Annotated in this window: 863 protein-coding genes, 11 tRNA genes, 2 other RNA genes, 9 pseudogenes and 4 riboswitches (1 of these 889 running past the window's edge); of the genes and pseudogenes, 493 read left to right on the top strand and 392 right to left on the bottom strand. The window is 63.8% G+C overall.

What is annotated here, in order from left to right:
• The 6 genes from AC0X69_RS05415 to AC0X69_RS05390 form a co-directional block, all read left to right on the top strand.
• Nucleotides 1-134, top strand: partial view of a cytochrome c oxidase subunit 3 gene (locus tag AC0X69_RS05415; protein WP_482612031.1) — the end only. It extends 757 nt beyond the left edge of the window; 134 of the gene's 891 nt are visible here — the last part of the coding sequence; its start codon lies off the left edge, out of view; the stop codon is at nt 132-134.
• 70 nt (nt 135-204) lie between these two features.
• Nucleotides 205-582: a DUF983 domain-containing protein gene (locus AC0X69_RS05410; protein ID WP_482612029.1), complete on the top strand. Its 378-nt coding sequence runs from the start codon at nt 205-207 to the stop codon at nt 580-582.
• Nucleotides 579-1,328: an SURF1 family protein gene (locus AC0X69_RS05405; RefSeq protein ID WP_482612027.1), complete on the top strand. Its 750-nt coding sequence runs from the start codon at nt 579-581 to the stop codon at nt 1,326-1,328. The genes AC0X69_RS05410 and AC0X69_RS05405 overlap by 4 nt, the downstream gene beginning before the upstream one ends.
• A 93-nt stretch (nt 1,329-1,421) precedes the next feature.
• Complete coding sequence (gene thrC, locus AC0X69_RS05400) at nt 1,422-2,828, top strand: threonine synthase (RefSeq protein ID WP_482612025.1); 1,407 nt, start codon at nt 1,422-1,424, stop codon at nt 2,826-2,828.
• A 21-nt stretch (nt 2,829-2,849) separates the two neighbouring features.
• Nucleotides 2,850-3,452 carry a GNAT family N-acetyltransferase gene (locus AC0X69_RS05395; protein ID WP_482612023.1) on the top strand — a complete coding sequence of 201 codons (603 nt, stop codon included), beginning with the start codon at nt 2,850-2,852 and terminating at the stop codon, nt 3,450-3,452.
• Between the two features lie 12 nt (nt 3,453-3,464).
• A complete protein-coding gene (locus AC0X69_RS05390) occupies nt 3,465-4,226 on the top strand; it encodes a WecB/TagA/CpsF family glycosyltransferase (protein ID WP_482613314.1) in 762 nt (253 codons plus the stop codon).
• 1 nt (nt 4,227) lies between these two features.
• Here AC0X69_RS05390 and rph read toward each other — a convergent pair whose 3' ends face one another.
• Nucleotides 4,228-4,941: a ribonuclease PH gene (gene rph, locus AC0X69_RS05385; RefSeq protein ID WP_482612021.1), complete on the bottom strand. Its 714-nt coding sequence runs from the start codon at nt 4,939-4,941 to the stop codon at nt 4,228-4,230.
• A 156-nt stretch (nt 4,942-5,097) separates the two neighbouring features.
• Here rph and AC0X69_RS05380 point away from each other — a divergent pair, with 156 nt between their 5' ends.
• Nucleotides 5,098-7,185: an elongation factor G gene (locus AC0X69_RS05380; RefSeq protein ID WP_482612019.1), complete on the top strand. Its 2,088-nt coding sequence runs from the start codon at nt 5,098-5,100 to the stop codon at nt 7,183-7,185.
• 3 nt (nt 7,186-7,188) lie between these two features.
• Here AC0X69_RS05380 and AC0X69_RS05375 read toward each other — a convergent pair whose 3' ends face one another.
• Both AC0X69_RS05375 and AC0X69_RS05370 read right to left on the bottom strand, forming a co-directional pair.
• Nucleotides 7,189-8,493, bottom strand: coding sequence for an SCP2 sterol-binding domain-containing protein (locus AC0X69_RS05375; protein WP_482612017.1), 1,305 nt, complete (start codon nt 8,491-8,493; stop codon nt 7,189-7,191).
• A 45-nt stretch (nt 8,494-8,538) separates the two neighbouring features.
• Complete coding sequence (locus AC0X69_RS05370; RefSeq protein ID WP_482612015.1) at nt 8,539-8,991, bottom strand: MarR family winged helix-turn-helix transcriptional regulator; 453 nt, start codon at nt 8,989-8,991, stop codon at nt 8,539-8,541.
• A gap of 138 nt (nt 8,992-9,129) precedes the next feature.
• Between AC0X69_RS05370 and AC0X69_RS05365 the strand changes: the two genes are divergently transcribed.
• Both AC0X69_RS05365 and AC0X69_RS05360 read left to right on the top strand, forming a co-directional pair.
• Nucleotides 9,130-9,339, top strand: a complete 210-nt coding sequence (locus tag AC0X69_RS05365; protein ID WP_482612013.1) for a hypothetical protein — start codon at nt 9,130-9,132, stop codon at nt 9,337-9,339.
• Between the two features lie 70 nt (nt 9,340-9,409).
• Nucleotides 9,410-10,309, top strand: coding sequence for a pirin family protein (locus AC0X69_RS05360; RefSeq protein WP_482612010.1), 900 nt, complete (start codon nt 9,410-9,412; stop codon nt 10,307-10,309).
• Between the two features lie 27 nt (nt 10,310-10,336).
• Here AC0X69_RS05360 and AC0X69_RS05355 read toward each other — a convergent pair whose 3' ends face one another.
• The 4 genes from AC0X69_RS05355 to AC0X69_RS05340 form a co-directional block, all read right to left on the bottom strand.
• A complete protein-coding gene (locus AC0X69_RS05355) occupies nt 10,337-10,942 on the bottom strand; it encodes a L,D-transpeptidase (RefSeq protein WP_482612008.1) in 606 nt (201 codons plus the stop codon).
• A gap of 92 nt (nt 10,943-11,034) precedes the next feature.
• Complete coding sequence (locus AC0X69_RS05350) at nt 11,035-12,201, bottom strand: lysylphosphatidylglycerol synthase transmembrane domain-containing protein (RefSeq protein WP_482612006.1); 1,167 nt, start codon at nt 12,199-12,201, stop codon at nt 11,035-11,037.
• A 23-nt stretch (nt 12,202-12,224) separates the two neighbouring features.
• Nucleotides 12,225-12,950, bottom strand: a complete 726-nt coding sequence (gene phbB / locus AC0X69_RS05345; protein ID WP_482612004.1) for an acetoacetyl-CoA reductase — start codon at nt 12,948-12,950, stop codon at nt 12,225-12,227.
• A gap of 116 nt (nt 12,951-13,066) precedes the next feature.
• A complete protein-coding gene (locus AC0X69_RS05340; RefSeq protein WP_482612002.1) occupies nt 13,067-14,239 on the bottom strand; it encodes an acetyl-CoA C-acetyltransferase in 1,173 nt (390 codons plus the stop codon).
• 246 nt (nt 14,240-14,485) lie between these two features.
• On the opposite strand from AC0X69_RS05340, the gene phaR reads away from it, so the two are divergent.
• Nucleotides 14,486-15,121, top strand: coding sequence for a polyhydroxyalkanoate synthesis repressor PhaR (gene phaR, locus AC0X69_RS05335; protein ID WP_482612000.1), 636 nt, complete (start codon nt 14,486-14,488; stop codon nt 15,119-15,121).
• A gap of 73 nt (nt 15,122-15,194) precedes the next feature.
• On the opposite strand, the gene AC0X69_RS05330 is transcribed toward phaR, so the two are convergent.
• The 3 genes from AC0X69_RS05330 to AC0X69_RS05320 all read right to left on the bottom strand — a co-directional run bounded on the left by AC0X69_RS05330 (nt 15,195) and on the right by AC0X69_RS05320 (nt 18,562).
• On the bottom strand, nt 15,195-15,332 hold the full coding sequence (locus tag AC0X69_RS05330) for a hypothetical protein (RefSeq protein WP_482611998.1): 138 nt from the start codon (nt 15,330-15,332) through the stop codon (nt 15,195-15,197).
• 239 nt (nt 15,333-15,571) lie between these two features.
• Nucleotides 15,572-16,669, bottom strand: coding sequence for a redox-regulated ATPase YchF (ychF, locus tag AC0X69_RS05325; RefSeq protein WP_482611996.1), 1,098 nt, complete (start codon nt 16,667-16,669; stop codon nt 15,572-15,574).
• A 111-nt stretch (nt 16,670-16,780) separates the two neighbouring features.
• Nucleotides 16,781-18,562, bottom strand: a complete 1,782-nt coding sequence (locus AC0X69_RS05320) for a di-heme-cytochrome C peroxidase (protein ID WP_482611994.1) — start codon at nt 18,560-18,562, stop codon at nt 16,781-16,783.
• Nucleotides 18,563-18,677: 115 nt separating this feature from the next.
• On the opposite strand from AC0X69_RS05320, the gene AC0X69_RS05315 reads away from it, so the two are divergent.
• The gene (locus AC0X69_RS05315) at nt 18,678-20,063 is read left to right on the top strand and encodes a L,D-transpeptidase family protein (protein WP_482611992.1); all 1,386 of its coding nucleotides are present in this window, start codon (nt 18,678-18,680) and stop codon (nt 20,061-20,063) included.
• Nucleotides 20,064-20,072: 9 nt separating this feature from the next.
• Here AC0X69_RS05315 and AC0X69_RS05310 read toward each other — a convergent pair whose 3' ends face one another.
• The 11 genes from AC0X69_RS05310 to AC0X69_RS05260 all read right to left on the bottom strand — a co-directional run bounded on the left by AC0X69_RS05310 (nt 20,073) and on the right by AC0X69_RS05260 (nt 29,953).
• Nucleotides 20,073-20,513 carry a GNAT family N-acetyltransferase gene (locus tag AC0X69_RS05310; RefSeq protein ID WP_482611990.1) on the bottom strand — a complete coding sequence of 147 codons (441 nt, stop codon included), beginning with the start codon at nt 20,511-20,513 and terminating at the stop codon, nt 20,073-20,075.
• The gene (locus AC0X69_RS05305; RefSeq protein WP_482611988.1) at nt 20,510-21,307 is read right to left on the bottom strand and encodes an ABC transporter permease; all 798 of its coding nucleotides are present in this window, start codon (nt 21,305-21,307) and stop codon (nt 20,510-20,512) included. Before AC0X69_RS05305 ends, AC0X69_RS05310 begins: the two co-directional genes overlap by 4 nt.
• On the bottom strand, nt 21,304-22,098 hold the full coding sequence (locus AC0X69_RS05300; protein ID WP_482611986.1) for an ABC transporter ATP-binding protein: 795 nt from the start codon (nt 22,096-22,098) through the stop codon (nt 21,304-21,306). The genes AC0X69_RS05305 and AC0X69_RS05300 overlap by 4 nt, the downstream gene beginning before the upstream one ends.
• 16 nt (nt 22,099-22,114) lie before the next feature.
• Nucleotides 22,115-23,101 carry an ABC transporter substrate-binding protein gene (locus tag AC0X69_RS05295; RefSeq protein ID WP_482611984.1) on the bottom strand — a complete coding sequence of 329 codons (987 nt, stop codon included), beginning with the start codon at nt 23,099-23,101 and terminating at the stop codon, nt 22,115-22,117.
• Nucleotides 23,102-23,151: 50 nt separating this feature from the next.
• Nucleotides 23,152-24,486: a TldD/PmbA family protein gene (locus tag AC0X69_RS05290; protein ID WP_482611982.1), complete on the bottom strand. Its 1,335-nt coding sequence runs from the start codon at nt 24,484-24,486 to the stop codon at nt 23,152-23,154.
• A complete protein-coding gene (locus tag AC0X69_RS05285) occupies nt 24,486-25,250 on the bottom strand; it encodes a DUF8758 domain-containing protein (RefSeq protein WP_482611980.1) in 765 nt (254 codons plus the stop codon). Before AC0X69_RS05285 ends, AC0X69_RS05290 begins: the two co-directional genes overlap by 1 nt.
• Entirely contained in the window at nt 25,186-25,701 is a 516-nt protein-coding gene (locus tag AC0X69_RS05280; RefSeq protein WP_482611978.1) for a DUF488 domain-containing protein, read from the bottom strand. Before AC0X69_RS05280 ends, AC0X69_RS05285 begins: the two co-directional genes overlap by 65 nt.
• A 14-nt stretch (nt 25,702-25,715) precedes the next feature.
• Complete coding sequence (locus AC0X69_RS05275) at nt 25,716-27,248, bottom strand: TldD/PmbA family protein (RefSeq protein WP_482611976.1); 1,533 nt, start codon at nt 27,246-27,248, stop codon at nt 25,716-25,718.
• Nucleotides 27,249-27,308: 60 nt separating this feature from the next.
• Nucleotides 27,309-27,998: an RluA family pseudouridine synthase gene (locus AC0X69_RS05270; RefSeq protein WP_482611974.1), complete on the bottom strand. Its 690-nt coding sequence runs from the start codon at nt 27,996-27,998 to the stop codon at nt 27,309-27,311.
• A 35-nt stretch (nt 27,999-28,033) separates the two neighbouring features.
• Nucleotides 28,034-28,801: an SGNH/GDSL hydrolase family protein gene (locus AC0X69_RS05265; RefSeq protein WP_482611973.1), complete on the bottom strand. Its 768-nt coding sequence runs from the start codon at nt 28,799-28,801 to the stop codon at nt 28,034-28,036.
• Nucleotides 28,802-28,912: 111 nt separating this feature from the next.
• The gene (locus AC0X69_RS05260; protein ID WP_482611971.1) at nt 28,913-29,953 is read right to left on the bottom strand and encodes an acyltransferase family protein; all 1,041 of its coding nucleotides are present in this window, start codon (nt 29,951-29,953) and stop codon (nt 28,913-28,915) included.
• A 279-nt stretch (nt 29,954-30,232) separates the two neighbouring features.
• Between AC0X69_RS05260 and AC0X69_RS05255 the strand changes: the two genes are divergently transcribed.
• Both AC0X69_RS05255 and AC0X69_RS05250 read left to right on the top strand, forming a co-directional pair.
• Nucleotides 30,233-31,033: an enoyl-CoA hydratase gene (locus AC0X69_RS05255; RefSeq protein ID WP_482611969.1), complete on the top strand. Its 801-nt coding sequence runs from the start codon at nt 30,233-30,235 to the stop codon at nt 31,031-31,033.
• Between the two features lie 345 nt (nt 31,034-31,378).
• Nucleotides 31,379-32,104, top strand: a complete 726-nt coding sequence (locus AC0X69_RS05250; RefSeq protein ID WP_482611967.1) for a hypothetical protein — start codon at nt 31,379-31,381, stop codon at nt 32,102-32,104.
• A gap of 72 nt (nt 32,105-32,176) precedes the next feature.
• Here AC0X69_RS05250 and AC0X69_RS05245 read toward each other — a convergent pair whose 3' ends face one another.
• Nucleotides 32,177-33,883, bottom strand: a complete 1,707-nt coding sequence (locus tag AC0X69_RS05245) for an aq_1923 C-terminal domain (protein WP_482611965.1) — start codon at nt 33,881-33,883, stop codon at nt 32,177-32,179.
• Between the two features lie 138 nt (nt 33,884-34,021).
• On the opposite strand from AC0X69_RS05245, the gene AC0X69_RS05240 reads away from it, so the two are divergent.
• Together AC0X69_RS05240 and AC0X69_RS05235 are read left to right on the top strand one after the other, a co-directional pair.
• Nucleotides 34,022-34,558 (top strand): SixA phosphatase family protein, encoded by a 537-nt coding sequence (locus tag AC0X69_RS05240; RefSeq protein ID WP_482611963.1) that lies wholly within the window; start codon nt 34,022-34,024, stop codon nt 34,556-34,558.
• A gap of 26 nt (nt 34,559-34,584) precedes the next feature.
• Complete coding sequence (locus tag AC0X69_RS05235; protein WP_482611961.1) at nt 34,585-35,751, top strand: hypothetical protein; 1,167 nt, start codon at nt 34,585-34,587, stop codon at nt 35,749-35,751.
• Nucleotides 35,752-35,758: 7 nt separating this feature from the next.
• On the opposite strand, the gene AC0X69_RS05230 is transcribed toward AC0X69_RS05235, so the two are convergent.
• On the bottom strand, nt 35,759-36,571 hold the full coding sequence (locus tag AC0X69_RS05230) for a hypothetical protein (protein WP_482611959.1): 813 nt from the start codon (nt 36,569-36,571) through the stop codon (nt 35,759-35,761).
• An 84-nt stretch (nt 36,572-36,655) separates the two neighbouring features.
• Nucleotides 36,656-36,988, bottom strand: a complete 333-nt coding sequence (locus AC0X69_RS05225) for a DUF6477 family protein (protein WP_482611957.1) — start codon at nt 36,986-36,988, stop codon at nt 36,656-36,658.
• Nucleotides 36,989-37,107: 119 nt separating this feature from the next.
• Between AC0X69_RS05225 and AC0X69_RS05220 the strand changes: the two genes are divergently transcribed.
• Entirely contained in the window at nt 37,108-37,452 is a 345-nt protein-coding gene (locus AC0X69_RS05220) for a helix-turn-helix domain-containing protein (protein ID WP_482611955.1), read from the top strand.
• The gene (locus AC0X69_RS05215) at nt 37,449-38,306 is read left to right on the top strand and encodes a DUF6456 domain-containing protein (RefSeq protein WP_482611953.1); all 858 of its coding nucleotides are present in this window, start codon (nt 37,449-37,451) and stop codon (nt 38,304-38,306) included. The genes AC0X69_RS05220 and AC0X69_RS05215 overlap by 4 nt, the downstream gene beginning before the upstream one ends.
• Before the next feature lie 160 nt (nt 38,307-38,466).
• Here the strand turns inward: AC0X69_RS05215 and AC0X69_RS05210 are convergent, their stop codons facing one another.
• Nucleotides 38,467-38,889, bottom strand: a complete 423-nt coding sequence (locus AC0X69_RS05210; RefSeq protein WP_482611951.1) for a SufE family protein — start codon at nt 38,887-38,889, stop codon at nt 38,467-38,469.
• Nucleotides 38,890-39,036: 147 nt separating this feature from the next.
• Between AC0X69_RS05210 and AC0X69_RS05205 the strand changes: the two genes are divergently transcribed.
• The 6 genes from AC0X69_RS05205 to corA all read left to right on the top strand — a co-directional run bounded on the left by AC0X69_RS05205 (nt 39,037) and on the right by corA (nt 46,074).
• Complete coding sequence (locus AC0X69_RS05205; RefSeq protein WP_482611949.1) at nt 39,037-39,633, top strand: LemA family protein; 597 nt, start codon at nt 39,037-39,039, stop codon at nt 39,631-39,633.
• A gap of 2 nt (nt 39,634-39,635) precedes the next feature.
• Entirely contained in the window at nt 39,636-40,487 is an 852-nt protein-coding gene (cysE, locus tag AC0X69_RS05200) for a serine O-acetyltransferase (protein ID WP_482611947.1), read from the top strand.
• A gap of 126 nt (nt 40,488-40,613) precedes the next feature.
• Nucleotides 40,614-41,591, top strand: coding sequence for a glutathione synthase (gshB, locus tag AC0X69_RS05195; protein ID WP_482611945.1), 978 nt, complete (start codon nt 40,614-40,616; stop codon nt 41,589-41,591).
• A complete protein-coding gene (locus AC0X69_RS05190) occupies nt 41,588-44,398 on the top strand; it encodes a [protein-PII] uridylyltransferase (protein WP_482611943.1) in 2,811 nt (936 codons plus the stop codon). Before gshB ends, AC0X69_RS05190 begins: the two co-directional genes overlap by 4 nt.
• A 55-nt stretch (nt 44,399-44,453) precedes the next feature.
• The gene (grpE, locus tag AC0X69_RS05185; RefSeq protein WP_482611941.1) at nt 44,454-45,050 is read left to right on the top strand and encodes a nucleotide exchange factor GrpE; all 597 of its coding nucleotides are present in this window, start codon (nt 44,454-44,456) and stop codon (nt 45,048-45,050) included.
• A gap of 19 nt (nt 45,051-45,069) precedes the next feature.
• Nucleotides 45,070-46,074 (top strand): magnesium/cobalt transporter CorA, encoded by a 1,005-nt coding sequence (corA, locus tag AC0X69_RS05180; protein WP_482611939.1) that lies wholly within the window; start codon nt 45,070-45,072, stop codon nt 46,072-46,074.
• A 43-nt stretch (nt 46,075-46,117) separates the two neighbouring features.
• Here corA and AC0X69_RS05175 read toward each other — a convergent pair whose 3' ends face one another.
• Nucleotides 46,118-46,801 (bottom strand): hypothetical protein, encoded by a 684-nt coding sequence (locus AC0X69_RS05175; RefSeq protein WP_482611937.1) that lies wholly within the window; start codon nt 46,799-46,801, stop codon nt 46,118-46,120.
• Between the two features lie 57 nt (nt 46,802-46,858).
• Between AC0X69_RS05175 and AC0X69_RS05170 the strand changes: the two genes are divergently transcribed.
• The 4 genes from AC0X69_RS05170 to AC0X69_RS05155 all read left to right on the top strand — a co-directional run bounded on the left by AC0X69_RS05170 (nt 46,859) and on the right by AC0X69_RS05155 (nt 51,359).
• Nucleotides 46,859-47,443, top strand: coding sequence for a nucleoside 2-deoxyribosyltransferase (locus AC0X69_RS05170; protein WP_482611935.1), 585 nt, complete (start codon nt 46,859-46,861; stop codon nt 47,441-47,443).
• Nucleotides 47,444-47,597: 154 nt separating this feature from the next.
• Nucleotides 47,598-49,106 carry a Do family serine endopeptidase gene (locus AC0X69_RS05165; RefSeq protein ID WP_482611933.1) on the top strand — a complete coding sequence of 503 codons (1,509 nt, stop codon included), beginning with the start codon at nt 47,598-47,600 and terminating at the stop codon, nt 49,104-49,106.
• A gap of 173 nt (nt 49,107-49,279) precedes the next feature.
• Complete coding sequence (locus AC0X69_RS05160; protein ID WP_482611931.1) at nt 49,280-49,963, top strand: response regulator transcription factor; 684 nt, start codon at nt 49,280-49,282, stop codon at nt 49,961-49,963.
• Entirely contained in the window at nt 49,947-51,359 is a 1,413-nt protein-coding gene (locus AC0X69_RS05155; protein WP_482611929.1) for a sensor histidine kinase, read from the top strand. The genes AC0X69_RS05160 and AC0X69_RS05155 overlap by 17 nt, the downstream gene beginning before the upstream one ends.
• On the opposite strand, the gene AC0X69_RS05150 is transcribed toward AC0X69_RS05155, so the two are convergent.
• Nucleotides 51,251-53,695 carry a PAS domain-containing sensor histidine kinase gene (locus AC0X69_RS05150; protein WP_482611927.1) on the bottom strand — a complete coding sequence of 815 codons (2,445 nt, stop codon included), beginning with the start codon at nt 53,693-53,695 and terminating at the stop codon, nt 51,251-51,253. The genes AC0X69_RS05155 and AC0X69_RS05150 overlap by 109 nt on opposite strands.
• 124 nt (nt 53,696-53,819) lie before the next feature.
• Nucleotides 53,820-56,456 (bottom strand): aminopeptidase N, encoded by a 2,637-nt coding sequence (gene pepN, locus AC0X69_RS05145; RefSeq protein WP_482611925.1) that lies wholly within the window; start codon nt 56,454-56,456, stop codon nt 53,820-53,822.
• Between the two features lie 298 nt (nt 56,457-56,754).
• Here pepN and AC0X69_RS05140 point away from each other — a divergent pair, with 298 nt between their 5' ends.
• From AC0X69_RS05140 to AC0X69_RS05130, 3 genes are read left to right on the top strand one after another with little or no spacing between them, the layout of a single operon-like run.
• Nucleotides 56,755-57,960: an efflux RND transporter periplasmic adaptor subunit gene (locus tag AC0X69_RS05140; protein ID WP_482611923.1), complete on the top strand. Its 1,206-nt coding sequence runs from the start codon at nt 56,755-56,757 to the stop codon at nt 57,958-57,960.
• 9 nt (nt 57,961-57,969) lie between these two features.
• Nucleotides 57,970-61,116, top strand: coding sequence for an efflux RND transporter permease subunit (locus AC0X69_RS05135; protein WP_482611921.1), 3,147 nt, complete (start codon nt 57,970-57,972; stop codon nt 61,114-61,116).
• A complete protein-coding gene (locus AC0X69_RS05130) occupies nt 61,113-62,468 on the top strand; it encodes a TolC family protein (protein ID WP_482611919.1) in 1,356 nt (451 codons plus the stop codon). The genes AC0X69_RS05135 and AC0X69_RS05130 overlap by 4 nt, the downstream gene beginning before the upstream one ends.
• Before the next feature lie 26 nt (nt 62,469-62,494).
• Here AC0X69_RS05130 and AC0X69_RS05125 read toward each other — a convergent pair whose 3' ends face one another.
• Entirely contained in the window at nt 62,495-63,376 is an 882-nt protein-coding gene (locus AC0X69_RS05125) for an alpha/beta fold hydrolase (RefSeq protein WP_482611917.1), read from the bottom strand.
• A gap of 170 nt (nt 63,377-63,546) precedes the next feature.
• On the opposite strand from AC0X69_RS05125, the gene AC0X69_RS05120 reads away from it, so the two are divergent.
• On the top strand, nt 63,547-64,512 hold the full coding sequence (locus AC0X69_RS05120) for an acetyl-CoA carboxylase carboxyltransferase subunit alpha (RefSeq protein WP_482611915.1): 966 nt from the start codon (nt 63,547-63,549) through the stop codon (nt 64,510-64,512).
• A 156-nt stretch (nt 64,513-64,668) separates the two neighbouring features.
• Nucleotides 64,669-65,931 (top strand): L,D-transpeptidase family protein, encoded by a 1,263-nt coding sequence (locus AC0X69_RS05115; RefSeq protein WP_482611913.1) that lies wholly within the window; start codon nt 64,669-64,671, stop codon nt 65,929-65,931.
• 233 nt (nt 65,932-66,164) lie between these two features.
• On the opposite strand, the gene AC0X69_RS05110 is transcribed toward AC0X69_RS05115, so the two are convergent.
• Genes AC0X69_RS05110 through AC0X69_RS05055 form a run of 12 tightly spaced genes read right to left on the bottom strand, consistent with a single transcriptional unit; the run spans nt 66,165 to nt 78,490 of the window.
• Nucleotides 66,165-67,544, bottom strand: coding sequence for a cobyrinic acid a,c-diamide synthase CobB (locus tag AC0X69_RS05110; protein WP_482611911.1), 1,380 nt, complete (start codon nt 67,542-67,544; stop codon nt 66,165-66,167).
• Complete coding sequence (gene cobM, locus AC0X69_RS05105) at nt 67,541-68,305, bottom strand: precorrin-4 C(11)-methyltransferase (protein WP_482611909.1); 765 nt, start codon at nt 68,303-68,305, stop codon at nt 67,541-67,543. Before cobM ends, AC0X69_RS05110 begins: the two co-directional genes overlap by 4 nt.
• Nucleotides 68,302-68,700 carry a cobalamin biosynthesis protein gene (locus AC0X69_RS05100; RefSeq protein WP_482611907.1) on the bottom strand — a complete coding sequence of 133 codons (399 nt, stop codon included), beginning with the start codon at nt 68,698-68,700 and terminating at the stop codon, nt 68,302-68,304. The genes cobM and AC0X69_RS05100 overlap by 4 nt, the downstream gene beginning before the upstream one ends.
• Nucleotides 68,697-69,899 (bottom strand): precorrin-6y C5,15-methyltransferase (decarboxylating) subunit CbiE, encoded by a 1,203-nt coding sequence (gene cbiE, locus AC0X69_RS05095; RefSeq protein ID WP_482611905.1) that lies wholly within the window; start codon nt 69,897-69,899, stop codon nt 68,697-68,699. Before cbiE ends, AC0X69_RS05100 begins: the two co-directional genes overlap by 4 nt.
• Complete coding sequence (gene cobJ / locus AC0X69_RS05090) at nt 69,896-70,648, bottom strand: precorrin-3B C(17)-methyltransferase (RefSeq protein ID WP_482611903.1); 753 nt, start codon at nt 70,646-70,648, stop codon at nt 69,896-69,898. Before cobJ ends, cbiE begins: the two co-directional genes overlap by 4 nt.
• Entirely contained in the window at nt 70,645-71,409 is a 765-nt protein-coding gene (locus AC0X69_RS05085; RefSeq protein ID WP_482611901.1) for a precorrin-2 C(20)-methyltransferase, read from the bottom strand. Before AC0X69_RS05085 ends, cobJ begins: the two co-directional genes overlap by 4 nt.
• On the bottom strand, nt 71,406-72,038 hold the full coding sequence (locus AC0X69_RS05080; protein WP_482611899.1) for a precorrin-8X methylmutase: 633 nt from the start codon (nt 72,036-72,038) through the stop codon (nt 71,406-71,408). Before AC0X69_RS05080 ends, AC0X69_RS05085 begins: the two co-directional genes overlap by 4 nt.
• A complete protein-coding gene (cobG, locus tag AC0X69_RS05075; RefSeq protein ID WP_482611897.1) occupies nt 72,035-73,315 on the bottom strand; it encodes a precorrin-3B synthase in 1,281 nt (426 codons plus the stop codon). Before cobG ends, AC0X69_RS05080 begins: the two co-directional genes overlap by 4 nt.
• Nucleotides 73,299-76,592, bottom strand: a complete 3,294-nt coding sequence (gene cobN / locus AC0X69_RS05070; protein WP_482611895.1) for a cobaltochelatase subunit CobN — start codon at nt 76,590-76,592, stop codon at nt 73,299-73,301. Before cobN ends, cobG begins: the two co-directional genes overlap by 17 nt.
• Before the next feature lie 6 nt (nt 76,593-76,598).
• Nucleotides 76,599-77,633, bottom strand: coding sequence for a cobalamin biosynthesis protein CobW (gene cobW, locus AC0X69_RS05065; RefSeq protein ID WP_482611893.1), 1,035 nt, complete (start codon nt 77,631-77,633; stop codon nt 76,599-76,601).
• Nucleotides 77,630-78,292: a CbtA family protein gene (locus tag AC0X69_RS05060; protein WP_482611891.1), complete on the bottom strand. Its 663-nt coding sequence runs from the start codon at nt 78,290-78,292 to the stop codon at nt 77,630-77,632. The genes cobW and AC0X69_RS05060 overlap by 4 nt, the downstream gene beginning before the upstream one ends.
• 12 nt (nt 78,293-78,304) lie before the next feature.
• Nucleotides 78,305-78,490 carry a CbtB domain-containing protein gene (locus AC0X69_RS05055; RefSeq protein ID WP_482611889.1) on the bottom strand — a complete coding sequence of 62 codons (186 nt, stop codon included), beginning with the start codon at nt 78,488-78,490 and terminating at the stop codon, nt 78,305-78,307.
• Nucleotides 78,491-78,541: 51 nt separating this feature from the next.
• Nucleotides 78,542-78,738: riboswitch (cobalamin riboswitch) on the bottom strand.
• A 48-nt stretch (nt 78,739-78,786) separates the two neighbouring features.
• On the opposite strand from AC0X69_RS05055, the gene cobO reads away from it, so the two are divergent.
• From cobO to AC0X69_RS05040, 3 genes are all read left to right on the top strand, one after another.
• Nucleotides 78,787-79,407, top strand: coding sequence for a cob(I)yrinic acid a,c-diamide adenosyltransferase (gene cobO, locus AC0X69_RS05050; protein ID WP_482613313.1), 621 nt, complete (start codon nt 78,787-78,789; stop codon nt 79,405-79,407).
• A gap of 134 nt (nt 79,408-79,541) precedes the next feature.
• Nucleotides 79,542-80,585, top strand: a complete 1,044-nt coding sequence (locus AC0X69_RS05045; RefSeq protein ID WP_482611887.1) for a sterol desaturase family protein — start codon at nt 79,542-79,544, stop codon at nt 80,583-80,585.
• Nucleotides 80,582-81,511: a DMT family transporter gene (locus tag AC0X69_RS05040; protein ID WP_482611885.1), complete on the top strand. Its 930-nt coding sequence runs from the start codon at nt 80,582-80,584 to the stop codon at nt 81,509-81,511. The genes AC0X69_RS05045 and AC0X69_RS05040 overlap by 4 nt, the downstream gene beginning before the upstream one ends.
• Nucleotides 81,512-81,668: 157 nt before the next feature.
• Here AC0X69_RS05040 and AC0X69_RS05035 read toward each other — a convergent pair whose 3' ends face one another.
• Entirely contained in the window at nt 81,669-81,860 is a 192-nt protein-coding gene (locus AC0X69_RS05035; RefSeq protein ID WP_482611883.1) for a hypothetical protein, read from the bottom strand.
• Nucleotides 81,861-82,279: 419 nt separating this feature from the next.
• On the opposite strand from AC0X69_RS05035, the gene AC0X69_RS05030 reads away from it, so the two are divergent.
• From AC0X69_RS05030 to lpxB, 14 genes are all read left to right on the top strand, one after another.
• A complete protein-coding gene (locus AC0X69_RS05030; RefSeq protein ID WP_482611881.1) occupies nt 82,280-83,317 on the top strand; it encodes a 30S ribosomal protein S2 in 1,038 nt (345 codons plus the stop codon).
• Nucleotides 83,318-83,406: 89 nt separating this feature from the next.
• Nucleotides 83,407-84,333: a translation elongation factor Ts gene (gene tsf, locus AC0X69_RS05025; RefSeq protein WP_482611879.1), complete on the top strand. Its 927-nt coding sequence runs from the start codon at nt 83,407-83,409 to the stop codon at nt 84,331-84,333.
• Between the two features lie 355 nt (nt 84,334-84,688).
• Complete coding sequence (locus AC0X69_RS05020) at nt 84,689-85,615, top strand: SDR family oxidoreductase (RefSeq protein ID WP_482611877.1); 927 nt, start codon at nt 84,689-84,691, stop codon at nt 85,613-85,615.
• Nucleotides 85,616-85,799: 184 nt separating this feature from the next.
• Nucleotides 85,800-86,528: a UMP kinase gene (pyrH, locus tag AC0X69_RS05015; protein ID WP_482611875.1), complete on the top strand. Its 729-nt coding sequence runs from the start codon at nt 85,800-85,802 to the stop codon at nt 86,526-86,528.
• A 177-nt stretch (nt 86,529-86,705) separates the two neighbouring features.
• The gene (gene frr, locus AC0X69_RS05010) at nt 86,706-87,266 is read left to right on the top strand and encodes a ribosome recycling factor (RefSeq protein ID WP_482611873.1); all 561 of its coding nucleotides are present in this window, start codon (nt 86,706-86,708) and stop codon (nt 87,264-87,266) included.
• Between the two features lie 61 nt (nt 87,267-87,327).
• Entirely contained in the window at nt 87,328-88,107 is a 780-nt protein-coding gene (locus AC0X69_RS05005; protein ID WP_482611871.1) for an isoprenyl transferase, read from the top strand.
• A complete protein-coding gene (locus tag AC0X69_RS05000; RefSeq protein WP_482611869.1) occupies nt 88,104-88,985 on the top strand; it encodes a phosphatidate cytidylyltransferase in 882 nt (293 codons plus the stop codon). Before AC0X69_RS05005 ends, AC0X69_RS05000 begins: the two co-directional genes overlap by 4 nt.
• Before the next feature lie 10 nt (nt 88,986-88,995).
• A complete protein-coding gene (gene dxr / locus AC0X69_RS04995; RefSeq protein WP_482611867.1) occupies nt 88,996-90,246 on the top strand; it encodes a 1-deoxy-D-xylulose-5-phosphate reductoisomerase in 1,251 nt (416 codons plus the stop codon).
• Nucleotides 90,247-90,298: 52 nt separating this feature from the next.
• The gene (locus AC0X69_RS04990; protein ID WP_482611865.1) at nt 90,299-91,453 is read left to right on the top strand and encodes a M50 family metallopeptidase; all 1,155 of its coding nucleotides are present in this window, start codon (nt 90,299-90,301) and stop codon (nt 91,451-91,453) included.
• A 301-nt stretch (nt 91,454-91,754) separates the two neighbouring features.
• Entirely contained in the window at nt 91,755-94,073 is a 2,319-nt protein-coding gene (gene bamA / locus AC0X69_RS04985; RefSeq protein WP_482611863.1) for an outer membrane protein assembly factor BamA, read from the top strand.
• A 93-nt stretch (nt 94,074-94,166) separates the two neighbouring features.
• A complete protein-coding gene (gene lpxD / locus AC0X69_RS04980; RefSeq protein WP_482611861.1) occupies nt 94,167-95,234 on the top strand; it encodes a UDP-3-O-(3-hydroxymyristoyl)glucosamine N-acyltransferase in 1,068 nt (355 codons plus the stop codon).
• 121 nt (nt 95,235-95,355) lie between these two features.
• Complete coding sequence (fabZ, locus tag AC0X69_RS04975; protein WP_482611859.1) at nt 95,356-95,820, top strand: 3-hydroxyacyl-ACP dehydratase FabZ; 465 nt, start codon at nt 95,356-95,358, stop codon at nt 95,818-95,820.
• A 23-nt stretch (nt 95,821-95,843) separates the two neighbouring features.
• Nucleotides 95,844-96,635 carry an acyl-ACP--UDP-N-acetylglucosamine O-acyltransferase gene (lpxA, locus tag AC0X69_RS04970; protein WP_482611857.1) on the top strand — a complete coding sequence of 264 codons (792 nt, stop codon included), beginning with the start codon at nt 95,844-95,846 and terminating at the stop codon, nt 96,633-96,635.
• 2 nt (nt 96,636-96,637) lie between these two features.
• Nucleotides 96,638-97,780: a lipid-A-disaccharide synthase gene (gene lpxB / locus AC0X69_RS04965; RefSeq protein ID WP_482611855.1), complete on the top strand. Its 1,143-nt coding sequence runs from the start codon at nt 96,638-96,640 to the stop codon at nt 97,778-97,780.
• 5 nt (nt 97,781-97,785) lie between these two features.
• Here the strand turns inward: lpxB and ssb are convergent, their stop codons facing one another.
• The 6 genes and pseudogenes from ssb to AC0X69_RS04935 all read right to left on the bottom strand — a co-directional run.
• Nucleotides 97,786-98,292 (bottom strand): single-stranded DNA-binding protein, encoded by a 507-nt coding sequence (ssb, locus tag AC0X69_RS04960; protein ID WP_482611853.1) that lies wholly within the window; start codon nt 98,290-98,292, stop codon nt 97,786-97,788.
• Nucleotides 98,293-98,465: 173 nt separating this feature from the next.
• Complete coding sequence (locus tag AC0X69_RS04955) at nt 98,466-99,410, bottom strand: class I SAM-dependent methyltransferase (RefSeq protein ID WP_482611851.1); 945 nt, start codon at nt 99,408-99,410, stop codon at nt 98,466-98,468.
• A gap of 106 nt (nt 99,411-99,516) precedes the next feature.
• The gene (dctA, locus tag AC0X69_RS04950; RefSeq protein WP_482613312.1) at nt 99,517-100,815 is read right to left on the bottom strand and encodes a C4-dicarboxylate transporter DctA; all 1,299 of its coding nucleotides are present in this window, start codon (nt 100,813-100,815) and stop codon (nt 99,517-99,519) included.
• Nucleotides 100,816-100,902: 87 nt separating this feature from the next.
• On the bottom strand, nt 100,903-101,325 hold the full coding sequence (locus tag AC0X69_RS04945; protein WP_482611849.1) for a type II toxin-antitoxin system VapC family toxin: 423 nt from the start codon (nt 101,323-101,325) through the stop codon (nt 100,903-100,905).
• Nucleotides 101,322-101,486, bottom strand: coding sequence for a hypothetical protein (locus AC0X69_RS04940; RefSeq protein WP_482613467.1), 165 nt, complete (start codon nt 101,484-101,486; stop codon nt 101,322-101,324). The genes AC0X69_RS04945 and AC0X69_RS04940 overlap by 4 nt, the downstream gene beginning before the upstream one ends.
• An 18-nt stretch (nt 101,487-101,504) precedes the next feature.
• Nucleotides 101,505-101,585 (bottom strand): annotated as a pseudogene (locus AC0X69_RS04935) (hypothetical protein); the annotation flags it as partial.
• A 521-nt stretch (nt 101,586-102,106) separates the two neighbouring features.
• Here AC0X69_RS04935 and uvrA point away from each other — a divergent pair.
• Nucleotides 102,107-105,145: an excinuclease ABC subunit UvrA gene (uvrA, locus tag AC0X69_RS04930; RefSeq protein ID WP_482611847.1), complete on the top strand. Its 3,039-nt coding sequence runs from the start codon at nt 102,107-102,109 to the stop codon at nt 105,143-105,145.
• Between the two features lie 91 nt (nt 105,146-105,236).
• On the opposite strand, the gene clpA is transcribed toward uvrA, so the two are convergent.
• A complete protein-coding gene (clpA, locus tag AC0X69_RS04925) occupies nt 105,237-107,672 on the bottom strand; it encodes an ATP-dependent Clp protease ATP-binding subunit ClpA (RefSeq protein WP_482611845.1) in 2,436 nt (811 codons plus the stop codon).
• 9 nt (nt 107,673-107,681) lie between these two features.
• Nucleotides 107,682-108,047: an ATP-dependent Clp protease adapter ClpS gene (gene clpS, locus AC0X69_RS04920; protein ID WP_482611843.1), complete on the bottom strand. Its 366-nt coding sequence runs from the start codon at nt 108,045-108,047 to the stop codon at nt 107,682-107,684.
• Between the two features lie 264 nt (nt 108,048-108,311).
• Between clpS and AC0X69_RS04915 the strand changes: the two genes are divergently transcribed.
• Both AC0X69_RS04915 and AC0X69_RS04910 read left to right on the top strand, forming a co-directional pair.
• Complete coding sequence (locus tag AC0X69_RS04915; RefSeq protein ID WP_482611841.1) at nt 108,312-108,653, top strand: hypothetical protein; 342 nt, start codon at nt 108,312-108,314, stop codon at nt 108,651-108,653.
• Between the two features lie 239 nt (nt 108,654-108,892).
• Nucleotides 108,893-110,461, top strand: a complete 1,569-nt coding sequence (locus AC0X69_RS04910) for a DEAD/DEAH box helicase (protein WP_482611839.1) — start codon at nt 108,893-108,895, stop codon at nt 110,459-110,461.
• Between the two features lie 59 nt (nt 110,462-110,520).
• Here the strand turns inward: AC0X69_RS04910 and AC0X69_RS04905 are convergent, their stop codons facing one another.
• The 5 genes from AC0X69_RS04905 to rpmG all read right to left on the bottom strand — a co-directional run bounded on the left by AC0X69_RS04905 (nt 110,521) and on the right by rpmG (nt 113,757).
• Nucleotides 110,521-110,955 carry an HIT family protein gene (locus tag AC0X69_RS04905; protein WP_482611837.1) on the bottom strand — a complete coding sequence of 145 codons (435 nt, stop codon included), beginning with the start codon at nt 110,953-110,955 and terminating at the stop codon, nt 110,521-110,523.
• Between the two features lie 161 nt (nt 110,956-111,116).
• Nucleotides 111,117-111,980 carry a prephenate dehydratase gene (locus AC0X69_RS04900; protein WP_482611835.1) on the bottom strand — a complete coding sequence of 288 codons (864 nt, stop codon included), beginning with the start codon at nt 111,978-111,980 and terminating at the stop codon, nt 111,117-111,119.
• Nucleotides 111,977-112,735 (bottom strand): 3-deoxy-manno-octulosonate cytidylyltransferase, encoded by a 759-nt coding sequence (locus AC0X69_RS04895; RefSeq protein ID WP_482613311.1) that lies wholly within the window; start codon nt 112,733-112,735, stop codon nt 111,977-111,979. The genes AC0X69_RS04900 and AC0X69_RS04895 overlap by 4 nt, the downstream gene beginning before the upstream one ends.
• A complete protein-coding gene (locus tag AC0X69_RS04890) occupies nt 112,731-113,144 on the bottom strand; it encodes a hypothetical protein (RefSeq protein ID WP_482611833.1) in 414 nt (137 codons plus the stop codon). Before AC0X69_RS04890 ends, AC0X69_RS04895 begins: the two co-directional genes overlap by 5 nt.
• Nucleotides 113,145-113,589: 445 nt before the next feature.
• The gene (gene rpmG, locus AC0X69_RS04885) at nt 113,590-113,757 is read right to left on the bottom strand and encodes a 50S ribosomal protein L33 (RefSeq protein ID WP_036286758.1); all 168 of its coding nucleotides are present in this window, start codon (nt 113,755-113,757) and stop codon (nt 113,590-113,592) included.
• 278 nt (nt 113,758-114,035) lie between these two features.
• On the opposite strand from rpmG, the gene AC0X69_RS04880 reads away from it, so the two are divergent.
• Nucleotides 114,036-115,109 carry a hypothetical protein gene (locus tag AC0X69_RS04880; RefSeq protein ID WP_482611831.1) on the top strand — a complete coding sequence of 358 codons (1,074 nt, stop codon included), beginning with the start codon at nt 114,036-114,038 and terminating at the stop codon, nt 115,107-115,109.
• A gap of 121 nt (nt 115,110-115,230) precedes the next feature.
• Here the strand turns inward: AC0X69_RS04880 and AC0X69_RS04875 are convergent, their stop codons facing one another.
• The 3 genes from AC0X69_RS04875 to topA form a co-directional block, all read right to left on the bottom strand.
• Nucleotides 115,231-116,553 carry a DUF1236 domain-containing protein gene (locus AC0X69_RS04875; protein ID WP_482611829.1) on the bottom strand — a complete coding sequence of 441 codons (1,323 nt, stop codon included), beginning with the start codon at nt 116,551-116,553 and terminating at the stop codon, nt 115,231-115,233.
• Nucleotides 116,554-116,829: 276 nt separating this feature from the next.
• On the bottom strand, nt 116,830-119,100 hold the full coding sequence (gene rnr / locus AC0X69_RS04870) for a ribonuclease R (protein WP_482611827.1): 2,271 nt from the start codon (nt 119,098-119,100) through the stop codon (nt 116,830-116,832).
• Between the two features lie 166 nt (nt 119,101-119,266).
• Nucleotides 119,267-122,212 (bottom strand): type I DNA topoisomerase, encoded by a 2,946-nt coding sequence (gene topA, locus AC0X69_RS04865; protein ID WP_482611825.1) that lies wholly within the window; start codon nt 122,210-122,212, stop codon nt 119,267-119,269.
• Between the two features lie 109 nt (nt 122,213-122,321).
• Here topA and AC0X69_RS04860 point away from each other — a divergent pair, with 109 nt between their 5' ends.
• The 4 genes from AC0X69_RS04860 (at nt 122,322) to AC0X69_RS04845 (ending at nt 123,708) form a co-directional block, all read left to right on the top strand.
• Entirely contained in the window at nt 122,322-122,807 is a 486-nt protein-coding gene (locus tag AC0X69_RS04860; protein WP_482611824.1) for a cupin domain-containing protein, read from the top strand.
• A gap of 79 nt (nt 122,808-122,886) precedes the next feature.
• Nucleotides 122,887-122,957 (top strand) — tRNA-Cys (locus AC0X69_RS04855).
• A 159-nt stretch (nt 122,958-123,116) separates the two neighbouring features.
• A complete protein-coding gene (locus tag AC0X69_RS04850) occupies nt 123,117-123,320 on the top strand; it encodes a hypothetical protein (protein WP_482611822.1) in 204 nt (67 codons plus the stop codon).
• Nucleotides 123,321-123,414: 94 nt separating this feature from the next.
• Complete coding sequence (locus AC0X69_RS04845; protein ID WP_482611820.1) at nt 123,415-123,708, top strand: hypothetical protein; 294 nt, start codon at nt 123,415-123,417, stop codon at nt 123,706-123,708.
• 10 nt (nt 123,709-123,718) lie between these two features.
• Here AC0X69_RS04845 and AC0X69_RS04840 read toward each other — a convergent pair whose 3' ends face one another.
• The 4 genes from AC0X69_RS04840 to AC0X69_RS04825 form a co-directional block, all read right to left on the bottom strand.
• Complete coding sequence (locus AC0X69_RS04840) at nt 123,719-125,629, bottom strand: AsmA family protein (RefSeq protein ID WP_482611818.1); 1,911 nt, start codon at nt 125,627-125,629, stop codon at nt 123,719-123,721.
• A gap of 81 nt (nt 125,630-125,710) precedes the next feature.
• Nucleotides 125,711-126,151, bottom strand: a complete 441-nt coding sequence (locus AC0X69_RS04835) for a response regulator (RefSeq protein ID WP_482611816.1) — start codon at nt 126,149-126,151, stop codon at nt 125,711-125,713.
• Between the two features lie 32 nt (nt 126,152-126,183).
• Nucleotides 126,184-126,585, bottom strand: coding sequence for a DUF423 domain-containing protein (locus tag AC0X69_RS04830; protein ID WP_482611814.1), 402 nt, complete (start codon nt 126,583-126,585; stop codon nt 126,184-126,186).
• 126 nt (nt 126,586-126,711) lie between these two features.
• Nucleotides 126,712-127,281, bottom strand: a complete 570-nt coding sequence (locus AC0X69_RS04825) for a polysaccharide biosynthesis/export family protein (protein ID WP_482611812.1) — start codon at nt 127,279-127,281, stop codon at nt 126,712-126,714.
• Nucleotides 127,282-127,440: 159 nt separating this feature from the next.
• Here AC0X69_RS04825 and AC0X69_RS04820 point away from each other — a divergent pair, with 159 nt between their 5' ends.
• On the top strand, nt 127,441-128,928 hold the full coding sequence (locus tag AC0X69_RS04820; protein WP_482611810.1) for a GumC family protein: 1,488 nt from the start codon (nt 127,441-127,443) through the stop codon (nt 128,926-128,928).
• Between the two features lie 138 nt (nt 128,929-129,066).
• Nucleotides 129,067-130,302: a M48 family metallopeptidase gene (locus AC0X69_RS04815; protein ID WP_482611808.1), complete on the top strand. Its 1,236-nt coding sequence runs from the start codon at nt 129,067-129,069 to the stop codon at nt 130,300-130,302.
• A 56-nt stretch (nt 130,303-130,358) separates the two neighbouring features.
• Here AC0X69_RS04815 and AC0X69_RS04810 read toward each other — a convergent pair whose 3' ends face one another.
• Together AC0X69_RS04810 and AC0X69_RS04805 are read right to left on the bottom strand one after the other, a co-directional pair.
• Nucleotides 130,359-131,714: a sensor histidine kinase gene (locus AC0X69_RS04810; protein ID WP_482611806.1), complete on the bottom strand. Its 1,356-nt coding sequence runs from the start codon at nt 131,712-131,714 to the stop codon at nt 130,359-130,361.
• Nucleotides 131,711-132,403, bottom strand: a complete 693-nt coding sequence (locus tag AC0X69_RS04805) for a response regulator transcription factor (RefSeq protein ID WP_482611804.1) — start codon at nt 132,401-132,403, stop codon at nt 131,711-131,713. Before AC0X69_RS04805 ends, AC0X69_RS04810 begins: the two co-directional genes overlap by 4 nt.
• Before the next feature lie 264 nt (nt 132,404-132,667).
• Between AC0X69_RS04805 and AC0X69_RS04800 the strand changes: the two genes are divergently transcribed.
• The 3 genes and pseudogenes from AC0X69_RS04800 (at nt 132,668) to AC0X69_RS04790 (ending at nt 136,820) form a co-directional block, all read left to right on the top strand.
• On the top strand, nt 132,668-133,081 hold the full coding sequence (locus tag AC0X69_RS04800) for a hypothetical protein (RefSeq protein ID WP_482611802.1): 414 nt from the start codon (nt 132,668-132,670) through the stop codon (nt 133,079-133,081).
• A gap of 79 nt (nt 133,082-133,160) precedes the next feature.
• Nucleotides 133,161-135,542: pseudogene (locus AC0X69_RS04795) on the top strand (TonB-dependent siderophore receptor).
• Nucleotides 135,543-135,605: 63 nt separating this feature from the next.
• Nucleotides 135,606-136,820 (top strand): PepSY-associated TM helix domain-containing protein, encoded by a 1,215-nt coding sequence (locus tag AC0X69_RS04790; protein WP_482611800.1) that lies wholly within the window; start codon nt 135,606-135,608, stop codon nt 136,818-136,820.
• A 3-nt stretch (nt 136,821-136,823) separates the two neighbouring features.
• Here AC0X69_RS04790 and AC0X69_RS04785 read toward each other — a convergent pair whose 3' ends face one another.
• The gene (locus AC0X69_RS04785) at nt 136,824-137,123 is read right to left on the bottom strand and encodes a hypothetical protein (protein ID WP_482611798.1); all 300 of its coding nucleotides are present in this window, start codon (nt 137,121-137,123) and stop codon (nt 136,824-136,826) included.
• A gap of 53 nt (nt 137,124-137,176) precedes the next feature.
• Between AC0X69_RS04785 and AC0X69_RS04780 the strand changes: the two genes are divergently transcribed.
• Nucleotides 137,177-139,282 carry a TonB-dependent receptor gene (locus AC0X69_RS04780; RefSeq protein ID WP_482611796.1) on the top strand — a complete coding sequence of 702 codons (2,106 nt, stop codon included), beginning with the start codon at nt 137,177-137,179 and terminating at the stop codon, nt 139,280-139,282.
• 356 nt (nt 139,283-139,638) lie between these two features.
• A complete protein-coding gene (locus AC0X69_RS04775) occupies nt 139,639-140,562 on the top strand; it encodes a LysR family transcriptional regulator (protein WP_482611794.1) in 924 nt (307 codons plus the stop codon).
• A 212-nt stretch (nt 140,563-140,774) separates the two neighbouring features.
• Here AC0X69_RS04775 and amoC (AC0X69_RS04770) read toward each other — a convergent pair whose 3' ends face one another.
• The gene (amoC, locus tag AC0X69_RS04770; RefSeq protein WP_482611792.1) at nt 140,775-141,551 is read right to left on the bottom strand and encodes a bacterial ammonia monooxygenase, subunit AmoC; all 777 of its coding nucleotides are present in this window, start codon (nt 141,549-141,551) and stop codon (nt 140,775-140,777) included.
• Nucleotides 141,552-142,092: 541 nt separating this feature from the next.
• On the opposite strand from amoC (AC0X69_RS04770), the gene AC0X69_RS04765 reads away from it, so the two are divergent.
• Nucleotides 142,093-142,290, top strand: a complete 198-nt coding sequence (locus AC0X69_RS04765) for a hypothetical protein (protein ID WP_482611790.1) — start codon at nt 142,093-142,095, stop codon at nt 142,288-142,290.
• Between the two features lie 210 nt (nt 142,291-142,500).
• Here AC0X69_RS04765 and AC0X69_RS04760 read toward each other — a convergent pair whose 3' ends face one another.
• Complete coding sequence (locus tag AC0X69_RS04760; RefSeq protein ID WP_482611789.1) at nt 142,501-143,151, bottom strand: FABP family protein; 651 nt, start codon at nt 143,149-143,151, stop codon at nt 142,501-142,503.
• Nucleotides 143,152-143,222: 71 nt separating this feature from the next.
• Nucleotides 143,223-143,387: a YMGG-like glycine zipper-containing protein gene (locus tag AC0X69_RS04755; protein WP_482611787.1), complete on the bottom strand. Its 165-nt coding sequence runs from the start codon at nt 143,385-143,387 to the stop codon at nt 143,223-143,225.
• 162 nt (nt 143,388-143,549) lie between these two features.
• Here AC0X69_RS04755 and AC0X69_RS04750 point away from each other — a divergent pair, with 162 nt between their 5' ends.
• Nucleotides 143,550-144,011, top strand: coding sequence for an ABC transporter permease (locus tag AC0X69_RS04750; protein ID WP_482611785.1), 462 nt, complete (start codon nt 143,550-143,552; stop codon nt 144,009-144,011).
• 41 nt (nt 144,012-144,052) lie between these two features.
• Here the strand turns inward: AC0X69_RS04750 and hemW are convergent, their stop codons facing one another.
• Nucleotides 144,053-145,222, bottom strand: coding sequence for a radical SAM family heme chaperone HemW (hemW, locus tag AC0X69_RS04745; protein ID WP_482611783.1), 1,170 nt, complete (start codon nt 145,220-145,222; stop codon nt 144,053-144,055).
• Between the two features lie 144 nt (nt 145,223-145,366).
• Here hemW and AC0X69_RS04740 point away from each other — a divergent pair, with 144 nt between their 5' ends.
• Entirely contained in the window at nt 145,367-145,789 is a 423-nt protein-coding gene (locus tag AC0X69_RS04740; protein ID WP_482611781.1) for a hypothetical protein, read from the top strand.
• Nucleotides 145,755-146,453: a hypothetical protein gene (locus AC0X69_RS04735; protein WP_482611779.1), complete on the top strand. Its 699-nt coding sequence runs from the start codon at nt 145,755-145,757 to the stop codon at nt 146,451-146,453. The genes AC0X69_RS04740 and AC0X69_RS04735 overlap by 35 nt, the downstream gene beginning before the upstream one ends.
• 11 nt (nt 146,454-146,464) lie before the next feature.
• Here AC0X69_RS04735 and ada read toward each other — a convergent pair whose 3' ends face one another.
• Nucleotides 146,465-147,553, bottom strand: a complete 1,089-nt coding sequence (gene ada, locus AC0X69_RS04730) for a bifunctional DNA-binding transcriptional regulator/O6-methylguanine-DNA methyltransferase Ada (protein ID WP_482611777.1) — start codon at nt 147,551-147,553, stop codon at nt 146,465-146,467.
• 106 nt (nt 147,554-147,659) lie between these two features.
• On the opposite strand from ada, the gene AC0X69_RS04725 reads away from it, so the two are divergent.
• Nucleotides 147,660-148,685: a histone deacetylase family protein gene (locus AC0X69_RS04725; RefSeq protein ID WP_482611775.1), complete on the top strand. Its 1,026-nt coding sequence runs from the start codon at nt 147,660-147,662 to the stop codon at nt 148,683-148,685.
• A gap of 140 nt (nt 148,686-148,825) precedes the next feature.
• On the opposite strand, the gene hisG is transcribed toward AC0X69_RS04725, so the two are convergent.
• From hisG to AC0X69_RS04710, 3 genes are all read right to left on the bottom strand, one after another.
• Nucleotides 148,826-149,797, bottom strand: a complete 972-nt coding sequence (gene hisG, locus AC0X69_RS04720; protein ID WP_482613310.1) for an ATP phosphoribosyltransferase — start codon at nt 149,795-149,797, stop codon at nt 148,826-148,828.
• Complete coding sequence (locus AC0X69_RS04715) at nt 149,797-150,948, bottom strand: ATP phosphoribosyltransferase regulatory subunit (RefSeq protein ID WP_482611773.1); 1,152 nt, start codon at nt 150,946-150,948, stop codon at nt 149,797-149,799. The genes hisG and AC0X69_RS04715 overlap by 1 nt, the downstream gene beginning before the upstream one ends.
• A 133-nt stretch (nt 150,949-151,081) precedes the next feature.
• Nucleotides 151,082-152,071: a hemerythrin domain-containing protein gene (locus AC0X69_RS04710; RefSeq protein WP_482611771.1), complete on the bottom strand. Its 990-nt coding sequence runs from the start codon at nt 152,069-152,071 to the stop codon at nt 151,082-151,084.
• 204 nt (nt 152,072-152,275) lie between these two features.
• Between AC0X69_RS04710 and ffs the strand changes: the two genes are divergently transcribed.
• The 4 genes from ffs (at nt 152,276) to recR (ending at nt 155,353) form a co-directional block, all read left to right on the top strand.
• Nucleotides 152,276-152,372: signal recognition particle sRNA small type (ffs, locus tag AC0X69_RS04705), an RNA gene on the top strand.
• Nucleotides 152,373-152,448: 76 nt separating this feature from the next.
• Entirely contained in the window at nt 152,449-154,293 is a 1,845-nt protein-coding gene (locus tag AC0X69_RS04700) for a DNA polymerase III subunit gamma/tau (RefSeq protein WP_482611769.1), read from the top strand.
• Complete coding sequence (locus AC0X69_RS04695; RefSeq protein ID WP_482611767.1) at nt 154,294-154,617, top strand: YbaB/EbfC family nucleoid-associated protein; 324 nt, start codon at nt 154,294-154,296, stop codon at nt 154,615-154,617.
• A gap of 130 nt (nt 154,618-154,747) precedes the next feature.
• The gene (recR, locus tag AC0X69_RS04690; RefSeq protein WP_482611765.1) at nt 154,748-155,353 is read left to right on the top strand and encodes a recombination mediator RecR; all 606 of its coding nucleotides are present in this window, start codon (nt 154,748-154,750) and stop codon (nt 155,351-155,353) included.
• 46 nt (nt 155,354-155,399) lie between these two features.
• Here the strand turns inward: recR and AC0X69_RS04685 are convergent, their stop codons facing one another.
• From AC0X69_RS04685 to rpsA, 6 genes are all read right to left on the bottom strand, one after another.
• A complete protein-coding gene (locus tag AC0X69_RS04685; protein ID WP_482611763.1) occupies nt 155,400-156,059 on the bottom strand; it encodes a DsbA family protein in 660 nt (219 codons plus the stop codon).
• A 95-nt stretch (nt 156,060-156,154) separates the two neighbouring features.
• Nucleotides 156,155-156,358 (bottom strand): hypothetical protein, encoded by a 204-nt coding sequence (locus AC0X69_RS04680; protein ID WP_482611761.1) that lies wholly within the window; start codon nt 156,356-156,358, stop codon nt 156,155-156,157.
• Nucleotides 156,359-156,525: 167 nt separating this feature from the next.
• Nucleotides 156,526-157,143: a 30S ribosomal protein S4 gene (gene rpsD, locus AC0X69_RS04675; RefSeq protein ID WP_482611759.1), complete on the bottom strand. Its 618-nt coding sequence runs from the start codon at nt 157,141-157,143 to the stop codon at nt 156,526-156,528.
• A 277-nt stretch (nt 157,144-157,420) separates the two neighbouring features.
• Nucleotides 157,421-157,762 (bottom strand): hypothetical protein, encoded by a 342-nt coding sequence (locus AC0X69_RS04670; protein WP_482611757.1) that lies wholly within the window; start codon nt 157,760-157,762, stop codon nt 157,421-157,423.
• 124 nt (nt 157,763-157,886) lie between these two features.
• On the bottom strand, nt 157,887-158,822 hold the full coding sequence (locus tag AC0X69_RS04665; RefSeq protein ID WP_482611755.1) for a hypothetical protein: 936 nt from the start codon (nt 158,820-158,822) through the stop codon (nt 157,887-157,889).
• Nucleotides 158,823-159,021: 199 nt separating this feature from the next.
• A complete protein-coding gene (gene rpsA / locus AC0X69_RS04660) occupies nt 159,022-160,764 on the bottom strand; it encodes a 30S ribosomal protein S1 (protein WP_482611753.1) in 1,743 nt (580 codons plus the stop codon).
• A gap of 117 nt (nt 160,765-160,881) precedes the next feature.
• Here rpsA and AC0X69_RS04655 point away from each other — a divergent pair, with 117 nt between their 5' ends.
• The 4 genes from AC0X69_RS04655 to AC0X69_RS04640 all read left to right on the top strand — a co-directional run bounded on the left by AC0X69_RS04655 (nt 160,882) and on the right by AC0X69_RS04640 (nt 163,384).
• Nucleotides 160,882-161,142 (top strand): hypothetical protein, encoded by a 261-nt coding sequence (locus AC0X69_RS04655; protein ID WP_482611751.1) that lies wholly within the window; start codon nt 160,882-160,884, stop codon nt 161,140-161,142.
• 241 nt (nt 161,143-161,383) lie between these two features.
• The gene (locus tag AC0X69_RS04650) at nt 161,384-161,614 is read left to right on the top strand and encodes a hypothetical protein (protein ID WP_482611749.1); all 231 of its coding nucleotides are present in this window, start codon (nt 161,384-161,386) and stop codon (nt 161,612-161,614) included.
• 88 nt (nt 161,615-161,702) lie between these two features.
• Complete coding sequence (gene bufB, locus AC0X69_RS04645; RefSeq protein WP_482611747.1) at nt 161,703-162,548, top strand: MNIO family bufferin maturase; 846 nt, start codon at nt 161,703-161,705, stop codon at nt 162,546-162,548.
• The gene (locus AC0X69_RS04640; RefSeq protein WP_482611745.1) at nt 162,545-163,384 is read left to right on the top strand and encodes an HvfC/BufC family peptide modification chaperone; all 840 of its coding nucleotides are present in this window, start codon (nt 162,545-162,547) and stop codon (nt 163,382-163,384) included. Before bufB ends, AC0X69_RS04640 begins: the two co-directional genes overlap by 4 nt.
• Here the strand turns inward: AC0X69_RS04640 and fae are convergent.
• The 5 genes from fae to AC0X69_RS04615 all read right to left on the bottom strand — a co-directional run bounded on the left by fae (nt 163,354) and on the right by AC0X69_RS04615 (nt 169,175).
• Nucleotides 163,354-163,896 (bottom strand): formaldehyde-activating enzyme, encoded by a 543-nt coding sequence (gene fae, locus AC0X69_RS04635; RefSeq protein WP_014890190.1) that lies wholly within the window; start codon nt 163,894-163,896, stop codon nt 163,354-163,356. The two genes, AC0X69_RS04640 and fae, sit on opposite strands and share 31 nt — an antisense overlap.
• Nucleotides 163,897-163,983: 87 nt before the next feature.
• Nucleotides 163,984-165,048, bottom strand: coding sequence for a quinone-dependent dihydroorotate dehydrogenase (locus AC0X69_RS04630; protein ID WP_482611743.1), 1,065 nt, complete (start codon nt 165,046-165,048; stop codon nt 163,984-163,986).
• The gene (locus AC0X69_RS04625; RefSeq protein ID WP_482611741.1) at nt 165,045-165,389 is read right to left on the bottom strand and encodes a DUF952 domain-containing protein; all 345 of its coding nucleotides are present in this window, start codon (nt 165,387-165,389) and stop codon (nt 165,045-165,047) included. Before AC0X69_RS04625 ends, AC0X69_RS04630 begins: the two co-directional genes overlap by 4 nt.
• 31 nt (nt 165,390-165,420) lie before the next feature.
• The gene (gene mdoH, locus AC0X69_RS04620) at nt 165,421-167,649 is read right to left on the bottom strand and encodes a glucans biosynthesis glucosyltransferase MdoH (RefSeq protein ID WP_482611739.1); all 2,229 of its coding nucleotides are present in this window, start codon (nt 167,647-167,649) and stop codon (nt 165,421-165,423) included.
• The gene (locus AC0X69_RS04615) at nt 167,637-169,175 is read right to left on the bottom strand and encodes an OpgD/OpgG family glucan biosynthesis protein (protein ID WP_482611737.1); all 1,539 of its coding nucleotides are present in this window, start codon (nt 169,173-169,175) and stop codon (nt 167,637-167,639) included. Before AC0X69_RS04615 ends, mdoH begins: the two co-directional genes overlap by 13 nt.
• Before the next feature lie 240 nt (nt 169,176-169,415).
• On the opposite strand from AC0X69_RS04615, the gene glmU reads away from it, so the two are divergent.
• Nucleotides 169,416-170,777: a bifunctional UDP-N-acetylglucosamine diphosphorylase/glucosamine-1-phosphate N-acetyltransferase GlmU gene (glmU, locus tag AC0X69_RS04610; protein ID WP_482611735.1), complete on the top strand. Its 1,362-nt coding sequence runs from the start codon at nt 169,416-169,418 to the stop codon at nt 170,775-170,777.
• A gap of 81 nt (nt 170,778-170,858) precedes the next feature.
• A complete protein-coding gene (gene glmS, locus AC0X69_RS04605) occupies nt 170,859-172,688 on the top strand; it encodes a glutamine--fructose-6-phosphate transaminase (isomerizing) (protein ID WP_482611733.1) in 1,830 nt (609 codons plus the stop codon).
• Between the two features lie 5 nt (nt 172,689-172,693).
• Here the strand turns inward: glmS and AC0X69_RS04600 are convergent, their stop codons facing one another.
• Both AC0X69_RS04600 and AC0X69_RS04595 read right to left on the bottom strand, forming a co-directional pair.
• Nucleotides 172,694-173,191 (bottom strand): hypothetical protein, encoded by a 498-nt coding sequence (locus AC0X69_RS04600; RefSeq protein WP_482613465.1) that lies wholly within the window; start codon nt 173,189-173,191, stop codon nt 172,694-172,696.
• Between the two features lie 706 nt (nt 173,192-173,897).
• A pseudogene (locus tag AC0X69_RS04595) lies at nt 173,898-174,065 on the bottom strand (NAD(P)-binding protein); the annotation flags it as partial.
• Between the two features lie 333 nt (nt 174,066-174,398).
• On the opposite strand from AC0X69_RS04595, the gene AC0X69_RS04590 reads away from it, so the two are divergent.
• Nucleotides 174,399-175,223, top strand: a complete 825-nt coding sequence (locus AC0X69_RS04590; RefSeq protein ID WP_482611731.1) for an ABC transporter permease — start codon at nt 174,399-174,401, stop codon at nt 175,221-175,223.
• Nucleotides 175,213-175,974, top strand: coding sequence for an ABC transporter ATP-binding protein (locus AC0X69_RS04585; RefSeq protein ID WP_482611729.1), 762 nt, complete (start codon nt 175,213-175,215; stop codon nt 175,972-175,974). The genes AC0X69_RS04590 and AC0X69_RS04585 overlap by 11 nt, the downstream gene beginning before the upstream one ends.
• On the opposite strand, the gene AC0X69_RS04580 is transcribed toward AC0X69_RS04585, so the two are convergent.
• On the bottom strand, nt 175,953-177,122 hold the full coding sequence (locus tag AC0X69_RS04580; protein WP_482611727.1) for an LptF/LptG family permease: 1,170 nt from the start codon (nt 177,120-177,122) through the stop codon (nt 175,953-175,955). The genes AC0X69_RS04585 and AC0X69_RS04580 overlap by 22 nt on opposite strands.
• Before the next feature lie 107 nt (nt 177,123-177,229).
• Entirely contained in the window at nt 177,230-178,123 is an 894-nt protein-coding gene (locus tag AC0X69_RS04575) for a hypothetical protein (RefSeq protein WP_482613309.1), read from the bottom strand.
• A gap of 167 nt (nt 178,124-178,290) precedes the next feature.
• On the opposite strand from AC0X69_RS04575, the gene AC0X69_RS04570 reads away from it, so the two are divergent.
• The 4 genes from AC0X69_RS04570 (at nt 178,291) to hrcA (ending at nt 183,196) form a co-directional block, all read left to right on the top strand.
• Nucleotides 178,291-179,580 carry a glycosyltransferase gene (locus tag AC0X69_RS04570; RefSeq protein ID WP_482611725.1) on the top strand — a complete coding sequence of 430 codons (1,290 nt, stop codon included), beginning with the start codon at nt 178,291-178,293 and terminating at the stop codon, nt 179,578-179,580.
• A 230-nt stretch (nt 179,581-179,810) separates the two neighbouring features.
• On the top strand, nt 179,811-181,088 hold the full coding sequence (locus AC0X69_RS04565; RefSeq protein WP_482611723.1) for a glycosyltransferase: 1,278 nt from the start codon (nt 179,811-179,813) through the stop codon (nt 181,086-181,088).
• A 157-nt stretch (nt 181,089-181,245) separates the two neighbouring features.
• Nucleotides 181,246-182,028, top strand: coding sequence for an outer membrane protein (locus tag AC0X69_RS04560; RefSeq protein WP_482611721.1), 783 nt, complete (start codon nt 181,246-181,248; stop codon nt 182,026-182,028).
• A gap of 82 nt (nt 182,029-182,110) precedes the next feature.
• Nucleotides 182,111-183,196 carry a heat-inducible transcriptional repressor HrcA gene (hrcA, locus tag AC0X69_RS04555; protein ID WP_482611719.1) on the top strand — a complete coding sequence of 362 codons (1,086 nt, stop codon included), beginning with the start codon at nt 182,111-182,113 and terminating at the stop codon, nt 183,194-183,196.
• Between the two features lie 23 nt (nt 183,197-183,219).
• Here hrcA and AC0X69_RS04550 read toward each other — a convergent pair whose 3' ends face one another.
• Nucleotides 183,220-185,463 (bottom strand): primosomal protein N', encoded by a 2,244-nt coding sequence (locus AC0X69_RS04550; protein WP_482611717.1) that lies wholly within the window; start codon nt 185,461-185,463, stop codon nt 183,220-183,222.
• A gap of 100 nt (nt 185,464-185,563) precedes the next feature.
• On the opposite strand from AC0X69_RS04550, the gene AC0X69_RS04545 reads away from it, so the two are divergent.
• A complete protein-coding gene (locus AC0X69_RS04545) occupies nt 185,564-185,965 on the top strand; it encodes a hypothetical protein (protein ID WP_482611715.1) in 402 nt (133 codons plus the stop codon).
• A gap of 54 nt (nt 185,966-186,019) precedes the next feature.
• Nucleotides 186,020-187,147: an IS630 family transposase gene (locus AC0X69_RS04540; protein ID WP_482607591.1), complete on the top strand. Its 1,128-nt coding sequence runs from the start codon at nt 186,020-186,022 to the stop codon at nt 187,145-187,147.
• 157 nt (nt 187,148-187,304) lie between these two features.
• Here AC0X69_RS04540 and AC0X69_RS04535 read toward each other — a convergent pair whose 3' ends face one another.
• The gene (locus AC0X69_RS04535) at nt 187,305-188,561 is read right to left on the bottom strand and encodes an NAD(P)/FAD-dependent oxidoreductase (protein ID WP_482611713.1); all 1,257 of its coding nucleotides are present in this window, start codon (nt 188,559-188,561) and stop codon (nt 187,305-187,307) included.
• A 263-nt stretch (nt 188,562-188,824) separates the two neighbouring features.
• Complete coding sequence (gene smbP, locus AC0X69_RS04530; RefSeq protein WP_482611711.1) at nt 188,825-189,187, bottom strand: small metal-binding protein SmbP; 363 nt, start codon at nt 189,185-189,187, stop codon at nt 188,825-188,827.
• Between the two features lie 163 nt (nt 189,188-189,350).
• On the opposite strand from smbP, the gene rnpB reads away from it, so the two are divergent.
• The 18 genes from rnpB (at nt 189,351) to AC0X69_RS04440 (ending at nt 210,866) form a co-directional block, all read left to right on the top strand.
• Nucleotides 189,351-189,732: RNase P RNA component class A (gene rnpB, locus AC0X69_RS04525), an RNA gene on the top strand.
• A gap of 314 nt (nt 189,733-190,046) precedes the next feature.
• Nucleotides 190,047-191,048, top strand: a complete 1,002-nt coding sequence (rsmH, locus tag AC0X69_RS04520) for a 16S rRNA (cytosine(1402)-N(4))-methyltransferase RsmH (protein ID WP_482613308.1) — start codon at nt 190,047-190,049, stop codon at nt 191,046-191,048.
• Nucleotides 191,048-191,461, top strand: coding sequence for a cell division protein FtsL (gene ftsL, locus AC0X69_RS04515; RefSeq protein ID WP_482611709.1), 414 nt, complete (start codon nt 191,048-191,050; stop codon nt 191,459-191,461). Before rsmH ends, ftsL begins: the two co-directional genes overlap by 1 nt.
• On the top strand, nt 191,458-193,233 hold the full coding sequence (locus AC0X69_RS04510; RefSeq protein WP_482611707.1) for a peptidoglycan D,D-transpeptidase FtsI family protein: 1,776 nt from the start codon (nt 191,458-191,460) through the stop codon (nt 193,231-193,233). Before ftsL ends, AC0X69_RS04510 begins: the two co-directional genes overlap by 4 nt.
• The gene (locus AC0X69_RS04505) at nt 193,233-194,687 is read left to right on the top strand and encodes a UDP-N-acetylmuramoyl-L-alanyl-D-glutamate--2,6-diaminopimelate ligase (RefSeq protein ID WP_482611705.1); all 1,455 of its coding nucleotides are present in this window, start codon (nt 193,233-193,235) and stop codon (nt 194,685-194,687) included. Before AC0X69_RS04510 ends, AC0X69_RS04505 begins: the two co-directional genes overlap by 1 nt.
• On the top strand, nt 194,684-196,102 hold the full coding sequence (locus AC0X69_RS04500; RefSeq protein WP_482611703.1) for a UDP-N-acetylmuramoylalanyl-D-glutamyl-2,6-diaminopimelate--D-alanyl-D-alanine ligase: 1,419 nt from the start codon (nt 194,684-194,686) through the stop codon (nt 196,100-196,102). Before AC0X69_RS04505 ends, AC0X69_RS04500 begins: the two co-directional genes overlap by 4 nt.
• Before the next feature lie 9 nt (nt 196,103-196,111).
• Entirely contained in the window at nt 196,112-197,194 is a 1,083-nt protein-coding gene (gene mraY, locus AC0X69_RS04495) for a phospho-N-acetylmuramoyl-pentapeptide-transferase (RefSeq protein ID WP_482611701.1), read from the top strand.
• 2 nt (nt 197,195-197,196) lie between these two features.
• A complete protein-coding gene (gene murD / locus AC0X69_RS04490; protein ID WP_482611699.1) occupies nt 197,197-198,624 on the top strand; it encodes a UDP-N-acetylmuramoyl-L-alanine--D-glutamate ligase in 1,428 nt (475 codons plus the stop codon).
• Nucleotides 198,621-199,775 (top strand): FtsW/RodA/SpoVE family cell cycle protein, encoded by a 1,155-nt coding sequence (locus AC0X69_RS04485; protein ID WP_482611697.1) that lies wholly within the window; start codon nt 198,621-198,623, stop codon nt 199,773-199,775. Before murD ends, AC0X69_RS04485 begins: the two co-directional genes overlap by 4 nt.
• 26 nt (nt 199,776-199,801) lie before the next feature.
• Entirely contained in the window at nt 199,802-200,917 is a 1,116-nt protein-coding gene (murG, locus tag AC0X69_RS04480) for an undecaprenyldiphospho-muramoylpentapeptide beta-N-acetylglucosaminyltransferase (protein WP_482611695.1), read from the top strand.
• A complete protein-coding gene (gene murC, locus AC0X69_RS04475) occupies nt 200,914-202,323 on the top strand; it encodes a UDP-N-acetylmuramate--L-alanine ligase (RefSeq protein ID WP_482611693.1) in 1,410 nt (469 codons plus the stop codon). Before murG ends, murC begins: the two co-directional genes overlap by 4 nt.
• Nucleotides 202,324-202,465: 142 nt before the next feature.
• Nucleotides 202,466-203,386 (top strand): UDP-N-acetylmuramate dehydrogenase, encoded by a 921-nt coding sequence (gene murB, locus AC0X69_RS04470; RefSeq protein ID WP_482611691.1) that lies wholly within the window; start codon nt 202,466-202,468, stop codon nt 203,384-203,386.
• 309 nt (nt 203,387-203,695) lie between these two features.
• A complete protein-coding gene (locus AC0X69_RS04465; protein ID WP_482611689.1) occupies nt 203,696-204,619 on the top strand; it encodes a D-alanine--D-alanine ligase in 924 nt (307 codons plus the stop codon).
• Complete coding sequence (locus AC0X69_RS04460; RefSeq protein ID WP_482611687.1) at nt 204,586-205,605, top strand: cell division protein FtsQ/DivIB; 1,020 nt, start codon at nt 204,586-204,588, stop codon at nt 205,603-205,605. Before AC0X69_RS04465 ends, AC0X69_RS04460 begins: the two co-directional genes overlap by 34 nt.
• 4 nt (nt 205,606-205,609) lie before the next feature.
• A complete protein-coding gene (ftsA, locus tag AC0X69_RS04455) occupies nt 205,610-206,920 on the top strand; it encodes a cell division protein FtsA (protein ID WP_482611685.1) in 1,311 nt (436 codons plus the stop codon).
• Nucleotides 206,921-207,073: 153 nt separating this feature from the next.
• Complete coding sequence (ftsZ, locus tag AC0X69_RS04450; protein ID WP_482611683.1) at nt 207,074-208,711, top strand: cell division protein FtsZ; 1,638 nt, start codon at nt 207,074-207,076, stop codon at nt 208,709-208,711.
• 254 nt (nt 208,712-208,965) lie between these two features.
• Nucleotides 208,966-209,814: a UDP-3-O-acyl-N-acetylglucosamine deacetylase gene (gene lpxC / locus AC0X69_RS04445; RefSeq protein ID WP_482611681.1), complete on the top strand. Its 849-nt coding sequence runs from the start codon at nt 208,966-208,968 to the stop codon at nt 209,812-209,814.
• Between the two features lie 167 nt (nt 209,815-209,981).
• Nucleotides 209,982-210,866: an outer membrane protein assembly factor BamD gene (locus AC0X69_RS04440; protein ID WP_482611679.1), complete on the top strand. Its 885-nt coding sequence runs from the start codon at nt 209,982-209,984 to the stop codon at nt 210,864-210,866.
• Here AC0X69_RS04440 and AC0X69_RS04435 read toward each other — a convergent pair.
• The gene (locus AC0X69_RS04435) at nt 210,863-211,762 is read right to left on the bottom strand and encodes an alpha/beta hydrolase (RefSeq protein ID WP_482611677.1); all 900 of its coding nucleotides are present in this window, start codon (nt 211,760-211,762) and stop codon (nt 210,863-210,865) included. The genes AC0X69_RS04440 and AC0X69_RS04435 overlap by 4 nt on opposite strands.
• A 111-nt stretch (nt 211,763-211,873) precedes the next feature.
• On the opposite strand from AC0X69_RS04435, the gene recN reads away from it, so the two are divergent.
• From recN to AC0X69_RS04400, 7 genes are all read left to right on the top strand, one after another.
• Nucleotides 211,874-213,553 carry a DNA repair protein RecN gene (recN, locus tag AC0X69_RS04430; protein WP_482611675.1) on the top strand — a complete coding sequence of 560 codons (1,680 nt, stop codon included), beginning with the start codon at nt 211,874-211,876 and terminating at the stop codon, nt 213,551-213,553.
• A gap of 71 nt (nt 213,554-213,624) precedes the next feature.
• On the top strand, nt 213,625-213,861 hold the full coding sequence (locus tag AC0X69_RS04425; RefSeq protein ID WP_482611673.1) for an antitoxin MazE family protein: 237 nt from the start codon (nt 213,625-213,627) through the stop codon (nt 213,859-213,861).
• Nucleotides 213,862-214,188 carry a type II toxin-antitoxin system PemK/MazF family toxin gene (locus AC0X69_RS04420; RefSeq protein ID WP_482611671.1) on the top strand — a complete coding sequence of 109 codons (327 nt, stop codon included), beginning with the start codon at nt 213,862-213,864 and terminating at the stop codon, nt 214,186-214,188.
• Between the two features lie 52 nt (nt 214,189-214,240).
• A complete protein-coding gene (locus AC0X69_RS04415) occupies nt 214,241-215,119 on the top strand; it encodes a chorismate mutase (protein WP_482611669.1) in 879 nt (292 codons plus the stop codon).
• A gap of 2 nt (nt 215,120-215,121) precedes the next feature.
• Nucleotides 215,122-216,252: a histidinol-phosphate transaminase gene (gene hisC, locus AC0X69_RS04410; RefSeq protein WP_482611667.1), complete on the top strand. Its 1,131-nt coding sequence runs from the start codon at nt 215,122-215,124 to the stop codon at nt 216,250-216,252.
• Nucleotides 216,245-217,168 (top strand): prephenate/arogenate dehydrogenase family protein, encoded by a 924-nt coding sequence (locus tag AC0X69_RS04405; protein ID WP_482611665.1) that lies wholly within the window; start codon nt 216,245-216,247, stop codon nt 217,166-217,168. Before hisC ends, AC0X69_RS04405 begins: the two co-directional genes overlap by 8 nt.
• Nucleotides 217,169-217,203: 35 nt before the next feature.
• Nucleotides 217,204-217,899: a class I SAM-dependent methyltransferase gene (locus AC0X69_RS04400; protein ID WP_482611663.1), complete on the top strand. Its 696-nt coding sequence runs from the start codon at nt 217,204-217,206 to the stop codon at nt 217,897-217,899.
• On the opposite strand, the gene AC0X69_RS04395 is transcribed toward AC0X69_RS04400, so the two are convergent.
• Nucleotides 217,874-218,227: a polyhydroxyalkanoic acid system family protein gene (locus AC0X69_RS04395; protein WP_482611661.1), complete on the bottom strand. Its 354-nt coding sequence runs from the start codon at nt 218,225-218,227 to the stop codon at nt 217,874-217,876. The genes AC0X69_RS04400 and AC0X69_RS04395 overlap by 26 nt on opposite strands.
• 274 nt (nt 218,228-218,501) lie before the next feature.
• Here AC0X69_RS04395 and AC0X69_RS04390 point away from each other — a divergent pair, with 274 nt between their 5' ends.
• Nucleotides 218,502-219,044, top strand: coding sequence for an extensin family protein (locus AC0X69_RS04390; RefSeq protein ID WP_482611659.1), 543 nt, complete (start codon nt 218,502-218,504; stop codon nt 219,042-219,044).
• 195 nt (nt 219,045-219,239) lie between these two features.
• Nucleotides 219,240-220,115 (top strand): class I SAM-dependent methyltransferase, encoded by an 876-nt coding sequence (locus AC0X69_RS04385; protein WP_482613307.1) that lies wholly within the window; start codon nt 219,240-219,242, stop codon nt 220,113-220,115.
• Between the two features lie 36 nt (nt 220,116-220,151).
• Here the strand turns inward: AC0X69_RS04385 and AC0X69_RS04380 are convergent, their stop codons facing one another.
• The 4 genes from AC0X69_RS04380 to sseA all read right to left on the bottom strand — a co-directional run bounded on the left by AC0X69_RS04380 (nt 220,152) and on the right by sseA (nt 224,319).
• Nucleotides 220,152-221,126: a PstS family phosphate ABC transporter substrate-binding protein gene (locus AC0X69_RS04380; RefSeq protein ID WP_482611657.1), complete on the bottom strand. Its 975-nt coding sequence runs from the start codon at nt 221,124-221,126 to the stop codon at nt 220,152-220,154.
• Nucleotides 221,127-221,405: 279 nt separating this feature from the next.
• Nucleotides 221,406-222,815, bottom strand: a complete 1,410-nt coding sequence (glnA, locus tag AC0X69_RS04375; RefSeq protein WP_482611655.1) for a type I glutamate--ammonia ligase — start codon at nt 222,813-222,815, stop codon at nt 221,406-221,408.
• A gap of 110 nt (nt 222,816-222,925) precedes the next feature.
• On the bottom strand, nt 222,926-223,264 hold the full coding sequence (locus AC0X69_RS04370) for a P-II family nitrogen regulator (protein ID WP_014890136.1): 339 nt from the start codon (nt 223,262-223,264) through the stop codon (nt 222,926-222,928).
• 182 nt (nt 223,265-223,446) lie between these two features.
• Nucleotides 223,447-224,319 (bottom strand): 3-mercaptopyruvate sulfurtransferase, encoded by an 873-nt coding sequence (gene sseA, locus AC0X69_RS04365; RefSeq protein WP_482611653.1) that lies wholly within the window; start codon nt 224,317-224,319, stop codon nt 223,447-223,449.
• A gap of 95 nt (nt 224,320-224,414) precedes the next feature.
• Between sseA and AC0X69_RS04360 the strand changes: the two genes are divergently transcribed.
• The gene (locus AC0X69_RS04360) at nt 224,415-224,831 is read left to right on the top strand and encodes a hypothetical protein (protein ID WP_482611651.1); all 417 of its coding nucleotides are present in this window, start codon (nt 224,415-224,417) and stop codon (nt 224,829-224,831) included.
• An 88-nt stretch (nt 224,832-224,919) separates the two neighbouring features.
• A complete protein-coding gene (locus tag AC0X69_RS04355; RefSeq protein ID WP_482611649.1) occupies nt 224,920-225,741 on the top strand; it encodes a DUF3108 domain-containing protein in 822 nt (273 codons plus the stop codon).
• A 12-nt stretch (nt 225,742-225,753) separates the two neighbouring features.
• Here AC0X69_RS04355 and AC0X69_RS04350 read toward each other — a convergent pair whose 3' ends face one another.
• Nucleotides 225,754-226,161 carry a DUF1190 domain-containing protein gene (locus tag AC0X69_RS04350; protein ID WP_482611647.1) on the bottom strand — a complete coding sequence of 136 codons (408 nt, stop codon included), beginning with the start codon at nt 226,159-226,161 and terminating at the stop codon, nt 225,754-225,756.
• A gap of 777 nt (nt 226,162-226,938) precedes the next feature.
• On the opposite strand from AC0X69_RS04350, the gene AC0X69_RS04345 reads away from it, so the two are divergent.
• Nucleotides 226,939-227,724 (top strand): LuxR C-terminal-related transcriptional regulator, encoded by a 786-nt coding sequence (locus AC0X69_RS04345; RefSeq protein WP_482611645.1) that lies wholly within the window; start codon nt 226,939-226,941, stop codon nt 227,722-227,724.
• Nucleotides 227,725-227,749: 25 nt separating this feature from the next.
• On the opposite strand, the gene AC0X69_RS04340 is transcribed toward AC0X69_RS04345, so the two are convergent.
• Both AC0X69_RS04340 and AC0X69_RS04335 read right to left on the bottom strand, forming a co-directional pair.
• Entirely contained in the window at nt 227,750-228,541 is a 792-nt protein-coding gene (locus AC0X69_RS04340) for a YdcF family protein (RefSeq protein WP_482611643.1), read from the bottom strand.
• 95 nt (nt 228,542-228,636) lie between these two features.
• Nucleotides 228,637-230,313 carry an electron transfer flavoprotein-ubiquinone oxidoreductase gene (locus AC0X69_RS04335; protein WP_482611641.1) on the bottom strand — a complete coding sequence of 559 codons (1,677 nt, stop codon included), beginning with the start codon at nt 230,311-230,313 and terminating at the stop codon, nt 228,637-228,639.
• Between the two features lie 174 nt (nt 230,314-230,487).
• On the opposite strand from AC0X69_RS04335, the gene AC0X69_RS04330 reads away from it, so the two are divergent.
• From AC0X69_RS04330 to AC0X69_RS04315, 4 genes are read left to right on the top strand one after another with little or no spacing between them, the layout of a single operon-like run.
• Nucleotides 230,488-231,477 carry an HlyD family secretion protein gene (locus tag AC0X69_RS04330; RefSeq protein WP_482611639.1) on the top strand — a complete coding sequence of 330 codons (990 nt, stop codon included), beginning with the start codon at nt 230,488-230,490 and terminating at the stop codon, nt 231,475-231,477.
• Nucleotides 231,474-232,403, top strand: a complete 930-nt coding sequence (locus AC0X69_RS04325) for an ABC transporter ATP-binding protein (protein WP_482611637.1) — start codon at nt 231,474-231,476, stop codon at nt 232,401-232,403. Before AC0X69_RS04330 ends, AC0X69_RS04325 begins: the two co-directional genes overlap by 4 nt.
• Complete coding sequence (locus tag AC0X69_RS04320; RefSeq protein WP_482611635.1) at nt 232,400-233,587, top strand: ABC transporter permease; 1,188 nt, start codon at nt 232,400-232,402, stop codon at nt 233,585-233,587. Before AC0X69_RS04325 ends, AC0X69_RS04320 begins: the two co-directional genes overlap by 4 nt.
• A gap of 49 nt (nt 233,588-233,636) precedes the next feature.
• A complete protein-coding gene (locus AC0X69_RS04315; RefSeq protein ID WP_482611633.1) occupies nt 233,637-233,840 on the top strand; it encodes a hypothetical protein in 204 nt (67 codons plus the stop codon).
• A 28-nt stretch (nt 233,841-233,868) separates the two neighbouring features.
• On the opposite strand, the gene ubiA is transcribed toward AC0X69_RS04315, so the two are convergent.
• Both ubiA and AC0X69_RS04305 read right to left on the bottom strand, forming a co-directional pair.
• Complete coding sequence (ubiA, locus tag AC0X69_RS04310) at nt 233,869-234,819, bottom strand: 4-hydroxybenzoate octaprenyltransferase (RefSeq protein ID WP_482611631.1); 951 nt, start codon at nt 234,817-234,819, stop codon at nt 233,869-233,871.
• A 2-nt stretch (nt 234,820-234,821) separates the two neighbouring features.
• Entirely contained in the window at nt 234,822-235,271 is a 450-nt protein-coding gene (locus AC0X69_RS04305) for a hypothetical protein (RefSeq protein ID WP_482611629.1), read from the bottom strand.
• Between the two features lie 139 nt (nt 235,272-235,410).
• On the opposite strand from AC0X69_RS04305, the gene AC0X69_RS04300 reads away from it, so the two are divergent.
• Together AC0X69_RS04300 and AC0X69_RS04295 are read left to right on the top strand one after the other, a co-directional pair.
• Complete coding sequence (locus tag AC0X69_RS04300) at nt 235,411-236,172, top strand: 16S rRNA (uracil(1498)-N(3))-methyltransferase (RefSeq protein WP_482611627.1); 762 nt, start codon at nt 235,411-235,413, stop codon at nt 236,170-236,172.
• A 244-nt stretch (nt 236,173-236,416) separates the two neighbouring features.
• On the top strand, nt 236,417-236,740 hold the full coding sequence (locus AC0X69_RS04295) for a hypothetical protein (protein WP_482611625.1): 324 nt from the start codon (nt 236,417-236,419) through the stop codon (nt 236,738-236,740).
• A 24-nt stretch (nt 236,741-236,764) separates the two neighbouring features.
• Here AC0X69_RS04295 and AC0X69_RS04290 read toward each other — a convergent pair whose 3' ends face one another.
• Nucleotides 236,765-238,153: a glutamate--cysteine ligase gene (locus AC0X69_RS04290; RefSeq protein ID WP_482611623.1), complete on the bottom strand. Its 1,389-nt coding sequence runs from the start codon at nt 238,151-238,153 to the stop codon at nt 236,765-236,767.
• A 222-nt stretch (nt 238,154-238,375) separates the two neighbouring features.
• On the bottom strand, nt 238,376-239,257 hold the full coding sequence (locus AC0X69_RS04285) for a DUF937 domain-containing protein (protein WP_482611621.1): 882 nt from the start codon (nt 239,255-239,257) through the stop codon (nt 238,376-238,378).
• A gap of 294 nt (nt 239,258-239,551) precedes the next feature.
• On the opposite strand from AC0X69_RS04285, the gene ispH reads away from it, so the two are divergent.
• The 11 genes from ispH to AC0X69_RS04230 all read left to right on the top strand — a co-directional run bounded on the left by ispH (nt 239,552) and on the right by AC0X69_RS04230 (nt 249,475).
• A complete protein-coding gene (ispH, locus tag AC0X69_RS04280; protein WP_482611619.1) occupies nt 239,552-240,520 on the top strand; it encodes a 4-hydroxy-3-methylbut-2-enyl diphosphate reductase in 969 nt (322 codons plus the stop codon).
• A gap of 31 nt (nt 240,521-240,551) precedes the next feature.
• A complete protein-coding gene (gene thrB / locus AC0X69_RS04275) occupies nt 240,552-241,517 on the top strand; it encodes a homoserine kinase (protein WP_482611617.1) in 966 nt (321 codons plus the stop codon).
• Nucleotides 241,514-241,990 carry a ribonuclease HI gene (rnhA, locus tag AC0X69_RS04270; protein WP_482611615.1) on the top strand — a complete coding sequence of 159 codons (477 nt, stop codon included), beginning with the start codon at nt 241,514-241,516 and terminating at the stop codon, nt 241,988-241,990. Before thrB ends, rnhA begins: the two co-directional genes overlap by 4 nt.
• A 195-nt stretch (nt 241,991-242,185) precedes the next feature.
• Nucleotides 242,186-243,937 carry an OmpA family protein gene (locus tag AC0X69_RS04265; protein WP_482611613.1) on the top strand — a complete coding sequence of 584 codons (1,752 nt, stop codon included), beginning with the start codon at nt 242,186-242,188 and terminating at the stop codon, nt 243,935-243,937.
• Nucleotides 243,938-243,958: 21 nt separating this feature from the next.
• Nucleotides 243,959-244,732: a helix-hairpin-helix domain-containing protein gene (locus tag AC0X69_RS04260; protein ID WP_482611611.1), complete on the top strand. Its 774-nt coding sequence runs from the start codon at nt 243,959-243,961 to the stop codon at nt 244,730-244,732.
• Nucleotides 244,733-244,827: 95 nt separating this feature from the next.
• Complete coding sequence (locus AC0X69_RS04255) at nt 244,828-245,541, top strand: pentapeptide repeat-containing protein (RefSeq protein WP_482613306.1); 714 nt, start codon at nt 244,828-244,830, stop codon at nt 245,539-245,541.
• Complete coding sequence (locus AC0X69_RS04250) at nt 245,538-246,461, top strand: ROK family protein (protein WP_482611609.1); 924 nt, start codon at nt 245,538-245,540, stop codon at nt 246,459-246,461. The genes AC0X69_RS04255 and AC0X69_RS04250 overlap by 4 nt, the downstream gene beginning before the upstream one ends.
• Entirely contained in the window at nt 246,394-247,389 is a 996-nt protein-coding gene (locus AC0X69_RS04245; protein WP_482611607.1) for an NAD kinase, read from the top strand. Before AC0X69_RS04250 ends, AC0X69_RS04245 begins: the two co-directional genes overlap by 68 nt.
• On the top strand, nt 247,390-247,689 hold the full coding sequence (locus AC0X69_RS04240; RefSeq protein WP_482611605.1) for a (2Fe-2S) ferredoxin domain-containing protein: 300 nt from the start codon (nt 247,390-247,392) through the stop codon (nt 247,687-247,689). It abuts the gene before it with no gap.
• Between the two features lie 56 nt (nt 247,690-247,745).
• Nucleotides 247,746-248,477 carry an aldolase/citrate lyase family protein gene (locus AC0X69_RS04235; protein ID WP_482611603.1) on the top strand — a complete coding sequence of 244 codons (732 nt, stop codon included), beginning with the start codon at nt 247,746-247,748 and terminating at the stop codon, nt 248,475-248,477.
• An 8-nt stretch (nt 248,478-248,485) separates the two neighbouring features.
• Entirely contained in the window at nt 248,486-249,475 is a 990-nt protein-coding gene (locus AC0X69_RS04230) for an RgsD C-terminal domain-containing protein (protein ID WP_482611601.1), read from the top strand.
• A 54-nt stretch (nt 249,476-249,529) separates the two neighbouring features.
• Here the strand turns inward: AC0X69_RS04230 and AC0X69_RS04225 are convergent, their stop codons facing one another.
• Complete coding sequence (locus tag AC0X69_RS04225) at nt 249,530-251,143, bottom strand: outer membrane beta-barrel protein (protein WP_482611599.1); 1,614 nt, start codon at nt 251,141-251,143, stop codon at nt 249,530-249,532.
• A 355-nt stretch (nt 251,144-251,498) separates the two neighbouring features.
• Here AC0X69_RS04225 and AC0X69_RS04220 point away from each other — a divergent pair, with 355 nt between their 5' ends.
• A complete protein-coding gene (locus AC0X69_RS04220; protein ID WP_482611597.1) occupies nt 251,499-253,052 on the top strand; it encodes an FAD-dependent oxidoreductase in 1,554 nt (517 codons plus the stop codon).
• Between the two features lie 7 nt (nt 253,053-253,059).
• Here AC0X69_RS04220 and AC0X69_RS04215 read toward each other — a convergent pair whose 3' ends face one another.
• Entirely contained in the window at nt 253,060-259,095 is a 6,036-nt protein-coding gene (locus tag AC0X69_RS04215; RefSeq protein WP_482611595.1) for an apolipoprotein A-IV repeat region-like domain-containing protein, read from the bottom strand.
• 269 nt (nt 259,096-259,364) lie between these two features.
• Between AC0X69_RS04215 and AC0X69_RS04210 the strand changes: the two genes are divergently transcribed.
• A complete protein-coding gene (locus AC0X69_RS04210; RefSeq protein ID WP_482611593.1) occupies nt 259,365-259,808 on the top strand; it encodes an Hpt domain-containing protein in 444 nt (147 codons plus the stop codon).
• Here the strand turns inward: AC0X69_RS04210 and AC0X69_RS04205 are convergent.
• Complete coding sequence (locus AC0X69_RS04205) at nt 259,775-260,671, bottom strand: ABC transporter substrate-binding protein (protein WP_482611591.1); 897 nt, start codon at nt 260,669-260,671, stop codon at nt 259,775-259,777. The genes AC0X69_RS04210 and AC0X69_RS04205 overlap by 34 nt on opposite strands.
• A gap of 72 nt (nt 260,672-260,743) precedes the next feature.
• Between AC0X69_RS04205 and AC0X69_RS04200 the strand changes: the two genes are divergently transcribed.
• The gene (locus tag AC0X69_RS04200) at nt 260,744-262,750 is read left to right on the top strand and encodes a glycosyltransferase (RefSeq protein ID WP_482611589.1); all 2,007 of its coding nucleotides are present in this window, start codon (nt 260,744-260,746) and stop codon (nt 262,748-262,750) included.
• On the opposite strand, the gene AC0X69_RS04195 is transcribed toward AC0X69_RS04200, so the two are convergent.
• The 5 genes from AC0X69_RS04195 to AC0X69_RS04175 form a co-directional block, all read right to left on the bottom strand.
• Nucleotides 262,709-263,779, bottom strand: coding sequence for a DGQHR domain-containing protein (locus AC0X69_RS04195; protein WP_482611587.1), 1,071 nt, complete (start codon nt 263,777-263,779; stop codon nt 262,709-262,711). The genes AC0X69_RS04200 and AC0X69_RS04195 overlap by 42 nt on opposite strands.
• A 257-nt stretch (nt 263,780-264,036) precedes the next feature.
• Complete coding sequence (locus AC0X69_RS04190; protein ID WP_482611585.1) at nt 264,037-265,995, bottom strand: enoyl-CoA hydratase-related protein; 1,959 nt, start codon at nt 265,993-265,995, stop codon at nt 264,037-264,039.
• A gap of 72 nt (nt 265,996-266,067) precedes the next feature.
• Nucleotides 266,068-267,087, bottom strand: a complete 1,020-nt coding sequence (locus tag AC0X69_RS04185) for a GlxA family transcriptional regulator (protein WP_482611583.1) — start codon at nt 267,085-267,087, stop codon at nt 266,068-266,070.
• A gap of 250 nt (nt 267,088-267,337) precedes the next feature.
• Nucleotides 267,338-268,960, bottom strand: coding sequence for an ABC-F family ATP-binding cassette domain-containing protein (locus AC0X69_RS04180; RefSeq protein WP_482611581.1), 1,623 nt, complete (start codon nt 268,958-268,960; stop codon nt 267,338-267,340).
• A gap of 173 nt (nt 268,961-269,133) precedes the next feature.
• A complete protein-coding gene (locus AC0X69_RS04175) occupies nt 269,134-269,847 on the bottom strand; it encodes an MgtC/SapB family protein (protein ID WP_482611579.1) in 714 nt (237 codons plus the stop codon).
• Between the two features lie 304 nt (nt 269,848-270,151).
• On the opposite strand from AC0X69_RS04175, the gene AC0X69_RS04170 reads away from it, so the two are divergent.
• Entirely contained in the window at nt 270,152-271,483 is a 1,332-nt protein-coding gene (locus tag AC0X69_RS04170; RefSeq protein WP_482611577.1) for a DEAD/DEAH box helicase, read from the top strand.
• A gap of 43 nt (nt 271,484-271,526) precedes the next feature.
• On the top strand, nt 271,527-272,993 hold the full coding sequence (locus AC0X69_RS04165) for a glycerol-3-phosphate dehydrogenase (RefSeq protein ID WP_482611575.1): 1,467 nt from the start codon (nt 271,527-271,529) through the stop codon (nt 272,991-272,993).
• A 176-nt stretch (nt 272,994-273,169) separates the two neighbouring features.
• Here the strand turns inward: AC0X69_RS04165 and AC0X69_RS04160 are convergent, their stop codons facing one another.
• The gene (locus AC0X69_RS04160; protein WP_482611573.1) at nt 273,170-274,909 is read right to left on the bottom strand and encodes an acyl-CoA dehydrogenase family protein; all 1,740 of its coding nucleotides are present in this window, start codon (nt 274,907-274,909) and stop codon (nt 273,170-273,172) included.
• Nucleotides 274,910-275,057: 148 nt separating this feature from the next.
• Between AC0X69_RS04160 and AC0X69_RS04155 the strand changes: the two genes are divergently transcribed.
• The 5 genes from AC0X69_RS04155 to AC0X69_RS04135 all read left to right on the top strand — a co-directional run bounded on the left by AC0X69_RS04155 (nt 275,058) and on the right by AC0X69_RS04135 (nt 278,054).
• On the top strand, nt 275,058-275,282 hold the full coding sequence (locus AC0X69_RS04155; RefSeq protein WP_482611571.1) for an FmdB family zinc ribbon protein: 225 nt from the start codon (nt 275,058-275,060) through the stop codon (nt 275,280-275,282).
• A complete protein-coding gene (locus AC0X69_RS04150) occupies nt 275,279-276,154 on the top strand; it encodes an alpha/beta fold hydrolase (RefSeq protein ID WP_482611569.1) in 876 nt (291 codons plus the stop codon). Before AC0X69_RS04155 ends, AC0X69_RS04150 begins: the two co-directional genes overlap by 4 nt.
• A 181-nt stretch (nt 276,155-276,335) precedes the next feature.
• On the top strand, nt 276,336-276,863 hold the full coding sequence (gene infC / locus AC0X69_RS04145) for a translation initiation factor IF-3 (protein WP_482611567.1): 528 nt from the start codon (nt 276,336-276,338) through the stop codon (nt 276,861-276,863).
• 160 nt (nt 276,864-277,023) lie between these two features.
• Nucleotides 277,024-277,830, top strand: a complete 807-nt coding sequence (locus AC0X69_RS04140) for a hypothetical protein (protein WP_482611565.1) — start codon at nt 277,024-277,026, stop codon at nt 277,828-277,830.
• A gap of 23 nt (nt 277,831-277,853) precedes the next feature.
• The gene (locus AC0X69_RS04135) at nt 277,854-278,054 is read left to right on the top strand and encodes a hypothetical protein (RefSeq protein ID WP_482611563.1); all 201 of its coding nucleotides are present in this window, start codon (nt 277,854-277,856) and stop codon (nt 278,052-278,054) included.
• A gap of 23 nt (nt 278,055-278,077) precedes the next feature.
• Here the strand turns inward: AC0X69_RS04135 and pedC are convergent, their stop codons facing one another.
• From pedC to AC0X69_RS04095, 8 genes are all read right to left on the bottom strand, one after another.
• A complete protein-coding gene (pedC, locus tag AC0X69_RS04130) occupies nt 278,078-278,908 on the bottom strand; it encodes a lanthanide ABC transporter permease protein PedC (protein ID WP_482611561.1) in 831 nt (276 codons plus the stop codon).
• Nucleotides 278,905-279,651 (bottom strand): lanthanide ABC transporter ATP-binding protein PedB/LutE, encoded by a 747-nt coding sequence (gene pedB / locus AC0X69_RS04125; protein ID WP_482611559.1) that lies wholly within the window; start codon nt 279,649-279,651, stop codon nt 278,905-278,907. The genes pedC and pedB overlap by 4 nt, the downstream gene beginning before the upstream one ends.
• 145 nt (nt 279,652-279,796) lie before the next feature.
• Entirely contained in the window at nt 279,797-280,756 is a 960-nt protein-coding gene (locus AC0X69_RS04120) for a YVTN family beta-propeller repeat protein (RefSeq protein ID WP_482611557.1), read from the bottom strand.
• A 128-nt stretch (nt 280,757-280,884) separates the two neighbouring features.
• Complete coding sequence (gene pedA1, locus AC0X69_RS04115) at nt 280,885-282,060, bottom strand: lanthanide ABC transporter ABC transporter substrate-binding protein PedA1 (RefSeq protein WP_482611555.1); 1,176 nt, start codon at nt 282,058-282,060, stop codon at nt 280,885-280,887.
• A gap of 53 nt (nt 282,061-282,113) precedes the next feature.
• Nucleotides 282,114-282,566 carry a hypothetical protein gene (locus AC0X69_RS04110; protein WP_482611553.1) on the bottom strand — a complete coding sequence of 151 codons (453 nt, stop codon included), beginning with the start codon at nt 282,564-282,566 and terminating at the stop codon, nt 282,114-282,116.
• Between the two features lie 131 nt (nt 282,567-282,697).
• A complete protein-coding gene (lanM, locus tag AC0X69_RS04105) occupies nt 282,698-283,102 on the bottom strand; it encodes a lanmodulin LanM (RefSeq protein ID WP_482611551.1) in 405 nt (134 codons plus the stop codon).
• A 108-nt stretch (nt 283,103-283,210) separates the two neighbouring features.
• Nucleotides 283,211-285,619: a TonB-dependent receptor gene (locus tag AC0X69_RS04100; protein WP_482611549.1), complete on the bottom strand. Its 2,409-nt coding sequence runs from the start codon at nt 285,617-285,619 to the stop codon at nt 283,211-283,213.
• A gap of 249 nt (nt 285,620-285,868) precedes the next feature.
• Entirely contained in the window at nt 285,869-286,597 is a 729-nt protein-coding gene (locus tag AC0X69_RS04095) for a DUF1614 domain-containing protein (protein WP_482611547.1), read from the bottom strand.
• A gap of 280 nt (nt 286,598-286,877) precedes the next feature.
• Here AC0X69_RS04095 and AC0X69_RS04090 point away from each other — a divergent pair, with 280 nt between their 5' ends.
• A complete protein-coding gene (locus AC0X69_RS04090; protein WP_482611545.1) occupies nt 286,878-287,240 on the top strand; it encodes a SpoIIAA family protein in 363 nt (120 codons plus the stop codon).
• On the opposite strand, the gene AC0X69_RS04085 is transcribed toward AC0X69_RS04090, so the two are convergent.
• Entirely contained in the window at nt 287,237-288,571 is a 1,335-nt protein-coding gene (locus tag AC0X69_RS04085; protein ID WP_482611543.1) for an ATP-binding protein, read from the bottom strand. The two genes, AC0X69_RS04090 and AC0X69_RS04085, sit on opposite strands and share 4 nt — an antisense overlap.
• A 102-nt stretch (nt 288,572-288,673) precedes the next feature.
• On the opposite strand from AC0X69_RS04085, the gene AC0X69_RS04080 reads away from it, so the two are divergent.
• Entirely contained in the window at nt 288,674-289,294 is a 621-nt protein-coding gene (locus AC0X69_RS04080) for a response regulator (protein WP_482611542.1), read from the top strand.
• Between the two features lie 40 nt (nt 289,295-289,334).
• On the opposite strand, the gene AC0X69_RS04075 is transcribed toward AC0X69_RS04080, so the two are convergent.
• A complete protein-coding gene (locus tag AC0X69_RS04075) occupies nt 289,335-290,372 on the bottom strand; it encodes a cytochrome-c peroxidase (RefSeq protein ID WP_482611540.1) in 1,038 nt (345 codons plus the stop codon).
• A gap of 149 nt (nt 290,373-290,521) precedes the next feature.
• Nucleotides 290,522-290,599, bottom strand: a complete 78-nt coding sequence (gene pqqA, locus AC0X69_RS04070; protein ID WP_083481414.1) for a pyrroloquinoline quinone precursor peptide PqqA — start codon at nt 290,597-290,599, stop codon at nt 290,522-290,524.
• Nucleotides 290,600-290,945: 346 nt separating this feature from the next.
• On the opposite strand from pqqA, the gene AC0X69_RS04065 reads away from it, so the two are divergent.
• The 7 genes from AC0X69_RS04065 to AC0X69_RS04035 all read left to right on the top strand — a co-directional run bounded on the left by AC0X69_RS04065 (nt 290,946) and on the right by AC0X69_RS04035 (nt 299,405).
• A complete protein-coding gene (locus tag AC0X69_RS04065) occupies nt 290,946-292,046 on the top strand; it encodes a formylmethanofuran dehydrogenase (protein WP_482611539.1) in 1,101 nt (366 codons plus the stop codon).
• A complete protein-coding gene (locus AC0X69_RS04060) occupies nt 292,037-293,674 on the top strand; it encodes a formylmethanofuran dehydrogenase subunit A (protein WP_482611538.1) in 1,638 nt (545 codons plus the stop codon). The genes AC0X69_RS04065 and AC0X69_RS04060 overlap by 10 nt, the downstream gene beginning before the upstream one ends.
• Nucleotides 293,662-294,570, top strand: a complete 909-nt coding sequence (gene fhcD / locus AC0X69_RS04055; RefSeq protein ID WP_482611536.1) for a formylmethanofuran--tetrahydromethanopterin N-formyltransferase — start codon at nt 293,662-293,664, stop codon at nt 294,568-294,570. Before AC0X69_RS04060 ends, fhcD begins: the two co-directional genes overlap by 13 nt.
• Nucleotides 294,567-295,376, top strand: a complete 810-nt coding sequence (locus tag AC0X69_RS04050; RefSeq protein ID WP_482611534.1) for a formylmethanofuran dehydrogenase subunit C — start codon at nt 294,567-294,569, stop codon at nt 295,374-295,376. The genes fhcD and AC0X69_RS04050 overlap by 4 nt, the downstream gene beginning before the upstream one ends.
• A 61-nt stretch (nt 295,377-295,437) precedes the next feature.
• Nucleotides 295,438-295,653 carry a hypothetical protein gene (locus AC0X69_RS04045; protein ID WP_482611532.1) on the top strand — a complete coding sequence of 72 codons (216 nt, stop codon included), beginning with the start codon at nt 295,438-295,440 and terminating at the stop codon, nt 295,651-295,653.
• A 34-nt stretch (nt 295,654-295,687) separates the two neighbouring features.
• Nucleotides 295,688-298,804, top strand: a complete 3,117-nt coding sequence (putA, locus tag AC0X69_RS04040; protein ID WP_482611530.1) for a bifunctional proline dehydrogenase/L-glutamate gamma-semialdehyde dehydrogenase PutA — start codon at nt 295,688-295,690, stop codon at nt 298,802-298,804.
• Between the two features lie 97 nt (nt 298,805-298,901).
• Entirely contained in the window at nt 298,902-299,405 is a 504-nt protein-coding gene (locus tag AC0X69_RS04035; protein WP_482611528.1) for an Hsp20/alpha crystallin family protein, read from the top strand.
• Nucleotides 299,406-299,437: 32 nt separating this feature from the next.
• On the opposite strand, the gene AC0X69_RS04030 is transcribed toward AC0X69_RS04035, so the two are convergent.
• Nucleotides 299,438-300,715 (bottom strand): FAD-dependent monooxygenase, encoded by a 1,278-nt coding sequence (locus AC0X69_RS04030; RefSeq protein WP_482611526.1) that lies wholly within the window; start codon nt 300,713-300,715, stop codon nt 299,438-299,440.
• 119 nt (nt 300,716-300,834) lie between these two features.
• Between AC0X69_RS04030 and AC0X69_RS04025 the strand changes: the two genes are divergently transcribed.
• From AC0X69_RS04025 to rlmH, 4 genes are all read left to right on the top strand, one after another.
• A complete protein-coding gene (locus AC0X69_RS04025; protein WP_482611524.1) occupies nt 300,835-301,548 on the top strand; it encodes a CDP-alcohol phosphatidyltransferase family protein in 714 nt (237 codons plus the stop codon).
• Entirely contained in the window at nt 301,541-302,512 is a 972-nt protein-coding gene (locus AC0X69_RS04020) for a quinone oxidoreductase family protein (protein ID WP_482611522.1), read from the top strand. The genes AC0X69_RS04025 and AC0X69_RS04020 overlap by 8 nt, the downstream gene beginning before the upstream one ends.
• Before the next feature lie 423 nt (nt 302,513-302,935).
• Nucleotides 302,936-303,364, top strand: a complete 429-nt coding sequence (gene rsfS / locus AC0X69_RS04015) for a ribosome silencing factor (RefSeq protein WP_482611520.1) — start codon at nt 302,936-302,938, stop codon at nt 303,362-303,364.
• 59 nt (nt 303,365-303,423) lie between these two features.
• On the top strand, nt 303,424-303,903 hold the full coding sequence (gene rlmH / locus AC0X69_RS04010; RefSeq protein WP_482611518.1) for a 23S rRNA (pseudouridine(1915)-N(3))-methyltransferase RlmH: 480 nt from the start codon (nt 303,424-303,426) through the stop codon (nt 303,901-303,903).
• Nucleotide 303,904: 1 nt separating this feature from the next.
• On the opposite strand, the gene AC0X69_RS04005 is transcribed toward rlmH, so the two are convergent.
• On the bottom strand, nt 303,905-304,588 hold the full coding sequence (locus tag AC0X69_RS04005; RefSeq protein WP_482611516.1) for an SH3 domain-containing protein: 684 nt from the start codon (nt 304,586-304,588) through the stop codon (nt 303,905-303,907).
• A 104-nt stretch (nt 304,589-304,692) separates the two neighbouring features.
• Entirely contained in the window at nt 304,693-305,166 is a 474-nt protein-coding gene (locus AC0X69_RS04000; RefSeq protein ID WP_482611514.1) for a hypothetical protein, read from the bottom strand.
• A gap of 172 nt (nt 305,167-305,338) precedes the next feature.
• Here AC0X69_RS04000 and AC0X69_RS03995 point away from each other — a divergent pair, with 172 nt between their 5' ends.
• Nucleotides 305,339-306,631 carry an adenylosuccinate synthase gene (locus AC0X69_RS03995; protein WP_482611512.1) on the top strand — a complete coding sequence of 431 codons (1,293 nt, stop codon included), beginning with the start codon at nt 305,339-305,341 and terminating at the stop codon, nt 306,629-306,631.
• A gap of 32 nt (nt 306,632-306,663) precedes the next feature.
• Here the strand turns inward: AC0X69_RS03995 and AC0X69_RS03990 are convergent, their stop codons facing one another.
• A complete protein-coding gene (locus tag AC0X69_RS03990) occupies nt 306,664-307,083 on the bottom strand; it encodes an MAPEG family protein (protein WP_482611510.1) in 420 nt (139 codons plus the stop codon).
• Between the two features lie 203 nt (nt 307,084-307,286).
• Between AC0X69_RS03990 and AC0X69_RS03985 the strand changes: the two genes are divergently transcribed.
• From AC0X69_RS03985 to AC0X69_RS03965, 5 genes are all read left to right on the top strand, one after another.
• Complete coding sequence (locus AC0X69_RS03985; protein ID WP_482611508.1) at nt 307,287-307,775, top strand: DUF2948 family protein; 489 nt, start codon at nt 307,287-307,289, stop codon at nt 307,773-307,775.
• Nucleotides 307,776-307,802: 27 nt separating this feature from the next.
• Nucleotides 307,803-309,104, top strand: a complete 1,302-nt coding sequence (hisD, locus tag AC0X69_RS03980; RefSeq protein ID WP_482611506.1) for a histidinol dehydrogenase — start codon at nt 307,803-307,805, stop codon at nt 309,102-309,104.
• A 3-nt stretch (nt 309,105-309,107) separates the two neighbouring features.
• A complete protein-coding gene (locus AC0X69_RS03975) occupies nt 309,108-309,587 on the top strand; it encodes a UPF0262 family protein (protein ID WP_482611504.1) in 480 nt (159 codons plus the stop codon).
• Nucleotides 309,588-309,660: 73 nt separating this feature from the next.
• Nucleotides 309,661-311,088 (top strand): GNAT family N-acetyltransferase, encoded by a 1,428-nt coding sequence (locus AC0X69_RS03970; RefSeq protein ID WP_482611502.1) that lies wholly within the window; start codon nt 309,661-309,663, stop codon nt 311,086-311,088.
• 70 nt (nt 311,089-311,158) lie between these two features.
• Nucleotides 311,159-311,542 carry an arsenate reductase/protein-tyrosine-phosphatase family protein gene (locus AC0X69_RS03965; RefSeq protein WP_482613305.1) on the top strand — a complete coding sequence of 128 codons (384 nt, stop codon included), beginning with the start codon at nt 311,159-311,161 and terminating at the stop codon, nt 311,540-311,542.
• A gap of 84 nt (nt 311,543-311,626) precedes the next feature.
• Here the strand turns inward: AC0X69_RS03965 and AC0X69_RS03960 are convergent, their stop codons facing one another.
• The 3 genes from AC0X69_RS03960 to AC0X69_RS03950 form a co-directional block, all read right to left on the bottom strand.
• Nucleotides 311,627-312,802, bottom strand: coding sequence for an amidase (locus AC0X69_RS03960; protein WP_482611500.1), 1,176 nt, complete (start codon nt 312,800-312,802; stop codon nt 311,627-311,629).
• Nucleotides 312,803-313,127: 325 nt separating this feature from the next.
• Entirely contained in the window at nt 313,128-313,598 is a 471-nt protein-coding gene (locus AC0X69_RS03955; protein WP_482611498.1) for a DUF2269 family protein, read from the bottom strand.
• Nucleotides 313,595-314,890, bottom strand: coding sequence for an SDR family oxidoreductase (locus AC0X69_RS03950; RefSeq protein ID WP_482611496.1), 1,296 nt, complete (start codon nt 314,888-314,890; stop codon nt 313,595-313,597). Before AC0X69_RS03950 ends, AC0X69_RS03955 begins: the two co-directional genes overlap by 4 nt.
• Nucleotides 314,891-315,404: 514 nt before the next feature.
• Between AC0X69_RS03950 and AC0X69_RS03945 the strand changes: the two genes are divergently transcribed.
• The 5 genes from AC0X69_RS03945 to AC0X69_RS03925 all read left to right on the top strand — a co-directional run bounded on the left by AC0X69_RS03945 (nt 315,405) and on the right by AC0X69_RS03925 (nt 320,892).
• The gene (locus AC0X69_RS03945) at nt 315,405-315,677 is read left to right on the top strand and encodes a YARHG domain-containing protein (RefSeq protein ID WP_482611494.1); all 273 of its coding nucleotides are present in this window, start codon (nt 315,405-315,407) and stop codon (nt 315,675-315,677) included.
• A gap of 246 nt (nt 315,678-315,923) precedes the next feature.
• Nucleotides 315,924-317,711: a thiamine pyrophosphate-requiring protein gene (locus AC0X69_RS03940; RefSeq protein WP_482611492.1), complete on the top strand. Its 1,788-nt coding sequence runs from the start codon at nt 315,924-315,926 to the stop codon at nt 317,709-317,711.
• A gap of 143 nt (nt 317,712-317,854) precedes the next feature.
• Nucleotides 317,855-318,640, top strand: a complete 786-nt coding sequence (locus AC0X69_RS03935; protein WP_482611490.1) for a hypothetical protein — start codon at nt 317,855-317,857, stop codon at nt 318,638-318,640.
• A gap of 24 nt (nt 318,641-318,664) precedes the next feature.
• Nucleotides 318,665-319,261 (top strand): gluconate 2-dehydrogenase subunit 3 family protein, encoded by a 597-nt coding sequence (locus AC0X69_RS03930; RefSeq protein ID WP_482611488.1) that lies wholly within the window; start codon nt 318,665-318,667, stop codon nt 319,259-319,261.
• Nucleotides 319,258-320,892: a GMC family oxidoreductase gene (locus AC0X69_RS03925; RefSeq protein WP_482611486.1), complete on the top strand. Its 1,635-nt coding sequence runs from the start codon at nt 319,258-319,260 to the stop codon at nt 320,890-320,892. Before AC0X69_RS03930 ends, AC0X69_RS03925 begins: the two co-directional genes overlap by 4 nt.
• On the opposite strand, the gene AC0X69_RS03920 is transcribed toward AC0X69_RS03925, so the two are convergent.
• From AC0X69_RS03920 to AC0X69_RS03910, 3 genes are read right to left on the bottom strand one after another with little or no spacing between them, the layout of a single operon-like run.
• Nucleotides 320,864-321,964 (bottom strand): SDR family oxidoreductase, encoded by a 1,101-nt coding sequence (locus AC0X69_RS03920; protein WP_482611484.1) that lies wholly within the window; start codon nt 321,962-321,964, stop codon nt 320,864-320,866. The genes AC0X69_RS03925 and AC0X69_RS03920 overlap by 29 nt on opposite strands.
• Nucleotides 321,965-321,986: 22 nt before the next feature.
• Entirely contained in the window at nt 321,987-323,264 is a 1,278-nt protein-coding gene (locus AC0X69_RS03915) for an alpha-hydroxy acid oxidase (RefSeq protein WP_482611482.1), read from the bottom strand.
• Nucleotides 323,261-324,199 (bottom strand): SMP-30/gluconolactonase/LRE family protein, encoded by a 939-nt coding sequence (locus tag AC0X69_RS03910; protein ID WP_482611480.1) that lies wholly within the window; start codon nt 324,197-324,199, stop codon nt 323,261-323,263. Before AC0X69_RS03910 ends, AC0X69_RS03915 begins: the two co-directional genes overlap by 4 nt.
• Before the next feature lie 291 nt (nt 324,200-324,490).
• Here AC0X69_RS03910 and AC0X69_RS03905 point away from each other — a divergent pair, with 291 nt between their 5' ends.
• A complete protein-coding gene (locus AC0X69_RS03905; protein ID WP_482611478.1) occupies nt 324,491-324,658 on the top strand; it encodes a hypothetical protein in 168 nt (55 codons plus the stop codon).
• Nucleotides 324,659-324,903: 245 nt separating this feature from the next.
• Here the strand turns inward: AC0X69_RS03905 and AC0X69_RS03900 are convergent.
• Both AC0X69_RS03900 and AC0X69_RS03895 read right to left on the bottom strand, forming a co-directional pair.
• Nucleotides 324,904-324,981 (bottom strand) — tRNA-Pro (locus tag AC0X69_RS03900).
• A gap of 47 nt (nt 324,982-325,028) precedes the next feature.
• The gene (locus AC0X69_RS03895) at nt 325,029-325,601 is read right to left on the bottom strand and encodes a MerR family transcriptional regulator (RefSeq protein ID WP_482611476.1); all 573 of its coding nucleotides are present in this window, start codon (nt 325,599-325,601) and stop codon (nt 325,029-325,031) included.
• A 709-nt stretch (nt 325,602-326,310) separates the two neighbouring features.
• Between AC0X69_RS03895 and AC0X69_RS03890 the strand changes: the two genes are divergently transcribed.
• From AC0X69_RS03890 to AC0X69_RS03865, 6 genes are all read left to right on the top strand, one after another.
• Nucleotides 326,311-327,396: a transposase gene (locus AC0X69_RS03890; RefSeq protein WP_482608161.1), complete on the top strand. Its 1,086-nt coding sequence runs from the start codon at nt 326,311-326,313 to the stop codon at nt 327,394-327,396.
• Nucleotides 327,397-327,613: 217 nt separating this feature from the next.
• On the top strand, nt 327,614-327,880 hold the full coding sequence (locus tag AC0X69_RS03885; RefSeq protein ID WP_482611474.1) for a hypothetical protein: 267 nt from the start codon (nt 327,614-327,616) through the stop codon (nt 327,878-327,880).
• Nucleotides 327,881-328,040: 160 nt separating this feature from the next.
• The gene (locus tag AC0X69_RS03880) at nt 328,041-329,153 is read left to right on the top strand and encodes a COX15/CtaA family protein (RefSeq protein WP_482611472.1); all 1,113 of its coding nucleotides are present in this window, start codon (nt 328,041-328,043) and stop codon (nt 329,151-329,153) included.
• A gap of 9 nt (nt 329,154-329,162) precedes the next feature.
• Nucleotides 329,163-330,086, top strand: a complete 924-nt coding sequence (locus tag AC0X69_RS03875) for a TIGR04222 domain-containing membrane protein (RefSeq protein WP_482611470.1) — start codon at nt 329,163-329,165, stop codon at nt 330,084-330,086.
• Complete coding sequence (locus AC0X69_RS03870) at nt 330,070-330,909, top strand: MbnB/TglH/ChrH family RiPP precursor modification enzyme (RefSeq protein WP_482611468.1); 840 nt, start codon at nt 330,070-330,072, stop codon at nt 330,907-330,909. Before AC0X69_RS03875 ends, AC0X69_RS03870 begins: the two co-directional genes overlap by 17 nt.
• Nucleotides 330,900-331,475: an SCO6045 C-terminal-like domain-containing protein gene (locus tag AC0X69_RS03865; RefSeq protein ID WP_482611466.1), complete on the top strand. Its 576-nt coding sequence runs from the start codon at nt 330,900-330,902 to the stop codon at nt 331,473-331,475. The genes AC0X69_RS03870 and AC0X69_RS03865 overlap by 10 nt, the downstream gene beginning before the upstream one ends.
• Here AC0X69_RS03865 and AC0X69_RS03860 read toward each other — a convergent pair.
• Complete coding sequence (locus AC0X69_RS03860) at nt 331,472-331,876, bottom strand: flagellar export protein FliJ (protein WP_482611465.1); 405 nt, start codon at nt 331,874-331,876, stop codon at nt 331,472-331,474. The two genes, AC0X69_RS03865 and AC0X69_RS03860, sit on opposite strands and share 4 nt — an antisense overlap.
• 175 nt (nt 331,877-332,051) lie before the next feature.
• Between AC0X69_RS03860 and AC0X69_RS03855 the strand changes: the two genes are divergently transcribed.
• Nucleotides 332,052-332,525, top strand: a complete 474-nt coding sequence (locus AC0X69_RS03855; RefSeq protein WP_482611463.1) for a cupin domain-containing protein — start codon at nt 332,052-332,054, stop codon at nt 332,523-332,525.
• Here the strand turns inward: AC0X69_RS03855 and pqqE are convergent, their stop codons facing one another.
• Genes pqqE through pqqB form a run of 3 tightly spaced genes read right to left on the bottom strand, consistent with a single transcriptional unit; the run spans nt 332,526 to nt 335,687 of the window.
• Nucleotides 332,526-333,998: a pyrroloquinoline quinone biosynthesis protein PqqE gene (gene pqqE, locus AC0X69_RS03850; RefSeq protein ID WP_482611461.1), complete on the bottom strand. Its 1,473-nt coding sequence runs from the start codon at nt 333,996-333,998 to the stop codon at nt 332,526-332,528. It lies immediately after the preceding gene.
• Nucleotides 333,991-334,761, bottom strand: a complete 771-nt coding sequence (pqqC, locus tag AC0X69_RS03845) for a pyrroloquinoline-quinone synthase PqqC (RefSeq protein ID WP_482611459.1) — start codon at nt 334,759-334,761, stop codon at nt 333,991-333,993. Before pqqC ends, pqqE begins: the two co-directional genes overlap by 8 nt.
• Complete coding sequence (pqqB, locus tag AC0X69_RS03840) at nt 334,758-335,687, bottom strand: pyrroloquinoline quinone biosynthesis protein PqqB (RefSeq protein ID WP_482611457.1); 930 nt, start codon at nt 335,685-335,687, stop codon at nt 334,758-334,760. Before pqqB ends, pqqC begins: the two co-directional genes overlap by 4 nt.
• Before the next feature lie 289 nt (nt 335,688-335,976).
• On the opposite strand from pqqB, the gene AC0X69_RS03835 reads away from it, so the two are divergent.
• Nucleotides 335,977-337,125 (top strand): alpha/beta hydrolase, encoded by a 1,149-nt coding sequence (locus AC0X69_RS03835; RefSeq protein WP_482611455.1) that lies wholly within the window; start codon nt 335,977-335,979, stop codon nt 337,123-337,125.
• Nucleotides 337,126-337,159: 34 nt separating this feature from the next.
• Here the strand turns inward: AC0X69_RS03835 and AC0X69_RS03830 are convergent, their stop codons facing one another.
• The 14 genes from AC0X69_RS03830 to AC0X69_RS03765 all read right to left on the bottom strand — a co-directional run bounded on the left by AC0X69_RS03830 (nt 337,160) and on the right by AC0X69_RS03765 (nt 350,383).
• A complete protein-coding gene (locus tag AC0X69_RS03830; RefSeq protein ID WP_482611453.1) occupies nt 337,160-338,008 on the bottom strand; it encodes a CDP-alcohol phosphatidyltransferase family protein in 849 nt (282 codons plus the stop codon).
• Between the two features lie 7 nt (nt 338,009-338,015).
• Entirely contained in the window at nt 338,016-338,714 is a 699-nt protein-coding gene (locus AC0X69_RS03825; protein ID WP_482611451.1) for a phosphatidylserine decarboxylase, read from the bottom strand.
• Between the two features lie 84 nt (nt 338,715-338,798).
• Nucleotides 338,799-339,998: a molybdopterin molybdotransferase MoeA gene (locus AC0X69_RS03820; protein ID WP_482611449.1), complete on the bottom strand. Its 1,200-nt coding sequence runs from the start codon at nt 339,996-339,998 to the stop codon at nt 338,799-338,801.
• 7 nt (nt 339,999-340,005) lie between these two features.
• Nucleotides 340,006-340,191: a hypothetical protein gene (locus AC0X69_RS03815; RefSeq protein ID WP_482611447.1), complete on the bottom strand. Its 186-nt coding sequence runs from the start codon at nt 340,189-340,191 to the stop codon at nt 340,006-340,008.
• The gene (locus AC0X69_RS03810) at nt 340,188-341,117 is read right to left on the bottom strand and encodes a hypothetical protein (RefSeq protein ID WP_482611445.1); all 930 of its coding nucleotides are present in this window, start codon (nt 341,115-341,117) and stop codon (nt 340,188-340,190) included. Before AC0X69_RS03810 ends, AC0X69_RS03815 begins: the two co-directional genes overlap by 4 nt.
• A gap of 70 nt (nt 341,118-341,187) precedes the next feature.
• On the bottom strand, nt 341,188-341,625 hold the full coding sequence (moaC, locus tag AC0X69_RS03805) for a cyclic pyranopterin monophosphate synthase MoaC (RefSeq protein ID WP_482613304.1): 438 nt from the start codon (nt 341,623-341,625) through the stop codon (nt 341,188-341,190).
• A gap of 43 nt (nt 341,626-341,668) precedes the next feature.
• Nucleotides 341,669-342,508 carry an indole-3-glycerol phosphate synthase TrpC gene (gene trpC, locus AC0X69_RS03800; protein WP_482613303.1) on the bottom strand — a complete coding sequence of 280 codons (840 nt, stop codon included), beginning with the start codon at nt 342,506-342,508 and terminating at the stop codon, nt 341,669-341,671.
• Nucleotides 342,509-342,631: 123 nt separating this feature from the next.
• The gene (trpD, locus tag AC0X69_RS03795; RefSeq protein WP_482611443.1) at nt 342,632-343,654 is read right to left on the bottom strand and encodes an anthranilate phosphoribosyltransferase; all 1,023 of its coding nucleotides are present in this window, start codon (nt 343,652-343,654) and stop codon (nt 342,632-342,634) included.
• 73 nt (nt 343,655-343,727) lie between these two features.
• Complete coding sequence (locus tag AC0X69_RS03790; protein ID WP_482611441.1) at nt 343,728-344,342, bottom strand: anthranilate synthase component II; 615 nt, start codon at nt 344,340-344,342, stop codon at nt 343,728-343,730.
• A gap of 60 nt (nt 344,343-344,402) precedes the next feature.
• Entirely contained in the window at nt 344,403-345,515 is a 1,113-nt protein-coding gene (locus tag AC0X69_RS03785) for a site-2 protease family protein (RefSeq protein WP_482611439.1), read from the bottom strand.
• A gap of 160 nt (nt 345,516-345,675) precedes the next feature.
• Nucleotides 345,676-346,176 carry a transcriptional regulator LdtR gene (ldtR, locus tag AC0X69_RS03780; RefSeq protein WP_482613302.1) on the bottom strand — a complete coding sequence of 167 codons (501 nt, stop codon included), beginning with the start codon at nt 346,174-346,176 and terminating at the stop codon, nt 345,676-345,678.
• A gap of 219 nt (nt 346,177-346,395) precedes the next feature.
• Nucleotides 346,396-346,902: a DUF6163 family protein gene (locus AC0X69_RS03775; RefSeq protein ID WP_482611437.1), complete on the bottom strand. Its 507-nt coding sequence runs from the start codon at nt 346,900-346,902 to the stop codon at nt 346,396-346,398.
• 47 nt (nt 346,903-346,949) lie between these two features.
• Nucleotides 346,950-348,479, bottom strand: coding sequence for an anthranilate synthase component I (gene trpE, locus AC0X69_RS03770; RefSeq protein ID WP_482611435.1), 1,530 nt, complete (start codon nt 348,477-348,479; stop codon nt 346,950-346,952).
• Nucleotides 348,476-350,383 carry a SurA N-terminal domain-containing protein gene (locus AC0X69_RS03765; RefSeq protein WP_482611433.1) on the bottom strand — a complete coding sequence of 636 codons (1,908 nt, stop codon included), beginning with the start codon at nt 350,381-350,383 and terminating at the stop codon, nt 348,476-348,478. The genes trpE and AC0X69_RS03765 overlap by 4 nt, the downstream gene beginning before the upstream one ends.
• Before the next feature lie 213 nt (nt 350,384-350,596).
• Between AC0X69_RS03765 and ppk2 the strand changes: the two genes are divergently transcribed.
• On the top strand, nt 350,597-351,598 hold the full coding sequence (gene ppk2, locus AC0X69_RS03760) for a polyphosphate kinase 2 (protein WP_482611431.1): 1,002 nt from the start codon (nt 350,597-350,599) through the stop codon (nt 351,596-351,598).
• Between the two features lie 14 nt (nt 351,599-351,612).
• Here ppk2 and AC0X69_RS03755 read toward each other — a convergent pair whose 3' ends face one another.
• Nucleotides 351,613-352,173, bottom strand: a complete 561-nt coding sequence (locus AC0X69_RS03755) for a general stress protein (protein ID WP_482611429.1) — start codon at nt 352,171-352,173, stop codon at nt 351,613-351,615.
• Nucleotides 352,174-352,424: 251 nt separating this feature from the next.
• Here AC0X69_RS03755 and AC0X69_RS03750 point away from each other — a divergent pair, with 251 nt between their 5' ends.
• Complete coding sequence (locus AC0X69_RS03750) at nt 352,425-352,919, top strand: ferritin-like domain-containing protein (protein WP_482611427.1); 495 nt, start codon at nt 352,425-352,427, stop codon at nt 352,917-352,919.
• Here the strand turns inward: AC0X69_RS03750 and AC0X69_RS03745 are convergent.
• A complete protein-coding gene (locus AC0X69_RS03745) occupies nt 352,885-354,015 on the bottom strand; it encodes a glutaredoxin domain-containing protein (protein WP_482611426.1) in 1,131 nt (376 codons plus the stop codon). The genes AC0X69_RS03750 and AC0X69_RS03745 overlap by 35 nt on opposite strands.
• A 346-nt stretch (nt 354,016-354,361) precedes the next feature.
• On the opposite strand from AC0X69_RS03745, the gene AC0X69_RS03740 reads away from it, so the two are divergent.
• Nucleotides 354,362-354,799, top strand: a complete 438-nt coding sequence (locus tag AC0X69_RS03740; protein WP_482611424.1) for a hypothetical protein — start codon at nt 354,362-354,364, stop codon at nt 354,797-354,799.
• A gap of 2 nt (nt 354,800-354,801) precedes the next feature.
• Here the strand turns inward: AC0X69_RS03740 and arsB are convergent, their stop codons facing one another.
• The 3 genes from arsB to AC0X69_RS03725 are packed head-to-tail and all read right to left on the bottom strand — an operon-like array spanning nt 354,802 to nt 356,735.
• Nucleotides 354,802-355,869: an ACR3 family arsenite efflux transporter gene (gene arsB / locus AC0X69_RS03735; protein ID WP_482611421.1), complete on the bottom strand. Its 1,068-nt coding sequence runs from the start codon at nt 355,867-355,869 to the stop codon at nt 354,802-354,804.
• Nucleotides 355,870-355,872: 3 nt separating this feature from the next.
• Nucleotides 355,873-356,400 carry an arsenate reductase ArsC gene (locus AC0X69_RS03730; protein ID WP_482611419.1) on the bottom strand — a complete coding sequence of 176 codons (528 nt, stop codon included), beginning with the start codon at nt 356,398-356,400 and terminating at the stop codon, nt 355,873-355,875.
• Nucleotides 356,397-356,735: an ArsR/SmtB family transcription factor gene (locus AC0X69_RS03725; protein ID WP_482611417.1), complete on the bottom strand. Its 339-nt coding sequence runs from the start codon at nt 356,733-356,735 to the stop codon at nt 356,397-356,399. Before AC0X69_RS03725 ends, AC0X69_RS03730 begins: the two co-directional genes overlap by 4 nt.
• Nucleotides 356,736-356,851: 116 nt before the next feature.
• Between AC0X69_RS03725 and tpiA the strand changes: the two genes are divergently transcribed.
• The 3 genes from tpiA to ndk all read left to right on the top strand — a co-directional run bounded on the left by tpiA (nt 356,852) and on the right by ndk (nt 359,281).
• Nucleotides 356,852-357,604, top strand: coding sequence for a triose-phosphate isomerase (gene tpiA, locus AC0X69_RS03720; RefSeq protein WP_482611415.1), 753 nt, complete (start codon nt 356,852-356,854; stop codon nt 357,602-357,604).
• A 94-nt stretch (nt 357,605-357,698) separates the two neighbouring features.
• A complete protein-coding gene (locus AC0X69_RS03715; RefSeq protein WP_482611413.1) occupies nt 357,699-358,784 on the top strand; it encodes a hypothetical protein in 1,086 nt (361 codons plus the stop codon).
• 74 nt (nt 358,785-358,858) lie between these two features.
• On the top strand, nt 358,859-359,281 hold the full coding sequence (ndk, locus tag AC0X69_RS03710) for a nucleoside-diphosphate kinase (protein WP_482611411.1): 423 nt from the start codon (nt 358,859-358,861) through the stop codon (nt 359,279-359,281).
• Nucleotides 359,282-359,435: 154 nt separating this feature from the next.
• Here ndk and AC0X69_RS03705 read toward each other — a convergent pair whose 3' ends face one another.
• From AC0X69_RS03705 to purM, 3 genes are read right to left on the bottom strand one after another with little or no spacing between them, the layout of a single operon-like run.
• Entirely contained in the window at nt 359,436-360,143 is a 708-nt protein-coding gene (locus tag AC0X69_RS03705; RefSeq protein ID WP_482611409.1) for a glutathione S-transferase family protein, read from the bottom strand.
• On the bottom strand, nt 360,140-360,766 hold the full coding sequence (purN, locus tag AC0X69_RS03700; RefSeq protein WP_482613301.1) for a phosphoribosylglycinamide formyltransferase: 627 nt from the start codon (nt 360,764-360,766) through the stop codon (nt 360,140-360,142). Before purN ends, AC0X69_RS03705 begins: the two co-directional genes overlap by 4 nt.
• A 44-nt stretch (nt 360,767-360,810) precedes the next feature.
• Complete coding sequence (purM, locus tag AC0X69_RS03695) at nt 360,811-361,875, bottom strand: phosphoribosylformylglycinamidine cyclo-ligase (protein WP_482611407.1); 1,065 nt, start codon at nt 361,873-361,875, stop codon at nt 360,811-360,813.
• A gap of 148 nt (nt 361,876-362,023) precedes the next feature.
• On the opposite strand from purM, the gene AC0X69_RS03690 reads away from it, so the two are divergent.
• The 3 genes from AC0X69_RS03690 to AC0X69_RS03680 all read left to right on the top strand — a co-directional run bounded on the left by AC0X69_RS03690 (nt 362,024) and on the right by AC0X69_RS03680 (nt 365,798).
• Nucleotides 362,024-363,103: a hypothetical protein gene (locus tag AC0X69_RS03690; RefSeq protein WP_482611405.1), complete on the top strand. Its 1,080-nt coding sequence runs from the start codon at nt 362,024-362,026 to the stop codon at nt 363,101-363,103.
• Nucleotides 363,104-363,277: 174 nt separating this feature from the next.
• On the top strand, nt 363,278-363,994 hold the full coding sequence (locus tag AC0X69_RS03685) for a DUF1013 domain-containing protein (protein ID WP_482611403.1): 717 nt from the start codon (nt 363,278-363,280) through the stop codon (nt 363,992-363,994).
• 145 nt (nt 363,995-364,139) lie between these two features.
• The gene (locus AC0X69_RS03680) at nt 364,140-365,798 is read left to right on the top strand and encodes an acyl-CoA synthetase (RefSeq protein ID WP_482611401.1); all 1,659 of its coding nucleotides are present in this window, start codon (nt 364,140-364,142) and stop codon (nt 365,796-365,798) included.
• 114 nt (nt 365,799-365,912) lie between these two features.
• Here AC0X69_RS03680 and AC0X69_RS03675 read toward each other — a convergent pair whose 3' ends face one another.
• Entirely contained in the window at nt 365,913-366,080 is a 168-nt protein-coding gene (locus AC0X69_RS03675; protein WP_482611399.1) for a hypothetical protein, read from the bottom strand.
• A 311-nt stretch (nt 366,081-366,391) separates the two neighbouring features.
• Here AC0X69_RS03675 and AC0X69_RS03670 point away from each other — a divergent pair, with 311 nt between their 5' ends.
• The gene (locus AC0X69_RS03670) at nt 366,392-368,218 is read left to right on the top strand and encodes an ABC transporter transmembrane domain-containing protein (RefSeq protein WP_482613300.1); all 1,827 of its coding nucleotides are present in this window, start codon (nt 366,392-366,394) and stop codon (nt 368,216-368,218) included.
• Nucleotides 368,219-368,282: 64 nt separating this feature from the next.
• Nucleotides 368,283-368,720 carry a nuclear transport factor 2 family protein gene (locus AC0X69_RS03665; protein WP_482611397.1) on the top strand — a complete coding sequence of 146 codons (438 nt, stop codon included), beginning with the start codon at nt 368,283-368,285 and terminating at the stop codon, nt 368,718-368,720.
• A gap of 12 nt (nt 368,721-368,732) precedes the next feature.
• Here AC0X69_RS03665 and AC0X69_RS03660 read toward each other — a convergent pair whose 3' ends face one another.
• The gene (locus tag AC0X69_RS03660) at nt 368,733-369,803 is read right to left on the bottom strand and encodes an adenylate/guanylate cyclase domain-containing protein (protein WP_482611395.1); all 1,071 of its coding nucleotides are present in this window, start codon (nt 369,801-369,803) and stop codon (nt 368,733-368,735) included.
• Between the two features lie 71 nt (nt 369,804-369,874).
• Nucleotides 369,875-370,774: a hypothetical protein gene (locus tag AC0X69_RS03655; RefSeq protein ID WP_482611393.1), complete on the bottom strand. Its 900-nt coding sequence runs from the start codon at nt 370,772-370,774 to the stop codon at nt 369,875-369,877.
• 213 nt (nt 370,775-370,987) lie between these two features.
• Between AC0X69_RS03655 and guaB the strand changes: the two genes are divergently transcribed.
• Nucleotides 370,988-372,475 (top strand): IMP dehydrogenase, encoded by a 1,488-nt coding sequence (gene guaB / locus AC0X69_RS03650; protein ID WP_482611391.1) that lies wholly within the window; start codon nt 370,988-370,990, stop codon nt 372,473-372,475.
• 516 nt (nt 372,476-372,991) lie between these two features.
• Here guaB and AC0X69_RS03645 read toward each other — a convergent pair.
• The 4 genes from AC0X69_RS03645 to AC0X69_RS03630 all read right to left on the bottom strand — a co-directional run bounded on the left by AC0X69_RS03645 (nt 372,992) and on the right by AC0X69_RS03630 (nt 377,015).
• Nucleotides 372,992-374,086 (bottom strand): helix-turn-helix transcriptional regulator, encoded by a 1,095-nt coding sequence (locus tag AC0X69_RS03645; RefSeq protein ID WP_482611389.1) that lies wholly within the window; start codon nt 374,084-374,086, stop codon nt 372,992-372,994.
• 217 nt (nt 374,087-374,303) lie between these two features.
• The gene (locus AC0X69_RS03640; RefSeq protein ID WP_482611387.1) at nt 374,304-374,702 is read right to left on the bottom strand and encodes a c-type cytochrome; all 399 of its coding nucleotides are present in this window, start codon (nt 374,700-374,702) and stop codon (nt 374,304-374,306) included.
• A 16-nt stretch (nt 374,703-374,718) separates the two neighbouring features.
• On the bottom strand, nt 374,719-375,792 hold the full coding sequence (locus tag AC0X69_RS03635; protein WP_482611385.1) for a metallophosphoesterase family protein: 1,074 nt from the start codon (nt 375,790-375,792) through the stop codon (nt 374,719-374,721).
• A 74-nt stretch (nt 375,793-375,866) separates the two neighbouring features.
• Complete coding sequence (locus AC0X69_RS03630) at nt 375,867-377,015, bottom strand: cytochrome-c peroxidase (RefSeq protein ID WP_482611383.1); 1,149 nt, start codon at nt 377,013-377,015, stop codon at nt 375,867-375,869.
• A gap of 392 nt (nt 377,016-377,407) precedes the next feature.
• On the opposite strand from AC0X69_RS03630, the gene AC0X69_RS03625 reads away from it, so the two are divergent.
• The 9 genes from AC0X69_RS03625 (at nt 377,408) to AC0X69_RS03585 (ending at nt 388,061) form a co-directional block, all read left to right on the top strand.
• Nucleotides 377,408-378,445 (top strand): cytochrome-c peroxidase, encoded by a 1,038-nt coding sequence (locus AC0X69_RS03625; RefSeq protein WP_482611381.1) that lies wholly within the window; start codon nt 377,408-377,410, stop codon nt 378,443-378,445.
• Between the two features lie 131 nt (nt 378,446-378,576).
• The gene (gene acpA / locus AC0X69_RS03620) at nt 378,577-380,010 is read left to right on the top strand and encodes an acid phosphatase (RefSeq protein ID WP_482611379.1); all 1,434 of its coding nucleotides are present in this window, start codon (nt 378,577-378,579) and stop codon (nt 380,008-380,010) included.
• Between the two features lie 562 nt (nt 380,011-380,572).
• A complete protein-coding gene (gene amoC, locus AC0X69_RS03615) occupies nt 380,573-381,343 on the top strand; it encodes a bacterial ammonia monooxygenase, subunit AmoC (protein WP_482611377.1) in 771 nt (256 codons plus the stop codon).
• Between the two features lie 274 nt (nt 381,344-381,617).
• Nucleotides 381,618-382,376: a bacterial ammonia monooxygenase, subunit AmoA gene (gene amoA, locus AC0X69_RS03610; RefSeq protein WP_482611375.1), complete on the top strand. Its 759-nt coding sequence runs from the start codon at nt 381,618-381,620 to the stop codon at nt 382,374-382,376.
• Nucleotides 382,377-382,537: 161 nt separating this feature from the next.
• Nucleotides 382,538-383,800, top strand: coding sequence for a bacterial ammonia monooxygenase, subunit AmoB (gene amoB / locus AC0X69_RS03605; RefSeq protein ID WP_482611373.1), 1,263 nt, complete (start codon nt 382,538-382,540; stop codon nt 383,798-383,800).
• A gap of 432 nt (nt 383,801-384,232) precedes the next feature.
• A complete protein-coding gene (locus tag AC0X69_RS03600) occupies nt 384,233-384,847 on the top strand; it encodes a hypothetical protein (RefSeq protein WP_482611371.1) in 615 nt (204 codons plus the stop codon).
• A 63-nt stretch (nt 384,848-384,910) separates the two neighbouring features.
• Nucleotides 384,911-385,324 carry a copper resistance CopC family protein gene (locus AC0X69_RS03595; protein ID WP_482611369.1) on the top strand — a complete coding sequence of 138 codons (414 nt, stop codon included), beginning with the start codon at nt 384,911-384,913 and terminating at the stop codon, nt 385,322-385,324.
• 111 nt (nt 385,325-385,435) lie between these two features.
• Nucleotides 385,436-387,361, top strand: a complete 1,926-nt coding sequence (locus AC0X69_RS03590; RefSeq protein WP_482611367.1) for a c-type cytochrome — start codon at nt 385,436-385,438, stop codon at nt 387,359-387,361.
• A 115-nt stretch (nt 387,362-387,476) separates the two neighbouring features.
• Nucleotides 387,477-388,061 carry a copper chaperone PCu(A)C gene (locus AC0X69_RS03585; protein ID WP_482611365.1) on the top strand — a complete coding sequence of 195 codons (585 nt, stop codon included), beginning with the start codon at nt 387,477-387,479 and terminating at the stop codon, nt 388,059-388,061.
• A 136-nt stretch (nt 388,062-388,197) separates the two neighbouring features.
• Here the strand turns inward: AC0X69_RS03585 and AC0X69_RS03580 are convergent, their stop codons facing one another.
• Nucleotides 388,198-388,431, bottom strand: a complete 234-nt coding sequence (locus tag AC0X69_RS03580; RefSeq protein WP_482611364.1) for a hypothetical protein — start codon at nt 388,429-388,431, stop codon at nt 388,198-388,200.
• 458 nt (nt 388,432-388,889) lie between these two features.
• Between AC0X69_RS03580 and AC0X69_RS03575 the strand changes: the two genes are divergently transcribed.
• The 3 genes from AC0X69_RS03575 (at nt 388,890) to AC0X69_RS03565 (ending at nt 391,325) form a co-directional block, all read left to right on the top strand.
• Nucleotides 388,890-390,092 (top strand): pyridoxal phosphate-dependent aminotransferase, encoded by a 1,203-nt coding sequence (locus AC0X69_RS03575; RefSeq protein ID WP_482611362.1) that lies wholly within the window; start codon nt 388,890-388,892, stop codon nt 390,090-390,092.
• Between the two features lie 179 nt (nt 390,093-390,271).
• Nucleotides 390,272-390,820: an SRPBCC family protein gene (locus AC0X69_RS03570; protein ID WP_482611360.1), complete on the top strand. Its 549-nt coding sequence runs from the start codon at nt 390,272-390,274 to the stop codon at nt 390,818-390,820.
• Nucleotides 390,821-390,857: 37 nt separating this feature from the next.
• Nucleotides 390,858-391,325 (top strand): hypothetical protein, encoded by a 468-nt coding sequence (locus AC0X69_RS03565; RefSeq protein ID WP_482611358.1) that lies wholly within the window; start codon nt 390,858-390,860, stop codon nt 391,323-391,325.
• A gap of 29 nt (nt 391,326-391,354) precedes the next feature.
• Here the strand turns inward: AC0X69_RS03565 and AC0X69_RS03560 are convergent, their stop codons facing one another.
• Nucleotides 391,355-391,948 carry a superoxide dismutase gene (locus AC0X69_RS03560; protein ID WP_482611356.1) on the bottom strand — a complete coding sequence of 198 codons (594 nt, stop codon included), beginning with the start codon at nt 391,946-391,948 and terminating at the stop codon, nt 391,355-391,357.
• 184 nt (nt 391,949-392,132) lie between these two features.
• Entirely contained in the window at nt 392,133-392,744 is a 612-nt protein-coding gene (locus AC0X69_RS03555) for a hypothetical protein (RefSeq protein ID WP_482611355.1), read from the bottom strand.
• Nucleotides 392,745-393,134: 390 nt separating this feature from the next.
• On the opposite strand from AC0X69_RS03555, the gene AC0X69_RS03550 reads away from it, so the two are divergent.
• Nucleotides 393,135-393,599 (top strand): hypothetical protein, encoded by a 465-nt coding sequence (locus AC0X69_RS03550; protein ID WP_482611353.1) that lies wholly within the window; start codon nt 393,135-393,137, stop codon nt 393,597-393,599.
• Nucleotides 393,600-393,603: 4 nt separating this feature from the next.
• On the opposite strand, the gene AC0X69_RS03545 is transcribed toward AC0X69_RS03550, so the two are convergent.
• Genes AC0X69_RS03545 through AC0X69_RS03535 form a run of 3 tightly spaced genes read right to left on the bottom strand, consistent with a single transcriptional unit; the run spans nt 393,604 to nt 396,480 of the window.
• A complete protein-coding gene (locus AC0X69_RS03545) occupies nt 393,604-394,545 on the bottom strand; it encodes a CBS domain-containing protein (protein WP_482611351.1) in 942 nt (313 codons plus the stop codon).
• A 33-nt stretch (nt 394,546-394,578) separates the two neighbouring features.
• Nucleotides 394,579-395,394: an exodeoxyribonuclease III gene (locus AC0X69_RS03540; RefSeq protein ID WP_482611349.1), complete on the bottom strand. Its 816-nt coding sequence runs from the start codon at nt 395,392-395,394 to the stop codon at nt 394,579-394,581.
• Nucleotides 395,395-395,400: 6 nt separating this feature from the next.
• Nucleotides 395,401-396,480 carry a YcjF family protein gene (locus tag AC0X69_RS03535; RefSeq protein ID WP_482611347.1) on the bottom strand — a complete coding sequence of 360 codons (1,080 nt, stop codon included), beginning with the start codon at nt 396,478-396,480 and terminating at the stop codon, nt 395,401-395,403.
• A gap of 228 nt (nt 396,481-396,708) precedes the next feature.
• Here AC0X69_RS03535 and plsY point away from each other — a divergent pair, with 228 nt between their 5' ends.
• Complete coding sequence (plsY, locus tag AC0X69_RS03530) at nt 396,709-397,302, top strand: glycerol-3-phosphate 1-O-acyltransferase PlsY (RefSeq protein WP_482611345.1); 594 nt, start codon at nt 396,709-396,711, stop codon at nt 397,300-397,302.
• A pseudogene (locus tag AC0X69_RS03525) lies at nt 397,299-397,484 on the top strand (DNA-processing protein DprA); the annotation flags it as partial. The gene plsY and the pseudogene AC0X69_RS03525, both read left to right, overlap by 4 nt.
• Nucleotides 397,485-397,604: 120 nt before the next feature.
• Here the strand turns inward: AC0X69_RS03525 and AC0X69_RS03520 are convergent.
• Together AC0X69_RS03520 and AC0X69_RS03515 are read right to left on the bottom strand one after the other, a co-directional pair.
• Entirely contained in the window at nt 397,605-399,299 is a 1,695-nt protein-coding gene (locus AC0X69_RS03520) for a phage tail tape measure protein (RefSeq protein ID WP_482611343.1), read from the bottom strand.
• A 178-nt stretch (nt 399,300-399,477) separates the two neighbouring features.
• Nucleotides 399,478-400,788 (bottom strand): phage major capsid protein, encoded by a 1,311-nt coding sequence (locus AC0X69_RS03515; protein WP_482611341.1) that lies wholly within the window; start codon nt 400,786-400,788, stop codon nt 399,478-399,480.
• A gap of 225 nt (nt 400,789-401,013) precedes the next feature.
• On the opposite strand from AC0X69_RS03515, the gene AC0X69_RS03510 reads away from it, so the two are divergent.
• Nucleotides 401,014-401,511, top strand: coding sequence for a ParB/RepB/Spo0J family partition protein (locus tag AC0X69_RS03510; protein ID WP_482611339.1), 498 nt, complete (start codon nt 401,014-401,016; stop codon nt 401,509-401,511).
• Nucleotides 401,512-401,900: 389 nt separating this feature from the next.
• Here the strand turns inward: AC0X69_RS03510 and AC0X69_RS03505 are convergent, their stop codons facing one another.
• The 7 genes from AC0X69_RS03505 to AC0X69_RS03475 all read right to left on the bottom strand — a co-directional run bounded on the left by AC0X69_RS03505 (nt 401,901) and on the right by AC0X69_RS03475 (nt 406,916).
• Nucleotides 401,901-403,574, bottom strand: coding sequence for a DUF3631 domain-containing protein (locus AC0X69_RS03505; RefSeq protein WP_482611337.1), 1,674 nt, complete (start codon nt 403,572-403,574; stop codon nt 401,901-401,903).
• Nucleotides 403,575-403,779: 205 nt separating this feature from the next.
• Complete coding sequence (locus tag AC0X69_RS03500; protein WP_482611335.1) at nt 403,780-404,031, bottom strand: helix-turn-helix domain-containing protein; 252 nt, start codon at nt 404,029-404,031, stop codon at nt 403,780-403,782.
• 112 nt (nt 404,032-404,143) lie between these two features.
• Complete coding sequence (locus tag AC0X69_RS03495; protein WP_482611333.1) at nt 404,144-404,839, bottom strand: hypothetical protein; 696 nt, start codon at nt 404,837-404,839, stop codon at nt 404,144-404,146.
• Nucleotides 404,840-404,904: 65 nt separating this feature from the next.
• Nucleotides 404,905-405,045, bottom strand: a complete 141-nt coding sequence (locus tag AC0X69_RS03490; RefSeq protein ID WP_482611331.1) for a hypothetical protein — start codon at nt 405,043-405,045, stop codon at nt 404,905-404,907.
• A gap of 3 nt (nt 405,046-405,048) precedes the next feature.
• Nucleotides 405,049-405,228: a hypothetical protein gene (locus AC0X69_RS03485; protein WP_482611329.1), complete on the bottom strand. Its 180-nt coding sequence runs from the start codon at nt 405,226-405,228 to the stop codon at nt 405,049-405,051.
• A complete protein-coding gene (locus AC0X69_RS03480; protein ID WP_482611328.1) occupies nt 405,225-405,626 on the bottom strand; it encodes a hypothetical protein in 402 nt (133 codons plus the stop codon). The genes AC0X69_RS03485 and AC0X69_RS03480 overlap by 4 nt, the downstream gene beginning before the upstream one ends.
• A gap of 72 nt (nt 405,627-405,698) precedes the next feature.
• Nucleotides 405,699-406,916 (bottom strand): tyrosine-type recombinase/integrase, encoded by a 1,218-nt coding sequence (locus AC0X69_RS03475; RefSeq protein WP_482611326.1) that lies wholly within the window; start codon nt 406,914-406,916, stop codon nt 405,699-405,701.
• A gap of 163 nt (nt 406,917-407,079) precedes the next feature.
• Between AC0X69_RS03475 and dprA the strand changes: the two genes are divergently transcribed.
• Nucleotides 407,080-408,168: a DNA-processing protein DprA gene (gene dprA, locus AC0X69_RS03470; RefSeq protein WP_482613299.1), complete on the top strand. Its 1,089-nt coding sequence runs from the start codon at nt 407,080-407,082 to the stop codon at nt 408,166-408,168.
• A 1-nt stretch (nt 408,169) separates the two neighbouring features.
• On the opposite strand, the gene AC0X69_RS03465 is transcribed toward dprA, so the two are convergent.
• Together AC0X69_RS03465 and ruvX are read right to left on the bottom strand one after the other, a co-directional pair.
• Nucleotides 408,170-408,415 carry a hypothetical protein gene (locus AC0X69_RS03465; protein ID WP_482611324.1) on the bottom strand — a complete coding sequence of 82 codons (246 nt, stop codon included), beginning with the start codon at nt 408,413-408,415 and terminating at the stop codon, nt 408,170-408,172.
• A gap of 134 nt (nt 408,416-408,549) precedes the next feature.
• Nucleotides 408,550-409,014 carry a Holliday junction resolvase RuvX gene (gene ruvX / locus AC0X69_RS03460; protein WP_482613298.1) on the bottom strand — a complete coding sequence of 155 codons (465 nt, stop codon included), beginning with the start codon at nt 409,012-409,014 and terminating at the stop codon, nt 408,550-408,552.
• Nucleotides 409,015-409,166: 152 nt separating this feature from the next.
• On the opposite strand from ruvX, the gene gatC reads away from it, so the two are divergent.
• The 3 genes from gatC to AC0X69_RS03445 are packed head-to-tail and all read left to right on the top strand — an operon-like array spanning nt 409,167 to nt 411,382.
• Nucleotides 409,167-409,454 carry an Asp-tRNA(Asn)/Glu-tRNA(Gln) amidotransferase subunit GatC gene (gatC, locus tag AC0X69_RS03455; RefSeq protein WP_482611322.1) on the top strand — a complete coding sequence of 96 codons (288 nt, stop codon included), beginning with the start codon at nt 409,167-409,169 and terminating at the stop codon, nt 409,452-409,454.
• A gap of 54 nt (nt 409,455-409,508) precedes the next feature.
• The gene (gatA, locus tag AC0X69_RS03450) at nt 409,509-411,002 is read left to right on the top strand and encodes an Asp-tRNA(Asn)/Glu-tRNA(Gln) amidotransferase subunit GatA (RefSeq protein WP_482611320.1); all 1,494 of its coding nucleotides are present in this window, start codon (nt 409,509-409,511) and stop codon (nt 411,000-411,002) included.
• Nucleotides 410,999-411,382, top strand: a complete 384-nt coding sequence (locus AC0X69_RS03445) for a chorismate mutase (protein WP_482611318.1) — start codon at nt 410,999-411,001, stop codon at nt 411,380-411,382. Before gatA ends, AC0X69_RS03445 begins: the two co-directional genes overlap by 4 nt.
• Here AC0X69_RS03445 and AC0X69_RS03440 read toward each other — a convergent pair.
• Nucleotides 411,349-411,681: a hypothetical protein gene (locus AC0X69_RS03440; RefSeq protein WP_482613297.1), complete on the bottom strand. Its 333-nt coding sequence runs from the start codon at nt 411,679-411,681 to the stop codon at nt 411,349-411,351. The two genes, AC0X69_RS03445 and AC0X69_RS03440, sit on opposite strands and share 34 nt — an antisense overlap.
• A gap of 86 nt (nt 411,682-411,767) precedes the next feature.
• Between AC0X69_RS03440 and gatB the strand changes: the two genes are divergently transcribed.
• Together gatB and AC0X69_RS03430 are read left to right on the top strand one after the other, a co-directional pair.
• Nucleotides 411,768-413,237, top strand: coding sequence for an Asp-tRNA(Asn)/Glu-tRNA(Gln) amidotransferase subunit GatB (gatB, locus tag AC0X69_RS03435; RefSeq protein WP_482611316.1), 1,470 nt, complete (start codon nt 411,768-411,770; stop codon nt 413,235-413,237).
• Nucleotides 413,238-413,897: 660 nt separating this feature from the next.
• A complete protein-coding gene (locus tag AC0X69_RS03430; protein WP_482611314.1) occupies nt 413,898-414,200 on the top strand; it encodes a hypothetical protein in 303 nt (100 codons plus the stop codon).
• Nucleotides 414,201-414,367: 167 nt separating this feature from the next.
• On the opposite strand, the gene AC0X69_RS03425 is transcribed toward AC0X69_RS03430, so the two are convergent.
• Nucleotides 414,368-414,835: a hypothetical protein gene (locus AC0X69_RS03425; protein WP_482611312.1), complete on the bottom strand. Its 468-nt coding sequence runs from the start codon at nt 414,833-414,835 to the stop codon at nt 414,368-414,370.
• A 130-nt stretch (nt 414,836-414,965) separates the two neighbouring features.
• Here AC0X69_RS03425 and hemB point away from each other — a divergent pair, with 130 nt between their 5' ends.
• Nucleotides 414,966-415,991, top strand: coding sequence for a porphobilinogen synthase (gene hemB / locus AC0X69_RS03420; protein ID WP_482611310.1), 1,026 nt, complete (start codon nt 414,966-414,968; stop codon nt 415,989-415,991).
• Nucleotides 415,992-416,025: 34 nt separating this feature from the next.
• On the opposite strand, the gene AC0X69_RS03415 is transcribed toward hemB, so the two are convergent.
• On the bottom strand, nt 416,026-416,466 hold the full coding sequence (locus AC0X69_RS03415; RefSeq protein WP_482611308.1) for a PA2169 family four-helix-bundle protein: 441 nt from the start codon (nt 416,464-416,466) through the stop codon (nt 416,026-416,028).
• Nucleotides 416,467-416,695: 229 nt separating this feature from the next.
• Here AC0X69_RS03415 and AC0X69_RS03410 point away from each other — a divergent pair, with 229 nt between their 5' ends.
• Nucleotides 416,696-417,115, top strand: coding sequence for a DUF1036 domain-containing protein (locus AC0X69_RS03410; RefSeq protein ID WP_482611306.1), 420 nt, complete (start codon nt 416,696-416,698; stop codon nt 417,113-417,115).
• A 23-nt stretch (nt 417,116-417,138) separates the two neighbouring features.
• The gene (gene pyk / locus AC0X69_RS03405; protein ID WP_482611304.1) at nt 417,139-418,581 is read left to right on the top strand and encodes a pyruvate kinase; all 1,443 of its coding nucleotides are present in this window, start codon (nt 417,139-417,141) and stop codon (nt 418,579-418,581) included.
• Here pyk and AC0X69_RS03400 read toward each other — a convergent pair.
• The 3 genes from AC0X69_RS03400 to AC0X69_RS03390 form a co-directional block, all read right to left on the bottom strand.
• On the bottom strand, nt 418,578-418,790 hold the full coding sequence (locus AC0X69_RS03400) for a cold-shock protein (protein WP_482611302.1): 213 nt from the start codon (nt 418,788-418,790) through the stop codon (nt 418,578-418,580). The genes pyk and AC0X69_RS03400 overlap by 4 nt on opposite strands.
• A gap of 188 nt (nt 418,791-418,978) precedes the next feature.
• Nucleotides 418,979-419,458, bottom strand: a complete 480-nt coding sequence (locus tag AC0X69_RS03395) for a GNAT family N-acetyltransferase (RefSeq protein ID WP_482611300.1) — start codon at nt 419,456-419,458, stop codon at nt 418,979-418,981.
• Nucleotides 419,455-420,246, bottom strand: coding sequence for an inositol monophosphatase family protein (locus AC0X69_RS03390; RefSeq protein ID WP_482611298.1), 792 nt, complete (start codon nt 420,244-420,246; stop codon nt 419,455-419,457). Before AC0X69_RS03390 ends, AC0X69_RS03395 begins: the two co-directional genes overlap by 4 nt.
• 550 nt (nt 420,247-420,796) lie before the next feature.
• On the opposite strand from AC0X69_RS03390, the gene rcdA reads away from it, so the two are divergent.
• A complete protein-coding gene (gene rcdA, locus AC0X69_RS03385) occupies nt 420,797-421,333 on the top strand; it encodes a protease adaptor protein RcdA (RefSeq protein ID WP_482611296.1) in 537 nt (178 codons plus the stop codon).
• A gap of 50 nt (nt 421,334-421,383) precedes the next feature.
• Here rcdA and rpmE read toward each other — a convergent pair whose 3' ends face one another.
• Nucleotides 421,384-421,614: a 50S ribosomal protein L31 gene (rpmE, locus tag AC0X69_RS03380; protein ID WP_482611294.1), complete on the bottom strand. Its 231-nt coding sequence runs from the start codon at nt 421,612-421,614 to the stop codon at nt 421,384-421,386.
• A 169-nt stretch (nt 421,615-421,783) separates the two neighbouring features.
• On the opposite strand from rpmE, the gene AC0X69_RS03375 reads away from it, so the two are divergent.
• Nucleotides 421,784-422,719, top strand: coding sequence for a homocysteine S-methyltransferase family protein (locus tag AC0X69_RS03375; protein WP_482611292.1), 936 nt, complete (start codon nt 421,784-421,786; stop codon nt 422,717-422,719).
• A 4-nt stretch (nt 422,720-422,723) separates the two neighbouring features.
• Here AC0X69_RS03375 and cpdR read toward each other — a convergent pair whose 3' ends face one another.
• The gene (cpdR, locus tag AC0X69_RS03370) at nt 422,724-423,098 is read right to left on the bottom strand and encodes a cell cycle two-component system response regulator CpdR (protein WP_482611290.1); all 375 of its coding nucleotides are present in this window, start codon (nt 423,096-423,098) and stop codon (nt 422,724-422,726) included.
• Nucleotides 423,099-423,280: 182 nt separating this feature from the next.
• Here cpdR and AC0X69_RS03365 point away from each other — a divergent pair, with 182 nt between their 5' ends.
• Nucleotides 423,281-424,240 carry an N-formylglutamate amidohydrolase gene (locus AC0X69_RS03365; protein WP_482611288.1) on the top strand — a complete coding sequence of 320 codons (960 nt, stop codon included), beginning with the start codon at nt 423,281-423,283 and terminating at the stop codon, nt 424,238-424,240.
• Between the two features lie 33 nt (nt 424,241-424,273).
• Nucleotides 424,274-425,086, top strand: coding sequence for a histidinol-phosphatase (gene hisN / locus AC0X69_RS03360; protein WP_482611286.1), 813 nt, complete (start codon nt 424,274-424,276; stop codon nt 425,084-425,086).
• A gap of 71 nt (nt 425,087-425,157) precedes the next feature.
• Here the strand turns inward: hisN and AC0X69_RS03355 are convergent, their stop codons facing one another.
• From AC0X69_RS03355 to AC0X69_RS03340, 4 genes are all read right to left on the bottom strand, one after another.
• Nucleotides 425,158-426,105, bottom strand: a complete 948-nt coding sequence (locus AC0X69_RS03355; protein WP_482611284.1) for an alpha/beta fold hydrolase — start codon at nt 426,103-426,105, stop codon at nt 425,158-425,160.
• A 77-nt stretch (nt 426,106-426,182) separates the two neighbouring features.
• Entirely contained in the window at nt 426,183-426,749 is a 567-nt protein-coding gene (locus tag AC0X69_RS03350) for a TlpA family protein disulfide reductase (RefSeq protein ID WP_482611282.1), read from the bottom strand.
• A gap of 60 nt (nt 426,750-426,809) precedes the next feature.
• Complete coding sequence (locus tag AC0X69_RS03345) at nt 426,810-429,200, bottom strand: TonB-dependent receptor (RefSeq protein WP_482611280.1); 2,391 nt, start codon at nt 429,198-429,200, stop codon at nt 426,810-426,812.
• 60 nt (nt 429,201-429,260) lie between these two features.
• Nucleotides 429,261-429,650 carry a DUF2946 family protein gene (locus tag AC0X69_RS03340; protein WP_482611278.1) on the bottom strand — a complete coding sequence of 130 codons (390 nt, stop codon included), beginning with the start codon at nt 429,648-429,650 and terminating at the stop codon, nt 429,261-429,263.
• A 272-nt stretch (nt 429,651-429,922) separates the two neighbouring features.
• Here AC0X69_RS03340 and AC0X69_RS03335 point away from each other — a divergent pair, with 272 nt between their 5' ends.
• Together AC0X69_RS03335 and AC0X69_RS03330 are read left to right on the top strand one after the other, a co-directional pair.
• Nucleotides 429,923-431,029: a helix-turn-helix transcriptional regulator gene (locus AC0X69_RS03335; RefSeq protein WP_482611276.1), complete on the top strand. Its 1,107-nt coding sequence runs from the start codon at nt 429,923-429,925 to the stop codon at nt 431,027-431,029.
• Nucleotides 431,030-431,168: 139 nt separating this feature from the next.
• On the top strand, nt 431,169-431,633 hold the full coding sequence (locus AC0X69_RS03330) for an Hsp20 family protein (RefSeq protein WP_482611274.1): 465 nt from the start codon (nt 431,169-431,171) through the stop codon (nt 431,631-431,633).
• Between the two features lie 49 nt (nt 431,634-431,682).
• On the opposite strand, the gene AC0X69_RS03325 is transcribed toward AC0X69_RS03330, so the two are convergent.
• Nucleotides 431,683-433,116, bottom strand: a complete 1,434-nt coding sequence (locus AC0X69_RS03325; protein ID WP_482611272.1) for a hypothetical protein — start codon at nt 433,114-433,116, stop codon at nt 431,683-431,685.
• A 454-nt stretch (nt 433,117-433,570) separates the two neighbouring features.
• Here AC0X69_RS03325 and gltB point away from each other — a divergent pair, with 454 nt between their 5' ends.
• The 4 genes from gltB (at nt 433,571) to AC0X69_RS03305 (ending at nt 441,431) form a co-directional block, all read left to right on the top strand.
• Nucleotides 433,571-438,265: a glutamate synthase large subunit gene (gene gltB / locus AC0X69_RS03320; RefSeq protein WP_482613296.1), complete on the top strand. Its 4,695-nt coding sequence runs from the start codon at nt 433,571-433,573 to the stop codon at nt 438,263-438,265.
• A gap of 160 nt (nt 438,266-438,425) precedes the next feature.
• A complete protein-coding gene (locus AC0X69_RS03315; protein ID WP_482611270.1) occupies nt 438,426-439,601 on the top strand; it encodes a diguanylate cyclase in 1,176 nt (391 codons plus the stop codon).
• 196 nt (nt 439,602-439,797) lie between these two features.
• On the top strand, nt 439,798-441,216 hold the full coding sequence (locus AC0X69_RS03310; RefSeq protein WP_482611268.1) for a glutamate synthase subunit beta: 1,419 nt from the start codon (nt 439,798-439,800) through the stop codon (nt 441,214-441,216).
• 5 nt (nt 441,217-441,221) lie between these two features.
• Nucleotides 441,222-441,431, top strand: coding sequence for a hypothetical protein (locus AC0X69_RS03305; RefSeq protein ID WP_482611266.1), 210 nt, complete (start codon nt 441,222-441,224; stop codon nt 441,429-441,431).
• Between the two features lie 60 nt (nt 441,432-441,491).
• Here the strand turns inward: AC0X69_RS03305 and AC0X69_RS03300 are convergent, their stop codons facing one another.
• Both AC0X69_RS03300 and AC0X69_RS03295 read right to left on the bottom strand, forming a co-directional pair.
• Complete coding sequence (locus AC0X69_RS03300; RefSeq protein ID WP_482611264.1) at nt 441,492-442,238, bottom strand: L,D-transpeptidase; 747 nt, start codon at nt 442,236-442,238, stop codon at nt 441,492-441,494.
• A gap of 83 nt (nt 442,239-442,321) precedes the next feature.
• A complete protein-coding gene (locus AC0X69_RS03295; RefSeq protein WP_482611262.1) occupies nt 442,322-443,650 on the bottom strand; it encodes an SGNH/GDSL hydrolase family protein in 1,329 nt (442 codons plus the stop codon).
• A gap of 130 nt (nt 443,651-443,780) precedes the next feature.
• On the opposite strand from AC0X69_RS03295, the gene AC0X69_RS03290 reads away from it, so the two are divergent.
• The 4 genes from AC0X69_RS03290 (at nt 443,781) to AC0X69_RS03275 (ending at nt 446,518) form a co-directional block, all read left to right on the top strand.
• On the top strand, nt 443,781-444,257 hold the full coding sequence (locus AC0X69_RS03290) for a hypothetical protein (protein WP_482611260.1): 477 nt from the start codon (nt 443,781-443,783) through the stop codon (nt 444,255-444,257).
• Nucleotides 444,258-444,286: 29 nt separating this feature from the next.
• Nucleotides 444,287-445,000 (top strand): ribonuclease T2 family protein, encoded by a 714-nt coding sequence (locus AC0X69_RS03285; protein WP_482611258.1) that lies wholly within the window; start codon nt 444,287-444,289, stop codon nt 444,998-445,000.
• A 5-nt stretch (nt 445,001-445,005) separates the two neighbouring features.
• Complete coding sequence (locus AC0X69_RS03280) at nt 445,006-445,851, top strand: 23S rRNA (adenine(2030)-N(6))-methyltransferase RlmJ (protein WP_482611256.1); 846 nt, start codon at nt 445,006-445,008, stop codon at nt 445,849-445,851.
• 70 nt (nt 445,852-445,921) lie between these two features.
• Complete coding sequence (locus tag AC0X69_RS03275) at nt 445,922-446,518, top strand: glutathione S-transferase family protein (protein ID WP_482611254.1); 597 nt, start codon at nt 445,922-445,924, stop codon at nt 446,516-446,518.
• Between the two features lie 59 nt (nt 446,519-446,577).
• On the opposite strand, the pseudogene AC0X69_RS03270 reads toward AC0X69_RS03275, so the two are convergent.
• Nucleotides 446,578-446,835: pseudogene (locus AC0X69_RS03270) on the bottom strand (LysM peptidoglycan-binding domain-containing protein); the annotation flags it as partial.
• 305 nt (nt 446,836-447,140) lie between these two features.
• Between AC0X69_RS03270 and coaD the strand changes: the two are divergent.
• The 9 genes from coaD (at nt 447,141) to AC0X69_RS03225 (ending at nt 453,986) form a co-directional block, all read left to right on the top strand.
• Complete coding sequence (gene coaD, locus AC0X69_RS03265) at nt 447,141-447,665, top strand: pantetheine-phosphate adenylyltransferase (protein WP_482611252.1); 525 nt, start codon at nt 447,141-447,143, stop codon at nt 447,663-447,665.
• A gap of 9 nt (nt 447,666-447,674) precedes the next feature.
• Nucleotides 447,675-448,226 (top strand): peptidylprolyl isomerase, encoded by a 552-nt coding sequence (locus AC0X69_RS03260; RefSeq protein ID WP_482611251.1) that lies wholly within the window; start codon nt 447,675-447,677, stop codon nt 448,224-448,226.
• Nucleotides 448,227-448,346: 120 nt separating this feature from the next.
• The gene (locus AC0X69_RS03255) at nt 448,347-448,802 is read left to right on the top strand and encodes a peptidylprolyl isomerase (RefSeq protein WP_482611249.1); all 456 of its coding nucleotides are present in this window, start codon (nt 448,347-448,349) and stop codon (nt 448,800-448,802) included.
• Between the two features lie 166 nt (nt 448,803-448,968).
• Nucleotides 448,969-449,658, top strand: coding sequence for a PRC-barrel domain-containing protein (locus AC0X69_RS03250; protein ID WP_482611247.1), 690 nt, complete (start codon nt 448,969-448,971; stop codon nt 449,656-449,658).
• Nucleotides 449,659-449,752: 94 nt separating this feature from the next.
• On the top strand, nt 449,753-450,838 hold the full coding sequence (queA, locus tag AC0X69_RS03245) for a tRNA preQ1(34) S-adenosylmethionine ribosyltransferase-isomerase QueA (RefSeq protein ID WP_482611245.1): 1,086 nt from the start codon (nt 449,753-449,755) through the stop codon (nt 450,836-450,838).
• Entirely contained in the window at nt 450,835-451,167 is a 333-nt protein-coding gene (locus AC0X69_RS03240) for a hypothetical protein (protein WP_482611243.1), read from the top strand. The genes queA and AC0X69_RS03240 overlap by 4 nt, the downstream gene beginning before the upstream one ends.
• Nucleotides 451,164-452,288 (top strand): tRNA guanosine(34) transglycosylase Tgt, encoded by a 1,125-nt coding sequence (gene tgt, locus AC0X69_RS03235; protein WP_482611241.1) that lies wholly within the window; start codon nt 451,164-451,166, stop codon nt 452,286-452,288. The genes AC0X69_RS03240 and tgt overlap by 4 nt, the downstream gene beginning before the upstream one ends.
• Before the next feature lie 216 nt (nt 452,289-452,504).
• Nucleotides 452,505-452,789 (top strand): HigA family addiction module antitoxin, encoded by a 285-nt coding sequence (locus AC0X69_RS03230; RefSeq protein ID WP_245257166.1) that lies wholly within the window; start codon nt 452,505-452,507, stop codon nt 452,787-452,789.
• A gap of 3 nt (nt 452,790-452,792) precedes the next feature.
• Nucleotides 452,793-453,986 carry a DNA methyltransferase gene (locus tag AC0X69_RS03225; RefSeq protein ID WP_482611238.1) on the top strand — a complete coding sequence of 398 codons (1,194 nt, stop codon included), beginning with the start codon at nt 452,793-452,795 and terminating at the stop codon, nt 453,984-453,986.
• A 28-nt stretch (nt 453,987-454,014) separates the two neighbouring features.
• Here the strand turns inward: AC0X69_RS03225 and recG are convergent, their stop codons facing one another.
• A complete protein-coding gene (gene recG / locus AC0X69_RS03220) occupies nt 454,015-456,117 on the bottom strand; it encodes an ATP-dependent DNA helicase RecG (protein WP_482611236.1) in 2,103 nt (700 codons plus the stop codon).
• A 34-nt stretch (nt 456,118-456,151) separates the two neighbouring features.
• Complete coding sequence (locus tag AC0X69_RS03215; protein ID WP_482611234.1) at nt 456,152-456,796, bottom strand: M15 family metallopeptidase; 645 nt, start codon at nt 456,794-456,796, stop codon at nt 456,152-456,154.
• A gap of 80 nt (nt 456,797-456,876) precedes the next feature.
• Between AC0X69_RS03215 and AC0X69_RS03210 the strand changes: the two genes are divergently transcribed.
• Nucleotides 456,877-457,170, top strand: a complete 294-nt coding sequence (locus AC0X69_RS03210) for a peptide-binding protein (protein ID WP_482611232.1) — start codon at nt 456,877-456,879, stop codon at nt 457,168-457,170.
• A gap of 17 nt (nt 457,171-457,187) precedes the next feature.
• Here AC0X69_RS03210 and AC0X69_RS03205 read toward each other — a convergent pair whose 3' ends face one another.
• Both AC0X69_RS03205 and AC0X69_RS03200 read right to left on the bottom strand, forming a co-directional pair.
• Nucleotides 457,188-457,871 carry an orotate phosphoribosyltransferase gene (locus tag AC0X69_RS03205; RefSeq protein WP_482611230.1) on the bottom strand — a complete coding sequence of 228 codons (684 nt, stop codon included), beginning with the start codon at nt 457,869-457,871 and terminating at the stop codon, nt 457,188-457,190.
• A 44-nt stretch (nt 457,872-457,915) separates the two neighbouring features.
• The gene (locus AC0X69_RS03200; RefSeq protein WP_482611228.1) at nt 457,916-458,620 is read right to left on the bottom strand and encodes a glutathione binding-like protein; all 705 of its coding nucleotides are present in this window, start codon (nt 458,618-458,620) and stop codon (nt 457,916-457,918) included.
• A 151-nt stretch (nt 458,621-458,771) separates the two neighbouring features.
• On the opposite strand from AC0X69_RS03200, the gene AC0X69_RS03195 reads away from it, so the two are divergent.
• Nucleotides 458,772-459,200 carry a DUF2165 family protein gene (locus tag AC0X69_RS03195; RefSeq protein ID WP_482611226.1) on the top strand — a complete coding sequence of 143 codons (429 nt, stop codon included), beginning with the start codon at nt 458,772-458,774 and terminating at the stop codon, nt 459,198-459,200.
• Nucleotides 459,201-459,204: 4 nt separating this feature from the next.
• Here AC0X69_RS03195 and AC0X69_RS03190 read toward each other — a convergent pair whose 3' ends face one another.
• A complete protein-coding gene (locus AC0X69_RS03190; protein WP_482611224.1) occupies nt 459,205-459,408 on the bottom strand; it encodes a hypothetical protein in 204 nt (67 codons plus the stop codon).
• Between the two features lie 169 nt (nt 459,409-459,577).
• On the opposite strand from AC0X69_RS03190, the gene AC0X69_RS03185 reads away from it, so the two are divergent.
• Nucleotides 459,578-460,474, top strand: a complete 897-nt coding sequence (locus tag AC0X69_RS03185; protein WP_482611222.1) for a patatin-like phospholipase family protein — start codon at nt 459,578-459,580, stop codon at nt 460,472-460,474.
• On the opposite strand, the gene AC0X69_RS03180 is transcribed toward AC0X69_RS03185, so the two are convergent.
• Nucleotides 460,471-461,457, bottom strand: coding sequence for a transglycosylase SLT domain-containing protein (locus tag AC0X69_RS03180; protein ID WP_482611220.1), 987 nt, complete (start codon nt 461,455-461,457; stop codon nt 460,471-460,473). The two genes, AC0X69_RS03185 and AC0X69_RS03180, sit on opposite strands and share 4 nt — an antisense overlap.
• A gap of 415 nt (nt 461,458-461,872) precedes the next feature.
• Here AC0X69_RS03180 and AC0X69_RS03175 point away from each other — a divergent pair, with 415 nt between their 5' ends.
• From AC0X69_RS03175 to AC0X69_RS03150, 6 genes are all read left to right on the top strand, one after another.
• On the top strand, nt 461,873-462,613 hold the full coding sequence (locus AC0X69_RS03175) for a hypothetical protein (protein WP_482611218.1): 741 nt from the start codon (nt 461,873-461,875) through the stop codon (nt 462,611-462,613).
• Between the two features lie 315 nt (nt 462,614-462,928).
• The gene (locus AC0X69_RS03170; protein WP_482611216.1) at nt 462,929-464,608 is read left to right on the top strand and encodes a carbamoyltransferase family protein; all 1,680 of its coding nucleotides are present in this window, start codon (nt 462,929-462,931) and stop codon (nt 464,606-464,608) included.
• 686 nt (nt 464,609-465,294) lie between these two features.
• Nucleotides 465,295-467,547 (top strand): TOMM precursor leader peptide-binding protein, encoded by a 2,253-nt coding sequence (locus AC0X69_RS03165; RefSeq protein WP_482611214.1) that lies wholly within the window; start codon nt 465,295-465,297, stop codon nt 467,545-467,547.
• Nucleotides 467,548-467,578: 31 nt separating this feature from the next.
• Nucleotides 467,579-468,973 (top strand): SagB/ThcOx family dehydrogenase, encoded by a 1,395-nt coding sequence (locus tag AC0X69_RS03160; protein ID WP_482611212.1) that lies wholly within the window; start codon nt 467,579-467,581, stop codon nt 468,971-468,973.
• A 9-nt stretch (nt 468,974-468,982) separates the two neighbouring features.
• A complete protein-coding gene (locus AC0X69_RS03155) occupies nt 468,983-470,635 on the top strand; it encodes an amidase (RefSeq protein ID WP_482611210.1) in 1,653 nt (550 codons plus the stop codon).
• 322 nt (nt 470,636-470,957) lie between these two features.
• The gene (locus AC0X69_RS03150; protein ID WP_482611208.1) at nt 470,958-471,641 is read left to right on the top strand and encodes a class I SAM-dependent methyltransferase; all 684 of its coding nucleotides are present in this window, start codon (nt 470,958-470,960) and stop codon (nt 471,639-471,641) included.
• A 54-nt stretch (nt 471,642-471,695) separates the two neighbouring features.
• Here the strand turns inward: AC0X69_RS03150 and AC0X69_RS03145 are convergent.
• Nucleotides 471,696-471,780: transfer RNA gene (locus AC0X69_RS03145), tRNA-Leu, on the bottom strand.
• 129 nt (nt 471,781-471,909) lie between these two features.
• Here AC0X69_RS03145 and AC0X69_RS03140 point away from each other — a divergent pair.
• Complete coding sequence (locus tag AC0X69_RS03140) at nt 471,910-472,488, top strand: YqaA family protein (RefSeq protein ID WP_482611206.1); 579 nt, start codon at nt 471,910-471,912, stop codon at nt 472,486-472,488.
• A 17-nt stretch (nt 472,489-472,505) separates the two neighbouring features.
• Nucleotides 472,506-473,009, top strand: a complete 504-nt coding sequence (locus tag AC0X69_RS03135; RefSeq protein ID WP_482613295.1) for a disulfide bond formation protein B — start codon at nt 472,506-472,508, stop codon at nt 473,007-473,009.
• A gap of 11 nt (nt 473,010-473,020) precedes the next feature.
• Here the strand turns inward: AC0X69_RS03135 and AC0X69_RS03130 are convergent, their stop codons facing one another.
• The 4 genes from AC0X69_RS03130 to AC0X69_RS03115 all read right to left on the bottom strand — a co-directional run bounded on the left by AC0X69_RS03130 (nt 473,021) and on the right by AC0X69_RS03115 (nt 475,995).
• Nucleotides 473,021-473,650, bottom strand: coding sequence for an SGNH/GDSL hydrolase family protein (locus AC0X69_RS03130; protein WP_482611204.1), 630 nt, complete (start codon nt 473,648-473,650; stop codon nt 473,021-473,023).
• Nucleotides 473,651-473,675: 25 nt separating this feature from the next.
• On the bottom strand, nt 473,676-474,866 hold the full coding sequence (gene rlmN, locus AC0X69_RS03125) for a dual-specificity RNA methyltransferase RlmN (RefSeq protein WP_482611202.1): 1,191 nt from the start codon (nt 474,864-474,866) through the stop codon (nt 473,676-473,678).
• Nucleotides 474,867-474,946: 80 nt separating this feature from the next.
• Nucleotides 474,947-475,438, bottom strand: coding sequence for a hypothetical protein (locus AC0X69_RS03120; protein ID WP_482611200.1), 492 nt, complete (start codon nt 475,436-475,438; stop codon nt 474,947-474,949).
• On the bottom strand, nt 475,435-475,995 hold the full coding sequence (locus AC0X69_RS03115; RefSeq protein WP_482611198.1) for a TetR/AcrR family transcriptional regulator: 561 nt from the start codon (nt 475,993-475,995) through the stop codon (nt 475,435-475,437). The genes AC0X69_RS03120 and AC0X69_RS03115 overlap by 4 nt, the downstream gene beginning before the upstream one ends.
• A 214-nt stretch (nt 475,996-476,209) precedes the next feature.
• Between AC0X69_RS03115 and AC0X69_RS03110 the strand changes: the two genes are divergently transcribed.
• Together AC0X69_RS03110 and AC0X69_RS03105 are read left to right on the top strand one after the other, a co-directional pair.
• Nucleotides 476,210-477,772, top strand: coding sequence for an MFS transporter (locus AC0X69_RS03110; RefSeq protein ID WP_482611196.1), 1,563 nt, complete (start codon nt 476,210-476,212; stop codon nt 477,770-477,772).
• Between the two features lie 84 nt (nt 477,773-477,856).
• Nucleotides 477,857-478,969, top strand: a complete 1,113-nt coding sequence (locus AC0X69_RS03105; RefSeq protein ID WP_482611194.1) for an endonuclease/exonuclease/phosphatase family protein — start codon at nt 477,857-477,859, stop codon at nt 478,967-478,969.
• Here the strand turns inward: AC0X69_RS03105 and AC0X69_RS03100 are convergent.
• Nucleotides 478,966-479,772, bottom strand: coding sequence for a DUF72 domain-containing protein (locus AC0X69_RS03100; RefSeq protein ID WP_482611192.1), 807 nt, complete (start codon nt 479,770-479,772; stop codon nt 478,966-478,968). The genes AC0X69_RS03105 and AC0X69_RS03100 overlap by 4 nt on opposite strands.
• A 160-nt stretch (nt 479,773-479,932) precedes the next feature.
• Between AC0X69_RS03100 and AC0X69_RS03095 the strand changes: the two genes are divergently transcribed.
• The 7 genes from AC0X69_RS03095 (at nt 479,933) to AC0X69_RS03065 (ending at nt 487,538) form a co-directional block, all read left to right on the top strand.
• Nucleotides 479,933-481,276, top strand: coding sequence for a PQQ-dependent sugar dehydrogenase (locus AC0X69_RS03095; protein ID WP_482611190.1), 1,344 nt, complete (start codon nt 479,933-479,935; stop codon nt 481,274-481,276).
• Nucleotides 481,277-481,360: 84 nt separating this feature from the next.
• Complete coding sequence (locus AC0X69_RS03090) at nt 481,361-482,143, top strand: tetratricopeptide repeat protein (protein ID WP_482611188.1); 783 nt, start codon at nt 481,361-481,363, stop codon at nt 482,141-482,143.
• Nucleotides 482,144-482,178: 35 nt separating this feature from the next.
• Nucleotides 482,179-483,579, top strand: a complete 1,401-nt coding sequence (gene der / locus AC0X69_RS03085) for a ribosome biogenesis GTPase Der (protein ID WP_482611186.1) — start codon at nt 482,179-482,181, stop codon at nt 483,577-483,579.
• Nucleotides 483,580-483,621: 42 nt separating this feature from the next.
• A complete protein-coding gene (locus AC0X69_RS03080; protein ID WP_482611184.1) occupies nt 483,622-484,632 on the top strand; it encodes a methyltransferase in 1,011 nt (336 codons plus the stop codon).
• A gap of 155 nt (nt 484,633-484,787) precedes the next feature.
• On the top strand, nt 484,788-485,207 hold the full coding sequence (locus AC0X69_RS03075; RefSeq protein WP_482611182.1) for a rubrerythrin family protein: 420 nt from the start codon (nt 484,788-484,790) through the stop codon (nt 485,205-485,207).
• A 244-nt stretch (nt 485,208-485,451) separates the two neighbouring features.
• A complete protein-coding gene (locus AC0X69_RS03070) occupies nt 485,452-486,798 on the top strand; it encodes a heterodisulfide reductase-related iron-sulfur binding cluster (RefSeq protein WP_482611180.1) in 1,347 nt (448 codons plus the stop codon).
• 149 nt (nt 486,799-486,947) lie between these two features.
• On the top strand, nt 486,948-487,538 hold the full coding sequence (locus AC0X69_RS03065) for a DUF3501 family protein (RefSeq protein WP_482611178.1): 591 nt from the start codon (nt 486,948-486,950) through the stop codon (nt 487,536-487,538).
• Between the two features lie 11 nt (nt 487,539-487,549).
• Here the strand turns inward: AC0X69_RS03065 and AC0X69_RS03060 are convergent, their stop codons facing one another.
• Together AC0X69_RS03060 and AC0X69_RS03055 are read right to left on the bottom strand one after the other, a co-directional pair.
• Nucleotides 487,550-488,080 carry a hypothetical protein gene (locus AC0X69_RS03060; protein WP_482611176.1) on the bottom strand — a complete coding sequence of 177 codons (531 nt, stop codon included), beginning with the start codon at nt 488,078-488,080 and terminating at the stop codon, nt 487,550-487,552.
• Nucleotides 488,073-489,881 carry a family 1 glycosylhydrolase gene (locus tag AC0X69_RS03055; RefSeq protein WP_482611174.1) on the bottom strand — a complete coding sequence of 603 codons (1,809 nt, stop codon included), beginning with the start codon at nt 489,879-489,881 and terminating at the stop codon, nt 488,073-488,075. Before AC0X69_RS03055 ends, AC0X69_RS03060 begins: the two co-directional genes overlap by 8 nt.
• Nucleotides 489,882-490,135: 254 nt before the next feature.
• Between AC0X69_RS03055 and AC0X69_RS03050 the strand changes: the two genes are divergently transcribed.
• The 3 genes from AC0X69_RS03050 (at nt 490,136) to AC0X69_RS03040 (ending at nt 493,625) form a co-directional block, all read left to right on the top strand.
• Nucleotides 490,136-491,161, top strand: a complete 1,026-nt coding sequence (locus AC0X69_RS03050; RefSeq protein WP_482611172.1) for a class I SAM-dependent methyltransferase — start codon at nt 490,136-490,138, stop codon at nt 491,159-491,161.
• A gap of 114 nt (nt 491,162-491,275) precedes the next feature.
• Entirely contained in the window at nt 491,276-492,859 is a 1,584-nt protein-coding gene (locus AC0X69_RS03045; RefSeq protein ID WP_482611170.1) for a peptide chain release factor 3, read from the top strand.
• A 76-nt stretch (nt 492,860-492,935) separates the two neighbouring features.
• Nucleotides 492,936-493,625, top strand: coding sequence for a DJ-1/PfpI family protein (locus tag AC0X69_RS03040; protein WP_482611168.1), 690 nt, complete (start codon nt 492,936-492,938; stop codon nt 493,623-493,625).
• Here the strand turns inward: AC0X69_RS03040 and AC0X69_RS03035 are convergent.
• From AC0X69_RS03035 to AC0X69_RS03025, 3 genes are read right to left on the bottom strand one after another with little or no spacing between them, the layout of a single operon-like run.
• Nucleotides 493,612-493,755: a hypothetical protein gene (locus tag AC0X69_RS03035; protein WP_482611166.1), complete on the bottom strand. Its 144-nt coding sequence runs from the start codon at nt 493,753-493,755 to the stop codon at nt 493,612-493,614. The genes AC0X69_RS03040 and AC0X69_RS03035 overlap by 14 nt on opposite strands.
• A 52-nt stretch (nt 493,756-493,807) precedes the next feature.
• On the bottom strand, nt 493,808-494,455 hold the full coding sequence (locus tag AC0X69_RS03030) for a TetR/AcrR family transcriptional regulator (RefSeq protein ID WP_482611164.1): 648 nt from the start codon (nt 494,453-494,455) through the stop codon (nt 493,808-493,810).
• 9 nt (nt 494,456-494,464) lie between these two features.
• On the bottom strand, nt 494,465-495,073 hold the full coding sequence (locus tag AC0X69_RS03025) for a hypothetical protein (RefSeq protein WP_482611162.1): 609 nt from the start codon (nt 495,071-495,073) through the stop codon (nt 494,465-494,467).
• A gap of 249 nt (nt 495,074-495,322) precedes the next feature.
• Between AC0X69_RS03025 and AC0X69_RS03020 the strand changes: the two genes are divergently transcribed.
• The 12 genes from AC0X69_RS03020 to AC0X69_RS02965 all read left to right on the top strand — a co-directional run bounded on the left by AC0X69_RS03020 (nt 495,323) and on the right by AC0X69_RS02965 (nt 506,928).
• Complete coding sequence (locus AC0X69_RS03020) at nt 495,323-495,520, top strand: hypothetical protein (protein WP_482611160.1); 198 nt, start codon at nt 495,323-495,325, stop codon at nt 495,518-495,520.
• 178 nt (nt 495,521-495,698) lie between these two features.
• On the top strand, nt 495,699-496,976 hold the full coding sequence (glyA, locus tag AC0X69_RS03015; protein WP_482611158.1) for a serine hydroxymethyltransferase: 1,278 nt from the start codon (nt 495,699-495,701) through the stop codon (nt 496,974-496,976).
• Between the two features lie 96 nt (nt 496,977-497,072).
• Nucleotides 497,073-497,588 (top strand): transcriptional regulator NrdR, encoded by a 516-nt coding sequence (nrdR, locus tag AC0X69_RS03010; RefSeq protein ID WP_482611156.1) that lies wholly within the window; start codon nt 497,073-497,075, stop codon nt 497,586-497,588.
• Nucleotides 497,585-498,712 carry a bifunctional diaminohydroxyphosphoribosylaminopyrimidine deaminase/5-amino-6-(5-phosphoribosylamino)uracil reductase RibD gene (ribD, locus tag AC0X69_RS03005; RefSeq protein ID WP_482611154.1) on the top strand — a complete coding sequence of 376 codons (1,128 nt, stop codon included), beginning with the start codon at nt 497,585-497,587 and terminating at the stop codon, nt 498,710-498,712. Before nrdR ends, ribD begins: the two co-directional genes overlap by 4 nt.
• Nucleotides 498,712-499,350 carry a riboflavin synthase gene (locus AC0X69_RS03000; RefSeq protein WP_482611152.1) on the top strand — a complete coding sequence of 213 codons (639 nt, stop codon included), beginning with the start codon at nt 498,712-498,714 and terminating at the stop codon, nt 499,348-499,350. Before ribD ends, AC0X69_RS03000 begins: the two co-directional genes overlap by 1 nt.
• A gap of 374 nt (nt 499,351-499,724) precedes the next feature.
• Entirely contained in the window at nt 499,725-500,207 is a 483-nt protein-coding gene (ribH, locus tag AC0X69_RS02995; RefSeq protein WP_482611150.1) for a 6,7-dimethyl-8-ribityllumazine synthase, read from the top strand.
• Complete coding sequence (nusB, locus tag AC0X69_RS02990; RefSeq protein ID WP_482611148.1) at nt 500,204-500,656, top strand: transcription antitermination factor NusB; 453 nt, start codon at nt 500,204-500,206, stop codon at nt 500,654-500,656. The genes ribH and nusB overlap by 4 nt, the downstream gene beginning before the upstream one ends.
• Nucleotides 500,657-500,736: 80 nt before the next feature.
• Complete coding sequence (thiL, locus tag AC0X69_RS02985; protein WP_482611146.1) at nt 500,737-501,684, top strand: thiamine-phosphate kinase; 948 nt, start codon at nt 500,737-500,739, stop codon at nt 501,682-501,684.
• A gap of 184 nt (nt 501,685-501,868) precedes the next feature.
• Nucleotides 501,869-504,049, top strand: a complete 2,181-nt coding sequence (locus AC0X69_RS02980; RefSeq protein WP_482611144.1) for a sodium-translocating pyrophosphatase — start codon at nt 501,869-501,871, stop codon at nt 504,047-504,049.
• A gap of 101 nt (nt 504,050-504,150) precedes the next feature.
• A complete protein-coding gene (locus tag AC0X69_RS02975) occupies nt 504,151-504,378 on the top strand; it encodes a hypothetical protein (protein ID WP_482611142.1) in 228 nt (75 codons plus the stop codon).
• Nucleotides 504,375-504,755 carry a type II toxin-antitoxin system death-on-curing family toxin gene (locus tag AC0X69_RS02970; RefSeq protein ID WP_482611140.1) on the top strand — a complete coding sequence of 127 codons (381 nt, stop codon included), beginning with the start codon at nt 504,375-504,377 and terminating at the stop codon, nt 504,753-504,755. The genes AC0X69_RS02975 and AC0X69_RS02970 overlap by 4 nt, the downstream gene beginning before the upstream one ends.
• Nucleotides 504,756-504,894: 139 nt before the next feature.
• Nucleotides 504,895-506,928, top strand: coding sequence for an NAD(+) synthase (locus AC0X69_RS02965; protein WP_482611138.1), 2,034 nt, complete (start codon nt 504,895-504,897; stop codon nt 506,926-506,928).
• A gap of 89 nt (nt 506,929-507,017) precedes the next feature.
• Here the strand turns inward: AC0X69_RS02965 and AC0X69_RS02960 are convergent, their stop codons facing one another.
• Nucleotides 507,018-507,191 (bottom strand): DUF1328 domain-containing protein, encoded by a 174-nt coding sequence (locus AC0X69_RS02960; protein WP_482611136.1) that lies wholly within the window; start codon nt 507,189-507,191, stop codon nt 507,018-507,020.
• Between the two features lie 164 nt (nt 507,192-507,355).
• On the opposite strand from AC0X69_RS02960, the gene AC0X69_RS02955 reads away from it, so the two are divergent.
• The gene (locus tag AC0X69_RS02955; RefSeq protein ID WP_482611134.1) at nt 507,356-508,015 is read left to right on the top strand and encodes a DUF6629 family protein; all 660 of its coding nucleotides are present in this window, start codon (nt 507,356-507,358) and stop codon (nt 508,013-508,015) included.
• Between the two features lie 2 nt (nt 508,016-508,017).
• Here the strand turns inward: AC0X69_RS02955 and AC0X69_RS02950 are convergent, their stop codons facing one another.
• On the bottom strand, nt 508,018-508,884 hold the full coding sequence (locus AC0X69_RS02950) for a D-amino-acid transaminase (RefSeq protein WP_482611132.1): 867 nt from the start codon (nt 508,882-508,884) through the stop codon (nt 508,018-508,020).
• Nucleotides 508,885-509,095: 211 nt separating this feature from the next.
• On the opposite strand from AC0X69_RS02950, the gene AC0X69_RS02945 reads away from it, so the two are divergent.
• The gene (locus AC0X69_RS02945; protein WP_482611130.1) at nt 509,096-510,496 is read left to right on the top strand and encodes a glutamate-cysteine ligase family protein; all 1,401 of its coding nucleotides are present in this window, start codon (nt 509,096-509,098) and stop codon (nt 510,494-510,496) included.
• Nucleotides 510,493-511,527, top strand: coding sequence for a M14 family metallopeptidase (locus AC0X69_RS02940; RefSeq protein ID WP_482611128.1), 1,035 nt, complete (start codon nt 510,493-510,495; stop codon nt 511,525-511,527). Before AC0X69_RS02945 ends, AC0X69_RS02940 begins: the two co-directional genes overlap by 4 nt.
• Before the next feature lie 9 nt (nt 511,528-511,536).
• Here AC0X69_RS02940 and AC0X69_RS02935 read toward each other — a convergent pair whose 3' ends face one another.
• The 3 genes from AC0X69_RS02935 to AC0X69_RS02925 all read right to left on the bottom strand — a co-directional run bounded on the left by AC0X69_RS02935 (nt 511,537) and on the right by AC0X69_RS02925 (nt 513,091).
• Nucleotides 511,537-511,908 carry a copper-binding protein gene (locus tag AC0X69_RS02935; RefSeq protein ID WP_482611126.1) on the bottom strand — a complete coding sequence of 124 codons (372 nt, stop codon included), beginning with the start codon at nt 511,906-511,908 and terminating at the stop codon, nt 511,537-511,539.
• A gap of 30 nt (nt 511,909-511,938) precedes the next feature.
• A complete protein-coding gene (locus AC0X69_RS02930; protein ID WP_482611124.1) occupies nt 511,939-512,385 on the bottom strand; it encodes a four-helix bundle copper-binding protein in 447 nt (148 codons plus the stop codon).
• Between the two features lie 103 nt (nt 512,386-512,488).
• Nucleotides 512,489-513,091: a DUF938 domain-containing protein gene (locus tag AC0X69_RS02925; protein ID WP_482611122.1), complete on the bottom strand. Its 603-nt coding sequence runs from the start codon at nt 513,089-513,091 to the stop codon at nt 512,489-512,491.
• A 267-nt stretch (nt 513,092-513,358) separates the two neighbouring features.
• On the opposite strand from AC0X69_RS02925, the gene AC0X69_RS02920 reads away from it, so the two are divergent.
• Complete coding sequence (locus tag AC0X69_RS02920; protein WP_482611121.1) at nt 513,359-513,679, top strand: hypothetical protein; 321 nt, start codon at nt 513,359-513,361, stop codon at nt 513,677-513,679.
• A gap of 11 nt (nt 513,680-513,690) precedes the next feature.
• Here the strand turns inward: AC0X69_RS02920 and AC0X69_RS02915 are convergent, their stop codons facing one another.
• Nucleotides 513,691-514,656 carry an endonuclease/exonuclease/phosphatase family protein gene (locus tag AC0X69_RS02915; protein ID WP_482611119.1) on the bottom strand — a complete coding sequence of 322 codons (966 nt, stop codon included), beginning with the start codon at nt 514,654-514,656 and terminating at the stop codon, nt 513,691-513,693.
• 104 nt (nt 514,657-514,760) lie between these two features.
• On the opposite strand from AC0X69_RS02915, the gene AC0X69_RS02910 reads away from it, so the two are divergent.
• The 6 genes from AC0X69_RS02910 to AC0X69_RS02885 all read left to right on the top strand — a co-directional run bounded on the left by AC0X69_RS02910 (nt 514,761) and on the right by AC0X69_RS02885 (nt 521,962).
• Nucleotides 514,761-515,450, top strand: a complete 690-nt coding sequence (locus AC0X69_RS02910) for a Crp/Fnr family transcriptional regulator (RefSeq protein ID WP_482611117.1) — start codon at nt 514,761-514,763, stop codon at nt 515,448-515,450.
• Nucleotides 515,451-515,556: 106 nt separating this feature from the next.
• Nucleotides 515,557-515,955 carry a polysaccharide deacetylase gene (locus tag AC0X69_RS02905; RefSeq protein ID WP_482611115.1) on the top strand — a complete coding sequence of 133 codons (399 nt, stop codon included), beginning with the start codon at nt 515,557-515,559 and terminating at the stop codon, nt 515,953-515,955.
• Between the two features lie 267 nt (nt 515,956-516,222).
• Nucleotides 516,223-517,578 (top strand): tetratricopeptide repeat protein, encoded by a 1,356-nt coding sequence (locus tag AC0X69_RS02900; RefSeq protein ID WP_482611113.1) that lies wholly within the window; start codon nt 516,223-516,225, stop codon nt 517,576-517,578.
• 12 nt (nt 517,579-517,590) lie between these two features.
• A complete protein-coding gene (locus tag AC0X69_RS02895; protein WP_482611111.1) occupies nt 517,591-518,913 on the top strand; it encodes a FecR family protein in 1,323 nt (440 codons plus the stop codon).
• A gap of 66 nt (nt 518,914-518,979) precedes the next feature.
• Nucleotides 518,980-521,193 carry a CHASE2 domain-containing protein gene (locus AC0X69_RS02890; RefSeq protein ID WP_482611109.1) on the top strand — a complete coding sequence of 738 codons (2,214 nt, stop codon included), beginning with the start codon at nt 518,980-518,982 and terminating at the stop codon, nt 521,191-521,193.
• Nucleotides 521,194-521,275: 82 nt separating this feature from the next.
• Nucleotides 521,276-521,962, top strand: coding sequence for an HD domain-containing protein (locus AC0X69_RS02885; RefSeq protein WP_482611107.1), 687 nt, complete (start codon nt 521,276-521,278; stop codon nt 521,960-521,962).
• On the opposite strand, the gene AC0X69_RS02880 is transcribed toward AC0X69_RS02885, so the two are convergent.
• The 9 genes from AC0X69_RS02880 to AC0X69_RS02840 form a co-directional block, all read right to left on the bottom strand.
• Nucleotides 521,963-523,495, bottom strand: a complete 1,533-nt coding sequence (locus tag AC0X69_RS02880) for a L,D-transpeptidase family protein (protein WP_482611106.1) — start codon at nt 523,493-523,495, stop codon at nt 521,963-521,965.
• A gap of 20 nt (nt 523,496-523,515) precedes the next feature.
• A complete protein-coding gene (locus AC0X69_RS02875; RefSeq protein ID WP_482611104.1) occupies nt 523,516-523,863 on the bottom strand; it encodes a hypothetical protein in 348 nt (115 codons plus the stop codon).
• A 141-nt stretch (nt 523,864-524,004) separates the two neighbouring features.
• On the bottom strand, nt 524,005-524,733 hold the full coding sequence (locus tag AC0X69_RS02870; protein WP_482611102.1) for a DUF2076 domain-containing protein: 729 nt from the start codon (nt 524,731-524,733) through the stop codon (nt 524,005-524,007).
• A gap of 994 nt (nt 524,734-525,727) precedes the next feature.
• A complete protein-coding gene (locus AC0X69_RS02865; RefSeq protein WP_482611100.1) occupies nt 525,728-526,756 on the bottom strand; it encodes a 2Fe-2S iron-sulfur cluster-binding protein in 1,029 nt (342 codons plus the stop codon).
• A gap of 52 nt (nt 526,757-526,808) precedes the next feature.
• On the bottom strand, nt 526,809-528,473 hold the full coding sequence (gene hcp, locus AC0X69_RS02860) for a hydroxylamine reductase (RefSeq protein WP_482611098.1): 1,665 nt from the start codon (nt 528,471-528,473) through the stop codon (nt 526,809-526,811).
• Between the two features lie 106 nt (nt 528,474-528,579).
• A complete protein-coding gene (locus tag AC0X69_RS02855) occupies nt 528,580-529,011 on the bottom strand; it encodes an Rrf2 family transcriptional regulator (protein ID WP_482611096.1) in 432 nt (143 codons plus the stop codon).
• Between the two features lie 346 nt (nt 529,012-529,357).
• The gene (proB, locus tag AC0X69_RS02850; protein ID WP_482611094.1) at nt 529,358-530,488 is read right to left on the bottom strand and encodes a glutamate 5-kinase; all 1,131 of its coding nucleotides are present in this window, start codon (nt 530,486-530,488) and stop codon (nt 529,358-529,360) included.
• Between the two features lie 167 nt (nt 530,489-530,655).
• A complete protein-coding gene (locus AC0X69_RS02845; protein ID WP_482611092.1) occupies nt 530,656-531,228 on the bottom strand; it encodes a DUF2585 domain-containing protein in 573 nt (190 codons plus the stop codon).
• A gap of 31 nt (nt 531,229-531,259) precedes the next feature.
• On the bottom strand, nt 531,260-531,535 hold the full coding sequence (locus tag AC0X69_RS02840; RefSeq protein WP_482611090.1) for a phasin family protein: 276 nt from the start codon (nt 531,533-531,535) through the stop codon (nt 531,260-531,262).
• A 283-nt stretch (nt 531,536-531,818) separates the two neighbouring features.
• Here AC0X69_RS02840 and AC0X69_RS02835 point away from each other — a divergent pair, with 283 nt between their 5' ends.
• Nucleotides 531,819-532,250, top strand: coding sequence for a BLUF domain-containing protein (locus AC0X69_RS02835; protein WP_482611088.1), 432 nt, complete (start codon nt 531,819-531,821; stop codon nt 532,248-532,250).
• 61 nt (nt 532,251-532,311) lie between these two features.
• Entirely contained in the window at nt 532,312-532,560 is a 249-nt protein-coding gene (locus tag AC0X69_RS02830) for a hypothetical protein (RefSeq protein WP_482611086.1), read from the top strand.
• Between the two features lie 69 nt (nt 532,561-532,629).
• On the opposite strand, the gene AC0X69_RS02825 is transcribed toward AC0X69_RS02830, so the two are convergent.
• Together AC0X69_RS02825 and AC0X69_RS02820 are read right to left on the bottom strand one after the other, a co-directional pair.
• On the bottom strand, nt 532,630-533,961 hold the full coding sequence (locus tag AC0X69_RS02825) for a nicotinate phosphoribosyltransferase (protein ID WP_482611084.1): 1,332 nt from the start codon (nt 533,959-533,961) through the stop codon (nt 532,630-532,632).
• 131 nt (nt 533,962-534,092) lie between these two features.
• The gene (locus AC0X69_RS02820; RefSeq protein WP_482611082.1) at nt 534,093-534,665 is read right to left on the bottom strand and encodes an isochorismatase family protein; all 573 of its coding nucleotides are present in this window, start codon (nt 534,663-534,665) and stop codon (nt 534,093-534,095) included.
• A 1,271-nt stretch (nt 534,666-535,936) separates the two neighbouring features.
• On the opposite strand from AC0X69_RS02820, the gene AC0X69_RS02815 reads away from it, so the two are divergent.
• The 15 genes from AC0X69_RS02815 to AC0X69_RS02745 all read left to right on the top strand — a co-directional run bounded on the left by AC0X69_RS02815 (nt 535,937) and on the right by AC0X69_RS02745 (nt 549,257).
• Nucleotides 535,937-537,136, top strand: a complete 1,200-nt coding sequence (locus AC0X69_RS02815) for a tyrosine-type recombinase/integrase (protein WP_482611080.1) — start codon at nt 535,937-535,939, stop codon at nt 537,134-537,136.
• 72 nt (nt 537,137-537,208) lie between these two features.
• Nucleotides 537,209-537,829 carry a hypothetical protein gene (locus AC0X69_RS02810; RefSeq protein WP_482611078.1) on the top strand — a complete coding sequence of 207 codons (621 nt, stop codon included), beginning with the start codon at nt 537,209-537,211 and terminating at the stop codon, nt 537,827-537,829.
• Between the two features lie 220 nt (nt 537,830-538,049).
• Nucleotides 538,050-538,223, top strand: coding sequence for a hypothetical protein (locus AC0X69_RS02805; protein WP_482611076.1), 174 nt, complete (start codon nt 538,050-538,052; stop codon nt 538,221-538,223).
• A 106-nt stretch (nt 538,224-538,329) separates the two neighbouring features.
• Nucleotides 538,330-538,872, top strand: a complete 543-nt coding sequence (locus AC0X69_RS02800) for a hypothetical protein (protein ID WP_482611075.1) — start codon at nt 538,330-538,332, stop codon at nt 538,870-538,872.
• 53 nt (nt 538,873-538,925) lie between these two features.
• Nucleotides 538,926-539,183 carry a hypothetical protein gene (locus tag AC0X69_RS02795; protein ID WP_482611073.1) on the top strand — a complete coding sequence of 86 codons (258 nt, stop codon included), beginning with the start codon at nt 538,926-538,928 and terminating at the stop codon, nt 539,181-539,183.
• 106 nt (nt 539,184-539,289) lie between these two features.
• On the top strand, nt 539,290-539,964 hold the full coding sequence (locus AC0X69_RS02790) for a hypothetical protein (RefSeq protein WP_482611071.1): 675 nt from the start codon (nt 539,290-539,292) through the stop codon (nt 539,962-539,964).
• A 35-nt stretch (nt 539,965-539,999) separates the two neighbouring features.
• Nucleotides 540,000-540,215, top strand: coding sequence for a hypothetical protein (locus tag AC0X69_RS02785; protein WP_482611069.1), 216 nt, complete (start codon nt 540,000-540,002; stop codon nt 540,213-540,215).
• Nucleotides 540,212-540,724, top strand: coding sequence for a hypothetical protein (locus tag AC0X69_RS02780; RefSeq protein ID WP_482611067.1), 513 nt, complete (start codon nt 540,212-540,214; stop codon nt 540,722-540,724). Before AC0X69_RS02785 ends, AC0X69_RS02780 begins: the two co-directional genes overlap by 4 nt.
• Nucleotides 540,725-540,786: 62 nt before the next feature.
• Nucleotides 540,787-544,461, top strand: a complete 3,675-nt coding sequence (locus tag AC0X69_RS02775) for a hypothetical protein (RefSeq protein WP_482611066.1) — start codon at nt 540,787-540,789, stop codon at nt 544,459-544,461.
• A 386-nt stretch (nt 544,462-544,847) separates the two neighbouring features.
• The gene (locus AC0X69_RS02770) at nt 544,848-545,513 is read left to right on the top strand and encodes a recombinase family protein (RefSeq protein ID WP_482611064.1); all 666 of its coding nucleotides are present in this window, start codon (nt 544,848-544,850) and stop codon (nt 545,511-545,513) included.
• Between the two features lie 138 nt (nt 545,514-545,651).
• Nucleotides 545,652-546,197 carry a hypothetical protein gene (locus AC0X69_RS02765; RefSeq protein WP_482611062.1) on the top strand — a complete coding sequence of 182 codons (546 nt, stop codon included), beginning with the start codon at nt 545,652-545,654 and terminating at the stop codon, nt 546,195-546,197.
• Nucleotides 546,194-546,484, top strand: coding sequence for a hypothetical protein (locus AC0X69_RS02760; protein WP_482611060.1), 291 nt, complete (start codon nt 546,194-546,196; stop codon nt 546,482-546,484). Before AC0X69_RS02765 ends, AC0X69_RS02760 begins: the two co-directional genes overlap by 4 nt.
• 5 nt (nt 546,485-546,489) lie before the next feature.
• Complete coding sequence (locus tag AC0X69_RS02755; RefSeq protein ID WP_482611058.1) at nt 546,490-547,950, top strand: terminase large subunit domain-containing protein; 1,461 nt, start codon at nt 546,490-546,492, stop codon at nt 547,948-547,950.
• Nucleotides 547,951-547,964: 14 nt separating this feature from the next.
• A complete protein-coding gene (locus AC0X69_RS02750; RefSeq protein WP_482611056.1) occupies nt 547,965-548,570 on the top strand; it encodes a hypothetical protein in 606 nt (201 codons plus the stop codon).
• Between the two features lie 30 nt (nt 548,571-548,600).
• Nucleotides 548,601-549,257: a hypothetical protein gene (locus AC0X69_RS02745; protein WP_482611054.1), complete on the top strand. Its 657-nt coding sequence runs from the start codon at nt 548,601-548,603 to the stop codon at nt 549,255-549,257.
• 266 nt (nt 549,258-549,523) lie between these two features.
• Here AC0X69_RS02745 and eruA read toward each other — a convergent pair whose 3' ends face one another.
• The 3 genes from eruA to pal all read right to left on the bottom strand — a co-directional run bounded on the left by eruA (nt 549,524) and on the right by pal (nt 555,403).
• Nucleotides 549,524-553,675 carry an NACHT domain-containing antiphage protein EruA gene (eruA, locus tag AC0X69_RS02740; RefSeq protein WP_482611052.1) on the bottom strand — a complete coding sequence of 1,384 codons (4,152 nt, stop codon included), beginning with the start codon at nt 553,673-553,675 and terminating at the stop codon, nt 549,524-549,526.
• Nucleotides 553,676-554,738: 1,063 nt separating this feature from the next.
• A tRNA-Trp gene (locus AC0X69_RS02735) sits at nt 554,739-554,814 on the bottom strand.
• Between the two features lie 73 nt (nt 554,815-554,887).
• On the bottom strand, nt 554,888-555,403 hold the full coding sequence (pal, locus tag AC0X69_RS02730; RefSeq protein ID WP_482611050.1) for a peptidoglycan-associated lipoprotein Pal: 516 nt from the start codon (nt 555,401-555,403) through the stop codon (nt 554,888-554,890).
• Nucleotides 555,404-555,811: 408 nt separating this feature from the next.
• On the opposite strand from pal, the gene AC0X69_RS02725 reads away from it, so the two are divergent.
• Nucleotides 555,812-556,261, top strand: a complete 450-nt coding sequence (locus AC0X69_RS02725; RefSeq protein ID WP_482611048.1) for a hypothetical protein — start codon at nt 555,812-555,814, stop codon at nt 556,259-556,261.
• Nucleotide 556,262: 1 nt separating this feature from the next.
• Here AC0X69_RS02725 and xseA read toward each other — a convergent pair whose 3' ends face one another.
• Entirely contained in the window at nt 556,263-557,804 is a 1,542-nt protein-coding gene (gene xseA / locus AC0X69_RS02720) for an exodeoxyribonuclease VII large subunit (protein WP_482611046.1), read from the bottom strand.
• 407 nt (nt 557,805-558,211) lie between these two features.
• On the bottom strand, nt 558,212-559,174 hold the full coding sequence (locus tag AC0X69_RS02715; protein WP_482611044.1) for a DMP19 family protein: 963 nt from the start codon (nt 559,172-559,174) through the stop codon (nt 558,212-558,214).
• 55 nt (nt 559,175-559,229) lie between these two features.
• Here AC0X69_RS02715 and AC0X69_RS02710 point away from each other — a divergent pair.
• A pseudogene (locus tag AC0X69_RS02710) lies at nt 559,230-559,401 on the top strand (IS5/IS1182 family transposase); the annotation flags it as partial.
• Between the two features lie 162 nt (nt 559,402-559,563).
• Here the strand turns inward: AC0X69_RS02710 and AC0X69_RS02705 are convergent.
• Together AC0X69_RS02705 and glmM are read right to left on the bottom strand one after the other, a co-directional pair.
• Nucleotides 559,564-559,803 carry a hypothetical protein gene (locus AC0X69_RS02705; protein ID WP_482611042.1) on the bottom strand — a complete coding sequence of 80 codons (240 nt, stop codon included), beginning with the start codon at nt 559,801-559,803 and terminating at the stop codon, nt 559,564-559,566.
• Nucleotides 559,804-559,950: 147 nt separating this feature from the next.
• Nucleotides 559,951-561,297 (bottom strand): phosphoglucosamine mutase, encoded by a 1,347-nt coding sequence (gene glmM, locus AC0X69_RS02700; protein WP_482611040.1) that lies wholly within the window; start codon nt 561,295-561,297, stop codon nt 559,951-559,953.
• A 166-nt stretch (nt 561,298-561,463) separates the two neighbouring features.
• Here glmM and arsC point away from each other — a divergent pair, with 166 nt between their 5' ends.
• Complete coding sequence (arsC, locus tag AC0X69_RS02695) at nt 561,464-561,826, top strand: arsenate reductase (glutaredoxin) (RefSeq protein ID WP_482611038.1); 363 nt, start codon at nt 561,464-561,466, stop codon at nt 561,824-561,826.
• Between the two features lie 45 nt (nt 561,827-561,871).
• Here arsC and ftsH read toward each other — a convergent pair whose 3' ends face one another.
• The 3 genes from ftsH to ybgF all read right to left on the bottom strand — a co-directional run bounded on the left by ftsH (nt 561,872) and on the right by ybgF (nt 566,035).
• Nucleotides 561,872-563,785 (bottom strand): ATP-dependent zinc metalloprotease FtsH, encoded by a 1,914-nt coding sequence (ftsH, locus tag AC0X69_RS02690; protein ID WP_482611036.1) that lies wholly within the window; start codon nt 563,783-563,785, stop codon nt 561,872-561,874.
• 185 nt (nt 563,786-563,970) lie between these two features.
• Nucleotides 563,971-564,996, bottom strand: coding sequence for a tRNA lysidine(34) synthetase TilS (tilS, locus tag AC0X69_RS02685; protein WP_482611034.1), 1,026 nt, complete (start codon nt 564,994-564,996; stop codon nt 563,971-563,973).
• A gap of 37 nt (nt 564,997-565,033) precedes the next feature.
• Complete coding sequence (gene ybgF / locus AC0X69_RS02680) at nt 565,034-566,035, bottom strand: tol-pal system protein YbgF (RefSeq protein WP_482611032.1); 1,002 nt, start codon at nt 566,033-566,035, stop codon at nt 565,034-565,036.
• Between the two features lie 96 nt (nt 566,036-566,131).
• On the opposite strand from ybgF, the gene AC0X69_RS02675 reads away from it, so the two are divergent.
• The 3 genes from AC0X69_RS02675 to AC0X69_RS02665 all read left to right on the top strand — a co-directional run bounded on the left by AC0X69_RS02675 (nt 566,132) and on the right by AC0X69_RS02665 (nt 569,423).
• Nucleotides 566,132-566,971: a thermonuclease family protein gene (locus AC0X69_RS02675; RefSeq protein ID WP_482611030.1), complete on the top strand. Its 840-nt coding sequence runs from the start codon at nt 566,132-566,134 to the stop codon at nt 566,969-566,971.
• On the top strand, nt 566,949-568,421 hold the full coding sequence (locus AC0X69_RS02670) for a M48 family metalloprotease (protein ID WP_482611029.1): 1,473 nt from the start codon (nt 566,949-566,951) through the stop codon (nt 568,419-568,421). The genes AC0X69_RS02675 and AC0X69_RS02670 overlap by 23 nt, the downstream gene beginning before the upstream one ends.
• 123 nt (nt 568,422-568,544) lie before the next feature.
• A complete protein-coding gene (locus AC0X69_RS02665; RefSeq protein ID WP_482611028.1) occupies nt 568,545-569,423 on the top strand; it encodes an RNA polymerase factor sigma-32 in 879 nt (292 codons plus the stop codon).
• Nucleotides 569,424-569,467: 44 nt separating this feature from the next.
• Here AC0X69_RS02665 and AC0X69_RS02660 read toward each other — a convergent pair whose 3' ends face one another.
• Nucleotides 569,468-570,541 carry a CarD family transcriptional regulator gene (locus tag AC0X69_RS02660; protein WP_482611026.1) on the bottom strand — a complete coding sequence of 358 codons (1,074 nt, stop codon included), beginning with the start codon at nt 570,539-570,541 and terminating at the stop codon, nt 569,468-569,470.
• Nucleotides 570,542-571,215: 674 nt separating this feature from the next.
• Complete coding sequence (fdxA, locus tag AC0X69_RS02655; RefSeq protein WP_482611024.1) at nt 571,216-571,554, bottom strand: ferredoxin FdxA; 339 nt, start codon at nt 571,552-571,554, stop codon at nt 571,216-571,218.
• Nucleotides 571,555-571,674: 120 nt separating this feature from the next.
• Here fdxA and AC0X69_RS02650 point away from each other — a divergent pair, with 120 nt between their 5' ends.
• Nucleotides 571,675-572,499: an RMD1 family protein gene (locus AC0X69_RS02650; protein ID WP_482611022.1), complete on the top strand. Its 825-nt coding sequence runs from the start codon at nt 571,675-571,677 to the stop codon at nt 572,497-572,499.
• Here the strand turns inward: AC0X69_RS02650 and miaA are convergent.
• The gene (gene miaA / locus AC0X69_RS02645) at nt 572,462-573,403 is read right to left on the bottom strand and encodes a tRNA (adenosine(37)-N6)-dimethylallyltransferase MiaA (RefSeq protein ID WP_482611020.1); all 942 of its coding nucleotides are present in this window, start codon (nt 573,401-573,403) and stop codon (nt 572,462-572,464) included. The two genes, AC0X69_RS02650 and miaA, sit on opposite strands and share 38 nt — an antisense overlap.
• Before the next feature lie 27 nt (nt 573,404-573,430).
• Between miaA and serB the strand changes: the two genes are divergently transcribed.
• Nucleotides 573,431-574,345, top strand: coding sequence for a phosphoserine phosphatase SerB (gene serB / locus AC0X69_RS02640; protein ID WP_482611018.1), 915 nt, complete (start codon nt 573,431-573,433; stop codon nt 574,343-574,345).
• A gap of 58 nt (nt 574,346-574,403) precedes the next feature.
• On the opposite strand, the gene AC0X69_RS02635 is transcribed toward serB, so the two are convergent.
• The 3 genes from AC0X69_RS02635 to hflK all read right to left on the bottom strand — a co-directional run bounded on the left by AC0X69_RS02635 (nt 574,404) and on the right by hflK (nt 578,018).
• Nucleotides 574,404-575,891, bottom strand: a complete 1,488-nt coding sequence (locus tag AC0X69_RS02635; RefSeq protein ID WP_482611016.1) for a Do family serine endopeptidase — start codon at nt 575,889-575,891, stop codon at nt 574,404-574,406.
• A 64-nt stretch (nt 575,892-575,955) separates the two neighbouring features.
• Nucleotides 575,956-576,882: a protease modulator HflC gene (gene hflC / locus AC0X69_RS02630; protein WP_482611014.1), complete on the bottom strand. Its 927-nt coding sequence runs from the start codon at nt 576,880-576,882 to the stop codon at nt 575,956-575,958.
• Nucleotides 576,879-578,018 (bottom strand): FtsH protease activity modulator HflK, encoded by a 1,140-nt coding sequence (hflK, locus tag AC0X69_RS02625; protein WP_482611012.1) that lies wholly within the window; start codon nt 578,016-578,018, stop codon nt 576,879-576,881. The genes hflC and hflK overlap by 4 nt, the downstream gene beginning before the upstream one ends.
• Nucleotides 578,019-578,135: 117 nt before the next feature.
• Between hflK and AC0X69_RS02620 the strand changes: the two genes are divergently transcribed.
• Nucleotides 578,136-578,519, top strand: coding sequence for a YidH family protein (locus AC0X69_RS02620; RefSeq protein ID WP_482611010.1), 384 nt, complete (start codon nt 578,136-578,138; stop codon nt 578,517-578,519).
• Between the two features lie 3 nt (nt 578,520-578,522).
• Here the strand turns inward: AC0X69_RS02620 and AC0X69_RS02615 are convergent, their stop codons facing one another.
• The gene (locus tag AC0X69_RS02615; protein WP_482611008.1) at nt 578,523-580,277 is read right to left on the bottom strand and encodes an adenylate/guanylate cyclase domain-containing protein; all 1,755 of its coding nucleotides are present in this window, start codon (nt 580,275-580,277) and stop codon (nt 578,523-578,525) included.
• 399 nt (nt 580,278-580,676) lie between these two features.
• Here AC0X69_RS02615 and AC0X69_RS02610 point away from each other — a divergent pair, with 399 nt between their 5' ends.
• The 10 genes from AC0X69_RS02610 to AC0X69_RS02565 all read left to right on the top strand — a co-directional run bounded on the left by AC0X69_RS02610 (nt 580,677) and on the right by AC0X69_RS02565 (nt 599,396).
• Entirely contained in the window at nt 580,677-581,489 is an 813-nt protein-coding gene (locus tag AC0X69_RS02610) for a hypothetical protein (protein WP_482611006.1), read from the top strand.
• Nucleotides 581,490-581,616: 127 nt separating this feature from the next.
• Complete coding sequence (locus tag AC0X69_RS02605; RefSeq protein ID WP_482611004.1) at nt 581,617-589,086, top strand: SDR family NAD(P)-dependent oxidoreductase; 7,470 nt, start codon at nt 581,617-581,619, stop codon at nt 589,084-589,086.
• A 59-nt stretch (nt 589,087-589,145) separates the two neighbouring features.
• On the top strand, nt 589,146-590,354 hold the full coding sequence (locus AC0X69_RS02600) for a 3-oxoacyl-[acyl-carrier-protein] synthase III C-terminal domain-containing protein (RefSeq protein ID WP_482611002.1): 1,209 nt from the start codon (nt 589,146-589,148) through the stop codon (nt 590,352-590,354).
• Nucleotides 590,351-592,231 carry a 4'-phosphopantetheinyl transferase superfamily protein gene (locus AC0X69_RS02595; protein ID WP_482611000.1) on the top strand — a complete coding sequence of 627 codons (1,881 nt, stop codon included), beginning with the start codon at nt 590,351-590,353 and terminating at the stop codon, nt 592,229-592,231. The genes AC0X69_RS02600 and AC0X69_RS02595 overlap by 4 nt, the downstream gene beginning before the upstream one ends.
• A gap of 155 nt (nt 592,232-592,386) precedes the next feature.
• Nucleotides 592,387-593,604: a glycosyltransferase family 2 protein gene (locus AC0X69_RS02590; protein WP_482610998.1), complete on the top strand. Its 1,218-nt coding sequence runs from the start codon at nt 592,387-592,389 to the stop codon at nt 593,602-593,604.
• Between the two features lie 188 nt (nt 593,605-593,792).
• Nucleotides 593,793-594,323 carry a hypothetical protein gene (locus tag AC0X69_RS02585; RefSeq protein WP_482610996.1) on the top strand — a complete coding sequence of 177 codons (531 nt, stop codon included), beginning with the start codon at nt 593,793-593,795 and terminating at the stop codon, nt 594,321-594,323.
• Between the two features lie 55 nt (nt 594,324-594,378).
• The gene (locus AC0X69_RS02580; protein ID WP_482610994.1) at nt 594,379-595,587 is read left to right on the top strand and encodes an ABC transporter permease; all 1,209 of its coding nucleotides are present in this window, start codon (nt 594,379-594,381) and stop codon (nt 595,585-595,587) included.
• On the top strand, nt 595,584-596,312 hold the full coding sequence (locus AC0X69_RS02575) for an ABC transporter ATP-binding protein (RefSeq protein ID WP_482610992.1): 729 nt from the start codon (nt 595,584-595,586) through the stop codon (nt 596,310-596,312). Before AC0X69_RS02580 ends, AC0X69_RS02575 begins: the two co-directional genes overlap by 4 nt.
• The gene (locus AC0X69_RS02570; protein WP_482610990.1) at nt 596,312-597,382 is read left to right on the top strand and encodes an HlyD family secretion protein; all 1,071 of its coding nucleotides are present in this window, start codon (nt 596,312-596,314) and stop codon (nt 597,380-597,382) included. Before AC0X69_RS02575 ends, AC0X69_RS02570 begins: the two co-directional genes overlap by 1 nt.
• Before the next feature lie 604 nt (nt 597,383-597,986).
• Nucleotides 597,987-599,396 (top strand): TolC family outer membrane protein, encoded by a 1,410-nt coding sequence (locus AC0X69_RS02565; protein WP_482610988.1) that lies wholly within the window; start codon nt 597,987-597,989, stop codon nt 599,394-599,396.
• Between the two features lie 27 nt (nt 599,397-599,423).
• On the opposite strand, the gene AC0X69_RS02560 is transcribed toward AC0X69_RS02565, so the two are convergent.
• A complete protein-coding gene (locus AC0X69_RS02560) occupies nt 599,424-600,080 on the bottom strand; it encodes a hypothetical protein (protein WP_482610986.1) in 657 nt (218 codons plus the stop codon).
• Nucleotides 600,081-600,382: 302 nt separating this feature from the next.
• Here AC0X69_RS02560 and AC0X69_RS02555 point away from each other — a divergent pair, with 302 nt between their 5' ends.
• From AC0X69_RS02555 to AC0X69_RS02535, 5 genes are all read left to right on the top strand, one after another.
• Nucleotides 600,383-601,603, top strand: a complete 1,221-nt coding sequence (locus AC0X69_RS02555) for a tyrosine-type recombinase/integrase (protein ID WP_482610984.1) — start codon at nt 600,383-600,385, stop codon at nt 601,601-601,603.
• Between the two features lie 188 nt (nt 601,604-601,791).
• Nucleotides 601,792-602,076 (top strand): hypothetical protein, encoded by a 285-nt coding sequence (locus AC0X69_RS02550; protein WP_482610982.1) that lies wholly within the window; start codon nt 601,792-601,794, stop codon nt 602,074-602,076.
• The gene (locus tag AC0X69_RS02545) at nt 602,073-602,327 is read left to right on the top strand and encodes a hypothetical protein (protein WP_482610980.1); all 255 of its coding nucleotides are present in this window, start codon (nt 602,073-602,075) and stop codon (nt 602,325-602,327) included. Before AC0X69_RS02550 ends, AC0X69_RS02545 begins: the two co-directional genes overlap by 4 nt.
• The gene (locus AC0X69_RS02540) at nt 602,324-602,545 is read left to right on the top strand and encodes a hypothetical protein (protein WP_482610978.1); all 222 of its coding nucleotides are present in this window, start codon (nt 602,324-602,326) and stop codon (nt 602,543-602,545) included. Before AC0X69_RS02545 ends, AC0X69_RS02540 begins: the two co-directional genes overlap by 4 nt.
• Nucleotides 602,542-602,697 (top strand): hypothetical protein, encoded by a 156-nt coding sequence (locus AC0X69_RS02535; protein WP_482610976.1) that lies wholly within the window; start codon nt 602,542-602,544, stop codon nt 602,695-602,697. The genes AC0X69_RS02540 and AC0X69_RS02535 overlap by 4 nt, the downstream gene beginning before the upstream one ends.
• A 93-nt stretch (nt 602,698-602,790) precedes the next feature.
• Here the strand turns inward: AC0X69_RS02535 and AC0X69_RS02530 are convergent, their stop codons facing one another.
• A complete protein-coding gene (locus AC0X69_RS02530) occupies nt 602,791-603,090 on the bottom strand; it encodes a putative quinol monooxygenase (protein ID WP_482610974.1) in 300 nt (99 codons plus the stop codon).
• Nucleotides 603,091-603,244: 154 nt separating this feature from the next.
• Here AC0X69_RS02530 and AC0X69_RS02525 point away from each other — a divergent pair, with 154 nt between their 5' ends.
• A complete protein-coding gene (locus AC0X69_RS02525; RefSeq protein WP_482610972.1) occupies nt 603,245-603,688 on the top strand; it encodes a hypothetical protein in 444 nt (147 codons plus the stop codon).
• Nucleotides 603,689-603,712: 24 nt separating this feature from the next.
• On the opposite strand, the gene AC0X69_RS02520 is transcribed toward AC0X69_RS02525, so the two are convergent.
• Nucleotides 603,713-603,925, bottom strand: a complete 213-nt coding sequence (locus AC0X69_RS02520; protein WP_482610970.1) for a hypothetical protein — start codon at nt 603,923-603,925, stop codon at nt 603,713-603,715.
• A 1-nt stretch (nt 603,926) separates the two neighbouring features.
• A complete protein-coding gene (locus AC0X69_RS02515; protein ID WP_482610968.1) occupies nt 603,927-604,433 on the bottom strand; it encodes an ATP-dependent DNA ligase in 507 nt (168 codons plus the stop codon).
• 504 nt (nt 604,434-604,937) lie between these two features.
• Between AC0X69_RS02515 and AC0X69_RS02510 the strand changes: the two genes are divergently transcribed.
• Nucleotides 604,938-605,135 carry a hypothetical protein gene (locus AC0X69_RS02510; protein ID WP_482608149.1) on the top strand — a complete coding sequence of 66 codons (198 nt, stop codon included), beginning with the start codon at nt 604,938-604,940 and terminating at the stop codon, nt 605,133-605,135.
• A 577-nt stretch (nt 605,136-605,712) separates the two neighbouring features.
• Here the strand turns inward: AC0X69_RS02510 and AC0X69_RS02505 are convergent.
• Together AC0X69_RS02505 and AC0X69_RS02500 are read right to left on the bottom strand one after the other, a co-directional pair.
• A complete protein-coding gene (locus AC0X69_RS02505; protein WP_482610966.1) occupies nt 605,713-605,946 on the bottom strand; it encodes a helix-turn-helix domain-containing protein in 234 nt (77 codons plus the stop codon).
• 300 nt (nt 605,947-606,246) lie between these two features.
• Nucleotides 606,247-606,399 carry a hypothetical protein gene (locus tag AC0X69_RS02500; RefSeq protein WP_482610964.1) on the bottom strand — a complete coding sequence of 51 codons (153 nt, stop codon included), beginning with the start codon at nt 606,397-606,399 and terminating at the stop codon, nt 606,247-606,249.
• A gap of 109 nt (nt 606,400-606,508) precedes the next feature.
• Between AC0X69_RS02500 and AC0X69_RS02495 the strand changes: the two genes are divergently transcribed.
• The 12 genes from AC0X69_RS02495 (at nt 606,509) to AC0X69_RS02440 (ending at nt 612,837) form a co-directional block, all read left to right on the top strand.
• Nucleotides 606,509-607,279 carry a hypothetical protein gene (locus AC0X69_RS02495; RefSeq protein ID WP_482610962.1) on the top strand — a complete coding sequence of 257 codons (771 nt, stop codon included), beginning with the start codon at nt 606,509-606,511 and terminating at the stop codon, nt 607,277-607,279.
• Between the two features lie 90 nt (nt 607,280-607,369).
• Nucleotides 607,370-607,612, top strand: a complete 243-nt coding sequence (locus AC0X69_RS02490; protein WP_482610960.1) for a hypothetical protein — start codon at nt 607,370-607,372, stop codon at nt 607,610-607,612.
• Nucleotides 607,613-607,856: 244 nt separating this feature from the next.
• Complete coding sequence (locus AC0X69_RS02485) at nt 607,857-608,102, top strand: hypothetical protein (protein WP_482610958.1); 246 nt, start codon at nt 607,857-607,859, stop codon at nt 608,100-608,102.
• Nucleotides 608,099-609,319 carry an AAA family ATPase gene (locus tag AC0X69_RS02480; RefSeq protein WP_482610956.1) on the top strand — a complete coding sequence of 407 codons (1,221 nt, stop codon included), beginning with the start codon at nt 608,099-608,101 and terminating at the stop codon, nt 609,317-609,319. The genes AC0X69_RS02485 and AC0X69_RS02480 overlap by 4 nt, the downstream gene beginning before the upstream one ends.
• 177 nt (nt 609,320-609,496) lie before the next feature.
• Complete coding sequence (locus AC0X69_RS02475) at nt 609,497-609,808, top strand: hypothetical protein (protein WP_482610954.1); 312 nt, start codon at nt 609,497-609,499, stop codon at nt 609,806-609,808.
• A complete protein-coding gene (locus tag AC0X69_RS02470; protein WP_482610952.1) occupies nt 609,805-610,296 on the top strand; it encodes a RuvC family protein in 492 nt (163 codons plus the stop codon). Before AC0X69_RS02475 ends, AC0X69_RS02470 begins: the two co-directional genes overlap by 4 nt.
• A complete protein-coding gene (locus AC0X69_RS02465) occupies nt 610,293-610,577 on the top strand; it encodes a hypothetical protein (protein ID WP_482610950.1) in 285 nt (94 codons plus the stop codon). The genes AC0X69_RS02470 and AC0X69_RS02465 overlap by 4 nt, the downstream gene beginning before the upstream one ends.
• 70 nt (nt 610,578-610,647) lie before the next feature.
• Nucleotides 610,648-610,866: a hypothetical protein gene (locus tag AC0X69_RS02460; RefSeq protein ID WP_482610948.1), complete on the top strand. Its 219-nt coding sequence runs from the start codon at nt 610,648-610,650 to the stop codon at nt 610,864-610,866.
• Nucleotides 610,863-611,309 (top strand): hypothetical protein, encoded by a 447-nt coding sequence (locus AC0X69_RS02455; RefSeq protein ID WP_482610946.1) that lies wholly within the window; start codon nt 610,863-610,865, stop codon nt 611,307-611,309. Before AC0X69_RS02460 ends, AC0X69_RS02455 begins: the two co-directional genes overlap by 4 nt.
• Complete coding sequence (locus AC0X69_RS02450; protein WP_482610944.1) at nt 611,310-611,912, top strand: terminase small subunit; 603 nt, start codon at nt 611,310-611,312, stop codon at nt 611,910-611,912.
• A complete protein-coding gene (locus AC0X69_RS02445; protein ID WP_482610942.1) occupies nt 611,912-612,580 on the top strand; it encodes a hypothetical protein in 669 nt (222 codons plus the stop codon). Before AC0X69_RS02450 ends, AC0X69_RS02445 begins: the two co-directional genes overlap by 1 nt.
• Nucleotides 612,577-612,837, top strand: coding sequence for a hypothetical protein (locus AC0X69_RS02440; RefSeq protein WP_482610940.1), 261 nt, complete (start codon nt 612,577-612,579; stop codon nt 612,835-612,837). The genes AC0X69_RS02445 and AC0X69_RS02440 overlap by 4 nt, the downstream gene beginning before the upstream one ends.
• Nucleotides 612,838-613,290: 453 nt before the next feature.
• Here the strand turns inward: AC0X69_RS02440 and AC0X69_RS02435 are convergent.
• From AC0X69_RS02435 to AC0X69_RS02420, 4 genes are all read right to left on the bottom strand, one after another.
• Nucleotides 613,291-613,380 (bottom strand) — tRNA-Ser (locus tag AC0X69_RS02435).
• 181 nt (nt 613,381-613,561) lie between these two features.
• Nucleotides 613,562-613,822, bottom strand: a complete 261-nt coding sequence (locus AC0X69_RS02430) for a hypothetical protein (protein ID WP_482610938.1) — start codon at nt 613,820-613,822, stop codon at nt 613,562-613,564.
• 578 nt (nt 613,823-614,400) lie between these two features.
• Nucleotides 614,401-615,060 (bottom strand): arylesterase, encoded by a 660-nt coding sequence (locus AC0X69_RS02425; protein WP_482610936.1) that lies wholly within the window; start codon nt 615,058-615,060, stop codon nt 614,401-614,403.
• 195 nt (nt 615,061-615,255) lie between these two features.
• Nucleotides 615,256-615,612 (bottom strand): hypothetical protein, encoded by a 357-nt coding sequence (locus tag AC0X69_RS02420; RefSeq protein WP_482610934.1) that lies wholly within the window; start codon nt 615,610-615,612, stop codon nt 615,256-615,258.
• 215 nt (nt 615,613-615,827) lie between these two features.
• Between AC0X69_RS02420 and AC0X69_RS02415 the strand changes: the two genes are divergently transcribed.
• Entirely contained in the window at nt 615,828-616,103 is a 276-nt protein-coding gene (locus AC0X69_RS02415; protein ID WP_482610932.1) for a YccJ family protein, read from the top strand.
• Nucleotides 616,104-616,219: 116 nt separating this feature from the next.
• Here AC0X69_RS02415 and AC0X69_RS02410 read toward each other — a convergent pair whose 3' ends face one another.
• On the bottom strand, nt 616,220-617,038 hold the full coding sequence (locus tag AC0X69_RS02410) for a hypothetical protein (RefSeq protein ID WP_482610930.1): 819 nt from the start codon (nt 617,036-617,038) through the stop codon (nt 616,220-616,222).
• Nucleotides 617,039-617,171: 133 nt separating this feature from the next.
• Entirely contained in the window at nt 617,172-617,600 is a 429-nt protein-coding gene (locus AC0X69_RS02405) for a hypothetical protein (protein WP_482610928.1), read from the bottom strand.
• A 310-nt stretch (nt 617,601-617,910) separates the two neighbouring features.
• Here AC0X69_RS02405 and AC0X69_RS02400 point away from each other — a divergent pair, with 310 nt between their 5' ends.
• From AC0X69_RS02400 to AC0X69_RS02375, 6 genes are all read left to right on the top strand, one after another.
• On the top strand, nt 617,911-618,915 hold the full coding sequence (locus AC0X69_RS02400; RefSeq protein ID WP_482610927.1) for an alpha/beta hydrolase: 1,005 nt from the start codon (nt 617,911-617,913) through the stop codon (nt 618,913-618,915).
• Nucleotides 618,916-619,024: 109 nt separating this feature from the next.
• Nucleotides 619,025-620,359, top strand: a complete 1,335-nt coding sequence (gene clcA / locus AC0X69_RS02395; RefSeq protein ID WP_482610925.1) for a H(+)/Cl(-) exchange transporter ClcA — start codon at nt 619,025-619,027, stop codon at nt 620,357-620,359.
• Nucleotides 620,360-620,536: 177 nt separating this feature from the next.
• Entirely contained in the window at nt 620,537-621,241 is a 705-nt protein-coding gene (locus AC0X69_RS02390; RefSeq protein WP_482610923.1) for a L,D-transpeptidase, read from the top strand.
• A 1,118-nt stretch (nt 621,242-622,359) separates the two neighbouring features.
• A complete protein-coding gene (locus AC0X69_RS02385; protein WP_482610921.1) occupies nt 622,360-622,635 on the top strand; it encodes a hypothetical protein in 276 nt (91 codons plus the stop codon).
• Nucleotides 622,636-622,637: 2 nt separating this feature from the next.
• Nucleotides 622,638-624,035 carry a DUF4185 domain-containing protein gene (locus AC0X69_RS02380; protein ID WP_482610919.1) on the top strand — a complete coding sequence of 466 codons (1,398 nt, stop codon included), beginning with the start codon at nt 622,638-622,640 and terminating at the stop codon, nt 624,033-624,035.
• Nucleotides 624,036-624,619: 584 nt separating this feature from the next.
• Nucleotides 624,620-624,817 carry a hypothetical protein gene (locus tag AC0X69_RS02375; RefSeq protein ID WP_482610917.1) on the top strand — a complete coding sequence of 66 codons (198 nt, stop codon included), beginning with the start codon at nt 624,620-624,622 and terminating at the stop codon, nt 624,815-624,817.
• An 817-nt stretch (nt 624,818-625,634) separates the two neighbouring features.
• Here the strand turns inward: AC0X69_RS02375 and AC0X69_RS02370 are convergent.
• The 5 genes from AC0X69_RS02370 to AC0X69_RS02350 all read right to left on the bottom strand — a co-directional run bounded on the left by AC0X69_RS02370 (nt 625,635) and on the right by AC0X69_RS02350 (nt 629,076).
• Nucleotides 625,635-625,949 carry a hypothetical protein gene (locus AC0X69_RS02370; RefSeq protein WP_482610915.1) on the bottom strand — a complete coding sequence of 105 codons (315 nt, stop codon included), beginning with the start codon at nt 625,947-625,949 and terminating at the stop codon, nt 625,635-625,637.
• 1,165 nt (nt 625,950-627,114) lie between these two features.
• Nucleotides 627,115-627,190: transfer RNA gene (locus AC0X69_RS02365), tRNA-Thr, on the bottom strand.
• Between the two features lie 86 nt (nt 627,191-627,276).
• Nucleotides 627,277-628,089 (bottom strand): TrmH family RNA methyltransferase, encoded by an 813-nt coding sequence (locus tag AC0X69_RS02360; protein WP_482610913.1) that lies wholly within the window; start codon nt 628,087-628,089, stop codon nt 627,277-627,279.
• Nucleotides 628,086-628,952 (bottom strand): 4-(cytidine 5'-diphospho)-2-C-methyl-D-erythritol kinase, encoded by an 867-nt coding sequence (locus AC0X69_RS02355; protein ID WP_482610911.1) that lies wholly within the window; start codon nt 628,950-628,952, stop codon nt 628,086-628,088. The genes AC0X69_RS02360 and AC0X69_RS02355 overlap by 4 nt, the downstream gene beginning before the upstream one ends.
• A gap of 49 nt (nt 628,953-629,001) precedes the next feature.
• Nucleotides 629,002-629,076, bottom strand: a tRNA-Gly gene (locus AC0X69_RS02350).
• A gap of 552 nt (nt 629,077-629,628) precedes the next feature.
• Here AC0X69_RS02350 and AC0X69_RS02345 point away from each other — a divergent pair.
• Complete coding sequence (locus tag AC0X69_RS02345) at nt 629,629-630,177, top strand: cupin domain-containing protein (RefSeq protein ID WP_482610909.1); 549 nt, start codon at nt 629,629-629,631, stop codon at nt 630,175-630,177.
• Nucleotides 630,178-630,180: 3 nt separating this feature from the next.
• Here AC0X69_RS02345 and AC0X69_RS02340 read toward each other — a convergent pair whose 3' ends face one another.
• Nucleotides 630,181-630,822, bottom strand: coding sequence for an invasion associated locus B family protein (locus tag AC0X69_RS02340; RefSeq protein ID WP_482610907.1), 642 nt, complete (start codon nt 630,820-630,822; stop codon nt 630,181-630,183).
• A gap of 77 nt (nt 630,823-630,899) precedes the next feature.
• Nucleotides 630,900-631,670, bottom strand: coding sequence for a bifunctional 2-polyprenyl-6-hydroxyphenol methylase/3-demethylubiquinol 3-O-methyltransferase UbiG (ubiG, locus tag AC0X69_RS02335; RefSeq protein WP_482610905.1), 771 nt, complete (start codon nt 631,668-631,670; stop codon nt 630,900-630,902).
• A gap of 254 nt (nt 631,671-631,924) precedes the next feature.
• On the opposite strand from ubiG, the gene AC0X69_RS02330 reads away from it, so the two are divergent.
• From AC0X69_RS02330 to AC0X69_RS02320, 3 genes are all read left to right on the top strand, one after another.
• A complete protein-coding gene (locus AC0X69_RS02330; RefSeq protein ID WP_482610903.1) occupies nt 631,925-633,157 on the top strand; it encodes an aspartate kinase in 1,233 nt (410 codons plus the stop codon).
• 81 nt (nt 633,158-633,238) lie between these two features.
• Nucleotides 633,239-633,670: a hypothetical protein gene (locus AC0X69_RS02325; protein WP_482610901.1), complete on the top strand. Its 432-nt coding sequence runs from the start codon at nt 633,239-633,241 to the stop codon at nt 633,668-633,670.
• A gap of 127 nt (nt 633,671-633,797) precedes the next feature.
• The gene (locus AC0X69_RS02320) at nt 633,798-634,181 is read left to right on the top strand and encodes a DUF2267 domain-containing protein (protein ID WP_482610899.1); all 384 of its coding nucleotides are present in this window, start codon (nt 633,798-633,800) and stop codon (nt 634,179-634,181) included.
• Nucleotides 634,182-634,184: 3 nt separating this feature from the next.
• Here the strand turns inward: AC0X69_RS02320 and murJ are convergent, their stop codons facing one another.
• From murJ to AC0X69_RS02305, 3 genes are all read right to left on the bottom strand, one after another.
• Nucleotides 634,185-635,714 carry a murein biosynthesis integral membrane protein MurJ gene (gene murJ, locus AC0X69_RS02315; RefSeq protein ID WP_482610897.1) on the bottom strand — a complete coding sequence of 510 codons (1,530 nt, stop codon included), beginning with the start codon at nt 635,712-635,714 and terminating at the stop codon, nt 634,185-634,187.
• 41 nt (nt 635,715-635,755) lie between these two features.
• The gene (locus tag AC0X69_RS02310) at nt 635,756-636,172 is read right to left on the bottom strand and encodes a hypothetical protein (protein WP_482610895.1); all 417 of its coding nucleotides are present in this window, start codon (nt 636,170-636,172) and stop codon (nt 635,756-635,758) included.
• Nucleotides 636,173-636,241: 69 nt separating this feature from the next.
• Nucleotides 636,242-637,219, bottom strand: a complete 978-nt coding sequence (locus AC0X69_RS02305) for a glycosyltransferase family 2 protein (RefSeq protein ID WP_482610893.1) — start codon at nt 637,217-637,219, stop codon at nt 636,242-636,244.
• 92 nt (nt 637,220-637,311) lie between these two features.
• Here AC0X69_RS02305 and AC0X69_RS02300 point away from each other — a divergent pair, with 92 nt between their 5' ends.
• The gene (locus AC0X69_RS02300; RefSeq protein WP_482610891.1) at nt 637,312-638,196 is read left to right on the top strand and encodes a ChbG/HpnK family deacetylase; all 885 of its coding nucleotides are present in this window, start codon (nt 637,312-637,314) and stop codon (nt 638,194-638,196) included.
• Here AC0X69_RS02300 and AC0X69_RS02295 read toward each other — a convergent pair.
• The 5 genes from AC0X69_RS02295 to nadA all read right to left on the bottom strand — a co-directional run bounded on the left by AC0X69_RS02295 (nt 638,190) and on the right by nadA (nt 643,242).
• Complete coding sequence (locus AC0X69_RS02295) at nt 638,190-638,900, bottom strand: class I SAM-dependent methyltransferase (RefSeq protein WP_482610889.1); 711 nt, start codon at nt 638,898-638,900, stop codon at nt 638,190-638,192. The two genes, AC0X69_RS02300 and AC0X69_RS02295, sit on opposite strands and share 7 nt — an antisense overlap.
• Before the next feature lie 188 nt (nt 638,901-639,088).
• A complete protein-coding gene (gene nadC / locus AC0X69_RS02290) occupies nt 639,089-639,940 on the bottom strand; it encodes a carboxylating nicotinate-nucleotide diphosphorylase (RefSeq protein WP_482610887.1) in 852 nt (283 codons plus the stop codon).
• The gene (locus AC0X69_RS02285; protein ID WP_482610885.1) at nt 639,937-641,484 is read right to left on the bottom strand and encodes an L-aspartate oxidase; all 1,548 of its coding nucleotides are present in this window, start codon (nt 641,482-641,484) and stop codon (nt 639,937-639,939) included. The genes nadC and AC0X69_RS02285 overlap by 4 nt, the downstream gene beginning before the upstream one ends.
• Before the next feature lie 7 nt (nt 641,485-641,491).
• Nucleotides 641,492-642,112 (bottom strand): DUF4202 domain-containing protein, encoded by a 621-nt coding sequence (locus tag AC0X69_RS02280; RefSeq protein WP_482610883.1) that lies wholly within the window; start codon nt 642,110-642,112, stop codon nt 641,492-641,494.
• Between the two features lie 29 nt (nt 642,113-642,141).
• Nucleotides 642,142-643,242: a quinolinate synthase NadA gene (gene nadA, locus AC0X69_RS02275; protein WP_482610881.1), complete on the bottom strand. Its 1,101-nt coding sequence runs from the start codon at nt 643,240-643,242 to the stop codon at nt 642,142-642,144.
• Between the two features lie 247 nt (nt 643,243-643,489).
• On the opposite strand from nadA, the gene AC0X69_RS02270 reads away from it, so the two are divergent.
• The 3 genes from AC0X69_RS02270 (at nt 643,490) to AC0X69_RS02260 (ending at nt 646,406) form a co-directional block, all read left to right on the top strand.
• The gene (locus tag AC0X69_RS02270; protein ID WP_482610879.1) at nt 643,490-644,428 is read left to right on the top strand and encodes an aspartate carbamoyltransferase catalytic subunit; all 939 of its coding nucleotides are present in this window, start codon (nt 643,490-643,492) and stop codon (nt 644,426-644,428) included.
• 34 nt (nt 644,429-644,462) lie between these two features.
• Nucleotides 644,463-644,876: a hypothetical protein gene (locus AC0X69_RS02265; RefSeq protein WP_482610877.1), complete on the top strand. Its 414-nt coding sequence runs from the start codon at nt 644,463-644,465 to the stop codon at nt 644,874-644,876.
• A gap of 156 nt (nt 644,877-645,032) precedes the next feature.
• On the top strand, nt 645,033-646,406 hold the full coding sequence (locus tag AC0X69_RS02260) for a pentapeptide repeat-containing protein (protein ID WP_482610875.1): 1,374 nt from the start codon (nt 645,033-645,035) through the stop codon (nt 646,404-646,406).
• Nucleotides 646,407-646,533: 127 nt separating this feature from the next.
• Here the strand turns inward: AC0X69_RS02260 and cysK are convergent, their stop codons facing one another.
• The gene (gene cysK, locus AC0X69_RS02255; RefSeq protein WP_482610873.1) at nt 646,534-647,517 is read right to left on the bottom strand and encodes a cysteine synthase A; all 984 of its coding nucleotides are present in this window, start codon (nt 647,515-647,517) and stop codon (nt 646,534-646,536) included.
• A 28-nt stretch (nt 647,518-647,545) separates the two neighbouring features.
• Nucleotides 647,546-648,349: a sulfite exporter TauE/SafE family protein gene (locus tag AC0X69_RS02250; protein ID WP_482610871.1), complete on the bottom strand. Its 804-nt coding sequence runs from the start codon at nt 648,347-648,349 to the stop codon at nt 647,546-647,548.
• A gap of 174 nt (nt 648,350-648,523) precedes the next feature.
• Between AC0X69_RS02250 and AC0X69_RS02245 the strand changes: the two genes are divergently transcribed.
• From AC0X69_RS02245 to AC0X69_RS02225, 5 genes are all read left to right on the top strand, one after another.
• Nucleotides 648,524-649,006 (top strand): RrF2 family transcriptional regulator, encoded by a 483-nt coding sequence (locus tag AC0X69_RS02245; RefSeq protein WP_482610870.1) that lies wholly within the window; start codon nt 648,524-648,526, stop codon nt 649,004-649,006.
• A gap of 81 nt (nt 649,007-649,087) precedes the next feature.
• The gene (locus AC0X69_RS02240) at nt 649,088-649,792 is read left to right on the top strand and encodes a protein-L-isoaspartate O-methyltransferase family protein (protein ID WP_482610868.1); all 705 of its coding nucleotides are present in this window, start codon (nt 649,088-649,090) and stop codon (nt 649,790-649,792) included.
• A 114-nt stretch (nt 649,793-649,906) separates the two neighbouring features.
• Entirely contained in the window at nt 649,907-651,376 is a 1,470-nt protein-coding gene (locus tag AC0X69_RS02235) for a TolC family outer membrane protein (protein WP_482610866.1), read from the top strand.
• Nucleotides 651,377-651,517: 141 nt separating this feature from the next.
• Nucleotides 651,518-652,174, top strand: coding sequence for a DUF2497 domain-containing protein (locus tag AC0X69_RS02230; protein WP_482610864.1), 657 nt, complete (start codon nt 651,518-651,520; stop codon nt 652,172-652,174).
• A 34-nt stretch (nt 652,175-652,208) separates the two neighbouring features.
• Nucleotides 652,209-652,538 (top strand): FtsB family cell division protein, encoded by a 330-nt coding sequence (locus AC0X69_RS02225; RefSeq protein WP_482610862.1) that lies wholly within the window; start codon nt 652,209-652,211, stop codon nt 652,536-652,538.
• On the opposite strand, the gene AC0X69_RS02220 is transcribed toward AC0X69_RS02225, so the two are convergent.
• The 5 genes from AC0X69_RS02220 to AC0X69_RS02200 all read right to left on the bottom strand — a co-directional run bounded on the left by AC0X69_RS02220 (nt 652,535) and on the right by AC0X69_RS02200 (nt 655,361).
• Nucleotides 652,535-653,449, bottom strand: a complete 915-nt coding sequence (locus tag AC0X69_RS02220; protein WP_482613294.1) for an MBL fold metallo-hydrolase — start codon at nt 653,447-653,449, stop codon at nt 652,535-652,537. The genes AC0X69_RS02225 and AC0X69_RS02220 overlap by 4 nt on opposite strands.
• 84 nt (nt 653,450-653,533) lie before the next feature.
• Nucleotides 653,534-654,016: an SH3 domain-containing protein gene (locus tag AC0X69_RS02215; RefSeq protein WP_482610860.1), complete on the bottom strand. Its 483-nt coding sequence runs from the start codon at nt 654,014-654,016 to the stop codon at nt 653,534-653,536.
• Nucleotides 654,017-654,341: 325 nt separating this feature from the next.
• Nucleotides 654,342-654,542, bottom strand: a complete 201-nt coding sequence (locus tag AC0X69_RS02210; RefSeq protein WP_482610858.1) for a hypothetical protein — start codon at nt 654,540-654,542, stop codon at nt 654,342-654,344.
• Between the two features lie 169 nt (nt 654,543-654,711).
• Nucleotides 654,712-655,146 carry a universal stress protein gene (locus AC0X69_RS02205; RefSeq protein ID WP_482610856.1) on the bottom strand — a complete coding sequence of 145 codons (435 nt, stop codon included), beginning with the start codon at nt 655,144-655,146 and terminating at the stop codon, nt 654,712-654,714.
• Nucleotides 655,147-655,285: 139 nt separating this feature from the next.
• Nucleotides 655,286-655,361: transfer RNA gene (locus tag AC0X69_RS02200), tRNA-Ala, on the bottom strand.
• A 366-nt stretch (nt 655,362-655,727) separates the two neighbouring features.
• Between AC0X69_RS02200 and AC0X69_RS02195 the strand changes: the two genes are divergently transcribed.
• The 7 genes from AC0X69_RS02195 (at nt 655,728) to AC0X69_RS02165 (ending at nt 662,310) form a co-directional block, all read left to right on the top strand.
• Nucleotides 655,728-658,862, top strand: coding sequence for a hypothetical protein (locus tag AC0X69_RS02195; protein WP_482610855.1), 3,135 nt, complete (start codon nt 655,728-655,730; stop codon nt 658,860-658,862).
• 125 nt (nt 658,863-658,987) lie between these two features.
• Nucleotides 658,988-659,284, top strand: coding sequence for a YggT family protein (locus tag AC0X69_RS02190; RefSeq protein ID WP_482610854.1), 297 nt, complete (start codon nt 658,988-658,990; stop codon nt 659,282-659,284).
• Nucleotides 659,277-659,621, top strand: coding sequence for a DUF167 family protein (locus tag AC0X69_RS02185; RefSeq protein ID WP_482610852.1), 345 nt, complete (start codon nt 659,277-659,279; stop codon nt 659,619-659,621). Before AC0X69_RS02190 ends, AC0X69_RS02185 begins: the two co-directional genes overlap by 8 nt.
• Nucleotides 659,622-659,624: 3 nt before the next feature.
• Nucleotides 659,625-660,683, top strand: coding sequence for a MaoC family dehydratase (locus tag AC0X69_RS02180; RefSeq protein ID WP_482610850.1), 1,059 nt, complete (start codon nt 659,625-659,627; stop codon nt 660,681-660,683).
• 48 nt (nt 660,684-660,731) lie between these two features.
• Nucleotides 660,732-661,151 (top strand): PRC-barrel domain-containing protein, encoded by a 420-nt coding sequence (locus AC0X69_RS02175; protein WP_482610848.1) that lies wholly within the window; start codon nt 660,732-660,734, stop codon nt 661,149-661,151.
• 63 nt (nt 661,152-661,214) lie between these two features.
• Nucleotides 661,215-661,634, top strand: coding sequence for a PRC-barrel domain-containing protein (locus tag AC0X69_RS02170; protein ID WP_482610846.1), 420 nt, complete (start codon nt 661,215-661,217; stop codon nt 661,632-661,634).
• 145 nt (nt 661,635-661,779) lie between these two features.
• Entirely contained in the window at nt 661,780-662,310 is a 531-nt protein-coding gene (locus AC0X69_RS02165) for a PRC-barrel domain-containing protein (RefSeq protein WP_482610844.1), read from the top strand.
• Nucleotides 662,311-662,354: 44 nt separating this feature from the next.
• On the opposite strand, the gene AC0X69_RS02160 is transcribed toward AC0X69_RS02165, so the two are convergent.
• The 3 genes from AC0X69_RS02160 to AC0X69_RS02150 form a co-directional block, all read right to left on the bottom strand.
• The gene (locus tag AC0X69_RS02160; RefSeq protein WP_482610842.1) at nt 662,355-663,860 is read right to left on the bottom strand and encodes a replicative DNA helicase; all 1,506 of its coding nucleotides are present in this window, start codon (nt 663,858-663,860) and stop codon (nt 662,355-662,357) included.
• Between the two features lie 261 nt (nt 663,861-664,121).
• Nucleotides 664,122-664,685: a 50S ribosomal protein L9 gene (gene rplI / locus AC0X69_RS02155; protein WP_482610840.1), complete on the bottom strand. Its 564-nt coding sequence runs from the start codon at nt 664,683-664,685 to the stop codon at nt 664,122-664,124.
• Nucleotides 664,686-664,737: 52 nt separating this feature from the next.
• A complete protein-coding gene (locus AC0X69_RS02150; RefSeq protein ID WP_482610838.1) occupies nt 664,738-665,724 on the bottom strand; it encodes a DUF2232 domain-containing protein in 987 nt (328 codons plus the stop codon).
• Nucleotides 665,725-665,982: 258 nt separating this feature from the next.
• Between AC0X69_RS02150 and AC0X69_RS02145 the strand changes: the two genes are divergently transcribed.
• A complete protein-coding gene (locus AC0X69_RS02145) occupies nt 665,983-666,342 on the top strand; it encodes a copper resistance CopC family protein (protein ID WP_482610836.1) in 360 nt (119 codons plus the stop codon).
• On the opposite strand, the gene AC0X69_RS02140 is transcribed toward AC0X69_RS02145, so the two are convergent.
• Both AC0X69_RS02140 and AC0X69_RS02135 read right to left on the bottom strand, forming a co-directional pair.
• Nucleotides 666,339-668,897, bottom strand: a complete 2,559-nt coding sequence (locus tag AC0X69_RS02140) for an ABC transporter permease (RefSeq protein ID WP_482610834.1) — start codon at nt 668,895-668,897, stop codon at nt 666,339-666,341. The genes AC0X69_RS02145 and AC0X69_RS02140 overlap by 4 nt on opposite strands.
• The gene (locus AC0X69_RS02135) at nt 668,894-669,613 is read right to left on the bottom strand and encodes an ABC transporter ATP-binding protein (protein ID WP_482610832.1); all 720 of its coding nucleotides are present in this window, start codon (nt 669,611-669,613) and stop codon (nt 668,894-668,896) included. Before AC0X69_RS02135 ends, AC0X69_RS02140 begins: the two co-directional genes overlap by 4 nt.
• On the opposite strand from AC0X69_RS02135, the gene AC0X69_RS02130 reads away from it, so the two are divergent.
• Complete coding sequence (locus AC0X69_RS02130; protein WP_482610830.1) at nt 669,596-670,306, top strand: arylesterase; 711 nt, start codon at nt 669,596-669,598, stop codon at nt 670,304-670,306. The two genes, AC0X69_RS02135 and AC0X69_RS02130, sit on opposite strands and share 18 nt — an antisense overlap.
• 30 nt (nt 670,307-670,336) lie before the next feature.
• Nucleotides 670,337-670,906, top strand: coding sequence for an RNA 2',3'-cyclic phosphodiesterase (thpR, locus tag AC0X69_RS02125; RefSeq protein WP_482610828.1), 570 nt, complete (start codon nt 670,337-670,339; stop codon nt 670,904-670,906).
• 40 nt (nt 670,907-670,946) lie between these two features.
• On the opposite strand, the gene AC0X69_RS02120 is transcribed toward thpR, so the two are convergent.
• From AC0X69_RS02120 to AC0X69_RS02100, 5 genes are all read right to left on the bottom strand, one after another.
• Nucleotides 670,947-671,735 (bottom strand): lysophospholipid acyltransferase family protein, encoded by a 789-nt coding sequence (locus AC0X69_RS02120; protein ID WP_482610826.1) that lies wholly within the window; start codon nt 671,733-671,735, stop codon nt 670,947-670,949.
• Between the two features lie 68 nt (nt 671,736-671,803).
• Entirely contained in the window at nt 671,804-672,466 is a 663-nt protein-coding gene (locus AC0X69_RS02115; RefSeq protein ID WP_482610824.1) for a YdcF family protein, read from the bottom strand.
• 139 nt (nt 672,467-672,605) lie between these two features.
• Complete coding sequence (locus AC0X69_RS02110) at nt 672,606-673,565, bottom strand: cell division protein FtsX (protein WP_482610822.1); 960 nt, start codon at nt 673,563-673,565, stop codon at nt 672,606-672,608.
• A 16-nt stretch (nt 673,566-673,581) separates the two neighbouring features.
• Nucleotides 673,582-674,244: a cell division ATP-binding protein FtsE gene (gene ftsE / locus AC0X69_RS02105; RefSeq protein ID WP_482610820.1), complete on the bottom strand. Its 663-nt coding sequence runs from the start codon at nt 674,242-674,244 to the stop codon at nt 673,582-673,584.
• A gap of 188 nt (nt 674,245-674,432) precedes the next feature.
• Complete coding sequence (locus AC0X69_RS02100; RefSeq protein WP_482610818.1) at nt 674,433-675,608, bottom strand: two-component system sensor histidine kinase NtrB; 1,176 nt, start codon at nt 675,606-675,608, stop codon at nt 674,433-674,435.
• 136 nt (nt 675,609-675,744) lie between these two features.
• Between AC0X69_RS02100 and pyrC the strand changes: the two genes are divergently transcribed.
• On the top strand, nt 675,745-677,052 hold the full coding sequence (gene pyrC, locus AC0X69_RS02095) for a dihydroorotase (protein ID WP_482610816.1): 1,308 nt from the start codon (nt 675,745-675,747) through the stop codon (nt 677,050-677,052).
• Between the two features lie 193 nt (nt 677,053-677,245).
• Here pyrC and AC0X69_RS02090 read toward each other — a convergent pair whose 3' ends face one another.
• Nucleotides 677,246-678,355, bottom strand: coding sequence for a DUF3611 family protein (locus AC0X69_RS02090; protein WP_482610814.1), 1,110 nt, complete (start codon nt 678,353-678,355; stop codon nt 677,246-677,248).
• Between the two features lie 223 nt (nt 678,356-678,578).
• Between AC0X69_RS02090 and AC0X69_RS02085 the strand changes: the two genes are divergently transcribed.
• From AC0X69_RS02085 to AC0X69_RS02075, 3 genes are all read left to right on the top strand, one after another.
• Nucleotides 678,579-678,923: a hypothetical protein gene (locus AC0X69_RS02085; RefSeq protein ID WP_482610812.1), complete on the top strand. Its 345-nt coding sequence runs from the start codon at nt 678,579-678,581 to the stop codon at nt 678,921-678,923.
• A gap of 160 nt (nt 678,924-679,083) precedes the next feature.
• On the top strand, nt 679,084-679,287 hold the full coding sequence (locus AC0X69_RS02080) for a hypothetical protein (RefSeq protein WP_482610810.1): 204 nt from the start codon (nt 679,084-679,086) through the stop codon (nt 679,285-679,287).
• Between the two features lie 186 nt (nt 679,288-679,473).
• A complete protein-coding gene (locus AC0X69_RS02075; RefSeq protein ID WP_482608352.1) occupies nt 679,474-680,601 on the top strand; it encodes an IS630 family transposase in 1,128 nt (375 codons plus the stop codon).
• Here the strand turns inward: AC0X69_RS02075 and AC0X69_RS02070 are convergent.
• The gene (locus AC0X69_RS02070) at nt 680,527-681,009 is read right to left on the bottom strand and encodes a hypothetical protein (RefSeq protein WP_482610808.1); all 483 of its coding nucleotides are present in this window, start codon (nt 681,007-681,009) and stop codon (nt 680,527-680,529) included. The genes AC0X69_RS02075 and AC0X69_RS02070 overlap by 75 nt on opposite strands.
• Before the next feature lie 206 nt (nt 681,010-681,215).
• Here AC0X69_RS02070 and tuf point away from each other — a divergent pair, with 206 nt between their 5' ends.
• The gene (tuf, locus tag AC0X69_RS02065; RefSeq protein ID WP_482608388.1) at nt 681,216-682,406 is read left to right on the top strand and encodes an elongation factor Tu; all 1,191 of its coding nucleotides are present in this window, start codon (nt 681,216-681,218) and stop codon (nt 682,404-682,406) included.
• 176 nt (nt 682,407-682,582) lie between these two features.
• Entirely contained in the window at nt 682,583-683,149 is a 567-nt protein-coding gene (locus tag AC0X69_RS02060; RefSeq protein ID WP_482610806.1) for an NUDIX domain-containing protein, read from the top strand.
• Nucleotides 683,150-683,184: 35 nt separating this feature from the next.
• Here the strand turns inward: AC0X69_RS02060 and AC0X69_RS02055 are convergent, their stop codons facing one another.
• The 3 genes from AC0X69_RS02055 to AC0X69_RS02045 all read right to left on the bottom strand — a co-directional run bounded on the left by AC0X69_RS02055 (nt 683,185) and on the right by AC0X69_RS02045 (nt 684,752).
• Nucleotides 683,185-683,496 carry a TonB-dependent receptor plug domain-containing protein gene (locus tag AC0X69_RS02055; protein ID WP_482610804.1) on the bottom strand — a complete coding sequence of 104 codons (312 nt, stop codon included), beginning with the start codon at nt 683,494-683,496 and terminating at the stop codon, nt 683,185-683,187.
• A gap of 53 nt (nt 683,497-683,549) precedes the next feature.
• A complete protein-coding gene (locus AC0X69_RS02050) occupies nt 683,550-684,473 on the bottom strand; it encodes a metallophosphoesterase (RefSeq protein WP_482610803.1) in 924 nt (307 codons plus the stop codon).
• Nucleotides 684,474-684,539: 66 nt separating this feature from the next.
• A complete protein-coding gene (locus AC0X69_RS02045) occupies nt 684,540-684,752 on the bottom strand; it encodes a hypothetical protein (protein WP_482610801.1) in 213 nt (70 codons plus the stop codon).
• 209 nt (nt 684,753-684,961) lie between these two features.
• Between AC0X69_RS02045 and AC0X69_RS02040 the strand changes: the two genes are divergently transcribed.
• From AC0X69_RS02040 to AC0X69_RS02010, 7 genes and pseudogenes are all read left to right on the top strand, one after another.
• Nucleotides 684,962-685,738 (top strand): DUF1499 domain-containing protein, encoded by a 777-nt coding sequence (locus AC0X69_RS02040; protein WP_482610799.1) that lies wholly within the window; start codon nt 684,962-684,964, stop codon nt 685,736-685,738.
• Between the two features lie 94 nt (nt 685,739-685,832).
• Nucleotides 685,833-686,837 (top strand): pyruvate dehydrogenase (acetyl-transferring) E1 component subunit alpha, encoded by a 1,005-nt coding sequence (gene pdhA, locus AC0X69_RS02035; RefSeq protein ID WP_482610797.1) that lies wholly within the window; start codon nt 685,833-685,835, stop codon nt 686,835-686,837.
• Nucleotides 686,838-686,849: 12 nt separating this feature from the next.
• A complete protein-coding gene (locus AC0X69_RS02030) occupies nt 686,850-688,319 on the top strand; it encodes a pyruvate dehydrogenase complex E1 component subunit beta (protein ID WP_482610795.1) in 1,470 nt (489 codons plus the stop codon).
• 278 nt (nt 688,320-688,597) lie between these two features.
• A pseudogene (locus tag AC0X69_RS02025) lies at nt 688,598-689,065 on the top strand (helix-turn-helix domain-containing protein); the annotation flags it as partial.
• Nucleotides 689,066-689,207: 142 nt separating this feature from the next.
• A complete protein-coding gene (istA, locus tag AC0X69_RS02020; protein ID WP_482609828.1) occupies nt 689,208-690,473 on the top strand; it encodes an IS21 family transposase in 1,266 nt (421 codons plus the stop codon).
• Nucleotides 690,470-691,336: an IS21-like element helper ATPase IstB gene (istB, locus tag AC0X69_RS02015; RefSeq protein WP_482607322.1), complete on the top strand. Its 867-nt coding sequence runs from the start codon at nt 690,470-690,472 to the stop codon at nt 691,334-691,336. Before istA ends, istB begins: the two co-directional genes overlap by 4 nt.
• Nucleotides 691,337-691,405: 69 nt before the next feature.
• Nucleotides 691,406-692,023 (top strand): annotated as a pseudogene (locus AC0X69_RS02010) (IS630 family transposase); the annotation flags it as partial.
• A gap of 181 nt (nt 692,024-692,204) precedes the next feature.
• Here the strand turns inward: AC0X69_RS02010 and AC0X69_RS02005 are convergent.
• Together AC0X69_RS02005 and AC0X69_RS02000 are read right to left on the bottom strand one after the other, a co-directional pair.
• Nucleotides 692,205-692,483 (bottom strand): hypothetical protein, encoded by a 279-nt coding sequence (locus AC0X69_RS02005; protein WP_482610793.1) that lies wholly within the window; start codon nt 692,481-692,483, stop codon nt 692,205-692,207.
• A gap of 131 nt (nt 692,484-692,614) precedes the next feature.
• Nucleotides 692,615-693,097 (bottom strand): DUF29 domain-containing protein, encoded by a 483-nt coding sequence (locus AC0X69_RS02000; RefSeq protein WP_482610791.1) that lies wholly within the window; start codon nt 693,095-693,097, stop codon nt 692,615-692,617.
• A gap of 65 nt (nt 693,098-693,162) precedes the next feature.
• Between AC0X69_RS02000 and AC0X69_RS01995 the strand changes: the two genes are divergently transcribed.
• The 4 genes from AC0X69_RS01995 to AC0X69_RS01980 are packed head-to-tail and all read left to right on the top strand — an operon-like array spanning nt 693,163 to nt 695,918.
• Complete coding sequence (locus AC0X69_RS01995; RefSeq protein ID WP_482610789.1) at nt 693,163-694,101, top strand: 2-oxo acid dehydrogenase subunit E2; 939 nt, start codon at nt 693,163-693,165, stop codon at nt 694,099-694,101.
• Between the two features lie 2 nt (nt 694,102-694,103).
• Nucleotides 694,104-694,337, top strand: a complete 234-nt coding sequence (locus tag AC0X69_RS01990; RefSeq protein ID WP_482610787.1) for a GDCCVxC domain-containing (seleno)protein — start codon at nt 694,104-694,106, stop codon at nt 694,335-694,337.
• Nucleotides 694,338-694,389: 52 nt separating this feature from the next.
• Entirely contained in the window at nt 694,390-695,514 is a 1,125-nt protein-coding gene (locus AC0X69_RS01985; RefSeq protein WP_482610785.1) for an Mrp/NBP35 family ATP-binding protein, read from the top strand.
• A 23-nt stretch (nt 695,515-695,537) separates the two neighbouring features.
• Nucleotides 695,538-695,918 (top strand): VOC family protein, encoded by a 381-nt coding sequence (locus tag AC0X69_RS01980; protein WP_482610783.1) that lies wholly within the window; start codon nt 695,538-695,540, stop codon nt 695,916-695,918.
• A gap of 86 nt (nt 695,919-696,004) precedes the next feature.
• On the opposite strand, the gene AC0X69_RS01975 is transcribed toward AC0X69_RS01980, so the two are convergent.
• Together AC0X69_RS01975 and AC0X69_RS01970 are read right to left on the bottom strand one after the other, a co-directional pair.
• Entirely contained in the window at nt 696,005-697,339 is a 1,335-nt protein-coding gene (locus AC0X69_RS01975; protein WP_482610781.1) for an OmpP1/FadL family transporter, read from the bottom strand.
• 226 nt (nt 697,340-697,565) lie between these two features.
• Nucleotides 697,566-700,088 carry a cation-translocating P-type ATPase gene (locus tag AC0X69_RS01970; RefSeq protein WP_482610779.1) on the bottom strand — a complete coding sequence of 841 codons (2,523 nt, stop codon included), beginning with the start codon at nt 700,086-700,088 and terminating at the stop codon, nt 697,566-697,568.
• Nucleotides 700,089-700,293: 205 nt separating this feature from the next.
• Between AC0X69_RS01970 and AC0X69_RS01965 the strand changes: the two genes are divergently transcribed.
• The 4 genes from AC0X69_RS01965 (at nt 700,294) to thiC (ending at nt 704,136) form a co-directional block, all read left to right on the top strand.
• On the top strand, nt 700,294-700,986 hold the full coding sequence (locus AC0X69_RS01965; RefSeq protein ID WP_482610777.1) for a DUF1538 domain-containing protein: 693 nt from the start codon (nt 700,294-700,296) through the stop codon (nt 700,984-700,986).
• The gene (locus tag AC0X69_RS01960) at nt 700,983-701,714 is read left to right on the top strand and encodes a DUF1538 domain-containing protein (protein ID WP_482610775.1); all 732 of its coding nucleotides are present in this window, start codon (nt 700,983-700,985) and stop codon (nt 701,712-701,714) included. The genes AC0X69_RS01965 and AC0X69_RS01960 overlap by 4 nt, the downstream gene beginning before the upstream one ends.
• Nucleotides 701,715-701,719: 5 nt before the next feature.
• Nucleotides 701,720-702,067, top strand: a complete 348-nt coding sequence (locus AC0X69_RS01955; RefSeq protein ID WP_482610773.1) for a P-II family nitrogen regulator — start codon at nt 701,720-701,722, stop codon at nt 702,065-702,067.
• Between the two features lie 47 nt (nt 702,068-702,114).
• A riboswitch (TPP riboswitch) is annotated at nt 702,115-702,208 on the top strand.
• A 101-nt stretch (nt 702,209-702,309) separates the two neighbouring features.
• The gene (thiC, locus tag AC0X69_RS01950; protein ID WP_482610771.1) at nt 702,310-704,136 is read left to right on the top strand and encodes a phosphomethylpyrimidine synthase ThiC; all 1,827 of its coding nucleotides are present in this window, start codon (nt 702,310-702,312) and stop codon (nt 704,134-704,136) included.
• 6 nt (nt 704,137-704,142) lie between these two features.
• Here the strand turns inward: thiC and AC0X69_RS01945 are convergent, their stop codons facing one another.
• Complete coding sequence (locus AC0X69_RS01945; RefSeq protein ID WP_482613293.1) at nt 704,143-704,544, bottom strand: type II toxin-antitoxin system VapC family toxin; 402 nt, start codon at nt 704,542-704,544, stop codon at nt 704,143-704,145.
• Nucleotides 704,545-704,600: 56 nt separating this feature from the next.
• On the opposite strand from AC0X69_RS01945, the gene AC0X69_RS01940 reads away from it, so the two are divergent.
• Nucleotides 704,601-704,747, top strand: coding sequence for a hypothetical protein (locus AC0X69_RS01940; RefSeq protein ID WP_482610769.1), 147 nt, complete (start codon nt 704,601-704,603; stop codon nt 704,745-704,747).
• 185 nt (nt 704,748-704,932) lie between these two features.
• Here AC0X69_RS01940 and AC0X69_RS01935 read toward each other — a convergent pair whose 3' ends face one another.
• Complete coding sequence (locus AC0X69_RS01935; protein ID WP_482610767.1) at nt 704,933-705,358, bottom strand: septal ring lytic transglycosylase RlpA family protein; 426 nt, start codon at nt 705,356-705,358, stop codon at nt 704,933-704,935.
• A gap of 338 nt (nt 705,359-705,696) precedes the next feature.
• On the opposite strand from AC0X69_RS01935, the gene mog reads away from it, so the two are divergent.
• From mog to AC0X69_RS01920, 3 genes are all read left to right on the top strand, one after another.
• Nucleotides 705,697-706,242: a molybdopterin adenylyltransferase gene (mog, locus tag AC0X69_RS01930; RefSeq protein WP_482610765.1), complete on the top strand. Its 546-nt coding sequence runs from the start codon at nt 705,697-705,699 to the stop codon at nt 706,240-706,242.
• A gap of 131 nt (nt 706,243-706,373) precedes the next feature.
• Nucleotides 706,374-707,180: a 4-hydroxy-tetrahydrodipicolinate reductase gene (dapB, locus tag AC0X69_RS01925; protein WP_482610763.1), complete on the top strand. Its 807-nt coding sequence runs from the start codon at nt 706,374-706,376 to the stop codon at nt 707,178-707,180.
• 21 nt (nt 707,181-707,201) lie between these two features.
• Entirely contained in the window at nt 707,202-707,819 is a 618-nt protein-coding gene (locus tag AC0X69_RS01920; protein WP_482610761.1) for a 2,3-bisphosphoglycerate-dependent phosphoglycerate mutase, read from the top strand.
• A gap of 223 nt (nt 707,820-708,042) precedes the next feature.
• Here the strand turns inward: AC0X69_RS01920 and AC0X69_RS01915 are convergent, their stop codons facing one another.
• Nucleotides 708,043-708,234, bottom strand: a complete 192-nt coding sequence (locus tag AC0X69_RS01915) for a DUF2158 domain-containing protein (protein WP_482610759.1) — start codon at nt 708,232-708,234, stop codon at nt 708,043-708,045.
• 612 nt (nt 708,235-708,846) lie between these two features.
• Here AC0X69_RS01915 and AC0X69_RS01910 point away from each other — a divergent pair.
• The 5 genes from AC0X69_RS01910 to AC0X69_RS01890 all read left to right on the top strand — a co-directional run bounded on the left by AC0X69_RS01910 (nt 708,847) and on the right by AC0X69_RS01890 (nt 716,072).
• The gene (locus tag AC0X69_RS01910) at nt 708,847-709,470 is read left to right on the top strand and encodes an alpha-ketoglutarate-dependent dioxygenase AlkB family protein (RefSeq protein ID WP_482610757.1); all 624 of its coding nucleotides are present in this window, start codon (nt 708,847-708,849) and stop codon (nt 709,468-709,470) included.
• 201 nt (nt 709,471-709,671) lie between these two features.
• On the top strand, nt 709,672-710,070 hold the full coding sequence (locus AC0X69_RS01905; protein ID WP_482610755.1) for a cytochrome c-554: 399 nt from the start codon (nt 709,672-709,674) through the stop codon (nt 710,068-710,070).
• Nucleotides 710,071-710,390: 320 nt separating this feature from the next.
• Nucleotides 710,391-712,922 carry a TonB-dependent receptor gene (locus AC0X69_RS01900; RefSeq protein WP_482610753.1) on the top strand — a complete coding sequence of 844 codons (2,532 nt, stop codon included), beginning with the start codon at nt 710,391-710,393 and terminating at the stop codon, nt 712,920-712,922.
• Between the two features lie 151 nt (nt 712,923-713,073).
• Nucleotides 713,074-714,483: a siroheme synthase CysG gene (gene cysG, locus AC0X69_RS01895; RefSeq protein WP_482610751.1), complete on the top strand. Its 1,410-nt coding sequence runs from the start codon at nt 713,074-713,076 to the stop codon at nt 714,481-714,483.
• A 41-nt stretch (nt 714,484-714,524) separates the two neighbouring features.
• On the top strand, nt 714,525-716,072 hold the full coding sequence (locus AC0X69_RS01890; RefSeq protein WP_482610749.1) for a serine hydrolase: 1,548 nt from the start codon (nt 714,525-714,527) through the stop codon (nt 716,070-716,072).
• Here AC0X69_RS01890 and AC0X69_RS01885 read toward each other — a convergent pair.
• From AC0X69_RS01885 to AC0X69_RS01875, 3 genes are all read right to left on the bottom strand, one after another.
• Nucleotides 716,048-716,767 (bottom strand): uroporphyrinogen-III synthase, encoded by a 720-nt coding sequence (locus tag AC0X69_RS01885; RefSeq protein ID WP_482610747.1) that lies wholly within the window; start codon nt 716,765-716,767, stop codon nt 716,048-716,050. The genes AC0X69_RS01890 and AC0X69_RS01885 overlap by 25 nt on opposite strands.
• Nucleotides 716,764-717,693, bottom strand: a complete 930-nt coding sequence (gene hemC, locus AC0X69_RS01880) for a hydroxymethylbilane synthase (RefSeq protein WP_482610745.1) — start codon at nt 717,691-717,693, stop codon at nt 716,764-716,766. Before hemC ends, AC0X69_RS01885 begins: the two co-directional genes overlap by 4 nt.
• Nucleotides 717,694-717,866: 173 nt before the next feature.
• Entirely contained in the window at nt 717,867-718,274 is a 408-nt protein-coding gene (locus AC0X69_RS01875; protein WP_482610743.1) for a hypothetical protein, read from the bottom strand.
• A 360-nt stretch (nt 718,275-718,634) separates the two neighbouring features.
• On the opposite strand from AC0X69_RS01875, the gene tsaD reads away from it, so the two are divergent.
• Genes tsaD through AC0X69_RS01860 form a run of 3 tightly spaced genes read left to right on the top strand, consistent with a single transcriptional unit; the run spans nt 718,635 to nt 721,246 of the window.
• Nucleotides 718,635-719,699, top strand: a complete 1,065-nt coding sequence (gene tsaD / locus AC0X69_RS01870; protein ID WP_482610741.1) for a tRNA (adenosine(37)-N6)-threonylcarbamoyltransferase complex transferase subunit TsaD — start codon at nt 718,635-718,637, stop codon at nt 719,697-719,699.
• 9 nt (nt 719,700-719,708) lie between these two features.
• Complete coding sequence (locus tag AC0X69_RS01865) at nt 719,709-720,260, top strand: phospholipase D-like domain-containing protein (RefSeq protein ID WP_482610739.1); 552 nt, start codon at nt 719,709-719,711, stop codon at nt 720,258-720,260.
• Entirely contained in the window at nt 720,257-721,246 is a 990-nt protein-coding gene (locus AC0X69_RS01860; RefSeq protein ID WP_482610737.1) for an NAD(P)H-dependent glycerol-3-phosphate dehydrogenase, read from the top strand. Before AC0X69_RS01865 ends, AC0X69_RS01860 begins: the two co-directional genes overlap by 4 nt.
• Nucleotides 721,247-721,273: 27 nt before the next feature.
• Here the strand turns inward: AC0X69_RS01860 and AC0X69_RS01855 are convergent, their stop codons facing one another.
• The 3 genes from AC0X69_RS01855 to AC0X69_RS01845 all read right to left on the bottom strand — a co-directional run bounded on the left by AC0X69_RS01855 (nt 721,274) and on the right by AC0X69_RS01845 (nt 725,466).
• Entirely contained in the window at nt 721,274-723,148 is a 1,875-nt protein-coding gene (locus AC0X69_RS01855; RefSeq protein ID WP_482610735.1) for a CHASE3 domain-containing protein, read from the bottom strand.
• A gap of 61 nt (nt 723,149-723,209) precedes the next feature.
• The gene (gene ilvD, locus AC0X69_RS01850; protein WP_482610733.1) at nt 723,210-725,042 is read right to left on the bottom strand and encodes a dihydroxy-acid dehydratase; all 1,833 of its coding nucleotides are present in this window, start codon (nt 725,040-725,042) and stop codon (nt 723,210-723,212) included.
• 166 nt (nt 725,043-725,208) lie between these two features.
• The gene (locus AC0X69_RS01845; protein ID WP_482610731.1) at nt 725,209-725,466 is read right to left on the bottom strand and encodes an acyl carrier protein; all 258 of its coding nucleotides are present in this window, start codon (nt 725,464-725,466) and stop codon (nt 725,209-725,211) included.
• 231 nt (nt 725,467-725,697) lie between these two features.
• On the opposite strand from AC0X69_RS01845, the gene AC0X69_RS01840 reads away from it, so the two are divergent.
• The 6 genes from AC0X69_RS01840 to AC0X69_RS01815 all read left to right on the top strand — a co-directional run bounded on the left by AC0X69_RS01840 (nt 725,698) and on the right by AC0X69_RS01815 (nt 728,884).
• A complete protein-coding gene (locus tag AC0X69_RS01840) occupies nt 725,698-726,453 on the top strand; it encodes a hypothetical protein (RefSeq protein WP_482610729.1) in 756 nt (251 codons plus the stop codon).
• A gap of 18 nt (nt 726,454-726,471) precedes the next feature.
• A complete protein-coding gene (locus AC0X69_RS01835; RefSeq protein ID WP_482610727.1) occupies nt 726,472-727,080 on the top strand; it encodes a malonic semialdehyde reductase in 609 nt (202 codons plus the stop codon).
• Nucleotides 727,081-727,093: 13 nt separating this feature from the next.
• Complete coding sequence (locus AC0X69_RS01830; RefSeq protein WP_482610725.1) at nt 727,094-727,483, top strand: DoxX family protein; 390 nt, start codon at nt 727,094-727,096, stop codon at nt 727,481-727,483.
• A 75-nt stretch (nt 727,484-727,558) separates the two neighbouring features.
• Nucleotides 727,559-728,167: a CDP-diacylglycerol--glycerol-3-phosphate 3-phosphatidyltransferase gene (gene pgsA, locus AC0X69_RS01825; protein WP_482610723.1), complete on the top strand. Its 609-nt coding sequence runs from the start codon at nt 727,559-727,561 to the stop codon at nt 728,165-728,167.
• On the top strand, nt 728,164-728,415 hold the full coding sequence (moaD, locus tag AC0X69_RS01820) for a molybdopterin converting factor subunit 1 (RefSeq protein ID WP_482610721.1): 252 nt from the start codon (nt 728,164-728,166) through the stop codon (nt 728,413-728,415). The genes pgsA and moaD overlap by 4 nt, the downstream gene beginning before the upstream one ends.
• 1 nt (nt 728,416) lies before the next feature.
• The gene (locus tag AC0X69_RS01815) at nt 728,417-728,884 is read left to right on the top strand and encodes a molybdenum cofactor biosynthesis protein MoaE (protein WP_482610719.1); all 468 of its coding nucleotides are present in this window, start codon (nt 728,417-728,419) and stop codon (nt 728,882-728,884) included.
• Here the strand turns inward: AC0X69_RS01815 and AC0X69_RS01810 are convergent.
• Entirely contained in the window at nt 728,881-729,459 is a 579-nt protein-coding gene (locus tag AC0X69_RS01810; protein WP_482610717.1) for a Yip1 family protein, read from the bottom strand. The genes AC0X69_RS01815 and AC0X69_RS01810 overlap by 4 nt on opposite strands.
• Nucleotides 729,460-729,605: 146 nt before the next feature.
• Here AC0X69_RS01810 and AC0X69_RS01805 point away from each other — a divergent pair, with 146 nt between their 5' ends.
• Entirely contained in the window at nt 729,606-730,589 is a 984-nt protein-coding gene (locus tag AC0X69_RS01805; protein ID WP_482610715.1) for a lysylphosphatidylglycerol synthase transmembrane domain-containing protein, read from the top strand.
• 54 nt (nt 730,590-730,643) lie between these two features.
• Here the strand turns inward: AC0X69_RS01805 and sciP are convergent, their stop codons facing one another.
• From sciP to AC0X69_RS01790, 3 genes are all read right to left on the bottom strand, one after another.
• Nucleotides 730,644-730,919, bottom strand: a complete 276-nt coding sequence (gene sciP / locus AC0X69_RS01800) for a CtrA inhibitor SciP (RefSeq protein ID WP_482610714.1) — start codon at nt 730,917-730,919, stop codon at nt 730,644-730,646.
• 274 nt (nt 730,920-731,193) lie between these two features.
• The gene (locus AC0X69_RS01795) at nt 731,194-731,913 is read right to left on the bottom strand and encodes a cytochrome c biogenesis CcdA family protein (protein WP_482610712.1); all 720 of its coding nucleotides are present in this window, start codon (nt 731,911-731,913) and stop codon (nt 731,194-731,196) included.
• Between the two features lie 4 nt (nt 731,914-731,917).
• Nucleotides 731,918-732,316, bottom strand: a complete 399-nt coding sequence (locus tag AC0X69_RS01790; protein WP_482610710.1) for a thioredoxin family protein — start codon at nt 732,314-732,316, stop codon at nt 731,918-731,920.
• Nucleotides 732,317-732,411: 95 nt separating this feature from the next.
• On the opposite strand from AC0X69_RS01790, the gene mobA reads away from it, so the two are divergent.
• Both mobA and AC0X69_RS01780 read left to right on the top strand, forming a co-directional pair.
• Nucleotides 732,412-733,026: a molybdenum cofactor guanylyltransferase MobA gene (mobA, locus tag AC0X69_RS01785; RefSeq protein WP_482610708.1), complete on the top strand. Its 615-nt coding sequence runs from the start codon at nt 732,412-732,414 to the stop codon at nt 733,024-733,026.
• 46 nt (nt 733,027-733,072) lie between these two features.
• A complete protein-coding gene (locus AC0X69_RS01780; protein WP_482610706.1) occupies nt 733,073-733,642 on the top strand; it encodes a hypothetical protein in 570 nt (189 codons plus the stop codon).
• On the opposite strand, the gene AC0X69_RS01775 is transcribed toward AC0X69_RS01780, so the two are convergent.
• Nucleotides 733,639-734,670: a cysteine synthase A gene (locus AC0X69_RS01775; RefSeq protein ID WP_482610704.1), complete on the bottom strand. Its 1,032-nt coding sequence runs from the start codon at nt 734,668-734,670 to the stop codon at nt 733,639-733,641. The two genes, AC0X69_RS01780 and AC0X69_RS01775, sit on opposite strands and share 4 nt — an antisense overlap.
• A gap of 30 nt (nt 734,671-734,700) precedes the next feature.
• Nucleotides 734,701-735,585 carry an aldose 1-epimerase family protein gene (locus AC0X69_RS01770; protein WP_482610702.1) on the bottom strand — a complete coding sequence of 295 codons (885 nt, stop codon included), beginning with the start codon at nt 735,583-735,585 and terminating at the stop codon, nt 734,701-734,703.
• 159 nt (nt 735,586-735,744) lie between these two features.
• Between AC0X69_RS01770 and AC0X69_RS01765 the strand changes: the two genes are divergently transcribed.
• Nucleotides 735,745-736,434 (top strand): MarC family protein, encoded by a 690-nt coding sequence (locus tag AC0X69_RS01765; RefSeq protein WP_482610700.1) that lies wholly within the window; start codon nt 735,745-735,747, stop codon nt 736,432-736,434.
• 15 nt (nt 736,435-736,449) lie between these two features.
• Here AC0X69_RS01765 and AC0X69_RS01760 read toward each other — a convergent pair whose 3' ends face one another.
• Genes AC0X69_RS01760 through AC0X69_RS01750 form a run of 3 tightly spaced genes read right to left on the bottom strand, consistent with a single transcriptional unit; the run spans nt 736,450 to nt 739,068 of the window.
• The gene (locus AC0X69_RS01760) at nt 736,450-737,640 is read right to left on the bottom strand and encodes a lipase-like domain-containing protein (RefSeq protein ID WP_482610698.1); all 1,191 of its coding nucleotides are present in this window, start codon (nt 737,638-737,640) and stop codon (nt 736,450-736,452) included.
• Between the two features lie 39 nt (nt 737,641-737,679).
• The gene (locus AC0X69_RS01755) at nt 737,680-738,645 is read right to left on the bottom strand and encodes a tyrosinase family protein (RefSeq protein ID WP_482610696.1); all 966 of its coding nucleotides are present in this window, start codon (nt 738,643-738,645) and stop codon (nt 737,680-737,682) included.
• Between the two features lie 18 nt (nt 738,646-738,663).
• The gene (locus AC0X69_RS01750; protein ID WP_482610694.1) at nt 738,664-739,068 is read right to left on the bottom strand and encodes a hypothetical protein; all 405 of its coding nucleotides are present in this window, start codon (nt 739,066-739,068) and stop codon (nt 738,664-738,666) included.
• A 312-nt stretch (nt 739,069-739,380) separates the two neighbouring features.
• Here AC0X69_RS01750 and recJ point away from each other — a divergent pair, with 312 nt between their 5' ends.
• The 6 genes from recJ (at nt 739,381) to AC0X69_RS01720 (ending at nt 747,563) form a co-directional block, all read left to right on the top strand.
• Entirely contained in the window at nt 739,381-741,177 is a 1,797-nt protein-coding gene (gene recJ / locus AC0X69_RS01745; RefSeq protein WP_482610692.1) for a single-stranded-DNA-specific exonuclease RecJ, read from the top strand.
• 279 nt (nt 741,178-741,456) lie between these two features.
• Nucleotides 741,457-742,479 (top strand): septal ring lytic transglycosylase RlpA family protein, encoded by a 1,023-nt coding sequence (locus tag AC0X69_RS01740; RefSeq protein WP_482610690.1) that lies wholly within the window; start codon nt 741,457-741,459, stop codon nt 742,477-742,479.
• Nucleotides 742,480-742,570: 91 nt separating this feature from the next.
• Complete coding sequence (locus AC0X69_RS01735; RefSeq protein WP_482610688.1) at nt 742,571-743,758, top strand: D-alanyl-D-alanine carboxypeptidase family protein; 1,188 nt, start codon at nt 742,571-742,573, stop codon at nt 743,756-743,758.
• Nucleotides 743,755-744,432: a dTMP kinase gene (gene tmk, locus AC0X69_RS01730; RefSeq protein WP_482610686.1), complete on the top strand. Its 678-nt coding sequence runs from the start codon at nt 743,755-743,757 to the stop codon at nt 744,430-744,432. Before AC0X69_RS01735 ends, tmk begins: the two co-directional genes overlap by 4 nt.
• Entirely contained in the window at nt 744,429-745,499 is a 1,071-nt protein-coding gene (locus AC0X69_RS01725) for a DNA polymerase III subunit delta' (RefSeq protein WP_482610684.1), read from the top strand. The genes tmk and AC0X69_RS01725 overlap by 4 nt, the downstream gene beginning before the upstream one ends.
• A gap of 594 nt (nt 745,500-746,093) precedes the next feature.
• Complete coding sequence (locus AC0X69_RS01720) at nt 746,094-747,563, top strand: B12-binding domain-containing radical SAM protein (protein WP_482610683.1); 1,470 nt, start codon at nt 746,094-746,096, stop codon at nt 747,561-747,563.
• On the opposite strand, the gene AC0X69_RS01715 is transcribed toward AC0X69_RS01720, so the two are convergent.
• Both AC0X69_RS01715 and AC0X69_RS01710 read right to left on the bottom strand, forming a co-directional pair.
• Nucleotides 747,554-748,846, bottom strand: coding sequence for a CCA tRNA nucleotidyltransferase (locus tag AC0X69_RS01715; RefSeq protein ID WP_482610681.1), 1,293 nt, complete (start codon nt 748,844-748,846; stop codon nt 747,554-747,556). The genes AC0X69_RS01720 and AC0X69_RS01715 overlap by 10 nt on opposite strands.
• On the bottom strand, nt 748,843-749,100 hold the full coding sequence (locus tag AC0X69_RS01710) for a DUF6111 family protein (protein WP_482610679.1): 258 nt from the start codon (nt 749,098-749,100) through the stop codon (nt 748,843-748,845). Before AC0X69_RS01710 ends, AC0X69_RS01715 begins: the two co-directional genes overlap by 4 nt.
• A gap of 315 nt (nt 749,101-749,415) precedes the next feature.
• Between AC0X69_RS01710 and AC0X69_RS01705 the strand changes: the two genes are divergently transcribed.
• The 6 genes from AC0X69_RS01705 to AC0X69_RS01680 all read left to right on the top strand — a co-directional run bounded on the left by AC0X69_RS01705 (nt 749,416) and on the right by AC0X69_RS01680 (nt 758,551).
• The gene (locus AC0X69_RS01705; RefSeq protein WP_482610677.1) at nt 749,416-750,420 is read left to right on the top strand and encodes an AAA family ATPase; all 1,005 of its coding nucleotides are present in this window, start codon (nt 749,416-749,418) and stop codon (nt 750,418-750,420) included.
• 114 nt (nt 750,421-750,534) lie between these two features.
• Nucleotides 750,535-751,470, top strand: coding sequence for a DUF58 domain-containing protein (locus tag AC0X69_RS01700; protein WP_482610675.1), 936 nt, complete (start codon nt 750,535-750,537; stop codon nt 751,468-751,470).
• Complete coding sequence (locus tag AC0X69_RS01695) at nt 751,470-754,238, top strand: DUF4159 domain-containing protein (RefSeq protein ID WP_482610673.1); 2,769 nt, start codon at nt 751,470-751,472, stop codon at nt 754,236-754,238. Before AC0X69_RS01700 ends, AC0X69_RS01695 begins: the two co-directional genes overlap by 1 nt.
• Before the next feature lie 196 nt (nt 754,239-754,434).
• A complete protein-coding gene (locus AC0X69_RS01690; RefSeq protein WP_482610671.1) occupies nt 754,435-756,516 on the top strand; it encodes a hypothetical protein in 2,082 nt (693 codons plus the stop codon).
• A gap of 74 nt (nt 756,517-756,590) precedes the next feature.
• Nucleotides 756,591-757,370: a TIGR02391 family protein gene (locus AC0X69_RS01685; protein ID WP_482610669.1), complete on the top strand. Its 780-nt coding sequence runs from the start codon at nt 756,591-756,593 to the stop codon at nt 757,368-757,370.
• 89 nt (nt 757,371-757,459) lie between these two features.
• Nucleotides 757,460-758,551: an anhydro-N-acetylmuramic acid kinase gene (locus AC0X69_RS01680; RefSeq protein ID WP_482613292.1), complete on the top strand. Its 1,092-nt coding sequence runs from the start codon at nt 757,460-757,462 to the stop codon at nt 758,549-758,551.
• A gap of 43 nt (nt 758,552-758,594) precedes the next feature.
• On the opposite strand, the gene AC0X69_RS01675 is transcribed toward AC0X69_RS01680, so the two are convergent.
• On the bottom strand, nt 758,595-759,269 hold the full coding sequence (locus tag AC0X69_RS01675) for an alpha/beta hydrolase (RefSeq protein WP_482610667.1): 675 nt from the start codon (nt 759,267-759,269) through the stop codon (nt 758,595-758,597).
• A 169-nt stretch (nt 759,270-759,438) separates the two neighbouring features.
• Here AC0X69_RS01675 and AC0X69_RS01670 point away from each other — a divergent pair, with 169 nt between their 5' ends.
• Nucleotides 759,439-759,981: an RNA polymerase sigma factor gene (locus AC0X69_RS01670; RefSeq protein ID WP_482610665.1), complete on the top strand. Its 543-nt coding sequence runs from the start codon at nt 759,439-759,441 to the stop codon at nt 759,979-759,981.
• The gene (locus AC0X69_RS01665) at nt 759,978-762,002 is read left to right on the top strand and encodes a vWA domain-containing protein (RefSeq protein ID WP_482610663.1); all 2,025 of its coding nucleotides are present in this window, start codon (nt 759,978-759,980) and stop codon (nt 762,000-762,002) included. Before AC0X69_RS01670 ends, AC0X69_RS01665 begins: the two co-directional genes overlap by 4 nt.
• A 34-nt stretch (nt 762,003-762,036) precedes the next feature.
• Here AC0X69_RS01665 and AC0X69_RS01660 read toward each other — a convergent pair whose 3' ends face one another.
• Nucleotides 762,037-763,734 carry an AAA family ATPase gene (locus AC0X69_RS01660; RefSeq protein ID WP_482610661.1) on the bottom strand — a complete coding sequence of 566 codons (1,698 nt, stop codon included), beginning with the start codon at nt 763,732-763,734 and terminating at the stop codon, nt 762,037-762,039.
• Nucleotides 763,735-763,820: 86 nt separating this feature from the next.
• Here AC0X69_RS01660 and AC0X69_RS01655 point away from each other — a divergent pair, with 86 nt between their 5' ends.
• From AC0X69_RS01655 to AC0X69_RS01600, 12 genes are all read left to right on the top strand, one after another.
• Entirely contained in the window at nt 763,821-764,978 is a 1,158-nt protein-coding gene (locus tag AC0X69_RS01655) for a cysteine desulfurase family protein (protein ID WP_482610660.1), read from the top strand.
• 80 nt (nt 764,979-765,058) lie between these two features.
• Nucleotides 765,059-766,528 carry a Fe-S cluster assembly protein SufB gene (gene sufB / locus AC0X69_RS01650; RefSeq protein ID WP_482610658.1) on the top strand — a complete coding sequence of 490 codons (1,470 nt, stop codon included), beginning with the start codon at nt 765,059-765,061 and terminating at the stop codon, nt 766,526-766,528.
• Nucleotides 766,528-766,785, top strand: a complete 258-nt coding sequence (locus tag AC0X69_RS01645) for a ribbon-helix-helix domain-containing protein (protein WP_482610656.1) — start codon at nt 766,528-766,530, stop codon at nt 766,783-766,785. Before sufB ends, AC0X69_RS01645 begins: the two co-directional genes overlap by 1 nt.
• 6 nt (nt 766,786-766,791) lie before the next feature.
• The gene (locus AC0X69_RS01640) at nt 766,792-767,076 is read left to right on the top strand and encodes a type II toxin-antitoxin system RelE/ParE family toxin (protein ID WP_482610654.1); all 285 of its coding nucleotides are present in this window, start codon (nt 766,792-766,794) and stop codon (nt 767,074-767,076) included.
• Nucleotides 767,076-767,828 carry a Fe-S cluster assembly ATPase SufC gene (sufC, locus tag AC0X69_RS01635; RefSeq protein WP_482610652.1) on the top strand — a complete coding sequence of 251 codons (753 nt, stop codon included), beginning with the start codon at nt 767,076-767,078 and terminating at the stop codon, nt 767,826-767,828. The genes AC0X69_RS01640 and sufC overlap by 1 nt, the downstream gene beginning before the upstream one ends.
• Before the next feature lie 3 nt (nt 767,829-767,831).
• Nucleotides 767,832-769,124, top strand: a complete 1,293-nt coding sequence (gene sufD, locus AC0X69_RS01630) for a Fe-S cluster assembly protein SufD (protein WP_482610650.1) — start codon at nt 767,832-767,834, stop codon at nt 769,122-769,124.
• Nucleotides 769,121-770,365, top strand: a complete 1,245-nt coding sequence (locus tag AC0X69_RS01625) for a cysteine desulfurase (protein WP_482610648.1) — start codon at nt 769,121-769,123, stop codon at nt 770,363-770,365. Before sufD ends, AC0X69_RS01625 begins: the two co-directional genes overlap by 4 nt.
• A gap of 16 nt (nt 770,366-770,381) precedes the next feature.
• A complete protein-coding gene (locus AC0X69_RS01620) occupies nt 770,382-770,759 on the top strand; it encodes an SUF system Fe-S cluster assembly protein (RefSeq protein WP_482610646.1) in 378 nt (125 codons plus the stop codon).
• Between the two features lie 26 nt (nt 770,760-770,785).
• Nucleotides 770,786-771,178 carry a HesB/IscA family protein gene (locus AC0X69_RS01615; RefSeq protein WP_482610644.1) on the top strand — a complete coding sequence of 131 codons (393 nt, stop codon included), beginning with the start codon at nt 770,786-770,788 and terminating at the stop codon, nt 771,176-771,178.
• A 16-nt stretch (nt 771,179-771,194) separates the two neighbouring features.
• The gene (locus tag AC0X69_RS01610; RefSeq protein WP_482610642.1) at nt 771,195-771,593 is read left to right on the top strand and encodes a TfoX/Sxy family protein; all 399 of its coding nucleotides are present in this window, start codon (nt 771,195-771,197) and stop codon (nt 771,591-771,593) included.
• A 105-nt stretch (nt 771,594-771,698) separates the two neighbouring features.
• Nucleotides 771,699-774,425 carry a DNA gyrase subunit A gene (gene gyrA, locus AC0X69_RS01605; RefSeq protein ID WP_482610640.1) on the top strand — a complete coding sequence of 909 codons (2,727 nt, stop codon included), beginning with the start codon at nt 771,699-771,701 and terminating at the stop codon, nt 774,423-774,425.
• 28 nt (nt 774,426-774,453) lie between these two features.
• Nucleotides 774,454-775,227 carry an SDR family oxidoreductase gene (locus AC0X69_RS01600; protein WP_482610638.1) on the top strand — a complete coding sequence of 258 codons (774 nt, stop codon included), beginning with the start codon at nt 774,454-774,456 and terminating at the stop codon, nt 775,225-775,227.
• Between the two features lie 11 nt (nt 775,228-775,238).
• Here the strand turns inward: AC0X69_RS01600 and AC0X69_RS01595 are convergent, their stop codons facing one another.
• Nucleotides 775,239-775,481, bottom strand: a complete 243-nt coding sequence (locus AC0X69_RS01595; protein WP_482610637.1) for a hypothetical protein — start codon at nt 775,479-775,481, stop codon at nt 775,239-775,241.
• Between the two features lie 41 nt (nt 775,482-775,522).
• Nucleotides 775,523-776,586, bottom strand: a protein-coding gene (locus AC0X69_RS01590) for an IS630 family transposase (RefSeq protein WP_482610635.1) whose coding sequence is annotated in 2 segments (ribosomal slippage) — nt 775,523-776,094 and nt 776,094-776,586 — 1,065 coding nt in all. Because the reading frame shifts where the segments join, the coding sequence is not laid out codon by codon here.
• Between the two features lie 197 nt (nt 776,587-776,783).
• Between AC0X69_RS01590 and metG the strand changes: the two genes are divergently transcribed.
• The 3 genes from metG to AC0X69_RS01575 all read left to right on the top strand — a co-directional run bounded on the left by metG (nt 776,784) and on the right by AC0X69_RS01575 (nt 780,042).
• Nucleotides 776,784-778,322 (top strand): methionine--tRNA ligase, encoded by a 1,539-nt coding sequence (gene metG, locus AC0X69_RS01585; protein WP_482610633.1) that lies wholly within the window; start codon nt 776,784-776,786, stop codon nt 778,320-778,322.
• Between the two features lie 302 nt (nt 778,323-778,624).
• Nucleotides 778,625-779,131: a hypothetical protein gene (locus tag AC0X69_RS01580; protein WP_482610631.1), complete on the top strand. Its 507-nt coding sequence runs from the start codon at nt 778,625-778,627 to the stop codon at nt 779,129-779,131.
• 98 nt (nt 779,132-779,229) lie between these two features.
• Entirely contained in the window at nt 779,230-780,042 is an 813-nt protein-coding gene (locus AC0X69_RS01575) for a class I SAM-dependent methyltransferase (protein ID WP_482610629.1), read from the top strand.
• Nucleotides 780,043-780,049: 7 nt separating this feature from the next.
• Here AC0X69_RS01575 and AC0X69_RS01570 read toward each other — a convergent pair whose 3' ends face one another.
• The 4 genes from AC0X69_RS01570 to AC0X69_RS01555 form a co-directional block, all read right to left on the bottom strand.
• Nucleotides 780,050-780,418, bottom strand: coding sequence for a VOC family protein (locus tag AC0X69_RS01570; RefSeq protein WP_482610627.1), 369 nt, complete (start codon nt 780,416-780,418; stop codon nt 780,050-780,052).
• A gap of 75 nt (nt 780,419-780,493) precedes the next feature.
• The gene (locus tag AC0X69_RS01565) at nt 780,494-781,639 is read right to left on the bottom strand and encodes a CapA family protein (protein ID WP_482610625.1); all 1,146 of its coding nucleotides are present in this window, start codon (nt 781,637-781,639) and stop codon (nt 780,494-780,496) included.
• Complete coding sequence (locus AC0X69_RS01560) at nt 781,636-781,905, bottom strand: hypothetical protein (protein ID WP_482610623.1); 270 nt, start codon at nt 781,903-781,905, stop codon at nt 781,636-781,638. The genes AC0X69_RS01565 and AC0X69_RS01560 overlap by 4 nt, the downstream gene beginning before the upstream one ends.
• Nucleotides 781,902-782,390 carry a hypothetical protein gene (locus AC0X69_RS01555; protein ID WP_482610622.1) on the bottom strand — a complete coding sequence of 163 codons (489 nt, stop codon included), beginning with the start codon at nt 782,388-782,390 and terminating at the stop codon, nt 781,902-781,904. The genes AC0X69_RS01560 and AC0X69_RS01555 overlap by 4 nt, the downstream gene beginning before the upstream one ends.
• A gap of 175 nt (nt 782,391-782,565) precedes the next feature.
• On the opposite strand from AC0X69_RS01555, the gene AC0X69_RS01550 reads away from it, so the two are divergent.
• From AC0X69_RS01550 to mazG, 4 genes are all read left to right on the top strand, one after another.
• A complete protein-coding gene (locus tag AC0X69_RS01550) occupies nt 782,566-783,357 on the top strand; it encodes a TatD family hydrolase (RefSeq protein WP_482610620.1) in 792 nt (263 codons plus the stop codon).
• Nucleotides 783,354-784,148, top strand: coding sequence for an MBL fold metallo-hydrolase (locus AC0X69_RS01545; RefSeq protein WP_482610618.1), 795 nt, complete (start codon nt 783,354-783,356; stop codon nt 784,146-784,148). The genes AC0X69_RS01550 and AC0X69_RS01545 overlap by 4 nt, the downstream gene beginning before the upstream one ends.
• Before the next feature lie 502 nt (nt 784,149-784,650).
• Nucleotides 784,651-785,310 (top strand): cold-shock protein, encoded by a 660-nt coding sequence (locus AC0X69_RS01540; RefSeq protein WP_482610616.1) that lies wholly within the window; start codon nt 784,651-784,653, stop codon nt 785,308-785,310.
• A 70-nt stretch (nt 785,311-785,380) separates the two neighbouring features.
• The gene (gene mazG / locus AC0X69_RS01535) at nt 785,381-786,202 is read left to right on the top strand and encodes a nucleoside triphosphate pyrophosphohydrolase (RefSeq protein WP_482610614.1); all 822 of its coding nucleotides are present in this window, start codon (nt 785,381-785,383) and stop codon (nt 786,200-786,202) included.
• An 18-nt stretch (nt 786,203-786,220) separates the two neighbouring features.
• Here mazG and hflX read toward each other — a convergent pair whose 3' ends face one another.
• The 9 genes from hflX to dusB all read right to left on the bottom strand — a co-directional run bounded on the left by hflX (nt 786,221) and on the right by dusB (nt 797,799).
• Nucleotides 786,221-787,537: a GTPase HflX gene (gene hflX, locus AC0X69_RS01530; protein WP_482610612.1), complete on the bottom strand. Its 1,317-nt coding sequence runs from the start codon at nt 787,535-787,537 to the stop codon at nt 786,221-786,223.
• A gap of 64 nt (nt 787,538-787,601) precedes the next feature.
• Entirely contained in the window at nt 787,602-787,865 is a 264-nt protein-coding gene (gene hfq / locus AC0X69_RS01525) for an RNA chaperone Hfq (protein ID WP_482613291.1), read from the bottom strand.
• Between the two features lie 227 nt (nt 787,866-788,092).
• Nucleotides 788,093-789,460, bottom strand: coding sequence for a nitrogen assimilation response regulator NtrX (gene ntrX / locus AC0X69_RS01520; RefSeq protein ID WP_482610610.1), 1,368 nt, complete (start codon nt 789,458-789,460; stop codon nt 788,093-788,095).
• Nucleotides 789,460-791,748 carry a sensor histidine kinase NtrY-like gene (locus tag AC0X69_RS01515; RefSeq protein WP_482610608.1) on the bottom strand — a complete coding sequence of 763 codons (2,289 nt, stop codon included), beginning with the start codon at nt 791,746-791,748 and terminating at the stop codon, nt 789,460-789,462. The genes ntrX and AC0X69_RS01515 overlap by 1 nt, the downstream gene beginning before the upstream one ends.
• A gap of 76 nt (nt 791,749-791,824) precedes the next feature.
• On the bottom strand, nt 791,825-793,507 hold the full coding sequence (locus AC0X69_RS01510; RefSeq protein WP_482610606.1) for a B12-binding domain-containing radical SAM protein: 1,683 nt from the start codon (nt 793,505-793,507) through the stop codon (nt 791,825-791,827).
• Nucleotides 793,508-793,599: 92 nt separating this feature from the next.
• The gene (locus tag AC0X69_RS01505) at nt 793,600-793,932 is read right to left on the bottom strand and encodes a hypothetical protein (RefSeq protein ID WP_482610604.1); all 333 of its coding nucleotides are present in this window, start codon (nt 793,930-793,932) and stop codon (nt 793,600-793,602) included.
• 159 nt (nt 793,933-794,091) lie between these two features.
• Nucleotides 794,092-795,567 (bottom strand): nitrogen regulation protein NR(I), encoded by a 1,476-nt coding sequence (gene ntrC / locus AC0X69_RS01500; RefSeq protein WP_482610602.1) that lies wholly within the window; start codon nt 795,565-795,567, stop codon nt 794,092-794,094.
• Nucleotides 795,568-795,595: 28 nt separating this feature from the next.
• Entirely contained in the window at nt 795,596-796,768 is a 1,173-nt protein-coding gene (locus tag AC0X69_RS01495) for a two-component system sensor histidine kinase NtrB (protein ID WP_482610600.1), read from the bottom strand.
• Nucleotides 796,765-797,799 (bottom strand): tRNA dihydrouridine synthase DusB, encoded by a 1,035-nt coding sequence (gene dusB, locus AC0X69_RS01490; protein ID WP_482610598.1) that lies wholly within the window; start codon nt 797,797-797,799, stop codon nt 796,765-796,767. The genes AC0X69_RS01495 and dusB overlap by 4 nt, the downstream gene beginning before the upstream one ends.
• 100 nt (nt 797,800-797,899) lie before the next feature.
• Between dusB and AC0X69_RS01485 the strand changes: the two genes are divergently transcribed.
• The gene (locus AC0X69_RS01485; protein WP_482610596.1) at nt 797,900-799,111 is read left to right on the top strand and encodes a bifunctional 2-C-methyl-D-erythritol 4-phosphate cytidylyltransferase/2-C-methyl-D-erythritol 2,4-cyclodiphosphate synthase; all 1,212 of its coding nucleotides are present in this window, start codon (nt 797,900-797,902) and stop codon (nt 799,109-799,111) included.
• A 27-nt stretch (nt 799,112-799,138) separates the two neighbouring features.
• Here AC0X69_RS01485 and AC0X69_RS01480 read toward each other — a convergent pair whose 3' ends face one another.
• On the bottom strand, nt 799,139-800,284 hold the full coding sequence (locus AC0X69_RS01480; RefSeq protein ID WP_482610594.1) for a pentapeptide repeat-containing protein: 1,146 nt from the start codon (nt 800,282-800,284) through the stop codon (nt 799,139-799,141).
• A gap of 387 nt (nt 800,285-800,671) precedes the next feature.
• On the opposite strand from AC0X69_RS01480, the gene arfB reads away from it, so the two are divergent.
• Together arfB and AC0X69_RS01470 are read left to right on the top strand one after the other, a co-directional pair.
• Entirely contained in the window at nt 800,672-801,097 is a 426-nt protein-coding gene (gene arfB / locus AC0X69_RS01475; protein WP_482610592.1) for an alternative ribosome rescue aminoacyl-tRNA hydrolase ArfB, read from the top strand.
• Between the two features lie 60 nt (nt 801,098-801,157).
• Nucleotides 801,158-801,631: a CinA family protein gene (locus AC0X69_RS01470; RefSeq protein ID WP_482610590.1), complete on the top strand. Its 474-nt coding sequence runs from the start codon at nt 801,158-801,160 to the stop codon at nt 801,629-801,631.
• Here the strand turns inward: AC0X69_RS01470 and AC0X69_RS01465 are convergent.
• A complete protein-coding gene (locus AC0X69_RS01465; RefSeq protein WP_482610588.1) occupies nt 801,616-802,086 on the bottom strand; it encodes a type II toxin-antitoxin system RatA family toxin in 471 nt (156 codons plus the stop codon). The two genes, AC0X69_RS01470 and AC0X69_RS01465, sit on opposite strands and share 16 nt — an antisense overlap.
• Nucleotides 802,087-802,228: 142 nt before the next feature.
• Here AC0X69_RS01465 and AC0X69_RS01460 point away from each other — a divergent pair, with 142 nt between their 5' ends.
• On the top strand, nt 802,229-802,723 hold the full coding sequence (locus AC0X69_RS01460) for a hypothetical protein (protein ID WP_482610586.1): 495 nt from the start codon (nt 802,229-802,231) through the stop codon (nt 802,721-802,723).
• A gap of 51 nt (nt 802,724-802,774) precedes the next feature.
• On the opposite strand, the gene lipA is transcribed toward AC0X69_RS01460, so the two are convergent.
• The 5 genes from lipA to AC0X69_RS01435 all read right to left on the bottom strand — a co-directional run bounded on the left by lipA (nt 802,775) and on the right by AC0X69_RS01435 (nt 808,773).
• Entirely contained in the window at nt 802,775-803,755 is a 981-nt protein-coding gene (gene lipA / locus AC0X69_RS01455) for a lipoyl synthase (protein WP_482610584.1), read from the bottom strand.
• A 56-nt stretch (nt 803,756-803,811) separates the two neighbouring features.
• Nucleotides 803,812-804,120 (bottom strand): hypothetical protein, encoded by a 309-nt coding sequence (locus AC0X69_RS01450; protein ID WP_482610582.1) that lies wholly within the window; start codon nt 804,118-804,120, stop codon nt 803,812-803,814.
• A 206-nt stretch (nt 804,121-804,326) separates the two neighbouring features.
• Nucleotides 804,327-807,788 carry a DNA polymerase III subunit alpha gene (dnaE, locus tag AC0X69_RS01445; protein ID WP_482610580.1) on the bottom strand — a complete coding sequence of 1,154 codons (3,462 nt, stop codon included), beginning with the start codon at nt 807,786-807,788 and terminating at the stop codon, nt 804,327-804,329.
• A 148-nt stretch (nt 807,789-807,936) separates the two neighbouring features.
• Nucleotides 807,937-808,272, bottom strand: a complete 336-nt coding sequence (locus AC0X69_RS01440; protein WP_482610578.1) for a hypothetical protein — start codon at nt 808,270-808,272, stop codon at nt 807,937-807,939.
• A 162-nt stretch (nt 808,273-808,434) separates the two neighbouring features.
• Nucleotides 808,435-808,773, bottom strand: coding sequence for a phasin family protein (locus tag AC0X69_RS01435; RefSeq protein WP_482610576.1), 339 nt, complete (start codon nt 808,771-808,773; stop codon nt 808,435-808,437).
• 238 nt (nt 808,774-809,011) lie between these two features.
• Here AC0X69_RS01435 and AC0X69_RS01430 point away from each other — a divergent pair, with 238 nt between their 5' ends.
• Nucleotides 809,012-810,679, top strand: a complete 1,668-nt coding sequence (locus AC0X69_RS01430; protein ID WP_482610574.1) for a serine hydrolase — start codon at nt 809,012-809,014, stop codon at nt 810,677-810,679.
• 41 nt (nt 810,680-810,720) lie between these two features.
• On the opposite strand, the gene AC0X69_RS01425 is transcribed toward AC0X69_RS01430, so the two are convergent.
• Nucleotides 810,721-811,446 carry a DnaJ domain-containing protein gene (locus tag AC0X69_RS01425; RefSeq protein ID WP_482610572.1) on the bottom strand — a complete coding sequence of 242 codons (726 nt, stop codon included), beginning with the start codon at nt 811,444-811,446 and terminating at the stop codon, nt 810,721-810,723.
• 10 nt (nt 811,447-811,456) lie between these two features.
• The gene (locus AC0X69_RS01420; RefSeq protein ID WP_482610570.1) at nt 811,457-812,164 is read right to left on the bottom strand and encodes a VWA domain-containing protein; all 708 of its coding nucleotides are present in this window, start codon (nt 812,162-812,164) and stop codon (nt 811,457-811,459) included.
• Nucleotides 812,165-812,282: 118 nt separating this feature from the next.
• On the opposite strand from AC0X69_RS01420, the gene AC0X69_RS01415 reads away from it, so the two are divergent.
• Nucleotides 812,283-812,873, top strand: coding sequence for a DUF2478 domain-containing protein (locus tag AC0X69_RS01415; RefSeq protein WP_482610568.1), 591 nt, complete (start codon nt 812,283-812,285; stop codon nt 812,871-812,873).
• On the opposite strand, the gene AC0X69_RS01410 is transcribed toward AC0X69_RS01415, so the two are convergent.
• On the bottom strand, nt 812,866-813,897 hold the full coding sequence (locus AC0X69_RS01410; protein ID WP_482610567.1) for an amino acid ABC transporter substrate-binding protein: 1,032 nt from the start codon (nt 813,895-813,897) through the stop codon (nt 812,866-812,868). The two genes, AC0X69_RS01415 and AC0X69_RS01410, sit on opposite strands and share 8 nt — an antisense overlap.
• 80 nt (nt 813,898-813,977) lie before the next feature.
• On the opposite strand from AC0X69_RS01410, the gene metC reads away from it, so the two are divergent.
• Together metC and AC0X69_RS01400 are read left to right on the top strand one after the other, a co-directional pair.
• On the top strand, nt 813,978-815,162 hold the full coding sequence (gene metC, locus AC0X69_RS01405; protein ID WP_482610566.1) for a cystathionine beta-lyase: 1,185 nt from the start codon (nt 813,978-813,980) through the stop codon (nt 815,160-815,162).
• 75 nt (nt 815,163-815,237) lie between these two features.
• Nucleotides 815,238-815,591, top strand: a complete 354-nt coding sequence (locus tag AC0X69_RS01400; protein WP_482610564.1) for a hypothetical protein — start codon at nt 815,238-815,240, stop codon at nt 815,589-815,591.
• On the opposite strand, the gene AC0X69_RS01395 is transcribed toward AC0X69_RS01400, so the two are convergent.
• The 10 genes from AC0X69_RS01395 to AC0X69_RS01350 form a co-directional block, all read right to left on the bottom strand.
• Nucleotides 815,588-816,058: an NUDIX hydrolase gene (locus AC0X69_RS01395; protein ID WP_482610562.1), complete on the bottom strand. Its 471-nt coding sequence runs from the start codon at nt 816,056-816,058 to the stop codon at nt 815,588-815,590. The two genes, AC0X69_RS01400 and AC0X69_RS01395, sit on opposite strands and share 4 nt — an antisense overlap.
• The gene (locus AC0X69_RS01390) at nt 816,055-817,053 is read right to left on the bottom strand and encodes an inorganic phosphate transporter (protein ID WP_482610560.1); all 999 of its coding nucleotides are present in this window, start codon (nt 817,051-817,053) and stop codon (nt 816,055-816,057) included. Before AC0X69_RS01390 ends, AC0X69_RS01395 begins: the two co-directional genes overlap by 4 nt.
• 9 nt (nt 817,054-817,062) lie before the next feature.
• Nucleotides 817,063-817,707: a DUF47 domain-containing protein gene (locus AC0X69_RS01385; RefSeq protein ID WP_482610558.1), complete on the bottom strand. Its 645-nt coding sequence runs from the start codon at nt 817,705-817,707 to the stop codon at nt 817,063-817,065.
• A 102-nt stretch (nt 817,708-817,809) separates the two neighbouring features.
• A complete protein-coding gene (locus tag AC0X69_RS01380) occupies nt 817,810-818,568 on the bottom strand; it encodes a DUF2865 domain-containing protein (RefSeq protein ID WP_482610557.1) in 759 nt (252 codons plus the stop codon).
• 28 nt (nt 818,569-818,596) lie between these two features.
• A tRNA-Arg gene (locus tag AC0X69_RS01375) sits at nt 818,597-818,673 on the bottom strand.
• An 80-nt stretch (nt 818,674-818,753) separates the two neighbouring features.
• Nucleotides 818,754-818,830, bottom strand: a tRNA-Arg gene (locus tag AC0X69_RS01370).
• 9 nt (nt 818,831-818,839) lie between these two features.
• On the bottom strand, nt 818,840-819,148 hold the full coding sequence (locus AC0X69_RS01365; protein WP_482610555.1) for an ETC complex I subunit: 309 nt from the start codon (nt 819,146-819,148) through the stop codon (nt 818,840-818,842).
• A 69-nt stretch (nt 819,149-819,217) separates the two neighbouring features.
• A tRNA-Pro gene (locus AC0X69_RS01360) sits at nt 819,218-819,294 on the bottom strand.
• A gap of 86 nt (nt 819,295-819,380) precedes the next feature.
• Nucleotides 819,381-819,839, bottom strand: coding sequence for a DUF192 domain-containing protein (locus AC0X69_RS01355; protein ID WP_482610553.1), 459 nt, complete (start codon nt 819,837-819,839; stop codon nt 819,381-819,383).
• 38 nt (nt 819,840-819,877) lie between these two features.
• Entirely contained in the window at nt 819,878-820,489 is a 612-nt protein-coding gene (locus tag AC0X69_RS01350; protein WP_482610551.1) for a cold-shock protein, read from the bottom strand.
• A 445-nt stretch (nt 820,490-820,934) separates the two neighbouring features.
• Between AC0X69_RS01350 and AC0X69_RS01345 the strand changes: the two genes are divergently transcribed.
• Complete coding sequence (locus tag AC0X69_RS01345) at nt 820,935-822,368, top strand: aspartate aminotransferase family protein (RefSeq protein ID WP_482610549.1); 1,434 nt, start codon at nt 820,935-820,937, stop codon at nt 822,366-822,368.
• 32 nt (nt 822,369-822,400) lie between these two features.
• Here the strand turns inward: AC0X69_RS01345 and AC0X69_RS01340 are convergent, their stop codons facing one another.
• On the bottom strand, nt 822,401-823,291 hold the full coding sequence (locus AC0X69_RS01340) for a branched-chain amino acid aminotransferase (RefSeq protein WP_482610547.1): 891 nt from the start codon (nt 823,289-823,291) through the stop codon (nt 822,401-822,403).
• Nucleotides 823,292-823,425: 134 nt separating this feature from the next.
• On the opposite strand from AC0X69_RS01340, the gene AC0X69_RS01335 reads away from it, so the two are divergent.
• The 3 genes from AC0X69_RS01335 to AC0X69_RS01325 are packed head-to-tail and all read left to right on the top strand — an operon-like array spanning nt 823,426 to nt 826,112.
• Complete coding sequence (locus tag AC0X69_RS01335) at nt 823,426-823,989, top strand: MarR family winged helix-turn-helix transcriptional regulator (RefSeq protein ID WP_482610545.1); 564 nt, start codon at nt 823,426-823,428, stop codon at nt 823,987-823,989.
• Entirely contained in the window at nt 823,986-824,723 is a 738-nt protein-coding gene (locus AC0X69_RS01330; RefSeq protein WP_482610543.1) for a response regulator, read from the top strand. Before AC0X69_RS01335 ends, AC0X69_RS01330 begins: the two co-directional genes overlap by 4 nt.
• Before the next feature lie 18 nt (nt 824,724-824,741).
• Nucleotides 824,742-826,112, top strand: coding sequence for an ATP-binding protein (locus tag AC0X69_RS01325; RefSeq protein WP_482610541.1), 1,371 nt, complete (start codon nt 824,742-824,744; stop codon nt 826,110-826,112).
• Between the two features lie 16 nt (nt 826,113-826,128).
• On the opposite strand, the gene AC0X69_RS01320 is transcribed toward AC0X69_RS01325, so the two are convergent.
• The 4 genes from AC0X69_RS01320 to AC0X69_RS01305 all read right to left on the bottom strand — a co-directional run bounded on the left by AC0X69_RS01320 (nt 826,129) and on the right by AC0X69_RS01305 (nt 829,085).
• The gene (locus tag AC0X69_RS01320) at nt 826,129-826,806 is read right to left on the bottom strand and encodes a TetR family transcriptional regulator (RefSeq protein WP_482610539.1); all 678 of its coding nucleotides are present in this window, start codon (nt 826,804-826,806) and stop codon (nt 826,129-826,131) included.
• A 76-nt stretch (nt 826,807-826,882) separates the two neighbouring features.
• The gene (gene proC, locus AC0X69_RS01315) at nt 826,883-827,701 is read right to left on the bottom strand and encodes a pyrroline-5-carboxylate reductase (protein ID WP_482610537.1); all 819 of its coding nucleotides are present in this window, start codon (nt 827,699-827,701) and stop codon (nt 826,883-826,885) included.
• Nucleotides 827,698-828,201: a type III secretion system chaperone family protein gene (locus AC0X69_RS01310; protein WP_482610535.1), complete on the bottom strand. Its 504-nt coding sequence runs from the start codon at nt 828,199-828,201 to the stop codon at nt 827,698-827,700. Before AC0X69_RS01310 ends, proC begins: the two co-directional genes overlap by 4 nt.
• Nucleotides 828,202-828,590: 389 nt before the next feature.
• Nucleotides 828,591-829,085, bottom strand: coding sequence for a L,D-transpeptidase (locus AC0X69_RS01305; protein ID WP_482613290.1), 495 nt, complete (start codon nt 829,083-829,085; stop codon nt 828,591-828,593).
• Nucleotides 829,086-829,406: 321 nt separating this feature from the next.
• On the opposite strand from AC0X69_RS01305, the gene AC0X69_RS01300 reads away from it, so the two are divergent.
• Entirely contained in the window at nt 829,407-830,276 is an 870-nt protein-coding gene (locus AC0X69_RS01300; protein WP_482610533.1) for a methyltransferase domain-containing protein, read from the top strand.
• On the opposite strand, the gene AC0X69_RS01295 is transcribed toward AC0X69_RS01300, so the two are convergent.
• Nucleotides 830,273-830,632 carry a protease inhibitor I42 family protein gene (locus AC0X69_RS01295; RefSeq protein WP_482610531.1) on the bottom strand — a complete coding sequence of 120 codons (360 nt, stop codon included), beginning with the start codon at nt 830,630-830,632 and terminating at the stop codon, nt 830,273-830,275. The two genes, AC0X69_RS01300 and AC0X69_RS01295, sit on opposite strands and share 4 nt — an antisense overlap.
• Nucleotides 830,633-830,679: 47 nt before the next feature.
• Nucleotides 830,680-831,336 (bottom strand): methyltransferase family protein, encoded by a 657-nt coding sequence (locus AC0X69_RS01290; RefSeq protein ID WP_482610529.1) that lies wholly within the window; start codon nt 831,334-831,336, stop codon nt 830,680-830,682.
• Between the two features lie 528 nt (nt 831,337-831,864).
• Between AC0X69_RS01290 and AC0X69_RS01285 the strand changes: the two genes are divergently transcribed.
• Both AC0X69_RS01285 and AC0X69_RS01280 read left to right on the top strand, forming a co-directional pair.
• Nucleotides 831,865-832,206 (top strand): type II toxin-antitoxin system TacA family antitoxin, encoded by a 342-nt coding sequence (locus AC0X69_RS01285; RefSeq protein WP_482613289.1) that lies wholly within the window; start codon nt 831,865-831,867, stop codon nt 832,204-832,206.
• Nucleotides 832,194-832,706 (top strand): GNAT family N-acetyltransferase, encoded by a 513-nt coding sequence (locus AC0X69_RS01280; protein WP_482610527.1) that lies wholly within the window; start codon nt 832,194-832,196, stop codon nt 832,704-832,706. The genes AC0X69_RS01285 and AC0X69_RS01280 overlap by 13 nt, the downstream gene beginning before the upstream one ends.
• Nucleotides 832,707-833,318: 612 nt before the next feature.
• Here the strand turns inward: AC0X69_RS01280 and AC0X69_RS01275 are convergent.
• The 4 genes from AC0X69_RS01275 to AC0X69_RS01260 all read right to left on the bottom strand — a co-directional run bounded on the left by AC0X69_RS01275 (nt 833,319) and on the right by AC0X69_RS01260 (nt 841,237).
• Nucleotides 833,319-836,663 (bottom strand): NERD domain-containing protein, encoded by a 3,345-nt coding sequence (locus AC0X69_RS01275; protein ID WP_482610525.1) that lies wholly within the window; start codon nt 836,661-836,663, stop codon nt 833,319-833,321.
• A 206-nt stretch (nt 836,664-836,869) separates the two neighbouring features.
• A complete protein-coding gene (locus tag AC0X69_RS01270; protein ID WP_482610523.1) occupies nt 836,870-838,690 on the bottom strand; it encodes an ATP-dependent helicase in 1,821 nt (606 codons plus the stop codon).
• Nucleotides 838,677-840,461, bottom strand: coding sequence for an ATP-dependent nuclease (locus AC0X69_RS01265; RefSeq protein WP_482610521.1), 1,785 nt, complete (start codon nt 840,459-840,461; stop codon nt 838,677-838,679). Before AC0X69_RS01265 ends, AC0X69_RS01270 begins: the two co-directional genes overlap by 14 nt.
• Before the next feature lie 44 nt (nt 840,462-840,505).
• Nucleotides 840,506-841,237: a dCTP deaminase domain-containing protein gene (locus AC0X69_RS01260; RefSeq protein ID WP_482613288.1), complete on the bottom strand. Its 732-nt coding sequence runs from the start codon at nt 841,235-841,237 to the stop codon at nt 840,506-840,508.
• 83 nt (nt 841,238-841,320) lie between these two features.
• Between AC0X69_RS01260 and acpS the strand changes: the two genes are divergently transcribed.
• Nucleotides 841,321-841,749 carry a holo-ACP synthase gene (gene acpS, locus AC0X69_RS01255; RefSeq protein WP_482610519.1) on the top strand — a complete coding sequence of 143 codons (429 nt, stop codon included), beginning with the start codon at nt 841,321-841,323 and terminating at the stop codon, nt 841,747-841,749.
• Here the strand turns inward: acpS and AC0X69_RS01250 are convergent.
• From AC0X69_RS01250 to AC0X69_RS01225, 6 genes are all read right to left on the bottom strand, one after another.
• On the bottom strand, nt 841,731-842,636 hold the full coding sequence (locus AC0X69_RS01250; RefSeq protein ID WP_482610517.1) for a nucleoside triphosphate pyrophosphohydrolase family protein: 906 nt from the start codon (nt 842,634-842,636) through the stop codon (nt 841,731-841,733). The two genes, acpS and AC0X69_RS01250, sit on opposite strands and share 19 nt — an antisense overlap.
• A gap of 17 nt (nt 842,637-842,653) precedes the next feature.
• On the bottom strand, nt 842,654-843,661 hold the full coding sequence (locus tag AC0X69_RS01245) for a nucleotide kinase domain-containing protein (RefSeq protein WP_482610515.1): 1,008 nt from the start codon (nt 843,659-843,661) through the stop codon (nt 842,654-842,656).
• 143 nt (nt 843,662-843,804) lie between these two features.
• Nucleotides 843,805-844,659, bottom strand: coding sequence for a thymidylate synthase (locus tag AC0X69_RS01240; protein WP_482610513.1), 855 nt, complete (start codon nt 844,657-844,659; stop codon nt 843,805-843,807).
• Nucleotides 844,652-845,554, bottom strand: a complete 903-nt coding sequence (locus AC0X69_RS01235) for an ImmA/IrrE family metallo-endopeptidase (RefSeq protein ID WP_482610511.1) — start codon at nt 845,552-845,554, stop codon at nt 844,652-844,654. Before AC0X69_RS01235 ends, AC0X69_RS01240 begins: the two co-directional genes overlap by 8 nt.
• Nucleotides 845,554-845,919 (bottom strand): helix-turn-helix domain-containing protein, encoded by a 366-nt coding sequence (locus tag AC0X69_RS01230; RefSeq protein ID WP_482610509.1) that lies wholly within the window; start codon nt 845,917-845,919, stop codon nt 845,554-845,556. Before AC0X69_RS01230 ends, AC0X69_RS01235 begins: the two co-directional genes overlap by 1 nt.
• Entirely contained in the window at nt 845,916-846,221 is a 306-nt protein-coding gene (locus AC0X69_RS01225; RefSeq protein ID WP_482610507.1) for a hypothetical protein, read from the bottom strand. The genes AC0X69_RS01230 and AC0X69_RS01225 overlap by 4 nt, the downstream gene beginning before the upstream one ends.
• Nucleotides 846,222-846,384: 163 nt before the next feature.
• On the opposite strand from AC0X69_RS01225, the gene AC0X69_RS01220 reads away from it, so the two are divergent.
• The 7 genes from AC0X69_RS01220 (at nt 846,385) to AC0X69_RS01190 (ending at nt 854,961) form a co-directional block, all read left to right on the top strand.
• A complete protein-coding gene (locus AC0X69_RS01220; RefSeq protein ID WP_482610505.1) occupies nt 846,385-846,720 on the top strand; it encodes a helix-turn-helix domain-containing protein in 336 nt (111 codons plus the stop codon).
• Entirely contained in the window at nt 846,713-847,960 is a 1,248-nt protein-coding gene (locus AC0X69_RS01215; protein WP_482610503.1) for a type II toxin-antitoxin system HipA family toxin, read from the top strand. Before AC0X69_RS01220 ends, AC0X69_RS01215 begins: the two co-directional genes overlap by 8 nt.
• Before the next feature lie 256 nt (nt 847,961-848,216).
• A complete protein-coding gene (locus AC0X69_RS01210; RefSeq protein ID WP_482610501.1) occupies nt 848,217-849,113 on the top strand; it encodes a hypothetical protein in 897 nt (298 codons plus the stop codon).
• A gap of 210 nt (nt 849,114-849,323) precedes the next feature.
• Entirely contained in the window at nt 849,324-850,277 is a 954-nt protein-coding gene (locus AC0X69_RS01205) for an ArdC family protein (protein WP_482610499.1), read from the top strand.
• 175 nt (nt 850,278-850,452) lie between these two features.
• Complete coding sequence (locus AC0X69_RS01200) at nt 850,453-852,579, top strand: ParB/RepB/Spo0J family partition protein (RefSeq protein WP_482610497.1); 2,127 nt, start codon at nt 850,453-850,455, stop codon at nt 852,577-852,579.
• Between the two features lie 72 nt (nt 852,580-852,651).
• A complete protein-coding gene (locus AC0X69_RS01195) occupies nt 852,652-853,734 on the top strand; it encodes a DUF7146 domain-containing protein (protein ID WP_482610495.1) in 1,083 nt (360 codons plus the stop codon).
• Between the two features lie 288 nt (nt 853,735-854,022).
• Complete coding sequence (locus AC0X69_RS01190) at nt 854,023-854,961, top strand: DUF2493 domain-containing protein (RefSeq protein ID WP_482610493.1); 939 nt, start codon at nt 854,023-854,025, stop codon at nt 854,959-854,961.
• A gap of 163 nt (nt 854,962-855,124) precedes the next feature.
• On the opposite strand, the gene AC0X69_RS01185 is transcribed toward AC0X69_RS01190, so the two are convergent.
• Nucleotides 855,125-855,499 (bottom strand): GNAT family N-acetyltransferase, encoded by a 375-nt coding sequence (locus AC0X69_RS01185; RefSeq protein WP_482613287.1) that lies wholly within the window; start codon nt 855,497-855,499, stop codon nt 855,125-855,127.
• Nucleotides 855,486-855,638, bottom strand: coding sequence for a hypothetical protein (locus AC0X69_RS01180; RefSeq protein ID WP_482613463.1), 153 nt, complete (start codon nt 855,636-855,638; stop codon nt 855,486-855,488). Before AC0X69_RS01180 ends, AC0X69_RS01185 begins: the two co-directional genes overlap by 14 nt.
• Nucleotides 855,639-855,847: 209 nt before the next feature.
• Here AC0X69_RS01180 and AC0X69_RS01175 point away from each other — a divergent pair, with 209 nt between their 5' ends.
• A complete protein-coding gene (locus AC0X69_RS01175) occupies nt 855,848-856,306 on the top strand; it encodes a hypothetical protein (RefSeq protein ID WP_482610491.1) in 459 nt (152 codons plus the stop codon).
• Between the two features lie 550 nt (nt 856,307-856,856).
• Nucleotides 856,857-857,180: a DUF736 domain-containing protein gene (locus AC0X69_RS01170; protein WP_123176285.1), complete on the top strand. Its 324-nt coding sequence runs from the start codon at nt 856,857-856,859 to the stop codon at nt 857,178-857,180.
• A gap of 183 nt (nt 857,181-857,363) precedes the next feature.
• Here AC0X69_RS01170 and AC0X69_RS01165 read toward each other — a convergent pair.
• Nucleotides 857,364-857,579: pseudogene (locus AC0X69_RS01165) on the bottom strand (helix-turn-helix domain-containing protein); the annotation flags it as partial.
• Between the two features lie 108 nt (nt 857,580-857,687).
• Between AC0X69_RS01165 and AC0X69_RS01160 the strand changes: the two are divergent.
• The 11 genes from AC0X69_RS01160 to AC0X69_RS01110 all read left to right on the top strand — a co-directional run bounded on the left by AC0X69_RS01160 (nt 857,688) and on the right by AC0X69_RS01110 (nt 867,011).
• Nucleotides 857,688-857,990 carry a hypothetical protein gene (locus AC0X69_RS01160; protein ID WP_482613286.1) on the top strand — a complete coding sequence of 101 codons (303 nt, stop codon included), beginning with the start codon at nt 857,688-857,690 and terminating at the stop codon, nt 857,988-857,990.
• A gap of 193 nt (nt 857,991-858,183) precedes the next feature.
• Nucleotides 858,184-858,378 carry a transcriptional regulator domain-containing protein gene (locus tag AC0X69_RS01155; RefSeq protein ID WP_482610489.1) on the top strand — a complete coding sequence of 65 codons (195 nt, stop codon included), beginning with the start codon at nt 858,184-858,186 and terminating at the stop codon, nt 858,376-858,378.
• 64 nt (nt 858,379-858,442) lie between these two features.
• A complete protein-coding gene (locus AC0X69_RS01150) occupies nt 858,443-858,928 on the top strand; it encodes a DUF2285 domain-containing protein (protein ID WP_482610487.1) in 486 nt (161 codons plus the stop codon).
• Nucleotides 858,929-859,110: 182 nt separating this feature from the next.
• Nucleotides 859,111-859,395, top strand: a complete 285-nt coding sequence (locus AC0X69_RS01145) for a helix-turn-helix transcriptional regulator (RefSeq protein ID WP_482610485.1) — start codon at nt 859,111-859,113, stop codon at nt 859,393-859,395.
• 17 nt (nt 859,396-859,412) lie between these two features.
• The gene (locus AC0X69_RS01140; protein ID WP_482610483.1) at nt 859,413-860,306 is read left to right on the top strand and encodes a replication initiator protein A; all 894 of its coding nucleotides are present in this window, start codon (nt 859,413-859,415) and stop codon (nt 860,304-860,306) included.
• 379 nt (nt 860,307-860,685) lie between these two features.
• Complete coding sequence (locus AC0X69_RS01135) at nt 860,686-861,153, top strand: DUF2840 domain-containing protein (protein ID WP_482610482.1); 468 nt, start codon at nt 860,686-860,688, stop codon at nt 861,151-861,153.
• A complete protein-coding gene (locus tag AC0X69_RS01130) occupies nt 861,150-861,650 on the top strand; it encodes a S26 family signal peptidase (RefSeq protein WP_482610480.1) in 501 nt (166 codons plus the stop codon). The genes AC0X69_RS01135 and AC0X69_RS01130 overlap by 4 nt, the downstream gene beginning before the upstream one ends.
• Nucleotides 861,651-861,655: 5 nt before the next feature.
• Nucleotides 861,656-862,486 carry a lytic transglycosylase domain-containing protein gene (locus tag AC0X69_RS01125; RefSeq protein ID WP_482613285.1) on the top strand — a complete coding sequence of 277 codons (831 nt, stop codon included), beginning with the start codon at nt 861,656-861,658 and terminating at the stop codon, nt 862,484-862,486.
• Nucleotides 862,487-862,724: 238 nt separating this feature from the next.
• Nucleotides 862,725-864,476 carry a relaxase/mobilization nuclease domain-containing protein gene (locus AC0X69_RS01120; RefSeq protein ID WP_482610478.1) on the top strand — a complete coding sequence of 584 codons (1,752 nt, stop codon included), beginning with the start codon at nt 862,725-862,727 and terminating at the stop codon, nt 864,474-864,476.
• Nucleotides 864,477-864,583: 107 nt separating this feature from the next.
• The gene (locus AC0X69_RS01115) at nt 864,584-866,581 is read left to right on the top strand and encodes a conjugal transfer protein TraG (RefSeq protein WP_482610476.1); all 1,998 of its coding nucleotides are present in this window, start codon (nt 864,584-864,586) and stop codon (nt 866,579-866,581) included.
• Between the two features lie 10 nt (nt 866,582-866,591).
• Nucleotides 866,592-867,011, top strand: coding sequence for a ribbon-helix-helix domain-containing protein (locus AC0X69_RS01110; RefSeq protein WP_482613284.1), 420 nt, complete (start codon nt 866,592-866,594; stop codon nt 867,009-867,011).
• A gap of 589 nt (nt 867,012-867,600) precedes the next feature.
• On the opposite strand, the gene AC0X69_RS01105 is transcribed toward AC0X69_RS01110, so the two are convergent.
• From AC0X69_RS01105 to AC0X69_RS01095, 3 genes are all read right to left on the bottom strand, one after another.
• Nucleotides 867,601-868,842 (bottom strand): fimbrial protein, encoded by a 1,242-nt coding sequence (locus tag AC0X69_RS01105; RefSeq protein WP_482610474.1) that lies wholly within the window; start codon nt 868,840-868,842, stop codon nt 867,601-867,603.
• Between the two features lie 39 nt (nt 868,843-868,881).
• Nucleotides 868,882-869,952, bottom strand: coding sequence for a hypothetical protein (locus AC0X69_RS01100; RefSeq protein ID WP_482610472.1), 1,071 nt, complete (start codon nt 869,950-869,952; stop codon nt 868,882-868,884).
• Nucleotides 869,953-870,384: 432 nt separating this feature from the next.
• A protein-coding gene (locus AC0X69_RS01095; protein WP_482610470.1) for an IS5 family transposase occupies nt 870,385-871,142 on the bottom strand; the annotation gives its coding sequence in 2 pieces (ribosomal slippage) (nt 870,385-870,804 and nt 870,807-871,142; 756 coding nt in all).
• A 589-nt stretch (nt 871,143-871,731) separates the two neighbouring features.
• Here AC0X69_RS01095 and trbB point away from each other — a divergent pair.
• The 13 genes from trbB (at nt 871,732) to AC0X69_RS01030 (ending at nt 885,999) form a co-directional block, all read left to right on the top strand.
• Nucleotides 871,732-872,727 (top strand): P-type conjugative transfer ATPase TrbB, encoded by a 996-nt coding sequence (gene trbB / locus AC0X69_RS01090; RefSeq protein WP_482610468.1) that lies wholly within the window; start codon nt 871,732-871,734, stop codon nt 872,725-872,727.
• Nucleotides 872,711-873,046 carry a TrbC/VirB2 family type IV secretion system protein gene (locus AC0X69_RS01085; RefSeq protein WP_482610466.1) on the top strand — a complete coding sequence of 112 codons (336 nt, stop codon included), beginning with the start codon at nt 872,711-872,713 and terminating at the stop codon, nt 873,044-873,046. The genes trbB and AC0X69_RS01085 overlap by 17 nt, the downstream gene beginning before the upstream one ends.
• Entirely contained in the window at nt 873,046-873,330 is a 285-nt protein-coding gene (locus AC0X69_RS01080; RefSeq protein WP_482610464.1) for a VirB3 family type IV secretion system protein, read from the top strand. The genes AC0X69_RS01085 and AC0X69_RS01080 overlap by 1 nt, the downstream gene beginning before the upstream one ends.
• A gap of 12 nt (nt 873,331-873,342) precedes the next feature.
• Nucleotides 873,343-875,775: a conjugal transfer protein TrbE gene (gene trbE / locus AC0X69_RS01075; protein WP_482610462.1), complete on the top strand. Its 2,433-nt coding sequence runs from the start codon at nt 873,343-873,345 to the stop codon at nt 875,773-875,775.
• Nucleotides 875,775-876,506 carry a P-type conjugative transfer protein TrbJ gene (gene trbJ, locus AC0X69_RS01070; RefSeq protein ID WP_482610460.1) on the top strand — a complete coding sequence of 244 codons (732 nt, stop codon included), beginning with the start codon at nt 875,775-875,777 and terminating at the stop codon, nt 876,504-876,506. Before trbE ends, trbJ begins: the two co-directional genes overlap by 1 nt.
• A gap of 11 nt (nt 876,507-876,517) precedes the next feature.
• A complete protein-coding gene (trbK-alt, locus tag AC0X69_RS01065) occupies nt 876,518-876,898 on the top strand; it encodes a putative entry exclusion protein TrbK-alt (protein WP_482610458.1) in 381 nt (126 codons plus the stop codon).
• A gap of 4 nt (nt 876,899-876,902) precedes the next feature.
• A complete protein-coding gene (gene trbL, locus AC0X69_RS01060; RefSeq protein ID WP_482610456.1) occupies nt 876,903-878,156 on the top strand; it encodes a P-type conjugative transfer protein TrbL in 1,254 nt (417 codons plus the stop codon).
• Complete coding sequence (gene trbF / locus AC0X69_RS01055) at nt 878,157-878,837, top strand: conjugal transfer protein TrbF (protein ID WP_482610454.1); 681 nt, start codon at nt 878,157-878,159, stop codon at nt 878,835-878,837.
• Nucleotides 878,837-879,829, top strand: a complete 993-nt coding sequence (gene trbG / locus AC0X69_RS01050) for a P-type conjugative transfer protein TrbG (protein ID WP_482613283.1) — start codon at nt 878,837-878,839, stop codon at nt 879,827-879,829. Before trbF ends, trbG begins: the two co-directional genes overlap by 1 nt.
• On the top strand, nt 879,826-881,037 hold the full coding sequence (locus tag AC0X69_RS01045) for a TraB/TrbI/VirB10 family type IV secretion system protein (RefSeq protein ID WP_482610452.1): 1,212 nt from the start codon (nt 879,826-879,828) through the stop codon (nt 881,035-881,037). The genes trbG and AC0X69_RS01045 overlap by 4 nt, the downstream gene beginning before the upstream one ends.
• Nucleotides 881,034-881,261 (top strand): DUF2274 domain-containing protein, encoded by a 228-nt coding sequence (locus AC0X69_RS01040; protein ID WP_482610450.1) that lies wholly within the window; start codon nt 881,034-881,036, stop codon nt 881,259-881,261. The genes AC0X69_RS01045 and AC0X69_RS01040 overlap by 4 nt, the downstream gene beginning before the upstream one ends.
• Before the next feature lie 155 nt (nt 881,262-881,416).
• Nucleotides 881,417-881,477: riboswitch (Fluoride riboswitch) on the top strand.
• 100 nt (nt 881,478-881,577) lie between these two features.
• On the top strand, nt 881,578-883,161 hold the full coding sequence (locus AC0X69_RS01035) for an MFS transporter (protein ID WP_482610448.1): 1,584 nt from the start codon (nt 881,578-881,580) through the stop codon (nt 883,159-883,161).
• 12 nt (nt 883,162-883,173) lie between these two features.
• Nucleotides 883,174-885,999, top strand: a complete 2,826-nt coding sequence (locus tag AC0X69_RS01030) for an HAD-IC family P-type ATPase (RefSeq protein ID WP_482610446.1) — start codon at nt 883,174-883,176, stop codon at nt 885,997-885,999.
• Between the two features lie 70 nt (nt 886,000-886,069).
• On the opposite strand, the gene AC0X69_RS01025 is transcribed toward AC0X69_RS01030, so the two are convergent.
• Entirely contained in the window at nt 886,070-887,710 is a 1,641-nt protein-coding gene (locus AC0X69_RS01025; RefSeq protein ID WP_482610444.1) for a formylmethanofuran dehydrogenase subunit A, read from the bottom strand.
• A gap of 245 nt (nt 887,711-887,955) precedes the next feature.
• Nucleotides 887,956-888,026: riboswitch (Fluoride riboswitch) on the top strand.
• A gap of 42 nt (nt 888,027-888,068) precedes the next feature.
• Here AC0X69_RS01025 and AC0X69_RS01020 point away from each other — a divergent pair.
• Nucleotides 888,069-888,515, top strand: coding sequence for a hypothetical protein (locus AC0X69_RS01020; RefSeq protein WP_482610442.1), 447 nt, complete (start codon nt 888,069-888,071; stop codon nt 888,513-888,515).
• A 156-nt stretch (nt 888,516-888,671) separates the two neighbouring features.
• Here the strand turns inward: AC0X69_RS01020 and eno are convergent, their stop codons facing one another.
• The 5 genes from eno to AC0X69_RS00995 form a co-directional block, all read right to left on the bottom strand.
• Complete coding sequence (gene eno, locus AC0X69_RS01015) at nt 888,672-889,961, bottom strand: phosphopyruvate hydratase (protein ID WP_482610440.1); 1,290 nt, start codon at nt 889,959-889,961, stop codon at nt 888,672-888,674.
• 305 nt (nt 889,962-890,266) lie between these two features.
• Nucleotides 890,267-891,493: a cation:proton antiporter gene (locus AC0X69_RS01010; protein WP_482610438.1), complete on the bottom strand. Its 1,227-nt coding sequence runs from the start codon at nt 891,491-891,493 to the stop codon at nt 890,267-890,269.
• A 144-nt stretch (nt 891,494-891,637) separates the two neighbouring features.
• Entirely contained in the window at nt 891,638-892,411 is a 774-nt protein-coding gene (locus AC0X69_RS01005; protein ID WP_482610436.1) for a sulfite exporter TauE/SafE family protein, read from the bottom strand.
• A gap of 7 nt (nt 892,412-892,418) precedes the next feature.
• Entirely contained in the window at nt 892,419-892,856 is a 438-nt protein-coding gene (locus tag AC0X69_RS01000; protein WP_482610434.1) for an EamA family transporter, read from the bottom strand.
• Between the two features lie 55 nt (nt 892,857-892,911).
• Nucleotides 892,912-894,030, bottom strand: coding sequence for a bile acid:sodium symporter (locus tag AC0X69_RS00995; RefSeq protein WP_482610432.1), 1,119 nt, complete (start codon nt 894,028-894,030; stop codon nt 892,912-892,914).
• Nucleotides 894,031-894,861: the final 831 nt, after the last annotated feature.

Below are 894,861 nucleotides of genomic sequence, written 5' to 3'. Positions count from 1 at the left end.
GAGGCGCCTTTACGCCGGACCAGCATCTGGGCTTCGAGTTCGCCGCCTGGTACTGGCACTTCGTCGACGTCGTCTGGCTGTTCCTGTTCGCCTGCATCTACGTGTGGGGGAACTGGGGCGGGACCATGGAGTAGCGCGTCGACCTCGCGCTGAACATTTGACGGTCACGGGCGCGCCCGTGACCGTTTTCGTTGGAGGCCCAACATGTCAGAAGAGCACGTCTATCCGCCCGTTTCGCTCTATGTCGACGGGTTGCTCGGCCGATGTCCGCGCTGCAGCAAGGGACACATGATCAAGGGACTGCTCGCGGTCGCGCCGAAGTGCGAAGTTTGCGGGCTGGATTTTTCCTTCGCCGACGCCGGCGACGGGCCGGCGATCTTCGTCATGACCATCGTCGGCTTCGTCGCGATCGCCGTGCTGTGGTACGTCGAAGTGACGTATCAGCCCGCCTATTGGGTGCACGCGGCGATCCTCGCGCCCCTGTCGGCCATTCTCTGCCTCGCGTTGCTGCGGCCGACGAAAGGCCTGCTGATCGCGCTGCAATATTTCAACAAGGCTGAAGAAAGCCGTCATCAGTCGTGAGCCGCGCCGCCCGTGCGCTGCTGTGGCCGGCGGTCGCGACGGCGCTGCTCTTTAGCGTGCTGCTCAGTCTCGGATTCTGGCAGGTGCGTCGGCTCGGCGAAAAGGAAGCGCTGATCGCGCGCGTCGAACAGCGCGCCACGCAAGCGCCCCAGCCAATGCCGCCGCGCGACAAATGGGCGGCCCTCCGCGCCGAGGAATACGACTTCACGCATGTGCGCGCGAACGGCCATTACCTCGAAGGCCACGACGCGCTCGTGTTCGCCGCGCCGCCGGAAGGCGCGAGTCGGGAGCCGGGCTATGCGCTGGTTACGCCTTTCGAGCTGACGGACGGCGGCGTCGTGCTTGTCGACCGGGGATTTCTGCCCGGGTCGAGAGCAAACGACCCCGCTCTGCGCGCTGCGCCTCCCGGCGAAGCGACGCTCGTCGGCCTGTTGCGCGCGCCGGAGCGGCGCAACCCGTTCACGCCTTCCGACGAGCCGGATCGACGCGTTTTCTTCGCGCGCGACCCTGCGGCGATCGCCGCCGCTCTCGGCCTGACCGACGCCGCGCCTTTTGCGCTCGTCCTGGACGCCGCTCCCGCGGAGGCCACGGATTGGCCGCGGCCGCTCGGCGGCGTGCCGACGATCGTCAATAATCATTTCTCCTACGCCGTGACATGGTTTGGTCTGTCGCTCGCGCTCCTTGTCATCTTCGCGATATACGCGCGCGGCGTCCTGGGGCGCGCCGACCCAATGGACGCGCCGTAGCCTCCGCCTTGCGCCGATGGCGAATATGCTATGAAAAGGCGCACTGACATGCGCGTCGTGAGCGGCGCGCGCTCCCCATAGACGGATTGACGGTTGCGCTATCTTTCAACGCGCGGCGAAGCCGCGCAGCTTGGCTTTGACGATGTTCTGCTCGCCGGTCTGGCGACCGACGGCGGCCTTTACACGCCGCTCGCCTATCCGCGCCTGGCGCCCTCCGACATCGCCGCGCTCGCCGGGCGCCCCTACGCCGAAGCCACGGCGCAGCTGGTTGCGCCTTACCTCAGCGAAACCTTTTCGCCTCAGATTTTGCGCGCGCAGACGGAAAGCGCCTATGCGGGCTTTCGTCATCGCGCCATCGCGCCGCTGACGCAGATCGGCGACAATCTTTTCGTTCTCGAACTTTTCCACGGGCCGACGCTCGCCTTCAAGGATCTGGCGATGCAGCTCCTCGGGCGCATGATGAATCATGTGCTTGAAAAGCGAAATCTGCGCGCCACCATCGTCGGCGCGACTTCGGGCGACACGGGCGCCGCCGCGATCGAAGCGTTCAAGGGACTGGATCGCGTCGACGTCTTCATTCTGTTTCCGCACGGGCGGGTCTCCGACGTGCAGCGCAAGCAGATGACGACCGTCGCTGACGACAACGTCCATACGATCGCGCTGCAGGGATCTTTCGACGATGCGCAGGCGATTCTGAAGCGGCTGTTTCGCGACGCCGACTTTCGCACGCGCGTCGGATTGGCGGGCGTCAATTCGATCAACTGGGCGCGCGTCGTCGCGCAGACGGTTTATTACTTCACGAGCGCCGTCGCTCTCGGCGCGCCGCACCGGCATATTTCCTTCGCGGTGCCGACGGGCAATTTCGGCGACGTGCTCGCCGGCTATGTCGCAAAGCGCATGGGTCTGCCGGTCGAGAGACTCGTCGTCGCAACCAACGCCAACGATATCCTCGCGCGCGCCATTGAGTGCGGGCGCTACGAGCCGCGCGGCGTCACGCCAACGCAGTCGCCGTCGATGGACATTCAGGTCTCCTCCAATTTCGAGCGCCTGTTGTTTGACGCGGCGGGACGCGATCCTGCCGTCGTTCGCGCCGCCTTCGCCTCGCTCGATCAATCCGGCGCCTTCGAGATTCCGGCTGCGGCGCTCGCCGCCATTCGCGACGAATTCGACGCGCAGTCGGCTGGAGAAACCGAGACGACGGATGAGATCCGTCGCACGTGGCGCGAGACCGGCTACGTGCTCGATCCGCATACGGCGACGGGCGTCAGCGCGGCGCGCGCGCGCCTCGCGAAGCACCCTTCGACTCCGGTCGTTGCGCTTTCGACCGCGCATCCGGCGAAGTTTCCGGACGCCATCGAGCGCGCGATCGGACTGCGCCCGCAGCCGCCTGAAAATATTGCGGCGCGTCTTGACGCGCCGGAACGATTCACGATTCTTGAAAATGACGGCGCGCGAGTCGCCGAATTCATTTCGTCGCGAGCGCGCGCGGCGAGAAACTGATAAGGTCTGGCAAGGAGCACGATGGCGATCTTCAGCGTAATCGGACGCCGCGACCTGCCGATTAGAGCCGACGGACTCTATCTGCGCGCGTCGGAGATGCGCGATTACGTCGAGTGGGCCGAACTACGCGAGAAAAGCCGCTCCTTCCTGACTCCCTGGGAGCCCCTCTGGCCGATCGACGATCTCACCCGGGCGAGCTTTCGTTATCGCGTGCGCCGCCACGCTGAGGAAATGGCGCGCGACGAGGCCTATTCCTTCTTCATCTTTCGCGAGGAGGACGACACGCTGTTGGGCGGTCTGTCCTTCGGCCATGTGCGGCGCGGCGTCTCGCAGGCGGCGACGCTCGGCTATTGGATGGGCGAACCTTATGCGGGCAAGGGCTACATGACCCGCGCCGTTCGCGCCGCTTGCGCCTATGCTTTCGAAAAGCGCGGCTTCCATCGCATCGAGGCGGCTTGCCTGCCGACGAACGAGCCCTCCAAGCGGCTGCTGGAGCGCGTGGGTTTCAAGCAGGAGGGCTATGCGCGCTCCTATCTCAATATCAATGGCCAGTGGCGCGACCATCTGCTGTATGCCCTCTTGGAGACTGATCCCCAGCCGATCAATCCGCCGTCGGCGGGCTAGGCCGGGCGCGTGATGACGATCGTCGGCGTGGAGACGACATGCGTCGGCGGCGCGCAGGTTGCGCGGCTCGACGTCGACGAGACCGCGCGGCTCATGTGCGATCTTGCGCGCGCCCCGGCGCGGCCTGAAGGCCCCTATTATCTCACGTCCGTCAACGGCGAGGTCCTGGCCCGGCGGGCGATGGACACGGCCTTTGCGGCGCTGGTCGACAGCGCCGATCTCATCAGCGCCGATGGGCAGCCGCTTGTCGCGGCGTCGCGTCTCTTGTCGAAGCGGCCGCTGCCGGAGCGGGTCGCGACGACGGATCTCTATCCGGCCGTCGCGCGCATGGCGCAGGAGACCGGCGCGAGTTTCTATCTTCTCGGCGCGAGCGAAGACGTCAACCGCGCGACCTATGACGCGACGAAGCGCGATTATCCGCGCCTCGCTATTCGCGGCCGCTCGCATGGCTATCTCAAGGGACCGGCGCTTGAAGCGAAGCTCGATGAAATCAACGCGCTTGCGCCCGACATTCTGTGGCTCGCCATGGGCGTGCCGCTCGAGCAGCGGTTCGTCGCCGATCACGCCCGGCGCATACCTAACGTGAAAATGATCAAGACCTCCGGCGGCCTGTTCGATTTCGTCGCCGGCGCAAAGAGGCGCGCCCCGCAATGGATGCAGGACGCCGGTCTTGAATGGGCCTTCCGATTATGGCTCGAGCCGCGTCGGCTCTTGAAGCGCTATCTGACGACGAATCCGATCGCGGCGTTCCTGCTGCTGACTCGGACAAGATAGCTCACGCGAGCGCCGCCTTCTGCAGAGCGATAAGTTCGGCGACGCCCTGCTGCGCGAGCGCCAGCATGGCCGACAGCTCATCTTGCGAAAACACCGCGACTTCGGCGGTCGCCTGAATTTCAACAAGGCCGCCGGAGCCGGTGAGGACGAAATTGGCGTCGGTTTCCGCCGTCGAATCCTCGGCGTAATCGAGATCGATGACCGGCGTCGCGTTGAAGATGCCGCAGGATACCGCGGCGACATGATCGCGGAGCGGGCTCTCTTTGACGATCGAGCGCGAACGCATCCAATCGAAGCAATCATGCAGCGCGAGCCATGCGCCGGTGATCGACGCGGTGCGGGTGCCGCCATCGGCCTGGATCACGTCGCAGTCGACGACGACCTGCCGCTCGCCGAGCGCCGAGAGATTGGTGACCGCGCGCAGCGAGCGGCCGATCAGGCGCTGGATTTCCTGCGTGCGTCCCGAAAGCCGCCCGGTGGCGGCCTCGCGCCGGGTGCGCGTGTGCGTGGCGCGCGGCAGCATGGAATATTCCGCCGTGACCCAGCCGCGACCCTGGCCGCGCAGCCATGGCGGCGGCTTGTCCTCGAGCGACGCGGCGCAGAGCACCTGCGTATTCCCGAACTTGACCAGGCAGGAGCCCTCGGCATAGCGGGCCACGCCTCGCTCGAAACTCACCTGGCGCATCTCGTCGGGCGCGCGTTTGCTGGGGCGCATAACAGCTCCGTTAACGTATAGGTCGCGCCTTCTAACGCGCTTTCGGCGGCGGTGGAAGCGCCCAGCGACGACGCCGTCTTGCGCTCGCGCCCGCATGGTGAAACCATGAGCTAACGGGGCCGGAGAAACCAGGCTTCGACAGATAAGGAGGGAGTGATGGACCAAGCGTCGTCCCAAGGAGCGCATTCGCACGAGGCGAGAGCACAGGGCCCCCGGCTGATTGCGCTGGTGGGCCCTTTCCAATGCGGCAAGACCACTCTTCTCGAGGCCATTCTGGCCCATGCCGGCGCGATCCCGCGGCAGGGCTCCGTCACTGCGGGAGCGAGCGTCGGCGATTCCAGTCCCGAGGCGCGCGCCCATCAGATGAGCGTCGAGTCCAATGTGGCGACCGTCGATTACATGGGCGACCGCTACACTTTCGTCGATCTTCCGGGCTCCGTCGAATTCGCGCATGAATCGCGAAACATCCTGCCGACGGTCGACGCCGCCGTCGTCGTCTGCGAGGCCGACCCCCGCAAGATTCCTGCGCTGCAGCTCATTCTGCGTCAGCTTGAAGAGTTTGGCGTCCCGCACTTCATCTTCCTCAACAAGATCGACGCCGCGACCATAGACGTGCGGGACGCGCTCGCCATTCTGCAGCCGTCCTCGCGGACGCCGTTGCTGCTGCGCCAGATCCCCATCTGGAACAATGGCGTCGCGGTCGGCTTCATCGATCTCGCGCTGGAGCGCGCCTATGTCTATCGCGAACATGCGCCCTCAGAGGTCATCGACATTCCCAAGGGCGAGACCGCGACCGAGAAGGAGGCGCGCTATTCGATGCTGGAGCGCCTTGCCGACTATGACGACGCGCTGATGGAGGAGCTGATCTCGGACATCGAGCCGCCCCGCGATCAAGTCTTCGACGATCTCACCAAGGAATTGCGCGCGGGGCTGGTCGTTCCTTTGTTCATCGGCTCGGCGGAGAGGGGGGCCGGCGTGACCCGGCTGTTGAAGGCGCTGCGTCACGAGGCGCCGGGAATTGAAGCGACCCGCGTGCGTCTTGATGTCGGCGAAAGCGGCCCTGCGCTCGCCCGCATCATCCGGACGATTCACACGCCACACGGCGGCAAGATGTCGGTCGCGCGCGTGCTGCGCGGCTCCGTCGCCGACGGGCAGACGGTCACGTCTGCGCAAGGCGAGGATCGCATCTCGGGCATGTCGCGTTTGATGGGCGCGACAACGAGCAAAGTGACCGAGGCGAAGACTGGCGACGTGGTCGCTCTGGGGCGTCTCGATCATGCGCAGACGGGCGACAATGTGGTGGCCGACGCCCGCGCCGGCGCGGCGGATTTGAAGCAGACTCGCGCGCCCGCTCCCGATCCGGTGCATGCGCTCGCGCTCAGTGTGAAGGACCGAAAGGACGAGATGCGGCTCGCCGCCGCCGTCGCGAAGCTCATCGAAGAAGATCCGTCGCTCGTCTTCGTTCACGATCAGGAGCTGTCGCAGATCAAGCTCTTCGGCCAGGGCGAGATGCATCTGCGCGTCGCGCTCGAACGTCTCGCCTCGCGCTTCAATGTCGCGGTTGAACAGTCGAAGCCGACGGTCGCCTATCGCGAAACGATCCGCCACAAGGTCACCGTGCGCGGCCGTCACAAGAAACAGTCGGGCGGACACGGCCAGTTCGGCGACGTGGTGCTGGAGATCGCGCCGCGCAGCCGGGGCGAAGGATTCGCCTTCAGCGAGCGCGTGCACGGCGGCTCGGTGCCGAAGCAATATTTCTCCTCGGTCGAGGCGGGGTGTCAGGACGCCCTGTTGCACGGCCCGCTGGGCTTTCCGGTCGTTGACGTCGAGGCGGTGCTGACCGACGGTTCGTACCATTCCGTCGACTCTTCGGACATGGCGTTCCGCACCGCGGCGCGCATCGGCATGAGCGAAGCCTTGGAAAAGGCCGAGCCGATCCTTCTCGAGCCGGTGCTCGCGGTCGACATTTTCGTGCCGAGCGACGCCATGGCGCGCGCGACCGGCATCGTGTCGGGACGGCGCGGCCAGATCATGGGCTTTGGCCCGCGCGAGGGCTGGGAAGGCTGGGACAAGCTCGAAGCGCTGATCCCCGAGGCCGAAATGGACAATCTGATCGTTGAGCTGCGCTCGGCGACGGCGGGCGCGGGCTTTTACCAGGCGCGCTTCGATCACCTTGCGGAAGTCGTCGGCAAACAGGCGCGCGACATCGTCGCCGCCCATGCGGCGAAGGCGAACGGAGGATAGACGTCAGCTTGGGAAGCAGCGCGCGAAGGCGAGAAGCAGGCGCGGATCGCCGCGCAGCCGGATCTTGCCGCGCAGCAGCGCCCAGACGAGGCTCGTCTCCTTGCGCAGGAAGCGCAGCCAGGTCTCGGCGTCGGCGGTCACGGTCAATCGTGGGGCGCCGATAAGGCCATCGTCGATCCTCAGCGACTTGTTCGCGATGGCGATGGTGGCGCTGCGGCGTTCCGCGCCGGTGAAGACGAAGTGGAAGACGGCGTCGAGATCCGTTGACCGGCCACGCTGGAAGACGAGTCTCAGTCCCGACAGGAAGCTCTCGATCGTCGGGGGTCGAAAGGGCGCGCCGACGCGTTTCAAGCTCTTGGTCGGAAACCGCCGCGCCACATAGCTCTCCGCGTCGGAGCCCCCGGTCACATAGACGGTTTCCGCCTTCTTCTGCAGCGGATCGACGATCTCCTGGAGATAGCGCTTCTTGTCCGCCTGATAGGCGCCGATCACATCCGCGCCCGCCGGGCAGACCGCCATACAATAGGCCGCCTTGTAGTTGGGACCAAAGGCGAGGCTCTGCCACATCGAGACGGTTTCCGCGTCGCTGACCTTGGCGCGATAGGCGCGCGCGCTTTTCGCCTCGGCGACCGATTCGATCCAGTCTCCGAAGCCGCCCATGAATTCGCGATAATTGTGCGTGTAGCAGGCGCTGAAATCAAAATGGCCGTCCGGCGCGATCGCGCCCGTCGGACAGGCGGCGACGCAGAGCTTGCATTCAAAGCACGGATTGAAGTCGAGCGGCGCGGCGGGCGCCTCAAGCGCGAGGTCGATAGCGACCGTGCCGAGCAGAATGAAATTGCCGAACTTGGGGTGGATGACGTTGCGGTGGATTCCCATCCGGCCGAGGCCTGCGGCGACCGCGACAGGCTTATGCGAGATGATCCATATCTTGTCCGGCCACTTGGACGCCTCCATCGGAAAGCCCATCGAAGGGTAGGCGGCGCGCACGCCACGCGCTTCAAGCGCGTGAACGATGCGGCGTGCGACCTCGTCGCAATCATCGGCCGCATGATGAAATTCGACATTGGCGGCGGAGCGCGCGGGGCTGCGGATGTTGTCGCGATTCATCCGGACGACGAAGGAAATCAGCGTTCGTGTGAACGGAAAGGCGGCGAGGATGTCCTCCCGCTGATCGTCAAGCGCCGCGTCGCCAAGCGAGACAAAGCCGACGTCATCGGCGCCGGCTGCAACAGCGAGTTCGCGAATCGCGTCCGCGTCGAACTCGGCGACGTCTGGCGCAAGGGAAAGGCTGGGACGGGTAATCATTGCATATACCCCTTTCTGCGTGCGCGAAAATCGGCGCCGCTCGTTTCAGACGTTCGAGGTCGCCTCCATCAGCGCGCGCAATTCCGATATGAGCTTTTGCAGCCGCTCGGCGCCGAATTTCGTCTCGACGGCGGTCTGCGCTTCGCGCCAATGCGGCAGGGCGTTGGCGAGCGTCGCTTCGCCGAAGGGCGTCAGCGCGATCTTGCGCGTGCGCCGGTCGTCGCCCGCCTTGACTTTGACAAGCCCTCGCTTCTGCAAAACCGCGAGATTCCGTGCGAGCGCGCTGCGATCAAGCGCGAATGCGTCAGCCAATTTGCTCACCGTTGCGCCGCCGGTGAGCGAACAGGCGACGAGCAGCGAATATTGCGTGGGCTCGAGACCCGTCGCCGCCATGAACTGCCCATAGAGCCGCGTGATGGCGCGGCTGGCGCGGCGAATATTCGCCGCGGCGCAGTTCTGCGCGCAGAGCCTGACGTCGGCTGGATCCAACGAAGTCATAATACATGTATATGCCCCTTTATGCCGCGCGTCAAGCCCGGCGGACCGGCCTGTGCGCGGCGGCACAGCGCGCGAAGCCGCTGCTAGGGAGGATTGCGCCCGACTTCGTCGATTCAATTGTCAGAAAGGAAAAATGACATGCGGATGTTCATATTTCTCGTCGCCGCCGTTCTCGCCATGTCGTTCAGCTTCTATTCCAGCGCCGGCGGCTTGAAGCGCGCGTCGACCACAGCGCCGCAGGCGACGAGCGTCGAGGCCGCTCCTCAGCCGCGCTGCCTCAAGAGCAGGAAAATGCGGCAGGCGGCGACCGGCGTCTGCGTCGTGAAAGGCAAGCGCCGCGACGCATAGTTCTCGGCCTTCTTGAACCGCAATCCGCCGGCCTTAGCTATTGCGCAACCCCATGCACGGAGGCCTGAGCATGTCCATTTTTGGCGGCGCCGAAACGGCGGCGAAGACGATCGAACTGAGCATCGCGCCGCGACCGCGCGATCTCGGCGGCTTCAGCGTCAGGCGGGCGCTGCCCGATGACCGCCGCCAGATGGTCGGTCCGTTCATCTTCTACGACCATTTCGGGCCCGTGCAATTTGCGCCCGGGCAGGGGATGGATGTGCGTCCGCATCCCCATATCGGTCTCGCGACCGTCACCTATCTCTTCGATGGGCGCATTCTGCATCGCGACAGTCTGGAGAATGTGCAGGAAATCGCGCCAGGCGCGATGAATCTGATGACCGCCGGACGTGGCATCGTTCATTCCGAGCGCACGCCGCCCGGTCCACGCGCCGCGGGGCAAAAGATGCTCGGCGTGCAGAGCTGGCTGGCTTTGCCGCTCGAGCATGAAGAAACCGAGCCGAGCTTCCAGCATTTTGGCGCCGACGTTCTTCCCGTGGTGGAGGATCGAGGCGTTTTTGCCCGCGTCATCGCCGGCGCGGCGTTCGGCGCAAGCTCGCCGGTCGAGACCTTGTCGGAGTGGTTCTACGTCGAGCTGCGTCTCGCCGCCGGCGCTAGCGCGCCGCTAGACGCCGAGTATGAGCAGCGCGCGCTCTATCTCGTCGATGGCGCCATTGAGATCGCCGGCGAGCGTTTCGAGGAGCCGCAATTGCTGATCTTCAGGCCGGGCGCCGCGGTCTCGGTCCGCGCGCTTTCCGATGCGCGCATGATGCTGCTCGGCGGCGCGCCGCTCGATGGACGACGCTTCGTCTGGTGGAATCTCGTCTCGTCGCGCAAGGATCGCATCGAGCAGGCGAAGCGCGACTGGCGGGAGGGACTGTTCCCCTCCGTGCCGGGCGATTCGGAGTTCATTCCGCTGCCGCAAGAATAGGGCGCCGTATCCGCCCCAGGGAGCCGCTTACGGCTCCATCACCACCGTCGCGCCGACGGCGACGCGGTCGTAGAGATCGACGACGTCTTCGTTCAGCATGCGAATGCAGCCATAGGACGCGGCGGAGCCGATCGACTTGCGCATCTTCTGCGTCGTGCCGTGGATCGCGACCTGACCCTCGCTGAGCGTCATGGCGCGGGCGCCCATCGGGTTGTTCGACGCGCCGCCGGGGATCACCTCGGGCAGCTCCGGATGATCGTGTTTCACGTCTTCCGGGGGCGTCCAGTCGGGCTCGACGAATTTGGCGTTGACCTGCACGACTCCCGTCCATTCCTTGCCATGCTTCGGCACGGCGACCTTGTAGGCGATAGCGTCTTCCTGGTCGACGATTAGATAGAGCTTGCGTTCGTGCTCGCTGACGACGATGGAGCCGGGCTCGAGCTCGGAGTGATAGTGCACGAATTCGCGGGCGGCGGCGGCCTGCGGGGCGGAAGCGGCGCCGATCAGGGCGGCGGCGAAAGCGATCTGGGCGATCCTGGAAGTCTGCGGTTTCATCTTCTTGCGCTCGGCGTTCGGTGTCTCGATGAGCGCGTTGTAGAAGAGGCGCGGCCGGCCTTCCGTGCGCCGGCGCACGCGGGAAAGTAATTAGCCGAATTTCGGAGGCTTGCCGAGGGAGGCCTGGCGCATCAGCGCGGCGCCCTGCGGGCGCGGCCCCCCGCTTGCGATTACGTCTTCGATCGCGCTTTCAGCCAGCGGAAAAATGCGATGCCGAGGAAGCCGGCGACGATCAGCGTGTGCGGCGCGGTGATCGAGAAGTGGTAGGCCAGCGCCGCGGAGATGGCGCGCTCCTTCTGCACGCCATAGGCGTTGACGAGATAGGCGACGATGCCCGCCTCGAAGAGGCCGAGGCCGGCGGGGCTCGCTGGAACCGCGATCGCCAGCGCGCCGATGATCAGCAGCGTCACCGCATGGATAAGCGTGAAATCGATTTCGGGCAGCAGCGTTCGGAACGCGACGTAGACCAGGCAGACGTTGGTCATCCAGATCGAAGCCGTGAAGAAGGCGGTTCTCCCTGCGCGGTGATGGGCGACCAGCCGCTCGGCCTGCTTGAGAAATATGTCGAGGCGCGCCGCTCTGACGACGCCCCAATCCGGAAGGCTCCAGACGACGCCTCTTCGCCGCAAGGCGAAAACGGCGGCAAAGATCATCGTGATGATCACCGCCGCGGGGATCAGCAGTCGCGGTTCGACCAGACTCGAATCCGTGCTCGCCAGAATCAGCAGCGACAGGATGATGATCGCGGTGACGTCGTAGAGCTTTTCCAGCAGGACAGCGGCGCTGATGCCGCCGATCGCGTAATCGAAATAGGAATGTCCGAAATAGATCTTCACGCCTTCGCCGGCCCGGAACGGGATGAGGCTATTGAAGGTGAAGCCCATCGTGGCGATCAGGAAACCGGAAAGAAGTCCGCCATCGAGCAGCGTCGAGAGGCGCGATCCGTAGAACAGCAGGACGAACACATTCATCGTCATTGCGAGCGCGATCGCCGTTAAGGGGATCTGCTTCAGCTGCGACGTCAGATCGGCGAATTCGATGTTGTAGTAGAGCCAATAGCCGATGAAACCAAAGAAAATCGCGTTCAAAAACAGGGCGACATATCCGCCGCGCTGAGCGATGAATTTCGTCGGACCGGCTTCAAACGGCGATCCGGAGTCCAAGGACGAGGGCCGACCGTCGCCTGCGGGCGCGACGATTTCGCTGAAGCGAAATTCGCGCGCGAAACGCGTGGGTCGAAGTCGTTCGTCCTCTACGCTCATGGCCATCTCGCTACGCGCGGAATAGCGCGCCGCCTTCGAGGCGGAAAAATGACCGGCGCGGTGACCGTCGGCCATTCTCTATCGGAAACAGCGTCCGCTCAGTGCAGATACTGGCCGCCGTTGATCGTCAGCGTCGAGCCGGTGATGAAGCCGGCGTCGTCGGCGGCAAGAAACACGACGGCGCGCGCAATCTCCTCCGGCTCGCCGAGGCGGCCGACGGCGATGTAGGGGATGATGTGCTTATCGAGCACGTCCTGCGGAACGGCCTTCACCATTTCCGTGGCGATATAGCCCGGCGCAATGGCGTTGACGGTGATGCCCTTCGATGCGCTCTCCTGCGCGAGCGCCTTCACGAAGCCGATGTCGCCGGCCTTGGAGGCGGAATAGTTGGTCTGGCCGGCCTGGCCCTTCTGGCCGTTGATCGACGAGATGACGATGATGCGGCCGAAGCCGCGGTCGCGCATGCCGTTGATCACCGGGCGCGTGACGTTGAAGAGCGAATTGAGGTTGGTGTTGATCACCGCCTGCCACTGGGCAAGCTCCATCTTGTGGAACAGACGGTCCTTGGTGATGCCGGCGTTGTTGACGAGAATATCGACCGGGCCGATCTCTTTCTCGATTTGCGCGATTCCGGCGGCGCAGGCGTCATAGTCCGAAACGTCGAACTTATAGACCGGAATGCCGGTCTCCGCCTTGAACTTGTTAGCGGCTTCGTCATTGCCCGCGTAGGTGGCCGCGACAGTGTAGCCCGCCGCCTTCAGCGCCTTGGAAATCGCTTCGCCAATGCCGCGCGTGCCGCCCGTCACAACTGCAGTTCTTGCCATCTAAAGAGTCTCCTCCAGAATTGATTGATCGTTTGAAACGGCAGTCGGCAAAGGGCAGTCGGCGGTCGGAACAAACAAACGCCGACTACCTGTTCACGACTGCCGACTGCCTGTGATTACCGCTCTACCGTCAGCGCGATGCCCATGCCGCCCCCGATGCAGAGCGTCGCGAGGCCCTTCTTGGAGCCGCGCCGCGCCATTTCATGCAACAGCGTGGTGAGCACGCGCGCGCCGGACGCGCCGATCGGATGGCCGATGGCGATCGCGCCGCCGTTGACGTTCACGATGGCCGGATCCCAGCCCATGTCCTTGTTGACCGCGAGCGCCTGCGCCGCGAAGGCTTCATTCGCCTCGACGAGATCAAGGTCGGCGACCTTCCAGCCCGCCTTCTCCAGCGCCTTGCGCGACGCCGGGATCGGCCCGGAGCCCATGACCGACGGATCGACGCCGGCGGTCGCCCAGGAGGCGATGCGCGCCAGCGGCGTCAGGCCGCGCTTCTTGGCCTCATCGGCGCTCATGACGATGAGCGCCGCGGCGCCGTCATTGATGCCCGAGGCGTTCGCCGCCGTCACCGTGCCGTCCTTGGCGAAGGCCGGGCGCAGCTTGGAGACGCCTTCCATGGTCACGCCATGCTTGATGTATTCGTCGGCGTCGACGACGACGTCGCCCTTCTTCGTCGAGATCGTATAGGGGACGATCTCGTCCTTGAACTTGCCGGCCTTCTGGGCGGCCTCGGCCTTGTTCTGCGACTTGACCGCGAATTCGTCCTGTTGCTCGCGGGTGATCTGCCACTGCTTGGCGACGTTCTCGGCGGTGACGCCCATGTGGTAATTGTTGAAAGCGTCGGTGAGCCCGTCGACGATCATCGTGTCGACGAATTTCACGTCGCCCATCTTCGTGCCGGTGCGCAGCTGAGCGGCATGGGTCGACAGCGACATCGACTCCTGGCCGCCGGCGACGATGATGCTGGCGTCGCCCGCCTGGATCTGCTGCGCCGCGAGCGCGACGGCGCGAAGGCCGGAACCGCAGACCTGGTTGATGCCGAAGGCGGTGGCGCTATCCGGAATGCCGGCCTTGATCGCCGCCTGGCGCGCGGCGTTCTGGCCCTGGGCGGCGGTGAGCACCTGTCCGAGGATGACTTCGTTGACCTCGCCGGCCTCAACCTTTGCGCGTTCGAGGGCGGCCTTGATGGCGACAGCGCCGAGCTCGTGGGCGGGAACCGCTCCAAAGGCTCCGTTGAACGATCCGACGGCGGTGCGCGCCGCGGAAACGATCACGATATCGGTCATCTGTCGCTCTCCTTAAGAAAATAGTCCAACCGCCGGACCGCCTCAGGCCGGCCAGGGGGCGAATTGTCGGTGCTTTCGCGCTTGCGATGGGCAAGCCGCGGCCCGTTTTGCACGGAATCGAGCTTTAGCGAAAGGCTTGCGGCACGAAAATATTGCCGCAGGCGCCAATTTGCGCGTATCGTTCAACGCTAGACGACTGTTTTTAGGCGGGCGGCGGCCGTGGGGCGAGGGGAGCGTGTCAGGCGTATGGCGACCGAGAAAAAACCCACAACGATCAAGAAATACGCCAATCGCCGGCTCTACGACACCGGAACGAGCACCTATGTGACGCTGGAAGATCTGGCCGCCATGGTCAAGCGCGGCGAGGATTTCGTCGTGTGCGACGCAAAAACCGGCGAGGACATCACCCGCCCGGTGCTGACCCAGATCATCTTCGAGCAGGAGGGAAAAGAAGGCCAGAGCCTGCTGCCGATCGCCTTCCTGCGCCAGCTCATCCGCTTTTACGGCGACTCCATGCAGATGCTGGTGCCGAGCTATCTCGAATTCTCGATCGACAAGCTCACCAAGGAGCAGCAGAAGTTTCGCGACCAGTTCGCCTCCGTGCTTGGCGTCGGCGTGGGCGCCGGCCCTTTCACCGAGCCGACCCGCGCGGCCTTCCAGTCGCTGGAAGAGCAGGCGCGCAAGAACATGGCCGTGTTCCGCCAGGCGCTCACCATGTTCAACCCGTTCGGCGTGCCGACGGAAGGAATGACGACGGGCCCGACCTTGGACGAGCATGAGGCCGGCGGCGTGCGCAAGGAAGGCGGCGGCGACGTCGCCGAGCTGAAGCGCCAGCTGGACGAGCTTAACAAGCGGATCGACAATTTATCGAAGCAGGGGTGAAGCTGCGGGCGCTAGACCGTCAGTGTCGAGAGAGGTCAGCGCCACCGCTGACAGCGGCGCCAGCACAAGCCGACTATCCACTCAAGACAAGCAGCTCGCTTTCGATTTTCGAAAAGCGGTTTTCCTGGACAGTCATAACTTCAGCGGCCTTGCGCGCATTTTCTTCCGCCGCGCCGGCGGCGATGGCGGCATCGTAAATTTCCGAGATCATCAGGCTCGGGCCGCGATGGCATACAGTTTCGGCTGGATTAACGCATAGAGCGATCGGGTGAAGGCTTCCTCATCCTGAGGAGCGTGCGCAGCACGCGTCTCGAAGGACGAGGAAGCCCGTTTTCGCGTATTTTTCCTCACCCTCGTCCTTCGAGACGCCGCCTGCGGCGGCTCCTCAGGATGAGGGTGAGGAAAACTCCGATTCCCTGTTACCCCTTGCTCCGTGTGAGAGGTAAAGTCCTACGTATTGAACCTGAAATGCATCACGTCGCCGTCGGCGACCACATATTCCTTGCCCTCTAAACGCAGCCGCCCGGCGTCGCGCGCGCCCGACTCGCCCTTGTTGGCGACGTAATCGTCATAGGCGATCGTCTCGGCGCGAATGAAGCCTTTTTCGAAATCGGTGTGGATGACGCCCGCGGCCTGCGGCGCGCGCACGCCCTTTTCGATGGTCCAGGCGCGCGCCTCTTTCGGGCCGACGGTGAAATAGGTGATGAGATGCAGGAGGTCGTAGCCGGCGCGGATCACGCGATTGAGCCCGGGCTCGACGAGGCCGACGGCTTCGAGATAATCCTTCTGCTCATCGGCCGGCAGCACGGCGATCTCGCTCTCGATCTTCGCTGAAACCACGACCGCCGCCGCGCCTTCTTCCGCGGCGCGCGCCGCGACTTTCGCCGACTGCGCATTGCCCTCCGCCGCTGACGCCTCTTCGACGTTGCACACGTAAAGCACGGGCTTCGATGACAGGAGACCGAGCCCGTTGAAGGCGTCGCGCTCGTCCGCGCTGATCTTGGCGAGACGCGCGGGCTTGCCCTCGCGCAGCAGCACGAGGCAGCGGTTCATCAGATCGACGAGTTCCTTCGCCTCCTTGTCGCCGCCCTTCGCCTTCTTTTCCAGCGCCACGACGCGCTTCTCGAGGCTTTCGAGATCGGCGAGCATCAGCTCAGTCTCGATCGTCTCGATGTCGCGGATCGGATCGACGGCGCCTTCGACATGCGTCACGTCGCCATCCTCGAAGCAGCGCACGACATGGGCGATGGCGTCGCATTCGCGGATATTGGCGAGGAACTGGTTGCCGAGCCCTTCGCCCTTCGAGGCGCCGCGCACGAGGCCGGCGATGTCGACGAAGGTCAGCCGGGTCGGGATGATTTCCTTCGAGCCGGCGATTTTCGCGAGCTGCTCGAGCCGTGGGTCAGGAACGGCGACCTCGCCGACATTGGGCTCGATCGTGCAGAACGGGTAGTTGGCGGCCTGGGCCGCGGCGGTCTGCGTGAGCGCGTTGAAGAGGGTCGACTTGCCGACGTTCGGCAGGCCGACGATGCCACATTTGAACCCCATATCCGTCCCGGTTTTCGATTGCGCGTTGCGGCGCGGTATGCGGGCCGGCGCGCCAAAAGGCAAGGGGGACGCGCGGTCCCCCTCGTCTGTGCTGCAGCGGCGATCGCGCGGCTAGAGGCTCTTCAGATATTCGAGAAGCGCCTTCTTGTCGGCTTCGGGGAGCGACGTGCCGAAGTCATGGCCGCAGCGGCTGTTGCCGGACGCGTCGCGGTTCTTGGGGTCGCAACTCGCCGTCGTCTGGTAGGTGTAGTTGAATTTCGTCTGCTCCTTGGCCAGTCCGACGTTTTCAATGTCATAGGCGGGGCCGACCTTGAAAGACGGCGGACGGTCGGCCGGCTTTTTCAGGAGATCGGCGAGCGTCGGCACCGACCCGTTGTGCAGATAGGGGGCAGCCGCCCAGATGCCCTCCATTACCCGCGACTCATAAGCGGGAGGGGTCTTTTCCTCCGGCTTTTGATATAGAGTGGCCAGACTTTTCTTTATGACGTCGAGGAAGTTCTCTCGCAGCGCCTGCGCCGATACATCCGGCCTATCGGACTCATTTTCCAAGCACTCCCGCAGCAGAGGCTCATAAAGCGTGATGTCTCTGAAATGTATGGGCGCGCGAAGGATCGATTGTACGACAGCCACGGTTAAAATGTTAAATTGGCTCTCACCCTCGCGCTTCAATCTCTTATTGAACGGGGGTTTTGGGATCAGCTGACCCTCGAGCACGCCGGTTTTGCCCACCCGTTCGAGCACTCCATATTCCGCAACATCCGTTCCGACGTCCTGAATCGGCGTTTTCCAGGTGAATTTGGCGCACAGCCGCTTGGCGGCGTCCTCGGTGTTGATCTTGTGGCAGTTCGCTCCGCATTCGCGGTCGTAGATTTTCTTTCCAGCGTCCGCGAGTCCCTTGTCCACGGGCCACTGCCATTTTGGCGGCTGAATTTGCCTTATGAGCGTTTCGAGCCGCATGAGGCCCGGCATATTGAGTGAAGAGCCGCTCAGATATTCGACTCCGTCCGGATACAGAACATCCTTCCGGGGATGAAAAACGCCGAATACGCCGTAGACTTCGCCGACGTTGCGGGCGAGCCCGAGAATGCCGTTCCCGTTTTCGGCGAATCCCGGCCATTGGGTCATATCCTGTACCGGCGCGTTCCAGAGGAAAGGATAACGCACGGGCGCTTCAGCCCTTTTGATGTTCTCCGGAATCATGTGATCGGGCCCGGTCCCGATGTCCAATCCCGAGACGCGGTTGAAGATCATCGACACCGCATCGAGGCGCCCGACGCCCCATCCCTTGGGGGGCAAGGACTCTTTCATCAGCACATGATAGGGTTTGAACCAGTCAGCCACCTGCTTGTGTAGCAGTTTGCGTTCCTGCTCCGTTGCATGTGGGCCAAGCACTTGCTTGGCGAATTCGGCGAATGTGGGCGCGTCATTCACGACCGCGTCGACGGACGTGTCGAGGTCTGAGAATAATTGCTGAATGTCGACGATGGCCGGGCCGCCGTCCACCCGCAAGGAGACGTCCCCGACATCGATCTGGCGCGTATGGCATGCGGCGCATGTCATGCTCAGCGTGTTGCTATCGGGGGCGACAAGAAATCCAACCGGCAATCCGGCGGCGCTATCAGGATTGCGAAGATAGCCGTAGCGGACCATCCCGTCGTCGAGAAAGTGTGAGCCGTCCGAACGCTTCAGAGCCTTGAACCAGTCGAACGGCATGATGCGCGCGCCCTGATCGAGACTGTAGAATTCCTTGCGCTCCGCCGGCGTCCAATGGGCGCCCTGGTCGGCGTATTTCAGTTCGGCGGCTAAGGAAGGAAACGCCACGGCGAGTGTGAGCAAGGCAGCGGCGGCGGCGCGCGCCGTCATAGGCGCGCGCATCGATTTGTTTGCAATCATGGCTCCCCCAAAGAAATAGAATATGCGATGAAAACTAGAACATAGGCGCGCGTGATTCTCAATGGGCAAGCGCGGCCCGATTGGCCATATGCGCACGTCGAGAGACGGCATGAGAATGAAGAGAACGTCTTTCGCCTCCAGCCTTCCTCTTCTGATTGTGGCGCTCTCAGCGATGCTCGCGGCAGGCGCGCCGCTCTGCGCGCAAACCGTCGCGCCCGAAACGCCGCCAGCTCCAGCTCCCGCGCAATCAACGCCGGCGCCCGCGGCGCCGTCTCCAACGGCGCCTTCCGAGGCCATGCCTGCGACGCCGGCTCCGCCGGTCGACGCCGCGCCCGTAGCGGCGGCGCCGACAAAGTCAGCGCCGGCTCAGGCCGTGGCCAAAAAGCCAAAGCCGAAACCCGCGCCGCCGCGGGAAACGGCGCTCTCCGACGATCCGACGCCGGCTTTGCAGCCACAAACATTCTACACGACCTCGAAGGCGGCGGATCGCTACCGGCAGATCGTCGATCTTGGCGGATGGCCGCGGGTCGGCGTCGCTCTTCGGCCCGGCGCGAAGGGGCCTGCGGTGTCGACGCTGCGCCGGCGTCTCGCCGCCGAAGACGACAGCCTCGTCGACACGGCGAAAGAGAAATGGGACGCCGATCTCACCGCGGCGGTGAAGCGCTTTCAGTTTCGCCTGGGGCTCAAACAGACCGGCGTCGTCGCGGGGGCGACTCTGCGCGCGCTGGACGTGCCGGCGGCGACCCGCTTTCTCCAGTTGTCGTCGACCGCGCAGCGGCTCACCGCCTTCGATTTCGCCTTTGGTCCGCGCTACATCGTCGTCAATATTCCGTCGACGGCGGTCGATGCGGTGGAGGACGATCGCGTCGTGCGCCGCTACGCTGCGATCGTCGGCGATCCCGAGCATCATTCGCCGGAGCTGCAGGCGAAGGTTGTCGCGGTCAACATCAATCCGACCTGGACGGTTCCGGTCTCGATCATAAAAAACGAGATTGCGCCGAAGATGCTGAAGGATCCGACCTATCTTCAGCGCTCGCACATTCGCGTGCTGAACGCGCGCGGGGAAGAGGTCGATGCGCGCTCGATCAACTGGGCGAGCGAACGCGCAACGCAGTACACGCTGCGTCAGGATTCCGGCGCCGACAATTCGCTGGGCTCGATCCGCATCTCGATGCCCAATCCCCACTCCGTCTACATGCACGACACGCCGTCGCGGAATCTCTTCGCCAATGATTATCGCTTTCTGTCGCACGGCTGCGTGCGCGTGCAGGGCGTCGTCGATCTCGCCGCATGGCTGCTTGACGGCGCGTCGGGTCCGCAGATGAGCAAGGACGAGATCGATCAAAAGATCGCATCTGGCGAGCGCGAGGAGGTGAGGCTGACGCAGCACGTGCCGGTGGCCTGGGTCTATATGACCGGCTGGGCGTCGGCGGATGGCGTCGTGCATTTTCGCGACGACGTCTATCATCTCGACGAGGCCTCCGGCATCGCGGAATGGTGACGTCTTGAGCTACAGAGTCAGGCGGTAGCGCACGAAACTGTCGGCTTCAACGATCCTGTCATAGAGCCGCCGCGCGGTCTCATTGTTTGCGCGCGTCAGCCAGTAGAGTTGCGACCAGCCGCGCATGCGTCCCAGATCAATGAGGTCTTGAATGAGCGCCCGCCCCACGCCGCCGCCGCGAAGGGCGGGATCGACGAAAAGGTCCTCGAGGTAGCAGACCGGCGAGGACGTCCAGCTGCTTTCATGCAGCACAGACACGGAGAACCCGGCGACGCGCGCGTCGTGTTCCGCGATCCGTCCAATTAACGTCGATGTCGGATCGAGCAGCCGGCGTAAAGTGTATTCCGTGACGTCCGCCGGCACAGAGGTTTCATAAAAATCATTGTAGCCGTCCCACAGCCTGCGCCAGGACGAGGCGTCAGCCGCGCGAATCTCCCGCACATGCGTCATTCTTCGCTCTCTCGCGCGCTTTCATGCCAGCCGCGCAGCAGCACATAGGAGAGCGCGGCGAGCGCGCCGTAGATCGCCAGGCCGCTCAGCGAGATAAGCGCCAGCGCCGCGAACATGCGCGGGATGTCGAGACGAAAGCCCGCCTCGACGATGCGGTAGGCAAGCCCGGTTCCCTGACCCGACGCGCCTGCGGCGAGCTCGGCGACGATCGCGCCGATGAGCGCCAATCCGCCGCCGATGCGCAGTCCGGTAAGGAACTGCGGCAGCGCCGAGGGGAGGCGCAGATAAATCAGTTTCTGCCACGGCGACGCGCGATAGAGCTCGAACAGCTCGCGCAAGCCGAAGTCGACGGAGGCGAGTCCGAGCGACGTGTTCGACAGGATCGGAAAAAAGGCGACGAGAAAGGCGCAGACCAGCACGGCGTTGCCGGGCTGCATATAGACGAGCAGCAGCGGCGCGATCGCGATGATCGGCGTCACCTGCAAGGTGATGGCGAAGGGCAGAAGCGCGCGCTCCAGCCATTTCGACTGCGCGATGAGCAGCGCCAGCGCCACGCCGCAGACGGTGGCGACGACAAGCGCTTCGAAGGTGACTCCGAGCGTCACCATCAGCGAAGAGAACAGGAGTTGGCGGTCTTCGACGAGCTTCTCGAGAATGACGCTCGGCGCCGGGAGAATATAGGGCGGAATGTTCTTCCAGAGTACGACGCCCTCCCATAGCGCGAGGGCTGCGAAGAAGACGGCGAACGGCAGGCCGATGTCGCGCCACTGGACCGACTGCCGCTTACCGCTCATGGCGCAGCTTCTTCGATTGCGACGCGAAGCGCCTGCGACGCCCGCCGGCAGATGTCGGCGAAGGTCTTGCTCGACCGATAATCCTCGTCGCGCGCCAGCGCCGGGTCGACTTCGATTTCGTCGATGATCCTGCCGGCGCGTCTGGACATCACCACGATGCGCGTCGAAAGATAGGCGGCCTCGAACACCGAATGAGTGACGAAGACGATCGTCGCGCCGAAGCGGCGTTTGAGCGCGAGCAGATCGTCGTTGAGCTTGAAGCGCGTCACTTCGTCAAGAGCGGCGAAAGGCTCGTCCATCATGATCAGCTCGGGCTGGGTCACCAGCGCGCGGGCGATGGCGCAGCGCATCTTCATGCCGCCGGAAAGTTCGCGCGGCAGCGCGCGCGAAAAATCAAGGAGGCCGACATGCGCCAGCGCCTCGTCGACGCGCGGCGACGCCGCCTTGCGCGATAGTCCGCCAAGCCGCAGCGGCAGAAAGACGTTGTCGAAGACGCTCGCCCAGGGCAGCAGCGTGGCGTCCTGGAAAACAAAGCCGATATTGCTTTTGATCTGGGGCGCGCTCCAGTCGATCGCGCCCGCGGTCGGGCTCGCGAGTCCCGCGATCAGCCGCAGCACCGTCGATTTGCCGCAGCCTGAAGGTCCGAGCAGCGTCAGGATCTCGCCTTTGCGCACGTCGAGATCATAGCCGGCGAGCGCGACGAGCCCGCTCGGGAATGTCTTGCCAACGGCGCGCAGCGAAACGAGCGCCGGCGCCGTCGTTTGCGCGTCCGCGACGTCACGCGCGCTCATGTCGCGTCCTTTGGAGTCATTTCGGCCGCAGCTCCATGCCGACTTTCTTGCCGATGAAGCGCAGCGTGTAGCCGCGCTTGTAATCGAGATCGGCAGGAACGACGGCGGCCTTCGCCATCTTTTCGAAAAAGCTCTTCATCCGCGCATCGGTGATCACGCCGACGCCATAGGTCAGCGCGTCGCCGGAATCGACGATCCCGCGCTCCTTCATTTTGGCGATGGAATAGGCGATCTGGCCGTCGGTCATTTCCGGATTGTCGCGTTTGATCAGCGCGTTCGCCTGAGCGTTGTCGCCATAGAGATAATTGTACCAGCCGATGATCGAAGCGTCGACGAAGCGCTGCACGAGGTCGGGAGACTTGGCGATCGTGTCGGCGCGCGTCTCGATCGTCGTCGAATAGCCGTCATAGCCGTGGTCATGCAAAAGAAAGACGTTAGGCGTAAAGCCGCCTTGGCGTTCGATGGCGTAGGGCTCCGAGGTGAGAATCCCCTCCTGAATCGATGTCTTGTCGGCAAGGAAAGGCGCCGAATTGAAATTGTAGGGTTTAGCGTTTTGGTCTTTGAACCCATAGGCCTGCTTCAGCCATTGCCAGACGGAAGCGCGCATGTCGCTGGCGATGAAGGCGGTCGCCTTCGGCAGATCTTCGAAGCGATCGAGACCCACGCCGGGATGGGACATGAATATCACCGGATCGATCTGAAACAGACTCGCGACGGTGACGACCGGAACGTTCTGCTGCACGGATTCTAACATCTGAATCGTGTTCGCGCCCATCGCGAAGTCGACCCGGCCTGCGGCGAGCAGCAGCCGCGCGTTGAGCTGCGGCCCGCCTTGCATAATGATCACGTCGAGCCCGTAGCGCGCGTAAGCGCCGTCGGCGACGGCCTGATAGAATCCGCCGTGCTCGGCTTGCGCCCGCCAATTGGTGGCGAAGCGCACCTTGTCGAGCGCGAGGGCGGGCGCGGCGATGAGGAGGGCGATGAACAAGGCGACGACGCGCATGAGGCGGCTCCGACTGCGAAGCGCCCATCATACATGAACGCGCGCGAGCTCTATATCCCGCTCGATTTCGACGAGAAATTGAAGCCCTCGACGAGCATCGCCGGCGCCGCCGGCGCGCCGCCTTCGCCGGCCGCGCGCCAGGTGCGACGCGTTGGGCCGAGCGCTTTGATCTTGCCGAACAGATCGCCGAGCCGCTGATTGAAGCGCATGTTGCGCATCGGCGCGACGATGCGGCCGTTCTCGATGAGAAAATTGCCGTCGCGCGTAAGTCCGGTCAGCAGCAGGCTCTTCGGCTCGACGATGTTTGTATACCAGAGCCGCGTCACCAGAACGCCGCGCCTGACCGAGCGCACCATATCGTCGATCGACACGTCGCCGCCCGACATGACGAAGTTTCGCGCAAAGGGGATCGCCTCGGCGCCGGTCTTTTGCGCCCAGGCGCGCGAACGATAGAGCGTCGTCACGACGCCGTTCTCGACAAAGGCGCGTGCGCGATGCGGCACGCCCTCGAAGCCGACCGCGGCTTCCGGCGCGAGCGGATCGGCCGGGTCGACGCGAATCGTGAGCTTCTCGTCGAAAAGCCTTTCGCCCAGAAGCGCGCCGCCGCCGGGACGCGTGAAAAAGCTTCTGCCCTCGTCGGCGGCGCGCGCCTCCATCGCCCGGATGAGCCAAAAGGCGAGCTCAGCCGTCGCTTCGGGCTCGAGGACAACGGTGTACACGCCGGGGTCGAGATCGACCGGCGCTGCGTCATGCGCGCCCTTGAAGCAGGCGACGCGGCCGATCGCCTCGGCGTCGAGCCGGTCCCCGAAGAACTGATGCGCGCCCGCCCAGCCCGACCATGTGTCGGCGCGATTGCGGGCGGTGGCGGAAAGATCGATTTCGCTGCGCCGCTCATAGGCGAAGAGGCCGGCGCTCGTCGCGAAGGCGTCGAAGCGCCTCGCGGCCGTCGCGCAGCCGAAAGTGTCGACGCCAAGGCGCGCGCCTTCCTCGATCACGCGCGCCGCCGCGCCGGCGAGCGCGTCGAGACGCAAATTCGCGGTCGCTTCATCGTAGCGGTTGGAATAGCCGTAATTCTGCGGGCCGAGCGGCGCGACATAATCCGGATCGATCGGCAGCATGCGTGCGATCTCTTCCGAGCGCGCCACCGCCTTGGCAAGCGCCTCGTCATCGAAGCGCGAGGTGCTGCAGGAGCCGATGCGTCCGCCGATATGCGAAGAGATGCGCAGATTGGCTTCGGCGCTCGTGATATTCGTCGTCGCGCCGCCGCGCGCGAAGCGAAGACTCTGGTCGAGGCCGCCCTGAATTTGCACGGCGCAGGCGTCGGCCTTGGAATGTGCGAGAACCTTGTCGGCGATCGCCTTGGCGTCGTCTGAAGAAATAAACATTAAAACAACTCGCCTTGAGTTGTTTCGTTGAGTCGTAACACCCCCAGCAACTGCCACGTCTGCGGCCGCTTTGCCATGTTGCCCAACGCGAATGCCATTCCCTTCTTGGGGTAGTCCTCATTGAACACGTGGTTCATCCATTGCAGCACATCTATCTCCGAAGATTCTTGGCTCTGTCGCCAAAACATAGCGTGCGCTTCCCAATCCCCATTGTGATAGTGGTGCGCACCGTCCTCATCCTCAAACTTGAAGCTGAACGTATACGGAGTTGGCTCAAGTTCCGCGAGTTCTTGGTCGTCCAGCAAATCGTGCTGACGCGCGGCAAGGCGGAAAACCTCACGTTCTTCAGAGATTTCTTCAGCTGTTTTCGCCTTCCATAGGAAGCGAGTGTTCCGAGGTCTAATCAACGCAAGTGAGTCGCCTTGCTGAGCCGCGGCTTTCGCTGATCCCAAGAGCATGGACGCCAGGAGTCTGGCCCGCTCGCTTTCCTTTAGTTTGCCATCTATTGCGATTGACTCTTCGTGCACATGGCAACTTTCCTTCCGGGGGTCAGATTTCGGCCGACCATATTTGAAGTTGACCCAGTCCCATCGCGAAAAACTGCTGTCACCTTTCAAATGCCGGAATCGAACTGGAAAAAGACGTTTCCATCGTCGATCCGCAGTAACGCCTGCGCAACAGACGGTTTCTCCGTATTTCTTACTCGGCTGTGGCAAGGCTTTGATCAGAATGACTATGCGCTCGGATGGGGAAGAAATCGTCATAACGCCTCGGGAGATCGCCGTAGAGATCAAGAGGTTTGAGTCCCATGGGAATCAATTGATCGCTCACGATCGAGCGGTGACAATGCTTCGGATCGCGCTCAAAACAGAGCAAGCACACTGATTGCTTCAGCGCTAGTTCCGCCAGTTCTTTAAGGGAGGCTTGCGCGTCGGCGCCATGGAGATGCTCGTCGTACATTCGATGGAATTCATCAATGCGACCAGCGCGCGCCGCGTCTCTCCCCGGCTTTGGGTCACCGAGCTTGTTCATGTGCTGGTACGCGATGCCTTCGGAGTTTAGTCTCGTCTTCAACGCAGTCTTCGAAAATCCCTTCTTGCGCGATATTGCAATCGCTCGGATGTCGACAAGCACCGCAATGCGCACAGCTTGGAGCGTTGCCATGAACCGATCTATGTCGGTTCCTTCGTATCCAATTGTGAAGATTGTGTTCATGCTGCCAAGCCGCGCTATTCGCTCGTATTCAGCACGCGCACATTGCGAAAGAGCGCTGGCGGGCTGCCGTGCGAGACGGGCGCGACCTGAACCGGTTCAGCCTTGCCGCAGGTGAATGTTCCGTCGAGATGATAGGCGCTCGCGTCGCACAGGCCCGCGAGCGAATTCCAAAACTGCGTGGTGCGCCCCTGATAGGCGCCGTCGCGCAAAAGATCGCCGAGCCTGCCGTTCTTGATCTCATAGAAGAGCTGTCCGCCGAACTGAAAATTGTCGCGCTGCTGATCGATGCTCCAGCTGCCGGCGCCGACGACGTAAATGCCGTTCTCGACGTCGCTGATGAGATCGTCGAAGGAGCACTTCTGAGGATTGGGTTTAAGCGAAATATTGGGCATGCGCTGAATGGGGAAGGTCGTAGGGCTGTCCGCATAGGCGCAGCCGTTCGAGTGCGACAGACCGATGAGATGCGCCTGTCCCAGCGCCATCTGGAAATTCCTGAACACGCCCTTTTCGACGATGGGAAATTCCGCGGCTTGCGCCGGCGCGCCGTCGTCGTCATAGCCGATCGTGGCGAGCGCGCCGGGCTGCGCACGGTCGGCGACGATCGTCATCAGCTCGGAACCGAACCGCAGCTTGTTGAGCATCGAGGGTTTGACGAAGCTCGTGCCGGCGAAATTCGCCTCCCAGCCGAGCACACGGTCGAGTTCGGTGGAATGGCCGACCGTCTCATGAATCGTGAGCCAAAGATTCGTAGGGTCGATCACGACGTCGTAATCGCCCGGCGTCACCGGCTTCGCGTTGAGCTTCGCGCGCGCCTCTTCGCCGGCGTGCGCCGCTTCTTCGACGAGGCCCGCGCCGACGACATAGTCCCAGCCGGCGCCGCGCGCGGGCGCCAAGCAGTCGCGCGTCGCGAAACGGCCGCTTGCACGGTCGATGGCCGTCGCCTGGAAGTTCGGCGCGACGCGCGTGCGCGTCTGATGGATGCGGCTGCCAAGACTATTGGCGAAGAATCGCTCTTCGCAGGTCGCCGACAGCGACGCCGAACAGAAATCCGCGCCATGGTCGCGGGCGCTGGCGATGATCGAGAGCAGCAAGTCGGCCTTTTCGCCGGCCGACACCTCGAAGGGATCGACGCCCATCGGCATGACCCACTCCGCCTCATGCGCGGGAAGACGCTCCAGCGCGATCGGCTGGAACTGTATCGGCTTGACTGCGCGGGCGTTCTCGAGCGCGCGCTCGACGCCGTCGAGCAGGCTCTGCGGATCGAGCCGCCGCGCGCCGTAAAAGCCCCAGCAGCCGTCCAGCAACACGCGCACGCCAAAGCCCTGCGAGGTTCGTTCGTCGAAATTCTCCAGGCGGTCGTCCTTTGCGAAGGCGTATTCGCGGCGCGCCTCGCCGATCCTGACGTCGGCGTAGCTGGCGCCGTTTTGCTTAGCGGCGGTTAGCGCGATATCGGCGAGATCGTAGAGAAGCGCGCGATCCAGCGCGAAGGCGCGGCGGCCCTTGCAGCAGGAGGCTTCGATGGTCGAAGGCGTGGCGGCGGGCACCATTGGTCGCTCCAAATTCGCTCATTATGTTGGTCGTTTCGACGACGATTTGCAATCGCCGCGTTAGGGTTGCGGTTCGCCGCCCCATCCGCAGCCGGCCAGCGCCTCGAGCATATGCGCGGGCGGCGAGGCGACGGCTTCCACGGGCGACTTGCCGTCCTGCATCGGCACGGCGATCGCGCGCGCATGGAGATGTAGCGGGGCTGAGCCCTCGCGGCGACCTGTGCCATAAATCGGATCGCCGAGGATCGGCCAGCCCATCGCCTGCGCATGGACGCGGATCTGATGCGTGCGGCCGGTGTGCGGCGTGAACTCGATGAACGCCCGATCGCCGTTCCCGCTTCTGCCAAGCACGCGCCAGGACGTGCGGGCGGGCAGGCCCAGCGGGTCCGGCCGCATCCACCAGCCGCGCGCCGCGTCCAGCCTACCGAGGGGAAGGTCGATCTCGCCTTCGTCCGCCGTCGGCGCGCCTTCGACCACGGCCCAATAGGTCTTGCCGATGCGCCCGGATTTGAAGAGGCGGCCGAGCCGCTCCAGAGCCTTGCGGTGGCGCCCGAGCACCAGACAGCCGGATGTGTCCTTGTCCAGCCGGTGAGCCAGCGCCGGCGGGCGCGGCAGGCCGAAGCGCAGCTGGTCGAAGGCGTCTTCAAGGCTTGCGCCGCCTTTCGGCCCACGATGAACGGCGACGCCGGCGGGCTTGTCGATGATCAGCATCAGCCCGTCGCGGTGGAGCAGGCGAGAGAGAAGGTCCATCGGCGGCTTATAGCAGCGAGAGCGCTAAAAGGGCGCTATTTCCCGCCGGGCGCGGCCTTCCCGAGCGAGACGGCGCCGCCGATGAAGGCTCCGTATTTGTGGAAATATTCGTTGGTCAAATGCACGCCGTCGGCCGTGTAAAACCGCTCGTTCCCCTCGTATCGCTCGATGAAATCGTCAAATTCGAGGATGTTGAGTTCGGGATGGTCGCGCCAGAGCGCCACGCGATAGATGTCGTTCACCTGCCGGACGCAGTGATCGTAAAAGCAGGCCAGTATCGCGCGCTTGACGGCGCTGTAGAGATTCGGCGGCTTGAACGTTCGCTCGTTCACCCGCGGTATCGCGATGATTTCGACGTCGTCGACGTCGGAGAAATATTCGACGAGTTTCTTGGTGTATTCGACATAGGCTGACGCGCCGATGTGCTGGATCTCGTCGTTGACGCCGTTCATGAGAACGACCTTGTCGGGCTTCCTGTCCGCGAATATGCGATAGAGCTTCTCTTTGGGGAATTTTTCTCGCAGTTCGGTGTAGAGCAACCGCGAGTTGCGGCCGGCAAAGCCGAGGGTGCAGGCGCTGACGCCGCGGCCTTCGAGCCGCCTGGACACGGCGCGCGGCAGTTCGGGCAGAAGCTTGCCGTCCGAGGCCCATGATTCGCCCACGACAAGGACGCGGAAATCGTCTTCGCCGCCGTTCACTGTCGCGCAATTGAGCGTCGGCTCGTCCGTCCGTTTCAGGCTGACGAGCGCCAGCCCGCCTGTCACGGCCAGAACAAACGCCAGTCGCTGCGCTCCGGGGAACATGGCGCACCCATATCCCGGTTAGCTGGACTCAAGCAAATGTCGAGCTGTGGCGGGTCCGCCAGCTGGCCGATGCGGCGCCTCTGGCGGTGCAGCCCGCCAGCGCGACCGGGATCAGGCGAGCGCGGGCGCCGCGTTCGCCGGAATCGCCTGCGGCAGCGCCGCCGGCGTCAGCAGCCGGTTGGACACCCAGGAGGCGCGCAGCTTGTTGATCGGCCGGTCGAACAGTCGCCAGATCAGATAGGAGGCGACGAAGATGATGGCGAGCGCCTCGGAGCAGAGCAGGACGCGATCGAGATAGGAGCCTTCGCCGGTCTTCATGAAGCCGAGCACCGACCAGTGCAGCAGGTAGAAGATGTAGGAAAGCTCGCCGAGCATGCGGTCCTTCGCGCCGCTCGACTGCTGAGTGGTGTAGATCGCCCAAGGCGTCATCATCGCCGCGATGATCAGATTGGCCTTGCTGCCGAACGCGAGCGCGGTCGCGTCGGAGCCGACGTAAAGCTCCTTGGCGAGCAGCGCGGCGCCGAGGACCAGCACCGCCATTGCGGCGTAAAGCGAGCGGTAGGCGAAGGCGCGGCTCGGCTTCAATTCATGGCTCGCGGCCGCGACGCCGACGCCGAAAAACAGCAGGAACGGCGCGACGGTGGCGGAGCCGCCGATCCACGGCGCGAAGGCCGAAATCAGCAGGCAGATCACCAGCAGGTGAATGTTTTTCGAAATGAGAAAGACGACCGCCGGCGCGATGAGATAGAACTGCATCTCCATATCGAGCGACCAGCCGGGAAGATTGGCCTGGTAGGGCAGCGAGTTGTATCCGAGGATCATGACGTTGGAGAAGAACTGATGCATCAGCCCGCCAACGGCCACGGGCGCGTCGCCGCGCCAGAACAGAAGCGCCCAGGTGATCGCCGAGCAAAGCGCGAAGACCGGCGCGACGCGCCAGACGCGCGAAACGAGATAGGTGAAATAGGCTGACGTCGTCTTCGAATAGGTCTTCTTCCACATCACCGCGACCCAATAGCCGCTGAGCACGAAGAAGATCAGCACCGCGGACATGCCGAGGTTGAAACTGGTCGTGTGGTGGACAAAGACCGCAAAGGCTAAAGTCAGCCGCAGCGCTCCCGGCGACGCGAATTTGTCCGTTCCCATCGCCATTGGTGCTCCGATTTTGCGGGGAGGTTTTTTGAATAGGCGACGTCGACCTTATCTCGACAGTGACGCGAAATGTTGTGTCATGAGGTCGCGGAGAGCGCCTCACGCCGCGGCATTACGTCGCGTTTGGCCGATCTGAACGCGCGTTGTCGTCTGGTTCGTCGCTTTGCGTATGTGTGGTCTCACGCTGGCGGATCTGTCTGGTCCGGATTGCAGCAAATGTGCTGCGGACGGTCGCTGATCAATCGATAGGCGCCGTCAAAACTCTGCTTTTGAGGAACAATGGCGATCGTATCTCCGACTCCCAAGCTGCGCGTCACGACGGATTTCGGCGTTGCGCGCCTGTGCATCGAAAATCCGGCCAAGCGCAACGCGTTCGACTTCGAGATGTGGCGCGCGCTGCCGTCGCTGTTGCGCGCGATCGACGCCGAGGAGGAAGCGCGCGTCTGCGTCATCAGCGGCGCGCCGGGTCTGCCGTTCTGTTCGGGCGCCGACATCAGCGAATTCTCCACCATGCGCGCGACGAGCGACGGCGGACGCGCCTATGAGCACGCCAATGTCGAGGCGTTCCACGCCATCTCGAATCTTTCCAAGCCGACGATCGCCGCCATTTCGGGATTCTGCATGGGCGGCGGATTCGGAATCGCCGCATCTTGCGATCTGCGCATCGCCGATGCGCAAGCTGTGTTTGCAATCCCGGCGGCGAAGCTCGGCGTCGGCTATCCGCCTTCGGCGATGGCCTATGTCGTCGCCGCCGTGGGTCCTCAACTCGCGTTCGATCTCTTCTACACGGCGCGCCGTCTCACCGCGAACGAAGCGAAAGAGCGCGGCTTCGTCAGCCGTCTTTTCGCGACTGAAAGTTTCGAAGGCGCCGTGCATGCGCTCGCGGAAAACATCGCCGCTGGCGCGCCTCTAACGCTGCGCGCCGCCAAAGCGGCGATTCGCGCCGCCGCCCGGCTGCCCGGCGCGCCGTCGCAAGAGCAATGCGAAGCGCTGACGAGCGCCTGTTTCGACAGCGCGGACTACATGGAGGGGCGCGCCGCTTTTCTCGAGAAGCGCGAGCCGAATTTTACCGGGCGATGACGCGCCTCGGCTGGCAGGACTGGCGCAGCATCGCAGCTCTCTCTCAGCCATCATGCCCGGCCTTGCGCCGGGATCTACGCCGGGGGGCGTCGCGAAACGCATCGCGCGGCGACGGCGTGTCTCACACATTGCGTTGCGTGGATGGCCGCGACGAGCGCGGCCATGACGCGGTGAGAGTGCGCCTTGTTAACCTGGTTCGGAGCCCTGTTGCTTATGCAGGTCGTCTTGACGGCGTGGGCATAGCGGTTACTGTTTCAGCGACGATTGGCGACGCCTATCCCCGTATAGCGGCGAATGACGGGACGGATTGTCTTGAGGCTTTTCAACAGGAGTTTGCGCAGATCATTGTCCGCCATCGGGGCGCGGCTGCGCCTTGGCGCGCTTGTCTATTCGGCGATGCTTGTCGGCAGCGCCGCGCCGGCCGGAGCGGCGGAGACCTATAGGGGCGATGATCCCGACTCATATGAGTGCGGTTCGGACTACAGCATCCTCAACCGATTTTCCACGCCGCCGGGCGTTTCGCTAGGTTCGACCAAATATGCTGATATCAAGTTCGTTCTCAAGAACAACGTCATTTCTGTAAAGGACGCGTCGACTTCGAAGGACTTGGCGTACATCTCGGTGGGAGAAAATACAAAATATTGCGCCTTCAAAGATGTGCACGTTATTGAAGAGAAAAAATTGTGGCGCAAGGAATGTAATACGAAATACCACGGATTTCGCCTGAGAATCATCGTAGACGAGCAACTACCTGTAAGGCCGTTTGGTTTTCCCGGCAGATTGCCGGCGGAAAAGCAACCCTTCGATAAAATGGACCATTCCATTAATGTTAAACTTTACCGAACAGCGGATAGGAAAAAGAAGGATTTAGCGCCGCAGTGTATGGACGCAAGCGGAACGCCAGAAGTCTCTTATAGGCTCCGCTATTTGGACCAGATTGCGACGCGCAATAAGTCGGCTGTGTCGATAAGTGAAGTAGCGCCATTCTATCTCAGACAAGGTGATGCCTATACCAAGTATGAGCCTGAAGCGCTGACGAAGGCTGGACCGGGAATTCCGCGGCCGAAGTAACAGGTTTCGGGGGCTCCAAGTCGGATAGAAACTCTCGCCGCTAAAGAAGCTCGCGCGCGCTTTCGCGCCCCGTCACCTGTCGGCGCTTGCTTCCACCTCGAGGCTTTCCAAAATCTCGCTCGGCTTTCGCGCCAGCGCGTCGAGCGCATTGACGCCTCTTTGCGAGACGAAACGCAAATGCAGCCGCTTCGGCTTTTGGATATAGGCGGAAACCGCGTCGGCGACTCGCCTGGCGTTGGCGCCGGCGCCGCCGAGAGTCGTGATCGCGGCCGCGGCCGCCCTGGCGTAATCGGCGCGCGCCTTGTCGACGGAGGTCTTCTGCTCCTTGGCTTCGAGCGCGAGCACGCGATCGACGAGACCCTCGCCTTCGAGCGTCAGATCGATTGCTTTGACCGACGTCGTGAGCATGGCGGCGCGCGACATGAGCGGGGAGGGCGAAAACGCCGCGCGTGACACATTGCCGAAGAGCGCCGACAAATGCGCGACGCCCATGTTCTTCGCGTCGATCTCGACGGGCTCCAACGCCGCTTCCGACGTTTTCTCGCGCCATTCTCCGGCCGCGAGTCCGGAGAGCGCAAGCTCGCGATAGCCGAGCGCGAGGAAATGCGACGTCGTCTGCGTGTCGCCGCGCGCCGCGAGATCCACGTTGAACTTGTCGATGCGGCCGGAGAATTTCGTCGGCGTCGTTTCGACGAAATTTGCGAAAGTCGCGTTGGCGTTCTCGACGCTGAATTTGATCCGCGATGTTTCGCTGGTTTTGGGGTCCGGTAGATCAGCGGCGACGCCCTGCAAGTCGACGCGCGCGAGCCTGGGATAGGCGCCGCTCTCCAGAACCGGCGCGAGCTGCAATTCGTTCAGCGCAATTCGCTTCACCGTCAGATTGCCGCCGTCCGCTGCGGCGAGCGAGAAATCGTCGAAAAACACTTCTGCGGCGCCAGCGCCCGCCACTTTACGCAAGCCGGCGCGCGCGATCTTCGCGGCGAACGGCTTGCCTGCGGAGTCGCCTTTGCCCGAGGCGACGACGTTGTCGACCTCGATCGCCGCCGCTTCAATGGATCGAAGCGCATCGAGCGCATCGCGCATCAGCGCGGGATCGTCTTCTGGCTTCGACGGGTCGAGCTTTTCGAACCGTTCGATGAGCTTGCCGGCGGGAGTCTGCAGCGCGCGCCCGCGCACGCCCTCGAGTTTCAGGCGGCCCGTCGTCAGCACGAGATTGGCGCTGGCGTCTTCGAGCCGCGAAGACTCGACGACCTCCTCATCGACAAAAGTTTTCAGAGGCGCGTTGGCCTCGCCGCGCGTGGAGAGCGCAAACCGCGCGAGTTCAGCGAGATCGAGCCCTTTCGCGACGGAGGCGCCCCAGAAGAAGCGCTGCACGCCGCGCTTCGCGGATTCGATCGTTTCCTCGCCGCCGTCGCCGCGCACGGTTGCGGCGCGACCCGAGACCACGTTCTCGAAGAGGAGCTTGCGATAAGCGGCGCGCTCGACGCGCGAATCATTGCGGCTTTCGCTCGACATGGAAGGCACGGTGATGCGCCGCGCGGAAATGCTCGCGAGAAGCGCCGCGGCGTTTACGCCGCCGTTCAGGAAGAACTTCGCGAGCTCCGCCGGCGGCAGACTCGCGCCTTCGATTTCGATGCGCGGAATACGGTAGGTCGTAGCGCCGAGGGTCACGACGAGATTGTCGAATGTCAGCGGCTTTTCGCCGGCGCCCGGCGCTGGCGCGGCGAAACAGGTGAGCGAAAGCGACATCGCGACGCGGGCGGCGAGGGATCTGCGCATCGGAAAAACCCTGGGGAGAGGGACGGCCGGCACCTTGCACGGCGCGTCTCTCAGGGTAAAGAGGCGCGTAGTTTGGTCGCAGCCGGCCTTTGGCGGGACGGGAGTGGCGGCGCGGCGACGCCGTGATAGAGAGGCCGCATGCGTCGACTCCTTCTCCTGCGCCATGGCAAGGCCGACCGGCACTCGGCCGGCGGCGACCGCGAACGTCCGCTCACCCGTCGGGGAATGGATGATGCGCGGCGCATGGGGGAGTTCCTGCGCGACGCCGACGTCGCGCCAGACCTCGCCGTCGCTTCCAATGCGCGGCGGGCCAAACAGACGCTCGATCAGGTGCTCGAGGTTTTTCCGGGCCATGTCACGCATCTGATCGAAAACACGATTTACCTTGCCACGGTGGATCATCTCGTCGAGATTTTGCGCCAGACGCCGGACAAGGTCGCGACGCTGCTCGCGGTCGGCCATAACCCGGGTTTCGCCGAACTCGCCTGCTGGCTTGCCGGCTCGGGCGAGGCGGATGAAATGGCGCTGATGCGCACTAAGTTCCCGACAGCTGCGCTTGCGATGCTCGACTTCGATACCGATCATTGGTCTGACGTGCGCAGGGGCGGGGCCCGCCTTGCGCGCTTCGTGACGCCCGGCATTCTGAGGGGCGAAGAAACGGAAGATCCCGACTAGCCGAGTCCGCAACTCACAAGGCGGCCATGCTGATCGAAGCGCTCCTGACGATGCTGGCCGTGGCTGCGCCACAGAAGGCGCCTGCGGCCGTCGTCGCGCCCTCGTCGGTTTTTTCCGCGACGCCGACGCCGGCTTACCATCCCGAAGTTCGCGCCGTGGACAATTGGCGGGTCGAAAGCGCGCTGTCGCTGGAGATGGCGCCGGTGGCCGCCGCCCGGCGCGCGCTCGGCGCCGACTCGGGCGAACCGGCCCGCTGCGTCAAGCTCAACAATTACTGGTGCATCAAAAGCGCCCGCTGGAACGGCGAGATCGCCGCCGACTCCGACGGCCATGTCGCCTTCGCCTCGGCGGAGGAGGGCGCCGCCGTCGCCGCGCTGCTGCTGCGCCGCTACTATGTCGATTACGGAAGGCGCACCGCCCGCGCCATCGTCGAGCGCTGGGCGCCGGCGCAATGTTCGCTCGTCTATGCGCCCCCAGCGCCCCGGCCGCAGGCGTCCATCCCCACGCCGCCGTCGCGGAGCCGCGCAGGGGCATCAGGGGCATCGTCGACGAAGGTCGCCTCAGGGAAATCGCCGCCGAGGGCGGGAGCCGGGATCTATCGCATGCTGCCGCAGCGCATCGTGCCGATGGGGCTGGCGCCTCGCGGCCTTCAGAATACGCTGCGGGCGCGCTGGCTGGCGTCGCATGGACGGGGCGGCGTAAACCCGAAAACGGCCCGACGACCCCTCGCGAAGCCGGCGGACCTGCTGCCGGCGCCGTCGATCATGGCCGGCGTCTCCGAGATTCCGGCGCGGCGGGAAAAGCTCGCCGAGCTTATCAGGCCGGAGCCGCAGACAACGATCGCCGACCTGCCGCCGGCGCCCGCGCCCCGGGCGCCGCCGCTCGTGTCAAATTGCGCCGGCGAGTTCGCGCGGATCGCCAATTATGCGGCCAACATCGCCCAGGGCGTCGTCGGCGGGCCGAATGAGGATCTGGCGCTGTTCACGCCCGCAGGCCTGCCGACCGAGAATCTGGCCAAGGTGATGGCCAATATGGCGGCCGTCGAGATCGGCCCGGCCCGGCCGCGAGACGGGTTGATCAAAATCGCCGTCGCCCAGCTGCGCCAGGTGCTGGAGGGGGCCGCCAAGCCCGCAGGCGATCCGACGCCGACGCCCGCGGCGGCGCAGGCGCCTCCGGCGCATGCAGATCGGTGAGCTTAGTTCAGGAGCGCGCCATCAGCTCGAGCGCGAGCCCGTAGACTTTCGTCCGCGCGGGTTCGGGCAGGGTCTTCAGCACTTCGAAATAGGTCTGCCCGGCGCCGCACATGCGCGCGTCTTCGAGCGGGGGATTGGGCATCTTGCCGTCGAGCAGCGCGTCGATCTCGACCTTGCCCAGACCGCGCGAGGCGAGCGCCGTCTCCAGCAGGCGGAAATCGGCGTCGGTCGGCGCGGCGCGTTCGATGTTTTTCGCCTGTCCGCTGACGATCGCCTCGAGCCCGGCGAGCGCCATATCGGAGACGATCTGGCGGCGCGAGGCCGCGAATCGCTGGAAGTCCAGATTGGTCGCGCCGTAGAGGAAGGCGACGCACATGCGCTTGTCCTCGCGCGCCACCGCCTGCAGCACTTCGAGCTGCTTTTCGAAGACGCGGGCGATCGGCTCAGGCTCGGCTTTCGCCGCCAGCGCGCCATGCGAGGTCCGAATGCGGCGCACCGCCTCGGAGAGGTAGTAGTCGACGCTCTGCTCCTCCTTCGTCTCGGCGAGGCGCGCGGCGAAGTCGTTGATCGCGGCTTCGTAATCGGCGGTGAAAGTCTCGCGCAGCCGCGCGAAATAGCGCGCGTAGTCCGGCGTTGAGGCGATCAGAGTCTCGATCTGCTGGCGCGCGCCTCCCTTGTCGGCCGGGGCGCTGGCGCGAGTCACGGCGCTGGCGTCCGCCATGTGCGGAGACGGGTTGAGCGCCAACCACGTCAGGCCGATGCCGGCCCCGATCGCGACGAGCGCCGCAGCCAACAGCGCCAGTATTTTCTCCAGATACATCGCCGGCCTTTGCGTCTCTGATGGGCTGATGGAAAGCGCGAAGCTTAAAGCATTGCGCGAGGGGGCGGAAGCGCGGCCGTGGGCTCAAGCGCCGTTGAGCAGCCGGCCGAGCCGCGCCGTCTCGGCGCGATGGGCGATCAGCAGGCCGATATGCCGGTTGAGATCATAGCTCCAGTGGCCGCGCCGGGCGCGTTCGGCGCGCATCGCGCGTTCGATTTCCTTCAGCGCGGCGCGCGCCGCCTCGGGCGAAGCGCTCGCGATCGTCTCCGGAGACAGGCGATGAAATCGCGCCAGCGCGCGCTCCCGATCGTAGCCTTTGAGCCCGGCCGCGAGGGCGGCGTCGAGCGCCGCGCCGGCGGCTGTCGCGATGCGGGCGGGTCGGGCGTCGGTTGCCTGAGAGATTTCTCTGCGCGTCATGGCTCATCCTCCATGACGTTAAGAATGCTCTCCCTCGAATGGATGAGGATAAGTATTTTATCCTTGAATAGGATTATTTTCCAGCTTACGGTTCGTCTTTGCCTGCTGGAGAGAGTCCGATGTTCGCCGATCCAATGCTTATTCCGGGGCTTAGCGCCGCGGCGGCCGCCGCCGCCCAGGGCGCGCCCTTCGCCGCTCTCTTTTCGCCCCGCCGTTCTCGCGTCCAAGTCGCCCGCGCCCGTCAGCTGGCCGTCTATCTCCACCATGTCGCGCTCGGCGCCAGCGTCTCAGCCTGCGCACGGGCTTTCGCGCGCGATCGCGCCACGATCCGTCACGCCTGCGCGACGATCGAGGATTTGCGCGACTACCCGCGTTTCGACGCCGGCGCGCGCCGGCTCGAATCCGCGCTTACGGCGCAGCGCGACATGATCTGCGACCTCCTGGCCCAGGGGGACCCACGATGAGGAAGAATGGGGGGCGCTCAGCCCGAGAAGAAAGCGGCCGCGCCATGCGCCGGCTGCTGCAGGCGCTCGGCGAGCCGGGCGCGCGCGGCGCGCTCAGCGGGCTCGAAGCGTCGACGCTCGTCGTGGTGGCGGCGAGCAAAGGCGTCACCGTCGTGCGCGCGCGGCTGCCCGCCGCGGCGGGCGAGGCGGCGCTTGCCGAGGGGCTCGTGCGATGGGGGCAAGAGGGCGGCGAACGCCGGCTGGCGCTCACCGACGCCGGCCGCGCCCACCTTCGCCGCTTGTCCGCGCCCGAGGCAGAGCAGGCGGAGCCCTTTCGCGCGCAGCACGCGTCCTATGCGCTGTGCCAACTCGAGAAGGGCGCTCGGCCGACGCTCGTCAATGAAGCCGAAAGCCCGCTCGCCTGGCTGGCGCGGCGGAAGGATCGCGAGGGCAAAAACTTTCTCGACGCCGCGCAGCTCGAAGCCGGCGAGCGCTTCCGCCGCGACATCGAGCAGGCGCAGCTGTTGCAGCGCGTGACCGCGAATTGGGAGGCCTCGATCAACGCCGCCCGCCGCGGCGCCGACGCGGGCGCCGTCTCCGAAGTCGCGATCGACGCGCGGCGGCGGCTCGCCCGCGCCTTCGACGCCGTGGGGCCGGAAATGGCCGGGCTGGTGACCGACGTCTGCGGCTATCTGAAGGGACTGGAGGTCGTCGAAAGCGAGAGGGGCTGGCCGCCGCGCTCGGCGAAAGTCGTGCTCAGAATCGCGCTCGATCGGCTGGCGCGCCACTACGGGCTTTCAGTCGAGGCGCGCGGCCGCGAGCGCGCCGATTCGCTGCTGCATTGGGGCGCGCAGGATTACCGGCCGAGGGTGTGAGGCCCGCGGCCCCCTCCCCCTCCCTGTCCCTCCCCCGCTTCGCGGGAGAGGGGACGCAAACAACAAGCGCCGCGCATGTTGATTGCAATACCGCAACGTTGCTGAAACGCCGCATCTGACTCCCTCTCCCGCGAAGCGGGGGAGGGTTGGGGTGGGGGCGCTACGCCGCCATCGCCTCTTTCGCTTCCCTCTTGATCCGCTCGACCATTGACCGAAGGCCGTTGGCGCGCTGCGGCGTCAGATGTTCGGCGAGGCCCAGCTCCTTGAAGAGCGGCTGCGCGTCCGTGTCGACGATCTCCTGCGCCGGCCGCGCCGAATAAAGCGCCAGCACCAGCGCGACGAGGCCGCGCACGATATGCGCGTCGCTGTCGCCGCGAAACGACAGCATCATGCGTCCGTCGGCGTCGCGCGCCCGGGTCGTTTCGAGCCACACCTGGCTGGCGCAGCCGCGCACCTTGTTGGCGTCCGTATAGGCCTCTTTCGGCAGCGGCTCGAGCGTGCGCCCGAGTTCGATGAGATAGCGGTAGCGGTCCTCCCACTCATCGAGCAGTTCGAAATTGCCCTTGATCTCGTCGATTTGCATTTACCCGCATCCTTCCGGGCGCATTCTAGCGCAACTTCGCGGTCGCGCCGCGCCCTTTCCTTGCCCAGAGCGACGCCTTACATTTCATCGCGATGATCGGCTGGCGCGCCGCGCCGTCGCCTGGAGCGATATTCCTTGGAGAAATATATGAGCGACTTTGTCCGCTGGCGCGCCGTCGCCGCCGCGATTTTCCTCGCCATCGGTCTTTCAGGCTGCGGCTACAACACCATTCCGACGCTCGAGGAAAACGCCAAGGCGAAATGGTCGGACGTGCAGTCGCAATATCAGCGCCGCGCCGATCTCATTCCAAACCTCGTCGAGACCGTGAAGGGCTACGCCAAGCAGGAGAAGGACGTGCTTACCTCCGTCGTCGAGGCGCGCGCCAAGGCGACGTCGGTCAAGATCGACGCGGGCTCGTTGACCGACCCTGAAAAGATGAAGCAGTTCCAGGAGGCGCAAAACCAGCTCACCGGCGCGCTCGGCCGCCTGATCGCGGTGAGCGAAGCTTACCCCGATCTGAAATCCAACCAGAACTTCCTCGCCCTGCAGTCGCAGCTCGAAGGCACCGAGAACCGGATCAATGTCGCGCGGCGCGACTACATCGAGGCGGTACGAGAATTCAACACCTCGTTGCGCACCTTCCCGACGCTTCTCTGGGCGAAGACCTTCTTCGCCGGAACGAAGCCGATGGCGGAATTCGCGGCCGCCGGCGCGGCGCAATCGCCGCCGGAAGTGAAGTTCTAGAGATGGACGCCGGCGCGCCGAGCGAAGATTTGAGCGCGCTTTCGACCGAGGCGCACGCAATGTGGGCGCATATGCGCCGGGAGGCCGAGGAGGCGCTGCGCCTCGATCCGTCGCTGACGCCGCTGATGCTCGGCGCGATCCTCAATCGCACATCGCTCGAAGAGGCGGTGGTCCACCGCATCGCCGCGCGACTCGGCGCCTTTGCGATGGACGCGGAGACGATCGCCGACGCCTTCCTGCAGGCGGTGCGCGAGGATGAGACGATCGCGGCCGCCTTCCGCGCCGATCTCGCCGCCTATGTCGAGCGCGATCCCGCCTGCGGGCGGATGATCGAGCCGCTGCTCTATTTCAAGGGCTTTCACGCCATCCAGGCGGCGCGGCTCGCGCATGCGCTGTGGCGCGCGCGGCGTCACGATTTCGCGTTCTACATCCAGAGCCGCGCCTCGGACGCGCTCGCGGCGGACATTCATCCCGCGGCGCGCTTCGGCAAAGGCCTGTTTCTGGACCACGGCACCGGCTTCGTGGTCGGCGAGACGGCGGTCGTCGATGACGACGTCTCGATCCTGCACAATGTGACGTTAGGGGGCACCGGCAAGGCGGCGGGCGACCGTCATCCGAAGGTGCGGCGCGGCGTGATGATCGGCGCCGGCGCCAAGATCCTTGGTAATATCGAGATCGGCGCCTGTTCGCGCATTGCGGCAGGCTCGGTCGTGCTGAAGTCGGTTCCGCCGAATTCGATCGTCGCCGGCGTTCCGGCGAAGGTGGTCGGCGTGGAAAGCCGCGCCGAGCCCGCCCGCGACATGGACCAGATCCTGCGCGGCCTCGCCTATGATTCCTTCGATTATGTGATCTGAGCCGGGCGCCCCGACGCCGAGCCAGGCGGCGATTGAGGCTTGCGCGGGCCCGCCATTCTCCTGCTATGTGTCCACCGGCGCCGCGCTCGCTTCACGGACGGGCGCCCGGCCGCGGCAGGGGGATCGATGCTCGAGATAGCGGTCCAGATGGACCCATTGGAACGCATTAATTTTGCTGGCGATTCCACCTTCGCGCTGATGCTGGAGGCGAAGCTCAGGGGCCATCGCCTGTGGTTTTACACGCCCGACCAATTGTCGCTCGAAGGCGACAGGCTGACCGCCCGCGCGCATCGCATCGACGTTTTCGACGATCCCTCCCGCTATTATGCGCTCGGCGAGGCGACCGATCTTGAACTCGGCGCGATGGACGTCGTGCTGCTGCGCCAGGATCCGCCCTTCGATCTCGCCTATATCACCTCGACGCATTTTCTGGAGCGGCTCGCGCCGCGGACTCTCGTCGTCAACGACCCCGCGCATGTGCGCAACGCGCCGGAAAAAATCTTCGTGATGGCGTTCGCCGACCTGATGCCGCCGACGCTGATCACGCGCGACCGCGCGGCGATCGAGCGCTTTCGCGCCAAGCATGACGCCATCGTCATGAAGCCGCTCTACGGTCATGGCGGCGCCGCGGTGTTCAAGGTCACGCGCCGCGATCCGAACTTCGGCTCGCTCTTCGACATGTTCGCGACGACCTTCCGCGAACCCTGGGTCGTGCAGCGCTTCCTGCCGGAGATCGTGAAGGGCGACAAGCGCATCCTGCTCATCGACGGCGAGGCGATGGGCGCGCTCAATCGCATTCCCGCCGATGACGACATTCGCTCGAATCTGGTGCGCGGCGGGGCGCCCGCGGCGTCCGAACTCGATGCGCGAGAGAAGGAGATCTGCGCGAGGCTCGGGCCGGAACTGAAGCGGCGCGGATTGATTTTTGTCGGCATCGACGTGATTGACGGCTGGCTGACCGAGATCAATGTAACTTCGCCAACCGGGCTGCGCGCGCTGAAGCGAGTCGGCGGGCCAAATCTCGCGCCGCCGCTCTTCGACGCCATCGAGGCGCGTCTGCGCGCCCTGCGCTCCCTGGGCCGATCGCCGGAATTTACGTCATGAACGAAGTGGCGTCGCTCAGCGTCTTCGCCGGCCTCGACCCCGAGAAGCAGTTTCATGGCTTGCGCCAGGCGCTCGCCCCTGCGGTCGAGGCGATCTGCAAAAAGGAGCGCGGCCACTCGCGGCGTACGGCGATCGTCGAACTGTTTCGCTCCGCGCTGGCGGAAGGACGCGAGATCGCTCGCGCGCGGCTCGAGGCGCGCGGCTCCGGCCTCGCCTGCGCCAGATTGCTTTCGGCGCTCGAAGACGAGCTGATCGGCGCCATCTACGACTATGTCGTGCGCTTTGTTTACGTCGTCGACAATCCGACCTTCGCCGAGCGTCTCTCCATCGTCGCCGTCGGCGGCTATGGGCGCGGCGCGCTCGCGCCGGGCTCCGACATCGATCTTCTGTTTCTCGTGCCCTACAAACAGACGCCGTGGGGCGAAAGCGTCATCGAGGCGATCCTTTATATTCTCTGGGATCTGCGTCAGAAGGTCGGCCATGCGACGCGCTCGGTCGCCGAATGCATGCGTCAGGCGCGCGCCGACATGACGATTCGAACGACGCTTCTGGAAGCGCGCTTCATTCTCGGTAACGCCGAACTGTTCAGCGAGTTTCGCGAAAGCTTCGACCGCGAAATCGCCCGGCTGGACACGCGCGAATTCGTCTCCGCCAAGCTCGCGGAACGCGACGCGCGGGTGATGCGCGCCGGCGCCTCGCGCTATCTCGTCGAACCGAACGTCAAGGAAGGCAAGGGCGGCCTGCGCGATCTTAATACGCTGTTCTGGATCGCCAAATATGTCTATCGGGTGCGCGAGGCGAAGGAGCTCGTCGCCGCTGGCCTGTTCACCGCGGCCGAACTCAGCCTCTTCGAACGCTGCGAAGAGTTTTTGTGGCGCGTGCGCTGCCATCTGCATTTCGCGACGGGGCGCGCCGAGGAACGGCTCGCCTTCGACGTGCAGCCGACGATCGCCAGGCGACTCGGCTATCACGACCGCAGCGGACTGTCGCCGGTCGAGCGGTTCATGAAGCATTATTTCCTCGTCGCGAAGGAAGTCGGCGATCTCACCGCGATCGTCTGCGCGGCGCTCGAAGAGAAGCAGGCGAAGCCGCGCGCGATCTTTGAGCGCTTTCTGCAGCCGTTCCGGCGCCGGCGCAGCCGCGCGCCGCAGGGTGATTTCATCGTCGATCACGATCGCATCAGCATCGTCGACGCCGACGTGTTCAAGCGCGATCCCGTCAATATCATCCGGCTGTTCTGGATGGCGGATCATCACGGCCTGCCGCTGCACCCGGACGCCTTGCGCGCGGTCACTCTCTCGCTGCGCCTGATCGACGCCAATCTGCGCGTGAACAAGGAAGCCAATCGGCTGTTTCTCGAAATCCTGCTCTCGCGCAACATGACCGAAATCACGCTGCGCCGGATGAACGAGACCGGCGTGCTCGGCCGCTTTATTCCGGAGTTCGGCAAAGTCGTCGCGATGATGCAGTTCAACATGTATCATCACTATACGGTCGACGAACATCTGCTGCGCGCGGTCGGCGGACTGTCCGATCTCGAAGCCGGACGCATGCCGGAGCATCAGCAGCTCGTCGACGAAATCCTGCCGACGATCGTCAACCGCAAGGTTCTTTATCTCGGCCTGTTTCTCCACGACATCGCCAAGGGCCGAAAGGAGGACCACTCGCTCGCCGGCATGGAGGTGGCGCGCAGCCTGTGTCCGCGCTTGGGATTCACGCCAGGAGAGACGGAGTCCGTCGCCTGGCTTGTCGAACATCATCTCACCATGTCGAGTTTCGCGCAGAGCCGCGATCTCTCCGACCGCGTCACCATCGAGAATTTCACCGCGATCGTTCAGACGATGGAGCGGCTGAAGATGCTGTTCGTGCTCACCGTCTGCGACATCAACGCGGTCGGGCCCGGCGTGCTCGACGCCTGGAAGGCGCAGCTGCTCCGCGTGCTGTACTGGGAGACCGAGGTCGTGCTCGGCGGCGGCCATTCGGCGGTCGATCGCAAGAGCCGAGTCGCCGCTGCCAAAGCGGAACTGCGCGCGGCGCTGCCCGAGTGGAGCGACGAGGAGTTCGACGCCTACGCGAAGCGCCACTATCCGGCCTACTGGCTCAAGGTCGACGTCGCGCGCAAGCGCGGTCACGCGGAGCTGCTTCGCAAGATGACCGGCGCCTCGGCGCCGCTGGCGACATCGGTCGAACTCGACAGGACGCGGGGCGCCGTGGAGCTGACCGTCGTTGCGCCGGACAACCCGCGCCTATTGTCGATCATCGCCGGCGGCTGCGCGGCGGGCGGCGCCAACATCGTCGATGCGCATATCTTCACCACCGCGGACGGTCTCGCGCTCGACACGATCTTTTTCTCGCGCGCTTTCGACTATGATGAAGATGAATTGCGCCGCGCCCGACGCATCGCCGATCTCATCGCGAGGGCGCTGCGCGGCGAGGTCGTCGTGTCGGAAGAGCTGAAGGCGCGCGCCAAAGCCGTTCTGCCGACCGACGCCTTCTCGGTCGCGCCCGAGGTCGTCGTCGATAACAGCCTCTCCAACGTCTATACGGTCATCGAGGTGTCGGGACTTGACAGAGAAGGTCTGCTCTTCGAACTCACCAATGCGATTTCCCGGCTCAATCTCAACATCGCCTCCGCCCATATCGTGACCTTCGGCGAACGCGCGGTCGACGCTTTCTATGTGACGGATCTGACGGGAACGAAGATCGCCTCGCCGCAGCGGCAGGCGGCGATCAAGCGCCAGCTCCTCGATGTGTTTCGCGGCCCGGGCGTGCGAGGAGCCAGAACGCCCACGGTCGCCGCGACTTGATTTTGACGTTTGGCGCGCAGATATCCAGACCTTTACGAATGACGATGGTGACAGCATGAGTGATCCAAGGAACGCGGACAAAAAGGCCGACGCGACGGAGAATCGAGGCGTTGCGGAGCCTTCGTCCTTATCGCAGCCGTCGGCTGAATCCGATATTGCGCAGCCGGAGCCGTTCACCGAGCTGGAAAATCTTTATGCCGAGAATGCAGGCTTAAAGGACAAGCTGCTTCGGGCGCTCGCCGAAGTCGAGAATGTGCGACGGCGCGCCGAGCGCGAAGTCGCCGACGCGAAGGCTTACGGCGTCGCCAATTTTGCGCGCGAAATGCTGTCGTTCGCCGATAATCTGCGTCGCGCGGTCGAGAACGTGCCCGAAGGCTCGCGCGGGGATCCGGCGGTCGCGTCGCTCCTCCAAGGCGTCGAGGTGATGGAGCGCGATTTTCTCGCCCGGCTGACGCGTTTCGGCGTGAAGAAGATCGAAGCCCAGGGCGCGCGCTTCGATCCCAATCAACACGAAGCGCTGTTTGAGATCCCCGACGAGACGCAGCCGGCGGGCACGGTCGCTCAGGTCGTCGAGCAAGGCTACATGATCGGCGAACGCGTGCTGCGCCCCGCAAAGGTCGGCGTGACGCGCGGCGGATCGAAGCCGTCCTGATCAGCGGCCGGGGACGCGCATGGACGATCGAGCGGCAGCGACAACGATTCAGGAAGCCGGCGTTGTCGCGGCGGCCGTCTATCAGGACGGCCGAAAGATCGCCGACATCGAGGTCGATGAGGCGGGAGAGTGGGCGAAGCGTGAAGGCTATGTCGTCTGGATCGGACTCCACGAACCGTCAAAGGATCTGCTGGAGCGCGTCGGCCGCCAGTTCTCACTGCATCACCTCGCGATCGAAGACGCGTTCAAGGCGCATCAGTTCCCAAAGCTTGAAGAATATGAGGACAGCGTCTTCATCGTCGCGCGCACGGCGCAGATGGTCGAGGGCCGCATCGCCTTCGGCGAGACGCATCTTTTCGTCGGCGTCGGCTTTGTCGTGAGCGTGCGGCACGGCGCGTCCAGCTCTTATGCACATGTGCGCGAACGCTGCGAAGCCCGCGCGGAGCGCCTCTCCGAAGGCGAAGACTTCATCGTCTACGCAATTCTCGATTTCATCGTCGACAATTACTTTCCGGTCCTCGACGCGATCAGCGATGAGGTCGAGGACATCGAGGATCATGTTCTCGCAACGACAATGGGCAAGCCGGAAATCGAGCAGCTCTACAGTCTGCGGCGCGACCTCCTGCATTTGCGCAACGCCGCGACGCCGCTTGCCGACGTCTGCCGCCGTCTGGAGCGCAGCGACGTCGTCGCCATCGATCGCCAGATGCGGCCGCATTTCCGCGACGTTCGTGATCATTTGCGCCGCGTCCAGGAGCGCATCGACACGATGCGGGAAACGCTCGCGTTCGCCTTCGAATCGAGCCTCATGAACGCGCAAATGCAGCAAACTGATATTTCACGCCGGCTCGCCGCCTGGGCGGCGATTCTCGCCGTGCCCACGGCCGTCGCCGGAATCTACGGCATGAACTTCGAGCACATGCCAGAACTCAAATGGGAATACGGCTATTACGTCGTCATCGGCGTGACGGCGACGATCTGCGGCTATCTCTATTACCGGCTCCGCCGCGCCGGCTGGCTGTAGCGCGCGACTGGCGTCCTGCCGGGTCAAACAAATTGGCATGGGGCTAGTCGTCGCGTTTCACGTGCTGCTGCAGCGTCCCCCAGCCGAGCGACTCGTTCTTTATCGAAGTCCAATATGCGTAGTGGGCTGCGAGAATCATGAAGCACAGCACGAGGGCCGAACCTGCTTCCGTTGCGTTGATCTGAACCGTCTGAGAAATCGACTTGAAGAAAGGTGGGAGCGCGGCGACCGCATTTATTACACCGGCAATAAAGATCAGTTCGAGCGGCCGAACGTAGAAATGGCCGAGTTCGCCAGTGATGTCGCTATTCAGTTCATAGAGCGCATGGCGCGTTGGCGGGACGCAGGGGTATTCCCTTTCGATGCGATGACCCAGTGCGAATACGGTATGGAGAAGTTGCTGATAGACCTTCTGATCGAGCCGCCAGAGCGCCGACACGCCGAACGCGACGACGAAGATGACCGCCTGCCGCGCGACCGCCGCAGCGGAATGGTCCCAGCCATCCTTGGCGAATTCCGCGTTGACAAGGAAGCCGCAGGCGCCCACGCCCGCGAGGAGCCAGGCGGAAGCGATGGTCCGCAGCTGGCCTTGCGCCTTGTCGTAGTCGCTTTCGAAGGCGCGCAGCGCATTATACGCGATGAGGATTTGCGCGGTCCGCGGCTCGGCGGGATCGGCCAGTTTGCTGAGATCGAAGTCCGTTATCTTCTTTGTCGCTTTATTCGTCATCGCAATGAGGCTCCGCTGCCGCTATAATATTTCGAACGAATCCATGGGGGCGCGCCGATGGCGGCCGTTTATCTGGCGGGGCCCGACGTTTTCCTCGCCGATGCGATCGACGTCGGGCGCGTGAAGAAAGCGCATTGCAGCGATCACGGACTGGTCGGCGTGTTTCCCCTCGACGCGGAACTCGCGCTTACGCGTCAGGATGGCATATCGGAACGCATATTCAACGCGAATGTCACGCTGATGCGCCAGTGCGCGGCGGTGGTCGCGAACATCACGCCTTTCCGTGGCCTGAGCGTCGATCCCGGCACGGCCTTCGAAGTCGGTTTCGCTTTCGCGTTGGGAAAGCCGGTTTTCGCTTACACCAATGTGGCGACGAATTACCGTGATCGCGTCGTCGAAGCATTTGGCGCAGGCGCCCCGGCGGAGGGACGCGAATTCGCCGGCGACGGCATGAGCGTCGAGAATTTCGGCCTCGTGGACAATCTCATGATCGCGGAAGCGGTGCGCTCGCAGGGCTGGGAGATCGTCGTGCGGGACGTGAGCCCGGAGCGCAGCTTCACGGATCTTGAGGGCTTCGACCGCTGCTTGCGGCAGGCCGCGGCTTTCTTTCGCTCAGGGCGAAACGGCGCTGCAGCGGCATAGGCCGCCCCTCGCCACGCCTCTGAGGCCCACCGCCTTACGAAAGTTTCATCCCGCCGCCATTGGACGGCAAAGCGACGATCTCCATGTTTCATCTCGCAGCGACGTTACGCTTCTCCTCCGCGGGGCGTCGCTCAGAGATGGAGATTTTCGAGAAATGCCTATCGCAATCAATCTTCGCGACCGCGCCGCCGCCGCGCCCCGCCGGGCCTCCCGCCTGACGCTGATGGGCGCCGCCGCGGCGTTCGCGCTTGGCGCGGCGATCGCGCCTGCGCCGCTGACGCCGGCTTTCGCCGAAGCGCCGCTTTCAGGGTCGGTCGTCGCCGGTCCTGCGTCTTTCGCCGACGTCGTCGAGCGGGTTAAGCCCGCCGTCGTCGCCATCAAGGTCAAGGCTGTCGACGACTCCCAGGGCGGCATCTTCGAGGTGCCTGAGATGTCGCCGGACGACCCGATGTACCGCTTCTTCAAGCGCTTCGGAGAGCCGGGCGCCGGTCGTCCGCAGAAGCACATGACGATGTCGCAGGGCTCCGGGTTCATCATCAGCCCCGACGGCTATGTCGTCACCAACAATCACGTGGTCGACCATGCGAATGAGGTCGAGGTCGCGCTCGACGATGGCAGAACGCTTCCGGCCAAGGTCGTCGGAACGGACAAGCGCACCGACCTGGCGCTGCTCAAGATCAGCGACGGCCAGAAGTTGCCCTATGTCGACTGGGGCTCGGCGGCGCCGCGCGTCGGCGACTGGGTGATCGCGGTTGGCAATCCCTTCGGCCTGGGCGGCTCGGTGACGGCCGGCATTATCTCCGCGAGGGGACGCGACATCGGCGCGGGGCCTTACGATGACTTTCTTCAGATCGACGCGCCCGTTAACCGGGGCAATTCCGGCGGTCCCGCGTTCGACTCTCACGGCAATGTGATCGGCGTGAATACGGCGATCTACTCGCCGTCCGGCGGCTCGGTCGGCATCGGCTTCGCCATTCCCACGGAAGTCGCGAAGGACGTCGTCGCGGCGCTCAAGGAGAAGGGCACGGTGTCGCGCGGCTGGATCGGCGTGAAGATCCAGAACGTGACGCAGGAAATCGCCGACAGCATGGGCTTGAAGTCCACCAAGGGCGCGCTGATTGCGCAGCCCCAGCGTGGCGCTCCGGCCGAAGACGCCGGCCTCAAGTCTGGCGACGTCATTACCGCGGTCAATGGCGACAAGATTGAAACCTCGCGCGATCTCGCGCGCCGCATCGCCGCGCTCGGCCCCGGCAAGACGGTGGACATCACCTATCTGCGCTCGGGCGCCGAAAGGACGGTGAAGCTCAAACTCGGCGCCTTGCCCGACGAACGCGAGGCGCGCGCCGACGACGAAGACTTCTCGGAGCGCGGTCCTGAATTATCCGGCCTCGGGCTCGACTTGGCGCCGGCGGCCGATGTTCGCGGCGCGGGCCGGGAAGGGCTCTTCGTCGCGGACCTCGATCCGTCCGGCGTCGCCGCTCAAAAGGGATTGCGCAGAGGCGACGTGATCGTCGAGGCCGGCGGGCAGCCGGTCAATTCTCGCGGGCAGCTCGCCAGCGCGTTCGAGACCGCCCGCAAGGAAGGTCGGCGTTCGGTGCTGCTTCGAGTGAAGTCTGCGGACGGCGCGAAATTCATCGCCGTCCCGGTGAAGGGCGCCGGCTAAGCCGGCTCAAGGAACTTCTTGCGTCGAGGCCGACACACTGCACCCGCCCGCAGCCGGTCTCCGCAATGAAGAGCGTCGGGCAGAGCCAGTCCCCTCCTGGCTCCCGATCGCGGGCAGGCTGGCGCGTCATGCGCCGGCCTGCCGTTTTTTTGCAATCTCGGCTATACTGAAACATGCGCATCCTCATCATTGAAGACGACAGCGAAGCGAGCGAATACCTCGTCAAGGCTTTCCGGGAGCAGGGCCACGTCGCCGAACACGCCCCCGACGGGCTGGCCGGCTATGGGCGCGCCAGCGAAGGCGAGTATGACGTGCTGATCGTCGACAGGATGCTGCCCAAGATGGACGGGCTCTCGCTGATCTCCGGCTTGCGCGAACAGGGCGTCCAAACGCCCGCGCTCATTCTCTCCGCGCTCGGCCAGGTCGACGACCGCGTGAAGGGCCTACGCGCCGGCGGCGACGACTATCTGCCGAAGCCCTATGCCTTCTCGGAACTGCTCGCGCGCGTCGAAGCGCTGGCCCGCCGTCGCGTTGGCCCGAAGGGCGAAGAAACGCAATATCGGGTCGGCGATCTGGAGCTCGATCGCCTGTCGCACAAGGTGACGGTCGCCGGGCAGGAGGTCGCGCTGCAGCCGCGCGAGTTCCGGCTGCTGGAATATCTCATGAAGCATGCGGGCCAGGTGGTGACCCGCACCATGCTGCTCGAAAACGTCTGGGATTATCACTTCGATCCGCAGACCAATGTCATCGACGTGCACATTTCCCGCCTGCGCTCCAAGATCGACAAAGGCCGCGAGAACCCGCTTCTGCACACGATCCGCGGGGCAGGGTATATGATCCGTGACGGCGCTCGGTAAGCTTTTTCGAACGACGGCGTTCAAACTGTCGATCGCCTATCTCGTGCTGTTTTCGATCGGCGCGGGGCTCGTGCTCGCGCGCGTTGGCGCGCGCGTCAAGGAAGTGCTCGACGAGCAGATCGAACAGACCGTCGACGCCGAAATCCGAGCGCTCTCCGAACAATATTCACAGGGCGGCTTGCGTCAGCTGGCAAACGCCGTGGAGCGGCGCGTGCGCGCGCCCGGCAGTTCGCTCTATCTGCTCTCAAGTCATTCCGGAGAAGTCATCGTCGGCAATATCGAGCAGCCGATTTTTACGCCCTCCGGCGGCACCGAACTCGTCGAGACGACCTATGAGCGGCGCGGCGAACCGGGAATAAGACATCCGGCCTTGCTTCGGCTGTTCCTCCTTCCCGGCGGCTTTCGCCTGCTCATCGGCCACGATATCGAAGACCACGAGGTGCTTCGCGGCATTCTGCGCCGGGCGCTTGGCGTTTCGCTGTTCTGGCTCGCGCTCGTTGGCGCGCTCGGCGGACTGTTCGTCTCGCACCGCATGCTTGAACGCGTCGACGTGATGTCGGCGTCGGCGCGGCGCATCATGGCGGGCGACATGAATGAGCGCCTGGCGGTCTCCGGCGCCGGCGACGAACTCGACAGGCTGGCGGAAAATTTCAACGCCATGCTCGAGCGCATCAGCGAGCTGATGGTCGGCTTGTGCGAAGTTTCCGACAATATCGCGCATGATCTGAAGACGCCGCTGACCCGCCTGCGCAACCGCGCCGAGGCGGCTTTGCGTGCGGGCTCCAGCAACGGCGAGCATCGCGAGGCGCTCGCCGCGGTGATTGAAGAGTCCGACAGTCTCATCAGAGTATTCAACGCCCTGTTGATGATCGCGCGCGCCGAGGCGGGCTATTCGAGCGACAACATGGCCGTCTTTGACGCCGACGCCGTCGTTCGCGACATCGCCGAAATGTATGAGCCCGTCGCGGAAGAGCAGGGCGTGCGTCTCGACGTCGCGGCGCAGGAGGGGCTCGCGATCACCGGTAGCCGCGAATTGCTCGGCCAGGCGCTAGTCAATCTCGTCGACAACGCGCTGAAATATGGCGGCGGCGGCGACGAACCGCGTATCGCCATCGAGGCGGGGCGCGTCGGCGACCGGGTGGAAATTGTCGTCTCTGATCGGGGACCCGGCATTGCGCCGGCGGATCGCGAGCGAGTGGTCGGACGTTTCGTCCGGCTTGAGAATTCGCGTTCGCGGCCGGGTTCAGGTCTTGGGCTGTCGCTGGCGGCGGCGGTCGCGCGAATGCATCACGGCGCGTTGCGGATAGAGGATAATGCGCCGGGATTGCGCGTCGTGCTGTCGCTGCCGGCGATGCGGACGACCGTCGGCCCGCCCGCGCGAATGGAGCGCGCGTAAGACGCCGCTCGTGAGGGCGCGCCGGATTGCTCGATGAGACGCGGCTTCAGCGGGGTCACTGTCGCCGAGGCGGCCGGCAGACGCATCATCACGACGGTGCCCTCTCCAAGACGGGAGCGGAAACGTAGCGCGCCGCCATGCAATTCGATGAGCGCGCGGGCGATGGCGAGGCCGAGCCCCGATCCGCGCATGCCGTTTTCCATCAGGTCGGCGCATTGCTCGAACGGCTTGCCGAGCTTTGAAATGGCGCGGGGGTCAATGCCGCGTCCGGAGTCCTCGATATAGACGTCGATCGCGCCGCCGTGCGACCGCGCGCGCACCCGCACGACACGTCCGCTGTCGCTGAATTTGACGGCGTTGGAGAGAAAAATGCTCAGCGTCTTGACGATCGCCGCCTCGTCGCCGACGCAACGCAGGTTCTCGCCGGCGTCGGCGACGAGTTCGATGTTCTTGATCTCGGCGCGCGCGCGAAAGGCGCAGATGGCCTTGCGCAGCGCTTCCGCGACATTGAACTCGCGTTCAGCGAGACGGACGAGGCCGGCTTCGAGACGCGACATGTCAAGAATGTCGGACAGCACTTCGTTGAGGTAATTGCCGCCCTGACGAATGCCGCTGCAATATTCGAGATATTTCGGCGAACCGAGAGCGCCGAAGGGCTCCGCCTCCATCATCTCCGAAAATCCGATGATGGCGTTGAGCGGCGTGCGCAGTTCGTGGCTCATATTGGCCAGGAACTCCGATTTCGCCACGTAAGCGGCTTCCGCTTCCGCCTTCTGGTGATGATATTGTTCGGCGAGAGTCGCGAGCTGCTGCGCCTGCATCTCCAGAGTCTGTCGCGAGCGGGTAAGATCGGCGACGCTCGCCGTCAGGCGGCGCTCCGATTCGCGAAGCTTCTCTTCATTGCGCTTGAGCGCGGTGATGTCGGCGCCAACCGACACATAGCCGCCGTCCTTGGTGCGGCGCTCGTTGATCTGCAGCCAGCGACCGTCGACAAGCTGCGCCTCATACGTGCGCGCGTCTGGGGAGGGACCGTCCGGGGATGCGACTTCGGTGCGGATCAGCGGCGCGGTGGCGCAGCTCATGATTTGTCGATAGCTCGCGCCGGCGGTTGCGGCGTCCGCCGACAGCCCATGCAGCGCGAGAAATTTCGAATTGCAGGTCACGAGTCGATTCTTGGAGTCCCACAGCACGAAGGCCTCGGAAATCGCGTCGATCGCATCGCGCAGGCGCAGATTGGCCATCCTGGTTTGCTCGGCCAGCGCGCGCTGCTCCGAAACGTCGATGGCGATCCCGATGAGATGCCTGCCGGCTTCGCGGCCGTCTTCGACGATCTGCGCCCGCGCGCGCAGCCAGATCCATTCGCCGGCGGCGTTCTTGAGCCGAAACTCGTGATCGACGCTGCTCGTCCGCGTGGTGGCGACGATATCGGCCATCGTCTGGAAATCGCCGTCGTCGGGATGCAGCAGCTCGCTCAATTCGGCATAGGAGAGAGAACGGCGTTCGGCCGGCAGCCCCAGCATTTCATACATGGAGTCCGACCAATAAATCCGGCCGCGCGTAATGTCCCACTCCCAGAGTCCGCACCTGCCGCGAGACAGCGCCGCTTCGAGACGTCGACGGATCAGCGTGTTGGCGCGTTCGAGCTCCTCCCGGCGCCGGGTCTGATGGATGTAGGCGGCGACGATGAGAAGCAGCAGCAGCGTGGCGCCGGCGAAAATCAGCGCATATCGCGCGGCGATGACGCGCCACTCGCCCAGCACATTGTCGACCGGATAGATCATCGCCACTTGGCCAAATGGCGTCGGCAGCTTCCTGACGCTGACGAGCGCGGGGACGCCTTCGGGCAGTATGACGCGCATCACGCCTGAATTATCAGCGAAGTCGACGAGCGCCTGTTCGGCGCCGAGCGCCTGCGACAGCGTGAGGTCTCTTGTGGGAATTGGCGGAAACGCCGCGGCGACGCGGCCATGCTCGTCCGTCACCAGAATGCGCCGTCCGCGCGCCAGCGCCCCCTGCGGCAGCAGCTGATCGAGCGGCGCGCCAAACGGCTGCTTTTGCGCGCCGGTCTTTATCTTGTCGCGCAGATCGAGCGACACGGCGCGCGCGAAAAGCTCGAGATCGTCGACGGCCTGCTCGACCAGCCGGTCCTGCATCGCGGCGGTCAGAGACACAACGAAGGCGGCGAGAGAGACGAGGCAGACCGCGCAGACGGCGAAAGCCAGCGGACGCAGCCAGGCGAGCTCCTTCGATCCCTTCGCGTCATCCTCATCGAACCGATACGCTCCCCACACCGTATGGGCGTGAGTCTTCACGCGGGCAGCGGGAGCGCGCGCCATCTTGAGCCTCCGAGATGATTGTGATGCGAACGCGGCTTGACGCCCGAATCACCTTCATTCGAATCTCTCGAGGCGCGATTGTCCAGACCTTAACGCGACGTTAACGACTCTTTTTTGGGCGCCCTCAGCCGAGCGCCCGCGTCGCGATATCGCGCAGGTCCGCGGAGAGGTTGTCCTGCGCGACGATATGCTTGAGCCGGACTTCGATGAGGTCACGGCGTCGCGGCTCCATCGTGCGCCAGGATCGCAGCGCCGAGAGAAGCCGCGCCGACACCTGGGGATTCTTCGGATCGAGCTCGAGAACGACGCTCGTCAATAAGTCGTATCCTGATCCGTCGAGCGCATGAAAGCGCGTGAGATTGCCGTTCGCGAAAGCGCCGATCAGGGCGCGCACGCGATTGGGATTGGTCATCGAGAATTCCCGATGCGTCATCAGACCCAACACGCGCTGCGTCGTCGCTGCTTCCGGAATCATCGCCTGCAGCGAGAACCATTTGTCGATGACGAGCGCGTCTCCGGCATATTGCGCATAGAAGCGAGAGAAGGCCTCCTCGCGCGCATGACCGCCGAGGAGCGCCAGCGTCGCGAGCGCGGCGAGCTTGTCGGTCATATTGCCCGCGGTCTCGAACTGCGTCATCGCGAGCGCGCGCCCTTTCTCGGGATCGCCGCCGGCCAGGAGATCGAGCGCCACATTGCGCAGCGCGCGCCGGCCCGCGCTCGCAGCATCAGGGGAATAGGGAGCGGCTACCGAAAGGGTCGCGTAGGTCGCGCTAAGCTCTGCGCCGAGCGACCTGCCGAGTTCTGCACGTAACGCCATGCGGGCTTCAAACAGAACGTCAGGATCGACATCGGCGCCCTTTTCGCGCGCGAGGTCTATGTCGGACGGCAGCGACAGCGCCTGCGCGACAAACGCCGGATCGTCCTCGGCGCCGGCCAACAGCAGGCGCAGCGCTTCGCTCAGTCCCCTGGCGTCCAGAGCGCCCGTTTCAAGCCGCCCGAAAATCGCGCGCAGGGCGAGGTTCTGCGAGGCCTGCCAGCGATTGAACGGATCGTCGTCGTAGGCGAGCAGGCGCTCGAGGTCCTCGCTCGACGGCGTGGGATCGAGGCGCACAGGCGCGGAAAACCCGCGCAGCAGCGAGACGACGGGCCGTGCGTGAATCTCGCGGAAGCGGATGACGCGCTCAGCCGAGTCAAGTTCGATCAAACCGCGCGCGAGTTCTGTCGACGCAGCGTCTTCGCTCACGAGATCGAGCTTCTGTCCGTTCTCGCCAAAAAGCGCGAGCGCCAGGGGAATGACGACCGGCTTCTTGTCGCTCTGACCCGGCGTCGGCGCCGTCTCCTGACGTAACTTCAGAGTGAATGTCTTCGCGATCGGATCATAGTCGCTCGAGGTCGTCACGATGGGCGTTCCCGCCTGACTGTACCAAAGCGCGAAATGCGTCAGATCGCGGCGCGACGCTTCAGCGAAACAGGAGAGGAAATCTTCAACCGTCGCGGCCGTTCCGTCGAAACGTTCGAAATAGAGATCCATGCCGTAGCGGAAAGCTTCCTCGCCGATCAGCGTGCGCAGCATGCGGATGATTTCAGCGCCCTTCTCGTAAACCGTCGGCGTGTAGAAGTTGTTGATCTCATGATAGACCTGCGGACGCACCGGATGCGCGAGCGGACCCCCGTCTTCCGGGAATTGCGCGAGCCGCAGTCCGCGCACGTCGCCGATGCGCTCAACCGCGCGCGAGCGCATGTCGGCCGAAAATTCCTGATCGCGGAAAACCGTCAGTCCTTCCTTCAGGCAAAGCTGAAACCAGTCGCGGCAGGTGATGCGATTGCCTGTCCAATTGTGGAAATATTCATGCGCGATGACGCCCTCGATGCCGGCGTAATCGCCATCGGTCGCGGTCTCCGGCGAGGCGAGCACATATTTGTCGTTGAAGATGTTGAGGCCCTTGTTCTCCATCGCCCCCATGTTGAAATCGGACACGGCGACGATGTTGAACACGTCGAGATCATATTCGCGCCCGAATTTTTCTTCGTCCCAACGCATGGAGCGCTTCAGAGCGTCCATCGCGTAACCCGCGCGCGCTTCCTTCCCGTGTTCGACGTAGATGGCGAGATCGATGGCGCGCCCCGTCATCGTCGTGAATTTGTCGCGCACGACGCCCAGATCCCCCCCGACAAGCGCAAAGAGATAGGAGGGCTTCGGGAAAGGATCGCGCCACACGGCGTAGTGGCGGTTTGAACCGGCGATGTCGCCATGCTCGACCGGATTGCCGTTCGACAGCAGGATTGGCGCCTCGCTCTTCTCGGCTTCGATGCGCGTCGTATAGACGCTCAAAACGTCAGGCCGATCGAGAAAATAGGTGATGCGGCGAAACCCTTCCGCCTCGCATTGCGTGCAGTAGGCCGAGCCGGAGCGATAGAGGCCGGAAAGCTGCGTGTTGCCGCTCGGATTGAGTTCGGTGTCGATTTCCAGCGTGAAAGGCGCGTCGGGAACTGCGGCGAGAGTGAGGCGGTCCGGCGTCGCTTCATATTCGCCGGGGCTGAGCGCCTTTCCGTCGAGCTTGACGCCGAGCAGGATCAAATCGTCGCCGTCGAGCACGAGCGGCGCATCAGGCGTTCCGGCCGGATTGCGGCGCAGCGTCAGCCGCGCGCAGACGCGGGTCGCGGTCGGATGCAGAATGAAGTCGAGTTCGACCGAATCGATCGCGAAATCGGCAGGACGGTAGTCGGCGAGCCGGATGGCGGCGGTCGAAGGATGACGCATTTCGTCCTCAGGGCTAGGGCCACGGTTTCTGCGGGATTATAGAACGCGCGCGCTCGTTTGCGACGGCCGGAGGCCTCAAATACCGGGCGGCGCTGTCTGTTTTTTCTGGAAAATCTCCGGCGATTGGCCGAATTGGCTTGAGCCTGTCGCCCCATAAGGGCAAAATCAGCGCCGTCGCGGCGCCAAGAACATGGCGGCCGCCGCCGCACGCGCCAATCCAGCGCGCGCCGCTTCGCCCTTGGGACGATCCCGCTGGTTCGACAGCGGAAGCAGGCGCCGGCCTGTAAAGCGAAGGTTTATGATCAAGCACATGCGGCGGGCGCTCGCTCCTTTCATTGGCCTTTTCGCGATCGGCGGCTTTCTGACTCTCAGCGCCCAGGGCGCGCCAAACGCGCCAGTCGAGACGCGCAAGCCAGCCGAGACCCAAAAGCCCGCCGAGACGCAGAAGCCGGCTGAAACGCCGAGTTTGCAGCCGATCCTGGTCAAGATCAGCGAAGATCAGATGCGCGTCGCCGGCGTTGAGACTCAGCCGATCGAGCAGGAGTCGGGCATGGGCGAGCTCGTGGTGCCGGGAGTCGTCGCCGTGCCGCCGCAGCAGCTGCGCATCGTGGCCGCGCCCGCCGCCGGTCTCGTCGAGACCTTGCTCGTCGCGATCGACGAGGACGTCACGCAAGGCGCGGCGATTGCGACACTTAAGTCTTCTGAACTCGTGGAGGCGCAGCGCGCCTTTCTGCACGCCGTCTCGGACGCCAGCCTCGCGACCGAGAAGCTGCGGCGCGACGAGCAATTGTTCAAGGAGCATATCATCGCCGAGCGGCGGTTGATCGTCACGCGCGCCGAGGCGACGCAGGCGCGCTCGGCTCTGGAGGAACGCAAGCAAATTCTCTCTCTCGCCGGCATGACGGATCAGGAGATCGAGACGCTTCAGCGCGATCGCAAGCTCGCAAGCTCGCTTGTCGTGCGCGCGCCGATCGCCGGGACCATCCTGCAGCGCCACGGCACGACCGGCGAGCGCGTGCAGGCGTCGGCGCCGCTCTTCACGATCGCCCGGCTCGACCCCATCTGGGTCAATCTGCAGGTGCCGCTTGGCCGCGCCGCCGGCCTCGACAATGTAGACCGGGTGCATCTGCCTTCGGCGGGAGTGGACGGCAGGCTCATTCGCATCGGCCGCACCGTCGACGCGGCGACCCAATCGGTGACCGCCGTGGCCGAGTTCCGTCCCGGACGCAGCGCCCTGCGCCCCGGCCAGGCGGTGCAGGCGATCATCCGCATGTCAGGCGGAGGTTCGGCGCAGTGGCGCGTTTCCGCCGACGCGCTCGTCAACTTCAAGAACCACAATTGGGTGTTCGTACGCACGCCGGAAGGTTTTGTCGCAACCCCTGTAACGCTACTTTCCGAAACGCCGCAATACGCCTCGGTGCAGGGCGCGCTCAAGAAAAGCGACCGCGTGGCCACGCGCGGCCTGCTGACCTTGCTGGCGGAACTGGCCGAGGCTGAAAGGTGACGAAAAGCAATGCTTGAAAGACTGATCCGCGTCGCCCTCCAGCAGCGGCTGCTCGTCTTTCTCGGCGCGCTCGGCCTCGCCGCCTGGGGCGCCGTCAGCTATTTCAAGCTGCCAATCGACGCCTTTCCAGACGTTGCGCCGGTGCAGGTGCTGGTCGCGATGCGCGCGCCGGGCCTCACGCCCGAGGAATTGGAGGCGCGCGTCACCGTGCCGATCGAACTTGCGGCGAAAGGCATTCCCAACCTCGTTCGGATGCGCTCGACCACGCGCTATTCCGTGACGCTGATCACCTTCGAATTTTCAGAAGGCACCGACATCTATTGGGCGCGGGCCCAGGTGAACGAGCGCTTGTCGCAAGCGCAGAGTCAGTTGCCGGAAGGCGTCTCCGGCGGCCTCGCGCCGATCGTCACGCCGCTCGGCGAGATGCTGATGTTCACCATCGTCGGCGGCGATCTCACGCCGACCGAACAACGCACGCTGATCGACTGGACGATTCGCCCGGCGATCCGCGGCCTTCCCGGAGTCGCCGACCTCAACGTGCTTGGCGGTTTCGTGCGCACGTTTGAAGTCGCGCCGTCGCCCTCCGCGATGGCGTCCCGCGGCGTCACCGTGGAAATGCTGCAGTCGGCGCTGTCCAACAACAACAAGAACGACGGCGCCGGGCGCGTGCGCGACGGCGAGGAAGCTCTGCTGGTGCGCGCCGAGGGGCGTCTGAAGTCCCTGGAGGAAATACGCTCCGTCGTCATCGCCGCGCGGGGCACTGGCATCGTGCGCGTCGGCGACGTCGCCGAGGTGCGCAATGGCGCGCTTCCGCGCAACGGCGTCGTCGTGCGCAACGGCGAGGGAGAGGCGGTGTGGGGACTGGTTCTCGGCCTCCGCGGCGCCGATGCGCGGCAGGTCGTCAATGGCGTGAAGGAGCGGCTTGCTGAAATCGAGCCGATGCTGCCGAACGGCGCCAAGATTGAGATCTTCTATGATCGCAGCGAACTGATCGGCAAAGCCGTGTGGACCGTGCAGAAGGTGCTGATCGAGGCGATCGTCCTCGTCGTCATCCTTCTGATGCTGTTTCTGGGCAATCTGCGCGCGGCGATCGTCGTGTCGCTCATTCTGCCGCTCGCCGCGCTTTCGACATTCGGCATCATGCGCTGGTGGGGTCTTTCGGCCAACATCATGTCGCTCGGCGGTCTCGCGATCGCCATCGGGCTCTTGGTCGATTGCGCCGTCGTCGTCGTCGAGAACGTCGAACACCGCATGGCGCATGCGCATGACGTCAGTCTCTCCGATCGCATCTTCATGACGCTTGAAGCGACCCGTGAAGTCGCCGTCCCGCTGACGTCTGGCGTCGTCATCATTGTCACGGTGTTCCTGCCGTTGCTCTCTCTCGAGGGGCTCGAGGGCCGACTGTTCGCGCCTGTGGCGCTGACCATCGCCTTCGCGCTCGGATCGGCGCTTGTGCTGTCGCTCACCGTCGTTCCGGCGCTAAGCGCGACGTTGCTCAAGCCCGGTCATTCCGACGAACCCTGGCTCGTGCGCAAGATCGCAGCGATCTATGAGCCTCTGCTCAAGCGTTCGCTCGACCGGCCGCTGATCGTCGGCGGCGCCGCCGTGCTCGGCCTCGTCATCGCCTTTACGGCTTATGCGCGCATCGGCCAGACCTTCATGCCGGTGATGAATGAGGGCACGCCGGTCATCACGATTCGCAAGCATCCCTCGATCAGCGTCAATGTGGCTGCGGAAACCGACATGCGCATTCAGCGCGCGATCATGGAGCGCGTGCCGGAGGTCAAGGGCATGATGGCGCGCGCCGGCGCTGACGAACTCGGCATCGATCCCGTCGGCCTCAATGAGACGGATAACTTCCTGCTGCTGGCGCCGCAAAGCGAATGGCGCAATAAGGACGTCGATTGGCTCATGGGCGAGATCCGCGCCGTGCTCGACAGCATGCCGGGGATCTCCTACGCCTTTTCGCAGCCGATCGACATGCGCGTGCAGGAAATGATCATCGGCGCGCGCGGCGATGTCGTCGTCAAGATATTCGGGGATGATATCCAGGAGCTTAATCGCCTCACCCGCGAGGTGGCGGCGACGCTGCGCAAGATCAAAGGAGCGCGCGACGTCTTTGGCTTGCAGAATGACGGCATGCGTTATCTGACGGCGCGCGTCGACAGGCTCGCCGCGGGACGGTTTGGCCTCAACGCCGGCGAGATTCAGGATGCGCTGCGCGTCTGGGTCGACGGTCAGCCGGTCGGCATCGTCCTCGAAGGACCGATCCGCACGCCGCTCGTCATACGCGGCTCCGAGACCTCCCGCCGTTCGTCGGTGGATTTTGCGCGTCTGCCGATGGTGTCGTCGGAAGGCAAGGTCGTCGAATTGTCGCAGCTCGCCGACGTAAAGGTCGAGGACGGGCCGATCCAGATCATTCGCGAGGAGGGCCGTCGCTTCGCCACAGTTCTCGCCAATGTGACCGGACGCGACCTCGTGGGATTCGTCGATGAAGCCAAGCAAGCCGTCGCCAAGAATGTGAAGACGCCGCCTGGATACCGTTATCAGTGGGGCGGCCAGTTCGAGAATCAGCAGCGCGCCTCCGCGCGGCTGGCGATCGTCGTGCCCATCGCATTGGCGCTGATCTTTCTCTTGCTTTATCTGACGTTCAATTCGGTGCTGCAGGCGACGCTGGTGTTCTGCAATGTGCCTTTCGCGGCCATCGGAGGCATTCTGGGCCTGTGGCTTTCGGGAGAGTTCATGTCCGTGCCATCTTCGGTCGGCTTCATTGCGCTCATTGGAATCGCGGTTCTTAACGGGGTGGTGCTCATTTCGTATATCAACAAGCTTGTCGCCGAAGGCACGCGCAGCACGCGGGAAGCGGTGCTTGAAGGCGCGCGACGCCGCATGCGCCCTGTGATGCTCACCGCCACCATCGCCGCCTTCGGCCTGATCCCCTTCCTGTTCGCCCATGGGCCCGGCGCCGAGATCCAGCGCCCACTGGCGGTCGTCGTCATCGGCGGCTTGATCTCGGCCACGGTGCTCACGCTGATCTTGCTGCCGATCCTTTACGATCGCACTGCCAATCTCGGCATGATCATTCGCCAGAAGTTCAGCCGGCGCGCGATACGGCGGCCCGCGGAAACGCGGGCGCGCGAGGGCGCCCGCGCATGAGGGTTGGCGCGGTCTTCACGGCGTTCTCACTACTGGCGCTCGCTTTGCCCTTTGAGGGGAGAGTCTGTGCTGAAGAGCAGAGCGAGCCGGCGCCGATGGAGATTGCGGGCTCGGTCAAACCATCGCCGAAGAAAGCCCAGAAAAAACGGCCGGCCGCCGCCAAGCAGCAACGCGGAGGCGTGCTGCCGAACCATCTCCAGATGGCCGTTTTGATCGACGCGCAGAGCCGGTCGCTCGAAGCGCAGTTTCGCGCCATCTCCGCGCGCTACGCGACAGCGAATTCGATTACGCCGGGCTCGCCTTATGTCGCCGGCTATCAGCGCAACGCCGCCGCAGGCAATTTGCGCAATTACAACGAAACCGAACTCGAGGTCGGCATGCCGGTGTGGCTGCCAGGGCAGCGTGACGCTTACGCAGGGACCGTCACGACCGGCCTTTTCGAGGTTGAAGAGCGGCTGGCGCTTCGCCGGCTCGAAGTCGCGGGGGTTCTGCGCGACGCGTGGTGGAGTGCGCAGCGCGCGGCGCGCGACGTCTCGGTCGCGCGCAACCGCGTCGCCACGGCGCGCGACATCGGCGCGGACATGACGCGTCGCGTCGAACTTGGCGACGCCGCCCAAACCGATGCGCTGCTCGCAAAGAACGAAACGCTCGCCGCGGAAACGGAACTGGCGCAGTCGGAGGGGGCGCTCAAGGTCGCGCGGGTCAATTACGCGGGCTTGACCGGCGGCGCCCAGCCGGATGGGCGGCTTGAGTCCGTGCGGCCGCCGATCGACATCGAGGATCATCCTGCGCTGCGCGCGCCGCGCGCCGCGCTGGCGCGGGCCAGGGCGCAGGCGGAGCTTGTCGACGCCACGCCGATCGATAATCCTGAGATCGGCATCTTCGGACGGCAGGAGCATAACGATCAATATGCGACGGACCGTTCGCTCGATCCTATGGATCCGATCACCAATCAACGCACCGATGCGACGACCGTCGGGGTCCGCTTGCGCATCCCGCTGCCGACCGCTGGTCGCAACGAGCCCAGACGCGCCGAGGCGCTCGCCGACATGGATCGCGCCACCGCAGAATATGAGCGCGCGAAACGCGTCGTGCTGGCGGAAATAAAGGCGGCGCGCGTGGCGCTGGCGGCGGCGCAGAGCGCCGCCAAACTCGCGAACAGCCGTCTCTCCGTCGCCAACGATCAGTTCGAACTGTCGCGCAGAGCCTTCAAGCTGGGCGAGATCAGCGCTTTCGATCTTTACCGCGTACGTCAAATTCAGCTGGAGGCGCAGCGTATGGAGGCGAACGCCGAGGTGAATGTCGGCGTGGCGATCTCCCGCCTCAATCAAGCGCTCGGTTACGCCCCTTAGCGCGATCCACGCGGCGGCGATCTCCGCTAGGCACAGCCGCGAATAAAGGCGGCGATGCGCGAGATTGTCGGCTGATCGAGCAGCAAGGGCGCGTGCCCCTGGCCGTCGACCCACACCCGCTCCAGCCGCGGGGCGCGCCGCGCCATTTCGTCAAACACTTCGGGCGAGAGGATGTCCGAGTTCGCGCCGCGAATGGCGAGAAGGGGAACGCTCGAGAGCGCCTCGAAGTCGTCCCAATATTCGGCGGGCTCGACGTCGGGCTCTACCCCATCGAGCGTATGCGACAGTTCCGGATCGTAGCGCAGCTGAATTTTGCCGTCCCTTTCGACGAAGGTGAGGCGCGCATACTCCTCCCATTCCTGCGGCGAGACGCTCGAAAAATCGACGCCGGCGGTCATTCGCATCAAGGCGATCGCCTCGCGCATGGAAGGGATCGGCGGCAGCCTGCCGACGTAGCGCTTGATGCGGAGCAGGCCGGAATGCTCGATCTTCGGTCCGATGTCGTTGAGCACGGCGGCGCGCACGACGCCGTGCCGCCGAGCCGCGATGCGCATGGTGTGAAGGCCGCCGCGCGACGTCCCGATGAACGCCGCCTGTTCGACGCCCGCGTCGGCCAGCTGAACCCGGATATCCTCCTGCTCGACGTCGAAGTCATAGCGGCGCCAGTCCTGATCCCAGTCGGACCGTCCGCGCCCGCGATAGTCGAGGGCAAGCACCCGCCGGCCGTCGGCTTGCAGCGCCCGGGCGATGCGGTTGAAGTCGTCCGCCGAGCGGGCCAGCCCCGGCAGGCAGACGATCGGCAGCAAGCTCTCGCCGCCGTCCGCCGGCGCGGGGTGATCGAGATAATGCAAGCGGAGCCCGTCGGCCGCGGAAACGTAATGGCTAACCGGTTCTTGCGCAGACGCCATGACCATTCCTGTCTAACGAAATCCGCCGTATCGACTGTGACATTTACGCGATGGATGCGATCCCGCAACTGCGCCGCTGGCGCTTTCCGTTCCTTGACTTCAAACCCGGTTGCGGCGAGTTTGCGCGCGACCGCGAGGCGCCCCTCGCCTAAAGGAAAATCGCCGCCTCAATGCGCTCCTATCTGGACTTCGAAAAGCCTGTCGCAGAACTCGAAACCAAGGTCGATGAATTGCGCGCGCTGGCCGAAAACGGCGAGGCCGTGTCGATTGGCGAGGAGCTGAACAAGCTCCAGGCCAAAGCCGCCAAGGCGCTCGCCGATCTCTACGCCGGCCTCACGCCCTGGCAGAAGATTCAGGTGGCGCGGCATCCGCAGCGGCCGCATTTTTCGGATTACGTGCGGCGGCTCGTCGACGAGTTCACGCCGCTCGCCGGCGACAGGCTGTTTGGCGAGGACTCCGCGATCGTCGGCGGCTTCGGCCGCTTTCGGGGCGAGCCGATCTGCGTCATCGGCCAGGAGAAGGGCTCCGACACCGCCAGCCGTCTGCATCACAACTTCGGCATGGCGCGGCCGGAAGGCTATCGCAAGGCCGTCCGCCTGATGGAGCTCGCCGACCGGTTCGGCTTGCCGGTGGTTTCTCTTGTCGACACGGCGGGCGCCTTTCCGGGCATCGACGCCGAAGAGCGTGGCCAGGCCGAGGCGATCGCCCGCTCCACCGACGTATCGCTCTCGCTCGGCGTGCCCAACGTCGCCGTTGTGGTGGGAGAAGGGGGGTCTGGCGGCGCGATCGCGATCGCCGCCGCCAACAAGGTGCTGATGCTCGAGCATTCCGTCTACACCGTGGCGTCGCCCGAAGCCTCCGCCTCGATCCTGTGGCGGGACTCGGCGAAGGCGCAAGAAGCGGCGACCAGCATGAAGATCACCGCGCAGGATCTGCTGAAGTTCGGCATCATCGACCTGATCGTCACCGAGCCGCCGGGCGGCGCCCATCGCGATCCGGAAGCGGCCATCGGCGCAGTGGGCGACGCGCTCGCCAAGGAGCTTGCGGATCTGGCAAATTACTCGCGAGAGCAGCTGAGACACGCCCGCGCCGACAAGTTTCTGGCCATGGGCCGGAAACTCGAAGAGAAGCGTTAAGGTAAATTCCAGAAGATTGACGCTAAACGCGCATGGACGCGGGATTCTCGCTGATTCGGACACGTTCTCGTCCCATTGTTCGTTTTGTGTAGTCACGCGCGGCGGCCTCGCATCTGAGGTTATCGCGGCGGCGGCTGCGTCGCCGGAGGGGACACCATGATGACTCGAGGCATAGCGCCTGCGCTGGGGCTTGCCGTCCTGGCCGCCTTTGCGCTCTCGGCCTGCGAGCAGAGCGGTCTCGCGCATCGTTCGCTCGCGCCAATCCCCGCCGAGACCGTCGCCCTCATGGAGCAAGCCGGCACGTCCAAGGAAGCGCCGATGCTGATCCGCGCCTACAAGAAGGAAGCGGAGCTCGAAATCTGGAAGATGCGGCCCGATGGCCGCTACGTCCATCTCAAGACCTATCCGATGTGCCGCTGGTCGGGCCAACTCGGACCCAAGCGCCGTCAGGGCGATCGCCAGGTGCCGGAGGGCTTTTACGCCATCGGCCCGGCGCAGATGAATCCGAACTCGAATTATTATCTGTCGTTCAACGTCGGTTATCCGAACGCGCTTGACCGCGCCCTCGGCCACACCGGCGGCGACATCATGGTGCATGGCGCCTGCTCCTCGGCGGGCTGCTTCTCCATGACCGACAAGCAGATCGCCGAGATCTACGCCATCGCCCGTTCGTCCCTCGCCGGCGGTCAGCGCGCGATCCAGATGCAGTCCTTACCCTTCAAGATGACGGCGGAAAATCTCGCCAAGCATCGTCTCGATCCGAACATCGACTTCTGGAAGCAGCTCAAGGAAGGCTCCGATCATTTCGAGGTGACTTTGCAGGAGCCGCAGGTCGCCTTCTGCGATCGGCGCTACGTCTTCAACGCCGCCGGCGCGGCGCAACTCGATCCCAACGCCGCCTGTCCGCCGCTCAAGCAGGATCCGGAGATCGCCCAGGCCGTGGCCGAGAAGAGATCGAAGGACGAGGCCAAAATCGCCGAACTCGCGCAGAGCGGCATGAAGCCGGTCCGCGTCGTTTACGAGGATGGCGGCCAGCACCCGGCCTTTGCGTCGCGCGTCGCCGAGGTCAGCCGGCCCGAGACGATTGTTCCGCCGACGGAAATCGCCCTCGATGAGAAGTCCAGCCGCGCCGCCGGCAAGGCCGCCGTCCAGCTCGCCGCCAAATCGCCGGTCGTGACCGTCGCGGCGGCCAAGGCCGCTGACGAAAGCCGGCAGACCCCACGCGTCGTCGCGCTCGCGCCGATGCGCGGCGACCGTCACGAAATGTCCGCTCTGGCCGCTTCCGACCCGAGCCCTACCAACGGCGTGAAGAAATTATCGCGTCCCCATAAGGACGCCGCGGCGGCAGACATTCCCAAGCCGCCGGCCTCGATCGGCGTCAGGAGATCCGCCGCCGTTCATTCGTCCAGATCTTTTTAGTCATCTCAGATCCTTCGAGCGAACTTAAAGCCGCGCCCTGGCGCGGCTTTCTTTTCTCGCGGCCGCGGCGCTCCGGGTAAAACTGCGGCTTCGCTATTCGCCCAAATTTGATCTTGACTCTTGTGCGCCGCAGCAATATAACAGTGCGACGCAGCGAGAGTTGTCTCGCTTCGTAGCCCTCCTTGGGCGTTTCCTCCCTTGACTTGGGCCGCTGGTTCTCCGGCGGCCCTTTTTTACGCCATAAGGTGGAAAAAAGAGCCGGAAACGCCGTTGTTCGCCAGTCCCGCCGGCCGCTCATCGTCGCTATAGGCGTCCTTCGCCAGGGCGAAAGGTTCGCCTTCTTCGCGCAGAACGGTCGCATAGTGGAATTCGTGCCCACGCAGGCGAGCGCCGGCGCCGCCCAGCGGATGGTCCGCCGCCAGTCTTGCGCGCCGATAGCCGAGATGCAGCTTCCTCCGGGCGAAGCTCGTTTCCAGTTCGAGCAGGCCCGCCATTTCATGCGCCTCGCCGGCGGCGTCGATCAGCGCGCGGCCGAGAACCATGTAGCCGCCGCATTCGCCGTGAACCCACCGCTCCTTGGCGAAACGCCGGAGACCCTGCATGAAGCGGCGCGCTGCGGACAGCTTGCCGGCGTGCAGCTCCGGATAACCGCCCGGCAGCCAGCAGAGATCGCAATCCTCGGACGGCGCTTCGTCGGCGAGGGGCGAAAAGAAGCGGAGCTCCGCGCCGGCCTCGCGCCAGCTCTGCGCGAGATGCGGATAGAAAAAGGAAAAGGCGTCGTCGCGCGCGACCGCGATGCGCTGCGCGGGCGCCACCCTCCCCTTGACGGGGAGGGTCGCATTGCGAAGCAATGCGGGGTGGGGTGAAAGTTCACCCCCTCCCGTCGGGCTTCGCCCGACGACCTCCCCCATCAAGGGGGAGGTGTGGGCCGTGGCGGCCGCGACGATCGCCGCCACATCCACATGCGCTTCCACGAAATCCGCGAGCGCGTCGAGGCGCGCGTCGAGTCCTTCCGTCTCGCCGGCCTGCACCAGACCGAGATGGCGTTCGGGCAGCATGATTTTCTCGTCGCGCGGCAACGCGCCGAACACCGGCATGCCGAGCGCCTCGATCGCTTCGCCGGCGAGCGTGCGATGTCGTTCGGAGCCGACGCGGTTCAGCACCACGCCCGCCACTGTCACGCGCGGATCATGCGCGGCGATCCCGCGCACGATCGCGGCCGCGGTCTGCCCCTGGCCGGAGACGTCATGAACGAGAACGACCGGCCAGCCGAGCAGGGCGGCGATGTCGGCGCTGGCGCCGACGCCTGCCACGCCACCCGGCGCGCCATCGAAGACCCCCATGGCCCCCTCGGCGATGACGATGTCGGCGTTTTCGCTCGTGCGCGCGGCAAGACTCGCGATCAGATCGGCGTTCATCGCCCAGGAATCGAGGTTTACGCTCGAACGCCCCGTCGCCGCCGCGTGAAAGGCGGGATCGATGTAGTCAGGCCCGCATTTGACTGGCGCGACGCGCAAGCCGCGCCGCGTCAGCGCCCGCATCAAGCCGAGGGTCAGCGTCGTCTTGCCTGACGACGAACGAGCGGCGCCGATCAGCAGGCCGGGCGCGTTCACCTTTCGCCTCTCGGCCGAAAGCGCCGATCATAGCCCGCATCATACAGCGCACTCTCGCGGAAATCTTCGCTCGCGAGCGCCGGTCCGACGAGAATGAGCGCCGTGCGCTCCATCGGCGTTTCGGCGGCGCGCGCTTCGATGTCGGCGAGCGCGCCGCGCACGATCCGCTCGTCCGGCCATGAAGCGCGGTAGACGAGGGCGACGGGGCAGCCGCCGCCGTAATAGGGAGTCAGCTCCTCGACCACCTGCGCGAGGACATGGATCGAGAGATGGATCGCGAGCGTCGCGCCGGATTGCGCGAATGTCGCGAGCCTCTCGCTCTCGGGCATGGACGACGCGCGCCCCGAGGTGCGCGTCAGCACCAGCGATTGCGCGACTTCGGGCAGGGTGAGTTCGCGCTTTAAAGCCGCGCTCGCCGCCGCGAAGGCCGGCACGCCCGGCGTCATCGTGTAGGGGATCTGCAGCGCATCGAGGCGGCGCATCTGCTCTCCGACGGCGCTCCAGATCGAGAGGTCGCCGGAATGCAGCCGCGCGACGTCGAAGCCGGCGTCATGCGCCTTCTGCATCTCAGCGATGATGTCGTCGAGCGACAGCGGCGCCGTGTCGACGATGCGCGCATCTTGCGGACAATGCGCCAGCACGCCGGGAGGCACGAGCGAGCCCGCGTAAAGACACACCGGACATCGCGCGATGAGATCGCGGCCGCGCAGAGTGAGCAGATCGGCGGCGCCTGGGCCAGCTCCGATGAAATGCACGGTCATGAATCTTCCTCTTCGACGCGTTTCGCCAGAGCGCAGGCGGCGACCGGCGTCATCACGCGCGGCGCGACAAGCCGGCTGTTCGGTCCGGCGCCGACGAGCGCCGCAGCCTCGGCGACGCTGCCGACGCCAAACAGCGCCTGCACGCGCGGCGAATGCGTCGCCGACGGGCCCTTGCGTGCGCGCAGTTCGGCAAGTGGCAGAAAGACGAGTTCGACGCCGAGCTCGCGCGCGGCGTCGTGCAGCCCGGCTTCCTGCGCCTTGCTTTCGAGGGCGCAGAGTTTTGCATCGCGTAGATCGACGTCATGCGTCTGCGCGACGCGGCGCACGAGTTCGACGACGTCCTGCGCCGCGACGCCGCGCCTTGCGCCGAGTCCGAAGGCGTAGCGCGCTGTCATCGCTTCACCGCGCGCCATTGCATGACCGCCATCGCGGGGTCGAGCGCATGAAAGCGCCCGATCGGGCGCGCATGCGCGATCTGTAGATGAAGCAGCTCGCCGCCCTTGTCGCGATATGCGTCGGCGAGGAGCGCCTGAGTTTCGATCGTCACGGCGTTGACGACGATGCGCCCATACCGGGGGAGGGCGTCCCAGGCGGCGGCAAGCGTCGCCGCATCGGCGCCGCCGCCGATAAAGATCGCCTGCGGCGTTTCGAGCCCGGCAAGCGCCTGCGGCGCTTCGCCATCGACCACGCGCAAGTCCGGAACGCCGAGCGACAGCGCGTTGCGCGCGATGCGCGCCGCGCGTGCCCCATCGCGCTCGATGGCGATCGCGCGGTTAGCGGAATCGCTCAGCATCCATTCGATCGCGATCGAGCCAGCGCCCGCGCCGACGTCCCAGAGCAATTCGCCCCTGCGCGGCGCGAGCGCCGAGAGCGTCAGGGCGCGAATGTCGCGCTTGGTGAGCTGCCCGTCATGCTCGAACCAGTCGTCGGGAAGACCCGGCGTCAGCGGAATGACTGGCGCGTCGCCATCAGCTTCCACTTCGATGGCGACCGTGTTGAGCGGCGCAATGTCGTCGAGCGCGAATGCGTCGGCGCGGGCGTCGCGCACGCGCTCATGCGGACCGCCGAGCCGTTCAAGCACATGAACGCGCGAACCGCCCATGCCGCGTTCGACGAGATGCCGCGCGAGGCGCGCGGGCGTCGTTTCGTCCCAGGAGAGCGCGAGGAGCCGCGCGCGCGGCTGCAGATGCGGCGTGAGGCGCTCGAAGGCGCGCCCGTGCAGCGAGAGTAGCGCGCAGTCCTGCTGGCTCCATTTGAGCCGCGCCGCCGCGAGCGAAAAAGCCGAGGGCACCGGAATGCAGAACATTTCGTCGCGCGCGACATGGCGCGCGACGAGATCGCCGACGCCGTAGAAGAAGGGATCGCCTGAGGCGAGAACGACGGTGGGCTTGCCGCGCTGCGCGAGAATGCGCGGCATCGCGTCGGAGAGCGGCGACGGCCACTGCAGTCTCTCGGCTGGCGCGTCGATCATGGCGAGATGGCGCGCGCCGCCGACGATCAGCGAGGCTCGCGCGATGAGCGCCCGCGCCGCGGGCGTCAGCGCCTCGGCGCCATCCTCGCCGACGCCGATCAGCGACAGCCATGGCGTGTTCATGTCGCCTTCCGCGACGTATAGACCCAGTCGCGGGCGCCCTCGCGCGCGATGCGGCGCGTGCCGCTCGCGCCGATCACGACGAGCGTCGACATGTCGACCTTCTCGCTCTCCGCCTCGTCGAGCCGCGTCAGAATGATTTCTTCATTCTCGCGGCCGACGGATTTCGCGAGCCCGACGAAGGTTTCGCCCGGAAGATGGCGGCGCAGCAGCGCGAAGGCGTCAATGATGCGCGTCGGCCGCGCCCGCGACGCGGGATTATATAGCGCGATGACGAAGTCGCCCTGCGCGGCGTGTTCGAGCCGCTTGGCGATCACGTCCCATGGCTTGAGATTGTCGGAGAGCGAAATCGCGCAGAAGTCGTGACCGAGCGGGGCGCCAAGACGCGCCGCCGCCGCCTGCATCGCCGAAACGCCGGGCAGCACGCGAATGTCGAGATCGCGCCATTCGCGCGGGCCGCCGTCGACCGCCTCGAACACCGCAGCCGCCATCGCGAAGACGCCAGGGTCGCCGCCAGAGACAACGGCGACCCGGCGTCCTTGCGCGGCGCGCGCGAGCGCCTCCCGGGCGCGGTCGATTTCGACGCGATTGTCGCTAGCAAGCCGCATCTGGCCCGCGCGCTCCGGAACGCGCGCCACATAAGGCGCATAGCCGATGATGTCCTGCGCCTCGCCGAGCGCGTCTTGCGCTTCGTGCGTCAGCCATCGCGCGTCGGCCGGACCGAGGCCGACGATGTCAAGCGCGCCGCTCAAGGGCGCCGGCCTCGCCCCGGCACCAGCGCCATCGAGAAATAGGGCGCGTCATCGTCGCGCTTGTCGGTAAAGCGCATGATCTTCTCGCCGGGCATCGCGCCGCGTTCGACATAGATCGCGCGGTCGATGACGCCGGCGCGAGTCATGGCGCGGCGCAGCTTGGCGAAATTGCCGCCGAGCTTCATCACCACGGCGGCGTCAGTGGCGGACAGACGAGAGGCGAGGGAATCTTCGTCGAGCGTCGCCGGCAGAACGGTGAGAACGTCGTCGCCCCAGGCCATCGGCTGGCGCGCAGCTGCGAAACAGCCGGACATGCCGGAGACTCCGGCGCAAATCTCGATGCGGAAGCGCGAGTCGAGCCGCGCGAACATATGCATGAATGAGCCGTAAAGCAGCGGATCGCCTTCACAGAGCAGCGTCACGTCGCGGCCGGCTTCGAGCACGGCGCGAATGCGCATCACGCAGTCTTCATAGAATTGCTGAAGCGACTGAACATATTCCGGCTGATCGAACGGGATCTCCGTCGTCACCGGATAAAGCAGCGCAATCTCTTCGCAGCCGGGCGACAGATAATGCGCGGCGATCGCGCGCGCGTGACTCGCGCGTCCGCGCTTGGCGAAAAAGGCGACGACCTTCGCGGCGCCGATGAGGCGCGCGGCCTTGACGGTCACGAGCTCGGGATCGCCGGGACCGAGGCCGACGCCGATCAGCGCCCCCAGCGCCGCGACGCCCTCATGCGATGTCGATGCGAGCGCGTTCATTCCTGCTCGCTCGCCAGCGCATTGATGGCGGCGGCGGCCATGGCGCTGCCCCCCTTGCGGCCTTTCACGATGACGAACGGGACTCGCCCGTCCTGGCGCAGCGCCTCCTTGGATTCCGCGGCGCCGACGAAACCAACCGGCATGCCGATGATCGCGGCGGGCGGCAGCGCGCCTTCGTCGATCATTTCCAGAAGGCGGAACAGCGCCGTCGGCGCATTGCCGATCGCGACCAGCGCGCCGTCGAGGCGGTTACGCCACAGCTCCAGCGCTGCGGCGCTGCGCGTATTGCCGATCTCCGCCGCGAGGGTCGGCACGCGCGGTTCGAGCAGCGTGCAGACGACCTGATTTTCTGCCGGCAGGCGCGAACGCGTCACGCCATGCGCGACCATGTTGGAGTCGCATAGAATCGGCGCGCCCCTTTGCAGCGCGTCGCGCGCCGCGGCGACGAAATCGGGCGAGAACTCGATGTCGTCCGCGACTTCCACCATGCCGCAAGCATGGATCATGCGCACCGCGATCTTTTCCTGCTCCGGCGTGAAACGCGCGAGATTCGACTCCGCGCGAATGGTCGCAAAGGAGCGCGCATAGATCTGTGCGCCGTCGTGGATATAGTCGAAGCGGCTGTTCATTGCGGTCTTTCGTTCGCGCGCGCGGAAAGTTCGCGAACGACGTCCTCAAAAGTCAGCGACCTGAGGCGCGGCGCGCCATCGGCGCCGGCGTTCTCGATAAGGTCAAACCCGTCGGCGCAGGCAAGCAGCGTGACCGGCGAGGCGCTCTGCCGCGCGCAGCCTTTGGCGCAGCCCGAAAGATGCACCCCGACGCCGTCGGCGCCGACGATCTTTTGCGCGAGCGGCGCGAGATCCATGACATGCGCGCGCGTCTCGCCGAGCGCCTGGGGACATTCCGGCGCGCCGGGACAAGCGATGACCGCGAGGCGCTTGTCGTCTGGCGCCGTGATGAGATCGTGCTTTCGCGCGCAGGAGACGACGCGTCGCGCAGCGTCTTCGTCATGCGTGACGATCAGCAAGGCGCGCCACGGGGTCAGGCGCAATTCGCCTGTTCCTTCGTTGCGCGCACAATCGGCCGCCGCGTGAAGTTCATCTGCGCGCCAGCGGCCGAAAGGCGCGCCGACGCCCGCGTAAGCGACGGCGCCGCGGCGTTGCGCCCCGAAAATATGCGCGCGCGGCGCTGGGGCGCGCGCTTCCTTGGAGACGCGCATGACGAGACCAGACGCGCGCGCCAGCGCTTCAGCGCCAAGCGCTTCGACCAGTGTGCGCACGCGTCTGAATCGATTTGCATGCTGGTCGCGCAGCTCCACAAAGGCGCGCGCCAATCGCAGCGCAACGTCGAGCGCTCGTTCAGCGTCGACGAATATCGCCCGATCGGGGACCTCGGCGATGCGGACCGCGATCTGTCCGTTTGCGGCCGCTTCTATGCGGATGTCGGCCTCGACGTCGGCAAGCGACAGCGCGCCGCCGTCATCGAGCAGAAAAAGAGATTTCGGCGGCAGCGCACGCAGCGCCGCGTCGCGCTGCAATTCGGCGGCGAGCTCCGCCGCCATCGCGTTGGCGTCGAACAGGCCGGGAATCAGACCGGCGAGCGGCGACGCGATGATATTGGTGACGCGTTCGGCGTCCGCGTTCTGCGGAAGCATGCCGATGCCTTCAAGCCGGCGCAGCGCTTCGGCGATCGTCGCCTCGCTGATGCCGCGCAACTGCAACTGAGCGCGCTGCGACAGATCGATCAACCCATTCCCGCAGGCTTCCGCAGTTCGCGCGATCTCCCGCGCCTGGGCCGCGTCCATGCGAGAGCCGACCGCCTTGGCGCGGATCAGCAACCCGTCGCCGCTCGGCATGGGCGCGAAAGCTCCAGGACACCAGCCTTTGATTTCAGGCCTCGGCTGCAAAACGCCCTCCCTCTTGGCGTTCGATAGCGCTTAAGGCGTCGCGCACGCTGTTGCGTTGCGTATTCCACAAGCCGCGCGCGAGCGCTTCGCAAAAAACGCGCGCGATCGCCTCCAGCGCGCGGGGATTTTCTCCGGCGAGAAAATCACGGGTCGCATCATCGCCCAAGGTCGCGTTAAAAGCGAGATCGAATTGCGCGTCGCTAATGAGGCCGCTTGTCGCGGCGAAAGCATAGAGATTATCAATCGTTTCAGCGATTTCGCCGGCGCCGCGGTGGCCATGCCGCATCTGGCCTTGCAGCCATCGTGGATTTGCGAGTCGCATGCGCAGGACGCGCGCGATCTCATCTTTGAGCGCTCGCGTGCGCAGGCGATCCGGCCGCGTCGCGTCGAGATGCAGCAGGTCGGCCGCGCCGCCTAGCATCGCGTTGGCGGCGGCGAAGCCCCCTTCACAATCGGCGAAAGCCGGCCCGATCAGGACGTCGACCTCCGCCATGTCCTGAACATGGACATGCGCGTCAGCAACCGCGACGCGCGCGCTGAAGGCCGCGACGGCTTCGTTGCTTTCGCCCGAGCGATTATAGGCGTGACCGGCGGCGGAAAGATAAGCGCGCGCAAGATCGTCGCGGTTCGACCACAGGCCGCGGACCACGCGATCGCTCACGCCAAGCCCGTAAGTTCCGTCGGCGGCGCCGAAGACACGACGCAGATCGTCGGCGGTCTTAAGCGGATTGAACGCGGGGTCTTCATCGAGCGCGGCGACGGCGCGCACGGCGTCGTCGAACAGCGCGATCAGGTTGGGGAACATGTCGCGAAACAGTCCCGAAACCTGCAGCGTCACGTCGACGCGCGGAAAGTCGAGCCGCGCTTGGGGCAGGATTTCGAAGCCGATGATGCGGGCGCTTGCGGCGTCCCAGCGCGGCGCGGCGCCGAGCAGCGCGAGCGCTTGCGCGAAATCCTCGCCGCCGGTGCGGATCGTCGCGCTGCCCCAGAGATCGAGCATGATGTGACGCGGAAATTCGCCATGCTGCTGCGCATGGCGCGTCATCACTTCCGTCGCCGCGCGCCGGCCGATGTCGCAAGCCGTCTGCGTCGGCGCATGGCGCGGATCGATGCAATAGAGGTTGCGGCCAGTCGGCAGAACGTCGGCGCGTCCGCGCGAGGGCGCGCCGGCCGGGCCTGGCTCGATGAAGCGGCCTGAAAGCGCAGACAGAAGCGCCTCACGTTCGGTCCGCGCGCAGGCGTCGCGCGACGGATCGTCGTCGGCGCGGCCGTAGACATGCAGACCGTCGCCGATGCGCATCTCCTTCAGATCGCACATCCACGCGTCGAGCCGCGTCAACGTCTCGGCAATATCCATATCGCGCGAGACGCCGCATTCCGCGGCAAGGCCGCTGCGATCGGCTTCGTCGATGATCGCGCCGGCGATGAGTTTGGCTCGGCGCGCGTCGAGCGCGTTCGCTGTCGCGTATTCGTCGAGCAGCGTTTCGATCTTCGCCGCCGCGTCGAACAGTTCGGCGTCGACGAGCGGCGGCGTCAGATGGCCGATCGTCACGGCGCAGGCGCGGCGCTTCGCCTGCGCAGCTTCGCCTGGATCATTGACGATGAACGGATAGATGAGCGGCGTCGGTCCGAGCGCGGCTTCCGGCGCGCAGGACTCGGACAGCATGACGGATTTGCCGGGAAGCCATTCGAGCGTGCCATGCGCGCCGAGATGAATGAGCGCGTCGATCCCTCGCACATGCCGCAGCCAGAGATAGAAGGCGAGATAGGAATGGCGCGGCGGGCGCTGCACGTCGTGGTAGGTCTCGTAGCGTTCGGCGCGCGCGCCGCGGTCGGGCTGCAGCGCGACGATGAGCCTGCCGGCGTTGAGGCAAGAAAATCGGAAGGCGCCGTCGACGGCTGCCGGATCGTCCTGCGGCGCGCCCCATGCAACATTGACGCTCGCCACGAAGTCGGCGGGAAGAGCGGCGAGCCAGCCTCGGTAATCATCGAGCGAAATTTCGATCGTTTGTGCGGCGTCTTCGAGGGCGCGGATCGTCCTCTCTGCGGGCGCCGCGCCAATGTCATATCCCGCTTCGCGCAGCCCCGCGACGATCTCATGCACGCTCGCTTCCGCGTCGAGACCGATGGCGTAGCCGCCGCGGCCGCGCCGCGCCGGATAGTCGGAGAGAATGAGCGCGAGGCTCTTTTCTCGATTGGGCTTGCGCCGCAGCCGTGACCAGCTCAGCGCGAGGTCCGCGACGAAGTCGATGCGCGATTGCTCCGGCGCGTGATGCGCCTCGCTGAATTGCGCCGCGCGGCGCAGCGGCGCTTCCTCCTTGAAGGAAATCGCGCGCGTGAAAATGCGTCCGTCGACTTCCGGCAGAACGACATTCATCGCGAGATCGGCGCCGTTGGCCCCGCGCATCGAAGCCGCCCACGCGTCGCGCGAGGCGGTCGCGAGCGCAACCTGCAGCACCGGCGCGTCGGCGAGATCGAGAACGCTTCCCCCATCGCGCCGCGCCGAAAACGCGGTGGCGTTGAGAATGACGTCGGGCGCGAAAGCTTCGAGCGCGCGCGACATGAAGGCTTCGCTTTCAGCTTCCTTCAAGCTCGCGACATAAAGCGCTTCAACGGCGAAACCCCGCTGCGCCAGCGCCTCGGCGAGCGCGACGATCGGCGCGACGTCGTCGGCGAGGAACATGGCGCGATAGAAGACGATCGTCGCCCGCAAGACGCCGCCCGCGCGGCACGCGGCCTCGAACCGCCCGGCGCTGCCGACGGGAGCGCTTTCGCGCCACGGCGCCGGATGGCCGGTGAGCGTCGCGGCGTAGCCGAGGAATGGTCGCAGATTGTCCGGCCCGCCGTCCTGAAAGAAGCGCCAGATACGATTGAGCGTCTGCGCATCGAGCGTCGACGCCTGCTTCAGCCGCGCGTCGTCATGGGCGTCGCCGGGCACAATCGCGAGCGCGATTCGATTGGCGCGCGCGAGCGCCTCGAGTTGTTCGACGCCATAGGCCCAATAGTCCTTGCCACCGAGCAGCCGAACGACGATCAGCCGCGCATGTCGCGCCACGGCGTCGAGATAGAGATCGACGGAGTAGGGGTGCTTCAACTGCGCGAGCGACGCGCAGCGCAGGCTCGGAAGCGTCGCGCCGCTTTGCTCATAGAGCCGCGCGAGCAGCCCCAGCTCCGAATCCGAGAAGGACAGGAACACAATGTCCGCGGGCGACTGTCCGAGGTCGACCGCCGCGCCGGCGTCGTCGAGATTATGGAGATCGCGCGGGAGAAGATGCATCTCGCGTCACGGCTGCGCCAGCGTGGCGATGACGGCGTCGCGATTGAGGCCCTTCTCGCCGATGATCACGACACGGCTCACGCGCTGCTCGTCGGGCTTCCACGCGCGATCGAAGTGATGTTCGACGCGCGCGCCGACGCCTTGCACGAGCAGGCGCATCGGCTTGCCGACGACTTCAACGAACCCCTTTATGCGCAGCACGTCATGAACGCGGGCCGCCTCGGCCAGTCTCGCGACCAGCGCCGTTGGATCGCTTACCGCAGAGAGAGAGACGACGAAACTGTCGAAGTCGTCGTGGTCATGTTCCGGCTCGGCGTCGTGATGCGACGGCCGGTTCGCGATGTCGTCCTCGGCCGCCGCGGAAAGGCCGAGCAGCACGAGCGGATCGACTCGTCCGCCGCTCGCGCGCACGACTTTGGCGGCTTGACGCGCGCCTTGCGTCAGACGATTGGCGACCGCGCGTTCCTCGCCCGCGTCAAGCAGATCGGTCTTGTTGAGAATGATCAGATCGGCGCAGGCGAGCTGATCCTCGAACACTTCTTCGAGCGGATTGTCGTGATCGATCGTCTGCGTGTCTTCGCGCTCCTGCGCGATGGCGTCGAGATCGTCGGCGAAACGGCCTTCCGCCACGGCCTTTCCGTCGATCACGGCGATGACGCCGTCGACCGTCAGCTTGGAGCGGATCGCCGGCCAGTCGAACGCCTTGACGAGCGGCTTCGGCAGCGCCAGCCCCGATGTTTCGATGATGATGTGATCGGGACGATTCTCATGCGCGAGCAGCGCCTCGATCGCCGGCACGAAATCGTCGGCGACGGTGCAGCACAAACAGCCGTTGGCGAGTTCGACGATGTTCTCGTCGGGACAATTTTCCACGCCGCAGGCGCGCAGGATTTCCCCGTCGACGCCGACATCGCCAAACTCATTGATCACGAGCGCGAGACGCCGGTCCCTGGCGTTTTCGAGCACATGACGAATGAGCGTCGTCTTCCCCGCGCCAAGAAAGCCGGTGACGATCGTCGCAGGAATTTTGGCGCCGCTCATGCCGACTCTCCTTCGCGCGACATGAAGCGCCAGACGAGGCCGACAAGCGTGCCCGCGAGCGCCCAGCTGATCGCCTGAACGGCGAGCGATGAGGCGGCGAAGCGCGCGGCGAGTTCCGCCGGCGCCGTGCTCTCGGGCGTGGCGGGCGTCGGCGCGAAGAACTGCGGCGCGACGATCAGCGCGACGCCGACGAGCTTCGCCGCCGCCGAGTCGAGCCGCAGCAGGGCGTAGAGACCGGCGCCGGTCGACAGCGCCGTCGCGAGCCACCAGATCTGACGGGCACCGAGTTCGGTTTCCGCCATGCCGGGAAGCTGCGGGGCGAGCCCGAGAGCGGTCGCCAGCCCCGTCGCGGCGAAGGCGCAGGCGCCCCAAAGGGCGGCGCGGCGCGGCGCGATGGCGTCGCCGGAGAGGAGCATCGCGGCGAGCAGGATGAGCGCATAGCCGATCGAAACGGCGATCGTCGCCACGCTGGTCGCGGCCGTGCGGCTCAGGCCCGAGAACGTCGGGCCCGCCTCGGCGGCGTTATGCGCATGCGGCGCCGCCTCATAGACCTCGGCGGCGAGGATGAGCGGGGTCGTGGTGAAGTGCTGCAGGGCCGCGACCGCAAGCCCGGCGACAAGGCCGGCGATGAGGCCGGTCATCAAAACGCGCGCGATCAAGCGCGTTGGAGCCTAGTGGCAGGGGAAGGAGAGCGCGTGTCGCGTGTCATGCGCCGCGTCATGCACGCTTTCGGGATAAGCGAAGCCTGAAAGCCAGACGAAGCCGAAGCCGAGAATGAGCGCGACGGCGGCGGCCCTCAGCGCTTCGGATCTGGAAGTTGCAAGAGCGGCGACATTGGCGGCGGACTTGGCGTTCATATCGGTCTCCCTGCCGCCCCACCGGCGGCGATGCGATGCGTGCGGCGATCGGAAGCGATCGCCAAGACGGCAGGTCTCCTGGCTTCCGGCTCGTCGGACCGCGCCGCCTTCCCAAGCGTTAGGCTCAGTGGCGGATGGCGCAGCCCTCGCCGGCTACAGTTGCGGGGGCAGCCGCGGATAGGGGTCAAAACGCCCGCGCCGCGTTCCCTTTTGACTTCTTGCGAAGGACCGTCCCGATTAGTCATATGCGCGGCTTATGCTTCCGTCAAACCGCCAAGGAGCGCCGCGTGACCGAGATGAACGAAGACGACGAGGCGCGCCGGCATCGTCTCAAAATGGAGAAGCGCAAGGCGGTCCAGGACGCCGAGGTCGCCGGCAAGACGATCGCGCGCAAGGGCCTGCTGGTCGTGCACACCGGACCCGGCAAGGGCAAATCGACGGCCGCGTTCGGTCTGGCGCTGCGGGCGCTCGGCCATGGCTGGAAGATCGGCGTCGTGCAGTTCGGCAAGGGCCAGTGGCGCACCGGCGAGCGCAATATGCTCGAAAAGCTTGGCCAGGAGTTCGGTCGAGTCTCCTGGCACACGCTTGGCGAAGGCTTCACCTGGGAGACCCAGGACCGCGCCCGCGACGAAGCCGCGGCGCGGCGCGCGTGGGAGAAGGCGCGCGAACTGATGGACGATCCCGAAGTGCGTCTTCTCGTGCTCGATGAACTGAACATTTCGCTGCGCTACGAGCATCTGCCGCTCGACGAGGTGCTGGCGGCGTTCGCCGCGCGGCGGGGGGACCTCAACGTCGTCGTGACCGGGCGCAACGCCAAGCCGGAGCTCATCGCCGCGGCGGATCTCGTCACCGAAATGACGCTGGTCAAGCATCACTTCACTGCGGGAGTGAAGGCGCAGGAAGGCATAGAATTCTAATTCGGACGGAGGCGCTCACGCGTGGCGGCATGTCGCTCTTGGCAGCGGCCCGCGTAGCGAATACGCTTTGCAGGCAGAGAGTTGCGAGGCGCGTCCGCCCGACAAACGCTCAAAATCGACGGATCGAAAGCTCGATGGACATCTACGGCGCGCTCCGCTTTTCCGCTGCGAAGGTCTCCGGCGAACTGTTTTCGGCGGGCTCGATTTTTTCTGTCTATTCCCTGGCGACGACGTTTTTCATCGCCGTCTGCGCGCTGGCCTATCGGCGCAAGATGCGCCGGGGGCGCGTCAATCTCCGCGCCATCGCCCGAGCGATCTTCGATAAGCGACTCCTGCTCACCAAATCATCCGCGGCGGACGTCAAGCTCTTCGCCTTGAGCGTCGTTCTGATGCCGGTCGTGGTCGGCGCGCTTGTCATATCGTCGAACGCCGTCGCGACAGTCGTGAGCGCCGCGCTGCGCAACTCATTTGGCGAGTTTGCGCCGGTCGCTTGCTGCAGCCTGTCGATAAAGATCTTCTCTACCGTCGTGCTCTTTCTCGCGTATGAGATCGGCTATTGGGTCGACCACTACCTCAAACATCGCATTCCGTTCTTGTGGGAGTTCCACAAGGTGCATCACACCGCCGAGGTGCTGACGCCGGTGACGAACTTTCGCAATCATCCGATCGACAACATCTTCTTCGGCTACATGCTGGCGATCTTTATCGGCTCCGCCTCTGGCGTTCTGGCCTGGCTCTTTGGGCGAACCACGGAGTCTTTCACCGTCGACGGAAAGAACATCCTGTTCATCTTCTTCCTCTGGACGATCGGCCATCTTCAGCATTCGCAGTTCTGGATTCCGTTTCGCGGCGTATTGGGACACGTCGTCTTGAGTCCCGCGCATCACCAGATCCACCATTCCACAGATCCGATTCATTTTAACCGCAACTTCGGCAGCGTCCTCGCCATTTGGGACTGGATGTTCGGGTCCCTGGAGATTCCCTCGACCGACAATCCGCGTCTCAAATACGGCGTCGAAGAGGAAGGCGCGGATCCGCATTCGGTGGTCGGCATATTGGCGGTCCCGATCGCGAAAGCCGCTCTGGCGCTCTGGCGCGCGCTGGTCGATGCATGGAGCGCATTGCTGGAGCGAATGGAGCAGCGCCGCCAGAGGCCCAAGAGCACGGGCGTTTTATGAGCCGCATTCGCGCCGACGTGCTGCTCGCGCTGGCGGCTTTCATCTGGGGAACCGCCTTTATCGCTCAAAAAAATGCTGGCGAGTTCATGGGGCCGATCAGCTTCGTCGGCGTCCGCTTTCTGCTGTCGTGCATCGCGCTGGCGCCTTTCGCGCTCTATGAGCGGAGCCAGACTGCATCGCCGCTGAAGAAGAGCGATTTGCCTCTCGCCGGCCTTATCGGCTTTTGCGTCTTCGCCGCCGCGGCTTTGCAGCAAGTCGGCCTCGCCACGACGACGGCGAGCAACGGCGGATTTCTCACGGCGCTCTATGTCGTCCTCGTCCCCGTGTTCGTCTATGAGCAAACCGGCGTGAGGCCGCGACAGGTCGTTCTCGTCGCCGCCATCGTGTCGGTCGCGGGCGCCTGGCTGCTGACCGACGGCGCGCAGTTGCAGAGCTGGACGTCGGGCGACGGCCTGGTGTTGATCGCGGATATCGCCTGGGCCGCGGGGATCAGCCTCGTGCCGACCTTTCTGAAGCGCACCGATCGGCCGTATTTTCTGGCGTTCGCGCAATTCGGCGTCGTGGGCGTTCTTGGCGCGATCATAGGTCTCGGCCTCGAGCCTTATTCGCATGAGGGCATGATCTCGGCGCTGCCGGCGATCCTCTATGCGGGGCTTTGCTCGGGAGGCGTCGCCTTTACGCTTCAGATCGTTGCGCTCAGATATACGCCAGCGTCCGAAGCGGCGCTCATCATGTCGTTGGAGAGCGTTTTCGCCGCGTTGTCGGGGGCAATCCTGCTCTCGGAGCGGCTGACAGGAAGCGCGATCGCAGGCGGCGTTCTGATTTTATTCAGCGTCGTCTTGGTCGAAGCTGGACCGGCGCTGCAAAATTTCTGGCCATCGCAATATCGAAGCTGGCTGTCGCAGGTCTGGGGCAGGGCGCGATAGCAGTTCTAACGCGACAGCAGCCCCAAAAAGCGGAAGCCGACGCTCGAGAGTTCGAGAACGTCGGCTCCAAAGTGATCTGCGCCGTGACCGGGCAAATCATCCTCCCAAAAGACAAGGCCGGGAGCTCGCGCACCCGGCAAGTCGTTCGGCAGGGGTATTACTGAATCATACGGGCAGTGGAACCGGTGCCGCTGCCCTCGATGCCGTTGCGGTTGCCCGTGCCGTTGGTGCCCTGGGGAGAGATCCAATCCGGAACCCAGGTCAGAGCGACAACGACGAAAGCGACGAAAGCAGCGATCCAAAGCAGCATCTTGCCGATATCGCCAGAGCTGTGAACGTTGACGGCCATGCGTTTTCCCCCTGTTCTTGATTTTACGTGAATGCTTGCCGCATCGAGAGGGAGCCTAGCTTGTTTCTAAGCGGTTTGCAATGCGCTCATGCGAAGGCGGAAACGTCTGGTAAAAAAGCTAGTTTTTCAATAAAAAACAATGTTTTAATCTGCGACAAGAGGTCGCGGACGAGGCAAAAATTTAGCGCCTGCGCCTCTCGCGCGGCGACTGTGAATGGCGGCGCGCCGGACGACCTGGGGCGGCCGCCAGCTGGCGCCGACGCCTAGTGGCCACGGCCCTTGCCCCACGTGGGCGCATCGCCTATAAGCCCGCCATTCCACAGGCGAGGGTTACGCGGCGTCTGCCTCAAGACGTCGCTCCGGTGGCCGGTTGTCCGGCCTCTTCATCTTTCGCCGAGGCTCAACCGGAGAAACGACACATGGCTCTTCCCGACTTCAATATGCGCGGCCTTCTCGAGGCCGGCGCCCACTTCGGCCATCAGGCGCATCGCTGGAACCCGAAGATGGCGCCCTTTATCTTCGGCGCCCGCAACAACATCCACATCATCGATCTCGCCCAGACGGTGCCGCTGCTCCATCAGGCGCTGAAGACGATCTCGGACACTGTCTCCAAGGGCGGACGCGTGCTGTTCGTCGGCACCAAGCGCCAGGCGCAGGAGCAGATCGCCGACGCCGCCAAGCGCAGCGCTCAATATTACATCAATTCCCGCTGGCTGGGCGGCACGCTCACCAATTGGAAGACGATATCCGGATCGATCAACCGTCTGCGCAAGCTCGACGAGATGCTTTCGGCCGGCGCTTCCGGCATCACCAAGAAAGAGCGCCTGCTGCTGACCCGCGAGCGCGACAAGCTCGAAAAAGCGCTCGGCGGCATCAAGGACATGGGCGGCACGCCGGACCTGATCTTCGTGATCGACACCAATAAGGAGCAGCTCGCGATCAAGGAGGCGAATCGCCTGAAGATCCCGGTCGTCGCGGTGCTCGACACCAATTGCGATCCGGACGGCGTCACGCATCCGATCCCTGGCAATGACGACGCCGGACGCGCCATCGCGCTCTACTGCGATCTTGTGGCGCGCGCCGCGATCGACGGCATTTCGCGCAGTCAGGGCGCGATGGGAATCGATATCGGCGCCGAGGAAGCGCCGGCGCTGGAGCCGGCGCTCGAAGCCGGCGCGCCGGGAGCGGTTGAGAGCGCAGGCGCGGATTTCGAAGCGCCCGGCGAGCCGTTCGAACTGCTCTCAGCGCCCCGCGGCGCGCCGGACGATCTCGCGAAGCTGCACGGCGTCGGCCCGCAGCTCGTCAAGAAGCTGAACGACGCCGGCGTCTATCATTATTGGCAGATCGCCGCGATGGCGCCGGGCGACGTCGAAAAGCTCGACGCGGATTTGAAGCTGAACGGCCGCATTGCGCGTGACGGCTGGGTCGATCAGGCGAAGGCGCTGCTCGCCGCCTGATCAACTCCGTCAAGTCCTACGCTTAAATCGCGCGCGCCGGTCCATTGGGCCGGCGTCGTCGCATGACCCCTTGAGAAGGAATTTCGACCATGGCTACGATCACCGCCGCCCTTGTGAAGGAACTGCGCGAGAGCACCGGCGCCGGCATGATGGACTGCAAGGCGGCGCTCACCCAGACGGAGGGCGATTTCGAATCGGCGGTCGACTGGCTGCGCAAGAAGGGCCTCTCCAAGGCCGCGAAGAAGGCTGATCGCGTCGCCGCCGAGGGCCTTGTCGCCGCGCTGGTCGCGGACAAGTCGGGCGTGCTTGTCGAAGTCAATTCGGAGACCGACTTCGTCGCGCGCAACGCCGACTTCCAGACGCTCGTCAAGAACATCGCCGAAGTGGCGCTGAAGAGCGGCAAGACCGACGTCGAGGCGCTCGGCAAGGAAGCCTATCCCGGCGGCGGGACGGTGAGCGAAGCCATCACCAACGCGATCGCCAGCATCGGCGAGAACCTGACGCTGCGCCGCGCATCGGCGCTCAGCGTCGGCGACGGCGTCGTCGGCCGCTACGTGCATGCGCAGGTCGTCGACGGCCAGGGCAAGATCGCGGTGATCGTCGCGCTTGAATCGACAGGCGACAAGGAGGTGCTGGCGGCGCTCGCGCGCCAGCTCGCCATGCATGTCGCCTCGGCCAATCCGCTGGCGCTCGACGCTTCGGGCCTCGACCCCGCGACGGTCGAGCGCGAGAAGAAGCTGCTGGCCGAGAAGAACGCCGGCAAGCCGGAGAACGTGCTGCAGAAGATCATCGATTCGGGCCTGAAGACCTACGCGAAGGAGGTCTGCATGCTCGATCAGGTGTCGAACCATCCGGACCACGGCGGCAAGACCGTGGCGCAGGCGGTCAAGGAGCTTGAAGGCAAGGCCGGCGCGCCGATCGCCATCAAGGGCTTCGTGCGCTACGCGCTCGGCGAAGGCATCGAGAAGCAGACGAGCGACTTCGCCGCCGAGGTCGCGGCCGCCGTGAAGGGGTAAATCACCCTTCTTCCCGCTTGATGGGAAAGGGTCAGGATGAAGGCCGGGGCTTTGACCCCGGCCTTTTTATTTGCGCGAGGTCTCTTTTATTTCGCGACATCTCTCCGCGTCATGCCCGCGCTTGTCGCGGGCATCCATGCCAAGTCTGCGCAGGCGCCGCGTGGAGAGGCCGGGACAAGCCCGGCCATGACGGGTGTCGGATCGTCGGCGAAACAATCGCAGGCGCGCGGCGTTTAGGCTCCTGACGCTGGTTTTCGCGCCCCGTGGCGAAGATCGAGGAGAAGGAGCAGTTGATGCGCGCAAAAAAACCGCCGCTGACGAAACCATTCGGGGACCGCGCGCGCAAAGCGCCATCTTGTCCGCCACTTCGGTCCTCGGCTTTGATGAGTCCTCGGCGGCGCCGCAGCTTCGCGATCCGCGCGAACTCTATCCCAAGCCGCCTTTCGAGCAGCAGACGCAGCCGTGGCCGGGCCTCGCCGGCCAGATGACGCCCCGTCCCGATCACGGCGAGCAATCCTACCGCGGCTCGGGGCGCCTCCTTGGCCGCAAGGCGCTGATCACGGGCGGCGACAGCGGCATCGGCCGCGCCGCGGCGATCGCCTTTGCGCGAGAGGGCGCCGACGTCGCCATCAATTTTCTGCCAGAAGAGGAGGCCGACGCGCAGGAGGTCATGGACCTCATGGGCGAGGCCGACGTGAATGCGGTCGCGCTGCCCGGCGACATTCGCGACGAAGGCTTCTGCCGCAAGCTCGTCGACGATGCGGCGCGCGATCTCGGTGGCTTGGACATTCTCGTCAACAACGCCGCGCGCCAGCATGCGCATAAATCGATCCTCGACATTTCGACCGAGGATTTGGACTGGACCTTCCGCACCAATCTCTACGCGCTGTTCTGGATCACCAAAGCCGCGATTCCGCATCTGCAGCCGGGATCTTCGATCATCAATACGAGTTCGATCGTCGCCTTCGATCCGTCGCCACAGCTTCTGGACTACGCCGCCACCAAGGCCGCGATTCTCAACTTCAGCCGATGCCTGGCGAAGCAGCTCGCCGACAAGGGCATCAGGGTCAACGCCGTCGCGCCAGGCCCGTTCTGGACGGCGCTGCAGCCGAGCGGCGGACAGTTCCCCGATCACCTGACCGATTTCGGCGCCGATACGCCGCTCGGCCGACCGGGCCAGCCGGCGGAGATCGCGTCGCTTTATGTTCTTCTCGCCTCTAGCGAAGCGAGCTTCATGACGGGACAGGTGTTCGGCGCGACCGGCGGCGAACCTGGACCGTGATCTTCCGCAGACCTCGACGTCGCTTCGACTCCGTGAGTGTCTGCGATCCTGTGTCCTGAGATGTTTGCGTTAGCCGCCCAATGGCGGCTGCGTCGCCGCGCTGAGGTGACGCCCGTCACTTGCCGGCGCCGCGCCGCGTCCGTATGAAGGCTGCGCCCCTGCCTCAGCCAGCGAGAGACGCCTCATGTCCGACCCCACGTCGACGCGAAGATTCAAGCGTGTGGTCGTCAAGCTGTCGGGCGAGGCCTTGCAGGGTCAGGCGCCGCACGGGCTCGACGCCGGCACGCTCGCCCGCATCGCCGCAGACCTCGCCACCGCCGCCGAAGCGGGACATGAGATCGCCGTCGTCGTCGGCGGCGGCAATTTCTTTCGCGGCATCAAGGGCGCCGACACCGGAATCGAGCGCGCGCGAGCGGATTCGATCGGCATGCTGGCGACGGTGATGAACGGGCTGGCGCTGGAGCAGGCGGTGGAAGGGCAGGGGCGCCAGGCGCGCTGCCTCTCTTCAGTTCCCATGCCGTCGGTATGCGAATCCTTTTCGCGCCGCGCGGCGCTGCATCATCTGGCCAAGGGGCGCGTCGTCATCGCGGCCGGCGGCACCGGCAATCCCTTCTTCACCACGGACACCGGCGCGGTGCTCCGCGCCGCGGAGCTCTCTGCCGACGCCGTGCTCAAAGCCACCCAGGTGGACGGCGTCTACACGGCAGACCCGAAACGCGATCCTGCCGCCGAGCGCTACGACCGCTTGAGCCATGACGAGGCGATCGCAAGAAATCTGGCGGTGATGGACACGGCCGCCTTTGCGCTCGCGCGCGAGAACAAAATTCCGATTCTGGTGTTTTCGATCGCTGAGGCGGGCGCCATCGACGGAGCGCTTTCCGGCAAGGCGCGCGCCACCCTGGTCGCCCCGTGAGACCCTTTCGCGCGGGGCGGGAAATCGTGCAATAAATCATGCGCCGCGGAGCCGGAGCGCTGGCGAAGGCGGCGGCGTGCGCCGGTTTTCGCCACGCCAGTTTCGAAAGCTTACAAGAAGGCAAGCCGCGCGCGCGTTTGATGACGCGGCGAGATCTAAAGACAGGTTGTGCACATCATGGCGGAAACTTTTGACCTTGCGGATTTGAAGCGCCGCATGCAAGGCGCGCTCGCGACGCTCAAGCACGAATTCGGCGGGCTTCGCACCGGACGCGCGTCGACGAGCTTGCTCGATCCGGTTCACGTCGACGCCTATGGGCAGATCTCGCCGCTGAATCAGGTGGCGACCGTCAGCGTGCCCGAACCGCGTCTTATTTCGGTGCAGGTGTGGGATAAGGCTCTGGTGATCGCCGTGGACAAGGCGATCCGCGAGGCCAATCTCGGCCTCCAGCCGACCGTGGAAGGTCAGACCCTGCGCATCCGCATGCCCGAGCTCAATGAGCAGCGCCGCAAGGAGCTTGTCAAAGTCGCGCATAAATACGCCGAGGAGGCGCGGGTCGCCGTGCGCCACGTGCGCCGCGACGGCCTCGACATTCTCAAGAAGTTGCTCAAGGATCACGCGATTCCTGAAGACGACGAGAAGCGCCACGAACAAGAGGTGCAGAAAGCGACGGACGAGACGATCAAGGAGATCGACGCCGCGCTCGCCGCCAAGGAAAAGGAAATCATGCAGGTCTAGGAGAACTGCTTTAGAGACCGCGGCTTCGCGGCGCAGACCAATGGCTTTTTGGAACCCGACTATGACGGAAAGCGACATTCTGGAGGCGGAAGCGAACGCGCTGAGAGCGCGCGCGGCGCCGCGTCATGTCGCGCTGATCATGGACGGCAACGGCCGCTGGGCGGCGAAGCGGGGCCTGCCGCGCTTCGAAGGACACCGGCGCGGCGTCGAAGCGCTGCGCCGCACCGTGCGGGCGGCGATCAAGCTCGGCATCGGCTATTTGACGGTCTATTCCTTCTCGGCCGAGAACTGGTCGCGTCCGCGCGAGGAGGTGGAAAGCCTTCTGTCGCTGCTTCACCGCTTCATCCGCAATGATCTCGCCGAATTGCACGCCAGCAACGTGCGCGTGCGCGTTATCGGCGCGCGCGCCGACCTCGCGCCCGACATCTCGGACCTGCTGCGCGAAGCCGAGCAGATGACTCAGGCGAACACGGGGCTAACGCTTGTCGTCGCTTTCAACTATGGGGCGCGGCAGGAGATCGCCGCCGCGGCGCGCGCCCTCGCTGAAATGGTCGCGCAGGGCCGGATCGCCCCCGACGAGATCGACGCCGACGCCATCGCGCGGCGTCTCGACACGGCCGACATTCCCGACCCAGACCTGATCATCCGCACGTCGGGCGAGCAGCGGCTGTCGAACTTCCTTCTCTGGCAGGCGGCTTACGCGGAATTCGTCTTCCTGCCAGTGCTCTGGCCCGACTTCGATGAAGGCGCGCTCGCCGCCGCCATCGCCGAATACGCCCACCGCGACAGGCGTTTTGGCGGACTTGAGGCTGCGGCGCGCAGCGCAAAGACCGCCTCATGACGTCGGAACGAGGGGAACGCGTCAGCCGCCCGGATGGGGCGCCCGCCGGGGCGCGTCCCGGAGGCTTCGCCGACCTTGGACCGCGCGTCGCCTCGGCGATAGCGATGGTCGTTGCGGCGCTCGGCGCGCTCTATGTCGGCGGCGACGTCTTCGCGCTCTTCTGGCTCGCGGCCGCTTTCGCCGTGAACTGGGAGTGGCAAAGCCTCATCGGCGGCGAGCGCCGCAGCGCCCGAATCGCGGTCGGCGGGGCCGCGGTGGCGGCGGCCACCGCCTTCGGACGCGTCTCCATGCCCGGCGCCGCCGCGCTCGCGATCGCGCTCTTCGCGCTGGCTAACGGGGCGCTCGCCGGGAGCGAGCGCCGCCTCTGGGCTGCGACGGGCGTGGTCTACGCCGGGGCGCTCGCCTCCTCAGTTTGTCTTTTGCGCGAGTCGCCCGACGTCGGGGCGCTGGCCATCGCCTTCCTTTTCGCCGTGGTCTGGGGGACGGATATCTTTGCCTATTTCGGCGGCAGATTGATCGGCGGACCGAAGCTTTGGCCGCGCGTTTCGGCCGGCAAGACATGGTCGGGAACCATCACCGGCGTGCTCTCCGGCGCATTTCTTGGGCTTGCCGCCGTTTACCTTGGCGGCGGTCCGCAACTTGCGAACTGGCGTGTGTTCCTGGTCGGGCTCGCCGCCGCCGCCTTCTCGCAGGTCGGCGACCTTGTCGAATCTTCCGTCAAGCGCCGCTTCGGCGTGAAGGATTCGAGCCAACTCATTCCCGGCCATGGCGGCGTCATGGATCGGCTGGACGGCTTCATCTTCGCCGCCGCATTCGCGGCTGCGGTAGGGTTGCTGCGCGGCGCGCCCTCGGTGGCGGCCGGTCTTTTCTTCTGGTAGGGCGGAGCGGATGGCATCAGCAAACGGACAGTTCCACGCTCACGCCCCGGCGCAGCCGCGGGCGCCGGCCCCGCGCCGTCTCGTGCTCCTTGGCGCAACCGGCTCCATCGGCCGTTCGACGGTCGACCTTCTCGAGCGTGATCCGGAAGGCTTTTCGGTCTCGGCGGTGGCCGGCGGCCGCGACGTCGAGGCGCTCGCGCGAGTCGCCCGCGCGGTTCGCGCTGAATTCGCCGCGATCCGCGACGAAAACGCCTATGGGGCGCTCAAGGAGGCGCTCGCGGGGACCAACATCCAGGTCGCGGCCGGCCGCGAGGCGGTCATCGAGGCCGCGCTGCGCGATGCCGATCTCGTCGTCTCGGCCATTGTCGGCGCGGCCGGCGTGGAGCCCACCTACGCCGCGCTCGCCGCAGGCCGCGACGTGGCGCTCGCCAACAAGGAATGCCTCGTCTGCGCCGGCGTGCCCTTCATGCGGACGGCGGCCGAGGCCGGCGTGCGGCTGCTGCCCATGGACAGCGAGCACAACGCCATCTTCCAGGCGCTCGGCGGCGAGGATCCCTCCCGCATCGAGCGCATGATCGTCACCGCCTCGGGCGGCCCCTTCCGCACCTGGAGCAAGGAGCGCATCGCTAAGGCGAGCGTCGAGGAGGCCCTCAACCATCCCAATTGGGCGATGGGCCCGAAGATTACGGTGGATTCGGCGGGCATGATGAACAAGGGGCTCGAACTGATCGAGGCCCATCATCTGTTCGGCGTGCCGGCCGAGAAGCTCGACGTGGTCGTCCATCCGCAGTCGATCGTCCACGGACTCGTCGCCTTCGCCGACGGGTCGGTGACCGCGGGCATGGCCGTGCCCGACATGCGCACGCCGATCGCGCATTGTCTCGGCTATCCGGACCGGCTGACCGCCCCGACGCCGCGCCTGGATTTGGCGAAAATCGCCACGCTGACGTTCGAAGCGCCTGATTTCGAACGGTTCCCGGCCCTGCGACTGGCGCTTGAAGCGCTGCGCGCCGGCGGCGGCCTGCCGACGGTGCTCAACGCCGCCAATGAGATCGCCGTCGAGGCCTTCCTCGACCGGCGCATCGCCTTCGACGGGATCGCCCGGCACGTCGCCGATGCCTGCGAGGCCGCGCTGCGCGACGGAACGGCAAATGCGCCCGCAAGCGTTGAGGAGGCGCTCGCGGTGGACCATATTGTCAGAGAAAGATCACGAGCGGCCTTGGCCGGGCGCGCCGCATCGGGCATGTTGACGCTCCAGTGATCATGGCGCGCCGCCGCAGGGTGGGGCGCAAACGACACCTGCGAGAGGCGCTTTGCTAGACCTCCTGACGACCTTCGCCTTTTACCTGATCCCCTTCGTGCTCGTTCTCACGCTGGTCGTGTTCGTGCATGAGTTCGGGCACTTCATCGTCGGCCGCTGGTGCGGCGTGAAGGTGGACGCCTTCTCGATCGGCTTCGGACCCGAACTGTGGTCCCGGGTGGACCGTCTCGGCACGCGCTGGCGCATCGCCGGCATTCCGCTCGGCGGCTATGTCACCTTCCACGGAGACGGGAACGCCGCGAGCGCCCCGGATCCGGACGCCGTGCGCGCGATGCCGGAAGTCGAGCGTAAAGTGACTTTCGCCGCGCAGCCGGTCTGGAAACGCTCGGCGATCGTGTTCGCCGGACCTTTCGCGAATTTCCTGCTGGCGATCGCGATTTTCGCCATACTGTTCGGCGTTTACGGACGCACGGTCTATGCGCCGCGCGTCGGCTCCCTTACCCCCGGGGGCGCTGGCGTGGCCGCCGGCTTCAAGCCCGGCGATCTGGTGCTCACCGTGGATGGCGCGCCGATCGAGTCCTTCTCGAAGCTGCAGGAAATCGTTTCCGGCTCTGCCGACAAGCAGCTCGTCTTCGTGGTTCGGCGCGGCGATCAGGAACTGACGATCCCCGCGGTTCCCGCCCTGCGGGAAGTCGAGAGCGCGATTGGCAAAGTCCGCATCGGCATGCTGGGCATACAGGCCTCGAAAGACGCCGCCGATGTGCGACGGGAACGTTACGGACCCGCCGACGCAGTTGCGATGGGCGTGCAGGAAACCTGGACGGTCATTCGCCGCACGGGGAGCTACATCGGCGGACTCGTCATGGGGCGGGAAAGCGCCGATCAGCTCTCCGGTCCGATTGGCATCGCGCAAGTGTCTGGACAGATGGCGCAAGCGGCCTCCAAGGTCGGCATCGCGCCTCTGCTGAGCCTCATCGCGATTCTCTCGGTTTCGATTGGCTTTCTCAATCTTATGCCGGTGCCGCTGCTCGACGGCGGGCATCTGCTGTTCTTCGCGATCGAAGCGGCGCGAGGCCGCGCGCTAAACGAGCGCGCGCAGGAAGTCGCCTTTCGCGTGGGTCTCGCGATGGTCGGCGCGCTGATGATTTTCTCGACCTATAACGACATCGCGCGACTCATTCACAAGCTCACCGGCTCGGGCTCTTAAGCGCACAGCGACGACGAGAGGCGCGGCGCGCATGACGCCGCGGAAGCGCGCCAATCCCGACGCATTTTGGACATGATCGCGCCTGCGACGCCATCCCTTAACCATGCGCTGACCATGAATCGTGGCTTTAACGTCACGCCTTCGACATTTTGCAGAAACAACATTTATTCTGCATTTGCAGGGTGGGGTAAACCTTGTAGAAGGAATCGCTCAACGCTGGCGATATGCTGTTCGCCAGCTGTTTTACATGAAGTTCGCGCCGCGGCCCGGGCGGCGACGTTGCGACGAGGACCTGCATTACATGCGCTCAATCAGCGGCATTTGGAAATCTTCGTTCCTGTTCGCGGTTGTCGCCGCCATGTTGGCCTTTAGCGTTCCAGCGTTCGCCGCGCCTGACATCAATCGCGTCGCATTCGAGGGCAACAGCAAGGTCAAGACCGACATTCTGCAGGAGCAAGTGCGCTCGCGCGCGCGGACGCCCTTCAACCCCGAGCTCGCCGCCGCCGACGCCGCGCGGTTAACGGAAGTTTATCGCCGGTCGGGGCGCGCCGCGGCGAAGGTGAGCTATCGCACGGTCGATCTGCCAAACGGACGCGTCGATCTCGTCTTCACGGTCGTCGAAGGCGACAAGACGGGCGTTAAGGAAATCCGATTCGTCGGCAACGAGGTCTACTCGACGCGGCGCCTTGTCGGCATGATGGAGACGACGGAAATGAACTTCCTGTCGTTCCTCAAGACGAGCGACGTCTATGATCCTGACCGCATCGCCGCGGACCTCGAACTCATTCGTCGATTCTATCTGAAGAACGGCTACGCCGATTTCCGCGTGATCAGCTCAGACGCGCAGTTCGATCCGACGATCGGCGGCTACATCATCACCGTCGTCGTGAACGAAGGCCCGCAGTATCACGTGTCCTCCGTGAGCATCGAGTCCCATCTGCCTGACGTGGACAGCGCCGCGCTGAACGATTTGCTGCGCCTGGCGCCGGGCGACGTCTACAACGGCGACGCCGTCGAGAAGACGGTCGAATCTCTGACGCGCGAAATCGCCAGGAAGGGCTACGCCTTCACTCAGGCGCGCCCGCGCGGCGAACGCAACCCGGCGGATCAGACGGTCGCCATCCAGTTCCTGCTCGAGGAAGGGCCGCGCGTTTACATCGAACGCATCAACATCCGCGGCAACACGCGCACGCGCGACTATGTCATCCGCCGTGAATTCGATATCGGCGAGGGCGACGCCTACAACCGCGTCCTCATCGATCGCGCCGAGCGCCGCCTGAACGGCTTGGGCTATTTCAAGAAGGTGCGCATCACCAACGAGCCGGGCTCCGCGCCCGACCGCGTGATCCTGAACGTCGACGTTGAAGATCAGCCCACCGGCAACTTCGGCATCTCTGGCGGCTACTCGACGAACCAGGGTTTCATCGCCGAAGTGTCCGTATCGGAAAGCAACTTCATGGGTCGCGGCCAGGCGGTTCGCCTTTCGGTGCAGGCCGGTCAGATCGCCCGCGGCGTCACGTTCAGCTTCACGGAGCCGTATTTCCTCGACCAGCGCATCGCCGCCGGCTTCGACATCTTCGTGCGTCGGCAGGACGCTTATAACTACTCGATCTACAGCTCGACCTCCTACGGCGGCACGTTGCGCTTCGGCATACCGATCACCGAAGAGCTCAGCTTCTCGCCGCACTACTCGATCTATCAGACGACGATCTCGATCCCGAACGATCAGAGGCGTCCCTATAATGACTGTTTGGTGCCGATTCCGGGCTACACGCCGGGGTTCAGCCCCTTCTTCCCGCAGCCCGGCTATCCGAACCTCCTGGTCAACTGTCAGTCGAACGGCGAAGCCTCGCTGGCGATCAAGGAGTCGCAGGGCGGCCTGCTCACGTCGCTCGTCGGCTATCAGCTGAACTACAGCACGATCGACAATTTCAAGAATCCGCATAACGGCTGGCTCGCGACGCTGAACCAGGACATTGCGGGCCTTGGCGGCGGCACGCGCTATCTGCGCACGACCGGCGACATCCGCTACTTCAAGGAAATCCCCTACCTTGACGACGTGGTCGGCATCGCCCGTCTGCAGGGCGGCGATCTGTCGACCTTCGGCGGCTACAAGCCGCGCATTCAGGACAACTTCAATCTTGGTCCGAGTCTCGTGCGCGGCTTCGCGCCCGGCGGCATCGGCCCGCGCGACTCGAACATTCTGACGAGCTTCAACAACAACCGCGGCAACTCGCTCGGCGGCTCCAACTATGTCGGCGCGTCGCTCGAAGTTCAGTTCCCCTTCTGGTACCTGCCCAAGGATTTGGGGCTGAGAGGCGCGCTCTTCGCCGACGCCGGTTCGCTTTGGAATTTCAGCGGACGGACGAATTACGCGAACAATCTGCCGACCATTCCCGGCGTGACCTGCATCGGCGCCTATACGCCGCAGGCGGGCTTCGGACAGGGCAACTGCGTCGTGCCGATCGCGAACAAGTTCGCCATTCGCTCGTCGGTCGGCGCGTCGGTGCTGTGGAATTCGCCGATGGGACCGATCCGCTTCGACTATGCGGTCGTGACGTCCAAGGTCTACGGCGACATCACGCAGAACTTCCGCTTCAGCGGCGGCACCAACTTCTAATGATCAGAGACAATCGCCGGGCGGACTGCGCCCGGCGAACAGTAGCGACGCGCAGTTTGCCCGCTGCGCGTGCGCCGCGAAGGATCACGTAGGGTGAGCGCGGCGGCTTTCTTTCCCTTGGCGCATCCCGCGCCGTTAAGCGAAATTGCGCAGATCTCCGGGGCGGAAATCCGCGAGCGCGCCGACGGCGAGTCCGCGGGCGCGGAAATGGCGCCGCCGCTCATCATTGGCGTCGCGCCGCTCGACTGGAGCAGGCCGGGCGATCTCTGCTTCTACGACAACGCGCGTTACCGCGCCGCGCTCTCGCAGTGTCGCGCCACCGCGTGCTTCCTAAGCGAACGTCACATTGCGTTGCTGCCGCGGGCCGTTGTCGCGCTCGTCGTCGACGATCCGCCGCGCGCCATGACGCTTGCGACCGCGCATCTGTTTCCGGAGGCGCTTCGGCCCGGCACTCTGTTCCAGTCGAGCGGCGTCTCTCCGGGAGCGGCGGTGCATCCGCAGGCGCGGCTCGAACCCGGGGTCATCGTTGATCCTGGCGCGGTGATCGGGCCGGGCGCCGAGATCGGCGCGGGAACGATCATCGGGCCGCAGGCGGTGATCGGCCCCAATGTGCGGATCGGCCGCGACTGTTCGATCGGCGCGCATGTAAGCCTCACTCATGCGCTGATCGGCGATCGCGTTTTCATCCACCCGGGCGCGCGGCTCGGGCAGGATGGTTTCGGCTTCGTGCGAAGCGGCAAGGGCTATCTCAAGACGCCGCAGATCGGCCGGGTGATCGTGCAGGACGATGTCGAGATCGGCGCCAACACGACGATCGACCGGGGCGCCTCGCGCGACACGATCATCGGCGAGGGGAGCAAGATCGACAATCTCGTGCAGATTGCCCACAACGTGGTGATTGGGCGCTTTTGCGCCATCGCCGCCCAGTCAGGCGTCGCCGGCTCCTGCGAGATCGGCGATTTCGTTGCGCTTGGCGGACAGTCCGCCGTCGCCGGGCATCTGACGATCGGGCAAGGCGCCGCGGTCGCGGCGAAATCCGGCGTGATGCGCGATGTGCCCGACGGGCAGCGGGTCGGCGGCGCGCCGGCGCGCCCGTTGCGGCGCTTTCTGCGCGGCGCGGCGCTGCTCGACCGACTCGCGCGCAGGAACGAGCCGACGTAAGACAGGGCGAAAGAATTCAGGCATGGCTTCCCCATGCCCTGGAAGAGATTCGGGCATGGCTTCGCCATGCCATGGGAGAGCATTCGGGCATGGCTTCGCCATGCCTTGGGAGGAGGAAACTATGGCCGAATCAGCGGCCGGCGCGACGCTGGAGAGCGCCGACATTCTGCAGATCATGAGCCAGCTGCCGCATCGTTATCCGTTCTTGCTCGTCGATCGCATCTACGACATCCGCGGCGACGAATCCTGCGTCGGCGTGAAGAACGTCACGGTGAATGAGCCGCAGTTTCAGGGACACTTCCCCGAGCGTCCGATCATGCCCGGCGTCCTGCTCATCGAAGCCATGGCGCAAACCGCCGGAGTCATCGCCATCCGGGCGCTAAATGGAAGCGACCGTTCCCGGCTCGTCTATTTCGTCACCATCGACAATGCGAAGTTCAGGAAGCCCGTGACGCCCGGCGACCGCGTCGAATTCCACATGACCAAAACCGCGCAGAAGCGGAACATCTGGTGGTATTCCGGGCGCGCATTGGTGGACGGCGCGCTGGTCTGCGAAGCGCAGATCAGCGTCATGATGGGCGGGTGAGCGTCGCCGCGGCGAGTGCGACAATGGACCCTTCGGTTCATCCATCCAGTGTCGTGGAAGCCGGCGCGCGGCTTGGCGCAGGCGTCGCCGTCGGTCCTTTCTGCCACATCGGCGCCGGCGTCGAGATCGGCGATGGCGCGACGCTCCACTCTCACGTCGTCGTTTCCGGCCGGACTCGCATCGGCGCGCGAACCCAGGTTTTTCCTTTCGCGGCCGTGGGACTGCCGTCGCAGGATTTAAAGGCGGAGCTCGCGGAGGGCGCGCTGACGATCGGCGACGACTGCGTCATTCGCGAAGGCGTGACCATCAACGCAGGCGTGGGCGAGGGCACGCGCATCGGCGCGCGCTGCGTCTTTCTTGCGTCGTCGCATGTCGCCCATGACTGTCGGCTCGGCGACGGCGTTATATTATCGAACCAGGTTCTGCTGGGCGGCCACGTCGAGATCGGGGACCATGCCATGATAGGCGGCGCCACAGCGGTGCACCAGAATGTGCGGATCGGCGCACACGCCTTTGTCGGCGGCCTGTCGGGCGTCGAAGGCGATGTCATCCCATTCGCGCTTGCGTCGGGCAATCGCGCCCATCTTTTCGGATTAAATCGCGTTGGCCTGCAGCGGCGTGGCTTCGCGACGGACCGGATCGAGCGCCTGCGCCGCGCCTTTGACCTGCTCTTCGCGCGAGACGATGCGCGCGTGCTCAGCGAACGGATCGACGCTCTGGCGCTGGATTTCGGCGGCGACGCGGACGTTGCCGCTATCGTCGAGTTCCTGCGCGCGCCCGGCGCGCGCCAGCTGTGTGCGCCTCGAGCGCGCTGATCATGAGCGGGCCGCACATCTTTCTCGTCGCGGGAGAGGCTTCGGGCGATCAGCTCGGCGCAGCCCTGATGCGGGCTTTGCGCACAGCGCGTCCGGAGGTGGTCTTTACGGGCGTCGGCGGCGAGGCGATGGCGCGTGAAGGCCTCGTCTCGGCGTTTCCACTGGCAGACATCGCGGTGATGGGCCTCTTGCCGGTGCTGGCGCGGCTGCCGCGTCTTGTGAAGCGCATCGAACTGACGGCGCGCCTCGTCATCGATCAGGTGCCTGATTGCCTCGTCATCATCGACGCGCCCGACTTCACTCACCGCGTCGCGCGCCGCGTGCGCGCCGCGCGCCCTGACGTGCCGATCGTCAATTACGTCAGCCCTACCGTCTGGGCGTGGCGGCCCAGCCGGGCGCGCGCGATGCGCGACTACATCGACTGTGTTCTGGCGCTGCTGCCCTTCGAGCCTCGGGCGCATGTGCAGCTGGGCGGGCCGAGATGCGTCTATGTCGGCCATCCGCTCGTCGAGCGGCTGGATGAATTGACGCCGCATCTCCATGATCGCGGCGGCGCGCGATCGTTGCTGGTTCTGCCGGGGTCACGTCTCGCCGAAGTGCGGCGCATGATGCCGGTCTATGGCGAGACGCTCGAGCTTCTCCTGCGTCAACGCGCCGATTTCGACGTCTCCATTCCTGTCGCGCCGAACATGGAGGAGCCGCTGCGCCGGGAGCTGAGAAGCTGGCCGATGACGCCGCGCCTGATCGGTCAGACGGAAAAATTCGCCGCCTTTCGCAAGGCGCGCGCCGCGCTCGTCACGTCGGGGGTCGCAACGCTGGAACTGGCGCTCGCGGACGTTCCGATGGCGGTCGCCTACAAGGTCTCGCCCGCTGAATCGCTGTTGCGCTTTCTTATCAATGTCGATTCGATCGTGCTGCCCAATCTCGTCATCGGCGAGAAAGCCGTCCCCGAATTCCTGCAGCAGGCGGCGACGCCGCGCGCGCTCGCCGAGACGCTGCGGCCGCTCCTGCGGGACAGCGCCGCGCGAGATGCGCAGCTCGCCGCGTTCAAGCGCGTCCGCGAGCGGTTGCTGGAGGCAGGACGAACGCCCAGCGCGCGGTCGGCGGACGTCGTCCTGGAGTATGCGTCGCGACGGCGGACGTAAGCCGGTCAGAACGGGATATCGTCGTCCAGCGCGTCCGACAGCTTGCCGGCGGGAGCGGGACGCCGCTCGCCGGGGCCGCGCTCCATCGGCGAGGTGCGGCCGAAGGAGCCGCCGCTCTGCCCGTAGCCGCTGTCGTAGTCGCCTTCGCTGCGACCGCCGCCCTTGCTGTCGAGCAGGGTCAGCTCACCGCGAAAACGCTGCAGCACGACGTCGGTCGCCTTGCGCTGATTGCCGTCCTTGTCCGTGTATTCGCGAGTCTGAAGCTGGCCTTCGAGATAGATCTTCGAGCCCTTGCGGCAGTATTGCTCGGCGATCTTGCCGAGATTTTCGTTGAAGATCGATATGTTGTGCCACTCGGTGCGGTCTTTGCGCTCGCCGGTGTTGCGGTCGCGCCAGGATTCCGTCGTCGCCAGCGAAAAGGAAACGACGCGATCGCCAGACGGCAGCGTCCGCACTTCCGGATCTCGGCCGAGATTGCCGATCAGGATGACTTTGTTGACGCTGCCCGCCATGTCGCTCTCCACTTGCTCAACGCGTGGCACTCTAGTGCAAAGGCCTGTCCGTCTGGCGCGCCGACGCGATTTGTCCACAGATGTGTGGCGCCCGCCGAGCCTGGAACGTTCGTATTTTGTTCTATCACCCGCGTTAAACTCATGCAAGCGCTACGGAATTTTTTGTTCTCTTTTCAGTTCACGCTTGGGCGACGCGCCACGAGCAGCAGGCCTGTGCCCTCGTCTTCCCGCGAAGGAACGCCCAGCGCTAGCCGCGCGGCCAGGCCGCCGAGAAGGCCGAGCGCGGCGGAGGCGTGCCAGGAAAACGCTTCCCGATAATATGCGTCGCCGCCGCATTTGATCGGACTGCACCGGCTGATCCAGTAAAGCAGCGCGTCGTCCTCGCCCCAGGGGACTTTTTCGACGCTCTCGACGGTCGCGCCGGCGCGTTTCGCCATTACCGCGAGCGCTTCCTTCGTCCACCAGCTGAGGTGATGCGGCGGGGCGTTCATCAGAAAATTCGGAATCCGCGTGAGCGCCGACGGAACATGCGGCACGCCGATGCAGACCAGACCGCCCGGTTTGGCGGCGCGCAACATCTCGCGAAAGAGCGATACGGGCGCGCTGATATGCTCGAGAACCTGAAACGCGCAGACGGCGTCATAGGATGCGGCGTTCGCGACGAGATGATCCGCGATCGTTTCACTGCGGATCGACGGGTCGCCGCCATGCTCGGCAAAATGCGGATCCAGGCCCGTGTAGTTGGCGTGCGTGACGCAGTGGCGGAAATTGCCCAGACCGCATCCGACATCGAGCACGCGCGCGCCGGCCGGCACATGTCGCGCGGCGAGATTGAACTCGGGCCGAATGAAGCGATCGGAATAGAGTCCGAGTTTCTTGAGGCGCGAATAGAATCCGTCATAAAATTCGTGATCGCCTTCGACAGGCGGATCAAAGAACAGAAGTCCGGTCGGCGATTCCCAGAGCCCGAATTGATCCACTGCGCCAAAGCTCGGCCAGGCGTTCGCGCCGAATTCGACTTTCCACAAGCGCCCGAGCAGCCGCGCGGGCACGGTTTGGACGAGGCGAACGGCGGGAAGGCCGGTGACAGGGCAATCAGGCGTCGTAGGCGGAGACATCGATAATCCTCTCAGCATGGATCATGCCGGGGCGCCTAATGCGGCAATCTCGCATGTGTTGTGCGGCGCCGCTATGACACGGCGCCGGCGTTTCGAATGTGGCGTCTCAATCCGTCGTGACGCCAATCTCGATATCGGAGGGATCGATCTCGCGAGCGAGTCCCGCCGCCAAGCGCGCCCGGTCCAACTCGCCTTCCCATGCGGCGATGACGATGGCGGCGACGCCATTGCCGATAAAGTTCGTCAACGCGCGACACTCGCTCATGAACTTGTCGACGCCGAGCACGAGCGACATGCCTGGCGCAAGTTGCGGATCGACCGCCGTCAATGTCGCCGCCAGCGTGATGAATCCCGCGCCGGAAACGCCGCTCGCGCCCTTGGACGTCAGCATCGCGACGACGAGAATGGTCGCCTGATGCGAAAGATCGAGTTCGACGCCCATGGCGCGAGCGATGAACAGCGTCGTCAGCGTCATATAGATGTTGGTGCCGTCGAGATTGAAGGAATAGCCGGTCGGCACGACGAGACCGACGACCGACTTCGAGCAGCCGAGCCATTGCAGCTTCTCCATCAGCGCGGGCAGGGCGCTTTCAGAAGACGACGTCCCGAGCACGATCAGCAGCTCGTCGCGCAAATAGGCGAGAAAGCTGAAGATGCTGAATCCCGCCGCGCGCGCGATGGCGCCCAGCACGAAGACGACGAAGAGACCCGCCGTCAGGTAGAAGAGCCCGATCAGCCCGGCGAGCGACAAGAGCGCGGCTGAACCATATTTGGCGACCGTATAGGCCATGGCGCCGAAGGCCCCGATCGGCGCGGCCTTCATGACGATGGCGATGACGCCGAACATGGCGTGGCCAACGTCGTCGATGATGACGCGCAGCGCACGGCCGCGTTCGCCGAGCGTTAAGAGCGCGAAACCGAAAAGCAGCGAAAACAGCAGCACCTGCAGAATGTCGCCTTTGGCGAAGGCGCCGATCGCGCTGTCGGGAATGATGTCGAGCAGAAAATCGACGCCCCCACGCTTCTCGGCCAGCGCCGTATATTTCGCGACGGCGGAAGGATCAGGCTTGCCGGCGAACCCCGCGCCGGTCTGCGCAAGATTTCCAACAAGAAGGCCGAGCGCCAGGGCGAATGTCGAGACGATCTCGAAATAGACGAGAGCCTTGAGGCCCACCCGGCCGACCTTGCGCGCGTCCTCGATGTGGGCGACGCCGGAGACGACCGTGCAGAAGATGATCGGCGCGATCGCCATCTTGATCAGCTTGACGAAGCCGTCGCCGAGCGCCTTCACCCAGTCCTGCGCCGCCGCTTCGGGGGCGAGCCCGCCGAACAGCGCGCCGAGCGCAATGGCCGCGAGCACCTGGACATAGAGGTGGCGGTAGAAGGGCTTCTTCGGCGTCGTCAATGGGCGCGCGTCGGCCGCAGTCGCTCCTTCGCTATTCTTTGCTTCGAGCGCCACGCGCGTTGCTCCTGACGGGAATGCACAGCGGCATTATTGGAACGCGAACGGGTTGACCACAGCAAGTTCGAGATCGACGAAATCCGCGACATTCCGCGTCGCGAGCGTCATGGCGTGCGCCGAGGCGATGCCCGCGACCATCGCATCCATGACGGCGAGCGGCTTGCCCAGAGTTTGTCGTCTCGCGCGCAGACGCGCAAAGGCATGCGCGGCGCGTTGGTCGAAAGCCAATATGCGGCCGGCGAAAATCTCTTCTTCGATTATCTGGCAGGCCTTGGTCAGCGCATCCTTCTTGCGGCCCGACGGCAGCAGCGCAAGTCCAAAGCGCAATTCCGCTATGACAGGAGTAGCAATGTAGAAATCGATTTCAGCGTGAGAATCGACCCATCGGCGCGCCTTCGCGTCGCCGGTCGGCTTCATCATTTCCGAAACGACATTTGTGTCGAGAAGGATCATTCGAATGTCGGCAGGGGGCGCTCGCTCTTGTCGCGCGGCTGGACGAAGTCGTCGGTCCAGTCCTCTGCTGCAATGAGGCCCTTCAGTTTTGTCCCGAGTCCGCCGGCTAGTCTTACGCCCTGAGCCCGCGTCGATTGCGAAAGCGCGCTTTTCAGCAGCATCTTGATCTCACTGGAAAGGCTGCGATTATGACCGTGCGCGAGATCTTCGATCTGGCGTTTCAATTCGGGGGGGACATCGCGGAGCAAAATATCAGGCATTTCAGACCCTATTGTGATATCAATGATATCACAAATTGACAGGATATCAAGGTCAAAAAATAATGTATGTTTTCAGTGAATTATTGAGGCGTTGCCCTAAAAAGTTAACGTGGGCAGCCTCGTATTGTCCATTTATTAACTATTTCACTATAAGAGTCGGCCCACAGTTTCCAAAGAAACTGCGAGGCAAATAATGACTGATCCAGCGTCGAACAAGCCACTCGTTGTTGCCTGCGTGGAGCGCAGTAGAAGCGTATATTATGACCAACAGCTCCGGCATGCAAAGGAACACAATTGTTGGAGCTTGCGGATTGATTGGCGCGCGCTCACGTTGTTGACGTTCATTATTATAGTTGGAGTCATACAATACCCAAAATTGTTGCTAAAGGCTTGGGCATGGGCCGAAATGCTAATCTCAAAGCATTTCTGAGCATGGAGCCGATGGATTTATGCAGGCCCGCATGGCATTCACCTTGCGTGGCGCCTAAATGACGCTTCCACTCTCCTTCCGGCCTTTGTGAATGGCGATCATCAAGCAAAAGGGCGCGCGAGCGGGCGCATCAATTAACTCCAGCGCAGACTCCAAAACCATCTCCATTCGCGGAGCGCGCGAACATAATCTCAAGAACATCGATCTGACGATCCCGCGCGACAAGCTCGTGGTGTTCACCGGGCTCTCGGGCTCGGGCAAGTCGTCGCTCGCCTTCGATACGATCTATGCCGAGGGCCAGCGCCGCTACGTCGAGTCGCTGTCCGCCTATGCGCGGCAGTTTCTCGAGATGATGCAGAAGCCCGACGTCGATCAGATCGATGGGCTCTCGCCGGCGATCTCCATCGAGCAGAAGACGACGTCCAAAAATCCGCGCTCGACCGTCGGCACGGTGACCGAGATTCACGACTACATGCGTCTGCTCTGGGCGCGCGTCGGCGTGCCCTATTCGCCGGCGACCGGCCTGCCGATCGAGAGCCAGACCGTTTCGCAGATGGTCGATCGCGTGCTGGCGCTTCCCGAAGGCTCGCGGCTCTATCTGCTCGCGCCGGTCGTGCGCGGCCGCAAGGGCGAATACAAGAAGGAGATCGCCGAATATACGAAGAAAGGTTTTCAGCGCCTCAAGATCGACGGCGCCTATTTTGAGATCGCCGACGCGCCAGCGCTCGACAAGAAACTGAAGCACGACATCGACGTCGTCGTCGACCGCATCGTCGTGCGCCCTGACATGAGCGCGCGCCTCGCCGACAGTTTCGAGACGGCGCTGGAATTATCGGGCGGGCTCGCCGTCGTCGAATTCGCTGATCGGCAGTCGGCAGTCGGCAGGGGTCAGTCGGCGAATGACGGCCGACTGCCGATTGCCGACCTGCCGACTACCGTCGCGAACGTCTCGACCCATTACGCTCCCGGCCACATCGTCTTCTCTTCGAAATTCGCCTGTCCGGTCTCGGGCTTCACGATTCCAGAGATCGAGCCGCGGCTCTTTTCCTTCAACAATCCGTTCGGCGCCTGTCCGGTCTGCGGCGGCATCGGCCATGAGCAGAAGGTCGACGCCGACCTTGTCGCGCCGAATCCGAAGCTGACCTTGCGCAAGGGCGCGATCGCCCCCTGGGCGAAGTCGACCTCACCGTACTACCAGCAGACGCTTGAGGCGCTCGGCAGGCACTACAAATTTCGTCTCGACGTTCCGTGGGAGACGCTCGCCGACAAGGCGAAGAACGTCATTCTCTACGGGTCGGGCGAGGAGGAGGTGCGCTTTTCCTACGACGACGGCTTTCGCGCCTACGACGTGAAGAAGCCGTTTGAAGGCGTCGTCATCAATCTCGAACGGCGCTATCTCGAAACCGACAGCGAATGGGCGCGCGAAGAGATCGGCCGCTATATGTCGGCGACGCCCTGTCTCGCCTGCGAAGGCTTTCGCTTAAAGCCGGAAGCGCTCGCCGTCAAAGTCGCGGGCAAGCATATCGGCGAAGTGTCGGAGCTTTCCGTGCGCGCGGCGCTCGACTGGTTTCGCGCCCTGCCTGACGCGCTCGACAAGAAGCGCAATGAAATCGCCTTCCGCATCCTCAAGGAAATCCGCGATCGACTGAACTTCCTCGTCGACGTCGGCCTCGACTATCTGACGCTCTCGCGAAATTCCGGCTCGCTGTCGGGCGGCGAAAGCCAGCGCATCCGCCTTGCGTCGCAGATCGGCTCGGGGCTGACCGGCGTTCTCTATGTGCTCGACGAACCATCGATCGGCCTGCATCAGCGCGACAACGACCGGCTGCTCGATACGCTGCGGCGGCTGCGCAATCTCGGCAACAGCGTCATCGTCGTCGAACACGACGAGGACGCGATTCTCGCCGCCGACTACGTCGTCGATGTCGGACCTGGCGCCGGCATTCACGGCGGCAGGATCGTCGCGGAGGGAACGCCGCAGGAGATTATGGCCAATCCCGCTTCGCTCACCGGCCAGTATCTGACCGGCGAGAAGCAGGTGATCCTGCGCCATAAGATGCGCAAGCCGACGCCGGGCCGCTGGCTCAAGCTCTTCGGCGCTCGCGGCAACAATCTGAAGGACGTCACTGCGGAAGTGCCGCTCGGCCTTTTCACTTGCGTCACCGGCGTATCGGGCGGCGGCAAGTCGACGCTGATCATCGAGACGCTTTACAAGGCCGTGGCGCGGCGGCTCTCCGGCGCGCATGAACATCCTGCGCCTTTCGATCGCCTCGAAGGCCTGGAGCAGATCGACAAGATCATCGACATCGATCAGTCGCCGATCGGGCGCACGCCGCGCTCCAATCCCGCGACCTATACGGGCGCCTTCACGCCCATTCGCGAATGGTTCGCCGGTCTTCCCGAGGCGAAGGCCCGCGGCTATGCGCCGGGGCGCTTCTCCTTCAACGTCAAGGGCGGGCGCTGCGAAGCCTGCCAGGGCGACGGCGTCATCAAGATCGAGATGCACTTTCTGCCCGACGTTTACGTCACCTGCGACGTCTGCAAGGGCAAGCGTTACGATCGCGAAACGCTCGAAGTGAAATATCGCGAGAAATCCATCGCCGACGTGCTCGACATGACGGTCGAGGAGGCGGCGAATCTGTTCAAGGCGGTGCCGTCGATCCGCGACAAGATGGAGACGCTAAAGCGCGTTGGCCTCGATTATATCCATGTCGGCCAGCAGGCGACGACGCTTTCGGGCGGCGAGGCACAGCGCGTGAAGCTCTCCAAGGAGCTGTCGCGCCGCTCGACCGGCCGCACGCTCTATATTCTCGACGAGCCGACGACGGGTCTGCATTTCCACGACGTCGCCAAGCTTCTCGAAGTGCTGCATGAACTCGTCGAACAGGGCAACACGGTTCTCGTGATCGAGCATAATCTCGAAGTGATCAAGACGGCGGACTGGATCATCGACATGGGCCCGGAGGGCGGCGACGGCGGCGGCGAAATCGTCGCTGCCGGCCCGCCGTCGGAGATCATCAAGGAGGAGCGCAGCCACACCGGCCGCTACCTCGCCGAAGCGATCGCGCGACGGCCCGCCGAGGCGGCGGCAGAGCCGGCGAAGAAGACCAAAAAGGCGCGTTCGCTGTAACGGCGCTTCGCGGGCGTCGCCGAAGAAAAGGGCCGCCTCGCGCTGAACGCGAAGCGGCCCCTTTTGTTTGGCGAGCTTTCGTCGCCGAGTCTCAGCTCTTTAGCGGCGCCGGGCGTTGGTCGCGCTCCTCGTCGGAGTCGCGAAGCGCCTCGTCGCCGGATGCGGCCTCTTCGGCGGCGCGTTTCTTGCCGGCTTCGATGATGTCGCGCTCAGGCCGCGGCAGCACCGGTCCTTCCGGGAAGACAAAGCCAAGCGTCTTCGTTCCGCTCTCGTCGCCGACGACGACGACGCGCACGGCGCCGCCGTTCTTCAGTCGGCCGAACAGCACCTCGTCGGCGAGCGGCGTCTTGATGTGCTGATGTATGACCCGCGACATCGGCCGCGCGCCCATCGCTTCGTCGTAGCCGTGCTCGACGAGCCAGCTTCGCGCCTCGTCGGTGAGTTCGATCGTGACGTTGCGGTCGGCAAGCTGCGCTTCGAGCTGCATGATGAATTTGTCGACGACGCGCTTAATGACGTCGACCGGCAGATGGCCGAAAGGCACGATCGCGTCGAGACGATTGCGGAACTCCGGCGCGAACAACCGATTGATCGCCTCGCTGTCGTCGAGATCGCGCCGGCTGCGGGTGAAGCCGATCGGCGTGCGCGCAAGATCCTGCGCGCCGGCGTTCGTCGTCATGATGAGAATGACGTTGCGGAAGTCGATCGTCTTGCCGTTATGGTCGGTCAGCTTCCCGTGATCCATCACCTGCAGCAGGATGTTGTAGAGATCGGGATGCGCCTTCTCGATTTCGTCGAGCAGCAGCACGCAGTGCGGGTGCTGGTCGATGGCGTCGGTCAGGAGTCCGCCCTGATCGAAGCCGACATAGCCGGGAGGCGCGCCGATCAGCCGGCTGACCGTGTGGCGCTCCATATATTCCGACATGTCGAAACGCACGAGCTCGATGCCGAGCGAAGTCGCGAGCTGGCGCGCGGCCTCCGTCTTGCCGACGCCGGTCGGTCCCGAGAAGAGATAGCAGCCGATCGGCTTCTCCTGGTCGCGCAGTCCCGCCCGCGCGAGCTTGATCGCCGAAGTGAGCGCCGAGATCGCCTTGTCCTGCCCGTAGACGACGCGCCGCAGCGTCTCGTCGAGATGGGCGAGAACCTCGGCGTCGTCCTTGGAGACCGTCTTCGGCGGCACGCGCGCCATGGTGGCGATCGTGGTTTCGATCTCCTTGAGCCCGATCGTCTTCTTGCGCTTGTTCTCCGCGATCAGCATCTGCGCCGCGCCGGTTTCGTCGATCACGTCGATCGCCTTGTCCGGAAGCTTGCGGTCGTGGATGTAGCGCGCCGAAAGCTCCACCGCCGCCTTCAATGCGTCATTCGTGTAGCGGATCTTGTGGAACTCCTCGAAATAGGGCTTGAGGCCCTTCATGATTTCGATGGTGTCCGGGATCGACGGCTCATTGACGTCGATCTTCTGGAAGCGGCGGACGAGCGCGCGGTCTTTCTCGAAATACTGACGGTATTCCTTATAGGTCGTCGAGCCGATGCAGCGCAGAACGCCCTGCGCCAGCGCCGGCTTCAGCAGGTTAGAGGCGTCCATGGCGCCGCCCGAGGTTGCGCCGGCGCCGATCACAGTGTGGATCTCGTCGATGAAGAGAATCGCGTTCTTGTGATTCTCGATTTCCTTGACGACCTGCTTCAGGCGCTCTTCGAAATCGCCGCGATAGCGCGTGCCGGCGAGCAGCGCGCCCATATCCAGCGCGAAGACGGTCGCGCCGGAGAGAACGTCAGGCACTTCGCCGGAAACGATCTTGCGGGCCAGGCCTTCGGCGATGGCGGTCTTGCCGACGCCGGGATCGCCGACGAGCAGCGGATTGTTCTTCTGTCGGCGGCACAGCACCTGAATCGTGCGCAGCACTTCCGGCTCGCGGCCGATCAGCGGGTCGATGCGGCCGTCGCGCGCCTTCTTGTTGAGGTTGACGCAATAGGCTTCGAGCGCGCCTTCCTTCTTGCGGCTCTCGCCGTCGCGGCCTTCACGGCCCTCGCTGCGCTCGCCGTCGTCTTCGACGCCGCGCGGCGTGCGGCTGGCGTCCGAAAGCCCGGGACGCTTGGCGATGCCATGGCTGATGAAATTGACCGCGTCGTAGCGCGTCATGTCCTGCTCCTGCAGGAAATAGACGGCGTGGCTTTCGCGCTCGGCGAACAGCGCGACGAGAACATTGGCGCCGCTGACGTCTTCGCGGCCAGACGACTGGACGCTGATGATCGCCCGCTGCACGACCCGCTGGAATCCGGCCGTGGGCTTGCACTCATCGGCTTCTTCATTGACGAGATTGTCGAGCTCGCGATCGATGTAATCGCGCAGGTTCTTGGTCAGAACGTCGAGGTCCACTGAGCACGCGCGCAGCACGGCCGAAGCGTCGACGTCCTCGACGAGGCTGAGCAGCAGGTGCTCGAGCGTTGCATATTCATGGTGCCGCTCGCGGGCTGACGCGAGAGCGCGGTCGAGGGTCTGCTTCAGATTGCGCGAGAAGGTCGGCATGCGCTCGTCCTATTTCTTTTCCATGATGCATTGCAGAGGATGCTGGTGCTTCCTTGCAAAATCCATGACCTGGGTGACTTTGGTCTCCGCGACCTCGTAGGTGTAGACGCCGCATTCGCCGACGCCGTGATTATGTACGTGGAGCATGATGCGCGTGGCTTCCTCCACCGACTTGTTAAAATATTTGCGCAGCACGATGACCACGAACTCCTGCGTCGTGTAGTCGTCGTTCAACAGCAGCACCCGATACATGTTGGGCTTGCGCGTCTGAGGGCGCGTTCTTGTGACGAGCGCGGTGCCGGAGCCAGGACCGACGTCCCCTCCCTTGCGCGGCTCCTTGGCCGCATGCGGCGCGCGCCGGAGGCTCGCCGTCAAAAGAGTCAAATCCTCCGCCGCCACGTCCTTACCCTTTCGGTCCTTTCCATGTAGGTCGGCTCAATGGTTCTTTTAGGGTCGCCACGCAGAATCTGGGCCACTTCCATGGTGAGGGAAATCAAGAAGATCGACAGTTTTGAGCTTTCGCCGCGGCTTGGCAAGGGGTCGTACGGCGCGCCGGCGTGGGGCTTTGTCCGGGCGGCGTCAACGAAAAGTTTACCTTCGCGCGACTAGCATCCGCGCCGCTAACCTTCAGGCTGCTGAGTGCGTCCCACCGACGAGCATCGCCGTTCAACCCAACCGCGCGTCGGGCTGCCGGCGGGCGTGTGGAGTCTTGCGGCGCTGTCGGTCGCCGCTTGTTTGTGCAGCGTGCTCGGCGCAAAGCTGCTCTCAAATATGTTCGAGCCTCCCGGGTCGCTAGCGCCGGAAGGGCGCGCGGAGGCGGCCGCGCGCAACCTCGGCAGGTCGGCGCCGCAAGTCGAGGCGCCGGCGCCTACGCTACAACCCGACGTCGATCGTCTGCCGACGGGAACGATTCCGAACCGGTTGAAAAGCGGGAAGACCCTGACGCCCTGCGGCGACGCTGCGGAAACCGCCGACCATTAGCTTTTTTCGGCAGAGCCCTCGCAGTCGAGGCGGTGCGCGCACATATAGTCATTGACAATCTGGGATTTGCACGTAAAGCATTCCCGTGGCTATCGCCCGCGCTTCTTTGCGGCGGACCGTCGGCGGGCCGGATAGTCGTCGCAAAGACGACGGCGCTTCTCTCACATCCTCGCGCGCTTCTTTACGGCTGGCGCGCAAGCGGGTTTTCCGCATATGCGAGCCGTAATTCAGGATAATTGATGACATTCGAGGAACTGGGCCTTTCCCAAAAGGTTCTCGCAGCTGTCCAAGCCTCTGGCTATACGACCCCCACGCCGATTCAGGCGCAGGCCATACCACCCGCCCTTCAGGGGCGCGATATCCTGGGAATCGCGCAGACGGGCACGGGCAAAACCGCCGCCTTCACCCTGCCGATGCTGAGCCGCCTCGAGAGCGGCCGAGCCCGTGCAAGAGTGCCGCGAACGCTTATTCTCGAGCCCACGCGCGAACTTGCGGCGCAGGTCGAAGAGAGCTTCGCCAAATACGGCAAGAACCATCGTCTCAATGTCGCGCTGCTGATTGGCGGCGTCTCCTTCGGCGACCAGGAAGCCAAGATCATGCGCGGGGCCGACGTGCTGATCGCGACGCCGGGCCGCCTGCTCGACTTCTTCGACCGCGGCAAGCTGCTGCTCACAGGCATCGAGATTCTCGTCATCGACGAAGCGGACCGCATGCTCGACATGGGCTTCATTCCCGACATCGAGCGCGTCTGCAAACTGGTCCCGTTCACGCGGCAGACGCTCTTCTTCTCCGCGACGATGCCGCCCGAAATCACCCGTCTGACCGAAGCCTTTCTGCACAACCCGATTCGCTGCGAAGTCTCCCGCGCCGCGACGACAGCCACGACGATCAGACAGGCGCTCGTCGCGTCCCGCGGGCATGCCGACAAGCGCGAGACGTTGCGCAATCTCATTCGCGGCGCCGAAAGCTTCAAGAACGCGATCATCTTCTGCAACCGCAAGCGCGACGTAGCGATCTTGCACCGCTCGCTCGTCAAGCACGGCTTTTCAGCCGGCGCGCTGCATGGCGACATGGATCAACTCGCGCGGATGGCCTCGCTCGACGCATTCAAGAATGGCGATGTATCGCTTCTCGTGTGTTCGGACGTCGCGGCGCGGGGGCTCGACATTCCTGACGTGAGCCATGTGCTCAATTTCGACGTCCCGACGCACAGCGAGGACTACGTGCACCGGATCGGCCGCACCGGCCGCGCCGGGCGCTCCGGCGTGGCGCTGACGATCGTCACCGAAGACGACATGAAATACGTCGATCAGATCCAAAGTCTCATCGGCAAGGCGATCGAGTGGGAGGGCCCCGGCTTCGACGCGCTGCCGCCGCCGATGGAGACGAGTCGTCCCCAGGAGCGGCGCGGAGAGCGCGCCGAACGCGGATCGCGTCGCGAACGCGGCCGCAGACCAGCCGGCGAGCGCGAAGCGTCCGTCAGCCGCGGACCAGCTGGCGAGCGGGAAGCGCCCGTCAGCCGCCGGCCAGCCGCCGAGCGGGAAGCGCCGGTCAGCCGCCGGCCAGCCGCGTCCGATCGCGAAGCGCCGGTCAGCATGGGCCGGCCGCGCGGCGGCCGGGCCAAGGCCGAGGGGGAAGCCCGTCAAATGGCGCCGGCCTATGCGGCCGCGCCCGGCGCAGAGCGCCGCGAACGCCGGCCGCGCCGTCATGAGGACGATGGGCCGCCCGTCATCGGACTGGGCGACCATGTGCCGTCCTTCCTGCTGCGCCCAGTGGCGCTGAGGCCGGCGAAGGTGGCGGAAGACTAGGAGGCCGTTCGGCCGGGGGCCCCTCGGGGCCCGCACGGCTTGATATCGGACCTTTAACGTCAGACCGTTAAAGGCTCCATCGCGTTGCGGATCTTTTCCGCCTGTTCGGCGAGCTTGGCGTCCTCGGCCATTGTCCCCGGAGGGCGCAAGGCGACGCCGTCCCAGCGCGGCAGCAGGTGGAAGTGCAGGTGGTAGATCACCTGTCCTCCAGCGCTTTCATTGAACTGATGCAGGGTCAAGCCGTCGGCGACGAAAGCCTTCTCGATCGCCTTGGCGACGTGCTGCACGCGCTTCATCAATTCGCCGAGGGTTTCCGGAGAGACATCGAGCAGTCCGCGCGCGCCTTCCTTGGGAATTACCAGGACATGGCCTTCGGCGCGCGGCATGATGTCCATGAACGCCAGCGCGATGTCATCCTCATAGACCTTATGCGCGGGAATTTCGCCGCGCAGAATTTTGCCGAAAATATTGTTGGGATCGTACGCGACGGCCATTGCTGTTCCCTTCGAGCGCTTGCTCCTGAATATCGTTTTGGCCGTTTCGACGGGCGCTTGCGTCGCAAAGGACGGCGCCGCGAGCGGATCATCGCCGGGCGGCGACACTCCCGTTCGCACTGAAGCAGGCCGGCAAGGAAAGCAATTGCCTCTACGGCCTGTCAATCCCCAAAAGCGAAGGCGCGGATGTTGGTGATGCGGAAATCGCTCGCCGGATAAACCCCGAGAATTTCCACTTCCTTGGAAAAGAACTGAAGTTCTTCCAGGGCGCGCGCCATCGCCGGCTGCTCGGGATGTCCGTCGGCGTCGGCGAGAAAGCGCGTCGCGGCGAACTCGCCGTCAACCATGTAGCTTTCCAGTTTCGTCATGTTGACGCCATTGGTGGCGAATCCGCCGAGCGCTTTGTAGAGCGCGGCGGGCACGTTGCGCACGCGAAAGATGAAGGTGGTGATGGTCGAACCCGCGTTCGGCGCCGCCCATTGCCTTGTCTTGGAGAGCACGATGAAACGCGTCGTGTTGTGCGCCTCGTCCTCGATGTTCTCCGCCAGCACGTCGAGGTCGTAGATCTCGGCGGCGAGCCGCGGCGCGATCGCCGCCTTCGTCGGATCGCCCCATTCGGCGACTTCGCGCGCCGCGCCGGCGGTGTCGCCTGCGGTATGCGCTTCAAGTCCGAACTGCCGGATGGCGCGCCGGCACTGGCCGAGCGCATGGACATGGCTGTAGACGCTTTTGAGCCCCTGCCGAGTCGCGCCCCTGGGCGCCATCAGGTGAAAATGGATCGGAAGGAAGTGCTCGCCGATGATATGCAGACCGGAATGCGGCAGGAAATGATGAATATCCGCGACGCGTCCGGCGATCGAATTTTCGATCGGGATCATGCCGAGCGCGGCGCGGCCCTCGGTCACCGAGGCGAAGGCGTCCTCGAAGCTCGCGCAAGGCAGCGGCGTCAGATGCGGAAAAGCCTGGCGGCAGACGAGGTCGGAGTTTGCGCCGGGCTCTCCCTGATAGGCGATATATTTCGTCACTTTGCGTCCCGTTCGCGCGCTGCTGCGCGCAGCGCGGCCAAATCGCGTTCCGTATCCACCGATGCGGCGCCTTTGTCCAGCAGCGCGGCGTCGATGCGCATGCCGGCCTCGAGCGCGCGCAGCTGCTCGAGGCGCTCGCGCAGTTCGAGCGGAGAGGGCGCCAGCGCGACGAACCGCTCCAGTGCGGCGCGGCGAAAGGCGTAGACGCCGACATGCTTCAGGCGCGGCCCGTCGCCATAGGGCGCTGGCGCTCTCGTAAAGTAAAGCGCGCGCAGACGGGTGGGCGTGAGCGAGGCGGCGACGAGCTTGACGGCGTTGGAGTCGTCGGCGTCGTCAGCGCTTGCCGCGCAGGCGAGGGTGCCGATGTCGACGGCAGGGTCGCCGAGAAGCGCGAGCGCCGCTTTCAGGGCGCCGTCCGGAAGGAAGGGCTGATCGCCCTGTAGATTGACGACGGCGTCGTGGCGCCCCTGCGGGTCGAGGGCTTGCAGCGCCTCGCCGACGCGATCGCTGCCGCAGGCGTGAGCGCCGCGCGTCAGCGTCGCCTGTCCGCCAGCCGCCTCGACGGCGCGGGCGATCTCGTCAGAGTCGGTCGCGACAACGACGGGCCCCAGCGCCGCCGCGCATGCGCGCTCCCAAACGCGAACCACCATCGGACGGCCGCCGATGTCGGCGAGCGCCTTGCCGGGCAGACGCGTCGACCCAAGACGCGCCGGGATGATGACAATCGGCGCGCGCGCCGGCGCGAAGGCGTTAATAGGCGTTGTTGTCCTCGGCCATCCAGCCCTTTTCGCTCTTCACGAAATGCAGCGTGCCTTCGCTCGTATGCACTTCGGCTTTCGCGAATGTGCGGTCGTCGTCGAGGCCGAGAAAAGCGCATTTACCGCGCTCGCGCTCATCGGCGCATTTGGCTTCGAAGCCCTCGGGAAACTGAATTTCAGCCTCATACATCAATTCGTAAGCGTCGACGTTTTCACGCTTCACTTCGCGGCCCTGCACCTTCTTGAAGGAGACCAGCTTGGCGTCGACGCCGTTCTTTTCCAGAAGATTGCGCAGGACCTTGGCGCCGGTGGCGTCGCCCGGCATGTGTTCGCCGCAGGCGGAAAGCGTCAGGGCGACCGAGACGCCGGCCACGAGCCCGAGAACAAATCGGAATCCAGATGCCATCTATTCCTCCGGCGCCACGTTCATCGCAGCGCGATGTTATTGCCTGCACTGGCGCACAAGCGCCTCGCAACTCCCTATCTGTGAAATTTCATATCAGATAGTTGCATTTTTGTGCAGCCGGAGTAACGTGACTGCGCCAAATGAGTTGCGCGTCTGGCGGCGTCGAAGGGCCTGTAAGAAGACCCATGGCGCGCGTAAGCGTTTGATGCGTATTCGGCACAACTTTGAATACCCTGCGGAGTGCTCAGGTCCGCCGCATCTCCTGGGTCCGTGGGGTTGGCCGACTGGCGGTGGTTGGAGTGGCCTCCTTGAAGCCATCGTCAGTCGGCCGCCTTGCCTGAAGGCGGTCTCCCCTCAACCAACAAATCTCCGGAGCGCGCCAGCGGCGACGCTCCTTTCAGCTGTTCGGCTGTGACGATGATCTCGCGCGTCGTTCGCGACGCGCTTACTTGATCTTCGTTTCCTTGAATTCCACGTGCTTGCGCGCGACGGGATCGTATTTCTTGAAGACGAGCTTTTCCGTCTTGGTGCGCGCGTTCTTTTTCGTCACGTAGAAATAGCCCGTATCCGCCGTGGACAGGAGCTTGATCTTGATCATGGCGGATTTGGCCATCGCTCATTCCAGTCTATCAGAGAAACGAAATCGTCCCGGCCGCCTAAGCGCGCCGGGAACGAATTGGCCGGCAACATACGTGCGGCGCGAGCGATGTCAAGAAGGCGCCCTGCGGCTCCATCTGAGATTCGAACGATTCGGGCTTCGTCAAGCGAAGCGGCAAAGAACAGCCATAATTTTGTTGGTTAATCCGCAAGAGGAGCGGCGTATGGCGGGAGGATCTCCGGCTAATCGCGCGGCAATACTCAGGCGGGGAGAAATATCTTCTAAAGGAGCCGATGCTCTCGCGCGTCGTTCTGCGCAGAGCCGAATGTATCGACGTGAAGAACTTCTCCCTCGGTCTTCACGCCGACGCGCTTGGAGTGAGTAGTATGAGCGTAACACTCGAGAAGCGGCGCAAGGTCGCGGAGTTGGAGAACTTCGAAAGGCGGATACTGCAGGAGAAGCGGCGCCTGCTGAGGGAGCTGGAAAGCCTGGAAAGGCCTTTCCGCAACACCCGAGCGCCGCGTTGGATCAAGAATTTCTCAAGCGACATGGCGGGCGAGTGGCGCGCGCTCTGTCACGCTGCGTCGTCGAGGCGCCCGGCGTGGTTTTACGTTGTCGCCGGCGTCATCCTGCTTAGCGGCGGCGGCTTCGCCGCACATCTCGCCTGGAGAGGCGCGCACGCGCCCCGCGCCGACGGCGCGACGCTCCGTCAGGTCGAAACGCCGACGACGCCGGCGCGGATCGAGCAGCCGACGACTCCTGCGCCTGTGGCCGAGACCGCTCAGGCCAGTATTGTCGCGCCATCCTCGGCGCCCGCCGTCAGCGTCGCGACGGACTCGATTGCGCCGCCCATGCCGCCGGCAGCCGACTCAAAGGAGCTGAAGGAGCGGCTTCTGGAAGCCCAGGCCGCGGCTGCACCCTTGCCCGAGCCGCTGCCGCCGCCGACAAAAGCGGACGCGCCGGCCGCCGCGGTCGCGCCGCTCGACGCCGCGCGGCCGAAAACCGCCTTCGACGCAGCACCGCCTGTCGACACGGCCGCGCTGGCGGAGCCGGACGACGAGGCGCCTTCGGCGCCAGCTGCGGCGCGCGAAAGCCAGCGTGACGACGAGCCCGCGGCAGAGGGCCGCCGTGGCAAATGCTTCGTCAAGGTGGATGGCCACGTGCTCTTCGAGCGCGGCTGCATGCTGCGTCAGCCCAGGCGCTCCATGCTCACGCTCAACGCCGGCGACGAGGCCGTCGTCCTGACGCTCGAACATGGACGGACGTGGACGGCGAGCCTGGGCGGCCGCAACCTCGGCAAGGTGTATCGGACAGGCGAGTGCTGGGGCCGGCGCCGCCAGGTCTTCATCTGCGCCAAGGGCGCGTAAACGCAGCCTTCGGGCGCGGCGGCGCGCGCCGCGACTTTGGATGCAAACAGCCCCGCCGAACGTCAGCGGCGGGGCTGTTGCGTTTCTCTCTCGAAGGCTGCGATGACGGATTACCGCGGCGTCATCCCGCTATTTCCCCACCGAGGATTTCTACGACCTCGCGAGTCTGTGGATCGACGAGAACCACCTGTCGGCTCACGACGAAGTAACTGTATCGCGCTGCGCCCGGAACGCCCGGAACAGACAATGGGGTAAGAGTTATGGCCTGTGGAACGCGTTCACCGATCCTCAATGTGCAGGTCTCGCGTTCGTTGCCGACAATGTCACGCATGACGGCCTGGTAAACCGTGCGCTGTTGCTCACGGTTCAGGCTCAATCCTTGTGCGCTCCGGTCGATGGCGTTCCGATCGATGGACCCGCGAGGTCCACGATCCAGCGACCTGACGCTATCCTCCTCCGCGACTATGGCGCCGCCGCCTTCGTCGAAGGTCGCCACCACCTCGCGGCTCTCCGGAGCGACGACGATGATTTCATCTTCCACGACGACGTAATCGTAGCCGGCATATTGCGGAACAATGCTCACGAAGGCCGCGGGGAGGGGATATAGCCTGACATGGGACGGCAAGCGCGCGCCGATCCCAACGAAGAAATCCGACCGAGAGAAAGTCTGCACGTTTCGTCGTTGCAGGATGTTCCGGACCACCCGCGCCTGCCTTCGGTCAAGCGTCACGCTGCCGGTCTGGACCGAACCGGCGCCCCGACCCCGCGTCTGCGCAGCTGTCTCCGAGCCAGACCTTGGCGTCGCAAAGGGTTGGCGCGTTTCGCCCTGATCGCGCGCGGAAGGCGCGGCCGGCGTATCCTGTCGCTCCGCCCTAGAACGGCCCGTTTGGTCGGCGCCCGGACGCGTTTCAGCCGATGGAGTCTGACGAGAAGGCGCCGCCTGGCCACGCATGGCGGGCTTCGCATCTTCGGCTTTGTCCCGGTCCGCCTGTCCGGCCGCGCCGCGACGCGGGGCCGCTTGATCGCGGGCGGAAGGCGACATGGCCTTGCTCTTACGTTCAGCCTTGTCCCGGCGCGCTTCGTTGGCGTGCTGGCGCGTTCGCTCAGTTCGGCTGGCGGCCTTGCCATCGGGTGAGGCATCGCCCTGAGCCTCGGTCTTCTGCGCGCCTCGCCGGCCGGAAGCGTCGTCGGCTTCCTTTGTCGAGCTTCTACCTTTGGTCGCGCGCATATCGCGTCCGGCTGCTGGCGCGCCAATGCGCGGCGCTTGGCGCGGAGCAGTTCGCCCGATCGACGGCTTTGCGCCGGATTCTCCCGCTCCCCCAGCCGACGGCGCCTGAGTCTGGGCCGAGGCGCTTGCGACAATGACCGCCAGCGCGCTGATCGTCGATGACGCAAAGACTATTAAGCGCATAGGGGCCTCCGCTGTGTGGGATCTGATCTCCACTGTTCGTTCCCGGAGTTGAGCACCTTCAACGCGCAAGAACGGCGGATGTTCATGAATGCGCCTGTTGCATCTTTGCGTCGAACTTGCGTGGTCTCGAATTCTCAAGACGCGCCTAAGCCGCAATGCGCATATCTATCCTGCTGAGCGTTCGCTATTGCCGCAGGCGCGTTGCGGTTATGCCAACCGCGCATCGACGCTGGGTATGAATGCCAGCGGTCGCGCGATGGCGGGTCCGTTCGGATGTCGCTCTGAGGACTGCGGCGATCGCAAGCCAAACTACCGTTTGCGACGCGCGGGCTTTCGCTCGCGTTCCTTTTTCGCGCCATTGCGCGGCGGGGCGCGGCGTTCGCCTCCGCTCGTGATCTCGAAACGCAAGGCGCCGGCGATCGGCGCCGCCTCGATGAGCCGCACCTCGATCACATCCGCGAGTCGGTAGCTGACGCCGGAGCGCGAGGTCAGCGCATGCGCCGCCGGGTCATAGGCGTAATATTCGCGGCCCAATGTCGCCGCCGGCACGAAGCCGTCGGCGCCGGTTTCGAGCAGGCGCACGAAGAGCCCCGATTTCGTTACGCCGGAAATGCGCGCTGAAAAGCGCGCGCCGATCTGATCGGCGAGATGATGCGCGATGAGCCGATCGACGGTCTCGCGCTCAGCCGCCATGGCGCGCCGCTCGGCGGCCGAGATGCGCGCGGCGATTTCCGCAAGTTCGCCAGCGGGCATTTCCGGCAACGCGCCTTCGCCGAACTTCAGCGCGCGAATGAGCGCGCGATGCACGATGAGATCGGCGTAGCGGCGAATGGGCGAGGTGAAATGCGCGTAGCGGCGCAGATTGAGGCCGAAGTGCCCATAGTTTTCATGCGTATATTCCGCCTGCGCCTGCGTGCGCAGAATGATCTCGTTGACGATATTCTCGTGCTCCATGCCCTTCACGCGATCGAGGATCACATTGAAATGTGATGGGCGCAGCGTCTGGCCTTTGGCGAGCTTGACGCCGATCGTCGCGAGAAATTCCGAAAGCGCCGAGACCTTTTCGCGCGAGGGTTCATCATGGGCGCGATAGATCAGCTGCTGGCGATGCTGCTCCAAAGTCTCTGCGGCGGCGACATTCGCCAGGATCATGAATTCTTCGATCAGCCGATGCGCTTCGAGCCGCGGCGGAATGACGACGCGATCGAAGGAGCCGTCCTTCTTCAAAAGGATCTTGCGCTCGGGCAGGTCGAGATCGAGCGGCGCGCGCAGATTGCGCGCGTGCTGCAGCGCTTCATGCGCGGCGTAAAGCGGTTTGAGCACCGAGGCGAGCAGCGGCTTCGTCGTTTCATCCGTGCGGCCTTCGATCGCGTCCTGCGCCTGCGCATAGGCCAGCTTGGCGTGCGAACGCATCATCACGCGATGAAACTTGTGATCGATCTTCCTGCCCTTGCTCGTGACGCGCATGCGCACGGCGAGCGCCGGCCGATCTTCACTGGGACGCAATGAACAGAGGTCGTTGGAGATGCGCTCGGGCAGCATCGGCACGACACGGTCGGGGAAATAGACCGAATTGCCGCGCTCCAAGGCGTCGCGATCGAGCGCCGACCGCGGAATCACATAGTGCGCGACGTCGGCGATCGCGACGGTGATGACGAAGCCGCCCTCATTGTCAGGCGCGTCGTCCGGCGCGGCGTGCACCGCGTCGTCGTGATCCTTGGCGTCCGGCGGATCGATCGTGACGAGCGGCAGGTCGCGCCAGTCTTCGCGCCCGTTGAGGGACGCCGGCCGCGCGCGCTCGGCCTCCGCCGTGGCCTCGGGGCGAAACACGTCGGGAATGTCATGCGCGCGCAGCGCGATGAGACTCACCGCCTTTTCGCCGGTGACCGAGCCAAGCGTCTCGCGCACGCGGGCGCGCGGCGCGCCAAAGCGCGTCTTGCCGACGAGATCGACCGAGACGAGGTCGCCATGTTTGCCTTCGCCGATGTCGGCAGCGGCGACGGCGAGTTCGCGGCCAGCCTGCTTCTTGTCGATCGGCTCGATACGGCCGGCGCCGTTCGCCTCGACATGCAGCACGCCGAGCACGCGGTGGCGCTGGCGTGAGAGGAGTTTGACGACGCGCCCGACATAGGGCGGCTCGTCCGGACCTGCGTCGCGATCTGGTTCGGCGCGAACGAGCGCGCGATCGCCGACGCCGGGCAGGGGTTCGCCCGGCCGGGCGCGCCGCGGCGCCTGGATGCGAATGCGCGGCGCCGGCCCCAATTCGTCTTCGTCCCATTCGACCGGCGCGGCGATCATCTCGCCGTCGCGGTCGCGCGCCACGATGTCGACAAGCGCGACGGGCGGCAGCGCGCCCTTGCGCGTCACGCGCCGGCCGCGCTTTTCGAGAACGCCTTCGTCCGCGAGTTCCGCGAGCATGCGCTTGACGGCGATCCGATCGTCGCCGGTGAGGCCGAAAGCGCGGGCGATTTCGCGCACGCCGATCTTGCGCGGTCCGCCCGCCTCGGTTTCGCGGGCGATGAGGGCGAGGATGTCTTCGCGGGAGGGCGCGTGTTTTTCTCTAGTGTCTTTTTTCGCCAAGGACTCGCTCAAAAGAGGCAGAAAAAGCGGAACGATGCCGCGCTTGTCTTAAAGAGTCCGTCGGAGATGACGTCCGAGCGTCTCGACCGGACTCGTTGGCAAACATATAGGATGCCGGCGGCGATGTTGAAACGCCGCTTGACCATCAGCGAAATTCGAGACGGCGCTAACTCGCGGCCGCCTTCTTCGCCTTCGAGGCGGTCTTTTTCGCCGGCGGCTTCTTCGCCGCCGTCTTCTTGGCGGTCGCCTTGACCGTGCTCTTTACAGGCTGGGAGTCGTCGAAAGGCGTCTCGTCGCTGTCTTCGATCTTCTTCGTGGCTTTCGCCGGAGCCTTCTTCGCCGGCGCCTTCCTGGCCGGCGCTTTTTTCGCCGATTTCTTCGGCGCGCCGCCCTTCGTCGCGGTTTCGCCCTTGGCTTCGATGAGGCGCAGCGCCTCTTCGAGAGTCACCTCATCGGCCGAAGCGCCCTTGGGCAGCGTCGCGTTGATCTTGCCCCAATTGACGTAGGGGCCGAACCGTCCGGCGCGCACAGTGATCTTGCCGCCATCCGGGTGATCGCCGAGCAAGCGTCCGCCGGTCGCTTCCCCACCGCCGCCAGCGGCCTTCGCCGCGAGCAGCGCCAGCGCAGCTTCGAGCGTCAGCGCCGCGGGGTCGTCGCCCTTCGGGATGGTGGCGTTGACCTTGCCCCAGTTCACATAGGGGCCGAAGCGGCCTGATTTGACGCTCACCGAGCCGCCTTCCGGGTGATCGCCGAGCACGCGCGCCGGCTCCGCGGGGCCGCGCGAGAAGCGGGAGCCGCCGCCCGACTCCTTTTGGACGATGAGGTCGATGGCGCGGTTGGCGCCAATGCTCAGCACATCATCGTCGCGGCCGATATTCGCGTAGGTCTTGCCATGCTGCACATAGGGACCGAAGCGTCCGATGCCGGCGACGATGGGCTCGCCGCTCGTCGGATGTTTCGCGACCTCGCGCGGCAGGGAGAGCAGGGCGATGGCCTGATTGAGCGTCAGATCGTCGGGCCGGATGTTCTTGGGCAGCGAGGCGCGCTTGGGCTTTTCGCCGCCTTCCTCCTGTTCGCCTTCCTGCACATAGGCGCCGAAGCGGCCATCCCGCAGCGTGACTTCAGCGCCGGTCTCGGGATTGACGCCCAGCACCTTGACGCCCGGCCGCGCGGCGTCGGCGGCGTCGCCCGTCGGCGGCGACAGCGTCCGCGTGTAGCGGCACTCGGGGTAATTCGAGCAGCCGACAAAGGCGCCGAATTTGCCGACCTTCAGCGAGAGCTGGCCGGCGTTACACGCCGGACAAAGCCGCGGATCGCTTCCGTCCTCCTTCGGCGGGAACACATGCGGGCCGAGCAGCTCGTTCAGACTGTCGAGCACCTCGCTGACGCGCAGGTCCTTGGTGCCGTCCACGGCGGCGGAGAAATCCTTCCAGAAGTCCCGCAGCACCTCTTTCCAGTCGATCTCATTATTTGAGACGAGATCGAGCTTTTCCTCGAGGTCGGCGGTGAAGTCGAACTCGACGTATCGCGAGAAGAAGCTTTCGAGAAAGGCGACGACGAGGCGGCCCTTGTCCTCGGGCACGAGCCGCTTCTTGTCGAGTCGGACATAGTCGCGGTCGCGCAGCACGGCGAGCGTCGAGGCGTAGGTCGACGGCCGGCCGATTCCGAGCTCCTCCATGCGCTTGACGAGCGTGGCCTCGGTGAAGCGCGGCGGCGGTTCGGTGAAGTGCTGGGTCGCGTCGATCTTGTCGCGCGTGCACGGCTCGCCCTGCGCCATCGCGGGCAGGCGACCGCCGTCCTCGTCCTCTCCGTCGTCGCGGCCTTCCTGGTAGAGTTCGAGAAAGCCCGGGAAGCGGACGACCTGACCCGTTGCGCGCAGCTCCAGATTCCTCGGGCCGGCTTTCGCGTCGATTTCGACGGTCGTGCGCTCGAGTTCGGCCGACTCCATCTGACTCGCGATGGTGCGCGTCCAGATCAGCTCGTAGAGCTTCGCCTGTTCGGGCTCCAGATATTTCGCGACCTGCTTGGGCAGGCGCGCGGGATCGGTCGGACGGATCGCCTCATGCGCTTCCTGCGCGTTCTTGGCCTTCGTCGTGTATTTGCGCGGAACGGAAGGAACGAAGCGGTCGCCGTATTCCTTGCCGATCACCTTGCGCACGCCGGCGACGGCCTCGGGCGCCATGTCGACGCCGTCGGTTCGCATATAAGTAATGAGACCGGCCGTCTCGCCGCCGATGTCGACGCCCTCATAGAGCCGCTGGGCGATGCGCATGGTGATCGCCGGCGCGAGCCCGAGTTTTCGCGACGCCTCCTGCTGCAGCGTGGAGGTCGTGAAGGGCGCATAGGGGTGCCGCTTGACCGGCTTCGCCTCGACCGAGCGCACGACGAAGGCGGCCGTCTCCAGCGCCTTCTTGAAGTCCTCGGCCTCCTGGCCGGCGCCGATGTCGAGCCGCTGGATCTTCCTGCCGTCGGCGCCTACCAGCCGCGCCGTGAACGGTTCGCCAGCCTTGGTCTTCAGATGGGCGACGAGCGACCAATATTCGCGCGGAACGAATTTCTCGATTTCGAGTTCGCGGTCGCAGACGAGGCGAAGCGCCACCGACTGCACACGGCCGGCCGAACGCGCGCCGGGCAGCTTGCGCCACAGCACCGGCGACAGGGTGAAGCCGACGAGATAGTCCAGCGCGCGGCGCGCCAGATAGGCGTCGACCAGCGCCTGATCGATCTGGCGCGGATGCGCCATGGCTTCCTTGATCGCGTCCTTGGTGACGGCGTTGAAGACGACGCGCTCGATCTTCTTGTCCTTGAGCGCGCGCTTCTTATTCAGAATGTCGAGAAGGTGCCAGGAGATGGCTTCTCCCTCGCGGTCGGGGTCGGTCGCGAGGATGACCTTGTCCGCGCCCTTGACCGCGTCGGCGATGGCCGAGACGCGCTTCGCGCCCTTGGCGTCCATTTCCCAGACCATGGAGAAGTCCTGGTCGGGATCGACCGAACCGTCCTTGGCGGGAAGGTCGCGGACATGGCCATAGCACGCTAGAACGTTGAAATCTTTACCTAAATACTTGTTGATCGTCTGCGCTTTGGCGGCCGACTCGACGATAACGACGTTCATATCGCGACAATTCCAGGAGGTGCGCCGGTGAGGCGCGAGCGGCGGAAGATGGTCAAAATGGGCGCTGCCTGTCAAATTGGCTACCCCCGGACTTTACGGAAGCTGCGTCATGGAAAAGCCAATTCCGCCTCGGCTGTCTGCCGTCGAGGCGGCCTCCGTCGCCGCGCGCGTCAGGCCGTCGAGCTACCCGGAGCCATTCGCGGGAAGGATGCGTGGGCGCGAGAAGCGGCCTTTAGGCGACGTCTTCGGCCTGAAGAATTTCGGCGTCAATCTGACGCGGCTTGCCCCCGGCGCGCAGTCCGCGCTGAAGCACCGTCATAGCCGGCAGGACGAATTCGTCTTCATTCTGGAAGGAGAGCCGACGCTCTTGCTCGACGATGACGAGACCGTCCTGCGGCCCGGCATGTGCGCCGGCTTCCCGGCGGCGGGCGCGGCGCATTGTCTGATCAACCGCACCGATCGGGACGTCGTCTATCTTGAGATCGGCGACCGCTCGGCGTGCGATGCGGCGAGCTATCCGGACGACGATCTGATGGCGGAACTCGGCCCCGACGGCCGCTGGACTTTCTCTCATAAGGACGGCAGGCCATATTGAAGTCGCGGCAAAACGCACGCTCTTGCTCGCCATGACGCCCTCCTGTAAGAGCGAGCGCACGCGGCGCACGCCGCGCTACGGCCTCGTGGCGGAGTGGCTACGCAGAGGACTGCAAATCCTTGTACGGGGGTTCGATTCCCTCCGAGGCCTCGCGCTTTTTCAGGCGATGAATTGGCGGCGTCATTTCAAGGGCGCGCCTAAGGATAACGCAACGGAAAAGGGCCGCGCGGGGGCGCGCAGCGCACTTCGGTCAGGTTTCTCGACGGTTGCGCTATAGTTCAGGCGACATAAACATCGAAGAGGGTAAGGATGCTGAATGCGTTGATTGCGGATGCGCAGACGCGGCTGGATCAGGCGCGGCGCGAGTTGAAATCCGCCGTTCTCGATTTCGAGGTTCCGGACGACAAGCTTCTGGAAATGCGGGCCGCCACGCGCCGGGTCTATGACGAACTCAGCGCGCTGGATCGCAAAAAGCTGAGAAGAGGCCTGTTCGGGTTTCTGAAGTTCTGGTGACCCTCATGCGGCGCGCGGGCTCTTTCGCCCGCCGACGCGCGCTCCATAATTGATTAGGAGCGCGCGTTCATCGCGCTGCAGAACGAGGTCGCTAATGATCAGTCCTGAAACGCCTCCTGGCGCCGAGGTGATTTGCGTAGACGCGACAGCGGGACCCTACGGACGTTGCAATGGCTTGGTTCGTGGCGCGATTTACACAGTTGCGCGAATCGCCCGCGGCATCGACGGCGGTCACGTCGTTATCGTCGCGGAAGTGTCGCCCTGGCGGACATATGCGCCGCCGTGGGGCGTGGTTGAGGTCGGTTTCGAGCTTCGCCGCTTTCGCTATCTCGACATACCGGACGAACTGACGAGGCTGCTGCACGAGACGCAGCTCGAGGAGGTCTAGCCCTTCCCCGTCAGCGCGCGGGCGACGCTTCCGGCGCATCGGGGCGCTGCAGCAGCGGCGCGGCTGCGTCCGAGCGGCGGATAAACGCTTGCGTGTCGAGGCCCAGCGCCAGTTCGCCCCAGCGGCCGGCAAGCTCGAGGGCGATGCTTGGCGCGAAATCGGCGGTCTTGCCGGCGCTGTCGGCCTCGCGAGCAACCGCTCTGACCGAGAGACTGCGATCCGGCAGGCGCGCCGCGCCGCTGAACGCGAGCGAGAAGCCCGGTCCGCGCGCCACGCCTTCGGCGATGTCGGCCACGCCGTTCTCAATTTTCGCGGTCGCGCTCGCGGCGTCGAGCCCCGACCGCCCGGAGCGGATGTCGAAAGCGCTCGACAGCGGGCGCTTCTCCAGTCGCCGCAACGCCTTCTCGAGATCGACGCCGGAGATCTCGCCGTCAACGAGCGCGACGCTCGCGCGTCCGTTCAGACTTTGCATCAGCGTCGCCATTGTGTCGCCAGAGCCGTCGAGGGCCAAAGTCGCGTTGAGCGCTCCAGCGAGAATGGGCTTTCCGAAAGCGTCCCATAAGAGCGGTCCTGCCTCGACCGCGGTCGTCTGGGCGTTGGCGCGCAGGACGAGCCCGTCGGGCCCCGGCGCGATTGACGCCCGAAACTTGAGGGCGCCGCGGTAGGCTTTCGCCTGGCTTATCGCGAACTCCGCCGCGCCATCACGCAAAGTGACCTCGAACGCGGCGTCTTCGACCTTCAGCCGACCAAGCCGGGCGTGGCCGACCGCAAGATGCACATCGATATCGGCGCCGGACAGATCGGGCAGTGCCAACGGCTGCTGGCTCCACTGTCCGTTCTCGGCGACCAGCGGCGGCGCGTCGGCCAGAAACGGCCGCAGGGACAGGAATTCGCTCTTGAGCGACGCGGTCAGCGTCGGCCGGCCATCTTCTTTCTGGAAGTCGAGATCGCCGTGAAATTCATTCCCGTCGACAAACAGTCGCGCGTCCTTGAAGTGCGCTTCTCCGGGCGCGAGCGTCGCCTGAGCCGAAAATTGCGCATCGGTAAAGGGTCCGGGCAGGGGCGCGGCGACGCCGAACAGCGCGAGCGCGTGAGGCGCCGAAGCGGCGGCGGCTGCGACATGGCCTGCAAAGCGGGCGTTAGCGCCCAGCTGGCCGACGCCCTGCGCCTCGAACTGGAAGGTCTTGCCGTCGAGCCGCGAAGTGACGACGGACTCCTCGCCGCGCAGCAGCGCGCCGGGACGCGCCACCCACAGGATCGCTTCAAGCCGTTCGCCGTTCAAATCGAACGCGGCCGTGAGAGCCGCAGCCTCGCCGATACGGCGCCATTCGAAGTTGGCGTTCAGTCTCTCAAGCGCATACACGCGACCGCGATAGGTGATGCGCGCCTCGCCGTCGACGACGGACACGACGCCAAATCGCACATTGTCGGCCGCCGCGGCTTCGAGCGTGGCCGGCTTTGCAGCGGCAGCCCGAGCGGCCGCGGCCGGCGCGCCCGACGGCGTCTTGTCGAAGTCGATCCGCGCGTGCGGTCGAATGAGTTTGACCGCCGCGACCTTGAGCCGTCCCGTGAGCAGCGGCAGAACGTCGACGTCGCCGCGAAGCTCGCTCGACTCGATCAGCAGCGCGCCGTTGCGATCGGCGAAGGCGACGCCTTCGACCTTGATGCTTGGCCGAGGAAAAATAGAGAAGGTCGTTCGGCCGCGCGCAGCGACGTAGAGCCCGGAAGAGCCTTGCAGCTGATCGGCGACCGCCTCCATGAGAGCGCCAGGCGAGAAGAGCCATGGCGCGATCGCGGCCGCCGTCGCCGCGAGGGCCGCGGCAGTCGCCACTGAGATCGCCAGCCGGCGAAACGCAGCGCCGGAGTAGCGGCGGGCGTTGAGAGCTGATGAGGTCTTGTCGGTTACGGCGGACGGCGGCAAGCCGTGTGCTCTCCTGAAGCGAGTCTCTTTCGCATCGCTTTTCGCGGCCAAGGGCGGCGATAAAGTGGCGAAAGGCCGAGCCTAGCGCTCCTCGGCGCGCGCCAGTTCGGCGCGCAGCGCGTCCAGGATCTCTTCGACGTAAAATGGTTTTTCGACCATGGCGTGTTCGAGATGCGCCTCGGGCAATCCCGCGCGCCCGCACCCCGTCGTGAAAATGAAAGGGCAGCCTCGGGCGGCGAGCGCGTCTGCGACGGGATCGATCTTTTCGTGGCCGATATTGACGTCCAGCAGCGCGAGATCGAGGCCGTCCTCGCACGAAAGCCGCACCGCGTCTTCGACGCTGCGGGCCATCCCCGCGATAACTAAGCCGAATTCCGCGAGGGTCTCTTCGAGAGCCAATGCGATATAGGGATCGTCTTCGACAATAAGCAGCCGCCGCCCGAGCAAAGGATCGCTCGCGCGCTGCGATTCGTCGCTCGGCAGAGCCGAAGACGAAAGGTCGGTGGAGCCCGAAACCGACATAAACGAATGGTGGGGCGGTTTCCCACGGTTGTCTAGCTTTCGGGCGGCGTTTGGCGCGAATTTGCGTGCAATATGGCGAACGCCGCCCACCCTGCGAACGCGCACCAGCTCAGTATCGTCAATCCGCCGCCGATCGGCGCGGCGAGCGGGAAAAGTTTCCCGGCGAGAAAGACCCTGGCGACAAGGTCGCCCGAAAAAAGCGTGACCCCGATCTGCAGCGCCAGGGCGATGCCGGCGAGCCAGCGCGCTTCCCGCTTCGGCGTCGTGCGCACGAGCGAAGCGAGGCCGACGCCGGCGGCGGCGTGGATCATCAAAAACTGGCTCGCCGTCGCAAGCAAAGGGCTCGCGTCGACGTGAGCCGCCGCAGCGGCCAGAGCGACGCCGGCGGCTCCTTGAAGGGCGGCGATGGCGGCGACGACAAAAGCTAATCTCAACAGCGAACTCCGTTTCCGCGTGCTCGCAACAGACTTTCTTCGCCTGTAGGCGCGCCAGACGCGTCCTGCGAAGGATATAGGCGCGGCGCAGGGTCGACCAGTTCTCTCCTGACGGAGTCGCTGCGGCTAAAATATCCGTTCCAGCACGGTGACCGTGTCGCCCGGCCGCACCGGATAATCGAGCGGCACCCGTCCCGTCACCGGGCAGCCGTCGATGACGCGCGTGAGGTCGGCGCCGCCGTCGAAACCGCGCGGGCTGAAGCCGCCGGCGATGGCGATGGCGGTGCGCACGGTCATGCTGTCCACAAAGGGATATTGTCCCGCGTTGACGACTTCGCCCAGTATGAAAAACGGCCGAAACGCCTCGACTTCAACGGCGACGTGGGGGTCGCGGATATAGCCGTTGCGCAGCCGCGCTGCGATCAGCCGCTCGACCGCGCTGGCGTGAAGACCCTGCACCCTTACCGAACCGATGAGCGGCATGGAGATGCGGCCGACTCCGTCCACCGTGTAGGCGTTGGACAGCGCGTCCTGACCAAACACGATCACGCGCAGTCGGTCGCCGGGGCCGAGCGTATAGGCCTCGTAGACTTTCTCGGGGTATAGGAGTTCCGGACGGTAGTCGCCCGGCGCCGCGCATGCCGAAAGCAACGCGCCTGTGAGCGCGGCGACCGCGAGGGCGACCTTCCTGGCCATTCCTGACCTGACTCTTCAATTAAGATTCGCTTTTCGTCGCAGCGCGACCTCGTCTTTTTAATGCGACATGGTTAACAAACATTCACCTCTGCGCCCGGCGCCGGTTAACTTCTCTTAAACCATGAATTCATTATCACTCCGCTGGACGCGGAGTGAGCGATGCGACGCGGTCATGCAGCGAGCGGCGACGGCGTGGTCAGCGGCGTCGACCTGGCGCGAGTCGGCGAAGTCCTGCTCGAGCGCCGCTGGCGGCTGATCGGACCGACGCTCGCCGCCTTCATTGGCGCGCTGCTGTTCGTCAGCATCGTTGCGCCGCGCTATAGCGCCCAAACCCGTTTGCTGTTGGAAAGCCAGGAGCGCGTTCTCACCCGCGCCGGCAAGAGCAAGCGGATCGATCAGTCCCCGCCCGACGCTCACAACGTGCAGAGCAGCGTGCAACTGCTCACATCGCATGATCTGGCGCGACGCGTGATCAAGTCGCTCGGCCTCGGCGACGCCGACGAATTCAACCCGCTCGCACATGGGCAGAGCGTGCTGAGCCGCGTGATGATGGCGCTCGGAGTCGTTCGCGATCCGACGCTCGTTGCGCCAGAGGAGCGGATTCTCGAAAGATTTTCGGAACGGCTCGCCATTCGCACGTCCGTCCATTCGCCGGCGCTATCGATCGAGTTCTGGTCGCGCGATGCTGATTTGGCGGCTCGATCAGCGAACGCCGTGGCCGAAGCCTTCGTCGAGATGCAGCAGGAGGCCAACCGCGCCAAGGCCCACGCATCAGCGCAGACGCTTGCAGCTGTGGTCGCTGACCTGAAGACGCAAGTCGCCGACGCCGAGGCGCGCGTAGAAGCGTTTCGCGCCCTTTCGCCTTCTCTGACGGAGTCGAATGACGCCGGCATTTCTCCACAGAACGTTGGAGATTTGAACGCCGAGCTGTCAGCGGCGCGGAGAACAGCGCGCGCCGATCCGCAAGCGAAAGCCGAAATGCTGAGAGAGATGCTCCGGCAGGGCCGGATCGATGCGATTGTGGATGTCGCGGATGACGAGCCGCTGCGTCGCCTCTATTTGCGGCGCGCCGAGCTTCGCGCGCAATTGGCCTTTGAATCGCGGACTTTGCTGTGGAAGCATCCGCTTATCAAAGAGCTGAGCGCGCAGCTCGCCGATGTTGATGGGCAATTGCGTTTGGCTGCCGAGCGTACGGCGCGTGCGCTCGAAAAAGCTGCTCGCGAGCAGGCTGAGATCTCACGGCGTTCCGAAGATCGTGACGGCGCCCCGATGACAGAAGGGGATGTGCTCGCGCTCGAACGCGCCGCAAAGCTGCTCAAGCAGCAGTTGCAGACCGAGACAGCCAATTATCAGCAGGCGCTCGCGCGCGAAGGTCCGAAGGCGGCGCGGGCGGACGCGCGCATTGTTCGACGCGCCGTGCCGTCGCGACTGCCATTATTGTCTAGAACATTTGCGATTGCAGGTTTCGCGACGCTCTGCGCGTTTCTGCTCGCGGCCGGAAAAATCATCTTCAGCCAAATGCTTCACGGCTCTCGCGACTCGACGCAGACAGGCGGCAGCGCGACGGGGCGGTCCTCGTCGCGCGCGACGGCGATAGAGGGCGCCGGGTCTTGCTCACGCCCGACGATCTCGCGCGTGTGGGACTGATCGGCGCCGCCCGAACCGATCGCGATCGCGCCGCAGCCGCCGCCAATGTCGCGCTCGAGCTGTATTGTATAAAGCGGCGCTCTCGCAAAGGCCGCCAAGCGCACTTATATTGCCGCGAGAGAATTGCGGGAGAGCGAAATGAGCGCAATCGGCGTCTTGATTTGTCTGGCGATCGCCGCCTCGGCGGGCCTCGGCGTTTATCTGCGCCTGCGGCAGATGGCGATGGTCGAGGCCAACCGCGACCAGGTGCCGCCGGATTTTGCGCGAGAAGTGACGCTCGACGATCATCGACGCGCTGCGGAATATACGATTGCGAAAACGGAGTTTTCCATCGCGGAATCGGTTTTCGACGCCGCAATTTCAATTCTGTGGCTCGCGGTCGGGCTCGCGCCGCTCTACGCGGCGATCGCCGCGCTCGTCGAACCGGGCCTTGTCCGCAGCGTGCTCTTTGTTCTCGCTTTCGGTCTGATCGGCAGTTTCATCGACATGCCCTTCGCAGCCGCGCGCGCGTTCTGGCTTGAGGAGCGTTTCGGATTCAATCGCCTGACGCCGCGAAAATTCCTCGTGGATCAGGCGAAGAGCGGCGCGCTTGAGCTCGCCGTTTCGACGCCATTGCTTTTCGGGATGTTCTGGCTGCTGGGCGCCGCGCCCAACACATGGTGGCTGTTCGCCTATGTCGCCTTCATCGCCATCGCGATCGCCATGACCGTGATCTACCCGACGGTCATTGCGCCGCTGTTCAACAAATTCACGCCGCTGGAAGAGGGCGCGATGAAGCGGCGCATGGAGGCGCTGCTCGCCAAATGCGGCTTCGAGTCGAAAGGCCTTTACGTGATGGACGCGTCGACGCGCTCCACGCATGGCAATGCCTATTTTAGCGGGTTCGGCAAGGCGAAACGCATCGTCTTCTTCGACACGCTGCTCGAAAAGCATTCGCCGGAAGAGATCGAGTCGATTCTCGCGCATGAGCTCGGCCACTTCAAATTCGGCCATGTGCGGCAGATGCTGTTGCAGGGAGCGGCGATCGCCTTCGTCGGCTTCGCAGTGCTCTGGTGGGCCTTCGGCTCCGACGTTTTTGCCGGCTGGTTCGGTCTCCCGAACGATCCCGGCGTCGTGCTTGTGGCGCTGCTGCTCGCCCGCGAGCCAATCTCACATGTCCTGACGCCGTTGCTCGCATGGCGGTCGCGGCGGGCCGAGTTCGAGGCGGACGCCTTCGCCCGCGATCTCGTAGGGAAGGAGCCGATGATCTCGGCGTTGACGCGGCTGACGCGCGACAATCTCTCGACGCTGACGCCGGACCCGCTCTACGCGACCTTCTACTTCTCGCATCCGCCGGTGCCGGTGCGCGTCGCGCAACTGCGCGCGGCGGCGTAGCGCGCGAACGGCCGCGGCGCTGGAGTTGCGTCGCGGCTGCGACGAGAGCAATGTTCCTACGGAAAAGCTAACTTGAAGGTGGCGCCGCCGCCGGGCGTGTCCTCGACCCATATGCGGCCGCCGTGCGCGTCGACGATTTCCTTGGCGATGGCAAGCCCGAGCCCGGTGCCGGGACTGGATTCGCTCTTTCGCCAGAAGGGCTCGAAGATCATCTCTCGATCGGCGGCGGCGATCCCTTCGCCGTGATCGATGACCTCGACGATTTTATCGCGATCAATCCGGACGACGACCGATCCCTTGGACGGTTCGGCGCGCAGGGCGTTGTCGATGAGATTGGTTAGCACGCATTCGACGGCGCGCTGATTGCCGCGCGTCTCTGCGTTGGCGGCGCAGTCGAAATCGATGAAGCGGTCGCGGTCGATCGCGAGCGGCAGCAAGTCCGAGACGACCCGGCGGGCGGCGACGGAGAGATCGACGCGCTGGTCAAGCGGCGCCTGACCTTCCGTCAGACGCGCCGCAACCAGCATCTCCTCGACGATCGAGCGCAGCTGGCTTGCGTCGCCGAGCAATTCGCTCTTGAGAGGCGAGGCTTTCGCATTCTCCAGTCGCGCGCGCATGATCGCGAGCGGCGTGCGCAGTTCATGCGCGGCGTTGGCCGTGAAACGGCGCTGACGCGCCGCCCAGGCGTCGAGTCTCTTGAGCGCTTCGTTCACCGCGTCGACGAAAGGCGCCACTTCAACGGGAACATCATCGGACAGCAGTCGCTTGTTCAATGAATTCATGTCGATTTGCGCCACTTGGGCGGCGGCGCTGCGCAGGGGCGTCAATCCCTGACGGACCGCGAGCCATGCGGTCGCGCCGGAGAGCAGGGCGGCGGCGACGAGATAGGCGGCGACGCTCAGGAGATCTTCGCGCATCGACAGGAAAATATCCTCCCAGCGAAATTTCGCCCGATAGCTCGCGATCTGAAACCGCCCATAGGGCGTCCTATGCGGTCCCATGAAACCCAGCGTCGGCGTATCGGGATCGCCCGGCAATACGAAATGCGAATGCGTGGGGCTCACCGCGACCACATTTTTTAGCGTCGTGACGAGCTCCGGCGAGGAGCCGGGGACAGGCAGCTTCGTCCTGAAGTCAAAGGCCGCATATCTGAATGCGGGGAGCCGGTTCAGCTCGGAGTCAAGTTGGGGCGTAGGAATGATATGGACGTCGCCGGCCTCGTCGGGTTTGAGCGAATCAATCACGAGATTGGCGGCGCGGAAGGCGGCAAGCTCGTCCCAAGACTGGGTAAATCTTTCAACGCCAGAGAGGCCGAGGCCGAGCGTGACCGCCCAGGCAAGAACGAAGGCGGAAATCTGCGCCAGCATGAGGTAACCGACCGTCCGGCGCGCCAGAGACGAGCCCCGCGTCACGCGTCCCCCTCACTCTCCTTCGTCTCCCGCAGAATATAGCCCAGAGCGCGCGCTGAATAGATTTCGACTCGCGCATCGGAGGCGGCGAGTCGCGTGCGCAGCCTCGAAACGAGCGAGGTCAGCGCGTGATCCTGAACCTCCTCGCCATATCCATAAAGCTCCGCGTTCAACGCCTCGCGCGATACGACGCAATTCGCGCGTCTGACGAGAGTCGCGAGCAGGATCAGCTCGCGACGCGACAGCAGCAGGGGACGATCCTTGACGAACGCCTCCCTTCTCTCGAGATCGAAGGACATGGCGCCAATCGCGACCGGCGGCGCCGGGCTCGCGCCGTGCTTGCGCAGGTTCGCGCGGATCCGCGCAATCATTTCATCGAGATTGAACGGCTTCGTCAGATAGTCGTCAGCGCCGGCGTCCAGCCCTTCGATCCGATCGTCGATCGCGTCGAGCGCCGTGAGCATCAAAATCCGAGTCTCGGGCCGCATCTTGCGAATGCGGGGAACGAGCGACACGCCGTCGCCGTCGGGCAGGCGCCGGTCGAGCAGGGCGAGCGAATAGGCGCAGCTATCGAGCGCTCGGAGCGCTTCCTCGATCGTTTCAACCTGATCGACGTCGTAACCCGAGCGCTGGATCTTCTCGGCGACTTGGCGCGCCAAGCTGGCTTGGTCTTCAACCAGAAGAATTCTCATGGGACGCCGCTCCCAAACGCCGCCGCAAGAGGGCGTCGATGCATTTCATAGCCAAGCGCGCGCCGCTGGCAAGCTCAAGTCGGCGGCGCCGTGGCATGCGCACGCTCCCCCAGTCTTACTGTTGCGCTTGAGCAACACTCCCCGCATTTGTTGGCTTTTCTTCCCTTTGCGAGGTTCCCGCGACCTTTCATCGCTATGCATGGAAGAGACAGATCGGCCGCGCGCCCTCGGCGGGGGAGGCGGACCGGCGCAGGAGCGGGTCAAATGATCAAAGAGGAGAGAGGAAGCAGCTGGCGCACGGCCTTGCCGCGCCCGCTCGCCGTCCTCTTCGCGCTTCTGTTTCTGACGCAGAGCATTGTTGCTCTGGCGGGTCTGCGACCTGCCCATGGCGTCATGGGAGCGGAGGCGGGATTCGCCCTCTCCTCCGACGATCGTCCCTGCGCCGACAACGACATCAACGGAAACGCTGGAAGCGGCGGCTGCCTCCACGCGGCTTGCTGCATCTTCTGTCCCACTGCTTTTGTGTTGCTTGGACTGATCGCGGTTTGGGCGCTCACGCCATTCGCGTCATTGAAAGGCAGCCCCCACCTTCGGGCGCGCATTTTTGAAATCCCGATAGGCGCGCCGTCCGGCTGGGCGACATCCTGGTCGTCGCAGGCGCCGCCGCTCTTCTCCTGATCGAACTCGGCCAGTCGGCCTCGCGCTTTGGCGCACTGCGATCACGACGGCCTTTGCGCCGCATCAGGAGAATAGAACAATGTTGCCCGCCCTGCTTTCGCGCGGCGTTTCCGCCGGCGCTCTGACGCTCGCCTTCACTACTTTAGCCTATGCGCAGCAATCGCTGCCGACGATCGACATCGGCGGCCAGCGGCGCCCGGCGCCTTCCCCGCGCCGCGCGCAAGCGCCAGGTCCGGCGACGAGCGGCGTTGCCGTCGTCCCTTCCCAATTCCGCAGCGAACCAAAGACGCCGACGCAAGCCTATGTGGTGACGGAAGCGACGACCGCGACCAAGGTGGACATCCCGATACGGGAACTGCCTGTATCGGTGCAGGTGATTCCAAAGCAGGTTCTGAAAGACCAGAACATTACTCAGGTTCAAGACGCATTCGAAAATGTTTCCGGCGTGACGTCGAACAGCAATGACGTCGCGGGCTATAACTTCAACATTCGGGGTTTCCAGAGCCTCAACATTTATCGAAACAATCTGCGCACCGAAGCCTTTGTTTTCGACACGGCGAACATCGAGCGAATCGAAGTTTTGAAAGGACCTGCGTCAGTTCTCTATGGTCGCGCAGAGCCCGGCGGGCTGATCAATATCATCACCAAAGAACCCCTAGCCCAGCCGCGCTACCTTATCGAGCAGCAGGTCGGCAACTACAACTGGTACCGCACGCAATGGGATGTCTCCGCTCCGATCGAACAAGCGCCGGGACTTGCGTATCGCGTTACAGGCGCCTACCAGAACTGGGGATCGTTCCGCAACTTTCAAAACGGTTCTGAGCGATTCTTCATCGCGCCGGTCGTGAGCTACCGGCCGACCGAGTGGACTGACTTCACCGCCGACGCCCAGTTCCAGACGCAAAGCGTCAGACCCGAAGTCGGGTTGCCGCCGATTGGCCCTAATTTGCCGAGCATTCCGCTCAATGTTTCGCTCAACGAACCCAATGAGCCGAGGTCCCAAAGCAATCAACTCTATGTCGGCTATCGCTTCCGCCAGAATTTGACCGAAGACTGGAAGGTGACAAATCGGTTTCTCTTCTCGCAATTGAGATCGCCCGCGAATGCTGTGCTGACGGCCGCTTGCCAGCCGTTTTTCTGTCTCGATACGACGACGTTCCAATTCCAGAGACAGGCCGCGGCTCAGTCGATCGACGCATATTCGTTCTCGACCAACATCGACCTCGAGGGCAAATTCCAGGTGCTTGGCGGAGATCACATATTCCTGATGGGCCTCGACTACTTTAGCAGAAATTCCAACTACTACGCCGGGACGACATATGACGGCTTCTCGCCGCCGAACGTTCCATTCAACCTCGTTCCACTCGATCCTTTCGCGCCGGTCTATGGGCTCGTGCCGCCCACTTTCTATTGGGCGGGAATCGCCGGTTCGGGTTACAAATTTCAGTTATCCTCGGTCGCGCGACAAAAAGGCTTCTATGTTCAGGACTATGTGACGTATTTCGATCGCGTGCATCTGTTAGGGGGCGTCAGATATGACGTCGCCGATCAGACGAACGGTAGCGCCTTCACCTGTTGCTCCGGCGATCCGGCTTTCGATTTCAGCGCGACGAAAGATGAAGCGATACGAAACCGACTGGACGCGCCGACGGCGATCGACAGAGCATGGACCCCTAGAGCCGGCATTGTTTTCGACATTCTTCCTCAGTTGAACGTCTACGGCAGCTACTCCAGGTCCTTCGGGCTGAACAATGGTCTAGGCACCAATCGCGAGCCGTTGCCGCCACAACGCGGTCAGCAGTGGGAAGTTGGCCTTAAGGCCGAGCCGCTGCCGGGCTTGACCGCGACGCTCGCCTTCTATCAGATCACGCGCTCAGGCGTGCCGGTGCCGACGCTCGCCTCGGGATTTGGCCTCTCTGTCATATCAGGCCTGCAACGCAGCCGTGGCGTCGAGCTTGACGTTATCGGCGCCATCACCGACCGCCTCGCCATCATCGCCAACTATTCGCACATCGACGCGAAGGTGATCTCAGACGATGTCGTCAATCGGCTCAACCCGTTCGGGCTCTTGGATCCGGCGGTTTAAGGCCCGCCGAGCGGCCTGCTCGGCAACCATCGTGACAATGTGCCGCGTCATACTGGCAAAGTGTTCCTCACCTACGACTTCGGCGAGAACGGCCTTGGTTTTCGTGTCGGCGGCGGCGTTACCGGCGCCTCGCACGCGTGGGGCGACATTCAGAACACCTTCATACTTCCTGGCTGGGCGCGTCTCGACGCTTTTGGAAGCTATGCGACGCTGCTCTACGGCCACAAGGTGACCGCGCAGATCAATCTCAAGAACATCAATAACGCCCGCTACTTCACCGGACCAGACAACTTCTTCAACAACTTCACGCTGCCCGTCAGCGCCTTCCCGGCGAAGCCGTTCACCGTGGTGGGTTCGCTGCGATTTGAGTGGTGACGTAGCGAACGAGCTTTCCCCCTCGCTGCGGCGGGGAAGCCCTCTTGAAACCAGGAGTACGCCATGCCCCGCGCGCTTTTCGTATGGCTGCATCGCTGGACCGGGCTTGCGATGGCCGGTTTTCTCATCGTGGTCGGGCTGACGGGGAGCCTGCTCGCCTTCTATGGCGAACTGAATGATCTGCTGACGCCGGAGCTCTATCCCGCGCCGCGCGCCGGGATAGAACTCGACGCGGCGACGCTGGCGCGCCGCGCCGAATCCATCCTCCCGCAGGCGCGCGCGACGACCGTCTACATGGGCTATCCAGGCTCGGCCTCGATCGGCATGGAGTCGCACGACGGCGCGCCGCTCGACTTCCAATACATCCATCTCGATCCGATCGACGGCCGTGAACTCGGGCGCCTGACATGGCATGGGTTGCCGAGACATAAGAACGATATCATGCCCTTCGTCTATGGGCTGCACATGTATCTCGCGATGAGCGGGATCGGTGACTGGATCCTCGGCGCAGTCGCGCTTGTCTGGACGCTCGATTGTTTCGTCGGCTTCTATCTGACGCTGCCGACGGGCGGCGAGCGCTCGCGCAAGAGCTTCTTCGCGCGGTGGAAGCCATCATGGCTCGTGAAGTTCAAAAGCTCCTTCTATCGCGTGAACTTCGATCTGCATCGCGCGAGCGGCCTGTGGCTCTGGGCGATGCTGCTCATCTTCGCTTGGTCCGCTGTCTTTTTCACGCTGCCGAATTTCTATACGCGCGCGACGCGGCTTGTTCTCGATTACGACACGCCCGTCTGGGCGCAGGAAGGAACACCGCAGAGCGATCCGCGCGCGCCGATGACATGGGAGGCGGCGCAGGCGACCGGCGCGCGGCTGATGGCCGAAGAAGCGCGCCAGCACGGCTTTGCGGTCGAACGCCCGCTCGCGCTCTATCATCTGCGCGACAAGGGTCTTTACGAATATCGCGTGCGCTCGTCGCGCGACATCGGCGACAAAGCCGGCTCGACCTCGATCCTGTTCGATTCACGCTCGGGCGAACTGATGAGCCTCAGCCTGCCGACGGGCCAGCGCAGCGGAACGACGCTGACCACCTGGCTCGTCGAATTGCACACGGCCAATCTTTTCGGACTTCCCTATCGCATCTTCGTCTGCGGGATGGGGCTCCTCATCGCGATGCTTTCCGTCACCGGCGTCTACATCTGGTGGAAGAAGCGTTCGGCGCGGCTTGCGCATCTGCGGCGCAGTACGGCTCGGCCTGCGCCGGCGGAGCGAACGCCCGCGTGATTTCTATGCGGAGCGTTGTTGATATTGATGGAGCGACGAATGGATTTCAATCGTATCACAAGCAGTCAATTCATTCATCAACTGCGCCGCGCGCTGCCGCTGCCCGCGCACGCGAGGCCCGCGCTGACCGTCTTTCTGCGCGAACGCGGCGTCGTCACGCGCGGCGCGCCGCGGCTCGTCATTCTCGACGTCTTCAATGCGGGGGAGGTGGGCGGACTCATGTGCCGCTTCGCCGTTGCAGAGAATAGCGATTCCTCGAACTTCATTGTGCCGCTCGCGCAAGTCGCGCTCGAGCGGCGACATCCTGCTCGCTTGCGCGCCGGGCGCCGGCGATCGGCGCCGCCTTCTGGCGCGGCATGAAGGCGACGCTCGTCGCTCTGCTTTGCCTATGCGTCGGCGCCGCGCAGGCGCAGGCTAAAGACGTGCGGGAGGACGAGCGAAAGGAGAAACTGCAAAACGCGGATAAGCGGCGCGGGAAGGAGCAAACCGGCGTCAAGGAAGAAAACAGGCAGCGGAGCGAACCGCAGAGCAGCGCGCGCAGCCAGGTCGATCGGCGCGGCGTCGCGGCCCCCAATGCGCAGACGCTCGGGCGCGATCAGAGCGGCGTCTATGTCAATGCGCCGGCCGCCAACAGCGCCTATTCGCCGAGCTTCGTCATGCGCGGCTTTCCCGCGGGCGTCACGCTCTTTGACGGCGCTTCGCATGGCTTCACCGCCCAGGACGTCGATCTCTCGACCGTCGACCATGTCGAGTTCTACAAAGGCCCGGGCGCCATGCTGTTCGGCAGGGCGCTCGGCGGCTACGGCGGCGCCGCCGATTACTTCCGCAAGGCGCCGGTCGATGAGCGTTTCGCCCGCACTGTGGCCACCAAGGCCAGTTTCGACGTCACAAGGTTCACCGCCGATATCAACGCGCCGCTCAATGACGAGAAGACCCTGCTGTTTCGCATGACCGGCTCGGCGCAGAGCCTCGGCAGCTTCGTCAATTTCACGCGCACGCGCAGTTTCGACGTCGCCCCGATGCTCGCCTTCACCGCCGACAACGGCGATCGGATCACGCTGCGCGCCGAGCACAATGGCGCAAGGCTCGTCTGGCGCGACGGCGTGCCGGCCGACCCGGTGTTTCTGCATATTCCGCGCGAGTTCTATGCCGGCCTGCCGGCGAATGAACATGAGACGCCCTTCTTCGACGACGTCACGCTGAGCTATGAGCACGCTTTTAACGCCGACTGGAAGGTCGCAGCGGTCGTCGACTATTTCCTCACCGCCAGCCGCTGGGGCTGGTTCACGGGTTGGGGCTATGACGGCTTCCAGTCGGTCGTCTTCGGCAATCCGGTGCGCGCGCGCACCGCCAACCGCAGCTTCGACGCGCAATTGCGCCTGAACGGCCGCTTCGACACGGGCTTTCTCTTCCACCACGTCTTTCTCGGCCTCGAACAATGGGACTTCTATTTCGGCTACAACAATGACGTCGCGCGCTATGAGGCGGCGCCGCTCAATATCTTCGCGCCGGTCTATTCGCCGGGCGTCAGTTACGCCGGCGCCTTCTGGTCGAATGGCGTCGCCCGCGCCGTCAGCCGCTCGATCTATGCCCAGGACCTCATCGATCTGAACGAGAATTGGCGCGTCCTGATCGGCGGCCGTTACGATCTGCTCGCGCAGCGCGAACGCGTCTTCGATCCCTTCGGCGCGCTGACAGGAGAGCCGACGTCGAGCCTGAGCAAGGGGACCAAGGGTTATCTCTCGCCTCGCGCGGGCATTCTCTACCGGCCGGACGAAGAGACGCAGTTCTTCGCGGCCTACGGCAAATCGTTGATCCCCAACACCGGCGTGCGGATCCAAAGCGGCGAAGCGCCGCCGCCGCAGCAGGACACGCAATATGAACTCGGCTTCAGGCGCGAGTTCATGGACCGGAAGATGAGCTTTGAAGTGGGTCTCTTCGACATTACCCGCGACAATGTCGCGATTCCCAATCCTGCCAATCCGAGCGGCTTCTATTCCGTCGTCACCGGCCAGCAGCACAGCCACGGGATCGAGGTCAATCTCGGCGGCGAGATCCTGCCCAACCTCAAGATCAACGCCGTCGCCACCTTCCTGCATGCGCTGGTATCAAAAGACGACAATATCCCGTCGCAGCAGGGCAGCGATCTCTTGGGCGCGCCGCGCCGCGTCTATAATTTCAACGCCAGTTACGCCTTTGACTCCGGCGACGTCAAAGGACTCGAACTCGGCGTCAGCTATTATTACGCCAGCCGCGTCGAGGCGACGCTCCCCAACACCTACGGCTTCACGCTGGCGCCGCAACAGATTTTCGGCGCCACGCTCGCATACAACATCAACGACAATCTCAAATTGGAACTTGCCGCCGCCAACCTCACCAACCGCCCGAACTTCACCTCAAACGGCGCCCTCTATCACGGCGAACCGCGCTCAATTGCGGCGAGCGTGAACTACAAATATTAGGGCAGACGCAAGCGTGGCTGAGCTTTTTTTTAAAAGCTCAGGCGCAACAACCGCTGTGAACTCTCCTGAGCTGCATGGAGAACGCTAGTTTCGCGGCTGTGCGCCGGAGTGCTGCGTCGGCGTCGCGCTCCAGCTGGCAGCGTCAATCCGACACACACTGGACTCCTGCTTTCTTCGATCGGCGGCACTCCCCGGCGACGGCGGAGCGATTTAGGGATGCCGGAGGACGCTGGCCGGCCGCCGGCTTCTCCTTCGCCCGCGAAGGTGGACCACAGCAAGGGCAAGAAGCGGAAACCTGCCTTCATGAGCCAGAACCGGGCGGCTGGGCGACTCTGGCGCTTTGACGGTGCGCACGAATGAGCGAATTGCGAAACTTCGATCTCAATCTGTTGATCGCATTCAAACATCTACTGGAAGAACGGAGCGTGTCCCGCTCCGCCGAGAAAATGTTCATCAGTCAGTCGGCGATGAGCCATGTCCTACAGAGATTGAGGCAGCAGCTCGACGACCCGGTGCTCATCAAGACGCCGAGAGGAATGCGCCCGACGCAACGGGCCCTCGATTTGTTCGATCCAATCTGCGCAGTGCTGAAAAACATTGAGAATATCGTTCAGCCTCCAGAAGAGTTTTCTCCTGAATCGAGCGAGCGCCGATTTGCGATCGCGACGAGCGATTATTTCGAATTCACGCTGCTGCACCGTCTTTGTGAGACACTCAACAAGAGCGCGCCAAATGTTGAGCTTCACATAAAGCAGCTTGGCGGCGCCTCGGCGGAGGCATGTATCGAGGAAGGCGAAATCGATCTGGTCATCGCCTTGAACGTCGCAAGCAATAATGCTTCCTACTTGCGGCGTGAAACGCTTTTCCATGAACGATTGATGACGATGGTTCGCCGCGACCATCCGGATTTTTCGCAGTCCGACATCACGCTTGAGCAATTTCTCTCAAGCCGCCACCTCTTGATTTCGCATCGTGAGGACGGAACTGGTCTCGTCGACGACTGGCTTGAGCAGCATGGCAAGAAACGGAAAGTATCGGTCATTCTTCCCAACTTCCTTTCCGCCTCTTCGATCGTCGCGCGCACGGATCTCGTTCTTACGGCGCCGCGACGCGTCGGAGAACATTTTGCGCATCTCGCGCCCGTGAAGATGATGCCGGTTCCGATCGAATTTCCCGACTGCGTCGCGACGATGGCCTGGCACCCGCTGAAGGATAAGGAGCCAGCCCATAGTTGGCTGAGACAGCAGATTCTCGACTCGGTCAGGATGCTGGAAAACTGACGTCGCCGAAGCTGCCGCTCCGCGCAGCAACGTTAGCCTCATCCAAACGGAATATCCGTGCATCGGCGCAGACGCCATGTCGCGCCTCCATCACAGAAAAGGCGCCTTCCGTCAGTGAAGACGGAAGGCGCCAAGTGAGCTCGACGATTGTGGGAGTTATTCTGCGGCGCTGCGGGCTCCTGGGAAAAAGCCCGCGCTCCGTTTGTTAAGCGTCATTCTCCGATGAGGAGGGCGACGCCGTCCTTGCCGATCAGGCGCCCGATGTTGAGCAGCAGCTGAAGCACGACGCCGAACACGCCGAGCGCCATCCAGCCGAAGAACACGAAGCCCCAGTGCAGCGGCGCAACGAACAGCTCTTCCATGAACCAGAACGTGTGGCCCCACTCATTCAGGCCGACGTTCGGGATGATCATGAACGGGCCAATCGCCACGATCAGATACGCGACAGAGTACCCCTTCGCGAAATACGGAAGACGCGTCTTCGCATAGAAGAAGCCGCCAACCGCGATAACCGAATAAATCGGGTAGCTCATGTAGAACTCGATGATGTGCGACGGCGTGAAGTCCGTGTCGCGAATCACCGTCATGTGCCAGGTGCCGTCCTGCTCCGTGAAGAACGACGCGCCCCAGTAAATGGCGGCTGCGTAAACCACCAGCCACTGAATCTCGACAACGATCCGGCGCAGCTCTTCGCGCGGGGTCAGCTTCGAGAAATCGCGCGTGCGCGTCTTCCAAAGAAAGCCGGCAAGGCCAACGCCCGAGATCAGCTCGAGCGGGATCTCGGTCCAAAGGATCGACATCCAATACGTCTGGAATTCAGGAGCAAACGAGTCCAGGCCAGCGCGCCAGCCATAAATCTGCTCGTAAATGCGAACGACCAGATAGAACCCGTTCAGAACCGCAAGGCCAATCCACATGCCCTTGAGATCGACGATCCTCTCCTCCGCGGCGACGCCGGCTGCGCCGGCTCTTTCTGTTGTTATGCTCATGCGTAACCCTCCATGTTCCAGCATCGCGCCGAATCCGCGAAGTTCGTCACGATGCCGTCTGAAGCTCGTAAGACGTGCGACGCGAGCGGTAAAATGAACTTTTTTCATTGCGCTATTCAAAAGATTCAATGATGAGGCCAATCGTCGTTCTGCGTTTGGAGCCAATCAACGCGCGCGATTCATAAAGCGTAGCTCTCCGTTCGCGCGGTTCTCTTGCGAGACGAGGAAGCGTACGCGTAAAGCTACGAGTTCTTCTTTGAGCAGCGCCCGTGAAGTCTATCTTCCCGGGAAGAGGCGCCGATCTTCCTAGACCTTCAGATGAACGAAATCGGCCCGCTTCATCGGGCGCCGGAGCCGCGCTTCAGATCGCCGCGCGAGAGACATGCGCCGCGAATAGCTGGTTCGTTGGACTCAGGCTCTGTTGTTCGCCCGCACGGAGCGTCGGCCGCGGCGCCTGCGTCGAGCAAGCGCGACAATTCGTCAACGCGGCGCTTGGGAACAAACCCGTCAGAAATCAAGTTTCAGCCTCAGGCGGGGCGTCATGTCGAAAAAAGCAATGGACGACTGGAAAGGTATGTTTGCGCGCGGCTCTCATCCGGGGCCGCTGGCCGCGCCGGAAGCGCTCGGCAAGCAACTGCGATGCAAACTCGCCGAAATCGTCGCTGAACCGCTGCCGGCCGAAATTCGTGACCTTTTGAGCGCATTAGAGGCCAGCCTCGATCGGAAAGATCGAACATAGCTTGCGCGGGAGCGTGTTCGCGCCAACGGTTGTGCACAGCTGCGCTTTAGGTGTCCCGGAACTGCCAAGCTTGCCCCGGTTCCGTTTGGGGCTATCCTGGGCGAAGCCTGCTTCAGGTGAGCCATCGCACCGGCAGGCGTCATGTGCCTTGCCCGCGGCTCGACGAAGGCTGCGGGCTCTTTTGCGCATAATCGGGTCGGCCCCCAGAGCCTAGCTCGCCTGACCATCCTTGAGCCGCTCGAGGAGCGGGTTCGGCGTCGGCGCCCCGATGCGCCGCAAAGTATTGGTGTCGTGGTGGTTGAACGGCGGCGCATTGCCGGGCAGCACGAGATCGGTGCGCGTCACATAAGTCCAGCTGCCATCCGCGTTGAAAGTGATGTCGATCCGGTAATAGTCGGTGCGAAACGCTTCTTCGAGAAAGGTGGTCGAGCAGATGCCGAAGCGCGTATCGCCGCGCCGGGCCTCCACTGAAATGCGCGCGTCGCCCGGCTTCGCCGTTCCGCCCGCCAACACGACTTGTCCGCGCGGAATGGCGATGCTCTGCATGATCAGGCCCGTGGATGGCTCCCACAGCCAATACCCAACCTGATCATGGAATGTTATTGCTTGGTCCGGAGCGTTGATATGGATGTGGTAACGAAGCCCGTATAGGAGCTGGGGACCGTTCGTCTGCGGATCAATGGGCTCCATCCGGACATGCTCCCGGAATGCGCGCCTCTCCGGACCATCCACCTTGGGATTTACGTCGACGCCCTGATCCGACTCCCACACGCCCGCCAAACGGCTCAACGGGCCGAGATTAGCGAGCGTGTCGGGCGAGAACTGGGGTTCCGTGAAGATATCTTTCGGGATGTTCTGCAATTTTCAACATTCCTCCGAATCCAACGTCACCCGTCGGCGATTTGGCGGAGCTCGAAGCGAGTCGCCGTTGATCAACCCTGTTTCGCGAGGCGCGCGGCGGCGCCGAGCGTCGCCCCCAAGAACGCTCCGACCGCAATTCCAATCAGGCCGAACAATGAACCGACCAGGGCGCCCGCCGTCGCGCCGACCGCCGCTCCGGAAATGGCAAGCGTCTCTCTTTCGCTGGTCGTCGTCATGGTTCATGCTCCTTCGTCAAAGGGGAATTCAGCAGGTTAAGAGCATACGCGGCCGAGGGGGGAAGGCAACGTCCTAGCTGGCGTCGAGTTTCTTGCGGCTTTCCATCGGGTCGCGACCGTGGTTGATGACCATTCGACAGCCCAAACGACGCGGAGGCGTCCATGAATGCGCCCGATTTGGATCAAGCGACAGCCGAAGCCGTCCGCAGAAGCGAGGGTTCGGCGCATCAACCCGCTGGCGAGAGCGTCGATATCGCCGCCGCGCTGAGTCTTGTCTCTGAATCCGCGGCGGCCATCAAAGCTTTCGAGGCCCAGTCAGCGCAGGCGCTCGTGCGCGCGCATCAGGTCGCGGACGCGGTGAGGGAAGAACTGGGCCGAGCCGAGCTGCGCGCCGAGCGCGCAGAGGCAATGCTGCGTTTGGCCGAGGACCAAATCGAGCAGATGCTGGCGGCCGCCGAGCAGGCGGACAAAGACATCGAGATCCTGCAGTCGCAGCTCGCCGCCATGACGGCGGAATTGGCTGCGTCGGAACGGCGCGCATATGACGCCGAGACCGCCATCGAGCAAATCTTGGAAGTGATCCGGGCGCAGCTTCCCGCCAAACTGGGCGCTCCGTCGGAGTAGGCGTCGCGCGTTCCGACTCCAAACCCCTGGCGTGAGGGCGGCTAAGCGGCGAGGTCGGCGACGACGGCGTCGAGCACCGGGAAGCCTTCGGAACTCACGCGCAGCCTGTTCTCGCGGGTGAATTCGACGAGACCGTCGCCGATCAGCTCGCTGATGCGCGATTGCGACAGGCGCTTGCCGGTCAGCAGGAAATAGCGCTGCGGATCGACGCCCTCGCGCAGCCGCAGCCCCATCAGCAGAAATTCGTCGCCTTCCTGCTCCTGGGAGAGCAGTTCGTCTTCGACAAGGCCGTGGCCTTCCGTCTCGACGCAGGTGAGCCACATCTCTGGGTGCCGCTCAGCGGCCTGGGCGCGCCGTCCGCGCGGCGTGACGATCCGCCCATGAGCGCCGGGTCCGACGCCGACATATTCGCCATAGCGCCAATAGACCAGATTGTGCCGGCATTCGGCGCCCGGCCGCGCGTGATTGGAGACTTCGTAGGCCGGCAGGCCGGCGCGGGCGGTGACTTCTTGAGTGACGTCCCAGAGCGCGCGCTGAACGTCGGCTTCGGGCAGAGTCATCTTTCCGGTGTTGACCATGCGCTCGAACATCGTGTCGGGCTCGATCGTCAGCTGATAGAGCGAGACATGTTCGGGCGCGCGGGCGAGGGCCAGCTCCAGCTCCTTGCGCCAGGCGGCGGGCGTCTGGCCCGATCGGCCGTAGATCAGATCGAAGGAGGTCCGCTCGAAGACCGAATTGGCGACGTCGAGCGCCATCAGCGCCTCGGCGACGGAGTGCTGCCGCCCGAGCGCGCGCAGGTCGATATCGTTCAGCGCCTGCACGCCGAGCGAGACGCGGTTGACGCCTGCGGCCTTGAAGCCCTTGAAGCGCGAAGCCTCGACGCTCGTCGGGTTGGCCTCGAGCGTGATCTCGCAGTTTTTCGCGAGAGCCCAATGGCTCGAAATCCGGGTTAGAATCGCCTCGGCCGTCGAAGGCGACATCAGCGACGGCGTGCCGCCGCCAAAGAAAATGGAACGGACCTCGCGTCCGGGCGTCAGCGCGGCGCGATGCGCAAGCTCGACGCTGAAGGCCTCGACGAAGCGGTCCTCGTCGACGTCGCCGCGCCTCACGTGGCTGTTGAAGTCGCAATAGGGGCATTTCGACAGGCAGAACGGCCAGTGGACATAAACGCCAAAGCCTGGATCGAAAGCGTTGCGAATCGGTGTCGCCATGGTCCCTTATCGCATGGAATGGCGAAAAAAGGCACGGCGGCAGAGCCGATTCGAAAGCCTCGCAAGGGTGAGGGGGCGCGCGTGGGGTTGTGGGAAGCTTGGCGGTTCTGGAGGGGGGCGGCGGCTCCCGAAGCCGACCCGGCGATGACGGAGATCGCCGAGGCGATCTCGCGCAATCTTGCGGCCCTTGGCCTGCATGTCGACGCGCGGCATTACGGGCGCGGCTTCGTCGAGATCAAAGCTTCGACTTCGCCAAAGCTCATCACCACGCCCGATGGAACTGAGGCTTCCGGAATCGCGCTCCTGCTCGCTGGCGGCTATGAGCCGCCGACGCTCGTTTTCGAGCAGATCAACTCTCTGCGGCGCGGACTGGGGCGGGCCATGGTCGAGGCGGTCATCGCTGGCGTGAAGGAGCGGACGGGCGCTTTCGGGCGCCTCCGGGTCAATGATCTTTCCCCCCGCTTGCAGGATGGGCGGCGATGGTGGGAGCATGTCGCCGCAGCGCATCCGGAGTTCGAGTGGGTTATTACGCATGAAGAGCCGTTCGGAAGCGCGCCCGGCATGTGAGGGCCGGGAATTCGCTGCGCTGTCCTTTCTGCGCCGCTGGCTTGGCGGACCATATCCGTCCGCGTCGCCGGCGCCCGAGCGGACCGGGTCCCAGATCGAAAACTCCCCCGGCTTCTTGAAGAAGCGGGAGACGCTCGCAAGACTCGCGCGCGAATTCGGCTATGACGTCGGCAAAGTGACGCTCAGCCCGCAAACGAAGACGTTCGACTATCTCGGCCAAAGCTTCACGTCCGAAGGCCAGACCTTCCCCGACGGCTGCATCGAGATCTATTACGATCCGCACATGAGCGAAGCGCGTCTTGGCTGTTGCCTCGCGCATGAACTGCAGCATGCGCGCTATTTCGCGGTGCGCGACGCCTATCGCGCAGAGCCTGCGGACGGGCCCTTGCACCAGCGCTTCGCGAAATACGCGCCGGAACTGCTCGCGGCGCAACGCGGCGTCTCCAACTATTCGAACGAACATTGGGACGCCTGGAAAGGCGATACGCCGCCGAAGCTCTTTTCCTTCGAACTTGAGGAAGGCGCGAGCGAACCCCTCAATGAGACGATCGCGGAGGTCGCCAAGGCGATCTACAATTGGGGACCGGACGTGCGCAACAATCCGATGTGGAGAGATTTGCACGACGCGATCAACGAGGCGTATGCGGCGCTTCGCAGCGGATAGAGCGTCGCCCTTTACGGCTTGCGCTCTCGTTCGAGCAGTTCTCGCTTGCGCGCGACTCCCCAGTAATAGCCGGAGAGCGCGCCGTCGCTGCGCACGACGCGATGGCAAGGCACCGCGAGCGAAACCGGATTGGCGGCGCATGCCTGCGCCACGGCGCGGGTAGCTTTTGGCGCGCCGATGCGCCGGGCGATCTCGGCATAGCTTGCCGTTTCGCCTGCCGGAATTTGGCGCAGCGCCGCCCAGACGCGCTGCTGAAAGGCGGTTCCGCGCATGTCGAGCGGCAGATCGAACTTCGATTTTGGCCGCTCCACCATTCCCACCGCCGCGGCGACATAGCGTTCGAATTCTGCATCGCCGCCGATAAGCGTCGCGCGCGGAAATCGTCTTTGCAGATCGCGCAGCAGCTCTTCGGGGTCGTCGCCGAGCGAAATGGCGCAAACGCCCTTCGCGCTCGCGGCGACGAGCACGCCGCCCAGCGACGATTGACCAATCGCGAAGCGGATCGTCTCGCGAGCGCCGCCGGCGCGATAGGCTTTTGGCGTCATGCCCAATGTCTCATGCGCTGTCGCGTAGAATCGCGCGCTCGAATTATAGCCCGATCCATAGATCGCTTTTGTCACTGTACGGCTCTCTTTGAGTTCATCGCGCAGACGCGCGCGCCGATGCGCCTGAGCATAGGCTTTGGGCGTGACGCCGGCCATGCGCGAAAACAGTCGGTGGAAGTAATGGCGGCTGAGCCCGGCAACGCGCGCCAACTCTGCGAGCGTCGGAGGAACTTCGGCCGTTTCGATCATCCGGCAGGCGCGGGCGACCTTCGCCGCATCCTGCTCCTGTTGGGACGGCGCATCCGGCCGACAGCGACGACAGGGCCGAAAGCCTTGAGCCTCGGCCTCCGCCGCGGTGTCGCAGAACCGCACGTTCGCGCGCTTCGCCGAACGCGACGGGCAGGAGGGGCGGCAATAAACGCCGGTCGTTGCGACGCAATAGTAGAACTCGCCGTCGCGGCAGGCGTCGCGCGTGACGACGGCCGCCCAGCGGGCCTCGTCGAGTTCGAGCGGATACCCCGGCGTCATGTCTTCGGCTTGCATGCCGCGCATCATCCAACTTTCCCGCCGGCCGCCGCAATTCGATTCTTGCGGTCAAATCCGTAGACTGACATGTCCGGTCGTTAATCCTATGCTGCGCGTCGGACGCTAAGGACTCGAGATGGCGCAGGAACGCTACGCCGCCAATCTTACGCGCCGAGCGGCCATCGCGGGCGCGAGCGCAAGCCTTGCCTGTTTCGACGCGCGGGCGGGCACGGCCTCGACGCTGCTCGTTTCACACAACGCGGCGCTGGCGCATGACATGGGACCGGCGCATGTCGAGCGGCCGGAGCGCCTTCGCGCGATTCTGCGTGCGCTCGACGACGCGCGCTTCGCAGGCCTCATGCGCGCGGATGCGCCTTTAGCGTCGCAGGAGGCTCTGCTGCGCGCGCATAATTCCCAACATCTGTCGCGTCTCGTGAAGTCGGCGCCCTCCGATGGATACGCGCGCATCGGACCGGATGTCGTCATGAACGGCGCCACGCAGGAGGCGGCGTTTCGCGCGGCGGGCGGCGCGATCGCCGCCGTCGACGCGGTCATGCGCGGCGATGTAAAAAACGCCTTCGTCGCCATGCGGCCGCCGGGACATCATGCGACGCGCGATACGCCGATGGGATTCTGCTTTTTCAACAACGCCGCCATAGCGGCGCTGCATGCGCGCGCGACGCATGGCGCCTCGCGCGTTGCGATCGTCGATTTCGACGTGCATCACGGCAATGGCGTGCAGGAGATCTTCTGGAACGATAGAAACGCGCTTTACGCGTCGACGCATCAGATGCCGCTCTACCCCGGCACGGGCGCAGTCGGCGAAACCGGCGCGCACGACACTATCGTCAATGCGCCGCTCGCCAAAGGAGATGGCGGCGCGCAATTTCGCGAGGCGCTCGCGTCGCGCATTCTGCCGCGCGTCGACGCCTTCTCGCCCGATCTCATAATAGTTTGCGCCGGCTTCGACGCCCATCTGCATGATCCGCTCGGCGGCTTGCGCCTCGTCGCGGACGACTTCAGGGACGTCACGCTGCGCGTGATGGAGATTGCGGCGCGCCGCTGCAAGGGTCGCATCGTCTCGCTGCTCGAAGGCGGCTATCGGCCAGAAGATCTCGCGCGCAGCGTCGCCGCGCATGTCGGCGCGTTGATGGAAGCGTGAATCAGCGGCGACGACTCACAACGGCATGTGTGTAATTCCCGGCAGTCCGGAGGCCTGACCGGGAATCCAGGGCGATGACGGAGTCTTTAGGTTGGTTCTGGATTCCCCATCGCTTCGCGTCGGGAATGACAATGGCGCCCTCAGCCGAGCCGCGCGGCCAGCCTGCTCCAGAGGGCGTTCTCCGCCTGAAACACGTAGTCGAGCCGGGAGCTCGTGACGCTCCTGGCGCCTTGGGCGATCAGCCAATCCGCAAGCGCCGCGACCTTTTGGGCGGGGCAGGCGAAGGTCAGCGAGTCGTCCGCCCTGTCGCGCAATGCGGCGCCGAAATGGGCCGCCGCTTCCTGCAGGATCTTCTGGCTTGGCGCGGCGAGACTGGCGCGCACGTCGCGGGTCATGCGCGCTTCTTCTTCTGCGGCCATGCGGGAAAGAATGACGCGCGCCGCTTCGCGCGCCGTTTCGCTCCATGGCGCCGTCAGCGAGGCGACGAGGTTCGCCTGCGAGCGCAGGATCACGCCGTCCTCGATGACCTTCAGCGCGTTCGCCGCGAGCGTCGCGCCCGTCGTCGTGATGTCGACGATGAGATCGGCTGAACCAGCGGCGGGCGCGCCTTCTGTGGCGCCGGAGCTTTCGACGATGCGATAGTCGGATACGCCATGGGCAGCGAAGAAGCGCCGCGTCGTGTTGACGTATTTCGTCGCGACGCGCAGGCCTCGGCCATGACGTGCGCGAAAACCATCGGCGACATCGGCGAGATCGCTCATGTAGCGCACGTCGATCCAGGCTTGCGGGACGGCGACGACGACATTGGCGGCGCCAAACCCCAGCGGGGCGAGCAGCTCCACCGTCTTCTCGGCGTCGGCGATCTCCTCGCGCACCAGATCTTCGCCGGTCACGCCGAGATGCGCTTCGCCCAAGGCAAGCCGACGCGTAATCTCGGACGCAGACAGATAGGCGACTTCGGCGCCTTCGACTCCGGCGACCGCGCCGCGGTAGTCGCGCGCGCCGCGACCCTGCGTCAGCTCCAGGCCGGCGCGCGCGAAGAACGCGGCGGCGTTTTCCTGTAGCCGGCCCTTCGAAGGCGACGCGACGATAAGTTTTTGGACGGGCGACATCATGCCTCTCCGGGGCTCGGCGAAAGCCGATCGATCCAAATGGCGGCGCCGACAGCCGGTATGTCGGAAGCCGCGCCGAGCGTCTTGAGCAGCCGGTCGTAGCGTCCGCCGCCGATCACCGGCTCCCCGCCGGCGCCATGGCGGGCTTCGAACACGAAGCCGGTGTAATAATCGAGATGACGCGCAAAGCTCGCGGAAAAGCGCATCTCGTCAAGAGCAAGGCCGCGTGCGGCGATGGCGCGCCCGCGCGCGTCGAAAGCGTCCAGGGCGGCGGTGAGATCGAGCTGCGCTTCGCCGGCCAGCCGGCGCATGGCGGCAGAAGCAGATTGGGGCGGCCCTTCAATCGCAAAAAAAGCTTCCGCCAACGCGCGCGTCTCTGTCGAAACCCCTGCGCCTTCGGCGAGCGTCGCCTGATCGAGGAAGCGCTCGGCGATTTCCGCCGCGCTGCGCCCGCCTACGGCAGTGATGCCGGCGATGGACAGCAGATCCTCGACGAGACGACGCGCGTCCGCCGGATCGACTTTCGTCAGCGCCGCCAGCACGCCTGACTGTTCCGGACCGCCATTGCGCCCGGGCGCCGTGAAAATCTCCGCGATCCTTTGGCCGCGCGCATGGCCGGCGGCAAGGCGCCGGCGCCAGACGGGCGGCAGCTCCAGGCTCTCGAGAAAGGCGGCGACGAGGCCCGCGTCGCCGATGTGAACATTGAGCGCGCTAGCGCCGGCCGCCGCCGCCGCGTCGAGCGCAGCGGCGAGAATTTCAGCGTCCGCGGCTTCGCGGTCCTGTCGGCCGAAGCTCTCGAGTCCCGCCTGGAGGAACTCTCCCTCGCCGCTCGCGCTATGTTCCGGCGCGCGAAAGATCGAGCCGCCGTAAGCAAAGGCTGCGGGCGCGCCCGCCTGAGCGGAGGCGAGGTAATCGAGGCACACCGGAATCGTATATTCGGGGCGCAGGCAGAATTCGGCGCCCGAGCCGTCGCTCGTCAGATAGAGTCGGCCGCGAAAATCTTCTCCGGAGCGATCGAGAAAGACATGCGCCGGCTGCAGAAGGCGCGGCTCATGGCGGGCGAACCCCTGGCGCTCGAAATGCGCCAGAACCGCCGCAAGGCTGGTGGCTTCGCGTTCTGCTGACGTGGCGGTGACGGCGTTCAAGCGCAAATCCTCTCGAAATTTGCGCTCTCTTTAGCAAGTGCGCCGCTGGCGCGCACCCCCGCTGGCGCGGAAGGGTGAATGGCATGCCAAGGGCCGCAGTCCGGAGGCTGCGGCCTTGGCTGTGAACAACGCGAAACGGTTAGCGCCGATGTTCCCGGCCGCGGTGCGAAGCTGCGGAACGCCCGCCCTCGCCGCGCCCAGCCGAACCGCGCCTGTCGCCCTCGTCGCTGGCGCGCCCGCGATGGCCCTCACGTTCTTCCCATCCGCGGCGCGAGGCCTCCGAATGGCCCTTGGCGTCGCCAAACCAGCCGCCGTGGCCGCCGCCGCGCCGTTCGTCGTCACGCCCATGGGTTTCGCCCCGACCGCCTCGGGAGGAGCGCTCGTCTTCCTCTTCGCTCATGAAGCGGCCGTATTCGTCGCGCTCGGGCATGCGCCCGCCGCGATCGGCCCCGCGTCCCCAACGGTCCTCGTCTTCCCATCGGCCTCGGCCGGCCTCGCCACGACCGGACATCTCCTCTTGCATTTCCTCCTCTTCGCCGATCGTGACGTCCATCGTGATCGGCTGCGGCAGGTAAAGTTCCTGCCCCATTTCCTTCATCAGCTCCGCCTTGCGGGCCTGCATTCTGGCGCCGAGGGCCGCCATATCGAGGCCGCCGGCCTTGGCTTCGGCGAAGATGCTTTCCGAGCTTTTCTCTTCTTCCTGCACGTGGTGGCGGATGTATTCGGTGAGGACCGCGACCTTCGCGTCGAAAAATTCGTCAGACGGGGAGCCGACCGCGATTTCGCTGATCAGTATCTTTGCGCCGTCGTGCTCGACCATCGCCTCATCGATTTTCGAGTCCTCGACGTGTTCGCGGCAGGCCGGATAGAAGATTTCTTCTTCGAGTGCGGCGTGAATGATGAGTTCCTTACAGATCTCGCGCGCAAGCTTCGACTTTTCGGCGCGCCGTCTCGCCGTCTTGTATTGCTCGAAAAGCTGCTCGACCTTGCGATGATCTGCGCTCAGCATCTCGATGGCGTCGGCCGTCTTTTCGGATTCGCCTCTCGCCTGATCGGCGCTTTCGCGTCTGCTCTGTTCGTTCGAGCCGCCGCCTCGCGCTTGCGACGTTCTACGGGCTTGCTTGGCCATTGCCGTTCTCCGGGCCTGTGATGATCCTCAAACGCCGGCGGGCTCGGCTCTGTTCCGAGAGGTGAGCTAGGGAATTCCTAGGTTTCAGTTGATGATAGCGTCCGCATCCGGTTCGAAAGCATGCTTGAGTAGGGTGGCTGGCTCGCGCCGGATCTCCCCATGTAAAGCCTTGCATCCCCCGTCCTCGTCTGCCACATAAGGGCCGGGAGGTTGGCGGTGGACGCTTCACTCGCCAACCGGGTCAGGTCCGGAAGGAAGCAGCCCTAACGAGCTTGGGCGGGTCTTCGTTCAGCCTCCCACCTTCTTTCGGCGAGCAGCGGATGGCGTGGCGCAATCATGGCGCTGTTCGCCGCTCGTCTGTCGCCGGATGGATGCAGATGGACCACGAGCACGATCCGCCGAGGCCATCGCCGGCACCCGACGAGGGACCTTCGCTTTTTGGCGCCGATCAGGCGCAGTCGTCCGCCTATCGCGTGCTGGCGCGCAAATATCGACCGACGACCTTCGCGGACCTCATCGGCCAGGAGCCGATGGTGCGCACGCTCGAAAACGCCTTCGATCTCAACCGCATTCATCAGGCCTATCTGCTGACCGGCGTGCGCGGCGTCGGCAAGACGACGACGGCGCGCATTCTCGCGCGCGCGTTCAACTATGAACTGCCGGCGCGCGACGGCCGGCCCGCGATCAATCAGCCGACGATCCATATGGAGGAGCTTGGCGTTCACTGCCAGGCGATTATCGATTCGCGCCATGTCGACGTGCTCGAGATGGACGCCGCGTCACACACGGGCATCGACGATATCCGCGAGATCATCGACAACGCGCGCTATCGACCGGTGATGGCGCGCACCAAGGTCTACATCATCGACGAAGTGCACATGCTCTCGAAGGCCGCCTTCAACGGCCTCTTGAAGACGCTGGAAGAGCCGCCGGAGCATGTGAAGTTCATCTTCGCGACGACGGAAATCGACAAGGTGCCGGTGACGGTGCGCTCGCGTTGCCAGCGTTTCGATCTGCGCCGTATCGACGCTGGTCTGCTCGCCAATCATCTGCTGGGCGTCTGCAAGGCCGAGGCGGTCGCCATCGAGCCCGAAGCGCTCGCCATGATCGCTCGCGCGGCCGAAGGCTCGGCGCGCGATGCGCTGTCCTTGCTCGATCAGGCGATCGCGTATGGCGCGGCGCATTCGGCGGGCGGCGCCATCGCCGCGGAGGATCTGCGGCTGATGCTCGGCGTCGCCGACAAGGCGCGCGTCATCGATCTGTTCGAAGCGGCGATGTCGGGCGACGTCGCCAAGGCGATCGCCATTCTCGAGGATCAATACAATGGCGGCGCCGATCCGGCGCAGGTGCTGCTCGAACTCGCCGAATTCACCCATTTGGCGACGCGCCTGAAGCTCGCGCCGGAGACTGCGCAATCGGCGGCGCTCACCCCCGAAGAGCAGCGCCGCGGCGAAGAAGCGGCGGCGCGCCTTTCTGTTCCGGCGCTCACCCGCGCCTGGCAGATCCTGATGAAAGGCGTCGAGGAATTACGCGGCGCGCAGCGGCCGCTCGCTGCGGCCGACATGGTTCTAGTGCGGCTCGCTTACGCCGCCGACATGCCAACGCCGGAGGAGGCGCTGCGGCGCCTGGGCTTTGGTGGCAGCGCGCCCGCGACCGAGTCTCCGTCGCCGTCCGCGCGAAGCGGGGCGCCCTCCGGCGCTGGCGCAGCGGCGCCTACGCGCGGCGGCGCGCAACTCGCGGCCGCTCCGCGCGCCGCAGTTCCTCAGCCGTCGCCGGCGCCGGCTTCAAGAACCGTGATTGAAAGCTTCGACGCGCTTGTGGCGCTGGCCGCGCAGAAGCGGGACATGCGCCTCAAGATCGGACTCGAATCCGAAGTGCGGCTGGTCCGTTTTGAGCCTGGGCAGATTGAATTCGAGCTTGCGCCCGGCGGCGCGCGCGATTTCGCTTCGACCTTGATGCAGAAGCTGCAGGCTTGGACCGGCGAGCGCTGGATGGTGTCGATCGTCGCTTCGGGCGGCGCGCCGACGCTGCAGGAGCAGCGCGAAGCTGAACAACGCGAGCGCCGCTCGTCGCTCGAGTCTGATCCTCTGGTGGCGAGCGTGCTGGCGCGTTTTCCTGGCGCGCAGATCGTCGCCGTGCGGGGCAGGGACGAGGGCGCAGCATCCGCCGAAACGCTCTATGATGACGCGTCGCCAATCGAAGAAGACGACGGAGAAGCTTAAATGATGGACTTCATGGGCCTGATGAAGCAGGCGCAGCAGATGCAGGCCAAGATGGCCGAAGCGCAGTTGGAGCTCGAACAGACGGTCGTCGAGGGCGAGGCGGGCGGCGGGTTGGTGAAGGTCGTACTCACGGCAAAGGGCGCGATGAAAAGCGTCTCTATCGACCCGAGCCTGTTGAAGCCTGACGAGAAAGAGATTCTCCAGGACCTGATCCTCACGGCGCATATGCAGGCGCGCGCGAAGGCCGAGGAGGCGATGGCCGAGAAAATGAAAGCGCTGACTGGCGGGCTTCCGCTGCCGCCGGGTCTCAAGCTGCCGTTCTGATCTGGCGCATCGCTGCGTTTCCCCCGCGATGGCGCCGCCCAAGGCTTCCACTTACACGCAGCATTCTAGCGTGGGGTTCTCGTGAAAAGCGCGGGCCTGACGCGACCTTCATGAGGCTCTTGATCCGGCCATGGCTGAAAAGGTCGCCGGCCCCGAAATCGAAAAGCTGGTGCAGCTCCTGGCCAAGTTGCCAGGGCTCGGTCCGCGGTCGGCGCGGCGCGCAGTGCTGCATCTCCTCCGCAAACGCGAAGAACTGCTGGCGCCTCTCGCCGAAGCGATGCGCGTGGCGCAGGAGCGCATCGTTCTCTGCTCGGTCTGCGGCAACATCGATACGAGCGATCCGTGCACGATCTGCCGCGACGCGCGCCGCGACGCCTCGATCATCGTTGTCGTCGAGACAGTCGCCGACCTGTGGGCGCTGGAGCGCGCAGGGCTGCTCAATGCGCGCTATCACGTGCTCGGCGGCGTGCTGTCGCCGCTCGATGGCGTCGGCCCCGACGATCTCGCCATCGCAAGCCTCGTCGCGCGCGCGCGCGCCGGGGAGACGCGCGAAGTCGTGCTTGCCGTCAACGCCACCGTCGACGGACAGACGACCGCGCATTACATCGCCGACTTGCTGTCGCCGTCAGGCGTGAAAGTGACGCGGCTTGCCCATGGCGTGCCAGTTGGCGGCGAACTCGACTATCTCGATGAGGGAACGCTTGCAGCGGCGCTGGAGCGGCGGACCGCGTTCTAGCGCAATCGCGCCGCTCCAAATAAACTGATCCGGCGACGCGCCTGCGTCAGTTGCTTGGCTTGGCCGCGGACTTCGCCGCGATGATCTGGTCCAGGTCGGCGACGCTCATCTCGCCCGTGTATTTATCGCCGTTGATGAAGAAGGTCGGCGTGGAGTTGACGCCGAATTTCTCGGCCGCGTGATTGCGCACCTTGTTCACATTCTCGTAGAGGGTCTGATCCTTGAGAACCGCCTCGAACTTTTCCTGGCCGAGGCCAGCCTGTTTCAAGACGTTCGCCAGACCATCGAGCGGCTTATCTGAAAACGCCCAGTTTTTCTGCTGAGAGAACAGCAGGTCGACCACCGCGTCGCGCTTGTCGCCAAGTTCGCGCGCGAGCATGAACGCGGCCGTCGCCAGCGGGTCGAGCGGGAATTCGCGCAGGATGAATTTCGCCTTGCCCGTGTCGATGTAGTTCTTCTTCAGCTCGGGATAGACGTCTTTATGAAACGCCGCGCAGTGGCTGCAGGTCATCGAGGCGTATTCGACGATGGTCACTGGCGCGTTCGCAGAGCCTTCAACGATGTCCGGCAGCGCGTTAGGCGCCATCAGCTCGTCGGTGGAGACCTTGCCCGAGGGCGACTTGTCGGCGTAGGCGGGCGCCGCGGCGATAAGCGCGCAGGCGGCGGCGACAAGGAAACGACGGCGGGGCAGGAGAGCGAAGCGCATGTGCAGTCCGTATTGTTGCGACGCGGAAGACCATACCGTCTTCGGCAATTGTGGCAATTCAAATCTGGCCCGAGGCGACGCTGACCAACGGGAGGCTACATGCCGTGCCTCGGTTTGATGAACCAGTAGAGCACGCCGATAAACGCGAGAACGACGCCGAACCAGAAAACGACGTCGCCGAGCATCAGGTCCTTCATGGTGTAGCTGATGACGCTGACCAGCAATCCGCCGATCGCTATCCAGAGCGGACGCTGACTGCGTTCTCTTTCCTCCGGCCGCTTCTTCGATAGCCCGGACAAGCTGCTCTCCCTTACTTTTCCGCGCCGTTCCGAACGTCTATTGAAAGTTGCGTTCAGTGGCGCGCTTTTGCGCTTAGACTTTCCGATCGGGCGGGGACAGTCAAGAATTGGGCATAAAAAAACAGCCGCTCAATGCGGCTGTTTTCGCGTGTTTTGCTCGTTGGACCTTAGCGCGAATAGAATTCGATGACGAGATTCGGCTCCATCTGCACCGGGTAGGGCACTTCCGTCGCGTGCGGCACGCGGCTGAGCTTCGCGACCATCTTGGAGTGGTCGACGTCATAATATTCCGGCGTGTCACGCTCGGCGAGCTGAACGGATTCGAGAACGGTCACCGCCTGTTTGGAAGCTTCCTTCACCTCGATCACGTCGCCGACCTTCACTTGATAGGACGGAATGTTGACGCGCTTGCCGTTGACCCGGATGTGGCCGTGGTTGACGAACTGCCGGGCGGCGAAAACCGTCGGAACAAACTTCGCGCGATACACGATGGCGTCGAGGCGGCGCTCCAGCAGGCCGATCAGATTGTCGCCCGAGTCGCCTTTCATGCGGATGGCTTCCGCATAGTATTTGCGGAACTGCTTTTCCGAGATGTTTCCGTAGTAGCCCTTCAGCTTCTGCTTGGCTTTCAGCTGCGTGCCATAGTCCGAGAGCTTGCCCTTGCGCCGCTGGCCGTGCTGTCCCGGCCCGTATTCGCGGCGGTTCACGGGGCTCTTCGGACGGCCCCAGATGTTCTGGCCCAGGCGGCGGTCGAGCTTGTATTTTGCTTCTGCGCGCTTCGTCACTTAACTATCGTCCTCTCATCGTCGCGTTTGGCGCGAGAGAGGGAAAAGACGAAAAATCGCCCGGAGCCTTGCGCTCGAGCGTCGCCCAGTTCCGCGTCTCTCGTCCGCCCGGCAGCGCCGGGGTCTCAAGAACGCGCCCTCCTCTGCCGGGATCCGGCCGACAGGCGTTTGAGAGCAAACGCCACGGGTGCATGCCCGGCGCGATGGGGTCGCGTCAGGCTGGCGAGGAGCTAAAGGAAGACGCTCCTCAAGTCAAGACTGATGCAATAAGCCGGGCTTACGGCCACCAGAACGGGAAGCCTTCGTCGTAAGGCACGATCATGCTGGCGTTGTAGGGCGGGCGCTGCGGCAGCGTCTCCTGCATATACCAGCTGCGCTGGTTGCGTTCGACGGGATCGTGATTGAGGTAGGTCTGCTGGACCATATAGCGATTGGTGCTGCCGACCGGCACCTGGGTGCCGGGATCGAGCCAGCTGCGGCGCTCGATGTCGATCGGGCCGCGACCGCAGCAAACGGGGGCGCCGGAGGCGACGCGATAGCGCGACTTGGCGAGCGCGTCGCCCGCCGCAAACAACATCAGGCAGGCGAGCCCCGCCGACAGCATCTCATTCTTGCGCATCGCGATCCCCTTTGGACTGAACGCTGGAGATCATAATAGCGGATCGTTTTGCAAAAGCGAATTGAAGCAGCCATTTCCCGCCGGCAATCCGCCGTCAGGGTGAATGCGTCCGCTCGAAGAACGCTTAATTCGCAGGCTGCAGGACTTGCCGCGATGTTTTCGCATGCGCGCGGCGCGCTCCCGAGCCCGGGCGTTTGGCGTTCTTTTGCGTCGGGATGGTCGCCGTCAGGTCATCGCGAGACATGTGCGCGCAACCGATGCTGCTGGTCGACGCCGCCTGCGCAAAGAAGTCTTTCAGGGCAGGGTTGTCGGCGCTCACCGTGTAATCGACGCCGTCGAGCAAGCAGCCAAGCGCAACGCGATCGAGGGGGCGCGACGCTTCCCCGCACGCCAATCCGGCGATTTCGAGCGCCAGCTTCCCATCGATGAAGCGCGTCGCATAACAGCTGCGTTCGCTGGCGGCGACGCCTTCGGATGCGGGTTGCGACAGGCGTATTTCAGCAGTCTCGAACGGGCCGAATTTGGTGATGAGCGCGCTTGGCTGGCCGATTTTCGCGACATTCAGGCCCGCCTGGGCGGCATGCCGGGTCATGTCGAGGAAGAAGTCCGACGTCTTCTCCTTGGCGACGATGTCCTGATGAATGTCGACGCGGATGAACGGCGCGCCCATTGCGAATTGCCCGATGGCGATCGTGTCGATGCGGCCCGAGCCGTTCTCGCCGTCGCGCACGGCGATCGTCTTTTTCTCCCCGTCGAACTGCGGAGCGGCGATGTCGAACGCCCCGAACGGCTTCGCCATCAGCGCGGAAGCTTCAATGGCTTCAACGGATATCTTCGCGGAAATCTTGCCCGCCGCAGAGACAGCCGCACGCGGCCGCTCGACATTCGCGACGACCTTCGTCTCCGTCACCGCGGCGCCGCGCGGAGAAAGAGTCAGCGCGGCGAGCAGAATCAGCGTCGCACCGACGCCCATTCCGATCGCCGCACGCGCGCCTGCCGGGCGGGCGCGCAGCGGCTGCGCATAACGCCTGTAGTGGGGGTCGAGGTCGGCAACGCTCATATGACGCGACTCCGGCGGCCCGCGGGAGACGCGGGCGGGAAACGCGCAGAGATTGCGCCGTCGTTTCAGAACTTAGGGTTAACGGTTTTGCATGAATCGAGTTTTGGTAAATGAATGGTTCACGCCGCGCCCATGAACGCGCTCAAGAAAAAAGCCCGCGCCTTGCGGCGCGGGCTCGAATCTGAGCGGTCGGGAGATCTTACTCCTCCGACTTCTTTCCTTTCTTGGGGGTTTCCTCGCGGGCCTTGAGGGCCGCGCCGAGAATGTCGCCAAGCGAAGCGCCGGAGTCGGCAGAGCCGTACTGCGCGATCGCCTCCTTCTCCTCGGCGACTTCGAGCGCCTTGATGGACACGGAGACCTTGCGCGCCTTGCGGTCGAACAGCGTCACTCGGGCGTCGACCTTCTCGCCGACGGCGAACCGTTCGGGGCGCTGGTCGGCGCGGTCGCGAGCCAGTTCGCTGCGCTTGATGAAGGTGGTGAGGTCGGTGCCGGAGATCTTGACGTCGATTCCGGATTCCTTGACCTCGATCACTTCGCAGGTGACGACGACGCCCTTCTTGAGTTCGCCGCCTTCTTCGGCGCTGACCGAAGCAAACGGATCGCCCGCAAGCTGCTTGACGCCAAGCGAAATGCGCTCCTTCTCGACGTCGACGTCGAGGACCTGGGCGTTGATCATGTCGCCCTTCTTGAATTCCTCGATCACCTGTTCGCCAGGACGGTTCCAGTCGAGGTCCGACAGATGGACCATGCCGTCCACATCGCCGTCGAGGCCGATGAAGAGACCGAATTCGGTCTTGTTCTTCACCTCGCCGGAGACGGACGAGCCGACCGGGTGCTTCTCGGCAAATGCCTCCCAGGGATTCTGCAGGCACTGCTTGAGGCCGAGCGAAATGCGGCGCTTGACCGGATCGACTTCGAGCACCTGAACGTCGACTTCCTGACTCGTCGAGACGATCTTGCCAGGATGAACGTTTTTCTTCGTCCAGCTCATTTCGGAGACGTGGACGAGGCCCTCGATGCCAGGCTCCAGTTCGACGAAAGCGCCATAGTCGGTGATGTTGGTCACGCGGCCATGGAATCTGGCGCCGATCGGATACTTCGCCTCGATGCCCTGCCACGGATCCTCGAGGAGTTGCTTCATGCCGAGCGAGATGCGGTGCGTCTCGTGGTTGATCTTGATGATCTTGACCTTGACGGTCTGGCCGATCGTCAGCACCTCGGAGGGGTGGTTGACGCGCCGCCAGGCGATGTCGGTGACATGCAGCAGGCCGTCGATGCCGCCGAGATCCACGAAGGCGCCGTAGTCGGTGATGTTCTTCACGACGCCGTCGATCACCTGTCCCTCTTCGAGGTTGGCGACGATCTCGTGACGCTGCTCGGCGCGGCTCTCCTCGAGCACGGTGCGGCGCGAGACGACGATATTGCCGCGGCGGCGGTCCATCTTCAGGATATGGAACGGCTGCGGCACGTTCATCAGCGGGCCGACGTCGCGGATCGGTCGGATATCGACCTGACTGCGCGGCAGGAAGGCCACGGCGCCGTCCAGATCGACGGTGAAACCGCCCTTGACCTGATTGAAGATGACCCCGTCGACCTTTTCATTGGTCTCGAAGGCCTTTTCGAGCTTGACCCAGCTCTCCTCGCGGCGCGCCTTGTCGCGCGAGATGACGGCTTCGCCGAGCGCGTTCTCGACGCGCTCAAGATAAACTTCGACCTCCTCGCCCACTTGCGGGGCGGGGTCACGGCCATAGCCGGTGAATTCCTTGATCGGAACGCGGCCCTCGGTCTTCAGGCCGATATCGATGACGGCCACGTCTTTTTCGATGGCGACGACGCGCCCCTTGATAACGGAGCCTTCAAAGGCTTCGTTCTGGCCATAGCTCTCATCGAGCAGAGCGGCGAAGTCTTCGCGCGTCGGCGCGCGATCGGTAGTAGCGGACATTTTTTCTCCTGGGAGCCCCCGAAGGGACGGCGCCGGCGAAAGGTTAGCGTTGCAGATCGGCTTTCGGCGATCGGACGTCCCCCGCGGCTAAAACGCGAGGCTGGACGAAAAGTTCGCGTGAGCGAACTGCCGGCGCGGCCCGAGGTCGAAAACCAAAGCGAATGCGCCGGCTTGATCTCCGGCGCGCGGCCTATCTATCAGCGGCGCGCCGCCGCCGCAAGCGCGTTCGCAAGAGAAGCGGCAAGGCTTGCTACAAGCAAAGCCATGATATTGCACCGCAATATGTTAACAATATACTGTTTTTATATATTAAACCTAACAGAAAGCGTGCGCTCATTGGCGAAATTCTTGCTAGCAGAATCGCAGGCTCAAGCATAGGTTCATGTGCTGCTAAGCTTCGGCGCGACAGCTCGGCTCAAGCGTCAGGGAACCAATGAATGCCAGGTTCGTTTCCAGCGTCGGGGCGTCCGGTAGAGCTGGCGCTCGCAGCAGCGGCGTTCTCAGCGAAGCCGCGGCCAGCCAAAAACTTAGCGAGCGCAGCAAAACTTCGCTCGAGTCGCTTAGGCGGCGAGAGCGTCGACTTCCCGTCGTTGCGATAGGGATATAAGAGGAGAAAGAAATGAAGCCTAATATTGTTTCAGGTTCGGCTCTTGCCGCCGCCGCCGTCGCCCTTGCTCTGAGCGGCGCGTCGGTTGCGCCGGCTCATGCGCATTCCGCGAAGTCGACCCACGCCAAGACGCATTGCGGCGCAAAGGGCACCTGCCGCGGCATGGCGAAGTGCCACCACAAGGCCCAGTGTCACCACCACAAGGGCCACTGCAACATGAAGAGCCGCTGCCACACCAAGTAAGCGGGTTGCGCGGGGGCGGCTTTGAGGCCGTCCCCGCCACGCTGCGAGGCTCCGGCATGAACGGCGATGCCTGAGAGGGGAATGCAATATGGAAAAGCCCGCGCCGCTCGGCTACGGCTTGGGACTGCGGCCCGTCTATTACGACGAGATTATCTCGTCGCGCCCGCCGATCGACTGGTTCGAAATCATTTCCGAAAATTACATGCTCGCCGGCGGCCGGCCAATGGCGATGCTGGACCGGATACGCGCCGATTATCCCGTCGTGATGCATGGCGTATCCATGTCGCTCGCCTCCACCGATCCGCTCAACTTCGACTATTTGCGGCAGCTGAAGGCGTTGGCCGAGCGTGTTCAGCCGGCCTGGATTTCGGATCACGTCGCCTGGACCGGGGTTCACGGCGTCACGCTTCATGATCTGCTGCCGATCCCCTACACGCGCGAGTCGCTGGCGCATATCGTCGAGCGGATTCAGAGGGTGCAGGATTTCCTCAAGCGCCAGCTCGTCGTCGAAAACGCGTCGACGTATGTTTCCTTTATCGGCTCCGAGATGAGCGAACACGAGTTCGTTCGCGAGATGGCTGAGCGCGCGGACTGCTTGTTGCTGCTTGACGTCAACAATGTTTTCGTTTCGAGCTTCAACCATGGTTTCGATCCGATCGCCTTCATCGACGGCGTTCCGGCCGAGCGCGTCGTTCAGTTCCACATGGCGGGGCACACCAATAACGAGACGCATCGCGTGGACACGCATGACCAGCCGGTCTGCGCGGAAGTCTGGGAGCTTTACGAACACGCGCGCCGGCGCTGCGGCGACGTCTCCGCGATGATCGAGCGCGACGACAACTACCCGCCGCTTTCGGAACTGCTCGACGAACTCCAGCACATGCGCGACATCGACGCCCGCATCTCAAAAGAACAGGCGCTCACCGCCGCATGAAGCTCGCCGACTTTCAATCGCTGTTTCAGGCGCGCGTGCTGGCCGGCTCTGGAGAGGCCGACAAGCCTCTCCTCGATAAGCTTCAGTCGTCGCCGCGCGGCGCAACGCCGGAGACGCTGCTCGGCGTCTATCAGAGCGGCTATCGAATACGATTGGCTGACTTCGTTTCGGAGGATCACCCTGGCCTACGGGCGATTCTCGGAGACGAGACATTTGACGCGCTGGTCGACGATTACATCGACGAGCGTCCGTCGCACGATCCAAACGCCCGCTGGTTTACGACCGGACTGCCCGATTTCATGCGGGAAAGTGCGCGCTGGCGTGAGAATGCTGCGGCCATATCGATGGCGCTGTTCGAGCGCGCGATGGTCGACGCCTTCGACTCCCGCGACGAAACGCCGTTGCCAGTGCAGGCGCTGGCTGAATTTCCGCCCGAGGATTGGCCGCGTCTCGCCTTCGTTTTCGATCCCAGCCTGACGCTGCTCGAACTCACGGCGGGGACAGTCGAGGCCTATGACGCCGCGGTCGGCGATGAGGCGCCGGCGCAGGTCGACAAGTCCGCGTCGAGCGATCGGCTCGAATATGCGGCCGTGTGGCGGGTCGACCTCGAATCCGCCTATCGCCAGATCGAGCCCGACGAATATGTCGCGCTCAACGAAGCGCGCGCGGGACACGTCTTCGGCGACATCTGTCAGATGGCGGCGTTCCAGCAGTCGGGCGAGATTGCGCCAGAGCGGCTGGCGCAATGTCTTTCAAGCTGGTTCGAGGACGGCATGATCATCGGCGTGCGCGTCCAGAGCGACGATCAGTCTTCGAACACGCCCTCAAGCGCGTAGTGCTGCACGCTCTTGCGGTTGGCGATGAGTTCGTCGGCCGTCGGCTCGCCCTTCATGGCGCGAGAGATCGCGAGCTTCGTCGCTTCGTAATTGGTGCGATAGAGATCTTTCTTGTCGAGCTCCGTATGCGTCGCGCAACGTGGATCGAGCCAGACCATGATGATCATGCAGAGCTCGTTGAGCTGATCCTTCGGGAGAATCCCCTCAGCGACGCAGTCGACGATGGCGTCGCCGGTCGCCGCCTGCACGACGCCGCCGAGAAGCTCGACATAGTCTTCCGACTTGACCGTCATCTTGGTGGTCATCATCGTCGCCGGCCGCACCTGCTGATTGAGGTCGCGGATGACGAACATGCGCGGATGGCCGGCGACCTGACCCGCCATGCTGGCGAAGGCGTGCCCCACCGGGCCCTTGACGTTGCCGATCATCACTTCCGGCATCGCGTCGGTATATTGTCCGTCCGCGGCCAGAACCGTCGCTTCGCCCGTCGCCAGCCAGATATGCTCGGTCATCGTCGTTCCTCGTTGCGTTGAGTGAGCGCTCGATAGCATCGCGTGCCCCTATTTGGAAGACGACGCGTTAGGCTCGCGGCCGAGCGATCATTGCGTGCGACAGAATGTCGTTGCGCGCTTGCCGATCCTATTTGTCAGCGCATCTTTGTCGCGCGCGAGCATGTCAAGGAACCCGCGCTTGATGCGCGCGACGAGGCTCGGCCCTTCATAGACGAGCGCCGAATAAAGCTGCACCAGCGTCGCGCCGGCTTCGATCTTGGCGCGCGCCGCTTCCGCGCTGTCGACGCCCCCGACGCCAATCAGCGGGAACTGTCCTTCAACGCGCAAAAATGTTTGCGCGAGCATGCGCGTCGAGAGATCGAACAGCGGCGCGCCTGAGAGGCCGCCGCTCTCCTTCGCAAAATGCGAGCGCAGCGTTGCGGGGCGCGAGATCGTCGTGTTCGACACGATCATGCCGTCGATGCGCTGATCGCGCGCGACGCGCACGATTCTGTCGAGCTGCGCGAGCGAGAGATCCGGCGCGATTTTAAGGAGCAGGGGACGCCTCACGCGCGCGCCGTCACGCGCTTCGATCACGCGCGCGAGAAGTTCGGAGAGCGCTTCGGGCTCCTGCAGGTCGCGCAGGCCCGGCGTATTCGGCGAACTGACGTTGATCGTGAAATAGCTGGCGACTTCGGCGAAGGCGCGCACGCCCGCGACATAGTCCGCGACTCGATCTGTCGCGTCCTTATTGGCGCCGACGTTGACGCCGAGGATTCCTCCCTGAGTTCGGCGCTCCAGACGCGCCAGCGCGGGCGCATGGCCGTCATTGTTGAAGCCGTAACGATTGATGACGGCGTGGTCTTCGACGAGACGGAAGGCGCGCGGACGCGCATTGCCGGGCTGCGCGCGCGGCGTCAGCGTCCCGACTTCGACGAAGCCGAATCCGAAGCCGAGCATCGCATCAGGGACTTCAGCATTCTTGTCGAAGCCTGCGGCAAGGCCGATCGGGTTGGGAAAGTCGAGGCCGAAGGCCGAAACGGCGAGAAGCGCGTCGTCCGGCTTCGGCGCGCGAGCAGGCAGCAGTTTCAGCGCCGCGATCGTTGCGCGATGCGCCGTTTCGGCGTCGAGCAGGCGTAAGAGCGGCGACGCGATCGCGAAGGCATCCGTCATTTGCGGAGGCTGGAAAAATCGTGCCGTCCGTCCGCGCCAAGACGCAGCGGTTCGACGCGCGCCACCGCATCGAAAGAAAGCGGCGCGTAAAGATGCGGGAAGAGCGCGCCGCCGCGCGAAACCTCCCATTTGAGCGCGTCGCCGAGCGCGGCAGGGTCCACGCAGACGAGCAGCAGGTCGGTTTGACCGGCGAAATATTTCGCGGCCGTTTCCTCAACCTGATCCGCAGCAGAAAAATGGATGAAGCCGTCGGCGAGATCGACGGCCGCGCCGGCAAAAACGCCCGACGCCTCAGCCGCGCGCCAATCAGATTGCGAAACGATCTTGTAGATAGGCGTCAAGAGCCGGCCAGCCTCCCGTTTCAGGCCGCGGTCATTCGGCGGCGCGCACCGGCCGCTGCGCAGCGGCCGCGAGCGCCGCTCGACGCGGCAGACGCGCGATCATGCCGATGAGTGCGCGATCGGAGAGCGCCACCAGCCGTTCGCCGCGATTGAGCCAGGCGATCGCGTCCTCGATGGTCTCCGCGTCGGCGATCTTGGCTTCCGCCAGCGCCCGGTCGGCGCTGATCTGGCCCCGCTGCCTGGAACGGCGCGTCGGGAGCCAGTTTTCATGCAGCGCGCGCAATTCGGGATCTGCGTGAATGGCGAGCAGACCGTTGACGTCGTCTTCGTCCGCCCGCGCCAGCGCCTTGGAGAGCGCCTTGCCGCGCTTGGCGATCGGCGGCGTCGTCGTTTCCTCGGGAGTCGTCAGCACGCCGGCGCGGCGAAACACGAGGCCGAGCCAACGCTGGCTGGTCGCCCAGGAAATGAAGATCGCGAGCACGAGGCCGGCGATCGTCGGCGACATCCAGGCGACGAGCGAAGGCGAAATCAACATGCCGGCGATGAGGCTCAAGAGGCCCAGCGCCACATGCCAGACATGGCGACGGACGATGTCGGTGAACGGCACCGAGCCGTCGTCCCGCCGCTGGGGATCCCAACCGGTGTCGAAGCCGAAGACGATATGCAGCACGTGGCCGGTCTGGATCAGCATCATGATCGGCGCCAGCAGCGCCGACAGCACGACTTCGAAAAGCGTCGAGATCAGCAGCATGATCACGCCGCCCGAACCTTTGCGGGTTTCGGGCTCGTTAATGGCGACGATCAGGCCGAACAGCTTGGGGGCGAGCAGAATGCCCATCGTCAGTCCGAACAGTTCGAGCGAGCGCTCGGCGTCGAACCGCGGGAAGGTGGGAAAGAGCGCGAACTCGCCGGTAAAATACTCCGGCCGGAAATAGCTCGCCTGAAAGACGATCACGATGCCGATGAGCAGTTGCAGCAGCCACAGCGGCGAGGTCAGATAGCCGAAAATGCCGGTGAGGAAATGCTGCCGCGACGCCCAGTGGAAGCCTTTGCCCACGAGGACTCGCGAATGCTGCAGATTGCCCTGACACCAGCGACGGTCGCGGATCGACAGGTCGATCAGCGAGGGCGGGCTTTCCTCATAGGAGCCGCCGAGCGTCGGCATCATGTAGACGGCGTAGCCGGCGCGGCGAATGAGCGCCGCCTCGACGAAATCATGGCTGAGGATATGGCCGCCCCAGGGCGGCCGGCCGCGCAGGTCGGGCAGACCGCAGTGCTTCGCAAAGGCTTCCGTGCGGATGATCGCGTTATGCCCCCAGTAATTGCCGTCGCGGCCCATCCAGGCCGATAGTCCCATCGCAATGACCGGGCCGTAGATGCGCGCGGCGAATTGCTGGACGCGGGCGAAGAGGGTATTGCGATTGATGATGAGCGGCAGCGTCTGGATGATGCCGCTGTCGGGATCGGCCTCCATGGCGGCGGCGAGCTGCACGATGGTCGGGCCGCTCATCAGGCTGTCCGCGTCGAGCACCACCATGTGCTTGTAGGCGCCGCCCCAGCGCGAGACGAAATCCTCGATATTGCCGGCCTTGCGCCCGGTGTTCTTTTCGCGGCGGCGGTAGAAGATGCGCGCCTGCGGGCCGAGCCGGCGGCGGATGCCGATGAAGGCGCGCTCTTCGGCGACCCAGATGTCGGGATTGGTCGTGTCTGAGAGGAAAAACCAGTCGAAATGCGCGCCAAGGCCGGTCGCCTGCACGTCTTCGTAGATGGTCTGCAAGGCGGCGAAGACGCGGCTCGGCGCCTCGTTATAGATCGGCATCACGACGGCCGTCGTCTCGGCGAGCGCCGACGGCAGAGGCGGGCGCCGACGGTGGCGCATCAGCAACGCGAAGCCCACGACGCAGCTTGCGAAGGACAGCGCGATCCAGGAGAAGTTGAGGACGAACAGCCCCAGCAGCGCCCACTTCAACGTCGTCACCCCGCCGACGTCGATGACCTTGTACATTTCGTGGGCGCCGTAGGCGGTCAGCGCAAAACCGCCGCCGAAGGTCACCAGCCGGGCGGACCACGGCGTGCGCCACAGCCAGGGCGCTTCGGTCTTGCGCCGCTGCCTTTTGTCGAATTTGAACAGGTTTTGCGCCGGCATCGACAGCCGGTTCTCGATCGGCGTTGGCGGCGCGGCCGCGGCATCGGCCTGCGCAGTCCGCCACTCGCTTGCCTGCGGCGGTTCGTCTGAGGCGGCGAAGTTCACGACGTCCATCTGTAGAGCCAGGTCTCGCTGATTGGGCGCTCGTCCGACTGCAGAACGAGCCGAAGCTCGCAATAGTTCTCGCCGGCGGGGTCGACGTCGAAGGCGACGCGGCAGGACTTCGCCGACGGATTTAGATAGGTCCGAATATTGGTCGCCAATCCCGGGGATGTCGTCAACGCCGCTTTCAGCTGCGCCGTGCGTTGCGGATCGGCGAACACGTCGCCGGAAAAAACGACAATAAAACGGCGGAGCTTGCCGCCCGGCGCGCGGCCCGAGCGCGCGCTCCTGGCGATCGCCAGCGGCGGCCGCGTGGGCGGCTCCCAGCACCAGAACTGCCGGTAGGCGAAAGCCGTCTCCTTGCCGCCGGCGAGAGCCGTCTTGGGCCGCCAATAGGCGACGATATTGGCGTTGACTTCGGACTCCGATGGGATCTCGACGAGCTGCAGGGCGCCTTCGCCCCATTCCCCGAGCGGTTCGATCCACAGCGACGGGCGGCGCTCCCAATGCTGCTGGTCGTCCTCATAGTCGTCGATGTCGCGCTGCCGCATCAGCGCGCCGAAGCCTTGCGGCTTGTCGTCGACGAAGGAGGAAAACTGCAGAATTTCGCGGTTCGACACGGGCCGCCAGAGCCACTCGCCCTGGCCTGTGAGCATCTGAATGCCGTTGATGTCCGCCACCATCGGACGGTAATCGTCGGACTTGGGGCGATCGAGGGGCGTAAAGAACGAGGTCGCAGCAAAGCTCGCGAGCCCGAAATGATCGACCGCGGTGCGCGGATAGAGCGTCAGTTCAGTGTCGATGAGGGTCGCTTCGCCCGGCCGCAACGTAAAGCGATAGACGCCGGCGACGCTGGGCGAGTCGAGCAGCGCATGGATGACGAGCGCCTGGTCGCCAAGCGCCGGCTTTTCGATCCAGAAGCTGCGGAAGGCGGGAAATTCCTCTCCGCGCGGATCGGCGGTGCGAATTGAAAGCCCCCGCGCCGTAACGCCGAGATTCTGTCCCTTGGCGACGGCGCGATAGAAGCTTGCGCCCTGGAATATGGCGAGTTCCGCCTCCGCGCCGCCATTTTGGGCGTGAAGGACCCGAAAGCCCGAAAAGCTGAGGTCGGGAAGCGCCTCGGGGATGTTCAGCGCGCCATAGTCAAAGCGGCTCGACTCGTAAGGCAGCCGCGCGGCGGCGCCGTTCTCGACGAGATAGATGTCGACCGCCGCCGCAAAAATATGGCCGCGGTGAAGCGGCTCGATGCAGAAACCCGTATTGTCATGGCGCCAAATCGCGGCGTCCGGCTTCGTCTTGATCCCTACGAATTGTTCGTAGGAGAGATTGGCGAAGGGCTCGGGCAGGTCGGTCCGCGGCGGGGTATACGGCTTCGTGGCCAGCGCGCGGGCGAGTTCGACGACCATGTCGCGCGAGAATGGCGCAGCCTTTTGAATCGTCGAGGGCGCCTGGCCAGCGGCTCCCGCATTTGACGGCGGGACGAACCCCGCCGCGATTGCGCCCAAGCCCGCTTTCAACACATCTCGACGTTCAAACATGAGCTACCAAGGAGGCCGATCCGCGCGGCCCAGAATGGGCGATTCAGCGTTTTTACGCCGCGGGCGACAGCCCCTCTATACAAGAAAGCTAGGGAGACAAAATGGTTTTCTTGGCGGTTTTTGAGGGCTGCGCGCGAAAGCCGCGGCGGCTTGCGCTCCGCCGCGCGAATCTGCCAGAACCCCGGCCTGAGCAGGCCCGTTCGCCGGCTCTTTGCGCAACGACTAGCCTCTGGGCGCCTGATGCCGACAGAAAGAAGCGCGCTCGCGATCGTCCTCGCCGCCGGTGAAGGCACAAGGATGAAATCCGACCGTCCGAAGGCGCTGCACGAAGTCGCCGGGCGCTCGATGCTTGGCAATGTGCTGTCGAGCGCCATGGCGGCGGGCGTCGGCCGCGTCGCCGTCATCGTCGGGCCGGACCGCGACGACGTCGGCGCGGAGGCGCGCCGCTTTGTCCCTGAGGCGGAAATCTTCGTGCAGAGCGAAAGGCGCGGCACGGCGCATGCCGTTCTCGCCGCCCGCCACGCCATCGCCAAAGGCGGCGACGACCTCCTTGTGCTCTTCGCCGATACGCCGCTCGTGACCGCGCCGACGATCGGCGCGCTGCGGGCCGCGCTGGCGGGGGGCGCAGCCGTCGCGGTGCTGGGTTTTGAAGCCGCTGACCCCTTCGGCTATGGGCGGCTGTTGCGTGACGCCGCCGGCCGCCTCGTGGCGATCCGCGAGGAAAAGGATGCAAGCGCGGAAGAGCGCGCCGTCAGGCTCTGCAACGGCGGTCTTATGGCCATAGACGGCGCTTGCGCGCTGCGTCTGCTCGAGAAGATCGACGACAAGAACGCCAAGGGCGAGTTCTACCTCACCGACGTGGTGGAGCTCGCGCGCGCGGACGGACGCGACGCCACAGTAGTCATCGCCGACGAAACCGAAGTGCTCGGCGTCAACGATCGACTTCAGCTTGCGCAGGCGGAGGCCGTCGCGCAGGCGCGTCTTCGCCGCGCCGCCATGGCGAGAGGCGCGACGATGATCGCGCCGGAAACGGTTTTTCTTGCGGCGGACACCGTGATCGGCCGCGATGTCGTGATCGAGCCGCATGTCGTCATCGGGCCGGGCGTTGAGATCGGCGACGGCGCCGCGATCCACGCCTTCTCGCATCTCGAAGGCGCGCGCGTCGGCGAAGGCGCGACGGTCGGCCCCTTTGCCCGACTGCGTCCGGGCGCGGCTTTGGCGGAAAAAGCCAAGGTGGGGAATTTCGTCGAGATCAAGAACGCCAATGTCGCGCGAGGCGCCAAGGTCAATCACCTGACCTACATCGGCGACGCCGATATCGGCGCGAACGCCAACATCGGCGCAGGAACCATCACCTGCAATTACGACGGCTTTCTCAAATATCGCACCACGATTGGCGACAACGCCTTCATCGGCTCCAATTCATCCCTTGTCGCGCCGGTGACGATCGGGCAGGGCGCCTATGTCGGCTCTGGCTCAGTCATCACCAAAGATGTCGCGCCAGACGCGCTCGCCGTGGCCCGCGGGCGGCAGATGGAGAAGGCGGGCTGGGCGGCGAGCTTCCGCGAAACGCAGGCCGCGAAAAAGTCCAAAAAGGGGTGACATCGGGTTTTGCGCCTATTCATCCAAGTTCACCTCATCGCTTTGGCGGCGCTCTTGCTATAAATCGCTTTGGAGGGCGTCATGTGCGGCATTGTGGGAATTATTGGAACAGGTCCGGTCGCCGGGAAAATCGTCGAATCGCTCAAGCGTCTCGAATATCGAGGCTATGATTCCGCCGGAATCGCCACTCTGGAGAACGGTAGGCTCACCCGCGTGCGGGCGAGCGGCAAGCTCAAGAATCTGGAAGAAAAACTCGCGAGCGCGCCGCTTTCCGGCGCGGTCGGCATCGGCCACACGCGCTGGGCGACCCATGGCAGGCCCACCGAAAACAACGCCCACCCGCACGCCAATGACCGCGTCGCGGTGGTTCATAATGGCATCATCGAGAACTTTCGCGAGCTGCGCGCCGAACTGACCGCGAAAGGCCACATCTTCTCGACCGAGACCGATTCCGAGGCTGTCGCGCATCTCGTGGCCGAAGAGCTGCGCAACGGCGCGACGCCGGAGGCGGCCGTAGCGGCGGCGTTGAAGCGGCTCAAGGGGGCTTTCGCGCTCGCCTTTCTCTTCGAGGGCGAAGACGATCTTCTGATCGGCGCACGGCGCGGATCGCCGCTCGCCGTCGGCTGGAGCGACGAAGGCGCCTATCTCGGCTCCGACGCCTTGGCGCTCGCGCCATTCGCGACGTCCATCGCCTATCTCGACGAGGGCGACTGGGTGACGCTCACGCGCGAAGGCGCGCGCTTCCACGACGCCAATGACAATCTCGTCGAGCGGCGCTTCCAGCCGTTGCTCGGCGGATCCTTGCTGGTCGACAAGGGCAACTACCGCCATTTCATGGCGAAGGAGATTCACGAGCAGCCGGAGGTCGTCGGTCGAACGCTGGCGCATTATCTCGATCTCGCCGAGGGCGTCGTTCGCTTGCCCTTCGAGCTCAAATTCGACCCGCAGGCCCTCTCGCGCGTGACGATTTCCGCCTGCGGCACGGCCTATTACGCCGGCCTCGTGGCGCGCTACTGGCTGGAGCGCTTCGCCCGCCTTTCGGTCGACATCGATATCGCGTCCGAATTTCGCTATCGCGAGGCGCCGCTGCCCGAGAACGGATTGACTATTCTCGTCTCGCAGTCCGGCGAGACCGCCGATACGCTAGCGGCCCTGCGCTACGCCCGCGAGCAGGGCCAGCACATTCTCTCGATCGTCAACGTCGAAACTTCGACGATCGCCCGCGAGAGCGACACTGTCGCGCAGACCTTGGCGGGCCCGGAGATCGGCGTCGCCTCGACGAAGGCTTTCACCTGCCAGCTGGCGGTGTTCGCCTGTCTTGCGCTTGCCCTCGGACGGGCCCGCGGCGTGCTGAGCAAGGAACGCGAACGCGAACTCGTCGCCGAACTCGTCGCCGCGCCGGGGCAGATGGCGCAGACGCTTGCGCGCGAGGCGCAGATCGAACCCGTGGCGCGCGACGTGGCGCGAGCCTCCAGCGTGCTCTATCTCGGCCGCGGACCGGCTTTCCCGCTGGCGCTGGAAGGCGCGCTGAAGCTGAAAGAACTCTCTTACATCCACGCAGAGGGCTATGCGGCGGGCGAACTGAAGCATGGGCCGATCGCGCTCATCGACTACGCCATGCCGGTGATCGTCCTCGCGCCGCCCGACGCGAGCCTGGAGAAGACCGTCTCTAATCTCCAGGAAGTCGCCGCGCGTGGCGGACATCTGATTCTCATCGGCTCGCCGCACGCGCGGGACGCCGCGGCCGCGGACCTCGCCGGCTTCATCGAGATGCCGGAAAGCGTCGCGGGCCCGTTCGCGGTCATTGTCTACGCCGTTCCCGCGCAGCTTCTCGCCTATCATGTCGCGACTTTCATGGGCAAAGACGTCGATCAGCCGCGAAATCTCGCAAAAAGCGTGACCGTGGAGTAGGGCGTTCAGCCCTTCTGGATGATGTCGCCGGCGCTGAGCGCCTCAACGATGGCGCTCTCGACAGCCGGCATGCCCTGTCCGTCGGAATGGGCGAGCAGCACATTGCCGAAGCGCTTGGGCAGCGCGCGCATGGTCGCGACGATCCCCGGCGCGGCGATGAGGTGGTGATGCCCCCAGCGCGTCAGCCGCACCTCCGCGAGCCGCGCCCTGCCGAACGCCTCCGGCATGAAGCGCCGCAATTCTTCCACGATCGGCGCGGCGAAGCCGGCGCGGTCGCTCGCCAGCAGGCGCGCGCGGCCAGCGCGCGGATCGCGAAACGGCGCGTAGACCGTCAGAACGCTGTGGTCCCTCGGTCGCTCGCCGGCAGGCAGGATCCTCGTCGCGCTGATCGCGTCGCTGAAGCACTCCGCCCCGAGCGCCCAGCTGTCGTAGGGCAGGTCCGGCGGCGGTCCCTCGAAACAGCAGTTGGCGACGAGATAGCTCCCCTGCCGGAGTCGGGTCATTTGCTCCGTGACGGCGGGATCGACGCCGCGCAGAACACGGCCGGCGAAAAAGTAAGGCGCGGCGACGACTGCCCCAGCGCGCCTCGAGACAGCGGGGCTCGTCCGGGCGTTGCGGGTCGAACCAGCCTATCCGGGCATAGCCGCCTTCGGCCGGCTCGACGGCGTAAACCGCGGCGCCCTTGAGGATCCGCCCTTCGCCTGCATGTGATATGCGCGCCGCCATGGCGCGGACGATCGCCGCGTTGCCGCCCCGAAAGGCGTAGATCGGCGCGTTGATCTCCGACAGGAAATTGACCCCCGCATAAGCTGAGATCTGCGCCGCGGGCGCGCCGAGCGCCGAAAGGCAGTAGGCGTCGAGCAGGCGAAAGAGCTCGGCGTCGATCTGCTCGCGCGCGAGGAAATCGAGGAGCGACAGCCGGTCCAGGGCAAGCGCCGGCTCGGATGCATTTGCGATCGGAATCTTGGGGAAGTCCGGGCTCGCGCTTAGCCGGCGCAAGAGCGCCTTCAGCCGCTCGTATGCGGCGCGCCCTTCTCCGTCCCGCGGATCGCCTGCGCCGGCCGCGCCGGTCAGCACCCGATCGACCGGTGCGCTGACTGGGCGGGGGACGAGGCCGAGCGACTCGTAAAACTGGCCGAAGCCACCATCAGTTTCAGCGATATAGGCGGAGCCGAGGGCATAATCGACATCGCGCCAGCGCCCGGATTTGGCGACGCCGCCGGGCTCCGACTCGCGCTCCAGCACGAGCAGGTCGCGGTCCTTGAGCAGCGCCGCGACGGCGAGTCCCGCTATTCCGGCGCCGATGACGGCGACGTCGACGCGTCGCTCTGGCGGGGGCGGCGCAGCGCGCCAGAGGCCGTCGCGGATCGCGTGCATTGGCGCGAAACTGTCGCCTGTCCATTCGCCCAGCAGGTAGCGGAGCTCTTGCGCCGCTCCCGTCTCGGGCAGGACGAACTGCGTTCCCAGAGCGGCGAGGCCGGCGATCGCCTCGCGACGAGTCAGCATGGCCGATTGCGGGGGCGGAGCGCCCGATAATCCCTTCCGTCCGGCCAGGGTTGAGCGCCGCCATTGACATGAGGCAGGCTGAACTGGTCTATGCGGGCGACGCCGCGCCCGGCGCGAAGCGCTCGATCGGCGCATGATCCTGTCTCAGGGACACCTCGCGCTTTTTCGAGAGCATGTTCCAGACCTGAAAGGACGCGCCGACACTTGCTCGCCTCGATCCCTCCCGTATATGTCGCGCCCTTCGAACGAGCCTGGCGTAATCGGGAGCTTATCCGCGCCGTCGTGCGGCGCGAGTTTATTTCCAGATTTCGCGGTTCGGCGCTCGGACCTCTCTGGGCGGTGCTCTCGCCGCTCATCATGCTGCTCACCTACACGGCGCTGTTCTCGGTGACCGTTCCGCAGCTTTCCGCAGGCATGAGCGTCACCGATTATGCAAGCTCGATCTTTATCGGGCTGATCGTCTTCAATCTGTTCAGCGAACTTGCCTATCGGGCGCCCATGCTTCTGCACGAGCATGTCAACTTCGTGAAGAAGTCGATTTTCCCCAGCGAAACCATCGCCTGGACGGCGACCATTCGCGCGTTCACCTATGGCGGCGTGGCCTTCGCGGTCTACATCGTCTTTCGCTTGCTGACGGCGGGAACGATCCCCCTGACGATCGTCCTCACGCCGTTTTTGGTCGCGCCCTTCTTCCTCTTCGTTCTGGGAATCGTCTGGTTCCTGATGGCGCTGGGCGCGTTCACGCGCGACGTCGCCCATATCATGGCGTCCATCGTGCCGGTGCTCATGTTCGCGACGCCGATCTTCTATCGCCTTGATCAAATCGCGGCGATGTCGGGGTCGGTCGCATTGTGGCTGCGGCTCAACATCGTCGGCGACTACATCGAGATGCTGCGCGGGCTCGCGCTTGATGGAACGGTTCCAAACGTCTTCGGCTATCTCGCGCTTGTCGCGGTCTCCTATGCCGTGTTCCTTGGCGGCTATCAGTTCTTCATGCGTTACAAATCGGTCATCGTCGATGTCATCTGAGCCCTCAATCCGCTGCGTCGGCGTCGGCAAGGCGTTTCAGCTCTATTCGCATCAGAATGATCAGCTGAAGCAGATCCTGTTCGGCCTGTGGAAGAAGTTCTACAGGGACAAATGGGTGCTCCACGACGTCAATTTCACGGTAGAGAGAGGTGAGCGCGTCGGAATCGTCGGGCGCAACGGCGCCGGCAAGACGACGCTCCTGCAGATCCTGTGCGGCATCACCCAGCCGACCAAAGGCGACTTCAGGGTCGCCGGCCGGATCGCGCCCATTCTGGCGCTCGGGTCGGGCTTCGACGGCCTGCTGACGGGACGCGAAAACGCCCGCATCGGCGCGGCGATTCTGGGGCTCTCGCGCAGGGAGGTCGACGCCTGCATTGACGACATCGCCGCCTTCGCCGACATCGGGCCCTTCTTTGAACAGCCGATGCGCACGTATTCGATGGGCATGATCGCGCGCGTCGCTTTCGCGATCTGCGCCCACGCCAAGGCGGACGTGCTCATCGTCGACGAGGCGCTATCGGTGGGCGACGAGATTTTTCAGCGCAAGTGCGAAAAATACATCGCTGAATTCGCAAGGACCGGCACCATTCTGATGGTCTCGCACGACCTCAATTTTCTCGCTACGCTTTGCAACCGCGTGCTCTGGCTCGAAGGCGGCGTCGTGCGCGAGATCGGCGATCCGGCCAAGGTGATCGCCGACTACCGTCGCGCGATGCTTGCCGAAGAGGGTCAGGCGAGCGGCGTCGCGTAGGCGTCCGGCGCGCCGGTCGACGCGCGCAGTCCGAAAAGTGGCCTCGGTTTGGGGCTCCAGTTGAGCCGCGCGATAAGCCATACCGATACGCCGACTTCCGCGAGCGCCAGCGCGGCGAGCAGCAAAATGAACAGTCCGTTGATGCGCAGCAGCGATTCAAGCGCGACAAGAAAGCCGATGTGAACGGCTGGAATCGCGATCGTGGTGAGGCCCCCCGCCGCGCCGCGCCGGCCGGTGATGTTCCCGAACGTCAGGACGAGCGCCATCGCGAGCAGCGTATGCGCGACGGCGAGCGCTGGAACGCCGAAGCGCTTCGCGGCCTCCGCGGTCCACTCTCCGAGCTGGCGCGGATCGCGCCTGGCCGACGCGTAATTGACGAGAAAATCGCCGGCGGACAGTTCGTAGACGCCTTTCCAGCCTCGGTCGGGCAGCGCAGAGCTGCCCTGCATCGGCAGGGCCATGGCGTATTCGTCGAAATTGGCGATGCGCACTTCGCCGCTGTTCAATGAGCGCGTCTGAATGCTGCCATTGGAGAGCGCGACGATGACGCCCGACTCGTTGCGCCGGAATTCGGCGCGCGCGGCGGTCACCGTCTCTTCCTGCATCTTTTCGATTGAAAGCTGGCGCACGAACAAATTGACCGCGAGGTCAGGCGTCTCCCAGCGCTCGATGTAGAGCGTCTTCACGCCATTATCGAACGTGTAGAAATGCGCGGCGTCGAGCATGCGATGGTTGAGCGAATTGCGCACGACGTTGAGGACGTCCTGCATGCCGCTCGAATAATAGGGCGCCGCGAAATTGGCGAGCAGATAGCCGATGACCACGACGCCGGCGGCCAGGACCAGCGCCGGGCGGCAGATCGCCCAGACGGAAAGGCGCAGCGCATATAGAACGGCGATCATGCCTTCGCCGGCCATGCGGCCAAACTCGAGCGCGGTGGCGACGCCGATCGCCATCGGCAGGGTCACATAAGCCACAGTCGGGGTCACCCCGATCATCGCCGGGATGACGAGGCCGCCGCGCACCGCGGCGGGCGGCAGCTGGTAAAGGAGATAGGACAGGACGACGGGAATGGAGAGCGCGAACTGCACGACGAGCACGCCATAGCCGATGCGCTTGAAGAGATAGAGGAACAGCAGGCGCGGCATGGCGGCGCGTCCGCGCTATCGCTCTAAGGCGTTTCGAGCGGCGAAGCGCCTTCGCGTCTCGAAACGCAAGAGAACGCGCCGCGGCGCGCGAAGCGGAACGCCGCGGGTCACCGCTTGAACCTCGCCCAGGCGGCCTGCGAATATCGGGTCCACGCCTCGTCGAAGACGCCATTTTTTGGCAGCGCCGTCGCGCCCGCCCAATGCGCGAAATAGATCTCCTTGCCTTCGTAGTCGACCGGCTTGCCGTTCCTGAATTCGACCCCGGGCGCCTTGTAGAAGCTTTCGTGCGATGCGCCAGAGATCACATTCGGCAAGAGCTCGATTTTGACGCCGCGCCGGTGCGTGACGAAATTGACCAGGGGCTGGGCGAAGAGTTGGCCGCGTTTGCGCACGTCGTGGAAGATCGCCGCGTCGTCGCGGATCGTTTCGATGAAATCTGACAGTCTCAGATACAGGTTAGAGGTGACCCAGAAGCCATCATTGAAGAGAAGCGCCTCCTTCAAGAAGGGATAGCGGTCGCGCCTGTCGTTATACACATATTCGAAGCTCGGCGAGGCGACGATGAGTTCGGTCTTGCCCTTCTCAAGCCGCCCGAACAGTGGGGTGAAGTCGCGAAACAGGATGACGTCGACGTCGACATAGGCGACCTCATCGAGCGGCAGGGCGAGCGCCTGCAGCTTCCTCAATCGCCGGCGATTGGTGTTGAAGATGCCGGGGTAGAGTTCATGCGAGAGCTTGTCAATTTCCGTCGGCTCTTCGCCGACATAATGCGCGCCGTAAATCTCTGCGGCGCGGCGCGTCATGGCGACATTGTCGTCATAGGGAATGAGATAAAGCGGCAGCGAAGAATTGGTGTCTCGGTAGCTTTCGAGAAAAGGCAGCAGCCAGTCGATGATCTTGTCGTTGCCGACGATGGCGACGCCGTAGCGCTTTGTCGTGGCCGCGCTTGGCGCCGCGGCGCCCTCGGGCGATAAGACTGGATTCGGAAAGCGAAGCCTCATATAGGGGATGTATTTGAAAACGGCGGGCAAAAGCAAGGGGCGGCCCGGTTCGGGCGAGGATGGGTCGGAACGCCTCAATGTGAAACAGCAGCGAGTCGGCGCGCCCAAGAGGCCGAGCGCGCGATTTTCGTAAGATATTTGAGAATCAGCCACAATGTTGCAGCACGATGTCTGACGTCACGCGCCAAATTCCCTCATCCGCGACGCGCCAGGCCGGGACCACGGGGACGAGCGCGCGGCCTTTCGCCGGCAAAACCGTGGCCGTCGTCCATGCCGCCTGGCACAGCTGCGGCAGCTATCAGGTGAACGTCAGTCAGATCGCCGCCTACAAGGCGCTTGGCGCGCGCGTCATATCCGTCGCGATGATGGACGATGTCGCGCCCCGCCCGCCGCATGGATCGCGCTGGCCGGCCTATATCGAAGCGTCGCGCGACATCGGCGCCGAACGTCGCTTCTATTCGGGCGCTCCGTTTTCCGCCTTGGCCTCCCGACTTCTCGTCGATGGCTGGTGGCGACTGATCCACGGCGATCAGGCGTCATGGCTCATTGAACTCGCCAAGCGCGCGCCCTTGCCCGAAGGTTTCGACAGCGAAACAGTCGACTTCGTTCACACCAACCATTATTTCACGTTGCCCTTCGTCGAGCGGTTGCAGCGCGGCCGCAAAGTTCCCGTCGTTCTGGAGACGCAGGACATTCAGGCGCGCCAATATATGCTGCGCAACCAAGGCGGCTTTTTCATTCCGCCCTACGCGACTTACGACGACATGCTCGATGTGGAGCTCTCATGGATGCGCCGCGCCGATCTCTGCGCGCATCTCAATGAGGAGGAGCATCGCGATTTTCAGAAGCTCCTGCCGCAGTCCCGTCACGCGCTCATCTATCCGGCGGTGCCGTCCGCGCCCCTGGCGCGCGGACGCGACGTCATCATCGTCGCGAGCGACAATTACGGCAATTACGTGAGCCTGCGCTGGTTCCTGCAGGAGGTCGTTCCGCACGCGGGCGGCGCCCGAGTCGCGATCTACGGCAACATCGACGGCGGCGTGAAGAGGCGCGACCCTGCGCTCTATGAATCGCACCGCGACTTGTTCAAGGGCCGCGTCGACGACATCGGCGCGGTATACGCCAATGCGGGCTGCGTGCTGCTCCCGACGGTCGAAGGCCACGGCCTGTCGATCAAGGCCGTCGAAGCGCTCTCCTGCGGCGCGCCGCTCGTTGCGACGCCGCTTGCCTTCCGCGGCATGCAGGTTGATCCGTCCAAACTCGGAAATGTCGCGCTCGCCGAGGACGCCAGGCAATTCGCCGGTTTGTGGCGTGAGGCCCAGGCGCGGGCCGAAAGCGGAGGTCACGCGGACCCGGCGCAAAGCGATACGCGCCGCCTGTATGAAGACGCGTTCAGTCCGCAGGCTTATGCGCGCGCCTTGGCGAGCGCCGCCGCAGAGCTCTGCCGGCAGACCTGAAACTTAACGCCCATTAGCGTCGCACACGGTGATGACAGCTGCGCGTAACGCCGATCGCTCGGGCAGTGCGTACATCTTGCGCGGGCGCCGATCGATGCAGATATCGAAGCTCTCCGGCTTATGCGAACTGTTCCAAACACGCCCGCGCGCCGCCAGTTTCGCGAGAAGCGACATTGTCCCGACAGTCGAACTCTGCTTAGGCTGCCGCTTGCGGCGGCTGGAGGATCGGGTTGAGCGTTGCATCAAGTGAGTGCTTGGCCTGCGCCCGGCGTCCGCTTCTTGGCCGGCGCATCGCGCTCGTCCATCCTGCGTGGCACTCCTGCGGCACCTATCGCGTCGTCCTTGGCCAAATCGCCGCCTATCGCGCGCTAGGCGCTGAAGTATTTCCTGTCGCAATCAGTTCCGATCCGGGATTTGTTCCGGGAAGAAGCTGGATTTGGAAGTCCTTCAACGAGGCGACTCCTGAACTTGACGGCGCACCGCGATATTACGGCGGCGCGCCGTTTTCCGCTGTGCTCTCGCCCCGTTTTCTTCGCGAGGTGCTGTGGCCTTACATCCACGGCGATCAAGCTGTGGTGCGTCTCGGGATGGCGGAACGCACGCGGCTGTCGGCCGACCTCGAGGACGCGACTTTCGATCTCGTTCACTGCAATCACTTTTTTCTGATGCCCGTCGCGCGTCGCCTCGCGCGCGGCTCCGCGCCGATCATGCTCGACACGCATGATCTGCAGGCGCGCCAGTTCGCGCTGATCAACGAGACCATGCCTTGGCTCAAGCCCCGCGCGACGTATGAGTCGATGCTGGCGCAGGAACTTGAAGCGATGCGCGGCGCCGATCTGCTGCTGCATCTCAATGCGCAGGAAGCCGAAGACTTTCGCGTCCTGCTCCCGGAAAAGGCGCATGCGCTGCTCTATCCGGCGACGCCCGAGGCTCCGACCGGACCCGGCGGCCCCGACATCATTCTTGTCGCCAGCAACAACGCCGCCAATGTCGAAAGCGTCATCTGGTTTCTGCGCGAGGTCGCGCCCAAGGCCCCGGGCGTCACGGTGAAGATCGTCGGCAATGTCGACGCCGCCGTTCGCGCCAAGGCGCCTGAGCAATACGCCGCCTACAAGGACTGGTTCCTGGGCCGCGTTGAAGATCCCGGCGTCGTCTATGCGAACGCCCGCCTTGCGCTGCTTCCGACCATCAGCGGCACCGGACTTTCGATCAAGTCGGTTGAAGCGCTTTCGAGCGGTCTGCCTCTGATCGCGACGACGCAGGCGATGCGGGGGATGGACGAGGAAGCGTTGCGTCTGCCCGGCGTCGCCATCGCCGATTCGGCTGCGGAATTCGCGGATGCGCTGCGGCGAGCGGCCGCCGCCGCGCCCTTGGACGAATCCGCACGCTGCGCCAGCCCGGCGCGCCGCTATTACGAGGCGCGCTTCTCGCTTGCCGCCTATAAGGCGAGCCTGAGCGTGCTGACCGCCGCGCTTATCAGCGCGCGTTCGGGCGAGTTCACTCCGTGAATTCATAGCGTTGCGTGGAGGTGTGTCCGATCGGCAACGGCGCCGGAAAAACGCCGTTGCAGCGCCCGCCGCTAATTACGTCTTAGGTTTGATGGTGATACTTTGCATTTGAAACTGCCGTTCGTCCCAAGCGGACGAGCTCATTGGAGGCGCTCGGATGACTTTCAGGAACTTTATTTTCGGCGCCTTTGCGTCAGTGCTGGCGGTCGGCGCCGCTTCCGCGGCTGACCTTCCGAGCTACAAGGCTCCGCCTCCGCCGCCGCCGCCCGCCTTCAGCTGGGAAGGGTTCCACATCGGCATCAGCGGCTCCTACGCCGGCGGCGTCTCCAGCCACTATTCGAGCATTTACACGCTCCGGCCGGGCCCCTTCCTCGTGTTCCCGACAACGACGTCGATCGGCACGAGCGGATTTATGGTCGGCTACCAGAACGGCTACAATTGGGTGTTCGGCAACGGTCTCGTGGTCGGCTACGAAAGCGAGTTCAACTACGCCGACGTTCGCGCGACGAATTCCGGCGCGTTCCTCGCTGGCGTGGGCGCCAGCAGCCGCATGCAATGGTTCGGCGCCGAGCGTCTGCGCTTTGGTTACGCCTTCGGCCGGTTCCTCCCCTACATCACCGGCGGTCTGGCTTATGGCAAGGTGCGGCCTTACGGCCAGCAATGGGCGAACGGATTTGTCTTCCCGTCCAGCCAGTCCGTGTGGCAGGCGGGCTTCGCCGTGGGCGCCGGCCTGGAATACGCCATCCTCGATAACTGGACCGTCAAGGCGGAATATCTCTTCACCCGCATGAAGGGCGCGTCCGGGGCGAGCATCGGCTTTCCCTTCGCCTACCGCATGATCCAGGGCAACTATCTCGATACGCACATCGCGCGCATCGGCGTCAATTATCAGGTCAAGAGCTTCGGCGCGCTGATCGGCATGGACAATCTGGGAATCTGATCGACCGTCCTCCCCGACGTCGACCAAGCCCGGCCTCGCGGCCGGGCTTTTTCGTTCCGGCTCCGATGCGATATTCTAGGGCATGATCCGCAATGCCCCGCTCGGTCACCCTTCGGCGCTGAGCCTCGCCCAACTCAGCGAGCGCTCCCGCGAAATATTCAGGCAGATCGTCGACAGCTACCTCACCTCCGGCGATCCGGTCGGCTCGCGCAATCTCGCCCGGCTGCTGCCCATGACGCTCTCGCCCGCATCCGTGCGCAATGTGATGCAGGACCTGGAGGAGCTTGGCCTTATCTATGCGCCGCATACGAGCGCGGGACGGCTGCCCACCGAGCTCGGCCTGCGCTTTTTCGTCGACTCCATGCTGCAGATCGGCGATCTCGAGGAGAATGAGCGCGCGCGCATCGCCGCCGAAGTCGAAGCAGCTTCGAAAGACCATGATTTTCCCGGCATTCTGGCCGAAGCGACGAGCCTGCTCTCGGGCTTGACGCGGGTCGCTGGCGTGGTCGTCGCGTCCAAGGACAACGTAAGGCTGAAGCAGATCGACTTCGTGCGGCTCGAGCCGGAGCGGGCTCTGGTGATTCTCGTCGCCGACGACGGATCTGTCGAGAACCGCGTGATTCCCGTGGCGCGCGATTTGCCGGCGTCGGCGCTGACCGAAGCCGCCAATTATCTGAATGCGCGCGTCTCCGGTCGGACCATCGCGGAAGCCCGCGAGAACATCGAAGCCTCGCGTCGAGCCGCGCAGAAGGAGCTCGACGAACTCGCCGCGCGAATCGTCGAAGCGGGGCTCGCGACCTGGGCGGGCGCGATGGGCGAATCGCGGCAACTGATCGTCCGCGGCCAGGCGCATCTTCTCGAAGACCTGACCGCCGCCGCCGATCTGGAACGCGTGCGTCTGCTGTTCTCGGATCTCGAAACGAAGACGGACGTCATCGACCTGCTGGAGCGCGCGGAGCAGGGCGAAGGGGTCCGCATCTTCATCGGCTCGGAGAACAAGCTTTTCTCGCTCTCGGGCTCGTCGATGATCGCCGCGCCTCTGCGCGACAGCGAACGCCGGATCATCGGCGCGCTGGGGGTCATCGGTCCGACCCGCATCAACTATGCGCGGATCGTGCCGATGGTCGACTATACCGCGAAGGTGGTGGCGCGGGTCGTCGGCGGCTGAAGGGTCGAAGATCTCGACGCCGCTTACGAGAAGTTTTGCGGATCGACGTCAACCTGCACGCGAACGCCGCCTCGTTCCTTGGGTCCGGCCGCGAGTAGGTCGCGTAGAAACGCCTGCATGTCGGCGCCGCGCGGTCCTTTGGCCAGCAATCGGAACCGGTAACGGCCGCGGATGAGCGCAATCGGCGCTTCCGCAGGACCAAGCAGCGCAATCTCATTTTCATCCGGCCAGGCGCCGGCGGCGGCGACTCTGTAACGCGGCGATAGCGGCAGTTCATGCGCCGCGCGCGCGAGCGCGCGCGCATGCGCTTCCGCCGTAGCGGCGTCCTTGGCCGAAACGATCAGGGCGGCGAGACGCCCGAAGGGCGGGAGCCCCGCGCGCTCGCGCACGGCGATCTCCTGCGCGTAGAACCTTTCCGCGTCTCCCGAGAGCAGCGCCTCGATCACCGGATGCGAGGGGTGAAAGGTCTGGATCAGCGCGCGGCCGGGCATGTCGCCGCGTCCGGCGCGCCCTGTCACCTGATTGAGCAGCTGAAACGTGCGTTCGGCGGCGCGCGGATCGCCGCTGCCGAGGCCCAGATCCGCGTCGATCACGCCGACGAGCGTCAGATAAGGAAAATTGTGGCCCTTGGCGACGAGCTGGGTGCCGATGACGATGTCGAAGGCGCCTTTGGCGATCTCCTCCAATTCGCGCCGCAACCGCTCGGCGCCGCCCGGGAAATCGGACGAGAGGACGAGCAAGCGCGCGTTTGGAAACAGCGTCGCCGCTTCTTCGGCGAGTCGCTCGACGCCCGGACCGCAGGCGGCGAGCGAGTCTTCGCTGCCGCATTCGGGGCAGACGTCCGGACGGCGCTCGACGTGGCCGCAATGATGACACATCAGCGCCCGCCGGAAGCGATGTTCGACGAGCCAGGCGTCGCAGTTCTCGCAGCGGAAGCGATGGCCGCATGTGCGGCACACCGTCAGCGGCGCATAGCCCCGGCGATTGAGAAAGAGCAGCGCCTGCTCGCCGCGCGCGATCGTTTCGCCGACCGCCAAAGCCAGCCGCGGCGCGATCCAGCGACCGCGCGGCGGGCCTTCCTTGCGCATGTCGATCGCTTCGAGCGTCGGCATCAGTCGCGCGCGCGCGCGCGAATTCAGTTTCAGATAGCCATAGCGTCCGCGCATGGCGTTGACGCGGGTTTCGATCGACGGCGTCGCGGAGGCGAGAACGATCGTCGCCTGCTCCATCCGCGCGCGCACGACCGCCATGTCGCGCGCGTGATAGCTGACGCCATCGTCCTGCTTGTATGCGCCTTCGTGCTCTTCATCGACGACGATCAGCCGTAAATCCGAGAAGGGCAGGAAGAGCGCCGAGCGCGCGCCGACGACCACGCGCACTTCGCCCGTCGCGCAACCCCGCCAGATGCGCGCGCGTTTTCGCGCGCTGACGCCGGAATGCCATTCGGCTGGCTTCTCGCCGAAGCGCGCGGCGAATCGCTCGAGAAACTGAGTCGTCAGCGCGATTTCCGGCATCATGACGAGCGCCTGTCCGCCGTTCTCCAACGTCTCGGCGACCGCCTCGAAATAGACTTCCGTCTTGCCCGAGCCGGTGACGCCTTCGAGCAGGAATGGCCTGAACGCGTGCGACGAGAGCGACGCCTTCAATGCGCTTGCGGCGTCTTGCTGCGCGGGCTCTAACGCCGGCGCAGCGAACATCGGATCGAGCGGCGGCGCGATCGGCTCCGGCGGCGCGGCGATCGTCTCCAGGGCGCCCTCGTCAACGAGTGCGTCGATCACGCCCGTCGAGCAGGCGGCGGCTTCGGCGAGCGCTTTCTTTGAAAAGGCGACGCCGCCCTCCGCGGCATTGAGAACGCGCGCGCGGGTCGGCGTTGAGCGTTCAGGCGCGGCGCCGCTTGCGCGATAGAGCGTGCGCGGCGACTCCGGCCCCGCGTCCTCCGCGGCGCGGGTGGCGAGCCGCAGCGCCATGCCGCGGGGCGTCAGCGTGTAGCGCGCGAGCCAGTCGATGAAGTCGCGCAGTTTTTGCGAAAGCTGCGGCCGGTCGAGGCGCGCGCTGACCGTCTTCAGATTTCCCCCCGGGCCGGAGCCCGCGTCCACGGACCAGACGACGCCATAGGCCTCGCGTCTGCCAAGCGGCGCTCTGACGCTGTCGCCAGGCTGAAGCCGCATCGCCGGCGGCGCGAAATAAGAATAGGTCGCGTCGACAGCGACGGGCGCCAGAATCTCGACGACTCGCGCTATTTCTTCCTCATCATGCGCCGCGCTCATGCCTTGGGCTTAATGCATTTCCGATCTGCAGCGGAAATTTTCTGGAACGAAGCGGCGTGCGAGGGGGTTCGAGTCGCTCAACATCTCCCCGGAGGCTCCTATGGAAAATTGGTCGCGGATCGGTCTATCAGCGCTTGTCACGGGAAGCGTCGCCAGCGTCGTCTCTACCGCTGCGCTGGCGGCGCTGGCGAAGCTCGAAGGCAAGGGCGCGCTCGAGCCGACGAACGCCACCAGCCATTGGCTTTGGGGACGCAAATCGCGCGGCCGGCGCGACGTCGACGCCGCGCACACCGCCGTGGGCTACGCGACGCATCACGCCTCCGCCGTCTTCTGGGCGTTCCCCTTCGAGGCTTGGCTCGCGACGCAGCCGCCGCGCTCAACGATCGAGCTGATCGGGGACGCCGCGATGATGTCGGCGGTCGCCGCGACAGTCGACTACGGCGCCGCGCCGAAGCGCATCACGCCCGGCTGGGAGCTAGTGTCCTGTCCCAGAAATTACTAGCCACGTTTTCGCGATTGTGATTCCTTCGGCCCAGGCGGGATTCGGGAGGGCGGCATGGCGAGGGACGGAGCGACCAAAGCGAGCAAGATTGAGCTCAGCGAGAACGAACGGGAATACCTCAAAAGGCTCGTCCGGCGACGCAAGGTGGCGCGTGGGCATGCGCAACGCGCGGAGATCGTGTTGCGGGCCGCTGACGGGCTCAACAACTGCGAGATCGCGGCTGCGGTCGGTGTAACGCGGCAGACCGTGCGCACATGGCGCGAGCGTTTCGCCAAGCACCGTCTCGATGGTCTCGACGATGAGCCGCGCTGTGGCGCGCCACGCAAGATCGGCGACGACCGCGTTGAGGAGATCGTGACCAGGACACTCGAAACGCAGCCCAAGAACGCGACGCACTGGAGCACGCGCGGCATGGCGAAAGCATCGGGCGTGTCGACTTCGTCGGTTCATCGCATTTGGCGTGCATTCTCCCTACAGCCGCATCGCACCGAGACTTTCAAGCTCTCGACCGACCCGCAGTTCGTCGAGAAAGTGCGCGACATCGTTGGCCTCTATCTCGATCCGCCCGACAAGGCGCTGGTGATATGCGTGGATGAAAAGAGCCAAATACAAGCGCTTGATCGAACGCAGCCGCTGCTGCCGATGCGCCCTGGACAAGTCGAGCGGCGCACGCACGACTACGACCGCCACGGCACTACGACGCTCTTTGCCGGCTTCATCGCTGCTGTCACGGCTGAGACGACCGTGAAGGCTGGCAGTGTGATCGGCACATGCATGCCGCGCCATCGCGCGCAGGAGTTCCGCAAGTTTCTCGACGAAGTGGAGAGCAACGTTCCCGCCGGCCTCGACATTCACGTCGTGATGGACAACGCTTCGAGCCATAAGACGCAAGTGATCCGCAACTGGTTCGCCAAGCGGCCCCACTGGCACATGCATTTCACGCCGACATCGTCGTCGTGGATCAATCAGGTCGAACGCTTCTTCGCGCTGCTGGCCGAAAAGCAGATCAAGCGAGGCGCGCACAAGTCCGTCAAAGACCTCATCGCCGCCATCAAGGCTTTCCTCGCCCAACAGAACGCTGATCCGAAGCCGCTGCGCTGGACCAAGTCAGCCGACGACATTCTGGCCTCCATCGAACGCTTCTGCCGTCGCACCCTCGACCTCCAAGCCAAAGCTGGATAGAAACTTCTGAATCAGGACACTAGCGTTATCGCAGCGCTCGATGGTCGCCGCCTTCGCCGCGCTGGCGGTCGGGCTGGCCTGTGGCGCGATGACGTCCCGCGCGCTTCTGGGCGATACGGCCATCGAGCGCAGCTAAGGCTTTACCCAGGCGCGTTTGTCATCGTGTAATCAGCCGTGCGCCGCGATTGCTCGTCAGATAGGTGGCGATCCAGCTCATCGCCACGAAGATGCGGCTGCGCAGATTCACGAGAAAATAGATGTGGACGACGCTCCAGAAGAGCCACCCCAGGAAGCCTGTCAGCTCCAATTGGCCAAGTTTGACGATCGCCGAATTGCGGCCGATCGTCGCCAAATTGCCGTAGTCCCGATAGCGGAAGGGTTTGCGCGGGGAGCGTCCTCCCAATCGGCGCGCGATTGCGCGCCCGGCGTATTTGCCCATCTGCTTGGCGGACGAGGCGAGCGCCGGAACCGGCGCGCCATCTGGTCCCGTCAGAAAGGCGAGATCCCCGATCACGTAGACGTCGGGCAGGCTTGGAACCGATAAATCCGCGTTGACGGCAATTCGCCCCGCGCGATCGCCCTCAACGCCCAGCCAGTTCGCCGCGGGCGACGCCCGCACGCCGGCGGCCCATAGAATCACGCCAGCGGGGATCTCTATGTCTCCAGCGACAAGTCTGTCCTCGAACACCTGATCGACCGGCATGCCCGTGCGCACGTCGACGCCGCTTTTTTTGAGCGAATCGCGCGCGTAGTTCGATAGCCGTTCAGGAAAGCTTGCAAGTATCCGAGGACCCGCTTCGAGCAGCATAATGCGCGCCTTCCTCGGGTCGGCGCGGCGAAACTCCGGCGGCAGCGTTCGTTGCGCGAGTTCGGCGATGGCGCCGGCGAGCTCGACGCCCGTCGGACCGCCGCCGACGATGATAATGGTCAGCAGCCGCTCGCGTTCGAGCGGATCGTCGCTGACTTCGGCGCGTTCAAAGGCGAGGAGCAGTTTTCGGCGGATGATCGCCGCGTCGGAAATGGTCTTCAGCCCCGGCGCGAGTTGCGCCCAGTTGTGGCCGAAATAGGAGTGCGTCGCCCCCGTCGCGACGACGAGGAAGTCGTAACCGATCTCGCATTTGTCGGTCTTTACGACTTTGCGCTGCGTATCGACGCCCTCCACCGTGAGCATCAGCACGGTGACATCCTGCTGGCGGCGAACGATATGGCGTATCGGCCAGGCGACGTCAGGCGAAGCGAGGGCCGCGGTCGCAACCTGGTAGAGCAGGGGCTGGAAGCAATGATGATTGTTGGTGTCGAGAATCAGGATCTGCGCCTTTGCGCCCGCGAGGGCCTGAGCTGCTGCGATTCCACCAAAGCCGCCGCCTACGATAACGACCCGAGGCTTGCGCCGGTCCGCGCCGTTTTGCTGCATGATGAACCTCCGTGGCCGAGGCGTCGATGCGACGAGCCTCGCCTCGCGCGGCTTTAAGCCGACGAACGCCTACAAGGTTCCGGAACTCGGCCTTCGCCGACGAAAGCGTGTCTGGGGCCAGCCGATGGGGCGCGCAATGCGTCAGCTCAGGCGCCTTGCCGCCATCCCTTCGCGTAGCGCTTTCAGTTGCGATTTCTGAAGGGCGGCGCGCGTGTGCGCCGTGATTGCCGCGACCCGCAGAACGCGCGTCGCGGCGACCCGCATTATTGGTTCGCCACCTTCAAATGAATAAGCGCGATCTCTGCTTGACGGACGCCCTTGGCGATACGGCTCGCGTGGTGGGTGCGCTTGGCTGTCTTGAGCGCTTGGCTGAGATGCTTCATCGCCGTCTTGACATGCCCCTTGGGGTCTTCGCTGCTCGCGGCCTTGGCGTGATCCCAGGCGTTATGCGCATGTTCGGCGAAAGAGGAGGCGTTATGCTGCTTGCCTTCCTTGATCGCTTCTTTCGTTTCCTCGATCGCCTGCGTCAGATGCTCGCTTTGGCCTTGCGCGAACGCCATATGCGGCGCCACGAACAGGGCGGCCATCACGGCCAGAGTGGCGAAAACTGAACGACGTGCCAGCATAAATATCACTCCCTTGGACCTCTTTATTACGGATTCGCTTGCCGCCGATCGCCGACGCTAAGCGAGAACCGGGCTATGAAATGGCGAGTATGGCCTCGCCTTCCAAGGCGACGATTTGACGCCTTCTTGCATTCGGGCCCAGAGCCGCCTATCCCTGTTTATGCCAGTCGGCTGGACGGCCGCTGCCGAAACGCAGAGGAAAGTCCGGGCTCCACGGAGACACGGCGCCGGATAAGGTCCGGCGGGGGCGACCCCAGGGATAGCGCCACAGAAAGCAAACCGCCGCGCAAGCGGTAAGGGTGAAAGGGTGCGGTAAGAGCGCACCGCCCGAGCGGCGACGTTCGGGGCACGGCAAGCCCCGCCGGGAGCAAAACCGAATAGGGGCGACGGAAGGCCTCAAGCGTGAGCTTGTTGCCTTCAAACCCGTCTCCGGGACTGTCGCCCGGGTTGGTTGCTAGAGGCGGGCGGCAACGTCCGTCCCAGAGGAATGGTCGTCACGTTCTGCAAAGGACGTACAGAACCCGGCTTACAGGCCGACTGGCGCTCATATTGGGAATACTCGCTGCGGGCGGCGTCGCGCTGATCAAGAAGCTATGCGTCGCCGCCTTGCGCCGGCCGTAAGAATGCCGAATTCGAGCCACCGTAAACGCTCCCTTAACGGTAACAAAGCCTAATAAATGCGGTTGCCGGTTTTCGGCGCGCGGCGACCAGCCTGCTTTCGGCGCCTCGCGGTTCCATGTCGATGAAGACCGCCCAGCCGCACTTAAGTCGTCTCGACGGGCCCGGGCCCGCTGAGCGCACAGGATCGTCGCGCCGATGTCGGTCTCGCGCCGCGCGCCGGCGGATGAGGAGCATGATGATGACGTCGCCGCCGCATATTCCGGTGCTGCGGGAGGAGGCGATCGCCGCGCTCGGAGTCCACCGCGGAGGCCGCTATGTGGACGCCACCTTTGGCGGCGGCGGGTATACGCGCGCCATACTCGGGCATCCGGAAACGCGCGTGCTGGCCTTCGACCGCGATCCAACGGCGGTCAAGGCCAGTCAGGCGCTCGTCGAAGAGATGCGCGGACGGCTCATGCTTGTCGAAGCGCGCTTCTCTCAGCTCGAGGACATCGTGCGTGCGCAAGGATTCGCGCCCCTCGACGGCGTCGTCTTCGACATCGGGGTCTCGTCGATGCAGTTCGACCAGGCTGCGCGCGGATTTTCCTTTCGCGCCGAGGGCCCGCTCGACATGCGCATGGAGGGGCGTGGCCGCAGCGCCGCCGACATCGTCAATGAAGCGGATGCAGAGACGCTTGCCGACATCCTGTATTTCTACGGCGAGGAGCGCGCCGCCCGCCGCATCGCCCGCGCCATCGTCCACGACCGGGAGATTGCGCCTTTCACGACGACGAGAGCGCTGGCGGAAATGATCGCTCGCGTCGTTCCCAACCGCGCCAGCGACATTCATCCGGCGACCAAAAGCTTTCAGGCCCTCCGCATCGCCGTCAACAGCGAACTCGACGAATTGCTGAATGGACTGCTCGGCGCCGAACGACTCCTCGCCGAAGGCGGCCGGCTCGTCGTCGTGACCTTCCATTCGCTTGAGGATCGCATCGTCAAGCAGTTTCTCGCCGAACGCTGCGGTCGCGGCGAAACCGGCTCGCGCCGACTTCCAGGGGAAACGGCGCCGACCGCGCCGAGTTTTGTCTGCGAAGGGCGCCAGCCGGTGACGCCGACGCCCGCCGAGACGGCGGCCAATCCGCGCGCGCGTTCGGCCAAACTGCGCCACGCGACGCGCACGGCGGCGGCGCCTCTCCCGCTCGACGAAAGGCTCGCGCGGCTTGTTCGCCTGCCGGACCGCGAGAAGGGAAAAATCTGATGCTGCGGCTCCTCAACATCGTCGCGGTTCTCGTGCTCGTCGGTTCGGCGGTTTACGCCTATTCGATCAAATATCAGACGAGCTATCGCGCCGAGCAGATCGCAAAAACCAAGATCGAGATCCGGCAGGAACGCGACGCGATTGCCGTGCTGCGCGCCGAATGGGCCTATATGACCCGGCCCGAGCGCATTCAGCAGCTCGCCGACGCTTATCTGCCCGGCATGAAGCAGCTCGATGCGACGCAGTTCGTCACCGCGCAATCGCTTCCGGAGAGATCGCCGCGCGTCGATTCCATCGGCAAGAAGCTCGACTCGCTCGGATTGAGCATGCCCGCGACGCCGCCCGTCTCCGGCGCCGCTTCGACAACGACGCCCAAAGCGCAGGGACAAAGCCAAGAGCGACGCAAGCCATGACGCAGACGACGCCAGACACGAAACCTTCGCCGCCGCCGCAGGGCAAGTTGCGCGCGGTGTTGCGCGCTTTGTTTTCGACCAGCCTCGCGCTGAGCGCGTCGCGGATGCGGCTCGCGGCGCTCGGTTTCCTCGTGCTCTACGGGGTCATCGCAATCAAGCTCGTCTATCTCGGCTTCAAGCCCGAAGCTTCGACGTCGCGGCGCGCCGCGGCGGAGGCGGTCGCCGCGTCCCGTCCGGACATCGTCGATCGCAATGGCGAAGTGGTCGCGAGCGACGTCAAGGTGATGTCAGTTTTCGCCGAGCCGCGCCGCATCATCGACAAGGATGAAGCCACCGAGCTTTTGACCGCCGTTCTGCCGGGCCTCGATTCCCGCGACTTGCGCGAGCGGCTCGGCTCCAGAAAGGGCTTCGTCTGGGTCAAGCGCGAAGTGACGCCGCATCAGCGCGACGAGGTTTTCCATCTGGGTCTGCCGGGCGTCGGCCTGATCGCCGAGAACAAGCGCGTCTACCCAAATGGGCCGATCGGCGCGCATGTGCTCGGCTTCGCCAACGTCGACAACCAGGGCATCGCCGGCATCGAGAAATACATCGACGGGCAGGGCCTTGCCGATCTGCACGGCGCAGGCTTCGGGGTGACGCCGGAGGATCTGAAGCCCGTGTCGCTTTCGCTCGATATTCGCGCGACGCATGCGCTGCGCGACGAACTCGAGAAGGGCGTCATTCATTTCAAGGCGAAGGCGGGCGCCGCGGCGATCCTCGACGTCAACACCGGCGAAGTGATCGCGCTCGCGTCGCTCCCCGACTATGATCCCAACAAGCCGACGGACGCTCTCGACCCGCTGCACATCAATCGCATGAACGTCGGCGTCTATGAGATGGGCTCGACCTTCAAGGCGCTGACCATCGCGATGGCGCTCGACTCCGGCAAGGTCAATCTCAATTCGAGGCTAGACGCCCGCGGCGCGCTCTCGTTCGGGCGCTTCAAGATCCACGACTATCACGCGCAGAATCGCGCGCTCACCGTGCCCGAAGTCTTCACCTATTCTTCGAATGTAGGCACCGCGCGCATGGCGATGGGCCAGGGCGTCGAGCGGCACAAGTCGTTCCTGCGCAAGATGGGACAGCTCACGCGCATGCGCACCGAACTGCCCGAAAGCGCCGAGCCGATCGTTCCTAAAAACTGGGGCGAGCTGAACACGATGACCATCGCCTTCGGGCATGGCCTCGCAGTGGCGCCGCTGCAGGCGATGATGGCCGTCGGCGCGTTGATGAACGGCGGCTATCTCATCACGCCGACTTTCATCAAGCGCAGCGAGGAGGAAGCCAAAGCGGGGGCTGAGCGCGTTGTGAAGCCTGAGACGAGCGAGTCGATGCGCTATCTCATGCGCCTCAACGCCGAGATCGGCACGGCGCGGAAGGTGAACGTCGCTGGCTATTACGTCGGCGGCAAAACCGGCACGGCGGAAAAGGTCGTCAACGGCCATTATTCAAAGAACAAGCTGTTCAACACCTTCATGGCCGTCGCGCCGGCGGACAAACCCAAATATCTATTCCTGACCATCATGGACGAACCGCAGGGACTGCCGGAAACCGGCGGCTACGCCACGGCGGCCTATAACGCGGGACAGGTGACGGGCGAGATTATTGAGCGCGTCAGTCCCATTCTCGGTCTCGCCCCCCGTTTCGAGCCGCCGCATCAGCCTTTCCCCCTCCTCGCCAAATTGGGTTATGGCTATGCCAATGTTCCCGCCCGCGGCGGGGGAGGACATTGATGCTGCTATCGGAACTGCTTGCGACGCCTGACCTCGAGCCCGCCTTGCGCGGGCTCAAGATCGCCGGCCTGACGGCCGACAGTCGAATGGCGCGCGACGGCTTCGTTTTTTTTGCGATTCCCGGCCACGCCGGCGACGGCATGTCCTATGTCCCCGACGCCGCGTCGCGCGGGGCCAGCGTCGTCGTCGCCCAGCGAAGAGCAGACAGTCCACTGCCGCTCGTCGTCGTCGACGACGTTCGGCGCGCCCTGGCGCTCGCCGCGGCGCGCTTCTTTTCTCGCCAGCCGTCGACGATCGCGGCTGTGACGGGCACGAGCGGCAAGACGTCGGTCGTCGCCTTCCTGCGGCAGATCTGGGCCGCGCTCGGACATGAGGCGGCGTCGCTCGGCACGGTGGGAATCGTGGATTCGCACGGCGCGCAATATGGCGCGCTGACGACGCCCGGACCGGTCGAACTTCATCGCACGCTGGACGAACTCGCCGGACGCGGCGTCACGCATCTCGCGATGGAGGCGTCGTCGCTCGGGATCGATCAGCGGCGGCTCGACGGCGTGCGCGTCGACGTCGCCGGCTTCACCAATTTCTCGCGCGACCATCTCGATCATCACGCCAGCATGGAGGAATATTTCGCGGCGAAGATGCGGCTGTTCGAGACGCTGCTGCACGTCGGTCAGACGGCGGTGATCGACGCCGACAGCGATGTCGCGTCCCGCGTCGTCGACATCTGCCGCGCAAGAGGGCTCAGGGTTTTCAGCGTCGGATCGAAAGGCGAGGCCATCAGGCTCGTTTCGTCGAAGCCATCGGCGCTGGCGACGTCGCTGCGGCTCGCCCATGAAGGCGGCGCCGAATACGAGGTGAATTTGCCGCTCGCCGGCGCGTTTCAGGTCTCCAACGCGCTCGTCGCCGCGGGCCTCGCCATCGCCAGCGGCGATGACCCGCGTCGGGTCTTTGCGGCGCTCGAAGACCTCAAAGGCGCGCCGGGTCGGCTCGAACTTGTCGGGCAGCGCCAGGGCGCGCCTATTTTCGTCGACTATGCGCATAAGCCCGACGCGCTGGAGAAAGTGCTGGCCACTTTACGGCCGTTGACAAAAAAACGCCTGATTGTCGTCTTCGGGTGCGGCGGCGATCGCGACCGCGGCAAGCGCCCTCTGATGGGGGAAATCGTCGCCCGCGCCGCGGATGTCGCCATCGTCACGGACGACAATCCGCGCAGCGAGGACGCCGCCGCGATTCGCGCGGAAATTCTCGAAGGCGCCCGCGGCGGCGCGGCGCGGATCATCGAGATCGCAGACCGTCGCGCGGCGATCGCCAACGCCGTGGCGGACCTTCAAACCGGCGACGCGCTCGTCGTGGCGGGAAAAGGCCACGAGACCGGGCAGATCGTCGGCGACCGCGTTTTGCCTTTCTCCGATCATGAGGCGATCGCGCAGGCGCTAAAGGAGCATCATCCATGACCGGGAGACCGCTTTGGTCGGGATTGGCGCTGGTCGGCGCGCTGCGCGCGCGCGCCAGCGGCGGTCTTGCGCGCCAAGCGACTGGCGTTTCCATCGACACGCGCACGCTGCAGGACGGAGACCTGTTCTTCGCGATCAAGGGAGAGACGCGCGACGGCCATGACTTCGTGCGCGCGGCGTTCGAGAAAGGCGCGGCGGCGGCGGTGATCGACGAAGCGCATGCGGCCGAGCTTTCCGGCGCCGGGCCGCTCTTCGTCGTCAAAGACGTGCAACAATCGCTCGAGTCGCTCGGCCAGAGAGCGCGCGAGCGGAGCACGGCCTTCATCGCCGCGATCACCGGCTCGGTCGGCAAGACCTCGACGAAGGACATGACGCGGCTGATGCTGTCGCGCTTCGGCGAGACCCATGCGTCGGCCGCATCCTACAACAATCACTGGGGCGTGCCGCTAACGCTTGCGCGCTTGCCCGCGGAGTCGCGCTTCGGCGTTTTCGAACTCGGCATGAATCACGCCGGCGAGATCGCCGCGCTCGTCGCTCAGGTGCGTCCGCACGTCGCGGTGATCACCCGCATCGCGCCGGTTCATCTCGAATATTTCGGAACGATCGAAAAGATCGCGGACGCAAAGGCCGAAATCTTCTCTGCGCTCGACGGCGGCGTCGCGATCATCAACCGCGATGATGGATTCTACGAGCGTCTCGCCGCCGCGGCGACGCCGACCGCCAGCCATGTGTTCGGTTTCGGCGAGACGGAGGGAGCGCACGCGCGGCTTCTCTTATACGAGCCTGCCGGGGAAGGCGCGCTGGTCGAGGCGGATATCCTAGAAAGGCGCCTGCGGTTTCGCATCGGCGCCCCCGGCAAGCACATCGCCATGAACGCGCTCGCCGCGCTGCTTGTGGGCGTGATTTTCGATGTGGATCTGGAACAGGCCGCTGCGGCTTTCGCCGACTTCATGCCGCCGTCCGGACGCGGCCAGCGTGAGAAAATATCGACGCGGGATGGCGAGTTTACGCTCATCGACGAAAGCTACAACGCCAACCCGACCTCCATGCGCGCGGCGCTGCAGTTGCTCAGCGCCGCGGCGACAGGACCCGGCGGCCGGCGCATCGCCATTCTGGGCGACATGCTGGAGCTCGGACCTCGGGCGGCCGAACTGCACGCCGATCTCGCTCAGGACCTTATCGACGCTAACGTCGATCTGCTATTTACCTCCGGACCTTTGATGTCGCGCTTGAGTTACGCCGCGCCTGATTCGATGCGCGGCGCGCATCGCGCGACGCCGCTCGAGCTTGAAGAGGCGGTGCTCGCCGCGGTTCGCCCTGGCGACGTGGTCATGGTGAAAGGCTCCAATGGTTCGCGCATGGGGCGGATCGTCTCGGCCTTGAAGAGCGCATTCGCTCGCGAAATGGCGAGCTGAGGAGAGACGATGCTGACGCTGCTTGCGGACTTTTCTTACCTTTACAGTCCGCTAAACGTCTTCCGCTACATCACTTTTCGCGCCGCCATGGGGGCGGCGACGGCGCTGTTCTTCGTCTTTTTCTTCGGGCCGGGCGTGATCGCCGCCTTGCGCATCAAACAGGGCAAAGGCCAGCCGATCCGCGAAGACGGACCGGCTTCGCATCTCGTGACCAAGAAGGGCACGCCGACCATGGGCGGCCTGATGATCCTGTCGGGACTGGTCGCGGCGACGCTGCTCTGGGCCAATTTGCGCAACGCCTATGTCTGGATCGTGCTCTTCGTCACCGTCAGCTTCGGCCTGATCGGCTTTTACGACGACTATCTCAAGGTGACGAAGCAGTCGCACGCCGGCTTTTCCGGCAAATTGCGGCTGGCGCTCGAGTTCATGATCGCTGGCCTCGCCTGTTACGCGCTGACGAGAATCGGCGGGGACGACATGTCGAAGATCGCCTTTCCGATGGTGAAAGGCTATGTCGTGACGCTCGGCCCCTTCTTCATTCTCTTTGGCGCCTTCGTCATCGTCGCCGCCGGCAATTGCGTCAATCTTACCGACGGCCTCGACGGCCTCGCCATCGTGCCGTCGATGATCGCCGCAGGCGCCTTTGCGATCTTCGCCTATCTCGTCGGCAATTCGATCTTTTCGAATTATCTCGGCGTCAATTACGTCGCCGGCGTCGGCGAACTGACGATCGTCTGTTCGGCCTTCATCGGCGCCGGACTGGGCTTTTTGTGGTTTAACGCGCCGCCCGCGCAAATCTTCATGGGCGACACAGGGTCGCTGGCGCTGGGCGGGCTCGTCGGCTCGGTGGCCGTGGCGGTGAAGCAGGAATTCGTGCTCGTCATCGTCGGCGGCCTTTTCGTCCTCGAAGGCGCGTCGGTCATTCTCCAGGTCGTCTATTACAAGCTCACCGGCAAGCGCATCTTCCTGATGGCGCCGATCCATCATCACTTCGAGCAGAAGGGGTGGAAGGAGCCGCAGATCGTCATTCGGTTCTGGATCATCGCTTTCGTCCTGGCCCTGATGGGCCTCTCGACCTTGAAGCTGAGGTGACGATGACGCCGGTCGAGACCTTCAGTGGGAAGCGTGTCGCGCTTTTCGGTTTGGGCGGTTCGGGCCTCTCCACGGCGCGTGCGCTGATCGCGGGCGGCGCGCAGGTTTCCGCCTGGGACGACGGCGAGGCCGGACGCCTCAAAGCCGTTGCGCAAGGCGTTGCGCTTGAGGATCTCGCGGTTGCGGACTGGAGCGGCTTCGATGCGCTGGTCCTTTCCCCCGGCGTGCCGCTGACCCATCCCGAGCCGCACTGGGTCGTGCAGGCGGCGAAGGCCGCCGGAGTCGAAATCATCGGCGACGTCGAGCTGTTCTGCCGCGAGCGCGAGGCGCGCGCGGGCGGGTCGCCCTTCGTCGCGATCACCGGCACGAACGGCAAGTCGACGACCACGGCGCTCATCGCGCACATCTTGCGCGAGGCCGGCCGCGACGTGCAGCTCGGCGGCAATATCGGCGTGCCGATTCTCGATCTCGAGCCGCCGTCGGACGAGCGCATTCACGTCATCGAATGCTCGTCGTTCCAGATCGATCTCGCGCCATCGCTGGCGCCGACCATCGGCGTGCTGATCAACATCACGCCGGACCATATCGACCGCCACGGGAACATTGAAAATTACGCCGCGATCAAAGAGCGGCTCGTCGCTGCGGCGGAAGTGGCGCTCGTCGGCGTTGACGACGCCTTCTGCCATGCGATCGGCGCGCGCTTGACCGAAGCGGCGTCCTCTGAACGGCGCGTCACGCCAGTCTCCGGAAAGCGCGCGCTCGACTGGGGATTTTATGTCGAGGACCGCAGCGTCTATTTCCGTGAGCAGGGGCGTCCGCCCGAAGAAGCCGAGCTGATCGGCTCGCTTGAAGGCGCGCGCGCGCTGCGCGGCGCGCATAATGCGCAGAACGCCGCTTTCGCCGCCGCCGCGGCGTGGGAATGCGGATTGGACGACGACGAGATCTTGCGCGGCCTGTTGAGCTTCCCAGGTCTACCGCATCGCATGGAGGAAGTCGGTCGCATCGAGCGCGCGCTGTTCGTCAACGATTCGAAAGCCACCAACGCCGACGCCGCCGAAAAGGCGCTCACGAGCTTCACCGACATTTACTGGATCCTTGGCGGACGGTCGAAAGAGGGCGGCGTCGAGCCGCTGCGCCCGCATTTCTCGCGCATTCGCAAAGCCTATCTCATAGGAGAGGCGAGCGATGATTTTGCGCGCACCCTGGAAGGCGCGCTGCCCTTCGAGCGCTGCGAAACGCTCGAGGTCGCCACGACGCAAGCGGCGCTCGATGCGCTCGCCGAAGGCGCGCCGCAGCCCGTAGTGCTGCTGTCGCCGGCCTGCGCGTCCTATGACCAGTTCGCCAATTTCGAGGCGCGGGGCGACGCGTTTCGCCGCCTCGTCGAGGGGCTTCCCGCCGTCATCGCGGCGCGACAAGGAGGGCTGACATGATCTCGCGCGCGGAACGAACGCCATTCTCCGACTGGGCGTGGACGGTGGATCGCTGGCTGCTCGCGAGCCTCGCCCTGCTGATCGTCGCCGGACTCGTCTTCGCCATGGCCGGCAGCCCGCCGGTTGCGGAGCGGCTACATCTGCCGACGTTTCATTTCGTCAACCGGCAGGTGCTCTATCTTCTGCCGGCGCTCGCCGTGATGATCGGGACATCCTTTCTTTCGCCGCGTCATGTGCGCCGGCTTGCGCTCGTGATCTTCGTCGTTTCTCTCGCGCTCGTCTTCGCGACCATCTTCTATGGCCAGGAAGTGAAGGGCGCGAAGCGCTGGATCTTTGGCATTCAGCCCTCGGAGTTTCTCAAGCCCGCCTTCGTCGTGCTCGTCGCCTGGGCGTTTTCGGAAGGGGCGCGGCGCAAGGACGTTCCCGGAAATCTGATCGCGCTTCTGCTGCTGCCGATCGCGATCGTGCCGCTGATGCTGCAGCCCGATTTCGGCCAGACGATGCTGATTTCAATCGTCTGGGCGGCGCTGTTCTTCATGGCCGGCCTGCACTGGATCTGGGTCGCCGGACTGGGCGGCCTTGGCGGCGTCTCGGCGCTGCTCGCCTATAAGTTCGTGCCGCACGTCCACGCGCGCATTGAGAGTTTTCTCGAGCCGCCGCCGCCGGTCGCGGGCGTTCCGGCCAATTTTCAGTCAGAGACGGCGCTGGATAGCTTCATCGCCGGATCATGGTTCGGCAAGGGGCCTGGTGAAGGCGTGGTCAAGCGCATCCTGCCCGATTCGCACACCGACTTCATTTTTGCGGTGATCGGCGAGGAATTCGGCGTGCTTGTCTGCATCGCGCTCGCCGCCGTCTTTGCCTTCGTGGTGGTGCGCGGGCTTTTCTCGGCGGCGCGCAACAGCGACCCTTTCTGCCGCTTCGCGACTGCGGGACTCGTGATGCTGTTTGGCCTGCAGAGCTGCATCAACATGGCGGTCAACGTGCATCTCATGCCTGCCAAGGGCATGACGCTGCCCTTCGTCTCCTACGGTGGCTCCTCGCTCATATCGCTGTCGCTCGGCATGGGCTTTCTGCTTGCCGTCACGCGTAAGCGGCCGCGGTCCCGCGTGTTGACAGAGCTCGCCGCGACGGGCGCTCCCGCCGCCGCGTGACAAAAGCGTCCGTGATAAAAGCGTCCATGAGCGATTCGCCGATTCTCCTCGCCGCCGGCGGCACCGGCGGCCATCTCTTTCCGGCCGAGGCGCTCGCACATGCGCTCGCTAAGCGGGGCGTGGCGGCGGAGCTTGTCACCGAAGAGCGCGCGCTGCGCTATGGCGGCGACTTTCCGGCGCGGGCCATGCATGTGATCCCTGCCGGAACGCCGCGCGGCGGCTCGCTCTTGGCCAAGGCGCAGGCGGTCGCGCGCCTCGCGATCGGCACGGCGCAGGCGGTCGCGCTGCTTAAACAGGTGAAACCGGCGGCGGTGATCGGGTTCGGCGGCTATCCTACCGTGCCCCCTTTGCTTGCGGCGTCCTATCTCGGCGTGCCGAGCGCCTTGCACGAAGCGAACGGCGTCATGGGCAAGGCCAATCGCTTCCTCGCCGGGCGCGTCGACCGGATCGCCGCCGGGCTGACGACTCTCTCCATGCCGGCGGAGTTGCAAAGCAAGGTCGTCGTCACCGGCAATCCGGTGCGTCCCAATGTGCTCGAAGCCGCGAAAACGTCCTATCCGAGCTTTGAGGACGGAACCTTCCGGCTGCTTGTCGCCGGCGGCTCGCAGGGAGCGCGCGTCATGTCGGATATCGTGCCGGCGGCTGTCGCGGCGCTTCCCGATGTGCTGCGGACAAAAATCGCCGTGGTTCAACAGGCGCGGCCGGAAGACATTCAGCGTGTTGAAGCAATCTACGCCGGCGCAGGAGTGCGCGCCGAGATCGCGCCTTTTTTCGCCGATTTTCCGGCGCGCGTCGCCGCGGCGCATTACGTCATCGCCCGCGCGGGCGCCTCGACGGTTTCCGAGCTTGCGGTCATCGGCAGACCGGCGATGCTGGTGCCGCTGCCGCACGCGCTCGACCAGGATCAGGCGGCGAACGCCGCCTTTCTCGAACAGGCCGGGGGCGCCGAAACCGTGCCGCAGAGCGGGTTCACGCCGGAATTTCTGACGCGGCGCCTTTCGGAACTCATCGCCGCGCCGGCGCAGCTTTCCGCGCGCGCCGAAGCGGCCAGACGCGCAGGCGTCGCCGACGCAGCCGATCGCTTGGCTGATCTGATCATCGGCGTCGCGCGAGCGGACCCCGCCAAACGGAGACAGGCATGAAACTGCCGCGCGAACTCGGGCCCATTCATTTCGTCGGCATCGGCGGCATCGGCATGTCGGGCATCGCCGAAGTGCTGCTCAACCTCGGCTACAAGGTGCAGGGCTCCGATGCGGCCGAAAACGCCAATGTCAAGCGTTTGACCGAGAAAGGCGCGACGATCAGCATCGGTCATGACGCAAAGAATCTCGGCGAAGCCGCGGTCGTCGTCGTCTCCACCGCCATCAAGCGCGACAATCCCGAACTCGTCGCCGCGCGCGAGAAACGCCTCCCCGTGGTGCGTCGCGCCGAAATGCTCGCCGAGCTCATGCGCCTGAAGCAATGCGTCGCGATCGCCGGCACGCATGGCAAGACCACGACCACTTCGCTCGTCGCGACGCTGCTCGACGCCGGCGGTCTCGATCCGACGGTGATCAATGGCGGCATCATCAACGCCTATGGCACGAATGCGCGTCTGGGCGGCGGCGAGTGGATGGTGGTCGAGGCTGACGAGAGCGACGGCACATTCCTCAAACTGCCGGCGGACGTCGCCATCGTCACCAACATCGATCCGGAACATCTCGACCACTTTCACAGCTTCGATGCGGTGAAGGACGCCTTTCGCAATTTCATCGAGAATCTGCCGTTCTATGGCTTCGCGGTGATGTGTCTCGACCATCCCACGGTGCAGGAGCTCGTCGGCCGCATCGAGGACCGCCGGGTGATCACCTATGGCGAAAATCCGCAGGCTGATGTGCGTCTCCTCGACGTGAATCTCGAGGGCGGAGTCTGCAAATTCAACGTGCTGTTGCGCGACCGCAAGACGTCGCAGGCGATCTATCTCGAGGATCTTGTCCTGCCGATGCCGGGCCACCACAACGCGCTGAACGCGACCGCCGCCGTCGCTGTCGCGCATCAGCTCGGAATGTCGCCGGAGCAGATCCGCAGGGCGCTCGCCGGTTTTGGCGGCGTGAAGCGCCGTTTCACCAAGACCGGCGAATGGAACGGCGTGCAGATTTTCGACGACTACGGTCATCACCCGGTCGAGATCGCCGCTGTGCTGCGCGCCGCCCGCGCATCGACCAAGGGCAAGGTCGTCGCGCTGATGCAGCCGCATCGCTTCACGCGGCTGCAGTCGCTCTTCGATTCCTTCGCGACATGCTTCAATGACGCCGACGTCGTCATCATCGCCGACGTCTATCCCGCTGGCGAGCAGCCGATCTCCGGCGTCGATCGCGACTCTCTCGTCTCGGCCATAAAGGCCCACGGCCATCGCCGCGCGTTAGGGCTTCCCTCGCCGGAAGTTCTTCCCGCGATGGTTCGCGAGATCGTCGCGCCAGGCGATTACGTCGTGTGTCTTGGCGCCGGCAATATCACGCAGTGGGCCTATGCGCTGCCGGAGCAGCTGGCGGCGGGGCAGGGGCAGTGATGTTGTTTTCACCCCCTCCCTGTCCCTCCCCCGCTAAAGCGGGAGAGGGGACGCTAACGAGCTCTTCCTACGCAGCTTGCACAAAGCGCGCGATCTTCTCCCTCTCCCGTGAAACGGGGGAGGGTTGGGGAGGGGGCATGACGTGACTTTCCCCGACATCTCCGCCGATCTCCGCGCACAAATGCCCGAGCTGCGCGGCAAGATCTCCGCCAATGAGCCGCTTGCGCCCTATACATGGTTTCGGGTCGGCGGGCCGGCGCAGATTCTGTTCATGCCGGCGGACGAGGCCGATCTCGCCTATTTCCTTGCGCGACTGCCGCGCGAGATTCCGGTCACGGTGATCGGCCTTGGCTCCAATCTCATCGTGCGCGACGGCGGCGTCGAAGGCGTGGTCATCCGGCTTTCGGCCAAAGGCTTCGGCGAGATCGTCGCCGAAGAGGGCTGCAGGCTGCGCGTTGGCGCCGCGGTTCCGGATGTGAAGGCGGCCCGCGCCGCGGCCGAAGCTGGCATTGATGGGCTCGCCTTCTATCGCGGAATCCCCGGCGCGATCGGCGGCGCGCTGCGCATGAACGCCGGCGCGCATGGCGGAGAAACCAGGGATGCGCTGATCGAAGCGCGCGGCGTCGGCCGAAGCGGCGACATCCGCGTCTTCGCCAACGCCGATATGGGCTACGCCTATCGCCATTGCTCCGCGCCCGATGACGTGATCTTCACCCAGGCGCTTTACCAGGGACGGCCCGGCGATCCGGCGGCGATCATCGCCGAGATGGACCGCATCACCGCGGCGCGCGAGGCCTCGCAGCCGATCAAGGAAAAGACCGGCGGCTCGACCTTCAAGAATCCTGAGGCCGCAAAGGCCTGGCAGTTGATCGACGCCGCCGGCTGCCGCGGACTTGTCGTCGGCGACGCGCAGGTGAGCGAGATGCACTGCAATTTTCTCATCAATCGCGGCCATGCGACCGCCGCAGACATCGAGACGCTTGGCGAAGAAGTGCGCCGGCGCGTGCGTGAGACAAGCGGCGTCGAACTGCATTGGGAGATCAAGCGCATAGGCGTCGCTTGAGGCGAATGGCGCGAGTAGATTGCGTCGTCGCTGCTGAGATCTTAGCGTGGACGCTTGAGGAGATTCCCGCCGTGCCGCTTCGAAAAAAATCGCACAGATTCTCGGACGCTATCGAAGCGGCGGCCACGTCGAAAAGCGGCGACGAGCAGGGACCGAAGAAGAGTCCTTTGGTCGAAGATCGAGTTTCGCGAGCGTCAAGCGCGTCAAGCGACTCGCTCTGTCCTTTCGCCACATTCACCGAATGGGCTTCGGAAGCCGACGAAGCCGCCTATTCGGATCTCTAGTTGGCATTTTTCAAGTCGAGAGCACATGACCAAACACGTCGCCGTTCTGATGGGCGGACTTTCCGCCGAGCGCGAAATTTCTCTGCGGTCGGGCGAAGCCTGTGCGAAAGCCCTGGAAGAGCAGGGATTTCGAGTGAGCCGCGTCGACGCCGGCCATGACGTCGCGAATGTGCTCGCGGCGCTCAAACCCGACGTCGCCTTCAATGCGCTGCACGGCAAGTTCGGCGAGGACGGCTGCATCCAGGGCGCGCTGGAGCTTCTCTGCATCCCCTACACGCATTCGGGCGTGCTCGCGTCTTCGGTGGCGATGAAAAAGGACGTCGCGAAGACGGTGATGGCGGCGGCGGGGGTCCCGGTGCCGAAAGGCCGCGTTCTGCACAGGTTGGACGCGGCGAAAGAGCATGCGCTGCCTCCGCCTTACGTGCTCAAGCCGGTATCCGAAGGCTCCTCCTTCGGAGTCTTCATCGTCGGCGAGGGGCAAGAGCGTCCGCCGCAGGAATTATGGCGCGAGGATTGGACGCATGGCGACCTGATGCTCGCCGAGAAGTTCATCGCCGGACGCGAACTCACATGCGCCGTCATGAACGACAAGGCGCTGGACGTGATCGAAATCCTCGCCGCCGACGGCGGCTGGTACGACTATCACGCGAAATACGCCAAGGGCGGCTCGAAACACGTCCTTCCGGCGAATCTTAAACAGAATATTTACCAAGAGGTCCAACATTTGGCCCTCGAGGCTCATCGAGCTCTCGGCTGTCGCGGCGTAAGCCGCGCGGACTTCCGATACGACGACCGCCCCGGAGGTACGGGCGAGCTCGTCGTATTGGAAGTGAACACCCAGCCGGGAATGACGGAGACCTCGCTCGTGCCAGAAATGGCGGCTTACGCAGGTTTTTCGTTCGGCGAGCTGGTCAAATGGATGGTGGAAGACGCGTCCTGCGATCGTTGAAGGAGTCGTTTTCGGCTCGGCATTCGCTCGTCCCCATCGTTCCCGGAGAAGCTCCCTACGCGCTGGCGGCGGCCGCCGTTACGTCGGTCCCGCCCGCCGCATCTTCTTCCCCCGCGGCTGCGGCGGCGGCCGCGCCGCGCGCGCAGTCTCGCAGAAGCCGCAGCGAACGCTTTCTTTCACGTCTCACCCTGTTGGGCCGGCCCGGCGTCGGCACGCTGGCGATGCTCGCGCTCTTTGGCGCGGTTGGCGCGGCGGGGTTCGTCGAGAATGGCGGCTACGCCGCTCTCGTCGCGAGCGAAGGCGAACTTTACGACATAGCGGCGCGCGCCGTCGGCTTTCCCATTTCCGCAGTCACCATCACCGGCCAGTCGCGCTTGAACGAACGCGAACTGCTTGAGGCCGCGGGCGTCGGGCCGCGAAACTCCTTGTCGTTTCTCGATGCGACGGCGGTGCGCGAGCGGCTGATGCAGGTCCCTCTGGTCAAATCCGCGCGTGTGATGAAGCTCTATCCCGATCGCCTGGTCATTGCGATCGAAGAGCGGCAGCCAAGCGCGCTATGGCAGCGCGACGGCCGCGTCGCCGTCATCTCCGAGGACGGCGTGCCGATCGATGAGCTGCGCGATCAGCGCTATCTAGGACTGCCTTTCGTCGTCGGCGAAGGCGCGCAGAAGCGCCTGCTCGAATTCCACATGCTGCTCGGCAAGGCCGGCGATCTCGCGCATCGCATCAAGGCCGGCGTGCTCGTCGCCAAACGCCGCTGGAACTTCGAGATGACCAATGGCGTCACCGTGAAGCTGCCCGAGGTCAATCCAACCGGCGCGCTGGAGGCGCTCGCGCGCCTGCAGCGGGAGGCGCGCATTCTCGACAAGGACGTGATGTTCATCGATCTGCGCATTCCCGATCGGGCGAGCGTACGGCTGACCGAAGAGGCCGCCGCCGCGCGCGAAGCGCAGCTCGCGCCGCGCAAGTCAAAGAGTGGTGGTTAGCCGTATGATTTCGCCCATTGCCCCGCCGCGCATGAAGCCGCTCTCGCCCCGGCGGTCCGCGACATTCGCCGCGCTCGACGTCGGCACGTCGAAGATCGCCTGCCTGATCGCGCGGCTGACGCCGCTTGGCGCCGTCGCGCCCGGCGATTGGCGCACGCATCGCGTTCGCGTCGTCGGCATCGGCCACCAGCGTTCTCTCGGCGTGAAGAACGGACTTGTCGTCGACATGGACGCCGCCGACGCCGCCATTCGGCAGACCGTCGACGCCGCCGAGCGCATGGCCGGCATGCAGGTTGAGCACGTCATCGTCACCGCTGCGGGCGGCCGGCTGTCTTCCGAGCACTTTCAGGCGAAACGCGCCATCGGCGGCCGTGAAGTCGCCGAACACGATATCCATCGGGTTCTCGAGGCTTCCGCCGCGCATCATCTTCATCGCGGCCGCGTCGTCGTGCACTCGCTGCCCATGGGCTTCTCGCTCGACGGCGTATCCGGAATCCGCGAACCCAAGGACATGATCGGGGAGGAGCTCGGCGTCGACCTCCATGTCGCCACCTGCGACCAGGCGGCGGTCCGCAATCTGCTCCTTGCCGTCGAGCGCAGCCATCTCAACGTCGAAGCCATGGCCGCCGCGCCTTATGTCGCCGGTCTCTCGACGCTCGAACCGGACGAGGCCGAGATGGGCGTCGTCGTGGTCGACATGGGCGCCGGATCGACGTCCGTGGCCGTCTTCGCGCGGGGCGAGATGATCCATCTTGACGCTGTCGCGCTCGGCGGCGGTCACGTCACGATGGACATCGCGCGCGGTCTCGACGCGCGCCTCTCCGACGCGGAACGGCTCAAGACCTTTCATGGTTCGGCGATCGCGTCGACCTCCGACGAGCGCGAAACCATCTCCTTCGATCATGTCGGCGAGAGCGATCACAAGGCGCATGCGCCGAAATCGCATCTCGTGCGCATCATTCGCCCGCGCGTCGAGGAAACCCTCGAATTCCTGCGCGATCGCTTGGCGAAAGCCGGGCATCCGAGCGGCCCCGGACGCCGCGTTGTGCTCACCGGCGGCGCGAGTCAGCTCACAGGCGTCGCGGAGGCGGCGCGTCGCATTCTCGGCGGCCAGGTTCGGGTTGGACGTCCGGTCGGCGTCGAGGGCTTGCCGGAGTCGGCAAAGAGCCCCGCCTTCGCCGCCGCCGCCGGCCTCCTCGTCTATCCGCAGGTCGCGGCGCATGAATATTTCGAGCCGCGCCGGGTGGAGCGCGCGGCGACGGGAACTGACGGATACATCTCGCGCGTAGGGAGATGGTTAAGAGAAAGCTTCTAGTATCGCGTGAGAGTGATTCTTTCGACCCGGTGCGCCGTTCGACGGCGGAGGGACGAGCAAGATTGCCGAGGACGACGCGTTCGGCGACCGGGCGTCCAAGGGCGAAGGACAACGGGCGCCGAGTCGTGAACGCAATGGTGAGAGGCCTGGCAAATGACGATCAACCTTAAAGCTCCCGAACTAAGGGAATTGAAGCCCCGCATCATGGTTTGCGGAGTCGGCGGCGGCGGCTGCAACGCCGTCAACAACATGATCTCCTCCGGCCTGTCCGGCGTCGATTTCCTCGTCGCCAACACCGACGCCCAGGCGCTCGCGTCGTCGCAGGCGGAACGCATCATTCAGATGGGTCTGCAGGTGACCGAAGGACTGGGCGCCGGCGCTCAGCCGGAAGTCGGCCGAGCCGCCGCGGAAGAAGCGCGCGAAGAAATCCGCGAGCATCTCGGCGGCGCACATATGTGCTTCGTCACCGCTGGCATGGGCGGCGGCACGGGCACCGGCGCCGCGCCTGTAATCGCGCAGATCGCGCGCGAGATGGGCATTCTTACCGTCGGCGTGGTCACGAAGCCTTTCCACTTCGAAGGTCAGCGTCGCCTGCGCATCGCCGAGTCGGGCATCTCCGAACTGCAGAAATGCGTCGACACGCTGATTGTCATCCCCAATCAGAATCTTTTCCGCATCGCCACGGAGAAGACGACCTTCGCCGACGCCTTCGCCATGGCCGATCAGGTTCTCTATTCGGGAGTCGCTTCGGTCACGGACCTGATGGTCAAGGAAGGCCTCATCAACCTCGACTTCGCCGACGTGCGTTCGATCATGCGCGGCATGGGCAAGGCGATGATGGGCACCGGCGAAGCCACGGGCGAGAATCGCGCCAATCTTGCCGCGGAAGCCGCGATTGCGAATCCGCTGCTCGATGAAGTGTCGATGAAAGGCGCGCGCGGCCTGTTGATCTCGATCACCGGCGGCCACGACCTGACGCTTTATGAGGTCGACGAGGCGGCGAGCCGCATTCGCCAGGAGGTCGACGAGGACGCCAACATCATCCTCGGCGCGACATTCGATTCGTCGCTCGAGGGCGTCGTGCGCGTCTCTGTGGTTGCGACCGGCATTGATCTCGCCGCGATCACCGCCGACGACCCGACGAGCGAATCGCGTCTCGCTGAGGCCGCCGAGCGGCTGCGCGCCCAGTTGCATCAGGCGCGCGCCCAACAGGCGGCGGCCGCGGTCGAGGCCGCGCCGCTCCTGCGTCCTCGGGAGGAGCCGCAGGCCACGGCCTATTACGCCGAGCAGGCGCCGGCGCACGGCGTCTACCTCGAGCCGGCTCCGCCGCGTCTCGCCTACAGTGAGCCGCCGCGGGTCGAGGCTGAGCGCCACGACATGCCGGCCGGCGCCTATGTGCCGCCTGCGCCCGAGCAGCCGCGCGCGCCGCGCATGCCGCAGATTGAGGATTTTCCCCAGCCGATCCAGGACCAGCTGCGCCAGCAGATGGGCGGCGGGGATCATCGCCGCAAATCGATCTTCGAGCGCCTCGCCTCCTTCGGAGCGAGCCGCCAGGAAGATTCGATGCATGGCTCTCCCGCGCCTGCGCCGCGCCAGCAGATGGCTCCAGGAGGCCCCCAGCCTTCGGCGACGCACGCCGAATACGGCAAGCGCCCGGTCGCGCCGCCGCCGGTTGGGCACGGCGGACACGCGACGCTCGATCCGCATGGTCGTCGCGCGCTGCAGCCGCGCCCGTCGGAGGAGGATCATCTGGAGATTCCGGCCTTCCTGCGCCGTCAGGCCAATCACTGAGCGTCTCGACAATCGGCAAAGGGCCCGCCCTCGCGCGGGCCCTTTTCCTTTGGCCGTCGCCCTGTAACAAACTGTAAGAAAGCGTGACTGGAGCGTTCGCGCCTGAATTTGCTATCTTTCATTCGGGCTTTAGGGAGGGTTGCGCCATTCGCTCGGATTCACGCCGACATGCGTCGCGCGCGCGCCGCGCTGCGCGACTTGACGGCTCCCACGCGCCAGCGGTTCAGCACACGCTCACCCGAAGCGTTACGCTCGTGGGCCCCGGCGTGCATGGCGGTCGTCCCGCGAGGGCGACGCTCACGCCCGCAGGCGCCGACGCCGGGATCGTGTTTTCCGTCGCCGGAGCCGAGATCGAAGCGCACTGGTCACGCGTCGACGCGTCGAAACTGCGCACGCGACTCGCTGAGGGCGGCGTCAGCGCGTCGACCGTCGAGCATCTGATGGCGGCGCTCATGGCGCTTGGCGTCGACAATGCACTCATTGCGCTCGACGGCGACGAGGTGCCGGCGATGGACGGCTCGGCGCGCGACTTTGTCTCGGCGATCGACGAGGCCGGCGTCATCGCGCTTGCGGCGCCGCGTCGCCGCTGGCGCGTCATCAAGCCGACGCGCGTCGCTGACGGCGCCGGTTGGGCGGAGCTGAGTCCCGCAGAAACGGGCCTTCAACTCGATGTGGAGATCGCCTTTCCGGAGCCTGTCGGCCGCCAGCGTTTGGCGATGGGCCTGACGCCCGAATCGTTCCGGCGCGAGCTGGCGGACGCCCGCAGTTTCGGTTTCGTGCGCGATGCGGAACGACTTTGGCGAGAAGGCCTCGCCCTGGGCGCCGATCTCGACAATACGCTGGTCTTTGACGAGGGAGGCGCAATCAATCCGCAGGGGGTGCGATTCGCCGACGAATGCGTGCGTCACAAGATGCTCGACGTGGTCGGCGATCTGGCGCTCGCAGGGGCGCCGATCATCGGCGCCTTCCGCTCCTATCGCGGCGGTCACGGCCTCAACATCGCGCTGCTCGAAGCTGCGGCGCGCAGCGGCGCCCTGGCGCCGGAAGTCGAAGACGCGCGCAATGAAAGCGCGCCAGGGCCGAGGCCAAGCCACTCGCCATAATCTCGCCAGATGAAGGTTCTTCTTTCAGCCGACCGCAAGGCGGGATCGGCGCGCCGCCACGCCTTTCAGGCGCAGGGCAGGGGGCTGCCTGCGGCGGCGATTGGCAGATCAGCTTTAGAAGGCGTTGGGACGCGCGGGCGTCGCGCAGCGCCGCAACGGGGCAACAAATGTCGGTTTTCGCTCGTTCATTCAGTGTGTTGGCTTTGGCGTCGGCCTTGTCGATAGGCGCTGCGCCGGCGCGCGCCGACCTCATGGACTCGATCACCAGCGGTTTCGGCCTCTTCAACAGCGGCGGAACAAAATACCAGACGGAGATCACGCCGGACATTCCGGCCGACGATCTCTACAACGCCGGATTGGCGCGGCTGAAGGCCAAGGATTACGAAGGCGCTGCAAAAAAATTCGGCGAGCTGGAGAAGCAATATCCGTCGTCGGACTGGGCGCGCAAAGGCCTGCTGATGACCACTTTCGCTCAGTACGAGCAGCCCAAATATGACGACGCGGTGCAGTCGGCGCAGCGTTACATCGGCCTTTACCCGAATTCGCCCGACACGCCATACGTCTACTATCTCGCCGGCATGTCCTTCTACAATCAGGTGCCGGACGTGATGCGGGACCAGCAGTCGGCTGAGAAGGCGTTGGAGATCTTCTCCCAGCTCATTCAGAAGTTCCCGAAGTCGGAATATGTGAACGACGCGAAATACAAAATGCAGGTGACGCGAGATCAGCTCGCCGCCAAGGAGATGAACGTCGGACGCTTCTATCTCCTCCGCAAGAATTACCCTGCCGCGATCAATCGCTTCCATGACGTTCTCGGCAAATATCAGATGACGCGGCATACCGAAGAGGCGCTCTATCGCCTCACCGAAGCCTATCTCGCCATGGGCGTCCCCAACGAAGCGCAGACGGCCGCCGCCATCCTGGGCCACAATTACCCGGATTCGCAGTGGTATAAGGACGCGCATGCGTTGCTGAAGACCGATGGTCTCGAGCCGCACGAATACACGGATTCCTGGCTCTCGAAGATCGGCAAGACGCTTCACGCGATCTAGCCGTCCTGCGCCGCAAAGTGTTCCTGCATGAATGCGCCGGCATGCGCGAGCGCGCGTCGGCCCTCTTCCAGCCGCGCATTCCATAACAGCCAGGCGTGGATCATGCGCGGCCAGACCTCCAGCGTGATCGGGACATCCGACGCGCCGGCGGCCGCAGCGAGCCGCGTCGAATCAGCGAGCAGCGTTTCGTTCGAGCCAACCTGAATCAGCATCGGGGGCAAGCCGCTCAGATCGCCGAAGAGCGGGGAAACGCGCGGGTCCTGGCGATCCACGCCGGCCGGGACGTAAGCCTGCGCAAGTTCCTCCAGATAGGGCTTGTGAATCAGCGGATCGACGCCGTCCTTGGTCGTCAGCGTCTCGCCGGAGAGGGTGAGATCAGTCCACGGCGAGACAAGCCAAGCGCAGGCGGGGAGCGGCTCCTTGAGGTCTCGCAGCCGCATGAGCAAGGCAAGCGTCAGTCCGCCGCCCGCGCTGTCGCCGCCGATCGCGATCCGCCCCGGGGCAAATCCCTGCTCTCGCAGAAATCGCCAGGCCGCGAGCGCGTCGTCGTAGGCGGCGGGAAACGGATGCTCGGGCGCGAGTCTGAATTGAATCGCAAGCGCGCGGGCGCGCGCCGCGCGGCCCGCTTCGGTCGCCATTCGGCGGTGGCTGACGATCGAGCCGGAGCAATATCCGCCGCCATGAAAGAACAGGAGTGCGCGCGACGGATCGCTCGTTGGCGCGCAAGACCATTCGGCGGCCTTGCCGTCGATCGACGCCGGCTCCAATGATATGTCCGGCGCCGTCGGCCAGACAGCGCCGACTTCCTCGATGCGGGCGCGCCGCGCCGGCCAGCCGACGGGTCGCGGCTTGGCGCCCAACAGCGCGCGTATGTCCTCGATCCCGACATCGGCCATGAAAATCTCCATTTGGAAAAGGGCGCTCGCGACTATAATCCAGGCGCGTCCGTGCGTCGCCGGCGCGGCCTCCGCCGTATGCGTGCGCCAAGGGCATTTGAGCGAAGCCTCATGCTGGTTCGTCTTTCGATTCGCGACATCGTTCTGATCGACTCGCTCGATCTGGAATTCGCGCCGGGTCTGACGACGCTCACGGGCGAGACGGGTGCCGGAAAATCAATTCTGCTCGACGCCTTCGTGCTGGCGCTCGGAGGACGCGGCGACGCGTCGCTGGTTCGCGCCGGCTGCGAGCAGGGGCAGGTGACGGCGGTTTTCGATACGTCCGCGAACCATCCCGCGCATCTTGCGGCGCGCGAATTCGGACTGGCGAGCGCGGACGAACTGGTGTTGCGCCGGGTGCAGGCCGCGGACGGCCGCACGCGGGCGTTCGTCAACGATCAGCCCGCGACGGCGCAGGCGCTGCGCGCCATCGGTCGCGAGCTCGTCGAGATCCATTGTCAGCATGACGAACGCGCGCTCGTCGATCCTGGCGCGCATCGCGCGCTCGTGGACGCGCATGGCGCCCTGGTCGCACAGGCGAATGACGTGCGCACGCGCTATGGCGCATGGCAGGCCGCGCGGCGCGAACTGGCGGAAGAAGAAGAGCGCGTCGCCAGAGCGCGCGCAGACGCTGAATATCTACGCCACGCATACGCGGAGCTCTCGGAGCTCTCGCCGCAGGAAGGCGAGGAAGAATCGCTTGCCGAACGCCGGCTCTTCATGCAACGCGCCGAAAAGGTCGCCGCCGACATCTCCGACGCGCTCGCGGCACTTGCGAATAACGGATCGCCGGCGCGGGAAATCGCTCAGGCGGCTCGGCGACTGGAGCGGCGTCTGACGCAGGCGCCGCAACTGCTGGACGCGCCTGCGCGCGCGCTGACGCAGGCGGTCGACGCGCTGGGCCTCGCTGAAGAAGCGCTCGAACAGGCGCTCGCCGAGACAAGATTCGATTCAGCCGAACTGGAGCGCATCGAAGAGCGGCTGTTCGCTCTGCGCGGCGTCGCGCGCAAGCATCAGGTGGCGGTCGCGGATCTTGCAAAGCTTGCGGAGAAGTTCGCCGATGACATCGCATCGCTTGACGCTTCCGAGGCGCGGCTCGTCGCGCTCGAACGCGCGCTCGCGGACGCAAAGCTGTCGTACGACGAGGCGGCCCTGGCGCTCTCACAGGCGCGAAAATCAGCTGCGCGAAAACTCGATGCGCTGGTCGACGCCGAGTTGAAGCCGTTGCGGTTAGATGGCGCGCATTTTTCGACGCAGGTGACGAGCGATCCTCAGTCTGGAGGACCGGAAGGGATCGATCGCGTCGAATTCTGGGTGCAAACCAATCCAGGGTCCCGTCCGGGTCCGCTGACCAAGGTCGCATCGGGCGGCGAGCTTGCCCGCTTCATGCTGGCGCTGAAGGTCGTGCTCGCCGATCGCGGTTCGGCGCCGACGCTCGTCTTCGATGAGATCGACACCGGCGTCGGCGGCGCCGTCGCCGACGCCATCGGCCAAAGGCTGGCGCGGCTCGCCGCACGCGCGCAAGTGCTCGCGGTCACCCATGCGCCGCAGGTCGCCGCCCGCGCCGGCCAGCATCTGCGGATCAGCAAGGGCGCGCCAGCGAAGGCGGGGAAGGACAGGCGGGTCGCGACCAGCGTCGCCGTGCTTGCCGAGGGCGAGCGGCGCGAGGAGATCGCCCGCATGCTGTCGGGCGCCGCCATCACCGAAGAGGCGCGCGCCGCGGCGGCGCGGCTGCTGGAGGGGGCGGGGTAGAACCTCGCCCGCAATCTTGATGACAAGGTCTTGAGCGTTATGTAACATGTTACGCAAGCCCGGATTTCTAAATGCCTCGCACGCCCAAGAGCGCCAAGCCCGTATCGCCACGGAACCGGATGGCCAACTACCGACAGAGGATGCGGGCCTCGGGCTTGCGCCCGGTGCAGATTTGGGCGCCCGATACGCGGTCCCCCGAGGTTGTCGAAAGGTGCCATCGGCAGGCTCGCGCCGTCGCCGAGCATGATCCGGGCGGCGACGAGATCATGCGATTCGTGGCGAGCGTTTACGAGTGGCCCGAGCACTAAATGCGGCGCGGCGCGTTCGTTGTGGTGGCGACGCCTGGAGACTACGGTAAGCCGCGCCCCGCGCTGATCGTTCAGAGCGATCTATTTGCAGAATTGCCGTCGGTCGTGATTTGTCCGCTGACCACCACGCTGCGCGACGATGCAGATTTGTTCCGCCTGGACGTCCAGCCATCGGCTCGCAATGGAGTCCGACAAGCATCCCAAATCGCGGTCGATAAGCTGACCGTGGTGCCGTCGTCAAAGATTGGAGAGGTGATCGGCGAAGCTGACGATGAGTTGCTGTTGCGCGTGAACCGGGCGCTGGCGCTCTTTCTCGGCATCGTATGATTGTCTTCCCTTTCATTGCCTCCCGTCGCCCGCTGGCCTAAGAGAGAGCGCCATGCAGAATGCGCCTTTGCTCACGCCTGCCGCTGACAGGCTTACCGAATTGCGCGCCGAGATCGACCGCATCGATCGCGACATGCATCGGCTGTTGATGCAGCGCGGCGAGATCATCGACCGGCTGATCGCCGTCAAGCGCGCGCAGGGGGGCGGCTGCGCCTTTCGGCCGGATCGCGAGGCGCAGATGATGCGCGCGCTGGTCGAGCGCCACGAGGGGATTTTGCCGCTTGACGCGGTCGAGGGCGTCTGGCGCGTCATCGTCTCGACCTTCACCTATGTGCAGGCGAATTATTCGGTGCATGCCGACGACAGCGGCGGCGACGCGCAGATCCGGGATTCCGCGCGATTCCATTTCGGCTTCACCGTTCCCTATGTCGGGCATCACGGGGCGGGGGCCGTCATTGACGCGGTCGCCGCCTCGGCAGGCGATCTGGGCATGTTGCGCGCCACGGGCGGGCTCTCGGACGGCGCCTGGTGGATGCGCCTCGTCGGCGAGGATGCGCCCAAAATCATCGCCCGGCTGCCTTTCGTGGAGCGGCCCAATCATCCAGCGGGCCTGCCGGTGTTCGTCGTCGCGCGGCTGGCGCCCGATACGATGGCGCATGGCGTGACGCTCTATGCAGTCGGCCTCGCGCGCTGGACTCATGCGCTGCCAGCGGCTTTTCAGGCGCTCAAGGGCGAAATCCTCGCGAGCGCGCCACATCCGGAAGGTCTGGCGTTGCTCGTCGCAGCGGCCGGCGACGCCGACGCCCAATCCTTCGCCAAAGCGATGGCCGAAGCAGGGGTCGAAGGCGCGCGCGTCGACGTGATCGGCAGCCATGCGATGCGTTTCCAGCTCAACGACGCCCGCAGCGGCGTCTTTGCTCCCGGCGATTGATCATGACGCGTCCCACTCCTCGACCAAGCGTTCTCGCCATCGACGCTTACGTCCCGGGCAAGAGCGCCGCGCCCGGGGCGGCGCGCGTTTTCAAACTGTCCGCCAATGAGACGCCCCTCGGCCCATCGCCCCGCGCCGTTCAAGCGGTGCGCGACATGGCTGGCGACATTGCGCTTTATCCGGAGGGCTCGTCGCGCGCCCTGCGCGAGGCGGTCGGCGCGCGTTACGCGCTTGATCCTGAACGGATCATCGCCGGCGCCGGCTCGGACGACATTCTGGAGCTGCTGGCGCTCGCCTACCTTGGGCCAGGCGACGAAGCCGTCTACAGCCAGTACGGCTTCCTCGAGTACAAGATCGTCACGCTCGCCGCCGGCGGAACGCCCGTCGTCGCGCCAGAGAGAAACTACACCGCGGACGTTGATGCGCTGCTGGGCTGTGTGGGCGAGAGAACGAAAATCGTTTTCCTCGCCAACCCGAATAATCCTACCGGCACGTTCCTTTCTGCGAGAGAGGTCTCGCGGCTGGCGCGCGCGCTGCCGTCGCATGTGCTGCTCGTGCTCGACTCCGCCTATGCCGAATATGTCCTGCGCGAGGATTACGAAGCGGGCGTCGCGCTCGTCGATGCGCACGACAATGTCGTGATGACGCGCACCTTCTCGAAAATATATGGCCTTGCGGGTCTGCGCGTCGGCTGGGGTTACGGACCGCGGCATGTGATCGATGCGCTCAATCGCATTCGCTCGCCCTTCAATGTCTCGAGCGCGGCTTCGGTTGCGGCGATCGCCGCCTTGTCGGACCGCGCCCATCTCGACGCCGCGATCGCGCATAACGCCCAGTGGCTGCCATGGCTTACCCGAGAAATTTCCGCGCTCGGCCTCGAAGTTCTGCCGAGCGTCGCCAATTTCATCGCCATCCGATTTCCTGACGCGCCGCCATTAACGGCTGCGGACGCCGATCGTTTTCTGACGACGCGCGGCCTCGTGCTGCGCGCCATCGGCGCTTACGGCATGGGGCAGTTTCTGCGGCTCACAGTCGGCGCGCAGGAGGCGAATGAACGCGTCGTCGACGCGCTTGCAGAATTCATGCAGAGCGCCGGGGCGCCGCAAGACGCGCGAGCAGGCGTCCATGGCTGACGTCGTTTGCGAACGCCTTGCGCTGATCGGCGTCGGGCTCATCGGGTCGTCGATCGCGCGCGCCGCGCGTCAGTTCGGCGCGGCGCGGCGCATCGCCGTGATGGACGCATCGCCGCAGATCGTCCGCCGCGCCGGCGAACTCGGCCTCGCCGATCTCGCGACGCAGGATCATGCGCAGGCGCTCGCCGGCGCCGATCTCGTCATCGTGTGCACGCCGGTCGGCGCATGCGGCGAGGTCGCGCAGGCCATTGCGCCGCATCTTCAAAAAGGCGCCCTCGTTTCCGATGTCGGCTCGGTGAAGGGCGCAGTCGTCGCGCAGATGACGCCGCATCTTCCCGAGCCAGCGCGCTTCATTCCCGCGCATCCGATCGCGGGCACGGAGTTCTCCGGACCCGACGCAGGATTCGCCACCCTGTTCCAGAATCGCTGGTGCATTCTCACCCCGCCTGAGAACGCCGACGACGTGGCCGTGGGAAAGCTCACAGAGTTCTGGAAGCGTCTGGGCGCCAATGTCGAGACGATGAGCGTCGCGCATCATGACGCGGTGCTCGCGCTCACGAGCCACCTGCCGCATCTCATCGCCTACAACATCGTCGGCACGGCGGATGATTTCGGCGATGAGACGCGTTCCGAGGTCATCAAATTCTCGGCCTCCGGCTTTCGCGATTTCACGCGCATCGCGGCGTCTGACCCGATCATGTGGCGCGATATTTTTCTCGCCAATCGGGACGCCGTTCTGCAGATGCTCGGGCGGTTCAATGAGGATTTAAGCGCGCTGCAGCGGATGATCAGGCGCGGCGACGGGCAGGGGCTGCTGGAGTTTTTCTCGCGCACGCGCGAAATTCGCCGCTCGATCATCGAACAGGGCCAGGACACGTCTGCGCCCGACTTCGGAAGGCGAGCGGAAGGGCGCTGAGCCGCTTCACCGCCGCGGGCGATGCTGGACGACCTATGACCGAACCGCATTCCGACGCCGTGCGCGCTGCGTTCGAAAACGCCGTTCCAGGCTATGACGCGCTGCGACGCAAACTCATTCCGCATTTCGACGCCTTCTACGGGACAGCGCTCGACCTTCTCGAAGAGACCGTTGGAGCCGGCGAGTTCCGATGCGTCGACCTTGGCGTCGGCACCGGACTTTTGTCGGAGATGATTCTCGCACGCTTTCCGGGCGCGCGGGTCGAAGGCGTCGATTCGGCGCCGAAGATGCTCGACGCCGCGCGAGAACGGCTGGCCATTTACGGCGCGCGCGTGCGCCTGTCGCTCGCCGACTATGTGGCCGCGCCGCTTGCAGGGCCGCTCGACGCCGTCGTTTCGGCGCTGTCCATCCACCATCTCGAGCATGAGGCGAAGCGCCGCCTCTTCCAAAGGATCCATGATGCGCTGCGGCCCGGCGGCGTCTTCGTCAACGCCGACCAGTCGCTTGGCGCGACGAGTGAAATCGAGGACGCGTATCAGCGCCGCTGGGAGGCGGACGTCAAACGGTCAGGCGTCGGCGACGAGGATTTCTCGGCGGCCAGAAAGCGCGCCGAACTCGATCGCAGCGCGACCTTCGCCGACCAGATCGCCTGGCTCAAGGAGGCGGGCTTCCGCTATGCGGACATAGGCTGGAAACGCCATCGCTTCACGGTGTTTTACGCGCGCCGCTAGAATCGTCTTTCGGCTCGTGACCGATGCGCAAGGCGTCGTTGGCGTTACGGGCGATGACCTGCTGCACCTTGCCGGCCAGTGCGGCGAGCAGCCACGGAAGCTGAACGTCGATGCGTAGCAGGTCCTTCAACACCGTGATCTGCGCCGACGCCGCCTGTCCGAGCGCCCTCACGTGAACCGTCGCGACGTCGCCAGCCCAGGTCACCTCGGAATGCGCGACCTTGTCGATATATTCGCGCTGCATCATGGTCAGCTGTTCGGAGACGCGGGCTTTCGCCTTTTCGACGCCGAGATCGTGCGGAACGGTGACGGTAATGGCGTTCGACATGGCTTCCTCCACTGGTCCCAATGTAGGCGCCCTAACGCCCGAAGAGAAGAATGGCGCGGCTAAAGGCGGGGCGACGTTGATCTCTCGATGGCTGGTGCACAGGGCAGTCGAGGTTGCGCTCATTTCCAGTTTGAGCGCGCCGGCGAATCGCGCGGCGGCGCTTGAGGCGCCGTCGCCTCCGCGAAGACCCGATTTTCACGAAGCCGCTCCCCAACCAAAGCCTCCGTCGGACGCGAAACCGCCGCAAGTCGACGCGCAGCCCGACTTGGACTGCATGACGAATCTGCGCGCGGCGGAAGTCGTTTTCGAGACAGTCGAAGCGCCTCTCGGGGGACTGAATGGTTGCGCGATCAACGGTCCCGTTCGTCTCGTCGCCATCACTGTCGGCAAGCGGCAGGTTATGCTCAATGCGAAGCCGATGCTCAGTTGCGCCTTCGCGCTGAAGTTTTCGGATTTCACCAAAAATCTGCTCGCGCCGCTCGGCGCCGGAACATTGGACGGATCGCTGGCGTCGATCGACACTGGACCCGGCTACGAATGCCGCGGCCGCAATCAGGATCCCGCAGCCAAGCTCAGCGCGCACGGCAAGGGACTCGCACTCGACGTTGGCGCTTTTGTTTTCTCGAACGGGCGTAAAGTAGCGGTCGACTCGCAGCCTGATCCTCAGTCGGCGGCTTACGTCAAAGCCCTGAGATCGGCCGCATGCGGCTGGTTCACTACCGTGCTTGGGCCTGGATCAGATCCCTATCACGCGAGTCATCTGCATTTCGATATTGAGCGGCATGGATCGAATGGCGCTTATCGAATCTGCCAATAGCCGAAAAACATAGAATTTTCTGCAGCGAAGCGCTAAGGTGTCGCTTAGCCACACGATGAACCCAGCGCGCCGGCGGACACGCCTCTAAAGTGCAGCGTCGTCGCTCCGGATGGATGACAAGGGAGGCGTGGAATCGTGATCGACGACTATGGCCAGATCAATATGGCCAAGGCGAACTTCGACGAAATCTACATCATGGATGACCCCAGATCCTACTATTCTGTTCTGGGCGGCTTAGACTACATGATCCCTGACGTCGCTGAGCCTGTCATTCGGCAGGTGCTCGCAGCGAAGGCTTCGGGCGGGAACAAGCCCATCGTTCTCGACGTCGGTTGTTCTTACGGCATCAACGCCGCAGTGCATCGATTCCCACTCACCTTCGATACGTTGAGGCGTCGATACGCCCGACGCGAACTGGTGGAATTATCCTCGGACGATCTGCTGAGGCTTGACGCCAACTATTTTGCGGCGTGGCCGGATCGCGGCCTGGCGAGCTTCATCGGTCTTGACGTCTCCGAGCCCGCGATCCGTTACGCCACGAGCGTCGGTCTGCTCCAGGATGGCGTCGTCGCCGATCTTGAGGAAAGCGAGTTGCACGCAGACGCCGCGCGCATCGTTTCTCGCGCGGACGTCATTCTTTCGACCGGCTGTATCGGCTACCTGGGAGAGACGACTTTCCGCAAGCTGCTCGCGCAGGCGAAGCGCCGACCATGGGTGATCTCCTTCGTGCTGCGCATGTTCCCCTTTGACGGCGTCGCACAGGCGCTGAGCGACTTTGGTTACGTCACGGAGCACTTGGACGGAGCAACCTTCATACAGCGGCGTTTCCGCAACCGGGACGAATTCGAACATACGTTGCAGACGCTTGCGGCGCTCGGGAAAGACACGCATGGCTTGGAGGGGGAAGGCCTCTACCACGCCGATCTCTATATCTCTCGTCCCGCGGAAGACGCGGCGGAACTGCCGCTATGCGAGTTTGTGACGATCGCGAGCGGTCGCTATAGGTCTTTTGGGCCCCGTTATGTCCATGTCGAGACTGACGAAGGCAGGCTCGTCACGCTGGAGCCCTGAGCTGGCGATCGGATACGCGATTCAGCGTGCTGGCGTTCACCTCGCTGACGCGAGAAGGCCGAGCCGCGTCAATTCGTGTTCACGGATGTTGCGGGTGATCGGGTAATAGCCGCCTTTCTTCGCCTGCGTCTGGCCGTCTCTCGAAAGGACGTATTTGACGAATTCGCCGCTCAACGTATCCATCGGCCTCTTGGGATCCTTCAGCAGGTAGACATAGAGGCCGCGCGCCAGCGGATATTTTCGAGAATAGGTGTTGTCGAAGGAGGCGTCGTAGCAGCCTTTGCCGACGGCTCCCACGGGAACGGCGCGCACGGCGCTGGTCTTGTAGCCGATGCCGGAATAGCCGATCGCGAATTTGTCGGCGCCGACGGCGCTCACGACCGCCTCGGATCCGGCCTGCATGTTGATGTCGTCCTTGAAGTCGCCGCCGCTCAACACGTTCTGTTTGAAAAATTTGTAGGTGCCGGAGAGCGTGTTGCGGCTGTACATCGCGATGGGTTTCGCCGCCCATTCGCCGGTCAGACCGAGTTCTCCCCAGGTGCGTATGCTTCTTCCGCCGCCGCTCTTGGGGTCGGCGGCGAAGACCCGCTCCAACTGCTCCATGCTGACGCATTGCAGCGGATTGTCCTTGTGGACATAGATCGCCAGAGCGTCAATGGCGACGAGAACCGCCGTCGGCTTGTAGCCGAATTTGGTCTCGAAGGCGCCGATCTCGTCCGGCGTCATCTGTCGCGACATGGGACCCAGCTGGGCTGCGCCCGAGAGCAGCGCCGGCGGCGCGGTGTTGGACCCCTTGCCCTCGATTTCGATTGCGACGTTCGGGTAAATCGAGCGGAATCCCTCGGCCCACAGCTCCATCTCATGAAGCATGGTGTCGGAGCCGACGGACTTGAGCGTTCCAGAAAGATCGCCGACCGCTTTGTAGGGAGAAAGCTCCATATCGAGCGCGGCCGCGCCGGCGGTCAGAACCGCGACGGCGGCGACGGCGGCGAACAAGGCGCGCAATTTCATGGTGTCTCTCCGTAGCGTCAATCATTGCGGCCGAACGAACTCGCCATGGGAAGCGTGCGCCGACGGGAGCAGCTCGAAAGGCGCCGCACGGCGAGCGTTCAGCAAGTCGTACTTGGTTTTGCCGCAATTTCGCTCGGCGGAATGACAGGCGCATGACGCCTGTGCGACAGCGGCGGCGCGATACGCAGCTCGATGAAATGCGCAAAAAAAATCCGGGAGGCGATGGATCGCCTCCCGGATCATATCCGATGTCGACGGCCGAAACGGCCGCCTCCTACGTCAGTAGGAGTAATACATGTCGAACTCGACCGGATGCGGCGTCATCTCGAAGCGCATCACGTCCTGCATCTTGAGCTCGATGTAGGAGTCGATGAAGTCCTTGTCGAAGACGCCGCCGGCGGTCAGATAGGCGTTGTCGGCTTTGAGACTGTCGAGCGCTTCGCGCAGGCTGCCGCAGACCGTGGGGATCGCCTTCAACTCTTCCGGGGGCAGGTCGTAGAGATCCTTGTCGGCCGGTCCGCCCGGATCGATCTTGTTGGCGATGCCGTCGAGGCCGGCCATCAGCATGGCCGCGAAGGCGAGATAGGGGTTCGCCGTCGGATCGGGGAAGCGGACCTCAACGCGTTTCGCCTTCGGGCTGGAGCTGAAGGGGATGCGGCACGACGCCGAGCGATTGCGCGACGAATAGGCGAGCAGCACCGGCGCCTCATAGCCCGGGACCAGACGCTTATAGGAGTTGGTCGACGGGTTGGTGAAGGCGTTCAGCGACTTGGCGTGCTTGATGATGCCGCCGATGTACCACAGGCACTCCTGAGAGAGGCCGGCGTATTTGTCGCCCGCGAAGACCGGCTTGCCGTCCTTCCAGATCGACTGATGGACGTGCATGCCCGAACCGTTGTCGCCGTAGACCGGCTTCGGCATGAAGGTCGCCGACTTGCCATAGGAATGCGCCACCTGGTGGATGGCGTATTTATAGATCTGCAGATGATCGGCGACGGTGACGAGCGTTTCGAACTTCAGACCGAGTTCGTGCTGCGCCGACGCGACCTCGTGGTGGTGCTTTTCGACCTTGACGCCCATGGCCGCCATGGCGGCGAGCATCTCGCCGCGCATGTCCTGCGCCGAATCGACAGGCGGCACCGGGAAATAGCCGCCCTTGGTGCGCACGCGGTGGCCGAGGTTGCCGCCCTCATAGGCCGTGCCGGTGTTGGAGGGCAGCTCGGTCGAATCGAGCGAGAAGCCGGTGTCGTAAGGCTCGACGGAGAAGCGCACGTCGTCGAAAACGAAGAATTCGGCTTCCGGACCGAAAAAGGCGGTGTCGCCCACCCCGGCGGTTTTGATATGGGCCATCGCCTTCTTGGCGATGCCGCGCGGATCGCGGTTGTAGGGCTGGCCCGTCGAGGGCTCCATGACGTCGCAGACAATCGACAGCGTCGACGCTGCGAAGAACGGGTCGAGCGCGACGGAGCTCAGATCAGGAAGCAGCGTCATGTCCGATTCATTGATCGCTTTCCAGCCGGCGATCGACGAGCCGTCGAACATGATGCCTTCGGTCAAAGCCTCTTCATCGACAATCGAAACGTCGAACGTCACATGCTGCCATTTGCCGCGCGGGTCGGTGAAACGGAAGTCGACGTATTTAACGTCATTATCCTTGATCTGCTTGAGTACGTCCTTGGCCGTCGTCATGTGGTTTGATGCCTCTCTTTGCTGATCATGCTGTTTAGCCGTTTTCGTATTGGGCGCGGCAGAGCGTCTGAAGATGTTGGCTAGAAAGCTCATGTGGCGGGGGCTCAGTGCTAGATGGCGTCCGCGCCGGTCTCGCCGGTGCGGATGCGGATCGCGCCTTCGACGTTGGAAACAAAAATCTTGCCATCGCCGATGCGGCCCGTTTGCGCGGCGGTGCGAATGGCTTCGACGGCGCGCTCCACGGCGTCGTCCGCGAGAACGATCTCGATCTTAACTTTTGGTAGAAAATCAACGACATACTCAGCGCCGCGGTAGAGCTCGGTGTGGCCCTTCTGGCGGCCAAAGCCCTTGGCTTCAGTGACCGTGATACCCTGGAGTCCCGCCGCCTGCAGCGCTTCCTTCACTTCATCGAGCTTGAACGGCTTGATGATCGCCTCGACCTTTTTCATCAAATTTCCCCGCGCGCTTAGCTTAAGCCCCGGCCCGCTAGCGACTTTGGCTCGGCTGAGAGCCGCCGAGCTTCTAACATTGCCGCGTTGGTCGCGCCATGGCCAAAGTTCTGGCGCCAAACTGTCGTCCGGCGCCTATCGAATATACTGTATGCGCATCTTTCGAGCGATACGCTCAAAATCTAGGCGTCGCTGCGATCGTCCACAACCGCGGGCAGATCTTCCCGTGCGCCCCATTCCGACCAGGAGCCGTCGTACACTGCAGCGGGCGAACGGCCAGCGGCGGCGACCGCCAGGCTGATGATGCAAGCCGTGAGCCCGGACCCGCAGGAGGCGATGACGGGGGCGTCGGGATTGACGCCCGCGGCGGCGAAGGCCGCTTCGAGCCCAGCGCGATCCTTCATCCTTCCGCCTTCCAGGACATTTCCGAACGGAAGGTTACGCGCGCCTGGCATATGGCCGGAGCGCAGCCCCGGACGCGGCTCCGGCGCCCATCCGTGGAAACGCTCCGCGCCGCGCGCGTCGACCACCTGCGGCCCGCCGAGATCGAGGGCGCGCCGCACGGCGTCCGCGTCGGCGACGAGGCTCGCGTCGAAACGGGGGGTGAAAGCGGCCGCAGGCCAGCTTCGCGCCTCGCCCTGTTCGAGCGGCCGCCCTTCCGACTTCCAGGCGGGAAGGCCGCCCGCCAGGATGGACGCCTTTTCCACGCCGAAGACCCTAAGCGTCCACCACAGGCGCGGCGCGGAGAACAGGCCGACGCAGTCGTAGACGACGGCCTGCATGCCGTCGCCAAATCCGAGTCGTCGCATCTCCGCCGCGAAGACTTCCGGCTTCGGCAGCATATGCGGCAGACCGGTGGACGGGTCGGCGATCGCGTCTATATCGAAGAACTGAGCGCCGGGAATGTGCCCGGCGAGAAACTCGGCGCGAGGGTCGCGGCCGGCGGCCGGCATGTGCCACGACGCGTCGAAGACGACGATATCCGGCGCGTCGAGACGCTCGGCGAGCCATTCGGGGGAGACGAACAGTTTTTCCGGATCGATCGTATGCGTCATGCTCCGCCCGCTATGCGCCTGACGCTGCTTGCATCCGGCCGTCCGGCGTTCACAATACGCCGATTCGATTCTCACGCCATCGGCGCTCGACCGACATGCTCGACATTCCAGGCAAGGCCTGCGGTTCCTGCTACTTCTGCTGCAAGGTTCTTGAAATCGAAGAGTTCAAGAAGCCTGCCGGCAAGCTCTGCGAGCACTGCGCGCTGACCGGCGGCTGCGGCGTCTACGACACGCGGCCGCAGGTATGCCGCGAGTATTACTGCCGTTGGAAGGACGAGCGCAGCTTCTCTCCGCAACTGCGGCCGGACAAGGTCGGCACGCTGCTGATGGACGACCCCGACAGCGACGAATACCATGCGGTCTGCGACCCGGAAAAGCCGTTTTCCTGGCGCAATCCTCTCGTATTCCGGCATCTCGTCGCCGAGGCGAAGGCGGGACGACTCGTCGTCGCAAAGGCGGGGTTGCGGTCATGGCGCATTTTCGAAGACGGACATTGGCAGGAATGGGCCTGAGCCTGAAGGCCGCTATGCGCGCCAGGAAGACCACGGCCGACGACAAGTCGCCTGCGCCGGGCGACGCGACGCAACCATGAGAGCGGCCTTGCGCACTCGCCTTTCGGCGCGACGCGGCTGCGTAGTGGTCGCGGCCTTGCTCGCATTTTGCGCGCCGGCCGCGGCTGAATCTCTCAAAGCCCACTACGCCCTGAGCCTGATGGGGATCTCTATCGGCAGCGCATCCGCTTCCGGCATTGTCGACGCGCAGAATTACCGCGTCGAGATCGCGATGCGGACGTCAGGGCTCGCCAATCTGATCAACAACACAAAGGGCGCGGCCAGCGCCAGCGGCGGCCTGACAGCCGGCGGTCCGTCCCCGGCCAATTACGCCAACACGACATCGAACAGCGATGAGACGCGTACGGTGCGCATGTCGCTCGCCGGAAATGCGGTGCGATCGGTCGACGTGAGGCCCGCGCCCTGGGACGTCGAGGCGCGCGTGCCGGTGACGGAAAGCGCCAAGCGGCATATCGTCGATCCGGTCAGCGCGCTGATCATGCGCGTGCCGGCCGGAGAGGAGCTCACCGGTCCTGCGGCGTGCAACCGAACCATTTCGGTGTTTGACGGCGTGACGCGTTTCGACGTTGAACTCGCCTACGCCGGCGCTCATACGGCGCAGACGAGAGGCTATGAAGGCCCCGTCACCGTGTGCTCGGCGCGCTATACGCCGATCGCCGGTCATCGCCCGGACAGCTCGTCCACCCGCTATATGGCGAATAATCACGACATCAGCGTCTGGCTCGCGCCGCTCCCCGACGCCCATGTCGTCGTGCCGATCCACATCGCGATCGGCACCGCCGCCGGCAAGCTGGTCATCGACGCGTCGGAATTTCAGATCGAACAACGCCGCGCGGATTTCAGGCGCTGATCCCGTTCGGGTTCAGTCGACGCGCACTTCCTTGGTCTTCTTCCGGTTCATGCGATCGGATTCATACTCGAGATATCTGACTTCCAGAGGCTCGGCGCCCTTGTCCGGCCGCAGACAGAACGACGGGCGCGGCGAAAAGCCTCCGCCCGGCGCCTCGAAGCAGTCCGAGAAGCGCACTTCGCATTGAAACATCGTTTCGGTTTTCGGCGCCGCCCGCGCGACCACGGCGCGCGCTTTCTCGATCGCCTGCTTGCAGACTTCCGCGTCGAAACCCCATGCCTCGCAGTCCTTCTGCGTCGCCATATATTTGCCGTCGCCGGAGCAGACGGGCGCGCGCCGGAACGCGTAAAAGGCTGAAAATCCTGCGGCCACGACTGCGATGGCGATGATGAAGAACTTGAACATTGACTGCCCGCTCACGAGATGGACTTCTGCCGCGCTCCGATAGATAGTCGGCGGCTCACGGCGCCCGCAAGCGTAAACTGAGCGCCCGCCGTCGAGCTTTGGATGCGGCGATGCAGCGCAGCGGCGGCGCCGCCAATCGCTTGACAGCGCTCTGCGTCTGCAATACTCCGAAAACACCGCATTTCGGAACCGCGGCCGAGAGCTGCGAGCATTATGGCTCTCCGGGCGCGGTTAGGGCCGAACAAGCGATGCAGACGCGTTCCCGCCTAGGTGAGGTCGACGTTGTACTTAGACCGAGGTGGGCCGGCGTCAGCCATGCTATCCACTTGACCAATTCGACGACGAACGCAACGCCGCTTTCGCGGATTGCAGCGTGAATCTCGGCTTGTGGCAATCCGGCATAGGTGTGTGACAGAAGGAGGAAACTTATGGGCGCTATTCTTGAACTGACGAGCTATGCAGCGACCCCGGTCGGCATGATCGCGATCATCGTCATCGGCGCGGCCGCTTATTTCGCCGCCCGCTGGGTGTTCAGCGACTAAGGCAAGCTTCACAAAGCGTTTAGCAGGCGGCGCGCTGACTTGGTCAGCGCGCCGTTTTTGTTTGCCAACTCGGCCGCCAAGCCGGCGCGCAAAGAGGCTTGCATCCGTCGGCGCCTACGGTATTGTGACTCGCGCCCCACCTCTAATGGGCAGGGCGTTCCGACCCGCCGGGCAGGATGTGCGCGCGTTCAACGCTATTGCGGGGCGATCACGACCAACAAGCTGCGGGCGGCGCGGCGGCGGAGGCTGAATGGCTCCTACCTCTTCGATCAGGGCGGCGAACGACCATAAGGACGGCGCCCGCGCCGCGCGGCCGAACGGCGCGGATGGCGCCCAGTCGGTCGCGGAAGCGGAGCGCATCGACGTCGCCATCGCCGACAAGAGCCCGTTGATCCTCGCCGGACTGGACAAGCTGCTCTCCGACGACCGCCGATTCAACCTCGTGGCGAAGCTGACCGATGGCGAGGAGTTCCTCGAAGCGGCGCGCCAGCAGAAATTCACCATCGCCGTCATCGGCTGGCAATTGCCGACGCTGCACGCCCGCGACGTGTTGCGCGCGCTGTCGCGTCAGGTCGCCGCGCCCAAGATCGTCGTTTACAGCGGCACCAACGATCCCGCCGCGCCAGCCGAGACGCTGCAGCTTGGCGGCGCCGGCTTCGTATCGAAGCGCGCCCCGCCGGAACGGCTCCTCGACGTGCTCGCCGCAGTGGCGGCGGGCGACATGGTGTTTCCCTTCGTCGACATCCGCAAGATGCGCAGCGACCCGCTGGAAAACCTAACCCTGCGGGAGCGCAGCCTGCTGTCGGCGCTCGGCTCCGGCCACACCAACAGCCAGCTCGCGAAGGACTTCGGCGTCTCGATCAACACGATCAAATTCCATCTGCGCAATCTTTTCGAGAAGCTCGAGGTGCGCAACCGCGCTCAGGCGATCGCGCTCTTTCTGGAGATGAAGCACGGCGCCTATCCGGGCGGCGCGGGCGGGCGCAGCATGGAGCCGGCGGGCTCCTCGCGCGGACGCCGGCATCGCAACGACTGACGCGTGCGCGGCTTCAGTCGTCGATCTATGGCGCGGGAAACAGCGCGTCGCTTTTGGCGGAAAGCCGATAGGCGACCAGTCCCGCCCATTCATGCGCGGCGAATTCGACAAGGTTGAGCGCCTTCGTCGCAAAACGCGGAAACTCCAACCCAGACGCGCCGCTGGTGCGGTAGTCGACCGGATAGGCGATCACGTCGAAGCCGGCCTGCCGAAATACGCCGACGGCTCGCGGCATGTGAATCGCCGAGGTGACGAGCAACCAGCGCTCGCCCGGCTTCGGGTGAAGCAGCTCCCGCGTGAAGACGGCGTTCTCGTAAGTGTTGCGCGACCGGCGTTCGTATAGAACGCCGCCGTCATCGAGTCCGATCTCTCGCCAGAAGCGCTGAACGGCGTCGGCTTCGGCATACGTCGAGCCGCGCAGCGCGGCGGAGCCGCCGGTGAAGACCAGCCGCGCGTTCGGATATTTGCGCTTGAGCGCAATCGGCGCAGTAAGGCGTTCGGCGGCGTCGACCAACGCGGGGCGGTCGCGGCTGGCGCTCAGCCGCTCGTCTATCACGCCGCCGAGAACGATCACGCCGTCGGGCGCGGGCATGTCGTCTGGCGGCGCCGGAAAGCGCGCCTCCAGCGGACCCGCCAACAGACTGCCGAGCGGTCCGAAGGCCATCAGCAGCAATGCGAGCGCGCTCACAATCGAGAGCGCCCGACCCAGCGTTTCCCAACTGGTGAACAGCAGCATCGCGCCGACGACGGCGACGAAGATGAAGAAGTGAGCCGGCGCGAGGAAGAACTCGCCGATCTTCGAGATGATGAAGAACATCAGTTCATGCGACTCCACGTCGCGTCATTTGCGCCAAAAGCGAGGGTCCTCGCGGACGCCTCGCTTCGCCAATGACGGCGCATCGCCGGGAACGATCACATATTCGGATAGTTCGGTCCGCCGCCGCCTTCCGGCGGAACCCAGGTGATGTTCTGCGCCGGATCCTTGATGTCGCAAGTCTTGCAGTGAACGCAGTTCTGCGCGTTGATCACGAAGCGCGGATCGCGGCGCGTCTCCTCATCGGCATAGACGACTTCATAGACGCCGGCCGGGCAGTAGAGCCGCGCAGGTTCGCCATAGATCGGAAGATTGCGCGTGATCGGGATCGCAGGGTCCGCGAGCTTCAGATGGACCGGCTGATCCTCCTCATGATTGGTGTTCGAGACAAACACCGACGACAGCTTGTCGAACACAACCGCGCTCGCGCGCTTCGGGTAGACGATCGGCGTGACCTCCGAGACTGGCTTCAAGGTTTCGTAATCGGCCTTGCCATGCTTGAGCGTGCCGAAGAACGAAAAGCCGAACAGCTCATTCGTCCACATGTCGAGGCCAAAGAGCGGCGCGCCGACATAGGTGCCGTATTTCGACCAGAGCGGCTTGACGTTGCGCACGGGCTTCAGATCGCGGCCGATGTCGGAGGCGCGCCAGGCGGCGTCATAGGCGCCCACTTCGTCATGCGCGCGACCCTCCGCGATCGCCGCCGCGACATGCTCGGCGCACATGATTCCCGAGAGCATCGCGTTGTGCGAACCCTTGATGCGCGGCACATTCATGAAGCCCGCGGCGCAGCCGACGAGCGCGCCGCCCGGCATGACGAGCTTTGGCACGCTCTGCCATCCGCCTTCGGTCAGCGCCCGCGCGCCATAGGAAAGGCGCTCGCCGCCTTCGAGCGTGGGCGCGATCAGCGGATGCGTCTTGAAGCGCTGAAACTCATCGAACGGCGAGAGAGTCGGATTCGAATAGTTGAGATGCACGACGAAACCGATCGACACGAGATCGTCGTCGAAATGATAGAGGAAAGAGCCGCCGCCGGTGTCGGCCGAAAGCGGCCATCCGAAGGAATGCTGCACAAGCCCGTCCTTATGCTTCTCCTTCGGAATGCGCCAAAGCTCCTTGAAGCCGATGCCGAATTTCTGCGGCTCGCTGTTGGCGCAAAGATCGTATTTCGCCAGCAGCTGCTTGGTGAGCGAGCCGCGCGCGCCCTCCGCGAAGATCGTATATTTGCCCCTAAGCTCCATCCCGCGGGTGAAGCTGTCTTTCGGTTCGCCGTCGCGGCCGACGCCCATGTCGCCGGTCGCCACGCCGACGATTTCGCCCCTGTCGCCATAAAGAACTTCAGCGCCGGCGAAGCCCGGATAGATCTCGACGCCAAGATTTTCGGCTTCGGAAGCAAGGAAGCGCACGACATTGCCGAGCGAGCCGATGAAATTGCCGTGATTGTTCATCAGCCGCGGCATCAACATATTGGGAATGCGAATGCCGGCTTTTTCCGACAGCAGGAGAAAATGGTCCGTATGCACCTTTGTCTTGAGCGGCGCGTCCTCGCGCGTGCGCCAGTCGGGCAGAAGCCGGTCGAGTCCGATTGGATCGATGACCGCGCCGGAGAGGATATGCGCGCCGGGCTCGGAGCCTTTCTCGATGACGACGACTGAGAGATCCGGCGCGACTTGCTTCAAGCGAATCGCCGTGGCGAGACCGGCCGGTCCTGCGCCGACGACGACCACGTCATATTCCATCGATTCCCGCGGCGGCAGCTCCGTATCTTCAGCCATTTTCAATCCCTTTTGCCTTTCTTGGAGGCATTCTAGCCTTTTTGGGGCCGCCGCGGCAAAAGGAGTTTCGCCCTCAGGGAAGGCTTCGCCGGAGCCGCTCGCGGCGCGGTTTCCCCGCGCGGCGACAGAGGTGCATAATCAACCGATGCGCAATCCGCTCTACGCCCCTGCCGCATGAAGAGTCTCGCGTTCCTCATTGCGCTGGCGCTTCTCGCGGTCGTCGTTTGGCGCGTCACCTATCGTCCGGCGAATCCTAACGATTCCTTTCTGGGCTATGTGGAGGGAGAGATACTCTACATTGGCCCCTACGAGACCGAGAGGGTCGCCAATCTCGCGGTCTCGGCCGGCGCCCAGGTCAAGAAGGGCGATCCGCTGTTCACGATGTCGACGACGCTTCTCGATCGCGCGCGCGACGAGGCGACGGCGCGCATCGCGCAACTCGAGGCGCAGGTCCAAAATCTACAGGCGGCGATGAGCCGGCCCGAGCAGATCGCGGTTTTACAGGCCGCGCTCGAACGGGCCGAGGCCGCGCTGCAATTATCCCGCGCTGATTACGACCGACAGCGCGCGCTTTACGCCAAAGGCCACGTCGCCAAGGCCGCGCTCGACCGCGCCAAGATGGCTCTGGCGCGCGACGAGGCGAGCGTCGAGGAGGCGCGCCGGCAGGTCCAGGCGTCGCGCATGGCGAGCCGCTCGCAGGAGATCGAAGCCGCCGAAGCGAATCTGAAACAGGCGCGCGCCCAACTCGACGCCCTGAACATCCGCATCAAGCGCCAAAGCGTGCTCGCGCCCGCCGACGGCGCCGTGCAGGACGTGTTTTTCCGCCCCGGCGAGATCGTCAACGCCGGTCAGCCGGTCGTCGCGCTGCTGCCGCCCGAGAACCGCAAGGTCCGTTTCTACGTCTCCGAACCGGAGCTGCCGAATATCACGCTGGGCGAACGGATGCGGGTCACCTGCGACGGTTGCGCCGATGATCTCTATGGGCGCGTCAGCTATATCGCCAGCCGTCAGGAATACACGCCGCCGGTGATTTTCAGCGACAAGGAGCGCGCCAAACTCGTCTTCAAGGCGGAGGCGCGCCTTGAAGGCGCCGCGCGCGCGCTGCCGCTCGGCATGCCGGTCGCCGTCACTCCCGCGCCGGAAGCGACGGGAGCGGCGCAATGAGCGTCGAGAGCGATATTGCGATCGATGTGCGCGGGCTGACAAAATCTTTCGGGGGCAACAAGGTCGTCGACGATTTCACCCTGCAGGTGGCGCGCGGCCATATTCAGGGCTTTCTCGGCCCCAATGGCAGCGGCAAGACCACGACGATCCGCATGCTCTGCGGACTGCTGACGCCGGACTCGGGCGAAGGAAGATGTCTCGGCTACGACATTCGCCGTCAGCAGGAAGAGATCAAGCGTTACGTCGGCTATATGACGCAGGGGTTTTCGCTCTATCGCGATCTCACCATTCGCGAAAATCTGGAATTCGTCGCGCGCATCTACGGCCTCGAGGCGCCGGAGCATGCGGCTCAGGGGGCGCTTGAGCGTTTGGGTCTCGTCGCGCGCGCCGATCAGCTCGCCGGCGAACTCTCGGGCGGGTGGAAACAGCGGCTGTCGCTCGGCGCATGCATCCTGCCGGGGCCGTCGCTGCTCCTCCTCGACGAGCCGACCGCGGGCGTCGATCCGAAGGCGCGCCGGGACTTCTGGGACGAGATCCATCATCTGGCGACGCAAGGCTTAACAGTGCTCGTCTCGACGCATTACATGGACGAAGCCGAGCGCTGTCATCAGATCGCCTATATCGCCAACGGACGGCTGCTCGCTTCAGGGACGATTCCGGAAATTATCGCCAGCGCGCATCTTTCGACCTGGGTCGTGACGGGGGAGGGACTGGATCCGCTGAGCAGCGATCTGAAACGCGAGCCCGGCGTGGACATGGTCGCGCGCTTCGGTTCCGCGCTGCACGTCGGCGGGCGCGATGAGGCGGCGATGGCGCGCGTCGCGCATCGCTATGGCGCCGCGGGCGCGCAGCGCTGGACGCGCGACGAGCCGACGCTCGAAGACGTTTTCATCGATCTGATGACACGGGCCGAGGCTGACCAATGAGCGCGCAGGAAAGCCTGCCAAGCGTCTTCTCCCGTCCGGCGCGGCGCGGCGCGCTTGCGCAATCCTGGCAGCGTTTTGTCGCCATGTTCGTCAAGGAGTTCATTCAGCTTCGGCGCGATCGGCCGACCTTCGCGATGATCGTCGGCATTCCGCTCATTCAGTTGATGCTTTTTGGATATGCGATCAACACCGATCCCAAACATCTGCCGACGGCCGTGCTGACAAGCGACGACAGTCCGATTGCGCGGGCGCTGATCGGCGCGTTGCGCGCCACCGATTATTTCAACATCAAATATATCGCTCGCGGAGAGACGGACGCCGACAAACTGATCCTTTCGAATAAGGTGCAGTTCGTCATTCAGATTCCGCCGGATTTCTCGCGCCAGCTCGTGCGCGGCGAAAAGCCCGGGCTGCTTCTCATCGCCGACGCCACGGACCCTACGGCGACGTCCGGCGCGGTCGCCGCCGCGCTCGGCGCGGCCAATCAGGCGCTCGACCGCGAACTGACCGGACCATTGGCGTCTCTTGCGCAGAGCGCGCCGCCTTACGAGATCCGCGTGCATCGGCGCTACAATCCCGCGGGAGAGACGCGCCGCAACATCGTGCCCGGACTGATCGGCACCATCCTCACCATGACGATGCTGATCTATACGGCGCTGTCGGTGACGCGCGAAATCGAGCGAGGAACGATGGAGGCGCTGCTCGCAATGCCGGTGCGTCCGGTCGAGATCATGCTCGGCAAGATCGCGCCCTATGTGGTCGTGGGCGCCGTGCAGATGTCGACGATCCTGATCGTTGCGTCGCTGTTGTTCCAGGTGCCTGTGGTCGGCTCGCTCTTCACTCTCACGGCGCTGACGCTGCTTTTCATCATCGCCAATCTGTCGGTGGGCTACACTTTCTCGACCGTCGCGGTAAATCAGCTGCAGGCGATGCAGATGACCTTCTTCTTCTTTCTGCCGAGCATGCTTCTGTCGGGCTTCCTGTTTCCTTTCTACGGGATGCCGATTTGGGCGCAGTATTTCGGCGAGGTGATGCCGCTCACCCATTATCTGCGCATCGTGCGCTCGGTGATGTTGAAGGGGTCGAACTTCGGCGATCTCGCCGTCGACGCCGGCGCGCTCGCCGCCTTCGCGCTGGTGGCGATGAGCGTCGCGGTGATGCGTTTCAGGCAGACGCTAGATTGACGTTGACGGCGCAATTTTCAGCCGCCTAACATCGGCGCGGAGAAAACTCATGTCCGACACTCAAGACGCTGAAACGCGATTCAACATCATCATGAAGATCGCCGCGGTCGCCGCGGTGCTGCTGACGGGATATTATGTCTGGTCCTTTTTCGTCAGCAGCCGCTACCAGGCGCTGTGCGGCTACTCCTATTGGGAGCTGAACAAGACTGAGATCGATTCCTGCATCGATCGCAAAAAGGAGCTCGAGAAGTAGGGCGGTTGCGCGTTATGTCGCGCGTCGATCAGAGCAGGTACGCGAGGCTCTGCGCAAAAAAGCCCGCAAACAGCAGCAGCCCGGCGTCGCGATTGGAGCGGAACAGCCGCAGCGCGGTCGCTGGCGCGACATCTTCCTTGGTCTGTGAAATCTGCCAGGCGAGATGCGCCGCATAGGCGCCGACGCCGAGATAGGCGAGCCAGCCGCCGCCCGACAGATACACAGCGAGGAGCGCGCTGGCGGCGGAGACGGCGTAGAGGAGGCCAACCGCCAGACGCACGCGCCGTCCGAACAAGCGCGCCGTGGAGCGCACGCCGACGATAGCGTCGTCACGCAGATCCTGAAGCGCATAGATCGTGTCGAAGCCAATCGTCCACGCGATGGCGGCCGCATAGAGAAGCAGGGCCGGGGCGCCAAGTTCGCCCGTGCGCGCCGTCCAGCCGAGCAGCGCCCCATAAGCGAAGGCCAATCCCAGAATCGCCTGCGGCCATGAGGTGAAGCGTTTGCCGAAAGGATAAATCAGCACGATGAGCGGAGATATCAGCCCCAGCGCAATCGTCAGACCATTGAACGACAGGAGCACCGCGAGCCCGACGAGGCATTGCGCCACGAGAAAGCCGAGCGCCGCGCGCGGCGTTGCGCGGCCGCTGGCGAGCGGGCGCAGCCGGGTGCGCTCCACTTTCGCGTCGATTTCACGATCGACGTAATCGTTGTACGTCGAGCCCGCGCCGCGCATGGCGACGGCCCCGATGAAGAAGAGCGTGAGGTGCCAGAGGTTGGGGCCTTCGCGCAGCGATGCGGACGCGAGCGCGCTCGACTCCCAGCAGGGAAGCAGCAGCAGCCACCAGCCGATCGGCCGATCGAGTCGCGCAAGCTGGATGAAGGGCAGCAACGCCGGCGGCGCGCGCCGCAGCAATGGATGGTCGGCGATCGCGTCGGGCAGCACGGTCGCTCCCGACGAATCGCCGCTTCGCCCCATGCTCACAGCGGTCCGGCGGGCAACTTCGGGGGCGCCATCATGCCGCCGCCGGCGGCCGCCTGATCGCGCATTTCTTTCATCTTCGCCGCGGCCGCGCAGGCCTGCGAGGCGAAGCCCTGAGTTTTGCCGCGCGCTTCCTTGAAGCCCTCGACGACAGGGTCCGGAATGTTGCACCATTCCTTGTTCTTGGTGATGTAATTCATCATCTCGGTCTCGATGGCGACGAGACGTTTCGCGGCCGGGCAAGCTGATTCCGGATCCATCTTGCCTTTGCCCGCCTTGCCGAGATTGTTGAGCGCCTGGATTCCCGCCATGCGCTTTTCGGTGAGCTTCTGAAAGTCTTCCTGACAGCTTTGCGCATAGGCGCCGCCCGCGGCGACGAGCGTCGCCACGAGCGAAAGAAGCGAAAGTCGCGCGATAGCGCGAGGAAAAGCGACAGCGCCGATGATCATGTCTCTTGGTCCGCTCATCAGGCTTGCAGCATTACCAGCAGGCTTGCCGGCGACGCAAGTTTTGGCGAACCTGCGCGCAACAAAGCGGCGGCTTCATGGCAAGCGCGCGTTGCGCTCGCGTCTCCGCTGGGAACCGGTTGTGGGAACTTACGATTTTAATGCGCAGCGCCTGTTCGTTCGCGACGATCTTGCGCCGGGCGTGGAATTTGCGCCTTCAGCTGAGGCGGTGAACTATCTGCTCAATGTCCTGCGCATGCGCGAGGGCGCCGCAATACATTTGTTCAACGGCCGGGACGGCGAATTCCGCGCGACGCTCTTCGACGTTTCGCGCCGCGCCGCAAGATTGCGCGTCGCAGAGCGCCTGCGCGCCCAAACTCAACGCGCCGACCTCGATTATTGCTTCGCGCCCTTAAAACAGGCGCGGCTCGACTACATGGCGCAGAAGGCCACCGAGATGGGCGCCGGCCGGCTCGTGCCGGTGATCACGCATCGCACGCAAGTCCGCCGCGTCAATTCGCAGCGGCTCGAGTCCAATGTCATCGAAGCGGCCGAGCAATGCGGCGTGCTGGCCGTGCCCGGCGTCGAAGCGGCCGTCGAATTGCTGGACTTTCTGGCGCGTTGGCCTGCCGGGCGGCTCCTCATTTTTTGCGATGAACACGCGGCGCTCGCCAATCCCTTGGACGCGCTCGCCGGCCGCACGGCGCAAGATGGCGTCAGCCTGCTCATCGGACCGGAAGGCGGCTTTGACGACGCCGAAAGGGCGGCTATCGCCCGTTTGCCCAATGTGGCGCGTCTCTCGCTCGGACCTCGCGTGCTGCGCGCCGACACCGCCGCGGTGGCGGCCCTGGCGATCGTACAGGCCGCGATTGGCGACTGGCGGCCGCCGCCGACGATCGTCTAAACCAAAAATAAATAAACGGAAAATAAAGGGTAGTGATCAAGAGCGGTCGGCCGGCGCGGCCCGCAGGCTTAAACGACACGATCCTGCCACGATGTTTGGCTCTAGTTGGGTTCCGCGGAACGAAGCTCGCTTCGAGGCGAGGGCCCCGTCTCCGCCAGCGTAACGACGGCGTATTGTCGGGATTGCAAGACTCCTGAAATCTCGTGCGACCCGCGCGAATTTTCGGAAGTGAGGCAAAGGACTCATGACCCTAGACATCATTAGCCGCGGCGACCGTCAGTTTTCGGCGCTCATTTTCGGCGTGATCGCCCTCACGGGGTTCACCGTTGCGCCGGCGCGCGCTGACAATGTCAGCCAATGCGCGCGTTACGGCGCCGATTATGTCGCGGTTGCAGGGTCCAACGGCTGCGTGCGGCTTGGCGGGCACGTTCGCGTCACGATGCCGCGAACGCCGATCGCCCCCATGGGCTACGCCGAAATGCACCGTGACGGCATGCAGCATGCCGCGGCGCGCTCCGCGCTGCCGCCGATGGCGCCCTTCGGGCTGCACGACCTTTTCCCGCGCTGAAGTCCGCTACGGTATTCAAACGGCCTAAAGCGGTAGAACGCCGTCGGTGAAGGCGTCGTCGACGGATCGTCCCCACGCGCCGTAATAGGCGTCCAGGCGCTGCTGCGCCAAGGTGCGCCCGTCCTCCAGAATAGCTTCCAGCGGCGCAAGGAAAACGGTCTCGTCGCGTCCCTGCGCGTCACGGCGCGCGCGCCTTCGTAGTCCGTCCCTCGCCAGCGCAAGCACGTCGCGCCCGACGTCGCGCAGCGTGCGGCCGCCGATATTCGCGTCGAGCGCCAGCGCGGGGACATTGTCGCGCAGCGCCTGCCGGGCCGCCGCGCTCCATTCCTTGGTGAGTTCGCGCGCTTGATCGAGCGCCCCAGCGTCGTAGAGCAGACCGGCGCAAAGCGCCGGAAGGGCGGTGAAATGGGCGCGGGGGCCGGCGTCCGCGCCGCGCATTTCGAGATAGGTCTTTAATCTCACCTCCGGGAAAATCGTCGAGAGGTGATTGGCCCAGTCGGACATTGTGGCGCGCTCGCCTGGCAGTTGCTGAAGGCGGCCATCCATCAGGTCGCGAAAGCTCGCGCCCGCCACATTGTGATAGACGTCGCCGCGCTTGACGAAATACATCGGCACGTCGAGCGCGTAGTCGACATAGCGTTCGAAGCCGAAACCCTCTTCGAAGGCGAAAGGCAGCATGCCCGTGCGGTCGGGATCGGTGTCGAGCCAGATGTAAGAGCGTTGCGACAGCCGGCCGGTGGGCGCGCCGTCGAGAAATGGCGAGTTGGCGAACATCGCCGTGATCAGGGGCTGCAAGGCGAGGCCGACCCGCATTTTCTGCACCATGTCGGCTTCGTCGACGAAGTCGACGTTGACCTGAACGGTTGCGGTGCGAAACATCATGTCGAGCCCGAGCGCGCCGACCTTCGGCATATAGGCCTGCATGATGGCGTAGCGCTGCTTGGGCATCGCCGGCGTCTGCGCCCGCGACCATTTCGGACTGCAGCCGAGATCGAGGAAGCGTATGCCGAGCGCCCGCGCGACGGGCGCGAGCGCTGCAAAATGCGCGTCGAGTTCGTCATGGGTGGCGTGAACGTCGGCCAGCGGCGCCCCGGAGAGTTCGAATTGTCCGCCGGGTTCGAGCGAGATCGCGCCGCCGCCATCGGGTTCGTAGAGGCCGATCAGGGCGTCGCGGTCGAGGATGGGCGCCCAGCCCAGCGCGTCGCCCAGGCCCTCGAGCAGCGCCTGCACGCCGCCGCGGCCGGCGGAGCCCTCGTAAGGAACCGGCGCATTATCGGCGGCATAGAAAGGGATCTTCTCGTGTTCCGTGCCGATCCGCAGCGGAGCGCCGCCGGTCTTGCAGCCGGCCTCCAGCCACTCGACCAACATGTTGCGCGACGTGATCGGCGTCGTGTCGGATACGTCGCGAGCCATCTACAGGAAATTGTCCGTGTTAGAGGAGGAGCGCGATTGCGGCGCGGACGCGCCTCGCGCCATCGAGGAATCGCGCCGATGGATTGCAGGAAAGCGGGCGCGGCGCAAGCCTCCAGCTCCGCCGGCGAAACGCGCGCGGCGACCCAAAGAGCGTCGTTCTTTCTAAAGACTTGGCGCCCGCCTCACCGAACCGAGGCGACCGCCGGCATTTTTGTCCGCCTTTTAGCGCTTGCCGAACATCTGGCCGATGATGCTCTCGAAGTCCGAGCGTGGGCCGGGGCTTCCGCCAGCGCCGCCGCGTCCGACTTGCAGCGTCTTTTTGATTTCTTCAATCGCCTGTTGGATTGAAGCCTCATCCATCCCCTCGGGTAGTCCCGAGGAGCTCCTGTCGGATTGATAGCCGCCGCCAAGCGGGCCTTCCTGCGGACCGCCCATCGGACCCCCCATCGGACCCCCCATCGGTCCTCCGCCGTAAGGATCTGGCTGGCGCCGCCCGCCGCCGCCAAGCAGCGATCCCAATATCGATCCGAGGATGCCGCCGAGCGGACCCATCCCTCCGCCACGCGGCGCCGGCATTGGTTCAGGTTCGCGCTGCGGCGCGCGCCCGCCGCCCAGCATCTGTTCCAGAATGGAGCCGAGCGCCCCGGAATTGACAAGCTGACCGAGCACGCCCCCGAGCCCCTGATTGCTCACATTCTTGAACAATCCGCCGATGAGCACGGAGGCCAGTACGGGCAATAATTGCGAAAGAATGTCCGAGCGCAGTCCCGACTCTCGGGCGGCGACCTGCACGACCCGTCCGGCCGCCGCCGGAGAGCCGAAGAGATCGTCGAGCAGCTGCCGCGATTGAGCGACATTTTCCGTGTCGTGCGCGGCGCTGGGCTCGTAGAAGGCGGCGGCGCGCCCAGGCGACGCAATATCGCCCAGGAGCCGTTCGAAAAGCGCGGGCTCTTCGGCGGCGTTGCTCAGGCCGACTTCGAGCGCGGGCGTCAGCGCCTTGATCGCGCTGTCCATCTGTTCGTCGGTGAGTCCAAAGCGCTGAGCCAGATTGGCGACCAATTGGCCGCCTTGCGCCGACTGCAAAATCTCGTCGAGATACGACATGCGCGCAGCTCCGTTCACGGGGCCTAGACCGTGCCCCGCCTCATCGTGTCACAGTCTGGCGGCGACGCCAATCGGTGGCCGGGGCGGAAACCAATCGGCGGCGTCCGGCGTTTGCAACGCATTGGCCGGGCTCGCGGATGCGGATTTCACTGTTGAGCGGCGCCGCTCCAGGCGGCTTGACAGCGTGACGCATGCGCGACATTGCTTGCCGGCATTCAGCCGGGCTCTCCGGATGGCCGCGTTTGGCGCTTGTGCGATTCGCCGCCTCGCGCCGCCTATGCCAAAGGCGCGAAGATGAACGTTCACCCAAGGCCCACGAAGCCGCCGCTCAAGATACTCCTCTGCTCGCCGCGGGGGTTTTGCGCCGGCGTCGTGCGCGCGATCGACGCCGTCGAGAGGGCGCTGGCCAAGTTCGGCCCGCCCGTCTACGTGCGGCATGAGATCGTGCACAATCGCTACGTCGTCGAGTCGCTGAAGGCCAAGGGCGCGATCTTCGTCGAGGAGCTCGACGAGATCCCGAATACGAACGCGCCGGTGATTTTTTCCGCGCATGGCGTCGCAAAGGAGGTTTCGGCCGCGGCGGCCGGGCGCGGGCTTCTCGCCATCGACGCGACCTGTCCGCTGGTCACCAAAGTGCATCGCGAGGCGGAAATTCATTGGCGGCGCGGCCGACGGGTGTTGCTCGTCGGACATTCCGGCCATCCCGAGGTGGTCGGCACAATGGGACAGCTGCCGGAGGGCGCGGTGGTGTTGGTCGAATCCGTGGAGGACATCGATCGACTCCAATTCGACGATGAGACCAATCTCGCCTATGTGACGCAAACGACTCTGTCGCTCGACGATTCACGGGAGATCGTCAGCGCGCTGATGCAGCGCTTTCCGAAGATCATCGGCCCGCACAAGGAAGACATCTGCTATGCGACGACGAACCGCCAGGCCGCGGTCAAAGAAGTCGCGCCGCATGTCGACGCCGTGATCGTCGTCGGCTCGCCGAATTCATCGAATTCGCAGCGGCTGCGCGAAGTCGCCGAGCGCGCCGGCGCGCCGGCGCAGCTCGTGCAGGGCCGGGGCGAGATCGATTGGGAGATTTTCGGCAGCATTTCGTCGCTCGGCATCACGGCCGGCGCGTCCGCGCCCGAGGTTCTGGTCGAGGAGATCATGGACGCGTTCGCGGAGCGTTACGACATCATCGTCGAAACCATCTCCAGCGCCGACGAGAACGTCTCCTTCCCTCTGCCCAAGGAGCTGCGGGCGATCGCCTGAGGGCGCAGCCTGCAGTGAACGGTCGGCGCTCATGGCCGTCTATACGCTGGTCGACGACGAGGAGCTGATCGCTTTTCTCGCGACATATGATCTCGGGCGATTGCTGTCCTGCAAGGGCATCGCGGAGGGCGTCGAAAACTCCAACTATTATCTCCATACGGAGGCCGGCAGCTTCATCCTCACGCTTTACGAGAAGCGCGTCGCCGAAGCCGATCTGCCATTCTTCCTGAACCTCATGGAGCATCTCGCGGCGCGGGGCGTGACCTGCCCGCTGCCGGTGAAAAATCGCGCCGGCGCGGCGCTGGGACGTCTGGCGGGCCGGCCGGCCGTCATCGTCACCTTTCTCGACGGCTATTCCGTCCATCATCCCGACACCGCGCATTGCGCCGCGCTCGGCGCGGCTCTGGCGCAACTGCATCTCGCCGGGGCCGATTTCGCGCAGCGCCGCCGCAACGCTCTTTCGGTGGAGGGATGGCGGCCGCTCTTTGGAACCTGCGCGTCGCGGGCTGAGGAAGTCGCGGCGGGACTGGGCGCGCTCATTGCGGCGGAGCTCGATCATCTGGAGCGGGACTGGCCGCGCGATCTGCCGAGCGGCGTGATTCACGCCGATCTCTTCCCCGATAACGTCTTCTTTCTCGGCGAGCGCATCTCGGGGCTGATCGACTTCTATTTCGCCTGCACCGACGCCTACGCCTACGATCTGGCGATCTGCCTCAATGCATGGTGCTTCGACGCCGAGCATCGCTATCAGCCGGAGAAGGGCGCCGCGCTGCTCGACGCCTATCAGCGCCTGCGACCGCTTTCGGGCGCCGAAATCGCGGCCTTTCCGACGCTCGCGCGCGGCGCCGCAATGCGATTTCTGCTGACGCGCTATGTCGACTGGCTCAACGTGCCGCCAGGCGCGCTCGTGCGGCCCAAGGATCCTCGCGAATATCTCGCGAAACTGCGCTTTCACCAGCTGGCCGCTGACGCGCGCGTCTACGGCCTCGCGTCATGACGCGCGGCGTCGAGATCTGGACGGACGGCGCGTGCTCGGGAAATCCCGGGCCCGGCGGCTGGGGCGCGATCTTACGTTTTGGCGACCGCGAGAAAGAGATCAACGGCGGCGAGCCGCTCACCACGAATAATCGGATGGAGCTGCTGGCGGCGATCATGGCGCTCGAAACGCTGACGCGGCCTTGCGCCGTGGACCTCCATACCGATTCGCAATATTTGCGCGACGGAGTCACGTCGTGGATCGCCGGATGGAAGGCGCGCGGCTGGCGCACCGCCGATCGGAAACCCGTAAAGAACGTGGACCTGTGGCAAAGGCTGGAAGCCGCAGCCGAGCGGCACGACGTCGAATGGCATTGGGTCAGGGGCCATTCGGGCCACGACATGAACGAGCGCGCCGACGAACTGGCGCGCGCGGGCATGGCGCCCTTCATCCCCGGCAGACCGCCTGGAGCGGCGCGCGCCCCTTCGAAATAGTCTTGTCGAAGCGCGAACGAACCCTATCTCAAAACCAACCAGGACTCTTCTTCGCCTCCGGGGAGCGCGGCGCCGCCGCGTTCCCCGTTTTTGCGTCGGCCATCATATTGACATGTCGCCGCGCAAAGGAACCATGTGCGTCAAGAGTATGCGCGTCTTCGCTGATTCTCTCTTCGATGGGGGGCAAAGACGTCTATGCACCTTCCAAAAAAATGGTGGATTGGGCTGCCGGTCCTTTTGGGACTTGCCTATTTCGCGCAGGAGTCGCTGACGCCTCGCATCGAAGACGATCTGCGCGTTGCGGTTTCTTCCCGCGTCGCACAGTCGCCTGACGCGATTGACAGAGCGGAAGTGCGCGTCGCCGGCCGCGATATTGTGCTTGCCGGCATTTCGCTTTCGCCTGATGTGAAAGCCCGCCTTCTTACGGCGCTGGGCGTTGAAACGCCTGCGCGGCGCGTCATCGACGCCACGCGGCCGCTCTCTCGCGCGACGCCCTTCGTGCTGCGACTCGAGCGCCGCGGCGACAGGGCGACGATCACAGGCAATGTTCCGCCGACTGGCGCGCGCGACAGGTTGCGCGCAGAGATCGCAGCCTTAGGCCTGGAAGTGACGGACTCCGCCGCCTATGCCGACGGCGCGCCGCAATCCTTCGCCGAACTGGCTTCTTTCGCCGTGCGTCGTCTCGCGGAACTCGACCCCGCGACGACGACGATTACTGATGCGACCCTGGCGGTCTCAGGCGAAGCGCGCAGCGCGGCCGATTATGAAAAGACGCTTGCGGCGCTCAAGGCGCCGCCGTTCGGCGAGACCGGCGTAAAGGCCGACGTTTCGCCGCCGCGCGTTTCTCCTTACGTGTTCTCAGCCGCGCTGCGCGACGGCGTCATCAGCCTGTCCGGACACTTGCCGAGCGACGACCTGCGCAAAGAGGTCGTCGCCATGGCGGCGAGCGCGGGCGCAGGCGCCGCGGTCAGCGACGCGACGCAGCTTGGCGCCGGGGCGCCGTCCGGAGATTTTTCCGGCGCTGTCGCTTTCGCTGTCGGCGAACTCGGCAAATTGTCGCAAGGCAAGGTCGCCGTGTCAGACGGCAAGATCATCATCGAAGGGCAGGGACGCGAGAACGTATTGAGCGATACGATCCAGGCCGACGCGAAAGCGCGATTGCCTTCCGGGTTCGAGATTGCGCGCCTCGACGTCGCGGCGGGCGCGATTTCGCCTTACCTGTTCACCGCGCAGCGCGCCGGAGGAGACGTCACGCTCAGCGGCTATGCGCCTGATGAGACCGTTCGTCATCGCCTCGTCGAAACAGCGCGTCGAAATTTCTTCGACGCGAAAGTCATCGATCGGCTTGTCGTCGCGAAGGGCGCGCCGCAGAACTTCGCGGAAGCGACGGATCGTTCGCTTGCGGCGCTTGCACGGCTCGACGAAGGCAAGCTCGCGATCAGCGATTCGCATGTTGCGCTCGCGGGCGTCGCCCGTCATCAGAGCGCGCGCTCGGACATCGGGGCCGCGTTCGCCGAAGCGCTTCCACAAAACTTCCACGGCGATGCGCAGCTCTCGACGCGCATTGTCGGCTCGCCGCTCGACGCCGCCCAATGCGGCGCCGCCCTGTCCGAACTCCTCGCCAAATCGCCGGTGGCTTTCGCGCCCGACGATTCGACGATCGCTCCGGAATCATCGCCTCTCCTCGATGCGATCGCCGCGACGGCGCTGCGCTGCCAGGGCGCAACGCTCGAAGTCGCGGCGCATACGGATAACGTCGGCATTGCGGAAGTGAATCTCGGGCGCAGCAAGCTTCGCGCGCAGGCGGTGGTCGACCGCCTGCTAAAGGCTGGAATCGATCCGTTCAAAATCAGCGCGGCGGGCTACGGCGGCGAGCGCCCGATCGCGCCCAACGACAACGACGAGAACCGCGCGCGCAATCGCCGCGTCGAAATCGTCGTCAAGTAACGCCAGAGAAGGAGAGGGCGGATGTCTTATTTGCTGACGCTCGGCTGGCCGTGGTTCGCCGCCGCTTGCGCGCTGGGCGCTTTGATCGGTTATCTCACGACCTCGCCAGCGAAGGACGCCCCAGCGGCGCCCGGCTGGAACATCATCGCGATTGTGGTGGCGCTGGCCGTCGGCGCAGCCGCTTCATGGCTCGGACTGCTTGAAGGCCGCGTTGCGCTGATGGTGGACATATCGCTGATATCGGCGGTCGCCTATCTCGTCGGCCTGCCGGTCGGCGGCGTGCTCAAGACCACTCAGTCGGCTGCCCCCGCTCATGCCGTGAAGCGGCCGATGGTCGTGCTGCGCGGCGTCGCGAGCGAAGTCTGCGAACCCATCATCGCGCCGTCGCCTGATACGCAAGAGGCGAGCGCCGCGGATGCGGCGCCCACGCAGGCGAGCGTCGAGCCGGCGCTGGAGGCGGCGGCGTCAGCCGCGAAGGCGTTAAGCGAAAAGGCCGCGCAAATGCGCGCCGCCAACGGCAAGGCGGCGGCTGGCGAACGTCCTTCCATGCTGACGGCGCCGCGTAGCGGCGCGCCGGATGATCTCGCGAAAATCAAGGGGGTCGGGCCGAAGAGCGTCGAGAAGCTGCACGCGCTCGGCGTTTTCCACTATGATCAGATCGCCGCTTGGAGCGACGACAACGTCAAGTGGATCGAATCGTCGATCGGCGCGGCGGGGCGGGTGAAGCGCAACGGCTGGGTCGCGCAGGCGCAAGCGCTGAGCGGCGACGCCGATCGGAGCGCCGACGCGGCGTAGCGTGGAAGAGGGATGCGTTCGTGCGTATTGGAGTTCTGAGTTTCGCCGTCTTCTGCGCAACGTCGCTCGTTGCTCAAGGTCCCCGCGCGCAGGACATGCTGCAGGGCGTCGATCTTGCGCAACCGGCGTATTCCAAGGCTGAACTGACGCGCGGCGACGTCGAGGCGGCGCTGCAGCACCGGGAAAGCGGACATAAGGTCGATCTTTCGGAGAAGAGCCTCAACGGGCTCGATCTTTCGGGGCTCGATCTGCACGGCGTCGATTTTCGCGCCGCCCGCATGAACAAGACGTCGCTTGCCGGCGCGCGGCTCGATGACGCGATCCTCGATCAGGCCTGGCTCATCGAAGCGGACCTTACCGGCGCATCGCTGAAGGGCGCGCACGCTTTCGCTTCGCAAATGCAGCGCATGCGGGCCGACGGCGCTGATTTTGCGCATGCGCGGCTCGCCGGGGATCTGACCGGCGCCTCGGCGCGCGGCGCCAATTTCAGCGAGGCCGATCTTTCCGCCGACATGAAGAACCAGTCGATGGGATTGATGCACGCGGTACTGCGCTCGGCCGTGCTGGAGGGCGCGCGCTTTCACAAGGCGAATCTTGCGAGCGCCGATCTCCGTTTCGCGCGCGCGGCGGGCGCGGATTTCTCCAACGCCAATCTGCAGGGCGCCGACGCGGCCGGCGCGGATTTGACCGGCGCGAACTGGACGGGCGCGAAGATCGCTGGCCTCGACCTCGATTCGGCGCAGATCGACAAAGCCGCTGGCGCCGCGCTCTCCGGCGCGCAGAACATCGATCGCGCCCGCGTGAAATGACGCGCGACGCAATCCGCATCGGCGTCGATCTCGGCGGCACGAAGATCGAGGCGATCGCGCTTGGCGCCGCGGGCGAGACGCTGGCGCGCCGCCGCATCGCGACGCCCGCGCATGATTACGCGGCGATCGTCGACGCCGTCGCGACGCTCGTCTGCGAGATCGAATCCGAGACGGGCCGGCGCGGGCTTGTGGGGGTCGGCGCGCCGGGCGCGATTTCGACCCACACCGGACTCGTGAAAAACTCCAACACCGCCGTCATCAACGGCAAGCCGCTCGACGTCGATCTCGCGCACGCGCTCGCACATCCGGTGCGCGTCGCCAATGACGCCAATTGTTTCGCGCTGTCGGAGGCGATCGACGGCGCCGGCCGCGGCGCCGGCGTGGTGTTCGGCGTCATTCTTGGCACCGGGGTCGGCGGCGGCGTCATCGTCAACGGCAAGATTCTCGAGGGACGCAATCGCGTCGCCGGCGAATGGGGCCATGCGCCGCTGCCGTGGATGACGGCGGACGAACATCCGGGCGAACCCTGTTTTTGCGGCCATCGCGGCTGCATCGAGACGTTCCTGTGCGGCGCGGGGCTTTCGCGGGACTATCAGAAGCGCTCGGGCGAGCGGCGGCTCGCCGCCGAAATCGCCGCAATGGCCGAAGCCGGGGACGCCAGCGCGCGCGAAAGCGTCGAGCGCTACCGGGATCGTCTGGCGCGGGCGCTTGCGATGGTCGTCGACCTCATCGATCCCGACGTGATCGTGCTCGGCGGCGGGCTGTCGAACATCTCGCAGCTCTACGAAGGGCTCGCGGCGCGCGTGGGGGAGAGCGCCTTTACCGACGCCTTCGACACGAAGATCCTGCCGAATGCGCATGGCGATTCAGGCGGGGTGCGCGGCGCGGCTTGGCTGTGGGGTCCCGGGGAGACCGGCTGAGCGGGGGGCGCGGCGACTGGCGAAGGCGCTCGCACGCGCTTGCGTCGGCGCCGTTTTCTCCAGCTTCACAACGGTGTATGCGAAAAGATCGCGGCGGCTGCGGGCGAACGCGAGGGGAGTTGCGATGGGCGCCGCGGGTGACCAACAACAAAGCGGCAAGACGCCTTGCGCCAAGCTGGCCTTTCTCGCGTCGGGCGCGCCCGAGGCGGAGGACGCGCGTCTGCGGCTCGTGGAGAAATACGGCGAGTGCCCGCCCGAAGAGGCGGATTGCATCGTGGCCCTCGGGGGCGATGGGCTGATGCTGCGCACGCTGCATCGCTTCATGGACACCGGCAAGCCGATCTACGGCATGAACCGCGGCTCCGTCGGCTTTCTGATGAACCAGTATCGCGAGACAGGTCTGCGCAAGCGGATCGCCGAAGCGAAGCCGTCGATCGTTCATCCGCTGCTGATGCAGGCCGTCAATGTGCGCGGCGACGAATTCTCGGCGCACGCGATCAATGAGGTCTCGCTGCTGCGCCAGACCTCGCAGATCGCGAAGCTGCGCATTCTGGTCAATGGGCAGGAGCGCATGCCGGAGCTCATCACCGACGGCGTTCTGGTGTCGACGCCCGCGGGCTCCACCGCCTATAATCTCTCCGCTAACGGCCCGATCCTGCCGCTCGACGCGCCGCTGATGGCGCTGACGCCCATTTCCGCCTTCCGTCCGCGCCGCTGGCATGGCGCGCTGCTGCCGGACGCGGCCAAGGTGCGCATCGAAGTTCTCGAAGCGGCGAAGCGACCCGTCTCCGTCGTCGCCGACCATGACGAATTTCGTGATCTCGCTTATGTGGATGTCGAGATGGATCACGCCACGAGCCTGATCCTGCTCCACGACCCCGGCCATTCGCTCGAGGAGCGAATCCTGCGCGAGCAGTTCGGATATTGAATGCCTGGCTCCAAGATCAAACCTTTTCGCCGCCACGTCTTCGTCTGCGTCAACAAGCGCGACGGCAAACCGGCGTGCGAGGATCACGGCGCGAAGAAGGCGCTCGACAAGGCCAAGGAGGCGGTGAAGGCGCTGCCTTACGCCAAGCGCGAGGGCGTGCGCCTGTCGCAGTCGGGCTGTCTCGGCCAATGCGAGCACGGGCCTGTCGCGGTCGTCTATCCTGGCGGAAAGTGGATCAGCTATTCGTCGGCCGACGAACTGGTCCGCTTCGTCCTGGAGGCGGTCGAAGCGGAGGACTGATCAGCGGCGAGACATGGTAGAAGTTGGGCGGAGTTCCTGATGCTACGCTCAAACACATGCGCTCCTGTTTGATCCTTGGCTCGGATGCCGACGATGAGGGTGTCGCGGCGGCGCTGGGTAGCGGCGCCGATGCGCTGTTGTTTCGGCTCGGGCCTTGCGTCGAGGGCGACGCGCGACGCCGCGCCCGCGAACGCGCCTGCGCGCTGATCGGCGCGGCGCGCGCAAAGGCCGGGGCGCCGAAGCTCTTCGTCGAAGTCGCGCCTGTCGGAAACGCTCTCATCGAGGCCGACCTCGACGCGCTGTTCGGTCCCGGACCGGACGGCGTCTTTCTTCCGTCCTGCGACGGCGCCGCCGGCCTGCAGCGTCTGGCGGTGAAGCTCGCCGTGCGCGAGGCGCAGGCTGGCGTCTCGGACGGCGCGACCAGAATCGGCGCCTTTGTGGGCGGCGATCCTGCCGGCGTTCTGGCCCTGCCATCCACGGCCGGCGCCTCGCCGCGGCTCACGGCGCTGGCCTTCGACGAAGCTGGATTGCGCGCGGCGCTCGGTCTCCCCCAGCCGAGCGGCGCCGCCGTCGCATTTGCGCGCGCGGCGGTCATTCTTGCGGCGGCGGCGGCGGGCGTTGCGGCGCTCGCGCCGCCGGTTCCGGCAGGCGAAGAGGCGGCCTATGCGGCAGCGGGCCGCGCGGACGGCTTTACAGGCGCGATCGCCGTGCAACCGGCGCAGATCGGGTCCATTCACGAAATGTTCCCGGCCGCCGAGAATCGACAAAGAGCTCGATCGTCGGCATAGACAGATCGATGAAAAAAGTCCGACTGGACGCGCTAGGCCTCATCGCCGCGGCGACGCTCGCCGCCGCGCCTCTGCCGCAGCCGGCGCAAGCGCAGCAACAGCCGCCACGCCACCCCCATCCCTCGCATGGCGCGGGCGAAGTGGGACCGGCCGCCCCCTCCGCCGAGAGGCTGTCGACGCTGCGTCTGAGCGCCGCCCTCGCCGCCAACGACCCGCAGCCGGTTCGTTCGGGCGTCGTCTGGCGCGTCTTCGAAGAGAGCGCCCAACAGGATGGCTCGCATAAACTCGTGGCGGAGTCCGACGAAGCGGCTCCGGCGCTGTCGCTGCCGGACGGCGCCTATATCGTCCACGCCGCCTATGGGCTCGCCGGCGTCACGCGCCGCGTCGGGATAGAGGGGAGCAATGTTTCCGAACGGCTCGTTCTCAACGCAGGCGGGCTGAAGCTCATCGACAAGCTGGGCGACGCGCAGATTCCGCCGCAGCGGCTGTCGATTTCGATCTATGTGCCGGAGCGCGGCAATTCCGAAGCGAAGCTCATCCTCTCCAACGCCAAGTCGGACGACGTGATCTGCCTTCCCGAAGGCGCCTATCACGTGGTGTCCACCCTGCTCGATACGGGACAGGGCGCTCAGGGGGGCGCCAATCAAACGAACTCCGTCGTTACGGCGGATTTGAAAATCCCAGCGGGAAAGCTGATCGAGGCGACGCTGCGCCATCGCGCGGCGACCATGACCTTAAAGCTCGTCAAGCAGCCGGGCGGCGAGGCGCTCGCCAATACGAGCTTCTCGGTGCTCACCCCTGGCGGCGACGTCATTCGCGAGCTGATCGGCGCTTTCCCTTCGCTTGTGCTCGCGGAGGGCGAATATGTCGCCATCGCGCGTCACGAGGGCAAAACCTATCAAGGAACTTTCCGCGTGCAGTCGACCAAGGACTCGGACGTCGAAATTCTTATGCGCGATCAGCCGCGCAATCACGCCAGCGACGAGCATCCGCAATAAAAAGCCGCCCGGCGTACCGGGCGGCTTGCTTGGGACGCGCTTGAAAACCGCGTCTCAGAGGATCGAGAAGGGCACGATCACGTCCATATTGAACATGCCCTGCGAGGAGCTCAGGCCGTTGCGGCCGAAGAAGGGCGCCGTGCCATTGACCGAGGTATCCCAGCGCAACTCCGGCCGAATGATCAGGCCAGTAATATACGGCATCTTCGGTAGTTCCGGGGTGATCGTCGCGCCGAGCGTGAAGGCGAGATAGCTCGTGCCCGAATAGACCGGCCTGTTGGCGTAAAGGCCCGTCGCTAGGTTCTGGCTGATGCAGGACGGGCACCAGAAGCCGTGCGCCAGATTGACCGCGTCGAAATAGCCAGGGTAGGCGGCGACGAAGAAGTTGTTGTTGTCGCGGAAGAATTCGGCGCGCGCGTTGACCTTGAGGAGATCGTTGACCTTGTAGGACGCGTATTGCGCAATGCCGAAGGCGCGGGCGCCCATCGGGAAGGCCGGCGCCGTGCCCCAGAAGCCAGTGCCGGTGATGGCGTTGGCCGCGCCCCAGGCTTTTTGTGGCAGGCCGAAGGAGCTATTGTTCCATCCGCTTTCCAGCATGAAGCTGATGTCGGTGATGAACGTCAGATCCTCGGTCGCCTTCCAGGTCGTCGTGAGATTGTTGAACGAACGGATGGCGGTGTTCACGTTGCAGGCGCAGAGGCCGGGCGCGCCGAAGCCGCCCTGATTGAACGGCCAGCCGGCGGTGAGCACGTTCGGCCAGCCTGTCGGCAGGAATGGAAAGCCAGCGGCGAAGCCGACCGGCCAGCCGACGCCGAGCGGATCGGTCTGCCGCTGGTTCTCGGGACCCGTGTGGGTGATCGCCATAATGGTCAGATTGCCGTCGAGCAGGTTGAAGCCGAGGCCGCCATGGAACGACGCCGCGGCGTTGTTGTCGCCGGGCCATCCAAGGCTCGTGTTCACGCCGCTGGTCACACCGGTGTAGACGTCGAGCCAGGGCTTGACGTGGGTGGTGACCATCGCGCCGGTGTGGAAGAACGGCCCGAAGTTGAAGATGTAGGAGTGGCTGTAGAACAGGTTGTCCTTGGCCGGGATGACTTCCGCGCCATTGTAGGTGACGAACATGCCGAGCTTGACGTCGACGCCGCCCTCGCTGATCGGGCTAACCCACGGAAGATGCGCGAGAACATTCGCTTCGATCGGTCCGATCTGCGTGCGGGTGCGCATCGCGTAATCGAGAATGCCGAGGTAGTGGTTGTAGCGCATGTCCTCGCCGATCATGCCCTGAAACTTGAAGCCGAAGTCGTAGCCTTCGGCCTTAGGGTCGAGCGGACGCTGCACCGTCAAGAGGGCGCCATTGAACGTCGGCCAGTTGGCGCGGTCCGTATAGAGATGGCCCCAGTTCAGCTTGTTGAACGGCTGGTTGAAGTTCAGGGCGATGCCGCCTTCGAGATAGCCGTCGATCGTCAGCGTATCGATCCAGGCCGGCGGCGGCACGGCCGGGCCCTTAACCACCTTGGCCTTCGCCGGCTTTGCCGCCGGCGGCGGCGCGGCTTGGTTCTCTTCAATGAGAGTCGGATCGACCTCCATCAGCTTCGACTGAGCGTGAACGCTCGTGATGCTGGCTGCCAGAGACAGAGCAGCCGCGGTGGAGAGATAGTACCACTTCATTGTTTGGAACTCCGTCTGGAGGCGAGATCTGATTGATATCACTCGCGACCCGCGCTTCGTTCAAGCCCAAGGTCCACGCATCTGCCCATTTGTTAGGCAAAACGGGCCCTGAGGAAAAATTGTTCTAATTAGTGTGGCGGCAATGCCACAATTTTCGATGGCGCCAGCGGTCTGCAGCTGATGTCGCCGGCGCTGCAGCTGTCCGAAACGAGACAAAAATGTTCGTTTTCCACCGAATCAGCCTCGCTTCTCTGAGCGGCCGAGGCTTGTCTATCGGCGGGCGTCGCCCTTCTTAATAAGCGTGGCAATAGATGATCGCACAGAATGCGCGGCAAGAACGAAACGGGAGAGCGACATGGCGGAAGAGGGGCGTAATCAACCTGAGGGCCCCGATTTCGCGCAGGGCGTCGCTCCCGGAGAGGTCTCGGAAGGACGCCCGCTCCTCGGCCACGTGGCCGGGGAAGAGGCCGTCATGGCGCGACAGGGCGACGAATTTTTCGTGATCGGCGCCCACTGCACGCATTATCACGGGCCATTGGCCGAAGGGCTCGTGGTCGGCGGCTCGATTCGGTGTCCCTGGCATCACGCCTGTTTCAGTTTGCGCAGCGGGCGCGCGTTGCGCGCCCCGGCGTTTGATCCGCTGCCGCGGTGGCGGGTCGAGCAGGTCGACGGAAAGGTGTTTGCGCGCGAGCGGCTTCCAGCCGCAGCGCCGGCGAGTCGTAAGGGCGCCGTTCAGCCGCGCAACGTCGTCATCGTGGGCGGCGGCGCCGCCGGTTTCGCCGCGGCGCAGATGCTCAGGGCCGAGGGCTTCGACGGCGTTCTGGAGGTCATCAGCGCCGATTCGGCCGAGCCCTATGACCGGCCGAATCTCTCCAAGGACTATCTGGCCGGAACCGCGCAGCCGGAGTGGCTGCCGTTGCGCGATCCGGCCTGGTATCGAGACAATGGCGTTCAACTGCGGCTGGGACAGCGGGTCGAGTCGCTCGAACCGGCGGCCAAGCGCCTGACCCTCGCCGACGGGGCGGCGCTATCCTACGACGCGTTGCTTCTCTCCACGGGCGCGTTCCCCGTGAAGCTTCCCATTCCGGGCGCCGAACGAAGTCACGTCCATTATCTGCGCTCTCTCGCCGACGCCGACCGTCTCATCGCGGCCTGCGCGGGCGCGCGGCGCGTGGCGATCATCGGCGCGAGCTTCATCGGACTTGAAGTGGCGGCGTCGCTGCGCGCCAGAGACCTCGAGGTGCGCGTCATTGCGCCCGAGGCGATCCCAATGGCGCGAATTCTCGGGCCCGAAATCGGCGCGCATGTGAAACGGCTGCACGAAAGCCCCGGCGTCGTGTTCCACCTGGAGGACACGGCGACCGAAATCGGCGAACGCTCGCTTCAACTGAAAAGCGGCGCCGCTTTGGACGCCGATCTCGTCGTGATCGGCGTCGGCGTCAGGCCGGATCTTTCGCTGGCCCAGTCCGCGGGGCTCGCCGTGGACCGCGGCGTGCTCGTCGACGAATATCTGCAGACGAGCGCGCCCGACATTTACGCGGCCGGCGATATCGCGGCATGGCCCGACAAGATCACAGGCGAGCGGATTCGCGTCGAGCATTGGGTGGTCGCGGAACGTCAGGGTCAGACGGCCGCCCGCAATATTCTAGGCCGCAGGGAAAAATTCGACGCCGCGCCCTTCTTCTGGAGTCAGCATTACGACCAGGCGATTTCCTATATCGGGCATGCCGCGTCATGGGACCGGGTCGAGATCTCGGGCGATCCGGCGGCCGCCGATTGCGCCGTGTCCTACTTCAAGGGCGACAGGCTGCTGGCTGTCGCGACCATCGGCCGCGACCTCGACAATCTGCGCGCCGAAGCCGCGCTTGAAGCGCGCATCGGCGCCGAGCCGCCTGAGGCGATCGAATGAGCCCAGCCTATTCGAAGCGTCCCGAGGCGTGGCAGAGCATCGTGTAAACTTTGCCGGCGTCGCCCGTTAGCAGATCAAGCGCCTTTGAGCCGTCGCGATCGCCGCGGCTCGTTTCGACGAGCAGATCCTCGAAGTGCTTGATGTAGTGATCGGCGGTCGCGCGAAAATCCTGATCGGCGCGCCAGCGGCGCCGGATTTCCTCGAAGGTCTGATGGCCCTGCGCCGTGTAGAGACGGCGGCCGAACAGTCCGCCCTTCTCGCCGCGCTGATAACGGCGCCACAGCTCCGCCACGGCGGCGTTGTCGACCATCCGTGCGATGTCGAGCGTCAGGCTGTCGAGCGCGCCTGCATTGGCCAACGACCGCGCGGCGGGCGGCGGTTGCGGCGCGGCGTCATCAAAGGAGGCGCGCGCAAGCAAATCGCTCAGCCATCCGCCATGCGGCTCGCGCTTACCCTCTGAGGGGCCACTGGGGGCGAAGCGCGCCGCCGGCGTTTCCGTGCGCGTCGCCTGATCAGCGATGGTCTGGCGGAGCAGGGGGGCGCTTTGTTCGGCGATGTCATAGACTTGGCCCGAGCGCGCGACGATGTCGGTCAGCTCGTTCAGCGCCTTCACCTGATCCCCGACGACCCGCCGTAGCGCGGCCGCCTGTTCCGCCGTTTCACGCGGCAGCTCGGTCGCGCCGCGGCGCACCTCTTCGCGCGTCTCCTCAATCTCGCGATGGATTTCTCGCGCGAGTCCGCGAATCTCGTTTGTCGCGGCTTCGAATTTCGAGCGTGCATCTTGGAACAGATGCGTGATCTCCTCATTCGTCTGCCACAAGGCGCCGCGAAGCGCCTCGGACGTCTGCTCGCGTTCGCCTTCCGCAGAGGCGCGCACCGCCGCGAAGCGCGCCTCGATCAGATCGGCGGTCTGCCGCGAGGTTTCGCTCAGCGCGCCGCCGAGGTCGCGCGAACGCGCTTCGATCGAGCGGAACGAGCGATCCATCAACTCGCTCAATCGGGTCATGGCGCTTTCATATTCGGCGCGCTGGCCCTCAATGAGCGCTCCCAGTTCTTCGAGCGAGCGTCGACGGGCGGCCATTACAGCGTCGAGCGCTTCCTGGCTCTGCGCCAGTTTTTCCGCGCTCTGCGCAAGCGTGTGCTGCCTTTCGTCGAGCGCGTCGACGATGGAGGCGGCGTCGCGCATCGTGTCCCCGGCCACTGCGGTGACGTGGCCAATTTGGGTCGAGGCCTCGTTCAGCGCGCCGTGGAATTCGGCGAGACGCTTGCCGAGCTCTTGTTCGAGCGCAAACAGATTTCCGCCGGCCCCGTCGATGGCCGCATGAAGCGAGGCGTTGGTCTGGCCGAGCGAATCCAGCAGGGTGGGCAGCTCGGCGCGGATTTTTTCATTCGTCTCCACCAGAGTGGCGATCGAGGTCTGCGCGCTGGTCTCCAATGTCAGCGCCAGCGCCTCGCGGGAAGCATCGAGCGCATCCGCCAGTTCATCGCGCTTGACGTCGAGGCGCGAGACAAGGGCGGCGCTGCTGCTTTCGACGGCGCTCGTCACCATGTCGCCGATGGTCGTCAATTCTTGAGCGACCGCCCCGCCGCGCTCGTCGAGCACCGACTGCATTTGCGCGAGACGCGCATCGAGCGCGCCGCTGATCTCGGCGATGCGTTGCGCGAGCGACTGGCCGAGATCGCCGGCCTGCGCATGCAGCGTCGTATCAAATTCATGCCGCGCGCCGGCCAGAATGTCTTTGATGTCCTGCAGCCGGGCGCTGATCGTGTCCACGACCAGCCGACCTCTTTCGTCGATCTCCGACGAAACGGCGCCGAGCCGGCTGACGACATTCGTCTCGAAAAGCTCGATGCGGCTGTCGAGGGTCGACTCGAGCTCCTTGGCCTGGCCGCCGAGCGTCTCGTTGATCTCCTCGGTCCTTGACGCCAATGTCTGCGCGAGTTCGCTGGAGCGCGACAGCATCACCCAGTCGACGTCTTTGATCTTGGCGTCGAGGGCCTGCATGACCTGACGGCCGCCGTCCTCCATCACGCGCGCAACTTCGGCCGCATGTTTGGAGAGCGCCTCCTGCAGCATCTGGCCGCCGACGCCGAGGCCAGCGTCAACGCGTCCAACCAGCTCATCGATGCGGTCAGCCGCTTCCGTCGTGCGGGCGTTGGCGACGCTCTCGAAGGCTTCGATCTTGTTCGCCATCGTCGACGCAATGTCGATCGCGCGCGCGCCAAGCCTTTCCACGAGATGGCCGCCCTTGCTCTCGATCGTGTCGTCGATGGCGGCCAGTCTGGCGTCGATCTCGTCGGCGAAATGCCGGGAATTGTCTCCAATGCGGGCGTTATAGTGCTCGACCTGCGCCGAGAGCCGCTCGACCAGGGCGCCGCCCTGCATGCGGATGGTTTCATCGAGCGACTGCAGCCGGTCGTCGATCTGATGCGTGATCTCCTGGGCTTGCGCGTCGAGCCGGGCGGCCGCGTCCGCCGTCCGCGTCGCCAGGCCGTCCACAAGCTGCGTTCCCTGGCCGCCGATCACGTCTTCGACGACGGCGAAGCGTTGCGCGAGTTCCTCGCTAAGCCGGGCGGCGTGCGCGCCCACCCGGTCGGCGAGTTCGCCGCCCTCGCGCAGCAACGCATTTTCGAACTGCGTCAGCTGCTCGCCGAGCGTCTGCGCGATTCGCTGGCCATGGTCGGCCAGCGACGCCACCACTTCCTTGCTGTCAGCCAGCACGGCGTTCTCGAAGGAGCCGATCCGATCGTTCAACAATTCATGCAGCCGCTCGCCCTGGGTGGCGATCGCCAGCACGGCGTCGCTCGCCGTATTCGCGAAGCGCTCCTGCATCGTCGAGGCGTTCTCGGCAAGCGCCGACGAGGCGTCGGCGACGCTCTGGCGAAGCCTGTCGCGCAACGCCGCGCCATGCGCATCGAATTCCTGCAGCGCCAGCTCGCGCGTCGTCTCCATCGTCTTGGCGACGAGCATGCCGGCCGTCTCAAGCGCGTTGAGCCGCTCGCCGAGCAATTCATCGACGCGCGTCGCATGTTCGCCGACGACCGACGCCACGCTTTCGCTATGCCGCTTGACGGCGTTTTCGAAGGCGCCAAGCTTTTCAGCAAGGCCGAGTTCGGCGCTGTTCGCATGCGCCTGCAGGCGCTGTGCGATCTCGCCGCCCTGACGCACGAGCACGTCCTCAATCGCGCCGAGACTCTGCGTGACAGCCTCATTGACCTGTCCGCTGTTGCGGGCCACGCTGTCTTCAAACGCGGAGAGCTTTTCGCCAAGTTCGGCGGCGGCGCGTTCGGTGCGGGCCGCGACCCGGGCGGCCAATTCTTCGCCCTGACGCGAGACCACGTCCTCGAACGTCGAGAGGCCCTCCGAAAACGCCGCCGTGGCGCGTTCGCCATGTTCGCTGACGCGGTGGGCGATCTCCTCGCTGTGGCGCGTGACGGCGTCTCCGAAAGCGGCGAGCTGCGCCGAGAGGGTCGATGCGGCGCGTTCGCCGCGCTCGCCGACGCGCTCGGCGATCTCATCGGCGTGCCGGATGACGGCCTCTTCGAAGGCGGCGAGTTGTGTCGAGAGCGTCGATGTCGCGCGTTCGCCCTGTTCGCCTACGCGCTGCGCGATCTGTTCTCCATGTCGCGCGACCGCGTCTTCAAACGAGGCCAGCTGAGCGGCGAGCGTCGACGTTGCGCGCTCGCTCTGTTCAGTGACGCGAACGGCGATGTCGTCGCTGTGGCGCACGACCGATTCCTCGAATGCGGCGAGCTGCGACGAAAGCGTCGACGTCGCGCGTTCGCCATGTTCGCTGACGCGATCCGCGATGTCCTCGCTGTGCCGCGCGACCGTCTCCTCGAAGGCTGCGAGCTGGGATGCGATCGTCGACGTCGCGCGCCCGCCGTGCTCATTGACGCGCGCGGCGACCTCGTCGCTGTGCTGCGTGATCGCTTCCTCGAAGGCGGCGAGTTGCGCCGACAATGTCGCGGTCGTGCGCTCGCTCTGGTCATTGACCCGTTCGGCGATTTCGTCGCTGCGGCGATTGACTGATTCTTCGAACGCGGCAAGCTGTGTGGAGAGCGCCGACGCGGCGCGATCACTGTGCGCGCCGACGCTCTGCGCGATTTCCCCGCTGCGCAGCGCAACCGCCGTTTCGAAAGCAGCGAGCTGCGTCGCGACGACGGTCGCGGCCCGCTCGCTATGCTCGGCGACGCGCGATGCGACTTCTTCTCCGTGGCGCGCGAAGGCGTCTTCGAAAGCCGTGAGCCCATCCGAAATGACGGAGCTGACGCGGTCGCCGTGTTCGGCGACGCGCATGGCGGCTTCCGAGCTGTTGCGCACGACGGCGTCCTCGAAGGCGGCAAGTCGCTCGGCGAGATTGCTCTCGATCTGAAGCCCGCGTTCGGCGATCCTATCCGCAACTTCGCCGCCGCGGCCGAGCACGGTCTGTTCGAAGGCCTCGAAATTGCCGGCGAGCGTTTCATTGACCCGATCGCCATGCAAGCCGATGGCCGACACCGCTTCGCTGGCGACCGCGACGAAACGCGCCTGCAGGGCGTCGACCTGCTCGACAAGCGCCGCCGAACTCTGATTCATGCTGCGCGAGATTGCGTCGTGAAGCGCTTGGCCGCGCAACTCGAATTCATTCTGCGCCTTGTGATGCGTGTCTTCGAGCAGACCGACGATTCGGGTTTCCGCGGTTTCGAACGTCGTCTTTGCGTTTTCGACATGTTCGGAGACGCGCGCGGTGAGCCGTTCCTGAGTTTCTGCGAGCGACCGCTCGAAGGCTCCGCCCTGCGTTTCGATGGTTTCGCGAATGGCGCCGCCGGTCTCGGCGAGTTGCGCGATGATCCGTTCGCCCTGGTTGCCGACGGCGTCCGAGAAACTCGCGCCGATCGCCTCAAACCGCTCAAGCATATCGCCGCCGCGCGCGCCGAAATCGGCTGTGATCGCTTCGCCGGTCGCGTTGAGCTTGAGGCCGACTTCCTCGACTCCCTCGGCGAAACGGCGGCTGACGTTGTCGCTCGCGCTGGTCACTTTCTGCGCGACTTCATCGCCGGTCTGACTGAGAGTGAACAGCACCCTTTCGCCATGACTCGCCAGAGTCGACTCGAAGGCGTCTCCCGCCTCCTCAAGCGCGAGGCGGATTTCTTCGCCTTTGGAGCCGAGAGAGGAGGCGACGCGGGCGCCAGCCTGGCTCACTGCTTCCGCGAGATGGACGGACGTCGTGGCGAGCTCCTGGGAAAGCATTTCGCGCGCGCCAAAGAGCGCCGTCCTGGCGTTGTCGGCGTTGACGACGATGGCCTCGCGCTCGCGCGTCAGCTCGTCGATGAGCAGTCGAATACGGCGTTCGTTCTCGGTGTAGGAGCGTTCGAGGTTGGTGACCTCGGTGCGCACGATCACTTCGAGTTCGCCGGCGCGCGCCAGCGCGCGCTCGATGCCGTCGCCCATCGAGGCGGCTTCGCGCCGAATCGCCTGCGAGAGCGAGACGACCTGTTCGGTCGCGACCGTTTCCGGCTCGATCAGCCGGATGGCCACTTCAGTCATGGAGTTGGCGATCAGGCGCATCTCATGCGCCCGGCGGGCCATCAGGCCCGTGAGGAAGAGAAAGACGAGCGGCGCCATCAGCGCCGCGAGCGTCAGGACCGGCTTCGGCGCGAGCATCGAGCCGTCCGCGTCGAGAATTTCCCCCTGGTGGAAATATACGTACAAGGCCCAGCAGGCGGCCCACAACGCCATGCAGGCGAAGGTGAGCGCCATGATCGATCCGTTGGGCTTGATCTGCAGCGCCTGCCGCAATTCGCCGACCGTGCGGCGATCGTCGTTGGCGGGCGCGAAGGCGGGCGCGATCGCTCCCTGCTGCGGCTGAACACGGTTCAGTTGTTCGCCGTAAGCGCTCCCCGACCTGCGCTGGTCTCCAGCATGGGCGGCCGGGCCGGATCGGCTGTGCGCCTCATCCGCAGCCTCTGCGGCGTCTGGCATGGCGCCGATATCGAGCGCCTCCTCGATCGCCGTCAGAGCGGCGGACGCCGCGTCCTGGATCTTTCCCGATGTCGCCATTCGCCCTCTCCAGTCGGCGCAGACGCATGACGTCTGGCCGATTTCACGGCCCGCCGCCTGGCGACCGCCGGTGAATAAAGATTAACCAAACTTTACAGCCCATCCCGGGCAATTGAAACATGCGCTCGGGGCGTATCGGGAAACTTCGTTAACGCTCCCTTCAGGATCGAAGCGCCAGTCTCCATGCTGGGGCTCATTCGGCCAGCCTATCGGCCGGTCTGCAAAACGATCGGCTTTGCGGTAGATATCAAGGGGAATTAGGAATGGGGATGGCGAAACTGGCGGACTCGACCTTTTCGAACTGCGAAGCTCAGCCGCAGCCTTTTTCGGACGTCGACGTGGAGTCCCCCATCGACCTCGTCCATCTCTCCCGACAGACTTTCGGCGACCATGATCTCGAACGGGAGCTGCTGGCGCTCTTCGACGCGCAGGCGGGTCAATTTGCGGCGCGCTTGCGGACGCCGGCCGCATTCGGCGACTCCGATTGGCGGATCGCTCTCGCTCATACCATAAAGGGTTCGGCGCGGGCGGTGGGCGCCTTCGCGGTCGGCCATGCGGCGGAGGCCTATGAACAGGCGCTGCGCAGCGGCGATCCTCGCGCCGCCGAGAAATCGGAGATTCTAGGATCAGCGATAGGACGCGCGCGCGACGCCATCGCCCTGTTGCTGGGCGGCCAGGCTCAGAACGGTCCGACGGGGAAATATTTCAAGTAAAGCTCGGCGAAGACGCCGCGCTGCGCCAGCCGGGAGAGCGCATAGTCGAGCGCCCGGCGCAGCGGCACATTGCCTTTTTTCACGGCGATGCCGACGCCCTCGCCGAAATATTTCGGATCGGTGAAAGGCCCGTCCCGAAAGACGCAGCAGCCCGCCGCCTCAGCGCCGTTCAGCCAGTAAGAAAGCGAGATCGCGTCGCCGAAAAGCGCTTGGACGCGGCCGTTTTTCAATGCGTTGCGCGCCAGGGCGGGCGTCTCGAACGTCACCAGCGTCGAGCGCGGATAGAAGGCTTTGAGAAAAGCCTCATGCCGCGAGCCCGCGACCACTGCGACAGGGCGGTCGACGAGGGCGGCGGGCGACGCCGATTTCAAAGTCGTGTCGGCCTGCATGACGAAACGACCGGGCGTCAGCATGTAAGGTCCAGAGAAATCCGCCTGTTTTCGAGTCTCGTCGTTGATCGCGAGGGAAGCGATGATGGCGTCGCCGCTATTGTCGTTCAGCGAGGGAATGAGCAGATCCCACCGCCGGCGCTGGATGGTGCAGGGGATGTCGAGTTCGACGCAGATCGCTCTGGCGAGATCGACGTTGAAGCCCGCGACCTGCCCATCCGAAAGCAGGAAATTGAACGGCGGGTAGTCGTCCTCGGTCACGAAGCGGATCTGGCGCAATCCCGAAATGTCGGGCTTTTCAGGGGTGCGGTTGGGGTCCCAGAACGAGGGCGCGTTGGCGGCCGGCGCTTGCGGCGCGGGCGGAACGCCATCAGTCGCCGCGGCCGCGACGCCGGACGTCACGAGCAGGGCGGCCAGCGCGGAGCGAATCGTGGCGACGAGAGCGGATCGGCGCGGCTTCATGAAACGACGCATAAAATTATTGCGTGGCCCTTGCTGGAGGTCGATAGTCGCTCGCAGGCTGCTTGCGCTTGCCGGATTTATTGCATGAATTTCGTTCCGATCGATAGTGTTGCTTCCGCCGCTTCGCAGATCAAGGACGATCTTCCTCAGCCTTTAAGACGCCGGGCGCTTACTGACTCAGCGACCATTCGGGGGCCTCCGCCGTCTGGCGAGACCGCGCCACGATCCGTTCCCGTCGAAATCGCCTTCCTTTCGGCGCATGGCGTGCCGGAACAGGTGCTGCACTTCGCCGCAGCGACGGCGCGCAGACAGGGCGTCTGCGCCGACGAGGCGCTGCTCGCCGAAGGGCTCGTCTCCGAGGACGTCTACTACCGAGCGCTGGCGAAGCATCTCGACGTCGACTTCATCGACAGTCCTGTCGACGTCAGCGCCTCTGGCCTTGCAACAGCCGGATGCGGCTATGCGCGGGTGCGCGACGCGTCGAGCGGCGTGCTGTGGTTGTTCGCGCCGAGCGGCAGCGGCGTGTTTCGCTTGATGAGCGCGCGCCGCGCCGCAAGAGGCCGGTCGCTCTTCGCTATCACCACGCGGACGCGGTTTTTGGAGGCGGTGCGCCGCGCAGATCCCGCGAACGCCGCCCGCGACGCGGCGTTTCTGGTCGAGCGCGTCGACAGGGACTTGTGTGCGCGCGGCGGCCTTCGTCGGGGACAGGTCGGCTGGCTGCTCCTCGCTCTGGTCGGACTGTCGGCGAGCCTTTTCGCTCCGGTCTTCTTTCTGCGCATCGCGTCCGCCTTGCTCCTGGCAGGCGCTTTCCTTTGCGGCGTTTTTCTGCGGCTTTTCGCCAGCGCGGCGAGCTTTCAGGAAGCCGTGGACGCCGAACCGCTCGAGAGCGATGCGCGACTGCCGATCTACACGATCGTCATCGCGCTCTACCAGGAGGCTGCGGTCGCCAATCAACTCTCCCGCGCGATCGACCGTCTCGATTATCCGCGAGCGAAGCTCGACGTGAAATTCGTGATCGAAGCCGACGACGACTCCACCGCCGCCGCGCTGTGGGCGCACGCGCCGCATGCGCCGCATGAGATCGTGGTCGCCCCCGAGGGCGCGCCGCGCACCAAGCCGCGCGCGCTCAATGTCGCCATGCCGCTGGCCCGCGGATCTCTCGTCGCCGTGTTCGACGCGGAAGATCTGCCCGAGCCGCGCCAGTTGCGCCGCGCGGCGACGCTGTTCGCCGCTCTGCCGCCGAACGTCGCCTGTCTGCAGGCGAGCCTCGCCATCGACAACGGCGGTCTCAATTGGATGACCGCGATGTTCGCGCTGGAATACGCAGCGCTCTTCGACGTCTTCAATAAAGGCCTGGCCGCGATGGGACTGCCGCTCTTTCTTGGCGGCACGTCCAATCATTTCCGCATCGAGCCTTTGCGGGACATCGGCTTTTGGGACGCCTTCAACGTCACCGAGGACGCGGATCTCGGCCTGCGTCTGGCGCGCGCGGGCTTTGAGGTGAGGACATTCGCCTCGCAAACCTTCGAAGAGGCGCCCGCGGTTTTCGCCGCCCTGGTGAAACAGCGCACGCGCTGGTTCAAGGGCTGGCTGCAGACGTTCATCGTGCACTGCCGCAGGCCTGTGCGGCTTTTCGTCGAGCTCGGCGCCCGGCGCACGTTCGCAGTGCTCGCCATGTTCGCCAGCGGATTGTTCGGTCCTCTGCTGGGCCCGCTGCTGGCGGCGCGCGTGACATATGACGCGATTTTCGGGGCGCTGCTGTCGCCGGTTGGTCCGCTGGACATCGCTTTGAGCACGCTGTGGTGCTTTCTGGCGGTCGCCGGAGCGATCTCCCTGATTTTGCCGCTCGCCATCGGCATGCGCCGGCGGAGCCTGACGCGGCTCCGTCGCGCGCTGATCTATCTGCCGCTATGGCTGATGATGCTGAGCATCGCCGCCTGGCGTGCGCTCTACGAACTCTGGCGGCGTCCCTTCCATTGGGAGAAGACGGAGCACGGCCTCACCACGCGCAGCGTCGTCGACATGGAAACGACCGTCGATCCGTTCTCCTCACGAGAAGAGCCACTGTTTGATCAGGAAACCGGCGCTTAGCGCCTTGCCATAGTGCTCATGCAGCGCGACATGGCTCATGCCGGCGCGCGGCAGATCCGATTTCTTCAATCGCTTGAAGAATGGGATGAGCACATCCTCGAAGTTCGCCACCGAATATTTCCCGCCATGGCGGTCAGCTACGCGCTCGGCGACATTGGTGAACAGCAGCGTCAGCGCCTTGAACAGCGCCGGATGCGCGATCTGCTCGTCGGCGTTGTGCAAACCGAGGCCATGCCGGCAGGCGCGGAAGTAGCCGTTGAGCACCGCATAGACTTCCTCGGCGCGCGCATCGACGAACGCGCCCTTGATCGAGCGCAGCGCCGCGTTGAAGGTGACGCGCGAAATCGTTCCTTTGCGCCGCTCCGCCGGGCTCAGCAGGCCCTTTAAAGCGCTGTCGTCGCGCGTGTGGAAAAGATCGAAGACGTCGTGCAGCAGGGCGTCGGCCTGCGTCTCGACTTCCGAAAGTCGGCGGATGTCGAGCAGCAGTTCGTTGGGCACCGGCCGCTGCTTGGTGTTGATGTCCATGAACAGCCGGCATTCTTCCGAGCGCTTCAGCTTGTTGTAGATCACCACCGGCACGTCGACGGCGTGTTTCGCCAGCTTGAAGCCGAACACGCGGTGCTGCCCGTCGATGATCAGGAACGCGCGCGGGTCCTTGCGAAAGGCGAGGACGCCGGTGGCGCGATCATAATGCATATGCGCGCGCGACTGCGCCGACAGCACGACGGCGCCGGGAACCGTTCCGAATCCGGCGTCGATATAGCGCGCGATGGATTTGGCGCGCTTTTCGTCGAGCAGGCGCTGGAAACCCTCCTCCGGGTTCTCGACGCGCGGCTCGACCGTGCAGGTTTCGGCGAGCAGGCTGCTTGGCAGCACCAGAGCGTAGAAGCGGTGCTTTCCCTGGCAGACGAGTTGCGCCGGCGCGCTGAACGCGTTTTTGTCGGCGGTGGCGGAGGAGCTGCGATATTCGGCTGCTTCATCCGCCAATGGGGCGGATTCGACGATGTCGCTGAGCGTGTCCCGATCCATTTCCTGATCCCTCGGAAGCGCGAACTTTGACAGCGTTCGCGACAGCTGACTCGACGAATCGACCGGCACTCGGGCGAAACGCTAAGCGGGAAAAGAGTCAGGAGCAAGACGAAGAAGGGGGGGCGGAGCGATTGATTCCCTTAGACGCGGGAAGGAACCCTGGCGGCGCTGGCGAGCAGTCTTGCCGGCGACGCATCAGCGCAAAAAACCTTTCGGCTGTTTCGCCCGGATTTTCCGCTACCCTCGGTTCGCCATCGTCAGCGCGCCACGGCGAAGAGCCGCCGAATGGTGACCTGCAGCAGATCCGTCCATGCCTGGGCAAGGGGGAACGACTCGCGATCATCCTCCCATGGCCGTACCGGTTGGAGCTGGCGAACCAGACGCTCGGGCGCGCTGGCCCAAATCGCCGACTGCTCGTCGGCCGGTCGGGAGGGCGACGTATGTGCAATCGAAGGGGGCATCGGCGGAGCGCCCTTGAAGATAAAGCGCCGACGGGCCTCATGGTAAGCGGGATCAGGACCAAAGAAATTGACCCGCATCCACTGGAGCTCCTCGTCGCGATAACTCGCCAGTGGTTTGGCCAATTCGTCCTCCAGCCGCCGCTGGAGTTTCTTCACCAACAGCGCGCCGTAATCCGGTCCCTGCGCTAGCGCCATGGCGCGCCGCCTCAGCTCTTTCTCAAACATTTCTATGTCTTCGCCGAAGACCTCATCGAGAAAGCCGATCTCGCAAGCCTTCTGCGCGCCGAGCGGTTGGCAACCCTGCGTAAGCTCCAGCGCTTTTTCTTGCCCGACGCGCTTTGGGAGCAGATAAGTCCAATATTCTGAACCGTAGAGTTCGCCCATGCCGCGGTAGTGAGGATTAAGAACGACGCTGGGACGAGCAAAAACCTGATCGGCCGCCAACGCCAGAATCGCGCCGCCTGCGCCGGCGTTGCCACGCATTCCCGCGATCACGACATGCGACATGGTGTTGATGACTTCATGCACCAGATCGTCCATGGCGTTGATGTTCCGCCATGACTCTTCAGCCGGATCGGCGCTCGCTTCGATCACGTTCAAATGGATGCCGTTCGACCAGAAGTCGCGTCCGCCGAGCAGCACGATGACTCTGGTGGGGCGCGAGCGGGCGTAAAGGAAAGCGTCGCGCAGACGCTTGCATTGCGCCGTGCTCATCGCGCCGTTGTAAAAATCAAACGAGAGATAGCCGACTTTGTCCTCTTCCCGATAGACGATTTCCCGGAAAGTCCAATGGTCGTCGGGCGCATCGATAGCCAGCGGCGTGTCCGGCGTGTCGCGAAGGAGCGGACCCAACACCTGAGTTGCAGGCAACTTGATGCCGGACGCGGCGCAGAATTCTTCAGCGCATCGTTCGCAGCCAACGCCGATCTGAGCCAGGCGGCAGATTTCCTTGTGCGCCTGATCGCTCTTCGCCTTCAGATGGGAAATCCAGACAGCGCCATCGACGGCGCCGATGCAGATCGCGCCATCACGGCGCGAAATGATCTGACCAGGCGCTCCCCTAAGGCGATCCTCTGCGTGAGCGCCGAACAGAAAGCAGTCTATGTCCAGCAGTTTGCTCAGAACGCCCGGGGCGCTGTCGGCGGCGCGCAATTTCCTGATGATCGTCGCCGACGAGTCCTTTTCCCAATCAATAGAACGGTCCGCCTGCTTCATCGGCGGGCGCAGGCGGCCGCGCGCGTAGCACATGGCCGCGCAGAGAGGCTCCGGACGCCAGCCCCCGGATTGAACCTCACCCGTCTCGATCCGCGCGATCGCTTCCAGCACGCCGCGGAGAGCGGCTTCAGTGACCGGGCCGCGATAGAGACTGCTCTTACTCGGCGGATCGGATTCGAGCGCGAATTCGTAAGACGCCCAAATCGGGCCCGCGTCGAAATCCTCGGCGGCCTCCAGAATGGTGACGCCCCACGCCTTTTCGTCGTTGGCGATGGCCCAATCGAGCGACGATGGTCCTCGGTCGCCTTTGATGCCCGGATGCACGATCAGACATCTCGTGCGGGTATAAACCTCAGTTGGAATCGCGATCTTCAACATCGGCGCGACAATCAGATCCGGAGCATGCCGCTCGGCGGCTTCGATCATCTGCGCGCCACTCGCGACAACCTTCACCCGAATTTCGTGCCCGCGTTCGGCGAGTTCGACAAGGAGCCGCTGGCTGAGACTATTATGCGCGGAAGTCAAAAAGAGAATGCGCACGGGATCCTCCCATGTTCTGGACGGTTCGGGTTAAAAGAAACCGTTGCGCCGAAATCAGCCTGCGCGACTGAGTCAGGCGTCTAGCGTCGATCGGAAGCGCGCGCGATAGTCAGCTGGACTGGCGTCGAAAAGGCGCTGAAAGGTGCGTCGCATCCGTTCGGCGTTTCCGAAACCACATTCCATGGCAATAACCTCGATCGATGATTTCGTGTGCTCAAGCTTGGCGCGCGCTGCGTCCGCGCGCGCGCGTTCGGCGAATTCCGCCGGCGTCTGACCAGTCTCGCTGCGGAACAGGCGCGAGAAGCTGCGCTCACTCATCGCCATGCGATCAGCGAGCGCGGGAACGCTCAGGTTTGCCTCGGGATGAGCCAACATCCATGTCTGAAGTTCGCTGACATCCGCTCGTAAAGGCTTCTCCCATACGCTCGTATGGCCCCTGAACTGCGATTGACTGCCCGGTCGCCTCGGAAATACGAGCAGCGCGCGCGCGACGCCCAGCATCGCTTCCCTACCCAGATCCTCCTCCACCAGAGCTAGGGCGAGGTCGATGCCGGCTGTAATCCCCCCTGAAGTGTAGACGTTTCCGTCGCGGACGAAGATGCGGCTCGAGTCGACTTCGATTGACGGATACGACTTCGCGAGTTGGTCCGCATAAACCCAGTGCGTTGTTGCGCGTCTACGATCTAGGAGGCCCGCTTCTGCGAGAACCGCTGCGCCAGTGCAAATCGAAACGATCCGGCGTGTCCTGGGAGCAATTGACCGCACCCAATCGATCAGCATGGAGTCTTTGACGGCCGCTTCGCAGCCACTCCCGCCAACCACGACCAAAGTGTCCAATCCCTCAACCATCTCGCTGTAGCTGTGGGAGGCGAAGATCTGCAATCCGGACATCGTCGGGACAAGTCCGGCCGCTTGAGCGATCACGACGGAGTGGTAGGTCGGCGGCTTTCTTAGCACGCTCAACATAAGGTTCGCCCAATGGAACGTTTCGAACGGTCCGCTAAGATCAAGGCTCTGGCAGTCCGGGTAGACGAGAAACCCGATTTTCCGGAAGTGACCGTCGTCAAAGGTGCGTGAAAAGTCCTTGTCCATGGCGCGATCTTCACGCCCGCCTCAGGTTGCGGCAAGGACAAATATCCCACCTTTTCGGCCAGGCGCGGGCTCTGAACGGCGGGTTCGGGCGAGAAGCGGGGAGTGTAGCTGCGGGCGTAGACCCGCGCCAGGCCGCTGACTCATCTCCTGGCTGGCTTCGAGATCCTGAGCGACTAACGTCCGTCGTCGGAACTGTTGGTCCTCGACCGGTATTCTGGCCGCGCGAACTCTGTCGCCGGCCGTGCTGTCGTCAGCTTCGGAGACCGGGAGCCTCATGGCCCGTGCGGGCCACATATTCCGTGTAGCCGCCGCCATAGAGGTGAACGCCGTCGGGCGTAAGCTCCAGCACCCGATTGGATAGCGCCGCCAGGAAGCGCCGGTCGTGCGAGACAAACAGCATGGCGCCCTCATAGTGCGACAGCGCTGTGATGAGCATCTCCTTGGTCGCCAGGTCCAGATGGTTCGTGGGTTCGTCAAGCACGAGAAAGTTCGGCGGGTCGTAAAGCAGTTGGGCCATGACGAGACGCGCTTTCTCGCCGCCCGACAATACGCGGCATTTCTTCTCGACGTCGTCGCCGGAGAAGCCGAAGCAGCCGGCCAACGTGCGCAGCGAACCCTGTCCGGCCTGGGGGAAGGAGTTCTCCAGCGACTGGAACACGGTGCGTTCGCCGTCCAGCAACTCCATGGCGTGTTGCGCAAAGTACCCCATCTTTACGCTGCCGCCCTGCGCGACCGCGCCTTCGTCCGGCAGCGAGGAGCCCGCCACCAATTTCAGCAGCGTGGACTTGCCCGCGCCGTTGACGCCCATGACGCACCACCGCTCATTGCGGCGAACTTGAAAATTCAGTCCCTCGTAGATTCTGCGGGCGCCGTAGCTCTTGTGCACGTTCTTCAAGGTTATGACGTCCTCGCCGGAGCGCGGCGCCGGCGGGAATTCGAACAAAATCGTCTGACGGCGCTTGGGCGGCTCCACTTTGTCGATCTTCTCGAGCTTCTTCACGCGGCTCTGCACTTGCGCGGCATGCGACGCGCGCGCCTTGAACCGCTCGATGAACTTGATTTCCTTGGCGAGCATTGCCTGCTGACGCTCAAACTGCGCCTGCGCCTGCTTCTCGCTCTGCGCACGCTGTTGCTCGTAGAACACGTAATCGCCCGAATAGCTCGTCAGCGCGCCTCCGTCGATTTCCACGATCTTGGTGACGATGCGGTTCATGAATTCGCGATCGTGCGACGTCATCAGCAGCACGCCCTCATAGGCTTTGAGGAATTCCTCCAGCCAGATCAGGCTTTCCAAGTCGAGATGGTTGCTCGGCTCGTCGAGAAGCATGGCGTCGGGACGCATGATGAGGATTCGGGCAAGCGCCACGCGCATCTTCCATCCGCCGGACAGCGCGCCGACATCGCCGTCCATCATCTCCTGAGTGAAACTCAGGCCCGCGAGGATTTCGCGCGCGCGGCCTTCCAGGGCGTAGCCGTCCAGTTCCTCGAAGCGGGCCTGCACCTCGCCGTAACGCTCGATGATTTCTTCGATGTCGCCCGCCCGGTCGGGATCAACCATGGCGTCCTCCAGCTGCTTCAACTCGGAGGCCACCGCGCTTACCGGACCCGCGCCGTCCATCACCTCGGAGACGGCGCTGCGGCCAGACATCTCGCCGACGTCCTGGTTGAAGTAGCCGATGGTGACGCCCCGGTCGACGGCCACCTGTCCCTCGTCGGGGCTCTCCTGTCCCGCGATCATCCGGAAGAGCGTCGTCTTCCCGGCCCCATTGGGACCGACGAGGCCAACTCTCTCGCCCTTAAGGAGCGTCGCGGAGGCCTCGATGAAGAGGATCTGGTGACCGTTCTGTTTGCCGATGTTTTCGAGACGAATCATGTGTGCAGGGGACCCGGGAAGGAAAGTTTGGGTAGCCATTAGGCCATGTGGCGCGCCGGCGGAAGAGCAGTCCAAGCCGCGAGCCGTCCCAAGCTTCGGCGGAAAACGTCCGCTCTGCGTGACAGGCTGAGATTCACATTTTTGACCCACGACGCGATCTCGCGGCGCCCCTCTCAATCGCTCGTGCGCGAGGACCAGGTCGCGTGGGAGACGCCGGCGAGGGCGGCGAGCGATTCGACCACGGCGTCGAGCTGTGCGCCGGTGGCGCTCGTCGTTGCGAGAGTGGCGACGATTTCGACGTCGTCTTCGCGTTCGTTCTCGACGATGTCCCGGATCGGATAGGACGCGGCTTCGAGCAATTCGATCAGCTGATCGCGTATTGCGTCTCGTCTAGTTTCACTCGCGGCGACGCGGACCTCAAAAACCGCCTCCGTCGCGGTCTCGTCGATCGGCGCGCGCTCGATCAGACGGACGAGCGGCCGCAGCAGCGTATTGCCGGCGAGCACGAAGCCGGCGAGCACGAAAGCCTCCGCGGGCCGATCGGCGCCCGCGAAGGCGCCCATCACCGCCGAACACCAAACCGTCGCCGCGGTGCTCAGCCCGCGGACGTTCATCCCTTCCTTGATGATGACGCCGGCGCCGAGAAAGCCTACGCCTGAAGCCACATAGGCAAGCACCCGCGTCGCCCCGTCATTGCCTGTGAGCCGCATGCCGAGGTCGACGAAGGCCGACGCGCCGAGGGCGACCAGCGCGTTGATGCGCAGTCCGGACGTGCGCTGCCGATACTGGCGCTCGGCGCCGATCGCCGTCCCCAGAACCAGCGCCACGAGCAGCGACAAAAATGTATTGAGAATTTCCGCGCCGTCGAAATTTGCAAAGGCGTTCATAGAGCTTCATCCATCTGGGCGTCGCGCGACCGCTTATAGGAGCGCGGGCGCGAGTTGTCGCGGGCGGCGCCGGCGCGGTTTTGCTTTGACCTTGCCGCTGCGCTCCTGTATGAAGGCTGCGCTGCGCCGCAGCATGAGGCGCTCCAGCCGCGTATGGTCGACGTATCCGTCGACGAGCTGTCGAGCGCCCCCTTTCCCACGCCGAGGCCCGTTACGCGGGGCCGACTCTTTTTTGGCCAGGACTGCGCGACTTTCTGCGCGCGGTCGTCGTGGCTCGAATCGACAACTGAAAGCAACGACTGAAGTGACCACATTCTCAGATCTCGGCCTGAACGAGATCCTGCTGCGCGCGCTTGCGCGTGAAGGCTACACGACGCCGACGCCGGTCCAGGCGCAGGCGATTCCCGCTCTCCTGCAGGGACGCGACCTCCTCGGCGTGGCCCAAACCGGCACCGGCAAGACGGCGGCCTTCGCTCTGCCGATCCTGCACCGGCTGCTTGCCGACCGGCGTCGCCCGGCGCCCAACACCGCACGCGCGCTCGTTCTCGCGCCGACGCGCGAACTCGCGACGCAGATCGCCGACAGTTTCCGGGCCTATGGCCAGTTCTTCCGTCCGAGCGTCGGCGTCATCGTCGGCGGCGTGTCGCATCGTCCGCAAATCGACATGCTGGCGCGCGGCCTCGACGTGCTCGTCGCGACGCCGGGACGGCTTCTCGACCATATCGCCAGTGGCAGGCTGAAGCTTGCGGCGACCGAGGCGCTGGTGCTCGATGAAGCCGACCATATGCTCGATCTCGGATTCATCATTCCGATCCGCCAGATCGTCGCGAAACTGCCGAAGCAGCGGCATACGCTGCTGTTCTCGGCGACGATGCCGCGGGAAATCGCCGCGCTCGCCGACGACATGCTGCGCGATCCCGTCAAAGTGTCGGTGACGCCGGCGGCCACCACCGCCGAGCGCGTGGCGCAACATGTGTATCTTGTCGCCAGCAACGCCAAGCGGGACTTGCTGTTGGAGCTGCTGGGCGACCGGGAGATCTCGCGCGCCATCGTATTCACGCGCACCAAGCGCGGCGCCGATCGCGTTGCGCAGCATCTGGAGAGCGCCGGCGTCGGGGCCGACGCTATTCACGGCAACAAAAGCCAGAGCCAGCGCCTGCGCGCGCTCGACGCATTCCGCAAGGGCCGCACGCGCGTGCTTGTCGCGACGGATATCGCCGCGCGCGGCATCGACGTCGACGGCGTGACGCATGTCGTCAACTACGAACTGCCGGAGGTCGCGGAAGCCTATGTTCATCGCATCGGCCGCACCGCGCGCGCCGGCGCGACCGGCAGGGCGATTTCGCTCTGTGACAATGGCGAGCGGCCGCTGCTGCGCGCCATCGAGAAGCTGACGCGTCAGACGCTCGCCTTCACCGACCGGCGAAGCGCAGACGCCCGCCATGACGATAACGAGCCGGCGCGCCGGGCGCCGAGGGGGCCTCAGTCGCCCGCGCCGCATCGAAACGGCGCGCAGCATCCGCGGCGCGACGGGCAGCGTCCCGCCGGAAAGCGTCCAGGGGCGCCTCTCGACGGGCGCAAGCGGCGCGCCAATGGCGGCGGGCGCCAGGCGCAGGCGAGCCGTCCGCAGGGATAAGGCTTGACGCTATAGTCATGGCCGCTTCGAATCGAGGACGGCCATGATCTACGATCTTCTCATCGTCGGCGGCGGGATCAACGGCTGCGCCATCGCGCGCGACGCCGCCGGACGGGGCCTCGCCGTCAGGCTCGTCGAGCAGGGCGATCTCGCGCAAGGCACGTCATCCGCTTCGACGAAGCTCATCCACGGCGGTCTGCGCTATCTCGAACTCTATGAGTTTCGGCTCGTGCATGAAGCGCTCGCCGAGCGGGAGTTGCTGCTCGCCGCCGCGCCGCACATCATCTGGCCCTTAAAATTCGTTCTGCCCTACGAGAAGGGACTGCGTCCCGTATGGATGCTGCGACTGGGCCTCTTCCTTTACGATCACCTCGCGCGCCGCAAGCGGCTCGAAGCCTCGCATATGGTGAAGCTCGCCGGCGATCCGCTCGGCGCGCCGCTGCGCGACGTTTACCGCGTCGGCTTCACTTACGCCGATTGCTGGGTGGACGATGCGCGGCTCGTCGTCTTGAACGCGCGCGACGCCGCGGAGCGCGGCGCGACGATCAGCGTCGGCGCTAAGCTGGTTCACGCCGAACGGCGTGGCGACTGCTGGCGCGCGACGCTCGAGAGCGGCGAGACGATTGAGTCACGCGCGTTGATCAACGCCGCCGGCCCCTGGGTGTCGAAGGTGATCGAAGACGCGCTGCGCATTCGTTCGCGCAAACATGTGCGGCTCGTGAAGGGCTCGCATCTCGTTCTGCGCAAGCTTTTCGAAGGTCCGCAGGCCTATATTCTGCAAAACCCTGACGGCCGCATTGTTTTCGCGATTCCCTATGAGCGCGATTTCACGCTCGTCGGCACGACCGACGTCTCCTTTGATGGTCAGCCCGGCGCCGTCGCGATCAGCGAGGCGGAGACGGACTATCTGCTCAATTCGCTCAACCATTTTCTGCGCAAAGCGGCGACGCGCGACGATATCGCGTCGAGCTACGCCGGGCTGCGGCCGCTCTATGACGACGGCTCGCTCGAAGCGTCGGTCGTGACGCGCGACTACGCCTTCGATCTCGACGCGCCCGACGATGCGGCGCCCTCGCTGTCAATCTTCGGCGGCAAGATCACCACGGCGCGCCGGCTCGCCGAACATGCGCTCAATGAACTCGCGCGCTTTCTTCCCGGCCCGGGCGAAGCATGGACGGCGGGCGCAGTGTTTCCGGGCGGCGACATGCCGCAGGGCTTTGACGCTTTTGTCGACGGACTCAAACGCGACAAACCCTTTCTTGGCGACGGATTGGCGCTGCGCCTTGCGCGCGCCTATGGAACGCGCGTTTTTCAGATCCTGAAGAATGCGCGCGCGTCTGGCGATCTTGGCCGCGACTTTGGCTGCGGCCTCACCGAGGCGGAGATCGCCTATCTGCGCGAAAAGGAATGGGCGCGCACCGCGGACGATATTCTCTGGCGCCGCTCGAAGCTCGGTCTGCATATGAGCGACGCGCAGCAGCAGGCGCTGCGGGAGTTTGTGGGCGCCTAACGACTTTTCCGCGTCATGGCCGGCCTTGCGCCGGCCATCCACGCCAAGACGTCGCGAAACTCAATGCCGGATCGGCCGCCCGTAATGCAACTGCTCATGCGTGGATGGCCGCGACAAGCGCGGCCATGACGCCGTGGGGTGGTCGAGGCGCGCCGGCCAGCGGAGCGCGCAATCGATTATTCTTGAAGCGCTGCATGCGCCTCGTTCACCGAAGCGCCGCCGTCGATCACCGTCTTCGCCAATCCGGGCGCGGCGACGGCGACATTCTCCGCGAAGAAGCGAGCGAGTTCGGCGTAGCGCGCGGCGCTTGGATGATTCTCCTTCGCCGCCGCCTTCGCGCCCTTGGCGAGCAGCGTCGCGCCGCGCGCCAGCGCGAAGAGCCGCAGATAGGGCGTCGCGCCGGCCAAGGCACCAGCGAGTTCCGCTTTCGTGAGAAACGCGCTCGCCTGCGCCAGCGCGTCGACAGCGGCGTGTAGCGCCTCCTGCGAGAAATCCGCACTCCGCGCGATGACTCGCATATCCTCGATCTCGCGCGCGAGCGCCGCGCCGTCGCTCTCGCGAATCTTGCGCGTAACGAGATCGATCGCCTGGATGCCGTTCGTGCCCTCGTAGATCGCGCAGATGCGGGCGTCGCGCATCAGCTGCGCGACGCCGGTCTCTTCGATATAGCCCATGCCGCCAAAGACCTGAATGGCGAGCGACGTCGTCTCATTGGCGACATCGGTCGAAAAGGATTTGGCGACGGGCGTGAGTAGACTCGCGCGCTCATGCGCCTCTGCGGCGCGCGCGGAAGCGCTGCCGCGATGCGAACGATCGATCGCCGCGGCCGTCTCATAGCAGATCGCCCGCGCGGCGGCCGTTGAACTCGCCATGGTCAGCAGCATGCGCGCGACGTCCGGATGTTCGATGATCGTGCTCGTCTCCCTGGCGCCCGGCGCGCGTCCCTGTTTTCGCTCGCGGGCGTATTGAAGCGCCATCTGCGTCGCGCGTTCGGCGAGCGCGACGCCCTGCAGGCCAACCGACAGGCGGGCGTTGTTCATCATGGTGAACATGCAGGCGAGGCCCTTGTTCTCCTCGCCAATGAGGTAGGCGACGGCGCCGTCTTCATCGCCATAGATCATGGTGCAGGTCGGAGAGCCGTGGATCCCCAGCTTATGCTCGACGCCGCCGCAGCGAAGGTCATTGTGGCGCGTAAAGGCGCCGGAGTCGTCGGGCAGGAATTTCGGCGCCAGGAAGAGCGAGATGCCGCGCGTTCCCTGAGGCGCGTCGGGAAGACGCGCGAGCACGAGATGCACGATGTTGGGCGCAAGATCGTGCTCGCCATAGGTGATGAAGATTTTCTGGCCGAAGAGTCGGTAGGCGCCGTCTGGCGCGCGTTCGGCGCGCGTGCGCATCAGCCCGAGATCCGATCCTGCGCCGGGCTCGGTCAGATTCATCGTCGCCGTCCACTCGCCGCTGACGATCTTGCGCAGATAGGTCTCTTTCAGCGCGTCGCTCGCATGCGCCTCCATCGCCTCGATGGCGCCATGGCCGAGCAGCGGACAGACGGCGAAAGCCATATTGGCGGCGTTCCAGATCTCCGTGCAGCCGGCGTTGAGCAGGGCGGGGAGGTCCAGTCCGCCATATTCCTGCGCGGCGGCGATGGCGTTCCACCCGCCTTCCTTCCATTGCGCATAGGCTTCGCGCCAGCCGGGCGGGGTCGCCACGGCGCCATTGGCGTATGTCGCGCCCACGCGGTCGCCGATTTTATCGAGCGGCAGGAGAATCTCTTCCGCGAATCTGGCCGCCTCTGCCAGGGTCTGATCAGCGACGCCGTCGGCGAGATCGCCATAAACGCCGCCCGCCTCGATCGCGCCTTCGCCGGCCGCGAGGCGAAGCGCGAAAAGTATGTCGTCGAGCGGCGCGCGATAGGTCATTCGAATTTCCCTGATATGATTCGTCACATGGAATCTAGCGCGGCGCGGGCGCCGCGCGGCCATGCTCGCCAATACGCATATGGCTTGTCGCGACGCGATTGGCCCGGTAAATTTGACGATCTTCCGTTCGGCACATCAGAGGGGGCTAATGCCGCTTTTCGCCTATCGCTGCAACGACTGCGCGCATGAGTTCGAGACTCTGTCGCGTTTCGATGAAACGCCCGCATGCCCGTCCTGCGGCGGGGCCCATGTCGAGCGCCAATTGTCGCTCATCGCGCGTCCCGCCCCGGGCGGAGAGTCGGGCGAGACGTGTGGCGCGATGGCGGGCGGCGCGCCCTGTCCGAGTTGCCCGGCGCTAGCAGGCCAGATGTGACCTCGGCGGCGACGCTTCTTGAGGCGCGCCGCATCGTCGTTCCAGCTAATGGAATCGAGTTTGAGATCCTTGAAGCCGGGCCAGGCGATCGCCTCGCGCTGCTTCTGCACGGCTTTCCCCAGCACGCCGTCATGTGGCGACATCTCGTCGGGCCGCTCGCCGCCGCCGGGTTTCGGGTCTGGGCGGTCAACCAGCGCGGCTATGGCGCGACCACGCGGCCGTCGGAAACAGACGCCTATTCGCTCGAGAAGCTGACGACGGACGTGGCCGCACTGATCGACGCCGCCCGTCCCGCTTCGGTTTCGTTGATCGGCCATGACTGGGGCGGGCTCATCGCCTGGACCGTCGCCATTCGGAATATGCGACCGATCGACGCTCTCGTCGTTTTGAACATTCCACACCCTTTGTGCTTCCGGCGCGCGCTCGAACTGGAATGGAGACAGAAGCTCAAATCCGCCTATGCGGCGTTCTTTCAGCTGCCCTGGCTCCCTGACCGGCTGCTTTCCGCGGCCCACGGCGCGTTGACCGAGCGGCTGATGCAACGGGTTGCAGGGCGGGCGGGGGTTTTCTCGAAGGAGGCCATGGACATCTATCGCGCCAATGTCGCGGCGCCTGGCGCGGCGACGGCGATGCTGAACTGGTATCGCGCAGCTGGACGCGAGATCCTCGAGGCGGAGGACCTCGAGCGGCCGATAGATGCGCCGACGCTTGTGGTCTGGGGACTGAACGATGTGGCGCTTGGCGAATCCTGCCTGAGCGGCACGGAGCGCTATGTTCGCAGCCTCCGGATCGAACGTCTGCCGTGCGTGTCGCACTGGACGCCCGAAGACGCGCCGGAAAAGGTTAACGCGCTGATTTTGAGCTTCCTCTGAAATAATCGGCGCTCATAGCGGTAAAAAGCGGGGTGGGCGGGCCTGGAACGGTTGACTTGGCGCGCAGGCGTGGGAATCTCTCTCATGGTCCCGGACCGAGAGTCCGGCGGTCGCTGTTTTGCGCCTTTGGCTCTGCGGCTGGCTTTTGGCCAAGAGAAGGAGATGATCCATTCGCCGTCCAATGAAGAGCGTCGCAGCCCCCCAGAAGGAAGGGCCGCGCATCAATCGGGAAATTCGCGCGCGAGAAGTGCAGCTAATCGATTCCGAGGGGAAGAATCACGGCGTCATCCAATTGCCGGAGGCGCTCGCTATCGCCGAGACGGCGGGGCTCGACCTCGTCGAGATCGCGCCGAACTCCACGCCCCCCGTCTGCAAAATTCTTGATTACGGGCGTTTTCGCTTCGCCGAGCAAAAGAAGGCCGCCGAAGCGCGCAAGAAGCAGAAGGTCGTCGAGGTTAAGGAGATAAAGCTCCGGCCCGGCATCGATGACCACGATTACGACGTGAAGATGAAGGCCGTCCGCCGCTTTTTTGAAGAAGGCGACAAGGTTAAGGTCACCCTTCGCTTTCGTGGCCGCGAAATCGCGCATCAGGACATCGGCTATCGGCTCCTTTCACGGGTGAAGGCGGAGACCGCGGCGCTGGCCAAGGTCGAACTCGAACCGTCCATGGAAGGACGGCAGATGGTGATGGTGCTCGCGCCTCGATAGCGCGCGCCTCGCCGCAAGGGCAGGGGCCGGCTGCGGCCGAGGGGTGGCGATCGCCATGTTTGGATCCGGGTTTCGCACACCGAGCGCGCGGCGGCGTGTCGCCTGTGTTCTTGGGGCGGCGGCCATCGCCGCCTGCATCGCGCCCGCCGGAGCTCAGCTCGTGCTCCCCGGAGCGGTCGCCCCGACCCCGGAAGGGACGGTCGCCAGTCCGCAAGCCAAGAAAAGAAGCGTCGGCGGCGAGATGGGCGCGGCCGCAGGGCCGGCAATCATGCCAAAGGCGCCCTCCGAAGACGCGATTATCGGAAAAATCCTCAAGCTCGACGGCGAGGCCAGCGCCATTGAATTCTCCCGCGCGGGCGCCGACTTGCAGGTGGCGAAGCTCACGCTCGTCGGGGACGATCTGCGGCGCTCGGGCGAAGCCTGCCGAGTGGAAGTCGCCGGAACGCCACTGAAGCTTTCGGCGCGCGATAGCGATAATGGACTACGTCGCTATCAGATCGCTTTCCCAGCCTGCGCCTTCACATTCGACGTTCTCGACGGGGCGATCCTCGTCACCAATGAGGGCAAGGCCTGCGAACTGAAGGAGGCGGGCTGCCGCGCCGATCCCGAGGGTCTCTGGGGGATGAGCGCGGATGAGATCGATCCCAAGAAGGGCGAAGAAATGCTCGGCGCCCGCGCGCGCGTCGAAAAGACGGTGCGCAGCACATTCCGCGCGCTTTACGATCAGAACAAGAAGGAAAAGGCCGTCCGCAGCTTCCTCGTCAAGCAGCAGGCGGGCTTCTCGTCCTGGCGAGAGGAAGTGTGCCGCTCCTACGCGCGAGAGCCGGATTTCGGCTACTGCGCCTTGCGGCTGACCGAAGCGCGGGCCATTGCGCTCGGCGCGCAGCTCGCCTCCGGCGTCAAGCTGCCGCCGGGCGTCGCCGAAGAGATCGCGGCCGAAAGCGCCAAGAAGGACGAGAAGAAATAGAGACGCCGCGAGGGGAGGGCTCAATGTTGAAATCAGCCGCGACGACGATTGTTCTGGCGATTCTCCTCTTGCCCCATCCCGCCGCAGCAAGCCCCTGGACCGAAGGACAGGCCGAGTGGTTCAAGCATGGCGCGCGGCACGGACGCTGGGACTGCTACGGCAAATGTCCCGAAGGTCGCGCGCATAGCAGCGAAAGGCGACGCGGCGAGCATCGCCAACGCTAGTCGCGAAAAACGTCGGAACTCTTTCAGCCGCCCCGGCGCATCAGCATGCCGCGCGCGGGATCGTAGGCGATGATCGCGGCGACGAGAAATGCGCTTGTATAGGCGGCGAGCACCGCGAGCGAGGTCCACGCGACCTTCTCGTAAAAGGCGAAGCGAATGAGCTCCACCGCATGGGTGAACGGATTGACTTCGCAGATGTAATAGAGCCAGGGGCTCGACTCCTTCACGCGCCATAGCGGGTAGAGCGCGGAAGACGCGAAGAACATCGGAAAGATCACGAAGTTCATGACGCCGGCGAAGTTTTCGAGCTGTTTGATCAGCGACGACAGCAGCATGCCGAGCGAGCCGAGCATCAATCCGCTGAGCGCGAGCGCCGGCAGCACCGTCAAATAGCCCCATTTCGTCGGGGGTTCGATCTCCCAAAAATAGGCGATCAGCAGGAAGGCGTAGACCTGCAGAATCGAGACGGCGACGCCCGCGAGGAGTTTGGAGCCAAGCAGAAACCAGCGCGGGAAGGGCGAGACGAGCAGCGTCCGCATATTGCCCATCTCGCGGTCGTAGACCATCGAGAGCGACGACTGCATGCCGTTGAAGAGCTGGATCATCGCCATGAGGCCCGGCGCGATATACACCTCGTAAAGCACGTAGGTTTCGTAAGGCGGGATGATCGAAACGCCCAGCACCTGGCGGAATCCCGCCGCGAAGATGAAGAGCCAGACCAGCGGGCGCACCAGCGCGGAGACGAAGCGTTCGCGCTGATGCAGGAAGCGCAAGCCCTCGCGCCAGACGACTCCCGACAGGCAGATGAGATATTGGCGAAGGGTGAAGCCCGTAGGCGCAGCGAATTCGCTCATGCCGAAAGCCTCTCCTGATCGACTCCCGTGATGCGCGAGAAAGCGTCGCCGATGTTGGCGGCGCCTCGCGCCGCGACGATGTCCGCGGCGCGTCCAGTCGCCAGAACCTTGCCCTGATGCAGAATGACGACCTGATCGTCATCCGCGACTTCATCGATCAGATGCGTGGTCCACAGAACGCCCAGGCTTTGGTCGCGCACCAAGCCGCGAACGAGCGTGAGGAGATCGGCGCGCGCCTTGATGTCGAGACCGACGGTCGGTTCGTCGAGAAGCAGCAGACGCGGATCATGCAGCAGCGCGCGGGCGATCTCGACCCGGCGCATCTGTCCGCCAGACAGCGCGCGTGCCTTGTCTTGCGCACGATCCGCGAGGCCGGCGCGGGCCAGCGCCGCCTGTCCGAGGCGGCGCGCGTCGATCGGGCCGATGCCGTGCAAAGCGGCGTGATAGAGGAGGTTCTGCATCACGCTGAGCTCCAGGTCGAGCGTGCGCGCCTGGAAGACGACTCCGAGCTGGCGCAGCGCGGCGCCGGGCTCGCGCATCACATTGTGGCCGAAGATCTCGATCTCGCCGTGTCGCGCCGCGTAAAGGCGGGTGATGAGCGAGAACAGCGTGCTCTTGCCGGCGCCGTTCAGTCCAAGCAGCACGGTGAAGCCGCCGGCTGCGACGGAAAAGCTGACGTCGTCGAGCGCTTTGCGCGCGCCATAGGAATGGCTGACATTTCTGATGGCGAGCGCGGGCGTCACTCTGGCGCTCCGACAGGGTTGTCATTCCCGGCATTCACGCAGCGAGTAACCGGGAATAGAGAGCCGCAGCCGACAGCGCCGATTGCGGCTCTGGATTCCCGACCGCGCTTCGCGCGTCGGGAATGACAGGCGTGAAGACTGACGCTCATTGCGGAGCCACGACGACGCCCCAGGGGAAGGAGCCGACCGGGATCGACTTCACTACTTTGAGCGACGCGAGATCGATCACCGATACGTCGTTGGAGACGCCATTGGCCGTGAGCAGATATCTCTCGTCCGGCGTGAAAGCGAGATGCCAGACGCGCTGACCGACGAGCAGATATTTCTCGACCTTTTTCGTCTCCGCGTCGATCACCGCGACGCGATTGGCCGGACCAAGCGCCACGAAAGCACGCTTGCCGTCGCGCGTCATCGCAATGCCGATCGGTTGGATCGCTTCCTTCGACATCGCCGGAATGTCAAAGCTGATCTTCTGCTTCAATTCACGCTTCGCCGGATCGATGATGGCGACCGTGCCGCCGACTTCCGAAGAAACCCAAAGCTCCGAACCGTCGTTCTTGAATTCGGCGAAACGCGGCCTTCCATCGACGAGAATATTCGCGACGATCTCTTTCGACTGCGTGTCGATGAGATGCGCCATATTGGTGGTCTCGGAAGTGTTGACGAGCAGCTTGCCGTCCGGGCTGATCGCCATCCCCTCTGGTTCGACGCCAACAGGGATGTCGCCGATCATCTCTTTCTTTTTCACGTCGATGAGCGTGACGAGATTGTCGTTTTCGTTCGAAACATAGATGACGTCGCCGCGGGGACTGAGCGCCAGAAGCTCGGGATCGGGGCCGGACGGCAGCTTGCCGGTGATTTTCAGCGTCTTCGTGTCGAGCACCTGGATTGCGTCGTCGTCGCCGGCGCAGATATAGAGTTCGGAGCCGTCCTTGTTGAGCTCGATGCCGCGCGGCCGCCGCCCGACTTTTACCGTCGCTGTCGCTTCCATCTTCTCCGTATCGAGCACGGTGATGGAATTGCCCTTTTCATTGCTGACGTAAGCCTTGTAGGCCTGCGCGGGCGTGACAAGCAGCGTAGAGCAAATGAAGGCGGATATCGTCATGATCATCGCGCTACGCACGTCATGCCCGCGCTTGTCGCGGGCATCCACGCCGCGGAGATTCCCACATGGATGACCGGGACAAGCCCGGCCATGACGACCGAAATGGGAGCGCACCGGTAGAGCCTTCTTCACTTCAATTTGCATTTCGTCTCCGGCTGATCGGCTCCGAGCGTGTCGAGTTCGCTCGTTTGATGGAGGAAGCCTTCCTGCGGCGAAACGGAGACGATCATCCGTCCGTCCGAAAGCAGTATCGGCTGGCGCAACTGCTGATTCCATGGCCGCAGGGTGAGTCGCACGCCCTTGAACGCGGCGATGGAGAAGTCCTTGCCGAGCATATATTGGCGAAGCGTTTCGGGCTCATTCGATTGCGTGCGGGTCGCGGCTTCGCCGACCATGCGCATGGCGACCCACGCCGCATTGTCGCGCCGGTTCATCAGCCGTCTGAAGGTCTGAATGAAGCGGTTCTGCAACTGGCGCGCGCCCCACTGCTCATGTGAGGCGTCCCAGCTCGTCGGCGTGAGCCCGCCGGCGCCCGCCACCGGACGCGGGTCCCAGGTGCGGTAGGGAAGATAGCCGCCGAAGACTTCGCTCTCGTCCGCCGCGACCAGAACATCATAGGCGGGCGCGTTCTGCGTCAGGACCGGGATCTGCCGCTGCGTCTGCACCGAGCCCGAGTCACTGCGCCGTCCGCCGCCGGCATCTTCATAGACGCGCTCCTCGACGATTTTGACGCCGAATTTTTTGGCGCTGTTTCGCAGCGCCTGCGCGAGGAGTTCATCATTCGGATGCGACCCTTTGATCAGCAGCCAGCGACGCCATTGCTTCCAAACGAGATATTGCGCCAGACCGTCCGCGAGCATCGAGCGCGTTGGCGCGACATGCATGATATTGGCGCGGCAATCTTCCTCGCGCAGGCGTTCGTCGGGTGCCGAGATATTGAACAGAAGCGCGCCGCGTTGTTTGGCGCGGTCGCTCGCCGCAAGCAATCGGTCCGGCGACAGATCGGCGATGATGAGGAGGGCGCCCTTGTCCGCGAGCGCGTCGACGGCGGCGCCGACGTCGGCGCTATCGTCGAGACTCTCGTCGACGGTTTCGAACTGCTGGTTGGTGAATTTTCCCGTTGTATTGTTGTCGGCGGCGCCGAGCAGCGCGCCGGCGAGCGCGTCGTCGGAGGCGGGAATATCAAGGATGGAGAGAGTCTCCTGGGAATGTTGCTCGCGCAACACGCCGACTTTCGTCGTCAGCGGATCGCCCGCCGCGGGAAGCGCGGCGAGCAGCCAGAAAGCGGCGACCAGACGTTTCATACGCCTTAGATGACCGCTTAGCGCAAGCGGATCAAGTCTGTTCCACGCTCGGCCTAGCCGATGATCCGGAGCAGGGCGCGACCCCTGGGCGTATCCAGCTCGTCATGGTCGAGAACACCATTGCCGTTGCGGTCAACCTCGTCGAACATCTCGTCGATCACCGAGAGAAATTCGCGCCGGGTCAAATTCTCGTCGGCGGACTGCCCGATCGAGCGGAATCTTTCCCAGGCGGAGGAGGGCCCGAAATCACGGAGGCTGACGACGCCGTTTTCCTTCTTGTTATCGAAGGCGTCGCGCGCCGACCGCCTGACGTCGCCGAGATCCAAGACACTGTCTCGTTCCGTGTCCCCGCGGCCGTATCCGTAATAATCGTCGCCGCGCTGGCCCTGCCGCTCATATTGAGAGCTTTGCCGGTCGCTGGAGCCGGGCGAGCCCGCGTAGGCGCCGCCAACTGTAAGAGCGCCCGCAACGCCAAGCGCGACGCCGAAGATAAGCGATGTCTTCATTTCCGACCTCCATTCCTTCAGGATGGAGGCCGGTGAGTTAGCGCGCGCCTTCGGAGCTGGAAGCGCCGCCGATACAAAAAACAACCGCATGCAGGGGCTTCGCAGCGCTCGAGCGCCTGCGATCAAGTCGCTTAGCGGGTCACGCGCAGCAGAGCCTTGCCCTTCTTGGAAGCGAACTCCTTGGCGTCCAGGGTGCCATCGTTGTCCGGATCCGCCTCCTTGAACATGGCGGACACCATGGCGAGAAACTCATCCTTGGACAAGGTGCCGTCATTGTCAGGATCGGCCGTCTTGAAATCCTTCTTGGAGACGCGGCCCTTCATCTCTTTGAAGTCGACGGTCCCGTCTGCGTCCTTCTCGAGACGACCGAAGAGATCCTGCGCCGACTTATTGATCTCGTTGAGATCCACTGTGCCGTCGTTGTCAGTGTCGAGCGCGGCGACGGCTCCCGTTTCCTTCTTCGCGAGCGCGGCCGTCGTGGGGAGCGCGATAACGCCGGCGAGCGCCAGGGCGCCGAGCAGCAATGCTTTGTTCATTTGCGACTCCTTTGGGTAAGGTCATCGCATGCAATATAGCGCGGGCGACGCCAAGCCGACTAGCGGCAAGCGAAGACCGCAGTGCCCCTCGCCCGCGCCTTTCTTGCGTCAGTACGTGATCTTCACGCCTCCATAGACGCCGAGCGGCGGCCCAATCGAGACCATGCGCGGATTGTTGAACGCCAGGAAGGCGATGTCGTTCGTGTCGAAGAAGGTTCCGAAGGTGCGCGAGCGCGTGTTGGTGACATTCTCGAGCAGACCATAGAACTGAACGTTCGGGCCAAGCTGATACGAGGTGCGAAGATTGAGAATGCCATAGGGCGGCAGCCGTCCGGCGAGGTTGATTTCGTCGCCGCGAATCCACGGACCCGAGGAATAGTGGAAATCCGCGCCCACCTTCCACAGCGGCGTCACCGCGAAATCAATGCCGGCTTTGAACCGGTGGCGCGGCACCGAGGTGAGATTGGCGCCGGGCGTCACCAGGATCGAGCCGCCGGTGCCGAAGATTCCCGTCAGCGGATTGTCGGGCGCGCCGAGCACGATGGTCGAGCGGAACGTCGCGTCGGTCAGCGTGTAATTGAGATAGGCGTTCACCCTTTCGGTCGTATAGCGAAATGACGACTCGAAGCCTTGGCGCAGCGTGGTGCCGGCGTTGGTGAAATAGCCGCGGCCGTTGATCGCGCTTGGCACGCTTAAAATGTCGTTGAAGCTGTAGGTCCGGAAGAAGCCAAGGCTCCAGTTGACGTTGCCCGGAAGCGCGTCCGCATAGGCCGGCAGCGCAGCAGGCGCGGCAAAGTCGCCGCGCAGACCCGTTTCGATTGTCTGCGACTCGACCTGCTTCAAGGGCGGGTCGGCGACGAGGAAGTTGTCGATCAGACAGGGCCGGTTGGGATCGGCGCAGCCGAGCTCCAGCGGCGTCGGCGCGCGGTTTCCTTCGGAGTAGCTGGCGTAGGCGGAGACGCCTGGGAGAAGCCTATAGGTCAGGCCCGCCACGGGATTGATGCGGTTGAAGACGCCGTTGCCGTTGAGCGTCGTTCCTCTCATGTCGTAGAGCGCGATGCCGGCGCGATTGAAACGGGCGCCCGCTGTGACCTTTAGATCGTCGGTCAGATCGAGCGAGTCGAGCGCATAGACGCCGAGATAATCGTTAGCCGCGCGCACGGACACGCTGGAGATGCCGGTCGCCTGCTCCTCGACAATGTAGCCGAAGCCGCCGACGACGAGATTGGGCTGAATGATGCCAAGCTCTTCATTGGCGGAAAAGGCGGTCCAGCCGTGATCGTAGCTGACGCCGAAGGTGATCTTGTTGTGGAAGCCGTAATAGATATCTTCGTTCGTGACCTGCACCGTGCCGCCGACGGTGCGCGAACGCGTCCAGGTCCGATCGATCGCGCCTAGCGCGACCTGTCCGTTGAAGAAATTGGGGATGTTCGTGCCGCCGATGTCGGTTTCGCAGAACTCCTCGCCCTCTTCGCATTCGAATTCGGTCGTGTTGCCGTCGACCCTCGCCTGATCGAAGGCGCGGTAATGGATGTCGCCGAAGAGCTTCCAGGTCGGCGTCGCCTGAAACACGCCATTGATGTCGAACATCGAGAGCGTGTTCTTGATCGTCTGCGGCGTGGTGAACACCGCGCTTTCGTCGATATTGGTCAGATCGACCGGCGCAGGCCCCGAAACGCCGAATTTGTTGTTGGCGAGCGTCACATTGGCGTGGATCTCGCCGCTGTCGCCGCGATAGCCGACGTCGCCGTAGTAGCGCTTGATGTGCGCGCCGGAAAACTGCCGATAGCCGTCGTCGCCCAGCGCCTCCAGCGCCTGATAGGTGGCGAATGGCCCCGAGATCATGCCGTGTTGCAGGGAGGCCTGGCGGCGGCCGCGGCTGCCGAAACGCCCGTCGAGTTCGAATCCCTGCCAGGTGAAGCCGTTTTTCATGTCGAGCGTGACGGCGCCGCCGATGGCGTTGAGACCGAACAGCGGGTTGCCGGTGACAAGCGTGAAGCGGTCGATCGCGACGCTCGGGATCATGTCCCAGAAGACGTTGTCGCCCCAGGCTTCGTTGATGCGGATGCCGTTCTGATAGACGGCGAGGCCTTGCGGCGTGCCGGCGATGGGGGAGGCGACGAAGCCGCGAAAATCGATTTCGGGCAGGAACGGGCCGCCCGCCACGTCATTGACGGTGACGCCGGGCGCCTGACGAACGAGATTCTCCGGAAGATTGAAAGCGCGCGTGTTCTGCAGCTCATTGCCGGTGATCGTGTAGGTCGCCGCTGGAACGGCGTAACGCACGATGGGAGACGCCGGCGGCGCAGGCGTCGCCGGCGCCGACGTCACCGCGGCCCGCCCCGCGCGCGGGGTCGAAGGCGTCGCCGGAGCGGGCGGGCGCGACGTCGAACGCAGCGGCGCGCCGCCCACTTCGATCGTCGGCAGCGCCTGCTGCGCGTGGGCTGTGGTGGCGAGAGAGGCGCAAAGCGCGATGAGCGAGACCTGTTTGGCGTAGCGCATGAGAAACCTGAACACTTGGAACCTGTTTGAATGACTTATATCGGCGCAGGTCTCGGCCGGTAGGGGACGAAGGCGAAAGAACGGCAATAATTCCGTTCTGTTGCGCGATAGCTACACTTCTGAAAAATAACGGAATTCTGCGGTCGTCTTCCCGCGTTTCTCGGGAATATTTCCCGACTTGAGTAATCCCGCTGAAGGGCGCCGCGCTTCCGAGAGAGATTCGGGTGCGTCTTGCCGCGCCCTGTCGTTGCGGCGCGCCTGTCCCTAGGGCGTCGCCGAAACGCCCGTCGTTTTCCGGCGCAAGGGGATGCTGGCGATCAGCACGGCAAGAATGCCGGTGACGAAAATGCCGTCGAAGGTTCCTGCGCCGCCGAACGATACGATTGGCGTTCCGATTCCCTCTATCCTGTGGAGATTGAGCAGGTCGGCGCCGATGAGCGTGCCGAGGCTGCCGCTCACATAGGCGACCGGAGCGGCGAAATCGCGGGACAACAGGATCGCGAGAGCCGCCGAGAGCAGCGGCGGCGCCAATATCGGCACGCTAATGCCGGCGCCCGGCACGATCCGCGCGAGCATATGAACGACAATAGCGACGATCGCCGTCGCGATCACGCTGACGAGCCAGATGCGATTGCGTGCGAGCAAATAGATCGAGAGCAAGAGTGGAATAACGGCGCCGCCGACATTGACCGCCAGGATCATTCCCGGCCAGTCGACGACCTCCGGAACAACGTAACGCTGTCCGAAATAGTCGATCATTTCTTGAGGGACGACGCGTTCTTGCGTGAAGTGCGCGACTGGAATGTTTATGTAGCTTCCCAGGAGCGAAGCGAGCAACAGGAGCGTTGCAGATTTCGAGCTCAGGCCGATGCGGCCATAGGCATAATGGAGAACGCCAATCTGAATCAGCAGGAAAAGCGCGAAAAGCACGCCCAGGAAGACCGCATAGGCGATGGGCGGCAGAGGCAGATAATCGACATGCTGTGAATACATGCGCCACCTCGTGTCCGATGAGTCGACCTTTGAAAGCCGCATATAGAGGAGCCGCCAGACAGGTCGAGTTAAGGAAAATGGAGCGTCAGCTTGAGCCTTAAATTGCGCCGAGCAGCGCAAAGCCGCCTGCAGCGGACGCTCCTCAGACATAAATTTCGCCACGTCTTCAAATTCCTCGCGGCAAGCACAATTACGCTGTGTCCGAATTCCCCTCACGGCCGTTCAGAGCGAAGTCTGGGGGGCTTTGCGCGCGAGCGGCTCATATTTCAGGAGGACGCTGGTGATCGAGCAACTTTCTAATTTTCCTGACAATGTCGTCGCCATCGTCTGCCGGGAGCGCGTCACGAAAGCGGATTACGACTCAGTTCTTGTTCCCGCGGTCGAGGACGCGTTCAAGAAGCACGACAAGGTCAGGATCTATTACGAAATCGCGCCCGACTTTTCAGGGTTCGAGCCGGGCGCGATGTGGGAGGACTTCAAGGTCGGCATGGAGCATCTCACGCGCTGGGAGCGGATTGCGCTCGTCACCGACGTCGAGTGGATCAAGCACACGATGCAATTTTTCAGCTTTTTGACGCCCGGCGATCTGAGATCGTTTCCGACCGCGCAAGCCGCTCAGGCGCGCGAGTGGATCGTCGCTTAGCAACGCTCCAGGCCGGGATTGCGCACCGGCAGCGACGCAGCGAGGCGCGCGCCGCCCTTCGCGTCGTTCCCGAGCGTGAGCGCGCCGCCGAGCGCGCCCACGCGTTCGCTCATGCCCCGCAAGCCTAGGCCGCCGCCCGACGACGGCGCGCGCGTCGCGTCGAGACCGGCGCCGTTGTCCCGCACGACGACATGCAGCGCGCCTCGGAGGCGGCTGACGCTGACATCGACCCGATCTGCGCCCGAATGCCTGAGCGCGTTGGCGAGGCCTTCCTGCACGATGCGATAGGCGGTGAGCGCCGTCGTTTCTTCGATGTCCCCCGAGGTGCCCTCCAAGGAGAGCGTGATGGCGACCCTCGGGTTGGCTTCGCGCCAGCCTTGCGCCAGCGCCTCCAAGGCGTCTGCGAGCCCCATCTCCTCGAGCGCTGCGGGGCGGAGCCGACCGAGAATGCGCCTGTTGACCTGCTGCAGCGCGGCGATCTGCGCATCGATCCGCGCGCAATCTTCGGTGAGACGCGCAGGGTCGGCGCCGGGCGCGGCCGCCCTGCGCGCCAATGCGCCGACGCCGGCGCGCACGGTGAACAGGAAGGGACCGATCTCGTCATGCAGATCGCGCGCGATGTCTTTGCGCTCTTCATCCTGCACATGGATCATGCGCCGCACCAGCCGGTGATTTTCTTCGTCCAGCCGCTGCAACGTCGCCGCTAAGGCGTTGATCCGTTCGGCGATGACGACGAACTCCGGAGAGCCGTCGGCGGGAACGCGCATCGAATGTTCGCCGCGTTCCAGTCGGTCCAGCCCATCGGCGAGGGTCGCGACCGGATGCAACGTCCTCGACACGGCGAGCGAAACGAGGGCAAAGGCCGCGATCGCGATTCCTCCGCCGCCAATCGCCAGCCAGACGATCTCCTGCCAGATCTCGGCGATCTCGTCGGCCGGATTGGCGGCGATCACGATGGCGTCGCCGCGGCCGGTTTCTATTTGCGTTACGGCCGAGTTCGGCAACACGAGCCGGGTGAACCATTGCGGCGCGCGGTCGTCGTTCTCGGTGGCCGGCGGCTTGTCTCCAGCGAGCGTGACGCGAACATGGCGCAGCCGCCGCGCATCGGCGAGAAGTCGCCCGACCTCCGCCTGCGGATCCAGCGCCGTCTCGAGGCGCGGCAGCGTCGCTTCGACCAGATCGCGCGCAAGGCGCGTCGCGGCGTCGGCCTCGGCGCGAACGCGAGCGCCCGCATGCAAGACGAGTTGGCCGACGCCGAGCGCTAATCCCAGCGCAAGCACGGCGCCGAGCAGCAGCGACAGGCGAAGGCGCAGGGAGAGCCTTCGAAGCATTGGCGAATTCTCTAGAGAAGGCGGCGGCTTTACGAAAGGCCTCAATGCCGTCAATGTCCGGCTTGCCGCCGAAACCGGCCAGTTCGTGGAGCCATCTCGAATATGCGCGTTCTCATCGTTGACGACCATCCGATCATCGTTTCCGGCTGCGCGGCGATGCTCGCCGGCGAGGGAGACATCGATGTCGTCGACGCGCGCGACGCGGAGACGGGGCTCGCCGCTTTCGTGACGCAGAAGCCCGACGTGACGGTCGTCGACATTGGTCTGCCGGGCGTGTCGGGATTCGAATTGACGCGGCGGATTCTCGAGGCTGATCCACAGGCCCGCATCGTCGTCTTCAGCATGAACGACGACCCGATTTTCGCCGCGCGCGCGATTCAGATGGGCGCGAAGGGTTATGTGACCAAGAACGACGATCCCTATCTGTTGCTCACCGCCGTGCGCGAGGTCGCTTCCGGCGGCGTTTTTCTGATGCCCAAGATCGCCAATCAGCTTGCCTTCGAAAAGAGCGGCGCCGCGGCCAGTCCGCTTTCTGCGCTGACCGCGCGGGAATTGGAGATCCTGCGGATGCTCGGACGCGGTCTCGGCATGGCCGAGATCGCCGACGCGACTCAGGTCTCCTACAAGACGATCGCGAACAGCTGTTCGATCATGAAACGGAAGCTCGGCGCGCGCACGCCGATGGAGCTGATGCGCATCGCGCTGGAACACAAGCTGACGTGAAGCGCGCATTCATCCTCCCTATGCGAGAGGGAGTGCGCTCCTACTTTCCGCCAGCGTCCGGATAGGGCTCCGGCGCCGAATAATTCGCAGGAACCGGACCCGTCAGCGCGCCAAGGAAGGCGACGATGTCGGCGATGTCCTTGTCCGACAGGTCCTGTCCGAGCTGGGTCTTGCCCATGATCCTTACGGCTTTGGCGAGATCGGCGACCGAGCCGTCGTGGAAATAGGGCGCCGTCTGCGCGACGTTGCGCAGACTAGCGACCTTGAAGACATAGAGGTCCGCGTCATTCTTGGTGACGTCGGCGCGGCCCTTGTCGGGCGTCGCGACGCCGGTTTCCTTCCAATAGTCCGTCGCGACTCCAAATTTTTGGAAGGAATTGCCGCCGACGCCCGCGCCATTGTGGCAGGCGACGCAGCCGAGATCGATGAATTTGCGCAGCCCTGCCTGTTCCTGCTTCGACAACGCCGAGGCGTCTCCCGCGAGAAAGGCGTCGAATTTCGAGGGTGTGAGCAATGTGCGCTCGAAGGCGCCGATCGCCGCGCCCCAGTTTTTCGAATTGATCGGGTCCTTGTCGCCCGGAAACGCCTTGGCGAAGGCGCCCGCGTAGGCCGGAACGGCCTTCAGCTTGCTCATCGCCGTCGCCTGATCGGGATTGCCGAAGCTCGCGGGGCCGAGCAGCGATTTCTCCGCCTGGTCCTCGAGCGACTCGCGCTCGCCGCGCCAGTGTTGCTTGATGTTCAGCGCGGCGTTGAAGATCGACGGCGCGTTGCGCGGATTTTCCTTGCCGAAGACGCCGATCGCTTTCGGCAGACCGTCGCTCGCCTGCTTGTCCGGCAGATGGCAGTGGGCGCAATTGACGATGCCGTCCATCGATACGCGATTTTCGAAAAACAGCCGCCGACCAAGCTCGATTCGTGCTGCCGCGACGGGATCGCTGACGGGGGAGGGAACGGCGATCGGCTGAAAATTCTTTTTCGCGTCCTCAAGCCGCGTTTTCGCGTTCGCACCCTCCGCTCGTGCAGTCGCCGTGGCGAGCATGAGGGAGACGAGGACGACGAAAAAGGACGACGAGCGCAAAACGGACGCTCCTGCTCTCAGCCGCCCGTGCGGCCAAAATGATTCGAGCCGGCGTTGCGAAAAGCGCGACCGCATTGTGCAGCGCTCTTCATGCCGGCTCGATTCGGGAATTCTTTGTCGCCCTCGCCAGAGCGAAGGCAGCGCCGAAATTAGATCTCGGCGGATTCGTAGCTGGTGATTTCCATGCCGACGCAGACTTCGACAATCACGGGAGTCGTCCAGGCCATTTTTTCCTCCGTTCGGGACTCTCTACGGCTCTGCCTGCTTATATGGCGTGTCGCGCCCGCAGGTTTAAGCTCGGCGCAGCATTTAACATGATCGTCGGAGCTTCGCAAATGGGATGCGGCGCACAACGCATCCGGCTGTATAAGGACGCCGAAATCGGCCGCGTCGGCTCCAACGCAAATGACGCAGCGGAACGTCTCGACAGGCGACTTGACGGCTGCTAGGCATAGCGAAACGTGGGAGGAGCCGCCCGGCTCGGCGAGTAGGCGCTAAAAAACAAATGGATAGCGTTCACTTCGCCGCTCCGCTTCTGAGCTTGGCCGGGGCAGGTTGCAAATCGGGGTAGGGATGGGGACAGCGACGCTCGACGGCAAGGCGATTGCGCTTGACGACGCCTATCGGCATGCCGCCAAAATTCTCAGCGGAGCGGCGTTTCCGCTGGTCGCCGGACTGGGCGCCGACATCGCCGGCGCCCGCGCCGCGATTCTCCTGGCCGAAAGCCTCAGGGGCGCCTTCGATCATCTGGCGTCGCGCGAAACGCTCGCCGACATCGACGTCAAGCGTTCCTTCGGCATGTTCACGACGACGGCGAACGAAGCGCGCATTCGAAGCGACTGCGTCGTGCTCATCGGTCCCGGGCTGACGAAAGCGTGGCCCGGGATGCTGGAGCGGCTCGCGCTTACTCAGCCGCCGCGACGCGGCGCCCAGGCGCAGCAGCCGCGCAAGGTGATCTGGGTTGGACCGGCGGCTGACGAAGCGAGCGCCGTGCCCGGCGCGAAAGTGATTCCCGCCTCGGCGCAGGAGCTCTCTGGCGTCCTGGCCGCATGGCGCGCGCGCTACGGCGGACGTCCCGTCGCGCTCGACGCGGAGAAGGTCGGCCTCATCGACGGGCTGGTGGAAAGCTTGCGCAACGCGCGCTTCGGCGCTTTCGTCTGGTCGGCGTCGACGCTCGATCCTCTGGCCATCGAGATGATGCAGGGACTGGTGATCGATCTCAACGTGAAGACGCGGTTCACGGGCGTTCATATCGGCGGCCGCGGCGGCGCTTCGGGCGTCACCCAGACGGCCGGCTGGATGACCGGATTCCCGCCCCGTACGGGCTTTGGCCGCGGCTATCCGGAGCACGATCCGTGGCGTTTCGAAGCGACGCGGCTTGTCGACAGCGGCGAGGCCGATGCGGCGATGTGGATTTCCGCCTTCGACGGCGAGAAGCCCGCCTGGTCCCGCGCTGACATTCCGCTCGTCACGCTCGCGCCGGCGCATGCCGCGCCGTCGCGCGGGCTCTTTATCGAAGTCGGTCAGCCGGGCGTCACCCATGACGCGGTGCTCATGACTCAGGAAACCGGCGGCATGACGCTGCGCAAGGCCAGCGCGCCGACCGACGCGCCGAGCGTCGCGCAGGCGATCGGCGCCATCATGGCGGAAGTTTCGGAGGGCGCATGGCGCTGACAGTTTTGCGCGGCGGCCATATCGTCGATCCGGCGACCGGCCAGGACGCGATCGGAGACGTCTGGTTCGAGAATGGCCGCATCGTCGAGCGCCCGGAAGGCCGCAGCGCCGATGAGGAGATCGACGTCTCCGGCCATATCGTCATGGCTGGCGCGATCGACATTCATTCTCACATCGCCGGCGGCAATGTGAACACGGCGCGACTGTTGCTGCCGGAGCTGCACCGCGCGATTCGCGCCCGGCTTGCCGGCACGCCGCTGTCGACCGCCAAATGGTCGAGCTACGAGACCGGACGTCTCTACGCGCAGATGGGCTTCACCACCGTCGTCGAACCCGCGATGGCGCCGCATCACGCGCTGCAGACCCATCTCGAATTCAACGACGTGCCGATCATCGACAAGGGCGCGCTCACCGTGCTCGGCAACGATGACTTCCTGCTCGGCATGTTGCGCGACGGCGAGAAGGATGGCGCGATCAACGATTATGTCGCGCAGATCGTCGAAAACACCCGTTCGCTGGGGCTGAAATGCATCAATCCGGGCGGGGTCGACGCCTTTAAGGAAAACATGAGGGCCTTCGGGCTCGACGACGTTGTGCCTTTTTACGGGCTGACCTCGCGCCAGATCTTCCAATCGCTGCAGAAGTCGACGCAGGCGGTGGGCATCGCGCATCCGCTGCATCTGCACATGAACAATCTCGGCCTCGCTGGGAACATCGACACCGCGCTCGCGACGATCGACGCGGCGCAGGGACTGCCGCTCCACCTCGCGCATGTGCAGTTCTACGCCTATGGCAAGGAGGGCAAGAACGGCTTTTCGTCTGCCGGCGCGCTCTTCGCCGAGAAGATCAACGCCAATCCGAATGTTTCCGTCGACGTCGGCCAGGTGATGTTCTCGGACACGGTGACGATTTCGTCCGACGTTCTGAAGCAGTTCAACAGCCTGCCGGGCGCGATCCCGAAGAAGGGCGCGATCTTCGACGGCGACGCCAATGGCGGCGGCATCGTCCCTTATGCCTATAAGATCTCCAACTATTACAACGCCATCCAATGGGCGGCGGGGCTGGAGCTCTTCCTGCTGATTAATAATCCCGAGCAGGTGTATTTCACGACGGACCATCCGAACGGCGGTCCGTTCACGACCTATCCGGAACTCTTCGCGCTGCTGATGAGCGCCGATCTTCGCGCGCAGCATCTCGCGCGCTTGCCGGCGGACGTATCGGAGCACACGACGCTTCCCTCGATCTCGCGCGAATATACGCTCTACGAAATCGCGCAGATGAGCCGCTCCGGCGCCGCGAAGCTCTTCGGCTTCAAAGACCGCGGCCGGCTCGGCGCGGGCGCCGTCGCCGACATCGCCGTTTACAAGCCGGGACGCGACGTAGCCGGCATGTTCCGCCGCGCGGCCTATGTGTTCAAGGATGGCAATCTCGTCGTGCGCGATGGCGAGGTCTCGCATTACACGCGCGGCAAGACGCTGCACATTCGTCCGCGCTACGATCAGCACATCACGAAGCGCCTCGATTCCTATTACGACGATCTTTACGGCCTGCCGCGCAGCATTTTCGACGTGCCTGACGCCGCGCTGCCGCACAAGGACGCCTTTGCGGAGGTTCCATGCCGGATATAATTCGCAACGGCGTGAGGATAGACGACAATTTCGCCGAAGCCTTTCCGATGAGCGGGACGGGCATTCTCATCACAGCGCCGAACGCCAAATGGGCGCGGCAGGCGGCGCTGACGATGACCGGCTTCGCGACCTCGGTCATCGGCTGCGGCTGCGAGGCGGGGATCGATCGCGAAGTGCCGCCGGAGGAAACGCCGGACGGGCGTCCGGGCGTGCGCGCGCTGCTTTTCGCCATGTCGTCGAAGGACGCGGAGAAGCAGCTCGTCAACCGGCTCGGCCAATGCGTGCTGACCTGTCCGGGCTCTGCCGTCTATTCGACGGTCGCCGGCGAATTCGAGATCAAGGTCGGCGACGCGGTGCGCCAGTTCGGCGACAAATGGCAGATGTCGAAGGTCGTCGACGGGCGGCGCTACTGGCGCGTGCCGGTGATGGACGGCGAGTTCTTCTGCGAGGGCAAGGTCGGCCTGACGAAGAAGTCGGTCGGCGGCGGCAATCTTCTGATCATGGGCGCGGATTGGGACAAGACCATGCGCGCGACGGAGGCCGCCGTATCGGCGATCGACGGCGTCGCCGACGCGATTGCGCCATTCCCCGGCGGCATCGTGCGCTCGGGCTCCAAGGTCGGTTCGCAATACAAGGGCATGAGCGCGTCGACCAATGACGCTTACTGTCCGACGCTGCGCGGCGTCACGAAAAGCGAGCTCGGCGAAGATATCGGCTGCGTGCTCGAAATCGTCATCGACGGGCTTACCGACAACGCCGTGCGCGAGGCGATGCGCGCCGGGCTTCACGCCATCATCGAGATGGGGCCGGAGCAGGGCGCGAGGCGCGTCGGCGCCGGCAATTACGGCGGGAAGCTCGGCCCGTTCCATTACCATTTGAAGGATTTGCTGCCGTGAAGCCTTTCACCTTCACGCTTCGCCAGGAGCCGTCGCAACGCGTCGACCTTTCCGCGCTGACGCCCGATCGCCTCGCGGGGAAGTCCGTCGCGGAAATCGAAGAGATCGAAATCGGCGTCACGCGCGTTTCGACGAAAGTCGGCGACGTCTTCAAGATTTCGGCAGGCGATCTGAAGAACCTTCGCTATGAGGGCGGCTCATCGCGCTTCGATCTCCTCGGCGCCAAACTCCTCCCCGGCTTCGAAATCCATGTCGAAGGCGACGTCGGCGCGCAGTGCGGCCGTCTCGCGAAGGGCGGGAAGATCACTGTCGCCGGGAGCGCGGGCCCGCATGCGGCTTCGGGCAATCTCGGCGCCGACATCGAGATCAAGGGCGACGCCGGCGATTTTCTCGCCGGACCGCTCGCGGGCGAACTCGCCGGCATGGCCGGCGGGCGCCTGATCGTGCGCGGCAAGGCTGGCGCGCGCGCCGGCGAGCGCCTGCGCCGGGGGATTGTCGTCATCGAAGGAGACGCTGGCGAAGATCTCGGGGCGCGCGTCATCGCCGGCACGATCTTCTGCCTGGGCGAGGCCAAGGGCCGGATCGGCTACCTCAACAAGCGCGGCTCTATCGTCCTCGCCCGAGGCGGCTGCTTCGGCTCGACCTATGTCGACTGCGGCGCGCATGAACTGACTTTCGCGCGGCTTTTCGCGCGCAGCCTGAGGGATCACAGCGCCTCCGCCGCCGATCTCCTGTCCCGCAAGCTCCGTCGCTATGGCGGAGATACGGCGGTCTATGGCAAAGGCGAGATATTGACCGCCGAGTGACGGGCATTACCCTTGCTAGATGCAAACGCCCGCCGAGCGGGCGCTTAGCAAGGAGATTGCGATGAATTTCGTCGAACTCATCCTTACTGTATGCACGCTGGCGCAGCCCGCCGCCTGCGATGAACGCAAACTCGTCCTCGAATCCGCCACCGGCTCGACCAGCAATTGCATGATGCAGGCGATGCCTTATATCGCTCAGTGGTGCGGCGAACATCCGCAGCTGACTGTCACCAAATGGCGCTGCGCCCGGCCGGGATCGGAAGGCGACAAGATCTGATCGAGGCTTAACTGGCGCGGTCGATCTATGACGAATGAATCGGACAGACGATCCGCCAGCGCCCTTCGCGGCGCCTTATGCGCCGCCAGACGAGAGCTTCGCTGAAGCGTTTCTCAGGTCGCGGCCGGACTCCGCCGCTCGACTGGCTATAGAAGACAACGCGCTGACGCTCGTCCGCGGCATTCGCGAACGGCGAGACCCGCTGGGGGGCGTCGAAGACTTCCTGCACGAATTTTCCCTCTCGTCGCGCGAGGGGCTGGCGGTCATGGCGCTCGCCGAGGCTTTGCTGCGCGTCCCTGACGACGCCACGGCCGATCAACTTCTCGCGGATAAGCTCGCGGAGGGCGATTTTTCGCGTCACGAGTCGTCGAGCGACGCGCTGCTGGTCCAGGCCTGCGCCTTCGCGCTGGGACTTTCCGCCCGCATCGTCGACGTGCCCGAGCCCCGCGGGCTCGTCGCCGATCTCGCGCGCCGTCTTGGCCTGCCTGCGCTGCGCGCCGCCGCTCGCCAGGCGATGCGGCTGATGGGCGCTCACTTCGTTTTCGGCGAAACGATCGAAGCGGCGATCGGCCGGGCGCAGGGCCGACGCGAGCGTTTCTCCTATGACATGCTCGGCGAAGGCGCCCGGACGGCGGAAGACGCCGAGCGCTATTTCGAGGCCTACGCCCACGCCATTCGCGCCATCGGCGACTCGGCGGGAACGTCGTCTCTTCCGGCGCGCCCCGGAATTTCGATCAAACTGTCGGCGCTGCATCCGCGCTATGAGGCGATTTCGCGCGACCGCGTGCTGAGGGAATTGCCGCCGCGCGTTCTCGACCTCGCACATCTCGCCAAGGACCGCGATCTCGCTTTCACCATCGACGCGGAGGAGGCGGATCGCCTCGAACTTTCGCTGGACGTGATCGCGCGCGTCGTCGCAGACCCTTCGCTTTCGGGCTGGGATGGATTCGGCCTCGCCGTGCAGGCCTATCTGAAGCGCGCATCGGCCGTGATCGACTATGTCGCGTCGCTCGCGGACGCCTACGACCGGCGCTTCATGGTTCGCCTCGTCAAGGGCGCCTATTGGGACAGCGAAATCAAGCGCGCGCAGGAACGCGGTCTCGCCGACTATCCTGTGTTCACGCGCAAGGCGATGACGGATCTCAATTTCGACGCCTGCGCGGCGCAGCTCTTCGGCCAGCCACGGCTCTTTCCGCAAGTCGCCACGCATAACGCCCGCAGCGTCGCCGCCGTTCTGACGATGGCGGGCGCGCGGCGCGACTTCGAGTTTCAACGCCTGCACGGCATGGGCGAGCCGCTTTACGAGTCGCTTGCCGAGATCAGCGACTGCGCGGTTCGCGTCTATGCGCCGGTTGGTCCGCACCGCGATCTTCTCGCCTATCTCGTGCGGCGCCTGATCGAGAACGGCGCCAATTCCTCTTTCGTCGCGCGCGCCGCTGATCCCGACACGCCGGAGAGCGCGCTTGTCGCGGATCCTTACGAGACTGTCGGCGCTCCGGATCGCTCGCGCCATCCGCGGCTGCCGCTGCCCAGCGAAATCTATCTGCCGCTTCGCGCCAATTCGAAAGGCGTGGAGTTCGGCGATCGGACGGCCCTTGCGGCGCTGATCGAGGAAACGCGCAAGCCTTTTTCACCGCCAATCGCGCGTCCGAGCGTCGCGACGCGCGCGGCGGCCCGCGCCGTCTCGTCGCCGATCGACGGCGCGGTCGTCGGCGAGGTGATCGAAGCGGATGAGGCCGCGGCGCGCGCTGCGATGGCGGCCGCCGCACGCGCCTTTCCAGCTTGGGGCATGACGCCATTCGAGGCGCGAGCGAGAATAATCGAACGCGCCGCCGATCTCATTGAAGCCAAGCGCGGACCCCTGATCGCCCTGTTACAAAGCGAAGGCGGCAAGACAATCGACGACGCGCTCGCCGAAGTGCGCGAGGCGGCCGATCTTTGCCGCTATTACGCCGCACAGGCGCGGATTTTCTGCGCCGATGCGCCGCTGCCCGGCCCGACCGGCGAAACCAATGTTTTGCGTCGCCATGGACGCGGCGTCTTCGTCTGCATTTCGCCGTGGAATTTTCCGCTCGCGATCTTCATCGGCCAGGTCGCCGCGGCGCTCGTCGCTGGAAATTCCGTCGTCGCCAAGCCCGCGGAGCAGACGCCGCTCGTCGCCGCCATGGCGATCGCCCTCCTGCATGAAGCCGGCGTTCCGAAAGACGCGCTGCAATCTGCGCCTGGCGATGGCGCCATCGGCGCCGCGCTCGTCGCGGATCCGCTGACGGCCGGCGTCGTTTTCACCGGCTCGGTCGAGGTGGCGCATGGGATCAATCGCGCGCTCGCGGAGCGTGACGGTCCGATTGCGCCGCTCATCGCCGAGACGGGCGGCATCAATGCCATGATCGTCGACTCGACGGCGCTGATCGAACAGGTCGTCGACGACGTTCTGACCTCCGCGTTCCGGTCGGCCGGTCAGCGCTGTTCAGCCTTGCGTCTTTTGTGTTTGCAGGAGGAGATCGCGCCCGCGTGTCTTACGACGCTCATCGACGCGGCGCGCGAATTGCGCGTCGGCGATCCGCGCGAGATCGGGACGCATGTCGGTCCGGCGATCGACGCTGAGGCGAAAGCGAAACTCGACGCTTATCTCGCACGTCAGCGCGAAGCGGGGCGCATTCTCTACGCCGGCGTTGCGCCGACGACAGGAACTTTTGTTGCGCCGCATATCGTCAGACTCGATCGCGTCGAGGATTTGCAGGAAGAGATCTTCGGACCCGTTTTGCATGTGGTGACCTGGCGGTCCGAACGTCTTTCGCAATTGCTCGCTGAGATCGAAGGCGGCGGATATGGCCTCACGCTCGGCATGCATACGCGCATCGAACAGCGCATTCGCGCGCTCTCGCGCGAAGCGCCGGCGGGCAACATTTACGTCAACCGCAACATGATCGGCGCCGTCGTCGGCAGTCAGCCGTTCGGCGGATTTGGCCTGAGCGGCACCGGCCCCAAGGCGGGGGGACCGGATTATCTCCTCCGCTTTCTTCATGAGACGACGCTGACGATCAACACATCATCATCGGGCGGCGACGCAGGCCTATTGTCTCTTGGAGAATTCGACGAGCTTGATCGCGACAAATTGGCGCAAACGCGCGGCTTGAAGTGGCGCCTCTGACGCTCCACTTCACTAGCGTTTCCAGTTCGATCGCCAGCTCCATCGTTGCTGAATATTGCGGTTGCTCGGCGATCGTCCGTTCACGAGGGAGATCACCATGGCCGAAGAAAGCAAGCTGCCAGCGTCAAGAGAGAGCACGCAGGCGCCCGACATTTTCGATTGGCATCCGTTCGAGTCCTTCCGACGCCAGTTCGATCGTCTGTTCGACGAGTTTCCGTCGCGCCGTAGCCTTGCCGATTTTCAGCCGTTCGACCGGCTCATGTCGGGCACGACGCCGCCGGTCGATTTCGTCGAAAAGGACGGCGAATATGAAATCACCGCGGAACTGCCCGGGCTCGATGAAAAGAGCGTCGATGTGAAGCTTTCAAACGGCGTATTGTCGATCTCGGGAGAGAAGAAAGAAGAAAAGGAAGAGAAGCGGGAAGGCTACTATTGCTCTGAGCGTCGGTATGGCTCCTTCCGCCGCGCCTTTCGGGTTCCTGAAGGCGTGGACTCCGACAGGATCACCGCGGATTTCGAAAAGGGCGTGCTGAAAATCAAGCTGCCGAAGACGCCCGAATCCCAGAAGGAAGAAAAGAAGATCGAGATCGCGGCGAAGTAGCGCCGCGTTTCGCGCGCTCAACCGTCGCCGCGCTAAGATCGCCAGCCGGCGCGTCGCTGGGAGGCGCCGGCGATTTCCTGTTTCTGCGCCGGCCGCCGCATCAGCCGCGGCAGCACGAGATGCGGCAGCACGCCCTCCCGAATGACCGCGCGCCGCAACGGCCCGAGCGCCGCCATGGCGATGAAGCTCGCGCCGCGCAGCAAATCCACCGGCAGATAGGGAATGATGAGCGATCGGTTGAGCAGGTCGACGCCATGCGTTCTGAAACCGATGTCGGCGCGCCGGTGACGGTCGTAGCGCGCAAGGGCGCGCGACAATTCGCGCGGGTTCTTGAGATCGACGCTCGCCAGACAATCCTCGAGATCGGCCACGTCGCGCAGACTGAGGTTCAGTCCCTGCGCGCCGATCGGCGGGAAGATGTGGCAGGTCTCGCCGACAAGCGCGAGGCGCCCCGTCGCATGTTTCGACACCTGCATGCCGCCCATGCGGAACTGCCCGATGTCGCCTTCGATGCGCATCGCGCCGAGTTCGGACTTGGCGTAATCCTCTATCTCATATTCGAGCTCCTCGCGCGGCTTGGCGAGGCGCCGTCGCGCGTCGGCGACGCTCATCAGCCAGACAAGGCTTGACCTGTTCGGCGCTTCGTCGCGCGCAGGCAGCGGCACCAGCGTGAACGGGCCGGAGCGCGTGTGATATTCAGTCGAGATATTTTCGTGCGGAAACTCGTGGCGCAGAAGCATGGTGAGCGCCATCTGCGGATAGGTCCATTCCTTCAGGTCGATCCCGGCGACGGCGCGGGCGCGACTGTTGCGGCCGTCGGCGGCGACGATGAAATCCGCCTTCAGACGCCGCCCGTCGGCAAGTATGGCGACGGCCTCGTCGCTATTGAATTCGTAATCCGTAATGTCGGCGTCGACGAATTCGACATCGGGGCAGGCGCGACAGAGGTCCAGCAGGATCGCCACCAGCTCGTCATTCGAGACATTGACGCCGAGCGCGGGCAGGCCGATCTCGCGGGCGCGCAGGCTGAGTTCCGGCACCGGCAGAAACTGATCGGTGTCGTCAATCATGCGGATCGCTTCCACGGCGCAGCCGCGCGCCCTGACGCGCTCCAGCGCGCCGAGCGCATCCAGAAACCTGACGGAGGATTCGAACAGCGCGACGGTGCGGCCGGGCAGCGGCGGCGGAATTCGGCCCGCGACCGTCGTCTTGAATCCGGCGCGCGCGAACGCCAGCGCCGCGGCGAGGCCGGTCGACCCGGCGCCGGCCACGAGAATGTCAGATCTGTTGTTTTCCTGCGCCGCTTCCATCTCAACCCATCTCCTCGGAGTGTTATAGCGGGAGACTCCGCAGAGCGCGAGCGGGCCGCTTTTGCCCGGCGCGAGGGGCGGTGTAGTCTCAGGTCTCGCTTCTCCAGCTTGCGCGCCTCGTGACGTCGTCTCGCCTCATCGGCCTTTCTGTCCATCTCTTCACGGCGAGCGGCGCAGCGCTCGGCCTCATCGCGCTGTTCCTCGCGGCCGACGGCCGCTTCGCCGCGATGTTCGCCTGGCTGGGCGTGGCCCTCGTCATCGACGCCGTTGACGGCGCGCTCGCGCGGCGGTTCAAAGTGACTGAAACGGCGCCTTTCATCGACGGCGTCGCGCTCGATCTCGTCGTCGACTTTCTCAACTATGTCGTCACGCCGCTCGTGGCGCTGTGGCGCTCCGGCCTTATGGAGCCGGCGCTCGCCGGCGCGGTCTGCTCCCTCGTCTGCGCCTCATCGGCGCTCTATTTCGCGGACCGGCGAATGAAGACGAAGGACTACTGGTTTCGCGGATTCCCTGCGCTCTGGAACATCGTCGTTTTCTATCTTCTCGTGCTTCGGCCGCCGGCCGCCGTGAGCCTCGCGCTCGTCATCGTGGCGGCGGCTTTAATGTTCGTTCCAGTGGTCTTTGTTCATCCGCTGCGCGTTCAACGGCTGCGCGCCGCGACGATCGCCGTAACCTTCATCTGGGGCGCTGCGGCCATTCTCGCGGTCGCGCAGGACCTCGCGGCCGCCGCATTCGGCGTGAAGGCGGTTCTTGTCGCGGCCGGGTGCTATTTTCTTGCTTTGCCGCTTTTTCGCGAGGGCGGCGCGATTGCGGAGGGAGAGGTCGATGGTTAAGGCGATTCGCGTGCATCAGCCCGGCGGGCCGGAAGCGCTCGTCATGGAGGACGTCGACCTGCCGGCGCCGACGGACGACGAAGTGCAGATCCGCCATGGCGCCATTGGCGTCAATTTCATCGACGTCTACCGCCGCACCGGCGCCTACCCGGCCGAATATCCGTTCATCCCCGGGCATGAAGGCGCTGGCGAAGTGATCGCCGTCGGCGCGAATGTGAAGAATTTCAAGGTCGGCGATCGGGTCGCTTATGTCGGCGCGCTCGGCGGCTATTCGGAAGCGCGCAACATCGCCGCCGATTCGGTGGTTCATCTTTCCAAGGCGTTCTCCTACGAGCAGGGCGCGGTGATGATGCTGAAAGGGCTGACCGCGCAATATCTGCTCCGCCGGACATACAAGGTGGAAAAAGGCGATCGCGTGCTCGTCCATGCCGGCGCCGGCGGCGTCGGCCAGATTCTTTGCCAATGGGCGAATGCGCTCGGCGCGAAGGTCATCGCTACGGTAGGCTCCCCCGAGAAGGCGAAAATCGCGGAAGAAGCCGGCGCCAGGCACACGATCCTCTATCGGGAGGAGAAATTCGTCGAGCGCGTGCGCGACTTCACGAAAGGCAAGCTGTGCGACGTAGTCTATGACGGCGTCGGACGCGCGACTTTTCCGGCTTCGCTCGATTGTTTGCGGCCGTTCGGGATGTTCGTCAGTTTCGGCTCGGCTTCAGGCCCGATCGCCGCGTTCGACATCGGACTGCTGGCGCTGAAGGGATCGCTCTATGCGACGCGACCGTCGCTCTTCACGCATATCGCGCGCCGGCGGGATTACGAGGAGATGATGGACGATCTCGTCCATGCGGCGAAGCGGGGGTTCGTGACGCTCGCCGAGCCGGCGCATTATCCGCTCGCCGACGCCGCCAAGGTGCACGCCGCGCTCGAATCACGCGCCACCAGCGGCTCCATGGTCCTAATTCCATGATTTCGCCATAATGCGACCAGTGAAAGCAGGGGCTCTGGAACAAACTTGACATGTGTTGCAATTTGAGCACTCGCCGGATGAGCCGCCGCGCAACGCGCTGTTAACTAAGCTGGATTCGCCTGCGCCAAGGCGCCTTTCCCAGGTCAATTCGGCGGCTTTTCCCCGCTTTTCCTCGCGCCGAAAGGTGAGGAAGAGAAATTCGCCCTGCGCTTTGGGTGCAAATCGATTATGCTGCGCATGTTCCGGCTTTGAGGTTCCTCCCGCCTCTCGATTAGCCCGAACCGCCTTCCAAAGCCCGGCGCTCGAGCCGGGTTTTTTTCTTGTCTTCGCTCTGCAACACCGCAGTTTCTATTGCAATTTTTCGGGAAGCGCCCCATCCTTGTGTGGCGGCCGGCTCTCTCGCGGGCTCCTGGGCCGCGAAGCATGAGGGTTGCAACGCTGTCGACAGGTGTTCATCCGGGGGCGGTTCCTGGTCCGCTCCGGCCGGAAATTGGCGCAAGAGCGCCGTTGACCGGCTCAATCGTGCAAAAGGTTCTCGCCAGCCTGGACGAAACCAAGGCCGAGGACATCGTCTCCATCGATCTGCGCGGCAAGACCGCCCTCGCCGATGACATGATCATCGCGACCGGGCGCTCGACCGTGCATGTCGGCGCCATCGCCGACAAGGCGATCAAGGCGCTGAAGGCTGCGGGCGTCGTCGCGCCGCGCGTCGAGGGCCTCGCCCAGTGCGACTGGGTGCTGATCGACGCCGGCGACGTCATCGTCCACGTCTTCCGTCCCGAGGTCCGCCAGTTCTACAATCTCGAAAAGATGTGGGGCGGCGACCGTCCGGTGGAGATTCGCCTGGTCTGACGGGATGCGGGCGTTCCCCCTGGGGGCGCCAGTTGATCTCTCGTCTCACTGGCGGCTGGATGAAACTCGGACTGATCTGCGTCGGCCGGCTCAAGGCCGGTCCGGAGCGAGAACTTTACGCGCGCTACGCCGAGCGCATCGGCGCGTTCCGGCGACTGGGGCTCGAGGGACTCGAACTCAAGGAAATCGACGAGAGCAAGGCCGCGTCCGCCGCGGAGCGGTCGTCGCGCGAAGGCGCCGAACTGCTTGCGGCGCTCCCGGCCGAGACGCGTCTCGTGGCCTTCGACGAACGGGGCAAGCCGGCGACGAGCGCCGCTTTCGCCCAATTCATCGCCACTGAACGCGACAGGGGCTGCAAGGCGCTCTGGTACGTGATTGGCGGCTCCGAGGGTCTCGACGAGAGCGTGCGCGCGCGCGCGGCCGCCGTCTTCTCCTTCGGCGCGATGACGCTGCCGCATCAGTTGGCGCGCATCCTCGCGGCCGAACAGATCTATCGGGCGATGACGATTCTGTCGGGCCACCCCTATCACAGGGCCTGATTCATTGCGGTCCCGCGGACTCACGCAAATATCTCCCGTTCACCCATCCGCGCTTGCTTGCCTGGTCCTCGACCTGACACCAGCGTTCGCCGCGCGCATTCCTGCAGCCAAGATTCTTCAGAACGGCGCCGCGCGCTAGATCCGCGACGCGCGTCGCAGCTTCCGAAGGGGATTCGCGCAAGCTCAGGCGTTCGCCGTCAGCCATGCCGGCGACTGTCCAGTAGTCGGGGCCGCCGGTCAGTCCGTCCGCATAGTCGGGTCCCTTGGCGTCGGTCGCGCTCTTCTCTCCCAAAGCGATGGCGAGCGTGTAGTTCGCGGCGGTTCCCCGCCGCGCCGCGCTGCGCATCAGATAGACCCGCGCCGTATAGTCGCCGGCGATCGGCGCCGTTCCCGTGAAATTGGCGCCCGACACGGAGCCGATGAACATCGCCGCTTCGGCGCCCGGCGCGAGCACGTTGAAATAATTGCTCAGCCGGTTCGTCTTGAGGCTCAATCGCATCGATTCCCCCGCGCCGGCTGGAAAAACATAATCGACGTAGCCGTAGCCTTTGACGCGGCCTTTCACCGTCGCGCGGCCGTCGCTGAACGACACGCGCTCGACGCGCGCGAGATCTTTCGCGGCGACGAGTGCCGGCAGGTTCAGCAGAACGAAAGCGGAAATGACAAAGAGATATCGATTGAACATCAAGCCTTTTCCCCACCGCGCCATGGCGGCGCCGGGCATACGCCGCCACCTGACCGGGTCGTGATCCGACGAGAATATTCCAGTCCGCGGCGGTGGGGATAGCGTTAGTGCATGGTTCGTCCGTGCGTCTCTTCGCCAAGCCCGGCCGCGCGCGCAGCTTCCTGAACCTTGTCGCCGGCCTTTTTGACTTTGTCGAAATCGCCGCGCAGCGCCTTGAGCGCATTGCGCTCCTGGCTGATTTCCTCCGCGGTTCGGAAACCTAATCGGCGCAGGAGCGGCAGGGGCGGGCACCAGCCCTGCAGCGCATGCTGAAGCAGGAAGCCGCTCACCAGAACCGGCAGCCCCAGCCAGCGGCGGTCGGCGGTCAGGCCGAGCGCCAGCCCGACGAGCGCCACGGACGACGCGTTGGCTTCGAGCGCCCGTTCGATGTCCCACTCGCGATCAAGCTCCTCGAGACGTTCGTCGATCTTCTCCGGATGCTTGGCGTAGAGCGCCAGGCGCGCCTGCGTTTCCTTGCGGATGGCGCGGTTGATGTCCTCATCGGTGTTTTGCTGAACGCGGGCGACCGTGGACGGCATTGATCTACCTCCCGTTGTTGCTTTCCCAACCGCAAAGTCGGCCCGAAGTTCCTGACTCTCGGACCGCGACCGGCGGGCCTTTACCCCCAACACGGCATGCGCTAAACCCCGGCAGTAACGAGCCCCGGCGTTACCGCGCGGGGCTTTTTCTGTTGGAGATCGAGATACGGCCATGGCGAATGTGGCGGTGGTCGGCGCCCAGTGGGGCGACGAAGGCAAGGGCAAAATCGTCGACTGGCTCTCGCTTGAGGCCGACGTCGTCGTGCGATTTCAGGGCGGCCATAACGCCGGGCATACGCTCGTCATCGATGGCGTGACCTACAAGCTCGCGCTGCTGCCGTCTGGCATCGTGCGGCCGGGCAAGCTTTCGGTCATCGGCAACGGTGTCGTCGTTGATCCGCATTTCCTCGTGGGCGAGATCGACCGGCTGCGCGAGCAGGGCGTCGACATCTCGCCGATGAACCTCAAGATCGCGGAAAACGCGCCGCTGATCCTTTCGTTGCATCGCGAACTCGACGCACATCGTGAGGAGGCGGGCGGCGGCGCCAAGATCGGCACCACCAAACGCGGCATCGGCCCCGCCTACGAGGACAAGGTTGGCCGCCGTTCGATCCGCCTCATGGATCTTGCCGAGCCCGACAGGCTCGACGACAAGATCGCGCGCGTGCTCGCCCATCACAATCCGCTGCGGCGCGGCCTCGGCTTGCCGGAGGTCGACGCGGGCGCTTTGCGCGAGGAGCTGCTCTCCGTCGCGCCGCGCATCCTGCCGTTCATGGACGCGGTGTGGGAGCTGCTCGAAAACAATCGCCGCGCCGGCAGGCGCATCCTCTTCGAGGGCGCGCAGGGCGTGCTGCTCGACGTCGACCACGGCACCTATCCCTATGTCACGTCGTCCAACACCGTGGCGGCGTCCGCGGCGAGCGGGTCCGGCCTCGGGCCCGGCGCGATCGGCTATGTGCTCGGCATCGCGAAGGCCTATACGACGCGCGTTGGCGGCGGCCCGTTCCCCACCGAGCTCCATGACGAGATCGGCACATTGATCGGCGATCGCGGCCGCGAATTCGGCACCAACACCGGGCGGCGTCGCCGCTGCGGCTGGTTCGACGCCGTGCTGACGCGTCAGGCGGTGAAGACGTCGGGGATCAATGGCGTCGCGCTGACCAAGCTCGACATTCTCGATGGTTTCGACGAGATCAAGATCTGCACGCATTACACGCTCGACGGAAGGCGCATCGAGCGCCTGCCCGCGTCGCAGGCGGCGCAGGCGCGCGTGCAGCCGGTCTATGAGAGCTTTCCGGGCTGGAAGGAATCGACGAGCGGCGCGCGCTCCTGGGCGCATCTGCCGGCGCAGGCGATCAAATATGTCCGCCGCGTCGAGGAGCTGATCGAGGCGCCGGTCGCCCTGCTATCGACGAGTCCCGAACGCGCCGACACGATCCTTGTGCATAATCCCTTTCAGGATTGAAAGCCTCGGCGTCATAACCCGCTTTGCATGCGTCAGAAAACGAGCAGCGCGGCGCGGATCGTCAGCGCCAGCAGCACGAGCGACGAGAGCATGAAGATCGACCAGCGCAGCATGATGACGTTGACCAGCGCCTGGACGAGACTGTGCGCGACGCGCAGCCCCACATAGCTCCAGGCGAGCGCGATGTTGATACGATCGGCGGCGCCCAGCATCGCGAGCGAGAGGATGACCGCGTAGAATAGCGTCGGCTGCTCCAGGAGATGATTGTAATTATCGGCCTTCCACCGCGTCCTGGGCGGTATCTGCGCGTTGAAGGCTTCCTTGCTCTGTTCCGGGTCGAGGCGAATGCGGTTTCTTCGGATCGCTGGGATGCGTGTGGCGTAAAGCCACGCCCACATGACGCAGGTCCACAAGACAAGCGCTATGAGCGGCGCCAAAAGCGGGCTGTGCATGATTTCATCCTCCTGCGCTGCTTGCATACCTCCCCCATTGTGTGGACGTCGATCGCCGAAGGCGATCCGGCGGAGCCCGACCCGGCGCGTAGAGCGTCTCGACAAGCGATCAGCTCGAAATCGTGCGCCAGCTCCGCCCAAGGAAGATTACGGGGTTGCGGCATTTCGCTTCCTTCGCCATATCGGGCCAAGGAGGAGAGGATATGGAACCGCCCAGCTGGCCTTGTGAGCAAGCGCTACGACTGCATGCGCTCGACGGCGAAGATCTTTCGCTCCTCTCCGCGCATGTGCAGGACGCGCTGGTGCGCGTCGGCGACATCGCCTTTATTCCCGATAAGCGCCGGTTTGCGCTTATCGCATCACGTTTCGACTGGGCGGCCGAGCTCGACGGCCGGCTTGAGCGCTGTCGTTGCGGCGTTCACTTCGAGGGCGTGCAGCGCGTGCGCTGTCAGCATGTCGCGCGTGACAAGCCCGACGCCATTCTGGAGCTGCTCGCGGTCACCTTCGAGGCCGACGCCGAGCCGCCGTCAGGGGTCATCCGCCTCTATTTCGCCGGCGGGGCGTCGATCGCCCTGGACGTCGAATGCGTCGAGGCCCAGCTCTGCGACATGGGGCCGCGCTGGAAGGTCGCCGCCCGGCCGATGCATGATTTCAGCAGCGAACTTGACGAGAACGCTTCCCGAGGGCCATGACAGCCGGACTTCCGGCTGGAGAGGATCATGACCCTGCGTTTGGACGCTGCGGCGCCCGATTTTGAACAGCGTTTCGCGTCACTGCTCGCCATGAAGCGGGAGGCGTCCCAGGACGTCGACGCGACCGTCCGCGGCATCATCGAGGACGTGGTCGCCCGGGGCGACGCGGCGCTCGTCGACTATTCCAAGCGCTTCGACCGCATCGATCTCGAGGAAACCGGCATCGCCGTTTCGCGCGAGGAGGTCGCCGCGGCGGAAGCCAAATGCTCGGCCGAACAACTCGCCGCCCTGGACCTCGCTCTCGAGCGCATCACCGCCTTTCACGAGCGGCAGAAGCCGCAGGATCTGCGCTTTCGCGACGCCGCCGGCGTCGAACTCGGCTGGCGCTGGACGCCGCTCGACTCGGTGGGGCTCTATGTCCCCGGCGGCACCGCCGCCTATCCGTCTTCCGTGCTCATGAACGTCGTGCCGGCGAAGGTCGCCGGCGTGAAGCGCATCGTGATGGTCGTTCCGACGCCCGGCGGCCATGTCGAGCCGCTGGTGCTCGCCGCGGCCAAGCGTTCCGGCATCGACGAAATCTATCGCGTGGGCGGCGCGCAGGCGGTGGCGGCGCTCGCCTATGGCACCAAGACGATCGCGCCCGTCGCCAAGATCGTCGGACCCGGCAACGCCTGGGTGGCGGCGGCGAAGCGCCGTGTCTTCGGCCAGGTCGGCATCGACATGATCGCCGGACCCTCCGAAGTGCTGGTTCTCGCCGACGCGACCGCCAACCCGGACTGGATCGCCGCCGATCTGCTTGCGCAGGCCGAGCACGACGAATCTGCCCAGTCCATTCTGATCACCGACGACGCGGCGCTCGCCGAGGCGGTCGTCGCGGCCGTCGAACGGCATCTCTCGACGCTGTCGCGCAAGGAAATCGCCGGGGCCTCATGGCGCGACTACGGCGCGACGATCCTCGTGAAGTCACTTTCCGACGCCATTCCGCTCGCCGACCGCATCGCCGCCGAACATCTCGAAATCATCAGCGAGGACGCCGAGGGCCTCGCCGCGCGCGTTTCGAACGCGGGCGCGATCTTCATCGGCGCCTATACGCCCGAGGCCGTCGGCGATTATGTCGGCGGCTCGAACCATGTCCTGCCGACGGCGCGTTCGGCGCGCTTCTCGTCGGGTCTGAGCGTGCTCGACTTCGTCAAGCGCACGTCGATCCTCAAGTGTGACGCGGAATCGCTGCGCGCCATCGGCGCCGCCGCCGTGACGCTCGGCGAGGCCGAAGGCCTGCAGGCCCATGCGCGCTCCGTCTCGATCCGCCTCAATCAGCTCGGGGCGTGAGGCGTGGTCTCAAATGAGTCGAAGCGGCTGATCTCCGTCACGCTCGACGAAAATTCGATCGGCCGCGGCTCCGCCGATCAGGAGCATGAGCGCGCGATCGCGATTTACGACCTTATCGAGGAAAACAGCTTTGCGCTGATTGGCCACGAAGGTGGGCCATATGCGCTGGTGATTTCGCTCGTCGACGCGAAGCTCGTCTTCAGGGTCTGCGATCCGGAGGGCGCCTGTCTCGTCACCCACATTCTCTCGCTGACGCCTTTCAGACGCATTCTCAAAGATTATTTCATGATCTGCGAAAACTATTACGCCGCGATTCGACATGCGACGCCCAGCAGGATCGAGGCGATCGACATGGGCCGACGCGGGCTCCACAACGAAGGCGCGCAGCTTCTCCTCGAACGCTTGAAGGGCAAGATCGAAACGGATCAGGACACGGCTCGCCGGCTTTTCACGCTGATCACGGCGCTGCACTGGAAGGGTTAGCGGAGCGCTCGGAATCGAGAATGGCGAGCGGCCGCGCAAGCGACGCTGCGTTTGTCATCATGGAATCATCCGCATGGGCAAAGGTAATTCGGATCATTTCGCCGAGCTGCGGCTGTCGATGGAGGCGGAAGCCGGCGAACTGCTCCGCGCCTTCGTGCGCGAAGCGTCTCTGATCGAGGGCGTCCCGCCGATGAGTGCGAGCCTGATCGCCGCTGACGCGGAGAAAATCTGGCGCATTTTATGTCAGCCGGGCGCGAACACGGAGCGCGCCGCGGTTCGTCTGTCTTCTTCGAAACGTGAAGCGCGCGTGCGGATTCTGCTCAATGGCCATTCCCGATTTTCGGCCATTGTCTCTTCGCTGGGCGCGCATGCGCGGAGTGAGGCCGGGCTATCCTATCGCGAGCGCGGCGTCGATGGATGGGAGGTGACGCTCCATCGCAGTTTCGAAGGATCTCAAGATGCGGTCGAAAGTTTGGAGGCGCCTGTCGCTGAAGAGGCCGCGCCGACGCAAGCGCTGCAGATCGATGCGCCTCAGCAAAGCGATTCCGCGGCGATCGCGCGCTGCTTCCTGGCCGTCTACGGGCATAATTACATTCACCGCGAAGTCTTCTCGCCCCACCGCTACTGGCGGAAAGTTGAAAGCGGCGAACTCATTCCAGTCGTGACCCGCGACGCGCGCGGCGAAGTCATCGGCCATGTCGCCCTTGAGCGCGAACCCGGCGCGCTCATCGCCGAACGCGGCGAAGCCGTCGTGCTGCCCTCCTACCGCGGGCGTCATCTCCTGGAGCTCATGACCGAACGGCTGACGGATGAGGCTGGCAAACTGGGTCTCGTCGGAATCTACGCCGAGCCCGTCACGACGCATACATTCTCACAGCGCAACGACGAGCGCGCAAGCATGCCGACATGCGCCATTCTGCTCGGCGCCGCGCCTGAGACGCTGCATTCCAAAGACTTGCCTGTGCCGACCGCAGGGCAGCGTCAGAGCTTTCTGCTGACATTCCGCTTTCTGCAGCCCGGCCGCGCCTGCGAAGTCTTCGCGCCGCAGGAATATCGCGATGTCATTCGCGCGATATATGACAGCCTCGGCGTCAGCGCGTCGTTGAGCGGGGGCAGGGCGCCGACGCAAACGCGCTCGATGACGAGCATCGCCGTCAACGATGGCGCCTATGGCAGGATTCGTTTCGAGACGATCGGCTCGAACGCCGCCATCGAACTGGCGCAGGCGCTCAGCGACGTGGACGGGCTCGGCGCGCGCGCCGTGCAGCTCTCAGCGCATATCGACGATCCGGGTCTGCCGCTGCTGGTCGAGAGCGCGCGCGGCTTGGGATTCTTCTTTTGCGGACTGGCGCCCGCCTTCTCCGAAGGCCGCGATCTTCTCCTGATGCAGCGCCTGAGCGAGCCGCTCGACATGAAGGCGCTACAGCTCTTCATGGATCAGACAAAGGAGCTTGCGGCGTTCATCGAACGAGACCGTCAGTCGGCGCCGGGCCTACGATGAGGCAGCGTTAGCAGTGGCGCGGCCTCAGTCGATTCTCTTCGCCTGCACGCTGAACGCCGTTCGATCGCCAATGGCCGAGGCGATCGCGCGGCACTATTTCGGCCGCGAGATCTATTTCGCTTCCGCAGGGTTGAAACGCGGCGCGCCCGATCCATTCGCCATCGCGGCGATGGACGAAATCGGCGTCGATATCGCAGGCCATAAGCCGCACACGTTCGAAGACCTCGAGGATTCGAACTTCGATCTGATCGTGACGCTGTCGCCCGAGGCGCATCACAGGGCGCTGGAGTTTACGCGCACGATGGCCGTCGATGTCGTCTATTGGCCGATGCCCGACGCCACCGCCGCGCAGGGTTCGCGCGAGGCCATTCTCGAGGCCTATCGCGACGTGCGCGAGCGGCTGACAGGCCGGATCAAGGATCTGCTTGGCCACAAACCCCAGCCGAGCGGATGAGCTTGTCCGCCGTGGCGGACGTCGCGTCACGTCCGGCGCGCTTACCGCGCGATTGGGAATCCGATCAGCGTACGCCGCCAACTCTCACAAAGTCTTCTTCATCTGTGCGCAGAAGCGCTGCGCAAGGGCGATCAACGCGCGATCCGAGCCTCTCCGACCGATGAAGGAGAGCGCCACCGGCGCATCGCTCGTCGGCAGGGGAAGGCTGATCTGCGGCAGACCGAAAAAGCTCGCGATAAGAAACAAGCGCATCATCTGATAGCGCTTGGCGTCGAGCGTCTCTTCGCTTTCGGTGAGCAGCGGCGCGCGAAACGGCGCCGTCGGCGATACGATAAAGCCTCGCTCGCCGAGGATCGCGTCGATTCTCTTTCGCGCGTCGTCGCGGAACGCCTGCGCGGCGTTTCGTTGATCGACGGTGACTTTAGCCGCATAGGCGAAACGCTGCTCGACGCCCTTGCCGAAGGTGGGGCCGTTCGCGGCAATCCACGCGCCGTCGGCGGCCCAGGCCTCGAACGCCTGCATGTTGCGGAAATGCCCGAGCGCCGATTTGAAGAAATCTTCCCCGAGCGTCGCTTCGCGCCAGGGGCCGAACGCCTTTATGGCGTCGATCGGCTCCGCCGCCGCTGAAGCGAAATCCATCTCGACGCCCGAGAAAGCGTCGGTGAGCAGCACGGCCTCGCCGAACTCCGCTCCCTTTGCGTCGGCCGGCAGCAAAGCTTCGCCCACGGACGCCATGACGCCGACATCGCGGGCGAACCAGCCGATGGAGTCGAATGACGGCGCAAGCGGAATGACGCCCGCCATCGGAATCGCGCCGTGTGACGCGCGAAAGCCAAAGACGCCGCAAAAGGCCGCCGGCGCGCGGCAGGATCCGGCGGTGTCGGTTCCGAGCGCGAAATTGACGAGGCCCGCGGCGACGGCGACCGCCGAGCCCGAGGATGAGCCGCCGGGGTGACGATTCTGGGCGGCCGGATTGATGGGCGTGCCGTAATAGGGGTTGGCGCCAAGCAGGCTGTAGGCCATCTCGTCCATATGCGTCTTGCCGACGAGCCGCGCGCCCGCATCCAGCAATCGATCGACGACTGGCGCGTCTTCGGCCGCCGGGGCATGGGTCGCCGCCCATCTCGGATGGCCGTTGGTCGAAACATGTCCCGCGACGTCGATGTTCTCCTTGACGACGAAGGTTGCGCCGGACAGGGGTCCCGGCTTTTCCGTGCTCCGGTTCAGAACGACGGACAGCGCGCCGAGATCGTCTTTCATCGCGGCATCCTTCCCCCGGCGGGCTAGCGTAGGCAGGCGCGGCGGGATCCATGGAAATAGCGCCTGAGCTTGGCGACTATACTGAAGAATGTGGCAAGACGAAACACGCGCGGCGCAGAGCGACGCTCCGCTGTTGCGCTATGTGCAGGCTTACGCCAAATTACAGACGCGGCGCGGACGGTTGGAGAAGCAAGATGGATGAATTCGGCGGCGGCTTTCTGCGCAACATGATGATCGGCTTTGCGCTGGCTCTGGCTTTTTCCTTCATTTACGTCTGGTACACGAGGTAAGCGGTCGCGCCGCGTTCGGCGACGCCGTTGCGACGCTAGAAAATCTGCGGCTTGGCGATCATCAGCCATATGATCGTCATCACGGCGCCAAAGGCGGGAAAGCCGAAGGCGAACCACCACCAGAAAAAGCGATAGTAGCTCTCAGGCAGCGGCTCATTTGCAGCGACGGCGGCTTGCGCGATGTCGCGCATGCGCATCTGCATCCAGACGACAGGCAACCAGAAGGCGCCGGTCAAAAGATACAGTCCGATCGACAGCGCAATCCAGCCTTCGGTGAGCGAGAGGCCTGCGAGCCACGTCAGCGCCACGCCGGTGATGGGCTGAACGACGACGGCCGAAGCGGTGAAAACGAAGTCGGCGATCACGACGATGCGCGCGACGCCGGCGATCACAGGCGCCGACCTCGAGAAATGCGCCATCAGCATGAAAAACGCGATCCCGGCGCCGGTGCCGAGCAGGACCGCAGCCCCGATGATGTGGATATATTTGATGAGGAGATAGATCACCGGTCGTCGACGATCGCCAGAGAAACGACGTTCAGCACCATGACCGACCAGATTTTCAGCATCGGCCCCAGCGGCTCTTGCCAGAGACGCGGCACGAGAATCGTGCCGAGGATGAGGTAAATGAACGATAGAACGAGCGCGGCGACAAGCGCGACTTTCGATGTGCGCCGAAAGGCGATGGCGACGCCGATGATGAGATCGGATGAGGCGCCCGCGATCACGGCGAGCGGCACGATCGGCCCCGACAGTCCGCCTTCGTACAGCAGGCTGAGGCCGAGATCCCATCCGGGTCCGAAAGAAACCAGCGCGGTCGAAATCCAGAACAGCGCCGTTACGGCGAAAATCAGCGGCTTGAGCGCATAGATGCGCGCAAACCACTTTTCGCGAACATCGGCGGGTTCGGCGGCGAGGGCGGCTTCGAGCGACTGCGGCTTGATGCCCGTCATGCTCGTCCATTGCGTCGGATCGCCGATGGCGCCGCGAACCATTTCCTTTTTGGCGATGCTGCGGATTGGCGTCCGCCAGCCGAGCCAGGCCAGGAAATCTCCTAGCTGATACATCGCGTCGATCAGCCAGTCGGGCGCGTTGATGAGTTTGGCCGGACGCCAGCCGAGCCATTTGCGATACGTGGCCACGACGCCGTTGAATGTCAGACGCTCAGGTCCGACGACTTCCAGTTCAACGCGCGCCGGCGCCGATGGCGCGAGGAAGAAAAGAACCGTCGCCACGACGTCCTCGAGCTGAACGATCTGCAGTTCGCCCGCGTCCTCGAAGCGGGGAAGAACCGGCAACGCCGCCAGGCCGCGAAACAATGCGCTGCCGCCATAGGCGCGGCGTCCAACCACAACAGAAGGCCGCAGAATGACCCAGTCGAGCGCCGTCGCTTTCAAGGCGGCGTCGCCCTCGGCCTTGCTCCTTGAAAATTCGCTTGGGGTTTCCCGATCAACGCCGACGGCCGAGAAGTGAATGACGCGCTTGACGCCTGCCTGTTCGCAGGCGGCGAACAGCGTCGCGGGGCCTTTGGCATGCGCCGCGTCGGTGGAATCTGAGCCGCTGCCGCCAAGCACGCCGGCGCAATTGACCACAGCGTCGACGCCTTCAAGATGGCGCGACCATTGCTGTGGCGAGTCGACGGCTCTCAGATCGAGCGACAGCCATTGCGCCTGGGGGAATTGGCGTCGGACGCTTGCGCGTCCACGCGAGACGGCGATCACTGAATGTCCCGCTGAGAGAAGCCTTGCGAGAATGCTTGATCCGATGAGGCCCGTCGCTCCAATCAGAAGAACTTTCATCCGCTGCCCTATCGTTCGTGCGCAACAAATTTGGCGCGCAAGCCGCGCCGGATTTTCATATAGGGCGTGATCGTACAGGCGCGTTGCGCCGCACGGAACCGATAGACGTCAGCCTCGATCCGACGGACAATCGCGCGCCATTTGCGCTCAAAGCAGCGCACCGACGCAGTGATCCTCCTCGCCGCTAGCGCAGCATTCGGTAAATCACGCCGAAGAGACTCGCGTTCACCGTCGCCAACAGGAACACGATCAGCGCCGTCTCGGCTAGTCGGCTGGGATCTCGCTGGTAAGCCATGGCCGCCTCGCGCACGCGCACCGCAGAGCGGAAAGCTACCTAGCGCGGATAGCTCCGGCGACAATGTGGGCGCGCAAGCAACTCGCTGAGCGAGGAGGAAGTAACGACCTCCCCTTGGCCGCATCGGCGTCTCGCATGGGCGATGTCGCGCATTGCGCCTTGAGGTAAGCTGGAGCGGATCGCGTCCCTTGAAGGGGCGCGATATGGGGGAGGAAGAAAATGAAATTCAGTGTGCTGAAGGTTGCGCTCGTGGCGGCGGCCGCCGTTTCCAGCCTCGAAGCCGCCGAGGCTTCGTGCGCAAGTCTCTGGTACAGGCGCAATCAGATCTACAAGGACGCGGGATATTGCTTCAAGACGGCGCGCGCCATACGCGCCTTCGGCAATGCGGGCTGCAGCTATGACGACATCAACGACGTGCCGCTCTCGGCCTATCAGCACGCGATCATGCGCGACATCGCTGCGCAGGAGCGCCGAATGGGCTGCGGCGAATAGCGGGGCGGTTTCCTCCGCCTGATGTCGCATTCTCGAGCGTGAGTTCACAGGGCTATAGGCATCGGCGAGCCGCGAAGGGCGGCCCGACGGCAGGCTCACGCGTTGGCCAACGCGATTCGGCGCGTCGCTGCCTTCGGTCTCTGATCCAGCAATGCATTCGCAATCGGAACAAGCGGACCGGCGGCCGGTTATCGCCAATGGGGACGCGTCGAGCGTCTCTAGCCTCCATGAAAAAGCGAGACGGCCATGAGCGGCACCGTTGGCGATTTCTTTGTCCGCCGGCTGCATGAATGGGGCGTGCGGCGCATTTTCGGCTATCCGGGGGATGGCATCAACGGCGTGCTCGGCGCGTTGCAGCGCGCCAAAGGCAAGATTGAGTTCATCCAGGTCCGACACGAGGAAATGGCCGCGTTCATGGCCAGCGCGCATGCGAAATTCACTGGTGAATTGGGCGTGTGCCTCTCGACAGGCGGCCCTGGCGCCGCGCATCTCATCACCGGCCTCTACGACGCCAAATGCGACCACATGCCCGTGCTCGCGATCGCCGGTCAGGCGCCGAGAACGGCGCGCGGCTCGCATTATCAGCAGGAGCTCAACCTCGATCGCATGTTCTCGGACGTCGCGGCGTTCGTTCAGGAAGCCGAGACGCCGTCGCAAGTTCGAATGCTGACCGATCGCGCGGTTCGCATCGCCAAGTCCCAACATGCGGTTTCCGTCGTCATCTTCCCCGCAGATCTGCAGGACCTCGAATATGAGGAGCCGCCGCGCGAGCATGGCGCGGTGCGAACGGGCGTCGGCTATTCGCGACCGGTGATCGTTCCGCGGCGCAAAGACCTGCGCCGCGCCGCCGACGTTTTGAACGCCGGACGGAGGGTGGCCGTCCTTATCGGCGCCGGCGCGCTCGGCGCGGCGAAGGAAGTCGTCGAGGTGGCCGAAAAGCTTAAGGCGGGCGTGGCGAAGGCGCTGCTCGGCAAGGCCGCTCTGCCGGATACGTTGCCTTGGGTCACTGGCTCCATCGGACTGCTGGGCACGAAGCCAAGCTATGACCTGATGATGGAGTGCGACACGCTGCTGATGATCGGCTCCGGCTTTCCCTATTCGGAGTTCCTTCCGCATGAGGGTCAGGCGCGGGGCGTTCAAATCGACATCGACCCGTCCATGCTCAGCATCCGGTATCCGATGGAGGTCAATCTTCATGGAGACGCGGCTGCGACGCTCGAGGCGCTGCTGCCGCTGCTTGAAGAAAAGAGCCATGTCGGCTGGCGTGACCGCATCGAGCGCGGCGTGCGGGACTGGTGGGAATTGCTGGAACAGCGGGCGATGGCGCCCGCTCATCCGATCAATCCCCAGCAGGTCGCCTGGGAATTGTCGCCTCGTCTTCCTGACAATGCGATCATCACGTCGGACTCGGGATCATGCGCCAACTGGTATGCGCGCGACCTCAAGATCAGGCCCGGAATGATGTGCTCGCTCTCCGGCGGTCTCGCCTCGATGGGCGCGGCCGTTCCTTACGCCATCGCCGCAAAACTGGCGCATCCCGGGCGCGCCGTGATCGCGCTCGTCGGCGACGGAGCGATGCAGATGAACAACATGGCCGAGTTGATCACTGTCGCCAAATATTGGCGGGAGTGGAGCAGCCCGACATGGGTCTGCTGCGTGTTCAACAACGAGGACCTCAATCAGGTGACGTGGGAACAACGCGTCATGGAGGGCAATCCAAAATTCGAGGCGACGCAGAACATTCCCGACGTGCCTTATCACCGCTTTGCCGAAATGATCGGTCTGAAGGGCATTTTCGTCGACGACCCTGATCGTCTTGCCAAGGCATGGGAAGAGGCGTTGGCCAGCGACCGGCCGGTGGTGCTGGAGGTGAAAACGGATCCCGAAGTGCCCCCGCTGCCGGCTCACATTTCGTTCGAACAGGCCCGCAATTTCGCGACGACTCTGTTCAAGGGCGACCCCGAGCAGAGCCGCCTGATAACGGGCACGGCGAGACAGGTTCTCGCGTCGGTTCTCCCTGGCCGAGAAAAATGACGGCGCAGTTGCGCGCCGCGGCGCCGAAGTTCGCAGGCGCCTTCGTCTTGGGAGCTGTGTTGGCGGAAACGGCGCGTCTCGCGGATGTCGGTTCGCAGCGCGCGCTCGCCGCCAAAGCTTCTCCGCTGCCTCGGAGAGCGCGTGTGCTTGAGAGCTCTGCGGGGCTGCTGGCTGCTTCCGTCCTTGCCGACAGCGCCGTGGAGCCTTACCGAGGGGCGTTTGAAAACCCGGGAATGTTCGCGCCGCTGATCAGCTCGGCGCTCGCGCTTTTGGCGGGCGCAGAAGGCGCCGCCTTCGGTTCCGCGCGCGCCCGCGCATTTCGCAGGAACGCCTTCGCAATGGCTGTCGCGGTCGGGGTGATCGGGGCAGCCTTTCATGTCTATGACGTCTTCCGGCGGCCAGGCCGGCTGAGCTGGTCGAATCTCTTCTACGGAGCGCCGCTCGGCGCCCCGGCCGCCCTCTCGATCGCCGGTGTCCTTGGCCTTTGCGCGGAACGCATCCGCGCCGGCGCGACACGCATTTTTGGAATTCCTGCGGGTCGCGCGCTCGCGGCGCTGAGCAGCTTTTCCCTCGCGGGAACCGTTGCGGAAGCGGCGCTCCTGCATTTCAGGGGCGCCTTCCATAATCCCTTCATGTGGGTGCCGGTGACGTTGCCGAGCGTGGCGTCTGTTCTGATGGCGAAGGCTTCACTCGAGCGTTCATCCAACCGCAATCATCCGGTCACGCGGGCTTGGCTCAGGCTGACGGCGGTCGCGGGCTTTGCTGGCGTCGGGTTCCACGCCTATGGCGTGTCGCGGGCGATGGGCGGATGGCGGAACTGGAGCCAAAACGTCATCGACGGGCCGCCCTTGCCGGCGCCTCCGGCATTTTCCGCGCTTTCCCTGTCCGCGCTTGCGGCGCTGTCGATTTTGGAAGAGAGCTCCGCCTGAGGGAGACGCCGCAGAGGCCGTAAAATGGACACGCCCTACCGAGGCTACGACGTCCTCTCCAAATGGGACACTGTCTCCTTCGACGATCGAACCCGCGAGGAGCTGACGCGGCGGCTGCGCGACATACCTCCGCGTCGCTTTCTGAGCGAGAAAGAATTCGATCTCCTGACGGCGATCGTCGAGCGGCTGACTCCAGCCTTTAGCGACGGCGAGCGTCCGCCGATCGCACATTGGATCGACGACCGTCTCTACAACAATATCGGTGAAGGCTTCCGGTTCGATGGCGAGCCGCCGATGCGCGAGAGCTGGCGCAAGGGCCTGGCCGCGATGGACGCAGAGGCCCGCCGCCTGTTCGCGGCGGGTTTTACGGCGCTGGATGCGTCTCAGAAGGATGCGATTTTACGCGCCGTTCAGAAGGGCGAGGTGGAGGCCGCGCTCTGGCGCGGTCTGCGTGCGACCACTTTCTTCACCCACACGGTGCTGAAAACCGTGGTGGCGCTTGCGTATACGCATCCATCGGCATGGAGCGACATGGGATTTGGCGGCCCGGCAAGTCCACGCGGCTATGTGCGCCTTGGCTTCGACCAGCGCGATCCGTGGGAAGCGAAGGAAGATCGATGAAATTCGAGCGTCCGCGCGCGAAGGATGGGCGCGCGCCAGACGTTTTTACGCCGGGCGGCTGGACGCCGATGCGACAATATCCGCAAAGCGAGCCGGTCGATTTCCTCATCGTTGGCGCCGGCGCCGGAGGCGCGACGCTTGCGTGCAAGCTTGCGGAGAAGGGCTTTTCAGTTGTCGTGCTCGACGCAGGACCATTTTGGCGGCCGCTCGACGATTTCGCCTCCGATGAGCTGGCGCAGCAGGTCCTTTATTGGACTGACGATCGCATCACCGGCGGCGAAGATCCGATCGCGCTGGGCGGCAACAACTCGGGCCGGGGGGTAGGCGGGTCGACGATCCACTTCAGCATGATCTCGCTCCGGTTCCGACCGGAGTGGTTCAAGTCGAACAGCCAACTCGGCTACGGATTCGATTGGCCGATCTCCTATGATGAGATCGCGCCCTATTACGCTGAAGTCGAAGAGGCGTTGAAGGTCGCGGGGCCAGTTAACTATCCCTGGGGACCGCCGCGCCGGCGCTATCCCTACCGGGCCCACGAGGTGAACGCGGCGGGGTTGGTGCTAGCGCGCGGCGCAGAAAAGCTCGGCGTGAAATGGGCGCCGACGCCGCTCGCGACCGTCTCGGCGCCGCGTGGCAAATCTCCTCCCTGCGTTTATCGAGGCTTCTGTAACTTCGGCTGCTCCACCAACGCCAAACAAAGCGCGCTGATCGTTTGGATCCCGCGTGCGCTTCGCGCCGGCGCCGAGGTGCGCGATCTTGCGATGGCGGGGCGCATCGAGATCGACCAGCGCGGTCGCGTCGACGGCGCTGAATATTTTCGCGAAGGCGCGTGGCGCTTTCAGAAGGCGCGCAATGTCGTCGTCGCCGGCTATGCGATCGAAACGCCGAGGCTGCTACTCAACTCCGCGTGCCCGCAATTTCCGCAAGGCCTCGCGAACAGTTCCGGGCTCGTCGGCACACATCTGACGACGCATGCCGGACCCGGCGCATGGGCGACCTTCGACGAGGAGATCCGCTGGTACAAGGGGCCGCCGAACATGGCGGTGACCGAGCACTGGAACTACACGGACGACGGCAAGGACTTTCACGGCGCCTATGCCTTCATGAGTCAGGGACCCTTGCCGATGGCCTGGGCGCAAGTGCTCGCCACCTCGCGCGGCCTGTGGGGCGAAGATCTCCGTCGGGAGATGTTGAACTACAATCACACGGCCGGATTCGTTCCTGTTGCGGAGACTGAACCGCGGCGGCAAAATCGTGTGGAGCTAGCCGACGAAACGGATGAGTTCGGCCTCAGAATTCCGCGCGTGACTTTTTCATATTCGGAAAACGATCGGCGATTGCAGCGTCATGCCATTCGGTTCATGAGCGAGATGCTCGAGGCCGCAGGCGGTTACAATATTTGGACCAACGACGACACGAGTCATATTCTTGGAACCTGCAGAATGGGCGACGATCCGCGAACGAGCGTCGTCGACGCTGACGGACGCAGTTGGGATATCCCGAACTTGTGGGTCTGCGACGGTTCGCTTTTCCCAACTTGCGGCGGCGTCAATCCGTCTCTGACGATTCAGGCGCTCGCCTGCAGGATCGGCGAACGCATCGCTAGCCTCGCCGCGTCTGGACGCCTCTAGTCCCGTTGGGCTGGCGCAAGGCGCGCGCATGTCTGTTTGCGCGCGACTGGCCCAGGAGGAACGCTCCCGCAAGCAATCCCAATCCCGCGAACAACGCTCCGCCGCGCAAATAGAAGGGGTCGACGGCGATGAGATCATTCTTGGCGGTCGCCGTGAAACGGCCTCTCGCCCCGTGGTCCTCGCTCGCCGGCGCAAGCAGCACGTCGGGGTCGCCCGGCAGGACAGGATCGTCGGAAATCTGCTGTTCGTACGAGTTACGCGCGAGATAGCGATCGGTGAAACCCGGGGCGGCGATCGCTCCGGCAATCGCCTGCAAAGTCGGCAAGCCGAGCCAGAGCTCGCGCGGCGGATGGGCCGAAACCGCGACATCGACGACCGCCTGCGCCACCGCCTCAGGCTCGTAGCAGGCGCCGATCGGCTGGTGGCGATGAGTGAAATGCATATGTGACCAGTCGAACTGCGGCGTGTTGACGCCGGGCAGCTGGACCATTGTCAGTCGAATGCCGCTGCGGTCGTGAATCAGCTCGGTGCGCAGCGAGTCGGTAAATCCGCGGATGGCGAATTTCGCGGCGCAATAGGCGGACTGCAGCGGAATCGCGCGATAGGCCAGCGCGGAGCCGATCTGAATGATGCGTCCCGCGCCGCGCGGCCGCATATGGCGCAGCGCCGCCAGCGTGCCATGCACGTAGCCAAGATAAGTGACTTCCGTCACCCGTTTGAACTCTTCGGGCGATATGGTGTCGACAGGGCCGACGACCGTCTCCATCGCGACGTTCACCCATACGTCGATGCGGCCCCAGCGATCGACGACGTTTCGAGCGGCGGCGTCCACCTGCTTTGGGTCGGCGACATCGGTCATGATCGCGAGGGCTTCGCCGCCACGTCGTTCGACGCCCTCTTTCGCGCCGTCCAGACCGGCCTGGCCGCGCGCAAGGAGACCAACGCGGAACCCGTGTTGCGCAAAGGCTGCGGCGATCGCGCGCCCAACGCCAGCGGATGCGCCGGTGACGACGACGACCGGCGCCTCGTCCTGCGAAGTTTTTCGTTCGCTCGAGGCTGTGACGTTTTCCATCCCAAGATTCCCGTGTTCTGCGCTAGCGCGTGAGAAAATCTGGTCCAAGCGCGCTCATGGAAGGGGCTCCCAATAGTCCGAGGTCCCGATCGATCTCCTCGCGCAAGATGTCGATCGCCCGTTCGACGCCGGGCCGGCCCGCCGCCGACAGGCCATAGAGCGTGGCCCGGCCGAGCAGCACTGCGTCCGCGCCGAGTGCGAACGCCTTTATGACGTCTGTTCCGCGGCGTATGCCGCCGTCGACGATGAGCGCCGCGCCTTTGCGCATGACGCTGCGCGCCGCCGGCAGCGCGTCCAATCCCGAGATCGTCCAATCCAATTGTCGACCGCCGTGGTTGGAGAGAATGACGCCGTCGGCGCCGATCTTCATCGCGCGCTCGACGTCATGAACATTGAGCAGGCCCTTGATCAGCAGCTTGCGTGGCCAAATTGCGCGAATGCGCGCCATCTCGTTCCAGTCGAGCGAATGATCCATATTCGCGCGGATCCAGAAGGCGCTTTCATAGAAGCTCCTGCGATCCTTCGGAACGTAATCGATGAGATTGGCGAAGCTTGGCATCCCTCGCCACATCGTGGTCCCGAGCCACTGCGGATGCAGCGCGGACTCAAGGAGTGAAGCGAGCGAGAGTCGTCCAGGATGTGCAAAACTGCGTTGCTCCCATTCACGATCTCCATAGAACTGCGCGTCGATCGTCACGACAAGCGCCTCGCAGCCGGCTTTCTCCGCGCGATCGATCAAGGCGTCGCGTATGGGGCGCTCGCCGAAGACATAGAGCTGCCACCAGTGTCGCAGTTCGGGAATCGCTGCGATGTCCTCCATCCTCTCGTTGGACATGCTGCTCTGTATGAATGGAACGCCAGCGTTCGCTGCGGCGGAGGCGAGAAGCACATCCGCCTTGTTCCAGAACAGCCCATTCAACCCTGTCGGCGCGATCGCAAACGGAAGCGGCATGGAGCGGTCGAACAAAGACACGCTGAGATCGCGATGGGAGACGTCCACCAAGGCGCGCGGCAGCAAGCGGTAGCTGGCAAGCGCCGCGAGATTGCGCGACAGAGTGGCCTCTTCTTCGGCGCCGCCCTCGAGATACTCGATCGCGAATTCCGGCAGGCGGCGGTGCGCCATCGCCCGAAGGTCATCGATTGTGCGCGCGTGCTGGAGACTATGCCCGGCGTAGAGCTTGCGCCGCGGCGTGCCTTTGACCGTTGCGGGGCTGGGGTCGAGCCGCGCCGCAGCGGCCGCCGCCTCCACTTCGTAGGGCGTCCTCTCTTCGGGGCGCGTGGAATCGAACAGCGGACTCATGAGGCCGCCTCGTCCGCGAAAAGATTCGGCGGCTGGCCTTCGACGCTGGGCCGGCAACGAAAAATGCCGCCTGCGTGCGGCTCGCGCTGCTTTGAAACGCCCTGCGAAGCGGTGGTGATATAAAGCGAACGATAGTCCGCGTCGCCGAAAGCGCACATCGTCGGCTGGCTCACCGGCAAAGGGATTTCGCGCTCGATCTCGCCATTCGGCGCGATGCGCACGACGCGGGCGCCGCCATAGAGCGCGCACCAGTAAAACCCTTCCTTGTCGATCGCCGCGCCGTCGGGCTTTCCGTCCGATCCCTGAAACTGCGCAAACACTCGCGGAGAGGAAAGGGCGCCGCTTTCAATGTCGAAATCGAAAGCCATCACCTTTCGCGTCGGCGTATCGGCCAGATACATGACGCGATTGTCCAGACTCCACGCCATGCCGTTGGCGATCGCCGCGCGCGCTTGCGCCGGCCGCAGGGCCTCACCGAAACCAAGCATTTGAATTGGCGCCGCGCCTGTCAAAGCGCCGGAGGCGTCTGCGCGGCGGTCTACCGTTGCGCTCGGCAGAGGATCGAATTTCGCGCCGACCCAGAATCGCCCGCGCGCGTCGCATTTACCTTCGTTGAATCGGTGCGTCAGCGGATTGTAAGGCAGCGCGTCGAGCGCCGCGAACCCCCCGTCTGAAAGCGATATCCGCGCAAGTCCGAGCCGCAGCGCGGCAAGAATGTCGCCGCTTCGGCACAGCGCGAAGGCGCCGATCTGGCAGGGCATGACCCAGCGCTGGTCTTCGCCGGAATTCGGATCGAAGCGATGTAATGCCGGCGCTTCGATGTCGATCCAATAGAGGCGCTGCTCGCATTCGGACCATGTCGGGCTTTCACCGGTGATCGCGCGCGCGTCATGCACGAGCTCCACCTGGTCAAACCGTTCTAAGCGCGACGCCATCGCCTGACTCGAGCCGGTTCATCGACGTAAGCCACAAGTTAGGGCGGCTCGGCCGCCAAAGCGCGCGCTGCGGGAAAATTCGTGACTCCGGCGTCGGAACCGTCAGGCGCATGTCCGGCCCAGACGGCTGCCTCGTTCGCGCATCGGATCAGGCGTTTCGGCTGGACAAGCCGACGCGACATGCTACTATGCGCCTGCGTCGATATGACGCGCGTCCCCGCTTAAGGACGAGCAAAAGCGCCCCAAAACAGGGAATTGGGCGCGCTCTCGAAACGAGGAGGAGCGACGATCATGGCTGATAGAGAACTGGAAATCACCCCTAACACCTACATCTTCGCTGGTATTGGCGCGGTCCTTCTGGGCGGCCTTGCATACGCCGCGCTCGGCGGGATGCAGAACACGATCGCTGCGGCGGTGGTCGGCGGCCTGGCTGGCGGGTGCCTGGGTCTATTCTTCTAATCAGCGAAATGCGCCGACGCAGGGTGCTCTTCAACTCTGCGCCGGCCGCGACATCAAATCCCCTCATAGCGCCGATGACGCGCAGCGCGCGATCTGCCGCAGGATGATCAATCGGCAAAGCATGTCAGCGGGTTTTTCAGCGCGGCGAGCGTTACGGCCGAATTCAAGCCAATAAAAGCAATGCGCCCTGGCGCGTCGAGCGCCGCGTCATTCGGACTTGAGGGGCAGAAGCGCGCGCCGTCGAATGGTCGGAGTGGCGGGATTCGAACCCACGACCCCTTGTCCCCCAGACAAGTGCGCTAACCGGGCTGCGCTACACTCCGACTCGGGCCGTTATAGTCAGGCCGCGCGGCGCTGGCAACGTGCGCTTCTACAGCTTGGTAAGCTTGAGCAGGCGCTTGCATTCCTCGATCTCGGCCAGGACCTCGCGCAGGATCCGCGTTTCCTGCGCTGCGAGCGGCCGCGATCCGCCGGAGGTGGCAGGCGGCGCGAGGGGCTGGTCCATCTCGATGATCGGCGCCGTGTCCAGCGCCTCGATTCCAGCCAGATCCGGATCATGGGCGCGTAGCGCCGCCAGGTCTTCCGCGGAGAGCGCTTCGTCCGTCTCCTCGTCGCTTTCTCCGGAATCTAGCGGCCACGGCCGCTCGCTCATCGGCGCCCCGCCTTGCCGCCCCCCGGCGCCCGCGAGGACCGCCTCGACGCCAGCCTCCTTGAGGATGCGCTGCACGCCCTTGATCGTATAGCCTTCGTCATAGAGCAGGCGGCGGATCGCGATCACCAGCTCAATGTCGCGCTGCCGGTAGAAGCGCCGGCCGCCGGCGCGCTTTAACGGATTGATCTGCTTGAAGCGGGTCTCCCAGAAGCGCAGCACATGCGCGGGAAGGTCGAGGCTCGCTGCGACCTCGCCGATCGTGCGCATTGCTTCGTCGCTCTTGCCCGACACCTGATCCCTCGACTCAAGCCACGCTATTCTTACATCCGCCGCGGCGCTCCCCTCAGCAAAAAGTGCCAACTCGAAACATTGTCACGAAAAGTTTTTGAGGCTTTGCCGGTGCCTAACGTTGCGCACTTATTCGGTTCACTTTATTGCTCGGCAAGTTTATAAACTCATTACAGGAAGCAGGTTGAGAACGCTTTCCCGTTGGCCGCAGTTATAGATTGGACTTCAATGAAGGTTATACAGCATGATTGAGGCTTCAGCTAAGTACTTTGTTGAAAATGTTACCAAATTTATTAGCGTCGCGTCTGCAACTATACTCTCGATAGCTGTATCATTCGATGTAGGGTTTTTCTATGGCATCGATATTGATATATTTACATTTTTTTCGTTGTCCGAGCACATATTATTTAGCATTCAGTGGCTGCCGCTTTCGCTAGTTTTGTTTTTTTTCGGAGTAGTAACTACAGCTTCTATATGGTTCCAAACCTTAGCAACGAAGTTTGCAGAAAATCCTATATTTATCAGATATCGTCATGCACTGGCAGTAGCAGTTTTTGTTATTTTTGCAATTTTTTTGTATCATGTATATACGACATCTGATGTAATTAACTTCGTAATATCGACCATATACGCAACTGGACGCCTCCAAAAACCTCTGGCCAAATCGGCGTTGAGTTGATTCACTTGGTCATGTCGCAAGGGGATCGCGGCCATGGCGAAGGGAACGCCCGGATTTTTTGATGTCGACGAACGGCTGGCTGAGCTGTCGGCGAAGGGCGACGATCTGGAGCGCGTGAAGGCGCTTGTCGATTTCGAGATGTTCCGGGCGGCGCTGGAGGCGGCAGTCCCGCGGGCCGACCGCTCCAAGGGCGGGCGTCCGCCATTTGATCATGTATTCATGTTCAAGGTGCTGATCCTGCAAGCAATGCATTCTCTGTCGGACGAGCGCTGCGAATATCTGATCAAGGACCGCCTGTCGTTCATGCGCTTTCTCGGATTGGGTTTGGCCGACGCGGTTCCCGACGCCAATACGATCTGGACGTTCCGCGAGGCGCTGAAGAAGGCAAATGCGGCCGACCGCTTGTTCGAGCAGTTCGACGCAGCGCTGCGCGAGGCCGGCTTTCTCGCGATGTCGGGCCAGATCGTCGACGCCACGATTGTCGCCGCGCCCAAGCAGCGCAATACGAACGGCGAGAAGCAGGCGATCAAGGACGGCCGCATTCCAGAGGGCTGGAAGGACAAGCCGGCGAAGCTCGCACAGAAAGATCGCGATGCGCGTTGGACGGTCAAATATACGAAAGCCAAAGTGCGGGAGGAGGACGGCTCTGTTCCGCCGGTCGATCTCGCCATCCCCGCATTCGGATACAAGAACCATGTGTCGATCGACCGGGCGCATGGGCTGATCCGCAAATGGACGGCGACGCACGCTGCCGCGCATGACGGCGCGCGGCTGGAGGATGTGCTCGACAAAACCAACACGGCGAGCGAGGTCTATGCGGACACGGCGTATCGCTCGGCGAAGAATGAAGCGATGCTGTCGCGGCGCGGCTTCGTCTCGCGCATTCATCGCAAGAAGCCCAAGGGCAAGCCGATGCCGGAGCGAACGCGCATCGCCAATGCGCAGAAGTCGAAAGTGCGCAGCGCCGTCGAACATGTGTTCGCGCATCAGAAAGGGCTGATGGGCCTGTTCGTGCGAACAATCGGCCTGGCGCGGGCGCGGCTCAAGATCGGGCTCGCCAATCTCGCCTACAACATGCGCCGCTTCGTCTGGCTGCGCGAGAGAGGGGCGCCTGCGTAGCAAAATTAGCGGCAAAGACGGCGCCGCTCACCGGGCGACGCCGCTTTCGAAGCCCATGAACCGATTCTCCCCGGAAGGATGGCCTCGAGCCGCCTCACGCCCAACACCCAGTCACGAAAAGCCAGGTTATTGGAGGTGCCCAACTATATGTTTAATTGTTGCTGAGGTCATTGTTTCGCCAAAGGTGTCCCACGCTACCAAGGCGACAATCGTAGCAATGTCGGTATATATCTTGGTGCTAAGTGCCGCGTTCGGATTGGGGTTCGGCTTTGGTTGGTTCAGGAGTCGTGAAAACAACAGATTTAGCGATAAAATAATCACTAAAAATGGCAATGAATTAGGTAGAATTATAAGAGCAGGAGAGAAGGGTATCCTGTATCTCAGTGCTCCTAACAATAAAAAAGTTTTTATAAAATGGGAAAAGCTTGACGAGGTTATCCTGCGTGATATTGGCGGTGAAAGTGCACAGCGACTGGATAAATAGATTTTTTATTCTTAAGAGCGTGCGTCGTAGACCCTCGTCTCTAAGCGGACTATTTCAAATTATTCGCCGCCGTGCCGGAGGCGGCGGCGGGGTGTGGACAAGCGAGGGCCGCATCCCTTAACTGGCCGCCGTCATTCCAGCCCCCAACCCTCGGCGTCTCATGGAAGATTGGCTGCACTTCCCCCATCCGGTTCCGGCGATCAGACACCACGCGACTGAGGCGAACGCCGCGGCCGTGCGCAACTGGCTCTGGCTCGTCGCGGCGCTGGTCTTTCTGATGGTCGTCGTCGGCGGCGCGACGCGGCTGACCGAGTCGGGTCTCTCGATCGTGCAGTGGAAGCCCGTCACCGGCGTGCTGCCGCCGCTCTCGCAACAGGAGTGGCAGGACGCGTTCGACGAATACAAGCGGATCCCGCAATACAGGGAACTGTTTCCGGACATGGATCTCGCCGGATTCAAATACATCTACGCGTGGGAATGGGCGCATCGGCTGCTCGGACGGCTGATCGGGGTTGTCTTCGCCGTACCACTCATCTGGTTCTGGGCGGCGGGCCGTCTGCCCGGCTCAGTGAAGCCAAAGCTCCTGGGCATTCTCGCGCTCGGCGCGCTTCAGGGCGGCGTCGGCTGGTGGATGGTCGCGTCCGGACTCGTCAATCGCATCGAGGTGGCGCAGGAGCGCCTCGCGATCCACCTGCTGCTCGCCGCGCTGATCTTCTCCGCATGTTTGTGGGTGGCCGGCGGTCTCGGGCCGCGCGCCGTCTCCGTCGTGCATGAGGGCGCCGGCCGGTTGAAGGCGGCCGCCTTGACGATCCTCGCTTTCGTTTTTCTGCAGATTTTCGCGGGCGGCCTCGTCGCTGGATTGCGCGCAGGACTCGTCAACAACACCTGGCCGCTGATGGACGGCGCCTTCATCCCGCCGGCCGACGTCTTGTGGCGGTTGGAGCCGGTCTGGACGAACCTCGTCGACAACCCTGTCACCGTCCAATTCTTCCACCGCATGATCGCCTATCTGATCTTCGTCCTGGCGCTCGGGCATCTTCTCGATGCATGGATGAATGCGGAAGGACGCGCGCGACGCGGCGCCGTGATCCTGTTCGGCCATGTGCTGATGCAGGTCGCGCTCGGCATCGCGACGCTGGTGCTGGTCGAGCCGCCATTCGCAGGCGCGCCGCATCTCGCGCTGGCGCTTTCGCATCAGGCGATCGGCATGGCGGTGTTGGCGGTCGCGACATTACAGGCGCGACGTCTTGTGCAGGACGTGGTTAGAAACTAAGGCGGCGGCGTGCAGAATATTCCAATCCTCAATCTTCCCGGGCCAGAGTTCCTCAACGTATTCGGCCTTGTCGTCATCGTCGTGCTGGCTGCGACCTATCTCTGCATCCGCTTCGCGGACCGCACGGATCGCCGCCCGCCGCCGCCCGTGCCGCAAAACCCCGACGCCATGGAGGTCGCCTTCCTGCAGGGCGGCGTCAATCAGGTCATTCGAACGCTGATCTATGATCTTGCGCAGCGCGGCTTCGTCGCGCTCGCCGCCGAGGATCATGTCGTTCCCACCGAGAAACAGCCGCAGCCCGGCGAACTCAGCGCGATGGAGACGCGCCTGTTCGAGGCGGTGCAGGCGAAGCCGAAGGCGCACACGCTCTTCGAAGATCGCAGCCTCCGCCGGCGGCTGCTGGAGCTTCTCGCGCCCATCCGCGCCAAACTCGCGGCGGAGCAGCTGATCAAGCCTACGGCCGTCAAGATCTGGCGCCGGCGTGCGCAGATCGGCGGCACGTTGATCATCGCCGGTCTGGCGCTCGCGAAGATCTATGTCGAGCTGATGTCGGGTCCGGCGAATGTCGCCTATCTGATCTTCCTGGCCGCGGCTTCCGTCGCCGTGCTGTTCGCGCTGGCCTATGTGCTGACCAGAACGCATGCGAGCCGTCGCGGCCACGCCTATCTCGAATCGATGCGAGTGGCCTATGGCGGCCGATTGAAAGAGGCGGTGGCGCACATCGGGTCGCCCGGACCGGAGGCGCGCGCCTTCCATGGCGCCGCGCTGTTTCTCATCGGCCTGTTTGGCTTTGCGCCGCTGAAAGGCACGACCGAGTCGATGTTCGCCGAAGCCTTCAGCCGCGGCTCGGGAAGCCAGGGCTCCGATTGTGGAACAAGCTGCGGCGGCAGCTGCGGCGACGGCGGAGCAAGCGACTGTGGCGGCGGCGATTGAGGCGCCGGCGCTCGGGTCGGGCGTCGGCTTTCGTCCGCAGTTTCGCGCTGAACTCTTCGCGCATCGCGATCAGATCGATTTCCTCGAGATCATCGCCGATCACTATCTTGACGCATCGAGAGAGAAACTCGACGAACTCGCGCTATTAAAGTCGCACTTCCCGCTCGTCGCGCATGGTCTCGATCTCTCGATCGGCAGCGCAGAAGGCCTCGACATGCGGTATGTCGAGAAGATGGCGACGCTCATCGAGCGCATCGATCCGCCCTGGTGGAGCGATCATCTGTGCTTCACGCGCGCGGGCGGCGTGAGCATCGGCCATCTCGCGTCTCTGCCCTATACGCAAGAGGCGATCGATGTCGTCGCGCGCAACGTCGAACATCTGCGCCGGCGCATCAAGACGCCGCTGATCCTGGAAAATATCACCTGCGTCGTGCGCATTCCGGGCGGCGACATGGACGAACCGGAGTTCTTGTCGCGCACGCTCGAAGCAACGGGATGCGGCTGGCTCTGCGATGTCGCCAATATGCATGTGAATGCGCAGAATTTCGGCGTCGATCTCGATGCGGCGTTCGAGCGCTGGCCGTGGGACAGGCTTGTGCAGATTCACTACGCGGGCGGGCGCGAACGCAACGGCGTGCTGATCGACAGCCACGACGCCGCCACGAGCGATGAGGTTTGGGCGCTCTACGATCGCATTGTCGCGCGCGCGCCGGTCAAGGCCGTCATCCTCGAACGCGACGAAAGAATGCCGCCGTTCGGCGAACTCATCGATGAAGTGGCGCGCGCCCGCGCGACGCTCACGGAGACGGGGCGATGGCCTTAGCCGAGACGCAGGCGCTGCTCGCGCGGCTCTTCACGGAGGAAGATCTGCGGCGCGAGTTCTTTGATGCGCCGGTCGCCGTGGCCACGCGTTTCGGTTTGAGCATGCATGATACGCAGCGCCTCGCCGCAATCGACGCTTGCGAAATCGAAGCGTTCGCGCGGAGCCTGATCGGCAAGCGCGCGCTCTATGCGCGCAAGGCGCTGCCGCTCACGGCGCGCGCGCTGGGGGATCAGTTGGACGCGCTTTTCCGGGAAGCGATCCGCGGCGCGGCGCGAGATGCAAGTCGCTCCGACGCGACGGCGCTCGCCGAGCTTCTCGATCGGCGTGTCGCAAAGTGCGAATTGGACCCTGCCTGGGCCGCCGATCTCGCGCGCTTCGAACGCGCCTTTATCGATGCGGGAGGTTCAGGCGCCGCATTTATCCTTCGACGGTTCGACTTCGACGTTGCGACCATCGCCAAGGATCTCGCCAAAGGCGAAGACGTCAGCCCAATTCGCCGCAGAACATTCGGCGTCTGGGCGCGCATGCCGCGAGGCCGGCTGCGCTGGCGGCTTTTCCGCTTCTAGGCGCGGCGCAACGCTTCGGGCATGTCTGAATGGCGCCGTTCGGCAACGACGTCGATCATGCGCTCGGCGCCGCGATCCCGCGCCTCCTGGCTCTGCGCCTTGGCGAGGTCTTCGCTTGCTTCCTTGAACTGCGCTTCGGCCTCTTCAAGCTGGCCGCGAAGCTCAGCGATCGACGCAACGATGTTGTCGCGCCTGGAGCGCGCGGCCCGCGCGTATGTCGGATAGGCGAAATGGTTGGGGTCGTTGATGTTTGCGCGCCGTTCTTCCTGACCGATCTCACGGTCGAGTTCATTGGCCATGCGCGTGAATTCGCCGATCATTGCGTTGAGTTGAACGACTCGCCGACGTTTTTCCTCGGCCTGAAACCGTTTGAGACGGACAAGCGTATCCCGCGACTTCATGCGACAAGCTCCGTTACGCGACTTATGCGAAACAAATCCTTAACCCCGCGAGACGGACCTCAATATGCCCCGTGGAAGTTGCTCGTTTGTTACCGAAATCGAATTTTTGAATTCTTCGCCACTGTGTGTCTTCCGCGCACTATCTCAAGCGAGGGGCGCTTTGGAGGCCCAAGCTATGCGAAATCTTGCTGCAATTCTTGCGGGGGCGGCCATAAGCCTCGCAGCTTCCAGCGCGGTGATGGCGGAAGCTCCAGGCTTCGTTTTCTCGCAAGACAAACTTGAATGGCGGGCAGGTCCGCCAGAACTGCCGCGCGGCGCTGAAGTCGCGATGCTGTTCGGCAATCCGATGCAAGGCGGGCCGTACATCCTCCGGATGCGCGCGCCGAAGGGATACAAAATCGGGCCGCACAAGCACAGCGGAATCGAAACCATGACTGTGTTGACGGGGGCCGTCCGCTACGGTCAGGGCGACAGCCTCGAGTCGCGCGCCGAGAAAACGCTCGCAGCCGGCGGCTTCGCGGCGACGCCCGCGGAAACAGGCCATTGGGTCAGCTTCGACGACGACACGGTCATACAAGTGACCGGCGTCGGCCCTTGGAACATCACCTATCTCGATCCGCGCGACGATCCGCGCGCGCCGCAGCGGTAGCTATGCAGGCTCCTTGGCGCGCGCGGGCGAAGCCGCGGCGCCGCCATAGCGGCGATAGATGAACTCCGGCGCCGGGGCATGCGACTCGACTTCTGCGTAAGCGGCGAAGCGCGCATGTTCCGGCGAGAGATGGCAGGCGGGATCGGTCGCCGCGGCGTCGCCGGCGATGGCGAAGGCCTGACAGCGGCAGCCGCCGAAGTCGATCTCGCGGCGGTCGCAGGAGCGACAGGGCTCCTTCATCCAGTCCGTGCCGCGGAAAGCGTTGAATGCCGAGCCGTGTCGCCAGATATTGGCGAGCGACGTGTCGCGCACGTTATCGAAGGTCAATCCCGGCAGCGTCTGCGCCGCGTGGCAGGGCAGGGCCTTGCCGGACGGCGTCACCGCCATGATCGAACGGCCCCAACCGCCCGTGCAGGCTTTCGGCCGCGTCGCGTAATGATCGTGGATGACGAAATCGAAATTGAGAACGCCGGCGAGACGCTTCTTCGCTTCTTCGACGACGCCGACGGTGTCCATGAAAGTTTCGCGCGTCGGGATCAGCGCGGCGCGGTTCACCTGCGCCCAGGCGTAGTATTGAATATGCGCGATCTCGATGCGCTGCGCGTCCACCTCGACGGCGAAATCGATGATCTGCGGCAGATGCGCGATGTTTTGCCGGTGCATGGGCGCGTTGATCGTCAATCCCATGCCGAATTCGCGCGTCCACCGCGCCACGTCGCGCTTCTTGGCGACGCCGCCCTGATATCCCGAGATGCGGTCGGCGCTGTCGGGAACGACGTCCTGGATGGAGACCTGCACATGATCGAGGCCGATCTCGGCAAGACGCTGCAGCCGTTCACGCGTCAGCAACACAGCGGAAGTGACGAGATTGGTGTAGAGCCCGGCGTCCACCGCATGCGCGAGTATGTCTTCGAGATCGCGTCGCGCGGTCGGTTCGCCGCCGGAAAGATGCAGCTGCAACGCGCCGATCGCCGCTGCCTGACGGAAGGTCTCGCCCCATTCAGCGGCGGTGAGCTCGACGTTCGAGCGCTCGAGTTCGAGCGGGTTGGAGCAATAGGGACATTGCAGCGGGCAGCGATGAGTGAGTTCGGCGAGCAGTCCCGCCGGACCGCCCGCAAAGGGCGCGATCGACGAAGCGAAGGCGGAAGGCGCCGGCGGCGAAAATTCAACCGCGCCGTCGCGCAGCAGCCGCTTGTCGGCGAGTCCTTGCAGCAGCGCCGTGACGTCGCGCGTGATGATTTCGAGCGGCGCGGCGTATTGCTGCGCGAGCCGCGCGCAAAGATCCGCGACGCGCGTTTCGCCGTCGATGGCGCGCAGGACGATTAACCCGATCGGATCGAGTTCATAGGCGCGTTCCGGCGCCAGGATGACCGTTCTCGAACGCGCGCGGTCCTCATGCAGCCGCGCGTAGCGCGTGAAGCCCGGACGCGAGTCGGGGCCGATCACGAAGCGCGCGGCGTGCGGCTTAGACATTCACATCTCCTGGCCGCCAGGCGCCGGGCGGGATCAGACCGGGCGTGACGTAGGCGTGATGTAATGCGTCGAGCTGCGCCCACAAGACGTCGCATTTGAACCGCACGGCGCCGACGCAGGCTTCCTGTTCGGCGCGAGTGCTGGCGTTGTCGAGGACATAGCCGAGCGCGAATTCGGAATCGCGCGGGGCCTGGGTCAGTCGGCGCTTGAAATAGGCCATCACATGATCGTCGACGAAATCGTAGTTCTCGAGCATTCCGACGATGCGTTCGCGATGAATCGACGGCGCGAAGAGTTCGGTCAGCGAGGACGCCACCGCGACCGTGAGCGGCTGCTCGACGACGAAGCGCACATAGGCTTCGACCGCGAATTTGGTGGCGGGCAGGGCGCCGCGGCGGGAGGTCACGTAATCGCGCGAGAATCCGAGCGCGTCGGTGAGCACCAGCCAGCGCTCGATGCCGCCGCCTTCGTCGCCGAGCCCGTCGTGATCATGGATGCGATGTATCCACTCACGGCGCAGTTCGCGGTCGTGCACGCGGCTCATGAAGGCCGCGTCCTTGCGCGGCACCGCCTCCTGGTAGCAGTAGCGGTTGAGCGCCCAAGCGGCGACCTGATCCTTATTCAGCTTGCCGCCATGCAGCAGCTTATGAAACTCATGCTTGTCGTGATAGCGCTCGGCGCCGACGGCGCGGATCGCGGCTTCAAAGTCGTCGCGGGAGAGCGGCGCAGCGCCGCGCCAATCAATGGCTACGATCTCGTTCACAGGTTCACCTCCATGCCGTCCTCGCCGATTTCCCAGCCGGCCGCCTGCGCGGTCGCATATTCTTCCGAGAACTCGTTGAGCAGAGGATTAGAATTGTTGATGTGCACGTAGATTTTGCGCGCCACGTTCAGGGGCTCGAAAGCGGCGATGGAGCCGTCGGCGCCGCTGACGTTGATATGGCCCATGCGCGAACCGGTCTTGCCGAGCAGGCCCTGTTCGATCATCTCGTTTTCGTGAAACAGCGTGCCGTCGAAGAAGACAAGCTTGGCGCCGCGAAGACGTTCGGCGAGCGGCGCATCGAGCTTCGCGCAGCCCGGAATGTAGAAAAACGAGTCGCCGGTCGCGGTTTCGATGATCTCCAGCCCCAACGTGTCGCCGGCGCTCGTGCCGAAGTTCGGCGCGTTGGCGTTCTCGAGATAGAGCGCGATCTTTCCAGGAACCGGAAAAGCGCGTATCGCGAGCCCCAGATCGAGGCCGGCGCCTCTCACGGATACCGCCTCATCCATGCGCAGCTCGATGCGCGGCACGAGTTGCGTTTGCAAAATCGTGAAAATCGGATTGGCCCCGAGCGCATCGAGCACGCGCCCAGCAGCGTAGAGACTGAACGGTTGAGCTTCTCGCATGTTGAGAAGGCCCGCGACGTGATCCACATCGCCATTGGTCAGCGCGACGGCCTTGATCGGGCTCGCGCGCAATCCATCATTGGCGCCGGGCGCCAGCTCCGGCGTGGCTGATATTTGCTCGCGCAGATCGGGCGAGGCGTTGAGCAGCAACCAATCCGCGCCATTGGCGCTGACCGCGAGCGAGGACTGTGTGCGCGGCGCGAATCCGGGCGCGCCGGCGCGAACCGCTCGGCAATTTGCGCAGTTGCAGTTCCATTGCGGGAAGCCGCCGCCGGCGCCCGATCCCAACACCTTGATCCGCATGAGCGTTTTTCGACGTCGCGGCGCGCCGCAACGTCGCTTCTCCCCAGTGTTATTTTCCCGGCACTATGCGCAGGCGGCTGGCCTTCGCGCAAGTGCGACCGATTTGCGCGGCGCTCATGAAATATCGAGACTTTTTCCCAGTTTCTGCGGGCGAGTCGCCCCGGTTTGGTCGCTTTCTCGGGCCAAAAGACAGCGGCGAGGCCGAGGCGCCTCAGGTCGAAGCGCGCCGCCGACAAATGCGGTTCCAGGCAGGCGCTGGATCGAGCCAAACAATTTGCGCAGCTTTCGGATGAACATACTGACGCGCCTTTGCGCGCTATTCGCCGCCGCGTCGCTTGCCGGCTGCCTGTCGGACGGCATGCGCATCGTCGACGGTCATGTCGGCAACGCCGTCTCTCTCGTCTCCGGACCAGAGGGCGAGCCGGCGAATGTCGCGCTTTTCGTCGCTTCGACCCGGCGTTCGGAAGGCGCCAGGGACGACGGACGCGCGCATTTTTCGCTGACGTCGATCGGCGTTCCGCTCAATCATCGGGCCGGCAATGTCGAGCGTCCGAGCTTCGGCGGGGCCGATCGGCGCCGCCACTTCACCGTGCTGTCGAAGCGCAATATGGACGAGCAGGAGTTCTACGGAGAGGTCGCCTCGCACGTCTCCGGCCGCATCGGCAATTCGCGCGACGTGCTGCTTTACGTGCACGGCTTCAACACCGGAATCGACGAGTCGCGCTATCGGCTGGCGCAGATCGTCGCCGACGGACGTTTCTCCGGCGTTCCGGCGCTCTTTGCCTGGAATTCCCGCGGCGGGCTGTTCAACTACGAGTCCGACAAGGAAGCGGCGACGGTCTCGCGCGACGCGCTCGAGAAGCTCATCGTTGATCTGTCGCACACGCCGGGCGTCGGGCGCATCCATGTGCTCGCGCATTCGATGGGCGCGTGGCTGACGATGGAGACGCTGCGCGGCGTCGCGCAGTCAGGCCATCCGGATCTCGACGGGAAGCTCGGCGAAGTCATGCTTGCGGCGCCTGACATCGATCTCAACGTCTTCCGTCAGCAGGTCGCGCGCGTCGACCCGCGGCATGTGTCGATCTTCGTCGCCAACAACGATCGCGCGCTGTCGCTGTCGTCGCGCATCGCCGGCGATCGTCCGCGACTGGGCGCGATGAATCCGACGAACCTCGAGGACAAGTCGGAGCTCGATCGGCTGGGCGTCGCCGTGCACGACATCTCGTCCTTCTCGACCGATTTCGTCGGCCACGGCGCATTCGCCGAAGCGCCCGACGTGGTTCGGAAGATCGGCGCGCAACTGACCGCGCCGCGCGCGGGCGAGGCCGAGACGCACGCCGTGATCGACGCAAGCGGCGCGGCGGCTCCAGACGCGGCCCCGGCGCCACTCAGTCAAAAGGTCGAGTCCCAGCCGCTGGCGCCGCTCGCGGCGCGGTAGCTTCTTTTCGATGATTTTTGACGTCCAGCGCTTACTACGTCTGCGGCGCCTCTGTCGGCGCGGTCTTCTCCGCTTCGGCTTTCGCGAGCCTGTTGTAGCGCCGCACGCTCAGCGGAATGGCCGCCAGAAACGCGACGCTCAGCACGGCGAGCAAGTCCATCGGATAGATCGCAAGTAGCAGCGCCGTCACGCCGACGCCGAAGAGCACCGGGATGACGAGGTCGCGCGGTATGCGCCCGATGCGCTTGCCGGAAAAATGCGGAATGCGGCTCGCCATCAGAAAGGCGATGCCGAGCACATAGACGATGTAGAACGGCGTCATCGCCTTGGACGCCGGCAGCTCCAAGACAGAGAAATGCAGATAGAGCGGTAACAGCACCGTCACCGCGCCAGCAGGCGCCGGCATGCCGACGAAGAATTCGGCGTGCCACGCGGGCTTCGAGGGATCGTCGATCGTCACGTTGAAACGCGCGAGGCGCAGAGCGCAGGCGATGGCGAAAACCAGCACGGCGAACCAGCCGAGCCCTTTGATCTCATGCAATGTCCACAGATACAGCAGCAGGCCGGGCGCGACGCCGAAATCGACGAAATCCGAAAGCGAGTCGAGCTCGGCGCCAAATCTCGAGGTGCCCTTGATGGCGCGCGCGAGGCGCCCGTCCAGCCCGTCGAGGACCGCCGCCGCCATCACGGCCGTGACGGCTGTCTCGAAGCGACCCTCGATGCCATAGCGAATGGCCGTCAGCCCCATCGACAGCGCGAGGAGCGTCACGAGATTAGGCAGAACGATGCGCAGCGGAATGTTGCGGAAGCGCAGCCGACGCTGTTCGGAGGGGGTCAGCGAGCCCTCTTGCGCATCGCGCCCGGAGAAGAAGGGATCCGCCATAGGTCTCTCAACCCGCCTTGAACGACAGCGCGGCGGCGCCCGCCGTCACATCGGCGAGTATCGTCTCGCCCGCGATGGCGCGCGAGCCGACAGCCACCATGGGCCGCGCCGATGACGGCATATAGACGTCGACGCGCGAGCCGAAACGAATGAGGCCGAAGCGGTCGCCGACCCCGATCTGTTCGCCTTCCTTGACGAAACCGACAATGCGCCGCGCAACGAGCCCCGCGATCTGCACGACGCCAAACCGGCCCATCGGCGTCTCGATGACCATGCCGCTGCGCTCATTGTCTTCGCTGGCCTTGTCGAGATCGGCGTTGACGAACAGGCCCGGCTTGTAGGCGATCCTGGAGATGCGGCCGGTGATCGGCGCGCGGTTCACATGCACGTCAAAGACGCTCATGAACACGGAGATGCGCTGCATCGGCTCCGCGCCGAGCCCGAGTTCCGCGGGGGGCAGAAAGAAGCCGACCGCGCTGACGACGCCATCGGCAGGCGAGACGACGAGGCCTTCCCGCAGCGGCGTCACCCGCGCCGGATCGCGGAAGAAATAGGCGCACCAGGCCGTCGCGATGAAGCCGATCCAGCCGAGCGTCGGCGACAGCCAGTCGAGCAGGAAAGCGACGACCGCGAAACCGGCGATGAAGACATAGCCTTCCGGATGGATAGGGACGAGCGATTTGCGTACGGAGTCGATGATCGACATGCGGGCCTGCTTTCCTGGCGCGTCGATGAGCGCGCGTTCCCTTTGCCATGTTGCAGCGCCAAAGTCACTGATCTGCGTCGGACGTCAGGGCAGCCGGAGGATGCGGCAGGGGTCGCCCTTAGACGCGGGCGGCGCGCCGGGCTCGCGGATCAGCAGCGCCTGGGATTCCGCCAGTTCGGTCAGAAGCGACGAATCCTGCAGCGGCTGCGGCGTCGCGACGAGCCGCCCGCGTTCATCGATGGCGAGCCGGGCGCGCATATAGTCGCGCCGGCCCTTGTTGGCCGGGAGATCGCTTCCGGTGATCGCCGCCTCGCTCCTGTCCGCGCCGGCGTCGGGATCGCCCTGCAGGGCGCGCAGCAGCGGCGCTAGGAACACCAGGGCGCAGACGTAGGAGGCCACAGGGTTGCCCGGCAGTCCGAGAATGCGCGCTTCCCCGAGCGCGCCGTGGATCAGCGGCTTTCCCGGCCGCATCGCGATCTTCCAGAAGTCGAGCGACATGCCTTGCCGGGCCAGGGCAGGGCGAAGCAGGTCGCGGTCCCCGACCGAGGCGCCGCCGAGCGTCACCAGAACGTCGGCGCGCGCCTCGCGGGCGAGGCCGATGCCGCGTTCGAGTTCCGCGAGATCGTCGCGAAAGATGCCGAGATCGATCACTTCGGCGCCGGCGTCTTCGGCGATGGCGGCGACCGCCAGATTGTTGCAGGAGATGATCTGCGATGGGCCTGGCGCGGCGCCTGGCGGCACGAGTTCATCGCCCGAAGCGATGACCGCCACGCGCGGGCGGCGGGCGACGGGAACCGCAGCATGATTCATCGCGGCGGCGAGCGCCAGTTCGGCGGGGCCGAGGCGGTCGCCCGCGAAGAGCGCGACCTCTCCTTCGAGAAAATCGAGCCCCGCTCCGCGAATATGCGGACCGGGCGGCGCGCTTGCCGTCAGAACGCCGTCCGCGACGCGCGCGTCTTCCTGGAGCAATATCGCGTCCGCGCCCTGCGGGACGGGCGCGCCGGTGAAGATTCGAATGGCCTCGCCCGGCTTGAGCGCCGCTTCATAGGCGCTTCCCGCGGCGCTTTCGCCGACGATGCGTAGCGGAGCGGTCAGGTCAGCGACGCGCAGCGCATAGCCGTCCATCGCCGAGACGGCGACCGGGGGCTGGGTGCGCCGCGCGACGAGGTCGGCGGCCAGCGTGCGGCCGCGCGCCTGTGCGAGCGGCGCTGACTCTTCACCCAGCCGCGCAGCTCCGGCGAGCACGCGCGAAAGGGCGTCCGAAACGGAAAGAAGCTGATCCACGCGAAATCTATCCCCGGTTCGCGACGCGGCGATAAAGGAAGGCCATCAGGCTTATGACGGCGAGCGCGACGAGCACGATCACCGTCGCAAGGGCCGCGTCAATGTCGACCGTCGGATAGGCGAAGGAGAACGCCGCGCCAAGAGCGATCGCCAGCAAAAAAACCGCGATGATCCGAGCAAGGGACAATTTCATTTCGGCGCCTCCCCGCCGTTCTTCTTGGCTTCGGCAAAGTGCGCAATGTCGGCGACCGCTGCGCTCACGGGCTCGACCCAGTCCGCCGCAGTGAGCACGATGTTGGCGACGTGGAGACGGAAATCCGCGAGGCGCGCGCCGTCCGAAAAATCGGGCCGCTTCACCTGCGCGGCGTAGGCGTCCACGAACAGCGGAAAGGCGCGCGGGCGCACATTGGTCAGATCGACGAATAGAAATGGCGGCGGCAAGGGCGAAAGATCGCTGATCTTCGTCGCGTAAGTGAGGAGATAGGGACCGTCGGAAAGATCGTTTTCGCAAAGCTGCGCCACGGCCGCCGCCGGCTTGTCGCATAGGTGGAACAGCAGGCGCTGCGCCATGGCGAAATCATAATTCCTGCTCAGGAAGGTTTTGACGGCGGCAAGGTCGACGTCAGCGGGAAAGGCGGCCTGGCCGCGCGCGCTCGCCTTGGTCGGCATGTAGAGAATATTGATCCGCTCCTTCGACGCAGCGACGTCGGACGCCGCCGGAAAACGGCCCACGAGTTCGCGGAGAAAGGCGACCGCGCGTTCACTGTGACGCGGCAGGATCACGTAGGAATAGAGACCATATCCGGGCGTCTCGGCGCCTGGCGCGTAAAGATAGTCATAGGCCGTGCCTAAAATGCTCGGCTTTGCGACAGAGTCTGCGCCGCCGCCGCGCCCTTCCGACGGTCCTTCGGTTTTTGGCGCATTGAATGAAGATGGAGCGCGTCGATAGGCGCGTGACCCGCCGCCGCCCCAGCCGGAGTGAGGCCTGTAAGAATAACCGATGCAGCGACGAAAACAGGCGGCGTCCGCGCCACACTGCCGGCGGCATTCGCTCGCCCGGTCGGCGAGAGCTGGCGCGCTCATGAACAGCAGCGCAAGGGCGGAAAGAAAAAGCCGCACGTCAGGCGTCTCCACCAATCATCAAATATGTCGCTAGGTTACGATATAGAGCGCTGCGGTCGTAGTCGAACTATTCGGCGCGTCGCCAGTCGCCTGACTTGCCGCCGCGCTTTTCCACGAGTTCGACGCCTTCGATGCGCATGCCGCGGTCGGCGGCCTTCAGCATGTCGTAGATCGTCAGACAGGCGACCGAAACGGCCGTCAGCGCTTCCATCTCCACGCCGGTTCTGCCGGTGACCGACGCCTCGGCGACGACTCGCAGGCCCGGCAGCGCCTCATCTGGCGTGATTTCGACGGATACGCTCGACAAGGGCAGCGGATGGCACAGTGGGATGAGGTCGCTCGTCTTCTTCGCCGCCATCATGCCCGCTATGCGGGCGACGCCGAAAACGTCGCCTTTCTTGGCCTGACCTTCGAGGGTGAGGCGCAGCGTTTCGCGCGCCATCGCCACCCGCCCGCGCGCAACCGCCACACGCGACGTCTCGGCCTTCGCCGACACGTCGACCATATGCGCTTCGCCGGCGGCGCCGATGTGACTCAGCGCGCTCACGTCATGCGCCGGCGGGCGACTTGTGCGCGCCGGAGTTCTGATTGGCCGCAGCGCCATACAGGAGTTCACGCGCGGCCGCTTCGACGTCATGCTTGCGCATAAGGCTTTCGCCGACGAGGAAGGTGAAGATGTGCGATTTTTCCAGGCGCAGGCAATCTTCGTGGGTCGCGATGCCGCTTTCCGCGACGATGATTCTGTCCCGCGGAATCTTCTCGGCGAGCTGTTCGCTGACTTCGAGAGACACTTTGAAGTCGTGGAGATTGCGGTTGTTGACGCCGATCAGGCGCGTCTCCAGCGCCAGGGCGCGATCAAGCTCCTTCTCATCATGCACTTCGACGAGCACGTCCATGCGAAGATCATGCGCAGCGGTGTTCAGCGCCTTCGCTTCGTCATCGTCGACGGCGGCCATGATGATCAGGATGCAATCCGCGCCATAGGCCCGCGCCTCATAGACCTGATAGGGATCGAACATGAAATCCTTGCGCAGCGCCGGCAGATGCGTCGCCTTTCGCGCGGCCTCTAGATCTTCGAGCCTGCCTTTGAACGAGGGCGCGTCGGTCAGCACTGAAAGACAGGCCGCGCCGGCGGCTTCATAGGCGCGCGCCAGTTTCGGCGGATCGAAATCAGGCCGGATGATTCCCTTGGACGGACTCGCCTTCTTGACCTCGGCGATGAGCGCGATGCGGCGCTCATTCAGCTTTTGCTCAATCGCGTGGACGAAGCCGCGCGGCGGATCATGGTCCCGCACATTGCGCTCGAGGGTCGCGAACGGCATGCGCACCTTGGCCTCGGAAATCTCGGTGCGCTTATAAGCTTCGATCTTTCTTAAGATGTCGGTCATCGTCTCGCCTGCGGGAAGGCGGGCCGCGACCGCCATCGCTCGATTTCGTTCCGCCGACTGCCGGCTGCTCATGAATAGCCGATAAACGCGCGCAATCCTATCCCGATCGAAGGCGAAGGCGGATCAGGCGTCCCGATTGGAGCAGCGTATCAGCGCGTCGAGCTTGTCGCACGCGGCGCCCGAATCGAGCGCCGCCTCGGCGAGCGCCGCCCCCTCGCGCAAGTTAGCGGCGCGTCCCGCGACGATCAGCGCCACGCTGGCGTTGAGCACCGCGATGTCACGGTAAGGATTTTTCGCGCCCTCCAGAACGGCGCGCAGGGCTCTCGCATTATGCGCCGCGTCGCCGCCCACCAGCGCCTGCGTCGTGGCGCGGGGCAATCCGGCCTCCTCCGGCGACAGGTCAAAGCTACGGATCTTCCCGTCTTCGAGCGCGACGACGTGGGTCACGCCCGTCGTCGTCGCCTCATCGAGGCCGTCGCTGCCGTGCAGCAGCCAGACGCGCTTGGCGCCGAGTTCGCGAAGCGCGTTCGCCAAGGGTTCGAGCCACTCCCGGGAGAAGACTCCGATCGTCTGTCGCTCCACCCGCGCCGGATTGCACAGAGGGCCGAGCAAATTGAAAATCGTGCGCACGCCGAGTTCGCTTCTCACCGGCGCGGCGTGGCGCATGGCGGGATGATGCGTCGTCGCGGCCATGAAGCAGACGCCGGCCTCGCGCAGTGAAGCGCTCGCGGCGCTTGGAGAAACCCCGACCTTGACGCCGAGCTCGCCGAGCACGTCGGAGGCGCCCGACAGCGACGAGGCCGCTTTGCCGCCGTGTTTGGCGACGATGGCGCCGGCGCCGGCGGCGATGATCGCCGCCAGCGTGGAGATATTGTAGGTGCCGACGCCGTCGCCGCCCGTGCCAACGATGTCGATAGCGCCGGGCGGCGCTTCGACCGGCGTCATGGCCGCGCGCATCGCCTCGGCCGCGCCGATGATTTCATCGATCGTCTCGCCGCGCATTCTCAGTCCCATGAGAAAGGCGCCAAGCTGCGCGGGCGTGGCTTCGCCGCGGAAAATCAGCGAGAACGCCGCTCTCGCCTCGTCACGCGCAAGCGGCGCGCCCAAGGCCAGCGCCGCGATGTAGTTTTTGAAGTTCGCGCTCACCGCCGCTCAGCGCCCTTGAGCAGGGGCAGGGTCGTCGGACGACCCCCGCTGCGGGCGGCCTTGCAACCGGCAGTCACGCCGCCTTCTCGCGTCGGCGCGGGCCCTCGTTCCATTCGCGCGCGAGATCCAGGAAATTCTGCAGGATCTTATGGCCGTGCTGCGAGGTGATGCTCTCGGGATGAAACTGAACGCCATGCGTCGGAAGCGTCTTATGCGACAGCGCCATGATGAGGCCGTCGGGCGTCTCCGCAGTGATCCGCAGGCAATCCGGAAGGGTGTCGCGGTTGACGACCAGCGAGTGATAGCGCGTCGCCTGAAAGGGCCCTTCGATGCCTCGAAACACGGCGTCGCCGTGGTGCAGGATCGTCGCCATTTTGCCGTGGATCGGCAGCGGCGCACGAATGACGTCGCCGCCAAACACCTCGCCGATCGATTGATGTCCGAGGCACACGCCGAAGATCGGCACGGTCTCGGCGGCGGCCGAAATCAGCTCCATGCAGATGCCCGCTTCGTGCGGCGTGCAAGGGCCCGGCGACAGCACGATGGCGTCCGGTCCGCCGGCCAATACCTCAGCCACCGAAACGGCGTCGTTGCGGTGGACGGTGACGTTCGCGCCCAACTGGCCGAAATAGTGGACCAGATTGAAGGTGAAGCTGTCGTAATTGTCGATGAGCGTGACGTTGGACATTCGGCTGCGGTTCGGCGCTCCCGGCGCGGGTCTTGAAGTGCAATAGGCCGCCGGGCGGGCTTACGCAACCGTCGGAGGGCTGTCGTTGCGCGGCGAGAAGCGCCAGTCAGGCCGCACGTCCTTGATCATCATGATCTCGGCCAGCGACTGGCGGGTGAGGAGACCCAGCAGCCGCCCCTCGGCGTCGGTCACGCCGACCACCTCGCCTCCGGTGAGCTTGGGCAGGGCGGCGTCGATGCTCTCGCGACCGTCGATTGTGGTCAACTCGCGACGCACGAAGGGCGCGATCGGCGCGCCGGGCTCGGAATCCCGCAAGGCTTCGATAATATTGGAACGGGACAGGAAACCGCTTAAGCGGCGCGAGGCGTCCACGACCGGGAACTCGTCCTGGGACGTCGCCAAAAGGACGTCGACCGCTTCGCGCACGGTGGAGCCGCGCTCGATCGAGGCGATGCGCGTCTCCATGGCGTCGGCGGCCCTCAGCCCGCGCGCCGCTTCGGACATCGTCGTCATCTGCGCTTCGCCGGCCGCCGCGATATAGACGAAAATGGCGATGAAGAGCAGCAGCGGATTTCCGAACAGCCCCAGGAATCCGAGCAGGAAAGCGAAGCCCTGACCGATCTGGGCCGCGATGCGCGTCGCGCGCTCCTTGCCCATCCAGATCGACAGCGCGGCCCGGAGCACGCGGCCGCCGTCCATCGGAAAGGCGGGGATCAAGTTGAAGGCGGCGAGGAAAATATTCACCGCGGCGAGGCGTTTCAGAAGATTAACGGAAGGATCGCCGATCTGTATGGCGTCCGAGACATCGGCCGCGCCGAGAAACACGATCAGCGCGACGGCGATGACGAGATTGACGGCGGGCCCCGCGATCGCGATGAGCAATTCCTGCCCCGGCTTGTCGGGCATCCGATCCATGTCGGCGACGCCGCCGATCGGCAGCAGCGTGATCACCGGCGAGACGATTCCAAAACGTCGCGCGGTGAGTATGTGGCCGAATTCATGCAGCACGACGCAGGCGAAGATCGCCACGATGAACAGCACGCTGTCGCGGGCGGCGATCGCGCCCCCGCGCTGGTAGGCCGCAAAGCCGATCCAGCCGAGCAGCAGCAGGAACGTGACGTGGATGCGCACGGCGGTTCCCATGAAGGAGCCGATCGTGATGGACCATCGCATGTGGATTCCCGCGCTCGTGGTTAACAGCTGGTAAGATAGGACCGAGGGGCGGTCCGCGCTAGGGCGGAGCGGATATGAAAAGCGCCGGCGAAGCAGCCCTGGGGCGCTTGCCGGCGACAGGTAGACAGCAGGCGAGAGACGGAAGAATCCGGAGACCGGATCAGAGCCGGTAGCGGACCTGATCGGTCCAGAAGCGCTCCAACCGCGAAAGCGACGTGTTGAGGTTGCGAAACTCGTCGCAGGACACGCCGCCGATCTGCTCGACCGTCAGCGCGTGCTTCTCATAGAGCTGCGCGACGATGTCGTGAATCTGCTTGCCCTTGGGGGTCAGGCTGATGCGCACCGAGCGGCGGTCGAGGCGCGAGCGGGCGTAATGCATGTAGCCCATATCGACAAGCTTCTTGACGTTGTAGGAAACGTTGGAGCCAAGATAATAGCCGCGCGTGCGTAGCTCGCTCGCGGTCAATTCCTTGTCGCCGATGTTGTAGAGCAGCAGCGCCTGAACCGAATTTACGTCGCCGAGATCGCGGCGGTCGAACTCATCCTTGATGACGTCGAGCAAGCGGCGGTGCAGGCGTTCGACGAGCGTGAGCGCTTCGAGATAAACCGGTCGGATCTCGCTGATGCGATCGTCGCGGACCTGAGGGGCGGTGTTCGTCATGGCGCTCATCGTCTTCTCCATCACAGCGGATGCGTCGCGCATCTCTTGTTCGACCTTCGATGGGATCAAATTAGATCGAGGCGGATGAAAGGCGGCTTAAACAACAGCCTGAATCTCGCGTTTACCCCGATAGGGCCGTTTGCGGTGAATGAGAGGTGAACCTAAGCTTCGATTTACGCTAACAGTTCCTAACGGAATCGCGTCCCGCGCGAGGCGGCTTCAAGACGGTTTCGCCGGCTTTCTGTCAAATCTGCGGCGACGGCGGCGTTCGCGCATGCGCTGCGCCTCGACGTCGCGTCCGGCTTCGAAGGTCAGTCCGAAATACATCGCGATCAACACGGCGTTGACGCCGATCAGCCAATAGCCGCCGATGAAAAAGCCGGGCATGCTCAGCGTCAGGAAAATCTGCGCGCTTGCAACGAGCAGCCACAATACGCCGCCCCATGGCGTGGCCAGCCACAGGCCCACGCCGGCGATGAGATCGAGCACGGCGAAAAAGATGACGGCGAAGGCCGCGCTCTGCGGCATGGTTTCAAAGATCGAGCGTTCGGCGGCGAGAATGATCCGCCACTGCATCAAGCCTTGCACCAGCCAGAATAACGCGACGATGCGCATGAAGCGCGAAAGCAGGACGCCCCATTTGGCGGCGTCGCCGCCATTCGGCTCGCCGACGCGGATGGCGCGGTAAGGATCGTCGCCGTCGTCGTAGATCGTTGGGCCGTCCATCAGAAGCGCCGTCGCCCTTGTCGCTGTCCGCGCACTTTGCGGGATAGTTATTGCCCTCGCCGCGCGCGCGTTGCGAAGCGAACCGCCTCCTCGGCGGCGCGAAACAGCGCTTTCGCCTTGTTGACGCATTCGCGGTGTTCATATTCGGGTTCGCTGTCGTAGACGACGCCGGCGCCGGCCTGCACATGCATCTTGCCGTCCTTCACGATCGCCGTGCGCAGCACGATGCACGTGTCCATCTGTCCGCCGGCGCCGAAATAGCCGATGCAGCCGCCGTAAATTCCGCGCTTGTCCGTCTCGAGTTCGTCGATGATCTCCATGGCGCGCACTTTCGGCGCGCCGGAGACCGTGCCGGCAGGGAAACCGGCGGCGAGCGCGTCGATGCAATCGTAACGCGCGTCGAGTTCGCCTTCGACATTGGAGACGATGTGCATCACATGGCTGTAGCGTTCGATGGTGAAACTGTCGGTGACGCGAACCGTGCCCGTCGCTGCGACGCGGCCGACGTCATTGCGGCCGAGATCGAGCAGCATCAGATGTTCGGCGCGCTCCTTTTCATCGGCGAGGAGGTCGGCCGCGAGACGCTCGTCTTCCGTCTTCACCTCGCTGCGCCAGCGGGTGCCGGCGATCGGGCGTATCGTCACCTTGCCGTCGGCGACGCGCACGAGAATTTCCGGACTCGAGCAGACGATCTGGAATTCGCCAAAATCGAGGAAGCACAGAAAGGGGGCCGGATTAACGCGGCGCAGCGCGCGGTAAAGCGCGAAGGCGGGCAAAGCGAAAGGCGCCGTGAAGCGCTGCGACAGCACGACCTGAAAGATGTCGCCGGCGCGAATGTATTCTTTGGCGCGCTCGACCATCTCGAGAAAGCGCGACTGCGGCGTGTTGGAAACCGGCTCCTGGGCGAGAAGCGGCGCATCCGCACCGGCGTCGCGATGCTCCAGCGGCGCCTCCAGCGTCGCGACGACCTTGTCGAGGCGCGCCAGCGCCGCTTCGTACGCCGCCTTCGCCGCGACCCCCGGCTTGGGCCGAACGGGGGTGACGATGGAGATTTCGTCGCGGACGGTGTCGAAGACGATCATCGCCGTGGGACGCACGAGAAGCGCGTCAGGCGCGCCAATCTGGTCTTTCTTGGCCGGCGCGAGGCGCTCCATCTGGCGCACCATGTCGTAGCCGAGATAGCCGAAGACTCCCGCCGCCATCGGCGGCAACCCTGTCGCCAGCGGGACGGCCGACTCGGCGATGAGCTGGCGTAAAGCGACGAGCGGCGGCGCCTCGCAAGCCGCAAAGGCGCCGGGATCCTCAAGCGCCGCGCGATTGATTTCCGCGCGATCGCCGACCGCGCGAAAAATCACGTCGGGATCGAGGCCGATCATCGAATAGCGGCCGCGGGCGGCGCCGCCCTCGACCGACTCGAGCAGGAAAGCGGCTCCGCGCCGCTCGCGCGTCAGCTTGAGATAAGCGGATACGGGCGTTTCGAGGTCGGCGACGAGGCGCGTGACGACGAGCTGCGGCCGCCCGGCGTCGTAATCGGCGCCGAAGGCGTCGAAGTCAGGCTCGAAAAGCGCGCCGGTCACCTGTCGCGTTCCGCTCCGGTCGCGGCTTCGAGCGCCCGCTGATTGATGTCGACGCCGAGCGTCTTTTCCAGCCCGCCGACATATTGCTCCAGCAGGTCATTGTGCAGGGCGGGCTTGAGCTGCTGAGCGATCGTCTTGGACTCGATCGAGTCCGGGTCGAAGACGGGGGTCGTGGCGTCGCGCACGAAAAACACCAGCCGTCCCTTGTCGACGACAACGGAGCCGGCGTGGCGCGGCGCGACGTCGAAGAATTGAACGATGGCGTTGGTGCTGAAGTCTGGACGCGCCTGGCGCTTCACGTCATTGGCGCGCTGCGCCTGAACGCCCAGCTCCTTGGCGACCTCCTCGATCGGCTTGCCGGCGCTAAGTTTGCCGACGATCTCGTCCGCCTTGGCGGCGAGCGCCTTCTGCGCGGCTTCGTTGCGCATGGCGTCGGCGACCGCCTCCTTCACCTCTTCGAAGGTCTTCTGCCGCGCCGGCTCGATGCCGTTAACCTCGTACCAGACATAGCCGCCGTCGCGCGTCGCGACAGTGTCGTTGTCGACGCCGATGTCCGACGCGAACGCCGCCTTCACGAGGTCCGGGCCGGCGGGGAGGGCGGCGATCGGCTTGCCGCTCCGGTCATTCCCCGCGTCGTCGACGGCTTCGAAGGTCTGCGTCTCCAAGCCCACGGCCTTCGCGGCTTCGCCCAGAGTTTTGCCCGAGGCGCGCTGATCCTCGACGGCCTCGTGGAGCCGGCGGACCTCGGGCGTAGCGTTCCGTCCAGTGATTTCCGCGCGCAGTTCCGGTTCAGCCTGCTCAAAACTCTTGTTGTAGACGGCAGGCGTGATGCTCCTGACCTGCGATACGACGACGCCGAAGGCCGTGTGCACCGGCTCGGCCAGTCCAGGCTGCGCCAGCGCGAAAACCGCCGCTCCCACCTTGCGGTCGCCGAAGTCGCGCTGCTCGACGAGCCCGAGGTTTACGTCCTTGGGATTGAGTTTGAGCTCCGACGCCAAAGCGTCGAAGTCGGCGCCGGCCTTCAGCCTGGCGAGCGCGGCCTCCGCCTCCGAGTCGGTCTTGAATACGATCTGCCGCACGTCGCGCTTTTCCGGCGTTCCGTAGCGCTTCGACTTCACCTCGTCGTAGAGCTTGCGCGCCTCGTCAGCCGAAACGCTCTCGGGCTTTCCAACCGACGAAGGGCTGACGACCAGCGTCGTCAGTTTGCGATATTCCTTGGCGCGGAAGGTCTGTTCGCGTTCGTCGAAGTATTTTTTCAGCTCTTCGTCGGACGGGGTCGCGCCGGCGCCGACGAGCGACGGCGGCACGACGAGATAGTCGATCGTCCGGGATTCATTGCGGAACCGATAGATCGCCTCGACCATCAATTTGGGGGGTTCAATTCCCGCGACGACGATGTCGGTGATCATCTTGCGCAGATAGGCGTTCTTCTGATCGGCGACGAAGCCGCGCTCGCTGAAGCCGGCGTCATTGGCGATCTGCTTGAAGCGCGCGGCGTCGAATTTGCCGTCAGGGCCCTGAAACACTTTTTCCGACGCAAGCAGGCGCTGGGTGGTCTCGTCGCTGGCGGCCAGTCCGAGCTGCCGCGCCTTCTGGTCGAGCGCAACCTCGGTCACGAGGCGCTCCAAGATCTGCAGGTCCAGCCCCGACTGATGGGCTTCCTCATTGGTGATCGCGCGGCGCATGCGCTGCTGAATGCGGCGAAGCTCGCTCTGATAGGCGTTGCGATAGGCCTCCACCGAGACTTCGCCGGAGCCGACGCGGGCGAGCCGCTGGCTTGTCATGCCGCGAAATACGTCTCCGACGCCCCAGATCGCGAAGCTGACGACGATCACGCCCATCACCAGCGCCATGATGGCGCGGCCGATCCAGTTCTGCGAGGCGACGCGCAGGCCTTCTAACATGAGTATCGCTTCCTTGGGTGCGTTTTGAGCCGGCTTCCCGGTTTTGGCGCGGACTATAGGGAGGGGGCGGGCGCGTGGCAATGCGCTCCGGGAACCAATCGCCGCGCGTCGAAATGAGCTATTGCCTTGATTTTCGAATGCTTGCACTTTCGCGAGAATTCGAGCCCGCGCCGGGGCTTCCGGCAGGGGCCGCCCATGTGAAGAGGCTCCGAAATGGACGAAACCGCCGACGCCGTCGCTCAAGCCGCGACGGAGCCCAGGGTCGAGGCCGAGACCGTCGTCGTTCCCCACGAACGGCACGCCGGCCGCGCGCCGCAGCCTCACGTCCCGCAGCAGGACGTCCGGCGGCTTCGGGCGGATTCTGAGGCGATCCGCCGGGCGTTCGAATCCGGCGAGTTTCCCTACAAGACGCGCCTCAGTGAAAAGATCTACCTGCGGCACATGCAGCCGCTACAGGTTGAGCTGCTGAAAGCGCAGAACTGGGTCAAGGAGACCGGGCAGCGCATCGTGCTGCTGTTCGAAGGGCGGGACGCCGCAGGCAAGGGCGGCACCATCAAACGCTTCATGGAGCATCTCAATCCGCGCGGCGCGCGGGTCGTCGCGCTGGAGAAGCCCTCCGAGCGCGAACGCTCGCAGTGGTATTTCCAGCGCTACATCCAGCACCTGCCGGCGGCGGGCGAGGTCGTTTTCTTCGACCGCTCCTGGTACAATCGCGCCGGAGTCGAGCGGGTGATGAATTTTTGCACGCCGAACGAATATCTCGACTTCATGCGCCAATGTCCCGAACTGGAGCGCATGTTCGTCAATTCCGGAGTCCGCCTCTACAAATACTGGTTCTCCGTGACGCGCGAGGAGCAGCAGCGCAGATTCCATTCGCGCATGAACGATCCGTTGAAGCAATGGAAGCTGTCGCCGATCGATCGCGCCTCGATGGACAAATGGGACGACTACACCGAGGCGAAGGAGGCCATGTTCTTCTTCACCGACACCGCCGATGCGCCATGGGTCGTGATCAAGTCAGACGACAAGAAGCGTGCGCGGCTCAACTGCATGCAGCACTTTCTGTCGAGCCTCGACTACCCGAACAAGGATTACAGCGTCGTCCATGGACCCGACCCGCTCATCGTCGGCTCCAGCGCGCATGTCATCGGCCGCGACGAGCACATTCTCGGCAAGTCGCTTGCGATGGACGTCGAGAAAAAGCGCAAGCGGTAGCCTGCGCCAATTCGCTAATCCTGCATGACATGCGCGTGGACGTCGCGTCCGGAATGGCGCGCCAGGATCTCCCTGGCCAGCCGCTCGCGCTCCGCGTCCCACGTGCGCACCCAGAGGAGAAGGCCGCCGTGGCGAAGCTGTTCTTCAAGGTGTTTCGCGTGATGTTCGCCGATCAGCCTTGCCAGAGCGGCGCCGAGCACGCCGGCGCTTCCGCCCGCGAGCAGCGCCCCCGCGATCACCGTGGCCAAGGCGCCGCCTGAGGCGAATATCGCGCTGATCGCCGCGCCGGCGCCGACATACACCAAGCCGCCGATTACGCCGCCTTGCGCATCGCCGATGGATTCCACAGACACATAATGCGTGCGCGGCGCGGCGCTCTCGTCTTCAAGCTCAGTTACCTTCTTGTATTTGTGTCCGAGTTTTTCGTCGACGGCTTCCTCGCTTGCGAGCAGACTGATCTCGGCGCGATCGAAGCCCGAGGACATCAACTCGTCTATGGCCTCTTGGAGCGTGTCGGCGTTCTTGAATACGCCTACCACCTCGCGCACCTGGTTTTGCTCCTTATCGGTCGTCATCGATGCGTCTCCCTAAAAATTCTTGTTCTATAAGCGCAGCCGCGCATCTGACGGACTAAATCACCGCACGGTGGATTTTCAAGCGTGCCGCTTATGATGCGGGAGAGAGTCTCCCGTGACGAATCGACGCCATGGAGACAAGGTTTGCGATCGCCACGCGCGTCAACGTCGCCACCTCGTCGGACGCTGCTTGGCCGAGAGCGCATTACTCCCCATTTGAGCCGTAGCGCCATAGCGATGGAGAATGCGGCATGTCCGTCGATGAAAAGACGATTGAAGCGCTGCGCGACGCGCTCGATGACGAATATAAGGCTCGCGCAACCTATCAGAGCGTGATCGACAAATTCGGGCCGGTCAGACCTTTCGTGAACATCATCGAAGCCGAAGAGCGCCATGCGAGCGCGCTTCTCCGCCTCTTCGAGCGTTTCGGCGTCGAACCGCCGAACGACAGATGGTCCGGACAGGTTCCGGCGCCCTCCAGTCTCACCGAGGCGTGCAAGGCAGGGGTAGCTGCGGAGATCGAGAACGCGGCGATGTATGAGCGGCTTCTGGCGCAAGTCGGCGACGCAAGAGTGCGCGAAGTCTTGACCCGGTTGCAGAAGGCTTCGCAGCAGCGCCACCTTCCGGCGTTCCGACGCTGCGCCGAGCGGCCATCGGGCGGCGCACGTCAAATGCGGCGCTTCGCCGCGAGAAGCGCTGTAGCGGGTGATATCACCGCGCCAGCATCCAGCCGCCGAGGCCAATGAGAATGACTCCGCCGATCGTTCGGCTGATGGCTGCATAGCGCGTATTGACGATCTTCTGCACGGCGAAGGCCGCCAAGCCAAAGATAACGAGATCGTCGAGCATGAAGAACAGCACATAGAGCCCGATGTAGGCGTAGTGCAGGGCGATCGGCAGATCGGTCAACGCGAGCAAATGCGTGTAGATCGCCGGCAACGCCGCAGAGCAGATGAATTCGATCGCGTTCACCGCAAAGGCGAGCGCAACCACCATGAGCAAGCTGGCGATCCCGATCGGCGCAGCGACGATGTCGCGCCCCCAATGCATCGTGCGTCGACGTTGCTCGATGTCGCCGACTTCGCAGACCACCTCTCCGCGCGTCGCGGCGAGGCCAATCAGATGGTCGAGACCGAAGCCGATCGCCGTCAGCGCGATAAGCTGCGTCAGCGGACGAATGTATCCGATGAAAAGAAACGTGTTCAGCCATGCTGTCATGAACAGGAAATACAAGACTCCCGACGCGAGCACGAACGTGCCGACCAGCCACCAGATCTTCCGCCGGTCCTGCAGGTTCACGATCAGCGATATCAGATAGACGAGCACCCACATCGCGCATGGATTGAACCCGTCGGAGAGGCCCATCAGCGCTGTAAGCGCGAGGAGCGAGTGATGCGTCGGATCGATTTCGCCGATGAGCGGAATGACGATTTTCGACTGAGCGGCGCGGCGTGAGACAGCTTCCTGGTCGGAAAGCAGCGCCATGATTTGGCGCCCGGTCGATTCCGCGGACTCAAAACCGATGACATGACGCGAGCCGTGCACGAAGAGGGGCACGGCCGGATCTTCGATGCCGAAACGCTTCACGACTCTTTGAAAGAGCGCTTCGCTCGACGGCTTTGAAATGTCGTGAAGCACATAGTCGATCTTGCGCTGGCGCTTCAGAAACGCGATGGCCTCGTGGCAATGCGGGCAATCGGGCGAGAAGAACACATGCAGCCGGCCATCTTCTCGCCACTCGGTTTGCGCAGGCTCCACTCCCGGCCGCTCTGCGAACTGCAGAAACGCGAAGGCGAGGCCGAGAAGAGCGACAAGCGCGATGCGCAACGGGAGAAGTCTCAAGCTTTGGCTCCTTTGCGGATGGCGGAGAAGGAATGTAACAGGCTCTGAGCGTCCGGGAGCCGGCGCCGTCGGAGAAGTGTTCTCGGTTTCGTGAGCTTCGGCCGATTAGGGCGCGAATTGTCCCCGACAAGCGTCATCTTCAAAAAAATTTAACCATAAAGTTAAGGCCAGGCTTGCACTTGAGATATCGCTTGTTTTAAAAATGGGACGCTGAAGCTGGAAGAGGCGCGAATCGAAGCTCTTCCCCTTCCCGATGGGCCCGAGACGCGCGCTCGGTCGACTGAGCCCTGACAGCCATTCGGCGGCGCGACCGCCCTTTCATCGAGCGCCCCAAAAAGGAACTCCTATGCTGCGATCTCTCGGTCTTGCAGGAATGATGACGGCCGTACTTTTGACGGCGCCGGCCCAAGCTTTCGATGTTATGGCGCCGGACTACGGCGGACGCGTCGAGCAGTATGAAGCCAGGCTGGCGAGGGCGCAGGCGCGGGGCGAGCCCATCCGGATCGGCCCCACGGAGTGCGATTCTTCATGCACGCTGTATCTGGCCAACCCCAACTCGTGCGTTTCTGAGGGCGCAGTTTTCGGCTTCCACGCGCCTTGGTTTGGCGGCCCCGAGGGCGGCGTTGTCGATCCCCGGATGACCGCGGTCTTCGCCTCGCATTATAAGCCGGCGTTGCGTCGCGCCTTCATGGCCCACGTGCGCCGCCACGGGCAGCAGGCCCCCGGCCCGATGCTGCGCATCACCGGCCGCCAGCTCGCGGCTTACGGCTACCGCCTCTGCTAAATTCAAGGTAGATCAAGGCGCGCGGAGACTCGATCGGACGATCGAAGCGCTCCGCGCTCGTACCAGCCGTTGGTCCGATTGACGATCCAGACGACGCTCAGCATCACCGGAACTTCAATCAGGACCCCGACGACAGTCGCGAGCGCAGCGCCGGAATCAAAGCCGAAGAGGCTGATCGCCGTCGCGACCGCGAGTTCGAAGAAATTGCTCGCGCCGATCAGCGCCGAAGGGCCGGCGACGCAATGCGCCTCACCCGCCGCGCGATTGAGCAGATAGGCGAGCCCGGCGTTGAAATAGACCTGGATCAGTATCGGCGCGGCGAGTATGGCGATGATCGCCGGCTGCCGAATGATCTGTTCTCCCTGAAACCCGAAGAGCAGAACGAGCGTCGCGAGCAGCGCGATGAGCGAAGCGGGACCGATCCGCGCGAGCGTCTGCGCCAAAAGCTTCTCGCCGCCCGCCGCCAGCAGCCGCTTGCGCGCCAATTGGGCGATGATCACCGGGACGACGATATAGAGGACGACGGAGAGAAACAGCGTGTCCCAGGGCACGACGATCGACGAAAGTCCGAGCAGCAGGCCCACGATCGGCGCGAAAGCGACGATCATGATCGCATCGTTGAGCGCGACCTGGCTCAGCGTGAAATGCGGCTCGCCCTTGGTGAGATTGGACCACACGAACACCATCGCGGTGCACGGCGCCGCCGCGAGCAGGATCAGGCCGGCGATATAAGAGTCGATCTGATCCGCCGGCAGATAGGGCCGGAACAGATAGCCGATGAAAATCCATCCGAGCAGCGCCATGGAAAATGGCTTCACCGCCCAATTGACGGCGAGCGTGACGCCGATGCCGCGCCAGTGACGGCCAACTTCGGCAAGCGCGGCGAAGTCGATCTTCATCAGCATCGGCGTGATCATCAGCCAGATGAGCGCCGCGACGGGCAAATTGACCTTGGCGATCTCCATCTCGCCAATCGCGTGAAAGACGCCGGGCAGGAAATGCCCCAGCGCGACGCCGGCGACGATGCAGAGCGCCACCCAGAGCGAGAGATAGCGTTCGAAAATGGTCATGACTTACTCCGCGGTCGCGTTCGGCGATGTTGCGCCTTCCATCTCACCGATCTCGTTGAGACGCCGGCGGAGCGCGAGCTTGTCGAGACGATGCAGCGGAATGGCGCAGAACTGATCAATGCGATTGCGCAGATAGCGAAAGGCGGTGGCGAAGGCCCGCTGCTTATCGATGTCGCTTCCCTCGACCGCCGCAGGGTCTTCGATGCCCCAATGCGCGGTCATCGGCTGGCCGGGCCACGCCGGGCAGATTTCTCCCGCCGCGCTGTCGCAAACGGTGAAGACGAAATCCATGTGCGGCGCGTCGGGACCGGCGAACTCGTCCCAGCTCTTCGAGCGATAGCCGGCGGCGGGCAGACCCATCGTCTCCAGCGTCTCGAGCGCGTAGGGATTGACCTCGCCCTTCGGGTGGCTGCCGGCGGAAAAGGCGTTGAACCGGCCAGCGCCGCGCTCGCGCAGCAACGCTTCGGCCATGATCGAGCGCGCGCTGTTGCCGGTGCACAGGAACAGCACGTTGTAGACCCTGTCTGTCATTCGCGAGACTCACATTTGATGCGTGAAAGAGAATCGGCTGGCGCGCAGGGCGCGCCGCCGCAGCAGTCTTCGGCAAGGAAGCGGGCCAGCGCGTTGAGCCGGGAAAGATCGGCTCGGTAGACGATGCTTCGTCCCGAGCGCGCGCTCATCACGAGCTTCGCCTGCGATAGGACGTTGAGATGGGCCGAGAGCGTGTTCTGCGGGACGCACAGCGCCCGGGCGACGTCGCCGGCGGGAAGTCCCTTTGGTTCATGCCGCACAAGCAGCCGGAACGCCTCGAGCCGAGTTGGCTGAGAGAGCGCCGAGAGACAGGCGAGCGCCGCTTCTATTTCCATAATTCCAGATATATCGACATATATGACGCGCCAATGACATTTTCGCGCTGCGCCGCGAATAGATTGTTGGCCGGCATTACCTCTGTTACCCAAGCCTGTTGTCAGGAGCATTTCGCATGGCCCGCCGCCCGCTCGTCGCCGGAAATTGGAAAATGAATGGGCTGCGCGCCTCGCTCGCCGAGATCGAGGCGATGGGCGCGGCCTACGACCAAGCGTTGCGCGATCGCGCTGAGCTGATCGTCTGTCCGCCGGCGACGCTCATCGCGCTCGCCCGGGACGTTGCGGCGCGCGGCCGCCTCGGCCTTGGCGCGCAGGATTGCCACGCAGAGGCGAGCGGCGCCCATACGGGCGACATTTCCGCTGAAATGCTCAAGGACGCCGGCGCGTCCTACGTCATCGTCGGCCACAGCGAACGACGTTCCGACCACGGCGAAACTGACGCCGACGTGCAGGCGAAGGCGGCGGCCGCGCTGCGCGCAGGATTGACGCCGATCATCTGCGTCGGCGAGACTCGCGCCGAGCGGGAGGCGGGCGACGCGCTGAGCATCGTCGGCGCCCAGATCGAGGGCTCTCTTCCCGCTGACGCGCCCGCGCATGTTGTCGTCGCCTATGAGCCCGTATGGGCGATCGGCACAGGCTTGACGCCGACCGTCGACGACGTCGCCGAAATGCATGCCTTCGCGCGCGAGCGGATCGAAGCCCGGCTCGGCGGCGGCAAGAGCGGCGACGTGCGCATTCTCTACGGCGGCTCAGTGAAGCCGTCGAACGCCCGCGAATTGATGCACGTCGCCAATGTCGACGGCGCGCTTGTCGGCGGCGCGAGCCTGACGGCCAAGGATTTCATGGGCGTCGCGAGCGCCTATCGCTGAGAGGGCCAAGCTGGACAATCCGGTTGAGGCCGATAAAGTCCATCAGTTGGAGGAGGCCGGTTTTCTCTGAATTGATTGAATGAGGGGGCATGCCATGGGCCCGAACGATTTCGGCGTCATCGAACTGGTCGATGAAGACCGCGTCTATCCCGGTTCGCGTTTCAGCGAGGTTCGCGACGCGGTTTTCGCCAATCCCTATCAAAAAGTCTGGGGCGCGCCTGGAGAGCCGCCGCTTCCCTTCGTGATGCCGACCTTTTTCGACATGCTGCGCGCGATCTGGAGGGGCAGGCACTTTCTGACGCAAGCCGCCGAGCGATCGGTTGACGCGCGCAGCGATCTGAGGTGGGGACCCTACAGGAAAGGCTTCAGGCGCATCGTGCATCCCTGGGGCGTCGTTCTGACGGGACTTTGGGAAATCACCGAAGACAGCGGCTGCACGGGCTATTTCGAGAAGGGCAGCAAGGCGCTTGTCGTTGCGCGCTATTCCAACGGCGGCGCGGTGAAGCGCGGCAAACCGCGCGGGCAGGGCATCGCCGGCAAGCTCTTCCCGACGACCGACCCGGATCATCAGGAGCCGCTACAGACGGCGAACTTCTTCACGATCGACGACATCGTCGGCGCGTCGACGCGTTACATCAACGATGTCGATTTCGTGAATGCGCCCAATGTCACCCTGTCGAATGACTGGGCGACGTCGCCGATCGTCATGACCGCCGGCGTCGTATTCGCGATCACCGACAAGGATCCGACCGAACGCCAGCTCCACGAGATCGCAGAGCTCGGCAAACCTGCCGGCGTTCCGACGCGGGCGCCGCGGTTCATGCGCTTGAAGCTTGCGCCGGGCCATCCCCGCATCGAAGGAGAGGAACTCGATTCGCGCGACGAATTGCTCGCGATGATGTTCGACAAAGGCGATCCGACGCCCAGGCGCAAAATCGAGTTCACGATCGAAGTTACGGATGATGGCGAAGTGACCGGCCGCACGGGCTTCAAGAAGGGGACGTTCCGCAACTGGCGGCGGATCGGCGCGCTGACATTCGACAACGCCGTCGCCTCCTACAATGGCGATCACGTCCTGCATTTCCACCATCCCAATTGGCGCATCAATCGCAATGATCCGGCGACTAGGTTCAGGCCCTCGCCAACGCGCGGCGAAGTGGAAAAGGCCGAGGCGATGTAGGCTTGCCGGCCCGGCGAGCGACCGATATAAGCGCGGCGCCTGACCATTCTCCAACAACGAGGCGACGCGCTCCTATGGCGATCGAACGCACTTTTTCCATCATCAAGCCCGACGCTACGAAGCGCAATCTCACCGGCAAAATCAACGCGCTGATCGAGGGCGCGGGTCTGCGCATCGTCGCTCAGAAGCGTATCCGCATGTCGCGCGAGCAGGCGGAAGCCTTTTACGCCGTGCATAAGGAGCGTCCGTTTTTCGGAGAACTGGTCGATTTCATGATTTCCGAGCCCGTCGTCGTGCAGGTGCTCGAGGGCGAAAACGCGATCACGCGCTATCGCGAAGTCATGGGCGCCACGAATCCGGCGAACGCCGCGCCGGGGACCATTCGCAAGGAACATGCGCTGAGCGTCGGCGAGAATTCAGTGCATGGCTCCGACGCGCCGGAAACCGCGGCGATCGAAATCGCGCAGTTCTTCTCCGGCAACGAGATCGTCGGCTAAACGCGAGCGTCATGCCCGCGCTTGTCGCGGGCATTCACGGCGCATCCGGATGAGATATGACCAACTGCGTCTCACACTTCTTTTGCGCGACGCAAATTGGCATGGATGGCCGGGCCGAGCCCGGCCATGAAGGCTTGGGGTCACCCATCACGCCCTATCCGTTTTCAGGAAAATACTTTCGCATCATTCTGTCGCGATAGGCGACGAGATTGGGCTTCGCGAGCGCCGCGTCTCGAATCGCGCTCTCGGCCATTGGGGCCAGGATCGACGCCACGAAACCGAAGACGGTCGCGTCGGCGCCGCACGGCGTATCGCCAAAGAGATAGGGCTTGTCGCCGATCAGAATCGCGAGCGCGTCGATGTCGCGCACGCCAAGCGCCTCGACTTCGGCAGCGGTGTGCCGACCCATGCCCTGCGCCCAGATATTCTTTGCGATCTTGCGGCGAATGAACCATTTCGCCAGCGGGCGCGCCACGGCGGGCACGCTCTCGAAAAAGCGCGCCGGACCGCGTTGGAAATTGGCCTCGTCCATCCAGCGCATATGGACGATGACCCAATAAAGATGTTCTTCGCACATCTTCTCGACGCACCAGCCGACGGCCTTCTGCTCCTCGGATAGAAGCGCGTCGAAGTCCTTGCCGTATTTGTTTTCGATATGAAAGCGGATGAAGGTCGAGTCGGCGACGATCTCGCCGTCGTCGTTGATGTACGGCTGCTTGCCTTTCGGCGCCTTCGAGAAGCCGCCGCGGTCCTCGACGTAATCGAGTTCCGCCATCTTCAGGAGAACCATCGCCTTCATCACGAATGGCGACGCGTCCGGCAGTCCGGCAACGGGACGAAAACAGAAAAGCGTGATGGTCATGAAATCCTCTTGGGCTCCGACGCAGAGGGCTCAGGAACGATAAGCGCCGTCTCATGCGGCGTGGGGGCGCCAATCACCCGATTGCCGTCGACCCGCACCACGCCCGACGCGACCAGCCGCAGCGCCATCGGATAGATGATGTGTTCCTGCGCAAGCACGCGCGCCGCGAGCGTCTGCGGCGTGTCGTCGTCGAGAACGGGCACGGCGGCCTGCGCGACGATTGGTCCTTCGTCCATTTCGGGCACAACGAAATGTACGGTGCAGCCGTGTATCTTCACGCCGTCCGCGAGCGCCCGCTCATGCGTGTCGAGTCCGCGATAGGCAGGCAGCAGAGCCGGGTGAATGTTCAGCATCCGGCCGCGCCAGCGGCCGACCAACCATGGCGTGAACATGCGCATGAAGCCCGCGAGGCAGATGAACTCGATGCGGTATGTGTCCAGCACCATTTGCAGCGAACGCTCGAACTCTTCGCGTCCGGCATAGATCTTGTGATCGACCGCAGCCGTCGCGACGCCAGCGGCCTTCGCCTTGGCGAGCCCAGGCGCATCAGGCCGATTGGAGAGCACAAGCGCGACGTCGGCGGGAAAGCCGGGGTCTGTGGCCGCCGCGATCAGCGCGTCCATGTTTGAGCCGCGACCCGAGATGAGGATCGCGGTGCGCAGCCGCGTCACAACGCCAGAGTCCCGCGGGTTAGGACTCGCTCGGCGTCGTGCGCCTCGATGATTTCGCCGATGCGCACGGGCTTCTCGCCGACGGCGCGCAAGGCTGCTTCGACTTCGCTGGCGTTGGGCTCCGACGCCACGACCGCCATGCCGATTCCGCAGTTGAAGGCGCGCAGCATCTCGCTCTGCGCAATGTCTCCTTTTTCCGCGAGCCAGCGGAATACGGGCGGAGGATTGAACGCGGAGAGATCAAGCGCCACGCCAAGTCCGCTCGGCAGCACGCGCGGCAGATTGTCTGGAAAGCCGCCGCCGGTGATATGAGCGAGGGCGACGATATGGGGCGTCGCCTTCAAGGCGGCGAGAAGCGGCTTCACATAGATTCGCGTCGGCGTCAGCAGCGCTTTCGCCAGGCTGAGGTCCCGCGCGAAAGGCGCGGTCGCGCTCCATGCAAGTCCGGCGTGCTTCACAATGCTGCGCACGAGCGAATAGCCGTTGGAGTGAACGCCCGAGGAGGGGAGTCCGAAAACGACGTCGCCGCTCTGCACGTCGCGCGGCAGCAAACGGTTGCGCTCCGCGGCGCCGACGGCGAAGCCGGCGAGGTCATAGTCGCCGCGCGCATAGAGGCCGGGCATTTCGGCGGTCTCGCCCCCGAGCAGGGCGCAACCCGCCTCGACGCAACCGGCGGCGATGCCTTTCACTACTGAAGCGGCGACGGCCGGATCAAGCTTCCCGGTCGCATAATAATCGAGGAAGAAAAGCGGCTCGGCGCCCTGAACGATGAGGTCGTTGACGCACATGGCGACGAGGTCGATTCCGATCGTCTCGTGAAGCCCGGATTCGATCGCGATCTTCACCTTGGTGCCGACGCCATCGTTAGCAGCAACGAGCACAGGATCGGAAAATCCGGCCGCCTTGAGATCGAATACGCCGCCAAAGCCGCCGATCTCGCCATCGGCGCCGGAGCGCCGCGTCGAACGTACGGCCGGGCGGATCATGTCGACGAACCGATTTCCTGCGTCGATATCGACCCCGGCGCCGGCGTAGGTAAGGCCTGAGCTTCTCTTCTGCATTTCGTCCTTCGCGATGTGGGCGCCGGCGTTAGATGGGCGAAAGCGGCGGCGGCTGTCAAATCCGCAGGGAAGGGCTACGCTGTTGTGCGTTTGCACAAAGTTTTTTCCGTAGCGCGGCATTGGGATGTCGCCGCAAAGGAGTGAAACAATGAAGTTTCGGTTCACCATTGACGATATCGCGGCCGCTCGCGACGCGGGCGCGATTGACGTCGCCGCGTTCGAGCGGCTGACGCAGTTTCTTGCATCGCGGAACGCGTCCGCCGCAGCGGCGACCTCCCAAGCGCCGCGCTACGACTTCGTCAACTTGCTTTGGTACGCGGGCGCGCTGATCGTGCTGGGCGCCATGGGCATGTTTTCGACGACCGCCTTCGGTCTGTGGGGTGACAAGGCGTTGCTCGTCACCGCAATCGTCTACGCGGTCGTGTTCGCTTTCGCCGGCGCCTATCTGTGGCGCAGCCGTGGCCTTCGCACGCCGGGCGGCCTGCTCATCGCCTGCGCGGTCGGCATGGCCCCGCTCGGGATCTTCGCGCTCCAGTCGATGTTCGACGTCAGTCCGGCGGGAGAAGCGCGCCCCTACGGCGATTTCTACGTTTGGATCAAATCAAGCTGGCTCCCCATGGAGCTTGGCACAATCGCCGCGGCGTCTCTCGCGCTGCTCGCCTTTCCTTTTCCTTTCCTCGTCATGATCATCGCCTTTTCGCTTTGGTTCATGTCGATGGATCTGACACCCTGGCTGATGGGGGTGGAGGAATTTACGTGGGATCAGCGCGCGACGATCAGCATGTATTTCGGCCTCGCCGTTCTCGCCATCGCCTGGCTCGTCGATCTCAAGCGCTGGCGCGACGGCGATTTCGCCTTCTGGCTGCATCTTTTCGGGCTGATGGCCTTCTGGGGCGGGCTGACGGCCCAGCACAGCGGCGACGAACTGGGCAAGGCGCTCTATTGCGCCATCAACGTCGGCCTGATCTTCCTCTCGCTCTTCCTGATGCGTCGCGTCTATGCGGTGTTCGGCGCGATCGGGGTCACCACCTATCTCGGCTATCTCGCCAGCAGCGTTTTCAAGGATTCGATCCTCTTCCCCTTCGCGCTCTCGGGGATCGGCGTTCTTCTCATCGTCTTTGGCCTGTTCTTCCACCGCTACGGCGCCGCCATCGCCGAAACGATGGGCGAACTGCTGCCGCCTGCCTTGCGCGGGCTGCGCCCGGCGCATGCGCGCGACACGGAATAGGAGCAAGCAGCCGAGCCGGCGCGGCCAGGCGGTTCCGGGCGATTTGATTGCGCTTTAGACGGATGCGGACTATATAGGCGGCATCCCGACATGGACGGCTGTTCTGTGGGTCGCTCGCGCAGCTTGCGCGGCGCGAACGCCCCCGCCATGTCTTGAGGTCAAGGAGTTTTTGAGATGGGCAACGCCCCGTTGATGCCGAAGGCCACGGCCGTTTGGCTCGTCGAAAATACGTCGCTGACATTCGATCAGATCGCCGATTTCTGCAAATTGCATCCGCTGGAAGTGAAGGGTATCGCCGACGGCGAGGTCGCGGCCGGCATTCGCGGCCATGATCCCATCACCTCGGGACAGCTGACCCGCGAAGAAATCGAAAAGGCCGAGAGGAACCCCGACCATCGCCTCCGCCTTTCCGTCTCCAAAGTGGTTGTGCCGGAGGTCAAGAAGGCGCGCGGTCCCCGCTATACGCCCTTGTCCCGCCGCCAGGATCGTCCGAACGCGATCTTGTGGCTGGTGCGCAATCACCCCGAGCTGAAGGACGCCCAGATCATGCGTCTCGTCGGCACGACGAAGACGACGCTCAAGGCGATCCGCGAGCGGACCCATTGGAACTCCGCGGCGCTTTCGCCGATGGACCCCGTGACGCTCGGCCTTTGTTCGCAGATCGATCTCGATTTCGAGGTCAATCGCGCGGCGAAAGACAAGCCGCCGGCGGTCGAGGATCATGGTCAGACGCTGGTTCCTGCGAGCGTCACCACCAGTCCGCGGGCCGAGCCTTCGACGACGGAGGACGTCTTCGGCAAGGCCAAACCAGCGGCTCCTGCGGACGAGGAAGACAATTTTGACGCCGATCGCGTGTTCGGTCGTCTGAAGGACGTCGATTTCGGGGAGTAAGGGCGCCCGCGCTTCCGATTGATCAAGCGGAAGCTCGCGCGTATCCTTCTCATTAAGAACCTGCGCCGATCTGCCCAACGCGCATCGGCGCGCGTCGCTCTCGCCGCGAGCGAATTCCCGCGAGGCGAACCTTTGGACTCTCCGGATGACAGACTCGCCTTACGATCGCGACCTTGACCGAAATCCCGCAAATTTTCAGCCGCTGACCCCAATCACCTTCCTTGAGCGCGCCGCCGCCGTATTTCCCGAACGCATCGCGGTCGCGCACGGCGCGTTGCGTCTCAATTATCGGGATTTTTATGCGCGCAGCCGGCGGCTCGCTAGCGCTTTGGAAAAGGCTGGGCTTGGTCGCGGCGACACGATTTCCGTGATGCTCGCCAATACGCCGGCGATGCTCGAATGCCACTATGGCGTGCCGATGATGCGGGGGGTGCTGAATACGCTGAATACGCGGCTCGACGCCGCGATTCTCGCCTTCACGCTCGATCACGCCGAGACGAAGGCGCTGATCGTCGATCGCGAGTTCTCGGAGGTCATTCGCGAGGCGCTTTCGCTGGCAAAGGCGAAGCCTTTGATCATCGACTACAGCGATCCGGAATACCAAGGCCCCGGCGAGCGCCTGGGCTCCCTCGATTACGAAGACTTCGTGCTCTCGGGCGATGCCGATTACCGGTGGGCTCCGCCGCAGGACGAATGGGACGCGATCTCGCTCAACTACACGTCGGGCACGACGGGCGATCCGAAGGGCGTGGTTTATCACCATCGCGGCGCCTATCTGACGGCGCTCGGCAATGTGCTCACCGGCGATATGGGCCGCCATCCGGTCTATCTGTGGACGCTGCCGATGTTCCACTGCAACGGCTGGTGCTTTCCCTGGTCGATTTCGGTCAACGCCGGCATGCACGTCTGTCTGCGGCAGGTGCGCGCGGGACACATCTACGAACTGATGGCCGAGCATGGCGTGACCCATCTGTGCGGAGCGCCTATCGTCATGTCGACGCTGCTCAATGCGAGCGATTCGGAAAAAAAGCCGCTGAAGCGGACCGCGCGCTTCTTCACCGCCGCGGCGCCGCCGCCGCAGGCGGTGCTCGCCGGCATGAAGGCCGCCGGCTTCGAAGTCACGCATCTCTACGGATTGACCGAAACCTATGGTCCCGCGGCGGTCAACGAATGGCAGGACGACTGGGATTCGCTTGAAAGCCCGGCGCAGGCGCAGATGAAGGCGCGCCAGGGCGTGCGCTATCTCGTTCTCGAAGATCTCGACGTGATCGACCCCGACACCATGCAGCCTGTCCCGCGTGACGGCGCGACGATGGGCGAGGTGATGTTCCGCGGCAATGTCGTCATGAAGGGCTATCTGAAGAACAAAAGCGCCTCAGACAAAGCCTTTCACGGCGGCTGGTTCCATTCGGGCGATCTGGGCGTGCGCCATCCGGATGGATACATCCAGCTCAAGGATCGTTCGAAGGACATCATCATCTCGGGCGGCGAGAATATCTCCTCGATCGAGGTTGAAGACGCGCTGTTTCGGCATCCGAAGGTCCGCGCCGCGGCGGTTGTCGCCGCGCCCGACGACAAATGGGGCGAAACGCCCTGCGCCTTCGTGGAGCTGAAGGATGGCGCAGAGGCGACGGCGGAGGAGCTGATCGATTGGACGCGTGAGCATCTCGCGCGTTTCAAATGCCCGCGCCACATCGTTTTTTGCGAGTTGCCGAAGACCTCGACCGGCAAGATCCGGAAATATGTTTTGCGCGAACGCGCGCGAGAATTATGGCCGGCGAACGCGACGACGGCGTCCCTTTAGAGGCGCCGCAAGAAAGGCGTCTCAAAACAGAGAAGCCAGCAGTCGTTTCGACTGCCGGCTTCGCGTCGAGGGCGGAAGGCCTGAAACTTTCCGCGCCTCGCTATTCGCTTTATACTAGAAGAACAGACCGAGGCAGCCGCCCGCGAGACCGCCGACGACGGCCGCCGCGATCGTGTTGGGGATGCCGCCAAGCGCGACGGAGGCGAGACCGCCCAGAATAACGGCGCCGATGCCAGCGAAGATGTAGGTGTTCGTGGTGATTTCGAGTTCTTTCTGAGCCATCGTTCTACTCTCCTCTTTATTCGTTCCCTGAGTCGCGCCTTGTTCGGTCCGGCGCTTTCTCACCCTGAAGGGCGCGTCATTTCGACGCAGGCGGAGGTTAGCACAAGTTCGCGCTGTGTCAAACAAAACTGCGACAGGATGTCGCGGATGTAAATCACTGATATATAATCAAGTACGCGGCTAGACCGGATTTTCGCCGTTCTGCAGCGAAAAAGATTTTCGTTTTCAGCGCGCTTCCGCGCCGGGTTTCGGTCGCGGAACGCCCCGCCCAATTTCGTTTTCGTCCACGACGGACGCTATACCCCGTGCCGATGACAAAAAAGAACGCTGACGTCGATTCCGCCGATCCTGTGACTCGCAAACCGGATCGCGGGCTGAAAGCCACTCTCGCGCCGCTTCGGCCTCTGTTGCCCTACGCGTTACGCTACAAGCGAACGATCGCGTTTGCCTTCGTCGCGCTGCTGCTGGCGGCGGGCGCGACGCTCACCCTGCCGCTCGCCGTTCGCGGCATGATCGATCACGGCTTTTCCGCGGACAGCGCGGGCGCCGTGAACGCCTATTTCGGGGCGCTGATCGCCGTCGCCGCGACGCTCGCGATCGCTTCGGCCACCCGCTACTATTTCGTCATGACGCTTGGAGAGCGCGTCGTCGCTGATCTGCGGGCCGATCTCTTCAAGCATCTCACGACTCTGGACGCCGCCTTCTACGACACGGCGAAGACAGGCGAGCTTCTTTCGCGGCTCACGGCGGACACCACCCAGCTGAAATCTGCCTTCGGCTCATCGGCGTCGGTCGCGCTGCGCAATCTCTTCATGTTTTTCGGGGCGATCGTGATGATGATCGCGACGAGCCCCAAACTCGCCGGATTGGCGCTCGCAGCCATTCCCGTCATCGTTCTGCCGCTGATCGCTTCCGGCCGCGCGGTGCGCGTGCGCTCGCGTCATGCGCAGGATACGCTCGCGCAGGCCTCCGCTTACGCCGGGGAAAATCTTTCCGCGGTGCGCGCCATGCAAGCCAACGGCGCGCAGGGGTCGACGACTGCGCGGTTCACCCGCGCGGTGGAAACCGCCTATGACGCGGCGCAGGCCGCGACGGTGCTTCGCGCCTTCGTCACCGCGGGAGCGATTCTTATCGTCTTTACGAGCGTCGTCGGCGTGCTCTGGCTTGGCGCCCAGGATGTGCTCGCCGGCCGCATGACATCCGGCGTTCTGTCGCAATTCGTTCTCTATGCGGTGCTTGGCGCAAGTTCGCTCGGCGAGCTGTCGCAGACCTGGAGCGAACTCTCGTCGGCAGCCGGCGCAGCCGGCCGCATCGCCGACCTTCTCGCCGTTCAGCCGCGCATCGTCGCGCCGGCGAGGCCGACTCCGCCGCCGGCGCGCTGGCAGGGACGCATCGCCTTCGACCATGTGCGCTTCGCTTATCCGACGGCGCCCGACAGGCCCGCCTTGCAGGATTTCTCACTCGTCATCGCGCCGGGCGAGCGCGTCGCGCTGGTCGGACCGTCCGGCGCCGGCAAATCGACGACTTTCGCGCTGCTTCTTCGGTTCTACGACGTCGACTCCGGCTCGATCACGCTGGACGACGTCGACCTGCGCGATCTCGATCCTGCGGCGCTGCGCAGGGCGATCGCGCTCGCGCCGCAGGATCCGGTGATCTTCGGACTTTCCGTCGCCGAAAACATCGCCTACGGGCGTGACGACGCCTCAAGCGAGGAGATCGTCGCGGCGGCGAAGCGCGCCCAGGCGCACGACTTCATCATGGCGCTGCCGATGGGCTACGACACGCTGCTCGGCGAGCGCGGGATCACGCTCTCGGGCGGTCAGCGCCAGCGCCTGGCGATTGCGCGCGCGATACTGGCGGACGCGCCGGTGCTGCTGCTGGACGAGGCGACTTCGGCGCTCGACGCCGAGAATGAGGCGCTGGTGCAGGCGGCGCTGCATGACGTGATGCAGGGGCGCACGAGCCTCGTGATCGCCCATCGGCTCGCGACCGTGCTGGAAGCCGACCGCATCGTCGTTGTCGACGAAGGCCGCATCGTGGAGCAGGGGACGCATGCGAGCCTGAGCGCCGCGGGCGGCCTCTACGCCCGGCTCGCGAAACTGCAGTTCGACACCGAGCGCGCCGGCGCAGCCGCATGACCACGGCTGTTGGCTGGGCCGAAAGGACGTAGCGTCGCAGCTTATTTCAGCTGGAGCGTTCGTCATGTCGCAGGAAGCGCGAAACGCCGCGATTTTGAAGGAAGCCTATCGTCTGTGGGATGAAACCAAAGGCGGCAGCGTCGATCATTGGTTGAGCCTCGTCGCGGACGAAATCAATTTCGGCTCATTGGCGCAGGGACGGCCGGATGCGCTGTCTTTCACCAGGACCCGGCACTCGCGCGATGGCGTCGCCAATTATCTGCGCGAGCTCACGCACGACTGGCGGATGGACTATTACGCCGTCGATCATTTCGTCGCGCAAGGCGACCGCATCGTCGCCATCGGCCGCTGCGCATGGCGGTTCAAACGAACCGGCAAGGTCGTGGAAACCCCCAAAGTCGACGTTTGGCGTTTCAACGAGGCGGGACAGGCGATCGAGTTCTTCGAATATTACGACACCGCTGCAGTGATCGACGGCGCCCGAACGAACGCGCCGGCCTGAACCGACGCTCTTTCATCCTAAGTCGCTCTTGCCGTTCGAAACGTCGCCTTCCTTTGAGCGGATACGCTCGATCGTCGCTTTCAGCAGGCTGATCGCCTCATCCCTGTCCGCTTTCGCGAGATCGACCTCGACCCGCAGGCCCTCGCGTTGTTCGTCGATGATTTCGGCCGGGGAAAGCGCCTTCTTGCGCAGCGCCTTATAGGTGCGGATCGGTCCGGTGACGCCTTTCACGTTAATCGGGGATTGCTCTTCCACTTCGATCACGTCGCTCACGAGCGTCATCGTCTCGAGAGAGATGAGCACCGCGCCTGGCGCCGCGGACTGCTCGAGCCGCGCCGCGACATTCACCTGGTGGCCGACGATGGTGTAATCCATGCGCTCCTGGCTGCCGAAATCGCCGACCGTGCAATAGCCGGTGTTGACGCCGATTCGTATTTGAAACCGCTGGTCCAGGCCATGTTCGCGCCATCGGCGCTCCAGGCGACGGGTCATCGCCTGCATATCGAGCGCCATCAGAATGCACGCTACGGCGTCCTCTTTCACGCCCCGCGTCTCGGGGTCGCCGAAAAAGATCATGACTGCGTCGCCGATATATTTATCGATCGTGGCGCCATAGGCGAGCGCAAGGTTCGCCATCTCATTGAGAAAATCATTGAGCATGCGGGTGATGTCTTCGGATTCCAGGCGCTCGGTCATTTCGCTGAATCCGACGACATCGGAAAAGAAAATCGTCAACTTCTTTCGCTTCGCCGAAATCGACGCCACGTTCTTGTTCTTGAAAAGCGTGCCGTAGAGTTGCGGCGAAGGATATTTCGACAGGCGCGCCGACAGCCGTTCGAGTTCTGTATTTCTTTCTTCGAGCGCTTGAGTTCGTTGCGTCACAAGCGCGTCGAGCGTCCGCTCGCTGTCGAGAAAATCGAGCGCCATCTTCTTGAAGACGCGCGCCAATTGCCCGACTTCGTCAGAGCGGTCCTCGACGTCAGACAGTTCCTCGGCCGAAAACGCTCTGCGCTCGACATTGTGCGCCGCCTTGGTGATCGCCACGACGGGGGCCGTCTGCTTTCGCGCGATCCAGGCCGCCATGCCGCCGCCGAGCAGTGTCGCGGCCAGAGCGATCCCAAGCGCGGTTTCGATCTGCGTGGCGAGAACGCTGTTCAGCCGGCCGTCGGCATTCTGATCAAGGCGGCGCCGATCGCGCCGCCGCCGTTTTCCGCGTCGATCGGGGAGATGACGCTGAGCTTGCCGGCGCTATTGATCGACCGTGACTTCCCGCTTGCGATAACGGTTCGTACCGGCGCCAGCTCCTGGTCCGTCAGCTTGTCGTGGCCGGAGGTGAGTCGTTCAGCCTTCGGGCTGGCGATCAGGCTTGAATCCTTGTTGAACACGAAGATCGCATCGATTTCGCCGCTGCCCAGAAGATTGTCGATCGCGCGCGGAAGTCCGATCTGCTCGTCGACCTCCTCAAGAAAGCGCGCGTTGTAGCCAACCTGGACGATCCGCGGCTTATCCGCGCCGCGCACGCCGACATATTTGAACCGTTCGTTGTCAATTTCCCGTTTTCTGGCGTCCTGAACAACCTTGTCTTTCTTGCCGGTGAGCAGGTCCCAGAATTCATGCGCCTGCGGCTGCTCTTTGGCGGACGCGCTGAACTGAAAGTCGACGTTCTTGTTGCTGTGGATATAGGCGTAGCCTTTCTCGTCGGTCACCCAGAACTCGTCGAGCGTCGTCCTATCGGTGATCGCGTTCAGCCGATTGTTTATCTCGGCCGATGTCATGCCCGCCTTTTCGGCCGCTTCGACGAACAGCGCCAGAAGCTCGGCCGATACGATCATGTGCTGCGACAGCATCTGCTCGACTTCGATCGGAAGTTCGCGCGCGAGGCTCGCGCTTCGCGCCAGCCGTGCGACGCTTTCGCCTTCAACTTCGGCTTCGGCCAGCATTGCCCGGTAGTTGGACCAGGAAAGCAGAATCGACGACATCAGCGTCGCGCCGACGCTCAGCGCAGCGACCAGCGCAACCAGGCGGGAAGCAAAGCTAAGTTGAGGGAAGCGCATCAAGCTCTCGCATTGCAATCATTGCCTTTTGACCAGCATAGCAAAATTTCGCCCGCGGGCTGTCGATGCGTCCAGCAGGGCTGCGGCGCGCCTGTCATTTGCCTTCGCCCTGAATAATGCTATGAGCACGCGCCAACCACTGACGGCGCCCGCCGTCAAATTCTCATCCAGCGGCTGACGCGTTCGCATCGCCGCTCAACGGAGTTGGCGCCAATGGCCATATCGCCTGTCACGTTGACCGAAGCATTGACCTTCGACGACGTGTTGCTGCGGCCAGGCCATTCGCGCGTGATGCCGTCCAGCGTCGACGTCACGAGCCGTCTGACGCGCGAAATCTCGCTCAATTTGCCGATCGTTTCGGCCGCCATGGACACCGTCACCGAAGCGCGTCTGGCGATCGCCATGGCCCAGGCGGGCGGCATCGGCGTCCTCCACCAGAATCTGTCGCCAGCCGCGCAGGCCGCCGAGGTGCGCAAGGTCAAGCGCTACGAGAGCGGCATGGTGATAGATCCCATCACCATCTTTCCCGACGAAACCCTCGCCGACGCGCTCGCCCTGATGGCCGGCCACGGCATTTCAGGCATTCCCGTCGTCGAGCGCGCGGGCGACGGCGGCAAGGGCAAGCTCGTCGGCATCCTCACCAACCGCGACGTGCGCTTCGCTCAGGATCGCAGCCAGCCGGTGGCCGAACTGATGACGAAAAAGCTCGTGACGGTTCGTGAAGGCGTCGGGCAGGCGGAGGCGCAACGGCTACTCCACGAAAATCGTATCGAAAAGCTGCTCGTCGTCGACGAGGACTACCGCTGCGTGGGACTCGTCACGGTCAAGGACATCGAAAAGGCGACGCTTCATCCTTACGCGTGCAAGGATCATGAAGGGCGGCTGCGAGTCGCCGCCGCGTCGACCGTGGGCGACCACGGCTTCGAGCGCGCGCTGCAGCTCATCGACGCCGGCGTCGACTGCGTCGTGATCGACACCGCCCATGGGCATTCGCAGGCGGTGATCGATCAGGTGACGCGCGTCAAGAAGGCGTCGAACAAGGTGTCGATCATCGCGGGCAATATCGCGACCGCCGAAGCCGCCAAGGCGCTGATCGGCGCCGGCGCGGACGCGATCAAGGTCGGCATCGGTCCCGGCTCGATCTGCACGACGCGCATCGTCGCCGGCGTGGGCGTGCCGCAACTGACCGCGATCATGGAGGCCGCGGAGGAGGCGCGCAAAGCCGACGTGCCGGTAATCGGCGACGGCGGCGTCAAATATTCCGGCGATCTCGCCAAGGCCATCGCGGCGGGCGCCGACGTGGTCATGATCGGCTCGCTGTTCGCGGGCGCCGAGGAATCGCCAGGCGAGGTGTTTCTGTACCAGGGCCGCTCCTTCAAAGCCTATCGCGGCATGGGCTCGGTCGGGGCGATGACGGCGGGCTCGGCGACGCGCTATTTCCAGGGCGACGTGAAGGAGCAGCTCAAACTCGTTCCCGAGGGCATCGAGGGACAGGTGCCGTATCGCGGGCCGATCGCGCCGATCCTCTATCAGCTCGCGGGCGGGCTGCGCGCGGCAATGGGCTATGTCGGCGCCCCCACGATCAAGGAGTTTCAGGAGCGCGCGCAATTCGTGCGGATCACCAACGCTGGATTGCGTGAGAGCCATGTGCATGACGTCGCCATCACCCGCGAGAGCCCGAACTACCCGACAGGCGTCTGACAGGCGCGACAAAAAAAGGGGCCGCGCAACGGCCCCTAAGTCATGGGAGAAAAGTGAAGGAGGAAACGTCCTGGACTATAGTAGAGCCTGAGAACTAAGCGACAGATAAGCGAATGATGAGAGTATTTGCGCTCGTCTAAAGCCTAACGCTCTCTCACCATTCCTGCAAAATCTATAACGAAAACCATTTCTCCGCGTCATTCGAATGGATGATAACCGGGAATTTATTTGCAAGCGCCGCTCAAGCGACTCGCCGGTCTGCGCGTTTGGACCTGTAGGAATAAAGAGGGGCCTCGCGAGGGCCCTCAAATTTGAGAAGGAAAGTGCTGCTCGTAAAACTGCTTAAAAAGCGGCTGAAAATTGAGCGAATAGTACAGAACCCCGAGTTACTGAAGCGTCCGCGGCAATTTCGTCCGCCCCCCCGACGTTCGATAGAGACGTTAAAATCATACGAAAAGGCCGACATCATCCAAATGGATGAGGCCGGCCAAAATTTGCTTGGAATTAGATGTATACTTACTCGCCTTTCGGCGAATTGAGCGGCGCAAGTCCGCCGAGGAGCGCGACCACTTCCGCCTGGCGGTTACATCCGGTCTTCTCCATGACGCCGCGCAGATGCGTGCGCACGGTGTTGCGCGACACGGCCTGTTCGGTGGCGATCTCCTCCAGCGTCTTGCCGGTGGCAAGGCCGCGCGCGACGCGCGCTTCGGCGGGCGTAAGATCATAGAGCGACTGCACCAATTCGATCGCGGGCGCCTGCGGCGAGCCGACCGGAGTCATCACCAGGACCGCCGCGCAGCGCACGAAAATATCCCGCGCCGCGCCGCGGATCGGCACAAGATTGGCGATCATCGGACTTTCTTCTTCCCCGGAACGAGCGGCGAAGGATCTCGGCGCGCCGACCAGATCGTCGTCGAGCGCGTCCATCGCCTGACGCAGCAGCCCGTCGGCCGACGCGTCGACAAGCGACACGCGGTCGTGGGCGCGCCAGCGAACATATCTGTTCAGCGCGTTGCCCGGGTCGTTGGCGCAGATCACGCGACCGTCGTCGTCGAGCACGAGCGCCGGCAGGCCGATGAGCGCGAAAGTTTCGCCGGCGACGCGGGCGCGCTCCAGTTGCAGGCGCGTGGCGAGGAAGGCGGCGCGGGCAAGATGCGGCCTCAACTCGTCGAGTTGGCGAATGATCGACGGCTCGACGGGCCCCCGGTCATGCGCGCGTTCGAGGCAGATGATGCCGGTGTCGCCGGTGGGCAGTGAAATCGCGGTCGCCGCGCTGAAGCCGAGCCCACGCGGCCGCAGGAAGTCGGCATAGTTGGGATCACGCTCGAGCTCCTCCGCCGTATAGACGTCGTCGTCGGTCAGGAAACCCGGATGACGTCGGCTGAACAGCTTGCCGCCGCGCGTGCAGTTGCTCAGCCAGTCGCCGCGCATGAAATTCTCGACGTGCTCGCAAATGGCCGGAGACGCCGTCCAGCGGGAGACTCTTTCGCGCGCGGCGAAGAGCACGCCGCCCTGCGCCTCGGCGAGATGTGAAAGTTCGTCGAGAACGTCCGGCCACATGTCAGGCGCGAAGGAGCATTCGTAAATACGATCGATAAGTTGCTGAACCATTCCGAATATCTCTTGTTGCGGCCGCGCTAAAGGCGCGTACGGTCGAAATAAACCGTATGCAAACGTGCGGCCGGCGAGATGGTTCCAGCCGGCCGAGAATTTGGCGATAGATCACGCTGCATATGGACAGAATCGTCCAAATACAGCTACCGTAACCGATTCCAAAAGTTTAGAGCGCGCTTTCGGGTAAGACTCAGTTCACTTTTGCCGGCGCGCTCTAGTGCTTGCCGGCGTCGATCGCCACCCCTTTGCGCTCTTTGTTGATGTAGGCGACGAACGCCGTCATCTTCGGATCGTCGGCCGCAAGCGGCGTTCCTTGCAACGGATTCCTGATGCACCAGTTCACCATTTCAAAAAGCTGCGCGACCTTGCCGAGCTGTTTCTGGAACTTCGGATAGGTCTCCGGGTGTGTGTTGGCGGCGTTCGGATGGCACTGTGCGCAGGCGACGCCATTCGTGCCGACGGCTCCGCTGGTCCAGAGTTCGCGGCCTTTCTTGGCGACCGAATCAAACTCGCTTTGCCAGCGGTCGACGTCCGTCCCCGTGAATTCGTCGGCCAGCGTTGCCGGCGAAAGCAGCACAGCGCCCAGAACAAGCGCGATCGTATAGCGGCGCATTGTCATTCTCCTCGACCTAATAGTGCAGTTGCGGCGCCTTGCGGACGATCGCCTCTTGATACTTCTTGTCGACGGGCTTGCCGAGCCTTGGATCGAAGCCGACGACGCGCTCCTGGTTGTCCCACAGCTGATAGCGCGCGGTGACGCGCCCGGAGTTGACGTCGACCATCTGCCAGCCCGTGGCGTCGCGCTCGAAGAAGGGGTCGGCGCGGTTCATTGGAACCGTCAGCACGGGCACATGCGCGCCGGCTTGCGCGTAGGTGTCCGGATAAGGCCAGGGCCATGCCGTCGCCATCACCGCGTTGAAGGCGATGTTGCCGATCTGGTTGTACTGGATCTGGTGCACATGTCCGTAAATGACATTCACGGTCTTGAACGGCTGCAACAGGTCCTGCACCTGCTCGGCGTCGTCGGTCCAGAAATTCCAGCCCTTGTAGATCTTCTGCAGCGGCGAATGTGAGAAGATGATCAGCGGCGTGTCCTTGGACACTTTGTCGAGATCGTCCTTGAGCCACGCCCGCTGCTTGTCGCCGACCATGAAGGGCGATCCATTGGGATTGTCGAGGCCGGCCATTTCGAGCATGCGCTGCTCGGCGGTCGGCCAACGATGGAAGGTCCATTCGTCCGTTGTGAGAATCGAATTCAGCACGACGAAATGCACGCCCTTATGATCGAAGCTGTACCACTGCGGACCGTAAAGCTTCGACCAGTACTCGCCGAGGTCGAGATAATAATCGTGCTCGCCCATCACGCAGTGGAGCTTGCCTTTCAAATGCGACAGCATCTCCGCGCCGTGGTCGAGCTCCTCCTTCTTGCCGAGCTGCGCGAGATCGCCGCCGAACATGACGAAATCGGCCTCGGGCGTGATGAGATTGGCTTCGGCGACGGCGCGCTTGAGACCCATGTCCCAGTTGCGCACGAAGCTCGCGCCCTTGATCTGCTGAATGTGCGAATCCGAAATATAGGTGAAGCTGAAATCCTCTCGCGTTCCGCCGAAGGCGAGGCGCACCATGGAGATCGGCAGCGTCGTCAGCGTTCCGGCGGCGGCGCCGGCGGCGATCACGCTGCGCCGGGTGATCAGTCTGGTCATTTCCCTTCCTCCCTTGCGGCTTGGCGCCTATTTGGCGACGCCGCTTGTCTTATTCAGCGAGTCGATCCGAAGCGTCACTTCGTCTGCGCCGTCACATAGGCGGGGCTCGTCAACGTCTCCAGGAAGGCGACGAGGTCGTCGATCTGCTGATCCTTCAGATCTAACGGCCGAATGCCGCCGGAGAGATAGGGGTTGACCGGCGTCGGATCGCCAGGGCTCTTTCCGCCTTCATTGTAATGCTTGACGACGTCCTTGAGCGTTTTGAGCGAACCGTCGTGCATATATGGCGCGGTCATCGCGATATTGCGCAGCGTCGTGGTCTTGAACGCGCCGATTTCATCGAAGGAGTTCGTCACCGCGAAGCGGCCGAGTTCCGAAACCTTGGGATCGGCGAGCACCGTCTTGTCGACGGAGGCGCCCGCCGCTTTCGCCTTGAGGAATTCGGCGGCGAGACGCGGCACGTCGGCCTGGATGCGGTTGATGCCGACGCCGATGTTGTGGAACCGGTTGTCGGTGAAGAGCGCCTGAGTCTGTTCGATGACGTGGCAGGAGACGCAACGTCCCTGTCCGACGTAAATGTCGAAGCCGCGCTTTGCCTGATCGCTGATCGCGGTGCGGTCCCCGCCGAAATACCATTTGTCGAAGGGCGAATCGCCGGAGATGACGGTGCGCTCGAAGCTCGCGATCGCTTTTTTGACGTCATCCATCGTCACGTCCCGGCCGCTTTTGCCGAACGCCTTCTTGAAACCCTCGACATAGGCGGGGTCTTCGCGAACGATCTTGAGCACCGGCTCGTGATCGGGCAGGCCCATCTCCACCGGATTGACCATCGGATGCTGTGACTGCTCCTCGAGCGAAACCGAGCGTCCATCCCAGAACTGCGAGGTGTAGTAAGCGGCGTTGATCACCGACGGGGCGTTGCGGGTGCCGGTGAGCTTGTGATGGCCTTCCGAGACGCGCAGCGGGCTGTCGGTGAAGGCTTTCTTGTCATTGTGGCAGGTGGAGCAGCTTACCGTGCCATCGATCGAGAAGCGCGCGTCGTGGAAAAGCTTGTCGCCAAGCGCGACCTTTTCCGGAGACTGAGGATTGTCGGCGGGAACCGGAAGCTTTGGCAGGCCGAGCGGTTCGGCCATCGCCCATCCGCCGGCGGCGAGCAGCGCCGCAAGTGGAAACGCAACAAGCGTCGCCTCAACGGATTTCCGGACATTAGCAATGCGCGCCATGAGCTCCCTCCGCTGCCGCTCGGCTTCTCGCCGGCTCTTGTTTTCACGGTAAGTTTGCTCTGCTTTTAGCAGCAGGGCAAGTCGTCGCCGTGACATTCCGCACGCTTTTGAAGAACTTGCCGGGCCAAATATTCGGGAGCGCAGAGTAATCGTTGTGCGCTGCATTGGCCTGCGCCATGAACCAGCCGCCGTGTCTGGATCTTTCCGGCGTATTGGGTCTCGCGCGTCGGCCCTTTTGCTGTCATGTTCATGCTACACTGGATTGTTTTTAAACATCCATCTTCAGGCCGCGCCCTTCCGCCGCCAAACCGGCTGTGGTAGCTGACGCCGCCAGAGGCCATTCATTGCGGCGCGACAACGGCGCCGACTCACAATCAACTCAGGAGGAAGGGATGCATCTGACCCGGTTCGCCGCGCTCGCAGCGATTCTGCTGGCGCCGGCCATGGCCGCGGCGGGCGACTTGCGCGCCGACGCCAACGCCGTCTTCAAGCCGATCGACGCCGCCAGCGTCGCGGCGGTGGTGAAAAACAACGAGATCACGCCGGCCAAGATCGAACTCGGCAGCAAGCTCTTTTTCGATCCGCGTCTGTCGAAGAGCCAGATCATCAGCTGCAACAGCTGCCACAATCTCGGAACGGGCGGCGCCGACGCGGGTCCGACGTCGATCGGCCATGGCTGGGCGAAGGGGCCTCGTCGCGCGCCCACGGTTCTCAACGCCGTATTCAATGTCGCGCAGTTTTGGGACGGTCGCGCCGTCGACCTGAAGGCGCAAGCCAAGGGCCCGGTTCAGGCCGACGTTGAAATGAACAATACGCCGGCGCAGGTGGAAAAGACGCTCAACAGCATCCCCGCCTATGTCGCGGAGTTCAAGGCGGCCTTTCCCTCAGATCCGAAACCGGTGAGCTTCGACAATATGGCGAAGGCGATCGAAGCGTTCGAGGCGACGCTGACGACGCCGAATTCGCGATTCGACAAGTTTCTCAAGGGCGACGTGAGCGCGCTCAATGACGTCGAGAAAAACGGTCTGCGTCTTTTCCTCGACAAGGGCTGCGGCAGCTGCCACGGCGGCGTCAATGTCGGCGGCAACGGCTATTTCCCGTTCGGCGTCGCGCAGAAGCCGAGCGTCGAAATCATGCCCGTCGCCGACAAGGGCCGCGCCAAGGTGACGAACGACCCCGCGGACGAATTCGTCTTCCGCTCCGCGCCGCTGCGCAATGTCGCGCTGCGCGCGCCTTACTTCCACACCGGCTCTGTCTGGACGCTGGAAGAGGCCGTCGACCTCATGGCCAAAGATCAGCTCGGCGAAAATCTCCCGGCTCAGGACGTCAAGGCCATCGTCGCCTTCCTGGAGACGCTGAACGGCGACCAGCCCAAGGTGGTCTATCCGGCGCTGCCGCCGCGCGCCAAGGACACGCCGCTGCCGCAGTGACGCGCTCGGCGCGCTGAAAAACGCGATCGCCGACGCTCGTCGTTGGCGATCGCTTTCGCCCGTCACAATATTGGATCGGCGATTCACTAGATCTTCCGCCGCATGAGCGATGCGGAAGGAACGACGATCAAATGAAACCCATTCGCCCCAAGATTTTGCTTGCGATAGTCGCGACGGCTCTATGCGCGCCAGTCGCGGCGCAGGAACAGCCAGATCCATTCGGCCGCATCGGCCACATCGTCGTCATTTTCACCGAGAACCGCAGCTTCGATCATGTGTTCGGGCTGTTTCCTGGCGCCGAGGGCGTCAACTCCGCTCAGCATCCGCCGCAAGTGGATTTTGACGGTCGGCCGCTGGCCGCGCTGCCGCGTCCGCGCGGCGATGATCGTTTTCCGCGGCGCCTGCCGAACGCGCCCTTTCCGCTCGAGCCCTATGTCGGCGTCGATAGCCGCACCATGAATCCGGTCCATGACTTCTATCTCGAGCAGGAGCAGATCCACGGCGGCAAAATGGACCGCTTTGTCGAGGCGTCGAACGCGGGCGCGCTCGTCATGGGCTATTACGACGGCTCCGAGCTGAAGCAGTGGGCTTTGGCCAAGGAGTTCGTGCTCGCCGACCATTTCTTTCATGCGGCCTTCGGCGGCTCGATGCTCAACCATTTTTTCCTGATCTGCGGTTGCGCGCCGGTCTTCGACAATCCGGTCGAGTCCACGAGGAAGAAATTTCTGCCGAAGCTCACGACGATCAAGGATGTGCAAGGCGCCGAACGCGCGATTCGCGAGCGCGAAGAGGATTCGCCAAGAAGCGTGCTGGACGGTCCGCCGCGGCACAAGCGGTTCGGGCGTCTGACGGCGGATCTCGAGGCGATCGGCACGCTGCAGCCGGGAAATCCGATTTCCAGACATGACAAGACCGAAGCGCAGGAGCGGCTGCCGCCCGTGCGCGCGCCGACGATCGGCGACCGGCTCACCGAGAAGAATGTCAGCTGGGCGTGGTACGCCGGCGGCTGGCGCGACGTCGTCGAAGGCCGACTAAGGCCCTATGAGGACAAGCCTGACGCTTTCCAGACCCATCACCAGCCGTTCGCCTATTTCGCGAATTACGCCGAGGGCCGGGAAGGGCGCGCCCATCTCAAGGACGCCGACGAGTTTTTCCAGGCGATCGATCGGGGCCAGCTGCCTCAGGTCAGCTTCTACAAGCCGCTCGGCGTGTTCAACGGGCATCCGGACTATTCGGATCTCGCGGCGGGCGACGCTCACGTCGGGGACGTCGTCGCTCGGCTGCGCAAGAGCCCGAACTGGGCCGACATGCTGATCATCGTCACGGCGGATGAAAACGGCGGGTTCTGGGATCATGTCGCCCCGCCGAAAAGAGATCGCTTCGGGCCGGGGGCCCGCGTGCCGACGCTCATCATCTCGCCCTTCGCCAAGAAGGGGTTCGTCGACAAGACGGTCTATGACACGCTCTCGATCCTGCGAACGATCGAGCTGCGTTTCGGCGTCGCGCCGCTCTCCGATCGCGACGGGAACGCGACGGATCTGCGCAATGCGCTCGCCGCGCCATGAGCCCCGAGCGCCGCGCAAGAGGGGTCTGTCCGTCAGGCGGGGAGGGCGCTCAAACAGCCACGGTCGCGCCAAAAAATTGCCGCCAATGGCGCCACATTTTATAAGCAGCTGTTTTTTAATATGTTCATCAGTACGTACGTCGTTCGCGCGCACATCGTTGCCCGTCTGATAGGGTAGTTATGACAACATCCCCTAGGGTTGCATTGGCTATTCGATAGATTGTTTTGCTCTATACCAAGGGGTATTGTGGTTAGGGGGGCGTTGTTGGAATTGTTGCGGCACGCTGAGCTGGGTCTGTTGTCTGCCCTTTCAAGGGGGCGGGTTTGGATTTTGGCTTAGGCGGCGACGTCGGTGTTCGTCCGATAACAACAAGCAGCCGGGTTCCGGGGATTCCGCGATTTCCGGGAAGGCTGCGGCAAGACAAGGGCGGGTTTGCGTGTTTTTAGCAAGAAGACGCGCTTTCGCTTTATGCAAGAAACGAGGACGAAGCGGCTCCGTTGTGGGAGGCGGAGCGATACCGGTCACGCGCAATTCCCTGGGAGCACATTAGGAGGAGAAAGGTATGAGCTCGACGACTGACACAGCAGCCCGGGCTGCTGCTGGCACGGAAGCTGTAGTTGACCTTAAGGGCATGTGGATTGGCCTTGCGGTTCTGAACGGCTTCTATCTTGTTGTCCGGATTTACGAGCAGATTTACGGCTGGCGCGCTGGCCTTGACTCGTTTGCTCCTGAATTCCAGACGTATTGGATGTCGATCCTTTGGACCGAGATCCCGCTCGAGCTGATCTCGGGCGTTGGCCTTGCCGGCTTCCTTTGGAAGACGCGCACGCGCGATTTCTCGACCCTGACGGCCCGCGAAGAGATGCGCCGGCTTGTGGTCGAGGTTCAGTGGCTGGTGGTTTACGCGGCCGCCATTTACTGGGGCGCGTCGTTCTTCACTGAGCAGGACGGCACCTGGCACATGACGGTGATTCGCGACACGGACTTCACGCCGTCGCACATCATCGAGTTCTACATGAGCTACCCGATTTATTCGGTTATCGCGGTTGGCGGCTTCTTCTATGCGAAGACTCGTCTTCCGTATTTCGCGAAGGGGTACTCTGTCGCGTATCTGATCGTGGCGATTGGCCCGTTCATGATCATCCCGAACGTCGGCCTGAATGAGTGGGGCCACACGTTCTGGTTCATGGAAGAGCTGTTCGTTGCGCCGCTGCACTGGGGCTTCGTGTTCTTCGGCTGGATGGCGCTTGGCGTGTTCGGCGTCGTGCTTCAGCTGCTGATCAACATTCAGCGTCTGATCGGCAAGGAAGGCGTCGCCCTCCTGACCGAGTAATCGAGACCCGCGCCGCCCGCTTCGCGGCGGGCGGCGTCACGGCTCTGAGCTTTCGCTAAAAGCAGAGATCTTCGCCTTTCGCTTTGTGAGCGTGGGTTGGGTTTCTGCGGCCTGGATCGGGGGTTTCGGTTAGGAGCCCTGGCGGGCGAAGGCTTTGAAGGATGCGGGCGGCGGGCGATCCGCCGTCCGGGCGCCGGCGGCGGGAAGGCTGCCGGGAGCCATAAGGAAAGAACTCGGGCTTTTACGGGTTCGAGAAACACCAAGGAGAAGAGTGATGTCACAATCGAAAAGCGGGGGGGCGGTCGGTCCGTTCAACTCCGTCGCTGAGGCGGCGGGTTGCGTCCAGACGGTCGACTGGATGCTTCTTGTTCTTCTGTTCTTCGCCGTTCTTGGCGGCTACCACGTCCACTTCATGCTGACGGCGGGCGACTGGGACTTCTGGGTTGACTGGAAGGATCGTCGTATGTGGCCGACGGTCGTGCCGATTCTGGGCGTGACCTTCTGCGCGGCGTCGCAGGCGTTCTGGTGGGTGAACTTCCGTCTGCCGTTCGGCGCGGTGTTCGCGGCTCTCGGCCTCCTGATTGGCGAGTGGATCAACCGCTACGTCAACTTCTGGGGCTGGACCTACTTCCCGATCAGCCTTGTGTTCCCGTCCGCTCTGATCGTTCCGGCGATCTGGCTTGACGTGATCCTGCTTCTGTCGGGCTCCTATGTGATCACGGCGATTGTTGGTTCGCTGGGCTGGGGTCTGTTGTTCTACCCGAACAACTGGCCGGCGATTGCGGCGTTCCACCAGGCGACGGAGCAGCATGGTCAGCTGATGACGCTTGCGGATCTGATCGGCTTCCACTTCGTCCGCACGTCGATGCCGGAATATATCCGCATGGTCGAGCGCGGCACGCTGCGCACCTTCGGTAAGGACGTTGTGCCGGTTGCGGCGTTCTTCTCGGGCTTCGTGTCGATGATGGTTTACTTCCTGTGGTGGTTCATGGGTCGTTGGTATTCGACGACCAAGATCATCGACACGATCTAAGCATCGTCGCTTGCTGCGGCGCTTTAAGAGGGGCGCCGCGGCGGCCTGCAAGGAAAGAAGAGCGGCGGACTGTGGCTGTTGGCTTTAAGTCCGCTGCGAGAAGCAAGACCGGTTGGCGCGCGAGGCGGCGGCCGGTGAAGAGGAACCTGGGAGGTTTATCGATGAAAAAGTTCGTCAAGCTCGCCGCGATTGGCGCGGCGGCGGCTGTGGCGGCGACCCTGGGAGCGGTTGCTCCCGCGTCGGCCCACGGCGAGAAGTCGCAGCAGGCGTTTCTTCGGATGCGCACGCTGAACTGGTATGACGTTCAGTGGTCGAAGACGACGGTGAACGTCAATGAAGAGATGGTGCTGTCGGGCAAGATCCATGTGTTCTCGGCCTGGCCGCAGGCGGTCGCCAATCCGCGCGTGTCGTTCCTGAACGCCGGCGAGCCCGGTCCGGTTCTGGTTCGCACGGCGCAGTTCATCGGCGAGCAGTTTGCGCCGCGTTCGGTGTCGCTGGTTCCCGGCAACGACTACGCCTTCTCGATCAACCTGCGCGGTCGTCGCGCCGGCCGTTGGCATGTTCACGCTCAGATCAACGTCGAGGGCGGCGGTCCGATCATCGGCCCCGGCCAGTGGATCGAGATCAAGGGCGACATGAAGGACTTCACCGATCCGGTGACGTTGCTTGACGGCTCGACGGTCGATCTCGAGACCTACGGCATCAGCCGCGTTTATGCGTGGCATCTGCCGTGGCTTGCGGTCGGCGCTGCGTGGATCCTGTTCTGGTTCGTGCGTAAGGGCGTCATCGCCTCTTATCTGCGCGTGGCCACCGGCAAGGTCGACGAGCAGGTGACGGACGACGACAAGCGCATTGGCGCGATTGTTCTCGCGCTGACCATCCTGGCGACGATCGTCGGCTACGCCGTGACGAACTCGACCTTCCCGCGCACGATCCCGCTTCAGGCGGGCTTGCAGAAGCCTCTGACGCCGATCGTGACTGACGGCACGGCGGGCGTCGGCAAGGAGCGCGTGTCGGCTGAGCTGAACGGCGGCGTCTACAAGGTCCCTGGCCGTGAGCTGACGATCAACGTCAAGGTCACGAACACGACCTCCGAGCCGCTTCGCCTTGGCGAATATACGGCGGCCGGCCTGCGCTTCCTGAACCCTGACGTGTTCACGACGAAGCCCGACTTCCCGGACTATCTGTTGGCCGACCGCGGTCTGTCGACGGACCCGACGCCGATCGCGCCGGGCGAGACCAAGGAAATCGCCGTGAAGGTGCAGGACGCGCGTTGGGACATCGAGCGTCTCTCTGACCTGGCTTACGACACCGACAGCCAGATCGGCGGCCTCCTGATGTTCTTCTCGCCGACGGGCCGCCGCTTCGCGGCCGAAATCGGCGGTCCGGTCATTCCGAAGTTCGTCGCCGGCGATATGCCCTAAGCGATACTGAAGAATTAGGACAAAAGCCCCCGGCCCAAAAAGCCGGGGGTGTTCTTTTTGAGGCGCCATCCCGCAAAGCGGCGAAGCGCGCGTGCGTGACGGCGTCACATCCTGCGCCGACTTTCTTTCGTCCTCCCGACCTTGCCAGTCGCGCAGCAGGCGCCATCCAGGAGGCTCTTGACCGGGCGCGAAATCCGCTGCGTTGCGGCGATTGAGCAGTGCGTCCTTTCGACGCAAATTCTCGGGCCGTTTTTGCTCGCGTCGATTTGTGCCATTTGTCAAAAGTAGAGCGAACGTTGAGCGGCTCGCGGCGATGCCGGTGAAATGACAAAAACAGGAGCCGCGCGCAAAAATCCGCTATAGAAGAGGCCGGCTCACAATACTCGCCGACAAGAGCGAAAGCCGTGCAATCAAATCAATCGAGGGGTGGAAATGAAGAAATGGCGTAGCCTCGCAGCCGCAGTTCTCGGCGCGCTTTTCTCTCTGGCTTGGACGGCGCCCATGCGGGCGTCGGAGGGCGGCGCCGGCCCGGAAGCGATGACGATGGGCAATATGTGCATGGTCATGTTCGGCTACGACATGATTCACATCACCGCCTATCAACCTGGCAAATCGCGCAGCGAATATTGCGCGGAAATCCCGTCGACCGGCCCGACGATTCTGGTGTTCGATATCGAGAATCCGACGTTCCGCGATATGCCGCTCGAGCTGCGCATCATCCGCGATCCGCTGACGCCGATCACCAAGGAGACGGATCTCGAGGCGCTGACCGAGGTCCATCGCCCGGCGACCAAATACACCAAGGGCACCTTCAATCTTGAACATGACTTCAAGAACAACGGCCATTACATCGGCTTCGTTACCCTGACGCGCCCTGACGGGTCGCAGGAGACGTCCGACTTCAAATTCACGGTCGGTGAAACGCTGTGGGCGTGGGTCCCGCAGATCGCGGGGACCGTGCTGATCGCGGGGATCGTTTTTGTGTATTGGAAGCACACGCATCCCTCCGGCAAGAAGAAGGACGCAGCCAACGCCACCGTGTCTTGAACGCGGGCGCTTGCATAAGCATTTCAAATCAAAACAGGAGGCGTTGGCCTCCGGGGAGACGCCATGAACAATGCTGAGAAGAGCTCGCCGGCGCGCGCGCGCCGGCACCCTGGAAGCAGCTTCGCCGCAGGCGGAGCTTTGGCCCTGGTTTTTGCGTTTGGCGGGAGTTCGGCGCTGGCGCATTCCTTCCTTGTCGACGCCACGCCTTCGTCCAAGGAGCACGTCACGGCGCCGCCGAAGACCATCAAGTTGCGGTTCGGCGGCGGCGTAGAGCCGCCTTACTCGAAGATCACCGTCGAGACGCCCGACGGAAAGGTGCTTGGAGAAGGGAATATCGGCGTTCCCGATAAGCCGCGCGAATTGTCCCTGAGCGCGCCAGAGCTCGCGCCTGGCAAATATATCGTGCGCTATCGCGTGCTCTCGACCGACGGGCACATTGTCGAGGGCAATTACGAATTCACCGTCGACGCGAAATAGGCGTGATGGGGCGAAAGGCGGCTCGCGGCTGGATGCGCCGCGCGCCGCTTCTATTCCGCACCCTGGCGCGGATGAGGAGATGAACGCCAGAGGACATCGGGCGAAAGAACAATGTATCTGTCTCTAGCGACGATCCGCTTCCTTCTCAGTCTGCCTTCGGCGCTCGCGGTCGGACTTCTGCTCCTGCCGCGTCTCGTCGGCGAAGACGGCGCGCGCTTCAAGCCGGCGGTGGCGGCCCTGGCCATCATCCGCGCCCTGCTGGGTTTCGCGCTGTTTTACGTCACCGCGGTCTCGATCTTTCCCGCCGATCGTCCGATCGAAGTCGGAACCCTCCGCGAGTTCGCCGTAAACACCACCGTGGGGAACGCGTGGATCGCGACGCAGCTGATCGCCTTCCTCTTTGCTGGCCTCGCGGGGGCGCGCCTCTTCTACGCTTCAGACTTGCTCGACCGGGCGACGCTGTGGATCGGCGTCGTGCTCGTCGCGGTCGTGTCGGTGACAGGCCATGCCGTCGACGACGGCTTGCCGCGTTGGACGCAGGCGAGCTTCCTTCTGCACACCGCCGCCGGTCTCACCTGGCTTGGCGGATTGCTCGGTCTTGTCTGGTGGATGTTCACGGCGCACGGCAAGCCGCCGGAGGCGGCGGCGCAGCTCGCCGAACGCTGGTCCTTCATCGCGAAAGTCGCCATGGCGATCGTCGCCGTCACCGGCTTTGCGATCGCCTGGGAGAATGTCGGCAGCATTCCGAATATGCTGGCGACGCCCTATGGCCGGCTGCTGACGCTGAAGCTCGTCTTGCTCTGCGCCGTGTTGCTCGCGGCGCTGGCGCTCGCCCGTTACATCACGCGACGTCCGGAAGGCGAATTCAACGTCGCCTGGTATACCAAGGTCGGCGCGGGCGAGTCGGTGTTCGGTCTGGCCCTGCTGGGGATCGCCGGTTACATCGCGGTCATCACGCCGGCTTCGCATGAAACCAGTCTTTATTGGCCGCTGCCGTTTCGGCTTTCCTACATCGCGACCTGGGGACAAAACCCCGCGATGTTCAGCGCGATCTGGTGGTGGGGCGTTGCGGGCGTCGCTCTTGCGATCATCGCCGCGCTGATCTGGTGGACGCCGAGCACCCGCCAGTATCGTCTCTATGCGACGCCCGCGATCTCCGCCGCCGCGCTCATCTCGCTCGCCGTGTCGTTTGCGACAGAGGCCTATACGGACACCTACGACGATCCGACGCAAGACTATACGGCTGAATCGGTGGCGCGCGGCTCCGCGCATTTTCAGGCGAATTGCGTCGCCTGCCATGGCGCGCAGGGCGAAGGCAATGGCCCGCTCGCCAAGGATCTGAAGAATTACCAGGGTATCCCCGTGCAACCCGCCGATCTTACCGCGCCGCATGTCGGCACGCACACGATTGGCGACATCTTCCACTGGCTGACTCATGGCGGTCAGACTGGGGTCATGCCGGGCTTCCGCGAGCAGCTCGACGTCGACGATCGTTGGGACGTCATCAACTTTCTGCTGATGATGTCCTATTCGAACCGTGCGCGCTTCATGAGCTCCCAGGCCATGATCCAATGGCTGATCGCCCCAGACTTCGCGCTGATCGATCCCGAGGAGAACGCAACTTCTCTTTTCAAACTCCGCGGCGTGCCGACGATGGTCTCCTTCGCGCGTTGCGGGTCGTCAAACGGCGATCCCCAAGCGCGCGCCACAAGCGTGAAGCTTGCGCATGAGGCGGCGAAGAGCGCCGGCGCCAATCATGTGACGATCTATGACGCCGCCTGTCCGCAGGAGGCGAAAGGTCGCGAGGCGGTGCATCCCAAGGCGGTCGAACTCGCCTATTCCGTGATCAACCGCTACCCCAACGAACTGCCGTCGGAGGAGATCGAAGAGGCGCATTTCGTCGTCGATCGTTCCGGCTACATTCGGGCGCGTTTCCGCTCATTCGCGGCTGACGACGGCAACGCCCAGAAACTGGCGGCGCTTGCCGCCGAATTCGCGCGCGAGCCACTGATCGAGATCAACCTTCACTCGCATTAGCGCGCCACATTGTCGCAAGCTCGGCGGGTCCGCGAGGCTATCGGACAGGCGCGTCCTTGGTCATGATGCCAATCAGGCCGGCGAAGAATAAGTCCGGCGCAGAAGGGAGAAGCAAATGCTTAAGCGGCGAGAATTTTTGCTGACCGGCGGGACCCTGCTGACCGGCGCGGCGCTGGGGCTGTTTAACGCGCGCAATTCGGCCAGCGCGCATGAATATGACGTCGGCAGTCTGAAGGTCGAACATCCCTGGCTTCGCGCCCCGGCCGACGGCGACAACAAGGCGCAATTCTTCGCGATGCTGCACAACAGCGGCGCGACGCCCGACAAGCTTATCGGCGTGAAGTCGGAGAAGTTCGGCGCGGCCGAGATCCATGGTGACGCCAAGAAACTCGACCTCGTCACCCCCATCCTGCTGCCGCCCAAGTCAAAGGTCACGCTCGCGCCCGGCGGCGTTTACGTCGCGCTCCTGGACATCAAGAAGCATCTTGAGGTGGGCTGGGGACTTGAGATGACGCTTGTCTTCGAAAAGGCCGGCGAGGTGGTGATCGACGCCGCGATCGACGCGCCGGACGCGGCGCATGCGCATGACGCCGAGGCGATGGAGCGCTGGCAGAAGGCGCACGGCCAGGATGCGGCCGGCCCGAAAGAGGGCGGCGCAGCGCACCATGATCATCACCAGCATCACATGGACAAGAAGTGATCCTGAGGACGCGGGTGGCCATCGCACACAAACAAGTCCGGCCGCCAGTAGGCGGCCGGTTGCTTGGCGTCAGGCATGAAAAAATTGCGCGCGTCGAAAGACGCGCGCTTTACCGTCGTTACGCAGATCCGGAAGTCTAGCGCTCTATCGTCACCAGCCGACCGGCAAAAACGCCGCCGTCGGTCGCGACAGGCGTCGCCTTCTGGACGGGCGAACCGATCGGCAGGGCGAAGCCGAGAACGAAGGCCGCCATCGCCATTGCGGCGACGAGAAGGAGCGAGACGCGAAACTGACGACGCGCTGAATCCCTGTCGAAGCTGCGCGTGAAGGCGGGCTCCATCTGATCTTCAAATTTGTCAACGAGCGACATTTTTCCTGATCCTCTCGCATTCGCCCTTGTGTAACGCTTGCGCCTCTCCCCAGGGCGCGCGCGCGATTGACTCGCGTCGCCGCGTTCTCAAGACAGAAACGAGGATGAGGTGAAAAAGTTGCATGACTCTTCGGAAATTTTATAAATTTTTAAGAGGTCAATGCGACTGGGTTAACACTTGGCAATATTGATTCGATCAAGTTGATTGAAATCTTGCCGGCACCTTTGCGCGATCCCATTATAAGTCGTTGTTTTTATAATTAAACCTCCTGTCGTGCAGCGTGGTTCACAAGCGCGGACGGCGACTGGTCCGAGGGCTGGACCGCGTTGAAATCGTCCCGAAGATTTCGTCGATCGTTAATGGCGTGACGCAGGCAGCGCAGTAAATCTCGTTGCGACACTTTCGCGCGCAAATTATGGTGCGGCGCACTATCCCCCTCCGCAGGAACTCTACTCACATGACCTTCCTCGCCAATGCCCTGTCGCGCGTAAAGCCCTCGGCGACGATCGCTGTGACGCAGAAGGCGCGCGACCTGCGCGCGCAGGGCAGGGAGGTCATCAGCCTCTCAGTCGGCGAACCCGATTTCGATACGCCGGAGCATATTTGCGCAGCCGCGAAGGCCGCGATCGATCGGGGCGAAACGCGCTACCCGCCAGTCCTGGGAATTCCCCAACTGCGCGAGGCGGTGGCGAAAAAATTCAAGCGTGAAAACGGCTTGGACTACAAGGCGTCGGACACGATCGTCGCCACCGGCGGCAAGCACATCCTGTTCAACGCTTTTCTGGCGACGCTGAACCCCGGCGACGAAGTCGTCGTTCCCGCGCCCTATTGGGTGAGCTATCCGGAGATGGTGGCGATCTGCGGCGGAGCGACGGTCTTCGTCGACACCCGCATGGAGGACGGCTTCAAGCTGCAGCCCGAGGCGCTGGAGCGCGCCATCACGCCCAAGACGAAGTGGCTGGTGCTGAATTCCCCCTCGAACCCTTCGGGGGCGGCCTACACGTTCGACGAGATGAAGAAGGTGACGGAGGTTCTCTTGCGCCATCCGCAGGTGCACGTCCTCACCGACGACATCTACGAGCACCTCGTCTACGGCGACTTCAAATTCGTCACGCCCGCTCAGGTCGAGCCGGCGCTGATGGAGCGGACGCTCACCATGAACGGCGTATCGAAAGCCTACGCCATGACCGGTTGGCGCATCGGCTACGCCGCCGGACCCAGCGCCTTGATCAAGGCCATGGATCTGCTGCAGGGGCAGCAGACGTCGGGCGCCTGTTCGATCGCGCAATGGGCGGCGGTCGAGGCGCTGGAAGGTCCGCAGGACCATCTCGCCGTGTTTCGCCAAGCCTTCCAGGAACGGCGCGACCTCGTCGTCTCCATGCTCAACCAGGCCAAATATCTGAAATGTCCCACGCCGGAGGGGGCGTTCTACGTGTTCCCTTCCTGCGCCGACGCCATCGGGCGCAAGACGCCCCAGGGGAAGGTCATCGAAACCGACGAGGACTTCGTGACCGAACTTCTGGAGACGCAGGGCGTCGCCGTGGTGCATGGCTCGGCGTTCGGGGTCGGGCCCAACTTCCGCGTCTCCTACGCCGCGTCGAACGCGCTGCTCGAAGACGCCTGCCGGAAGATCCAGTCCTTCTGCGGGAGGCTGGACTAGCGGACAATGCGTTGCGCATTGCGCGCGCCGTTCTAAACTGACGTCTGGCGCGTCAGGCGGCGGATCGCGCGCGAGCTTCGCCGGGAGAGCGATGTCTCGGCGCGGGGAGCGCGGAACCGGACTGCGAGCCCGTGGCCGGCTGGTCGACGGACCTCGCGCTCTTGCGGGAGACTTGCACCATGACGATTTTCGCTCTCGTTTTCCTCGCTCTCGTCAGCGCCCTGATCGCCTACGTCTCGTTCCTGCCGGATAATTTCCGCATCTCGCGTTCGACCGTCATCGACGCGCCGCCAGAAGCGGTCTTTCGGCACATCAACGACTTTCACAATTGGGTCGACTGGTCGCCATGGGCGAAGCTCGACCCCGATATGAAGGCCGAATATGGAGGGACGCCGCAAGGCTATGGCGCGACCTACTCCTGGTCCGGCGACAAGCAGGTCGGGGTCGGCCGGATGGAAATCGCCGAAAGCCGCCAGGGCGAACGCGTCCGCATCAAGCTCGAATTCAAGAAGGCGTTCAAAGCCAACAATGACGTGCAGTTCGATCTCAAGCCTTTGGGCGAGAACAGCACGGAGGTCACCTGGGCGATGTCCGGCCATCACGAATTCATGGGCAAGGCGATGTATAAATTTATGAACGTCGACAAAGCGCTCGGCGCGCAATTCGATCGCGGCCTCGCCGACCTGAAGCGGGTGGTCGAATCGCAGCCAAAGATCGCCGCCAGCTGACCTGCAAGATCAGCAGGAATCGCGGAGGGAGCCTTTGATGCTCTTTGGTCTGCAATTGGCGGCGGTGGCGAGCGTCGCGCTTTGCCTCGTTGCATCGGGCGCGCATTTTTTCGAACGCGCCAACAAGATGGCGCTTTCGCCGGGCGACTACTTGGTCGTTCAACAGATCTACGCGGGCTGGTCTTTTTTCGGGATCGCCGTCGTTCTCGCCTTGCTGACGACGCTGGCGCACACGATCGCCGTTCGCCGCAACCGCGCCGCTGCGCTGCTCTCCTTCGCGTCATTCGTGACGCTCATGGGGACTCAGGCGATCTTCTGGACCTGGACCTATCCGATGAACGTCGCGACGCAGAATTGGATCAGGATGCCAGCGGATTTCGGGGCGGCGCGACGGCAATGGGAAGATTCGCACGCGGTGTCGGCCGTGCTGGCCTTCGTCGCGCTTTTATTGCTTGTCGCCTCAGCGCTGATGCACAGTTCAAAAGATACGCGGCGCGCAACATAGGCGCGCCGCGTGAGAAAGGTTCGAATCCGCTACGCCGCGTCGAACATTTCCTCGACGTGCTCCCAATTGACGAGATGGTCGAGAAACGCCTTCAGATAGTCGGCGCGACGATTGCGATAATCGATATAGTAGGAATGCTCCCAGACATCGGCGACCAGGATCGGCGCTGCGCCGTAAATCAGCGGATTCTCGGCGTTCGGCGTCTTGCGAACGGCGACCTTTCCATCCTTCACTTCGAGCCACACCCAACCGGAGCCGAACTGCGCCAGGCCTTCCTTCTGAAACTCCTCGCGGAACTTGTCGACGGAGCCGAAGGAATCGATGATCGCCTTCTCCACCTTGCCGGGAATGGCTCCGCCGCCGTTGGGCTTCATCCACTTCCAATAGTGGTGATGGTTGTAGTGCTGAGCGACGTTGTTGAAGATCGGCGTGTTGCGGTTATGGGCGGTGACGATCACTTCTTCGATCGGCTTGCCTTCATATTCGGTGCCCTTGACCAAATTGTTGGCGTTGGCGACGTAGGTCGCATGATGCTTGTCGTGATGATATTCGAAGGATTCGCGCGAAAGATAAGGCTGCAAAGCGTCGTAGGGATAAGGCAGGTCTTCCAAGGTGAAGGACATAATTCTCTCCTGAATCGGTTAGACGAGCGTAGCCTGTCAGCCTCAGCTGCACGCGCTTAACTAGACCCACGCGCGGCGTGCGGCAATATCGCGATACCCTGAAACAGCGCCGCTATGTTCGCTTTTTGGCGACAAAAAAGCGTGGCTCGTCGCAGACGAAGCCACGCTGCAATGTTTGGGCCGCTCAGGCGATCGCGTCGCCGGTTTCCGCCTTCTTCTTTGCGCTGGCGCGCAGCGCCCACCACATGAATGCGACGAGCGAGAAGAAGCCGACGCCGTAGAGGATGTATTCAATCATTCCCCAGAAGGTATAAAGACCCACTGAGAACGGAAAACGCGAAACCCATTCATTGCCGATGTCGTCGCGCACTGTGACGATTCCGACGTAACGGCCCGCGTCCTTGAAGTCGTGTTCGAACGTCATGGTTCCGTTGCGGTAGACCTTCGGTTCGAGATAGGCGACAGTGATCGCGTCGAGGTTGGCCTTCTCCTTCTCCTCGCCGACGTCCTTGACGATGCGGATGCCGATCGCCATGTCGCGCAGATCAGGCGAAACGGCGGTGAGCGCGATCACGGTCGGGCCGGTGTTGGCGATATCCTCACAAAACTCAGCCTCTTCTCCGGAACGCTGATACCCGATGAAGTGCATTGTGCTCGGACCGATGCGCAGCACGCATTCGTCTTGCTCGAGCATCACGCCGCCATGCGCGAAAGCCGCCGACGGCGCGACGAAAAAAGCCGCGGCCGCGATCATTGCGCCGGCCAGCACGCCGCGCACGCCCTCTAGACTTGCCATCTACGATCTCCCCACGATTGCCGACATTCCATCCCGGGCCGCCAGCCGGCTCGCTTGGCCGTTGCAGGCGCTTGTCGGCGCTGTGACGATGACGTTTGTATTAGATGCAAGAATTACGATGCGACACCGTGACGCATATTTATGAATACTATTAAGTAATTGATTTAGCTAGATAAAAAATAATGTAACCCGCTGCGTAAAATAACTGAAACCACTATATATTGATGTTTCTATATGGAAACCACATATATCTAGGCCATTTTTCCGATGCAGGCGCGAGGGCGTCGCGTCGGCCAAGTATTTCTTCGAGGGATCGCCTTTCGCGTTCATCTGGCGATCAGCGCGGCTTGTGGTAGGTTCCAGCCCGGACAAACACATCGAAGGATGACGATGAGACGTTACGGGCTGGGCGTCACCTTGCTCGGACTCGCACTTGCGCTCTCTGGCGCCTACGGAATGTGGGCAGGCTGGGATTACATCCAGCTCGAGCGCGGTTGGAGCCTTTTCATCGCCGGCGCGACGGCGGTCTCGGGCGGCGTGGTCACAATTGCGCTCGGTCGGGCGATCGGCGTCATGGGACGCATCGCCGACCGAGCCCAAGCGACGCAGCCGAGCGCAGAGACCGAGTCACTCGCGGCGGCGTCGCTCGAAGCCGCGCCAGCGCCGCAACAGCCCGCGCCGGCGAAGCCTCCGCCGTCCGCAGAGCCGCCCGTCGAAGTGGACCGCTACGTCGCCGCCGGGTCAATCTATGTGATGTTTTCAGACGGGTCCGTGGAAGTGCACACCGATGGCCGCGCACGGCGCTATCCTTCGCTCGCCGCGCTTCGCGCCGACACAGGCGTCGGCGGCGGCTGACGCCTCAATTGCGCGCCGAAGTCCACATCAGGAACAGCGCGGCGTCGCCGGGCAGACCATCCGGAAAGTCGACGATCTGCGCGGCGATGCGAAAGCCGCGAGGATGCAGCTCATTGCGCCAGCGGCGGAATACATCGGCAGGTTCGCCGCGCAGCGTCGCCGGCCAATTGGGATCCGGCGCGTTGATCGCGCGCCCGCCGTCCGTGCAGAGCTGCGAGGGAAAGCGGATGAGCACATGTTCCGTGAATCCCGCGGCCGCGCTGCGTCGCGCCTGCTCCACCATCTCGCGCCATTGGGCGTCCGTCAGCCGCTGACTTGCGAGTTCGCGGATGCGTTGCTCGCGCAGGTCGATTGCGACGCGCCGCCGTTCCGAGCGCTCCAGTTCGAGCTGGCGCTCATGAGCGTTGACGAGTTCGCGAAATTCCTGCGCCGTCGCTATGGCGCAGCGGTCGCTGGGTTGCTGCGGCATCGAGATCAGCGGACGACGCCGATGCGCCTCCAGAGCCAAGGCGGAAAAGCCGCCCTTCATCGCCTCCATGACTTCCTTGCGGAGCACGAGCCCGATGATCTTGTGGCCTTCGACGACGGGGATGCGTTTGAGGCTGTGACTCTCCATGATCTGCGCGATGTCGGGGATTTTTGCGACGTCAGAGATGGAGATCGCCGGAGAGGTCATCACATCGCGCAAGGCGCGGCCATTCGCGTGAAATACGGTCCTTGGCCTGTTGCGCCGCAGAAACTCCGGGATGGCGCCGAGATCGGGCAGAGGCTGCGCGAGCTGCTGTTCGAGATTGCTGCGCGTCACAATGCCGATCGGCGCCAGATCGTCGTCAACGACCGGGACGGCGCCCAGCCCGCATTCAGCGAGAAGTTTCGCGACGTAATCGAGATCTGCGTCCGCGGTTACATAAGGAAAGTCGCTGTTCATCAGATCGCGCGCGATCATGCCGCCGTCTCGCCTCCCGCCGTTTGCGCGTTCTCAGTCCGATAGTTCGATCGTCACCGGCACGTGGTCAGACGGCCGAGTCCAGCTGCGCGCGTCGCGCAGCACGTCGAGACGTTTCAGCCCGCCGCCAAGCGCCTCGCTCACCAGAACATGATCAAGCCGGCGCCCCCGGTTCGAGGCCCTCCAGTCGGCGGCGCGATAGCTCCACCAAGTATAAAGCTTTTCTTCCGCTGGCACGAAGTGGCGCATGGCGTCGATCCATGCGCCGGCCTTGAGCACTCCCGTAAGTTTCTCCACTTCGACCGGCGTGTGGCTCACGACCTTCAGTAGCGCCTTGTGGCTCCAGACGTCATGTTCGAGCGGCGCGACATTGAGATCGCCGACGAGCACGACGCGGCCGCGCGAGACTCCCTCGGCAGCGATCCAGTCCTGCATCTCATCCAGGAAATCGAGCTTGTGCTGGAATTTCGGATTGACGTCGACGTCAGGCTCGTCGCCGCCGGCCGGCACATAGAAGTTGTGCAGCGAAATCGGGCCTCCCTTGGCGTCGATCTCCACGCAGACGTGCCGGGCGTCGCCCTTCTCGCAAAAGTCGCGCTTCTCGACAAAGCGCAAAGGCCGCTTCGAAACGACCGCAACGCCGTGGTAGCCCTTCTGGCCGTTGATCGCGATATGCGTGTAGCCAAGCGCATGGAAATCCTTCATCGGGAATTCGGCGTCCCGACATTTTGTCTCCTGCAGGCAGAGCACATCCGGCGCCCGGCTCTTTAAGAACTCAGCGACCAGCGGCAGGCGCAGCCGCACCGAATTGATGTTCCAGGTGGTGACCTTCAGACTTGCTGCTTTCAACGCGGATCAGCTCTTCGTCTTGTCGCCGTGAAAGAGGAAAGGCGCGACGTCCTTTACGCCTGGCGGCTTCTCGGCGATGAAAGGCGTCGGTCGGCAGACGGCCATGGCGGAAAGGCCGACTCGCGCCGTGAGCAGTCCGTTCAATACGCCTTCGCCGAGCTTTGCCGAAATCCGCGCGGCGATGCCGTGGCCAAGCGCCTGCTGGAGTATCGAGTCGCCGACCGCGACGCCGCCGGTGATCGCGAGATGCGCGCCGACCGAACGGGCAAGTTTGAAGAAACCGAACAGCCCCGGCCTGCCGCCGTAAACTTCCGCGATCCTTCGCATCAGCACGATCGCCTGGCCGACGACGAACAGAACGTCGAGGAGCGCGCGCGGGCTGATCGCCGTGACCACGGAGACGCGTTTGGCGGCGGCGGCGATCTCGCGTCGCGCCTCTTCGTCGAGCGGCGCGACGAGATTGCGCTCGGCGAGGGTGATCAGATCGCGTCCGTCGATGATCTGCTTCAGACAGTCGTTGAGCAGGGCGCGCGCCCGGCCGGTGTCGGGACGATCCTCGTAAAGCTTGCAAAGTTCGCCGACGCGCTCGCGCGCGGCCTTGCCGTCATCGCTCGCGTGCGCCTCCGCCAGCGCAACGTGCAGCTTGGCGATGCGATTCTGCCGGCCGATGGCGCGAAATTCGCGCGTGAGGGAGATGGCGGCCGCGACGGCGGCCAGGCCGGCAAGACCCAGTCCCAACATCCCGAGAATCGCCGAGTGGCGGAAGGAGTCTTCGACAACCCCCCATATCCACATCGTCAGCGCCAGCGACAGAAGTCCGCTGACCGCCGACAGAAAGACGCCACCCCATGAGAAGACGTAGCGGCGCAGCATGCCGTCCGCCTGCGCGGCTTCGACTGCGGCTTCATCGATGGTCATGCCGTCGGCGAGCCGCGCAGCCTCGCGGGCGAACACGTCGAACTCCGCCTCGACCACCTCGATAGAGGGCCTGCTGACGTCATCGGTCTGCGGCGCCGCCTTGGCGGTGACCGTCTGGTCGCCTTCGAGGCGGAAAGCCCGTGGTCGCGGCTTGCGGTGCTCGGTCATACGAATCCTAATTTTTCGCCTTCTTAGCGCCTCGCGTTTGAAAACGCGACGCGGCATTCGTCGCCGGAACTCCAGGGAGCGATTTATCCCTGAAAGGAAGGGGCCGAAACGGCGCGGCCGCCCAGAGATATAGGCGCCGTCGCAGGTGAAATCGCGTATTGCGGCGCGGCAACGCCTCCTTTAGCATTCTCACGCCCTTCGCCGTCGAGAAGTTTCGCGTTTTCGCGCATGAGCTCCATCATTTACGACAGTGTCGCCCTTGCGATTGGCTATCTGCTGGGCTCCATCCCTTTCGGTCTGCTGCTCACGCGCGTGGCGGGCACGACCGACCTGCGTTCCATCGGCTCGGGCAATATTGGCGCGACCAATGTGTTGCGCACCGGCCGAAAGGATCTCGCGGCCGCGACGCTGCTGCTCGACGGATTGAAGGGCGTTGCGGCCGTCCTCATCGGCGCGTCGCTTTCGCCCGAAGGCGGCATGCTCGCCGGCTTTGCTGCCTTCGTCGGCCATATTGCGCCGGTCTGGCTGCAGTTCAGGGGCGGAAAGGGCGTCGCGACCTTTCTTGGCGTGCTCTTTGGCCTCAGCTGGCCGGCCGCGCTGGTCTTTTGCGTAGTCTGGCTGTCCGCGGCGGCGCTCTCACGCTACTCGTCGCTCGGCGCGCTGACCGCGAGCGCCGCGGCTCCCATAGCTTTGTTCCTGTCTGGCCATAGCGCCGAAGCCTTGGTCGTGGCGGCGATGGCCGCAATCGTCTTCTATAGACATCGCGAGAATATCGCGCGTCTGCGCGCGGGGACCGAGACCCGCATAGGTCAGAAGGCGTGAGCGAGGCCTCGCCAGGTCGGTTGAGCGAAGCGCAGCTCGTCGACTGGCTGAGGCTCATTCGCAGCGAAAACGTCGGGCCGCGCACCTTCAGACAGCTGATCAATCGCTACGGCGGGGCGGGCGCGGCGCTTGATGCGCTGCCGTCGCTCGCGGCGCGGTCCCTGCGCGGACGGACCATCCGAAAGCTTTGCCTCATAGATATTTGAAATTTAAATGAAAGGCCGGCCGAAGCCTCGCCGGGTATTGCCTTCGGTCTTACTACAGAGGCCGGATATTGGCGCGCCGCAGCGAACGCCCGCGAACTAATTTCGCCTGCGCGGCGCTTCCGCGAGCTGTTTGTTGTTCTGCCCGATCCGCTGATCGATCATGAGCATGATGCCCTGCGGCGTGATCTGCGGCGTCACATCGACCGGCGCGTTGTTGTGAATGATGATATTCGGCGAGCCGCCGCTCATCTTGTCGAACGGCGTCACCGTCGCCGGGCCTTGGATTAACTCCGGCCCGGCCTCGCCGGCAATGCCCCATTTCCCGGCTCCGAGCGTTCCGCCCTCTGCCATGAATTTGAACGGCGCTCCGCTGAACAGCGGCGAGCTGAAATATTTTCCGCCGCCGCCCAGGAGGCCAAGGGCGCTGGCTCCAGCGCTCAGGAGCCCGCCGAACAATCCCCCGTCCTTGCCGCCCGATAGCGCGCTCTTAATCCCCGACGACGCCAGTTGCCGCGCCAGGTCGGCGAGCACATCCTTCGCCTTCTTGCCATTGACGGCGATATCGACAAGAGCGCTCGCCATGTCGTCCGAGAACTCCTTCACAGCGGCGTTGAGGCGCTTCTGTGCCTCTGTCAGCTCCTGAACCTTTTCCTTGTGCTTGTGCACAGCCTCGCGCGCCGCCTTGTGGGCATGCTCCGCATTGGCGGGGAAAGCGATCGATCCGGTAGAGCCGCCGCCGATCGTGATGTCGCCCAGCGTGCGCTTATTGAGCTCCGCCTCGCGCTCCGCCGCGGCGCGCATGTCCAGAATGCGCTGGCGACCGATCTGCAACGACTCCTGGCGATACTCGAAATCGCTCGTTCCTGCCTTGCCGCCAAGCCCGACGGTCTCAGCCGCCACGCCGATCGCGCGCTTCCCGGCAACTACCGCCGCATCGATCCCCCTGGCGATATCCCGGAAGGCCGTCGCGATCGCTTCTGCGGCCTCGAGCGCCCAGCGCTTGATCTCAGCCAAATAGTTGATGACGTTGTCGCTGATGCTTTGCCAAATCTTGCTGAAATCCTCTTTCAGCTCCTGATAGCGCGCGAGCGTCGTCTTCTGAAACTCGCTCATCTCGCCGCCGGCGTCTTCGGCGAATTTGCGCACGTCGCCGCCGGCCTGCTCAAAGACGCGCTGCATTTCCTCGGAGAGGCCAAGCAGCTTGATCGCGTTGAGCTTGTCCACCTCGCTCCCGGCGTTCGATATGAGCCGTGCAACGTCGGCGAACACGTCCTTGAACGGCCTGGCGTTGCCGCTCGCATCCTTGATGGCGATGCCGTTCGCTTTCATGAACTCGGCGAGTTTGCCGCCCTCGCGGCCAGCCTCGCTCAAATGCAACGCCAGCTGGCGCAGCTCTGCGTTCATCTGCCCCGGTTCAATGCCCAGCGCAGAGCCGGCCTTGTTAAGATCCTTCAGCGACTGAAACGACACGCCGAGCGTGCGCGCCGTCTCCTGAAGCTTGCGCATGCCTTCAGCTGCCTCGGCCAAAGCGTTCGGCAATTCGCGAACAAATGTCGCCGCCATGCGAGAGGCGAAAGAGCCCAGCGCAACAGACGATGCGGAAACTTGCGCGCTGAACCTCTTCGCCTGAGCTGTCGCCTGCTCAAATCCCCGCGACGTTTCACGCGATGCGCTGGCCGCTTGCGCCGAAATGCGGCGCAAGTCCTGCTTAACTTGCGCGAGCGCGCGCTTTACGTCGTCGACCTCGGCCTTGAATTTGAACGTCAGCGAGCCGGCGGTTAGGTCAGTCATCCATCACTCTCCATTGCAGCGGATGCAACATCCGACAAAAAGCAGCGACACGACTTTGATTTCACTCGCCGCGATATGGGCGCAATCGGCGCGGTATTTCTCGCGGTCCTACATGCAAGAGCGGCGCGACGCTCCGCCAAGCCAAACAGAGCGCCGCGCCTTCGCAACGTCGATGGAGTTACGACGTTGCAAACTTGAGAAGCTTCGCAGCCTCGAAGTTCTGCACAGCGCCGCCGACGCGCTTCGTCGTGTAGAACAGGACGTAAGGCTTGGAGGTGTAGGGGTCGCGCAGCGTGCGGATGCCGACGCGATCGACGATGCGATAGAATTGCTTCATGTCACCGAACAGCATGCTGTAGCTGTCGGCCGCCATGTCGGGCATGTCCTCAGTGTCATAGACCGCATGGCCGCCCAGCGTCGCCGGCTGGCCCGCGGCGACGGCAGGTTGCCACAGGTAATGCCCTTGGCTGTCCTTGAGCTTCCTCGCCGCGGCGATCGTGCGACGATTGGCCAGCCACACCGCGTTCGCGCGATAGATCCCGCGCAGGCCATACATGATGTCGATGATCGGATTGAACGTCAGCGTCGCGTCAAACGCGCCAGACGCGCCGCTCGGATAATAGCCGATCTTCTTCCATGCCCACGACGCATCGGCGACGACGGTTTCAGTCAGGAAGCCGCGCGGCTTCGTCATGCCGGTTCCGCTGACGAAGGCTTGCCCCTCCATCTGCGCGAAGATCATCGCCGCTTCGTTGGCGATCCACTGCTCAACGTTGAGGAAGCTGTCGTCCAACATGCTCTGCGTCGCCGCCGGCATGCAGTAAATTTCGTTCACAGGGATTTCGATTTCGCTGAACGTCGACGCCGTCGTTTCCGTGCGCGCCGTCGTCTCGCCGACCCAGCCCGCCGTTGCGCCGCGCATATTGACGGGGATCTTCAGCGCAGAGTTGCCGATCTGCGTCACGCTCGCGACCTGGCGGATTGGCGAAATGAGCAGGCTCAATTCAACCATCGTGCGCTCGACCTGCGGCAACACCGTGAAGCCGCCATCCGGATCGGAGCCGACCGAAAGCGCCTTCAACTCGGGAACGGTCTCGCCGATGCGCTCCAAGTCGATCCGCGCAGCGTCGCCGCCCTTGCGGATGTAGCGCCCGAACGCGGCCTCGTAGTCCATCGCCTCGCGGCTCTTGTATTCGCCGCCATCGGCCATGCGCGACAGGATCGTGTTGCGCTTCAGCGCCAGGATTTCCTGTTCCATCGTGCGTTCGATGTCGGAAATGCTCTTGTTGATCCTGTCCACCTGCTCGGCGGTCAATGGATCAGAGCGGCCCTTTTTCAGCTCGGCCAGTTCGCGACTGTGCTTATCTTTGAACTCTTCGAAGGCGCTGCCGATGCCCTCCAGAGCGCGCGACACTTCGGCCATAGAGCCGGACTTGGTTTCGAGCTGAATAGGACGGAAGCCGCCCGTAAATTTTTCGAAGATGGACATTGTGGGAGCCCCCGCGGTTTGCACTGGGAGGGGCTTTCGCGTCACGCGTCCCGGAACGGCCTACCTTCCTCACGAAGGCGCTCCAATGTGGCCGTGCCGCAACTATCGCCGAAAATCGCATGCGAAGCAATATCGCAGATAAGACTTGCGGTAGAGCTAAGAAATGAACGCCAGAGAATACAGGCGTTTATAGACGAACAACGGCGGACTTACCATCCGACATATATGGCGCTCGCGCTGAACAACGCGCAGGGCGAGTTGTCGCCGCTGGAGGTCGGGCTACACGCGCTGCACTCGGGGCTTTCGCAGACGGAATACGGCAGGCAGATGAGCTTGTCGCAAGACAGCATCAGCCTCCGTATGCGCGCTGCAAAAGTTGCCGATACGACACGTGTCGTAGATGGCGATCTCTGGCGCCACCTTGCGGAAATCCACCCCGCTCCCGAATGGCTATGGCCAGCGCTCGTCTCCCGCATGGTCGAGGAAGGATGGACCGTCGAAGCGACGCGCAAGGCAACCGAAATTAGGATGCGCGCGGAGCGAAAGGCCGGCGCATTGCTTCGGGATATGGACAAGGCGAAGGGTAGTGCTGGAGCCGGCCGGCCGCGAAAAGATTTAGGCGGTAGCGCAGTGATACCGCCTAATGATACCGGGGTGAAGCTCTCAGACCTCGCCATCTCCAAAATGCAGTCGTCGCGTTCGAGCGATAACAACCGCCGGTAACAATCCCTCTTTGATTTCCGCTTTGATTGTTTGAACGCAGGCGCGCCGCTGCGTATGCCAGCGCGCAGAAACTTGATTTATTTTGATTGTTTTTCAAAGACGCCGCCGTCTTGCCATTTTGAAGGCCGCCAACCTTAACATTTCTAGACAATCTCGACGCCTGAATGTCGCCATTTGTAGCCATGGCATACCTTTCCCTATAGGGGGGGCGCAAAAAACTGGAACATTGGAACAGGCGTTATTTTACAGCGACTTAGCCGTTCCATCCGTGTTCCAGTTCCATTTTCAAAACGGAACATGGGATTTTTGGAACGGTTTTGGAACAGTTTTGGAACAGCGAAAGCCCCGGTTTTCCTGGGTTTCTTATTCATTGTTCCAATGTTCCAGTTTTATAGTGGGAGAGAGGAAGAAGAAGCATCTACGTCGAGATAGCGCGCCCATGCGTCCTCGAACTGCCGGCGCTCGAATCCTCGCGCCGTCGTGTAGCTGTCGACGCGGATTTTCTTCTTTTCGATGTTGTATGCGGTGAGGCGCTTTCTGAGCTGCGAGGCCGACATAGGCTTGCCATTGTTCCAGGTCGCCCATGGCGCGTCCTCTTCGCATATGAGGCGGCTCAATAGCTCTTCGCCCGATAGCTTGTCGGATCGGTCACGCTCGAATGCGTCGCGGATCGATTGAAGCAGCTGCTCGCCGATGGACAGGTCGTCGACGGCTCCTGCGCCGCATATCCCCTCTGCGGCGTGCTTAGCCCTCAGTGGCCACACGTCGCCGGCCAGGTCGGCGATGGCGAATAGGTGCTCCCAGTTGTCCTGTTCGCGGTCGCCGAGCGCGTCGGGCAGTTGCGGTCGCGCGCTGGCGATTGCGGGTCCGTAGTCCTGTCCGAAGCGCGCCAGACGGCGGGCGAGCTCTTCGAACAAACCGCGCTCCGCGTGACGCAGACGCTCCACGGATTCCGTCTTGAGCTTCCGACGCAGGCTTAGGACAATCCCGCGCGACATGACGGTCTCCGGCAATTTGCCGATGCCGGCGATCGCCTTCGCGCCCCATGTGGAAAACTGTTTGACGTCGAAGTCGTCGCCCACTGTGCGGATGACATAGGCAGACGTTCGAGTGTGGCCGCTGTTGATAATGCCGCGCAGTTCTTCGTTCTCTTTGAAAAAGGCGTCGGCTTCATCGATGAGCAGCGTCGGCGTCTTCGCTTCGATGATTCGGAACGTCGCGGCCGGCGAGATATTCGACGCGAAGAGCGGCCGCTTCGACAGCCTGCCGATCACGTCCAAGAGCTGTGACTTACCGCACCCCTTTTCCGGCGCCGTGATGATGGCGAGCGGCGAGACTTGAGCGTGTTCGATGATCCAGGTGAAGGCTATCCACAGCGTCGCCGCCGTCGCCGTTGACGTGTCGCATATTACAAAACGCGCGATCGTTGCCTTAACGTCGTCGAGCAGCTCGGCGACGTCGACCGGCTCGGCGCAAGGCTCAATGTCGGCGCAGAGGCCGCCTTGTTTCTGGTCGTCGACGTCGGCGCGCGCCTTCGCGACTTCCTTGTCGAGCGTCGAGACGCGACAACCCAGCTTTTCGGCCGCAGCCTCGCGCTCGCCGTCATAAGCGATCGGATCAAGCGTCGCGAGGCGGGCGATTTCGGCGGCGGGCGTGTCGGCGCTGCCGTTCGGTCGCGGTGGCGTGATCGGCTTCTTGCCGCGATATTCTCGGGCGGCCTCCGCGAAATAATCATCGCGTCGCGCCGGCGGCCAATTTTCAAACCCAGGAGGCGTGGTCATGGCGCGCCCTCCGCGGTTTGCGGGGGCGTGACTTCGCGCCATGTCCTGGCCGTCAAGCGAGAGCACTTCTCTATCGCCAAGACCAGCGTCTCTACAGCGTCCAGGTCGGCCGACGATGCGGCCTCGCGAAGCGAAGATGACTGCCTGATGATGTGCGAAGCGAATTCGACGATCGCGTCGCAGGCGATGAGCTGATTGTCTGTCGGCCGCGGAGGGGGTTCGGGAAAGAGATGGACGATCGCATTCATCGAGCGCCCCCTGCGAAATGCAGCTCGGCGACAAGGCGCGCCGTAGCAGGCGGGAGCAGATGACGGCGCTCTAAAATCCGCGCTTGAAGCTCTCGGATCGTCGGCGTATGAGTGGGGTGTGGTGTAGAACAGCACATTTGGCTTTGAGGAGCGCCGACCCCTGACCGGGCCGGCGTTTTTCTTACGGGCGACATGCTCTTTCCTTCTGTGTCTGAAATCCTTTCCGCGATGAACGCGCTCTAAAGCGCGCGGATCATTGGGCCTTCGGATGTCGCCGCCGGAGCCGTCTTGCGAATAGGCTTGCTCCCCTCCGCCTTGGCGCGCTCGACGGCCGCTTTGATGCTGTCCATGAGCACGAGCCGACGCCCACAAAGGACAACCGTCTCCAGCTCGCTCTGCTTGATCAGGGTGTAGATTGACGTTCGGCCGAGGCCGAGCAGGCGCGCCGCCTCATTGATGGCGACGGCGTAGCATTCTTGATTGGCTGTCATTGATGCGTCTCCGGTTCGTGTGGACGCATCGTTGCCCGCACGCGGCCGGAGCGAAACAGCCCGGTCTGACAGGAAGGGGCGCGGTTTCGCCGACCTTCCTGTAACCGCTTTATTATTTGAGACTTGCGACCGCTTTTCGAACCATTGCGTCGACGCCGGGGCGAGTGACTGTCCTTTCTACGCCGGGGCGAATGACGAGAGTTCTTGGCAATGCTTCGATGGCCACCCGAACATGATCGCCGAACGATCCCTTATTGTGTGAGTGAGTCGGTTTTGTTCCCGTGTAATTCAGCCAATATCCGCCGAGGGAATTTGCAAGGCGGCTCAAAGCCAAATCAGGATCGCGCCCATTGGGCTCTATCGCCGTCAGTCCGCGCTCCAGCGCATGCGCCAGATAGGCAATCGCGGAATCAAATTTAAATCCGCCTTCTCGATGGAGCACCGTCTCGCGAAAATATCGCGCACGATGCTCATTGCCCTCGGCGTCGATCGTTTCGATGAACTCTAAAACCTCGCTGTCTAACTTCTTTTCCTCTGTTCCGCGAAACTCCATGAAACCATACAAGGGCTTCACAGCCTCAAGCATCTGCTCCATCCGCGCGCGAACCTCAGGAATAGACACGGTTCCTTTAACGTAACGATCCAGCGTTCTCTCGACGGACGCCGTCCAATATCCAAGACGTTCATCGTCATCGCAGGGCATTGTGGCGCGGACTGCGTTCCTGTCGGCGTCAGAGAATTCAAACACTCTAAAGCCGCCGCCGAGCCCTATGCTCGCTTTGGCGCTGCGCGCAATGTCGTCTTCCATCGTGATCGGCTCATCGTGTTTCGGCATGTCAAATCCTCATAGATCGTTGCTGCGCAGGTAGGCGCTCACAGCACGCGGCGCAAATCCTCGGGCATGAGCCATTCGGCAAGATCGGCGAAGCGGCTAGACGCGCGCATGGCAAAGAACGCCAGGCGAATGCGCCAGATGCGCGCCAATAGGCGCGCAATGGTAGCTGGTGAGTGCATGGCTCAGGCGTCCTCAAATACGAGTTTGGACTCGGCTCCGCCGCCTCCGCCTCCGCCTCCGCCTTGATGCGGCGACCGCTCGGCGTCCTGTTCGTCGTCGCCGTCGGTCAGCCAATGGTCGCCGACAGCCCATGCGTAATCCGGATCAATGCCGGCGCTCGGGGAGTTGCGGGGCGCGCTCATGACTGCGCCCCCGGATGGCGCACCAGCCAATTCTCGGCGTGGAACGCCTCGGCGAGCCTTTCCATTTCGCGGGCAGCGTCTTCGACGATCTGGACCACGCCGGGGCCGACTTTGTCGGATCTATCGCCAAGCACGTCGGTGACCGCCGCGACGATCCCCCACATCCGGCGCGACATTGTGCAGAGTTCGTCAGAAAAATAGCCGGGATTGATTTTATCTTCGTCGTCATCGAAGTGATACAGGCGCGCGGCCTTCGCGATGGCCTCAGCCCGCTCCGCTTCAACGCACTCGAATACTTTTATTGTGAGCGCGTAATCGACGCCCGCAGCGCGCAGTTCCTCAATCAAATCATGATAGCGCGGGCGCGCCTTGGTTGTGGTATTTTCTGAATCAGCCATGTCCGCGATTCCTCATCATTGCGGTTGTGGTAAGGCCGAGCGTGGCGTTGCCGCGCCTCGCCCGGCCGCTTATCAGACGGTTACCCCGCCCGATCTTTGCAGCGGGACGACGTTCCCGCCCTTGTCCTGTTCGATGTAGCTGGCCCAAGCGGCCATCAGCGCCCGGCGCTTCTCCAGCGCGTCCGAGCGCCTGTAAGCCTGCTCGGCCGCATTCCCCACAACATGCGCCAGCGCGGCCTCGGCGACTTCCCGCGGGAAATGCGTCTCATTGCCCGCCCAGTCGCGGAAGGCGCTGCGGAAGCCGTGAATCGTCGCGCCAGCGCCGATGCGCTGCATGAACGCAGTCATGGCGGTCGGCGATATATGGCGGCCCCGATCGCGGCCGGGAAAGACGAAATCGCTCGAGCGCGCCGCAAAAAGCTGTTGCAGGATCTCGAGGGCCCGATCGCAGAGCGGCACGCGATGCTCGCGCCCAGCCTTCATGCGCGTCGCCGGAATTGTCCATACCTTGGCGGACATGTCGATTTCAGACCAGCGCGCGCCAATCGCCTCGCCGACCCGCGCCGCTGTCAAGACGATCAATTCGAGCGCTAAAGCTGTGACGCTTTCCGTGTTCCTCAGCCTCGCCATGAAGGCCGGAACGTCGGCATAGGGCATCGCCGCATGGCGACGACGTTCGACTTTCTTGGCCTTCGGAAGAAGGTGCGAAAGATGGCCGCGCCACGCCGCGGGGTTCTCGCCGGAACGGTATCCTTGCGCCTTGGCGGCGTCCAGAACGGACTCGATGCGCCCGCGAAGGCGGGAGGCCGTCACCTGCTTCTCGACCCATAACGTCTTGAGCACGGCGAGAACGTCTTCCGTTGTGATCTGATCGACGGACTTGGAGCGCAGCGGCGCAGCATATTCCGTGAGCGTCGTAACCCATTGCGCTCGATGCTTGGCGCTGCGCCATTCGTGCGCCTTGTCTTCGATCAGCGCATCGGCGACTTCGCCGAAGGTAGGAGTCTTGGCCGCGAGACGGCGGCCTTCGCGCTTCGCCTCGATCGGGTTGACGCCATCGGCGACCATCGCGCGGGCCTCGGCGGCCTTCTCCCGGGCGCGAGCAAGCGAAACGGCGATGACCGGCCCAAGCCCCGCCTCAGTGACGCGTCCGCCCATCGTGAAACGAAATACCCACTTCCTCGACCCGCTCGGCCCCACGACAAGCCACAGCCCGCCGCCGTCGCCGTAGCGGCCGGGCTTGGCCTTCTCGACCTTCAGAGTTGTGAGCTTGTGCAGCCGTCGCGTCATGCGTCCGCCTCAAATCAGACTGTCATGCAGTCTTACTTGAAAACGCGACTTCTGGCAACCGCCTATGAACAGCGGCGGACAAAATAGAAATTAAGCAGCTGATTTAATTAAAAATATTTGAACGCTGGCAATCTTACGCGGCCAATAGTGCGGCGGACGGACCATCCGCATCGCCACGCGTGAGGAAGCGCTGCGCGAGATAGAGGCGGCGCGGGCGCTCAGCGTTCGTTTCGTCACCACCGGCGATCCCGACTATCCGCCGCTGCTGCGGGAAATTGCCGATGCGCCGCCGCTAATCGCAATGCGCGGCGTCGCATGGGCGGCGCAGCGCGACGGCGTCGCCATTGTCGGGTCGCGTAACGCGTCAGCGGCGGGTCTCGCCTTCGCCGAACGGCTCGCGCGCAGCCTCGCGCTCGAAAATTATGTGATCGTTTCTGGTCTCGCACGCGGCATTGACGCGGTGGCGCATCGCGCCACGCTCGAAACTGGAACGATCGCCGTGCTCGCGGGCGGCCATGCGCGTCCCTATCCGTCCGAGCATGCGCGGCTTGTCGAGGAGATCGCCGAGCGCGGGCTGATCGTCTCCGAAATGCCGATCGAATGGGAGCCGCGCGGCCGCGATTTTCCGCGGCGGAATCGGATCATTTCCGGACTGAGCCGCGCGACGATCGTCGTTGAGGCGGCGCGGCGTTCAGGTTCGCTGATCACCGCGCGGTTCGCCAATGAGCAGGGTCGCGAGGTTTTCGCCGTGCCGGGCTCTCCGCTCGATCCGCGCGCCGAGGGCGTCAATGATCTCATCCGTCAGGGGGCGACTCTATGCGCCCGGCCGGAGGACGTGATTTCGGTCCTTGCCGAAAACGCCGGCGCGCCGACGCGCAAGAATCTCTTCGACGACGACTCTCTCGAGGGGCAGGAAAGTCTGATTGACGAACTGGATCTTTTCTCCGCGGCCGACGACTCCGCGTTCAAGGAGAGAGCGGCTCCAGCGCGTTTTTCGGCGCCGAGCGCGCCCGTCGAGCGCAGCGCGGATCTTGATGCGTGCGTTCAGAGCGACGGGCCGCCGCAACGGGACGCGCATGAGATCATCGTTTCTTTGCTCGGGCCGACGCCGATTTCCGTCGACGATCTGATCCGCGTCGCCGGTCTGACGGCCCGCGAGGTGCAGGGGGTGCTGGTCGAACTCGACATCGAGGGACGCCTGCAGCGCCATGGCTCGAACAGCGTTTCCCTTGTATGCAATCAAAGGTTGTAGATCAGGCCGGGCGGTCGATCGAATAGCCGCCAAGCTCGCGCGCCCGCATATCCGCCTCGGCGCGCGCCAGGTTCAAAAAATAGCAGAGCATGGGCATGTCGCAGCGGCTGGCGAGTTTCGCCATTTCGTCCGCCATATCAGCGATATACGAGGCAATCGACGCCACTTCCTCGTTGTTCTGGGCGCTTTCCGCCGTCGTTGCGGGCGGCGCATTGGATGTTCTCTGAGAGGCGTCCGGCCGGGGCATCGCTGTAAGTCTCCACGGACCACGAGGCAGTTACGAATGAGTTAAACATCAGACTTTCTTATATTTTTCTTCCATCACCCCCATCCTGTGTCAAGAGCAAAATTCTATCGCAGGTTGTGGCTTCCCTGAGCAGGCTACAGTCTTTTCAGCCGATCAAGCGCCCCCTGTAGGATGTATGCCGCCGCCATACGGTCGACGACTTCAGCGCGTTTGGCGCGCGACGCGTCCTGGGCGATCAATTCGCGCGTCACCGCCGCTGTCGACAGCCGTTCGTCCCAGAAGGCGAAGGGCAGGGTCCCGAGCTTTGAAAGATTACGCATGAAAGCGCGCGTCGCCTGCGCGCGCGGGCCTTCCGTGCCGTCCATATTGAGCGGCAGTCCGGCCACAAAGGCGCAGACGTCGAAATCGGCCGCGCATTTAAGCAAGGCGGCGGCGTCTTGCGAAAACTTCACGCGCTGGATCGTATCGAGCGGCGAGGCAAGCCGCCGCTCAACGTCCGAAAGCGCCAACCCGATGGTCTTGGTCCCGAGATCCAACCCCATCAGCCGGCCCTTAGGCGGCAGAATCGCCGTCAATTCTTCAAGAGTCGTCGCGCGAATGGTCACCGCGCATCCGCTAACACGCCGTCGACGTTCGGGAAACTGCGCCGGTCCGAGCGTGCGGCTTTTTCCCCTCGGATTGGCTCCCATCATTGCGCCGCGAAAGTCCAGGCGCTATAGCGCCCGTCGAGACCTTTCTTGCGGAGCCTTAGATGTCCGTTGATTCCGCGACCGTCCGCCGGATCGCTCATCTCTCTCGCATCGCTATCGAGGACGGCGAAGTCGAGCGCCTGCGCGGCGAACTCAACGCTATCCTCGCGTTCGTCGAGACGCTGAGCGAAGTCGACGTTGACGGCGTCGAACCCCTGACCTCGGCGCTGCCGATGCAAATGAAGAAGCGCGCCGACGTCGTGACGGATGGCGGCATCGCAGAAAACATTCTCGCCAACGCTCCTGTGTGCGAGGATCACTATTTTGTCGTGCCCAAGGTGGTCGAATAGCGCCTTCCGCGCCGGCGCCGCGCGCATGCGGCGCTCTCAGACATAAAGGGACAAATGTCCGATCCCACGCATCTTACTTTGGCCGAGGCGCGCGACGCGCTCCAATCGAAACAGCTCTCCGCCGTCGAGCTGACGCAGGCGCACATCGCGGCGATCGAGAAGTCGCACGCGCTCAACTGCTTTATCACCGAGACGCCGGAACTCGCGCTGGCGCAGGCGCGCGAGAGCGACGCGCGAATTGCGCGCGGCGATGCGCGTCCGCTCGAAGGGCTGCCGCTCGGCATAAAGGATCTCTATTGTACTGACGGCGTGCGCACGACGGCGGCGAGCCGAATTCTCGACGACTTCACGCCGACATATGAATCCACCGTCTCCGCCAATCTGCTGCGTGACGGCGCGGCCACCTTGGGCAAACTCAATCTCGATGAATTCGCGATGGGCTCGTCGAACGAAACGAGCGCCTTCGGGCCGGTCGTTTCGCCCTGGCGGCGCGCCGGCGATCCGGGCGCGAAGATCGTGCCCGGCGGTTCGTCGGGCGGTTCGTCGGCGGCCGTGGCGGCGCATCTATGTCTTGGCGCCACCGCCACGGACACGGGCGGTTCGATCCGACAGCCGGCCGCCTTCACCGGCACGGTCGGCATCAAGCCGACTTACGGCCGCTGTTCGCGCTGGGGCATCGTCGCCTTCGCGTCGTCACTCGATCAGGCGGGTCCGATAACCCGCACGGTGCGCGACGCCGCGATCATGCTCAGATCGATGGCGGGTCACGATCCGAAAGACACGACGAGCGTCGATGCGCCGGTGCCGGATTATGAAGCAGCCGTTGGCGCATCGGTGAAGGGGCGTCGCATCGGCGTGCCGAAGGAATACCGGCTCGACGGCATGTCGGCCGAGATCGCAGCGTTGTGGGATCGGGGCGCCGCCTGGCTGAAGGACGCCGGCGCCGAGATCGTCGAAATCTCACTGCCGCATACGCGCTACGCCTTGCCCACTTATTATATTATCGCGCCGGCTGAGGCGTCCTCCAATCTCGCGCGCTACGACGGCGTGCGCTACGGTCGTCGCGAGCAGGGCCGCGACGTGATCGAGATGTACGAGAAGACGCGCGCCACGGGCTTCGGTCCCGAAGTGCGGCGGCGCATCATGATCGGCACTTACGTGCTCTCCGCCGGCTATTACGACGCCTATTACGTCCGCGCGCAGAAGGTTCGCAGCCTGATCAAGCGCGACTTTGACGAAGCCTTCGCGTCCGGGGTCGACGCGGTGCTGACGCCCGCGACGCCGTCGACGGCCTTCGCGCAGGGCGAGAAGGGCTCGGCGGATCCCGTCGAAATGTATCTCAACGACGTATTCACCGTTACTGTGAACATGGCCGGTCTGCCTGGCGTCGCCGTTCCAGGGGGCCTCGCCGCGAACGGCTTGCCGTTGGGGTTGCAGCTCGTCGGCAGAGCATTCGATGAAGAAACGCTGTTCTCTCTCGCCGCGGCGATCGAGCAGGCCGCGCCGAAGATCGAACTTCCGCAGCCGTGGTGGCGCGAGGGCCGATGATGACGACGACGGGCGCTGAGAAGGACGTTGCGGAACGCCCGCAGCAGGCGCTGCAGGATGAAATGTCGGACGTGCGCCGCTTGATCGACGAACTGGATGAGGAGCTGGTCGCGCTATTGGCGAAGCGCCAGCGGCAGATCGAGCGAGCGGCAAGGGTCAAACCCGCGCTTGGCATTCCCGCCAATGTGCCCGAGCGCGTCGACGAAGTGTTGGCGCATGTCCTCGGCGTCGCGCGCCGCGAGGGTCTTTCGGTCGAGGTCGCCATGAACCTTTGGCGCGCCTTGATCGACTGGTCGATCCAGTACGAAGAGCGGCTGATGGGCGATCGCGCGCCTAAGGGCGACTCTCAAACATCGTCCGACGGCGGCGCGTCCTCCTGAGTTCCGTCACGCGCTCTGCTTTTGACGCGGACGAAACCGTTCCGGATGGACCAGCGCAGGAACTTCAGCGACCACCAGTGAAAACGGCGCGCCAGCTTTTCGGCGCCTGGCGAGTGCGGGGCGAGGATCGCAAGACCCAAGGGAAACATCCAAACCCCGAAGACGGGCAGCGGCGCAAGAATGGTTCCGCCGAGGATCAGGCCGACGCCGACGGGAATGCTGACATAGCGCGGCGCGCCGCGCATACGATTGACAACGCCTTTCCGGCGGCATTCGTCAGAATTCCAGCGACTGGCCATCACCCACGCTTCTCCTCCGCCGCGTCGCCCGTTCCGCTCCCGTGAAGCGTGGTTTATATGGAATAACCAAGTTTAGCGAGGCAGATATGGCGATACAGGCGGCTCCCACCAAGCTCATCAAGGGCGCGACCGGCGACTGGGAAGTCGTGATCGGCATGGAGATTCATGCGCAGGTGACGAGCAACGCCAAGCTCTTCTCCGGCGCTTCCGCCGAATATGGCGGCGCGCCCAACGATCACGTCTCCCTCGTCGACGCCGCCATGCCGGGCATGCTGCCGGTGATCAACGAGGAATGCGTCAAACAGGCGGTGCGCACAGGGCTTGGCCTTGAGGCAAAGATCAACTTGCGCTCGGTCTTCGACCGGAAGAACTATTTCTATCCCGACCTGCCGCAGGGCTATCAGATTTCCCAGTACAAGCATCCGATCGTCGGCGAGGGCGCCGTCATCGTCGACGTGTCGCCGAGCGAACGCATCACCGTTGGCATCGAGCGTCTGCATCTGGAGCAGGACGCGGGCAAGTCGCTGCACGATCTGTCCGCGACGGAAAGCCACGTCGATCTCAACCGCAGCGGCGTCGCGCTGATGGAGATCGTCTCCAAGCCGGACATGCGTTCGGCCGAGGAGGCGCGCGCCTATGTATCGAAGCTGCGGACCATTTTGCGCTATATCGGCTCCTGCGACGGCAACATGGAGCAGGGCTCGTTGCGCGCCGACGTCAACGTCTCGGTCCGCCGCCCCGGCGAGCCGCTCGGCACGCGTTGCGAAATCAAGAACGTCAACTCCATCCGCTTCATCGGCCAGGCGATCGAAGTCGAGGCGCGCCGTCAGATCGGCATTCTCGAAGACGGCGGCGCGATCTCACAGGAGACACGGCTCTTTGATCCGGGCAGGGGAGAGACGCGGTCGATGCGCTCCAAGGAGGAAGCGCATGACTACCGCTACTTCCCCGATCCGGACCTGCTGCCGCTCGAATTCGACCAGGCCTATGTCGACGCGTTGAAGGCGCAACTGCCGGAGTTGCCGGACGCAAAGCGCGCGCGCTTCATCGAACAGTACGGCCTGCCGGCGTACGACGCCGGCGTGCTCGTGATGGAGCGCGCCGCCGCAGACTACTTTGAGGAGACGGCGAAGGGCCGTGACGCCAAGCTCGCGGCCAACTGGGTGATCAACGAATTGTTCGGCCGCCTCAACAAAGAGGGGCTCGACGTGACGCGCTCGCCAGTGTCGTCACAGGCCCTGGGCGCGATCATCGACCTCATCTCGCAGAACGTTATTTCCGGCAAGATCGCCAAGGATCTTTTCGAGATCGTCTGGACCGAAGGCGGCGATCCGAAGGAGATCGTCGAGGCGCGCGGCATGAAGCAGGTGACCGACACAGGCGCGATTGAAGCCGCCGTCGACGCCGTCATCGCCGCCAATCCGGACAAGGCGGAGCAGGCGAAGGCGAAGCCGACGATGCTCGGATGGTTTGTCGGACAGGTGATGAAGCAGACCGGCGGCAAGGCGAATCCGCAGTCGGTGAACGAGCTGCTCAAGCGCAAGTTGGGCGTCTGACGCGCGCTTTGCGCCGCTCAAACGAATCAGTTCGCGACGCGCGGTGCGCGATTCTTCTCGGACCGAAGGCGTCGCGAGCCGATTTTTTTTGATCCGGACACGCTGATCACAAAAATTTTTTTTCTCTCCGGACGCGCGCCGTCGCGCTTCCTCGCGGCGCGTATGCCGTCCGCCGCGCGCGACGCGCTTCGCCACTCAGCAGAGCTTCGATTGCGCGCCTGCGGCGCGCGCGCCCTGGCGTGATCAATCGTGCGTCGACATATTTCATCGCCAGCGATCGCGCGCGCGCGAACGACACGCAGTTGTTGGCGGATATAAAAACAAATCAAATAATTGAACGTCAGATGCAATGCGCTCGGCAACGTGCGTCTGCAGGTCCGGAAACCTCCCGCGGACCACTGTCGCCGACGAATCCAGCGCGTGTTCCGCGGCAATAAAACACGAGATGCAAACCTGTCGCGATAGTCTCGCTGAAGCGTTCGCGAAGCAGCTTCACGAACATTTTGCTTGTCGATCGACAGCGCTCAACATGCATCGTCATGCGTTGCGACGATCACTTCTGCGCGCCTAGCTCTTGAACGACTGATTAACCGCGTTACGCTATTTGCGCGTATTGTCGGTCGACCATAGTTCCGGCAATTCGGATCAAGGGGACTTATTATGGCGAGAGCTACAATCAAGCGTAAGCCGGCCAAGAAGGCGGCGGCGAAGAAAGGTGCGCGTAAAACCGCAAGGAAGGCTGCGACGAAGAAGTCGACGGCCAAGAAAGGCGCCCGCAAGGCTACGCGAAAGACCGCTGCGAAGAAGACGGCCCGCAAGGGCGTCCGCAAGGCGGCGACCAAGAAGCGCGCCGGTGCGAAGAAGGCAGGCGCCAAGAAGGGCGCTCGCAAGGCTACCGCGAAAAAGCGCGCTCCTCGAAAGGTGAAGACGTCTTCGCCGCCTGAATCGCCTGCGGGCATGTAAGCCGAAGCGCCTTCGCATGCGCGATCGTTATTGTCGCGTCATTGCGGTTGCGCGTCACGCACTCATCGCCCGGGGGCGAGCGTCGAGCGAGACGCATCCCGGGCGATAGTTTTCATTGTGCAGCGTATTTTAGCGGCGGCGCATTTGCTCCCCGCCGCGCCGAGCGCTCAGCGCGCCAGGCATTCGGTCGCGAAATCGCGCCACATCGGCAGTCCCTCTTTCGACTCCCGCTTCATCTGATCCCATTCCTCTGCGCATGCGCGCATCTTCTCTCGCGGCGCGCGTGGAAGGGCCGGCGGCGGCTGGCTCGTATCGACAGGCGGCGGCGCTTGCGGCGGCGAAAGCGACTCGCCGGCGGACGGCGCGGGCGAAGGCTTCGCGGTTGGCGGCGCCGGCGTTACGGCTGGAGGTCGCGCCGCGCTCGGCGCGCGAGTGGGCGGTTGCGGAACATCCTGTTGAGGCGAGGGCGTTCTCTGCTTTTGCTGCGTCGGGCCCGAACGCGCTCGGGTCGGCGGCGTCGGCGTCGCCGGCTTGACCTGCGCGAGCGGCGCGCTGGCTGCAAAAAGAGCGCCTGCCGCGATCGCGGCAGCTTGCGCCAAGCATCGCAAGGAGGAGTTGCGCGAGCTGATTTTCAATGGTTTTTCCTCGCGCAAGCGCAATGGCCGTCGATCCTCTATACCCTGAAGTCCGTTCGCGTCGAAAGCGGATGACGGGGATCACCCAAGGAGCGCGCGCATGTTAGCGAGCCGAGAAAGCGGAGGCGTCATGAAGGATGCACAAGGGCCTGTCGAAGCAGCGGCGCGGCTGAATTTGCTCCAGCGCCCTCGTCGGAACCGCAAGAGCGAATGGGCGCGCCGTCTCGTCCGGGAGAACGCGCTCGACGTCTCGGACCTGATCTGGCCGCTGTTTCTCATCGATGGAGCGGGCAAGCGCGAGCCGGTGTCCTCAATGCCCGGCGTGTTCCGCTATTCGGTCGACGCTGCCGTTGAAGCCGTCGCGGGCGCCGCCGCGCTCGGCGTGCCCGCGATTGCGCTCTTTCCCTACACCGATCCGGATCTGCGCGACGAAATGGCGAGCGCGGCGCTCGATCCGGAAAATCTCGTCTGTCGGGGCTGTCAGGCGATCAAGCGCGAGGTTCCCGACATCGGCGTCATCACCGATGTGGCGCTCGACCCCTACACCAGTCATGGGCATGACGGACTTCTCGTCGGCGACGAGATCGTCAACGACGCGACCGTCGCCGTGCTCGCGCGGCAGGCGGTCAGCCAGGCGCGCGCAGGCGCGGACATCATTGCGCCCTCCGACATGATGGACGGGCGCGTCGAAGCGATCCGCAACGCGCTCGATGCGGAGGGGTTCGAGAATGTTCAGATCATGAGCTACGCCGCGAAATACGCGTCGGCCTTTTACGGGCCGTTCCGCGATGCGATCGGCACGAGCAAGACGCTGAGAGGCGACAAGCGAACCTATCAAATGGATCCCGCCAATTCGGACGAGGCGCTGCGGGAGGTGGGGCTGGATCTCGAGCAGGGCGCCGACATGGTGATGGTGAAGCCGGGGATGCCCTATCTCGACATCGTGCGACGCGTCGTCGACGTCTATCACGCGCCGACGTTCGCCTATCAGGTGTCTGGCGAATACGCGATGATCACTGCTGCGGCGCAGAACGGCTGGATCGACGGGGATCGCGCCATGCTCGAAAGTCTGCTGGCGTTCAAGCGCGCGGGCGCTTCCGGCGTGCTGACCTATTTTGCGGTCCGCGCCGCGCAGGCGTTGCAAGAAAGAAAGTGACGCGGCGCGCGTCACTCCTTTCAACGCTAGTTTATCACGCGGCGTCGCGCAGGCTGCGCACGCGATCGTGATTTTCCTTCACGCCCTGGTATTGGCGCTGGACCATGGATCGGATTTCCGGAGGCAGAGGCTGCGCGATGGCGTGCTGATAGGCGTCTTTCGCCGCGTCCTCGCCGCGCTCGACTTCCTCCAACACCGCACGCTCCGAACGGCTTGTCAGCGCGGCCTTGAGATTCGTCCAGGCGCGGTGCATCGCGCCGGTCATGGAGCCGCTCCTCGAAGGGTCGCCGCCCAAGCTGGCAATCCTGGATTCGAGTTCCTTCGCGCCTTCCGCGCAGCGCGCGGCCGCCGTACGAAACACAGCCTTCAGCGTTGGGTTTTCGACGTCTTCCGCAGCCGCAAGAAATCCCTGTTCGCCATCGCGGCTTATTTCGGCGAGCTCGTTCAGGGTGGTGATGACTTCAGACTTTTCCATCTTCCTGTCCTCCCGGGGACGCCAGCGCGTCCGGGTCCTAAACAATAGGCCGATTGCTTTGTTCCGGGCGTGAGAGGCGTTGCGACGGCGAAGCGCCGAACGAGCGGCGAAGCTGCGCCGTCGCGGGGTGGACAAAGGCCCGCAGGCGTGGTTTGCAGGGATCGCCTGCTGTGCCGCGTCGCGTGCGCCAGCAGCCGATCTTCAGCCCCCTCCAGGCATCGCTAAAGATATGATTCGACGCGCCGTTCCTTTTGTCGCACTTGCGCTCTGCGCCGCCGCGCCGGCGCGCGCCGACTTTCGACTGTGCAACAACACAAGCGCACGGGTCAGCGTCGCCATCGCGTACACGGACGGGCGCAACTGGTTGTCGGAGGGCTGGTGGAACCTTCGGCCGAGCGTTTGCGAAACGCTTCTGCGCGGTCCCCTCGCGGCGCAATATTATTATGTCTACGCGATGGACGAGCGCGGCGGCGAGTGGAAGGGCAAGGCGTTCATGTGCACGCGTGATCGGGAATTCCGTATCGACGGGCGGGAGGACTGTTTCGCGCGCGGTTTCGACCGCACGGGTTTCTTCGAGATCGACACGGGACGGGATGCGAAGAGCTGGACGGTCCAGCTCACCGATCCCAACGCCGCGCCGGCGCAATAACTCAGTTCAGGAACATCTTCATCATGAGAAGGTCGCGGCGCGTCAAGATCATCGCAACGCTTGGACCGGCGACGGTCGACAAGGCGGTCATCGCGGGCCTCGTGCGCGCCGGGGCCGACGTTTTCCGCATCAACATGAGCCATACGGATCATGCCGGGCTCGCGAGCTATGTGCGCATGATCCGCGAGATCGAGAGCGACATGTCCCGCGCGATCGCTGTGCTTGTCGACCTCCAGGGGCCGAAACTGCGGATCGGCGCCTTCGAGGAAGGCTCCGTGCATCTGCGCAAGGGCGACGTCTTTGTTTTCGACAGCAATCCGAAGCCCGGCGACGCCACCCGCGTGCGCTTGCCGCATCCCGAGATTCTCGCGGCGCTCAAGGTCAATGATTCGATCCTCATCGACGATGGCCGCGTGCGGCTGCATGTCGTCGAGACGTCTCCGGAGCGGGCGCACGCCGTGGTCGATGTCGCCGGACGACTCTCGAACCGCAAAGGCGTAAGCCTGCCGGATACGGAAATTCCGATCACCTCCATGACCAACAAGGATCGCGCCGATCTGGACGCCGCGCTGAAGGAGCGCGTCGACTGGGTTGCGATCTCCTTCGTCCAGCGTCCCGAGGACGTCCTTGAAGTGAAGCAGATCACGCAGGGCCAGGCGCTGGTCATGGCGAAGATCGAGAAGCCTCAGGCGATTTCGAGGCTGGAGGAGGTGATCGAAGTTTCCGACGCGCTGATGGTGGCGCGTGGCGACCTTGGCGTCGAAGTGCCGCTCGAGCGCGTCCCCGGCCTGCAGAAACGCATCAACCGTTCGGCGCGACGGTTGGGCAAGCCCGTCGTCATCGCGACTCAGATGCTCGAATCGATGATCCTGTCGCCGCTGCCGACGCGCGCGGAAGTGTCTGACGTCGCGACCGCCGTGTTCGAAGGCGCCGACGCGGTCATGCTGTCCGCCGAAAGCGCCGCGGGCCAGTACCCGCACGAAGCCGTCGCGACGATGAGTCGGATCGCGGAAGAGGTCGAGACGGACGCGATCTATCGTTCGATCATTAACGCCCAGCGCGGCGAACTGCCGAATCCGACGTCGGCCGACGCGATCGCCGTCGCCGCCCGCGACGTCGCGCAGACGCTTCACTCGAAGGCGGTCATCGCCTGGACGTCATCGGGCTCGACGGCGCTGCGCATCGCGCGGGAGCGTCCTCAGTCGCCAATCCTCGCCCTGACGCCGAAGCGCGACACCGCGCGTCGCCTGGCGCTCGTCTGGGGGGTACATGCGCTCGAAACGCGCGACGCCGTCGACATCGAAGACATGGTCGGGCGCGCCTGCGAATATTCGGAGAGCGAGGGGTTCGGCGGCCCCGGCGATCGGGTCATCATCGTGGCCGGCATGCCTTTCGGCACGCCGGGCGCAACGAACATGATCCGAATCGCGCATCTTGGCGAGCAGCGCCAAGGGACCGAAAATTAGTCCTGCAGCTGCAGCTTGTCGGCAGAAGATTTGCCGCTGCGCTTGTCCACGACCATTTCATAGGCGAGCTTCTGGCCTTCAGCGAGCCCGTCCAGCCCGGCGCGCTCCACGGCGCTGATATGAACGAAGACGTCCTGTCCGCCGGAATCCGGCTGAATGAATCCGAAGCCCTTCTGCGCATTGAACCATTTAACGACGCCTGTCGGCATGGCTTTCCCTTTCAAGATGGCATGGAACGCTGCAGGATAGCTGCGCTCTTCTCGGTCAGTCGAAGCTTTGGGGAAGGTCAGGCGCCGCGCGTCTTGAGACGAGAGAGCAAGATCGTTCGGCCGAAACTCGATTGCGCGATCATATTATAGGGCGAGGAACCCGATGGAAACCCGCCCGTCGAGAATTGTCATTCGACCTCCGGCCGCCATTCCATCACGATGGTTTCGCGGCCCGACAGGGTGTTGGCGCCACGCCCGACGCGGGCGAATCCGTCACGCTCGTAGAAGCGGATGGCGCGCGCATTGTCCGCATTGACGTCGAGACGGATAAGCTTTGGCGAGACCGTTCTTGCGGCCGACAGGAGGGATGCGCCAAATCCCGCGCCGAAACGGTCCGGAGCGACGCAAATCTGATCGAGCCAGCCGTCCGCGGGGTTGATCACGACGAAGCCGGCAAGCGTCGACCGCTCGTCGAACAGGCAAAGCGTCACAGCACCCTCTGCTTCCAGGTCTTGAACGTGGCGCACGAGCCATTCCCGGCGCTGCTCAAAATCGATCTCGGGATAGGTCGCGCGCCAGGACGCGACCCAGACATCGAGAATCGACGGCCAGTCCTGGTCCACGCGCGCGCGCAGACTGAGCGACGCACGGGGACGCGCGGCGTTCACGCCTTTCTCATCAGGTCGAGCAGCTGGCGGTGTATCGTCTCGTTGCCGGCGCATATCTCGCCTTTCGCCAGCATGTCGGCGCCGCCCGAAAAGTCGCTGACGAAGCCGCCCGCTTCACGCACGAGCACGATTCCCGCCGCGACGTCCCAGGAGCTTATGCCGCGCTCCCAATAGCCGTCGAACCGTCCGCAGGCGACCATCGCGAGATCCAGCGCAGCGGCGCCCATTCGGCGAATGTTCGCGATCTTTCCCATGCCCGCCGCGAGTTCGCGTTTGAAGGACTCATGATCACGGGCGCGCGCGAGGGGCGGGATTCCACAGGCCACCATGGAGTCGCCGAGCGAGCGCCTTGCCGCGACGCGCATGCGGCGATTGTTGAAATAGGCGCCCTGACCGAGTTCGGCGACGAACATGTCGTCGGTCGCCGGATTGTAGACAAGGCCGGCGACGAGACGGTCTTCGCGCTCCAATCCGATGGAAACGGCGAAAACCGGGACTCCATGGAGGAAATTAGACGTGCCGTCGAGCGGATCGATCAGCCAGCGGTGGCTCTTGTCGGAGCCCTCGATCACGCCGCCCTCCTCGAGAACGAAGCCATAGCCGGGGCGCGCCTTCGACAGCTCTTCGAACAAGGTCTTTTCGGCGCGCTTGTCGGCTGCGGTGACGAAATCGCCGGGTCCTTTGACGGAAACCTGAAGATTTTCGACCTCCCCGAAGTCACGCTTAAGGCCGCGGCCTGCTTTCAGCGCGGCGGCGGTCATCACATTCATCAGGGCGGAGCGAATCATTCTGAAGAGCCTAGGGGAGGGTTGCGGAAGGTTCTGAGCGTCTGCGTGCGGCGAGAGGTTCCAACCGGACGCGGAGGCTGTTCAAATGCGATAGTTTTCGCCGCAGGGCCAGTACCTTTTTGGCTTTGTCGACAGAGCGTTGCGCCGCCACGATGGCTCGCGGCTGGCGATCCGGTTCCCCGATGCTGGCGCGCGGCTCAAGAGCGCTCGAGCCGAGCGGGGAAATGGAAATATCTCTATTTTAGGGACACGTAGACAGGAAATGTTCGGAGAATGGCCAGTTCGGCGCGCGCGTTAACCTTACATTAATAATTGTTATGGATCCTGAAGATGTCCCTTCAGTGGGATGTCCGAGTGGCTTCTTCTCCACTCGTCCTTGATGCCTCCCTGTCAAGAAGCCTTGAGAGCCGCCGTCGCGGCTCTCTTTTTGTGCGCTCGGCGAGCGCTGCCCCGTTAAGGTTAAAGAAAGGCTAAGCGCGCGCCCTCGGGTCGCCTGCGTTACAGTTCACCCATGGAAGGCGCTGTCGCGTCGGATTTGCGTGAACGTCGTATGGCTCGAGTCAAAGGCAGCGCCGGAGAAAAGCAGCAGCAGCCGGTCTCTTTCATCGAGAGGCTCGCGGGCTCTGAAGGCTTTTGCGCCATGTTTCGCGAGGGCATGAGCCTCGTGGAGGAGGCGGCCTCCTATCTCGACGGCCCCGGACGCGTCGAGTCGAAAGCGCTCCCGCGGGCCGAGGCTCTCGCCTATGCCGCAGAGAGCATGCGGCTCACCACGCGGCTCATGCAGATTGCGTCCTGGCTGCTGCTGCAGCGGGCCGTGAATCAGGGTGAGCTGACGCGCCATCAGGCGGCGAGCAACCGGCATCGGGTCAAGCTTCGCGAACAGGAGCTGGCCTCGGCGCCCGACATATTCCAGCGGCTGCCGGAGCGGCTGCGCGAGCTTTCGCTGCAGTCGCTGCGCCTGCAGGCGCGGATCATTCATCTCGATCGGCTGATTTATGCGCCCGAGCCTGCGTCAGCAGCGCCGGCGCCCACGCCCAGCCCGGTCGAAGCGCAGATCGCGAGACTGCGCGCCGCTTTCGCCCAGTAATATCCTTCAGGCGAGCAACTGGAGGCGGCGGTTCTACCGCCGCCTTCTTTTTATTTCTTGCCGAACGAGAGATTGCCGAAGCGCGAGTTGAAGCGCGACAAACGTCCGCCGCGGTCGAGGAGCTGCGTTGAACCGCCGGTCCAGGCCGGATGCGTCTTGGGATCGATGTCGAGATTCATCGTATCCCCCTCCTTACCCCAGGTGGAGCGGGTCAGATACTCCGTGCCGTCCGTCATCACGACCTTGATGGTGTGATATTCGGGGTGGATGTCCTTTTTCATGAGCGATGCATCCTTCCTGGATTTAAACGGCTGAAAACCCCGCGCCGCAGCGGCGCCAGGTCGGCCGGTCGAAACAAGCGAATTTGCTGGCGCTGATAGCGCAATGCGGGCAAATGGGCAAGCTGGCCTGAGTGGCGACGCGCCGCCGCGCCACAAACGAGGATTGGAGATGTCCAGATACCGAGCGGATCTGCCGCAGCTGAAGCCCGGTCTCTTCGTCAGCGACGGCGGCATGGAAACGACGCTCATCTTCCATGAGGGCGTCGACCTGCCGCATTTCGCCTCTTTCGTCTTGTTCGAAAGCGATGAGGGGAGGGAGCGGCTGCGCGCCTATTACGAGCGTTACCTTGCGATCGCGCGCCGTCACCAGCGTGGCCTGATCCTGGACAGTCCGACGTGGCGGGCGAACCGCGACTGGGGCGCGAAGCTGGGCTATGACCCGTCGGGGTTGAAACGCATCAACGCGTTATCGATCGAGATGCTTGAAGGGCTCCGACAGGCCTGGGAGACGGAGCAAACGCCGGTCGTCGTCGCCGGCGTCATCGGTCCCCGCGGCGACGGCTACGCCGCCGGTCGGATGAGCGCCGCCGAAGCGGAAGACTATCACGCGCCGCAGATCGCGGCGTTCGCGGAGACGACCGCCGACATGGTGGCGGCGTATACTTTAAATTATGTCGAGGAGGCGATCGGGATTGCCAGGGCCGCCCGCGCGCTCGACATGCCCTGCTCGATCTCCTTCACGGTGGAGACGGACGGCAAGCTCGTCGGCGGCAGCAGCCTACGCGACGCGGTAGAGGCGGTGGATCGCGAGACCGACGCGGCGCCTGCCTATTACATGATCAATTGCGCGCATCCGACGCATTTCGAGCAGGCGCTCTCTGCCGACGCGCCCTGGATCAGACGGCTCGTCGGGATCAAGGCCAACGCCTCGACGAAAAGTCACGCTGAACTCGACGAATCGGAAACCCTCGACTCAGGCGATCCGATTGATCTTGGGCGCAGATATCGGAAGCTGCGCGAGACTTACACGGGTCTGCGCATTCTGGGCGGGTGTTGCGGGACGGACGACCGCCACATCGTGGCGATCTGCGAAGCCTGCGAATAGGCGATCAGGCCGCGAGCATCCTCTGCACCTCGGTGACGAGATCCCGCAGATGGAATGGCTTGGAAAGGATTTTCGCCTGCCGGGGCGCGTGACTGTCAGGATTGAGCGCCACGGCGGCGAATCCGGTGATGAACATGACCTTGATGTCGGGATCGAGTTCGGTCGCGCGGCGGGCGAGCTCGATGCCGTCCATCTCGGGCATCACGATGTCGGTCAGCAGAAGTTCGAAGGGTTCGACCCGGAGCTGATCGTATGCGGACAGCCCATTGTCGAATGAGGTGACTGAAAAACCGGCCTGCTGCAAAGCCTTGACCAGGAAACGCCGCATGTCGTTGTCGTCTTCCGCAAGCAGAATTCTTGCGGCCGGTATCTCAGTCATCGCCGTCCTCGCGTGTTTTTAGCCATATCGCCCGAGCTTCGTAAATTTCAGGTGAAACCAAGGTGGCGCCGCGTTAACGTAGCGCCCAATATAGCGTGAGGCGCCGTTCTTTTCGAGCGCCTGTCCGCTACGCCGGCGCTGGACTGAAGAAGGCCGCTGCTTCGCGGAAACGGGACGAACGAATGGTCGACGGCATGCGCGGGTGGCGCGAAACGAATGCGGCGGAGACGCCCTGCTGCGAGCCGGAATTCGAGCGCGCCTTCGACATCATCGAGCCTGACGCGCTTGCTTCGCCGCTGGTCTTTTCCTCGCCGCACTCGGGCCGGATCTATCCCGCGCGCTTTCTCGCCGCGACGCCGCTGGAGACGGCCACGCTCCGCCGATCGGAAGACGCCTATGTCGACGATCTGTTCGCCTCGGCCCCGGCCCTCGGGGCGCCGCTGCTGCGGGCGCGTTTTCCGCGCGCCTATCTCGACCTCAATCGCGAGCCTTATGAACTCGATCCCAAGCTCTTCGACGGCGCTTTGCCGTCCTTCGCCAACACGCGGTCGTTGCGCGTCGCGGCGGGGCTGGGGACGATCCCGCGAGTCGTCGCCGACGCCCGGGAAATCTATGAAAGGCGCCTGGGGCTCGACGAGGGTTTGCGCCGTATCGACAGCCTCTACAAACCCTACCATGCGGCGTTGCGCGGTTTGATGGAGCGCGCCGCGAGCCGTTTCGGCGTCGCCGTGCTGATCGACTGTCATTCGATGCCGTCGACCGGCGCGCGCGATCCCCTCGCGTCGGCGCGGGGCGACAAGCGGCGAATCGATTTCGTCATCGGCGACCGCTATGGCGCCAGCGCCTCGACCGGACTCGTTGACGTCGTCGAGGATCGGCTGCGCGGGCGCGGCTATCATGTCATGCGCAATCGCCCTTACGCCGGGGGCTTCATCACCGAGCATTACGGCAAGCCCGCCGCCGGCTGGCACGCCCTACAGATCGAAGTGTCGCGCGGTCTTTACATGGATGAGTCTACGCTCCAGAAGAATGAGCGCTTCGACGCCGTCGCCCGCGACCTCGCGGACGTCATGGCGGCGGTCGCGCGCCATGAAAACTTGGGCGAGATTTTGAGCGGCGAGCGGCGGGCGGCGGCCGAGTAGCTGGGCGCTCGACGCGCCCCGCCTGGAGCTGGCATGACCGCCGTTGATTTCGAGAAATTCGTTGAGCGCCTCGCCGACGTTTCGGCGGAAGCCATCATGCCCTTCTTCAGGACGGCGCTCGCCGCGGACGACAAGGCGCATGGCGGCGCCTTCGACCCCGTCACGGAAGCGGACCGCGCCGCCGAACTCGCCATGCGGCGCCTGATCGAGCTGACGTTTCCCGACCACGGCGTCTTTGGCGAGGAATTCGGGCCGCTGCGCGAAGACGCCGAATATGTCTGGGTGCTCGATCCGATAGACGGCACCAAGAGTTTCATCTGCGGCATCCCCCTGTGGGGCACTCTGATCGGCCTCACGCATCGCGGGCGCCCCTGCTATGGGCTGATGAGCCAGCCTTTCACGCGCGAGCGCTTCTTCGGCGACGGCGAGGCCGCCTATTGGCGTGGACCAGGGCGGGGCGAGCAGGGCGCGCACGGCCGTCTCGAGACGCGCAAGATCGCGACCCGCCGCTGTCCGAAACTCGCGCAGGCGACGCTGATGACGACGTCGCCGCTGCTGATCGATCCGGCGCTGCGCGAAGACTTCCAGCGTGTGGAGCGCGAGGCGCGGCTGTCGCGCTACGGCGGCGACTGCTACGCCTATTGCGTGCTCGCCGCCGGCCATGTCGACCTCGTCGTCGAGACCAATCTGCAACCCTACGACATCGTTGCGCTCATCCCGATCATCGAGGGCGCGGGCGGCGTGGTGACGACCTGGAGCGGCGGCCCCGCCGCCCAGGGCGGCGCGATCGTCGCCGCGGGCGATCCTGCGCTGCACGGAGAAGCGTTAAAGCTGCTCGGCGGTTAGATCACGCCGCATTCGGGCGCAATCGCCAAAATGCCGATAGGCGATCGACCCTAAGAAGTTTGAAGCGCGTGCTACGCGACGTGCGCTTCGCCGGGAATAAAGGCATCGAATCCGCGCCAGAACTGGGCGCGGAATTCATCGCGCTCCATCATGAGTTCATGCTTGGCGCCGGGCACCATCGCGAGAGCGCCGCTGTTGAGATTTTGCGCGAACCGCTCGATGGCGGCGTTCGACACGATCATCTCGCGTCCGCAGCCGAACATCAGAATGGCGGGGCGAATTCTTCGCGCATAGTCGGGCGATTCGAAGCCCCTCATGAGCCGGAACGCGGCGTTGACCCAGCCAATGGTCGGATCGCCGATGGCGAGCTGCGGCGCTGCTCTGAGAATCGCCGCGTTGCGTTCGAAACGAACCGGATCAGTGGTCAGCAAATTGCCCTCGAAGGGCTTCTCGATGAAAGAAGCGCCGGTCCCGCCCGGAATGTACATGCCGCCAAATCCGCACATGTCGAGCGTGTCGGCGAGCCAGCGCGCCCCGCGCGGGAAGCGCAGATTGGCGAGATCGATCATCGGAGCGGTCAGCACGAAGCGCTGGAACGGCGTTCTTCCCGAATGCGCCGCGTCGAGCAGGATGGCCGCGCCCATCGAATGGGCGAGGGCGAACCAGGGCTGCGGCCGATCGCTCAACACCTGAGAGATGAAAACTTCGAGATCGCGCTGATATTGCGAGAAGTCGTCGATATGCCCCTTGCGCGGATCGGCGAGTTCGCGCTCCGATCCGGCCTGCCCGCGCCAGTCGAGCGCGACGACGTCGAGGCGGCGCTTGCGCAACTCCTCGATCGTCTCGAAATATTTTTCAATGAATTCATTGTGGCCCTGAAACAGCGCCACGGTGCCGCGCGCCCTGCCGCTGCAGGGAAAAGCGGCGGCGCGCAATCGGCGTCCATCGCGCGTCTTCAGGATGTAGACGGCGGCGCGCTCGGGGACGGGGTTGCCGGGCGACGCGACAAGTTCTCGCATGGGGTCTCCTCGGCGCTCCAGAGCCGAATCTTCGCGCGAAGATAATGCATTTTGGCGACGAGGCCGAACGGCCCGGTTTAATCGGCGCAGAAGGCCGTGAGACGCTGGGGTTCCGTGAAATCCAGTCTGCCGTTGACAATGGCGTCGACCCGTCCGGAAGCGCCGATCAGATAATGCAGCGGGGTGACCACGCCGCCGTCGGCCGTGGCGCCGTAGAACGCCCGCGCGCTCCTGGCCTTCGCCACATCGGTTTTCGTCGAATCGCCCACGCGAAAGATCTTCCAGGGCAGGCCGTAGCTTTTGAACTTCGCCTGGTCCTTGGCGTAGTCGCTCGCGCGCGCCGAGACGAAGACGATGTTCCAGCGATCCTGGCAGGCGGCGGCGATCGCCTTGAAGCCCTTCATTTCGGCGAGGCAATTCGGGCACCAATGCGCCCACAGGCTCACGAGCGTCGGCCGGCCGTTCGCCATCAGCGCGCGCAGATCGAGCGGCGCGCCATTTACGCCGACGAGATCGATCTCCCGCAGCGAGGCCTTCATCTCGTCCTCGGTGACCGCGCGCGGCGCGTCGGTCCCGATGATCTCGGCGCGCGCTGACGCGAGGCAGGCGCAAAGCAGGACGGTCGCAAGTAGAGATCGCCGCATCATCAGCATCCAAAAAGGAAGGCGGCGCCAGACGCGCCGCCTCCATGATAGACGTTCCGGTCAGAACCGCACGGTCAGGCCCGCATAGAAGTTGCGCCCCATGCCTGGCACCTGGCGCACGCTCGCAAGACCCGCATTGCGTCCGAAAAGCCGCGCATTCCACGCGTAATTCGACAGGTCGAATCCGCCAAGCGGCAGCGAGTAGAGAGCGTCGGTGACATTATCGACGCCAAGGTCGATGCGCATGTTGCTCCAGTCATAGGCCGCGCGCAGATTGAGCAGCGCGTAGGCCGGGGTCGTGAACTCGCCCTTGTTCGCCGACACGTGATCCTTGGGCGCGACGAGTTGCGTCTCGGCGGCCATGCTCAATCCGCCGATCTGATGCTCCAGCGCAATGCGCGCATTGGCGGGCATCAGGTTCCACAGACCATCCCCCTTCTTGATCAGGAAGGACGCGACGGAGCAGAAGCCGTTGCCAGGCAGGCAATATTGCGGATTGCCGATGTCGAGGTTCCGTCCGTAGACGAAGCTGACGACGCCGACCGCCTGTAGCCTGCCGTATTCCGGCGATTCATGCAGCTTCACTCTGCCGGAGGCGTCCACGCCATAGAGTTCCGCGTTGAAATTGCGGAATTGCATAATTTGGAAAATATAGGAGTTCGGCACCGGGAACGAATTGAACGTGCCGCCGGTTCTCGCGCCGTCGATATAGTTCTCGACATAGGTGTAGAAGGGCGCAATTCGCGCCTCCCAATTGTTTGCGCCGGAGATGTCGCGCCACGCGGCGGTAAGCGCGACATTGTGCGCGACCTCCGGCTTCAAATTGAGATTGCCGGTATAGCCGTTGCCGTCGCCGAACCAGTTGAACATGGCGGTGAACGGGCTGAACACCGGCCAGGTGTAGCGCTCGTAGAGATTGGGCGAGCGCGTCTTGCGCGAATAGCCGAATTCGTAAAGGCTGCCGGGGTCGGGTTCATAGCGCGCGAGCGCCGTCATGTCGAAGTTGACGTCGGTCCTCGCGCGGTTTTGCGCGTTGAACAGATTGACGGCGATGACGTTGGGGTTGGCGAATGCGAATGGGGTGTAGCTGCGGCCGGGACCCGTATCCATCCAAACGACGTCGTTGCGCAGGCCGATCAGGCTCGACCATTGCGGGGTCCAGCGGCGCTCCCATTCCGCGTAGGTTCCGACGCGGTTGCGCTGTCCGCCATCGATGTTGATCTGAGCGAATGGCCGCGAGAGAGCGGCGAGGCTCGGGAAGCCGGTGAGATCGGACGGCCAGTAGTCTTGCAGCCGAAAGCCGTGGAACTCGTTGCCGATCCGGAAGAGGTCCTGCTCGCTGTAGGGGATTTCCGTCTTGACGGAGTAGCCAAAGTCGCGCCCGAGCGCGATCATCGGATGGTTCAAATAGAAGCGGTCCTCCAGGAAACCCATCTTGTGGAAGACCTGATGCCAATAGGCGCGCGCCTCGACCGTGCCCCAGTCGTAGGCGCCCTTGTAGTTGGCGTCCAGCGAATAGGAGCGATTGCGCGTCATATCCATGCGCTGGTTGGGAAAGCCCTGATAGGGGATGTTCTGATAAGCGCCGCGGAAGGTGAAGAGATGCCCTTCGTTCTGGTAGCCGAGCGTGACGGCGTGATTCTCCGAGATGAAGCTCGTGGAGAGAACTTTGTCGCCGTTGCCGCCGGCGTGATAGTCGGTCGCCCGCTGCCAGGAACCATTGTAGAGCAGGCTCCAGTGGTCGTTGGCCATGTTGATGTTTGCAGAAACGCCGACGCCATTATTGTTGCCGCGGAAGAACGCTGAAATCGTTCCCGTCGCCAGGACCTCATTATTGGGGCCAAATCGCAGCGTGCCCGGAACCGGCAGCGGCAGATAGGGAACGGGACCGTAGGGGCTTGCCGCGACGATCGGCGAAACCGGCGCGCCGCCGGGGCCGATGAGAGCCGGAGCGACCACAGGCGTCGCAAACACCGGCGATTTCGGCGTGACCAGGATCGAGCCGCCGATCGAATCGCCGCCCTTGCTCACTGACGCCACAGCGGTGACGACTTCAACGCGTCCGATCGTGTTCGGATCGGTGTAGCTCAACGGTGAATTCATGTGATTGGCGCAGGCCGACGTCGCCTGCACGCCGCCGACGACAATCTTCAGCCGATCATCGGCGAGGCCACGGATCGCCGGAAGGCCTGAAACGCCGCCGCCCGTCTGAACGCTCACGCCGGGCTGATGCTCGAGTAGCTTCGCGGTATCGGTTTCGGGAGGCTTTTCCTCGACTATTTCCTTTTGCCTGACGACGGTCACGTTAGCCTTTTCCGATGGTCCAGGGGCTGCGGGCTGCGCCGCGCCGACGACGATCTGCGGAAGCGAGACTTGCGCCTTGGCGGTCGCGAGGGAAGCAAGTATCAACGCGCAAGCGCTTGCGCCGCGCAGTAGGGCGGGACGGTACATTGAATGAGTTCTCCTGATCCGCCGGCGAATGGCGGTTGAAACGATGCGAGTTTTGTTTCGTCAGGAGAGCGCGGGAGGCGCGCGCGAGCGCGTTTCGCCCGAACGACGTCGCTCGCGCGGTTCAAAAGGCCAGCCGTCAAAGTAGACGAGCGTGGCTGGCGGCTGCTCGAGCCGCGCGATCGGCGGCTTTACAGGTATGATCGGCGCTGTCGCGATCGGGCAGGCGCCGCAATGCGCATGCCCGCCAAGCGCCGGCGCGCCGCTCGACGCCTTCCCCTTTGCAGCGAAATGACTTCCTACGCAGAAGTCTTCGGTGGCTGACAGGGCGGCGTGCGGCGCGAGCGTCGCCTGCATCAATGCGGAAACGACGAATAGCGTGACAGCAAGGAAGGCGCGCAGACCTTTGCGCCTTGCTTGAGTGTTTGCTGTCTTTGCCGCCGAGGTTGACATCGTCGCCGCTGAGATTCTCTTTTTTGTAACTTAACCCTTACGATGTGCGCGGTTTCCCCCCGATCGGGAGGGCGATCCTCGGCTGCGCGTAAATTCTTAGGCTTGTTGCAGTTACGCAACACAATAGTTAAGGTGCGAAATACGAAAGCCTGGGTGATCTCGCAGATTTTTCTAGGGCTCCAGCGCAGTTTTGATTTCTCGCCGCGCGGCAGGCGCCATCGCAAGGACCGGCTTTGCGAAGGGTGTGGCGGGAGGTCGCACCGGGTGCAGAAATGATCTCGACGAAGGATGCGGATGCGCGCGTCGTCGCGGCGATTGAGACCGCGGGCGCTGAAGCGCAGAACTGGCCCGACGCGCTGCATGAGATTGCGCGGTTCTTAAATGCGCGCTTCGCGGCCCTGCTGTTTGAAGACCGCGTCTCGGCGCTACTGGAACTCAAATATTCGACCCGCGCGGAAAAGGGGTGGATCGCCGAATATCTGCGCAACCATCGCAAACTCGATCCCGTCAAGGCCCGCGTCCTCGCGGAGTTTGGCGTCGGTCGCGCGTTCTCCTCGCAAGATTTTGTCTCGGTCGACGAGCTTCATCGAAGCGGCGCCTATCAACGCTGGATGGCGCCCTTCGGCCTCGCTGACCTGATTGGCGGAGTCATTCACCGTTCCGAGACCGGCGTCTGCATATTCGTCGCCTTTCGCGACGAACGCGCGGGCCTCGCCGACGCCGAAGCGAAGCAGCGACTCGACGCGCTGCTGCCCTGTCTCGCGAGAGCCATCGCGCGGCATAAGCCAACCTCCGACAGGTCGGCGCTCGTTGAACTGTTCGACGAGCTGTCGACGCCAGTGCTCGTCGTCGACAACAAAATGCGCGTCGCGCACAAAAACCGAAGCGCCGACGACATGCTCGTCGAAGGCGACGCGCTCGCGATCTCCGGCGGGACGCTGACGCTGCGCGATCCGCGCGCCAAGGAGGCCCTGGAGCGCGCCGTCTCTCGCGCTGGCGGCGCGGACGCTGAAGCTTTCGCGATCATGGTGAAGCGAGGCGACGCGCGCTGCTGCGTGATGCATGTCCTGCCTTTATCGAGGGGGCTGTCGGCGCTGTTTCTGCGCAGACTCGCGCTGAACTCGGGCGAGGGCGGCGCGCTTGCGGCGAGCGTGTTTGGCCTTACCGCCCGCGAGAGTTCGGTGTTGCTCGCCATCGCCGAAGTCGGCGGCGTTCCGGCTACCGCACGCGCGCTCGGCCTCAGCGAAGGAACCGTCAAAGGATATTTAAAAAGCATTTTTCAGAAGACTGGGGCGAGCCGCCAGGCGGATCTTGTCAAGCTTGTGCTTGCCCTTGAATCGCCGTTTCGCGTCCCGGAACGGCATTCACTCCCGGCCTGACGACGCCCTTTCGGGGCGGCTCTTGAACGGCGCGGCGACACTTCCTAGATCGGAGCAAGCGCGGGCCGTAACGGACGCGCTAAGAGGCGCGGCGCGGTTACGCAAGCGCGCCGCATGTCGCTCAACTGGAGGATATGTCATGCGTCAGTTCGATCTCTCGCCGCTGTATCGTCAGACCGTCGGCTTCGACCGTCTGTTCAACCTGCTCGACCAGGCCGGCGGCTTCGAGACTTCCCAAAGCTACCCGCCTTATAATATCGAGCGGACCGGCGAAAACGCCTACCGCGTGACGCTCGCGGTCGCGGGCTTCTCGCGCGACGAGCTGTCCGTCGAGACCAAGGAAAACACGCTCTCCGTCAAGGGGTCCAAGGAGTCGCCTCAGACTTCCGAAGGCCGCGAGGTTCTGCATCAGGGCATCGCCGCGCGGGCGTTCGAGCGTCGGTTCCAGCTTGCGGACCACGTCGTGGTAACCGGCGCGAGCCTGGTCAATGGATTGCTGCACGTGGATCTCGTGCGCGAGATTCCGGAGGCGCAGAAGCCCCGCCGCATTGACATCGGCGTCGGCGCGCCGGCCGCGACCATCGTCGAGTCGAAGGCCGCGTAACATCAGGTCTGAGAGAAATGAAAAGGCGCCCCTCCGGGCGCCTTTTTTGTTATCCGCCAGCTGGCCTTACGGCGCTGTCGGGCGTCTTTGCCGTCGCCGAACCGGACGGCGTCGACGCCGGCGGCGCCGATGCTGCTGGGGCCACGACCGTCGTGCCGCTCAAGGCGTGCGGTGGCACGATCGCTCGGCGCGTCGAGCCGCCGGCGGCGCGGATCGCCGCCGCGCGCTTGGCGGGCGCGGAGAGGACTCGCGCTGGCGAGGGCGCTTCGGCGGCCTGATCCGCTGGGAGCGCGGCCTTCGACGTTTCCTCGGACACGGGCGCCGGGCTTTCGGCGCTCAGCTCCTTCGTCGCCTTTGTTTTAGGCTCCGGCTTAGGCTCGATCGAAGCGCTCGCCGCCGGCTTTTCGGACGCCGGCTCTTTCGCGGCCTGGGCCGCAGGCGGCGCCGCTTCAGACTCAGGCTTCTTCTCAGCGACGGGCGTCGGCTTCTCAGCCGCAGGCGCCTGCTGTTCAGCGAAGGGCGCCGGCTTGGCCTGGCTTTCGGCGGCTGGTTGCGAGTCCCCAGCCGACTGCGCAGGCGCTGCGACGCTGGCGGCGTCCGTCTTCGGCTCAGCGGGGGCCGAGGCCTCGGCTTTGCTGGGTGATGACGTATCCGCAGCCTTCGCCGCATCGGTCGCGTCCGACGCCTTCTGCGCCGGAGCCTGCTCAGGCATGGTCTTGGCGCTCTCGCCGCGCGGCTCGGGCGCTTGGGCGGGCTGCGCCGTTACCGGCGCGGCTTTAGGCTCCGGCGGCGTCGCAGACGCAGATGGCGCAGGAGCAGGGGCAGCCGCGGTCGGCGCGGGGGAGGCGGGCGCCGCGGGTTTCGCGGTCGGCGTGATCGCGCGCGCATTCTTGGCGGACGCGGCGCCTTTCTGAGCCGATTTTGCGCGCTGCTGCGCCGATTTGTTCGCCGCGGCACCTTCCGGACCTGCGGGCGCCAGGCGTCCTTGTTCCGCATCCGGATAGCGCTCATTGCCGAGATCGCGGCCGGTGGGGCCGGGGCCGACCGGCCCTGGACCGGCTGGCCCGCGGCCGCCGGCTGCTGGAGGCGCATAAGGATCGCCGCCCGACGGGCCGTAATCTCCGCCGTAGCGCGGCCCGCGATCATACATCGGCGGAGCTCCGAGTCTCACCGCGCGCAAGATGCGGCCTTCGTATGGGTCGATGATGAAACGCATCTCGCCTTCGCGGCGCGAGACGCCGGTCGCGACGATCTGCTCTCCCCTATGGCCAAGCGGTCCGACGAGACGATAGCCCTCTCGTCCGAGAATTGAGGCGACGGCCCGACGGGATGCGAAGCCTGGCTCTTCTGGGGGAATTTGTTGGCGGAAGCTGTAGGCGAACGGCCGAAAGAAAAACTGCGCGAACGCGTGCTGCGGAACGGCGACGACCGCCGCCAGCGCCAGCGCGAACGGCAAAATCGCTTTCCCATTGGATGACCGCATTGATTCTTCCCTGTTCAGGCCCTCTCGGCCGTGCGGGGATGCTCTGCCAACATTGCGGCGAGCGTTGGACCGCCGAGGCGCCCAAAGCTCAAGCGATTGCTTGTCACCTGGGCGCAAATCTGGCAGTAAGTTAGCCCCGCAGATATGTCAGCGTTGCTGACCTTAAAGCGGCGCTCGCTTTTGAAGGCCTCTGTTTCATTTACTGGTCGGCGCTCGACGGGACGCCCCGGCCAGCACAGATGAAAGGCCCGGAAGGTGGCGCGTCCCTTGCCTTGCGCCCGGTCGCGAGACGAGGACGCGAGGGGTTCGCAACGGCCATTGCGGCGCCTGCGTTACGGCGAAAGCGAGAGTCGGGCTGTGACGATTTCGGTCACGTCCACGACAATTTTATGGTTCGATGATCGGGCGGGAGGGGCGCATGAAGAGGCGCGCGGTCCTGTCGGGGAGACGCGAGATGACGAAAGCCGCCGAGCACTTCGCAGAAGCCGGATCGCAGCCGCTTGGCCGCGATCCCGCTCTTCCGCAGGCGCAAGGGCTGTATGATCCCGCTAAGGAGCACGACTCCTGCGGGGTTGGCTTCGTCGCCAACATGCGCAACGAGAGATCGCATGCGATCGTCGAGATGGGCTTGCAGATATTGCTCAATCTCGATCATCGCGGCGCGGTCGGCGCCGATCCGAAGCTTGGCGACGGCTGCGGCATTCTCGTTCAGATTCCGCATGAGTTCTTCAAGGCGGAGTGCGCGAAGCTCGGCATCGAGCTTCCCGCCGCCGGCGATTACGCGATCGGCCAGTTTTTCCTGCCGCGCGATCCGGAGACGCGTGCGAGCGCGCGCGCCATCATTGACAAGTCGGTCGAAGAGGAGGGGCTGGTCGTCCTCGGCTGGCGCGATCTTCCCGTCGATTCGAGCGATCTCGGCGAGGCGGTGAAGGCCGTCGAACCGCATCACGCGCAGATCTTCATCGGGCAGGGCGCCGACGTCGTCGACGCAGACGTGTTCGAGCGGCGCATCTATCTCGCGCGCAAAGCGGCGTCGAACGAGATCTACAGGCTCGGCAATGGCGGGCGCGAATTTTACGCCGTTTCGGTGTCGTCGCGCACCATCGTCTACAAGGGCATGGTGCTCGTCTCGCAGCTCGGCGAATATTTCCTCGACCTCAAGGACGAGCGGTTCGTCTCGGCGCTGGCGCTCGTGCATCAGCGCTTCGCCACGAACACCTTTCCGTCCTGGCGTCTCGCGCATCCGTATCGCTTTGTCGCGCATAACGGCGAAATCAATACGCTGCGCGGCAATCTTAACTGGATGGCGGCGCGACAGGCGTCTGTCTCATCGCCGCTGTTCGGCGACGAGATCAGCAAGCTGTGGCCGATCTCCTATGAAGGCCAGTCCGACACGGCCTGTTTCGACAACGCGCTCGAATTCCTGGTGCGCGGCGGCTACTCGCTGGCGCATGCGGTGATGATGCTGATCCCCGAAGCCTGGGCCGGCAATCCGCTGATGGACGCCGATCGCAAGGCTTTCTACGAGCATCATGCGGCGCTCATGGAGCCGTGGGACGGACCCGCCGCCATGGCCTTCACTGACGGACTTCAGATCGGCGCGACGCTCGATCGCAATGGACTGCGGCCCGCGCGCTATCTCGTCACCGACGACGGTCTCGTCGTCATGGCGTCCGAGATGGGCGTGTTGCCGATTCCTGAAGAGAAGATCGTTACGAAGTGGCGCCTGCAGCCCGGCAAGATGCTGCTCGTCGATCTGGAGCAGGGACGCATCATCTCCGACGACGAAATCAAGAAGGAGCTGTCGAACTCCCACCCGTACAAGGAGTGGCTGGCGGCCACGCAAATCCAGCTCGAGGATCTGAAGCCCGTCGACACGCGTCCGGCGCGCTGGGACGTGTCGATGCTCGATCGTCAGCAGGCGTTCGGCTATACGCAGGAAGATCTCGATCTGCTGCTTTTCCCCATGGCCGTCACCGGTCAGGAGGCGGTGGGCTCGATGGGCACGGACACGCCCGTGTCGCCGCTCTCCGACAAGGAGAAGCTGCTCTACACCTATTTCAAGCAGAACTTCGCGCAGGTGACCAATCCGCCGATCGATCCGATCCGCGAAGAGCTGGTCATGAGCCTTGTCTCCTTCATCGGTCCGCGGCCGAACATCCTCGATCACGAAGGCTCGGCGAACAAGAAGCGCCTCGAAGTGCGACAGCCGATCTTGACGAGCGAAGACCTCGAAAAGATCCGCTGGATCGGCACGGTCGAAGATAGTTTCGACACCAAGACGATCGACGTGACATATGACGCCGCAAAGGGCGCCGAGGGGATGCACGCCGCGATCAAGCGGCTGTGTCAGCGCGCCGAGGAGGCGGTCAGCGGCCGTTACAACATCATCATTCTCTCGGACCGCATGGTCGGGCCGGATCGCATTCCGATCCCCGCGCTGCTCGCGACCGCCGCCGTGCACCATCATCTGATCCGCAGAGGCTTGCGCACGTCTGTCGGCCTCGTCGTCGAGACGGGCGAGGCGCGCGAGGTCCACCATTTCTGCTGCCTGGCGGGCTATGGCGCCGAGGCGATCAACCCCTATCTCGCCTTTGAAACGCTTATCGCCTCGGCTGACGAGTTCCCCGCTGACATCGACGGCCCCACTGCCGTCAAGCGCTTCATCAAGGCGGTCGACAAGGGCCTGCTCAAGGTGATGTCCAAGATGGGCATCTCCACCTATCAGTCCTATTGCGGCGCACAGATCTTCGACGCCGTCGGACTGGCGCAAAGCTTCGTCGACGAATTCTTCACCGGCACGACGACGCGCATCGAAGGCGTCGGGCTCGAGGAAATCGCGCGCGAGACCGTGCGCCGCCATCGCCTCGCCTTCAGCGACGCGCCTGTCTACAAGGAGGCGCTCGACGTCGGCGGCGATTACGCCTTCCGCATCAGAGGCGAAGCGCATAGCTGGACGCCGCAGACGGTCTCGCTGCTGCAGCACGCCGTGCGCGGAAACGCGCAGGACAAATATCGCGCCTTCGCCAAGCTCCTGAACGAGCAGGACGAGAAGCTTCTCAATCTGCGCGGGCTCTTCCGCGTGAAGCGCGCGGAAGAGGGCGGCCGCAAGCCGATCCCGCTCGACGAAGTCGAGCCCGCCAGCGCAATCGTCAAGCGCTTCTCGACGGGCGCGATGTCGTTTGGCTCGATCTCGCGCGAGGCGCATACGACGCTCGCCATCGCCATGAACCGCATCGGCGGCAGGTCGAACACCGGCGAGGGCGGCGAGGAGCCGGATCGATTCAAGCCGCTGCCGAGCGGCGACTCGATGCGCAGCGCCATCAAACAAGTGGCGTCCGGGCGGTTTGGCGTGACGACCGAATATCTGGTCAACGCCGACATGATCCAGATCAAGATGGCGCAGGGCGCGAAGCCCGGCGAAGGCGGTCAACTGCCGGGTGACAAGGTCGACGCGGTCATCGCCAAGGTGCGCCATTCGACGCCGGGCGTCGGCCTGATCTCGCCGCCGCCGCATCACGACATTTATTCGATCGAGGATTTGGCGCAGCTGATCTTCGATCTGAAGAACGCCAATCCGCGCGCCGCCGTGTCGGTGAAGCTCGTTTCCGAAGTGGGCGTCGGCACCGTCGCCGCGGGCGTCTCCAAGGGCCGCGCCGATCATGTGACGATCTCCGGTTTCGAAGGCGGCACCGGCGCTTCGCCGCTGACGTCAATCAAGCACGCCGGATCGCCCTGGGAAATCGGCCTCGCTGAGACGCATCAGACGCTCGTCTTGAATAATCTGCGTTCGCGCATCGCGGTGCAGGTTGACGGCGGATTGCGTACGGGGCGCGACGTCGTGATCGGCGCGCTGCTCGGCGCGGACGAATTCGGATTCGCGACCGCGCCGCTCATCGCCGCGGGTTGCATCATGATGCGCAAGTGTCATCTCAACACGTGTCCCGTCGGCGTCGCGACTCAGGATCCCGTTCTGCGCAAGCGCTTCGTCGGTTTGCCGGAGCATGTGATCAACTACTTCTTCTTCGTCGCTGAAGAGGTGCGCGAACTCATGGCTTCCATGGGCTATCGCAGCTTCGACGAGATGATCGGGCAGATGCAAATGCTCGACAAGGAAAAGGCGATCGCGCATTGGAAGGCGCGCGGACTGGATTTCTCCAAGCTGTTCTTCAAGCCACAGGGAGAAGGCTGCGCGATCCGTCACAGCCAGACTCAGGACCACGGACTGGATAAGGTCCTCGACAACAAGCTCATCGCCGAAGCGCGCGCGGCGCTCGACCGCGGCGCGAAGGTTTCGATCGAAACGCCGATCCGCAACGTCGATCGCGCCACCGGCGCAATGCTCTCCGGCGAGGTCGCCCGCATCTATGGCCATGCGGGACTGCCGGAGGACACGATCGACATTCGCGCGACCGGCACCGCAGGTCAGAGCTTCGGCGCGTTTCTGGCGCGGGGCGTGACGCTGCGTCTCGAAGGCGAAGCCAACGATTACGTCGGCAAGGGCCTCTCCGGCGGAAAGCTCATCGTCTATCCGTCGCGGAGCGCCCAGCAGATCGACCCTTCGAATTCGATCATCGTCGGCAACACCGTTCTTTACGGCGCCATCGCCGGCGAATGCTATTTCCGCGGCGTCGCCGGCGAACGCTTCGCGGTTCGTAATTCGGGCGCGATCGCCGTCGTCGAAGGCGCGGGCGATCACGGCTGCGAATATATGACGGGCGGCGTCGTGGTGGTTCTCGGCCCGACCGGCCGCAACTTCGCGGCGGGCATGTCCGGCGGCATCGCCTATGTTCTGGACGAGGATGACGCTTTCTCGACGCGCTGCAATCTGGCGATGGTCGATCTCGAGCCGGTGCGCGACGAGGAGGCCGTCATGACCGAGACCTATCACCAGTCTGGCGACCTGGAAGGCCATGGCCGCGTCGACGTGATGAGCGACATGACGCGCTTCGACGCCGAGCGTCTGCGGCAGCTGATCGCCAACCATCTGCGCTACACCGGCTCGACTCGGGCGCGGGAAATTCTGGACGCTTGGCCGAGCTATATGGGCAAGTTCCGGAAGGTGATGCCGGTCGAATATCGGCGCGCGCTCAACGAACTCAACGCGCGCAAGGGGCGTCCGCAACAACTCAAGGCTGCGGGCGAATGATCTTGGGCTGAACAATTCGTAAGGCGGCGCTTCGGCGCCGCTTTGCTTTTGCCGACGGGATTGTTAAAGAGCGAGAGTCAGGCTAACCTGGTTTAAACTCGGCGGTTTTCCTTGACGGCGGCCAGGAAGCCTGATGCGGGACGACTCCAGAATATATAGTTTGCCGCGCTGGCCCGCGATGCGCTGGCTCGTCAACCCTGGTCCGCGCGCCCCTCGGGAAATTCAGGTCGAGCTGATCAGCGGCCTCTTCGGCACGCTTCCCGTTTTCTTCGGCGGCGTCATCAACACGATCGTCGTCGCCGGAGCGATTGCGGCCCGCGAACAGACGCCGCCCTTCATCGCCTGGTTCGCTTTCGAAGTCGTGCTCGGAGCCGCGCGTCTGGTCGTGCTGGAAGTCTCCCGTCGCGCCGCTCTGGCGCATCGCCCCACGCCGACTGATCTTTATCTGCTGCTTCAGCTGCTCTGGAGCAGCGGCGTGGGCTACGGCGCTTTCATCAGCCTCGCGAGCGGCGACTGGGTCGCTTCGACGCTCGCCTGTCTCTCGGGCTCCGCCATGGTCGGCGGCATCGGATTCCGCAATTTCGGCGCGCCGCGTCTCGCCGGCGCAATGATCGCCACGAGCCTCGGCCCGTTTCTGCCAGGCGCGGCCCTCTCTGGCGAACCCCTGCTTTATCTCGTGTTTCTTCAGATCCCGTTCTACCTGGCCGCGATGATCGCCTCCGCCTACAGTCTCAACAGAATGCTCATTGCGACGATGCAGGCCGAACGCGAAAACGACCATCGCGCCAAGCATGACGCGCTCACCGGCCTGTCAAATCGCGTTGGCCTTGCCGCCGCGGTCGACGCCGGGCTGAAGGGCGGGCGTGACGATGGCGATCTGGCGGTCCTTTTTCTCGATCTCGACAACTTCAAGGCGGTCAACGACACATTTGGGCACGCCGCCGGCGACAGGCTTCTCAAATCCGTGGCGGCGCGCCTTCGTCACTCATTGCGCGCGACGGATGTCGCGGCGCGCATTGGCGGCGATGAATTTGTCGTGCTCGCAAAGGGCTTGACCAGCGAGCAGGCGACGGAGCTGGGCCAGCGACTGACGCACGCCATATCGACGCCGTACGACCTGGGAGATGACGTTCGCGCGACGATCGGCGTCAGCGTCGGCGTTGCTCTTGTGCCGGAGCATGGCGCCGACGCCGAGGCGCTGCTCGCGGTCGCCGACGAAGCGCTTTACGAGGCGAAGGCGCAACGCCAGGTGCGCGTGCTGCATGCCCTCGTCAAGGAGGATCAGTCACGCCGCATTGCGCCGACGGCGCGTGGCTTGCGTCCCAGCACGCAATAGCGCCGCCGCCCGTCTCACAGCGCCGAAGCTTCGCGGCTTGACGACGACCCCTCGAAAGCGTTTAGAAAACATCCAAGATTGCGGCAGCTCAGGGCGCTTGGGACCGCAGGGCGAAACGCCTCTCGGCGTGTAGCCGCCCCGCCAATGAGAGATGCCGTCGCCGCGCCAGCTCGCGGCGCGAAAGGTGCGCGATAAGATGGGTAAGGTGACCGGATTTCTCGAGATCGACCGGCATGACCGCAAATGTAAGCCGGCGGCCGACCGCATTCGCCATTATCGCGAATTCGTCATTCCCTTGTCCGACGAGACCACGCGCAGCCAGGCGTCGCGTTGCATGGATTGCGGGATTCCGTTCTGTCACAACGGCTGTCCGGTCAATAATCAGATCCCGGACTGGAATGACCTCGTGTACCACGGCGAGTGGCGGCGCGCGCTGGTCAATCTGCATTCCACCAACAACTTCCCGGAGTTCACCGGGCGCGTCTGCCCGGCGCCTTGCGAAGCGTCGTGCACGCTGAATCTTCAGGATCAGCCGGTCACGATCAAGACCATCGAATGTGCGATCATCGACCACGGCTTCGAGCAGGGGTGGGTGGTCCCCGAGCCTCCCAAACTCAAGACCGGCAAGAAGATCGCGGTCATCGGCTCCGGCCCGGCGGGACTGGCGGCGGCGCAGCAGCTCGCGCGCGCCGGCCATGACGTGCATGTCTATGAGAAACACGCGAAGCCAGGCGGCTTGCTGCGCTACGGCATTCCCGACTTCAAAATGGAGAAGCGCCTGATCGAGCGCCGCGTTCAGCAGATGGAGGCGGAAGGCGTCGTGTTTCACTGCGAGGTCCATGTCGGCGTCGATCTTTCAGCGGCCGATCTGGTGGGGAGCCACGACGCCGTGATCCTCGCCGGCGGCGCCGAACAACCCCGCGATCTGCCGATTCCCGGTCGCGAATTGCGCGGCGTTCACTTCGCCATGGATTTCCTGCCGCAGCAGAATCGCCGGGTCTCGGGCGAGCCGCTCTCGACCAACGAGCCGATCCTCGCCACCGGGAAACATGTCGTGGTGATCGGCGGCGGCGACACCGGGTCCGACTGCATCGGCACCTCGGTGCGTCAGGGCGCGCTTTCGGTCACGCAGCTCGAGATCATGCCGCGTCCGCCGGAGAAGGAGAACAAGCTGCTGACCTGGCCGGACTGGCCGCTGAAGCTGCGCACGTCCTCCTCTCATGATGAGGGCTCGTCGCGCGAGTTCTCGGTGCTGACGCGCGAATTCGAGGGCGCTGATGGCGCAGTAACGGCGCTGCGCTGTGTGCATGTCGACGGCAAGATGCAGGAAGAGCCGGGAAGCGACTTCAAGATCAAGGCCGATCTCGTGCTGCTCGCCATGGGGTTTGTGTCTCCGGTGCGCGAAGGCCTGCTGGAAGCGCTCGGCGTCGACCTCGATCCGCGCGGCAATGTCGCGGCGGACACGCGCGTTTACCAGTCGTCTCGCGAGAAGGTCTTCGCCTGCGGAGACATGCGGCGTGGACAGTCGCTTGTCGTCTGGGCCATTCGCGAAGGACGTCAATGCGCCAATTCGGTTGATGAATTCCTGATGGGCGAAACCAATCTGCCGAGGTGAGAGTAATGGTCAGTGAACGGTTAAATCTCTGGTATTGCGACACCTTCGTCAGCACGCCCTGGCAGTTCTTGCTTCTTATCCTGCCGCTCTTCGGCGCCTTCCTCTATGGACGCGAGAAATACAGGCTGGCCTGGACGCTTATTGGCGTCTGGGTTTTCATCCAAGTGACCTTCTCCGCGCTTACCAATCTGGTATTCAGCTGCTCGCTCGAATAGGGCGCAAAACAAGAAAAGGCCCCGAGAGATCGGGGCCCTTCTTTTTATCGCAGCGCCTGATCAGAGCACGACCACTGTTGTGCCCACCTTCACGCGGCTGAACAGGTCGGTCACGTCGTTGTTCAGCATCCGGATGCAGCCCGAGGAAACCGCCTGGCCGATCGTCCAGGGCTCGTTGGAGCCATGGATGCGGAACATCGTGTCGCGGCCGCCCGAGTAGAGATACATCGCGCGCGCGCCCAGCGGGTTGTCCTCGCCGCCGGCCATATGACGCGGCAGATCGGGGCGGCGCTTCAACATCGCCGCCGGCGGCGTCCAGTTCGGCCAGGCTTCCTTGCGGCCGATGTGCGTCCGGCCTTTCCATGTGAAGCCTTCGCGGCCGACGCCGACGCCGTAGCGCACGGCTTGTCCGTTCGGCTGCGACAGATAGAGATAGCGGTTCTTGGTGTCGACGGTGATCGTGCCGGGACGCTCATTGGTCGGGTCCTGAACGATCTCGCGAGTCGTCGTCGGATATTCGCGGCCGAGCCGCGCGTCTTCCTGTTCCCCGTAATAGGCCTGAGGAGCATAGTAGGACTGCGGATCCTGCGCGCCGTAATAGGCCTGCTGATCCTGGCCGCCGTAATAGGCTTGCTGCTCGCGCGCGTCATAGTAGGACGCGGTCATCTCCTGCGCGCCGGACGCCGGGTCGAAGAGCGCCATGAATGAGCGCTCCTGAGCATTCGCGGCGGCCGAAGAAAGTCCCGCGAAAGCGGCGACGGCGGCGATTTTCAGTGAGCGGCGGGCGTTGAATTCATGCTGGGACATGATGGCGGCTCCACAATTTCCCCTGTCGTGCAGAGAGAATGCAAAACCACCGAAAAGCGTTCCGTGCGCGAGCGCACAAATCGTCAGCGCGGCTGAGAAGCTGAATTCGGCGACGGCCGCCAGCTGTAATCATCGGCGCGATTGTCGCGCGGATTCTGGTCGCCGCCCTCGACGAAGACATGTCGCGCGAGCGCTTGCGCCGGCGTGCCGGAGTCGGTCGCCCGTGCGGCAGGGCTGCGCCTGGCGAGCTCGTTCGCGGTTCCTGCGCCTGTCAGCTGCTGCGTCTGGCCAACCGCAGGCCGTTCGGGCAGGGTCGGCGCGGCCGACGGCCCGCCAACGGGCGAACGGAACACGATCGGCTTACCGTCCGCGGGCGCGCTCGCTACGGGCTGCTGAGGCGCGGTCGCCCCCGGCGCCTCGGGCTGGGTAGCCGCCGCCGGGGCGTCGGCGACCGGCGCCTGCTGGCGGTAGGCGTCATAGTATTTCTTGATCTCGCCTTCGACGAAATGCGCAACGCTGCGCGCGCCGGCCTCGGTGAAATGCACGCCGTCCGCGGAGCGCAGCTTCACGATCTGGCCGTTGATGTCCGGCCCGAACGCGCTGTACTGCCCGTGTTCGTCGGTCATCGCTTCCCAGAGATCGACGTAGGGAATATTGGCGTGCGCCGCGCGCGCTTTGAAGATTTCATTGAGCTGCGCCATGTCGGCGGACAGCCGCTCGTTCTTCATGACGGGCAGACCGACCCAAATGACCGGGATGTTTTTTTCCTTGAACGCCGCGATCACAGCGTCGACCCGCGCCGCGTAGATTTCCCGCCAGCGCGGCGACAGCGGCTCTATCGTTTCTTCGCCCTGCTGGATCGCCTGACGGTCATTGCTGCCGAGCATGACGACGGCGACATTGGCCTTTTGCGCGTCGGCGGCGATCTCCTTGGCCGCTTTCGGCCAGTCATAGACGTCGTCGCGCACGAGGCCGCTGCTCTCCTTGCCTTTTCGAAGGATGGCGACGTCGGGGCGATCGGAAAATCCGTCCTTCAGTCCGTTGGCGAGAAGCAACGCCAGCGTATCGCCGACGGTCGCAACGAAGAAGGTCGGCTGGGTGACGCCGGCGTTCTGAGCTTGATCTGTCGTCGCGCCGTCGGAGCGTTTCGCGGCCCGGCGCGGGTTGTCCTGCTGACCGTGCCAGTAGGTTGGCCCGCGATTCTCCCGGTGCGGCATGATCCGTCGCACCCGCGGCTCGCCGCGCGGCCCCCAACCATGCCGGGGATGGTCGCCGCCGAAGAGCCCGCCGAAGAATTCGGTGAAGGGATCCTGCGCAAAAGACGCGCACGGCGTCGCGCTCGTCAATAATGCGCCAAGAAAGAGCGCCATAACGCGGCGCAAGGGCTGCACGCTCATAGACATGGCAGGCATTATAGCGCGTATCGCAGGCCTTGGCATCCTTGTTGCGATTCTTCGCTTAATTGTGTGATCCGCAGCCTTGACGCGTGGCGCGGTTTTGGCGTCAATCGTCGGCGACTGGGCGGGACTTAGGAGAAGCGAGATGCGGCGCCGTTATCCCGGAACGGGCGGAGTTTGGGCGCGAGCCGCCGCGACTGCGCTTTTTGCCCTTGGCGCGGCCGCCGCGGCCGCGCAGCCCGCCCGCGAGGAGAACCCGCCGGCCGAATTCCGAATTCTGCCCTACTCGGGGCTGACGCCCTATTGCATCGATCCAACGATTCTCAACGAGATCGTCAAGGGTTTCGCCGCGAGAGAGGCCTGGTACTGGAACTCGCCTCTGGTCATCGTGAGCTTCGATGGCGTCAGGGACGTTGGCGTGCGCAACAATGGTCTGAGCTATATACCGCGCCGCTATTGTCGCGCACTGGCGCTCTTTAACGACGGCGTCGCCCGCGAGCTCGTCTACAACATCGGAGAAGCAACGGGCTTCATCGGCGCAGGACCAGGCGTGACATGGTGCGTCGTCGGCCTCGACCGCAATCACGCCTTTAGCCCGAATTGTCGGGCCGCAGGACCTTAACGCATCCCTGTTTTACCGAGTCGGTTGAGATGAAAAGAGTTTTCGTTCGTTGCGCCATCTGGGCGTTTCTTGTCGGCGTCGGCGCGCTCGCCGGATTTTCAGGCGCAAATGCGAAGGAGGGCGACTGTGCGGCGGGCGAATGCGCGAGCCGCTCCGCGTCGCGGTCGAGCGCTGCAGGAGCCCGCGACTTCGACTTCTACGTCCTCGCGCTCAGCTGGTCGCCGGGATTTTGCGAGAGCGTCGAAGGCGCGCGAGACCAGTGCGAGCCCGGCAAGGGGCTCGGCTTCGTCGTCCACGGCCTCTGGCCGCAATATGAAAGCGGCTTCCCGAGCGAATGTCCGGGCGCGCGCTCTCCATCGCGAGTCGCGCTCGAAAAAGCGGCAGGCCTGTTTCCCGACGAACGGCTTGCCCGCTACGAGTGGCGCAAGCATGGAGTCTGCAGCGGCAAAAGCCCCAGCGACTATTTCGCCGACGTGGCGCGGGCCCACGCCGCCGTGACGATCCCGCCGCTCTTCGTCAAACCCGCGCGCGATCAGACCTTTGCGCCGATCGACGTCGAGCGTGCATTTTACGAAGCCAATCCGAGACTGCGTCCGGGCATGATGGCGGTGTCCTGCCGGCGGGGCGTCATGGACGGCGTGCGCATCTGCCTGTCGAAGGACCTGCGCGAGTTTCGCGCGTGTCCAGAGATTACGCAGCGCGGCTGCCACGTCCGGGAAATCAGCGCGCCCGCGCCGCTCTAGCGAAAATGAACTATCGCCACGCGTTTCACGCCGGCAATTTCGCCGACGTCTTCAAACATGCGCTGCTCGTGCGCCTGTTGATCTATCTGAAGCGCAAGGAAACGCCCTTCCGCGTGATCGACACGCATGCCGGAGAGGGCGCCTATGATCTCGCGGCGGATGAGGCTGAGCGCACCGGCGAATGGCGCGGCGGCGTCGGAAGGCTCGCCGATCTCTCCGGCGCGAGCGATGACGCTCGCGCGCTGCTTGCGCCTTATTTGGACTGCCTCGGGCCGTTCGATGACGAGGGGAAGCCTGCGCTCTACCCGGGTTCCCCGACGATCGCCCGGAAATTGATGCGCCCACAGGATCGCGCGATTTTCTGCGAGCTGCGGCCCGACGCCTTTGCAGCGCTCAATCGTCGCTTCGCGCGCGACGAGCGCATCAAGGCGATTGAGATCGACGGTTATGTTGGGCTCGGCGCCTATGTTCCGCCCAAGGAGCGCCGCGGGCTGGCGTTGATCGACCCGCCTTTCGAGCGCGAAGACGAGTTCGACGCCGCGTTCGACGCCTTCACGAAAGCCCATGCGAAATGGAATTCGGGGATCTATGCGCTTTGGCATCCCTCGAAGACCGAGAGGGACGTTCGCAGATTTTACAATCGGCTGAGCGACAGCGGCATACGGCGGATCATGCGTCTGTCGCTTGGCGTCGGGGGAGACGAACCAGGATTGCGCGCCTCCGGAATGGCGGTCGTGAACCCACCGTTCACATTCGAAGAAGAAGCGCGAACGCTCCTTGCCTTTCTCGCCGGGCGAATGGCGCAGGGCGAAGGCGCGGGCTTCGAGGTTACATGGCTCGTCGGCGAGTAAGGCCGGCGCCGCTCAGGGATCCCGCGCCGCAGACGTTGTTGATTGGAAATCCGAATGATAGGAAGCGCGGATGCTCGTCCTGCGCTATTCCCCCGCCTCGCCCTACGCCCGGAAAATCAGAATCGCAGCCGACCTGCTCGGCCTGACGGAAAGGATCGAGATCGTCGCCGCTGACGCGGCCGATCCCGCTGACAGCCTGCGTCGGCAGAACCCGCTCGGCAAGATTCCGACCCTGATTTTGGAGGACGGCGGCGCGCTCTACGACAGCCGCGTCATTGCGGAATATCTGGATTATCTCGCCGGCGGCGGGCGCATCATTCCGCTCGATCCGTCGCGCCGTTTCGCGGCGTTGCGGCTGCAGGCTCTCGGCGACGGCGTCAACGACGCCGCTCTGTTGATCCGCTACGAAATGGTCAACCGCCCCGAAGACCTGCGCTACGGCGAGGCGATCGCGCTTCAGCAAGGCAAAATCGACCGTGCGCTCGAGACGCTAAACGCCGCGCCACCGGCCGGGCCGGTCGACATCGGCCACATCGCGGTCGCCTGCGCGCTCGGCTATCTCGATCTGCGTTTCGCTGGCGCATGGCGCGAAAAGCATCCGGGCCTCGTCGTCTGGCTGGAGAATTTTGCGCGCACTGTCCCTACCTTCGCAGCGACGAAGGTCTAACTGGCCATTCGCCTGTCAGGCTTGGCCTAGATCCGCTCCATCCCGACGAAAGCTCTCAGCTAGGCTTGCTTGCCGGCGATTTCGCTTGGAGGCTTCCACTCGCCCGCCGCCGTGGGACCCGTCGAAGCGCCGGGAATGCGCAAGCGCTGGCCCGGTTGAATCTTGTCAGGATCCGTCAGCATCGGCCGATTGGCCTCGAAGATTTCCATATATTTGGCGCCCTTGCCGGCGCCGTAGTGCGCTTCGGCGATCTTCCACAGCGTGTCGCCCTCCTTCACGACATAGAAGGTCTCGCCAGCCGCCGCGCCGGCGGCTGCAGGCTTCTCTTCTGTTTGAGGGGCGGCCTCCGCCGATTGCTTGGGCGCGCCTGAGGCAGGCGCCGGCTTACCCTTGCCGGTAAGAAAATCCAAAAGTCCCATCCTGGAGTCTCCTCTGAAGGCGTCCGGCCCTCGTCGCCGGATGCGCCTATTCTATTGTAGCGCTTTGCCGGCGGCTCGGGAGTGCGCGGGCGCGGAAAAGCGGCGCCAATGCGTAGCGTCCCAGCAGGCGATCCGGAGCTGGGGAGGATGGGAAGCCGCTACGGCGTCTCGCGAAACCTCAGGAAATCCCCTATACCGCTGCTATGACGGGCACTCCGGTTCCAACCGCGCGGGCGGCGCTTTACGCCGGCACTTTCGACCCGCTGACCTTCGGCCATCTCGACGTGATCGGGCAGGGCGCGGCGCTCTTCGACAGGATCGTCGTCGCGATCGGCGTGCATCACGGCAAGCAGCCTTGGCTCTCGTTCGAAGAGCGCGCGGCGGTCATTCGCGACGCCTGCGCCGAACTTGGCGCTTCGTGCGGCTTCGATGTCGTCGGCTTTGACGGGCTTGTCGTGGAGGCGGCGCGCGAGCATGGCGCCCGCGCGATTTTGCGCGGTTTGCGCGATGGCGCAGACTTCGACTATGAAATGCAGATGGCGGGGATGAACGGGACGCTCGCGCCCGACATTCGCACGATATTCCTGCCTGCTTCGCCAGGGCTACGCCATGTCAGCGGAACACTCGTGCGCCAGATCGCGGCGCTTGGCGGCGACGTGTCGGCCTTTGCGCCGGCCGCCTCCGTCGCCGCACTCGAACGCGCCGTCAAAAGGCGCGGCAATACATAGGGAGGCTTTATGAAACTCACCCGCCGTCTGCTTCTTGCCGCCGCGGCTGTCGCCGCGCTTAGCGCTGCGCCCGCGCGCGCCGCCGACGATCACCTTCTCTACCTCGACACGAAGGATGGTCGCGTCACCATCAAGCTGCGGCCTGATCTCGCGCCCAAACATGTCGAGCGCATCGAGAAGCTCGCCAAGGAGCATTTCTACGACGGCATCGTATTCCATCGCGTCATCGACGGCTTCATGGCGCAGGCCGGCGATCCGACCGGCACTGGAATGCAAGGTTCGCGCTACACGGACCTGAAGGCCGAGTTCACGGATACGCCGTTCAAACGCGGCACGGTTGGGATGGCGCGCGAAGGCGGCGACGTCAATTCCGGCAATTCGCAGTTCTTTATCTGCTACGCCGACGCGCCGCAGCTCAACGGCAAATACACCGTCTTCGGCGAAGTCGTGTCTGGCATGGACGTCGTCGACAAGATCAAGAAGGGCTCGAAGTCCAACAATGGCATGGTCGACAGCCCGGACAAGATCATCAAGATGCGCGTCGCTGGCGACGAAAGCTGAGTTGCGCGTGCGCCACGCCCGCGCTTGTTTGGCGATCTGAGGCGCCTTCTCGCAGAGGGCGCCAAGCCGCGCCCTGAAGCAGCGAGATCGGCGCAGAAAATCACATGAGGGGAATATAGAATGACCGAAGCCGCCGACACCATGACTCTCGAGACGACGAAAGGTCCGGTCGTCATCAAGTTTCGTCCCGACCTCGCGCCCAATCACGTCGCGCATATCAAGAAGCTGGTCTCGGAAGGCTTCTATGACGGCATCGTCTTTCACCGCGTGATTGATGGTTTCATGGCGCAGACCGGCTGCCCCCGCGGCACCGGCACAGGCGGCTCGAACTATCCGGACCTCAAGGCGGAGTTCAACAGCGAGCCGCATGTGCGCGGCACCTGCTCGATGGCGCGCGCGCAAAGCCCCGACAGCGCTAACTCGCAATTCTTCATCTGCTTCGACGACGCTCGTTTCCTCGACAATAAATATACGGTCTGGGGCCAAGTGATCTCCGGCATGGAGAATGTCGATAAGATCAAGCGCGGCGAACCGGTTCGCGACCCCGACAAGATCGTCAAGGCGACGTTGGGCTAACCCGCTAACGCTGCAGGCTCACGGTTAATCTGCACACGCGCCTTCAGGCGTGGGCGCGTGCGCAATACGTCCTGAACGCCGCGCGAGATTCGGAACTATCTCTCCAGACGCTGGTTGCAGCATATCGCTCACCGAGACGGGCGAGCGGAACAGTGGAGAGTATCCAATGAAATCGCTCAAGTTGTTGATCGCCACAGTAGCGGCGATCGCGCTTTCCGCCAGCGTGACGGCGAACGCGGGGCGCGATCGCACGGGCGCGAGCTCTACCAAAAACCAGACTCCGTCGCGCAGCACTCAGTGGCAGGAGAAGCAGGGCCAAGCGGCCAAGGATGCGGAAGATACGACGTCTCGCAGCGGCTGGCGCGAGATGGGCCGCGACGACGACGCTTCGCCGACCTGGCGAGGCAGCGCGGCGCGCGAACGGATGCGCGATCAAGATCAGTCGGGCATGGACCGCACGGATCGGCAGACGATCAGAGGGCGCTCCGCAGCTGAAATGCGCGAACTGGAACAGCTCGGCTCAGCCCGCGTGATCTTCTACAGGCTCGGCCCGACCGACATGCGCATGTCCCAGCTGATCGGCAGCGATGTCCGCAATCTGCAGAATGACAACGTTGGCGAGATCGAGGACATCATCTTCGACAACAGCAGGAACGTGCGGGCGGTCATCGTCAGCGTCGGCGGATTCCTTGGCATCGGCGAGCGCCATGTCGCGATTGACCCGTCGTCAATGGTCATTTCCCGGAACGAAGATGGCGACGTTGAAGCGGTCATGAACACGACTCGCGACGATCTGAAGAACGCTCCGGAGTTCCGTTTCGACGAACGTCGTCGGCGCGTCGGCTCCTACCAGTAGCATTTGCGGCGGCGCCGGTTGATCGACACTCGGCGCCGCCGACCGCTCCTCGCACACTTGACCTGACGGAGCTTATGGTTTTTGCAAGCTCCGCATGCGCGTCGACCTCTTCGACTTCAATCTCCCTCAAGACAGGATCGCTCTCCGGCCCGCCGATCCCCGCGACAGCGCGCGCCTGCTCGTCGCGCCCTGCGGCGCGGGCTTCGAGGACAGGATCGTCCGCGATCTGCCGAGCTATTTGCGTAAGGGCGACGCGCTGGTCGTCAACAACTCTCGCGTCATTCACGCGCGGCTTTCGGGCCAGCGCGTGCGCGGCGAATTAAGCGCTAACGTCGAAGCGACGCTGATCGAGCGGCTCGACTCCTCTCGCTGGCGCGCGCTGATGCGCCCGGCGAAAAAACTCGCGACGGGAGATCGCATTCGTTTCGCGCGCAACGTCGCCGAGCACGACTGCGCCGAAACGACTGAGATTGACGCCCGGGTCGAAGCGAGAGGAGAGGACGGCGAGATCACGCTGGCCTTTGAGCTTCACGGGACGGCGCTGGACGATGCGATCGAGAAGGCGGGCGTCATGCCGCTGCCGCCCTACATTGCCGGCAAGCGCTCGGCCGACGCGCGCGATGAAACAGACTATCAGACGATGTTCGCGCACGAAGCGGGCGCCGTCGCCGCGCCCACCGCGGGCCTGCATTTCACGCCGCAGCTGCTGGCGGCGATTGAGGCGCGCGGCGTCAGTGTTCACTGCGTCACCCTGCATGTCGGCGCAGGCACCTTCCTTCCCGTCAAGGCGGACGACACGGACCTGCACAAGATGCATGAGGAATTCGCGAGGGTCGACGCGCGCACGGCCGAAGCATTGAACAATGCGCGGGCCAAGGGCGGAAGAATTGTCGCCATCGGCACGACGGCGCTGCGGGTCTTGGAGAGCGCGGCGGACGACGCCGGTCGCATCCTGCCTTATGCCGCCCGCACGTCGATTTTCATCACGCCCGGCTATCGTTTCCGCGCCGTCGACATGCTGCTCACCAACTTCCATCTTCCGCGCTCGACGCTGTTCATGCTGGTCGCGGCGTTCGCCGGACTCGAGCGCATGAAAGCCGCCTATGCGCATGCGATCGAGAACGGCTACCGCTTTTATTCATACGGCGACGCGTGCCTGCTGCAGCGTTGCGAAGAATGAGCGACGCCCGAGAGGTGCGCATCCTGGCGCTGTGGCGCGACGATCCGCAAGAAGCGCCGATGACCATTGACGCGCGGATCGACGAGATGCGCATCGTTTCGACGTGGGAGCTTTTCGGCGCATTCTCGCTCGATGCCGACGGCGTGCGCCCGTTTGTGCTTCGGCGCGACGGGAGAATCGACTTCGGTCATGACGAGAACTGGAGAACCGATTTGCGCGACGCGACGATAAAGGTCGGGTCAGAGTTCTCCGTGTGGTTCAATGAAAGCGACAGCGGTCGTTATCGCATCGTGAAGATCGCCACGCTCGGCGCGAAGGACAACAAGTGACGCAAGGTTTTTCCTTTTCCGTCCTCGCGATCGACGGTCTTGCCCGCCAGGGCGAGATACACACGCCGCGTGGAATCATCCGCACGCCGGCCTTCATGCCCGTCGGCACGGCGGCGACCGTGAAAGCGATGTTCGTCGAAGACGTGCGCGCCGCCGGCGCCGACATTCTGCTCGGCAACGTCTATCATCTGATGCTGCGGCCCGGAGCGGAGCGGATCGCGCGGCTCGGGGGGCTGCATGAATTCATGCGCTGGCCTTATCCGATCCTGACCGACTCGGGCGGCTTTCAGGTGATGTCGCTTGCGAAGCTGCGCAAGCTCGATGAGAGCGGCGTCACCTTCCAGTCGCACATTGACGGTTCGCGGCATCATCTTTCGCCCGAGCGCTCGATGGAAATCCAGGACCTGCTGGGTTCGGACATTCAGATGCAGCTCGACGAATGCGTGCGCCTGCCATGTTCCGAGAGCGAAGCGGCGCGCGCGATGCGCCTGTCGCTTCGCTGGGCGGAGCGCTCGCGCAAGGCTTTTCGCGAGCGGGCGGGCAGGGCCGTATTCGGGATCGTGCAAGGCGGCGAGTCAAAGCCGCTTCGAATCGAGAGCGCCAAGGCGCTCGCGGGGATGGATTTCCACGGGATCGCCGTTGGCGGCCTCGCCGTCGGCGAGCCTCAGCAGGTGATGCTCGACATGCTCGAGACGACCGCCCCGCATTTGCCCGAATCAAAACCTCGTTATCTGATGGGCGTGGGCGCTCCGGACGACATCGTCGAAGCCGTCGCGCGAGGAATCGACATGTTTGACTGCGTGATGCCGACCAGGGCGGGCCGCCACGGGCTCGCCTATACCCGCTACGGACGGGTGACGCTGCGCAACGCGCGCCATGCCGACGACCCCCGGCCGCTCGATGCGGAATCATCCTGCCCGGCGGCGCGCGACTATTCGCGCGCCTATCTGCATCACCTCGTGAAAGCGGGGGAAATCCTTGGAATGATGCTGCTGACCCAGGCGAATGTCGCCTACTATCAGGAGCTGATGGGAGGCCTGCGGGCGGCGATCGCGGCAGGGCGTCTCGCCGACTTCATCGCCGAGACGCGCGCAAGATGGATCGAAGGCGAAGGGGCTTAGCCGTCGAGCCGAGTTTACGGACCACATAATATGGTTTACGAAAACTCTATTCGGCGGGGGCGGAACATGGGCCGCTACCATGAAGAGCTCACCAGAAGATTTTTGAGCGGCGTTCGGCGCGATGCGCCTGCGAACGCGCGCCGTTTGACGCGGGTGCGACGCCCAACCGTTCCCGCGCGGCCATCAAAACCGAAACTGGCGTCGATGGAGAATGGGATGTCGCATCCTGGCGAAATTCTTGCCCGTCATCTGCAGGAGCTCGGGCTGACGGCGTCCGATCTGGCGCGCGATATCGACGTGCCGGTCAATCGCGTCACCGCCATCATCAACGGCCAGCGCGGCGTCACCGCCGACACCGCGTTGCGGCTCGGGCACTGGTTCGGAGTCCAGCCGGAAGACTGGCTGGAGCTGCAGACGCAATATGAGCTTTCTCTCGCGCGCCGCGCGGCAGGCGCCAGGATAAAGTCATTGCCGAGCCTCGCCGATCGTCAGCGCGACTGACGCATGGGCGCAGCTCCGAAGCTCGCGGAAGGCGGTTTTTTTCATGAGCTTGGGCGCTCGGCTTTCGATGCGCCGACCCGCGCTATCGTCACCGACGGCGTTCCCTATCACGTCAACGCCTTCTGGACCTCTGCGCAGAGGCGGGCGCATCCGCTGCATGAGATCAGCTATCGCGCCTGTTTCAAGCCGCAGCTGCCCGCCTTCTTCATCGAGCGGCTGACGCAGCCGGGAGACGTGGTCTGCGACCCCTTCATGGGCCGCGGCACGAGCGTGCTGCAAGCGGCGCTGATGGGACGCACGCCGATCGGTTCCGACGCCAATCCGCTGTCGCTGCTGCTGACGCGCCCTCGGCTTCGCCCTCCCGCGCTTGGGGATGTTGAGGCGCGGCTTGCGGCTGCGCCCTGGGGGCGCGGCGAGATCGAACGCGACGATCTTCTCGCCTTCTATCACCCCAAGACCCTGCGCGAGATTTGCGCCTTGCGGCGATATCTCATCACGTGCGCCAGTGATGGTCTGGACGCCGTCGACGACTGGATTCGAATGGTGGCGCTCAATCGCCTGACCGGCCATTCGCCCGGATTTTTTTCGGTCTATACGATGCCGCCTAATCAGGCCGTTTCCGTAAAGTCGCAGCTGAAGATCAACGCGCGTCGCGCGCAAGCGCCGCCGCGGCGCGACATCGCCGAGCTCATTTTCAAGAAATCGCGGGCGCTGCTCGCAGAAGGCGCGCCTGTCGGCTGCGATGCGCAACTTGCGGTGACCGACGCCGCCCGCCTGGATCACGTCGCAGACGCCGCAGTCGATCTCGTCGTCAGTTCGCCGCCCTTCCTGGATGTGGTCGACTATCGTGGAGACAATTGGCTGCGCAACTGGTTTGCCGGGGTTGATCCTGAGTCCATCGGCATTTCTCAGCTTCGCTCGCCTGAGGACTGGCGGCTGATGACTCGCGCGGTTTTTGGGGAATTGGCGCGCGTAGTGAAGCCGGGCGGCCATGTCGCTTATGAGGTTGGCGAAGTCAGGGGCGGCGCGCTTCCGTTGGAACAGCTGGTGTGGCGCGCGCTCGACGATCTTCCCTTCGAACGGCTTGGCGTGCTCGTGAACGAACAAAGCTTCACGAAGACCAGCAATTGCTGGGGCGTCGCCAACAATTTGAAGGGCGTCAACAGCAATCGCGTTGTGGTCGCGCGGCGTATGTGAGGCGCGACTCCCGCGAACCCCATCAGCCTCAGCCGGCGCGCAGCAGGCGAACGGCCTCGTCGCGCTCGAAGAGGTAGAGCAGGGCGCGCAGGGCTTGGCCTTTTTCGCTCGAGAGCTCGGGATCGCGACGCAGGATCAGTTCGGCGTCGTCGCGCGCCATGGCGAGGAGTCGCGCATGGGCGGAGAGATCGGCAAGCCGAAAGCTCGGCAGGCCGGCCTGCCGCACGCCGAGGATTTCGCCTTCGCCGCGAAGCCGGAGATCTTCCTCGGCGATGCGGAATCCGTCTTCCGTCTGGCGTATGATCATCAGGCGCGCCTTCGCCGCTTCGCTCAACGGCCCCTTATAGAGCAGCAGACAGGAAGACTTGGCGGCGCCGCGCCCCACGCGCCCGCGCAGTTGATGCAGCTGCGCAAGGCCGAAGCGTTCGGCATGCTCAATCACCATGATGGTCGCTTGCGGAACGTCGACGCCGACTTCGATGACCGTCGTCGCCACGAGAATTTTGATGTCGCCGCGCTGGAACGCTTCCATCACAGCGTCCTTTTCGGCGCCCTTCATGCGGCCATGCACGAGACCGACCGCCGATCCGAAGAGCTTGGCGAGATCCGCATGGCGCTCCTGCGCCGCGGCGAGATCCAGCTCCTCATTCTCTTCGACGAGCGGACAGACCCAATAGGCGCGCGCGCCTTCCGCCAGGGCCCGCCGCAACCCCGCCGCGACCTCGTCGATTCTGTCGGCGGGAAGCGCGCGCGTCGACACGGGCGTGCGGCCGGGCGGCTTTTCATCGAGCGCCGAACAATCCATGTCGCCGAAGGCGGTCAGCGCCAGCGTGCGGGGAATGGGCGTCGCGGTCATCACCAGCACGTCGACGGCCTCGCCCTTGGCGCCGAGCGCCAGCCGCTGCTCGACGCCGAAGCGATGCTGCTCGTCGACGACCGCGAGGCCGAGATCGCGAAAGGCGAGATCGCTCTGCACCAGCGCATGCGTGCCGATGACGACGTCGACCTCGCCGGCGGCGATGGCGTCGTGGAGCGCTGCGCGCTCGCGCGCCCTGGCACGGCCGGTCAGCAGCGCGATGCGAAGACCCGCTGGCTCGAGCATCGGCGACAGCCGTTCATGATGCTGCCGCGCGAGGATCTCGGTCGGCGCCATCAGAGCGCACTGCCGGCCAGTCTCGGCCACGCTCGCCATGGCGAGCGCCGCGACGATCGTTTTGCCCGAACCCACGTCGCCCTGCACGAGCCGCAGCATGCGCTTCTCCGATGCGAGGTCGGCGCGGATCTCTTCGAGGGTGCGCTGCTGTGCGCGCGTTAGCCGGAACGGCAGGGCGGATTCGATCGGTCGCGCATAGCGGCCGTCGCCCTTGTGCGCGCGACCCGCGGGGCGGCGCATGGTGGCGCGAATAAGCCGAAGAGCGAGCTGGCTCGCGAGCAGTTCGTCGAGCGCCAGGCGCTGGCGGGCAGGATGCTGCGGCGAGAGCGCATCGGCGCTGTCAGGCCGGTGCGCCGTGCGCAGCGCATCGGCGAAGGCGGGAAGCTTGTTGGCGGCCAGAACGCTCGGGTCCTGCCATTCGGGAAGGCCCGGCAGTCGGCCAAGCGCCTCGTCGGTCGCGCGCAAGACGTAGCGCGCCTGCAAGCCTTCGGTGAGGCCGTAGACGGCTTCATAGGCGGGGAGCTTCGCGAAACCCGCCTCATCAAGCACGCGATCCGGATGCACGATCTGGCGGCGGCCGTCATAAAGCTCGATGCGCCCCGAGATCCAGCGCGTCGCGCCGAGCGGGAGACTGCGCTCGATCCAGTCGGGATTGGCGAGGAAGAACACAAGTTCGACGTCTCCCGTGTCGTCCTCGACGAGCGCGCGATAGGGCGCTTTCGAATATCGGCCTTGCGGGCGGCGATGCTCGGTGACGCGCGCCTTCAACACGACCATCGTCTCGAGAGGGGCGGCCGCGATCGTCGGGCGCGCGCTGCGGTCGATGACGTTGGTGGGAAGATGAAAGAGCAAATCGACGAGGCGCGCTTCGCTCCCCGGCCTGGCGAGAAGGCGGTCGAACAACTTCGCGGTTTTCGGTCCGACGCCGGGCAGCGCGGCGACGCGGCCGAAGAAAGGATCGAGCAGTGACGGACGCATGAAGGCTCAGTTTAGTCGAGCGGCGCGGAGCTACTCATTTGATCTCGACATCATAGCTCGGCGCGCCGTCTGCGCCTTTGTAGGTGAAATGCCACCATTCGCGCGGATAATTTTCAAAGCCGTGGCGGCGCATCAGCGCGACGAGCGCGTCTCGATGCGCCCGCGCCGTCGTCGAGGTCTTGGACTTCGTCCAGGAGCGCGGATCGAAAAAGTCGAAGGGCGTGCCGAAGTTCCAGCCTTTGACACTGATATCGACCGCAAGCCCCGTGGAATGGGTCGAATGTTCCGCGATATAGCCCTCGGGAAACAGCGCGCTCTTGTCGAGCCCTGGATAATGCGCCGACTTCGTCCGCTGATCGGCGCTGCGCGACCAGTCGACGAAGGCGGAGACGGCGCGCAGCGGTCGATAGCAGTCATAGACGACGAGCGTAACGCCTTGCGCGCGCGCATCCTTCTGCGCGGCGGCAAGGGCTTTTGCGGCCTCAGTGCGCAGCCAGCACTGCGGGGCGCCATAGCCGGGAACGGGCGCGCCGGTGAAATTATCGGGGCCGGCGTAGCGCATATCCTGAACGATGTCCGGCGCGACGTCGGCAAGGCGCGCAAAGCCCGGCGGCGGTCCGTCAGCGCGCGCGTGGGACGCTGAAAGCGCTGTGACCAGCAGGAACGTCAATCTACGCATGATCGGCTCCACGTGCGCTGGCGCAATTCGCGATCCCTGAACCTTGGCTATAGTCTTTCCCATCCAACGGGAGGCCTTTCATGACCGAGAAACTTGCGCCCTTTGCCGGCCTGACTCTCGCCGCTCTGGCCGCCGCGATCGTCTGGGGCGCAACGGCGCTCGCCGGAGACCGTTGCAGGGCGACGGACGCCACGGGCGCGTCGATCGCCATACATGATCAGCGCAACGAAATTATCGGCGTGATCCAGGATGGAAAAGCCGTTGTCGTGCAGCGCTACGGCGAAGATGAGCACGGCAAGCCCTGGGCCTATGTCGCGAGCACCAGCGGAAAGCGGCTGGGGTGGCTCTATCGTGAATTCATCAGCTGCAGCTGAAATCGCCGTTGCGCCGATCAACCCTTCGCCTTGGCGAGGCCGCCATGCGCGCCCGACCAGGCGACGGGATCGGCGATGAAGGATTCCACTTCGTTCAGCGCGTCGTCGGGGAAATATTTGTGCTCGCGGGCGACAGCGAGCACGTCGCGCCACGTCGCGAGCGCATGCAGGCTGATCCCGAGCGCCGCCAGCTCCTCGCGGGCGCCGGCGAAAATATCGTAGAAGAAGAACACGAAGACGTGATCGCAGCGCTGCCCCGAGTCGCGCAGCGCCTGCACGAAATCCTTCTTCGAGCCGCCGTCGGTCGCGAGGTCCTCGACGAGCAGCGCGCGGCCGCCCTCCATCACATCGCCTTCGATGCGGGCGTTGCGGCCGAAGCCCTTCGGCTTCTTGCGCACATATTGCATCGGCAGCATGAGGCTGTCGGCGATCCAGGCGGCGAAGGGAATGCCGGCCGTTTCGCCGCCGGCGACGACGTCGAGCGATTCATAGCCGATGTCGCGTTCGATCGTGCGCGTCGCGAAATCAATGAGGCGCCGACGCAGCCTCGGAAAGGCGATGATCTTGCGCATGTCGATATAGACCGGCGACGCCCAGCCGGCGGTCGTAATGAACGGCTTATCGACATTCACGAGCACCGCTTGCACTTCGATCAGCGCCTTGGCGGTCTCGCGCGCGGCGGTTTGGCGGTCGTTCAACATATTCGCGGCGTGCCCTTCTTTGAAAAACGCCGCGCAGCCATAACCTATTTCGCGCCGCCTCGCTCGGCGGTCTGACCGAAAAGTATTTCCCGCTCGAGAGCCGTGAAATCGAGGCGCGATCGTTCATAAGGCGCGCCCGCGGCATAGGCGCGGATCACCGCCGGCCGGGAGCGGATCGTCTCGAACCAGCGCTTGAGATGCGGGAAGTCGTGCAGATCCTGGCCTTGATCCTCATGCGGAACGATCCAGGGATAGCAGGCGATGTCGGCGATGGAATATTCGCCGGCGAGATAGTGCGTCTTGGCGAGTTGGCCGTCCATCACGCCATAGAGGCGAGCGGTCTCGTTGCGGTAGCGCTCGATGGCGTAAGGAATTCGCGCCGTCGCGTATTTGGCGAAGTGATGGTTCTGCCCGGCCATGGGGCCGAGACCGCCGACCTGCCAGAACAGCCACTGCAGCGTTCGCGCGCGCCCGTGAAGCTCGGTAGGGAGTAGCCGTCCGGTTTTCTCGGCAAGATAGACGAGGATCGCGCCCGATTCGAAGAGCGTGACGGGAGCGCCGCCATCCGCCGGCTCGCGGTCGACAATCGCCGGCATCCGGTTGTTCGGAGAAATCGCGAGGAATTCCGGCTTGAACTGATCGCCTTTGGCGATGTCGACGGGTCTGATTCGATATGCGAGTCCCGTTTCCTCGAGAAAAATCGTGATTTTGTGGCCGTTGGGCGTAGGCCAGTAATGGAGATCGATCATGGACTCGAGTCCGAAGGAGACCAGACTGTTGTAAGCCCTCGGGCGACAAGATCAATCGCTCAGGTCATGCTAGGTTGCGCCTCGGGAGTGGATGGAGATGTTGATCCGGTATGCGAAGATTCTGCTGAGCGCGGCGCTCGGCGCGCTCATTATGCTGGTCGCCATCAATAATGTGACCGACTACGACACCAATTACGACATCGTCAGCCGTGTGATGTCGATGAGCCAGGTGCCGGCCGGCAGCCCGCTCGAATGGCGCGCCATCGCCAGCCCCGCGCTGCATCGCGCGCTTTACGCCTTCATCATCGCGGTGGAGTTCGCCGCCGCGGCGCTTGTTCTCGCCGGCGTGTGGCGGCTCATTCTGATGCGCAACGCGGACGCGGCCCGCTTCAACGCCGCCAAGGGCGTCGCGATTTCGGGTCTTGCGCTCGCCGTCGGCCTTTACCTGTTCGGCTTCATGGCCGTCGGCGGTGAGTGGTTCCAGATGTGGCGGACCGGACCAGACCTGGAACAGGCCGCGTTCCGCTTCATCGGTTGCGCGGCGGTGGTGTTGCTGTTTTTAGGCCAGCGCGACGACTAGCGCCTTACAGCCGCTTCAGCATGTTGTAGCCAAGCAGGCCGCCAAGCCCCGCGCCGACGACTGCGATCAGCGGTCCGCCGATCGCGACGCCCGTCAGGCCGCCGAGCACGGCGCCGACTCCGCCGAAAAGATATTTGTTCTTCTGAACGGTGGGATTTTCGTACTCGGCCATTTTCTTCTGTTCGGTGGGATTTTTGTCTTCAGCCATTGCAAAGTCCTCGTAAAAGCGCCCGCAATGGCGAATTAAGCAGAGCGTCGGTGAAATCAAGGGCGCCGTCGCGGTCTGGTTTAGCCCGGCCCGCACGTGGATCGGCCTCGCTCACCCTCCTAAATAATGAGCGACTGTTGGCCCGCCTGGCGGACTGGAGGATCGCGTGATGAATGGCGCAAGCGCCAAGACCGCCTTCGTTCTCGCCGGCGGCGGCAGCCTCGGCGCTGTCCAGGTCGGCATGCTTCGAAGCCTCGTTGCGGCAGGGGTTCGCCCGGACTTCATCGTGGGGTCTTCGGTCGGGGCGATGAACGCCTGCTATTTCGCGGGAGCGCCGAACGCCGAGGGAGTCGAAAGACTTGCCCGGATCTGGCTGGGCCTGCGTCGAAGCGACATCTTTCCCTTCACTTTCGGAATGGCGCTCGGTCTTCTGCGCCACGCGAATTATCTTGTCGACCCTTCATCGTTGCGCGCGCTGATCGAGCGGCATCTGCCCTTTATCGCGCTGCAGGAGGCGAAGCTCCCCGTTCACATCGTGGCCACCGACATGCAGGGCGTCGCCGTAACGCTATCGCAGGGTTCCGCTGTGGAGGCGATCATGGCCAGCGCTGCGGTGCCGGGAATTTTTCCCACCGTCGAGGTGGCGGGCGCGCCCCTGATGGACGGGGCGGTCGCAGCCAACACGCCGCTGTGGCTCGCCATGACGCTGGGCGCGTCCAGGATCATCGTGCTGCCGACGGGCTACGCCTGCGCCTTGGAAAAACCCCCGGCGAGCGCCGTAGCGCGCGGATTGCACGCGATCACTCTGCTCATCGCCTGGCAATTGATCCGCGACCTGGAGCGCCTGCCTCAGGAGGTCGACGTGCATCTCGCCCCGGCGCTCTGTCCGTTGAATGTTTCACCTTACGATTTCTCGCGCTCCGGCGAGTTGATCTCTCGCGCGACCGCGGCCTGCCAGGAATGGATCGCGAAGGGCGGCCTTACTCTTCGCGCGAGCCCGGCGGATCTCGCCCCTCACCATCATCCGCCCGCCGCCGTGGCCTCCTGCCGCGGCGGTACGGCTTAGTCGCCCCGCGCCAAATTCTCTTCCGTTCTCGTCTCGAGATCGAGGCGGACCCCCTGCATCTTCAGATGCGCCCAGTTTTTGAGGTCTTTCACGGTAAAGCCCTTCATGAAAGGATTTCCGTTTACGATCTTCTCTCGCGTTCTGCTGGGCTGTGCGTCAACGCTGGCGATCACCGTCGCCGCATCGACCTCTTCCGGCGCGGAGAGGATCGCCGCCGCGCCGCCCGGTCCGGCGAAATGAGCCAGATAGAGCGAGCCGGGCGTGACCGGCAGGCCCTTCTTCATCAGGATCGACGTGTTTTGCTCGACATAGCGCGCCGTCATTTCACGAGAAAGCTCGGGATCCTTCCGCAAATCGAGAATCTCTTTCTCGTTCAGATTGCTCGCGAGGTCGGGTCGGTGCTTTTTGATCAGATCCATCCATGTCGCGTTGACGAACTGTCCCAGTCCGGCCGCGGAAGAAAATTTGCTGCGGGCCTCGGGATTGCCCTGTGACTCGGACATCACGATTCTGTCGACCAAAGCTTTGATCGACGCGGCGGTCTGATCGGGAAATGCGGGAAGTTTGAAGTCGTGAAAATGCAGCTTCAGTCCGAATCCGACGACGAACATCAAAAGCAACGCTACGGGAGAAATGCGCCCCCCTTGATCGTCATCGGTCCGCGTCCGCGTGGACGTGAAGCCTTCATCCTTGAAGGGGGCCGTCAGGCTGAAGTAGTCGGCCGTTTGCGGCTGTAGTTGAGGCGCGTTCTTGAGGGACGACAGAAAGTTTTTCAGCGTCTGATCGTCGAACCCGAGATTGATCCTGATCTCGACCTTTCTGCCGGCGTCCGAGACTTCGCCGTCTGAAATCAGCGTCGCAGGTTCGCAGGCGGAGATTTTGATCTCGGCTCCCGTCTCCGCGCAGACCGGCGCATCCTTCTCTTCGCTCGCTCGCGTAGCCGTTGCGGCGGACGTCTCGTTTTGCGAGCTGGCCTCGTCCATAAGATCGCTCCTCGCTTGCGCGCGACGAATATCGAATGGCGAAAGAGGGGAGCAGCATCCTGTTATCAAATTGTAAACGATGCTTCGGAACGCGCGCTCGCTCAGAGGTCCGGAGCGAGTCGCGTTCAGGGACTTGAAAATCCGCCTTAATTATCTGGAGCTTTTTGCGAAGCGGAAGTGATTGAGAATGATTGATGTGGCGATGCGCGCGACGAGGCGGCGCGTCGTCGCGAAGGGTCATAAGCCTAAAAGGCTGAGCATCGCTCTCGAGATCGATTCTATTTTCTCAATCGTGGTGTTTGAAAACTTAGGCGCCGGCGCCGAGCAAGCCGCGCGGAACGTTAATCCATTCTCAAGCAATCGGCGTGACGCTCCAGAATTCTGCAGAATCCTGCATGTCATTCGAAGCTTGCCCATGACCGAGCAAACGGGACTCGCCGCCCTCGACCTCAGCCCAGCCGCGCCTCATGCAATCGACGCGCCGGAATTGAGAGCAGCGTCCGGCGACGCGAAAATCTCCGCGGATTTCTCCGACAGTCCGAAACCGCCAGTCGCGGAAAGCCGGCTTCCGGCGCTCAAGAGCGCATTCATCCACGGCTCGCGCCTGTTGCGCGCGGGGCTGCTCTATGGCGCCGCGGCGCTCGCGGGGTGGCTGATCGCCGAAGCCGCATGGCCCACCGTTTCCGCGATGCCGGACCTCGTTCGGACGATGGCGACGCAAGAGAACGCGGAGCGCGCCGCCTTCCTGCGCACGACGCAGAAAATGGAAGAGGAGATCCGCGCGCTTCGTAGCGAGTTGGCGGGAATGAGGTCCTCGATGCAGGCGGCCGCTCCCGCCGCCGACGCCGTTGAGAGTCTCGGCAAGCGCATCGACGCAATGAAGACGGAGACAGGCGCCGCGATCGGCGCGCTGGCTGGGCAGGTCGAGGGGCTGCAGCGCGCCGCCGCGGCGAAGCCCGCGCAAGCCAGCGAGCGATCGGAGCCAACCGAGCGAGGCGTCGCCGAATCCAACCCTCGGCGCACGACCGTGTCGGCTACCGTGCGCGTAGGCGAAGGCGTGCGGCGGCCGAAAATACGCCGCAACGACGCTTTCGAACCGTCGAAATATCCGGAAGCGCCCGGCGCGCCGCGCCCGCTGGGCGCCTACGGGCGGTAGGCTGGCGCCCTTGCGGATAAGCGATGCGCGCGTCCGCCGACCCGCGCGTTTCGCGAGCCATGCGATAATTTGTTTTGACTGCTCCCGCGTCTGCGCCCGAACTCGAAGGCGACATGTGTTCTTGCCTTGGCTGTTGCCTCGCCCGCGGCCAAACCCAAGTGGTAGGAAAGGAGGTCAGCCAAAGACGTTGATAGGCGACAAAAGCAAGCGCCCAGGGGCCTTCTGGCGGAAGTCGGCTCACCGGATCGGCGAAACCAATAAGACCCTGCCGGCTGAGCAACCGGGAAGGGCAGGACAAGGGAGCCAGTCCGCCAGATGAATATTCTCGGGATCAATTCCGTCTTTCACGAATCTTCGGCGGCGCTCGTTGTGGAGGGGAAGGTTATCGCGGCGTGCGAAGAGGAACGCTTTTCGCGCGTCAAACACGCCAAGGAGGCGCGAGTCGACAATCCGCATGAGTTGCCCGAGCAGGCGGTGCGGTTTTGTCTCGATTATGCCGGCCTGCGGCCCGACGACATCGATATCGTGGCTTATTCTTTCGAGCCGCGGCTGCGCCGCGCGAAATTTCGTCCCGAATGGTGGCCGGACAGCGCTCTCGAAGACGTGTTTCTGAAATCGCTCGACGAGATCGACGACGCCGTCGCCAGGCTGATGGGCCGACGCTTGGGCAAGGCGCTTAAATACGTGCCGCATCATCTCGCGCACGCCGCCTCGGCCTATTATCCATCGGGGTTCGAGAAGGCCGCCATTTTGGTGATCGACGGGATCGGCGAGGCCGATTGCACGATGCTGGCGCGCGGCGAGGGCAATCATATCAGCGTCCTTGCCAGCCTCTCCTATCCGCACTCCCTCGGCTTCGTATGGGAGCACACGAGCGTCTATCTGGGCTTCTCGGCATACGACGCCGCCAAGGTCATGGGTCTAGCGGCCTATGGCGACCCGGCGGTCTTCCGTCGGGAATTCGCGTCGATCATTCAGGCCACGGAGGAGGGCTACGCCGTGGACGCCGAGCGGATCGGCTTCAGATCGCTCGAGCCGCGCGGCCTCGACGCGCTTTTTGGACCAAGGCGCGCCCCCGACGGGGACTTCCTGCCTCACCACATGAATGTCGCGGCGGCGCTCCAGGACGCGACGGACCTCGCGGCGCTCTCGCTCCTGCGTCGTCTCGAGCGTGAGGCGCCGGGCGGCGCGTTATGTCTGGCCGGCGGCGTCGCGCTCAATTGTGTGACCAATGCGCGCCTCGCGGAGGCGAGCGCCTTCAGCGACATCTTCATTCCTTCCGCGCCGCACGACGCCGGCACAGCGATCGGCGCGGCGCTCGTCGCGCATTGCGCGCAACGCGGAGCGAAGCGCCCGACAGGCGGCGCGACGCCCTATCTCGGTCCCGAATATGGCGAGCGTGAAGCGCTGGCGGCGATTCGCGCCGCCGGTCTGAAGCCCCGCAAATGCGAGGATGCGCCCCGGGAGGCCGCGGAGATGATCGCCGACGGCAACATCGTCGGCTGGTTTCAGGGACGGATGGAATTCGGGCCGCGCGCGCTTGGCAATCGTTCGCTGCTGGCGGATCCGCGAAGGCCGGACACGCGCGCCATTCTCAATCAGCGCGTGAAGCACCGCGAGGACTTCCGACCCTTCGCGCCGAGCGTTCTCGCGGAACATGCAGACGACTGGTTCGACCTCGGCCCGCCGTCGCAGAGTCACGAATTCATGCTCTTCGCCTGTCCGACGAAACCAGGTCGCGCGGCGCGCATTCCCGCCGTCATCCATGAGGACGGGACCGCGCGCGTCCAGATCGTGCGACGCGCCGCGAATCCGCGTTATCACGCCCTGATATCGCGGTTCTTCGAGCGAACGGGGGTGCCGCTCGTGCTCAACACCTCCTTCAACGACAACGAGCCGATCGTCTGCACTCCTGCGCATGCCGTCGCCACCTTTCGCGGCGCCGGACTCGACGCGCTTTTCCTTGGCGACCTTTGCGTGACCTCCGAAGGCTGACACGCAGCTTCAAGTTGCCGTGAGCGCGGCCAAGCAATTGATTCGCGGGCATGACTCGCGTCTTGAATAGGTGGGGGCATTGACGACGGGGGGTCGGGTGCTAGACTAAACCCGTTGGGGCCGCGGATTTTTATCTTTTTGGGGAGGTAAGCTAATGGCGCGTTCATCAGATCACTCGAAGGGCCCAAATCGAAACTCGAAGGCGCTGGGCGTCATTGGCGTCTCAATGTCGCTAGCTGGAGCCGCCTTCGTGAGCGGCGCCCCGGCCGAAGCCGCCACCGAGCCGGCGACCGGCAATACGCGGTTGATGGACGTAAACCTCCAGGAACAGGAAGTATTCGACGTCGGCCTGAGCTCCTTCCGTTTGTTCGATCGCGAGGAGGCGAAGGATGCCAAGCCTGAAACCGTCGCCTGGTGGGGATGGGGATGTCGTGGTTGCCGTGGATGCGGCGGCTGCAGAGGCTGTCGTGGTTGCCGTGGATGCGGCGGCTGCAGGGGTTGCAGAGGCTGCGCCGGCTAAGGCTGGCTCTACATAAAATCGCAGTCTGACGGGCTCCCGCCGCTGGCGAGAGCCCGCTTGGGACGCGGCGCGACGGCGTTCTTTCAAAGCGCGAACTGCTGCTTTGTGAACGCCTGCCGTTGCGCCGTCGGCAAATGACTACGCGTGGGAGGCTGGCGGTAGATCGATGGCGATGGAAGCTCCCGCGCGACAATTGGAAGGACGTGCGGGGGGAGCGTTTCGTTTTGCGCCGAACTACGCCGTCTACATTTTCCCGCCTGACGTCGTCTGCCTCTATTCCGAGAACAGGAAATTCTTTCTGCGCGGCGCGCTGTATTGCGCGCTCGCCGAACGAATCGCTGCGGGCGAGGATCAGACATCGATCCTTCATGCGCTCGCCGCCGATTTCCCCGCTGCGAAGATCGACGAGGCCTTCAATCGGCTGATCGATCGCCGCTTCGTCGTCCCTTCCGATGCGGCGCAGGACGTGACCGCCGCCTACTGGGCAAGTCTCGGCCTCAGCCCCGCGGCCGCGGCTGAAAACTTGCAAAACGTCCGCGTTGGAATCGAGTCGCTCGGCGTCGGCGGACAAGAGGAGCTCGCAGATGCGCTGCGCGGCTTCGGCGTCAGTGTGGTCGACGGCGCGGGCGATCTGACGGTTGCGCTCGTCGGCGATTATCTCGATGAGAGGCTGGCCGAGTTCAATCAGCATCGTCTCGAGGAGAACGCCGATTGGCTGCCTGTTCAGCCGACGGGACTTTTTCCGCTCGTCGGACCGATTTTCAGCCCAGGCAAGGGGGCCTGCTGGAGATGCCTTTCCGACCGGATGAAGTGGAACCGGCAGGTCAAGGCGTTTCTCGATCGAAAGGCGGCGCGCTGCGTCTCGGCTTCGCCGCTCGGGGCGGAGGCGCTCGGGCGCAGCGGCTTCTCGCTCGCCGCCGTCGAGATCGGAAAGGCCATCGCCAGCGGGTTTCGCACGGACCTTGGCGAGCATATCGTCAGCCTCGACATGCTCGGCTCGGAAGTCGCGCGCCATTACGTGCCGGCGCGCCCTCAATGCCCCGTCTGCGGCGACGCGCCGCTGCGCGATCCTGAACGTCCGGCAATCCCCGTCCGACTGCGCGCCGGCGGCAGGATCGTGGTGACGAGCGGCGGCTATCGCTCGATGACGCCAGCAGAAACGGTCGCGCGCTATCGCAAGCATGTCAGTCCGCTGACCGGCGTCGTCTCGCATCTCGAACGGATCAAGAGCGACCAGCCGCTCGACGCCAGTTTTGTCGCCCGGCACAATTTTTCGCCCTGTCCCGAGACGATCGACGCGCTGCAGGCAGGGTTGAGCGGCGACAGTTATGGCAAGGGCAGCATCGCGGAGCAGGGCGAAGCCAGCGCCTTGATGGAGGCGATCGAACGCTATTGCGGGATCTATCAGGGCGACGAGATCAGGGTCGCGCGGCGCTTCGCCGATTTCTCCGCCGGCGAGGCGATGCATCCCGAAGAGATCATCCACTTTAGCGACGCGCAATATGAGGAGAGCGCGCAAGGGTGCTGCTCCAGCGACGGCGCGCCGCCCCGTTTCGATCCTTCGCTGGAAATGGAATGGTCGCCCGTCTGGTCGCTCCGCGACGAAAGATTCAAATATGCGCCGACCGGGCTTCTCTATTTCTTTCACAATTCGGATTGCGGCGGTCAGCTGAGCGCGGATTCAAACGGCTGCGCGGCCGGGAACACGATCGAAGAAGCGATTCTCCAGGGTTTTCTCGAACTCGTGGAGCGGGACGCCTATGCGATCTGGTGGTACAACAAATTACGGGCGCCCGGAATCGACCTCGACAAGCTGGGCGACAGCTATGTCTGCGACCTGCGCGCCGCCTTCGCCGAGATGGGCCGCGACGTGTGGGCGCTGAACGTCACGACGGACATCGGCATTCCCGTCGTCGTCGCGGTGGCGCATTGGGAGGAGGAAGGGCGCGAGTTCATCGAGGTCGCCGCCGGCGCGCATTTCGATCCGCGGATCGCAACGCTGCGCGCGATGACCGAACTCAATCAGTTCCTCGCCATCGAGCGGCTGCGGGGACGGCCGGAAGAGGAGGGGGACGGTTACGGGAATGATCCGCTCCCCTTGCGCAAGCACGCTTATTTGCGCCCCGAGGGCAAGGCCAGTTTCGGCCGGTCGCGCTTCAAGGATTTCGCGACCCACGACCGCCGCGACCAGGTCCGCGCCTGCGTCGCCCACATGGCCAAGAAGGGCTTCGACTTCCTCGTGCTCGATCAGACGCGGCCGGACATCGAGGTTCCCGTCGCGCGGGTGATGGTCCCTGGCCTGAGGCACTTCTATCGCCGCTTCGGTCCGGGTCGGCTCTACGACACGCCCGTCTCGATGGGTCTGCGTCGGCGGCCGACGCGCGAGCGGGACCTCAATCCTCTCCACCCACGGACATAAATTGAGCGCCGATCGGAGCCGCGCGCCCGTAATGCTTCTCGCCAAATTGGGTCCGGGGGTATCCCTGGAGGAAGCGGCCGGGGGCGTGCTTCGCGCGCGCTTCGATCATGAAACGTTGCTTCTCGGCAAATTCAGCGCCGCCGCCCTCCGCCACGCGACCGAACTGACCGCGGGCCGGCCGCTTTTCGGCGTCGGCGCGAACGAGGCGCCTGAGGAAAAGGAGTTGCGCGGGCTCGTTCAGCGGCTCGCGCTCCATGGCCTCGTCGAATACCATCTTTCCCGCGGCGGGCAGGACATCGTGGCCATCGAGCCGCAGATGCGCGACTACCGGCCCAATCTTCAAAAGCTCGACGCGACGCGTCGCTTCGTTCTCTCGCGCTTCGCCTATCTGCGGCGGCGCGGCGAGGATTTGGTGCTGGAATCGCCTCTCGCCGGCGCGGCCTTTCGCATTTGCGACCCGCGCGCGGCTTCCGCGCTCGCGCTGCTCGCGACGCCGCGATCGCTCTCTGAGCTGCGCAGCGACCTCGATTTTCCGGGAGAAGAGTTTCTCGCCCTGCTCGTCGATTGCAGGATGGCGTTTGCCGCCGATCCGGCCGAAGGCTCGCGCGCGCGCGAAGGCGACGAGGATCTTGCGCTGTGGGAATTCCACGACCTGCTCTTCCATGTTCGCAGCACGAACGGGCGCCACGCCAATCCAACCGGCGGATTATACGCAAGGGCGCATCTTGCTGCGCAGCCGCCGCCGGTGCGGCCCGCCTGGCCCGGTCCGGCGATCGAACTTGGAAAGATCGCCGACGCTGGCGATTCCGCCTTCGCGGCGATGCTGCGCAGACGGCGCTCGGAACGCGTGTTCGACGACGCGCATCCCATCACGCTCGCCGAAGTTGCGCGCTTTCTCGACGGCGCCGCCCGCATCATTTCGCACCAACAGCTGAGCGAAGCCGACGGAGAGGCGATCGAAATCGCTGCGCGGCCCTACCCGTCAGGCGGCGCCAGCTACGAGCTGGAGCTTTATCTCGCGGTCGATAAATGCGACGGCCTCGCGCGCGGGTTCTATCACTATGATGCGGATCGCCACGCGCTCGTCGCGATCGAGGTCAGCGAGCGCCAGCTCGGAGCGATCATCGAAGACGGACAGTTTGCTATGGGCGCGCCCAAGCCGCCGCAGATCATGATCACAATGGCGGCGCGCTTTGGACGCGTGTCTTGGAAATACAGCGGCTTCGCTTATTCCCTGGTCTTGAAGCATGTCGGCGTCCTCATGCAGACGCTCTATCTGATGTCGACGGAGATGGAGCTCGGCGCCTGCGCTATCGGCGTCGGCGATATCGACCTGTTCGCCGGAATGACGGGGCTTCCGTTTCACGTCGAGGGCGCGGTGGGTCAGATGGCGATTGGCCGCGCCGCAGCGCAAGGCCCCTCGTGACCCGCCGGCATGAATCGGCGTGATGTATTCCGATCGACAAACGGCGCGCCGCCCGCCCGGACAAGACGCGACTTTCTCCTAGAGGCGGGCGCCTGCGCGGCCTCTATCGCCGCTGGCGGCGTTTCGTCGCCGGTTGCGGCGCAGGAGACGGCTGCGCAGGAGATCGCCGAGTCGGCGTGGGACTACCGCTCCGCCGGCGATCTCGTGGCCGCGTTGCGCGAGCGGCGCGTTTCCGCTTTGGAGCTTGCCGATCGCGCGATTGCGCGGATCGAGGCGCTGGATTCACGGATCAACGCCGTGCCCGTGCGCGACTTCGAGCGCGCCCGCGCGGCGGCCCGCGCCGCCGATGCGGCGCTGGCGCGCGGCGAGAGGGGCGCGCTGCTCGGCGTCCCCGTCACGGTGAAGGAATCCTTCAATGTCGCCGGACTGCCGACCAGCTGGGGCGATCCGCGCTTCAGGCGCTTCATGCCGAAGGAAGACGCTCTCGCCGTCTCCCGACTAAAACAGGCAGGCGCCGTCATTCTCGGAAAGACCAACGTGCCGCAATGGCTGAGCGATTGGCAGACCTACAACAGCGTCTATGGGACCACGAGCAATCCCTACGATCTCTGCCGCACGCCGGGCGGATCTTCGGGCGGTTCCGCGGCGGCGCTGGCGGCGGGCTTTGGCGCGCTTTCGCTCGGCTCGGACATGGGCGGGTCTCTGCGCGAGCCGGCGCATTATTGCGGGGTCTATGCGCATAAGCCCACACAGGGCCTTGTGCCCCGCCGTGGTCATGCGCGCCCGGGTACGGCGCCATTGCCGCTCGAGCATGATCTTGCCGTCGTCGGTCCGATGGCGCGCACCGCCGCCGATCTCGCATTGGCGCTCGACGTCGTCGCGGGACCGGACGAGTTGACCGCGGGCGTCGGCTACAGGCTCGCTTTGCCGCCGCCGCGTCACGACAGGCTGAACGACTTCCGCGCGCTCATCGTCGACGCCCATCCGCTCGGGCCGACCTCGCATATCGTCAGGGAGGCGCTCGCAAGATTGGCCGAAAGGCTGGCGAAGGCTGGCGTCCGCGTCTCCGATAAACGCGCTCTCGCGCCCGATCTCGCGCAAGCGACGCGTCTCCAAGCGCGTCTGCTCTCCGCCTATTGGGGCGCCGGTCTGTCGGTCGTCGGCTATGAGAAGCTCTTTCGAGACGCCGCCGCATTCTCCCCGCGCGACCGCAGCCTCGTGGCCGAGCGGGCGCGCGGCGCGGTGTTGACCTTCCGGGAATGGCGCGGCGCCGAGGCTGAACGCGCAGAGCTGCGGCGGAAATGGCGCGAGTTGTTTCGTGACTTCGACGTCGTGCTGTGTCCGGCCGCCCCGACGACGGCTTTTCCGCACGATCACTCGGCGCCGCTCGAAGCGCGCCGCGCACGCGTCGACGGCAAGCTCTACTCTTATCTTGATATCCACACGATCTGGGCGGCGCCGGCGACGATCGGGGGACTGCCGGCGACCGTCGCGCCGATCGATCGCGACGGCTCCGGCCTGCCGATCGGCGTGCAGATCATCGGACCCTACCTCGAGGATCGCACGACGATCGGCTTTGCGACGCTGCTTGAGCGCGCATTCGGCGGTTTCACGCCGCCGGCGATGAATGCGGCGCGGCCCTCATGCGAGAGGGGCCGCTGAATCCAGCGGCGCGGCTGAGGCCGATCCGGGTCGGCATGTTGACGAAGCGCAAAGCGCGCTTGTCGGGAACGCGCAATTCGCGCAGCCTGTCACCGGGGCCGGAGCATCAGCGAACCCCGGATCTGGAAGAGAGCGAATGATGAGCGTCCTCGAGGCCTGCTGCGTTTGTGGAGCTTCATCGCACTCTGACGGCGGCGTCGAAACGGCTACTGCGCCTTCGAACGTCAGGGCGCTGGGCAAGACCCGGTTTCGCGTGTGGCGCTGTCCTTCATGCCGCTCCATCCACTCTGGCGAACAGGTCGACCTCGACAGCGCATACCAATTGTATCCTTTTCACAAGATGAAGCTCGATGGGGTGCTGCGGCTCGCTTATCGGCGTCTGACGCGGCGGCTTTCCCAGGCGGGTCTGAAGGCGGGGGCCCGGGCGCTTGATTACGGCTGCGGCGGCGGCTCGCTCGTTCAATATCTGCGGGAAAGAGGCTACGACGCGGTCGGCTATGACGCATTTTCGCCGCGCTACAGCGATCCTGCGCCGCTCGCCGAACGCTACGACCTGGTCATCTCGCAGGACGTCGTCGAGCATGTCGACGATCCCATCGACATGATTGCGCGCCTCGCGGCGCTTTGTCGTCCAGGCGGTCTGGTCGCGATCGGCACGCCAAACGCCGCCGCGATCGATCTCGGCGACGTCGACAGGTATGTTCATTCCCTGCACCAGCCGTATCATCGCCATATACTCGCGCTGCCGGCGCTGCAGGAGGCGGGTCGAAACAGCGGGCTCGAGATTGAGCGCACCTATCTCGACGGATACATGAATTTACCCGTAATTTCTTTGAAGTTCCTGCACTATTACATGAAATGTTTCGACGGGACGCTCGACGTGCTTTTCGACCGGCCGCTGAACAGCGCGCGTTTATGGCTGAGTCCGGAAACGGGATTTTATCTTCTGTTCGGCTATTGGCTCGACGACAGGTCGGAAGCCTTCGTCGTGTTTCGCAAGCCCTAATCAAGGGCCGCGCGACCTCCCGGACCGCAGCCGTCCAGCCGGCGCGTCTAATTTTGGTGCCCCTGGCCGGAGTCGAACCAGCACGCCTTGCGGCACTCGATTTTGAGTCGAGCGCGTCTACCAATTCCGCCACAGGGGCCCTTCCGGCGGAAAAGCCGGCGAAGCGGCGCGGATATTAGCCGCGCCCCAGAGCCCGTCAACCCGCGAAACTTCTTTCTCCATAAGATACGTGCTATGCGCGAGAGCGCGCCCCAACCTCCGGAAACCAATGAAAAAGCTCTACGACTGGACCATGTCGCTCGCCGCGAGCCGGCACGCGCCCCTGGCGCTTGGCGCGATCGCCTTTGCGGAGAGTTCGTTCTTTCCGGTGCCGCCCGACGTGATCCTCGTGCCGATGACGCTCGCCGAGCCGAAGAAGGCCTGGTATTTCGCCGGAATCTGCACGCTCGCCTCGGTCGCCGGCGGGGCGCTCGGCTACGCCTTCGGCGCGCTCTTCTATGACACGATCGGCCAGTGGCTGATCAACCTCTACGGCTACGGCGAGAAGATGGAGGCGCTGCGGGCCTTTTACGCTCAGTGGGGCGCGATCTTCATCCTGGTCAAGGGTTTCACGCCCATCCCCTACAAGCTCGTGACCATCGTCTCGGGGCTTCTTGCCTATAATTTCCCGCTGTTCATCGTCCTGTCGATGGTGACGCGGGGCGCGCGGTTCTTCGTGCTGGCGGCGGCGATCAACCGCTTCGGCGAGCCGATCCGCTCGAAACTCGAAAGCCATTTCGGCCTGTTCGTGGGGTCGCTGGCGGTGATCGTGGTCGCCGGCTTCGCGCTTGCGGCGAAGATGTTTTGAGCGCGAAACTCAGGCGAATGGGCTGGCGCGGCGCTATCGAGTGCGTCCTCGAGCCGCGCAACGCGTCGCTCCTGATTCTCGCCGCGGCGGTGGCGGCGATCGGCGGCGCCTGGGCCTATGAGTCCCTCGGCTATCTGCCCTGCGAACTCTGCTACAAGGAGCGCATTCCCTATTACGCGGCGTTCGCGCTCGCGCCGCTTGCGGCTTTCGCCGCGCAGACGAGGATGCGCAGCGCAGCGCGCGCGGCCTTCCTGCTGATGGCGCTGCTCTTCGCCGGCAACGCCATCCTTTCGATCTACCACTCCGGCGTCGAATGGAAGATCTTCGCCGGGCCGTCCGACTGTTCGGGTCCGCTTTCGACGGCGCCGTCGGTGGACGACTTCATGATGCAGCTCCGGACCACGAAAGTCGTGCGCTGCGATGAGCCGGCGTTGTGGATCCTCGGTCTGACGCTGGCGAACTGGAACGTTGCTTTTTCCGCGGCGCTGGCGGCGCTCGCCGGCTTTGCGGCAAGGCGCTGAGGCGCTCGATATCATCCGATGATCCGCGCCGCGCGGCCTTTGGGAGCGTCGGGAGTCATCGCGCGCAGAATGGCGGCGGAGATTTTTTCGCCCCCTTGCGACGACGGCTCGATCGGATTTGCGTAATCGGCCGGCGCGTCGCAGACGAGGCGCAGTTCGACGACGGTCAGGCCGAACTCCACCGCGGCGCGAATGATGGCGTCATTGAAGGGCGCGATGGCGATCCTCGCGACGCGGGCGAAATCCGCGTCGAAATTGCCCCAGTAGACGGTGCAGACGACCATGCGCGGGTCGATCTCGAGACAGGGGCGCAGCGCGGCGCGATACGCCGCTTCGAAGCCCGAGACCGCATTGCCGATGAGCTGGAGCGCCTGCGCGCTGTTGGATACCGGCGCGTCGAGGATTCCAGCGTGCTGTAATGCATCGTTCCCGCCGACGCTGAGCGCCAGCCGGTCCACGTCGCGGGAGAGCTTCGCGAGCTGCGCCGCCACATTGGCGGTCGTGGCGCCATCCTGGGCGGCCAGGGTCGCGCGCCAGTCGGGAGGAAGCTTCGCGCGTAGCTGCTGAATGACGGCGGGGCCGCCCTTCGTATAGGCGCCATTGTCGAAGATGGAATCGCCCAGAAGGGCCACATGGGCCATGGACTCGCGCCGCGCTGCGGCGTCCCTATGGGGCGGCTTGCGCCGCCATGCGAGCGCTGGCCCGCAGCTTCTCCGTCTCGCTCTTCAACTGCCCGCAGGCGGCGAGAATGTCGCGACCGCGCGGCGTGCGCACCGGGCTTGCGTAGCCGGCGTTGAAGACGATGTCGGAGAAGCGCTCGATCGTCTCCCAGTCCGAGCACTCGTAAGGCGCGCCGGGCCAGGGATTGAACGGGATCAGATTGATTTTGGCGGGCACGCCCTTCAGCAGCCGCACGAGCTCCCTGGCTTCGGCGGGCGAGTCGTTCACGCCCTTCAGCATCACATATTCGAAGGTGATCCGCCGTGCGTTCGAGGCGCCGGGATAGTCGCGACAGGCCTGCAGCAGCTCCTTGATCGGATATTTTCTGTTGAGCGGCACGAGCTCGTTGCGCAGTTCGTCGCGCACGGCGTGCAGCGAAATCGCCAGCGCCGGACCGCATTCGGCGCCGAGACGCTCGATCTGCGGCACGACGCCGGAGGTCGAGACGGTGATGCGGCGCTTGGAGAGCGCCAGCCCGTCGCCGTCGGCCATGATCTCGATCGCCGCCATGACATTGTCGAGATTGTAGAGGGGTTCGCCCATGCCCATGAAGACGATGTTGGACACGGCGCGCACGCCTTCGCCCGACGGCACGAGCCCGTCGGTGGGGCGCGCGCGATCGGGAAAGTCGCCGAGCCGCTGCCGGGCGACGAGCAATTGTCCGACGATCTCGGCGGTCGTCAGATTGCGCACGAGCCGCTGCGTGCCCGTGTGGCAGAAGCTGCAGTTGAGGGTGCAGCCGACCTGCGAGGAGACGCACAGCGTGCCGCGGTCGCTTTCTGGAATATAGACGCATTCGACTTCGGCGCCCTTGTCGAAGGCGTCGACCGGTTGCAGCCGCAGCAGCCATTTGCGCGTGCCGTCGACGGAAATCTGCTCCTCAACGATCTCCGGCAGGCGCAGCGCGAAGGCCTCGGCGAGCCGCGCCCGCAGCGCCTTCGACACGTTCAGCATTTCGCCGAAGTCGCGCGCGCCGCGGAAGTAGACCCAATGCCAGAGCTGCGAGACGCGCATGCGAATCTCGCGCTCGGGCAGGCCGAGCGCGCGTAATGCGTCGGCGATCTCGGCGCGGGTCATGCCGGCGAGCGACGGCTTGAGCGTGGTCGCGGGCGCAGCAGGGATTTCGGTCAGGCTCATGAAGTCCTCGAAACGGCGCCCTCTTATATCATGACTCCGCGCGATAATTTGAGAGGCGCCGCACGCGACATACGCGTCGATCAGTCCGCGGCCGCTTCAGCCTGCTGCATCGACTGCAGGAAGCGCTTCCAGTTTGCCGGCGTCACTGCTTCGCGATAGCGGGCGGTCTGCGCAGGGTCCAGAAATTCGAGCATGAATGCGCCTTCGACCCAGACTTCCGATAGCTGGAACAGTCCGCCGCCTCTATCGCAGGCGCGAGCGGGCCAGCCGGCGCGCGCGGCGATGGCGATGATCTCTTCCGCCGGCCGGGCGACGCAGATGGCTAGATGCGCTTCGGAGAGGCGCGTTCCCTGGTCCTGCGGGGTCCAGTAGGCCTCGTCGGAGCCGTAAGCGAGCACATGGCCACGCGGGGCGATCTCTAGCTCGACGTCGCCGTCGCCGGACCAGGCCATCCAGGAGTTTGGCCCCGCCGGCGGGAAGGGCGTCGCTTCGCCCTGCATGATGTCGGCGAGCACTCTGGCGACGAGTTCCGGATCGTCGGCCGGGATCGAAGCATGGGCGATGCAGGTCATTTCTCTTCTCCTTGTTCGATATCGCTTTCATCGTCCGGCGCGCGGCGACCGAGCAGGACGGCGATCGCTTCAGCGGCCGCGCGTCCGGCTTCGGCGCCGTCGAAACCCCAGAAATCACGGAGCACAGACCAGCCGTAGGCGCTGTCAATGAGCTGGACGATCGCGGCGCGCCGGCGCTTGGCTGGGTCGCGGAAGTCTGGCAGCGCGTCCGCTACGCAGGCGAGCATAGCGGCCTGGCGCTGCTCGTTGGAGCTCAAGCGGACTTCGCGTCCGGTTTCGGAAGATATCGACGCTTTGACCAAGCCGTCTTCCTCATCGAAGCGCGGAAACAGCCGCAGCGGCGTCGCGATCAATTCCCCGGCGGTCTGCGGAAAGCCGGAACTGCCTACGCGCGCCTGCATCCGTGGCCAGACGGCCTTGAGGAGGTCCTCACGGGTCTGGAAGTGGCGGTAGACGGTCCGTTCGGTGATTTTCGCCCGCTCAGCCACTTTGGCGATGGTAAGCGTGCCCAGGCTGCCCTCCCGCATCTCGTCGATCGCGGCGTCGAGGATACGCATGCGCGTCTGGTCCCTGTGCGCCTCGCGAAGTGATGTCAGTTCAAGTGACGTCATGTCATAATATATGACATCACGCAGGAGTTCCGTCAAGCATCCTCGAACGGCGCACATCTAAGCGCGCCTATCTGCAGCGGGGCGGCGCGTTCCTTGATGTTGCGAAGTGAAACCGATAAACGCTGCGCGCTCACGCCCGAGACGGTTGAGGAGCAAACCCGTGCGTAGCGCCACGCCAGACGCATCCGACCCTTCGCTCAAGGCGACGCGGCGGGAATGGATCGGGCTCGCCATCATTGCGCTGCCGTGCCTGGTCTATTCGATGGACTTCACAGTCCTCAATCTCGCCATTCCGGCGCTGACGGCGGAGCTGCGGCCGAGCGCGTCGCAACTGCTTTGGATCATCGACATCTACGGCTTCATGGTCGCCGGGTTTCTGGTGATCATGGGCGGCCTCGGCGATCGGATCGGCCGGCGCAAAGTGTTGCTCCTGGGCGCGGCCGCCTTCAGCGTCATGTCGATCGTCGCGGCCTTCTCGAAGACCGCGCAGACGCTCATTCTCGCGCGCGCAGCCCTCGGCGTCGCCGGCGCGACCCTTGCCCCCTCGACGCTGTCCCTGCTCGCCAACATGTTCCGCGATCCGCAGGAACGCACCTTCGCGGTCAGCATGTGGATTTCCGCCTTTTCGGCCGGCGCTATCGTCGGGCCGCTCGTCGGCGGCGCGCTCATCCAATCTTTCGGCTGGGGCTCGGTGTTCATCGCGGGCGTTCCGGTGATGATCCTTGTGCTCGCGCTGGGGCCCGTGCTTTTGCCCGAGTATCGTGATCCGAACGCCGGCCGGCTGGATTTCGCCAGCGCGCTTCTCTCGCTGGCTGCGGTGCTGTCCTTCATCTACGGATTGAAGCGCGCCGCCGAGGCGGGCTTCGGCGCCGACGCGATCGGCCCAATGGCGGCGAGCGTCGCGCTTGCGATCCTGTTTCTGCGCCGACAGGCGCGGCTCGAAGATCCGTTGATCGATCTTGCGCTGTTCCAGTCGCGGTCGCTGAACACGGCGCTGTGCATCAACATCCTCGGCGTCTTCTTCATGTTCGGGTCGTTTATTCTTCTCTCACAATATTATCAGCTCGTTGTCGGCTTGACGCCGTTCAATGCGGGGCTGTGGTCGACGCCCCAGGCGATCGTCTTCATGATCGGTTCCTTCGCCACGCCCGCGCTCGCGCGGCGCGTCAGGCCCGTCAATCTCCTCGCCGGCGGCCTCATCGTCGCTGCGGCGGGCTTCGTCGGACTCGCGCTGGCGAGCGGATTCTACGGCGTGCTCCTGTCTTCGCTGCTGCTTGTCGGCTTCACGCCGGTGATCGCGCTGACGACGGAGATCATCGTTTCATCAGCGCCGCCCGAGCGCGCGGGCGCCGCCTCAGCGCTCTCGGAAACGGCGATTGAACTTGGCGGCGCGCTGGGCATCGGCGTGCTCGGCAGCCTTGGCGCGCTGATCTATCGAGCCAAGATGGCCGCCGTCGTCGCGGGGCTGCCGACCGAAGTCGCTCGGGCGGCGGGGGCGACGCTCGGCGGCGCGGCGGATGCGGTCAGATTCCTGCCCGCGGATCAGGCCCAGCGGATGCTCCCCGCCGCGCGGGACGCCTTCTGCGCGGGATTTCAGGCGACCGCTTTGATTGGCGCCGCGGGTCTTTTCGTCGCCGCCTTCGCCACAAAGTTTGCGCTGAAGGAAGGGCCTCGCGGCTCGGCGTCGAGCGCAGACGAAAAGCGGGGTTCAGCAGTCGCGTAGCGCATTTCGTCACGGCCTTGTCACGCGCCGGGATGAGGCTTAGCCTCCAGCGCATTCTATTGTTTTTTGCGCTTGGGGGATTTCATGAGACTCGCTTCGTACAACGTCGAAAATCTTTTCGATCGCGCACGCGCAATGAATTTCGCGAGCATTGCGCAAGGCAAGCCCATTCTCGAACGGTTCGCGGAACTGAATGCGTTGCTGGCGCAGCCTTCCTACAGCGCCGCCGACAAAAAACGCATGGCGAAACTTGTCATTGAACTTGATCTCGAAAAATCGGACGTCGGCGATTTTGTCATCCTGCGGCGAAACAGGGGCGGGTTGATCAAACGGCCCAAGTCAGGCGGCGTTCAGATTGTCGCGAGCGGTCGCGCCGATTGGGTCGGCTCGCTGGAACTGCGCGACGAGCCCGTCGACGAACAGGCGATGAGGAATACGGCGCGGGTGATGAGAGATATCGAGGCGGACGTTCTCGGCGTCGTCGAAGTCGAGAGCCGGCCAGTGCTGCGGGATTTCAATGCGGACGTGATCGCCGCGCTGGGGGGCGAGGTATTCCGGCACGCGATGGTGATCGACGGAAACGACACGCGCGGCATCGACGTTGGCCTGTTGACGCGAGAGGGATTCCCGATTGGCGTGCTGCGCAGCCACGTCGACGAGATGCTGAACGAGCGCAATCCGATCTTTTCGCGCGACTGCGCGGAATTCGAGGTGGGCGCGCCATCCGGCGCGCGCATGCTGGTGATGATCAATCATTTCAAGAGCAAGGGGTTCGGCTCGCAGCAATCATCGAACGCCAAGCGTCTTGCGCAGGCGAAGCGCGTCGCGGAAATCTACGAAGAGCGCCTTGCGATGGGAATCAGGAACATCGTCGTCATGGGCGACTTCAACGACACGCCGGACAGTGAATCTTTGCGTCCGCTCATCGAAGGCACGGATCTAAAGGACATCTTTTTGCATCCGAAATTCGATGACGGCGGTTTCCCGGGCACCTACGGCAGTTGCGCCGCTGACAATAAAATCGATTTCATTCTGCTTTCGCCGGCGCTGTTCGAGAGGGTCCAGGGTGGCGGCGTTTTTCGCAAGGGCATGTGGCCGGGCGCGCGCGCCAAGCGCTGGGAAGCCTATCCGGAAGTTGCGCGGAAGGAAGACGCCGCCTCCGATCACGCAGCGGTCTGGGCGGATATCGACCTCTAACCGGAGCATCGCTCGATCAGCGCCATGGCGGCGGGCGGATTGCGTTCCTTGGCGCCGCTGATGACATAGAGAAACACGTCTCGCGGCGCCTTCTTTGGCTTCACGCGCGTGAGGGCGGGGAGATCTTCGGGCGCGCCGCCTTCCGCCCAGAGACGCGCGCGCTCCGCCCATCCGTCAAGAGCTTTGTCCTCATAGCCAAGCGGAACGTCGGAACGCGTTCCCATGATGCGGGCGTAGACGAAAGAGCCCGTCAAATCGGCGATGAGCGGAAATTTCGAATCTCCTGCGATGACGATCGCGACGCCATGCCGGCGCGCCAGCGCGACGAATTCAGCGGTCTGGAAACTCTCATGGCGCGCCTCGATCGCGTGCATGATCGTTCGGCGGCCGATCTTTTTCGGCAGCAGGGAAAGAAAAGCGTCGAAGAACGCGACGTCGAACTTCTTCGTCGGCAGGAACTGCCACAGGATGGGTCCGAGTTTATCTCCCAGCTCCATCACGCCGCTGTCGAAGAAACGCTTGATCGACTGGTTCGCGTCTTCCGGCGTTTTACCCATCACCGCGAATCGCGGCGCCTTTACGCTGAAGATGAAATCTTCGGGCGTTTCATCGCGCCATTTCGCGAAGCTCGCGGCGCTTTGCGTGCGATAATAGGTGCCATTGATTTCAATTGAGGTGAGCTTGCGGCTCGCATATTCGAGTTCGCGCCTTCGCGCGAGGTCGGAGGGATAGAAGGATTCGCGCCAGGGCTCATAGCTCCAGCCTCCGACGCCGACAAAGATGCGTCCGGTCTTTCGACTCATTCGCGTTCCAGCCTAGTATGTCGCTGGCGAGGGCTTGAGACTTAGCTCCGCCGCGCCATCTTAGCGGCGTCGTTGACAACATATTTGTCATCGTCGCCGGCTGTCGATGGCTGGAAGCTGCGGCTTCTCGTATTGCCGGGTCTTTTCGGGAGGAGGCGTCATGGCGGCGAATTTTTTTTGGAGAGGTTTATTCGCGCTGACGGCTATCGCGCTCGCCGCCTGCGATCGCGGCCCGGAACTGCCGGAGAGCGCCGGCTATGGACCCAATCCGACGTTGCCGGAGCCGCATCCCACGGGCGCCTTTCCCTATGTGAATATCGCGCGCGCGGTGGGCTGGCCGAGCGGCGCAAAGCCTACGCCGGCCGAGGGGCTGGGAGTCGAGGCTTTTGCGACGGGGCTCGATCATCCGCGCTGGCTCTACGAATTGCCCAACGGCGACATTCTTGTCGCTGAAACCGATGCACCGCCGAAGTCGGAAGAGGCGGGAACCGACGGCGTTCGCGGGTTCTTCATGGGCCTTTACATGCGTCAAGCCGGTTCGAGCAAACCGAGCGCGAACCGGATCACCCTGCTGCGCGACGCGGATGGGGACGGGGTGGCTGAAACCAAGGAAGTCTTTCTGGAGAACCTGAATTCGCCGTTCGGCATGGCGCTCGTGGGCGATCAACTCTATGTCGCCAACGCGGACTCGCTCGTGCGCTTTCCGTATAAGGAAGGCGATACGCGCATCGATGCCGCGCCCGAAAAAGTGGCGGATCTCCCGGCAGGCCGCAATCACCACTGGACGAAGAGCCTCGTCGCAGATCCCGTGGGCTCGCGTCTCTATGCTGGCGTCGGCTCGAACTCCAATGTCGCCGAGCATGGCATGGAGGAAGAGCATAACCGCGCCGCCATTCTGGAGATCAATCCGGTGACGGGCGAGACGCGGGTGTTCGCGTCGGGGTTGCGCAACCCCGTCGGCATGGACTGGAACCCCGCCACGGGCGATCTCTGGGTGGCCGTGAATGAACGCGATGAGATTGGCGACAATCTCGTGCCAGATTACATGACAAAGGTGAGCGACGGCGCGTTTTACGGCTGGCCCTACAGCTACTATGGACAGCATGTCGACGAGCGCATGCAGCCGCAGGATCCGGAACTGGTCAAGCAGGCGGTCCGGCCTGATTACGCGCTCGGCTCGCATACGGCGTCGCTCGGATTCACTTTCGTTGGCGACGCCGACCTGGGGTCGTTCCGGAACGGCGCCATCATCGGCCAGCACGGCTCATGGAATCGCAGTCCGCGCTCGGGCTATCGCGTCGTATTCGTGAAGTTCGAGAACGGCGCGCCGGTCGGCGCGCCGAAGGAGATGCTGGCGGGGTTCCTCAATGAACGCGGCGAAGCGCAGGGCAGGCCGGTGGGCGTGATTATCGATAAGCGCGGCGGGCTGCTCGTCGCGGACGACGTCGGCGGCGTCGTGTGGCGGGCGAGCGCCGCCAAGGCCGAGAAGAAGGAGGCGGACTGACCAGCTTCGCTCGCATTTGGCCGCCGCCTGTGCTAACGGCTGCGGCCAGCCCGTTTTTTGGGCGGAGTCAAGGGTCTGGAGCACATGTCCGATATTTTCCATGAGGTCGATGAAGACGTCCGCCGCGACAAGGCGGCGGAGCTTTGGCGGCGCTATCAGACGCCGATCCTGATCCTCGCCGTGCTGATCGTCGCCGCCACCGGCGCGTGGAGCTACTACCAGACCAATCGCCAAAAGGCGGCGGAAGCCGCGAACGCCCGTTTCGAAGCCGCCGTCGCGCTCGCCAATGACGGCAAGGCGCAGGAGGCCGCGGCCGCCTTCGACGCTCTCGCGAAGGACGGCCCAAAGGGTTATGCGACGCTGGCGCGCATCCGCGCCGCCGAGCTGCGCGAGGACAAGACTCGCGCGCTCGACGAGTTGAACGCCATCGCCGAGGACAAGAACGTCGACAAGCTTAATCAGGAGGTGGCGCTGCTGCGCGCCGCGCTGATCATTCTCGAGAGCGGCGACCGCGAAAAGATGGTGCGCGCGCTGGGCCCGATGATGACGCCCAACGGCGCCTTCCGCTTTTCGGCCCAGGAATGGAATGGCCTCGACGCGCTCGCCAACGATGATTTCGACGAGGCCGAGAGAGTCTTCAACATTCTGCTCAGCGATCGCGACGCGCCGCAGTCGATGCGCCAGCGCGCGTCGGCCTATCAGGGGCTGCTGCACGCCAAGCGCGGACCCAAGGCGGCGCCGGTTCCGGCGCCTGCCGCGGGGGGCGGCGCGAGCGGCGGCAACGTCACCGTGACGCCAGTGATCGAGCCCGAGGAGGGCGCTGCTTCGTCCGGCGATGCGCCTCTCGAGGTGAAGCCTTCGAAATAGCGCGAAGCGCGCCGCGGCGCGGCGAGAAACGAGTCATGTCCTTTTCGCTCGCGATCATCGGCCGGCCGAATGTCGGCAAATCGACGCTGTTCAACCGGCTGACAGGCAAGAAGCTCGCGCTTGTCGACGATCGTCCCGGCGTCACGCGCGATCGCCGTGAAGGCGAAGCCAAGCTCGCCGACTTGCGTTTCACCATCATCGATACGGCGGGACTCGAGGAGGGGCCGCGCGCGACGCTGGAAGGGCGCATGCGCGCGCAGACTGAGAGCGCGATCCTCGCCGCCGACGCCATACTCTTTCTCATCGACGCGCGCGCCGGTGTTACGCCCGACGATAAATATTTCGCCGATCTCGTCCGTCGCGCCGCGAAGCCCGTGATCCTCGTCGCCAACAAGGCGGAAGGAAAGGCGGGCGAAGCGGGCGCCTACGACGCCTTTTCGCTCGGTCTCGGCGATCCCGTGCCGCTTTCCGCCGAACATGGCGAGGGCATGGGCGAACTCTACGACGCGCTGCGCGAGGCTCTACCCGAAGAAACCGCCGAGCCTGTGGAAAAAGATGTCGTCATTGAAGAAAATCTGCGGGGCGACGATGAAGACGGCAGCGACCTCGATATCACGAAGCCGCTACGCATCGCCGTGGTTGGGCGCCCAAACGCCGGTAAGTCGACGCTCATCAATCGCATTCTCGGCGAAGAGCGCCTGCTGACGGGACCAGAAGCCGGAATCACGCGCGACTCGATCTCGGTCGATTTCGTCTGGCGCGACCGCAAGATGAAGCTGTTCGACACGGCCGGCCTGCGCAAGCGCGCCCGCGTCGTCGACAAGCTGGAAAAGCTCTCCGCCGCCGATGCGCTGCGCGCCGTGCGATTCTCGGAAGTCGTCGTGCTGCTCGTCGATTCGACGATTCCCTTCGAGAAGCAGGATCTTTCCATCGCTGACCTCGCGGCCCGTGAAGGGCGCGCCGTCGTCATCGCGCTCGGCAAATGGGACCTGATCGATGAGCGCGGCGCCATGCTCGTTAAGCTGCGCGAGGACGCCGAGCGCCTGTTGCCGCAGCTGCGCGGCTGTCCCGTCGTCCCGGTCTCAGGCGCAACGGGGCAGGGGCTCGACAAGCTCATGCAAGCGATCATCGTGGTCCACGAGACGTGGAACAAGCGCATCGCCACCGGGCGCCTCAATCGATGGCTCTTGGCGCAAGTCGAACAGACGCCGCCGCCGGCGGTTTCGGGTCGGCGCATCAAGATCCGCTACATCACGCAGGCGAAATCGCGGCCGCCGCATTTCGTGCTTTTCGGCAATCAGCTGGATGAATTGCCGGCGAGCTATGAGCGCTTCCTGATCAACGGGCTGCGCAAAACCTTCGACCTTCCTGGCGTGCCGATCCGCATATCGAAAAAGGCGGGGGAGAACCCCTTCGAAGGACGTCATAAAAGCTGAGCGACTCTTGTGTCATGACGCGGCTAAAGTGATTGTAGCGCCATGCTCAAGCCCTCTCCTGAAAAACTCCTCGCGCTCGGCATGTCGTTTTGGAACGCCAAGACGCTGCTCTCCGCCGTCGAACTCGGCGTCTTCGACGCGCTCGCCAACGGCCCAGCCGAGCTCGCGACGCTGACCGCGAAACTCGGCTTACACAAACGCTCCGTGCATGATTTTTTCGACGCGCTCGTCGCGATGAAAATGTTGGAGCGCGATGCAAACGGCCGTTACGCCAACACGCCCGAGACTGAATTTTTCCTTGTGCGAGGTCGGCCGAGCTATGTCGGCGGTCTTCTGGAGATGGCCAACGCGCGTCTCTATTCGAGCTGGGGACATCTCTCGGAGGCGCTGAAAACCGGTCGCCGCCAGAGCGAACATCAGGAGGAGAGCGATTTCTTCGCGGCGCTTTACGCCGATCCGAAGCGCCTGCGCGGCTTCCTCTCGGCGATGAGCGGCGTGAGCGCCGGCGCCGCTCAGGCGATCGCCGATAAATTCTCCTGGCGGGACTATAAGACATTCATCGATGTCGGCGCGGCGCAGGGCATGGTTCCCGTCACCGTGGCGCGCGCGCATTCGCATCTTTCGGGCGGCGGTTTCGATCTTCCGCAGGTCGGACCGATCTTCGAGGAGTATGTCGCCGCGAACGGACTGGGCGACCGGTTGCAGTTCTATCCCGGCGATTTTTTCCGGGACGAATTGCCGAACGCCGACGTCATCGTGATGGGCCATATTCTTCATGACTGGGACCTCGAGCAGAAGCTGATGCTGCTGAAAAAGGCCTATGACGCGCTTCCCCAGGGCGGCGCGCTCATCGTCTATGAGGCGCTGATCGACAATGATCGTCGCGAGAACGCCTTCGGCCTGCTCATGAGTCTCAATATGCTGATCGAGACCGAGGGCGGTTTCGACTTCACGGGCGCTGACTGTGAGGGCTGGATGAAAGAAGCTGGCTTCTCCAGCTCCCGGGTCGAGCATCTGACCGGGCCGGATTCGATGGTGGTCGGCTTCAAGTAGCCTCGACTGCGCTGCGGCGCTGCGACAACGGCTGCGACCAATCCCCACGTCCTGGGCGGCGATTTTGGGTTGGACAGAAGCTAGTTTTGAATTATTCTAATTCCTGCGTCGCGGACCTTATGGAACCCGCCGACTCGAAATCCGGAGGCAAGAAAATGGCTACGCTCAAGGGCAGCAAGACTGAAGAAAATCTGAAGGCCGCTTTTGCCGGCGAATCGCAGGCGAACCGCCGATATCTCTATTTCGCTCAGAAGGCTGACGTCGAAGGCTACAATGACGTGGCCGCCGTGTTCCGCTCCACCGCCGAAGGCGAGACCGGCCACGCCCACGGCCACCTGGAATTCCTTGAGTCCGTCGGCGACCCGGCGACCGGGCTGCCGATCGGCAAGACCGCGGACAACCTCAAGGCCGCGGTGGCCGGCGAAACTCACGAATATACGGACATGTATCCCGGCATGGCCCGCTCGGCCCGCGACGAAGGCTTCGAGGAGATCGCCGACTGGTTCGAGACGCTCGCCAAAGCCGAGCGTTCGCACGCCGGCCGCTTCCAGCGCGCTCTGGACGAACTGAAGTAAAGCCAGAGCTAAGCTACCAAGGAGTTCCCTTTGCGTCATGGCCGGGCCTGTCCCGGCGATGACGCATACGGGCGGAATAGCAGAAACGCCGCCTCACGCCGGAGCGGGGGTGGTGCGGCGTCTCTATCATGGAGCGAGCGCTCCGCAGCATCCCGGCGCGATGGCCGGGACATAGGCGAGCGAAGCGACGCCGTCTTTGACCGGTGCCCGGCCGCGTGGGCCGTTGCGTCTTGGAACAACAAAAATGAGAGAAGGCAGCCTCGAGGCTCCGATCCGGCATCCGCTGGATTGGCGGAGCGACGACTTCTATGACGACGCGAAGCTCGACGCCGAGATGCGGCGGGTCTTTGACATCTGTCACACGTGCCGTCGCTGTTTCAATCTGTGCGACTCTTTCCCGCGGCTCTTCGATCTCGTCGACGAGTCAAAGAGCGGCGAGCTCGATACGGTGGCGAGCGCGGACTTCAAGAAAGTCGTGGACGCCTGCACGCTCTGCGACATGTGCTTCCTGACGAAGTGTCCTTATGTGCCGCCGCATGAATTCAACATCGACTTTCCGCATCTGATCCTGCGCTATCGCGCGGCGGAAGCGAAGAAGAAGGGCGTGCCAGCGGCTGATCGCGCGCTTGCCGAGACCGACCGCAACGGCAAATGGGCGACGCTGATCTCAGGCGCGACGAATTGGGCGACGCGCCGGGACAACAGGACGATGCGCGACCTCGAAGAGAAAGTCGCCGGCATCGATCGCAACGCCGAGCTGCCGAAATACGCCAGCAGGACGCTCGAAGCGCAGGCCGCGGCAAACCCGCCGGCGCGCGACGATTCGGCGCCGGCGAAGGCCCGCAAGGCCGTGCTCTACGCCACCTGCTACGGCGACTACAACGACACCTCGATCGGCGTGTCGGCGCTCGCCGTGCTGGCGAAGAACGGCGTCGAGACGAAGGTCGCGCATCCCGCGTGCTGCGGCATGCCGAAGCTCGAGCAGGGCATGATTGACGAAGTTGCTGAGGCGGCGCGCAAAGTGGCGGCGGCCTTCGCGCCTTATATCGACGAGGGCTACGACATCGTCGCGCCCGTGCCGTCCTGCGCGCTGATGCTGAAATTCGAATGGCCGCTCATCCTGCCAGAGGATGAAAGCGTCAAGCGCCTCGCCGAGGCGACCTTCGATCTTTCGGAATATGTGGTCGATATTGCGCGTAAAGAGGGTCTCGCCGAAGGCATGACTCCGCTCGACGGCGGCGTCGCCTTCCACGTGTCCTGCCATTCGCGCGCTCAGAACATCGGCCAGAAAGGCGCCGAGCTGCTGGCGTTGATTCCGGAAGCCGACGTAACGGTGGTCGAGCGCTGCTCAGGCCATGGCGGCGCGTGGGGCTATAAGAAGGGCAATTTCGAGACGGCGATGAAGGTCGGCAAGCCCGCCGCGCGGCAGATGCAGAACGCCGACAAGAAACATCTTGTCTCTGAATGTCCGCTTGCCGGCCTGCATATCGAACAGGAGATCGAGGCGCTGGGCGGCGAGTCGCCGAAGCCGGAGCGCGTCGGTCACCCGATCGTGCTGCTGGCGCGGGCTTATGGAATCACGGGCGCGTAGATGCCGTTTTCCTCATCCTGAGGAGCGAGCGAAGCTCGCGTCTCTGAGGACGAGGAAAAAGTTCCGCAGGATGCCTCGCCCTCGTGCTTCGAGACGCATCCCTTGGATGCTCCTCAGCATGAGGGCTCAGGTGATGGAGCACCAAAAGGATGACGACACGTCACGAACTCACGCCTGCCGACATTCTCCCCTGGGCCGAATACGCCAGGGGCCGCGCGGAGCATCGCAAGCGGATCACGGCGATCAAGCGGCATCGCAGAGTCGAGGTGGGCCCGTACGTCACATTCTATTTCGAGAGCTTCGACACGATGTGGCTGCAGGTGCAGGAGATGCTGCATATCGAGAGAGGCGGCGAGGCGCAGATCGCCGACGAGCTTGCGGCCTACAATCCGCTCATCCCGAAGGGCAAGGAACTCGTCGCGACGTTCATGATCGAGATCGACGACGCGTTGCGCCGCGCACGCGTATTGGCGCAACTCGGCGGCATCGAGGAGACCGCGTTCATCGAAGTCGGCGGCGAGCGCGTCTTGGGCAAGGCCGAACAGGATCAGGACCGCACGACAGCCGAAGGCAAGGCCAGCAGCGTTCAGTTCGTGCACTTTCCCTTCACCGACGCCCAAATTGCGGCCTTCAAGGCGCCAAACGCGCGCGTGATTCTGGGGCTCACGCATCCGAGCTACAGCCACATGGCGGTGCTCTCGGAAGCGACGCGCGCGTCGCTCGCGGAGGATTTCAGCTAATTGGAGATCCCTCACTTTCCCGGACTGCGCTTCAGATGAGGGTCGGCTGCGGCCTGCGGTCCCGTCGACTCTGAGCGTCGCGCTGGCGCCTCGTCGAGCCTCAGCAGAAATCGCCGGTGCACGAGCGGAAAGGCTATACCGAGCGTCAGGCCCCACAGCAGTTGACCAAGAAGAAGACCCATCGCGGGATAACCGCTCATGATGGGATGTTCAGGAAACCACTGCAGCAGCGGCACAGCCTCCAACATCCACAAGAGAAATCCAAACGCCAAACCGAACAGCCATCCGCCGCGCTGGTCGTTGGCGGCTCTCCGAAACAGCAGGCCGTAGAGCAGGCCGCCGATCAGCATCAGGGCGGCGAAGGCCAGCGCGGCATAGGCGGCGGAGATGTTGCCCGCGTCGGACAGGACGCCGAGCGCGCCGAAGGCGTTGAGCGTCGCAACCGCTGGAATATCGGCGGGCAGGCTTGCGAAGACTCCCGTCAAAAGCGGCCGCTGGGTCGGGCCGGCGTCCAGCCCATGCGCCCGAAGCATGCTAAGCATGACGCCGTCTTTCGCTGAAGTGTTCACGTCGCTGGCGGCAGTCGTCGATCACCGTCTCGATCGGCGGCGCTTGGCTCAGCTCCTCGGAGAACAGGCTGATCAGATATCGATAAGCCTGTCCGACGGGACGAGGATCGCGATTGAGATCGAAAAGCCCCACCGGATTGACGTTGCCGAGCGGCTCGCGGAGCGCGATGTCCCAGTCCACCTGATCAGTGAGCGAATACCAGGTGAAGCCGACAATCGGCACGCCGCTTCGGCGCATGAGCTGAACATTGTGCCACTGCCGCCAGAGCCAGCGCGGCGCTTCGCGGGCGTCAAGGCAATTCGTTTCGGTATGCATCATCGGGCGCCGGTAGCGCTGGTAATATTGATCGACGATGACATGCCAACCGAACAATTCGCCGAGCGCCTGAATATGACCCTGCGCGTCGACGAGCTTTTCATTCCATTCGTAATAATCGACGCCGAGGATGGCGCGCTTTCCGACGTCCTGTCGCATGAACCAGGCGTATTCCTCGGGCGGCATGCCATGTTCGAAGAGATAGTCGCGCATATCGTCGCGCACCGGATGCGCATAAAGCAGATCGAGCGCCAGGAAGCGGCGCTCATTCTCAAAGTCGGCGATTTTGCAAAGCTTCGGGTCGGGACAGCATGACTGGAAGAACTCGCCGCTCTCGCTGTTCACGAAGATCGCGTCGGGCCGCTCGGCGGCAATGGCGCGCATCATGAGCACGTTGGCCTTGGCGAGATGGCGAACGGCGGTGACGAAGGCGCGCTCGTCTCGGGCTTGCTCGTTCCACAATCCCAAAAGCGCGCTGAGTTTCGCGCAGACGTACATCTCGTTGATCGGCGTGTAGAAGCGAACCCAGTCGTAGCGCTGAGCGAAAGCGCGCGCGTAATCGGCGAGCGCATGCGGCGTCTCCGGATTCTGAAAGTTTTCGAGCCAGTCCGGCACGCCGAAATGGCAAAGATCCATGATCGGAACGATCCCTGTCCGCCGCATCTCGGCGGCCACCTCATCGAGAAAGCCCCAATCGTAGCGGCCCCTCGCCGGGTTGGTCAGATGCAGCGGCGGACCGTAGCGCAGATAGCGAACGCCGAGTTGCCGGACGAGTTCGAGATCTTTGCGCCAATAGCGGTAGTGGCCGCAGGCGGCCATTTCGTCCATCCGCCAGCGTCCGCCATCGAGTGTGGGGTAGCTGCATTCGACGCCCGTTGCGAACATGAACCCCGGCGCCGGCGGATCACCGACATCGGTCGCCGGACGGATCGCTTTGGGGCGCGGCGAGGACACGAGGTTTGGGTTTTGGTCGCTGGGGTAGCCGACCGGGCGCACATAGAGGAGGCCGAGCGTGGCGCCCCAGATGACATGTCCAGCCGCAATCGAGATCGGCCCACTAAGACCGCCTTTTAAACCGAAGAGGCCTGAGGGAGGCAACTGGCCTGTGGCGAGCAACGGGTTCATCAGTTCGAACTGCGGGCGCATGACGATGATCGCCAGCACCATGGGGATAAGCGCAAATGCGAGCCCCTGAAACATCGGCCGCAGGGGCAGGGTCGACCAGAAGAAGTAGGCGTAGAAGACGGCGAAGAGCGCGCCGACCGTGAGGTGCAGGGCCATGCCGATGGCCCAGGCCGCCACGCCGTGGGCGTAAGGCTGCGCCAGCGCGCCAAGCGTGCCGACGAGGTCGAAGAACGGCGCCCCGGAGAGGATCATCAGCCGTGCGACGATCTCGAGGACGACGGCTCCGGCCATCCCGGCGAAGACCGCCTTACCGTATGCGACCCGGCGGATCATCGTTCGCTCCTCGGTGGAATCTTGAGCTGAGTGGTCGGAACTGCATTGCTCCCTAAGCGCAACCCGGCGCGACGCGTGAGGTTCCTGCGTTGCGGAAGAGGATCGGCGCGCTAAAGTGGCGCAGCCGTGAGCTGCGGCCGTCCGCGGAGGCTGCGTTTCTGCCGGATGAGCAGCACGAGACACCCCGCGAGTAACGGCAGGCGAAGGATTCGTGTAAGAATGACCTCAGCTAAATTTTGCGAGGCGTCGCTGGCGTGCTCATCAAGGATTCAAGCGGAACGCTCCGGTTTTTTGACAGCGTCCAGTATCTGCATTTGAACCCGGACGTGCCGGCCAAAATCGAGTCTGGCGAAGTTCCCTCCGCCGAGTCGCATTACCTGCGGTTCGGCCAGCACGAAGGCCGCGCCGGCGTTCCGCTGCTCTCCGAGGTCTTTGACGAAGAGGCGTATCTCGCCGAAAACGCCGATGTTGCGGCGGCGATCGGTTTGGGGAATTTCGCTTCCGGCTACGAGCACTTCGTCAAATATGGCCACAATGAAGGTCGAAGCGGCGCGCCCGATCTTCAGAACCCGCCGGAGCTTGCGTTTCCGGGGCCGCCTCCGCCGAGCGAATTGAGGAAACGCGTGCATGGAGTCACTCAGCGAAGCAGTTTCGAACGCGTCGGGAGCGCCATCGCCGAGACGCTGCTGAGCATAGCGGCGCCTCACATTTTGCGTGGCGAGGACGCGCCCAGGATCCTGGATTTCGGCTGCGGCTGCGGACGGGTGCTGGCCTATCTCAAGCAAGGCGCAGATGTGGATGTTGTCGGCGCCGACATCGACGAGGAAGCCATTCTCTGGTGCAGACAGAATCTGTCGGACTTCGCCGATTTCCGGGTCAATTCGGCCGCGCCGCCGACGGATTTTCCTTCAGACGCGTTTGACCTCATCTACTCGATTTCGGTGATGACGCATCTGCCCGAAACCATGCAGAAGGCGTGGCTCGCCGAACTCGCCCGGATCGCGAAACCGGGCGCGCTCGTGATCCTGACGACGCGCGGCGTCCACGGCGTCGATCTGAGCTGGTGGCAGCGCCAGCGCTTCAACATTTTTGGCTTTGTCTACGGCGGCGGGCGCCTGACGCCGGGACTGCCTGATTTCTACCGAAGCGCATTCCACTCCGAGGCTTACGTGCGCAGCCATTGGAGCAAATTTGTTGAAGTGCTGGAGTTCAGGCCGAGGGGTCTCATCGGCGACCAGGATCTCGTCATCTGCCGCAAAGCCGCACGTAGCGACAGCTGAGCGGCCCTTGGCACGGCTCATCGCCGAACAGTCTCGGCGGGGCCGGCCCGTATTGCGAACTTGGCTCCTTGCCGTTAAGGCCTCCCCAACCGTCTCCAGAAAAATCGGACCGCCTTGAACGCCCCAGCCAACGATCCCGTTTCGCGCCGAAGAACCTTCGCGATCATCTCGCATCCCGACGCCGGCAAGACGACGCTCACCGAAAAGCTGCTGCTCTTTGGCGGCGCGATCCAGCTCGCCGGCGCGGTCAAGGCCAAGCGGAACGCCCAGCAGACGCGCTCGGATTGGATGAGCATCGAGCGCGAGCGCGGAATCTCGGTCGTCACCTCGGTGATGACCTTCGAATATGCCGGCTGCGTCTTCAATCTGCTGGATACGCCGGGCCACGAGGATTTCTCGGAGGACACCTATCGCACGCTTTCCGCCGTCGACGCGGCGGTGATGGTGATCGACGCCGCGAAGGGCATCGAGGCGCGCACGCGCAAGCTTTTTGAGGTCTGCCGTCTGCGCGACATTCCGATCGTGACTTTCATCAACAAGCTCGACCGCGAGGCGCGCGATCCGTTCGATCTCCTCGACGAAATCGAGAAGACGCTGGCGCTCGACGCGACGCCGATCACTTGGCCGATCGGCTCGGGAAAAAGCTTCGCCGGCACTTACCGCTTCGCGACCAAAACCGTGCGGCGCATCGACGAAGACGCTGAACTCATACAAACGAGCGGCCTCGATGATCCGCTGTTCGATACGCTTCTTCCTGCCGGCGCGGATGAATGGCGCGAGGAGGCGATGCTCGCCGAGGAGGGCAACAAGCCTTTCGATCTTGCTGCGTTTCGCGAAGGCCATCTGACCCCCGTCTTCTTCGGCAGCGCGCTGCGCAATTTCGGCGTTCGCGATCTGATCGACGCCATGGCGGAATATGCGCCGAGCCCGCGCGCGCAGGAGGCCGACAAGCGCCTCGTCGAAGCCAAGGAGCCGAAGATGACCGGCTTCGTCTTCAAGATTCAGGCGAATATGGATCCCAACCATCGCGACCGCATCGCCTTCATGCGCGTCTGCTCGGGCAGGCTCACGCGCGGCATGAAGGCGAAGCTCATTCGCACGGGCAAGAACATCCCTATCAATGCGCCGCAATTCTTTTTCGCGCGCGACCGCTCGATCGCCGATGAAGCCTACGCCGGCGACGTCGTCGGCCTACCCAATCATGGGCAGCTGCGAATCGGCGACACGCTGACCGAAGGCGAAGAGATCGTCTTTCGCGGCGTGCCGAGCTTCGCGCCGGAAATCCTTCGGCGCATTCTCATCGGCGACGCGATGAAGGCGAAGAAACTGCGCGAGGCCTTGCAGCAGCTTGCGGAAGAGGGCGTCGTGCAGGTCTTTACGCCACATGACGGCTCGGGGCCGATTGTCGGCGTCGTCGGCGCGCTGCAGCTCGACGTGCTGGCGACGCGCCTTGAGGCGGAATACGGTCTGCAGACCCGCTATGAGCAGCCGCGTTTCACCATCTGCCGCTGGATCGGGTCCGATGAACCCGCGAAACTGAAGAGCTTCATCGATGCGAATGGCTCCAGCGTCGCCGACGATCTCGACGGCGCGCCGGTCTTCATGAGCACCTCGGCCTTCCAGCTCAATTATGACGCCGAGCGCAATCCAGCGATCAAATTCTCCGACGTGAAGGACTATCAGAAGCGGGCGGCGTAACCGACGGACTGCTGGCTCGTTTCGGCAGCGATGAGCTGCGCATGCTCACTCAGTCGCGCCCAAGGGAGCCTGTGCCTTGTTGCAGATTGGCGTTCTCATCTACCCGATGATGTTCGATCTCGACCTGGTCGGGCCGCTCACATTCTTTCAGCGCCTGGGAGACGCAAACGTCTTCTATGTCGCACGCGGCGCTGCGGCGGTGACGAGCGATCTCGGCGTGTCCTACGCGGCCGATCACGATTTCGAGTCCTGCCCGAAAGACCTCGATATTCTTTTTGTTCCCGGCGGACTGAAGGGCACGATCACGGCGATGCGCGATGACGCGACGCTCGAATTTCTCGCGGATCGCGGCGCGCGCGCACGATATGTCACGAGCGTGTGCACGGGCTCGCTGCTGCTCGGGGCTGCAGGGCTGCTGAACGGCTATAAGGCGACCGGCTATTGGATGGTGCGCGACCTGCTGCCGCTTTTCGGCGCGGAGTTCGTGCATCAGCGAGTCGTCATCGACCGCTCGCGAGTCACAGGCGCCGGCGTCACGGCGGGCATCGATTTCGCGCTTACTCTCACTGCGGCGCTGCGCGGAACGGAGCGCGCCGAAACGCTACAACTTCTCATCGAATACGATCCGCAGCCGCCCTTCGACGCCGGGGCGCCGGAAAGCGCGCCGGCGCAGGTCGTCGAACATTTGCGTGAGACGCGGCAGGCCGAGCTGATCGCTGCGCGAGAAGCCGCCCAGTCGGCGTCGCGAAGCCTTAAGCGCCTTTGATGAGCGCCAGAAACGCGCCGACCAGCGCCACCGTCGCGGCGAGGATGATGAAATTCTCGGTGAGCTCCAAAACCTTGTGAGCCTCAGTCAGAACTGCGGAAAAATAATTGCTGTGCAGCAGAGCAGTCATGTTTGTTCCTCAAAACGCACGCTACGCGCCGACGTTGGCGATTTCATAAGGGTCACATTCCAGCCAGTCCTCGCAGACTTAAAGCGGCGAGCGCGTCGACGAGCCGCTCGAGCGCGTCTTCGTCGAATTTGAGCGAGAACGGCGGTTTGGCGAGCCGTTCCGCTTCGCGCACGAAGAACATCGGCTGTTGCGCCAGCCACAGAGTCGCGAAAGTGACGGTCTCCGCAGACGCATCCTGCGGCAGGAAACGCCGCACGACGCGCTCAGCAAGGAGAAAAATCCGCGGCGGCGACTTAGCGATGAACGCGCTGAACGTCTCGCTCGGACGAACGCTCTCCCAGGCGAAGATGCGCAGATAGCGGCTGACGCGGTCACGCTTCACCAGCGGCAGCAGGAATTGGTGCAGATAGCGCCGGAGCGCGTCCTCTGGCGAAAGCGCGTCGAGTTCTTCCGAATCGACGAACGCATTTTCTTCGAACGCCCGCGTCGCGGCGTTGAGCACCTCGCGATACAGCCCGTCCTTGCCGCCAAAGTGGTAGTTGACGGCGGCCTGGTTCGCCATCGCCCGTTGGGTGATGAGCCGCACCGAGCCGCCGTCAAATCCATATTCGGCAAAGACGGACGTCGCGGCCTTGATCAGCGCCGCCCGCGTCGTCTCTGTCGAGCGGGACGCGGCGCGCGCCTGTTCCAGATTGCTCAATCCTTCTCCTCAGAAATGATACGCGCTGACGAGGCCTGAGACGGCGCCGCCAAGCGAGGTCGCGCCGTTCCACGCCTTTCGGCCGAGCGGCGCCAATTTGGATGAAAGCCCTGTCGGGTCGAGCTTGGCCAACAACCCCCGTTCCTGTAGCTCCGCATTCTCGCCCATTGGCTGGGGAGGGGCGGGCGGCTCGGCGTTGTAGGTCGGGGAGGCCGGCGGCGCCGACTCGACAGGGTTTCTCTTTTCCGAAGTCGGTTTGCGCAAGGCGACGGCTTTCGTCGGCCTGGCGGGGCCGCTCTCGGTTTTTTCGGCTGAAGCTTCATTCGACCAGTCGGAGATGCGCTCCTGCGGATAAAGGGCGAACAGCGCCGGCGCTGGCGCAGCGCCTTTCGACGCGACAGACGGGCGCGCCGCTTCCGCGGAGTCGATCCGGTCGATGATTTTGCCGCTCACCGGATCGGTCGTGAACACGATCTCCTTCAGCGCTTCGCCATTCTTCCACTGCGGCGGCAGGAAAGCGACGAGCGAGGTCGCGACGAAACACACGGCGGCGTCGATGAGGAGCCTGCGGGATCTTGCGCCAACGGCGACGATCTTTGCTTCGAAATGGTCGCCCATGACGAACCTCCGTTTGAAACGAGCGATTGAAATTCAAACGGCTGTTTGAAGCGAAATTATGGCGTCGCCGCCGCTGATGGATGAAGGCGCGCGTTCGGGTCGGACGCGCGCTCGGGACAGGCAATGTTGCAGGATGGGCTTCTCATCCATTCGGAGCGCGGCGCCTTTCCGTGAGCGGCAAGGCTATGTCTAACGCGGAAGGCGCTGCAGGAATCTTATTTTTGGTGATAGCGTTTTCGATTCCTTAATATGCCGCGCCGCGCCGTGCGGGACCGGTCGACCGACGAATTCGAGATCGTCTGGGAACGAAACTCCAACTGCGTCATATTGGCGCTTGAGAAGGAGGGCGTCTTGCCGCCGGCGGAGCCGGAGGCCCGTCATCGCCTGCGAATTTCGCCCGCGCTGCCGCAAACCGTCGTCTGCAATAAGGAAACGAGCGGCGGCTGACGCGCTCCCAACGGCGTTTCTGCCCAGGGACCGCGACCGCGGCCGCTCTTCCCGTCGCCGCCTCGCCGTGATAAGCGACCCAACTCACGTTGCGCGTCCTAAGGACCGGCTTCGCCGCTTAGCCCGGGAGCCGGTTTTTGCTTTCGTTCCGCGCCGTTCGGCATAGAGGTCCATTCCAATGAGCCAATCCGGTTTCTTCACCGCCTCCCTCAGCGCTTCCGACCCGGAAATCGCGAAGGCGATCGAACTCGAACTCGGCCGCCAGCGGCATGAGATCGAATTGATCGCGTCGGAGAATATTGTCTCGAAGGCGGTGCTTGAGGCCCAAGGCTCTGTTCTCACCAACAAATACGCCGAAGGCTATCCTGGAAAGCGCTATTACGGCGGCTGCCAATTCGTCGATATCGCCGAGAATCTGGCGATCGATCGCGCCAAGAAGCTGTTCGGTTGCGGCTTCGCGAATGTGCAGCCGAACTCCGGCTCGCAGGCCAACCAGTCGGTTTTCCTCGCGCTCATGCAGCCGGGCGACGTCTTCATGGGCCTTGATCTCGCCGCCGGCGGCCACCTCACGCATGGCTCGCCGGTCAACGTGTCCGGCCGCTGGTTCAAGCCGGTGAGCTATACGGTGCGCAAGCAGGATCACCGGATCGACATGGAGCAGGTCGCCGAGCTCGCCAAGGAGCATAAGCCGAAGCTCATCATCGCCGGCGGCTCGGGCTACTCCCGCATCTGGGACTTCGAAGGCTTCCGCAAGATCGCGGACAGCGTCGGCGCCTATTTCATGGTGGACATGGCGCACTTCGCCGGCCTCGTCGCCGCGGGGCTGCATCCGTCGCCGTTCCCGCACGCGCATGTCGTCACCACGACGACGCACAAGACGCTGCGCGGCCCCCGCGGCGGCATGGTGCTGACGAATGACGAGGATCTCGCCAAGAAGATCAACTCGGCGGTGTTCCCCGGCCTGCAGGGCGGCCCGCTGATGCATGTCATCGCCGGCAAGGCCGTGGCCTTCGGCGAGGCGCTCACGCCGCAGTTCAAGACCTATCAGCAGCAGGTCAAGGACAATGCGCAGACGCTGGCGCAGACGCTCGTCGACGCGGGTCTCGCGATCGTCTCGGGCGGCACCGACAACCATCTGATGCTCGTCGACCTGCGCCCGAAGAAGATCACCGGCAAGGCGGCCGAAGCCGCGCTCGGCCGCGCGCACATCACCTGCAACAAGAACGGCATCCCCTTCGATCCGGAGAAGCCCTTCGTCACTTCCGGCATTCGTCTCGGCTCGCCGGCGGCGACCTCGCGCGGCTTCGGTCAGGACGAGTTCAAACAGGTCGGGCAGATGATTGTCGAAGTGCTCGACGGGCTTTCCTCGAAGGGCGAGGAAGGCAACGCCTCTACGGAAGCCGCCGTAAAGGACAAGGTTCACGCGCTCACCGCGAAGTTCCCGATCTATCAGTAATCGGTTGCCCCTCTCACGCCGTCGGCGGGAGAGGGGACGCACACCCCGGCGCTGCGGGGGCCGTCTCTCCGAGCGAGAGCGGAAAAGGCGCCCAACATGCGCTGTCCCTATTGCGGCTCCGCCGACACGCAGGTGAAGGACTCCCGTCCTGCGGAGGATTCGTCCTGCATTCGTCGCCGCCGCGTCTGTCCGACCTGCGGCGGCCGCTTCACGACATTCGAGCGCGTGCAGCTGCGCGAAATCATCGTCGTGAAGAAGTCGGGCCGGCGCGCGCCCTTCGATCGCGACAAGCTGACCCGCTCGGTCGAGATCGCCCTGCGCAAGCGTCCGGTCGAACCGGAACGCGTCGAGCAGATGATTTCCGGAATCGTGCGCCAGCTCGAAAGCCTCGGCGAGGTCGAGGTGGAAAGCCAGCGCATCGGCGAATTGGTCATCGAGGGCCTGCGTTCGCTCGACCCGGTGGCCTTTGTCCGCTTCGCCTCGGTCTATCGTGATTTCCGCGAGGTCCGCGATTTCTCCGCGGTGATCGACGAATTGGAGAGCGGCGGCGACGGCGCGGTCTTTGCACAGGACGACAGCGACCAAGACGCCGACGACCCAGAGAAGGCATGACGATCCACGAACCCTTTCCGCAGACGGCGACCGACGACGCCTTTATGGCGGCGGCCCTGGCGCTCGGCCGGCGCAATTTGGGCCGCACGGCGCCTAATCCGGCGGTCGGCGCGCTGCTCGTGCGCGACGGGGTCGTCATCGCCCGCGGCTGGACGGCGCCGGGCGGGCGTCCGCACGCCGAGGCGATCGCCATGGCCGCGGCGGGCGAAGCCGCGCGCGGCGCGACGCTTTACGTCACTTTGGAGCCATGCGCCCATCATGGGGCGACGCCGCCCTGTGTGAACGCCATCATCGCCGGCGGGGTCGCGCGCGTCGTCACCGCCTTGGAGGATCCCGATCCGCGCGTGTCGGGCGACGGCCACGCGCGACTGCGTGAAGCGGGGATCGACGTTCTCGTCGGTCCGGGCGCCGCGGCGGCCCGCGCCGATCATCTCGGGCATATTCTGCGGGTCACGCGCCGCCGACCGATGATCACCCTTAAGCTCGCGCAGACGGCGGACGGCTACGCCGCCGGAGCCGCGCATGATCCGCGCCTTCACATCACCGGGCCGATCGCCGACGCCTTCACCCATGTGCAGCGATCGCTGCATGACGCGATCATGATCGGCGGCGGCACGGCGCGCGAGGATGATCCGCTGATGACCGTGCGACTGCCGGGCATGCAGAAGTGCAAGCCGCTGCGCGTCGTTCTCGATGAAAAATTGTCGCTGTCGCCCCGTTCGCGTCTCGCCTCCACGGCGCGTGAAACGCCGCTGCTCGTCATGGCTGGCGCTGTTTCTGACGAAGCCGTCAAGACTTTTGCAGACGCCACCGGCGCGGAGGTCGTCTGCATCGCGATGCGCGACGGTCTGCTTGATCTTACGAGCGCTTTAAGGCTTCTCGCCGATCGCGGCGTGACCCGCCTGTTCAGCGAAGGAGGCCCCCGCGTCGCCGAAAGTCTGCTGGCCGGCGATCTCGCAGACGAAGTGATCCTGCACACCGGCGTCAAGCCCTTGGGAAGGGCGGGCCGCCCTGCGTTGAGCGCCGTCGCACGCGCGGCGCTCAAGGACGACTCGCGCTATCGCCTCATCGAAACGCGCGCGCTCGGCGCCGACACGATGACCCGCTATGCACGGGTCGACTGATGTTCACCGGCATCGTCACGGATGTGGGCGAAGTCCTCTCGATGGAGCCGCGCGGCGAACTGCGGCGCCTGCGCATCGCCTGTTCCTATGATTCCGACAGCATGGCGCTTGGCGCCTCCATCGCCTGCTCGGGCGTGTGCCTGACGGTCGTCGCCGCCGCGCGCGAGGGCGCGCGAACGGTCTTCGACGTCGACGCCGCGGCCGAGACGCTCGCCGTGACGACCGTCGGAACATGGGCCTGTGGAACGCGCGTCAATCTTGAACGCGCGTTGAAGATCGGCGACGAACTTGGCGGCCATATCGTCACCGGCCATGTCGACGGCGTCGCGCGCATCGAGTCGCGCGACGACGTCAGCGATACGGCGCCCGAAGGACGTCCGTCCGAAGAAACAAGCATGTCAAAATTCTGGGTCGCGGCGCCGCACGAGCTGTCGCGCTTCATCGCCAAGAAGGGCTCTGTTGCGCTCGACGGCGTGTCGCTTACGGTAAATGAAGTCGAGGAGAATCGCTTTTCCGTGCTGCTCATTCCGCATACGTTGTCGGTGACGACGCTCGGCGCGCGAAGGGCAGGGGACGCGATCAACATTGAAGTCGATCTGATGGCGCGCTATGCGGCGCGGCTGAGCGAAGTGCGATAGTCAAGGCGTTTCCTGCGGAAAAGCGTATCCGTGCTGACACGCGCATCGCCTTGTGACATAAGGCGCATCGAAGAATGAAGGGCGCGACAGCCCTCCCTTGAGGAGAGGGTCGGTCCGAACGGCCAGATGAGGGGTGTCGAACGCGATCGCGCTTTGGCGTTTCGCCCGACTCTCAACTTGTCGTCGCCCCTCACCCGGCTGTTTTGCAGCCACCCTTTCCTCACGGGGTGATCGGGTGAGGAAAAAACGCGAAAACGGGCTTCCTCGTCCTTCGAGACGCGTGCTGCGCACGCTCCTCAGGATGAGGAAGCCCTTCATCCGACCGCCATGACCTCTCCCTATGGGAGAGGGTTGCGCGCATTCCTGGAGTCACCATGGCAGGTTTTGCACCCGACGACGCTGACGCTGCGCCCGTGCCTGGCGCGCGCATTCTCGTTGTCGCGACAAAATTCAACGGCGAAATCGTCGCGCTGCTGCGCGAAGGCGCGCTTGAAACGTTGCGCGCGCTTCAGGCGCAGGCGACATTGATCAACGTTCCTGGCGCGCTGGAGCTCGCCACGGCGGCCGCGATCGCGCTCGACGATGCCGAGCTTGCGGGCGCGCCCTATGACGGCGTTGTTGCGCTTGGCTGCGTCATCCGCGGCGAGACGTATCATTTCGAACTTGTCGCCAACGAAAGCGCGCGCGCGCTGACGAATATTTCCGTTTCTCGCCGTATGCCGCTCGGCAATGGCGTGCTCACTGTGGAGAATGAGGCTCAGGCGATCGTGCGGGCTGACCCGAAGCAAGGAAACAAGGGCGCGGACGCGGCGCGCGCGGCGCTGGCGCTCGTGCGCCTCAAACGGGGCGTCGCATGAGCGTCGAGCAACGTTCGGCCGCGCGTTTGGCGATCGTGCAAGCGCTGTATCAGATGGAAGTCGCCGGCAAAGGCCTCAACGAGATTTTCGCGGAATTCGAGTCGCACTGGATTGGGCGCGAGATCGAGGGCGCGCAATATAAGCCGGCCGACGCCGCTTTCTTTCGCGACGTGCTGCAGGGCGTGCTCACCGATCAGGTCGCCATCGACCGGCAGATCGACCGCGCGCTTTCCGGCGGCTGGCCGCTGTCGCGACTGGAATCGGTCATGCGCGCCGCGCTGCGCGCGGGCGCCTATGAATTGCGGTCGCGTAAGGATGTTCCCGCGCGCGTCGCCATCAAGGAATATGTCGACGTCGCCGGCGCGTTCTTCGGTCCGACCGAGTCGGGCATGGTCAACGCCGTGCTCGACAAGATCGCGCATGAGGAGCGCGCCGAAGAGCTGAGTTGACAGAAAGCCGGCGGCGGGCATCCCTCGCCCTCATGCTGAGGAGCGAGCGAAGCTCGCGTCGTGAAGCACGAGGCGAGGCTGTGCCGCGCTATAGCGAAGACGACATCATCGCCCGCGTTTTCGCGCCGATCGCCGGCGCCGCGGCGCTCGGTCTGAAGGACGACGCCGCGCTTCTCGCGCCGGAAAGCGCGCCGCTCGTCGTCACGACCGACATGCTCGTCGCGGGCGTGCATTTTTTCGCGCACGACGATCCGTCGTTGATCGCCAGGAAGGCGCTGCGCGTCAATCTTTCCGATCTCGCCGGCAAGGGCGCCGAGCCGATCGGCTTTCTGCTGGCCCTGGCGCTGCCGAGCGACTGGACGAATGACTGGCTCGAAGCCTTCGCCGCAGGACTCGCCGAGGATGCGCGGACCTATGACGCACCGCTCATCGGCGGGGATACGGCCGCCACCCCCGGCCCGCTGACGATTGCGATTACGGCGCTCGGTCGCACGCCGCGCTTCGTGCCGCGCACCGGCGCAAAATCCGGAGACTCCATCTTCGTCTCGGGGCCGATCGGCGACGGCGCGCTGGGTCTCGCGCTGCGACGCGACGCTGCGCTCGCGCGGCGTCTCTCCGATGGCGCCCGTGACTACCTGATCGGGCGCTACCTGCTGCCGCAGCCGCGTCTGGATCTCTCGGCCTGGCTTTCCGCGAACGCGACCGCCGCCATGGACATTTCCGACGGGCTTGCCGGGGATCTCGCCAAGCTCTGCCGGGCGTCCGGCGTGAGCGCCGCCGTCGAACTCGCGTCAGCGCCGCTTTCGGCGGCGGCGCGGGAGGCCATTGCGATTGATCCCGCGCTGTTTGAAGCGGCGATAACTGGCGGAGACGACTACGAAATCCTCTTTGCCGCGAAGCCTGGCGCTTCGGCTCCGGCGCCCGCCTGCCGGATAGGCGAAATTGTGGCGGGAAGCGCGCCGCCGGTCTTCCTCGACATTCAGAAAAAACCCGTCGTTTTCAAAAAATTGTCCTTCCAACACTTCTGAAGAATAGGGCGTCGCGCAGCATTGCCGCGCGGCTACGTTTCTGGCAGAAAGCCCGCCGGAAAGCTGCTGTCCCCGCCGATTCTCTCGGCGGGGCCGCTATCCCTTTTTTCGTTGCGACATCCGCTCGCGGCGACGCGAATAATTCGGCCATTCCCCGGTCGAAGAACGAAAAGGCGAAGCCAAAATGGTTCTGTTTCTAACCATCGTCTTCGGACTGATGTCCGTCGTTTACGGCGTCAAGACGTCTCAGGAATTGCTCGCGGCCGATCCGGGGTCGGCCCGGATGCAGGAAATTTCCGGCGCCGTCGCCGAAGGCGCGCAAGCCTATCTCAACCGCCAATACAAGACCATCGCCATGGTCGGCGGCGTGATCTTTCTCGTCCTCGTCGTGCTGCTCGGCTGGGCCGTCGCCTTTGGCTTCATGCTCGGCGCCGTGCTTTCCGGCGCCGCCGGCTATATCGGCATGAACGTTTCGGTGCGCGCCAACGTCCGCACGGCGCAGGCGGCGACCAAATCGCTCGCGGGCGGCCTCGACATCGCCTTCAAGGCCGGCGCGGTCACCGGACTTCTCGTCGCCGGCCTCGCGCTGCTCGGCGTCGCTGTTTATTACGCGATCCTAACCTGGTTCGCCGGCTATGCGCCTTCGGATCGCACGGTCGTCGACGCGCTGGTCGCGCTGGGCTTCGGCGGCTCGCTGATCTCGATCTTCGCCCGTCTCGGCGGCGGCATCTTCACCAAGGGCGCGGACGTCGGCGCCGATCTTGTCGGCAAGGTCGAAGCCGGCATTCCCGAGGACGACCCACGCAATCCGGCCACGATCGCCGATAACGTCGGCGACAATGTCGGCGACTGCGCCGGCATGGCGGCCGACCTCTTCGAGACCTATGCGGTGACTGTCGTCGCGACCATGGTGCTCGCCTCGATCTTCTTTGCCGGCCAGGAAGGTCTGACGTCGGCGATGATCTATCCGCTCGCGATCGGCGGCCTTTCGATCCTTACCTCGATCGCCGGCACCTACTTCGTGAAGATGGGCGACGACGATACCGAGTGGGGCAAATTCGCCGCGCCCTATTTCAAGAAGCTCGGCATCGAAGATTCCATCATGGGCGCGCTGTACAAGGGCCTCATCGCAACGGGCGTGCTGTCGATCGCGGGCCTGTTTCTGGCGACGACCTTCACCGTCGGCTGGGGCGAGATCGGCAAGGCCAATGGCGAGGCCATTCACGGCTACGGCCTGTTCCTCTCGGGCGTTCTCGGCCTGATCGTCACCGGCGCCATTGTCTACATCACCGAATATTACACCGGCACCGGCAAGCGCCCGGTTGTGTCCATCGCGCAGGCTTCGGTCACGGGCCACGGCACCAACGTTATCCAGGGTCTCGCCGTGTCGCTGGAATCGACCGCGGCGCCGGCGCTGGTCATCGTTCTCGGCATCATTCTCACCTATGAGCTCGGCGGCCTCTACGGCACGGCGATCGCGGTGACGACGATGCTCGGCCTCGCCGGCATGATCGTGGCGCTCGACGCCTTCGGCCCCGTCACCGACAACGCCGGCGGCATCGCCGAAATGTCCGGTCTGCCGAAGGAAGTGCGTCGCAACACAGATGCGCTCGACGCCGTCGGCAACACCACCAAGGCCGTGACCAAGGGCTACGCCATCGGCTCCGCCGGCCTCGGCGCGCTGGTGCTCTTCGCCGCCTACACCAACGATCTGAAGCACTTCATCGATGACGGCGTGCCCTTCTTCAAGGGCATCGAAAAGGTCAATTTCGATCTCTCCAACCCCTATGTCGTGGCGGGCCTCCTCTTCGGCGGCCTCATCCCCTACCTCTTCGGCGGCATCGCCATGACGGCGGTGGGCCGCGCCGCAGGGTCGGTCGTCGTGGAAGTGCGCCGGCAGTTCAAGGAGAAGCCCGGCATCATGGCTGGGACGGATCGCCCTGACTACGGCCGCGCCGTCGATATGCTGACGCAGGCCGCCATCAAGGAGATGATCGTGCCGTCGCTGCTGCCGGTGCTGGCGCCGATCGTCGCCTTCGTCGTCGCCTGGATTCTCGGCGGCAAGGCCAACGCCTTCGCGGCGCTGGGCGCGCTGCTGCTGGGCGTCATCGTCAACGGCCTCTTCGTCGCGATTTCGATGACGTCGGGCGGCGGCGCCTGGGACAACGCCAAGAAGTCCTTTGAAGACGGCTTCATCGACGAAGCCGGGGTCAAGCATGAGAAGGGCTCCGACGCCCACAAGGCGGCGGTGACCGGCGACACGGTCGGCGATCCCTATAAGGACACCGCCGGTCCGGCAGTGAACCCGGCGATCAAGATCACCAACATCGTGGCGCTGCTGATGCTGGCGATCCTGGCGCATTGAGGCGTCGCTTAGTGCGGTTTTGAGAGGGCGGGGGAGACCCCGCCCTTTCTTTTTTGAGCGCCAACTTGAAATTTCAAGATGAAACTAGATATGTTTTCGACATGACTCACGTTCGCGAGAAGTTCGCCACGCAGGTCGATAAAGACCTGCTCGCCGAGATCCGGAAGATCGCAAAGGATGAGGGTCGGCAGCTTCAATCCGTCATCGAGGACGCGCTGCGGGCGCATGTTGAGGAGCGCAGCAAGGCAAAGCCTCGACGTCACGTCATGGACGCCTATCGATCGAGCCTGCCACGCTACGGTGATCTTTATGAGAAGCTCGCAAAGTGAGCGGCAGGCGCACCGACTATCTGACAGTCGCCGAGATACTCGCCATTCACAATGACCTGATCGAACGATACGGCGGCGCCGCAGGGGTGCGTGATCCTGGTCAACTCGAAGCGGCGTTGTTTCGCCCACAAACAGGCTATTACGCCGACGAGATCGCGCAAGCGGCTGCACTATGGGAGAGTCTTTCACAGAACCACGCCTTCGTCGACGGGAACAAGCGCGTCGCCTTCGCGGCGATGCTCGCCTTTCTCACCATCAATGGAATTTCACTAATCGCGAACTCCGACGAAGCGTGGACCTTCGCTTCTACGCTCTACGAGAAGGACGCGTTTCGCTTCGAGACGCTGGAGGCATGGTTGCGCCAGAACTGTCGATGAAATCGCTCAACGTAAGACTCAACCACCTACGCCTCGAGACCACTGGGCCGGGCCGGCCATGTGACTTTCCCGCCGACGTCTCGCATTATGGCGGCGCACACGCGCTCCAGTCGAACCTTCGGCCGCCCGGGCGGACTTCATGACCCATCCTTTCTACTGTCTGCACACGCATGGCTTTGTCCGCGTCGCGGTCGCGACGCCGAATGTGCGAGTGGCTGACCCGGCGTTTAACGTAGCCCGCACGATCGACCTGGCGCGCGAAGCCGATCACCACGGCGCATCGCTTGTGCTGTTTCCCGAACTGGGGCTGTCCTCATACGCGATCGACGATCTCTTGCAGCAGGAGGCGCTGCTCGGCGCGGTCGACGCGGCGCTTATCGAACTCGTCGAGGCGTCTCGCGGCATTCATCCGCTGATCGTCGTCGGCGCGCCGCTGCGTCATCACGGCCGCCTTTACAATTGCGGCGTCGCGATCCTGCGCGGCCGCGTGCTCGCCGTCACGCCGAAAGTGTATCTGCCGAATTATCGCGAGTTTTATGAGCAGCGCCACTTCGCCTCAGGCGCTTTCATCTCGGGCGAGGACATCGAGATCGCCGGACAATACGCGCCCTTCGGCTCCGACACGCTTCTCGAAGCGACGGATTTCCGCGGGCTCGTGATCCACATGGAGATTTGCGAGGACGTATGGGTTCCGATCCCGCCGTCTTCGCGCGCAGCGCTCGCGGGCGCCACGGTGTTGCTCAATCTCTCCGCCTCCAACGCCATCGTCGGAAAGTCGGATTATCGCGAGACGCTCTGCGCCGCGCATTCGGCGCGCTGCATTTCCGCATATCTTTATTCAGCGGCGGGGCAGGGGGAATCGACGACGGATCTTGCCTGGGATGGAGAAGCGCTGATCTGCGAGAAGGGCGATGTTCTCGCCAAGGCGCCGCGCTTTTCCGACGAGCCGCAGCTGACTCTCGCCGATATCGACATCGGCCGTCTGCTTGCCGAGCGGATGCGGCAAGGAACGTTTGGGGCCTGCGCCGACGTCGAACAAGGCGCGACCCAGTATCGCCGTATTCCCTTTGAACTCGCCGCACCATGCGACCGCGACCTTGGATTCTTGCGCGAGGTCGGGCGTTTTCCCTTCGTGCCGGCTGACGAGACGCGACTTGCCGAACTGTGTTTCGAGGCGTTCAACATCCAGTCGCATGGTCTCGAGCAACGATTGCGCGCCACGAAGATCAAGAAGGTGGTGATCGGCGTCTCGGGCGGACTGGATTCGACCCAGGCGCTGCTCGTCGCCGTGACGGCCATGGATGCGCTCGGCCTGCCGCGCGAGAATGTGCTCGGATTCACGCTGCCGGCCTTCGCCACCAGCGAACGCACGAAGTCGAACGCCTGGCGGCTGATGCGCGCGCTCGGCGTTACAGCGCAAGAGATCGACGTCGCTGCGGCCTGCAAGCAGATGCTCATCGATATCGATCATCCCGCGGCGCGTGGCGAGGCGGCATATGACGCGACTTACGAGAATGTGCAGGCGGGCGCACGCACCTCGCTGCTGTTTCGGCTCGCCAACCGCCATAACGCGCTGGTCATCGGCACCGGCGATCTCTCCGAACTGGCGCTTGGTTGGTGCACGTACGGCGTCGGCGATCAGATGTCGCATTACAACGTCAACGCCTCGGTCCCCAAGACGCTGATCCAGCACCTCATCCGCTGGTGCGCGCGCGACGCCCGCTTCGGCGCGGAAACAGTCGCCGTGCTCGAGGACATTCTGGCGACTGAAATCTCGCCGGAGCTCGTGCCCGGCGAGACGGCGCAGCGCACCGAGGCGACAGTCGGGCCCTATGCGCTGCAGGACTTCAATCTCTACTACGCAACCCGCTACGGATTCGCGCCTGCGAAAATCGCCTTCCTCACCTGGCGGGCGTGGCGACACGCAGCTGCTGGATCGTGGCCTGCGGGGGTGTCCGAAGAGGATAAGGTCGAGTACGACCTCTCCACCATCAAGCACTGGCTTTCCGTTTTCGTTAAGCGCTTCTTCGAAGGAAGCCAGTTCAAACGGTCGGCGCTTCCTAACGGACCGAAAGTGAGTTCGGGAGGATCGCTGTCTCCCCGTGGAGACTGGCGGGCGCCATCGGACTCCGTCGCAGACGCCTGGGTCAGCTCGCTCGACGATATTCCTTGACGCCGTCATAACGAAACGAGCCGGCCGCTTTCGTGAAGCGGTCGGCTCATGAACTCACTCGACGTTCGTTGTGCGAAACCGCGTTCCAGTCAGGCGCGTCGGACGAGACCGAGCACGACTGAAACGACGAGCAGCACCAGCGCGACCCAGAACAAAATGCGCGCGCCTTCGACCGCTACGCCGGCGACGCCCCCGAAGCCCAAAAAGGCTGCGATGAGAGCGACGACCAGAAACACGACGGCCCAATACAAAAGGTTGCCCATTTTCTACCTCCGCTTATGAACTCTCGTCCTAGAACGCGTCTGCTGCGAACATGTTCCGAAGGGCCAACGCGCCGCAAACCCGACGGCGCCACTGTTCAGGTCTCGACGCGCGCGGAATCAGCGCTAAAATAGACCAAAGCATTAACTTCACACGTCCTTTAGCCATGTGCTATTCGCTCGAGGCAAGCATTACCGCTGGGCTCGGCTTGGGTTTGGCGGGCTACGGCATGGTTGCGAAGGCCCTGCGCAACGACCGGCGCATGCTGTTCTTCGCCGCGTTCCCCCTCGTCTTCTCGGCGCATCAGTTCGTCGAGGCGGCGGTATGGGTCACGCGCGACGATTCCTCCGCCGGCCAGCCCTTCCGCTATCTCTACACGCTGATCGCCTTCACGGTGTGGCCCGTGCTCACGCCGTTCGCCGCCGCCTATGCCGAATCCGATCCGGAGCGGAAGCGCGTCTGGGGGACCATGGGCGGCGCAGGGCTTGTTCTCGCCGCTTATCTGATCGCGAAGCTTGCCGGGGCCGATGGCATCGACCTCTCGGTGTATCGGCATTCGCTTGCCTACGACCCGCTGTTCGAGCGCCCGCCGCTCATGGCCGATTTTCTTTATCTCGTTCTAACCGTGACGCCGCTCGTCTTCAGCGAGCGCCGCGCGATCAACGTGTTCGGCTTAGCGGTGCTGTCGACGTTCTTTCTCGCGCTCGCCGCCAATCGTCCGGCCTGGTATTCCGTCTGGTGTCTCGCGGCCGCGGTGTTCAGCCTCGTCATCGCCCTGGCGATCGAGGAGGAGAGCACTTCCGATTTCGACGAGGTCGAAGCGTAGCGCTAGACGCTATGCGCCTCATTGGTGGCCCACTCGATATAGCGCTTGCGCAGCAGTCGGCTCGTCTCGCCCGGCGCGCCGGACCCGATGGTGCGGCCGTCGATTGAGACGATCGGCAGCACGAGGTTGGAGGCGCTCGTGAGAAAGGCTTCCCTTGCGTCATACGCCTCGGCGACGGAGAAGCCGCGCTCTTCGATGGCGAACCCTTCGCGCTCGGCGAGCATTTGCACGGCGCTTCGCGTGCAGCCGGGAAGAATCGCGGCGGAGTTCGCACGCGTGACGAGCACGCCCGCCGCGGTGAGAATGAAAGCGGTCGAGGAAGAGCCTTCGGTCACGAGGCCGTCCTGGCCGACCATCCAGGCCTCCTGGCAGCCGGCTTCGAGAGCCGCTTGCTTCGCCAGCACCTGAGCGAGAAGCGCGGTGCTCTTGATGTCGCGTCGGGCCCAACGCAGGTCGGGAACGCAGAGGATTTTCACGCCGCTTTCCGCGGCGGGCGATACGAGGATGTTTTTCCGCTGAACGAAGGCGACGACCGTCGGAGCCGCCCCCGCGGGGAACCCGAAATCGCGTTCGTCGGCGGCGCCTCTGGTGATCTGGAGATAAATGAGGCCTTCGCGCACGCCATTTCTCGCGACGAGTTCGGCCTCGATGTCCGCGATGCGCGCCATCGGCATCGGACTCTCGATGCGCAGTTCCCGCAGCGAACGCGCAAGGCGCGCGAGATGCGCTTCATTGTCGATCAGCGTTCCGCCGATCACCGCGGCCACCTCATAAACGCCATCGGCGAACAGGAAGCCGCGGTCGAGAATCGACACGCGCGCCTCGGCGAGGGGAACGTAACTTCCGTTCACGTAAGCGATATCAGACAAGGGCGGCTCCCGGGGAAGGATGCGCAATCTACAGCAGCGCTCGCGGCTTGTCCCGCCGGCGCTTTCCGCTCTATCGATGAAAATAGACGCTCCTACATAGTGATTTGCGGCGGATCGGCCTGAAGCCTCGTCGCGACCTTGGTCGCGGACGCCGTTGCGCTGGCGCGCTCTGGAAGCGGATAACTGCGCTTAACGGCGGGAAGGGGGACACTTGGGCGAGGAAATCAAGACAACGGGCTTTACGCCGGCCGATAAGGCGCGGTTTGCCGCGCGCCTTGCCCAGGAGACGCAGATCGCCCGCAGCCTGTTCGAGCAGGACCGGTTTTCGCGAGATGGCCACATGGTGGGCTTCGAAATCGAAACCTGGATCGTCGATCACAATTACGCGCCTTCCTCGATCAACCAGGCGGTCCTCGAAACCCTGGATCATCCCCTGGTCGTGCCGGAGCTGTCGCAATTTAACCTCGAGTTGAATTGCTCGCCTTTCCAGCTCCAGGGAGACGCGCTGACGCAAGCGCACAAATCGCTGACCGACCTATGGGCGACGTGCAACGACGTCGCGCATCAGCTCGACGCCAATCTCGTGATGATCGGCACGCTGCCGACGATCCGTGACGGCGATCTGACGCTCGCCAATATGTCGCCGCTCAACCGCTATTATGCGCTCAATCAGGAAGTGCTGCGGCTGCGCGGCGGACAGCCGCTGCACGTCAACATCGCCGGCCGCGACCGGCTCGCCTCGGTGCATCGCGACGTGATGCTCGAGGCGGCGACCACGTCATTCCAGATCCATCTGAAAGCTCCGGCGGATCTCGCGCACCTTTACTACAACGCGTCGACGGCGGCCTCGGGACCGATTCTCGCCGCCTGCGCCAATGCGCCTTTCCTTTTCGGCAAGGCCCTGTGGGAGGAAACGCGCATACCGCTGTTCGAACAGGCGGTGAAAGTGCCGGGGCCGGCGCGCGTCTGCATGGGCTCCGGCTATGCGACGCGTTCCCTCATCGAAGTCTTCGAGGAGAATTTGCGCGACTATGACGCGCTTCTTCCGATGACCTATGACGATCCGCCCGAGGCGATGCGCCATCTGCGGCTGCATAATGGGGTGATCTGGCGCTGGAATCGGCCGCTGATCGGCTTCGACGAGAGCGGGGCGCCGCATCTGCGGGTGGAGCACCGGATTCTGCCGGCGGGGCCGACCTTCACCGATATGATGGCGAACGCCGCCCTCTACCTCGGCCTGGCGCGGGCGCTCGCCATGTCCGGAGACAACGGCGCCGGCGGTCTCACCTTTAACGAGGCCAAGCGCAATTTCTACGCCGCCGCGCGGTTTGGCCTCGACGCGACACTCGAATGGCCGGGGGCAGGGGAGATCGCCGCAGATCGTCTACTGCTGGAGCGCCTCATTCCTGACGCCAGGGCAGGGCTTCGTGACTTGGGCGTCGCTGAAGCCGATTTCCTCGACGTCATCGAAGCGCGGGTTCAGTCGCGCCAGACCGGGGCGGCGTGGCAGCGAAAAGCCCTTGAGGCGCGCGGCGGGGACCTTTATGGCCTGATGGCGGCCTATTGTGAGCGCCAGCGGAGCGGCGCGCCCGTCCATCAGTGGGAAATATGAGGAGAACAGTGACCGACGCGCCCTGCGCCTTGCTTGACCGGCTGCCCGACGGATTTCTCGACTGCCCCGCCAATCGCCTGAAGGACATCCTGCCGCGACCGACCCTGTTCGACCTTCCGGGCCGCGATCCGAAGCCGCTGTTCGTGTCGACGCTCTTGCATGGCAACGAAACGAGCGGACTCGCCGCCGTGCAGGAGGTGCTGCGCCGTCATGCCGCGCGCGGGCTCAACCGCTCGCTCATCCTGTTCGTCGGCAATGTCGAAGCGGCGGCGGCGAATCTGCGCACGCTGCCCGGTCAGCGCGACTTCAACCGGGTGTGGCCCGGCACCGCGTTTCCCGACGATCCGCTCGCCGATATGGCGCGCTGGATCTGTGAGTATGTCGGCAAGCGCGACGCTTTCGCCGCGGTCGACATCCACAACAACACGGGGTTCAATCCTCACTACAGCTGCATCAGCAAGCTTGAACCGAAATATGTCGCGCTGGCGCAGCTTTTTTCCCGCATCGTGGTGCATTTTCAGCGCCCGCGCGGCACCTGCGCGGCGGCCTTCGCCGAACTCTGCCCGGCGATCACGGTTGAGTGCGGCAAGTCAGGAGTCGACGCAGGCGTCGCTCATGCGATCGAATTGCTTGAGGCCTGCCTCTCGATCACGGAGCTACCGGACCATGCGCCGGCGCCTCACGACGTGGAACTGCTGCGGACCTGCGCCATCGTGAAGCCGCCGGCCGGCGCGAGCTTCTCCTTCGATGGAACGCCCGCGGACTTTTTGTTCCGTCCCGATATCGACCATCTCAATTTCAGCGAATTGAGTGCGGGCGCCTCATTCGGCGCCTTGGGCGATGAAGGCGCGCGCCTGGAAGTCCTGCCGGGCGACGGATTCGATGCGCAGCCGATCAATTATTTCGATTACGCAGGCGGCGAGATCAGGCTCGCGCGCCCCGCCATCCCGGCGATGCTGACCGTCGATCCGCGCGCGGTGAAGCAGGATTGCCTGTGTTATCTGATGCACCGCATCGGCATGGACGGATAGAGAGCGACGCTAGGGCGTTTCCGGACGAACATCCTCGATCACATAGAGGCCCTTGGCGTCGCGGCTGATCGTGAATTTGATCTTCATGCCCTTCGACAGTTTCGCGAGATCGACGCCCGGCGCGACGTGAAACGCCATCGTCATGGCGGACATTTCCAGCGCTCCCGTGACCGGACCGTGCGTGATCATCAGCCTTCGCTCGTCGGCGTCGATGGCTCTGACGACGCCCTCGCCTTGCCCTGTTGTCTTCTCCGCCTTTTCCGCCTGTGCGACGGAACCACGCGGCGCATGCTCCGCCGCGCGAAGGGGAACGCCGCCAATTCCCGGGGGAACGGCGGCGCATGCCGCGATGAGCCACATCGATAAAAGCTTGGTTTTCATCGCAGCCCCCTTTCTGTCTCTCGCCGACCGCTAGACCTTACGGCATTCGTCGGCGCATTTCTGGCACGCTTTTCCGCAAGCCGTGCATTCGGCGATGTTCGGGAACTTGTCGCACTGTTTCTTGCAGTCCTCGCAAATCACCGCCACCGTCTTCGCGAGCGGACCGACTTGCGACGAATTGACCGCGGCGAGCGACGCGAGCGCATTGCAGGCGGCGACGAGCTGGAATGCGGCGTTAGCGCATTCCGCCATGCTCGTGTCTTTCATCGCAAACATGCCGAAGCAGTGGCGGAGGCAGTCATTGCCGGTCGAGACGCACTCGATGCTGGCATTTTCCAAACTTTTGTACAGCGCCGGATGCATATCCTGCATTGCGGCGCCGCCGGCTGGCGCCGTGCCCGTCGCCTGAGCGAAGGCTTGTGTGGCGGACGCGACCGCGGCTGCAGTCCCGACAGCGATGAATTCGCGACGTTCCATGGTTCCTTCCTCCGTGTGGGAGTCTGATGGGTAGTGCGGACGTTGATAGCGCGCGTTTATGCGCCGGCTTTTTCCGTCGAAGGTCTTCGCACTGACGTAGGCGTTACCTACGCCGAAAGATGACGCTCAGACTATTGGCCGGCATTTCCACGACCTGAGGCTCTCCAAATCCTTTCTCCCGCGCGACCTCAGCGACTTCGTCGAGATCGCGGATTCCCCATGAGGGGTTGCGTGCGCGAAGGCTTGCGTCGAACGCGGCGTTGCTCGGCGCAGTGTGCGCGCCGCCGCGCCTGTATGGTCCGTATAGATAGAGCGGCGCTCCAGCAGGCAAAGTCCTGCCTGCGCCTTCGAACAACGCTTGCGTCGCGCTCCAGGGCGAAATGTTAATCATGTTGATGCAGATGATGGCGTCAGCGGCGCCGACAGGCCAGGGAAACGCCTCGACGTCTAGCACAAGCGGCGCAAGCACGTTGCTCAGGCCGCTTGCGGCGATCCACGCGGCGATGCTCTCGCGCGCCTCGGCGCTCGGGTCGGACGGACGGAATGTCAGATGGGGCAAATGCTCGGCGAAAAACGTGACGTGTTCGCCGGCGCCGCTCGCGATCTCCAGCGCAAGTCCCTTCGCTGGCAGGACGTTGCGCAGAACGTCGAAAATTGGTTGGCGATTGCGCGCGGTCGATGGCGCGAAAAGTCGCTTGTCGTTCATTTTGCTTCTCTCGGTCGCGCACGCGACTCTGCTTGCGTATGTTCTAATGTTTCTCGGTCGCAATCTCATGACGCAAGTTAAACCGACGATGTCGTCGCGACTTCGCGATGCTGCAGTCTGTCGCGATCTGCGTTCTTCGCAAGAGTGGGTTTCCGGGCACGAAATTTGATGGGCATACGAGGGCAGGTCGGCGACAGGCGCCATTCAAGAAAGGCGCCCGCGGGACGGCGCATTGAGGCTCTCACTTGACCTGCACGGGGGTACGAAATGTCGCAAATCTTCGAGCTGGTCGCCTCAAAGCATCGCGCGTTTGTCGCATTGGCGACGCTGCGCCTTCCGGGTCAACCGCCTCGTCGCTTCACGGAAGAAGAGGCGGCGATCCTCTCGCGCGCCCTCGAGTCAGTCGCCAACGGCGATCGGCGCACCCATCAAATTTATATGAGCCCCATCGCCAGCGATCATGATTTCGACGCGCGGGTCGAAGAAAGCGGTCTGGTCGTTTCTTTGGAAGGTCGCGGAGACATCAAACTCGACTGGAACGAAGCGCGCGCCTTGGCCGAAGAGTTGCGAAGGTTCGCTTCGCGATAGGGCGGGCAGACCTATTTGCCGACAAGCTCAAACTGCGCCAGGACGGGCGCGTGAAGCGAGCCTTCGATAAATTCCTCCGCAAAGGCTTCGTCCGCGAGCCCTTCGTTCAGGATCGCCGTTTCGCGCCAGGCGGCTGCGAGCGCCTGCGAGGCGAGGAGGTGATCGATCAGCATCGGGCGCCCCGCGTGAATCACGGTGAAGCGCCGCGCCGGCGCGACGCGTTCTTCCAAGGGGATGAGAACCCGCGCGCCAGCTGCGACGTCGTCTCCGCCGCCCCTCAGAAGCCGGGTCGGCGCGTCATGCTCATCCGCGTTGAAATCGCCGGCGATTGCGATCAGCGCCTCCGGCTCGGCGTCGAACAGCGTCTCGGCGAACAAGCGGGCTTCCAGCGCCTGCCCCTCACGCTTGAGCGCCGCCACGAACTGGCCCTCGATTTGCGCGCGGCTTGATCCCACGCCCCGAGCCGTCGCGACGGGAATCGCGCGCGGCGCCCGCAAATGCAGATTGATCACATGGAGCGCGCCGCCGTTGGGAAGCTCCACGGCCACATAGAGCAGCGGTCTGTCCCAGACGATATCCACCGGCTCAGGCAGGGAGCCGTCGGCCTCGCGCGGCGGCGGCCATGCCCAGCGGGCGACAATGTCATGGTGGATCTGCCTCTGCGCCTTTATCGGCCATCGCGACAGGATCGCGAGATTGTGCACGTCGGCAGGGCCGTCGCCGCCGGGCCTTACCGTCGTCGCCCGGTAAAAAGTCGCGTAGCTAGTCGTTTCGAGCAACTGATCGAGCGCGATATACTGCCGCGCCCCGCGGTTGTGAATCCGCTGCGCATGAATCTCCTGCAGGCACAATATGTCGGCGTCGAGCGCATCGAGGAGGGGGCGCAGCGCTCTGGTTCGCCGCGCGAATGCCTCGGTCTTGGTCGCCTGCCAATCGAGATTCTCAAGATTGAACGTCGCGAGTCGGAGCGCTTGCATCTGCAATCATCGCCCGAACAGCTCGCGTCCGCCAGCAGATTGCGCCTCGACGGCGTCGACATTTAGCGGCAGTATCGGCAATATTTCCAATTCGGGAGAGCGATGTGTCCCTGTTTGACGGGATTCCTTTTTTTGCCGGTCTTGACCCCACGCGCGGCGAGCAGTTCGCGCGGCATTGCGTGCGCAGGCGCTACGCCGAGCATGAGCTGGTCCTCGACTTCGACGATCCTTCCACCGACGTTTATTTCATCGTCAGCGGCGACGTTCGGGTGCTGATTCGAACCGCGGCCGGCAAGGAAATGATTTTCGGAGACTTCGGGCCGGGCAAGTTCTTCGGCGAAATGGCGGCGGTCGACGGGGCGAAGCGCTCCGCGAATGTGACCGCGCTCACCAACGCTGAATTATTGCTTGTGCCGCCATCCGTGTTCAAGGAAATCGTTTTCAGCGAGCCGGAGATTTGCGAGCGGCTGCTGCGTCTGCTGACCGCGCGCGTGCGGGAGCTGAATACGCGCCTCTTCGAACGTTCCGTGCTTGACCTGAAGCATCGGCTCTATTCCGAACTGTTGCGCATGTCGGCGCCGCGCAAAGGGTCGCCGGGGCAGTCGATCGTTTCGCCGCCGCCGTTTCAGCACGATCTCGCCGCGCGAATCGGCTGTCGGCGGGAACAGGTGAGCCGCGAACTCTCGGCGATGATCGACGAAGGACTTGCCGAAAAAATTCGCGGCGGCCTCGTGCTGCTGCGCCCGGCCGTTCTGGAAAAGCGCGTTCAGGAAGCGCTCAACGAAGCCGAATGACCTGTGTGCGTTCTCGCACAAACGGATGAGGATCCGGGCGCTACCATCGCTATGCTGCCGATAAGGGGCAAAGGCCTCGGCAGAGGAAGCGATTGGGAGAAGCCAAATGATTCCCGAACTCACGCCGATCGAGCGTTGCGCCGAGGTGGCGGGGCTGCGCGGTCACGAACTCATCCTGGGCGTGAGCCCGAGCGACAAGCATCATCGAATGCTGGCGCGCTATCGTCGCGCCGTCTCGCTTGACGCGGCGCGCCGGCGCGTAGTCGCGGACATTCGCAGCGCGGTGGAAATCGGCGCGTCTCGGCGCGCCGCCGACCTGCTGATCGTGCTGCGCTGGCTCCTCGCGCCGAGCGCCTCATGCGACGAATCCCGCACTCTCGCCCGTCCACGCCGCCGCGCCTTTTCCGCGCGCTGGCGCAGAGGCGTGGTTCCGACTGTCGTCGCGCAGCAGTCCTCGCAAGTCGGCGAAGTGATCTCTCTCTTCGATGGCGGCCTGCGGCGTTAATGCGGCGTGGCCGCTGTGGTTTCAGGGCAACACCCGCGAATTTGTTTTGCCGGCCACGCGCAGCCCAAGGGCACGTCAGACAGGCCGTAAGCCTTTGCTGCATAGCCCTAAATCGAGACAATCACGCTTCGGCGTGTTGTTTTTCCGACCGACGCCTGAGAGCGACGCAAGCTTGCCACTCCAGGCGACATGAGTCAGCTTCCGCTCCAGCTGACGGTCAGGGCTTCGGTCGCCGGTTTTCCGATCCTTTACGGGAGCTTGCCATTTATGTTCGCATTTAGAGCGGCGTCGAGGCTTGCAGGCGCATTGTTCGCCGCATTTACGCTATTTGGTCCGGCTCTGGCGCAAGACCCGCGCGCCGAACAGCAGCGCCTCGCGGCCTACATTCAGCATAATCCGACCGACTATGATGCGACCTATCGCTACGTCCTGCTTTCGACGGAGCTGCGCGACTACGAGGCGGGAATAGGCGCGCTCGAGCGTCTCCTGATGTTCAACCCGAATCTGTCGCGCGCACGAAAGGAGCTCGGCTTCCTCTACGCGCGGCTCGGCGCCTATGAACTGTCGGCGCAGCATTTGCGCAAGGCGGTCGCCGAAGGCGGCCTCGATCCGGTTCAGCTCGCGCAGATCGAAGCGCAGCTGCCCGACATCGAAAAGCGCACTCAGGCGAGCCGGCTCTATCTGCGGATGCATGTCGGTCTGCGGGCGCAGTCGAACGCGAACTTCTTCCCGACCAACAATCTGTTCCAGGTCGGCGGCGTCGGCGTCGCTTCGGCCGCTTCGCGCAAGGGCGACGTCAACAGTTTCCAGCTGGTGCAGGCCGCGCATGACCTCGATTTCCAGAATGCGCGCGGCGATCAGCTGGAGACGCGGGTGACCGGCTACGCCACGCAGCAGTTCCGCCTGCCGCAATACAGCGTGGCGCTGTTCGCCGGCTCGATCGGTCCGCGCATTCATATCGCGCCGGACCTTTATCCAGGCCTCTCGATCAAGCCCTACGTGACAGGCGCCGTGGCGCTGCTCGGCGGCAGCAATTATCTGAACGCCGGCGGCGCCGGCATGAGTTTCGGCGCCGAACTCACACCGGACCTTTGGTTCGAGCCGGGCGCCGAATGGCGCGCGATCTGGGTCGATCCGTCGCCGGGCTACCTCGGCTATCTCGGCTTTTCGCCCTATTCGACAGTCTCCACGCTGGCGACCGGCGACGTGGTCACCGGCTACCTGAGCAGCTCATACAGACTGACCAATGATCTGAGGCTCGAAGGTCGCGCCGCCTATACCCGCGCCTGGGCCGGCAATCCGCAGCAGTCGTCCGACCAGGTCGACCTTCAGGCGATGCTTCGATACGAGCTCGATCCGCCATTTGCGATCATTCCGCGCAGATGGACCATCGCGCCCTACGGCCGCTTCACGCATCTTGCCTTCGACGCCGCCAATCCGGTGATCAATCCCTTCGTCGCGCGCCGCGATACGGTGTGGATCGGCGGTCTGATGGTCGACTTGCCGGTCACTGCGTATTTCGGTTTCGCCGGCAACGTCGAATATGCGCGCAACGACTCGAACATTCCGAATTTCAAGACCGAGAACGTGTCCGTCAGTTTCGGGCCGACGGCGAAGTTCTGACGGAGACCATAGATGAAAAAGCTCTCCGCAGCCGCCACAACCGCTCTCGCGCTCGTCGCGAGCCCGGCGCTCGCCGAAAATGTCGGCAATGTCGGCGCGGTCAATCAGTCCGCGCATGGCACGCCCCCGGGCGCGGCGAAGCGCTCGCTCTCGGTGGGGCTTGGCGTGCAGCGTCGCGAGCGTATCGAGACGAGTCCCGATGGCAGCGCCCAGATCGTCTTCAACGACACCTCGACGATGACTGTCGGGCGCAACAGCGCGGTCACCGTTGACGATTTCGTCTATTCCGGGCCGGGGCGCGGCCAGCAGGGCGTGTCGATGGCGAAGGGCGTGATGCGCTTCGTCGGCGGCGGCGTCAGCCATGACGGCGGGACAAGGCTGCGGACGCCGACGGCGTCGATCGGCGTGCGCGGCGGAACGGCGTTGGTTCGCATCGGCGGTTCCTGCGGCACGCTCATCGTGCATCAATACGGGTTCATCGATGTAGGCGGGCAGGCGCTCACTCGGCCGGGTTACGGCGTTTGCGCGCCGAGCGGCGGGCCGGTTTCCGAGCCCTTTCTCGTGCCGCCGGAAACCATCGCCGAAATTATCGCGGCGCTGGAGAGCGGAAAACGGCAGCGCGGCGGCGCCAGACGCGAGCCGACAAACGACGAGGCGAATCTCGCGCTCGGCAACGACCGTCCGCCGGACGTCGTCAGTTCGCCGGGCTTGGACGCTCTTGGGCCGGTGTGGTTCGGCAACGCGCTGGTGCAGAGCCGCGCCAATGTCGACAACCAGCCCGCGCCCCTTCCGACGCCGGCGCGCCAAGGCGGGCATGACGACCACCACGGCGGCGGCGATCATGGCGGCGGCGATCATGGCGGACACGATCATGGCGGCCACGGCGACCACGGCGGCCATGGCGAAGGCGGACATGGAGGCCATGGCGAGGGCGGCCATGGCGGTGGGTATGGCGGTGGCCATGGCGGCCATGGCGAAGGCGGCGAATACGGCGGCGGTCATGGCGAGGGCGGCCACGGCGAGGGCGGCCACGGCGGCGGCTATGAGGGCGGTGAAGGCGGCCACGGCGGCAACTATGGCGGCGCCCATGGCGAAGGAGGTCATGGCGGCGATCATGGCGGCGAAGGAAGTCATGGCGGCGGATACGAAGGCGGCGAGGGCGGCGGCCAATACGGCGGCGGCTCAGAGGGCAGTCATGGCGGCGGCTACGAAGGCGGCGAAGGCGGCGGCCAATACGGCGGCTCCGAGGGCAGCCAGGGGAGTCACGGAAGTAGTGGCCACGGAAGCAGCGGTCACGAAGGCGGGCCCGTTGCGCTCGATGGACCCGGGCATTAGTTCTGCGGCGTCGCCTTCTTGGCCAAACGCCGCTGCGGCGGCGTGACCGTCATACGGGGTTAGCAAGTGAAGCGGCGTCGCGCCTATCTTCTCGCGCTTGTCGCCGCTGCGGCTCTCATTTTTCCCTGGGGCGTGATTCAGCCTCGGGCGCTCGACGATCTGCGCAACTTCGTCTTCGATACGTTTCAGCGTCTCGCGCCGCGCGCCTATGATCCGGAGGCGCCGACCCGGGTTGTCGGCGTCGACGAGAAAAGTCTCGGCGCATATGGGCAATGGCCTTGGCCCCGCGCGCGGCTCGCCGAACTCGTCAACCGGCTGCGCGAATTGGGCGCCGCGTCAATCGCGTTCGACTTCATCTTCGCGGAGGCGGACCGCGCCGGAGCCTCCCAGCTGCTCGACGCGATACCCGATGCGCGGGCGCGCGCCGAAGTGGCGAAGCTCGTCGCCAAGACTCCGAGCGGCGATCAAGTTCTGGCGCAAGCGCTCGCGCAGACGCCGGCGACGCTCGGCGTGACGCTGACCGACGCTGTCGCCGCGCCGCCGCCGACCAAGTCGGGAATCGTCACCGCCGGCGACGATCCCGCGCCGTTTCTGGTTTCCTTCGCCGGAGCGGTCGGCCCCGAGCCAAGGCTCGCGCAAGCCGCGCAGGGACTGGGCGCCACGAACTGGCTGCCGGACCACGACCAGATCGTCCGCCGTGTTCCGCTGGTGACGCGCGCCGGCGACGTTCTCGTGCCGTCCCTGGCGCTCGAAACCCTGCGCGTCGCGCAGGGCGAGCCGTCGATCGTCATCCGCTCCTCGAACGCCAGCGGGCAAACGGCGTTCGGCAAGCAGACGGGCGTGAACGCCATCAAGGTCGGCGCCTTCGAAGTTGTGACCGGTCCCAACGCAGAGGTTCGGCCGCGCTATTCGCATAGCGCCGCCGCGCGAGACCTCTCGGTGAAGGACGTGCTCGAGGGGCGCGTGGGGCGGGACCAGATCGAAGGCCGAATCATCTTCGTCGGCGCCCTGGCGACGGGGCTCGGCGACGTGCGCGCGACGCCGCTGGAGCCGGTCGTTCCCGGCGTTGATGTGCATGCGCAGATCGTCGAATCGATCGCATCGGGGTCGCTCCTCGCGCGCCCCGACTGGGCGCCCGGACTGGAGTTCGTCGTCGCCGCGCTGGCCTTCCTGTTAGTCATGGGGCTGCTGTTCATCGCCCCGCCGCTCGTCTCCGCGGCTGCGGCGCCGCTCGCGGTCGCCGGGCTTTTCGCCGGAGCATTCTATCTCTTCGATCGCCGAGGCGTGCTGCTCGACCCTTCCTATCCGAGCCTCGCGATCATCGGCGGCTATCTCTTCGGCGCGGTGACTCTCTGGCGCGCGGAGACATCGGCGCGCCGCCACGTGCGTCAGGCCTTCGGCAAATTCGTCGCGCCCGCCGTCGTCGATCGGCTCGCCGAACATCCGGACCGGCTGGTGCTCGGCGGCGAGACGCGCGAACTCACCGTGCTGTTTTCCGATCTGCGGAATTTCTCAAGGATCTCGGAAGGCATGAGCGCGCGCGAACTCACGCAGTTCATGAACGACTATCTGACCCCGATGACGGACGCGATCCTCGAACAGGAGGGCACGGTCGACAAATATATGGGCGACGCGGTGCTCGCCTTCTGGAACGCGCCGCTCGACATCGACGACCATCCGCGCAAGGCCGTTCGCGCGGCGCTCATGATGCGCGAAGCGCTTGTGGGCCTCAACAGGCGGCGCGCCGAGGCCGCCGCGGCCTCAGGCCAGGCCGCCCAACCAGCGGCGATGGGGCTTGGGCTGCATCTCGGCCCTTGCAGCGTCGGCAATATGGGGTCGATCCGCCGCTTCGACTATTCGGTGCTCGGGGACACGGTGAACCTCGCCTCCCGGCTCGAGGGCGCGAGCAAGGCCTTTCAGACGGACATCGTTGCGTCCAGGGCGGTGCGCGACGCCGCCCCCGATTTCGCCTGGCTCGATCTCGGGCGGGTCCGGGTCGTCGGGAAGAGCGAGGCGACGGAAGTTTTCGCCCTCGCCGGCGACGGCGAGGCGGCGGTTTCGGACTCGTATGTGCGCTGGCGCAAGTCGCACGACCTCATGCGCGACGAGTATGAGTCGGGCCAGGTCGCGTCCGCCGCCGAGGGGGCTTCGGCGCTGGCGCGGTCGGCTCCCGAGCCTTGGCCCGCGCTCTATGCCGCTTTGGAGGAGCGCTACCGCGGGCTGGCGAGGGAGGGGTTGGAGGATAACTGGTCTTCGGTATGGAATCTTTCGAGCAAGTGACGTCTTTGTCCCAGCGCGACTGCTTTCCTGCCGTGCGTTCGCACGCCCCCTTATAGGTTTCTCTCAGGATCGCTCGTCGCGCATGATCTCACATCTCGTGCAGAAATATTGGACCCTCATCGCATCGCGTCACGACACGAATGCTTTTTTCGTCATCGACGCCGCCTACCGCGAGCCGCAGCGCGGCTATCACGACTGGAGCCATATCATCGATCTGCTGTCGAAGCTCGATTCGATGAAGGCGCTGGCCGTCCGGCCCGATCTGATCGCCGCCGCCATCTTCTGGCATGATGCTGTGTATCTGACGCGCAACGCCGACGGTCTGCTTCGTCCCGACGCCGAAAATGTTCGCGCCAGCGCGGCGCTGTTCGAGCGCCATTCGAAATTCGACAAGTCGGACACGGATGCTGTGCGCGATCTGATCATGGCGACGGCCGATCATCTCAACGCGCGCGCCGCAATCGAACACTATCCCGGGTTCTCACGCGATCTCGATCTGTTCCTCGATCTCGATCTTTCTTCGCTCGGCGCGCCGTGGCCAGCATTCGAGCGAAACCTGGCGCGCCTTCGCTTCGAATACGCCTGGGTGCCAGAGCCGCTGTTTTGCCTCGGACGGCTTCAGATGATCGAGACGTTCGCCGCACGCGGAGACGCGCTCTACCGTCGCGACGAAACCCGGAAACTCTGGGCCGAAAAGGCGGATGAAAATCTCGCGCGCGCGCAAGAAGAACTGCGTCAGCAGGTGGCGCGGCTCGCCTCCTCGGCGTAGCTACGACGCGAGCGCCTCCCGCACCTTGGCCGAATAGCCGTAGAGATCGTCGTAAAGCTTCAGCGCGCCGTCGTCGTCGACCACGGCGGTGAAATATTGGATGTGAACCGGTATCGGCTTTGCAAGATCGACGCGATGCTCCTTCTTGCCGATCAGCGCGCGTAACCGCTTTTCGTCGTAGTCCGGGCGTCCGACCACTTCTTCGGCGAGCTTGAACGGATTCTGCACGCGCACGCACCCGTGACTGAACGCGCGCTTCGCGCGGGCGAAGAGTTTCTTCTGCGGCGTGTCGTGCATGTAGATCAGAAGATCGTTGGGGAACACGAATTTCAATCGCCCGAGCGCGTTCTTCTCGCCGGGCGGCTGCTGAACGAAAGGCTTTCCATTGCGGTAGGTCACTTTATAGCCGCGCGCGCGAAGCTTGGAGAGCTTGCCGCCGGTCTTGGGCTCCAGCTCCTTCTCGACGATCGATTCGGGAACGTTCCAGGTCGGATTGATGATGATGTAGCTCATCTCATCCGAGAAGACCGGCGTCGGCGACGTCTTCTTCCCGACGATCACGCGCGCGCGCTGCACAAGACGATTGTCGCGCGTGAATGTGGTTTCGAACTGCGGAATGTTGATCTCAAGGCGAGTCGCGGCCATCTCGCGCGGGTACCAGCGCCATCGCTCCATATTGGCGATGATCTCCGCCTCGACGCGCTTCGCCTCGGCTTCGGGAAGCGACGCGAAATCCGTAATAGGTCCGGCGTCGGAGGCGCGGGACGCTGTGGCCTCACGACGCGGATGCGCGCGCGCGGCGCGCAGTTCGGCGAGCTTCTCGCGCAACGCGACGTAGGCCGGATGCGGCGGATTGAACGCGGCGAGCCGCGCGCCCGCGTCGCGTCCAGCTTCGGCGACGGCGTCGAGCGCTTGCGTCGGCTTTGCGACCTTCGGGCGTTCTCTGATTTCGTCCGAAATCTTTTCGGGATCGATTCTGGCGCCGCTCGCCTGCGCCGCATATTCGGCGACCGCCTCGGACAGGGCGAGTTCGGCCTCGGCGCTCCAGCGCGACGCCTCCTCGGGCGCCTCCACCCGCAGGCCGTCGCGGTCTGCTTCGCGCAGGGCGTCCCTCGCGCTCCTCGCGGATTCTGCGAAGCCGTCCTCGGCGCGCCAGAGCGGCGCGTAATCGCGCTTCTTGTAAAAGGCGGCGATCTCCGACCGCTTGGCCGCCCCCTCGACGCGCGGTTTTTCATTCGTCCAGCCTTGCAGCGCCTGCTTGAGGCTCTCGCGCGCTTCGCTCGCCTGCTGCTTATCGCTCTGCTGTTCGTCGCGCCGGCGCCGTTCATCGGCTCCCTGCCTCGCATCGGCGTCAGGCAAGTCGGCCTCTGGCGGATCGGACTTCTCGGCTTTCAACCCCGGCGCCGTCTTCCTCTCGAGTTCGGCCGATGAGGCGGGCGCGTCCCGCGAGGACGGTTGCGCGAATGTCGGACCAGCGAGCAGGGCGGCGAGGACGAGGGGCGTGGCCTGCGCAACGAGCGAAACGCGAAACATTTACTTAGACTCCTCTGAGTCTACAGCGCCTTGCGGCAGACGAAGCGGATGGCCTGTCCGCGCACGCCATAGCCTTCGTCCGTCTCGACGACGACGCCATGGCAATTCTGCGCGGGATCGGACTGGGCGACCGTCGTCGGCTCCTGCCAGTCGACGGGAAGGATGAACGGCTTCACGGGCGAAGCGCCTGCGGCGATGCGAACCGGCGGCGATTCCGGCGCCTTGACGAAGAGCGCCTTGGCGGCGGCGAAGCTGACGTTGGCGGCGACGATCGCGAAGGCGATCTTCATGGCGACCGCGACGCGCACCGGTCGTGAAGCAAAGGTTCGGGTCGTGCGGTTGGCGCTGCGGTTCATTGAACGGATCATGGCGAGTTCTCCGATTGGCGCTGGGTTTGTCGATCAGCGGATGATCGGACCCTAGAGCGCCGCTCGAGGAGTCGCGGTGCGCTGGCGCACAGGGCGCCAGATGCAAGAACTCCCGGCCCTTGGGGCCGGGAGCCGCTTTCGTTAGACGTCGAAGCCGCCGTCGCCGCCGCTGTCGAAGCCGCCGCCGTCGTCGAAGCCGCCGCCATAGTCGGCGTCCTGCGCGCCGCCGGCGTCGTCGTAGCCGGCGTCATATCCGGCCTCGCTGGATCCCGACTGGTCGCCGTAATAGTTGTTGATGACCGTCTCGCCGCCGGCCGGCGCAAAGCCGGAGCCGATGCCAAGATTGCCCATCCCCCCGTAGCCGCCGCCATGGCTGAACAGGCTGCGGATCCCGTCGGCGAGCAGCACGCCGCCCGCGACGCCCGCGGCGGTGCCGAGCGCGCCCTTCAGGAAGCTGCCGCCTTCAGCCGGAGGTTGCTGCTGTTGACCCCAGCCTTGCGGCGCGTAGCCGCCGGCCACGGGGTTCATGCCGCCCTGCTGGCCGCCCCAGGGTCCGCTCGGTCTGGCCTGCGGCGACGGCCGCTGCGGCGAAGGACGTTGCCCGCCCCCGAACAGGCCCCCGAGGAAACCGCCGGCAGGCTTCGACTCAAGCTCCTGCATGCGGGCCTCGAGCTCTTCGATGCGCGCGTTGGCGCCCTGTAGCGCCTGATCCTGGACGATCACGGTCTGCGCCAGGAGATAGGGCGCGGCCGGCTGGGCCTTGATCTGCTCGCTGATGAAAGCCTCCGCCTCCTGGTCGCGCGGCGTCGAAGCGGCGCTCTTGGTGCGCTCGAACAGACCAGCGATAAGTTGGCGTTCTTCCGGTGACATAGAATCTCTCCATGGTCCGCCGCCCTCGAAGGCGCGGCGCAGAATGATATGGCCCCGCCGCAAAACGCCGCCAAGCCCCAAGCGCGAACGCAGCCTATTAAACTTTCGAAATCTGCCGGAAAAATGGGCGCTCGCCGAAATTTCCCGCCGCCTTTGGCGCGGGTTGAGAGAGGGTGGTCCGGGACGCCCCGGCCCCGTTACTCGGCCGAGTGCGTGAAGCGAAAATGCGCGTCGGGGCTGATGAGCCGTCCCGGACACGGTCTTTTTCCACGACGCGCCGGCCGGATCGCTCCTTCGGTCGCGTCGCAAGGGCCTCATATTCGCCGCCCCGGCCGCTGGAACTTTGCCCGTTCTAGGTAATCGTTCCCTGCGTGCGGCCTAAGCATTTGACCGGGTCGCTTCGCGCATGCGGAAACATGCGCCCTCCACGCCAGGAGGAGACCCGATCGGCGGTCGGAGCGCCCGACGCAGGAGCGAGGGTCGTCGTCCTGCGCTTAACCGTCCGCGCCAGCGCCGCCGACCCTGACGACGCCCCTTTCAGTTGGCGAGGCGGGAGCAGGATAGGGGAGGTTTTCAAGGTGGGGATAAGTTTTGGCGCGATACCTGCAATTTCTGCGCGTCATGCCCGCGCTTGTCGCGGGCATCCACGTGGCGCCGTTGTGCATGCATTGGACATCACGCCACCGGAGGCGGCCCCTCGTCCGTCGAGACGCGCGCTGCGCGCGCGCTCAGGATGAAGGGCCTTTGGTTGCGGGATCCCCGCTTTTTGCAATGTAGTCTGCTGCGCCAGCAAAGCAGTCCTCATCCTGAGGAGCCGCCGAAAGCGGCGTCTCGAAAACGAGGACTGCGATCCGTCGATGGGCGGCGGCGTAATTGCGCACGCCTTGCAGTGTGAGGCGCAATGTCCGAGCGTGGATGGCCGGGACAAGCCCGGCCATGACCTGGAACTTAGAACATGCCAAGCGCGTCTTTCGCCCAGCGATCAGCTTGCCCCTCACGCCGCCGTGAATTTCTCGCTGAAGATGCGCTCGTGCGGGACGCCGGAAGCGCGCGCGGTCTCCTCGGTCGCGGCGATGAGTGGGGGCGGGCCGCAGACGTAAATGTCCGGCGTCTCGGTCGCCGTCCGCAGCGCCTGCGCGAGCGCTTCGGCCGGCGTGCCGGCGAACTCACGCCATTCCGATTCCGGCTTCCAGACGCAGAGCGTCACGTTGAGTTGCGGCAACGCCGCCTTGAGTTCTTCGATCACGTCGAGCGCGAAAAGCTCGTCGACCTTATTGACGCCGAAGAACAGCCGGCAGGGGCGCTGATCGGCGAATTCCGCCATCTGCCGCAGCATGGACAGCGCCGGCGCGAGGCCGGTCCCCCCGACGACGAACCAGCGCGGCGCGGCGCTCGCTTCGTCGGCGGTGAATTGCCCCTGCGGACCGCGCACCAGCAGCGCGTCGCCGGGGACGGCGCGCTCGCGAAGATAGTTCGAGAAGGCGCCGTTCGGCTGAAGGCGGATGAACAGCTCGAGCGTTCCATCCCAGTTCGGCGTATTGGCGAGCGAATAGGAGCGCTTCGCCGAGCCGTCGGGGAGGGTGAGTTCGACGAACTGTCCCGCGGTGAACTGCGCGGCGCTACCGAACGTCGGGTCGTCTTCATATTGCAGCTGCAGGCGCACCGCCCCCGAGCCGGCGGGTTCAAGCGCGACGAGCCTCGCGCGACGTTCGGGAACCGCCGCATAGCCGACCGACGCTTCGTCGAAGGGGGCGCGCAGTGCGAGATCGCTGCGCGGCTGCGCGCGGCACAACAATATGTCGCCCGCCATGCGCTCTTCCTCGCTCAGCGCCGAACTGCTGTGGGACAGGAGTTCGACCTCTCCGCTCGCGCGCGAGACGCGGCACGCGCCGCAGCCGCCCTCCCGGCAAGAGGATGGAAGATAAATGCTCGCGCGTTCGGCGGCGTCCAGTAGCGTGTCGGAGGGTTCGGCGTCGAAGGCGATCGTCGCGCCGTCGCGCGTGAGCAGGCTGACCTTGTACATGGCGGATTCCGGCGAGAGTCGGACGCCCGAGTCCGGGCGTCCGTTGCAGGGACTACGCGGCGCGGGAGAGCGACGCTTCGATGTCGGCCTTGGCGTCGCCGACCGGCTGCACGCCGAATTGCTCAACCAGCACGTTGACGAGCGCCGGCGTCAGGAAGGCCGGCAGCGTCGGGCCGAGTCGCACATTGCGCACCCCCAGCGCGAGCAGCGTCAGAAGAACGGCCGCCGCTTTCTGCTCGAACCAAGAGACGATGAGCGACAGCGGCAGTTCATTGACGCCGACGCCGAAGGCTTCCGCCAGCTTCGTCGCGACGACGAGCGCCGAATAGGCGTCATTGCACTGGCCCATGTCGAGAAGGCGCGGCAGACCGCCGATCGTGCCGAACTCATGCTTGTTGAAGCGGTATTTGCCGCAGCCGAGCGTGAGGATCACCGTATCCTCCGGCGCTTCGTCGGCGAAATCGCTGTAGTAATTGCGCCCCGGCGCCGCGCCGTCGCATCCGCCGACGAGGAAGAAGTGGCGGATGGCGCCGCTCTTGACCGCATCGATCACCTTGTCGGCGACGCCGAGCACCGTGTCGCGTCCGAAGCCGATGGTGATGGTCTTCTCCGGCGCGTCTTCGGTGAAGCCGGGCAGGGCCTGCGCCGCCTGCGCGACGACCGCGAAATTCTCGTCGGCGATGTGGCGAATGCCCGCCCAGCCGACCGGTCCAGCGGTGAAGATGCGGCCCCGATAGCGGGGCTGCGGCTCGATGAGACAGTTGGAGGTCATGACGATCGGACCGGGGAATTCGGCGAATTCCTTCTGCTGATCCTGCCAGGCGCCGCCGTAATTGCCGACGAGATGCGGATAGACCTTGAGCTTCGGATAGGAATGCGCCGGCAGCATCTCGCCATGCGTATAGACGTTGACGCCCTTGTCCTTCGTGGCTTCGAGGATGGCGTGCAGATCCTTCAGATCGTGGCCCGAGACGAGGATCGCCTTGCCCTCGACCGGCGTCACGCGCACGCTCGTCGGCGTCGGCGCGCCGAATGTTCCGGTATTCGCGGCGTCGAGCGCCTCCATGGCGAGGAAGTTGGCGCGGCCGAGCGCCAGCGCTTCGTCGAGAAGCGTGGCGACATCGCCCTCTTCGCGCGCCAGCGTGTCAAGCGCATGTTCAACGGCCGCGTAGATCGCGTCGCGCTCTTCGCCGAGAACGCGCGCGTGATGCGCATAGGCGCAGACGCCCTTGAGGCCATAGAGGATGAGCGCGCGGGCGCCGACGGCGTCCTCGCCGAGGATCGCTGCGTCCTTGCGCACGGCGGCTTCGGAGGCCTGGGCGAGAAGTCCGGCCATGTTGCTGGCGGGCGCAAAAACGGCGGGGCCGGAGAGAAGTTCCGGCTCCTTGCCGGCGGCGCACGCGGCGCTTTCGTAAAGGGACTTGGCGCGTTCGCGGATCTGCGAGGCCTGCTGGATCAGTTCGACGAACTTCGCCGCGTTGAAATTGACGTTGGTGAGAGTCGTGAAGAAGGCGAAGAGGATGAAGCGGTCGGCTTCGACGTCCGTCGCGTCCAGTTGACGCGCGCGATGCAGATACTGGCCGAGGCCCTCACAGACATAGAGCAGAATGTCCTGCAGATCGGCGGTCGTCGCGTCCTTGCCGCACATTCCCTTCGCGCCCGCGCAGCCGGCGCCTTCATCCGACCGGTAAGTCTGCTCGCATTGATAACAGAACATGTCGCTCCCTCCTGGCTTGCTTATTCGGTATTTAGAATGCGTATTAAAAAGGGCAGAAGTCAAGCCGTGACGCGCGCCATGCGGCGCGACATTTCGCGACGACAATTCAGGCGGAGAGATCGGCGAGCGGGAAAGCCGCGGATTTGTCGAGGCAATCGTGCAGCGTGAAGCGATCGAGTTCGCGCAAAAATCCCTGCTCGGCGCGGGCCAGCATGCCTTTCAGTCGGCAGCGCGGCAAAAGCGCGCAGCTGCTGCCCTGTGGGCTGAAACATTCGACGAGCGGCTGATCATCGAGCGTGCGCACCACTTGCCCGATGCGGATGTCGCGGGGATCGCGCGCCAGTCGCACGCCGCCCTGCGCGCCGCGGATGCCCTCGACATATCCGGCCGCCGCGAGTTCCTGAAGCACTTTCGCCATATGGTGGCGGGAAACGCCGAAATGATCGGCGATCGCCGCCGCGCTCATCACTTGCGGATTGCGGTCGGCGAGGAGGATGAGGGCGCGCAGGCCGAAGTCGGTGAAGGTCGTGAGGCGCATGTCGCGAATTTAACACGGTATCTGAAATTCTGAAATACATCTCGCAAGCATTGCACAACGTCTCGGCGTGGATGGCCGGGACATAGGCGAGCGAAGCGACGCCGTCTTCGACGGCTTCGCCCGGCCATGCCGATTTGGGAGCATCAACTGAAGCCGGCCCTCGTCCTTCGAGACGCGCGCTGCGCACGCTCCTCAGGATGAGGGCCTTAGGTTGGGGGATACGAAGGACGGCTGACCTCGCAGCCGCCAAGACTGCCTTCAGCCGTCAGCCCCAAAAGCAGTCCTCATCCTGAGGAGCGCCTGCAAGGCGCGTCTCGAAGGACGAGGACTGCGACGCGTCTCTCTTTCACTCCCCACCTAACGCCATGTCGTCGCGGTGGATGATTTCGTCGGGGCCCTTGAAGCCGATCAGCGCCTCGATGTCCTTGGTCGAGCGGCCGACGATCTTCGCCGCGTCGACCGCGTCATAGGTGACGAGTCCGCGGCCGATCTCGCCGCCCTTGGCGTTGCGGATCACGATGCAGTCGCCGCGCGCGAAAGCGCCTTCGATTCGCGTCACGCCCGCCGGCAGCAGGCTGCGGCCCGAGCGCAGCGCCTTCGCCGCGCCGTCGTCGATGTGCACGGCGCCCTTTGGCTCCAGAGAGCCGGCGATCCATTTCTTGCGCGCCGTCACCGGATTGGACGGGGTCAGAAACCAGCTGCAGCGTCCGCCCGCTGCGATGCGCGCGATCGGCGCCTCTTCGCGCCCGTCCGCGATCACCATATGCGCGCCGCCGGTCGTCGCGATCTTCGCCGCCTCGATCTTGGTGCGCATGCCGCCGCGCGAATATTGCGAGGCGGCGCCGCCGGCCATCGCTTCGATTTCCGCGGTGACGCGCGGCACGACGGGGATGTGCTTCGCATCCGGGTTTGAATCGGGCGGGGCGCTGTAGAGCCCGTCGACGTCGGACAGGAGGATCAACAGATCGGCGCTCGCCATTGTGGCGACGCGCGCGGCGAGGCGGTCATTGTCGCCGTAGCGGATTTCCGCGGTCGCCACGGTGTCGTTCTCATTGATCACCGGCACGGCGCGCAGCGACAATAGCCGCGTCAGACATTCGCGCGCATAGAGATAGCGGCGGCGCTCCTCAGTGTCGCCGAGCGTGACCAGCACCTGCCCGGCGACGAGGCCGCGGTCGTGCAAGGTCTCGGCCCAGAGCCGCGCGAGCGCGATCTGCCCGACGGCGGCGGCGGCCTGGCTGTCCTCGAGCTTCAGCGCGCCGCGCGAGAAACCGAGCACGCTGCGCCCGAGCGCAACGGCGCCGGAGGAAACGACGAGCACGTCGGCCCCGGCGCGGTGCAGGTCGGCGACGTCGTCGGCGAGACGCTTCAGCCAGGCGCGTTTCGCCGACGCCTTGTTGGGGTCGACGATGAGCGAGGAGCCGACCTTGACGACGATGCGTTTGAAGTCGGCGAGTGCGGGGGCGCGCTTGGTCATCCGTACGGGAGCTTGCGTTGATCAGTTGCGAGGCTGCGACTGCACGGCGGTCATTTCCAATCGGGCGTGCGCCCGCCGGAGTGACGCGTCAAGCACGCTGCTCAACAGGATGCGGCGCGGCGTCGACGCAGAGTTAGCCCGCGGCCGCTCCAACTGCAAATTGGCGGTTAGAGCGCGTTTTTCTGCCAGCGCCGGATGACATCGAATGGATAAATGAAATTGACGACATTGAGTGTGAAATTGTCGCGGATCTTCAGCGCGACGAAGAGTTCGAGAACGATGGACATGGCGAGAACGGCGAGCACGGGCAGCCTCCACGCCAGCAGGAAGCCAAAGGCCATCGCCAGCGTATCGACGAGCGAATTGACGATGCTGTCGCCGCCATAGCCTTCGGCCGGCGCCTGCTTGCGATAGTGGCGGATCGCGAACGGCGTGTTCTCGAGGATCTCCCAGCCGACTTCGAGCGCGAGCGCGATCAGGAAGCGCTGCCAGATCGACAATCCCGGCGCTGCAAGCCAGAGGAGAAAATAGAACAGCACGCCGTGAATGACATGCGTGAAGCTGTACCAGTCCGCGAGATGCTGAGAGAGGCAGTGGGAGGAGGGGTCGCCTTCCCAGAGCTTGAATTTGCCTTGGGAGCAGAGAAACGGCCGCCCGAGCGCCCAGAGCGCGCCCGCCTGAAAGATGAGCGCGGCGCTCGCCGCAGCCGTGATCTCCCATGCGGTTGCGTTCAGAATCATACTTCTCAACTGGGAGACGCGGCCGGGGAGACTAGTCTCCGAGTCCGGCGATATCGGCGTCCCTATTCTTGTCGGCGCGGCTTCCGACGGAGAGTTCCTCCAGCTCCTCCGTCCAGCATTCGAATTGCCTGCGGCCGTAATCGACCATTGCGTCGGCGATATCTTGCGGCGACTTCGCCGCTGATACGTCCTGCGCGAATTTCAGCGCTGACCGCGTGTTGATCAGGCTGAATTCCATCAATCTCACGGCAAGGTCCTGATAGGTCTTGAGCGAGGTCGAAACGAGGGAGGCGCCGGGCGCGATCATGATGTTCCCCTTGGAGCTGCCGGACATATCTCTGACAATCACCGAAAATATAGAGGGAGGCGCGGCCGCGCCAGCGCCTCCCTCGCCACTGAAAAGCTATCCAATATGGGAGCTAGAATAGCGTCCGGTCTGAGACGGGCATATGACGGGCCCGCGACGCGGCCAGCCCGTTGATGTTGGTCAACCAAGTGATTTCGTTGAATAATTTTTATTCTGGTCCTACAATGTTTGTCGCCCGTGGCGGTTGACGGGCGTTATTATGAACGGAATTGATGGGGCTCGCGTGGGCGGCGCGAGCGAGGAGGCCGTAATGCATCGGTTGGTTTATTTCAGTAACGCAAATCTTGATCTGAGCCGCTCGGCCCTCGAATGGATGGTGGAGAAATCAGCGGCGCGAAATCGGCCGCTCCAGATTAGCGGCGCGCTTTTTTATAACGGCCTGAATTTTTTGCAGATACTCGAGGGACCGCGTCAGGCGCTGACGCCCCTTTATCTGCAGATCCGTAAAGATCCGCGCCACTCTGGCGTGGTCAAGCTCGTCCACGAACGGATTTCGACGCGCAGCTACCCTGATTGGGGGATGAAACTGTTTTGCGGCGCGCCGAGATGCGCCGCCACAACCTTCGAAGCGATGCCCGGCGATAAGGATTTCCCCGCCATGGTCGACGGCTTTTTCAAGTTTGGGCACGTGACGGCGCTTCCCGAACTCCGGTGAGCGCAATTCTTGCTTGGGTATGTCGCCTGCCTTTGGCCGGCCGCGCCCTTCGGAGCTGCTAATGTTAGGAATCGTTGAGAAAATCGGCTCGGCTGAGAGCCACATCAATGTGGGCGCCCCGGGGCGGGATCGTCGACTGCTGTCCGGCTATTTGGTCAATCTGCATCGTGGCGCGGCGCCCGTGAGAGAACTGATGCTCGCGGACATAGAGAGATTTCAGTCGCTGGGGGCGACCGGATACGCCGAGGATCTGCGGACCGCGCTCAAGCGCTTCACCTCCGAATTCCTTGAACGTAAGGATCGGCGCTAGCGCCGCCTGCGCCGGGATCTCCGTGGCGCCGACAAAAACCGTCCGGGTCACGCACGCGCTGCTCCGAGTTCAAGTGATCAGCCGCGCGCGAACCTCCTGCTCATAGCGGGCGAGTTCTTCACTGATCGAAACGTCATAGCGTGCGCCGCGCGGCTTGAGCGTTCGCAGCTGCGCGGGCAGGGCCGCGAGCTGTTCTTTCGCGTGCACGCGGATTTGCGAAAGGTCGCATGTTTGCTCAGCGACGCGTCGACCCGAGATGATGAACGGACGGAGCAATCCGGCGCCTGGCAAGGTTTCGTCACGCCGAGCGATCACGTCACGCACTGCAACGCCGTCGCGAAATTCTCGAAAAACCTGCTTGCGGCCCGGCAGCGACGGCTTGCCCGTCGAGAGTTTCATGCGGCCTTCGCCGGCGTATTCGGTCAGCTTATAGGCGATGTCGAGAGCAGGGGCGTCGCTCGACACCGCCATATCGGTGCCGACGCCGAAGACATCGACTGGGGCGCCGCGAGCGGTGAGATCGTCGATCTTCATTTCGTCGAGACCCCCGCTGGCGACGATCTGCACGTCAGTCAGGCCAGCCGCGTCCAGGATGCGCCGGGTTTCGCAGGCGAGCGCGTAAAGATCGCCGGAATCGAGGCGCACCGCGCGGACTTTGAAATCCTTCCCGCGCGCCTTCGCGAGCGCGACGACCTTCTTGACCCCTTCGATCGTATCGTAAGTGTCGACGAGCAGCGTCGTCTCCGGAAAGACATCGCTGAAAGCTTGAAAGGCGTCCATCTCCGACGCGCAGGCTTCGACAAAGCTATGCGCCATCGTTCCTGCGACAGGCAGTCCATAGACCTGTCCGGCGGCGACGTTGGAGGTCGCGTCGACTCCCCCGATGTAGAACGCGCGCGCGCCCTTTGTCGCCGCATCCACGCCTTGCGCCCGTCTCGCGCCAAAGTCGACGACGCTGCGGCCGCGCGCGGCGGCCACGACGCGCGCCGCCTTGGACGCCAGGATCGTCTGCAGACCGATCTGATTGAGAACGAGCGTTTCAATGAGCTGCGCCTCTGCAATCGGCGCGACGACTTCTAGGATCGGTTCGTTTTCGAAAAATGGCGTCCCCTCGCGCATCGCATGGATGTCGCCGGAGAAGCGAAAATTCGCGAGCCAGTCGAGGAAAGGCTGCGACGCGACGCCAAGCGAACTCAGATAGTCGAGATGCTGCGGCTCAAAACGCAAATGCTCGATTTCCTCGAGCAGATCGTGCAGGCCTGCGGCGATCAGGAAATTGCGTTGCGGCGGCAGCTTGCGCACGAAGAGGCTGAATGTCGCCTCTGCGTCCATCCCCAATTCGAAATAGGCGCGCAGCATCGTGAATTCATAGAGATCCGCGAAGAGCGCGTTGGCGGACACGATCGCTCCCTCTCATGATCAGATTGGCTAAGGCTGCGAGCGCTCGCGCGCCGGGCCGGACCATAACGACGGCGCCGGGGTCGGGCAAATCGCTCGCCGCTTAAAGCGCGTAGCGCCCCGCTCAACTGGTTTCAGCGCTCTTCGACGACGACGCCAGCCTTCCGCATCTTCTCGACGGCCGCCCTTCCGCCTTGAGGCGTAATGGCGCGCGCGCCGGAGAGCCGCACATGCGTTTCGAATCCTTCCTTTGCGGCGTCCAACGCGGTTTCGAGCACGCAGACGTCGAGCGCCAATCCGACGATCAACAGTCGCCGCACGTGAAGGCGTCGCAGCCGATCCGCGAGTACGCTGGCGTTGAAGGCGGAGAGCTGGTCGCGCTCTTGCGCCGCCCCTTTGCTGATGATGGTTGCGCGCTCGGGAAGGCGCAGATCCGGATGGAACTGCGCGCCAGCGCTGCCCTGCACGCAATGCGCCGGCCAGGGTCCGCCAGTTTCGTCAAAGCTCGCGTGGCCCGGCGGATGCCAGTCGCGCGAGGCGAAAACTGGAACGCCGGCTGAGACGGCTTCCTCGATCAGCAGGTTGACCACCGGAAGAATTCTATCCGCGTCAGGGACCTCGAGAGCGCCGCCCGCGCAGAAATCGCGCTGCACGTCCAGGACAAGGAGCGCGTCGCCAGGCTTCAGCCGCATCGCATCGTGGGCCATGTCCCGGCTCCTCTCAGAGTGCTTGCAGGCGTCGCCCTTTCTATAATCCGTACCCCCTTTTTTCCGTTGCATGTGAAATCGCGAATCAGTCTCGATCGCAATTCGGGGGAGAGCGCTTGCCGCTTCTGGATTTCCATGCGTGACGGTCTACAGCGGTCGTGCTCCGTCGTCCGGCTTCTCGCGTCAATATTGTCTGCGCCTCGCCGCGCATGACTTGCTAGGGGGCGTAGAAATTTCACGTTTTCGTTTTTGCAACGCTTTCGCACGAGTAATTGCTGAATTTATATCAGCAAATAATGTTCAGTTTTGGCGCCATCCTCTTGGTGTTCGGCATGGCCTTAATGGTCAACGCTCCGACGCCGGATGTACGCGGGCGTTTTCTTTATCCACGCTTCGCCAGTCAACGTGATTGTTTGATTATGTTAAGCTCGTGCTCTAGCATTCATCCTCTGATAAATGGGGGATAATGATGCTGATCTGCATACGAAGTAACTACGCACCTTATCTGTTCGCCGTCGCCTCGATGTTGGTCGACTCCTCCGTTTTCGTTGCGGAGGCCATGCCCTCTGCCGCAATAAGATCGCAGCCGACCGACAGCGGCGCTAGGTCGGGTTTCACCGTCGCGCAATATTACTATCAAAACGCGCGTCCAAGCGTCGGATACGGGCCAAATCGCCGGCCGCGAAACAGTGAGGTGCCTTTGCCAGGGTCAGGACGACGCATACCGGTTTCGGCAAGAGACGCCGCCGCCGACAGTTGGACAGGTTGTCAAAATTGGCGCAATCGCTTCAAGGAGCCATTCCAACGCTGCTGTTCCATGTCGGGCGGGGTCCGTCGTTGCTACGACCAATACTAGTCGGACTCCAGTCAAAAAGGCGGAGACGGCGAAAATGCGAGACGCCCCGGCCGTGGATGTAACGGGGGGGCGTTTTTTTTTGTTTTATTTGCTGGAAGAGCACAGAGCCCGCGGCGACAGGCGACCATGAAAGTCTAAAGCGCAGGTCTTCCCCGCGATGGCGGCTCGACATCAAAAATGGGGACTAGATGTTTCGATCGAGGATCGAACTATCTGATGCAATGGCAGGAGTGGAGGGGCTCGAACCCCCAACCCCCGGTTTTGGAGCCCGAAGCAGAGTATATGCAGGAAGCTGCGGGAAGACGCAAGAACGGCGCAAACCCCTTGAAAAGCGCGGTTACTCTCAGTATGTGGGGAGCAGCGGGGAGCACGAAACAGCTTCCCAAATCTTCCCATAGTCTTCCCAAGGGCGACCATGAAGTTCACGACAAGGTCCGTCGCGGCGCTCACCCTGCCGCCCGACAAGTCCGAGTCAATCGTCTTCGATGACGCCCTCGGCGGCTTCGGGCTCCGGCTTCGGGCCGGCGGCTCGAAGACATGGGTCTTCCAGTATAAGCTTGGCAGTAAACAGCGCCGGCTCACCTTCGGGACGTTCCCGGCGCTCGGCCTCGAAGCGGCGCGCAAGATCGCCGCCGATCTACAGGCGCGCGTGCGGCTCGGCGGCGACCCGGCGGCGGAGAAGGCCGAGGCCCGCGCCCAATCGGCCGAGACCTTCAAGGCCATCGCGCAGAGATATCTCGACTACCAGAAAGGAGAAATGCGCCCACGCTCCTATGCCGAAGTCGAACGTCACCTTATGGTTCACGCCCGGCCGTTGCATCGTGAGCCGTTGCGCAAGATCGACCGGGGCCACATCGCCAATCTGATCGATGGATTGACGACGAATCATTTTCATACGCACGCGACATTGGGCGCCTTCTTCACATGGGCGATGCGGGGAGGCCATATCGACGCCAATCCGGTCGCGCAGACCAACCGGCCACCCAAACCCGAATCGCGGGAGCGCACGCTTTCTCCCGATGAATTGCGTGACGTCTGGCGGGCGCTCCAAGATGACGACTACGGCGCCATTCTCAAAATGCTCGCCTTGACCGGCATGCGCCGCGACGAGGTGGGCTCGCTGCGATGGACGGAAGTCGATTTCGACGCGGCGCTCATCCGTTTGTCGGGCGACAGGACCAAGAACGGCAAGCCGTTCGATCTGCCGCTGAGCGGTCCGGCGCTGGCCATTCTGCAAGCCCGCCAGCGCGACGAGGATCGCGATTTCGTGTTCGGGCGAGGGAAGGGCGGTTTCTCGGGCTGGTCCGCCTGTAAGGCCCGTCTCGACGCGCGCATTGCCGACTTACGTAAGGAGGAAGGCAAGCCGGTCATGCCGCCATGGACGCTTCATGATCTTCGCAGAAGCATGTCGACGATCATGCACGACCAACTCGGCGTGCTGCCGCATATTGTCGAAGCGTGTTTGGCTCACATCAGCGGCCATAAGGCCGGCGTCGCTGGCGTTTACAACCGCGCGCAATATCGCGAGGAAAAGCGGAAGGCGCTGGCGAAGTGGGCCGACTTCGTCATGCGCACTGTCGAAGGCCGCGACAACGTCGTCCCGCTTAGAGCTTGATCAAAAGAGACGGACCGATGCGGCGCTGGAACGCCGCATCGGCCCTGCCAACAACGCGAAGGAACCGCGTTTATGGACAAGGAATTCTACCGCCTTTCGGACCTGATCGGAATCCGCCAATTGATGGCGGAGTTGATGACTCCTGAGCAGGAAGCCGAGGCGTTGACCGACGAGGATGGCGTCTCTTGGGGCCGTCTCGAAGAGGTGCAGATGCAACTTCGACTCGGACATCTGCATCCTGTCGAAGTCCTCTTCGACGAACGCTTGCGGGAGCCCGAACAACGCGAGCTGAATCCGCAGGCGCTCGCCGCCGGATCGTCCGTCGATTTCCTCAAGCGCCTTCTGATCTTCGAGCGCGGCAAGTCCCGGCTCTATGTCACGCTCGCGAGCGTGCGGGAGACCTATGGCGATTGGTTGCCGTCCGTCAGCCGATGGCTATTGGCGAACGGCCGTCCGACGTCCATGGAGCCCGCGCAACCGGCCGCGCGGCCAACGCGCCCGGCCAGAAGGCGCGAAGACGCGATCGTCGACTATCTCATAGCGCGTGGACCGATGAGCGAGTCCGAACAGCTTGCGGCGAGCGTCGAACAGTTCGGCGTAAAGGTGACCCGCCAGTGGCTGCGTGAACTGCGTAGCGCGGGCCGCATTCCGAAAGCGAGGCGCGGCCGGCGGCCTCGCCCCGTCGCCGGCTAATTCCGCCGAAATCTTTTAATTCCGCCGTCCGAACAGGCGGAAAGCTCAATAAAATCATCGACATCAATCGATTTCTATTTCCGCCGAAAAATGCACGGCGGAAAAGACGGCGGAAATTTTCACGCTTACCTCTGTCGGCAGACCTCGGCGCGGAGCCGAGTTTCCCTGCATGAGGAAGCTGCCTTTGAAATCCCCCGCATCAGAGCGCGACAAGATCGAATTGAGCGCCGTCGAACGTCGCCGCATCATCAGCATCAAAGAGGCCGCACGGTTGCGCGGGGTGCACCCTGACACGCTCCGGCGTGAATCACAACGAACCGGCAAGCCCCGCATCGTCCGCATTTCGGCGCGCCGCGTCGGCGTGCGGCTTGGCGAAGTCCTCGGCGAGGACTGACGATGAGCGTAGCGTTTGAGCGTTCCGAGTTTGGTTTGCGCGCCTACCAGACCGAGGCACGAAAAGTGCGCGGGGCTCACGCCTCGGGCAAAAAAAAGCGGAATCCATGACGGGCGTTCGTCGTCCAACCGATGACGAATACGCCGCGTACGGTCTGCACTGTCGCGTGACGTGGCGCGCAACCGCCGACGACTGGCGCTGCCCGTGTTGCCGGCGCAACAAGCGGGAAATCATGCGCTGGGGGCGACGTAAGGGCAGCAACGCAATCTCGTATGGCGCTGTCGGTTGGACGTGCGGGCTGCATAATCACCACGATCATGCAAGAGATTACGGCATGCCGGCGCGGTTCGCCAGCATGCTCATTTGCGGCGCGTGCAACGCGGCGGAAGGGCGCGCCAAGAAAATTGCGGGCGCGCCGACATGGTTCTCGTTTTCGCCGCGTGAAATCGCGACTTTCGTCATCGCGGAAAACAATGGCCCGACGAACATCAACGTCGAGGCGGTTTGGCGCGCGGCGCGCGAATCCCGGTTCGGGCGGCAGTGGCAGCTTGAAGCGGGGCGCAAAAAGGCGATTGCGAAGCGAATGGACTTCGAAAACCGGCGCCGACACGAGGACCGGCTGAAACTGGCGCGTGAGCTTTTCGGCTAGCGCCTCGATGATGGACGTCTTCCGGAAGTTGTAAGGACAGGAAAGGACCGACAATGAAACCCTCGACCTTTGAAGCGTTCTTCGGCAACGAAATCAGCGCAGGGTGGGAAACCTTGATGCGACAGGCAAGCATGACGGCCCACGAATATCTCACGGCCGCCGTTCGCGATATCGATGAACAGTTCGGCAAGGGTTATGCAAAACAAAATCCAGCGTTGGTTGGCGCGTTCATGCAAACGGCGGCGCTGGATTTTCATTCGGCGTCCATCGGCGTCGCAGCGCAGAAGATTCGCGACGCGCTGGAAAAGTAAACCGTGATGATCAACGAGGAAATCGCGGCCTTCGCCCCCGGCCCGATCCCCAACGACGGGGAGCCCGCAAGGAAGAGCGCCGGCCGAAAGAGGCGATAGGCCACGCATGGCCACGAAGCCGACAGGACGGCCGCGCGGGCGCCCGCGCAAGACCAAGGCGCCAAAGCCGCTGCGCCGTCGCGGCCGGCCGGGAAAACCGCTTGCCGAACGCGAGGACCGGCATGCGCTCGCCTTCATGCAGGCGGCGCTTGATCGGCCGGACATCGACATGAGCGAACGCGGCCTGACCGTGATGCTCGCCGGACTACGTTACGGCCGTGTCGTGGAGACGCGCGAGAACCTTGAGGCCATGCTGCGCGGCGAACCGTTCCTTGTCGCCATGGACCCGGCCGAGAGCCGCGCCGTCGCCGACGATGGCCGCTGGCGGCACAAGAACGCCTTCAGGCCGCGCGCCGACGACATGGCCCGGACCTTGCGCCGGGCGCGGACGGCCTCCGTGATCGACAAGGACAGGCGATGGCTGGCCTGCATGAGCCGCGCGTGGGCCATCTGCCTACAGGGACGCGTCGAGGACGGTTGGCTTGCGCAGCACCTCGCGGCGATGGCCGGCGAGAGCGCGTATTTCGAAGAAGTGATGGAGCCGATCCTTCTGCGGCCGCAGCGAATGCCGAAGGCTGCGCTTGCCGGGCTCGCGCGACGCCTGCTCGCGCCAGCCGACGCGTCGCCCGATTATTTGACGAATATTTTCCGCACGCAGCCCCTGAAAAAGTGTGATCTGTAGATCGTCGCCCGGTCCACGATCCGTGAGGCGACGCCATGCAGCCAGACGACTTCATTCCGATCTTCCGCGACCCGGCGGCGCTCGGCATCGGACTGCGCTCGGCGAACGGCGTCTATGGCCGGGCGCGTCGAGATCGCGACTTCCCGCCAATCTGGAAAATCCGCAACCGGAACTTCATCCGGCGGGCCGATCTCGACGCCTATCGCGCGACGTTGGCGCGTCGCGCCATCCTGAAGGAGACCGTGAAATGAAAGCGCAACGTAGAAAGAGCCCGCCGGCGACGACCGGCAGGCCCCAAAAGCCGAAAAGCCGGGCAGGCAAGATCGACGGCGCAAGGAATACACGAACGTCCGCCGATCGCCTAGTCATCCTGCGCTTCCCTATGGAGCCTGAATGGCAGGCGGACGATCGCTTGTGGTTCTTGGTCCACCCGGATCGCAACCATCGACTGCGACGGACCTATGACGGCGAGCTGGAGGCGGAAGGCGTCGATCCCGATCGCGATTGTCCGCTCGACGAGTGGGAAGTGCGATGGACCTTGGTCCGCCGGCTCGGCCCGAAGATGCGGCGGCGCTGCTTGATCCGCGCGCCATCGCCGGACGAAGCGCCGGGAATGACCGCGCTTGAACACGATGAGCACAAGCTGCGCGCGTTGGCCGACGAGCTTCTCGTCGAGAGGCGCAACGATCGCACGCTCGACTTCGAACGGGCGATGCGGCGGGCCGCAATCTACGCGGCGGCTGCGCAATCGGGCTCCTGAAAAGAACGAAGCCGCCGCCTCTGCAAAGGCGGCGGCTCCAATGCGTTCTGAGTTGAGATCAGATGAAGCACATCAAAAATACCACGAAGCCGTTCCCGATTCCAACCCCGCCGCCGCTCAACCGTTCCGTGCTCGGCAAACTCAAGACCGACGACCCGAACGCGCTGACGGTCGTCGCGGCGGTTGACGGAGCGATGCTGACGAAGATCGTCTTCGCAAACGGTCGGGATCGGGATTACGACCTGGCCTATAAGATCATCGTGGATACGTGCGACGTCAGCACAACGGCGAAGATCGTCGCATTGGCGAAAGAGCTGGCGCGTCACGCCAACAAGTGCATCACCTATGGCGCAATTGCGCCGCATGTCAGGCCGGGTTGGTGGGTGCGGCGACTGCAAAAAGCGCGCCTCGACGCCCCTGCGTCATTGCTTGAAACGCCCCGCTTCGTCTACCTGCTTGATCTTGATCTCCATGACGTCGCGCTGCCAGAAGACTTCGATCGGCACGACCTGCATGCGGCGGCGTTGCTGGCCCGCGCGGAATTGCCGGAGGCGTTTCAGGACGTCGAGATGGTGTGCGTCGCGTCGTCCGGCTATCTCCGCAAACCGGGCTTGCGATTTCGATGCTGGGTGCGCCTGTCGCGAGCGCTGACGCCGACTCAGTTTCGCCTCTGGATGAAGTTGACGAAACCCCCCGGCCGCAAAAAACCGCGAGTCGACACAACCCCGCTTTCGGCGAACGGCTGTAATTACACGGCGAACCCGGTCTTTGAAGACCCGAGCATGGACCCGCTGCCCGACGGTCGGCTCGTCGTCATTCCCGGCAGGGGCGCCGTCGAAGTCCCGCCGGAGGAATTCTTCGAAGTCAAAAAACCACCCCGCCAAAAGAAGCCGGCCGAACCAAAGGCGGCCGAACCGAAGACGGCCAAAGTAAAGAGGGCGGAGTCGAAGGAGCGCACGGCAGGGACAAAGGAGACCGAGAAGGCAGGGACAAAGGAGACCGAGAAGGCCAAAAAGGAGCCGGCGCCCCACGAAGAGCCCGCCGCCGAGTCTGACGGCCTCGACGAAACGTTTGCGCATCTTTGGGACGACGACGTCGCCGTCGAAGCGGCCCACGAATATCTCGCGAGCACGCCGGGCGGCGTGCAAGGCGAGGGCCGCCACGACGCGGCGGTCGCCGTATTTATGCGCTTGCTCGACATCGGGCTCACGCCGGAGAAGGCCGGCGACTTGTTGTTCGAACTCTGGTCGCCGAAATGCGCGCCGCCCTACGCCACACGCGACGAACTGGGCCGCGAGATCGACGGCCTCGAATATTCGCGCGAAAATCCGATCGGCTATCAGCATCCGAAAGCGAATGCTGGAAAAACCGTTGGGCCGTCGATCGCCAATGCGACTCCGATCGAAGTCGACTTCATGTCGTTCGAAGAAGGCCAAGCGCAACTGGCCGCCGCCGTGCGGACGACGATCAACGATTTCCTGCAATGGACTCCGCAACAAGGCGAGCCGCCGACGATAGGCCAACGCGCGACCGTCGCAATCGGCAAGAGCGAGATCGCGCTGCGCGCAATTTTCCGTGCGCTGTTTACTATTCGCAGGCGACGCGGCAAACGCGGCCGGCGTGTCATCGTGTTGGCCGTGCCGACGCATAAATTGTCGACGGAGTTGCAGGAGCGGTTCAATGCGATCGTCGTCGAGAAAACCGCGACGTTGCAAGAGCGGGCGCGCAAAGCCGGGGACATGCCGCACACCGTCGAGAAGATAGGCCGACTGGCCGGGGGGTTGCGGGCGGCGGTATGGCGTGGGCGCGAGGCCGACGCGCCGGACTTCTCGGGGGAGAAAATGTGCCGCGCTCTCGACGCCGTGCGCCAAGCGCAGAAACAGCAACAGGATATTGAAGGCCGCGTTTGCAAAAGCTGCGAACATCGCGACGTCTGCGCGTATAGGGCGCAGTATAAGAAGCGCGCCGATCTTTGGATCGTTGCGCATCAAACGTTGTTTGGCGGCATGCCGCGCCCGTTTCCAGCCGCCGGAGTCGAGCTTGTCGTGATCGATGAAAGCCCCGACAAGGCGGGACTGCGCGGCGTCGGGGATAATGATCAAGTGATCGTGAAAGTTTCCGAACTAGCGCCGGGCGCGACGCCGCTGCCGGAGAAGATGTCGCGCGGCAACGCCGAGTATCTGCAAAACTTGCGCAGTTCGTTGAAGCATGCGCTGAACCGGGCGGCGTATGGTTGGTTGAAAGCCTCGACGCTCAAGCAGGCGGGAATCACAGAGCGCGACGCCGCGTGGGCGGCGCAGGCCGAATGGCGACGCGTCTATCGTGGCGACGATCTTTTCAGAATCGAAGCCAATCGTTCGGCCGAACCGATGGCGCGTATGTGGAAAGAGATCGCCGAATTGTTGCGAGAGAACGGCCCGGAATATTCCGGACGGTTGTCGGTGTTTGACGGTATGAAGACGACAGGGCGCGAGTTGCATGTCGCCGGCTACAGCAAAATCCATCCTGACTTTCGCAAACCGACGCTCTTGATCGACGCGATGTTTGACGCCGCGCGTGTGAGACCGATGTTTCCGAATATTGTCGAACTCGATGCGATCGACGTCGATGCGCCGTTTGCGCGCATCTTGAAATCGGTTGGCCGCTCATCTGCGAAGTCGATGCTGGTCCCGATGAAGCCGCATGAGGCGGAGTCGAGGAATATGACGCCGGAAGACTTTGAAGCGGAAAATCTTAGACGCGCGAACAATCGCGCCGCGCTGCGCGTGAATCTCATCAATCTGGCGCGACGTCATGACGGCCAGACGCTCGTCATCGGCTACAAGGAGATGATCGAATTGCTCGATCTGCCACCGCCGATCGAAGCGGCGAATTTCAACGCCATCGCCGGCATCGATCGATGGGCCGATTTCGATCTTCTGATCATCGTCGGCCGGCCGCTGCCGCCGCCTTACGCCGTGGAGAAGATCGCCGGGGCCGTCCGGGGAGAACGGCCGGCCGAGGTGCTGCGTTGGTATGAGCAGCAGCCGACGTCAACTATCGTCCGCCTGCCGCAAAGCGCAGGATTTGGGGCTATCGCCGTCGAGGCCGACCGGCATCCCGACGCGATCGGCGAACTGCATCGGGCGCGTATCTGTGAAGGCGAGCTGGTGCAGGCGATTGGACGGCTGCGGCCAATTCGCCGAACGGCCGATCGACAGGCGACGATCATCCTTCTGAACGACACGCCGCTGCCGGGGCTGCCTATCGATGGATTCTTTGATGCGAACGCGTTCTATGGGGCCAGTCCCGAGGACACGATGTTCGCCATGGGCGGCATCGCCTTTGAGAGCCCAACAGACGCGTTCAAGGCTTATCCGGGATTATGGCCGACCGTGGAGGCCGCGAAGAAAGCTTTGCAGCGGTCAGGAACACGGGGACAAACCCCTTATAGTGATCCCAATAGTCAAGCTTCTTATATTCTTAATAGGGGAATGTCCCCGTGTTCGATCCGCTACAAATTGGCTGGACCTAAACAGCGCTTCAAAAGCTGCACCACCGTCCGCTCCGTCGTTTCCAATCCGAAGGCCGAACTGGAAAGAATGCTCGGGCCGCTGGCGTATTTCGAGGCTGACGCCCGCGAACCGCCGATCACGCCGTTCGCCGATCTTCCGTCCCCGATCGAACTGGCGTTGGAGCGCGCCCGCATCGCTCGCAAATGGTTGGAGAAGCCCGAGGACGATCGTCGGGCTTCATGAGGATGGGAGTAGCTCACGAGGCGGAAAACGCGCTCCACGGGCTCGGCTGGCGCGCTGTGGAGGGGTTGACGGCGAGGGCGATGGGAGCGGCGGAGGGCGAAAGATCAGCGCAACGCACGTCGCCGCGCGGAGAGCCCTATGAGCGAGGGACACGCGAACACCTCGAATCCCGCTTTTTTCCTTCAGGCCAACACGTCCCGCGACTCCTAAAGTCCACGCCAATCCTACCGGCACCCCTTCCACCTCTCGGCGTTCCCCTCTCGAACATCCTCGCCAGTCCTTGCGCCGGGGCCGCAACGCAGACCCGCGAAGGGCCGTTGCGCCTCGCCCAAATACGCCTTACATTTCTGTCAACGCTCGTCGTCACCAATGAAAGGCTATCGCGAGTGAAGAACTTCCTCGCCTATTACCGCGTCTCAACTGCGCAACAGGGCCGCTCGGCGCTCGGCCTCGAAGCGCAGCAATTGGCCGTCCGCGCCTATCTCGGCGCCGCCGATCGGCTTGTCGGGGAAGTCGTCGAAATTGAATCCGGCAAACGCGCCAACAGGCCGAAGCTCGCCGAGGCGCTGCGCCTATGCCGCCTGCATGGCGCGACGCTGATCATCGCGAAGCTGGATCGTCTCGCCCGCAACGTGCACTTCATTTCGGACTTGATGGAGTCCGGCGTTGACTTCGTCGCTGTCGACTTTCCGCAGGCGAATCGCTTGACGATTCACATCCTCGCGGCCGTCGCCGAGCATGAAGCCAAGGCGATTTCGGAACGCACGCGAGCCGCGTTGCAGGCCGCGAAGGCGCGCGGCGTGCGGCTCGGCGGCTACCGTGGCGGCTTACCGTCGCAAGTCGCCCGTGAGCGCTCGGCAGCCCGGCGGAAGGCCATCGCTGCGGCCCGCGCCGCCGATCTCGCGCCTGTCATCGATGAGCTGCGTCAAGCCGGCGTCGTATCGCTCGGCGGCATCGCTCGCGCGCTGACGGAGCGCGGCATCCGGACGGCGCGCGGCGCGTCGACGTGGCGAGAGACGCAAGTCGCCCGCGTGCTCGCGGCCATGCCCTGAGAGCGACGGCCATCGCCCACATCATCGCCTGACGGCCACGTCCTGAGAGCGACGGCCATCGCCGCATCGCGATCGGCCACGTCCTGAGCAGCAAGTCCTTGGTTGGTAACCTACCAAGGAAGCCCTATATTCACGGGCATGTCGCAAGCAAACGACGCCACGCCAACGCTTTTCAAACCGACGGCTCGGTCGAAGGTCACGAACGCGCGCCTTTCCGGCAAGCGCCTCTCGACGCGGTCCTTGCTCAATTCCGACGGCCGCTCAGCTTGGGCGCGCAGATATCGCGACCTTGTCGTCATGTTGAGCGACGACCTTGGCGGCGCGTCTTCGCTTTCCGAATTGAAGCTCGGGCTCATTCGCCGCGTCGCAAGTTTGACGATCGAAGCCGAGCGGCTTGAGGTTCGACTCGCGGAAGGCGATCAGACCGTCGACATTGACGCCTTGGGCCGCGTGTCGGGCCATATCCGCAGAATCAGCGAAACGCTTGGACTTGACCGCGTCTCGCGTGTCGTCGAGCCGACGCTTTCCGACATCATCGCCCGCCATCAACGCGAAGCAGAGAAGGCCACACAGAGCCCGAAGCCGGCCGCAGCTCCTACCGCATCGGGCGAGCCCTCTTCGCGCACGCAGGACGCCTCTCCGCCGCAGGACGCCGCCCTCATCGAGGAAGGGGCGGCGGAATGACGACTTCTCGCCCCGAACTTCTCCCCGACCTCGACGAGGCCATCGCGCAATGGCGAGACGACGATCTCGCACGCGTCATCACGATCTTCGCTACGGCCCGCGCCGAGGCCAGTCTGGCGCATGCGGCATGCGCGGCACTGCCGCCGGCCAATCTCTCGGCGTGGCGCAAGCCCGATCGGTCCGGCCTGCTTCATCGGCGTATGGTCACGCGACACCGCGCTCGCGCCGCACGATCCTTCATCGATCAGGCCCTCGCCGAATGGCGCCCGGCAACCGGAGGCCATTGATCACGATGGCCCTCGACATTGTCACCGCGATGAATTCCGACGCGCTCTTCGAGCCATGGTTTCGAGGCTCGTCATGGGACGGTTGGCGCGCCGTCCTCAAAGCGGCCTACGCGTTGCCGATGATTGACGATGAAGTTCGATTCTTCCGCAGCGTCGCCGAGCGTGATCCGCCAACGCGGCCCGTCAAAGAGCTTTGGGCCGTTTGCGGGCGAGGCGCGGGCAAGGACTCTGTCGCCAGTCTGATCGTCGCCTATATCGCGGCGATGTTCGATCGCTCGTCGAGCAAGCTGCGGCCGGGAGAAAGAGCGCTGGTCGGCCTTATCGCCGTCGATCGCGAGCAAGCGCAAATCGTCAAGGGCTACATCCGCAGCTTCTTTCACGACATTCCGGCTTTGAAGCGCACGGTCACTCGCGAGACGGCGGACGGCCTGCAACTCGATAACGGTGTCGACATCAGCATCGCGACAAACAGCTTCCGATCTATTCGCGGACGATCGATGCTCGCCTGCGTGCTCGACGAATGCGCGTTCTACAGGTCCGAGGAAAGCGCTTCGCCGGATGAAGAAACTTACCGCGCCATTCGTCCTGCATTGGCGCGCGTGCCGGGCAGCGTCTTGATTGGCATTTCCTCGCCCTACAAGAAATCCGGTTTGCTCTATCGCAAATTCACGAAGCACTTCGGACAAAACGACGATGATGTCCTCGTCATTCGCGCCGAATCCAAAAAGCTTAATCCGACATTGTCGGACGCAGAGATTGAACGCGATCTTCAAGACGATTTCGCCGCCGCCCGCGCCGAATGGTTTGCAGAGTGGCGCGACGACATCGCCGGATGGTTGCCGCTCGAAGTGATAGAAGCGGCGCGAGACACCGGCGTTACGGTCAGACCGCCAGTCATGAATTCGAATAGGCGCATCATCTATCGAAGCGGATGTGATCCGTCCGGCGGCCAGAAGGACTCCTTCACTTGCGCCGTTTCGCATACCGAAGACGGCGTCGAAGTTCTCGATTGCGTCGTCGAAATCAAAGCGCCATTCGATCCGAGCGTCGCGACGCGCCATGTTGCGGACGTTCTCAAGTCTTACGGCCTGCATTCGACTGTCGGCGACAAATACGCCGCGAATTGGGTGATAAGCGCGTTTGCTGAGCACGGCGTCCGCTACACGCATTCTGAGCGTGATCGATCGCAAATCTATCTCGACTGCATGCCGCTCTTCACCGCCGGCAAAGTGCGACTGCTCGACAATCAACGCTTGGTCACGCAATTCGCGCAACTCGAACGGCGCACAAGCACGCTTGGTAAAGATCGCGTCGACCACCCGCGCGGCGGTCACGACGATTGCGCGAATGCGGCAGCGCTGTCTCTGATCACGAAACGCAAATCCGGATTTCGTCCTACGCAGCGCATGATCGAAATGGCCGGCCAGCCGACGGCCTATGCGCTGCGACGGCGAGCGCTTGTTTGAGAAGGAAAACGCCCATGGTCCGCAACAAGAAAGTCGAACGCGCGCATCGCGCACTGTCCGCCTATTTGCGTCCACGACTCCGCAAAGGCGTCGATGTCGAATTTCTGTCGTGCTTCACCGGCGTAAGCGACGAAAACATCGACGCCAAGCTCGGCGAGATCGTCGCGTATGCGGCGCGCCTGACGCATGGCGAGCTGGCGATGGACGCGAACACGAAAGACCTATTCGCGCGAATGCACGCGGCGATTGCCGATGAAGAAGGAACGACGAACATGAGCATGCCCGACGAGATTGTGAAGAAAGTCCTCACCTTCCTGCAACCCAAACTGACGCCGGACGAATTGCGCCACGTCTATGAACTTCTGATGCGCACGACGACGACGACAGGCGCGAAGAACGATCAGAAGAAAGGCCGCCGACATCCTGACGGAAGCGAGATCAAGCCTGACGTCGCCGAAGACGCTGCGGCAATATCCGCGTTCGCTGCGAGATTCCCTTCCGCAATGCGAATCAAAGTTGAGCCGGACATTCGGCCGGAGACGCCGCGACATTCGCAGTCCAACGCGCAGGAGTTTTTCAAGCGTTATCCCGGCGCCGCGCGCATCGGACAGGCGCTTTAAGTCCGACATCAACAAGACGGAGCACGTTGAATGAACGCACAAAGCCCGGAACGCGAGAAGCTTGCCGCCGCCATCGATCGGCAACGCGACGCACAAGCGAGCCTCGACGAAGCCCGCCGCGCGCAGCAAACCGCGACGCAACGCTGGTTCGCGGCGAGCGCGCGCGTCACGTCGATTCAGCAAGAGATCAAAGACATCGAGCAAGGTCCGCAATCGTCGTCTGATCGCCTGATCGCGGACCTTGCCGGCGGACTCGACGTTCTTGTCGAATCTCCCGTCGCCGATCTCCGCAAGCAGCTCGACGCGGCGCAAGCCGAAGTCGCCGTTTGGAACGCCGCGCGCACGACAAGCGAAGAAGCGATCGAATCCCGCCGGCAGGCGCTTGATCTTGCCGAGCACCTGACCGACAGCGCCGCAAGACGCGTCGTCGGCGCCGAAATGAACGTCGCCCCGCTGCTTGCCGCATGCGAAGCGCTGCGCAACGAAGTGCTCGACATGCAAGGCAAGATCGCTGCGATTGCCGGCGCGATCGATCACGGCAGCGACTTGCGCAAGCGGCTCGACAGTTTCTTGACCGACAGTTGGTTGATCGGGGCGTCGTGGCGAGATCGTCCGGCGGCGCGGCCGATCAAATCGATGTTTGCCGAGTTGAAGCGCGATGCGAACACGACGTTGAAGGTGAGCTGATCCATGACCTTCGTCGCAGGATTCGTCCTTTCGTTCACGCGCCCAGCATCTCGCGCCGCGCGCTCCCTACAGGAGTGGGGACGCGGCAAGTCCCGCCGAGCCGCTCACAGTCGCGTGGCTCGGCGGGGCGACATTTCAAAGGGCTTCGCGTCGTGTGGCTCCATCTTCGCCACGCGACCGCTCGGCGGGACCGACACCTGCCAAGAAATAGCTAAGCCGCCGTCGCACAAAGCAGTCGACCGTGTGTTTTCAATGGACCGTGCTCGTCAGAATTTTCCAGCGGTAAAATCCAATACCACCACGTTGATCAACGCACGGCGCGGTGCGGGAATCCGGGCGATAAGCATCGAGCGCATGTCATCCGCACTCGAAGGCGCGGGAAGCCCGTCGGGATGAGCCTTCAACCGTCGATTGGTCGCCGACGGGATATCTCCGAACCATAATACACAATAAATTCCCCGCTGTTCTGAGCGCCAGTCGATCAGATATTGGATATCGAGCTGTCCAGTTGCTGCGTCCCAGACATCCGTGTGCCATTGGCCCTTGATCTCGACCGGTAATTGCATCGCCCCGCGCGCGAAGGCGAGATCAGCACGCTTGGTCTGGGGCATGTCCACCTCGGTGATCCGCTGTATATCGTAACGAGCGAGTTCGGGCCCGATCATCGCTGCTAAGCGGTCGCGGCAACGATTCTCGTCGCGCGGAATACCGTCATCGGTCCAGAATTCACCAACCGAGTCGAGGTCATCCCCCATCAATTTGCGCTGCGCGACATCCAGCTCTTCAAGCACTAGCGCCTTCAAGTCCTCGATATTTCCTGGCGGTCTGTCATCGAGGAGTGCCGCGAGATCGTTCGGCGCCAGCGCCGAAAAATCCTGCTCAGCGCGCTTCTGCCGCTGCTCGGCTGCCATGTGCCTGATCAGTGCGGCGTAGCTGTCATTTGGTCCGGCGATCAGGCGCTGCAGTGCCTCGCCCGCCTCTACGCTTGTATCGTTGGCGATCCGGGTGATCAGCGACCGCAGGAAGTCAGTCGCGTCAGAATCGTTCGTGTCACCAGATCCGTCTTCGAACACAGCATAGGCCCATCGCTCGCGAAACTCGGCAATGATCCATTCGGCTTGTGCGACCGTCAACGGCAACATCCCGCGGCGCCGTTCGAACTGAAGCCGGTCGCGTAGTGACCAGATGAATTCGGGATGGCGCGCCCCAATCCCTTCGAGATCGGGCAGCACCTGCTCGAACCGCACCAATACGTCGATCGCCAGCCACGAGAGCATATGGTCAAAATTGCGGAACACTGCTGCGACGCGTGCTTCGGCCACGTTGCGAAGCGCGTCTAGTGCACCGCCATGGGTCAGGCAATCTACGAGGCTCGCCTCGACCGGATCGGGCACGTTCGGGAACTCGGTCAGCCACCGGGCGCCGAGCGCAGCGCCCGTCGCCTGCCATTCCGGGTCATGCGCGAGCTTATAGAGACCTTCAACATACTGTTTGCCGGCCGCGAGCGCGGGCTCAATCCAGAGACACGCGAACGCTTGCCGGGTCTCGGGAGTCGGGACAACTTCTGCTTCCAGCGCCCTGCGCACCGCGTGCCTCTCGTCCTTGATCTCCCAGCCATGAGCGACATTACTTAGCAACAGCGCGGTCAGCTTGATTGGCTCAGACAAGTCGGACACGCCTTTGCCGCTTCGCACGCGCTCATGAAGTCCGGCCATAATCGGGTAGCTAAAATTATAAACCATATCTCGGGCGAACCCATCGGCGATTTCGGCGGCGGTCGGCAGATCGGTCCTGTACAGGACCGCCTCGAACCCGATTAGCGCATCATCCCGCAGTGGCGGCCCGAGCCACTCCGCCAATCGCTCGCCCGGTGGCAGCTCTTGCGGGAGATCGTCGAACAACCCAAAATAGGCTTTTGCACATGGCAGGATCGCCTCAAGCTTTCCGGCGCGCAGATCATCGCGGGCATGTCGGAATTTGCGACGCGCCATCTCGAAGGCGACCTTTCGTTTGCGCGCCCGCTTGGCCGCTTGCTTTTCCCTTCTCACCTCCCAGGCTGGCTTTTTGGGATTTGCGAGCTTGTGCAAGAAATGGGCGAGTTGCTTGTCGGGGCGCCGGAAAGCTTCTGCCGCTGCGCTCACATCAGGATCGAGACCGTTGGATCCCCAACCGATGCGCACCAAATCTTTCCAGTCCTGGCGAAGCGTTGGGTCTTTGGAGTCGCCTTGGGCGAGGCGATCGAATGCGTAGGAAAGATCGCCGGGCCGGTTGGATAGTGAGACCAGTCGGCGTTCTAGATAATGCGCAGTGGCCAATAGACTGTCACGGCGCTCGTTCACGAGCACATGCGTCTGGATCGCGCGGCGCAACGCGTCACGTGTCGCTAGCCGTTCAGCGAGCTGCTGGATGATATCGCCACGGTAATGGTGCGCCTGCTCTATGATCTTGAGCCATCGCCACACAGCCGGTGCCCGAGCCGGACCGACCACAGCTTCGTCAAGTGCGCGAATAAGTAGACGGGCGACGATATCGGCGACATCGTGCACAGTTTTCCAATCCACGCGGGCCAGCAGTTCGAAATAGTCAATGATCAGGTCGAGCACACCGGGCAAGCGCGCTGGCGGGACCGCGTTAACCAGTCGGACGTAAGGCTGCATGGTAAGGACCCGTCGCCTCTTGGTGCGAGGCAGCGAGCAACTGGTCACCCCCATCTCAGCGAATAAGGTCGCGACTAGCAGCGCGTCCGACACGTCGGCATCGATATCCTGGATCAGCTGGCGCGCGAGGCGCGGCGCATCGTCTCCACCCTGTTCGGTCAGGGCCGCGATTGTCGCTTGGCACCAGGCGTGATCGCGATGCGGCAACAAGCAGACGGCCGCGTCGCGGCGCTCCCGATAGAAGCGCTCCCCCGACAGCACGATCCCCTCAAGCGTATCGGCTAGCTCGGCGGCAAGCGAAGTGCCTTCCAACCCTTCGATCAGCAGTGAACGAAGATGCGCACTGCTCACCGCTGAGGCAATAATTGCCTCGATTTTGGGTTTAAGCACCGGAATCATTAGGCCTGCGGCGGTCTTGCTGTCCCAATCCGCGGCCCGGAAATACGGATCGTCCTCAGCGAGCGTGCTGAGCGCCTCGAACAAGCAATCCGCTAAACGCGGCGTCAGTGCGGCGGTTTCGCCGTAGCGCAGCACGCCATAGGGGTCTGCGGCAATGACCTGTTCGGCCATCGCCGGGCTGTGATAGGTGAGCCAGGCATGTAGGCCACGCAGGCTCGCCGGCACGCCGCCGCTCCCGTGCAATTGCGCGAGAACGCGCCGCTGCGCCCGCGGGATAGCGGCCTGTCGTGCGAGCCAGCGCGCGCCGAGATATTCGGCGATGACCCGGTGAATCAGTTTGGCGCGCGATCGACCAACGCTGTGGAACAGCTTGGAGGAAAATATCGCCCGCACTGCCCTTGCCGCAGGCAGGTTCCCCAAGTCGGCAAGCCGTAGATCACCTTGCTGGACCTGCGCTGCACCTGCAGCGCTGGCGGCTTCAGCGCCTGCGAACAACAGCGCAGCGGCAATCGCCCCTGCGGCATCGAGCGCTTCATCCTCGCTGAGTTGCGCGAGCCCCTGGTCCTGCCGATCGGGATCGTGCTCAGGCCAGACCAATTTACAGACGCGTTCGAACAAGGCCGCACGCGTCTCCGGCAATTGCGCATCGGTCTCGGCGACTCGTCCCATAAGACCCAGCGTAAGTGGATTGCGATAAAGCTCCTCCAAGCTATGCGCTGCGAGGTGGTCGAGCACATGGTCCGCATTCAAGCTCGCATGCTGCGCAACGAGATAGGCGTGCGCCTCAATCCGATCAAAAGGTTCGAGTTCCACGATTTTGGGTTCGTCACCATAGAGCTGGCGCAGGTTCGTCGCGCTGCGCGCCTGCCACTCGCGCGAGCGGCACGAGAGGATGAACAGCGGCAAATTCGCTGCTTCGAGCTGGGCGAGGATTGCATCGACCGCGTCGCCTTGGCGCCGCGACATCGCCTCGTCGAGGCTATCGATCAGCACCGGCTTGCCCGTCGCAACCAGGTCTGTAGGAATTTTGGCGTTGATGAACCGGAGCGCGGTGACTGGTTCGACGCCGAGCCGCCGACCGAGTTCTCGCATCAACTCGCTCTTGCCTATGCCGGGCTCGCCGAGAATAACCTTGTTGCCGGCAAGCGTGAGAAGCTCGGCCTCATCAACTGTGTTATCGAGGGTCGAGTTATCAGAAAACTTCAGCCGGCGGTAGAAATAAACCGCTGCAGGCCTTTGGTTTACTTCGTGATTCCGCGTTCCAGCTGTTACCGGAGAAAAGCCCGTTGCCATCTGCGATATATGCTGATCTCCGATCCGATGTTGAATTTTGGCGAAGTATGGAGCGATGTAAGCTTTCAAGATGTTCGAGAGTCAAGCACACAAGCGCGTATTGGGCGCGGAGCCGAACGTCCGTGTCAGGCACTATCCAAACGCAATTTCCTGGCGCTAAGCAGATTCCGACGCGCCAAGTCGTTCAGGCTCGATCAGCGCCTGATCATCATCGCCGACGGCGGAGCGGTTCACGCGCGGCGAGACGATCCTTCCTGCAAGGCGTCCTCGGGCGGCGGGCGTAGTAGTGCGCCGGGATTTTTCCCCAGCCACCCAAGCGCCCGCGTCGCCAATCGAGGATCACCGGCATTCGAGCGAAAGCGCGGCATCCAGTCGCTGGCGCGACCGGCATGATCGTCCCCGAGTCGACTATCGCTATTTCCAGTGCACGCAGCGGAGCTGGCCCATGCCGTGGGTCGAGCTAAAGCGCCGGGTCCACTTCAGGCACCGCTTGCCCTCAGGTGGGTGGATTGCTGCACCTGGCCTAATTCTGCCGGCCTTCTCGACGAAAGACGTCGACCCAAAATCTTCCGGCGGGAGCGAGGAACGCATTGGCCCTGCCGAAACTGACGTAGTCGCAGCAAAGAAAAACGCTCCGCAAGCCCCGAACAAAGCGGTCTTCAAACCCCTGCTCATTTTTTCCTCCCACAATTTCAAGTTTACGCTGAAAAGATAGATCGTCGCGGCGTCACGTCTACTGCTCCGCCACAGCGAATGCAGCACATCAAGTTAACTTCCCGCTGTGCCTGATACGGCGGCCAGTCGGCATCAGATGCACGTCCCGCGAGCCGCACTTGGAACAGACGAATCGGCGCGACCGCGCCAATGCAATGAAAGGCGTCTCGGGCGGCGCGCGCATGACGTCGAAGGCGATCCTGCCATGATTCGCGCATCCGAGCCCCGTGCACCAGACCCAAGCGCCGGGCGACGCCCTCAGCGCGAAGATCGGCGATGGTCGGCGGGGCAGGGCGCTGCATGGCGAGAAGGATATCTGCCGGGCGCATCGTTGGGCGAGCGCCTTCTTTCGATCTTCCCATGAGCTTCCCAATCGCTATTTACTGGGAAGATCATTTTCACTAAGTCTTTGATTTAATGGCAGGAGTGGAGGGGCTCGAACCCCCAACCCCCGGTTTTGGAGACCGGTGCTCTACCAGTTGAGCTACACTCCTGCATGCGCCCAAAGGCGCGCGCCTTCAATGCCGCAACGAAGCCGCGGACGCAAGTGGCGCGGAGCGCCGTGGTTCAGGAATTGCCGCCGGAAAGCACGGTGACGGCGCGACGGTTCTGCGACCAGCAGGAGATGTCGTCGCAAACCGCGACGGGGCGCTCCTTGCCATAGCTCACGGTGCGGATGCGCGCGCCCGAGACCCCACGCGACATGAGATAGTTCTTGGCCACTTCGGCGCGTCGCGCGCCCAGCGCGAAATTATACTCGCGCGTGCCGCGTTCGTCGGCGTGCCCCTCCATGGTGAAGCTGTAGCGCGAATAGCGGTTCAGCCATTCCGCCTGCTTGTCGAGCGTGGCCTGCGCCGTTGACGTCAAATCGGTGGAGTCGGTCTCAAAGAAGATGCGGTCGCCGACATTGACCACGAAGTCCTGCTGGCTGCCCGGGCTCGCGACGCCGCCCCGCCCGTAGCGCCCGCCCGCCAGATCATTCGCGGCTTCATCCGCGGTGTTCTTGGCGCAGGCCGAGAGCACCAGGACCGCCGTCAGCGCGACGACGAATTTGGCGCCGCAGGCGCGTTGCGAAAGCAGCATGAGGAACTCCTGTTACGACCACCGTCGGGCGATAGTCCTAGTCTTCCAGGGTTAAGCGAAGGTTCCATCAACCTTGATCGCAGGTAACTTCGACCTGTAGCTTTTGAGCAAACTCGGCCCTTCGTTAATAGCGGGTTAATTGGTTAACAGAAGCTTAACGCCCTGTTGCGGCAGGAATTTTGACGGTTTGGGGGCGGCGCGCCCGCCTGTCTGAACGCCGGGTGAACCTCGCAAGCCGGCGTCTTGCGCCAGGCCGGCCGCCGCGCGCGTCGCGACCGGCGAAAACGCCTCCCGCCGCGGCGAGAAGCGAAGGGCGCGCAGTTGCTTTGACAAGAGCAGCGCTCTTAATATGCTTTAATATTGATCAATAACCGCGCGGCGCGGCGGGCGGTGCGGTCGGGAGGTGATATGAACGAAGGCATCGCGCCCTTCTTGTCGCCGTTGACGCTGCTTCTGGGCGGCGGCCTTCTGGCGATCGGATTGTTGTCGCTCATCGATCTGCACTTCTTCAAGGCGAAGTGGCAGGGCAAGGCGGCGCTGGCGGTCGGCCTGCTCTTTATCCTCGCCACCGAGGCGATGTTCGTCACGAGCGGCGCCAGCGGCCGCTATTTCGAAGGCCAGAAGCTCGACGTCACCGACTGCGAATTCCAGGCCGAGCGGGATTTCCCCTCAGAGCGGCGGTCCAACCCGAAGCTCATTCACGACAAGATCGTCGCCTGCATGGACACGCTCGGCTACGACTGGAGCCGGGAACACTATCACTGCGTCGAGGCGCCGATCTCCACCAATGCCTTCTGCTATCTGCCGAGGGCGCCCATGCAGCGCAGCATCGTCGCCTGGCAGATGCGGTTCGAATAGGTCAGAACAGCGACCCCTGATCGTCGCTGTAGAGCTTTCTCAAGCTGCGGCGCGGGCGCGGCGGCGCGGGCGGCTCCGGCGTGGAGGCGCCCGCCCGCGCGGCGATTCTCCCGTCGGCGATTTCGATATCGAGGCCCGTCCCGGGCGGAGCCTGGGCGACGCTGCGCACCAGCGCGCCGCTCTCTTCGCGCACCAGCGCAAAACCGCGCGCCAGCACTGAACGATGGCTGAGCGACTCCTGCAGCCGGGCGAGCCTGTCGAGCCGATCCTGGCTTTTGCCGATCAGGCCCGCGACGGCGCGCTCCAGCCGCTGCGCGGCGCCAGCCAGACGTTGCCTGGCGGCGGCGTTCTCCTGACGCGCCAGAACGGCGCGGGCGAAATATCCCTGCCGCAGCCTTGCGCGAAGCCCGTGCAGCTTCTCTTTGGCGCGCGCCAGCTCGGCCTGCGGCGAGTGGCGGGCGAGCAGCGTCGCCGCGCGCGACAGCCGCAGCCGCCGGCCATCCCGCGCGGCGCGCAGGCCGGCGCGCAGTCGCTCGGCGGCCCGGTCGACGCGCTGGCGCGGATTGGCGAGCAGGGCGTCGCCGGCGGGAAGCAGACGCGCATATGTCGAGAGCTGGGCGCGACGCAGATCCATGCCCCGGCGGCGGGCGCCTTCGAGCCGGCTCGCGCGAATCGCGAGATGTTCGAAAAGCTCGACGCGCACGGGAACGGCCTTCTCGGCGGCGCCTGTCGGCGTCGGCGCCCGCAGGTCGGCGACATGGTCGATGAGCGTCGTGTCGGTCTCATGGCCGATCGCCGAAATCAGCGGAATGGCGCTCTCCGCCGCCGCGCGAACCACGATCTCCTCGTTGAAACCCCATAGATCTTCGAGCGAGCCGCCGCCGCGGGCGACGATCAGCACGTCGGGCCGTGGGATGAGGCCGCCGACGGACAGTGCATTGAAGCCCCGAATGCTGGCGGCGACTTCCTCTGCGCAGCTCTCTCCCTGCACCCGCACCGGCCAAAGCAGCACGCGCCGCGGGAACCGTTCGCTCAGACGATGCAGGATGTCGCGGATCACGGCCCCCGTCGGCGAGGTCACGACGCCGATGACGCGCGGCAGGAAGGGCAGCGGCCGCTTGCGCGCTTCATCGAACAGGCCTTCGGCCGCGAGCGCCTTGCGGCGGGCGTCGAGCAGCGCCATCAGCGCGCCGAGGCCGGCCGGCTCCAGCGATTCGATGACGATCTGATAGGAGGATTTTCCAGGGAAGGTCGTGACGCGGCCGGTGGCGATGACTTCGAGCCCTTCCTGCGGCCGCGTGCGCAGGCGCAGCATCGTCGATCGCCAGATCACCGCATCAAGGCGGGCGTTCTGATCCTTGAGACAGAAATAGGCGTGGCCGGAGGCATGCGGCCCACGATAATTCGAGATTTCGCCGCGCACCCGCACGCGGCCGAACCGGTCTTCGATCGTGCGCTTGAGCGCACTCGCGAGTTCGGAGACGCTGATCTCCGGCGTATTGGTCTGGGAAGTCGCTCCCTCGGTCTCGGGCAGGTCGGACATGACGCAGAGATATGGCCCAATCCTGCCGGCGGCGCGAGGGAAGAAGGCGCGCGGGCAGGATGAAAACATATCAGGCCGCGCTGCAGGGCGCGACGGTTGGGGCAGAAGCGGAGCTGACCTTAGCAGCCGGTTCCCCGGAGGCGAGTCGCGGAAACCGTTGGCGTTGACGCTCTGGATCGACCGGCGGGAGGCCAGCGCCGCCAATCGATCCCGCGCAATTGACGTGTCCTTCGGGCACATGATCGTGGAGGCGAAATCATAAAAAGCCGAGCGCCCCCGCCTGCGTTCCCGTCATCGCCCCGAATGGCCGGACCATCGCCGGCTTCGAATGGATCAATCGCGTCCCAGTCGAGGCGGCGATTAGCGTCGTCATGCGCTCCGGTTCGGGACCAAAGCAATTTGCTCGCTCACGGCGCGTCGATCTCACAAACGCGATCGGTCGTCGAGCGACCGCGGAACATGATGGCTTTGCCGCCGACGTCGACCATGTGGAACAGGCCCTGATCGGTGAGAAAATACCAGGCTGTCGTCGGCGCGCCGGCGTAGTCGCGCGTCGGATCGCCAGCGGTCACGCGGTCGAGTCGCTGTCCCGCCTTGGCGACGAGGGCGCGAATGAGCTTCATGTAACGGGGCGCGGCAGCCTCGGCGGCGGCGATGCGCGCCGCGCGGTCGCGAAGCTGCTCGCCGCGCCGCCGGACTTCCGCAGCAATGCGCTTCGCGCTCGCGGGCGCGAGCAGGGGGTGCGCGCGGAGCCAGACGCGATTGAGGCCCCGGATGTCTTCCGTCTTGTCCAAAGCAAAAAATCGGTCGTCGATTCCTTCCAGCGCAGCGCGTTCCGTGCTCTTGCCGTAATCTTGGATGGTCGTCGCAAAAAATTTCTTCAGTCGCGCCTCTCCCAGCGATTCGACGAGACGGCTTCCCTCCTCGAACAGCGCCAGATGCTTTTTCGCTCCGATCGCCGCCAGACCTTCGCGGATCAGCCGCACTGTATCGACCTGCCAGCGCGAATTGAGGACGAATTGCGGGAAGCCGCCATTCTCCATCTGCGCCAGATAATAATCGACCTCATAGCTGCGCAGCGCCTCCTGCGACATTTCGTCGAAGCGAATATGTTGCGCCAGCAGATCATTGAGGAAATCGATATTGGCCTGGACGATGTCATAGTCGGGATCGGTGGAGTCGACCGCGTGCTCGTCGATGACGATTGCGTTTTTATCGGTGATCGAGATTGCTTTGCGCGCAGTCGCGGCGATCGGCCGCGTCAAATCTGCGGCGCCGTCCCTGATGCGCGGACGCGCCTTGGCGCCGACCGCGCTCATCGATACGAGGATGATGAAATAGATCGTGAGATCACGAAGCCGTCGCCACATAGATGCGCCTCCCGGGAGGCTATTCTATCTCATATTCGAGGTCGTAGCGGCTTGTCAGCGACGTAAAGTAGAGATGTTGGTCGCCCATCTAAAGCGCATACTGCGACTTGGGCGAATACGGCTACGGGTCCGTGTGGCGCATTGGGCGAGTTCCTGCTCGCGCGACCGCGCAAAACTTGCAACGGCTCGCACGATTGCGACTGAGAGAGTTCAAAATGGCGGCGTGAGCTGCACGCCCTGGCGATTCAACGCCGCCACGCCGAAAAGCGCGTCTTCGCTTTGATGGACCGGATCGGCGGGCGCATCCAACGTCCTCTATGGGACGCGGGGCAGCAGTTCTAGCGAAGCCGCGCAATGGCGAAGCGAGTTCGAAGCGCGCGACGTCGAATTTAACGCATGTCCCTCATCGAATAGCGCGCCGGTGCGGCAGGATCGTTCGTCAGGTCGGAGAGAAGGTTCGACTGGAGGCGCGTCTGTCCTTCAGCCGCCTGCTGCGCGGCGTCGACATTGCCGCGAAGATACCAGCCGCTGACGTCCAGAGGCGGTGGCGGCGGCAGCGTTTCGGCGCGTGCGCTTGCAGCGACTGCAATCACAGCGGACCACAATAAAAGGGCAGTGGAGCGGCGCATGATGTGCTCCCCATCTTCAGGCGCGCGATAGCAGTCGATGACGCGGCGCGCCGAAGAGGCAAGGGTGGGCGATAAGACTTAAGGAAGCGTTAACCCTGTTGATTAACCAAATCGTCGATCGAGCTTCTTCCACCCCCGGGAACCGGCTCACGCGGCTTCGGCCGACTCCTTCAGCACGCTGCAGATCTCGGCGACGAGAGATTCGACCAGTTCGCGGTCGTCGCCTTCGCCCATGACCCGGATGACGGGCTCTGTGCCGGAGGCGCGAACGATGAGCCGGCCCGAGCCGCCGAGCTGCGCACGCGCATTGTCGATAGCCTTCGCGACCGCGGCCCGCTCGAGTTCGCGGCCCGGCGCGCGCACATTCTGCAACACCTGCGGGAGCGGCTCGAAGCGATGGCAGACTTCGCTCACCGGACGGTTCTGACGCTTCACCTCCGCGAGCACCTGCATTGCCGTCACCAGCCCGTCGCCCGTCGTGCAGTAGTCGGAAAGTATGACATGGCCCGACTGCTCGCCGCCGATGTTGTAGCCGGCCTCCCGCATGCGTTCGATCACATAGCGGTCGCCGACGGCCGTGCGCTCCAGAGTGAGCCCGAGCGAATTCAGATGACGCTCCAGTCCGAGATTGGACATGATCGTAGCAACAATGCCGGGTTTGGATAGCAAGCCCTGGTCGCGCCAGCTTTCGGCGACGACCGCCATCAGCTGGTCGCCATCGATCAGCTGCCCGTGTTCGTCGACCATGATGACGCGGTCAGCGTCGCCGTCGAGCGCAACGCCGACATCGGCCCGCAATTCGCGAACCTTGTCGCGCAGCGCCTGCGGAGATGTGGAGCCGACGCGGTGATTGATGTTGAAGCCGTCGGGTTCGACGCCGATGGCGATCACTTCGGCGCCAAGCTCCCACAGCGCCTCGGGCGCAACTTTGTAGGCGGCGCCGTTGGCGCAATCGAGGACGAGGCGCAAACCGTCGAAGCTCATGTTGCGCGGCAGCGTGCGCTTTGTGAACTCGATGTAGCGCGCGCGCACGTCCTCAATGCGGCGCGCACGTCCGAGATCTCTCGGCCCTGCGAGCTTGCGCGTCATGTCGCCGTCGATCAGGCGCTCGATCTCATGTTCGATCTCGTCGGAAAGCTTGTAGCCATCAGGTCCGAACAGCTTGATGCCGTTGTCCTCGAAAGCGTTGTGCGAGGCGGAAATCATGACCCCGACGTCGGCGCGCATCGATCGCGTCAGCATGGCGACCGCAGGGGTCGGCATCGGTCCCAGCAGCAGCGTCTCCATGCCGACCGACGTGAAGCCGGCGACAAGCGCATATTCGATCATATAGCCCGAAAGTCGCGTGTCCTTGCCGATGACGACGCGATGGCGGCCTTCGCCGCGGTGAAAGGTGAGACCCGCCGCTTGCCCGACTCTGAGCGCGAGCTCGGGCGTGATCTTCTCATTGGCCAGCCCACGAATCCCGTCGGTGCCGAAATAGGTGCGGGTCATTTGATTTCCTCAGCGAGCAGCGCTTAAACGCCTCGGCGCCAATCTGCACGCCTATCACGCCAACTGGGCGTATTTATGGGCGTCATGCCACAACGCCGACGCGTGTTCCCGCCGGCCAAGCGAACGGCTATTGAACACTCGCATATCGATTGAAACGGATGTCCACATGGAAGTCAAAATCTACCACAATCCAGCTTGCGGCACATCGCGTAACGTCTTGGCCGCGCTGCGGGACGCCGGCTATGAGCCGCAGGTGATCGAATATCTCAAGAACCCGCCCGATCGCGCGACTTTGAAGGATCTTCTTCAACGCATGGGCAAGAGCGTGCGCGATATCTTGCGCAAGCGGGGGACGCCCTATGAGGAATTGGGTCTCGACAATCCGGACCTTTCGGATGACGCGATTTTCGCAGCGATCGAAAACAATCCGATTCTGATCGAGCGTCCGATCGTTTCGATGGGCGACAAGGCGGCGCTTTGTCGTCCGGCCGAGACGGTGGACGAATTGATCGCGCAATCGAAGGCGTAATCGCCGACAAAGAAAAAACCCAGCGGTGACCGCTGGGCTTTTGTTTTAGATCGGATGCGGCTCCATGCCGCCGACGTCGGGCTCGGGCTTCTGCCCGGTCGTCGGCACCGCCGTGCCGCGCGGCGGCGGAGTCGAGACCGACTCGTCGCGCACCGGCCGCTTGCCGACGAGCAGACCCTTGATTTCCTCGCCGCTCAGCGTCTCGAATTCGAGCAGCGCATTGGCGAGCATTTCAAGATCAGTGCGCTTGTCGTTGAGGATCTGCTTCGCCTTCTCATAGGCTTCCTGCACCAGCCGTCGGACTTCCCCGTCGATCGTCTCCTGAGTCTGTTCGGAGAAGGTCTGCGTGCGTCCCAGCGAATAGCCCAGGAACTGCTCTTGCTGCGGGTCGGCGTAAGCGACCGTGCCGAGCTTGTCCGAGAAGCCGAGCTGCGTGACCATTGCACGAGCGATGCGCGTCGCCTGCTGAATATCGGACGCGGCGCCGGAGGTCGTCTTCGCCGTGCCGAAGATCAGCTCCTCGGCGACACGGCCGCCCATCGCCATCGCCAGCATCGCGATGAGCTGTTCATAGCTCTGCGAAATCTGGTCACGCTCGGGGAGGCCCTGCACCATGCCGAGCGCTCTGCCGCGCGGAATGATCGTCGCCTTGTGGATCGGGATCGAGCCCGGCATGTTCAGCGAGACGAGCGCATGGCCGCCTTCGTGATAGGCGGTGAGCTTCTTCTCCTCGTCCGTCATTACCAGCGTGCGGCGCTCCGCGCCCATCATGATCTTGTCGCGCGCGTCCTCGAACTCCTGGTTCGTGACGATCCGCTTCGAGCGCCGCGCCGCGAGCAGCGCCGCCTCGTTGACAAGATTCATCAGATCGGCGCCCGAGAACCCAGGCGTGCCGCGCGCGACGACCTTCAGATCCACGTCCGGCGCCAGCGGCACCTTGCGGGCGTGAACCTTGAGGATCTTCTCGCGGCCGATGAAATCCGGGTTCGGCACCTGGATCTGCCGGTCGAAGCGGCCCGGACGCATCAGCGCCGGATCCAGCACGTCCGGACGGTTGGTCGCGGCGATCAGGATGATGCCCTCATTCGCCTCGAAGCCGTCCATCTCGACAAGCAGCTGGTTCAAGGTCTGCTCGCGCTCGTCGTTGCCGCCGCCAAGGCCGGCGCCGCGGTGACGTCCGACGGCGTCGATCTCGTCGACGAAGATGATGCAGGGCGCGTTCTTCTTCGCCTGCTCGAACATGTCGCGGACACGGCTCGCGCCGACGCCGACGAACATTTCGACGAAGTCGGAGCCCGAGATCGAGAAGAACGGCACGCCCGCCTCGCCGGCGATGGCGCGGGCCAGCAGCGTCTTGCCGGTGCCGGGCGGTCCGACGAGCAGCACGCCGCGCGGGATACGTCCGCCAAGGCGCTGGAACTTCTGCGGATCGCGCAGGAATTCGACGATCTCCTGCAGATCCTCCTTCGCCTCGTCGACGCCGGCGACGTCCTCGAAAGTGACGCGCCCCTGCGTCTCCGTCAGCAGCTTCGCCTTCGATTTGCCGAAGCCCATCGCGCGGCCTGCGCCGCCCTGCATCTGCCGCGAGAGGAAAATCCACACAGCAAGAAAGGCGACGAGCGGCAGCGCATTGAGCAGCAGCGTCATCATGAAGCTGCCGCCTTCATTATTCGGCTTGGCGCTGATCGAGACGTTCTTCGCCTGCAGACGCGGCACGAGATTCGCGTCGTCCGGCGCGTATGTGGTGAACGGCCGATTGTCGTTGAAGTGACCGACAATCTCATTGCCGGCGATCGTCACGTCATGGACGCGCCCCTGGTCGATCTGCGTCAGCAGTTCGCTATATGAAATATCGCGAATTGGCGTGCGCTGGCCGGGTTGCTGAAACAGCATGACAAGCGCGACCACGAGCAAACCTATGATTGCCCAGAGCGCGAGGTTTCTGAAGTGTGGATTCATCTGGGAAGCCCGTCAGGAGCCGCTCGGTCGGGCTTATCCCCCGAAGCGCTCCGGTCATCTACCTAATTTAGGCGCGCCGGAGGGCGTTGCCAAGGCTTGGAAAAGCCCCGGAATCCGGGCCTTGCGCTCGCAAAGCTGAGCCGTTTTGGCGTAAGTCGGCCTTAAGCGTAGGGAATTCTACTTGTCTAGCTTGATCGCCGAGGCGGCGCAGGGCGCAGGCGAACGCGTTCGCCATTCGCCTCGATCGAGACGTCTGCAAGCGTCACTCTGACCGGTCCTCGCGCGGTCAGTGCGGCGGCGAGCCGCGCGCTGGCGCGCTCCAGCCGTTCAAGGCGCAGCGCGGACGCAGGCGCGATACGCAGGATCGCATTCGCGAGCACGCGCTGAAGAATTTCAAGCGGCGCCTCGCTCAACGTCGCGGCGTCGAATTCGATGCATGACGGCTCGTGCCGACGCAGCGCGCGCTCCATCGTCTCGGCGGCGCATTGCGTGAGCGCCGCGTCGGCGCGCGCCGCGCGCGTCCCAAGCCTGAGAAGCGGTTCTCGTCCGAGACCTTGCGCGGCGAGAACAGGCGCCAGCTTGCGGAGCCGCACGCGGGCGAAGTTTTCGTCTTCATTCGAAGGGTCGCGAAAAAACGATTGGCCGGCGCGCGCGCAGATCGCCTCAAGATCCTCCTTGCGATAGTCGAGCAGCGGCCGCAGCAGCGCGACGTCTTCGCAGCGCGCGACGCGCGCCATGCCTGCAAGACCCGCGACTCCGGAGCCGCGGATCAGACGAAACAGAATCGTTTCGGCCTGGTCTTCCGAATGGTGTGCAAGCACGATGGCCGATGCGCCGATGCGCCGCGCGCACTCCGCAAGCAACGCGTAACGCGCGCGCCGCGCGCGCTCCTGCAGGCGCGAGGCAGGCTTCTCTCCCTCCCACGTCAGCAGATGATGCTCATAGCCGAGCGCGCGCGCCCAGCGGCCGACCTCCTCAGCCTCCGCGCGCGCCTCCTTGCGCAGGCGATGATCGACGGTGGCGACGGCGATCTCGCGCGCCGCGCGCAAAGACCATCGCGCGCAAAGCCGCATCAAGGCGACGGAGTCGGGTCCGCCCGATACCGCGAGCAGCATGGAGGGGTAGGGCGCGAGAAGTTCCAGCGCCTGTTCGCAACGTTGTTCGATGACGTCGTCGATTGCAGCGAGATTCTCCACCACCTTGCCCGGCATGTCTACGCCGGACGGGCGTCGATCGCCGTCTGCAAGGCTAACATTGAATCTTCTTGCTCTCGCGTTGCGCCGCTTCGCGGATTCGCGTCGCCGCTTTCGGGAATTTGACGTTGATCTCGGAATAGGAGGCGCAGGCCTGCTCCTTCGCACCCATGGCGCTCAGCGATTGGCCGAGGCGCAACAACGCTTCCGGCGCCTGCGCCGAATCGCCGTATTTCGTCGAGATCTCGAGATATTTTTCCGCCGCCTCGCGATGGCGGCCACGCAGAAAGTAGCTCTCGCCGAGATTGAACGTTGCGGCGGGTGCGAGCCTGCTCCTGCCGTTCTTGGACAGGAATGTCGAGAGCGACTTCTCCGCCTCTTCATATTTGCCGGCGCGCAGCGCGCCGACCGCCTGGTCATATTGTTCCTTGGGGCCGATGACCGGCGGCGCGGCGGCGATCTCGGCGGGCGCCGAGGCATCGCCGACAAGGCGGCCGTGAGCGATATCCATAGGCTGCCCCGCCTCGCGCACCGGCGCAGTGGTCACCGAACCCGATGGCCGCGCGGCGCTTTCGAGCGGCGCCGAAGGGGGCGTTGTCCCGAGCGGCCTTGGCGCGCCGGGCGCGGCGGGCTGCGCGGCCGGATCGAACGCGTCGCCGTGCTTGCCGCCGCCGTTGGCGCTCGCGACAGGCGGAGGCGCCGTCTGCGCCACGGGCGCCGGCGTCGTCGGTCCTCGCGGCGCGACTTCGGCGTGAGGCGACTCGGGCTTCACGGCGCGCAGCTGTTCTTCCAGAAGCTGCACCTTGTGCTGCAGCTCTTCGTTTTGCCCGGTCAATCGGCGCAGTTCGCGCTCGAGCCGATCGATTCGCATCGACTGAGAGGCGTCGGCGCCGGGTCCCGCGTCATGCCCGTCGTAAACGTCCGACGGCGGAACATTGTACGTCTGAGCCTGATGAACGTCGGCTTCGGGCCGCGGCTCGCCGTAGACGTCGAACGCCTGGGCGGCGCCCGCCGTCAACAAAGGAAGGGCGAAAATAAGAGCGTAGCGTGAGAACATGGTCGCGAAGGCCGAGACTTGCGCAAAAGGCGTCGCTCAATTCGACGCGGGCTGACGACGCCCTAACATAGGCGCCCATTCGGCTAAAGTTAGGCGATGCGATCATTCAATCTCCTTTGGCTTCAACGAGCGGTCATCGCCGGGTCTGTGGCGGCGGCTTGGCCGTCGCTGGCCCAGTCGCCGCCGCCAGCGGCGGAAGTCGGCGCATGCTCGCTGGAAGGCGCCGTTCCGGCGACCGTCGCCGCCGTCGACGAGAACTTCGAACTCCTGCTCGACGACGGTCGTCACGCCGCTCTTGCCGGGCTCGATTTTCCCCCGCCGGAAATGGCGGAGCTGCGCGCCGCCATTCGCCATCGGCTTTCGTCCTGGCTCGCTGGGCAGGACATATTTCTCGGAGCCTTCGCTTCGGCGCCGGATCGCTGGGGCAGGGCGCCGGCCAGAGCTTACGCAACCCCTGCCGAGGATGATGCGGCGCCATTGACGTCGGTGGCCGCCGCGCTGCTCGCAAGAGGCGAAGCGCGGTTCCGGCCGGATCCGACGGCCGCGGCTTGCGCGAAAGCCTATCTGGCCGCCGAAGCTTCGGCGCGCGACGCGGGCGTCGGACTCTGGTCTCGGCCAGAGTTTCGCCCCATCGATGTCCCTTCGCCTTCGGCCGCGGAGGATCTGAAGAAGCGCAAGGGAATGATCATCGTTGTTGGCGAAATCCGGTCGGTCGGCGAGTCGCGGCGCGCCTTCTACCTTAATTTTGGCGACAAATGGCGCGATAGCTTTACGGTCGTGATTCCGCGACGCAATTTGGCTATGTTCGGGCAAATCGAGCCCCGCTCGCTCGTCGGGCGGCGAGCCCGGGTACGAGGACTTATTGAGACCGGGTCTCGCATCGAAATCGCTACGCCGAACGAGATCGAATTTGTTGACGGCGGCGTCTCTCGTTAGGCGGGCGGCGCTTCCCCTGATTGCGGCCATTTGCGGTCTGGCGATCAGCGGTTGCGCGGAGCTCGAACGGCAGGGCCAGGTCTTTACGGCGCCATTGCCGCGCCCGCGGCCAGCGGGGCCGCGAACGGACAATCGCAGCACGGTCCAGCATAAGGAGCTCGTCGCCCAGTTCGGCGGCGAATATGAGGCTCCGGCCGCCGAGCATTACCTCGACGCCATTCTCGCGAAGCTGGCGACCGTCAGCGATACGCCCGGCCAGCCGACGTATAAGGTGACGATCCTCAATACGCCTGTCGTCAACGCCTTTGCGCTGCCTTCCGGCAATCTCTACGTCACGCGCGGACTGCTGGCGCTCGCGGGCGACGCATCCGAGGCGGCGGCGGTTATGGCGCATGAAATCGCCCATGTCTCCCTGCGCCACAGCGCGCTGCGCGCCGAACGTGAGCGCGAGGCGGCGGTGATCTCGCAAGCCGCGGCGGTCATTCAGAACCGCCAGAAAGGCGACGAGGTGCGCTCCAGCCAGCGGCTCTCCGTGGCGAGCTTTTCCCGTCAGCAGGAGCTCGACGCCGACGCGGCGGGCGTCCGCGTCATCGCCCGCGCCGGCTTCGATCCCTATGGCGCTTCGCGCTTCCTGACCGCGCTGGGTCGGTCGACGGATTTGCGCGCGGCGCTCTACGGAAAGAAAAAGTCGCTCGACTTCGACATCATGTCGACTCACCCCTCCACTCCGGACCGCATCACGAGGGCTGTTGCTGCGGCGCGGCAAATCGGGGCGCCGGGGATAGGCGTCACCGACCGCACCGGTTATCTCGATTCCGTCAAAGGCGTCGCTTTCGGCGATGATCCCATGGAAGGCTATGTCCGCGACCGGAAATTCACCCACCCGCGACTGCGCTTCACCTTTATCGCGCCGGAGGGCTTCCTCCTGGAAAATTCCAACGAAGCGGTATTCGGCGTGCGCGAACCCGACAATGAAGCCTTGCGGCTCGACAGCGTACGGCTGCCGTCCGACGAGAATCTCGAAGCCTATGTGGGTTCCGGCTGGGTCGATGGGCTGCTCCCGTCCTCAGTGCGCAAGACGGAGATCAATGGGCTCCCGGCCGTCGTCGCCGTCGCTCGGGCAGGGGAGTGGAACTTCCGGCTGGCGGTGATCCGATCGGGCGAGTTTCTCTATCGCCTGATTTTTGCAGCGCGAACGTTGAGCGATGAGGCCGACGCGCGCTTCATGGAATCGATCAGGTCCTTCCGTCGCCTCGCGCCGGACGAAACCACTGACGCCCGTCCTTTGAAGATCGCCGTCGCGGTCGCCGGCCCGGGCGACACCGTCGACACGATGGCTGCTCGAATGGTGGTCCCAAACCGGCCGGTGGAATATTTCCTGCTGCTCAACGGCCTCTCGGCTGGCGACGCGCTCACTCCAGGCGAACATTACAAAATCGTAACGGAGTGAATTTCTGGTTTTTGCTCGCTTTGGGAACAACTGCCTCGCCCGACGGTTATCCCCTCAAGGCAGGATCTTGGCGCGCGGAATCCTCCGTCCATTCTTGGGGGATGACTGCGTATGGAGGGCGTCATGGCATATATGCCTGGACTCGGGCGCGAGTTGATTAAGGCTGCGGCTGAAGCGCCTTTCCTGGAGCGCGAGGAAGAAAAGCAGCTCGCCATCGCCTGGCGCGAGCGCGGCGACGGTAAGGCGCTGCATAAGTTAACCGCCGCCCATATGCGTCTCGTCATCGCGTTGTCGGCGAAATTCAGACATTACGGATTGCCGCTCGCCGATCTGGTCCAGGAAGGTCACGTCGGGCTTCTCGAAGCCGCCGCGCGCTTTGCGCCCGAGCGGGACGTGCGGTTTTCCACTTACGCGACATGGTGGATCAGAGCTTCCATTCAGGATTATGTGCTGCGCAATTGGTCGATCGTCCGCGGCGGAACGAGTTCATCGCAGAAGGCGCTGTTCTTCAATCTGCGCCGCTTGCGCGCGCGACTGGCGCGGGAAAACTACGGCGCCAATTCAGTCGACGCGTTCCAGACGATCGCCAATGCGATCGGCGTTTCGCGGGCCGACGTGGAGATGATGGATTCGCGTCTCTCGGGCTCCGACGTGTCGCTGAACGCGCAGCTTGTCGATGACGACTCGTCGGGCTCGGCGCAGCGCATGGACTTTCTCGTCGACGACAGTCCGCTGCCCGATCAGGTCGTCGAAGAGTCGCTGGATTCGGACCGCCGCGCGCGCTGGCTCCAGGATGCGCTCGAAATCCTGTCCGAGCGCGAATTGCGCATTGTCCGCGAGCGTCGGCTGGCTGAGAATCTGGTGACGCTTGAGACGCTCGGCGATCGCCTTGGAATTTCCAAGGAACGCGTGCGCCAGATCGAAAGCCGCGCGCTCGTCAAGCTGAGGCGGGCGTTGTCGCGCATGCAGGAGACTGCCGCAGGCGACGAGGCGAGAGCGTAAGAAAAAACCCCGGAAGGTCCTTCCGGGGTTTTTCTATTCCAAGATCAGGCTGCGCGGTCGACGTCGGTTTCGTCGCCATCCTCGCCGACATCGCCATCGGCTTTCGGTCCGCGGCGCGGTCCTTTCAGGAGAAACGATTCGATGAGCTTCAGCGACTCCGAATCGATGAGTTTGCGCACCGCCGCGATTTCGCGCGCCATGCGGTCGAGGGCCGCCTCGTAGAGCTGGCGTTCCGAGTAGGACTGCTCCGGCTGCGTGTCGGACCTGTAGAGGTCGCGGACCACTTCGGCGATCGTGACGAGATCGCCCGAGTTGATCTTGGCCTCATATTCCTGGGCGCGGCGCGACCACATGGTGCGCTTGACCCGCGCACGGCCGCTCAGCGTCTGCAGCGCCTTGTCGACCACGGAGGTCTCGGCGAGCTTGCGCATGCCGACATTGGCCACTTTGCTCGTCGGCACTTTGAGGATCATCTTGTCCTTGATGAAGCTCACGACGAAGAGCTCGAGGCTGAAGCCTGCGACCTCCTGCGTCTCGACGCCGACAATCTGTCCGACGCCATGCGCGGGGTAGACAATGAACTCATGGAGCTTGAAGCCGGTCTTCGGAGAAGGCGCAGCCTTCGGCTTGGCCGGAAGCGTTGCGGGCGCAGGCGCAGGCGTCTTATCCACCGGCCTCGGTTCCGGCTCAGGCAAAGGACGCGGCTTTGCGGCCGTCGGCGCGACGGCCACAGGCTTTTTCTCCTCGACCGGCTTGACCGTCGGCTGCTCCTTCGCCGTGGGGGCAGGCGCAGCCTTCATCGGCTTCGACGGCGCCGTCTTGCTGACCACGGGCTTCGCCGGCGTCGCTTGGGGCGCCTTGGCTTCGGGCGTCTTCGCGGCGGCGCTCACCTTCTCAGCCGCCGACTTTGCGGCCTTCGCCGCGACTGCGCGCTTGGTCGCGTTTTTGGTCGCGACTGCAGTCTTGGCGTTAGTTTTCGCCGCCGTCTTCGTGGCGGTGGCGCGGGTGAGGGCGCGAGCGCTCGTCGAAGCCCGACGCGTCGCCGCGGCGGCGGCAGTCTTGGCGGTCTTGTCCTTCGCGGTCGAACTGGCTTTCGTCGTCGTTGCTTTTGAGGTCATCGTTCTCTTGGTTTTGGCGACGGATTTTGCGCTCGTCTTCTGACTGGAGGCACCGGCGGCTCGCGATGGCTTGCTCGCCGAGGCGGAGCGGCTGGCTGATTTCTTCGACGTCGAACTTCTCGCCGCGGCCGACTTGGTTGCGCCGCCCTTGGCGGCTCGCTTGGCGAGCGCCTTGGAGCGGCCAGCCGAGCCCTTGGCGCGCGCCGCTGCGGTGGAGGCAGTTGCGGACGACTTCTTCTCGGCATTCTTGCTGGAGGGCATACGCGGGCTACTCCTATGCTGTCCCGCTGTGGAGACGGGACCTTCTGCCGCCGGACGAATCGCCTATGCCTCGGCGAGGGCGCCGCGACACCGCGAAGGCGGCTAGTGGAAACCTTGCGAGCGCCGCATACCCGACAGCCGGCCTCGCGGCCGGCTTCGAGAAAGGAGGCTTTCGATTTAAGTCGCGAGACGGTACTGTGGCGCCGGGTCGTCTTTCGACAAGGCGTGAATCTAGTGTGTGATATTTATAACACGCCGAGGTGTGGAAATCAAAGCCGCATAGGCGCGGAGCGCCCCCAGCCTGCCGGGCAGGATCAAGCTAACGCCTTGTGATCTTTGGCGTTTCAAATAAATTAACGATATGGAAACTGGGTTTTCACGCTTGAACGCCAAAGCTCGGCGCTGAACGCTGTTCAGTCTCCCTGACCCGCCTCCGGCGAAAAGAACTGTTCGAACTTGCCTGGCTTGCCGTCCCATTCCTTGGCGTCCGGCGGCGGATCGCGCTTGATCGTGATGTTGGGCCAGTTCTGCGCCATCTCAGCGTTAAGCTGCAGCCACTGTTCGAGATTCTCTTCCGTATCCGGCTTGATCGCGTTCGCCGGGCACTCGGGTTCGCAAACGCCGCAGTCGATGCACTCGTCCGGATGGATCACCAGCATGTTCTCGCCTTCGTAGAAGCAGTCCACCGGACACACTTCGACGCAATCCATATACTTGCACTTGATGCAGTTTTCCGTGACGACATAAGTCATGAGGGTGATCTCTCCGCGACCTCGCCGCTTGCTAGCTTTTTTGCCAGCGTCACGCAAGGCGAGCAGAACGAAAGCGTGCATCGGAGATATACTCGGGCACGAAACTCACAAGGTCAGCAGATGGTCGAAACCCTTAATTCGCCGGCGACCGCCGCCATGAGCCGGCAGGCGCTGACGGCGCGCGCGCTGCTGCTCGGCGAGCGACTCGATACAGAAGGGCTCGAGCGGGCGGACCTGGTGTCCACCGCGCCTCTCGCCTTCCATGTCGGTCAGAGCGGATTCGCCGTGCTGTATCGTTTCGGGGTCGCCGTGCTCTTCGGGCTGTCGCCGCTGGAAGAGGACGAGATCGTGAAGAAGATCGGGCTGCGCGTCTCAGGCGCCTCCCGCGGCGATGACGAGACGTTGATCATCGAAGCGACGCCGGACGGCGAGGAGAAGGCGCTTCCCGACGGACGCCTGGCGGTAAAGGATCTTTCCGAGGCGCGGTTGCTGGTGATCGCCGACGTCCTTGCGAAGAGCGTCGCCCTGGCGCGCGACGAGCGCCGCGTCAACGCGGTGTTCGACACCATCGAGCCGTTCGCGGCCGAGCTTGCGGCGCGGGGCAGCCCGCCATGGAAGCGTAAATCCATGCTGGAGCTGATCGGCCAGACTTTGCTCGTGCGCCATCGCGTCTCCGGCCGAGTCGCCGTCGACGACAAACCCGACGTGCTCTGGGATCGCCCCGACCTCGAACGGCTCTATGCGCGTCTGGAGGACGAGTATGACCTTACGCCGCGGGCGCGCACGCTGAACGCCAAGATCGACGTAATCGGCGAGACAGCCCGGGCGCTCACGGATCTCATCGACGCGGCGCGCTCCGTTCGTCTGGAGTGGACGATCATCATCCTGATCGCCATGGAGATCGTGCTCACGCTCTTCCAGATGTGGGTCGCGCGCATGAGTTGAGCGCGGCTTCTGCGTCGCGCAGCGGCGTTTCGCCGGCGAGCCATTTGAAGTTCGGCAGCTGGTGGCGCGCGAAGGTGAACTGTCGCTTCGCGTAATGGCGCGTGTCGAGCTGACTGCGCAGGATAGCGTCCGCGAGCCTCAAGCGTCCATCGAGATAAGCGATGAGGTGGGGCGCGCCATGCGCGCGCATCGCCGGCAGCGACGGATCGAGTTCGCGCGCTTTGAGCGCCGCGACCTCATCGAGCGCGCCCGCCTGAATCATCTTCTCGAATCGCGCGTCGATGCGCGCGTAGAGCGCGTCGCGCTCGGGCGCGAGGAAAAACGCCGCGCATTCCGACGCGTTCAGGATCGGCGGGCTGCGCGGGCCCTGGAATGAGACGAGCGGCTTGCCGGTCGCTTCCAGGACTTCAAGGGCGCGCAGCAGCCGCTGCGGATCGGTTTCGCGCAGAACGGCGGCCGTATCCGGATCGCGGGCGGCGAGTTCGGCGTGAAGCTGTTGCGGCGTCCTGTCCTGCGCCCAGGCGCGTATTGCTTCACGCACCTCTCCGGACACCGCCGGAATGTTTGAGAGTCCGTAAAGCGCGGCCTTGAAATACATTCCCGTACCGCCGACCAGTATGGGACTCATCTTGCGCGCATCGAGGTCGCGCAACACGCGCGTGAAATCTTCAAGCCAGCGTCCGACGGAATAGTTCGTCGCGGCGTCGACGTGGCCGAAGAGAAAATGCGGCGCGGCGGCTTCCTCCTCCTCGGTGGGACGCGCAGTGAGGATCCGCAGGTCGCGATAGACCTGCATCGAGTCGGCGTTGACGACCGCGGCCGCACGATCTCGAGCGAGTTCGAGCGCCAGCGCGGACTTGCCCGAAGCGGTTGGACCTGCAATGAGGATGGCGCGCGCGCGCATGGCGCTATTGCCCCTGAAACGGTGGAGATGTCAAAGCCCCTCGAGTTCGTCGCGACCTTCGTCGCCGGTCGGGGCGCGGCGCTTACCGAACGCGCCGTGTCTGGCGCACTCTACGACGCTGGACTCGTCGACGCCGGGCGCGACTGGCTCGCGCCTGATCTCGCCGTCGATGCGTTCTTGTCAGGACAGGGGCATGACCTCGGGCATGACCTCGCCGATCTGCGGGCGCGACTGCAGGCGGCGATCGCCGAGGATCCGATCGACGTCATCGTTCAGCCGACGTCGGGGCGGCGCAAGAAACTGCTGGTCGCCGATATGGATTCGACGATGATCGGACAGGAATGCGTCGACGAGCTTGCCGACCTCGTTGGCCTGCGCGAGCATGTCGCGGCGATCACCGAGCGCGCCATGCGGGGCGAGATCGCGTTCGAAGGCGCCTTGAAGGAGCGCGTCGCGCTGCTCGCCGGCGTCACCCTCGCGCAGATCGAAACGCTGCTGACGCGCATCACGGCGACGCCGGGGGCGCCTCAACTCGTGCGCACCATGCGCGCGCATGGCGCGTATACCGCTCTCGTGTCTGGCGGGTTCACGCAATTCACCGAGCCAGTCGCCGCGCGCCTCGGCTTTCAGGAGACGCGCGCCAATGTGCTCGAAATTGTCGACGGCGCGCTGACCGGCACGGTTGTTGCGCCGATCCTTGGCCGCGAGGCGAAGCGCGCCGCGCTTCTCGAATTGCGCAAGGCGCGAGGGCTGCCGCAGGAGGCGACGCTGGCGATCGGGGACGGCGCCAATGATCTCGACATGCTGGGCGAAGCGGGCCTGGGCGTCGCCTTTCACGCCAAGCCGAAGGTGGCGGAAGCGGCTGACGCGCGCGTCGATCACGCCGATCTGACGGCGCTGCTTTATGCACAGGGCTTTCGCAGGGAGCAGTTTGTGAATTGACCCGGCGCCTTGGCGCCGGGTTGGTCGCGTTAGAATTAAACGCCGACGCCAGCGGTTTTCACTCCACCGGCAAAGCCACGAAATGCGCGTCGCCCTGTCCGTTCGCGACGATGAGCAGCGCCGTCTTCTTGCCCGAGCTTTTGAGCGTCTTGATCTTCTTGACGACGTCCGCCGGGTCGCTCACCGCTTCCTGATTCACCTCCAGAAGCACTTCGCCCGCCTGCAGGCGCTTCTCGGCCGCCTCCGAACGTGGATCGACAGCGGTGATGACGACGCCGCCCTTGACGGCGTCCTTGATCTGGTAACGCGTCCTCAACTCATCCGAGAGACGCGACAGTTCAAGCCCCAGCACGCTCTGCGAGGACCCGTCGCCGCCGCCGCCTTCGGATTTGTCCTTGTCGCCGTCTTTCGACGCGACCTTCTCGCCATCCTCGAGCCGGCCGAGCTTGACGATCTTGGTCTGCTCCTTGCCGCCGCGAACCACGACGAGTTCGACATCCTTGCCGACCGGGGTGGCCGCGACGAGCTTCGGCAGGTCGCGCGATTCCTTGATCGGCTTGCCGTCGAACTTGATGATGACGTCGCCGACCTTCAGCCCGGCCGGCTTCGAGGGACCCTTGTCGTCGACGCCGGCGACGAGCGCGCCGCGCGTTCCACCGAGGTTGAGCGTTTCCGCGATGGCGTCGTCGATGTTCTGGATGCGGACGCCCAGCCAGCCGCGGCGGGTCTCGCCGAACTGCTGCAACTGCACGATCACAGGCTCCACCGTATTCGCCGGCGTCGCGAAGCCGATGCCGACCGAGCCGCCAGAAGGCGACAGAATCGCGGTGTTGATGCCGATGACCTCGCCGTCCATGTTGAACAGCGGTCCGCCGGAATTGCCCTTGTTGATGGAGGCGTCGGTCTGGATGTAGTTGTCGTAGGGACCGCTATCGATGTTCCGGTTGCGCGCCGAGACGATGCCTGCCGTCACGGATCCGCCCAGTCCGAAGGGGTTGCCGACGGCGAGCACCCAGTCGCCCACCTTCGCCTTATCGCTGTCGCCGAACTTGACCGCCTTCAGCGGCTTCTCCGGCTTCACCTTCAGAACGGCGACGTCAACCTTCTGATCCTTGCCCAGGACCTCCGCTTTGAGCTTTTGACCGTCGTTGAAGATCACCGTCACCTCATTGGCGTCGGCGATCACATGATTGTTGGTGATGACAATGCCCGACGGGTCGATCACGAAACCCGAGCCGAGCGAACTCGACCGGCGCTGACGCGGCAGTTCCGGCATGCCCTGGCCGCGCCGCCGGAAGAACTCCTCGAAGAGATCGTCAAAGGGAGCGCCGGGCCCGAGTCCGGGCGGCAGGTTGGGACCGTCGCTCCGGGAGCTGCGTTTCGCATCCACCGTCGTTGCGGAGATATTGACCACCGCGTCCGAGACCTGGGCGGAGAGTTCCGAAAGCGAGTCGGGCCCTTTCGCCTGCGCCGGAGCGGCGAGGAAGTAGAGTACGGGCGCGGTCGCGAGGATCGCTCTCGCGGCGCGTCGAAGTGCGGACGTCATATGTTGTGTCTCCTGTCGAGGGACAAGATATGCCCGGGCGCGGCTCAACGCACGCGCTTGCGGGTCACTTTTTTTGGCTTTGCTCCGGATCCGACTGCGCCGCGCTCACCGCGGCTCTCGTTTCCGGAGCGGAGAAAAAACGGAAGAACTCCGAACGCGGGCTGATCAGGAACCGCGTTTCGCCCGGCTTGAAAGCGCTCTCATAGGCTTGCATCGACCGATAGAACGCGAAGAAATCCGGGTCCCGCCCAAACGCCTCGGCGAAGATGCGGTTGCGTTCCGCGTCGCCTTCGCCCTTGGTCTGATCCGCCTGGCGCTGCGCCTCCGCTTTCAGCACGATCACGTCGCGATCGGCCTTGGCGGTGATTTTTTGCGCCTGTTCCGAGCCCTGCGCGCGATATTCCGCCGCCTCGCGCTGGCGCTCGGTCTGCATCCGCCCGAAAACCTTTTCCGAGATCTGCTGCGGGAGATCGACGCGACGGATGCGCGCGTCGACGACCTGCACGCCGAACTTCCGGGCTTCGCGGTCGGCCTGCTCCCTGATTTTGACCATCAGGGCGGCGCGCTCGTCGCGCACGATCTGCTGCTGGTTGGCTTCGCTCAGCACGCGGCGCACGGCGGAGTTCAATACCGAGCCGAGCTGGTTGTTCGCGCCCATGACGCTGTTGACGGTTTGGTAGAACCGCAGCGCGTCGATGATGCGATAGCGGATGAAGCTGTCGACCTCGAGCCGCTGATTATCGGCGGCCAGCACTTCAAGATTGGGGCTCTCGACGTCGAGGATGCGGTTGTCGAACAGCACCACGTTTTCGACGAGCGGAAATTTGAAATGCAGGCCCGGCTCGGTGATTAAGCCTCGGCCGGGAACGGGCTCGCCGAAACGCAGCACCAAAGCCTGTTCGGTCTGCGAGACGGTGAACAGAGCGCCGGCAAGAGCGATGACGGCGAGAAGCGCGGCGACGGCGAGCGTGAAGAGAAGGCCAGATTTCATTTGCGGCCTCCTTGGAAGGGCGCGAAGGCGGGCAGAGGCACGAAGGGCGCGACGCTGGCGCCGCCTTTCGAGGGATCGTCGAGAATGACCTTGTCCGCTCCGCCGAGCACACGCTCCATCGTTTCGATATAGAGACGCTCTCGGGTAATGGCCGGCGCGTTCTTATACTGCGTGTAGATCTGCTCGAAGCGGGACGCCTGGCCGCGCGCCTCCGCGACGATCTGCTCCCGATAGGCTTCCGCTTCCTGCAGAATGCGGGCAGCGGCGCCGCGCGCTTCCGGCACGACCCGGTTGGCGTACGCCTCGGCCTCATTGCCGAGCCGCTGCAAATCCTGCTGAGCGGCGGTGACGTCGCGGAAGGCGGCGATGACCTGCTGCGGGGGATCGACGGAGAGCAGCAGCACCTGCAGCACCAGGACGCCCGCGTGATAGTCGTCGAGCACCTTCTGCATCAGCTGCTGCGAGGCGGGTTCGATCACTTTACGATCGGCCGTCAGAATTTTCTGGATCTGCGATTGTCCGACGATTTCGCGCATCGCGCTCTCCGCCACGGCCTTTACGGTCAGCGGCGGGTTGGCGACGTTGAAGGCGTAGTCCTCAGGCTTCGCAGGATCGATCTGCCAAATCACCCTGAACTTGACGTCGGCGATATTTTCGTCGCCCGTGAGCATCAGGCTTTCTTCAGGCGCTTCGGGCCCTCTGGGAGTCGAAACGGGGCCACGGCGGCGTCCGTCCACGACGACCGGAGATTCCTCGCGAAAGCCGACGTCGGTGATGTTGCGGTCGGTGACCGCAAGCTTGATGACCGAGCCGATCGGGCCGGGAAGATTGTAGTTCAGGCCCGCCTGAGTCTTCCCCATATATTTGCCGAAGATCAGATTGAGACCGATCTCGTTGGGTCCGACCGTGTAAAGTCCCGAAAGCAACCATGCGAGCACGGCGACCAGCACCAGTATCGCGAGCCCCCGGCCGCCAAATCCGCCGGGCAGGAACTGCTTCAGGCTCTCCTGGCTGCGGCGCAGCATTTCTTCGAGGTCTGGAGGTTGGCCGCCCGGGCCTTGTCCCCACGGGCCTCCGGGCTGACCCCACGGATTATTGTTCTGGTTGCGCGGTCCGCCTTGATCGCTCCAGGGCATTTCGTCTCGCAATAAGAGGAATGGGACGGCGCACGCGCCGAGTTGGCAATGTTATAGGCATTCGACGCCGCTGCGGCAATGACGCGGGGCGCTGGGACCATGTGCGGAGGAGACGGGATGATTCGCGATTATGCCAATGTCGCGGCCAATGAGCGGACCTTTCTCGCCTGGGTTCGGACCGGCGTCGCGGTCATCGCGCTCGGCTTCGTCATCGAGCGTTTCAATCTTTTCCTGTTGACCATCGCCGGCGCGGTGACCGTCAACGCCGAACGACTGAACATCCACCGATTGGAACATCCCGCGGGACGCTATGGCGGCGAGGCGCTCATCGCGGCAGGCGTGACGCTGATCGTGATCTCGACGATTCGCTTCATTCACACCGCGCGGCTGCTCTCGCGCGACGAACTCTATACGACGCGCGCAACGCGCATGAGCCTCTACTTTCTGGCCATGCTGCTGCTCGCCGTCGCCGGGTTCAGCGCCTATCTCGCGGTGGCGTGAGCTTCACTTTTGCTCGAGCTTCCAGGATCCATCCCAGCCGTCATCCGGCGGCGCGGCGATACAAGCGTCGATGCGCCGCAGAAACGCCCGCGACGGCCCATCGTCCGGCGCGACGGCTAGCGCTTGTGAGAACGCATTGCGCGCTCTCTCCCACGAACGGGCGCGATAGGCGGCAAGTCCTTCTGCGAAGCGCGCGCGCAGCGCATTCTGCTCGCCGGTCAGTCCCCCCTTGCAGGCCATGATTTCGTAGATCCGTTCAGGCCTGGACTGTCCCGCCATCGCGACGAGATCGATTTCGCGCGTCTCGACGACGTCGGCGGCGCCCGTGGCCGTCGCCTCCGACGCCAGTATACGCGTGCCGTAAATCTTGTTCGCGCCCTCCAGACGCGCCGCGAGATTGGCGGTGTCGCCGATGACCGTGTAATTCATCATATGCTCGGAGCCGATGCTGCCGACGAGCGCTTCTCCCGTCGCGACGCCAATGCGCAGATCGAACGATATCGGCGCGGTGCGCATGCCGAGAAGTTCGGGAAAGGACTGACGCAAAATCGCGAGGCGATCGAGCATATCGACCGCGGCGAGCGCGGCAAGCTGCGTCTGTTCGCTGTCCTCGTTGAAGGGCGGGCCCCAGTAAGCCATGATCGCGTCGCCGATATATTTGTCGATGATTCCTTCGTTCTCGCGGATCGGCGTCGACATCGTCGAGAAATATTGATTGAGGATTTTCACGAGACCTTGCGGCGTCATGCGCTCGCTGGTCGTGGTGAAGCCGGCGACGTCGCAAAAGAGGACCGTCATGACGCGGCGCTGACCTTCGGCCGCAAGCGTCGGCGCATCGATCAGGCCCTTCACCACGCGCGGATCGATATATCTGCCGAACGTGTCGAGGATGCGCTCCTTCAATCGCAATTGCTCGACCATGCGGTTGAACGCCGCGGTGAGGTGGCCAATTTCATCGCGGGTCGTGACCGCGATCACCTCGTCGAGTCGGCCGGCCTCGACCGCGCGCGTTCCTTCGAGCAGTCTTCGAACCGGAACGGTGACGCCATTGCTGACAAGGATCGAAAACGCGACGCCCAATGCGGCGGCGAATCCGGTCAGAGCAGCCGCCATCATCGTGACCTGACGTTGCGCCTGGACAGTGACGGCGCTGTCGGCTTGCAACAGCGCAAGCATGTCGCTTCTTATAGAGTCGAGATTTCGATTGACGTCGTCGCGTAACGCCTCGACGCGCGCAAGGCTTTCGGACACGACGCGCGCGTCGTTCGCCTCGAGCGCTTTTAACAGCCGTTCGATCTCTTCGTTCAGATAGCGGCGCGGCCCCTTCAGAAGTTCGTCGAGCCGGCTGTCGATGCGCACCAGACGTGTCTCGTCGCCGAAGGCGCTTCCCTTCAGGATCAGTCCGCCGATCAGGCCGCGCGCCGAGAGGACTTCTCGCTCGACCGCAGCGCCTTTTTCGTTCAGCGACTCCCGGAGAGCTTCGAATTTGTGGCGATCATTCGACGCGTCCGACCGCGCGATGACCATTCGCCGCACCACGAGCGCTCGCTCGAGCGAACGAATATTAGCGCGCGCCAGATCTCCGTACGCAGGAACGTAGCTCGTCGAGAGTTCAGAAAAATGATCGCTGACCCGGTGCACGATGACCATGGAAAGGACTGACGTGACGACCATCAAAACGATGAGCGTCAGAGCGATGCCCAAAATCTTTCTCTTGATCGATAGTGAGAGCGGAGGGATCGCAAAGAATCTCGACATCGGCTTCCGGGCGTTTGGAAACTAGCGGCCAGCCAATGATAGCACAATCGCCTGATCGACGCCGATTGAGGCGCGGGCGAGGAGTTCAGCATCACGCCGATACTCGTTCGTATGGATGAACCGCGCTTCATCCATTTGGAGGAGCTTCGAACTTCTCGCTTCTCAACGCGGTCTGTCGCATTTCTGACATCGCAGAAAAAATATCAAATGCGGAAAAAGAGTTAGCCTATTCCGTGTGATTTGGCGGTGCAAAATCCAATAAAAAATCGCCAGCTCAATGCAACGATTTTCCTAGTGAAACGTTGACTGTCAGCAGTTGCTGCAGCGCACCCAACTAATGGGCGTTATGCACATTAATTAGCCAGGGCACGGTTGGCGCCTTCTCTTGGAGGGACATTGATGGAAGCCATCAATGCAGTCACGCTCAGTCAGTGTTTTGATTCAGATGCATCCATTGACGGTCGCAGATCGGATGCGATCGGCGTCATCGCTCTCAATCCACGATTCAAGAACGCTGAAGAGCAGTCGCTCGATGACGCGAATATGTCGCGCATCAAAGCGCGTTCTGAATTGCGAGCGGCGCAGCGTGAACGTGATGCGCTTATGGCGACAAGAGACCGGATCCAAAACGCGGTGGCGCGCGCGACGCATCTGTCGGCCGCAATCCAGCGAAAGCTCGCGAGGTTTGCCAGTCTCGACAGGCTGATCGCTGAAGAATGCGCGGAATCGTTGCTTCGCGCCGCAGAGCAGGAAAGCGCTGGAGCGCTTGAACTGTCGCCGAAACTGAAGCGCTTGGCGGACAAGAGATTCGCTCTCGAGAACAAGTTGGCTTCGTTGCAGCGGGCCTCTGACTGCCTTCGGCAAGAACTCGTCAACGCCGAGAGCAGTCTCAAGACAGCCGAACTCAAAGTTGAAGAGGCGGCGGTCGCCGTCGCCGTGACCGAGTTGGAGCCGATCGCCGCCGAACTGGCGCGCGCTGAAAGTCTGGCCGCAGCGCTGCGGCGACTGCTCTTGGGTTATGGCGCGCTTCGGCGCGCGGGCGGATTCCTTCCGATGAGCAGCGCGACGGCGCAGCTCCTCAGAGCGCCGCCGAAGAACGCCATGGTTGGCGGAAGCGCGCATTGCTCCGAAGCGACCGCACGATGGGCATCTTATTTGCAACAGCTCAGCATCGATTGCGAAGCGACGTTCGACGCCGGACCGCGTCCATGACTGCAGCAAGCAATTCCAGCGCCGGCGAGGGGCGTGTGTGGCCGCTCACACCATGCTGAACAGCATTATGCGAAGACGACTTTAGCCGCCTCACGGCGGAGCAAAATTGAAACTCGTGGAGATGTAGATGGAAACGGTGATCGCGATCACGCCGAGCCATTGCCTCGACCCGCAAATCGCCATTGCAGCCTGCAAGGCGGGCGAGACCGGCGTTCTTGATCTGGGATGCAATGCGGACGGCGCCGCGGTCGTTGACGCGATCGAAGTTCTGCGAAAATCAGCGGGGGACCGTGGGACTTGGGGCGTCAGATGGGACGCCGCCACAAGCCCTTACCGAACTCTCGATGATCTGTCGGAAGTCACGCAAGGCGGCTTCCCGCTGCTGGTTCTTACAGGCGTCAAGCCGCGAGAAGCGGCGGATGTGCTCAAATCTGCGAAAGGGTTGGCGCAACGGATCATTCTGGAAGTTCATGATCTCGACTCGGCGCTGCTCGCGGAAGCGGAAGGTTTCGACGGCCTCATCGTTAAAGGCCACGAGGCGGGCGGATGGGTCGGCTCCGCCACCTCATTCATCTTGCTGCAGGAACTCAGCGGGAAGCTACAGATTCCCTACTGGATACAGGGCGGCGTCAATACGCGCAGCGCCGCGGCGGCGGTGCTTTCCGGCGCGCGCGGCGTCGTTCTCGCCGAGCAGCTTTGGCTGACGGAAGAGGGGCCGAGCGCATCCGCGGACCAAAGAAGGCTGTGGAGCCAGTTCGACGGCAGCGAAACGATTGTCGCCGGGCGAGGCTCTGAACTGTTTCGCCTATCGGGGCGACATGGTCGAGGCAAGCTCCGCGAGATCGAAGTCGCCGTCGCTAAGGGTGACGATCTGCGAGATCTGTTGCGGCGGTTGCTGGCCGACCGCGACGATGCGCTCATTGCGCTCGGACAGGACATCGCATTCGCGGCGTCGCTGGGACGTCGCTACGGCACGACGGGCCGAGTGATCGCGGCGCTGCGCGACGGCATAGAGCCAGCGCTCGCCGAGGCGCGCGCGCAAAATCCGCTGCGGCCAGACTCCGCCCTCGCGAAACTGCATGGCGCCCGCTTTCCCATCGCGCAGGGACCGATGACGCGCGTCAGCGACGTCGCGCCTTTCGCCGACGCGGTGTCGCGCGCGGGAGGACTGCCGTTCCTGGCGCTTGCGGTCATGCGGGGCCCGGAAGTGCGTTCGCTGCTTACGAAGACCAAAGAGCTCATGGGCGCGCGGCCCTGGGGCGTCGGCATCCTGGGCTTCATGCCGCTTGATTTGCGGCAGGAGCAAATGGAGGCCATCCGCGAGGTCAAGCCGCCATTCGCGATCGTCGCGGGGGGCAGGCCGAGCCAGGCCAAGGAGCTCGAGGCGCTCGGCGTTTCGACCTATCTGCATGTGCCGTCGCCCGGTCTCCTTCAGGGTTTCATCAAGGAAGGCGCGCGCAAATTCATTTTCGAGGGAAGCGAATGCGGCGGGCATACCGGGCCGCGCACCAGCTTCGTGCTCTGGGAGTCGGCCATCGACACGCTGCTGAGCGCGAAGATCGATGATCCCGAGACAATGCAGATCCTCTTCGCCGGGGGCGTTCATGACGGGCTCTCGGCCGCGATCGTGTCGGTGCTGGCGGCGCCGCTCGCCGCAAAGGGAATGAAAGTCGGCGTGCTCATGGGCACCGCCTATCTCTTCACCGAAGAGGCGGTGCGGACCGGCGCGATCGTCAAGGAATTCCAGAATCAAGCGATCGACTGCCGCGAGACCGCTCTGCTGCAATCGGGAGTCGGCTCGTTCACGCGTTGCGCCAACACCAGTTTCTGCGCGGAGTTCGACAAGGCCCGAAGCGATCTTATTTTGCAGGGCAAGTCGGAAGAAGAAATTCTCATGGCGCTCGAGATGCTCAACATCGGGCGGCTGCGCATCGCGTCAAAGGGCGTGACGCGCAATGAGAATCCCGCGGCCAAGGAGAACAACGAGAAATTCGTCAGCCTCGACGCCGACGCGCAGCGGCGTGAAGGCATGTATATGATGGGCGAAGTCGCACGCCTGCGCGACTCCCGGCTCAGCATGGCGGAGCTGCATCAGGCGGTCTCCTCTGGCGCGCAGGCGGCGTTCGCGAGGGCCGACAAGCGCTCGAGCGCCACTAAGCGAGAACCGCGCGAGGAAATCGCCGTCGTCGGCATGGCCTGTCTGCTGCCGGGCGCGAAGGATGTGCGCAGCTACTGGCGCAACATTATGCTGGCGGTCGACTCGGTTCGCGAGGTGACGGAGGATCGCTGGCGGCCGGAGGACTTTTACGAGCCCAAGCGCGGCGTCCCCGACAAGGTCTATTCGAAGTGGGGCGGCTTCCTCGACGACGTCTTTTTTGAACCGACGCGCTACGGCATCCCGCCCGCGAGTCTGCGTTCGATCGAGCCTGTGCAGCTTCTCGCGCTGCTCGTGTCGAGCATGGCGCTGGAAGACGCCGGACTGGATCGCCGGCCGTTCTCGCGGGAGCGCACGGCGACGATTTTCGCCTCTGGGGGCATGAACGATCTCGGAACGATCTACATCTTCCGGACCCTGCTCGCGCATTATCTGCCGAAAGCCGAAGGCGTCTCCGAGGAAGCGCGCCAGCAGATCCTGGAGTCGCTCTATCAGGATGAATTGCCAAAGTGGACGGAAGACTCCTTTCCGGGATTTCTCGGCAATGTCGTTGCCGGGCGCGTCGCCAATCGACTCGATCTGCGCGGCGCGAATTTCACCGTCGACGCCGCCTGCGCGTCCTCGCTCGCCGCGCTCGACGTCGGCATCAAGCAGTTGCGCAGCGGCGACGCCGACATCGCGCTCGTCGGCGCGGTGGATGGCACCAACGGTCCCGTCAGCTTCATGTCCTTCGCGCAGACCCATGCGCTATCGCCACGCGGCCGCTGTCGTCCCTTCGATGACGGCGCCGACGGAATCGCCATCGGCGAAGGCGTCTGCGCCGTTGTCTTGAAAAGGCTCGCCGACGCCGAACGCGACGGCGACAGGATCTACTCGATCATCAAGGGCATTGGCAGCTCAAGCGACGGGCACAATCGCAGCCTGACGGCGCCGCATCCCGAAGGGCAGGTGCTGGCGCTGGAGCGCGCCTATGCCGACGCCGGCGTCGATCCATCGAGCGTGACTCTGATCGAGGCGCATGGCACCGGCACGTCGGTCGGCGACAAATCCGAAATCGGCGCGCTGAACATGGTCTTCGGTCCGGCTTCGGGAACGCCGCAGCGGTGCGCCGTCGGCTCGGTGAAGTCGATGATCGGCCACACAAAGGTGGCGGCCGGCCTCGCGGCGCTGATCAAGGCGAGCCTTGCGCTCAAGCACCGCGTGCTGCCGCCGACCATCGGCGTCGAAAAGCCGGTGTCGGGGGTCGATTTCGCGAAATCACCCTTCTACATCAACACCGAAATCCGGCCCTGGCTCGGAGCCGGCGACAGCGCGCCGCGACGTTGCGGCGTCAGCGCCTTCGGCTTCGGCGGCACCAATTTCCATACCGTTCTCGAAGAATATCGCGGCGACTTCCGCGGGTCCGACGCTCAGGATCTGAACCCGCGCGCCGCCGAGATCTTCGCCTTCAGCCGCTCGAGCGTCGAGGCGCTGGAAGAAGCGGTCCAGACGCTGCTGCAGGGCGTCGAGCAGACGCCGGAGCTCGATCTCGCGCAACTCGCCTTTTCGGCGTCCCTCGACGACGCCAGGCTGCGGCCGAAGAACGGCGGTCAGATCGTGCAGCTCGCCATTGTGGCGAATTCTGTCGCCGACCTGAAGGGTAAGCTCGAATTCTTCCTGCGCAGCCATCAAGGTAAGGCGACGCTCAGCGCGCCAAGCGGGATCTACTATCGGACCCTGCAACATCGCGGCGATAGCGGCGCCGTCTGCTTCCTGTTCCCAGGGCAGGGCTCGCAGCAGATCAACATGCTTCGCGATCTCGTGCTCACGCGTCCGTCAGCCTACGCCTTGTTCGAGCGGGCCGACGCGATGCTCAGGGGCGCGCTGCCGAAGCCGCTGTCGCAATATGTCTATCCCGTGCCGGTCTTCAGCAAGGAGGAGCGGGAGCGTCAGCAGGCGGAGTTGAACGACACGCGCGTCGCGCAGCCGGCGCTCGGATTGGCGGGCCTCGCGGCCTATGACGCGCTATCGACGTTCGGCGTGAAGCCCAACTTCGTCGCCGGCCACAGCTATGGCGAATATGTCGCGCTCTGCGTCGCGGGGGTTATGTCGCGCGAGGATCTGATCCGCATCTCCGACGCGCGCGGCCGCATCTCCAAGGAGATTTCCGGCGCGCAGCCGGCGACGATGGCCGCGGTCAACGCCAATGAGGCATGGACCCTCGAAGCGATCGAGCGTCTCGAACTGGCGGTGAGCGTCGCGAATCTAAACGCCCCTGACCAGACGATCATCGCAGGGCCAATCGCGGCGGTCGACGCCGCGGTGAAGGCGCTCAGCGGGGAGGACGTGCGCGTCAAGCGGCTGCCGGTGACGGCGGCGTTCCACTGTAGCGCAATGGCGGGGGCGCAAGCGGCGCTAGCGGCGGAACTCGGCTCGGTGACGTTCCGACCGCCGAAGATCAAAGTGTTCAGCAACACTACGGGCGACCGCTATCCCGAGGAGCCTTCGGAGATTCGCGCGCTGCTGGCGCGTCACATCGTCGAACCCTTGCGCTTCGTCGATGAGATCGAACGCCTCTACGCGGCCGGGGCGCGAGTCTTCATCGAGGCGGGTCCGGGGCAGGTGCTGAGCGGGCTTGTTGGCCGCATTCTCGGCGATCGGCCGCACACGACGCTGTCAGTCGACGCGCCGGAGCGTTCGGGCTGGCTGCAGCTCGCGCAGCTGCTGGCGCGGGCGTTTGCGCTCGGCCTGCCGGTCGATCTTGCGCCATGGTTCGCGCGGCGCGGACTCGCGGAGATGAGTCTCGCGCAAGTCTTCGAGCAGGCCCGCGCCAAGGCCAATCCGGGGCCCATGGCGTGGCGGGTGAATGGCGGGCGCGCCGAGCCCTGGCGCGGCGAAGTAAAGCCGCAGAAGCGCGCCGCCGGCGCCGCCGCGCAGCCGGCGCCTGTGAAGGGGCCCGCAGCGCCGCAAGAAACCAGAACCAATGGGAACGCACCAGCCCATCCACCATCGGCGCCATCATTCGGCGTCGAACGCGAGAGGAGCAAAGCCTTGTCTACTCACGTACCATCGCCAGCGCTTGGCGCGGTCAGCGCATTGGGCGCTGAATCGCGGTTCGCCCAAGTGCAGAACAGTTTGGCGCAACTCATCGATCTACAGCGTGAACAGCAGGACGTGCTGCGCCGCTTCTTCGAGTTCCAGGGACAGCTGCTCGGCGCGAACAGCAATGGCGCGGTTGAAAGAACAGCGTTCGGCACAGAGCCGATCCCGTTCCTAATCGCCGAACAGCCGACGGTCGCTCCGACTCCGGTCGGCGTCTTCGTTCCGCCAGCGCCTGTGCTGCCGAAGCTGACCGCGACGCCGAATGGCAAGGCACCGCAGTCCGCGCCGCGCGCGGCGGGCGCGCCTCCGGCCGTCGCTCCGCCGGTCGCCGCCAAGCCGGCGGCGAATGGCGCCGGCGCCGCAAAGGGGAACGGCCAGAAGGCTCCCAAGCAGCTTGCGTCGACCGAGGCGTTCAAGGCCGATCTGTTGCAGGCGGTGGTCGAGCGCACGGGCTACACCGAAGACATGCTCGATCTCGACGCGCATATGGAGGCCGATCTCGGCATCGACTCCATCAAGCGGATCGAGATCCTGAGCAAGCTCAAGGACAATCACTCGTTCATGGAGAACCAGGACGAAGAAAAGGTCTTCGAGGAGCTGTCCGGCCTCAAGACCTTGAATGCGATCGTCGACTGGTATGATCAATTGCGGAAATCTCAGGCCGAGGCTGGAGGCTCCGACTCAAGAAAAAAATCTCAGACTCCGCTGTCGCTCTCCTTGCCTGAGACAGCGGAGTCTGACGCCCCGAAGGCAAGTTCCGCGGATGTGCAGCGTTATGCGGTCACCCCAGTGGCCGCGCCGCGGGACGCTTCAAGGCAAGTTAACGACTTTCCCGCGGACCGCCTGATCCTTGTGGTCGGCGGCGCGCCGGAACTGAGCGCCGCCTTCGGCGACGCTTTGAAGACCAAGGGCCGCCAAGTTCGCTTGGTTGCTCCCGGAGGCGAGACTCGCCTCATCGACGATGGCCGGGTCGAGGCGGATTTGTCTTCGCTCGATGCCTTGAACGCGCTTCGCGGCACGCTCGCCGACGAGGGCGCAAAGGTCGGCGCGATCTTTAATCTTTGCGGACTGCAGACCATCGGCGGCGTCGCCCCGGACGAGCGTCTCGATCATGGTCGGCAGCTCTTCCTGCTGCTGAAGGCGTTCGAGAAGGATCTGAGGGAGAGCGCCAAGGCGGGCGGCGGCGTTCTCGTCAATCTCACTGATTTCGATGGACAGTTCGGGCTTCGGGGCTCGCGCTCCTTCGCCGCGGCGCCCGCCGGCACTCTCGGCGTCGCCAAATCCGCGGCGCGGGAGTGGCCGGAGCTGCGCGTCAAATGCGTTGACGCCGATCCGGAGATGGATGTGAAGCGGCTGATCGATGAAGTTCTGCTGGAGTGTTGCGGCGGCGATCCCACCGTTGAAGTGGGATTCACCCAGAGCGAGCGTTTCAAGCTCGATCTCGCCGAGCAGAGCGTTCCGACAGCCGATCTGTCGGGGCTTCGCCTGGAGCAGGACGGCGTGCTGCTCGTCACCGGCGGCGCCTACGGCATCACCGCCGACGTGACGCGCGCGATGGCCGAAAAATTCCGCTCGCGGCTCATCCTCGTAGGACGCAGTCCGATGCCGGGCGAGGAGCCCGAAGCAACGCGAGGACTGAAGGATCATGCTGAGTTGAGGCAGCACCTCATCGGCGAGGCGCGTGCGCGCAACGCCAAGGTCAAACCCGCGGAAATCGAAAGCGCGATCAAACGCATCCTTAAGGATCGCCAGATCCGCGACAACATCGCGGCGATGCGGTCGGCAGGCGCGCAGGTCGAATACCACGCGCTCGACATCCGCGACGGCGACGCCTTCGGCCGTCTGATCGACTCGATCTACGACCGCTATGGCCGCATCGACGGCGTGCTGCACGGCGCCGGCGTCATCGACGACAGAATGATGCGAGAAAAGACGCCTCAATCCTTCGACACGGTGTTCGAGACGAAGGTCATTCCGGCGATGGCGCTGGCTGAAAAATTGCGGCCGGAAACTCTCAAATTCCTGGTCTTCTTCTCGTCGATCGCCGGTCGTTTCGGCAATGCCGGCCAGAGCGACTACAGCGCGGCAAACGAAGTGATCAACAAGCTTGCCGACAGATTGAGCCACAAATGGCCGCATGTTCACGCCGTCGCGATCAACTGGGGACCGTGGGACGGCGGCATGGTCAACGACGATCTGCGCAAGCTCTACGCCTCCAGGGAGATCTACCCGATCGCCGTCGATCAAGGGCAGCGCCGCTGCCTTGAAGAACTCGAGCGCGGAAACACGGGCGCGCCGGAAATCGTCGTCGCCGCAAGTCTCGAACAGATCGCCCGACAGGGCATGCGGCAGCATCAATAGCAGGCGTTCGCTCATTTTGAGCGGAAGCCCTGGAAGTCGAACATATTAAGGAGTGGGCGATGTCATTCTGCCTGACCGACTTTGTTCCCGTTCGAATGTCCGAGCCTGTGCCGCAGGCGCTGACTCTCGAACTTTCAGCCTATGGATTCGCCAAGGCCTATTGCCGAAATCATGGGATCGACGATGCGGAGAGCTTCGGAACGATCATTCACGAGACGCGGCAGAAATTCGAAAAATTCGCCCTGTCGCCGTCGGTGATCAAGCGGCGCCAATTGGTTTTCTTTCCGCGCCTCAGCGACATCGGCTTCAGCAATGGCGAGTTCACGGTCGCAGAGCCTGAACATGAGTATATGCAGCTCTTTGACAGCTACGAGACTCTAAAAGCCAAAGACATCAAGACGCGTCATTCGAGCTACGCGAAAGTCGCCGACGACTGCCTCGATCAGATGTATGGCGGCGCCGAGGAAGCGCCGGACGATCTCATCCATGTCACCTGTTCCGGCTATTTGGCGCCCAGCCCCGTGGAGCGGATGGTCTCCGGAAAGGAATGGTTCAACACCACCGTCACGCACAGCTATCACATGGGCTGCTACGGCGCGTTCCCGGCGATCAAGATGGCGCATGGCTTTCTATCCTCGTCGCAATTCGCCGTAACGAAGCCCAAGGATCGCGTCGATATCGTGCACACCGAAGTGCTGTCGGTCCATCGCGACATTGAAGAACTCAAGGCCGAGAACATCATCACGATGACGCTGTTTGCGGACGGCTTCATCAAATATTCCATGGTCACGGAAGATCATCTGCGCGAGCGCGGGCTTCGCGGGCTCAGGGTGCTGGCCTTCAACGAGCATCTGCTGCCGGATTCGAGCGACGACATGACCTGGGTCCCCGGGTCGACGCGGTTTCACATGACGCTCTCCGTGATGGTGCCCGTCGTCATCAAACAATCGGTGCGGCCTTTCGTCGAAGAGCTGCTGCAGCGGGTCGGCGTTGACTTCGAGCGCGACAAGCGTCGGCTGATATTCGCCATTCATCCGGGCGGCCCGAGGATCGTCGAGCACATTCAGGAAGCGCTCGGCCTCGATCCGGATCAGGTGGCGATCAGCAGTTCGGTCTTCACCGAAAACGGCAATATGTCCTCGGCGACGGTCCCCCACATATTGAAGCAGATCGTGGAGGAGCCCTCGATCCCAGCGGGAGCGCGCGTCGTCTCGCTCGCCTTCGGGCCCGGTCTGACGATCACCGGCCTGGTCGCGGAAAAGATATGAGCTTCGAGCGCGCCAAGAGAGTCAACGGCGACGACGCCCTGTCGAGGCCAGCGGCGGCCGAGGGCGGCGCGCCTCTCATCGCGCGCATGTTCGAGGTGCAGGACGCGAGGGAGCTGGCGCTCGCCGCGGAGCAGGCGGAAGAGCAGGCTCACGTTTCCGAGCGGTTTACGGCAATGGTCAAAGACATCGCCGGCAACGCTGCTCCGATGGACGAGACGGGTATAGGCGAGCCGCGCATGCCGTTTATCGACGCCGTGCTCGATTACGTTCCCGGCGAGCGCATCACGATTGAGCGGAAACTCAGCATCGACGAAGACCGCTACCTCGCCGATCACGCATTCGTTCATGCGCCGGGCATAAAGCCGACGTCAGCCTGTCTGCCGGTCGTGCCGATGACCATGAGCCTTGAGATCATGGCCGAGGCGGCGGCTTGTCTCGCGCCCGGCTGTGGCCTGCTTGGCTTCGAGGACGTGCGCTCGGTGAGTTGGATCGATCTCGCCGACGTCGAAGAGCTCACGCTGAATGTCGCCGCGCAGATCCTTCGCTATGACTCGGAGCGTGGCGTTTTCTTCATCTCCGCGGCCATCCACGCCGAAGGAAAGAGTTCGGCGGCGATCACCGCGACCGTCCTTATTGGCCATCGCTACCTCGTCGAGCTGTCGCCGACCTTCAGCGAACTCAGCAATGCACGCGCTCATCCGCTGACGGGCGACGAGATCTACGCCGAACGGCGCATGTTCCATGGACCGAGCTTTCAGTGCCTAATTGGAGAGTTTGTTCTCGGCGATGAAGGGATCGTCGGCGACCTGTGCGTGCGCTCGTCCGAGGCTCTGTTCGCGTCCACGCGGTTTCCGCTGCTTTTGACGGATCCTTGCCTGCTTGACGCCGTCGGCCAGATCGTCGGTCTGTGGGCGATGGAGCAGGAGCGCTACGTCTTCCCGATCGGGCTCACGAAGCTTGAAATCTACCGGCCAACGCCGCCGGTCGGAACGCGTGCGCCGGTGCGCGTAGAGATCCTGCAGTCGGAAGGCAAGACGCTCGTCGCCGATGTCGAGGTGCAGGACGGCGAGGGTGGCGTGTGGATGCGAATCTCCGGCTGGCGGACGTGGAAGTTCCGCTGGGAGAAGCGCCTCGTGGATTTCCGTCGTCAGCCCGACAGACATTTGCTGGCGACGCAAGCGCCTGGGCGAAGACCTGAGGGTTCGACGGCGTTTATGCTTTCCAGCGCCGATCTTGAGCAGTTCGATCCCGCTTTGCTCGCGCGTTACTTCTTGAGCGTCGATGAAATGGCCGGCTTCAAGAATCTGGAGCGGTTCCCACAACGCCAGCGTCAGTGGCTCTACGGACGCGTCGCCGCCAAAGACGCGGTGCGCCTCTGGGCGGCTGAGAGACAGCAGGGTGAGATGCTGCATCCGGCCGCATTCGAGATCTCGTCTGATGAACGCGGGCGACCCTTCGTCAAGCCGTCCGCGCTCTTGGCGTCTCCGCCGTTGCTGAGCATCTCACACAGCGAAAATCGGGCGATCGCCGTCGCGCATGAGCGCGTCGTTGGGATCGATCTGGAGCGCATCGCCGCCCGGGAAGCGAATGTCGTCGAGGCGTTTGCGTCGGCGAAGGAGCGCGAGATGATTTGCAAGTTCCCCTCGCAGGAGCGCGATGCGTGGTTCACCCGGCTCTGGTGCGCGAAGGAGGCTGTCGGCAAACTCTTGGGCGTCGGGCTCGAAGGAAAGCCGCTCGCGTTGCAGGCGATCGAAATGACCGAAGATGGGAAGATCGTCATTGCGATCGAAGACGAAAAGGTGTGCGCCAGCGTAACCACCATCGAAGATGATGGGTTCATTATCGCTTATGGGGGGCTCGAGAATGCGGCGCGGTAGCACGAATGCATTTGCGGCGGGTTCGCGAGGGGGGGCATCATGTTTCAGACGTTGCGGGCGTCTGGCGTGCGCACCGTCGATGCGGCGAGGTGAGGAGAAGCGGCGGCAATCTCCGATTGATCTGAGCGGCGTCGGCTGAATCCGAGGAGGCAACTATGCTTTACGCGCTGATTATCGCATTCCTGGGATTGCAGCTGCATGTGGTTCTGGCGCCGATGCTGCGCTTTGCGAAGTGCTTTCGACGCCCGGTCTCCCTGCGAGCTGCTGACGCGCCGAAAGCGGTGGTCATCATGCCCTGCAAGGGCATAGACAGCGCGCTGGTGGAGACCATTCGATGCTTGCTGCGGCAGAACTATGCCGATTACGGACTGCTGTTCGTCACTGAGAGCGAGCAAGATCCGGCGCATGCGCTGATCGAGGGTTTGCTCGGCGATGCGTCTTGTCCGGCACGTTTGATCGTTGCGGGACCTGCGGCGGCGTGCGGACAGAAGGTCCATAATCTGACGACGGCGGTCGACAGGCTCGACGAGCTTTTTCCCCAGACCGAAATCATCGCATTCTGCGATTCCGACGCTCAGCCGCAGTCCGACTGGCTGACCAATCTGGTCGCCGGACTGGCGGACCCGGAAGTCGGCGTCGCCACGGGGTATCGCTGGTATCTCCCGGCGGGGAAGGGACTCGGCTCGCTGCTGCTCAGCGCCTGGAACGCGCAGTCGCTGTTCCTCTTCGGCGATCAGTCGAGCTTCGCCTGGGGTGGGACGATGGCGATGCGCCGCACGGATTTCGAGAGCCTGGAAATCCGTCAGCGCTGGCGGGGAGGCGTCAGCGACGACGGCAGCGTGACGACGGCCGTCCGTTCGCATGGACGGCGGATCCAGTTCGTGCCGCGCTGTCTCGTCGCGTCGCATGGGAACGCGAGCTTGAGCGACGTGGTGGAATTCACGAACCGGCAGATCATACTGACGCGTGTCTACATGCCCAGCGCATGGCGCGACATTGTGGCGCTGACCATATATTTCTTCGCGCTCTTCGCGCTCGCCGCCGTGCTCCTCTATAGAGCGTTCGCCCAACAGGATCTTCCTGATGGCGTCGTCAGCCTGCTGCTGCCGGGCATGGCGTTGGCTACGATCTTGCAGTGCTGGCTGCAAACCACTTTCGCCATGCGCATCCTGCCGCAACATGGCGATGAATTGAGGCGGCTGCGCTGGGCCTACCTCAGCGTTATGCCGCTGGTGGCGCCGCTGGCGCTCTGGAATGTGATCGTATCGTGCTTCTCCCGACGCATTGTCTGGCGCGGCATCGGCTATGAGCTGCGCGGGCCCAATCAAACCGTCATCTGGAAACGCGACCTGCCCGATCCTCGCGCGATTTAGCCCTGTGGAGACCGGTGAAAGGAACTCAAATGCTCGCGACTGCAAAGCGAACCTGGCGCTCCTACTGTTTGCCCAAACATTGTGCGGCGGCGTCATCCAATGGGACGACGACGGCTTTGGGCGAATTGGCTGGAATAACGGGAACGCTTTCGGACGAATGTTGTTAATCCTCTAGCGGAGGGACTGCGATGTATTTCCTTCCTGATCAAGATCTGAAAATCGAATGGGTGCGCACGGACGACAGTAGCCCGCGCGAGGGGCATTCCTGGTACGGCAGTCGATACTGCTACTTCGAGGTCGATCGCAGCCAAGGCGCATCTGGCGCGAGCGACTGCCCCGTTTATCTGCTCTATTCGATGACCGGGGAGACGCTGGTCAACGAACTGGCGCGGCGCAAGGCGTCGGAACTCGGAAGCGAGCCGCGGGCGGCCGCCGTCGTCGAGTTCGATCGGCTGACGAATGGCGAAATCAGACATCGCTCGGACGAGATGCAGTTTATCGGGCGGTTCATCATGCGTGCAGGCGAAGAAGTTTGGGACGAGAGCGACAGCGCCCGATCGAAGTCGACCTGGACCAGACTGGCGTCGATGGCGCCCTCCTGGAGATTCGGTCTTGGGCGACGAAAGATCGATGCCAATCGAGACGCCATAAGGCTGACGACTTCTGAATTCCAGGACACATCCGATACGGCCGGCCGGGCGCGAAAGATTGGATCATGACCGGTCAGCGGCGAGGCCTGCGTAAACGGACAATGTGCTGCGGGAGCCTTTTGATATGTCGCTAGGAAAAGAGATCGGCCTCGCTGCAAGACAGTTCGGCGACAGCAGCGGCGTGGCTTGGAGGCGTCCGAGCCTCACGCTTCTCATAGCATGGCGAAATCTGGTTCATGATCGGATCCGCTTCGGCGTGACGCTCGTCGGAATCGCATTCTCGACGATTCTCGTCGGCATCCAGCTCGGTATGCTGTTGAACTTTCTGCACACGACCTCGACCGTCGTCGATCAAGCGGGCGCCGACCTTTGGGTCGCGGCGCATGGCGTGCCGAGCGTCGACCTCGCGACGCCCATTGATGGCAGACGGCGGTTTCAATCGCTGGCGGTTGAAGGCGTCGCCGCCGCCGAGCCGTATCTGCTGCACTTCGGCTTCTGGAAGCGCGCCGATGGCATTCGCCAGATCGTGATTCTCATCGGCGTGGAGCCCGGGGCCGAGATGGGACTGCCGCTGACTTTGCCAGAGGGACAAAGTTTCCGTGAGGCGCTGTCGAGCCCCGACGGAATCATCATCGATCGCCTCTACGCGGAGAAGCTCGGCGTGACCGGCCTCAATCAGCTCGTCGAGATCAATGATCGGCGCGCGCGGGTCGTCGGTTTCACCGACGGAATCCGAACCTTCACCCAGTCGCCCTACGTCTTCACCTCGCTGCGCAACGCCAGATGGCTCCTCAGTCGAACCGATGACGTCATCACCTATGTGTTGATCCGCCTCTCGCCCGGCCAGGATCCGGCGGCGGTCATCGACAGATTGTCCACGCGCATGTCTGACGTCGACGTTCTGACGTCAAAGGAATTCGCAGCGAAGAGTCAGAAATACTGGCTGCTGACGACCGGCGCCGGCGTCACCATCATTTCTTCGTCAATATTGGCGCTCTTCGTCGGCGTGGTGATCGTCGCGCAGACGCTTTACGCGAGCACGATGGATCGCCTTCCCGAATACGCCGTCATTCGCGCGATGGGCGGTCCGAGATGGTATCTCTACAAGATCGTCATTGAGCAGGCGGTGATCGGCGGATTGATCGGCAGCGTCGTCGGGATCGGCGTCGTCACGGCGCTCGTCTATCTCGGCCGCAACATGAGTTCGCCGCCGCTCGTGCCGGCCTGGCTCGCTCTCGGGATCGGCGTGGTCACCGTGCTGATGTGCGTCGGCGCGTCGCTGGTGTCGATCAGCAAGATCACGTCGATCGATCCGGTGAAGGTGTTCAGATGAGCCGAGCTGTCATCAGCGCCTCTGGCGTTAGTCACTCCTTCAACACCGGACCGGCGCCCGTCACGGTGCTGCGGGACATCGATCTCGAAGTCCACGCCGGCGAAGTGCTGATGCTCGTCGGTCCGTCCGGCAGCGGCAAGACCACTCTGCTGCATATTCTGGGCAGGCTGCTTAGCCCTACGAGCGGCGTCGTGACGCTCTATGGCAAGAACACTCAGTCGCTTGTCGAAGAGGAACTCGCAGCGCTGCGGCTGAAATATTTCGGCTTCATCTTTCAGGCCTACAATCTGTTTCCCGTGCTCACCGCGACAGAGAACGTCATGGTGATGCTCGATCTTCTCGGCGCGCCGCGGCAGATCGCCCGGGATCGGGCGCAGGAACTGCTCAGATCGGTCGGTTTGGGCCAGCGACTGGACTCCTATCCGTCTCAGCTGAGCAGCGGTCAAAGACAGCGCGTCGCGATCGCGCGGGCGCTTGCCGGCGACCCGAGAATCCTGATGGCCGACGAGCCGACCGCTGCGCTCGACGCCGAAAGCGGGCTTCGCGCCATGGAGCTGCTGCAGCTGCTCGCCCATCAGCAGGAGCGCGCCGTTGTCATCGTCACGCACGACCCGCGCATTCTGCATTTCGCGGATCGGGTCATACATCTGGAAGACGGACAGATCGCCGAGCGCTCCGGAACTGAGCGCAGTTCTTCTTCCGCCCACACAATGGGAGTCCTGTGATGAAAATCTCGTCACGCGTCATTGCGATTGTAAGTTTTGTCTCTCTGGCGGCGATAGGTTTCTTTCTCATGGCTTCGGCGGAGAGCGCGCATTCGACGGCTCGCGCCACCACGTCGCTCGTCGGTCTTAGACAGCATGTCGCCGCGGCGCCGGGCATGGTCGAGCCCGAAGGCGAAGAACGGGAAATCTCCGCCCAGGCGACGGGCGTCATCCGCGAAATGCGGGTCGAGGAGAATGACGAGGTGACGGCGGGGCAGGTGATCGCCGTGCTGGATAATACGGAGCAAGTGGCTCGGCTGGATTCGGCGCGGGCCGCGCTGGCGTTGCGCCAGGCCGAGCTGGAGCGACTGAACAATGGCGCGCGCGGAGAGGAGCGGCGCGAGGCGAAGGCCGCGTTGATGGAGGCTGACGCCTCGCTCGATCTGGCGCGTCGCGAACACGAGCGAAGGCTACCGCTGACCAAGAGCGGGGTCTCGCCGCAGGCGGCGCTTGATCAGGCGACGTCGAACTGGAACGCCAATAAGGCGAGGCGCGCGGCGATGGCGGAAAGGCTGGCGATGCTCGAGGCTCCGCCGCGCGCCGAGGATCTCACGGCGGCGCGCGCCAGAGTGCGCCTGGCCGAAGCGGACGTCGCATTGGCGGAAGCGCTTCTCGAAAAGACGCTGGTGCGCTCGCCGATCGCAGGCACGATATTGCGCCGTTCTCGCGTCGCGGGCGAAGCCGTGACCCATGTCCCGCCGACGCCGATCGCCATCGTCGGCAATGTACGGGGGCTGCGCGTGCGCGCCGACGTCGACGAGACGGACGTCGGCAAGATCGTGTCGGAACAGCGCGTCGAGGTCACCGCCGACGCGTTTCCAAATCAGAGATTCGGCGGAAGGGTGTTTCGCGTGTCCGCGAGGATGGGCGCCAAGCTCGTTCAGACCGGCCGTCCGACCGATCGCGTCGACGCAAAGGCGCTGCAGGTGCTTATCGACCTCGATCCGGGCGTGAAGCTGCCGGTGGGACTGCGAGTCGACGCCTATTTTCTCGGACATCCGCTCTCGGCTCAGGCCGGCCCGAACGAATAGGCTGGTGAATTACTCAGCCGCGAAGGTCGCAACGTTCTGCGGCATTCGCGAAAGGCGATTGGCGGTCGCTCGTCTCGACTAAGTTAACAGTCCGTAAATCGCCGCGCCTGGAAAGCGCGCGAGACTATGGGTTCCTCCGTCCACCGCGGACTTTTGAAGAGGCGTAAGAGTATCGCGCGCCGCCCGTGACACGTGGACGACAAATGTCGTTCGGCGTCTCATAGCGCGAGATGCTCTGGTCAATGGCGCGCGAACGCCCGATTTGCCTCGCGTTCGAGCAAGATGCGCCGCGCAAATCAGCAGGCGATGTGGCATTTTTAACACGTCGCAGACAAATACAAATGGATCAGCTTTGTTTAGCTTTTACGTCATGAATGCCTGCTGTCATGATGACATTAATACTTGAAAGCTCCCAGTTGGCGGCGAATGCATCGGGATCATAGTTTCCGCTGCGGCCATTCGCCGTCCAGCCGCTTCGGAACGGAAATTGTTCGACATCTATATCAGGCTGCGGACGAAATCCTCCGAGGCGGCGTAAGAGCCCGAAAGACTCATTTCAGCGTGGAGCGATGCGCTCGGCACTGGAGCGAGAGAGTGGGGTTCGATGAAATCGTTCGGCGCGCTCGCAATCATGGCGGCAGGGGCAGGGCTCGCGTTGGCAAGCGCGCGAGAGGTTTCCGCTGAGACAATTTCGTCGGCGCTTGCTCGAGCCTACGCAGGCAACCCCGACTTGAACGAGCAGCGCGCAGAAGTGCGCGCGCGAGACGAAGACGTCTCAAGCGCTTGGTCAGGACTGCGGCCGAGCGCCAATATCCAGGCCGGCATCGGCGCGCAGCGCTCAAATCTCAAGATCCCCGTGCGGGTTCCCGTCATCAACCGGCGTCTCGATCTTTACGATGAGTATACCGGATTTCCGCGCGGGGCGACGCTGAACGTTTCACAGACAGTGTTTGACGGCGGACGTACGGAAAATTCGGTGCGTCGCGCCGAGTCGAGCGTGTTCGAGTCGCGCGCGATCATGCGGCTTGCGGAACAGGAGACGTTGCGTAGCGGCGCGACCGCTTTCATGGATGTGTTGCGGGACGCGGCGATCCTGTCGCTGCGCAAGAGCAACATCGCCGTACTCGACCTTCAGTTTCACGACACGCAAAAGCGCTATCAGTCCGGGGACGTCACCAATACGGATGTGGCGCAGAGCGAAGCCTCCGTCTCCCACGCGCGCTCCGAATATTTCGCCGCCGAGGCGCAGTTGAAGAGCAGCGCCGCCATTTACCGGCAGATCATCGGGGCGGAGCCGAAGCGATTGGAGCCGGCCTCATCGATCGAGCGGATGCTGCCGAAGTCGGTTAAGGGCGCGATCGACGCCGCGCTTGTCGAACATCCCGCCGTCGTCGCAGCCCTGCACCGAGTGGACGCCGCAGAGTCTGCGGTCAAAGTCGCCGAGGGCGCGCTGCTGCCCTCGCTGTCGGTTAATGCGCAGGTCGCGCAGCAGTATGACTCCTTCCTTGCTCTGCCAGGCTCCCGGCAATTTTCCGCCGGCGTCAACGGCGCGCTCAATATTCCGCTATACCAGGGGGGAGGGGAATATTCCTCGATCCGTAAGGCCAAAGAGGTGCTGGACAAGGCGCGGCTCAACGCGGATGCGCAGCGGGACCGCGTGAGAGCGAATGTGGTCTCGAGCTATGGTCTGCTCGATACGGCAAGGTCCCAGATCAGATCTGATCAAGCGACGGTGAGAGCGGCCGAACTCGCCTTGAAAGGCGTTCGCGAGGAGGCGCAGGTGGGCCAGCGCACGACCCTCGACGTGCTCAACGCCCAGCAGACGCTGCTCAACGCGCGCGTTAATCTCGTCATTTCCCAGCGCGATCGTGTTGTCGCCTCTTACGCGGCCTTGGCCGCCATCGGCAGGCTGAACGCTGAAGCGCTCGATCTCAATGTCGTGCGCTATAACCCGGTTGTGCATTTCGAGCAGGTCAAGGACAAATGGTACGGGATGGATACGCCCGACCGATGAACCTCGATGGAGGCGTCGGGTTGAACCCTATAGGCGCGGTCTGACGCCCGACTGTTTTTCGGGGTCCTCGGTCGGGGATTCATTCTCCCTGACAATTTCGCTGTCCATCAGGCTGACGTTGAACCGGGTGGCGTCCGGCTCGTTGATCCAGACCTTCAGATCGTAGCTGGGGCCGGCCTGCCACGACCAGCCCTGGCAGGTCCGGTCGGCTTTCGGTTTTGGGTGGTATTTCGAATATTTGTCGCCGACCTTGAATTCTTCGAGGATGAAATCGAGCAGCTCCGGACAGGTCATCTGCGAGAGGAAGACGCCGCTCAGCTTGTAGACCTTGCCGGTGCGCGGGGTGAGCGCGTAATTGACGATGGAGCCGTCCTGAAATCTGCAAGAGAACAATTTGCCGTTTTCGGACGAGGATGCGAAGAATTCCTCGGCGCGCATGCCGCCATGGAAGGAAACTTTTCCGAAGTTGTTGCATTGAGAGCGCGCGAGCCTGGCCGCCTCGTCCTTGGACATGCCGAGCGAGAAGCCCCGAAGATCGCGCTTGAGGTCCTCGGCCCGCGCGTCGGGCGCGCCGGAAAGGATCGCGCCGGAGAGGAGCAGCGACGCCATCCGCGCCAGCCGGGTCGAAAGTGTCGCGTTCGGCCTGGTCGCCGGATCAATCATCCCGCTGGAGCGCCACATCATCGACCTCCTTGTCGAGGCGGAGTCGCCTTCACCGCCCGGTAGATGACGCTTCAGAGGTGAAGAAGGGATTACGCCGCGCCTCGGATACGCAAAAGAGGCGCCTAATCCGCTGTGGAACATCAACTTGACTGGCGGAGACGGTGTCCGCCTAACCAGCGTCCAAGGCGATTTGAGGCTGTCCGCGCTGTCCCATATTTTCCTTGGCATTCAGCTTAATCGTGTCTTCCCTTGTCCGCCATTGTGCGCCATAATCCGTGTCGAAATGTAATACTCATTGTCATACCGAGGCGTTGGGCGGACATATGGCAAGCGGAAAACTGACGGCGCGAACGGCCGCAACCACGAAGCCGGGCACATACGGCGACGGCGCGGGGCTCTATCTCGTCGTCGCGCCGACGGGCGGGCGGAAATGGGTCTATCGGTTCTCCTGGCAGGGCAAGGTGAAGTTGATGGGCCTCGGCTCGGCGGAAGTGGTGTCGCTCGCCGAAGCCCGCCGGCTCCGCGACGAAGCCCGGCGCACGCTCGCCAGCGGCAAGAACCCTATTGAGGCAAGGCGGGAGGCCGCGAAGGCGATCGCCGGCAAGCCGACATTCGGGGAAGTCGCCGACGCGCTGATTGACGCCAAGGCGAGCGAATGGCGCAACGCCAAGCATCGGGCGCAATGGGCGATGACGCTGCGCGAGTATTGCGCGCCGATCCGCTCCTTGCCGGTGGACGAAATCGACACCGAGGCCGTTTTGTCCGTCCTGCAACCATTGTGGAAGGAAAGGCCCGAGACGGCTTCCCGGCTGCGGGGAAGGATTGAGGTCGTCTTAGACGCGGCGCGGGCGCGTGGCCACATTCCCCGGAACGAAGCCAATCCGGCGCGCTGGCGCGGGCATTTGGACAAGCTGCTGCCTAAGCGCCAGAAGCTCACGCGCGGCCATCATGCGGCGATGGCCTATGCTGATGTGCCGGCTTTCCTCGCCCGACTGCGCGAGCGTGAGGCCATGACGGCGATGGCCTTGGAGTTATGCATTCTTACCGCGACGCGCTCGGGCGAGGTTCTTGAGGCTCGTTGGTCCGAAATCGACATGGCCGCGAAAGTTTGGACAATCCCGGCGTCTCGAATGAAGGCCGGCCGCGCACATCGCGTCCCGCTGTGCGATCGAGCGATGACGATACTCGAGAGGTTTGCCGAAGCGAAAACCAGCAAATTCGTCTTTCCGGGCAACAGGCACGGCAAGCCGCTCTCCAATATGGCGATGCAAATGGTTCTGCGGCGGATGGGCGTCGAGCACGTCACCATTCACGGCTTCCGCTCGGCCTTCAGGGATTGGGCGGGCAATGAGACGCATTTCCCGCGCGAGGTCGCGGAGGCGGCGCTGGCGCATGTCGTCGGCGACAAGGCCGAACAGGCTTACAGGCGCTCTGACGCGCTGGAGAAGCGCCGGGCGCTGATGGCAGCTTGGGCCAGCTACATCGAACAGGACAAGGGCGGGAACGTCGTCCCGCTGCAAAGATCGGGCGGTCTCCCCGCCTGATAAGCGGCCGGGCGTGGCGTCTAGCCGCCGCCAAACCCGGCCTGACCACAACGCGAAAGGACCTTCGCACCATGGCTAAACAGTCTCATACACCATCTCGGCGGGCCATGCTCGCCGGCCTCGCCGCAGCGCCCGTCGCAGGGCTTCCGGCACTTGCTGGCGTCGTCGTCGCGGAAGCCGATCCGATCTTGGCGGCTTTTGCGGAAATTGAAAGGACGCGCGCTGCTTACGAGCAGATAGGGGACGATCCGACGGACGCCGTGATCGACGCAGTATGCGAAGACATGCGCAACGCGGAAGTTGCTCTCTATTCGACCGCGCCCACGACGCCCGCAGGCGCGGCGAGGCTGCTTCATGTCATCGCTGACTATCTCAGCGAGGAAGGCAATCTCTACGATACTTATCTAGAACCAGTATTGGGCAACGCGATCCGCAATGCCGCTGCACTTCTGGAGCAGGAGGCGCTGTCATGAGCGCGACCGCCAACATCCAGCCTGTTCCGAACGAGCCGCAGGACGCTTGTGGCCGTCACCTCGAAGAAAACCTGCGCGAAGCCGCCGATCTTTCGCGAGCCATGTTCATGCTGATGACGGGCCTTTGCTCGCGCGGGTATCCTTATGCGGTCGGCAAAGAGGAACTTGCTGCACTCTGCCAGCTCGCGACGGAAGTGAGAGACAGGGCCATTTCGGCGAATGAGCAATGGCTGGAGGATTCTCAGCAATGACCGATCTTGCCAACATCAAGGAGCGGCTGCCCCGTCCGCCGTTGTCGACCATCATCAAGGTGACTTTGCTGCTCAAAATCGCGCGACTCCACCTTTGGCTCGCGCGCACGTCCAACCGATACGATGGCGCCATCATGCAGATGGCCCGTCGCGCCGTCGAAACCGCCGAGGCGGTCGCCCGCAAGTCGGACGATTTGCGCAGAAGGCTCAGGCCGTGAATTACGACCGCGCCGCGATCATGCGAGACGCCCACAAACGGTTCCGAGACGGCAAACGCCTCGGGCTCGGCTGGACGTTCGGGCAATGCCTGTCGACGGCGTGGAAGGCGGCGAAGGCTCGCCGCAAGGCCACTGCCCGGATTGCGGCGTAGGATTTGAGCCCTACATCATACCGAGCGCCGGAATTCGTCCCGGCGCAACTCAACGCCCCGACCGTGGATGTAACGGCGGGGCGTTTTGTATTGTCAGCCCAGCTTTGCCGCCAGCACGTCGACCTTCCCGATTTTAGGCGGCAGCGAGAAAAGCTCCGGAGCCTTCGCCATGAGCGCTTTAGCGACTTCCCCAGCAAGATGAGCGTCTCTGCCAGTTTCGTCATTGAAGACGTCGAAAATGGCGAAAGTGGTGGGTGACACTCGGATCGCGAACCACGACACCGTGCCCGGCTCCGCTTCCACGAGCGGCAGCGCCGATTTCAAGAACGCCGCAACCTCGTGCTCCTTGCCGATCTTCGCTTCCAGCGTGGCCAAGATGCCAAACTTCACCATTGCGACCTCCTCGGGAACTGCAGCCCCCAGGCTGTCAGTTTGCACCTTTCGAGGCATTTTGCACGACGGTTGATTTCTTGGGTCGCACAGCCAAAAGGGAACGAATAGTCTGACGCACTCGACAAGCCTAAACGGACGACAGCCGGAGGCGTCAATGAATTCGCCAGATTTTGACCAGGCGGCGGACGAAACGATCCGCGAAAACGAGCGCGCGGCTCGTCAGCCTGCCCGAGAGAGCGACGATGTTGCCAACACGCTAAATCTTGTGTCGGAAACAGCGGAGGCGATCAAAGCATTCGAGGAGCAGGCGGCGCATGCACTGATGCGTGCCCACGAGGTCGCCGACGCTGTGAGGGAGGAATTGGACCGCGCGGACCAGCGCGCCGAACGCGCAGAGGCAATGCTGGGCTTGGCTGAGACTCAAGTCGAACAGATGTCAGCCGCCATAGAGCATGCGCATCAAGAGATTGAAGCGCTGCAATCACAACTCGACTCCAAGGCGGCAGAGTTAGCCGCCTCGGAACGGCGTGCGGACGATGCAGAGGACGCTATTGAGCGAATCATAGATGTGATCCGCGCGCGGCCGCCGCGGAATTGAGCGAGGCGTCATCGCAGGCGCGGGCTATGCAGGCTCCGCATCCGCAGTGAGCGCCCGGGCAATCTTCTGCGCGACAACCTTCGCGTCTGCGCCAGAGAGCCGATTGACGAGCCCGCGGCGGCTCGGATCTTCCTCGAAATAGACATAGGCGAGCGCGACGCCGTTCGCGTCCTCGACTACGAACGACTCGGCAGCCTTCCGGATGCGCAGGGGCAGAGCATAGGGCGCGGGCGTCATCTCAGCGCCGATATTGCGCGGATTTGATCTTGAGCCAATTCTTCGTTCGGCCGCGAGGATAAGCCTTGTCCAGCCGCTTGGATACGATGCCCTCCAGGCCGAGCTTTTCGGCATGTCGGAAGACCAACGGCCCGTCGCCGCCGATAGCCTGCGAAAGCAGGAGGCCTGCGCGCTGTTGTTCGAGCAATTGCTCAAGTCTGCTCTTGCGCTCGCCAAGCGGCAATGGCCGCAGATCCTCGCCCTCGATCTGTAGAAGATCAAAGACGATCAGACGCGCTTCCTGCGCTGCGCGCCGCTCCAGCAATGCAGCGAAGTCGCAATAACCGTCGCCGCGCAGCACGACCGCCTCGCCGTCGATCGGCACGCGATCGATTGGCAGCTCGGCGACGGCGTCTCGGATGACGGGGAATCGTGCCGTCAGATCGTTTCCGAAGCGCGACCATAGGCGCACGCGATCGCTGTCCTTCATGGCGACGACGCGAAAGCCATCGAACTTTATCTCGTGCACCCACTCCGGTCCGCTCGGGGCGTGCGCAGCGCGCGCTGGCTCCGCAGGAGCGACAAAGCCCACTGGACGCCTTTGGCGGTTGCGGGCGGAGAAGTTTCGCCATTCCATGTCGGCGATGTTGGGGAGAGGTGCGCAAAGTCCAAGCGTCGCCGTTGAGCGCCGCCAGAGCGGAAAAAAGCTCCGCCCGTTTTCGCGAGCGGAGCCCGAGCGCAGCCGCGCAGCAGGCCTGATGCCGCAGCGATACCGCGCCTCCCGCCCGTCGGCCAGGTTAGGTGAGTGATCGACGGACGTTCATCTCGCAAAATGGAACCGGAAACGAACGCGGCAAGCTTCGCTTTGCAGCCGGGGTGTCGCGGACCATGGGCGTGAAGCTGAAAAAAGCCCGCGACCATAAAGCCGTTGGCAAGGAGGCTGCGAAAGGTCGCCATGAGAGGCGACGACAACCAATTAACCTGGAGCGCGCTGCGGCATGCGTGACAGGCCAAGCGCCGCGGGGACCATACGATGACCGAAGCTGAGACGTTAATACGAGAAATCCAATCTCTGCGTGAGACTATCCGGCGCGAGTGGTTCAACATCAGGCTCGATGCTCTGACGCACGATGACCGAGTCGTCATTCGAGATCATATCGAACGCTGCCACGCCGATCTGAAAATCCTGCTGGATCGGCTATGGAATTTGCCTGACAAAAATTCAAGCTAGCCGACGCTATTGTCTGAGCCATCACCCAAGCGACAATGGGAGATCAGCAAGAACCTCGCCCGCGCTGAACTCACTGCGTTGGAACGCGACGAGCACGTTGCCGAGTGGATAAGGCTGGCGGAGCTTCAATCGCGTCAACCTGACGCAAATGAAAAATCCAAACGCGAAGACGGCCGCGGGCACAGGCATGAGTCTGGCGTCCGCGCCGCGGCTCGCGAACTTGGTCTATCAGAACCAGACGCCCGCCGCGCGACGAAGGTCGCCGCGCTGTCCGATGAGGCGAAGGAAGCCGCGCGCCCGTCTATTTTGTCCAGAGAAGCTCGCACATGCGCCAAGACGTTCCGCGCTACCCATGCCGCGCCCGATATCGAAACGCCTACATGCGGCCCGCGCTGCATAGCGGGTTGAGCGGGAGCGAATACGCGCGGCGCATTGCTTCGGGATATGGACAAGGCGAAGGGCGGTCGACCCCCATTAGAAACCGGTAATGCGGATATACCGGTTTCTTCGGCTCGATCATTGTCAGAGCTTGCCATATCGAAGATGCAATCTTCCCGCTGGCGTCACCTTGCTGCCATCACGTCCACAGCGCCGCGCGCCCGAGCCTTCGCCCGTCGTTGGTGTAGACAGGCCCGCGCTCGGCCTTGTGCGCCTTTGCCGGCGATGACTTACGCGCTGCGTTCGCTTGGCGCACCCATGTTCGGACGCTTTCGTGCGAGACATTGAGCGCCACGGCGACGACGCGGAAGTTTTTGCACTTTGCATACATTGCGACCGCCTCGGCGCGCTGCGCCGCAGATACCCCGCTCATTATGTGCTCCCCGCCTGTCCCACCGCGATTTCGGCTATACGCTTGACGAGCCGCCCGGCCAAGGCGTCCGCGAGCGCGCAGAGGTCGTTGCCGCGCCGCGCTTCTTCTCGGCGCTTATGCACAGCCTCGGCTTGCACTGTTAGTAACGCGACCCTACATCTCTGGCGGAGAGAGGTTGCGATGGCATTGACCAACAGAGAACGCCAAGCGCGCTGGCGCGAACGGCTAAGGGCGCGAGCCGCAATGCCGATTGCGGCGGCTTTCCGGGAATATGCGCGCGCGCTCATGAACGAGGAATGGCTAGCCGGCGATGGTGACGCCGACGCCGCCCTGGCGCGCGCCGCCCGAGACGGGTTTCTCGGCAAGAGCGACGACGAAATCGGCCACGCACTCGATAGCCTCATCTTTGAATTTTACGAGACAGAATATCGACGCCTCGCGCAGGCGAAGCACCGGTCTAAGCGATCAAAGCGACTAGCCTGCACGGCTGCTGTTACTAACGAGGCGCGGCGAGATTAAGCGAGACGCGCAGGGATAGGCGTCGCGAGCCGACAAGCCGAGAATGCATCGCTCGGTTTCCCTGCGCTCCATTTCGATGCGCGCGAGATGCAGCGCGATGAACGACGAATGCGACGGAGTTCAAGCCGACGAGCATGTGCTTGAATGGAGGCTTGAGGAGGTTGCGGAGCGCGTCGGTATTCCTGAGAATGATCGCAACAGATTTCGGCGCTCAATTCGAACACAGATTTACGAATTGCGGCGGGGGTTTTTCGTCAAACCGCAGACAGTATACCGAGGCCCATACCTGGACGTGCTCGACCGCCATCAAAGCGCGACTGAGAGCTTGCGAAAGTGGCTGTTAGACAAAGAGCAAAGGGGTGCCGCCGGTTCTGCTTGGGCGCAAGTCAATGCATTTCTGCACGGCAAGAGAGAAGACTCGGACACCTTTCTCGAAAACGGGTTGGAGTTCCTATTGGAATTAGAGCGCGCCTTCGCCAGGGCGAGACCAATTGGACTCGTATACAACGAAAGAGGCCGCGCCCATGGGGCTCAACAAAACGGCGCGCAACACTGCGGCCAAGCGGTCAACCATTTCATTGAATGCCTAATTCGCTGCATTCGGGAAGGCGGTGGCGTCGTTACCGCTTCACGCACGCTACCAACAAGGCCAGCGAACGCTAAAGGGCATATCAGCGAGCTGCTGAACATTCTGCGCCAATTTCTGCCTAAAGATTTTCCTGAATACGAGAGCGGCTTAGGCATTCGCTGCGAGCGGATTAATGCTCGGTTGCATAAGGAGGCAATGAAGGAGCGAGAGAAGTCCTCCACCTAAAGGCCGCCGATTTTTTTATTAAGGTGTAGGGGTTGTCGGGAGAAACGCTGATACCTGGAAGGTCGTCCGCAACAAACCGGAAGGGCGACTATGGACAGCATCTCTCTTGCCGATAGGCTCGAACACGGAAACCTCACCATCCGCGAAACGTGCCTGCTCGCCGACGCAAGCCGCTCGAAATTTTATGAAGATCTGAAAGAGGGCCGCGTCGCCATCCGCAAACTGGGCGCTAAAAGCGTCGTTGCCGGCCCGATTGCCAAGCGATACATCGCCGGTCAGCCGATCGACGACCTTCTCGACGCCCCGCTCACGACGCCGAAGGCAGCTGCGTAGTGGCCGGCACGAAAAACCCGGTCGCGGGCGGCGACCGGGCTCGGAAGATGTCATGCGTGGTGGCTGACACTTTCGAGCATACATCTAATGATCCGTCATTCCAACCATTGGGCGCCGTCGCCGACGCTGTCGTCGCCGACCTAACGGCGCGTCGCATCGCATGGCTGTTGACTCGTCATGGCGTTGACGAGCCGATGGCGCGCGCGCTTGCCCAATTCGCCTTCGAGACATTGGAGGCAAGACAATGAGCGCCGCTACAATTGCCATCCCGAGCGCGGCCGCGCAGTGCCGTCAGCACATCGCCGAGCTTGCCGGCGTCATTGGCGCCAGCGCCGAGATTATCGTGCGCTACGCCGAACTCGGAGACGACGCCGGGCTCGAATACCAACTGCGGCGATTGATCCTGCATGTCCGGGCCGCGACCGCGACCTTCAAAGACCTTGCCGTATTGGAAAATGCGCCGCGCGGCGCGGAAAGCGAGGCCGCGTGAGCCATCCATCCTTGCATGACGCTATAGACGAATATTCTCAGGAGCCGCCTGAGCGGGCGCGAGAGGCGCGCTATGAGGAGATATTCGAAGATGCGCCGTTGCCTGAAGAGCCGTCATGGGCATATGAGCCGCCCGGAGAGTCGATCCATGTTGTGAATGATTGCACGGCGGAAGCACCGAACCGCAACGACAAATTGTCGTGGCGGCCGCGGCTCATTTCTGCTCGGGAATTGTTGGAGATGGAATTCCCGGCGATCAGCTACATCGTTCCGGGCTATATCGCTCCCGGCGCGACCATCCTCGCCGGCCGCCCAAAGCTCGGCAAGTCATGGCTCGCGCTCGAAATGGCCTTGGCCGTCGCGACCGGCGGCACGTGTCTCGGGAGTATCCAGTGCGAGCAAGGGGGCGTGCTCTATCTCGCACTTGAAGACAATCGGCGACGCCTTAGGGAGCGCATCGACCGTATTCATCCGGCTGGCGCTCCTGGTCCTCTTAATCTCCAGTTCGAGACGGAATGGCCGCGCGCCTCCGAAGGCGGCCTGAAGTTCATTCGCGAATGGCTCCGCGCTCATCCTGACGCCCGCCTGATCGTTGTGGATATCCTGACGATATTCCGTGACGTTCGGAACGGCAGGGACACTCCTTACGAGGCCGATTACGCGGCCGTGAAGTGCCTGCAAAGTCTCGCGATGGAATACAGCGTCGCCATAGTCATCATTCACCACACGCGCAAGAGCGCCGGGGAGACTGAGGCGTTCGACAAGGTAAGCGGCACCCTTGGCCTATCCGGCGCCGCCGATACGACGCTCGTTCTCGACAGAGACGGCAACGGCTGCACGCTCTATGGCCGCGGGCGAGACATCCCTGAAATCGACACCGCCGTTCAGTTCAACAAGAACACATGCAAGTGGTCCGTCCTCGGTCTCGCGTCCGAAGTCCGGCGCACCGACGAGCGCACGCAGATCCTCGACGTGCTCAAAGAGGCCGACGAGCCAATGAGCCCGACAGAGATAGCCGACGCTCTCGGCGTTCCTCGCAACAACATCAAGCAGCTTCTCTTCAAGATGGCAAAGGCCGGCGAGGTGACGAAGTCGCGACAGCGGGGGCGCTACATCCATCCTGACCGCTCAGACCCTGATAACTCAGACGACCCCCATAACCACGATAACCCGGTAACCAGAGCCGGAAATCGTGAGGGAGACGAAGGAGATGAATAAGCCGGCGCTCGATTATCGGTGGCTTGGGGCGGTAACCGGAAGGGCCATGCCATATCCCTTCTATTTTCTCGGAGTCTCCTTCGTCGGTTATCCGGTTATCAAAGTTATCGGGGTGCGATGGGCTCTACTCGCGCAGATGCCGCCAGAGAAATGTCGCCGCCCTCAGCGAGACGTCGCATGACCCGTCGCCGTCTCCCTAACCGCCGCGCGCATGAGGCTATCCGCTTCTCCTTCCGTGGGCGGGCCTACACGGCCGGCGTGGGCCGATTTCCAGACGGCTCGGTGGCTGAAATCTTCATCGATGCGGAAAAGCAGTCCACCGACGCCGCGGACGATGCGCGTGACGCCGCTGTGGCGCTTTCAATCGCGGCCCAGCATGGGACGCCGCTGGAGGCGATCCGCGCCGCCGTCACCCGCGAAGGCGATGGCCGGCCGTCCGGCATTGTCGGAGCCGTGCTCGACCTTCTCGAACAGGAGGGGCCGAGATGAGCATCATCGGAATCGACATAGGCGCTCAGGGCGCGCTGGCGCTCCTTTCGCCGACCGGCGGGCTGCTCGAGGTCGTCGACATGCCGATCCTGCGCGACGGCCCTGCCAATCGGCCGAACGTGAGCGCGCCGCTGCTGGCGAGCATCGTCCGACGCTGGCAGGCGTCGCAGGCTTTCGTCGAATATGTCGGCGCGCGCCCCAAGGAAGGCCCTACAGGGGCTTTCGCCTTCGGGCGGTCCAAAGGCGTCATCGAAGGCGTTTGCGCCGCTATTGAGCTTCCTGTGGCCTTCCTGACGCCGCCGGTGTGGAAACGGGCGGTGGGCATTCCGCCGGGCAAGGATGGCGCGAAGGACGCCGCCCGCTCGGAAGCCATCCGGCGATGGCCGGGCCACGCTGAGTTGTTCGCGCGCGTCAAAGACGATGGAAGGGCAGAAGCGGCATTGATTGGGCTCGCCGGCCTATTGCGGGAAAGGAAGGTCGCGGCATGATCGACGAGCACGACCATATCTTGAAGCCCTACGATGCTCGCGAGGCCATCACCGTCAGGGAGGCGGCAGAGATCGCCAGGAAGTCGAAGCGCACGATCTTGGAATGGGTGCCTCGGCATGGGATAGGCCGCAAGGTTGTCGGGCGTGTCGAGGTTAGCAACGTCGCTTTGTTCATGTTGCTCGATGGCGACGAAATCGCGCTGCGCGCATACCGGCGCGGCGATCGAACAAGCGAACGTGTCGCGCGGTATCTCGTGCGGGCCGGCTTAAAAAAGCTGTAGAACGCGCAAAACGCGCGAAACGCGCAAGACTGGTCTGGCGACTAAGAATCGACGCGCGTAGATTCTGCTCATGACCACGCTCGACATAGACCAACTCGCGATCGTTTTGAGCTGCGTCACGGACGCCGCATTGTCTGCGATCGATCCCAGCGGCGCTGCGCTTCGCCGGGCTCACTTCGCCCTGCGCTCAGGGCTTCACATGGCCGAAGAGATGGGCGTTCAGTCTGAGGCGTCCGAGGTCGTGCGCAGATTGATCGCAAACCTAGAGGAAATGGAGACGATACATTGACCGACGCGCCAGCCCTGCTTCAACGCCGTTTCCAGCTCGCGGAGCAAACGCGCAACATTTGGTTCGTGACAGTCGAGCAGCACATAAAGCCCGAGGACGTGCTGAAGCCCGACTTCTGGCGGCATGTCGCGAGCGAGTTGCGGCCTTATGACGAAATCATCGTCGCCACGGATTCCTGCGAGTGGCGCATGGAGCTTCTTGTCTGCGATGTCTGGCATTGCGGCGTTCGCGTCGTCGAAGTCAGCCGCGTCGACATGACGGCCGAAGAGGAAGGCGGGAACGATGTCGCCGACGATCTTCGCGTAAAGTGGCGCGGTCCCGTCAACCGCTGGTGCGTCGTCAGAACGGATGGCGTCATCATGCGCGGCGGCCTCGAAAACAAGAACACGGCGCTCGAAACGCTCGCCGCCATCGCCCAAGAACGGGCGGCGATAGGCAACTAAATGGCTGTTTTGGAGAACCCCCGTCACGAAATCTTCGCCCGTGAGATCGCCAAGGGCGCGTCTCAGCGCGAGGCTTATCGTGCGGCGGGTTACGAGGGCGACGAGCGCTCAATGGACGCCAACGCCGCCCGGCTGATAGCTGAAGATAGGGTGTCGATAAGGGTCCAGGAAATCCAAGCGGCTGCGGCCAAGCGCGCCGAGATCACGATCGAGCGCACGCTGCTTGAACTGGCCAAGATCGGCTATGCCGACGTTCGGAAGGCTGTCCGATGGGGCGAAGGAATTGCCATCAAGGATGCGGAGGGCAATGAGGCCATCAGCAACGGCGTCGCCATGCTGGATAGCGCCGAGATCGACGACGACACGGCCGCGGCGATTGCGGAGGTCGCGCAGACCCGCGACGGCATAAAGATCAAGTTCCACGACAAGCTGGGCGCGCTGGAAAAGATCGGCAAGCATCTCGGCATGTTCGTCGACCGCCATGAGCACACCGGCAAGGACGGCGGGCCTATCGAGACGCGCGAACTCTCGCCGCTGGAGGCGGCAAGGCGTCTCGCCTTCGCCTGGGAGAAGGGCATTCGGGCGCTGGAGGAGAAGTCTTAATGAGCGGGATTGAGGCGGCTATGGCGGGCGTAAGCGCCGCGGGGACGTTGCTTGGCGGCTACGGAGAATACCGCGCCGGCATGAATGAGGCCGCGGCTGTCGATGCGTCTCGACCGTATGATCTGATCAATGCGGCCAATCGTTCGCAGGGATTGAAATACGCCGCGGACACGGCGCTTGCGGGCGCGCAGCGGCAAGCCATCGCACGAACGCAGGACAAGAACCTCGCGCTGTCTCGCTCGCGCGCAGTCGCTGCTGCTGGCGGGGGCGGAGCCAGCGACACGACCGTCGTCAATCAGGAGGCGCTGATCGAGCGGCAAGGCGAATTCTACAAGGCGCTAGAAATGTTCGGCGGGCTGGATGCGGCGAACCAACTCAACTACGAGTCTCAGAACGCTTTGCTAGAAGGCGTGAACCGCTACAACGCCAAAGGCGTGCAAGCGAGCCGGATGCGGAGCGCAAGCCGGTTGCAGGCGGTTGGGACGCTCCTGCAGGGCGCCGGCGAGGGCTTATACCGACATCGTCGTCGCCTCCCGTTTGGCCCGTCCGATACGGATGTCGCTATAGCCGAAGGCTACCGTGACGCGGCCAAGGTGCGGGCGGACTATGCCCAAAGAGAACTTGAGCGCCAGAACGAATGGCTGCGCCGGGGAGGCCGCGGCTGGTGAAAAGGCCCAAGAAAGCGCCGCCACCCTTCGAAAGCGCCGAATCCAAGGAGGCGTTCAAGCAAGCGCTACGATCCGCCTTCGCAGCGAACCGGGCGCTTCTCGACTTTATCGAAAGCGTCCTGCACGACTATCCGACCATTGAGCCTCTCGACGCTATCCAGAAAGCGGCTGCGGCTGCGCACGACGCGGAAGCGGCCTGGGCCTACTTCCTGCGGCTCTCACACAAGAGCTTTCCCGAGAAGGTGAGCCTGAATTAGGCACGACCCGATCGGCGGTTGGAAAGGCCGGTGGGCCTCAAGAAACAACCTTTAGGCTCGGGATAAACGGGCTCAAGCGATGCGAGCTAGCTTGAAGAGAGTCTTTGATCGCAGCCAACTCTGAATCCCCCGTCTTGGCGGCTGAGATGCGAAAGCGGCCTCGGATCGTCGGATTGGCACCGTGAACGCGGTAGCGATAATTCACTCCATCTTCCTTGTAGACCACAAGCCGTAACCTTTTAGGCATTGGAGCCTCCCGCTTTGCGCTAAGCATAGGTAGGGAGTTGGCTAGTCGCGAGCGCGCGTCAAGGCCGCTGAAATTTCAAAACGGGGGCGCTACCCTTAAAGGCGTTAAATCAGCTCAAGCGCCGTCGGAATGTAATACTCAGAGTAATACCGTCGCCGGCGTAAATTCATATTATCAATGAAATACAGTAAGTTATAGCTGTCAGTTGGCGGAGACGGTGGGATTCGAACCCACGATAGGGTTTCCCCTATAACGATTTAGCAAACCGTCGCCTTCAGCCTCTCGGCCACGTCTCCATGCGCCCCGCGTAACGCCGCGGACGCCTGGAGACATATGCCAAAGGCCCGGCGCGATGGCAAGAGAACGCCTCGGACCGGACGGAGGGCGCGGAGGCGGCCAAACGGAGGGTTCAGGGCGACGCGCGAGCCAGCCATTCATCCTAAGGTCAGCGCGCGGTTTGAAGGTCGGCAGGCGAGGCTAACGAATTTGTTCAACGGCCGCCGCCATGCCCGGCACGAGCCGCACGCGATATCGGGCGTTCCCGCAGGTCAGCAGCCAGACCTGCTCATCCGGCCTCGAAGCGCGCCTCTCGTGGGTCGCGCTGACCGGCCCCTGGCAGACGTAGCCCTGGTTCCGGATATGCGCGGCGACGACGCTCGCCGCCGACTCCTGCGCCGAAGCCGGAGTGAGGACGCCGGGCGTGAAGAGCAGAAGAATTGCGATCCGAACCACACGCATCGTCGCCTCCGTCGATCCAAGCGCCTCGCCGGCTCTCGCACAATAGCAGAGATCAGCAAAGCGAGCCTGAGCGAAAAATGCCGACGGTGGACACGCGGCCGCTCGCCAACGCGCGACGTTCCTCAGCCGGCCTGCTAGGGCCGGATGCGCTTGTGACATCCCGCGGATGGGCTCCTAACGGCTGACGGTTCCCGTCGCAAGCGAACGTCCCGACCTTGGATGCGGAGGCGGGGCATCAGTCGTTTAACGCAAACAGAAGCGTCGCCCGGACCTTCTGTTGGTTGAGACAGGATGACAGCGATCAAGTCGATACGACATGCGCGCTGCGTTCGCTTACCCAAAAAACAGGCGGGCTGCCAAGAGCCCGCCTGAAAGTCGCGGCAAGCGTTCGCCGCTTGGAAGCAACGCCTGCCGCCTGGACGCACGATCTGAGTGCCGGCGACCTTTAGCACAGCCGCGCCTCTGGCCTATTGCCACAACGTGTCTCCATCGTTGCCGCCGCGCGCCTCATTGAAACATCATCGACGCCTCGACCGTCGCCGTTCGATCGCAAAACGTTACGGAGTCGCGGAACGCGGCTATCGCGCGCGAGAGGCGACGTGAAGCTTGCGGAGATTGGCCTCGATGAGCGGCGCGATGCCGGCGACCATCACCGCGGTGCCAAGCGCGTTCGGATGTTCCTTGTCGCTCTGCATCAGCGCAGGATGGCCGTACACCCCGGCGAGCATGAAAGGATAGAGCGGCACGCGATGGCTGTGTGCGAGGGTCGGATAGATGTTGTTGAAGCCGACGATGTAGTTGGGTCCGTTCTTTGGCAGCGAGAGCATGCCGCCAAGAATCACCCGCGCGCCGCGCGCCTTGCAGACGCGGATAATCGCATCAAGATAGCGATAGGTGACGCGTGGATCGGTACGATCCAGCATGTCGTTTGCGCCGAACTCCACCAGAACGAGATCGGGATGGTATTGCAGCGCCTGGTTGATGCGCGCGTAGCCGTCGGCGCTGGTGTCGCCGGGACTCGAGCCGTTCCAGACCATGACGTCATAGCCATCCGCGAGCAGTCTTCGCTTGAGCTGGGCTGGAAAGCCCTGGGATTCCGGAAGATCGAAGCCGGAGGTCAGACTGTCGCCGAAAATCAGCAGGGTCAAAGGTTGCGCCGACGCCGGCGCAGCGATCGCGCATAGCAGAAGCGCGAATGCGACAAGTGCTGAGAGGAAGTTGAAAGGCCTTGTCGTCATAACGCTCCCCCTATTTTTGCTTCAAATACATAATAGAGCGTCGTGACGCTTTAGCCAGCATCGCAGCAAAAAGAGAGCGTCGGTTCTGAAGGATAAGAGTGCGAGCAACGCCGTGGTCCAACTGCTTCGCAGTGTGCGCCAGGCTTGGCTATTTCAGTCGCGCAACAAACAGCGTCACGAGGAGAAAGGGACTCATCATCCAACTTCGAAACAGCGGGCGCGCGCGCCTGTTCTCAGATCTCTCAGCTGCGCGGTCACAGGCGTGCGATTGTCGAGAAGTATGGCGACCAGACTATTGTAATATCCAAAACGGTAGTCGGTTTTCATCGGATAAGAACGACCCGCAGCAACATAGAAGCAATAAGAGCTGAATTGCGGATTGGCTCGCAGCGATATCGAGCAATGGATCCTGTAGTTGAGCGGCGTGCAGACAAGCGCCACGTCTTTCGTCGGCAGCATGAAATTGTTGGCGCTCATCGCGCCCGCGAGGGCCGGCGCAACCATCAAACTCAAGGCTACGCAAACCGCGAACGTCGTGGTCGGCTTTCTCATTGAGCTCTCCTGCGCCGCTCGAGATTATTCGCCTGTGCCTGTGGGCGACCGCCCTGGTTCCGATCCTGCTTCTAATCGAATCTCAGGGCAAGACATTCGCGCGTTCGGCGTCGTCAAGCGAATTTATCGGCGCCGATCTCTCCCGTCCTCGGACTTCTGTGGTATTGTTCGATACGGCGCGCCTCGCGCCGGGCAGATGAGCCCGAGAGGCGACGATGAACAATCCAATATGCTCTTCTACGCCGCCGCCGCTCGAATGGAGCGTCGACAGGCGCACGCATCCTGCAATCGCTCAAGCGATCTTCGCCGTGTCGAGCGACAAGCGAACGCCCGAAGCAATCTGGGAATCGCCAACGCCGGAGGAATGGCGAAAAATCTCCGAACTCGTCGTCGAATATGTCGATGACGGCGATTTCGCCGCCGACAATGGCAAATTCGCCTGGGGACCTTTTGAAACGCTGCGCCTCTGGCCGGCGCATCACGACGACTGATTGCGAGCGCGACGCTGAAAGAAACGCCGGCGCGATGTGGGCTCAAGAGCGCGACCTGCGCTCAGACGCACACAGCGCTGTGAGAGATCGCCCGCGAGTCGCGCCGGCAGCGCGGCTCAGTAGGGATTGACAAACGGCGGCTCGTAGGGGCCCGGCATGAAGCCGTCGAGTTCGCGAGCGAATTGGCGCTGACGCGGCGCCTGGACGCGTGATGGCGTGCGCGGATTGCCGACGATCTCCCCGCTTTCCGTGACCACCACCCAACGGCCGGCGCGCTCCTGAATTGCGATGACGCGGCCGACTCCGGGCACGAACTCGCCCGGTTCGACGCCAATCATCCCGCGCTCGGATTCGATGAGCGCTGCGCCCCGATAGACGTCGCGCACCCTGTAGCCGCTCACGACTTTGGGCGCCGGCGCGATCGTCTGCACGGGCGTCATATCAACTTTGGCGCTCTCGTTCTTCGCGGCGCGGGCGACTTTGGGCTCCGCCTTTTCTGCCCGCTCTTTCGCCGGCGCTGACTCCGTTGCGCTGGCGACGGCCTTGTTTTCGACAGGCGCGGGCGCAGCGATGGCCTTCTGTGCGCTGGCGCGTTCGGCCTGTTGTCGCTTCTCCATGGCGTCGAGCTTCGCGCGGAGCTCCTGCACTTCGCTCTGCAGCGCGCCGATTCGGCGTTTCGTCGCCTCGTCCAGCACCGGCACGGCGATCTGCTGCGGCGCCCGCGCTTCAACCTTGGGAGCCGGCGCTTCTTTCGAGCGCTCCGCTGGATAAAAATGCGTGGCGGCGACTCCTGCGAGCCCGATAAAAGCGGCGATCAGCCCATAGCGGAGTGGTCGGCGCCCGCGGCGATCGATGACGATCTCCACCGGCAATTTCGCCAACGCGTCGTTCTTTTTGGGCTGCGATGAATCCGGAGGAAGAATGAGGTCGTTCATGCGTGTGAAATCCCACCGTCACGAGGGGCGGAAGACGAAACGCATGCGCCTCAATCGCGGCGAAATGTCGTCGACCTCGGGATCGCCGCTGAACGCCGACAGCCGCCGGCAGCGCGCATATAGGCCTTGGCGGCTATTTGAAGTGATAGGCGGCGGGAGGCGGCGGAAGAGGCGGGGGACCCGGCGAGGCCGTCATCACCGTAAAGAGTCGCTGAAAAAAGCACCGCGAATCATAGGGAACGACGCCCCTGTTGCAATCCGGTTCGGGAATATAGAGCGGCGGTTGCAGTCGATCCGAAAGGGCGACGCAAACTGGATCCTTGTAGGGCGAGCCGACATTGTCCGTGACTATCGGGTGGCCGCATGGGTCGACCGGCGGCGCGACCTCCGCGCCCGCGGGTGCTGGCGCGGGAACGGAATGCTTCTGCTTCGCCTCGGCGACGCCGGGCAGCGCTGCGGCGAAGATCGCAACCGCGAGAACTCTTGCGAGCTTCGTCCACATGCGCGCAGGCTGGTTTCGTTGATGGCGCAGGGGACGCGCGCCTTTCAGCGAGATCCTCACGATGTTCTTCTCCGTGCCGGACGATTGGTCGTTCTCGAGTCCTGTCCGGCCCTTATAGCGGACATTCAGCCGCCGCTCGTCAAGACCGCAGACGGATCGGCGATCCGCGGGGGCGTTCCCAGCTTTCAGCGGGAAGGCCGGCATCTTACGAAACGACGCAGACAATCCGATGCGCTACTATCGCGGACAAGCGCCTTTTCGCTGTTCCAGTCGCGCAGCGAACGATCTGGCGCAGCGTGCAGCCGCCACCGCGTATCGCGGCGCCGACAACGGGCCGCTAACGCAATGCGGCGGCAGAGAGGGACCTGACGTGACGAGCAAGGAGCCCCTCAAGACCGTTCCGGCTCTCGCAGTCGAGGAGATCGGCTCCTTGCATGTCGGCGGCCGGATGGTCCGGCTTGAGGGCCTGCCTGCCCGCGACCGGGTGAGCGCGCCCGGCGGGCCGGCGCACCACGTCGACCCGAACGGGGAGATCGTCGTCGGCCAGCTCTATGTCCAATATGTTCGCCTCTCCGCGCCAAAGGCGGCGACGCCGTTGCTGCTTTGGCACGGCGGTGGCATGACGGGAGCCACCTGGGGGAACACGCCTGACGGCCGGCCGGGCTGGCAGATGTTCTTCCTGCGCGCGGGCTTCGATACCTATGTCTCCGACGCCGTGGAGCGTGGCCGCGCCTCATTCGCGCCTTTCCCGCAGATCTACCCCGAAGCGCCATTTTTCCGAACCGCCAGAGAGGCGTGGGAGGACACCTTCCGCTTTGGGCCGGCCGGCTCATGGCATCCTGATCCCACGTTCAGGCGCGCCTATCCGGGCCTGCAATTTCCGGTCGAGGCGTTTAAGGCGTTCTTGTCCCAGAGCGTCCCGCGCTGGAGCTGCAACGACGCGCTCACCCAGACCGCCTACGACGCGCTGGTGCGGCGGCTCGATTGCGACGTCGTGGTCCTCACGCACAGCCAGGGCGGGTGCTTTGGACTCACGGCGGCGCTGCATGCGCCTCAGAGGGTGCGCGCCGTGATTTCGCTGGAGCCTTCCGGCGCGCCAGACCCGGCGTCTTCCGATGCGGCCATCGTGAAGGGAACGCCGCATCTCTTCCTTTGGGGCGACAACTGGCGCGACAATTCATTTTGGGCGAATTCGCGTCCAGCCGCCGAACGCTGGCGCGACGCGTTGGCCGAGGCGGGCTGCGACGTGACCTGGATCGATCTTCCTGAGCACGGCATGCGCGGCAACAGCCATGCGCTTATGGCGGACCGCAACAGCGACGACATCGCCGGCCTCGTGCTCGAGTGGATGGCGGCGCGCGGCCTCGCGCGCTGAGCCGGGCAGGTCAGCCAACCGGCGCGCGTTCGCTCGGCTCCGCCGCTGTGCTATGGCTTCGCCGGCGCGGCTCGGCACGGGAGGCGCTTTGGCGAACCGAACCGCTGGCATGACGACTGACCGCGACCTCTGCGAAACTCGCTCCACACAAGCGACCTCATCCGAAGGCAGCCTGACAATTCTGGCGGCGCTGGCGCTTTTAGTTGGCGCTGCGGCGGGTTTCGTCTGCGCGCTCTTTCGGCTGGCGCTTGAACGCGCCGACGACCTTCGCATGGCCGTCATCCATTGGGCGCACGGACATTTAGCGATAGGCTTTCTAATCATTGTCGGCGCGTGTGCATCAGCCGCGGTCGCCGCCGCATGGCTCGTGCGGAGATTTTCGCCTCACGCCTCGGGAAGCGGCATTCCGCATGTCGAGTCAGTTCTGCGCGGTGAGGCTTCGCCGTCGCCCTTCATTCTCCTGCCGGTGAAATTTGTTGGCGGATGTCTCGCGATGGGTTCGGGGCTTGCGCTTGGCCGTGAGGGTCCGAGCGTTCAGATGGGGGCGGTCCTTGGCCATCTGCTCGGCGACGGCTTTCGCCGCAATCGGGCGGACTGCCGTGTTCTACTCGCGGCAGGCGCGGGCGCCGGCCTCGCGACCGCGTTCAATGCGCCGATGGCCGGAGCGGTTTTCGTGCTCGAGGAGCTGGTTCGAAAGTTCGAGCACAGGATCGCGATCGCGGCGCTGGCCGCGTCCTCGACGGCGATCGCGATCGCGCATCTGATGCTCGGCGACGCGCCGGATTTTCAGCTGCCCGCGCTGTCCTACCCGGCGCCTGAGATCGGCCCTCTTTTCTTCCTTCTCGGCGCCTTCTGCGCGGTTCTTGCGGTCGCCTACAATAGGGCGGTGCTCGCGACGCTCGCCGCGGCGGACCTCATGCGCGGGCTGCCGAGGGAGACGTGCGCCGCCCTGGTTGGCGCAGCGACCGGCGTTCTTGCCTGGATGGCCCCTTCGTCGGTGGGCGGCGGCCACAATCTCACCCAGAGCGCGCTTTTTGGATTCGAGAGCCTCTTTGTCCTGCCTTCGCTCTTTCAATTGAGGTTCTGGTTTGGCGCGCTTTCATATTCTGCCGGAACGCCGGGCGGCCTTTTCGCGCCGCTTCTGGCGCTGGGCGCGCAACTGGGGTTCCTCTTCGGGGGCCTCTGCGGGTTGGCCTTCCCGAATCTGCCGATTCAACCGCAGGCCTTCGCCGCGGTGGGCATGGCCGCGTTCTTTTCAGGCGTTGTGCGGGCCCCGCTCACCGGACTGGTGCTGGTCACCGAAATGACCGGCAGCGCGACTCTTCTCCTGCCGATGCTGGCCGCTTGCTTCACGGCGATGCTCATCCCGACGCAAGTGAACGACCCGCCGCTCTATGACGCCCTGCGCGAGCGCCTGCGGCGGCCTTTGATCGCCGGCAAGTAGCGCTGGAGCCTGCGCAGAACGCGCGAGTCGCAACGGGCGTCGACACGCGGCGACTGAACGCTTCGCGCATCAGGTCGCAAGACGATTCATCGCGTCTGACAAAGGTCTCCGGCGATCTCCGACTGTTAACCAATTTTTGCGATCGTGATTCGCGTTTGGTTGCGGAGGGCTTCTCTTATGCTCAGCCGTCGTTCGTTTGGCGTTGGCGGCGTCAGCGCTATCGCGTCTGCTCTGTCGGCATGTTCGGGACCGGGTTCCTTTGGCGAAACGGAAGGCAAGCCCGCTGCGCCGCAGCGGGCGCTGACGCGCACGCTGGAACGACCGAATTTTCAGGCGGTTTACGGGGAATACGCAGGCGAACCCTTCAGGATCGCGCCGTTCGACTATCGGCGGGTTGATCCACAATATCTGCGCCAGACCGTTGAATATACGGGGTCCGAACGGGTCGGCACGATCATTGTCGATCCGCAGTTGAAAGTTCTGCATTTCGTTGAAGCGCCTGGACGCGCCACAAGATACGGCGTTGGCGTCGGCCGGGAAGGCTTCTCATGGTCCGGCGAAGCGCAGATCAATATGAAGCGGCACTGGCCCGATTGGATTCCGCCACAGGAAATGATCCAGCGGACTCCGGAAATCGTCGCGCAACTGGAACGCACGCCGCGCGGGATGGGAGTTCCAGGCGGTCCGCGCAGCCCGCTTGGCGCGCGATCAATGTATCTTTTCGGAGACGGGCGCGATCTCGGATACCGCATTCACGGCACGACCGAACCGGAAACGATCGGCACGAACGTCTCGTCCGGATGCGTCCGCATGATCAATCAGGACATCGCGCATTTGTATACCCGCGCAGCCATCGGAACGCGCGTCATCGTCCTCGCGTGATCGCTGTCGTCGAAGCGCGCGAATGTTCCTCGCAGTCGATGACAAGTTGCGCACGCCCTGCGGCTTGCGGGTCGAACCCGCGACCCTGATTGCGAGGGCCGATTCTGAGTAGAAGTACTATCGCGCTAACCCCGTGTCGGAGGTGCTCTGGCGCTTCTCTTCTGCGCCGCGCGGACCATCTACGTCAGCGTGGAGAACTTACATGCTCGATCTCGCTTACGTCACGTTGCTCGACTTCCTCTCTCGGTCGCCGCCTCGGGGCAGCAGAGATGAAGCCTGTGAGTCGCGCTTCGTGCCCGTAGGCGAGGACACAGACGGTCGCGAAAAAGCGGCGCCGCCTGAAACCCACTCTCCCTACGATCGCCCGGAGAAAGCGTCGCGCGTCTAGCCTAACTCTAAGACGCGCGTGAAGTCGGTGACCTTCAGTCGTCGGCGACTCTTCGTATCAACGCTGCCTCAGTCAGATTCGGGCAGAGCCAAGAGCGTCAGCAAAATTGTGGGCGCGGCCCCTACCAGAGATCAATGACAGAAATATAACACCCGGCAGGCGCGCACTTCGTGGCGGCGCTGCTGGGAGAGTAAGATGTCGAAAGCAATCTTGGCCGCACTATTCGTTGTGCTGTTTGGTTCAGCTTCAGCTCTCGCGAAGAGCCCCAGATGTTTTGAAGGTTATGTCAGGGCGCCCTGCGGCCCGCCCCCGCCATACTATGTCGAGGGCATGACATATTGGGGGTCGGCGCTGCCCCATGCCGAGCCGCAGGACCCCACGGGGCGAATAGTGCTTGAAGGCGCTGCGGGTGGAGGAGCGCCGGACGGCGATTAAGCCGCGTCACTGTGACGATGAGCGCAGCGCAAGTCGCTGCGCCCACGATATCCGTCAATGGCGCGCAGCGAGCCGCGCTGGAGTCGCAGTGTTGTCGGCGAAGCGTTGCGCTCGCGATTGCGCGGTCTGATCAAGCGAACGTCTGCAAGCTGCTCGAGAAGACGGATTCAGCGTGCGCAGCAGAGGCCGGAGGGTTGCCGGCGAGCCCAGGGAGCCGCTGCCTAGCAAGATGGCGGGCTTGTTGGATGAACTTAAACAACGCCGTGCTCAGAAACGGGAAGACAGCTAAGCCGCATTGAGCGAAGCGCTGACAATAGTGGTGCATCCGCCGGTATCAGCAGTGGCAGCGGTCCAATCGCTGCTTCACCATCATTCGGGCAACGCCATTGCCTTGGCAGAAATAAGAACGTCGGCTGTCAGCGATCGGGCGACCGGCGATGTGGATGCGAAGGGTTGCATCGACATCGAGCACAATAGTTTCGGAATCTATTCAGTTCCCAATCACAGTGATCTGGCTCTGGACGCTGCCCGCTTATTGGATCATGCTCACCCGTCATTGCGGGGAGGATGAAAATGCATTCCTTCTATGATTGTTTTGCAGGAAGTGTGCATTCACGCCGATGGGCGGCTCCGGTAGCGGTTCTCGCTTTGCTGATTTCATCATGCATCGATGCGCCCCTGGCGAAACCTTTGCCTCCAGAACCGGCGGCGGACGAAGCAGGGACGCGAAGTCAAAAAGTCTGTCAATTGACTGGCGATTTCGATTTTCAAACTGGCGCCGAGACCAGGAGCATAACCGGGGCGAAGTTCAATGTTCCCGGCACAGACCTGGGCTCTCCCTTCGAACACAATGGGAGCCTATATTTCCTCTTTGGCGACACCACCACTGCGTCTCAGGATGGTCTGGCTTTCACAACCGAACATGAGCCAGAACCCTGTCCAAAGATCGACTTCGTCACCAAGCCCGACAATGCACGAGAATTTCAACCAATCGCGGCGCCGGGAATTTCGCTGGGGCAGGATGAGGTGCCGACAACGGGTTTCAGCGCTCACGGCGCTCTCTATGCTTTCGTCAGAACAAATTTTGCGGGCGATATGGGCACAGCCGTTCTCCTGAGGTCCAATGATAATGGCTCGACCTTTAATTCCGTGAGCGATGAGTGGCGACAGGGGTTGGGAAATAAGTTTGTCTATCTCTCAGCTGTACGTGTGAGCAAAGCCGATTTTCCTGACCTCCCCACCAATGCGAAAGAAGGGCTTCTTGTCTTCGGCACAGGAAGATATCGACAGAGCAATCCTTATCTCGCGTTCATTGATCTCGATGAACTGCAACACGGCAGGAAGGTGGTGAGCTATTTTAAGGGAACGAGGTCATTACAAATTTCTGGGGTCGATTCGATAACGCCATCCTGGGTCAATGCAGATCAGGCGAATGAAGCGAGAGATCTGTTCGGCAAAAATGTGCCTGGCTGTGTCGGAGAATTGTCGGTCACCTGGAATGCCAAGCTCAATCAATGGCTGATGCTGTACAATTGCGCGAACATAATCGTTGGCCGAGTGGCGGAGAAGCCTTGGGGTCCCTGGTCCGAGCCGGCGACTATTTTCGACCCTGGCGCCGATGGCGGATTTGGTCAGTTCATTCACGGCTGCCTATGCAAGGAACGCGGCGCTGTTTGCGGGCCGATGCTCGATCTCGTGAGCCCGGCGGTAGTGAACATCAAGAAATTCCCGGACAATCCAAACGCGAATGGCGCCGTATACGCCCCCTACGTCATTCCCAGATACACGAAAGGAGAGCGGAGAACGGTGACCATTTACTATCTGATGTCGACCTGGAACCCGTATCAGGTCGTGCTGATGAAAACGACGTTGTGGCGTCCGGGAGGCGGCGAGGCTTCGCCAGAGATCGAAGCGCGCAAAAAGTTTCCACAGGGCCCTGATTTCCATAACCCCTCGGTGAACGGTCGCTGACGACGTCAATCATTGCGCAGACAGGGATGTTGGCGACATAGTTGATTGTTGGCGACATATTTAAGGACGCAATTCTGGGTTGCGTTATTTCCGCTTGGTCGGTCTAAATACAGATCGCGGCGTCTTTCGACCGACACGCGTGGCAAAAGTCTCCAAGGGAGTCGCACAGCCTTTCTCGAGGGCATGGACTATTGGGGTCGGCGCTGCCCCATGCCGAGCCGTAAGACCCCACCGGGCAAATAGTGCTTGAGGGCGCTGCGGGGGGAGGAGCGCCGGACGGCGATTAAGCCGCACGAAATGTGACAACGGGCGCGGCGCAAGTCGCTGCGCCTGTGGGACATCGCGCTACGCGCTGCGCAGACTGTCCTGCATTGACGAAAACCGTCTCGGCGCGGGTTGTGCCATTAGTTCTGCGCGTTGAATGCGGGGAGATTCACTGAACGAGCGGCGAGCGTTTGATGCTCAGTTTCAAGAGATCACGCGGCGGCGCCTCGCTGTAGAGCATTGGCAACGATTTAAAATTTCTACGTTTTGGGGAACCGATCGATCGTGGCGCGGTTCATCTCCCTTCATGGAGAAGCGCCATGCCAGACAAAAGACTGGACCGGTGGCGCAACGCCGGAGCGAGTGAAGCTGCGCAGCGATCCGCCGTTGCGAAGGCGATCGGCAAGCATCTGAAGTTCAAATTCGCCGGAGTCGCCAGCGAGCCCCTGCCTGAGAAGATGGCGGGCTTGCTGGATGAACTAAGACGCCGACGCGCGCAGAAACGGGATGACGGCTAGGCCGCAGCTCGGCATTTTTTGCTCGAAAGATTTGGGCGGGCTCTTCCTCGAAATGGACTTAGGCGAGCGCGCCGCCGCCGTCGTCTCCGACAACGGAGACTCACGGCTGCCTAGTGGATTCGGAGCGGTGCGTCGGGTGGGAAGCCATTCGCTTCCGCCCCGCCGAAAACGGCGAGGCGGAGTTCCTGCATCAAACCGGCGGAGCTGAGAACTCCGCCGCCCGATTCACGAATGATGGCGATGATGGTGGTGGTGATGACGATGGACGACTCCAGCCGACCGCGGCGTTGAGGGAGCCGGCGAAGGGGGGACAGGCATAGCCGTAGTCTTTCCCGTCACTTTGTTCAGCACGTTCGTAACCGCTGCGCCCGCCTCGGCCCCCACGCGATTCACTCCAGAGGCAAGCTCTGAAATAGGATCTTGGGCTCTCGCTGCTTGAGCAATGAGAGCAGAGCCGAGCACCAGGGCAAACACCAGCCCAGCCTTCTTAACGCACGCCATGCAAACCTCCATAATTCTCTCTGCGAAAGGGCTCTCATCAATAGTTCGCAGCTGCGGTCGAGCCAATGCCTTTGCGCCGCCTGCGACCGGGCGGCTTTTCCCGCGCCGGCGTCATTCCGTGCAACATTCTGACGCAGCTTCGTTGTCGGCACTTCCCTGGCCAAAAATGCACGCGGCGACGGCTTTGGATTCGATCGTAAATCGCTGATTTTTATGGCCGTGCATCTGATGCCGACCGGCCCGTATCGAGCGCAAAGGATGTTAACTTGACGCTGGATTCGCTGTGGCGGAGCAGTAGACGTGACGCCGCGACGATCTATCTTTTCAGCGTGAACTTGAAATTATGGGAGGAAAAAATGAGCAGGGGTTTGAAGACCGCTTTGTTCGGGGCTCTTTGCGGAGCGTTTTTCTTTGCTGCGGCTCCGTCCGTTTCGGCGGGGCCAATGCCTTCCTCGCTCTCGCCGGAAGATTTTGGGTCGACGTCTTTCGTCCAGAAGGCGGGTAGAATCAGGCCAGGCGCAACAATCCACCCACCTGAGGGCAAGCAGTGCATAAAATGGACTCGGCGTTTTAGCTCGACCCACGGCTTGGGCCAGCGCCGCTGCGTGCACTGGAAATAGCGATAGTCCATTCGGCGACGATCAATCGCCGGTCGCGCCAACGATAGGACGCCGCGCTTTCGCTCGAATGCCGGAGATCCTCGATTGGCGCGACGCGGGCGCCTGGATTGCTGGGAAAACTCCGGCGCATTAATGCGCCGGCCGCTCGATGACGCCTTGCAGGAAGGATCGTCTCGCCGCGCGTGAACCGCTCCGGCGTCGGCGACGACGATCCGACGCTGATTTAGCCGCGGCCGCCGCCTAAAAGGCAGGTTCCGACGCTCGCTGAGGGCACAGCAAGATTGACGAAAATCTCGCTACAGCGCTGCGTTGTTACGAGCCCTCTCGCGCTTCGAAGCGCCGCGCTGACGGACATCAAGACAGACAGCTGCGCGCATCAGCGCGCTATGGTGGTTCCGGTGCTGCGAGGCCAGACGGAGCGATCTATCGAGCCGCACCAGGTCTTCCTCGCGCGGTGCATTGGACGCGTCCCGGAAACCGTCGACAGATAATGCTCTTGTCGCACGCAGTAGCAAAGTTCGCCCAACTCGACCCGTCGTGTGTTCTCGCTTGCTGTTCCCACGCCCTAACAGCGTTGTTCCGAACCCGCGAAACCGACCATCCGCGTGCAGTCCCTGCATGGAAGTGTTTTTTGCAGGCATCTTGCGCCTGTGCATCCATTGCGGGCGTAACGAGCATTATCATTATTGCGCCCACAGTGGCCGCAGCGTTTCGAGTGAACGTTAGCGCCCCCATATTTTTCCTCCTCAATATCGTTTCTGGAGTGCAGAACGCGTTCTCGCCGAGATGACACTTAGAGAACGCGCGACTGCCGAAATGGTTGCGCGGTGCGAGGATTGGCGCGAGCGTCAGTTAGCGCAGCATATCACGAACTTAGGGTATGGCGGCGACGCGCCCAAAGCGCGCTTCTCAAGCGACCAACACGGTGACGGATTGTCCGCGCATGTTGCTCGACGATGTCTCGCAAAACTCGCGCGCTGAAAGCTCTGCCTGTGGTAACGTCGGGTGGATCGTTTGAATAGGCCTGACATGCCGCTGGAGCATGCCGATGAAGCGGGCCAATATTTAGAAGTCAGTAAAATCTTCGACGGCATGTCGCGTCGGCGACGACAGAAAGGACATCGTCCAGGATGAGTTCCTGGCTGATCGCGCAGGAACCGCGAAGATGGCGATCGGTGGTGCCGGTTGCAGGATTCGAACCCGCGACCTACTGATTACAAATCAGTTGCTCTACCAGCTGAGCTAAACCGGCCCGTGGCGTAAAACGAGGCGCGTCGCGCGACTTCTCTATGCGTCCAAGCCGCCGGAGAGGTCAATCCCGGAAGGCGAGCGCGCCGCTCATCCAAGACGCGTCGTGACGACGCTCAAGGCCGCTGCGCAGGCGTTCGACACATTGAGGCTCTTGATCGGACCCGGAAGATCGAGCCGCGCGACGGCGTCGCAGCGCTCGCGCGTCAACCGCCGCAGTCCCTTGTCCTCGGCGCCGAGCGCCAGCACCAGCGGCTTCGACAACGCGACGCTCGCGAGCGATTCGGCGCCTTCCGAATCGAGACCGACGCGCGCATAGCCGCGCTCGGCAAGCTCATCGAGCGCGCGCGCCAGATTGACGACGGAGACGATCGTCACAAACTCCAGAGCGCCGGACGCCGCCTTCGCGAGGACGCCGGAGAATTCCGGACTGTGCCGTTCGGTGACGATCACGGCGTCGACGTTGAAGGCGCAGGCGGTGCGCAGGATCGCGCCGACATTATGCGGATCGGTGATCTGGTCGAGCGCGAGCGCCACGCCGCTGACGCTGACGATGTCGGAAATGTCGGCCTGCGGCAGCGGGCGCGCTTCGAGCATCAGCCCCTGATGCACGGCGTCCGCGCCGAGCCGACGCTCGAGATCGCGCGCGTCGACGAGACGCGGCTCCAGTCCCGCCGTGCGCGCGAGGTCCTGAATGCGCGGGAGCGCCGTTTCCGTCGCGTAGAGCGTCAAGAGCTTGCGCCTGCGCGCGGTCAGCGCGGCGCGCACCGGATGCGCGCCATAGACCGCGACGAGGTCGGGCGAGGCAGGGCGGAAGGGTCCGCGCGCCTCAGATGGCGTCGTGGGCGCGCGGCGGCCTTTCTCATGCGCGCTGCGGTCTCTAGGCGGCGGCCTGCGGCTCATCGGAGCGCCGCCGTCTTGACCCACCATCCCGGATGGTCGGCGCGAATCACGCGGGCGGCGCGGACCGCGTCGCGAGGGGTCGAAAACAGGGCGAAGCAGGTCGCGCCAGAGCCCGACATTCGCGCGAGCCTGCAGCCGCGCGCGCCGCGCAACATCGCGAGCGCGTCGACAATCACCGGCGCCTGCAGGCAGGCGGCGTCCTCAAGGTCGTTGCGGCACTTTGCAAGCATCGCGAAAAGTTCTTCGGCGCTCGGCGCTGCGCCGATCTCCGAATGCGCCGCGCCGCCGAGCGAGGCGCCCGGCTGCAGTCCGAGCGCAGCGAAGACCGGCCCGGTTTCGACTGGAACGCCCGGATTGATCAGCACGGCGGGCAGGGGCGGGAGGCGGATCGGTTCGCCAAGACTTTCTCCCGCGCCGCGCATCATTCGCGCCCGGGGCTCGAGACAGACCGAGACGTCTGAGCCGACCGCGCACGCCACCGTGCGCAGGCGCGGGTCGTCGGGCGTGAGCTGATTCGCCGCCGCGAGAAGGCGCAGCGCCGCTGCGGCGTCCGACGAACCGCCTCCAATGCCCGCCGCGACCGGCAGGCGCTTCTCGAGACGAAAGCGGCCGAGCCGCAGGCCCTCGATCTCTTCGGCGAGTCGCCGCGCCGCCCGCAGCACGAGATTGTCGTCGCCTGCGCCCGCCGCCGACGAGGTCGGTCCATAAATGTCGAGCGCCAGCGCATCGCCCGGCGTGAGCGACAGCGTGTCGCCCGCGCCGGAAAAGGCCACGAGGCTTTCGAGCGCGTGATAGCCGTCCTGACGACGGCCGAGAACGTGAAGCGTGAGATTGATCTTCGCGGGGGCGCGCGTCGTCAGCATCTGGCCCCGGTCTCCGCATGTTGGGGCGAATTCGCGGAGCCCGTTGAATTGGAGCGGGCGAAGGGATTCGAACCCTCGACCCCAACCTTGGCAAGGTTGTGCTCTACCCCTGAGCTACACCCGCATCCGTCGCGCCGGCAAAGCATGTCGCCGAACCGTCGCGCGCGTCGTTATGCCGGAAACGAATTTGCTTTGCAACTGGCGTCATGCGCCTGGATCGACGCTCCGGGAGGGAACGGCTCCCGGAGCGTCGTCACGTCACTGGATCATGCGGCGTTTCCGGCAATATGCCCGTCCGGCGCGATCCTGTGCGGCGCCCGACAAAAGCTGTGAAGCCAACCAGATACTCGAGGATCGAGCCGACTTCGCCATCTTATGTTGTCGGCTCCTGCCGCAGGATATGGACGGCGGCGGGTGATGATGCAGCGATGAAAACCGCCGCCGTCCACCAAGACAGCTACAGGGGGACTGCCATGGTGGGTGTAGTTTGACGAAGCAGGCCTGAAGAACAAGGACCACAGACAGTATTTGCCTTGGTTAAATACTTGGTATCATAGCATTTATACTATCTGGCCCCAGGCGGCGCCGGGCGGCCAGATCACCGCACCCCGGGCCTGATTCGGCGGCTCGGTTACGCAGAGACGCCAGCCGAAAAGGCTCAAAAGGGAAGGGCGCCATGTCAGATGATCTGAACTGTGACGACATCATTGAGCTGCTTGCGCTTGAACCCAACGCGACATGCGGCTTCGTCCGCACCACCTATACGAGCAAGCTGTCCTTTGGCGCCGACGCCTTGCCGCCGCCCTTCGCCCGTACCGGGCCAGTGGGTTCGGCGCTCTATTTCCTGGTGACGCCGCATGCGCCGGTTCGACTGCACCGAATCCGCAACGATCAGCTTTACCATTATTATCTCGGCGATCCGCTGGAGCTGTTCATGCTCCATGGCGACGGCTCGTCCGAGCGCGTGGTGGTCGGGCCTGATCTGCGCGCAGGCCAGCGCGTTCAGCTGCTGATCCCCGGCGACACGTTTCACACCGCGCGGCTTCTGGACGGCGGGCGCTGGTTTTTCGGCGCGAGCACCGAATGGCCCGGCGTCGTTCCGCAGGACGTCGAGATCGGCGATCTCGATCAGCTGGCGACAAAACACGCGGAGGTCGCGTCCGAACTCCGCGCCATCGCGGCGTCGGTCAGAGAGGTCCCGCAAACTGCGGTCCGGCCGCGTTAGCTTCTATTTGCATTCCTGCACGGCGCGGGCGAGCGCCTCAGACAATCCCTTGAGCGAATAGCTGTCGGTCGTGCTCGTGCCCTTGGACGAAGAGGCCTTCACGATAAGCTTCGCGCCGCCGCGCAGCGCGCCGACGAATTCTTTCTCCCGCGACTGATCCTTCACCCAGGCGTTCATTCCCTTGGTGATCAGCTCGTAGCTGTCGCCGTCGATGTCCGCGACTGCGGCCGAGCCGTCCTTCGTCGCGTAGCCCAGATTGATGGCGACCTCGTTGTGAATGTTCTCGGCGGGCCGAGTGGAGATAAAGATATAGGCTGCGGAGTCTTTGAGCTTGGCTTTGGGATTCCGTTCCTTCGGCTGTCCGAGCGCGTAGCAGGTCCTGTTGCGGCCGTTCTGGGCGGCGTAAGCGCCCCATTCTCCGTAGCTTCCGAGCTGCTCCGGCTTTTCCGAGCCTTTGTCCGCGGCCGGTTTCTCGGCTTTCTCGTTTTTTGCCGGCTTTCGCTTGGCCTTGGCTGCGTCCTCGGCTGTAGGCTCTTCAGCGGATTTCGGCTTCGCTTCCGCTGCGGCGAAAGTGAAGGAGACGGCCAGTCCGATGGCGGCGAGAGTGACGAGGAGACGTGAGCGCGTGCGAGATTCTCTAGGCATAGGCTCAGATTGTACCGCCTGGCGTCGGCGCGAACAAGAGCGTCAGCGTTGTTCGCGCCTGTGCAGTGGACCCGAAACTATCCGTCTTTTCGCGCCGTCATCAAATAATTGACGTCTGTGTCGTGGCTTTTTCGCCAGCTTTTGGTCAGCGGCTGGAAGCTCATCCCCGCACGATCGATCTCGCGCATGCCGCCTTGCCGCACCCATGACGAGAGTTCGTCGGGGCGGATGAATTTGTCGTGGTTATGGGTGCCCTTCGGCACCCAGCCGAGCACATATTCGGCGGCGACGATGGCCAGCAGATAGCTCTTCATCGTCCGGTCGATCGTCGCCAGGAAGAGGAGCCCGCCCGGCTTCAGCAGCCGCCCGAGCATGGCGACAAACTCGCGCGGGCCTTCGACGTGTTCGATGACTTCGAGCGCCGCCACCGCATCGAATTGCTCGCCGGCCGCTGCGAGGTCTTCGGCTGTGATATTGCGGTAATCGATGTCGAGGCCGGATTTTTCGGCGTGCTGTTTCGCGATGGCGATGTTGTTCGGCGCAGGGTCCACTCCCGTCACCTGCGCGCCGAGCTGCGCCAGCGACTCGCTCAATATGCCGCCGCCGCAGCCGATATCGGCGATGCGCACCCCCTCGAGCGGTCGGTCTCCCGGCGCGTTCAGCGCGCCGGCGTCGTGCTGGATGAAACGGCGCGCGTGATCGCGGATATAGGCGACGCGAACGGGGTTGATCTCATGGAGAATCCCCATCTTGCCGTTCTTGTCCCACCAGAGTTCGGCCAACCGGTTGAAGCGCGCGACGTCTTCGGGGTCGACGCTGGCGGAGTGGGGCGCGGAATGTTGGGGCAATGAGGAGCCTCGCGGAGATTGGGGGCATTTGGATTATCCGGCCTCGTCCTCGGGCGCCATCGGGCTCCTCGGGATGAGGTCAGAGGAACGATGTGAAAACTTCTCATCCTGAGGAGCGCGCAGCACGCGCCCCAAGAGCAAGGAGCTTGCGCATAATCGCGCTGGCGGAACTGCCGTTGACAGTCCCGCCAGCGCGGACACATATAGCTCCGCTTCCTGCGCGACGCGAGCGTCACGCCCATTTTCCGGTCTTCATGTCACGCCTGGTCATGAAATTCGGCGGCACGTCGGTCGCCACTGTCGAACGCATCCACAATGTCGCGCGCCATGTGAAACGCGAGGTTGAGGCGGGGCACGAGGTCGCTGTCGTCGTCTCGGCGATGTCGGGCAAGACCAACGAGCTCGTCGCCTGGTGCCGGGAGGCGGCGCCGCTCTATGACCAGTGCGAATATGACGCCGTGGTCGCATCGGGCGAACAGGTGACGGCCGGACTTCTCGCGATTGCGTTGCAGAAGGCGGGGGTGCCCGCGCGCTCCTGGCTCGGCTGGCAGGCCCCGATCTACACCAATGCGGCGCATGGCGCGGCGCGGATCGAGTCGATCGATGGCGCGGGCATCGTCGAGGGTTTCAGCCGGGGCGAAGTCGCGGTCGTCGCCGGCTTCCAGGGCGTTCATCGCGAAACAGCGCGCATCACGACACTCGGCCGCGGCGGGTCGGATACGAGCGCGGTCGCGCTCGCGGCGGCGATCAAAGCCAACCGTTGCGATATCTACACCGATGTCGACGGCGTTTACACGACTGACCCGCGCGTTGTGCCCAAGGCGCGGCGCATGGACAAGGTCGCCTTTGAAGAGATGCTCGAAATGGCGTCGCTGGGCGCGAAGGTCCTGCAGGTGCGCTCGGTCGAGGTCGCGATGGTGCACGGCGTGCCGACCTATGTGCGCTCCTCCTTCGACGATCCGGAGAATCCGGGCCAGGGGACGCTGATCTGCAACGAGGAGGACATCGTGGAAGCCCAGGTCGTCACAGGCATCGCCTTCTCGCGTGACGAAGCGCAGATCACGCTTCGGCGCGTCGCCGACAAGCCGGGCGTCGCGGCCGCGGTGTTCATGCCCCTGGCCGAGGCGGGGATTAACGTCGACATGATCGTGCAGGTCGTTTCCGAGGAAGGCATGACCGACATGACCTTCACGGTTGGAACGGCCGATTATGAGCGCGCCTTCGCGATCATCGAAAAGGTCAAGGACGCGGTTGGTTTCGCGCATATCACGGGCGAGAAGGACGTCGCCAAAATTTCAGCGATCGGCATCGGCATGCGCAGCCACGCCGGCGTCGCCGCTCAGGCGTTTCACGCCCTTTCAGAAAAGGGCGTCAATATTCGCGCCATCACCACGTCGGAGATAAAGTTTTCTGTGCTGATCGACGAAGCGTACACGGAACTCGCTGTGCGAACGCTGCACTCGCTCTACGGCCTCGACGCCGCTTAGCTGAGCAGTATCGCAACGCTTGAAAGCGAGCGTTGCCGCGACATCTACCGCAACCACAATGGTTCGCGTGGAGGATGTCCAATGGAAGAACTCACCAGTAGCGTCGTTTCCGAGACGAAGCTCGATCCGACGGTCGCCAAAGCAGCTCTCGGCCTTGTACTCGGTTTTCTTCGCGACAAGGACACGACCGGCAATATGCAGGTAATGATCGCCAAAATGCCGCGCGCTCAAGAGGCCATTGACACAGCTCAGCACACCGGCGACGGCGGCGTTACGCAGGTCATCGAAGGCATGACGAGCTTTATTGGCCACGGCCGAGCAGATCTGAATATTCTCGCTGGTCAGCTCGAAAAGCTCGGGATCAGTGAAGCGCAAACCGACGCGTTGGTTCGCCAAGTGATCAATCGCGCTGAAAACATTCTCGGGGCCGAGGGCGCCGAGAAGATCAAGGGCATTCTGCCCGCGTTGCGCGAGCGCACCGACTTGCCGACGGATCTGCGACAGCAGGCGTAATGATCGGGCTGGCGCGCGACCCGCGCGTCAGCCTTTCTGGCGGCGACAAGCGCGATCGTTGCGCTTGATTTTCCTCCCCGTCGCGGCGACAGTCTGGCGTTTTCCGGCTTTGGAAGGGGAGGCCCTCATGGATGAACTGGTGGCGCGCGTCTCGGCGGCTCTTGGCGTTGACGCAGAAGTCGCCAGGACCGGCGTTGGCCTCGTTCTCGGCTTCCTGCAAAAGGAGTCGCCTGATGGCGCCGTCGCTGAATTCCTCGACAAGCTTCCCGGCGCGCGTGAGGCGATCGACGCCGCCGAATCGTCAGGCGCCGGCGCGGGCGGACTCGGCGGGTTGTTGAGCGGCATGGGCGGGCTGATGGGTCTTGGCGCCAAGCTCAATGGGGCCGGTATTGAAATGGGACAGATTCCGGCGCTAGGCCACGAGATTTTCGGATATGCCGAAACCAAGATCGGACCGGAAAAGCTGCGCGAGATCGTCGATTCGATCCCCGGCCTGGCCCAGTTCGTTTGACGGTCATCGCCGAAGGCTGGCGATCGTCACGCCGCCGGCTCGAAGCGCGACGATGAGCGCGCCCGCATAAACGAGCGCGCCGCCGATTCCAAGCGCCGTAAGCGCCACGAGATTGGCGAGCGCGCCGAAATGCGCGCCGAGCGCCAAAGCGGCCGACCGGCCGAAGATCGCGACCGCGGTTAGCAAGGCGCAGGCGACGAAGGTCGCGCCGAGCGTCTTCACGAAGATTTCGTCGAACCGCATCCAGTCCTGGGCGAGCGCGATTCCGACGAGCGCGGCGAGGTTGATCCATAGTCCAACGGACGTCGCCGTCGCGAGGCCGACGGCGCCGAGCGGCCGAAACAGCACGACCTTCAATGCGACATTCGCGGCGAGCGCCGCCAGCGCGATGAGCATCGGCGTCCTTGTGTCGCCGCGCGCCTGGAAACTCGCCCGCGCCGAGGCGATGAGCACAAGCGCCATCAAGCCGGCGCCATAGGCGGCGAGCACGTCGCCCGCCGCATAGGCGTCGGCCGCCGAAAACCTGCCGCGCTGAAAGAGCCCGGCGACGATCAGTTCGGGAATCGTGTCGAAGGCGATGAAGAACGGCGCCGCGAGCGCGACCGTGAGCGCCATGGTTCGGCTCTGCGCGTGATGCGCGCCTTCTTCGTCGCCGGCAGCAAGGCGGCGGCTCATTTCGGGCAGCAGCACAGTGCCTGCGGCGATGCCGATGACGCCGACCGGAAGCTGGTAAAGCCGCTCCGCGTAAGAAATCGACGAGACGCCGCCGTCGGGCAGCATCGACGAAAGAATCGTGTCGGCGAGCACGGCGATCTGCGGACTGGCCGAGCCGATGATCGCAGGCCCCAGACGGATGAAGAAATCGCGCACGCGCGGCCAGTGCGGCTTGCGCAAACGCTGCAGGACGCCAATCCGCCGCGCCTGCCACATCAACAGTCCGAGCTCGAGAACGCCGGAAACGGTGATGCCCCAACTCGCGGCGTAACCGGCGTTCGGAAAAAGAAAAGCGACCGCGAGCGCCGCCATGACCGAAAAATTCATCAGATTGGGCGCGAAGGCGGGAAGCGCGAAGCGGCCGCGCGCGTTCAGCGCGCCCATATGCAAGACGAAAAGCGTGATGAAGAGCAGATAGGGAAAGGTGATGCGGGTGAGATTGACCGCCAGCGCGAATTTCTCCCGACGATCATCGAGACCGGGCGCGAGCAGCGAAACGAATTGCGGGGTGAGCGTCCAGACGATCGCAAGCAGGATGATCTGGGAGGCGAGAAGCAGCGTGTAGACTTGCCCTGCGAACTCCTCCGCCGCGGCGTCGCCCTCCTGCTCGATCGCCATTGAATAGGACGGAACGAACGCCGCGTTGAACGCGCCTTCTCCGAAAATCGCGCGAAAGCTGTTGGGCAGCCGCTGGGCGATGAAAAACGCGTCGGAGACGGCCCCCGCGCCCATGATCGCCGACTGCATCGCGAGCGACAGAAATCCCGTCACGCGCGAGAGCAGGGTGAAGCCGCCGACCGAGAGAAGATTGCGAATCATCGCAATCGTCCTAGCAGCATTTCGTTAAGCTCGCGCTCTCCTCAGTGTCTCGGGCAGTGCAGATAATATCCGCCGGTTATGGTGGCGAGCTCGTCGCCTTCTCCGCGAGACCAGTGAATGTTGGCGCTGCGACGGCATTTGTCGGAAATGTCGGCCTGGCGTTCGTAGGTGGCGACATCCTTGTCGGCGTCGACCGTGAATCCGTCGTTGCGCAGCTCGTCGATGAGATCGTCGACCTCCGTCGAACCGACGTGGAAGCGTTTGGCGAGCCGCGCCTGAAAGAGCTGCTGGTCGGCCTCGGTCTTTGACTCGGGCAATCCTTCGAGCAGGCTCGGCACGGCAGGAGGAGCCGCGAAGCGCCACATGCGCGCGCCGAAGGCGGCGAACAGCGCGACGACCGCCGCCGCAATGATGAGGTTCCTGCCGCGCAGCAGCGAACGGAGGGAATCGGAGCTCATGTAATCACGCCTTGTCCCAGGATTATGCAGTTGCAGCAACGAAGCATCTGAAAAGCGTTTTTGTCGCAGTCAGATCGTCGCCCCTTTGTCGCTCGCCTTGTTTTCAAGTCCCTCTCTCTCGCCCAGCCTCTCGGCGACGAGATAGAGCGGCCTTCCCTTTACCTCATTAAAGATGCGCGCGACATACTCGCCGAGCACGCCGAGCGAAATCAGCTGAACGCCGGAAAAGAAGGCGATCGATACCACCAGAGTGGGAAAGCCAGGAGCGTCGACGCCAAACAGCATGGTGCGGATCCAATAATAACCGGCCATGGCCAGCGCGAAGGCGGAAATCGCGAGTCCCACATAGGTCCACACCTTGAGGGGAATCGACGAGAAGGACATCAGCCCGTCGAGCGCAAATCGCGCCAGTCGAGCGAAATTGAACTTGGACGCTCCGCCGGCGCGGACGTCGACGTCGAAAGGAACGCCGATCGACTTGAACCCAATCCAGGCGAAGAGACCCTTGTTGAAGCGCGCGCGCTCCCGCATCGTCAGCAGCGCGTCCACCGCCTGCCGGTCGAGCAGGCGGAAGTCTCCGGCGCCGGGCGGCAGCCGGACGTCCCCGAAGTTCTCCAGCAAATGGTAAAAGATACGCGTGAGCGCCACGCGCAGCTTGGGATCGGTGGCGCGGTCGACGCGCTGCCCGTAAATGTTCTTGTAGCCTTCCCGCCACTTCTCGATGAATTGGCCGATGACTTCCGGCGGGTGCTGAAGATCGGCGTCCATGATCACGACCGCGCGACCGCGCGCCTCGTCGAGTCCAGCGGCGATCGCCACCTCCTTGCCGAAATTGCGCGACAGCGACAGAGCGCGAAATCGCGGCTCTTCGGCGCAGAGGTCGCGCAATATGTCCAGACTCCCGTCGCCGGAACCGTCGTCCACGAAGATCGCCTCGTAAGAGACGTCGCAGGCGTCGAGGGCCGGCGCAATTCTCGCCGCCAGCGGACGGAGATTCTGCGCCTCGTTGAACACGGGGATGATGAGGGAGATATCGGGACTGTTCATAGGAAAGGCTTAAACCAATATTTATAGGGGCGGCATAGGATTAACAGGCGCAGCGTTTAGGCTAACGCCGTGCGGCGCGGATGGAGCGGACGATGGCTGAAAATCGAATTGTTGCGCTGTGCGCGGATGATTACAGCCTGTCCTATGGGGTCAGCGCCGGCATCTTGGAAGCCGTCGATGCAGGGAGGATCACGGCGGTTTCGGCGTTGGTGAATGGTCCGCGCTGGCCTGCGATGGGGCTCGAGCTGTGTCGCCGTGGTCGCAACGCAGACGTCGGCCTGCATTTCAATCTCACTCTGGGGCGGCCGCTATCGTCGATGCCGAAGTTCGCGCCGAATGGAGAGTTCCCGCCGCTGTCGAACGTTATCCGCATGGCGTATGGCAGGCGCCTGCCTATGGAGGAAATCCGCGCGGAGATCGACCGGCAGTTGGACCGCTTTGAAGCGGTGATGGATCGTCCGCCGGATCATGTCGACGGCCATCAGCATGTCCATGTCCTTCCCGGCGTCAGGACGGCGATTCTTGACGCCCTGGCGGCGCGCAAGCTCGAGGGGCGGACGTGGATTCGCGACGCTGGCGATGGTTTGCATCGGATTCTCGTGCGTGGCGCCAACGCTCGGAAGGCGCTCTCGGCGCTCTCGCTGGCCGGCGGTTTCCGCCGGGAAGCGCGTCGCCGCGGCTTCGCCGTCAACGATGGCTTCGCCGGATTTTCGAACTTTCACCCGAGCTTTGATTACGCGAGGATCTTTCGAAGCTACCTTCGAGCGCCCGGCCGAAGACATCTGATCATGTGCCATCCGGGCCATGTCGATGAAGAGCTGCGCTCGCTCGATCCGGTGACGATCACGCGCGAGCAGGAGCTGGCGTTCCTGCTTTCGCCGCGCCTGCCGGAGATGCTGGAAAAGCGCGGCCTGCGCCTGGGGCGCCTGTCACAGCCGGAGCTGAGCGCCGACGCCGAGCAGGAGGCGGCTCAGTAGATCCCTTCGAAGGAAATCGGCGCCCGTTTCTTGCCGTCCCGCAGATAGATGTCCTTCAGGAACGGCGCGCGCCGGCGGTTGAAGTCCTGCAGCCACCAGCCGTCGCCCAGCGGATCGAAGACCGGCTCGTCGGTTCTGCGGAAGATCGCGGTCGAGCCGACGAACTCCACCTTCTCGAACATCCGGTCTTCGCTCAGGAAGTCGGCGAACCGGCTGATCGTCGGAATGTGAATGTCGTCGACGACGAGCAGTCCGTCCGTCTTCAGGTGCGGGTAGAAGTAGTAATATTCTAGTTCCGGGAATGGAAAGCCATGCGGACCGTCGATCAGCACCAGATCGTACGGCGCGTGGTCTTCATATCGCGGCAGCGTGAGCTGTGTCGGACCGAAGACGAGGTCGAGACGGTCCCGCCGCGTCGCAGGACAGTTCAGGAAATAGTCGACGCTGGACGCGTTCTGGCCGCGGTCGTCGTAACAGAACACTTTGTGCCGCTCGGCGATGCGCGAAAGAAAGATCGTGGATTTTCCGCATCCCGTTTCAGCCGAGGAAATTTCCGTTCCCGCCAGCAGCTGCTCGATGCGCACCAGCGTTCGCAGCGGCATCGATCCGGCGCTGTGGGCGAAGCCGACGGCGCGTTCATAGTCGCCGATTTCGGCGACGAGATTCTTGTCGCGCGTCGCCTCGGCGCGCAGCGGCGCCGGCATTGAGGAGATCGGGGAGCTCCATAGCCTTCGCCGCACTCGATTGATTAGCTTGCGGACGAATGACGAAGGCATGGCTCCTGACGCGTTCTCGAGATTCCGAGCGAAGAGGAAGGGGTTATATCAGCGCGAGCGGCGCCACGGAAGCGGGCCGGCGGCATTTGCCGCTCAAGCTTGGCTTTCTTGGATTTCTATTTTATTTCAATGTCTAACCCGAAATCGAACACCGGGGCGGAGTGCGTCAGCGCCCCGACCGAAATCAGATCGACGCCTGTTTTGGCGATTTCGGCGACATTCGCGAGGGTGACGCCGCCCGAGGCTTCGCAGGTCATGCGGCCCCCGACGAGCGCCACGGCGCTGCGCAGATCGGCGAGCGTCATATTGTCGAGCAGCACGGCGTCGGCGCCTTCTTCGAGGACCTCGCGCAGCTGGTCGAGGGTGTCGACTTCGATCTCGATCTTAATGAGATGCCCGACATTCGCCTTCGCCGCTCTGAGCGCGGGGATAACGCCGCCGGCGACCGCGACATGATTGTCCTTGATGAGCACGGCGTCATCGAGGCCGAAGCGGTGATTGACGCCGCCGCCGCAGCGCACGGCATATTTCTCCAGCGCGCGCAGCAGCGGCGTGGTTTTTCGCGTGTCGCAGATTCGCGCCGACGCGCCAGCGATCGCGCTGACGTAGTGCGCCGTCGTCGTGGCCACGCCAGACAGCTGACCAAGAAAATTAAGCGCGACGCGCTCGGCCGAAAGAATGGGGCGGGCGGGGCCAAAGATCATGGCGACAACCGCTCCCGGCGCGACGCTGGCGCCGTCGACGACCTCCGCTTCAAAATTGATTTGCGGATCCATCAGCGCGAAGGCGGCGCGCGCCGCCTGTATTCCCGCGACCACGCCCGACTGGCGCGCGACGATCGCCGCGCGGGCGCGCGCGTTCGCCGGGATGATCGCCTGCGTCGTCACATCCCCGGCGCGGCCCAGATCTTCGGCGAGCGCCGCGCGGACCGCCTCTTCGATCAGTATCGGGGGCAACTCGCCAATCATGTCTCAACCTCATGGGCGACGCGCAGGACGGCGTCGAGAGTCGTGAGCGAGCGGCGCGCAAGCTCGGACGCCGGCTGCGGAAAGTCCGAGCGGAAATGCGCGCCGCGACTCTCGCGCCGCTGGAACGCCGTCGCCGCTATGAACAGGCCCGTCGTCAACATATTGCGCGCCTCGATGTCGCTCGTTCGCGAAATCATGCGGCGGATCGACCTTACCGCGACGGCGAGCCCTGCGCCGTTGCGGATGACGCCGACATTCGCCGACATCAGATCGCGCAGCTCCTCGATCACCGCGAAATCTCGATCGCGCGGTATCGGCTCGAGGCGCTCCGCCTGAAGCCGCCGGCCCTCGACGGGCGGAAGCGGCGTCGCGCGCACGTCCGCCGCGACGCGAGCCCCAAACACGATCGCCTCGAGCAGAGAGTTCGACGCAAGCCGGTTGGCGCCGTGAACGCCGGTCGACGCAACTTCGCCGACGGCCCAGAGGCCATCGACGCTGGAGCGGCCGCGCGCGTCGGTCCAGACGCCGCCCATATGGTAATGCGCCGCCGGCGCGATCGGGATGAGTTCGCGCGAGGGATCAATCCCGGCGCTCATGCAGCTTCCATAAACCGTCGGAAAGCGCGTCGGGAATTCGGCGCCGACAGCCGAACGGGCGTCGAGAAAGGCGCCCTTTCCGGCGGCGATGCTGGCGAAGACGCCGCGCGCGACAATGTCGCGGGGGGCAAGCTCCCCTTCGGGATCGATGTCGCGCATGAAGCGCCGGCCGTCGCGATCGACGATGGTCGCGCCTTCGCCGCGCAGAGCTTCGGTCGCGAGGGGCGCCGGATCGGCGTCAATGTCGATCGCCGTCGGGTGAAACTGAACAAATTCCGCGTCGGCGATCAGCGCGCCGGCCCGCGCCGCCATCGCCACGCCTATTCCACGCGCTTCCAGCGGATTGGTCGTGACCCGGTAAAGATGGCCGATGCCGCCCGTCGCGAGGATCAGCGCCGCGCAGGGGGTCTCGTGGATCACGCCGGCCCCGTCGCGGGCCAGGACGCCGACGGCGCGACCGCCGCGCACGACGATCTCCTGCGCAGAATAGCCTTCGACGATGTGGATCGACGGGGTTCTGGCGACTTCTTTCGCCAGCGTATCCATGATCGCGCGCCCGGCGACATCGCCTTGCACGCGCACGATGCGCCGGCGTGAATGCGCCGCCTCCTGCGACGGCAGGAAGGCGCCGAGCGCCGAGCGGTCGAACGGCGTTCCCATCGCCGCGAGATCTTCGACGCGCGCACGGGCTTCGCGCGCCATGCCGAGCGCGATGTCGCGTTCGACGATGCCGCCGCCCGCCGCCACCGTATCGTCGGCATGCTTTTCAGGCGTGTCGCCCTCTTCGACGGCGGCGGCGATGCCGCCCTGCGCCCAGAAGGACGAACCGCTGTAGCCGATCGGCGTCGGCGCGAAGATCGCGACCGGCGTCGGCGCCAGTTTGAGCGCGCAGAACACGCCCGCGAGTCCGCCGCCGACGATGATGATGGGAGGCAAATCTTCGCGCATCGACCGGCTAGTCGACGGCGACTGCGGCAAGCCGCGCGAGCGTCTGGGCTTCGCGCGCCACAGCCGCTTCGACCAGGCTGCGCGCGCGCGGCGGCAAGGGCAGGGCGAGAGCCGCCGCATGGCCCTTGGGCGACATCTTGCACAGAGTCTTGCCGAGAATGTCGACGAGCTTGTCGTCGGCGTAGTCCCGATGCTTTTCGAGGAAATCGTCGAGATAATGCTCGAGAAAGACGATGGCCGCGATATTTTCGAGCGCTTGCGACTCAGGGTCTTTCTTGAGCTGTTCCTTGCGGATCAGCGCGCCGACATGCGCGATCGCCGGCGCGTCATAGCCGTGAGCCCGCATGATGTCCGCGGCGAGATCGGCGTGGTGGACGCGGCAGGCGCGCCGCCAGTCGTTGTAGCCGCGACGGCCTTCGTCATATTTCGCGCGCTCGATCTCCCAGCGGCGCAGATGTTGCGCCCGGGCGGCAATCTTCAGGAGATCGGAGGCGTGCGGATAGAGCGCGGCGAGCCGCGCGCTCATGCGCTCCGCATAGAGCTGCTCAAAGGCTCGGCCCTCGATCCGACGCGGATCCTCGGCATTGGCGGCGTCGATGGCCGCAATCGTCGCATCGAGCGCCAGCATTGTCCGCCCTGTTCAAGTCAGGCCACAGCTTAACCCAGATCGATCATCCGTTGCACGCTGCGGCGCGCGCGTTCGGCGACTGCGGGGTCAACGGTCACTTCCTCGCGGAGGTAGAGCAGGCTGTCGAGGATCTTCGGCAGCGTGATGCGCTTCATATGCGGGCAGAAGTTGCAAGGCCGCACGAATTCGACGTCCGGCGTTTCGGCGGCGACATTGTCGGCCATCGAGCATTCGGTGACGAGCAGCACGCGGGCCGGCTTCCTGTTGCGCACGAAGTCGATCATCGCCGCCGTCGAGCCGGCGAAATCCGAGACCTCTATCACTTCGCGCGGACATTCCGGATGCGCGAGAACCTGCACGCCAGGATGATCGGCGCGATAGCTCTCGATCTCCTCGGCGGTGAATCGCTCGTGCACTTCACAAGCGCCGCTCCAGGCGATGATCTTCACTTTCGTCTGAGCCGCGACGTTCTGCGCCAGATAGCGGTCGGGAACCATGATCACCCGATCGACGCCGAGACTCTCGACGACTTTTACCGCGTTCGACGAGGTGCAGCAGATGTCGACCTCCGCCTTCACCTCGGCTGAGGTGTTCACATACGCGACGATAGGCACGCCAGGATATTCCTTGCGCAGCGCGCGCACGTCGGCGCCGGTAATCGACTCCGCAAGCGAGCAGCCCGCCTTCAGGTCGGGCGTCAGCACGACCTTCTTCGGATTGAGCAGTTTCGATGTTTCCGCCATGAAATGCACGCCGCCCTGCACGATGACGTCGGCGTCGGATTTCGCGGCGAGTTTCGCGAGCTGCAGGCTGTCGCCGATATGGTCGGCGACGCAATGGTAGATTTCGGGCGTCATGTAGTTGTGCGCGAGAATGGTGGCGTTGCGCACATGCTTGAGATCGTTGATCGCCTTCACGTAGGGCGCGTGGAATGGCCACTCGACGGGCGGAATGACTCTCGCCACGTGCTCGTAAAGATGCGCCGTGGCGGCCTGAACCTCCGGCGTCCATTCCAGAGCAGGGCGGGGCAGCGCCGGAAAGCGGCTGGAGTGGCCGACGTCGAGCGCCTGTGCGGCGCGCTCGCGCGTCGCGCTCGGTCTGCTGCGCACGTCGTTAATCAGTTGAGTCATCGTCCACCCCTGGGGTATTATACTCAAAGTGAGTATAAGTTGGCCCCATAAAATCTCCGAGACGGATCCCCGCTCGGAGCGCTCAAGCTGTCAAGACTAGGCCGCGGACCGAGATCCCGCAAGCTTTGTCGCGCAAGACATGTGCTCGGCGAGAGCATATGTCAAGGGAAACAGGGCGCTGCGCGCCCCGTGACATCCCGCTTTCGGCGGGAAGCAAAGCTGCTATAGACGGCGCATGCACACAGGGGTGACGCAAACTTCTTTCCCGCACCGCCACCTTCTCGGCATTGAGGGACTGAGCCGTCCCGACATCGAGACTCTTCTCGACATGGCCGAGGAGGCGATCGAAGTGTCGCGGCGGGTCGACAAGAAGCGCTCGAATTTGCGCGGGCGCACGCAGATCAACCTGTTCTACGAACCGTCGACGCGCACGCAGGCGTCCTTCGAGATCGCCGGCAAGCGTCTGGGCGCCGACGTGATGAACATGTCGGTCGCGCGCTCATCGGAATCAAAGGGCGAGACGCTGATCGACACGGCGGTGACGCTCAACGCCATGCGGCCGGACATCATCGTCGTTCGCCACGCCCATGCCGGCGCGGCGCATCTTCTGGCGCGCAAGGTCGACTGTTCGGTCGTCAACGCCGGCGACGGCGCGCATGAACATCCGACGCAGGCGCTCCTTGACGCGCTGACCATCAGGCGCAACAAGGGCCGCATCGAGGGTCTGACCATCGCGATTTGCGGCGACATCCTGCATTCGCGCGTGGCCCGTTCGAACATCCTGCTGCTCGGTGCGCTCGGCGCCCGACTGCGCGTCGTGGGGCCTTCGACGCTTGCGCCCGACAGCCTGTCGCGGCTCGGCGTCGAGGTGTTCCACGATATGAGGCGCGGGCTGGACGCCGCCGACATTATCATGATGCTGCGCCTCCAGCGCGAACGGATGGCGGGCGCGTTGACGCCGAGCGCACGCGAATATTTCCATTTCTTCGGGCTCGACGAAGAGAAGCTCGCCTGCGCCGCGCCGGATGCGCTGGTGATGCATCCGGGCCCGATGAATCGCGGCGTCGAAATCGATACGGCTGTCGCGGACAGCCCGAGATCGCTCATTCGCGAACAGGTCGAGATGGGCGTCGCGGTGCGGATGGCGGTGCTCGAAGCGCTCGCGCAGCACCTGCCGAATGTGTAAGCTTCACCAAAATCAATGATCGCAGGGGAGTGAAATGGTCAAGCTCGTCCGCTTCATCGGACTCATCATACAATCGATCTTGATCGAGTTTTTACATGTGTTCGGGCTCGTCGCCTTTGTTCTGGCGGCGGCGCTCGGTTACTTCCGGCTGCCGTCATGGCTGGTGCCTATCGTCGGCGTCATCTGCGGCGTCGTCGCCGACAAATTCATCGATCAAAGCGAAGTCATCGCCCTTCTCGAAAGGGCGGCGTCAGCCAATCAGCGCGGCGGCTTCCTAGTGATCGTCTACGTCGTCATCGTCGCGGTCGGCTATGTCAGCGGCGCCTATGCGCGTCAGGCCATGAATCGCCGCAAGATCGCTCAGGCGACTCCGAGCCCGGCGGCGAAGCCGACGCCGGTCTCGAAGCCGCCGCAGAAGCGCAACAGAAGCGGATCGTCAAAAGCCTGAGGCATGCGCGCGCCGCCGAAGCGCGCGAACTGCCTTTCAGCGATCCGCCGCGACGCCCTTGCCGCGTCGACGCTTCGCTTTGTAAGCTGTCGTCGACGCCGACCCTGACGCGCTCAATCGTCGTTTGGCCTGGCGTCGGACGTTTTGGGCGGCGCCATGACGTATTTTTATAAAGCAATCGCGTTTCTCCTCGTATTGCTGGCGACGCCCACGGCGCAGGCCTGCTCCTGCCCGTCGCCGGTCGTGAAGGACTGGGCTGGAAATCTTCGCCAGGCGGATGTCGTCGCTGATTACGTCGTCGAGAAGCTCCGGCCGAGCTCCGACCCTTCCTACAAAATCGCGACCGTCAGGGTCACGCGGGGCTGGAAACACGCGAAGAACGGCGCGCGCCTCGATGTCGAATTCGGCGGCGAAGACAGCTGCCCGACACCCATTCCCCAAATCGGGGAGACGGCGCAAAAAAAGCCTTTGATTCTGCTGAAACGCGCTCGCGTAGCTCGCTACTTATCGCCCATCTGTCTCGGCGGCGTGTCGGCGTCCGTCGTCGAGAATTTCGCCGCCGAGCGCGAAGCTCTGGAGGCGAAGGCGCGCGCCGCGCCGGACGACGCCGACGCGCAGCTCGCGCTTCTCGCGCATTTTCTCTATTGGCAGGAGTCTGCGCTCGCCCTTCCGCTCGCGAAGGAGGTCGCGCGCCGCTGGTCCGATAATCCGTTGGTGCAGCTGCGCCTTGCGGAAGCCCTTACGGCGGCTGGAAAGCCCAAGGAAGCGTATGCCGCGAAACGCAAACTATGGGAGTCGCGCACGCTTCGAGCGCGTGTGGAATTGCTCGCAATAAACATGGAGCAGGCGACTAATAAGCGATCTGAAGGCTCCAGAACCAGCTTTTTCCCCCTCAACGGTAGGAACGATTTCAGCCGCTCCGACCTATCGAACAGCATTTTGAGCCATGCCCTCTTCAGTCCTAATTTCGATGGGCGCGGGTCGGATTTCACCGGGGCGCGTTTTACCGATGTCGGCTTCAAGGGGGGTAATTTCGTCGGCGCCCGATTGAATAAGGCGTTCTTCCAGTTTGTCGAATTCAACGCCGCCGATTTGTCGGGCGTCGAAGCCATAGAGTTCACTTGCGTTGTATGCGCCTTCGCCGGCGCCGATCTTCGCGATTTTATCGCGCCGCAAGCGTCCCTCTTCCGCGCCGAGCTTACGCGCGCCGATCTCTCCCGCGCCAATTTGGAAGACGCGGATCTGCGCTACGCCAACCTGCGCGCCGCGCGGCTGGTCGGGACGAAGCTCGACGGAGCCAACCTTTCCGATGGAGATTTGCGCGAAGCGACATTCGACGGAGCGTCGCTTCGCGGCGCCAATCTTGGCAACGCCGATTTGCGCGGCGCCGATTTGCGAGGCGCCGATCTATCGCGCGCGTACCTGTCCGGCGCGAATTTGAAAAACGCCTCGTTGGATTGCGCAACGAGGTTTCCCGAGGGGTTCGACGCCTCGAGATTTGCGCTCATTCGCACGCAGGCATGCCCGTAGGCAAAGCCGCTCGTCGTCTCGGGCGCGAGTCTTGGTCGGAGTCTCGAACTCGTTCTTGCGCGAAAGTTCGCTTCGCTCGGATGCGAAGGGGGGCTTCGCCTATGAGTGCCCGCCCGCGCCGTGACTGTCACAGCCCTTCGAAAAGCGCCGTCGAGAGATAGCGTTCGGCGAAGGAGGGGATGATCAGGACGATATTCTTGCCGGCGGCTTCCGGGCGGCTCGCGATCTCCAGCGCCGCCGCGACGGCGGCTCCTGACGAGATGCCGACAGGGATGCCCTCCACCCGAGCAAGCAGCCGCGCCGTCTCGAAGGCGGTCTGATTGCCGATGGTGATGATCTCGTCGATGACGCTGCGATCGAGAATCGGCGGCACGAAGCCGGCGCCGATTCCCTGAATCTTGTGCGGACCCGGCGGCCGTCCGGAAAGCACCGCTGAATCTTCCGGCTCCACCGCCACGACGCGCAGGCCGGGCCGGCGCGCCTTGAGCGCCTGGCCGACGCCCGTGATCGTCCCGCCGGTGCCGACGCCCGACACGAAATAATCGACCTCGCCGTTGGTGTCGTTCCAGATCTCTTCCGCCGTCGTCGCGCGGTGGATGTCGGGATTGGCGGGGTTCTCGAACTGCTGCGGAATGATGGCGTCGGGATTTTCGCCGGCGAGTTCATTCGCCTTGGCGAGCGCGCCCTTCATCCCCTGCGAGGCAGGGGTGAGCACCAGCTCGGCGCCGAGCAGCGCCAGCATCTTTCGCCGCTCGAGCGACATCGATTCCGGCATGACGAGGATCAGCCGATAGCCACGGGCGGCGGCGACGAAGGCGAGGGCGATGCCGGTGTTGCCCGACGTTGGTTCGATCAGCACCGACTTGCCCGGCGTGATCCTGCCGCTCTGTTCGAGCGACTCGATCATGCTGACGCCGATGCGGTCCTTGACGCTCGCGATCGGGTTGAAGAATTCGAGCTTGGCCAGAAGATGCGCCTTCGCGCCGCTCTCCCGCGCGAGGCGGTCGAGCCTTACGAGCGGCGTGTCGCCGATCGTCTGCGTGATGGAATCATAGATTCGGCCGCGGCCGGGTTTGGCCGGCGGCGTGAATCTTGGTGCTGCCTGCGACATGTCTCGCCCCCAGAGAAAGAATTGAGGTCTATATGGAGAGTTTGATTCCGACCAGAGCCATGACGCTCGCCAGAGCCGGCCGCAAGTAGCGATCGGGAACCCGCGCGGCGAAATGCGCGCCGACGGCGATGCCCGGAATCGACCCGATCAGGAGCGACAGCAGGAGAAACCAGTCGACGCCGCCCATCAACCAATGGCCGAACCCCGCGATGAGGGTCAGCGGCACGGCGTGGGCGATGTCCGAGCCGACGAGGCGCGCGGTCGGCGTGTGCGAATATAGCGCCAGCAGCACCGTCATGCCGATTGCCCCGGCGCCGACCGAAGAGATCGACACCAGCACGCCGAGAAAGGCGCCGAGCGTCGCCGTCAGCCAGAGCAAACGCCCATCGTTCATGTTGTTGGTGTGTTGTGCGATGTGATCGAGAATCCAGCGCCTGAAGAGAATGGAGCAGGCCGTCAGCAGCAGCGCGAAGCCAAGCGCCGAGGTGATCAGCCCGTTGGCCGCGTGGCCGCCGGACTTGCCGAGCCAGGAAAGGATCACGAGGCTCGCGACGCTCGCCGGCACGCTGCCATAGGCAAGCCGGCGGGTAATGCGCCAGTCGACGGTCCCATGAAACGCGTGGACGAGCGTTCCGTTGGTCTTGGTGATCGCGGCGTAGAGCAGGTCTGTGCCGACCGCGGTGGTCGGCGCGATGCCGAACACCAGCATCAAAATCGGCGTCATGAGCGAGCCGCCGCCGACGCCGGTAAACCCGACGAGCGCGCCGACGGCGAAGCCGGATGCGGAGTAGAGCGGGTTGATGGCGCTCAAAGCCTCGAAAATCGTCGCCATTTCCCTTTTTCCCAGCGTGAAGAAGCTTACTCTATAAAGCTGCTCAACTTTGTCAATTCTGCGGTTCGGCCTGTCCAGACCATAAATTTAGAAAACCGTCGGAGTTGCAGTAGAGTGCGGGAAGAAAGGGAATCGCGCGCGATCCGGCGCCGAATCCCAAAGGTCAAACAGGGAATGCTGACGAAGAAAGCCAAGTATGGCCTCAAGGCCATGGTTCATCTCGCCGGAGTGCGGCCGGGCGAGACGGCGCTGGTCGCTGAGATCGCCGCCACGAACCAGATTCCGAAGAAGTTTCTCGACGCCATCCTGGGCGAACTGCGCAACGCCGGGTTCGTCCACTCGAAAAAGGGCAAGGGCGGCGGCTACATGCTGGCGAGGGATCCGGGGGACATCGGCGTCGGCAATATCGTCCGCGCCCTCGACGGTCCGCTCGCGCCGATCCAATGCGCAAGCAAGACCGTCTACCGCCGGTGCGACGACTGCACGGATGAAACGAGATGCGCGGTCCGCCTCGTCATGCTGCGCGCCAGGGACGCGATCGCCGAGGTGCTCGACAAGACGTCGCTCGAACAGATGCGACGATTGGGCGACAGCGGCGACGGCCTTCGCCTTCTCGTCGGCGATGGAACTGTCAGCCAAGCCATGGACATGGCGTAAGCCGGCGCCTATAAAGCGCCGGCGGCGGATTCCTGCGCTGCAACATCTCCTTCAAGGGGCCGGCGCAAGGCCGGAAGTCGAATGTTGGACAGGGTGGCGCAAGTGACGAAATCGGGCGAGGCGACAGCGGTTTTGCGCCACACGATGGTCGAGCGCCAGCTTCGTCCGTTCGACGTCACCGACGTGCCTCTGCTAGAGCGCTTTCTCGAGACGCCGCGCGAGCTTTTCCTGCCCGACTCGCTCGCGCCGCTCGCCTATTCCGATCTCGCAATCGACGTGAAGGGCGAGCAGGGACGCAAGCGCAGTCTGCTGCCGCCGCTCGTTCTGGCTCGAATGCTCCAGGGCGCCGACGTTCGGCCGCAGGACAAGGTGCTCGATATCGGCGGCGTCGGCTATTCGGCCGCGCTGTTGTCGGGCCTCGCCGAGAAGGTCGTCGCGCTCGAATGCGACCCCGAGCTCGCCGCGCGCGCGAGGGCGGGGCTGGATGCGCTGGGCTGCGATAATGTGCAATGCGAAGCGGGTCCGCTGGAAAAGGGCTTTGCCGGCGGCGCGCCATACGACGTGATCATCGTTCAAGGGCGCGCGCAGTCGGGCCTCGACCGCCTGTTTGAACAGCTGACGCCCGACGGACGGCTGCTGGCGATCGTCACGCCGGATCCGCGCGGCGGCCAGCAGGTCGTGCGTTTCGAGCGTCAGGATGGCCGGCCCGCGGGCGAGCGGCCGCTGTTCTCGGCGAGCGCACCGATTCTCGCCGGCTTCGAACTGGCGGAAGCTTTCAGCCTGTAGCGCCGCCATTTCGCCTTAATCGCGTTCCTAGCGTTGCGTTCGGCGTGTCATCGTTGAGACTCATCGCAGCCGGAGAATGGCGCGCCAGTCGGCGTGCGAGATAGGTTGAGGAAAATGGCAACTGACAGGTTTGGCCCCAGGCGGCTGCGGTCGGCCGGGTTCCTGTCCTGCGGGGTCGCCGCAGCGGCGCTCGCATGTGTCTGCCTAGAGCCGGCGCCAGCGTCCGCGGAGAGCCTGCTCACGGCTCTCGCCAGGGCTTATTACGGCAATCCGGACCTCAATCAGAGCCGCGCCAATGTGCGGGTGCGAGACGAAGACGCGCCCAAGGCGAAGGCGGGACTTCGGCCGAAGGCCAGCATCACCGCGCAGGCCGGCGCGCAATACGCAGCGATCAAGATTCCGTTCGGGGGCAGCAGCGGCCAGCAGGCCGGCGCGGCGGCCGGCGCGAGCGGCGATTTTCAGGACACCTACATCGGTTATCCGCGCGGCGCGACGTTGAACGTGTCGCAGCCGCTGTTCGATGGTTTCCGCACTGAGAACTCCGTGCGTCAGGCCGAGTCCGGCGTCTTCGCGGCGCGCTCGACGATGCGCCTGACCGAACAGGCGATCCTCCAGAACGGCGCAACCGCCTACATGAACGTGCTGCGCGACACGGCGGTGGTGTCGCTGCGCAAGAACAACATCGCGGTGCTCGAGGAACAGCTCAAGCAGACGCGCGACCGATTCCAAGTTGGCGAGGTGACCAGAACCGACGTATCCCAGGCGGAAGCTTCGGTCGCGCTGGCCCGCTCGGAGTATTACGCCGCCCAGGCGCTGCTCAAAACGAGCATGGCGAACTATCGCCAGATCATCGGCGATGAACCTAAGCATTTGCAGCCGGGCCGCAGTCTCGAGCCGCTGCTGCCGAAGTCTCTGGAGCAGGCGATCGCCATCGCCCTGGTGGAGCATCCCGGCGTCACCGCGGCGTTCCATCAGGTCGACGCGGCGGCGCTGGCCGTGAAGGTCGCGGAAGGGGCGCTGCTGCCGACCCTTTCCGCCAGAGGCGAAGTTTCCAATCAGTTCGATTCTTTTCTCGGGCTGCCGAACTCCCGGCAGTTCACGGCGGCCGCATCAGCTCAGCTGAATGTGCCGCTTTATCAGGGCGGCGCGGAATACGCCTCCATTCGTCAGGCGAAGGAGCAACTCGGGCAGGCGCGACTGAACGCCGATCTGCAGCGCGACAGCGTGCGCGCCAGCGTCGTCTCGAGCTATGGACTGCTCGAGACCGCGAAAGCGTCGATCGTCTCCGGACAGGCTGCGGTGAAGGCCGCCGAGACCGCGCTCGCCGGCGTGCGTGAAGAGGCGAAGGTCGGACAGCGCACGACTCTCGATGTCTTGAACGCACAGCAGGCGTTGCTCAACGCCAGGGTCAACCTCGTGACGTCGCAGCGCGACCGCGTCGTGGCATCCTATGCAGCCTTGGGCTCGATCGGGCGCTTGTCGGCGCGGGAACTCGACCTCAATGTCGCGATCTACGATCCGAGCGTTCATCTCTATCAAGTGCATGACCAGTGGTTTGGCCTCGACACGCCCGACGGCAGATAAGAATTTAGCGAACGCGGGTGACACCATCGCGCGAAAAGTGTGGAATTCATTCGGACCGAGTTGATTCGCGAGTCTGGCGCAGTCAGAGAACCGGTCCGATCCTCATGCGCGGCGTTCGCCGCGCAACGTGGCAGAATTTCCATGAGCGCAGCGAACGCATCCGTCCCGTCGCAGTCGTTTCAGGACGAAGCGCGCGCGAACGAGCCGTCGATGGAGGAGATCCTCGCTTCCATCCGCCGCATCATCGCCGATGACGACGGATTGCCGGGCGTGCGTCACGACGACCGGCGCCGCGCCCGAACCATCGACACGGCGCCTGCGGCGCGACGCGCCTATCCAGCGCCCGTTCTCGAGCGGCAGCAGGAGGAGCCTCCGCTGTCAGAGGCAGGCGCGCCGGACGAGGAGATCGAGGACTCGGGAGAAGTTCGCCTGCTTTACGTCACCGAGGCCGCCGGGCAGGAGACCGACATGAGGTCGTCGGAAGTCGAAGAGGCGTTGGAGAGCGAAGGCGTGGCTGATAAGGAAAGTGCAGGCGTGGAAATCTTCGACACGGCGCCTGATCAGGAAAATCCGTCAGCCGCCTCCATAGCGCCACAGCTGCAGGCGCTTGTCGACGGCGGCGCATTCAGCGACGTTCTCGACAGATGCGCGCAGGAAATGCTACGCCCCGTCGTGCAGGAGTGGTTCGACGAGAATCTGCCGGCGCTCGTCGAGCGTCTGGTCCGCGCGGAAGTCGAGCGGATCACGCGCGCGGGAATACGCTTTTCCGCTTCCCGCGGAAAATCCACTCAGCCTTAACGGCCCTTAAACGCGTAAGGGCTAGGTTGCGGTCATGCACCGCTTTCGCGTTCTCGTCCGCGCGCTCGTTCTCCCGCTCAGCCTCTATACTGTGGCCGGCGTCGCGGCCGCCTATTTCATCTGGCATGGCGTTAACGGCCAGCGCGGACTGAAGACTGGCGAAGAATATGAGCAGAAGCTCGAGCAGCTGCGCCTTGAGCGAAACCTCCTCAAACTTCAACGCATGCATTGGGAGAGCCGCCTCGCGCTCATCAAAGGCCAGACGGTCGACGCCGACATTCTCGACGAGGAAGCCCGCAAGCGGCTGGGGCGCGTCCACAGAAACGACGTCGTGATTTTGTTGCCGACGCCGAATGCGCCTTAAGCCCCGCGAAGCCTGAAACGCCCCTGCAAGCCGGGTGGTCCGGCGCAGTCGACAAGGCCGCGCGACATCAGATCTTCGAGATGCGCGAGCGCCGTCATGGCCGCGGCGGGGTGAAGCCGTTTGTCGACGGCTTCGTAAATCTTCGCCACCATCGCGGCGATCGTGTCATCGCCGGCTTCGAGACGCTGGAGAATCGCTGCCTCGCGGGCGCGGCGATGATGCACCAGCGCGCGCAGATAGCGCAGCGGGTCGTGCACCGGCTCGCCGTGCCCTGGCCAATAGATGCGGTCAGGGCGCGCCCTGAGTCGTTCGACTGAGGCCATGTACTCGCTCATCGATCCGTCTGGCGGCGCGATGACGGTCGTCGCCCAGCCCATCACATGGTCGCCGGTGAAGAGGGACTGCTCCTCGGCAAGAGCGAAGCAAAGATGGTTCGCGGTGTGGCCCGGCGTCTCCAATGCTTCAAGCGAAGCGCCGCCGATTTCGAGCTTGTCGCCCTCTCTCAGCACCATATCCGGCGCATAGGCTCGATCATGGGCTGCATCCAGATCAGGCCCATCAGGGGAACGGCGACCGGAGGGCGCATAGGGAGCGCACCCCGCGATCGTGGCGCCCGTCGCCTCTTTCAGTGCGCGCGCCGCGGGCGAGTGGTCGCGGTGCGTATGGGTGACGAGCACATAGCGCAGTCTTTCGCCGCGGATGGCTGTGAGCAGCGCCTGGATGTGTCGGGGATCGTCAGGTCCGGGATCAATGATCGCCACCTCGCCAGTTCCGACGATGTAGCTGCATGTTCCCGTATAGGTGTAGGGACCGGCGTTCGGCGCGACCGCGCGACGCGTCAGCGTCGAGACGCGCGCTGCAGCACCTTGGGATGGTTCGGCTCGAATGACGACGCCCTCGACACGGCCGATCGCCGCAGGGGCATCTTAGAGCGTCACAGGCGCGCTCGAAAGAGCGGCGCGGCGATGGGACTGCCCAGCGCCGCGCTGCGGGACTTACATCGGGAAAAGTGAATTCTGCCGCTGCAGCTCGGACTGCAGAGCGTAGCCTTTCCTTCCGCCGAAGTTGACTTTGCACCAGGTCGTTTCGCCCCAGCCCGGAACGCAGGCGCCGATGTTGACCGTGGTGTTTTCGGGGATGCTGCCGATGATCTTATAGTTGACGCCAGGACCCTTGTAGATGGCGACGTCGTTGTTGGTGGTCACCGGCGCAATAACGACGTTTCTGCCCTGCGTGCCGAGCACGCCTGCGGCGACGAAGCCCTTCATGTCGCCGGCCTGAATCTGGCACCAGTCGCGCTTCCAGCCGCCGCCGCAATCGAGCACCGTAACGTCGGCGCCGGCCGGCAGCTGGCCGATGACGGGCCATTTGGGGCTGGGGCCCGACCGCACGTTTGCGGGGCTGGTCAGCGGGGCGGCGAATGCGGAAGCGCCGAACAGAACAGCCGCCGCTGCGGCGAATCCAATTATTTTCTTCATCTCTCTATCCTCCCAAAACAAAACAGGGCCATTCGTCGGGACCCGGTTTCCGAGGACTAACGTAACCCGGGCCAAACGGTTCCGCCCAAGGCCGCAATCCTCTTAAACCAAGACTCATATTCCTACGTCTGGCTTTAGGAAAGCGGTAGCCTGCGCCCTTCAACGAACAAATTCCATTAGAGTTATCAGGCGCGCCTTGCGAAAGAGGCGAGAAAAAAGCGGCTTCGCCCGAAGGCGAGAGCCGCCAAGTCTCTCACGCGCGAACTCGAAACGCACGCTCCGCGCCGGGCGTCCTTTGCGCATTGCGCCCGGCGCGAATTCCGGTTCAGTCGAAAACCGCTCCCATCGCAACGCCGAGCAGGCCGACGACCACCGCCGCCGGCAACACGGCGTAGCCGCCGAGCAGCAATGCGCCGATCACGCCGCCAATCGCCGCGGCGACTGCGCCGCCGACGAGCTTGCCGGTATTGCTCTCGGGCTTTTCCGGCGCCGAACCGCTGGCGTTTTGCATGGCCTCTTTTGACATGGCGTTCTCCCGCGTCATCGCCGCATCGACGGGTCGGGTAGCAAAGTCATGTGAGGGCGTGATGAGAGTTTCGTGAACGCGCCGTCACTAAGACGCCACGTTAGGTTCATCGCCTCGCGGACGCCGTTCCGCGAGCGCCTGTGGAAAATTTGCGGGCTACCTGGAAGGCTTACGGCGCGACGCCACGCACCACCAGCACCGAACACTGGGCGTGATTGACGATGGTCGTGGCGTTGGAGCCGATGAGAAAGCGATCCATCCCGGGCCGATGCGAGCACAACACGATGAGATCGGCGCCCCATTCCTCCGCCTCGGCCAGGACCTTCTGATAGACCGGGCCGAACTGAAGCGTCGTGGAGACGCGCTCCGGCGCCCGGTCAATCTTGCTGGCGATCGCCGCGATCTCCTTCTCGAGACCGCGCCGCACCTGAAGGTCGAAATTTTCAGGCACGTAGTCGAGGAATGAGATCGGCAGAAGCGACTGCACGTTGATGAGGCGCATGTCGCTGTCGAACGCCTTCGCCAGCTCTTGGGCCACGGCGATCGCGCGGTCGGTCATCTCGGGTTCGACGATGTCGACCGGAAGAAGAATTTTGCGATACATCGGCGCGCTCCCGGGAGGGTCTCTCTCCGGATATGGCGCAGAACCTGCTCTAAACAATGATGAGGCCGGCCGCCCCGCCTGTCGCCAACTGCGGCGTGGTTGCGCCGCAAAGGCGAGCCGCTCGCATTCGCGCAACGGCTGGTGGAGCTGGGGGGATTCGAACCCCCGACCTCTGCAGTGCGATTGCAGCGCTCTCCCATCTGAGCTACAGCCCCGCTCCGGCGCGTGGGGTACACGGGGGGCGATATCCTGTCAATTGGGTTTGGCGCGTCGCGTCGCCCACCGCTTGAGCCGACACTTGCCATTGCGAATTCTTGCCGCATAATGTGAAGGTTGCTGTTGAGCGAATGTAATAAGGCAAAGCCAGCGTTGAGAAGGTCCGAGCGTCGGCAATTATGAACAGCCGAGATCGGCTAAGGATTTTATAAAATTATAGATTGCGCGAGCTGTCATTTAGACGCTTGCTGAAATGTTCAGCTGGGACGTTTGTTCCCGAGTCCCAGTCGTTGCGCTGGGTGACGAGATACAAATCTTTTCGATGTTGGCGTCGCGAGGCGCAAAATCCATTTTGGAGTACGATTATGTCTGACGACGAGAAAAAGGGCCCAACAGGGCTAGGTTCGAATGGCGCTATTGTCGTCGCTCTCTTCGCAACTGGCGCCTACTTCTACGCGCAGCAAGCGCCCCTGACGGTGTTACGCCCGCCGCCGATGGAATCGCGCATCGAGGAAAAATTTCATTCGGAGGATGTTGAAGCGCGGCTGTGGCAGGATCCTTTTGACGCCGTGGCGCGGCAAATTAAGAAGGTGGACCCCGAAGAGAAGAGGGAATGCGAGGACGCCTGGTCGAAGAAGGCGTCGACAATTCCGCTGCATTGCCGTTCGCCGCTCGTCGACGAGGGCGGAAACCCGCGTTCAGAACTCGCTGGCACGCGGATCATCGCGATAACCGCGCCCGGCGCATCCTATTTCGAGGACAGCGAAACACGTCGGCGATTGCGATACGCGGTGCTCAGCGGCCTGCATCTCGAAGGATATGAGCCGCGCAATGAGCAGCATATGGGTTATTTTCGACCTCGCGATCATGAAATGCACGGTTTTCCGGTCGCAGTTCCCTACGAATGGTTCGATCACGAGACGCTAAAGCCGAAGCGGATTCTTCTGCTGTGGATCGATGAGGACGTCTTGTCCGACACGAGTGATCCCTCGCAAAGCATCTCACACTTCAAGTCTATGCTTTGTGCGTCGGCAAGCGCCGGGCAATGCTCTGCGCTGAGCTATCAGGTTCTCGGCCCATACTCGTCCGGCGTTCTTCGGCAGCTCGTATTAGCCAAATCGCGCAAGCCCGAGTTGAAAGCGGCAGCGGCCCCAAAAAGGAGAACAAAAACCGCATCACTGTCGCCGTTGACTAGCATCTCGGCGCCTGAGGCGAAATCCGATGACATCCAATTCTACGTGTTTGGCGCGACGGTAAGCGACGAACAACTCGGAATTGGGAATGTGCCTCATCGAATCTTCCGCACGAGTGGGCAGGACGATTTGCTGGCGCGAGCCATTACGGCGGAATTAAACCAAAGGGGGGTCAGTCCCGGCTCAGCCGAGTCTCTGAGGGCAGGTAAAGAACAACACATTGTATTGATATCAGATCGTGATTCACTATACGGCCGCGGCATGATACACGCTATCACGCGAGAGTTGCAGTGTCCGCGTGTGTTCGGAAGGGACACTCGGCGGTGCCTTGAAGGTGCTGTAATAAACGGGGCGCCAGATTGGATTTACATCAAGACCTATCATCGGGGTCTCGATGGAATGCTGCCGCCGACAAGCACTGGCGGCAAATCGAAAGTCGAGGATGCGGAGAAGAGGAGCGGAAACGGGAGTTCAAATGCGCGGGAAGACTCCAAGTCGCTTGAGCGTCCCTTCGGGCAAGACCAGTTCGACTATCTGCGCAGGCTGGCGGCGAGCCTCAAAGACAAAGACGATGACCTGCGAGCCCAGGAAAAGGAGGGAATTGCAGCGATCGGCGTGCTCGGCAACGACGTGTTCGACAAGCTGCTCGTCCTGCGCGCGCTCAAACCGCTGTTTCCAGAGGCGGTGTTTTTCACGACCGACTACGACGCTGCGCTCGCCGGGCAGGAAGAACTGCAGTGGACCCGCAATCTGATCATCGCCTCAAGCTACGGACCGACGCTGTCCGAAGAACTCCAGCAGGATATCCCGCCGTTCCGATCGACTTATCAGACGGCCGCTTTTCTTGCCGCCCGTGTGGCTGCGCAAGAGGAGAACGCAACAGAGAATAGCGAACTGCGCAAGAAAATACGCGACGGCATTTCTCATCCCCGCATGTTCGAAATTGACAGGCGTGGGGGAGTCGTCGCGTTGCCTACAAAAATCGAGGTGAGCGGCGAGGCGCAGCGGGCAAGCGATGCAATCCATCCGACGATACCATCCTTGTACACTAAACTTTCGGCAAAAAACACCGTTGGGATCGTCGGAATACTGGCGCTCCTGACAGTGGTGATCTCGGCCTTCTACTGGAACAAGATGGTCTTTCCATTTCTTCGTGCGACCTGCATCGGCCTCGCGGCGATACTGGTGCTAGGAGCAGGGGTGATCGCGAGATGGGATTACTTCGCGGAGGCGGCAACAGAGCATGGATTGGGCGAGCCGCTAGCCTGGACTCAAGGAATCAGCGTTTGGCCGTCGATCGCGCTGCGGGTTATCGCCGCCATACTCGCACTTTGCTTGATCTTTGATGGCTGGCGGGAGCTTCAGGACAATCTTGCGCAAGTGCAGACGAAATTCTTTGGAAAAAAGGTAGAAGATGAAGCCGACAAAAAGTCCTCCACTGACCGGGGGGGACCGTTCTCGGTTACATGGGATATGCTCTCCTATCATCTGCCTGAGATCGAGGATGGGAACGGGAGAGTTCACATCAGCCAGATATGGAACGCCTATCTGGAGAAAAGCGCTGTCTGGCCGAGCGTATATCGCATAGCCGTATACGTGGTTTTGATGCTGACGCTGTTCACCTTTCTGACGTTTATCTTTGGCACGCCAAATGTGCCCTGGCGCGGCGAACTGCGGAAAGTATACTTCGACGTCACGACGCCTGTCGTGTTTCTTATGTTGGTCTTGATATTCTTGGTTGTCGATTCAACGCTGCTCTGCTTGCGCTTCGTTAACGCCCTGCGAAAGCATAAGACCCTTTGGCCCCCAGAGACGCATCAGGCATTCGAGAAAAAGCTCGAACTCAAGGATCAACTCCTCGACGAATGGATTGATCTCAATTTCATCGCAAGTCGCACAAACTGCATCAGCAAGCTGATCTATTTTCCCTTCGCAATTTTCGCATTGATGATCATGTCCCGGAGCACCGCATTCGCCGAATTTGCGTTGAGCGTGCCGATTCTGGCAACGCAAATCGTCGGGTTTGTCATCATTTTTGGGTGCGCTATGGCGCTTTGCTTCAGCGCCGAAAAGGCGCGGGAGACGGCTAAGTCGCGGCTAACGAAGAGGCTGATCGCGGTCAAAGCCGCGGACAATTCCGGAAAGAAGGTGTCTCAGCTCGAGACGCTCCTCAAGCTTGTCGACGGATTTCGCGAAGGCTCCTTCGTGCCGCTTTCGCAGCAGCCGCCCATTCGCGCGCTGCTGTTGCCGATCGGCGGCCTCGGCTGGACGGCGCTGCTCGACTACCGGCTCCTGCCCGGACTCTAGACTGGCGGCGCGCCGGCGGGCGGCGGCCCGGCCGCGAGGCGCGCGGGCAGGGCTCAGGCCAAGGATTGCCGCCGCGCGGCAGGGACGCTAGACAGTCGGCAGCCTCATCCGCGGGAAGCCTCCTTATGTCCTACGCCATGGTCAAACTTCTTCTCACGATCATCGATATTTACTGGTGGATTCTGCTCGCCACGGTGGTCGTGTCCTGGCTCATCGCCTTCGACGTAATCAATATGCGTTCGAACGCCGCCTACCAGATCTGGAAATGGCTGAACGCCATGACCGAACCGCTGCTCGGACCCATCCGCTCGGTGCTGCCCAGCGTCGGCGGGCTGGACATTTCTCCGCTGATCTTGCTGCTGCTCATGCAGTTCTTGCGTGATCTCATCGCCAGCAGCGCCGGCGCCTACGCGCTTGGGTGAGGAGGGCGCGGCGAAGCCCGCTTCAGCCTGGGCGGTCGAATCAGGAGGCGTCGCCCTCTACGTGAGGCTGACGCCCAAGGGCGGACGCGACGCTCTTGAAGGCTTTGAGGCTCTCGCCGACGGCCGCAGCGTGTTGAAGGCGCGGGTGCGCGCCGCGCCCGAGGACGGGCGGGCGAACGAGGCGCTCATCGCGCTGATCGCTTCCGCCCTGCGCGCGAAAAAGAGCGCGATCTCGATCCGCGCCGGCGCGACGAGCCGCGTCAAAACGGTTTTCCTCGCGGGCGCGCCCGCGCTTTATCTCGATGCGCTGGCGAAGCTGGCGCCAACAAACGGTTAGGACATGAGCAAGTCGAAGATCAACGTCGGCAATTTCTTCGAGGACTTCAAAATTGGCCAGGTGATCCGCCACGCCGCGCCGCGCACCGTCACGGTCGGCGAGGTCGCGCTCTACACGGCGCTGTATCTGCCCCGCTTCGCCGTGCAGTCGTCGAGCGCCTTCGCGCAGGCGATCGGCTATGAGCGGGCGCCGATCGACGATCTGCTCGTATTTCATCTCGTGCTCGGCAAGACGGTGCCCGACGTTTCGCTCAACGCCATCGCCAATCTGGGATACGCCGATTTCAAGTTCCTCGCTCCCGTCTATCCGGGCGACACGCTGTCGGCGACCTCCGAGGTCATCGGCCTCAAGGAGAATTCCAACAAGGAAACCGGCGTCGTCTATGTGCGCACGACGGGCGCCAATCAACGCGGCGAGACCGTGCTGAGCTATGCCCGCTGGGTGATGGTGAAGAAGCGCGACAAGAATGCGCCTGTCGGGCCGGAAGTCACGCCCGATCTGCCGAAGTCCGTCGCGCCGTCAGAACTCGGCAAGGCGGCGCCCGCGATCACCGTCGCCGCCTACGACAAGGCGCTCGCCGGCTCGCCCTACTTCTGGGGCGATTACGAAAAGGGCGAGAAAATCGATCATATCGACGGCATGACCGTCGAGGAAGCCGAACACCAGCTTGCCACCCGGCTCTACCAGAACAACTCGAAAGTCCATTTTAATCAATACTATGAGGCGCAGGGCCGGTTCGGGAAGCGCATCATCTACGGCGGCCATGTCATCTCGCTCGCGCGGGCGCTTTCGTTCAACGGGCTTGAGAACGTCTTCCATATTTCGGCGGTGAACGGCGGTCGCCACGTCAACCCGCTGTTTGCCGGGGGAACGGTCTTCGCCTGGTCTGAAGTATTGGACAAGGCGGAGATTCCCGGGCGCAGCGACATCGGCGCATTGCGCCTGCGGCTCGTCGCAACCAAGGACAAGCCCTGCGCCGACTTCCCGTTGCAGGGCGCGGACGGCAAGCCCGATCCGGCGGTGCTGCTTGATCTTGATTATTGGGGCGTGCTGCCGCGGTGAATCAGCTATGATGCGCGATCCTATCAGCGATCTGGGGGGATTGATCGAATGAACAGAACTTTGCTTGTTGCGCTCTCCTTCGGCATGGCCATGGCGGTCGCCCAGCCTGTCGTGGCCCAGACGGCTGCGGCGCCGGAGAGCAAGGTCGTCGTGCCGATGGAGGCTCTGCCGCGCTACGGCTCGCTCGTATCGGCCTGGTACAAGAAGCCGATTTACGACACCAATGAGAAGAAGGTCGGCGTGATCACCGACATGCTGTTCTCGGGCGGCGAGATCAACGCCGTCATGGTCGATGTCGGCGGCTTTCTCGGCATCGGCGCGAAGCACGTCGCCATTCCGGCGAACGACATCACGGTCACCGAAAAGAACAACAAGACCTGGCTGACCATCAATACGACCAAGGACATCGTGAAAAAGGCGACCGGCTACAAATACGACGCCAAGGAACACGCCTGGAAGCAGATGTAGAAAATCGCCGAGGCGCGCTTCGCTCAGCAGCGCTCCCTTGCGCCTTTGAGAAGAGGATTTTTTATGCTCAAAAAAGTCATCGTCGCGGCCTTGTTCGCTGGCGCCGCCGTCATGCCGCTGCCGGCCGGCGCGCAACAGGCCCAGACCGAAACCGTTGTCGTCGTGCCGCTCGAAAGGCTGCCGGTCTACGGCTCGGTGGTTTCCGCCTGGTACAAGCAGCCGGTCTATGATCCCAACGAAAAGAAGCTCGGCACCATCGCCGACATGCTGTTTTCGGCCGACGGCTCGATAAACGCGGTCATGCTAAACGTCGGCGGCTTTCTTGGCCTTGGCGTGAAGCATATTGCGATTCCCGTGTCGGCGATCACCATCACGCAGAAAAACAACAAGAGCTGGCTGACGCTCAATACGACGAAGGAGCTGCTGAAGAAGGCCCTCGCGTATAAGTTTGATAAATCGACCGGTCTGTGGGATCCCATCTGATCGGCTGAAGCTATTCGTAACGCGGCGCACGGTTGCCGCGTTCGAGTATCTGCCGCGAAGCTTGGAACATCGCTCTTCGGGCGCTCGTTCTAGGCGCACACGAACTTTCGTTCGCTGTGAGCCTTCAACACGCACGGAGATAATTATGCTCAAATCCTACGTCCTCGCGGGCGCGCTCGTCGCCACGATGTCAAGCGCGGTCCTGGCCCAGCAAATGAATCGCCCGACCGGCGGGATGAATGGCTCGACCACGGGACCGGAGCGTTCCACCGACGGGACCATGAGGGGCCCGGGCGCCGGAAGCATGGATCAGTCCGCGACCGGCGCGACGGGAACGCAGCCGCAGTTCCTGACCACGCTTCCGCAGAACGCTCTTCTTGTCTCGAACATCCACAATCAGAACGTTTATGATCGGCAGGACAACAAGCTCGGCGAAGTGAAGGACCTCGTGGTCGATCGCAGCGGCAGGATCAACGCGGCCGTTCTCTCGGTCGGCGGTTTCCTCGGCATCGGCGAAAAGGACGTTGCGGTCGCCTTCAGCGATCTTCAGGCCGTCCAGACCGACAATAACAAGTGGCGGCTGACGTTGAACGTCAGCAAGGACTCGCTGAAGAACGCCACCGGCTTCCGCTACGACAAGAACAAGGGATTGTGGACGCTCGGCAGCGTCAAGTAATCCGCCGCAATCGCAGGGGCCTCGCCTGAACGGCGGGGCCTTTCTCACATTCGCGCCGGCAGCTTGTCTTCTTCGGCAAGATTCGAGAAGCGCGTAACTTCCGCCTCGAATGCGAGCTGCACGGTCCCGGTGGGGCCATGGCGCTGCTTGCCGATGATGGCTTCCGCGCGCCCATGCGCGCGCTCCATGTCGGCGATCCACTGAACATGTTCTTCGGTGCCTTCGCGCGGCTCGCGATTGCGAAGGTAATATTCTTCGCGGAACACGAAGATGACGACGTCGGCGTCCTGCTCGATCGAGCCTGACTCGCGCAAGTCCGATAGCTGCGGCCGCTTGTCGTCGCGGCTTTCCACTTGGCGGGAGAGCTGCGAGAGCGCGATGATCGGCACGTTCAATTCTTTCGCGAGCGCCTTGAGGCCTGTCGTGATCTCGGTGAGCTCCTGCACGCGGTTGTCGTTGCGAGAACGCGAACCCGCCAACAGCTGAAGATAGTCGACGACAAGAAGATCAAGGCCCTTCTGACGCTTCAGGCGCCGCGCCCGCGCTGTCAGCTGCGCGATCGAGATGCCGCCGCTCTGGTCGATATAGAAGGGGATGCTCTGCATCTCGCGCGCGGCGTCGGCGATGCGGCGAAAGTCGTCCTCATTGATGTCGCCGCGGCGGATCTTGTAGCTCGGCACGCCGGACTGTTCGGCGATCACGCGAGTCGCCAGCTGTTCGGCCGACATCTCCAAAGAGAAGAAGCCGACGATGCCGCCATTGACGGTTTTGTGAGTCCCGTCGGGTTCGGCTTCGAATTGATAGGCGCTCGCGACATTGAAGGCGATGTTCGTCGCGAGCGCGGTCTTGCCCATGCCCGGTCGACCGGCGACGATGATGAGGTCCGACTTCTGCAGGCCGCCCATCTTCTCGTCGAGGTCGAGGAGGCCGGTGGCGATGCCGGAAAGATGGCCGTCGCGCATGTAGGCGCTGCTGGCCATGTCGAGCGCGGTGGTGAGCGCTTCGGCGAAACGCTGAAAGCCCCCGTCGTACCGGCCGGTCTCCGCGATCGAATAAAGCTGGCGCTCGGCTTCCTCGATCTGCGCGCGCGGCGGCGAATCGATCGGCGAATCATAGGCCGTGTTGACGATGTCCTGGCCGATGACGATCAGCTCGCGGCGAACCGCGAGATCATGAACGGTGCGGCCATAATCCTCGGCGTTGATGATCGTCGTCGCCTCGGCGGCGAGCCGCGCAAGATAAGCCTGCATGGTCACGCCGGCCGGAAGCTCGATGTCGGCGAGGAACGTCTTGAGAGTCACGACGGTCGCGAGCTTGCCGGCGCGAATGAGTTGCGCCGCGACCTCATAGATGCGGCGATGCAAATCTTCCGAGAAGTGCTCGGGCTTCAGGAAATCCGAGACCCTGTCGAACGCGTCATTGTTGACGAGGATCGCGCCGAGCAGCGCTTGCTCGGCCTCGATGTTGTGCGGCGGCGCGCGATAGGCGGGCGCGTCCGGCTGGGCGACCTGAAAGCCGCGCCGGCCCGCCAATTGTTCGATTGGAGGCATCGATGATCGGACTTGTTTGAGACTGTCTTGGACTGCGAACGCGACCTGCGAGCCGAGACGCCGTCAACAATACATTAACGCGTTGGCGCCGCCATATCCTTTTATGCGCAGCGGCAAGTCGCGAGTCTTTTCCACACGGCAAAAAAGATTCCGTCGGCGCGCTGCCGACTCCTCTTGCATTGGGAAAGAATCAGAGGAGATCGACAAAAAGAAACCGGCGGCCCGAAGGCCGCCGGCGAAAGAAGCGCCTCTTGCGGAAGCTTACAGCTCGACGTCGCCGGCTTCAGCCAGGGCCGCGCCGACTTCAAGTCCGAGATCGTCCATCGACGTCTCTTCCTTGAGCGTGACGCTTTCGCCGCGCGCCTGACGCTCCGCCTCTTCGTCGGAACGTGCGACGTTGATGGTGATCGTCACATCGACTTCGGGGTGCAAATGCACCGGCGTCGGATGAAGGCCCAGCGTCTTGATGGGGTGCACCAGAACGATCTGATTGCGATTGACCGAGAAGCCGCCGGCCGTCGCCGCGTCGGCGATGTCGCGCGCCGAAACCGAACCGTAGAGCTGGCCGCTCTCGCCCGCCTGACGAATTATCGTGAAGCTCTGGCCGTTGAGCTTTTCGGCGACGGCTTCGGCTTCCTTCTTCGCCTCGAGATTGCGGGCCTCGATCTGCGCGCGCTGGGTCTCGAAATGCTTCTTGTTGTTTTCGGTCGCCCGCAGCGCCTTGCCGCGCGCCAGCAGGAAATTGCGGGCGTATCCGTCGCGCACGCGAACGGTGTCGCCCATCTGGCCGAGCTTGGCCACGCGTTCAAGCAGAATGACTTCCATCTTTGCTGACTCTCCAGGATTGCGGGCTATGTCGAGAAAAACCGGGCGAAAGTCAATCCGGTTTTTGCATTGCAGTTGGCCCGGGGTCCGTTCTCCGGGCCCGATAGTTGAAGACGAGATCGGCGAGGCCGAGCGCCGCGAAGAACAGAATCGGCCAACCCAGCAGTCCGAGCGTGAAATAGATGATCGCGAGGACGAGGGCGCTCGAGCGCGAGCCGCGAATGAAAATATGCGCGACGGCCAATCCCTGGAAAGCGAGAAGCAATCCCAAGGTCGTCGCGAGCACCAATCCGATCGCGCCTGCGAGCCCTCCGAAGAAGGTCAGCGCGATCCCGCTCAGAAACAGGCCGCCCACAGGCTTCGGCAGCCGGAATTCCTTGGCGATGTCCGGCCAGGGCCGGCCAAGCAGTTTGGAAGCTTCCGCAATCCTCGCGGCGAGCCACAAGTTGATGACGTGGATCAGGAGGCCATAGGCGGCGAGAAAGGCGGGAACGGCGCGCGCGACCGATCCGGAAAGCGTCGTCGGATCGATCTTATCGCCAAGGTCACGCTCCTTGACCATTATGTCGAGGAGGATGAACGCGCGCGCCCGGATGGGGTTCAACGCCTCGTCAAGCGAGCCGAAGACGACTGTGGCGACGATCAGCCAGAGGATGATGGCCGCCGCCAGAAAGGTCGCCGGCGCGAGCGCCGCCCAGGCCGGAAGATGGCTGGTCAGTCTGTCCCTGCCGCCGCGCGGGGCGCCGAGCGCCGCATAGACGGCCGACCAGGCAGGCGCCGCGATCAGGAGCGCGTAGCCCATCCCCACCACCGGATGGGGCCAGAAGGACAGGATAATCGCGGCGAGGATCGCAGCTGTCGCGCCGTGGATCAGACCGAACGCGAAGGCGACGATCATGATCGGCAGCGGCGCGACATGCGCCAAAAGGATTCCGCCGATGCCGCCGCGAACCACGACAGCGAATATGACGGCCGCCGCGATGCCGCCAAGAATGGACACGGCGAAATTCGGCCAGGAAAGGACGCTCTTGTCGGGCAAGATGGGGGTTCCGCTGACGGCGCGTCGCCGCATGGGCATGACGCAAATGCGCGGTCCGACGGACCGTCGACGCAGTGAGGTTTTAGGAGGTCGAAGCCGAAAGGGCAAGGCGGCGCGGCAGCTGCGATTTCGGCGCTTGGTCGTCTCCAAGCGGCTACGCTCGAACAAACCGGAATAGCGAAAGTTATCTCCCTGGAACGTCGAGGCCCTTGAAGCCTCGCCGGCTAGGAGAACGCCAATGAACCGAATGTCTTACGCTTGCGCGGCGGTTGTCGCGGCGGGGCTTGGTTTTTATTCAGCGGCCCGGTGCAAGCCCATCATCGCTTTTTGATCGAGTCGTTTCCGGCCTCCAAGCAGGTCGTCGTCAAGCCGGTGCGACAGATCAAGCTGGTGTTCAAAGGCAAAGCTGACGCCGTGATCTCCACGATCACGCTCAAAGCCAGAAATGGTTTGATTGTCGCCAAGGCCACGCAGAAAGAGGCTTCCAGGGAGTTGGTTCTCGATACGCCTGTTCTGCAGCCGGGCCTTTATGAGGTCGTCTACCGGGTCCTCGCCACGGATGGGGACATCGTGGAGGGTTCGTATCCCTTCATCGTGGAGCAGTTTCTCTCCGCCTAAAGCTCGCGCAGCTCGGGTCCTGGACGCCGCGACAGCGCGCGCCAGGTCCCGGCGAGGCCGAGAGCGATGGTGATGGCGAGCGTCGCCAGGGCGATCAGCGTCGCCGTCCAGGGCAGGAAGGCGAAATCGATCTTCATCAGGATTGTGGTCATGGCGTAGGCGGCGCCGGCGCCGGCGGCGACGGCGATCAGCGAGGCGGCGAGGCCGACAATCCCGAACTCCAACGCATAGGCGGCGGCGAGCCAGGGCCGGGTGGCGCCGAGCGTTTTCAGCACGACTACGTCATGCAACCGTGCGCGCTGGCCGCTGGCGAGCGCGCTCGCGAGGGCCAGGACCGCCGTAACGATGGCGAGTCCGGCAGCTGCGCGCGCGGCGAGCGCCAACTGCCCGGCGATCTTGTCGATCGCGGCCAGGGCGTCCTTCACGCGCACCGAGACGACGTTCGGAAAGCGTTTCGCCGCCTCGCGCGCTAGCCGCGCGTCCTGCGCGTCCCGCGCCGCGGTCGTCGGCGCGCCGTAAGCCACCGTGAAGAGTTCGGTGTAAGGCGCGCCGTTGAAGACGTTGGGCGAAAACACCATGACGAAATTGATGGCGTAGCTGCGCCAGTCCACTTTGCGCAGATTGGCGATTTTTGCGGTTATTTCCCTTCCGAGCACATTGACCCGGATGTCGTCGCCGATCGCCAGACCCAAACCCTCGGCGATCCTCTGCTCCAGCGAAACGAGCGGCGGACCGGCGTAGTCCGACGCCCACCAGTCGCCCTCGGCGAGCATGGAATTCGCCGGAAGCGTCCCGGAAAACGTCACCCCCCGGTCGCCCTCGAGCACCCATTTGGCGTCATCCGCCACGGCGGTCCTGTCGACAGGCGCGTCTTTCACGGCGACGATGCGCCCGCGCATCATCGGCACATGCTCGATGCGCGCGCCTGCCGTTTCCGCCGCGAGAAAATCGGCGAAGGCCTGGGCCTGCGCCTTGGGGACGTCGATGAAGAAGAAATTGGGGATTTCTCCCGCGTCGGCGCGCGCCAACTCCTTGTGGATCGAGCCTTCGACCAGCGCGAGGGCGATGAGCAGGGTCTGCGTCAGGCCGATCGAGATCATCAGCGCCGGCGTCAGGCTCTTGGGCCGCCGGACGTTGGCGAGCGCGAACCGCAGCCGCGCGGCGCGAAGGCGGGGGAAGACGCGAGCAAGCCACATGACGAGCCAGGCCGCCCCGCGCAGCAGGGCGAAGGCTGCGACGGCGGCGGCGACATAGGCGGCGCCGAGCTTGACGTCGAAGGATGCGCCCATGACGAGCGCGGCGAGCGCCAGCGCCGCAAGCCATGCGCCGGCGCGGTAGCGCGCAAGATTCGTGCGCCGCGGATCGTCGCGGAGCAGGGCCGCCACGGGAATCTCATGGGCGCGGCCGAGCGGAACGAGCGCGAACATGAGAACGACCAGCAGTCCGTACAGCGCGCCGTAGAACGCGCCGCGCGCGTCGAGCGACGCCGACACCGGGAGATCGGCGATATCCCGCAAGGCTTCCGCCGCAGCCCAGGGAATCGCTGCGCCGACGAGCAATCCAAGCAGTATGGCGAAGGACGCGGCCGCCAGAACCTCGGCGAGGGCGATCCTGAAGACCCGGGACCCCTCGGCGCCGAGCGCCTTAAGAATCGCGAACTGCGCGCGCTTGCGGTCAACGAAGCCTTGAACGGCGTTGGCGACGCCGGCGCCGCCGGCGACGAGAGCGGTGAGCGCGACGAGCGTGAGCAGCTGGGCGAAGCGGTCGAGATTGCGGGAAAACTGAGGAGAGACAGCGTCGCGCGTCCGCGCTTCCCACCCGGCCTGGGGAAAGGCGTTGGCGGCGTCAGCGGAGAAGGCTTTGAGGTCCGCGTCGCCCGCGGGGCCTTTGAGCGCGATTCGGATGACATGTCTGACGATCGAGCCCGGCGACGTCAGTTCCGCGCGCACGAGCGCGTCGCGCGTCATCATCACGCGAGGTCCGAAGCCGATCCCTCCCGCGAGCTTGTCGGGTTCGCTTCGCAGCATTGCCCGCAGGACGAAGCGCGAGACGCCGATCATCACCGTATCGCCGAGCTTCGCGTCGAGGCGCGCCAGCAGCATCGGATCGACCGCGATCCCCGCGGCGCCGTCCCGCGCCTCGAGCGCCGCGGACAACGGCATCTCAGGTTCGAGCGACACCGCGCCGAGCGCCGGATAGGTTTGCGGATCGACGGCCTTGATCTCGACCAGCGCTGCTTCGCCGTCCTCGCGGCGCACCATCGCCCGCATCAGCGAAACCTCGGAGAGGCGGCCGCGCGCCTCGAAGAAGGCGCGCTGCTCGGGCGAGAACTCGCGCGAGACAAGGCTGAACGAAGCGTCGCCGCCGAGGATGGTTCGGCCTTCCCGCGCCAGTCCCTGCGCCAGCGAGCGCGAAAGTCCGGAGACGCCGGAAATCGCCGCGACGCCAATGACGATGCAGGCGATGAAGACGCCAAAGCCGCGCGGGTCGCCGAGCAGATCGCGCAGGGCGAAGCGCAGCGCGAAGGGCAGGGCGGCGAAGCGTAACGCCGTCATGACGCCGCCGGCTCGGTCGCGTCGATCCGGCCCGAGCGCAGCAGCACCTTACGGCTGCAGCGGGCGGCCAGCGCCGGGTCATGGGTGACGAGCACCAGCGTCGCGCCGCGGCGCTTTTGCTGCGCGAAGACGAGGTCGATCACCGCGGCGCCGGTTTCGGAATCGAGATTGCCCGTGGGCTCGTCCGCCGCGAGGATCAGAGGGTCGGGCGCGAGCGCCCGGGCGAGGGCGACCCTCTGCTGCTCGCCGCCGGAAAGTTGCGCCGGATAGTGCGAGAGGCGTTCCGAGAGCCCAACCGCCGCCAACTCGGCCGCGGCGCGTTCGAAAGCGTCTGACTTCCCGGCGAGCTCCAGTGGAATGGCGACGTTCTCCAGCGCCGTCATAGTTGGGACCAGCTGGAAAGACTGGAAGACGATCCCTATGTTTTCTCCGCGGAAACGCGCCAGCGCGTCTTCCGAAAGCGCGCCGAGATCGCGCCCATCGATCCTGACGCTCCCGGCGTCAGGTCGCTCCAGTCCGGCGAGGGTCATGAGCAAAGTCGATTTGCCGGAGCCGGAGGGACCCAGAAGAGCGAGCGTCTCGCCCTCAGTCACGCTCAGGCTGATATTCTTGAGCACATGCACGCGGGCGGCGCCTTCGCCGAGCGTGAGATCGACGCCCTCAACTTCGATAACTTGTCGCCGCACGGAGCACACACCTTGATTGACGCGCCGCATACGACGCCCGTAGTTCAGTGGCCTTATTGCGCTTTCCGGCGCTGCCTCCAAGTCGTGGCCTTCGCCGCGTTGGCGCTGCTGGGGATCGCGCTGTCCCCCGCGCAAGCGGAGCCCGTACGAATACTGGCGTTCGGCGACAGCCTTACGGCCGGCGCCGGCGTCGCCGCGGAGGATTCGCTGCCGGCGCAGCTCAAACGACGCCTGACCGAAGATGGATATAACGTCGTCGTCGTCCAAGGGGGCGTTTCCGGCGACACCACCACGACCGGGCTCGCGCGTCTGGAATACACGCTCGGAGCCGGCCCGTTCGACGTCGCGATCGTTGAGCTCGGCGCAAACGACATGCTGAACGGGCATGATCCCAAGGTGACCCGCGCCAATCTGGATCAGATTCTCACCGCGCTGCAACAGAAAGGCGTTCGTCCGGTGCTGACGGCCATGGTTTCCAGCGCGAATCACGGGCAAGCTTACAAGCGGGAATTCGATTCGATTTATCCGGATCTTGCCGCCAAACATCAGGTGCCGCTCGTGCCTTTTATTCTGGAAGGCGTCTGGGGTTCGCCCGCGCTTCTCATCGGAGACGGCGTCCATCCGAATGCGGCCGGCGTAGCGAAGATCGTCAAGAAGCTTGCGCCCTATGTTGAAAAAACGCTCGTCTCCATGGGGGCGAGCAAGACTTCGCGCGCGCAATGAGGCGGCGCGATCCCGCTCGGGGAGGATGTCATGCCTAGACTGTTCACGGCCTTGGAGATTCCCCGAACGGTTGCGGATAGCCTCGCGCGGCTGCGTGGCGGCGTGCCTGGCGCCCGCTGGATCGACGTCGAGAACTACCACATTACCCTGCGCTTCATCGGCGATGTCGATGACGCCTTCGCGCGCGACGCGGCGAACGCCCTCTCGTTCGTTTGCCGTCCGGAAGTCACCGTCACCTTCGACCAATTGACGTCATTCGGCGGCGACAAGCCGCGGGCGATCGTCGCCCGCGCCCGGCCGGAGCCGATGCTCATGGATATGCAGGCGGAGCAGGAGCGTCTGCTGCGCCGGCTCGGCGCGCCGCCAGAGGCGCGCAAATTCATCCCGCATGTGACGCTCGCAAGGCTGCGCGGGGCCAGCGCGGGCGCTGTCGCCGCCTATCTCGGCGCGCGCGGCTATTTCCCGCCGCTGCGCTTCACGGCCGAGCGCTTCGTGCTTTATTCGTCGCGCGATTCCGTCGGCGGCGGTCCCTACATCGTCGAGGCGGAATATCCCTTAATGGAGGCGCCGCAGGCGCTGACCGGAACGGCGGGGATTTAACCTCGAGCGGGAAAGATGCTCGCTGCGTCCTTGCGCCGCGTCACTCCTCGACCGGCGCAGGACCTCCAGCGCTCGCGCGCCCTTTCGCGACGATTGACGCAAGGGAGGGGTCTTTCGCGACCGCTTCGGCGATCAATCGGTCCGACGCCTCTTCAATGTCCGTCGAGAGCTTTTCGAAAAACGCGCGCGGCTTCATGCCGGGGGCGATCAGCGGCAGGAATTCGATGACCACCGTTCCCGGCCGCACGATGAAAGACCGGCGCGGCCAGAAGAGTCCCGAGTTCACCGCGACGGGCAGCACCGGCGTATCGGCCGCGGCGTAAAGCTGAGCGATGCCGAACTTGTATTGCGGCGGCGCGCCAGCCGGACGACGGGTGCCTTCCGGGAAAATGAAGAGCTGCCGTCCCTGGGCGAAGATTTTCTTCGATTTGGCGATCAGTTGCGGCAGGAGCTTGCCGCCTTTCGCGCGGTCGATGGCGATCTGCTCGGCCGCCAGTAAATACCAGCCGAAAAAGGGCAACCAGATCAGTTCGTGCTTCAAGATGTAGCTGAAGTCTGGAAATCTGATCGGCAGAACAAAGGTTTCCCAGATCGACTGATGCTTGCAGGCGACGATCACCGCGCCTGCCGGAATGTTCTCGAGCCCGCGCCAGTCGATCTTCGCGCCGCAGATTTTGTCCAGCAGCCACAGATTCGTGCGTCCCCAGGTGCGCCCGAGCTCCTGGTTGATCTGGCGGCGCATCATCAGGCCCGGGAGCCAGATGATCATGAGCGCGAACATGTTCAGGAAGAACAGGATCTGAAAGACGAGCGAGCGCAGAAAGAGCATCAGCGAGATCATGGGGGTCAGGGGACGTCGCGCGCTTTTACGGCGCCTTGGCGCGCCAAAACAAGATTTCACTCATAGGCGACGCTGCGGCGAAGCTGCGGGGGCGCCTCCCCGCCATCATTTTGGCGGAACAGCTTTGTGCGCAGCAGCGAGCCCAGATATTTCACATATTCCTTGCCGATAAAGCGCGCGACCCGCGCGTCGCTGGCCCAGTCGGCGACATTGATATGTTCGCTGACGACTGGAAACGGATAGAGCTCGACGTCCGGCAACGCCGCCGAGATTTCGACGAGCGCCCGCGGCATATGATAGTTCGATGTCACGACGATGAGCGTGCGGGTGATGTTGTGCTCGCGCGCCCAATCGCGCGTTTCTCTTGCGTTGCCGGCCGTGTCGAGCGCCTCGTAACCGAGATCGACGCAGCAGTCGAAGAGTTCGCGCGACATCGGCAGTATTTTCGCGAGAAGCGAGCTGCGCGTCGAAGGATTGACGCCGGTGATCAGCATGCGGTGCGCCTGCCCGGTCGCGAGAAGAGTCGCCGCGTCGAGCACGCGGTCCGAGCCGCCGGTCAGCGCGACGACGCCCTCCGCCCGTCCCGGAATGGCGAACTCCTCGCGCGGCAAAGACAGCGCGAAGCCGGCGTAGCCCATGACGAGCGCCGCGCCGAGGAACGCTCCGCTGGCGACGATCCCATAGGCCGCCTTGCGGAAGGCGCTGAAACCTCTGTTCACTCCCTGGCGCGCGGGGGTCGTCAATCTTGGGGTCCTTCGCCCATGCTTCCTGACATGAACGCGCGAGGCGCGATTCTGAGGCGACTATAGGCTGAATTAAGCGTTAATGTTATCGGCCTCGCCGCTCAGGCTGCGCAGCTCAGCCGAGCCGCTGCAGGTGACGTAGCACAATGAACTGCGAGAGGTAGCCGGTCAGCGCGGCGACTCCGCCCGCGAGCAGAACGATGACCACGAAACCGCCCGGACCGATTGTGAAATCGCCAAACATCGCCTCCATCTGATCGCCGCCGCCGGTCGCGCGCCACCGCTGCGCGATGAACTGCGCCACAGCGAAAAAGGCGATCGCGCCGCCGCCGCCGATCAGAGCGCCGCGCAATCCCAGCGCCATGAAGCGGCGCTGGAATTCCCTCGCTATGAAAGAGTCGGCGGCGCCGACGATGTGCAGCACTTCCACGATCTCGCGGTTTGTCGCGACGGCGGCGCGGGTCGCTGAAGCGACCGCGACAGCCATCGCCGCAAGGATCAGGACGAACACCAGAGCGGCCGAGGCCACGGCCGCGCGCGCCATATCGCCGAGACGCTCGATGAACACATGGTGATCGTCGAGCACGGCGCTGGGGACGACGCGCTCGAGCTCCATGCGCAGACGGTCGAGATCAGCCCTGTTCTGCGTGTCGAGTTTGAGCACGATCATGCGGGGCGTCGGCAGTTCAGAAAGGTCCAGGCCTTCGCCGAGCCAGGGCGTCAGCAGCGCCTCGGATTCCGATTTGGCGTAGATCCGCGCCTCCCGCACGCCAGGCTGCCGGCGCATCGCCTCCGCCGCTTCCATGAGGTCCGCTTCGATGTCCCGGCCGGCGACCGGACGCACCTGCACGGTCGCCTCGCGCGCGACGTCGCTGCGCCATTCGACGCTCGCGTCGGCGACGAGAATCGCGACGTTGGCGGCGAGCGCCGCGAGGAACGTCATGATGGCGATGACGATGACGAGCGAACGTCCGGCGACAGAGTCGGCAGGCACGAGCGCGCTCTGCGCCGGCATGTCCTCTGCGTCTTCGTCGACGTCCGACGCTGCTAGGCGAGTCGAAGACCAAAATCGCATGACTGCCGTCGTCCGCTCATTCGAAAATGTGGAGCCTTCCGTCGGCGAGCACGAGCCGACGCGCTTCATCATATTGATCCATAAGGCTCAAGTCATGAGTTGCGATGATGACGGCGGTTCCGGATTTATGCAGCTCGATAAAGAGGCGCAGGATGCGGCGCGCCAGCGTGGGGTCGACATTGCCGGTCGGCTCGTCCGCGAGCAGCAATTTTGGTTGCGAAATCAGCGCCCGAGCGATCGCGGCGCGCTGCTTTTCGCCGCCCGAAAGGATTGTCGGGAAGGCGTGCGCGCGCTCGCCGAGGCCGACCCAGCGCAAGAGTTCGATCACCTCGGCGCGGTAGCCCGACTCTTCGCGGCCGAGCACGCGCAGGGGCAGGGCGACGTTTTCGTAGAGCGTCAGATGATCGAGCAGGCGGAAGTCCTGAAAGACGACGCCAATCTTGCGGCGCGTTTCGGCGACATCCTCATTGCTGAGCGCCGCCGTGTCCTTGCCGAAGATGTTGATCAATCCCCGCGTCGGCCGCAGCGCCATGATGATCAGGCGCATCAAGGTGGTCTTGCCTGCCCCTGACGGGCCGGTCAGAAATTGGAACGAACGCGGGGCGATCTGGAAATTGATGTCGCGGAGCGTTTCGGCCCCGACGCCATAGCGCAAGCCGACATTCTCGAAGGTCAACACGAAGCCGTCTCTCCCAAAGATGGCCCCAAACGGCAGGGGTTCGAAGGATGCCCGGGACGCATGAGCGCCGCGCCACAATAGCAGTTCATCCCTGCTTCGCCATAACCCCCTGATGTTCTCCTGTCACGGAGCTTTTCCTGCGCTGCGCAGGCGCGGCGGGAGATCGGCGAGAGCCCCGCGCCGTCGCGCTAGGCGTCCGCCTGGCGCTCTTCCAGAGGCAGCACGAAGCTGAAGATCGTTCCGCCGCCGGGGTTGGGCTCCGCCCAGATCTTCCCCCTGTGCGCCTCGATGATCGCGCGCGATATCGAGAGTCCGACCCCGAGACCATGAGGCTTCGTGGTCGTGAACTGTTCAAACAGCCTGTCATTGATCTCCTGGGGCAGTCCTGGACCGGTGTCGGCGACGTCGACGCGGATGAGCTTGGCTTCGACCAGACGAGTCGACACTCTCATTTCCCGTCGCTCGCAGTTCTGCATCGCCTCGATCGCATTGCGCTTGAGATTGACGACGACCTGCTGGATCTGAACCTTGTTGATGACGACCGTGTCCGGCGACGCCTCGAGATCGATCGTCGTTTTGACGTTGTGCTCCTTGGCGATAGCGTCGGTAAATTCGCAGGCGGTTCTAACAACCGCGTTCAAATTCTGCGGCGTTCTTACGGTTTCTCCGCGCGCGATAAACTGCCGAAGGTTGTCGATGATTTCAGAGGCGCGAAACACTTGCGCATTCGCGCCGTCCAGCATTTCCTCGACCTTCGCGACCGAGAAATCTTTCTGCTTCAATTGGCGATGCGCGAAATTGATGTAGGCGGCGATCGCCGCCAAAGGCTGTTTGAGTTCGTGCGCCAGGCCGGCAGCCATATTTTCCATCAAGTCGAACCTGTTCGTCTGCAGCTCATGGAGCCGACGTTCGAACCGGCGCGTCTGGCTGAGGTCGTGAATAAGGCCGACGAACACGCGCTTGCCTTGGGTCTCGGCGACGCTCACGCCAAGCTCCATCGGGAATATGGAGCCGTCCTTGCGCATGCCTTCAACCTGGCGGCCGATGCCGATGATCTTCGGCGCGCCGGTACGGCGATATTCGCTGATGTAGGAATCGTGCTTTCCGCGGTCTGGCTCGGGCATCAGCATTCGCACGTTCTGGCCGATGACTTCAGAAGGCGTAAATCCGAACAGCTTGGCCGCCGCCGGGTTCATCGACAGCACCACGCCTCGCTCGTCGATGGTGATGACGCCATCCACGACCGCATTCACGATTGCGGTCAGGTAGCTATCATCTTCTCGCGCGCCAGCGGCGCGGCCGCGAACGTCCTCAGTTGCGGAACTCGGCGCAACCGGCGGAGCCTTGAGGTTAGGGAAGTTCATGGTTTCTTCCGGGAGAGGCGCAAAGACGCCATACGTGCTCCCAACTCGCGGTAGCTAGGCGATTTCAGCGCAAGGTCAACCCCGCGCCGCGCCCGCGCGCATTTCCAACCCCGGAGAAATGGCCTAAGCAGGCGCCATGTCGCCGCCTCAAGCTCCAGCGCCGCTCTTTTTCATCAACGCCCGGCTAATCGATCCCGGCTCAGGGCGCGAAATGCGCGGCGGTCTCGTGACGCAGGACGGTCTCATCGCCGCTGTCGGCGACTCCGTTCGGCAGGGCGATGCTCCAGATGGCGCGCGCGTCATCGACTGCGCTGGCGACGTCGTCGCGCCCGGCCTCATCGACATGCAGGCCTTCGTCGGCGAGCCTGGCGCGGAGCATCGCGAAACCATCGCCAGCGCCACGCTCGCCGCCGCTGCGGGCGGCGTGACGACGCTCGTGTCCACGGCGGCGACGCTGCCGCCCGTCGACGATCCAGCGGTAGTCGACTTCGTTCTGCGCCGGGCGCGCGACACCGGGCGCGTGCGCGTCGCGCCGATGGCGGCGCTCACCAGGGGCCGCGACGGCAAGGAGATCGCCGAACTCGGCCTGCTCCAGCAGGCGGGCGCCGTCGCCTTCTGCGATGGCGCCCGCTCGGTGCGAAACGCGCTCGTGATGCGCAGGGCGCTCACTTACGCGCGCGATTTCGACGCGCTCGTCGTCCATTTCGCCGAAGACCCGGATCTTGGCGTCGGCGTCATGAACGAGGGGGATTTTGCGCATCGGCTCGGCCTCTCGGGCGCGCCGCGCGAAGCCGAGGCGATCATGCTCGATCGCGACCTGCGGCTCGTCGCATTGACCGGCGCGCGCTACCACGCGGCGATCGTGACCACGACCTTGTCGCTGGACGCCTTGTGGAAAGCCAAGGACGATGGACTGCCCGTAACCTGCGGGACCTCGATCAACCACCTGACGCTGAACGAAAGCGACATCGGCGACTACCGCACGTTCCTCAAGCTCAGGCCGCCGCTTCGCCACGAGGATGAACGTAAGGCGCTCGTTCGCGCGCTCGGGGACGGCCTGATCGACGTGATCGTGTCCGACCACGATCCTCAGGACGTCGAGACGAAACGGTTGCCATTCGCGGAAGCGGAGTATGGGGCGATCGGCGTCGAGACGATGCTGGCGGCGGGGCTTCGGCTCGTTCACTCGGGCGACGTGACGCTGATCCGTTTGCTGGAGGCTATGACCTCGCGGCCGGCGGATATTCTCGGCCTGCGGCAGGGCAGACTGAAAAAAGGCGCGCCCGCGGACATTATCCGCTTCGATCCTGACTCGCCTTTCGTCGTCGATCCCGCCGCGCTCCACTCCCGCTCCAAGAACACGCCATTTGATGGCGCGCTGCTCCAGGGCGTCGTCAAGACGACCCTCGTCGCGGGCGAGATCGCCTACGAGGACGAGTCCTAGAGGCGAGAACGCCCGGCTGATCTAACGGCTTCAACGATGATCAGCAGGAACGGCGCTCCCAGAATCCAGGCGGGGACGAACCAGGCATAGTTCTCCATGACAGCTCTCCATTGGTCGAACCCCAGCGCGGCTTAAACTGCGTTGGCTCAGCGAGGTTCCGACGCGCGCTGATTTTTGAAGCGGTCTATCGCGCTCACGCCAATGCGGCGGCGAATTTGTGTCTCGCCTTCAGCGCCTCCATGCTGAGCCACACGCCGGCTCCAGCCCCAATGAAATGAGCAACTAGCAAGTTAAAGTTCGCCATTAAGATGAAGACGTCGAGCGCGCGGACGATCTTGTCCGGATCGGTGATCGCAATCCCCGGCGGCTGGGACACCGTCTTGGCGACGAGCAAGGCGATGCTCAACCCCACGCCGACGAACGACACGACGGCGCCAAGCACGTTGACGAGCGAACCGACGCCGAGAAACCACAACGCCGTGGGTTGATCTGCCGCGAGCATGCTCGCCGGATCGCTCATCAACCTGCCGGAGGCGACGGTCGAGAAGAAGTCGAGGAAGAGCGACGCCAACAACAGCGCCAGTCCGACATATCCCCAGTGGATCGGGTCGCTGACCCAGATCGTCGAGCTGATCGACTGCCCGACGGCTCCGAAGGCCAGGAGCGGCGCGCTCAGGAACGCCAGGATGAAATCCACCCAAAATCCGATCCACCCCATGAGGCGGATGCGCCGGCCGAGATCCTGGCCCAGAAGCGCCGACTGCGGAGAGAGCGTCGCCAGGTTTCTCGGCGGGGCGGAGGCGACAAGCGCGGTGGACGTCGTATGTCGCGCGGGCCCCGCCAATGCGACGAAGCCGAGATAAGCGATCAGGCCGGCCGGAAGCGTGAAGGCGGCGATCCGGTTCATGGCCCGCCAGAAGTCGGCAAAGACCGGATCCGCCAGCCCTGGCGATCCGATCGAGAGCCCCAGAACGTCAAGCGAAGCGCCGCTGAACAGCGCTTCCAGGCCGCCGCTGACGATCAGCAGGCCCGCGGCCGCATAGATCAACTGGCGCAGCGGATAGGCCGCGAAGCGCCTCCGGGCGGGACCCCAGGTGAAAGGGTAGCTGGGAAACCAAGCGCGCCAAAAATACTGAAGGGCGAGCAGCAGAACGACGAGCGCGGCGAAGTTCAGCGACAGATTCGTCAGCGCACCGCCGAGCGAAGGCTCCCAGAGACGCAGTCCCCAGCCGACGAGAACGAGCATCGCGAAGAGCGCTGCGAACGCCCAATCGATCGGATCGTCGAAGAAATCGTACGTCAACTCATGAAGTCGCAATTGGCCCCCGCCAAAGAGTCAGTTGGCGCGTGGGCCGGCGATTTCAATGTGCAGCGCTCTAGTCAAGCGCCGCGCAAAGTCAGAAGGCGCTTGCGGACAGACGAGAGCTTCTAGCCCTTTATGCTCCGGGAGTTGGCCCGTGGCTCTTGAGGAATGTGTGAGCCGCCATAAGAAGGTACAGCCGCTTCTACGAATTAGGAGTGAATTTATGAAAGCGCTTTTCGCCGCAACCGCCGTTTTCGTCACAATGGCCCTTTGTTCCAGCGCTCTGGCGCAAATCCCTGGCTTCCCGAAGGATGAGCCTTACGCGTCGGCGCGCAAGGTTCTCGTGAAAAAGGGCTGGAAGCCCGTCCATGAGCCGGAGGCGGGATTTGTCTGTCAGAAGGACGATCCGCGCTGCAAGGGACGGCCCGAGACCGTCTCTTGCGCCGGAACGGGGAACGCCAATTGTATTTTTCGCTGGAAGCGCAAGGGCGTGGTGATCGACGTCATTACGGTGGGCGAAACGACGCCGGTGATTACGGAAGTGACCTGCCATTCCGGATGCAGCTGATCTCTGAACGCAGATCCAAACATTTCGCTGCGATAAGGAGCACCAAGGAGCCTTTGGGAGTGGGACAGGTGGCACAGGCGACGATGGGATTATACGCCATCATGCGGGACGGCCGGGGCGGCTGGTTGCGAAGCGCGGAAAGGCGCGCCATTATCTCTACATGGCAAAAGGCTCCAAAAAAACCCTCGGCGCTAGCGAAGTCCGGAAACTTGCGGGTCGTGTGCTTACGAACGCCCCCAAGGTTCTTGGCGTTACGAAAGACGGCGTGCGCATTTTGAAGCCGAAAGGCGAAGCGACGCACTTCTCAGCAAAGGAAATTCGTGACGCCATCGCAACGGTACGCGCCGCCAAGCGGGCGGGATGAAGGATAAGGACGTTTTTATCAATTGTCCGTTTTCGCCGGACTACGAAGAGTTTTTCCAGGCGATCGTCTTCGCTGTCGTGAGATCTGGCTATACGCCGCGTTGCGCTAGTGTCCTGTCCCAGAAATTACTAGCCACGTTTTCGCGATTGTGATTCCTTCGGCCCAGGCGGGATTCGGGAGGGCGGCATGGCGAGGGACGGAGCGACCAAAGCGAGCAAGATTAAGCTCAGCGAGAACGAACGGGAATACCTCAAAAGGCTCGTCCGGCGACGCAAGGTGGCGCGTGGGCATGCGCAACGCGCGGAGATCGTGTTGCGGGCCGCTGACGGGCTCAACAACTGCGAGATCGCGGCTGCGGTCGGTGTAACGCGGCAGACCGTGCGCACATGGCGCGAGCGTTTCGCCAAGCACCGTCTCGATGGTCTCGACGATGAGCCGCGCTGTGGCGCGCCACGCAAGATCGGCGACGACCGCGTTGAGGAGATCGTGACCAGGACACTCGAAACGCAGCCCAAGAACGCGACGCACTGGAGCACGCGCGGCATGGCGAAAGCATCGGGCGTGTCGACTTCGTCGGTTCATCGCATTTGGCGTGCATTCTCCCTACAGCCGCATCGCACCGAGACTTTCAAGCTCTCGACCGACCCGCAGTTCGTCGAGAAAGTGCGCGACATCGTTGGCCTCTATCTCGATCCGCCCGACAAGGCGCTGGTGATATGCGTGGATGAAAAGAGCCAAATACAAGCGCTTGATCGAACGCAGCCGCTGCTGCCGATGCGCCCTGGACAAGTCGAGCGGCGCACGCACGACTACGACCGCCACGGCACTACGACGCTCTTTGCCGGCTTCATCGCTGCTGTCACGGCTGAGACGACCGTGAAGGCTGGCAGTGTGATCGGCACATGCATGCCGCGCCATCGCGCGCAGGAGTTCCGCAAGTTTCTCGACGAAGTGGAGAGCAACGTTCCCGCCGGCCTCGACATTCACGTCGTGATGGACAACGCTTCGAGCCATAAGACGCAAGTGATCCGCAACTGGTTCGCCAAGCGGCCCCACTGGCACATGCATTTCACGCCGACATCGTCGTCGTGGATCAATCAGGTCGAACGCTTCTTCGCGCTGCTGGCCGAAAAGCAGATCAAGCGAGGCGCGCACAAGTCCGTCAAAGACCTCATCGCCGCCATCAAGGCTTTCCTCGCCCAACAGAACGCTGATCCGAAGCCGCTGCGCTGGACCAAGTCAGCCGACGACATTCTGGCCTCCATCGAACGCTTCTGCCGTCGCACCCTCGACCTCCAAGCCAAAGCTGGATAGAAACTTCTGAATCAGGACGCTAGAGAAAATGACGATGGCGGCGAGGCGCGGATCGAAAAGATATGCCGCATTATTCGCGAATGCCGGTATGGCGTTCACGATATTTCCAACACCGAGCTGGACCCGGCGTCTGGTTTGCCGCGCTTCAACATGCCCCTTGAACTGGGCCTTTTCTTGGGCGCGCGCAATTTCGGGCCTAAACGTTCGCGAAAGAAGGCGCTCATTTTCGACAGACAAAAATATCGCTATCAGCAATTCATCTCGGACATCGCCGGGCAGGATATTCATGCGCATGAGGGAAAAATCGACAGGCTTGTTGAAGAGATCGCGACTTGGTTTCGCGACGAGGCCGGGGATGCGCTCGTGCCCGGAGGGCGGGCGATAGCGGCCGAATTCAAACGCTTTCAAGCGGATTTGCCGGAGATATTGGAGGTCCGGAAGCTGGAGCCCCAGGAGTTGACGTTTAAGGACTTCCATACGTTAGCGGCGAACTGGATCGTGGCCGACAGCCGGGATTCGTGACAGGGGAGCCGCGACCCCTTGCCCTCCGCCTTCATTGCCCTTAAACCCCCGCCGCACGCGGGGAAGGCCCCGCCAAAGCCGGAACAAGGATCATGGCCAAGGAAAAGTTTTCACGCACGAAGCCGCACTGCAACATTGGGACGATTGGACACGTCGACCATGGCAAGACGTCTTTGACGGCGGCGATCACCAAGGTTCTGGCGGAGACGGGCGGCGCGACCTTTACGGCCTATGACCAGATCGACAAGGCGCCCGAAGAGAAGGCGCGCGGCATCACGATTTCGACGGCGCATGTCGAATATGAGACGCAGAACCGCCATTACGCCCATGTCGACTGCCCCGGCCACGCGGACTATGTGAAGAACATGATCACCGGCGCGGCGCAGATGGACGGCGCGATCCTCGTCGTCTCGGCCGCCGACGGCCCGATGCCGCAGACCCGCGAGCATATCCTCTTGGCCCGTCAGGTCGGCGTGCCGGCGCTCGTCGTGTTCCTCAACAAGGTCGACATGGTCGACGATCCGGAGCTTTTAGAGCTCGTCGAGCTCGAAGTGCGCGAACTGCTCTCGAAGTATGAATTCCCCGGCGACGACATTCCGATCACCAAGGGTTCGGCGCTGTGCGCGCTCGAGGGCAAGAACCCCGAGATCGGCCATGACGCGATCCTGAAGCTGATGCAGACGGTCGACGCTTATATTCCGCAGCCGGAGCGTCCGAAGGATCAGCCGTTCCTGATGCCGGTCGAGGACGTGTTCTCGATTTCCGGCCGCGGCACGGTGGTGACGGGGCGCATCGAGCGCGGCGTGATCAAGGTGGGCGAGGAAGTCGAGATCGTCGGCATCCGTCCGACGACGAAGTCGACGGTGACGGGCGTCGAGATGTTCCGCAAGCTCTTGGATCAGGGCGAGGCGGGCGACAACGTCGGCTGCCTGCTGCGCGGCACGAAGCGCGAGGACGTTGAGCGCGGCCAGGTGCTGTGCAAGCCGGGCTCGGTGAAGCCGCATACGAAGTTCAAGGCCGAGGCGTATATCCTGACGAAGGAAGAGGGCGGCCGTCATACGCCGTTCTTCACCAACTACCGCCCGCAGTTCTATTTCCGCACGACGGACGTGACCGGCATCGTCACGCTTCCCGAGGGCGTGGAGATGGTGATGCCGGGCGACAATGTGACGATGGAAGTCGCGCTGATCGTGCCGATCGCCATGGAGGAGAAGCTGCGCTTCGCCATCCGTGAAGGCGGCCGCACCGTTGGAGCCGGCGTCGTCGCCTCGATCATTGAGTGATCGATGCGACAACGGCATGCGATCAACCGCATTCCTGTGCGGCGCTGGCGTCGTCGCCAGCATCATCGAATGATCGATCGTAGCGCGCTAAAGTAAAAAGGGGCAGGAGCCGCGCTCTTGCCCCTTTATTTTTGGACCATTCAGTTTCAGACAGCGGCGAGGGATTGAGATCCGTCATGCCTTCGGTAGTAAAAGTTGAACGCACGCACAAGCGCTGGTCGACGATGTCGATCGCGACGATCCGCATGCCGGATGGAACGACGGTGCTGCGCGACGTCGAGGACCATGGCTGCGCGGCGGCCGTGCTGCCTTACGATCCCGAGCGCAAGACCGCGCTGCTCGTGGCGCAGCTGCGCGCCGCGGAGCTGATCGCCGTCGGCGCGACGGAGTCGCTCGAGACGATCGCCGGTCTCGTCGAGGGCGAGGATGACGCAGCCGCCACGGCGAGACGCGAAGCGCTCGAAGAAGGCGGACTGCGGCTCGGCGCCCTTGAACATGTCGCAACCGCCTGGTCGATGCCGGGCGTCTCGACCGAGCGCATGGCGCTCTATCTCGCCGAATATCGCGCGGAGGATCGCGTCGGCGACGGCGGCGGCGTCGCTCATGAAAGCGAAGAGGTTCGCGTCGTCGAAATGAGTCTCAAGGAACTCGCGGCGCTGATGGCGGGCGACGGCTTCGTCGACATGAAGACGCTGGCGCTTGTTCAGGCGCTGCGTCTTCGGCGTCCCGAACTCTTCGACTAACGCAACCGCTCACGCGCGGGCGGACGATGTTTCGCTCAACAGCCGGACGTCGTCACGCCCGGCGCCAGCCGCAGCGCGCCGCAGAGATCGCGCGACTGAAAGTCGTCCATCATTTTTCGGGTTATGACGCTGGTTGAGCCTGGAACTTGCATGACCGGCGTCGGCGCGCCCGTCGGCCCCGTCAAATAGTCGGAGAAATAGCCGTCGTCGTAATAGGGCGGCGGCGGCGCGACGCGATGGACGCGCGCACGCGCGCCGCGCACGCGCGTATCGGCGGCGGCCGGGGCCGTCAGACCAATGACACAGGCGACGGCGACGAGAATCGGTCGAGTGAGAGACCTGCCCATGGCGTTGTCCTCCTGAAGGCAGGATATAGCCGTCCGGGCGCTTAGACCAAGCCTCATGCAAAAAGCGCCGGCGCCTCGACGGTCACCACGAGGATCTCCGGCGGGCGCATGAAGCGCACCGGCAGGATCGACTCGCCGAGCCCCGCCGAAATGACCATGTGGCGGTCGTCTTCGACGATGTGGCCGTAAATATGCTTCGTGTTCCAGCGCCACTCCGTGAAAACGGGACCAGCGAAGGGAAGATTGACCTGCCCGCCATGCGTGTGGCCGCAGAGCGTCAGCGCGACGCGCTGCGGCACGCGCGGAAAGATGAAAGGCTCATGCGCCATCAGAATGGCGGGCGCGTCGTCTGTGACGCGCGCGAGAGTCCCGTCGAGGTCGTCATGGCCGCGCCAGCCCTTACCTTCGCGAAGCGTCGTCGCCATTTGGTCGCCGAGCCCCAGCAGCCAGAAGCCGGCGCCGTTCTTCTCGAGCCGGAGCGCGTCATTTTCATAAAGGCGCGCGCCCATCTGCTTTAGTGCGCGCCGCGCGCCTTCGGCGTCGTCCGGCGCGTCGCCAGGCAGAGGTCCGTGCCACCAGTCATGATTGCCGAGAACGGCGTGAATGCCGAGCGGCGCTTTGAGATCGACCAGCGCCTCGCCCCATTGTTCGGGCGTGACGCGCCCCGTCGCCAGATGCGTGCCGCCGGCGAAGTCGCCGAGCAGGACCGTCAGATCCGGCTGCAGAGCGTTGGCGACGCCGACGATCTCGCGAATGCGCGAGACAGGCATCCAGGGCTCGCAGGCATGCAGATCGGTGATGACGCAGACGCGCAGAGTCAGGCCAGCCGGCCACCGCTTCGGCGTCACGCGGCGGCGCGTCACGTCGAGGATGAAGTTCGGCTCGATGACGACGGAATAGGCGCCGAGGCCGCCGCCGATCGCCGCGCCGAGAATCATGCCTGATTGCCAGCGCAGGAACGCGCGACGGCTGATCATTTCCTATCCTTCGTCCGCGTCCGCCCGCTCGACGCGGAGGACCGGCTGCGACGAAGGAGTCTTATATCAGGCGGCGAGTTCGTCTCCCAGAAGCACCGCGGGCAGGCGGCGCTCGTCGAGGCGCTCCACCGGGGTCGTGGGCTGCGAGGCGAACTGCTCGACCTCCAGCGCCGCGGCGACAGCGGAAATGCCGATCTCGCGGTAGAGACGCGCGAGAAGGTCATGAGGATGGCCGCCGGACTGGGGCTCGTTGAACTCGACAGAATACTTGTCCGACATGGTTGCGCTCGACGCTAGGAGGGGGACTCAAAAGGGCGTTTTCCTAGGATTGTCCTCAGTAAGTTAACGAGCCGCTAAGGAATCGAGGGCCGGTCGCCGCCGCTCGAAGTTTTTTTGGGGATGCGCGACAGGCGTTGCATTCGCTGCAAATTTGCGAAGAATGCGGCCGAGCCGCCGAGATGGCGGCGGTCACGCGAGTCTTTGATCCTATGCGACGTCATCTTCCGCCCGAACCCTGGTCGAAAGTCGCGCTCTGGAGCCGACGCTTCGCGATTTTCGCCGCGACTGTGGCGATTTTGTCGATTCTTTTGGGGCGAATTGGCGCCATTGACCCGCCTTCGGCGCTGGCGTCGCTTGGCGGCGCGATGGCCCTGGCGCTGATCGCTCTGCTTCTGTTTTTCGCCGCCTGCAACGTGATCTGGCGAGAGGGACGGCGCGGCGCGGGGGCGGCGACGGCCGCGTTCTTTCTCGCGGCGCTGACCCTGGGCTATCCGGCCTATCTGGCGTTCGAGGCGGTGCGCCTGCCGGTGCTTTCCGACATTTCGACGGATGTCGCCGATCCGCCGCATTTCTCCTACTCCCGGGCCGCTTTCGATGCGCGTAGCGGCTTCCAGCCGCCGGGCCTGCCGGCGCGCGCGCGTGAGGCGCAGCGGCCGGCCTATCCAGACGTCGAGCCGATCGTCGTCGATCTCGACACCGACGAAGCCTTCGCTCTGGTGCTGAAGACGGCCAAGGCGCAAGGCTGGACGCTTGTCGACAAACGGCCGCCGGGCGCGCGCAGCGGCGACGGGCACATCGATTTCATCGACAAGACTCTCGTCATGGGCTTCGACGACGACATCACCGTCCGCTTCAAGCCGCTGCCGGGCCAGACTCGGATCGACCTGCGGTCGGCGTCGCGCTACGGACGCCATGACTTCGGCGCGAACGCCAAAAGAATCACCGCTTTCGCCGAGGAACTGCAGTCGCAACTCGACGCGCGCTGACGCGCTCCCCAAATTGACAGGAAGGCGAGACGCTCGTTTTCAGCGGCGTCTTGGATTATTCTGCACGGCGAAGCTTAGCGACGGGAGCGGTGAAATGGTTGAGGAAAGCGGCGGCGGCGCAGTGAACGCCCCAGCGGTTCCGCCTTTCACCCGCGACCAGGAACTCACCGCCTATCGGGAAATGCTGCTCATCCGGCGCTTCGAAGAAAAGGCCGGACAGCTCTACGGCATGGGCGTCATCGGCGGATTCTGTCACCTCTACATCGGTCAGGAAGCTGTCGTCGTCGGCGTGAAGATGGCGGCGCGCGCCGGCGACCAGTTCACGACGAGCTACCGCGATCACGGACATATGCTCGCCTCGGGCATGGAGCCGAAGGGCGTGATGGCCGAGCTTGCCGGAAAGCGTCACGGCTATTCGAAGGGCAAGGGCGGCTCGATGCACATGTTCTCGCACGAGAAGAGCTTCTACGGCGGCCATGGCATCGTCGGCGCGCCGGCGCCGATCGGGGCGGGCGTCGCCTTCGCCAACGCCTACCGCGGCGACGGCCGCGTTTCGCTCACCTTTTTTGGCGAAGGCGCGTCCAACCAGGGCCAGGTCTATGAGGCCTTCAATATGGCGGCGCTCTGGAAACTGCCGGTGGTCTTCATCGTCGAGAACAACCGCTATGCGATGGGCACGGAGATTTCCCGCGCCTCGGCGCAGATCGACTTCTCGAAACGCGGCGCGGCTTTCGCCATCCCCGGCAAGCAGATCGACGGCATGGACGTGCGCATCGTCAAGGCGGCGGCGGATGAGGCGATCGCATGGTGCCGCAATGGCAATGGCCCCTATCTCATAGAGGCGCAGACCTATCGCTATCGCGGCCACTCCATGTCGGATCCCGCGAAATACCGCTCCAAGGAAGAAGTGCAGAAGATGCGCGAGGAGCATGATCCGATCGAACAAGTGCGCGTGCGCCTCATCGCAGACGGCGTGAGCGAGGAAGAACTCAAGAAAATCGACGCCAATGCGCGCAAGATCGTCTCCGAGGCCGCCGATTTCGCGATGGCGGACAAGGAGCCGGATCCGAGCGAATTGTGGACCGACGTGCTCGCGTGAGAGATTGATTTAATGACCGTCAACGTTCTCATGCCCGCCCTGTCGCCGACGATGGAGCAGGGCAAGCTCGCCAAATGGCTCAAGTCGGAAGGCGACGAGGTGAAGGCCGGCGACGTCATCGCCGAAATCGAGACCGACAAGGCGACGATGGAGGTCGAGGCCGTCGACGAAGGCGTGCTGGCGCGCATCCTCGTTCCGGGCGGGACCGAGAATGTCGCCGTCAACACGCCGATCGCGGTGATCGCCGAGGAAGGCGAAAGCGTCGCCGACACCGCCGACCATGCGCCGATCGCGGGCGTCGGCGAAGAGGACAAGGCCCAGAAACAAGCCGAAGCGGCGCCGCCCGTGCCGGGACAGACCGCGCCACAGGACGAACCCGGCGAAGCCAACAAGGCCGCGACGAAAGCCGCGGTCGAGGCTGCGACGCCGACGCAAAAGGCGACGAGCGTCGCCAGGGAAATATCCGCGACCGTCGCTCCCGAGGTGCCCGAAGGCACGGCGATGGTCGCCATGACCATGCGCGAAGCCTTGCGCGACGCGATGGCCGAGGAGATGCGGCGCGACCCCGCCGTCTTCGTGATCGGCGAAGAAGTCGCCGAGTATCAGGGCGCCTACAAAGTCACGCAGGGCCTTTTGCAGGAATTCGGCGCGAAGCGCGTCGTCGATACGCCGATCACGGAATACGGCTTCGCCGGCGTCGGCGTCGGCGCGGCGTTCGCGGGATTGCGGCCGATCGTCGAATTCATGACGTTCAACTTCTCGATGCAGGCGATCGATCACATCGTCAATTCGGCGGCGAAGACGCTGTATATGTCGGGCGGACAGATCCGTTGCCCGATCGTCTTTCGCGGACCGAACGGCGCCGCCGCCCGCGTCGCGGCCCAGCACAGTCAGGATTATTCCGCCTGGTATTCGCAGGTGCCGGGACTGATCGTCATCGCGCCGTCGAACGCCAGCGACGCGAAGGGCCTGCTGAAGGCGGCCATCCGCAACGACAATCCGGTCGTGTTTCTCGAAAACGAGATTCTCTACGGCAAGACCTCGGAAGTGCCGGCGCTCGAGGATTTCGTCCTGCCGATCGGCAAGGCGCGCATCGCGCGGCCCGGCAAGGACGTGACGCTCGTCTCCTTCTCCATCGGCATGACCTATGCGCTCCAGGCCGCTGACGAACTCGCAAGGGAAGGCATCGAAGCCGAGGTGATCGATCTGCGCACGCTGCGGCCGATGGACACCGAGACGGTGATCGAATCGGTGAAAAAGACCGGCCGCTGCGTCGCGATTGAAGAGGGCTGGCCGCAGTGCGGCGTGTCGGCCGAGATCGCCACGCGCGTTCAGGCCGAGGCCTTCGATTATCTCGACGCGCCGGTGCTGCGCGTCACCGGCAAGGACACGCCGATGCCTTACGCCGCCAATCTCGAAAAGCTCGCCCTGCCGAGCGTGCCTGAAGTCGTCACGGCCGCGAAGGCGGTGTTGTATCGGTGATCCAAATCACCAACGAATGTAATTGCGCCTTCCTATCTACCGATCGGGCGAAAATCGTCTGCGATCACCTGCTATAATGTCTAACGGCGTTAGTTGGAATGAGCCTTCCGTCCAATCAAGACAAACGTAGCATCATATGGCTTGCACGGCCGAACATGTGTTTGTACGTGCTTGATCGAGCCAAGATCCCGGTTGGCCTCATCATTCTAGTGGATAAAATCTGACGATTGAGTCCTTTGAGGGATTCCTATCGCTTATTGCGCGTGCGAGTCTGGGTGATGCGCACGGGAATCTCCATCACGTTGTCGTCGGCCGATCGGAAGCGGCTTCAGACCATCGTTAAGGACCGGAACGCGGCTCAAAAGCATGTCTGGCGAGCCGGGATCGTTCTGCTTTCCGCCGACGGCGTCGGCACGAACGAGATCATGCGCCAGACCGGCACGTCGAAGACCTGCGTCTGGCGCTGGCAGGCGCGGTTCATGGAGGAAGGCGTTGACGGCCTTCTTCGCGACAAGACCCGCCCGTCTCGCGTTCGACCGCTCGGGCAGGACGTCGCCGAACGGATCGTCGCCTTGACGCAGCAAGAGCCGCCTTGCGAAGCGACGCATTGGACCGGCGCGATGATGGCGAAGGCCGTCGGCGTTTCCGTCAGCTCGGTTCAGCGCATCTGGCGCGCGCACGGGCTTCAGCCACACCGCCTGCGCCTGTTCAAGCTCTCCAACGATCCGGACTTCGTCACGAAATTGTGAGTGCCGGTCGTAAACTCCCCAAATGTGCCGATTGAAAAATCCCCAGTTTTCGTGACGCCCGGCCTTCCAGGGCATGCCCTGGAAGGCCGGGCGGCGCCGACTCGCCGATGCTGCTCCCCTTGGCGGAAGGGAGGGCTCGGTGATCAAACTCGGGGAAATTGTCATGATCCTGGAATTACATCGTCAGGGCGTCTCTGTGTCCGCGATCGCGCGCCAGCTCGGAATCGACCGGAAGACCGTCCGCAAGCACATCGCCGCGGGGCTGACGGCGCCCAGCTACAAGGCGCGGCCGCCGCGCGAACGCGCGATCGCAACTTTCGAGGCCTATCTGCGGGAGCGCCTCGTCGCCTATCCGGCGCTGAGCGGCCGCCGGCTATGGCGAGAGATCAAGGATCGCGGATATGCCGGCGGCTACACTGCGGTCACCGACTTCCTGCGCGAACTTCGGCCGCCGCGCTCGAAAGGCTTCGAGGTGCGCTTCGAGACGCCGCCTGGCGAACAGGCTCAGGTCGACTTCGCCCGCTTCGATGTCGAGTTCCTCGACGAGCTCGGCGTCAAGCGGATCGTCTGGCTCTTTTCCATGGTCCTGGGGCATTCCCGCTTCATCTGGGCGCGCTTCGTCCTGCACCAGGATATGCAAAGCGTCCTACGCTGCCATATGGCCGCCTTCGAGGCGCTCGGCGGCGTCCCGCGCGAGATCCTCTACGATCGCATGAAGACGGCCGTTATCGGGGAAGACCCGGATGGCCTCGTTGTCTACAATCGCGCGCTACTGGATCTGGCGCGCCATTACGGCTTTCAGCCGCGCGCCTGCAAACCCTACCGCGCCAAAACGAAGGGCAAGGTTGAGCGGCCCTTCCGCTACATCCGGGAAGACTTTTTCCTCGGCGGCGCCTTCCGCAATCTTGATGACCTGAACGCCCAGCTCCGAATCTGGCTCGATACGATCGCCAATCCGAGGGTCCACGCCACGACCAGGCGCGTCGTCGATGAGGCTTTCGCCGAAGAGAAGGCGTCGCTCAAGCCGGTGCCGTCGACGCCCTATCAGGCGGTGCTTCGGCTCGAGCGGCGCGCGTCGCATGAAGGCATGGTCAGCGTCGGCGGCAATCTCTACAGCGTCCCGGACACGACCCGGCGACGCGTCCTTGATGTCCATGTCTTCGCCGACGCCATCCGCATCTTCGAGGACGGCGAATTGATCGCCGCCCATGCGCCGCTCGAAGGCCGCGGCGAAAAACGTCTCGATCCGGCGCATCGCAGAATGCCGTTGCAAGCGTATCGTCGCCGGCCGCCCGACGCATTGCCGTCCCTCATGCTGCGCGCCGGCGATCACGCCGCGAGACGCCCGCTGGCCTTCTATGACGCGGTGGGGCGCCGGCTGGCGATGCAGGGAGGCTCACGATGAATGCAACGCCCTCCGCCGTCATCGACCGCGTCAAACGCAATCTCGTCGGCCTGAGAATGCCGCGCGCCCTCGAAATCCTCGACATCACCCTGCGCGGCATCGAGCGTGGCGAGACTACGGCGCTCGACGCGCTCGACATTCTGCTCACCGAAGAACTGACGCTACGCGAGAACCGCCGCGTCCGGATGGCGCTCCAGATGGCGCGCCTGTCCGCCGTCAAGACGCTCGCCGGCTTCGACTTCGCCTTCCAGCCGTCGCTCGACAAGAGCCGCGTCATGGCGCTCGCCGAATTGCAGTTCATCGATCGCGCCGAAGCGGTTCATCTCATCGGACCGCCCGGCACAGGCAAAACCCATCTCAGCCTGGCGCTCGGCGTCGAGGCGGTTAAAGCCGGCCGCAGCGTCTACTTCGCCTGCCTCGCCGACATCATCACAACATTGGCCAAGGCCGAACGCGAAGGGGCGCTGCGGGAGAAGATCCGTTACTTCTGCCGCTTCTCGCTGCTGATCGTCGACGAGATCGGCTATCTGCCGGTTACGCCCGGCGGCGGCAATCTGTTCTTCCAGCTCGTCAACGCCCGCTATGAAAGGGGCGCCATGATCCTCACCTCGAACCGCGGCTTCGCGGAATGGGGCGAGATCTTTGGCGATCCAGTCGTCGCCACGGCGCTCCTCGACCGTCTCCTGCATCACGCCGTCGTCTTCCAGATCGAAGGCTCGAGCTATCGCCTGCGCGAGCACGCCGACCTCTTGCCCGAACATGTTCGGACGAAAGCCAGCATCCAACCCGCGCCAATCCCGCCGACCCTGCGTCGTCGCGGACGCCCGCCAAAAAACGGAGGCGCCGATCAAGACCTCGGCTGATCGCCACGCCCGCCAACTGGGGAATTTTACTCCGGCGCTTCTGGGGAAATTAACATCGGCATTTACACGAAATTGCGCGATGTCGTCGGGCTCTATGTCGATCCGCCGGCGCACGCCATCGTGCTCAGCGTCGACGAGAAGAGCCAGATACAAGCGCTTGATCGCACCCAGCCCGGTCTGCCGATGAAGAAGGGCCGCGCCGGAACCCTGACGCATGACTACAAAAGGAACGGAACGACCACGCTGTTCGCCGCGCTCAACGTGCTCGACGGCAAAGTGATTGGCCGCAACATGCAGCGTCACCGCCATCAGGAATTTATCCGCTTCCTCAACGCCATCGAGGCGGAGGTTCCCGCCGGCAAGCTCGTGCATGTGATCCTCGACAATTACGCCGCTCACAAGCACCCTAAGGTGCGCCGATGGCTCCAGCGCCACGAACGCTTCACCTTCCACTTCACGCCGACATCGTGCTCCTGGCTCAACGCTGTCGAAGGCTTTTTCGCCAAGCTCACAAAGCGTCGGTTGAAGCGCGGCGTCTTCCGATCGATCGTCGACCTACAGGCCGCCATCCATCGCTTTCTAGAAGAGCACAACGAACAGTCCAAACCCTTCACCTGGACCGCCGATCCTGACAAAATCATCGCCGCCGTCAGACGCGGGCATCAAGTGTTAGATTCGATCCACTAGTGTATATTACGATGGGTGCAGATGGCGTTAGGTCGAACGCAATCTCGTCAGCTGAAAGCTATTTGTTTGGGTTGCTCTGTATCTTAGCTGTTGTATTCACCTTTATGTACTTGAGCCAAAAGTATATTTATGTTGGCCACCCTGACGGTATTTGTCTCTGCATGTTGATCAGAAGAAGGGGTCAGGATGTAATTTTTGGCACGATCAGGGAGACCTTATACAGAAATGTCCGTTCGGTGAGAATCTCGAAAGTTTCGCATAGCTGCGTAATTATAGTATTTGAAGATGAGCCACCTCCAATTTCTGAAATGACCCAATTCATCGGGCGTGAAGCCGCGGCGCCATCCAAATATATCTTTAGAAATTCTGTGCATACCGAAGGCGACGCCTCGGCAGGCGCGATTCCGAAGGATTGCAAGGTGACCGCAAAAACAATTTCGTTTTTGGCTTTGATCTTCAAGCTGCCTATTCTCGATAGCGGCCTGCTTTGTAACAGTAGAGTGGGCGAGATTATCTTAGATCAGTGTCGTTGTGCGAGAGAATAACTAGGATCTGGTCAACGCCCGTCAACAAGTTCAGGCGCCCGCCGCATCACCCCTCCGGCCAGAAATCCTCGGCCATCATCTCATCAAACGTCCAGGGACATTTCTGAGGAAAAATCTTTTCCGACAATCCCGTCTCGGCGATGGCTTCGAGCGCCGCCCCCTTGAACGCCTTTTCAAGAATCGTGGCGATCAACGGACGCAGGCTCGGATTGTCTTGAAGATGCTCCAATAAATCCATTCTCTGCACCTTGATCGACGCTTCCCAGCTCGCCGTGCGCTTTTCAGGCTGAAACCGCCACTTCATCAAATGCAGCATCAAGACGCGCAACCGGCTGAGGAGCTCGCGTTTTTCGGTCTTGCCCAAGCTCTCTACCTCTTCGGCGATATGCTCGATATCCGCTTCGCTGAGTTTTCCGGCGCGCAGAAGCGCCGCCTGCTCATTGGCCCAGGCGTAAAAATCCCGGTCGTAAAGCTGACTCGCGGCCAATTTCCCCTCGGCTGATTTATTCGCTCGGTTCGGCGCGTTCATGGACTGATCCCGGCAAGGCTTATAATATATAGCGAAACTTCCGCCGCCAAAGGCGAATGCCCACGATGAACGCCCCTGCTCAATTCGCCCCCAGCGCCCGAATCTTCGCCTCGCCGCTCGCGCGCCGACTGGCGAAGGAGGGCGGGCTCGATCTTGCCGCGCTGCAAGGCTCCGGGCCGCACGGCAGGATCATCGAACGCGATGTGAAAACCGCCCTTGCCCGCGGAGGAGCGCCATCGAAGGCGGCGCCGCTCGCCGCGGCGCCGTCAGCGGACGTCACGCGCAAATTCTTCGAAGCCGGCTCATTCGAGGAAATCCCGCACGATAATGTGCGCAAGGCGATTGCGCGCCGGTTGACGGAAGCGATCCAGACGATTCCGCATTTCTATCTCAACGTCGACTGCGAGATCGACGCGCTCTTGCGGCTGCGCGAGGATTATAATTCCGCCGCGCCGCTCGGCGCGGACGGCAAGCCGGCGTGGAAGACCTCGGTCAATGATTACGTCGTCAAGGCGCTCGCCATGGCGCTCCAGCGCAAGCCCGAGGCGAATGTCACCTATACGCCGGAGGCGTTGCTGCGCCACACTTCCTCGGACATCGGCGTCGCGGTGTCGATTCCGAACGGTTTGGTGACGCCGATCATCCGCAACGCCGAGGCGAAATCGGTCCGCGAGATTTCCGAAGAGATCAAGGAGCTTGCCGGCCGCGCCCGCGCCCGCAAGCTGAAGCCGCATGAATATGAAGGCGGCGTGTCGGCGGTCTCCAATCTGGGCATGTATGGCGTGCAGAGCTTCACGGCGGTGATCAATCCGCCGCAGTCGACGATCCTGGCGGTCGGGCAGGGCGAGCAGCGCATGATCGTGAAGAACGGCGCGCCGCTTGTCGCGACAATGATGAGCGTGACGCTTTCCTGCGATCACCGCGCCGTCGACGGCGCGCTCGGCGCCGAGCTTCTGGCGGAATTCAAACGCGTGATCGAACATCCGGCGATGATGTTCGTCTGAGAATGAGCGGCCTGCGGCTTCAATCGACCCTCACCTGTCCGCACTGCGCGCGGGCTGAAACGCTCGACATGCCGCTCGACGCCTGCGTGGTCGTGCATCTATGCGCCGGTTGTGGCGCCCGGCTCACGCCCAAGCCCGGCGACTGCTGCGTGTTCTGCTCCTATGGCGACGTTCCATGCCCGCCAGTGCAGAAGGACGGCGATTGTTGCGGCGTCCCGATGGACGAGGGGCGCTAATCGCGGCATATGCCTTGCCTGGAACAGCTCTAAACAGGCAGGGAGCGCGCGCGTGGCGACGGAAGCTGACATTTTAAAAGCGCTGGAAGGGCTCTACGGACCTGGCGGCACGCCGCTCGTTCACGCTTTGAGCGGAATCAATCTGTCGGGCGCCAAGGCCTTTGTCTCTCTGGCGGGCGATCCCAGCCAGCCGCAGGCCTGGGAGGCGGCGCGTGTGGCCGCAGAGCGCGCGATCAAGGCGATGCCGGAGATCGAGCAGGCGATCGTGACGCTGACCGCCGAGCGCGCGCCACGCGCCGAGGCGCCGCCGCGCGGTCAAGCGCAGGCGCACACGCACACGCATGGGGCCGCCGCGCCCCCGCAGCGCAAGGGCGGCATCCCGGCGCTGGAGAAAATCCGCTACATCGTCGCCGTCGCTTCTGGAAAGGGCGGCGTCGGCAAGTCGACGACCTCGGCCAATCTCGCGCTCGGCCTCGCCGCACAGGGCTGGCGCGTGGGCCTGCTCGACGCCGACGTTTATGGGCCCTCGATGCCGCGGCTTTTCGGGCTCTCCGACAAGCCGAAGGTCGAAGGCGGCAAGCTCGTTCCGATCGAAGCCTACGGCCTAAAGATCATGTCGATGGGATTTCTCGTCGACGAAAATATTCCGATGGTCTGGCGCGGTCCGATGGTGTCACAGGCGATTTCGCAGATGCTTGGCGAAGTCGCCTGGGGAGAGCTCGACGCGCTCGTCATCGACATGCCGCCCGGCACCGGCGACGTTCAGCTCACCATCGCGCAGCAGGTCCCGCTCGCCGGCGCGGTCGTCGTATCGACCCCGCAGGATCTGGCGCTGATCGACGCCCGTCGCGCCGTCGCCATGTTCCAGAAGGTCGAGGCGCCGATCCTCGGCGTGATCGAGAATATGAGCTACTTCCTGTGCCCGCACTGCGGCGGCCGCTCCGAGATCTTCGCGCATGGCGGCGCGCGCCACGACGCCGAACAGATGGGCGTGCCCTTCCTTGGCGAGGCGCCGCTCGACATCAAGATTCGCGAAACTTCCGACGCGGGGCGTCCCGTGGTCGGCGCCGAGCCCGACAGTCCGCAGGCCGCGGTCTATCTCAATCTCGCGGCAAAAGTGAAAACGCTGCTCGAAACGCAAAAGCAGCGCGCCGCGCCGAAGATCGTCGTCGGCTGAACCAGAGCGAAAGCTTCTTCGACATGTCCTTCAAGCCGCCGGGACAAAACAGCGTTTCTCCCTATCTGGTCGTCACCGACGCCGCAGCGACCATAAAATTCCTGCAGGCGGTTTTCGGCGCGGCGGCGCTGCGCACCTTTCCGGATGCGCAGGGAAGGTTACGGCATGCGGAGGTGCGCATCGACGACACTGTCGTCATGCTCGCCGACGCTGCGCCGCAGTGGCCAGCGATCGAAGCGCATGTCCACGTCTATGTTCCCTCGGTGGACGAAACTTATGCGCGCGCGTTGCAGGCCGGCGCGAGCTCAGTTCAGGCGCCCGTGAAGAAAGACGATGAAGACAAGCGCGGCGGCGTCAAGGACCAAGGCGGCACGACCTGGTGGATCGCCACGCGCATCGAATAGGCCGCTGCCGGCAAAAAGACGCGCCTCCCGTCCAGGAGGCGCGCCAGGCGGGCCGATCGCTGCCGGCCCTCAGGGAGCCCGATATTTCAGAAATGGCTGGGAAACCAGGAATCGTCGCCTGCATCCCATTTGTAATTGTAGCCGACAGAGAATGCGCCGCCATAGGCCCACACATTGACCGTGGCGGCGGGATTGAACCCGCCGAAAGGCCGCGCTGCCGACTGCGGAATCGCCTCAAAGGCGGATACGGAATTCTTGAAAGCCCAAAGGACGGAAAAATCGAACGACGAGTTTTTCGTAACCGCGTAGTTGAAACCGCCGCCGAGATGATGCCGGTTCACGCTCGGCGAGAGCACCGCAAAGTTCAACGAACGCGCGATCAGCGAACTGGTCGCGTAATGATAGCCAAGTCGAAGCGCCAGCGTCGGCGTCGCGCGCCACTCGGCGGCGACGGATGCCGAATCCGTATCCTTCATATTGATGCCGGCGCTGTCGCCGAGCGAGCGCACAATCAGGGGCGCGTTGGAATTGCCGATAGAGGGAACGGCGGAAAAGAAGACATGTCGCCAATCCGCCATGAGCGTAAGATTGGGCAAGATGTCGTAGGCGAACCCCGCCTGCAATTGCGCCGGGATGTCGAATCTGCCGTGGTCGCCGAGAAGACCCGAATATTTATCGAGACGCGACATCCACATGGGCGTTGAGCCGGAAAAGCCGAAGCGCAAGGTGTCCGTGATTCCCCACAGCAACCCTAAGCGGAAGCCGCCGCCGTAGGACCAGTCAAACCCCATGTCTGACATTTCCCACTGATTTGTTGAAAAGGGCGCGAACGTGGTCACACCCTGAACGTTCAACATCTGCACCGCGATCGTCGGCGCGAGGCCGATCGTGATGGGGCCGATCGAAGTGTGGAAGCGGCGCGCGTAATCGACGCTCGCGAAGGCTTGCCTGAGGTCTAATCCGACGAAGCCGCCGCCGAACGGCCCACCCAGCGGCGACCGGGCGTATCTCACGTCATAGGCGCTGTTAATGCCGCCATTCGAATAGGTGACGATGCTCCACGCGGAGTCGGCGTCGATCGGGCGAATGTTGCCCGAGTTGGGGATAGGCGTCCATGGACGGCCGCTGTGCACATCGCCCGGCGCGATGAGCCTCGGAAGTCCTTCGGTCCTGTAACCGCGATAAGCAAGATTGGCGGCGACGCCAAACGCAAACTGCCGGTCAAGGCCGACGATGGTCGCGGGATTGACGGACGCGGCCATGCCGTCCCGGCCATCGGCCACGCTGGCGCCGGCGAGCGCTCTCTGGCGAGGGCCGTATCCCGTCGCAAAAAAACCGTCGGCGGCAAAGGAGCAGGATGGCGCGAGCGCGGCGATTGCCGTGAGCGTGAACAGGAAAGTGCGCGAAACAATGGTTTTCATGGGGGCGAGTCCCGAAGCGCAATGCCTTTATTCGGCGTGAGGGCCTTCGCCCCATCGCGCCGAACCGACGCATGTTCACGGTAATTTACAGGTTACCAGAGGCGCCCCGCCGTGCAGCGTAAATATCGCTTCACATGCGCAGATTTCGTTCGCCTGTCACGTCTTTGCAACACAAGCGCTTTTCGGCTTTGGCGCGCCTTGTGGCGCGCGCCTCCGCAGACCGGACTCAAGCGATCGCGTCCTTGGGACGTGCGGCGGGCGGGGGATAGAGCAGCCGGCGCCAGATCCCGTACCAGCTCCCGGCGATGACGGCGAGCGTCAGCGCCCAAACGAGTTTTGGCCAGGTCGGCGGCTCGAAGCGCAGGAGCTCTGAGATCAATGGCGCATAAAGGCTTGCCGCCAACAGCGCAGCGGCCGCGGACGCGACGCCCCAGAACGCCAGATTGTCGCGTGAAAACAGCGAAGCGCCGCGCGGAAGCGCATCTGCGAGCGCGAGCGTGAGATTGCTGACGACGAGGGTCGCGAAGGCGAGGCCGCGGGCCTGCGGTTCGGGGGCGCCCAACGCGTCGTCAATGACATAAACGGACATTACGGCGAGGAAGACCACAAACCCTTGGACGAAACCGAGCCACAGTTCGCGCGCGCCAAAAAGCAGATCGTCCGGCCTGTGCGGGGGTTTCAGCATGGCGTCGGGCTCATTCGGCTGCGACTCGAAAACCAGCGCGCAGGTGGGGTCGATGATCAGCTCCATCAGAACGACATGCGCGGGGAGCAGCAGCGGCGGCAAGCCCATCAGGATCGGCGCCAGAGCGACGCCGGCGATCGGGACGTGGATCGCGGTCACATAGGTCAGCGCGCGCCGCAGATTCGCGAAGATGCGCCGGCCGAGCGCCACGCCGGCGACGATCGACGGGAAGCTGTCGTCGAGCAGCACGATAGGAGCGGCTTCGCGCGCGACATCCGATCCGCGCTGGCCCATGGCGATGCCGATATGGGCTGCGGCGAGCGCCGGCCCGTCATTGACGCCGTCTCCGGTCATGGCGACGATATGGCCGTCGGCTTTGAAGGCTTCGACGAGCGCAAGCTTGCTTGTCGGGGTCACCCGCGCGAAGACGCGCACGTTACGGATGTGTTCGGGGAGCGCGTCGCTTGGCGTCGCCGCGATCTGCGCCCCCGTGAGCACGCCGGCTTCAGTATTGAGGCCCGCTTGGCGCGCGATCGCGAGGGCCGTGGCGGGATAGTCGCCGGTGATCATCGCCACGGCGACTCCTGCCCGCAGCGCCGCGGCGACGGCGGCGGGGACGTCATCGCGCAGCGGGTCCTCGAAGGCCACCAGTCCGACGAAGTAGAACGCTGCGGCTTCCGGCGGCGGCGCGTGCGGCAGCGGCGCCGTCTGGGCGACCCCAAGCACGCGCAGGCCGCGATGCGCGAGATCGTCGACTTCAGTTTGAAGTCGCGCGCGCGCATCGTCAGAGAGTCGCGCGAGTTTGAAGATCGCTTCCGGCGCGCCTTTCGCCGCGTAGCTCTCTCCCGATCCATCGCGCCAGCATTGAATGAAGGCGAGGAGGTCGGGGCGGATCGGAAAGTTGCGAACTGCATCGCCTTCCGGCGTCACGCCTTCATCAGCGGCATAGGCGTGAACCGCGCGATCCATCGGATCTAGAGGGTTCGCGGAAGAGGCGCGCAGGGCGGCGCGAATGAGCCCGCGGCGGCTTTCCGGGCGCGACGGATCTGTCGCATCGTCGTTTTCCGCGACGGCGAACGCCACGCGCATGCGATTCTGCGTCAGCGTGCCGGTCTTGTCGACGCAAAGGATCGATGTCGAACCCAGCGTTTCGGTCACGGAAGAGCGGCGCACGAGCACGTTGCGGCGCGCCAGGCGATAGGCGCCGAGCGCGAGAAAGATCGCGAGCACCATCGGAAATTCTTCCGGCAGAAGACCGATGGCGAGCGTGATGCCGGCGATCGCGCCCTGAAACCAATCGCCATGCGTGAGCCAATAGGCGAGAAACACGAACCCGCAAAAGAGAAGGGCGAAGGCGCCGAGCGTCGCGACCAGTTTGCCTGTGCGTTGTTGCAGCGGGCTAGGCTCGGCCTCGATCGCCGCAAGCGAGGCGCCGAGGCGGCCCATCGCCGTATGCGCGCCGGTGCGGACGACTTCGGCGAGCCCCGATCCGCGCGCGATCATCGTTCCCGCAAAAAGATAAGGCGTGTGGTCGCCGCCGGGATCAGGAAATTCCGTCTCCGAGCGATCCCCGCTTGCGAGAGTCTTCGTCACTGGCGCCGACTCCCCCGTGAGCAGGGATTCGTCGAGCACGAGCGCGTCGCCGTCGATCAGCAGCGCGTCGGCCGGCGCGCGCTCGCCTTCGCCGACGAGAATGATGTCGCCAGGGACAAGATCGCGGGCAGGGATGCGCCGCTCGGCGCCATCGCGCAAACAGGTCGCGGTCGGTTCGGCCAGTCGGTTGAGCGCCTGCAGCGCGCGCTCGGTTCGCAGTTCCTGCAGCACGACCAGAGTGATCGACGCGGCTGCGCCGGCGACCATGAACAGGCCCTCGCCGAAATCGCCGACGAAGAGATAGAGCAGCGCGGCCGAGGCGAGCAGAAAGAACATCGGTTCTTTGAGCGTGCGCAGCGCGATCGCGAATACGCCCGGCGGAGCCGCCCGTGGCTGCTCATTCGGCCCGTATTCGGCAAGACGTCGGGCGGCTTCGTCCGTCGTCAGGCCCTCGATGCTGGCTCGGTTCATTCTGGTTGTGGCGGCGGGCGCATTCTCGCCTAAGCGAGCGCGTCGATGAGGGGCGGATGGAGCTGAAGCATATTGGAAAGCTGGCCGTATTACGAAACGCCAACCGGGCCGCGACATCTGGAGTCACGCCCTTGTTTTTGACGTCGCCTGCGCAATCTTCAGCTTTCGTTGACTTGCCTGCGGCGCGATCCTACCTTCTTCAGCTATGCTCTTGCTTCTAAAGGAAAAGCTCTGGGAGACTTTGCGGGCGGTCCTCCCCCTGTTCGCGGTCGTTTGCCTGTTGCAGCTCACCTTGATCGGCGCCTCGACGGCGACCATCGTCGATCTCGTCACGGGAGCGGTCTTGATCGTCGCCGGAATGGTTCTGCTGTTCACGGGCGTGGATTACGGCATCCTGCCAATGGGAAACTATGTCGGCGCCGCTTTGCCGGGGAAAGGCTCGATCACGCTCATCGCCGCCGTCGCCTTCGCCTTAGGCTTCGCAACGACGCTTGCAGAGCCCGACGTGCTCGTGCTGGCCAACCAGGTGAACCGCTTCATGAGCGACATTTCGCGGCAGACGATCCTCTACTCCATCGCGGTCGGCGTCGGGGGGTTTACCGCTGTTGCTATGGCGCGCATCGTTTTCGGCTTCTCGTTGCGAGGCCTGCTGACGATCGCCTATGGGGCGATGCTTGCTCTGTCCTTTTTCGCGCCGGCGCAGTTCATCCCGCTCGCCTATGACGCCGGCAGCGTGACGACCGGCGTGCTGACGGCGCCGATTGTCATCTCGATCGCCATTGGCTTGAGTTCCGTGCTTGCCGGCCGTTCAGCGGTCGCTGACGGATTTGGGCTCCTGGGGTTCGCGTCGATAGGCCCGATCTTCGCCATGATGGCGATCGGGATATTGCTGCGGTGAGCCTCGAGGCCCGGCTGGACGAAGCGCGCATCGTCGCTGAGAGCGTTGCGGAGGCGGTGCTGCCGTTGGTGGCGCTCTTCCTTGTCTTTCAGGCGCTGCTCCTGAGACTGCCGCGCAGGAGCGTGCTCGACATCATGATCGGAACGCTCATCGCAGGGGCGGGGCTTTTTCTTTTCCTGCTCGGCGTCGAGATCGTTCTTATGCCCGTTGGCCGCGCCATCGGCGAGGCGCTTGGGGCCTTGCCGTACAAATGGCTGCTGGCGCCTATAGGTTTATTTCTGGGGTTCGTCACAACTTGGAGCGAGCCCGCGGTGCGCATTTTCGCCGATCAGGTCGAGGACGCCTCGAGCGGTTCGATTTCGGCGACGACCGTTCTTTACACAATCTGCATCGGCGTCGCGGCGTCCGTCGCGCTTGGGCTGCTCAGGATCGCTTACGGACTCCCGCTGCTCTATCTGGTCGCCCCGGGCTATGCGCTCGTCATCGTGATCATGTGGCTCTGCGAAAAAGACTTCGTGGCGATCGCCGTTGATGCGGGCGGGGTCGCAACGGGCCCGATGGCCAATACCTTTCTTCTAGCGCTCGCGCTCGGCGCAGCCGCGTCGACGAATGGCCGCGATATGATCGTTGAGGGACTGGGCCTCGTATCGCTGATTGCGCTCGCGCCCCTGCTTTCGGTCATGACCTTGGGGCTTCTCGTCCGTTGGGCGAAGCGGCGACAGGAGTAACGACGATGTTGTTGAACGCATCTCTGATCGTGACCATCGTGCCGAAGGGTTGGGGCAACACGGTTCTCCAGGCTTCCGTCACGGCCGGGGCGCGCGGCGGCACCGTCCTTTACGGCCGCGGCATTGGCGTCAACGAGCATGAGAAGATCTTCGGCATCGCCATAGAGCCCGAAAAGGAGATCGTGCTCACCGTCGTCTATTCCGACAAAGCGGACGCCATTTTGCAGGAGATCATGCGCGCCGCCGAACTGACGGAGCCAAGCAGAGGCCTCGCTTTTGTGGTGGCGCTCGATAAGGTCGTCGGCGTCAGCCATCTGCGCAATGAGCAGAGTCCCGATCGCCCTCCTGAATGAGCGTGGTTCGCCGCCTTGCGGGGCGGTCGCGAACAGACTAGTTTTCACTGAATGGCGAGGGGCGCCGCAAGCGCGGCTGAGAAGCACCCGTCGAACCTGATCCGGGTCATGCCGGCGTAGGGAAGGCCAGCGAAATGAGCGACCGGCGCGACAGCGTCGTCGTGATGGTGGCGCGCCCCTCCTTCGTCTTCCTGACTCAACGTCCGCTTCACTTTGACGAAGCGAGATGAAGGAGCGCGATCATGAACATTCACGACAAGCGCCTGCCGGCGAGCGTCACCACCGGGCCGATCGGCAAGTCGCGCAAGGTCTATTCCTCTCCGGAAGATCGCGGCGACATTCGCGTTCCTTGTCGCGAAATCCCGCTCCACCCATCGTCGGGGGAGCCGCCGCTGCGTGTTTACGATCCGTCGGGACCCTATACCTGCGCGTCTTTCACCCCGGACCTTTCGGCGGGGCTTCCGGCCGCGCGTCCCTGGCTCGCGTCGCGCGCGGGTCTCGAAACCTATCAAGGCCGCGGGATCAAGCCGGAGGACAATGGCTTTGCCGAAGGCGAGCGGCTTGTGCCGCCTTGTCCGGCCGAGCGCACGCTCTACCGGGCGGCGGGCGCGCAGCCGGTCACGCAGCTTGAATTCGCGCGTGCGGGGATCGTCACGGAAGAGATGATCTACGTCGCGCATCGCGAAAATCTTTGCCGCGAGCGCGCGCTCGAGGTCGCCAAAGAGCGCATTGACGACGGCGAAAGCTTCGGCGCCGCCATTCCCGAATTCGTCACGCCTGAATTCGTGCGCGAAGAAATCGCGCGCGGCCGCGCGATCATTCCCGCGAACGTCAATCATCCAGAGCTCGAGCCGGTCATCATCGGCCGCAATTTCCTGGTGAAGGTCAACGCCAATATCGGCAATTCGGCCGTAACCTCGTCCGTTGCGGAAGAGGTCGAAAAGATGGTGTGGGCGATCCGCTGGGGCGCCGACACGGTGATGGATCTTTCGACCGGCCGCAACATTCACAACATCCGCGACTGGATCATCCGCAACGCTCCGGCGCCGATCGGCACCGTGCCGATATATCAAGCGCTCGAGAAGGTCGGCGGCGACGCCCTTAAGCTCGATTGGGAAGTCTTCAAGGATACGCTGATCGAGCAGGCGGAGCAGGGCGTCGACTATTTCACGATCCACGCCGGCGTGCGCCTCGCCTATGTGCCGCTGACCGCCAATCGCGTCACCGGCATTGTCTCGCGCGGCGGTTCGATCATGGCGCGATGGTGCTTGTCGAAGCACAAGGAGAGTTTCCTCTACGAGCGCTTCGACGAGATCTGCGACATCATGCGCAAATATGACGTCTCCTTCTCGCTGGGCGACGGCCTGCGTCCCGGCTCCAACGCCGACGCCAATGACGCTGCGCAATTCGCGGAGCTGGACACGCTCGGCGAACTCACCAGGATCGCCTGGCACAAGGGCTGTCAGGTGATGATCGAAGGCCCCGGCCATGTGCCGATGCACAAGATCAAAGCCAATATGGATAAGCAGCTCAAAGCCTGCGGCGAGGCGCCGTTCTATACGCTCGGTCCGCTCGTCACCGACATTGCGCCGGGCTACGATCACATCACCTCAGGCATCGGCGCCGCGATGATCGGCTGGTTCGGCACGTCGATGCTGTGTTACGTAACGCCTAAGGAGCATCTGGGCCTGCCGGACCGCGACGACGTGAAGACCGGCGTCATCACCTATCGCATCGCCGCGCACGCCGCCGATCTCGCCAAGGGCCATCCGGCCGCGCGCGAGCGCGACGACGCGATGAGCCGGGCGCGTTTCGACTTCCGCTGGGAGGATCAGTTCGAGATCGGACTCGATCCAGATACGGCGCGCGAATTCCACGACGAGACGCTGCCGAAAGAAGCGCATAAGGTCGCGCATTTCTGCTCGATGTGCGGACCGAAATTCTGCTCGATGCAGATCACCCGCGACCTGCGCGAAGAGGCGAAAGAGATCGAACGCCAGCAGGGCCTGGCTCAGAAAGCGGAAGAGTTTCTGGAGAAGGGCGCCGAAATTTACGTTGAGACGAAGTGAGGCCGCTTACGGTGACCGCCATCTCAGGCCAGGAAAGCGCGCAAAATCGCGATCGAGAGTGATCCATTCGCAGTCCCACTCGATAGCGAGCGCAGCGAACCACGCGTCAGTCACCATGGGTCCGCGCGTCTCTGTCTCGAGACAGAGGCGCTCGAAAATTCGCCAATGACTCTCGCCTGGCTCGACGATACGGCAATTGGGCTGCGCGAGAATGTCTGCGCAAAAGCCAAAGGCGTCGTCGAGAGAACTCGGCGATCGATAGAACTTTTGGTTTGTCGTGACTCGCACCACCGCGCTCAAAACGAGAAGCGATACGCCGAAAGGCGCGCGGCTGTCGAAGCCGTCGTTAAGCCACTTACGACACGTTCTATGTCGAGGCGCATCCGCTCGAAACGCTTCAACAAGCACGTTGACGTCCGCAAGATTCAATTTTCTGAACCGCGATATTGCGATTTGAGGCGCTCATGACGTTCGGCGTCATCCTGCTCGTCGACATCGCGCAATCTGGGAAAATCTACGCCTTGCGCCGGGCCTCCCGTCTTTCCGCTAATTCGAGCATAGCGCGGCGGCGCGGGCGCCGTGGGGCGCTCTCCCGCAAGGACAAGTCGTAGGCCTTCCTCGATCATCGATGTGAGGGTGCGATCGTCGGCCGCCGCCTTTTGGCGCGCGCGGCGAAGGAGATCTTCGGGAAGGCGGACCGTGGTGCGTTCAGTCACGTCAAAGACATATAGGCTATATGTCAATATGTCAACGACGGAAAGCGCCCGGCCAAGTCAGGCCGGGCGTTGAGTTGTGGTTAGCTCTTTCCGAGAACCTCGACATGCACCTGGCCGGTGCCGCGTTCGATGAGGCCGAGCTGGGTCGCGGCGCCGCGCGAGACGTCAAGGGCGCGCCCCGTCCAGGCCGCCGGACCCCGGTCATTGATGCGCACGATCACCGAGCGGCCTGCATAGGTCAGGCGCAGCCGCGTGCCCATCGGCAGCGTGCGATGGGCGGCCGTCATGTCCCACATGTTGAAGAGTTCGCCATTGGCGGTGTGGCTGTTGGGCTCAAAACGGCGCGGGCCGCCGCCGTAGAATGACGCGTTGACGGTGAAGTCCTTGCCCTGAGAAGCCACGACATGACGCTCCGAGTGGGGATGGGCGCGATGGGAGGCATGGTGCGCCAGCGCCGGCGCGGTCGTCAGTCCAAGGATCGTCAGTACGCCAAAGATACGATTCATTCAGGATTGCTCCGTTTACGCACAAAGCGTGAAAGACCCGACGAGCCCTCTCGCATCGTCGAGCGCATAGTTTCCATCCGTCTGAATGGAGGCGAAGACCAATTAGTTAATTCAGAAATGTGTCAAAATATGTGTTCCAAACAGCTGGCTATTATTTGTGATTATGCGTCGAAATACATGTCAAAGTATCATGACACTCCATTAGAATGCCGTTGATATGCTTTTAATGGTTGATTTATGCCTCTTGTATGTGCAAGCTATTCTGGCTTAAGCGCTGCAGAGAAGCCTAGTGACAAGGGCGAGACCGCGCGGCAAACATGCCGACCGGGAGACTCGCCATGACAGATGAAAAGCGCGCCGCCATCATTGGCGTCGTCACCGCCTCCGACCGAGCGAGCGCAGGCGTATACGAAGACGAGAGCGGGCCTGCGATCGAGGCCTATCTGCGCGCGGCGCTGACGACTCCTTTCCGGATCGAACGCCGCATCATTCCAGACGGGCTTGAAAGCGTCCGCGATACGCTCATCGACCTCGCCGACAGCGTCGGCTGCGACCTTATCGTGACGACCGGCGGCACCGGCCCCAGTCCCCGCGATCTGACGCCCGAAGCGACGCTCGCCGCCTGTGCGCGCGAACTGCCCGGCTTTGGCGAACTCATGCGACAGGTCTCGCTGGCGCAAACGCCGACCGCGATCCTTTCGCGCCAGGTGGCGGCCCATCGCGGCAAGTGCCTCGTGATCAATCTTCCAGGCAAGCCCAGGGCGATCGAACTCTGCCTTGACGCTGTGATGCCGGCGGTGCCTTACTGCCTGGATCTCATCGGCGCGGCCTTCATCGAGACGGATCCCGCGCGCGTGAAAAGCTTCCGCCCCAAAGCGAAATAGCCGCCTCTTCGGGTAGGGCAGCGCCGCCGACCTGGTCGCGCGCTTCTCATAGCGGCGCCTCGCCTGTATAGGGAGGGCGCTTCATCGGGCCGAATCGAAGCCGCTAAGCTGCGGGGGCAAGGGCGAATAACATGAATGAACTGCGCTTGGTGGTGGTCGGCGCGGCAGGCCGGATGGGCCGGATGCTGACCCAGATCATCCCCGATACATTGGGCGTGCGATTGACCGCGGCGCTGGAGCGTGACGGCTCTCCGGCGCTCGGCGCCGACAGCGGCGGCGCCGCGCCGAATGGCGTGTCGATCGCGAGCGATATCGCCGCGGCGCTCGCGGAGGCTGATGCGATCGTCGATTTCTCTTCGCCAGGATCGAGCGTCGCTATCGCCAAAGCGGCGGCTGACGCGAAGGTCGCCCTCGTCATCGGCACGACCGGCCTCTCCGAGCAAGACCTCGCCTCGATTGCCGAATGTGCGGGGAAAACGGCGATCGTGCGTTCCGGCAACATGAGCCTTGGCGTCAATCTGCTCGCCGTGCTGATCGAGCGCGCCGCCAGGGCGCTGGGGCCCGCTTGGGACGCCGAGATTATCGAGATGCACCATCGTCTCAAAGTCGATGCGCCTTCAGGCACCGCGCTGCTGCTCGGCGAGGCGGTCGCGCGCGGCCGCGGCATCGCGCTCGCGGAGAACAGCGCGCGCGGACGCGACGGCATGACCGGACCGCGAAGGACGGGCGAAATCGGCTTTGCGAGCCTGCGCGGCGGCACGGTGGTGGGCGACCACTCCGTGATCTTCGCCGGCGCCGGCGAGCGGATTGAATTTTCGCATCGCGCCGAAGACCGCGGCGTATTCGCCCGCGGCGCATTGGCGGCGGCGCTGTGGACGCGCGGCAAGCCGCCGGGGCTTTATTCCATGGCCGACGTCCTCGGCCTTTCCGGCGCCTGAAATCGACGAGAGTTTACGAGCATGAATCGCACTCTCGTTCTCGTTCGCCACGGTCAAAGCGAATGGAACGCCAAAAATCTCTTCACCGGGTGGAAAAACCCTGACCTGACGCCGCTTGGCGTCGAAGAGGCGCGCCGCGCCGGCCGCGAGCTGAAGAAACTCGACATTCTGTTCAGCGTCGGCTTCACCTCCGCTTTGGTGCGCGCGCAGCACACGATCGATCTGATTTTCGAAGAGCTGGGACAGCCCAACGTTCCAACGATCAAGGACCGCGCGCTGAACGAGCGCCATTACGGCGATCTTTCCGGCCTCAACAAAAACGAGGCGCGCGACAAATGGGGCGAGGAGCAGGTGCATCTTTGGCGCCGCTCCTACGACGTGCCGCCGCCGGGGGGCGAGAGCCTGAAGGACACCGTGGCGCGGGTCGTGCCGTTCTATGTGCAGCGTATCCTGCCGCCGGTGATGCGCGGCGAGCGGGCGCTGGTCGCGGCGCATGGCAATTCGCTGCGCGCCCTCTGCATGGTGCTCGAGCAGATGACCCCTGAGAGCGTGACGACGCTCGAACTCGCGACCGGCGTTCCGATCATCTATCAGCTTAACGCCGATTCGACGGTGGCGACGAAGACGGTGTTAGGCTAGTTGCCGCGAATGCATTCACTCAATGAACGAAGCCCCGTATCGACACAGATATCTTTTTTGAGAAATTGCGCCCACGCCTTTCCCTCAGCTGAGAAGACGGCTTTGGCTGAAGGAATCGCCAAAGTCCTCGCTGCATCGGCTCTATGTCGCATCCATCGAAGATGAGCGCGCTTATGATGCGCAGGACGCATCGCCGAGCGCGCTCTGATCCGTTCATGGGATATCATGCGAAGGTATTTGGAGCGAAGGGGTCGAATAAAAGAACGATAAGGAATTTTTCGCGATGGATTTGGTGATTGGCATCGAACCAGATGCACTGAGCGTGCTCTCCGTCGATTTTTTCGACAACCATGGTGGGGCCACCGCCAGTTCGCAGCTTCACGGTAGACCCAACTTGTAACTTTGCCTTTGCCATTTTCCTTCTCCTTACAAATTTTTCAAAATACGTACTGGTCCACTGGCGAGATTTCTATTTGTCCTCTTTTTTAGGAGCAGACTTACACTCGTCATAGGGAGTAACGAATGTGGCAGTAACAGTGTTTTGCCTGCCACCTGAAATGCTCTGTTCGACTGACTCACTCAGGGCGAGACTTGCGGGAATTACCCCCGCAGCGGGTCCGGCTGTTAATCCTAGTTTATCCGTGTCCGAAGCGGAACCAGTAACGTTAAATTTGATCTCAAGGGCACAGGGGAGAAGCCTAACGTCCCCAAGACCCGCTCGCTGTGCGGCTTTATATGCTCTCACTGAGTCTACAAGCGCGTCTTGTAGAGTAATTGTTGTTGGTGGGGGAATATAGTTGGACGCACATCCGCTAACTGGCACCCCAATGAATATGGAAAATAGAAGGCGATGTGAGTATCTCATGGCAAATCCTTCGTCAAATAATACTAATTTAACTAACATAGAAGCAAACGCAGCGATGTAACAAAAAAGCCACGCTCGAGAACAAAGTTCCGCCCGCAATCAGCTCGCCTCAGCCATAGCGCGATATGGACGAACGGCGGTTTCGGCGCCACATCTCGCTTCATGTCTGAAATCGCGCCCGGCGCGTTCCATTATCCGGGCTGTCTCGACGAGGCGGAGCAGGGGGCGCTGGCGCAAGAGATTGCGAGAGTAGTCGCCGCCGCGCCGCTCTATGTCTCGACCATGCCGAAGTCCGGCGCGCCGATGTCGGTGCGCATGACCAATTGCGGCGCGCTCGGCTGGGTCAGCGACAAGGAGCGGGGCTACCGCTACGAGCCGCGCCATCCAGCAACGGGCGAAGCTTGGCCGGCGATGCCGCGCCGCCTTCTGGACCTTTGGGAAGCGCTGGCGCGCTATCGCAAGCCGCCGGAAGCCTGTCTGGTGAACGTCTATGACGAGAAGGCGCGCATGGGCCTCCACCAGGACAGGGACGAAGCGGATTTCGCCGCGCCGATTCTTTCCTTGTCGCTCGGCGCCGACTGCCGTTTCAGGCTGGGCGGAACGCGGCGCGGCGACGGCTCGGTCGCCCTGACGCTATCGTCCGGCGACGCACTCGTCCTCTCCGGACCCGCCAGGATGCGCTATCACGGCGTCGACAGGATATTGCCGACGATGGGGACGCCTCTGCCCGCGGCGCTCGCCGCACAGGGCGTGCGCGTCAATCTGACGCTTCGGCGCGTCACTTAAGTTTTGGGTTCAGCGGGCGTTCACGGGTTTCGGGATAATGTCCTGAGCCAGTCAAACGTAAACTCCGGCGTATTGTCTTGAACGCCGGCTTCGTTGTAGTTTCCAATCCGTCTAAAGAGCGCCGAGAGGCGCCAACAATGGCCGGGCAATTTTAAAAAGGGCGGACGCGACGCGAACGCCGGGAAGAGGAAAGGAACAAGGATGAAGACGATTTCCCTGCTGACGTTCGCCGCGAGCGTCGCTTTCGCCGTCTCGGCCGGCCAGGCCCTCGCCGCGGGCGATCCCGCCGCGGGCGAAAAGGTTTTCGCGAAGTGCAAAGCCTGCCATCAGGTCGGAGAGACCGCCAAGAACGCCGTCGCGCCTCAGCTCAACGGCATCGACGGCCGTAAGGCGGGCTCGGTCGAGGGCTACAACTATTCCGAAGCTGACAAGAACTCCGGCATCGTCTGGGACGAGGCGAGCTTCAAGGAGTTCATCAAGAATCCGAAGGCGAAGATTCCGGGCACCAAGATGATCTTCCAGGGCCTGCCCAACGACAAGGACCAGGAAGACGTGTGGGCCTATCTCGTCCAGTTCGGACCTGACGGCAAGAAGAAGTAACGCCTCTTCGCTACAAGACAACTCGGCGGCCCTGGTTCAGGGCCGCTTTTTTGTTGCGGAAACGCCTGCGGAAAGAATCGCTCTGACGCATTCGCCGCTCGCGGTGTGTCGAGAAAACTACAGTCAACAAAAAGGGACGCCTTACTATTTGAAAAGCTTCCAATCGAAATCGCTTTGTTGTCGTATTTCCGCAACACTAGTTACAAATCAGAAATATTCAGTCGGAACCGTTCCAGACTAGCCTCCCTCCTAATTGACCGTTTTCAAAGAGAAAACTTATCTGACCTTCTCCTGACGGATAGGCGCGAGAAGGGCAAAAAATGACTCGCAAACAATCGCTTCCTCGGCTGACGCGCTTCGCTTCTCTCCCTGCGGCGTTCCACCGTGTGACAAGCGTTTCGGCCGCAGCCCTCAGCCTGGCCGCTGCGCTGACGCCCGGCGTCAGCGTTCCGGCTCTTGCGCAAGCTCAGTCCACGCCCTTGCCGGCGGTGAGGGTCGACGCTCCGCCGGAGAAGCCGCGCCCTGTCGCCCAGTCGAAGCCGAAGTCCGTCGCCTCTCAAGGGCGCGCGACCGGCGCGCAGCGCTTGCCTACCATTGACGTCGGCGGCGCGCGGCGCAGCGCCAGGGTGATTCCGACGACGCGCGCGCCCGTCGGGGCCGCAGCTCCAGCCGTTCAGGGCGTTCCCGGCGACCGTCCGCTGTTCCCCGCCACGGCGCTCGGCCGCGGCCCTACCGACGTCGTCGGCTATTTCGCGGGTAGAACATCGACCGCGACGAAAACCAATACGCCGATCATCGACATCCCTCAGTCGATCACGATTCTCACGAAGCAGCAGCTTCAGGACCGCAACAGCGTCGATATAAGCCGGGCGCTGCAGTATGTGCCCGGCGTCACTGTCGCCCAAGGCGAAGGCAATCGCGATCAGATCACGATCCGCGGACAGGACACGACCGCGGATTTCTACACGGACGGCATTCGCGACGACGCGCAATATTATCGCGATCTCTACAACATCGAGGCCGTCGAAGTTCTCAAGGGACCCAACGCGCTGATCTTCGGCCGCGGCGGCGGCGGCGGCATCGTCAACCGCGTCACGAAAAAGGCGGACGGCGAACGGCTGCGGTCCATGATCCTCAGCTCAGGCAGCTTCGCGCGCAAACGCCTCACGGTGGACGTCGGCGACGCGATCAACGATACGCTCGCCGTAAGGCTCAACGGGCTTTACGAGCAATCATACGGCTACCGAGATTTCTTCAAGCTCGAGCGCTATGGCGTCAATCCGACGATGACCTGGCATCCGCTCGAAAAGACCTTCATCACGCTGAGCTACGAGCATTTCCGGGATCGCCGCACCGCCGATCGCGGCATTCCCTCGGTGGGCGGCTTCGTTTTCGGAGGCTCGTCGGTCTATCCGGGATACCCGTCGCCGGCGCCGATCGACGCCTTCTTCGGCGTCGGCAATCCTTCGGTCGAAGCGGTGAATTACTCCAAGGTCGACCTCAATCGCGCAGCGCTCGCCCTGGACCATACGACGGATTTCGGCCTCAACATCCGCAATCAGTTCGTCTATGCCGACTATGAGAAGCGTTATCAGAACACATTCCCGGATCAGGGGCTGGGCTTCGTCACGACGCTCCTTAACCCTGTCGCGACGACCGTTACGCCGGCCGGAATCGTGCGTCTCGACGGCTATGTCAACTCCACGCCAAGGCAGAATATCTTCAACCAGACGGATCTCGTCTATAAATGGCAGATGGCGCCCGACATCCGTCACACGGTGATGTTTGGCGCCGAGGTCGGCAACCAGCTATCCGACGAAAATCGCGATCTCTCGTGTTTCAACGTGTCCTGCAGAACGCAGCGCGTGACGACGCCATTCTGGTCGCCGACCGCATATTTTCCGGTCGTTTTCGCCAATCCAAACCGTCGCCGCCACACCAATCTGGACCTTGCGGCAGGCTATGTTCAGGATCAGATCGAAGTCACGCGGTATTTCGACGTGATCGCAGGCGTGCGATTCGACAGATTCGACCTGAAATACACTGGCTTTGACACGGGCCCCACAGATTTCAGGGGCCAGCTGCGACGCGTCGACAATGTGTGGTCGCCGCGCTTTGGCCTCGTGTTCAAGCCGATCGAGATTCTTTCAATCTATGGGTCCTATTCGCGAAGCTTCCTGCCGGTGGCGGGCGATCAGTTCAACGTGCTGTTTCCGACCGTCGCCAATCTCGCGCCGCAGAGCTTCCAGAACGTGGAGGTGGGCTTCAAAGCGCAGCTCTTGCCGGCCCTGCTTTTGACGGGCGCGCTGTATCAGCTCAATCGTTCGAATCAACAGCTCACGGTCAATGCGACGACAGCCATCCTCGCTGATACAAGGACGCAGGGCGGAGAACTCGGGCTCGTCGGCAATGTTACGGATCGCTGGGAGGTTTCGCTCGGCTACGGCTATCAGGACGCGCGCGTCATCAGGACAGACAGAACGCCGACCTTGCGGACGCCGTTCTTCACCGACGTCGGCAAGACCAATCCCTCCGTGCCCCGAAACACCTTCTCCTTCTGGAACAAATACGACATTTCCTCCTTCTTTGACGCGGGCCCCGGCGTTCTGGGCGTGGGCGCCGGCGTGGTCTACAATTCGAAGTTCTATCCGGCGATCGACAATTTCGTCGTCGTGCCTGGTTACGCGCGCGTGGACGGCGCCTTGTTCGTCAGGTTGAGCGAGAATGTCTCGGGACAGCTCAACGTCGAGAATCTGGCTGGCGCGCGGTACTTCGTCTCCGCGCACAACAACAACAACATCATGCCCGGCGCCCCGCGCTCGGCCTATGTGACGCTGAATGCGCGATTCTAGCGGCGCCCGGTCTTGAGGCTCGCCGATCGGCGCGGAATGGATTATTCCTGCCCGCGCCAATCCTCGCCTCGCCCCAAAGCGCGTCCGCAGTCGCCACCCCGGAAGGGTTTAGCGCTTGCGCCGCGTCCGCCGGGAGCGCACCTGAGACGCCGTGACACGCAAACCAGACGAAATTTCCGCCGACCTGATGCAGCCGCTGGCGACCCTGCCGGTGTTCTATGCGCTCGCCGGGCGGCGCGTGCTGGTCATCGGCGGAGGCGAGGCGGCGGCATGGAAGGTGGATCTCGCGGCCGCGACCGGCGCGCAGGTCGATGTTTTCGCGCCGGTCCTCTGCGACAAGCTTCGCGAGATCGTAGAGGCGCGCGACAACGTCGCCATACATGCGCGCGAGGTCGAGCGGGACGATTTCGCCGGGGCGGCGATGGCGCTTGGCGCGGTCGACGACGACGCTCTGGCGCAAAAGGCGCATGAATGGGCGCGCGCCGCCGGCGTGCCGCTCAATCTCGCCGATCGTCCCGCGTTCAGCGATTTCACCATGGGCGCGATCGTCAATCGCTCGCCGCTGGTGATCGGCGTCTCGACCGGGGGCGCGTCTCCCGTTTTTGCGCAAGCGGTGCGCGGCCGGATCGAGACGCTCGTGCCGGCGACATTTCAGGCCTGGGCGCGCGCGGCGCAGGCCTGGCGCCCGCTCGTGCGCGCGTCCGGGCTCGACTTTCTGGCGCGGCGCGACTTCTGGCGTCGCTTCACCCGGCTCGCCTTCCGCGACATCGAGCGGCAGCCGCGAGACGACGACCGCGCCGCGCTGATCGATGAGGCCCGCGCCGGCGCCGAAGCGACCGCGCGCGGACGCGTCACGCTCGTCGGCTCGGGGCCCGGCGATCCTGAGCTGCTGACGCTCAAGGGCATGCGGGCGCTCGCCGGCGCCGACGTCGTGCTCTTCGACGATCTCGTTCCGGCGAGCATTCTCGATTTCGCCCGACGCGAAGCGACCCGGATCAACGTCGGGAAGCGCGGCTACGCGCCGTCGGTGCGCCAGGAGGAAATCAGCGCTCTGCTTATCGAACTCGCACGCGATGGCAAGAACGTGGTGCGGCTGAAGGGCGGCGATCCGCTCATCTTCGGCCGCGCCAATGAGGAAATCGCCGCGCTGCGCGAAGCGGGCTTCTCAATCGAGATCGTGCCCGGCGTGACGGCGGCCTGCGCCGGCGGCGCCGCGATCGGCGCGTCGCTGACGAGCCGGGAGACGGCCCGGCGACTTCAATTCATCACCGCCCACACCAAGGACGGCGAATTTCCCGAGGACTTCGACTGGGGCGCGCTCGCCGACGAACGCGCCACGACGGCGGTCTATATGGGCAACCGCACGCTGCCGGCGTTATCGCGCCGCCTGCTTCAGGAGGGCATGTCGCATGATACGCCGGCCTTCCTCATCGAACGCGCGTCGACGCCGCAGGAGCGCGTCGTCAAAGGCACCATCGCCGACTTGCCTTCGAAAGTGGCGGGCCAGACGATCGTCGGACCGGTTATGGTGCTGATCGGCTGGGCGCTGGCGGAGAACTGATCCAGCGCTATTCTTGGGAAGACGGCGAGCGGAGAAGCGATATGGCCTTCACGAGACGATCCGCTCTCCTTGCGTCGGGGGCGGGGCTCCTATCCCCGAAAGCGCTCGCCAGGGCGAAGACGGAATCGTCGCCAATTCGCGAGCCGACGCAGAATCATCTGAATGAACTGAACAAGCTCGTCGTCGACGTCATGAAGAAGACGGGCGCGCCGGGAATGTCGGTCGCCGTGGTTTCGCTCGATCGCGTGCTTTACTTGAAGGGATTCGGCGTGCGCCGCGTCGGCGCGGCCGAACGCGTCGACCCCGACACCGTCTTCCAGCTCGCTTCGCTTTCCAAGCCGGTCTCCGCCACGGTCGTCGCGGGGCTCGTCGGAGACGGCGTCGTCTCCTGGGATCATCCGATCGCGCGAAGCCTGCCGGACTTCGCAATGAGCGATCCCTGGGTGACGCGCGAGATCACGCTGCGCGACATGTTCTGCCATCGCAGCGGTCTTCCCGACCATGCGGGCGACCTCGTCGAGGACATCGGCTACGATCGAGACGCGATCATTCGCCGGCTGCGCTACATCAAGCCGGACACGAGCTTTCGCACCCACTACGCGTATAACAACCAAGGGTTTTCCGCGGCGGGCTACGCGGCGGCGAAAGCCGCGGGAAAATCCTGGGAAGATGTCTGCGACGAGCGCCTTTACAGACCGCTCGGGATGGCGAGCGCCAGTTCGCGCTATGCCGACTTCGTCGCGCGCAGGAACCGCGCCTTCGGCCATGTGCGTCGCGGGGATCGCTGGGTAGTCGGCGAACAGCGGGATCCCGATGCGCAGGCGCCGGCCGGCGGCGTCTCGTCGTCGGCGCGCGACATGGCGACATGGATGCGGATGCAGCTCGGACGCGGCGCCCTCGACGGCCGCGAGATCGTCAAGCCGGAGGCGCACGGAGACACGCATTTCCCCCAGATCGCCACCGGACCGGCCCATGATCCGATGCGCGGGCCGACCTTCTACGGCCTCGGCTGGGACATCGACTATGGCGGTCCGGCCCGCGTGCGCTGGAGCCATTCAGGCGCATTCTCTCTCGGCGCCGCCAACTGCGTCTACCTCATGCCCGCCGAGCGGTTCGGCATCGTCGTGCTGAGTAATAGCGCGCCAGTGGGCGGGCCAGAAACCATCTGCCGCAGCTTTCTCGACATTGTGCTCACGGGAAAGATCGAGCGTGACTGGCTTGCGCTCTTTGGCGAGGCGTTCGCGAAAATGGCGGTGCCCACCTATGGCCGCGACGCCGATTACGCGAAGCCGCTCGCCAGCGCGCCGCCGCGCGCATCCCGCTCGAACTATGTCGGCGAGTATCGCAACGACCTCTACGGGCCGATCGGGGTGGTCGACGCCGCCGAAGATCTTTTGCTCACGCTGGGCCCGAAGCCCACGCCGTATCCGCTGCGCCATTACTCAGGCGACATTTTCACCTTTCAGCCGCCGGGAGAGAACGCCAGCGGAGTCAGCCCGGTAAGGTTTTCCCGAAGCGGCGACAAGGCGACCTCTGTCGTCATCGACTATTTCAATGGGAACGGTCAGGGCGTTTTTTTGCGCAAATGACTCGATAGAAGAGACAACAAATGTTCTTCGTCGGGCTTCGCCGCGACCAGCGTATCGAAGCCGAGCTTTCGAAGCGGCGCCGCGACATGTTCTGACAGCGCGAGATGCTGCATGTCCCTTAGCGCGTCGACGATTCCAGCGTCTCGCGCCAGCTCCAGAAAGATTTCCGCGCTGCGCCGTGAGTAGTGCAGGGCGGCGATGACGCGACGCGCGGCGATGTCGGATACGGCCTCGGCGGTCGGCGCCCGAGCCGCCCGCGCTTCATAGACCTCCACCGTGTGGACCTCGTGCCCCGCGCCGCGCAGACCCGCTTCCAAAATCGGCTGCCGGTCGCGTCCCGCGAGATAGAGGAAACGCGCCGCGCGCTGATAACGCTCGAGCAGCAGCGGAAGAATAGCCTCGGCGTTTCCCGCGACGATGTCGGGATCAAATCCGAGCCCGCGCGCCGCTTCGGCGGTTTTCTCGCCGACGGCGTGCAGCGGCGACCCGCTGAGCGCGCGTGCGTCGCCCGCGAATTCGACTCCCTTGGCGCTCGTCACGATGACGGCGTCATAGCGGCCGTCGCAAGGAATGACCGCGCCCGTGGCGGCGATCTCCAGCACGGGAGAGATCACCGCCGCACAATCCAGAGCCCGCAATTTCTCCGCCGTGCGCGCAGCGTCCTCGGCCGCGCGCAGCACCAGCACGCGTTTCACATAAGCCCCGCGACGCCATGCGGCAGGCGCAGCAGTATTTCCTTCCCTGCGTCGGCGCCGATCAGCGCGCCGTCGATGGCGCGGCCCTGCCGGCGCACGACATAGGCTTCCGCCCCATCTGCTTTCAGCACCTCGCCGACAAACGAAAGTTCGGCGCCGCGAACCTGCGCGTGGCCGGCGATCGGCGTGCGGCAGGAGCCGTCGAGAGCCGCAAGGAAAGCTCGCTCCGCGGCGAGCGCAAAGCCGGTGGCTTCGTCGAAAAGCGGCGCCAAGAGGTCGCGCGTGGCGTTATCGCCGGCGCGGCGCGTTATGCCGATCGCGCCCTGTCCGCAGGCTGGAGGAAACTCCTCCAAAGACAATAGCGCCGTCGCGCGGTCGGCGAGACCCAGCCGTTTCAAGCCGGCGAGCGCGAGCAGGGTCGCGTCAATCTCGCCGTTCTCGACCTTTCTGAGACGCGTCTCGACATTGCCGCGAAGCAGCGTCGTCTGCAGGTCGGGGCGCCGGCGCTTCACCTGCGCGGCGCGGCGCAGCGACGCGGTGCCGACCACGGCGCCGGCGGGAAGTTCGTCGAGCGTAACGCCGCCGCGCGAGATCCAGGCGTCGCGCGCGTCCTCCCGCGGCAGATAGCCCGCGATCATGATTTCGCTCGGCAGATGGGTCGGCAGATCCTTCGAGGAATGCACGGCGAGGTCGATCGTCCCCGCGATCAGCGCTGAATCGAGCTCTTTGGTGAAAAGTCCCTTGCCGCCTGATTCGGACAGCGGCCGATCCTGGATCTGGTCGCCCGTCGTGCGGATGATCTCAACGGTGAAATTCTCTTCGCCGCCGCCGTGCGCGCGCATCAACTCGCCGCGAACCATGTGCGTCTGCGCGAGGGCAAGCGGACTGCCGCGGGTTCCGATTCTAAGTAAGGGAGAAGTCGTCATTGTCCGCCGGCGCTTGTCGCGCGCGACTATAGGCGGGAACGCGCGAAGGGCAAGCGGGAGGAAGGTTGAAACGCTCTTAATCTAAAAAAGCGAGCGTCCGCTCCTGGGAGCGGACGCTCTTTTTTAGCTCCGCGCGGGCGTACTCTACGCGGCCCGGCGGTTTGCTAAACCGATCACCACCAACCGCCGAACAGGCCGGTTCCGAGACCCGCGCCAAGGCCGAGGCCCGCGCCGAGACCCGCGCCAAGGCCTGCGCCGAGGAGGCCGCCGCCATAGCCGTAGTAGCCCGGGCCGCCATAGCCGTAATAGCCGCCATACGGCCAGTTTGCGCCGTACCAGGAGCCGCCATAGCCATAATAGCCCGGCCGGTAGCAGCGGGTGTAGCGCATCGGACGATAGGCCGAGCCCCAATAGGTGTAGCGCGCCGGACGCGCGTACCCCCAAGAAGTCCCGCAGTGACGGTGCCAGCCATAATGAGCCCGGCAGTAATGCCTCGCCTCTGCGATACTCGTGGAGCCGATCACGGCTGTCATTGCAATCGCGGACGTAAACGCCAAGGCTTTAATTTTGTTCGACGCCATTTTCACCTCCATACAGTTTAGACCGAGCGCAACCTCAACCGGGACGTTAATGACCTCTTTGCCTTAACCATAGCGCTACGCAGCTCAAGATATCGACGCCGTTGGGGAAGCAACGATCTGCTGACCCAACTCGTATTCGTCGAGATCATGTCAAGAGGATTACCATTAATTCGCCAAAATTTAATACAGCTAACTTTAGCGCTGCATTTGAATACGTCTGCATCTGGAAACTGCTCAGTATTCGCTCTTTAAATCCCTGCCCAATCACAATTTTCTAACTTCCGTCCGCGCAGGGTATAAGGTCCGTTCCGCTGCTGGACGACCAGCGGCGCAGCTCTTTTTTTGCGCCGGGGAGTGCGCATGCGCGTTTTGGGCATTGAAACCACTTGCGATGAGACCGCCGTCGCTGTCGTGGCCGAGCGGCTTGGCGGGGAGGGCGGGGAGATCCTCTCCAACGAGGTTCTGAGCCAGATCGCCCGCCACGCCGCCTATGGCGGCGTCGTTCCGGAGATCGCGGCGCGGGCTCATATCGACGTGCTCGACCGGCTGATCCGGCGCGCGCTTGAGCGCGCGAAGACCGAGGCGAAGGACCTCGACGCCATCGCAGCCGCGGCGGGTCCGGGGCTGATCGGCGGCGTTCTTGTCGGGCTCACGGCCGGCAAGGCGCTCGCGCTTGCGCTCGGCAAACCGTTCATCGCCGTCAATCATCTCGAAGCCCACGCGTTGACCGCGCGTCTGACGGATCGGCTGGAGTTTCCCTTTCTGGCGCTCCTCATCTCCGGCGGACACACGCAACTCGTCGCGGTGAAGGGCGTCGGCGACTATCGGCGGCTGGGGTCCACCGTCGACGACGCCGCGGGCGAAGCCTTCGACAAGGTCGCCAAGATGCTGGAGCTCCCATATCCGGGAGGCTCGCAGATCGAGAAGCTGGCGGTCGAAGGCGACGCGCGGCGTTTCGACTTTCCGCGCCCGATGCTGGGCCGAGAAGGCGCCGACTTTTCGCTCTCGGGCCTCAAAACCGCCGTGCGGCAGGAAATCCTCAAGCTGCAAAGGCTCAGCGAAAGCGACGTCAAAGATCTCGCCGCCTCGTTCCAGGCCGCGATCGTCGACGTGATCGTCGACCGGGTGCGCTCCGGCGCGCGGCTGTTTACGGCGAGAGAGGGCCGACCGCCCCAGGGGCTCGTGATCGGCGGCGGCGTCGCCGCCAATGGCGCCATTCGCCGGGCGCTGATGCGGCTGTGCTCGGAAAGCGGTCTGCGATTCATTTCCCCGCCGGCGGCGCTCTGCGCGGATAATGGCGCGATCATCGCCTGGGCCGGGCTCGAGCGGCTGAAACGCGGACTGACCGACGACCTCGACTTTGCGCCGCGGCCACGCTGGCCGCTCGACGCCGCGCCGAGCCAATCGCATCACGGCAAGGCGTGAGGCGCATAGATGCGGCTTCTGTTTCCTGCGGCGCTCGCCGCCATGACGCTTGCGCCAACGCCGCAGCCGGCGGGACTTCTCGCCGAGGAGCCGACGTATGCAGGCGTGCGCGTCCTCTACGGTCCTGGCGAGGGTTTCGGCGCGGTGGATGCGCGCCTGATCGGCGAAGCGCGCCACTCGATCGATATGGCCGCTTACGTCCTGACCGATCGATCGCTGACCGCCGCGCTGGGACGCGCCGCCGTGCGCGGCGTCAAGGTGCGCATTTACCTCGATGGCGAGGAGATGGGACGCAGCGCCTCAGCGATCGAGGGGATCGCCGACGCGCCCAATATCGAAGTGCGTCGAAAGGGACGTTCGCGCGATCTGATGCATCTCAAATCTTATCAGGTGGACGGCCGCGTGCTGCGCAGCGGCTCGGCGAATTTCTCCGTTTCCGGCGAAGTCTATCAGGACAATGATCTGATCGTGATCGAGAGCCCACAGGCGGCGGCGCGGTTTCGCGAAACCTTCGACAGGCTCTGGTCGCGTCAGGACAATCAGCGGATCGGCGTAAGATGACGCGTGCGACGGTTGCAGTGCTTGGCGCGGGCGCGTGGGGCGTGGCGCTGGCCAATGTCGCCGCGCAAGGCCGCGCGCGCGTTCCCTTGTGGGCGCATGATCCGCAGGCCGCCGAAGAGCTTGCGCGAGACCGGGAGAACAAGCGCCGTTTGCCGGGGCTTCCATTCGCCGCCGCGGTCGCGCCGACCGGAGACATTTCCGCCTTACGCGACGCGGACATCGTTCTTGCCGTCACGCCCGCACAAGCGATCCGCATGACCGCGCGCGCCGCCCGTCCGCATCTGCGCGACGGCGCCGCCTTTGTGATCTGCGCCAAGGGCATCGAGCGCGATCGCCGCAAGTTCTTGAGCGAAGTCGCCGCGGAAGAGCTGCCGCAGGTGCGCATCGCCGTGCTGTCGGGGCCGAGCTTCGCGGTCGATGTCTGCCGCGGGCTACCAACGGCGGTCACGCTCGCGGCGCAGGACGAGGCGCTGGCGCGGCGCTTGTGCGAAGAGCTTTCGACGAAGACCTTTCGGCTCTATCGCTCCACCGACGTGCGCGGCGTCGAGATCGGCGGCGCGGCGAAGAACGTTCTCGCCATCGCCGCCGGCATGTGCCACGGCCGACAGCTCGGCGCGAGCGCGCAGGCGGCGCTCATCGCCCGCGGGTTTGCGGAACTGATGCGTCTCGGGCGGGCGTTGGGCGCGCGTCAGGAGACCCTGATGGGGCTTTCGGGATTGGGCGATCTCGTGCTGACCTGCGGATCGGCGCAGTCGCGCAATTTCGCGCTTGGCGAGGCGCTGGGGCGAGGAGAGTCGGCGAAGGACGCCGCGCATGGCAAGCTCGCCGAAGGCGCCTTTACCGCCCGCGTCATGGTCGAGATGGCGCGCGCGCATGACATCGAATTGCCGATCGCCGAGGCCGTCGACGCCATTCTTTCCGCGCGGCTCAGCGTCGAGGGCGCCATCGAAGCGCTCCTGATGCGTCCGCTCAAAGCCGAGGACTGACCGCCAGGCGCGCGGGCGCCGCGTCGCCTATTTCGAATCGAGGATCTCTCGGATCTTCACGGCGAGCTGCTCGAGGCTGAATGGTTTCGTCAGCAGCTTGACGCCGGGGTCGAGAACGCCGTTGTGCACGATGGCGTTGCGCGTATAGCCGGTCGTGAACAGAACCCGGAGGCTGTGCCGGCGAAACACCGCCTCGCGCGCGAGGCGCGCGCCGTCCATGTCAGGCATGACGACGTCGGTGATCATCAGATCGATGTCGGCGCGTCGGCGGATGATCTCGATCGCCGCACGTCCGTTCTCCGCCTCCAGGACAGAATATCCCAACTCTCTCACGCCCTGCGCGGTCACCCGGCGCGCGGTGTCGTCGTCTTCGACGATGAGCACCAGTTCGTCCGCTCTCCCGAGCGGGAGATCGAGCGGCCTTGGCGGCGGCATGGATATCTCTGCGTGGGCTTCCGCCTGATTGAAGCGAGGCAGATAGAGCTTGATGCAGGCGCCGCGTCCCGCTTCGGAATAGATCTTGATATGGCCGCCGGACTGCTTGACGAACCCATGTACCTGCGAAAGACCCAGGCCGGTTCCCTTGCCGGCTGGCTTGGTAGTGAAGAACGGATCGAACGCCTGCGAAATGACGTCGGGCGGCATGCCTTCGCCAGTGTCGGTGATCGCGATCATCACATACTGGCCCGGCTTAAGATCGGCGTATTGAGCGGCGTAAGCGTCGTCGAGATAGCAATTGGCCGTTTCGATCGTCAGCTTGCCGCCGTTCGGCATCGCGTCGCGCGCATTGACCGCAAGATTGACGATCGCGCTTTCCAATTCGTGCTGATCGATTTTCGTCAACCACAGGCCGCCGGCGAGCACGGTTTCGAGCTCGATTTTTTCACCAAGCGCTCTGCGCACCATGTCGGAGATGCTGGAAACGAATTTGTTGGGGTCGAGCGGACGCGGCGACAACGGCTGCCGTCTTGAGAACGCCAGCAGCCTGCGAACCATCGCCGCCGCGCGGTCGGCGCCGTCCATCGCCGAATCGATCAGTTGAGAATAATCGCCGTCCGCGCCCGCAAGCTTCCGTCGCAGCAAATGCAGGCTTGCGACGATGACGCCCAGCATATTGTTGAAGTCATGCGCGATGCCGCCAGTGAGATGGCCGAGCGCTTCGAGCTTCTGCGACTGCCGTAATTGGGATTCGAGCGCCTCGCGGCGCGTCGTTTCGCCAATCAGCTGGTCATAGGCGGCCTTCAGCGAATCGCGTGAGTTTTGCAGCGCGTTCATCTGCTTTTGGGTGTTGAGAAGCGAAAAAGCGCCAAGCGCGAAGATGATCCCGCCCAAGCTCCAGACGGCGGCGTCGAATTGGCCGCCGGCTGCATTGACGTCGCGTTCTCGCGCCTGGAGCAGACTTCGCTCATTTTCGATCATCGTGTCGATGATGACGCGCAGCCGATCCATCAGCGCTTTCCCGCGCCCGGATCTGACAAGCTGGACGGCCTTGTCGACACGGCTGGCGCGCGTGTCGGCGACCGCTTGGTCGATGATCTCGAGTCTTTCGCCAAGCAGTGGACGCATTTCTGCGATGGCCTCAAGCTGCTTGGGATTGTCCCTTACGCGCTCAGAAAGGCGGTCGAGGACGAGGGGTACTTTCCGCGTCGCTTCGGTGCAGGATTCGAGATAACGCTCGTCTTGCGTGAGGATGAAGCCGCGTTGGCCGCTCTCGGCGGTTTGCAGCAGTGCGTAGAGCTGATGAAGGTCGCTTTGCACCCAGATCGTGTGGCGCAGCCATGCGCCGGCCTCGCGGCGCTGGTACTCGGCATGCACGGCCACATAACTGGCAAGCGCCAGCACCGCGAATCCCAGAGCGATGCCGAACAGCCCGGAAGCGACGAATTTACGTGAGGGAGACATTTCGATCCGGCGAGGGGATGGACGCGCGGCAGTCTACGACGCGCGTCCGGGTTGCGAAAGGTCAGGGAACCTGCCGCACCGCGCCTTTCGCCGCGCTGGTCGTCATGGACGAGTAGGCGCGCAGCGCCGTCGTGACTTTGCGGGGCCGAGGCTTGGCCGGCGCGAAGCCTTTGGCGGACTGTTCGGCGCGCCGCGCCGCCATTTCTTCTTCGCCGACGCAGAGCGTGATCGTGCGCCCGGGGATGTCGATTTCGATTCGATCGCCATCTTTGACCAAAGCGATGGCGCCGCCCTCCGCCGCCTCCGGAGACACATGGCCGATCGAGAGCCCCGCCGTGCCGCCGGAAAATCTCCCGTCGGTTATAAGCGCGCAGACCTTGCCCAGCCCCTTCGATTTCAGATAGCTCGTCGGATACAGCATCTCCTGCATGCCGGGTCCGCCGCGCGGGCCTTCGTAGCGGATGACGACGACGTCGCCAGCCATTACGTCGCCCGTAAGAATGCCGGAAACCGCGGCGTCCTGGCTTTCATACACCTTGGCGGGGCCGGCGAATTTGAGGATCGACTCGTCAACGCCCGCGGTCTTCACGATGCAGCCGTCGAGGGCGAGATTGCCTGTGAGCACGGCGAGGCCGCCGTCCTTCGAAAAGGCGTGCGCCGCGTCGCGTATCGCGCCCCTTTCGCGATCGTCGTCGAGTTCCTTGTATCGGCGCTCCTGGCTGAAGGCGACCTGCGTCGGCACGCCGCCCGGAGCGGCGCGGAAGAAGGTGCGCGCGGTCTCGCTCTGCGTGACGGCGATGTCCCAGCGCGCCACCGCGTCGCTGATCGAGGGACTGTGCACGGTCGGAAGATCGCCGCGCAAAAGCCCGGCGCGCAGCAATTCGCCGAGTATCGCAATCACGCCGCCGGCGCGATGCACGTCTTCGAGATGAACGTCGGGCGCGGAGGGCGCGACCTTGCACAAGACCGGCACGCGCCGCGAGAGCCGGTCAATGTCGGCCATGGTGAAATCGACCTGCGCCTCATGCGCCGCCGCGAGAAGATGCAGCACGGTGTTGGTCGAGCCGCCCATCGCGATGTCGAGCGTGATGGCGTTCTCGAACGCGCCGAACGTCGCGATCGAACGCGGCAGCACGCTCTCGTCGTCCTGTTCGTAATAGCGGCGCGCGAGATCGACGATGAGATGACCGGCTTCGACAAACAGGCGCCGGCGATCGGCATGCGTCGCGAGGGTCGATCCATTGCCGGGAAGCGACAGACCCAACGCCTCGGTCAGACAGTTCATGCTGTTCGCGGTGAACATGCCGGAGCATGATCCGCAGGTCGGACAGGCGGAGCGCTCGATCGTCGCGACATCAGCTTCGCTGACCGTATCGTCGGCGCCCGCGATGATCGCGTCGACAAGATCGAGCGCGTGCTCCTTGCCGGCGAGCACGACCTTTCCCGCCTCCATCGGACCGCCGGAAACGAACACCGCCGGGATGTTGAGCCGCAGCGCCGCCATCAGCATGCCCGGCGTGATCTTGTCGCAATTCGAAATGCAGACCAGCGCGTCGGCGCAATGCGCGTTGACCATGTATTCGACGCTGTCCGCGATGAGATCGCGCGAGGGCAGGGAATAGAGCATGCCGTCGTGGCCCATCGCGATTCCGTCATCGATCGCGATAGTGTTGAACTCTTTCGCGACGCCGCCGGCCTTTTCGATCTCGGCGGCGACGAGCTGGCCGAGATCCTTCAGATGCACATGGCCAGGAACGAATTGCGTGAAGGAGTTGGCGACGGCGATGATCGGCTTGCCGAAATCCTCCTCCTTCATGCCTGTCGCGCGCCACAGGCCGCGGGCGCCCGCCATGTTGCGGCCGTGAGTCGTCGTGCGTGAACGGTAAGGAGGCATTGGTGTCTCGTCGTCGCGAAGGCTCGTCGCTCGAGCCTTTCCAAAGACGACTAGCGCAGCGAAGGAACCGTCGCAACCGCGGGCGGCGCGGAAGTCGCCGATGCGCTAAGGCTGGCGCGTCTGGCCCCTGCGCCAGTCGCGCGCATCGCTCTAGTCGCCGCCCTGCTTAAGCGGCGCGGCGCTCGCCGGGCGACACCACTTCGCTGACGCAAGCGCCAATGGCGTTGATCGAAGCGAAGCTTTGCCGCCGAAGCATGGAGACCGGGAATTCTACGTCGAAGGCCTCTTCAAGCGCGAGCATCGTGCGGATCGCCGCGAAGGGCGTCAGCCCGGCGCTGTAGAGATCGTCGGAATCAGACAGTTGTTCCACAGGGGTGTGCAAACGGCCGTGCTCCTGCAGCAAACGGCGTATCGTATCCATCATCGATCCAACTCCATGTCCGGCCGTTTCTCGGGGCCGCAGCGTTGTTGTCGCGATAAGCGCGGTTGTGTCCTGACAGTCGTAACTAGCGCGCAAAGGATTCGGGCGCCTCGCCTGAACGCAGGATGAATTCGCCGGGAGCGGCTCGAGATACGCCTTACAAAGGGTTAACCTAAATCTCGGCCACGAGCGGCGCTGTGGCCGTTTCTGTTTACCTGCGCTATGTTAGCGTCCATGCGGACGCCCCCACTTCTTGCGCTAACGATCGTCGCGTTTCTGGGAACCTGGTCGGCCGGCATCGCGCAGGCGCAGGATCCGCAGCCGCCGTCGATCGAATCATTCGGCGAAGAGGGCGGCGATTTCCTTTTCATTCCGGGCATTGGGCGGATTCCGCTGCCGCCGGGGAGCCGGGCGCTCGGTCCCGGACAAGGCGGACGCGATCTCTCTCCCGAGCGGCGCCCGCCGACCGCCGCTGCGCCGGCGCCGCCGAAGGACCCTGCCGAACGGCGCGCTGAAGAGATGGCGCGGCTCTATCTGCGCCTGGAACAGGCCGAGGACGAGCGCGAGGCCCAGGGCGTAACCGCGGCGATCGCCAGCCGCTGGTCGCGCTCGGAATCCGACACAATTAACTTGCTCGCGGCGCGCGCGCTTGCCGCCGACGCCGCCGGCGGGCCGGCGCTCGCGCTTCGGCTGCTTGATTATGTCGTGGCGCTCTCGCCGCGATGGGCTGAGGCCTATGTGCGTCGCGCCAAAGTTCGGGCCGAGCAGGGCGACGACAGCGGCGCCATCGCCGATCTCGAGACGGCTGCGCAACTCGAGCCGAAGCGGTTCGACGCGCTTGCGGCGCTCGGCGCGCTCGAGGAAAAGACCGGCGACAAGAAGGGCGCGCTCGCGGCCTATCGGAAGTCGCTCGCGATCTCGCCCCAGCAGGAGTCGCTTCGCAAGATCGAGGAGCGCCTGCGCATCGAGGTCGAGGGGCGCGACATTTAAAATTCCCTGGGGAGTGTGATGACGAGCGACAAGCATGCTGCAGGGCCGATCGCGCCCGAGGCCCTGGAGCAGCTCTTTACGGGCGCGCGGACGCATAATGGCTGGCTTGCCAGGGAGGTGCCGGACAGTCTGCTCGAGCTCGCGGTCGACTACGCCAAATGGGGGCCGACAAGCGCGAACTGCTCCCCGATGCGAGTCGTCTTCGTGCGCTCGCCCGAGGCGAAGGCGCGTCTCGCGCCGGCGATGTCCGACGCCAATCGTCCGAAGACGATGGCCGCGCCCGCCACGGCCATCGTCGCCTATGATTTCGATTTCCCTGACAGACTTCCGCATCTCTATCCGGCGACGGACGCCCGATCCTGGTTCGTCGGCAATGACAAGCTGATCGAGGAGACGGCCGTTCGCAACGGCTCGCTGCAGGGCGCCTATCTGCTTCTGGCGCTTCGGGCGGTGGGTCTCGATTGCGGGCCGATGAGCGGCTTCGACAGGGAGAAGGTCGACGCCGAATTCTTTCAGGGCACGCGGGTAAAATCGAATTTCCTGATCAACATCGGCTACGGTGATCCCGCAAAGCTCTACCCGCGCGGCCCGCGGCTGGCTTTCGAGGAAATTGCGACCATTCTTTAGGAGGCCAATCCAAATGACGCTGCGAATCATTCCCCAGCGCTTCGCCCCGCACGCCCAGGGTCTGCTGCGCATCGCCGCCGCCTTGCTTTTCATGCAGCACGGGGCCGCCAAGCTCTTCGGCGTTCCGCATGTCGCGATGTTCGACAACCTGCAGCTGTTCTCGCTGCTAGGGGCGGCGGGCATTCTCGAGCTTGTCGGCGGCGCGCTGCTGCTGGTTGGACTGTTCACCCGGCCTGTCGCCTTCATCCTTTCGGGCCAGATGGCGGTCGCCTATTTCTTTTTCCACGCCGGACAGGATCTTTGGCCGCTCATCAACAAGGGAGAGCTCGCCGCGCTCTACTGCTTCGTATTTCTGTTCTTTGCGGCGGCCGGACCCGGCGCGTTCGCATTGGACAGCGAGTGACGCCGCAGCGGCGCGACAACGCCGGCGACGCCCTTTCTATTGACATTGGGGAGCGGGACCATATTCCCTTGCGGTATGTCCGAGACGGCCGTCACCGCCAAGCGTCGGTCTCAAGCCCTGGCGCTGCCTAACCTGCTGACCTATGGCCGCGTCGCCGCCGTTCCGGTGGTGGCGGGTCTGCTCCTGGGCTTTACGGAGAACTGGGCGCGCTGGGCGGCGCTCGCCGTCTTCATAGCGGCCGGCGTGACAGATTTTCTCGACGGCTATTTCGCGCGGATCTGGCAGCAGCAGTCGCCGTTGGGGCGGATGCTCGATCCGATCGCCGACAAGCTGCTTGTTGCGACGACGCTGATGGCGCTCGTCGCCGATCGGACGCTCGCCGGCTGGACGATCTGGGCGGCGATCATCATCCTCTGCCGCGAAATCCTGGTGTCCGGATTGCGCGAACACCTGGCCGAACTCAAAGTTCGCTTGCCGGTTTCCGCAATCGCGAAGTGGAAAACCGCGGCCCAACTCGTTGCGCTGGGGTTTCTGATCGCCGGGCCGGCGGGCGAGGCGGTTCTTCCCGGCACGGTAAAGATCGGCGCGAGCCTTCTGTGGGCCGCGGCGATCCTGACGCTTTACACCGGGTTCGACTATCTGCAGTCCGCGTGGGACCATTTCGGGGAAGACCAGCCGGGATGAAAGTGCTGTATTTCGCTTGGGTGCGCGAGCGCATCGGCGTGGCGGAAGAAGAGATCGAGCCGCCGAGCGAAGTGGTCACGGTCCGTCAACTGATCCACTGGCTGTCGGGGCGCGGCGAGGGCTACGCCGCCGCTTTCGCCAATCCGGCGACGATCCGCGCAGCGGTCGACAGGACGCATGCGACGGCTGACGCGCCCATCGGCTCCGCCCGCGAGATCGCCTTTTTTCCGCCGATGACGGGCGGCTGACATGACGTCGCGGCCGGCGCCCTCGGTGCGCGTGCAGGCTGAGGATTTCGACCAGGGGCGCGAACAGGCGCTGCTGACGCAGGGCCGGCGGGACATCGGCGCGCTCGTCAGCTTCGTGGGCCTCTGCAGGGACGAGGACGGCGCGCTCGAGGCGCTGGAGCTCGAACATTACCCCGGCATGGCGGAGGTCGAAATCTCCAGCGTCGCAGAGCAGGCGCTTGAGCGCTGGCCTTTGCAGGGCGTGACGGTCATTCATCGCTTCGGCCGAATTCGGCCTGGCGAACAGATCGTTCTGGTGCTCGCCGCGGCGCGACACCGCGCCGACGCTTTCGCCGCCGCGGAGTTTCTGATGGATTATCTCAAGACCCGCGCGCCCTTCTGGAAAAAGGAGCGCCGCGCCGATGGCGGCGCCGGCGACTGGGTCGGCGCCAAGTCCGAGGATGACGCCGCCGCGGAGCGCTGGCGCTAGATCAGCTGCTGCGGCGCGATCAGATGCACCACCCACCCGTGGAGCGCGACGGTGGCGACCACGAGAAACAGCGTCGCCAGCGTAAAGACGTCAAGATTTTCCCTCGGCACGCGCATCATGGTCGGCAGGCCGACGGAAAAAACATAGATTCCGTAGAAGCCGAGGACATCCAGCCATCGAAGCCCGGGAATCAGGCCAAAGAGCGAAGCGAGCCAGACCGGCGTAAAGGAGTAGGCGGTCAGCATCAGGGCGCGTCGGTCGTCGGTCTTTCCTTCGAAATGCGGCGCAATGGCCGATATGACGAAGGCGACGATAAAGAACGCGGGAAGGCTGAGCAGATATTGGACGAAGGCGCGATAAAGCCCGCCCGAGAAGGTCGGATGCATGACGCCCTCGGAACCGTAGGAGAATCCGAAAAGCCAGGAGCCGAAGAAGCTCGCGAAGGGCGGAAGCAGCGCCAATATCGCAATATAACCGCGGTAGAGGTCTAAAGTGGACGTATCCTCTTCCGAGATCTTCGCCCATTCGGCCTGCGGCGTCAGGATTAAGCCCTTGATCCGCGACAGCAAATGCATTCCGGCCTCCATTGATTCGCCGCAAGCGCTAATTATCGAGGCGCCATGGAGCCGGGCTTGCGGGCGCCGGGTCCTCCATGCGAGGGAGAGTGCGGCCAGTGCGGCCGGTTTGATGATCGAAGTTGAAATCTAACGCGACGGGCCGCATGAGAAAACTGCTGGAATATTTTTGGCCGACAGTCGGCCTCATCGCGGTCGTCGCTTCCTTCTTCCTTCTCTATCGTGAATTCAGGGGAGAATCGGTCGGCGTCGAGGTTTGGGCCAATCTGAAGGCCATCCCGACAGGCAATTATCTGCTCGCGGGCCTTTCGACGCTTGTCGCTTATGCGGCGCTCGCCTGGTACGACCGCATCGCGCTGCTGCATCTGGGCGTCAAGCATATCAACTGGCTGTTTATTTCGGTCTGCTCGTTCACCACCTACGCCCTGTCGCATAATATCGGCGCGAGCGTTTTCTCGGGCGCCATGGTGCGCTACCGCGCCTATTCCACCAAGGGGCTGACAGCGACGCAGGTCGCCGCGCTGGTGGTGCTGTGCTCCTATACGTTCGGCTTCGGCAATGTGCTGCTCGCCGGGCTTTTGCTGACCTACGACCCCACGCTGATGCAGCGCCTGTCCGGCTTTCTGCCGGACGTGCTGACAAATCCGAGCGCCGCGCGCATCGTGGGTCTCGCCTGCCTCGGATTCGTCGCGCTCTATATCAGCGGATCGCTCATGCATTTTCGCGCGATCCGCTTGTTCGGGCGCTTCGAAATTCTCTATCCGCGCCCCGACATCATGCTGCGCCAGCTCTTCGCGGCGCCGCTGGAGCTGATCGGCGCCGCGGGCATCATCTATTTCGCGCTGCCGGAGCAGGGCAACCCGGGCTATCTCGTCGTGCTCGGCGCGTTTCTCCTGTCCTTTTCGGCGGCCCTCGTGTCCCACGCGCCAGGCGGGCTCGGCATTTTCGAGCTGCTCTTCATCAATGTCATGCCGGACGTGCCGCGGCTGAAGGTATTGGCCGCGCTGCTCGTCTGGCGACTCTTCTATCTCATCATCCCGCTGCTGATCGCGCTCGTCGTCGTCGCGCTCTTCGAACGCAAGAAGCTCGTCGAGCGCTGGCGGGGGATAGAAGAACAGCCGCAAAAATAAAAACGCCGGCCATTTCTGACCGGCGCCTGAATGCCGTTGCGTCTGTCGCGGCGCTCACATGCGATATTGCTGGAGTCGCGTGGTGCGCAGTCCCGCGAGGCCATGCTGGTCGATGGACATCTGCCAGCTCAAGAATTCGTCGACCGTCAGCGTGTAACGGCTGCAGGCTTCGTCGAGCGATAGAAGGCCGCCGCGCACCGCCGCCACCACTTCAGCCTTGCGCCGGATGACCCAGCGTTTGGTCGAAGCCGGAGGTAGGTCCGCAATCGTCAGCGGACTGCCATCTGGGCCGATGACATATTTGACACGGGCACGATGCGTCTCGGTCATCTCACTCACTCGTTACTCAAAACAGCCACGTTGCAGCGATCCTTATAAAGGCGTCGCTTTAAGAATTGCCTAAACGAATGAGACCTATAGGCAGCGGAAAATACACCAAATTTTAGGAACATGCGGCGCGGGGAAGACTTCGCGCGCCCGGAGCGGAATCGCCAATACCACGATTGTGGGCCGCTCTTGCCTGGATTTGCTTGCGTCGAGCGTCTTGCTTGGAACCGGCAGCGTCTAGCGAATCCACGCGGCGGCGCATCGGCAGGGCGACGCGCTAAAAACGGGTCGTTAACTGCGTCAACCATTCGGGCGAAGCTGTGACAAGCGCCGTCTCCAATGTCTTGTCGTAGCCCGAAACGATCAACAGACCGATCAGGACGAGCGACGCGCCGAGCGCTTGCTTCGCCTGTTTCCCGAAGGTCAGTAGACGCTCCCGCCAGCGCGCCATCGCTTGCCGCGACAACGCGCCGAGCAACATCAATGGCGCGGCGGCGCCGAGCCCGAATCCGCCCATGGTCACCGCGACGGCGCCAAGGTCTTCGCCGCGGGCGGCGAGCACTGACGCCGCGCCAAGCGTTGGCCCGACGCAGGGGCTCCAGACCGCGCCAAGCAGCAGGCCAACCCCGAACTGGCCGAGCATTCCGTCTTGAGCGCCGCCGAAAGCGGCGCTCAACCGGTCGCTGATCGGCCCGCCGGCCGCGGCGACCCGCGCCTGCAGCTCGGGCGCGAGCATAATGACGCCAAGTCCGATCAGCAGCGCCGCCGCGACTACCCTCAGCCAATCGCCATCGAGGCCGATGGCGAATCCGACAGTCGCCACGAAGAGGCCGATCGCCACGAACGACATGGAGACGCCAAGCGCGAGAAGCGCGGGCGCGTAGCGATGTTCCGCCGCCGCGGCGCCGAGCACCAGCGGCAGAAGCGGCAGAACGCAGGGCGACAAGGTCGAGAGGAGGCCGGCGACGAATGCGAGCCCGAGAGCGCCGAACTCCATCTATTTACAGAGCCTTCGCGGCGAGCGCGGAAATCGCGCCGGGATCGGTCACGCCGACCGAGCGTCCGACTTCCTTGTCGCCTTTGAACACGATGATCGTGCTTTGCCGGTTGGCCTTGAGCGTCTTGAGCGCGTTCTTTTGACTGTCGAAGTCGACGCGGAACATGGCGACGCCGGCATAGTTCGGATCTGATTCGACGCGCTGCATGGCGGGTTCCTGCGCGCGGCAGGTCGGGCACCAGGGCGCGTAGACATGCACGATGATCGGCTTGCCGGCTTTTTGCGCGGCCGCGAAGGCCTCCTGCGTGAAATTTTGGGAAGCGGCGCCGGCCGGGGCGACGGATGCGAGAAGGGCGGAGACAATGCCAAACGCGAAAACGGCGAGGCGGCGACGCGTAATCATGGGCTCTCCTCGAAAGGCGCGCTTTGCGTGAGCGGCGCTCAGGATTATGGAAGAAAGATAATGGCGGCCCTGCTCGAAGCCAATTCCCGACGCGCATGAACGACTGTATCGGCGTTATCCTTGCCGGCGGACTGGCGCGGCGCATGGGCGGGGGCGACAAGCCGCTCGTCGAGATCGCCGGACGCCCGATCCTTCAGCATGTGATCGATCGCTTGAAGCCGCAGTGCGGGCTTCTCGCCATCAACGCCAACGGCGATCCGGCGCGTTTTGCGCGGTTCGGTCTTCCGGTCGTCGCCGACGGCGTCGAAGGTTTTGCGGGACCGCTCGCCGGCGTTCTCGCCGGCATGGACTTTGGCGCCGCGAGGGGCGCCGCGCATGTGCTGACCGCGCCAGGCGACACGCCGTTCCTGCCGGCCGATCTCCTGTCGCGTCTTCAAGAAGCTCGAACGCGGACGGGCGCCGAGATCGCGGTCGCCGCCTCGCAAAAGCGCACCCATCACGCCGTGGCGCTGTGGCCGGTCGCGCGACGAGCGGACTTGCGGCAGGCGCTCGTTGAGGAAGACGAGCGCAGGGTGTCCGCCTTTATCGCGCGATTCGCGAATGTGACGATCGACTGGCCGGCGGAGCCTTACGACCCCTTCTTCAACGTCAACGCCCCGGAGGATCTGGCGCGCGCCGAGGCGATAGCCAGGGAGGAGTCGCGCAGCTAAATTGACGCGCGATGGATGCCTCGAAAGCAGCGGCGCGGGACAGGACATGAGCGAGCAGACAAAAAAGGGAATCAAGGACAAGGTGCAGGAGGAAGCCAGGGCCTTCTTTCCGGTGTTCCTTTATGTGTGGTTCCTGCTCGCGGTGCTTGGCGTGCACAAATCGATCGTTCTGTCGCAGGCGCATATCGTGCAGCACCAGGGCTTTGCTGTCGCCAAGGCGCTTGCTTTCGCCAAGGTGCTGTTCATCGCCAACAAGTTCGGGGTCTGGCGCGTATTCGACACGATGCCGCTGATCGTTCCCATCCTGGTGAAATCGTTTCTTTTCGGCGTTCTGCTCATCGACATGGACATCCTCGAGCAGGCGCTGCTGGAGCATTTCTGGCCGGCCCATGCGAACCATGACGGCGTGGATCTCTACAACCTTCGCACGCTCTTGTCGGTCGCGCTCGTCACCTTCGCAGCGCTGATCCCGTTCTTTGGCTATCGCGAATTCGCCAAGCTGGTCGGGGAGGAGGAACTACGGAAGGCGCTCTTCGTGCGCCGCGAGTATTTCATCCCACAGCGCGAGGCGGAGCCCACAACGACAACGGCGCCTGTCGAGACAGTCGAAGGCTAAACGAAGCCGGGATCGATCTGGACGGCCCCCTCGAGCCATGGCGGCGTCGGCAGATTCTGGCTGCGCAGAAATTCGGCGTTGAAGAGCTTCGATGCGTATCTCGCGCCGCCGTCGCAGAGCACGGTCACAATCGTGTTGCCGGGCCCCATGTCGCGGGCGAGGCGAACGGCGCCGGCGACATTGATTCCGGAGGAGCCGCCGAGCAACAGGCCTTCCTGCTCCGCGAGATCGAACACGATGCGCAACGCCTCGTCGTCCGGAATGCGGTAGGCGACGTCGATGGGCGCGCCTTCGAGGTTGGCGGTGATCCGGCCCTGGCCAATCCCTTCCGTGATTGATGAGCCCTCGGCCTTCAACTCGCCGGTCGTGTAATAAGAGTAGAGCGCCGCCCCATAAGGATCGGCCAGCCCGATCTTCACTTCCGGATTTCTCTCCTTGAGCGCCATGCCGACGCCAGCGAGCGTGCCGCCGGTGCCGCAGGCGCATATGAAGGCGTCGACCGCGCCGTCCAGAGCTTCGTAAATTTCCGGGCCGGTGGTCGTGAGATGGGCGACGCGATTGGCGACATTGTCGAATTGATTGGCCCAGACGGCGCCGTTCGGCTCATCCTTGGCGAGCCGCTCGGCAAGCCGACCGGAGAGCTTCACGTAATTGTTGGGGTTGGCGTAGGGAACGGCGGGCACCTCGACGAGCTGCGCGCCCTGCAGGCGCAGCATGTCCTTCTTTTCCTGGCTTTGCGTATCCGGGATCACGATCACCGTGCGAAAGCCGAGGGCGTTGGCGACGAGAGCCAACCCGATGCCGGTGTTGCCGGCGGTGCCTTCGACGATGACGCCGCCCGGCTTCAGCAGTCCTTTCGCGCGCGCATCCTCGACGATCGACAACGCCGCGCGGTCTTTCACGGAGCCGCCGGGGTTCATGAATTCGGCTTTGCCAAGGATGCGGCAGCCGGTCGCCTTGGAGGCTGCGCGCAATTCGATGAGCGGCGTGCGGCCGATGGCTTCGATGACGCTGGAGGCGACGGTCATGGATGATTCCTGGCGGGTGGCGGATCGTTCCTAGCCGAGCGACGGCTCTCGCTCAAAGGCGAAAATCGCGCCATGAGGCGCGCGCGCGCCGGGCGCCAGAATCCGCATGGACGGTTTTTCGTAAAGATCGCCGTAAAAGTCCTCCGGATCGCCGTGGCCTGTCCATGGCTCTATGCAAAGATAAGGCGCGGGCGGCAGCGTCCAAAATCCGACATGGGGAAAATCGTCGAGCGTCACAGAGACGCGCGCGCCTTCGCCATTGTCGAAAGCAAGACTGCGGCTCGCAATGTCGAGAAAGCACAGCGCGTCACGCGCGAACATTTCCGGCTCGAGCGGCAGTCGCCGGCCGTCGAGCGGCGTCTTGCGGATGGGTTTCGAGAAAAGCCCGCCCGCTCCGATGAGGGGAACTTCGGGACGTTCCTCCTTCTCAAACACGATCGCATGCGGCGAGGACGAGCCAGCGAGCGGCCAGCGAAAGGCGGGATGCAGGCCGCAGGCGTAGGGAAGGGGCCGGGAGTCCGCGTTTGTGACAATCAGATTGTTCTCGAGCGCGCCGGCGTGCAGCCGGAACTCCACTTCGAACCTGAACGCGAACGGATAAAGCGCGCGGGTCTCGGCGTCATCGACGAGCGCGAGGCGCAGATAGTCGTCACGCCGCTCGGCGACGGTGAAGCGCTTTTTCCAGGCGAAGCCATGGAGCGCGAGCGGATAGGTCTTCCCGTCCACGCGCACGCGGCCGTCGCGCGTCCAGCCGACGACCGGAAACAGCACTGGCGCGGTCTGGTCCCAGACCTTAGGGTCCTTCGCCCAGATCATCTCGACGCCGCGCGCACGCCAGGATGAAAGCTCGGCGCCGAACGTCAGGATCTCGGCGCGGTCGCCAGATGAATGGGTGAGTTCAATCGCGTCGGTCATGGAACAGATTCTAGCGCGGGACCCAAGCTCAGGCGAATGCTCACAAAATCAGCGTGCTCCGCCAGTGCAGCGCTTGAGCGGTGGCGTCAGCCGCAATAATGTCCCGCCGCCAAGCCGCCGCCCCACGTCGGCGCAGCGCAACGCCAATGAGAAGGCCTAATGGATAGCAGTCTCGTCTCGGACATCGGCGCCGGAGCTTTCAGAACCGAGCTGACGCTGTTCTTCTCGACATTCACGACGCTGCTGGCGGTGATCAATCCCTTCGAGGTGCTGCCGGTCTTTCTCTTGCTCCAGCGCGAGAAAACCAACCAGGAGCGGCGGCGCGTCGCCTTCATGGCCTGTCTCTACGCGCTGCTGCTCATCCTTTTCTTTTTGTTCTTTGGCGCGGTGATCCTGAAAATCTTCGGCGTCTCGCTGAGCATGGTGCGCATCGCCGGCGGGATCGTGCTGATGCGGATCGGTTTCGAGCTTTTTCTGCCGTCGTCGGACGGCGACGGATCGCCGGCCTTCGCCCGATCGACCGGCAATATCGCCTTCATGCCGCTCGCGATGCCGCTCATGATCGGACCCGGCCCGATCGCGACCGTGCTCGGGATGATGGCGACCGTGGAGCACTCTTCGCATGAGGCGCTGGCGTTCGGCGCGATTCTGGCCGCAATCTTTCTGGCCGTGGCCGTCACCTATGCGTGTCTCGCCTTTGCGACGCGGCTGACGACGACGCTGGGGCCGCTGGGAATCGACGCCGCGACGCGGATCGTCGGCTTCTTCGTCTCGGCGATGGGCGTGTCGCTGATCTTCAACGGCGTCATGGACGCGCTGCGGTCGCAAGGTTTTGGCGGCGTGCATTAGCCAGTCCGCAGGCGGCTAAAGGCTGCGCAAGGTCTCGCCGAGCCGAAGATAAATCTCCCGATGCGCGTCGCGCAGTCCCGGCACCCACGGCTTGAGCCGCGCGCCGATGACCGCGTCGAAGTGGTCGAACCGCTGGCCAATGGCCTTGTCGAGATATTCGTAATACCAGCGTCCCGGCTTGAGCCTTTGGCGTTTGAAAACGCCTTCGCCTCCCACCGGCTCTTCCCGCGCCGTAAAGGGATAACGCTGCGAGATGACGCTCACCGCGCCGTCGTTGGGCCGCCACTGCGGCAGCGAAAGATCGCCGCCGCCCCAGCCGACGATCGGCGCTCTGGCGAAGTTCGCCTCGCGCGCCTGATAGAGCGCCGGCTGCCAGAGAATGGGATGAATCGTGGGATCGGGCCGCCAGATCTTGCCGAAAAAGCCGGATGCGCGGACATGCGTGGCGTTGGTCACGAGCGACAGATAGTAGGTGCCAGGATGCGATCTGAACCTTGCGTTGGCGTTGCGGCAGCCCTGCAGCGTCATGTCGAAGACGAGATTGTCCTCGCCCGCAAGAAAAGCGCCTGCATCTAGAAGAGCCATCGCCTCTGGCGAATCTGCCGCGCGGTCGATCCATTGGTCGAGATGAAGATCGAAAGGCTTGCGCATGGCGCTCGGCACGCCTGCGGCCATTCCGAGAAAATTGAACGACTCCGAGATCAGCCCGCTCGGCTTGCGCTTGAGACGGCCGTTTTCGCGGTCGCAGCCGAAACCATAGGGCAGCAATGACCCGTTGATGGCGCCGGCGACGCTGATCACCCCTTCGATCCAGTCCGCGCTCGTCCCGCGCTCCCAGAAATCGCTGGCGAGCAACGCCTGCAGTTGCAAAGCGGTCTGCGCGCCGGCGCCATGCCCGACGAGGATCACCGGGTTCTCCTCCGACCAGTCGGGCGTGAATGGGTCTGCGTATTCACGCGAGTAGCGGGCGTGGCGCGCCTCGCTGCTGTGCTGCGCGCCGTAATCGACCCTTCCGCCGCCGATCTGCGCGAAAAGCTCGCAGGCGCGGTCGTGGAACGAACTGACCGGTCCCACCTTCGCTTCGTGAACGGCGAAAGGCTCGCCGAGCTGGTCGAGCGCGTCGCCCCAATAGGGAAGTCCGAACTCCCGGGGACCCCAGCCGAAGAAATCATGCACGAAAACGATGTGAGTGGATTTAAGCGCCATGCCCGGTCCGAAGTGAACTAAAAATCAGATGTTTCGCGCTCAAACGAGCGCGTCGTATTGGTAAATCGCGGAAACGTCGAGCGTCTGTCGCGGCGTCACGCTGCCCCCGAGCGGCGAGCTGATCGGATCGTCGATCCGGTGGCCTTTGAGATCGGCGCCTGCCGTCATATCGGGAAGGTAGAGGCGGCCGTTGCGGCTCATCCAGCTTTCCCAGAGCCGGTCGATGTTGCAGTGATTGAGAAAGAAAACGGGATCGTTGGGCGAAGAGGCGAGAAGCATCTCTCCGCCGATCCAGACGTGCACGAGATTGTGCAGCCAGGTCTGCGAGACGCCTTCGTCGTCCATCCACCCTTCGACGCAGTTGCGGAAACAGTTCGTTTCGGCGTTCCAGTCAGGCGCGTCATAATCCGTCAGCGCCAGCGCATCCGTGACATGCGCCGTTTTTGGAAGCGCATTGGCGCTGACGCCGAACGCGCGCCTGAGGCCGCGGTTCACCGAGCGCAGCTCTCCAGAGATGTTCGTGGAGATGCGCACCCTGAACGCGGAAGGATCGTTGGCGCGAAAGGCGAAGGGCCCGGCGGACACCGGATTGCCTTCCCCGCCCATGCAGTCAACGCCCCAGATCGCCGCCGCCGCTTGTTGCTCGGGCGGTAGATCGCCATCTTCCGCCCAATCCCAATAGGGCAGGCCGAAGTTCGCGTCGCCCAATGCACGCTGGAGGTTTTGCTCGAAAACCATGAGCATCACCCGATGCCACGGCGCGAAGATCGGTCCTCGGTGCGCCGCGTTTCGCTGGGCCGGGTTTCCCGGCGGCGTCTCGATCATCATGGCCGTGACGTGCCAGACGACGAAAAGATCGTATGTGCTCACCGAGCGGGAGGCGCCGGGGATCCCGAATTCATCGGTCGTTCGGCCGGACGGCTCTTTTTTCAGTCGTTTGACGCCTTCGATATATTGGTCGCGAATGTCGGCATTCTTCAAAATGTTTTTTCGGACGACGGCCATCGTCTCACTCCCGCAAAATCAATGAGTGTGTTTTGAATCCTTCTTTGCGGCGGGCCGGCCTTTACGGCGCGCCGGAGCCTTGCTCTTGCTGTTCGCCGGCTTGCGCTCGAATTCTTCCGGAAATCCATCGATGAGCGCCCGCACCATGTCGACCGCCGACGCGGTCTGGTAGTTGGGCAAAGAATGACAATGAACCTGGCCGGACGCGTCCACGCCGAGCGGCGCGCGGATCTTCCTGCCGTCGACAAGGATCTTGTAGGTCGTGACTATTTCGATTTCGTGCCCGCGGTAGGCGTCCTTGCGCACCGACTGCGCCCCGCCCGCGCCGTGACCGGCGTGGGTTTGCGTCTTGCCACGCGTCCGCCTGAGATATTCGCCGAGTTTGCGCGGCGCGGCGCCTGTCTCGAGCTTCTTGGACTCCATAAAAATCTCCGCTCAATTCCTTTTCACGCAATTCGACGACGCGGCTATCGGTCTGGCCGAGTTCGCCGCCCATAGCGACCGGTAAGTTACCGAAAAAACTACGGACTTTGGCGCGACAGGCGCCTCATCTAAACGGACTGGATCGGCAAATTTTCACCAGGATTATGACGAGCTAATGGACAGTGATGTCAAGTGGATTTATTAAACCGTTAGAATTCATCAGATATCCGCCGCACTCAGTCGGACATCGTCGCGGCCGGGGAAACTTGCGTCGAGCGCGCGCAGCGCTTAGCGCTCGTTGTTGAGGCGTCCATGTCCGATTCGATGGTTCCCTCCTTTCTCGGCGTCGAGCGGTCGGTGCTTGGCCGACGGTGGCGCGGGCGGCTTGACGCGCGCGGCGAGGCGCAGGCGCTCGCCTTAGCGCAAACGCACGGCATTGATGATTTCCTCGCCCGCGTGATCGCCGGGCGTGGCGTCACGGTCGCCGACGCCGCGGGCTTTCTCGACCCCAAGCTGCGTGATCTGCTGCCCGACCCTTCGACGCTGCGCGACATGGACGCCGCGACCGATCGGCTCGCGCATGCGATCGCGCGCGGCGAACGCATCGCCGTCTTCGGCGACTATGACGTCGATGGCGCGTGCGCGTCGGCGCTGCTTATCGACTTCTGGCGCGTGGCAGGCGCGCCAGCGCCCTTGCTGCACATTCCCGACCGCATCATCGAGGGTTACGGGCCGAATATCGACGCGATCCGCGACCTTGCGGCGCGAGGCGCGACCCTTCTGGTCACCGTCGACTGCGGGACGACGAGCCACGAGGCGTTCACCGTCGCCCGCGGGCTCGGCCTCGATGTGATCGTCCTCGACCATCATCAGGCGCCGGAAGTTCTGCCAGACGCGCTCGTCGTCAATCCCAACCGGCTCGACGATCTCTCGGGTCAGGGCGCGCTCTGCGCGGCGGGCGTCGTTTTTCTCGCGCTTGTCGGACTGTCGCGGGCGCTGCGCGCGCGCGGCTGGTGGAGCGGCGAGCGAACTGCGCCGGATCTACTCGCCGCGCTGGATCTTGTCGCGCTGGCGACGGTCGCCGACGTCGCGCCGCTGGCGCGCCTCAACAGGGCGCTGGTCGCCAAGGGTCTGATCGTGATGGCCGCCCGCGCGCGACCGGGGCTCGCCGCGCTCATGGACACTGCCCGTTTGGATGGGCCGCCGCGAGCCCTTCACCTCGGATTTGCGCTCGGGCCGCGGATCAACGCCGGCGGTCGGATCGGCGACGCGGGCCTCGGCGCGCGGCTTCTCACCCTCTCCGACCCCTCCGAGGCGCGGCGCATCGCGTCAGAGTTGGATCGGCTGAACAGCGAACGTCAGGTCGTCGAGAAGGCCACCCTGGAGGAGGCGATCGCCCGGGCGGAAACGCAATTCGCGCGATCCAATCGTTTGTCATGTCTCGTCGTCGAGGGGGAGGGCTGGCATCCCGGCGTGATCGGACTGCTCGCATCGAGATTAAAGGAACGGTTCAACATTCCAACCTTTGTAATTGCTTTCAATGATGAAAGTGGCGTTGGTTCAGGTAGAAGTTTAAGCGGCGTCGACATGGGCGCTGCGGTCCGGCGCGCGGTCGATCTCGGCCTCGCAGTCAAAGGCGGCGGACACGCCATGGCGGCCGGCGTGACTTTGGCGCGCGACCGCCTCGACGACTTTCGCGGTTTTCTCAACGAGGCGCTCGAAGCCGCCGTCGAAGCGGCCCGCCGGGACGACGCGCTCATTCTCGACGCGACAGTAGGCGGTCGCGGCGTCTGTCTGGACCTGCTGCGGCGGGTCGAACAGGCCGGCCCATTCGGGCAGGGCAATCCTGAGCCGTTATTTGCGCTTCCGGAGCAGCAGATCGCCTACGCCCAGATCGTCGGCGCTGACCATGTGCGCGCCCGCCTGCGCTCGCGCGACGGCGCGACGGTCGACGCTATCGCCTTCCGCGCCATGCATTCGCCGCTCGGCGAGGCGCTGCTGAAGGGAGACGGCGCGCAGCTTCACGTCGCCGCGAAATTGTCGGGCAATTTCTTTCGAGGCGTCGAGCGCGTCGAGACGCGAATCATCGACGCCGCGCGCGTTCAGTGATGCGCAGACACTGTGGCGCCCTGGCCACACTGTTTTTTTAATCGTTAAGCGCGGATCCATTCAGGGCGCGAGTGTCGCATTTTGGTCTCATTCGCGACGCCTGCTGAGGGTCAGCGTAAGTGCGTTTAACGACAACTTCACACATCGGCGAGACACTCCGCGGGTGACGCCGCGCGACGATTTTACGTCGCGCAACAATTGGATGCGTCGCCACTTGTGGGACGTCTCCGTCACTGCAGACCGGCGGCGGCTCGAGCGGCGATGGCAAGGACCGTCTGGATGCGATCTGTCGTCTTCAACAATGTTGTTTATGTACGGCGCCCGCTCGCTCGCTCCTCAAGCTTCCTCGCCAAATTATTGCCTGTTCTTTGTCTGGGCGCGCTCGCGGGATGCTCTTCGACCGGTTCGCACCGAAGCGCCAGCCTCGGCGGCTTTGGCCAGATCGACCCGCGCTATGGCGTGCGCCCGAGTCCGCGGGTGATCGCGGAAGGCGAAGAGGTCCCTAAGGGCGGCGGCGCCTACATGGTCGGCAAGCCTTATAAGATCGCTGGGCGCACCTATTATCCGAGCGAAAGACCCTATTCGGCGGTCGGGACCGCCTCCTGGTACGGCTCAGACTTCCACGGTCGCCGCACCGCCAATGGCGAAATATTCGACAGGCAGTCGATTTCCGCCGCTCACCCCACCATGCCGCTCCCAAGCTATGCGCGCGTCACCAATCTGCGCAATGACCGGTCGATCGTGGTGCGCGTCAACGACCGCGGTCCCTATCACGGCGGACGCGTGATGGACGTTTCCCAGCGGGTGGCCCATGCGCTCGATTTCCATGGCGTCGGCACGACCCGCGTCAAAGTGGATTGGATCGGGCGCGCGGATCTCGACGGCGACGACGACTCCAAGCTCCTTGCGACGCTACGCGACGACGGCGTGCCCGCGCAGCTCGACGCCACGTCGCCGGTGATGACGGCGGCGAACGAGGACCCGGCGCGCGCCGCGCGCTACGATGCAAGGGCGGAGGCTGCGGAGCTCACGGCGCGCGTCGCCTATGAGAATGCGCAAGCTTCGGATTATCAGGCTCTGGCCTATGCGCAGACCAGTGCGGCGCAGGAGAGCGACGCGCCGCTGCCGCCGTCGCGCGAGGAAGCCGCTGTCTACGAGGAGCCCGTCGCCTCGACCAGGAAGGCGAAGCAGGCCGTTGCGCCTCTGCCGCCCTCCCGTCCTGGCCACCTTGGGATCACCGGTCACGCTTCGGCTCGCAGCGGATTCCGACAGGCCCTGAGTTCTTCTGTTAGAACAAACTGATCTTTCCCGACCCCCTGATTGCAATTTTCGGCGCCGCGCGCCATCTTCTCCGCGCTTGCCGCGCTGCGGCGTCACCAAGGGGAGCGCGCCCTTGCCGAATTTTCCCATGCGATGGCTTTTCCTGATTCTGCTCGCGTTTGCGGGCCCCGGCGCGACGGCGGCGTTAGCGGATAGTTTTCAGACGAGCGCTCCCAGCGCCATCCTGATCGACGCAGGCACGAATACGGTGCTGTTCGAGAAGGGCGCGGACGACTTCCAGAAGCCGGCGTCGACCGTGAAGATTCTGACGGCGGAGCTGATCTTTCAGGCGCTCGCCGAAGGCAAGCTGAAACTCGACGACGAATTCACGGTTTCGGAGCATGCCTGGCGCGACGGCGGGGCTCCCGCGGGCGGATCGGCGATGTTCCTCCCGCTCAACAGCCGCGCCCGCGTCGAAGACCTCGTTCGCGGTCTGGTGATCCAATCCGGCAATGACGCCGCGATTGTGCTCGCCGAAGGTCTCGCCGGCTCCGAAGAAGCCTTCGTGATGCGGATGAACAAGCGCGCGGCCGAACTTGGCCTGGTCAAATCGCGCTTCGGCAATCCCTGGGGCATGGACGGCCCTGACCAGAAGGTGACCGCGCGCGAGATGGCGAAGCTCGCCGCGCATATCATCAAGACTTATCCGCAGTTTTACGGCTACTTCGGCGAGAAGGAGTTCACTTGGAACAAGATTCGCCAGCAGAACCGCAATCCGCTGCTGACGATGAGCATCGGCGCCGACGGGCTGAAGACCGGCAACATCGACAAGAACAGCGGCTATGGGCTGATTGGCTCGGCGACGCAGGAAGGCCGGCGCCTTATCGTCGCCGTTTACGGCGCAAAGACTCCCAAGGAGAGGGCCGAAGAGGCGCGCAAGCTGCTGCAATGGGGATTCCGCAACTTCGAGGAGAAGGAGCTGTTCAAGGCCGGGGAGACCGTCGGGCCGGCGCAGGTCTATGGCGGAACCAGAGGGTCGGTGGATCTCGTCGCGAAGGAAGACATCAAAGTGCTCCTGCCGCGCGGCGGGACGGAGCGGTTGTTTGGCAAGATCGTTTACGAGGGCCCTGTGCTGGCGCCGGTCGAAGCGGGAATGCCGGTTGGCCGTCTGGAGGTGAAGCGGGGGAACGCCGTCGTGCTCGAACAGCCTCTGCAAACTGCGGAATCAGTCGAGCAGGGATCGCTGCCGCGGCGCGCCTTCGACGCTGTCTACGAATCCGCCGCCGCGGCCATTCACCAGAAACTCTCCGGCAAGAAATGACCTTTCCGGTGGCGCCCGAAAGGGGTCGTTTCATCACCTTCGAGGGCGGCGAGGGCGTCGGCAAGTCGACTCAGCTTGCGCGCCTCGCAGACCATCTGCGCGATTGCGGCTTCGAGGTGGTGACGACGCGGGAGCCGGGCGGCACGCCGAAAGCCGAGCAGCTGCGCGCTTTTCTACTGTCGGGAGGCGCCGCGCCGCTGGGGCCTCTTGCCGAGGCGGCGCTGTTCTCGGCCGCGCGCGCCGATCATGTCGAGACGCTGATTGCGCCTGCCTTGAAGCGCGGCGCCTGGGTGCTGTGCGACCGCTTCGCCGACTCCACGCGCGCCTATCAGGGCGCGCGCGGCGGCGTCGACGCCAAGACTCTCGCGCTGCTGGAAAGGGCAGCCATCGGCGACACGCGGCCAGACCTGACGATCATGCTCGACTTGCCGGCGCGAGAAGGACTGGCGCGGGCGGCGTTGCGACGCGACGGCGGCGAGGAGATCGATCGATTCGAGCGCGAAGAGCCGCACTTCCACGAGGAGTTGCGGCTGGCCTTCCTCGAGATCGCCGAAAGCGAACCGGAACGCTTCTGCGTGCTCGACGCCGCCAGGTCCGTCGACGACGTCGCTCAGGCGGTGCAGGCCGTCGTTCACGATCGCTTTCTTGCGCATGCCGCGCAAGCGGCGCAATGAGCCGCGACGAAAACAACCCCGAGAGCGACCGCTGCGAGGACGCCCCGCATCCGCGGGAAACCCTCGCGCTGTTCGGTCACGACGCGGCCGAGCGCGAGCTTCTCGACGCCTATCGCCGCAACAAGATGGCGCAAGCCTGGATCATCGGCGGGCCGGAAGGCGTCGGCAAGGCGACGCTCGCCTGGCGCCTGGCGCGATTTCTCCTCGCCCATCCAGAACCCGGCGCCGCGGCGGTTCAGAGCGCCGAAAGCCTCGCGGTCGCGGGGGATCACCCGGCTGCGCGCCGCATCGCCTCGATGGCGCTCGCCGATATCTTTCTGCTGCGCCGCGCCTGGAATGAGAAGACCAAGAAGCATTTCACCGAAATTCGCATCGAAGACGTGCGCAGGGTCATTCAGGCGTTCCATCAGGCGTCGGGGACCGGCGGCTGGCGGATCGCCATCGTCGACTGCGCCGACGATCTCAACCGCGCCAGCGCCAATGCGCTCCTGAAGCTCATCGAGGAGCCCCCGGAACGCTCCCTGTTTCTGCTCGTCGCGCATCAGCCGGGCCGCATACTGCCGACCATCCGTTCGCGCTGCCGCAAGCTGATGCTCGCCCCGCTGTCGCCGGAGGACACGATCGCGGCGGTCAGGAACCTCGGCCCGCCGTGGTCGGAGGCGCCCGAGGCCGATCTTCTGGCGGCCGCCGCGCGCGCGGAAGGTTCTGTGCGCGAGGCGCTGCGGCTGCTCGGCGATGATGGCGTCGCCTTCGACGCCGCCGTGCGCAAGCTCTTCGATCGGCTGCCGCAGGTCGACTGGCTCGGCGCGCATATGCTCGCCGACAAGCTCACCGGCCGCGACAATGAAGCGGCGTATGAGACCTTCATGGGCGCCACGCAGCGCCACCTCGATCGCCGGCTGCGGGCGCTGGCGCAGTCCGGCGCCGCCCCGATAAGGCTGGCGCGCTACGCCGTCGCCTGGGAAGAGATTCGCGAAGCCGCTCGGGAAACCGAGGTGTTCAATTTCGACAAGCGCGCGCTGGTGCTCCGCGTTTTCGACACGCTCGCGAAAGCCGAAGCGGTCTGAGCGCGAAGCTGTCCGCGAACAGTTTTTTTGCTCGGCGCCAACGCGGTTTCGACGAGGCATGAAACTTGCGCAGGCCAAGTCGCTGGCGCGCGGTCTGCAGGCCTTTGCGCCGGCGCGCAGGTCGCTCAAGGCAATCCGAGTCGCGCATTCGCGTTGGGCGCTCTGCGCCAATAAATCTCTCTAAACGAACGGAAAGTTGCGACGCGGCTGAAATACGGAACTGCCCGCCCTGATCATGGCGGTCTTTTCGACCGATGGTTGAGGCTCGCCACGTCAACACAGGCGTTGTGTCGCAATGCGCTGCTAATTGCCTGCAATCAAGTCAGTCGCTGACGAGCGGCGCGATGTGACTTCGCTTACGGCGCGGCTGTTAAGCGCCGCCGGATTGGTTCGGGATCGACGCCTTCGACTGACGAGGAGGAAAGTGTGTCCGCCGCTCCGACTAAAGTCCTTCTCGTTTTTCCACGGTTCAACCCAAACTCCTTCTGGAGTTTCGAGGCTGCTTGCAAGGCGGTAGGCGCGCGTTGTCCGGCTCCTCCGCTCGGCCTGCTTACCGTCGCAGCGCTGCTCCCCCAGTCGTGGGAGTTCAAGCTTGTGGATGGCAACGCAGAAGCGCTGGAGGAAAAAGACATACTTTGGGCGGACTTGATTATGACCGGCGGCATGCTTCCGCAGCGGCTCGACGCGCTCGCCATCATGGATCGCTGCAGCAGACTCGGTAAGACTGTTTGCGTCGGAGGACCTGACGCGACCTCAAGTCCGGAAGCATATGAATCAGCGGATTTTCGAATCCTCGGCGAAGCCGAAGGGATAATAGATGAATTTGTCTCAGCCTGGCGGCGCGGCGATCGCAAGGGCTTGTTCGAAGCGCAGAAATTCCAGGCCGACGTGACCAGAAGTCCGCTGCCCCGCTACGATCTCCTGAATTTCGCTCACTATCTCTTCATCGGCGTGCAGTTCTCGCGAGGTTGTCCGTTCAACTGCGAATTCTGCGACATTATTGAACTTTATGGTCAGACGCCGCGCACCAAGACGAATGAACAGATGATTGCGCATCTGGACCGGCTTTATGCGCTTGGCTACCGGGGCCATGTCGACTTCGTCGACGACAATCTTATCGGCAACAAGAAGGCGCTGAAGCTGTTGTTGCCGATTTTGAAAGCCTGGCAACAGCAGCGCGGCTATCCGTTCAAATTCTCGACCGAGGCGTCGATCAATCTTGCCGATGATCCACAGCTGTTGACGATGATGAGAGAGGCCAATTTCTTCGTTATCTTCGTCGGCGTCGAAAGCCCTGACGCCGACACGCTGCTCTCGATGCAGAAGAAGCAGAACATGCGGCGAAGCCTCGCGCAGAGCATGTTCAAGATCTATGCGTCCGGCATATTCGTGTTGGCGGGGTTCATCATCGGCTTCGATTCCGAAGGGGATGGAGTCGCCGATGGGATGATCGACTGCATAGGGGCGACCAGTCTGCCAATTGCGATGGTCGGCCTGTTGACGGCTCTTCCGAACACACAATTGACGCGCCGCCTGGCGACGGAGGGCCGCTTGGCGCCGGACTTCGACGCGCCGCTGCCCGAACGGGGAGACCAATGCACCGCGGGGCTCAACTTCGCGCCGCTACGTCCCCGGCGAGAGATCTTGAAGGATTACAGAGACGTCTTGGAGACGATCTACGCGCCCGACGCTTTTTTTGATCGACTGGCCACGGTCAGTCGCGCGCTGCAACGGCCAAACTTGGGCGTTCCAGCCAATTTTCGAGCGCTCGCTCGCGACATGACTTTTCTGTTTCGGGTGAGTTGGTGGATGACGGTAAATCGCCCGAAAGTGGCGGCGAGGTTCTGGCGCCTGTTCCTGTCCTGCGCGAGAAACAATCCATCCGCTTTGGAATGCGTTGTGCTGCTGACGGGACTGTATTTGCATGTCGGCCCCTTCGCGATGCGCGTCGTGAAGGATCTCGACCAGCAGATCGCCGCCCTTGATCAGTCCGATCCAACAGACGCGACGCGGGCGCGGCAGGCGCGCTCGCCTGAGTCGCTCGGCTTATCCGTTCAGCCTTGATCCGGTCCGGAACGGAAATGATCGGCGGGGGACCGGCTCGCCGCCTCCCGAACGCTGCTCGCCACGACGTCTTCAAGAAGACGCTGAACCACCGCAGGATCGCGCGGGAAGCCGGCGCGTATCCATTCGGCCTGCAGCGTTTTGAGCGCCTCGCCCAAACGCTTGCCCGGCGTGACCCCGCGGGCGATGAGATCCGCGCCCTTGATGGGAAAGGCCGGCATGGGCGTTTCCTCCAGATAGCGGGAGGCCGCCAGCCAGTCGGGATCGTCGGCCGACGCGGCGCTTTCCGCATGCGCCAGGGCCAGCGCGTCGGTGGCGGCGCGCGCGCCGCACAGAAACAGCATCTCGCGCAAATGGGCGGTCGGCGGCGGCGCTTCGCGTCCGTGCAAGGGCGCGAGCGTTCGCGCCGCCGCCGCCAGCCGCGCGAATTCGTCGTTTGACAGCCGCAGCCGGTCGCGCAGCCGCTCGGCGTCTTCGATGGTCAGCACGGAGAAGGCGGCAAGCCGCAAGACGGCGTCCGCCGCCTTGCCGGAAGCCGCCTCGCGCCCGGCGAGCCGCTGCAGCCGAAGCGGGTAGCCGATGCCGAGGATCACCTCGATGACGCCGGCGTGAGACATCGCGCGCAGAATTTCCGGCGCGCGGCGCGCGAGCAGCAGTTTCATCAGCTCGGCGCGAATGCGCTCGCGCGACAGACGCGAAAGATTCTCCCGCGCGACGATCGATTCATGCAGGCCTTCGCGGTCGAACGGCCCATCGCCATGAGAGGCGTTGAAGCGGAAGAAACGCAGGATCCGCAGATAATCTTCGCGAATTCGCGTCGCGGCGTCACCGATAAATCGGATGCGGCGCGCCGCTATGTCCGACATGCCGCCGGCGTAATCGTGAATCTCTCCGTCCGAAGAGAGCGAAAGCGCATTGATCGTGAAGTCGCGCCGTTTCGCGTCCTGCTCGAAATCGCCGCCGAAGCGCACCTTTGCGAAGCGGCCGTCGGTTTCGACGTCCTCGCGCAGCGTCGTGACTTCAAAGGGCGTTCCGGCGACGACGATCGTCACCGTCCCATGTTCAATGCCCGTCGGGACGCCTTTGAGACCGGCGTCGTGCGCGGCCGCGAGCACGGCGTCGGGCAGCGCCGTCGTCGCGAGGTCGATCTCGTGAGGGGGCAGGCCGAGCAGGGCGTCGCGCACGGCGCCGCCGACGATGCGCGTCTCGGCGCCGGTCTTCTCGAGCGCCGCGAAGAGCGTCGCCAGCCGGGGATCCTCCAGCAATTGCTGCGCCGCGCTCATTCGAAGCGGCCCGGCTGCAATTTGCCGTTTTCGACATGGGCCGGCACATAGGCGCCCTGATTGAGCCCGGTGAGCCCCAGCGTCACCACGCCGACAATGGCGACCAGAAGTCCCGCGATCGTCAGCAGCGAAACTATTCTGCCATGCCAGAGTTCGCGCACGAAAGGCCACCGCCTCTGCAACGCATGGAAAAGAGCATAGGCGACAAAAGGCGTGAGAAAGAGCAGGGCGGTTTCGACAATTGCGCGCCACATGGGCGAGAACGCCTTTCGGGAATGAGTGGTGTCCGTTGGATTATACATGGCATCGGTCAACGGCCGGCGCCCACTGTCAGTCACATGAACAAACTGTCATGTCCACGGACGGGCAAAACGGGCATCTAGCGCGCCGGTTGCGCTTGAATTGCTACGGAGGAAAGATCAAGATCGCGGCCGGCCATAAGACCCGCCGCTTCGCCTAAAAGTTGTGCGAAGCCAACAGCGCGGGCCTTGGATCGACTTGCGGCGGAACTCGGCAGCTCCGCCGTCGACGCGCGATCCCCCATAGACAGGCTGCCAGAGCAAGCTGAAATGACCTCACTGGACACCAAGACGACCTCGCTTGAAACGGCCGTCGTGCAATCCGCCGAACGGGCGCTCGACCATATCGGACGCGCCCGAGCGGCGATTGGCGCCGTCATATTTGGTCAGGACGAGGTCGTCGAGCAGGCGCTGGTGACGATTCTCGCCGGCGGCCACGGGCTGCTCGTCGGCGTCCCCGGCCTTGCCAAGACGAAGCTTGTCGAGACCCTCGGCCGAGTGCTCGGCCTCGCCGAGCAGCGCGTGCAGTTCACGCCTGACCTGCTTCCCGCCGACATTCTGGGGTCCGAAGTGCTCGAGGAGGGCGCGGACCGGTCGCGGTCGTTCCGCTTCATCAGGGGGCCGATCTTCACGCAGCTGCTGATGGCCGACGAAATCAACCGCGCCTCGCCGCGCACCCAGTCGGCGCTGCTGCAGGCGATGCAGGAGCACCATGTCAGCGTCGCCGGCAAGCGCCACGACCTGCCGCGGCCCTTCCATGTCCTGGCGACTCAGAACCCCTTGGAGCAGGAGGGCACCTACCCGCTGCCCGAAGCGCAGCTTGACCGCTTCCTGATGCAGATCGACGTGCATTATCCCGACCGCGCCAGCGAAAAGCGGGTCTTGCTGGAGACGACCGGCGAGACGATGGTCCAGGCGAGCCAGGCGCTCGACGCCGAAGAGCTGATGGCGACGCAGCGCCTCGTTCGCCGGCTCCCGATCGGCGAGAAAGTCGTCGACGCCATTCTCGATCTCGTGCGCGCCGCCCGCCCCGACGAGGGCGATCCCGAGATCGCGCCGCATGTCGCCTGGGGTCCGGGCCCGCGCGCCGCCCAGGCGCTGATGCTGGCGACTCGCGCCAGAGCGCTCGCGACCGGCCGGCTCGCGCCTTCGATCGACGACGTCGCCAAGCTCGCCGCGCCGGTGCTGCGCCATCGCATGGCGCTCAATTTCGCCGCGCGTCGCGAAATGACGGTTTCCGACGTCATCGAAACCCTCGTGGCTCGGATCGGGTGACGGTTTTGGGCATTGCCCTCGGCCGAAGCGAAGCAATTTATGGCTGTGCCGCCGCTGCGGGCTTCCATTGCTTTGCATCGCCATCTTGCATCGCCATGACCAAGAAAGCTGACGATGTTCTCTGACATCACGACTCGCGCCTATGACCCCGCGCGACGCCAACCGGCCGACGGGGCCGCGGCGGCCGATCTCGCGAGCCAAATGCCAAGGCTCGTGGCGCGGGCGCGGGAGATCGCGGCGAGCCTCGCCTATGGCGTTCATGGCCGCAAACGCGCCGGCGTCGGCGAGACGTTCTGGCAGTATCGGCCCTTCGCGTCAGGCGAAGCGGCGCATCGGATCGACTGGCGGCGCTCGGCGCGCGGCGATCAGCTCTATGTGCGCGAGCGTGAATGGGAAGCCGCGCATGACTATTTCCTCTGGATGGATTGTTCGCCCTCCATGGCCTTCGGCTCGTCTCTCGCGTCAGACGATAAGCTCTCGCGCGCCGTGACCCTGGGGCTCGCGCTTGCGGACGTGCTTGTTCGCGGCGGCGAACGGGCGGCGGCGCTTGGACTAACCGCCCCGATCTCGGCGCGCGACGTGATCGATCGGCTGGCGCGCGCTCTGGCGGAAAATTCGGCGGAGGCGGCGCACGACGACCTTCCGCCGCAGGCGTCGATGCGCCAGCGCGCGCGCGTCGTGCTGATCTCGGACTTCCTCGTCGAACCGGAAGCGCTGGCCGCCAGGCTGCGGCGCTTCGCGGACGCCGGCGCCTTTGGCGCGGTGCTGATGGTGATAGACCCCAGCGAGGAGACCTTGCCATTTTCAGGGGAGACTACTTTTCTCGACACTGACGGCGGCGCCCCTTTCTACGCCGGCGACGCGCGCAGCTTGCGCCAAGCCTATGCGCGGCGGTTTGAGGCGCATCGCGACGCCGTCCGCCGCGCCGTGCAGCACGTCGGCTTCATCTTCCTCCAGCATCGAACCGACAGGCCGGCCGCCGAAGCGGCGTTGGCGCTGGCGATGGGATTGCTCGGAACGAATGGCGTCGGCTTCGAGGAGCGGCGCTGATGTTTTCATTCGCCGCGCCGCTCGCGCTATTCGGGCTGATCGGTCTTCCGGCGATCTATTGGTTGCTGCGGGTGACGCCGCCGCGTCCCCGCGAGATCGTCTTTCCGCCGACGAAGATCCTGCGCGAGCTCACGCCCGACGAAGAGACGCCCGCAAAGACTCCCTGGTGGCTCATGGCGATGCGCCTCGCGCTCGCCGCGGCGCTGATTTTCGCGATGGCGGGTCCTGTCTGGGCGCCGAGCGGCGTCGTCGCGTCCGCCGCGCAAACGCTCATCGTGCTCGACGATGGCTGGCCGGCGGCGCCGACGTGGGCGCGACGCCTGGCCGGCGCCGAGTCGATCATCGAAGCCGCGTCGCGCGCCGGCGGCCCTGTCGCCGTGGCGCTCGCATCCGAGACGGCGTCGCCGGTTCCGGGCGACGGCCAGCGCGCGATGGAAAAGTTACGCTCGGCGCAGCCCAAGCCGTTTCTGCCGGACCGCAAGGCCATCGGCGAGCAGGCGGCGGCCTTCGCCCGCGCGCATCCCGCATCCCGCATCGTTTGGATCAGCGATGGGACTTCGCAGGGCGACGCCGGAGGTTTCTCACGGACCTTGAAAGGCTCGGGGGCGAGCAGCGTCGAGGTCTACGTCGAAGATCACGCGACGCGCGCGCTGGCCTCGCCGACGAATGACGCCGCCGCGCTCAGCGTCGACGTGCTGCGCGCTGGCGGCGACGCGTCCGCGGTCGTCGACGCGCTCGACGCCAAAGGCCGGACGATCGGCCGAACCGCCGTGGATTTCGGCGGCGCGTCGCGCGTCAGAGCGAAGATCGAGCTGCCCGTCGAATTGCGAAATGAGGTCAGCCATCTGCGCATCGAAGGCGAGAATTCCGCCGGCGCCGTCGCGCTGCTCGACGCGCGCGCGAAAGTGAAGCGGGTGGCGGTCGTCGGCGGAGGCGCCGCGAACGAGGCGCAGCCGCTACTGTCGCCTGTTTATTATCTCGAGAAGGCGCTGGCGCCTTTCGCTCAGGTCCGAACGGCGCGGCCGGGCGCCGTCGATCCCGTGCAGGCGTTGCTCGCCGAACATCCCAACATCCTGGCGCTCGCCGATGTCGGCCTCGCGCCCGGCGAAACCTTCGACGCCGTGTCGCGCTTCGTCGAAGAGGGCGGCACGCTCGTGCGTTTCGCAGGCCCGCGTCTCGCCAACGCCGCCGACGACCTTATGCCCGTGCGCCTACGCCGGAACGGGCGCGTGCTCGGCGGCGCCATGTCCTGGGAAGAACCCAAGGCGCTCGCTGAGTTCGAAGCTTCGAGCCCGTTCTACGGCCTTCCGGCTCCCAAGGACGTCACGGTGCAGCGGCAGGTGCTTGCAGAGCCCGATCCGGGGCTTGGCGACAGGACCTGGGCGCGGCTTTCCGACGGCACCCCGCTCGTCACGGCTGAGCGGCGCGGCAAGGGGCTGATCGTGCTGTTTCACGTCAACGCCGACGCCAATTGGTCGAACCTGCCGATCTCAGGACTTTTCGTCGATATGCTGAAACGGATCAGCGCCATGGCCGGAGAATCGGCGCCCTTGGGCGACGAACGGACCGACATCGTCGCCGAACAGTCCGCTTTGGCGCCGATGCGCGTTCTCGATGGATTTGGCGCGCTCGGCGCGCCCGGGCCGACGGCGCAGAGCATCCAGCCGGGGTTCACGGGTCCCGCAAGCGCCGAACATCCTCCGGGCCTCTACGGCGCTGGGGAAGCCTTCGTCGCCGTTCAGACGCTGCGGCCAACGGACGAGATCAGCGCTTTCGATTTCGCCGCCGCCGGACTGGGCGCGAGCGTGCTGCAGACCGGCGGCCAGCTCGACTTGCGGGCGCCGCTGCTCGTCTTCGCGCTCGCGGCGTTCATCGCCGACGCGCTGATCGCCATGGCGCTCGGCGGAAAGCTGCGCCTGCGGCGCTTGGGCGCCGCGACCGCCGCAATGCTGGCGCTGCTCTGCATGGCGGCTATGACCGGCGAGACGCGCGCCGAAACCTCGCCGAAATCGGCCGCCGCCCAGCGCGACAAGGACGCCGCGCTGACGACGCGCCTCGCCTATGTGATCTCAGGCGACGCGCATGTCGACGAGATATCGCGGCTGGGCCTTGAGGCGCTGACTCAGGCGCTCAACACGCGAACGTCCTTCGCGCCGGGAGAGCCGGTCGGCGTCGATCCGGCGAAGGACGAACTCGCCTTCTATCCCATGCTCTATTGGCCGATCGTCGCGAGCGCGCCGCAGCCGTCGGCGAAGACCGTGGCGACAGTCGCCGCCTACATGAAACAGGGCGGCACGGTCGTCTTCGACACGCGCGACGCGCTGTCACAACGCGTCGGCGGCGCGCCGACGCCGGAGACGCAATGGCTGCGCGATCTGACGAAAGGCCTCGACATTCCGCCGCTCGAAGTGACGCCGCGCGACCACGTCATCACCAAGACCTTCTATCTGCTCGACGGCTTCGTCGGCCGCTACGCCAATGGCGAGACCTGGGTCGAAGCGCTGCCGCCAGAGCCGAAAGATCAGGCCGCTCGGCCCGTGCGCTCGACGGACAGCGTCTCGGCGATCGTCATCGCCTCGAACGACCTCGCCGCCGCCTGGGCGCATGACAAGCGCGGCCAGCCGCTGTTTCCCTTGACGCCGGGCGGCGCCCGCCAGCGCGAACTGGCGCTGCGCGGCGGCATCAATCTGGTGATGTATACGCTGACAGGAAACTACAAATCCGATCAGGTGCATGTGCGCGACTTGCTGGAAAGGCTGGGCCAATGAGCCGCGATCCGCGCGACGCGAACTCACCCAGGCCCCTCACCTCACCTCTCCCCGCAAGCGGGGAGAGGAGGCGGCCAACGCATCGCGAGAAATATAAAGGGGGAGGCGCTACGCTAATGACCCCTCTCCCCGCGAAAGCGGGGAGAGGTGAGGTGAGGGGCCAGGGGATTGGCCGAGACGTTTGGAGCAGGGCGACATGAACGACCTGACGCTCGCCTTCGCGCCGCTCATTCCGTGGTCGGCGCTCATTGTCCTCGGCGTCCTGGGCGCCGGGGCGCTGACGCTGATCGCGGCAAGGGGCCAGCGCGGCGCGCCGGTCCGCGGCTTCGCCTTCGCCTTGCTGATCGCGGCGCTCGCCGATCCGTCGCTCGTGCGCGAGAAGCGCGATCCGCAAAAGAGCGTCGTCGCGGTGGTCATCGACAAAAGCGACAGCCAGAATTTCGGCGCGCGAAACGCCCAGACGGAAGAGGCGCGCAAGGCGCTCGACGCTGCGCTGGCCAAATTCGGCGACGTCGAGACGCGAACGATCACGGTCACGAACGACGCTTCCGGCAATGACGGCACCAAGCTGTTCGGCGCGCTCGCCGAAGTCCTGAAGGACGTGCCGCCGGAGCGCGTCGGCGGCACCATTCTTCTCACCGATGGCGTCGTTCACGACATTCCCGCGAAGGCGGAGGCGCTCGGCTTCAGGGCGCCTATTCACGCGCTCGTCACCGGCCATCAGGGCGAACGCGACCGCCGCATCGAGCTTGTCGAGGCGCCGCGCTTCGGCATCGTCGGCAAGGATCAGATCATCCGCGCCCGCGTCGTCGATCTTGGCGGCGACGGCGCGCGCATTCCGATTTCCGTTCGACGCGACGGCGAGGCGCTGCCGACCTTCAGCCCTGTTCCGGGCGACATCGTCAGCATTCCGGTGCGCATCGAGCATGGCGGGCAGAACGTCGTCGAGCTGGAAGCGCCGCCGGCGCCCGGCGAGTTGACGCCGCTCGACAACAAGGCCGTGCTGACGATCGAAGGCGTGCGCGACCGGCTCAAAGTGCTGCTCGTGTCGGGCGAGCCGCATCCCGGCGAGCGGAGCTGGCGCAATCTCCTGCGCGCCGACGCGAATGTCGAACTGGTGCATTTCACCATTCTGCGTCCGCCCGAGAAGCTCGACATCACGCCGGCGAGCGAACTGTCGCTGATCGCTTTTCCGACCGCGGATCTCTTCGGCCGCAAGATCAATGAATTCGATCTCATCATCTTCGACCGCTATTCGAGCCAGACGACTCTGCCGTCGATCTATTTCGAGAACATCGCCAATTACGTCGAGAACGGCGGCGCCTTTCTCGCGGCGGTCGGCCCCGATTACGCAACGCTGCGCGGACTCTATTACTCGCCGCTTGAAAATATCCTGCCGGCCCGCCCCGACGGCGCGCTGATCGAGCAGGCGTTTCGCGCCCGCGTCAGCAAGGACGGCGAAAAGCATCCGGTAACGCGCGGCCTGGCCGGCGCCGGCTCCGAGCCGCCAAATTGGGGCGAATGGTTCCGGCAGATCGACGCCAATGTGGTGAAGGGCGACTCGATCATGTCCGGCGTGCGCGACAAGCCGCTGCTGGTGCTGTCGCATGAAGGCAAGGGCCGCGTGGCGCTGCTGCTCTCCGACCAGATCTGGCTCTGGGCGCGCGGCTATGAAGGCGGCGGTCCGCATGTCGATCTGACGCGACGCCTCGCGCATTGGCTGATGAAGGAGCCCGACCTTGAGGAGGAGGCGCTGCGCGCTTCGGCGCACGGCCGCGAAGTGAGCGTCGAACGCCAGACGATGAAGGAAAGGCCCGCGCCGGTGATGGCGACGGCGCCGTCCGGCGCGCGCGACGAGATCGCCGTGGCGCAGAGCGAGCCGGGACTGTGGCGCGCGCGTTTCGACGCCAAGGAGATGGGCCTGTGGCGCTTCGAAAGCGAAGGTCTGACGGCGCTCGTCAATGTCGGCCCCCCCAATCCGCGCGAGTTTCGCGAAGTGGCGTCGACGACGGAGAAGTTGCAACCGCTCGCGGAGGCGACGGGCGGAACGGCGCGGCGACTCTCAACCGGGGGCGCCGACACTGTGTCGATGCCGCGCGTTGTGGAGCTGCGCGACGCCAATCGCTACGGCGGCTCGGACTGGATCGGCGTCAGACAGACCGGCGCTTCGACGCTCGTCGGCGTCGAAATCGCGCCTCTCGGACTTGGACTGTGGGCGATGCTGGCGCTGGTCGGCGCAGTGGTCGCGGCATGGGCCTGGGAGGGGAGGAGGGGATGAGATTGCTTTAGCCCAGTCATTGCAACGGATAGGTATTGGAAATCGTCTAGTTTTTTTTGTTGAGAGAAACTCGCATGTATGAGCTTTCAACTGTCATTCCTGATGTAAACGATCTTCTCGCACTTGAGCCGGAAGAACTCGGGGCAAAGCTGCTTTTCCTCATGCGCAAGCGCGTCGAAGACAGGACCAATCCGTTCAATAACAATGGACTCTTAAGCTGCGGAAATATGCAGTCTGAACCCTTTGATCGGCATCCGTTAGGAAATTTTAGTCCGTACCCGGATTGGGCGAGGGAGCAATTTCAACTGGCGTTCGCCGAGGCGTGGTCGTGGTTAGAGGCGCAGGGCTTACTCGTCCCGGCCTCCGGTATGAATGGTTCGCACGGCTGGAGAGTCTTAAGTCGTCGTGCACGAAAATTTGAGGACGAAACGGCTGTCGCGCGCTTTTCAACTGCGCGCATGCTGCCGAAAGAAATTCTAAATCCGAGAATCGCCACAACGGTGTGGTCCGCCTTCATGCGTGGAGAATATGATGTAGCAGCATTTCAAGCCATGAAAGGCGTCGAGGTTGCTGTGCGCGAAGGCGCGGGAATGCCACAGACGCTACTCGGGGTTCGGTTGATGCGGGCTGCGTTCGCACCAAAAACTGGCCCTCTGTCAGATCCCAGTGTGGATGAAGGCGAACAAGTTGCCCGTATGGAGTTATTCGCGGGCGCGATTGGCTCCTACAAGAACCCCCATTCTCATCGAAATGTGCCTCTTGATGATCCCGTAGAAACTATAGAAATCGTGCTTCTCGCGAATCACCTGTTGCGAATTGTCGATGCGCGAGTGGCGGCAAAGGTGCAACGGTGACTGCTTTGTGATCCAACCGGCGTCGGCTTCTGCTAATCTCCATCGTCTCTGGGAGATTCGCCTTGCCCACCTATCGCGCCATTGGCCTCATGTCCGGCACGTCGATGGACGGCGTCGACGTCGCGCTGATCGAAACCGACGGCGACGCTGCCGTCGCCTTCGGGCCGACGGGACATTACCCCTATAGCGACGCCGACCGCGCGCTGCTGCGCAACGCGCTCGCCGAAGCCGCGACGCTCGAAGACCGGAATGCGCGCCCCGGCGTTCTCGCCTTCGCCGAGCGCATGGTGACCGACCGCCACGCCGAGGCCGTAGAGGCGCTGATGCGGGAGAATGAGATCGACCCGGCAAGCGTCGACATCGTCGGCTTTCACGGGCAGACGGTGCTGCACCGTCCCAAGCAAGGACTTACGATTCAGATCGGCGACGGGCCAGCGCTCGCGGACCGGCTCGGCATCGACGTCGCCTATGATTTCCGCGCAGCGGACATGGCCGCGGGCGGGCAGGGCGCGCCGATCGTCCCGGTGTTCCATCGCGCGCTCGTCCTCGCCGGCGGCATGAAAGGCGAAGTGGCGCTCCTCAATATCGGCGGCGTCGCCAACGTCACTTATGTGGCGGACGACGAGCCGCCGATCGCCTGCGATACAGGCCCCGGCAACGCCCTCATCGACGATCTCATGCTCCAGCGCACCGGCGCGCCAATCGATCGACACGGCCATATGGCGGCGCGCGGGCGCGTCAACGAGGCGACGCTGCTCAAGATGCTGGCGCATCCCTTCTTCGATGAGCCGCCGCCGAAATCGCTTGACCGCAACGCCTTCGCGCTCGACGCCGTCGCCAAGCTCTCGACGGAGCACGCCGCCGCGACGCTCACCGCCTTTACGGCGTCTTCCGTGCTGCGGCTCTTTCCGCATCTGCCGTCCCAGCCGCAATTGCTCATCGTCTGCGGGGGCGGCGCGCGCAACCCGATACTGGTGCGCGAACTCGTCATGCGCCTGCCGTGCAAGGTGACGACGGCGGACGCGGTCGGCTGGTCGGCGGATTCGATGGAGGCTCAGGCCTTCGCCTATCTCGCCGTGCGGCTGCTGGAAGGCCTGCCGATCACCTTCCCGACCACGACCGGCGCGCCTCAGGCGATGCGCGGCGGCGTCCTGGCGCGGGCGACCGCGAAAGCGTCATAGGCCGCCGGGCGCGGGTTGCCCACATCGACAACGACGATGAAGCTCAATCCCCTCGCGCGGGAATGGCGATCCGCGGCGGATTGCCGAGGCGCCGGTCGAGATAGGCGTCGACATGCGCGATCAGCGGCTCGACCTTGTTTTCGAAGAAATGGTTCGCGCCCTCGACCACCGCATGTTCGATGACGATCCCCTTCTGCGTCTTGAGCTTCTCGATGAGCGCGGTCACTTCCTTCAGCGGCGCGACCCGATCCTGGTCGCCATGAATGAACAGGCCCGAGGAGGGGCAGGGGGCCAGGAAGGAGAAGTCGAAGCGATTGGCTGGCGGCGCGACCGAAATGAAGCCCTCGATCTCCGGGCGGCGCATCAGCAGCTGCATGCCGATCCAGGAGCCGAAGGAGACCCCCGCGATCCAGCAGGCGCGCGCTTCAGGGTTGACCGCCTGCGCCCAGTCGAGCGCGGCGGCGGCGTCCGAAAGCTCGCCCGCGCCGTGATCGAAAGAGCCCTGCGAACGCCCGACGCCGCGGAAGTTGAAGCGCAGCACGGAAAAGCCCCGCTCCGCAAAGGCGTAGTATAGATGATAGACGATCTGATTGTTCATCGTGCCGCCGAACTGCGGATGCGGGTGCAGCACGATCGCGATCGGCGCGCCGCGCGTGGCGGACTGATGAAAGCGGCCCTCAAGCCTGCCGGCCGGACCGGTGAAGATAACCTCGGGCATTCGGGATTCCTTGGGAAACTGGCAGGCGCGCCTTCTACCACGCGGGCTGCAGTGAAATGCAAGGAAATTCCGCTTTTCGGGCGGCGCTGCGGGAATTCGCCGCTCCGACCCAAGGATTTCGCGGCCCAAGCCGTCAATAGTCTCAACGGGCTCAATTAGCGGGGGCGACTTGCCGGGCGAAGCAACCGACGGCGAATTGGCGCAACGGGCGGCGGCCGGCGACCGCGACGCCTTCGCTGCGCTCGCCGAGCGCCATTACGACCGCGTCTATGCGCTCGCCTGGCGTTGGAGCGGCGGGCGCGCGGAGGCGCAGGACATCGCCCAGGACGCGATGGTGAAGATGGCGACGGCGATAAAGGGCTTTCGCAACGATTGCGCTTTCACCACCTGGATCTACCGCGTCGCCTACACGACCGCGGTCGACCATGTCCGGGCGCGGCGCAGAATTGTGGCGCTCGATCCGGCGCGAATGTCGGCGCTCGCGGACGGCGCCGAAACCGAAACCCCAGAGGACGACATCATGGGGCAGGAGCTATGGCGCGCCGTGCGCGCTCTGCCCGACCAGCAACGCGACGCCGTGCTGCTCGTCTATGCGCAGGACCTCTCGCATGGCGAGGCGGCGGCGCTGATGGGCTGTTCGGAGAAAACCGTGTCCTGGCATCTGCATGAGGCGCGCAAGCGCCTGAAGAACACGCTGGAGCCGGCGCAATGACCGAACCTGATCTCACGCGCCTCAAGAACATGCGGGTTCCGCCGCCCGACGGCGAAGCGAAGCGCGCGGCGCTCGCGGCGGCGGCGGCGGCTTTTAAAAAAAGCGCGGCCGAACCCCAAGGATCGTGCTCGCCGCAACGTCTCAGTCACGCATCCTCTCCAACGGAAGGGAAACGGACGATGCGTCAGACGTTTCATTTCAACCGCGCGCTGGCGGCCTCGATCGCCGCGCTGATGATCGGCGCGCCGGCCGCCTTCATGCTCTCGCGCGTCTATGCGCCGGGCGGCGGAAACATCTCCAATCTTCCGATCGGCCGCGTCGCGCCGCCGGCCGAGATTGCGGCCGCGCCGCACATGGAAGCGGCGCCGGCGGTTGCGCCGGCTCCGGCGCCCGCGGCTCGAGACCAGAAAGCGAAGACGGCGGCGAGCGCGCTTGTCGGTCGGCTCGACGGCGTGGCGCCGCCGCCGCGCGTCGCCGGCTCGGCTCCCAATGGCGCTGAGCGGCGGCTGTCGCGACGCGCCCTTGAAGCGCGATCTGTCTCGGCCGCCCAGCCCAGCGCGCCGCCGCCGGCCGATACGCAATTCGTGCCGGAGCGTGAGTTTCGCGACCGGTTCGATTCAAAGGAAATCAACCCCGTCAAAGTTACGGCGACGGACCCGGTCTCGACCTTCTCGATAGACGTCGACACCGCCTCCTACGCCTTCGCGCGTCGTGCGCTCAATGAAGGCCGCCTGCCGCCGAAGGATTCGGTGCGGGTCGAGGAATTCATCAACTACTTTCCCTATAACTATCCGAAGCCGCAGAGCGCGCAGACGCCGTTCAAGCCGACGATCACGGTGACGCCAAGCCCGTGGAGCGCGGGCAACCGGCTCGTGCATGTCGCGATTCAGGGCTATGCGCTGCAGAGCGTCGAACGCCCCCGCGCCAATCTCGTGTTTCTCGTCGACGTGTCGGGCTCGATGGCGCCGCAGGACCGGCTGCCGCTCGTCAAGAATGCGATGCGCATGCTTATCGACGAGTTGAAGCCTGAGGATTCGGTCGCACTCGTCACTTACGCGTCGGGCTCAGGCGTCGCGCTCGAACCCACCAAGGTTTCAGGCAAGGCCAAAATTCTCGCGGCGATCGACGCGCTCGGCGCGGGAGGCTCGACCGCTGGCGCGCAGGGCATTCAGGACGCCTATCGGCTGGCGGAAGCGAATTTCGACGAGTCGGCGGTGAACCGCGTGATCCTCGCGACCGACGGCGATTTCAATGTCGGCGTCACTGATCAAAACGAACTGAAAGGGCTGATCGAAAGAAAGCGCGAGAAGGGCGTGTTCCTGTCGATTCTCGGCGTCGGCCAGGGCAATTACAATGACGCGCTGATGCAATCACTGGCGCAGAACGGCAATGGCGCGGCGGTCTATGTCGATAATCTCAACGAGGCGCGCAAAGCGCTCGTCGAGGAAGCGTCGTCGACGCTGTTTCCCATCGCCAAGGACGTGAAGATCCAGGTCGAGTGGAATCCCGCGCGCGTCGCCGAATATCGTCTCATCGGCTATGAAACCCGCGCGCTGCGGCGCGAGGATTTCAACAACGACAAGGTGGACGCAGGCGATGTCGGTTCAGGCCACCGCGTAACGGCGATCTACGAAATCACGCCGACGGGTTCGGAGAAGAAACTCGTCGACGACCTGCGCTACGGCAAGAAGGCGCCCGCTTCCGGCCAGGCGCGCGCGGAGGGCGAACTCGGCTTTTTGAAACTGCGCTACAAGCTGCCGAAGGAGAATGCGTCGCGTCTCATCACGCAGCCGATCGCCGACTCGCAGAGCGTCGACAGCGTTGCGCGCGCGCCGCAGGAGGTTCGCTTCTCCATCGCCGTCGCCGCCTTCGCGCAGCTGCTGAAAGGCGCGCCCTATCTTGGCGACTACGGCTATGACGATGTGATCGCGCTGGCGCAAAACGCCAAGGGCGACGATCCGTTCGGCTACCGCGCGGAGTTCGTCAATCTGGCGCGGCTGGCCAAGTCGGCGCGGCCGTGAACGAGGCGCATGACTCTCTTCCGAAGCGAGAGGGTTATGCGGCGCGCGCGATCTCCAGCCCCCGGAAGATCGCACAGCGTTGGAAGACCGGCAGGCTAGGCGCGACGCTTTTCTGGTGGCAGAATTTTGCTGTGAGTTTCGCGAGGCCTTTGATGTCGCGGCCCGTCGCTTCGGGAAAAGTCGCGACCAGACGGTCGATCAACTCATCGTCGAGCGTTAAGTCGAACTGCCCCGCCATGACGCGCCAGATGCGCCGCCGGGCTTCGTTGTCCGGCGGCGCGTAGCGGATGAGCGCGATGCATCGCGAGACGATCGCCTCGTCGATATCGTCGACGCGGTTGGTCGTGAGAAACAGCAGTCCGTTGAAATATTCGAGCACGCGCAGAAAGACGCCGACGACGGCGTTCATGGCGATATTGTCGTCACGGCGCTTGATATAGACGTCGGCCTCGTCGATCAGCATCACCGCGCCCCAGCGCTGCGCGCGCGTGAGAATGTCTTTGAGCGCCGTCTCCATCGTCGCGACATTGAGGCCGAGCTGGCCTGAATGCACGCGATAGAGCGGACGCTGAATGATCTCGGAATAGACTTCCGCCGTCAGGGTTTTGCCGACCCCGGGCGGCCCCGCGCAGAGCACGGTCGTGCCGCCGGATTTGCCAGCGACGATGTCGTCCATCAGCACGTCCATCTCGGCGGTGAGAATGTCGATCAGATCCGTCTGCTCCTCCGGCAGAACAAGCTTCTCCCTGAGTTCCGGCTGGTATCGATAGGGCTGCATCTCATCGACATGCACCCAGACGTAATGATGCAGATCGAGATGGAACATGAAGATGTAGGGATGCACCGGAATCTGGGTGAAGAGGCCTTCCGGAATCAGCGCCTTGATCTCGGCGAGTTCGTCTTCGGCCGCGAAGCGATTGCTCTTGCCGGCCTTGCGCAGGAAATGACCGAGGACGTCGCCCGGCGCCTCAAGCGTCAGACTGCGCCCGGTCAGGATGCTTTCGTCATTGACGAGACGCGCTTCCGATCCGTTGCTCGAAAGCACGATGATGTCCTTGCGCGACCAGTCGGTGTCGCGATGCGTCGCCGTCGGATCTTCGGCGTGAAAGCCGATGCCTTTCGCGGAGAACTGCGCCCCGTAGCGTCCGCGCCAATCGTAATACGTCTCACTCGAAGCGTCGAAAGCTTCGATCAGCGCCGGCGTTTCCCGCACAAAGCCGCGCGCCGCCAGGATCTCGCCGATGGTTCGTCCGGCGATGTCGGAACTCATGATGCGGATCACATTGGATTGCAGGGTCCCCTTGGCGTTAGCCTTCAGCTCGATGAGGATTTTTCCGGCCTCGTCGTTCGAGGCGGGAACATAGTCGAAACGCGTGATGACATAGGGGAGGGGTTTCGACGTAACATTGGCGGTGAACAGCCACCCGCGTATCGCGTCCGTCGTCAGGTAGCGCACGAGCGCCGGCAGGACCTCTTCGAGGTCCTCCGCTGCGAAGCGCGAGGTTTTCGCTTCCATCGCCCCGCGCAGGGTCGCGAGCTGCGCGGCGCGGGCGCGCAGCTGCGGACCCGCGTCGCGATAAAGCGCGCCGAGAAAATCGAGCTCGTCCGGACCGAAATGCGAGAGGTCAGCCTCGACGCGGTCCGAAAAGCGCAGCTGAGCAGAAAGGCAAGCGTGAGCCGGAAAGCGCGCGACGAGCGCCTCCACATGAGGCCTGTCGATCTCGATCCGCATGAAGCGCCTTTCGTAGAAAGCCGAATGCGCAGCGCAGATACAAGAAACGCGCCGGGGCCGCCGCGTTCTGCTAGAATGCCCAACAAATGCCCAGGCGCATCTATCTCGACCACAACGCGACGTCGCCGCTGCGTCCCGAGGCGCGGGCCGCGATGCTCGACGCGCTGGAGACGCTCGGCAATCCCTCTTCAGTCCATGCCGAAGGCAGGGCGGCGAAGGCGCTGTTGGAAGGCGCGCGGGAGGTCGTCTCAGAGGCGGTCGGCGCGCCGCGGCGCGGGGTCGTCTTTACAAGCGGCGCGACCGAGGCGGCGAGCCTGGCGCTCTCGCCGACGCTTCGCCGGGAAGGCGACGGAGCGCCGGTCGACGCGCTGCTGGTCGGCGCGGGCGAGCATCTTTGCGTCTTGCAGGGGCGCCGCTTTCCGCCCGGGGCCGTGGAGACCCTGCCGCTGACCCGCGAAGGCGCGATCTCTATCGAAGCGCTGGAGAAGGCGCTGGCGCGGCGCTCCGGCCAGCGGGTGATGCTGGCGCTGCAGGCCGTCAACAATGAGACGGGCGTCATTCAGCCCGTCGCCGCAGCGGCTGCGCGCGTCCATGCGGCCAACGGCGTCGTCGTCTGCGACGCCGTACAGTCCGTTGGACGGCTCCAAACGACATTCGCGACGACTGATGCGGACATTATGTTCCTTTCCTCACATAAGCTCGGCGGCCCGATGGGGGTCGGCGCGCTCGCCTTTCGCGATGAGAGCCTGCATCTGGAGGCGCCGATCTTTCGCGGGGGCGGTCAGGAGTTCGGTCGCCGGGCGGGCACCGAGAATGTCGCGGGAATCTCCGGCTTCGCGGCGGCTCTGAGGGCGGCGACCATGAATCTGGCCGAGGAGGCGGCGCGAATCGCCGGTTTGCGCGACGCCCTGGAGCAGGAAGTCTTGAAAGTCGCGCCGGAAGCCCGATTCTACGGTGCAAGGGCGCCGCGCGCGCCGAACGCCAGCGCCTTCGCCATCCCCGGCCTCGCCCCGCGCACCATGCTGATGGCGCTCGACCTCGAGAATGTCGCGCTTTCAGCGGGGTCGGCCTGTTCTTCAGGCAAAATGATGGAGTCTCATGTGCTTGCGGCCATGGGCGCGGCGGACCGGGAGGCGCTGAGGGCCAGTTTCGGTTGGTCTTCGACGCAAGAGGATGTAGAAGAGTTTGGAAAGGTTCTTGCACGTGTCGTGGATCGCATGAGGTCCCGACATTCCGCCGCCTAGTCGACGTCTAGGGTATAACTGGGCGGGGGCGGAACGATCGGCCGGCGGGCCTTGAACCCGTCGTGACGAGGAGAAAGAGAATGGCGGCTCGTCAGGAGACCGTTGCGCGCGTCGAGTCGATCGACGTCGACGCCTATAAGTACGGGTTTTCGACCGATATCGAATCGGAAAAGGCCCCCAAGGGCCTGAATGAAGACATCGTTCGTTTCATCTCGGCCAAAAAGAGCGAGCCGCAGTGGCTCACCGATTGGCGCCTGGAGGCCTACCGCCGCTGGCTGACGATGCCTGAGCCGCGCTGGGCGCGCGTTCACTATCCGCGCATCGACTTCCAGGATCTCTACTATTACGCCGCGCCGAAGTCCGCGCCGGGTCCGAAGTCGCTCGACGAGGTCGACCCGGAGCTGCTGCGAACCTACGAGAAGCTTGGCATTCCGCTGCGCGAGCAGGAGATTCTCGCCGGCGTCGAGACGCGCCGGGTGGCGGTCGACGCGGTTTTCGACAGCGTGTCCGTCGCCACGACCTTCAAGGAAGAGCTGGCCAAGGCGGGCGTCATCTTCTGCCCGATTTCCGAGGCGGTGCAGACGCATCCGGAGCTGGTGCAAAAATATCTCGGCTCGGTCGTGCCGGTGACCGACAATTTCTACGCGACGCTGAACAGCGCCGTCTTTTCCGACGGCTCCTTCGTCTATGTGCCGAAGGGCGTGCGCTGCCCGATGGAGCTTTCGACCTATTTCCGCATCAACGAGCAGAAGACCGGGCAGTTCGAACGCACGCTGATCATCGCCGATGAAGGCTCGTATGTGAGCTATCTCGAAGGCTGCACGGCGCCCAAGCGCGACGAAAACCAGCTTCACGCGGCGGTGGTGGAGCTCGTCGCGCTCGACGACGCCGAGATTAAATATTCCACGGTGCAGAACTGGTATCCTGGCGACAGCGAAGGAAAGGGCGGCATTTACAATTTCGTCACCAAGCGCGGCGATTGCCGCGGCCGCAATTCGCATATCTCCTGGACCCAGGTCGAGACCGGCTCGGCGATCACCTGGAAATACCCGTCGTGCATTCTGCGCGGCGATGGCTCGCAAGGCGAGTTCTACTCGATTGCGGTTTCAAACGGCTATCAGCAGGTCGACAGCGGCACCAAGATGCTGCATCTCGGCAAGAACACGAAGAGCCGGATCATCTCCAAGGGCATTTCGGCCGGCCGTTCGCAGAACACCTACCGCGGCCAGGTTTCCGCGCATCGCAAGGCGGAGGGCGCCCGCAATTTCACGCAGTGCGACAGTCTGCTGATCGGTCATGACTGCGGCGCGCATACGGTTCCCTACATCGAGTCGAAGAACCCCAGCGCGCAGTTCGAGCATGAGGCGACGACCTCGAAGATTTCCGAGGACCAGCTGTTCTACGCCATGCAACGCGGACTGACGGAAGAAGAGGCGACGGCGCTGATCGTCAACGGCTTCGTGCGCGACGTGCTGCAGCAGCTGCCGATGGAGTTCGCCGTCGAGGCGCAGAAGCTGATTTCGATTTCGCTCGAGGGGAGCGTCGGTTGATGCGAACATTGCGTATTTCTTTCCCCGAGGAATTGGAAACAGAGATTGCTGCGGCGGTCGCATGTGGCGAGTTCGAGTCCGAGGACGACGTCATTCGGGCGGCAGTCGCGCAATGGCGCACAGAGCGCCTTGTGGAGAGGACGGATGTCGAGGAATTACGCCGGCTCTGGCGAGAAGGAGTCGATAGCGGCTCCGGACGCTTTGGCTCCATCGAGGACATCAAAGCCGAGGCGCGCCGCCGTCAGTCACAGAGCTAGCATCGCATGCGCATCGTTCGGACGGCGCGCGCTGAAGAGGATTTAATTGAGATCTGGTCTTATATCGCAAGAGAGAACGAGACCGCTGCGGATCGGACGTTAGATTCGCTGGAAAGGAAGACGAGATTGCTGGGTCCATATCCGCAAATAGGGCGACAGCGGCCAGACATCGGCGAAGGAGTCAGAAGCGCGATAAGCGGCGCTTATCTCATTCTGTATCGCTTGCACGACGATCACGTAGAAGTCGTTCGCTATGTGCATATGAAACGACGGCTTGAGGGATTGAATTGATGCTCGAAATCAAGGATCTGCACGTGTCCGTCGGCGAGCGCGAAATTCTCAAGGGCCTGACGCTCAGCGTAAAGGCCGGCGAGGTCGCGGCCATCATGGGGCCGAACGGCACCGGCAAATCGACGCTCTCATACGTCATTTCCGGCCGCGAAGGCTATGAGGCCACGAGCGGCGAAGTGCGGCTCAACGGAGAGAATATTCTCGACCTCGATCCGGCGGAGCGCGCCGCCAAGGGCGTTTTTCTCGCCTTTCAGTATCCGGTCGAAATTCCCGGCGTCGCGACGATGACATTCCTCAAGGCGGCGCTCAACGCGCAGCGCCGCGCGCGCGGCGAGCCGGAACTGCAAACGCCGGAGTTCATGAAGCGCGTCAAGGAGGCGGCGGCGTCGCTCGGCGTTTCCCAGGACATGCTGCGCCGGCCGCTCAACGCCGGCTTCTCCGGCGGCGAGAAGAAGCGCATGGAAATCCTGCAGATGGCGCTGCTTCAGCCGCGTCTCGCCATTCTGGACGAAACGGATTCGGGCCTCGACATCGACGCGCTGCGGGTCGTCTCCGACGGCGTCAACGCGCTGCGCTCGCCCGAGCGCGCCTTCGTCGTCATCACGCATTATCAGCGTCTGCTCGAATATATCAGGCCCGACACCGTGCATGTGATGGCGCAAGGCCGCATCATGCGGTCGGGAGGCCCGGATCTTGCTCTGGAGCTCGAGGAGCGCGGCTATCAGGATTACATCGCGCAAGAGGCGGCGTAAGCGATGATCAAGCTGGCGAGCGAAGCGGAAGCGACGCTCTCGTCCTTTTACGAAGAGATGCGCGACAAGGGCGCGGAGCGCCTGCGCGCGGCGGCGTGGGCGGCGTTCTCGGAGTTCGGTCTGCCGAACCGCCGCGTCGAATCATGGCATTACACCGACCTGAAGGCGGCGATGAGCAAGCCGGCGCCGCTCGCCACCGCTTCGCATGGCGCGTTGACGCTGCCGCGCGCGCATGATTCGCTCCGGCTCGTCACGCTCGATGGCGTGTTCCGCCCCGATCTCTCGGACATGGCTCGACTCCCCGAGGGCGTCGTGGCGCGATCGCTGCGCGACGCGCTCGCTCAGGGCGAGTTGCATGTGATGTCGGCGCTCGCCAGCGCCGATGTCGGCGCGCAGGATCCCATCCTCGCGCTCAACGCGGCGCTGATGCAGGACGGCGTCGTCTTGGAGATTGCGCCGGGCGCTCGGATCGACCGCGCGATCGAACTCGCGACGCTGGTCTCCGCGGACGCGGCGCAGTCGACCTACACGCGCGTGCTCGTGATGCTCGGCGAGGACGCTCACGCGAGTCTGATCGAAACGATCGGCGCGCTGTCGGGAGCGCCCGCTCAAGACAATGGCGCGCTCGTTCTGCGGCTCGCGCCGCGCGCCCGCGTCGATCTCGTCACGCATGTTTCAGGCGGCGTCGATCAAACAATTCGCGTTTCATCGCTGATTGCGCATCTCGAGGCGAACGCCGCGATCAATTCCGTCGCGCTCATCGAGGGCGAGGGGTTGAACCGGCGGCAGATTTTCACGCGGCTCGACGGCGAGAAGGCGAGCGCGCTCTTCAATGGCGCGACTCTGGGACGCGGACGGCTGCACGCCGACACGACGCTCGTCGTCGATCACGTGAAGCCGCACGGGCAAAGCCGGGAATGTTTCCGTAACATTCTCGACGACCAGAGCATCGGGGTATTTCAGGGCAAGATCATCGTGCGGCCCGGGGCCCAGAAGACGGATGGCGTGATGCAGTCCAAGGCGCTGCTGCTCTCCGCTCAGGCGACGATGAACAACAAGCCGGAGCTCGAAATCTTCGCCGACGACGTGCAATGCGGCCACGGCGCGACTTGCGGCAGGCTAGACAAGGATCAGCTGTTTTATCTATGCGCGCGCGGACTGCCCCGCCGAGAAGCCGAAGCCCTGCTCATCGAGGGTTTCGCCAATGAGGCGATTGAAGCGCTTGAAGACGAGCAATTGAAGGCGTTTCTCGGCGAACGCGTCAGCGCATGGCTCTCTCGAAGGATCAATCGATGAACGAGATTGCGCGCATTCAGACAGTCTACGACGTTGAAGCGGTTCGGGCGGACTTTCCGATCCTTTCCGAGCGCCCTTATGGAAAGCCGCTCGCCTATCTCGACAACGCCGCCTCGGCGCAAAAGCCGCGGGCGGTGATCGAACGGCTGACTCATTTCTATGAGCACGAATTCGCCAATGTGCATCGCGGCCTGCATTATCTGGCCAACGCCGCGACAGAGGGCTACGAGGGCGCGCGCGAGACCGTCCGCCGCTTTCTCAACGCGGAATCCACCGAAGAGATCATTTTTACGCGCGGCGCGACCGAAGCCTTAAATCTCGTCGCCGCCTCCTTTGGACAGGCGCATATCGGAGAAGGCGACGAGATCATCCTGTCGCTGATGGAGCATCACTCGAACATCGTGCCCTGGCATTTCCTTCGTGAACGCAAGGGCGCCGTGCTGAAGTGGCTCGACGTCGACGAGGACGGCCGTTTCGATCTTCAGGCGTTCGAAAAGCTCTTCTCGAAGCGCACGAAGATCGTAGCGCTCACGCATATGTCGAATGTGCTCGCCGCGCCGGTGCCGATTGCTGAGGTCGCACGCATCGCTCATGCTCACGGCGTTCCGCTGGTCGTCGACGGTTCGCAGGGCGCGGTGCATCTGGATGTCGACGTGCGCGCGCTCGACGTCGATTTTTATGTGGTGACCGGCCACAAGCTTTACGGCCCCACCGGGATCGGCGCCGTTTACGGCAAACGTAAATGGCTGGAATCGTTGCCGCCCTTCTGTGGCGGCGGCGAAATGATCGAAACGGTGACCGTCGACTCGGTCACCTATAACGCTCCCCCGCATCGTTTCGAGGCGGGCACGCCGCCGATCGCGCAAGCCGTGGGGCTTGGCGCCGCGCTCGACTATATGGAGCGCATCGGCCGGGACGCGATCCGCGCGCATGAGGCGGGACTGACCGCCTATGCGCATCAGAAACTCTCGCAGATTGAAGGGCTGCGAATCTACGGCAAGGCGCCCGACAAAGGGCCGATTGTTTCCTTCGACATGGCGGCGGCGCATGCGCATGACATCGCCACGATCATCGATCGTTCAGGCATCGCGGTGCGGGCGGGGACGCATTGCGCCATGCCGCTTCTCTCCCGTTTCGGCGTCACCTCCACCTGCCGCGCGTCTTTCGCGCTATACAATACGCGCGAGGAGATCGACAGGCTGGCGGAGGCGCTGGAAAAGGCCCGCTCTCTTTTCGCCTGAGGAGAATTTCGTGTTCATGAACGATGCTCCCAACGCTAGCGAAGCACAGCCCGCCCCGGCGGCGGATCGAACGCCTCACGCCATTGAAACTGAGCGGCTGACGAACGACATCATTAAGGCTCTCAAGACGGTCTACGATCCGGAAATCCCGGCTGACATATACGAGCTTGGCCTGATTTACCGCGTCGACATTTCGGAAGAGGGCCTCGTCGAGATCGACATGACGCTGACCGCGCCGGGCTGTCCGGTCGCGGGCGAAATGCCGATGTGGGTCAAGAATGCGGTGAGCGCCGTGCCGGGCGTCAGCGACGTCAAGGTCAACATGGTGTTCGACCCGCCGTGGGATCAGAGCCGCATGTCGGATGAAGCGCGAGTCGCGCTCGACATGTGGTGAGCGCAAAGGCGCGATAGGATGATGCGATGGCTTCAATGCAGAAGATGAGTGTGATGAACGTCAGCCCGGCTGCGGCAGACCGCGTGCGCGGCTTGCTGGCGAAGGCTCAAGAGGGGCAGGGGCTGCGCGTCTCGGTGGAGAAGGGCGGCTGCGCCGGCATGTCCTACAAGATGGAGATCGCCGAAGCCAAAAAGGGCGACGAAGTGATCGAGGTCGAGGGCGGACGAGTGATCGTCGACGCCGCGGCGGTGCTCTATCTTCTCGGCACGACGATGGACGTCAAAACGACGCAGTTCGCCTCGACCTTTGTGTTCGAAAACCCCAACCAGACGTCTGCCTGCGGTTGCGGCGAGAGCGTCGAGCTGAAGCCCGCCGAGCCGGAGAAGCTTGGCGCCGCGACGGAAATTGGGAGTTCCTGATTTCATCGGGGCCGCCATGGACCGCGCGCGTATCGAGGAGCTTTTCGCGCCAGTCGCCGCGGTGTCGGTCAAGCGCATGTTCGGCGGCCATGGCGTTTACGCCGATGGCCTCTTCTTCGCCATCGAAACGGGCGGCGAAGTCTATCTGAAGGCCGATCAACATAGCGCGGCGCGGTTTCAAGAGGCGGGCTGCCGGCCTTTCGTCTACCAGGGGAAGAACCGTCCGATCGCGCTCTCCTATTGGAGGCTCCCGGACCAGGCGCTCGAAGACAGCGACGAACTTGCGCGCTGGGTCAGGCTCGCGGTCGAGGCGGCGCTTCGGGCGCGCCCGAAAAGGCCGAAACCGGCGGCGGGGAGGGGCAAGACCTCCAACGCCCGGCATTCGCCGCCCAAAGGACGCCGAACCGAGCGATAACCGTTTGATATGCATGGCTCTTTATATGGGGCTAATGCTGGCGTCGCCCGTGCGAATCGCCTATAGACATGTGACCTAGACCGCTATCCTTGAACTGGCGCTCACTTGGCCGACGACGACACAAAAAAAGACGACTCCGACCGGCCTGGCTCCGACATAAAGCCGGTCTCGATCGCCGACGAGATGAAGCGCAGCTATCTCGATTACGCGATGAGCGTCATCGTCTCGCGCGCCCTGCCGGACGTCCGCGACGGCCTGAAGCCCGTGCATCGGCGAATTCTGTTCTCGATGCACGAGAACGGACACACGCCGGATAAGGCCTATGTGAAGTCGGCGCGCATCGTCGGCGACGTGATGGGTAAATACCACCCGCACGGCGACGCGGCGATTTACGATGCGCTCGTACGCATGGCGCAGCCCTTTTCGATGCGGCTGCCGCTCATCGACGGGCAAGGCAATTTCGGCTCCGTCGACAATGATCCGCCGGCGGCGATGCGCTACACGGAGTCGCGGCTCGCAAAGCCTGCGCTGGCGCTGCTCGAAGACCTCGACGAAGGCACCGTCGACTTCCAGGCCAATTACGACGGCAAGGAGCACGAGCCGACGGTCCTGCCGGCCCGCTTTCCCAATCTGCTGGTCAATGGCGCCGGCGGCATCGCGGTCGGCATGGCGACCAACATCCCGCCACACAATCTCGGCGAGGTGATCGACGCCTGCATCGCGCTCATCGATCGGCCCGATCTCACCGTCGCCGAATTGATGGAGATCGTGCCGGGGCCGGACTTCCCCACCGCTGCGACGATCCTCGGTCGCGGCGGCATCCGCAACGCCTTCGCGACCGGGCGCGGCTCGATCATCATGCGCGCCCGATCCGAGATCGAGACGCTGCGCAAGGATCGCGAAGCGATCATCTTCACCGAGATTCCCTATCAGGTGAACAAGGCCGCGCTGATCGAGCGCATCGCCGATCTGGTGCGGGAGAAAAAGATCGAAGGCGTCGCGGATCTGCGCGACGAATCCGACCGCGACGGCATGCGCATCGTCGTCGAGTTGAAACGCGAGGCTGTCGCCGACGTCGTCCTTAACCAGCTTTGGCGTCACACCGCGCTGCAGACGAGCTTCCCCGTCAACATGATCGCGCTGAACGGCGGGCGTCCCGAGCTGATGACGCTCTACGACGTGTTGCGCGCCTTTGTCGATTTCCGCGAGACGGTCGTCACCCGCCGCACCAAGTTCCGCCTCGCCAAGGCGCGCGACAACGCGCATCTGCAGGTGGGTCTCGCCATCGCCGTTGCGAATATCGACGAGGTGATCCGTCTCATCCGCACGTCTCCCGACGCCGCCGCGGCGCGTGAAGCGTTGATGGCGCGGGATTGGCCTGCCAAGGATATGGCGCCGCTCGTCGAACTCATCGCCGATCCGCGCCACCGACTCAGCGACGACGGGACCATCCGGCTTTCGGAAGCGCAGGCGCGCGCCATTCTCGATTTGCGTCTGCAGCGGCTGACGGCGCTTGGCCGCGAAGAGATCTCCGAAGCGCTGAACAAGCTTGCGGCGGAGATCGCGGATTACCTGGATATTCTGTGCTCGCGCGAACGTCTGTTCGGCATCGTCAAGGACGAACTGCTGGCGGTCAAGGAAGCGCACGCCACGCCGCGCCGCACGCAGATTGTCGAGGCCGACGGCGAGGTCGAGGACGAGGACCTGATCGCGCGCGAAGACATGGTCGTCACCGTCTCGCACGCCGGTTACATCAAGCGCGTGCCGCTCTCGACCTATCGCGCGCAGCGGCGCGGCGGCAAAGGGCGTTCCGGCATGCAGACGAAGGAGGAGGATTTCGTCCACCGACTCTTCGTCGCCAATACGCATACGCCGGTGCTGTTCTTTTCATCGCTCGGCAAGGCCTACAAGGAAAAGGTCTGGCGCTTGCCGCTCGCCGCGCCGCAGGCCCGCGGCAAGGCGCTCGTCAACATGCTGCCGCTTGAACAGAACGAGCGCATCACCACCATCATGCCGCTGCCCGAGGACGAGCAGAGCTGGTCGACGCTCGACGTCATCTTCGCGACGACGGGCGGCACTGTCCGGCGCAACAAGCTCTCGGATTTTGTCGACGTGCGCCGCAACGGCCTCATCGCCATGAAGCTCGACGAAGGCGAGGCGATCGTCGACGTCGCGACCGCCACCGAGCGCGACGACGTGTTGCTGACGACGCGCGACGGCCAATGCATCCGCTTCGCCGTGCCGGAGGTGCGGGTCTTTCAGGGCCGCACGTCGATGGGCGTGCGCGGCGTGGCGCTGGGGGCCGGCGATCGTGTGATTTCGCTGTCGATCCTCAATCATTTCGACGCCTCGGGCGAAGAGCGCGCCGCTTATCTCAAGCGCGCCAATGCGCTGCGCCGCCGCATGGGCGAGGACGTTTCGCCGGAGGCGGGCGCCGAGGTCGAGGAAGCTGCGGCCGTAGAGCTGTCGGATACGCGCTTTTACGAAATGCAGGCGGCGGAGCAGATCATTCTGACGGTTTCCGAGAACGGTTTCGGAAAACGTACGAGTTCTTACGAATATCGTACGACGGGGCGCGGCGGCAAAGGCATCGTCGCCATGGCGGTGAACGCCAGGAACGGCAAGCTCGTCGCCTCCTTTCCCGTCGGGCATGGCGACGAAATCATGCTCGTGACCGACGGCGGTCAGCTGATCCGTTGCTCCGTCGACGGCATTCGCATCGCCGGCCGCGGCGCTCAGGGCGTCATCGTGTTCGACACGGCCGAGGATGAGCGCGTCGTTTCCGTCGAGCATATCGGCGACGTCGGCGAGGGCGAGGACGCCGAAGCCTGAGAACGCGGTCGACGAAGGGGCGAGGCGCATGAGCGGGGGCGACCAGGACGCAGACGGCCCCGTGCTGGTGACCGGCGCGCCGCGTCGCATCGGCCTCGCCATCGCCGAGCGCTTCGCGCGCCAGGGTCGGCCGGTCGTGCTGCACGCCTCGCCGCGCTCCAAGGAGGAGGCGGAGCTCGCCGCACATGCGATCCGACAGCGCGGCGGGCGGGCCGCGACGGCGGTCGCCGATCTTGCCGACGCGAATTCCACGCAGGCCCTGGTCCAGCGCGCCGGCGAGGCCTTCGGACCGCTGCGGCTGCTGATCAACAACGCCTCGATTTTCGAGATCGACGCCGCGCAGGATTTCTCGCTGGAGCGCTACGAGCGGCAGATGCAGATCAATCTGCGCGCGCCGCTGTTGCTGTCGCGCGACTTTGCGGCGGCGCTGCCGGCGGAGGCGAACGGCGCGATCGTCAACATCATTGACCAGCGCGTCTGGCGCCTCACGCCCCTGTATTTCTCCTACACGCTGTCAAAATCGGCGCTCTGGGCGGCGACGCGCACCATGGCGCAGGCCTTTGCGCCGCGCATTCGCGTTAACGCCGTGGGTCCGGGGCCGGTCTTCCCCAACGCGGCGCTCGGCGAGCGGGAATTCGAGATCGAGGCGCGCGGCGTCCCGCTGCAGCGCGCCGCCGACGTCTCGGGCGTCGTCGACGCGGTCGTTTACCTCAGCCAGGCGAAAAGCGTGACGGGCCAGATGGTCGCCGTCGACAGCGGCCAGCACCTGGGCTGGCGTACGCCGGACGTCGGCGCCGAGTAGGCCGGGGCAGGCTAGTCGGCGCTGGGCAGACGTCGGATCGTAAACTCGATGCGCCCGTCGTCCAGTTCGCGCCAGAACTCGATCTCGGTCATATAGGCGGCCTTCGGGAAGCGCTCGAACCATTCGCGCGCTTTCGCGCGCGCGTCGCTGCGCTCCAGCGTGAAGGTCTCGCGCCGCCAGCCACTTGCTTGCGCGCTTCGCTTGTCGGCGAAGCGCCGCGCAAGATCCCTCGGCGCGCCTTTGGATACGCTCATACTCGTGCTCCGGGTCATCAACTTATACCAACCCGCGGTGATTAGAACCGATAGGCCCATTCACGCAGCCCGATGGACATTATGCGCCAGGGTTGTTCGACGAGGTTGTTCCACGCATCACAGCAGTGATCGACGATATCATCGTAGGATTTGAACACCCGATTTGAGAGACGATTGTCACGCAGGAACTGCCAGACGTTTTCCTGTGGGTTGAGTTCCGGACATTTGGCAGGCAGCGGCATGATAGTGACGTTGGGGGGAACGTTGAGCTTGTCGGTCATATGCCAACCGGCCTGGTCGAGCAGGACCACGGCATGCGCGCCGGGTGCAATATTCCGCGCAATCTCGGCAAGGTGGAGGTTCATCGCATAGGTGTTGCATTTGGGCAGGATGAGAGCGGCTCCTTTTCCGTCCTTCGGCGAGATGGCGCCGAAGATGTAGGTCGAGGCGGTGCGCTGATCCCGTGGGGCGGAGGGACGCGATCCGCGTTTTGCCCATCGACGGGTGATCTTGTTCTTCTGACCGATGCGCGCTTCATCCGCGAACCAGATTTCTATGTTGCGCGCATCGACGCATTTTTCCCGGGCGATTTCCTCCAGGCGTGCGGGGAAGTTTTTTTGAATTCCTCGATGGCGCCTTCACGCTGCGCGTGATGGCGGGGGCGCGCGGAGAGCTTGCGATATCCCATTTTTCGGAGCTCGCGGCTCATCGTCGTTTCCGAGACAGAGATGCGGAACTCTTCCGAGAGCCATTGACAAAGGTCGACGATCCGCCAACGCACGACGCCATGGATCGCGGGTGTGGGTCCGTCATCGACCATGCGCCGGAGCGCCGTGCGATGCTCATCCTTCATGAGCGACGGCTGGCCAGGCGCCTTGCGATCGAGGAGGCCGCTCGGGCCATGTGCGTTGAAGCGCAACACCCAGTCGCGGACGATCTGAAGCGTCACACCACCAATCTTTGCCGCCTCGCTGCGGGCTCCGCCATCATAGATTGTCGCCAGAGCGAGAAGCCGGCGCGCTTGTGGCGCGTCTTTCGAGCCTCGCGCCAACACCCGAAGTCCCTCGGCATCGAAATCATCACGCAATCGCACCGCTGCCGCCATGACGAACCTCCCTCGGTTCGCCAATAAGAATCAGACATTTGCCGATTCGGGAATCTGGGGTGAGTCAGACTCACGGCGGGTTGGTATTAGTGCAGCGGGCGCGAGAAGGGGAGTCGCGCGCCTATGACGACCTGGCGCCGCTTCCCCACGCCCGCAAACCGCGCTAGACCCAACCTATGTCTGAGCGCCCCCCTTACATGATCACTACGGCCATTCCTTATGCGAATGGCGCGCCGCACATCGGCCACGCCTATGAGCGCATCGCCACCGACGCCTTTGCGCGATGGAAACGGCTCGACGGCTATGACGTGCTGTTTGTCACTGGCATGGACGAGCACGGCCAGAAAATGCAGCGCACGGCCGAAAAGGAAGGGCTGACGCCCTGGGCGCTCGCCGACCGGACCGCCGCGCAATTCGCCCGGATGGGCGAGGCGTTGAACGCCCGCGCCGACGACATCGTCCGCACGACGCAGGCGCGTCACAAGGAGACGGTGCTCGAAATCTGGCGGCGCATGGAGGCGAACGGCGATCTCTATCTCTCGAAATACGCTGGCTGGTATTCGGTGCGCGACGAGGCCTATTACGACGAGGGCGAACTCACCGAGCGGGACGGCAAGAAATTCGCGCCGACCGGGACGCCGGTCGAATGGGTGGAGGAGGAAAGCTGGTTCTTCAAACTGTCCGCCTATGCCGAGAAGCTGCTCGCCCATTATGCGGCGCATCCGGAATTCGTTACGCCGGAACACTACAGGAATGAGATCGTCGCCTTCGTGAAGCGGGGCCTCACGGACCTCTCGGTTTCGCGCACCACCTTCGACTGGGGCATCGAGATTCCGCTGAGCGCGCAGACCTCTGCGAAGCATGTGATGTATGTCTGGGTCGATGCGCTTACGAATTACATAACAGCTACGGGATACCTTACGGAAGGCGGAAACAAGGCGCGTTTCTGGCCTGCCGACGCACATGTCATCGGCAAGGACATCACCCGCTTTCATGCGATCTACTGGCCGGCGTTTCTCATGTCGGCGGGCGCGCCTTTGCCCAAGCAGATCGTCGTGCACGGCTTCCTGTTCTCCAAGGGCGAGAAGATGTCGAAATCGGTCGGAAACGTCATCGATCCGATCGATCTCGCCGAGCGCTACGGCGTCGACCAGTTGCGCTACTTCTTCCTGCGCGAGATTCCCTTCGGACAGGATGGCAATTATTCGCATGAGGCCATCGTCAACCGCATCAACGCCGATCTCGCCAACGACCTCGGCAATCTTGCGCAGCGATCTCTCTCCATGATCGCCAAGAACTGTATGGGCGCCGTACCGCGTAAACACACGCTTACGGAGGCCGACAATGACATTCTCGCGCAGGCCGCTGATGCGCTCGCCAAGGCGCGCGCCTCGATGGAGGCCTATGCGCCGCATCACGCACTGGCGGAGATTTTCCGGGTGGTCGCGGAAGCGAATCGCTATTTCGCCGCGGAGGAGCCCTGGGCGAAGAAGAAAACGGATCCGGCGCGCATGGAGACCGTTCTCTACGTCACGGCCGAGACCCTGCGCCGGGTGGCGATTCCGCTGCAGGCGTTCATGCCCGATTGCGCGGGAAAGCTTCTCGATCTCCTGGATGTCGGTCCGGACGAGCGGGACTTCACGCACGCCGGCGAGACGAACGCCCTCCAGGAGGGCGCGCCGCTGCCGCCGCCGACGCCGGTGTTTCCGCGATTCATAGAAGAGGAAGCGGGCTAGGCTTGCGGCGCGCGCCGATGGGTCGGAAAAGCGCGCCGTCGGCGCGCCGCCCGGGGCCTGCTTGCCTTCGCCACGCGCTGACCATAATCAGCCGTTTCAAATGGCGGCGACGCGGGAGCGACGAAATAGCCTTGATCCGCGGGCTTGCCGGCCAAAGCTCGGGCGTGCAGTATCAAATGCGGGGTTCCTTCTATAGGAATGGCGCTTAGCCGCTCGGCCGAGTTCGCCTGGCGAAGCCCGCTTCGTTGCGTCGTATCTCAAACGTCTCAGAACGGCCCTATTCTCACAGAGGAACTCATGGAATGGCGCGTGGCATTTCAACGATCCTGACGGCGGTCATATCCGGCGCGATCGGTTTTGGACTGGGCATCTATGCGGCGCCGACGGAAGGCGTCGCCAATCTGAAAGCGGCGATCGAGGGCCGGTTCAAGCCATCGCCAGCGGAGGAGACCCCGCCTGAGGCGGCTCCGGAGGAGGCCGCGCCGAGCGAAGCGACTGCGACTCCGGCCGAGCCGGAAGCGCCGGCCCAGCCGGACGCTACGGCCGCGCCCGCGCCCGAAGCGCCGCAACCCGAGCAGCCGGCGGTGGTCGAGACGCCAGCTGCGCCCGTCCCCATGCCGACCGAAGCGCTGCCGCCCCCGCAGCAGGAGGCGGCGCCAGCCGCGCCCGCCGCGATGCCGGAGGCTCAGCCGACGCCGGAGCCGGCAGCCCAACCGGTCAAGCCGAAGCCGAAGCCGAAGAAGCCGAAGCCCAAGCCGAAGCCCGCGGCTCCGGCCGAGGAGCCGGCGGCCGAACAGCCCGCCCAGTAATCGGCACATAGCGCCGCGCCGACGGTCCCTGAACCGCTTGCTTAAGCGAGCAGGGGTCGCGGCGAGCGCCTTTCTCCACTCAAGGGGGGAATGTCGCTATGACCAGCGAAACAGCGCGCTTCGTCGGCGACATTCCCGTTTTTTACGACCGCGGTCTCGGCCCGGTGATCTTCGCGGACTACGCGGCCGACATCGCCCACAGGACGGCCGCGAGCGCTCCCATCGACGTGCTCGAAACCGCCGCCGGCACGGGGATCGTCACGCGCAGGCTGCGCGACGCTCTCGGCCCGCAGGCGCGGCTCACGGCAACCGACCTCAACGAGCCGATGCTCGATGTCGCAAAGGCGAAATTCGGCGCGGCGGAGCAGGTGACGTTCCGGCCCGCAGACGCCACAGCGCTGCCTTTCGCCGACAACGCCTTTGACGCGATCGTCAGCCAGTTCGGGCTGATGTTCTTTCCAGACAAGGACGCAGCGCATCGCGAGGCGCGGCGCACGCTTCGGCCTGGCGGCCGCTATCTGTTCAGCGTCTGGGACTCGCCTCGCTACAACACCTTTTCCCGCCTGGGACAGGAAGTGGTCGAGCGCTTCTTTCCTGACGACCCGCCACAGTTTCTCCGGGCGCCTTTCTCCTGCGCCGAGATCGATCCGATCAAGGAGTCGCTGATCGGCGCCGGCTTCATCGACGTCGCCGTCTCAGTGCAGCCGCGCGTCAAGGATGTGGCCGATCCGGTCGCCTTCGCGCAGGGACTGGTTCTTGGCAGTCCGCTGTTTGAACAGATTCGCGCGCGCGGCGGCGTGTCCGCGGAGTCGCTTGTCGATGCGCTGACCGAGAGGCTCACGCAGGAACACGGCGACAGTCCCATGCGTCTGCCGATGCAGGCGATCCTCTACGAAGCGAGAACGGCGTAGCGCGCGCCTACTGCGGCGCGGTCATCAGCTCGAGCACATGGCCGTCGGGGCTTTTGAAATAGACGCCGCGGCCGCCGTTCCAGTCATTGAGCTGGCCGTCCGTCAACCTTCCCGGCGCGCTCCCGAAGGCCACGCCTTCATCCTTCACGCGCTGGAAGATCTGGTCGAACTCCTCGTCGCTGACGTGGAACGCATAGTGGCTGGATCCGAAGCCTTCATCCTTGTCGAACAGCAAAGTCAGCTCGCTGTTGACCTTCACCGGCGCGAAATGTCCCTTTGAGCCGTCGTAACGCAGCCCGAAGATCTGCGCGAACCAGCGCGCCGCAGCCTCTTTGTCGTTAGCCGGCACGATGGTGTGATTGAGGGTGATGGCCATCGATCAAGCTCCGCCTGACTCCTTTAGGGATTCAGATGGGAACTCTCGGCGCTGCAGTCACGAGCGTCGCGGCGCTCACGCGCGGCGCCAGGAAGCCGTCAACGCGCCATCCAGATTTCGATGGACGCGAACGCCGAATGGCGCGCATTCGCGATCGAGCGTGCGCGCCAGCCATTCGGCGTCGGCGGCGGACGCCCGCTCCAGGCGCAAGCGCCGCATCTGCAGCGGAACCAGCCGAAGCTCAGTAAGCTCCCCGCGCGTCACATCGATATCCGCAAAATACATGAGAGAGAGATCGCCGCGATAGCTCTCATAGCCGCTGATGCCCTCATAGTCGTTGAGGAAGTCGCCGCAGCCGTAGAGGATCAATCGGTTACGAAAGACCTCGAAACCTTTGGGATGATGCGACGAATGTCCGTGGACGACGCAAGCGCCGCCGTCTTCGATCAGCCGATGCGCGAAGCGCCTCTGGGCGTCCGAGACGCGATAGCCCCAATTCGAGCCCCAGTGGATCGAAACCACGAGCACGTCGCCCGGCTGCGCCGCGCTTCTCGCCAGATCGCAGGCGATGGCGGCGCTTTCAGACGAAAGATCCGGCAGCAGACTGACCCCTGGCGAGTCGCTGGTTGCGGCCCAGTCGAGAGGCGTCCCGCCGTCGGGCAGGGCGAAGGACAGGACGACCACCCGGCCTTTTCCCGGAATCTTCAGGATCGTCGCCCGCCGCGCGTCATCGATCGTGCGTCCAGCGCCGGCGACTGCGATGCGAAGGCGCTCGAGCGTCGCGAGCGTTTCGAGGAGTCCGGAGCGGCCCCAGTCGAGCACATGGTTGTTCGCGAGCGCGCAACAATCGACGCCGGCGATGCGCAGACATTCCGCGTTCTGCGGACTGACGCGGTAATTGATCGCCTTGTGTTCCGCGGTCTCGCTGCGCGTTACGCTGGTTTCGAGATTGATGATGCGGGCGTCAGGCGCATAGGCGCGGAGCTCGTCGAGCGCAGCGCCCCAGATATAGGCAAGGTCGACCGGCCGCTGAATAGGCCCCGACGCCACTTCGGCGAGACGGACATATTCTTGCGCCGAAGAGACATATTCCTCGTAGAGCTGGGGCGGGCAGGGCGAAGGGAGGATCTGGTCGACTCCCCGACCGATCATCACGTCGCCGCACAGAAAAAGCCTCACGGCCTGCAGTCCGTCGCGATGCGGCGGCGCGGCGACGCTCATATCGTCGGCGGAAAGTTCTCTTCGTCGTCGCCGCCGCCGAGTAGCGAGACGATCTCTCCGGCGACGTCCTTCAGCGGCGCGCCGGCGCCGAAGACGTCCGGATCGCCCGACATCCACATCGAAGCTTCCTCGACGTCGGCGATCGTCGGCCGCAAATCCATGATCGCCGACAAGGTCGCGTCGTCGATCTCGCCGAATACGTCCATCACGTCCTTGATCGTCGCCAGCGGACGGCCGTCGCCGTCCTGCGCGGAAGACTGCGTCAACGTTCTGCTCCTCGCCCTTGCAACGGGCCGCCCGAATTCGACTCGTGGCGGTCCCGGATGACATCGGCGATCAGAAAGGAGAGTCGCTCCTTCGCCGCCGGAGTCTGCGCATTTGCAACGATGGTCGTCGTCCCTCTTCCGGGACGAATGAATTCCTCGAAGAAGGTCTCGAGATCAAGATCTTCTTCGGCGGTTTCCTCAGACGCGTCCTCGACTGGCTGCGGGCCAATATCGTCCTCGATGACGACGGTCACGGACCAGCCTTCGTTCTGCGCAGGGGCGAACTCCAGCGTGGCGAGAGTGGCGACGTCGCTCACGTCCTCGCGCGCTTCGTCTCCCAACCGCAATTCCTTCCGCAGCGGAATGTCTCTCGTCTCGATGGCGCGATTCGCCGCGAGCCTGAACCTGGACGGATTCGCCTCGCGCTCCGCCATGACCCAGCGGATCAGCTGCTCGGGATCGACGTCGAGAGGATAGCTCTGCATAGCAATAAAATTATAGCGTCGCCTATCATGGCCGCGAAGGAGCCCCGCGCAAATATTTGTGTTTTCCGCCAGCCGAGCCATATTGCCGCGTCGGCGCAAACCTATCGTATAAGTCCTCGGCGAGCGCCGGAGGGATCTCTCCAGCCTGCGAAGTTCGCCTTCCCGACCGAAGCTGATGCTCATCGACACACACTGCCACCTGGACTTTCCCGATTTCGCGCCCGAGCTTCCGGAGACGATCGCTCGCGCCAAGGCGCGCGGCGTCGCCAGAATGATCACGATCTCGACGCATCTGTCGCGCTTCGACCAGGTGAAGTCGATCGCCGAAACCTATCCGGACGTCTTCTGCACCGTGGGGACGCATCCGCATCATTCGCACGAAGAGGCCGAGCCGACCGTCGAGACGCTCGTCGCTCTTTCGCAGCATCCGAAATGCGTCGGATTGGGAGAGGCGGGTCTCGATTATCACTATGACCATGCGCCGCGCGACCAGGCGCAGCGCGTGTTCCGAATCCATGTGCAAGCCGCAAGAGAGACCGGGCTGCCGCTCGTCATCCACACGCGCGACGCCGATGACGACTGCGCCGAAATCCTCAAAGACGAAATGGGGAAGGGGGCTTTCCCCGCCCTGCTCCATTGCTTCACGAGCGGCCCGGCGCTCGCACGAACGGCGCTTGAACTCGGTCTCTATATTTCCTTTTCCGGCGTCGTGACCTTCAAGAACGCGGAATATCTGCGCGAGATCGCCCGCGACGTGCCGCTGGAGCGCATGCTTGTCGAAACCGACGCGCCGTTCCTCGCGCCGACGCCGCATCGCGGCAAGCGCAACGAGCCGGCCTTCGTCGTCGACACGGCGCGCACGCTGGCGGAGATCAAGGGCGTGAGCGCCGCCGAACTCGCCATCGCCACGACCGAAAACGCGCTCCGGCTCTTCTCGAAAATGCCGCCTCTGGACGTCGCCGCGTGAGCCTTAGAATCAGGATTCTTGGTTGCGGCTCGTCAGGCGGCGTGCCGCGGGTCGGGCAGGGCTGGGGAAAGTGCGATCCGGGCAATCCGAAGAACCGCCGTCGCCGCTGCTCGATTCTCGTCGCGCGCGGTCCTTCCGACGCGGCGACGCAGGTGCTCGTCGACACCGGTCCCGATCTACGCGAGCAGCTCATCGACGCCGACGTCAAGCGGCTTGACGCGGTCTTCTACACCCATCCGCACGCCGATCATACGCACGGCGTCGACGATGTGCGTGGGCTGGTCATTCTGAGCGGACGGCGCATCCCGGCCTATATGGACGAGCCGACCTCGCGGTCCTTCGCCGCGAAGTTCGACTATATTTTCAAGACTCCGCCGGGCAGCTTCTATCCGCCGCTGATGACCGAACACCGGCTGCATCTCGGGCGCGCCGTATCCGTGGAGGGGCCGGGCGGCGAGATCGTCGCGACGCCTTTTCGGCTCGACCACGGCGACATGGACGCCCTCGGCTTTCGCTTCGACGATGTGGCCTACACGCCCGATCTTCACGCGATCCCGCCTGAGAGCGCGCAATATCTCGAAGGGCTGGATCTGTGGATCATCGACGCCCTGCGCCACCAGCGGCACGGGACGCACCTGTCCGTCGCACAGGCGCTGGAGTTCGTCGCCCATTTCAAGCCTAAGCGCGCCGTCCTGACTGATCTGCACGTCGATCTTGATTACGACGCGCTCGCCGCGACTCTGCCGGAGAATGTCACGCCGGCGTTCGATGGAATGGAGCTCGTCGTCTGAGCGACGCACCTCCAAAAGGCCCCGAATTTTAGTTCCATAATATCGATTATGCGAATCATACATGGGGGCTGAGATATCGTTCGTCCCCCTTCGCGATCGGCGAATCTTCGGCGTCTGACCCACTGACCGTCGGTGGAGCGCGTCTCGGGCCTGACGCTTTATGTTGACATTGCGGCCGCCGCGCGGACGACGGCGCGTCGAAATCGCGGCGCGCAACTCACCTAAGGTGCTGCAAACGCGAACATTCCTCGTGGCCGCGGGGCCGCGCCGGCGGCTGTCAAACCATGGCGACTGTTTGGATTTTTGGATCACCCCACGGAATTCTCTGGCCTTCCGGGGCGAAACTCTGGTAAAAGGCTCGCTGCGCGGGACTATATGGCATTCAAGAGGCACATCATCGTCGTTTCCGACCGGGCGTATTTTGCGACCCGAACGGGGACGGCTGGGCGCACACGGTTGGCATAGCGGTCTTGCCGTTTTTGGCGGAGACGAGCAGGTAGACATGAGCAAAGGTAGAGATTTTCGGGGCCCCCGCAAGCGCGGATTTGATGACGACGCCCCGTATGGATACGATTCGCCGCGACCGAGCCGGCCGGCGCGATCACCCTTTGGCGGCGGATTTCCAGACTCGCCGCCGCCGATGTCCAACGAGCCCGCAATCGACGCCATCGTGAAGTGGTTCAAGCCCGACAAGGGCTTTGGTTTCGTCGAACTCGGCAATGGCACCGGGGACGCCTTCCTTCACATCGGCGCCGTTCAGGCGGCGGGATATGACGCCTTGCCGCCCGGCGCGAAACTGCAGGTGCAGGTCACCAGCTCGGTCAAGGGCCAGCAGGTGGCGCGCATTCTCGAGGTCGATCTCGCCGGCGCCTCCGAGCGCGCGCCGCCTCCGCGCAGCGGTGGCGGTTTCGACAGCCCCCGGCCCCGTCGCCAGGCCCCGGATCCGTCGACCGCCGTGCCGGTCTCCGGCAAGGTGAAATGGTTCGACGAGACCAAGGGCTTCGGCTTCGTTCAGTCGAACGACGGCGGCAAGGACGTGTTCGTCCACATCTCGATCCTCGGCCCGTCCGGCGTGAACCGTCTCGCCGAGGGGCAGCCGGTCACCATGCAGGTCGTCGACACGGCGAAAGGCAGAGAAGCGCTGTCCATCACGCTGGACTGAGCCTCGCCCGGTAAATCAAAGCGCCGCGATCCTCAAAAAGGGCCGCGGCGTTTTTCATTTGGGGAATCCCATGTCCTCCCGAGTGGATGGCGACGTCGTCCGACTGATCGAAATCATGGCGGCGCTGCGCACGCCCGGCAGCGGCTGCCCCTGGGATCTCGAACAGGATTTCCGTTCGATCGCGCCCTACACGATCGAAGAAGCCTATGAAGTCGCCGACGCCATCGAGCGCGACGACCTCGCCGATCTCAAGGACGAATTGGGCGATCTGTTGCTGCAGGTCGTATTCCATGCGCGGATGGCGCAGGAGCAGCGCGCCTTCGTGTTCCAGGACGTCGTCGACGCGATCTGCGACAAGCTCATTCGCCGGCATCCTCACGTCTTTGGCGGCGCAGAGTCGCTCGACGCCGGCGGCGTAAGCGCGCAGTGGGACGAAATCAAAGCGCGCGAAAAGGCTGCGAAGCAGGGCGCGCCGGCGGAGAGCCTGCTTGAGGGCGTGCCGCTCGCCCTGCCCGCGCTGACGCGCGCTTTAAAGCTTCAACAAAAGGCGTCGAAGGTCGGGTTCGACTGGGACGACGCGCAGCAGGTTCTGAGCAAGATTCGAGAGGAAACCGAGGAGGTCGCGGCGGAACTCGCCGCGCCGGGCGCACAGGCGTCTCCGGCGCTCGAAGAGGAAATCGGCGATCTCTTATTCGTCGTCGCCAATCTTGCGCGCCACGCCAAAGTCGATCCCGAGCAGGCGCTGCGCGGCGCCAACGCCAAATTCGAGCGCCGCTTCCGGCACATCGAACGGCGTCTCGCCGAAGCCGGCCGTTCGCCTGACGCAGCGTCTCTCGACGAAATGGAAGCGCTATGGGTCGAGGCGAAAACCGCCGAGCGCAAGCCACTCTAACGAGCGCAGCCGGGTTCGCTACGACGCCGCGCGGCGCCGTGCGCCGGTTTCGCGGATGACCTCGGCCTGGGGAAAGCGTCGCGAGAGCCCCTCCGAGCGGTCCGGATCGACGCGCACGACCAGATGCACGCCGCCCTGCGGCAGCGCTTCGCGCTCGAGCACTTCAGTGTGGGCGTGAAGCCAGGCGAGCCCTTCGCCGTCAGCCGCGTCCAGGTCCAGTTCAAAGCGCACACGGCCCGCCGCCAGCTTCGCCTCGATGCGGGAGAGCAATTCATCGAGCCCCTGCCCGGACAAGGCTGAGACCAGAACCGGCCGCCGCAGCGGCTCGACGCCGCGCGCGGCGAGCTGAAGCGCCTCCAACCGTTCAGGATCGAGGGCGTCGATCTTGTTCCAGACCTCCAGAATCCGCCCCTCGGCCTCTCCCTTCAGTCCGAGCTGGCTGAGGATCGACTCGACGTCCTTGGCCTGCGCCTCCCAATCTTCGTGCGACACGTCGCGAACATGGAGAACCACGTCGGCGAGCATCACTTCTTCCAGAGTCGCCCGGAACGCCGAGACGAGCATCGTCGGGAGGTCAGAGATAAATCCCACCGTGTCGGAGAGCAGGACCCGGGCGCCGTGCGGCAATCTGATCTGGCGCAGCGTCGGATCGAGCGTCGCGAACAGCATGTCCCGCGCCAGCACTTCCGCTCGGGTCAGCCGATTGAAGAGCGTCGACTTTCCGGCGTTGGTGTAGCCGACGAGCGCCACCACCGGATAGGGAATCTCGCGCCGAGTCTTCCGATGCAGCGCGCGGGTGCGCTTGACCTTGTCGAGATCGTGCTCGATGCGCCGCATCCGCTCCTCGATCAGACGCCGGTCCGTCTCGATCTGCGTTTCGCCAGGGCCGCCGAGGAAGCCGAAGCCGCCGCGCTGGCGTTCAAGGTGAGTCCAGGAGCGCACCAGCCGCGACTTCTGATAGGCAAGATGCGCGAGCTCCACCTGCAGCGCGCCCTCCTTAGTGCGGGCGCGCTGACCGAAGATTTCGAGAATGAGGCCGGTCCTGTCGATGACCTTGGCGTCCCACGCCCTTTCCAGATTGCGCTGCTGCACGGGCGAGAGCTGGCAGTCCATGCTGACGAGCGCAATCTCCTTCGCCTTGACGATTTCGGCGATCTCCTCGACCTTGCCTTTGCCGAGGTAAGTCGCGGGCCGAACTTCGTTGAGCGACAGGGACAGCTGGTCGACGACCTCCAGATCGATCGCCTGGGCCAGGCCGACCGCCTCGGCAAGCCGCGCGGCGGGGTCGCGCGCGCGTGCGGCTTCGCCCTGGGCCAGGTATGGCCCAATGACCATTGCGCGGGCGCCGACGCTCTTCGGCGCCGCGCCATGCTTAGCTTCGCTGTCTGACCTCAATCGCCTACCGCTTGTTGTCGGCATGCCCCTCGTCGTCGCCCGGCTCAAACATTTGTATGGGGTGTCCGGGCATGATCGTCGAGATGGCGTGCTTGTAGACAAGCTGAGAATGCCCGTCTCGCCGCAGCAGCAGGCAGAAATTGTCGAACCAGGTGACAATGCCCTGCAGTTTTACGCCGTTGACGAGGAAGATGGTGAGAGGGACTTTATTCTTCCTGACGAAATTCAAAAATGTATCTTGCAGATTCTGCGAACGCTCTGACGACATCGGCTGTCCTGTTCTGTTTTTTGAGCCGAGCGGAATGACGCCGCCCCCAAGGGATCGTTCTTCTTTTTTCGCCGCCACCTTCATTAGAACCTTTCAAATCGCGAAGCGCAAGGCGCAAGTCACGCCGATGGCGCCGCCAATCCATTAAAATTATCGTTTTGGAAGCCACGCAGCATCGGCGCCAAACCTGATCTAATGCATCAATTGATTCTGTTAGATCATTGTTTTTACGACTCTACAGAAAGCGACTTAAGTTTTCGGTGTAAGGCCGAGCGCTCCATGCCGATGAACTCCGCCGTTCGGGAAATATTCCCGGAGAAGCGGTTGAGCTGCGCGACGAGATATTCGCGCTCGAAAACTTCCCGCGCCTCTCGAAGCGGCAGGCTCATCAATTTCTCCCCGCGGACTCCCGCGGGCGTCGCCGGAACGAGTTCGCCCACGTCGGCGGGGAGCATTTCGGCGGTGATCGTCCCGCTGGAATCGCCCGACGTCAGAATCATCAGGCGCTCGACATTGTTCTTCAGCTGACGGATGTTTCCCGGCCAGTCATGCAGCTGCAGGACGGCCAGAGCGTCCTCCGCGATGCGCCGGCGCGGCATGCCGGAGGCTAGCGACATGTTTTCCATGAAATAGTCGATGAGCGCCGGAATGTCCTCGCGGCGTTCCGCGAGCGAAGGAACCCGGATCGGCACCACGGCGAGGCGGTGGAACAGATCCTCGCGCAGCGCCCCCTCTTCGATCGCCGAGGCGAGATCGCGCGCCGAGGATGAGATCACGCGCACATCGACCTCGACCTTGGTCGAGCCGCCGACTCGCTGGAAGGTCTGATCGACCAGGACGCGCAGGATTTTCGCCTGGGTGTCCTTCGGCATGTCGGCGATTTCGTCGAGGAACAGCGTGCCGCCGTGCGCCTCTTCGAGCGCGCCGATCTTGCGCTCGCCGTCGGCGCCTTCGCGGCCGAAGAGTTCGATCTCCATGTTTTCGGGCGTAATCGTCGCCGAATTGATGACGACAAACGGTCCCTCGGCCCTGCTCGAGGCCTCATGGATGCAGCGGGCGGCGAGCTCTTTGCCCGTTCCGGGCGCGCCGGTGATCAGCACGCGAGAATTCACAGGCGCAACGCGGGCGATCAGCTGCTGCAGCTGATGCGCCGCCGGGGAATCGCCGACGATCCGGTCGAAGGCCCCAGCCCGCTGCCGCAGCGCCGAAAGCTCGCGTCGCAGCTGATAGGCTTCGAGCGCGCGTTCGGCGACGAGCACCAGCCGATCCGCCTTGAAGGGCTTCTCGATGAAGTCGTAAGCGCCGATCTTGATGGCGCTGACCGCGGTTTCGATGTTGCCATGGCCCGAGATCATGACCACGGGCAGGCCGTTGTGCTGCTTCTGGACCTGTTCGAGCACTTGAAGCCCGTCGAGCCGGGATCCCTGCAGCCAGATGTCGAGAAACACGAGGTGCGGGCGCCGGCTGGCTATGGCCGCAAGCGCTTCGTCGGCGTCTTTGGCGGTTCGGACCCCATGGCCTTCGTCGCTCAATATGCCGGCGACAAGCTCTCTGATGTCCTCTTCATCGTCGACGATCAAAATATCGCTCGCCATTATACCCCGCTCTGCCCCGCCGCGTTTGCATGCGCCGACGCGCTTTCAGCCCGGCCGTCGGCCGCGCGCGGCTCTTCCTTCGACGTCGTCTCCGCGGCGAGGGGTATGATGAGCCTTACGCAGGCGCCCCGACCCGACGGCGCGTCCAGCAATTCCAGCCGGCCTCCGTGATCCTCGATGATCTTGGCGACGATCGGCAGGCCGAGGCCGGTGCCGTCTGATCGCGTCGTCATGTAAGGTTCAAGCAGGCGCTGCCGGTTCATCGCCGGAAAGCCCTTGCCATTATCGATCACATCGATTTCCGCCATGCGCTCGCGCACATCCAGTTCGATTTCGACTCGTCCCTTTTCGGCGGCGTCTTTTTCTTCGCGTGCGGCGATGCCCTCGACGGCGTTCTTAACGATATTGGTGAGCGCCTGCGACAGCAAGCGGCGATCGAACTGCGCGATGACGGACCTATCCGGCAGTTTCTCGACGAAATCGATATCGGCGTTGCCGACGCGCATGAGAAACGCCACCTGCCGAATGCACTCGTTGAGATCGTCGCGCTCGGGGCGCGCCTTCGGCATGCGCGCGAAGGATGAGAATTCGTCGACCATTCGCTTGATGTCGTCGACCTGCCGAACGATCGTGTCCGTGCACTGGTCGAAAACGTCGCGATCTTCCTTGATGACCTTGCCGTATTTGCGGCGCAGCCTTTCGGCCGAAAGCTGGATCGGCGTTAACGGGTTCTTGATTTCGTGAGCGATGCGGCGCGCGACGTCCGCCCAGGCGGAGGTGCGCTGCGCCATCACAAGGTCGGTGATGTCGTCGAGCGTCACCACGTAATTGTGATGTCCGGCGTCGGCGCGCGCCGAGGTGACTCGCACGTTCAAGGTGCGCTCGGCGATTCCGCGCTTGATCGTGATCTGGCTTTGTACGGCGCGCGGGAAAACTTCCGCCGCGTCTTTCAGGATCGGCGCGATTTCCGGCAGGACGGAACCGACGGACGCGCCGACAGTCGCCTGCCCGCTGGCGTCGGCGAGCGACAGTTCCTCGGCTGAACGGTTGAGAATCGTGACGACGCTGTCGGAGTCGACGCCCATCACCGCCACCGGAACCCCGGCGAGCACGGCCTCGGTGAATTCGCGGCGCTCATCATTGATGCGATTGGCCTCGATCAGACGACTCTGCTGGAGATTGAGCTCGGTCGTCATATTGTTGAAGACGTCGCCGAGACGCGCCAGATCGCCGTGCTGCTTATCGACGTTGACGCGAACGTCGAGATTGCCCGCCGAGACTTCGTCGGTCGCGGCGATCAGATCGCGGATCGGCGTCACCAGACGGTCGGCGAAGTCGAGTCCGAACCAGATGGACGACAGCAGCATGATCGTCGTCAGGAAGGCGTACATCAGCACGAAGGCCCGCTGCACCGCGGCGCGATAGGCGTCGAACGTGTCGTAACTGCTGATCAGGTTCTGAGCCTGTTTGGGAAATTCCACCGCGATCGGATCGATCGGCCGAGTGACGTAGAGGAATGTGTCCTGAAAGGCGTTCAGCGCGCGCAGAGCGACGAAGCTCTTGCCGTCGTCGATGACGAGGCAGAGCGGCTCTCCCCGTCGCGCATCGTCGAATTCGGACTGAGGCGGCGCGATGATGATCGAGGCGGCGTTCTGCGCCACGTCGATGCGATCGAGGATCTCGCCGTTCGATTTCACCAGGGCGGCGACGGAGAAGCCGAGAAAATACGCACGCGACTGGAATATCTGATGAAAGTACGGACGGTCGGAGTTGTAGAGAATGGCCGCACGGTCGAGATCGGACGCCGTCAGCTGCGCCTCCTGAAGCAACGCGCGGCACTGACTCTCGCGGAACACGGCCGCGGCTTCGGCGGTATTGTGGACGAAGACCTTGACGCTCGACATGAACGCGGGGTTGAGCACGCGCTCCAGCGTCAGAGACCCTGCGACGGCAAGCAGGATCGCCGGCATCAGGGCGATTATGGAGAAAAAGCCCACCGTGCGCACATGAAGGCGCGCCGCCGCTTCGCCGCGCCGCCAGACCCGGTAGAGCCGCCAGGCCTTGACGAGCACCATCGCCAGCAAAACCGCGACGAAGACGCCATTGACAATGAGCAGCGGCAGCACCCGGTCGTCGGTCGGCGACAGCGCGCCGAATTCCGCGATGACCAGGAAGGTAGCCAAAGCGCAGCCGACGGCGCCGATCACGATGATCGGACCGAACCAGCTGCGAAACGGCGTTCTGCCTTTCGCCTTTGGCGGAGAAGCCGGGTCTCCGGTCAGGGCCATGGCGCCTGTATAGGCTCCGCCCGCGCCGCTTGCAATTGAAGGGCTGCGCCTGCGTTCCGGGCCGGACGCTCGCCGATCAAGCCGAGCTCATAGTGCGACCGTTCCGCGGCGCTTCTCGCTCCAGTCCCTCGAAGGTCCACGAATTGTCGAAGGAATCGGACACCCGCTGGCGGCGCTCCGCGGCGATGGCCGCACAATACCGTCGCAATTCGTGAGTCAATTGCTCCTCCTCGCGCGCTTCATGGGCGGACAGCGCCTTCAGGAATTCTCGGTCGCGGCGTAGCGTATCTAGCGGCGTCCGTTCTATGTGGTCGAGCGCCGAGCGCAGCACCTGACAAGCGACGCCGTTGGCGACCGCCGCGATATACTGCAACTGCGCCAGATGTTGCGGCGCGGCCGCTCTTCCGCGCAGCCGGAGCCGCGCCTCGAAGAGCCGATATCTCAGCAGATGGCATAGACCTTCCGCAGTGAAATTGCGGCGGTAAAAGGTTTCGATCATCCACTCGTAAAAGATGTCGAGCTTGGGATCGAGAAAGCAGTAATCCGGCTGAGATTCGCTGCCCGTCAGGCGCCCTTCCGACGCGAGCCGTTCCCGGATTGGCGTGCCTGCGTATGGCAACATGCGGCAGAACGGCGCGACCGACCAGCCGTCGCCAACGAATGCGTCAAGAAAGTCAATATTGTTACGGATCGTTTCGAAGGTTGAATAGGGCTCCATCAGCATGAAGCCGAAGTCGAACGAGAGCCCCAACGATTTCAGTATCTCCCCTGCACGAAAATGTCGTTGAGGCCCGAGTTTCTTGTTCATGGTGGCGAGGCTCGCCGCGTCGCCCGATTCAACGCCCATGTAGACATGCGTCAGCCCGCCCGCCATCAAGCGACGAATGGCGCCTTCGTCGATTTCGTCGGAGCGACAACTGATCTTGAACGCGATGTCGCCCGCATAGCCTTCGTCGACGAGTCTGTCGGCTATTCGTCCCGCCCATTCGCGGGCTCGCCTGCCTGTGGCCAGAAAATCATCGTCCTGAAACAGGAAGACTGGCACCGAGCGGCGTTCGTGCAAGTCGATCATTTCATCGACCACCGCATCGGGTTGCCTCAGTCGGCGTAGCTGGCCTCCCTGCGCTTCATAGAACGGCCGGATCGAGCAAAAGCTGCAGTCCCATGGGCAGCCGCGACTGCCGAGGACTGAGGCTGTCGACAAAGGATGGCTGCCGTAGTCGATCGTCTGGCGATCGGGCCAGGGCAAGGCATCAAGATCTGCGAGAGGCTCGCGCAGACAAGTCGCGCGGATCTCGCCTTCGGGCTCGCGAAAGGCAATGCCAGCGGTGTTGCGCCACTCCGCGCCATGCGAAAGGGCGTTGAGCATCGACGCCAGAGTCGCCTCGCCTTCGAAGCGGACGATGGAATCGAGTCCAGGCGCCGCCTGCATCACCTCCTTATAAGCGAAGCTCGGATAGTGACCGCCCATGGAAATGTGGGCCTTGACCCCTGCTTCGCGCAGCGCCGCAACGGCAACCGCGAAGCTCGGAGTCATATATTGGAAGATCAGCGACAGGCCGACGAAATCATAGCCGCCGGCGAGGACCTTCCGGACTAAAGCGGAAGGATCCGCTTCATAGGTGGCGATTTCCGGCTCATGGCCCGCGCTGTGCGCGGCCGATGACAGGTAACGAAGGCCAAGATTGTCCTGATCCTGAAATCCGACAAGCAAGGCTCGCTGCGGCCGGCCGCTCTTTCGTTGCGGTATCGCGCTCATGACGGCCCCCAAAGAAAACGAGACAAATCGGAAAAACTTTGTGCGCAAGAGGTTGGCCGTCCGCGGCGCGGACGGCCGGTGAGAGAGGCGCTTTACTTTGCCTTCTGAAGTTGCGCGCTTATTGCCTTTTCCTGGGCGTCGAGCCTGACGCGCTGAGATTTTATTTGCTCGAGCGCCAATTCAAGCTGAGGACGAGTCAGCTGAGAGACATCGAAAGGCGGCGGGTCGATAATCGGACCGGGCGGCAGTGGATCGGGCCAGGGAAACGGCCAGCGCGGCGGCCAAGGCCAGGGGCGCGGGAATGGCCACTGCGGCCAGGGCCAGGGATCCGGCGGCGGGTCGGTGACGCCTCCCCCAGGAACGCGGCCGAGAGCGCTCTCCAGCCGGTCGATGCGCGCGGTCAACTTGGCAATATCGTCAGCCATGAAACGCTCCTATTGAAATGAACGGCCCGCGCGAAAAATGGCGGCGGTCCCTCAAGCTTAAACCGGTGAAAAAACTTCGACCGGCAAGATCATGCTAAGCCGGGAGCGCCGCGGCCCGCATGATGCAAATGTATGAGAGACGATGCGCTGCGACCCGTTTTATCGTGGCGAACGCATCAACCTGATGTCGAGATCGTTCACTTTCTTGCGGAGCGTGTTTCGGTTGAGGCCGAGCAATTCCGCCGCCTTGATCTGATTGCCGCGCGTCGCCGCAAGCGCAGCGGAGACAAGCGGAATCTCGATTTCGCGGATGATCCGGTGGTAGAGACCGGGCGGCGGCAGCTGATCCCCGTAGTCCCGGAACAGCTTTGCGAGATGCTGCTCGACCGAAGTCGAGAGCGTCTGTCCGTCAGCCAGTTCTTGCGACGGCGCAGCCGCGGCGGCGCTCTTATCGCCGAGCGGCTCGGCCTGCCGGAACTCATGTTCGAGTTCGGCCTCGACCAGCTGATCGGAAATGACTTCCTGCGGGTGGAGCGCCGCGAGCCTGCGGATGAGGTTCTCCAGCTCGCGAATGTTGCCCGGCCAGCGATATTTCTTCATCCGGTCGAGCGCGGCCTGATCGATATATTTTTGAGGCAGCCCTTCGCTCGCCGCCACTTTGAAGAAGTGATGGACGAGGTCGGGAATGTCCTCGGCGCGCTCGCGCAGCGGCGGCAGGCGGAGCGGCACGACGTTGAGACGGAAATAGAGATCCTCTCGGAACAGGCCCTGCTGGATGAGAATCCGCAGATCCTTGTTGGTCGCCGCGATGATCCGGACATTGGTCTTAATCGGCGTGCGTCCGCCCACCGTCGTATATTCGCCCTGCTGCAGCACGCGCAGCAGTCTTGTCTGCGCCTCCATCGGCATGTCGCCGATTTCGTCCAGAAACAGCGTGCCGCCCTCGGCCTGTTCGAAGCGGCCGGCCGAGCGCTGATTGGCGCCGGTGAACGCGCCCTTCTCATGGCCGAAGAGCTCGCTCTCGATCAGATCGCGCGGAATCGCGGCCATATTGACGGCCACGAAGGGGCCCTTCTTGCGCTTGCCATAGTCGTGCAGGGCGCGGGCGACGAGTTCCTTGCCGGTGCCCGACTCGCCGTTGATCATCACGGTGAGATCGGTCTGCATCAGACGCGCCAGGGAACGGTAGATCTCCTGCATCGCCGGCGAGCGGCCGACGAGCGGCATCCCCTCGATTTCGTCGTGCCCATCGTCTTCGGGCTGTTTGCGCGGCTCCGCCATCGCGCGCCCGACGATTCCGACGAGTTCCTTGAGGTCGAAGGGCTTTGGAAGATAATCGTACGCCCCGCGTTCCGACGCCCGAATGGCGGTCATGAACGTGTTCTGCGCGCTCATGACGATGATTGGCAGTTCGGGACGCAGCTTCTTGATGCGCGGCAGAAGCTCGAAGGCGTTCTCGTCGGGCATCACGACGTCGGTGACGACGAGATCGCCCTCGCCAGATTGCACCCACCGCCACAGCGTCGCCGCCGCGCCAGTGGTGCGCACTTCATAGCCCGCGCGCGACAGCGCCTGCGCCACGACGGTGCGTATGGAGGCGTCGTCGTCAGCGACCAGAATTTCTCCTCGCGTCATCACTTGGTTCTCCCGCCTGTGCGAGATGTCATGCACGCCGTTCCTCGCGTTGCTCGGGCCGTTTCGCCCGGTACATTGGCATCAGGACCCGAAACGTCGTGCGTCTCGGGAGGGACTCGCATTCCACGATGCCGCCGTGGTCGTTGACGATCTTCGCAACCAGTGCAAGTCCGAGGCCAGTTCCTGTCGACTTCGTCGTGACAAAGGGATCAAAGAGATGCGCGGCGATGTCGTCCGGAACGCCGGGTCCGTTGTCGCGCACGCAAAATTCGAGCGGCAACCCGATTGGGCTTTTTTCGCCCAGCGCCCGCAGGCTGACGCCCGGCCGGAACGCCGTCGAAAGTTCGATCTCGCCATCGACGGCCTCGCCGACGGCTTCCGCCGCGTTCTTCACGAGGTTGAGGAAGGCCTGAACCAGTTGGTCGCGGTTGGCGAATACCGGCGGCAAAGAAGGGTCGTAGTTCTCGACGAAACGAACGTTGCGCGCGAAACCGCTCTGAGCGACGCGCTTCACGTGATCGAGCACCGAATGGATGTTGACCTGCTCGCGCTGCAGCGGACGCGCGTCGGAGAAGACCTCCATCCGGTCGACCAAACGCACGATCCGGTCCGTTTCGTCGCAAATGAGCCGCGTCAGCGCGCGATCCTGATCGCCAAGCGCGGATTCGAGCAGCTGCGCCGCGCCGCGAATCCCCGAGAGCGGGTTCTTGATTTCATGCGCCAGCATCGAGGCCAGCCCCGAAACCGAGCGAACCGCGCCGCGATGCGTCAATTGCCTGTCTATTTTGTCGGCAATTGTTCGCTCCTGCAGCATGACCAGCACGAGCCCGTCGCCCTCGGGCAGCGGCGCGCAATGCACGTCGACCCGCCGATCGGCTTCCTGACCGGGGCGGCCGAGATCGACCTTATATTCATTGATTGTCGCGCCGCGCTCGCGGACCTGTTCGATCAGCGCGGTCAGCGGCGATCCGAACGGCAGCAGCCGCTCCAGCGACTGGCCGATGAGCAAGGGCTTGCCCAGTTCGAAGAAAGCCTCGGCGGCCGCGTTGGCGTCCTCGATGACGCCATCGCGCGCGACGGTCAGGATCGCATTCGGCAGCGCCTCGAGCATGCAGGATCGACCAACCTCATTGATGACCTTGAGCGGCTCGTAGCCGCCGCAATGCGCGCCATTCCGGCGGGGACGATCGGTTACGCTCATGCCGCTATCCCCTGCCCGCCCGCTTGTCCTTTGAAGATGATTTCGATCAGCTGCGCCGCCTCATCCGGCGAATTCGTCGTGACGAGCGCGCGACGCGACTCGGCGGCGACGTTTCCAGACAGGCGATCGACATAAGCGGCGAGATGCTTGCGGGCGTGCCTCAGCCCGGCCGATGCGCCCATCGCGCGAACCAGTCCTTCAAGATGTTCGCGCGCGATTTCGGCGCGCTGCGCCAACGTCGGCGCCCGCCGACGCTCGCCGCTCCGCAGAAAATGCGCGATATCGCCGACGATCCACGGCTGCCCCATCGCCGCCCGCCCGATCATGACGCCGTCCGCGCCGGATCGCTGCAGCATTTCGACGGCGTCGTCTTCGTCCGCGCAATCGCCATTGGCGATCACCGGGACGCTCACCGCCGCCTTCACCGCCGCAATCGCGCGCCAGTCGGCCTTCCCTGAATAAAACTGCTGCCGCGTGCGTCCATGGACGGTGATCATCACAACGCCTTCGGCTTCCGCGCGCTGCGCCAACTCCGCCGCGTTGCGGTTCGTGTCGTCCCATCCCAAACGCATCTTGACGCTGATCGGCACGCATATTGCGTCACGTGCTGCTGAGATCAGCCGAGCCGCGTAGTCGGGATCGCGCATCAGCGCAGCGCCTGCGAGGCCTCCGGTAACGCGCTTGCAAGGACAGCCCATGTTGATGTCGACCCAATCAGCCCCGGAAGCTTCTGCCGATCGCGCCGCGGCCGCGATTTCGTCCGGCTCGCGCGCCGCGATCTGAATGACCCGTGGTCTGTCGCCCGCGTGTTCGAGACGTATCGCCGTCTCCCGGTCGCCCCGGGCGACGCCCGCGGCCGTGACCATCTCGCTTATCGTCGCAGACGCGCCGAGGCGCGAGGCGATGCGGCGCATTGTCGGATCGGTCACGCCGGCCATCGGCGCGAGCAGCGCGCGACCGGTCAGCGCGGTCCCGCCTATGCTCAGAGGCGCAGGGGCAAAACCAGCGCCTACATTTTCGGCAACAGCCATCTTGCCCACATCATAAGCAGTTCTCTTCGCAGTTGCAACATCGCTTTTCATTGGGCCCCTGGCATTTGACGCCGCTGGCGAAAACCGACAGAGAGCGGCCATGGGAGCCGCTCACGACCATCCTTCCATAGCCATTCTCGTCGTCGCCGCCGGACGCGGCTCACGGGCTGGCGAAGGGCTGCCAAAGCAATATCGGCAAGTGGCCGGGCAGACTCTGCTTGGGCGCACGCTGGACGCACTGCATATGGCCATGCCCGAGGCGGCGCTCAAGGTCGTCATCCATAAGGACGACCTCGAGCTTTATGTCGCGAGCGCCGCGGAGCTTGCTCCCTCCGCGCGGAAGCGGCTCCTCCCCCCGGCCTTTGGCGGCGCGAGCCGGCAGGACAGCGTCAGAAACGGCCTGGAGGCGTTCGCGAACGAGGGCGCGCCGGAGATCGTGCTGATCCATGACGCGGCGCGTCCATTCGCTGACGCTGCGCTCATCGCGCGCGCGATCGACGCCGCCGATCTGCATGGAGCCGCCGCCCCCGGCGTGCCGCTCGCCGATACGGTGAAGCAGATCGACGACGCGGGCGTCGTGGTCGCCACCCCCGATCGCGCGAAGCTCTGCGCCGTGCAGACGCCGCAGTCGTTTCGCTTCGATCTCATATTGAAGGCGCATCGCGCCGCTGCGGCCGGCGGACGCGAATACACCGACGACGCAATGATCGCCGAGGCGGCGGGCGTGAAGGTGCATATTTTCGACGGCGACGCCGCCAATTTCAAACTCACGACGCAACAGGACTTCGCCCGCGCCATGGAGCTCTTAAAGCAACCCGCCATCGCCGATCTGCCCGACGTTCGCATGGGTCAGGGCTATGACGTGCACGCCTTCGGGCCGGGCGACGCCGTGTGGCTCGGCGGGGTCGCAATCCCGCATTCGCACGGGCTCGCCGGCCATTCGGACGCCGACGTGCTGTCGCATGCGATCACCGACGCCATCCTCGGCGCCATCGCCGAGGGCGACATCGGGGCGCATTTCCCGCCCTCCGACCCGCAGTGGAAGGGCGCGGCGTCGTCGATCTTTCTGGCGCGCGCCTGCGAACTTGTGCGCGCGCGCGGCGGCGCGATCGGCAATGTCGACGCCACCATCATCTGCGAAGCGCCGAAGATCGGCCCGCACCGCGAACGCATCCGCGAAAAATTAGCGGAGACGATGGGCGTCGAGATCGGCCGCGTGGCGATCAAGGCGACGACCACCGAGAGGTTGGGATTCACCGGCCGGCAGGAAGGCATGGCGGCGCTCGCGATCGCCACGGTGCGCCTGCCTTAAGGGCCTAACCGTCACTCGCGGGCGATTCTAGGCTGCGGGATTCTCCTTCGCGGCTCCGTCTCCCGATGTCCAATGCGCGGGGCGCGACAGCCCTTCGGGGATGACTGTGCGGCAGTCGCCGTGCGCCCGGCTGAGATCATTGTCGTTGAGGCCCGTCGCCTGGCGCAGCGCTGCGCCATGCAGATGCGCGCCGTGCAGCCTTGCGCCCTCAAGGTCGGCCTCCGCCAAATGCGCGCCCTCGAAATGAGAATCGCCGGCATGGGCGAAGCGCAAGGAGGCGCCTCCCAATCGCGCGCCCTGCAGATGAGAATCGAACATCAGGACGTGATCGAGCAAGGCCGATTCGAGCTTCGCGCCCTGGAGATGCGCTTCGTCGAGCAGCGCGTCCCTAAAGCTGGCGCGAAACAGAATGGCCGCTTCCAGGCAGGAGCCGGTGAAGATCGCGCCGTCGAAATCGAGGAGCGCCAGATCCGCGCCCGCGAGATGACAGCGCGACAGATCTAGCCGCCTCTGCCGCGCCAGATGTCGGCTGCGCTGCTCGTGCGCCTTCTGTTGCTCGGAGCGCCGCCCCATGACGGTCAGCGCCGCCTGGACGTCGACGGACGGCTTCAATCCCGCCGCCCTAGCCTTCAGCGTCGCATGCTCGCCCTTGCTTCTCTCGCGCGGACGCTTGGCGTAGATCACGCGAATTTCCGGCGGACAGGGCGCGGGGTCGCCGGCGTTGGTCCTGACATAGGCGCACAGCACCTCCATGATCTGCCAGTGCAGCGCCATGTAGTCGCACGCAAGCTTTTCGAGCGCATAGATCGCGCCAAGGCGGACCTCCCTGTTCGCCGCGGTCCGAACCGCCCCATCTTCGAGAATCTCGTCGCGCGTCGCGCCAAGCTGCTCGATGGCCTTGGTCAGCAGCCCCATATAGAGCTGCTCCTGCGCCACATGCCGTTGCCGATCGGCGATCCAGGTCCGCCAAACGAGAAAATAGACGCCGAACACGCCGGCCACCGTGAGGGTCAGTTTGTTGATGTCGTCGACGCCGCCCTGGTTGAGCGCCGTCTCGAGCCGCGGCAGAAGCGTCCAACCGACCCAGACGACGAAACAGCTAAAGAGGACGAGAAACGTGATGATGGCGGTTTCGGCAGGATGGTCGGCGAATTTTCTCAAATCCAATTTCATCAATCGCCTCGAAACAATGGCGGCCGCTGCCTGAATCTTAGCGCCAGACCAGGAGAAAGCGAGAAAAACCCGCAATTTAGGTAAGCGGCGGCGCGCCGCGGGCCGCTCTATAATAATGGAAGCCGCCTAACCGAGCTTTCTTATTGGGGAATTTCTAAGCTCGCCTTGACTGTTGGGATGCATCCTCCGTGGCGGGAGATCGAGACGTGGGCGCCAGATTCCGAACGCCGATCAGCCGCCGTCGGCGGCGTAGCTCAGCGCCGCATGCTGAACAGCGGCGATCGACGTCCCGGCCGGCCCGGCGAACGGCGCCGCGACCGGAGCGGCGATCCTCGGGCCGTTCCGCGGCTTTCTGCTATAAGGCGCGGTGCAGAGCCGAGGCCCCTCATGATCCGCGTGACCGAACGAATTGCGCTCCACGATTGGGAGATCGTGGAAGAATTCGCGCGCGCCTCGGGACCGGGCGGCCAGAACGTGCAGAAGGTCGAAACCGCGGTGCGGCTGCGCTTCGACGCCCGCAGTTCGCCGAGCCTGCCGTTCGAGGTGAAGACGCGGCTCGCGCGCCTCGCCGGCCGACGGCTGACGAAGGAGGGCGTCGTCCTGATCGAGGCGCGGCGCCATCGCACGCAGGAGCGCAACCGGGCCGACGCGCTCGAGCGTCTTCTGGCGCTGATCCGCGCCGCCGCTGCGCCGCCCCCGCCGCCGCGCAAGAAAACCCGGCCGACGCTCGCGTCGAAATTCAGACGGCTCGACGGCAAGAAACAGCGTGGCGACGTGAAAGCGCTGCGCGCCAAGCCAACGCACGACTTATGAACGACGTAACGAGTATTTACGAGATACGTAATGGCTCATGATACAGCATACGTAAGGGCTATGAATGTTCTTGAAACCGCCCGCGCCAAGGGCTTGCGCCTGGCGACGGCCGAATCCTGCACCGGCGGGCTCGTCGCCGCGACGCTGACGGAAATCGCCGGCGCTTCCGACGTGTTCGACCGCGGCTTCGTCACCTACTCCAACGCCGCGAAATGCGAGATGCTCGGCGTCGCGCAGTCGCTCATCGACGCGCATGGCGCCGTCAGCGCCGAGGTCGCGCGCGCAATGGCCGTCGGCGCGATCGATCGATCCGCCGCCGACATCGCGGTCGCGGTGACGGGGATCGCCGGGCCTGGCGGCGGCTCGGCCGAAAAGCCGGTCGGGCTGGTTCATTTCGCCTGCGCGACGCGGGACGGCGGAGTGGACCTTGTAGAACGGCGCTATGGACGGCTTTCACGCGCCAAGATCCGCGCCGCCTCGGTCGCGCAAGCGCTGGAGATGATGGTCGCCGCCGCGGCTCAGCGGCGGCCGTAAACTTCGTCCGCGCGTTTGGCGAAGGCGTCCGCATATTTGTGGAAAGCCTTGTCGAACATCGCGCCCATCAGCAGGCCAAGCGCCACGCTCTTGAATTCATAGGCGATGAAAAAATCCACGGTCGATCGGGGCGCGGTTTCGCTCGTCCCCGGCTCGTCACGAAACGTCCATCGATTGTCGAGCTTTCGAAACGGACCCTCGGCGCATTCGACCCGGATATCCAGTTTGTTGGCGTCACAGCAGACGCGACTCACATAGCGCTCGCAAATCGCTTTGAAGCCGACCTGCATTTCGACGAACAATGCTTCCACCCCCGGCGCGATCTCCGACCGGCGGCGGATGCGAATGCCCTCGCAGAGCGGCACGAATTGCGGATAGGATTCAACGTCGCGCACCAGCGCGAACATTTCTCTGGCGCTATGCGGCACGTGCCGGCGATTGCGGAAACTCTTCATGGGCCAATGCTTCTAATTCATTGGCGAGAGCGGCAAAAGCCGGGCGCATCCGACGGCGGGAACAATTAGGCCAGGGCGTAGTTCTATCGACGAGCTCTCGCTGGCTCCCTTGGTGGCGAAACGACGTTCTATGGAGGAAACAATGGCCGACAAATCCAATTTCACAGCCGATGAGTGGAAAAAAGTTCTTGAGTCGCCGCTGCTTGCGGGCTTCGCCGTCAGCGCCGGCGATCCGAGCGGCTTCATCGGCACGCTGCAGGAGGGCTTTGCAAGCGCCAAGGCTCTGGCCGAGGCGAAGTCTGATCCCGGCGCGGATGCGCTGGTCAAGGCGGTCGTCAATGACCTGCTCACGCCGGACGGCCGCGCCGCGGCGCGCGAAGGCGTCAAGAACGTCGTGGACGGCGCCAAGTCGAGCGAGTTCAAGGACCGGGCGCTCACCGAACTGCGTCGCACCGCGTCGATTCTCGATTCCAAGGTCCCCACCGAGTCGAGGGCCTTCAAGAACTGGCTCAACCAGATCGCCAATCTGGTGGCGGAGGCGGGCGTCGAGGGCGGCTTTCTCGGATTCGGCGGCGTGAAGGTGAGCGACGCCGAGCGCGCTACTCTGTCCGAAATCTCCACGGCTCTCGGGGCCTAACTAGGCTCGCGCATTCCCTCCCCTTCACGGCGAGGGAATGCGCCCTTCTGCTTAGCGCGCCGCCAGCCGCTGTTCGCGCGCCGCGCGCAACTTGGCGAAATCATCGCCCGCGTGATGTGAAGAGCGGGTCAGCGGCGACGACGCCACGTAGAGAAAACCCTTGGCGTAGGCGAGCGTCTGATAGGACTCGAACTCCTCCGGCGTCACGAAGCGCTCGATGGGGTGGTGCTTGCGGGTCGGCTGCAGATATTGGCCGATGGTGATGAAATCGACGTCGGCCGAACGCATGTCGTCCATCGCCTGCATCACTTCTAGTCGGCTCTCGCCAAGTCCGACCATGATTCCGGATTTCGTGAAAATCGTGGGATTCAACTCCTTGGCGCGCTGAAGCAGGCGCAGGGAGTGGAAATAGCGCGCGCCGGGGCGCACCGTGACGTAGTGCGAGGGCACGGTCTCGAGATTGTGATTGAAGACGTCCGGGGCCGCCGCCACCACCTTCTCCAGGGCGCTTGTCTTCCTCAAGAAGTCGGGCGTCAGGACTTCGATCGTCGTATCCGCACACGCCGATCGGATCGCGGCGATGGTGTCCGCGAAATGACCCGCGCCGCCATCCTCGAGATCGTCCCGGTCGACGGACGTCACGACGACATGAGAAAGACCGAGCGCGCGGGTCGCTTCCGCCACCCTCTCCGGCTCGCTCGGGTCGAGCGGCGCCGGCAGGCCGGTGGCGACATTGCAGAAGGCGCAGGCGCGCGTGCAGATCTCGCCCATGATCATGAAGGTGGCGTGTTTCTTCTCCCAGCACTCGCCGATATTCGGACAGGCCGCCTCCTGGCACACCGTCGCGAGCCCTGCGTCCTTCAGCAGCCCGCTCGTCTCCGCCCAGGCCTTCGAGCCCGGCGCCTTGACGCGGATCCAGGGCGGCTTGCGGAGGATGGGCGCGTCCGGACGGCTCGCCTTTTCGGGATGGCGCAGAGACGACGCGTCCCGCTTCTTTCGAGGGTCGTCGTTCAGGAGATCAATCACTGTCAAGGCGGGGAGCCTCCTCCCCACCAAGCTATGCGCGCCAGCGCCGGACGGCAATGCGCTCAGGCAATCCGTTGGCGAGATTGCATCGCGCGGCAACCCAGGCAGAACAGCGCCGCCCCCAGAGCTCCGGTGATCAGCACCGCGTCGGCGCCGCGTTGGCCGACGCCCGCGCGAACCGCGAGTTCGGCCGCGAGCCATCCCCCGGTGATCGCCGAGAGCAGCAAGGCGCCGGTCGTCACATGCGCGTGCATCAGGTGCGACAACTTCGTCGCGCACCAGCCGATCGCGCCGCCGATAAACAACAGGGCGAGGAACTGCGCATTGGGCGCGCCGATGATTGCAGCGGCTGCGGCGAGCGTCGCGTCCATGATTGCCTCCCGGCGAAAAACAAAGGTTGCGGCTAGGGTTAACCGCCGATTAACTATTCAGGAGCGCTTTTGTTCCCAGCGCTCCACAGAAAATCTGGCCAGCTGCGCAGCCTAAGGCAGCGACAGCGCGTGTTTAGGAAACGTCAAACTAAAGCTCGTTATACCAATAACTTACAACTTGAACTTATAGTTTAGGTTTAAGAGCACTACAGATATTCGACCTCAAGGACGCCAGGGATGGCGCGGAGCGCCCCCGCGACATCCGCATTGACCGGATAGCTCCCAGGCAGGCGGATTTCGATTTCCTCCCGTCCCGCGTCCCGTTTCAACAGGATCGACACCTCGCCGTCGCCCCTGCCGCTCAGCCTTGTCTTGATTCTGTCGAGCGGCCCCTCGTCGCCGACGACGACGCGCAGGCCTTTCTGCGCCCGCGCCGCAGCTGCGGCGAGAGGCTCGACGGTGACGATGCGCGCCCGAACGTCCTCGCCCTCGACGGCGGCGGAGAGGGTGACGAGCACCGCGGTGCCCTTCTCCAGGAGGTCGCGATATTGCGTCAGCCCCTCCTGGAAGAGGATCGCCTCATACTGTCCGCTAACGTCGGAAAGCTGGACGATACCCATCTTCGATCCGGACTTCGTGCGCCTCTCGGCGCGGTCCAGCACCACGGCGGCGAGCCGTCCGGCGGTCGCGCCGCGCTTCACCGAGGCGGCGAAGTCGCTCCATCGGGATACGCGTAGCTTGGGAAGGAGGCCGGCGTAGGCGTCGAGCGGATGGCCCGAAAGGAAGAAACCGGCGGCTTCATATTCGCGCCGCAGCGTTTCGGCCGCCGGCCAGGGCTGGGTCTTCGGAACCGCGAGGTCCGCCGGCTCCGCTTCGCCAAAGAGCGCGTTCTGCCCCGCCCGGCGGTCTTCGGCGTGCCGATTGGCGGCGGCGAGCATCGGCTCGATGGCGGCGAAAGCCCTGGCGCGATTGGGCTCGATCTCGTCGAAGGCGCCGCAGGCCGCCAAACTCTCCAGCGTCTTCTTGTTCACTTCGCGAGGATTCAACCGTCGCGCCACGTCGGCCAGGCTCGCGAACGGGCGCTCGCCCCGGGAGCGCACGATCGACTCGGCCTGCGCTTCGCCGACGCCCTTGATCGCCGAGAGCGCATAGCGGATGGCGAGCTTACCCTCGCCAGCTGCGGCGACGTCGAAATCGACCCCCGAATGATTGATCGACGGGGGTTCGACCGCGATGCCCATCCGACGCGCCTCGTCGCGAAACTCGGCGAGCTTGTCGGTCTGGCTCTTGTCGAAGGTCATGGAGGCGGCGAGGAATTCGGCCGGATAGTGGGTCTTGAACCAGGCGGTCTGATAGGCGATCAGCGCATAGGCCGCCGCATGGCTCTTGTTGAAGCCGTAGTCGGCGAATTTCGCCAGCAGGTCGAAGATCTCATTGGCTTTCTGCTTCGTGAGCCCGCGTGCAATCGCCCCGCTGACGAAGCGGTCGCGCTGGGCGTCCATCTCCGCCTTGATCTTCTTGCCCATGGCGCGGCGCAGATTGTCCGCCTCGCCGAGCGAATAGCCCGAGAGAACCTGGGCGATCTGCATCACCTGCTCCTGGTAGATGATGACGCCGAAGGTCTCCTTCAGGATGGGCTCGATCGCGGGGTGGATATAGTCGGGCTCCTCGTCGCCGAGCTTCACCGAGCAATAGGTGGGGATATTGGCCATCGGCCCGGGCCGATACAGCGCCACGAGCGCGATGATGTCCTCGAAGCGGTCGGCGTGCATTTCGACCAGCGCCTTGCGCATGCCGGCGCTTTCCAGCTGGAACACGCCGACCGTCTCGCCGCGGCCCAGCAGCGCATAGGTCGCCGGATCGTCGAGCGGAACCTTGGCGAGGTCGAAGTCGGGGTCACGCCGGCGCGCCAGGGCGCTCGCCGTCGCCAGCACCGTGAGCGTCTTCAGACCGAGAAAGTCGAATTTGATCAGTCCCGCCGGTTCGACCCACTTCATATTGAACTGGGTGGCCGGCATGTCGGACTTCGGATCGCGGTAGAGCGGCGTCACCTCATGCAGGGGCCGGTCGCCGATGACGACGCCGGCGGCGTGGGTGGAGGCGTTGGAATAGAGCCCCTCCAGCGACCCCGCGATCTTGAAGAGACGGCTGACGCGCTCATCCTCTTGCATCGCCTCGCGCAGCTTCTGCTCGCTCGCGAGCGCTTCCGCCAGCGTGACCGGCTTCGCGGGATTCTGGGGCACGAGCTTGGCGAGCTTGTCGACCTGGCCGAGCGGCATTTCCAGCACGCGGCCGACGCTGCGCAGAACGCCGCGCGCCAGGAAGGAGCCGAAAGTGATGATCTGCGCCACCCGGTCCGCGCCGTAGCGGCGCCTGACGTAGTCGATCACCTCGCCGCGGCGGGTCTGGCAGAAATCGATGTCGAAATCCGGCATCGAATTGCGTTCGGGGTTCAGAAAGCGTTCGAAAAAGAGTCCGAAGCGGACGGGATCGAGGTCGGTGATGGTCAGCGCATAGGCGACGAGCGATCCGGCGCCCGAGCCGCGCCCGGGCCCGACGGGAATCCCCTGCGACTTCGCGAATTTGATGAAGTCCGAGACGATGAGGAAATAGCCCGGAAAGCGCATTTTCTCGATGACGGAAAGTTCGAAATCGAGTCGCGCGGCATATTCCTCCCGCGTTCGACCTTCCGCCGGACCATGCGCGGCGAGGCGATGCTCCAGCCCTTCGAGCGCCTGACGGCGCAGTTCCTGCGCTTCGATCTCGTCCAGAGTGCGCGCGTCGCGCGCCCCCTGAACGAAGCGCGGCATGATCGGTTTGCGGGTCTGCGGCCTGAAACTGACGCGCCTCGCGATCTCCAGGGTGTTCGCGGTCGCCTCTTCGAGATCGGCGAAAAGCGCGCGCATCTGCGCGCGCGTCTTGAAGTAGTGCTCGGGCGAGACCCGCCTGCGGTCGTCGACGCTCGTCACCGAGCCTTCGGCGATGCAGAGCAGCGCGTCATGCGCTTCGAAATCGGCGGGTTGAGCGAAATAAGGCTCGTTCGTCGCGACGAGCGGCAGCCCGCGGCGATAGGCGAGGTCGAGCAATTGCGGCTCGACATCCCGTTCAGAGGGCAGATTGTGGCGCTGTATTTCGACGTAGAGCCGATCACCGTAGAGGCGCTCGAGCGTCGCGAGGCGCATGCGGGCCTGCTCGGGCCTGCCCTCCGCAAGAGCGCGATCCAACGCGCCATCCGGCCCGCCGGTCAGCGCGATCAGCTCCTCGGCGTCGGCGGCGAGCGCTTCGAGCGTGACATGCGGCTCGTCGCCCTGCTCCGTGTCGAGAAAGGCGCGCGAGGCGAGCCGCATCAAATTGCGATAGCCGCTCTCGGTTTTGGCGAGCAGCACGACATTGGCGAAACGCTCGTCGCGCCCCGCGCCCGCGCCGCCCTTACCGTCGCCGAAGTCGACGCGGAGCTGCACGCCGGCGATCGGCTGGACGCCGGCCTTCGACGCCTTCTCCGAAAATTCGAGCGCCGCGAAGAGATTATTGGTGTCCGCGAGCGCGAGCGCCGGTTGCTCGTCGCGCACGGCAAGATCGATGAGCTTGCCGAGCGTCAGCGCGCCCTCGCGCAGCGAATAGGCGGTGTGGACGTGCAGATGGACGAAGCCGGCGTCGGCGGCGGGCATGATCGGGGCCTTATACGGGCGCGGGCGGATTCGAGCTGAATTCTACAGTTTCGCGCCCTTCACCGAAACTCCGCGCACGCCGCCGTCCCCAGAAGGCGTAAGGGTCTGCGCCCGCCCCGACTTTTTCAGGTCCAGGGCGGGAAGCAGGCTACCGCTGCAGAACGGCGAAGCGGTGGACGTTTACGCCATATTCATTGAGAAGCCTGTGCATCGCGGGAGAGAGCCGGACCACTCGAGAGGCGTTCTGATTAGAACTGCAGTCGTTCTTCAGGCCAATATATTTAGCGTGAAGGGCGTTCGCCTCGCTCTCGCCGACGCTGGAACGCACCTGCTCAAGCACGACGTTCACTTCTGCGCCGCCATATTGCTGGACGAGGGAACAGCCGATGCGCACATCCTGCGCCGAGGCAGGCGAAACGAGCGCAGCGCTCAACAGCACGCCGAACAGGGCTCCGGCGGCGACCGCCGGCTTTCCATAACTCATGTGGCACTCCTTCGCTAAAGCCGGCCGCTCGCGCGTCCCGGGACCAATGGTCACAATGGGAGGGCGCGAACCCGGCGCTCGGTACAAAGCCCGGCGGAGGCGAAGGCCTCCCCGGGTCTCAATTGTCCTAGCCGCGTTTTGGACGAACGTGTTTAGCGCCGATTACTCGGCAGGGCTATAGACTTTCGCCGCGGACTCGATCGGCTTGAAAGCTTCCTTGGCCATGTTGGTGTAGAGTTCTCCGAGCTTGGTCGCTTCGGCGAGGAAATCCTCATAGGCGCTCTTGGCGAAATCGCTCTGGAGCTGGAAGGCTTCATCGATCTTCTTGACCGCAATCAGCTTTTCGGCCAGAACGCGGCTCTTTTCGAAGGATTTCTTGGAATAATCGGTGGTCTCGGCGGCGATGCTCTGCCAGCCCTTGGTCACCGCAGCCGCAGCGGCGGAAACGGCCTCGAACTGCTCTTTGCCGAGCTTCTGAACGCTGTCGAAATTAGCTGCCATGGTTCGTCCTCATGATTTTGGCGCAAAGGCGCCCTATGCGGCGCTATGCGCCCGCTCACGATGTATTTATATGCAATGCACAAAATAAAGTCAATGGAAATGTTGCGACGCAAAAAACGTCAGGGCGCTGGGCTGACGCTTAACCCGCGGGTAACCGCCAGCCCTTAGTCTGTCAAATCGTCACTTTTGGCGCGGCTGGGCGGTTGCGCGAACAACAGTGAAGTGAAGGGGCGCGTTTATGCTGAGATCGAGTTCGTCGGATCGCCTGCCGCGGTCCCGCTCCCTCGCGGCAAGCATTGCCACGATCACGTTCCTCTTTGCGATGGCGGCGATCCCCGCCGAAGCGCGCAGGGGACGGCATGTACACCACCGCGACTCCGGCGAACGCGTTTCCGCCGTGCGGATGCGCGCCAACGCGCTCGGCGACCCGGTTATCGGCGAGCATCGCGGATTTTCGGCGATCGTCGTCGACGCGAACAGCGGGCGCACGCTTTACTCCCGCTCAGAGCATGAGTTGCGCCATCCGGCTTCAGTCACGAAGGTGATGACGCTCTACCTCCTGTTTGAGCAGCTCGAGAAGGGACGGTTGCGGCTCGATTCGCCTTTGATGATTTCGCAACACGCGGCGGCGCAGGCCCCTTCCAAACTCGGCCTCCGGCCCGGTCAGACGATCAGCGTCGAAAACGCGATCAAGGCGGTCGTCACCAAATCCGCCAATGACATCGCTTGCGCGATCGCCGAAAACGTCGCGGGCGACGAGCATTCCTTCGCGCAGATGATGACGCGCAAGGCCCATGCGATCGGGATGCGCAACACGAATTACGAGAACGCCTCGGGCCTTCCCGATCCAAACCAGATCACGACGGCTTATGATCTTGCGGTGCTCGGACGCGCGATTCAGGAGCGCTTCCCGCGCTACTATCGGTATTTCTCGACGCCGAGCTTCGCCTACAACGGCGCGCTGCACCGCAACCACAATCATCTCCTCGGCCAGGTCGAGGGAATGGACGGCATCAAGACCGGCTACACGCGCGCGTCGGGCTTCAATCTTCTGACGTCGGTGCGCCGGCGCGGACACCACATCGTCGCGGTGGTGATGGGCGGCAAGACCGCCTACACGCGCGATCGCATCATGGCGGGGCTGATCGAGGAGAACATCGACGGCGGCGCCTCCGTCAGGACTGTGGCGGCGATCGCCGAGGATCCGCGCGCCAGCGAGGCGCAGGAGCAACTCGCTCAGGAGCGCGCGCAGCGCGCCGAGCGCGCCGCCGAACGCGCTCAACAGGTCGCTGCGGAACGCTTGGCTTATGCCGAGGCTCAAGAAAGCGCCGCCGAAGAGCCCGAACCGTTCGTCCGCCGTCTCTCCACGCCCGTGCCGTCCGCCGACATCCCGCCGAAGGGGAGCGCCGCCGGTCGACCGGTCGTTCGCCCGGCCTTCGTCTCTGGCGGACAGAAGCGGGCTGACGCAGGCGAGGCGGAGTTCAGGGGCGCGTCTCCGGGCGCCAGGGCGCGCGGTGGAGTCACGCCGGTCGCCGCACGCGACGGTTCGACGACGGGCGGCGCGCGAAAAATCGACATCACCCCCGTCTCCACGACGCCTTCAGCCATCCGTGGCGCGGCAAGATCGCAGGCCGCGAAAGCCGACGCCGCGCGCCCCGCCCAGGCAGGCTGGATGATTCAGATCGGGGCCACCGACGATCAGGAAAAGGCCAATCAGCTGCTCGCGCGCGCCCGTGGCCAGTTGCAGGGCTTTCCGGCCTCGGCCAAGGCTTTCACCGAGAAGGTGCAGAGAGGGTCTGAAACCCTCTATCGGGCGCGCTTCGCCGGGCTCGAAGAGGAAACGGCGCAGTCGGCGTGCAAGGCGCTCAAGCGTTCGGGCTTCGCCTGCTTCACGACAAAGAACTGACCATGTCGACGACTTGGGACCACGATTACCGCGCGCGCGCGTCAGTGCTGGTGACGCCGCATCAGGACGTCCTTGGCCTCGTTTACCCGGGCCGCAAGATCCGTCGTTCCGCCAAGATCTGGATGAAGCTTCTTCATCAACTCGCGGTGCGCGCGCGCTATGTCCGCCGCCGCGGCGCCGCGCTTGAGGCCGAGAATTTCGTAGGCCTCGTCTTCCGAGATCGCCCCTGGACGGCGCGCGCCGCCCTCGCCCGCTCGGAAGCCCCCCGCGTTTGCGTGCGCATCGCTTGTCGAACGCCAGCCGGAAAATCGCCGGTCCAGATAAGCTTCTAAGAGTCTCGCGCCGTCGGGATCATCGCGGCGGCAAACGCCATAGAGTTCTAGAAGCGCGGGCCGCGTCAGCGAGTCGAGATGCGCGCCTTCATGCTGGCCGGCCAGTACGACGCCCCTTATGGCGCCGGTCGAATGGTCGAGCTCCATTTCGATCATCGCTGATCGGACGCGCGAGACGCCCCCGGCTCCTGACCCTGCCCTGCGAAAGCCGCGCAGCGGCCCGCCGCTCAGGCCTGTGAGCCAAACGCCCAATCCGAGCAGCGCCATTCCGAGGTCCAGGCGCCCGCGCGCCAGAAGAATGGCGCCAAGCGCGAGCGCGAGAAAGCCCCCGCCGCGCTTGAAAATCACGGCCAACAGCGCCGGCGACGTCTTCGTGTAGGCGTTGAGCGCCAACATCGTCAGGACCAGGGCCACAAGTCCGATCAGAATGGGCATCCGTTCATCCTCAACCGATCTGAGACAGAAGCAGGCGCGCTGCGCCTTCGCCTTCGCCGGCGCGGCGCTCCAACTCCAGTCTGCCGCCTACGGCATAGGCCGCCGCCGCGGCGAGAAGCTCCGCCAGCCGCTTCGGCGCCGTGGCGTCGAACGCCGCATAGGCGCCGCCGGTCAGGCGCGCGATCTCGCGATAGGCATGCTGCGCGACAGGGTCCTGGCCCTCCTGGAACATGAAGGTCTTAACGCCGAGCAGTCCGAGTTCGCCGGCCGCCGCAGCTAGGGAGTCGACCCGCTCCTCCATTGCGTCGCCAATGTAGACGAGCGCGCCGATACGTCCTGCGCGCGACTCATCCAGAGCATGGCGCAGAACCTTGCCGATCTGCGTGCGGCCGCCACGGCACGAAATGCGCGACATCAGCGCGCCGAGCCCCTCGCCTCCCGAAACGAAGCGGGACGCGCGGCATTCTCCCAGACCCCGGAAATAGACGAGCTGAACGTCGAGCCCGCCCTGCGCTGCGGTGGTGCGGAACATCTCGCCTTGAATGGACTGCGCCATGTCCCACGTCGGCTGTCTGCTCATCGTCGCGTCCAGCGCGAATATCAGGCGCCCCCGCGACACGCTTGCCGAGAGGTTTCTCGCCTTGTCCAGGAAGGCGTCTATCGGCCCAGCTTTCGCGGAGCCCTGAGTGGCTGGCGGATTAGTCGAATGATCGCCCACTGCGGTTCACGTCGTTGCATCTGACGCTCTATATCAAATCGGCCGCGCTCTCTGATAAACAAGAGGTAGGCGCGAGACCGGAAACATAGGCTCTTTCGGCGCGCCCGGCGAGGACTCGATGTCAATCTTGAGCGAACAATCTCATGGCCCCGTCGACGCCCCGCTTGAGGCCACGATCGGCTGGACGCGCATCGCCGCGCTGCCCGCCGAAGACAGCGTTCGCGTTCAATCTCTGATGCAGGCCTTCGCGGAAGAGCTGATCCAGAAAGGCGTGCGGGTGGGCGGCGTCACGCAAACGCGCGTTGCGGATGCGTCGGGAAAATCCGGAATCATGCTGCGCGACGTCGCCAACGGGGCCTTTTACCCAATCTCGCAGGACCTCGGGCCCGGATCGGTGGCCTGCAATCTCGACACTGGCGAACTGGCGCTCGCCTGCGCGGCGATCGAGCGCGCGGCGCGCGGCGGCGCGCAGCTGATCGTGATCAGCAAATTCTCGAAGCAGGAGGCCGGGCGTGGCGGACTCTGCGACGCCTTCAGGGCGGCGATGGCCGCCCGCGTTCCGGTGATCGCGGCGGTTTCTCCGCACTATCGCGACGAATGGCGCGCCTTCGCCGGGTCCCTGGCGGAAGACGTCGCGCCCGAACGTGAGGCCTTGGCGGAATGGTGGGCGAAGCTGGCGGCGGGCGCGCCGGATCGGACGTCTATCTGACCGGCGGGGCGTACATCAGCCCGCCCTTGTTCCATAAGGCGTTCAGCCTGCGCTCCATCGCGAAGGGCGCGCCCTGCCCGAGATTGCGCTCGAAGACGTCGGCGTAATTGCCGACATGTTTGATGATTCGGTAGGCCCAGTCCTGGGTCAGGCCGAGATCGTCGCCATGGGCGCCGTCGACGCCCAGCAGCCGACGGATCTGCGGATTTTCCGAGGAGAGGGCCGCATCGGCGTTCGAATTCGACACCTCCAGCTCCTCCGCGTCGATCATCGCGAAAAGCGTCCAGCGGACGATGTTCAGCCATTGGTCGTCGCCCTGGCGGATAAGCGGACCGCGCGGCGACTTCGACAGGAGGTCCGGCAGGACCGCATGGTCCGCGGGGGCGCTCAGGCCGATTCGAACGCCATGCAGCGCGGACACGTCGGCGGTCAGCGCGTCGCATTTGCCCTCGTCATAGGCCTTGGCGGCTTCCTCGAGGCTCGGAAACAGCTTCGGCTCGTATTTCGCCTTGCGGGCGCGGAAAAAGTCCGCGACCTCAAGTTCGTAGGGAGTGCCCTGCTCGACGCAGATCGAGGCGCCGTCCAAATCCTGCAGAGAGGCGAAGCTGCGCTGCCGGCGCGCGAGAAACCCCTGCCCGTCGTGGAGAAACACGGCGGCGTAGATGACCTTCTGGCCCGCATCGCGGGCCTGGGTCCAGGGCGAGGCGCTGGCGAGCAGGTCCAGGGCGCCGGCCTGCAGCGCGCCGACGCGCGCCTTTGCCGAGAGTTCAACGAATCGCGCCTTGGTCGGATCGTCGAGAACGGCGCTGGCGACGGCGCGGCAGAAATCGACGTCGAACCCACGCCATTCGCCCGCGCCGTCTCGCTGGGCGAAGCCGGGCGCAACGGTCACGCCGCAGGTGAGATAGCCGCGCTTGACGACCTGCGCGAGCGTCGCGCCGAGGTCCGTCTGCGCACAAGCGCCGTCAGCGAAAAGCGCGCCGGCGAAAGCCAAAAGCAGGGCGAAGATCGGGCGGCGCATCATGGCGGACGGGCTCGGCATCCGGCGAAGGATATACTACGCTCGCGCGGCGCTCACGCAAAAGCCGACATGTAAGGGGCGGCATGTCCGAAGAAAAGCGAAAAACAAGGCGTAAGTTAAGACCCGCAACGATCGTGGCGCAAGCTGGCCGCGCGCCATTCGATCATTTCGGCTTCGTCAATCCGCCAATTTACCGCGGGTCGACCGTGCTGTTTCCGACCGTCGCCGCTCTCGAGAGCCTGCGGCAGCCCTATACCTATGGCACCAAGGGAACGCCCACGACTCGCGCCCTCGAGCACGGTTGGAGCGAGATCGCAGGCGCAGCCGACACGGTGCTGACGCCCTCCGGCCTGGCGGCGATCGGACTGGCGCTGCTCACCGCCACGCGCGCCGGCGCGCATGCGCTCATCGTTGATTCCGCCTATCAGCCGACCCGCATCTTTTGCGACGGCCTTCTGACGCGGTTCGGAGTCGCGGTAGACTATTACGATCCCCTGATCGGCGGCGGCATCGCCGCGCTGATGAAGCCGGAAACGACGGCGGTTCTCGTTGAATCGCCCGGTTCACAGAGCATGGAAATTCAGGACATTCCCGCAATTGCAGCTGCAGCCCACGCTCATGGCGCCTGTGTGATCGCGGACAACACCTGGGCGACGCCGCTGCTGTTTCCCCCGCATGAGCGTGGCTGCGACCTCGCGATCGAGGCCGGCACCAAATATCTCTCCGGGCACGCCGACCTACTCATGGGGCTCGTTTCGGCCAATTCAAAATGGGCCAAGCGCCTGCGCGCGACGTTCAATATGTTCAGCATGGGATCCAGTCCCGATGACGCCGCCCTCGCCTTGCGCGGGCTGCGCACCATGGCCTTGCGCCTGCGCGAGCAGGAGCGCGCCGGGCTCGACATCGCACGGTGGCTCGAGTCGCGGCCAGAAGTCTCACGAGTCCTGCATCCCGCACTCGAGACGCACCCCGGCCACGCTCTGTGGAAGCGGGACTTTACAGGCGCGTCTGGTGTTTTCTCGGTTATCCTGAAGGCAACCTCAAAACAGGCGGTCGCCGCGTTTGTCGACGGATTGGAATTATTTGGGATCGGATTCTCGTGGGGCGGCTACGAAAGTCTTGTTCTGCCGTTCGATTGCTCTTCATACAGGACGGCGACGCGCTGGACTCCGGAAGGACCGGCGCTGCGCTTTTCGATCGGACTGGAAGACGTTTCCGACTTGAAGTCGGATCTCGAGGCGGGGCTCGCGCGGCTCAACGCCACTTGATGGCGGCGCGCGCGCGGTGCATTTCACGTCTTCGCATGTCCGATCGTGCGAAGATGTTCTGATGGGAGAAGCAATATGGTGGCCGTTTCCCGGTTTGCTGCTTATGCGGCCGTCTGCGGGTGGTTGATTGCGGGCGTCTCGCCGGCGCTGGCGGCCAGCGGCGAGGATTTCCCGAACATCACTTGCGCCTGCAAGGGCTGCGGCCAGAACAAGTCTGACGTCATCGGCAAATGCCCAGACGTCTGCAAAGACAAGACTGTCTACAATAAGGGCGAGAAGGTCGTTCCGCCCGTCGCCGCCAAGCCACGCTCGGGGCGACGGGACAAGGCCGCCAAGGTCGCCGAACCCACCGAATTTTGCAAGGCGGCGCGCATGAAGCTGCCCAAGGGCTGGATGCGCGCCGATCCTCCCGCGGCTAAGACGCGCTAAGCCTTGTGATGGGCTGACACGCCGCAGAAGGCCAGCATCAGCTCGCGCAATTCGGGCTCCTCCACCAATCCGGCGGCGACGACGCATTCGAACCATTGAGTGGCGCGCTGCTTCTTCTCGCGCCATTTCTTCCGCTGTCTCTGGACGCGCAAGGCGAACACCTCCACGCGGCAGTCGACCGTCGCGCCGCTGTCGAGGCGCTTCTCATAGCCGAAGTCGCCAAGCTTCGCCTTGTCCATCTTACCGATAAGACCTGCTTCCTGCACCGCTTCGATCGCCGCGACGATATGCGGCTTGCGGCCTTTCATCGGCCAACCCTTCGGAATGATCCAACGCTTTGTGTCGCGGGAGGTGACCAGCATGATCTCCACGCGCCCATTGTAGATTCGCCACGGTAAAGCCGCGTATTGCGTCCGCAGGACGACGCCCGCGCCGACGTTCTTCTTCTTCGCCTTCGGCGCTTTCATGCCGCGAACCTCGCAATCGCGTAGAAAGTCGCGGCGAAAAAAGCGGCCATCGGCATCGTGATGACCCAGGCGACCACGATGTCCTTGGCGACGTTCCAGCGAACGGCCGCAACCCGTCTCGACGCTCCGACGCCAATGATCGCGCCGGTGATGGTATGAGTCGTCGACACCGGAACGCCCAGTCCGGTCGCCAGGAACAATGTAATGGCGCCCCCGGTCTCGGCGCAGAACCCCTGCATGGGGGTCAAACGCGTGATCCTGGAGCCCATCGTGCGCACGATCCGCCACCCGCCGAACAGGGTTCCAAGCCCCATGGCTGCCTGACAGGCGATCACAACCCAAAACGGCACGTGGAACTCGCCGCCGAGCGCGCCATGCGAATAAAGCAGCACCGCGATCACGCCCATGGTCTTTTGCGCGTCATTGCCGCCGTGGCCCAGCGAGTAGAGGGAAGCCGAGGCGAATTGCAACAGGCGAAACAGCGCGTCGACGCCGCCGGGCGTCCGTCGCACGAAGAGCCAGGAAACCAGCAGGACGAGCGCGAGCGCCAGGACGAACCCAAGCGCCGGCGAGAGGACGATCGCGGCGCCGGTCTTGAGCAGACCGTTCCAGACGATCGCGGAAGCGCCGACCTTGGCGACGCCGGCGCCCACGAGTCCGCCGACGAGGGCGTGCGAACTCGAGGAAGGAATGCCCAATCCCCAGGTGATCACATTCCAGACGATCGCCCCCATCAACGCGCCGAAGATGACGAAGTCGTCCACGATATCGGGCGAGATGATGCCCGCGCCGACAGTCTGCGCCACGTGAAGGCCGAAAAACAGGAAGGCGATAAAATTGAAGAAGGCGGCCCAGAACACCGCGAATTGCGGCCGCAAAACGCGCGTCGAGACGATCGTCGCGATGGAATTGGCGGCGTCGTGCAGACCGTTCAGGAAATCGAAGATCAACGCGACGGCGATGAGCGCAAGGAGATAGTAAGAGAAATCCTGCAAGCGCCCGCCCTAGCTATGTTCGATGACGATGCCGGCGACTCGGTCGGCGACGTCTTCGAACCCGTCGACGACTCTTTCAAGATGGCCGTAGATCTCCGCCCCGACGATGAACGCCATGGGATCTTCGTGGCGGTGCGCCAGAAACAGCTCCTTCAGCCCTTGGTCATGAATGGCGTCGGCCTCGTCCTCGATCCGCGTGATTTCCTCGCTGAAGGCGTTGAGCCTGCCGGCGTTTTGGCGCATCGACCGCAGCAGCGGGATCGCGCTGCGCGTGAGCTCCGCCGACTGCACGATGATGTCCCCCATGCGCCGCATGGCTGGCTGGAAATCGCGCGCTTCGTAAAGCAGGGTCGCCTTCGCTGTCTGATGCATCTGGTCGATCGCGTCGTCCATCGCCGAGATCAGGTCGCGGATGTCGCTGCGATCGAAAGGCGTGATAAAAGTGCGGCGAACCGCCAGATGCGCCTCGCGGGTGATCGCGTCGGCCTCATGCTCCTGGCGGCGGATTTCCTGACTGCAGACAAGCACGCGGTCGCCGCCGTCGAGCAGTTCGCGCAAGGCGTGGGATCCCGCGACAAGCGTCTCCGCATGCCGCTCGAAAAGGTCGAAGAAGCGCTCCTCTCTCGGCATGAGCGCCTGAAACCAAGACAACATGGCGCTTCTGCCTCCGGGAATCGTCACAAAACTGTCATAAACTGGCTGGCGGCACATAGCCGGGCCGGCCGCGGCTGTAAAGAGCGAGGCGACGCCGCCGGACTATTTTGAAAGCCGCTGCGTCCTGTTTAGCGCAATCGAACTGTCTCGCGAGGCGCTCGCGTCCCCCGGCGCGATGTTTCGCGGCAACAGACTTCGCAGGCGGGCTCTTACGTGGCGCGGGGCGCGGCTGATGCTCACGAGACTGGAGCGGTTGTATATGAATGCGCCCTTCTCCCCAACCACGATGTCGCCGCTCCGCAACGTCGGATCACGGCGGGACAGCCGCAGATAATAGTCGCGAGACGCGGCTGGGTCGTTGCACGAGCATCGCGCCGTGAATTTGTCGCGGAAGCTGAACGCCGCGCGGAGCGCCGAATAGCGCTCCCCCTTGGCGTTCCGCGCCTGATCAATGCTCGCGCCCTGATAGAGCTGCACGCGCGCCGACGGACAGGCGAAATCACAGGACTGCTGGGCGGAAAGCTGCGAGGATTTGATCAAAGGAAAGTAATAGCCGTCGCAGACGCGCACGCAGTAGGCGCCGCTCGACATTGAATCGGCGTCGCCGCCGGCGCCGCCGGTCGCTACCGGCTTGGCGTAAGGGATCGTTCCGTAAGGGATGGTGGCTTTCGGCGCGCGCGCGCGCTGGCGCGGCGGACGCATGATGCGCCGGGAGCGTCCCGGCGGCGCCCACGAAGGCTGCTCGGGGCCAAAAAGCGTATCGAAAAAATCGCCCTGAGCCAGTGTGTCGAGCGGCGGGAGCGCCAGGAGAAACGCCAGAGCGCCGACGATCGCAATCGCACCCTGGCGATCAAGCCGCATTCGCCTGTCCCCGTCTACTAACTTCGACTGGCGACCCCGGCAGGATTCGAACCTGCGACCTACTGCTTCGAAGGCAGTTGCTCTATCCGGCTGAGCTACGGAGCCGTCGAATGCGCAGCTTGCGGGGCCGACCGTATCACCACGGCCGACGCGGCGCCAGAAACGCCCGACAGGGTACTCATATATGGCGACCCCGGCAGGATTCGAACCTGCGACCTACTGCTTAGAAGGCAGTTGCTCTATCCGGCTGAGCTACGGGGCCGAAACAGCCTCAATGGGTCCAGAGTCCGATACGGCTAGTCTTGAAATTATCCGAATAGGAAGCCCCCCGCCGCGCGGCGAGATTGGGCTTCGGCTCCTCGACGCGATACGCCAGACCATTGCGCTCGGCATAGGCGATCGCCTCTTCCTTGGTGGCGAATTTGAGCCTGATCTGCTGGCGCATGTCGCCGGAGCTCGTCCAGCCCATCAGCGGCTCGATGCTCCGCGGCGACTCGGGTTCGAAGTCCAGCCGCCACATGTCCGACCCGGGACCCGATTGCGTGGCGCTCGGCGCCGGAAGATAGATGCGTGCGGTCATATGGCCTCGTCGTTGACGTTGCGCGCCAGGGCGCCGGGTGAGAGAGCGGCCGCGCGGCGGCGTTCGCGCTGGTCGGGGCAGCAGGATTCGAACCTGCGACCTGAAGTACCCAAAACTTCCGCGCTACCAGGCTGCGCTATACCCCGCCGGACGCAAGCCGTACCTTGAGGCGGCCCTGCCCTCGCTCAAATTTCGCTACCACGCGAGGCCGCGCCTCACAAGGGAATGCGACTTAGCGCTTGAAGATGCGGTGCCGCACCTGGTCTCCCGGCGCGAGCGAGATGCGCCGCGCGGCGCCGGCGTTCAGCTCCAGCACCGCATAGGCCGGCTCAGGCGACGCGATGATCCGTTCGGAGAAAGGCTCCGCATCGGCGGCCACGCCGACCACCCGTCCGTCGCGGCCGATGAAAACCATATCGAGTGGAATGTAGGTGTTCTTCATCCACATCGAGACCGGCCCCTCGGCCTTGAACTCGAACAGCATGCCGTGATCTGCGGGCATCGACTTGCGAAACATCAAGCCGCGGGCGCGGGCCTTGGGGGTGTCCACGACTTCGACTTTGAAGTCGTGCTCGCCCGTCGCGGTCACGATGCCCAGAGTTTCCAGCGCAGGCTCGGCGCGCGCCGAGGTCAGCGCGAGCGCGAGAAACAAAGACCAGATGAGTAAGCGGAATCTTTGCGCAGATCTCATTCGGAAGCGCTCCAAAGAGCCTCGCGCTGGGAATGTGTTCAGTGCGACGGGACGCTTTTCGCGTCGAGCGGCCGCACTTCAGTCGCCATAAGGCCCTTGGGACCGCCGCCGTAGCGCACGAGCACGCTGTCGCCGGGCTTGAGTTCGGTCATGCCGTAGCGGCGAACCGTCTCCATATGCAGAAAAATATCCTCGGTGCCTTCGCCGCGCGTGAGAAATCCGAATCCCTTCACGCGATTGAACCATTTGACGATGGCGATCTCATAGCCGCTCGTTGGGACGACCTGGACATGAGTGCGTCCGGCGCAGGACTGCGACGGATGCACGGCGGTCGACTCGTCCATCGCGATGACGCGAAAGACCTGCATGCCCTTGGCGCGCTTCTGCGCCTCGCACACGACGCGCGCGCCTTCGAAAGCGGTCTGCAACCCGCTGCGACGGAGAATGGTGACGTGCAGGAGAATGTCGGCGGAGCCGTCGTCAGGCACCACAAAACCATAGCCCTTCGCGACATCGAACCATTTAATCTGTCCCGCGACCTCGACCAGTTCGAGCCCGGACTCATCCGGTTCAGTGGCGCTCGAGATCAAATCATCTTGAAAAGTTACTTTAGCGCCCACCGACCAACTCCCCATGCTGATCCAGAGCATTCTACTGGCGTGCGCGCGCTGGCAATCTTTCTAAGGCGCGAATCGCCCCGCGTCGCTCATGAATCACTTTTAACAAGATACCATCCACGGCGCGTCATCCAACCGGCAATTTTACTCGATTTGCGGAATGCCTGTGGATACGCGCAGCGCTTCGCGCCGATCGACGAAACCCTTGTCGCTCTTGTCGAAACTTGCGTGCGCGCCCCGCGACGCGTGCAGCGGCGTTTCGCAATAAACGCGGGCGGATCGTCGAATGACGCCGGCGAAACCGTCAAAATCTCAGGACATGTGGCCGATGCGCCACATCGGCGGGGGATTTGACAAACGCCCTCCGGGCGCGCAATCGGAAACTGGCGAGCGTCGCGCGCCCTGTCGCCTGCCCGCCATTTCCTCGGTTGGAGCGCCGCCAATGACCTCTTCGTCGACCGCGCCAGCGAACGCGCCCATGACTGTCTGTGCTCATGAAGACGCCTCCGCGCGGATTGATCCTCGTTATGACCTCGCCGCGCTGGCGGCGGCCCGCGAGGGCGAGCGATTTTCGCTGCATGCGAAGCGCCTCAACGAGATGTGGGTGCGCGTTCTCAAGACGATTGGGTATGACGTCGGCTTTGTGCGCGGCGTCGGCCCCTATCTCTGGGACCGCAAAGGCGACCGCTATCTCGATCTCCTCAGCGGCTGGGGAGTCTTCGCGCTCGGACGCAACCATCCGGCGGTTCGCGACGCGCTGGTAAGCGTGCTTGACGGCGAGCTTGCCAATCTCGTGCAACTCGACGTTTCGGTGCTGGCCGGCGTTCTCGCCGAAAAATTGCTCGCCCACGCGCCCTGGCTGGAAAAGGTCTTTTTCGCCAATTCCGGCGCCGAGTCGGTTGAAGCGGCGATCAAATTCGCGCGCGCGGCGACGGGCCGCGCCGGGATCCTGCACTGCGCGCACTCCTTCCACGGCCTGACCTACGGATCGCTGTCGATGAACGGCGATGAAATATTCAAGAAAGGCTTTGGACCGCTGCTGCCGAACGCGCGCGAGGTCGCTTTCGACGATCTCGACGCGCTCGAACGGGCATTGTCGGGACGCGACGTCGCCGCCTTCTTCGTCGAGCCGATTCAGGGCAAGGGCGTCAATATTCCTCAGGAAGGGTATCTTATCGGCGCGCAGGCGCTCTGCCGCAAATACGGGACGCTGTTCGTCGCTGACGAGATTCAGACAGGATTGGGCCGGACCGGACGCTTCTTCGCCATCGATCATTTCCCGGGCGTCGAACCCGATATGATCGTCGTCGCCAAGGCGCTTTCGGGCGGCCATGTGCCGGTCGGCGCGGTGCTCACGCGCAAATCGATCTTCGACAAGGTATTCGACCGCATGGATCGCGCCGTGGTGCATGGCTCGACCTTCAGCAAGAACGATCTCGCAATGGCGGCCGGAATCGCGACGCTGGACGCGCTTGAGAATGAACGTGTGATCGAGAATGCGGCCAGGACGGGCGACCGTCTTCTCGCGTCATTCAAAAGAATGGCGGAGGGCTACGAGCTTGTCGCCGACGTGCGCGGCAAGGGCCTCATGATCGGCGTGGAGTTCGGGCCGCCCAAATCGCTCAAGCTGAAGGCCGCATGGAATTTGCTGGAGACGGTCAACTCAGGATTGTTTTGTCAGCTGATCTCGATCCCGCTGTTTCGCGATCACAAAGTGCTGACGCAAGTCGCCGGACACGGAAACCACACGATCAAGCTGCTGCCGCCGCTGACGATTTCAGACGAAGATTGCGATTGGATCGAGCAGTCGTTCGACGCCGTCATCGCGGATGCGCACAAGGCGCCTTCCGCCGTCTGGTCGCTCGGCAAGACTCTCGCGGAACACGCGATCAAGGCGCGAATGAGCGGCTGAACGGCCGAGCGCCGGCGCGGCGTTCGGCGCGATCACATGGCCGGCGAAGGCTGCTTCTCAACCTCGCGCGTGTAGTCTTCGATCAGCGCGCGCGACAGTTGGCCCGGCGTGAAGCGATAGACTCCGATCTCGGAAACGGGCGTCACTTCGGCGCCAGTGCCGCAGATGAAGCATTCCGAAAACGACGACATTTCCTCAGGCATGATCCGGCGCTCGATGACTTCGACGCCGCGTCTTTTCGCGAGGTCGATGACCGTCCGCCGCGTGATGCCGTCAAGGAAGCAGTCGGCGATCGGCGTGTGCAAGGCGCCGTCCTGAACAAAGAAGACGTTTGCGCCGGTGCATTCGGCGACTCGGCCGAGCCAATCGTACATCAGCGCGTCGGCGAAGCCGCGACGCTCCGCGCGGTGCTTTGAAATCGTGCAGATCATATAAAGACCCGCCGCCTTCGCCATGGAGGGCGCCGTCAGCGGATCTGGACGTCGATATTCGGCGATGTCGAGCTTGATGCCTCTCATCTTTGTCTCGACGTCGAACATGCTCGGCCAGTCCCAGACGGCGATGGCGACGTTAATGGTCGAATTCTGCGCCGCCACGGCCATCATTTCGCTGCCGCGCCAGGCGACCGGACGCACGTAGCAATTCGACAGTCCGTTGGCCTTGACGGTTTCGTGCTTGGCGGCGTCGAGTTCTTCAACGCTGAATGGAATCTCGAAATCGAGGATCCGCGCGGAATGCTGGAACCTTTCGGAATGTTCACGGGATTTGAAGATTGCGCCGCCATAGGCGCGCTCGCCTTCAAAGACGCAGGAGGCGTAATGCAGCCCATGCGAGAGGACGTGAAGCTTCGCGTCGCGCCACGGAACAAGCGCGCCATTATACCAGATGAATCCGTCGCGCTGATCGAAGGGCGGAAGCGACATGGCGAACTCCGGGAAGACGCGATCGATAGGCCAAACAAGGCGCTGCGACGCTTGGTCAGCACTAGCCATCGGTCAGATTTATGTCAATATAGTTGACGTAAATAGCTCGCGGCAAACGTCAGGCAAGAACCAGCGTGGATGAACTCGTAGCGAGAAAAGTCCCCCAGCCGGCTTCCGTCGCGGCTTTGCGGAAACTGGCCGCTGATGCGGCGCGAAGCACGAGCGACAGGGACGCGCTCGAGTTCGTAGAGCTGTTTTTTTTCGCCTACCGCGATTTTGTGGGCGATGCTGACAGGCTCCTTGAAAATTACGGCTTTGGCCGAGCGCATCACCGCGTGCTCCATTTCGTCAATCGCCGCCCGGGCCTCACGATCGCGGCGCTGCTCGACATATTGAGGATCACCAAGCAGAGCCTCAACCGCGTCCTCAAGCAGCTCATCGAGGGCGGCTTCGTCGAGGCGCGCGCGGGCGTCGTCGATCGCCGCCAGCGCCTCCTCTACCTGACCCCGAAGGGCGCGAAACTCGCGCGCGAACTTGCTGCGCTGCAATCCGCCCGTCTGCTGAAAGTCATGGACGAGCTGCCGCCTGAGGCGCGCGGCGCCGCCTCCCAATTCCTGTTCGCGATGATCGACGCCGACGAGCGCGCGCGCGTCCGAGCGCATCTTGCATCCGCAAAAGCAGCCGGCGACGCACCATGACCGTGTCTCCACAGCGCGCCCCGAACGCGAATGCGCCGCATATTCTCGTCGTCGATGACGATCAGCGCATTCGCACCCTGCTGTCGCGCTACCTGATGAACGAAGGCTATCTGGTCAGCGCCGCAGCCGATGCGAAGGAGGCGAGCGCCAGAATGCGCGACTTCGCCTTCGATCTCATCGTGCTGGACGTCATGATGCCGGGGGAAAGCGGCACCGCCTTCGCGGCGCGGCTGCGCAACGGCCCGGAACCGCTGCGCTCCGCGCCCATCCTGATGCTGACGGCGCTTACCGAGACGGCGAACCGCGTCGAAGGACTCGAGGCGGGAGTGGATGATTATCTCGCGAAGCCTTTCGATCCGCGGGAGCTGTCGCTGCGCATCGCGAGCATTCTGCGCCGCGCGCGGCGCGCGGACTCGGCCCGGCCGAGGCGCTTCGGCGATTTCGTTTTTGATCCGTCGCGGGGCGAGTTGCTGCATGACGGCGCGCCGGTTCGGCTCACCACCCGCGAGCGCGAACTGTTGCGGACGCTGACCGAAAGGGACGGCGGCATTGTCTCGCGCCAGACTTTGGCGCAACGTGATCTAGAAAGAAGCGCAAGCGAGCGCAGCGTCGATGTCGAGATCGCCCGCCTGAGACGGAAGATCGAGACTGATCCCAACGCGCCGCGCTATCTTCAGACCGTGCGCGGCCACGGCTACCGCCTGCTGGCCGAGCCGCTGCGCGCCAATCGCTAAGGTGGTAGAGTCTCCACGATGACCGTCGTCTTACCGGAAGTTCTCGCCGCGCCCCGCAATCTGTGGCGGCGCTTCGCCAACTGGCTGCATGACCGCATGCCGAGAGGGCTTTACGCCCGCGCGCTGCTGATCGTTATCCTGCCGGTCGTGCTGCTCCAGTCCGCCGTCGCCTATGTCTTCATGGAGCGGCATTGGGAGGTCGTGACCTATAATCTGTCCGCTGGGATGGCCCGGCAAGTCGCGACGCTCGTCGATATCTACCGGACGTTTCCCGAAGACCCGGAACACGCGCAACTTCGACGCATCGCCGCCTTCGATCTGAACATGGAGATCTCGGTTCTGCCGAAGCAGGAGTTGCCGCCGCCCGCGCCAAAGTCGTCTTTGTTTTCGCTGCTCGACAAGGCGCTCACGAAAGCGCTCTCGCGCCGGTTGAAGGAGCCTTTCTGGATCAACACCGCGCTTCCGGGCAGTCTGATCGAAATTCGCGTCGCCCTCGACGACGCGACGCTGAGAATGTTCGCCACGCGAACGCATGCCTACGCCTCGAATTCGTATATTTTCTTCATGTGGATGGCGATCGCCTCGGTGATCATCCTCGCCATCGCCACGTCCTTCCTGCGCAACCAGATCAGGCCGATCCTGCGCCTGGCTCGCGCCGCCGAGGAGTTCGGCAAAGGTCGAAATGTCGAATTCAGCCCCCGCGGCGCGCGCGAAGTGCGTCAGGCGGGAGCCGCATTTCTCGACATGAAGCGCCGTTTCGAACGCGCCATCGAGCAGCGCACGACGATGCTCAACGGCGTCTCGCACGATCTGCGAACCATCATCACGCGCTTCAAACTTTCGCTGGCGCTGATGGGCGACTCGAATGAGGCCGCCGGAATGCGCAAGGATGTGGATGAGATGGAGCGCATGGTGGAGGCGTATCTCGCCTTCGCCCGCGGCGACGGCGATGAAACCTCGTCGCCCACCGACATCTCAGCCATCTTCGAGGAGTTAAGGACCGATACTGAAAAGCGCGGTCTTGCAGCGGCCGTGAAAATCGCCGGCGATCCGAAACTCGTTGCGCGTCCCGCGGCGATCAAACGGCTACTCGCCAATCTCGTCGGCAACGCGCAGCGCTATGGCAAGCGCATCGAACTTTCGGCGACCAACGACGGGGCGACGATGACCGTGAACATCGACGACGATGGGCCGGGCATCCCCGTCGAACGTCGCGAGGACGCGTTCCGGCCGTTCTACCGGCTGGACGAATCCCGCAACCAGAACGAGGGAAATTCGGGCCTGGGCCTCGCCGTCGCCCGCGATATCGCTCGCGCGCACGGCGGCGACATCACCCTGGACCGAAGCCCGCTTGGCGGTTTGCGCGCGACGGTCAGCCTGCCGCTATGACCGGCGCGCGCGACGATCATGCGCGCGCGTGCGGATATCCGCCGCTGTCGTCGTCATAATCGCGGCCGCCGCGCCGGGTCCGCCAGCCGAACAGGCTCTGCGCGAAGGAATAGAACGGCCTCGTGAGCCTTGCGAAATCTTCCGCCCGATCGACGTAACGTTCGCCGCGCGTGAGTTCGCGATCGAGCGTCGACAAGGCGTCGTGAATGTCGCCCGCAAACCAATCTTCCAGCACGCGGCTCCAGGCCAGGGCCAGTCCCTGTAGCTTGAGCGATCCCACCGGCCCCTCGCTGTCGATGTCCGCCGCCTCCAACATGAAGCGCATGGAATTCACCGTTTCGCGATTGAGCGCCGCGGCGGTGAGCGGATCGCGCGACGCCCAGCGCCCAACGCTCGCCAACGCCTCGCGATGCGGTTCGAGCGCGTCGAGCCGACGGCGCAAAACATCATAGAGCCGCTCGCGCGCCGGTTCGTGCGAGGCTTCCTTGGGCGCCCCGTCGAGAACCTCCCGATCGATGCGCCGAGAGAAGGCGCCGATGATGGCGCCCTTCGATGGGAAAAGTTCGCGCAGATCGGCAAGCGACATGCCGGCTTCGTGAGCGATATCGGTGAGCGTTACGTCGCTGAATTCTCGCCGCGCTGCGAGCCGAAGCGTCGCATCGATCACGCGGTCGCGGGGGCCGCCGCCAGTCATGTCTCTCTCCAGGTCCGCATGAATTTTCTAGCTATATTCTATTGTCGCGCGGCGCAGGGACAAGGCGCGCGCCTATTTAGCCGGAGAGTTCGCCCGCCCGGCGTTTAGCCGCAGCTACGGCGCGGCGCATCAACGCGCCGAGGCCGTCCGGCGCCTCGAGCACCTCCAGCGCGGCCGCCGTGGTCCCCCCCGGAGACGTTACGCGCCGGCGCAATTCGTCAGGATCCGTCTCAGGCTGCCGGCGCATCAGCTCGCCTGCCCCTTCGACCGTCGCGCGGGCGAGCCGCGCCGCAAGCGCCGCGGGCAGACCAGCCTGCGCGCCGGCGGCGGCGAGGCATTCGGCGAAATAGAAGACATAGGCCGGACCCGATCCCGAGACGGCGGTCACTGCGTCGATGAGCGTCTCGTCGTCCACCCATTCGACGGCGCCCACTGCGCGGAGCAATGCGTCGGCCAGCGCGCGCTGGCCGGCGTTCGTCTCCTCGCTGGAAAAAGCGCCGGTGACGCCGCGCCCGATCGCTGCGGGCGTATTCGGCATTGCGCGAACAACGGATTTCGCCGGCACATGCGCGACAATGTCCGCGATGCGCTTGCCGGCGAGGATCGACACCACGACAGTCTCGCCCCCGACATAAGGCGTTGCGGCCGCGGCGCCCGCCTGCAGCGCCTGCGGCTTCACGGCGAGAACGACGGCGTCCCGCGGCGCAGCCGCGCCGTTGAGCGCATAGCCATGTTCGGCGCATAACGTCTTAAGCCGTGGCGACGGCTGCGGCTCAACGATGGCGACGGACCCAAGGGCGCCCTGCGCCGCCCAGCCGTCCAGCAACGCCAGGCCCATGTTTCCGGCGCCGATCAACGCGACGGACTTGCCGCGAAGCCCCGACTCGTCGGTCACGCTTCGCCTTTCGTCTCGAAATTAGCGGTCGCGAGCGCCTCCTTGGCGCTCTTTCCAGCCCACAGCACGAACTGGAACGCCTGATAGTGCCGCTCGCACGCCTGCAGCGCATTGTCGAGCAAAGCCGCGCACTGCGTCGCCGAAGGCTGCGCGCCGCCGGTCAGGATGAGTCCGTGACGGTGCATCGCGACTCCCTCCTTCGGCCAGAAGTCGAAATGCCCGATCCACATCTGCTCGTTGATCGCATTCACGAGCGTCATCAGCTCGCCGCGTCGGCGCTCCGGCGCCTTGAGATCAAAGGCGCAACTGACATGCAGCGTTTCCAGATGCGGAAGCCAAGTAAAAGCGACGTGATATTCCGTCCACGCTCCGGCGACGGAAATTGAAATTTCGTCTTCGTCGTCCCTGTCGAAGGACCAGTCGTTGGTGGCCGCCAGTTGCTCCACGACATCCACCGGATGTTCAGCGCGTTCCGTTTCATTTTCTGTTGCGATCAGCATGTGCCAACCTTTTTTTCAATGTCAGCATAACGCGGCGACTAAAAGACAGGCGACGATGCGTCGTGGAGCTTTCCGTGAGGGCGCCTCCTTTTCAAGCGATTGATTCGAAGTCGAATCATCTCTTGCGATCACTATACTCCACACGAGAACTATGACGCGAAAAAAGCGCCGGTCGGACCTTCTCGGGGCGGAGACTGCGGGATTCGCACGTCGGCGTCCATGGCGCCGCGGCGTCTTCCACAGCGACTCGCGCCAGAAAAAGCTCCGCACAAAAAGCTCTGGATAAGAGGACGATATCTGGCGCGAAGAACACGGGCGCCCGCTTAAGGACAAAAATTGGCCTCGCCCGCGTGACGAGCGAGGCTTGCGTTGTTCGGTAGTCGCTGGCGCTACCGCGTCATCATGACTGGCGATCCGACGTCAACCCGATCGTAGAGGTCGGAAACGTCCTCGTTCAGCATCCGAATGCAGCCGTAGGAGGCCGCCGTGCCGATCGAGGCGCGCATCTTGCGGGTGGTGCCGTGGATCGCCACATCGCCGCCGCCGAGCGTCAAAGCGCGCACGCCCATCGGATTGCGCGGCGAGCCGCCGGGGATGAAGTTCGGCAGTTCAGGGTGATCAGCCTTCACGACCGCTGGCGGAACCCAGTCGGGGTTCACATATTTGCCCCCGATGGACGTCGCGCCCGACCATTCCTTGCCGCGCTTGGGGACGGCCACGGGATAGCTGATGGCGACTCCGGTGTCGACTACATAGAACAGCCTTCGCTGACCGGCGCTGATGACGACCGTGCCGGGAGCGACGCTGGGAGAGAATGAGACGATGTTGCGCGCGTTCGCGCCTGGCGGAAGCGCGGCGAGACCCAGTCCCGCGACCATCGCCATCAGGAACGCCGGAAGCGTTCCAGTCGGCTTGAAGTTGCGGGATCGACGCAAAAGAGCAAACAGATTACGCATGACGCTCACACCCTACTTATTGAAGCCTCAGAAGCGACTTCTCGAATGGGCGCATTCTAACTTTCGCCATGATCTTGTCGAAACGTTCCGCGTCTTCAGGTTAGGGCTTAACGTTAAGATTTCACGGGAAGTTCCCAACCTGACCGCGGAGCGTCTCGGACCATCGCGCCGCTATTGCGCCATCCTTTCGTCGAAATTCATGCGATTGCGCACTTACAGACCTATCTGGCGCGAGCGCGGTAGTAGGGCATGAGCGAGACAGTCGGACCGCCGAAAATTTTTGACCGGGCGCTTCTGCGGCGGCGCTTGCGTCGCGCGGTTTCGAAAGGCGCGCCGGACTTCCTGGCGGCGCGCGCCGCCGACGACCTGTTCGATCGGCTGTTGACCGTAAAGCGCGAATTTCCGCGCGCGCTGGATCTCGGCTCACCGAGCCCGCATTTCTCACAGGCCGTCGTGGCCAGCGGCCGAACACGGCCCCTGCGCGCGAGCGCCTATGGCGGCGACGCCGTCGTCGACGAAGAAATTCCGCCTTTCGCGCCGGGCTCCTTCGATCTGATCGTCTCCGGCATGGCGCTGCAATGGGCCAATGATCTGCCGGGCGCGCTCGCGCAGGCGCGACGCATGCTCGCGCCGGACGGGCTGTTCCTCGCCTGCCTTGCCGGGGGCGCCAGCCTTGTCGAACTTCGCGCCGCGCTCACGCAGGCCGAAGGGGAAATCACCGGCGGCGCCAGTCCGCGCGTCTCGCCCTTCGTCGACGTGCGCGACATGGGCGCCTTGCTGCAGCGCGCCGGCTTCGCCCTGCCCGTCGCCGACGTCGACAGCTTCACGCTGCGCTATGATTCGATGTTCGCGCTGATGGATGATCTGCGCGCGATGGGCGCCGCCAACGTCCTCGTGAAGCGCGCGCGCAAACCGTTGCGGCGCGACGTCGTGGCGCGCGCCGCGCAGATCTACGCCGAGCGCTTTTCGGACGCGGACGGACGCGTGCGCGCGACCTTCGAGATTGTTTGGGCGTCCGGCTGGTCGCCGCATGAGAGCCAGCAGAAGCCGGCGAAGCGCGGCTCGGCCACCATGAGTCTTGAAGACGCGATGAAGTCCCGCCCCGTAAACGGCGGCTAGGGCGCGACCTCCACCTCGACGCTGCGGGTTTTGACCGGCGCCGGCTCCCAAGGCCGCTGATAGGCGAAGACGATTTCCGCCTGTCCGGGCTGGAGCGCGCGGATTTTCCAGTGACGCACGCTGGGGCTACCCACCATGCGCCGCCGCCCGCCGCCGCGACCGCCGTCCGAAATCGACAGAATGCCGAGATTGCGGCTCGCCGCCTGATCTATGCGCCAGGAATAGCCGGTCGTGACATTCTCCTGCAGCGTGAAGATCGCGCTGCCGCCCGGCGCGAGCCTTATGACGTCGTCCGCGTGCGCGGGCGGCGCGAGCAAAACGCCAAGCAGCAACAGGCGAGACAGCAGACGTTTCATAAGTGCTTTCCTTTGCCGGGGGAAAAACCGGCGCCGCTTGCGGCGATTCAATACACGCCTGGAATGAGCCGAGCGGTATGCGCGCGATAGATCTCATAGGCCGCGCCGAACTCCGAACTCAACAGGCGCTCTTCGGCGTTCATCCGCGCGACGAGCGGCGGGATGTTCGCAAGCGCCAGAAGCACGCCGACCGCCGTGTTGAACGCCAGTCCCCAGCCGAGCGCGGAGATCAAGAGGCCGAGATAGCTGGGATGTCTGATGTAGCGATAGGGACCCATGGTCACGAGCTCGTGGCCGGGCTGGATGGCGACGAGGCCGCTGAAACGCCATCCGAGCACGGCGACCGGCCACAGCCGCAAGGCGCCGCCCGCCGCAAGGAGCGCGACGCCAAGCCAGCGCACGGCGTCGCCATCCAGCCTCCACACATTCTCGCGGTCGGCCCAGGCGGGCAGATAGGCGGCGAGAAGGCCGATGATCAGGAACGCCGCAATGACCCATCGATTGCTGCGGTCCTCGCGCAGGCCGGGACTGAGATTGCCATCGACGAAGAGCGACGCGACGCCGAGCGCGAGGGTGACGACGACGAGCGCCGTCCGCGCTGGACTGGAAAAGAAGGCCTCAATCCCGCCGCCGCCGATGATCGCGAGCGCGAGGTAAAGGCCGATCGACAGCGCAACGGCAAAGATGCGGATCAGCAGCGCCATCGACGTCCTGCATCAGGCGCACCGACGCATTCCACGGCGGCGGAACGCCGGAACTTCAAGGCAGTGCCATTCACTTCCTGCATCTCGCAGTCGCCTGGCTGCGCGTGGCGAACCAGACCGCTTTGACCTGGCCGGGACATTTTCCGCATGTCACTCGGCCCTTCGTGTTGACGTAAGCGCACAGCCCGCGCGAAAGGCAATCGTCCGTCGTCACCGGACGCGCGCTCGCCGTCGAGGAGAAAATGCCGCCAATGCATGCGGCGATGGCCAGCATTAGGAGATTTCGCATAACAACAACCTCTTCAAATCAAGGGATCGAACGTCACGCTAATTAGCGCGTCCTGCAATCTCGGAAAGATTGCATGTTTCTCGCGAGCCATGATCATCCATTCATGCCTTGGCGTGCGAAAATTTTTCTCCGCTCGAACTGAGCGCGCGAGCTGCACGCCAGGGGAAACATTGAGCCGACGCGCATCCTAAAATAAGCCGCGTATTGACATTGTAGGTACGGAGCGGTATGCTTTGAAGATGCCAAGCGGGCGTTCCTCATCATCGCGAAGGCGGAAGGCCGAAACCCGAGCGGTTGCGGGACCTGCTTCAGGTTCGAAAACCAAAGGCAGCATCAATCTGCGGATCGAAGCCAAGACACGCCAGCTCATCGACGACGCGGCGGCAATTTTGGGAAAGACGCGCACCGAATTCATGATCGACAGCGCGCGGCGGGAGGCGATCAACGTGCTGCTCGACCAGCGACTCTTTTTGCTCGACCCGGAGCGTTATGACGCCTTCGTGCAGGCGCTCGACAATCCGCCGGCGCCGGGACCGAAGCTCAAAGCACTGTTGCGCCGCGCTCCGGCATGGAAGAAGTAGAACGCGCCGCGCTTTCGGCGCCCACGCCGCTGACCGTCGAACACGATCTTTCGCAGTTCGACTGCGGCGCGCCCGCGCTGAATGATTGGCTGCGCCATCGCGCACTGAAAAACGAGAGCCGTTTCTCGCGGACCTATGTCGTCTGCGCAGACGCGCGCGTGGTCGGCTATTACTGCATCTCGGCCGGCTCGGTCGAGCGCGCCGCCGCGCCGGGCAAGCTCCGCCGCAACGCGCCCGACGCGATCCCGGTTTCAGTCATCGGGCGTCTTGCGGTTGACCGCGACTATGCCGGCAAAGGGCTTGGCGCCGATATGCTTGCAGACGCTTTGCGTCGCATTGCGGTCGCCTCGCAAAGCATCGGCATTGGCGCTGTGCTGGTGCACGCCAAGGACGACGCGGCGAAGCGGTTTTATCTGCGATGCGCGGAGTTCATCGAATATCCGGCCGACAGCCGAATTTTATTCTTGCCGATCGAGACAGTGTTAGCAGGCTTTGGCTAGAGAGGCGCGCGACAGTTTGCATCGAGCTAGCGCGTTTTCAACTACTCGCGCGATCTGTTCTGCTGAGGCGCGGTCAATATCTCTCCCTACTCCCACTCGATTCTCTCGTTGCATCGTAACGTACTGATTTATAAGCGCAAAGTTTTTCCGACGGCGCTCGGAATCCGAACAACGAGCCGTCAAAATTTTTTGCTTATGATTTCAAAGGAAAATTCGCGCGATTCGAATTCAGCGACGTTTCAGCGTCTATCGACAACGATCGGTCGATTTTTCGCGCCATCGACCATGGGGCGCGCTGCACGCCGATACAAGGAAAGACCGTCAGCATTCGTAGCACAACGCGTTCGCACTCGCTACGCTCGTTGCTCACCGTCACCCTGGAAGCACGCCATCAACGAAGTGCAGCGGCGCCTGTTTCCGGTCAGGTCGAACTCCGCCTGATGTCGACATAACCTCGATGGTGAGCGAACAGCCGTCATTAGTCCAAACGCCACGTGCGCGTGCCATTCACATTGTGTAGCCCGGTTTCTTGTAGAGGTTTTCCGGACTCCCAAGAATGCCCGGTTTGTCAGACCTTCAAGTCCTGATCAAGGATGCCGCGCACTACCTCATCTAGCCCTTGGCACGCAACTTCATCTGGCCGGGTGCTTCTTCAATCTCCCTGATGGCCTGTATCGCGAAGCGCCCCAGATCAGGATAGATTGACCAAGCACGAAGCAGCGGAATGTCGCTCGCGCTACCGAACCGCCCCACATTCACCAGAGCCTTTTCGATCACGTCTTCGATGCGGAAGAACTCGAAATAGCCGGATTGAAGGGTCAGCTTTTCAAGGGCCGCCCGGTAAATCGCTGCGACCTCATCAGGGAAGAATTGTCCAAAAGAGGTCACCGGCTTCGAACCCGGAAGCTGCCGCGCGCTTTCAGCGAACATGTGGTCCGACCTGAAGAATTCCCCAACGACGGCAGCCGCGACACCGGTTTCATGGCGCGACAGGATGGCGAGCGGGGCTGCACAATTCGACTTGCGTTCCGAAAATGGAAGATCGTCGCGATTCAGCCAGTAGAGAATCCGGCCGCAAGCCAGCAGCGCATGGTCCGCCGCAGAGACCGCTTCGGCCGAACGGTCAGGCAACGGGCAGCGCAGGCGCGCCAACGCCACGTGAGCCATTTCGAATGTGCGAATGCTGTCCAGAAAGAATGCATCCTTCTTGGGTGGCAATCCCGTCCAGCGCTCAATGATTGCTCCGACGGCCGGGTCCGAATGTGATGCGAGCTCCGCGATCAAGGAGGGAGTGAACATCGAGTCGCGATCGACGCTTTTCGCGGCCATGCCTTGCAAGGCCTTGCGGTCGTCGCCGGAAAGGCCGTTCCAGCCTTCCCAATACGCGCCATCATAGGGATGATCGAATTGCGCGTTCCATAGACCGGCCGCACGCCTCCATGAATCAGGATTGTCCCGGTTGGCCAAAACCTCGTTCATCTCTGCCCTAACGGTCGCGACATGTTCTTCCTGATCGTCGTCGAGCGCGCCGAGGGATTTGAGCGCATCGATCATCCCCCAGGCGTCAAAGCCGCCATTGGTCATGCACGTTGCCTCGATGGAGGCAATCAATGCGCGACGCTCATCGTCATTTAATGCGTGGGCGCTCATCATCGCCGCATGCATCAGCCCGAGCCGCAGGTGGTGGGCGGCTCTCGGCCAGATGCGAACGAGAATTCCGGGAAGGATCGTTCCGATCGAGGGCGCGTTACGATCGGAATACTTGTCGAGTTCGATCAGCAGACCAATCTGGCCAGGGCTCAAGGTTTCGGACTGCAACCGCCCGCGCAGGTTCGCGCTCGCTACGACCTTTGGTCCGTTGTAGAGATGACCGCTCGAAATGGGGCTGCAAATGCACGCAAGCCCAATTTCGCGCATGCCCACGCCCGCATAGCAGACCGCATAGAGGCCCGTTCGCAGACCAAGCTTCTTTTCCCTGGCTTGATCTAGCAATCTGCGCTGCTCTTCGGCTAGCCGATCATCCATTTTTCCTATGAGACCGAGCAACTCATCGAGACGGCGGCCCGCTACCAGTTCGTGCGGAATGGCTGCAAGAAGCGCACGGTCCTGCGCGGACCATGGCTGAACCGTCTCCGGCTTTGCTTGCACGTGCCACATGAATTCGTTGGAAACATCAAACCGCACGGTCGCGATTTCCTGGCCGATCCGCGCAAGTACCTCGTCGCAGCGCTCGTTTGCCCAACGCTGCGCATCAGGTCCGCATTGGCCCGCCAGGCAGGCCTGAATTACCCGCTCGTCTGATAGCTGCGGCAACACCTGGCGCCGGAAGCTGTTATCGTCGATCGCTCCCAGTACGAAAGGCCTCATCTCAAGATGTTGCGGCAACCGCAGCGCGGCCACCACCGCTTCGGGATCGTCGCCCGCGCGCCGGATGATCGCTTCGGCCGCGAATACGTTGAGGAACATTTCGTGGCTGAAACTCACCCGGTCGCCACGCCTGTCCAGAATGTTCGCGTCTTGAAGCGTCTGCAATAAAGCGCCCGATACCCCTTCGCGGTCTGACAGGCGGTCTAGCTCCCGAACCGAAAGGCCGAAACTTATACGCTCGGTCATCATTCCAGCGATGCGGGATAGAGCGCGAATGCCATCGGAGGCGGCAGAGCCGAGCCGTTCGCGCACATAGGCATCAAACAGGCCATACTTACTGGTGTCGGGCGACAACTGTTGTCCCAACTGCCCGATCATCTTCGCTTCAAGACCGCTTCCGACGGTGCCGAGCAACTCCGCAAACGGTTCGGCAGAAACGCCGCCGGCCGCCTGTTGCGCAATGGCCAGTTTTGTTTTGGTGTCGGGAATCTGCACCGCGTAGCTGCGTGCGGGTAGAAGATCGCCGCGCTCAAGCGGCATCCTACTAGAGATGATGGCTCGCGCATCATACCGATTCACGGCCGCAGCAATACTTCGCGTCAAGCGCTGTCGTTCCCCTGGCGTGCATTCGTTGTAGCCGTCCACGACAAGCATAAGTCGGCGGTTCAGCCGCCGTGCAGCGGAAATCATCGCGGCGGCAGACCTCGCCTCGAGCAAGGCGGCCTCGCGATTCACCACATCGCGCAAGCTTCCTTCAAAATCTTTCGCCGGCACGACGATCGGCACGTTTCCGCGCGCCAACCCGGCGAGCCCGATGCCGTAGGAGAGCAAGCTCTTGCCGCATCCTGAAGGTCCCATCAGCAATACGTCGTCGTCCTGCACGGAGCGTTCCAGCACGACCTCCGACGAAAGCTCTTCGCTTTCGCAAACGCACGACATGGGGACCATTTCAGACGTAGGTCCGCCGTAGGTTCGGATGAATGCTTCACCGTAGGCGCCGAGCAGCTGCTCGGCATCGAGCAATTGCGGGCTCAAGGCCGCGTCGATCGACGATACCGCGAGCAAGCGATGATGGGCCGCGAAGGCGCGCCACTGATCCAATGACCACCCGTCCCGCTTCATCGATGTGATAAGCGCCGGAAGTTCATCGAGGCCGCCGATCGAAACCTTGAAATCACTCTGCGGGGCCGTCGAACCCGGAGGAACGGTTGGAACGAAGATCAGGGCCGCATTCGGATAAGGAACTTCGGCCCCGGCAAAGCTTCGCATCGCATCACGCAGCGCCAGCTTCTCGCCGATGGCCTGGAGATATGGGTTCGCGAATTTTTTCCAGGCACCGGAAGCAAGTTGGGCTTCCCAATCGCCGTTGTGGCCCCCGCGCACGGCCGAAGTGAAGCCTTTTGACTCGGTGGCCAGCGCGGCGCAGTCAATCGCGATGACGAGATCGACCTGCCGGTCGCCAAGATTTACATTCGCAAGGATGACGGCTGGAATGCCTTGCGCGGACAGAAATTCGTAGGCGTGCTTCAGCGTGGCCCGCTCGGAAGCATGCTCAATCGGCGCGCCAATGAAAATCTCTACCGAGGCCAACGAGAGCTCCGCAATGCAGAGTGGGCTGTATGGTGACGGAGCTTAAAGCTCCCATCGATTTGCTCTCCCACGAGCCGGAACGCTCCGAGGCCGGCCTGCGCTGCTGCGATTGGAAACGCCGTCCCGGAATTCCCACTGCCGGGAAGAAAGTCATATGGAAGGTCGGCTATGTCTTCGACGGCCTGGGCCTCGCGGAATGACAGCATCTACTCGTCGCCCTCCGCCTGCTGCATGCGCTCTTCAAGTTCGTCCAAAAAGGGTGAGCGCCCGCAATGCATCCGCCCGCGCGGCGTATCCACAAATCCGGAATATAGCATGTGAATCTCGTCGCGCGCCCGTGTAAGGCCGACGTAGAATAGCCGTCGGCTTTCGCGGCGGGCGGCTGGCAGTTCGTTGCGCCAGGGCAAGCTACCGAGGTCGAGCCCCACCATGATCACGACGTCATATTCGCATCCCTTGGCGGAATGCAGAGTTAACAGATTTAGATGCAGCGGCGACCCGTCGCGTCCGCCGAGGCTCGCTAGATCAAGGTCGGCTAAAGAGCCGCCAACGGCGAGAGCTGCGACCATCCTTCCCACTTGTTCTCGCTGGTCTGAGAGGCTCGGCTCCGCCGCCATCGGCGCGTCGAGCATCCCCGCTTTCAGCGCCGCAACGAAGTCGCGCGCAAGACTGTCATCAGTCCGGAGTGACCAGAGAAGCTGGGTCAGGCGCTGCGCCTCACCCCGCGCCTGCTCATCGGAAATGCGGGCCCGACGAAATCCGAACCACCGATCAAGCAGCCCTCGCAATTGTGGCCGCGCTTCACGCCAGCCTCCTGCGCACCAAGCTGCGCAGTCCTCGATCCAGCTCGTAAGCGCAACCTTGCGGTAAGGGGCGGCGTTATCGACTCGAATAAAGTCCAACCCTGCTGCGGTCACGGCTTCGGCCACAATGTCACCGGCGCGAAAGTCCCGATAGAGGATCGCGATGTCACCGAGCGACCGGCCCGGCTTGGCAGCGAGCGCCGCAGGGATGATTTCGGCGACCGCGTGAGCCGCTTGCCCCGCAAGGCCATCGTCACACTCGACGAACGCAATCACCGCCTGGCGGTCGGGATCATGGGATTGATAACCGCGCGCTTCGCCGAGCGCCATCTCCGAAGCGCTCACGATACGCGACGCCGATCGGTAGTTTAGCTGAAGCTGGACACGCTCGACGTCGTCTCGCTCGGCTAGCTCCTGCAGCAACGCTCCGTCCGCGCCTGTGAATCCATAGATCGACTGATCCGGGTCGCCGACGGCGAACAGACGGATGCCGCCATCGAATGCCACGCGCTTAACGATGCGGTGCAGCGCAACGCCCAGATCCTGGTACTCATCAACTGCCAAGACCGGAAACTTTGCTTGGAGCAGCGGCAGCACCCAGTCATGCTCTGACACCAGACGCTGTCCGAAAATCACAAGATCATCGAAGTCGATGAGACCTAACCGGCGCAGTTCGGCTTCGTATCCCTCTGCCCATGCGGCGAGTTCCCCCTCGCTTGTCCAAGCGACTGATGCCCTGTCGAGGACGGATCGTCGATGCCGTCCCAAGTCCATGGGCTTGTTGGGGTGGCCAACGCCGAACAGACGGTCGCCGATGCGCTTCATCGCCTGGTCGCTCTGCTGCTGCGTGGCGACGGTGAGCGGGAGCGCCACCGGCAGGTCCGCGAGCCGACCATACGGCATGACGAGATGCCTCACGCAGAAACCATGCACCGTGCCGATGAAGAGATTGGGCGCCTCGCGCAGGCCCAGTCGCTCCAGACGACGCGTCAGCTCGCGTGCGCATTCCTGACTGTAGGTGATGCACGCCGCTCCTCGTGGCGCGCGCACGTCCTCCGCCATGATCCGGGCAAGCTTCAGCACCAGCGTCTTGGTCTTGCCGCTGCCTGGCCCGGCCAGCACCACGCAGTTGCCTGTGGAGTCGTAGGCCGCTTGCTGACCCGGATTGCCGGCAAGATCGGCCGCTTGGGCGAGATATGCCGCGCTGACACTACGCAACGGCATCGCGGATATGCTCCAGCGCCTGCCGGATGTAATCCGGACAGGTGTCCTCGGTAACGCTAGGGGCGAGCGCCTGGGCGAAGCGTCCCTTGCCGATCCGTTCGATGAGCGCGATCAGCGCGTCTTCATCGAGTGTGTCAGGTTCGTCCACCCATCCTTGCAGTTCCCCCCGCGTGTCGTCGCCAATAGAAAGCTCCTCCCCAATCACCTCCTGCATGGCCTCGGCGAGTCCGCTGGTGAACAGCTCCGGCTCCAGCGTGTTGCTATTGACGAAGTAGCCGAACGGCTCAGCGCGGGCGATCACGGTATCTGCGTCCAGACGCCGGTAGTTGACGCCCTCTTCCCACAACTGCAGCACATTGATCAGCCGCCGACGAACACGCGGATGGCTCACCCCGTTCGGATCGCGGTCCGTCAGGATGACGTGCGGGATGTTCAGGCCCTGGGGACCAAGCAGTTTGACGTAGGGCGTGAAATTCGTGCCGCCGACCGAGCAGACCGTGATGCCCAGCATGTCGAGAGGAATATCCAGCGCATCGGCAAAAGCCGGGACTAGGAACCGCTCGGCGTCGCCTTCGACAAGGATCACGCCCCGAGCAAAGAAGATCTCGCCGCGGCTTACATCGATGTAACGCTGAAGGTCCGCCTCGTCGCGCTCGCTGAGGGGGGCCGTGGCCGTCGAAACCGCGACCGTCGCATTCGCCGCTGCATCATGACGGAGCAGCACGATGGAACGGATCGGCGTAACGCTCGCAATGTGCGGTGAATGCGTGGTCAGGATCGTCGTGAGGGGCGACGTGACCTCCTCGCCATCGTCGACGCTTCCGAGAAAGTAGCGATAGACGAGCCGCTGAACATGCGGGTGAAGATGCGCTTCAGGCTCTTCGACCACGAAGAACGTGTGGTCACGCTCGCCGTCTGCCACGAGACGATCGAGTTCGAGGCTCTTGAGCGCCAAAAAGATAAGATTGGCGGTGCCAAGGCTGGCGTCAGGAACGCCGCGCGCACCATTGTCGATCAGCAGACGCAAGCTCCGCAGCAGCGCATCAACCCGCGTCGGCGCGAGGCCAAGCGTCAACGGCACGGCATGCTGCTCCCCAGCAATAGCGATCAGCCGCTCGCTGATCCGTTCCGCCGTAGCGACCACTTCGTCGTGGCTCACCAGCTCGGCCTGCGCCTGGTTGACCTGCTCCTGGATTTCCGCGCGCGCATCCTCATCGAGAGAACTGGCGAGTTCCTCAATCAGCGGCCGCAGCGGTGAGTTACGCCAGCTCGACAGATCTTTCTCGGCGTCGCGCAGTGCGACCTGCACATCGAGCGGTAGCATCCGCCGTAGCGACGGACCGACGGACATCTCGGGATCGTCACCACCGAAGATGATATACTCATAGTCGGCCAAGCTCTCCGGATCGCGTCCGAGATTGGCCTTGGGTTGAAAGCGGTACGTAAGCCGCGCGACCATGGGCGGTCCCGGGTCCACCACACAGTCGTTGAGATGCGCCATCAATCGCGGATCGTCAGTGAAGTCGGTCAGCTCGATAGCGATCTCGATCGTTTCTCCAATCTTGTTCTCGCCCAGTCCGTCCCAAAAGTGTTCAAGGCCGAGCTGGCGCTCGCGTTCCGACAGGCCGGGGTCGAGAATGAGTTGCAGGGCTCGGACGAAGTTGCTCTTGCCAACTTTGTTTTCGCCGACGACTACGACGCTCTCGCCGGTTCGCACATCGAGTTCGGAAAAGTTCGTGAAATTCGTTATTTTTACGCGCGAGATTCGCACCTTCGCCCCCTAATTCTCTAAGTCATCGAATATTACTGCCCGATCTATGGTTTTACCGCCGGTGCTGCTGTCGCCTGCGCGGCCGAAGTGGATCGCGACGGAACAATGTCCTTGAGCCAACTCACCGTCAGCGCAATCACGAACGCAAGCGCGACGGCGCCGATGACGCGGTAGTAGGTTTGCTCCTTCTCAACGGCATGGACGCGATCGCCGAGCGCCTTGTCGACGTCCTTGATTTTCTTCGAAAGGCTGGCGAAGGACTGAAGTTCACCGGCGACGGCCGTCACCAGTTCGGGATCGATTCCCTTGTGAACGGCTCCATCCTTCTTGAAGCCGGTCTCGCAGTCGAGGCTCGCGTACCAGATCAGGAAGATCGGTTGCCCGCGCTTGAGGTGGATCGGCACGGGGCCGGCGTTGAAGACAGCGAACGTTAGCTGTCCGCTATAGCCAGGATCGACATGAAATCCAGAAACATTGACGAGGCCGCGGAACTTGGTCTTGGCGCGGATCGAGATGAAAGCCAGGGCATCGGCGGGGACGGAGACGATTTCCTCGGTGAGCAGAAAAGCGAACTGGCCCGGCGGAATAGTGAACGCCTCGCCATCGCCGAGCTTGCGGACGGTGACCGTGGTGGGATCAGCTGTCTGATCGTTGGGCGACACATAGATTTCAGGGCCGATCGACAAAGTATAGGCGGCGCAGTCTACCCGCCCGGGCACGAACGGCTCGATCAGCGTCTTCAGCCGTTCGCTGAGCGTCTCCCCACTCCAGAACATGGCTGGCGGTTTATTCATCGCTTCGTTCCCCCTGCTCTCTATTATTCATTCACGGCGCGCCATAGTGTTGGACGCGCTTTCGTATGTCTCAAGGAAAGACGGGCCTTGTGAACGTCATCGGACACGGCATTGACCTAGTTGACGTCGCCGAGATCCGGCGCTGGATTGAGGATCCGCGCGACCCGCTGGTTCCGCGTTGCTTCGTTCAAGTCGAACTTGACGAGATCGGCGATGGGCCCGATCGGATCGAGCGCCTGGCTGGGCGGTTCGCCGCTAAGGAGGCGGTGCTTAAGGCGCTCGGCACGGGGTTCGGCGCGGGAGTTGCGTTCACCGATGTGGTGATCCACCGCGCGCCCGGCGCGGCCCCGGAGGTCCGGCTTGCCGGCGGTGCGGCGAAGGCCGCTGCGTCGTTGGGCGTAACTGCTTGGCGGCTCAGCATCAGCCATGCTGGTGGCCTGGCGATGGCAAGCGTACTCGCGCTGGGGCCGGAGGCTCACGCACACGATTCCTGAATAGCAGACGGGCCCAGGAAGGCGATGCGCCGTGCGTCGAGATCGACAGCGATACGGCCGCCGCGCGCGGCAAACACTGCGCGCCACGCTTCGAAGCTTTGCAGGATCGCCTGTTCCCACTCGCCAGTCGTGCACTGCCGGACTTCCAAATGAGACGTCATGTCCTTGATCGTCCGCAGCAGCTGGAAATCGAGCGCGGCAACGCCTTCGAGAAAGCGATGGCGGCGGGCATAATCGAAGGCCAGCGCCGCCACACCCTCTTCGATCACGGCCGCGCGCCCGCCGTCTTCGACCTCGTCGAGGAGCGGCCGGCTCTTGCGCTTTCGCCGAAGCAAGGCGCGCGTGATCGGCGACCAGCCAAGCACGGCGGCGTAGGCGAAGTGAAACACGTCATGAAAGCGATAGCCGTCGGGATCATAGGCATTATCGGTGAGCTCTGCCCCAAACGGCTTGCCGTCGATCAGGACCCGCACCCGTTGGCGCACTTCGCCTTCGACGTCGATGAGCTCGACCTCGAAACGGCGCGGCAGGCGCTCGCCTTCAGGTAACTCGGCGTCGAAAGTCAGCGGCTCGGTGCGTTCGCTAGCCCAGCGCTGCTTGACCTTGGCCAGGTTGGCGGCGGCGACGTCGGAAAGCGAGAGGTCGAACTTGCTGGCGACATTGGCGATGTACCAGAGCAGGTCACCCAGTTCCTCGGACACGCGCTCCTTGAACAGCCGATGTGCCTCGCCGTCGCGGAGGTGCTTCTTGTACTCGCTGAGCAGTTGGCCGGTTTCGCCGGCGAGGCCAAGCATGGGCACGATCAACGAGGTCGCATCGTCGACACCGTCGCGTGCGGGCACACGATCGGTGTGCAAAGCCTCCTTCTGATAGGTGTTGAAATCCATGCTCGCCTCCTTCGCAGTCACCCCGCTGCAGCGCGGTGCGGCGCGGCGATGCGGATCTTGTCGTTGAGCTTCCATTTGGGGGGATAGAACAGATCGATCCGGTCCGGGATCGGATCGAACTTCTGCTTGATGCGAACGCGGCCAGTTCTTCCCGTGACCTGCGGGTGCGCCACGCGCGCATATTTATCTAACTCGCAGAATAGATTCTGGCAGTCGATCAACTGGAGCCGGCGGCCCCAGAGCGATTGGAAGTCCAGTCCAAGGCGCTGAAACTCCTGCTCCTGGAGATCGGCCATCAGCCGGATGAGCTCGGGTTCGTTCAGACCGCCCGGGTCGACGAAGCATTTGCGCAGCCCATCACGCGCGCCCGGCCCGGGCACGACGAAGTCCATCTCGCTGAAATCGGTGAGCTCGCTGTAATTGATGTCGGTAATGAACTGGTAGGCGAGGAAGTCGCCGATCGTCGGATAGGCGCGCAGCTTCTCGAAGCCCTCCTGCATCGTGCGGATCTGCGCCAGCCGCTCCGCGAGCCGGTCGGCCATCATGCGTTCGAGCAGCAATAGATGGTTCTGGTGCTTGGCTGATCGCCCGAACGCGCGGCTGCCCGGCGGCATGATGTAGGCGGCCGAGTAGATGCGACGTCCGGCCTTCATCGCGCGCGCGAGCACCGCGTCAAAGGCAGCGAAGCGATAGTCCTCGAAGGTGATCGGGCCAAGCGCGCGTTCGAGGAGCTCCCAAGTCTCGATCTTGTTGAACAGCTTGAACAGCACGATGCGGAAGAACACTTCGCGCGGCGACTTAGGCAGGTCGTCGCGATAGATGACATGCCGGATGAGATATTGGCTGACCCGGTCGGACGCGCGGTAGGCGTTGGTGAACTTGTAGATCGCTAGCACCGGATTGTCGGTCCACGGGCGCGTTTCGCCCCGCACGCGTCGAAAGAACACCGCCTGCCGTTCGGCGGCAAAGCGCCAATAACTCTCATAGACCTCTGATACTTTGGCAGGTGCCAAATGGCGCAGCACGATGGGCGCCATTGTCGTCGATGGCTCAGGTGGCCGAACGGCGACGGGCAAGTCCATCGGCAGCGATCCGTTGGTTTCAACGTGACGGGACTTCGGAGGGCGGCCGCGTGGGCGTTTCGGAGGAAATTTCGGTGACCTCCAATTCAAAGCGTTGCTCCCTTGGTCGCGGCAGCGACGACTGAGCGCACCACCGGAGCGGCGGGCGGCGCCACGAGGGCGTGGGCGGCGGCGACCATCGGCGCGAAATCGGCGTCGCTCTTGGTGATCCGCTCGAGCTTCGCGATCCCGACCATGACGTTCAGGCGCGCCAACGGCATGCCCATCTCATGGGCCATGAAGGCGCCGAGCTGCGCCAGGCCAAGATAATTGCCATAGGCTTTGTCGAAGATCTGCTGGGTGGCGTAGAAGGCGTTGGTGACGAGTCCGGCCGCAGTCGGATCGAAGCTCACTTGCTGCAGGCAGGGAAAGCCCAACTGCGCGCTCGCGACATGGTCGCGACCCGGATCGAAGGTGGTGGCCTGCAGCATCGAGCGGCGCACGCCTGTCCGCGAATTGAACTGAGACAAAATCCACTCCAGTTGATTGCCATCGCATGGGCCGCGCCCGTACATGACCATGCGCTCGAAATACAGCCCGCGGCCATTGGCCTTGCGGTTCATTGCTTGCCAGCGCGGGAACGTCGCGCGATAGAGTGCAAAAAGGCGGGTCCGGTCGCCACGCGACATCTCCCAGAGGCGCTGCGGGAAGATTGTGAACGCGACATCGTCGACCACGAGTCGCCCCTTGCGCTTGAGCAGCCGATCGAGGGCTTGGCGCACCGCCGGGTCTTCGGCTGCAGCGCCGTTTTGCGCAAAGCCGGTCAGGCTCAGGATCAGCGGCGCGACCTCAGTGCCGGAACCATCGAGAACCCGCAACAGCAGCCGCGCCCAAGCGCGCGACAGATTAGTGTCGTCGATCACCACCGGCGGCGGCGCTATGACCATCTTCGCCTTACTCATCCGAGTCCTCCTCCAGATGGCGGTATTGCGCGAGACCGACATAGCCGTATGGCTCATTTTTCTGAATCGGGGCGACACGCACGAAGACGGCCCAGTCACCGGCGCTTGCTTGAAAGATTCCCGGCTTCATCGCGCGGAAGAGGCGTCCGGCTGCGAGATCCCGCTCGACGGCGAGGCCATCGCCCGTCACCTCGGTGCCAGGTGGCAGAAGGAGCAGGGTCTTGACCTCTGCGTCCAGGGTGGGCGCGGTGCGATGGCTGTCGGCAACGATCAGGGGCTCAGGCGTCAGCGCGCCGAGGATGTTCATGCGTAGCACCTTAGGAGTGACGCGCTGCAGAGCGGTGGCACGGCCGCGCGACAGCACGTTCACGCCTGCCGATAGGTGGGTCAGGAGGGTCGCATAGCCGACGCCGAACTCGCAGGCGATCGTGAAGATCTGCGCCGGCGTCGCCGTTTCCGGGGTCCAGCCCCGGACGGAGAACGCGCGGCGCAGGCCGATGATGGGCATGAGGATGAAGCCGGCGAAGGTGTCGGCCAGGAACTCCTTCGGGTCCTCCCAAGGCTGCGCCTTGGCGTCCTCGCGCAGCTCGTCAATCGACGAGCCGTGGCCGAACACGTGATGGCCGAGCTCGTGCGCGCAATTGTAGGCGCGCCGCGGCAGCGGCCGCCGCGCGGAGAGGTGGATGCGCGGCGGCAGGCCGCGCTGATACATCCCTTCCATGTTGATGTTGTTGAAGCGCACCGCGACGCCCAGCGTCTCACACAGCCCGTAGATGCAGATCGGGCCGACTTGGTCGAGTTTTGCCGTCGCCCGCGTTGCCGCCGCGACCTGCATCGCTTGGGTCGCCAAGCCGCGGCGATTGAAGCTGGGTTTGGTGGTGCGCATCACGTTCATCAACGATCGCCTCCGTTCGGGGTGGAATCGCTGCGCATGGCGGCCAGCAGCTTGAGCAGGCGTTCCAGATCGTCGGGCTTGAGTTTGGACAGTTCACGCGCCGCAAGCTCGAGCCGCGGGTCCTGAGCGTCGAGCGTATCGGGTGCCTCACCCAGCAGCCAGGTGACGCTGACATCATAGATCTCAGCAAGCCGGGCGAGTTCGTCGGCCGAGATGCGGCGATTGCCGGCTTCCATTTCGCTGACGGAAGGGCGATGCAGGCCGAGCATCTTGGCGACATGGCCTTGCGATAGGCCCGCAAGCTTGCGCGCCTCCTTTAGACGCTCGGCGATCTGGATCCGCTTGGCGGAATCGAGCTCGGTCATGCCGCCGCCACTTCTTTCTCGCTTTGCTTCTTGAGCAGGTCGCAGACGAAGGCGGCCGTCTCGTCGATCGAACGCGGGAGCTTGGTCGTCTCGTCGATGAAGATGTTCACGTCATTCGGGATCGTCGCGCCAATCTCGGTGGCGAGGATGGTGGTTGCGACAGGCCAGACCTTGCTGTCGAACTTCGGCAGGTTCTCAACCGGCTTAGTGGCGCCGGTGAGCGGCGGGCATTCAAGACCACTATCGGCTTGGATTTGACCGAGTACGGCGATCAGCTTGTCTTTCAGCGCAGCGGGATCCATGGGCACCTCCTTCATCCGACATGCGGTAAGATAATCTTACCAACACGAATATTCAAGAGCGATGCCGCTGGCATAGCGCCAGATAGCTGTTTAGCCTGCTCCAGTGGAAAAATTGTAATCTTCCTGCTACATAAAGACCGCCTTGGTAGCATGAAGAACGCAAATGCCGACACCACATCATCCCCCCGCCGCTGTGCGGCGCGCCCTGCGTAAGCTGGGCGCGGATATCCACGACGCCCGGCGACGCCGGCGGCTGCCCATGGCGGTCGTGGCCGAGCGCGCGTTCACGTCCCGCTCGACCCTGCAAAAGGTCGAAGCGGGCGACGCCAATGTCAGCATCGGCATCTACGCCGCTGTCTTGCACGCGCTTGGCCTGCTCGACGGCCTGGGCGAGATCGCCGACATTGCCCGCGACAGCGTCGGCCAAGCCTTGGCCAGCGCGGACCTGCCGAAGCGCGTCCGCCTCAAGCGCACATCGGCACCGACCGACCATGACTGACATCGAAGTCCATATCGACCTCAACGGACACACACGTCCGGTCGGTTTAGCGCGCAGCAACAAGGTGCGGGGCAACGAGACTGTTGTGTTCGAGTATGCGGCAGAATGGCTCGCTGATCCGGATCGCTTCTCGATCGAGCCCGCCCTCGCATTGACCCGCGGCGGCTTTGCGCCGCCGGCCGGACAGGCCATCTTCGGGTCCATCGGCGACTCCGCCCCCGACACCTGGGGCCGCCGCCTCATGCAGCGCGCCGAGCGGCGGTTCGCTGAGCGCGAAGGCCGCGCAATCCGAACCCTCGCCGAGAGCGACTACCTTCTTGGCGTCGCCGATGAGACCCGTCTTGGCGCGCTCCGATTCCGCTGGGCAGGCGACGACGTGTTTCAAGCGCCGCTTCGCGCGGGCGTGCCCGCCCTGATCGAGCTCGGGCGTCTCCTCGCCGTGACGGAGCGCGTCTTTCGCGACGAGGAGACGGACGAGGATCTCCAGCTCATCTTCGCACCCGGATCGTCACTTGGAGGTTCACGCCCCAAGGCGTCGGTCATCGATCAGCACGGCCACCTCTCCATCGCGAAGTTCCCCAAGGAAACCGACGACTACAGCTTGGAGACCTGGGAGGAGATTGCTTTACGCCTCGCGGGGCGCGCCGGCATCGCCACACCCTACCATGAATTGCTACGGGTCGGCGGAAACGCGGTGCTCCTCTCTCGGCGCTTCGATAGAGACGGCGCCATTCGCATCCCGTTCCTCTCCGCCATGGCGATGACTGGATCGAAGGACGGCGAGCGCGGCAGCTATCCCGAAATCGTCGATGCGTTGACGCGGCACGGGGCTCAAGCGAAGACCGACGCGCAGGCGCTGTACCGTCGCGTCGCCTTCAACGTGCTGATCTCGAATGTGGATGATCACCTGCGCAACCACGGCTTCCTGTGGCTTGGCAAGGCGGGCTGGTCGCTCTCCCCCGTCTATGACCTCAACCCCGTCCCTACCGACCTCAAGGCCCGGGTGCTGACGACGAACATCGATCTAGACGAAGGCACCTGCTCGATCGATCTCCTCGAGGCAGTCTCGGAGTACTTCGGCCTCAGCCTCGCGGCAGCACGCGCCATCATCAAGGAAGTTGCGGCCGTGACGGCAACCTGGCGCGAGACCGCGAAGGAGGCCGGCGCCCGACCCGCCGAGATCACCCGCATGGCCAGCGCCTTTGAGCACGACGATCTCAAGCGAGCGTTGGCGCTGTGACGCGGACCTTCATCCATAGCTTCCACCCCGCATCTGCGAGCCCCGTCGCTGGCCCGACCGTCGATCTGGAGGTTTCCGAGATCGAGGATGCCGGCATCCGCGAGGTGCTTCAGACCCCCGGCGCCGCCTATGGTGCCTGGTCTATTCTGGATGCCCTGCTCACCGCGACGGTCCGGGCACACCGTTCATCTTCAAGGAGCCTCTCGGATAAGCGCGCGAGGTAAAGGTCGCGCTGTCAGGCCTGTTCGGACGCTTTGTGGCCCGCGCCAATCTCGAGCGCTACCTCAACCTTTCCATCTTCGCGCACGTCGGAAGCCGATCGCTGCTCCTCGATGGCCGGCGCCGCATCGACATCGTCCGCCGTTCCCGCGGCGATCTGCCGGACTGGGTGGCCTGCGCCGCCGATCTCTCCTCTTTGACGGTGGCGGAAGCCAAAGGCTGCCACGACCGGGGTGGCCCCGACAATGCGCTCGCCAGGGGATGGACACAGGCCCAGCGCATCGACGTGACGGCCAAAGGCCGGAAGGTGACGATCAAGCGCGTCGCTATCGCCACACGCTGGGGCGCGGCAATAAATGCGCCGCCACACGCATATCTCTCCGTTCGCGATCCCATCGACGAAGGCGATCCGATCGATCCGGACGATAAGGGCGCCGCATTCATCGGGCTCCTTCGTCATCATGTCGCCAACCTAGTCGCTCCGCTCGGCCATGCCGAGCTCGCGGGCGCGCTTCGGCGGCTAACCCGCGAACGCTCTGAGCACGGGGTTCAGCGTGACGTCGCGAGCGCCAGAGCGCTCCTGAATACTGCTCCAGTACGGGAAGTGGACGGTGCCAGCGCCATCGACGGGCTCGTAGGCGGAATCGTCACCCGGGCGGGACCACTGATCGACGCAACCGCGAATCCCGCCGATCAAGATGTGCTTGCCCGGCTCAACCTGCGCCCGGTCTTCGTCGGCATGGAGCGGGATCTCATCGATGCGGCGATCGAGGGCGAGGCCAAGACAGTGCGCGACCGGCTGGCCGCAACCACCCGGCACGCGTCCCGATCGCGCCGGCGGATGGGTGATCTCCCTTGGCGCAGATCGACATATTATCGGAAGCGCGTAGAAGCGTTCTATGGTGGCAGCGGCAATCGAATGCAGCCGCTTTGACTTTGTTGCCGTTATCGTAGGTCAACTACGACAATTCGTACTTTCTCAAATAGGGGGAAAGCCTGCCCCTGCGGCCGAGCCTGCCGTCTCGGCCGACCCCTTCTGCGGGAGACCCCGCAACGTCCCTTGAGAGTGAGAGCGCGGACCGGGTTGCCGTGACGGGTTGAGGACTGGGAGAGAGGCTCCTGGCGCCCGTCGCGGAGATCCGCGATGTCCAGAGATGCCGCTTGCGCTCGCTCCGGCGCCAGCCGGACAAGCCTCTACGATGAAATCACCACCAAGATCATTGCCGAACTGGAGGCTGGCCGCGTGCCTTGGGTGCAGCCCTGGGGCACGGCGGCGGCGAAGGCGCCGCTCGCCATGCCGAAGAACGCAGCCACCGGGCGATTCTATTCTGGAATCAATGTGCTGATCCTCTGGGGCTCGGTGATTGAGCGTGGCTTCCCGGTCCAGGGATGGTTGACGTTTCGACAGGCCCTCGGTCTTGGCGGTAACGTCCGCAAGGGCGAGCATGGCACCACCGTCGTCTATGCCGATCGCTTCATTCCCGACGACGAGAAGAAACGGGCGCAAGAGACCGGCGAGGAAGCGCAAGCGATCCCCTTCCTCAAGCGCTTCACCATCTTCAACCTGGCGCAATGCGAAGGCTTGCCGGAGAATCTCGTGGTCGCGGCGCCACCACCCGAGCCGGGCCTCATCGAGCCCAAGGTCGAAGCCTTGATCAAAGCCAGCGGCATCGACTTCCGCATCGGCGGAAGCCGGGCCTTCTACATGCCCGAGCAGGACTATGTGCAAGTCCCACCGCCGCAAGCCTATTTCGAGCCGATCAACTGGCACCGCACCGCGCTTCACGAGCTTGGTCACGCCAGTGGCGCCCCGCATCGGCTTAATCGCGATCTCTCGGGTTCCTTCGGCTCGAAGAAGTACGCGTTCGAAGAGCTGGTCGCGGAGATGAACGCCGCATTTTGCTGCGCCTCGCTCGGCATCGTGCCGACAGTGCGTCATGCCGACTATATCGGCTCCTGGCTGGAGGTGCTGCGCGAGGACAACCGCGCCATCGTTCGCGCAGCGTCGCAGGCGAGCAAGGCCGCCGACTTCCTCCTCGGCTTTCTTCCTGACGATGACGCGCAGGTCTCTACTGCGAACGAGCGGGACGCCGCGTGATCCGGCTTCTGTCGCGACCGCAAACCGGCCGTCACGCAATGCCGGATTTGCGCGGACGCGCATCTCCGGGGCGCCGGATATCCGGCGTTCCAGAGGTAGAGGGCTGCGCCGGTTTTCGTGACGGGTTGGAGGTCGAGAGAGAGGCTCTCGGCCGCCCGTCGGGGAGACAATCCCGATGGCTACTGCCATTCAGAAGATCACCCTGTCGTCCTCGCGCGACATCCCCTTCAACAAGCTTGTTCTCTCTCAGTCGAATGTCCGGCGAATCAAGGCCGGCGTCTCGATCGAGGAACTTGCCGAGGACATCGCGCGTCGGACGCTGTTGCAGAGCATCACCGTGCGGCCCGTTCTCGACGACAACGGCGCCGAGACCGGCATGTTCGAAATCCCGGCAGGCGGGCGTCGCTACCGCGCGCTGGAACTTCTAGTGAAGCAGAAGCGTCTCGCGCGTAATGTGCCGATCCCCTGCGTCGTGCGCACCGAGGGAACGCCCGAAGAGGATAGCCTCGCCGAGAACGTGCAGCGCGCGCCGCTGCATCCGCTCGATCAATTCCGCGCATTTCTGGCGTTGCGCGAAAAAGGACAGAGCGAAGAAGAGATCGCCGCCGCCTTTTTTGTCGGCGTCAACGTCGTCAAGCAGCGGCTACGGCTCGCGTCGGTGTCGCCGAAACTTCTCGACGTCTATGCTGACGACGATATGACGCTCGATCAGTTGATGGGCTTCACGGTCAGTTCCGACCATGAGCGACAGGAGCAAGTCTGGGACGCGGTCCAGCGCTCCTACAATAAGGAAGCCTATCAAATCCGCAGACTCTTGACCGAGGGCGCCGTGCGCGCGTCCGAGAAACGCGCGCAATATGTCGGCGAAGAATATATAGCCGCCGGCGGCGCCGTCATGCGCGATTTGTTTCAAAGTGACGACGGCGGCTGGCTACAGGACGCTTCCCTGCTCGACCGGCTTGTTGGCGAGAAACTGGAACGCGACGCGCAGGCCATCCGCGCCGAGGGCTGGAAATGGGTCGAGGTCGCAATCGATTTCCCTTACGGCCACACCTATGGCCTGCGCCACATTTCTGACGAGCGGCCATCTCTTACGGACGAAGAAGCCGCGACGCTCGACGCATTGCGCGTCGAGGCCGAACAGCTTGAAGAAGCTCACGCCGACGCAGACGAAATTCCCAAGGAAGTCGATCAACGACTCTGCGAGATCGAAACCGCAATGACGGCGATCGACGAGCGGCCGGTCACATACGCGCCCGCGGACATCGCCAGCGCCGGCGCTTTCGTCAGCATCGACGGTTCGGGACGCCTTCGCGTCGAGCGCGGTTATGTTCGCCCCGAAGACGAAGCGGCGATCGAAAAAGAGGACACCGCCGAGACGGAAGAGGAGATCGAAGCAAATGCTTCATCGGCGGCGGCGGGAACCAAACCCGCCTCGCGGGACGACGGCGCGGTTCAACGTGAGCCTGCGGATGATGACGACGAAGGGCTGCGGCCCCTCCCCGACAAATTGCTCACCGAACTCACCGCCTATCGTACGCTGGCGCTGCGCGAAGCCATCGGCAATGATCCCAGCGTCGCCTTTCTCGCGGCGCTGCATGTTCTCTGCCTTAAACAATTCTACCATTACGGCTCGGACTCCTGTCTGGAGATCGAACCGAAAACGGTCGCCTTCGGCGCCCAGGCGCCGGGGCTTGGCGACACCTCGCTCGCAACCAAGGTCGACGCGCGTCATAACGGTTGGGCGCAGCAGCTCCCCGCCGAACCCGGCGATCTGTGGGACGCGTTGATGACGTTTGACGCCGAGACGCAGCAACGCCTCTTCGCCCATTGCGTCTCGCTCACGGTCAACGCCGTGCATGAAGCCTGGAGCTTCCGGCCAAGGGCCATGGCTCACGCCGACCGTCTCGCGCGAGAGTTGTCACTCGACATCACCGTGACTGGATGGGCGCCGACTGTCGACAATTTCTTCGGCCGTGTGACTAAAGCGAGGATCGTCGAAGCCGTGCGCGAGGCGAAGGGCGCCGAACAGGCGAAACGCATCGAGCAGTTGAAGAAAGGGGACATGGCACAGGCAGCCGAGCAGATGCTGTCGGGTTCTGGCTGGCTGCCCGAACCGCTGCGCACGCCGGGGCGCATGGCGCAAGGGTCAGAACCGTCAACTGTGGCGGCTACTAACGTTGATGCAGTCGTCGAAGAAACGGCGGGAACCGGAAACGAAACGGCTATCGACGAAATCGCTGCTCGGGGCGACTCTGACGACGGCTCGGTGGATGCCCCCCAGGACATCGCCGCCGAGTAGACCTCCCCGAGGCCGACCCTGGAGGGACTCGCCAGCAATGGCGAGTCCCTTTCCTCTTGGAGGGCGCGCGCCATGTCCAGCTCAATCGCGTCAGAGCTGGCGAGTCGTCTCGCGCGCGAAGCGGAGGCGGTTTGCCGGCGCTATCTCTCCAACGGCCGGCGCGTGGGCTGCTATTGGTTGGTCGGCGATGTTCGAAATGAGCCCGGGCGTAGCCTGTTCGTTCGCCTGAAAGGTCCACCAAGCGGCAAGGGCGCTGCGGGTAAATGGGTCGACTCGGCGACGGCCGAACACGGCGATCTGCTCGACATTATCCGCGAGACGTGTCGACTGAGCGATTTTCGAGACGTCGTCGACGAGGCTAGGCGCTTTCTCAGCCTCCGGCAACCAGCGCCAGAACCGGATAAGAAACGACCCTGCGCAGAGCCGACGCTCGCGCGCTCGCCGGAGTCGGCGCAACGCCTGTTCGCAATTTCGCGGCCGATCGCGGGCACGCTTGCCGAGACGTATCTGCGCCATCGCGGCATTACCGCTTTCCACGAAACCACTAATCTGCGCTTCCATCCGCGTTGTTACTATCGGCCGGACAATCGCTCGCGGGTCCAGACCTGGCCCGCGTTGATCGCCGCCGTCTCCGATCTTGAGGGGAAGCTCACCGGAGCGCATCGTACCTGGCTCAACCCATCTGGCAGCGGCAAGGCATCGATCGAAACGCCGAGACGGGCGATGGGCTGTCTCCTCGGCAACGCTGTCCGCTTCGGTGTGGCGCATGACATCATGGCGGCGGGCGAAGGAATCGAAACCGTGCTGTCGCTTCGTTGCGTCATGCCGACCATGCCAATGATCGCGGCGCTGTCGTCCGCGCATCTTGGCGCCATCCTGTTTCCGACCACCGTGCGCCGCCTCTATGTCCTGCGCGACAACGACGCGGCAGGCGCCGGCGCGGCGGCGACCTTGTTCGACCGCGCAAATTCGGCAGGCATCGAGACGATCATCCTGTCGCCGACGCTGGGCGACTTCAACGACGACCTCCGTCTGCTTGGGGTCGAGCAGTTACGAGCGCCCATCAGGTTGCAACTCGCGCCACAGGACGTCGCGCGCTTCATGGAACCGCGAAGGCGAACGAGGCCGATTCAGCGGCGTCGGCTACGTGTCTGATCGGATCGCGCAGCGTTCCGCCATTGTCGGAGAAAGCCGCGTCCCTTGCCTTCATAGAGGGCGATCTTTGCGGCAGTCGGCATGGCCACGCAATGGCTCCGGGCCGACCATTTTCCGTCGCGCCCGTTGGGCGCTTTACAGCGCGAGACAAAATAGCCGGCCCTTCGCCATCCTCCGCTGCGCTGCGGCCCTTCGCTGCGCTTCGGGTGCGGGTCAGAACCGCCCGCCGGTTTTCGTCGCCATGAAGGCCGCGAGGGTCGCGGTCAATCCGACGAAGGAAAAGCGCAGATGACGACCGATCGCGACATACCGGGCTTCGAGTCACCGCCGCATTCATCCTCGACCGAACGCGTGCTCGCCCAACTCCAGCTCTATGGCTTCCGTCCCTTCCAGGACGAACCCGACCCGAGACCACTTCCCGAAGCGCGAACGATCACCGTGGCGGTAGCCGACATCTTCGACGCTCTTGTCGCGACACTGGGCGACACCCGCCTCGAACCCGACCTCGAGGCGCTGCTCTGGTCAACGGTCAATCTCTTCCACCGCGCTGTTTTACGCATCGAGCGCGAACTCGACGACAATGAGCAGGCGCAGCGACGCAGTCAGAATGAACAGGACGGCTCGGAAATCCGCTCGGTTGAACTCGAACGCCTGATCGTCGAAGGGCGGACGCTCGTCGAACGCCGCGACAGCATGGAGCTCTTCCGCGACGAAGCCGCAGACCACTTCGAGCGCCACATCGGCTCATGCTGGCGTCCGCGCTCAGGCTCCAAGGTCAACCATCGCGCACTCACCTCGGCGATGATCGACAGTCGCGATTTTCTTGCCGCCCAGCGACGCGCTGCGAACAAGACACTGCTTCCGGTCGGCGCCAAGGTTGTCTTTACGGGCGGACTCGACTTCAACGACCATCGCGCCATTTGGGATCGGCTCGACAAGGTGCTCGCCAAGCATCCCGACATGGTGCTGCTGCATGGTGGCAGTCCGCGCGGCTCCGAACGAATCGCCTCCTGCTGGGCCGATCATCGCAACGTGCCGCAAATCGCTTTCAGGCCCGACTGGGCGCGTCACGCCAAGGCGGCGCCATTCAAGCGCAACGATCAAATGCTGGCGACGCTGCCCATCGGCGTCATCGTCTTTCCCGGCTCAGGCATCTCCGCCAATCTCGCCGACAAGGCGCGCATGCTCGGCATCCCGGTGTGGAAACTCAGCGAGAGCGGCGCATGAGCGACAGACCGCCGCCGCACGCAAATCAGCTGCAGCAAAGGGATTCAGATTAAGCGTTTGTCGCGTTGCGCAATCCGATGATTACCGATCGCCAAAATCGCCAGACGAGCTGGAATTATGGCTCAACCTGAATTCCGCTGCTAACCCGACTTGTTCATTGGCCTCAACCCTGAGTGCGCGTCATGTGGATCGCCAGGAACTTAGTCTCCTGCGTCAGCGGCACTTCAATCGTCCGAATTCTCTTGAAGCCGATGCTACCGTAAAAGTGCGATGCATTCAGTGTCGAGTAGCACTCGAGTGTCCGAATAGACCGCTCTTCAACGTCTCGCATACAGCGCAACAGGAGCGCGCTCGCAATGCCTTTGCGTAGCCATCGCGGGTGCGTCGCAAAGTGTCGGATATGCGCGACTCCATTTTGGATCTCGCCGTCGCCGGGCCGCTCCAAGGTCCATCCGCCGCATCCGATGCATTCCTCATCAGCCGTCTTTGCGACGTAATAGGTCCCAGATGCAAGCAGATGCGGATTAGCCTTCGTCATCAGCGGCAACGCGACAACCAGCAACCAGCAATTCATTCTTGTAATGGCCTCGCAGCAGCGTCGAATAGCTAGCGTCGAGAAGAGCGCTCACCTTCCTGTCATCATCTACGGAAGCAATCCTAATGATGAATTCGTTCATCTCAAAGCAATCCCTTTTGTAGCGGCGCCAGCCGAGACTCAATGTCTGCCGATGGCGTCAACTTCGATAGTGGCGCAAAGCTGAAATCGATGCTGCGGGTGTTTCGAACCATTTAACTGCTTCCGTGTGTCCCTACTTCGATTATTGTAGCGATAGCGCCGTGGCGGTGGTGGGAGGCGCGACCGTTTGACATTGTCACGGAGGCCGCCATGCTCATCGCCATTCCCATTCTTGCCTTCTTCTGTTGGTTGCTGTTTGCGCTTGCCGTCAATGCGCTGCCATTCTTCGTGGGCGCCACCGCGATGCTCGCCGCCTATCAGAGCGGCGCGGGTCCCATTGGCGCGATCGTCGTCGGCGTCTTTGTCAGCGCCGCATTGCTCGCCGGTGGACAGCGCGCCATTGCGGCCGCCCGTTCGCCGCAACTGCGCGCAGCCATTATTTTCCTTTTCGCCGCGCCAGCCGCTATCGCCGGATATCACGCGATTCGTGGTCTTGCCCGTTTCAGCGCGTCATCCGAACCTTGGCAAGACGCTTTCGCCGTAGTTGGCGCGATCGCGGTGGGAGCAACGGCTTGGGCGCGCATGACATTGGCCTCGCCAAATGTCGATCGGCGGGCCTTGGCTCGTTCGAGCGCCCCGCCCATTGCGTCTGTGAACAAAGACGAGTGAACCCTCGCGGGTCATTGCTGGAAAGGCGGATCGAGACTGACCCATCGTCGAACGCGAACCGCTAAGGGAACATTCGCTATCGGGCTGCGCATTTGAACCGCGTCGGGCACGATTGCAGTTCGAACGCGTGATGATCAGGAATTCGAATGCTGTCGCCCTTGCGTTCGGTGATGCGTGGGCCGCTTTTCTTTGCGCCAGCGTTTCTTTTCCTTCGCATGGAATGCCGCGCGGCTTGTGCGGACGCTTCGATGTCCGCCAATCTCCTGCGAAGGCTGTCTGGCCAAGCACGACCACCGTGGCCTCTCTTATGGCGTGATCTGGCCGAAGGACAGCTGCGCCTCGATCGCCTTGGACGCAACGGCGACTGACGACTTTCTTCCCCTGACGCCTGCGGCGTCATTCCGCGCGAAGCAAGAAAGTCGCCCGTCCGCCGTCCTCCGCTCCGCTTCGGCCCGCTGGCGGGTGCGTCGCCGATCGCCTTCGGCCCGTCGATCGCCATCGAGGCCGCGGTGGGCGCGGCTCGAAGACAACAGATCACAGGAGAACTATCATGGCGAACATCGGCTCCTTCAAAAAGTCCGGCAACGAGTTCCAAGGCGAGATCGTGACGCTCAGCGTCCAGGCCAAAGGCGTCCGCATCGTTCCAGAAGCCAACCGCTCCAACGACAACGCCCCGAGCCACCGCGTGTTTGTTGGCCGTGCGGAAATCGGCGCCGCTTGGTCCAAGCGCTCCAACGAGGGTCGCGATTATCTCTCGGTCAAGCTCGACGATCCGAGCTTCACCGCTCCGATCTACGCCAACCTCTTCGACGACGAAGACGGTGAGGGCTACACCCTGATCTGGTCGCGGGGTCGCAAGCCGAATGGCGACTGAACGCCAACGCCCCGCCTGAGACATCGGGCGGGGAGTCCTTCACTGTTGGGCAAGTCACGCTTTGGCGCGTGATTTTCCACCTGCGCGCACCCTTTTCTTCGGAGGTTTTGACTCCCGTCGCTTCACGCGGCTTTGCGCCCGCCCCCGCGCTATCGCCTCGAGGCGTCGCTCTTCTTCTTCACGCGCCTCGTCATCGGGGTTGACCAAAGCGAGGTGGTCGACCCCGAGAGAGAGCGCAATTTCATAAAGGCTCACAATCGTTGGATTTCTGCGACCGCGCTCGAGACCGCTCATATATTGCTGCGTAAAACCCGACTGTTCGGCAAACTTTTCTTGCGTCAGGCCTTTTTCCAGCCTGATTCTTCGCACGTTCCGTCCGACCAGCCTCCGCATATCCATGGGGAAAGGCTGGACCGACACACACTATGATGTTTATCCACTATAGTATGTATTTGCGCCCCACTTTCGCGCGAGACCTTGACGGGAAAAGTTGGCAAAGTGTCCACAATCGAACATCCATCGCTTCTGGATTCGCAAATCGTGCCGCACACCAATACGAGTTCCGTCGCCGACGTCGCGCCTAATGACGACCAAGTCGTCGACTATGACCGCGCCCATTCGGTCATCTATTTGCGGTTGCTGGACGCCGCAAAAGAAGGCGCGGCCTGGGAGGAGGTGTCGAAGATCGTCCTTGGAATCGATCCAGCCTGTGAGCCGGAACGCGCGAAACGCGCCTACGATACGCATCTTAAGCGTGCGGAGTGGATGACCACGAATGGCTACAAGGATCTGCTCCAGGGCACGCCGTAAACCGGACTCATGATCCGATGTTTGCTGAGAGCGACTCACGTTCTTGTGGCTCGGTCACGTCGCTATTGAGGCGATGATGTGGGCACTGGAATCGCCGAAGCGAATATCCACGCAAATCCGAATGGTTTTCGCGACAAATTCTCGCCAAAATTTCTTTTAAACATAGGCTTAGCCACTCCTTACGAGAATTTTCATGACCATCGGCGATTGGCGCTCAGAAGGCGCATATGAGCATTTGCGAGATACGAACTGGCGCGACTACGCCTGGGAATATCTGCGGCGCAACGATGAATATCGGGCGCGATACGCCGATTCCGAGTTCCGAGCCCGGCTCGATGCCGGCGTAGAAGGACCCGAGCGGTGTTGGGGGCTTCGATTTCGCGGCTGACCCCGCGCTGAACGCCGCCGAAGCGGAAATTTTCTGGCGTCCCGAATGCTGTTCCAGCGTTGTGATGCTCGACGCGCATCCGGCTCTGACGTCAATGCTCGTCTATGTGCCGCAAAATTGGCCAGATCTGCGTTCGCGCCGCATCACGTCGGATGGAGACTATTTGATCCTTGGCGCGAGATGCCGGGAACATCGGCTCTGGTTACCTGGCCCTCCTGCCCCAGGCGTCGCGCTTTCCGCTCTTATTCCCGTCGATAAGTCGACGCAGACGCGTTCCGCGGCAACGTTGCGCTTTTTCCGTCATATCAACGGAGGATCGGCCGCCGGCGGAGCGCAGATCCAACATAAGCGGATATCAGAGATGCTCCGTGCGCTCGACGGACATCTCGCCGACGCCTCCTATCGCGACATTGCACAGCAATTATTTGGTCATGAGCGACTGAACCGTGAGCCTTGGAAGACATCCTCGATACGCGCCATGACGATTCGTCTTGTAAAAGGCGGCGTCGCGCTGATGCGCGGTGGCTATCGCAAGCTTCTGACAAGATAGTCGACCCGCTCGCCGACAATTCCGCTCAGCCGTTAACCGCACCTCGACAACTCGCAGCTGCGAGGGTGACGAATCTCGCACTCAATATATCCGTCATCCCTCCCGCCGGACCTTCTCCGCCAATGTGATCGACGACGACCGCCGATCATCGGCGGCGCGCTTCGCCACTCGAAGGTTCGATCATGTCCGCGCAACCAGCAGAACTCCCGCCGCGCTACTTGCGCACGCCCGAAGCCGCACGCTTCCTCGGCCTCTCCGGCCGCACGCTCGAAAAGCACCGCACCTATGGCACCGGCCCCCGCTACTCCAAGCTCGGCGGCCGTGTCGTTTATCGCGTCGAGGATCTGCAGGCATGGGTGGAGCGCGGAACCAAAGCCTCAACGTCCGATCCCGGCGTCGGGACCGTTTTACCGGCGCGTCGCCACGCCAGTGACGTCCTCCTTCGCGTCAGTCAGCCGCGCCGTTGAGCTCTCGGACTCGCGCCATGGCACGCCGATCCGGCCGTCCACTCAGCGATGAATGGGAGCAGCTCGAATTGTTTCGTGCCCTCCCTGGCGATCTCGCGCCGCGCGACGCCCAGGACCTGATGTCCTACCCATTTTTCAGCCTCGCCAAATCCAAACGCCTGACGTCGATCGACTTCCGGATGGGAGAGATCGTCATCAAGGTCGAAGCGACGCCTGAGCACGGCATGGCGACCATTTGGGACGCCGATGTGCTCATTTGGGCTGCTTCCCAGATCGTCCAGGCGCGCGACAATGGCTTGAAAACCTCGCGCCTGATGGCGACGACTCCTTATGAGATTCTGACGTTCATCGGACGCACGACGAGCGCGCGAGATTATCAACGGCTGAAGGCGGCGCTCGACCGGCTGCAGTCGACAAGCGTCGCGACATCCATCCGCCAGCCGGCAGAGCGGCGGCGCCACCGCTTCTCCTGGATCAATGAATGGAAAGAAACCTCCGACGCGAACGGTCGGCCGCTCGGCGTCGAATTGATCCTGCCGGATTGGTTCTATGCGAACATCCTGAATGAAGCCCTGGTGCTGACAATCGATCGGGAATATTTCGCCCTGACAGGCGGTCTCGAGCGTTGGCTCTATCGCCTCGTGCGCAAGCATGGCGGCCGTAAGGGCGGCGGCTGGAGTTTCGATTTCCGGCATCTGCACGCCAAGTCCGGCGCGCTGTCGCCGCTCAAACATTTTGCGTTCGACCTGCGCGACATCGTACGTCGGCAGCCGCTTCCAAATTATCAGCTCTCCATCCATCACGACCCGCTTGGCGACGAGCGTCTCGTCTTCGCGCCGATTCCACTCGACCCACTCGAGCGCGCTTTAGGCCGCCTCGATCCCTCTCTCCGGTCTGTGGACAAGCTGTGAAAACACTCGTGCTATCGGGGACCGACCCTATCGTGCCATCAGGGACCCAATCCTCGTGCTATCGGGGACCGAAATGGTCTCTAACGCCCTGCTATGTCATCGTTCACGGCTCCCCTAACTGTACTAACATTGAATCCTTCGGATTCATTCTAACGGACCGCGCCGCAGTCCACCCTGTGGATGATCGCGGCAAAGCTTTGCCGGAAAGAGGTGACGGGCAGAGCCGTCGATTCGCGTTCATCGTCATTTGTCGGCGTTCCAAGGCCACGCTCCGAGACCGCGCGCCTGCGCAAAAGCGGCGCCTCGAGAGAACTCGCTCCATCGTCGATCCATACGTCGCAAGTAACTCGGAGAATTCTGCGCCTTCCGGAGGCGCGCCATGACCCCGCTCACCGAAGTGGAGCTCTATTTTCTCAAAGGCAAGATCGAGCGCTGGATTCGTTTCGGCGCGCCCGTGAATGAACGCACGCTCGATCGTCGGCGGCGCATCGCTTACTTCACGCCGGGATCAATTTTCGCATTCGTCCGCTGGGCGTCGAACGGCTACGGGACGCTTGTTTCGCGCATCGATATTCTGCGCGCCTGCAGATCGATCGAGCCCTATTCGACTGTCCCCGCCGTCAAACCCGGCGCTGAAATTCTTCTGCGAGCGGTAGGCTGGAACAATGTTCAGCGGGTTCTGCGCGGCATCGATGCTGTCGAGTCATTGGGCTTTGCGCCACAAGATATCTGCCCGGATCATTGGCGGCATATCCACAATCGACTGGCTGCGGGCCTGCCGCCGCGGCCCTATACGCGAGAACGCCATCAAGCCTGGCTCCTGCGCGCGAGGGTCAATTCCAAATGATCAGACCCATCGTTCTCGCATTGCTCGCAAGCTGCGCCGTCGCATCAACGCTCTCGACGACGCACGATCCGCTGCTGGTTTGGAACGCCTCCGCCAGCGTCCCCATAGGTCTCTATGCCGTCCAACCTATAGGCAAACTCACCGTCACCGATCTTGTCGTCGCGCGACCGCCGGAAGCGCTCGAAGGCTGGCTAGCTGAGCGCCGCTATCTTGCCAAGGGCGCGCTGCTGATCAAGCGCGTCGCTGCATTACCTGGCCAGCGAGTCTGCCGCAACGGGCGCACCGTGACCGTCGACGGAATTTACATGGCGGCGGCGCAGGAACGCGACCACGTCGGCCGACCGCTGCCCACTTGGAGCGGTTGCCTTTCGGTGGCTTCAGGCCAGGTCTTTCTCCTCAACTGGGATGAACCCTCGTCGCTCGACGGACGGTACTTCGGGACCATTCCTTCCGAGAAATTGATTGGACGTGCGATCGCGCTTTGGACGTTGGAGTGACGGAAATGGCGCCAAAGAAAATTCGAACGCTCTCCAGAAGACGTTGCCGCCGATTGGCAATTCCAGTGGCTCTGCTCGCCTATGTGACAGCATTTGCCGCGACTTCCCCTTCGAAGGCGCGCGCCGTCGAAACCACCAAATGCGCGCTTGATTCGACTGAGACATCGGCAGAAGCCATCAGCAGTGCGACTGACGAGGCGTCGCGCCGCTTCCATATCCCGCCTCAATGGATTCGCGCCGTCATGCGCGCCGAAAGTTATGGCGACGCATGCGCCGTCTCCGGCAAAGGCGCAATCGGTCTGATGCAGATCATGCCGGCGACATACGAGGAGCTACGCCTCAAGCATGTTCTTGGACCCGATCCCTTCAATCCCCGCGACAACATTTTAGCGGGCGCAGCCTATCTCTCCGAGATGTTCGAGCGCTTTGGCGAATGCGGTTTCCTCGCCGCCTATAATGCCGGCCCCCAGCGCTATAAAGAATATTTGCACGGACGCCCGTTGCCGGCCGAGACCGTAAATTATCTTGCGGGACTTGCATTGAAATTGGGCCTCGAGGAGCTTGCTGCGACGCAAAGTTCCCCATCCGCCGACATCAGCAAACCGTCAACCTTCGTCGCTCTAACCAAACTGAATTCTGCGCGGCAAATCGCCCAAAACAGCGCGACCAGCGCCGGAGCGACTACCGGGGAATCCGTCGATCACCCTCTTTTTCCGGCGCAGCGCGACGACAAAATATTTGCGCGAGTTTCGCTTTCGAATGACAACGCTATCGCAGATTTGAGCCCGGTTCATCGTTCGGCAGCCGAAATTTTTGTAGCTCGTCGCGCTCGATGATCCCTTTCAAGCTCTATCGCATGTTAGCGCAGCAACTCGCGCCTTTGTGCGCGAGCGCGGCGGAGGGAGCGAAAGCGACCGACCTAGGGCAAGATACAAGGCGCGGCACTGCCGCCGCGCGAGCCTCTGCTGCGCAGGGCTTTCGCGCGTGCCGGTCGGATCAGCGAGGTGCCGTCAAAGCAGCGATCTCTCGGCATCCCATCAAATTCGATGGCACTAGCGCGAAGGCGAAGGCGTCGTGAGCGATAGCGCCGACGATCTGCGCGTCCGTCCTGGACGCATTCGCCAAAGTCGAAGCAGGCGCACGCTCAAAAGCTTTGTCGGTCAGGTTCTGAAGGCGGCAAACAAGGCTGGGGGCGTCGGCGCGCGAGGCCGCCTTGGGCGCGCGCGGGGTTCGACCTTTGGCCGAGGCCGCGGGCGCGCGATGGTCGCCGAGCACGGGCTCCTATCGAACGCACGACGCGTCATCGTCAAGGCGCGCGTCGTTCGTCACAAGGGCCACGCCTTTCGATCCGCGCCGCTCGCGACACATGTCCCTTATCTGAGGCGCGACGGCGTCACGCGCGACGATCAGAAGGCGCGCATGTTCGACGCCCGCTCCGATTCAGCGGACCCCGCTGCCTTCGTCAAACGTTGCAAGAACGACCGGCATCATTTTCGATTCATCGTCAGTCCAGAAGACGCGACCGAAATGGAAGACCTACGCGCCTTCACTCGCGACCTTCTCCGCGAGGCCGAACGCGATCTCGGGACCAAACTCGACTGGGTTGGCGTTGACCATTGGAACACGGACAATCCGCACATCCACATCCTCCTTCGTGGTAAGGCAGACAATGGCGCCGATCTCGTGATCTCGCGCGACTATATTTCGAACGGGATGCGCGCAAGAGCGGAGCGCCTGGTCGGTCTGGAATTGGGACCGAAGCCGGAGCGGCGAATCCACGAAGATCTCGCCCGCGAGGTCGACGCCGATCGTTGGACCCGGCTCGACCGCACGATCTCCGCCGGAGCCAATGAGACCGGGATCGTGGACCTGCGCCCCGGCAGAGGGCAAACGGATCCAAACATCGAGCGACTCAAAATCGGCCGTCTGCAGAAATTGGAGCGGCTTGGTCTCGCTGTCCCAATTGGCCCGGCGCAATGGATGCTCGCGGAGGAGGCCGAGGGCGCCTTGCGCGATCTCGGCCTGCGCGGCGACATCATCAAGACCATGCACCGCGCTCTGACCGAGGCGCGGATCGAGAGAAGCACGGCGGAGTTCGCAATCCATCGCGAGGTTGAGGACGCGCCAATCGTCGGACGGCTCATCGCGCGCGGCCTCTCCGACGAACTGACCGAGAAGGCTTTCGCCATCGTCGACGGCGGAGACGGCCGCATCCATCATCTGACCTTTCCCGACATAGAAGCGACGAGCGACGCCGCGCCCGGCGGCATCGTCGAACTGCGGCGCTATGCCGACGCAAGGGGTGCCGAGCGCATCGCCCTTGCCGTGCGATCCGACTTGTCCCTCGCCGACCAGGTCAAGGCGGAGGGCGCGACGTGGCTTGATCGGCGACTTGTTGAACGCATGGAGACGCCGCTCACCCATGCAGGCTTCGGACAGGAGGTGCGCGAAGCGCTCTCCGCCCGGATCGATCACCTCGCCGGCGCCGGTCTCGCGAGCCGGCAAGGGCAGCGGGTTACGTTTGCGCGCAACCTTCTTGCGACGCTGCGGCAGCGAGAACTCGACGCCGTCGGCGCAAAACTCGCCAGCGAGACGGGACGCCCTTATCAACCCAAGACCGCGGGCGCCAGTGTGGCCGGCGCCTACCGGCAACGACTGTCACTGGCCTCAGGCCGTTTCGCCATGATCGATGACGGCCTCGGCTTCCAGCTGGTCCCCTGGTCGCCGTCGCTGGAGACGAAGCTCGGCCAGCATATCTCCGGCGTCATGTCGCCTGGCGGCGGCGTCGATTGGAGTTTTGTGAGGAAACGCGGTCTCGGGATCTGAACTGCCGCGCGGACCGCGCCAGTCTTTGCGCGCGAGCCCGCGATATTCTTCGATCCCGGGTTCGCGCCCCTTGCCGCTCGTCACGTGTCGCCCCGATCTTTCGCGCCATGTACGCAACAAAGATTCTCTGGGGTCAGATCGTCATCGTCCTATCGATCGTCCTGATCGCAATCTGGCTCGCGACGCAGTGGACCGCCTGGCGTCTCGGCTTCCAGCCGGAGCTCGGATCGCCGTGGTTCGTCTTGCGCCCCGATCTTCCAATTTACCCACCGCCCATATTCTTCATGTGGTGGTATCAGTTCGACGCCTATGCGCCGGACATTTTCCTTGAAGGCGCCGGCATCGCGACCTCGGGGGCTTTTGTCGCCATCGCCACGGCGATCGGCCTTTCCGTCCATCGCGCTCGCGAAGCGAAATACGCGACGACCTACGGCTCCGCCCGCTGGGCGAATGTGACCGACATTCGCCGCGGCGGCTTACTGGGTCCGGACGGCGTCGTGCTCGGGAAGTTCGCCGATAGCTATCTGCGCCATGACGGGCCGGAGCATGTGCTCTGTTTTGCGCCGACGCGCTCCGGCAAGGGCGTCGGTCTCGTCGTGCCGAGCCTCCTTGCCTGGTCCGGCTCGGCCATCGTCCACGACATCAAGGGCGAGAACTGGTCCCTGACGTCGGGTTGGCGCGCGCTCTTCGGCAGCGTCCTCCTCTTCGATCCGACCAACCCGGATAGCGCCGCCTATAACCCGCTGCTCGAAGTCCGGCGCGGCGAAGCCGAAGTGCGCGACGTGCAAAATGTCGCCGACATCCTCGTCGACCCCGAGGGCGCCCTCGAGCGGCGTAATCATTGGGAGAAGACCAGCCACTCTCTTCTCGTCGGCGCGATCCTGCATGTCCTCTATGCCGAAGAAGACAAAACCCTCTCTGGCGTCGCCAACTTTCTCTCGGATCCGGAGCGCCCGATCGAAACGACGCTTAGCGCCATGATGACGACAAAACATCTGGGCGAGAGGCCGCATCCGGTCATCGCCTCGGCCGCCCGCGAGCTTCTCAACAAGAGCGAAAACGAGCGTTCCGGCGTCCTCTCCACCGCTATGTCGTTTCTGGGGCTCTACCGGGATCCCGTCGTCGCGAGGGTCACCTCGCGCTGCGACTGGCGCATCGCCGATCTGGTTACGAACCAAGGCCCGACGACGCTCTATCTCGTCGTGCCCCCTTCCGACATCAGTCGCACCAAGCCCTTAGTGAGGCTGATCCTCAACCAGATTGGACGTCGGCTCACCGAAGACCTCGACCGAAAATCGAAACGCCAGCGCCTTCTGCTTATGCTCGACGAGTTCCCGGCGCTTGGTCGGCTCGACTTCTTCGAGTCCGCGCTCGCCTTCATGGCCGGCTACGGGCTCAAAGCGTTTCTCATCGCCCAGTCGCTCAATCAGATCGAAAAAGCCTATGGCGCTAACAACGCCATTCTCGACAATTGTCATGTCCGCGTCGCCTTCGCCACGAACGACGAACGCACAGCCAAACGGGTTTCGGACGCGCTCGGCACCGCCACCGAAATGCGCGCCATGAAAAACTACGCCGGCCACCGTCTTTCGCCCTGGCTCGGTCACCTGATGGTTTCACGCCAGGAGACGGCGCGCCCGCTGCTGACGCCCGGGGAAGTAATGCAGCTGCCGCAGGACGAAGAACTCATTCTCGTCTCCGGCGCGCCGCCGATACGCGCCCGCAAGGCGCGCTATTACGAAGACAAGCGCTTCAAAGAGAGAATATTCGCCCCGCCGAAATCGACGCACCGGACTGTCAACGACGATCGCTTGGACGGAAATTGGCCAGCCACGGTCACGGATGCCGCACAAAAGTCGGCCGGCTCCAAAGTCGGCGAGCCTCGCGACGACGAGGCCGAGGACGCAAATAGCGGGATACGGCGCGAACCCATGCTGCCGGAATATGAGGCCATAACGCCGGAGATTCTTGCGTCGCCAAAGGAATTCGCCTTCGGCGATAGCGAGGCGGATGACGAACCCGTGCAGGTCAAACCCCTCGGCGATCGGATGCGCTCGCTCGCGAGGCAAGCCTCTCTCGATCCCGACGACGGCTTGGATCTTTGAGGACATTATGATGAAGGGGCGACTGAACTGTTATTTCGACGTCGCGCTGCTCAAACGCCTTGACGAGCTCGCGGCGCGCAGGGGCCTTTCAAAGTCCACTATCGTTGAAGCCGCGCTTGCTTCGTTCCTTTCCCCGGACGCTGCTGATCAGCGCGAGGCGGCGATCACACGCCGTCTCGACAAGATGACGCGCGCGATCGAACGTCTCGAGCGCGATGTCTCAATCGGCAACGAAGCGCAGGCGCTCTTTATCCGCGCCTGGCTCACCGCAACGCCGCCACTCCCCGGAGAGGCGCAGGCGGCAGCCCAAGCGAAAGCAAAAGAAAGATACGAGACTTTCATTGAAGCGCTTGGTCGAAGACTGGCGAAGGGCCAGCGTTTTGCGAAAGAGGTGTCACACGATATCGACGCAACGAGGCCGGAAGCATAGGTCCGCTTGGCCTCAATGAACTAAACCGCTCTTGCGGTGGTTCGCCCCAGACATTCTGATGCGCGTTGTTGGGGGGAGCGCATGATAACGGCGGCAACCCGTCTGAAGATCGTGGGTTAGCAACCTCGCTTCAGACAGGGCATCCCATGACCGAAAAGTGCATCACCCCGCTTCCGCAGCGCATCACGAGGACATGACCGTCCGCCGTTTCGCCTCTGAGACGAGAAACTACATCCGCGCAGTCAGAACTTTCGTGACCTTCCTCGGTCGATCGGAGGACACGACCGCAGCCGAAGATCTGCGTCTTTTTCTAACTGCGCTAAAACGAGATCCACATCGTCGCCGATCGTCAACTGTACAGTGATGGCGCTGCGATTCTTTTTTAGCCTGACGCTCGATCGGGCCGACGCGGCCCCGCATCTGGGAGGTCCCTACCCTTCAGCTCTTTGCCAGCTCCATCATCACGTTTACGGGCCGTTGCATCGCCGGTGCTTCCTTCAACGATCGCGTTCAGGCAAGGCGATGTCTGCCGTAGTGAACGACCGATATAGACTAAACTCGACTCCAGCTAAGGCCTTACCGCATCCTATCAGTCCTCTGGTGCCGGAATGTCATAAACCATGACCGTCATCACGACTTCGCGGTCATGGTCCGACGGGTTCCCTATGACATACCGGAATCGAGTCTCGCTCTCGACCTTCGGCCCGCGCTTCTTTTGCTCGTGCTTCCCCATCGCCGATTTGATCGTAGCCAGCACCGCACTCATGTCCTTGTTGCGGTTGAAGATGACCACGGCCGTCTTGGTGTCTCTCCAACTCAGGTAGGAGAGAATTTGGTCCACGGTCTCAAGGAACACCTTCTCGCCGCGCCAAATCTTGCATTCCGCGATAAAGACGTTCTTGCCTTCCGAACGGATAAGAATGTCCGTCTTGCCCTGATAATTGAAGGTCTCGCCGGTGGCCTGCCCCTCGTACTGGGCATTAAGCTGCACCAGGAAGTGCTGGCGGATGTCTTCTTCGCCCATCTTCGCAAAGGCGTGAGGGCTCCGCTCCATCACCTTCGTCATGTTGTCCATGATGTTGAGGATGTGCGTATATTCAGCCTCGTCAAGGGCTGGCTCGGGCGCAAACGGCTTTCTCGTCCCTGTCGCGGGCGGCCTGACGGGCGTTACCTTCCGTTGTATGTCCGGCGCACGATAAGTCGTCGGCGCATCCGACCGCCTTTTCATGGGAATCCCAATGGCAGAAAGCGTGTTCCGGTTCCTCAAGATAGTGGCTTTGCGCTCTTCGATTTTGGCCCGGCATGGCGGTTCGATGTGCGCGTATATGTTCCCCAGATCACGCGTCAACTGCTGGATATGGGTGTTGATGCTCTGCACAGTATTTTGATATTCACTCTTGATTTGGTCGCCCTGCTTTCCGTCCACGATCATGCGGATGAGCAATTCCGAGCCCCTTATTTCAGCCATCGGTCCGGGGATGCTACGTGAACTCGGCTGAATGGCGAACATGCCTGCATCGCCAGAAAAGGGCAGGTGGAACACCGCTATCTTCTGCTTGATGGTGCGCGTTCCGCTGCTATCTCCCCAGTAGTCGTACCTGTTCGAAACCTCACGTGTTGCGTCTTCCTCGTCAAAATACTCGTCTTCCCTATGCAAAACGGGGAAGTCGAAGCTGTACTTTCTTTTTAGCTGTTCAAGAATGTCATCTGTCGAGCGGCTGAGGATTTCATCCTCACGCATGCTCTCGATATCCTTGAGCGCCATGCCTGGGTATGCGGTCGTGTAATCGAAACTGGAACGGCCCTCGAAGAGATAATTGCGCTCGCGCATCTCCACCTCTGTTTATCGCGGATGATGGTTTGGTTGTCGTCAGCTCTTCTTGAACGGCACGAGCTTCCAAGAGAAGTCGAACTCGTAGAGCTCGGCATTTATCGGGATGAAGGCGGTGACCATGCCTTCCTTGAAACGCACTATCCTGCGCTTCCACGTGACGCTGATGGACGCGCTGAATGGCTGGTGATTGAGCGGATGGCTGCCGAAGCAGTTCAACCTGTCGATATTGTCTGGGGAGAAAAAGGCGAGGCAGTCTTGCACCCGCTCTGAGAACCTCACGTATTTCTGGTCAGCCAATTGCAAACTTGCAACGGTGGCGCGCCTCTCGGAATCGCTCATTGCAGCGATGAAATTCAGGGCATCTTCCTCGTCACCATCAAAATTGAGGAAGCTGATGTTTCGATCAATGTCATTCAGCTCGGTCACCGGCTGATAATTCTTAATGAGGGCCGTCGTCCCCCGCATGTAACCGAAGTCGATGTCGCGGGACTGTGCCCCGAAGTCGCCACGCCCACGAAAGCCTGCCGGGCCGAAGTAATCCGACTCCTTCTGCTCGTCCTCTTCCGTCGGCTCGATAATCTCGTAAAGAACCATCTGCGCGTTCCCCCGCTCCTTAATGGCCCGCAGCCGTTCCTGCAGGTCGGGCATCTCGCGCCTGAACTTCCTGTATGCATCCAGCGTCTGCTCGGCCACAGACCGCGCCGCGCTGATCGTTGCACGCTTCGAGGCGAGGTACTTGAACGCCTCAAGTAGATAGCTCTCGTCGTTGAACTTCTTCTGCTCCTGTTTGTATCGCTGCTCGGCCTGCTGGGCATGGACGGCACAACACCTGCCGATCACCGCCGCAACGTGCATCCTCTTCAGATAGATGAGGTCCCCTTCAAAAAATCGGTTCGGCGTACACATCGGGCACGGGGCCTTATCCCCGTTTGGCCGCTTCTTGCCGTCAATCTTCACGTGCCTGAGAATTTCATATTCCTCATTAGGGTCTATCCGACCTGTGTAGAGTTCGGGGTGCTTCTCCGGCTCGCCGGTTTTTCTGATGAACTCAGTAACGTCGTCACAAAAGAACTTGGTGGGCTTATCTTTGAATATCCGGTGGGCCATGCATCGCTCCGTGAGAACGAAACCAGAAGATCACGCTTCGTTCGCGCCCTTCTTCCGCCAGAACGAATCAAGATGTAGCCCCACCCTGCAAAGGCTGCAACCGTCAATATCAATATGTTGTTGGTAATTCACATTCCAACACTTTATTTTGACGCATAGCCTCTCTCACGCTCAATTTCCAAGTATGAGCGGAAGCAAGGGCCACCCGACGCGTTTCAGCGCAGAATTGGCGCGACGCATCATCGACGACATTATCGATCGCCTGAGCCTTCGCTAAATCTGAAAGAATAACGAAGATATGCCAGAGTTTAGAGCTATCCTTTATTTGTCGCCTAGGGCTATACGGATGCAGAATCTAAACGCGATACTGACGCGCGATTGAGCGTCTTGCTCGGAAATCGCTCGTCATGCGACAAGAGTTAGGGTTCAGACTCATAACCAATAGCTGACGGTGGCTGCGATGCAGACAGCTGCGAGGAAGTTCGCGGCGTTTCGGTCGTAGCGGGTTGCAATGCGCCTGAAGTCTTTTAATCGGCAGAACATACGCTCGATGGCGTTGCGATTGCGATAGAGGAAGGGCGAGAAGCAGTTCTTCCACCTGCGATTGGCCTTGGGCGGAATGTTCGGCATTGCGCCGCCGTCCTCGACCCGACGGCGGATGGCGTCGCTGTCGTATCCCTTGTCGCCATGCAGGATGTCGCACGTGGGAAGCCGCGCGAGAAGCTCCATCCCCGCCGCGCAATCGGCGACGTTCCCGCCGGTGAGCATGAAGGCGATTGGCCGGCATTGGGCGTCTGTCAGCGCATGGATTTTGGTCGTGCGTCCACCGCGCGATCGGCTGATCGCCTGGGCACACTCCCCCCTTTACCCCCACTTGCGGAGCGGTGCGCCTTGACCGCCGAGGAGTCGATGAGAACCTGCGCCGGCGGGCCGCCAGCTTGCGCGAGCGCATGAAAGAGATCGACCCAGACACCTTTGGCGGCCCAACGGACATAGCGATTATAAAGGGTCTTCTTCGGCCCGTATTCCGGCGGCGCGTCGACCCAGCGTCCACCAGATTTGAGCACTTGGATGATGCCGCTGATCACGCGACGGTCATCGACCCGCGCGTTGCCCCGAGTATCGGTCGGAAGATGAGGCGCAATCTTCGAAAACTGCGCATCCGTCAGCCAGAATTGATCGAGAATCATCGGCGCTTCCTTTCGGAAAGCCGTGAATCACAACTGCACGCTCATGCCAACGGGTTTATAGGTCCGGACCCTAGGTCTTGCGCATCAAAGCGACGAGACAAGCGTATCCAGTGACGCGTGATCTAGCGATTTCCCTGATCGGATGGCCTGCTTAGACCGCCCTTTACGATCCTGTACGCCACCGACCTTTCCAATGGTGGCACCTTGTCGAAGTCAGATCGCGAATGTTTATGTGCTTTCAGGGCCGACCGAGCAGCTGCGGCGCTGGACCAACATATTGCGACGAAAGTTCGCGGTCCAAAAAAGCTCCGGCGCCGCTTTCTTGGCGCAAGAATTTCAGCTCATTGAAGCAAACCACACTCTTGACCTGCACGTTCCAAGGAGCGAACGCCCCTCCACAAAGGGAAATCAATGCCGGTCATCAACCTCGAGCGCTTTTCGTTTAGTTAGAAATCGCCCTTTCCCTGTCTTTCCGCGCCATAGCCCTACACCTCTGACTGAGTTGTTGCATTCGCACGTTTCGAGCCTTTCTTAATCGGCCCCGACCTCGAACCGCCGACTCGCGGTTCGAGACACATCGGGGACAGAAATGCCAACTCACTCCGACAATGCGCAAGCACTATCGCGCAGCGCGCGCATGTTGCGAACGGCGCTGGGACCGGAGATTGCCTCCTGGCTCGATGACCAAGGCGTCGTCGAGATCATGCTCAATCCAGACGGCCGGCTCTGGCTCGATCGCTTGACGAGTGGGCTCGAGCATACGGGCGCTCGACTTTCGGCGGAAGATGGCGAGCGCATTATCCGACTCGTCGCGCATCATGTCGGCGTCGAAGTCCATGCGGAGGCGCCACGCGTCTCAGCGGAATTGCCCGAGACTGGCGAGCGTTTTGAAGGCGTTCTGCCGCCGATCGTCTACGCGCCAGCTTTTTCGATCCGAAAGCCCGCTGTCGCGGTGTTCTCGCTTGATGACTACGTTGCAGCGGGCGTCATATCGAAGCACCAGGCCGCGATCCTCCGAGCAGCCGTTGCTGAGCGGAAAAATGTCCTTGTCGTCGGCGGCACGTCGACTGGCAAAACGACGCTCGCCAATGCGTTGCTGGCGGAAGTCGCCAAGACAAATGACCGCGTCGTTCTGATCGAAGACACGCGCGAATTGCAATGCGCCGCGCCAAACCTTGTTTCGCTGCGCACCAAAGACAGCGTCGCCTCGCTCTCCGAGCTTGTGCGCTCGTCACTGCGCTTGCGACCCGATCGCATCCCAATTGGCGAAGTGCGCGGCAGCGAAGCGCTGGATTTGCTCAAGGCTTGGGGCACGGGCCATCCCGGGGGAATCGGCACCATTCACGCAGGTTCCGCGCTTGGCGCACTACGTCGTCTCGAACAGCTCATCCAGGAAGCCGTGGTGACTGTGCCGCGCGCGCTGATCGCCGAGACGATCCAGATCGTCGCCGTGCTCGCCGGCCGAGGGGCTGAGCGCAGGCTGATTGAGCTCGCGGCTGTCACAGGCCTCGGCGAACACGGCGACTACGCGCTCATCGAGCTTACCCGCATCAGCTTCGGAGAAGAGCATGAACATGTTTCATAGTGGCGCGACATTTCGTGCGCGCGTTGGAGTTGCGGTTTTCGGACTTGGCATTGCAGTCGTTTCATCACCCGCGTTCGCCGCTGGCTCCAACATGCCCTGGGAGCAGCCGCTCCAGCAGATCCTGCAATCGATCGAAGGCCCGGTCGCCAAGATCATCGCGGTGATCATCATCATCACGACCGGCCTGACCCTGGCCTTTGGCGACACGTCGGGCGGCTTCCGGCGGCTAGTGCAGATCGTCTTCGGCCTTTCGATCGCCTTCGCCGCGTCGAGCTTCTTTCTCTCCTTTTTCTCCTTCGGCGGCGGAGCGTTGATCTGATGGAGACGATTTCACTGTCGTCGGAGGCCTCGGTCCCGGGCTTTCGCGTGCCTGTCCGCCGTTCCTTGACCCAGCCGATCTTTCTCGGCGGAGCGCCACGCTCAATCGCCATCTTGAATGGAACGCTCGCAGCGGCGCTCGGCCTCGGCTTGCGCCTGTGGATCGCCGGACTCGTGTTCTGGGTCGTCGCGCAGACGGCAGCCATCTGGGCGGGAAAACGCGATCCCGATTTCGTGGAAGTCGTGCGCCGGCATCTGCGCTATCCAGCGCATTTTGGCGCTTGAGGGAAAGCCTTCATGCTGAACCTCGCCGAATACCGCAAGAAGCCGCAAAGCCTCGCCGATTTTCTGCCGTGGGCGGCGCTCGTCGCGCCGGGCGTCGTCCTGAACAAGGACGGCTCTTTTCAGCGGACGGCGCGCTTTCGCGGCCCAGACCTGGAAAGCGCCACGCTAGCCGAACTTGTCGGCGTCACGGCGCGCTTCAACAATGCGCTCCGCCGACTTGGCTCCGGCTGGGCGATCTTTTTCGAGGCGCAGCGCAATCCGGCGCAGGATTATCCGGCGAGTTTCTTTCCAGATCCCGTTTCGGCGCTGGTTGACGAAGAACGTCGGGCGCAGTTCGAGGAAGAAGGCGCGCATTTCGATAGCGGCTATTTTCTCACCCTCGTCTATCTGCCCCCGGAAGATGATGCGGCGAGCGCCGAGAGCTGGCTCTATGAAGGCCGCTCGTCAGAACGGGACGCAAAAAGCGACCTCTCCTCATTCATCGATCGTAGCAATCGGCTGCTACAGCTGATCGAAGGCTTCGCGCCGGAAGCCGAGTGGCTTGGCGACGCCGAAACCCTTTCGTTCCTTCATTCCTGCGTCTCGACCAAGCGCCATCGGGTGCGCGTCCCCGAGACGCCGATGCATCTCGACGCCATCCTCGTCGACGAGCCCTTAACCGGCGGGCTCGGGCCGCGTTTGGGGAATGCCCATCTGCGCACCCTGACGATCCTCGGCTTTCCGTCATCGACCCATCCCGGGATTCTCGACGAACTTAATCGTCTCGCCTTTTCCTATCGCTGGTCGACGCGAGCGATCTCGCTCGACAAGGTAGACGCGAGCAAGGTTCTCACCCGCATTCGCCGCCAGTGGTTCGCCAAGCGCAAGTCGATCTTCGCCATCCTCAAGGAGGTCATGACCAATGAGGCGGCGATGCTCGTCGACACCGACGCGCATAACAAGGCGCTCGAAGCCGACGCCGCCTTGCAGGACCTCGGCTCCGATCTTATTGGCGAAGCCTATGTGACGGCGACGCTCACTGTCTGGGACGAAGATCTACGTCTCGCCGACGAGAAGCTGCGGCTTGCCGAAAAGATCATCCAGGGCCGCGACTTCAGCTGCATGATCGAGACGGTCAACGCCATTGAGGCATGGCTAGGGTCCCTGCCTGGACACGTCTACGCCAATGTCCGCCAGCCGCCGGTCTCGACCATCAATCTCGCCCATATGATCCCGCTCTCGGCAGTCTGGGCGGGACCACTGACCGATGCCCACCTCAACGCTCCGCCGTTGCTCTTTGCCAAGACCGAAGGCTCGACGCCATTCCGCTTCTCGCTTCATGTCGGCGATGTCGGCCATACGCTGATTGTCGGACCGACCGGCGCCGGCAAGAGCGTGCTCCTGGCGCTGATGGCGCTGCAGTTTCGTCGCTACGAGCGGTCGCGCATCTTTATCTTCGACTTCGGCGGCTCGGCGCGCACCGCGACGCTCTCCATGGGCGGAAGCTGGCGCGATCTCGGCGGCGCGCTGTCCGAAGATGCATTTGAGCCGGTCTCACTGCAGCCGCTCGCCAATATCGTTGATCCGGCCGAACGCAGCTGGGCGGCGGAATGGATCGCTGCGATCCTCGCGCGCGAGAATGTGACCGTTACCCCAGAGGTGAAAGACCATATCTGGTCGGCGCTCTCCTCTCTCGCCTCGGCGCCTGTTCAAGAGAGAACGCTGACCGGACTCTCCGTCCTTCTGCAATCCAATCCCCTAAAACGCGCACTCAAACCCTATTGCCTCGGCGGATCACATGGGCGGCTCCTTGACGCCGAACATGAGGATCTAAGCGACGCTGATGTTCAATGTTTCGAGACGGAGGGGCTCATCGGCTCCGCCGCGGCGCCTGCCGTTCTCTCCTATCTCTTCCACCGCATCGAAGCGGCGCTCGACGGCTCTCCCGCTTTGCTTATCGTTGACGAAGGCTGGCTCGCGCTCGACGATCCGAACTTTGCTGCGCAGCTACGCGAATGGCTAAAAACGCTGCGCAAGAAAGGCGCTTCCGTCGTCTTCGCCACGCAGTCGCTCGCCGATATTGAAACGAGCCCGATCGCGCCAGCGATCATCGAGAGCTGCCCGACGCGGATCTTTCTGCCCAACGAACGGGCGATCGAACCCCAGATCCTCGCGATCTATCGGCGCTTCGGTCTCAACGATCGGCAGATCGAGATCATCGCGCGAGCTATCCCTAAGCGCGACTATTACTGTCAGTCTCGGCGCGGCAATCGCCTCTTCGAACTCGGGCTCGGTCCCCTCGCCCTCGCGCTCTGCGCCGCGTCCTCAAAAAATGATCAGCGGGCGATTTCTCGACTTATCGCCGAACATGGGCGCGCGGGCTTTGCCCGCGCCTGGCTCAACGATCGCGGCCTTTGCTGGGCCGCCGACCTTCTCCCCAATCCTGGATTTCCGGAGACATCGTGATGATCCGAAACCGAAAGCTCTTAGCGGCGACGGCTGTCGCCATCCTTCTCTCGCTCAACAATCCCTCATCGGCGCAACTGGCGGTGTTCGATCCCACCAATTACGCCCAAAACGTCATGACGGCGGCAAATACACTGCGGCAGATCAACAATCAGATCACGAGCCTCCAGAACGAGGCTCAGATGCTGATCAATGAGGGCAAAAATCTCACAAATCTCCCCTACTCCTCGCTGCAAAGCCTCCAACAATCGATCGGCGAGACCCAGCGACTGCTGAATAATGCGCAGCGCATCGCCTATGACGTGCGCCAGATCGATCAGGCTTTCTCGACCCATTATGGGCCGGCGAACGTCTCGACAAGCTCCGCTTCGCTGATCGATGGCGCAAGGCAGCGCTGGCAGAATTCTCTCGGGGCGCTGCAAGACGCGATGCGCGTCCAGGCCGGCATCGTGCAATCGATCTACACGGCCAAATTCGAAGCCGGGACGCTTCTGTCATCGAGCCAATCGGCCGTTGGCGCGCTGCAAGCCTCGCAAGCCGGCAATCAGCTGCTCGCGCTACAGACCAAGCAACTCGCCGATGTGACGGCGCTACTCGCCTCGCAGGGACGCGCCCAGTCGCTTGAACTCGCGCGTCAGGCCGAAGCGCAGGAACAGGCGCGCGAACAGATGCGCCGCTTCATCGCGCCTGGCCAGGGCTATCAGCCCGGCAATGTCGCCATGTTTCATTGAGGGTGCGCCGTATGAAGATCGAACAATGGCTTAGCCCCGAAAATCTTGGACTTATCGCCGTCGGCATTGTTATTGGCGCCGTCTCGCTGATTGGGGTTGAAGCCGCCTGCGACGCCGATGTCGCAGCAAGATTGCGCGCCTCAAAAATCTTTGAATTGGCTGAGCCCTCAAAGGCTTCGCCGATCGACAGCGAAACTCTGCGCTGCGCGACGCTTCCCATTGAACAGGCCGACGATCCTAGCTGTCAGGCGCTCTGGGCGGCGCAGCGCCGGAAGTTTCTGACGCCGAAGAAGAAGGAAGACGACTCGGGCGCTGCGCCAGAGATGTTTCCCTCAGTCCCGCGCGCGCTCGAAAAGCCGGCAGAGAAATCCGCGCCCGCCCAAAGCGAGTAAGTCGATGGGTGGAACTGGCGTCATCGATCGCTTTCTCGAGGTCTTCACCCGCTATATCGATAGCGGCTTTGGCCTCCTTGGCGGCGAAGCCTCTTTCCTGGCTTCGACCCTTGTCGTCATCGACGTGACGCTCGCCGCGCTCTTCTGGAGCTGGGGCCCTGACGAAGACATCATCGCTCGCCTCGTCAAGAAGACCCTCTTCGTCGGCGTCTTCGCCTTTCTCATCGGAAATTGGAACAATCTTGCGAGGATCGTCTTCGAGAGCTTTTCTGGTCTTGGCCTCAAAGCCGCTGGAAGCAGTCTTTCGTCAGCGGATTTCCTGCGACCGGGGCGCATCGCGCAGGTGGGGATCGACGCCGGTCGTCCGATCCTGGAATCGATCTCATCGCTCCTCGGTTACGTCTCCTTCTTCGAAAACTTCGTCCAGATCGTCGTGCTGATGTTCGCCTGGACGGTCGTGCTTTTGAGCTTCTTCATTCTGGCCATCCAGCTCTTTGTGACGCTGATCGAGTTCAAGCTCACGACGCTCGCCGGCTTCATCCTGATTCCTTTCGGCCTCTTCGGCAAAACCGCCTTTCTCGCCGAGCGTGTTCTCGGCAATGTCGTCTCCTCAGGCGTCAAGGTGCTTGTTCTAGCCGTCATTGTCGGCGTCGGTTCGACGCTCTTCGCGCAATTCACGCAAAGCGCACAGGGCGCTCAGCCAACGGTCGACGACGCTGTGGCGCTCGTTCTCGCGGCGCTATCTCTTCTGGGCCTCGGCATCTTCGGCCCCGGCGTCGCCAACGGCATCGTCTCGGGAGGACCTCAGCTTGGCGCCGGCGCAGTGATCGCAACCGGCCTCACTGCTGGCGGCGCGGGTCTCGCCGGAGCCGGCGCGGCGCGAATGGCTGGCGGCTTGTTGGTGGGACCGGCCGGAAAGAGCGAGACGCAGGCCGCCGCCATGTTGCCGCCATCACGCGGTCCCGACGCGCCTGGCGGCGGTTCTCCCAGCGGAACGTCACCGCGCCCGGGCGGAGCGCCAGGAGGTGGAACGGCCGCTGCCGCTGAATCGTCCGCCGCACAATATTCGGGCGCGTCTCCGATCGGCGCTTCGCCAACTCCAAATTTCGCTGCTTCAGCGGCCGGCGAACCCGATTGGGCCAAACGCATCAAACGCAGCCAATCCGTCGCTCATGGCGCCTCGCTCGCCGCCCATTCCATTCGAGCCGGCGACGCCCATGGCGCCGGAACATCCATCAATCTTTCTGAAGGCAGCTAGATGTTCAAACGCTCTTCCGTTCGCTACGGACGCACGCCAGAACCCGTCACTCCTTACCAGAAAGCCGCGCAGGTTTGGGACGAGCGCATCGGCTCGGCGCGCGTTCAAGCCAGGAACTGGCGTCTTATCGCGCTCTGTAATCTCATTCTCGCCGGAGGACTAGCATCAGCCCTCGTCTGGCAAAGCGCGCGCGGTTCCATCGTCCCCTGGGTCGTGCAGATCGACAAATTGGGAGAAGCGCAGGCCGTCGCGCCGGCGCTCGCCGATTATCAGGCAACCGATGCGCAGATCGCCTGGCATCTCGCGCGCTTCATCGAGAACGTCCGCGCCATTCCAGCCGACCCCATCATCGTTCGGCAGAACTGGCTCAAGGCCTATGATTTTGTGACGGATAAGGGCGCGCATGCTCTCAACGACTACGCACGCGCAAACGACCCCTTCGCCAAGGTCGGGCAAATCCAGATCGCCGTTGATGTTGCGAGCGTTATTCGCGCCTCGACCGATTCCTTCCGTATCGCCTGGACCGAGCGACGCTATGAGAACGCCAGCCTCGCTTCGACCGAACGCTGGACCGCGATTCTCACCATCGGCGTTCAGCCACCACGTGACGCAGAGCGCCTTCGCAAGAATCCGCTCGGTCTTTTCATCCACGCAATCAACTGGTCGAAGGAGCTCGGATGATGACGCCAATCCGATCCAAGAGATTCGTCGCCGCCCTACTCGCTTCGACCTCCCTTTCCGCCTGCATGAGCTTCAAGCCGCCCGAGATCGCCTATGACGATATTCCCGTCCCCGCGGTGATTGAGAGCGATCCGGAGAAGCCGGTCAAGATCGTCGAGATTCCGAAGATCCTGCCGCTGCCGGGGCAGCTTAAACCCTTGTCGAAGATCAAGGAGACGCCGGAAGCGCCCGATCCCAAAGTCAGGGTGGCGCAGGCGAACGCCGCGGCGCGGGTGCAGCCCCGACGCGCCGGCTATATCAACGCAGTTCAGATCTATCCCTTCACCGAAGGCGCGCTTTATCAGGTCTATGCGTCGCCGGGAGAGATCACCGATATCGCACTCCAGGAGGGCGAGCAGCTTGTCGGCTCTGGCCCCGTCGCCGCCGGCGACACGGTGCGCTGGATCATCGGCGATACGGAAAGCGGCGTGGGCGCATCGAGGAAGACCCACATCATGGTCAAACCGACGCGGCCTGACCTTATGACCAATCTCGTCATCAACACGGATCGGCGCACCTATCATCTGGAGCTCAGAGCAACGGAAAAGACCTATATGGCTTCCGTCTCCTGGCAATATCCGCAGGACGAGCTCATTGCGCTTCGACGGCGCAACACTGCGGCCGAAGAAGCTATGCCGGTCGATACGGGCGTCGATCTCGGGAGCCTCAATTTCCGTTATGCGATCGAAGGTGACGCAGCGCCCTGGCGCCCGCTCCGCGCTTTCGATGACGGCCGCAAGGTCTATATCGAATTCCCGCGCGGAATCTCTCAAGGCGAAATGCCGCCGCTCTTCGTCATCGGCGCTTCCGGCGACAGCCAGCTCGTCAATTATCGCGTGCGCGGCCATCACATGGTGATCGATCGGCTCTTCGCCGCCGCGGAGCTGCGCTTTGGATGGGACGATCAAAGAGTTGTCCGCATCGTGCGCAGCGACGGGAGACCGGCCATATGAGCCCGCCGGAGCACGAAAGGAAGCTCGCCGAGGAACTGCGACTGCGGCCCGAGCGCCCGACCGTGACGCGGCTCTCGCGCAAGGTGCTCATCACGCTTGCTGGCGCCTCATCGTCGCTCGTTCTCGGCCTGACGTTCTGGGCGTTACATGAGCGCTCAGGCGCCAAGCCGCCGCCGGAACTCTACAACACCGAGGCCAAGACGACCGCCGATGGGCTTGCAGCGCTGCCCCGCGACTATACAGGCTTGCCGAAAAATGTTCCCAAGCTCGGACCGCCTTTGCCAGGAGATCTCGGCCGACCGATCCTTGCCGCCCAAGGTCAATTGCCGCAGCCGGCGATCGATCCGGAAGAGCAGCGCGTCGGTCAGGAACGCGAAGTGGCCCGCACAGCAAAACTCTTCGCATCGACCAATGCGCATGAGCGCGCCACTACCTCGACCCAAGCGTCTTACTCATCGAACGAATTCCAATTTCAAAGCGCGCCCTTCGACACGGAGCCCGCGCCCATCGATCCTGGCGCGATTCAGAATATGCAGGATCGCAAACTTGCCTTCGTAAATGCGCCGGCCGACCGCAGAACCATGAGCCCCGACCGGCTCGAACGACCGGCTTCGCGTTACGTCCTACAGGCAGGCGCTGTCATTCCGGCCGCGCTCATCACTGGCATCCGTTCCGATCTTCCCGGCCAGATTACCTCTCAGGTCACTGAGAATGTCTATGACAGCCCGACGGGAAAATTTCTGCTAATTCCGCAAGGCTCAAAACTGATCGGCCTCTATGACTCAGCAATAGCCTTTGGACAGTCGCGTGTGCTGCTTGTCTGGAATCGGCTCATTCTTCCCGATGGGCGTTCGATCGTTCTCGAGCGCCAGCCGGGGGCAGATGCGTCCGGCTATTCCGGACTCGAAGACGAGGTCGATCATCACTGGCTTCGTCTCGCCGGCGCCGCGGCGCTCTCGACCATTCTCGGCGTCGGCACGCAACTCGGCACGACGGGCGATGAAAACGCGCTCACTCAAGCGCTGCGCCGTGGCGGCGCGCAAAGCCTTAATCAAACGGGCCGGCAGATCGTCGGACGAAATCTCAATATGCAGCCGACTTTGACGATCCGGCCAGGCATTCCGGTGCGGGTGATCGTCACGCGCGACCTGGTCCTCGCGCCATACAACGAACGCGCGACAATCGCCGAAAAGCGAGTCGATCCATGACCAAGTTGAAACTCGCCTCGATTGACGACGACAAGCCGGTGAAGCTTACCGTCACGCTGCCGGCTGCGCTGCATCGCAATTTGATCGCCTATGCGGAGATCCTCTCCAAGGAGACAGGAAAGCCGATCGAGCCAGCCAAACTCATTGCGCCCATGTTGGAGAAATTCATCACGAGTGACCGGGGCTTCCGCAAAGCGCGCGGCGTGCATCGGGATTTCTCTTGATCTTCCGTAATTTCCTACGTAGCCGCTGTTTATAACTGTACAGGTTCGGCTTCCGCGGTAAGTGAGTATTTTACTGTTTTCACGAAGAAGCGCGGCCCGTTCGCCGTTCTGCCTGCGACTTCCGCTATTGACAGCATCGGGTCCGATTCGGTTATGCTTGTGCCGGCGATGGAGTTCGCCTTTAACCGCCTTTGGGCTGATGACTCCTGTTCTGCACCATGTTGCGGGGGAGTCCATCTAATGCATAAATCGACGGCCCGCGGATGATCGCGCACAAAGACGCGCAGCAGCGGTCGCGCGCGGCGGGGCGGCGATCATGAATAGGCCGGCGGGAATGAAAGGCTGGCGATTCCTGCTGCTCAACGTCGCGGCGGGGGCGGCGAACGTCGTCATGTTGTCGAATGTGCCGGGCTACACGGTGCTCGCGCCCTACGCCGCCGGAAGCCTCGAGGGCGTGACGCCGAGCTACGGCACGTGGGCGACGACCGACCATATGGTCGGCATCGCGCTCGGTCTTCCGTTATCGCGGTGGCTTTCAGGGCGGATTGGCGACTATCGCGTGCTGGTGGGCGCCCTTGTCGCCTACGCGGCCGTTTCCTTGATGTGCGCGGCGAGCGAGACGATCTGGTTTTTCGCGTCGATGCGCTTTCTGCTCGGCCTTATCGGCGGCGTCGCCCTTCCGCTCGCGCAATCGGTGACGCTTGCGCAATATCCGGATGATCAGCGCACGCTTGGCGTCGGCTTTTGGGGCGTCATGAGCATGGCGCCCTTCACCATCGGCGTCTTCATGGGCGGCTTCTGGGCCGAATATTTCAACTGGCGCTGGCTGTTTTATTCAAACGTCCTGGTCGCCTTACCCGTGGCCGGCGTTGTCGCTGCGCTGTTCTATGGGAGCGGCTTTGAGCGCCGGATGACGCGCTTCGACACGATCGGTTTCATTCTGCTCGCGACAATGCTGATCGGCGTGCAGACGATTCTCAACATGGGCAATGATTTCGACTGGTTCGCCTCGCCCGTGCTCGCATGGCTGCTTCTGGTCGTTCTCCTCGCTTTGCCGATGTTCATTTTCTGGGAGTTCGGCGAGCGGCGGCCCGCCCTCGACCTGCGGCTGTTTCTGCACCGCAATTTCGCGATCGCGACATTCTGTTCGCTGATCGGCTTTCTGATCATTCAGGGCCTGCTGTCGGTGTTCATCGTGCAGCTGCAGGTGCTGCTCGGCTACACGTCTTCGCTCGCCGGCATGGTCTATCTGACCATGATTTTTCTGGCGATGGCCGCCGCCGCCGTTGTGCATGAGATCACGAGAAACGTCGATGCGCGACTCATCATTTTCCTCAATTTCATCGGCCTCGCGGTGACCTTTGTGTGGCTCGGCCACTACGACAAGAGCGCCTCTTTCGATAGTGTCACGACGCCGATGTTCTTCTTCGGCTTCTCTCTTGCGATGTTCTTTGCGCCGCTCGCGACGCTCGCCATGACCGGACTCGCCGGCGAACGACTGATCCGCGCGGCGGAGGAGCTCGCGATGTTGCGCACGGTGTTCGGCGCCATGGGCATCACGCTGCTCGGCATGCTCGTCTTCCGCCGCACGCCCTTCCATCAGCTCGACCTCGCCGATCATTTCGGCGGACGCCGCTTCGCCTCGCTCGACCTGCTCGCCTCGTTCCTCGAGCGTATGCAGGCGATGGGCATGTCGCCGAATGCCGCGCGCAGCCGGGCAGCGCAGCTCATCCGCCAGCAGGCCGGGATCCTGGCGCTCAACGACGCCTTTCTGTTCGGCGCGATGACGTTCATCGTGCTGGCGGGCGTCGTCTGGCTCGCCTACCCCAGCTACGCGTCCAAGAAGCGCACCCAGACGCTCGCCCGGCTTACGGCCGAGGAGCTGATGGAGCAGCCGTAAGGATGCTCGAAATTGCGGCATGAGAAAAAGCAAATTCACGACTGGCAGGAACAACGCATTCCGCTACGATGCGGAGATCATCAGGCAAAGCGCATGGATGGGTCAGCTCTTCTTGCTCGGTTCAACTTTTTCCATCGGGAAACGGACATTGTTTCCCATGCTGCCAATTCCATTCCGTCCCAGGCGCTGCTCGCTACAAGCCAGATGAAGGAGGATTCGCTTTGGGCTTTACTTCAAACGTCGCCGGAGGGTCTGGAACAAACTGAAGCGGAAATGAGACTTGTTGCGGAAGGCCCAAACCTCATTGCCCAAGACGGCCCACCGAGTCTTGCACAGGAGTTGTGGGGACGGGCAAAGAATCCGCTGAACGCGTTGCTGCTGGCTCTCGCCGCGATTTCTTACTTCCTCGGAGATCTCGGCGCCGCGGCCGTTATCCTGGTCATTGTCGCGATTGCCATCGCCATGGCTTTTATTCAAGAGCACCGCTCCAATGCCGCCGCCGTCAAGCTTCGCGCGCTGGTGAAAACCACCGCCAGCGTCAAACGGCGAGGCGACCCGTCGGTTACGACGCAAGATAGCTCTAATGGTTTTTGTGAAATTCCGATCGAGCAACTTGTTCCAGGCGATATCGTACGACTGTCGGCAGGCGACATGATCCCCGGCGACTTGCGGCTCATTGCCGCCAAGGACTTGTTTATCGACCAGTCCGCATTAACCGGCGAGGCCATGCCGTTCGAAAAATCGGCGCAACCTGCCGAAGAGAGCGTCGACAACGCCTTTGAGGCGCGTAACCTCTGCTTCATGGGTAGTAGCGTTGTAAGCGGATTCGCCACGGGCGTAATCGTGCAGACGGGCGCAAAAACCTATTTCGGCCAGCTGGCCAAGCGGATTGCCGAGGGACGAACTCCCACGAGCTTCGACAGAGGCATCAATCGCTTCATTTGGCTGATGATCCGCTTCATGTTGGTGTTGGCGCCGAGCGTATTCCTGATCAACGGGCTGACCAAGGACGACTGGTTGGAGGCGCTACTTTTCGCGCTTGCGGTTGCGGTGGGACTGACGCCCGAATTACTGCCCATGATCGTCACCGTGAATCTCGCCAACGGCGCAATCGCGATGTCGAAAAAGCGTGTCATCGTAAAGCGACTCAATGCGATCCAGAACTTTGGGGCGATGGATGTCCTCTGTGTCGACAAGACCGGCACGCTCACCCAAAATCGAATCGCTCTCAGTCTGCATCTAGATATGCGAGGCGACGACAGCGAGCGGGTGTTGGAATTCGCCTATCTGAACAGTCATTTTCAATCCGGCTTGAAAAGCCAGCTCGATGTCGCGGTGCTCCAGCATGTCGAACTCGATCACAAGCTTCTGTTGCAGCGCCATTATAAGAATATTGATGAAATTCCCTTTGATTTTGTTCGTAGACGCCTCTCCGTGGTGCTTTCTCGCGACGACCGCGGCTGGATGTTTGCGCGCCAAGAATTCACACGCCTGCTTAGAAGGCTCTATCGTCTTCGATCGCCCGGATCCGGCAATCATGTGCTGATTTGCAAGGGTGCGGTCGAGGAAGTCCTCTCGATCTGCAAATATTATGAAATTGACGGCAAGGTAGTAACCTTGAGTGCGGGCCGGCGGGCGGATGCGCTGGCGAAGTCCAGGGCGCTCAACGAAGACGGGCTCCGGGTCGTCGCCGTCGCCTATAAGGAGATCGCCCGTCCAAAAGCAAGCTACTCGATCGAGGATGAAACTGTACTCACGCTTCTGGGCTTTGTCGCCTTTCTCGATCCGCCAAAGGAAAGCGTCGACGCCGCAATAACAGCGCTCAATCAGGCGGGAGTCGCAGTGAAAATTGTCACGGGCGACAATGAGATCGTTACGCGCAAGATTTGCCGTGAAGTCGGTCTAGAAGTAGATCATATCGCTCTTGGCCCCGACATTGATGAACTCAGTGACACGGCTTTGGCCGATTTAGCCGAGACGGTCACCGTCTTCGCCAAGGTGTCGCCAGAGCAAAAGGCGCGCATTGTCGGCGCGCTGCATTCCAAAGGCCATGTGGTCGGCTTCCTTGGCGACGGGATCAACGACAGTCTCGCGCTCAAGGCCGCTGACGTTGGCGTCTCCGTCGATACCGCCGTGGACATCGCCAAAGAGTCGGCGGATATCATCCTCTTGGAAAAGAGCCTGTTGGTGCTTCAACAAGGCGTGTTGGAAGGCCGGAAGGTTTTTGGAAATATCGTCAAATACGTCAAGATGGGCGCGAGTTCGAACTTCGGCAGCATGTTCAGCGTTCTCGGCGCAAGCCTGTTCCTTCCGTTCTTGCCCATGCTGCCGATTCAGGTTCTCGCGAACAACCTCCTTTACGATTTCTCGCAAACGGCGGTCCCGACGGACAATGTCGACGAGGATTATCTCGCGGTCCCGCGGAAATGGGACATCGATAATATTTTCAAGTTCATGGTGTTTATCGGGCCAGTCAGTTCGATCTTCGACTACACGACATTTTTTGTCATGCTCAATCTGTTCGATGGTTGGAACCATCCCTCATTGTTTCAAACGGGTTGGTTTGTGGAATCCTTGCTGAGTCAAACCCTCATCATTCATGTTATCCGCACAGCAAAAATTCCTTTCATCGAAAGTCGCGCGAGCCCCGCGCTCATCGCCACTTCGGCGATTATTTGCGGGGTCGGCGCCATCCTGCCGTTTACCCCAATGGGGGAAGCATTAAAGTTCACACCGTTGCCTCCGTTGTATTGGCTCATCCTGGCGGCTACGCTGCTCGCCTATGGCGTGATCACCTATTTTGTGAAAACATGGTTTGTGCGCCGGTGGGGAATCTGAGGAGCATGAAGAGATACTCGCAAGCACGAAACTCGTCGAACCGCCTTGTGGGCCCTGCTTCGAGATCAGTTTAGCCGTCAGTTGTCGCAGGGAACTTCGCAAAAAAGTTCCTATTCGGAAGCGCCTTGTCTGGCACCTCGAACATGGAGCGCGGAAGGCCGTAAAGGTCGTTATAATAGGCGTCGAGGCGTTTGTTGATCTGGCGATCGTAATCCGGGTGGACAAACAATGTTTTTCCGCGCGTAAAGCGCTGCGCTTCGCCATCGCGTACAACGAGTTGGCCATCCTTGAAGACATAGGCTGCGTTGCGGAACATCGCCGCTTTGTCCCTTTGCGGCTTATAGACCGCGATATCGGCGACCGCGCCGGTTCCGAGTTCTCCGCGATCCTTGAACCCGTAAAGCTTGCGCGGCGCGGCACGCGTCATGGTAGCGATTTCGTATAAGGTGTATTCCCGCGTGATTGAGGGCAAACTGGTCATCTCCAACACCTCCGCCGGTAAGCGCGACATCCACTGCGTGCGTTTGTCGGCGCTCATCAACAAGGCGAAAACTTCCGGATAGGTCGTGAATGGCGCGCCGTTTGGATGATCCGTCGTGAAGAACACACGCATCGGATCGTCGGTCAGCAAGAATAGTTCTAGCCCCGCGGCCCATTGCACGGCGTTGAAAAAATCGGAGACGCGATAGGAATAGGGCACCACGCCCAGGCCATTGCTGTCCCCGTCAAAAATCACGCCTTTCTTCGGACGACCGCCGGGCAGGCTGTTCAACTGTTTCATGACATCGGTCGAGATCGTCACCGTGTCGGCAAACATCACCTGGCCGACGTCCATGGTGACATTCTTATTGGCGTTGATCTTCTCGGCGAATCGGGCGGCTGCGGACGAGAAACCATTCTTTCCTTCCTTGCCATAGGAATAGAATTGCGCGTGCGCGAGATGCAGCGGCAAGCCCTGCGCCGCGTCGATGGTTGCAAGCGCGGTTTCGACGTTTCCTGCAAGGCCGAGATTGCTCATGTGCAAATGCAGAGGGTGAGGTATCCCTGTCGCGGCCACCGCGCGTTGCAAGCGCGTAAAAATATCGCGCGCAGAGACCCCATATTCCGGCACCTTGTCGTCTAGTGAGAAGGTGCGAAGATTTTGCTTGCAGGCGCAGACGCCGCCGGGATTTGCACATTTGATGCCAATCGCTCGGGTCGATTCCAGCGTCGCGCCGATGTAATCGACGATTGCAGTCTCGCCTTCTCGATCACGAAGGGCGCTCAACAGGAAGTCATCGTTGCCGAGAACGGCCAGAAAGCCCTTATCGATAATCGGGATGTCGGCGAGCTCGAGATGGGCGTGCAAAGCGTGATGGGGAAGGATCGCAGGTTCAATGACCGTGGTGTATCCTAACTGGGCGTAAAGGCGACCCGTCTCGAAAGCCGTCCAGCCGACGTCGGAAAGCGGCGTTCCCTTGGGTCGCGGACGATGCGCGCGGTGCGACTCCGGCATCAAGAGGCGCGCCGTATTCACGCCTCCGCCGGCGATATGTGAATGGATATCGATCGCGCCAGCCATGACGACTTGCCCGGAGACGTCATATTCCTGGTCCGCCTTGCAGTCTTGTGGCGGCGCGATGATGTTGCCGTCCTCAAACCAGAGGTCGCCCATAGCATCGGTTCCGTTGACCGGATCAATGACATAGCCGCCACGGAGACGTGTCAACATAACGCTTCCTCCCATAGCTGAGCGCTTGCTTTGCCATTATGCCGCCAACGCTAAGAAGGTGCGGAGCTTTGCCTTCACTGACGGCGACAACTAACCAATTCGACCGCCATAAGGCTCGCTCGCTACCTCTATATAGTCCAGATGCAAAGTGTGCCCCGCTTCGATTAAGACAGCATAGAGTCCACCGAGCGCGCCAGATGCTGCTATCGGAAATTATTGACGGCCTAGCGCGTCATCGTTTAAGTCTTGGTGCTGGGGATGGAGTCCCCCCCCCCCCCCGACAAACCGCCAAAAGGCTGATGACTCCTACGAACTGGCGCCGCGAGCATTCGTGAGCGCAGAGAGTAGGAGTCATGTCGTGAATCAAGATCTCGCAATTTTTGTCGTTCCATTCGCCCTGGTCCTTGGTTGTGGCCTGTTGGCGTTAGGTGGCCTCTATTTCATTAACATTCGCTTCGTCACGAGCACGGCTAAGGCGATAGCGGCCCTGGCCGGGGGCGCCATCGTCATAGGTGTTTTGGAAATCATTTTGGCTGGAAGCGCCGTCTCATTCTTTAAGGCTCAACAGGTTCAGACGTCCGCTTGTGAGTTGGAAGGGGAGTCGGCGCACCCCGAAGCGCGACGCGGCGCTGATCCCTCGATCATTCACAACGCAATCACCGCTTGCATGGAAGCGGCGGGATATGAATGGGACGGCGGCCACAGGCACTGTAAAGACGCACCAGTAGCGACAAACCCATTCTGCTATGCGCCGACGGGTCCATTCGACCGGACGATCACAACAATCCAGATGAGCTTTGAATAGCTCCTGTTGATTTTGAGCTCCATCCTATGCGCGATTTTAATAAGATCTCGGGCGGTGTTGGTTTTCTTGCGAGGCAAGAGCGAGAGTCGCAGTCTCTAGTTACGCGAATGCGGCGAACGAGTCTGGCTTCGGATGCGCGGGTTTGAGAGCGCGGGTTCAGTCAAGGGAGCTGCTATTTGATGCGAACGGCGACTTGAACACAGCAGCTTTCCCGAGTTCCGACTCGACTTCCAAAAGGCGATTGTATTTGGCTACGCGTTCGCTACGGCAGGCAGAGCCAGTCTTGATCTGGCCGCCGCCCATCGCCACGGCAAAATCAGCAAGAAATGTGTCCTCCGTTTCGCCGGAGCGATGCGAAATGACATAGTTCCATCCGGCCTCGCGGCATAGCGCAATTGCTTGCATCGTCTCGCTGAGCGTTCCGATTTGATTCAGTTTGATCAACACGGCGTTGGCTGTTTTCTCTGCGATGCCGCGACGAATGAAAGCGGGATTGGTCACGAAAATGTCGTCGCCGACGACTTGGATTCGATGACCTTGCGCCGCGGTCTGGCGCGCAAAGCCGGACCAGTCGTTTTCATCTAATCCATCTTCGATTGAAACGATGGGGAAAGCCTCAACCCAGCCCTGATAAAGCGCGATCATTTCGTCGCTGGTTTTGCGTCCCTGGCCAGACTTTGCAAGGTCGTACCCATTGCTCGTCCAAAATGAACTTGCAGCGGGATCGAGTGCGAGGGCAATGTCGCGTCCTGGCTCGTAGCCTGCTGCGCAAATTGCTTCGACAATTATCTCGCACGCCTGTTCGTTGCTTTCGAGGTTTGGGGCAAATCCGCCTTCATCGCCAACCGAGGTTGCGTAGCCCTTTTTTTTCAGAATCCTCGCCAATGCGTGAAAGGTTTCAGTCCCGTAGCGCAGCGCCTCCGCAAAGGTTGAGGCCCCGACCGGCATCACCATGAACTCCTGAAAATCTACCGAATTGTCGGCGTGCTTGCCGCCATTAATGATGTTCATCATGGGAACCGGCAGGCGCGTTGCTCCTGGGCCACCTAGATAAGCATAAAGCGGCAGCCGGGAGGCGAGAGCTGCAGCCCTGGCGACGGCCATCGAAACGCCGAGTATCGCGTTTGCTCCGAGTTTGGCTTTGTTCGGAGTTCCATCGAGCGCCAGCAACAAGGCGTCAATTTCAGCTTGGCGGGTGGGATCTTGACCCTTGAGCGCCGGAGCGATCACCTCATGCACGTTCTCAATGGCTTTGCGAACGCCCTTACCGCCGAAACGAGATTCCCCGTCTCGTAGCTCCACCGCTTCGTGCTCGCCCGTGGACGCGCCTGAAGGCACGGAGGCGGTCGCGACTACCCCGTCATCCAGAGATAATTGCACCCGGATCGTAGGATTACCTCGGGAGTCGAGGATTTCGAGCGCGCGAACCGATTCGATTCTAGACATGATTCCTTCCCTCTCAACGTCAGCTTATTTCGCGACTTTTGCTACGCGCGGATCGCGCGTCGCGATTATCTGCAGGAAACCCGCCAAGCATCAACGCCACGTTTCAGCTGGTAACTGAGGCGATTAAACTGGTGGGACAGGGCTTAGCTCCTCATTTGCCCGTGCGCTTGGATAGCGCGTGGTCGACCGTTCCAGAACTGGAAGCGCCAGCTTTCGCGTCAAAGATTGAGGTCATCACGCTCGAAACATAGGTCGACGAGCGCAAGCCGCAATTAGGATCGCCGCTGATCACTTCTCGGCAGTTGCTAAGAACGGACTTCGGAGTCATCCAACGCTTCCTCGACCTCGGCTTCGTGTGCTGGTGTGTGCAATTCGGCCTCGTCTTTTGGCAACAAATGACGCGGCAGGAAGAATCTGTTGGCTATCAAAGTCGGAATGATAGCCGTGCCGATGATGGCTGCGACAAGCGTCGAATATTGTCCGTCGTCGATGATCTTGTTGGAGAGCCCAAAGAGCGCCGAAATCGTGCCAAAGGTCAGACCGGACGCCATCAGGAGAGTTGTATACATCGCGTCCTTATGCGGCGCCTTAAAGGCTTTGGCGACCGGATAGACACTGACGATCTTGGTCGCGATCTCAACGGCGATGAGAGCGATCACTCCGAACGGCGCCATCAGCACGGCAGGAATCGACACGAAATAGCCTGCGCGGATGAAATAGAATGGCGTCAACAGACCGATCGTAATTGTGCGGAGACGCTTGATGAGTGCAGCGTCGCGCCCCACGCTTCCCGCGAGGGCCATGCCGACGAGATAGGCTGGCAGAACAGCCTCGCTCCCCGCCCAGACGGCAAGAGCGCCAAGAGCCATCAAGCAGAAAAGCAAAAACTTCGCTTCGAATTCCGACGGCTTGCCGCCAAAGAGCGCGTAAGCGCGTGGCGTGATTTTCGGCAGGCCGATGAACGCCGCGGCGAGTATGGCCATGAATAGCAGCGTCTTCCAAGTGAACGGCGCAAAGACGAGCCCAAGAGTCACCACAGTGCCGAGGTCGGTAATGAAGCAGGCGGCGAGAATCGTCTTTCCATACTCAACGCGATTGAAGCCATATTCCATCATCACTGTGTAGACGACAGCGACCGACGTGGCCGCAAGCGCGATGCCGGCGAGAATGGCGGGGGAGCTTTCCCAGCCGAGCAGGTAATGCGCGGCCGCCCAGCACCCGATTGCAGGCAGGAGGAAGCTCGCCACGCCGATGGCGGCGGCCTCTTTCCACTTCATCCGGAAAACGTCTGGATCAAGTTCGGCGCCAGCAAGGAAGGTGAGGAATATCGCCCCAATGCCGGCGAAGGCTTTCACCCACGGCTCCTGAACGGAGAAAGCGGCATAGCCGCCAATTGCGGCCAGGATGGAGCCCGCGACCATGCCAACGATAATTTCCACCAGTGCCGTTGAAAAACGATAGCGATGCGCGATCAGACTGGCGACCAGCGCCAGACCAAACACCATCGCGACTTGCGCCCAAACTGCCGCCATGTTCCGTCCTCCTTATGTTGTTCAACCAAGAATGTGAGCCAGAGCCCGGTCGATGGCGGACATCCTTCGGACTATGAAGCGGAGCTTGCGAGCAAGCCCCGCGATATTCGAACGAAACCCACGCGCCTATGGAAAGACACAGGATCAATATCCCAACAGCATCAAGCTCCCTGCCACCGCGAGCATCAGCTCGAGCAGGTTCCGAAAGCGGGTGGCATCGATGCGATTGACGATCTGCTTACCAAGGTAGGAACCGCCGATCAGCGCCATCCCGATCGTCAATCCAGTCGCAAGAGAAACAGGGTCAATAGCGTCAAATCGGCCATACACGAGCGATTTGGTTAAGTGGACCGCGGCGGCGCCCAACGCCTCTGTGGCGAGATAAGCGCCCTTCACGAGGCCATAGCCAAGGAAAAACGGCGCATTGATTGGCCCCACTGTGCCAACGACGCCCGACAGCAATCCCATCGCGACGCCAATTGGGAATAGCTGCCAAAGCATTACTTTCTTGGCGAATCTCGCCATCAGGCGCGACGCAGGGATCATCAACAGAATGAACAAGCCCAAGAGCCGGTGAATGAGTGCTGCGTCGATTTCAATGAATATCAGCGCGCCAAGGATGGCCGAAGGGAGGGCGCCCGCCACGTAGACGCCGCACGCCAGCCAATCCGTCTCACGCCAGGAAAAGGCCGCGCGGGAGAGATTACCAAGGAGCGCCGCGACTGTGAGGATTGGGACTGTGGGAGATGCCCCGAAATAATATACGCAAATGGGGATAAGAATGACGGCGCTGCCAAATCCGACTGTGCCGCCAATCGTGCCTGCCACCAACGCGATTGGGATCAGGACCAACCATGTCAGAAGGCTTTCCCTGAATACGACGCTTTGTCCGTGGTCGATGAGCCAATCGAAGTACATGGCCGATTCAGGCTTTATAGGCCACGAGCATCGCGCCGATCCCGATGAGGCCGACGCCGAGCCAGTTTCCGAGGGTTAGTCGTTCTCCAAGCAGCAGCGCGCCGAATATCGCCACCAGCACCACGCTCAACTTATCGATCGGCGCAACTTGGGACGCATTCCCCAGTTTCAATGCGCGAAAATAGCAAACCCAAGAAGCGCCAGTCGCAAGGCCGGATAGAACCAAGAACAAATAGCTGCGGCCGGAAATTGAATCGAAGCGTTGCCACTGGCTCGTCGCGGCTAAAAAAGCGGCGAGCGCGCCAAGGATGACGATTGTGCGGATAAATGTGGCGAAGTCAGAATTGACGTTTTCAATTCCAATCTTCGCGAAGATCGCCGTGAGCGCGGCGAAGGCCGCCGATAAACACGCCCAGAGCTGCCAAGAACCCAGAAACTGGTTCATGCCCCGACCTCCCATTCGGCAGCTCTCGAGGCTGCGCCGACGCGCGTTGTCTTGCTCAAGATCCAGGAATCCTCAATCGCGACTGCGCTTGCTCGTCGCCGCCATCCCCGACGAGTAATCGAAAGCCAACGCGCAGCAGCCAAAAATCGACGAGCGACGCAAAAAGGTGCTGGACCAAATTGTAAGAAATGATCGGGAGCATGACTTGCGGATGATCCACCAACGCCAACGAGGCGAGAACAAGTCCAGCGCCATTATTGTTCATGCCGAGCGCGAACATGAGCGACGCCGTTTCCGACCGGTTAGCGCGAACCGCGCGCGAAAGCAGGAAGCCGCATCCGAACCCTGCCACGCAAAGCACGCTGACAATGACAATCACCGCGAACAGGAAGTCAGGATCGGGTGATGAGACGACTTTCGGCAAAACGAGCGTGGCATTTGAATAGTTTAGAAGGACCAGGATGAGGAAATTCGACAGCTTCACATAAGGCGTCACCTGGACGAATAACCGCTCGTTCATCAGTTGACGCAACACAATTCCCAGTAGCGACGGGAGTAATACCCATGCTCCGAGAAACGTCGCCGCCTCTCCCGACGCCAGCTCGTGCAGATCCTCCGAATAGTCCCCGGTGGTCAAGAAGCCCACCGCGTGAAGAATGAGAGGCGTGGTCAACGGACTCAGCAGGGTGGTGAGCAACACCAGTCCCAGGCTCAGAACGAGACTGCCGCTCGCATTCTGCGCCCATGCCGTCGACGCTCCGGCAATCGGCATTGCAGCGACGAGAGCCAAGCCGACGAGTAGTTGCTGTACCTCGTCCTGGTTGTGCCAGAGCCTCATTGTCAGGCTGACCATGACAATCATGGTCAAAGGCGCGGCGAGGTTGCCGAACAGGCCGGCAATCATCATGAATGCTTTGCGAGGGGCGCTGCGAAGCTCATTGAGGGAGACACCCAGACCGGCATTGAATACGAGCATCGCCAACATCAGCGGTGGCAGACTGATACTAATTTTACCTGGCGGCGCTATTAGAAGCGCGACATCAACCTCACGTATCCAAAGCCCGAACGCCTGCAGAAACGCTGCCGCTATATAAGAAGCGACGATCGCCCAAATGAAATATTTGTGGATGACGTGGACCAAATGAATGACCACGATGCTCCGCGTCATTTTCATGTGGCGATCCCTTTAAAGGAGGATAGCGGGCAAATTGCCGAGCTTGCGACAGCCCTTCATCTTCATACAGCCGATTCCGAGTTTACTTGGCTGGAACTCTCTCTGAGGTGATTCGAGCGTCGAATGCGGCTTTGCTCGCTCTGGTATTCGCGATCCATCTTTTGACATCGGGCGCATTGCCATTCGAGAGTTTGAGCCGCTCGCCCACGTGCATTGTGCTCTCCTCCTGCATTGCGCCAATACTCGGTAACCATCAGGAGCTCCCACTTCGTTCGGGCGTCGCCAAGCGAATGCACGCGCTGACCTCCACGTCAAAGCTGTAGAGCTCGCCACGCTAGCCGTAACGCTCCGTCGTGCGCTCCGCACCGTTGCTCTCTCAGCGAAGCGGACCAACGCTGGCAATTGGGAGATCGACAACAAACTCGATTTCGCCAATAACCTTTGATCGAGAGAGCCGCAGCATAAACGCGCCTCGCTTACAGCGCGCATTTCGTTTGAGGACAGGGACCAACGATCGGCTCTAGACTGCATGCGAAAGAGAAGATGGCATCGGCGATCGTGACGCGGATGCACTGATCGCCAAGGCGACCAGAAAACCAACGCGCGACAAAATCGTCGATCGAAATGCTTCTTGAGGCGTTGTCGGCAACCGTTGGAAAGGCGAAGAAGGTTGCTCTCTACAACTGCCGAAGAGAGGGGCGGAAAGCGCCAGCGAGCACGGTGGTCGATTACGAGCGCCGTCATGCGCGGACCTTTCGCAGGCGCGCTTTGCAGCAGATTCGAGTTGGTAAACAGAGAGATAAGGGCTGATTCAATGCAGACTCCTGGCGT

It is taken from the genome of Methylocystis sp. Uni0008, from assembly GCF_056838045.1.
Note: the sequence above shows the minus strand (reverse complement) of the source record. Positions and strands in the feature narration are given on the sequence as shown.

What these genes read in the sequence shown, in the direction of transcription:
- AC0X69_RS03325 (WP_482611272.1), bottom strand. Translation starts at nt 433,116, where the DNA reads ATGCGGTCATCCAATGGGAAAGCGATTTTGCCGTTCGCGCTGGCGCTG.
- gatB (WP_482611316.1), top strand. Translation starts at nt 411,768, where the DNA reads ATGGCGATACAGGCGGCTCCCACCAAGCTCATCAAGGGCGCGACCGGC.
- AC0X69_RS04175 (WP_482611579.1), bottom strand. Translation starts at nt 269,847, where the DNA reads ATGAACGCCTTTGCAAATTTCGACGGCGCGGAAATTCTCAATACATTT.
- AC0X69_RS01940 (WP_482610769.1), top strand. Translation starts at nt 704,601, where the DNA reads ATGACGTTCGGCGTCATCCTGCTCGTCGACATCGCGCAATCTGGGAAA.
- AC0X69_RS04330 (WP_482611639.1), top strand. Translation starts at nt 230,488, where the DNA reads ATGAAGAGTCTCGCGTTCCTCATTGCGCTGGCGCTTCTCGCGGTCGTC.
- AC0X69_RS01300 (WP_482610533.1), top strand. Translation starts at nt 829,407, where the DNA reads ATGAGCGAGACAGTCGGACCGCCGAAAATTTTTGACCGGGCGCTTCTG.
- AC0X69_RS03635 (WP_482611385.1), bottom strand. Translation starts at nt 375,792, where the DNA reads ATGACCAGACTGATCACCCGGCGCAGCGTGATCGCCGCCGGCGCCGCC.
- plsY (WP_482611345.1), top strand. Translation starts at nt 396,709, where the DNA reads ATGAGCTCCATCATTTACGACAGTGTCGCCCTTGCGATTGGCTATCTG.
- AC0X69_RS05215 (WP_482611953.1), top strand. Translation starts at nt 37,449, where the DNA reads ATGAGGAAGAATGGGGGGCGCTCAGCCCGAGAAGAAAGCGGCCGCGCC.
- AC0X69_RS01350 (WP_482610551.1), bottom strand. Translation starts at nt 820,489, where the DNA reads ATGCTCTGGATCAGCATGGGGAGTTGGTCGGTGGGCGCTAAAGTAACT.
- AC0X69_RS05190 (WP_482611943.1), top strand. Translation starts at nt 41,588, where the DNA reads ATGAACGAAGTGGCGTCGCTCAGCGTCTTCGCCGGCCTCGACCCCGAG.
- AC0X69_RS03255 (WP_482611249.1), top strand. Translation starts at nt 448,347, where the DNA reads ATGACCGAAGCCGCCGACACCATGACTCTCGAGACGACGAAAGGTCCG.
- AC0X69_RS05245 (WP_482611965.1), bottom strand. Translation starts at nt 33,883, where the DNA reads ATGCGCAGATCCCTCGCCGCCCGCGTCGCGATGTCGCTTTCGCTCACC.
- AC0X69_RS05265 (WP_482611973.1), bottom strand. Translation starts at nt 28,801, where the DNA reads ATGTTCCCCGGAGCGCAGCGACTGGCGTTTGTTCTGGCCGTGACAGGC.
- cbiE (WP_482611905.1), bottom strand. Translation starts at nt 69,899, where the DNA reads ATGAACACGCCATGGCTGTCGCTGATCGGCGTCGGCGAGGATGGCGCC.
- AC0X69_RS01230 (WP_482610509.1), bottom strand. Translation starts at nt 845,919, where the DNA reads ATGACCGAGCTCGATTCCGCCAAGCGGATCCAGATCGCCGAGCGTCTA.
- AC0X69_RS03950 (WP_482611496.1), bottom strand. Translation starts at nt 314,890, where the DNA reads ATGAAAGTTCTTCTGATTGGAGCGACGGGCCTCATCGGATCAAGCATT.
- AC0X69_RS03290 (WP_482611260.1), top strand. Translation starts at nt 443,781, where the DNA reads ATGCGGCGCCGTTATCCCGGAACGGGCGGAGTTTGGGCGCGAGCCGCC.
- AC0X69_RS02170 (WP_482610846.1), top strand. Translation starts at nt 661,215, where the DNA reads ATGCTCAAAAAAGTCATCGTCGCGGCCTTGTTCGCTGGCGCCGCCGTC.
- AC0X69_RS04425 (WP_482611673.1), top strand. Translation starts at nt 213,625, where the DNA reads ATGCCTCGCACGCCCAAGAGCGCCAAGCCCGTATCGCCACGGAACCGG.
- AC0X69_RS04835 (WP_482611816.1), bottom strand. Translation starts at nt 126,151, where the DNA reads ATGTCGGTTTCGGGCTCCACCGACCTTTCGTCTTCGGCTCTGCCGAGC.
- AC0X69_RS02565 (WP_482610988.1), top strand. Translation starts at nt 597,987, where the DNA reads ATGAAATCGTTCGGCGCGCTCGCAATCATGGCGGCAGGGGCAGGGCTC.
- AC0X69_RS04235 (WP_482611603.1), top strand. Translation starts at nt 247,746, where the DNA reads ATGCGCTCCTGTTTGATCCTTGGCTCGGATGCCGACGATGAGGGTGTC.
- AC0X69_RS04225 (WP_482611599.1), bottom strand. Translation starts at nt 251,143, where the DNA reads ATGAAGTGGTACTATCTCTCCACCGCGGCTGCTCTGTCTCTGGCAGCC.
- AC0X69_RS02705 (WP_482611042.1), bottom strand. Translation starts at nt 559,803, where the DNA reads ATGCGCCGCTCCACTGCCCTTTTATTGTGGTCCGCTGTGATTGCAGTC.
- glnA (WP_482611655.1), bottom strand. Translation starts at nt 222,815, where the DNA reads ATGACGACGGCCAAGGACGTACTCAAGCAGATCAAGGATAATGACGTT.
- AC0X69_RS01150 (WP_482610487.1), top strand. Translation starts at nt 858,443, where the DNA reads ATGCTCGACGCGCATCCGGCTCTGACGTCAATGCTCGTCTATGTGCCG.
- AC0X69_RS03440 (WP_482613297.1), bottom strand. Translation starts at nt 411,681, where the DNA reads ATGGCCAGTCGCTGGAATTCTGACGAATGCCGCCGGAAAGGCGTTGTC.
- AC0X69_RS01205 (WP_482610499.1), top strand. Translation starts at nt 849,324, where the DNA reads ATGTCCAGAGATGCCGCTTGCGCTCGCTCCGGCGCCAGCCGGACAAGC.
- sciP (WP_482610714.1), bottom strand. Translation starts at nt 730,919, where the DNA reads ATGACCGAGACGCATCGTGCCCGTGTCAAATATGTCATCGGCCCAGAT.
- AC0X69_RS05130 (WP_482611919.1), top strand. Translation starts at nt 61,113, where the DNA reads ATGAGGGTTGGCGCGGTCTTCACGGCGTTCTCACTACTGGCGCTCGCT.
- AC0X69_RS02330 (WP_482610903.1), top strand. Translation starts at nt 631,925, where the DNA reads ATGTCACGCCTGGTCATGAAATTCGGCGGCACGTCGGTCGCCACTGTC.
- AC0X69_RS01610 (WP_482610642.1), top strand. Translation starts at nt 771,195, where the DNA reads ATGGACCGCGCGCGTATCGAGGAGCTTTTCGCGCCAGTCGCCGCGGTG.
- AC0X69_RS03655 (WP_482611393.1), bottom strand. Translation starts at nt 370,774, where the DNA reads ATGCGCTTCCCTCAACTTAGCTTTGCTTCCCGCCTGGTTGCGCTGGTC.
- AC0X69_RS05300 (WP_482611986.1), bottom strand. Translation starts at nt 22,098, where the DNA reads ATGAGCGCGCGTGACGTCGCGGACGCGCAAACGACGGCGCCGGCGCTC.
- AC0X69_RS02445 (WP_482610942.1), top strand. Translation starts at nt 611,912, where the DNA reads ATGAGCGGGATTGAGGCGGCTATGGCGGGCGTAAGCGCCGCGGGGACG.
- AC0X69_RS03750 (WP_482611427.1), top strand. Translation starts at nt 352,425, where the DNA reads ATGTCCGTCGATGAAAAGACGATTGAAGCGCTGCGCGACGCGCTCGAT.
- trbB (WP_482610468.1), top strand. Translation starts at nt 871,732, where the DNA reads ATGCCAACTCACTCCGACAATGCGCAAGCACTATCGCGCAGCGCGCGC.
- AC0X69_RS03510 (WP_482611339.1), top strand. Translation starts at nt 401,014, where the DNA reads ATGGCGCTCGCGCTGAACAACGCGCAGGGCGAGTTGTCGCCGCTGGAG.
- AC0X69_RS01470 (WP_482610590.1), top strand. Translation starts at nt 801,158, where the DNA reads ATGAATGTTCTTGAAACCGCCCGCGCCAAGGGCTTGCGCCTGGCGACG.
- AC0X69_RS03295 (WP_482611262.1), bottom strand. Translation starts at nt 443,650, where the DNA reads ATGCCTGCCATGTCTATGAGCGTGCAGCCCTTGCGCCGCGTTATGGCG.
- AC0X69_RS03495 (WP_482611333.1), bottom strand. Translation starts at nt 404,839, where the DNA reads ATGGAAGACGACATTGCGCGCAGCGCCAAAGCGAGCATAGGGCTCGGC.
- AC0X69_RS01975 (WP_482610781.1), bottom strand. Translation starts at nt 697,339, where the DNA reads ATGAAAACCATTGTTTCGCGCACTTTCCTGTTCACGCTCACGGCAATC.
- AC0X69_RS05255 (WP_482611969.1), top strand. Translation starts at nt 30,233, where the DNA reads ATGGCGATCGTATCTCCGACTCCCAAGCTGCGCGTCACGACGGATTTC.
- AC0X69_RS01190 (WP_482610493.1), top strand. Translation starts at nt 854,023, where the DNA reads ATGACGACCGATCGCGACATACCGGGCTTCGAGTCACCGCCGCATTCA.
- AC0X69_RS02675 (WP_482611030.1), top strand. Translation starts at nt 566,132, where the DNA reads ATGCGATCATTCAATCTCCTTTGGCTTCAACGAGCGGTCATCGCCGGG.
- AC0X69_RS03575 (WP_482611362.1), top strand. Translation starts at nt 388,890, where the DNA reads ATGACCTTCCTCGCCAATGCCCTGTCGCGCGTAAAGCCCTCGGCGACG.
- metC (WP_482610566.1), top strand. Translation starts at nt 813,978, where the DNA reads ATGTCCGAAGAAAAGCGAAAAACAAGGCGTAAGTTAAGACCCGCAACG.
- AC0X69_RS01990 (WP_482610787.1), top strand. Translation starts at nt 694,104, where the DNA reads ATGAGCGGCCTGCGGCTTCAATCGACCCTCACCTGTCCGCACTGCGCG.
- AC0X69_RS01700 (WP_482610675.1), top strand. Translation starts at nt 750,535, where the DNA reads ATGTTCTCTGACATCACGACTCGCGCCTATGACCCCGCGCGACGCCAA.
- trbK-alt (WP_482610458.1), top strand. Translation starts at nt 876,518, where the DNA reads ATGAAGATCGAACAATGGCTTAGCCCCGAAAATCTTGGACTTATCGCC.
- AC0X69_RS02110 (WP_482610822.1), bottom strand. Translation starts at nt 673,565, where the DNA reads ATGCGATTTTGGTCTTCGACTCGCCTAGCAGCGTCGGACGTCGACGAA.
- AC0X69_RS03080 (WP_482611184.1), top strand. Translation starts at nt 483,622, where the DNA reads ATGCTCAAGCCCTCTCCTGAAAAACTCCTCGCGCTCGGCATGTCGTTT.
- AC0X69_RS04065 (WP_482611539.1), top strand. Translation starts at nt 290,946, where the DNA reads ATGGGGACAGCGACGCTCGACGGCAAGGCGATTGCGCTTGACGACGCC.
- AC0X69_RS03035 (WP_482611166.1), bottom strand. Translation starts at nt 493,755, where the DNA reads ATGACTGCTCTGCTGCACAGCAATTATTTTTCCGCAGTTCTGACTGAG.
- AC0X69_RS02485 (WP_482610958.1), top strand. Translation starts at nt 607,857, where the DNA reads ATGAGCGCCGCTACAATTGCCATCCCGAGCGCGGCCGCGCAGTGCCGT.
- AC0X69_RS04255 (WP_482613306.1), top strand. Translation starts at nt 244,828, where the DNA reads ATGCTGCAGGGCGTCGATCTTGCGCAACCGGCGTATTCCAAGGCTGAA.
- AC0X69_RS04320 (WP_482611635.1), top strand. Translation starts at nt 232,400, where the DNA reads ATGAGCGCGCAGGAAAGCCTGCCAAGCGTCTTCTCCCGTCCGGCGCGG.
- AC0X69_RS03285 (WP_482611258.1), top strand. Translation starts at nt 444,287, where the DNA reads ATGAAAAGAGTTTTCGTTCGTTGCGCCATCTGGGCGTTTCTTGTCGGC.
- rnhA (WP_482611615.1), top strand. Translation starts at nt 241,514, where the DNA reads ATGACGCGCGGCGTCGAGATCTGGACGGACGGCGCGTGCTCGGGAAAT.
- pyrH (WP_482611875.1), top strand. Translation starts at nt 85,800, where the DNA reads ATGTCCGACCCCACGTCGACGCGAAGATTCAAGCGTGTGGTCGTCAAG.
- dnaE (WP_482610580.1), bottom strand. Translation starts at nt 807,788, where the DNA reads ATGCCCGCCGCCGACGCCGGCTTCGTCCATCTGCACGTCCACACCGCC.
- AC0X69_RS01725 (WP_482610684.1), top strand. Translation starts at nt 744,429, where the DNA reads ATGAGCCGCGACGAAAACAACCCCGAGAGCGACCGCTGCGAGGACGCC.
- AC0X69_RS02450 (WP_482610944.1), top strand. Translation starts at nt 611,310, where the DNA reads ATGGCTGTTTTGGAGAACCCCCGTCACGAAATCTTCGCCCGTGAGATC.
- moaC (WP_482613304.1), bottom strand. Translation starts at nt 341,625, where the DNA reads ATGGTCGACGTGTCGGCGAAGGCCGAGACGTCGCGTGTGGCGGTTGCG.
- nadA (WP_482610881.1), bottom strand. Translation starts at nt 643,242, where the DNA reads ATGACTCAACTGATTAACGACGTGCGCAGCAGACCGAGCGCGACGCGC.
- AC0X69_RS03925 (WP_482611486.1), top strand. Translation starts at nt 319,258, where the DNA reads ATGAAATTCGAGCGTCCGCGCGCGAAGGATGGGCGCGCGCCAGACGTT.
- guaB (WP_482611391.1), top strand. Translation starts at nt 370,988, where the DNA reads ATGGCCATATCGCCTGTCACGTTGACCGAAGCATTGACCTTCGACGAC.
- AC0X69_RS02120 (WP_482610826.1), bottom strand. Translation starts at nt 671,735, where the DNA reads ATGCTCTTTCTGCGCTCGCTCGTCTTTCAGATCCTGTTCTTCCTGAAC.
- AC0X69_RS01385 (WP_482610558.1), bottom strand. Translation starts at nt 817,707, where the DNA reads ATGTTGTCTTGGTTTCAGGCGCTCATGCCGAGAGAGGAGCGCTTCTTC.
- AC0X69_RS01690 (WP_482610671.1), top strand. Translation starts at nt 754,435, where the DNA reads ATGAACGACCTGACGCTCGCCTTCGCGCCGCTCATTCCGTGGTCGGCG.
- fdxA (WP_482611024.1), bottom strand. Translation starts at nt 571,554, where the DNA reads ATGACTTATGTCGTCACGGAAAACTGCATCAAGTGCAAGTATATGGAT.
- AC0X69_RS05320 (WP_482611994.1), bottom strand. Translation starts at nt 18,562, where the DNA reads ATGATTGCAAACAAATCGATGCGCGCGCCTATGACGGCGCGCGCCGCC.
- serB (WP_482611018.1), top strand. Translation starts at nt 573,431, where the DNA reads ATGTCAAAGCCCCTCGAGTTCGTCGCGACCTTCGTCGCCGGTCGGGGC.
- AC0X69_RS01325 (WP_482610541.1), top strand. Translation starts at nt 824,742, where the DNA reads ATGACCGTCGTCTTACCGGAAGTTCTCGCCGCGCCCCGCAATCTGTGG.
- ssb (WP_482611853.1), bottom strand. Translation starts at nt 98,292, where the DNA reads ATGGCGGGCAGCGTCAACAAAGTCATCCTGATCGGCAATCTCGGCCGA.
- AC0X69_RS01260 (WP_482613288.1), bottom strand. Translation starts at nt 841,237, where the DNA reads ATGTTCTGGAGTGGGGAGACGCTCAGCGAACGGCTGAAGACGCTGATC.
- AC0X69_RS05135 (WP_482611921.1), top strand. Translation starts at nt 57,970, where the DNA reads ATGCTTGAAAGACTGATCCGCGTCGCCCTCCAGCAGCGGCTGCTCGTC.
- AC0X69_RS01480 (WP_482610594.1), bottom strand. Translation starts at nt 800,284, where the DNA reads ATGAAATTGGATTTGAGAAAATTCGCCGACCATCCTGCCGAAACCGCC.
- AC0X69_RS02865 (WP_482611100.1), bottom strand. Translation starts at nt 526,756, where the DNA reads ATGTACAAGGTCAGCCTGCTCACGCGCGACGGCGCGACGATCGCCTTC.
- AC0X69_RS04800 (WP_482611802.1), top strand. Translation starts at nt 132,668, where the DNA reads ATGATCAAAGAGGAGAGAGGAAGCAGCTGGCGCACGGCCTTGCCGCGC.
- AC0X69_RS02530 (WP_482610974.1), bottom strand. Translation starts at nt 603,090, where the DNA reads ATGGTGAAGTTTGGCATCTTGGCCACGCTGGAAGCGAAGATCGGCAAG.
- AC0X69_RS03945 (WP_482611494.1), top strand. Translation starts at nt 315,405, where the DNA reads ATGAAATTCAGTGTGCTGAAGGTTGCGCTCGTGGCGGCGGCCGCCGTT.
- murC (WP_482611693.1), top strand. Translation starts at nt 200,914, where the DNA reads ATGAAACTGCCGCGCGAACTCGGGCCCATTCATTTCGTCGGCATCGGC.
- AC0X69_RS01540 (WP_482610616.1), top strand. Translation starts at nt 784,651, where the DNA reads ATGAGCAAAGGTAGAGATTTTCGGGGCCCCCGCAAGCGCGGATTTGAT.
- AC0X69_RS03070 (WP_482611180.1), top strand. Translation starts at nt 485,452, where the DNA reads ATGAGAGAAGGCAGCCTCGAGGCTCCGATCCGGCATCCGCTGGATTGG.
- recG (WP_482611236.1), bottom strand. Translation starts at nt 456,117, where the DNA reads ATGCGTCCGTCACTGCTCGATCCTTTCTTCGGCCGCGTCGCCGCGCTG.
- AC0X69_RS01285 (WP_482613289.1), top strand. Translation starts at nt 831,865, where the DNA reads ATGCCAAGCGGGCGTTCCTCATCATCGCGAAGGCGGAAGGCCGAAACC.
- ftsL (WP_482611709.1), top strand. Translation starts at nt 191,048, where the DNA reads ATGCTGCGGCTCCTCAACATCGTCGCGGTTCTCGTGCTCGTCGGTTCG.
- glmM (WP_482611040.1), bottom strand. Translation starts at nt 561,297, where the DNA reads ATGACCCGCACCTATTTCGGCACCGACGGGATTCGTGGGCTGGCCAAT.
- AC0X69_RS05175 (WP_482611937.1), bottom strand. Translation starts at nt 46,801, where the DNA reads ATGACGAATAAAGCGACAAAGAAGATAACGGACTTCGATCTCAGCAAA.
- hfq (WP_482613291.1), bottom strand. Translation starts at nt 787,865, where the DNA reads ATGTCGTCAGAGCGTTCGCAGAATCTGCAAGATACATTTTTGAATTTC.
- AC0X69_RS02410 (WP_482610930.1), bottom strand. Translation starts at nt 617,038, where the DNA reads ATGAACGACCTCATTCTTCCTCCGGATTCATCGCAGCCCAAAAAGAAC.
- hisG (WP_482613310.1), bottom strand. Translation starts at nt 149,797, where the DNA reads ATGTCGCCCGTCCAAAAACTTATCGTCGCGTCGCCTTCGAAGGGCCGG.
- cobN (WP_482611895.1), bottom strand. Translation starts at nt 76,592, where the DNA reads ATGCATCTTCTCCCGCGCGATCTCCATAATCTCGACGACGCCGGCGCG.
- AC0X69_RS01140 (WP_482610483.1), top strand. Translation starts at nt 859,413, where the DNA reads ATGGCACGCCGATCCGGCCGTCCACTCAGCGATGAATGGGAGCAGCTC.
- AC0X69_RS01345 (WP_482610549.1), top strand. Translation starts at nt 820,935, where the DNA reads ATGACTGTCTGTGCTCATGAAGACGCCTCCGCGCGGATTGATCCTCGT.
- AC0X69_RS01710 (WP_482610679.1), bottom strand. Translation starts at nt 749,100, where the DNA reads ATGTGGCGCGCAATTGTCGAAACCGCCCTGCTCTTTCTCACGCCTTTT.
- AC0X69_RS01175 (WP_482610491.1), top strand. Translation starts at nt 855,848, where the DNA reads ATGCTCATCGCCATTCCCATTCTTGCCTTCTTCTGTTGGTTGCTGTTT.
- eno (WP_482610440.1), bottom strand. Translation starts at nt 889,961, where the DNA reads ATGTCTAGAATCGAATCGGTTCGCGCGCTCGAAATCCTCGACTCCCGA.
- AC0X69_RS04395 (WP_482611661.1), bottom strand. Translation starts at nt 218,227, where the DNA reads ATGTCGAACGCCATTACCGTCACCGTTCCGCACGATCTCGGCGTCGAA.
- AC0X69_RS03100 (WP_482611192.1), bottom strand. Translation starts at nt 479,772, where the DNA reads ATGAGTCGAAAGACCGGACGCATCTTTGTCGGCGTCGGAGGCTGGAGC.
- AC0X69_RS02470 (WP_482610952.1), top strand. Translation starts at nt 609,805, where the DNA reads ATGAGCATCATCGGAATCGACATAGGCGCTCAGGGCGCGCTGGCGCTC.
- AC0X69_RS03570 (WP_482611360.1), top strand. Translation starts at nt 390,272, where the DNA reads ATGACGATTTTCGCTCTCGTTTTCCTCGCTCTCGTCAGCGCCCTGATC.
- AC0X69_RS03835 (WP_482611455.1), top strand. Translation starts at nt 335,977, where the DNA reads ATGAACATACTGACGCGCCTTTGCGCGCTATTCGCCGCCGCGTCGCTT.
- AC0X69_RS03260 (WP_482611251.1), top strand. Translation starts at nt 447,675, where the DNA reads ATGAAACTCACCCGCCGTCTGCTTCTTGCCGCCGCGGCTGTCGCCGCG.
- AC0X69_RS04670 (WP_482611757.1), bottom strand. Translation starts at nt 157,762, where the DNA reads ATGCGCAAGAATGAGATGCTGTCGGCGGGGCTCGCCTGCCTGATGTTG.
- AC0X69_RS02460 (WP_482610948.1), top strand. Translation starts at nt 610,648, where the DNA reads ATGACCACGCTCGACATAGACCAACTCGCGATCGTTTTGAGCTGCGTC.
- AC0X69_RS05330 (WP_482611998.1), bottom strand. Translation starts at nt 15,332, where the DNA reads ATGATCTCGGAAATTTACGATGCCGCCATCGCCGCCGGCGCGGCGGAA.
- der (WP_482611186.1), top strand. Translation starts at nt 482,179, where the DNA reads ATGTCCTTTTCGCTCGCGATCATCGGCCGGCCGAATGTCGGCAAATCG.
- AC0X69_RS01185 (WP_482613287.1), bottom strand. Translation starts at nt 855,499, where the DNA reads ATGACGAAGGCTAATCCGCATCTGCTTGCATCTGGGACCTATTACGTC.
- AC0X69_RS02600 (WP_482611002.1), top strand. Translation starts at nt 589,146, where the DNA reads ATGTCATTCTGCCTGACCGACTTTGTTCCCGTTCGAATGTCCGAGCCT.
- hemC (WP_482610745.1), bottom strand. Translation starts at nt 717,693, where the DNA reads ATGACGACTTCTCCCTTACTTAGAATCGGAACCCGCGGCAGTCCGCTT.
- glyA (WP_482611158.1), top strand. Translation starts at nt 495,699, where the DNA reads ATGAGCCAATCCGGTTTCTTCACCGCCTCCCTCAGCGCTTCCGACCCG.
- AC0X69_RS03765 (WP_482611433.1), bottom strand. Translation starts at nt 350,383, where the DNA reads ATGTTAGAAGGCCTGCGCGTCGCCTCGCAGAACTGGATCGGCCGCGCC.
- AC0X69_RS02225 (WP_482610862.1), top strand. Translation starts at nt 652,209, where the DNA reads ATGCACCGCTTTCGCGTTCTCGTCCGCGCGCTCGTTCTCCCGCTCAGC.
- AC0X69_RS04240 (WP_482611605.1), top strand. Translation starts at nt 247,390, where the DNA reads ATGCCTGGCTCCAAGATCAAACCTTTTCGCCGCCACGTCTTCGTCTGC.
- AC0X69_RS02855 (WP_482611096.1), bottom strand. Translation starts at nt 529,011, where the DNA reads ATGCGCCTCACGACCTTCACCGACTTCGGCCTGCGCGCCCTCATCCTC.
- AC0X69_RS04215 (WP_482611595.1), bottom strand. Translation starts at nt 259,095, where the DNA reads ATGGCGACATCGGGAAAGATCCAGGACGCGGCGTCCGCCGCTCTGACG.
- AC0X69_RS01620 (WP_482610646.1), top strand. Translation starts at nt 770,382, where the DNA reads ATGAACGATGCTCCCAACGCTAGCGAAGCACAGCCCGCCCCGGCGGCG.
- AC0X69_RS01305 (WP_482613290.1), bottom strand. Translation starts at nt 829,085, where the DNA reads ATGGCGATGGTCGCGGGACTGGGTCTCGCCGCGCTTCCGCCAGGCGCG.
- AC0X69_RS05205 (WP_482611949.1), top strand. Translation starts at nt 39,037, where the DNA reads ATGAGCGACTTTGTCCGCTGGCGCGCCGTCGCCGCCGCGATTTTCCTC.
- clpA (WP_482611845.1), bottom strand. Translation starts at nt 107,672, where the DNA reads ATGCCGACCTTCTCGCGCAATCTGAAGCAGACCCTCGACCGCGCTCTC.
- AC0X69_RS03905 (WP_482611478.1), top strand. Translation starts at nt 324,491, where the DNA reads ATGGCTGATAGAGAACTGGAAATCACCCCTAACACCTACATCTTCGCT.
- mog (WP_482610765.1), top strand. Translation starts at nt 705,697, where the DNA reads ATGACAGATGAAAAGCGCGCCGCCATCATTGGCGTCGTCACCGCCTCC.
- AC0X69_RS01125 (WP_482613285.1), top strand. Translation starts at nt 861,656, where the DNA reads ATGGCGCCAAAGAAAATTCGAACGCTCTCCAGAAGACGTTGCCGCCGA.
- AC0X69_RS05275 (WP_482611976.1), bottom strand. Translation starts at nt 27,248, where the DNA reads ATGGTGCCCGCCGCCACGCCTTCGACCATCGAAGCCTCCTGCTGCAAG.
- AC0X69_RS03200 (WP_482611228.1), bottom strand. Translation starts at nt 458,620, where the DNA reads ATGATCGATCTCCATTACTGGCCTACGCCCAACGGCCACAAAATCACG.
- AC0X69_RS02810 (WP_482611078.1), top strand. Translation starts at nt 537,209, where the DNA reads ATGGACAAGGAATTCTACCGCCTTTCGGACCTGATCGGAATCCGCCAA.
- AC0X69_RS04755 (WP_482611787.1), bottom strand. Translation starts at nt 143,387, where the DNA reads ATGACGACGACCAGCGAAAGAGAGACGCTTGCCATTTCCGGAGCGGCG.
- AC0X69_RS03465 (WP_482611324.1), bottom strand. Translation starts at nt 408,415, where the DNA reads ATGCCCCGGCCGGACGCCTCTCAGAGAACATCCAATGCGCCGCCCGCA.
- AC0X69_RS02280 (WP_482610883.1), bottom strand. Translation starts at nt 642,112, where the DNA reads ATGCTGGCGCTCGATGCGACGATTGCGGCCATCGACGCCGCCAATGCC.
- AC0X69_RS04285 (WP_482611621.1), bottom strand. Translation starts at nt 239,257, where the DNA reads ATGTCGTATCTCGACGAGATTTTGCAGTCGGCGCAAGGCGGCCAATTG.
- AC0X69_RS02210 (WP_482610858.1), bottom strand. Translation starts at nt 654,542, where the DNA reads ATGTCAAAAGAGGCCATGCAAAACGCCAGCGGTTCGGCGCCGGAAAAG.
- AC0X69_RS05045 (WP_482611887.1), top strand. Translation starts at nt 79,542, where the DNA reads ATGGACATCTACGGCGCGCTCCGCTTTTCCGCTGCGAAGGTCTCCGGC.
- AC0X69_RS03240 (WP_482611243.1), top strand. Translation starts at nt 450,835, where the DNA reads ATGAGCGACGCCCGAGAGGTGCGCATCCTGGCGCTGTGGCGCGACGAT.
- AC0X69_RS02840 (WP_482611090.1), bottom strand. Translation starts at nt 531,535, where the DNA reads ATGATCGCGCCCGGCGCCTCCCTCGTTTCGACCTCGCTCAAGACCTAT.
- AC0X69_RS01645 (WP_482610656.1), top strand. Translation starts at nt 766,528, where the DNA reads ATGCGAACATTGCGTATTTCTTTCCCCGAGGAATTGGAAACAGAGATT.
- ftsH (WP_482611036.1), bottom strand. Translation starts at nt 563,785, where the DNA reads ATGAATCCACACTTCAGAAACCTCGCGCTCTGGGCAATCATAGGTTTG.
- AC0X69_RS02520 (WP_482610970.1), bottom strand. Translation starts at nt 603,925, where the DNA reads ATGACGCCCGCGCCCTATGCTCTGCCCCTGCGCATCCGGAAGGCTGCC.
- AC0X69_RS05310 (WP_482611990.1), bottom strand. Translation starts at nt 20,513, where the DNA reads ATGACGCATGTGCGGGAGATTCGCGCGGCTGACGCCTCGTCCTGGCGC.
- AC0X69_RS02790 (WP_482611071.1), top strand. Translation starts at nt 539,290, where the DNA reads ATGGCCACGAAGCCGACAGGACGGCCGCGCGGGCGCCCGCGCAAGACC.
- AC0X69_RS02215 (WP_482610860.1), bottom strand. Translation starts at nt 654,016, where the DNA reads ATGAAGAAAATAATTGGATTCGCCGCAGCGGCGGCTGTTCTGTTCGGC.
- AC0X69_RS02800 (WP_482611075.1), top strand. Translation starts at nt 538,330, where the DNA reads ATGACGGGCGTTCGTCGTCCAACCGATGACGAATACGCCGCGTACGGT.
- AC0X69_RS03300 (WP_482611264.1), bottom strand. Translation starts at nt 442,238, where the DNA reads ATGTCCCAGCATGAATTCAACGCCCGCCGCTCACTGAAAATCGCCGCC.
- AC0X69_RS03345 (WP_482611280.1), bottom strand. Translation starts at nt 429,200, where the DNA reads ATGTACCGTCCCGCCCTACTGCGCGGCGCAAGCGCTTGCGCGTTGATA.
- AC0X69_RS03275 (WP_482611254.1), top strand. Translation starts at nt 445,922, where the DNA reads ATGCTCGTCCTGCGCTATTCCCCCGCCTCGCCCTACGCCCGGAAAATC.
- putA (WP_482611530.1), top strand. Translation starts at nt 295,688, where the DNA reads ATGAATCGGACAGACGATCCGCCAGCGCCCTTCGCGGCGCCTTATGCG.
- AC0X69_RS02230 (WP_482610864.1), top strand. Translation starts at nt 651,518, where the DNA reads ATGAGCGCAGCGAACGCATCCGTCCCGTCGCAGTCGTTTCAGGACGAA.
- purN (WP_482613301.1), bottom strand. Translation starts at nt 360,766, where the DNA reads ATGGACGCGCTGATCGCGGCGGCCACAGACCCCGGCTTTCCCGCCGAC.
- AC0X69_RS04030 (WP_482611526.1), bottom strand. Translation starts at nt 300,715, where the DNA reads ATGGAAGCGGCGCAGGAAAACAACAGATCTGACATTCTCGTGGCCGGC.
- AC0X69_RS01110 (WP_482613284.1), top strand. Translation starts at nt 866,592, where the DNA reads ATGAAGGGGCGACTGAACTGTTATTTCGACGTCGCGCTGCTCAAACGC.
- AC0X69_RS04400 (WP_482611663.1), top strand. Translation starts at nt 217,204, where the DNA reads ATGACCGAACCGCATTCCGACGCCGTGCGCGCTGCGTTCGAAAACGCC.
- arsB (WP_482611421.1), bottom strand. Translation starts at nt 355,869, where the DNA reads ATGACCATTTTCGAACGCTATCTCTCGCTCTGGGTGGCGCTCTGCATC.
- AC0X69_RS02635 (WP_482611016.1), bottom strand. Translation starts at nt 575,891, where the DNA reads ATGACGTCCGCACTTCGACGCGCCGCGAGAGCGATCCTCGCGACCGCG.
- AC0X69_RS02915 (WP_482611119.1), bottom strand. Translation starts at nt 514,656, where the DNA reads ATGCAAGCGCTCCGACTCGCGACGTTCAATCTTGAGAATCTCGATTGG.
- AC0X69_RS02370 (WP_482610915.1), bottom strand. Translation starts at nt 625,949, where the DNA reads ATGGACTATCGCTATTTCCAGTGCACGCAGCGGCGCTGGCCCAAGCCG.
- AC0X69_RS03020 (WP_482611160.1), top strand. Translation starts at nt 495,323, where the DNA reads ATGCCGCGCCGCGCCGTGCGGGACCGGTCGACCGACGAATTCGAGATC.
- AC0X69_RS01765 (WP_482610700.1), top strand. Translation starts at nt 735,745, where the DNA reads ATGGATAGCAGTCTCGTCTCGGACATCGGCGCCGGAGCTTTCAGAACC.
- grpE (WP_482611941.1), top strand. Translation starts at nt 44,454, where the DNA reads ATGAGTGATCCAAGGAACGCGGACAAAAAGGCCGACGCGACGGAGAAT.
- AC0X69_RS04165 (WP_482611575.1), top strand. Translation starts at nt 271,527, where the DNA reads ATGATCTACGATCTTCTCATCGTCGGCGGCGGGATCAACGGCTGCGCC.
- AC0X69_RS04180 (WP_482611581.1), bottom strand. Translation starts at nt 268,960, where the DNA reads ATGATTCGTCTCGAAAACATCGGCAAACAGAACGGTCACCAGATCCTC.
- AC0X69_RS02755 (WP_482611058.1), top strand. Translation starts at nt 546,490, where the DNA reads ATGGCCCTCGACATTGTCACCGCGATGAATTCCGACGCGCTCTTCGAG.
- AC0X69_RS02900 (WP_482611113.1), top strand. Translation starts at nt 516,223, where the DNA reads ATGTTCGCATTTAGAGCGGCGTCGAGGCTTGCAGGCGCATTGTTCGCC.
- AC0X69_RS01715 (WP_482610681.1), bottom strand. Translation starts at nt 748,846, where the DNA reads ATGAGCGCGGCGCAGCAATTGCTGGAGGATCCCCGGCTGGCGACGCTC.
- AC0X69_RS02650 (WP_482611022.1), top strand. Translation starts at nt 571,675, where the DNA reads ATGGTCGAAACCCTTAATTCGCCGGCGACCGCCGCCATGAGCCGGCAG.
- AC0X69_RS02250 (WP_482610871.1), bottom strand. Translation starts at nt 648,349, where the DNA reads ATGGCGACGATTTTCGAGGCTTTGAGCGCCATCAACCCGCTCTACTCC.
- AC0X69_RS03600 (WP_482611371.1), top strand. Translation starts at nt 384,233, where the DNA reads ATGAAGAAATGGCGTAGCCTCGCAGCCGCAGTTCTCGGCGCGCTTTTC.
- AC0X69_RS03445 (WP_482611318.1), top strand. Translation starts at nt 410,999, where the DNA reads ATGATGACGACGACGGGCGCTGAGAAGGACGTTGCGGAACGCCCGCAG.
- AC0X69_RS04630 (WP_482611743.1), bottom strand. Translation starts at nt 165,048, where the DNA reads ATGACGGATGCCTTCGCGATCGCGTCGCCGCTCTTACGCCTGCTCGAC.
- AC0X69_RS04585 (WP_482611729.1), top strand. Translation starts at nt 175,213, where the DNA reads ATGTCATCTGAGCCCTCAATCCGCTGCGTCGGCGTCGGCAAGGCGTTT.
- AC0X69_RS03175 (WP_482611218.1), top strand. Translation starts at nt 461,873, where the DNA reads ATGACCGAGCAAACGGGACTCGCCGCCCTCGACCTCAGCCCAGCCGCG.
- coaD (WP_482611252.1), top strand. Translation starts at nt 447,141, where the DNA reads ATGACGGGCACTCCGGTTCCAACCGCGCGGGCGGCGCTTTACGCCGGC.
- AC0X69_RS04060 (WP_482611538.1), top strand. Translation starts at nt 292,037, where the DNA reads ATGGCGCTGACAGTTTTGCGCGGCGGCCATATCGTCGATCCGGCGACC.
- AC0X69_RS02245 (WP_482610870.1), top strand. Translation starts at nt 648,524, where the DNA reads ATGCTGACGAAGAAAGCCAAGTATGGCCTCAAGGCCATGGTTCATCTC.
- thrB (WP_482611617.1), top strand. Translation starts at nt 240,552, where the DNA reads ATGGCCGTCTATACGCTGGTCGACGACGAGGAGCTGATCGCTTTTCTC.
- hflX (WP_482610612.1), bottom strand. Translation starts at nt 787,537, where the DNA reads ATGGTCATTGGGCCATACCTGGCCCAGGGCGAAGCCGCACGCGCGCGC.
- AC0X69_RS05260 (WP_482611971.1), bottom strand. Translation starts at nt 29,953, where the DNA reads ATGGCGATGGGAACGGACAAATTCGCGTCGCCGGGAGCGCTGCGGCTG.
- AC0X69_RS01780 (WP_482610706.1), top strand. Translation starts at nt 733,073, where the DNA reads ATGAGCGAGCAGACAAAAAAGGGAATCAAGGACAAGGTGCAGGAGGAA.
- AC0X69_RS03550 (WP_482611353.1), top strand. Translation starts at nt 393,135, where the DNA reads ATGAGACGTTACGGGCTGGGCGTCACCTTGCTCGGACTCGCACTTGCG.
- AC0X69_RS02765 (WP_482611062.1), top strand. Translation starts at nt 545,652, where the DNA reads ATGTCGCAAGCAAACGACGCCACGCCAACGCTTTTCAAACCGACGGCT.
- AC0X69_RS01995 (WP_482610789.1), top strand. Translation starts at nt 693,163, where the DNA reads ATGAACGCCCCTGCTCAATTCGCCCCCAGCGCCCGAATCTTCGCCTCG.
- AC0X69_RS04600 (WP_482613465.1), bottom strand. Translation starts at nt 173,191, where the DNA reads ATGACCCGACTCCGGCAGGGGAGCTATCTCGTCGCCAACTGCTGTTTC.
- AC0X69_RS01740 (WP_482610690.1), top strand. Translation starts at nt 741,457, where the DNA reads ATGCGATCTGTCGTCTTCAACAATGTTGTTTATGTACGGCGCCCGCTC.
- AC0X69_RS02375 (WP_482610917.1), top strand. Translation starts at nt 624,620, where the DNA reads ATGCCAGACAAAAGACTGGACCGGTGGCGCAACGCCGGAGCGAGTGAA.
- recN (WP_482611675.1), top strand. Translation starts at nt 211,874, where the DNA reads ATGCTGGTTCGTCTTTCGATTCGCGACATCGTTCTGATCGACTCGCTC.
- AC0X69_RS01105 (WP_482610474.1), bottom strand. Translation starts at nt 868,842, where the DNA reads ATGCGCGAGCGCAATTATCTCTTCGAGGGCCGTTCCAGTTTCGATTAC.
- AC0X69_RS04500 (WP_482611703.1), top strand. Translation starts at nt 194,684, where the DNA reads ATGACCGGGAGACCGCTTTGGTCGGGATTGGCGCTGGTCGGCGCGCTG.
- AC0X69_RS01905 (WP_482610755.1), top strand. Translation starts at nt 709,672, where the DNA reads ATGAAGACGATTTCCCTGCTGACGTTCGCCGCGAGCGTCGCTTTCGCC.
- AC0X69_RS01855 (WP_482610735.1), bottom strand. Translation starts at nt 723,148, where the DNA reads ATGTCTCCCTCACGTAAATTCGTCGCTTCCGGGCTGTTCGGCATCGCT.
- AC0X69_RS01320 (WP_482610539.1), bottom strand. Translation starts at nt 826,806, where the DNA reads ATGACTGGCGGCGGCCCCCGCGACCGCGTGATCGATGCGACGCTTCGG.
- AC0X69_RS01790 (WP_482610710.1), bottom strand. Translation starts at nt 732,316, where the DNA reads ATGATTACGCGTCGCCGCCTCGCCGTTTTCGCGTTTGGCATTGTCTCC.
- AC0X69_RS02310 (WP_482610895.1), bottom strand. Translation starts at nt 636,172, where the DNA reads ATGAGCTCCGATTCCCTCCGTTCGCTGCTGCGCGGCAGGAACCTCATC.
- AC0X69_RS02320 (WP_482610899.1), top strand. Translation starts at nt 633,798, where the DNA reads ATGGATGAACTGGTGGCGCGCGTCTCGGCGGCTCTTGGCGTTGACGCA.
- ribH (WP_482611150.1), top strand. Translation starts at nt 499,725, where the DNA reads ATGGCAGGTTTTGCACCCGACGACGCTGACGCTGCGCCCGTGCCTGGC.
- recR (WP_482611765.1), top strand. Translation starts at nt 154,748, where the DNA reads ATGGCTGAAAAGGTCGCCGGCCCCGAAATCGAAAAGCTGGTGCAGCTC.
- AC0X69_RS01550 (WP_482610620.1), top strand. Translation starts at nt 782,566, where the DNA reads ATGCTCATCGACACACACTGCCACCTGGACTTTCCCGATTTCGCGCCC.
- AC0X69_RS02325 (WP_482610901.1), top strand. Translation starts at nt 633,239, where the DNA reads ATGGAAGAACTCACCAGTAGCGTCGTTTCCGAGACGAAGCTCGATCCG.
- AC0X69_RS03140 (WP_482611206.1), top strand. Translation starts at nt 471,910, where the DNA reads ATGAAAAAGCTCTACGACTGGACCATGTCGCTCGCCGCGAGCCGGCAC.
- murG (WP_482611695.1), top strand. Translation starts at nt 199,802, where the DNA reads ATGAGCGATTCGCCGATTCTCCTCGCCGCCGGCGGCACCGGCGGCCAT.
- AC0X69_RS04710 (WP_482611771.1), bottom strand. Translation starts at nt 152,071, where the DNA reads ATGGCCAAGCAAGCCCGTAGAACGTCGCAAGCGCGAGGCGGCGGCTCG.
- AC0X69_RS01200 (WP_482610497.1), top strand. Translation starts at nt 850,453, where the DNA reads ATGGCTACTGCCATTCAGAAGATCACCCTGTCGTCCTCGCGCGACATC.
- AC0X69_RS01080 (WP_482610464.1), top strand. Translation starts at nt 873,046, where the DNA reads ATGGAGACGATTTCACTGTCGTCGGAGGCCTCGGTCCCGGGCTTTCGC.
- AC0X69_RS03000 (WP_482611152.1), top strand. Translation starts at nt 498,712, where the DNA reads ATGTTCACCGGCATCGTCACGGATGTGGGCGAAGTCCTCTCGATGGAG.
- AC0X69_RS02040 (WP_482610799.1), top strand. Translation starts at nt 684,962, where the DNA reads ATGCGACGTCATCTTCCGCCCGAACCCTGGTCGAAAGTCGCGCTCTGG.
- AC0X69_RS04155 (WP_482611571.1), top strand. Translation starts at nt 275,058, where the DNA reads ATGCCGCTTTTCGCCTATCGCTGCAACGACTGCGCGCATGAGTTCGAG.
- purM (WP_482611407.1), bottom strand. Translation starts at nt 361,875, where the DNA reads ATGCAGAAGAGAAGCTCAGGCCTTACCTACGCCGGCGCCGGGGTCGAT.
- hemB (WP_482611310.1), top strand. Translation starts at nt 414,966, where the DNA reads ATGAAGGATGCACAAGGGCCTGTCGAAGCAGCGGCGCGGCTGAATTTG.
- AC0X69_RS05165 (WP_482611933.1), top strand. Translation starts at nt 47,598, where the DNA reads ATGCCTATCGCAATCAATCTTCGCGACCGCGCCGCCGCCGCGCCCCGC.
- amoA (WP_482611375.1), top strand. Translation starts at nt 381,618, where the DNA reads ATGTCACAATCGAAAAGCGGGGGGGCGGTCGGTCCGTTCAACTCCGTC.
- AC0X69_RS03985 (WP_482611508.1), top strand. Translation starts at nt 307,287, where the DNA reads ATGGAACCGCCCAGCTGGCCTTGTGAGCAAGCGCTACGACTGCATGCG.
- pqqA (WP_083481414.1), bottom strand. Translation starts at nt 290,599, where the DNA reads ATGGCCTGGACGACTCCCGTGATTGTCGAAGTCTGCGTCGGCATGGAA.
- AC0X69_RS01440 (WP_482610578.1), bottom strand. Translation starts at nt 808,272, where the DNA reads ATGAGTTATGGAAAGCCGGCGGTCGCCGCCGGAGCCCTGTTCGGCGTG.
- AC0X69_RS05210 (WP_482611951.1), bottom strand. Translation starts at nt 38,889, where the DNA reads ATGCAAATCGACGAGATCAAGGGCAATTTCGAACTGCTCGATGAGTGG.
- hisC (WP_482611667.1), top strand. Translation starts at nt 215,122, where the DNA reads ATGACGCGTCCCACTCCTCGACCAAGCGTTCTCGCCATCGACGCTTAC.
- AC0X69_RS04345 (WP_482611645.1), top strand. Translation starts at nt 226,939, where the DNA reads ATGGCTCCTACCTCTTCGATCAGGGCGGCGAACGACCATAAGGACGGC.
- pqqB (WP_482611457.1), bottom strand. Translation starts at nt 335,687, where the DNA reads ATGCGGATCAAGGTGTTGGGATCGGGCGCCGGCGGCGGCTTCCCGCAA.
- AC0X69_RS02925 (WP_482611122.1), bottom strand. Translation starts at nt 513,091, where the DNA reads ATGAACGACAAGCGACTTTTCGCGCCATCGACCGCGCGCAATCGCCAA.
- AC0X69_RS01215 (WP_482610503.1), top strand. Translation starts at nt 846,713, where the DNA reads ATGACTGACATCGAAGTCCATATCGACCTCAACGGACACACACGTCCG.
- AC0X69_RS03830 (WP_482611453.1), bottom strand. Translation starts at nt 338,008, where the DNA reads ATGGCGGATCCCTTCTTCTCCGGGCGCGATGCGCAAGAGGGCTCGCTG.
- AC0X69_RS03335 (WP_482611276.1), top strand. Translation starts at nt 429,923, where the DNA reads ATGATCTCGACGAAGGATGCGGATGCGCGCGTCGTCGCGGCGATTGAG.
- rph (WP_482612021.1), bottom strand. Translation starts at nt 4,941, where the DNA reads ATGCGCCCCAGCAAACGCGCGCCCGACGAGATGCGCCAGGTGAGTTTC.
- AC0X69_RS02175 (WP_482610848.1), top strand. Translation starts at nt 660,732, where the DNA reads ATGAACAGAACTTTGCTTGTTGCGCTCTCCTTCGGCATGGCCATGGCG.
- AC0X69_RS03410 (WP_482611306.1), top strand. Translation starts at nt 416,696, where the DNA reads ATGATTCGACGCGCCGTTCCTTTTGTCGCACTTGCGCTCTGCGCCGCC.
- AC0X69_RS02725 (WP_482611048.1), top strand. Translation starts at nt 555,812, where the DNA reads ATGAACGAAGGCATCGCGCCCTTCTTGTCGCCGTTGACGCTGCTTCTG.
- AC0X69_RS04160 (WP_482611573.1), bottom strand. Translation starts at nt 274,909, where the DNA reads ATGACCTATCGCGCGCCGCTCGACGACATACTTTTCGCGCTTCGCCTC.
- AC0X69_RS01400 (WP_482610564.1), top strand. Translation starts at nt 815,238, where the DNA reads ATGGTGGCCGTTTCCCGGTTTGCTGCTTATGCGGCCGTCTGCGGGTGG.
- AC0X69_RS05220 (WP_482611955.1), top strand. Translation starts at nt 37,108, where the DNA reads ATGTTCGCCGATCCAATGCTTATTCCGGGGCTTAGCGCCGCGGCGGCC.
- AC0X69_RS02345 (WP_482610909.1), top strand. Translation starts at nt 629,629, where the DNA reads ATGTCAGATGATCTGAACTGTGACGACATCATTGAGCTGCTTGCGCTT.
- AC0X69_RS05160 (WP_482611931.1), top strand. Translation starts at nt 49,280, where the DNA reads ATGCGCATCCTCATCATTGAAGACGACAGCGAAGCGAGCGAATACCTC.
- rlmN (WP_482611202.1), bottom strand. Translation starts at nt 474,866, where the DNA reads ATGAGCCTGACCGAAATCCCTGCTGCGCCCGCGACCACGCTCAAGCCG.
- AC0X69_RS02815 (WP_482611080.1), top strand. Translation starts at nt 535,937, where the DNA reads ATGAAGTTCACGACAAGGTCCGTCGCGGCGCTCACCCTGCCGCCCGAC.
- ribD (WP_482611154.1), top strand. Translation starts at nt 497,585, where the DNA reads ATGACGATCCACGAACCCTTTCCGCAGACGGCGACCGACGACGCCTTT.
- AC0X69_RS04700 (WP_482611769.1), top strand. Translation starts at nt 152,449, where the DNA reads ATGGACCACGAGCACGATCCGCCGAGGCCATCGCCGGCACCCGACGAG.
- AC0X69_RS01130 (WP_482610480.1), top strand. Translation starts at nt 861,150, where the DNA reads ATGATCAGACCCATCGTTCTCGCATTGCTCGCAAGCTGCGCCGTCGCA.
- AC0X69_RS01965 (WP_482610777.1), top strand. Translation starts at nt 700,294, where the DNA reads ATGCTCTTGCTTCTAAAGGAAAAGCTCTGGGAGACTTTGCGGGCGGTC.
- AC0X69_RS03915 (WP_482611482.1), bottom strand. Translation starts at nt 323,264, where the DNA reads ATGAGTCCGCTGTTCGATTCCACGCGCCCCGAAGAGAGGACGCCCTAC.
- AC0X69_RS03130 (WP_482611204.1), bottom strand. Translation starts at nt 473,650, where the DNA reads ATGGCCCATGTGGCCCTTCTGGGCGATTCCATCTTCGACAATGGCGCC.
- AC0X69_RS05000 (WP_482611869.1), top strand. Translation starts at nt 88,104, where the DNA reads ATGACGTCGGAACGAGGGGAACGCGTCAGCCGCCCGGATGGGGCGCCC.
- AC0X69_RS03475 (WP_482611326.1), bottom strand. Translation starts at nt 406,916, where the DNA reads ATGACGCGACGGCTGCACAAGCTCACAACTCTGAAGGTCGAGAAGGCC.
- AC0X69_RS01355 (WP_482610553.1), bottom strand. Translation starts at nt 819,839, where the DNA reads ATGAGATCTGCGCAAAGATTCCGCTTACTCATCTGGTCTTTGTTTCTC.
- AC0X69_RS01270 (WP_482610523.1), bottom strand. Translation starts at nt 838,690, where the DNA reads ATGCCGTTGCGTAGTGTCAGCGCGGCATATCTCGCCCAAGCGGCCGAT.
- AC0X69_RS01845 (WP_482610731.1), bottom strand. Translation starts at nt 725,466, where the DNA reads ATGATGGATACGATACGCCGTTTGCTGCAGGAGCACGGCCGTTTGCAC.
- AC0X69_RS03860 (WP_482611465.1), bottom strand. Translation starts at nt 331,876, where the DNA reads ATGAAGTCGCGGGATACGCTTGTCCGTCTCAAACGGTTTCAGGCCGAG.
- AC0X69_RS04195 (WP_482611587.1), bottom strand. Translation starts at nt 263,779, where the DNA reads ATGGATCGGGACACGCTCAGCGACATCGTCGAATCCGCCCCATTGGCG.
- AC0X69_RS03480 (WP_482611328.1), bottom strand. Translation starts at nt 405,626, where the DNA reads ATGGCTGATTCAGAAAATACCACAACCAAGGCGCGCCCGCGCTATCAT.
- infC (WP_482611567.1), top strand. Translation starts at nt 276,336, where the DNA reads ATGAAGAGCGTCGCAGCCCCCCAGAAGGAAGGGCCGCGCATCAATCGG.
- ada (WP_482611777.1), bottom strand. Translation starts at nt 147,553, where the DNA reads ATGATGCGCGGCATGCAAGCCGAAGACATGACGCCGGGGTATCCGCTC.
- AC0X69_RS05005 (WP_482611871.1), top strand. Translation starts at nt 87,328, where the DNA reads ATGACGGAAAGCGACATTCTGGAGGCGGAAGCGAACGCGCTGAGAGCG.
- ychF (WP_482611996.1), bottom strand. Translation starts at nt 16,669, where the DNA reads ATGGGGTTCAAATGTGGCATCGTCGGCCTGCCGAACGTCGGCAAGTCG.
- AC0X69_RS01770 (WP_482610702.1), bottom strand. Translation starts at nt 735,585, where the DNA reads ATGACCGACGCGATTGAACTCACCCATTCATCTGGCGACCGCGCCGAG.
- AC0X69_RS02595 (WP_482611000.1), top strand. Translation starts at nt 590,351, where the DNA reads ATGAGCTTCGAGCGCGCCAAGAGAGTCAACGGCGACGACGCCCTGTCG.
- AC0X69_RS03665 (WP_482611397.1), top strand. Translation starts at nt 368,283, where the DNA reads ATGTCGCAGGAAGCGCGAAACGCCGCGATTTTGAAGGAAGCCTATCGT.
- AC0X69_RS03305 (WP_482611266.1), top strand. Translation starts at nt 441,222, where the DNA reads ATGGTCAGTGAACGGTTAAATCTCTGGTATTGCGACACCTTCGTCAGC.
- AC0X69_RS01575 (WP_482610629.1), top strand. Translation starts at nt 779,230, where the DNA reads ATGACCAGCGAAACAGCGCGCTTCGTCGGCGACATTCCCGTTTTTTAC.
- AC0X69_RS03910 (WP_482611480.1), bottom strand. Translation starts at nt 324,199, where the DNA reads ATGGCGTCGCGCTTAGAACGGTTTGACCAGGTGGAGCTCGTGCATGAC.
- AC0X69_RS03430 (WP_482611314.1), top strand. Translation starts at nt 413,898, where the DNA reads ATGGCGAGAGCTACAATCAAGCGTAAGCCGGCCAAGAAGGCGGCGGCG.
- AC0X69_RS04230 (WP_482611601.1), top strand. Translation starts at nt 248,486, where the DNA reads ATGAAAAAAGTCCGACTGGACGCGCTAGGCCTCATCGCCGCGGCGACG.
- tsf (WP_482611879.1), top strand. Translation starts at nt 83,407, where the DNA reads ATGGCTACGATCACCGCCGCCCTTGTGAAGGAACTGCGCGAGAGCACC.
- AC0X69_RS01695 (WP_482610673.1), top strand. Translation starts at nt 751,470, where the DNA reads ATGTTTTCATTCGCCGCGCCGCTCGCGCTATTCGGGCTGATCGGTCTT.
- AC0X69_RS04650 (WP_482611749.1), top strand. Translation starts at nt 161,384, where the DNA reads ATGAAGCCTAATATTGTTTCAGGTTCGGCTCTTGCCGCCGCCGCCGTC.
- AC0X69_RS02055 (WP_482610804.1), bottom strand. Translation starts at nt 683,496, where the DNA reads ATGGGCAGGTCTCTCACTCGACCGATTCTCGTCGCCGTCGCCTGTGTC.
- AC0X69_RS03060 (WP_482611176.1), bottom strand. Translation starts at nt 488,080, where the DNA reads ATGCTTAGCATGCTTCGGGCGCATGGGCTGGACGCCGGCCCGACCCAG.
- AC0X69_RS02060 (WP_482610806.1), top strand. Translation starts at nt 682,583, where the DNA reads ATGCCTTCGGTAGTAAAAGTTGAACGCACGCACAAGCGCTGGTCGACG.
- AC0X69_RS01340 (WP_482610547.1), bottom strand. Translation starts at nt 823,291, where the DNA reads ATGTCGCTTCCGCCCTTCGATCAGCGCGACGGATTCATCTGGTATAAT.
- AC0X69_RS01225 (WP_482610507.1), bottom strand. Translation starts at nt 846,221, where the DNA reads ATGGATCCCGCTGCGCTGAAAGACAAGCTGATCGCCGTACTCGGTCAA.
- AC0X69_RS05170 (WP_482611935.1), top strand. Translation starts at nt 46,859, where the DNA reads ATGGCGGCCGTTTATCTGGCGGGGCCCGACGTTTTCCTCGCCGATGCG.
- AC0X69_RS01435 (WP_482610576.1), bottom strand. Translation starts at nt 808,773, where the DNA reads ATGGCAGCTAATTTCGACAGCGTTCAGAAGCTCGGCAAAGAGCAGTTC.
- AC0X69_RS01415 (WP_482610568.1), top strand. Translation starts at nt 812,283, where the DNA reads ATGTCAATCTTGAGCGAACAATCTCATGGCCCCGTCGACGCCCCGCTT.
- AC0X69_RS04955 (WP_482611851.1), bottom strand. Translation starts at nt 99,410, where the DNA reads ATGTCTCCGCCTACGACGCCTGATTGCCCTGTCACCGGCCTTCCCGCC.
- AC0X69_RS01035 (WP_482610448.1), top strand. Translation starts at nt 881,578, where the DNA reads ATGAATAGGCCGGCGGGAATGAAAGGCTGGCGATTCCTGCTGCTCAAC.
- cysK (WP_482610873.1), bottom strand. Translation starts at nt 647,517, where the DNA reads ATGTCGCAGGCAGCACCAAGATTCACGCCGCCGGCCAAACCCGGCCGC.
- AC0X69_RS04110 (WP_482611553.1), bottom strand. Translation starts at nt 282,566, where the DNA reads ATGAAGACATCGCTTATCTTCGGCGTCGCGCTTGGCGTTGCGGGCGCT.
- miaA (WP_482611020.1), bottom strand. Translation starts at nt 573,403, where the DNA reads ATGCGCGCGCGCGCCATCCTCATTGCAGGTCCAACCGCTTCGGGCAAG.
- AC0X69_RS04250 (WP_482611609.1), top strand. Translation starts at nt 245,538, where the DNA reads ATGACGCGCGACGCAATCCGCATCGGCGTCGATCTCGGCGGCACGAAG.
- clcA (WP_482610925.1), top strand. Translation starts at nt 619,025, where the DNA reads ATGACGACTGACCGCGACCTCTGCGAAACTCGCTCCACACAAGCGACC.
- recJ (WP_482610692.1), top strand. Translation starts at nt 739,381, where the DNA reads ATGTCCGATTCGATGGTTCCCTCCTTTCTCGGCGTCGAGCGGTCGGTG.
- dusB (WP_482610598.1), bottom strand. Translation starts at nt 797,799, where the DNA reads ATGGCTGTTGCCGAAAATGTAGGCGCTGGTTTTGCCCCTGCGCCTCTG.
- AC0X69_RS02960 (WP_482611136.1), bottom strand. Translation starts at nt 507,191, where the DNA reads ATGGGCAACCTTTTGTATTGGGCCGTCGTGTTTCTGGTCGTCGCTCTC.
- AC0X69_RS04420 (WP_482611671.1), top strand. Translation starts at nt 213,862, where the DNA reads ATGCGGCGCGGCGCGTTCGTTGTGGTGGCGACGCCTGGAGACTACGGT.
- AC0X69_RS01685 (WP_482610669.1), top strand. Translation starts at nt 756,591, where the DNA reads ATGTATGAGCTTTCAACTGTCATTCCTGATGTAAACGATCTTCTCGCA.
- hisD (WP_482611506.1), top strand. Translation starts at nt 307,803, where the DNA reads ATGACCCTGCGTTTGGACGCTGCGGCGCCCGATTTTGAACAGCGTTTC.
- AC0X69_RS02265 (WP_482610877.1), top strand. Translation starts at nt 644,463, where the DNA reads ATGGTCAAGCTCGTCCGCTTCATCGGACTCATCATACAATCGATCTTG.
- AC0X69_RS04575 (WP_482613309.1), bottom strand. Translation starts at nt 178,123, where the DNA reads ATGAGGCTTCGCTTTCCGAATCCAGTCTTATCGCCCGAGGGCGCCGCG.
- AC0X69_RS03075 (WP_482611182.1), top strand. Translation starts at nt 484,788, where the DNA reads ATGGCTACGCTCAAGGGCAGCAAGACTGAAGAAAATCTGAAGGCCGCT.
- ftsA (WP_482611685.1), top strand. Translation starts at nt 205,610, where the DNA reads ATGATTTCGCCCATTGCCCCGCCGCGCATGAAGCCGCTCTCGCCCCGG.
- AC0X69_RS05150 (WP_482611927.1), bottom strand. Translation starts at nt 53,695, where the DNA reads ATGGCGCGCGCTCCCGCTGCCCGCGTGAAGACTCACGCCCATACGGTG.
- AC0X69_RS02340 (WP_482610907.1), bottom strand. Translation starts at nt 630,822, where the DNA reads ATGCCTAGAGAATCTCGCACGCGCTCACGTCTCCTCGTCACTCTCGCC.
- AC0X69_RS02555 (WP_482610984.1), top strand. Translation starts at nt 600,383, where the DNA reads ATGGCAAGCGGAAAACTGACGGCGCGAACGGCCGCAACCACGAAGCCG.
- AC0X69_RS02240 (WP_482610868.1), top strand. Translation starts at nt 649,088, where the DNA reads ATGTTGGACAGGGTGGCGCAAGTGACGAAATCGGGCGAGGCGACAGCG.
- AC0X69_RS04560 (WP_482611721.1), top strand. Translation starts at nt 181,246, where the DNA reads ATGACTTTCAGGAACTTTATTTTCGGCGCCTTTGCGTCAGTGCTGGCG.
- proB (WP_482611094.1), bottom strand. Translation starts at nt 530,488, where the DNA reads ATGACCAAGCGCGCCCCCGCACTCGCCGACTTCAAACGCATCGTCGTC.
- AC0X69_RS01595 (WP_482610637.1), bottom strand. Translation starts at nt 775,481, where the DNA reads ATGAGCGTATCCAAAGGCGCGCCGAGGGATCTTGCGCGGCGCTTCGCC.
- AC0X69_RS02820 (WP_482611082.1), bottom strand. Translation starts at nt 534,665, where the DNA reads ATGGCCCACGATGCGATGCGGCTGAAGCCTGGCGACGCGCTCCTTGTC.
- AC0X69_RS02505 (WP_482610966.1), bottom strand. Translation starts at nt 605,946, where the DNA reads ATGAGCGGGGTATCTGCGGCGCAGCGCGCCGAGGCGGTCGCAATGTAT.
- AC0X69_RS04260 (WP_482611611.1), top strand. Translation starts at nt 243,959, where the DNA reads ATGTCTTATTTGCTGACGCTCGGCTGGCCGTGGTTCGCCGCCGCTTGC.
- AC0X69_RS03880 (WP_482611472.1), top strand. Translation starts at nt 328,041, where the DNA reads ATGGAAGATTGGCTGCACTTCCCCCATCCGGTTCCGGCGATCAGACAC.
- gatA (WP_482611320.1), top strand. Translation starts at nt 409,509, where the DNA reads ATGTCCGATCCCACGCATCTTACTTTGGCCGAGGCGCGCGACGCGCTC.
- AC0X69_RS05295 (WP_482611984.1), bottom strand. Translation starts at nt 23,101, where the DNA reads ATGCGCGTCGTCGCCTTGTTCATCGCCCTCCTCATCGCCGCGCCCGCC.
- AC0X69_RS02510 (WP_482608149.1), top strand. Translation starts at nt 604,938, where the DNA reads ATGACCGAAGCTGAGACGTTAATACGAGAAATCCAATCTCTGCGTGAG.
- AC0X69_RS02665 (WP_482611028.1), top strand. Translation starts at nt 568,545, where the DNA reads ATGGCATATATGCCTGGACTCGGGCGCGAGTTGATTAAGGCTGCGGCT.
- AC0X69_RS01005 (WP_482610436.1), bottom strand. Translation starts at nt 892,411, where the DNA reads ATGTACTTCGATTGGCTCATCGACCACGGACAAAGCGTCGTATTCAGG.
- pyk (WP_482611304.1), top strand. Translation starts at nt 417,139, where the DNA reads ATGAGAAGGTCGCGGCGCGTCAAGATCATCGCAACGCTTGGACCGGCG.
- AC0X69_RS02980 (WP_482611144.1), top strand. Translation starts at nt 501,869, where the DNA reads ATGGTTCTGTTTCTAACCATCGTCTTCGGACTGATGTCCGTCGTTTAC.
- AC0X69_RS01760 (WP_482610698.1), bottom strand. Translation starts at nt 737,640, where the DNA reads ATGGCGCTTAAATCCACTCACATCGTTTTCGTGCATGATTTCTTCGGC.
- AC0X69_RS04220 (WP_482611597.1), top strand. Translation starts at nt 251,499, where the DNA reads ATGGCGGAAGAGGGGCGTAATCAACCTGAGGGCCCCGATTTCGCGCAG.
- AC0X69_RS01505 (WP_482610604.1), bottom strand. Translation starts at nt 793,932, where the DNA reads ATGGCTGACGATATTGCCAAGTTGACCGCGCGCATCGACCGGCTGGAG.
- AC0X69_RS02475 (WP_482610954.1), top strand. Translation starts at nt 609,497, where the DNA reads ATGACCCGTCGCCGTCTCCCTAACCGCCGCGCGCATGAGGCTATCCGC.
- hisN (WP_482611286.1), top strand. Translation starts at nt 424,274, where the DNA reads ATGACCGCCGTTGATTTCGAGAAATTCGTTGAGCGCCTCGCCGACGTT.
- AC0X69_RS03500 (WP_482611335.1), bottom strand. Translation starts at nt 404,031, where the DNA reads ATGACAGCCAATCAAGAATGCTACGCCGTCGCCATCAATGAGGCGGCG.
- AC0X69_RS02575 (WP_482610992.1), top strand. Translation starts at nt 595,584, where the DNA reads ATGAGCCGAGCTGTCATCAGCGCCTCTGGCGTTAGTCACTCCTTCAAC.
- gltB (WP_482613296.1), top strand. Translation starts at nt 433,571, where the DNA reads ATGACGAAAGCCGCCGAGCACTTCGCAGAAGCCGGATCGCAGCCGCTT.
- AC0X69_RS04725 (WP_482611775.1), top strand. Translation starts at nt 147,660, where the DNA reads ATGGCGCAGGAACGCTACGCCGCCAATCTTACGCGCCGAGCGGCCATC.
- AC0X69_RS05085 (WP_482611901.1), bottom strand. Translation starts at nt 71,409, where the DNA reads ATGAACGCGCTCGCATCGACATCGCATGAGGGCGTCGCGGCGCTGGGG.
- AC0X69_RS03775 (WP_482611437.1), bottom strand. Translation starts at nt 346,902, where the DNA reads ATGGACGGCCCAACGATCTACGACGACGGCGACGATCCTTACCGCGCC.
- AC0X69_RS03855 (WP_482611463.1), top strand. Translation starts at nt 332,052, where the DNA reads ATGCGAAATCTTGCTGCAATTCTTGCGGGGGCGGCCATAAGCCTCGCA.
- metG (WP_482610633.1), top strand. Translation starts at nt 776,784, where the DNA reads ATGATCACTACGGCCATTCCTTATGCGAATGGCGCGCCGCACATCGGC.
- AC0X69_RS03205 (WP_482611230.1), bottom strand. Translation starts at nt 457,871, where the DNA reads ATGTTGAACGACCGCCAAACCGCCGCGCGCGAGACCGCCAAGGCGCTG.
- AC0X69_RS04035 (WP_482611528.1), top strand. Translation starts at nt 298,902, where the DNA reads ATGGCCGAAGAAAGCAAGCTGCCAGCGTCAAGAGAGAGCACGCAGGCG.
- AC0X69_RS03365 (WP_482611288.1), top strand. Translation starts at nt 423,281, where the DNA reads ATGGTCGACGGCATGCGCGGGTGGCGCGAAACGAATGCGGCGGAGACG.
- AC0X69_RS01045 (WP_482610452.1), top strand. Translation starts at nt 879,826, where the DNA reads ATGAGCCCGCCGGAGCACGAAAGGAAGCTCGCCGAGGAACTGCGACTG.
- AC0X69_RS03190 (WP_482611224.1), bottom strand. Translation starts at nt 459,408, where the DNA reads ATGGCTGAAGACAAAAATCCCACCGAACAGAAGAAAATGGCCGAGTAC.
- trbJ (WP_482610460.1), top strand. Translation starts at nt 875,775, where the DNA reads ATGATCCGAAACCGAAAGCTCTTAGCGGCGACGGCTGTCGCCATCCTT.
- AC0X69_RS02605 (WP_482611004.1), top strand. Translation starts at nt 581,617, where the DNA reads ATGGAAACGGTGATCGCGATCACGCCGAGCCATTGCCTCGACCCGCAA.
- AC0X69_RS05360 (WP_482612010.1), top strand. Translation starts at nt 9,410, where the DNA reads ATGTCCATTTTTGGCGGCGCCGAAACGGCGGCGAAGACGATCGAACTG.
- AC0X69_RS04435 (WP_482611677.1), bottom strand. Translation starts at nt 211,762, where the DNA reads ATGGCCGATGTCGGGATCGAGGACATACGCGCGCTGTTGGGCGCCAAG.
- AC0X69_RS01680 (WP_482613292.1), top strand. Translation starts at nt 757,460, where the DNA reads ATGTCCGGCACGTCGATGGACGGCGTCGACGTCGCGCTGATCGAAACC.
- AC0X69_RS01460 (WP_482610586.1), top strand. Translation starts at nt 802,229, where the DNA reads ATGGCCGACAAATCCAATTTCACAGCCGATGAGTGGAAAAAAGTTCTT.
- AC0X69_RS01145 (WP_482610485.1), top strand. Translation starts at nt 859,111, where the DNA reads ATGTCCGCGCAACCAGCAGAACTCCCGCCGCGCTACTTGCGCACGCCC.
- AC0X69_RS02620 (WP_482611010.1), top strand. Translation starts at nt 578,136, where the DNA reads ATGATTCGCGATTATGCCAATGTCGCGGCCAATGAGCGGACCTTTCTC.
- AC0X69_RS04390 (WP_482611659.1), top strand. Translation starts at nt 218,502, where the DNA reads ATGACGAATCTGCGCGCGGCGGAAGTCGTTTTCGAGACAGTCGAAGCG.
- AC0X69_RS01235 (WP_482610511.1), bottom strand. Translation starts at nt 845,554, where the DNA reads ATGAACGTGATGCGCACCACCAAACCCAGCTTCAATCGCCGCGGCTTG.
- AC0X69_RS01705 (WP_482610677.1), top strand. Translation starts at nt 749,416, where the DNA reads ATGACCTCACTGGACACCAAGACGACCTCGCTTGAAACGGCCGTCGTG.
- AC0X69_RS03485 (WP_482611329.1), bottom strand. Translation starts at nt 405,228, where the DNA reads ATGAGCGCGCCCCGCAACTCCCCGAGCGCCGGCATTGATCCGGATTAC.
- AC0X69_RS01310 (WP_482610535.1), bottom strand. Translation starts at nt 828,201, where the DNA reads ATGCTGATCGCAACAGAAAATGAAACGGAACGCGCTGAACATCCGGTG.
- AC0X69_RS04080 (WP_482611542.1), top strand. Translation starts at nt 288,674, where the DNA reads ATGCGCGTTCTCATCGTTGACGACCATCCGATCATCGTTTCCGGCTGC.
- AC0X69_RS03675 (WP_482611399.1), bottom strand. Translation starts at nt 366,080, where the DNA reads ATGGCTCAGAAAGAACTCGAAATCACCACGAACACCTACATCTTCGCT.
- AC0X69_RS04570 (WP_482611725.1), top strand. Translation starts at nt 178,291, where the DNA reads ATGTCTGACGTCACGCGCCAAATTCCCTCATCCGCGACGCGCCAGGCC.
- mobA (WP_482610708.1), top strand. Translation starts at nt 732,412, where the DNA reads ATGAACGACTGTATCGGCGTTATCCTTGCCGGCGGACTGGCGCGGCGC.
- nadC (WP_482610887.1), bottom strand. Translation starts at nt 639,940, where the DNA reads ATGATTGGCGAGTTGCCCCCGATACTGATCGAAGAGGCGGTCCGCGCG.
- AC0X69_RS05035 (WP_482611883.1), bottom strand. Translation starts at nt 81,860, where the DNA reads ATGGCCGTCAACGTTCACAGCTCTGGCGATATCGGCAAGATGCTGCTT.
- AC0X69_RS02045 (WP_482610801.1), bottom strand. Translation starts at nt 684,752, where the DNA reads ATGTCGGACAAGTATTCTGTCGAGTTCAACGAGCCCCAGTCCGGCGGC.
- AC0X69_RS02075 (WP_482608352.1), top strand. Translation starts at nt 679,474, where the DNA reads ATGGCGAGGGACGGAGCGACCAAAGCGAGCAAGATTAAGCTCAGCGAG.
- hemW (WP_482611783.1), bottom strand. Translation starts at nt 145,222, where the DNA reads ATGGCGACACCGATTCGCAACGCTTTCGATCCAGGCTTTGGCGTTTAT.
- AC0X69_RS02745 (WP_482611054.1), top strand. Translation starts at nt 548,601, where the DNA reads ATGAACGCACAAAGCCCGGAACGCGAGAAGCTTGCCGCCGCCATCGAT.
- AC0X69_RS04780 (WP_482611796.1), top strand. Translation starts at nt 137,177, where the DNA reads ATGAAGGCGACGCTCGTCGCTCTGCTTTGCCTATGCGTCGGCGCCGCG.
- AC0X69_RS02425 (WP_482610936.1), bottom strand. Translation starts at nt 615,060, where the DNA reads ATGACGACAAGGCCTTTCAACTTCCTCTCAGCACTTGTCGCATTCGCG.
- AC0X69_RS04890 (WP_482611833.1), bottom strand. Translation starts at nt 113,144, where the DNA reads ATGGCATCTGGATTCCGATTTGTTCTCGGGCTCGTGGCCGGCGTCTCG.
- AC0X69_RS01430 (WP_482610574.1), top strand. Translation starts at nt 809,012, where the DNA reads ATGCTGAGATCGAGTTCGTCGGATCGCCTGCCGCGGTCCCGCTCCCTC.
- arsC (WP_482611038.1), top strand. Translation starts at nt 561,464, where the DNA reads ATGGAAGTCAAAATCTACCACAATCCAGCTTGCGGCACATCGCGTAAC.
- AC0X69_RS04535 (WP_482611713.1), bottom strand. Translation starts at nt 188,561, where the DNA reads ATGCAGCAAAACGGCGCGGACCGGCGCAAGCCTCGGGTCGTTATCGTA.
- AC0X69_RS01240 (WP_482610513.1), bottom strand. Translation starts at nt 844,659, where the DNA reads ATGAGTAAGGCGAAGATGGTCATAGCGCCGCCGCCGGTGGTGATCGAC.
- AC0X69_RS03340 (WP_482611278.1), bottom strand. Translation starts at nt 429,650, where the DNA reads ATGTCAACCTCGGCGGCAAAGACAGCAAACACTCAAGCAAGGCGCAAA.
- AC0X69_RS02415 (WP_482610932.1), top strand. Translation starts at nt 615,828, where the DNA reads ATGAACAATCCAATATGCTCTTCTACGCCGCCGCCGCTCGAATGGAGC.
- AC0X69_RS03415 (WP_482611308.1), bottom strand. Translation starts at nt 416,466, where the DNA reads ATGGAAAAGTCTGAAGTCATCACCACCCTGAACGAGCTCGCCGAAATA.
- AC0X69_RS01295 (WP_482610531.1), bottom strand. Translation starts at nt 830,632, where the DNA reads ATGAAACGTCTGCTGTCTCGCCTGTTGCTGCTTGGCGTTTTGCTCGCG.
- tilS (WP_482611034.1), bottom strand. Translation starts at nt 564,996, where the DNA reads ATGCCGGGCAAGGTGGTGGAGAATCTCGCTGCAATCGACGACGTCATC.
- tmk (WP_482610686.1), top strand. Translation starts at nt 743,755, where the DNA reads ATGACCTTTCCGGTGGCGCCCGAAAGGGGTCGTTTCATCACCTTCGAG.
- AC0X69_RS03965 (WP_482613305.1), top strand. Translation starts at nt 311,159, where the DNA reads ATGGCCGAGGCGATCGCGCGGCACTATTTCGGCCGCGAGATCTATTTC.
- AC0X69_RS02610 (WP_482611006.1), top strand. Translation starts at nt 580,677, where the DNA reads ATGGAAGCCATCAATGCAGTCACGCTCAGTCAGTGTTTTGATTCAGAT.
- AC0X69_RS01865 (WP_482610739.1), top strand. Translation starts at nt 719,709, where the DNA reads ATGCGGCTTCTGTTTCCTGCGGCGCTCGCCGCCATGACGCTTGCGCCA.
- AC0X69_RS02540 (WP_482610978.1), top strand. Translation starts at nt 602,324, where the DNA reads ATGACCGATCTTGCCAACATCAAGGAGCGGCTGCCCCGTCCGCCGTTG.
- AC0X69_RS05030 (WP_482611881.1), top strand. Translation starts at nt 82,280, where the DNA reads ATGGCTCTTCCCGACTTCAATATGCGCGGCCTTCTCGAGGCCGGCGCC.
- AC0X69_RS03135 (WP_482613295.1), top strand. Translation starts at nt 472,506, where the DNA reads ATGGGCTGGCGCGGCGCTATCGAGTGCGTCCTCGAGCCGCGCAACGCG.
- AC0X69_RS04000 (WP_482611514.1), bottom strand. Translation starts at nt 305,166, where the DNA reads ATGCCGTCCACGGTCGCCCGCGTTCAGCAAAACACCGATGAGGACATC.
- hflC (WP_482611014.1), bottom strand. Translation starts at nt 576,882, where the DNA reads ATGAAATCTGGCCTTCTCTTCACGCTCGCCGTCGCCGCGCTTCTCGCC.
- AC0X69_RS02360 (WP_482610913.1), bottom strand. Translation starts at nt 628,089, where the DNA reads ATGAGCCGCAGGCCGCCGCCTAGAGACCGCAGCGCGCATGAGAAAGGC.
- AC0X69_RS03195 (WP_482611226.1), top strand. Translation starts at nt 458,772, where the DNA reads ATGCTGGTCGCCATCAATAATGTGACCGACTACGACACCAATTACGAC.
- AC0X69_RS05390 (WP_482613314.1), top strand. Translation starts at nt 3,465, where the DNA reads ATGACGATCGTCGGCGTGGAGACGACATGCGTCGGCGGCGCGCAGGTT.
- AC0X69_RS03330 (WP_482611274.1), top strand. Translation starts at nt 431,169, where the DNA reads ATGCGTCAGTTCGATCTCTCGCCGCTGTATCGTCAGACCGTCGGCTTC.
- AC0X69_RS03310 (WP_482611268.1), top strand. Translation starts at nt 439,798, where the DNA reads ATGGGTAAGGTGACCGGATTTCTCGAGATCGACCGGCATGACCGCAAA.
- AC0X69_RS05315 (WP_482611992.1), top strand. Translation starts at nt 18,678, where the DNA reads ATGAAGAGAACGTCTTTCGCCTCCAGCCTTCCTCTTCTGATTGTGGCG.
- AC0X69_RS02750 (WP_482611056.1), top strand. Translation starts at nt 547,965, where the DNA reads ATGGTCCGCAACAAGAAAGTCGAACGCGCGCATCGCGCACTGTCCGCC.
- AC0X69_RS01565 (WP_482610625.1), bottom strand. Translation starts at nt 781,639, where the DNA reads ATGAGCGTCGCCGCGCCGCCGCATCGCGACGGACTGCAGGCCGTGAGG.
- AC0X69_RS04385 (WP_482613307.1), top strand. Translation starts at nt 219,240, where the DNA reads ATGGATGACCCCAGATCCTACTATTCTGTTCTGGGCGGCTTAGACTAC.
- AC0X69_RS01830 (WP_482610725.1), top strand. Translation starts at nt 727,094, where the DNA reads ATGACGCTGCGAATCATTCCCCAGCGCTTCGCCCCGCACGCCCAGGGT.
- AC0X69_RS03515 (WP_482611341.1), bottom strand. Translation starts at nt 400,788, where the DNA reads ATGTCCATCTTCGAAAAATTTACGGGCGGCTTCCGTCCTATTCAGCTC.
- AC0X69_RS04820 (WP_482611810.1), top strand. Translation starts at nt 127,441, where the DNA reads ATGCGACGCGGTCATGCAGCGAGCGGCGACGGCGTGGTCAGCGGCGTC.
- uvrA (WP_482611847.1), top strand. Translation starts at nt 102,107, where the DNA reads ATGGCGATCATCAAGCAAAAGGGCGCGCGAGCGGGCGCATCAATTAAC.
- hcp (WP_482611098.1), bottom strand. Translation starts at nt 528,473, where the DNA reads ATGTTCTGTTATCAATGCGAGCAGACTTACCGGTCGGATGAAGGCGCC.
- AC0X69_RS03755 (WP_482611429.1), bottom strand. Translation starts at nt 352,173, where the DNA reads ATGACGACCGATAAGGAGCAAAACCAGGTGCGCGAGGTGGTAGGCGTA.
- AC0X69_RS03350 (WP_482611282.1), bottom strand. Translation starts at nt 426,749, where the DNA reads ATGCGGCGATCTCTACTTGCGACCGTCCTGCTTTGCGCCTGCCTCGCG.
- cpdR (WP_482611290.1), bottom strand. Translation starts at nt 423,098, where the DNA reads ATGACTGAGATACCGGCCGCAAGAATTCTGCTTGCGGAAGACGACAAC.
- AC0X69_RS04005 (WP_482611516.1), bottom strand. Translation starts at nt 304,588, where the DNA reads ATGTTCAATCGATATCTCTTTGTCATTTCCGCTTTCGTTCTGCTGAAC.
- AC0X69_RS04665 (WP_482611755.1), bottom strand. Translation starts at nt 158,822, where the DNA reads ATGAGCGTTGCCGACCTCGACCCCCACTACAGGCGTTATGCGCAGCCG.
- AC0X69_RS01510 (WP_482610606.1), bottom strand. Translation starts at nt 793,507, where the DNA reads ATGAGCGCGATACCGCAACGAAAGAGCGGCCGGCCGCAGCGAGCCTTG.
- AC0X69_RS02775 (WP_482611066.1), top strand. Translation starts at nt 540,787, where the DNA reads ATGAAGCACATCAAAAATACCACGAAGCCGTTCCCGATTCCAACCCCG.
- AC0X69_RS02180 (WP_482610850.1), top strand. Translation starts at nt 659,625, where the DNA reads ATGAGCAAGTCGAAGATCAACGTCGGCAATTTCTTCGAGGACTTCAAA.
- trbL (WP_482610456.1), top strand. Translation starts at nt 876,903, where the DNA reads ATGGGTGGAACTGGCGTCATCGATCGCTTTCTCGAGGTCTTCACCCGC.
- AC0X69_RS03165 (WP_482611214.1), top strand. Translation starts at nt 465,295, where the DNA reads ATGGCGATGGAAGCTCCCGCGCGACAATTGGAAGGACGTGCGGGGGGA.
- AC0X69_RS01805 (WP_482610715.1), top strand. Translation starts at nt 729,606, where the DNA reads ATGAGAAAACTGCTGGAATATTTTTGGCCGACAGTCGGCCTCATCGCG.
- pqqE (WP_482611461.1), bottom strand. Translation starts at nt 333,998, where the DNA reads ATGTCTAAGCCGCACGCCGCGCGCTTCGTGATCGGCCCCGACTCGCGT.
- AC0X69_RS02545 (WP_482610980.1), top strand. Translation starts at nt 602,073, where the DNA reads ATGAGCGCGACCGCCAACATCCAGCCTGTTCCGAACGAGCCGCAGGAC.
- AC0X69_RS03970 (WP_482611502.1), top strand. Translation starts at nt 309,661, where the DNA reads ATGGGCAAAGGTAATTCGGATCATTTCGCCGAGCTGCGGCTGTCGATG.
- AC0X69_RS05080 (WP_482611899.1), bottom strand. Translation starts at nt 72,038, where the DNA reads ATGAACAGCCGCTTCGACTATATCCACGACGGCGCACAGATCTATGCG.
- AC0X69_RS03625 (WP_482611381.1), top strand. Translation starts at nt 377,408, where the DNA reads ATGCATCTGACCCGGTTCGCCGCGCTCGCAGCGATTCTGCTGGCGCCG.
- AC0X69_RS04850 (WP_482611822.1), top strand. Translation starts at nt 123,117, where the DNA reads ATGCTGAATGCGTTGATTGCGGATGCGCAGACGCGGCTGGATCAGGCG.
- rlmH (WP_482611518.1), top strand. Translation starts at nt 303,424, where the DNA reads ATGAAACTCGGACTGATCTGCGTCGGCCGGCTCAAGGCCGGTCCGGAG.
- AC0X69_RS02080 (WP_482610810.1), top strand. Translation starts at nt 679,084, where the DNA reads ATGGCAAAAGGCTCCAAAAAAACCCTCGGCGCTAGCGAAGTCCGGAAA.
- AC0X69_RS03535 (WP_482611347.1), bottom strand. Translation starts at nt 396,480, where the DNA reads ATGACCGAGCACCGCAAGCCGCGACCACGGGCTTTCCGCCTCGAAGGC.
- AC0X69_RS03520 (WP_482611343.1), bottom strand. Translation starts at nt 399,299, where the DNA reads ATGACTGACCTAACCGCCGGCTCGCTGACGTTCAAATTCAAGGCCGAG.
- AC0X69_RS05055 (WP_482611889.1), bottom strand. Translation starts at nt 78,490, where the DNA reads ATGAACGCCAAGTCCGCCGCCAATGTCGCCGCTCTTGCAACTTCCAGA.
- cobO (WP_482613313.1), top strand. Translation starts at nt 78,787, where the DNA reads ATGAACGAAGACGACGAGGCGCGCCGGCATCGTCTCAAAATGGAGAAG.
- AC0X69_RS03940 (WP_482611492.1), top strand. Translation starts at nt 315,924, where the DNA reads ATGAGCGGCACCGTTGGCGATTTCTTTGTCCGCCGGCTGCATGAATGG.
- AC0X69_RS04550 (WP_482611717.1), bottom strand. Translation starts at nt 185,463, where the DNA reads ATGAGCGCGGCGCATGATGAGGAAGAAATAGCGCGAGTCGTCGAGATT.
- AC0X69_RS01170 (WP_123176285.1), top strand. Translation starts at nt 856,857, where the DNA reads ATGGCGAACATCGGCTCCTTCAAAAAGTCCGGCAACGAGTTCCAAGGC.
- AC0X69_RS04210 (WP_482611593.1), top strand. Translation starts at nt 259,365, where the DNA reads ATGGCGAAACTGGCGGACTCGACCTTTTCGAACTGCGAAGCTCAGCCG.
- sufB (WP_482610658.1), top strand. Translation starts at nt 765,059, where the DNA reads ATGGCGGCTCGTCAGGAGACCGTTGCGCGCGTCGAGTCGATCGACGTC.
- AC0X69_RS02420 (WP_482610934.1), bottom strand. Translation starts at nt 615,612, where the DNA reads ATGAGAAAGCCGACCACGACGTTCGCGGTTTGCGTAGCCTTGAGTTTG.
- AC0X69_RS01000 (WP_482610434.1), bottom strand. Translation starts at nt 892,856, where the DNA reads ATGAACCAGTTTCTGGGTTCTTGGCAGCTCTGGGCGTGTTTATCGGCG.
- AC0X69_RS05140 (WP_482611923.1), top strand. Translation starts at nt 56,755, where the DNA reads ATGATCAAGCACATGCGGCGGGCGCTCGCTCCTTTCATTGGCCTTTTC.
- AC0X69_RS03390 (WP_482611298.1), bottom strand. Translation starts at nt 420,246, where the DNA reads ATGATTCGCTCCGCCCTGATGAATGTGATGACCGCCGCCGCGCTGAAA.
- AC0X69_RS04540 (WP_482607591.1), top strand. Translation starts at nt 186,020, where the DNA reads ATGGCGAGGGACGGAGCGACCAAAGCGAGCAAGATTGAGCTCAGCGAG.
- AC0X69_RS03660 (WP_482611395.1), bottom strand. Translation starts at nt 369,803, where the DNA reads ATGGCGGCCTGGATCGCGCGAAAGCAGACGGCCCCCGTCGTGGCGATC.
- AC0X69_RS02965 (WP_482611138.1), top strand. Translation starts at nt 504,895, where the DNA reads ATGACCCATCCTTTCTACTGTCTGCACACGCATGGCTTTGTCCGCGTC.
- AC0X69_RS04415 (WP_482611669.1), top strand. Translation starts at nt 214,241, where the DNA reads ATGCAGAATGCGCCTTTGCTCACGCCTGCCGCTGACAGGCTTACCGAA.
- AC0X69_RS02430 (WP_482610938.1), bottom strand. Translation starts at nt 613,822, where the DNA reads ATGCGTGTGGTTCGGATCGCAATTCTTCTGCTCTTCACGCCCGGCGTC.
- AC0X69_RS01910 (WP_482610757.1), top strand. Translation starts at nt 708,847, where the DNA reads ATGTCTGAAATCGCGCCCGGCGCGTTCCATTATCCGGGCTGTCTCGAC.
- AC0X69_RS02930 (WP_482611124.1), bottom strand. Translation starts at nt 512,385, where the DNA reads ATGGAACGTCGCGAATTCATCGCTGTCGGGACTGCAGCCGCGGTCGCG.
- AC0X69_RS02140 (WP_482610834.1), bottom strand. Translation starts at nt 668,897, where the DNA reads ATGACGGCGTTACGCTTCGCCGCCCTGCCCTTCGCGCTGCGCTTCGCC.
- AC0X69_RS01195 (WP_482610495.1), top strand. Translation starts at nt 852,652, where the DNA reads ATGTCCAGCTCAATCGCGTCAGAGCTGGCGAGTCGTCTCGCGCGCGAA.
- tsaD (WP_482610741.1), top strand. Translation starts at nt 718,635, where the DNA reads ATGCGCGTTTTGGGCATTGAAACCACTTGCGATGAGACCGCCGTCGCT.
- AC0X69_RS02875 (WP_482611104.1), bottom strand. Translation starts at nt 523,863, where the DNA reads ATGATCCGTTCAATGAACCGCAGCGCCAACCGCACGACCCGAACCTTT.
- AC0X69_RS01220 (WP_482610505.1), top strand. Translation starts at nt 846,385, where the DNA reads ATGCCGACACCACATCATCCCCCCGCCGCTGTGCGGCGCGCCCTGCGT.
- AC0X69_RS03095 (WP_482611190.1), top strand. Translation starts at nt 479,933, where the DNA reads ATGGCGGCGAATTTTTTTTGGAGAGGTTTATTCGCGCTGACGGCTATC.
- ispH (WP_482611619.1), top strand. Translation starts at nt 239,552, where the DNA reads ATGAACGTTCACCCAAGGCCCACGAAGCCGCCGCTCAAGATACTCCTC.
- murJ (WP_482610897.1), bottom strand. Translation starts at nt 635,714, where the DNA reads ATGATTCGCAATCTTCTCTCGGTCGGCGGCTTCACCCTGCTCTCGCGC.
- AC0X69_RS02940 (WP_482611128.1), top strand. Translation starts at nt 510,493, where the DNA reads ATGAGGAGAACAGTGACCGACGCGCCCTGCGCCTTGCTTGACCGGCTG.
- AC0X69_RS04360 (WP_482611651.1), top strand. Translation starts at nt 224,415, where the DNA reads ATGCTCGACATTCCAGGCAAGGCCTGCGGTTCCTGCTACTTCTGCTGC.
- AC0X69_RS04185 (WP_482611583.1), bottom strand. Translation starts at nt 267,087, where the DNA reads ATGGACAAGGACTTTTCACGCACCTTTGACGACGGTCACTTCCGGAAA.
- AC0X69_RS02895 (WP_482611111.1), top strand. Translation starts at nt 517,591, where the DNA reads ATGAAAAAGCTCTCCGCAGCCGCCACAACCGCTCTCGCGCTCGTCGCG.
- AC0X69_RS03560 (WP_482611356.1), bottom strand. Translation starts at nt 391,948, where the DNA reads ATGTCCTTCACCTTGGAAGACCTGCCTTATCCCTACGACGCTTTGCAG.
- AC0X69_RS01115 (WP_482610476.1), top strand. Translation starts at nt 864,584, where the DNA reads ATGTACGCAACAAAGATTCTCTGGGGTCAGATCGTCATCGTCCTATCG.
- AC0X69_RS05340 (WP_482612002.1), bottom strand. Translation starts at nt 14,239, where the DNA reads ATGACCGATATCGTGATCGTTTCCGCGGCGCGCACCGCCGTCGGATCG.
- cobM (WP_482611909.1), bottom strand. Translation starts at nt 68,305, where the DNA reads ATGACCGTGCATTTCATCGGAGCTGGCCCAGGCGCCGCCGATCTGCTC.
- AC0X69_RS03730 (WP_482611419.1), bottom strand. Translation starts at nt 356,400, where the DNA reads ATGACAGACAGGGTCTACAACGTGCTGTTCCTGTGCACCGGCAACAGC.
- AC0X69_RS03645 (WP_482611389.1), bottom strand. Translation starts at nt 374,086, where the DNA reads ATGGTTCAGCAACTTATCGATCGTATTTACGAATGCTCCTTCGCGCCT.
- AC0X69_RS04685 (WP_482611763.1), bottom strand. Translation starts at nt 156,059, where the DNA reads ATGCGCTTCGCTCTCCTGCCCCGCCGTCGTTTCCTTGTCGCCGCCGCC.
- AC0X69_RS01935 (WP_482610767.1), bottom strand. Translation starts at nt 705,358, where the DNA reads ATGAATCGTATCTTTGGCGTACTGACGATCCTTGGACTGACGACCGCG.
- AC0X69_RS01040 (WP_482610450.1), top strand. Translation starts at nt 881,034, where the DNA reads ATGACCAAGTTGAAACTCGCCTCGATTGACGACGACAAGCCGGTGAAG.
- ldtR (WP_482613302.1), bottom strand. Translation starts at nt 346,176, where the DNA reads ATGACGAACACCGCCCCTCAGGTCCGCGACGATCGCATCAGCGAGATC.
- AC0X69_RS01890 (WP_482610749.1), top strand. Translation starts at nt 714,525, where the DNA reads ATGGCCTTCACGAGACGATCCGCTCTCCTTGCGTCGGGGGCGGGGCTC.
- AC0X69_RS00995 (WP_482610432.1), bottom strand. Translation starts at nt 894,030, where the DNA reads ATGAAAATGACGCGGAGCATCGTGGTCATTCATTTGGTCCACGTCATC.
- mazG (WP_482610614.1), top strand. Translation starts at nt 785,381, where the DNA reads ATGTCCTCCCGAGTGGATGGCGACGTCGTCCGACTGATCGAAATCATG.
- thpR (WP_482610828.1), top strand. Translation starts at nt 670,337, where the DNA reads ATGCCTAGACTGTTCACGGCCTTGGAGATTCCCCGAACGGTTGCGGAT.
- AC0X69_RS04465 (WP_482611689.1), top strand. Translation starts at nt 203,696, where the DNA reads ATGACCAAACACGTCGCCGTTCTGATGGGCGGACTTTCCGCCGAGCGC.
- AC0X69_RS04615 (WP_482611737.1), bottom strand. Translation starts at nt 169,175, where the DNA reads ATGTTTGAACGTCGAGATGTGTTGAAAGCGGGCTTGGGCGCAATCGCG.
- AC0X69_RS04485 (WP_482611697.1), top strand. Translation starts at nt 198,621, where the DNA reads ATGATCTCGCGCGCGGAACGAACGCCATTCTCCGACTGGGCGTGGACG.
- AC0X69_RS03170 (WP_482611216.1), top strand. Translation starts at nt 462,929, where the DNA reads ATGAATATTCTCGGGATCAATTCCGTCTTTCACGAATCTTCGGCGGCG.
- sufD (WP_482610650.1), top strand. Translation starts at nt 767,832, where the DNA reads ATGATCAAGCTGGCGAGCGAAGCGGAAGCGACGCTCTCGTCCTTTTAC.
- AC0X69_RS02195 (WP_482610855.1), top strand. Translation starts at nt 655,728, where the DNA reads ATGTCTGACGACGAGAAAAAGGGCCCAACAGGGCTAGGTTCGAATGGC.
- AC0X69_RS02190 (WP_482610854.1), top strand. Translation starts at nt 658,988, where the DNA reads ATGTCCTACGCCATGGTCAAACTTCTTCTCACGATCATCGATATTTAC.
- AC0X69_RS04325 (WP_482611637.1), top strand. Translation starts at nt 231,474, where the DNA reads ATGAGCGTCGAGAGCGATATTGCGATCGATGTGCGCGGGCTGACAAAA.
- AC0X69_RS02160 (WP_482610842.1), bottom strand. Translation starts at nt 663,860, where the DNA reads ATGCCTCCAATCGAACAATTGGCGGGCCGGCGCGGCTTTCAGGTCGCC.
- AC0X69_RS03400 (WP_482611302.1), bottom strand. Translation starts at nt 418,790, where the DNA reads ATGCCGACAGGCGTCGTTAAATGGTTCAATGCGCAGAAGGGCTTCGGA.
- AC0X69_RS03555 (WP_482611355.1), bottom strand. Translation starts at nt 392,744, where the DNA reads ATGGCAAGTCTAGAGGGCGTGCGCGGCGTGCTGGCCGGCGCAATGATC.
- AC0X69_RS03595 (WP_482611369.1), top strand. Translation starts at nt 384,911, where the DNA reads ATGAACAATGCTGAGAAGAGCTCGCCGGCGCGCGCGCGCCGGCACCCT.
- AC0X69_RS02390 (WP_482610923.1), top strand. Translation starts at nt 620,537, where the DNA reads ATGCTCAGCCGTCGTTCGTTTGGCGTTGGCGGCGTCAGCGCTATCGCG.
- pdhA (WP_482610797.1), top strand. Translation starts at nt 685,833, where the DNA reads ATGGTTGAGGAAAGCGGCGGCGGCGCAGTGAACGCCCCAGCGGTTCCG.
- AC0X69_RS04940 (WP_482613467.1), bottom strand. Translation starts at nt 101,486, where the DNA reads ATGCTGCTGAAAAGCGCGCTTTCGCAATCGACGCGGGCTCAGGGCGTA.
- pyrC (WP_482610816.1), top strand. Translation starts at nt 675,745, where the DNA reads ATGTCGCCGCCTCAAGCTCCAGCGCCGCTCTTTTTCATCAACGCCCGG.
- AC0X69_RS04200 (WP_482611589.1), top strand. Translation starts at nt 260,744, where the DNA reads ATGAATTTCGTTCCGATCGATAGTGTTGCTTCCGCCGCTTCGCAGATC.
- AC0X69_RS05280 (WP_482611978.1), bottom strand. Translation starts at nt 25,701, where the DNA reads ATGAACACAATCTTCACAATTGGATACGAAGGAACCGACATAGATCGG.
- AC0X69_RS03585 (WP_482611365.1), top strand. Translation starts at nt 387,477, where the DNA reads ATGCTTAAGCGGCGAGAATTTTTGCTGACCGGCGGGACCCTGCTGACC.
- AC0X69_RS04440 (WP_482611679.1), top strand. Translation starts at nt 209,982, where the DNA reads ATGTCGGTTTTCGCTCGTTCATTCAGTGTGTTGGCTTTGGCGTCGGCC.
- AC0X69_RS04290 (WP_482611623.1), bottom strand. Translation starts at nt 238,153, where the DNA reads ATGGCTCGCGACGTATCCGACACGACGCCGATCACGTCGCGCAACATG.
- AC0X69_RS04305 (WP_482611629.1), bottom strand. Translation starts at nt 235,271, where the DNA reads ATGATCATCGGCGCTGTCGCTTTTCCTCGCGCTATCGCGCGACTTTCG.
- AC0X69_RS02465 (WP_482610950.1), top strand. Translation starts at nt 610,293, where the DNA reads ATGATCGACGAGCACGACCATATCTTGAAGCCCTACGATGCTCGCGAG.
- AC0X69_RS04825 (WP_482611812.1), bottom strand. Translation starts at nt 127,281, where the DNA reads ATGGCCAGGAAGGTCGCCCTCGCGGTCGCCGCGCTCACAGGCGCGTTG.
- rpmG (WP_036286758.1), bottom strand. Translation starts at nt 113,757, where the DNA reads ATGGCCAAATCCGCCATGATCAAGATCAAGCTCCTGTCCACGGCGGAT.
- phbB (WP_482612004.1), bottom strand. Translation starts at nt 12,950, where the DNA reads ATGGCAAGAACTGCAGTTGTGACGGGCGGCACGCGCGGCATTGGCGAA.
- AC0X69_RS04860 (WP_482611824.1), top strand. Translation starts at nt 122,322, where the DNA reads ATGGAAAAGCCAATTCCGCCTCGGCTGTCTGCCGTCGAGGCGGCCTCC.
- trpC (WP_482613303.1), bottom strand. Translation starts at nt 342,508, where the DNA reads ATGACCGACATCTTAAGAAAGATCGAAGCTTATAAGCGCACCGAGATT.
- rsfS (WP_482611520.1), top strand. Translation starts at nt 302,936, where the DNA reads ATGAGGGTTGCAACGCTGTCGACAGGTGTTCATCCGGGGGCGGTTCCT.
- AC0X69_RS01665 (WP_482610663.1), top strand. Translation starts at nt 759,978, where the DNA reads ATGACCGAACCTGATCTCACGCGCCTCAAGAACATGCGGGTTCCGCCG.
- AC0X69_RS03180 (WP_482611220.1), bottom strand. Translation starts at nt 461,457, where the DNA reads ATGGACGAGGCCAGCTCGCAAAACGAGACGTCCGCCGCAACGGCTACG.
- AC0X69_RS03685 (WP_482611403.1), top strand. Translation starts at nt 363,278, where the DNA reads ATGGGCAACGCCCCGTTGATGCCGAAGGCCACGGCCGTTTGGCTCGTC.
- AC0X69_RS02235 (WP_482610866.1), top strand. Translation starts at nt 649,907, where the DNA reads ATGGCAACTGACAGGTTTGGCCCCAGGCGGCTGCGGTCGGCCGGGTTC.
- AC0X69_RS04815 (WP_482611808.1), top strand. Translation starts at nt 129,067, where the DNA reads ATGAGCGCAATCGGCGTCTTGATTTGTCTGGCGATCGCCGCCTCGGCG.
- xseA (WP_482611046.1), bottom strand. Translation starts at nt 557,804, where the DNA reads ATGTCCGACCTGCCCGAGACCGAGGGAGCGACTTCCCAGACCAATACG.
- pal (WP_482611050.1), bottom strand. Translation starts at nt 555,403, where the DNA reads ATGCTGCTTTCGCAACGCGCCTGCGGCGCCAAATTCGTCGTCGCGCTG.
- AC0X69_RS04095 (WP_482611547.1), bottom strand. Translation starts at nt 286,597, where the DNA reads ATGTATTCACAGCATGTCGATTATCTGCCTCTGCCGCCCATCGCCTAT.
- AC0X69_RS01180 (WP_482613463.1), bottom strand. Translation starts at nt 855,638, where the DNA reads ATGAACGAATTCATCATTAGGATTGCTTCCGTAGATGATGACAGGAAG.
- AC0X69_RS03670 (WP_482613300.1), top strand. Translation starts at nt 366,392, where the DNA reads ATGACAAAAAAGAACGCTGACGTCGATTCCGCCGATCCTGTGACTCGC.
- AC0X69_RS02885 (WP_482611107.1), top strand. Translation starts at nt 521,276, where the DNA reads ATGATCTCACATCTCGTGCAGAAATATTGGACCCTCATCGCATCGCGT.
- AC0X69_RS04335 (WP_482611641.1), bottom strand. Translation starts at nt 230,313, where the DNA reads ATGGCTGAAGATACGGAGCTGCCGCCGCGGGAATCGATGGAATATGAC.
- AC0X69_RS05125 (WP_482611917.1), bottom strand. Translation starts at nt 63,376, where the DNA reads ATGGCGTCTGCGCAAGAACCGGTTAGCCATTACGTTTCCGCGGCCGAC.
- AC0X69_RS03890 (WP_482608161.1), top strand. Translation starts at nt 326,311, where the DNA reads ATGGCGAAGGGAACGCCCGGATTTTTTGATGTCGACGAACGGCTGGCT.
- AC0X69_RS01555 (WP_482610622.1), bottom strand. Translation starts at nt 782,390, where the DNA reads ATGCAGAGCTATCCTCTCGACGTCGATCCCGAGCAGCTGATCCGCTGG.
- sufC (WP_482610652.1), top strand. Translation starts at nt 767,076, where the DNA reads ATGCTCGAAATCAAGGATCTGCACGTGTCCGTCGGCGAGCGCGAAATT.
- AC0X69_RS03715 (WP_482611413.1), top strand. Translation starts at nt 357,699, where the DNA reads ATGGGCCCGAACGATTTCGGCGTCATCGAACTGGTCGATGAAGACCGC.
- queA (WP_482611245.1), top strand. Translation starts at nt 449,753, where the DNA reads ATGCGCGTCGACCTCTTCGACTTCAATCTCCCTCAAGACAGGATCGCT.
- AC0X69_RS05290 (WP_482611982.1), bottom strand. Translation starts at nt 24,486, where the DNA reads ATGTTTATTTCTTCAGACGACGCCAAGGCGATCGCCGACAAGGTTCTC.
- AC0X69_RS03280 (WP_482611256.1), top strand. Translation starts at nt 445,006, where the DNA reads ATGAACTATCGCCACGCGTTTCACGCCGGCAATTTCGCCGACGTCTTC.
- topA (WP_482611825.1), bottom strand. Translation starts at nt 122,212, where the DNA reads ATGAACGTCGTTATCGTCGAGTCGGCCGCCAAAGCGCAGACGATCAAC.
- thiC (WP_482610771.1), top strand. Translation starts at nt 702,310, where the DNA reads ATGAACATTCACGACAAGCGCCTGCCGGCGAGCGTCACCACCGGGCCG.
- AC0X69_RS05375 (WP_482612017.1), bottom strand. Translation starts at nt 8,493, where the DNA reads ATGATTACCCGTCCCAGCCTTTCCCTTGCGCCAGACGTCGCCGAGTTC.
- pepN (WP_482611925.1), bottom strand. Translation starts at nt 56,456, where the DNA reads ATGCGTCATCCTTCGACCGCCGCCATCCGGCTCGCCGACTACCGTCCT.
- AC0X69_RS05395 (WP_482612023.1), top strand. Translation starts at nt 2,850, where the DNA reads ATGGCGATCTTCAGCGTAATCGGACGCCGCGACCTGCCGATTAGAGCC.
- AC0X69_RS04505 (WP_482611705.1), top strand. Translation starts at nt 193,233, where the DNA reads ATGCTGCTATCGGAACTGCTTGCGACGCCTGACCTCGAGCCCGCCTTG.
- AC0X69_RS02165 (WP_482610844.1), top strand. Translation starts at nt 661,780, where the DNA reads ATGCTCAAATCCTACGTCCTCGCGGGCGCGCTCGTCGCCACGATGTCA.
- AC0X69_RS03740 (WP_482611424.1), top strand. Translation starts at nt 354,362, where the DNA reads ATGCTGCGATCTCTCGGTCTTGCAGGAATGATGACGGCCGTACTTTTG.
- AC0X69_RS02780 (WP_482611067.1), top strand. Translation starts at nt 540,212, where the DNA reads ATGAAAGCGCAACGTAGAAAGAGCCCGCCGGCGACGACCGGCAGGCCC.
- AC0X69_RS01955 (WP_482610773.1), top strand. Translation starts at nt 701,720, where the DNA reads ATGTTGTTGAACGCATCTCTGATCGTGACCATCGTGCCGAAGGGTTGG.
- AC0X69_RS02870 (WP_482611102.1), bottom strand. Translation starts at nt 524,733, where the DNA reads ATGTCACCGGAAGAACGCCAACTTATCGCTGGTCTGTTCGAGCGCACC.
- ftsZ (WP_482611683.1), top strand. Translation starts at nt 207,074, where the DNA reads ATGACGATCAACCTTAAAGCTCCCGAACTAAGGGAATTGAAGCCCCGC.
- AC0X69_RS03725 (WP_482611417.1), bottom strand. Translation starts at nt 356,735, where the DNA reads ATGGAAATAGAAGCGGCGCTCGCCTGTCTCTCGGCGCTCTCTCAGCCA.
- AC0X69_RS01155 (WP_482610489.1), top strand. Translation starts at nt 858,184, where the DNA reads ATGACCATCGGCGATTGGCGCTCAGAAGGCGCATATGAGCATTTGCGA.
- AC0X69_RS05235 (WP_482611961.1), top strand. Translation starts at nt 34,585, where the DNA reads ATGCTGATCGAAGCGCTCCTGACGATGCTGGCCGTGGCTGCGCCACAG.
- nusB (WP_482611148.1), top strand. Translation starts at nt 500,204, where the DNA reads ATGAGCGTCGAGCAACGTTCGGCCGCGCGTTTGGCGATCGTGCAAGCG.
- nrdR (WP_482611156.1), top strand. Translation starts at nt 497,073, where the DNA reads ATGCGCTGTCCCTATTGCGGCTCCGCCGACACGCAGGTGAAGGACTCC.
- AC0X69_RS01750 (WP_482610694.1), bottom strand. Translation starts at nt 739,068, where the DNA reads ATGGAGTCCAAGAAGCTCGAGACAGGCGCCGCGCCGCGCAAACTCGGC.
- AC0X69_RS03990 (WP_482611510.1), bottom strand. Translation starts at nt 307,083, where the DNA reads ATGCACAGCCCGCTTTTGGCGCCGCTCATAGCGCTTGTCTTGTGGACC.
- AC0X69_RS02905 (WP_482611115.1), top strand. Translation starts at nt 515,557, where the DNA reads ATGATTCCCGAACTCACGCCGATCGAGCGTTGCGCCGAGGTGGCGGGG.
- rpmE (WP_482611294.1), bottom strand. Translation starts at nt 421,614, where the DNA reads ATGAAAAAGGACATCCACCCCGAATATCACACCATCAAGGTCGTGATG.
- AC0X69_RS04750 (WP_482611785.1), top strand. Translation starts at nt 143,550, where the DNA reads ATGAATGCGCCCGATTTGGATCAAGCGACAGCCGAAGCCGTCCGCAGA.
- AC0X69_RS03920 (WP_482611484.1), bottom strand. Translation starts at nt 321,964, where the DNA reads ATGGAAAACGTCACAGCCTCGAGCGAACGAAAAACTTCGCAGGACGAG.
- AC0X69_RS04045 (WP_482611532.1), top strand. Translation starts at nt 295,438, where the DNA reads ATGAATTTCGTCGAACTCATCCTTACTGTATGCACGCTGGCGCAGCCC.
- AC0X69_RS04740 (WP_482611781.1), top strand. Translation starts at nt 145,367, where the DNA reads ATGACGGAGATCGCCGAGGCGATCTCGCGCAATCTTGCGGCCCTTGGC.
- AC0X69_RS05305 (WP_482611988.1), bottom strand. Translation starts at nt 21,307, where the DNA reads ATGAGCGGTAAGCGGCAGTCGGTCCAGTGGCGCGACATCGGCCTGCCG.
- tpiA (WP_482611415.1), top strand. Translation starts at nt 356,852, where the DNA reads ATGGCCCGCCGCCCGCTCGTCGCCGGAAATTGGAAAATGAATGGGCTG.
- AC0X69_RS03490 (WP_482611331.1), bottom strand. Translation starts at nt 405,045, where the DNA reads ATGCACTCACCAGCTACCATTGCGCGCCTATTGGCGCGCATCTGGCGC.
- cobW (WP_482611893.1), bottom strand. Translation starts at nt 77,633, where the DNA reads ATGAGCGGCGCCAAAATTCCTGCGACGATCGTCACCGGCTTTCTTGGC.
- AC0X69_RS02585 (WP_482610996.1), top strand. Translation starts at nt 593,793, where the DNA reads ATGTATTTCCTTCCTGATCAAGATCTGAAAATCGAATGGGTGCGCACG.
- AC0X69_RS02920 (WP_482611121.1), top strand. Translation starts at nt 513,359, where the DNA reads ATGTCGCAAATCTTCGAGCTGGTCGCCTCAAAGCATCGCGCGTTTGTC.
- AC0X69_RS02135 (WP_482610832.1), bottom strand. Translation starts at nt 669,613, where the DNA reads ATGCGGCGCGTCAATCAAGGTGTGTGCTCCGTGCGGCGACAAGTTATC.
- AC0X69_RS04405 (WP_482611665.1), top strand. Translation starts at nt 216,245, where the DNA reads ATGGCTGACGTCGTTTGCGAACGCCTTGCGCTGATCGGCGTCGGGCTC.
- AC0X69_RS01280 (WP_482610527.1), top strand. Translation starts at nt 832,194, where the DNA reads ATGGAAGAAGTAGAACGCGCCGCGCTTTCGGCGCCCACGCCGCTGACC.
- AC0X69_RS01495 (WP_482610600.1), bottom strand. Translation starts at nt 796,768, where the DNA reads ATGAGCGTAACCGATCGTCCCCGCCGGAATGGCGCGCATTGCGGCGGC.
- AC0X69_RS03825 (WP_482611451.1), bottom strand. Translation starts at nt 338,714, where the DNA reads ATGTCGATCATCGACTCCGTACGCAAATCGCTCGTCCCTATCCATCCG.
- rplI (WP_482610840.1), bottom strand. Translation starts at nt 664,685, where the DNA reads ATGGAAGTCATTCTGCTTGAACGCGTGGCCAAGCTCGGCCAGATGGGC.
- ilvD (WP_482610733.1), bottom strand. Translation starts at nt 725,042, where the DNA reads ATGCCTCCTTACCGTTCACGCACGACGACTCACGGCCGCAACATGGCG.
- AC0X69_RS04580 (WP_482611727.1), bottom strand. Translation starts at nt 177,122, where the DNA reads ATGCCGCGCCTGCTGTTCCTCTATCTCTTCAAGCGCATCGGCTATGGC.
- gatC (WP_482611322.1), top strand. Translation starts at nt 409,167, where the DNA reads ATGTCCGTTGATTCCGCGACCGTCCGCCGGATCGCTCATCTCTCTCGC.
- AC0X69_RS01900 (WP_482610753.1), top strand. Translation starts at nt 710,391, where the DNA reads ATGACTCGCAAACAATCGCTTCCTCGGCTGACGCGCTTCGCTTCTCTC.
- AC0X69_RS04370 (WP_014890136.1), bottom strand. Translation starts at nt 223,264, where the DNA reads ATGAAAAAGGTCGAGGCGATCATCAAGCCGTTCAAGCTCGATGAAGTG.
- AC0X69_RS02495 (WP_482610962.1), top strand. Translation starts at nt 606,509, where the DNA reads ATGCATCGCTCGGTTTCCCTGCGCTCCATTTCGATGCGCGCGAGATGC.
- lpxB (WP_482611855.1), top strand. Translation starts at nt 96,638, where the DNA reads ATGAGCGGGCCGCACATCTTTCTCGTCGCGGGAGAGGCTTCGGGCGAT.
- acpS (WP_482610519.1), top strand. Translation starts at nt 841,321, where the DNA reads ATGTCTCAAGGAAAGACGGGCCTTGTGAACGTCATCGGACACGGCATT.
- moaD (WP_482610721.1), top strand. Translation starts at nt 728,164, where the DNA reads ATGAAAGTGCTGTATTTCGCTTGGGTGCGCGAGCGCATCGGCGTGGCG.
- AC0X69_RS02570 (WP_482610990.1), top strand. Translation starts at nt 596,312, where the DNA reads ATGAAAATCTCGTCACGCGTCATTGCGATTGTAAGTTTTGTCTCTCTG.
- AC0X69_RS01660 (WP_482610661.1), bottom strand. Translation starts at nt 763,734, where the DNA reads ATGCGGATCGAGATCGACAGGCCTCATGTGGAGGCGCTCGTCGCGCGC.
- mraY (WP_482611701.1), top strand. Translation starts at nt 196,112, where the DNA reads ATGCTGACGCTGCTTGCGGACTTTTCTTACCTTTACAGTCCGCTAAAC.
- AC0X69_RS05380 (WP_482612019.1), top strand. Translation starts at nt 5,098, where the DNA reads ATGGACCAAGCGTCGTCCCAAGGAGCGCATTCGCACGAGGCGAGAGCA.
- AC0X69_RS03375 (WP_482611292.1), top strand. Translation starts at nt 421,784, where the DNA reads ATGTCCAGATACCGAGCGGATCTGCCGCAGCTGAAGCCCGGTCTCTTC.
- ppk2 (WP_482611431.1), top strand. Translation starts at nt 350,597, where the DNA reads ATGGACGAAACCGCCGACGCCGTCGCTCAAGCCGCGACGGAGCCCAGG.
- AC0X69_RS01860 (WP_482610737.1), top strand. Translation starts at nt 720,257, where the DNA reads ATGACGCGTGCGACGGTTGCAGTGCTTGGCGCGGGCGCGTGGGGCGTG.
- AC0X69_RS05365 (WP_482612013.1), top strand. Translation starts at nt 9,130, where the DNA reads ATGCGGATGTTCATATTTCTCGTCGCCGCCGTTCTCGCCATGTCGTTC.
- AC0X69_RS02590 (WP_482610998.1), top strand. Translation starts at nt 592,387, where the DNA reads ATGCTTTACGCGCTGATTATCGCATTCCTGGGATTGCAGCTGCATGTG.
- AC0X69_RS01655 (WP_482610660.1), top strand. Translation starts at nt 763,821, where the DNA reads ATGCCCAGGCGCATCTATCTCGACCACAACGCGACGTCGCCGCTGCGT.
- AC0X69_RS05370 (WP_482612015.1), bottom strand. Translation starts at nt 8,991, where the DNA reads ATGACTTCGTTGGATCCAGCCGACGTCAGGCTCTGCGCGCAGAACTGC.
- AC0X69_RS04510 (WP_482611707.1), top strand. Translation starts at nt 191,458, where the DNA reads ATGACGCAGACGACGCCAGACACGAAACCTTCGCCGCCGCCGCAGGGC.
- AC0X69_RS03785 (WP_482611439.1), bottom strand. Translation starts at nt 345,515, where the DNA reads ATGCGATGGTCCATCACGATCGGCTCCTTCATGGGAACCGCCGTGCGC.
- AC0X69_RS01100 (WP_482610472.1), bottom strand. Translation starts at nt 869,952, where the DNA reads ATGGCCCACCGGATATTCAAAGATAAGCCCACCAAGTTCTTTTGTGAC.
- AC0X69_RS04020 (WP_482611522.1), top strand. Translation starts at nt 301,541, where the DNA reads ATGGTTAAGGCGATTCGCGTGCATCAGCCCGGCGGGCCGGAAGCGCTC.
- AC0X69_RS03865 (WP_482611466.1), top strand. Translation starts at nt 330,900, where the DNA reads ATGGCCTTAGCCGAGACGCAGGCGCTGCTCGCGCGGCTCTTCACGGAG.
- AC0X69_RS03120 (WP_482611200.1), bottom strand. Translation starts at nt 475,438, where the DNA reads ATGACCTGCATCGCCCATGCTTCGATCCCGGCCGACGATCCGGAACTC.
- bufB (WP_482611747.1), top strand. Translation starts at nt 161,703, where the DNA reads ATGGAAAAGCCCGCGCCGCTCGGCTACGGCTTGGGACTGCGGCCCGTC.
- AC0X69_RS05285 (WP_482611980.1), bottom strand. Translation starts at nt 25,250, where the DNA reads ATGACGATTTCTTCCCCATCCGAGCGCATAGTCATTCTGATCAAAGCC.
- AC0X69_RS04735 (WP_482611779.1), top strand. Translation starts at nt 145,755, where the DNA reads ATGAAGAGCCGTTCGGAAGCGCGCCCGGCATGTGAGGGCCGGGAATTC.
- AC0X69_RS01395 (WP_482610562.1), bottom strand. Translation starts at nt 816,058, where the DNA reads ATGAAAGCGCCGAAGGCGAAGAAGAAGAACGTCGGCGCGGGCGTCGTC.
- phaR (WP_482612000.1), top strand. Translation starts at nt 14,486, where the DNA reads ATGGCGACCGAGAAAAAACCCACAACGATCAAGAAATACGCCAATCGC.
- AC0X69_RS02785 (WP_482611069.1), top strand. Translation starts at nt 540,000, where the DNA reads ATGCAGCCAGACGACTTCATTCCGATCTTCCGCGACCCGGCGGCGCTC.
- AC0X69_RS02355 (WP_482610911.1), bottom strand. Translation starts at nt 628,952, where the DNA reads ATGCTGACGACGCGCGCCCCCGCGAAGATCAATCTCACGCTTCACGTT.
- glmS (WP_482611733.1), top strand. Translation starts at nt 170,859, where the DNA reads ATGTGCGGCATTGTGGGAATTATTGGAACAGGTCCGGTCGCCGGGAAA.
- AC0X69_RS01485 (WP_482610596.1), top strand. Translation starts at nt 797,900, where the DNA reads ATGGGAGCCGCTCACGACCATCCTTCCATAGCCATTCTCGTCGTCGCC.
- AC0X69_RS02560 (WP_482610986.1), bottom strand. Translation starts at nt 600,080, where the DNA reads ATGATGTGGCGCTCCAGCGGGATGATTGATCCGGCGACCAGGCCGAAC.
- AC0X69_RS02285 (WP_482610885.1), bottom strand. Translation starts at nt 641,484, where the DNA reads ATGCGCGAAGATTTGCCTCCCATCATCATCGTCGGCGGCGGACTCGCG.
- AC0X69_RS03545 (WP_482611351.1), bottom strand. Translation starts at nt 394,545, where the DNA reads ATGATCGCGCGCGATCTGATGAACAGCGACTTTCCTTATGTAACCGCG.
- pgsA (WP_482610723.1), top strand. Translation starts at nt 727,559, where the DNA reads ATGTCCGAGACGGCCGTCACCGCCAAGCGTCGGTCTCAAGCCCTGGCG.
- pedA1 (WP_482611555.1), bottom strand. Translation starts at nt 282,060, where the DNA reads ATGAAACGTCTGGTCGCCGCTTTCTGGCTGCTCGCCGCGCTTCCCGCG.
- hrcA (WP_482611719.1), top strand. Translation starts at nt 182,111, where the DNA reads ATGATCCGCAATGCCCCGCTCGGTCACCCTTCGGCGCTGAGCCTCGCC.
- AC0X69_RS02660 (WP_482611026.1), bottom strand. Translation starts at nt 570,541, where the DNA reads ATGACCTCAAAAGCAACGACGACGAAAGCCAGTTCGACCGCGAAGGAC.
- AC0X69_RS03115 (WP_482611198.1), bottom strand. Translation starts at nt 475,995, where the DNA reads ATGCGTATCCTCGACGCCGCGATCGACGAGATGCGGGAGGGCAGCCTG.
- AC0X69_RS02030 (WP_482610795.1), top strand. Translation starts at nt 686,850, where the DNA reads ATGACCGTCAACGTTCTCATGCCCGCCCTGTCGCCGACGATGGAGCAG.
- AC0X69_RS04845 (WP_482611820.1), top strand. Translation starts at nt 123,415, where the DNA reads ATGATCAGTCCTGAAACGCCTCCTGGCGCCGAGGTGATTTGCGTAGAC.
- AC0X69_RS02715 (WP_482611044.1), bottom strand. Translation starts at nt 559,174, where the DNA reads ATGTGGCGACGGCTTCGTGATCTCACGATCTATTTCATCATCCTCGTA.
- AC0X69_RS01600 (WP_482610638.1), top strand. Translation starts at nt 774,454, where the DNA reads ATGAGCGGGGGCGACCAGGACGCAGACGGCCCCGTGCTGGTGACCGGC.
- AC0X69_RS03590 (WP_482611367.1), top strand. Translation starts at nt 385,436, where the DNA reads ATGTATCTGTCTCTAGCGACGATCCGCTTCCTTCTCAGTCTGCCTTCG.
- rpsA (WP_482611753.1), bottom strand. Translation starts at nt 160,764, where the DNA reads ATGTCCGCTACTACCGATCGCGCGCCGACGCGCGAAGACTTCGCCGCT.
- AC0X69_RS02975 (WP_482611142.1), top strand. Translation starts at nt 504,151, where the DNA reads ATGACTCACGTTCGCGAGAAGTTCGCCACGCAGGTCGATAAAGACCTG.
- AC0X69_RS04765 (WP_482611790.1), top strand. Translation starts at nt 142,093, where the DNA reads ATGTCGAAAAAAGCAATGGACGACTGGAAAGGTATGTTTGCGCGCGGC.
- istB (WP_482607322.1), top strand. Translation starts at nt 690,470, where the DNA reads ATGAATGCAACGCCCTCCGCCGTCATCGACCGCGTCAAACGCAATCTC.
- AC0X69_RS05120 (WP_482611915.1), top strand. Translation starts at nt 63,547, where the DNA reads ATGCGCTCCTATCTGGACTTCGAAAAGCCTGTCGCAGAACTCGAAACC.
- AC0X69_RS02830 (WP_482611086.1), top strand. Translation starts at nt 532,312, where the DNA reads ATGTTAGGAATCGTTGAGAAAATCGGCTCGGCTGAGAGCCACATCAAT.
- AC0X69_RS01365 (WP_482610555.1), bottom strand. Translation starts at nt 819,148, where the DNA reads ATGACCGCACGCATCTATCTTCCGGCGCCGAGCGCCACGCAATCGGGT.
- ntrC (WP_482610602.1), bottom strand. Translation starts at nt 795,567, where the DNA reads ATGACGCGAGGAGAAATTCTGGTCGCTGACGACGACGCCTCCATACGC.
- AC0X69_RS03160 (WP_482611212.1), top strand. Translation starts at nt 467,579, where the DNA reads ATGCTTCTCGCCAAATTGGGTCCGGGGGTATCCCTGGAGGAAGCGGCC.
- AC0X69_RS03155 (WP_482611210.1), top strand. Translation starts at nt 468,983, where the DNA reads ATGAATCGGCGTGATGTATTCCGATCGACAAACGGCGCGCCGCCCGCC.
- AC0X69_RS01425 (WP_482610572.1), bottom strand. Translation starts at nt 811,446, where the DNA reads ATGCCCATTCTGATCGGACTTGTGGCCCTGGTCCTGACGATGTTGGCG.
- AC0X69_RS03995 (WP_482611512.1), top strand. Translation starts at nt 305,339, where the DNA reads ATGGCGAATGTGGCGGTGGTCGGCGCCCAGTGGGGCGACGAAGGCAAG.
- AC0X69_RS03185 (WP_482611222.1), top strand. Translation starts at nt 459,578, where the DNA reads ATGAATGGCGCAAGCGCCAAGACCGCCTTCGTTCTCGCCGGCGGCGGC.
- AC0X69_RS03230 (WP_245257166.1), top strand. Translation starts at nt 452,505, where the DNA reads ATGTCGCATCCTGGCGAAATTCTTGCCCGTCATCTGCAGGAGCTCGGG.
- AC0X69_RS04460 (WP_482611687.1), top strand. Translation starts at nt 204,586, where the DNA reads ATGGATGGTGGAAGACGCGTCCTGCGATCGTTGAAGGAGTCGTTTTCG.
- AC0X69_RS01810 (WP_482610717.1), bottom strand. Translation starts at nt 729,459, where the DNA reads ATGCATTTGCTGTCGCGGATCAAGGGCTTAATCCTGACGCCGCAGGCC.
- AC0X69_RS01640 (WP_482610654.1), top strand. Translation starts at nt 766,792, where the DNA reads ATGCGCATCGTTCGGACGGCGCGCGCTGAAGAGGATTTAATTGAGATC.
- AC0X69_RS01625 (WP_482610648.1), top strand. Translation starts at nt 769,121, where the DNA reads ATGAACGAGATTGCGCGCATTCAGACAGTCTACGACGTTGAAGCGGTT.
- lanM (WP_482611551.1), bottom strand. Translation starts at nt 283,102, where the DNA reads ATGAACAAAGCATTGCTGCTCGGCGCCCTGGCGCTCGCCGGCGTTATC.
- trbF (WP_482610454.1), top strand. Translation starts at nt 878,157, where the DNA reads ATGTTCAAACGCTCTTCCGTTCGCTACGGACGCACGCCAGAACCCGTC.
- AC0X69_RS01010 (WP_482610438.1), bottom strand. Translation starts at nt 891,493, where the DNA reads ATGGCGGCAGTTTGGGCGCAAGTCGCGATGGTGTTTGGTCTGGCGCTG.
- fabZ (WP_482611859.1), top strand. Translation starts at nt 95,356, where the DNA reads ATGGCCGAATCAGCGGCCGGCGCGACGCTGGAGAGCGCCGACATTCTG.
- frr (WP_482611873.1), top strand. Translation starts at nt 86,706, where the DNA reads ATGGCGGAAACTTTTGACCTTGCGGATTTGAAGCGCCGCATGCAAGGC.
- AC0X69_RS03565 (WP_482611358.1), top strand. Translation starts at nt 390,858, where the DNA reads ATGCTCTTTGGTCTGCAATTGGCGGCGGTGGCGAGCGTCGCGCTTTGC.
- ntrX (WP_482610610.1), bottom strand. Translation starts at nt 789,460, where the DNA reads ATGGCGAGCGATATTTTGATCGTCGACGATGAAGAGGACATCAGAGAG.
- ybgF (WP_482611032.1), bottom strand. Translation starts at nt 566,035, where the DNA reads ATGTTCTCACGCTACGCTCTTATTTTCGCCCTTCCTTTGTTGACGGCG.
- AC0X69_RS04380 (WP_482611657.1), bottom strand. Translation starts at nt 221,126, where the DNA reads ATGAAATTGCGCGCCTTGTTCGCCGCCGTCGCCGCCGTCGCGGTTCTG.
- AC0X69_RS04315 (WP_482611633.1), top strand. Translation starts at nt 233,637, where the DNA reads ATGTCCGACACTCAAGACGCTGAAACGCGATTCAACATCATCATGAAG.
- fae (WP_014890190.1), bottom strand. Translation starts at nt 163,896, where the DNA reads ATGACCGAGCATATCTGGCTGGCGACGGGCGAAGCGACGGTTCTGGCC.
- AC0X69_RS01410 (WP_482610567.1), bottom strand. Translation starts at nt 813,897, where the DNA reads ATGATGCGCCGCCCGATCTTCGCCCTGCTTTTGGCTTTCGCCGGCGCG.
- AC0X69_RS01570 (WP_482610627.1), bottom strand. Translation starts at nt 780,418, where the DNA reads ATGGCCATCACCCTCAATCACACCATCGTGCCGGCTAACGACAAAGAG.
- AC0X69_RS03105 (WP_482611194.1), top strand. Translation starts at nt 477,857, where the DNA reads ATGAGACTCGCTTCGTACAACGTCGAAAATCTTTTCGATCGCGCACGC.
- AC0X69_RS03790 (WP_482611441.1), bottom strand. Translation starts at nt 344,342, where the DNA reads ATGTCCAACGTCACGCTCATCGACAATTACGACAGCTTCACCTTCAAT.
- AC0X69_RS03640 (WP_482611387.1), bottom strand. Translation starts at nt 374,702, where the DNA reads ATGCGCCGCTATACGATCGCGCTTGTTCTGGGCGCTGTGCTGCTTTCG.
- AC0X69_RS02795 (WP_482611073.1), top strand. Translation starts at nt 538,926, where the DNA reads ATGAAACCCTCGACCTTTGAAGCGTTCTTCGGCAACGAAATCAGCGCA.
- AC0X69_RS01795 (WP_482610712.1), bottom strand. Translation starts at nt 731,913, where the DNA reads ATGGAGTTCGGCGCTCTCGGGCTCGCATTCGTCGCCGGCCTCCTCTCG.
- AC0X69_RS03815 (WP_482611447.1), bottom strand. Translation starts at nt 340,191, where the DNA reads ATGAAATTGTCCCTTGCTCGGATCATCGCGGTTTTTTTGCTGGCGATC.
- tuf (WP_482608388.1), top strand. Translation starts at nt 681,216, where the DNA reads ATGGCCAAGGAAAAGTTTTCACGCACGAAGCCGCACTGCAACATTGGG.
- rsmH (WP_482613308.1), top strand. Translation starts at nt 190,047, where the DNA reads ATGACGTCGCCGCCGCATATTCCGGTGCTGCGGGAGGAGGCGATCGCC.
- AC0X69_RS05040 (WP_482611885.1), top strand. Translation starts at nt 80,582, where the DNA reads ATGAGCCGCATTCGCGCCGACGTGCTGCTCGCGCTGGCGGCTTTCATC.
- AC0X69_RS03630 (WP_482611383.1), bottom strand. Translation starts at nt 377,015, where the DNA reads ATGGCGCGCATTGCTAATGTCCGGAAATCCGTTGAGGCGACGCTTGTT.
- AC0X69_RS03885 (WP_482611474.1), top strand. Translation starts at nt 327,614, where the DNA reads ATGTCGGTATATATCTTGGTGCTAAGTGCCGCGTTCGGATTGGGGTTC.
- AC0X69_RS01465 (WP_482610588.1), bottom strand. Translation starts at nt 802,086, where the DNA reads ATGAAGAGTTTCCGCAATCGCCGGCACGTGCCGCATAGCGCCAGAGAA.
- AC0X69_RS01515 (WP_482610608.1), bottom strand. Translation starts at nt 791,748, where the DNA reads ATGGCCCTGACCGGAGACCCGGCTTCTCCGCCAAAGGCGAAAGGCAGA.
- AC0X69_RS01580 (WP_482610631.1), top strand. Translation starts at nt 778,625, where the DNA reads ATGGCGCGTGGCATTTCAACGATCCTGACGGCGGTCATATCCGGCGCG.
- amoC (WP_482611792.1), bottom strand. Translation starts at nt 141,551, where the DNA reads ATGAGCATAACAACAGAAAGAGCCGGCGCAGCCGGCGTCGCCGCGGAG.
- AC0X69_RS01330 (WP_482610543.1), top strand. Translation starts at nt 823,986, where the DNA reads ATGACCGTGTCTCCACAGCGCGCCCCGAACGCGAATGCGCCGCATATT.
- AC0X69_RS01675 (WP_482610667.1), bottom strand. Translation starts at nt 759,269, where the DNA reads ATGCCCGAGGTTATCTTCACCGGTCCGGCCGGCAGGCTTGAGGGCCGC.
- AC0X69_RS01380 (WP_482610557.1), bottom strand. Translation starts at nt 818,568, where the DNA reads ATGCGGCTTGATCGCCAGGGTGCGATTGCGATCGTCGGCGCTCTGGCG.
- AC0X69_RS02085 (WP_482610812.1), top strand. Translation starts at nt 678,579, where the DNA reads ATGAAAGCGCTTTTCGCCGCAACCGCCGTTTTCGTCACAATGGCCCTT.
- AC0X69_RS04805 (WP_482611804.1), bottom strand. Translation starts at nt 132,403, where the DNA reads ATGAGAATTCTTCTGGTTGAAGACCAAGCCAGCTTGGCGCGCCAAGTC.
- AC0X69_RS04340 (WP_482611643.1), bottom strand. Translation starts at nt 228,541, where the DNA reads ATGTTCTTCATCATCTCGAAGATCGGCGAGTTCTTCCTCGCGCCGGCT.
- AC0X69_RS03055 (WP_482611174.1), bottom strand. Translation starts at nt 489,881, where the DNA reads ATGATCCGCCGGGTCGCATACGGTAAGGCGGTCTTCGCCGGGATGGCC.
- AC0X69_RS02935 (WP_482611126.1), bottom strand. Translation starts at nt 511,908, where the DNA reads ATGAAAACCAAGCTTTTATCGATGTGGCTCATCGCGGCATGCGCCGCC.
- AC0X69_RS03705 (WP_482611409.1), bottom strand. Translation starts at nt 360,143, where the DNA reads ATGACCATCACGCTTTTCTGTTTTCGTCCCGTTGCCGGACTGCCGGAC.
- AC0X69_RS02615 (WP_482611008.1), bottom strand. Translation starts at nt 580,277, where the DNA reads ATGTCGAGATTCTTTGCGATCCCTCCGCTCTCACTATCGATCAAGAGA.
- AC0X69_RS02050 (WP_482610803.1), bottom strand. Translation starts at nt 684,473, where the DNA reads ATGATCAGCCGTCGCGCGTTCCTGCGCTGGCAATCAGGCATGATTCTC.
- AC0X69_RS03680 (WP_482611401.1), top strand. Translation starts at nt 364,140, where the DNA reads ATGACAGACTCGCCTTACGATCGCGACCTTGACCGAAATCCCGCAAAT.
- AC0X69_RS04265 (WP_482611613.1), top strand. Translation starts at nt 242,186, where the DNA reads ATGCACCTTCCAAAAAAATGGTGGATTGGGCTGCCGGTCCTTTTGGGA.
- AC0X69_RS04135 (WP_482611563.1), top strand. Translation starts at nt 277,854, where the DNA reads ATGTTGAAATCAGCCGCGACGACGATTGTTCTGGCGATTCTCCTCTTG.
- AC0X69_RS04945 (WP_482611849.1), bottom strand. Translation starts at nt 101,325, where the DNA reads ATGATCCTTCTCGACACAAATGTCGTTTCGGAAATGATGAAGCCGACC.
- AC0X69_RS05225 (WP_482611957.1), bottom strand. Translation starts at nt 36,988, where the DNA reads ATGACGCGCAGAGAAATCTCTCAGGCAACCGACGCCCGACCCGCCCGC.
- AC0X69_RS03580 (WP_482611364.1), bottom strand. Translation starts at nt 388,431, where the DNA reads ATGTCGCTCGTTGACAAATTTGAAGATCAGATGGAGCCCGCCTTCACG.
- AC0X69_RS05270 (WP_482611974.1), bottom strand. Translation starts at nt 27,998, where the DNA reads ATGGACCTTCTCTCTCGCCTGCTCCACCGCGACGGGCTGATGCTGATC.
- AC0X69_RS01980 (WP_482610783.1), top strand. Translation starts at nt 695,538, where the DNA reads ATGTCCTTCAAGCCGCCGGGACAAAACAGCGTTTCTCCCTATCTGGTC.
- AC0X69_RS04545 (WP_482611715.1), top strand. Translation starts at nt 185,564, where the DNA reads ATGGAAAATTGGTCGCGGATCGGTCTATCAGCGCTTGTCACGGGAAGC.
- AC0X69_RS01875 (WP_482610743.1), bottom strand. Translation starts at nt 718,274, where the DNA reads ATGGCGTCGAACAAAATTAAAGCCTTGGCGTTTACGTCCGCGATTGCA.
- AC0X69_RS04640 (WP_482611745.1), top strand. Translation starts at nt 162,545, where the DNA reads ATGAAGCTCGCCGACTTTCAATCGCTGTTTCAGGCGCGCGTGCTGGCC.
- AC0X69_RS01835 (WP_482610727.1), top strand. Translation starts at nt 726,472, where the DNA reads ATGACGAGCGACAAGCATGCTGCAGGGCCGATCGCGCCCGAGGCCCTG.
- AC0X69_RS01970 (WP_482610779.1), bottom strand. Translation starts at nt 700,088, where the DNA reads ATGAACCGAGCCAGCATCGAGGGCCTGACGACGGACGAAGCCGCCCGA.
- AC0X69_RS04245 (WP_482611607.1), top strand. Translation starts at nt 246,394, where the DNA reads ATGCGCATGGCGATTCAGGCGGGGTGCGCGGCGCGGCTTGGCTGTGGG.
- mdoH (WP_482611739.1), bottom strand. Translation starts at nt 167,649, where the DNA reads ATGGACGTCGTGAACTTCGCCGCCTCAGACGAACCGCCGCAGGCAAGC.
- AC0X69_RS04775 (WP_482611794.1), top strand. Translation starts at nt 139,639, where the DNA reads ATGAGCGAATTGCGAAACTTCGATCTCAATCTGTTGATCGCATTCAAA.
- AC0X69_RS02955 (WP_482611134.1), top strand. Translation starts at nt 507,356, where the DNA reads ATGTGCTATTCGCTCGAGGCAAGCATTACCGCTGGGCTCGGCTTGGGT.
- AC0X69_RS03210 (WP_482611232.1), top strand. Translation starts at nt 456,877, where the DNA reads ATGACCGAGAAACTTGCGCCCTTTGCCGGCCTGACTCTCGCCGCTCTG.
- AC0X69_RS01615 (WP_482610644.1), top strand. Translation starts at nt 770,786, where the DNA reads ATGGCTTCAATGCAGAAGATGAGTGTGATGAACGTCAGCCCGGCTGCG.
- AC0X69_RS03690 (WP_482611405.1), top strand. Translation starts at nt 362,024, where the DNA reads ATGAAGTTTCGGTTCACCATTGACGATATCGCGGCCGCTCGCGACGCG.
- AC0X69_RS02525 (WP_482610972.1), top strand. Translation starts at nt 603,245, where the DNA reads ATGAATTCGCCAGATTTTGACCAGGCGGCGGACGAAACGATCCGCGAA.
- sseA (WP_482611653.1), bottom strand. Translation starts at nt 224,319, where the DNA reads ATGACGCATACGATCGATCCGGAAAAACTGTTCGTCTCCCCCGAATGG.
- AC0X69_RS04085 (WP_482611543.1), bottom strand. Translation starts at nt 288,571, where the DNA reads ATGCTTCGAAGGCTCTCCCTGCGCCTTCGCCTGTCGCTGCTGCTCGGC.
- pedC (WP_482611561.1), bottom strand. Translation starts at nt 278,908, where the DNA reads ATGAGCGAATTCGCTGCGCCTACGGGCTTCACCCTTCGCCAATATCTC.
- glmU (WP_482611735.1), top strand. Translation starts at nt 169,416, where the DNA reads ATGCCGACAGAAAGAAGCGCGCTCGCGATCGTCCTCGCCGCCGGTGAA.
- amoB (WP_482611373.1), top strand. Translation starts at nt 382,538, where the DNA reads ATGAAAAAGTTCGTCAAGCTCGCCGCGATTGGCGCGGCGGCGGCTGTG.
- dxr (WP_482611867.1), top strand. Translation starts at nt 88,996, where the DNA reads ATGGCATCAGCAAACGGACAGTTCCACGCTCACGCCCCGGCGCAGCCG.
- AC0X69_RS03960 (WP_482611500.1), bottom strand. Translation starts at nt 312,802, where the DNA reads ATGAAAGACGATCTCGGCGCGCTGTCCGTCGTTCTGAACCGGAGCACG.
- AC0X69_RS04910 (WP_482611839.1), top strand. Translation starts at nt 108,893, where the DNA reads ATGACATTCGAGGAACTGGGCCTTTCCCAAAAGGTTCTCGCAGCTGTC.
- AC0X69_RS04880 (WP_482611831.1), top strand. Translation starts at nt 114,036, where the DNA reads ATGCTCTCGCGCGTCGTTCTGCGCAGAGCCGAATGTATCGACGTGAAG.
- AC0X69_RS01775 (WP_482610704.1), bottom strand. Translation starts at nt 734,670, where the DNA reads ATGACCGTCGCCTCCAGCGTCATCGAAGCCATCGGCCGCACGCCGCTC.
- AC0X69_RS03025 (WP_482611162.1), bottom strand. Translation starts at nt 495,073, where the DNA reads ATGGGCGACCATTTCGAAGCAAAGATCGTCGCCGTTGGCGCAAGATCC.
- AC0X69_RS01915 (WP_482610759.1), bottom strand. Translation starts at nt 708,234, where the DNA reads ATGGCAAAGGCAAAGTTACAAGTTGGGTCTACCGTGAAGCTGCGAACT.
- AC0X69_RS02845 (WP_482611092.1), bottom strand. Translation starts at nt 531,228, where the DNA reads ATGATTCTGAACGCAACCGCATGGGAGATCACGGCTGCGGCGAGCGCC.
- AC0X69_RS05115 (WP_482611913.1), top strand. Translation starts at nt 64,669, where the DNA reads ATGATGACTCGAGGCATAGCGCCTGCGCTGGGGCTTGCCGTCCTGGCC.
- AC0X69_RS01085 (WP_482610466.1), top strand. Translation starts at nt 872,711, where the DNA reads ATGAACATGTTTCATAGTGGCGCGACATTTCGTGCGCGCGTTGGAGTT.
- ubiA (WP_482611631.1), bottom strand. Translation starts at nt 234,819, where the DNA reads ATGGGGCGAAGCGGCGATTCGTCGGGAGCGACCGTGCTGCCCGACGCG.
- AC0X69_RS05230 (WP_482611959.1), bottom strand. Translation starts at nt 36,571, where the DNA reads ATGTATCTGGAGAAAATACTGGCGCTGTTGGCTGCGGCGCTCGTCGCG.
- trbG (WP_482613283.1), top strand. Translation starts at nt 878,837, where the DNA reads ATGACGCCAATCCGATCCAAGAGATTCGTCGCCGCCCTACTCGCTTCG.
- AC0X69_RS01755 (WP_482610696.1), bottom strand. Translation starts at nt 738,645, where the DNA reads ATGGCCGTCGTCCGAAAAAACATTTTGAAGAATGCCGACATTCGCGAC.
- AC0X69_RS05240 (WP_482611963.1), top strand. Translation starts at nt 34,022, where the DNA reads ATGCGTCGACTCCTTCTCCTGCGCCATGGCAAGGCCGACCGGCACTCG.
- AC0X69_RS03065 (WP_482611178.1), top strand. Translation starts at nt 486,948, where the DNA reads ATGACGACACGTCACGAACTCACGCCTGCCGACATTCTCCCCTGGGCC.
- AC0X69_RS02100 (WP_482610818.1), bottom strand. Translation starts at nt 675,608, where the DNA reads ATGAACTTCCCTAACCTCAAGGCTCCGCCGGTTGCGCCGAGTTCCGCA.
- AC0X69_RS04790 (WP_482611800.1), top strand. Translation starts at nt 135,606, where the DNA reads ATGCCCCGCGCGCTTTTCGTATGGCTGCATCGCTGGACCGGGCTTGCG.
- AC0X69_RS01815 (WP_482610719.1), top strand. Translation starts at nt 728,417, where the DNA reads ATGACGTCGCGGCCGGCGCCCTCGGTGCGCGTGCAGGCTGAGGATTTC.
- acpA (WP_482611379.1), top strand. Translation starts at nt 378,577, where the DNA reads ATGAAACCCATTCGCCCCAAGATTTTGCTTGCGATAGTCGCGACGGCT.
- AC0X69_RS03930 (WP_482611488.1), top strand. Translation starts at nt 318,665, where the DNA reads ATGGACACGCCCTACCGAGGCTACGACGTCCTCTCCAAATGGGACACT.
- corA (WP_482611939.1), top strand. Translation starts at nt 45,070, where the DNA reads ATGGACGATCGAGCGGCAGCGACAACGATTCAGGAAGCCGGCGTTGTC.
- AC0X69_RS02580 (WP_482610994.1), top strand. Translation starts at nt 594,379, where the DNA reads ATGTCGCTAGGAAAAGAGATCGGCCTCGCTGCAAGACAGTTCGGCGAC.
- AC0X69_RS01450 (WP_482610582.1), bottom strand. Translation starts at nt 804,120, where the DNA reads ATGGACGCGACGCTCGCCGCAGCCGCTGCAATCATCGGCGCGCCCAAT.
- AC0X69_RS04785 (WP_482611798.1), bottom strand. Translation starts at nt 137,123, where the DNA reads ATGTCGCCGCTCGAGCGCGACTTGCGCGAGCGGCACAATGAAGTTCGA.
- hflK (WP_482611012.1), bottom strand. Translation starts at nt 578,018, where the DNA reads ATGCCCTGGAGCGATCAAGGCGGACCGCGCAACCAGAACAATAATCCG.
- AC0X69_RS04120 (WP_482611557.1), bottom strand. Translation starts at nt 280,756, where the DNA reads ATGACGATATCCGCCTTCATTTGCTCTACGCTGCTTGTCACGCCCGCG.
- AC0X69_RS02760 (WP_482611060.1), top strand. Translation starts at nt 546,194, where the DNA reads ATGACGACTTCTCGCCCCGAACTTCTCCCCGACCTCGACGAGGCCATC.
- AC0X69_RS02490 (WP_482610960.1), top strand. Translation starts at nt 607,370, where the DNA reads ATGGACAGCATCTCTCTTGCCGATAGGCTCGAACACGGAAACCTCACC.
- AC0X69_RS02205 (WP_482610856.1), bottom strand. Translation starts at nt 655,146, where the DNA reads ATGTATCGCAAAATTCTTCTTCCGGTCGACATCGTCGAACCCGAGATG.
- AC0X69_RS02260 (WP_482610875.1), top strand. Translation starts at nt 645,033, where the DNA reads ATGACGTATTTTTATAAAGCAATCGCGTTTCTCCTCGTATTGCTGGCG.
- rcdA (WP_482611296.1), top strand. Translation starts at nt 420,797, where the DNA reads ATGGCTCGAGTCAAAGGCAGCGCCGGAGAAAAGCAGCAGCAGCCGGTC.
- arfB (WP_482610592.1), top strand. Translation starts at nt 800,672, where the DNA reads ATGATCCGCGTGACCGAACGAATTGCGCTCCACGATTGGGAGATCGTG.
- AC0X69_RS04295 (WP_482611625.1), top strand. Translation starts at nt 236,417, where the DNA reads ATGACCCTAGACATCATTAGCCGCGGCGACCGTCAGTTTTCGGCGCTC.
- AC0X69_RS03090 (WP_482611188.1), top strand. Translation starts at nt 481,361, where the DNA reads ATGTCCGATATTTTCCATGAGGTCGATGAAGACGTCCGCCGCGACAAG.
- lpxA (WP_482611857.1), top strand. Translation starts at nt 95,844, where the DNA reads ATGGACCCTTCGGTTCATCCATCCAGTGTCGTGGAAGCCGGCGCGCGG.
- AC0X69_RS03250 (WP_482611247.1), top strand. Translation starts at nt 448,969, where the DNA reads ATGAAATCGCTCAAGTTGTTGATCGCCACAGTAGCGGCGATCGCGCTT.
- AC0X69_RS01290 (WP_482610529.1), bottom strand. Translation starts at nt 831,336, where the DNA reads ATGGCGCTGCTGATCCGCATCTTTGCCGTTGCGCTGTCGATCGGCCTT.
- AC0X69_RS01840 (WP_482610729.1), top strand. Translation starts at nt 725,698, where the DNA reads ATGCGGACGCCCCCACTTCTTGCGCTAACGATCGTCGCGTTTCTGGGA.
- AC0X69_RS04695 (WP_482611767.1), top strand. Translation starts at nt 154,294, where the DNA reads ATGATGGACTTCATGGGCCTGATGAAGCAGGCGCAGCAGATGCAGGCC.
- AC0X69_RS01920 (WP_482610761.1), top strand. Translation starts at nt 707,202, where the DNA reads ATGAATCGCACTCTCGTTCTCGTTCGCCACGGTCAAAGCGAATGGAAC.
- AC0X69_RS03225 (WP_482611238.1), top strand. Translation starts at nt 452,793, where the DNA reads ATGGGCGCAGCTCCGAAGCTCGCGGAAGGCGGTTTTTTTCATGAGCTT.
- AC0X69_RS04205 (WP_482611591.1), bottom strand. Translation starts at nt 260,671, where the DNA reads ATGCGTCGTTTCATGAAGCCGCGCCGATCCGCTCTCGTCGCCACGATT.
- AC0X69_RS02305 (WP_482610893.1), bottom strand. Translation starts at nt 637,219, where the DNA reads ATGAACAGTCCCGATATCTCCCTCATCATCCCCGTGTTCAACGAGGCG.
- AC0X69_RS03215 (WP_482611234.1), bottom strand. Translation starts at nt 456,796, where the DNA reads ATGCGTAGATTGACGTTCCTGCTGGTCACAGCGCTTTCAGCGTCCCAC.
- ndk (WP_482611411.1), top strand. Translation starts at nt 358,859, where the DNA reads ATGGCGATCGAACGCACTTTTTCCATCATCAAGCCCGACGCTACGAAG.
- AC0X69_RS02380 (WP_482610919.1), top strand. Translation starts at nt 622,638, where the DNA reads ATGCATTCCTTCTATGATTGTTTTGCAGGAAGTGTGCATTCACGCCGA.
- AC0X69_RS04905 (WP_482611837.1), bottom strand. Translation starts at nt 110,955, where the DNA reads ATGGCCGTCGCGTACGATCCCAACAATATTTTCGGCAAAATTCTGCGC.
- AC0X69_RS02000 (WP_482610791.1), bottom strand. Translation starts at nt 693,097, where the DNA reads ATGAACGCGCCGAACCGAGCGAATAAATCAGCCGAGGGGAAATTGGCC.
- amoC (WP_482611377.1), top strand. Translation starts at nt 380,573, where the DNA reads ATGAGCTCGACGACTGACACAGCAGCCCGGGCTGCTGCTGGCACGGAA.
- AC0X69_RS03355 (WP_482611284.1), bottom strand. Translation starts at nt 426,105, where the DNA reads ATGCGAGAACTTGTCGCGTCGCCCGGCAACCCCGTCCCCGAGCGCGCC.
- AC0X69_RS02300 (WP_482610891.1), top strand. Translation starts at nt 637,312, where the DNA reads ATGGCTGAAAATCGAATTGTTGCGCTGTGCGCGGATGATTACAGCCTG.
- bamA (WP_482611863.1), top strand. Translation starts at nt 91,755, where the DNA reads ATGCGCTCAATCAGCGGCATTTGGAAATCTTCGTTCCTGTTCGCGGTT.
- cysE (WP_482611947.1), top strand. Translation starts at nt 39,636, where the DNA reads ATGGACGCCGGCGCGCCGAGCGAAGATTTGAGCGCGCTTTCGACCGAG.
- smbP (WP_482611711.1), bottom strand. Translation starts at nt 189,187, where the DNA reads ATGCTGGCACGTCGTTCAGTTTTCGCCACTCTGGCCGTGATGGCCGCC.
- AC0X69_RS01250 (WP_482610517.1), bottom strand. Translation starts at nt 842,636, where the DNA reads ATGGATTTCAACACCTATCAGAAGGAGGCTTTGCACACCGATCGTGTG.
- gshB (WP_482611945.1), top strand. Translation starts at nt 40,614, where the DNA reads ATGCTCGAGATAGCGGTCCAGATGGACCCATTGGAACGCATTAATTTT.
- trbE (WP_482610462.1), top strand. Translation starts at nt 873,343, where the DNA reads ATGCTGAACCTCGCCGAATACCGCAAGAAGCCGCAAAGCCTCGCCGAT.
- AC0X69_RS01135 (WP_482610482.1), top strand. Translation starts at nt 860,686, where the DNA reads ATGACCCCGCTCACCGAAGTGGAGCTCTATTTTCTCAAAGGCAAGATC.
- AC0X69_RS02295 (WP_482610889.1), bottom strand. Translation starts at nt 638,900, where the DNA reads ATGCCGGCGCCGCTGCGCGCCGAGGCGACGCGCGACAAGAATCTCGTC.
- AC0X69_RS01025 (WP_482610444.1), bottom strand. Translation starts at nt 887,710, where the DNA reads ATGTTGACACGTCTCCGTGGCGGCTATGTCATTGATCCGGTCAACGGA.
- murD (WP_482611699.1), top strand. Translation starts at nt 197,197, where the DNA reads ATGACGCCGGTCGAGACCTTCAGTGGGAAGCGTGTCGCGCTTTTCGGT.
- AC0X69_RS02880 (WP_482611106.1), bottom strand. Translation starts at nt 523,495, where the DNA reads ATGTTTCGCGTTTCGCTCGTTGCGCAGGCCACGCCCCTCGTCCTCGCC.
- AC0X69_RS05410 (WP_482612029.1), top strand. Translation starts at nt 205, where the DNA reads ATGTCAGAAGAGCACGTCTATCCGCCCGTTTCGCTCTATGTCGACGGG.
- fhcD (WP_482611536.1), top strand. Translation starts at nt 293,662, where the DNA reads ATGCCGGATATAATTCGCAACGGCGTGAGGATAGACGACAATTTCGCC.
- AC0X69_RS05100 (WP_482611907.1), bottom strand. Translation starts at nt 68,700, where the DNA reads ATGACAGCGCGCTACGCCTTCGGACTCGGCGCAAGGCGCGGCGTCGCG.
- dapB (WP_482610763.1), top strand. Translation starts at nt 706,374, where the DNA reads ATGAATGAACTGCGCTTGGTGGTGGTCGGCGCGGCAGGCCGGATGGGC.
- AC0X69_RS05350 (WP_482612006.1), bottom strand. Translation starts at nt 12,201, where the DNA reads ATGGCCGACGGTCACCGCGCCGGTCATTTTTCCGCCTCGAAGGCGGCG.